This is a genomic window from Mangrovibacter phragmitis, from assembly GCF_040429585.1.
Lineage (GTDB): Bacteria > Pseudomonadota > Gammaproteobacteria > Enterobacterales > Enterobacteriaceae > Mangrovibacter > Mangrovibacter phragmitis.
Map to the genome: position 1 here is coordinate 57,672 of NZ_CP134782.1, position 922,746 is coordinate 980,417.

Genomic DNA, 922,746 nt, shown 5'->3' on the forward strand with positions numbered 1-922,746 from the left:
AATCACCATGCAAAAAGAGAACTGGCACCCGGCAGATATCATTGCAGCACTGCGCAAGAAAGACACCTCAATGGCGGCAGTATCGCGCCGAGCAGGGTTAAGATCCTCAACGTTGTCGAATGCGCTAACCCGCCCCTGGCCGAAAGGCGAATACCTGATAGCTCAGGCAATTGGTGTGCATCCTTCTGAAATCTGGCCGGAGCGTTATTACAAAGATGGCAAGATAATCGACAGAAGCCAGCTAATGCGCCGCCAGGGTGAATAACACCGGAAAAATATTGCCTGCGTGCCTGTGCAGGCAATCAACAAAGCTGGTGCATATTTCACAGGGTATGCACCAGGGCTGCGTACAGGTTCGCAAAAATCCACGAAAGTACGGGTTGTGTAACGAAAAACCATGAACCGGGCAAACAGGCAGTGCTAGCCTGCGCAGGAAACAGACCAGGGATGGAGCAAATGAACAAGGAAACCACCGGGGCGATGCCGCATGATGCCGCATTTCGCCAGTTTCTTACCCAGCCAGAAATCGCACGGGATTTTATGGCGCTTCACCTCCCGCCACCGTTACGGGATGTTTGTGATTTCAGTACGCTGAAACTGGAATCTGGCTCTTTTGTGGAAGATAACCTGAGCCAGTATTTCAGCGATATCCTTTACAGCCTGAAGACGACGACGGGTGATGAAGGCTATCTCTATGTGTTGATTGAGCACCAGTCCACACCAGATAAACAGATGGCGTTCAGGTTATTGCGTTATTCCGTAGCAGCCATGAAACGCCACCTGGATGCCGGGCATACCACATTGCCGCTGGTGATCCCGGTGCTCTTTTATGCCGGGAAACGCAGCCCTTACCCCTACTCCAGCCGCTGGCTGGATGCATTTGCAGACCCGGAGCAGGCGGGCAGGTTGTACAGCCAGCCTTTCCCTTTGGTGGATGTTACGGTAATTCCTGATGATGAAATTGCGCACCACCGCAGTATGGCCGGGCTAACGTTGTTACAGAAACATATTCACCAGCGTGATCTGGCAAAACTGGTGGATAAACTTGCACCAATTTTACTTACTGGCTATCTTTCGTCATCACAGGTAGTTACCCTGGTAAACTATATTTTAAGGGCGGGTGAAGCAGCAGATGCCAGAGCGTTTATTAAGACACTGGCACAACGTGTACCACAACATGGAGAGGCACTAATGACCATTGCACAACAACTGGAACAACTCGGACGTGAGCAGGGTATACGGGAAGGCGAGCAAATCGGGATAAGGAAAGGTGAGGAAATTGGGATAAGGAAGGGCGAGCAAATCGGGATAAGAAAGGGCCAGAAGCTGGCTGTGCACACTTTCGCCAAAACTCTTTTGCAACGTGGCTCGGACCGAAATTTTATTATGGAACTAACCGGCCTCTCGGAAGAGGAACTGGCGCAAATTGACTTCTGATTATTCACCCCTGGAGCAAGACGATGGCAACCATTGCACAACAACTGGAACAACTCGGGCGTGAACAGGGTATACGTGAGGGTGAGCAAATTGGGATAAGAAAGGGCCAGAAGCTGGCTGCGCATAATTTCGCCAAAACCCTTCTGCAACGTGGCTCGGACCGGGATTTTATTATGGAACTAACCGGCCTCTCGGAAGAGGAACTGGCGCAAATTCACTTCTGATTATTCACCCCTGGAGCAAGACATGGCAGCCATTGCATAACAACTGGAACAACCCGGGCGTGAGGATGGGTGGAAGCAGGGTGTACGGGAAGGTGAGCGGCAAGTTGCACTAAAAATTGCCCGGGGTCTGCTTCAGCGTGGCGCTGAGTATCAATTTATTACCGAAGTAACGGGTGTGACACAAGATGATTTAGCGCAAATCGCCCGCACTGGTGATTAACCTGAAGCCTGTTGTGCTGCGCATTCACAAGTAAATGCATAGCTGTGAACCTGCTGATGTTGATGTTGACGCGGCATGTTACCCACCTCAGCGCCTGCGTTTTGGTAAACCGCCTCAGCCCATGAACAGCCCCACCGGCAGGCTGTTCATGGAGAGCAAACGGTTATTACTTAAACACTGCCATATCTTTGCCATCGTCGACCAGTTGCTGGCGCACATGGCTGACAAATTCAGCAAGTGGGCACAAGGTGCCGACATCCGTTTTTTTGCACCATGCGGCCTGGAATTCTGCTTCGGGTAAAGGGTGTTGTGCATTCAGTGGTGAAAGCTGGCGCCACTGGTCCAGAGTACGGGCACTGAATGTAATGCGCACCAGTTGCTCGCCGGTCTGGGTATTTTTGTAGCGGGCCAGGTTAAGGCTGCCGCCGGGGGGAATGTCGTTGCGTGGGTAAACCGGTAACTGCCAGTTAAACCCGAGCATGGTTTGAATTTGGGCAATATTGGTGTCATGGCCAACCAGCATCACCAGTGGGCGTTGCAGTGCCGGGTTAATGGTTTGGCTGGTTGGGTTTTGTGTTCCGGCGGTGAGCGCATTAAGTAGCTGGCGCATCAGAATGGAACCCCCGTGGCGGGCATATTCTGGGGTATCACTCACCAGGTCATATTTCGCGGCATGCAAGGCCATCAAAGCGCTGACTTGCTCTGCGCTGGCGGCGTGGCCAAACGCCACCTGTTCAAGTGGCAAGTTTTCACTGTATTGCAGGCGAATGGTTTCCCCAATTGTTGCCCCTGCAGAAACCGGCCCGCCCAGTTTTACCTTCCCGTTATCACTGATTTTGACTTTCCAGGGTTTATCCAGAAACGTGCAACTGTCTTTATCTGGTGTGCACACCGCCTGGCGCAATAAATCAACGGCAGGCTGATAGCGTTTTGCTGCTTCTTCCGGGCTACCCATGCGTGCCATAACTTCTTGTTTCACCACCGCCATATCCGGGTGTGCCAGCCCCATCTCCAGCGTGTCGAACAGCGGGTCATGTGGGGTGGAAGCGGAATGCACGGCAATACCACAGCCCGGGAACATGCCATCGACCAGTGCCATGCCTGTCGCTTTGGTGCGCTGGTCTGGTGCCGCCCATACCCATACGCTGCCTGGAGTCGGGCAATGCTGTTGTTCTTTCAGGGGTAAACCTTGTGCCAGCCATTGCTTGAGCTGGTAAGCCCCTTGCTGTGCCACGCCCATATAGCCATGCCCGGTTAAAAAACCGTCCGGCACTGTCCATTCAGGCCACGCCTGGCCGGTGGCTTTCTGTAGTGAGGCGCTGTCGGTTTGTGGGCGCACGCCGTGGCGGCTAAGGGTAACCACTTTTTCGAGTACGTACTGGGGGGCTTGAGCGGCACTGGCAACAGGGATTTGGCTGGTTGATACCATCATCAGTAATAGGACATTGACGGTCAGTTTTTTCATAATGCGTTCCTGGTGATAAAAGTATGCAGACTATGCTCATTCCGGATACTGTCAGATAGTGTAGTGAGTCTGTTATCTTTGCATGAAATATAACAACATTTTTTAGTCAGTGAGTGACCCGGGGTTAGTGCATATTCATTCGCCGCAATAGCTAAAATTGTTTGCTGACAAACAAAAAAACCGCCGGGAACCAGCGGGTAAAAACAAGCCAGACCAATAGTTACATTTAAGAAATTGTTATTACTGCACTGCAGCAAATGCCGCGGCAACCGGCACGACATTATTATGGTTAAGCCCGGCCATGCAGACACGCCCACTGGCAATCAAATACACACCCAAATCGGTGCGCAGTTTATCCACTTGCTCCGGGCTGAAACCGGTATAACTGAACATACCGCGTTGTGTCAGCAAGTGGTCAAAACTATGCCCGGGCAATGCCGTTTTCAGTGTATCAACCAGTACCTGGCGCATTTCACTAATACGGGTGCGCATGGCATCCACTTCTGCACGCCACAGTGTGTTCAGTTCCGGGGTGTTCAGCACCATGGAAACCAGTTTCGCGCCATAATTAGGCGGGCTGGAGTAGTTACGGCGCACGGTTGCTTTTAACTGGCCCAGTACGCGGCTGGCGGCAGCGGCATCTTCACACACCACAGATAACCCGCCCACACGTTCACCATACAGTGAGAAGATTTTTGAAAATGAGTTACTGACCAGTGCAGGCAGGCCAGCGCTGGCAATAGTGCGAATGGCGTAAGCGTCTTCTTCAATACCTGCCCCAAACCCCTGGTAGGCAATATCCAGGAACGGAATCAGCTCCCTTGCCTGCAGCACTTCAATCACTTCATCCCACTGTGAATGAGTTAAATCAGCACCGGTTGGGTTATGGCAGCACGGGTGCAGCAGCACAATGCTGTGTGCCGGCAACTGGCGCAGTGTATCCAGCATGGCCGTGAAGTTTACTCCGCGGGTTTCTTTATCGAAATACGGGTAAGTATGCACATTGAAACCTGCACCGGAGAAAATGGCGATATGGTTTTCCCAGGTGGGGTCGCTCACCCACACGTCTGAATCCGGGAAGTAGCATTTCAGGAAGTCAGCCCCAACTTTCAGTGCGCCTGAACCGCCCAGGGTTTGAATTGTGGTGATGCGCCCGGCTTTCAGTGCGGCGTGTTGTTCGCCAAACACCAGGTGTTGCACCGCGCTGCGGTAGGCGTTCAGCCCTTCCATTGGTAAATATACACTGGCCCCGGCAGGGTGCTGTTCTAACAGGCGACGTGCGCGCGCTACCGCTTCCAGTTCAGGAATAATGGCTTTCTCGTTGTAATAAAGACCAATGCTCAGGTTGACTTTGTTTGGTCGTGGGTCCTGGTGAAATTTTTCCATCAGCGACAAAATCGGGTCGCCTGCGTAGGCGTCAACATGCTGGAACAACATTTAATACTCCTGGTTAGTCAGAGGTTACACCGCGTAGCGTCCCGGGCGGTGATTCATGGCAATAATCAGATTCAGCAGTGTGGCGCCAACAATTGAGGCAACCAGCATCGGCAGGCTGACAACGAACAGAGAAGCCGTCACTATGCAGGCATCTACCGCCATCTGGAATTTTCCGGCGCGGATCCCGCTTTTGTCCTGCAAGTAAAGTGCGAGGATATTTACGCCGCCAAGACTCGCTTTATGGCGGAACAGCACCACAAAACCAATCCCCATCATGACGTTGCCAAACAGCGTGGCATAAAACGGGTTGAGCTGGTCGATGTGAATAAAACGGCCATGCAAGTCAGAAAATAGTGAAACCAGTGCGACGGCACAGAACGTCTTCAGGGTGAATTGCATACCCATACGGCGGACAGACAGCCAGTAGAAAGGCAGGTTAATCACGAAAAATGCCGCGCCAAAGGAGATGTGGGTGACATAGTGAATCAGGAAAGCCAGGCCTGCGGTCCCACCAGTGAGTGCGCCAGACTGGCGTAGCAAAACCACACCAAATGAGATCATCAGTGTGCCAAACAGCAAGGCCAGTGCATCTTCCAGCCAGGTGTGGGCGAGTTTATTGGGCGTTATAACGTTATCCATAAGAAATCATGATTTTTCAGTGGAGCAGGATAAGCATAACCAGCAAAAAACACGCCAGAATCACCATGCAAACAGGCTGAATGGTGAATTATTCACCGACATATTCGCTAACATACTGATACATCAGGCATGGTTTTTGCGTACTTTGTGCATATAAAGACTTTTTGTTGGTTGATATGTGCATTTAATTGCTTTTTAGTACACGAATCAGGCTTGCGTGTTGCACCATAATAAAGCGTTATGCCCCGATTCAGGGCAACATGTCACTGCCGGGCATCATCAGGCCGTTTTCCTTCAGGCGGTTAAGTACCACGGACGTTTTCAGGTGGGCAACGCTCTTGTTACGCGAGAGGATCTTACTGATTAAATCGCTCAGGCCTTGCAGGTCCTGAACGGCGACTTTCAGCAGGTAATCGGCATCACCGGTGGTTTTAAAGGCATCAATCACGGCATCGACATCACGCAGCATGGTGTGGAAGCTTTCCACGCAATCAGCGGTGTGGTTCAGCAGGCGGACTTCAATCAGCCCCAGCACTTCGCGGCCCACAGCATCTGGCGCCAGCCGGGCGTGGTAGCCAAGAATGAGTTGTGCCTGCTCCAGTGCGATGCGCCGCCGTGAACACTGGGAGGCCGACAGGCCAATCAGTTCGCTAAGTTCCTGGTTTGTCAGGCGGCCGTTGGACTGCAGCAGGTTGAGGATTTTCACATCAAAGTCGTCGATATTGTACATAAGCCCGGTATCAGCGCAGAAAAAGTGGCTTACAGACTAGCAGTTTTTTCCCTCCGGCGAAGCTTTGCTGTATGTGCATTTTTTGTGCTGCGCCAAAATGGAATTGCTTTGTGCATTTTGGATGATGTTAGTGGGGATGTTTCTGTTCACCTGGACTGATGCGAAGGTTCCGTTCACTTGCAGTGTGGTTGTTTCCGCTCACCTGGACTGATGTGAAGGTCCCGTTCACTTGCAGTGTGGCTGTTTTCCGTTCACTTGAAGTTAAGTGGCTAATGTGGCTGCACAGCCTGTGAACGGGTTAAGGGCCCCGCCCCTTAACAATCCGGTTTTTCGCGGGCGACCGGTGCTGCGCACTGCGTTCACCTCCGGGCAGTCAGCCTGCGGCCGGCTCGACTCGGCGTCCATGCCTCGTTTCGCCTTATTCCGCCGTCCGGGCGGAATAACCTTGTCTTCCTTTCTGCGGTTCACCGGTCTTACGCGAACTGTCCCCGCTGCAAGTAGCGGATAGTTTGTGTTGTGCTGAGTGGCTGTGGGATTTGTGTCTGATATGTCTTTGTGTGTTTTTTGCTGAGATATTACAGGCGGGTGTGGGGTGTGGCCTCTAAATCGTTGAGGCGTGCCTGGCGGGCCGGGGCTGCCTGCAGGACGCAGGCAGAGCGACGGGAGGCAGGAAGCCGACTCGGAGCGGTACCCGAACAGGCCGCCGGGGTAAGCCGAATGTCCGCGAAGCGGCGATTTTGCCGGCCACAAAAGGGGGTGGGGCCAGTGCCCCCTGCGGGCGCCGGGCGCTGGTGGTGAGAAAAAGCAGTGTGATGGACACGGCGCGCAACTGGCTCTGTGCTGGCAGATCATTTTACTGTGGTTGAGTACTGTTTACTGAACCTGTTACCAGTGTGGTGGAAGTTCCGCTCACCTGAAGTGATGCGCTCAATGTGGCTTCACAGCCTGTGAACGGGCAAAGAAAATTCTTTTTGTTAACACTGACGCAACAAGTGGTGCGCAATCGGTTTCGTTGTTTATACCGAAAAAACGTCACATAAGCAGTATAATGCACTGCTATTTAGCGATTTGTGCTCGATCATATTCCATTTATCAGATAACACCTGTTTTTTTGTTATTTTTTCTTTTTTGTAATCAATGAGTAATAAAAACGTGATTTAGATCGCACTTTTTGTCACTTACAAAATAATTAGCAAGCTTATTATACACCCCATCGGAGGCATGCAGCCTTCCACCTGAAAGACCAAATTTAAGGAATATGACCATGAAAAGTATTAAAACTCTTGCTGCTGTTGCCGCTCTTTCTATGATTTCTTTCGCAAGCTTTGCGCAGACAGTTAGCGTAACAGCTAACACCCTTGACGGCGCTGAAGCGAAAATTGCAGCTCAGGCTAAACAGCAGGGCGCTGATTCTTACAAAATCATCGAAGCCTTCAATGGCGACCATGTTCACATGACCGCTGAACTGAACAAGTAACCTATTGAAGTAGCGGAGTTATCCGCTACCTCATGTATTGCCAGATTATTGCCTTTATTGTTTGACCCATATTGTTTGACCCATTACCCGCTGCCCACTGCGAACCGGCAGCAGATAATGTAAGGAAGTGAACTACTCTCTCATTCCTGTCCGTTTTATCCCTGATGTACCTTCAGAGCGACAACGATGTCGCTCTTTTTTTTGCCCGTAATACCACCAACTACCCGCACAATTCCCTTTTGTCATCAGGTCAGGTTACCCACTATCACCAGCTCACACTCATCGGGCACTTCGTTATAAGAAAGTACATGTAAACCAGAAGCAAATAACCGCGCGTAGCGTGCTATCACCGGGCGTAATTGTGGTGCCACCAGTAAAACAGGCGGCAGGCGTTTTGCTTTCATCTGCTCCTGCACCATCGGCAGGGTTTGCTGCAACTGAGACAAAATATTGGGGTCGACCGGGAAACTATCCAGTGCGACTGTACCCCCAAGCTGTGCCTGGTTCAGGGCACTCAGCAACATGGTTTCCAGCGCATTATCCAGCGTCCAGGCGGATAACCCCGGGCGCTCACCGTTAATCTGGCTTATCAGCGCACGGCGCAACGCATAACGCACATCGGATGTAAGCAACAGCGGGTCTTTTGTCAGGGCTGTGCTTTCCAGCAAGGTGGCGGCAATACTGACAATATCTTTCAGGGAAACCTGCTCAAGTAATAACTGGCGGTACACTCGTAACAGCAACGAATAATTAAGTGCCTGAGCCAGGTCCTCGGCCAGTTTAGGCGCGAGATTCGCAAGGCGTGAATTAAGGTGAGTGATGTCATCGTAATTGAACAGAGCAGGTAAATGCTCACGCGCCAGTTTGTTAACATGGGTTGCTACAACACTTGCGCAATCTACCACCTGGTAGCCTAACTGCAGCGCCTGTGCTTTTTGCTCCTGGGTAATCCACACTACTGCCATGCCATAGGCCGGGTCAGTATCCAGCACACCATCAATCTCACCATACAGGTCCGCGCCGGGTATCGCCATCAGCTTATCTGCGTGTACCTCACCCGTCCCGGCATGTACCCCATTGATATACACCGCATATTGCGCTGGTTTCAGGCGAAAGTTTTCCCGAATCCGAATTTCTGGCAACAACACCCCGCTCTGTTCTGAAACTACCTGGCGCACACCACGGATACGCTGGCTCAGCGGGCTGGTTCCACTGGAATCAATCAAAGAAACCAGCTTATACCCCAGGTTCAGGCCAATGGGTTCAACCACCGGAATCGTTTCCCAACTCACGTCTGGCGTGGTGTCGGGTGCCAGTGCTGACTGCACTTCTGCTATATCTGCTTCGCTGTCAGCTGGTGTGATACGCCGCCCCTGACGCCAGGCAGCAAACAACAACAACGCGGTAAAACTCAGAAACGCGATGTGGGGCATACCTGGCACTACTGCCAGGATAAACATGACAAACGCCGCGGTGTAGAGCACCTTCGGGTTGGCCAGCAACTGGTTTTTCACTTCGTGGCTGACATCATTCCCTTCACTGACCCGGGTGACAATAATGGCGGCAGAAGTCGCCAGCAGTAACGAAGGGATTTGTGCGACCAGCCCATCACCAATAGTCAGCAGTACATACTGGCGAAACGCCATGGAAGCACTGAGATCGTGCTGAAAAATCCCGATGCTCACCCCACCAATCACGTTGATGACCAGAACCATGATCCCGGCGATGGCATCCCCGCGCACGAATTTGGACGCGCCGTCCATTGCGCCGTAGAAGTCCGCTTCTTTGCCCACTTCCTGGCGGCGGGTACGGGCCTGTTGCTGGTCAATCAGCCCGGCGTTCAGGTCGGCGTCAATCGCCATCTGTTTACCGGGCAGAGCATCCAGTGTGAAGCGTGCAGAAACTTCAGATATACGCTCAGCCCCTTTGGTCACCACCACAAAGTTGATGATCATCAGGATCATAAAAACGACGAAACCCACAACAAAATCACCGCCGATCACCACCTGGCCAAAGGCTTCAATCACTTTACCGGCAGCCCCTTCACCTTCATGGCCTTTCAACAAAACCACGCGCGTAGAAGCAACGTTCAGCGTCAGACGCATCAGAGTGGTAATCAGCAGCAGTGTCGGAAATATCGCGAAATCCAGCGGCCGCCGCATATTCACCGACACCAGCAGCACCATCACCGCCAGCACAATATTGAAGGTAAACAGGATATCCAGCACCATGGGCGATAAGGGCAGAATGACCATTGCCAGGATACTGAGCAGGAGAACGGGAACCCCGATTTGTGCCTGGCGTAACGCCGCCACAGCAGGTGTTAACTTACTGCTCGCCATAAGATTGTAATACCTCTTTGGGAAGGGAAATTTGACGGTTGAGATAAGGTTGTGTTGCCTGCCCGGCGCGCCAGGCTTTTATCTGCATGACATAGGTCAGTACATGAGCAATAGCCCGGTATAAGGTTGCCGGTATTTGTTGGTTTACTTTGGTGGTGTAATACACCGCACGCGCCAGAGGCGGAAACTCAACGATTTCCACCTGGTTTTCTTGCGCCAGCTCGCGAATCACCCGTGCGATGTCATCTGCGCCTTTGGCGACAATCCACGGTGCCTGTGCCTTTTCCGGATCATATTTCAGAGCAACAGCAAAGTGTGTCGGGTTGGTTATCACCACATCGGCGGTGGGCACAGTGCGCCGCATTTGCCCCATTGCCATTTGCCGTTGCAACTGGCGGATACGGCCTTTGATTTGCGGGTTGCCATCATTGTTTTTGTGCTCTTCTTTTACTTCCTGTTTGGTCATTTTCATCTTTTTGGTAAACAGGAATTTGCTCAGCGGAATATCCAGCACGGCAAACACCACCATCACGGCGATAAACCACACCAGTACGCTATACAAAATGGCGAACCCGCGCTGAATACCCTGCAATAAATAGAGGCGTTGCAGGTGCAGCAGGTTGTCCATTTCGCTTAATACCATGGCGTAAATCACGCCCAGAATAATGGCGCATTTCAGGATCATCTTGCCCACGTCAGACAGATGGCTGGCGGCGAAAATACGTTTTATCCCACTCATTGGGCTGAGCTTTTTAAAATCTGGCTTGAGTTTGCTTAATGCCACATTCCACCCGCCTGGTACCAGGCTTGCCGCCATACACACCAGCGGGATGGGTAACAGAGAAAAAATCACCCGCAGCAATACCCAGATATTGACCTGAGCAAACTGTTTTAATGCTGCCGGGTCGTGGGTTTGCCCGGCCAGGCTTTCAATAGCGGCGAAAGATTCCCCCACCAGGCTCCGGTACCAGGGCAGGCAGGCACTGATAACAACAAATGACGCCACCAGCCCGGCGGCCGTAGTCATATCTTTTGAGCGGGGAAGATCCCCTTTTTCACGCGCCTTGCGCAGCTTGCCCGGGGTGGGTTTTTCGCTTTTATCGCCTGAGGAACTGCTCATCAGTACGTCCTTATCGCTTCCAGCTTTGCCAGAATTTCATTGGTGAGGTTGAGGTAGTGTTCCGGGATATTGCTCATCATCATGGCAACGCACAGCAGCCCGAAAAGCATGCTCACCGGAAAACCCAGCGAAAACAGGTTCAGTGTGGGCGAAACACGGTTCAGCAGGCCAAAACCCCCCTGCACAATCAGCATCACAAACGTGGTGGGCAGAGCAATCAGTGTGGCAGAGGCCATGATCCAGCCCAGGCTCTCTACCAGCATCATCAGTGTGGGTGTGTTAATCGCCTGTCCAGGAGGCCAGTAAATAAAGCCTTTGAATAAAATGGTGACCACCAGCAGGTGCCCGTCCAGGGAAAAAAACAGTAATGCACAGAAGATGAAAATGACCTGGGAGATAACGGTGGTTGAGCTGCCATTCACCGGGTCGCTCATCATTGCCATCCCCAGCCCCATATTCATTGAAAGGATGTGCCCGGCAGTTTGCAGTGCAACAAAAACCAGTTGCAGCGCCATGCCAAATAACACACCCCACAGAATTTGTTCCCCTACCAGTAGCAGTGTGTGCAGGCTGAAAAAAATCCCCGGTAGTGGGTAAGGTGGCAGCATGGGCCCCATCACTGCGGTTAACGCCAGTGCCAGCGCTATTTTGCTGCGCCGGGAAAACGCCTGGTTATCCAGCACCGGGCAGAACTGCAGGAGTGCCAGAATGCGTACAAACGGCAGCACCAGCAGCAACAGGCTGTTCATCAACTGTTGAACTTCAGCACCAGACATCGTCAGCCCACCAGCGCAGCAGCCTGGTGGAATATTTCCACCGTGAAATCGGCCAGTCGGGTCAGCATCCATTTCCCGGCAACAATCAGAATGGTCAGCGTAACCAGCAGGCGCGGCAAAAAGCTCAGCGTCTGTTCGTTAATCTGTGTCGTGGCCTGAAAGATGCTCACACACAACCCGACCAGCAGGCCTGGAACAATCGCCACGGCAGCAATCAGTAATACCAGTTGAATACCCGAGGCCATCACATCCCCGGCGAGATCCATATTCATTGCGCTACAATCCTTGTACGCTGGCGGTAAGCGTCCCCACCATTAATGTCCAGCCGTCACACAAAACAAACAGCATCAGCTTGAACGGCAGTGAGACAATCAGCGGCGAGAGCATCATCATCCCCATCGCCATCAAAATGCTGGCAACAATCAGATCGATCACCAAAAAGGGGATATAAATCATGAAGCCTATCTGGAAGGCGGTTTTGAGTTCGCTCAGCAAAAATGCCGGGGTAACCACTGTCAGATCCTGCTCTGTGGCGTCGCCCTGGGCCTGTGCAATAGTCATTATTTGCCCCATTGCTTTTTTGTCGGTTTGCGCCAGCATAAACTGGCGTAACGGCGTGGCTGCCCGGGTTAACGCCTGTTGCAATGAGATTTCATCGTTCTGGAAAGGTGTAATTGCTTCCTGATGTACAGTGGTCCATACCGGGCGCATAACCAGTAATGTCAGCGCCAGCGCAATACCGGTCAGGATCTTATTCGGCGGGCTTTGCTGTAGCCCCAGCGCCTGGCGCAGAATGGCCAGTACAATAATGAAACGGGTGAAGCTGGTCATCATCAAAACCATGATGGGCAGCAGGCCCAGCAAGGTCATCATTATCAGAATTTCGATATTAACGTGGTAATCCTGGCCCGAACCGTTATCGCTGGTGCTGAATAAAGTTATATCGCCGCCCGCAGCCAGCGCGGGCAGGGCAAACAGAGTGGCGGCCAGCACGGGTAACGCTAAATACCAACGCTTCATGATGCCAGCTCGCCTAAATCGTGGCTGTTAAATTCCACAATACGCAGACCGTACTTGTCATTAATCACCACCACTTCGGCTTTCCCGAAAGGAATACCATTTACCTTGATATCCAGAGGGTCGCCCGCCAGTTTATCCAGCTCAATCACACTGTTGCCATCCACCTCCATCAGGTCAGCCAGGGTGACATCCACTGACGCCACTTCCAGAGTCAGCGTCACCGGAATACGGCTGAATAATGCCATCTTGCGCCGCTGTGCCGCGTTATCCGCCACCGGCTCCTGCCCCTGTAAATCAAGGCGCAGGTTGCCTTCAACCCGGTCTTCCATTGGCAGCTCACCCAGGTCGATATCACTAAAATCCAGTGGCATCTCCAGTCCGTTTTCTAAATCAGTCATGATGTTTCTCAATCAGGTTGTCATTAAAATCGCAAAAAAAGAGTTTCCCGCGTTCCTGGGCAATGCTGGCAGTCAGGATTTGCGCCTTATTCACAAACACTGGTACGGGTTCATTGAGCGCAATGGGAATAATGTCTCCAGGGCGGATTTCAGCCATCTGGGCGACGGTAATAGTCATACCCGTTAGTTTGCCGTTTAGCCGCACTGGCATATGTGAAACCAGGTGTTCAAGCGCCGCAGGAGGCCGGAGAACAGCGCCAGGGGATTGCGCAACAGAACCACTACGCAGGCGCTGTAATAAACGGTCAACCAGTGCGTTATCCAGCAACAGCCTGAAACACCCTTGCTGGTAACCATCCATTTCCAGTTGAATACACCCTGCCCATTGATGAATAATGGCGCCATGATCTTGTTCGGGCTGAATATCCACCCCAATAAGCGTGTTATCCAGCACCAGAGAAATAATGTCCTGGGCGATTTTATTTTTCAGCCGCTCCTCTGTTTTGGTCACCGGAAGCGTAATTTCTGTTTGTTCATGATCAGTTGATGAATGATGTTGGGTGTCATCATTTAGCCCATAGTAATCATTAAGAATTCTCAGCAATAACGGGCGCTCAATATCGAAACCCACATGGCCATAACCGGTGGAATAAACCTGTGCAGGGCGATGGTCTTTTCCTGGCAAGAAGTTGAGCGCAGCCAATGAAACATTTACACGTAATTTTTTCAGAAAATAGATACTGAGCTTTGCATCCAGAATCTCAAAATTATCATTTAACAATGCAGGTAACTTATGCCAGGGCTTGCCCAATTTGCTGGCGTCGAGGTAAACAAGAGGTTCTACCTCACTCACCTGATGAATCTTTATTCTTTTGCGAAACATGTCCTTGTTCATTGATACTGTCCTTACAGGCCGTAACCCTTGCATTCCATGTGAAATATATCCTGGCTTGTTTAACTTCTTGCCGTGAAGTGCCGCTTATATCTTTGTTATACATGCAAACAAAATGCATGCATTAATTAGAACCTTATAAGAACTAAAAAACAATACTAAGAAAATTATTATTTGATAAATAATCCTTTTTAATCACACAGGGATTTAATGTGTTAACTGTATGATTTTTAATGATTAATATTTTAATACTCATTAAAAATGAGACATTATCTCCCTCACTGCTCATACTTAAGAAAATTCAAAGTGAAGATTCTTAATAAGAGGCAGGCATGAAAAAAACAATCTTAAGAAAAACACTCACTCATTGGCTGATATAGCTTAAAGATAAGAGTGAATATACTTTTAATTAAGATTTGCTTGTTGTTATAACTGATTGTCTTGCCAGCAAGGCTGCTAACCTGAAAATGAATGAAGAGCACTTATGCGTACATTATTAAACACTGAAAATATGCATCCTAATCGTTTTATTGCCAGCGACCCAAATAGTATGGATGCATTTTCTCTTGCACACCGTGTGGCGCAATTTCAGGTTCCGGTATTAATTACCGGTGAAACCGGTGCCGGTAAGGAGTGCATTGCCAAATACATTCATGAGCACGCATTTGATGAGGAGGCGCCTTATGTTGGTGTGAACTGTGCCGCTATTCCAGAAAATATGCTGGAAGCGATTCTGTTTGGCTATGAAAAAGGTGCATTTACTGGAGCAATCACCCGTGTTGCGGGTAAATTTGAGCAGGCAAATGGTGGCACATTATTGCTGGATGAAATTGGTGATATGCCAATGGCTCTGCAGGTAAAGTTATTGCGCGTATTGCAGGAAAATATGGTTGAACGGCTGGGTGGGAGTCAGAAAATCCCGCTCGACATTCGTATTATTGCCTCAACCAATAAAGATTTATCAGAAGAAATGGCCTGTGGGCGTTTTCGTGAGGATTTGTATTACCGCATTGCTGTTATGCCTATTCATGTAGCCCCCTTACGGGAACGCCCTCAGGATATTTTACCGCTGGCGCGCCATTTTATTCGTAAATATCACCAGTTCCACGGTGCGGATATCCACCTGAGTGGTGATGCCTGCCAGGCTCTGGTGCAACACAGCTGGCCGGGTAATGTGCGTGAACTGGAAAATGTTATCCAGCGCGGGCTTATCCTTTGCGATGGTAAAGAAATTCATGCCCGTGATTTTGGCCTGGGCCACACCAGCAAAGAGGCGGCCGGTTCTCACCTGACACCTGCCGGGGAAATTGATTCACCACAACCACCAATACACCGTATGAAACAACAAGGCCGCCTGGCGGAATACCACTATCTGCTGGAGTTATTGCGCCGCCACGACGGGAATAAATCCCGTACTGCTGCGTTTTTAGGCATTACCCCACGCGCTCTGCGTTACCGTCTGGCCGCCATGCGGGAAGATGGTCTGGATATTGCCGCCAGCGCGAATTAATTGCACACAATGAAAGGACTCAGAAATGGCACAACCTATTTCAGGCGTAAGCCTGGCTGACGAGCAACGCGCCCTGGTTCAGGCTCTGGCACAAACCGCTGCCACGGCAAGCGCCGGTATTACCCGTGCAGCACAACCTGCAACACAGGCGGGCCAGCCCTCTTTTACCGCACTGATGAATAACGCGGTCAATAGCGTTAATCAGCTCCAGCACAGTGCTGCAACCCAACAACATGCCGTGGCGACGGGCCAGAGTGATGACCTGGCCGGGGCGATGGTGGAAAGCCAGAAAGCCAGTATTGCCTTTTCAGCGATGACACAGGTTCGCAATAAGCTGACCCGGGCGCTGGACGACATCATGAATACACCGTTGTAAGGTGGCGACCGTGCTAAATAAACTCACCACTCGCCTGCGTACATTTGCGCTACCTGGCAACATGAACAAAACACAATGGCTGATGGGCGCTGGCGGTCTGGTGCTCACCGGCGCGATTGTGTTATCCCTCTGGCGTAACGACCAGGGCTATGTGGCGCTCTATGGCCAGGCTGAAAACATTCCCGTCGCACAGGTTGTGGAAGTACTGGGCGCAGAAAACATTGCCTACCGGGTTAACCCGGTCTCGGGTGATATTCTGGTGACGGAAAAAACGCTGGCACGGGCGAGAATGGCACTGGCCGCCAAAGGGATTTCCGCCACGTTGCCCGATGGCTACGAGCTGATGGACAAAGAGGAGATGCTTGGCTCCAGCCAGTTTATTCAGAATGTGCGCTACAAGCGCAGCCTGGAAGGAGAGCTGGCACGTAGTGTGATGGCGCTGAACGCCGTGGAGCGGGCGCGGGTGCACCTTGGCCTGAGCGATGCCAGCTCATTTGTCCTGAATAATCGCCCTGAAAGCAGTGCCTCTGTGCTGGTGCAACTGGCACCGGGCAGGCAACTTGATGACGCGCAAATCGCAGCCATTATTCAGTTAGTCACTGGTAGCGTTCCGGGAATGAAGCCAGCGAGCGTCAGTGTTGTGGACAGCAGCGGCAATCTGCTGTCAGAAGCCTTTGCTGCCAGCCAGGGCAATGCGATGCAAAGCCGTGCCAGCCTGGATGCCGTACAGCGTATTCGCAACGAAACCACACACAATATCGCTGTGTTGCTGACCCCATTGGTGGGAAATGGCAACTTCCGTATCAGTGTCGCGCCGCAGGTAGACTTAAGCCACATCGAAGAAACACAGGAACGGCTGGGAGAACAACCCAAAATCCGTGAAGAAAACCTGAGCGAAGAAAATACCAGCCGGGAACTGGCTCTGGGTATTCCTGGCTCACTGAGTAACCGCCCGGTTACGCCTGCGGCCGAAGGAAGCGCTGCACAAAATACCGCTAACCCGGCAGGCCCTGTTGCCAGCCGCAGCAATGCCCAGCGCAGTTACGCTTTTGACCGGGATATTCGCCATATCCGCCACCCGGGCTGGCGGCTGGAGAAACTGCAGGTTGCTGTTGTCCTGAACCAGGGGGCAGTGGCAACTCAGGCCCTGACACCTGAACAACTGGCAGATATCACCAGGATGGTTGAACAGGCGGCTGGCCTCAATGCCACCCGGGGAGATGTGCTCAGCCTGAGTGTCCTGGCTTTCAGCGATGCACCTTCTCTGCCAGATTTACCTGCAGAAAAGTGGTGGCAGGACAGAGCAATTCAGTTCTGGGGCCAAAACGCCGGGCTGCTCCTGCTGGCGCTGCTGGTATTACTGTTCGGCCTGCGCCCCCTGGTGCGGCGCTTTACCACAGTGAAAACCGTTCCGGCGCAGCCCGTTCCCGCTGAACTCCTGACGGAGGCGCAATCGCCGTCACCGCAGACAGAGGGCAATGAAGATACACCGCCAAAAGCGCTGGCAAACAGCCCTTTCCAACAGGAAGAAAATCTGCCACCGATGAGTTCCGGGTTGGAAACCAAAGTTGAGTTTCTGCAAACCCTCGCCAGCAATGAAACGGACCGTATGGCGGAAGTGATGAAACAATGGATTAGTAGTCATGAACGAAACAGCGAAAAAGAGCAGTAATCCGCAACCAGGCAACCGCACACCTCTGGAACAGGCCGCGATTCTGTTACTGAGTGTTGGCGAAGAAGCCGCTGCGCAACTGATGCAGAAATTCTCCCGGGAGGAAGTCCTGGTGCTGAGTGAAACCATGGCACGCCTGCACGGTGTAAAAGTGAATCATGTGCGCCATGCCATTAACCGTTTTTTCCAGGATTACAGCGAACAAAGCGGGATTAACGGCGCATCACGCAGCTATTTGCAGGGAATTTTGCAAAAAGCACTGGGCAGTGAAATAGCCAGTAGTGTGATCAACGGGATTTATGGCGAAGCGATTCGCTACCGCATGACGCGCCTGCAATGGGTAGATGTCCCGCAGTTAGTTGCGCTGATTGAACATGAGCACCTGCAATTACAGGCGGTATTTCTGGCCTTTTTGCCACCCGATGTCGCCGCCAATGTGCTGGACGCGCTCCCCAAATCCCGACAGGACGAAATTCTGTGGCGTATTGCCCGTCTTGATGATGTTAACCGCGACGTTATCAATGAACTTGACCGGCTGATTGACCGGGGCGTGGCGGTGATTTCTGAACATGGCTCCCGGGTTGCGGGTGTGCGCCATGCCGCCAATATCATGAACCGCATTCCGGACAACCAGCAAACACTGCTGGCCCAGTTGCGCGAACGCGATGAGCAAATCGTCGATGCATTAAAAGATGAAATGTATGAGTTCTTTATTCTCAGCCGCCAGAGCCCGCAAACCCTGCAACGCATTATGGACGAGGTGGCACTCGATGCCTGGGCGATAGCCCTTAAAGGCACTGAGCCGGTACTGCGCCAGGCCATTTACAGTGTGCTGCCCAAACGCCAGGTCACGCAGTTGCAAAGCAGTACTGCCCGCCTTGGCCCGCTACCGGTGAGCCGTATTGAGCAGGAGCGCAAAGCCATTATGGCAACGGTTCGCGAACTGGCAGAGCAGGGTGAAATCGACATCCAGTTGTTTGCTGAACGCACCCTGGAATAACCGGAGACAAAGATGGAAAAACAACCCCGTCAGGCGGTAATCAGGCCGCGCCGTTACCAGTTTCCCCCATTGCGTCCGGCGCAACCAGACCACGCACCAACAGATGCCGGCCAGCAGGGTACAACCCAGCAGCAGCTTTCCCGTGGCTATAACGATGGCATGAACCAGGGTTTTGCCCGCGGGCTGGAAGAGGGGAAGCAGGAAGGTTACCAGGAAGGTGTACGCCTGGGTTTTGAAGAAGGCATGCGCAAAGGGCTGGCTGAAGGAAAACGCCAGGCCCGGCAACAATTTGACGATACCGTCTCGCCACTGGACAGCGCCAGCCTGGCTGTGAACCGCTTTTTAGCGGACTACGAGCAACAACGGCGTACTGAACTGCTGCAACTGGTGGAGAAAGTCACCCGCCAGGTCATTCGCTGCGAGCTGGCACTGCAACCTACGCAATTGCTGGCACTGATAGAAGAAGCCCTGAGTAGTCTGGCCGGGCCTGCGCGGCAAATTCGGGTACAAATGAACCCGGAAGAGTTCGCCCGCATACAGGACACCCTGCCTGAGAAAGTCCAGCAATGGGGGCTGTGTGCAGAAGCCACACTTGCGGCTGGCGAATGCCGGGTTATCACTGAGCAGGCAGAAATTGATATTGGTTGCGCACACCGTCTTGATCACTGCATGGACACACTGAAATCCACATTGTTAGCAGAGCAACCCCATGAAACCGAATGATTTTGAACAGGCACTGCGCGCTATCAACACCACTCCGCTGGCCAAAGTCGCCGGAAAGCTGGTACGGGTGCATGGTCCGTTGCTGGCCTGCACGGGTTGCCAGCTGGCTATTGGCCAGCACTGCCAGGTGGAAGACGCACGCAGTGGGTATATTGCGGCCCAGGTGGTGGGCTTCGACAAGGACATCACCTGGTTAATGCCGCTTTCTCAACCTGAAGGGCTGAGCTCTGGCGCCCGGGTTTTCCCAACCGACAAGAACGACAGACTGATGATTGGTGAACACTGGCTTGGGCGTGTTATCAATGGCATGGGAGAACCGCTGGATGACAAAGGCAAGCTCCACGGCGAAACCCCACTTGATGCACAGATTAGCCAGGTTCACCCACTGAAACGCCGGGCGGTAAATACTGTGCTGGATGTCGGGGTCCGCGCCATCAACAGCCTGTTGACCATTGGTAAAGGTCAGCGCGTTGGGTTGATGGCCGGGAGTGGAGTGGGAAAAAGTGTGCTGATTGGCATGATAACCCGTTTTACGCAGGCTGATGTGGTGGTGGTCGGGCTGATTGGCGAACGGGGGCGTGAAGTCAGAGAGTTTATTGATGAAGCACTACAGGAAGAAGGGCTGGCGAAATCCGTGGTGGTGGCCGCCCCTGCGGGTGAATCGCCACTGATGCGCATTCAGGCCACTGAATTATGCCACCGTATTGCCGCCTGGTTTCGTGACCAGGGAAAAGATGTGCTGCTGATTGTCGATTCCCTGACCCGCTACGCCATGGCACAGCGGGAAATCGCGCTGTCTTTGGGCGAACCACCGGCAACCAAAGGCTACCCGCCTTCGGCTTTCGCCATGATCCCACGCCTGGTTGAAAGCGCGGGGAACAGCACCAGTGCAGGCACTATGACCGCCATCTATACCGTACTTGCCGAAGGCGATGACCAGCAGGATCCGATTGTTGACTGCGCCCGTGCGGTGCTTGACGGACATATTGTGTTATCCCGCCAGCTTGCGGAAAGCGGCCACTACCCGGCCATTGATATCGGGCAATCCATTAGCCGTTGTATGAGCCAGATAACCGTGCGCGCCCATCAGGAAGCTGCCCGGGCATTTAAACAGACCTGGGCTGCCTGGCAACAGGTAAAACCCCTGATTCCCCTGGGCGGCTATGTTGCCGGAGCAGACCCACTGGCAGACAAAGCCGTGAGTCTGGCTCCCGCTATCGGGCGTTTTCTGCAGCAGGATGTTAATGACGCGGTGGCTACTCTTCAGGCTATTCATGAACTCAGCACCCTGGTACAGGCAGGTTGATACTATGAGGTTGATACTATGACCAACACACTGCATACCCTTGAACAATTACACCAGTTGCGCCGCCGTCAGTTAGACGAAATGAGCCGCGATTTTTCCCACCACCAGCAACAGCAACAACGCCTCAAAACCACGCTGGATACGCTAACCCGCCTGGCAACGGAACTGCCCGTCACCACTTCGCCCAGCCCAGGCCAGTTGTGCAACCAGGTCAATTACCAGCGCACATTGCAACGGGTTATAGACGGGCAAACTCAGGCCCATGCTCTGGCGCAGTCAGAAACCCGTCGCCTGCAGGGGAAATTATTACTCGCGCGTAAAAAGCTCCAGGGGCTGGAAAGCCTGCTGGGCCAACACCGTGAACAACAACAGGAAACCCTGCGCCGTAAAGAACAACAGGTGACGGATGCCCTTGCTGCACAACATGTAAGACACCCAATGATGGGAGGGTAATACGCGGACGTGGTTTGTTTCATGAATGGCCCGCGCAACCCGGTTATTTACATGGCATGTTTGATACCGCGTTTCAGCAGCAAATAATTCGCTGGTACGGAAATCACATAACCGACAAACATAGCCACTATCATCTGGCCCCAGAATGTGACTGAGCCGGTATCCGGTGCGCTGTTGACATCGCCTCTGCGAAAAAACCACAGGCAAATAAACATACCGGCCTGGAAAACCACCAGGGAAATCGTGTCGGCTTTGACCGCCTTGATTAAGGCTGCAACACGCGATTTTTCCCCCATTTCACGCATAGGCAGATACTGAAACAAAATACCCAGTAAAAATGCCGCAACAAACGACACCAGAGTATGCCCAAAGAAGGCTGAACCGGCCAGGGTCACTTTGGTGAAAGCCGCAACAGGCGCAGCGATAATATCGCCAGTCACGCATCCTGCGCCACAGTGCGTAGCCGAGACACAAGCATCCCGCCAGCTTATTGTGTGGTGGTGTGCGGAGTGCGCACTGTGGTCATGAGTGTCAGTGCGCTTATGTGCTCCCAGCGCCTGCCAGACAAACCAACCAAAAACCGGCATATAAAGCCCTGTTACTGGCCAGGTGACAGACATCACTTTCATATGCTGAGGATGATGGCGAATATCCCAGGCAATCCCCAGTGCGGTGCAAACACTTGCAATAATCATCAGACTGTATAAAAACACGCAACCTCCTTCACTTAACATTTAAGTTTAGACGGTCTGCGTTTTTATGCAGGCGGGCAGCTTCAGCGGTGCTGGTAGAGCCAGTTCTCCGGCTCGCTGGCATTGAGTATGCTTTGCACGATGTCGTACTGCATATTCAGCAAGGTGCCATTATACTGGTTCGCTGTCTGTGCCTCTCTGGCCTGTGTTTCTACCTGCTGCCATAAAGCTCTGCCCCTCTCCTGCCAGGCCGGGGGCAAATGGCGAATCAGGCGCTGCACACCCTGATGATTAGCGCTTATCCCCAGAGCGCTTAACAACTTTTGCCGGGTGTTTCCGGTGCTGCTCAACTTATGGTACAGGCCAAAAATTTGCTGGTTGATGGTCTCCAGTTCCTCACTATTGCGTGCCAGGATTGCCTGACGCTGGCGGAGTAACAGAGCATTCAGGCCGCGCCAGGCTTTATAGTCCTGGCTGAGGTCGTGCATGAACTGCTGCAAATACTGGCGGGCCTGGTTGTTCATTGGCCCCCCTGGTGAAACTGGCACATTGCCTGGCTGAGTGCTTCCAGGTCGATACTGAACTCACCCTTAGCAATCGCTGCCTTCATTTCTTCAACCCGCGCCAAATCGACATCGGGCATGGCTTTTAGCGCCGCCAGCGCCCCTTCAGGAACCGGCTCATTTGCGGCAGATAACGGCATGATTGCCGCAATACTCTCTTCATTACCTGCCGCTTTTGCAGGCAGGCTTTCTGTCATCTGGCGGATGGCAAGCGGTTGTGAGCCGGTAATTTTCATCATTTTTATCCTGTCATAAAAAGCCATCGCAAATCTGGCCTGGGCGGAAAAACAGTTTCCACTGTGGTAAACGAGGAAAACGGCCGGTCCGTTCAGAAACTTAAATATTCACTGCGGATTATTCTTCTGTTTCTGCCACCACTTTTACCAGACCGGCACTTACCACCTGCGCCAGCACAATACGTTCGCTGGAAAGATTTTTGACCCGAATCATGCTACCTGCACGCCCATTCTGGAGTGCCTCCCCCTGGGTACGGGCTTCAATTCCCTGCTGGCTGGCAACCAGTGTCACCTGCTGACCACGAGAAATAACCTGCGGTTTATCGACATGTTGCAGCGAAATAACCTGGCCTTCCCGCAACCGGCGCTTTACGGAAAATCCGCTAAGTTTCTCGATTTTCGTCTCATATCCCCCGCGAATAGCCACAATATTTTGCTTTTTCATCACCAGATCTTGCGCAGTAAGCAGATGTTCCCGGGGCAAGGCGTGGCGGGCGGTGACAACAGGCAGGAGGATCTCGGGTTTGACTGTGACAGTGGTTTGCCAGCTCAGCGCGCCAGTGCAACGCACATTCACTTTCATCCGGCTGAAATCCTGAGCAGACAGACCACTTAACTGTGCTTCTGGTGGGGTGGCGCAGCGTGGGTAATTCGCTACATCCTGCGCGACAAAGAGCGCAATGCGTAACTGCCAGTCTTGCCATTGCTGGCGTTTTGCTTGCTGGTTTACAGCCTGGTTTACCGCCTGGCGGGCGGCGGATTCAATCTGCAGGCGCGCGGAGGGCAGGCCATTTGCAGCAACCGTGGCGCAGGCGGAAAAAAGCCATAAAACAGCGGCGCTTACGGGGAAAAGAAACTTCCCATTGAGTGAAGAGGCTAAATGCAACTTACTGAAATACATAATATTAAATTCCTGGCACGATGATTGCTATTAAGAGTGTGAGGAAGCAACCAACCAGAAATAAACAAGGACGTACTCAGTGAGTATTCATTTTGACAAAGCGTTAGGCATTCACCCCGAAGCCCTGGCTTTGCGAGTAACCCGGGCAGAAGTGCTTTCTGCCAACCTGGCGAATGTCGATACGCCGGGTTACCAGGCTAAAGATATTGATTTTGCCGCGCAGATGCAACGCGCAAATTCACCAGGATTACGCCACACCACGCCAGAAACATTGTACCGCGTGCCTTACCAGCCTGCGGCAGATGGCAATACCGTGGCTCTGGATGTCGAACAGGCAGAATTTGCCAAAAACGCCCAGGCGTTTCATATGAGCCTGACCTTCCTGAACATGAAATTCGCTGGCCTGAAAAAGGCTATTGAAGAACGTTAACCCGCAAGGTAACCCTGAAAATGGCATTTGAAGCAATTTACCAAATATCCAGTTCAGCTATGACGGCCCAGACCGTACGGCTGAACACGATTGCCAGTAACCTGGCCAATGCAGAAACCCCGGCGGCAGCCGAAGACAGCACCTATAAGGCGCGACGTCCGGTGTTTGCCTCTGTCTACCATACGGCGCAGAACCCGCACCACAGCGCACTGCAAAGTGCCCGTGTACAGGTGCTGGATGTTGTAGAAACCAGCGGTGCGCTCCAGCGTTACCAGCCCGGGCACCCACTGGCAGATAACGGCGGCTATGTCTGGTACCCCGAAATTAATGTGGTGGAAGAAATGGCCGACATGATGTCCGCTTCGCGGAATTTTGAAACCCATGTTGAAGTGCTGAACAACGTCAAAAGTATGCAGCAAAGCCTGTTGCGCCTGGGCGAGGCCAGCTGATGAATATCAACCAGACCAGCGCCACTACGCACACCACCAGCAATAATGTAGTGAGCAACAGCACCGCGTCATCCATGAACACCATGTTTATGCAATTGCTGGTGGCACAAATACAAAACCAGGACCCACTCAACCCCACAGATGGCACCGAATATGTCAGCCAACTGGCACAGCTCACTCAGGTGCAGTCCATGGAAGTGATGTCGCAGTTAATGGCGAACAACACCGTGCTAATGGACAACCTCCAGACCCTGAGCACCGGCAATCTGGTAGGGCAACCCGTAATGGTTAATACCGACCGCTTTAGCTGCGATGGTGAAACCAGCGTAAATGGCCGCCTGACACTGGAACACCCGGCAAGTGTCGTGACAGTCATCGTCAAAGAGAGCAATGGCACTGAGCACAAGATTGAACTCGGCAGCCAGGGTGCAGGCCAGGTGGATTTCACTATCGACCCGGAAGAACTGGGCATTGAAGCCGGTGATGTCACACTGAGTGTGGTCACTGACACCGGAGAAACCACTGCCCCTATTGAAATAGGCGGTGTTGTCACTAACGTGCGAATACCGCTCGATGGCAGCGCGACGCTGCTGAACATTGCCGGACTGGGAGAAGTGGCTTATCACAATATTACCCAGTTTGGCGCATCCACCCCACCACGCGCGGCATGACGCCGCCCGTTAATACAGGACGTATTCTTTATGAGTTTCAATGTTGCAATTTCTGGCCTGAATGCCATCAACGACCAGTTGGGCGCTATTTCCAATAACATCGCCAACTCCGGCACAGTGGGTTTTAAATCCGGCCGTGCGGAATTTGCCTCGCTGTATGCTTCCAGCCAGCCACTGGGCGTGGGAATTAGCGGCATGACGCAAAGTATTACCAAAGGCGGAAGCATTGCTTCCACCGGCAACAGCCTGGACCTGGCGATTGCCGGTAATGGCTTTTTTATGGTGCGTGATGCGGGCGGGAACACGGCGTTTACCCGTGCGGGGTATTTTGGTACTGATGCCAATGGTAATTTGGTGAACAACCTTGGTATGCAGCTACAGGGTAACCCGGTGGATGCTAACGGTAATCTGCAAACGGGTACGGTTTCCGGGCTGCAAATCAATAACAATGCCATTGCGGCCAAAAGCACCAGTAACCTCGATTTTACCGCCAACCTGGATGCCCGCGCCGGGGTACCAGAAGTCACGCCTTTCGACGCCGATAACAGCGAAAGCTGGAATAACGTGTATACCACGCAAGTGTACGATTCCCTGGGCCGGGAACATACGCTGAACCAGTATTATGTGAAAACTGACGATAACACCTGGGAAGTGTGGTACACCCTGAATGGCGAACCGGTCGATTCCCCTTCAGGCCCGCAAACGCTGTCATTTACCGAGCAGGGTACGCTGGCTTCCCCTACCTCTCCAGTCGATATTCAGGTGGATATCCCCGGAACCGCGCCGTTATCGCTGGCGGTGAACTACAACGGTTCCACACAGTTTGGTTCTGATTTTTCGGTCAGCAAAAACCAGGGCAATGGTTACGCTTCTGGCCAGTGTACCGGGCAAATGATTGACGACGAAGGTTTCGTGTACGCCACTTACTCCAATGGCGAGCGCATGCTTCAGGGGCAACTGGTACTGGCAACCTTCACCAATCCGAACGGTTTATCCAGCCAGGATGGCACCACCTGGGTACACACCTCCAGCTCGGGTGATCCCATTATCGGCCAGCCCGGAACAGGGTTACTGGGCGGTATTGTTGCTGGCGCACTGGAGTCTTCCAATGTGGATTTAACCAATGAACTGGTCGGCCTGATGACCGCACAACGCAACTATCAGGCTAACACTAAAGTTATCAGCACCAATGACAATATGCTGAGCTCCCTGTTCCAGGCGGTGTAATGGATAAGCTGATTTTTACCGCTGTCAGCGGGGCTTCGCGCAATTTATCCCGCCAGCAGATCCACGCCAATAACCTGGCGAACGTCAACACCGCCGGGTTTCGCCGTGACCTGGAAACGGCCAACAGCCAGTTGCTCACCGGCGCAGGCTACGCTTCACGCCAGTTGGTCAATACCGCAGCCAGTTCAGTGGAAATGGCGCCTGGCGCGTTGCGTGAAACCGGGCGTGAGCTGGATATTGCCATTAAAGGCGAAGGGCTGATTGCGCTGGCCGCCGGTGACCGGGAAATCTATACCCGTAACGGGCAAATTACCCTGGGGCCGGAAGGCGACCTGAGTATTAATGGCTACCCGGTTATTGGCGATAACGGCCCGATTATTCTGCCACCCTTTTCTGCGCTCCATATCAGCGATGATGGCGTGATCTCGCTGGTGGCAGAAGACGGCAGTATGACCACACCGCTGGATGTGGACCGTATCAAACTGGTGAGTGTTCCCGGTGCCGCGCTCAGCAAAAATGACGCAGGCTTCCTGGTGACCGCCGCACGGGAAAACCCACGCGATGAAGATATCGTCATAGCCAGCCGCCACCTGGAAAGCGCCAATGTCTCTGTGATGGATGAAATGCTGTCCAGCATTGCGCTGAACCGCCAGTTCGAGGCGCAAATCAAGATGATGAAAGCAGCGGAAGAACTGGCGAATGCCGGAAACCGGTTATTACGCGGCGCATGATGCGCTGGCAAGAACAGAAAAGGATAAACAATGAACCCCGCATTATGGATAAGTAAAACCGGCCTCGCCGCGCAGGATGCGCGCATGGCCGCCATCTCCAACAACCTGGCGAACGTCAACACCACGGGCTTTAAACGCGACCGGGTGATGTTTTCTGATTTGTTTTACCAGAACCAGCGCGCCCCAGGTGCGCTACTGGACCAGAACAATACCGCTCCAACCGGGATTCAGTACGGCAGCGGCGTCAAAGTCACTGGCACCCAGAAAGAATTTACGGTGGGCAGCATTCAGAACACGGGCAAGGATCTGGATATTGCTATCTCCGGCCAGGGCTTTTTCCAGGTGGAAACCAGTGATGGCGATATTGCCTACACCCGGGCCGGAAACCTGCAGATTAACCCCGATGGCATGATAACCAACGCGCAGGGGCTGCCTCTGGTTCCGCAAATCGACCTGCCAGATAACGTGCAGTCACTTCAGGTGGCGCGGGATGGCACCGTGAGCGCCATTGTTGCCGGAGAAACCGACCCGGTGGAGTTAGGGCAAATCACCCTGGTCAACTTCGTGAATCCCGCGGGCCTCGAAGCGCTGGGCGGAAACCTGTACCGGGAAACCGCCGCCAGTGGCGATGCGGTAGAAGGTGTGCCTGGCGAAGACGCATTTGGGCATCTGGAGCAAGGTTCACTGGAAGGCTCTAACGTGCAAGTGGTGGAAGAAATGGTGGACATGATAATGGTGCAACGGGCTTATGAAATGAACGCCAAAATGGTCTCTGCTGCTGATGACATGCTGAAGTTTGTTACCCAGGCGCTGTAGCAAGAGGCTTAACGTGATGAAAAGAACAACCATGATGATAGCCGGTGCGGTGTTCTTGCTGGCGGGGTGCGAAAGCCAGACCCTGCTGGTCCATAAAGACGATGCCCAGTACGCACCCCCCGCTATGCCTGTCGAAACGCCCGCCAAACCCGCCAATGGCGGGTTATACAGTGCCGGATACAACTGGTCACTGGTGCAGGACCGCCGGGCTTACCGGGTGGGCGATATCCTGACTATCCGGCTGGATGAATCCACTCAGGCCAGCAAGCAGGCGCGTACCAATTTCGGCAAAAAGAACGACGTTTCGATTGGTATTCCGGAAGCTTTTGGCCAGTCTGCCGAAAAACTGGCGGGCTCGGTGGATGGCAGCCGTAATTTTAATGGCAACGCAACCAGCCAGCAGCAAAACAGCCTGCGCGGGGCGATTACGGTGGCGGTTTACAGTGTGCAACCCAACGGGGTACTCGCCATTCGGGGCGAAAAATGGCTCACCCTGAACCAGGGCGATGAATATATGCGGGTAACGGGCCTTGTCAGGGCGGAAGATATTGAGCCGGATAACTCCATCTCTTCCCAGCGTATCGCCAACGCGCGCATTGCTTATGCGGGCAGAGGCGCACTGAGTGACGCCAATTCCGCCGGGTGGCTGACCCGTTTCTTTAATCACCCACTGTTCCCTTTATAAGGAAAATATCATGAAAGGATTCAGGTCATTGGTATGCCTGCTGTTGATTACCCTAAGCGCCCGCGCCGAGCGGCTGGGCAACCTGGTCGATATCCAGGGAGTGCGCGGCAACCAACTGGTGGGCTACAGCCTGGTGGTTGGCCTGGATGGCACTGGCGATAAAAACCAGGTGAAGTTCACCAGCCAGTCGGTCACCAATATGCTGCGCCAGTTTGGTGTACAAATGCCCGCCAATATTTCCCCAAAAGTAAAAAACGTCGCGGCCGTTGCGCTTAGCGCCACGTTGCCACCCGGGTATTCCCCCGGGCAGACCATTGATGTCACGGTGTCTTCTATTGGTGATGCCAAAAGCCTGCGTGGCGGCACCTTACTGTTAACCCAATTGCGCGGGGCTGATGGTGAGGTGTATGCGCTGGCACAAGGCAATGTGGTGGTGGGTGGCATGAAAGCCGAAGGCAACAGCGGGTCCAGTGTCACCATGAATACCCCCACCGCCGGGCGCATTCCCAATGGCGCAACGGTTGAGCGCCCGGTTGAATCTGATTTCCACACCAGTGGGCAGGTTACCCTCAGCCTGAAGCGCCCGAGTTTCAGTACCGCCAATAATGTGGCGATGGCGCTCAACACGGCGTTTGGCGCGGGCACGGCCACCGCTCAGAGCGCGACCAATATCAGCGTGAATGCTCCGGCAGACAGCGCCAGCCGGGTGGCGTTTATGTCTGTGCTGGAGGATGTCCGGGTGAATGCCGGGAAAGTAGTACCACGGGTAGTCTTTAACTCCCGCACCGGCACCGTGGTAATTGGCGACGGCGTGGTGGTGCGGGCTGCGGCTGTCTCTCACGGCAACCTCACGGTGACCATTAACGAATCCACCCAGGTCAGCCAGCCGGGCGCACTGAGTCACGGCGCGACTGTAGCCGCACCGCAAAGCGAGATTGGAGTACGCCGTGACCGCGGCCAGATGGTCACTATCCCGGCAGGCACCAGCTTGCGCAGCATTGTTAACACCATTAACAGCCTGGGCGCAGCCCCAGACGACACCATGGCTATTTTACAGGCACTGCATGAAGCCGGTGCGCTGGATGCTGAGCTGGTTGTGATTTAAGGAGAAGCGCCATGATAACCCCATTAACCACGACCGCCGGTTCACCATTCAGCCCTGTTGCGGGTGAAGCCCGCCCACAAAATCTGGCGGAAGCCGCCAACCAGTTTGAAGCGATGTTTCTGCGCACGTTACTCAGCCAGATGCGCAGCGCCAGCACTGCACTGACTCAGGATTCGTTGTTTAACAGCAAACAGCAAACCCTGCTGCGCGAACTTTATGATGACCAACTGGCAAACCACCTGGCGGCGCAAGGTAGCGCGGGTATCAGCCGCCTGATCCTTGCGCAACTGGACGGGCAGAATCCGCCAGCAACTTAAGAACCGGGCCTGGCTTGCCGTTTTAACCAGATAACAGCGGGCTTCCCCGCAAGGGAATATGACGATTTTTCCACCCAGGAAAACCACGGATGAACATGATCAATACCGCATACAGCGGGTTACAAACCGCCCAGATGGGCATGAACGTGACAGCGATGAATGTTGCCAATATGCTGACCCCGGGGTACAGCCGGCAAGGGATAGTGCAAAGCGCTGTCGGCCCTTATGGCACAGCTCAGGTTGGCAATGGTGTGCAGGTAGACAGCATTCGCCGCATATCGAGCCAGTATCTGGTAAGCCAGGTCTGGCACACCAGCAGCCAGGCCAGCTATTACCAAATCAACCAACAATATTTCAGTGCGCTGGAGCAGGTGATTGGCAATGACAGCACCAGCATTAGCAATGGTCTGGATGATTTTTTTAGCGCCCTGAGCGAGTTAACCACCCAGCCCGAATCCCCGGCGTTACGCCAGCAGTTTCTTAACCAGTCCCGTGCCCTGGCAACCCGTTTTAACAACACCCAGGACATGATTAATTCCCAGCGTACGTCAATTAACAGCCAGCGGGATGCTACGGTTTCTCAGGTGAATACTCTGACAACGGGTATTGCCGAGTACAACCAGAAAATCGCCGCCATGGAAAGCGCAGGTGGTAACAGCAGTGTGCTGCGCGACCAGCGTGACGAGCTGGTCAGGGAATTAAGCCTGTTAACCGAAGTGAACGTGGTGGAAGACAGCCAGGGCTACTACAACGTCAGTATGAAAAGCGGGCAGCCACTGGTCAGTGGCACCACTGCCGGGCAGATGAGCAGTAGCCGTGACGAAAACGGCCTGCCGGTATTAAGCCTGCAATTTGCCGATCACCACTTTCCTTTGCCGCCTTCTCCAGGAGGGCAACTGGGGGCGTTGTACGATTACGAAACCGGAACGCTGAATGCCATGGAAACGGCACTGCAGGGCATGGCGGAAGCGCTGGCGCAGCAGGTGAACGAGCAACTGGCACAGGGCTACGACCTGAATGGCAACCCCGGCAAACCGTTGTTTTCGTTTGACCCAGGCAACCCGGCAGGCATGTTACAGGTTAATACCCTCAGCCCTGACGAGCTGGCGCTTTCCGGCGCGCCTGGTGAGCCAGGTAACGGTGATAATCTGCAGTTCCTCCTGGCGATTCAGGAGAAAAAAATGGATCTCCCGGGGCTTGGCAATATGAGCCTGGCCGAAGGCAGCGCAGCGATGGTTTCAACGCTGGGCATCGCCAGCCGCAACAACCAGACGGAACTGACCGCCTCTCTCACCATTCTGGAACAGGCACTACAACAGCGCGATAACCTCAGCGCCGTCAACCAGGATGAGGAAGCCATCAACCTGCAAATTTACATGCAGGCTTATCAGTCCAATATGAAGGTCATTTCGGCAGGGAACCAACTGTTCAGTGATCTTCTCGGCCTTTTTTAACCAGGGAAGGAATGTTTCATGCGGGTAAGCAGCCTGAATACCAAACAGATGATGTTGTCGCAAATGCACAGTAACAATATGAAAATGAGCCAGATTATGCAGCAGTTGTCGACACAAAAGCGGGTCAATGTTCCCTCCGACGATCCTATCGCCGCAACGCGTATCAACCAGTTGCAGCGGGAACAATCCACCATTGCGCAGTACCAGGACAATATCACCCGGCTATCTGGTTCATTGTCGACCCAGGAGGCACAAGTACAAAGTGCCAGCGATCTGTTATGGGCGCTGAACGACACACTGTTGCAGGCAGCTAACGGCGCCAATGCAGATAAAAATATGCAGGGGCTTGGCCTGGAAATCAGTATGTTGCTTGATTCCCTGGTTGATACCGTGAATACCAAAAGCGCATCCGGCAGTTATGTGTTTGGCGGCACGAAAAACCAGACTGCCCCGATTCAGTGGGATGATGCCACAGAGCGTTGGGTATTTATGGGCAACCATAATTCCCGGGAAACCACGGTCGCCAACGGTGTTAATGTCACGGAAAATGTCCATCTGACTCAATGCCTGAGCCTGGGGGGAGATGACCTGGGATTACTGAATGAGTTGTATACGCTGAGTGAAAAAATGCAGGACCCGGCAGTGTCACCCGCCAGTTACCAGCAGGATATTCAGAACCTGCTTGATGCACTCAGTGATGCCCAGGACGGAATTGGGGCGATTTTTACCGAGCTGGGTGGCCGCCAGAACCAACTGACTCTGCTGCAAAATGCGCATACTGATGTCAGCATGGCGAACGGTCTGGTGCTGAGCGAACTGGCTGATGCGGATGTGGCGACATCGACCATTGAGCTGCAGCTCTATGTGAACGCGACCCAAATCACCTTCAAGGCCTGGAACATGGTCAACCAGTTGTCTTTATTTAACACGATGGGGTAACACACTATGCAGGTCAGTTTATCCCCAGCTAAAACCCGGTTGACGCAAACCGCGGCGGCGCACACCCACAAAATGCAGCAAGCCGCCCGTGTCAGCTCGCCTGCTCAGGTAACACCTGCGGCAGACTTTCCTGAACCGGCGCTACTGTCGCGCAAACCTGCTCGCTACAACATTCAGCTCAATGCGCAACTGACGGCTATTCAGCAGGCCGAAGATTACCTGCAGGGCCTGGAAGGTGTATTGCTGCATTACCGCCACACTAAAGGCCAGCCCGGTAGTCCATCGCGTGATACCGCAGCACTGCAACAACAACTGGCACAGCGTCTGCAACGATCCGCCGGTACAGTCGACCGGCAGTTGAACATCTCGCTGACCCGTGATTCACAAGTACACTTCAGTCTGGGATTCCCACGCGAAGTGTTCAGCCAGCCACAAGGCGAAACACTGATCTTTGCCGCCGGAAAAGGGTACAAACAGCTGGCGGCGGTAACGTTGCCAGAAGCGGCGTCGCCCCGGCAAATTTTGGCGCACCTTAATGCCAGCCTGGGCAAGTTTGGCATTCATGGCGAGTTCAGCCCGCGCGGCGAGTGCCTGTTTACGGCGGATGAGTCGCGTTGGGACACGCTGAAAGGGTCATTGCGGGTACGGGGGGAAGGGATACATTTTCCGGCAGACAGCTTTACGCTGTTATCGCCAGTTTCTCAGGCAAGCCCGGTTGACAGCCTGCAACAGTTAACCGGCCAGTGGGATAAACATGCGCGCCGGGAGGTTGAACAGGTGTTGCAGCATATCACCCATCAGCAAACCACTCTGCGCCAGCATAAAGCCAGCGTCACTGAGCGGATTCGCGAAATGTCACCGGCACTGACCACGCAACATGTTCAGCAAACAGCTCAGGGTGTCGGGCAGCAACTTGCCAGCAGCCGTAATCATTTTGAACAACTGGCCCGGTCGCTGGCGGCGCAGGCCAATATTCCCCAGGCCACTGTCAGGCATTTACTCGGGTAACGCCAGGTTACCCGAAGTCGTGCGGCTTAGCGCGGTGGCAGGTAAATACCGCCGCTTTGCCAGACAAAGACACTTTGCCCGTCAATCACCAGCCGCCAGGTTTCAATTTCACGGCTGAGAAACAGATCCATCATGTTCTCCAGCATCAGATCATTTTTCTCTGTGGAGAACGCCACCGGGTGAAATTCGTAGAACCTGCGTTCGCCATCATTGCGCCGCATAATGAATTTACCCTGCATACGGAAGTTGTTGCCATCGGTACTGGCAAAGGTGGTAATCAATTCATTGTTAACAACTTTTGTTGTGAAATCATAGTGTTCACTTTTGCCCGAGCTGAGGTCATAGTAACCAAACGGGATAGTACCTTCCACGTTACCGCGCACCCCAACCCAGGTATACACGGCCCAACGATTCTGATACCACAGCAAGGCCACGATTGCGCAAACCAGACCGATAAGCACACTAATTTTTAGCGCAGGTCGCCAGGTCATGCATTTCTCTCCGGGTTTCTTTCAAAATCAAATCATTAAGGCGTTCTGTATTCACCCGCCAGTGGTGAATCACCATTACGTACTGTTGCTGGCTACATGGGCCTTTAACAATAAAACTGTAATTCAGGGATTGCCCCAGCGTCTGGTAATACACCGACATGCTGGCGGACTTCTCGCTCAGTTCAGAATTCAGCGTATAAAACGTTTTCTGTAACCGGGCGAACAGGTTGTCCTGCCTGCTGCCACTCATGTTTGGCTCTTCAATGCCATACAGGCGAATATTGCTGAACGCTTTTTCATTACTGCGATTAACATGTAAGTGCATATCATGGCGTTCTTGCCACCAGGTTTGCCCTGCAAGGAACACCAGCACCACGGCAGCAAACAGTACTGACAGGTTAAGCGGGCTACGCAGCCAGCTTTTTTTAACCCGGACTTGCCGGGAATGGTGGGGAGCCAACGCAACTGACGCGGCCGCTATTTCGGCTGGTGGCACCGCTGGCATAGCAGAGTCTTCCGCATGAGACTCACCCGGTGTCGCCACAGGCGCCTCTTGCTCAGGCACTTCAGATGACGGGGGCTCAGCGGAGTCATCGGCTGTTTGCATGGCGTTTGTAGCAACGTCCGCCCTGATAAGGTCAGTCTGTAACCCAACCAGGTCTGCGGATTGGAAGGACAACCTCTGATTATCCTCAGCGGGGTTATTTCGTGGCTGTACGTGACAATATTCTGCAGACAGCAAATATCCACGCTTAGGTATAGTGCGGATAATGCGTTGTGTTTTGCCGTCATCTTCCAGAGCGGTTCGCAGGGCATGCACCGCGTTTGGCAGGCTGTTACTGCCTATCACCCTGTCCACCCAGACCATATTGGTGATATCTTCGCGGCTCAGTACCTTGCCGGCATGTTCAACCAGCACAGTGAGCAGGCGAAACTGGTACTCGCCAAGCTTGCGTAATTCACCTGTGTGGGCGTTAACAAGCGCGTTCGCTGATTCATCGATTAACCAGTCATTGATAAAATAATCGTGTTTATCCATCTTAAAACCAGTGGTCACAGACTATTCCCTTAAATGCATTTATTATCAGGTAAGCATGGCTCTTATGCGATTGCAACGCACCAGACAACGCAGAGCGCAACCAGGAATAAAACATTACCGACTCACGGCACCAGACACGGCCTGCTATGGCAGGTGGGGTATCCACCGATTTACCGCCTCCATTTGGGGTTGCAAAAGGGTGGCGGAAAATATACTCAAAAATCATGAAAAAGTTAATAATATCGCTGAATATGAGCTACATATTGTTAACTAAACTATATGCCAAAATTATAACACAGTAATATAAACTATTCATAAAACAGAATAGATGAATAAGATAACCAAAGAGGGGGCCATTTTTATTCAACCTGTTACTCATACACAACTTTGCGTTAATAACCCCCGCCTTCCGGGGTTCTCGTTATGCTTAACCAAATTAAACCTCACCAGGCCAGGCAGGCACAACAACAGGCCTTTACATGATGTATTATTCTTATTCCTGGCAGGTAGTAATAAGAATTTTCTTGACAGGCCAACGGCATGGCGCGAGAAGAATTAAACAAATAGCGCAAAATTTACATTTTTTTATCTTTTGTTTTTTTAAAAATAACACATAAAAATCATGATGTTATGTAGTAATGGAAAAATTTCCATTTTTGGAAAAAAAGAATTTAATTTCTGGAGAGAATATTCCGTTTTATCCCAGTGACAGGAATTTACCTGATAACCAGGTCACAAGGAGATAAAACTTATGTCAATGTCCATTTTTACTAACGCTTCTTCCATGGCTGCTGTTAACGCAATGAACAAATCCAATAACATGCTCTCTACCGCCATGGAGCGTTTGGGTACAGGGAAACGTATTAACTCAGCGGCAGATGATGCGGCAGGGCTGCAGATTGCCACCCGTTTACAGGGCCAGGTCAGTGGTATGGCTGTTGCACAACGTAATATCAGTGACGCCACCGCATTACTGCAAACAGGTGAAGGCGCATTTGATGAAATGACCAATATTATGTACCGCATGAAGGACCTGGCAACCCAGGCATCGAACGATACTAACTCTTCAGCGGACCGCACAGCAATTCAGGCAGAACTGAACCAGTTGGGCATGGAGATGGGCAATATTATGTCCAACACGTCTTATGCCGGGGACAAACTGTTTGCTGAAGGAGGCAAGTTCGACAGCGAGCTGAATTTCCAGATTGGCGCCAGCTCTGGCGAAGTGATGAAACTGGATATCTCAGACCAACTCGAAGGGTTGCGCGGTGCGCTGGAAAACCTGATCCCTGAAGATGCCGATACCCCGGCCGTGGATGTCAGCAGTGCCGCCTCCGCCCAGGCGCTGATGGACACTCTGGAATCCGCTATTGATGATGTCAGCGCCATGCGTTCGACTTTTGGCGCCAACATCAACCGCCTGGGCCACTCCGCAGCGAACCTTGCCAACATGAAAGACAACACTGAGCTTGGCCTGGGCAACATTCGCGATGCTGACTTTGCGGCAGAAGCCACCAACATGACCCGCAACCAGATGCTGGCCCAAACCAGTATGTCGATGCTGCGCCAGTCCAACAGTATGTCTGGCATGGTGATGTCTCTGTTGGGCTAATCCTTGCGTAACACACCGTTTCCAAACACCGCTTCGGCGGTGTTTTTTTTACCGCGTTACTTCCGCTTTCACAAAACAGGGGGAAATTCACCTTCCCCGCTAAAAATTCAACTATTTGATTTTAAATAAAAAATAAGTTGGCATGCGCTTTGCAATCTATAAAACCATGAGGCGCAGGGTATTGCGGTAAGGCACCGTAGTCGCACATGCCAGCACCCGGTGGAAAGGAAAGGACGCGCACCTGTTTTTATTGTTTTAAGGGAAAAAATTAACCATGTCAGATTTACTCAGCCTTGATCCACAAACGCTGGCAACTCAACTGGCGTTTTACGATATCCAGCCCATGCAGAATGCGATTAAAACGCAAACCGCCACGCTGAATGCCCAGCAAACCGCATTGCGGGCCTTGCGTACTGCGCTGACAGATTTTCGCACCGCCATTCAGGGTATGAACCAGGCGGGCCAGAGCATGTTGCAAACCCAGGCGACCACCAATATGGCAGGCATTGCCAACGTCACTACCACCGATGCGGCACAAAAAGGGACTTACAACATTGAAGTGGACCAGTTAGCCAGCGCCCATCAAACCGGTTATGCCGGGCTGACGGACGAAGATATCCGCAATGCCAGCGGCACCATGACTATTGCGCTGGCAGGTGAAGAGCTGGATATCGACCTGTCTGAAATCGATTCCCTGGCCGACCTCGCCGCCGCTATCAACAACGCAGAAGATAACCCAGGAGTGACGGCTTCGCTGGTGCGCACAGATGGCAAGGTCATGCTGATGCTCAGCAGCGACGAAACCGGGGCAACCAATACGCTCGATGTACAAATCAGTGGTGATGACGCCACTCAGGCTTTGTTTGCCAACCCGGCTGAAATTTCCCCGGCTCAGGATGCTCAGTTTCGCATGGGCGAGGTGTCATTCACTCACAGCAGCAACACCATCGACAACCTGATTGACGGAGTCACTGTTGAATTAATTGGTGTTACTGATGGGAAGCCACTCACCATTCATGTGGATACCGATATTGATGCCACTAAAGACCAGGTAAATACCTTCGTTGATTCCTGGAACACACTGATGACCTCGCTCAATACACTGACCTCAAACGGCGCAGACGGTGAGCGTGGCGCCCTGGCGGGCGACCCGACAATCAGTGCCCTGCAACGCGACCTGAATACATTGCTGCGCAGCGATATTGATGGTTTCACCATTGCGGATTTCGGTATCAGCGCTGACCGCAATGGCAAACTCAAAATCGACAATGACACCCTGACCAAACAACTGCAGTCCAACCCGCAATCAGTCACCACATTTTTCAATGGCCCGGACGGCATGTTCAGCAAGATGGATAAATCCCTCGACCGCTACCTCAACAGCACAGACGGCCTGCTCAAAAGCCGCCAGGAAACGCTGGATCGCCGCCAGGAAGAAATTGATCGCAAAAGCGAAAAAATGAATACCCGTTATGACAGCGCTTACAACCGCTATCTGCGCCAGTTCACTCAGTTGCAGCAAGTCACGCTGCAAATGAACAGTACCATGAGCATGTTCGGCTTAGTTTAAGGAGGAACACCCGATGTACCACAACACAAAAGACTATTCAGACCACTATCAGGCATCTGACCTCGCGGTTCAGGTTGCCTCTGCCAACCCGCATCAACTGGTATTAATGCTGTTTGACGGCCTGCTGGATGAACTTGAACGTACTAAAAGCCACATTGTGGCGCGCCGTTTTGAACACAAAGCGGCCAGTGTGAACAAGTGTATCGATATCCTGAACGCCCTGACCAGCGCACTGGATTTCGACAAAGGTGGCGATGTAGCGGCCAACTTATCCCGGCTGTATGACTACTGCGTTTATCGCCTCTATCACAGCAGCCATGCGTTATCGGTTGAGCAGGTTGATGAAGTCACCCTGATTCTCCGCCAGCTCCAGCAGGGGTGGCAACAAATGGGCCTGCCGCATGACTAATCCACAGGCTATTTACCACCTGGCGACAGCATTGCGCCAGGCCGCCAGCGCCCACAACTGGGCGCAGGTGATCCAGGTTGACCAGCAGATTGCCACATTACTGAGTGACCTTCAGGGGGCGACACTATCCCCCGCGCAAAGTAAGGCGATTGATGTACTGCAAACCACGCATCGTCGGGTGAATACCTGGTGCCATCAGCAGAGCGAAGTGCTGCGCGGAAAAATGGAGCAAACCCGCAACAACCGAGAAAGAGCGGCAGCGTATGCCACATTTATGGATGAAAAGGACTTAGGTTAATGGCGTGGATATCGGCACCGGAACAAGGGCAGCACTGGCAGGATTCCCCTTCATTGCCAGAAAACAGCCTGCCGGCACACTCCGGCACAATCGCTTCCGGCACTGAGCAGGTACCGGAAACATTCTCCCATCTGCTGTTCAGTATGGAACAGGGTATTTTCCCGGTAGCAGCGGAGTCTGTGCTGAATGCGCCTGTATGCCCGCAGGAACCGCTCATGGGCGTTAGCCTGAGTGATGAGCTAACTGCGCCCCGTGAAGCAGACCGGCTTCCGGGCACTTTGTTACCTGCCAGTACTACAGTGCTCTCAGCGCCACAGGCCTCATTCGTGCCACCCATATCAGGCGTATTTTCTGTGGATGCAGCCCATATTCCTGTCGGTGAGCCAGAACGCTTTGCATCACTGGCTGTTACCGCAACGCTGCCAGCCACACGACAAGAGGTTGCGTGGGAAGCAGCAGGACAACAACCTGTTACCCCCGGTGATACCCGGCAGGCTCCTCACCAGCCCCAGGCGATGGAAACGATGACGACCATAGCCAGCATGGCAACACCGACAACCCAGGCAACATCAATGCCGGGCACCGGGCGTGACAACGCCAGTGTGGCCGGTCAACACCAGGCGTCTGTCGCGCCGGCACAACCGCCCATTGCCGTAGCCAGTCAGCCGGAGCCAGTTGCAACCGATGCCAGCCAGCGGCCTGCTGCGACTACGCCCACCCACCAGGTAAGTTCAGCGTACCAGCCGCAAACAGAACGGCTACAGGCCGCACTGGGTGCCAGGTTACAGATGCATATTGCTAACCGCACCCAAACCGCGCATATCCGGCTGGACCCGCCAGCACTTGGCAAAATCGACATTCACCTGCACCTGGAGCAGGGCCAGCTTCAGGTTGCACTGCACGCGCAACACGAAGACGTTGCACGGGCGCTCAGGCTGGTCAGCCACGGTTTACAGGAGCAACTGGCGGCTGACACCACGCAACGCGTCAGTGTTCAGATATCGACAGGCCATGGTCACTCGCCACGCCAGCCACAGGATGAGAGAACCCATCATCACTCCGATGAGAGCACTCCGGGTGCAGGTGTACTTACCCGGCAGGCCTCAGAAACACAGCAGGATTCAACCATCCTCCTGACGATATAACTCAGCGCAATAACAAGGAGCGTTATGAAACTCAAAGTCATTTTAGGTGCGGTGATATTAGCCCTGTGTGTTGCCGTGGGCAGCGCCGCACTCACTCTGTTCGGGTTACAGCATATGGAAAACCGGCCTGACAGGAACGAACAGACTACTGGCGATGCCCGCCGCGCCCGTACAGCTGATACCGTTGAATTTATTGAGATAACCAACCTGATTATCACCCTGAAAGGGATTCATGGTGAACCGCGTTATTTGTTACTGGAACAGGCACTGGTCACCTCGCACCCGGAGGATGCCCGGCGCACCCAGGCGTTACTGCCCGCGCTACGTGGCGCGGCTGTTGGCCTGCTTAATGGTCTGCCTTATCTGGATGTACGGGCCATGCCAGTAGAAACGCTCACGCAGCAACTCACCGCGCGTTACGACGAGCAACTTCAGCAACTCAACACCAGCAAGCCTTTTGAGGATGTCATCATCAGCAAAATGGTGTTCCAGTAAATAAGGACTACCGCATGAACACAACAAATGGATTTACTGAAGCGGCTCTCACCCCCGCTCAGGAAGCGCAATACCTCAATGACTGGCTACCCCTGGTGCATAAAATTGTGAAACAGATCAGCTGGCAGGCCAGTGGGATTATCGATAAAGACGATATGGAACAAATTGCGTTGATGGGGCTGCTCGCTTCACTGCGTCGTTATGGCGTACCCGATGAGCAATTTCCCGGTTATGCCTCCCAGCGCATTCGTGGCGCGATTCTGGATGAATTGCGCCAACAGGACTGGCGCTCCCGGCGGCTACGCCAAAAAAACCACCAGCTCAGTGATGCTATCAGCCGTTTAGTCAGCAAACTGGGTTATGAACCGCGGGCAGAGGAAATTTGTGAACACCTCAATATTTCTGCTGATGACTACATGGAATACCAGCAACTGGAATGCGCTAAAACGCTGCAAAGCCTGGATGAACTGTTGTCTTCATCAACCCATCACGCAGTGCTGGGAAATACCTTTTCCTCACGGAAACTGGACGATGAAATCGAGATTGCCGACCTGCTGCGCCATGCACTGAGCAGCCTGGAACCACGCGAACAACTTATTCTCACCCTCTATTACCAGCAAGAGATGAGCCTGAAAGAAATCGCGCTGACGCTCAACCTGACAGAAGCACGGGTTTGTCAGATAAACAAAAAACTTGCCTGGAAGATCCAACATTTTTTTGAGAAACAGACATGCAAAAATTTATCGGCTTAATCGTCATTATGGTTTGTGTTGTCGGGGGATTCCTGATGTCTGGCGGCAGGATGGCCGCGTTCTGGCAACCCGGTGAAATCATTATTATTTTAGGGGCTGGTTTTGGCGCGACAATGCTTGCCAACCCGCGCTCAGTTCTGCAGGAAATGTACCGCCAGTTTCGTGGTGTACTGCGTAAAAATGAATACACAGATGAATACCAGCGCCAGTTACTCATGCTGCTCTTCGAGCTGCTGGAACTGGTACAGGAAGGTGGCCTGAAGACGCTGGATGAACATATTGAAGTGCCAGAAAATAGCGCGTTATTTCAGAAATACCCACGCATTATGCGTGACAAAGCGCTGGTCACATTTATTTCCGACAACTTTCGCCTGATGGCAATGGGAAAAATCAACGAACATGAACTGGAGGGCCTGCTCGAACAGGAGCTGGGCGCAATGGAAGAAAACCTGCTGTTGCCATCACGGTCGTTGCACCGCACTGCTGAAGCTATGCCAGGTTTTGGTATTTGTGCCGCTGTTCTGGGGATTATTATCACCATGCAGTCCATTGACGGTTCCATTGCAGTAATTGGCGTGAAAGTGGCCGCCGCTCTGGTGGGGACTTTTCTTGGCGTGTTCTTCTGTTACTGCCTGATGGATCCACTGGCGAATGCGATGGAGCAACGCACGAAAAAACAGCTGTCTATTTTAGAGTGCGTCCGTACTGTGCTGGTCAACCATGTGGCCGGGAAACCCACATTACTGGCGGTGGATGCCGGGCGAAAAATGTTGCCCATGGACGCCAAACCCACCTTCGCAACGCTGGATGGCTGGGTTAATGCAATGCAGGATGACGCCGGATGAAAAAGCACAATGGCCACAGTACCACAATCATAAAACGCAGCGCCCGACGCAGCCATGCGAGTCACCATAGTGGTGCGTGGAAAGTTGCCTTTGCCGATTTTACCCTGGCCATGATGGCGCTTTTTATGGTGTTGTGGATTATGGGGGCATCTACCGAAGAAGAGCGTCATGAGATAGTTGCTATGTTTTATACCGATACGCTGTTCGATATTTTTTCTTCCCGTGAAACACCGGCAGGCAGCGATACACTGCCGCTGTTCGACCCTGGCGGAAACCCGTTGCCAGTGGCGCAGGCTACTACAGCACCTGCTCTGGAGCCAGAAACGCCTCAGGCGCGGGAAGCACGTTCACAGCGGGAAATTGAGGAGCTGGCGCGTTTAATTGCGCAAATCACCTCGGCGTATAATGCCCAGTCTAACCTGCATATTGAAATCGTACCCCAGGGGTTACGTATTCTGATAACCGATGACCAGCAGCGGGAAATGTTCCAGCGCAGCAGCGCAATTCTGGCACCCTTCTTCCAGCGGTTGTTAAGCGAATTTGCCCCTGCACTGAACACCATTGAGCATAAAATCATGATAACCGGCCATACCGATGCCACCCGGTATCGTGACCAGCAGCGCTATAACAACTGGAACCTCTCTGGTGACCGGGCGTTACAGGCGCGACGGGTACTGACCGATGCCGGGCTGGACGAACAGCGCATTGTGCAGGTCAGTGGCATGGCCGACCAAATGTTGTTTCACCCCGAAGACCCGCACCATGCCGCGAACCGGCGCATTGAAATTATGGTACTGACACATTCAGCGAGCGAAGCGCTGTACCAGTTTTTCGGCCACCACGGGAAAAACGTTGTGCGCCCCATTATTGATAAAATCAGCCAGGTCTCTGAATAACCCGGCTTTCAGTAGAAAGGAGAGAATGCTGTTTATGACAAGGAGCGTCACAAAACACCTGCCTGTACCGGCATCATTATTACTGACCTGCCTGCTGTTCCTGCCACTGGATGCAATGGCGACAGGTAATGAAGAGCGGCGTAAACTGCACAATACTCGTAGCACTGCGACGAACAGCGTGGGCCAGGCCGGTGACGCCGTGCGGGCGCGTATGCGTAACCGGGACAAATTACTGGCAAAGCGCCAGTCCCGGCCCAGTGCAGTACCACCAACACCCGGCCAGCGGCAGCAACATGCCGCGAATCAACCCGTTGAGCGGGCGAAAAACCGGGAATTACTGGCGATGTATGCCAACTGGTTGCCCGGACAACATAGTGCGGCCCAATCCCCCGAAGACTCACGCTGGTCCACCGGGGGGCAGACACACACATTGCGCGAGCAGCACACCATTCACCATGTTGTGAACCGCCTGAAAGCACAACTGGGAAAGCCTTATGTCTGGGGCGGCCACTCACCAGAAAGTGGTTTTGATTGCAGTGGCCTGGTATGGTACGCCTTTAATCCGCTCCTGAACCGTAAATTACCCCGCACTGCAAACGCCATGTATCAGGACCGGCAGCTCAACCCGGTTCACCGCCAGCAACTGCGTAAAGGCGATTTGGTATTTTTTAGTATCAAAACGCCCAATGCGGCAGACCATGTGGGGGTTTACCTGGGGGACGGGCAGTTTATTGAAGCGCCCCGCACCGGGAAGAATATTCGTATCAGCGAATTAAATAATGACTTCTGGAAAGCAAAATACCTGGGAGCGCGCCGGGTTATCAAAGAATCAGTCCTGTTATAAACAGAAAAAAAGCGTGAGCAACCTGCTCACGCCCGAGTCTGATGACAAACCTTATGTCCGCACAGAACGAGAGGATGTCACCCAATAAAAAACAAGGAAAATCAATTTATTGATTTTCGGCTGCTAACTAAAAAGAAGGAAAAACCACGTTTTTTCCTTCTTTTTCATCAATCTGAAGCGTGAGCAACCCGCTCACGCCCATGAGTTATCCGTACTGATGGTTTCCTTTCCTGAAAGGCTAACAACCCTTAAAAACAACAATAAGGAGATATGTTAGAAAAGCATTAGATTAATGATTTCAATCATCCCGTACACAGCGCCATCCTCAACAATTGATAAATAAATCACCGTGAAAAATCCTAACCTGCTAATTGCATTGATTAAGCGCACAGTTCTTAAGCTAAATTTCGCTACTAATATAGCTCTTTACTCATCAATTTCAGGCTGCATTACGAGCAGACAGGCTGGCACGAAGGAGCTGGTTGCACCCCGGCCGAGTTTTTGAAGGGTGTATAACAATCGCTCATGAGTCTGATTTTGCCATGATACACAACGCCCTTATGAATACCCCTCTCATACAGGTGCCATGTATGCGGTTCCTAATGGCTCGCGGATGGATAGAGGTTGTTGATGGCGGTTTTACAAACACTTGCCCGTAGAGCGGCAAAAACAGTCTTTTTCATAGCGTCATCAATCGCTGTAGGGCGAACTTTAGGCCCTCCCGAAAATTGGGTTAGCATCGATTTTGTTCATCAGCTTGGGAGGGCCATTTATGGCCCTGGAGATATCGGAGCAGATAATTTCTGGGATCTCATGTTTTACATTGATTTTCTCACTGTCATTTCAATTACGACTGTCATCCACATCGTAACAATGAAGTTAATAACCAAAATAAGGAAAAAGTGAAATGCCAATCCCTCCATATATGTGGCTTAAAGACGACGGCGGCGCAGATATTAAAGGCTCCGTGGGCGTGCAAGACCGTGAAGGCAGTATTGAGATCATCGGTCTGAGCCACGGCATAAACCTCCCGGCAGACAATGCTAACGGCAAAATAACCGGTACCCGCCAGCACTCATCCATGCGGATTGTTGACGGCAATATCATGTACACCGATGCATGGAATGAGCGTCCGACTGCGTAAGATGAATTACACCTCGAAATTATTGGCTGTAATCAGGTATATCTGTCGCGCCATTCTTGTGCTGATTGCTTTCTTCTTCGCCAGCTTCATTTTTTCAGGCGTAGTAGAAGCGATGATTCCAGAAACGTGGATCGATTGGGTGCAAGGCTCGCTTAATTTTAGGCAAAGCATTGAAGGTTATTACGATGCATGGGAGTTAATCGCTTTTCTTATCAGCCTGCCAACGGCCATGCTGGCATCCTGGTTAACCTTCCGTCTATCTGGATATCTGCCTTTCTTACGTCCATAAGCTCGCTGGTGGAGAAATTCCACCAGCATGCTCCACTTGCCAACATATACTTTCAGTAGCCTGATGTGGTACGCCTTCAACCCACTCCTGAACCGTAAATTACCCCGTACTGCAAACGCCATGTACCAGGACCGGCAACTCAACCCGGTTCACCGCCAGTAGTTGCGCAAAGGCGACCTGGTGTTTTTCAGTATCAAAACGCTCAATGCGGCAGACCATGTGAGTGTTTACCTGGGAGGCGGGTAATTCATGAATCGGTGCTGTTATAAACAGAAAAAAAGCGTGAGCAACCCGCTCACGCCCATCACCACATTCCGTGTGATAAAGAGTAACGCCAGGAATCACCAGCCTGACGTTACCCGGGGATATCATCACCGTTGTTACGGTTACTTTTTCCCGTTCGGTTGCAATTGCTCACCGACTTTCAGCCGTAACAACTCATCATCCCGGGTTGAAACACGGGCACTGCCATCAGGCATCCGGTAAGCACCTTCAGTAAACCCGGCACCGTTAATAAATGGCGCAACAGCGTCGGGTTTATTCTGCCGCGCGGCTTCCAGCGCCAGAATGGCGTAAGGGTCGATACTGTCGATACTGGCATACTGCATATCCGGGCTATTCATAAAGAAGCCATGATGCAGGTTATGGGCAATAATGTTGTCTGCGACCTTTTCAGCCACTGCCAGGTATTGTTTATCCTGGGTGGCACGCCACAAATCAATCAGAGCAAAAATTGCGTATGGTTCACGATTACGGGTATTCAGGTCTAATTTCGCTTTCCCCGACACCACGCCAATATCGCCCAGGCCTCTTGCCAGGGCAATGCCCCGTGCGACGGCCCACAATTCCGGGTCTGGCGCAATGGCATAAGCGCGTGCGTAAGAAAGGAGAAACTCACTGCCTGCCGGGTAGGGCGTCAGTACTGTGCCTTTTTTGCCATAATAGCCATCCCGCGGGAGTGTATAACCCGACAAATCTGTACCATTCGCCAGCATCGGGCGGAATGTATTGTCGCGGGCGTCATACGCGTATTTGGCAAAGGCTTTCAGCCCGTCCACTGTCCACGTTTTTAGTGTATCGCCTTCCGCACCCAGGTCTGCCGCCAGTTGCAGTTGCATCAGGGCATTTTCAGAATAAAGGGTACTGGTTCGCCCTTTCAGCAGCATATTGCCTTCCAGTGCATCTGGCCCAAACTCCGGGCCAAACTGGCGCTGAGCGCGGTCGCCATATTTGGAATGAGTGTCACTGTCATCGGTGGTTTCCGCCCGCTTTAACGCCTGGGTAAACTGGTAAACCCCAAGGCCGGTTTGCTTATCGCGCGGTAGTACATATTGCTGTGCCAGGCGCAGCGCCCAGGTCAGCGCTTCGGGCTCGTGGTTATATTTGGCAAGCAATGAAGCAGAATAGATAAGGTCATTGCCGGCATTCAGAAAGCTGAGTCCTTTAGTGGCGAAAAATGGCGGTTGCTGGGTGAAATCATTGCGCCATAATTTCCCCATGGCTTTACCGTACTCCCCGTGACGGCTGGTCTCCAGGGCTTTCCAGTCGTATACATGGGCATTCCAGAAAGCATGAATAAACCGAACTGTTGCGGGTTTATCTACCTGAAACATCAACGAATAAAAGGGATAGGCATTCTTGAGTTCATGCACTAACTCCTTCTCGCTCGGCCCTTCGGGCTGCAAGGTTTTTAAGTCTACAAAACGGTGCCCGCCCCAGAAAAGCAAACCACTTTTATCCTGGTAATGATCAAAATAGTAACGCACCAGTGTTTGCGCCCGCTCAGCATAGCGTTGATCGCCAGTGAGCTGCGTTAACCCCACCAGTACCCGCATAAAGTTTTGCTGGGCTGAAAAATTGGATAGCACAGCATGGCGGCCATCAGGGAAAACCCATTCCAGCTGCTGGCCGGTTCGCGGGTCTACACCATCCGCCAGCAGAGGAGAAGGCGTATCACCATGGTAGTGATCGGCCGCTTTATCCAGCACCGTATCGGCATACTGTTTTACCACATCAATGCGCGAAGCAGCCTGTACCTGAACCGCGACCAGGCTGGCACAACATAATGCAGCCAAAGACCGTTTTTTCATTGCGATATCCTTAGTCAAAAAGGGCTGCATCCCAGCCAGAGAAAATAGCGTGTAGTTGATAATGTGAGGCCAGTTGCGGCGCTAATTGATAATGTTCGCCCCCACGCCCGGCTCCGGGGCCTGTATTGTTCATTTCGTAAAAACGGCTGTCCTCAGGATAAAACCAGACCTGTTCACCCTGTTTATCTTTGCCGGACATTTTGTCCCAGCCATAGATATGGTCATCTATTTGGCACTGTATAAAGACGGCTGTGCCAATGGCATGGGGATCTGCGTAGCGGCCATCTGCAAAAGTCGTTGTGGGGTGCCACGGGCGACCAAGAGCAAAGCTTCCGGCGGGTACTCCTGGCTCTTTCGTCAGATGGCTGTGCATGAAAATAAGCCCGTAAGGTTTGTCATCCGGGGTGCTGGGTGCCGTGATATACCCCAGCGGCGGGGCGATATCACTACGATTGCGGGCAATAATGGTACAGCGGTCAAACACCGCAATACCGCCGCCAAAAATAAAGTCCACATGGCCGCTAATTTCGCAGTCAGTAAAATAGCTGCGGCTGCCATTCTTGCTGTAGAACGTGTCCTGGTAACCTTCCAGGCGCACTTTGCGAAACCGCGCCTTGTCAATATTCTCGCCAACCATTAATGCTACAGCCTGGGTGTCTTTCAGCTTGTTGGGATCGTCTGCCGGTAACGCACTGTTTGCCGGGAAATCAAAGCTGTTGCGCACTGTCAGGTTTTCCAGTGTTACACCCGAAGCCGCCACCTCAACAGTACTGGTGCGGAACGTTCCCAGTTTTTTACCCGCGGCATCCAGAGCACCTGCTGGCGTGTTGGCTTCAATAATCGTGTTCTCCCGGGATTCGCCCACTAACGTGACGGGTTTAGTGATCACCAGACGCTCATGCCAGACACCATTCTGAATTAAAATACGCCAGGGTTTACCCTGCTCTGGCGCAGCCTGAAGCGCCGCCTGGAGAGAATGGTAATGGTTGCTACCTGGTGTGGAAGACACAATGGCGTCCCAGGGGCTGGCATGAACCATCCCACTCGCCATCATTGCCATCGCGAAGCAGGTGGCAGGCAAAAATGAACGTGTCATAAGCTCAGTTCCTCCATTCTCAGGGTTGTAATTGCGTAGCGAGAGATTTCAATTGCGGGTTTTCCCGAATCAACCCGGCGACCAGGGCAGCAATGGTTTCTGCGCCTTTTTGCTGAAAGTGGGTCGTGTCAGGGTTTGCCAGCGTGCCGCTGGTTTGTGTCTGGTACCAGGGGTAACGGGCAGGATCAACCGCCAGCCAGTAAGTCTGCCAGTCCTGTGGGTGCTGGTTAGCCAGGGCGAGTGTCGCCGCTTCCAGATCAAGCAAAGGCACTGCGTTATCTGCCGCGGTTTTACGCACACTGGCAATATAGTCGCCACTGAACAGGTAGCCCGGTTTTGCCGGGGTGTGATGGCTGCTGACTACTGGTTGGGCATCGCCGTTTACAAAAGCCGTTTTCCCCCGGGCGTTTTTGACTCTGGCGGTTGGGGTAAGCAGTACAGGGTGTGCGCCCTGAGCCCGCGCCAGTGTGATATAACGCTCAAGAGAGGTTTGGTAGGACATCTCCGGATGCCCTTCCGGGAACTGGCGTTCCCCTTTGTTGTTATTGGGGTAGGTACACAGGTTTTTGACATCGGCTGCGCCACGCAGTGGTTTGCCGCTGTTACAGTTCTGGTCGTTATGCCCGTGAGCAATCAGCACATAGTCGCCAGCGCGCATAAAACGCGCCATTTGTTGGTACCAACCTTCATTATAAAAATCCCGGCTGGAACGCCCGGCACGGGCGCCATTGAGCACTACCACGCCGCTATCTGGCGCAAATTGTTGCTCAAAAACCTGGCCCCAGCCCATGCGCGGCAGGCGGCTGACTTCATAGGTTGCGGCCGTTGAATCACTGACAATCATTACCCGGGTTTTCGCCGCCAGAATGGCCACTCTCTCTTTTACAGCACGCGCATAATCAAAGGGTTCATATGGCCCGGCATTTTGCAGGCCCACCAGCGGGCGGAAACTGATATCTGTGAGGATAGTGCCTGCGGCTTCACCACTGTTATTGTCATAACCGCGGTTATGGTTGATAACGGCCAGAATCTGGCTCATCCCATCGCCCGGTTGCATTGGCAAAGTGACGGGATTTATATGCTGCGGTACCAACCCCACCTGCACCAGGGCATCATGCATTCCGGCCTGAAAACGCGCTAAAGGGGCTGCCAGTTGTGCTGTGTCGAGGGCAATACCTTTAGCCATGATCCATTGTTGCGGCCCGATATACCCGGTAGCCGTGGCAATTTCCGACACCATGCGGTCAGTAAACGGTGTGATATTGGCGATATTGGTTCGGCTGGCATCCAGCACAGGGAGCAATGACGCCATGCAGCGCGCCCGTGGCTGGTCATTATGCAGGCAATCCTGGCTGGTGACCCCTTCCCAGGGATGAGTGTTAATAGCGGAAAGACGTAAAGGGGCGCTTAACCCCTGAGCATCCAGTTGATAGCGGCCTTCATTATCCGTGACAGCAGTACGTTGCAGCCCGTAGCTGTCAGTGACAGTGACGGTGACCGCGCGAAAAGGCTGTTCAGCTATCACCATCCCTTCCAGTACCGGTGCTGCGGTGGCTGATAATGCCGGCCCGCATAGCCCGGCACAGAGTAAAAATTGACGCGCTTTCATACTCTATTTCCTGTTCAAAGCGGGTGCGAACACCCGCTGGTGAGTTAGAAGGTGTAAGTAACCCCGGTTTTCAGGAGTGCCTCGCGCCCGCCTTCCTGAGCGCTTTTCGCCACATCCTGGGCACCCACATTCAATTGCCATGCAGGGTTTACTTGCCAGTCAATATATATATCTTGTTGATAATCATGTTTTTTGTTATCTGTCAGGACATAATCAGCTTTGTGCCAGTAGGCCTTGTAACGTAGCGCCAGGTTTTCCAACAGTTGATACCGGGCACCTACTTCGTAGCGGTGACGATGGCGGTTGAGTTGCTCCCCTTTCCCGGCCCGGCCACGCGCAAGTTTGCGGTAGTCGTAACGGTATTGGGTGTATAACGACAACGGTTCTGCCGCTTGCCAGGCCAGCATCAGCCCCGGAGTGTAGCGGGCTCCGGCTGTCTGGCTGTCGCCCATCTCACCTGGCGTTCCTTCACCGCTGGTTCCCCCGGAATAAAAGCGGGCCTGCAAACTGGGGCTGAGTGTTAGTTGATTATTTAAATGGAAATGGTAACCAGAGAAGAATGAATAGGAATTAGAAACCACTTCATCAAATGCGGTATCTTTATTTTTCCCATAGAAATCGATTTTTATTTTAAACCAGGCATCTCCTTGCTCATGCAACAGGCCAAAGTTGTCACTGTGAATCCGGTTTTCAGTTGCATAACTGTGCTCATAAAAAAAGTATGTTTCCGCTGCTGAAGTGACAGACGGTAAAAAAAACAGGCCGGACAGCCCCAGAGTAATGATTTTTTTCATTATTAATTCCCTATATATGAATAAACTCAGTCGAATAAATAATTAAACCCGATTTTGTACTGCTGCTGGCGTGACTTAGAGTTACCAGAAACTGTAACGTCATCGACTTCAATATAGGGACGGAACTGTTTGAAATACCTTACTGCGATTTTGAACTGATGCTCGGTATCAGTCTTCTTACCGTTATAAACAGCATACTTATTGGCAGTGAATACACCGTTTTTATAACTCCATGAATCATTAATGTTATCGCCAATAAAGTAGTTATACACATAACTCAGTTGCAGATGAGGAATCCCCGAATAACTGATACCACCATCCAGGCGGTGACGGCCAGTATCTGAGCGGGAACGGTAGACTTCACCAGCATGCCCGTATTTATCGGACTGACTTATGGTGCTGTAGCGGTAATCACGCGTGAGTTTTTTCAATTCATAACGATAACGCCCATAGACTGACCATTCCTTGTTAATAGAATAACTTAGTTTGGCCCCTGGTTGATAAGTCAGCGAGGTATTACCAAAGGCAAACTCCATTGAAGGTGTCAGTGTGGCTTTACGTTCTAACAGCTTAATGTCTTTCTGAAGAACAATGCCGCCAGAGCCACCCTGCATATCATCATAGGCGACATCATAATTGCGGCTACTGCCCGCAGAGGTGCCAAACTTAATTTCGAAATGCCATAGTTCGGGTGTTTTATGGATAAGTTTCAACGTATCATGATGACGCCTGTCTGTTGTTTTGAATTTATGTTCATACTGGAAAGTTGTTCTGCCATCTGCAGCCAGTAATGAACAGGGAATACAACCAACCAGAATACCGATTGTGAGTTTATTTATGATACAACCTTTCATGACATCCTCTTTTATTGTCGGAAAGGGTGCTTACGCACCAGGAATATCATAAATCCCAGAGGTGTTTTTATAGTTATATGACTCATGCTGTGCTCAGTGAATGGCACAGCTAATAATAAACTCGCCCGGCACCTGAGCCGGAAAGCAGCGAGGTTTTTTTATTTTGACTACGGGTGATTAGTCAGGTTTTCAGAAACCTCTTTACGATTTTTGACCTGCACATGATGCATCAAAAGAAACGACGTTTTAATTTAAAAATCACAATATTTCACTTTTGTTTTTGCATTTGTGACGGTGCTCAACATTAAATAACGGCCGGGGTTGTTTTTATTCCGGGTTCTTTTAATGACAATGTGCCATGAAATGAATATTTACCTTCAGTCATCATTTCCGGTAGCAAAGACTGAGGAAGTACCAAAAAATGCCGATATATACTTAACTGTATGCCAACTACCCGGTCCACCAAGGAGGCACCATGCGTACCTGGTTCGATAAACTGACAGGCAAGAACAAACCGCCCCGGTTTATGAAGAGCTGGGCCCCGGAGCGGGAAGCGATTTACCACTGGATGGCGACCTGGCAACGTAGCCAGCACCACGAAGAGATGGCCTTGCCCGATGAGCTGCCTGCTGAAGATGAGAGCTTGCGCTGGGCACCCGGGGCGCTGGATGGCACCCTGGCGTGGCATACCGGGCAACCCGACGATGTACGCCAGAAAGTCGCCCAGAGTATTCATGCACTCCAGGCCGTACTGGCTGTGCCATCCGACGAAACGGCAATGCAGGGACTGTATCGTTTGCTGAACGAAGGTTATCCACTGAGCTATATCGATGCCCTGTTGCAAGAAATCGCTAACACGCGAACCATTGCCGCTGAACGCCTGCGCTGGCTTGCTGAGTGGCTGGCAACAGAAGCACCAGACCGCAATGTGGTGAAAGTCGCCATGGCTTTGTTGATGTTTTTCCCCGGCGAGCGGAGTGTATCAATCCTGACCACGCTGGGCGCGCATGATGAATTTACGCTCTATGCTGTCGTCGCATTACGCGCCATGTTAAGCCAGGAAGAATACGCACAGGTCTGGTTTACACTGGCGCAACAGGCTGAAGGATGGGGGCGCATTCATCTGATTGAGCGCTTACCCACTCCACTTCCCGATGAGATTCGCCACTGGCTGCTGCGCGAAGGTTATAGCAATACCGTCATGAATGAATACACCGCCTGGCATTGTGCCAGTGGTGGAGATTTACCCCGGGCATTGCAGGAAGAACAGGACGAAGCACTGCTATTGGGTGCGGCGGGCATTATTCAGGCTCTGATTGCTGGCGGCCCCGCCCGTGATATGCGTAATTATGACGACAACGACCTGCTGTGTACCCGCTGGTTACAGCGAATACACACTCTGCCGCCTGCCGATTTACACTATTATCTGTGTGCCAGTGCTATTGCCAACTGGGCCGCACGCCAGGCAGAAGAAGATACCGACAACGCGCCACGCTGGCTGGATTTACGCCATCTGGCCGTAGATGTACTGGCTAACTCCGGCTGGGCAGAGTGCATTAGCGAAGAATTTGACCAGCCGGACTGGTCACGCTTTTATCTGGCAGTACAGGCAAGCCAGTGCCGGGGAGAAGACCCCTGGCCCAAAGTTTATGAACGCCAGAGCCGTTTTCCGAATGAAAGCCACTGGTATACGCTGCTGCAAACTCACGCCAGAGAGCGGGCCAGCATGGTTCAGGCGCTGGCAGAACAGCAATTGAACCTGGCGCAGATAGCCAGCGGCCCTTCTCTTGAGGTGGGGATTGGCACGGGCTGGCATGATCACCATGTACTGGATGGCATCTTATATGGGTTGCAACGTTTCCCGGGGGTGGGCTGGTCACTGGTGGATGCAGGGCTATACAGCCCACTGATTCATAACCGCAGTGTCGCTCTGCAAGTGCTTGAAGCCTGGTCATTACCCGACGATACGCGCTGGCGGCTGGAGCATTTATTACGTGTTGAGCCAGACGATGAACTGCGTCTGCGTATTAGTGAGCAACTGGCCACATTATCCACCGCATAACATTTTGTGCGGTTTCTCTGACGGGCAACGGGTACCCGGTTTGTGTGCCAGCCAGCATACGCTCTGATACGGGTGTTGAGGTAAGTATCCGGGTCAGGTAAAGCCCGGATAAAAGTGAGTTTGTATTCTGTCTGTTCCTGCGTTATATCCTTTTAGCAAAGTGTTAATCATCCTCATGACGGAGAGACCATGACTAAAGTTGCAGTGGTTTATTATTCTGGCTATGGACACACCAAACTGGTAGCTGAAAACGTTGCCGAAGGTGCTCAGGCGGAACTTATCGAAATTGACCAGGAAGGCAATATTCCTGAAGCCGCATGGGACACGCTGCAGGCTGCAGACGCCATTATTTTTGGTGCGCCGACCTATATGGGTTCAGCTCCATGGCAGTTTAAGAAATTCGCCGACGCCAGCTCCAAACCCTGGTTCACCCGTGCCTGGCAGGACAAAGTGTTCGGTGGTTTCACTAACAGCGCCAGCCTGAATGGCGACAAACAAGTCACCATGATTGCCATGCAAACCCTCGCTGCGCAACATGGCGGGATTTGGGTAAGCCTGGGCCAGTTGCCAGCAAATACCCTGGCATCCACCCGTGACGATGTGAACAACCTGGGTGGCTCCGCAGGCCCGCTGGTACAGTCTCCTTCTGATGCTGGCGCGGATAAAATTCCGGCAGGTGATTTGGAAACTGTTCGCTTGTACGGCGCCCGTGTTGCCTCTATCGCTGCACGCCTGAAATAAGCCACATCACTTGATGTAATCCTCTGGCGCGGTAATCTGATGCCGGGGGATTACGTATTTGGATACAGCCTCCACAGTTGCACTTACATTGCTAAAGTGAACTGAACAATCGCACCAGCCAGGGTGAACTGCCCCCGTTCTGCCAGTACTGAGCAAATTGCGCGCCGTGTCAGCCACACTGCTTTCTCTCACCACCAGCGCCCGGCGCCCGCAGGGGGCACTGGCCCCCTGCACCCCCTTTCGTGGCCGGCAAAATCGCCGCTACGCGGACATTCGGCTTACCCCGGCGGCCTGTTCGGGTACCGCTCCGGGTCGGCATCCTGCCTCCCGTCGCTCTGCCTGCGTCCTGCAGGCAGCCCCGGCCCGCCAGGCACGCCTCAACGATTTAGAGGCCACACCCCACACCCGCCTGTCATATCTCAGCAAAAAACACACAAAGACATACCATGCACAGAACATACAGCCACTCAGCACAACACAAACTATCCGCTACTTGCAGCGAGGGTTGTGTCGCGTAAGACCGGTGAACCGGAGAAAGGAAGACAAGGTTATTCCGCCCGGACGGCGGAATAAGGCGAAACGAGGCAGGACGCCGAGTCGAGCCGGCCGCAGGCTGACTGCCCGGAGGTGAACGCAGTGCGCAGCACCGGTCGCCCGCGAAAACGGGGATTGCAAAGGGGGCGAGCCCCCTTTAGCCCGTTCACAGGCTGTGAAGCCACATTGAGCGCATCACTTCAGGTGAACGGAACTTCCACCACACTGGTAACAGGTTCAGTAAACAGTACTCAACCACAGTAAAATGATCTGCCAGCACAGAGCCAGTTGCGCGCCGTGTCAGCCACACTGCTTTCTCTCACCCACTTCGCCCGGCGCCCGCAGGGGGCACTGGCCCCACCCCCTTTTGTGGCCGGCAAAATCGCCGCTGCGCGGACATTCGGCTTACCCCGGCGGCCTGTTCGGGTACCGCTCCGGGTCGGCTTCCTGCCTCCCGTCGCTCTGCCTGCGTCCTGCAGGCAGCCCCGGCCCGCCAGGCACGCCTCAACGATTTAGAGGCCACACCCCACACCCGCCTGTCATATCTCAGCAAAAAACACACAAAGACATATCAGGCACAAATCCCACAGCCACTCAGCACAACACAAACTATCCGCTACTTGCAGCGGGGACAGTTCGCGTAAGACCGGTGAACCGGAGAAAGGAAGACAAGGTTATTCCGCCCGGATGGCGGAATAAGGCGAACCGAGGCATGGATGCCGAGTCGAGCCGGCCGCAGGCTGACTGCCCGGAGGTGAACGCAGTGCGCAGCACCGGTCGCCCGCGAAAACGGGGATTGCAAAGGGGGCGAGCCCCCTTTAGCCCGTTCACAGGCTGTGAAGCCGCATTGAGCGCATCACTTCAGGTGAACGGAACCCGCTACACTGACACACTGCAAGTGAACGGAACAGTCACCGTACTGGCACCACTGCAAGCGAACAAAAACCCGCCCACGGGCAAAAAACACTACTCACTCTCCAACACCATCTCCGCATTCGCCACATCATCCCGGCGCGACTTCGTCGACAGAAAATAGAGATAACCCGCCACCATAAAGGCAATAAACAACCCACCAATTTCCGGGTTAAACCACAGCATCGCCACCAGGCAAATCACGGAACAAACCAGCGCAATCGCCGGGATAACCGGGTAACCCGGCGCACGATAACTGCGTTCCAGTTCCGGTGCGCTACGGCGCAGGCGAAACAGGCTCAGCATACTCATGATATACATCACAATGGCACCGAACACGGCCATGGTTATCATGGCGGCGGTCAGGCTCATACCCTGCAGATTTACGCCATCACAGAAAATCGCGATGATACCAATCACACCACCGGCCAGAATTGCACGATGCGGTGTCTGGAAGCGGGACAGTTTTGCCAGACCATGAGGCAGGTAACCGGCACGGGCCAGAGCAAAGAACTGGCGGGAATAACCAAGAATAATCCCGTGGAAACTGGCAATCAGGCCAAACAGGCCAATCCACACCAGCATATGCATCCAGCTGGAGTGTTCGCCAACAATCATTTTCATTGCCTGCGGCAGTGGGTCGTTAATGTCGGACAGTTTACGCCAGTCACCTGCGCCGCCTGCCAGCAACATCACACCAATCGCCAGTACCACCAGAGTAAGAATGCCGGTGATATAGGCGCGGGGAATGGTGCGTTTCGGGTCTTTCGCTTCTTCTGCGGCCATTGCAGCCCCTTCAATCGCCAGGAAGAACCAGATAGCGAAAGGAATGGCGGCAAACATCCCGGAAACAGAACTCAGTGAGAAACCATCGCTGCCTGCCCAGCCATGGGCAACAAAATTACTCATGGTAAACCCAGGGGAAACCACGCCCATAAACACCAGCAGTTCGATAACCGCCAGAATGGTGACCACCAGTTCGAACATGGCCGCCAGTTTTACGCCCAGAATATTCAGCCCCATAAAGACAATATACGCGCCCACCGCCGCATATTTCGGATCCAGCCCGGGGAACTGCACATTCAGGTAAGCCCCTATCGCCATGGCAATAGCGGGTGGTGCAAAGACAAACTCAATCAGAGTTGCCATGCCTGCAATCAGGCCGCCCGTATCGCCAAAGGCTTTACGGCTGTAGGCAAACGGGCCACCGGCCTGTGGAATGGCGGTGGTCAGCTCGGTAAAGCTGAAAATAAAACAGGTATACATTGCAGCAATAAACAATGTGGTAATCAAAAACCCCAGTGTGCCTGCCACTCCCCAACCATAGCTCCAGCCAAAATACTCTCCGGATATGACCAGACCCACGGCAATACCCCACAAGTGCAGGGCGCCCAGTGTGGGCTTAAGTTTTGTCGTCATATTTGTATCCCCGTCAGTTATCGTCGTTGTGTGAACGCGTTATTTTGTGAACGTCTTATTTTGCGAATGTTGGTGCGTTTGCTCTCTGATAATGCCGCCAGTGCGGTGGGGAAAACTTGACATCAGCGCGTCGATTCTTGCGCGCTGATGTCAAGTTGACGGGGAAAAGCGGCGGGAATAGTGGTCTGGGTCAATTTTTGCGGCTGTAGTGTCAAGCACGGCAAGGGGAAATAACTTCATGCTGAATGCACCCTGAACCAGACGGACAATATTCATGAGTGCAAAACAGTATGACACCCTGGACAACACAACTCTGACACGACTGGCGCAGCAGGCACTGCGCCGTTACCCGGCACCATTGCAGGGTGAACTTCGCCTGTTATGCCGTTCTGAAAACGCCACCTTTGTCGTGACTGCCGGGGGAAAACGCTATGCCCTGCGCCTGCACCGTGGCGATTACCATGAAAAAGTGGATATCGAAAGCGAGCTGTTGTGGCTGGATGCCCTGCGCGAAGCCGGTATTCCGGTGCCAGAGGCGCTGGTTGACTGTGAAGGTGTGCGGGTACAAACATTGCCGCTGGCTGGCGGGCAGGTACGCCATGCTGTTTTATTTCACTGGATTGAAGGCGACATGCCAGACACCGGCGTGGATCCCAGAGCTTTCCGCCAGTTGGGGGAAATTACCGCACGGTTGCACCAGCACAGCAGGCAGTGGCGCAAACCGGAAGGTTTTCGGCGTATTTTGTGGGACCACCCTTCAATGGTTAGCCCGGAAGGGCACTGGGGCGACTGGCGCGATGCACAAGGGCTTACCCACCACAACCATGACGTGGTGGATGCAGCCCTGGCGCGTATTCGCCATCAACTCAATGAATATGGCCGGGATCAGGCGCGATTTGGGCTGATCCATGCCGATCTGCGCCTCACCAATTTATTGCTCTGGCAGGGTGAAACCCGGGTGATTGACTTTGATGACTGCGGCATGGGTTGGTACCTCCATGACCTGGCTGCCGCTATCAGTTTTGTTGAGCACCACCCGCGGGCTGAAGCCTGGGTGGAGAACTGGCTCGCCGGTTATGAACGAGTGGCGCATATTTCTGACGCGGATATGGCGGTGGTTCCCGCCTTACTGATGCAGCGGCGTATACAGCTTACTGCCTGGGTGGCCTCTCATGCACAAACAGAAATGGCACAAAGCCTCGGGAGTGAATGGGTTGGGCATACCGTGCGTTTGTGCCACCGTTTTATGGAAGAAGACGCCCTGTTGCCTGTTGGGGCATAACGTTTGCTGCAGTAACCCTTGTGATGCACAGTAATGACCAGGTGCACTACGAGTGGGCAGCCTGGCTCCCGGGCGCGCACCAGCAGGGGCTTCTGGCTGCTAACTGATTGATTCTGTTTAACCCCATAAGTGGTACGAATATTGCTCTCACTTATCCCATTCATTAACAGGTAAAGGTGAAGCAATGATGACAACGCCTTCGCTGCATTCGGCGCTCTCTGGTTCGCTTAACAGCGCAGCAGGGGGAAATATGGGGGTTTTATCTGCCGCCGCCTCTGGTCTGGGTGATTTCATTAGCCAGTACGGTGGCGATGCAGACCGGGTGTTTGGTATCAGTGGTGTCGACCCCGAACTGCTTGCCAGCCCCACACTCAGCCTCGGGTTGGTGAATTACTGCCGGGTAATGGAAGAAGCTGCGCATAACTCAGGTTTTGATAATTTCGGTTTACACTACGGACGGCAGTTTAAACCGCAGTCATTAGGCCTGATTGGTTATATCGGTTTGTGTTCCGGCACACTGGAACAGGCGCTGCATAACGTGGCAAACGCGTTTCCGTATCACCAGCACGACACCTTAGTGCGCATGGTGGATAAAGGCGATTGCTGGCGGCTGGATTACCAGGTACGCCATGGTGCAATTCTTGCCCGTCGCCAGGATGCCGAACTGACGTTAGGCATGTTTATGAACCTGATTCGCCATGCTATGGGCCCGCACTGGGCACCACGGGAAGTACATTTTGAGCACCCACGCCCGGAACAGTGGCACGAACACTGTAAACTGTTCGATGCGCCGGTGTATTTTGAGCAGCCTTTTAACTCACTGATAATCCCTAAACGCGAGCTTTCCCGTACCATGCCAGACAGCGACCCTATGTTGCTGCTGGTAATGCAGGATGCCATTCGCCGCCTGAACAACCGGGTGCCCAACCAGGGCATTGTTGACCAGACGCGCACGCAAGTGCACCTGCAACTGGCTATGGGTGAACCGGTTCTTGACGATGTCGCGGAAAAAATGGGCCTGTCTTGTGGTTCATTGCAACGCCGGTTACGTGAGCAGGGCGTGAGTTTTACCACGCTGGTGGATAAAGTTCGTTGTGAAATGGCGACACACTATTTACAACAGAACCAGTTACCGGTGTCGGAGATGGCACTGTTACTGGGGTATTCAGAAGTGAGCGCGTTTTCCCGCGCGTTCCGTCGCTGGTTTGGGGTAAGCCCACGCCAGTGGCGTAAAGGTGAGCAGGTTCTGGCTTATCGGGAATGATAAAGCGCCGGGAAGCGTGGGTTCTTACCTGTCGGTGTGGCTGTTATTCGGGGAAGTGTACTAAAAGAAAAACTGTGGCATTAATGCAAGCGTGCCGGTTGAGACGCGATAAAAAAATGCGTCCGGGGCTGTTCGTCACAAGGACACCCCCGGACGCATCAATTCACTTATTCACTTTGGTTGAGATGGCGGTGCCGCCCGGAGCCATGTTTTACAATGGTGGCGGTATTATCGTGAATGACCAGTTTGCGGTGGTTCGATAACCAATGATCCTGCCCTAATAACTGACGTGCCTGACGATTCGTCTTCATGCATTCTCCTTACGTTGTTCAAAGATGTTAAGGATACTTCGTGTTATCAGAGCGCCTGGCCGGAACCAGGCGCGGCTTTACTGTTATGCGACGCTTACTCCTGGTGTTCAAGTGCTTTACTGTTGCTGTTTGTAATCGCAATCCGCTGTGGTTTTTCCTCTTCCGGAATTTCCTGCAGCAGACTGATAGTGAGTAACCCCTCGTTCAGAGCCGCTCCGGTGACGGTGACACTGTCTGGCAGGCTGAAGCTTGAACGGAAGCTGGCGCGGCTGATTCCGCGATGAATCCAGCTTTCTTCACTGCCGCCTTTTTCTTCTTCATGTTTACCGGAAATAGTGAGCTGCCCGCCTGTGGTTTCAATTTGCAGTTCGTGTTCTTTCCAGCCTGGGACACTCAGAATTAAGTCGTAACGGTTATCGCCAGTGCGTTTGATATCGTAGGAAGGTGCGCCACTAAGCGGTGTATCGCCAGTCAGCTGGCTGAACAACCGGTCAATACGGTTGAAGCGGTCAGGGAACAGTGAATCTGAAAGCAATGGGAATAAAGACAAAGCATTACGTGCCATGATTAACCTCCTGAACATAGTCAATATTCAAAAAGCAGTTCATGTTTTGTGGTGGGGGTTGTGCCCTCTCCGCAATGAAATATAGGGTGCCTGGCGTTTTTTTCAACCCCAGGAAAGTGAAATTTTTTTGTCGCCAGCCCCGGCCTTGCTGGCCGGGGATGTGAGCACAATTATTGTTTGGCAGATAGCGCGTGAATCACAAACGGCACGGAGTCACGTAAGGACGGGTTAACCGTTCCACTGTGGTCCAGTCCAGGATATTCACGGATTTCAACATCTGTTCCGGCCGCTTTCACCGCACTGGCGAAGTGCTGCTGCATGGCGGTGGGCACATTGATGTCATTGCCGCCAATGCCAATAAAGACCGGGTGGTTGATATGCAGGGTTGGGTAGCGCAGTGTGGGGGTTTGCTCAACCAGAACCGACTGGATCGCGGGTTTCAGGCTGTTGGCCGCATTGAGTTTTTCAGCCATCACTGCCTGGGTCAGCGGTGTGATGCACAGCTTACGGGCCTCATTGAGTAACGGCAGGGCTTTTTGCTGAAAATCGTTTTCCGGTTTCAGTGCCGGGTTGTGGTCGGCAGCGGAAAGGTAAATATAAAACGCATAAGGAATTTTTGGGTCCCCGCCATCCCCGGTTGATTCTCCGGTGAAGAGTTTATCGGCAGAAAGCGTGTCATCAAAAAAAGGTGTGCCGGTTAACACGGTGGCGCGTACGTGCAATTCCGGCGCGTAGTCAGGCTGCCAGCCTGCACTGGAAAAGGCCGCATGCGCCCCCTGAGACTGCCCAACCAGCACCAGTTTGTTAGCCAGCGGAAAGTTTTTCAGTGCCGCCCGCACGCTGTCCAGCACACTCCAGGCTTCTGCCCGTGCGTTCAGGTAATGGTGTAAACCGGAAGATCCCAACCCGGCATAATCGGGTGCAACCACTGCGAACCCCAGCGATAACCAGGTATTCAGGTACTGGCTGTCTCTGGCGGTACGTGGGTTCAGTGATGGCGCGCAATCCCGGCCCACACCCACTGTTCCGTGTGTCCAGACCACCACCGGCCAGCCACCGTCTGGCATTTTGCCATGGGGAATAAACAGTGCGGCGGTGTCTTCGCGCGGGGTTTTCCCATCCACACCACTGACCGAGCGGTAGGTTATCAGGTATTGTTCGGCGGCTTCCTGCAAACCGTGGTCGGCAGGCAGTGCGACTTTGTTCACCAGCTCACCGGCAGTGGTATCGGGTGCGGCGGCATAAGCCAGTGAAAAGGTGAAAGGTAATAATGCAGGCAGCGCCCAGCGCGCCAGTGAGCGAGGTATCAACATAGCGTGTTCCCTGTTTGTGGCTACAAGACCGCCACCTGGCAGTCAGTTTCAGGGGGTAAGTGTAGCGAAATTAACCTGATGATGCCGTCTTTCTGCAAGGAATATTGCTTATTCCTGGTCACGACTGGCCTGGTTGTCGTTCCAGGACAGTCGTGTTGTGCGTGATGGTGTTGGCGATTATTGCCCGTAGTAGGCATTTTTCCCGTGTTTGCGTAAATAGTGTTTATCCAGCAGGGTTTGCTGCATATCCGGTAATTGTGGGGCAAGCTGGCGCGAGAACAACCCCATATATGCGCACTCTTCCAGTACCACCGCGTTATGAACGGCATCTGCGGCATCTTTTCCCCAGGCGAATGGGCCATGGGAATGCACCAGCACGGCCGGAACCTGCAGAGGATCAAGGTTGCGCTGTTCAAACGTTTCGATAATCACATTACCGGTTTGCAGTTCGTAATCCTGCGCGATTTCAGCATCATGCATCAGCCGGGTACAGGGTACTGCGCCGTAGAAATAGTCTGCCTGGGTGGTGCCCCAGGCGGGTAAATCCAGGCCAGCCTGCGACCAGATTGTCGCATGGCGGGAATGGGTATGCACAATGCCGCCAATGCCCGGAAAACGGCGGTACAACGCCAGGTGGGTGGCAGTATCAGAAGAAGGTTTCTTTTTCCCTTCCACCACTGCGCCAGTTTCCAGATCAACCACCACCATGTCATCGGCAGTCATCACGTCATACTCTACGCCTGAGGGTTTGATAATCACCACACCCTGCTCGCGGCAGACAGCGCTGACATTTCCCCAGGTAAATGTGACCAGCTGGTGTTCAGTAAGCGCCAGGTTGGCAGCCAGCACTTCATCTTTTAACTGTTCTAACATGGGAATCCTCCTTCCTGCATACGTTGTTCAATCCACTGGCGAGCCTGAATAATTTCCAGCACCGGCTCCTGGGCTTTCTCTGTCCACATCTCAATTAAAAAGGCACCGCGATAATTCAGTTCTGCAAGGGTTTTGAAGATGCCGACAAAATCGACACAGCCCTGGCCAAAGGGCACATCACGAAATTGCCCCGGGCTTTCAGCGGTGACCGCCAGCGTGTCTTTCAGGTGAATGGCGGCAATGCGGTTAATCCCCAGGCGGAGCTCACTGGCAACGTCATTTCCCCAGGCACTGAGGTTGCCAACATCCGGGTAAACACTGAACCAGGGTGAGGCAAGTAAGTCGTCCCATTTTTTCCATTTGGTAATGGAGTTCATGAACTCGGTATCCATGATTTCCACAGCCAGCATCACCTGTGCGGCGGCGGCCTGCTCAACAGCCCAGGCCATGCCTTCAGTGAAATAACGCAGTGTGGTTTCATCGTGGGTTTCGTAATAGACGTCATACCCGGCTAACTGGATGGTGCGGATCCCCAGGTCGCGTGCCAGCCTGATAGCCTGGGTCATAATGGTTCTGGCACGCTGGCGAATGGCTTCATCTTTGCTGCCAAAAGGGAAACGGCGGTGCGCGGACAGGCACATCGATGGTATGGATACACCGGTTTCCAGCATGGACTCCACCAGAGCGGCTCGCTGGCTGGCAGACCACTCCAGGCGGGATAAACGCTCATCGGTTTCATCGACTGACATCTCGACAAAATCAAAACCACAGCTTTTCGCCAGCACTAACCTTTCCGGCCAGGTGAGGTTTTTAGGTAAGGCCTTTTCATAAATACCGAGTGGATGCTGGCGCATTATTTGCTCCCCCAAATGGTCTGAATTTGTTGGTGAAAGGCACTGGCAACAGCGGGCGGGCTGGGATTTTCAACCAGCGCACGCCCGGCAATAAATGCGCGCACTGCGATATCACGGAACAGGTGCAGGTCGTCAGGTGTGATGCCGCCGGTAATTGACAGTTCCAGGCCAATATCCGAGAGGGTTTTCATGCGGTTAAGATCTGTCTCACTCCAGGTTTGGCCGCTGGCCTGAGCATCCCGGCCGCGGTGATAAATCGCCTGGCGAATACCGGCTTTATACCAGGCGCGGGCATCATCGAAAGTCCAGTTGCCAAATAGCTCAATCTGAATATCGCCCTGATGCTGTTTAGCAACGGATAATGCTTTTTCCACCGTCGCCAGGGGGGCGGCACAAATCACGGTCATCCAGTTGGCACCCGCGGTCATTGCTTGTTGGGCCAGCGTTTCTCCGGCGTCGGCCACTTTCCAGTCGGCTACCACGATTTTTTCCGGGCAACGAGCCCGTAATTCACGCACCGCATGCAACCCTTCAGACAGGCATAAAATGGTGCCAGCCTCAATAATGTCCACATGGTGATGCAGCTTTTCCACATCCTGGAGTGCTGATGCCAGGCTGGTGTGGTCCAGGGCCAGTTGTAACAAGGGTTTCATGCGTTAGATTCCTTAGCACGTTGAGATGCGGCGCAGCGAGCGTGAAACTGCTGTATGGCATCAATCAGATATTGGTAATGCTGGTATTTATGTTGATAGCGCGCGTGAGCGTCCCGGTCCGGGGTCAGGCGCTGAATGGGGTTATCCAGGTGCTGGCAGGCAACCTGAAATGAGGGATACACGCCACTACCCACCAGGGCGGCGAGTGCGGCGCCAAGGCAGCCGGTTTCTTCCACCTGGGGTAACTCCACGGTTAATCCGCTGATGTCGGCAAACATCTGCATCCAGACGGCTGAATGTGCCGGGCCACCGGTTATGCGTAAGGTGCGGGCTTCGGTAAAACGGGTTTGCATACGGTTCAGGTGAGCCATATGGCTGAAAACCACACCTTCATAGACGGCCTGCAGCAGGTGAGCCCGCTGGTGAATCGCCTGTAACCCATAGAAGCCGGCGGTCATTTCCAGACCGGCGTTGCTGCCATACAGAAATGGCAGAAAGTAGACATCTGAACCGGCCTTCGGCAGGCTGGCAACCGCGTTATTAATCTCATCAAAAGAGAGTGAGCCCCACTGGTTCGTGAGCCATTCAAGATTGCCGGATGATGTGGGGCTGGCCTCATGGACAATATAGAGACCCGGGTCGGCGTAACGGCCATAGACATAACGGTGAGCTTCGTTGGGATGAATCCCGGATGTCACACCGCTGGTAACGGCCCAGGTTCCCATAACGGCATTGAGTGTGTGTTCATCCTGTAATCCGGCACAGAGTGCGGTGGAAACCACATCAAACAGCCCCCCCACTACAGGCGTGCCTGCAGCGAGACCGGTCAGAGAGGCGGCATGAGCGGTGATTTCCCCGCATATTTCTGCCGGACCAACAATTGGCGGTAAAGCGGGCATGATTTCTTCAATACCCAGCATTTGCGCCAGTTTGGGGTCATATTCACCCCGCGCCATGTGGTACAGGTTCGATTCGGAGATATTGGTTTCTTCTGCGCTTTTTACACCTGTCAGGCACCAGCGCAGATAATCATGGCCCATCATCACGCAGCCAATGTTCTGGTAGCGGTGTGGCTCATGGTCCTTAATCCAGCGCAATAATGATGCCGGGTGGCCGGTCCATAATGTCTGGCGGGTTTCAGGATAGAGCCGCTCCGGCATACCTTCCTGTTGCCACTGGCGTACTTGCGCCATAGCCCGGCGGTCTGAGGAGAGAATGGCGTTGCCGAGAGGCTGATTCTGCTTATCGAGCAGAAACAGCCCCTTACCCTGAGCAGAAATACCAATCGCCTGAATCCGTGAGCCATTTACCTCTGCCCGGGTCAGTAACTGGCGAATGGTACTGGCACACTGCTCCCATAACGCGTGCATATCGCGCTCAGCGTATCCTGGTTGTGGGTTGAGGGTGGTCAGTACGCCACGCTGGATATAGCGTTCTTTGCCAGCGCGGTCATATAATCCGGCTTTCAGATAGGTGCCGCCGCAATCAATACCCAGCCATAAAGGCTCACTGTGTTCTCTCATCATTGCTACTCGTTTATGCGCGCCGTAGCGCGCAGGCGTCTCAAATAGTGGATTTATTAGCTACACCCTGGTGTGTTGGGTGAGTTTCATCGTTGTCGCATTTGGCAGGCAGGAGAAGCGCCAGAATGGCAGACAGCAGCAGTGAAACGGCCAGGCAATACACACCGGCATCTTTGCTGTAGAGGGTTATCAACACGCCAACTGCATAAGGGCCGCAGAAACCACCGAGATTACCCAGAGCATTAATGACGCCACGCGCGCCACCGGCCATTTCAGCGCTGAATAGCCGCGCCGGGATGGTCCAGAACACGCCCGCGGCGGATTGCAGGAAGAAACCGCAGCCAATCAATGCCAGGTACGACAACCAGACATGCTGTTTCAACGTGACGGACAGAAACATGCACAGGGCAAAACCCAGCAACGGCAGGAAAACGAATAATTTACGTTTGCCTGTGTGGTCAGACAGAGAGGAGAACAGGAACATACCCGCCATGGCGGCAACGAAAGGCAGCACTGCCAGTAAACCGACCTCGCTCATGCTACTGTGAGTCAGGCTTTTGAGAATGCTGGGTAACCACAACGTATAACCGTAAATTCCGGTCTGGTAGAAGAAGTTCAGGGCAATTAACTGCCAGATAGTTTTGTCTGCCAGCACCCGTTTCAGTGAGGCATTGCGCACCTGTTTGCCAGCAATTGCCGCCTGTTCCTCTTTCAGTGTCCGGATTAACCACTGCTTTTCAGCCCCGGATATCCAGCGGGCTTCTTCAGGCCGGTCGCTTACGGTGAGTGACCACAGGATAAGCACGGCAACAGAGAACAATCCTTCAATAATGAACAGCCAGCGCCAGTCCAGGACAGTAATGAGCCAGCCTGAAAGCGGAGCGGTGATAATGCCAGCAATAGGAACGAACATGATGACGATAGCGTTAGCACGCCCACGCTCTGCGTCCGGGAACCAGTTACTGACCATTGTCAGTACTACCGGCAACATCCCGCCTTCAGCCACCCCCAGCAGGAAGCGCAAGGCAAGTAACTGGTACTGATTAGTAATCAACCCGGTAAGAATGGATAAAATAGCCCAGGCAACCAGAGACCAGCCAATAAAGCGCTTGCCGCTACCATGTACCGCTATTTTTCCGCCAGGCACCTGCAGAAATAAATAACCGATAAAGAAAATACCACCGGCAAGCCCTGCCATGCTGGCCGAAATACCTAATTCACTATCCATTCCACCTGGCATGGCAAAGGCAATATTTACCCGGTCCATATAAGAAATAATACAGGCGATTAATATAGGTGGGATAATTCTCAACCAGCGCTGGTGGGGAATATGTTGAGATTGTAGGGTACGGGTCGTGTTCATAATATTATTCTCTTAGTCGTCGTGAGATAACACGCTGTGGCCTGAGTTTATTCAGGCCACTGAGGTATTCTGTTGTTATTATGTTTTTGCCTGGTTTAAAGCACAGTCTCCGCCGTGCCCAGACCACGAATATCTGCACTGCCAGCCAGTTGACGCCAAAAACTGGCTTCGTCATTCTCATTTTTTATAGTGTAATGAAGGTGCGCAAGGGTACGCACCAACAATATAACCCGGGTGTTGGCTATTCATTGTAGTGGTTCCTTATTATTTGCTGTAATTCAGTAAATAAATAACAAGGCTAGTTTATTGTGGAAACATCCACTTTCACGACAACTTTTCTAATATTGCAACTATGCTGATTAATACAGCCCGGGCGATGCACATCCTGAGGGAAAAAAATGGCATAATTACCCGGGGTCATATGTATAAAAGATTCATTTTCTGCTGACTGGTAGAAAATAATATCCCGCTCGGCAAGTAATGATTCACTAATAGGATTGGTACCATTATCTGGTGCGATACCAATGCGTTCATCCCCACTGACTAAAAACTGAATATCAATATACCGGCGATGTACCTCAGGCAGGTTCTCCGTGACAGGTTTTGTCGTGAGATCCAGGATTTGCATGTACAGTTTCTTGCCGTCCACTTCCACCATGCCAGGGTCAAGACGCGAAAAGTCAGTTTCCCGCAGCAGTGCCAGCGCCTGTTCCAGTGGTGGTGGCAGTGAACAAGGATTGGGATTGCTTATATGGCCGAAAATCATGGTATTTCCCCTACAGAGCCTGGATTTTTTCCCATACGCTGTCGTCAACGGTGATACCGTTGCGGCGATTTTCTTCGAGCAGTCGCGCAAATTCGTGGCCTGGCAAACGAATAGCTACATTCGGGTCTGCGCGTTCAGCCGTGGTGATGTAATCCATAATGCGTTGCAGTTTTTCATCACGGGTTTTACCGTCAATAAGCCTGTCTACTTCAATGGCGATAAAGATCTGCGACACGCCATATTCATCACTGTTTTCTTCCGTGACCTGGGCGACAGAACCACCGTTAGAAAGCAGGGTGGCAATCATGTCCAGCACAATAGACAAGCCTGAACCTTTCCAGTAACCCATTGGCAGAATGCGGCGATTTTTTTCCACGGTACCCGGGTCTTTGGTGAGGTTACCGTCGTCATCAAACCCGCCATCTACCGGTAACTGGCGGCCAGCCAGGCGGTTCACTTCCAGCATGCCGTAGGAAAACATCGACATGGACATATCCACCATCGTAATTGGGTTGCCCGGTATCGCCACAATCAATGGGTTGGTGCCAATCCGGCACTCTTTAGCACCCCAGGGCGGCATGACGGCGATGGAGTTCGTCCAGCAAATACCAATGTAGCCTTTTTCTGCTGCCTGCCAGCCATAGCTGCCACCGCGCATCCAGTGGTTGGCATTACGCAATGCAACCAGCCCAATACCGTGGTCTGAAGCCAGTTCAGTGGCGCGGTCCATCATTTTTTGCGCTGTCAGGTTGCCAATGGCGCGGTGGGCATCCCATTGTTCTATGGCACCCAGTGAAAGCATGCGTTCAGGTACAGCATCCGGAATGATATCGCCAGCATCGAGTTGCTGAATAAAACGAGGGAAACGGTTTACGCCGTGGGAGTAGACCCCTGATTCGGTGGTGCGGGCGAACATTTCTGCACAAGCATCCGCTGTTTGTGGATTGACTCCCCGGTTCACCAGTACCCGGTTAAATGCAGCTTTTAACTGCTCAAACGTCACTTTCATTCCTGAACTCCTTCGGTTTGTGGGAATGGCGTGAATGAATTTTTAGCTGTAAATTTCATATTGTGGAATCTGATTTCAAATATAACTATCAAAAAATGAGATGTCAAAGCATGAATGAAAACTAAAAATAAAGTAAATTCAGTGTGTTAATAATTTATTGCACAGATCGTGAACTGAAACACACTTTGCGCTACGATCAGAAAACGATAAAAGCAGGATGAGAGACATGAGTGAAAAAAGAGCGAATGCGGCCCAGGATAAAGAGCGGCCCGCAGGCAGCCAGAGTTTGTTTCGTGGCTTGCAATTAATTGAAATTTTGAGCAATTACCCAAATGGCTGTCCGTTGGCCCACCTCTCGGAACTGGCACAACTGAACAAGAGCACCGTGCACCGTCTGCTGCAGGGGTTGCAGTCTTGCGGCTATGTGACGGCTGCGCCAGCGGCCGGGAGCTACCGGCTGACCACTAAATTTATTTCTGTGGGGCAAAAAGCACTGTCATCCCTGAACATTATTCATGTTGCCGCACCCCACCTGGAAACCCTCAACCTGGAAACGGGTGAGACCGTGAACTTCTCAACACGGGAAGATGACCACTCGATTTTGATTTATAAGCTGGAACCCACGACCGGTATGTTGCGTACCCGGGCGTATATTGGGCAGCAGCAACCGCTGTATTGCTCGGCAATGGGGAAAATTTACCTCGCCTTTGGGCAGGAAGATTACGTACAAAAGTATTGGGAAATACACCAGCCACAAATTCAGTCGCTGACGCGCAACACGATTACCCGGCTGGGAGATATGTACCAGGAACTGGCGTCCATTCGCGATAAAAACATGGCCATGGACCGTGAAGAAAACGAACTGGGAGTATCCTGTATTGCTGTGCCAGTGTTTGATATTCACCAACGGGTGCCTTACGCGATTTCTATCTCGTTATCCACTTCTCGTTTAAAGCAGATTGGTGAAAGGAACCTGTTGAAACCACTCCAAAAAACAGCACAGGCTATTTCCCAGGAGTTGGGGTTTAACGCACAGCTATAGTGCTTTGCCTGACAGTCTCTTTTCCTGCTGTAACATACCGGCGCAGTATGTCGTTTTGCATACTGCCCTTGCCTGGCTATTGCTGATATTTTGCTACTAATAATTAGCTGAATAACCTTCTTATTCGCACGATTTAATAAGTGCGCTCCTCGTCACATTTTAGATAAATAAAAATAACTAATTGATAATATTAATTATTTATTTATTCACCTTCCGTGATATTTCATGTTTACTTTTTATTGTGAATTTGAAATTTGATTTCGCATATTGAAACACTGGTGCGTTTTTTTTCGATCCTGATGTGAAAAAAAACTTTGTTAGCGGGTCACCCATGAAGAGGCATCGCTATGAATCAAATTCGGGCCCAGCAACCCACGCTGGAAATGCAGCATATTGTGAAACGCTTTGGCGGCAACCCCGCAGTCAATGATGTCAGCCTTCATGTTATGCCTGGCGAGGTCCTTGCGCTGCTTGGTGAAAATGGCGCGGGAAAATCAACATTAATCAAAGTGCTGGCGGGCGTTTATTCCCGTGATAGTGGCGACATTCTGTTTAAAGGCCAGTCTATCTCTTCTGCCGCAGCAATTAAGAGTGCCACACAACAACCTATCGCATTTATCCATCAGGATCTTGGCCTGGTGGATTGGATGACGGTTGCTGAAAACATGGCGCTGGTCATGGGGTTTCCGCGCAAACTGGGGCTGATTCGCTGGCGTGAAATTGAACGCCGTGCTCGCCAGGCACTCCTGGATGTGGGAATAGATATTGACCCACAGGCCAGGGTTTTTGAGTTATCGCGCACTGAAAAATCCCTGCTGGCGATTGCGCGTGCCGTCGCCGTTAACGCGGAGTTACTGGTGCTGGATGAACCCACCGCCTCATTGCCTGCCAATGATGTTCGCCACCTGTTCAGTGTTATTGCCCGTTTAAGGGAAAAGAATGTCGGGATGATTTATGTCACGCACCGCCTTGATGAAGTGATTGAGATTGCCGACCGGGTGTGTGTGATGCGTGACGGGTGCTATGTCGCCGGAGGGATGACGGCAGACTATACCGTGCGTGGCCTGGTGGAATTAATTGTGGGCGAGCAAACGGCGCAAGAACAGCGTGAACCTTTACCTGAAGGGCGCTCCCCGGTACTGACGCTGGAAAATGTCCAGGTTGGGGAGACCGGCCCGGTGAGTTTCACATTGCAGCCAGGAGAAATGCTGGCTCTGGCCGGGCTGCGTGGGGCAGGCCAGGAAGAAATTGGTCGTCTGTTGTTTGGGCTGCGCCAGCGTGAAGGCGGCAAAATCCAGTTTTGTGCACAGCCTTATGCTGCCAGAAACCCACGGGAAGCAATGGCGCGGGGCGTTTCTTTAGTTGCCGGAGACCGGACAGGCGAAAGTCTGGTGATGTCGATGTCGGTGCGGGAAAACCTGTTTATGAACCCCTGCGCCAGCGGTCATCGGGTGTTGTCCCGCTACGGCGGGCGTGAGGAAATTGGCGAAAGCTGGTGGAAAGTACAGCTATTCGATGTCCGTCCGAAGGATGTCAACATTGATATCAGTGCGTTATCCGGAGGTAACCAGCAGAAAGTGGTGATGGCTCGCTGGATGCATCTGGCGACACCGTTGTTGATTCTGGAAGACCCAACGGCGGGCGTGGATGTCGGAGCCCGGGCGGAGATTTATCACCTGTTGAATAAATCATTGGGCGAGGGCGTGGCAGTACTGGTTATCTCAAATGATTTCGAGGAGATAGCGCATATCTGCAACCGGGCACTGGTGTTTAACCGGGGGCGTGTTGTGGGTGAACTGCGCAATCAGGATGTGACGTTTGCGAATTTATTGGCACTGGCGTCTGCCAGTTCTGAAGTCACTAAAGGGCAAGAAGATTATGTCGAATAAAACATCGGTAAAATCCACCGCGTTGGAGCAGCGCGTCAGTCTGTCCCGTGACGGCGTCAGCCCCTGGATGATGCAGGTTGTCACGCGCTATGGCTTGTTATTATTGTGCGTGGTGTTGACGCTGGTGTTCTCCCTGACAACACCCTCGTTTGCGTCCATGCTGACATTGCAGGCTATTCTTGCCAGCAAATCCAAAATCGCCCTACTGGCGCTGGCCGCCACCATTCCGATGATTGTGGGCAAAATCGACTTGAATGTTGGGTTTGGCATTGTTTTGTGGCACATCCTCGCTATCACGTTGCAGGTGCAATACGGGTTTTCCTGGGAAATTGCCATTGTGATTGTGCTGATTATCTCAGCATTGTATGGCCTGCTTAACGGTATTCTGGTGGCGCTGGCCGATATCGACAGCTTTGTTGCCACACTGGGCTCTGGCACGGTGCTGTATGCGGTTGCCCTGTGGCACTCCGGTGGGCGGCAAATCGTTGGCGACCTTCCGGATGCTTTTATTGCTATCGACCACGCTGAAATCTTTGGTATTCCGGTTGCCGCGTTTTATGTCGTGGTTGTGGCGGTGTGCCTGTGGTTGTTAACCGAACACACGCCAATGGGTCGTTGCATGTACGCGGTGGGCGGAAATCCGGCAGCGGCGCGGCTTAATGGTATTCCGGTGAATCTGTATGTGATGGGTTCATTTATTGCGTCCAGTGTCCTGACTGGTTTTTGCGGGGTACTGATTGCCTCAGAACAAGGTGTCGGCCAGGCCAGTGTAGGTATGGATTACCTGTTACCGGCACTGGTGGGCGCATTTTTAGGTAGTACCACCATTCGCCCGGGCCGGGTGAATGTGTGGGGCACTGTGGTTGGCATTTGTATTTTGGCGATTGGTATTGCCGGGATCCAGCAATTTGGCGGGGCGTTCTGGGTTGAACCTCTGTTCAATGGTGCCACGTTGTTACTCTCCATTACGCTTGCCGGTTACGCACAGCGCCGCCGTATGGCGAATCAGAAAGCCGTTCAACGGCGACAAACGACAGGTAGTGCGCAGCCTGCGCAACTGTCCACACCTTCCGACGCTAATCATGTCGTTAAATCATAAGGGGTATTTTTCATGAAATATCGTTTGCTTGCATTGGGTTTGAGCCTTGCTTTGTTCAGCCAGGGGCCAGCTTTTGCGGATGATTTTATGTCTCAGGTGAAAGCGGCAGTTGCCAGCGCGACCGCACCAGTGACGAAGTGGGACGGGCCAACAACCGGGCCAGTATTGCAAAAAAATAAGAAAATTATTTTTATTGCCTCCGATATGAAAAATGGCGGAGTGCAGGGAGTACAGCAGGGGCTGAGTGAAGCGGCGAAAGTGGCAGGCTGGCACCTGGAAACACTGGATGGCGCGGGTTCGGTAAAGGATCAGTTATCTGCGCTCAACCAGGCAATCGCCCAGAAACCCGATGGCATAGTGATTGGTGGCTGGAACCCTAACGTCGCGAAAATTCCACTCGACCATGCGGCAAAACTGGGCATTGTGTTAATCGGCTGGCATGCCATTCCACAGCCCGGCCCGGTTGAGAAATACCACCTGTTTTACAATGTAACCTCAGATTCTAATGACGTCGCCCGGATTGCTGCCGATTATGCGATTGCACGTTCTGATGGCAAAGCACAAGTTGTGATTCTGACGGACTCGCTGTACCAAATTGCGCTGGATAAAGCCAATGTGATGAAAGCGGAAATTGGCAAATGTGCTTCCTGCAAAGTGCTGGAGTTTATTGATACGCCACTGTCTGATACCTCCAGCCGTATGCCGTCGATGACATTCAGCTTGTTGCAGAAATACGGTGACAAATACCAGTACACACTGGCGATTAACGACCTCTATTTTGATTTTATGGCACCCGCGTTGAGAACAGCGAACAAAGGAGGGAAAAACGCGCCCTTTAACATTTCAGCTGGTGACGGCTCCATTACGGCGTATCAGCGCATACGTACCAGTAACAGCCAGCTTGCCACGGTGCCTGAGCCCTTGAAGCTGCATGGCTGGCAAGTACTGGATGAGTTTAACCGTGCTTTTGCCGGGCAGAAGCCCTCTGGCTATGTCACGCCGGCACACCTCGTGACGAAAGAGAATATTGATAAAGATGGCGGGCAAAACAATATGTATGACCCACAGAATGACTACCAGGGTCATTACAAAGCAATTTGGGGAGTCAAATAAGCGAGGCGGGTATGCAGGTAACATGGTCAGGGGATCTGGAACGGTTATGCTCGCCCGCTCAGTGGGCGGAAGGCCCTGTCTGGCTTGAACAGGAACAGGCCGTGGTATTCAGTGATGTAAAAGGCAACCGTATGTTTCGTTGGTCTTCCGGTCACGGTGTACAGTTATGGCGGGCATCGGCGAATTATGCCAATGGCAACGCAGTTGATACTGAAGGCCGGGTGGTGACTTGTGAACATGGTCGTCGTGGTATCAGCCGCACGGAGCGGAACGGTGATGTGACACTACTGGTTGATAAACTGGAAGGGAAACGCCTGAATTCTCCCAATGATGTCGCCGTGCGTTCCGATGGTACGATTTGGTTTACTGATCCGCCCTATGGCATTGTCGGCGATGATGAAGGCTATAAGTCGGAAAGCCAGGTGATTGGGTGTTATGTCTACTGTTTCGACCCGCGTGATAACAGCCTGACTATTGCAACCAGTGATACCCAGCGGCCCAATGGTATTGCTTTTTCACCCGATGAGCGCCTGCTGTATATTGCCGATATGTCTGTTGTTGATTTCCCCGGCCAGGGACGCCGGGAACTCCGGGAATATAAAGTCGTTGGTAACCGGCTGGAAAACGGGCGTCGTCTGGCTGAGGTCGCACCAGGTTTTCCGGATGGCTTTTGTGTGGACCGCTACGGGCATATTTTTTGTAGTTGTGCCGATGGCGTTATCATTTTTTCAGCACAAGGGGAACAAATAAACAAAATTCAGGTACCTGAGCGGGTGTCCAACTGTGTGCTGGGTGGGGTTGCGCAGGATATTTTGTTTATTACGGCGACAACATCGCTCTACAGTCTGCGGTTGCAATATTTATAGCGGTTTATAGCAATATTAGATGGAATCAACTCTTCCGGCAGCGCGGGGGCATCTGTCTCCGTACTGCCGCTAAAACGTAACTTCCTCTGTGTTTCTTCATCATCTGACTATGTGTAGTGCCAGGCTGGATCAGCCCACTTTTTTATTAGTAAAACCAATGAAACCACAATGACTGATCGCTCGCATCAATAAGTGATCAATATTCACTCTGATTACGCCTGGTAAGATTTATAACTTATGAATAAACAAGACATTTTTTGATATTTTAAGAAAAACCGTATGGATAAAACAGAATTTATTATCTATGTTGAATAGACAAATATTTAAGAAAATGAAATATCGGCCGATAACCATTTAATCTAGCTGGGTGGCCGATGGCATGGATTAGCAGGAACACCCTGTTCCAGGCACAAAGGATACTGAAAAGTGAAATCTGACCGTTTGTCACAACATTCCCAACAGGGATTACCCGCGGTTCCCGTTCCACCTGTAGTGGACGCTATTGCTGTGCGCCTTGCCTGGGTTACGCGGGGTGATGAACACCAGGTTGCCGGGTTACTGGCGCAGCCTTATTTACATGGGCAGGTGATTCAGAGCGACCAGGAGCAACTTCTGGTGCAATTTCCGTTCTTTTCTGCAGTCCACTCCGGGATGACCACCAATGACTACACTCTGGCACTGGTGAATTTGTGGCTGGCAATTGAAGCGCAGTACAGCATGGGTAACGTGCTTGCGGAAGATGTGCTTAACGGACTAAAGGCAGCAATGACAATCACGCGCCAACGTGATTGTCAGAGAAAATATAGCGGTATTACGGTATCCATGGAGTGATAATCGGTTCACCCGGTTATGCGATGGTCATGCGGTAATACTGTCGGCCTGTAAATACTTCTCCATATGTTTCGCAATAATGTTGCGCAGCATTTCATACTTCTTACGCATCGGGTCGCTACGGTGAAACACCAGCACCATTTTGCGTGTGGGTTCTGGTGCCACGCAGCGTAAGTATTTCACTTCATCGCGGGTTTCTTCCTGAGTGGAAAGCAGTGGGAAGAAAGCGATTCCCTTGTTAAACGCCACACTGCGGCGCAGTGTCTCAAGATGCATGGCGATAAACCGGTTATCCGGTTCCAGCTCAAACTGATAGCAATACCGCAAGATTTGGTTGTGCAGGCAGTTGCCGTCATCCAGCATCAGTATTTTGTTATTTTTGAGATGGTCCATGTTGATTTCATCGAACCGGGCATAAGGGTGTTTGTGGCTGACACCCAGTACCAGTGGTTCTTCAAACAACGGTAATTCAACATACTTACTGGTTTCTTTGCTGGCCATGACAATCGCACATTCAATGGCGTCGGATTCCAGCATTGCCAAAAGGTGCTGGGTTTGCGCTTCATGAATTTCCATTTCAACTTCCGGGAAGTTTTCCCGGCATAACGTATTCATATGGGAAAAAATGTACGGCGCAAGGGTTGGAATGATACCGATATCCAGTGTTTGAGACAGGCTGTTCTGGCTACTGTTCGCCATGTTTTTCAGCGCTTCAATTTCCCGCAGAATCACCTGAGTTTGCTCCACCAGGCGCAACCCGGTTTGTGTGAAACGAATTTTACGGGTAGTGCGCTCCAGTAATTGTAATCCCAGTTCATTTTCCAGCTTACGTAACTGGGCGCTGAGTGTTGGTTGGCTCACGTTACAGGCTTCGGCTGCACGCTGAAAATGGCGGTATTTAGCCAGGGCAACAAGGTACTCTAAATTACGAATGTTCATTTTTTTCCCCGGGTTGCAAATGCTGACGTTGTACGGGTAGATTTATATAATCTGTTTGGTTGTGATGCCTTGTTATTATTCTTAACTCGGTCATTTCTCCCCCATGAATTGCATGAGAACTAATACTTTTTTATTATTCTTCCACTAAATCCTGTCATTCTCTTATGAACAAAAAGTGCGGATTAATCTTTGTTCACAATAATGGCAAGCACTGTTGTTAATTTCATAAAAATTTCACCACGATAATACTTGTGTAATAACGTAAGTGTTCAGGTCTGTTAAACCGCGCGTCAGGCCAATCTCAAGTGAGCGGCTGGATAAGCACGCCAGTCTGGCTCTCATTTTCATTCCCGGAAGAAGTAACAGATTCTGTTGCAATGCCTTTTTATCCCATCGCTACATAGCCCGGGGTTTTTCGGTTTCTGAAAACCGTTTTACTCCCTTGCGCTGAAACGCTGGTACGGGCTGGTAACCAGTCAGCCCTTCCCTGCAGCTGGTCACATATTTGTTATAAAGAGCATCCTGCCAGCATTCGGTAACCCATAATGAGGGTTTACCTGGTCGTACATACTTTACGCCCAGGTGAAAACTATCGTATCCGCAAAATAATGTGACATGGAACAATATTTACCGTAGTGGTTAATAGCAATATTGCGTTTATTTTGACCTTAATCAAACTCACATTTTATGACAGTTAACGGTATACAAAAATTTTAAGCATGATTGTTTATCATCCTTTTAAAGATGCTGCAAATAAAGAGAGCATATGGAGTGCAGATAAATAGTAACCTTCGCCAGGGTGCAGTGATTTATCCATTTGATGATAATCTCCCATGGTTAAGTCTCGTACCGCCAGTATTCCGCCAGACATATCGTAAGTTGCCTGACTGTTGCCAGAAACGTCTACCCAGGCAGGGGTTGAATTCCGGGTATAGCTGGACCAAAAGTGGCGGAAATTTTCTGTCGCGCCAGGTTTAACATCACCCAGGCTGAGGTATAACGGAATACGAATGGCATCATAACTAAAACGGGCAGGCCAGTTTTTGGCGGGTGAGACATCACCGTTGTCTTTGACAAACACCCAGTCGCTGGGGAGTTGGGTTTTGCCAAAGCGCGCTTTGTCCAGTAGTGCCAGGCTGGACTGCTTCAGTTTCAGCCATACTGAATTGTGGCTGGCTTTCCAGAAGCTTTCCCAGGCCGGGAAGATAAAGTAAGACGGGTTAACAATATAGCCGTCGTCACGCACAAAACCCTCCAGCCCCGGTAACAGCAATGTCTGGTTGTCTTCCTCAATTACCAGGCAGTTGATAAGCGCATCCTGAATATGTGATGAGGCGTCGGTCCAGCTCTGCTCATGCCATTTTTCGCCAGCGAGCAGTAGCGCCCAGGCTATCAGTGTATCGCCATCGCTGGCGTTGTTGGTATCGGTCACTTTGTTGACGGCCGGGTCATAGCGCCAGGCGAACAACCACAACGAAGGGCGTAATAAGGTGTGTTCAGTCCAGCCCCAAATGCGCTCAAAAGCCGGGCGGTCGTTATTCATAACGGCCAGTAACATGCCGTATCCCTGGCCTTCAGAATGGCTGATGTTGCCATTTTCACGGTCGATAATGCGCCCGTCCTGATTCAGGTAATTGTGTTTAAACACCGCCCAGTTGTTTTCCTGAGCGGACGCGGCGAAAGAGCTCATGGTCAGCGAGAGCAGTAATAGCCATGGCGAGAACCAGATCGCTTTTAACATGATAGAGAATGTTCCTTTAGAAAACGCATATTGCTTTGTGGAACGCCGCCCGCAAAGGGCAGCGTATTCAGCGTACAGGGACACAACAGACTGTTTCGCCGCCAGAGGTTACATAACGGCTTCAGCCTGTGCCCCGGTAACAGGTTTACGTGCCAGGCTGATATCATTTTGCAGCCACTGACGGAAAGTTTCACCCGTTGCCTGATGGCGCAGCCCATATTCAACAAAGGCTTTCATATAGCCAATTTTGTCGCCGCAATCATGAGATTTACCCACCAGGCTGTAAGCTTCGACAGTAGATTCTGTCAGTAGCATATCAATGGCATCGGTGAGCTGGATTTCGCCGCCCGCGCCAACCGGTGTTTTATGCAGCAACGGCCAGATTGCTTTAGACAGGACATAACGGCCAACAACCGCCATATCGGATGGGGCGTCTTCTGTGGCCGGTTTTTCCACCATGCCCAGAATGCGGCCAAAAGCGCCTGCGCTCAGGTTCTTTCCACCACAATCGACCACACCGTAACGGGACACATCTTCATGTCTGACGCGCTCAATCATTAACTGGCTGGCACCCGTCGCCGTGAAGCGCTGGATCATCGCGGCAAGGTTATCCTGTGCCAGGTCACAGTGGCTGTCATCAATCAGTACATCCGGCAGCACGACAACGAAATCATCATCACCCACCAGTGGCTGTGCACACAGCACGGCATGGCCCAGGCCTTTCGCCTGGCCCTGGCGCACATGCATGATGTTCATGCCAGCCGGGCAAATGGTACGCACTTCTTCCAGTAACTGATTTTTTACGCGTTGTACCAGCAGGGATTCGAGTTCAAAAGAGGTATCAAAGTGGTTTTCAATCGCGTTTTTGGATGAGTGAGTGACCAGGATGATTTCCCGGATGCCACTGGCATAACACTCCTGCACGATGTACTGGATAAGGGGCTTATCCACAATCGGCAGCATTTCTTTAGGGATGGCTTTGGTTGCAGGCAGCATACGCGTACCAAGACCTGCAACAGGAATCACAGCCTTTAACATTCTCGTTTCCTCTGTGTTAGCGCAGCAATACACGTCGTAATTCAGGCTGATGGCAACCTGAGTTACAGAGTGTGCACAATTTAACTATTTATTTTTATTAACTATTTCGTTGTTAACGATTGACATCAGACCGACCCGACAATACTGTGCGAGTCCGCTGTTGAGACAATTTGGTAATTAATAAAGTCGTCTCCACCCAGTGCTTTTACCTTATACAGCGCGGTGTCTGCGGCCTTTAACACGGATGCAAAGTTGGTCCCGTGCCTGGGCCAGGTAGCGACGCCAATGCTGACAGACAGCGCCACCTGGTGACCAATAGTCTGCAGGTACATGGGCAGACGGGTTTGCTCAATAATCCGTTGCAGCAATAACCCGGCATCATGTTCGTCAGTCCCGTCAATAAAGGTCAGTGCGAACTCATCACCGCCCAGGCGGCCAAGCAGAGTGGTGTTGCTGATGCACTGTTTCACCCGGCTGATAAAGTGGCGTAAAACTTCATCGCCTGCGGCATGGCCCAGCTCATCGTTGATGGTTTTAAAATTATCTAAATCAAGAATGGCGACGACGGTTTCGGCACCGCTGGCCTGGGCTGCACGAAATTTTTTCCGGCTACGGATGTAATACCCCTGGCGATTCAACGTTCTGGTTAATGCATCGTTGTGCGCCCGGTAATGCAACCGTTCACGTATGGTGACATGGTGCGTGATATCAAAACACACCAGGATAAAAGCAAAAACATCACCACGTTCATCGCAACGCGGCAGTAACGTGACATCGAGCCAGAGTGGTTCGTTGTTTTTCTTGCGCAGAAAAACTTCGCCCTGCCATTTTTCACCTGTCAGCCGCGAGACTTTCAGCCCAGCCAGTAGAGAAGATGTGTAGTGCTCTTCGCCGGGCTGGAAAAGTGGGGCGTCCAGCACGTCATCTCTGTCGTATCCGGTCAGCGCGTAATAGCCAGGGTTGGCATAGCTCACCTTGCCCTGAGCATCGAGCACCAGGGAGATAAAGGCATCCTCTTCCATATAACTGATACTACCGAGTTCAAGTTTCCTTCCTGAAACAGTGAGTTCATTCAACATTATGGTCACCTGAAAGTTGATATGGCGGAATGCCTTTACCCCACGAAAAGTCACGGGCCGGTCTCAACCTGCCCGTTGATGTTGTGGAGAGAGGGGGATTATTCCGTCATGGCGTAACGAAAAATTAAAACATCTTCAGTGGTGTTTTCTTTCCAGCGCACTGGCACGCTATTGCCTGCGCCCTGGGAAACCAGCCACTGCGAGTACGCGCCTTCCAGTACATAAGCACTGGCCCGGCGCCATTGCGCTTCATCGCGGGATTCTGGGGCATGCGGCCAGGCACAATGGATCAAAATCAGTTCACGTTGTGCTGGCGCCATTTTTACAAAGCCCCAGTTGAACAGTTCCAGCACATGGTTAATGTGTTGTTCCAGTTCATTCACCGTATTTGACGGGTCTATGGGATACCATTGCGCCAGCATGCCGCCGATACGGCGCAGCGTGTCCGGGTCTTTGTCCTGCTGGCTGTTGGTGAATTCGTTAAAGAACAGATACACCAGGTCGTGCCAGCCAGCCTGATAGTTACGCTGTAAATAGGTATCCTGATTGCTAAACATGTTTATATCCCACCGATTAATTGTCTTGATCGACATAATATTTAAAATAAATCAGAGCTTTACCTTCGTTGTAACTGCCAAAGGTGTCATACCCCAGGTTTGCGCCCAGTGCGACGTTGTCATTCAGGCGATAACGGGCGTCCACACCGAGGGTGTAGCCGATACCGTTTTTCGCGGTTGCTTTGTAAACGCTGTCCACATCGTCATCTGAGCTGGCATAGCTTTCGAGTGTTGACTGCAGGCTGCTGTGGCCTGGGTAGTAATCACTCTGATCCTGTTTATAAGACTGGTAGCCGACGGAGCCACTCAGTGTCATGTCCCAGTCACCCCAGTGGCGGCTGAATGTCACAGGTAATGTCAGCGACATATAATCCTGCGGGCTGAAGTAACCGCCCTGGCCGGTGGTGAAGTAACTGAGGTTGCGCTGGAAATCCATGTAGTTAACGTTCACGCCCATACGCAATTCGCTTTCTGGCGTTTGATACAGGCGAATATAGCTGCCTGCCATTGCGTTAACAGAATGGTTCGTGGGGACGTTGGTACCCAGGTAAGTGTCAAAGCCGAGTTTGGTATACAGGCCGACCAGGTCATTATCCCAGGCATACTGTGCGGAGACGCCGTTACGGGTAATGGCACCCCATTTTTCGCCAGTGGTTTTATCTTTGGCGCCCACGTAAGACAGCAGGCTGTCTGTGACTGCGCGGCGTTCAGCTTTCAAATCCAGCGAGCTGTGGTCAGTCAGTTGTGGCTTCCACTCCATGCCACCAACCAGCCGTGTCATCTGGCCGCCAGTAGGCGTGCTGCCAACATCCAGTTTGTAGCTGTCGCCGCTCAGGGATAAATGGGTTTCCACCCCGTTGGCCTGCTGGCTGCCCTGGCTGTCTGCATTGGTGGATGTGGTGCTGGTGGAGGTTGCCGCCGCCAGTTTCGCCGCATGGCTGATAGCGCCATAACCAAAGCGGTTAGCGGATTCCCCCGACATTTCTCCGGCATTCAGCGTGACCGGTGCCACATCCAGGCTCAGGCGGGCATTGCTGTCGCCCAGCGTACCGGAAACGGTCATCGGGGCTTTGACTTCAGTCAGTTGGCCCAGCCCCGCCTCACCGTTACGGGAACGAATTGAGACTGCCCCACCAGTCCAGGTTGCGGCTTTCTCTTGCAGATTACGCATCATACTGTCGATGTCGTTCAGTGCAGTCAGTTGGGTTTGCTGTGTGGGTGACGGTATTGACAGCACACTGTTGATGGCATCGTCGCCATTGCTGACATCATCGGACTGTATACGCCATCGTGCCGTGCGTAACAGTGACATCGCCTGCTGGTTTTGACCTTGTGCGGCAGCAACATGGGCGGCAAGCAGTAGATAGTCGGTGTTCTGGTTTGGTTCCAGTTGAGAGAAATACTGCTTCGCTTTGTCGCTGTCGTTACGCGCCAGTGACAGCCAGACTTCGCCGGTGAGCGCCTGCCTGTCCTGTGGGGATTTACGCAGCACATACTGATAGATTTCATCGGCTTTATCAGTCATATGGTCTGCCTGGTAAATCCGTGCAACGGTCAGCAACAAGTCAGTATTGGTCGGATTATTGCGCAGGGCTGGCATCACCAGATCCCAGGCGGCACGGATTTTATTGTGTGCACGCAGGGTATCCGCCTGGGTTATCAGGTTGGCGAGGCGGATACGGTCTATTTCTTCCTGGCTGGAAGCGTTTTGCAATGCCGGGGCGTTAAGTACGCTTTCCGCTTGCGCAAACAGCCCGGCCTGGTTGAGTACGCGGATCTGGCTGGCGTAATCGGCCAGTGAACCCTGTAACCCCTGCGCCTGGCTGTTACGTACCAGTGCCAGTGCACTGGCGCTGTCGCCAGCCTGCATTAATAATTCGGCAAGGCGGCCAGCATCCACAGGCGCTTGTGGCGGCGTTCTGGAAAGTATACGCAGGCTGTTGAGTGCCGCCGCGCGGTTGCCTTGTTTAATATAGTTCTGGGCAATATCCAGCTGGCGGTTCAGCAAAATGCGGCTGTTAAGCGCCCGCATATCATCGCTGAAATGGGCAGTGGGTACCTGTGACATCAGGCTTTGGGCTTTGGACCAGTTGTCATCTTCGACAAAATAGACCGCTGACGCATACAGTGCATCGTTATGCTGGGTTGCTGTCAGGCCGCTTTGTTGTGGCAGGGCAGACATGATTACTGCGGCGCGTTGCTTTTCACCACTTTGGCGTAATAAGCGGGCGTAATCGAGCTTAAGCCAGGCATTTTGCGGGTATTTCGCCACCGCAGCCTGCAAAATTTGCATCGCCTGGGACATGTTCCCCCCTTTGATGGCTGCTTCGGCAGCTTTGCGCTGCTCATCGCCGTTATCACCCCAACTGGCATAACGGGTGCGCAGGCGGGCGGGCAGGGTACGCAGAATTTGCGCCGCTTCGGTCTCTTTATGCTCTTGTTTGAGGATCCAGAACAGGCTGGTGCGCGCGGTGGTGTTCTGCGGGTGTTCGTCCAGTAACTGGCGGTAGACCTGCTCAGCGTCAGACAGTTTTCCCTGGCGGCGGTAAATGTCCGCACGCAGCATATCGGCGGCCTGGCGCTGGTCAGTTGACGTTCCCTGGGCATTGTCCAGCCGGTTTAATGCTTCAGCATACTGCCCTTTTTGGGTCATTGAGCGGGCCAGATTCAGTGTGCCATAAAAATGGGCGTTGTCTGCGTCTTTGGTCCACTGGGCGTCATTGGTATTGCCGGTGTCTTGTGCTGAAGCCTGGCGCAGCAGCGTTTCTGCCTGGGTAAAATCCCCATGACGTAACGCGACATAGCCCAGCCCTGCCAGCGCGTTGCTATCTTTGGGCTGTGTTTTGAGCACTTCAGTGAATTTTGTTTTTGCTGTGCTCAGGTCGCCACCATTCAGTGCATCAAAGGCTGCTTTGGTTGCCCCGCCATCCACACTTTTACGGTAGTGATCCATGGGGGCGGTGTCATCCGGATGGCGGCTGGCATAAGCGGTGTATACGGGTAAATCTGTTGCTTTCGGGTTCAACCAGAGCAACGCTTGTTGTAAGGCTTTATCGGCAATTTTGTTGTCTGGGGCCAGCCCGGAGAGTATGGCGATGCCTTCACGCCGCCCGCTTTCCTGCCAGGTCAGTGCTGAACCCAGAGCCAGTTGTGTTGCTGCATCCCCGGGCAGCATATGTGCCCGGCGGCGCAGGCCATCAACACCTTGTTGCCATGTGTCACTGTCGCCTGCCAGCGTCTGGTAATACTCCAGCGCCAGTTCATCCGGCGGCGGGTTGCCATGTAGCAGAGTACGGTATGTGGCAATCGCTTCTTTGATATGCCCGCTGCGTGCCAGATCCCGGGCGGTATTCAACTGCCCACGGGAAATGGTTTGCATTGAGTTCGCGCCATCCAGTGACGCCAGATGCGGGTCATCCGGGGAGATGTCACTGATTTTTTTACGCCAGATAGCGGCCTGTTGTGTATTGCCGCTTTGCATCTGGTACAACGCCATCAGGTACATGGCATCAATATTGTGGTTATCCACTACCAGCACTTTTTGTAGTGCTTCCATAGCCATGTCATCGTGAGCTTTGCTGTGCCAGTAACTGGCCTGAGCCAGCAGCTTTTTCACCGCGTCATCGTTAGCGGAACCGGGTTTATCGCCCACAGTATCGCCTGCCGCCGCATTATCTGACGCGGTATTACCAGGCTGTGTGTTGCTTGCCGCGTCTGCAGGGTAACTGGCACCGACCAGACACAACAGGGCAAAGGCATGTGTCAGCTGTTTCTTATTCATGTTTCGATGTTCCGTGCAGGCGTTGGTGGGCGTGTTTCTTCAGCCACTGGTACAGCAAGGTGCTGGACAGTAACGCAATCAGGCAGACAATCAGCGCCAGGTAAAAAATGTGCTGGCTGGCATACCACAGCACGCGCATCCACACAGGCAAATCGCCAGTGATGAACTGCGTGCCAACACGCCAGGTTTTGACATCGCCTGCCCCTGTCACGGCGGTAAAATCGCCAGATGCTACGGACTGAAACCCTTGCCGGGCCATATCCACCGGGAGTTGTTGCAACCCTTGTGAGCTGGTCGCGGTTGCCAGCACGACCACACGTTTAGCGTTCCACGGGGAGCGCAGGCTGATAAACCCACGCCAGGCACTGTTGTCGGCCAGAAAACTGGCGGCATCGGTGTAGTTTCTTCCCCAGTCACCGGTCAGCAGCGAAATCAGGCGGCTGGCAGCATCAGGAGCCTCCACCTCCAGCGTATTTTCGTTCAGTGAGAACAGGCTACCCTGTAGCAACGGTGCGATTAAGTTGCTGTTTTTCAGGCTGCCGATTGCCAGAATATCGCTGTCAGCCAGGCGTTGCTGGCCTGCATCTTGCTGAGGAATTCCGGTATAAATCTGCACAAAACTGGCAGCGACACCGGTGTCACGACCAGACTGCGCCATCATATCCATCAGTAGCGTGACATCTTCTGAGCTGGGGTGAGGCGGCAGCAGAACCGCAGTCTGCGCCAGGTCAGCGTGGCGGGTGAACGGGAACATTGCGCTGGTGAACCAGGCCAGGTTAGGTAATTGCCCAAAGTGCCATGCATGAGTGAAGTCCAGCGTGGAATCACCCTCTACCCGGCTCTGAATACTGTCATCCGCCATGGCGCTGCAGGGCGCGTTTTTCCGCACACTGGTACCAAACCAGAACCCCAGTTGGTTATTTCCAAATACGGTCCCCGGGTCGATATTGACAGTGGCGTTTTGTTGGCGGCTGGACAAACCCAGCATATCCATCACGGGGGTGAAAATACCGCCACGGCTGGCTGGCAGGCGTTTGAGAAATTCGCCATTGATGCTGACATTCAGGAACGAATGTTGGTCATCAATCCAGGTTTTCTGGGCGAAGCTGTAATTCAGGTGCAGCGGTATCGTGGTGCCATCCCACATAAATAAGTCTGGTGCAGCGCGGAATGCCAGTTGGTTAGCACCGTGCCAAATCCCGTGGGCAACCAGTGCGCCGCTGTTGGCTTCCAGAGTGCTGAGTTTTACCGGGTGTTGGGTATTCACCCAACGCGGCGCATCGTAAGCCTGGCGTTGGGCCAGTGTGATAGCCGGCACTTGCAGGGTATCGGTGTCGGGTAACCCCGGCTGGGTTAAGCGCCACGCCGCCTGGCGCAGCTCAGCTTCATTGCGGCCACTGACTACCAACAGTTTGTATGCCGGGTTAAGCGGGTTATCGATAACCTGCAATGTCGGGCCACTATTGTCGGCAATGACAACCGGGCCAATATGGTCGCCAGGTTTGCCAAACAGAATCCCATTTCCTGGGGGGAGTTCATTATATTTGGCCGCAAACTGGGTGCCTTTCTCGCTATTCATTACCCCAAACTGCGAAGCGACAATCGCCGATGCCGTTAACACAGAGGCATCCGGGTTTTCTGGAAATGCGACGTTTAACGAGGCACGCTGCATCTGCTTAACATCAAGGAAGGGGCGCGGGAAGGTGCTCAGATTTTTACGCACATCCAGCCACAATCCCTGGTAGTTCAGTGCGGAAGAAGGCATCAGAGTAACCCGGTAATTCGCCGGAAGTTCGCGCTGGCAGCTCCAGGTGTCGTTAATGATGTCGTCCCCGGTTTTTAACTGAAAACTGAGGTTGTTATGGGAGGCAATCATGGATGACGGAATATCCAGGTTCCAGAAGCCCTTACTTTGCTGGAGCTGATCCAGCGGTATGGCGCCCAGAGGCTGGCCGTTCAGCATTAATTGCAGGTTTTCACCCGGTACACTGACCGCGCTCAGTTGCAGGTTAAGGTTGAGGTGCGCAGCGGTAATCACCAGGTCACCTGGCAGAGTAAACGATAACCCGTTCTGCAACTGTTGGCCGGAAATCATCAGGCCAGTGGCGGCCCCCATATCTTTAAAACTGATGGTGTTGGCGACATTCTGGTTACTGTTGTTTGCCGCGGTGATACTGGCAACATCCACTGCTGGAGTATTTCCCTGCACACTGACGGGCAGGGGCAAATCCGGCAGGGCATCTGCTTTATTCTGCAATGCGGCGAAACTGGCCTGGCTGGCGGCACATAACAGGCAGGTTGCCAGAAGCGGGCGTTTAAATCGCATCATTAACCTCTGCCTGTGTTTTGGGAACTTCCGCCATTTGGGCATTAAACCCGTTAGTGTGTTTTTTACGGCCAAAGAACAATTCCCATACACATTGCAAAATGCTCAGGAAAGAGGCGATCGGGCGGTCTGGCGCATGAGGGGGTTTAAACCAGGCATCCGCGCGGGATAACACAACACGTACCAGTTTGCGGCGTTCATTCAGGGAGAAGTTGTCGAACTCCATACGCAATTCGCCCACCCCCGTACCAGTGGTGCGCAGGGGAATATGCGCCACTTCGCCACCCAGCCCCAACTCCAGCATGACTGCGTTTTTATGGGCAAGGTCATGGCCTTTAACCAGTGCCACACGCGCACCACCCATGGAAACATCGAGCGTGTGTGTATCCATAGTTGAGCCATCGGAGAAGCGCACTCTTGTAGGGAGTTTGGCGGTGATGCGGATGGTTTTACGTACTTGTTTTGTCTCTTTAGCAACAGCAATAGAAGCCAGCAGAGTAATGGTACTGAAGGTGCCCCAAATAATATTGAACAGGATAACCCAGGGGTCGATACCGGTGTAGAAGCCCATGTAGTAGCGCGCACCCACCCAAATCATGCTGCCAACCATCAACAACGCCGTGATGATAAGTGGGCGCACAGTGGTGGCGTCAAAATAGTCTTTATCCAGCAGATCGCCTTTGTCGGTAACGTTAAATTTCCCCAGTTTTGGTGCAATCATGGTCACCAGGGTTGGCAATATCAGGTGGAACGCCATGACGGTTTCATAGATTTCCCCCCAGAATGCATAACGGTAGCGGCCGGTGATTTTAGAGTTCACATAGGTGGATAAAATCAGGTGCGGCAACGCATAGGAGAAAATCAGCGTGGCGGAAGAAGAAATAATATTCAGGTTAAACAGCATGAAGACCAGTGGCGCGGTCAGAAAGATGACGCGTGGCAGGCCATACTGAAAGTGCAGCATTGCGTTCAGGTAACACAGGCGCTGAGTGAATTTCAGCCCCCGGCCCAGCATTGGGTTATCTACCCGGAAGATCTGAGTCATACCACGCGCCCAGCGGATACGCTGGTTAACATGCAGCGCCAGGCGTTCGGTGGCAAGCCCGGCAGCCAGAGGAATATCCAGGAAGGCAGTATTCCAGCCACGGCGCTGGAGTTTCAGTGCGGTGTGGGCATCTTCTGTGACGGTTTCAACTGCGAAGCCACCCACTTCATTTAACGCATCACGGCGAATCACCGCACAGGAACCACAAAAGAAGGTGGCGTTCCAGTTGTCGTTGCCTTGCTGCACCGGGCCATAAAACAGTGCGCCTTCATGGGGCACATGTTTAGCCGGTGTCAGGTTACGTTCAAAAGGATCCGGCGAGTAGAAATAATGCGGCGTTTGAATCAGCGCCAGTTTCTCATCCTGAAAGAAAGCACCAACGGTGGCTTGCAGGAAGACACGGGTTGCCACATGGTCGCAGTCAAATACGCAAATCAGTTCCCCACGGGTGAGTGTCATCGCATGGTTAAGGTTGCCTGCTTTGGCATGGCTGTGCTCGCTACGAATAATGTAGCCAACGCCTGCCTCTGCGGCGAAATCGCGGAATTCGTCACGTTGGCCATCATCCAGAATATAGACGCTGACTTTATCTTTCGGGTATTCAATACATTGTGCTGCTAGAACCGTATCACGTACTACATCCAGGCTTTCATTATAGGTGGGTACATAGATATCAACGGTAGGCCAGGTGCTCTGGTCTGCAGGCATTGGTGCAATTGGGCGCTTTAAAGGCCAGGACATTTGAATATAGCCCAGCACCAAAATTGTCCAGGAGTAAATTTCTGCAGCAAATAATAGTGAACCCAGCACCATTTCAACGCTGGAGTCAAAATGCAGCGTTGTTGTTGCACGCCACCAAATATAGCGAGTTGACATTAATAAAGAAAAAACCAGCATGGTTAAAACGGCTTTTTTGTTTTTAAATCTGCCAATAATAAATACTGCCGCAACCACAGCCATGCCGAAGATGTACTGTTTATTGCTATTCATTGGTGTGAAAACAACCAATAGCGATAATGCCAGTAACAAAATTGTAAGAATGAATCTCAGTATTTTTCGCATATTTCTTATCTTGAACAGGAAAATGAGCAGGATTTTCCAGCCAGTGCCTGTAAACCGGCGACCCCAAAAAATATTACCTGCCAGTTGAATCTGGCGACAAAATCAGACAAACATGCAAATCAATAGCCGGTATGTATGATACTGGCCTGGTTATATTCCGGCTGTTAAGCCGATACGGCTAAATATGAGATGTACTGCTATTTACCAATGACGGCGAATAAGATATCCAGGCGTACCGGATTTTCTTCGCGTGCGCGGGTTGCCGGGCGGGTCATTTGGGCAACACTTTCCATAATACCAGAAGCGAGGGAACTGCCCCGGTTACTGTGCACAGGGTTTACGGGCGCAACCTGGCGTTCGGCCTGTTTATGTTTTGCTGTGCTGACAGGCGCTGCGTTATTCACATTAGTGCTCTCCAGACGGTTGATAGATTTAACATTATCAGGTGCTGTGCCAGGCGTGACCGGAGTGGCTTCATGAGTTACAGTTACATCGTCTTCTGTATCACTGGTCTGGGCATCACCCATTTGCTGGAAGGCAACACCGGACATTTGCAGCTTTGCTGTCAAAGAACTGAGATCGTCATACATAATCGTGTCTGGCCCTAATATAAAGAACGTTGTGTGGTATTCGTCTTCTTTCCAGCCCGCCTGTGTGCTGCGAGTGGTAGCATTACTTTTTCACTATTCATTCACTAAAAAAGTAATGAAATCTGTTCATATCCGACGAATTGAGAATTTCCTTATATACTGTGTGTGAGGTCAGTACAGGTCAAGTGAGTGTATCGATAAATCAAAAATGATTTATTTTGTTTGTCTATGAATAATTAAAACTTTCTCTATGAATGCCAGGGGGAATTGCCCGCCAGGCCTCATGTGACACTGGCAAAGACGAAAAAGTTATTACGGGGAAGACTATAAATAAGCGTAGTTGATAGATAATAAATAACAAAAAAATTCATACTTCATTCACAATCCACAGAGAGTTATCGGCAGACATGAGTCTCTCTTTATCAATAAATAAAAGAGCATGTATAGATACCATCTATAAATGTTTATCTTTACCAGGATAATGCTGTCTGGATATTGAACAACGGAATTCTTTCTATTAGCATGAAGGCGAACTTTTCATCTAAGAAAAATAAATATGCATTCTGATAATGAGGTTTTCGGCTCTCAGAATATGCTTGTTGCATTAGAGCATGTTCATGATGCTGTTGTGCTATTAGACAGTTCGCAAACAGTTATTTTCTTCAACCATGCGGCAGAGAAGCTTTGGGGTTATCCGGGCGTTACCGTATTTGGCCGCCGGGCGGCAGAGATCCCGTTATTTTATACACCAAAACAAACAACGGCATCTCAGCAGACAACGCAGCTGACAGTGATTACCGCAACGGGCGAAGAAAATGCCTTAAGTGCAACCATCAGTTATGAAGGCGAGCAAGGGCAAGAAGTGCCGTGCATGATAGTTGTGCATGTCGACCAGGAAAAAATCACACAGCTTGCTAATTTTGATCATCTGACCGGCCTGCCAAAACGCCGCGCACTGCATCAGTATATTGATACTCTGATTGCCGGAGATGAACACGCGCGTGCCGCGTTGTTTTTCCTCGACCTGGATCATTTCAAAGATGTGAATGACGCGCTTGGCTATGCGGCTGGCGACCAGGTGCTGGCAGAGATTGCCCGCCGCCTGAGTAGTGAGTTTTCGCGCCAGGCTTTTGTCAGCCATGCCGACAGCGACTCGTTTGTAATGGTTATGCCGGATTGCGATGTCACCAGAGCGACGGCAGTGGCCCAGAAAATCCAGGCGTTGTTCCGCATTCCGTTTAATGTGGCTGACATGGCTTTGAACGTGACGGTCAGCACGGGTGTGAGCCTGTACCCTGAGCATGGTGCTGAGCGGGATATGTTACTTAAACAGGCCAACCATGCTTCGCACCAGGCAAAAGCCGCTGCGTCTGGCGGGTACCTGTTCTTCCACAGTGAAATGAACCAGGTGGACCAGGAGCGGCTGAAACTGGCTGCGGCACTGAAGCTGGCGATTGCGGGTAATCATCTGCACCTGCATTACCAGCCACAAGTGTGGCTGAAAAATGGTGAGCTTTATGGCGTGGAAGCGCTGGCCCGCTGGACCGACCCTGTACTGGGCGATATTCCCCCAGGAAAATTTATCGCGCTGGCAGAAGAGACGGGCGAAATTGAAGCCATTGGCCGCTGGACACTCCATGAAGCTTGCCGCCAAATGGCGGAATGGCGCAATAACAAAATCATGGTGCCTGTGGTGTCTGTGAATTTGTCGCCAATCAACTTTTATAACAGCAGCCTGCCACAATATATTGGCTATTTGTTGCGCCAGTTCCGTATTCCTCCAGAATGCCTGACTATTGAAATCACCGAAGGAGTGATGATGGATAAGCGCCCGGAAACCATGGAAGTGATTTGCGCTGTCCGCGAGCTGGGGGTAGGTCTGTCGATGGATGATTTCGGTACCGGGTTTTCCTGCCTGTCGCGTCTGGCGCATTTGCCAATGACTGAACTGAAAATCGACCAAAGTTTTATGCGCGATTTAAACGACGGCAGCAAAATGAAAGCCATTGCCACGACAGTAGTGAAAATCGGCCAGAGCCTGCAACAAACGGTGGTGGCGGAAGGGGTGGAAACGGAGCAGCAACGCAGCCAATTGTGTGAGCTGCAATGCGATATAGCTCAGGGGTATTTATATTCCCGCCCGCTTAATGCATCTGCTCTTGCTGTCTGGTTGATGAGCAGCCGCCCGCGGGTTGAAGTGGTGTTGTAACCGGGATAAGTCTTTTAGCGGTAATATTCAACAGGGAGCATGGTGCTCCCTGTTGTGCAGAATAGGCAGAATACTGGCTTTCAGCTCGTTTATTAATATCTTTCAGCCTGCCGTTCTCTGGATGGAAACCTGCTTCAGTTATAGTCCACTGTCACTAAATACATATTTTCCGCGGTTTTCCGGTAAGAAATTGTTTTCACCAGTGGTGAGAGGGTCGGTCGCCATGTGGTGTCGTTTATGGCAAAGGTTTGCTGAACTTTCCTGCTGTTATCGGCACACTGCAGGTTTACAGATTTTGCAGCAGGGTTATTTTCGATATTGCATACCGGGTTTACAATACTGCCCCGAAACGTAATGGTGCCGCCCTGGGGCGGTGAGGCAAATAAATACGGTGAAAACAGCAGCGCTGAGCTCAGCACCACAGGTATTATGCGTTTCATCATGGATACCTCGGTTGGCGACGCATGGCGTCAGTATGTTCGAGTGTATGCAGAGGATGAAAAGCTGTTGTGAAGAATAAAGACTGTTTTGTAGGCTATTTCTGCATTTTGGGTTGTGCGGTATTCACAAAAAGACCACGCCAGCGGTGGGGCCAGCGTGTGGAGAGAATTAGCTAATTAGCTTTAACCCCAGTGCAATAAGTAAAAAAACAATTATAGCCCAAAGCATTTGCCTGCCTGAGCGGTAGACTGGGTTGCTGTCAGTCGTTTTTTCTTGTGTATTGTTTATGCTCATATTAATTATTAGAAAGTGATTTTAATAATTCGCCTGAAAATTTATACAGGCAATGCTATGTGCACAGAACAAACCGTATTAATCCCAGAATAAGAAGAATGAAAAAAATCAAACGGGGGAATAAGCCCCATTTTAACTGCGTCCTTTGTGTATAAGACACGATGCTCTGGAGCTGCGCAGAGCCTTGTGTTACCTGAATCAGTAACTAAAGCGACCACAGCCCATCTGGGATAACATAACCCACTCTAAACAACTTAAATGACGGCCAGGTGACAAAACTAACCGCTCAAAAAATATCGAGTGAGAATTTATTATGAGTGCATGTGTAATATACATGAAAAAATAAGAAAGAAAATGCTTATAAAAGAGATGGTTGAATAAATAGTATGCATCTATTATTAATATAATGCTTAAGAGATAACATCAATAATTTAACCAGAAATAAATCTTTTTTGATTAAAAATAAAATTTCTTTGCAGTCTGGCTAAAGTCTCTCGCCAACTTCGCTTCCTGGTTCATAGGCGGAGAAGGTAAAGGGCGTTAAGATATGTGTATTGACTACAGCCAGAGGAAACGGAATGTCGGCTATATGGGTGGATGCAGATGCGTGTCCCAATGTGATTAAAGAAGTGCTGTTTCGGGCGGCAGAGCGGGCGCAGGTTCCTCTCACTCTGGTGGCGAACCAGATGTTGCGGGTTCCTCCTTCACGGTTTATTCGCACCATGCGGGTCGCCAGTGGGTTCGATGTGGCGGATAACGAGATTGTGCGTTTGGTCGAGGCTGGTGACCTGGTGGTAACCAGTGATATTCCGCTGGCAGCCGAAGTTCTGGCAAAAAGTGCCTGGGTGGTGACCCCCCGCGGTGAACGTTACACCGAAGAGACGATTCGCGAACGACTGACATTGCGTGATTTTATGGATACGTTGCGCGCCAGTGGCATTCAGACTGGTGGCCCGGCGGCGTTGAGCCAGAAAGACCGTCAGCAGTTTGCCAGCGAGCTTGAGCGCTGGTTACGGGAAGCATCACGTTAAGGTTTTGGAAATTAACCGGGTGGGAATAAAGAAATTGAGGAATTATTCAGGGGGAATAATGGTAACTCGCTGTCAGTAAACAGGGCGGGCAGCAGAGTGGCCCCTGCCGCGCCCGGAGTAACTTATTTGCTCAGTTCTGCAGTCATATGCACCTGGTTACCCGCATATGCTTCGGTAATGTGGTAATCAGCGCCTGCCTGTTTAGCCTGAGCGGCGATTTTTGCTTCTGCACCATCTAAAGTGGATGCTGATGCACTCACGGTTTGTGCGAAAGCGCCGAAAGACATAACAGAAAGAGCAGCAACTGCAACGAAAGTTTTGACAGAATTCATGGTCGTATTCCTTAATGGTTTGTTTGTTAGTAAGGCGTTTTGCCTTGATGTGATAAATCATAGCCCCGTCTCTCATCGATCAAAAGCTGAACAATTTGCTCATATTGTTCGAATATTTTGAATGAAAATATAGCAAGGTCTGCAACGGGCTCACTGCTATGCTGTGTGTGCCGGGCACGGCGTTGTTGTGCCCTTTTCCCTGAGAGGTTTCCATGAAAATAAGAACAGGTATTGCCGCCTGTCTGGTGTTATTCAGTGCAATGCAGGTACAGGCAGATGAGCCCTTACCTCCGGCGGTGGCGCACATTGCCAGCCAGGGCATTACTATTATCAAGAAAATCAAAGGGCCTGGTGGTATGCAGGGCTGGCTGGGTCAGTACCAGGGTATGGGGGTGACGATTTACCTGACGCCCGACGGAAAACACGCCATTTCAGGTTATCTGTATGATGAAAAAGGCAATAACCTGAGTGAAGCGTTGTTTAAACAGGAATTGTATATTCCACAAGGCCGGGCGCTGTGGAAGAAAATGATCCAGGGCCCGGTGATAAAATCTGGCCGGGATGATGCGCCACGCAAACTGGTGGTGTTCGCTGACCCATTCTGCCCTTACTGCATGCACTTTCATGCTGCGGCGCAACCCTGGGTTGATGCCGGTAAAGTGCAACTTTATACCCGCCTGGTGGCGGTGCTGAAACCACAAAGCGGGCGCTATGCGGCGGCTATCCTCAGCGCCTCTGACCCGGCGAAAGCCTGGGATGCCTGGGAGCAGTCCGGTGGGAAAAAATCACCGGCTCCTGGAGAAAAAACGCCGCAAAGTGTTGTGCAGGCATTACAGGTGAATCAACAACTCATGGATGAAGCTGGTGCCAATGCCACGCCTGCCATTTATTACCTCAACCAGAATAACGAATTGCAACAAGTGGTGGGGATGCCAGATGAGCAACAAATGGCGGCAATGTTTGGGCCGAAATAGCACAAGGGAGAACTAACTGAGTGGGGCAGGCTGACCCCGGCGTGGAGTCAGCCTGCTGTTGATATCAGGCCGTGTGGCGTACAAACGCTTTCGGCCCGGCAAACTGAGCTGCTGCGCCCAGCATCTGTTCAATGCGCATCAACTGGTTGTATTTTTCCACACGTTCGCCACGGCAGGGTGCGCCGGTTTTCAGGTGCCCGGCACGCAGTGCCACAGTCATGTCCGCGATAAAGCTGTCGGCGGTTTCCCCACTGCGGTGTGAAATAAATGCCCCCCAACCATGCTGCTGGCACAGCGCGACAGCATCAAAGGTTTCACTGAGCGAACCAATCTGGTTGAGCTTAATCAGCGCGGCATTCGCCACATTTTCTTCAATGCCGCGTTGGATGTATTTAACGTTGGTGACAAACAGGTCATCACCCACCAGCTCAATCTGCTGGCCCAGGCGGGCGTTCAGGTGCTGCCAGCCGCTCCAGTCATCTTCCGCCAGGCCATCTTCCAGTAACACAATCGGGAACTGCCCCAGTAATTCAGCATAGTAATCTGTCATTTCTGCGGCAGTGAGGGCGCTGTGCTCGGTACGCAGGTGGTATTTGCCATCGCTGTAGAATTCGCTGGATGCCGGATCCATACAAATACTGATATCTTCCCCCGGGCGGTAACCGGCTTTTTCTATTGCCTGCACAATCAGCTCCAGTGGCTGGCGGTTAGAAGACACGGCTGGTGCAAACCCACCTTCATCGCCCACTGCGGCAGACAGGTTGTTATCCAGCAATATTTGGCGCAGGGCCTGGTAAACTTCGCTCCCCTGGCGCACGGCTTCAGCAAGGTCTGGTGCGCCAAGGGGCGCAATCATAAACTCCTGGAAGTCTGCTCCCTGGTTGCGGGCATGCACCCCGCCATTAATGATATTCATGCAGGGTACGGGCAACAGATTCGCCCGGGCTCCCCCCAGATAGCGGAACAATGGCTGGCGGGTGGAAAGTGCTCCCAGGCGTGCAACAGCCAGGGAAGCCCCTAAAATCGCATTGGCACCCAGTTTGCTTTTATTGTCGCTGCCATCCAGTGCCAGTAAAGTGTTATCCACCTGGCGCTGGTCGCACACCTGCAGGCCAGCCAGGGCTGCGTTGATTTCATTATTGACGGAGGCCACCGCGCCCAGCACACCTTTGCCGTTGTAACGGGCTTTATCGCCATCGCGGCGTTCTATGGCTTCCCGGGAACCGGTGCTGGCTCCGGAAGGTACGGATGCGCGAGCCATCAGGCCTTCGCTACTGAATGCCTCAACTTCTACCGTTGGGTTACCCCGGGAGTCGAGAATTTCGCGGGCGATAACTTTCTCAATTGTTGTGCTCATAATCTTTCCTCGTAGTCAGTTTGACTTACAGATGCCGGATAAGAACGTCGACATTCAGTTGGTTGATATAGGTCATAGAATGGGATGTCAGCAGCCCTAAAAAACGGTTGTGGTGCCCGGCAATAACCAGGTCTGCCACCTGCCGCGAGATACAAGCCTGCAGGTCTTTTATGCCCAGCGTCACCAGTTCACAAGTGTCCATATCCACTGAATCTGTGTTATCGAGTTCACTGAATATTTCACTGAACATGGCTTTCGCGCGGATAACTTCCTGTGAGACCGGGTCGTCCATCATGCTGTCGGAGACAAAATTGAGTTCGCGGTAGTCATCACTCAGGTGAGCAACCGTCACTTTGATATGCCATTCATGAGCCAGAACCAGTGCATGTTTCAGCAATGGTACGCCGTCTTCTTTGCCATGAATCAGTACCACCGCATGGGTATAGCCAGTCATGGTTTTCCTCCTGAGAGCGTGAGTGGGTTTTCCAGCCAGCGAAGTAGCTGTTTTTCCGGCTGAGCATGCCGGGAATGGTGCAGGATTTGGCGCCGCACAGCGCGGAGCCAGTAAAGTGAAGGCAGCAAGCGGGCTGGCTGATGCCGGTAAGCATCAGTGTCATCCTGCCCGAAGGCTGGTTTGCCATTTCGGCCTTCTTGCTGCGGCAGCAGCCATTTGGCGGTCACCCACGCGCTGCATATGGCATCGCTGTCGGGATTAAGGTGGCCAACAACCTGTATCATAATGAGTTCCTGAAATCAGGAAGCATGCCGGGCGTGGAAAGCAGGGAATCAAGACCAGCCTGACATACCTCTTGTGGAAATAAGAGTTACGCCAGGCGTCATCAGCCCCCTGAATGGGGCGGTTGGGTAAGGTGGAACACCATCACCTTGTGCTTTGCAGTGTGGATCTCATCGCGCTCTTTTGCAACCCCGTAACCTGGCAGAATCTGTTACGGGGTGTGAAGTGGTAAAGTGAGTTAATGCTCTGGCAAGCGCAGGCGTAGCGGTGCAGGGTACGGGGAAAAATACTTCTGGGTGGATAAATAGTCGTCCGGGTATTCAGCCAGGTAATGTTGCAACAACGTCAGTGGCGCAAGAATCGGCAGTTGCCCGCTGCGGTATTCAATAATCACATTTCTCAGTTCCGCACGTTGCCGGGCATTGAGCTGCTCGCGGAAATAACCCTGAATATGCATCAGTACATTAGTGTGGTTGCGTCGGGTGGCTGGGTGGCTCAGCAGAGCCATTAATTTTTCACGGTAGGCGGTGAAAAAGGCACCGAGGTCTTCCCATTCATGCAGGTGAGCGACAAAACGCCCCAGTTCCCGGTAACCCGCCTGGTGGTGAGCCAGTAACAGCAGTTTATAACGGCTGTGGAAAGCAAGCAGGCTCTGGCGAGTCAGGCCACTGGCGTATACCTGGTTGAGTTCGTGCAGCGCATAAATACGCAACACGAAATTCTCCCGGAGCATGGGGTCGTGCAGGCGACCATCTTCTTCAACTGGCAGCCAGGGGTAGCGGGCCATCAGCGTGGCGGTGAATATACCTGTGCCCGCTTTTTTGCCGCGCTGGTTTGCTTCATCGTACAACCTGACCCGCTCCATGCCGCAACTGGGGGATTTGGCGCAGACAATAAAACCACTTAACGAGCCGATATTATTCACGTACTTATCGGAAAATGCCTGCATTTTGTCAGTAATGTCTTCGTGTGGTTCACTACTGAACCGCAACCGGATTTCGTGTTCCGGGGTTTTTACCAGGCGAAGAGCCGGGCGGGGTGAAGGCAGGCCGACGGCCATTTCCGGGCAAACCGGGCGGAATGTTACCCAGTTTGCCAGTTCATCCATGACGAAAGGCATCCGTTTATGGCCGCCATCAAAACGCACGGTGTCGCCGGTGAGGCAGGCGCTGATACCAATTTCTGGTTTGCTGTTCATTGTCTGTTCCTTGTTTTATGGCGCTTTTTTAGTAAAAAACAGCGTGACCGTCGCGGCGGTGAAGCCGAATTTAGTCATAGTGGTTTTGTTAAACAAATGCCGATCATCCTGCAGGTACATCCAGTCATCAAAGCTTAGCAGCCAGGTTTTGCCTTTTGCCGTGACATTCATTTTGTAGTGCCAGTTAAATGCGTTTCCTTCCGCCTGCCCAACGGCAACACCTTCAATGTCGTTTGCCGTGCCGGTGTACTGGTGGTTGGCTGTGCGGCGAATGTGCCAGACACGCTGCTGTTTTTCGCCGTCGTCATATACAAAGTGTTCATTAAGAGTGAGCGTATCGCCAGTCACCTGGCCGGTTATTTCCACATGAAAACGGCGCAATTGTTTACCGCTCCGGTCCTGCACCATTCCCCAGGCCTCGGTTTGCCCATTGAAATAGCTGAAGATATCCAGCGGAGGTTGTGTGCCCTGGTAATCGTTCAGGGTGGCACTGCAACCGGTCAGCAGGGCAAGTAATGCCAGTGCGGCACGTTTAAGGAGTGTCATGGTTTTTCTCCCGTTAATTGCTGTCTTAAGTTTGGGTAAGTGGTGCGTGGATCCAGCCAGATAGCCAGAAAACGCTCGCTGAACAGGGACGACTGCTGTGGCCCGAGTTGTGAAAAAGGTGTGCCAGAACCGGGCCGATACCAAAATTGCCCCCGGTGCTGCGTGGTCACAAACGCCAGCTGGCTACCGGGGGTGACGTCAGGCCACAACTGTGCCAGTGCCTGGAGCCACATTGTGCTTTGGGGCGTATTCTGAAGAATGCCGAGTGCCTGCCACTGGTCGCGGGTGGCATCCACCAGGTCGGTATGGCTGATAGCGCGCTGGTAAGTGATAACCAGCGCCAGATCACTGCCCAGCCCGTGGTAACGGCCATCCGGGGACAGTAAGTGGGCGTGGTACAGCGTAAACGGCCCCCAGGTAAATGTGGCCGCGCCAACATTATGCCAGCGCAACCAGTCTGCGGCTTTTGTCGCCACGGGCGTCAGCAGACATGCCAGTAACGCCATAACACAGGCCAGCGTATTCAGCCGGTTGTTTCTTTTCCGCATGCAGATCATGGCTGGCTCCTGCGTAGTAACCCACACGATAACAGTGCCAGGCAGGCCCAGCCGGTGGACAGCCAGGCTAAGGCCTGCCAGACGGACCCATGAAAATTCATCGCGCCCAGGTAAGCACCCAGCAAATAAGCCAGCGGGCCTCCTGTGGCGGCGAACAAAACCAGCAACCAGGGTGGGATTGCCTGGCTGCGGGCTATCACCGACCAGACACAAGAGAACATCAGCCATAAGGCCACCATCCATAGAGGCACGAGTGTGCTGCCCTGAAAGGCGATGCGCCCGGCGAGCACATGGAACGTATCCAGACCGCAACCCACCAGTGCAATAATCAGCGCATGACGCCGGGTTCCAGGTGGCAACATGAAATACACCACCAGTGCCATGCCCAGCCACAACAAAATGCCGCGTTCACGAAACAGCACAACCAGCGTCCAGTAGATATCGAACGCTATCGCGGCCAGCCCGGTACGCAGCAGGTTGTTCATACCCGCTCCGCTGTGATTTGCACCACACTGATGGTGCGGGCGTTAAAACCGGCTTCGCAGTAGCCGAGGTAATACAGCCACATTCGGCGAAAACGTACATCAAACCCCATGCTTTCTATGCGCGGCCAGGCTTGTAAAAAACGCTGCCGCCAGTGAGCCAGGGTCCGGGCATAATCCGGCCCCATATCAAACACGTTGCGCACAACAAAATCGGTGTGACGGGTCATCAACTGGCTCATGGCGGTGAGGCTTGGCAGGAAGCCGCCGGGGAAGATATAACGCTGAATAAAGTCCACGCTGTTGCTGTAATCCTGGTAGCGCTGATCCTGAATCGTAATGGCCTGAAGCACCATTTTGCCGCCCGGGCGCAGGCGCTGCTGGCAGGTGGTGAAAAAGTGTGGCAACCAGGCTTTGCCCACCGCTTCTATCATTTCCACCGAGACAATTTTGTCGAACTGGCCGACAAGATCACGGTAGTCGCTCAATAATACGGTGACCTGGTCCTGCAACCCGGCAGCATGGATACGTGCCTGCGCGTAATCGTATTGCTCGCGGGATAATGTGGTGGTGGTGACCCGGCAGCCATAATGGCGGGCGGCATATTCTGCCAGTGCTCCCCAACCGGTGCCGATTTCCAGCAGATGATCATCGCCAGTAAGCGCCAGTTGTTCACACAGACGCTGCATTTTGGCGGTCTGCGCACTTTCCAAATCCTGGTCTGGCGCCTGGAACAGGGCGCTGGAGTAGAGTAGTTCGCGGTCAAGAAACGCGCTGTAGAATTGATTGCCCAGGTCGTAGTGGGCGGCAATATTCTTGCGCGCCTGGCGGCGATGGTTGCGGCGAAACCAGTGGCGCAGGCGTTCTGCTGGCAGGCTAAGCCAGCGAAAACCGGTTTCCAGTTTGCCCAGTACTTTGCTGTTGAGTGCCACCACCTGCAACACCTGTGTCAGGTTAGGAGAATCCCACTCACCATCCATCCAGGTTTCGGCGGCTGCCATACTGCCCCCGGTTAATATTCGCCAGTAAAGACGGGGAGAGTGAACGTGTACTTCCGCCTGGAGCGGCGCATGGGCATCACCAAACTGGCGATACTGTGAACCTTCGTGTATTACCAGGCTGCCATGTTTTAACTCAGCCAGCAACCGGAACAACGCTTTGCGGGCCAACCGGCTGTTATGGGGCAGACTGGATTCAAGGGCGTATACAGGGTCGGTCATGAGCGGGGTCTCCGGTTTGCCGGGTGCGAGTGAACCGGCACGCGTTTTAACAACAGCAACAGCGCCTGCCAGTAAATCGCGGCGACAGTTTTCACCGTCATCAGTGGGATTTTGATTAACAGGTAGCGAAGGTTTTTGCGGGTAAGCGGGCAACGGGCCAGCGTTAATGTGGCATCGAAAACTTTCGCCTGCTGGTGGTTTTCAATGTGCATATGCAACGTTTTGCCAGGCGTGTTAAAGCGCCAGTGGTACACCATCTCCATAGGGTTGAAGGGCGAAACATGGAAAACTTTATCAACCGGTTGGGTGTTGATGGCATCAATCGCATAGTAATGGCGTTCGTTCCACGGGGTGTTACGCACTTCAGCAAGGATCCAGCGCAGCTCACCTTGTTCGTTGTGGCAATAGTAAAAATTGACCGGGTTAAAATGGAAACCGAAATAGCGCAACTGGGTTAACAGCATCACTTTGCCATCCAGCCGTTGGCCGGTCAGTGTGGCGAGCCGGTCCAGTACGTTTTGCCGTAAAGGTGCGCCCAGTGGGTAATCGCGAGTATAAAACGAGGCCGCTCCCCAACGGTTAAGCCGAATGCCTGCCTCCGGCAGTTGCGCCAGCTCATCAAGGTCAATCCAGGCCATAAATACCTGGTAACTGAAATGGTGCTGGCGTGGTTGCCAGCGGCGGTGGCGTAATACCCCGTGGTACAGGCAGCTATTCATGGTGCCCCCTTGTGGCGGCAATTCCTGCCACTACATCCAGCGCGCTTCGCACACCATCTTCATGAAAACCGTTGTACCAGTAAGCACCGCAAAACCAGCTGTGTTGCTGGCCGTTGATTTCCCCCCGGCGTGCCTGAGCCTGCCAGCTTTGCGGGTTAAAGACCGGGTGTTCATAGCTAAAACGCCGCCACACCAGGTTTTCATCAATAGGCTCGGGGGGGTTGAGTGTGACGCAGAACAGTGGGCTGCCTTTCGGTAACCCTTGCAGAATATTCATGTTGTAAGTTACGCAGGCCCGGGTGTGCTCCGCGTTGTTGCTGCTCAGGCGGTAATTCCAACTGGCCCAGGCGCGCTCGCGGTCCGGTAACCAGCGCCGGTCACGGTGCAGGATAACGTCGTTTTGCTGCCAGCCAATCGCGCCCAGCACCTGTTGTTCTGCCGTGCTGGGGTTGCTGAGCAGCGCCAGGGCCTGGTTTGCATGGCAGGCGAAAATCACCTGGTCGAAATGTTCCTGAGTGTGGTTAACCGTAATTTCTACACCGCCCTGGTGGCGAGTGACCTGTTCGACAGGGGTGTTACTGCGGATGTCCAGACAACCGGCAAGGCGGGTAGTGATAGCGCGAATATATTCACGGGAGCCACCAGGCACGACATACCACTGGGGGCGCTGGGTAATATCCAGCAGGCCATGGTTGTTAAAGAACTGCAGAAACAGCGCCAGGGGAAAACGGCGCATTTCCTGCAGTGAGGACGACCAGATAGCCGCACCCATGGGCAGAATATAATGCCGGGCAAAAAAAGTATTGAACCGGTGGTGTTCCAGAAAAGTTTGCAGGGTGTCGTCATCGCCAACGGGCTGATGCAGCGCAGATTTCGCCAGGCGGTTAAAGCGCATGATTTCCGCCAGCAAATGCCAGAAACGGGGGTTGACCAGATTGGTGCGCTGGGCAAACAGAGAAGCCAGTGTGTGCCCGTTATACTCCATCCCGGTGATGGGGTTGTGCACCGAAAAACTCATTTCTGTTTTCTGGCCCAGGATCCCCAGTTCACTTAACAGCCCCATAAAACGCGGGTAGGTGCGGTCATTGTAAACAATAAACCCGGTATCAATGGCCCAGGTGCCCTGGTGTGTGTCTACATCCACTGTGGCGGTATGCCCACCGAGTGTGGGGCTGGCTTCAAACAATGTTACCTGGTGGTGCCCGGCAAGACGCCAGGCGCAGGTTAACCCGGCAATGCCGCTACCGATAATGGCGATATTCATGGTCGTACCATCCTGCGTAATAAAATGTGTTGTACGCAGGCGGGGAGTAACCCCAGTGCGCGTAACAGGAAGCTGAACCCGCAAGGAAAGGCGATATGATTTCGTCCTTTTGCCAACCCGCGGCGAATGGCTTTCACGGCCTGGTCAACGCTCACCTGGCCTGGCATAGCGAAGTCGTTGCGGCGGGTGAGTGGTGTATCGACAAAACCGGGGGAAACCAGGGTTACTGCAATGCCTTTGGGTTCCCAGTCCAGCCGCAGGCTGTTGGCAAACCAGGTGAGCGCAGCTTTTGAAGCGCCATAAGCTTCTGCGCGTGGGAAAGGTAGCCAGTGGGCCATTGAACTGACCAAAACCACACGGCTGCCGGGTTGCAGCTGTGTTTGCAGCGCCGCCAGGCAGTTTACCGGGCCAAGAAAGTTGGTGCGCATCACTCTGTCCACCAGACCGGTATCGATAGCGCCATGGTCAAGGTATTCGCAGGTTCCGGCGCACAGAACGGCGACATCCACCTGGCAGTTGAGCAGTGCCTTCTGGCAGGTGTGGGCATCGGTGATATCAAACTGGCGTGTGGTGATATTAGGGCTGTAACTTGCCAGCGCATCCAGCCTGGCCTGATCGCGCCCACAGGCGATAACCTGTACACCATCATCCGCCCAGGCTTTTGCCAGCCCTGCGCCAATACCCGAGCTGGCGCCGGTGACCAGCACCCGTTTCATGATGCCACCCGCTGTTTAACATGGCGTACCGCAATACCCAACAGTGGGATATGTTCATAGACCATACTACCTGCATCGTAGTAGTCCTGTTGCCAGGTAATACGCCCCTCGCGCACTAACAACATGGAGCAACCGGCTAATGCCAGTGGTTCGCCACCCCGCAGTTTGGGGTGTGCCCAGTGCATCACCCAACTGAGTGCCGCGCGGTCGCCCTCGCACAGTGGCTGGTCGACATCGAACCAGCAACGGGTCACGTTGCCCAGCAGATGAGCAAAGTAGTGTTCGATTGCAGAAAGGCCCTCGTGTTGGCCAAACGGGTCGATAAGCCGGGCGTCATCGTGGTATAGCGCACGTAGCTTACTGAGCGACTGGAGATCCAGCGCTCTGTAGAACGCGATGCAGTTTTCCATGACTAAGCGGGTATCGCACATAGTGTTACCTTGGTAAGTTCTTCTTCCGTAGATGACCTGGTATTTATAATACTTGTACAAAATTAATTTTTTGTACAAGTATTTGTGAAACTATTTTTAATTTTGTTTACATTTCAAAGAGATAAAGGTTATTTTTTTTGTGAGAAAAAGCAGGCGTTTTTCCATCGCAATGATGATGAAGCACAAGAGAAGAAGGTGATGCTGGCCGGGTAACAGGGTTGTTGGAGGGACGGGTGAGCGCCGCAGAGCAAAACGACGGCGGAGGATTTTTACAACAGAATGACATCCAGGGAAGCGACCTGGTCACGCCATTTTTCCAGATCTTTTTGCCGGGCCTGAGTGAGCTTACCGGTGGTGACCAGTACCCAGTGGCGCTGAGGGAACAGTGCCGGAGCCAGAATGGCTGGAGACGCAGGCAACACATCTGCCCGGCTACCCTGGCCTGAACGTTTCAGGGCTTCCAGCCACACTTCACAGGTGTCGGCCAGTTGCCAGCCCGCCAGTACATAGTTTTCGCCGGGTGCTTTGCGGTCACCATCCAGGCAAAAAGCGGTGTACCCGATGATAAGCCCGTCCAGCACTTCCCGTAGCGTCATCATAGAGGCGGTGTTTGCCGCAAGGCGGCTGCGCAGGGGGCGCAGTACATTCGCTACCAGTTCCGGCCTTGGGTAATCCCGCCCGGAATTAAAGATTAACTGGCGCAGTGATTCGATTTTGCCATCCTGCAGGCGTTGCAGCATGGTTTCCTGTAACGCCTGCCAGTTATTGGTCTGGCGTTGGGTTGGCCGCTCCAGCAGAGGTTTTATCTGGCTGACTGGCACACCTTTTTTAATCCAGTCGAGAATTTTCAGTGCCTGGGTTACATCATCGTCGTTGTACTGGCGGTGACCGCCTTCAGTGCGCAGCGGTTTCAGCAGCCCGTAGCGGCGCTGCCAGGCACGCAATGTGGTGGCGTTAATGCCACAAAGCTGTGCGAATTCACCGATGGAGTAAGACATGATGCGTTTCCATTCTGAGTAGTACGACGATTTATATTATGGGTAAACGTCGGCGGAATGGAAGTGGGTAGTTGGATGTTGCCCGCAAGGTGTTACTGGCAAGGTGTTGGGCAAAGTGTGTCAGCCGGGGGGTGACCCCGGCTGTGGCAGATTACTTCAGGTTAGTTTTAAAGAAAGATGTCAGTTTGGCGAAAGGGATCAGGTCTGCGCGGTCATACAGGTCTACATGCCCGGCATTTGGCACCACATACAATTCTTTCGGCTGAGCGGCACGTTTGTATGCATCTTCGCTGAACTCACGCGAATGTGCGTGATCCCCGGTGATAAACAACATCGGACGTGGCGAAATAGTCTCAATGTCGTTGAACGGGTAGAAGTTCATAAATTTACCAATACTGCTCAGCATTGGTTTGGTAGTCAGCTCCGCTTTCTCACCTTTTGGCGTGTACGCACCGCGTGGAGTGCGGTAGAAATCATAGAACTCGCGCTGAATGGCCGGGGTGCTGTCATCCAGTTTGTTTACTGTGCCGGGAATATAGGCAATTTCACCACCGGTAAATTCTTTAAAGCGCTGGGCTGCGGCGGCTGCAATAAATGCTTTGCGTTGCTCAACAGTTTGCGAATGGTTCAGCCCGTTACGGAATGCTGCACCCATGTTGTACATACTTACTGTAGCTACCGCTTTCAGACGCGGGTCGATTTTGGCTGCGCTGATGGCAAAGCTACCACTGCCGCAAATCCCCAGCACACCAATTTTCTCCGGGTCTACAAAAGACTGGGTGCTCAGGTAGTCCACTGCCGCACTGAAATCATCAGTATAAATTTCGGGTGAAATCAGATGGCCTGGTTTCCCGGCGCTTTCTCCCCAGAAGGATAAATCAATCGCCAGGGTGGCAAACCCCTGTTCCGCCAGTTTCTGGGCGTACAGGCTGGAGCTTTGCTCTTTAACTGCCCCCATGGGATGCCCGATAACAATAGCCGGGAGTTTGGTACCTGGTGTGGCGTTTTTCGGGGTGAACAGCATGCCGACCACATCCATCTGATACTGGTTTTTGAAGGTCACTTTCTCAGCATTGACCTTGTCGCTTTTGTAAAAATTGTCTGCACCGTGTGACATATCGGCTCCTGTGGCTGCGAAGGTACTGACTAGCAGCCCGAACAGCAGGGTTAACATTTTCATGGGAGATACCTTGTTATTTAATGACCGGGGATGCGGGGTGATACCCGCCAGTTTGTTGCGCTTTACGCGCGGTATAGCCTGTCAGGCTGGCGGCCAGGATTAACAGCACGCCGCTGAGGGCGAAAGTGCTTTGCCAGCCTGCGTGGTCGAAAGCCAGTCCACCCAGTGTCGAACCCGTGGCAATCGACAGTTGTACTATGGCGACCATCAGGCCACCGCCCGCTTCGGCGTTTTCTGGCAGGGTATGGGCGACCCATGTCCACCAGCCAACGGGCGCGGATGTTGCCAGCAAGCCCCAGAGACCTAAAAACAACGCAACCAGCCACAAGTGATGCCCAAAACCAATTAGCAGTACGGCAATCAAAGCCATACATAATGGGATGGACAACAGTGTTGGGTAAAAGCCTTGTTTCAGTGCTGAGCCAATCAACAACGTGCCGATAAAGCCCGTCACTCCGAGAACCAGTAACAGTGTGGAAAGAACCGGCAGGCTGACATGGGTGACATTTTCCAAAAACGGACGCAAATAGGTAAACAGGGCGAACTGCCCCATAAAGAACAGCCCACAAGCTGCCATTCCAGTAAGCACTAACGGGTTTTTGAGTAACCCCAGTGCGGAATGGTGGGCATCATTATTTTGGGTTGATGTGGCTTTCATGGCTGGCAGGCTTGTCCATTGCCAGACAAGTGCCAGCAGTGCGACCGGAACCAGGCAGAAAAAAGCGCCCCGCCAGCCAATCATACCGGCCAGAAAACTCCCCATTGGTGCAGAGATGACCGTTGCCAGCGCGTTGCCACCGTTAAAAATAGCCAGGGCTCGCGGAACCTGGTGGCGTGGTACCAGGCGCATGGCACAGGCAGCGGACATTGACCAGAACCCACCAATCACTATGCCGATTAGCGCGCGGCCAACCATGTAGACTGAATAGTTGGGTGCAAATGTAATCACCATACCGGATATCGCCATCAGTACGGTAAAACCCAGGAGAACGCTTTTGCGATCCAGGCTGGCGGTTAAGCGCGATGCTGACAGACTGGTGAGCACGGCCAGTGCGCCTGAAATAGCAATGCCCTGGCCTGCCAGCCCTTCGCTGACCTGCAGGTCATGAGCCAGCGGTGTTAACAGACTGACTGGCATAAATTCAGAGGCCACCAGAGCAAAGACACATAAAGTCATAGCCAGTACACCGCTCCAGCAGGCGCGGTCCGGGGATGTGTTATGTGATGTCGCTGTCATAGTGAATTACCTTTTTCATCCGTGATATTCAGGCAAGCCGGGGCCGGGCCTTTATTCACGGGAATAAAAACAAAAATAAACAGATGGATTAACGGGATAAGCGCTATTGCGTGGTGGAAATTTTACACGGGTATCGTATGCTGACTAGCTAATGAATACTTAATACACTTATAAGTTATGTTTATAAATTGGTTGTCGTTATAGCCGGGGAGATAAAGTGAAACGTAACCTTAATGATCTGTTGTCTTTCGTGACCGTCGCCCGGGAAGGCAGCTTTACGCGCGCTGCGGCACAATTGGGCGTAACTCAACCAGCATTAAGCCAGGCGATTACCGGTCTGGAAAACCGTATGAAAATTCGCCTGATTACCCGCACCACCCGCAGTCTTTCACTGACGGCTGCTGGTGAGCGGTTATTACAGGCAATTGGCAACCGGTTCGATGAAATTGAGTCTGAACTGGAAATGCTGACAGAATTACGCGACAAGCCTGCGGGGACGGTACGCATAACTTGTGGCCCCAATGTGTTGCAATCCATTCTGTTACCCAAACTGGCGCCGTTGTTACGTGAATATCCGGATATTAATTTGGAGTTCGATGCTAACCATGGCTTCCGTAATATTGTGGCCGACCGTTTCGATGCCGGGGTGCGCCTGGGAGACACTATCGACAAAGATATGATTGCCGTACCTATTGGCCCGCCATTACGCATGGCTGCTGTGGCTTCGGCGGATTATTTTTCCCGGCACCCCGCTCCGCACACCCCGCATGACCTGGTGCGTCACAACTGTATTAATATGCGCCAGGCCAGTTCTGGCGGCTTGTATGTGTGGGAGTTCGACCAGGACACCGGGCCTGTGAATGTGCGGGTAAACGGGCAACTAACCTTCAATACTTCCGCGCATATGGTGGATGCAGCCCTGGCCGGGCTGGGGATTGCATTTTTACCTGCGGAAGAGTTTGCGCCGCATATCGAAGAGGGTCGGCTTATTCAGGTGCTTGAATCCTGGTGTGCGCCTTTCCCGGGGTATTATTTGTATTACCCCAGCCGTAAACAGCCCTCACCCGCTTTCCGTTTAGTGGTGGACGCCCTGCGGGTTACCTGACAAACCGCATGATTTACCACGGCACTGTGTTCCCTTTGAAATCAAGGTATTCCAGGCCTGGTTTGGCTTGTTTCTCCAGTAACACATTCACCAGGCTGGGAATCGTTTCTTCGAGGGTCAAGGGCGCTTGTGGCCCACCCAGCGCTGTGCGGATCCAGCCCGGAGCCATACTCACCAGCGCCCGCTCTGTGCCTGCCTGGCGTGCAGCAAAGCTGCGCATAAACATGTTTAGTGCGGCTTTACTACCCCGATACAGTTCACGCTGGCCGTTAATATTGTTGGTAATACTGCCCTGCCCGGAAGACATCACACCCAGCAGGGCGCGGGAATGCGTATGTTTTTCCAGCTTTTCCAGAACGCGCATGGGGGCCAGCGCATTGGTGGTCATCACCTGAATAAATTCCTCTGTGGTGATTTCGCCAATAGTTTGCGACGGGTCCCGGTTTGTGGTGCCAGCGTTCACAAACAGCATGTCGAACTGGCTGCCGTTAAGCCGTGCATCCAGAGCGGCCAGTTGCAAGTCGTCGCACATATCCAGTATTTCAATCTGCAGTTGCCCGGGCCAGGCATCCGCCAGTGCATGCAAAGGGGTTTGTTCACTGCGCACTGTGCCGGTGACATGCCAGCCTTTTGCCAGAAATTGTTCCGCCATGGCCAGGCCGATACCACGAGATGCGCCAATCAGCAGAACAGAGGGTACAAACGAAGGAAGAGACATAACAGCTCCTTGAATAATATTGGGTGACGTTTCTTACTGTAGTGCGGTGTGATATAAGGCGGAAGACGCAGGTGATGCATTAATAACCTGCACCAAACGCCCTGTATCAGCATTCCGGCAGGAGGACAAATGGCAGAGGCCGACCTGAACTTACTGATTGCGCTTGATGTTTTGCTGGCGGAAAAAAGCGTGGCTGCAGCGGCACGCCGCCTGGGGTTGAGTGAATCCGCTATGAGCCGTACTCTGGGAAGGTTGCGCCAGACAACAGGAGACCCATTACTGGTGCGGGCAGGCCGCCATATGGTGTTAACGCCACATGGCGAACAGTTGCTTGAGGCCGCGCCTCTGGCTGTGGCACAAGCCCGTGCATTGCTGAAACCCGCCGCCTCCGCGCTGAACCTTGCCACCCTGGAGCGGGTGTTTACGCTGCGAACTAACGACGGCTTTGCACAAGTGTTCGGCCCGGTTTTGGTGGCGGCACTGGCGCAGTCAGCCCCACACGCAGGGCTGCGTTTTGTTGCCAAACCTGAAAAGGAAGATGGCCCGCTAAGAGAGGGGCTGGTGGACCTGGAAATAGGCGTACTGAAAAATATGGGCCCGGAAATTTACCTTCAGGCGCTGTTTCAGGACAGGTTTATTGGCGTAGTGCGTGCAGGCCACCCGTTGGCACAGAGCACAATACTGACGCCACAAGCATATGCGGCATACGGGCATATCGTGGTTGCCCGCCACGGCACTGGCCGTGGGCCGGTAGATAACAAGCTGTCTTCCCTTGGGCTGGCACGCCATATAGTTGCTGTGGTGCCGGGGCTTGGTGCGGCGTTGTCCATTGCCCGGCAGTCGGATCTGGTGGCGCTGGTGCCTGCGTCGTTTTTCCTGCACCAGGCGCAGAACAGTGGTACAGGCAGTGTTCCCGGGCTTGTTGGCTTTGAGCTACCTGTGCAAACAGGCGCGATAACTGTTTCGCAAATGTGGCACCCCCGCCAGCATAATGACCCGGCTCATCGCTGGCTGCGCGAGTGCCTGCGTGAGGTGTGTACGAGGCAGTATGCTATGTTAAATGCAATGGCTGGTGTCGTTGTGGTCAACGGACAATAACCACCAGGCCTGTTTTATTCCAAAGTGGGCATGGTTATCAACCAAAGGTGTGCTAATGGGCAGTGTTAACAGCAGACACAACCAGCAGGATTGGGTGGATATTCGCCATGATGGCGAAACGGGGATTGAAACCATTCAGGCTCATTTTACAGGCCATGCCTACGATCCTCACGACCACGATGAACTTTTGTTAGGTGTAACTCAGCAGGGGTTGCAACGTTTCCAGTGTAACCGGTTTGTGCATACCAGTTGTCCTGGCCGGGCTATTCTGATTGAACCGGGCGCGATGCATGACGGCCATGCAACGCAGCCTGAAGGGTTTACTTATGTCATGATCTACCTGCCGCAACCCTGGGTTGCCACCATGATGCAACGGCGCAAAATGGGCGATATTGCTGGTGTGGGCGCTGCGTTTCGCCATACGCTCACCGATGATCCTCATCTGATAACGGCCATCAGCCAGGCCTGGTGTTCGATGCATTATGGCGAAGGCCGGTTGGCCCGTGATGAGCATCTGGATAATTTGATGACGCTGTTATCTGCGCATCTCGCCCTGCGGAAACCTTCAACCATGAATGCTTCGCTGGTACAGATGAACCGGGTCTGTGAGTATTTGCGCGAGAATATGGCTCAGGATATCGGGCTGGATACGCTTTCCCGTGAAACCGGGCTGGATCGCTTTCGTCTGAGCCGGCAATTCAAAAAGGCATTTGGTCAGTCACCTCACGCCTGGCTTGTACGCCTGCGTTTGCGTACTGCCCGGCGTATGCTGGCGCAGGGGATGACGCCGGTTCAGGTTGCTTCACTGGTTGGTTTTGCAGACCAGAGCCATCTGGGCCGGTGGTTCCAGCGTGCTTACCGGGTGTCTCCTGCGGCATATCAACGTAAGTGCACAAACGTTCTAGACTGACAGCCCCGCATTTTTCGAACATAGGCCTTCACGAAAAACAGATGGAGACCGGGGTGTAATGTTTGATACTAAAATAGCTTTTGTTGTGCGTAATGATCTGGCTGTGTGGCAGCGGTTAAATGTGGTGGCTTTTCTGGCGACGGGTATTACAAGTGCAGCGCCGGAAATTATGGGAGAAACCTATATTGATGCAAAGGGCCATCACTATGGCAATATTTCTCGCCAGCCGATGCTTATTTTCGAAGCAGATCTGGCCGCTTTACAGCGTACCCACCGTAAAGGGCTGGAGCGGGAACTCACGCTGATCCCTTATGTGCACGCTATGTTCTCAACTGGCCATGACGCTGACAACCGTGCGGTATTCCTGGCGGAAGACCCGGAGAATATGAACCTGGTTGGCATTGGGTTATTCGGGCCGAAGAAAGCTGTAGATAAAGTGATAAAAGGGCTGTCACTTCATCAAGGATAAACAGCAAAACTGACCCGCCAGTGTGGTTACAACGCCTGAACGACCTGACCCGCGTTATCCTGAAAATACACAGCCGCCAGCGCGCCGTTCACCAGGGAAAGTTGCGGTGGAATATGGCCGATATCGAGGTCATACAGCACGGGTACCGGTAAGTCGCCTAACGCTGAATTTAGCGCATCCCTTTGTGACTGGTGTTCTGGTGTGCTGGCATCAGGTGCGGCGTGCCGGCCAACTAAAACCCCTGAAACCGCATGGAACCAGCCATGCAGGCGCAGGCTGTACAATGCGCGGGTCAGCTCGCATGGGTTCATTTCCACATTTTCGATGTACAGAATGACGCCCTCTTGCTGGTGTTGTTCACAGAAGCGCGGCAGGTTACCAAACCGGGTTCCGGCCAGCCGCGCCAGCGTATCCAGGCAACCGCCTGCCAGCCTCCCGTGTATTTCCAGGTTGCCATGGAGCCCGTCCAGGCGCTTCCAGCGGGTGGGTTGGGTAAGGCGAAAACCGGTTTTCGCGTCCGGGCAGCCCAGGCAGGGGCCATCCTGATGGTATTGTGAAGCGTACTGTTCAACTTGTGAGCCACGAGGCGCTTCAAGAATCGACCATATGCCTTGCGTGGTCTGGTCAATCTGTTGCGAGCCAAGTTCCATTAAATTCGGGCCGTGCAGCGTTGCCCAGCCTGCCAGCATCGTTAAGGGAAAATGCAGTGTGCTGAGATCTGAATAGCCGCTGAACCATTTGGGTTGGGTTTGTGAGAGCAGGGTAAAATCCAGCAATTCCAGAATTTCGATTGCCAGGTCGCCTCCCCAGGGCGGCATTACAGCGTGAATATCCGGACGCGTGAGGAAGGACATTAACTCGCGAGCCCGCAAGGTTTTATCCGCGCTTTTGTTTTTGTAGCTGGTGCGTAAGCACTCCCCTTCCAGCACAGTAAAACCACGCTGCTCCAGTGCCTGTTTTGCACAATCCAGATGTGCGTGAAGGGCTGTGGGAACACCTGTTGAAGGGGCGGTAATGGCAACCGTATCACCGGGTTTTAATGGGGCAGGAAAACGCACGGGCATAATAACAACTCCTGAACAGTGAACAGCAAACCTGGCTGTCATGGGTTTATCAGCGCGAATGGCTATTAACATACCATTCATGCCGGGTTTCAGAAGCCGCAATGGGATTATCTGCCTGAATAACGCAGAAAAACCTGCCAGACAAGCGAAGCGGAAAAGGGCAGACTACCCTGGGTTTATGCTGATGGGCGCGGGCAATATAATCTGCGCCTGTGGCATTACCCAAAATACGCAACAGGATTAACGTGCTGGCTTAATGGATAACAATTGTGCGCCTATGAAATTAACACGCTTTTCTTCCCCGGCTCTCAGGCTGGGAGTGATTGCCATGGTTATCGCCATCGGCTTATTTTTCTGGACTAAAGTAATGGCTCGCTGGGGCCACGATACACCACCGGCTTATCTTCCCGCCGAACAACAGGCAGACCTGGTTGTTGTGAATAAAGCGGCGCGCAAACTCAGTTTATTGCGTGAAGGTGTGGTGATACGTGAGTATTCCGTGTCTCTGGGGCGTGGGGCTGATGACGGTGCCAAACAACGTGAGGGCGACATGAAAACCCCGGAAGGCCATTATAACGTTGACTGGCGTAATGCCCGTTCACGCTTTTCTCTCAGCCTGCATGTTTCCTGGCCGGACGCTGACGATATTCAGCGGGCCAAAAGTGCTGGTTATTCCCCTGGCCATAATATTATGATCCACGGCTTACCCAATGGCTGGGGCTGGCTGGCACCTTTATTTCGCCGTATGGACTGGACCGATGGTTGTATTGCGGTAACCAACAGTGAGATGCGCGAGATCTGGGCCAGGACACCAACAGGTACTCCGGTTATTATCGAAAAATAAATAATCAGGCGGTATTGGTTATGCCGCCTGCAGATTTTACCCAATTTCCCATTGAGTTCTTTTTATAAATAAAATAAGTAATAAATAATCTCGCTTTTGGGAGCTTCTTTTCATTAAGTTTTAGTGCTGAATAATACCTTGATGAAAAAAATGAGTGCAGCGATGTCGTTATCGGTTTGTGCGATTTTTTGTGTGAAAAAGAGTGTGGTAATGTGTTTCTCTTGCTTTACTTTCCGAAATGCGTTAACAAATTTTTTTCGCCTTATTCAGGTAGCAGCTACGCTTAATCTATTATTTTTCACCGCCAGAATAGCTTTGTCTTAGCGGTGTAAAAATGGCACTGAATCAGTAGTGAGTGAGTATGATGTAAAATAAGAAATATAACTGAATAATATAACAGGTATAAGAAAATACTATCTTTACGAGAGAGATAGTTTATTGTCAGGGTGTTTCTAATAAATATTGATAATGAATTGGGAATAAGGTTTTTTTTACTGCAAAGGTCTCATGTGGCGACAAATATAACTTGTTGCCATGGTGATGGTCTGTGCATTTTTATAACGAGTGGCGAGGTTGGGGATAATGCAATTAAAAGCAGTGAGTGGGTTATGTTTGGGGGGTGCTATTTGATCCTACCCACGAAATGTGGACACGGCCCTAAGCGAGGTTTTCGTTTTCAAATTGTTCCGGGCTGAGACCGCCACAGGCACTGTGACGACGCCACCGATTGTAATCGCACTCGATATAATTAAACACCGTCGTCCGCATTATTTCCCGACTGATAAAGCGTTCACCGTGGATGCATTCGATTTTCAGCGAGTGGAAGAAGCTTTCCGCACAAGCGTTATCGTAACAGCAGCCCTTTGCACTCATGCTACCGCGTAAGTTATGCCGCTTCAGTAGTGCCTGATAATCCGCTGAACAGTATTGCCCGCCGCGATCCGTGTGAACGATAACGTTTTTCGGGCGTTTACGCCGCCAGAGTGCCATCTGTAACGCATCACAGGCCAGTTTTGCCGTCATTCGTGAGGACATCGACCAGCCAATAACGGCACGAGACCACAGGTCAATCACCACCGCCAGATACAGCCAGCCTTCATCTGTACGTAGTAGAGTAAGAGACAGGGCGTAGTCGGACTATTTCCCTGCCTCTCCTCTCCGAACCGGACGTGCACCTTTCAGCGCATCCGGCTCTCCATTTAAACACTGGCGAACGCCATTGCCACTTCTGGATAGCGCGATGTGTATGTGTTTCTGGCTTCCGTCCTCAGGTAAGGGTTACTTTCGGGTAGTCGCCAGCGAAACAGCTTCTTGCCTTGCCCAACCATCCGGTACAGGATTTCACCACTGAGTTTGCCATGACTGGTTTTGCCAAATAAAACCCATGTTTTACTCTGACCCGGTTCCGGTGGTTTACACCACCATCTCATCAGGTATGCGATACCCTTACGGTATTTTCGGGCCAGCCAGTGAGCCAGTTTCCAGAACACCATACGGTCGATATAACTGAACATTTTGGCCTTAAAATCAACGAACTGATAGAACGCAGCCCAGCCTTTCAGTTTCCGGTTGAGTATCTCAACCATATCGATTTTGCTTTCACTGTAATTGCCTGATAACAGTGCCGTTAGTGACGCGGCGAAGTTTCTGGCTTTCTCCTTCGGGATCGTCGAGACCACCCGCATATCGCCGTAACGACTGCGTTTGCGGATGATCCTGTGTCCCAGAAAGACAAAGCCGTCATTAACATGGGTGATTTTAGTCTTGTCCATGTTCAGTCTGAGTTTCAGACTGTCTTCAAGCACACTTCGGCACTCCTCCCTGATGGTTTCCGCCTGTTCTTTGGTGCCTTTGACGATAAGCACGAAGTCATCGGCGTACCGGCAGTACGCCACGGCAGGTTTCCATTGCCAGTTTTCTCTGACGGCGGTACTTCGACCTCGCTGGATACTGTGATTCCAGTACCAGCGATCTTTTCGGGCTTTCCCGCTCAGGTAGCATTTATGCAGATACTGATCGAACTCATTCAGCATGATGTTCGACAGCAACGGCGATATTACGCCCCCTTGCGGCACGCCTTCACTGGCCGCCCGAAAGAGACCAACATCGATATGTCCCGCCTTGATGGTTTTCCACAGCAGGTCCATGAAACGTGCGTCACTAACCCTGCGACGTACGGCCTTCATCAACAATCGATGGTGTACGGTGTCAAAGTAGCTGGACAGATCACCTTCAATCACCCAGCGACCCCGTGTTTCCCCACAGTCGGTGAGTTGTAATTTCACCGTGCGTATCGCGTGGTGGACACTGCGTTCAGGCCGGAAGCCATATGAAAGCGGATGAAAATCACTCTCCCATATCGGCTCCATTGCCATCAGCATGGCCCGCTGGACAATGCGATCCCGCAACGCGGGGATACCCAGTGGTCGCAGTTTGCCGTTGCTTTTTGGGATGTAAACCCGTCTGGCTGGCAGGGGCTGGTAGTCACCTGAGAGAAGTTCATCCCTGAGCCTTTGCAGCTCAGCAGTCAGTCGGGCCTGTAGCTTTTCTTTGTTCGCCCCATCAACGCCGGGGGTATGTGCCCCCTTTGATGAAAGCGTGATCCGCGCAGCTTCAGCCAGCCATTCTGGTTGTGTTATCAGACGCAGCAGCCGTTCAATCCGTCGGGACGGATCGGTGGCTGCCCATGTGGCAAGCTTGCGTTGCATTTCGCTGATTATCAAAGGTCTTCACCTCATTAGGTCAGTTAGTTCGCTCAGCAAACACATTTAAACTGCTTCCCTTCGCCATGTAATGAGCTTTCCCCATCGCGGACTACTACGGAAGCTCCGCCAGCCAGCGCGTCATTGGAGCCATGCCTCCTTAACATCCGTCGCTGACCTTCCCCGGTTTACCTGCCTGGACTCAAGCATACTGAGGAGGCTGCCCGTCGCACTCTTTATCCTTGCTTGCCGCAAGTTGGCAGAAGTCAGCAGCGCTGAGCGTGATGGGCACTGCTGTCCTGGTGTTCTGCTTACATGTCAAAACACCGTCGACCGACACTGCGTATCTGTCATTGTCGGTGCCTTCTGCACGACCTGTCAGATCACGTAGGCCGTGGTGACATTTTCAACCCACAGAGGCGGATTAACGGGTTAATGTTCTTCAGCCTTTCAGCACTCAACCTTGAGGATCATCTCGGCTTAGTGATCTCGCCTCAATCCCCGTTGTCAGCGGGTTACATCACCCTGTGAGCATGCCACAGGTCACTGCCGCTCAGGTTCTCCACCGTCACACCCGGTGGGATTGTTAGGCTTCTCGTCATGAGTTACCGGTTCAATATTCCAGACAGACTCGTGGTCCATTTGAGCATTCCTGCTCGCCCTGAACTCCGGGCACACAGTAAGTGATGTCACCGGCCCACTTCTGGTTCGGACCGCTGGCGCTGAAGTCCTGCTTCAGCAGGTTTTCCGATACCGGCAGACCATGTTCACGGTAACTGACCGGCCTGAACTTCCGGCTGGCTTTCGCCCGTAATCCCTGACGACGCAGGCTGGCAGCGATGGTTTTAATATTGTACTCCGGCAACTCATCAGCAAGGCGTGGCGCACCATAGCGCTGTTTTGCTTCATCGAATGCGTTGCGGACAGCCTCATCACAAACGAGCCGGAACTGTTGACGCAGGTTTATCTGACAATGACGCCTGCGCCAGACATACCAGCCGCTTCGGGCAACCCGAAGCACGCGACACATGGCTTTGACGCTGAACTCAGCCTGATGCTTTCCGATGAAGACATACTTCATTTCAGGCGTTTCGCGAAGTATGTCGCGGCCTTTTGGAGAATGGCCAGTTCTTCATCGCGCTCCGCCAGTTGGCGCTTAAGGCGGGCAATTTCGACGGACATTTCCTGTTCACGTTCGGAAGATGAATGTGCATTTTTCAGCTTACTGCGCCAGTTGTAGAGCCAGGATTCATACAGGCTGAGTTCACGGGCGGCAGCAGCGACACCGATGCGCTCAGCCAGTTTCAGGAAAGGGCGTCCATCACATAACTACAAAAGCAATGAATAAATGTCATAGGTGCGGCAGGAAAAGAAATTTCAATTATTTTATTGATTATAAATGATATTTTTTAAGTTGCGATGGGCTATTTGCAGAGAATGATGAGTCTCATGTTTACCGGGTTGTATTGAGTTCATCATTAATGCATGAAATTTTTAAGAAAACTGTTTTTGTGCCGATATAGATAGAGGAAGCTCTCCATTTTTTCGTTGCTTACTGACATAACCTGTCAGTAAGCAAGATTACAATTAGAGGAAAGCTATCAAAGGAGGACGTATGAGCGGGCATGAAGTCATGGTTCAGAGAATAACCGTTATTATCTCAGAACTTTATCAGTGCGGTTTTGTGTCTCGCCAAAAGCTGATGGACGAATTCAAAGTCAGCGAACGCACCTTGTATCGGGATCTTAACCGTCTGGGCGATCGTATTATCCATAATGGCGATGGTATTTACAGACTGGCACCTGCTTATGCCAAATCTCAATCCCTAAAAGAACTGCAAAATCTCGTCCGTATTTTAGGTATGGAGGCATTATTTCCCGTAAAAAAACTCTTCTCCCAGCCTGATTTAACGTCGCTAAGTATCCGTGCTCTACCGAGTGATCCTGAGGCTCAACGAGTACTTGAGAATAACTTTAATCTGTTTGATAAAGCGATTCGCGAAAACAATATTTGCGAATTTCACTATAAAGACAAACTCCGTACCATTGCCCCTTATAAGCTCATTAACATAAAAGGTGTCTGGTATCTCGGCGCTGTGGATAGAGGAAATGTGAAGGGTTATCAGCTCAGTAAAATTCGCTGGCTGAATATTACTTCCGTACATTTTACGCCAGATCTGCACATAACCCAGTATTTTGCTGAAGAAGATGATGTCTGGTTTTCTCTGGATAAGCAGATGGTACACATAAAAGTCGCAGCTGAAGTTAGCTACTACTTTCAACGCCGACACTTATTACCTGCGCAGAAATTAATACGACAAGAATCAAACGGTGATTTGATTGTGCAAACCGAAATGGCGCACGAAAACCAGCTCTTCCCTCTTCTACGATACTGGTTACCAAATCTCATTATTATTTCCCCGACTAGCCTGCAACAACGTTTTCAGCAGCAGCTCAATCAACAGACGGCTGAAATGGAAAGAAAATGCAGCATGGCTATTTTTGACGATATGCAACAGGAGTGAAAAATGTTACGTGGCTCAGAAAGAAAAGAAGCATTAGCCAGTCTTACCAGGGCGACAAACCAATATGAAGCACAGGCAAAGGATACTCAGGATGAGATCACTGAGCTCTTTTTGCTGCGCCAAAAGTGCAGTAAAAATCTGATTACTCGTGGTGAAAGCTTTGTAAACCGACTGGTGAATAAACCCAAAGAATTTGATAAATCCTGGAGCGAACTGAAGGCGGAAATTGCTGAATTCGATAATGTCGTCGAAAAACTGGAAGAAGAATACCGAACCTCACACGTTGGAAAAGGGACCGCTGCTGCGGGAGTGGCCGTTGGAGCCGGTGTCGCAGCATTTGCCCCTACGGCAGCCTTAGCCATTGCAACGACTTTTGGTACGGCCTCAACGGGTACCGCCATTGCAACTTTAAGCGGTGCTGCGGCAACGAATGCTGCACTGGCATGGCTTGGTGGTGGTGCTCTGGCCGTTGGCGGCGGAGGCATGTCCGCTGGAGGTGCATTGCTGGCGTTAGCGGGTCCAGTCGGTTGGGGAATTGGTGCCGTAGGTATTGCGGGTGGAACCTTACTGGCTCGTCGTAAGAATGGAAAAATTATTGAAGAAGCTCAACGTGAAGATCGCCAGGTTCGCGCCAAAACCAGTGAACTGAGGGTAATGGAACTCGGAGCGCAGGAACTGAAAATGTTAACGTCGGAACATTTTCATGGCACTGAGAGCATCGTCGATACGCTTGAAAAGACCGCGCCGCGAGACTACAGCCAATTTAATGCGCATCAGAAAGATCAGCTAGGGGCGTTGATTAACCATATCAACGCGTTGTCAAAACTGATCAACAAGAAAATCCAGTAATGAACAGTGTGAATAGTCATGATACGGTAGGCGATCAAGTTATTGGCAGTGCGGTTGATGCCCTCAATCAGGCCCGCATCAAGGATGAAATGTTTAAGTTGGCGCACCAAGATCGTGCCTTTATTTTTGCGGGCGAACAGATGCAGAAAGTGCGAGATTTTATTGCGTCACCGAATAACATTCTGGGTTCGATGAGTACCAAGCACGGCGAGATTGCTGAACAACTTGAGGTGGGCGTGCGCAATGCACGCCAGGCGATCGATGAAGGATTAATTGATGAGTCGGCTTTAGGTGCAACTTTTAATGGAGTGGGTCGCACCGCCCCAGCGGACTACAAGATTGATGGTATTGAAGTTCAGTCAAAATTTATAAATGGCATTAATAACAATCTAACTCATGTTCTGAAGCACATTGAAACCTATCCCGACTTCGCAAAGAGTGAGCAGTTTTACCATATCCCGAAAGATACCTGGCAGACTATCCAGGACGTCATTGACGGGAAGCCGGTAGAGGGATTGAGCGAAAAAACATTGCAGGCAATCAAGGATAAAGTTGCCGATATTGAAAGCTCGACGGGGCGACCATTCACCGATGTCGTACACCCGGGAGTCTCCGATTACCAAGACGTTCAATGGGGAAAAATTGACGAAACACTTGATAAACATGATCAGGAATTAGGTAAGCAGAACGAGACTAAAAAAGCTGAAATTATTGAGGAGCACCAGCCTTCTCTGAACGAGGCCATGCGGGCGACAGCGCTGGGGGCAGCTTTCGGGGGGGGGGTTGCTCTCGGAACGGGAATATACCGCAAGTATCGTGACGGTAAAAATATTTTTTGTGGTGAGTTCGATGCACAAGACTGGCAGGACGTGGGGCTGGATACACTAAAAGGTGCAGCCATTGGAGGAGTATCCGCTGGAGCGATTTATACCCTAACCAACTATGCCTCAATGGGAGCACCATTCGCCAGCGCACTGGTCACCGCCGCCAAGGGGGTTGGAAGCCTTGCCTTATCTTACCAGCAGGGTGAAATAGATCTTGATGAGTTTACCGAACTCGGGCTCATTGTTTGTGCCGAGTCCGCCATTGTTGGTGCAATGACCATTGCAGGCCAAGCGTTAATACCTGTTCCTGTGCTGGGGGCTGTTATTGGCTCTATCTCTGGGAAGTTCATGGTCACCGTTGCCAAAAATCTGGACAGTAAAGCCCGCCAGGCTCTGCAAGCCAGAATGGACCATTTTACCCTTCGGCTAAATGACATTGAACAGCAGACACTCCATAGAATATTGTCAGAATTCAATGCATTAGGTGAGTTGACAGCAGCCGCTTTCAATGTTGAAAATAACCGTCAATTACTCGAAGCGAGCATAACACTCGCTCAGGCCTATGGCATACCTGATTCTGATATAATAAAGAATCATGCTGAACTTGATTTTTTCATGAACCAATAGACTACTCTTTTTAACAGGGTTTTGTGAATATGGTTAAATTGATTTTATCTTTCATTAAGATTTTCATGAGATTTATTAATTTTATTCTTTGGTGTATTTTTGGCGATACTAAAAAAAGCACAAGAATTAATGAAGATTTTCATTGTGACTATGGAAAAAATGAAAAACAGACTGTACAAACTACAAAAACATATGCTGGTGAATTTATAGCAGATCTTCACAGTAAAAAAACAGGTTATGATAAAGAATTAGATGCTTATATAGATGATATTTCAAGATATGTTGAAGGATTTGAGGCAAGGATCAATAGTTATTCTCACAAAGGTAAGGAATATTGTACTGAAAGATTGATTGCAATTGTTCATTTGTATTGTTTGAAACGTCATATAAATCCTAGAGTTGTTTTTTTCCCATTCAACCATGACGGTTATGAAGATATATTTGATAGTGATTATGTAAATAAATTAACTGCCTGGGAATCCAAGGGGGAGTTCGAGAAAAGTAGTGATTTATCTAAGGCTCAAAAGAAATTTTCATCTTGGGTGAATGAGTCTGATGATGCTCGTCGTGTTTTGGATTATATATCAAGCAGCATTAACTTTTATTTTAATTGTTCTGTGATAGGGCTTAAGAATAACGCGCTTTGTATTGATAATAATGCCATCTATATTACTAACGGGGTTCCTAATTATTCCAAGACCTATTGGTATGATGTTAAGGAGTTGTCTTTAGACCGAAAAAGTGGAGTTCTTACTATTAATGAAAATGAATCCGGAATCATTGTCAGTTCTGCTGGAAAACAACTTTTAGAACGAGCTTGTTTCTATTTTAGAGAAATAAATAATATGCCACAAAATAAAATAATATCACGACTTGATATTTCTATTGATGCTGCGTATAAGTTTAAAGAAAAATATGGTGAAGATCTGTCCAGACTTTTCGATTAAACATTTCTGACGATGAACTAAGTAAGTTGGAGGTTGATGTGTTTTTATCTAAGAAAGAATTTAGATGTATTCAATGTGAGAAAAAATATACCTTTGATCAGGCAGTTAATATCGTAAGTAAGCAAAGGTACGGAGGCGTGGCATTTCATGGAAATACAAAATTTGCAAATGCACAAGAATTACAACCAGAGATAAGTGAATGTGTTTGTCCGGAGTGTGGAAAAAAATATACAATCGAGCGTATTAGATAGATGTTTTCGCGCAAGTCAATTTTGCAAATAATAGTAACACTGAAATTTGAATAATGTTCAGTGTTACTTTTTATATGTAGGAATATATGCATGACGGCATGAAAAATATATTTATTTTTTAACCTGTATTTTACCCTCTGACATAATATTAGGGAAGGTGCGAACAAGTCCCTGATATGAGATCATGTTTGTCATCTGGAGCCATGGAACAGGGTTCATCATGAGTCATCAACTTACCTTCGCCGACAGTGAATTCAGCAGTAAGCGCCGTCAGACCAGAAAAGAGATTTTCTTGTCCCGCATGGAGCAGATTCTGCCATGGCAAAACATGGTGGAAGTCATCGAGCCGTTTTACCCCAAGGCTGGTAATGGCCGGCGACCTTATCCGCTGGAAACCATGCTACGCATTCACTGCATGCAGCATTGGTACAACCTGAGCGATGGCGCGATGGAAGATGCTCTGTACGAAATCGCCTCCATGCGTCTGTTTGCCCGGTTATCCCTGGATAGCGCCCTGCCGGACCGCACCACCATCATGAATTTCCGCCACCTGCTGGAGCAGCATCAACTGGCCCGCCAATTGTTCAAGACCATCAATCGCTGGCTGGCCGAAGCAGGCGTCATGATGACTCAAGGCACCTTGGTCGATGCCACCATCATTGAGGCACCCAGCTCGACCAAGAACAAAGAGCAGCAACGCGATCCGGAGATGCATCAGACCAAGAAAGGCAATCAGTGGCACTTTGGCATGAAGGCCCACATTGGTGTCGATGCCAAGAGTGGCCTGACCCACAGCCTGGTCACCACCGCGGCCAACGAGCATGACCTCAATCAGCTGGGTAATCTGCTGCATGGAGAGGAGCAATTTGTCTCAGCCGATGCCGGCTACCAAGGGGCGCCACAGCGCGAGGAGCTGGCCGAGGTGGATGTGGACTGGCTGATCGCCGAGCGCCCCGGCAAGGTAAGAACCTTGAAACAGCATCCACGCAAGAACAAAACGGCCATCAACATCGAATACATGAAAGCCAGCATCCGGGCCAAGGTGGAGCACCCATTTCGCATCATCAAGCGACAGTTCGGCTTCGTGAAAGCCAGATACAAGGGGTTGCTGAAAAACGATAACCAACTGGCGATGTTATTCACGCTGGCCAACCTGTTTCGGGCGGACCAAATGATACGTCAGTGGGAGAGATCTCACTAAAAACTGGGGATAACGCCTTAAATGGCGAAGAAACGGTCTAAATAGGCTGATTCAAGGCATTTACGGGAGAAAAAATCGGCTCAAACATGAAGAAATGAAATGACTGAGTCAGCCGAGAAGAATTTCCCCACTTATTCGCACCTTCCTTAGCTAATGACGTCATTTTTTTATGTAATATGGTAAATCAAAAATAGATCAATGTTGTACTGAATAATGATGTGTCACAGTAAGTTTATGGTGCTCCAGTAAAGACCTGGGTTTGGTTATCCCTTCCGTGCCTGGTGATAAAAATAAGGTCAGATGTGGTGCGCCTCCTTTTTCGAAAAGTTATGGGGGTTATTACCGTTTTATCAATATTAACATATTCATATGTGGTTTTTTCTGGCGTCGGGCATTGATGGAATCATAATGATTTAACGGTACTTAAAGGCGATAAAAAATTTTACATCTCCCCTTTCTCAGCCCGAAAATGTGGAATACCGACTATGACCCGGACGGCAAACTGGCTACGGATGAAATGATGGATAGTGGCGTGTTCTCCAGTTACTCAAATATAAACGGACGTAGAACAGGCTACTTCCGTTCATTGAATTAAAGGCCAGAAAACGTTGGCCTTTAATCATCAAATATTAGAATACAAGTATGTCAAATATATTCATCAAATACCTCTCCATCCAGACCTCCGCCTGCCGTCGCACCGAGAACAACTTCGCTTCCCATAACTCCAGAGGTTTAATCTCACTAATTGGCCGCTTGTCTATGAAGGGGAAAATTTCTTGCTCAGGCGTTTTTATGATTTATTCACGGTAGGCCACTGTCCAGCGGTCTGCTCTAGTTGTATGCCATTCACGGCTTACAGAATTTCCCGGATTTAGGGAAATCGTCTCGGACTATCCCGGACGTGATATGTGCTAATTCACTTGAAAATAAAGGATTTTTTGGAGTTATGAGGACTTGCCCGGAAGACAGATGGCGGAAGATCACAGGAGTCGAACCTGCCCAGGACCGCTGGCGGCCCCATCTGGATTTGAAGTCCAGCCGCTTCACCGGAAACGACGATCTTCCTGCATCGATTGCTACATGGATGCGCGCGCATTATAACCCTTTTAAACCCCCTGAAAATCCCCCGACGAAAATATTTTCTTCGCTGCGAACAACTTAGCGCAAACCCGCCAGAAGACAGGCCCTGCCTGGCCTGAAATAAATTGAAATCTTGCTTTCAGGTCAACAGGTTGCGCAGATCACAGAAAACAAGAAACGTAATTCCATTACCAGAAAAAACAATACAACCCCTGTCTGGAATCTTCTAAAACGGCAACAGAACACCTTACTTCTGTCTCTGTTAGCCTGAGGAAAACGCACAATGAACAGTCAGGTTTTATCTCTGAAGGAGAAATTTGGTTATGGTCTGGGTGATGCCGCCAGCCATATTGTCTTTGATAACGTCATGCTTTACATGATGTTTTTTTATACCGATATCTTTGGGCTACCAGCTGCCTTCGTTGGTACCATGTTCCTTCTGGCGCGTGCGCTGGATGCGGTATCTGACCCGTGCATGGGGCTGATAGCAGACCGCACCCGCAGCCGTTCCGGTAAGTTCCGCCCATGGATTTTATGGGGCGCATTGCCGTTTGGTATTGTCTGTGTGTTTGCCTATAGCTCACCGGATTTGTCGATGAGTGGCAAAATGATTTATGCCGCCGTGACTTACACCCTGCTCACGCTGATGTATACCGTTGTGAATATTCCTTATTGCGCACTGGGCGGGGTTATCACCAACGACCCGGACCAGCGTATTTCCCTGCAATCCTGGCGGTTTGTGCTGGCAACCGCGGGCGGCATGCTGTCTACGGTGTTAATGATGCCGCTGGTCAAACTGATTGGTGGCGACAATAAAGCGCTGGGCTTCCAGGGCGGTATTGCTGTGCTCGCTGTCGTGGCTATTTTGATGTTCCTGTTTTGTTTCTGGAGCACAAAAGAACGTGTTGAAACCCCACCGAATGCCACGCCAATGCGTGAAGACCTACGTGACATCCTGAAAAATGACCAGTGGCGCATTGTCGGTGTGCTGACCATTCTCAATATTCTTGCCGTGGCAGTACGTGGCGGGGCGATGATGTATTACGTCACCTGGATAATGGGCAAGCCCGGTGTGTTTGCCCTGTTCCTGACCACGTATTGTGTGGGCAACTTACTCGGCAGTGCTCTGGCAAAACCCCTGACCAGTTTGCTGTGCAAAGTGGAGGTGTTCTGGTTAACCAACGCGGCGCTGTGCGTGATAAGTGCGGGGATGTTTTTTGTACCGATGCATGAAACCGCGCTGATGTTCATTCTGATTGCCGTCATTGGGGTACTGCACCAGTTAGTTACCCCAATCCAGTGGGTGATGATGTCTGATACCGTTGATTACGGTGAATGGCAGAATGGTAAACGCCTGACTGGCATTAGCTTTGCCGGCACCTTGTTTGTGCTGAAGCTGGGCCTGGCGATTGGCGGTGCAATAATCGGCTGGCTGCTGGCATTTGGTGGCTACAGTGCTGGAGCCACCGCGCAAAACAGTGCCACACTTTCTATCATTATTGGCCTGTTTACCCTGGTGCCCGCAGTCTGCTACCTGATAAGCGCGGTAGTGGCAAAACGCTATTACACCCTGAAAACCCCTTTCCTGAAAAAAATACTCGCTGAACTGGCACAGAACACGCGCGATAACCAACAGCCGCTTCTGGATGTGCCGGTGTCTGAACCACACCAAGTTAAGAGGATTGAGTCATGAAAATCAGTGACGGTAACTGGCTGATTCAGCCGGGTCTTGCCCTTATTCACCCGCTACAAATGTTTGAGGCACAGCAGCAGGGCAATGAACTGGTGGTGTACGCCGCACCACGGGATGTGCGTGAGCGTGCCTGGCAACTGGATACCCCGTTGTTCACTCTGCGTTTCTTTTCACCACAAACCGGCATTATTGGTGTGCGTATTGAACACTTTCAGGGGAGCGTGGCGTGCGGCCCCGATTACCCGTTACAGGCAGACAGCTCAACGCCCGTCACCATCGAAAACAATGAAACCTGCGCCATGCTGACCAGCGGCAACCTCAGTGTGCGGGTAAGTAAAGGTGAGTTTTGGGCACTGGATTTCCTGCGTGATGGCGAACGGATCACCGGCAGCCAGGTGAAAAATAATGGCTATGTGCAGGACGCTAACAGCGGCAAAAATTACATGTTCGAACGCCTCGACCTGGGCGTCGGCGAAACGGTATACGGCCTGGGTGAACGCTTTACGGCTCTGGTGCGCAATGGGCAATCGGTAGAAACCTGGAACCGCGATGGTGGCACCAGCACAGAGCAGGCCTATAAAAATATCCCGTTCTGGCTCACCAACAAAGGCTACGGCGTTCTGGTCAACCACCCGGAAAATGTCTCGTTTGAAGTGGGTTCTGAAAAAGTCTCCAAAGTGCAGTTCAGTGTGGAAGGAGAATACCTGGAATACTTTGTGATTGACGGCCCCACACCGAAAGCGGTGCTGGACCGTTACACCCGCTTTACAGGTCGCCCGGCGCTGCCTCCGGCCTGGTCTTTTGGCCTGTGGCTCACCACGTCGTTCACCACCAATTACGATGAAGCCACCGTTAACCGTTTTATTGATGGCATGGCAGAACGCCAGTTGCCGCTGCATGTGTTCCACTTCGACTGCTTCTGGATGAAAGCATTCCAGTGGTGTGATTTTGAGTGGGATCCGGCGACATTCCCGGACCCTGAAGGCATGCTGGCCCGCCTGAAAGCGCGCGGGCTGAAAATATGCGTGTGGATCAACCCCTATATCGGCCAGAAATCGCCGCTGTTTGCCGAAGGCAAAGAGAAAGGGTATTTACTCAAACGCCCCGATGGCAGTGTGTGGCAGTGGGATAAATGGCAGCCAGGCCAGGGCATTGTAGATTTCACCAACCCGGATGCCTGCACCTGGTACGCCGGGCACCTGAAACGCCTGGTGGCAATGGGGGTGGACTGTTTCAAAACCGATTTCGGCGAGCGTATTCCGGTGGATGTCGCGTGGCATGATGGTTCCGACCCACAGAAAATGCACAATCACTACGCTTTTTTGTACAACGCCTTAGTGTGGCAGGCGCTCAAAGATACCGTGGGTGAAGAAGAGGCGGTGCTGTTTGCCCGTTCAGCCTCGGTTGGCGCGCAACAGTTCCCTGTGCACTGGGGGGGCGATTGCTACGCCAATTATGAATCTATGGCCGAAAGCCTGCGGGGCGGTTTATCGATTGGCCTGTCGGGCTTTGGGTTCTGGAGCCATGATATTGGCGGCTTTGAAAACACGGCACCGGCCGATGTCTATAAACGCTGGTGCGCGTTCGGCCTGCTTTCCAGCCACAGTCGCCTGCATGGCAGCAAGTCTTACCGCGTGCCCTGGGCTTATGATGACGAAGCCTGCGATGTGGTGCGCCATTTTACCCAGCTTAAATGCCGTTTAATGCCGTATTTATACCGCCAGGCGGTGCTGGCCCATGAATGCGGGACGCCAGTGATGCGCGCCATGATGCTGGAGTTCCCGGATGACCCGGGCTGTGATTATCTCGACCGCCAGTACATGCTGGGTGACAGTCTGTTAGTAGCGCCAGTATTCAGTGAGCAGGGCGATGTAGCATTTTACCTGCCAGCAGGGCGCTGGACCCATTTATGGCATAACGATGAACTGGCTGGTGGCTGGCATAAACAGCGCCATGACGTTATGAGCCTGCCGGTGTATGTGCGTGATAATACGTTACTGGCACTGGGTAATAACGACCAGAAGCCGGATTATGCCTGGCATGAAGGCACGGCATTCCAGTTATTTAACCTGGATGACGGGCGTGAGGCTGTGTGTGAAGTGCCTGCTCAGGATGGTAGCACTCTGTTTACCCTGCGGGTAAAACGTGAAGGCGGCACGCTACAGGTGCATGGCGAAGGGGATGCCCGTAACTGGCACCTTTGCCTGCGCAATATTCACCAGGTAAAAGCAGTGCAACAAGGGGAAAGCCAGAACAGTGAATGGGGGCTTGTGGTTCGCCCGGTTTCTGGGGCGTCATCACTGGTGGTGCATTATTGAGTTGCGGTTTGAGTGATACAAAACGCCCGGGTATATTGCCCGTGCGTTTTTTTAAAACTGTGTGGCTTATTTAGCAACCACAAAGCGGTCTGCATCGTCCATAAACGCTTTATCGCCAGCAGGTGCTTCAATAGAACCGAAGTTCATTTGCGCACGCAGTTTCCAGCTTGCCGGAATGTTCCAGGTGCGCTGTACATCTTCGTCTACCAGTGGGTTGTAGTGTTGCAGGTTCGCTCCAATGCCTTTCTCGGCCAGCGCCATCCACACGGCGTACTGTGCAATACCGGTGCTGTGTTCAGACCATACCGGGAAGTTATCCGCATAAGCGGCAAACTGTTCTTGCAGGTTTTTCACAACATTCTGGTCTTCAAAGAACAGCACGGAACCAGCTGCCGCCGCAAAGCCATCAATTTTTTGTGAGGTCGGGGCGAAATGTTCTGCCGGGACAATTTTACGTAGTTGTTCGCGGGTCAGTTCCCAGAATTTAGTGTGTTCTGCACCCAGCAGGATCAGCGCACGAGAGCTCTGCGAGTTAAACGCAGAAGGTGCCTGGCGAATGGCTTCTTTAATCAGGGCGACAACGGCATCATCAGAAACAGGCAGTGTCTTACCCAGTGCATAAACGGTACGGCGTTGGGTTGCCAGCGAATGGAATTCTTGTTGCATAATCTCTCCCGAACTAGTCTCAGTACCTTTGAATAAGTTAATCAGGTTTTTAATCCACATTTTCTTTAAGGTCAATCTCAAAGCATGCCATTAACATGGCTGAACCAGAAAAGGCAGAGGATCTGTGATACCTGTCTCAATGCCCGTTTGATCAGTAAGTTACTTCTGGCATTTTGCTGGTTAACGTGGCGTTAGCGGCAGCCTGAAGCGCCCTGATGTGTAATGATAGTACGCCTGGCGGAACTTGAGAGAAAACTGAACTATTTGTTGTTATATTTCAAAAAAACTGAACAAAATGGAGGTGCGGTGTAGTGCTGAACTATATGGTGAGAAAAGACGCTGGAGAATAAATACACCAGCTGTGTCGGTTAATAAAATTAATAATTGAGATGCCTGTCACGCAAAGTAATTGCAAAAATGTGATCTGCTCAGAATAAATGAGCCATTTTCAGCGGTGTTTGTTAATTGTCCGGATATATGGACAGTTTTTAGTATTGTAGCTGCACATGTGGCTCTCTATATTTATTATCACAGAGCGTTCACAGAAACGGTGCCAGAAAAATTGAGCGGTTAATTTTATTTATTAATCTGGTCTGTAACTAAAGGTAAAAAATGAAAATGATTACCTCACGACAACACAGATTATTACGTTTCCTGTTACAACAGCAGGAATATGCCACGTTACTCAGTCTGGCAGAGCAGTTTGCTGTGTCGGAAAAAACTATTCAGCGCGATCTGAATATCATTAATGATTACCTGGCTGAGTGGAATATCCGGGCAGATAAAAAAGCCGGTGCCGGTGTTTTGCTGGTGGCTGAAAATATGGCGGATTTATTGCAACTGGAACAAAAACTTAACGGCGAAAATGATGACGCTGGCGGGATTATGGGCCATGCCCGCCGGGTAAAAATCGCCTCTCAGTTACTGAGTGAGACCCCAAAAGAAACCTCAATCAATAAGTTGTCAGAACGTTACTTCATTAGCAATGCCTCTATTGTCAATGATTTAAGAATTATTGAAGAATGGATAACTCCTCTGGGGCTACAGTTAATTCGTAGCCAAAGCGGCACCCGTATTAAAGGTAATGAAAACAGTGTGCGCCAGGCGATGGCCGCACTGATTAACGGGTTGATGAACCACCAGGAGCCAGGGTCCGTGAACCATTCACGGCTGGACCCAGGGAGCTATAAAGCGCTGGTTCAGTATTTTGGTGAGGAAGATGTCGCTTTTGTCCAGGCACTGTTGCAGGAGATGGAACAGGCACTGGCCTACCCACTGGGTGAACCTTATTACATCAACATTTTTACCCATATTTTAATTATGATGCACCGCCGCACCAGGGGAAATTTACTGGATAATCCGGGCTATGTTGCCCGGTCGCATGTGGATGACCCGGTTTTTGTGGTTGCCGGGAAAATGGTGGCAGAAATCGAACAACGTATTGGTCTGCCATTACCTGAAGATGAAGTGTGGTTTATCTACCAATATATTATTTCGTCCGGTGTGCTGGTAATGGAAAATCAAAGTGGCAGCCTGTTGCATGCCGAATTATTTAGCGATGAGGCCCGTGATATTACGCTGCATTTGGTCACGAAGTTTTCGCGGTTAATTAACATTGAACTTAATCTTGACCAACAATTATACGAAGGGCTGGTGGTGCATATTCGGCCATTAATTAACCGGCTTAACTACCAAATCATTATTCGCAACCCATTGCTGGATGATATTAAAAATGAGCTGGCGGATATTTATTACCTGACACGTATCGCAGTAGAACAGGTGTTTGTTCGCTACACGCCGCGGGCTGTGTCTGACGATGAAGTGGGCTACCTGGCGGTGCATTTCCAGGCGGCGGTTGAACGCCAGATTGCCCGTAAGCGCGTGTTGCTGGTGTGTTCAACGGGTATAGGGACATCGCATTTACTGAAAAGCCGGATTCTGCGGGCATTTCCTGACTGGGAAATTGTGGGTGTTGTCTCTTCAGCAACTGCGCAAAGTGTAACCCAGCAAATGGCGCCAGACCTGGTTATTTCCACGGTTCATCTGCCTGAAGGGGAAACTCCGGTGGTGTATGTCACTGCGTTTTTCAATGATGCGGATATCCGGCGGGTTACCGACAAACTGATAACAGAAAAACTGCACCAGGCCAGTGAGGCTTATGCAGTGACACAACTTTGATTCTATTGTGGTGAGAGGTGGTTTATGGATATCACGAAAATATTAAATGTCAGCCATGTGAAGTTAAATATGGTGGCGAAAACAAAAGACGAAGTGATTGAAGAATTAACGGATTTATTATTAGCCGATGGTGCAATTACCAACCGCGATGAGTTTATTCGCGATGTCTGGCAGCGGGAAGCTGAAGGGTCTACAGGGTTTGAAAATCATATTGCCATTCCCCATGGTAAATCCTCGGCTGTCAGCCATACCACACTTGCCATTGGGCGTACCCAACAGGATATTCCCTGGGAAACACTGGATGGCAGCCATGTCCGCTGCATCATTTTATTTGCTGTTCGCCTGGAGGATCAAAATACCACACATATTCGTTTGTTATCTCAAGTTGCCAGTGCGCTGGCGGATGATGACGTAATCGCCCGGCTGCTGGCAGAAAATAATCCAAATAATATTATTCAGTTATTTAGCCAATACGCTGAAACAGATATCTGCTAACCCTACAAACTCATTATCTTTTTACTTAATAGCGGTAGTGAAAATAGTGAGAATAACTATCGAGAGTGATTATGAATATTGTTTGTGTTGCCGCCTGTACAGCAGGCATTGCCCATACTTATATCGCACGTGAGAAACTGATTAAAGGAGCCAAACAACTTGGGCACCAAATTAAAGTGGAAACCCAGGGAACTATTGGTACAGAAAATGAGTTACTGCCAGATGATATCGCTCAGGCTGATGTCGTGATTCTGGCAATAGATGTGAAAATAAAAGGTGAGGAGCGTTTTAAAAATAAACGTGTGGTGCGTGTTAAAACCGAGGTGGTGATTAAATCACCAGTCCAGTTTATTGAAAAAGTCGCGAAGTCATTAAGCCACGCCTGATCCTCACACTGGAGGGTTTTATCATGAAAGAAAATAAAACACCGGTTTCTCAGGAAATAAAGCGCCATTTATTAACAGGTATTTCCTGGATGATTCCCCTGATTGTCGCTGCCGGGATTTGTATTGCCCTGGGGCAAATCCTGGGTGGAACGGATGTCGGCAAAAAAGTGGATACAATCCCATGGATGCTCAACCAAATCGGTGGCTGGGGGATGGGGTTAATCGTACCGTTAATTTGTGCTGCCATTGCTTATTCAATTGCCGATCGGCCCGGTTTTGCTCCGGGGTTAATTGTCGGGTTTGTCTGCGGGCAAATTCACACCGGGTTTATTGGCGGGATGCTGGGTGGTTTTTTGGTGGGCTACACCGTATTGCTGCTTAAACGGTACATAAAGTTACCGCAGTCCATGCAGGGGCTGATGCCCATCATGATATTGCCAGTGTTAAGCACCATTATCAGCGGGCTGTTGATGATGACCTTAATCGGCAAGCCGATAGCCTGGTTGCAGGAAGCGTTGATTCAGATGTTGCAATCCATGCAGGGCGGTTCCCGCTTTGTGATGGGCGCTATTCTTGGCGCGATGGCGACGTTTGATTTTGGCGGTCCGGTGAATAAAACCATGTCGCTGTTCGCCGATGGCATGCTGGTCAGTGGTGTTTATGGCCCGGAAGCCGTGAAGTTTGTTGGGTCGATTATTCCACCGTTTGGCATCACGCTGTCGTTCCTGCTGACCCGCCACAAATATACCCGTGCCGAAAAAGAGGCCCTGAAAGCCGCGTTCCCCATGGGCATTTGCATGATAACCGAAGGGGTAATTCCTATTGCCGCGCGGGACTTATTGCGGGTGGTAGCCTCCTGCGTTGTTGCCTCGGCAGTCGCTGGCGGGCTGATTATGGTCTGGGGAGTGGAAAGCCCGGTTCCCCATGGTGGCATGTTTGTGGTGCCGTTATTCACTCATCCCTGGTTGTTCTGCCTGGCGCTGGGCATTGGCACGGTTATCTGCGGTGTCATGTTGTCGATTATCAAAAAACCAGTCACTGAACAGGATGAAGAGTTTGATGAACTCTCTGACCAAAAAGTGGATGACGACGAAATTACCTTCACCCTGGAATAAACGGAGCGTGCCATGTTTGCTGAAATGAAAACTCTGGTCGCACAGGCACAACAAGGGCATTACGCCTTGCTCGCCATCAACTGCGTCAATATGGAAACAGCAAGGGCCGCCATTCGTGTTGCTGAACAACACCGGGCGCCCATCATTCTGAATCTGTACCAGGCGCATTTAGCGCACTTTCCGGCAGATATCGCTTTCCCTCTGGTGAAATCGCTGGCCGAAAAAGCACAGGTACCGGTTACCCTGAGCCTGGATCATGGTAAAGATCCGGGCCACATTCACCGCTGCTTCCGGGCCGGATTTAGTGGGTTGATGATTGATGCCTCGGCTTTTCCGCTGGATGAAAACGTGCGACAAACCCGGGCGGTGGTGGAACTGGCTGCCAGTGCTGGTGTGTGCGTTGAAGGGGAACTGGGGCACCTGGGAGACGCACCGGTCTATAACCATGCCACGAATCGCGACCTGATGACCAACCCGGCAGATGTCGCCCCGTTTATTGCCAGAACCGGCATTGATTTGTTGGCGGTGTCTGTGGGAACAGCACATGGCATGTACCCGGAAGGGGTCATCCCGGCAATTGACTTTGACCGGCTGGCTGCTGTTTACCGTGAATCATCGGTGCCTCTGGCGCTGCATGGCGGGAGCGGTACGCCATTTAGTGAACTTGCCCGCTGCCCGCAATTTGGGGTGGCAAAAATCAACGTGGGCGCGGCGGTGTTTGATGCCGGGAAAAACGCCTTACTTCATACCCTTTGTCACGATAAAGACCGCGATATGGATGCGGTAATGGCCGCAATGGAAGAGGCCTGTATGGCTGCTATTGAGCCATATCTGGAAGCCAGCGGCGCTATCGGCAAAGCCTGATTATTCACTGTGTTACCTGTTATGCCAGCGTAAATCCTGCCTGGCAGGGCTGGCTGTTACCCAAAAATGGAGAATGACGATGTTAGTGTCCATGCAACAACTCCTGAAATATACCCGCCAACACCACTTCGCGGTGGGGGCATTTAATGTGGCGGATAGCTGTTTTGTGCGCGCTGTAGTGGAAGAAGCAGAGGCCGCAAACGCGCCGGCGATTATCTCTATTCACCCCAGCGAACATGACTTTGTTGGCGATGCGTTTTTTGCCTATGTGCGGGACATTACCCTGCGCAGCCCGGTGCCCTTCGTGATTCACCTTGATCACGGGGCATCTATTGAACATGTGCAACGGGCGATTCAGTGCGGGTTCACATCTGTAATGATTGACGGCTCTCTGCTGCCTTATGAAGAGAATGTGGCGCTAACCCGCGAAGCCGTGCGCCTGGCGCATGCGGTTGGCGTGTCTGTTGAAGGGGAACTGGGCACGATTGGGCAAACCGGCACTTCTGTTGAAGGTGGTGTGTCCAAAGTCACCTATACCGACCCGGCGCAGGCGGAAGACTTTGTGAACCGCACTGGTGTGGATACCCTGGCCGTCGCTATTGGTACGGCGCACGGCATCTACCCGAAGGGCATGCAACCACAGTTACAGATGCACATTCTGAAAGATATTGCCGGGCGTACTTCCATTCCTCTGGTGCTGCATGGTGGCTCAGCTAACCCCGATGCGGAAATTGCTGAATCCGTCACGTTGGGTGTCGGGAAAGTAAATATCTCCAGTGATATGAAGTATGCCTATTTCCAGAAAGTGCGCGAGATTTTAAGCAAAGAAACCTGGTGGGATCCTAACGTTATCTACCCTGAGCCTATCAAGGCCGCGCGTGAAGTGATCCGCTACAAAATGAAGCTGTTCAATTCCGTGGATAAAGCCAGCCTGTATTGAGCAGGATGGCGGGTAACGGAGCTGGTTATCCATTGTGTGATAACCGGCCCGAATCATAACCCGGCGTGCTGATGCACGCCTGAGTCTGATGACAAACCTCATGTCCGCACAGAACGAGAGGATGTCACCCAATAGAAAACGAGGAAAATCAATTTATTGATTTTTGGCTGCTAACTAAAAAGAAGGAAAACCACGCTTTTCCCTTCTTTTTCATCAATCTGTGGCGTGCTGATGCACGCCGTTTTTGCCTGAAGGGGGTGAACTGTGTTGCAGGCAGGGCTGGATATTGGTGGCACGAAAATCGCGGCGGTGGTGCTGGACAGCACTGGCCGGGAGTGCGGGCGCTGGCGGCAGCCCACACAAAAAAGCAGCTATGAGCAGTTTCTGGAAAGCGTGAGCCAGCTGGTGAATACCCTGCGCCAGCAGCTTGCAGAGCCTTTTTCACTGGGTATTGCGTTGCCGGGCAGTGTGTCGCCAGTTTCCGGGCGCATTCGTAACGCCAATATTTTAGTGCTGAACGGGCAACCGCTGGCGCAGGATTTGGCTACGCGCCTCGGGCAACCTGTTACCCTGGCGAATGACGCTAACTGTTTTGCGCTCTCGGAGGCCAGAGATGGTGCCGGTGCGGGGTACAGCAGTGTTTTCGGTATGACATTAGGCACCGGCTGTGGCGGTGGCCTGGTTTTCAATAACCAACTGATTATTGGTGGATACGGCTCGGCGGCGGAGTGTGGCCATATTCCTTTGCCGGGGTATCAACCAGAGAATGATGGCCCGGCTGTGCGTTGCTATTGCGGGCAGGAAAACTGTGCCGAAAGTTTTGTTTCCGGTACAGGCCTGGCGCGCGGGTATCACTTGCTGGCCGGGGAAGAAGTTTGTGGTGAGCAGGTGATAAGCCGTGCACAGGCAGGTGACGCAGCCGCGCTGCAGCAAGTTGCCCGTTTCCGCAGCCAGCTTTCTCGCCTGCTGGCGACAATAATTAACGTGGTGGACCCGGCAGTGATTGTGCTGGGTGGCGGGTTATCACAATCCCCACTGTTGCTGGAAGGTGTGGCGCAACAGGTTGCTCCCCGGGTATTTACCGACCACTTCCAAACCCCGATTGTTACCGCTCAGCACGGTGCGAGCAGTGGAATGCGCGGTGCAGCATGGCTGGGCGCTGAACAGGGGGTGCGGTAACAAGCGGTGTTATGTGCCAACGGGCGAACCGCAATGGCAGGCTGCAACGGTTGTTACAGGCGTCAGAAGGAAACGTGACTGTGGCAACAATTTCCTGTTATTGCCAAAAAAATCGTTGTCTAAACGCGCCAGCTGTGTTTGTATATTTTTTAACGTAAAAATAACACAAGACAGGCCCAAATGACTGCAATCCGCAATGCACAGGCTCTACTACTTACCGCGCTAACCGCCGCGGTAGTGGTCGTCGTGCGTGTGGTGGTGGTCGTCGGCAAAGCGCCGTAGGGTCTGAATCAACGCACGATTCCAAACCCCGCCGGCGCAAACCGGGCGGGGTTTTTACTTCCTACTCGCCCAACAACGCTGGCCCAGAAGAAAAAGGATACTGGAGCATGGCAACAACGGGCAGCAGCATATCGCAACCTCAGCGCATGACAGGCGCGCAGTTAATTGTTCACTTACTGGAACGGCAGGGGATAACCCAGGTCACCGGCATTCCTGGCGGTACCGTGTTACCGCTGTATGATGCATTAAGTGAAAGCAAACAAATTCGCCATATTCTGGCTCGCCACGAACAGGGGGCTGGTTTTATCGCCCAGGGAATGGCGCGAACCCAGGGAAAACCCGCAGTGTGTATGGCCTGCAGTGGGCCGGGCGCGACCAACCTGGTGACAGCCATTGCCGATGCCCGGCTGGATTCAATTCCACTGGTGTGTATCACCGGCCAGGTGCCGTCCGCCATGATTGGCACCGATGCGTTCCAGGAAGTGGACACTTACGGCATCTCCATTCCCATTACCAAACATAACTACCTGGTGCGCCATATCAGCGAATTGCCGCAGGTTATCAGTGACGCGTTCCGTATTGCTCAGTCTGGCCGCCCGGGCCCGGTATGGGTGGATATCCCGAAAGATATTCAGACGGCGGAAATCGACCTTGATTGCCTGCCTGAACCCGGTGTGCGCCAGGGGACTCCGGCCTTTTCGGCTCAGGCAGTAAGTGAAGCGGCAGCGATGATTAACCAGGCAAAACGCCCGGTACTCTACCTGGGCGGGGGGGCTATTGGGGCTGCAGAGCAGGCGCGCCAGCTGGCGGAAACAGCCAACCTGCCAACTACCATGACACTCATGGCGCTGGGTACGCTGCCTTCTCATCACCCGTTATCACTGGGGATGCTGGGGATGCATGGCGCAAGAAGCACGAACTACATTCTGCAGGAAGCAGATTTACTGGTGGTGATGGGGGCGCGTTTTGACGACCGCGCCATTGGTAAAACGGCAGAGTTTTGCCCCAATGCCAAAATCATTCATGTGGATATCGACCGGGCGGAACTGGGGAAAATCAAACAGGCCCATGTTGCCATTCAGGGCGATGTCAGTGAGGTACTGGCGCAGTTACTGCCCCAGGTGATGCCACAACCCCGCACCGAGTGGCGCGCGCTGGTGAATGATTTACAGCGCGAGTTTCCCACCCACTTCAGCAGTGAAGACCCGTTATCGCACTATGGCCTGATCAACGCGGTTGCACAGTGTGTGGATGACAACGCGGTGATCACCACCGATGTGGGGCAGCACCAAATGTGGGTGGCGCAGGCTTACCCACTGAACCGCCCGCGCCAGTGGCTGACTTCCGGCGGCCTTGGCACGATGGGGTTTGGCCTGCCCGCGGCGATTGGCGCAGCACTGGCAGAACCAGAACGCACGGTGATTTGCTTTACTGGCGATGGCAGCCTGATGATGAATATTCAGGAAATGGCAACGCTTGCGGAAAATGGCCTGAATGTGAAAATCGTGCTGATGAACAACCATGCGCTGGGCCTGGTGCATCAGCAGCAAACTCTGTTCTATAACCAGAATGTTTATGCCTGTACCTATCCTGGCATGACGCAATTCATGCCGATTGCCGCCGGGTTTGGTCTGGCAACCTGCGATTTAAATGCCGCGCCTGACCCGCAGGCTGCACTGCGCGAGGCAATTTCCCGCCCGGGGCCGTGCCTGATTCATGCCAGCATCGACCCGAATGAAAAAGTGTATCCGATGGTACCGCCAGGTGCGGCCAATACTGAAATGGTGGGGGAATAAGCCATGCAACAACAACATTGTGAAGCCGTTATCCTGGAACTAACCGTGCGTAACCACCCGGGCGTAATGTCCCATGTGTGTGGCTTGTTTGCCCGCCGGGCCTTTAACGTTGAAGGGATTTTGTGTCTGCCACTGGAAAAGGGTCATCAGAGCCGTATCTGGTTGCAGGTGCTTGATGACCAGCGCCTGGAACAGATGATTAGCCAGATAGACAAACTGGAAGATGTGGTACAGGTTACCCGCCATGAAGCGGATCCTGGTGTGTTTAATAAGCTGGGGCTGTTTTTCCAGTAGCACCTTCCCGCCTGTTCAGGCCCCCGGCCGGGAGATTCACTTCCGGCCGTTAGTTTTATGCGTGCCCGCCGTTCTGCCAGCCCGTCAATTTACTGCGTTACCGGTATTTTGCCTTTCCCCAGTTTATGTCGGGGTTTTCATGCGTTTTTTTATAAATTTTTATATATGAAAAAACGAATATGTTTTTGACTTTTTATATATGAAGCGCGACACTGCCTGCCAGTTACAGGAGAACCCATATGGTACAACTCACCCCGCTGGCATTATTCAAAAATCTGTCTGATGAAACCCGTCTGAACATTATTCTGCTGCTCAGAGAGATGGGCGAAGTGTGTGTGTGCAACCTTTGTAATCTGCTGAACCAGTCGCAGCCGAAAATCTCCCGCCATCTGGGTATGTTACGGGAAAGCGGGTTATTACTGGGCCGCAAGCAAGGGAAATGGGTGCATTACCGTTTGTCGCCACAAATACCCACATGGGCAGCGCAAGTGATTGAGCAGGCCTGGTTAAGTGAGCAGGAGACTATTCAGAGTTTAGCCCATGTTCAACGGGGGAAGAGTAGTACAGGCTGTGGTGTGTCAGTGTGTTAAGTATTTTCTGTTCATATTCGAATAAACATATTTAATAAGTTGAGCGGTACTGAGTGCCGGCTCATTTTTTATGGTGACTCAGAGCAGCTTTGCTGTTCTGCCTGGAGGAGTTATGTTGCTGGCCGGGGCTATTTTTATCCTGACTATTGTATTGGTTATCTGGCAGCCGAAAGGCCTGGGGATTGGCTGGAGCGCTATGCTTGGCGCAATACTCGCGCTGGTGACGGGGGTGGTGCAACTCAGTGATATTCCTGTGGTGTGGCATATTGTCTGGAATGCAACAGCGACCTTTATCGCCATTATTATCATCAGCCTGTTGCTGGATGAATCCGGCTTTTTTGAATGGGCCGCGCTGCATGTGGCGCGCTGGGGAAATGGCCGTGGGCGGCTGTTATTTACCTGTATTATTTTGCTGGGTGCGGCGGTCTCTGCGTTGTTTGCCAACGATGGCGCAGCGTTGATTTTAACGCCTATCGTTATTGCCATGCTGCTGGCGCTTGGGTTCAGCAAAGGTGCCACGCTGGCCTTTGTGATGGCGGCGGGTTTTATTGCTGATACCGCCAGCCTGCCGCTGGTGGTTTCTAACCTGGTGAATATTGTTTCTGCAGACTTCTTCCGCCTGGGGTTCAATGAATACGCCTCGGTGATGGTTCCCGTGGATATTGCCGCTATTATTGCCACCCTGGTGATGCTGCACTGGTTTTTCCGCAAAGAAATTCCGCCTGAATATGACCTTGCCCGCCTGAAAGGCCCGGCGCTGGCCATTAAAGATAAAGCCACGTTCAATACCGGCTGGGTTGTGCTGGTGCTGTTGCTGCTGGGCTTTTTTGTCCTGGAGCCAATGGGTATTCCGGTGAGTGCCATTTCTGCGGTGGGCGCGCTGGTGTTGTTTGTGGTTGCGAAGCGGGGTCATGCCATTAATACCGGTAAAGTGCTGCGTGGTGCGCCCTGGCAGATAGTGATTTTTTCGTTAGGGATGTACCTGGTGGTGTATGGCCTGCGCAACGCCGGGTTGACCAGCCATCTTTCTGATATTTTGAACTGGCTCTCTGGCCACGGGCTTTGGGCTGCAACTCTCGGAACCGGGTTCCTGACCGCAATTCTTTCCTCCATTATGAATAACTTGCCCAGTGTGTTGGTTGGGGCGTTGTCGATTGATGGCAGTACAGCCACGGGCGTTATCAAGGAAGCGATGGTGTACGCCAATGTGATTGGCTGCGATTTGGGGCCGAAAATCACCCCAATTGGTAGCCTGGCGACTTTGTTGTGGCTACACGTTCTTGCGCAAAAGAATATGAGGATCACCTGGGGTGGTTACTTTCGCACTGGGGTAATCATGACATTGCCCGTTTTGTTTGTGACGCTGGCGGCACTGGTGCTGCGCCTTTCTTTCACTTTGTAATGAGATACTGCTATGAGCAACATCACCATATATCACAACCCCAATTGTGGTACTTCACGCAACACGCTGGAGATGATTCGTAACAGCGGCGCAGAGCCTGACGTTATCCTTTACCTGGAAACCCCGCCTGCGCGGGATGAACTGGTTAAACTGATTGCCGATATGGGCATTTCTGTGTGGGCATTGCTGCGTAAAAATGTTGAGCCATTTACCGACCTTGGCCTGGAGGAGGGGAAGTTCTCCGACGACCAGTTGATTGATTTTATGTTGCAGTACCCCATTCTGATTAACCGCCCGATAGTTGTGACCCCACTGGGAACCCGGTTGTGCCGGCCATCTGAAGTGGTGCTGGATATTCTGCCGGGTGAGCAAAAAGGCGCGTTTGCCAAGGAAGATGGTGAGCAGGTGGTAGACAACACCGGCAAGCGGTTGAAGTAAAGCCTGAGTTTAAGTAAAAAATAAAGGGCAATGGCTTCTGGTTACTGCCTGCGCCATTGCCTTATTTTTCAGCTCGCCTGGTCAGCAAAGGGGGCTTTGTTGTAAGGCCGGTGTAATATTCCGCGCCCGAGGCCTGTATCACCGCCTTCAGTGTGCGCCATTTTTTATTGTGGCAATATTTACGCTGTATTCAGGAAGTCATTTGGATAACGCCTGAACCCCGGGCAGTTAATCAATATGAGCGCAATGCTGCTGGATCACTTGTTCACCCAAAGAGCCGAATAATGCCCGGGTGGCTGAATGAAATGCCCGCAGTTGTGCAAATGCGGGCTGAATCAACTGGGGGTGTTTACGCGGTGTGAGCGTTAATTCGCATTCTGCCAAATGGCGGACAGCCTCCACGGCATTGTCGTTAATGAGCCGGGTTATTTCATCTTCAATTTCTTTAAGCCAGCGCCGCCGTTCTGCAATCAGAAAAGGCGCATTCAGGTTCAGCAAAGTGATGGTGTAATCTGCTTTAGCGGCGTCTGCTGCAGATAACCCACTTTTAGGCTGAATACTTCCATCCAGTGGTAAATAGACAAAATAGTCACGGCAGTTTGCTGACTGCGGGGAAATAAATAAATTTGGGTTGTAGAGGCTGCCTTTATGGTGCCCGGCAAATCTGGCTGAACCGGTATAGGTTTTTAAATCCTGATCTGAAAGGGCGCTGCGCAGCAGATTTAACTCATCGAACGTGCGAGTGGGAAAGAGGCTTTTGGGTTGTTCATGCTCGAAATGAGAACCAATGCCGTGGGTGTTTTGTATATCCGCTAAATTAAGCTCTGTATAACAACACAAACCAAATTGTTCGACCAGAAGTTGGTGAAATAACGTATTACGGTTATCTCTGAAGTTTTTCCAGGCGCGCCTCGCTGCATCGTGTGTTGCCGGAATACCATTATTGGCTTGTGCCGCCGCCAGGTTGGCGTTGCCGCGCACTTGTTTTTTTATTCTGCGCATTTCCCTAAGAACTCCTTACGCTGAATCGCTCTGTCTGCGGCTGCCAGGTCAGAATGATGTTCGCCCATCATCTCCTGAAGGCGTGCTCTGAGCGCCAGCGCCTGGGCGCTTTTCCCCATGCCAGATTCAATCATGACAAAGTACTCTTTGAGCATATCGCTGTGATTAAGCGGAGGGCGGGTATCCACACCCAAAACCTGGGTCAGCACATAATGGCTCTGCTCACCAAAAGTATTACCAAGTGGTTTATGAGCGGTGTGTTGACCCAGAATTAAAATTTGCTCTTTTCTTACGGTGGTTAATACCTGGGGACTGTGAGTGGTAACAATAAATTGCAGGCCTGGAAATGCCGCTCCAAGGTTTTGTAATACAAGCTGTTGCCACTGAGGGTGAAGATGCATATCAACTTCATCAATCAGTACCATGCCTTGTGTTTTTACTACGGCATTTTCCTGAAGATGGCTGTTGAGGCGAACACAACGGTAGGCAATATCAGCGACCATACCCACCATATTACGGACACCATCGCTGAGCATGGAAACCGGAACATTACCTTGTTCAGGATGGCTGGCGATAATTTCTTTCGCCGTTGCACTATAACGAATATTGGACCAGCCAGATGGCTGCAGTACGGTATTAACTGCTGTTGTAATTGCCCTGAGCAGGCGGCTGCGTAATGTATTGCCTGAAACTAACGCATCAGATAACCCCGACTCTTCAAGGATTTTCATTTTGCGCTCAAGTTCAGCAATTGTTTCATCACGTAGCCAGACGGCAAATGCAGAATAGCTGGATTCTGGGTCCATACAATCGCGATACCCTTCAAACCGGCTGGATTTACTCAGTGAAGCAACTTTTAAGGAGGAGAGTTTTTTTTGTTTCCACAAACGGCCAGTGCCGTAATAACCAAATAAAGGTAATTCTGCTGGCTTATTATCCTGCACATCTTTCTGTAGTTGTTTAGCAAAATCTTTCAGGCTTTTGACTTGAGTGGTGCGGCCTTTCAGGGTGTTCCTCACCCGGCTCCAGTTTTCGGGAAATCCGCCAGGGTAATCCTGCCAGGTGGTGCAACTAATCGTTACCGGGAATTGGTATTCCATCGCGAAGGTATCATCAGCATCTTCCCGGGTATGTTTCGCCAGGTGAATTTCGTTGTCATGAACGCCACGATCAACCCCTGTTCCCAGTGCCGTGAAGAATTGACCATAGGCAATTGAAATGGCATCAAGAAGAGAGGTTTTTCCCTGGCCGTTCAGACCGACAAGAACATTTATGCCCGGACCAAATTCACATTCAAATTGCCGGAACCCTCTGAAATTTTCCAGAAAGAGTCGTTTCAATTTCATGATAGATAACCCACAGCCCTGAAGGTTGCACAATGTGATTGTTTAAAACGTTTGCAGTCTTCTGCCAGCAAACGTTTCAGGATGGTTATTCCCCTTCCCCCGGGAACAGGAACGGGTTGATGCTGCTGCGGGCAAAGCCTTCCTGCTCCATGCGGGCATCCAGTACCAGGGAAGCCAGGTCATCGGCAACGGCTTCGACGTTCGGGTCTTTTTCCTGGTAGAGCACCTTCAGATAGGTGCTGCAGTCACCACAGCTTTCCGCTTTAATGGCGGCCTGTTCGCTGTCCAGCGACCAGTAGTGTAAATCGCGGGTCTGCTCGCAGTTGCTGCATTTTACCCGCACCATGTGCCACTCAGTTTCGCACAGGTTACAGTGCAGGTAACGCAGGCCATTATTGCTACCGATATGCACCATACTGGAGACCGGCATACTGCCACAGACCGGGCAAAACTGGCGGTGTTCGCCATATTCCGCGCGGGCTTTACCCGGAATTAACGCGGCCATTTGCGCCCAGTAGAGTGACAAGGCGGCCCAGATAAAAGGCGCTTTATCGCTGCTGACTGCCACAAAATCGCTGGCGAACAGGCTGGTTGCCATGCTCTCCAGTTCCTGTTCTGACGCTTTCTCCAGGTTTTCAATCACGGCCAGCGCCGGGCCGCTCATTTCAGGCTTCAGCTCGGCAATCAGTGAGTGCAGGAGTTTATGCCAGTGTTTATCACGCGGCAGAGTGTGAATATCCAGCGGCGGTTTACCACTTTCGGCCGCACTGGCAATCAGGCTGGTGAGGTCCAGTTGCAGTGGGTGGTCGTACAGCACCACTTCCTGGGCATGGGCAATCAGTGCGGCAAAGCGCAGGTAATCACCCAGCGGGTTACTCTCAGCCAGTTCGCGCAGGCGTTCTGCCCGGCGGTTATAAAGATTCTTGAGTCTGGGGAATAATAACGGCGGAATCATATCCGCCGTGCGTTTTTCGCTCTTCTCCAACTGATCTTGCGGAATAATGCGAATACTCATTCAGTTGATTTTTCCTGTTTCTGGCGTAATTCGCGGAACCAGCGTGGGTGGTGCTTTTTCGCCCAGGCGCTGGTAACCCAGCCCTCCACCATGGCGGTAATTGTCCCTTTCACCCACAGCGCCGCGTAGATATGCACCATGATAACCACAATCAGGGCCACTGCCGCAAATGAATGTACCAGTAATGCGGCACGAATGAGCGGAATCGGGAAGGCGCTGGCAAAATAAGGCCGCCAGATAACCACGCCACTTGCCAGTAGCAATAGCAGGCAAATAATCGCCGCCCAGAACACACATTTCTGGCCGAAATTATAGCGCCCGGTATCGCCAACCTCCTCATTTTTCGCAATTTTATGGATATTTTTCGCCCACAAAATGTCGTCGCGATTAATCAGGTTATGGTGCCAGTAACGGAAGAACATGATGATAAAAGACGCGAACATCACCACCCCGGCGAAGGGGTGGAGAATACGGGCCAGTTGCGGCGTACCAAAAATGTTCATCAGCCAGTTAAAGGAAGGGAAGAAGAACCCCAGCCCACTGACAGCCGCCAGCAAAAAACAGAACGCGGTTATCCAGTGGTTAATGCGCTCTGGTGCGGTGTAGCGCACTATTTTGTCGGACTTTTTCATTGGCGGCCCCCGTTATGGTTACTCTGGTGGCGGTGGTTGTCCTCGTCATCATCATCCTGGTCATCGGCCCGGTTCGGGCCAACTCCTACATAGTGGAAAATACTGGCGGCGAAGGTTGCCGCAAAGCCAATAGCGGCCAGCGGTTTCCATACCCCTTTCCAGAATTTCACTGTCGGGCTGATGGACGGGTTTTCCGGCAAGCCGTGATACAGGCCCGGTTTGTCGGCATGGTGTAACACATACATGACGTGAGTACCGCCAACGCCTTGTGGGTCATATAACCCGGCGTTGTCGTACCCACGGGTTTTCAGCTCGCTGATACGCTCACTGGCAATGTTTTTCATGTCTTCTTTGGAGCCAAAATGGATGGCTCCGGTCGGGCAGGTTTTCACACAAGCGGGTTCCTGGCCGACAGTCACCCGGTCCACACACAGAGTGCATTTGTAAACCCGGTTGTCGTCCGGGTTCATGCGCGGGACATCGAACGGGCAACCGGCAATGCAGTAACCACAGCCAATACACTGCTCAGACTGAAAATCCACAATGCCGTTGGCATACTGAATAATAGCGCCTTCCGATGGGCAGGCTTTCAGGCAGCCCGGGTCGGCACAGTGCATGCAGCCATCTTTACGGATTAACCACTCCAGTTTGTCGTTCTGCTCTACTTCGGAAAAACGCATCACCGTCCAGGATTTGGCTGTCAGGTCGGCGGGGTTGTCGTACACTCCCACGTTGTGACCGATTTCATCCCGGATGTCATTCCATTCCGAACACGCCACCTGGCAGGCTTTACAGCCAATACAGGTGGTGACATCAATAAGCTTCGCCACTTCCTGCTGGTGGTCCCGCGCTTGTGGCGCGGGGGTAACACCGTTGGTTGCGGAACGACGAATGATGTCTTGCGATTGATAAGCCATAAATCGTCTCCGTTACACTTTTTCCACGTTGACCAGGAAGGTTTTGAACTCTGGCGTCTGGGTATTGGCATCGCCCACGAACGGCGTCAGTGTATTGGCAAGAAAGCCTTTACGTGCCACACCTTCGTAGCCCCAGTGAATCGGTACACCGATGGTGTCGATGTCTTTACCATCCACTTTGAGGGTGCGAATACGCTTGGTCACCACTGCTTTGGCTTTGATATAGCCACGGTTAGAGGAGACTTTCACCATATCGCCATGTGCAATTCCCAGCTTGTTCGCCAGCTTTTCACCAATTTCCACAAACTGTTCTGGCTGCGCGATAGCGTTAAGCAGGGCGTGCTTGGTCCAGTAGTGGAAGTGTTCCGTCAGGCGGTATGTGGTGCCGACATACGGGAACTTGTCGGCTTTCCCCATGGCGTCACGGTCGTCGTTAAACAGGCGCGCCGCCGGGTTGGAGACCACTTTCGGATGTAACGGGTTGGTGCCAATTGGCGTTTCAAAAGGTTCATAGTGTTCCGGGAACGGCCCTTCCGCCATTTTGTCGATGGCAAACAAGCGGCCCATGCCTTCCGGCTGCATGATGAACGGCCCGACACCACTGCCAGGTGCGGCTGTGCTGTAATCCGCGACATCCACGCCGCTCCATTTGGTACCATCCCATTTTAGTAACTGGCGTTTTGGATCCCACGGGTTGCCTTGCGGGTCTGCAGACGCACGGTTATAGAGAATGCGGCGGTTAAGCGGCCAGGCCCATGCCCAGCCCAGCGTATTCCCCAGCCCGGATGGGTCTGCGTTATCTCGGCGCGCCATCTGGTTACCTTCTGGCGTCCAGCTACCGGTGAATATCCAGCAACCGCTTGAGGTGGTGCCGTCATCACGCAGGTGGGCGAAGGTGGACAATTGCTGGCCTTTTTTCACCAGCACATTGCCTTTATCGTCAAGGATATCCGCCAGGGCTTTACCGTTGCTTTCCCGCGCCACTTCTTCGGTATCTGGCGCTTGTGGCGTAAGGTAATTCCAGGTCATGTTGAGCACTGGCTCAGGCACTGTACCGCCTTCACTGGCGTACATTTCGCGCAGGCGCAGATAAATACCGGCGAGGATTTCGCCATCATTCAGCGCTTCGCCTGGGGCATCTGCACCTTTCCAGTGCCACTGCAGCCAGCGGCCAGAGTTGACGATAGAGCCATTTTCTTCTGCAAAACAGGTGGATGGCAGGCGGAACACTTCGGTCTGAATAGTGGACGGGTCCACATCATTCGACTCGCCGTGGTTTTGCCAGAATGTCGCCGTTTCGGTGTTCAGTGGGTCGATAGTTATCAGGTATTTCAGCTTCGACAGCGATGCCACGACTTTGTTTTTATTCGGGAACGACGCCACCGGGTTAAAGCCCTGGCAAATATAGCCATTCACTTTCCCCTGATGCATCATCTCGAAATACTGCAACACGTCGTACATCTTGTCCCATTTGGGTAACCAGTCGAACCCCCAACTGTTTTCTTTGGTGGCGTGTTCCCCGAAGAAGGCTTTCATCATGGAGACGAAGAATTTCGGGTAGTTGCCCCAGTAGTTTACCTGGCCGGGCAGCGTGGGTTTGGGCGTGCTGGCTTGCAGGTAGGTTTCCAGGCTGGTCTGCTTCTCACTCGGCAACGAGAGGTAGCCCGGCAGGCTCTGCGACAGCAGCCCCAGGTCCGTCAGCCCCTGAATATTCGAGTGCCCGCGCAGGGCGTTAACCCCGCCACCTGCCATGCCCATATTCCCCAGTAGCAACTGGATCATCGCCATGGTGCGGATGTTCTGTGCGCCTACGGAGTGCTGTGTCCAGCCGAGGGCATACAGGAACGAGGTGGTTTTGTCTTTCGCACTGGTTTCGGCAAGGTATTCGCACACCTGCAGGAAATCTGCCCTGGGTGTCCCGCAGATATTTTCCACCATCTCTGGCGTATAGCGTGAGACGTGGGTTTTCAGCAGGTTCCAGACACAACGCGGGTGGCTTAACGTGGTATCGCGCTTCGCAAAGCCCTGGTCATCCAACTCGTAATGCCAGGTGGTTTTATCGTATTTGCGGGTTTGCTCGTCATAGCCTGAGAACAGACCATCTTCGAAGCTGAAATCTTCACGCACTATCAGGCTGGCGTTAGTGTAGGCTTCGACATACTCGCGGTTAATTTTGTTGTTGGTAATCAGGTACAGCAATACGCCTGACAAGAATGCGATGTCAGTACCGGAACGGATTGGCGTGTAAAAATCAGCGACAGACGCTGTACGGGTAAAACGCGGATCGATAACAATCAGCTTCGCGCCGTTGCGTATTTTGGCTTCCATCGCCCAGCGGAACCCAACCGGATGCGCTTCAGCGGCGTTGCCACCCATTACAACGACAAGATCGGCGTTCTTGATATCCACCCAGTGGTTGGTCATGGCACCACGACCAAACGTCGGAGCAAGACTTGCTACCGTTGGTCCGTGTCAGACACGCGCCTGGTTGTCGACCGCCAGCATACCCAGCGACCGGGAAAATTTTTGGGTTAGATAGCCCGATTCATTGCTTGAGGCGGATGCGCACAGCATGCCGGTGGTGAGCCAGCGGTTGACTGTGGTGCCCTCAGCATTCTGCGCGACAAAGTTGGCGTCGCGGTCTTCCTTCATTAGTTTGGCGATGCGCTCAAACGCTTCTGACCAGGAAATACGTTGCCACTTATCAGAACCTGGCGCGCGGTACTCCGGGTATTTCAGGCGGCTTTCACTGTGGATAAAATCCACCAGACCGGCACCTTTCGGGCACAGTGCGCCCCGGTTTACCGGGTGATCCGGATCCCCTTCGATATGGAAAATTGAGGATTTTGCATTTTTTGCGCCGTCGCCGAGGCTGTACATCAATAGCCCACAACCGACTGAACAATATGTGCAGGTATTGCGGGTTTCGCGGCTGCGCAGCAATTTATATTGCCGGGTCTCCGCTAACGCTTCACCTGGGGCAAACCCCAGTGCCGCAGCTGTTGTACCTGCCATACCGCCAGCGCAGATCTTAAAGAACTGCCTTCTGCTGACCTGCATGGTTTACTCCTTGTTCGACATTGTCACGGTTATTTTCTTTTTTGCGGTGTGTGCCGCAAAGGTTCACACTATGCGAATAGTTAAATATCCCTGTATCCATCAAGGATAGTCTGAAAAGAATATCATAATGTTGCTAAGGCTGTTTTATTACGGTTAATACAAAGTGAAAAGAGAACCGGTTGACTACTTAGAAAATGTGGCAGAGTGCTCATCTGCCAGACAAATCCCGCTATGGAAACGCAGTGATTTAACGCATGCGCAACCTGACTGGCTGGCAGAAGAAGTGCCGGTTGCACTGGTTTACAACGGTATTTCTCATGTTGTGATGATGGCTTCGCCAAAAGACCTGGAATTATTTGCCCTTGGTTTCTCTTTATCGGAAGGGATTGTTGAAACTTCACAGGAAATTTATGGCATGGAAGTTGTGCCATCCTGTAACGGCCTTGAAGTGCAAATTGAACTCTCCAGCCGCCGCTTTATGGGACTGAAAGAACGCCGCCGGGCGCTGGCCGGGCGCACTGGCTGTGGTGTGTGCGGTGTAGAGCAACTGAATGACATTGGCAAACCGATTACCCCGTTGCCTTTTACTCAAACCTTTGACCTGCGCTATCTGGATTCCGGGCTTGGCGGCCTGAAAACATTCCAGCCAGTGGGGCAGCTCACCGGTTGTACCCATGTTGCCGCATGGATGATGCCAGACGGCGTGCTTGCCGGTGGCCACGAAGATGTGGGCCGCCATGTGGCGCTGGATAAACTGTTGGGGCGTCGCAGCCGTGAGCACTGGCCGCAGGGTGCGGTGCTGGTGTCCAGCCGGGCCAGTTACGAGATGGTGCAAAAATCAGCTATGTGCGGTGTGGAGATTCTGTTCGCTGTTTCTGCCGCAACCACGCTGGCGGTTGAAGTGGCTGAACGTTGTAATCTGACGCTGGTGGGGTTCAGTAAGCCAGGGCGTGCTACGGTGTATACCCATCCGCAGCGGTTAGTTGCGGCGGAGTAATGAGTCTCGGGCTGGTGTGGTTATTTTGGTTCACTTGCAGTGGAACCAGCTGTTTCCGTTCACTTCCAGTGATGTGGTTAATGCGGCCTCACAGCCTGTGAACGGGCTAAAGGGGGCTCGCCCCCTTTGCAATCCCCGTTTTCGCGGGCAACCGGTGCTGCGCACTGCGTTCACCTCCGGGCAGTCAGCCTGCGGCCGGCTCGACTCGGCATCCTGCCTCGTTTCGCCTTATTCCGCCATCCGGGCGGAATAACCTTGTCTTCCTTTCTGCGGTTCACCGGTCTTACGCGAACTGTCCCCGCTGCAAGTAGCGGATTGTTTGTGTTGTGCTGAGTGGCTGTATGTTCTGTGCCTGGTATGTCTTTGTGTGTTTTTTGCTGGCAGATTACTGTTACTGCGGTGACTGTTCCGTTCACTTGCAGTGTGGTTGTTTCCATTCACTTGCAGTGTGTCAGTGTAGCGGGTTCCGTTCACCTGAAGTTAAGTGGCTAATGTGGCTTCACAGCCTGTGAACGGGCTAAAGGGGGCTCGCCCCCTTTGCAATCCCCGTTTTCGCGGGCGACCGGTGCTGCGCACTGCGTTCACCTCCGGGCAGTCAGCCTGCGGCCGGCTCGACTCGGCATCCATGCCTCGTTTCGCCTTATTCCGCCGTCCGGGCGGAATAACCTTGTCTTCCTTTCTGCGGTTCACCGGTCTTACGCGAACTGTCCCCGCTGCAAGTAGCGGGGCTTTTTGTGTTGTGCTGAGTGGCTGTATGTTCTGTGCCTGGTGGCAACAGCAAGTCTGCCAGCACAGTATTGCTATTCGCCGGTTGCGTTGCGTTCTTCATCCCCTTTACATCTCCCTGCTTCCTGCCCCACAATGGTTAGATTGCTAATTGATTCTTGTTTGCGTTCTGTCTCCAGGGCCTTGCCGGCCATACACCTGATTCTGTTTTGTGAGGCGAGTTATGAAGCTTTTTATTTACCAACATTGCCCGTTTTGTTTGCGTGCGCAGATGATTGTCGGGCTGAAAAGTTTGCCCGTCGATATCGATATCATTATGGAAGGCGATGCTGAAACCCCAACCCGTATGGTAGGGCGCAAGGTGGTGCCCATTTTGCAAAAAGAAGATGGCAGTTATATGCCGGAAAGTATGGATATTGTGCACTATCTTGACAGCAAACAGGCACCTCTGGTGGCAACGGGAACAGTAGATGCGGCGATAGAAGCCTGGTGCAAACAGGTATCAAAAAGCGCGTTTAACCTTGCTGTGCCGCGTTTTACTAAGGGTGATTTTGCCGAGCTGGCAACGCCACAAGCTCGTGAGGCTTACCGCCTGCGTGAAGAAAAAGCATTTGGCGACCTGGAGCAACTGATTGCCGATACGCCCGCGTTACTGGCAGATGTAGAGCCTCAACTGGCGGCACTGGAGCCACTGGTTGCCGAACGCGACACTATTGATATTACTGATTTTATTTTGTTCCCGGTATTGCGCAGCCTGACTATTGTCAAAAATATCCACTTTGGTGACCAGGTGCAGGCTTACCTGGCGCGTATTGCGGGGGCAACCGGTGTAAGCCTGCTGACTGAGCAGGCCATGTAATAGCGCAACGCAACCAGGCTGCAACACTGTGCGGCCTGGTTGTTATCACCTGAACACTCAGGGCAAATAAAATACCGGTTTGAGTGTATCGCTTAACGGGCTGTTATCTGAGTGAGTTGGCATTACATCCCGCATATACTTCCACCACCGCTGGCAAACCTCAGTTTGTGCAACAGCGTCCCAACGTTCTTCTGATTCAATCTCTACTGTGGCAAACAGGAGATGGCGCTCAGCGTCGAGATAAATAGCATAGTGATGAGCACCGTGCTGTTTAAGAACCGCTTCCAGCTCAGGCCAAATCGGCGAATGGCGGTGTTGATACTCTTCATGTGCATCGGGGTTCACCTGCATAACAAATGCTTTACGGATCATAATGCCTCCAGATAAAGCGCCCGCACTTCTTCTCGTGTCGCGGTGCGTGGGTTACACGGCGCACAAGGGTCTGCCAGAGCTTTATCCAGCCAGCCTTCTATATCTTCCTGAGTCACACCCAGTTTGCTGAACCCGGTGGGAATGCCGACACGGGCTGACAGTTCGCGAATCGCTTCTATCGCTTTCTCACTGGCTAACTCCTGGCTCATTCCCTGCGTATTCACACCCATGGCTTCGGCGACGCGCGCAAAACGGGCTACGGCAGCCGGACGGTTAAAGTTTTCAATAACAGGCAGCAGAATTGCATTACATACACCGTGTGGCAGGTCGTGGGTTGCGCCTGGCTGGTGGGCCAGTGCATGTACCAGCCCCAGCCCGGCGCTGTTGAATGCCATGCCCGCCAGATACTGGCCATAAGCCATCATTTCGCGGGCTTCCAGGTCTTTGCCGTTATCAACCGCTTTTGGCAACCAGGTACTGATCAGGCGAATCGCTTCCAGCGCATTGGCGTCTGTCAGTGGGTGTGCGCCAATCGACACATAGGCTTCAATGGCGTGGGTCAGCGCATCCATCCCGGTAGCGGCGGTAACCGATGCCGGAATGTTGAGCATCACGCTGGCGTCATCGACAGCGATATCCGGAATGATATTCGGGTCGATAATCACTTCTTTGACTTTGCGTTCACTGTTGATGATCACTGCGTTGCTGGTCATTTCAGCGGCGGTGCCAGCGGTGGTGTTGATCGCCACCAGGTGAACACCCGGGTTTTTCACTTTGCCTACCCCGGAATAATTGGTCGAAGGTGCCGGGTTAGCGGTTAAGATCTTGATGGCTTTGGCGGTATCAATTGGGCTGCCGCCGCCAAAGGCGATGATAAAATTACATTTTGCGTCCCGGAACGCCTTAAAGCCTTGTTGTACCAGTGCTTCTGTTGGGTTGGGGAACACCGCATCGAATAAATGGTATTCCATGTTGTGGTGTTTCATGGCAGCGAACAGGGAATCGAGCAGACCCAGTGTCACCAGTTGCCCGTCAGTGACTATCAGCGCTTTACCCCACTGTTTTCCTGACACCATATGAACCATATCCCCAATCGCACCTGCGCCATGCAGACTGATTTTGGGTAATGCCAGCATAAAACTCATGATAGTGCTCCTTACGCATTAAGGGCTTCAGCCATTGGCGTGACGCCAAAGCGTTTGCCAAGGGCTATCAGTTGTTCTGTGGTGATGGTTTGTTTCATTCCGCCCATCGACAATACTTTCACCAGAACCTGGGAAGATTTCTCTGCGGTATCTATCAAACCGAACGCTTCGTCTAAGTCAGGCCCGGTACCGAAGACACCGTGGTGCGGCCACAGTACCAGGCTGTGAGATTTCATTTGTTCTGCGGTGGCGCTACCAATGCCATCGGTGCCTGGCACCATCCAGGGCACAATGCCAATGCCGTTCGGGAACACCACCAGGCATTCCGTGCTGCCTTCCCACAATTTGCGGGTGAAGCTGGCAGCATTGAGTGGCAGAACATAAGTCAGGGCAATCAGGTTAGTGGCGTGGCAATGCATGATTACCCGGTCGCGGTCGCCTGAAAGCTGTTTACGCACGGCATGAGATTGCAGGTGCGCGGCCAGTTCAGAAGTGGGCAGGCCGCCTTCACTCAGGCCCCAGTGAATGTGGTAAGCCATGCCGTCATCAGTAATGCGCAGCAGCACCAGGTTTGCGGCTGGGTCAATCTGCACATTACGGAAGAATTTGCCGGAGCCGGTGACCAGGAACCAGCATCCTGCCAGTTCTTTCGCGGGCTGAGTCAGTTCTTCGCAGCGTGGCTCTGCATAGAAGTCATTGCGATAAGGTTCCACATCTGCGGCGTCCACACGCAGGCTGATATTGCCGCCATTACGCTCATCCCAGCCTTTGAGCCACATATCACTGGTGGCTTTAACCATTCCGGTCACAAACCAGGAAGAAAGAATAGATTGCATGTGAACTCCTTAGCGTTGACGTAAAACGTCGTTTTCATAATGGCGAACGGTGGTGAGCCAGGAGGCATCAGCCGGGGTATCGTGTTGCTGGCAATAACGTTCCCAGACGGCCTGCCATGGCAGTGATTTTTGCTCTTCGAGCAGCGCCAGGCGTGCTGTATAGTCGCCTTCCAGCTCTAGCTGGCGCAGTTTTGCGGTAGGTTCCAGTAAGGCGCGCAACAGGGCTTTTTTCATATTGCGGGTGCCAATCACCCAGGCGGCGATACGGTTAATCGAGGCATCAAAGAAATCGAGACCAATGTGTACGCGGTCGAACAAGTTGTTGCGCACAATTTCACTGGCGATGGCCTGGGTTTCATCATCGAGCAGCACAACGTGGTCGCTGTCCCAGCGTACCGGGCGGCTGACGTGCAGCAACAGGCGCGGCACATACAACATGGCGGCGGAGATTTTGTCGGAGATAACTTCGGTTGGGTGGAAGTGGCCGGCATCCAGGCACAGTGCCGTCTGGCGACTGGTGGCGTAACCCATGTAGAACTCGCTGGAACCTACGGTGTAGCTTTCTGCGCCAATACCGAACAGTTTGCTTTCTACCGCGTCGATATGGTGAGCCGGGTTGAGTTTTTCGCTGATGATTTCATCCAGCGCGGCCAGTAAACGCTGGCGCGGGGCGAGGCGGTCTACCGTGATGTCTTTCATACCATCCGGGATCCAGATATTCATCACAGAGGGTGTGCCCAACTGTTCGCCAAAATAGGCGGAAATACGGCGGCTGGCTTTGCAGTGATCAATCCAGAACTGGCGGATTTTGTCGTCCGGGTGGGACAGCGTGAAGCCATCGGCACTCAGCGGGTGCGAAAAGCAGGTGGGATTAAAATCCAGCCCCAGTTTTTGCGCTTTCGCCCAGTTCACCCAGTTGGCGAAATGTTCTGGTTTTATCTCATCGCGTTCAACAGGTGTTGCTGATTCCAGATAAATAGCGTGCAGATTCAGGCGCTTTGGCCCGGGGATCAGGCTCATCGCTTGTTCTAAATCGGCCCGTAATTCTGCGGCGGTGCGTGCTTTCCCCGGGTAATTACCGGTGGCCTGAATGCCGCCAGTCAGCGCGCCTTCCGGGTTTTCAAAACCCACGACATCATCGCCCTGCCAGCAGTGCATGGAAACAGGCAGGCGGTCCAGTTGTTGCAGGGCTTTCTCAGCATCCACACCCGCTGCGGCAAAGCGTTGTTTTGCCAGTTCCCAGGCTTGATCAAGTTGAGTGCTCATGCGCAAAGCTCCTTATTCGGTTGAAGTTGTTGTGGAAACTGCGCGACATAGCGGGCAATTTCACTGTCTGAATCGGGTTGGAAATGGGTAAGTGGTTGGCTGCTGAACACCACATAGCGGAAGTCATCGACATCGTGGATGTCATCCAGCGCCATGAGCTGGCAGCCGATATTGCCCAGAGTCGAGGCTTCAGTTGGGCCTGCGATAACAGGTATGCCGCAGGCGTCAGCACAAAGCTGGTTAAGGAAATGGTTCTGGCTGCCACCGCCAACAATATGCAGTGCATCGAACGGGCGATTGCGCAGATTGGCCAGTTCACGCAGGGTGTCTGCGTAGAGCAACGCCAGGCTGTCAAAAATGCAGCGCGCCAGTTGAGCATCATCTTCAGGAATTGCCTGGTGGGTTTCCCGGCAGGCGGCCTGAATTTCCCGCCCCATATTGTCCGGGTTGATAAAACGGTCATCGTTGGGGTTAATCAGCGAGCGGCAGGCGGGGAGCGCTTTTGCCCGCTCAATCAGGTCTGGTAAATCAGTGACCTGGTATTCACGGCAGACACGTTGCAGTAACCACAGGCCCATAATGTTTTTCAGCACCCGGTAGCGCCCTTCAGCGCCGCCTTCATTGGTGATGTTCGCGGCCAGTGCCGCCGGGTTGGTCCAGGGACGACGGCTTTCAAAGCCCATCAGAGACCAGGTGCCAGACGAAATCCAGGCGGCGTTTTTGCTTTGCAGGGGCACAGCAAGTACGGCGCTGGCAGTATCATGGGTTGCGACAGAAACCAGTGGAATACGTTTCCCTTCGCGGCATACCCAGTGGCCAATCAGGTTGCCGGGGTGGGTGGGGGCGCCAAACCAGTGGGCTGGCACGCCTGCCCAGCCCAGCAGTTCCTGGTCCCAGTTATCGGTGTTGATATTCACCAGCTGTGTGGTTGTGGCGTTGGTGTATTCCCAGTTGAGGTTGCCGGTAAGGCGAAACGCCAGGTAATCGGGGATCAACAAGGCATGGGCTACCTGCCCCTGCAGTTCCGGTTGTTGTTCAGCCAGTGCTCTTAGTTGGTACAGCGTATTGAATGGCAGAAACTGGATGCCGGTTTTGCGGTAGATAACCTCTTTACCCAGCGTGTGAAATGCTCCGGCCATCACGCCATCTGTGCGGCTGTCACGGTAGGAAACCGGCAGGCCAACTCGCTGGCCGTTGGCGTCAATCAGGACAAAATCCACGCCCCAGGTATCAATGCCAATGCTGTCTACGGTAATGCCGTGGTCGCAGACTTGTTGCAGGCCTGTGCGAATTTCCTGTTCCAGCTTATCCACATCCCAGGTATCAAAGCCGTCAACCGTTTTCAGGCAATTAGCGAAGCGGTGAATTTCTGTTAACGCTATCTGGCGCTGAATGTTGTCGTAGGTTGCCAGCATTACCCGGCCACTTGAGGCGCCCAGGTCAACCGCGACGCAATGGCGAATCGTCATGTTGGGTATCCTTTCTGAAGTTGATACCCGCCAGTCTACGGAGTGGCTGCCTTTGCCACCTTTTTACCAATGACAACGGAAAATTGGGGCTGGCAAACAGATAAAGTTGAACGTGAGGCACTTCACAGTTTGCTGTTTAACCGTGAAAAGTATGTGGTGTGATGCTTTCCACAGTTTCAAAGAATACCCGCTGTTTCTTGAAAAAATGGCGCAGAACTGCGTTTTTCACGTCAAAAACTTAAGGTGACAACCGCAGTGCTTATCTACTATCAGTCCACACTTAACTCCGTGTGGGAGGTAATGATGACGGTATTACATAGCGTTGATTTTTTCCCATCGAAGGGGGCTTCAGTTGCCATTGAACCCCGGCTTCCACAGGTGGCGTTTCCGGAACATCACCATGATTTCTGTGAAATTGTGATTGTTGAGCATGGAACTGGCACTCATATTTTTAATGGTCAGCCTTATACCCTGAGTGGTGGTTCTGTGTGTTTTGTGCGCGAGCATGACCGGCATTTATACGAACATACAGAAAATCTGTTTCTGACCAATGTGTTGTACCGTTCTCCTGGCGGGTTCAGTTTTTTATCCGGTCTGGAAAAGCTGTTGCCGCAGGAACAGGATGGCTTTTATCCCTCGCACTGGCGCGTCAGCCAGAACGTGTTACAGCAAATAAAACCCTTATTGAACCAACTGGAACTTGCAGGTGATAACCCCGAAATTAACGCCGTTGCCTGCAGAGAAATGGCATTTATGCAACTGCTGGTTTTGTTACGCCAGGGCAGCCTTGCCCAGAATCACCCCAGCCCGGACGGCCGGGTGGACCAGCTACTAAGCTGGCTGGAGCAGCACTTTGCTGAAGATGTTTGTTGGGATGTGCTCGCAGAGCAGCATGCGCTTTCATTACGTACATTGCACCGCCAGCTTAAACAGCGCACCGGGTTAACTCCCCAGCGCTATCTGAACCGCCTGCGGTTGATCAAAGCGCGCCATTTATTGCGCCACTCGGAAGACAGCATTACCAATATTGCCTACCAGTGCGGGTTTGGTGACAGTAACCATTTTTCGACGCTGTTTAAACGCGAGTTCACCTGGTCGCCACGGGATATTCGCCTGGGGCGCGACACACAACTGCAGTAACGCGAAGATTATCACCGATTTTTTAGTAGGAAGCATCAATAATGCCTGTTGCGTGATAACCGGAGCGGTACTGTGTCCTGCCATTTGATCCTGAAAAAAAATGATTTTTTCACTTCCGCTACTCAGCCTGTCGTAGTGGCGGACCGCTATCCGCAAAATGTCTTTGCCGAACATACCCATGAATTTTGCGAACTGGTGCTGGTGTGGCGTGGTAATGGGCTGCATGTGCTTAACGACCGGCCTTATCGCATTACGTGTGGAGACTTGTTTTATGTCCGGGCGCAGGACCGGCACAGCTATGAAGTGGTGAACGACCTGGTGTTACACAATGTGATTTATTGCCCGGAACGGCTCACGCTGAATGTGAACTGGGATGAATTACTTTCGGGTGAGAACACCACTTGTTCTGATCCGCGCTGGCGGCTGGACAGCCAGGGGATGGCCCTGGCAAAACCACTGATTGACCACCTGGAAAATGAAACCTTGCGCCAGGAAGACAGCCTTTCCGGCTATGCCGTAGAGAGTTTGTTTTTGCAATTACTGGTAACGCTGAAACGCCACCGTTACCAGCCAACACAAACTCCAGGCTCGGGGGAAAACCTCGATTTCCTGATGGCGGCACTGGGCCAGAGCCTGGATTCGCCATTTGATCTGGCCGAGTTTTGTGGCCGCCACCAGTTATCTGAACGGGCGCTGCGCCAGTTATTTCGCCAGCGCACCGGCATGAGTATCAGCCAGTATTTACGCCAGCAGCGCCTGTGCCACGCACAATATTTATTACGGAATACGGAGTTGTTAATCAGTGATATTGCCACACGTTGTGGTTTTGAAGACAGTAACTACTTTTCCGTGGTTTTCACGCGAGAAACAGGCATGACGCCACGGTTGTGGCGCCAGCGTTAAGTTTGCGGCAGGGCCGGATATTCGCTTTATTGCGCCATACCCAGGCCCACAATATTGGCAGCGATAATAATTACCACACAACCCACACTCAGCACACCCACCGGGCGGCGGCCCGCATTGTTCCACTCTTTGAGCACCAGCCCGACCAAACCACCACATAGCACATAGAAGCTCATATGCAGCATCCAGCTCATATAGTCGTACTGTGCCGGGATGCGGGCGTGGCCCCAGGCATAGAAGAAGAACTGCAGGTACCACATTAATCCACCCAGCATGGAAAGTAATACGTTGGTGATAATCAGTGGCTTAGCCAGTGAGAAATCAGCTTTGACAGAGAGGTCTTTCACTTTTGCCAGACGAACAAAACAGAAGCCAAGGTTCACTACTGCACCGCCGCCCATGATGATGACATAGCTTGGCAGAGCCGTGTACAACGGATCAATGCCTAATGCCGCCGCGGCTTCGTGCATCGGTTTGGCGGCATCCATGGCGAATGACATCCCGGCAGAGAATATCCCGCACATTACGGCGAGGATCAGGCCTTTTTTCAGGTTAAAGTCTTCCGCTTTGATACCCATTTTGCGTTCTTTTAACTGGCCTGCACGGGTCACGATAGCAACGCCAATCACAGCGACCAGAACGCCTGCCAGCGTCATTCGGCCGCCTTCAGTCCCAATCAACACCTCAAATTTGCCATTGAGAATGGGCGTCATTAGCGTACCGACAATCAGCGTAATACCGATGGCGATTCCTATCCCCATCGACATCCCGAGGTAACGCATTGTCAGGCCATAGTTAATGTTCCCGATGCCCCACATTGCGCCGAACAGGAATACAGGCAGCAGTGTCGACAGGCTGAATGAACTGTAATAAGCCCAGAAGTGAGGCAACAAAATGGCGCTGACCAGCCAGGGCAGCACAATCCATGAAACTATCCCGCCGACCGACCACATGGTTTCCCATGACCAGTTTTTTACTTTCTTAAAAGGGGCGTAAAAGCAGGCCGCGCTGGCTGCGCCAACCAGATGCCATAAAATCCCCATGGTAATGGCGTCATTCATCCTCAAACCCTCGTTGTTATTGAATGCCGGGCGCGTAAATGCACCTGATACTGGCGAGTGTATGGGGCGGCGTCATTACGAACCTTCAGGCAAATGACGCAGGGTGATGAAAGCTGGCAAAAATCAGTGGGTGGGCGCGATGAAGATCACAATTCAGTATTTTGGTGAATAATTTGCGGTAAATTCGAGTCTTTTTGCTCGTTTAAACGCCGCCTGTCATCAAAAGCCCGCCAGTAGCCTGAACTGGCGGGCAGAATCCATTACATCACACCCAGTAAGCGGGGCAGGAATAATATGATTTCAGGTACAAAGGTAATCAGCAGCAGTACACCAATAATGGCAGCGTAGAAAGGCATTAACGGGCGGATGACGTCTTCTACTTTTACCCGGCCGACACTGGCGCCGACATACAACCCACTACCAACAGGTGGCGTGATCGTCCCGATCGCCAGGTTGTAGATCATAATGATCCCAAAATGCACTGGATCGACGCCCAGTTTCACCATAATTGGCAACAGGATTGGCGTGAAGATCAGAATCGCCGGGCCAATATCCATAAAAGCGCCAATCACCAGTAAAAACGCAGTAATCACCAGAAGAATAACGATTTTGTTCTCAGATATGCCCAGTAATAATTTGCTGAGCGCCGCCGGAATACTGGTTATCGACATGGAGAACGACATGGCAGAAGAGGTGGCAAGCAGGAACATAATAATGCCGGTCATAACCACGGTTTGCACAAAGACGCCGGGTAAATCTTTCAGCGCCAGGGTTTTGTACAACACCAGAGTCAGAAACAGGGTATACACCACCGCAATGGCTGAGGCCTCAATGGCGGTAAAAATCCCCATCACAATGCCACCTACGATAATCACAATCAGCAACAGGCTGGGTACGGCCTCCAGCGTTACTTTCCAGGCAACCCCTTTTTGCAGGGCGAAAAAGACACGGTAGTTGTTACGCTTAGCCACCACAAGTGTTACCAGCATGCAGCCCACACCCCACAGGCAACCTGCCACCATACCGCCAGCAAACAAGGCGGCAATAGATGTTCCGCCGCTTGCCAGCGCATAGAGAATGAATGCGGTAGTCGGCGGGATTAGCATCCCCGTGGGCGCGGAAGCAATGTTAACGGCTGAAGCAAAGCCCCGGTTATAGCCTTCTTTCGCGCTCATTGGCACCATCACGCCGCCAATAGAAGTCGAAGCGGCAATGGCCGAACCGGAAATTGCACCAAACATCATATTGCCGACGATGTTGGTATAAGAGAGTGAGCCTGGCAGCCTGCCAGTGAACAGTTTGGCAAAATTTACCAGCCGGGTGGCGATGCCGCCGCTGTTCATGATGACCCCGGAGAGAATAAAGAAAGGGACAGCCAGCAAAGAGAAACTGTCCAGGCTGGAAAACATTTTCTGTGCGGTGGCAAACATAGCGATGTCAAATGGCAGAACCAGCAGCATGGTGCTGCAGGAGGCCACCACAATACAGATACCAATGGGCGCACCTAACCCCAGAAGCACCACAAACACAGCGATTAACAGCCCGGAGGCCAGCACGGGATCAATCATGGTTTTCCTCCAGAGACGGGGTAGCAGTGTGTGGCACACCACGTAAATTTTTAACGGTCGCAGCAATGTTCAGGATGCTGTAAATGATGATAAGCAGGCCTGAAACCGGCAGAGCGTAGTAGACCTGGCCCATAGGAATTTGTAGCACCGGTGATACCTGAAGCATGGAAATACCGGCGATTTTTAACCCGCCAATAATCAGGATATAGAGTGAGAAGAGCGCAAAAGTCAGTTGCAGCACCAGCATCCACCAGGCACGCAGGTGCTCAGGCGCCTTATTAAGCAGCAGTGTCAGGCTGATATGTTCCTGTTTCCCGCACACGTAGGCCATGCCCAGCATAGAGAGCCATACCAAAGAAAAGCGCAGTAGTTCTTCAGTCCAGATGCTGGGCGCGCCTATGACATAGCGGCTGATTACCTGCCAGCAAACGACTACCACCATCATGGCGAGCAGGGTGCCACCCACAATTTCCAGACCGCGGTCCAGCATGCGTCGGATGTTATTCATAACCCCTTCCTCTTGTGTGATTCCATTGCGCGGATTTGTTGATACAGGTCATTCAACGCAGGCTTGCTCTCCAGGTTTTGGTAAATGGGCTGGACAGCTTGCTGGAATGGCGCGAGGTCAATATCGTTGAACACCACACCAAACTGGCTGACGGCGAGCTGTTTGGTGTCTTCAATGGCTTTATCCCACGCCGCTTTTTCGAACTCGATTGCGTCTTTCACGGCCTGTTGCACAATCGCCAGTTGTTCCGGGGTCAGCTTTTCTTTGGTGAGGTTGCTCATCAGCAGGATATCGGGAATACGGGTGTGCATATCGTAGGTGTAATAACGCGCCACTTCGCCGTGGCGGGCGATAGTCAGCGCGAATTCGTTATTCTCGGCACCATCCAGAATGCCTTGCTGGAGCGAGGTGTAAACTTCAGCCTGGCCCATGGCAATGGGTGATGCACCCAGTAGCCGCAACGTGGTGATGGCGGTTTCACTCTGCATAACCCGGATTTTTTTCCCTTTCAGGTCGTTAATGCTGCGAATGGGGCCTTTGCTCATATAAAAATTGCGTGCGCCGGAATCGAACCAGCCAATACCGGTGAACCCTTGTGGTGCGGTGGATTCATACACCGGCCGCATAATGTTCGGGTTGTCCATCACGGCATAGAAATGCGCTTTGCTGTTAAACAGATATGGCAGAGAAAACACACCATAGTAAGGTGAAAAGCTTTCCAGTAAACCTGAAGAGACCTTGGTGATATCCACAACACCCACCTGTGCCAGCTCTACCAGTTCGCGCTCGCCGCCCAGTTGCCCGTCTGGAAACCAGAGCACTTTAATATCACCATGAGTGCGTTGTTCAATCTGCTCGCCCAGGTAATGCAGCGCGTCTTTAACTGGCTGGCTGTTTTCTGCGTAGGCAATGCGTAAGACAGTTTCTGCGTGGCCGGGCAGGGAGAGAAGCAGGGCGAACAGGTAGGGTAAGATATTTCTGATATTTGGTTTCATATAAATCAGTCCGTTATTTTATTTTCGCCATTAAAGTGAAATGTACGTTGAAACCGGGGGGAATAACCTTTGTAGTTTTGCCAGCAACAGGTAAAAACTGGCGAGAAAAACAGGGTACTGGCGGGGGTTGTCACACTTTTACCTTTCACTACGCCTGGCGTTTTTTTCATCATGGTGGTGAAAAACCACACACTCTATACGGCATTGATAATCATTTTCAATATCATTTAAGTAACTATAATGACCAAACTGATTACGCGGCGCTAACAGCCGCCCGACAATAATGGAGATGAGAACGATGAGTTATACACTGCCATCCCTGCCTTATGCTTATGACGCGCTGGAACCGCACTTCGACAAAATGACGATGGAAATCCATCATACTAAGCACCATCAGACCTATGTGAATAACGCGAATGCTGCGCTGGAAAGCCTGCCAGAGTTCGCTTCATTATCTGCTGAAGAGCTGATCACCAAACTGGCTGAATTACCGGCAGACAAGCAAACTGTTCTGCGTAACAACGCGGGTGGCCATGCTAACCACAGCCTGTTCTGGAAAGGCCTGAAAACCGGTACCACTCTGCAGGGCGACCTGAAAGCGGCCATCGAACGTGATTTTGGTAGCGTTGAAAGCTTCCAGGAAACATTTGAAAAAGCGGCTGCAACCCGTTTTGGTTCTGGCTGGGCCTGGCTGGTGGTAAAAGATGGCAAACTGGCCGTGGTTTCTACCGCTAACCAGGACAACCCGCTGATGGGTGAAGCTATTTCTGGCGCTTCCGGCTTCCCGATTATTGGCCTGGATGTATGGGAACACGCTTATTACCTGAAATTCCAGAACCGCCGCCCGGATTACATTAAAGCATTCTGGAACGTAGTTAACTGGGACGAAGCTGCTGCCCGTTTCGCATCAGTGAAATAATCATGGTTCGATAGATAATCCCGGAGCTTTACAGGTGCTGGAGCCCGGCACAGTGACTGCCCCACAGGGAGCGTGGTGAACAGGCAATGGCATACCAGCCTGCTCCGGAGATTGTTCCAGCGTAAAAGAAGAAGGCCCGCATTTGCAGGCCTTCTTCTTTTTATAGAACGGGATTAAATATCATTAAACTCACGTACCAGGCGGCCTGTTCGGGTACCGCTCCGGGTCGGCATCCTGCCTCCCGTCGCTCTGCCTGCGTCCTGCAGGCAGCCCCGGTCCGCCAGACACGCCTCAACGATTTAGAGGCCACACCCACACACCCGCCTGTCATATCTCAGCAAAAAACACACAAAGACATACCAGGCACAGAACATACAGCCACACCAGACAACACAAGAAAATAGCCACTGGCAGCGGGGACAGTTCGCGTAAGACCGGTGAACCGCAGAAAGGAAGACAAGGTTATTCCGCCCGGACGGCGGAATAAGGCGAACCGAGGCATGGATGCCGAGTCGAGCCGGCCGCAGGCTGACTGCCCGGAGGTGAACGCAGTGCGCAGCACCGGTCGCCCGCGAAAACGGGGATTGCAAAGGGGGCGAGCCCCCTTAGCCCGTTCACAGGCTGTGAAGCCACATTGAGCGCATCACTTCAGGTGAACGGAACCCGCTACACTGACACACTGCAAGTAAATGGAAACAACCACACTGCAAGTGAACGAAACAGTCACCGCAGTAACAGTCATCTGCCAGTACTGAGCAAATTGCGCGCCGTGTCAGATGCACTGCTTTCTCTCACCCACTGCGCCCGGCGCCCGCAGGGGGCACTGGCCCCACCCCCTCTTGTGGCCGGCAAAATCGCCGCTTCGCGGACATTCGGCTTACCCCGGCGGCCTGTTCGGGTACCGCTCCGAGTCGGCATCCTGCCTCCCGTCGCTCTGCCTGCGTCCTGCAGGCAGCCCCGGCCCGCCAGGCACGCCTCAACGATTCAGAGGCCACACCCACACACCCGCCTGTCATATCTCAGCAAAAACATCAAAAAGACATACCAGACACAGAACATACAGCCACACCGAACCACACAAAAAAATAGCCACTTGCAGCGAGGGCCTGCTCGCGTAAGACCGGTGAACCGCAGAAAGGAAGACAAGGTTATTCCGCCCGGACGGCGGAATAAGGCGAACCGAGGCATGGATGCCGAGTCGAGCCGGCCGCAGGCTGACTGCCCGGAGGTGAACGTAGTGCGCAGCACCGGTCGCCCGCGAAAAACCGGATTGTTAAGGGGCGGGCCCCTTAACACGTTCACAGGCTGTGAAGCCACATTAACCACATCACTTCAAGTGAACGGAACTTTCACCGAACCGGCATCAGTGCAAAGTGAACGGAAACCGCCACACAGCCACACTGAAAAGTTCACCACACTGGCATCAGTGCAACCCCCCCCCCAGAACAATCCCCCACTAAATTCCTGTTGCAATCCTGCACCTGACAAGCGAGCCTTTATTAAGACCGCCCGTGCTTGCAAGGAGAGTAGTATGCGTTACCCCGTCCAGGTTTATACCGGCACCATCAAGGATTACCCCGGCAGCCGCCCCAGTGCTATTGCCAAATACCAGCGTGAAGGTGAACTATTGCTGACTCCTTTGGGCCTGGAAGGCGACAGCCAGGCAGAAGTTGGTATTCACGGCGGGCCGGATCGGGCGTTGTGCCACTACCCCCGGGAGCATTATGAAGCCTGGGCTCAGTCTTTCCCGGAACAGGCTGGTTTGTTTGCGCCTCCGGCACTGGGAGAAAACCTTTCCACCACCGGGCTGACCGAGCGCAATGTGCACATTGGCGATATTTTTTGCTGGGGTGATACGCTGATCCAGGTCACTCAGCCCCGTTCGCCATGTTTTAAACTGAACTTTCACTTCGGCATTAGCGACTTTTCCCGGCAAATACAGGAAACCGGGCGCTGTGGCTGGTTGTATCGTGTGGTCAGCCCTGGAAAAGTGTATACGGATAAGCCGCTGGAGCTGGTCTCTCGCGTAAGTGATATCTCGGTTTACCAGGCCGCAGCCATTGCCTGGCATATGCCGTTTGATGATGAACAGTACCACCTGTTGTTAAGTGCTGCCGGGTTGTCTGCCTCCTGGACGAAAACCCTGCAGAAACGCCGCCTCACAGGAAAGATTGAAGACTTCTCGCACCGTTTGTGGGGTAAGAAAAGCTGAATGGTGGTAACTGATAAGCGCCCTGTAAGGGCGCTTTATATTGATGAAAAAGAAGGAAAAAGCGTGATTTTTCCTTCTTTTTAGTTAGCGGGTGAAAATCAATGGATTGATTTTCCAGGTTTTTTTATTGGGTGGCTTCCTCTCGTTCTGTGCGGACATGAGGTTTGTAATCAGACTCAAGCGCCCGGTGCGGGCGCTTTGGAAAAGGCGGGTTATCAGGCAGCATCAGGGTGGTGGGGCACACTACTGAGTGTATGGTGAATTTCCGCACCTGCCTGCACCAGTGAATCGCGGCTGATATCCTTGATGGTGTTGGCGCCAGTCAGTGTCATGGCAACCCGCATCTCTTTTTCAATCAACTGCAACAGGTTTGCCACACCTGCTTCGCCGTGGGTTGCCAGCGCATAGAGATAAGCGCGCCCCAGTAAGGTACTGTCGGCACCCAGCGCAATCATGCGTACCACATCCAGCCCATTGCGAATGCCGCTGTCGGCCAGAATAGTGATATCCCCTTTTACCGCATCGGCAATGGCGGGCAGGGCGCGGGCAGAAGAGAGCACGCCGTCCAGTTGCCGCCCACCATGGTTAGAAACCACAATGCCATCGGCACCAAAACGTACTGCGTCGCGGGCATCGTCCGGGTCGAGGATCCCTTTGATTACCATTGGGCCATCCCAGAATTCACGGATCCACTCCAGGTCTTTCCAGCAAATTGATGGGTCGAAATTTTTTGCCAGCCAGCCGATATAATCTTCCAGTCCCGTGGGTTTGCCCAAATAAGCGGAAATATTCCCTAAATCATGAGGGCGACCAAACAGGCCCACATCCCATGACCAGGACGGGTGTGTTACCGCTTGCCAGTAGCGGCGTAGTGCGGCATAGGGGCCGCTCATACCTGAGTGGGCGTCACGGTAACGCGCGCCAGGTGTTGGCATATCTACGGTGAATACCAGCGTTGTGCAGCCGGCGGCTTTGGCGCGTTCCAGAGCATTACGCATAAAACCGCGGTCTTTTAACACATATAACTGGAACCACATTGGCCGGTTAATCGCCGGGGTGACTTCTTCAATAGGGCACACTGAAACAGTGGACAAGGTAAACGGAATGCCGTGTGCCGCTGCCGCGCGGGCTGCCTGAACTTCGCCTCGCCGGGCATACATGCCACACAAACCCACCGGGCCAAGAGCAACTGGCATACTAAGGGTTTCGTTGAACAGTTTCGTTTCAAGGCTCAGCTCAGCCATATTGTTCAGGACCCGCTGGCGCAGGGCAACGTCCGATAAGTCTGCGACATTGCGTTTGAGCGTATGTTCGGCATAGGCTCCGCCATCAATATAGTGAAACAGAAATGGTGGTAATTTGCGTTGCGCTGCGGCGCGATAGTCGCTGGCGGCAGAAATAATCATGCTTCATTCTCCCTGGGAATAATCAGTGTCAGTATCAGGCAGGCGAGTAACCCGTGCCTGGCGGGCTTCGTCTTCATCCAGCCGTTTAATAGTGGTATGCACAAAACCTAAATGGTGAGTGGCGGCTTTGCGTGCAGCCTCCGCGTCGCCCATCAGAATGGCATCCAGCATCCTCTGATGCTGCTCTGTTAACTGGGCGAAAATCGGCGGGTGGGTGTACATGCGCTGGCGGCTTTGCATCACTGAGGATTGCAGTAAATCGAAAAAACCCCGCATGGTTTGCAGTAACACCACGTTGTGTGACGCTTCTGCCACAGCAAGGTGAAAGCGCAGGTCAGCCTGAGCCGCCAGATTAGGATCATCACTCTCTTTAAATTGTAGCGTGGCGTCAAAACAGTATTGCAGGCGTTCTTTATCAGCAGGCGTTGCCCGCATTGCAGCGTGCCAGGCGGTACTGGCTTCAATGGCGTATCGGGCTTCCAGAATATCGTAACGGTAGTCCGGGTCATCGGCCATCAGGTGGCGAATGGGTTGCACAATGCGTTGCTCTGACCAGGGTTCCAGTTGGTAGCGAATAAAGGTACCGCCTCCGCGCCTGCTTAACAGCAAGCCTTCACTAATCAGCATTTGCAGTGCTTCGCGCAGGGAATTGCGCGAAACACCCAGTTCGACAGCCAGTTGGCGTTCAGCGGGCAAACGCATGCCCGCTTCCAGTTTGTGTTCACGAATATAACCGCGCAGGCGTTCAACCAGTTGCTCTGCGCGGCGGGGTAAAACTAACGTCATGGAATCATCCAGGTTAAAAAATAGGCCTGCAGTGTGGTAATCGCGCCCACCATGCAGGTGAAGATCAGGCTGTGTTTTACCGTGAAGCGGAACAGGTCTGCTTCTTTACCCACCAGGCCCACAGCCGCACAGGCAATGGCGATGGATTGCGGCGAGATCATTTTGCCCGTAACACCGCCAGTGGTATTGGCTGTCACCATTAACAAGTCAGAAACACCAATTTGCTGGGCTGCCGTTGCCTGTAATGCGGCAAACAGGGCATTGGATGAGGTATCTGAACCTGTCAGGAACACGCCAAGCCAGCCCAGGAAGGGTGAGAAGAAGGTAAAGGCTGGCCCGGTGTGGGCGAGTGCCAGTGCCAGGGTGGACGACAAGCCTGAGTAATTGGAGATAAACGCGAAAGCCAGCACCATCCCAATGGAATAAATCGGCAGCAACAGGTCGCGCACTGTTTCGTTGAAGGTTGCCAGTGCTGCGCGTGGCTTCATTTTCAGCCAGACAATAGAAAGCAACGCGGCGAACAGAATGGCGGTACCGGTGGCAGACAGGTAATCAAATTTAAATACTGCCGGGTAAGGGGTGCTGTTGGCCACAACAGGCGGCATACGGGCCACCAGGTTATCCAGGAACGGGACAGAAACTTTAACCACCCAGTGCGCCAGCGGGCCATCAGCCGCAAACAGGGCTTTAAATGGCGGAATGCTCCACAGTGTGACTGTCGCGGTTAAAAACAGAAACGGGGTCCAGGCGCGAATTACCTGGCCACGGGTATAATTCTTGCGAGCCAGTGTCTGGTCGACAACTGCGGCAGACACATCGCCAAAGCGGAAAATACGGGCAGGTTTCCAGCGGCGTAAAAACAACGTCAGGCACACCAGTGATACCAGTGAAGAGATGATATCCGGCAACTCCGGGCCCAGCAGGTTAGAGCTCAGAAACTGGGCAATGGCGAATGAACCACCGGCAACCATCACCGCAGGCCAGGTTTCTTTCATGCCGCGCCAGCCATCCATAATCGCCATGATCCAGAACAGCACAATAATGGTCAGGAAGGGTAACTGGCGGCCAACCATCTGGCCGATATGGAAACTGTCCAGCCCGGTTACTTGCCCGGCAACCAGAATTGGAATGCCCATCGCGCCAAATGCCACCGGCGCTGTGTTAACAATCAGGCACAGGCCCGCCGCATACAGTGGGTTAAACCCCAGCCCAACCAGCAGTGCTGCGGTAATGGCAACAGGTGCACCAAACCCTGCCGCGCCTTCCAGAAATGCGCCAAAGGAGAAGCCCACAATCAGCATTTGCAAGCGCTGGTCTGGCGTGATGGAGAGAATCGAGGCCCGGATAATATCGAACTGGCCGGTTTTTTCAGAAATACGGTACACAAATACGGCGGCGATAATTATCCAGGCAATCGGCCACAAGCCATAGAAGAAACCATATCCCACCGAAGCCAGCGCCCGGTCAACCGGCATCCGGTAGAAAAACAGTGCTACCAGTAAGGCTATCACTACAGTGAATGTTGCCGCCTGGTAGCCTTTCATTTTGAGCTTTATCAGGGCGAAGAAGAAAAACAGAATCGGCAGCGCGGCTATCAGGCTGGACAGCCAGATATTGCCTGCGGGGTCGTAGTTCTGATGCCAAAGATGCATAGCAGGTGTCTCCCGGGAACCTTTTTATTGCCTTCAGGCTCGCGTTTACCAGATGATACTGGTTACGCTTTTGTAAAATTGGTTCCACCAATGTAGGGTTGTAGGTTAAATGCCAATAAATAGTTAACCCTGTGTTAACGAAAAGCAACGCTATTGCGACGGTTTTTTATCTTGTGTGAAGAAGAGGGAATATTCAGGGGGAATTGGTAGGACCAAAAAGCCCACTCGTCGAGGACTGAGTGGGCAGATAATTCAGAATGCAGTGCGGGAGAAACCGGTCATCACTTTCAGGCCCATTTCACGGCCGAGTGCCGTCATCGGGTGCACGACCACCAGGCCACGGACGCTTTTTTTGAGTTTGCCCATATCCGCCTGCTCTTTTTTGGTGATTTCCCGGCGAAACGGCATACCCAGTAGCTTTTGGGCTTCTTTGCTCAGCTTTTGATTAACAACCTGGTGTAACCGGGTTATCTCGGTTTCCAGTGTCTCTTTTTCTGCCGCCAGTTCACTGTATTTCTCCGCATCGTTAACCAGAGAAAGGCTGGCTTGTTGGTGGTTAATCGCGTCGAGGCGGTCGCTCAGGCGTTTGATTTCGTTTTTTTCTACGTCTTTCATGTTACTTACTCAGGGCTGTCTGGTTTGTGGCAAGAATACACTATTTCCGCGTGGGCTGCCTGTCATGGCGTAAGAGAACGGGAGAACGGTGAAGTCGCTCAGGTGTTGCGGCGCAATTGAGCCGCAAAGAGATCACTTTTTTTGAAAGGCCTTTTTCAGGCTGATGGTGGAGATAAGTTCAGTTAACGAAAGCACCATGGTGGATCGCACCATTTGTTGGTAACGCTGGCGTTGCATGGTTAGCAGGCTGGCATCGGCACCTTCCAGTAACACTGGCGTGGGTGGCAGTGCGGCAACACAGTGTAATTCACCAAATGGGCCGAGAATTTCGTCATCAGTAAAACTGTACTCATTACCATCGTGGTTCAGTTCTTCACGCAGGGCGATAAGCAATTCGCAGTCTTCATATTCCAGGCGGTTCAGTACACCCAGACCATAAATCAGCTTTAACCGTACCGCGAGATCGCCCAGCGGACCATTGCCATGCAGCAGGGGTTCCACCGCGTATTTAACGGCATAATCGTCTTTGCGAAAGACCTGGAGCACCAGAATATTGACGGCTTCCGTAAGTAATTCTACGGCTGCTATCAAGAAGCTTCTTACGGTTTTGCCAGCATTCAGACGCTCAAGCACACGGTTTTCAAATGCCTGTGGTTCTTCCATCTTTGCCTGCATACCTGACAATCTTCCAGGGCGCGTGACCGCGCCCGTTATTTCATCTTCAGGCGTTGAATGCTGCAACGACATCATTGGCGACATCGCTGTTCGCATCGAGCCCGGAAACGTCTGCCAGAGCAGCTCGAGGGCCTTTTTCCGCCAGTAATTTTGCTAACTCCTGAGCTTGCGAATCCTGTTCACTGTGGTAGTGCATTGCCGCGGCAATACCTTTCACCAGGTTCGGGTGAGGCAAGCCATATTCCAGTGTCCCCAGCAGCGGTTTGATCAAACGGTCGCCCGCGCTCAGTTTACGCAATGGCTGGCGACCAACTCGTTCCACATCATCTTTCAGATATGGGTTCTCAAAACGACCAAGGATTTTCTGGATATAGGCTGCGTGTTTCTCTGCATCAAAGCCATAACGCTTGATGAGCACCGCGCCGCTCTCTTCCATTGCGCCTTTTACAACAGCGCGAATTGCCGGGTCAAGGATGGCATCACGAATCGTCTGGTGACCCGCCATTTGACCAAGGTACGCGGTTATAGCATGCCCGGTGTTCAGCGTGAAGAGCTTACGTTCAACAAATGCCATCAGGTTATCAGTTAATTCCATTCCTTTGATGGCAGGCAGCTCGCCAACGAACTGGGTTTTGTCGACAATCCACTCGCTGAAGGTTTCAACAGTGACTTCCAGTGGGTCATTGGTGGCTTCGGAAGGGGGAACAATACGGTCAACGGCAGAGTCAACAAAACCGATGTGGCTTTCTACCCAGGTTTTATCCTCGTCACTCAGTGCATTGAATACATGGCCTTTCAGCTGTGTGGTGCCGCGCACCATGTTTTCACAGGCGATAATATTGAGTGGGGTGTCGTTACCCTGGGATTTACGTAACACCAGGCCTTTGGCGATAGCTGGTGCGATACGCTCCAGAATTTGTGGGCCTACCGCGGTAGTCACCAGGTCTACACTGGCAATCAGTTTCACCACCTCATCACCGATGCTGCTGACGGCATCCACACCGGTAACGGTATCAATTTGCTTTTCTTCACCAACAACATGTACCTGGTAGCTGTGGCGTGCGTTTAATGCATCCAGTACCACCTGGTTAACATCTGCGAATGTCAGGCTGATACCGGCATCTGCCAGCAGTTTGCCGATAAAGCCCCGACCGATATTACCTGCGCCGAAATGTAATGCTTTCATGTGTAAACCTTCTCTAAATTATGGCTCCCGAAGAGGGCTAAGGTGAGTTACGTGGCTCAATCATCGCCTCACCGTAACCCTCTCCTGTGAAGGAGAGGGGAGATACGTTTTTATTGCCAGAATCGCTCAACGCCACTTCTGGCTATTATCTTGCTTTGTGCTGGCGAAGGGGTGTGCCATAGCCAGCGGTGCATCTGTTGCGCGTTTACCTGGTGTTGGCTGTTGCGCGATGCGTATCCTGTGCGGCTGCGAACGGCCGCACAGGGTATTACGCAGCCTGTTTGCCAGACAGCAGGTCCAGAACTTCCTGGACACTGGTGGTGGCGGCAAGGCGTTCAATCACACTCTCATCATCCAGTGCGTTGGTGAGGCTGGTGATAACCTGAATGTGTTCGTTATTGCGTGCTGCAATACCGATAACCAGACGGGCGATATCATCTTCTTCTTCACCAAAACGCACACCTTCCGGATACTGGCAGAACACCACACCGGTTTTCAGAACGCGGTCTTTGGCTTCTACTGTACCGTGCGGTACCGCGATAGACTCACCCAGGTAAGTCGGGGTCAGCTTTTCTCGGTCCAGCATGGCTTCAACGTACTCTGGCTGAACATAACCCCCTTTCACCAGTTGTTCACCGGCAAAACGGATGGCTTCTTCTTTAGTGGCAGCTTTGCGGCCAAGGAACACGTTATCTGCACCCAGGCGGAACAAGCCTTCTTCACTGGAGGTGAAGCTGTCTTCCAGGCTGTGCATCACTTTGGTTTCTTTCTCACTCAGGTGCTGGGATTCCAGCAGACGGTCAGTGAGGTTGGCATACAGGCTGCTGTCGAGGAAGTTGGTCAGTGAAATATGCTGAGCCTGAGGAGCCTGGCGCATAGCGCGCTCTGTCAGGTCGCGGTGCGTAATCACAATATCAACATCATCTGGCAGGCTGTTGATTGCACAGTTGGTTACTGAAATATGGTTCAGGCCGGCATTCTGGACTTTCTTACGCAGTACACCCGCACCCATTGCGCTGGAACCCATACCGGCGTCACAGGCAACAATGATTTTGCGTACATGGCTCAGGTCGTTGCTCAGGCCCGCACCAACAGCCAGCGGCGCACCAGCACCTTTAGACTGTGCTTTCATGTCGTGCATACGTGCAGTAGCTGCTTCCAGATCGTCTTCTTCTTTTACTTTGCTGGTTTTCAGCAGAACAGAAGCAATCACGAAGGAAACTGCCATGGCGGCGAAAATTGCAGTAATGTTAGCGAAGTAGGTACCTTTCGGGGTCATGGCCAGTACAGCCAGAATAGAACCCGGAGAAGCTGGAGAAACCAGGCCGCCGTGCAGCACGGTCAGAGTAAACACGCCAGTCATACCACCGAAAATAACGGCCAGCAGCAGACGCGGGTTCATCAGCACATACGGGAAGTAAATTTCGTGGATACCACCCAGGAAGTGGATGATAGCCGCACCGCCAGCGGACTGCTTGGCACTACCACGGCCGAAGAACATGTACGCCATCAGGATACCCATACCCGGGCCCGGGTTAGCTTCAATCAGGAAGAAGATAGATTTCCCGAGTTCATGAGATTGCTGGATACCCAACGGTGAGAAGATACCGTGGTTGATTGCGTTGTTGAGGAACAGAATTTTTGCCGGTTCAACAAAGATGGAAGCCAGCGGCAGCATGTCGTGTACGACCATGAAGTTAACGCCAACCGCCAGCACTTTTGACAGCACTTCAACAGCCGGGCCAATGCCAAGGAACGCCAGCATAGCCAGTAACATACCGATGATACCGGCAGAGAAGTTGTTCACCAGCATTTCGAAGCCGGAACGAATTTTACCGTCTACGAAACCATCGAATTTTTTAATGCAGTAACCGCCCAACGGTCCGGCAATCATTGCACCAAGGAACATTGGAATATCGGCGCCAACAATCACGCCCATGGTGGTAATCGCACCCACCACGCCACCGCGCTCATTGCCCACCAAACGGCCACCGGTGTAACCAATCAACAACGGCAACAGGTAGGAGATCATCGGCCCTACCAGTTTTGCCATCGTTGCGTTAGGCAACCAGCCTGTTGGAATAAATAACGCGGTGATAATACCCCAGGCGATAAATGCGCCAATGTTCGGCATTACCATATTGCTGAGAAAACGACCAAAGCTTTGCACCTTGATCTTGATATCGGATGACATAGAACACCCCTTCTTCTGTTTACGCGCTGGGATTCAACCCGGGTTTTATTGTTAACTGTGTCGGCAGAGGTAAGCGCCGAATTGATTCAGTGACGCGAATCTGGCACTTAACCGTGAATCTGTCCAGTCACCGGATATTTGTGTGATCAATATCACTATTTCATTGGGTCTTTATGGGGGTGTTTAGTGATTTTGATCACAAAAAATCAGTGTAAAAAAAACACAATGCGAAAAAAAGATGCCATATGAGCATGTAAATGTGATGTTAATCACATTTTAACGCGCGTTGTTTGTTTGTATTTTGTGATATTCATCACAATCTATTTTTGCGGTTTTTCCTGATTGTGATCAATAGCAACTTCGTGGTGTGGCCTGTCGGAACGGAATGAAAGTAAATTACATGTTAAATTTTTTCTGCAGGGCATGCCGTGCCGCAGGGGAATAGCGTATGATTTGAGGTAACGCTCACTTTTCATGATGTACTGGCATTTCACAATGCTCATTCACTGATGAGGGTTCTGCGCATGAAACTGGTCGGGAGTTACACAAGCCCTTTTGTTCGTAAAATATCGGTGCTGTTGCTGGAAAAAGGCATGGCCTTCGACTTTGTCAATGACTCGCCGTGGAATGAAAATAGCCATGTTGCGCAGTCTAATCCATTGGGGAAAGTACCGGTTCTGATTGCTGATGACGGTGCCTGCTGGTTTGACTCACCAGTTATTGCCTCTTTTCTGGAACTGACTCAGCCCGTGCCAGCCAGTATTCCGTCAGACCCGTATGCGGCTTTGCAGGTACGCCAGCTTGAAGCACTGGCCGACGGTGTCATGGATGCCGCTATTCTCTCTTTCCGTGAACAGCAACGCCCGGCAGCACACCAACTGGAAAGTGAACTGGTGCGCCAGCGGGAAAAAATACTGCGTGGGTTAGATGCGCTGGATGAAGCCGCCAAAAACGGGGCATTCAATACGCAACAACTTGATGTCGCGACTATTGCTGTGGGTTGTGCGATGGGCTACCTGAATTTTCGCCGTATCGCACCTGGCTGGTGTGTGGACCGCCCGCATCTGGTTAAATTGGTAGAGCAACTCTTTCAGCGTGACAGTTTTGCCCGCACTGAACCGCGTGTCGCTTGATCTCCGCTCAGGAAACCGGGGAAATCCCCCGGTACACTTTACTTTTGTCTTTTCAATGGCACTGCACACACTATGACTCAGGATCTCCGTCAGTTATTCAGCCAGATTCCGGCTATTGACCGTTTACTGCATGACCCGCAGATAACGCCGCTGGTGGCGCGTTTTGGGCACACGCTAGTGGTGAATGCGCTGCGTGAACGGGTACAGCAGGCCCGGCAATCCATTCTCCAGGCGCAGGTGTTACCTGCCTGGGCACAAAACTGGGCCACCGCCGTGGCGCAATACCTTGAGCAGGCAGGAAGGCCCGCCATTCGCCGTGTATTTAACCTGACAGGCACAGTGTTGCATACTAACCTGGGGCGCGCATTACAGGCTGAAGCAGCGGTACATGCTGTGTGTGATGCCATGCGCTACCCGGTAACCCTGGAGTACAGCCTGGATGGCGCGAGCCGTGGGCACCGGGACCAGGCGGTGGCTGGTTTGCTCTGCCAGCTCACTGGCGCGGAAGATGCCTGTGTGGTCAATAACAACGCCGCAGCGGTGCTGCTTATGCTGGCGGCGACCGCCGCAGGGAAAGAAGTGGTGGTGTCTCGTGGTGAACTGGTCGAAATCGGCGGGGCTTTCCGTATCCCCGATGTTATGCGCCAGGCCGGATGCCAGTTAGTGGAAGTCGGGACAACCAACCGAACCCACAGCAAGGATTACCGCCAGGCGGTGACAGAAAACACCGCATTATTAATGAAAGTGCACACCAGTAACTACCAGGTGATGGGCTTTACTGCCAGTGTCAGCGAAGCGCAACTGGTGGCGGAAGCTCAAGCGTACGGCATTCCGGTGGTCACTGATCTTGGCAGTGGTTCGCTGGTGGATATGCGTACCTGTGGTTTACCGCCAGAGCCGATGCCACAGCAACTGATTGCCGATGGGGTTAGCCTGGTGAGTTTCTCTGGCGATAAACTGCTCGGCGGACCACAGGCCGGGATTATTGTCGGCAAGAAAGAACTGATTACAAAAATCCAGCAACACCCGCTTAAACGCGCCCTGCGTGCCGATAAAATGACGCTTGCCGCTCTGGAAGCCACCCTGCGTTTGTATCTGCAACCCGAAACATTATTCGAGAATTTACCTACCCTGCGCCTGCTGCACCGTGACGCGGCGGCGATTCATGAACAAGCGCAGCGCCTGCTGCCTGCACTGGTGGCTCATTACAGCCCGGCGTTTACTGTGGCGGTGCAGCCTTGCCTGTCTCAGCCCGGAAGTGGGGCTTTGCCGGTAGATTCTCTGCCCAGTGCGGCACTGACTTTCACTCCGGTTTCCGGGCAGGGCAGTGAGCTGGAAGCGCTGGCTGCGCGTTTGCGTGGCCTACCGGTGCCGGTGATTGGGCGTATTGCCGGTGGTGGGCTGTGGCTGGATTTACGTTGCCTGGAAGATGAAGCGGGATTACTGGAGATGTTACTGCAATGATTATTGCCACTGCGGGCCATGTTGATCATGGGAAAACCTCGCTGATTCAGGCGTTGACCGGGGTGAATGCAGACCGTTTGCCTGAAGAAAAACAGCGCGGTATGACAATTGACCTGGGTTTTGCCTACTGGCCGCAACCCGATGGCCGCGTGATTGGGTTTATTGATGTACCGGGGCACGAAAAATTCCTCGCGAATATGCTGGCAGGTGTGGGCGGTATCGACCATGGCTTGCTGGTGGTTGCCTGCGATGATGGCGTAATGGCGCAAACCCTGGAGCATCTGGCGATTTTACAACTGACCGGGCAACCGGGTTTAACCGTGGTGCTGACGAAATCAGACCGGGTTAGTGCGGAACGCATTGAAGATGTGCGTGAAAGCGTGCACCACTTGCTGCTGGCTTATGGCTGGCATGAAGCACAGTTTTTCGTTACTTCGGTATCTGATGGTACTGGTATTGATGGGTTACGTGAGCATCTGCTGGCTTGTGAAGAGCAGTCTCATCGCACGGCGTGGCGCTTTCGCCTGGCTATCGACCGTGCGTTTACTGTCAAAGGTGCCGGGCTGGTGGTTACGGGTACCGCGCTGTCGGGCACGGTACAGGTTGGGGATACATTGTGGCTGGCTGGCGCAGATAAACCCATGCGGGTGCGTGGGTTGCATGCACAAAACCAGCCAGTACAACAGGCTACTGCCGGTCAGCGTATTGCGCTGAACCTGAGTGGCGACGCGCAGAAAGCAGATATCAGCCGTGGCGACTGGTTGCTGGAGCACAGCCCACCGGCCCCCGGCGCTGAGCGTGTTATTGTCACACTAAGGAGCCACAGCCCGCTCCAGCAGTGGCAGCCGCTGCATATTTACCACGGTGCCAGTCATATCACCGGGCGGGTTTCGATACTGGAAGATGACCTGGCCGAATTGGTGCTCGACACGCCTTTGTTGCTGGCTGACAACGATTATCTGGTATTGCGGGATATCAGCGCCCGGCAAACCCTGGCTGGGGCGCGCGTCTTGCTGCTTAACTCACCCAAACGCGGTAAGCGTCAGCCTGAGTTTCTTGCCTGGCTGAAACAACTGGCCCGATGCGAGGACGATGAATCCGTACTGAGGTGCCACTTGCAACGCCATGCTGTCTCACTGGCTGATTTCGCCTGGGCGCGGCAACTGCGCGAGCCTGAAATTAGCCAACTGGCACAAAGTACGGCTTTGTGTGTGGAAGGCCAGGTGGTGGGTAGCGGGCTTGCCCGCCGCTGGCAGGAAAAACTGCTGGCAACGCTTGCCGAGTACCACCAAAACCATGATGACCAGCCCGGCCCCGGGCGTGAGCGCTTGCGCCGTATGGCACTGCCCACAGAGCATGAAGGCCTGGTACTGGGGCTGATTGAACAATTACGCCAGCAAGGTGAAGTTGTCAGCCGCCAGGGCTGGCTGCATTTGCCTGGTCATGAACCAGGGTTTTCTCCGGCGGCAGAAGCTATCTGGCGCAAAGTGGAAGGGTTGTTTGCCGATGACCCCTGGTGGGTGCGCGACCTGGCAAAAAAAGCGGGCGAGGATGAACAAACTATGCGCCAGGTATTACGCCAGGCCGCACAACTCGGGCTGATCACGGCGATTGTGAAAGATCGTTACTACCGGCAGGAACGCATTCAGCAGTTTGCTGATCTGATCCGCGCGCTTGACCCCGAAAACGGATCCACCAGTGCGGCGGATTTCCGCGATCAGCTGGGTATTGGCCGCAAACTGGCGGTGCAAATTCTGGAATATTTCGACCGCACCGGCTTCACCCGCCGCCGGGGCAACGACCATTTACTGCGTGACCGGAATTTGTTTCAGGCTCCTCCTGCCAGCTAATTTCCCCTCCCATATCACAAACCCACGGAATTTTTTCCGTGGGCATTTTACATTTTAGGACTGGTTCCACATAATTTCGGTTAAATTCCGCTCGGTTTTCTGTGATGATTATGCCCAATTAACAACATGGAAAATAAGGGAATTATGAAATGGATATTCGTGAGCAGATCATGAGTACTGTTGCTGCCAGTAAAGAAGCGGCAGCGGTACCAACCGGGTGCAAAGCCTGTGAACGCAAAGGTATACCTCTTTTCCCACTGCGTGTGGCCGCTGTACCAAAAGGCCTGGTGTCATCAAGCTGGTCCCCGCCTGTTCTTCCCCAGCCAGTTGAGTTATCTGGGGGCGAATTTAAGTATGCCTTGCGGACATTGCGCATGGGGTTTTTGTATGTCCTGCTCGATAAATGCGCCTGGCAGGGGTATGAGGTAACAGCAGATTGCTGCATGCGCTATTTCAACCCCTATGATTCCCGCCCTTCTAACTGTGTTGAGCCCTTGTCACCACGGTGCCACACCATAAACCATGACATCAAAACCCGCTTTATCCACATCGATAACAGTCTGTTCAGTGAGGTCTGGCTGGCATTCAGTAGTGATCCATGGAGTAAAGAGGTACTGGAGGGCTATAAAAGTGGCCGCCTGCCGGGTGATCGTTTTACAAAACTAACGGTGTCAAAAGACGGCAAAGTACAGGCTGAAGGTGGCCTGGTTGTAGACAGCTCTCTCAGTGCCCTGACAGACAATGTGGCAGAGTTTGCGACGGATTTTTTCCCCAATGTCGCCTGGATGGGAGATGAACTGACCGGGGGGGCCCATGGTTTTCATTCTCTGAAAAACAGAGAAAAACTTTCCTGGATGGGCAAGTATATCAGTGCGTTGGGTTCTCAATACCGTTGTGAGGTCATGGCTGTCCCCATGAAAGACCCGGTAGGTATTGTGGAAGAACTGAACATTGGCCGGTTACATATTTCCGAAGCTCGCGATGCTTATCTGCAACAACCGGGAGTTTCTCATCAGGCGCTGGTATCCGGCGCGATAGCCTGGACGATGAAATCAATACAGAAAAATGCAGAAGCGAGCAGTCAACCCCTGTTTGAGCGGCCATCGTCTGGCTACCCCATGGCATTTACCCAGACCAAAACTCAGAAGCAGGTGGCTGAGGACGCCATTGCCCGGCAATACAGCCGCCTGCAGCAAAGCTATGATGAAGAAAAACGTGTTCAGTTTCAGCAGGAACACGACCGCGTTTTGGGCCGTTTCAGCCAGAAGATTGAAGCCATTGGTAAAGATTTAGCTGCCTGGTACCGCAATACCGGCTGGCTGGCGATGATTAATAATGATTATACCCCCGATGTCAGTACAGACAGTTGGGTATGCCAGTTTGCGACTGTTGCCGCCTGTATTCAGGGGGGCGCAATGGACAGCTCAACAAGGGAGGTATGGTTAGAGTGGCTTGAAGATGAAAGTGGCACGGCACCTGCTTACTTAGGCATGACAGGGTTACACTCTTCTGCGATTGAACAAATTTTGAGTGCCTCACCAGACAACCCATTCGACGCTTATGGGCATTTGAAAACAGTGCTGGGGTCCAGAGAGCTTGCCAGAGCTATGGAGTCTAAATCAGTCCAGGCATTGTGGGTTTCCAGAATGGCAGCACTTACCAGTAGCTCCATAACGCTGTCTGAAAGTATGGGCCCGGAGGCGCATGCTCGTTACAGCAAGATGCTACAGGCTGGCCTGTATAACTCCACAGGGAACACCATCACGCTGTTTGAAACCAAAACCACCGTTGGCAAATTGCAGGAGATGATTCGCAGAGATGTGAATGCGATGAATGCTGCTTCTGCTGCAGTAAACTCACAGGTGTTGAGCGGGGAATTACAGCGTTCTGCCAGCAAGGTAACGACTTCAACTACCGGTTATATCATGGGGTTCACTGATCCACATGATTTGGCGCGCGAAGTCACCGTGCGTATGAGCACTCTGAGAACACCAGAAGAGCTGCGCGCGGCCATGGTAAGCACACCGGCATCGGGCCGGGCTCCTTCCACCATGCCGATGCCGGGTAACCCATTGGCGCGAAGCCATTATTCAAATGTCGTGATATCTGATGTTTCTCTGTATGCCCAGGGCCAGCAACACCGCATGGTTGGCCATCTGAGCAGCGAGATGATTGACACGATTCTGGACGAAAATGCCCGGCGTTTTGCTGGCGGGCAGGCCATTGGGCTGGTGCTCTCGTTTTTTATGTTCGCCTTTCAGATACACAACTTGCGCAACAATCTTGCCAGCCTGAACACGGCCTTTGGCGACCAACAATCTGCGCAATTCAAGACTATTGCCACTGGGTTGATGATGATGGGGGCGGCCAGTGAAGTCGCTGGCTTTGGCCGGGTGCTGATGAATAAAAAAAGCTGGGCGATACTGAGCCCCAACTATGTGCATCCATTGGTTAAGCTGGGTGGGATGATTGCGGGAGGGGCGGCTATGGTGGAAGGGGTAAGGCTTATGCTTAAGGGAAAAATATCTACTAATCAAGGAGATAAAAATTCAGCTACTGGTTACTATCATGCTGGAGTAATTACATTATTTGGAGGAGGAGTTGGTATTTATGCTGGGTATTTAGGAAGTACGGCTTTATTAGGACCACTGGGAATTGCCGCTTTGTTAATTATTACCGGGGCGCTTATTACCCTGGAGGCAGAAAGTCAGCGTAGTAACCCACTGGAAGTCTGGCTACGGCGTTGCTGTTTTGGCCGCCCGCGGGGCAGCGATTATCGCTGGCATGCCAGCAGTGAGCAGGATATGGCAGAGTGTATGGACGCCTTTTACGCCATTGTCAAAGGTATGGTGGCAGAAGTGGGGTTTCGCGGGCTGCATGTTAACCAGTATGGGGAACATCTCACCCGGCTGCAGGTCCGGCTGTTACTGCCCGGAGGGAGTGAAGAGCACTCTGCCTGGCAGGTTAACCTGGTGGCGAAAGAGAAAACCGGGCACGAGGTGGTTATGTTCACAGAAAACCACAATGTTCCGGACCAGGCGAATACGCGCCAGGCCGGGGGGATCCACCAGGATGGGGTCTACCGGCGCAGTCCCGGGGAAAATAGCCTGGCAATAGAAATACATTTGTGGGTGAACCCCGGGCGTTATCAACAGGCAATTCTGCGGGTGGCGTACTGGCCACATAAATACAACCGGCATGACCAGTTAGGGCTGGTTGTGGAAGCATAGTGATTACTCAATATGGCATACAGGAGGGAACCATGAGCCAGAAATCACCGTCACGCCAGCGGCGCCGTAAGGCGCACCAACAACCGCCATGCCCGCCACCTGCCGCGCGGCCACCTTATACCCTCTGTGACCCGGGCTTTTCGCGGTTAAAACCTCAGTCTGATTACTGGGAAGAAGACCTGCCGGAGCCGGGTGAGCAGCAAACGGCATCACCCCGGCTTATCCGGGTCAGCGAGCTGAATGATACCTGGATGGAAATCCCCCGTTATGAGGATAAGATTGCTTGGTGGGGACTTTGGTTAATGCTACCGCTATCAATTTTACCGATCCCTTTCATTTATCGTGATATGACTCATCCTGAGTTTAATCCTAGCTTTAGTTTTATTATGTTGCTTTTCTTGAGTATTTCCTTACACCTATTTCGTGCCGTGATGTTTGCCCCCCGGGGAAAGCCAGTGCGGCTTAACCGTAAGCGCCAGAAAGTGTATGTCTACGAGCATAAACGGGGCTGGCCATGGTTTCCCTGGCGCACCACCATCAAGGTGTTCGACTGGGCGGATGTGCACGGCGAACTGATACGGCGCAGCGATATCTATGTTTCGGGTTATGAACTGTCCTGCGCGGTCTGCAAGCCGGGCACTTATGACGTGGTGGACCGGTTCTCACTAAATTATCAGGGTGGCAGTATTCCGCTGAAAAGTGTGTGGAGCCACTGCTGCATGTACATGCAGGGCAGAAGAGTACCGGCGGCGCCGGTTATCAGGCATGTGCCGGCGAGCTGGACGCCGGTGAACACCATCCGCTGGCCGGAAGCGCTGGACCGCGAATCCACCACGGCACCGGGTGAATAACCGGCAGCCACAAATTGTCACCACAGGGATATTTCAGCATTAACCGGAGGGAACCATGAGCCAGAAATCACCGTCACGCCAGCGTCGCCGTAAGGCGCACCAACAACCGCCATGCCCGCCACCTGCCGCGCGGCCACCTTATACCCTCTGTGACCCGGGCTTTTCGCGGTTAAAACCCCAGCTTAAGTACTGGGAAGAAGACCTGCCGGAGCCGGGTGAGCAGCCAATGGCATCCCCCCGGCTGATCCGGCTCAGCGAGCTGAATGATACCTGGATGGAAATCCCCCGTTATGAGGATAGAATTTCCTGGTGGGGCATCTGGACACTAATCCCGATACCTATAGCCTTAATTTGGTGTCTAATTGAATTGATGATTGATTTTGGAATTGAGCCATGCTTCATTTTTTTTATTTTTTCGTCGTTTAGCTTTGGACTCTATCTTTTCCGAATGGCAGTGTTTGTCCCCCGGGGAAAGCCTGTGCGGCTTAACCGTAAGCGGCAGAAAGTGTATGTCTACGAGCATAAACGGGGCTGGCCCTGGTTCCCCTGGCGCACCACCATCAAGGTGTTTGACTGGGCGGATGTGCGCGGCGAACTGATACGGCGCAGCGATATCTATGCCTCGGGTTATGAACTGTCCTGCGCGGTCTGTAAACCCGGTACTTACGAGGTGGTGGACCGGTTTTCACTAAATTATCAGGGTGGCAGTATTCCGCTGAAAAGTGTGTGGAGCCACTGCTGCATGTACATGCAGGGCAGAAGAGTACCGGCGGCGCCGGTTATCAGGCATGTGCCGGCGAGCTGGACGCCGGTGAACACCATCCGCTGGCCGGAAGCGCTGGACCGCGAATCCACCACGGCACCGGGTGAATAACCGGCAGCCACAAATTGTCACCACAGGGATATTTCAGCATTAACCGGAGGGAACCATGAGCCAGAAATCACCGTCACGCCAGCGTCGCCGTAAGGCGCACCAACAACCGCCATGCCCGCCACCTGCCGCGCGGCCACCTTATACCCTCTGTGACCCGGGCTTTTCGCGGTTAAAACCCCAGTCTGATTACTGGGAAGAAGACCTGCCGGAGCCGGGTGAGCAGCAAACGGCATCACCCCGGCTTATCCGGGTCAGCGAGCTGAATGATACCTGGATGGAAATCCCCCGTTATGAGGATAGAATTTCCTGGTGGGGAGCCTGGGTATTGCTTCCATTTATATTATTAATGATCGCCTTTATTTATAGAGATATGACTCAACCTGAATTCGATCCTAGTTTCAGTTTAGTTATGTTTATCGCGGTAAGCCTTGCTCTTTATCTTTTCCGAATGGCAGTTTTTGCTCCCCGGGGCACGCCTGTCCGGCTTAACCGTAAGCGCCAAAAAGTGTATGTCTATGAGCATAAACGGGGCTGGCCCTGGTTTCCCTGGCGCACCACCATCAAGGTGTTCGACTGGGCGGATGTGCACGGCGAACTGATACGGCGCAGCGATATCTATGTTTCGGGTTATGAACTGTCCTGCGCGGTCTGCAAGCCGGGCACTTATGAAGTGGTGGACCGGTTCTCACTAAATTATCAGGGTGGCAGTATTCCGCTGAAAAGTGTGTGGAGCCACTGCTGCATGTACATGCAGGGCAGAAGAGTACCGGCGGCGCCGGTTATCAGGCATGTGCCGGCGAGCTGGACGCCGGTAAACACCATCCGCTGGCCGGAAGCGCTGGACCGCGAATCCACCACGGCACCGGGTGAATAACCGGCAGCCACAAATTGTCACCACAGGGATATTTCAGCATTAACCGGAGGGAACCATGAGCCAGAAATCACCGTCACGCCAGCGTCGCCGTAAGGCGCACCAACAACCGCCATGCCCGCCACCTGCCGCGCGGCCACCTTATACCCTCTGTGACCCGGGCTTTTCGCGGTTAAAACCTCAGTCTGATTACTGGGAAGAAGACCTGCCGGAGCCGGGTGAGCAGCCAATGGCATCCCCCCGGCTTATCCGGGTCAGCGAGCTGAATGATACCTGGATGGAAATCCCCCGTTATGAGGATAGAATTTCCTGGTGGGGGGCATGGCTGATGCTTCCTATCTCTTTAATTCCTATCCCTTTTATTTACATATATGCGAGATTGCCAGAATTTGATAATCAGACCAGTTTAGGTTTTATGGTTGCTATTTTTGTTTTTTTTAGCATCGCGTTATATCACTTCCGAATGGCAGTTTTTGTCCCCCGGGGAAAGCCTGTGCGGCTTAACCGTAAGCGCCAGAAAGTGTATGTCTACGAGCATAAACGGGGCTGGCCCTGGTTTCCCTGGCGCACCACCATCAAGGTGTTCGACTGGGCGGATGTGCGCGGCGAACTGATACGGCGCAGCGATATCTATGCCTCGGGTTATGAACTGTCCTGCGCGGTCTGTAAACCCGGTACTTACGAGGTGGTGGACCGGTTTTCACTAAATTATCAGGGTGGCAGTATTCCGCTGAAAAGTGTGTGGAGCCACTGCTGCATGTACATGCAGGGCAGAAGAGTACCGGCGGCGCCGGTTATCAGGCATGTGCCGGCGAGCTGGACGCCGGTGAACACCATCCGCTGGCCGGAAGCGCTGGACCGCGAATCCACCACGGCACCGGGTGAATAACCGGCAGCCACAAATTGTCACCACAGGGATATTTCAGCATTAACCGGAGGGAACCATGAGCCATATCACTAAGGTGCAGAAAAAGCGCCTTAAGCCATACAGTGATCCAAACCGGAAACCCAACACATTATTTGACCCAGGGTTTTCGCGATTAAAACCGTCGCTTGATTATTGGGAAGAGGATCTTCCTGATCCTCGTGGGGAGATCCAAAATATCCCATGGATTGTTCAGGTGGATGAACTGAATGAAACATGGATGGAGTTGCCTCGTTACCAAACTAAAACCTGCCCGCGGGGGTTGTGTATTGCATTTTCTCTTATTGCCATTCCACTGTCAGGGATGTTCTGGCAACTCCTTGGCACGAACTATAACCCCTTCGTGATGGTGGTGATGCTCGCTATGTTGGTTATTGTTGTATTTAACACGCGCACCATGGCCTTTCCTCTTCGCAGCACACCTGTCAGGTTCAACCGTAAACGCCAGAAAGTCTATATCTATGAATATGAAAATGATCATGATCTTACACGGATTTCTGGCCCTTCGACTATTCGAGTAGTTGACTGGGCAGATGTGCAAGGGGAACTGGTGTATCGGCAGGGGATTTTTTTCTCGGGTTATGAGCTTTCTTGTGCAATCTGTAAACCAGGAACCTTTCATGTAGTTGAACGTTTCCCATTGAGATATCAGGGAGAAAAACACGAACTCCACCGTTTCTGGAGCTACTGCTGTTACTACATGCAGGGAAACGAATTACTGTATACACAAGAGATACCCGCGATAACACGTAAAGTGAAACCTATGGATAATATTCACTGGCCGGAAGACCTGGAGAGAGAATCCACTACCGCACCAGGCGATGAATGTTGAATAACAAAACCCCGCCAGCCAGCGCCTGGGGGGTTTTTTATTACGGCAATACTGCGGCAGTCATGCACAACAATCACGCCGGGCCTGGGGCTTCGTTTACCCAGACACGCATTTCTCCTTCACCACGGTTAGCCCAGGCGAACCAGGGGATGAAGGTCAGTGTGTGGGGAACGGGTGTGGCCGGGTGAGCATCATAGCGCCACAGGGCCTGTTTTTCGGGTTGATTTGCCTGGTAGCGCAGCCCTTCTGCCTGCAAAAGTACTTTATGCGCCAGGCTCGCAGTGCCATTCAGCAGGCGCGGTACAGCGTTTTGTGGTAACCACAGGTTATGCAGTTGTGCGCCGTTATCCGCTTCCTCCAGGCAATACACCACAGGTCCGCGTTGCAGGGCGACTTTCCCGGCCTGGTGGCGCACTAGTGGGTTACCGTACACACGCCGCACCGGCATGGGCAATGTAAGGCACAGAGTGTCGCCTTCCCGCCAGGTGCGTTGCAGGTGCAGGTAGCCGCGCACGACATCGCCCTGAACCGGCTGGCCGTTCAGGGTTACTGAAGGTGACGGGCACCAGTCTGGCAGGCGTAATGCAAGGGTGTGTGTGACGGGCTCTGGTGAAAGTACAGACAGCGTTACCTGTTCATCCCAGGGGTAGTTGCCGCTCAGACGCAAGCGCAGCCCGGCAGCCCCCGCAACCAGTTCTGCCTCGTTGCCTACGTATAAATTCACATACAGCGCATCGCTGCGTGGCGTATAGATATAGTGGCCCAGCGAGGTTAACAGGCGGGCGATATTCGGCGGGCAACAGGCGCACCCGAACCAGCGTTGGCGCACCGGTTTAATATGGTCGTAAACATGGTTAAACGGCACCGCTTTGGGTTGCACTTCCAGCGGGTTTACATAGAAAAAGTGCTTGCCGTCCAGCGCCATACCGCCCAGCACGGTGTTATACAGCGCCCGCTCCATGACATCGCCGTACTGGCTGTCGGCCTCCATTTCCACCATACGGCGGGCAAACATCATCAGGCCGATAGACGCACAGCTTTCGGCATAGACAGTGTCATTGGGTAAGTCGTAATCGCTGCTGAACGCTTCACCGCTGGACTGGGAACCAATACCGCCCGTGATATACATCTGGCGCTGCGCCATATCCTGCCACAGGCGCAGGCAGGACTGGCGCAGGGTTTCATCTTCGCTCAGGCGTGCCAGGTGAGCGACGCCGGTCATCAGGTAGACAAAGCGCACAGCGTGGCCGGTTGCCTGGTTTTGTTCCACCAGGGGAAGGTGCGCCTGGCTGTAGGCTTTATCTTTTACCATCCACGCCGGGCCATAGGTATTCCAGTACGATGTTTTACCGCGCTTTTCATACTCTTCATCGTAATAGTGCGGTGACTGGCCGCGCTGGGTGACAAAGAAATGAGTCAGCTCGCGGTAGCGGGGCTCCTGGGTGACATCGAACAGGCGCATTAACGCCAGTTCAATTTCCGGGTGCCCCGGGTATCCCTGCAACTGGTGCTCTCCCGGGCCAAACACATGGTCAATATGATCAGCAAGGCGGCAGACCACATCCAACAGGCGGCGCTTACCAGTGGCCTGAAAGAAAGCCACGCCTGCTTCAATCATATGCCCGGCACAATATAACTCATGGCATTCCGCCAGGTTTGACCAGCGCTGTTCCGGCGCTTTGACAGTGAACCAGGTATTCAGGTAGCCGTCTTCGCACTGGGCGGCGGCGACCAGTTCAATAACGCCATCGGCAATGTGTTCCAGTTCAGCATCGGGTTTCTGGCACAAAGACCAGGCAACCGCCTCCAGCCACTTGGCGACATCGCTGTCCTGGAACACCATGCCGTAAAACTCACCGGCTTGCTGGCCTGCCGCAATGCGAAAGTTTTCAATAGCGTGGCTGGGCTCGGTATCCGCAATGCGGTCGTTCAGGGCATCCCACTGGTAAGGGATAACCACGTCGCGGACCAGGCGCTGGTACTGGCCCAAAAATGTGTCCGTAATCTTCAGGCGGTGTAAATCGACATCAAAAACAACATGCTGAGTCATAACAACCTCTTCAGGATGTGTGTACATGGCGCTGGCGTAAATCAGTTGCGATAGTCGCCATCATGGGGTTATTGAGGCGGCACTTGCGCAGCGCGAGAGCCAGTAACAAGTGAAAAGCGGCGGGCAGCAGGCTTTCAAGGGCGGTAATACCCTGCAGTGAGGCGGTGGTCTGGTTTTCCATACCGGGTTTGTAAGCCACAAAGATAAACACCAGGCTGATGATGCCCGCACTGGCAGCCCAGGCCAGCTTGATGAAAAACAGGTTGAAAGCGAAGTTCATGCCTGAAGAACGCACACGGGTTTTCCACTCACCGTAATCATCGGCGAACGCCATGATGGAAAAGTGCAGAGGAAGCGTGAAACCAAGAATAATGCCGTTACTGAGAATAATACCGAGCCATAACGTCTGCCATTGTGAGCCTGTGGGCAGAAACCACATGCCAGCGGCACAGGCGGCAAGCACCAGGTTGGTGTAGTAATAGAGTTTTACTGTATCAATTCGGCGGGCGAGTGGATTCACCAGGACGGCGCCGAGAATAGACGCCAGGGTCACCATAGTGAAAAACAGTGAAGCAAAAGCGGCGCTACCGTGCAGGACATAAGTAATAAAATACATATAGCCGCCGCCGCGCAGGTTAAACACATTGATAAGCAGGAACGACATCACCAGCATCAGTAATAACTGGTCATTTTTGCGCAACCCGGCCAGGTGTTCCCGCAGGCTAAATTTCCCCATCAACGCCAGTGGCACACGTTCACGAACCCAGAAAAAGCAGCACAGGAACATCACTACAGCAATACCACACAGCAGGCCAACCCCGAGCTGGTAACCTTTGGCGGCATTGCCGTGGCCCAGTTCAGCGACCAGCCACGGCAGCCCGACGGACACCAGAAAGCCTGCCACACCGCACAGAATAAAGCGCCAGGACTGGCAGGAAATCACTTCATCATGGCGGGTGGTCATGGTGTTGATAAGTGCGCAGTACGGCACATTAATGGCGGTATAACCGACAGACAGCATGAGATAAGTGCCAAACGCCCAGGCGATTTTCATGGTCATGCTGACATCCGGAACAGTAAACGTCAGTACGCCAATAATGCCGATGGGCAGTGCAACCCACAACTGCCATGGGCGGAACCGGCCCCAGCGGCTTTGCGTGCGGTCTGCCAGCACGCCCATAATGGGATCGGACACTGCATCGAACACTCGCAGACCGATAAATAGCGTTCCGACAATCGCCGGAGTCAGGCCGAAGACATCGGTGTAGAAAAACGTCAGAAAGTTCATGATAAGGCAGGTAATAACTGTCCCGCCGGCGTCGCCCAGGCCATAACCGATTTTTTCCCGCAGGGATAATTTCGTGTCAGTGCGCTGAGTGACAATGTCTGTTTGTGATATAGGGGTAGAGGTCATGGTTAACGCCTCGCATTTTGCGTTGTCTGTACCCGAAACGAAACCGCTAATAAGCCGGGCTTTGGTTGTTGTTTGCGCAAACACTATTTATTTTGCACAAGGTTGCATGACCAACAAGACAAGAGAAAAGTATAAAAAGATGACGATTCCGACCTGGTGAAAATTTTGTGAAGAGGATCGGTTCTTGAGAAAAATAAATACTGCTGACAGCGCCACTCTGCATAATCAAATGTAGTTAAGTGGATGAGTGATTATTTATATGATTGATTTTAATCTATCTTTTCCTTTATCTGTACAAAATGGTGGTGTGTTTATTTCTCGTGGAGTGGGCATTCACCCGGAAAGAACGCTGACTTCCTGGGAAGTGATTTTTGTGGAAAAAGGGACACTTACGATTCAGGAAGACCATAAAGTTTTTGAGGTTGGCGCAGGTGAAAGCCTGGTATTGTATCCACAGCGCAGGCATCGGGGTGTGGGGGTGTTTCCGCCAGATTTAAAATTCTACTGGGTACATTTTGATGTCCATGATGTGCCCGCTTCTGTGGGGTTGCCTCAGGCGAAAATTTCGCTGCCCCAGCACAGCAAGGTTCCCGACCCTGAACAAGTGATAACCTTGTTTCGCCAGTTTCTCACTGAGCAGGAAAATATCACCCGCAGTTGTGCGCTGGAGTTGTTATTACTGCTGATTTTGCAAAAAATATCCCTGACTGCACCGGCCCGGGATGCACAGACCCGCAGTGGTATTGCTCTGGCCTGGCGGGCACAGCAATGCATCCGTACCCAGTACCATCAGGCAATTTCTACTTCATCACTGGCGCAAAACCTGCACTGTAGCGCGGATTACCTGGGGCGGGTTTACCGGCGCGTGTTCCACCTGACAATTACTGATGCCATCCATCGCCAGCGGGTGGTCGCCGCGCAGAAACTTCTGCTCAGTGATTCACTGGCGCTGGTAGAGGTGGCAGCGCGCTGTGGGTTTCAGGATGTGGGCTATTTCCGGCAAATTTTTCGTAAACAAACGGGCCTGACTCCTGCGGCCTGGCAGCGACGTTACTGCAAAGAACATATCAATTCAGACTAATTTCCCGGCATTCAGACAATTGCCTGAATTTCACGGCCATTCTCAGGAAATCATGCCGTTACCTTGTGGGATCAAAGCTGTTGGCCGCCGGTTCGCATAGGCTGTTACTTCCGCGCCTGGCGGGTAACGCATTATTAAGGGAAATCTCATGCACCGTTTTATTCTGGCCGATGCCACCCAATGTATTGGTTGCCGTACCTGCGAAGTGGCCTGTGCCGTTTCTCACCAGGCGCAGGCAGATTGCGCAGCGTTGTCGCCAGCAACGTTTCAGGCGCGGCTACAGGTGGAGAAAACCGCCAGTGTGTCTGTACCAGTGATGTGCCGGCAATGTGAAGATGCGCCCTGTGCCCGTGTTTGCCCGACCGGAACGCTGGTGCATGGTACGGATTATGTTGCAGTTACCCAGGCGGCGTGTATTGGCTGCAAAACCTGTATGGTGGTGTGCCCTTACGGTGCGATACGTATTGCTACGGGCGAAGAGAGCCGGGTGAACCCACAAGTGTTGAAATGTGACTTATGCCAGGGGCGTGACGCCGGTCCTGCCTGCGTGGAAGCTTGCCCAACGGGAGCATTACGGTGTGTGAGTGGTGAAGCGCTGGAAGCGTTAACTCGCCAGCGCCGTTTACAGGCGGCCGCCAGCCCACTGTCCTGGTAAGTGTGGCTCTGGCGGTTACACCGGGTAACGCTTTACTGTACTTCGTGCCAGGCGCGTTCCACTTCTTCCGCCAGGATTTTTACCCCGGCTTCAATTTTTTCTGGTTCCGGTACATAGTTCATCCGCATGCACTGCTGGGTATGCGGCCAGGGTTTATCCAGCCCCGGGAAGAAAAAGTGCCCGGGCACCATCAGAACTCCGCGTTTTTTCAGGCGCTGGTACAGTACTTCGGTGCTGATGGGCAGGTCCTTAAACCACAACCACAGGAAAATAGCCCCTTCTGGTTTATGGATTAGGCAGCGTTCTTCCGGCAAATAGCGGCGAATTGTGGCGATAGTTTCAGTAACGCGTTGCAAATAGAACGGGCGAATAACGGTTTCAGACAGGCGCAGCAAGTCGTTGCGTTTAATCATTTCACTTGCGATAGCCGGGCCGGTACCGCCTGGCGCGAGGCTGATAATGCCGTTCATATTGCTGATAGCAGAGATTATTTTTTCGTTGGCAATGATAATACCGCAACGGCTGCCGGGCAGGCCCAGTTTAGACAGGCTCATGCACAACACAATATTGGGGTTCCATAACGGGCGGGCTTCACTGAAGATAATACCCGGGAAAGGAACACCGTAAGCGTTATCAATAACCAGTGGAATACCGTGCTGGTTTGCCAGCACATCGAGCTTCATCAGCTCGTCATCTGTAATGACATTCCCGGTGGGGTTAGTAGGGCGCGACACACAAATCATGCCGGTATCTTCGCCAATATGCAGGTGTTCGAAGTCTACATGGTATTTAAACTGCCCTTCCGGGAGCAGTTCTATATTTGGGCGGGCAGAGACAAACAGTGATTCTTCCAGCCCTGCGTCAGCGTAGCCCAGGTATTCTGGTGCCAGCGGGAAAAGCACCTTTTTGGTGCGCCCGTCAGCACGACGCCCTGCGAATAAATTGAATAAGTAGAAAAATGCACTCTGGCTACCGTTTGTCAGTGCAATATTCTGTGGCTCAATATCCCAGCCAAATTCATCGTGCAGCATGCCTGCCAGCGCATCAAGTAGCTCGCTTTTGCCCTGCGGGCCATCATAATTACAAAGCGCATCAGTGAGTTTGCCACTTTTCAGCATATCCGCGAGGAGTTGTTGAAAGTAATCCTGCATAGCGGGGATTTGTGCCGGGTTCCCGCCCCCTAACATAATGGCTCCAGGCGTTCTCAGGCCATCGTTAAGGTCCTCCATCAGGCGTGTAATGCCGGAATGGCGGGTAAATTTGTCGCCGAAAAGTGAAAACGTCATAGCAGTAAAAGTGTTGTAGGTCTGTTAAAGATGCTAACCATAGCGCCACAGATATCGATGTGCAAACCAGATAACTCTGTTGTCAGGTGAAATAAATGCCAGGGAAGTGTAAACAGGCAGCATAATATATTGCTGCCCATTTTTTTTAACAAATTTGCTATATCTTTTCTGGTGTCTGTTTGGTGGCTCTGACTCGGGGGAAAAAACCGGGACGGGTACTTGCCAGCCCGGGTATCGCCTTGCACCAGGTTATTGATTACCGGCCCAAACCACCATCACTTTGTCATCACCCAGAACACGGTTAAAACTGTAACCCTGCGCCTGGTGGAGGGTGGTTTGCACTCCTGCGCCAATTGCCGGGTGGCGGGCGCGAAATTGCCCCAGTTTTTGCCAGTGCGCCAGGGTCAGCGCCTCTTTGCCGTTAATATCCTGCCAGTTCATTTGTGAACGCGTGCCCTGCAGTGGGTCTGAACCGGTCGGGCCGAAGGGGCGCTCGGTTTCATCGCCATAGAAAATTTGTACGGCACCCGGCGCCAGCAGTAGCAGTTCTGCATTGCGCTGGCCTGCTTCACGGAACAGGCGAGTGTCATGGGAAGACAGATAACTCAGCACATTAAAGTTCTGCAGTTTTGCGGCCATGTTCTGCCAGGTCATATCCATAAATGCCAGGCAGTCTTTGGCACTGGATGCCTGATCCTGGTAGTCGAAGTTGATCATGGCATCGAAGCCGTGGCGGTAATAATCACTTTGCATGACGCCGTGACCCCAGGCTTCACCAGTCATCCAGAAAGGTGCGTCATCGATTTTTTTCGTCGGGTTAGCCTGTTTCCAGGCCTTGAGCGCGTTGGTCGCCTGGTCTTTAAGTTGCTGCCAGGCGGCCATCTCTACGTGTTTGGCGGTATCGACCCGGAAACCATCAATACCATAATCACGTACCCACTGGCTGAGCCAGTGGGTCAGGTAGTCGCGTGGTGTATAACCGGCAATAGCTTTGGCGTGGGTATCCGGTTTATGTGCATAGAAAACGGGTAACCCGGAAGGCGTGGTGGATTCCGTCTTGATATCGGGTAGAAAAGCCAGTGACATGGTCAGGTCGTCATAACCCGGGCTGTCGTAATCGCCAATATCTGTACGCACCCAGGCTTTTCCCCACCATTTTTGCCAGGCAGTTTTATCGCTGAAATTGATGTAGTCATTAAAGCTGTGCCAGGTCTGCCCGGGGCCGGGCGTCCAGTCGGTCCAGTTTTTACCCAGAATTTTATCCCGCTCCGCTCCTTTCAGATACAGTGCGCCGAACTGGTATTGCTGCATATCCGCAAGAGTTGCATAGCCAGTGTGATTCATCACCACATCAAACAGCACCCGAATACCACGCTGATGGGCACCGTCGACCAGGCGGCGTAAGTCCTCTTCTGTGCCCATATTGGCATCCAGCCTGGTCCAGTCCATGGTGTAGTAGCCATGATAGGCATAATGCGGGAAATCGCCTTTGGTTCCACCACCCACCCAGCCATGGATTTGCTCCAGCGGTGAGCTTATCCACAGTGCATTCACACCCAGTTTTTGTAAATAATCGAGCTTGCTGGTCAACCCTTTCAGGTCGCCGCCGTGGAAGGTGCCAATTTCCTGCATGCCATCGGATTTGCGCCCGTAGCTGTGATCATTGCTGGGGTCACCATTAACATAGCGGTCAGTCAGCACAAAGTAGACAGTTGCGTTATGCCAGGAAAAAGGCGCTGCATGGCGTGTTTCTGCGCTTTCCAGCAGAAGCAGGCCGTTACTGTTTGCTGCAGGCATCAGGGTGATATGCCCCTGGTGTACAATAGCTGTGTCGCCACTATAGAAATCTCGCACGGTTGAGCCTTCCGGGAACGTACTGCTGACATCAACGGTGAGTGGCTTACCATCCCAGCGCGGGCATTGCCGGGTGACATTCTGTGGCGCAGCGGTGGTGCTGTCGACACTGAGCAACAGGGTGGGTGTGCCAGAGCGAGTATCTATCTGCACATGATAAGTACCGTCACGAAACAGACGCCATTGTGGTGGCGTGCCTTTGCAGGGCTCCAGCGACAGGGTTTGGTTGAGCTTGATACTTTCAGCCGGTTGCCAGCACTGGTCCCCCAGGTGCAGGGCAAGAGGCAGCGCGCCTTTTTTCAACGCGCCCTGGCTCTGAAACTGGCCTGGGTGTGTTTCCTTAAATTCAGGCAAGCCGGGGGCATTCCAGCCTGCCAGAGCACTGGTGGCCGGGAAAAGCAGTAGGGCAAGGTATTTTATGTTCATCGGAATGTCCTGGTTTTTTCTGCTCAGTCTGGCATGGCGAAAAAAACAACGGTTCATCCTGAAGTAAACGTGAAGGGGGAGGAGAAGGAGGGGGGAGAACAACAGACACAATTTTTTGCTATTTCTGCGAACTGCCGCCATTTTTTCCCTATTTTTTTCTGCGATAAGATTATTCCTCATAATAACCTTTCGGATTTGTACTATTCCCGGAAGGTGCAAAATTGCGCTATTTTTGCTAAAATTCGCTGCTGATTGTTTATTTATTTTAAAAAATAAGGTGTTGGGAAAATGATATCCGACCTGGAGACCTGATGATGTCGACACGTATACGACGATACGGGGCGACGATTCTGATGTGTTTCACCCTGGGATTTTCCGGCGGGGTTCTGGCAAAGAAACATGAAACAACAACGAATCATAAGCCTCATGTAACAAAGGTTCATGGCAGTAAGCAGGCGGTTAGTAGTAAACAAGAGTATTCTCGCAATAGTGCAAGCAGTTCACTTCCTGATTTGCGAAAATACCCTTCCGGAGCAGCAAGAAAAAAAGCATTTCTCCGGACTGTAATGCCGTATATCAACCGCCAGAATGACGTAATTCTTGCTGACCGTGAATGGTTGCAGCAAAAACGCTATGCCGGGCACTGGACGGCTGCTGAGCGTGCTCGCCTGAAAGGGCTGCTTCGCCAGTACAATGTGTCCTGGCGTGGCGATACGCGCCATGTGCCGTGGAACACATTGCTGGAACGCGTTGATATTATTCCGACCAACATGGTGGCAACGATGGCTGCGGCGGAAAGCGGCTGGGGTACATCAAAGCTGGCGCGTGTGAACAATAACCTGTTTGGTATGAAGTGTGGGCGTAGTTGCTCAGGCAGCAACGGTAAAGTAAAAGGGTATTCACAATTTTCGTCTGTAGGCGAATCTGTGCAGGCTTATGTCCATAACCTGAATACGCACCCGGCTTATGCCTCATTCCGCGAGTCGCGTTCGCAGTTACGCCGGGCCGACCAGGAGTTAACCGCAGCGAACATGATTCACAAGCTGGAAGGTTACTCCACGAAAGGCAGTCATTATAACAACTACCTGTTTGCTATGTTCCAGAGTAACAAGCAGTTGCTGAATACTTACTGATAACCGGTAAAAACAGCACTGATGTGTGACAATGCCAGCCTCACTGTAATGTAGGCTGGCATTTTCTTTATGTTCACCCGTTAAGCCCCGTTCAGCATATTTCGCTGTGCACATCCCGGTACTCTTTAGGCGTGGTGTCGTAGCCCTTTTTAAATACGGAATAAAAATACTGCAGCGATGGGTAACCACATACCTGGGAAATTTCGTTAATCGACAGGCTGGTCGAGATCAGCAATGTCCGGGCCTTTTCCAGCTTTTCACTGTGAATCACCGAGTGGATAGTTTCCCCCACTTCTTCTTTAAAGCGTTTTTCCAGATTCGAACGGGAAATGCCGACTGCATCCAGCACCTGTTCAACTTTAATGCCCTTGCAGGCATGGTTACGAATGTAATGCATGGCCTGAATGACGGCCGGGTCGTGCAGTGAACGGAAATCAGTTGACCGCCGGGCAATAACCCGCACCGGAGGTACCAGGATACGTTGCAGAGGCGGTGTTTCGTGGTCGAGCAGGCGGTGCAGTACCCGGGCTGCCTGGTAACCCATTTGCCGGGTTCCCTGGGCAACGGATGATAATCCCACGCGCGACAAATAACGTGTCAGCTCTTCGTTATCAATGCCAATCACACACAATTTTTCCGGTACCGGAATATGCAGGTGTTCACAGGCCTGGAGCAGGTGGCGGGCGCGGGCGTCGGTAACGGCAATAATCCCGGTTTGTGGCGGCAGAGTTTGTAACCAGTCTGCCAGCCTGTTTTGCGCGTGTTGCCAGTTTTCGGGTGCGGTTTCCAGCCCCTGGTATATGACACCGCGGTATTGCTCTTTTTGCACTAACTGGCGAAAGGCATATTCCCGTTCACTGGCCCAGCGTTTACCGCTGGATGCAGGTAAACCATAAAAAGCAAAACGGTTCACTCCGCGCTCTTTAAGGTGCAGAAAGGCCTGTTCCACCAGAGCGTAGTTATCTGTGGCAATATAGTGTACCGGAGGGTATTGCGCCGGGTCATGGTAAGAGCCGCCTACACCCACAATGGGCACCGTGGTGCCCGCCAGTAATGTTTCAATTTCCGGGTCGTCGAAGTCAGCGATGACACCATCGCCCAGCCAGTCTTTAATGTTATCGATGCGGGTACGGAAATCCTCTTCGATAAAAATATCCCATTCAGATTGAGAGGCCTGCAGATATTCACCCACACCTTCGACAACCTGGCGGTCGTAGGCTTTATTGGCATTGAATAACAGCGTAATGCGATGACGTTTCTCAAACATTTTCGTTGTTCCTGATGATAAGTCTTTCCCTGAATATCATAAGACACACAAAGCCGGGGTGAATGCCCTGGCTTTGTGTGATCCTTTGCAGATTAATAAAGTTATGCGCGGCGTTTCGTTGCTGAATCCATCCATACAGCCAGCAGTAAAATGGCGCCTTTAACGATGTACTGCCAGAATGTCGGTACATCCATCATACTCATGCCGTTATCCAGTGCAGACATAATAAATGCCCCCATCACCGCACCTGCCACACTGCCAATCCCGCCAGCCAGACTGGTACCGCCAATAACGCAGGCCGCAATGGCATCGAGCTCAGCAATATTCCCGGCGGAAGGTGAACCTGCCCCGAGCCTGGCGCTCAGAATCAGGCCTGCCACCGCAACCATCAGGCCATTAATGGCAAACACGGCCATTTTGGTGCGCTCGACATTGATGCCAGACAGGCGCGCGGCTTCCAGGTTGCCACCAATTGCGTAAATCCGGCGACCAAAAGCGGTGCGGGTAGCCATGAACATGCCCGCCAGTAGCAGCAGGGCAAGCAACAGCACGGGTGTTGGCACACCACGGTAATCATTGAGCAGCCAGATAGCCCCCAACACAATAATTGCGGTGAACGCCTGGCGGCCCACCGCAGACGCCGATGCTGGTACACCGAGGCCCATAGACTGGCGACGCATACGCCCACGCCATTGCCAGGCGATAAATACCATCAGTCCCAGGGTGCCGCAGATAAAGCCAATACCGTCGGGTAAATAGCTCTGGCCGATTTGTGACATAGCATGGCTGGTGGGTGCAACCGTTGTCCCGTTAGTGATCCCAATCAGGATGCCGCGAAAAGCCAGCATACCGGCCAGGGTGACAATAAACGACGGCACTTTGCGGTAGGCAACCCACCACCCGTTCCATGCCCCCAGCAGCAGACCCAGCACCAGTGTGGTGATAATCGTCAGTGGCAGAGGCCAGCCCAGCCAGACATCGCAAATTGCCGCCACACCGCCCAGTAAACCCATCATAGAGCCGACGGATAAATCAATTTCCGCCGAGATAATCACAAACACCATGCCAACCGCCAGAATACCGGTGATGGCGGTCTGGCGCAGCAGGTTAGAGATATTACGGGCGCTCATATATGCGCCATCCGTCATGGCAGTAAAGAACAGCATGATGACGATAATGGCGGCAATCATGACAAAGACTTGCAGGTTCAGTGATTTCAGCCCGGAGAAAGGGGATGAGCCCGGCGCCGTGAGTTTCATTTCAGACGAGTTGCTTTTCGACATGGTGGTCGCTCCTCAGTGCGGCTTCCATCACCTGTTCCTGTGTCAGGTTATGGTTAACCAGGTTTGCTTTGAGTTGCCCTTCATGCATGACCAGAACCCGGTCACTGAGACCGAGTACTTCAGGCAGTTCAGATGAGATAACAATGACGGCGATACCCTGTTGCACCAGATGATTAATCAGCTTGTAGATTTCATATTTGGCCCCGATATCAATGCCACGGGTGGGTTCATCCAGTATCAGAATGCGCGGATTGAGCAGCAGGCAGCGGGCAATAATCGCTTTTTGCTGGTTGCCGCCACTTAGCCGGCCAATAGCGAGTTCCACAGAAGAGGTTTTCACCTTCAGGCGTTTGATTGATTGTTCAACACAGTGCTGCTCTGCGGCGTCATTCAGGGTGGTAAGGGCGCCAGAAAACTGGCTGAGTGCTGCCAGGGTAATGTTTTGTCCTACCGCCATGACCGGCACGATGCCATCTTTTTTCCGGTCTTCCGGCACCATTGCAATGCCGTGGGCAATGGCCTGCTCGCAGCGGCGGATCGCCACTTTTTCCCCTCCAATATATATATCGCCCTGCCAGCGGCCAGGCCAGACGCCAAACAAACACTGCACGGCTTCTGTTCGCCCGGCACCAACCAGCCCGGCAATCCCCAATATTTCGCCTTTGTGCAGGCTGAAGGAAATATCATTCACCCGCTTAATATGGCGGTTTACCGGGTGCCAGGCAGTAAGGTGTTCAACCCTTAAAACTTCGTCACCGGTCTGGTGTGGCTCACTGGGATAAAGTGCGGTGAGTTCCCGGCCAACCATCATGGCGATAATGTCGTTTTCTTCTACCTGGTCGGCATCACGGGTGGCAATATGCTGCCCGTCGCGAATCACACAAATAGTATCGGATATCGCTTTGACTTCATTTAGTTTGTGGGAAATATAAATACAGGCAATACCGTGGTTTTGCAGGTCGCGAATTATCTCCAGCAAAATGGCAGTTTCCTGCTCGGTCAGTGACGCTGTAGGTTCGTCCAGGATCAGCAGGCGTACTTGTTTATTCAGGGCCTTGGCAATTTCGACCAGTTGCTGCTGGCCTAACCCCAAATCCCCTACCCGGGTGTCAGGTGAAATAGCCAGGCTCACCTGGTTGAGTAATTTTTCACATTTGACCGTCATCGTGTCGTAATCCATTACGCCATGCTGTGTGATTTCATTACCCAAAAAGATGTTTTCCAGAACGGTCAGGTGTTTTACCAGCGCCAGTTCCTGGTGAATGATGGCAATCCCTTTCTGCTCAGTGTCGCGGATATGCGCTGGTTTGAGTTGCTCGCCAGCAAACCAGATTTCACCCTGCCAGGTGGGGTGAGGATAAATACCGCACAGTACTTTCATTAATGTGGATTTCCCGGAGCCGTTTTCCCCACATAACGACATGATTTCGCCCGCATTGAGTGCCAGGCTGACGTTATCCACGGCTTTTACCGTACCGAACGCCTTGGTAATATTTTTCATTTCCAGCAAATAAGGCATAACGCTGTTCCTCAATATGCTTCCTCAGGCAAGAGCGGTTACCCGCGCATGCGCGGGCCCGGCGTTCAGAGATCGCTTTGTTTGTGGAAACCATCTTTTATAACTGTGTCTTCAATATTGCTTTTATTTACTGGAATTGGTGTTAATAAACGGGAAGGGACATCTTTCATGCCGTTGTTTAATGTGGCGTTTGATTGAGGTTGTTTACCATTACCCAGTTCGACGGCAATTTCTGCAGCGGTATTTGCCAGTTGCTTGATGGGTTTGTAAACCGTCATGGTTTGTGTGCCCGCCATTATACGTTTAACTGCGGCCAGGTCTGCATCCTGCCCGGAAATGGCAACTTTACCTGCCAGCCCTTGTGCAGCCAGTGCCTGAATGGCACCACCTGCAGTAGCGTCATTAGAAGCAACCACCGCGTCAATGTTATTTTTGTTGGCTGTCAGCGCATTTTCCATAATTTTCAGCGCGTTTTCCGGCAGCCAGCCATCTGCCCACTGGTCGCCAACAATGTGAATTTTCCCACTGTCAATAAAGGGTTTTAATACCTTCATCTGCCCGGCACGGAACAGTTTGGCATTATTGTCTACCGGGGAGCCGCCCATCAGGAAATAATTACCTTGGGGCACTTTATCCACCAGACTCTGTGCCTGTAATTCTCCTACTTTTTCATTATCAAAAGAGATGTAGAAATCAATATCGGCATTATTAATCATGCGGTCATAGGCTAAAACTTTAATGCCTTCTTGTTTCGCTTCGGCAACAACGTTGCTTAAGACTTTTCCGTTGTAGGGAATAATAACCAGTACGTCAACGCCACGATTTATCATGTTTTCAATTTGTGACATCTGTGTTTCTTCATTTCCGTTAGCGGATTGAACAAATACAGATGCACCAAGAGATTCTGCTTTTTTAACAAAGATATCGCGATCTTTTTGCCAGCGCTCCAGACGCAAATCGTCAATAGCCATGCCGATTTTTATCTCTTTCGCCAGGCTGTTAAGGCTGGTGGCCAGCAGTGCAGAAGCACAGATTGTTAGTAAAATGTTCTTTATCTTCATGGTCTTAATGCCTGTTTATGTATGTAGGTTTGAGGGATTTAAAGAATAATTAACATCTGCAGACGAAGGGAATTGTTATCGTGGAGGCACAAGCTTGCAATTATCTATTTTTATCTTGCTATTATGTTTTTTGGTTTAATTGTTGGTTTTATGATGGAGATCCTGTTTCATATATTCGCCATAATTATGTTTTCATTTGGAAATAAAAAATGTCTGGCGGGTGTTAATAAAATAGTGTTTTGAGAGCTGGCGCACAGTTGGGTATTCTCTTAATCGCAGTGTGAAATAACGTAATTGAGGAAGCTGTCTGGAGTAACCAGGATGAATGCATGGTTGTTAATACCTCCTTTACTTGATTACGGAGTCCACTATGCAGGCTTATTTCGACCAACTTGAACGAGTACGTTACGAAGGCCCTAAAACCACTAATCCTCTGGCTTTTCGCCACTATAACCCTGATGAGCTTGTATTAGGTAAGCGCATGGAAGACCACTTGCGTTTTGCTGCCTGCTACTGGCACACCTTCTGCTGGAATGGTGCGGATATGTTCGGTGTGGGGGCGTTTGACCGCCCATGGCAGCATCCCGGCGATGCACTGGCTGTGGCGCGCCAGAAAGCCGATGTCGCCTTCGAGTTTTTCCAAAAACTGGGTGTGCCTTACTACTGCTTCCATGATGTGGATGTGGTGTCGGAAGGTGATTCGCTCAAGACTTACCAGAGCAATTTCCAGCAAATGGTTGACGTGCTGGCGGAAAAACAGCAACAGAGCGGTGTGAAACTGCTGTGGGGCACTGCCAACTGCTTTACCAACCCGCGTTATGGTGCCGGTGCTGCCACCAACCCGGACCCGGAAGTCTTCGCCTGGGCAGCCACACAGGTTGTTAATGCCATGAACGCCACACACAAACTGGGCGGCGAAAACTATGTGTTGTGGGGCGGGCGTGAAGGCTACGAAACCCTGCTCAACACAGACTTACGCCAGGAGCGTGAACAAATTGGCCGTTTCATGCAACTGGTGGTGGAACATAAACATAAAATTGGTTTCCAGGGCACATTGCTGATTGAACCTAAACCACAGGAACCCACCAAACACCAGTACGATTACGACGTGGCGACGGTATATGGCTTCCTCAAACAGTTTGGTCTGGAAAAAGAGATCAAAGTTAACATTGAAGCGAACCACGCCACACTGGCAGGCCACAGTTTCCACCATGAAATCGCGTCTGCCATTGCACTGGGTATCTTTGGCTCGGTGGATGCTAACCGTGGCGACGCGCAACTGGGCTGGGATACCGATCAGTTCCCGAACAGCGTGGAAGAGAATGCGCTGGTGATGTATGAAATAATCAAAGCGGGTGGCTTTACCACCGGTGGGCTGAACTTTGATGCCAAGGTGCGCCGCCAGAGTACCGATAAATATGATTTGTTCTATGGACATATCGGCGCAATGGATACCATGGCGCTGGCGCTGAAAGTAGCGGCACGCATGGTTGAAGATGGTGAGCTGGATAAACGAGTTGCGAAACGTTATGCAGGCTGGAACAGTGAATTTGGCCAGCAAGTGCTGAAAGGCCAGCTCAGCCTGGAGCAAATTGCACAATATGCAGCACAGCATAACCTGGCACCACAACACCAGAGCGGCCACCAGGAACTGCTGGAAAACCTGGTGAATACCTGGGTGTTTGACCGTTAAGGGCCAGGGGGGCCAGAAAGCGCCCCGATAAAATCAGGCAGGAGGATACGCGGTTTATGTGCTGGCGTATCCTCTGTGCTATCTGCCTGGCGGGGATATGCACGTTGTTTATTGCCGGGAGGGTGTGGCGGAAATGTATATTGGTATTGATTTAGGTACATCCGGCGTTAAAGCCATTTTATTAAGTGAAGAAGGGACGCTGTTAGCAACCCAAACCGAGTCGCTGACAGTGTCGCGGCCACACCCGTTGTGGTCGGAACAGGATCCTCTGCAATGGTGGGCGGCAACCGACCGGGCGATGAAAATGCTGGCCAGGCAGCACGCTTTGCAGGGTGTAAAAGCAATCGGCCTGACCGGGCAAATGCACGGTGCAACCCTGCTGGATAACCAGCAAAACATTCTGCGCCCGGCAATTTTGTGGAACGATGGGCGCTGTGCCGCAGAGTGCGCGCAACTGGAGCAGGCGGTACCAGCTTCCCGCAAAATTACCGGCAACCTGATGATGCCGGGGTTTACTGCACCCAAGCTGTTGTGGGTGAAAAACCATGAACCAGAAATTTTTCGTCAGATAGACAAGGTACTGTTGCCCAAAGACTATTTACGCCTGTGTATGACAGGTGATTATGCCAGCGATATGTCTGACGCAGCCGGGACTATGTGGCTGGATGTGGCTCGGCGTGACTGGAGTGATGAACTGCTGGCAGCCTGTGGCCTGACGCGCGATAACATGCCCGCATTGTATGAAGGCAATGAGATTACCGGGCAACTCCATGCCGGGCTGGCTGATGCCTGGCAAATGCCGGTAGTCCCCGTTATTGCGGGTGGTGGTGACAATGCCGCAGGGGCTGTCGGTGTCGGTATGGTGGATGCCGGGCAGGCGATGCTGTCATTAGGCACGTCGGGGGTTTACTTTGCTGTCAGTGAAGGTTTCCTGAGTAAACCAGAAAGCGCAGTGCACAGCTTTTGCCATGCCTTGCCGGAACGCTGGCACTTAATGTCAGTTATGCTGAGTGCTGCTTCCTGCCTTGACTGGGCGGCAAAACTAACCGGGCAGCCTTCAGTACCTGCTTTACTGGCTGCGGCAGAACAGGCCGATGATACGGCCGGCGCGCTGTGGTTTTTACCTTACCTTTCCGGCGAACGTACTCCACATAATAATCCTGCTGCCAAAGGTGTCTTTTTTGGCCTGACGCACCAGCATGGCCCGGAGGAACTGGCGCGGGCAGTGCTGGAAGGTGTGGGATATGCCCTGGCTGATGGTATGGATGTGGTGCACAGTTGTGGGCTGAGCCCGGAAAGCATCACCCTGATTGGCGGTGGTGCGCGCAGTCCTTACTGGCGGCAGATGCTGGCAGATATCAGTGGTCAGGTGCTGGATTACCGCACCGGGGGTGATGTTGGCCCGGCTTTGGGTGCAGCAAGGCTGGCACAGGTGGCGTTAAACCCGCATGTGCCGTTATCCGCATTATTGCCGCAGTTACCCCTGGAGCAGCGCCACCACCCGGATGTAACGCGTAACCGGCAGTATGCAGCACGCAGAGAAACTTTCCGCCAGATTTACCGGCAACTTGCACCACTGATGGTGTGACTATGTCAGACTTCTGAGCATAACCGGCGGTGCCGGGCGAATTCAGCCCTGTGCCGCCGTTTTTTCATGCGGGTTTCGCTGTTGTATCCGCCTTGTCCGCCCGTATCCCTGTTCTGTCCGTTTTTGGTATTCGCCAGGCCATTTTTTCTTGCCAGAATGGCTTCAGGTTTCCACATGAGGCGAATCACCATGGCACGTAGCGCATTACTGAATATCGATACCCAATGTTCCTTTTTCCAGCGTGATTTCTGGGAAGACAGTAATTTTGCTGATTTTTCCCGGAACATGAATACCCTGATTTCGGGTTGCTCCGAGCGCCAGATCCCGGTGGTGGATATTTTCCATGTCGATGAAAGCGGGCTGTTCTCAATTGCGTCCGGTTTTGTCACACCGATGCCGTTTTTAACCCATAAACCCACCACAACTTTTCATAAACATGTGCATAATGCTTTTACTGATACCGGGCTGGATAACTGGCTGCGTCGCCAGAATATCGACCATGTGATTATCTGCGGCATGCGTACCGAACAGTGCTGTGAAACTACGGCCCGGGTAGCATCCGACCTTGGCTATCAAGTGACCTTTGTCAGTGAAGCTACGCTGACATTTGCTATGACCTGGCAAGGGGTTACGCTGGACAGCGATGCGTTACACCACCGTACGGAGACGGTGTTAACCGGGCGTTTTGCCACAATAAGCACAGTTGCAGAGTGTCTCGCGGGTTTAACTATGCAGGAGTAATGACAATGGCGGTGGATGTCTGGTTTGTGGTGCTGCCCGGGGTACTGGCGTTAGATTTAACTGGCCCGGCGGAAACCTTTGGGCTGGCAGGGGATGCGTTTCGTCTGCACTATATTGGGCCGCAACCGGAAGTGGTCAGTTCTATAGGGTTGACACTGGGTGGTATCGCGCCATTGCCAGATGCCCTGCCGCCTGGCAGCCTGCTGGTTATTCCCGGCGTGACGGACTCCTCACAGCATTTCGCCACCCCGGAGGCAGAGCAGGTCCGGCGCTGGCTGACTCGCCTGCAACCCGCCATTCATCACCAGCAACTGGCGCTGTTATGTATTTGTTCCGGGGCATTAATGGCCGCCAGGGCCGGGTTATTACACCAGCGCCAGTGCACCACTCATCATGACGTGATAGCGCGCCTGAAACAGGCGGCACCGGACGCACAGGTGAAAACCAACCGGATTTTTGTTGCAGACCGGGGTATCTGGACCAGTGCCGGCATTACTTCGGGTATTGATGTCAGCCTGCATTTAATCAGCCACCTGTGCGGCCCACATCAGGCGCTGGAAGTTGCCCGTGAAATGGTGGTGTGGTTCCGGCGCGCCGGAGATGACCCGCAACTCTCGCCCTGGCTGCGTTACCGCAACCACCTTCACCCGGCATTGCACCAGGCTCAGGATTTGTTGTCTTCTGCGCCACAACAGCCGTGGTCGGTTCCTGCCCTTGCGCAACAGGTTCATATCAGCGCTCGCCATCTGGCTCGCCTGTTTCAACTGCATCTTGGCGTAACGGTACGGGATTATATTGAACAGTTGCGCCTGGCGTTGGCAGAACAATACCTGCGCCAGGGGTTGCATGGTGAGCAGGTGGCGCTCAAAGCGGGTTTTTCATCCCGCCGCCAGTGGCAGCGGGCATTACTTCGTGTACCGGCTAACTCACCCATCGTTTACGATCCGCCCACTGGGTAACTGTTGCCAGAGCCAGGCTGCCGGCAAGTGTCGCGCTGAATATCCACAACATGTCCAGCAGTGGATAGCGGGTAATTTCGATACCCCGGGTGCGCAGAAAATGGATGAAAAAGGCGTGGAAACCATAAATGCCCAGTGAATAGCGTGCAATGGTGGCAAGGCCGGGTACCGGGCCACTGCCCAGCGTATTTTTTACCAGGATAAACAGGCTGATTGCGGCGAGCAGCACCAGCGGGCTGGCATAACGATACCAGGTGTCCGCGAAATTGCCATGGGTATGTAAGGCATGTTGCGTCCCTTTAATAATCCCCACCACACAGGCGATAAAACCTGCCAGTGCCAGCAAAGTAACCCAGCCCCGTTCAGTTTGTAGCTGCCCCAGTGAATAACCCAGCACACCGTACAAAATGTAGTAGAACACATCGCCCTGAATATAGAGGTCGACAGGCAACAGGCGGGTATGCCAGCCATAAACGGACAGCATATTGGGGTTGGCAATGACACCTAACACAGCAATCAGCAGAAGCAGAGCAGGCGCACTGATTTGCCGGGCGTTGATTAATGGTGACAGCAGGTAGAGAACGAACAGCGCGTAAAAAAACCACAGATGATAAAACACGGGTTTTTGCAGAATATGCAGCCATGCCTGCCAGGCGTTAATACGTGTGAGTGTGCTCATGTAAAGCAGCGCAATGGCACTGTAAAACACCAGACACAAGAATAAACGAACGATATGCCGGGGCTGGGCGCTTCGTTCACCAAAGAACAGGTAACCTGAAATCATGAAGAATAGCGGCACACAGACCCTTGATGCAGAGTTCAGGACATTGGCAACATCCCAGGTCATCAGGCTGACTTTATCGACATTGGTGAGATACCAGGTTGTGGTGTGAATAACGATAACCATCAGGCAGGCAATACCGCGCAAGTTGTCAATCCAGGCGACTTTTTGGTTCATCCGGTCCTCAGTTTCCGTGAATGTACAGCCAGTGTGTTGGTTGAAGCCAGTTTTGCCTCCAGGAAAAAACTGAGTTTCCTGTGGGTGGCTTGCATCAGTCAACCCCGCCCTGCACACTGGTGAACTATTACTGACATAGTGATGCGACTGGGCAGAAAACCCGGCCTGTGGTTACCTGCGCTCCATACCCTTTCGCGGCTGGCCGTGTGTAGTTTGTTGGCACGAGGCGCGTCGCATGAACCAACCGTTTTGATAAAGAATTTATGATGACTGCGCTTTTTAGACGGCCCGTGGCCGGGTTGCTATTGCCCGTTTGCCTGCTTCTGGCAGGATGCCAGAGTGCTTCCCGGCCTGACCACACATCGTCTCGCCACTTTACGCCAGTTCCGGTTGAAATGATGGCGGCACAATGCCTGGGTCAGGTCACCAGGCGTTACAACACACGGCCCGACACTGTTATATTCGATGCTCCGGAAGCTTTCCAGCGTAGTTATGAGATTCGTGGCGCTACTCAACGCCATGAGCGTTTTACCTGCACTTTTGACGATACCGGGAAGTTTGTGTCGTTATCTATGCGTTGATCGCCCGGTTAAGCAGGAAAAGTGCGCATAACGCGTTGTTCTTTGTACGGTACAGATGATGTGTAAGGTTTTGTCGGAGGATTTGGGCTGTATATCTTGCGCCCAACGGGTATACTGACCGCTTCTTTATAAACCCACTCGTATCGCGTGCGAAATCAACATGCAAAAGTTTGATACCAGGACCTTTCAGGGCCTTATCCTTACATTACAGGATTACTGGGCTCGCCAGGGCTGTACCATTGTTCAACCGTTGGACATGGAAGTTGGTGCAGGCACTTCTCACCCAATGACTTGCCTGCGGGCACTGGGGCCAGAGCCCATTGCCGCCGCTTACGTACAGCCTTCTCGTCGTCCTACTGATGGGCGTTATGGCGAAAACCCGAACCGCTTACAGCACTATTATCAGTTCCAGGTGATAATCAAACCGTCACCGGACAACATTCAGGAACTCTACCTTGGCTCGCTGAAAGAGCTGGGCATGGATCCCACTATTCACGATATCCGCTTTGTTGAAGATAACTGGGAAAACCCGACACTGGGTGCCTGGGGGCTGGGCTGGGAAGTTTGGCTCAATGGGATGGAAGTGACTCAGTTCACTTACTTCCAGCAAGTGGGTGGCCTTGAGTGTAAACCGGTTACCGGGGAAATTACTTACGGCCTGGAACGCCTGGCGATGTATATCCAGGGCGTTGACAGCGTATATGACCTGGTGTGGAGCGATGGCCCGCTGGGGAAAACCACTTACGGCGATGTATTCCATCAGAACGAAGTAGAACAATCTACCTACAACTTTGAATACGCCGATGTGGATTTCCTGTTTACCTGCTTCGAGCAGTATGAAAAAGAAGCGCAGCAACTGCTGGCACTGGAAAAACCGCTGCCATTACCTGCCTATGAACGTATTCTCAAAGCGGCTCACAGTTTTAACCTGCTGGATGCCCGTAAGGCCATCTCGGTGACGGAGCGCCAGCGCTATATTCTGCGTATCCGTACTCTGACTAAAGCTGTGGCTGAAGCCTACTACGCTTCTCGTGAAGCGCTGGGTTTCCCTATGTGTAACAAGGACAAGTAAGAGGCTGCCATGTCTGAAAAAACCTTTCTGGTGGAACTTGGCACTGAAGAGTTGCCACCAAAAGCCCTGCGCAGCCTGGCCGAGTCTTTTGCTGCGAATTTTACCGCTGAACTGGATGCGGCTAATTTAGCCCATGGTGAAGTTCAGTGGTTTGCTGCACCGCGCCGCCTGGCGCTAAAAGTTGTGGCCCTTGCGGCGACACAACCCGATCGCGAGCTGGAAAAACGCGGCCCGGCAATTGCTCAGGCCTTTGATGCCGAAGGTAAGCCGAGTAAAGCGGCTGAAGGCTGGGCCCGGGGTTGTGGTATTACGGTTGATCAGGCTGAACGCCTGGTGACTGATAAAGGCGAGTGGTTGTTATACCGTGCTCATGTGAAAGGCGAAACCGCAGAGAAATTATTGCCTGCGATGGTCAGCAATGCGCTGTCTAAGCTGCCTATCCCTAAACTGATGCGTTGGGGTGCTTCTGACGTGCAGTTTGTGCGCCCGGTGCATACGCTTACGCTGCTGTTGGGCGATACCGTGGTGCCTGCCACCATTTTGGGTATCGACTCTGGCCGAGTGATTCGTGGTCACCGCTTTATGGGCGAGCCAGAATTCACTATTGATAATGCCGACCAGTATCCGCAAATTCTGTTGGAGCGCGGCAAAGTCATGGCGGATTACGCAATGCGTAAGGCCAAAATTAAGCAAGATGCCCAGGCTGCAGCCAGCCAGATTGGCGGTAACGCCGACCTGAGCGAAAGCCTGTTGGAAGAAGTGGCTTCTCTGGTGGAATGGCCGGTTGTGCTGACCGCGAAATTTGAAGAAAAATTCCTCGCGGTGCCTGCCGAAGCGCTGGTTTACACCATGAAAGGCGACCAGAAGTATTTCCCGGTGTATGACAACGACGGGAAACTGTTGCCCAATTTCATTTTCGTGGCAAACATTGAATCCAAAGACCCGCAGCAAATTATCGCCGGTAACGAGAAGGTAGTTCGTCCTCGCCTGGCGGATGCGGAGTTCTTCTTCAATACTGACCGCAAAAAACGCCTTGAAGATAACCTGCCACGCCTTGAAACCGTGCTGTTCCAGAAACAATTGGGTACGCTGCGTGACAAAACTGACCGTATTGAAGCGTTATCTGGCTGGATTGCTCGCCAGATTGGCGCGGATGTCACCCATGCTACGCGTGCGGGTTTGCTGTCCAAGTGTGACCTGATGACCAACATGGTGTTCGAATTCACCGATACGCAGGGCGTAATGGGGATGCACTATGCGCGTCATGACGGTGAAGCGGAAGATGTGGCTGTTGCCCTGAACGAACAGTATATGCCGCGGTTTGCCGGTGATGACCTGCCGTCAAGCCTGGTTGCCTGTGCTGTGGCTATCGCCGACAAAATGGACACACTGGCTGGTATTTTCGGTATTGGTCAGCACCCGAAAGGTGATAAAGACCCGTTTGCTCTGCGCCGTGCTGCACTGGGCGTACTGCGCATTATCGTTGAGAAAAACCTGCCTCTTGATCTGCAAACACTGGCTGAAGAAGCGGTACGTTTGTATGGCGATAAACTCACCAACGCGCAAGTGGTGGATGATGTTATCGACTTTATGCTGGGCCGTTTCCGCGCCTGGTATCAGGAAGAAGGCCATGCGGTTGATACCATTCAGGCTGTTCTGGCGCGCCGCCCGACACGCCCTGCTGATTTCGATGCCCGCATGAAAGCTGTTTCTCACTTCCGAACGCTGGATGCGGCACAAAGCCTGGCTGCGGCCAACAAGCGTGTGTCCAATATTCTGGCAAAAACCGATGAGCCGCTGAATGAGCGGGTGAATGCATCGGTGCTGAAAGAAGATGAAGAAATTCGTCTGGCTATGCAGGTAACTGTATTGCGTGACAAGCTGGAACCCTATTTCGCAGAAGGCCGTTACCAGGAAGCGCTGGTGGAGCTGGCTGAACTGCGTGACACCGTGGATGCTTTCTTTGACAAAGTCATGGTCATGGATGAAGACCCGGCGCTACGCGTTAACCGTTTGACACTGTTAGAGAAATTGCGTGAGCTTTTCCTTCAGGTTGCGGATATTTCCTTACTGCAGTAAGGTTCTGGTCTGTTAAAAAACAAAAACCCGCCTCAAATATGGCGGGTTTTTTGTCACAGTTCAGGGTTTACAGGGAAAGGTAAAACAACACGTAATGTTTTATTGCAGTAGCGTTTTTTTTGCCTGAATCAGGCGCATTAATTTTAACTCGGTTGCGGTAGGTTGTGTACGCCGCTCTTCCCACTCCAGCACATGGGCAAGGGTAACTCCCATTGCACTGGCAAAATCATCAAGTTGCAGACCTGTGCCCTGACGTAATTGTTCGTATTCAGAAAAAATGCTGTTCCGGGTTGTCAGGCTGGCCTGAGGCATATCTTTAAAAATCATTTGCTCAAGGCTTGTTAGCAGTTCAGCTCCAGGGTCTTTTAATTCCATTGAGAACTCCTCAAATCTCATAGCGGAAATGGCATGCCTGTGGCACAGGGAATGAGCAAAAACAACGTGCATTTTCCGGGGCCGCATTTTTAATAATAGACGGAAAATTGCGTTCAACAGCACAATTCATGAACGAAAAATGCGTATCGGTTTTGTGGCTCTCAATGCGTCTGTCTGGCGAAGAAATTCGTCTGATTCATAAGGAAAGGCTATTCAGTGCGCGCTGTCTGGACTATCCTTGTGAACGTTGAATTTACGGTCGCGCTTGCGCGTTTTTAGGGTGTAAGGAGTAGAAAATGGCGACAGGAAAGTCCTGCTCTCGCTGGTTTGCGCCGTTTCTGGCGTTATTGATGGTGGTCAGTTTGAGTGGGTGTTTTGATAAAGAAGCTGATCAGCGTAAGGCATTCATTGATTTTCTGCAGAATACAGTGATGCGTAGTGGTGAGCACTTACCTACATTAACCACTGATCAGAAAAAACAGTTTGGTAACTTTGTTTCTGACTACGCCATTCTGTATGGCTTTTCCCAGCAGATGAACCAGGCGATGGATTCCGGTATTAAACCGCTGGTGGACAGCATCAATGGAATTCGTGCGCCGCAGGATTACATGACGAATCGCGATACGTTGCGCCAGATTAACGGTTCTCTTGGTGTATTAAGCCAGCAAATTCAGAATGCAAAAATGCAGGCTGACTCAGCACGTTCCGGATTGCAATTGGCTGATGACCTGAGACCGGTGTTTGACCAGGCGTACCAGAAAGTGGTTACGGCACCATCCAGTGCGGTCGCGGCACTCATTCCGGCGGCACAGGTCTTGTCTCAGCAACTGGTTCAGGTGGGGGATTTTGTGCAGCAGCAGGGCGAAAAAGTGAGCTTTGTGGCGAACGGTATTCAGTTCCCAACCACAGAGCAGGCCAACCAGTATAATTCATTGATTGGGCCGCTTACCGCACAACACCAGGCATTCAGCCAGGCATATTCCAGCGCGATGAGCGCAATGCAGTAAATTGCTTTTCCGCTCTGTGCCATAAACACAGAGCGGTTATTCCTGCCTTGTTTTCCTCAGGCCTGTTTTGCAACAGCCGGGTTCACGCAGTTTTTCTCAACCTTACCTTCCAGCGCATTAAGCAGGTTTTCCACTGCGGTGGCCGCCATATTGTAACGTGTTTCATGGGTGGCCGAACCAATATGTGGCAGGGCGACAACATTGGGCAGGCTCAGAAGTGGGGAATCCACCGGCAGAGGCTCCTGTTCGAACACATCCAACCCGGCTGCATGAATTTTGCCACTTTTCAGGGCATCAACCAGTGCAGGTTCGTCAATGACCGGGCCACGACCCGCGTTGATCAAAATGGCGGAAGGCTTCATCAGCGCCAGTTTTTCTGCATTCAGCACATGGTAAGTTTCATCGGTTAGCGGCAGGATACTGCACACAAAATCTGCTTCACTCAGCAGTGTATCAAGGTCGCAATAGCGGGCGCCAAAGCGCGATTCTGCTTCTGTGTGATGGCGGCGTGCGTTATACAACACCGGCATACCAAACCCAAAGTGCGCGCGTTGTGCCAGCGCCATACCAATGCGACCCATGCCAATAATACCGATAGTTTTATGGTGCACATCCACGCCGTACCAGTCTGGCCCAATACTGCTGGTCCATTCACCTTTTTTTACCCGCTCAGCCACTTCCAGTACCCGACGGGCCGTTGCCAGAACCAGTGTCATCAGCGTATCTGCCACAGTTTCGGTCAACTCGGTTGGTGTGTGCATCAGCAGGACATTACGTTGAGTGAGCGCATCGACATCAAAGTTATCGTAACCCACTGAAACAGTTGAAGCTGCGCGTAAAGCAGGCATGGCAGTCAACAGTGCTCCGTCCACTTTTCCCCCTGCACCTAACAAACCTGCAGCGCTGGCAAAAGCATCAGCATTGGCCTGAACAGTTTCCGGGCTCAGGTTCTTCACCTGGATAACGTCCACTTTTTCTTTCAGGCGGGCAACCAGGTTTTCGGGCAGTGTTTTATAGAGAATAATGGACGGCTTCATACAGGTCTCCGTGTTAATTGGGAATACAATCAGGCATGTTTCGCGCCAACGGGCAGTGGCTGAGGTTGCTCAGGCTTTACTATAAGAGTTAGCCATACTGAAACGAAAAGTGCCACTGCCATAAAGATGAATGAGGCTGACGGGCCACCAGTTACTCCATTGAGGTAACCCACAAACCATGAGCCACAGAAAGAGCCCAGTGCGCCCATGCTGTTAATCAGAGCCATTGCTCCGCCTGCGACATTGCGTGGCAACATTTCTGGAATAATGGCGAAGAACGGTCCATAAGGTGCGTACATGGCAGCACCTGCAACAACCAATAATCCCCAGGATACCCAGAAGTGATGGGAGCCAACAGCCCAGGAGCCGAGAAATGCCAGTCCGCCAATCAGCAGCAATGGCCAGACAAATAATTTCCGGTTACGCAGTTTGTCAGAGGCCCATGAGACAGCGATCATTGCCAGTGTCGCAGCCAGGTAAGGTACGGCAGACAACCAGCCAACTTCGACCATGCCCATATTTGTGCCAGCACTACGAATAATGGATGGCAGCCACAATACAAAACCATACACCCCAATACTCCAGGTGAAGTATTGCATGCACAGCAGAATGACATTGCGGGAACGGAAGGCTTCACTATAGTTACGAACTGCTTTGATATTCCGTTGTTCTTTATCTAACTGTGCCTGGAGTGCCTGTTTTTCATTATTTGTTAACCAGGTTACCTGGGCAGGTTTATCTTTTGCCAGCACCCACCAACAGAAGGCCCAGATAACCGCAGGGATCCCTTCAAGAATAAACATTTCACGCCAGCCGAATGACTGAATCAAATAGCCGGAGACCACAGACATCCACAGAACGGTTACCGGGTTCCCGAGGATTAAAAACGTATTAGCCCGTGAGCGCTCAGACTGAGTAAACCAGTTACTGATGTATATCAGCATGGCGGGCATCACAGCCGCTTCCACCACACCAAGAATAAAGCGAATGGCGGCCAGGGCTGGAATATTGGTAATGATGCCAGTGAATGAAGCGCATACGCCCCAGAGAACCAGACAGGTGAAGATTAATTTGCGGACACTACGCCGTTCAGCGTAGATAGCGCCCGGAATTTGAAAGAAAAAATATCCGAGGAAAAACAGTGCGCCCAGTAATGACGAGATCCCTTTGGTGATACCCAGATCTTCAGTGATCCCGGCGGCAGACGCAAAGCTGAAGTTTGCCCGGTCCAGATAGGCCAGGCTGTAGGTAATAAATACTACTGGCATGATACAGAGCCAGCGTTTGGTTGCATTTGTCGGGCTGTTCATACGCGTTCCTCTTCGGTTTTACGCTGAGACATATTCACCCTGTTGTGTAGGGTACAGGGTGGCAGGGTTTGACGACTAAATTACGGCTCCCTGAGCTGATTTCGGGTTGGCAATCCTTCGCTGTCTCCCTGAACCTGTATTGCCATTGCACCAATACGATTACCACGCAATACCGCCTGAGCTACCTCTTTTCCTTCCAGTAGTGCGCTGACGGCACCTGTTGCGAAGCCATCTCCGGCACCTACCGTATCAACGACTTTTTCTACAAATACTGGCGGAACAGCACCCTGCTCATCGTTAGCTGTTTTGTACCAGGCGCCGTCTGCCCCGGTTTTAATCATGACTATTTTGACGCCATGGTTGAGATAAAAATCGGCAATGGCTTCCGGTGAGGTGGCACCCGTGAGGCAAATACCCTCTTTCAGCCCGGGTAAAAACCAGTCGGACTGAAATGCCAGTTGATTAATTTGCTTTACCATTTCAGCTTTGTTGGGCCACAGTACCGGGCGCAGGTTCGGGTCGAAGGAGACTGTTTTTCCAGCCTCTTTCATGACGCGGGAGGCGTGATGTAGCAGTTCCAGTGAACTTACAGATAGCGCCGCAGCAACGCCGGTAAGGTGAAGGTGGCGGGCACTGAGAAAATAGTCTGGCGAGAAGTCAGCCAGGCTCAGGTGGCTTGCGGCGGAATTTTTGCGAAAATATTCCACGATGGGATCGGTTCCATTTTCGGCCAGCGATTTCACCTGAAACCCTGTAGCATGAGATGCGCCCTGAGTGACATGCTGGCTGTCGATACCTTCTTTAGCCAGTTGCTGCAGGATAAAACGCCCAAAACTGTCAGCGCCCACCCGGCTGACCCAGCCAACACGCAAACCGAGGCGAGCCAGGCCCGTTGCGACATTAAGTTCAGCTCCAGCCACGCGTTTGATAAAGTGTTCTGCTGTGGCTAAATCTCCGGCCTCGCGGGCCACAAACATCGCCATCGCTTCACCGATAGTGACCACATCCAGTGCAGTATTCATTTAAACCTCCCGTAATTGCGCGACATAGTGGCGTGTTACAGCAGCCAGATCTTTCCCGGCAAGTGGGAACTCAATACCGCGTGGTACATCTGACGGTAGTTGGCGCAGCAGAGCCATCCAGTCTGGTGAAGCTTCATCCGGCGCGATAGCACGATACCGGTTGTGATGGAGAATGGCTGCTTTGACATGGATATAACTCACGCCATTTGCCAGGAACTGTGCTGCTATTGCAGGCGTTTCACCTGTCCATAACCAGTTGGCCATATCGAAAGTCAGGCGGACAGGAAGATGTTCTGCCTGAGCGGCTTGCCAGAATGATTGCATTGGTGCGAGCTTACCTGCACTTGTCTGGTCATTTTCAACAACAACAGGGACTGGCGAGCCTGCCAGTTGGCTGTTGAGCCCGCTAAGAGATATGCCGGGTTGGTACTCACCCAGTGAAAATTTGATCCAGCGAGCCTGTAATTGCCGGGCTTCGAGTAAAAATGTAGGAAGTTGTGGATTAACTTGCCCACCAGAAGTGAACAGGCCGTGCGGAACGGAATAACAGGCAAACAGGCCTTGTGCGGTAATCGAATGAGCTAACTGGCTTAATGTATCCAGTTCCTGAGGGGAGAGTAATTCCCGGCGTATTTCAATGCCGTCTGCACCCGCTGCGGCGATAGTAGGTAATAACCCGCTTTGCCCTCCGGCTTGCCTGACCTGGTCCTGACCGTAGGCTGAGGCCACTACGATTATCTCTCTTGCCATTATGTTGTCCCATTCCAGCGTGTTCTGTTGTTATAACGCTAAATGGAACCGGTTCCATTGGGAAGTTTGTGACTGCTAATTTATGATCTCAGTCACGAACAAAATTTCAGCAGGAGGTGGACCCCCGGATGATAAGTACGCCATCAAAGGTGCTTTCTTTGACGGATGATTTATCGCCTTCGATGCGGCTAATAACTTGATTTAACGCACAATACCCCATGTCCCAGGTGGGTTGTTTGAGGGTGGAGATCCCGACACCTGCCAGTTCTGCCCACTCCAGTTCATCAAAGCCTAACAGGCCGATATCACTGCCCCAGTTTAACCCTACGCGCCGAAGTGAGCGCGCAACCTGAAGAGTAAGTGAGCCATTCGCGGAAATAATGGCTTTGCGCATTCCCCGGTAGCGGGAATGGAAATTACGCAGTATGTCATCGATTTGGCTGGCATCATGTAGTGGTGCCTGGGCATTTTCAGCGGCCACGCCCTGGTGCTGGCTGGTGGTTTGGCGAAAAGCATCAAGGCGTTCCCGGCGGGTATTGACTGTACCTGTAGGCTCACTGATAAATAAAATAGCTTCAAAGCCTTGCTGGATGAGGTGTTCGGTTGCCTCTTTGGTAGCTTTTGCGTTATTCAGACCCACAACATCACAGGCAAAACCGGGAATTTTTCTGTCGATTAATACCATGGGCAGGGCCGATTGCTGCAGGCGGTTAAGCCCTTCTTCGTTCATACCCACCGCATTAACTACAATTCCTTCAACCTGGTAGCTTTGCAGTAAGTCGAGATAATGCTGCTCCTGGTCCAGTTCATTGTTGGTATTACACATCAGCAGGGTAAACCCTTTTTCCCGGCAGGCTGCTTCAATTCCGCTGAGAATATCTACTGAATAAGGATTAGTAATATCTGCAATGATCAACCCAATTAACCGGGTACGCCCGCGTTTAAGGCCGCGTGCCATTTGGCTGGGGCGGTAATCGAGCTGTTTTATTGCAAATTCGATGCGTGCTTTCAGGTCGTCAGACAAGAGGTGTTGTTCGCCATTGAGGTAACGCGACACACTGGTTTTCCCTGTTTTGGCCGCTTTTGCTACATCGCTAATGGTTGCCCGCGCCACCCTGGTATTCATACAAACGCATCCTCGTTGAGGTGAAAACACTGATGATGGCACAACGACCGGGTTTGGGGGGAGAGAAAATGAAGGTTGTGAACCACTTACCAGAATTTATTGCGGCACACATTTCTTACTTCATGCCTGTAACCCCAGGAGAAACCACAGTGTTCTCCTGGGGGTTAACGCCAACAGAATCACTGCAACGGCGACAACGTAATTTCTACCCGGCGGTTTTGTGCTTTACCTTCCGCGGTTGTGTTGCTGGCGACAGGGTTGGCCGGACCCATACCCGATGTATGCACCCGGTTACCTGCAACACCCTGTGTAATCAGCGCACTGCCAACACTGTCTGCGCGCTGCTGGGAAAGGCGCATATTCAGGTCATGCCCACCTGTACTGTCTGTATAACCGACTACATTAACGGCAGTTTTCGGGTACTCTTTCAGCACCATAGCGACGCCCGTTAGCGTATTAGCCCCGGCAGGTTTCAATACAGCGCTGCTACTGTCAAAGGTGACATTATTGGGCATATTCAGCACAATGTTATCGCCCTGGCGCGTAACGCTCACCCCGGTTCCCTGCATTTTTTGCCGCAGTTTTGCTTCCTGGGCATCCATGTAGTAGCCAATACCGCCGCCCAGCGCAGCACCTGCGGCAGCGCCAATCAACGCGCCTTTACCCCGGTCACTCTTTGATGACGATAATACACCCACACCGGCACCGACCAGCGAGCCAATACCTGCACCAATGCCCGATTTCGCGGCCTGACTTTCACCGGTATAAGGGTTTGTTGTACAACCGGAAATGACGAGTATGGCACTGACTAAAACAGCCACCATAACCTGATGTTTTTTCATGTTATATCCTTATGCCGAAATTGAATTGCCGTAATGTGGATGGCGGTAGATTATGGCGGTTTTACCGAAAGAAAAATTCGTTGAATAGTCTGATTTTTGTAAAATGCGCCCACAGAGCGCGGCAAAACAATAACACTTAACACCTGCAAAGATTCTGGAGCCCATAGTGGATAAAAAAAGATACCAGGTACTGACAGCAGCCCACTGGGGGCCGGTGTTGGTCGAAACTGATGGCGAAACGGTATTTTCGTCTCGCGGTGCCCTCGACACCTTGCACGAAAATACGCTCCAGACCGTTGTGGCAGACCAGGTTCACAGCCCAACCCGGGTGCGTTACCCCATGGTGCGGAAAGGCTTCCTGGCATCACCGGACAATCCTCAGGGGGTGCGTGGGCAGGATGAATTTGTCCGGGTCACCTGGGAGGAAGCGCTGGCACTGATTGACCGCCAGCACCGCCGCATTCGCCAAACCTGGGGAGCGTCGTCAATTTTTGCCGGTTCATATGGCTGGCGTTCTAATGGCGTAATGCACAAAGCCGCCACACTGTTACAGCGCTACATGAGTCTGGCAGGCGGATATACCGGGCATCTTGGCGATTATTCTACCGGAGCGGCCCAGGTGATAATGCCGTATGTTGTGGGTGGCAATGAAGTTTACCAGCAGCAAACCAGCTGGCCTCTGGTTCTGGAATACAGCGATGTGGTGGTCATGTGGAGTGCCAACCCACTCAATACCCTGAAAATTGCCTGGAACGCCAGCGATGAGCAAGGTATGAAGTATTACGAGTCGCTGAAAAAGAGCGGCAAGCGCCTGATTTGTATTGATCCGATGCGTTCAGAAACCCACGATTTCTTTGGCGAACAGATGACCTGGCTGGCCCCGCATATGGGAACGGATGTCGCGATGATGTTGGGCATCGCCACAACGTTGCTGGAAAATCAGTGGCATGACAGTGCTTTCCTGGACAAATACACCAGCGGGTTCGAGACTTTCCAGAATTACCTGTTGGGTGAGCAGGATGGCATCAGAAAAGACGCCGACTGGGCAGCGGCGATTTGCGGCATACCGGCACAAACGCTACGCGAACTGGCCGAGTTGTTCAGCCATAACCGCACCATGCTGATGGCCGGGTGGGGCATGCAACGCCAGCAATATGGTGAGCAGAAGCACTGGATGCTGGTGACGCTGGCAGCAATGTTGGGGCAGATTGGCTTGCCCGGCGGTGGTTTTGGGTTGTCTTATCATTTTGCCAATGGGGGTAACCCGACCCGGCGTGCTGCAGTGCTGGCTTCCATGCAGGGGTGCGTGGCGGGCGGAACTGACGCGGTGGATAAAGTGCCGGTCGCCCGAATTGTCGAAGCGCTGGAAAACCCAGGCGGCGCTTACCAGCACAATGGTGAAGACCGCATATTCCCGAATGTGAAAATGATTTGGTGGGCAGGTGGCGCCAATTTTACTCACCATCAGGATACCAACCGCCTGATTCGGGCGTGGCAAAAACCTGAGCTTATTGTTATTTCAGAATGCTTCTGGACGGGAGCTGCGAAGCATGCCGATATCGTTTTGCCAGTGACAACGAGTTATGAACGTAATGATCTGACCATGACCGGGGATTACAGCCAGCAGCACCTGGTTCCCATGAAGCAGGTTGTACCACCCCAATATGAAGCGCGTGACGATTTCACTATTTTTGCCGAGCTGAGTGAATACTGGGAAAGCGGCGGAAAGCAGCGTTTTACGGAAGGCAAAGATGAAATGGCCTGGCTGGAGACATTTTATCAAATGGCTGCGGCACGGGGAGCTGCAAACCAGGTATCGTTAATGCCTTTTGCGACCTTCTGGGAGCAGAACCAGCTTATCGAAATGCCAGAAAACCCGGCGAACAGCCAGTTTGTGCGGTTTGGTGATTTCCGGGCAGACCCACTGGCGCATCCACTGAAAACCGAAACCGGTAAAATTGTGATTCATTCAGAGCGAATTGCCAGTTATGGCTACCCTGATTGCCCGGGGCACCCCACCTGGCTTGCGCCTGATGAGTGGCACGGTAATGCGCAACCGGAACAATTGCAGTTGTTATCTGCTCACCCTGCTCACCGCCTGCACAGCCAGTTGAATTACAGCCGGTTGCGTGAACGCTATCAGATTGCCGGAAGAGAACCTGTGACACTCAATACGGCTGATGCACAGGCGCGCGGAATTCGCCATGGCGATGTTGTGCGGGTGTGGAATAACCGTGGGCAAGTGCTTGCCGGGGCGCATGTGACCGACGGCATTAAACCCGGCGTGATTTGTATTCACCAGGGTGACTGGCCGGACCTACAGGATGGCGAAGGCAGTCTGTGCAAACACGGCGCGGTCAATATGCTGACGAAAGATATACCTTCATCGCGCCTGGGGAATGGTTGTGCCGCGAATACTTCACTGGTATGGATGGAGAAATTTACCGATGAATTGCCAGTGGTAACGGCGTTTACCCCGCCTGCCAGCTCATGATCCAGGTGGGTTCCTGAGTATCGTCCTGCCAGGCGCTCTCAATAATACGGAAGCCCTGAGCATGGTAAAAGCTCACTGCCCGGCTGTTTTTCTGGTACACCTCCAGGCTTAACAGCGGGTAGCGATGCTTGACGTGACTGAGTAATTCTCGCCCAATTCCATGACCTACTGAATGGGGTGCGATAAACAGCGCCCCAATAAAACGTGATTCCAGTACACTGACAAATCCTTGTAATTCTCCCTGCTCATGGTAAACCCAGGTAGTGGCATGGGGCAGGTAAATATCCCGGACGACAGGCACACTGGCCTGCCAGTAACTGACCGGAATAAATTCGTGGGCTGCCGTTGTGCTGGCAAGCCAGAGTGACAGAAGTTCCGGCATGTCTCGTGCGCGGCTGCGACGAATCATCTGCCAGCCTCCGGATGGCAGGCGCAACTGACGACATGGTCATTCACCAGCCCGCAAGCTTGCATAAACGCATAGCAAATGGTCGAACCGACAAATTTGAACCCCCGTTTTTTCAATGCCTTAGACATGGCTTCTGATACAGGTGTACTGGCCGGAACCCCGGATAATGTCTCCGGGCTGTTAATCACTGGTTGGTGGTTCACAAAACCCCAGATAAAATCTGAAAATGACTCGCCATTTTGTTCCATCGCCACCCACGCCTGGGCGTTCGTTATGATGGCTTCAATCTTACCCCGGTGGCGAATAATACCGGCATTCTGCAGCAGTTTTTCTACGTCTTCCGCCTGCATTTCGGCGACCTTTTGTGGGTTGAACTGGTGGAATGCTGCACGGTAATTTTCCCGTTTTTTCAACACAGTAATCCACGACAAACCGGCCTGTTGGCCTTCAAGGCACAACATTTCGAATAATTTCTCGCCTGATTTTTGCGGTATGCCCCATTCATTGTCATGATAATCAATATAAAGTGAATCCTGGGTAACCCAACCGCAACGTTGCATGGTGCCAGTCCTTATTGTGATGTGGTAAATCGTTATTATCGGCTATACGCTTAAAATATATACCCCGCGTTTTTAACATTGTTCAGGTAACGCGCAGGTAAGCGGGAAAACTGGACGAATATCACACCATCCCGTGAAGTCCGTGGCAATCTCGGCACGTAAATAAATTCTGTCGCGGTTGTGTTGTACATAAAAAAAATACCGATAAAGAAAAAATAAAACCGAATGTTTGCAGGCATCCACCATGAACAGCATCTCCTTTAGCAGTGGCAAAGCAGTGAGTTATGCAGCCTGTTGTGGGTTGTGTTGGCTTTATTCGTCGGTGGCACTGGCGCTGGATACGCATAGTGATAGTATCGCTACGGCTCCGGTAGCCACACCACAGAGCGCCGCCCGGGTGGATTACAACACAATTCTGGCACAGCAAATCAATGCGTCTCATGCACCAATGGGGAACATGGTCATGTGGCGTGACCCGTCGTTACCCGGTGAGCAGTCTGTAAACACGCACTGGCAATTCCCGTTAAACAATAATCTTGCCACAGGCCCTGTTGCCGGATGGGATCAATACCGTGCGCCCTGGTCTGGTTCGTCTGCTGAGACGGCAAATGTGAGCCGTATTGGCTGGCGGCTGGACTATGCCTGGGGAGTGCTCCAGCCCTGGGCGCAGGTTGATCTTATTTCAGGTTCATCCTCATGGTCTGAACCTTATACTGCCCAGAGCGGCCAGCGGGATGAGAAAATTGGCTTCTCAATGGGAGCGAATCTCCCAATAAATCAAAATATTGCTGCTTATGCCCGGTTATCTCAGGGAAACACCCAGCCTGGCAATGACCTGACTACCTGGCAACTGGGGCTGGACGTCGCGTTTTAAGCCAGGCCCGGAAATGGTGCGGCCTTATTTTGCCTCTGAACTCTGCGCACTAAAAGAGTGCATTTCTCGCTTTCCGCGTTTCAGCATCTTGCCTGTTCCTGATTAACTCAGTGACTTTATGGGTATTTAAGAACTGGTACACACTTTGCAACACCTTCGCCAGTTGCGTTTATTTTTGGTTAACTTTATGGCGAGGTCGTTATGTCTGAACAACCGACAACATTAAAACGCTCACTGGGGAGCTTCCGGTTATGGGGCATCGCTGTTGGGCTGGTGATTTCAGGTGAATATTTTGGCTGGAGTTATGGCTGGTCTGCGGCGGGAACCCTGGGGTTTTTGATAGTCGCTGTGCTGATTGCCGCCATGTACTGCGCGTTTATTTTTAGTTTTACTGAACTGACAACCGCGATTCCGCACGCCGGTGGGCCATTTGCTTACGCTTTTCGCGCCTTCGGGCCAACCGGTGGCTTTATTGCCGGGTTTGCAACCCTGGTCGAGTTTGTTTTTGCGCCACCGGCCATTGCGATGGCGATTGGCGCCTACCTGAATGTGCAATTCCCTTCACTGGATCCTAAATGGGTCGCCTGTGGTGCCTATCTGGTGTTTATGGCGCTGAATATTTTGGGGGTTGGCATTGCGGCAACCTTTGAACTGTTCGTCACGCTGCTGGCGATTTTTGAACTGCTGGTCTTCATGGGTGTGGTGGCACCGGGTTTTCAGTGGAGTAATTTTGCCAGCCACGGCTGGGCAGGTAGTGATACGTTCTCTTCCGTAGCGCTTTCTGGCATGTTTGCCGCCATTCCTTTTGCTATTTGGTTCTTCCTGGCTATTGAAGGTGCGTCAATGGCGGCTGAAGAAGCAAAAAACCCGCGTCATACCATTCCTCGCGCCCTTGGCGGTGGAATTATTACTCTGACTGTACTGGCTGTAGGCGTAATGGTTTTTGCCGGTGGTGTGGGTGACTGGCGTGCATTATCCAACATTAATGACCCATTACCTCAGGCAATGAAACTGCAGGTAGGTGGCAGTAGTGGTTGGTTACATATGCTGGTCTGGCTGGGGCTGTTCGGCCTGGTCGCCTCGTTCCATGGCATTATCATGGGGTATTCCCGGCAGATTTTCTCCCTGGCCCGTGCCGGGTACCTGCCCGCTTCTTTGGCGCGGGTTAACCGCCGGACACAAACGCCTGTTCTGGCAATCCTTGCCGGTGGTGTGATTGGTATCGCCGCTATTTTTTCCGACTCCCTGATTACGATTAATGGCATGCCGCTGACTGCCAGCATCGTTACCATGTCTGTATTTGGCGCAATTGTTATGTACATCACATCGATGGCGGCACTGTTCAGGCTGCGTCGCACGGAACCTGAGCTGGAACGCCCCTTCAAAGCACCGGGATTCCCGGTGGTTCCGGCATTTGCACTGGCTGTATCGGTACTCTGCCTGGTGGCGATGGTGTACTACAATTTTGAACTGGCGGTGATTTTCGCCGTCATGATGCTGGCCGGTTATGTATGGTTCCGAATGACCGCAACCGCTCGTGCCCGCGCTGCGCTGGATCCGCAACTTACAGTGATGTAATAAAGGTTATCCCATGTATAAAACCACTCTGGCGCACAACACATGGACATTCGCCAGTCTGACAGAGGTTATGGCTAAGGCTTCCCCGGCCCGTTCCGGGGATCAACTGGCCGGGGTCGCAGCGGCAAGTGCGGAAGAGCGCATGGCTGCGAAATTCGTGCTGGCGGATTTACCGTTAACGACATTTCTGAACCAGGCGCTGGTGCCTTATGAAGAAGATGAAGTTACCCGGCTTATTATGGACACCCATGACCGCGAGGCGTTCGCGCCCATCAGCCATCTGACGGTAGGGGAATTTCGTGACTGGTTACTGGAAGATGGTACGGATCATACGCTGTTAACCCAGGTTGCTCGGGGGATTACGCCAGAAATGGCTGCGGCAGTCAGTAAACTGATGCGTAACCAGGATTTAATCCTGGCGGCCAGCAAATGCCAGGTTATCACCCGGTTTCGCAACACCATTGGCTTGCCAGGCCACTTAAGCGTGCGCCTGCAACCGAATCACCCCACCGATGACCTGCAGGGTATTGCCGCCAGTATGCTGGATGGCCTGCTGTACGGTAGTGGAGACGCAGTGGTGGGAATCAACCCGGCAAGCGACAGCCTGCCAGTACTTGAGCGGCTGAATTACATGCTGGACGATGTCATCAGCCGTTTTGAGATCCCCACGCAGTCTTGTGTGCTGACCCATGTGACCAATACGCTGCAGTTAATGGAGCGTGGTGCGCCAGTCGACCTGGTGTTTCAGTCGGTTGCCGGTACACAGGCCGCGAATACCGGTTTTGGTATTGACCTGGCGATGCTGGGTGAGGCGCGTGACGCTGCATTGTCACTCAAGCGCGGTACGCTGGGCGAGAATGTGATGTACTTTGAGACCGGGCAGGGAAGTTGCCTGTCGGCGGATGCCCATCATGGTGTTGATCAGCAAACCTGTGAAGCCCGTGCTTACGCGGTTGCACGCCACTTTAAACCCCTGCTGGTTAATACGGTCGTTGGGTTTATCGGCCCGGAATATTTGTACGATGGTAAGCAAATTATTCGAGCCGGGCTGGAAGACCATTTTTGCGGTAAATTACTTGGCCTGCCACTGGGGTGCGATGTGTGCTACACCAACCATGCCGAAGCCGACCAGGATGACATGGATACTCTGCTGACATTGCTGGCAACTGCCGGGCTGACCTTTCTGATAGGGGTGCCGGGGGCTGATGACATTATGCTTAATTACCAGAGCACATCATTTCATGATGCGCTCTATATTCGGCGCTTACTGGGGCTTAAACATGCACCAGAGTTTGCCGCCTGGTTAGAGCGAATGCAGATTATTGATACTTCAGGTCAATTACGCCTGACCGGTGCGAGCCACCCGCTGCTGAGTGCGTTACCCAAAGGAGAAGTGGCATGACATTACCGGATGCCTGGCGCTCCCTCACGCAATTTACCGATGCCCGTATTGCGCTCGGGCGCAGCGGGGCAAGTTTACCCACCCGCGAAGTGTTGAAATTTGGGCTGGCGCACGCGCAGGCCCGGGATGCGATTCATCAGCCTTTCGACAGCAACAAAGTAGCTCAAGGCCTTGAGTGTTTAGGGCTGAAAACCCTGACGGTGCACAGTGCTGCGCCTGACAGACACAGTTTTCTCCAGCGACCGGATTTGGGCCGTCAGCTTAGTCTTGAAAGCCGAAACCAGCTCACCCAACTGCGTAATGATTCACCTGACCTGGTACTGGTCGTGGGAGATGGTCTGTCGTCATGGGCAGTGCATCGCCAGGCCTGTGAATTGATTCGCGCATTACTGCCTTATCTCTCTGAACTGAGTATTTCACTGGGGCCAGTGGTTCTGGCTCACCAGGCGCGTGTTGCACTGGCTGACGATGTTGGTGAGTGCTTACATGCAAAAGCGGTCGCCATGTTGATTGGTGAGCGCCCGGGCCTGTCTTCACCAGACAGCCTTGGGGTGTACATGACCTGGTCACCCAGTCGCGGGCGGCGCGACGCCGAGCGGAACTGCATTTCTAATGTGCGCCCGGAAGGGCTTAACTGGGATGCCGCTGCGTTTAAGCTGGCGTGGTTACTGGAGCAGGCATTTATTCGCCGCCTGTCGGGGGTTAAGTTAAAAGATGAAAGTGATAACCCGGCTTTGTATGGCCGTGTTAAACCTCATCTGACCCAGGTTAACGCCTTACGCGAGAAGTGAAAATTGTGATCTGTATCAAGGACAGTTTTCACAATTGATATACAGGAGTGGCGCGTAATACAGGGATAGTGAATACTCACATTTTAGGTTTGTGTTACGTGCCGTTCATGCATTTAAAGGCTGTTTATACCGCCTGAGATGCAATTCATTCCGCACTCAGTGCATTTCATGCCGTTTTTCCCTGCAATTCCCTCCCTGAGAGTAAGGTTACAGGCAGATAACTACCTTCCCTTATTCAGTAATGCAGGACATCTGCCATGAAAACATCAATTTCAAACCAAACGCGCTGGTTGACACTTGTGGGTACCATCGTAACTCAGTTCGCCCTGGGCTCGGTTTATACCTGGAGCCTGTTTAATGGCCCGCTTTCTGAAAAACTTAATGAACCTGTCAGCCAGGTGGCATTCTCTTTCGGCCTGTTAAGTCTGGGCCTGGCGCTGGCTTCTTCTGTGGCCGGTAAGCTCCAGGAACGTTTTGGTGTCCGCCGTGTCACCATCGCTTCCGGGGTGTTATTAGGGCTGGGGCTGTTCCTGACGGCACATTCCCATAACCTGCTGATGCTCTGGCTGAGTGCCGGTGTGCTGGTTGGCCTGGCGGATGGGGCGGGTTATCTGCTGACGTTATCGAACTGTGTGAAATGGTTCCCTGAACGTAAGGGCCTGATTTCCGCCTTCTCTATTGGTGCTTATGGGTTGGGTAGCCTGGGGTTTAAATTTATCGATTCTCAGTTACTGGCTTCCTTTGGCCTGGATAAGACCTTCATTATTTGGGGCGGTATTGCACTGGTTATGATTGTGTTTGGTGCATTACTAATGAAAGACGCACCGGTACAGGCAGTGAACCGGAGCAATGGTGCCAGTAACAGTGATTTCACTCTGGCGGAATCCATGCGCAAACCACAGTACTGGATGCTGGCGCTGATGTTCCTTACTGCCTGCATGAGTGGTTTGTATGTTATTGGTGTGGCGAAAGATATTGCTCAGAGCCTGGCGCATCTGGATGTCATGACTGCGGCCAACGCTGTGACAGTCATTGCCATTGCCAACCTGAGTGGTCGCCTGATAATGGGGACTCTGTCCGACAGAGTGACCCGCATCCGCGTGATTACTTTTGGCCAGATTATTGCGCTGGTGGGGATGGCGGCATTGCTGTTCGCACCGCTGAATGCGATGACCTTCTTTGCGGCCATTGCCTGTATTGCCTTTAATTTTGGCGGCACCATCACCGTTTATCCTTCACTGGTCAGCGATTTCTTTGGTCTGAACAACCTGGCGAAAAACTATGGTGTGATTTACCTTGGCTTCGGGGTTGGCAGTATCTGTGGCTCCATCATTGCATCGCTGTTTGGTGGCTTCCATGTAACTTTCCTGGTCATTTTCGCACTGTTGATTGTTTCTCTGGCGCTCTCTTCAACCATTCGCCAGCCTAAAGCAGATATTTATGACGGTGATGCAGCACATTCTCACGCCTGATGTAATGAACAGAGTTCAGTTACATACAGTTGATTGCATCTGAAACCAACGACAACCTCGGTGCCTCCCTGGTTGTCGTTGGTTTTATCTGGTCACGCAGGTTAACTTCAGCGTATTTCCCCCACAACACCGGCCAGCAAAGCAGCCCTTCTTATTGCCCGGGGTGCCCGGCAACTGGCGGAAAGATTTGATTTTGTGGCGCAGGTAGTATTTCTGCCCTGGTCATTACCAACTTGTGCTGAACTTCGTCACCTGACCAGAGTCAGAATCCTGAATATGGTTGCTCTGGATTGGTGAATGAAGATTTCTCGTCGTATTACCCAGGTACAGCTCAGTTGCTTTCTTGCATTGTACATTGGGCTATTTCTGAACTGTTCGGTGTTCTGGCGGCGTCTACATGAGACGATGGATATCACACCGTTCTTCAAAGCCTTTGCGCTGACAACCGAGGTATTTGCTACTGTTCTGGCAAGTTTCTTTGTGTTGCGCCTTTTTTCCCTTGGCGGGCGGCGTGCCTGGCAGGTATTAAGCTCATTTTTGGTGCTCTGTTCTGTTGCGGCCAGCTACTACATGGCGGTAATGAATATCACCATTGGCTACGGCATTATTGCGTCTGTGATGACGACCGATATTGATCTGACCAAAGAAGTGGTGGGCTGGCGTTTCTATTTATGGGTGTTGTTAGTCGGCTTGCCACCGCTGTGGTTTATCTGGCGTAACCAGGGGCAGGATTCATTGATAAGACAACTGTCAACGAGGCAGTCTGCATTGCCTCACCTGGGCGTGTTGCTTCTGGTGGCACTGGTGGTGTGGGGGCCAGTTCGTTTTTTGGGAAACGTCCAGAAACACCACGAAAGAGGATCGCGGGAAGACTTGCCCAGTTATGGCGGTGTGGTGACCAGTGCTTATTTACCCGCGAACTGGCTCTCTTCTTTGGGGTTGTATGTGTGGGCTAAGGCGGATGAAGCGTTGGATAGCCGCTCTCTCATCAACCCCGCAACCCGTAATCACTGGAACGTGCCCGCAAACCTGAATGATGTGCAGGTGGTGTTTATTATTGGGGAGACCACCCGCTGGGACCATATGGGCTTGTTTGGCTACCCAAGGGATACTACACCCAGGCTGGCTCAGGAGAGGAATCTGGTGGCATTTCGCGGTGAGTCTTGTGATACCGCGACCAAACTCTCTTTGCGTTGCATGTTTGTAGGTGCCGGTGGTGTCATGGATAACCCACAGCGTACCTTACTGGAGCAAAATGTCTTCGCGGTGTTGAAACAACTGGGGTTCTCCAGTGACTTGTATGCGATGCAAAGTGAAATGTGGTTCTACAGTAATACGATGGCCGATACCATTGCCTGGCGGGAGCAAATTGGTGCGGAGAGCCATAATCAGGGCAAAACTGTTGATGACATGTTGCTGTTGAATGAGATGAGGCGCTCGCAGGTGCAGCATGTGCAGGGCAAACATCTGGTTATTCTGCATACCAAAGGGTCGCATTATTCGTATGTTCAGCGTTACCCCCGTGAATTTGCTGTCTGGCAGCCAGAATGTATGGGCATTAACAAACACTGTTCAGCGCAAACGCTGATCAACGCATATGATAATTCAGTGCGCTATGTAGACAGTTTTATCAGCAGGGTTATCGACCAGGTGCGTGATAAAAACGCGATTGTGTTCTATGCGGCTGACCATGGTGAATCAATTAGTGACAGCCTGCATTTACACGGCACACCGCGTAATATTGCACCACCTGAACAATTCCGGGTACCTCTACTGGTCTGGGCTTCTGATAAGTTTCTGGAGACGCCGGAAAATGCGCAGCGTTTTGGGCAATTGCAACAGCAGGCAAAAGAAGGTGTAGTGCATAAACATACCGAATTATTTGACTCAGTGTTAGGGTGCCTGGGGATAACGTCTTCGGATGGTGGAATTGATGCTTCCCGTAACTGGTGCGCACTGCAAAATACCAGGGATAAAAGTGAATCCACACTATGATGCTGGCTTTTCAGGCGATCAGAAGTCTTTTTTTAATAAGGGATTGACGCGATGCGGTGCCGGCAGTAATATGCGCCCCGCATTCGGCGAGTAGCGCAGCCTGGTAGCGCAACACGTTCGGGACGTGTGGGTCGGAGGTTCAAATCCTCTCTCGCCGACCAAATTCAGGCCCGCAGTGATATCACTGCGGGTTTTTTGTATTTGGAACAATTTAAAACCATCCGAAAAGTTCTTAAATAACGTCTTTGCCGTAGTACAACGCACAAGCGCCTTATTTTCCCCTGTTTTCTATCACATTTTGTTATCTTTACCGCAAGGTTATTTTTATTGTCTTATGGATAACAACAGCATTTTTTACTGAAATGTCCATTATCGGCACTATTTTTTGTTCATATATTCACCATTCAGCCAAAAAGTTGTCATAAATCACATTGGTCTATTGAACTGCTTGTGATTCATTTGTTGGTTTTTTGTTTTGGTATTATTGCCATAGCATAAATTTATGTGCTGTAAATAACACAAACTCCTTTTTTTCATCTTTGTTTTCACTTTCTCACATTCCGTGTAAATATCCGTTACGTATATTGACGTTTGGCTCATCAGTTGACAGATTGTAGGGCGTGAGAGGCCATTTACGGACAGTCTGTCCTGCGAGACAGTGGCCCTTGTGGAAGGATTCCCCATCCTCATCAAGCCTTACAGGCTTGCCCGAGCGAACCGGGTAAAAAATAAGAAAGGTTCGCCGGTTTAACACAACACATATCACATTGGAGCAGAAGAATGAGTATTTCCTTGAAGAAGTCAGGGATGCTGAAGCTTGGTCTGAGCCTGGTGGCTTTGACGGTTGCAGCAAGTGTTCAGGCAAAAACCCTGGTTTACTGTTCAGAAGGCTCGCCAGAAGGCTTTAACCCGCAGTTGTTCACTTCCGGTACTACCTATGATGCCAGCTCAGTGCCGATCTACAACAGACTGGTTGAATTTAAGATTGGCACCACCGAAGTGATCCCGGGCCTTGCTGAGAAGTGGGATGTCAGCGCTGACGGGAAAGTGTATACCTTCCATTTGCGTAAAGGCGTTAAATGGCAGAGTAACAAAGAGTTCAAACCGACTCGTGACCTGAATGCCGACGACGTTGTATTCTCCTTCGACCGCCAGAAAAACCCTAAAAACCCTTACCACAATGTCTCTGGCGGCAGCTACGAGTACTTTGAAGGTATGGGCTTGCCTGACCTGATAACTGACATCAAGAAAGTCGATGATTACACCGTTCAGTTTGTTCTGGCTCGCCCTGAAGCACCTTTCCTTGCTGATATGGCAATGGATTTCGCCTCTATCATGTCTAAAGAATATGCTGATGACATGATGAAAGCGGGTACGCCGGAAAAAATTGACCTTGATCCTATCGGTACAGGGCCGTTCCAGCTGGTTCAGTACCAGAAAGATTCCCGTATTCTGTATAAAGCGTTCCCGGGCTACTGGGGTACTAAACCTAAGATTGATCGCCTGGTCTTCTCTATTACTCCCGATGCTTCTGTTCGTTACGCAAAACTGGAAAAAAATGAATGCCAGATTATGCCGTACCCGAACCCGGCTGATCTTGCGCGCATGAAGAAAGACCCCAAAATCAACCTGCTGGAACAGCCTGGCCTGAACGTTGGCTATCTGTCCTTCAACGTTGAGAAGAAACCACTGGATAACGTGAAAGTACGCCAGGCGTTGACCATGGCTGTTAACAAAGAAGCGATTATCAAAGCGGTTTACCAGGGCGCTGGCCAGGCTGCTAAAAACCTGATCCCGCCGACCATGTGGGGTTACAACGATGCGGTGAAAGATTATCCGTATGATCCCGCTAAAGCCAAAGAGCTGCTGAAAGAAGCCGGCCTGCCGGATGGCTTCAGCATTGATCTGTGGGCTATGCCGGTTCAGCGCCCGTATAACCCGAATGCCCGCCGTATGGCGGAAATGATCCAGGCTGACTGGGCGAAAATTGGCGTGAAAGCCAAAATCGTGACCTACGAATGGGGTGAGTACCTCAAACGTGCCAAAGCCGGTGAACACCAGACCGTGATGATGGGCTGGACCGGGGATAACGGGGATCCGGATAACTTCTTCGCCACACTGTTCAGCTGTGATGCGGCGAAAGACGGTTCTAACTACTCTCGTTGGTGCTACAAACCGTTTGAAGACTTGATCCAACCTGCTCGTGCGACAGAAGACCACAACAAACGTGTGGAACTCTACAAGCAGGCTCAGGTTGTGATGCATGATCAGGCTCCTGCTCTGATTATTGCTCACTCCACAGTTTACGAGCCGGTGCGCAAAGAAGTGAAAGGCTATGTGGTGGATCCGTTAGGCAAACATCACTTCGAGAACGTATCCTTAGAGTGATACACCCGCGTGCCTTTCTGCGGTAATGGGTGCCGATGGCTTGTTGACCCGTTACCGGAAAGGCCCGGATGTATTCCTGATATTTCAGCCGGCGAAACACACATGTGTGCCAGCCACCTGAAATATGAAGGGTATAAGACCGGACTTGTTCTGCCAGCACCCCTCTCCCGGAGGGAGGGGGTCAGGGTGAGGGAACATATACCATGTACCTCACCCTTGCTGTCTGTAATGTGGGCTGATTTCCCCGTTGCGGCAGAACCGATGTACGTTGTGAGCAATACATTTCGCTGCCACCTGGTAGCGGAAGATGATAGAGAATCCGGCTAATGTTGCAGTTCATTCTCCGACGTCTGGGATTGGTTATCCCAACGTTTATAGGTATAACCCTTGTTACTTTCGCTTTCGTCCACATGATTCCGGGAGATCCGGTGATGATCATGGCGGGTGAGCGCGGGATTTCCCCCGAACGCCATGCTCAACTGCTGGCCCAATTAGGGTTAAACAAACCACTCTGGCAGCAATACGTCACCTATATCTGGAACGTATTGCACGGGGATTTGGGTATCTCCCTGAAAAGCCGTCTGCCTGTCTGGCAAGAATTTGTTCCTCGTTTCAAAGCGACTCTGGAACTGGGTGTGTGCGCCATGATTTTTGCTGTTGCTGTAGGTATTCCTGTTGGGGTACTGGCGGCGGTAAAACGCGGTTCGATTTTTGACCATACCGCTATTGGCCTGGCACTGACAGGTTATTCCATGCCAATTTTCTGGTGGGGGATGATGCTGATTATGTTGGTGTCTGTGCACTGGAACCTGACGCCTGTTTCCGGGCGTATAGGCGACACGGTCTTCCTTGACGATTCGCTACCTCTGACCGGGTTTATGCTGATAGATACCGCAATCTGGGGGCAACCGGGTGATTTTATTGACGCCGTGGCACATATGATTCTGCCTGCCATTGTGTTGGGGACCATCCCGCTGGCGGTCATTGTGCGTATGACCCGTTCCGCTATGCTGGAAGTGCTGGGTGAGGATTATATTCGCACTGCCCGGGCCAAAGGCCTGAGCCGCCTGCGGGTGATTGTGGTGCATGCTTTGCGGAATGCCATGCTGCCGGTGGTGACGGTTATTGGTCTGCAGGTCGGTACATTGCTGGCGGGTGCGATATTGACCGAAACCATTTTCTCCTGGCCTGGCCTTGGTCGCTGGTTGATTGAAGCACTGCAACGACGGGATTACCCGGTGGTGCAGGGTGGTGTGTTGTTGGTCGCGACACTGATTATTCTGGTGAACCTGATTGTCGACCTGTTGTACGGCGTGGTGAACCCGCGTATCCGGCATAAGAAGTAAGGGGTTATCATGACGCAAGTAACTGAAAACAACGTGGTGACAGCCCCGGTGCCGATGACACCGTTTCAGGAGTTCTGGCACTACTTTAAACGTAATAAAGGTGCAGTGATTGGGTTGGTCTACGTCACCCTGATGCTGCTTATCGCGCTGTTCGCTAATTTTGTCGCCCCTCATGACCCGGCAATGCAGTTCCGCGATGCATTGTTGCATCCACCTGTCTGGGCGGACGGTGGCAGCTGGAAGTTTATTCTGGGCACTGATGATGTGGGCCGCGATATTCTTTCCCGCCTGATGTACGGCGCGCGTTTATCCCTGCTGGTAGGGTGCATGGTCGTTCTGCTGTCTCTGGTTATGGGGATTGTACTGGGCCTGGTGGCTGGCTATTTTGGCGGTACAGTGGACACCATCATCATGCGTGTGGTGGATATTATGCTGGCTCTGCCAAGCTTGCTGCTGGCGCTGGTGCTGGTGGCGATTTTTGGCCCATCAATAGTGAATGCTTCCATGGCACTGGCTTTCGTCGCCTTACCGCACTATGTGCGCTTAACCCGTGCGGCAGTGCTGGTCGAAGTGAACCGCGACTATGTAACTGCTTCCCGTGTGGCCGGTGCGGGTGCAATGCGCCAAATGTTCGTCAATATTTTCCCTAACTGCCTGGCACCGTTAATTGTGCAGGCATCAATGGGCTTCTCTAACGCCATTCTGGATATGGCTGCGTTGGGTTTCCTGGGTATGGGGGCTCAACCACCAACACCAGAATGGGGCACCATGCTTGCTGACGTTTTGCAATTTGCGCAAAGCGCCTGGTGGGTGGTGACCTTCCCGGGGCTGGCGATTTTGCTGGCCGTGCTGGCTTTCAACCTGATGGGTGATGGCCTGCGTGATGCACTTGACCCCAAACTCAAGCAGTAAGAGGCACCCGATGGCGTTATTGAATGTAGACAGTTTATCGGTGCACTTCGGTGAAGAAGATGCGCCATTCCGTGCCGTTGACCGCATTAGCTATAGTGTGAGTCAGGGGCAAGTCGTGGGGATTGTCGGTGAGTCCGGTTCGGGCAAGTCCGTCAGTTCTCTGGCAATTATGGGCCTGATTGATTTTCCTGGCCGGGTAATGGCGGACAGCCTGGAATTTAATGGCCGTGACTTACGGAAAATTTCCGAGCGCGAGCGTCGCCAGTTAGTGGGCTCAGAAGTGGCGATGATTTTCCAGGATCCGATGACCAGCCTGAACCCGTGTTACACCGTTGGCTACCAGATAATGGAAGCCATTAAGGTGCACCAGGGGGGCAATAAAAAAACCCGTCGCCAGCGGGCAATCGACCTGTTGGATCAGGTGGGCATCCCGGACCCGGCATCACGTCTGGATGTGTATCCACACCAGCTTTCCGGGGGGATGAGCCAGCGTGTAATGATAGCCATGGCGATAGCCTGCCGGCCAAAATTGTTGATTGCGGATGAACCAACGACTGCGCTGGATGTGACCATTCAGGCGCAGATTATTGAACTGCTTCTGGAATTGCAGCAACAGGAAAACATGGCGCTGGTGCTTATCACCCATGACCTGGCGCTGGTTGCTGAGGCGGCGCATAAAATCATCGTGATGTATGCCGGCCAGGTGGTTGAAGCGGCCAGTGCGAAGGATATTTTCCGCGCACCCCGTCACCCATACACCCAGGCTTTATTGCGTGCCTTACCCGAGTTTGCTCAGGACAAGGCGCGCCTTGAGTCGCTTCCCGGTGTGGTTCCCGGCAAATATGACCGCCCGCAAGGCTGCCTGCTTAACCCGCGTTGCCCTTATGCCACGGATAAATGCCGGGCTGAGGAGCCGTCTTTGCACGAACTGGAACACGGGCGTCAGTCTAAATGCCACTATCCCCTTGATGATGCCGGGAGGCCGACAGTATGAGTACCCATGAGGCCGACGCGCAACAGCACTTGTTGCAGGCTATCGATTTAAAAAAACACTACCCGGTGAAGAAGGGGATGTTTGCCCAGGAGCAACTGGTCAAGGCGCTTGATGGTGTCTCTTTCACACTGGAAAGAGGCAAAACGCTGGCTATCGTCGGTGAATCCGGTTGTGGTAAATCCACCCTTGGCCGCCTGTTGACGATGATAGAAACCCCTTCCGGTGGGCAACTGTATTACAAAGGTCAGGATTTACTTAAACCAGACCCTCATGCACAAAAGCTACGCCGCCAGAAAATTCAGATTGTGTTCCAGAACCCTTACGCATCATTAAACCCGCGTAAGAAAGTGGGGCAGATTCTGGAAGAGCCTTTGCTTATCAATACTGATTTGTCAAAGCAGGAACGGCGCGAGAAAGCCTTGTCGATGATGGCGAAAGTTGGCCTGAAAACCGAACACTATGATCGTTATCCACATATGTTTTCTGGTGGTCAGCGTCAGCGTATTGCCATTGCCCGTGGTCTGATGCTGGACCCGGATGTAGTGATTGCCGATGAACCTGTGTCTGCATTGGATGTTTCTGTACGCGCGCAGGTACTGAACCTGATGATGGATTTACAGCAGGAAATGGGGCTGTCTTATGTCTTTATTTCACACGACTTGTCTGTGGTTGAACACATTGCTGATGAAGTGATGGTGATGTACCTCGGGCGTTGTGTGGAAAAAGGCAGCAAAGATGCTATTTTTGATAACCCCCGGCACCCTTACACTCAGGCATTACTGTCTGCCACCCCGCGTCTTCACCCGGAATCACGGCGTGAGCGTATTAAGTTGACGGGAGAACTACCCAGCCCGCTCAGCCCACCTCCGGGCTGTGCGTTTAATGCGCGTTGCACCCGCCGCTTTGGTCAGTGCACACAGCTACAGCCACATTTGAAAGATTATCGTGGTCAGTTGGTTGCCTGCTTCGCGGTTGACCAGGATGAAAATGCGCACACAGTTTAAGTGATGTGTTACAGGCAGGCTCGTTGTACAGATGAGCCTGCCTGTCTTCTGTAACCTTTTTCTTACGTTGTTTTCCTTTCCTGACTTCGCTTTCTGGTACGCACCTGGCGTGTTACTTCACATGCACGTACAAAATTGCCATTCCTCTGGCATTTTATGCTGTCGTTATTTGTAGCTATCAGTAGGTTGTTAGTATAACCATGGTTATGATGGCAGGTTGTATGCTTTTAATGGCAAATTTTCTGTGAATATACCGTTATAAGGCTTATCTGAAACTTGGCCTACAAAAACTGGTAGGGGGCAGTATCGGGATGCAATTAAACTGTTCAGGAATCGTCTGTAGGGTGTTTTATTGATAGAGAAATTATATTTCTAAATATTTCTCTGGGTAACATTTAATGTATAAAGCACAAAATGTTAATAGTTATAAATTCTGAATATAAAATATAAATTAGTGTTATTTGCTGCTTAATGTATTAATAATCAATATTAAATGCACTATTATTTGTATTTTGTGGTTATAAAAAATTTGTGGTTTTTGTGCTAAAAAAAAGATAGCGCGATGACAGTGAGAGTCGATATATTAATGCTAAATATCGGCGCAATTTTTGAACAGCGCGTTCTTGCTCAAAATGACGCAGGTTATTACGCATATTTCCTCTCTGCGCTCTACTCATAATCATAATATGTATGTCAGGTTTCGTTGTTATCCTGATATGAATACACTTGCAACTTAGAGTACTCCTATGAACAGCTATGATGATCTGCAGCGATTTAAAGATAAAACCCATACTGGTTCTATCGATTTTAAAGATATGTCAGCTGAGAAACAGGGGCTCGGTGCGGGAAGCAATGTGATTTTTAGCCAGCTGACACAGGGAAGTAGTGAGGGTGCCCAGGACTCGCCATTTCGTGGCGCGGGCCATACTTCTGTTACTGCGCCGGATGCAGTTAAACCGGGTACGTTTGATGTACCAGCTGGTTCCCGTGCTGCAGTAACACCGACAAATTCATTACCACCTGTGACCTGGACTACTGAGGTTGTCAACACTGCGCCTCGCCCGGTGGATGAATCTGCACCTTCTTTACTGAAAGAAATGGCGATGATGCCTAAAGTTGTGTCAGTAAAAGTCCCGGCTAACGCAATATCACCGGTGGTACCCACTAAACCTGTTGCACCGCAACCACAGGGCATTGCCCCTGACCCTGTACCGGAAAATGCACCAGCGGTACAACCACTGGAAACTGATGCTCCCATTATGGCGGCTCTTGCCGGCACACCACCAGGCGATGCGCTGGTGAACTCACCTGACGCTATGGCTGAACCTCGGGTGGTGCGGCCATCTGTTCGCCACCCTGAACCTGTTTCTGCCCCTCCTTCCTCTGACGGGAAGATTAACTTTGCTCAGCTGTTTGCGCCGTCTTCTGCGGGCAACACACCACGCTCAGCGGTTAAAGAAATGCCATTAAAACCTTTGCTGGAAAGGATAGCCTCATGCCGTTAATTTGCGTCTGCTCGCCTAAAGGCGGTGTCGGTAAGACCACCGTAGCAGCGAATTTGTCTTATGCCCTGGCACGTTCAGGCATCAAAGTTCTGGCTATTGATTTTGACGTACAAAATGCGCTGCGCCTGCATTTTGGTGTGCCGTTGTCCGACGGGCGTGGTTATGTTGCCAAATCAATGGAAAACCCTGACTGGAGCCAGTATGTGCTTACAACAGGTGGAAATATTTTTGTGCTGCCTTATGGCGACAGCACAGAAGAGCAACGTGTTGCATTTGAAGACCGTCTGGCGAATGACGAACATTTTCTGGCGCGAGGCCTGAGCACTCTGCTGAATTACCCCGGGCTTGTGGTTGTTGCTGATTTTCCTCCGGGCCCCGGGCCTGCATTGAAAGCGATTGCCTCTATCGCTGATCTCAACTTAGTCACTATGCTGGCGGATACAGCTTCGTTGTCGCTGCTTCCCCAGGTTGAGAATCAGCGCATGATTGGCGGGCCGCTGAATCACCGTGCTGGTCACTATTTTTTAATTAACCAGGCTGATACGCGCCGCCATATTAGCCGTGATGTTACTTCCTTTATGGAGGAGCGGCTGGGTGAACGTTTGTTGGGTGTGGTCCACCGTGATGAAAGCGTTGTGGAAGCGCATGCAGCGCAAAAATCGATTTTCGAGTTCAGCCCGGCATCAGCAGCAGCGTTTGACATCGAAATCATTAGTAAAAAAGTCGCCAGTATTTTGGGTGTCAAAGTCGGGGATGGTGAAGTTCACGCCAGCCCCAAACTATCGGGCTATTAATTACCCTCGGGATTTGCCATGAAAAAGTTCCAGTTTTATCTGCTGCTACTTGTGTTGGCACCAGTAGCGGTACTGATCATTATTACGCCTATGGATAGCCAGAAGCAGTATATCTTTGGCCTGATCAGTATGGCGTGCCTGTTTGTTTTAGGATGGTTGAGTAAGAAGCGCGGTATTTCGATTGTACTGGTGCTGGCATCAATTTTGATGTCTACCCGTTATATCTATTTCCGGGCGACACAAACGTTGCACTTTAATTCTGAAATTGAAGCTATCTTAGGGATTGGCCTGTTTTTGGCCGAACTCTATACCTGGGTGATGTTGCTGCTCAGCTATCTGCAAACCATGTTTCCCCTTGAGCGCAAAATTGTGCCATTGCCGGAAGATGAATCGCTGTGGCCGACGGTTGATGTCTATGTACCTACATACAATGAAAGTCTGGAAGTGGTACGGGATACCGTCCTGGCTGCACAATGTCTTGATTATCCTAAAGATAAAATAAAAATCTATTTACTGGATGATGGGAAGCGTAGCGAATTTGCGGTGTTTGCGGCTGATGTCGGCGTGGGTTATATCACTCGTACCAACAACGCCCATGCCAAAGCGGGTAACCTGAACCATGCAATGAAACTGACCAATGGTGAGCTGATTTGCGTATTTGACTGTGACCATGTCGCCACCCGTGTCTTTTTGCAGGCAACAGTTGGTTCATTCCTGCAGGATCCGAGACTGGCGCTGTTACAGACACCACACTATTTTTACTCCCCGGATCCATTTGAACGTAATCTGTCACGCGGCCTGAATATCCCCAACGAGGGGTCGTTATTTTATGGCCCGATTCAGAAGGGCAATGATAACTGGAATGCGACATTCTTCTGCGGCTCTTGTGCGGTTATCCGCCGTAGCGCACTGGAAGAAATTGGTGGTTTTGCTGTTGAGACGGTAACGGAAGATGCCCATACGGCGCTGAAAATGCAGCGTCTGGGGTGGAAATCGGCTTTTCTGGGGATTCCTCTGGCCGCTGGCCTGGCAACGGAACGTCTGGTTCTGCATGTGATTCAGCGTACTCGCTGGGCGCGCGGTATGACGCAGATTTTTCGTCTTGATAACCCGTTGTGGGGGCGTGGGCTGCACTGGCAACAACGGCTGTGTTATTTGAGTGCGATGCTCTACTTCCAGTTTGCGCTACCGCGTATTGCGTTTCTAACCGCCCCGCTGGCCTACTTGTTGTTTAACCTGAATATTATTCACTCTTCCGCCAGCCTGATTTTTGCCTATGCGTTACCGCATTTGCTGATTTCTATTTTTGTCAGTTCGCGTCTTAATGGCCGCTTCCGTTACAGCTTCTGGGGCGAAATATACGACCTGGTGCTGGCGTTCCATATTGCCTTGCCAACGATGATTACCATGATTTTCCCCAAACGAGGCAAATTTAACGTAACGGACAAAGGCGGGTTGCTGAATGTCGGTTATTTCGATTTCAGCATTGTTCGCCCTCACGTCATTATCGCTATTTTGCTGGCGATTGCCGTCGTAGCAGGCATTGTGCGTGCTGTGGCATTTAACTATTTTACCGTGGACCCGAACGTTATTGCCCTGAACGTGGGGTGGGGGTTATACAGCCTGTTCTTCCTGATGGGCGCGATTGCGGTTGCGCGTGAAACGCGCCAAACCCGTAAAACGATTCGCCTGGATGTGACTATTCCGGCGGTTATTCACTATGCCAGTGGTGTTTCTTCCCGGACAGAAACCCGGGATCTTTCTATGGGGGGATGCCGCCTTGTGGCACCAGATAACCGGCATCTGAATGATGAAATAGAGGAAGTGGAACTGCAGTTGAACTCCGGGGCGATAAGTATTCCAGTACGCGTGATTTCTTCTGAAGACCACCAGGATAACGATATTCGCCTCATGTTTGATGACATTCCTTTAGCACGTCGCCGGGAGTTGGTGCGGGTGGTGCTTTCCCGTGCCGATGCCTGGGTACAGCCACCGAAACCGCAGGATAACCCGTTCCGTTCTCTGGCGACGATTGCCCGTTGTGTCTTTGATTTGTTCTGGTTCACCTGGAAAGACCGCCAAAAAATGCGTCGGGAAAAGAAACTGGCGAGAATGGCGGATCATGAGGAGGAGAGCGCAGTATGAAATGGATGCGATGGTATGCGCTTTCACTGTGTGTGGTGTTGTCGGGTTCGTTGCGTGCGGCTGAACAGGCGTCCACATCTTCTGGGCCCACGGCAACACAAAGCGCTTCAGCACCGTTAGAATCCGGCGCCACAGGTGCGCCAGGTTCTGATGTGAGTGCTCTGCCACTGGATTTACCAGCACCGACACCAGCTACGACAGACGCCCCAGATATGGCGGCGGGCAGTATTACTCAGGCAACGGTCAGCAATATTACGCTGGCACAAATGGGGCAGCCTTTGGGGCTGGCTTTGAGTGGCGGTCAGTTGCAGGCCGGGATTAACTTCACGCTGCCCAGCGACGAAGTGATAACTACGGCGCAATTGGTTCTCAACCTGAAAGTTTCGCCCGCACTGGCAGCGCGTAACACGACGCTGCAACTGATGATGAATGGACAGCCATTGGGTACGGTGCCTTTGGGCTCGGCGCAATCGGATGATACGACTTACCAGATGGATGTTCCGGCAGCACTGGTGGTGTCGAGTAACAACCTCAGTTTTAAAATCAATGATGGTGATGCCTTATTATGCCAGCGTGAGTTGACGGATAAATATCAGGTAACGATATTGCCAACCACACATCTGGAGCTGGAAGGACAGCAACTGAATATCGGCTCGGATTTAAGCCACTTTCCACGTCCTTTCTTCGATACGATGCAGATGACACCGGCTTCTATCTCCATCGCTTTCCCCGAGAAATTTACCCCGGATGAAGTGAGTGCGGCAGCATTGATTGCTTCCTGGATGGGGATTCAGGCAGATTATCGTGGTGTTTCTTTTGATGTGCAGACCAATACATTGCCAGAAAAGAACGGCATTCTGATTGGCGCGCCGGGGGATATTATCGCCGGGGTGCAACTGCCGCAAAGTAATGGCCCTCTGCTGCAAGTTATTGATAACCCGGGCAACCCGGTTTACAAATTGTTGCTGGTGGTAGGTAAGGACGACAGCCAGTTGCGGGCTGCCGCCTGGCGCCTGACGCGCGGGCAATTTAAACCGCAAACGGCGTCTTTGGCAGTGAAACCCCAGGCTATTCCGGTCAGCAAGCCTTATGACGCGCCACGCTGGATAACCACTGCACGCCCTGTACGCCTGAGTGAGCTGATTCGTAAAGATCAGAGCATGACCGTTACCGGCATTTGGCATGATGTGCTGCGGGTGGCTTTCCGTGCGGCACCGGATCTATTCCTGTGGGATGGCGATACCATTCCGATGCGCATTAGCTACCGTTTCCCGTCGGAAAACTGGATTGATGAAGATAAGTCTTACCTGAACCTGACGTTCAACAACACGTTCCTGCATAACCTGCCAGTTAACAAGCAGGGGATCCTGGAAAGTTTGTGGCACAAACTGGGCGGGGACGCGCGTCAGGAGCGGGCTGATATCCCTCTGGAACCTTATATGATCTATGGGGATAACCAGTTATCGCTCTATTTTAATATCACGCCGAAAGCCAGTGCGCCTTGTGGTGTGTTGTTAAACAATAATATTAAGAGCCGCATAGACGAAGATTCATGGATTGATTTGAGCCATACGCGCCACTTTGCGCAGTTACCCAATCTCTCATATTTCGTTGGTGCGTCCTTCCCGTTCACTCGCCTGGCGGATTATTCGCAAACGGCGTTATTACTTCCGTCGCATCCGAATGATGCGCAAATAGCAACACTGCTGGATCTGGCGGCCCGTTCAGGTAACGCGACGGGAACAGCACTGAACCATAACCGGGTGCTGTTTGGTCTGCCTGAAGGCGGCGCGAATAAAGCCTGGCTCGATTCCCGGGATATCCTGGCCGTTTCCACACTGGGTGAAGAAGCTTTTAACCGTGCCGTTTTGGCAGACTCGCCGTTTATGACCAGTGACCATACGTTGGGGGTGCGTGAACCCTCTCACTGGCAAAAAATTAAGCGCTGGGTAGAAGGCAACTGGAATCTGAATGGCCTGGAGGCAGACCGCTACTTTTCATCAAACGAAGCATGGCGTGGGTTTGTCAGTTATCGCTCCCCATGGAATGACCAGCGTGTTGTGGTGATGGCGATTGGCAGTAACGATGATCAGCTTTCCCGTCTGCATACCGATTTGATGTCGGCAAAAATCAATGCTGCCATTCGTGGGGATGCGGCAGTGATTACCGACGAAAATGGCGTGCGTAGTTTCCGTGTCGGGCCTCAATTCCCAAGCGGCCAGTTACCCTGGTATATGAGGATTATCTGGTACGCCAACCAGCACAGCGCCATGTTGGCTATTTTGGGGTTGATTCTGAGTATGGTGGTGGGACTTGCGCTGTACAGCGCACTGAAACGCCGTGCCCGTAACCGTCTTAATCCGGAGTCTGATTCGTGAAAACAGTGGGTAAAAAAATGAATCATAAAACAGCCCAGGTGCTATCGACTTTCTGCCTGTCCGGGGTGTTAAGCCTTGGTGTGGCAGTTGGCCAGGCACAGGCGGATGCTAACAGCCCGGCGTTAAAAGCCTTGTTTGATCAGGCCAATTACTGGCATGAAAAATCCCATGATGATCTGGCAATGCAGTCGCTTAATAAAGTGTTGATGGTGGATGCCAACAACACTCAGGCACTGTACCTGATGGCATTATGGTCCCAACAAAACGGTAACCTGAAAGCATCTGCGCAATGGCGTGCGCGGTTGGCGAAAGCTGACCCGGCCGCGCCACAGCTTCAGGCGCTGGATAATGCCCGCCAATTGCAACAAGTCCCTCAGGGGCAACTGGCATTAGCTCGCCAGCAGGCGCGCAGCGGCAACATTTCTGCTGCGTTATCCACCTGGCGCGGCTTATTTAATGGCAATGAACCACCCGCGAGCCTTGCTCCAGAGTACTATCTGACAATGGCGGGGGATAAATCGCTGTACCCGCAGGCCGTTGCCGGGTTGCGCCAGTTAACGGCTGAACACCCGCAGGATAACGCAGCTCGCGTGGCGTTGGGTAAGGTGCTGACCTACCGTGATGACACGCGCCGTGACGGGATTGATTTGCTCGAAGAGATGGCCAGTGGTAACAAAGAGGCCGACAGCAGCCTGCGTCAGGCGCTGTTGTGGCTTGGGCCGAAAGCGGGTGACGAACACTATTATCAAACCTGGATGCAACGCCACCCGAAAGACAGCGATGTGCTGGCTTATTACCGTAAAAATGTAGGGGGGGCGGCGAAAGGTGCGGGCTTTACTGATTTGAACAGCGGTAATCTGGCTGCTGCCCAAAGCCAGTTTGAAAAAGTGCTGCAGGCCAACCCGACCGATGCAGATGCGCTGGCCGGGATGGGCTATGTTGCTCAGCGTCAGGGAAATTACCAGGCAGCGGCACAATACCTGAAACGGGCAGCTGAACAAGGCGGTGATGCATCTGCGGAGCGCCAGAAGCAAGGGGAGGATGCCGCATTTTATGGGCAACTTGCCGAAGCTCAACAGGCGTTTAAACAGGGTAATACTGCTCAGGCGCTGGCCCTGAGTGCACCCCTGGCGCAACAGAGCGGAGACAAAGGTATGGCAGCGAAGCTGTTCCGTGCCGATGTGTTACGCCGTACCAAAGATTATGCTCAGGCTGAGCAAACGCTGCGGGATATCCTGACCAGCTCTCCGGGCAATGCCGCTGCCAGAGAAAATCTCTATTACGTTCTGCGTGATCAGAATAAAACGGGCGAAGCGCAGGCTATGCTGCAAAGCCTGCCGGCATCACTCCAGGCGAAACTGCAGCCCAAAGGTGGGTACGGTTCGCCAGCGGATCCGATTCGCCGCCAGGCTCAGCAGGCGCTGGCCCGGGGCGATGCGACGCAGGCCATTTCTATTTTGCGCCAGGGGATCAACCGCCTGCCGTCTAACCCCTGTTACGGCTTGATCTGGCGAGGATCCTGGACAAACAAGGGAATAATGCCGCGGCAAACGATGTGATGGCGCCATTATACCGGGCTGGCTCAGGTACCGAGTCTCTGTATGCGGCTGCGTTGTTCGCCAGTGATCAGGGCGCCTGGCAACAGGTACAAACGCTGATAGGCCGCGTGCCAGCTTCCGCACGTAACCGTGAGATGCGGGATTTGTCGCAAAGGGCGAATTTCAACCTGCAAATGGCGACCGCAGAAAGTTACCTGGCTTCCGGCAATCAGGTGGCTGCTGCCAACACCCTGAAAGCGCTGTCTGGCCAGGTGCCGGACAGCCCGGCAGATGCCGGGAAACTGGCGCGTTTGATGGCACAAAGTGGAGACATGACCTCGGCAGTCGCGGTCGTGCGCAGCAGCATTGCTCAGGGTGTCAAAGGCAATGCTGGCGACTATGCAGACCAGGTTGCGGTGTTAAACCAGGCGGGCTTGCGTAGCGAAGCACAAACACTGTTATCCAACCCTGAACTGCAGGCTAACAGCACACCAACGCAACTGGCCGGGATCCGTAATGGCTACGTTATCAATGAAGCGGATAAATTACGTGAACAGGGTAATTATGCGGCAGCATATGACAAGCTGATCCGTGCCTTGCAGCAGGATCCGCAAAATACCGATCTGATGTTCGCTATGGCGCGGTTGTATCAGTCGGGCAAAATGAACAAAGAAGCGGGTGTGGTCTATGACTACCTGATGACCAGAGATACCCCGAAACAGGATGCGCGTGTTGGCGCAATTGATGTGGCGCTGAGCAGTGGCGATGTCAAAAAGGCTCGTTCGCTGGCAAATGGATTACGCGATACGCAAACACCTGACCGGTTATTGTTAATGGCGCGATTGTCCGAAGCTGAAGGTAATCATCAACAAGCCCTGGCCTACCTGCGCAATGCTCGCGGGCAACTGGTAGGCTTGCAGCCAGGAGGTTCGTCAACATCGCCCATGATTGGCGGGTTAGTGCTGGCGGATAATCCATTTAACGGAACTTCACCAACGCCTTATGCCGACACCTCTTCATCATTGTATGGTTCAGCTATGCCATGGCAGGTGGCGCAGATGGGGCGCAATCCACAGACAGCGCCAGTGAATACTGTGCGCCCTGATTTGCCAGTGGAATCCGCACAAAGTAGTACGCTGCGGCAGGTCGATGAAATGATGCAACAGCTTGATGATAAAACGTCAACCTGGGTGCAGGGCGATTTGGCCGTTCGTGGTCGTGATGGCGAAAGTGGCCTGAGCAAACTGACGGAAGTGAAAACACCGCTCCAGTGGTCTACGGTGCCTTTCGGCGATGCCCGTCTTGATTTGAACGTCACACCCGTCTCTCTGGATGCCGGTAGTTCATCTGTTGATGCCAGCCGCCGCTTTGGCACTGGCGCGCTAATTCAGGGACAAGTCGCACAGGCGAACGGGATATCGTCACTTGCCGGGAATACTCTGCCAGATGTAGCTTCCCAGGGCTCACAGAGCGATTCTGGCGTTGAAGTTGGTATGGCGTTGAGTGGTGACAGCTATAAGCTGGATGTGGGAACCACTCCTTTGGGGCCAAACCTGAACACCGTGGTAGGTGGTATTCAGTGGTCGCCACAATTGACGGATTACCTGAAAGTTATCTTTAAAGGTGAACGCAGGGCGATGACAGACAGCCTCCTGTCTTATGTTGGCGCTCTGGATAAATATTCCGGTAAGCACTGGGGGCAGGTCACTAAAAATGGTGGCACTGTACAACTCAGCTATGATGACGGTGATGTGGGCTTTTATTTTGGCGGTGGTGGCTGGAGCTATATAGGTACCAATGTTGCCAGTAATACCAGTGTGGAAGGTTCCGCTGGTTTCTATTTGCGGCCACTGCGGGCAGACGACCGTGAACTGAAAACCGGGGTTAATATCGGTTACATGGATTTTTCCAAAAACCTGAGTTACTACACCTATGGTCAGGGTGGGTATTTCAGTCCACAAAATTATATCAGTGTTTCCTTCCCGGTTGATTATACCCAGCGGTTCAGTAACTGGAAAATGTCTGTAGGAGCGGCATTGGGTTACCAGTCCTACAGTCAGGATAATAGTGCATACTTCCCGAATAACCCGGACTTGCAATCCCAACTGGAAGGTTATGTGGCCGCAGGGCAGGCGAAAGAAGCGTACTACGGTGGCAAGAGCCAAAATGGTATGGGCTACAACCTGCACGCAGATGTCGACTATAACATTAACAAAGATATGACTGTCGGCGGTCGTGTCGGTTATGACACTTTCGGCAGTTACAACGAAAGCACCGCACAGGTGTGGTTCCGCTATATGTTGGGAGAGCGTTAATAATGGCGTTGAATGAACAAAATTCTGCTGTTCTGAGGTATTTCCAGCAACAGCAGACTCCGGCAGGCTGGTTTGACATGCTGACCATTATGGTCGATGGCATGGTACGTAATGTCGGTGAGAAAGACAGCCATCCGTTCCTGACACAAATGGGTATCTCTTTCGGGCAGGCATTCCCTCTGCCCGAAGCGGAGACCGTTGGTGAGCTGGAAGCGCATATCAATAACCGTCTGGCACAATTTAACTGGGGGATTGTGGATATTGATGTGGAGGATAACGCGATGGTTATCCGCCACCAGGCGTTGCCGGTAGCACGTCATGATCGTGAACAGAACAGATGGTGTAACGCATTTTGCGCTATGATGGAAGGCGTATATGCGAGTTGGATGCGTCAACAGGGCGGTAAAGACAGTGTAGCCCTGTGGCGCGACCAGTCCTGGTCATTGACCGATGTTCAGTTCCGTTATCAGGGACGTTTTTAAGGAAAACTATGTTACAGCGGGGTTTAGCACTGGTGGCGCTGATGGCGTCACTGGTGATGTCGTCGTTCGCACATGCCGATGTGGACTGGGGGCATTTTAAAGCGCGTTTTTTAATGGCAGATGGGCGAATCATTGACACCGGAAATCATAATGTCAGCCATACCGAAGGCCAGGGGTTCGGTATGTTGTTTGCAGTGGCAGGAAATGACCGGGGCAGTTTCGATAAAATGTGGACCTGGACCAATACACACCTTAAGAACCCAAAAAACGGGTTGTTTTACTGGCGTTATAATCCGGTGGCACCCGATCCTGTTGAAGATAAAAACGATGCTACCGATGGGGATGCGTTGATTGCCTGGGCCTTACTGAAGGCTGGGGAAAAGTGGGGTGATCCTGCTTATTTTAAGGCTTCAGATGCCATTACCAACGCACTGATAAAGCACACCGTTATTGATTTCGCCGGGCAGAAAGTTATGTTACCCGGAGCCAGTGGTTTCAATCTCAATAGTTATGTCAACCTGAACCCATCTTACTTTATATTCCCGGCCTGGCGTGCGTTTGCCAAACGCAGCCATCTGGCAGTGTGGACGCAACTTATTAATGACGGGCAAAGTTTGCTGAAAAAAATGGATCTGGGTGAAGCTAAGCTACCGACAGACTGGGTTTCTCTGTATGCCGATGGGCATACAGAACCCGCCAAACAGTGGCCTGCGCGCATGAGCTACGATGCTATACGTATCCCGGTTTACATTGGCTGGGACCAGCCTGACAGTGCGTTACTGATGCCCTGGCGTACCTGGTTTGGCCGTTTCGACCGTCTGCATACCCCTGCCTGGGTGAATGTGAATGATAACCAGCAAGCTCCCTACAATATGCAGGGTGGATTGCTGGCAGTACGTGACCTGACAATGGGAACCCTTACCAGTATGGAAACGAAAGTCACCAGTCAGGATGATTATTACTCTGCCAGCCTGAAATTGCTGTCTGCAATGGCCGCGCAAGGGATTTAGCCACCGCAGCCAGTTTACGTGCCCGCACAGCCGGGCACGTTTCAATGATTCAGATACCGCACTCGTCTGTAATCCCGCAGCAACAAACAAATAAAGACATATCAGGCACAAATCCAACAGCCACTCAGCACAACACAAAAATCCCCACTACTTGCAGCGAGGCCTGTTCGCGTAAGACCGGTGAACCGGAGAAAGGAAGACAAGGTTATTCCGCCCGGACGGCGGAATAAGGCGAAACGAGGCAGGTGCAGCGAGGCCTGTTCGCGTAAGACCGGTGAACCGGAGAAAGGAAGACAAGGTTATTCCGCCCGGACGGCGGAATAAGGCGAAACGAGGCAGGTGCAGCGAGGCCTGTTCGCGTAAGACCGGTGAACCGGAGAAAGGAAGACAAGGTTATTCCGCCCGGACGGCGGAATAAGGCGAAACGAGGCAGGACGCCGAGTCGAGCCGGCCGCAGGCTGACTGCCCGGAGGTGAACGCAGTGCGCAGCACCGGTCGCCCGCGAAAACGGGGATTGCAAAGGGGGCGAGCCCCCTTTAGCCCGTTCACAGGCGGTGAAGCCACATTAGCCACCTCACTTCAGGTGAACGGAAACTGCCACACTGCAGGTGAACGGAACAGTCACCGCAGTAACAATAATCTGCCAGTACTGAGCAAATTGCGCGCCGTGTCAGCCACACAGCTTCCTCTCACCAGCCGCGCCCGGCGCCCGCAGGGGGCACTGGTCCCCTGCACCCCCTTTTGTGGCCGGCAAAATCGCCGCTACGCGGACATTCGGCTTACCCCGGCGGCCTGTTCGGGTACCGCTCCGAGTCGGCATCCTGCCTCCCGTCGCTCTGCCTGCGTCCTGCAGGCAGCCCCGGCCCGCCAGGCACGCCTCAACGATTTAGAGGCCACCCAAACCCACCCGCCTGTCATATCTCAGCAAAAACATCAAAAAGACATACCAGACACAGAACATACAGCCACACCAAACCACACAAAAATCCCCACTACTTGCAGCGAGGCCTGTTCGCGTAAGACCGGTGAACCGCAGAAAGGAAGACAAGGTTATTCCGCCCGGATGGCGGAATAAGGCGAAACGAGGCATGGATGCCGAGTCGAGCCGGCCGCAGGCTGACTGCCCGGAGGTGAACGCAGTGCGCAGCACCGGTCGCCCGCGAAAAACCGGATTGTTAAGGGGCGGGCCCCTTAACACGTTCACAGGCTGTGGAGCCGCATTGAGCGCATCACTTCAGGTGAACGGAACCGTCACATCAGTCCAGGCGAGCGGAAACAGCCACACTGCTTCCTCTCACCCACTGCGCCCGGCGCCCGCAGGGGGCACTGGCCCCCTGCACCCCCTTTTGTGGCCGGCAAAATCGCCGCTACGCGGACATTCGGCTTACCCCGGCGGCCTGTTCGGGTACCGCTCCGAGTCGGCATCCTGCCTCCCGTCGCTCTGCCTGCGTCCTGCAGGCAGCCCCGGCCCGCCAGGCACGCCTCAACGATTTAGAGGCCACACCCCACACCCGCCTGTCATATCTCAGCAAAAAACACACAAAGACATACCATGCACAGAACATACAGCCACTCAGCACAACACAAACTATCCGCTACTTGCAGCGGGGACAGTTCGCGTAAGACCGGTGAGCCGGAGAAAGGAAGACAAGGTTATTCCGCCCGGACGGCGGAATAAGGCGAACCGAGGCATGGATGCCGAGTCGAGCCGGCCGCAGGCTGACTGCCCGGAGGTGAACGCAGTGCGCAGCACCGGTCGCCCGCGAAAACGGGGATTGCAAAGGGGGCGAGCCCCCTTTAGCCCGTTCACAGGCTGTGAAGCCACATTAGCCACCTCACTTCAGGTGAACGGAACCTTCACATCAGTCCAGGTGAACGGAAACAACCCCACCCCCCACTTACTGCGGATAAGGCACCCAATCCCCACCATTCAACCTGACCCATGGCTTATTCTGGTACTCAACCACAACCGCATTCGCGTTTTCAGATACCGGTGCAGTCTGTGGCAAACCACTGGTCAGCGCATTCCAGTCCACATGGTCAGCAACAAAGTTTTTGCCATCTAACGAACGCACTACCAGCTCAGATATGGCCAGATAGCTACTGGGGCTGTTGATCTCAATTGGCGCACCCTGATGTGGGTCCTTCATTCCAATAAATTTTACGCCTACTGGTACATGAGTGATAGACGGGCTGGGAATATCGCGCAGGCCGGACACCTGCATTTTATCGCCTCTGAGCGCAGCACCATGTTCGGGTACAACAATAACCATAACCCGACGGTTTGATTTCTCCAGTTGGGTGAGAAACGCATCCAGCTCATCAAAGAGTTTTTGGGCACGTAGCTTGTAGTCTGCTGTTTTGCTGTTACCCTGGAAATGGTTTCCGTCATGCAATGGCAACAAGTTAAAGAAGGTGGCGTTACGTTCATTACCCGGAACAGTATTCATCCAGCGTTCTAACACCGCAGTATCATCGTAAATGGGTGAATTATCAAAAGAGAGCAGATTGACCGGCAATTTGCTTTGATCCATCAGTGGAACAGAAACCCCGCCATTTTCCTGAACTTCTTTCAGGAAACCACCAAACTGACCGTTGTGGTCAAGCATCAGATGCATTGGGAAGCCGAGTTTCGCCAGGTTATCAAACAAGTAGCACTGTTCACCTGCTGGTTGGTACAGATTTTTATGGGCGCTTTGCCCACAACTGGCACGTAACAGGCGAATCGCAGCCGGACCACTGTATGAGGTAGCCGAGTTAAAGTTCTTAAACAGGATATCGAAATGCGACCACAGCGGATGCGCGGTAAGCCCTGTCTCTTCAATATCGGACCACGCCAGCGAACAAATATTGATAATCAACACCTGGAAAGGCTGTGAATCTTCAGGTAACGACGCCGGGAAAGGCGTTTTACGTTTTGCTTCACTGCTGTAAAACGTGTTGAGCCAGTCGCTGATATTGGCAGAGTTGGCAGGCGCGGTTTGTGCAGGGATATCGCCAATTATCACTGGGGAACCCGAAGCTGAAGCGCTGGCCCGAACCGCCGCAGCGGGCGCTGTGGTGCCTGCTGCCGTCGCCGGAAACAATGAGATAGCAGGGCCGGCAATATTCAGCACATTGAGCCACACCATCGCCAGTACCACAAACACGGTGACGCGAATCCACTGTGAAAGGAAAAGCCAGCCAACAAAGAGCACGAAAAACGCGCCGACCATATCCCAGTTAATAAAGCGTGTCACCAGATCCAGAATGTAATCGGTACTGAATCCTGCTACTTGTGAACCCTGGCTAAGGATGCTTTCCGGGCCGGGTAACCAGGTGTCGTGCCAGAACAAACCAAAACCAATAGGAATGGCAACCCACTGGCGGATGCGATGCAGGCGGTCAGATTTTATGGGCAGTAATAAAAAAACAAGAAATGCCAGATTTTTTAGCTCATGGAAATTCAGGTAACCCGCCCACAGCAAGCCAAATTTAACTAAAAAATAGAAGTTCCATGCCCCCGGCCCTCGCCAGGCTTGCCAGTAAGAAGAAAAAGAGGACGATGGTGTTTTATTTGTCATGTTTGTCTGCCCTGACAGGTGTATTACGGCGTAAAACCCCAACAGGTTTTACGTAACGCGGCTTGCCCATAATCTGGCGTACGCGTAAATGAAGAACAGGTAACCAGCGCCTGGCACTGTAGCCCAGAGGCAGAAAAATGATGGCACACAGCACAATTAATTGAAAAATATCAGCAAGGCTCATCATGAGCTCTGGCCCTCCGTACTGGGTTGTAACAGGTCCAGTGGCACTGGGACTCGCCGCCACATGCGGCCAGAGTGCTCAGCATTGACTGGCGAAGGCGTATTGTCATGGGGTGATATCGGTGTTTGCCAGTCGGTTTCAGGGATGGTGCGCATTTGTGTCAGTTCTGCGGCAATGTCGTTATCTTCGAACCAAACCACGCGGTTGGAGATAATATCGCCAACGGGTAGCGGGAAAATATGGCGCAGGGCAACATCCAGATCATTGATGCGGCAATAGGATAAAAACAACATTAGCCGGTTATTACCCAGAGTAACAAAATCGCCCATGCGGTTTGTTTTGCATAAGGTTAATAATTGCTCAACCCGCAACCCAGGCACCGGGCGCAGGGCTACCAGTACACCTTTACTGTCGTTGGGTGACATGGGGTTACTCAGCGCCGATTTAACAGCGTTGCAGAATTTATCCCATGGCTGAAAACCACGCAGGTTGAGTGGACGCAGGCTTGCGGTTAGTAATGAAATATCATCGGGTACATCGCGGGTAAAAAACTGCCCCTGAACACTTTCTATCATGTTCAGGCAGCGCGACAACGGGGCGTTATAAGGCACAATAATATTCGCGCCACAGGCCATTAACAGGCGCTCATCGGTGGCCCGTAACCCCGGATGGGTTTCACGAACAATGAGTTTCATCACACTACCGCGTTGTTTACGCAGCGTATGAATACAGCTTGCCAGGTGGTCAATTTGCTGGTTATTTTCCAGTGCAAAGATAGCGGTGGCTGCATGGTGATGGCGGGCTTCGGTGAATACGGCTTCGTTGTCAGCAAACAGTGACCAGTATTCAGATAATATGGGGGCGCCTTCCAGAACTGCGCTATGGCTCAATATTTGCCGCTCATCACTACGCTGTTGCGGTTCATGCTTCTCTGTAAGTTTTACTGACCAGGCACGTTCACCTTTATTCAACGCAATACGTTGCCTGGCACTAACACCCATCCTGTTTAGCCAGAAAGTGACATCAAAAATATATTCTCCCTGCTCCTGGCGAACTGATGCAATTCCCGAAAGGCTTTGATGCTGATTAGAGAGTAATGATGTGGCTTTATCTGAATTATTGTCCGGGTTGATGATGAGTAGTGCACAGTTATTCGTTTTGACCCAGCGCTTCATATTGGCAAGCCATTGTTTAATGGCGTCACCAGAAATACTCCGCCAGAAACCTTCCTTTGCAAGAAAAATGAATAAGTAGTTATCAGGAATGACTGAGCAAAGGAGATCAGAAGATAAAGAGTATAGACTATTCTTATTTGCTGGCATGCTGAATAATTGGATTTTTTCAGGACCGTGATGTTGATCTAATTCAATAACTGAGGATGCGTTTTCACCCATAGTGATAACTGCGGCCAGAGTCTGGTTACGCTGGGCTGCAAGGGTACTATTGGCAACAAGTTGCGCGTCTTCAGCCCGGTCTGTATTTACCCACCAGATTCCACCCGTGGTCATTTGTCGCAACTCATCCCAAAGTGCATGTATGCCAAATGAAAATAGTGATTCCATGGCGTCTCTCTTGAATCGAAGTGGTTACTTTCACAGTGTGCTAGCGCAGGCCTGAAAATAAACCTAACATTGAAAATAAACGGCATCAGATTTAGCATTGTAATTCAATGTCTCTCTGTGGTCATTATCTTACGCGTTTTCCAGAGAATTCAATCGGGGAATACAACAAATGTGTCCAGACGAACAAAGTCGTGAGGCAAAAGAAAAGTATCAGGTTAATGCGTTTCAAAACGATATTCAGTCTCTATGTAAGACTTTTTCATTACCTGAGTTTGATTATTCCGATATTTCCCAAAAGGAACGTTTAGCGGCAGCAATCAAACGCTGGCCTTTGCTTGCCGAATTAGCGAAACAAACCGGGAGTGTTTAATGGCCATTATTGGCTTACAAGGATTGCGCGGTGGCGTTGGGACCACGTCAGTGACAACAGGGCTCGCCTGGGCGTTACAACAGCTTGAAGAATCTGTTCTGGTGATTGATTGTTCGCCAGACAATATGCTGCGCTTGTTTTTCAATGTTGAATTCACCCATCCGGGTGGTTGGGCGCGCGCGTTACTGGATAAAAGCGTATGGTCAGAAACGGCCTGGCGCTACACTTCCCATCTGGATATATTGCCGTTTGGGCAATTGTCTCGTGAAGAGCAACAACTACTTGCCGCACAACCCGCTTATGCACAAGCGGCCGGGCAAATTATTGACAGCCTGGTACGCCGGAATGCATGGCGCTGGATTCTGTTGGATTTACCCGCTACAGACACACCTTTCACTGAAGTTCTGACTGCACGCGTTAATCACCACCTGGTGGTTGTGAACCCGGAAGTGAATTGCCACGTTCGTCTGCATCAGCAGGCTGTTCCGGATGGTTCACATATTTTGGTGAATAACTTGCTGGTCGCCAGCCAGATACAGGATGACATTTGGCAGATGTGGTTAAAAAGCCAGTTGGCGCTGGTTCCAATAGTACTGCATCGGGATGAGTCGATGGGGGAAACCCTGGGCGTCAGGCAACCTGTGGGCGAATACCGCCAGGAAGCGCTCATCACGGAAGAGCTAAATACCCTGGCAAACTGGTGCCTGCTGAATTTTTCCGGGAGTGCCTGATGAGCCGCCTGTTAAGCTGTGTCTTAACCACGCCTGCAGCGGGTGCATTAAGTGCGCAGTATCGCCATTATCGCGCACACCGCACATCCCCTTTTAGTGCGGTTATTGGGTGTTTTTGGTTAAGTCTGGCGTGGTGTTTTTTCCCGTTGGAAAACGCAAACTGGCAAAGAGTACGCAGTAACTTTCGCCGTTGGTTTCCCCAGGTTAACCCGGATAAGCCGGGCCCACTGGATGTCATTCGTATCCTGATTCAGGGTTGCTGGTTGGTGGTGTTGGTGCCCGGTCATCTGTCAGGGAAGTCTGTGCAGAAATATCTGAGCCGGGCCGCGGCCTGGCGCAAGGACTATCATGACTGGTTAACGGCATTACCCGACAGAGTAAAAGCCCGGACTGAAAGCCAGTCGCAACGCCATGAGCTACGGCACATTTCACCACGGATTCGCCGTATTGCGCTGGGTGTGGTGGTGCTATTTTCTTTGACGCTGTCGATTGTGTGCATTACCCAGCCCTTTACCCCTCTGGCCCAGTTTGTCTTTTTGTTGTTGCTCTGGGGCATTGCCCTGGTCGTAAGGCGTATTCCGGGGCGCTTTCCATCACTGATGCTGATTGTGTTGTCGTTGACGGTTTCCTGCCGTTACATTTGGTGGCGTTATACCTCAACATTGAACTGGAACGACCCGTTAAGCCTGATGTTCGGCCTGATTTTGCTGTTTGCCGAGACTTATGCCTGGTTGGTTCTGGTTATGGGGTATTTCCAGATTGCCTGGCCGCTCAATCGCCACCCGGTTCCTTTACCAAAAGACGAAAGTCAGTGGCCGGTGGTGGATATTTTTGTTCCCACCTATAACGAAGACTTAAGTGTAGTGGAAGGCACCATTTATGCTTCGTTGGGCATAGACTGGCCAAAAGATAAACTGAATATTTGGATCCTGGATGATGGCGGCCGTGAATCATTCCGGGCCTTTGCCCAGAAAGTTGGGGTGAGATACATCGCCCGTACGTCACACGAGCATGCCAAAGCAGGGAACATTAACAATGCCCTGAAGTATGCCAAAGGCGACTTTGTGGCAATTTTTGACTGCGACCACGTACCCACCCGTTCTTTCCTGCAACTGACAGTTGGCTGGTTCTTTAAAGACAAGAAACTGGCCATGATGCAGACTCCGCACCACTTTTTCTCCCCGGACCCCTTTGAACGTAACCTGGGACGTTTCCGTAAAACGCCAAATGAAGGCACGTTATTTTACGGGCTGGTGCAGGATGGCAATGATATGTGGGATGCAACCTTCTTCTGCGGTTCCTGTGCGGTGATTCGCCGTGGACCACTGGATGAAATAGGCGGCATTGCTGTTGAAACAGTCACCGAAGACGCGCACACCTCATTGCGCCTGCATCGCCAGGGTTATACCTCTGCTTATATGCGTATTCCGCAGGCTGCTGGCCTGGCGACAGAAAGTTTATCTGCGCATATCGGGCAACGTATTCGTTGGGCTCGGGGGATGATCCAAATTTTCCGAATGGATAATCCGTTGTTTGGTAAAGGCCTGAAACTGGCGCAACGGTTATGTTATGCCAATGCCATGTTGCATTTCTTATCGGGCATTCCGAGGTTAATCTTCCTGACGGCGCCGCTGGCCTTCCTGTTATTTCATGCCTATATCATTTTCGCGCCTGCACTGATGATTGCGCTCTTTGTTCTGCCTCATATGGTGCATGCCAGCCTGACCAACTCCCGTATTCAGGGGAAATATCGCCACTCTTTCTGGAGCGAAATCTATGAAACCGTACTGGCCTGGTATATTGCGCCGCCAACGGTGGTGGCACTGATTAACCCTCATAAAGGGAAGTTCAACGTCACCGCCAAAGGTGGGCTGGTGGAAGAAGAGTATGTGGACTGGGTAATTACCCGGCCTTATCTCTGGTTAGTCATGGTTAACCTGTTGGGTGTGGCTGTTGGGATATGGCGCATGTTCTATGGCCCTGAACATGAAGTGCTGACAGTGGTAGTCAGTCTTGCGTGGGTATTCTACAACCTGATTATTTTGGGGGGAGCTGTTGCTGTGTCGGTGGAAAGCAAACAAGTTCGCCGGGCACACCGTGTTGAAATTGCCATGCCCGCCGCTATCGCCCGGGATGACGGGCATTTATTTGCCTGTACAGTGCGCGATTATTCTGGCGGTGGGTTAGGTATTCACTTGCAGGGAACGGTGGCATTTTTGAATGACCAAAAAGTGAACCTGCTACTTAACCGCGGTGACCAGGAATTTTTCTTTCCGGCCCGGGTGGTGCGGGTGAATGGCCAGGAACTGGGGATACAGCTCAGTGGCCTGACAACACAACAGCATATCGATTTTATTCAATGCACATTTGCCCGTGCTGATACCTGGGCCCTCTGGCAGGACAGTTTTCCTCAGGACAAACCAATGGAAAGCCTGCTGGATATCCTCAAACTGGGGTTTCGCGGGTACAGGCATCTGGCGGAGTTCACTCCGTCAGGCATGAAGGTGGTATTTCGTTCTGTAACTACGCTGGTTGACTGGATTGTGTCGTTTATTCCACGTCGCCCCGACGCGGTAAATGAGGACGCGCGTCAGGACTCTGCTGGCTCAACAATGATGACAATGCGATGAAAAGAAGATTATCGTGGCTGTATGCAGTGGCCGTCGGAATAGGGATGTTACCCGGGTTCACCGCGCAGGCGGTACCAGGTAAAACTCAAATTCAGGCTGGTATTGAAGATAACGCACAAGCTGTACCTGAAAATGCAGGGCAGCCGGAAACCGTGGGTGTGGTTGAACCGGGCGTTGATCATGCGGGCGCGCCGGTTGTTGCGATTAATGCGCCAACGCGGGACGTCAAACTGGATTTCGCCCGTATCGCGCCGCCGCCGGGCAGCATGGTGTTACGTGGTGTCAATCCTGACGGGTCGGTCGAATTCGGTATGCGTAGCGACGAAGTGGTGAACAAGGCGATGTTACACCTTGAGTACACCCCATCGCCGTCGCTGATTCCGGTTGAGTCGCAAGTGAAGGTGTACCTGAATGATGAACTGATGGATGTTTTAACCATCACGAAAGAGCAGCTTGGTAAGAAAACTCAGGCTGTCGTGCCTGTCGACCCGTTGTTTATCACTGATTTTAACCGGGTTCGTCTTGAATTTATCGGCCATTACCGTGATGTGTGTGAAAACCCGGCAAATACCACACTTTGGCTGGATGTTGCCAGGAGCAGTTATCTTGCTCTGACTTACCAAAAACTGGCTGTGCAGAATGATTTGTCACATTTCCCGGTGCCTTTCTTTGACCCGCGCGACAGCCGCCCTCTGAACTTGCCAATGGTATTTGCGCATGAGCCGGATATTGCCCAACAGCAGGCTGCCGGGATCATCGCCAGTTGGTTTGGTTCTCGCGCTGGCTGGCGGGGAAATAACTTCCCGGTGCTGTATAATGCACTGCCTGAAACAAACGCGATTGTGTTTGCCACCAATAAAGACAGGCCGGATTTTCTGAAAGATCACCCATCGGTGAAAGCGCCGGTGATTGAAATGATTAATCACCCGGATAACCCTTATGTAAAACTGCTGGTGGTGTTTGGCCGTGACGATAAAGACTTATTGCTGGCGGCAAAAGCTATCGCACAAGGAAGCCTGTTGTTCCGGGGGGACCATGTGGTGGTCGATGGGGTAACACCTCTGTTACCGCGCAAACCTTATGACGCGCCGAACTGGGTGCGCACTGACAGCCCGGTGACATTTGGCGAACTGAAAACCTACGACGAGCAATTGCAATCGACTGGCATTGAGCCTGGCCCGGTAACCGTCAATCTTAACCTGCCGCCCGATCTTTACCTGTTGCGCAGTACCGGTATTGATATGGATCTGAAATACCGATATACCGCACCCCCCATGCAGGACAGCTCGCGGATGGATATCAGCCTGAATAACCAGTTCTTGCAGGCGTTTAACCTTGAGCCAAAAGATAAGAGCGGTAAGTTGCTGCTGCGTTTGCCGGTTGTTCAGGGCTTGCTGGACCGCTCGCAGGATGTCTCTATTCCGGCGTTAAAACTCGGTGCCACTAACCAGTTACGTTTCGACTTCCAGTACATGAACCCTATTCCTGGTGGAACCGTCGAAAACTGTATTACCTTCCAGCCAGTGCGTAACAGTGTGGTCATTGATGATGACTCTACCATTGATTTCTCTCACTATTACCACTTTATTGCAATGCCGGATCTACGGGCATTTGCTAATGCCAGTTTCCCGTTCAGCCGCATGGCAGACCTCTCGCAAACCCTGGTGTTTGTTCCTGCTAAACCGACACCGGAACAGGTCACTACGTTGCTGGATGCACTGGGAACAGTCGGGGCGCAAACCGGGCTGCCTGCGGTGAATGTGCGCCTGACTGATGATGCCGGTGCCCTGAGTAAGGCGGATGACGACATCCTGCTGATTGGTCATTTGCCGGATAAGTTCAATGACGATAAACAGGTCGACTTGCTGGTCAAAGCAACCCAAAGTTGGGTGAAAACACCGCGGCGTAATAGCCGGGATGGCTTTATTTACAATGCGGATGACCGCGCGGCTGATGTAAAAACGGATATCTCGTCGCCGGGGCCTGTGGCCGCCATTATTGGATTCCAGTCGCCGTTTAATAGCCAGCGTAGTGTAGTGGCAATGTTGGCAGACAGCCCGCGTGGTTACACGTTACTCAACAACGCTCTCAACGACAGTGGTAAACGCGCCGCAATGTTTGGTTCTGTTGCGGTGATTCGTGAGTCAGGAGTAAACAGCCTGCGCGTGGGTGATGTCTATTATGTTGGCCATTTACCCTGGTTTGAACGCATTTGGTTCGCGTTGTCGAATCACCCGATTCTGCTGGCTATATTTGCCGCTATTAGTGTGCTGTTACTCGGTTGGGTATTGTGGCGGTTGTTGCGCATTATGAGCCGAAAACGCCTTGAACCGGATGACGAATAATGTTCAACCGGCCATTTTGGGGTTTATTGATGGCCAGTGTGTTGTTCATCTGCAGGCCGCTTTATGCGGCCTGTGAGTGGCCCGCCTGGACTCAGTTTAAGCAAGATTATATTCGTACCGACGGTCGTGTCGTGGATCCCAGCGATGCCCGGAAAATTACCACCTCTGAAGGGCAAAGTTATGCGCTGTTCTTCGCTTTGGTTGCTAATGATCGCGCCGCGTTTAACCAGGTGCTGGGCTGGACGCAAAATAATCTCTCTGCTGGTGCCTTAACACGCCATTTACCTGCCTGGTTGTGGGGAAAAAAAGATGATGGCAGTTGGGGCGTTTTGGACCGTAATGCCGCCTCCGATGCTGATCTCTGGATAGCCTGGACGTTACTTGAGGCGGGTCGCCTCTGGCAACAACCCAGGTTTTCGGCAACGGGCAGAGCCTTGTTACGGCGTATTGCAGATGATGAAGTCGCCTGGCTCCCCGGCTTTGGTTTTCTGTTATTGCCGGGTAACAATGGCTTTACCAGTGACAACCGCTGGCGGCTTAACCCCAGCTATCTTCCACCACAAGTGATTCAACGCTTTGCCCGTTATGGTGAGCCGTGGCGCTCGATGAACGCCAGTATGGTGTCTTTTTTACAGGGGAGTTCACCAGCAGGCATTGCGCCGGACTGGGTTGACTGGGTGGTCGATAAGGGGTGGCAACCCGCAGGAGAGCCACAGGAAAACAGTGAATATAACGCGATTCGGGTTTACCTGTGGGTGGGCATGATGAGTGATGCAGACCCACGAAAGCAAACGCTGCTTACCCACTTTTCACCCGTCGCGGACATCATGCAACAGCGGGCGTTACCGCCAGAAAGTATCAACACCCGAACAGGCAAGCCCTCGGGCAATGGGCCTGTCGGTTTTTCCGCAGCTCTGCTGCCATTTTTGTCCGGCCAGGCTCAGGAAGCACAGCGCCAACGGACAGCATCCGCGTTTCCAGGCGCGGATGCATATTATAGTTATGTGCTGACGCTGTTCGGTCAGGGATGGGATCAGCACCGTTTCCGGTTTACTTCGCAAGGTGAGTTATCACCTGTTTGGGGGCGGTTATGCGCAACTTCTCACTAAATTTTATTGCGCTGTCTTTAGGGATGGCTCTGACCTTTCAGGCTCAGGCCGCGGTATCGGCACAACAGCAGTTGCTGGAGCAGGTTCGGATTGGCGAAGCGACGAACCGTGATGATCTGGTTCGCCAGTCACTCTACCGTCTTGAGCTTATCGCTCCCGACGACCCACAAGTCGTTGCCGCAAAAATGCGCTATGAATTGCGTCGTGGCGACAGTTCGGCAGCAAAAAAAGATTTGGAACGGCTGGCACAGTTGTCTCCGGGGTCTGATTTATATTACCAGGCAGTAAACAGTATGGCGCTGGCCAGTAGCGCAGGGCGTCAGCAATTGCAGGAAGCGCGGTTACTCGCTGCGGCAGGTAAAACCAGTGAAGCGATAGCAGCCTACAAAAAACTGTTTAACGGCCACCCTCCACAAGGCGATATGGCTGTGGAATACTGGAGTGTGGTTTCCAGTGAACCGGCGCAGCGTAATCAGGCCATCAAAGCGCTCAGTGCGCTTAATCAGCAGTATCCCAGCACCCAACTACGCAGCAAGCTGGCGCAACTGTTACTGGCGAATGGCCACCGTGAAGAAGGCTTCAAAGTACTGGAGCAAATGGCTCGTTCCCGGGATGGCCGCAGTGAAGCGTCTGGTCTTTGGTACGATCAAATAGCATCACTTCCTCCATCAAGCAGTGCGGTTCAGGCACTGCAACGTTACCTTGCCATTTTTACTGACGGTGATAATGCCGATAAGGCGCGTAGCCAACTGGCGGATATGCAGCACAAACTGGCTGATCCGGCATTTCGCCAACGCGCCAATGCGCTGGCTGAGGTGAACAGTGGCGATGCCGCCAGGGCATTGCCAGCATTGCAGAAAGCAGCTGCCCAGCCACAATCCGATGGCGAAGTGATGGGCGCATTGGGTGAAGCCTGGTCGCAAAAAGGTAACCGGGCAAGAGCAGTGCAGTCTTTTGAGCAGGCGCTGCGCCTGGAGCCCAAAGGGCCAAATAGTGACCGCTGGAAAGGGTTGCTTGCCATGAATCGCTACTGGTTGTTGATTCAGCAAGGGGATGATGCACTCAAAGCGCAAAATACCGACCTGGCACAGCGCAAATATCAGCAGGCCCGCAATACCGATAACACAGACAGTTATGCTGTGTTGGGGCTGGGAGATGTCGCGGTTGCCCGTAAAGATGATGCTTTGGCGGAGCGCTATTATCAGCAGGCACTGCGTATGGACAGAGGTAACAGTAACGCGGTGCGTGGCCTGGCGAATATTTACCGCCGCCAGTCGCCGGAAAAAGCCAGCGCCTTCCTCAATAGCCTGTCTGCGGCACAACGCCGTAGTGTCGATGACATCGAACGTAGCCTGCGCGATGAGCAACTGGCTGACCGGGCTCAGGCTCTGGAAGAGCAGGGGCAGTGGAATCAGGCAGCAGAACTCCACCGCCAGCGCCTGGCAATGGATCCAGAAAGTGTCTGGATAACCTACCGCCTGGCAAAAGACTTGTATGCGGCAGGCCGGCATGAAGAAGCGGATGCCTTATTCCGTAACCTTGCCCGTCGCCGCCCTGATGACCCGGAGCAGGTTTATGCCATGGGGCTCTATTTGTCTGCCAATGACCAGGACAACGCGGCACTGGCTCACCTTGATACACTGCCCCGTAACCAGTGGACAGACAATATCCATGAACTGGCAAACCGACTGAATACCAATAAAGTGATGGCCGATGCCAATCGCCTGAGGGATAGTGGCCAGGAAAAACAGGCGGTTGCTTTGCTGGAGCAGCAAACACCTTCAGCACGTATTTCGCTGACTCTGGCTGAGTGGGCCGCAGCCAGGGGAGACCGAGCGGAAGCACAACACCGTTATGAAAGCCTTATTCAGCAGGAGCCGGATAACCTGGATGCCCGCCTCGGCCTGGCAGAATTATTTATCAGTGAAGGTGAAAAAACAGCTGCACATCAGCAAATTACCGCTGTTGAACAAGCGAAAGAAACCGCACCTCTGTCATTAAATACTCAACGCCGCCTGGCTGGCGCGCTGAATGCAACGGACGAAACGGCGAAGGCCAACGCTTTGTGGAAAAAAATTATTCCGGAGGCAAAAGCGTTGCCGCCTTCGATGGAAAGTGCCCTGGTGCTGCGCGATGCTGCGCGCGCTCAGGCGAAAAACGGCGAACCTGGCCAGGCCCTGGATACCTGGCGTGATGCGATGGTGGCGGCGGATATCACTCCTGTCCGGCCAGTGGATAACGACACCTTCACCCGGCTGACGCGCAACAATGCCAGTGATGACTGGCTCAAGCGTGGTGTGCGCAGTGATGCTGCAGACCTCTACCGCCAGCAGGATGTGAATGTCTCGCTGGATTATGACTATTGGGGTTCCAGCGGAACACCAGGTTATTCAGACCTGACTGCGCACACCACAATGTTACAGGTGGATGCGCCGTTATCTGACGGGCGGATGTTGTTCCGTACCGATATGGTGCATATGGATGCTGGTAGTTTCCAGACCGATGCTAATGGCAACTATGACCCGCGCTGGGGAACCTGTGATGCACGCAATAGTCATTCAGACTCCTATCAGGGGAGCCTGATGCCATGTAGTGGCAGCCGTAACCAGACTGCAACCGGAGTTAGTGTCGCTGTGGGCTGGCGTAACGATACCTGGGCGATGGACCTGGGGACAACACCAATGGGCTTCCCGGTTGTGGATGTTGTTGGGAGCCTGAGTTACAGCAACAAAGTGGGCGTTATTGGTTATACCGTGGATGCGCACCGGCGGCCTGTATCCAGTTCTTTGCTGGCGTTTGCCGGGCAAACGGATGCTAAAAATACCGTTGATTCAAATGATGGAAAACATACTGGCGTCACCTGGGGTGGTGTGCGTGCCAATGGCGGCGGCGTCAGCCTGAGTTACGACCAGGGGAAAGCGAACGGTGTCTGGTCCAGCCTGAGTGCAGACCAGCTCACGGGGAAAAATGTCGCAGATAACTGGCGGGTACGCTGGATGACGGGTTACTACTACAAGCTTATCAATGAAGATAATCGCCGGGTCACCGTGGGTCTGACCAACATGCTGTGGCATTACGATAAAGACCTCAGTGCATATACCCTGGGGCAGGGCGGCTACTACAGTCCTCAAAAATATGTGTCCTTCGCCTTGCCTGTTACCTGGCGCCAGCGTACCGAAAATTGGTCCTGGGAACTGGGTGGTTCAGTATCCTGGTCTCACTCCCAATCCGATTCACAGCGGCGCTACCCCATTAGTGGTTTGATCCCGGATTATTATGCAGATAAATACGACGATATCAGCGGAGGCAGCAGTAACGGTGTCGGATACACAGCCCGGGCAATTATAGAGCGCCGCCTCACCTCCCACTGGTCACTGGGACTGGGTGTCGATATCCAGGAAGCGAAAGATTACACCCCAAGCCACGCCATGCTCTTCGCGCGTTACTCACTGGCCGGGTGGCAGGGCGATATGAACATGCCGCCGCAGCCTTTAGTTCCATATGCTGACTGGTAACCTGCGCGTCACTGCGCGTCATACTTCGCGCTGCAGCGGTGTTGGCCGCCTCAGCGCGCCCCGGTCACTTACTCGTGTAAGCTCCCGGGGACTTGCCTCGTTGCCGCCTTGCTGCAACACGAATTATTTAGCGCAGGTGGTGGGTTAATTTTACGCGATGGCGGTGTTGGCCGCCTGTCAGTTATCTGTTAGTTCGGGGTAACTTGCGCGCCGTGTCAGCCACACAGCTTCCTCTCACCCGCCGCTCTACCTGCGTCCTGCAGGCAGCCCCGGCCCGCCAGGCACGCCTCAACGATTTAGAGGCCACCCAAACCCACCCGTTTGTAAGCCCGCAGCAAAAAATAAATAAAGACATACCGGGTACAAATCCTCCAGCCACACCAGACAACACAAGAAAATAGCCACTTGCAGCGGGGACAGTTCGCGTAAGACCGGTGAACCGGAGAAAGGAAGACAAGGTTATTCCGCCCGGACGGCGGAATAAGGCGAACCGAGGCATGGATGCCGAGTCGAGCCGGCCGCAGGCTGACTGCCCGGAGGTGAACGCAGTGCGTAGCACCGGTCGCCCGCGAAAACGGGGATTGCAAAGGGGGCGAGCCCCCTTTAGCCCGTTCACAGGCTGTGAAGCCACATTAGTCACTTAACTTCAGGTGAACGGAAACAGCCCCACAGCAGGTGAACGGAACCTTCACATCATTCCAGGTGAACGGAAACAACCACACTTCAGGTGAACGGAACCTTCACATCAGTCCAGACGAACGGAAACAATCACACTGGAAGTGAACAAAACTAACTCCCCCCACTTTTCAGACTCAAACTCACCGAATACGCCTAAATGATCCACCTGGAAACAATAAAAAGTCATCACAATGCAGTATAATCGGCAGGCTAAATGAGAATAACGTGGTGGGAAAAGTAAAGCGTGAATTTGCGAGTTAGCCGGTCATTAACAATAAAACAAATGGCGATGGTGGCCTGCGTCGCCATCTTTTTTATTGCTATTTTTACGCTTGTCTTACTGTTCCATCTGGTACAGCAGCACCGGCATGATACTGTTATGCAAATGGAAAATATTGCCAGGTCTGTGCGCCAGCCATTGTCTGGGGCCATTCTCAGAGCGGATATTCCAGAGGCTGAGTCAATTCTTAAGCATATAACGCCATCTGGCATTATCAGCCGTGCCGATGTGGTATTACCTAACCGCTTTCAGGCATTACGGGTGGTGTTTCAGACAGAGAAGCCCGTTCCTCTTTGGATTGCCCGTGTGTTTGAATTACCTGCACAAATATCGTTACCACTTTATTCGCTGGAACGCCCTGCCAATCCACAACCTCTGGCTTATTTAGTAATACAGTCCGACGCCTGGCGAATGTATCGTTACATCATCAGCGTTATTTCAACGCTGATTACGACATTTTTGCTCTTGTCGCTGATGATATCGGTCGCTGTCACATGGTGTATTAACCGTCTGGTAGTGCACCCATTAAGGGATATTGCCAGCTCGCTGGCTTCTGCCGCCGCATCTGAAGAGATAGAACATCAATTGACTGTACCACCGCAGCATGCTGACGATGAAATCGGGTTGTTGGTTAAAACTTATAACCGTAATCAAAACCGGATAATACAGCTCCATGAACATATGCACCGGCTCAGTACACGTTTCCCGATAAGCGAATTACCCAATAAAGACCTCTTTCTTGCGTTGCTGGAAAATGTGATGAGTGAGCCTCGTCCGTGCTTTATTCTGGCTGTTTCCTGCCAGACATTGCAGGATTCTGATGGTGTATTACATGAGTCTCAGCGAGAAGCGTTGTTACTCATGCTGGTGGATAAACTTCGCAACGCGCTGGGGCAGCATGCTTTCCTTGCACAAATAAATACCACTGATTTTGTTGCTCTGGTTCAGGGAGTAGATAAACCCTGGGTTGCGATGACATTAAGTAACCAGGTGCTGAATGCGTTAAGTGACTCGCTCAATCTCGGTTCCCTGCAGTTACGCCCTTCAGCCAGCATTGGTATTGCCATGCAAAAAGAAGGCGAGAATGACGCGCTGTTATTTTTCCAGCGGGCGCTGTCTGCCAGCCAAAGTGCACGCCGCGCGGGGAAAAACCAGGTGGAATTTTATGATCCCGGCCAGCATGCGATTGCGTTACAACGCCTTACTGAAGAAAACGATATCCTCAATGCGATGGAAAACCGGCAATTTGCAATTTGGCTGCAACCTCAGGTTGATATGCGCACTGGGGCTGTGCTGAGTGCGGAAGTCTTGTTGCGAATGCGTCAGCCGGACGGTAGCTGGGATTTACCCGAAGGCCTGATTGAGCGAATTGAAGCCTGTGGCTTAATGGTAAAAGTGGGGCGCTGGGTAATGGAAGAATCACTGGCTCTGCTTGCACAGTGGCAAAACCGCGGAATTAATTTGCCATTGAGCGTGAATCTTTCGGCATTGCAATTGCTTGACAGTAATATGATCCCCAATATGCTGTCTTTACTGCGTCATTACAAAATTCAGCCCGGCACACTGATTCTGGAAATAACGGAAAGCCGCCGTATTGATGACCCACAAGAAGCGGTCAATATTTTGCGTCCCCTGCATGATGCCGGGATCCTGATTGCACTGGATGATTTCGGTATGGGCTATGCCAGCCTGAATCATTTACATCACATTAAAGCTGTGCCTATTGATATCCTGAAAATTGATAAAGGGTTTGTGAGTAGCTTGCCTGAAGACAGTAATATGGTGTCCGTTATCCTCTCCCTTGCCAAGACACTGGGATTAAAAATCGTGGCTGAAGGTGTGGAAACGGAAATACAGCGTCAGTGGCTGGAAAATGCCGGTGTTGCGGTAGGGCAAGGGTTCTTGTTCGGTAAAGCCGTTAGTCTTGAGGTATTTTCCCGCGACTATCTGGCGGCTAACGACGCCCGCTGATTATTCTGTTCGTCTGATAATGCTGCCGGTTATTCCGGCGGCCTGATTTTCTCCGCGTAATAATGATTTTCTTCGTTTTCTGCTTTCAGCAACCTGCTTTGTTTCTGCCGAAAATGTGCAGCACGCCCTTATGTAACTATTGTTATTGCGATTCTGTTCTTGTCTTGTTGAATGTGTGATGCGCGTTAGTTTTTAAAATGTTTCTCAGGTGTTAATTTCCAGCGTCAGTTTTCCATTTGCCATGTGGATTATATTCAAGGACACCTTATGAAAACATCGTTGTTTAAAAGCCTCTATTTTCAGGTCCTGGCCGCAATAGCCGTCGGGGTTATTCTGGGACACTTCTGGCCTGAGCTGGGTGCACAGATGAAACCTTTTGGTGATGCTTTTGTTAAATTAATCAAAATGATCATTGCCCCTGTCATCTTTTGTACCGTTGTTACGGGTATTGCCGGGATGGAAAGTATGAAATCCGTAGGCCGTACCGGAGCAGTGGCATTGCTCTATTTTGAAGTGGTCAGTACCGTGGCATTAATTATCGGTCTGGTGGTGGTGAATATATTGCAACCTGGCGCAGGTATGAATGTTGATCCATCCTCGCTGGATGCCAGCGCTGTTGCGGCCTGGACGCAGCAGGCGGAAAAAACCGGTGTGGTTTCTTTCTTACTGGATGTGATTCCTCACAGTGTAATTGGCGCATTCGCCAGTGGAAATATCTTACAAGTATTATTATTTTCCGTGCTGTTTGGTTTCGCTTTACACCGGCTGGGGCAAAAAGGTCAGGTGATTTTTAATGTGATTGAAAGCTTTTCTGGTGTGATTTTTGGCATCATCAATATGATTATGCGCCTGGCACCAGTGGGTGCATTTGGGGCAATGGCATTTACCATTGGTAAATATGGTGTAGGGTCATTGTTGCAATTAGGGCAGTTAATTATCTGTTTTTATATCACCTGCCTGCTGTTTGTATTTCTGGTTCTGGGAAGTATTGCCCGCTATACCGGGTTCAGCATCTTTAAGTTTATTCGCTATATCAAAGAAGAATTACTGATTGTTCTTGGTACGTCATCCTCTGAATCAGCATTACCGCGCATGCTGGATAAAATGGAAAAACTGGGATGTCGTAAATCTGTCGTCGGTTTAGTTATTCCTACCGGGTACTCTTTTAACCTGGATGGCACGGCTATTTACCTGACAATGGCGGCGGTATTTATCGCCCAGGCAACGAACAGCCATATGGATATTATGCACCAGATTACATTACTGGTGGTGTTGTTGTTGTCATCTAAAGGGGCTGCGGGGGTGACCGGCAGTGGCTTTATTGTTCTGGCCGCCACTATTTCAGCGGTCGGTCACTTACCTGTTGCCGGACTGGCGTTAATTTTGGGTATTGACCGTTTTATGTCGGAAGCCCGAGCCCTGACCAACCTGGTTGGTAATGGTGTGGCAACCATCTTTGTTGCCAAACAAGTGAATGAGCTGGATGAAAAACAACTCGTTGAGGTGCTCTCAGGCGCTGCGAGTGATAAAAAAACCCAAAAAATTACTTCCTGACAGGTTTAATTCCCCGCGGTGACTTGCCCTTGCCGCGGGCTCTTGCGCATAATTGGCTTTTAATTTCACATCATTGCGTGACGTTTGGCCTTTTTTGCTGTCAAAGCAACATGCCTGAACGTTATGTCTGGATGGCTCAGGCCATCAGTGTTTTTTTACCAGGAATGTTGAGCAGGGGTATACATGCAGGGCAACAGAATTCGACTTTTAGCCAGTGGGTTGTTGATGCTGACAGCCTCTGGTTTTGCGCAGGCGGATGCACTACAGCCCGATCCCGCATGGCAGGAAGGGAAGCTGCCTAACGGTCTGAAATGGCAAATTCTTCAGACTCCGCAGCGCCCCAGTGACCGCATTGAGATTCGCCTTTCAATAAATACAGGATCTCTGGCAGAAACTGCTCAGCAGAGTGGTTTCACTGCATTTATTCCGCGTATAGCGCTAACGCAAAGCGGCAGCCTGCCCGCGCTTCAGGCGCGCTCCTTATGGCAACAAAGTATTGATCCAAATCGTCCCGCTCCTCCTGCTCTGGTATCGTACAACTTTACGATGTACGACATGAGCCTGCCGAATAACCGTGACGATTTGTTGAAAGAAGCGTTGTCCTGGCTGGCTGGTGCCAGTGGTAAGCTGGCGATTACCCAGGAAAGTATTGATAAAGCGCTGTCGACAGAAAATATGGTTAAAACCTGGCCTGCTAACCCGCAGGACGCCTGGTGGCGCTACCGCTTACAGGGCTCCGCAATGCTGTCCCATGCGCCCGGTACCTCGCTGGAGCAACCCGTTGATATGGCCGCATTGAAGAGCTTTTACTCAAAATGGTACACCCCTGATGCCATGACCCTGATAATTGTCGGCAATATTGACAGCCGCAGTGTGTCTGAGCAAATTGCCAAAATTTTTGGCTCACTTACTGGAAAGCGCACGACCCCGGCTACACTCCCTACATTACAGCCGCTCAAGTCTGATGCAGTAAGCCTGATAAGTAACCACCTGCAGCAAGACCGGCTTTCTGTGATGTGGGATACCCCCTGGGAACCTATTCGTGATTCGGCGGCACTGCTCCATTACTGGCGCGCTGATCTGGCTCGTGAAGCACTTTTCTGGCATGTTCAGCAGGCCATGGAAAAGCGTAAAGTGAAAGATATTGGCCTTGGTTTCGACTGCCGTGTGCTTTATCAACGTGCCCAGTGTGGGCTGAACCTGGACACATCGGGTGACACGTTAGAAAAAAACATGGCGCTTTTGAGTGAAGAACTGGCGAATGTCCGGGAAAAAGGGTTGCCACAAGAAAGTGTGGATGCGCTGATAGAACAGAAGCGCAAAGAGCTGCAAACGCTGTTTGCCACCTACGCTCGTACTGACACTGGGGTACTAATGAATCAGCGCCTGCGTTCACTACAAAACCAGGTGGTGGATATTGCACCCGAGCAATATCAGAAGTTGCGCGCCGCTTTTTTGGGGTCAGTGACTATTGCTGAAATTAATCAGGAATTGCGCCAGATGCTCTCGCAGGATATGGCACTGGTATTGCTCCAGCCTCAGGGCGAGGCTGAGGTTAACCCGAAAACACTACGCGAAATCTGGGGTAAGCATATGCCGGTTGACGTGCCGGCTTCATCTGTAACACCAGACGCGCCAGAAACACCCGCAGCACCCGACGCAGGCAGTAATACATCAGGGAAGTGAAACTGCCTGAACGGCAAAGTTTAGCGAAAAGAACGCGCTGTAACGGATAGGCAAACACTCTCCCGGAGGCCCGGGAGAGCTGGCAGGAATCAGTCAGGCATCGCTTCGCGAGGGATAATCGCGCCGCGGTACTGAATAACTGTACTGGCTGTCAGGTGGCCGCGTTTTGCTGCATCTTCGGCACTGGCTCCGGTGAGGCGAACCGCCAGGTAGCCCGCGCTAAAGGAGTCGCCTGCTGCAGTGGTATCAACCACTTTGTCTTTGGGCAGTTTCACGGCCGGAACATTAATCGTTGCCTGCCCCTGAATAGCCACCAGGCAACTGTCGGCACCGCGTTTAATTACGACTTCGCGTACACCAGCCTCCTGGGTGCGGCGAATCACTTCCTCTACAGGTTTTTCCCCCCATAAAGCGTCTTCATCATCCAGCGTCAGGAAGGCAATGTCTGTACAGGTCAGCATTTGGTGATAAACCTGCTGAGTCTCTTCTTTGCTGCGCCATAAACGGGGGCGATAGTTATTATCGAAAATAACTTTCCCACCATTTTCACGACACTGGCGTAACAGGTTCAGCAATTTTTCACGGCTTTCCGGGCTGAGGATCGCAAGACTGATACCGCTCAGGTACAGATAATCGAACTGGGCCAGTTGCTGGCAAATGGCGTCTGCCTGTTCGCTCTCCAGCCAGTAACGGGCTGCGGCTTCGTTACGCCAGTAGTAAAACGTACGCTCGCCAGTGTCATCGGTCTCGATGTAATAGAGCCCTGGCAGGCGGTTTTCCATTTGTTGTATCAGACTCGTTTTTACATTTTCCTGCTGCCATGCATTCAGCATTTGCTGACTGAAGCTGTCTGTGCCCAGTGCGGTGATGTAGTGTACTGACAACGCAGCCTCATCAACCTGACGGGCTATATAAACAGACGTGTTCAGGGTGTCGCCGCCAAAACCGCGATGAACATCAGCGCCTTTTTGCGACAACTCAATCATACATTCGCCAATAACGGCAATTTTTTTGGTCGGCATAATTCTGGAACCTGATTGGAGAGACTGTCTTTAGTGTGCGGCTCGTTTGAAAATCAGTCAAACATTTTAAAACAACGTTTCGATAAAAATTTGACATCGCACAGTATTGAGGCTACCACGGATGCGTGCCCTGCATCACTTGCCTGGAAAACGCGCGTAAAGTTATCCCGTGCCCCGCCGATAACCGAGTGACAAGGCTTTGCCTTTATACTCGTTTATACAGGATGTCATTAGCAATGAACTTAAAGCAAATCACCCACCGGCTGTATACGCCTGAAGCGAATATAGAAAGCGGACAGGCTCAACGCTTGTGGTCGGCGTGTGAACGTGCTTACACTTTTCAACCGATTTACCGGACTTCGGGTCGGTTGATGGCGGTTGAAATGTTAACGGCAATCACTGACCTGGAAGATGTATCAAGGCGTGTTCGTCCGGACCACTATTTTGCTGCAATTACCACAGCGCAACGGGTTGAGGTTGTACGGGAACAGTTGAGCCTGCTGGAACACCTGGAGAGTCTTTTCCTGCGATTTAATATTCTGGCTTCAGTTAATATTGATGGACCTACCTTGCTGGCTATTCGCCAGGAGCCTGCAATGCTGGCGCGCATAGCCCGCCTGCCGTGGGTTCGCTTTGAGCTGGTTGAACATATTCGCTTGCCCAGCAATGCCTCTTTGGCGGGGATGCCGGAGTTTGGCCCTCTGTGGCTGGATGATTTTGGTACTGGCATGGCAAACTTCTCTTCACTCAGTGAAGTGCGTTACGACTACATTAAAGTAGCGCGTGAACTGTTCATTATGCTGCGCAAAACAGCAGAAGGCCGCAATCTGTTCACTCTCTTACTGCAACTGATGAATCGCTATTGTAATGGTGTGATTGTTGAAGGCGTGGAAACAGCAGAGGAGTGGCGGGCGATACAGGCTTCTCCGGCGATGGCTGCGCAAGGCTACTTCCTTTCCCGGCCTCAGCCTTTCAATAACCTGGAGCATGTGCTCTTACAACTGGTCTGATTCAGCCGCAGCGCAGGAAATCGTTGCTGCGGCTTGTCTTACTATCAGAGTGACTGGTGGCGTGTTTCCTTCGTGAGGATCAGGGCAAGCAGTGTCAGTACGGCCATCGTCGCCAGGTAGAAACCAACATACAGCAAACCATAATTAGCCTGTAACCAGGTGGCAATATAAGGTGCTACCGATGCGCCAAGAATGGAAGAGACGTTATAAGAGAAAGACGCCCCGGTATAACGCACTTCGGTTGGGAACAGTTCAGGCAGTAATGCCCCCATCGGCCCAAAGGTTAACCCCATCAGGCTCAGCCCGAGGAACAAATACAGCATTACCAGCGATTCATTGCCAGAACCCAGAAGTTTTGGGAACACGAACAGCGCAAACAGAATTATCAGGCTGGTAATGACAATCATACTGTTACGGCGCCCGTATTTATCTGCAATGAGCCCGGCGACAGGAATCATCAGGCCGAAACCAATTACCGCCATCATCAGCATCCACAGTACATCATTACGCGGGAAACCAAGGCCTGCGGGTACTGGTGAAGTGCTGAATGTCATTGAATACACTGTCATGATGTAAAACAGTGTGTAGGTTGCCAGCATGATGAATGTGCCAAGAATGGTCGCCTTGAGGTGTTTGCTCAGCAGGCGCCCTAGTGGCACTTTCACTTGTTTCCCCGCTTTGGCTATTTTGGAGAAGACTGGCGTTTCATGTAATGAAACACGTACATACAGGCCAATCAACACCAGCACAGCCGAGAAGATAAACGGAATACGCCATCCCCAGGCCATAAACTGTTCGTTGGTGAGCAACCAGGACAGCAGCAGGAAAGTACCGTTGGCAAAAAAGAAACCAATTGGCGCACCTAACTGGGGGAAAGAACCATAAAGTGCACGTTTCTTTGCCGGGGCGTTTTCTGTTGCCAGTAGTGCGGCTCCCCCCCATTCACCACCGAGCCCCAGGCCTTGCCCAAAACGCGCTAAAGCGAGCAGTAACGGCGCCATCACCCCAATGCTGGCATAGCCAGGCAACAGGCCAATGAGTACCGTAGAAATACCCATCGTCAGTAGCGATGCAACCAGCGTTGCCTTGCGGCCAACACGGTCGCCAAAGTGGCCAAATAGCGCGGAACCAATCGGGCGGGCAATAAACGCAATGGCAAATGTTGCCAGTGATTGCAGTGTTGCTGCGGTCGGGTCACCCTGCGGAAAGAAAATATGTGGGAAGACGATTACGGCAGCGGTGGCATAAATATAGAAATCAAAGAATTCAATTGCAGTGCCAATAAGTGATGCAATGACCACTTTGCCGCGTGAGTTAACCGGTGTCTCCTGATTTTCAGTATCGATAGTAGTTGTGATGGAAGCTTGCATAATTTTTTCTTATTTACGACGAGTGAACAGCAATATTAGGCACAGCAAAAGTGACATTTCAACGGCGCGAAGGGTGGGGATTTGGTGAAAAAATAAGCGAAAAGTGAATAATGTTTGGACTGGGAATAAATGTTATGTTACATGCTTTTCAATTTGTAAAAATCAGAATAAAAAACTGGATTCAGGTTAAATAAAAGTTACGGACTGGTGTTATCTGCTACTTTTCTTTCTTCCCACCATTTTTAGCTAAAAATGGTGGGGAAGGCAGCATTAATTTCGAGATTTCCCGGGCATTTGAGGATCATCTTTGTATTGTGCTGTAGCAATCCATGCGGCACAGAACAAGGTCAGACGGGCAAAGAAGTAAAAAAACGCCATTAAACCCAGCACGGAACCAAAAGCTGCTCCTGAAGGTGAACTGACCAGTTTCGGTAAGGTATACGTCATAATAATCTTCAGCACTTCAAAACCAACGGCGGCGATGAACGTACCGCGAATTAACGCCTTGCGGCGAGGGCGGTGGCGGGGTAACCGCCAGAATATCCAGAAAAATAACAAGTAGTTGGCGAAAATTGAAATGACCAGCCCAATCGCGCGCCAGGCGGGTTTAAGCCAGGTGAGTGCATCCAGGTGCAGCAGGTGAATAATCAACGTTTGTGCTGAACCCGCAACAGAGGTAATAAACAGCGTGACAACCAGTGCAATAATCAACCCCGTCAGTGCTGTGAAGTCACGTAAATATTTCACCCAAATTTTTTCTTTGTCCTGAGGATTGCGTTCCCAGACATCCCGCGACTGAGCCCTTACCGCTTCTCTCAGGTTACCCATCCAGTTAATCCCGGAATATAACGCAATCAACAAACCGACCAGACCGACGGTAGTGCGCTGTTGTACGGCAGTCTGAATAGTGTTTTTCAATGTACTGGCAAGGGTGGGATCACTGACGTTATTGAGGATCCGGGTGAAGATATCTTCCAGGAGAGTTGGGTGAGAAGCCAGTACATACCCGGCGACAGCAAACGACACCATCATTACCGGAATCAGTGATAGAAACGAAAAATAGGTGATTGCCGCGCCAAACTGATTGCCCATGCGGTCATTAAAACGTTCAGCAGCACGCAGAAAGTGAGCTACCACTGGGTTACGGCTTGCCTGGTTTACTGCAGAAATTGCTTTATCAACAGCGCCGTTAGCCGCATTGGTGGAGGATTTTTTGTGAGATGAATCGCCGTTACCTGGGCGGTTTTCCGGTGCAGACATGTGTTTCCCTTCAATTAATAACTTCACTAAATGTGTGAGCCCGGCCGGTCGGACTCATTGGTTGTAGTATAGCTCAGGGCTGTTCCAGATAACTTTTCATAACTTCGCTTAACCAGTTCATAAACAGGTGTACCCTGCGTGAAAGGTTGCGCCGGTGCGGGTAAATCAAGGATACAGGCATGGGTTCAGCACGATATTGTGGAAGAATCTCAATTAATGTTCCCTGGCGTAAAAATTCTCTCACGCCAACCCGGGGAACCTGAATAATCCCCAGGCCTGCCAGGCAGGCATCTTTATATGCCTGGGTGCTGTTTACCGTCAGAATACCGCCCGTCCTGGCCTGATGTACCTGCTTGTCATCAACATATTCAAAACCGGTGGGGCGAGTGCCCAGATTCACTGTGTAATGAATCAATGCATGGTTGCTGAGGTCTTCCAGTGTTGAAGGGTAACCGAATCGGGCCAGATAATCCGGGCTGGCGCAGTTAACAATCATCATTTTTCCCAGTGATCGCGCAACCAGCCCTGAATCTTTGAGCCCGCCAACCCGTAACACGCAATCAAAACCTTCACGAATGACATCCACCAGGCGGTCACTGCTGCTGAGTTCCAGTTCAATACCGGGATATTGTTGTAAAAAACCAGGCAGGCGAGGGATAACCACCTTACTGGCGATATCTACGGGTAAATCCACGCGCAAGCGCCCACTAATGCTGCGTGGATCATGCTGGAACATACCGTCCATTTCATCAAGGTTTGCCAGAACATCCCGGCAACGTTCGTAGTAAACCATGCCGTCCTGAGTGAGGCTGACGCGGCGTGTTGTACGGTGCAGTAATTGGGTGCCCAGTTGATTTTCCAGCGCCTGAATCTGGCGGGATACACTACCTTTAGGCAAACCAAGTGTGTCTGCGGCGCGGGTAAAACTCTCGAGTTCCGCGACCCGCAGGAACAATTGCATTGCGTGAATTTTATCCATGTTTTTGCTCTATTGTTGTTGTATGTGAAACAGTGATGTGTATCTCCTTACCTTTATTGTTTTTATAGCAGCTAATAAGCTGTACTTCGACACCATGACAGACAAAGATGAGGTTTATGATGACACAACGTATTGCTTTGATTACCGGTGGTAGCCGTGGTTTGGGGAAAAACGCCGCGCTGAAGCTTGCCAGTGCCGGAATTGATATTATTTTTACCTGGCATAGTAACCAACAGGCTGCAGAAGAAACTGTTCAGGAGATAGCCGAAAAAGGCGTCAAGGTTAAGGCTATTCAGTTAGATGTTGGCCAAAGTTCTCAATTTCCTGCCTTTGTCGAAACCCTGGCCGGGGCGCTTCACTCGCAATGGCAGTGCTCACATATTGATTATTTAATCAACAATGCCGGAACTGGCAGTAGCGCGCCTTTTGGCGAGTTTACTGAGGCGGTTTTTGATGGACTGATGGCGCTACACTTGAAAGGCCCATTTTTCCTGAGCCAGGCGCTGTTACCCATCATCCGTGATGGTGGCGCTATTCTGAACGTCTCCAGTGGGCTGGCGCGTTTTTCTGTGCCGGGCTATTCCGCTTATGCCACCATGAAAGGCGGTATAGAAGTGCTGACCCGCTATATGGCAAAAGAGCTGGGGCCACGCCGTATTCGTGTTAACTGTATTGCCCCCGGTGCGATTGAAACCGACTTTGAAGGTGGCGGCGTGCGTGATAACAGCGATATGAACCGGTTTTTAGCCAGCCAGACTGCTCTGGGCCGGGTGGGTTTACCCGATGATATCGGGGATGCCATTGTTGCTTTGCTGAGTGATTCTCTGGCCTGGATGACAGCGCAGCGTGTTGAAGTATCTGGCGGCATGTTCCTGTAATTCAGGGTGTTGCCCTCTGGTAAAAGACTCAGATGGCAGCCTCCCGGGCCAGCAACCCAAACAGCCAGTCATCGCGCCATTCTCCTGCCAGCCAATAGCTTTCCCGCAGTATTCCCTCCAGGCGAAACCCTGCTTTTTCTAACAGCGCCCGGCTTCCCTGATTACCGGCGGTAACCGTTGCGGTTAACTTATGTAACCCGAGGGTGGTAAACCCGTATTTCACCACTGCCTGAAGTGATTCATAGCCATAACCCTGTCTGTGCCAGTCCGGGCTGAGCATAAAACCTACTTCAGCCTGTGCTTTCCCATCAGGTAAAAAGCCAGTAAGCCCGACAGGGACGCCAGAATCGCGCTGCATAATAACAAGGCACAACCAATGCTCGCTGCCAGGCTGCCAGGGCGGAAGACGGCTGTCAAAACCGGCCCGAATCGCCTCTTCATTGCGGATATCACTAATGAACTGCATGACTGCCGGGTTGGATTGCAGGGATAAGTAAAATGGCCAGTCGGCAGCATTGATCTGCCGCATTTCCAGCCGGGAGGTTGGGATAACCAGCGGGTCAGGATAAGAAACCGACATAGAAAATACGCCTTTTCCAGAAGTTTTGTGGAATATATGACTCTACTTCTCCCCTGTTTCTGGGGCGATTTCAATATGGTGCCATTCAATCTGCCATGAATAGTGTTCCAGGCCCCACAGTTTTTCTGTTTGGCTATGAATAAACCTGAACAAATACCGATAACCTTTATTTAGGCCTGACTTGGGCTCTGGTTTTACACTAAGGACGATTATGACAACCCCATCCCCACAAGCGCTGAAAGATACACTGACTCACTGCCTGGCCATCTCTGACGAAGCGGCGGTGCAAATCTTCGCTTTATTGAACTATACCCCTGTAGCGGGTAGTGGCCCTGAATGGTTCTTTGAAGAGCTTGAACAGGCGCGCGCCAGCCTGGGCAGTTGGGCGGAGATCGGTAAGCGCCTGAAACTTAACGATGCCGGGATGTCACAGTTCACACTGCTACTACGCCACTTCCAGCAGTTGGTACCTGGCAGCGAAAGTGCGCAATCGGCAACACCGCACCAGGTGATTGCCGCCCTGCGTTATGTTTCCTGGCTGGAGAAAATGCGTGAGAAACAACCCGCATTGAAATGGACTGCGTCCTTACCAGCCAGTGATGCAGAAAGCCAGTTTCAGGGAAAAGCGCAGATTCGTGCTGTGGAACTGATGCTGCGCCAGCTCATCAGCCGGGCCTGGCCGGACAAAGCTAAACTCTCCACGCATTTGACTACATTACTGGGAGTGAGTGCAGTGAAACGCAGCCAGTCGAAGGGAGAGAAAGGCGACATTATTAGTGGCCTGATGTTCAGTGAGCTGGCATCTGTATTGGTGGATAAACGGGAGTTTAACCGGTTTTATGCCCCGGTTTTTAACTCGTCCTCACAGGGTTTTTTGGTTGACCAGCGCAAGACATTACAGGCTTTTCTTGATGAAATCCGCCTGATGCGCAACCAGGTGGTTTCCCGACAACCTCTGTCGGCTGTCCAGCTTGCATTGCTGGAAAATTACGTGCACGAAATCACTGAGCCGGTACAGAAGGCTTACCGGGAGGGGCGTACGAAAGTTGACCCTTCCGCTTTTCAGCACGCCGACCCGGCAGAGCTTGGGCAGTTCTTCCAAAAAAACGGCACTGATACCGGTGCTGTGCAGGACAGTCTGCAAAAAGAGCAGTACAAAGCCCCGGATGAAGCATCTGAGCCCGTCAATTTGCTGGCGACCGTGTTGTGGTCTGCCGTGGCTGTTGCATTGGTGGCGATATTTGGTGTGGGTATTTATTTGCTTACCCATCTCAATCGCGATACCCCGAACGACGGTAAGCTTATGGGGGAGCACTATGTGGGATTCATGAAAAATGCGCCCACAGGTGATGTTACTGGCCCGCGTCTGGAACTACAACACCAGGGGATCGACTGGACCCCGGAAAATTTTCGTTCGGCTATTATGCGTGGTGACCGCAAAGTGGTGCGGCAGTTCCTTGAAGGCGGTATGACCTGGCAGGCTTCATGGGCTGAGCAGCCACTGGCAAGGGATCAACAAGATGTACTGGAGCTGTTAATTAACTTTCGTTCGCAAATGGATGAGCCGGAACCTTGTCGACGGATGATTAGCACTATCAGTGATGCAATGGCGCGGGGAGAATCACTGACCTCCATGCGTAAAACCTTCCTCGAAACCTTCTGTTGGCAAAGTGATGTTGTTGAACAGGAGCGTCAGGCATGGCAGCAGGCATTGCAGCGTGAAAAATCCGGAGTGGGTGGCGCTGTTAAGTGGTCAGATATTCATGAGCAAATTTATGACACTATTCGTTAAGCTCTAACTCTCTGGCGAGGTGCGCGAATAGCACGCCTCGCTGCTTGCTTTCTTGCTCTTTTTTCCAAATGGCTGCGGCATTCAGCTAACCCATACATTTTAGGCTCATCATACTTCGCTAAAAATGAATTGATTTGCTAAACCGGTTTAATTTAATGTTTAGCCAGCACAGTTTATGAGGATAAAACATGTCTGGAAAAGTATGGGTGCTGGGCGATGCCGTCGTTGACCTGCTACCCGATGGAGCTGGTCGTTTATTACAGTGCCCGGGCGGTGCGCCTGCCAATGTTGCGGTAGGTATTGCCAGGCTCGGAGGGATAAGCGCTTTCATTGGTCGGGTGGGTGATGACCCGTTCGGTCATTTTATGGCGCAGACACTGCAGGCGGAACAGGTTGATACCCGGTACCTCACATTCGACCCACAGCAACGTACCTCAACCGTTGTGGTTGCTCTGGATGAGCAGGGTGAACGCACTTTCACCTTTATGGTCAGGCCCAGTGCGGATCTTTTTCTTGCGCAGAGTGATGTTCCTGTGATGGCCGGTGGTGAGTGGCTCCATGTCTGTTCCATTGCACTTTCCGCTGAACCCAGCCGTAGCACAGCATTTGCGGCAATGTCACAAATTCGCCAGGCGGGAGGTAAGGTCAGCTTTGATCCCAATATTCGCGAAGATTTGTGGTCTGACCCGGTTTTATTGCGTGAATGCCTTGGCAAAGCATTAGCACTGGCCGACGTGGTTAAGCTTTCCGAAGAGGAGCTGGCGTTTATTATGGCTTCACCTGGTGCGCCAGCGAGCCTGGAAGCGTTGGCTGCGCATTACCACATTCCATTACTGTTGGTGACTCAGGGCCGGGCTGGTGTTATGGCCTGCTTTGAGGGAGCGGTACAGCATTATCCGGCAGAGGCTGTGGAAAGCGTTGATACCACTGGCGCAGGTGATGCTTTTGTTGCCGGGTTACTGTGGGGACTGGCACGCGATGGTTTCCCGCAAACTATGCCACAACTGGCACCATTAATGGCGACAGCTCAACGTTGTGGGGCTCTGGCGACAACCGCTAAGGGGGCCATGACCGCATTACCTTTCCGTCACTGTCTGTAAACCGGGTTTCCTGGGGACTTCTGCGGGCTGTCTGTCAGCCCGATTTGCGAAGCTTGTCACAATGACTAAAACGGTTTAGCAGAATATGTTGCATGGCAAATTCTGACATGATTATGATTCAAGCCTAAACCGGTTTAGCAAGTTAGCAAAAAATGATGATACCTCTCTTTCAGGAAAGCCTCACCATGATGAAAAAAAGCATTCTTGCAATAAGCATTGGCTTGCTAATCGGCTCTCAGACCGCTTTCGCCGATACGGACTTAACCAGCATTGAAGCTCGCCTTGCCGCAATGGAGCAGCGGTTACAGGCTGCAGAACACCGTGCGGATATTGCTGAACACCGGGCTGAGGCCGCAGAACAACAGGTGAAAAACCTGGCGGCATCCCAACAAAAAACTCAGGCAACGGTTGTACAGGCTCAGGCGGTTGCTCAACAAACGGAGCAACGCACCGCTCGTCTGGAAGAAAAAAACAACGCCAGTGATGGCTTTGAATTTCATGGCTATGCACGTTCTGGCTTGTTGATGAATGATTCTGCGGCGAAAACCCAGGGAGGCCCAACCTTCACGCCTGCGGGGGAAACGGGTGGCCATGTGGGGCGTCTCGGCAATGAGCCGGATACCTATCTGGAAATGAATCTTGAGCACAAGCAGACCCTCGCCAATGGTGCAACCACGCGTTTTAAAGTGATGCTGGCTGACGGGCAAAGAACCTATAACGACTGGACTGCTTCCTCCAGCGACCTGAATGTACGCCAGGCTTTTACCGAACTCGGCCATTTGCCTACGTTCACCGGCGCGTTCAAAAACAGCACGGTGTGGGCCGGTAAACGCTTTGACCGCGATAACTTTGACATCCACTGGATTGACTCTGATGTCGTGTTCCTTGCCGGGACTGGTGCCGGTATTTATGACATGGCATGGAGCGACAATGCGCGCAGTAACTTCTCCTTGTATGGCCGCACTTTTGGCGATATTGAGAACAGCGAAAACACAGCGCAGAACTATATCCTGACCCTGAACAACTATATCGGGCCGGTGCAGTTAATGGTTAGTGGTATGCGGGCAAAAGACAATAATGAACGGCGCGATATTGATGATAACCTGGTGAAGAAAGACGCTGCCAATACCGGTGTCCATGCTTTACTGGGTTTACATAACGACAGCTTCTACGGTCTGCGGGATGGCACATCAAAAACAGCATTGCTGTACGGCCACGGCCTGGGTGCGGAAGTAAAAACAGTCGGGGCCGATGGCGCGCTATTGCCAGAAGCGAATACCTGGCGGCTGGCAAGCTACGGGATGACCTCTTTAGGTGATGGCTGGCACATCGCGCCTGCGGTGCTGGCGCAAACCAGTAAAGACCGTTATGTCAAAGGTGACAGCTACCAGTGGGCAACACTTAACCTGCGTTTTATTCAGGAATTTACCCAAAACTTTGAAATGCAATACGAAACTACTTACCAGTATATGGACTTACGCCCGCAAGGCTATAACAGCCGTAATGCCGTAAGTGGCAACTTCTACAAACTGACAGTGGCACCAACGCTGAAAGCCAGTGATGTCGGTGAGTTTCTCAAACGCCCTGAATTGCGCCTGTTCGCAACATGGATGGACTGGGATCATCGCCTGGATAACTATTCCAGCAGTGACAGCTTTGGCAGCAATGGCTTTACCGCCGGTGGTGAGTGGAACTTCGGCGTGCAGATGGAAACCTGGTTCTGACAGGCATGGGCCTTCGGGATGACGTTCAGCCTGAAGGCCTTAAACCACAATTAACAACAATAAACACAGAGGTCATCATGGACTTTGAACAGATTGCCCGATCATTACTCCCCTTGATCGGCGGCAAGGAAAACATCGCCAGTGCGGCTCATTGTGCAACACGCCTGCGGCTGGTTCTGGCTGATGACGCCAAAGCAGATACATCCGCTATTGAGAAAGTTGATGGTGTAAAAGGGTGTTTTCGCAATGCCGGGCAGTTGCAGATTATTTTTGGCACTGGCGTAGTCAACAAGGTTTATGCCGCATTTGTTACCGTTGCCGGAGTCAGTGAATCCAGCAAATCAGAAGCAGCGACACTGGCCGCCAAAAAATTAAATCCTTTCCAGCGTATTGCCCGCCTGTTATCCAATATTTTTGTGCCTATCATCCCTGCCATTGTTGCTTCTGGTTTGTTGATGGGGCTTCTGGGGATGGTGAAAACCTACGGCTGGGTTCAGCCCGATAACGCGCTGTATATCATGCTGGATATGTTCAGCTCAGCAGCCTTTATCATTCTGCCAATTTTAATCGGTTTTACCGCAGCCCGTGAGTTTGGCGGCAACCCATATCTGGGCGCCACCCTTGGCGGGATACTGACTCACCCTGCGCTCACTAATGCCTGGGGTGTGGCCGCCGGTTTCCATACCATGAATTTCTTCGGCCTGGAAATAGCAATGATTGGCTACCAGGGTACCGTGTTCCCGGTATTACTGGCGGTGTGGTTTATGAGTATGCTGGAGAAACAGTTACGCCGGGTGATTCCGGATGCACTGGACCTCATTCTCACTCCTTTCCTGACAGTGATTATCTCGGGTTTTGTTGCGCTGTTGCTTATCGGTCCGGCAGGCCGCGCACTGGGTGACGGCATTACTTTCGTCCTCACCACCCTGATAGCCCACGCCGGGTGGCTGGCAGGTTTAGTCTTCGGCGGGCTCTATTCTATTATTGTGATTACCGGTATTCACCACAGTTTCCACGCCATTGAAGCCGGTCTGTTAGGTAACCCGTCTGTTGGGGTCAACTTCCTGTTGCCCATTTGGGCAATGTCCAATGTGGCTCAGGGCGGTGCCTGCCTTGCAGTGTGGTTTAAAACCCGCGATGCAAAAATTAAAGCCATCACTCTCCCTTCCGCTTTTTCCGCAATCCTGGGTATTACTGAAGCGGCTATCTTCGGGATTAACCTGCGCTTTGTGAAGCCGTTTATTGCCGGGCTGATTGGTGGTGCGCTGGGTGGTGCGTGGGTGGTTTCCGTGCATGTTTACATGACTGCGGTAGGCCTGACAGGTCTGCCGGGGATGGCAATTGTGCAGGCCGGTTCTTTGCTCAATTATATTATTGGGATGGCTATCGCATTTGCCAGTGCGTTCCTGGTGTCCTTGTTACTGAAATACAAAACGGACTCACAATAATGACTTCTTCTTCTCTACTGCCTGCATTTTTGCAGGCAGTAATGCAGGGCCAGCCCCGGGCACTGAAAGACCCCCACTACCCGGGCTGGCACCTTGCGCCAGTTACCGGGCTGATGAACGACCCAAACGGGTTTATCCATTTTCAGGGTGAATACCACTTGTTCTACCAGTGGAACCCTTTAGGTTGCAGCCACCAAAATAAAAGCTGGGGGCACTGGCGTTCGCAGGATTTGGTGCACTGGCAGCATGCTCCCATCGCCCTGATACCCGGGGAAGACTATGACCGCAGTGGGTGTTATTCCGGCAGTGCTGTGGATAACCAGGGCCAGTTAACCCTGTGCTACACCGGTAACGTAAAGTTTGACGACGGCAGCCGTACTGCCTGGCAGTGCCTGGCGGTAGAAAATGCCCAGGGCGGGTTTGATAAAACGGGCCCGGTTCTGGCGTTGCCTGAAGGGTATACCGGGCATGTACGCGACCCGAAAGTTTGGCGGCAGGGTGAAACCTGGTACATGGTGCTGGGAGCGCAGGATAAACACAAGCAAGGCAAGGTGCTGTTATTCCACTCAGGTAACCTCACTGACTGGACGCTGGCCGGTGAAATTGCTGGCAGTGGCCTGGGGGGGCTGGGCGAAGCAGGTTATATGTGGGAATGCCCGGACCTGTTTCACCTGGACGGGCAGGATGTGTTAATCGCCTGCCCGCAGGGTGTCACAAAGCAGGAAAAACGCTTTCTGAATACTTACCCTGTAACATGGTTGTGCGGCACCCTGCAGGCAGACGGCGCAACTTTCCACCATGGCCCACTGGCAGAGTTGGACGCCGGTTTTGAGTTCTATGCCCCACAAACTGCACTGGCGGAAGACGGGCGGCGGCTGTTAATTGGCTGGATGGGCGTTCCTGATGGCGAAGAGATGCTGCAGCCAACGGTGAAAAATGGCTGGATCCACCAGATGACCTGCCCGCGCCAGCTTTCTCTGAAGCAAGGGCGGTTATTCCAACAGCCGGTAACTGAATTGCAGATGTTGCGCGAAACGGAATCTGGCTGGCAAGGGCTGGCATCGCAGGCTCCCGAAATTCCAGCTGAGCGGCTGGAGATCTTGTTGACCCGTACCCCGGGGAAGAGTGCCACCCTGCATTTTGGCAATGACGACCTGGTGCTGACCTGGAGTGACTGTGAATTATGCCTCGCCCGGCGTAGCCAGGAAAACGGTGAGTGGCAGTACCGTTACTGGGATGCCCCAGCCACCGGGTTGCAGATTCTGTGCGACCATTCAAGCATTGAGATTTTCATTAATCAGGGTGAAGGTGTGATGACTAGCCGTTATTTCCCGGCGCAGCCTGCCACACTCTCTTTTTCCGGCGAAGCAGAACTGCAGGTACGCTACTGGTCGTTACGCGCCTGCATGGTAGAATAGGGTTTTACATCAACCAATTCGCTGCCGTGAGAAAAACCAAACGTATTACCATCAGTGATATTGCCAGCCTGGCAGGTGTCTCGAAAGCGACTGCCAGCCTGGTGCTTAATGGCCGGGGCAAGGAGTTGCGTGTTGCACAGGAAACACGCGAACGTGTGCTGTCTGTTGCCCAGCAACACCATTACCAGCCCAGCATTCACGCCCGCCTGCTACGCGACAGCCGCAGCCACACTCTGGGTCTGGTGGTGCCGGAAATCACCAACTACGGCTTCGCTGTTTTTTCTTATGAACTGGAAACCCTGTGCCGTGAAGCCGGGTTGCAGTTGCTTATCTCTTGTACCGATGAAAACCCCGGCCAGGAAGCGGTGGTGGTGAGTAACCTGGTGGCACGCCAGGTGGATGGCATCATTGTGGCTTCCAGCATGCTCAACGATGCGGATTACCTAAAACTGAGTGAGCAGTTACCGGTTGTACTTTTTGACCGCCATATGAGTGACACCACCCTGCCACTGGTAATGACTGATTCTGTCTCGCCCACAGCGGAGCTGGTTGCCCGGGTGGCAGGTAAGTATGCCGACGAGTTTTATTTCCTTGGCGGGCAGCCGCGTTTGTCCCCAACCAAAGACCGGCTGGAGGGGTTCTGTAAAGGGCTGGAACAGGCTGGTGTGGAACTGCGCCCGGAATGGATTATTCATGGTAATTACCACCCCAGCAGCGGTTATGAAATGTTTGCCACGCTGTGCGCCCGGCTGGGAAGGCCGCCGAAGGCCTTGTTCGTTGCTGCCTGTGGTTTGCTCGAAGGGGTGCTGCGTTATATGAGCCAGCATAATTTGCTGGACAGTGATATTTACCTGGCCAGTTTCGATGACCACTACCTGTATGATTCTCTTTCAGTGCGCATCGATACCATTCAACAGGATTGCCGCCAACTGGCGGGTGACTGTTTTGAAATGATCACGCAGTTAGTAGACAACCAGGAGCCCACACCACACCAGCGACGCCTGCCTGCATCTATTCAGTGGCGGCACAGTTAGTGGCAGTGCGCCCGGCAACCAGCGGGCGCCACATCACGCAACGTTTATTTCTGGTGTGAACAGAAAACTCGCTGGTCAGTAATTCCGTGTTAGACTACATTCAATATACCCCCATCCCGTATAGGAGAGCCTGTGCCACATTCACCTGAAGATAAAAAACGTGCTCTTAACCGTATTAAGCGTATTCAGGGGCAGTGCGAAGGCATTCAACGTTCACTGGAAGCAGGCGCCGATTGCGCACCAATACTGATGCAAATGGCCGCTGTGCGTGGGGCAATGAACAGCCTGATGGCCGAAATTTTGGATAGTTATATTCGTGAGGAATTTGCCGGGAAACTGCGTGAGGAGAGTGAAAACGGAGCTGATATTGATGAGCTGGCAAAGCTTGTGCGCTCTTATTTTAAATAATTTTCCTTAAATATAAGTATGTTGTATTCTTTTTGTTAATGCTTCTCTTATAATGTATATACCCGGTAGGGGTATATGTTCTATACTCCCCTCATCATGCGATAGCCTGGCTATCCTTTCTTGTGTCGCAGCCATTAATAACGATATCCGGGCTGTTTTGCAGCGCTACGCTGTGCCTTTTTGATAAGTGGAGTTCCTACATGAAATCTCGTGCCGCTGTTGCTTTTGGTCCTGGTAAACCGCTGGAAATTGTTGAGCTGGATGTGGCTCCACCGCGTGCAGGCGAAGTGATGATCAAAATTACCCATACCGGCGTTTGCCATACCGATGCCTTTACGCTTTCTGGTGATGATCCGGAAGGGGTTTTCCCGGTTGTACTGGGCCACGAAGGTGCCGGTGTAGTGGTTGAAGTGGGTGAGGGGGTGACCAGTGTGCAGCCTGGCGACCACGTTATTCCACTGTACACTGCAGAATGTGGTGAGTGTCTGTTCTGTAAATCCGGTAAAACCAACCTGTGTACGGCTGTGCGCGCCACTCAGGGTAAAGGGCTGATGCCAGATGGTACTACCCGTTTTTCCTATAATGGCGAACCGGTTTATCACTACATGGGGTGCTCCACATTCAGTGAGTACACTGTTGTGGCTGAGGTTTCTCTCGCAAAAATTAACCCGCAGGCCAACCATGAGCAGGTGTGCCTGTTAGGTTGTGGTGTGACTACCGGAATTGGTGCTGTACATAACACGGCTAAAGTTCAGCCGGGTGATTCTGTGGCTGTGTTTGGCCTGGGCGGTATCGGTCTTGCGGTTCTGCAGGGGGCACGCCAGGCGCAGGCCGGGCGGATTATCGCTATTGATACCAACCCGGCTAAATTCGAGCTGGCTAAAGAGTTCGGTGCTACAGAGTGCATCAACCCTAACGATTACGATAAGCCCATTCAGGACGTGATCATTGAAATGACCGGCTGGGGTGTTGACCACTCTTTTGAATGCATTGGTAACGTGAAAGTGATGCGTGCTGCGCTGGAATGTGCACACCGTGGTTGGGGCCAGTCTGTGATTATTGGTGTGGCTGGCGCAGGCCAGGAGATCTCTACTCGCCCATTCCAGTTAGTTACCGGCCGCCAGTGGAAAGGCTCTGCCTTTGGTGGTGTGAAAGGGCGTAGCCAGCTGCCTGGCATGGTTGAAGATGCAATGCGCGGTAAAATCGCACTGAAACCGTTTGTCACCCACACGATGCCACTGGACGAAATCAATACTGCTTTCGACCTGATGCATGAAGGGAAATCTATCCGTTCTGTTATTCATTATGATTAATGCACCTGTCTGGCGGGCGGTTAACAGCCTCCCGCCGGCTGCTGACATCACGGAAACAGGAGAAAACGGATGCAAAAAGTTGAAGAACACTGGGTGTGTGGCGGTTTACAGCAAGTGTGGCGCCACGATTCGCACACTCTGAATTGTGCCATGCAGTTCGCGGTATTTGTGCCTCCTCAGGCAAGCCAGGCTCCTTGCCCGGTGCTGTACTGGCTTTCCGGGCTGACATGCAACGAGCAGAATTTTATTACCAAGGCAGGTGCGCAGCGTTATGCCGCTGAGCATGGTGTGGTGCTGGTAGCACCAGATACCAGCCCCCGCGGTGAAGGCGTTGCCGATGATGCTGCCTGGGATTTAGGGCAGGGCGCCGGGTTCTACCTCAATGCGACCGAGTCGCCCTGGAAGCCCCATTACCAGATGTATGACTATGTGCTTAATGAACTGCATGCGCTGGTGCTGGCTTCCTTCCCGGTAGTGGATAAACGCAGTGTGTCTGGTCACTCAATGGGTGGGCATGGTGCGTTAGTGCTGGCATTACGCAACCCGCACGCCTTTTGCAGTGTGTCTGCCTTTGCGCCCATTGTGGCTCCCACACAGGTTCCCTGGGGTGAGAAAGCGTTCTCCGCCTACCTGGGGGAAGACCGGGCAGCCTGGCAGCAGTATGACGCGGTGGCGTTAATCAACAGCGGCCATCGGGTGAAAGACCTGCTGGTGGACCAGGGGCTGGGCGATAACTTCTATGAAGAGCAACTGAAAACCGGGTTGTTAAAAACCGCTTGTGAACAGCAAAACCTGCCGCATACGATTCGCCTGCAGGGCGGGTATGACCATAGTTATTACTTTATCGCCACGTTTGTTGGTGAGCATATCGCCTGGCATGCGAAGCATTTGTGCCAGTAGTGGGTATGCATAGCGTGGGAAGTTTTCGCACGCTGATTGATGCGCAATAAAAACGCCAGGTAGCTGATGACCTGGCGTTTTGTTTATCAGAAAAGTGTGAAACGGGCGTGATTAACGCATCGTCACAAACTCTTCAGACGCTGTTGGGTGAATGGCAACAGTGTTATCGAAGTCCTGCTTGGTGGCACCCATTTTCAGGGCGACAGCGAAGCCTTGCAGGATTTCATCCATACCAAAACCAATGCCGTGAATACCAACGATTTTTTCTTCTTCGCCCACGCAGACTAACTTCATGCGGCACGGTTGGCGGTGCTGTGTTACCGCAGTATACATCGCGGTGAAACCGGATTTATACACTTTCACCTGGTCGTCGCCATATTGCTCACGCGCCTGTGGCTCGGTTAGCCCGACAGTACCAATGGGTGGATGGCTGAAGACGACGGTAGGCACATTGGTGTAATCCAGGTGCTCATCGGGCTTGTTGTTAAACAGGCGTTCAGACAGGCGGCGGCCAGCAGCAACGGCAACGGGTGTCAGTTCGACATGGCCGGTGTTGTCGCCCACAGCATAGATACCTGGCACACTGGTATTTTGCCATTTATCCACTTTAATGTAGCCTTTTGCATCGGTTTCCACGCCGGTAACGGCCAGATTAAAGGCATCTGTCGCCGGTTCACGGCCAATGGCCCAAATCAGGCAGTCAACTTCGCAACTGCGGCCATCTTCAAGGTGCAGTGTCAGGCTGCCATCGCTGTTTTTCTGCACCGATTTGGGAATGGCCTGGGTGTGCAGTTGCGGCCCTTCGGCGGCCATCACTTCAACCAACGTTTCCACGATGGTTGGGTCAAAGTTGCGCAGTGGTGCGTGTTTGCGTACAAACAGGTGGGTTTCAGCACCCAGCCCGTTCAGCACACCGGCAATTTCTACGGCAATATAACCGGCACCCACCACAGCAACCCGTCTGGGCAGTGCTTTGAGCTCAAAGAACCCGTTGGAATCAATACCGTATTCCACGCCAGGAATTTCCGGGTAACTCGGGCGGCCACCTGTGGCAATCAGAATGTGGTCTGCCGTATAAGTTTCGCCATTGACCTCGACGGTTTTGGCATCAACAAAACGGGCAAAACCGTGAATCACATCGACTTTGTTTTTTGATAAACCCGAGTCGTAAGCGGCATGAATACGGTCAATATAAGCACTGCGGCTGGCAAGGAGTTTTTGCCAGTCGAAGTTATTCACTGTGGTATCAAACCCATAATCCGGGCCGTACTGGTGAATGGCCTCTGCGATTTGCGCGGCGTGCCACATCACTTTTTTGGGGACACAACCCACGTTCACACACGTTCCGCCCAACGCTTTTGCTTCAATCAGGGCACATTTTTGGCCGTACATAGCGGCGCGGTTAATGGATGCGATACCGCCGCTGCCGCCGCCGATCGCGATGTAGTCGTAATGTTTGCTCATGGGGTTCCTTAGTTTAGTGCGCGGTTATGCCTGCGCAGTGAAAACAGGCCAACAGTATCCGTTTGGACCTGCAATGATGCCACCAATCACTCCAATCAGTGATTATTCGGGCACAATCCAGTTCAGTGCCGTGTGACCAGTCCCTTCCGGCACCAGTTTGCCATGAAGCCAGGGCAGAATTTCTGCCATTTGCGCTTCCAGCTTCCACGGCGGGTTTATCACTATCATACCTGACGCTGTCATGCCACGATGAGAGTTATCCGGGCGTACAGCCAGCTCGATTTGCAAAATACGGCGGATGCCGGTTTCTTCCAGCGCGTGGATCATGCGTTTAATTTGCTGGCGCAGTACTACCGGGTACCACAACGCATACACCCCGGTGGCGAAGCGTTTGTAGCCTTCGGCAATGCCATCCACCACTGCCTGGTAATCCGTTTTAATTTCGTAAGGCGGGTCTATCAGCACCAGAGCACGGCGCGAAACGGGTGGCAATTTTGCTTTCAGTTGCTGGTAACCGTCGCCGCGCGCCACTCGCGCCCGCTCATCTTTGCTGAATTCTGTACGTAACAGCGGGTAATCGCTGGGATGCAGCTCAGTCAGTTGCAGGCTGTCCTGCGGGCGCAGTAACTCACGGGCAATCAGCGGGGAGCCAGGGTAATAGCGCAGGTTACCGTTGGTATTAAGCTGGCGAACTACGTTGATATAGGGTGCCATGGCTTCAGGCAAATCCGGGCAGTCCCACACGCGGGCAATCCCTTCCAGGTATTCACCCGTGCGCTCCGCCTGTTCACTGTTAAGCAAATAGCGCCCGGCTCCGGCGTGGGTATCCAGATACAGGAACGGTTTTTCTTTTTCTTTAAGCGACTCAATGATGAGGCTTTGCACTGTGTGTTTTAGCACATCGGCGTGGTTGCCAGCGTGAAAGCTGTGGCGGTAACTAAGCATGATTGCGGGAGTCCAGGATGTCTGACAATAATCGCTCAGTATACCGGAAAAGTGATAGCGACGGGAAAGGTGCTGGCCAGCATTGAAATGAGCAGGTTACGCCCCCATGCTATACCTTAATGTATATCCTGATAATACCAGTGATTTGTAGCTCACCAGGCTGCTGGGTTATTTGAGATGTGGACCATTCAGGAACATCAGAGTGCGTGTGGAAATACGCCTCACTTTATTTGGGACTGTGCTATGACCAATCCATTACTTACCGATTTTACTCTTCCTCCGTTTTCTGCAATCAAGCCTGAACATGTTGTGCCAGCCGTGACCGATGCACTGGATGCCTGCCGTGCCGCAGTTGAGCAGGTGGTGGCGCATGGCGCGCCCTGGACATGGGATAACCTGTGCCAGCCTCTGGCGGAAACCGATGACAGGCTGGGGCGGATTTTCTCACCGGTAAGCCACCTCAATTCGGTCAAAAACAGCCCGGAATTGCGTGCAGCATATGAACAAACGCTGCCATTGTTATCCGAATACAGCACCTGGGTTGGGCAGCACGAAGGCCTGTACCAGGCGTATCGCAACCTGCGCGATGGCGAACATTACGCCAGCCTGAGCGTGGCACAGAAAAAAGCAGTGGATAACGCACTGCGAGACTTTGAATTGTCCGGTATTGGGCTGCCAAAAGACAAACAGAAACGCTATGGTGAGATTGCGGCGCGGTTGTCTGAACTGGGTTCGCTCTACAGCAATAATGTGCTGGATGCCACCATGGGCTGGAGCAAACTGATTACCGATGAATCCCAACTGGCGGGGATGCCGGAAAGCGCAATGGCAGCCGCCAAAGCTCAGGCAGAAGCGAAAGAGCAGGAAGGCTGGTTACTGACGCTGGATATCCCGAGCTACCTGCCAGTAATGACTTATTGCGATAACGCAGCGTTACGTGAAGAGATGTACCGCGCTTATAGCACCCGTGCTTCTGACCAGGGACCAAATGCCGGTAAGTGGGATAACACGCCAGTCATGGAGGAGATCCTGGCGTTGCGCCACGAGCTGGCGGAGTTGCTGGGCTTTGGTAGTTATGCCGAGAAATCTCTGGCAACTAAAATGGCAGAAAACACCGGGCAGGTGCTGGATTTTCTGACCGATTTAGCCAAACGTGCGCGCCCACAAGGTGAAGCGGAACTGGCGCAATTGCGCGCTTTCGCCCGTGAGCATTATGGTGTGGATGAACTGAACCCGTGGGATCTCACCTGGTATGGCGAGAAGCAAAAACAGCACCTCTACAGTATCAGCGACGAACAGCTGCGCCCCTATTTTCCGGAGAGCAAGGCAGTAAATGGCCTGTTCGAAGTGGTAAAACGCATTTACGGCATTACCGCGAAAGAACGCCATGATGTGGACGTATGGAACCCGGATGTACGTTTCTTCGAGCTCTATGATGAGCAGGGCGACCTGCGCGGCAGTTTCTATCTCGACCTGTATGCCCGTGAGCACAAACGGGGTGGCGCATGGATGGATGACTGCGTGGGCCAGTTGCGTAAAGCCGACGGTTCGTTGCAAAAACCCGTTGCTTACCTGACCTGTAACTTTAACCGCCCGGTGAATGGCAAACCGGCACTGTTTACCCATGATGAAGTCACTACGTTGTTCCATGAGTTCGGGCACGGCCTGCACCATATGCTGACACGTATTGATACCGCGGGTGTTTCCGGGATCAACGGTGTGCCCTGGGATGCTGTTGAGCTGCCAAGCCAGTTTATGGAAAACTGGTGCTGGGAACCGGAAGCGCTGGCATTTATTTCTGGCCATTACGAAACCGGCGAACCGCTGCCACAGTCTCTGCTGGATAAAATGCTGGCGGCGAAAAATTACCAGGCAGCAATGTTTATTCTGCGCCAGCTTGAGTTTGGCCTGTTTGATTTCCGCCTGCATGCTGAGTTTTCTCCGCAACAGGGGGCAAAAATTCTCGAAACACTGGCAGAAATCAAAAAACAGGTGGCTGTGGTGCCTTCTCCGGCGTGGGGGCGTTTCCCGCATGCCTTCAGCCATATCTTTGCTGGCGGCTATGCTGCGGGCTATTACAGCTACCTGTGGGCCGATGTCCTGGCAGCGGATGCGTTTTCCCGGTTCGAGGAAGAGGGTATTTTCAACCGTGAAACAGGCTTATCCTTCCTGGATAACATCTTAAGCCGTGGCGGTTCCGAAGAGCCGATGACACTGTTCAAACGCTTCCGTGGCCGTGAACCACAACTGGATGCCATGCTGCACCATTACGGCATTCAGGGCTGAAGTTAACCGTGAACATATGTTTGTTAGCTGAAACAGGCGCCGATCCCGGCGCCTTATCTGTTCTGGCGGCGCGCTGGGGGCTAACCCACGATGAAAATAACGCCATGGCACTGGTACTGACCGCTTCTCAACTGGAATTACGCAAGCGGGATGAGCCAAAGCTCGGTGGTATTTATGTCGACTTTGTCGCTGGCGCGATGGCTCACCGGCGCAAGTTTGGCGGTGGGCGAGGGGAAGCGGTTGTAAAGGCGGTTGGCGTGAAAGGCGAGTATTTACCTGATGTGGTGGATGCGACGGCAGGGCTTGGACGCGATGCCTTTGTGCTGGCCTCTGTAGGCTGCCATGTAAGGATGCTGGAACGTCATCCGGTAGTGGCCGCTTTACTGGAAGATGGCCTGAATCGTGGTTACCAGGACCCGGAAATTGGTGGCTGGCTGCGGGAACGGCTGGCACTGATTCACGGTTCGAGCCTGACAGCGCTGGAAGGGCTGGAACCCCGCCCGCAGGTGGTTTACCTCGACCCGATGTATCCCCATAAGCAAAAAAGTGCGCTGGTGAAAAAAGAGATGCGGGTGTTTCAGTCACTGGTTGGGGCTGATGACGATGCTGATGCACTTCTGGCACCGGCACAACGCCTGGCAACTAAGCGGGTGGTCGTGAAACGCCCGGATTATGCACCGGCGCTGGCGGGTGTCGAAACCCGTTCGGCTATCACCACCAAAAACCACCGTTTTGATATTTACCCCGGCACACCACACGCCTGAAATGAAACACCCTTGCCGCGTTGGCAAGGGTGTGCTTTGTGTTTACCGCACAGAGTGCCTGCGCTGTGCTTACTGCTCTTATTCTTCGTCGTCGTCATTGAGCGGCACAATCAGCATATCAACATGAACCGTATTGATAAGCTGGCGCGCTGAAGACATCAGTTTGCTCCAGAAGTCCTGATGATGGCCGCATACCACAAGGTCAACGTCATATTTACGAATGGCATCCACCAGAACCTGGCCCAGATCTCCACTACCACTCAGCGTTTCAGTAATTGGGTAGTTTGCGCCCGTAGATAACTCTGTCAGTGCGTGATGGGTTTCTTCGGAGATACGTTTCTGCATATCACCCAGATTCACATCAATAAGACCGGTATACAGGTCTGAATAGTTTACGTCGACGTGGATCAGCGAAATTTTCGCATTATATGGGCGGGCCATGGAGACCGCTTTTTCAACCAGAACTTTGCTTTCCGGGGAAAGATCTACCGCAATCAGAATATGTTTGTAAGCCATAATGTTATTCCTTCCATAAGCTGTCGATGAACACATGGACAGGAGAACAACCCAGGCAATTTTGGTCTCCTGTGTGCCCGTATCAGCAAAGCTGGTTTACGGGAACGACTTCCAGCGTAATGACCTCAGGTACTGAATTCCTGTCTACATTATAGCGCGACAGGCGCGCAGTCAATTTGCGCCAGGTTGATATATAACAATCAATTACCTGTTTTGTGCAGTTGTTATCGGTTTGTTGTATGGAAAAAAAAACCACCTGCGACCTACACTATTTAATAAGGCAAGCCGATAAACTTATTATGGCTGGGTGCCTTTAGCTCACTGACCCTTTTGCTGACTGTCTGTTTTGGGGAGCGATGTTATCCGGAGTGGCCGGAAAATCGCCGGGGAGGATGTATGATCAGCACCATTGCGTTGTTTTGGGCGTTGTGTGTCGTATGTGTCATCAATATGGCGCGTTACTTCTCATCGTTACGTGCGTTACTGGTGGTGCTACGAGGTTGTGATCCTTTACTGTATCAGTATGTCGATGGTGGTGGCTTTTTCACATCACATGGTCAACCCAGCAAACAAATGCGCCTGGTAAGATACATTTATGCTAAGCGGTATTCAGACCATCATGATGATGAATTTATTCGCCGTTGTGAACGTGTGCGGCGCCAGTTCATTCTGACAAGTTCATTGTGTGGGTTAGTGATTGTGAGCCTGGTGGGCCTGGCTATCTGGCACTGAGCTGAATGGAATGTGCGCTGAAAAGGTAAGATTAAGCGGGCCTTACAGCCCGCTTATGGTCGATGACAATCCTCATTTCCGCACAGAACCAGAGGGTGTCACCCAATCAAAAACAAGGAAAATCAATTCATTGATTTTCGGCTACTCACTAAAAAGGAGGGAAAACCACGTTTTTCCCTTCTTTTTCATCAATATGAAGCGGGCCTGGCAGCCCGCTTATGGTGAAATTTGCAAATCAGATCAGGTGCAATGACAACCAGTACAGGCAGCCGGAAAGCAGAATGGCAGCAGGAAGAGTAAATATCCATGCCATCAGAATGCTTTTAACCGTGCGGCTTTGTAACCCGCCGCCATCAACCAGCATGGTACCGGCCACAGAAGACGACAACACATGGGTGGTGGACACTGGCATGCCGGTGTAGCTGGCAATACCGATGGAAACCGCAGCAGTCATCTGTGCAGACATCCCTTGTGCGTAAGTCATGCCTTTCTTACCAATTTTCTCGCCAATGGTGGTGGCAACGCGGCGCCAGCCAATCATGGTACCAATACCCAGAGCCAGCGCAACCGCCATAATAATCCAGATGGGCGCGTATTCGATGGTGCTCAGCATGTCACTTTTGAGTTTCTTGAGGTACCGTTTATCGTCGGAGTTGGTTTCCGGCAGATTAGCGACTTTGTCTGTCGTATCGGCAATACACAGCATCATACGGCGTAAATGACTGCGTTGCTCCAGGCTCAACTTTTCATAGCTGTCGAGGTTGGCTAACAGGCCTTTGGCAGTATCCAGCGCAAACACAGCACGGCTGGCATCGCAATGGAACTCATGCGCTTCACCCGGAACGGGTGCCAGGTTAGCCGGTGGCGACATATCAATGACATGTTTAACTGCTTCACCATGCTGCTGGAAATAGAGTTCGACGTTCGTCACGGCATCCCGTGTGCGGGTAATGTCGTAACCTGTTGAACTCATGTTTACCACGAAACCGGCGGGTGCCACGCCAATTAATACCAGCATAATCAGCCCGATACCTTTCTGCCCGTCATTCGCGCCGTGGGAGAAGCTGACACCAATGGCAGAAACAATCAGGGCAATACGCGTCCAGAATGGCGGCCTTTTTTTACCATCCTGTTTTTCGCGCTCAGCAGGTGTTAAGTGGACGCGACGGCGTTTTTTGGTGCCGTTCCAGTAGCGGCGCAACAGATACACCAGTCCACCCGCCAGCACCATGCCGACAATCGGAGAAACGATTAGAGAGGCAAAAATATTGATGACTTTTGGAATGTTGAGTGCTTCCACGACGGATGTGCCAGTCATCAGGGCGTTCGTCAGGGCGATACCGATGATAGCGCCAATCAGCGTATGAGAACTGGAGGCCGGCAAACCAAAGTACCAGGTGCCAAGGTTCCAGATAATGGCGGCAAGCAACATGGAAAACACCATGGCAAGACCGTGTGCGGAACCGACATTCAACAATAAGTCTGTTGGCAGCATGTGAACGATGGCATACGCGACACTCAGCCCGCCCAACAGGACACCGAAGAAGTTAAATACAGCAGCCATTACAACAGCCAGTTGTGAGCGCATCGCACGCGTATAAATGACGGTAGCGACAGCGTTTGCTGTATCGTGAAAACCATTGATGGCTTCGTAGAACAACACAAAAGCCAGTGCGAGAACCAATAACAACCCGGTATGCAAATCCAGGTCTGCAAAGAGATGTAGCATAGACGTTAAGCCATTCTGTGGACATGAACGCGGCGCATTATCCAGGACAACTGCGCCGGGGGCAAAGTGAAAATAGACTTTTTTTGATTTAAATTGCGTCGCTTTTCTTACTGATTGTCATTAATTTGTAATAATTCAATGGGATACCTGAAGGATTGGCTTTTGTGCTGGTGTGATTCACGGACTATCTTTACAATTCGCCGCCAGATAAAACAGGGGGAAAGTGTGGAACAATTCGATGTGGTGGTGATTGGCGCGGGTGCGGCCGGGTTATTTTGTGCGGCACAGGCCGGGCAGGCGGGTTTGCGCGTCATGGTACTGGACAACGGGAAAAAACCAGGCAGAAAAATTCTTATGTCTGGTGGTGGTCGTTGCAACTTTACTAACCTTTATATCGAACCTGCGGCCTATTTGAGCTCAAACCCTCATTTTTGCAAATCTGCCCTGGCACGCTATACCCAATGGGATTTTATCGACATGGTTTCCCGCCATGGTATTGCCTGGCATGAAAAAACACTGGGACAGTTGTTTTGTGATGATTCAGCAGAACAAATTGTCACCATGTTGATGGACGAGTGCCAGCAGGGTAACGTGACATTGCGGTTGCGCAGTGAAGTGTTAGCTATTGAACGCAATGAGCAGGGCTATACGCTGCAGCTTAATGGCGCGGAAATTCACGCTAACAAGTTGGTCATTGCCAGTGGCGGCCTGTCTATGCCCGGTCTGGGCGCCTCACCTTTTGGCTATAAAGTGGCTGAGCAGTTCGGCCTCCCTGTATTGCCTACCCGGGCAGGCCTGGTGCCATTCACGCTGCATAAACCCTTGCTGGAACAGTTGCAAACGTTGTCAGGTGTATCGCTTCCCTCGGTGGTAACCGCGCAGGATGGCACGCAATTTCGTGAAAATATTTTGTTCACACACCGGGGCATGTCTGGCCCGGCTGTGCTGCAAATTTCCAGTTACTGGCGTGCTGGTGAGCCAGTTATGGTTAACCTGGCTCCAGATGGTGGCGTGGATGCGTTACTGGACGAACAACGCCAGGCACACCCGAACCAGAGCCTGAAAAACACCCTGGCCATGTTATTACCGAAGCGGTTAATCGAAGTGCTGATGTCGCTGGGGTTGGTGCCAGATGTCACTCTGAAACAGCTTAATTCACGCCAGCAGGCAGACCTGGTCGCACACCTGTCACAGTGGGAAATAGTGCCAAATGGCACCGAAGGCTACCGCACCGCCGAAGTGACGCTTGGCGGTGTCGATACCCATGCGCTTTCTTCCCGGACCATGGAAGCCCGCACGGTGCCAGGGCTCTATTTTATTGGTGAAGTGGTTGATGTCACCGGCTGGCTGGGTGGTTACAACTTCCAGTGGGCCTGGAGCTCCGCCTGGGCGTGTGCTCAGGCGCTGGCTTCTTAATCGCCCGGTGGCGTTGGAGCATGGTGATAAATACTGCCCGTCAGAAAATCAGGCCAGTTTTTTTCAAAGAACAGAGTACTAAGGTCCTCCAGTGGTCGCAGACCCTGCACTCTTACCCTGAAGTCGCCATCTAACCAGCGCACAACCAATTGTTGTTGCCTGTGTTGCGGGTTTTCCGCTAAAAAACGGTAGGCCGTCAGTGCTCCAGTACGAGCTGAAGGGACTTGATCGCCGTCAGGGGAGCAAAGCACCCGTGCTCCACGGCTGCCACCACCCTGTTCAATATAGAAATTCAACGCGGTTAATAATGCTTCGCAAGCCAGAGCCATTTGCTGCCACTGGAAGCGCTGTGCGGTTTGGTTGGGATGTGTAATGGCGATGCCATGCTGAGTTATCTGTTCATTGAGACGCCTGGCCGCTGCCAGTGCTTCAGGAACCTGGTCTGTGTGGCAAATGAATCCGGCAACGTCGCTCATACGTTGTTGTATTTCTGTTTTAACGGCCTCAATAGTGGGGGCCTGCGACGTTGTGCTGTCACGCAGAATGGTATTGATGAGTGCCGACACTTCGTTGGTGAAGCAGGAATCCGTTTTATTCCGGCTTGTCGCCTTAATGTGTTTGGCACAACGTAATCCAAAAACCTGGCCTGCATTCAGTGCAGCTCCGCCCGGGCGCGTCACGCCATGTGTACCTGCCGCCTCGCCAATGGCATAACACCCGGATAAAGACGTTTGCCCCCAGGTATCGACAGCAATACCACCATTCATATGTTGGTGGTTAACGTTAAAAGCCAGTGGGTGCTTTGTCAGGTCATGACCATTGTGTTTGTACAATTCAATCGCCAGAGGGTTCATGTGTCGCAGGCGTTCGATGGGGAGTGCCAGGTTAGCGTCATTGTTTGTCAGGTACGCCCGGACATCGTCATCCAGGTCCTCCAGAGAGAAATCCGGCGAGCCTTCAACAGGTAACGGGTTACGATTAAAGTCCATAAAGATGGTGTTGCCCTGTTGTGCTTCACTGTAAATTGCCAGATCAACCAGGCTGGAACCGAAATCCAGCATCCGGCTGGCGTGAACCGGCCATTGGTAGCCTTTACGGAAAATATTGGAAGCGAGTTCCCTGGTGGTGCGGTAATAGCGTGCAAGAAAGTTATGTTCCTGGCCCTGAGTATCTACGGAATAGATGTAGGGCATGCTTTGCATATAGGTGCCAGATAAGTTCCAGGGGAATTCATCACGGCGTGTCCCGATACCAAATTGATGCTCGGTGAGATTGACGGTTTCCAGCCCGGTAGCCAGTGCTAACCCCAGGGACCCAAAACAGCGCTTCGGATAAACACTGTCACGAAATAGTTCACCAGGCCCTCCAGCCGCAAGAACCACGGCACTGGCGCGTATTACACATAGTCCCCATGGGTTGTCCGGGCAACGCGCCCCTTTTACTATGGCGACAGCGCCCACAATATGGCGGGATGCTCCTTCGCCTTCCGTCAGCAAGCGTATAACGGTTGCATGGTCGATAAAGAGGGTATTGAGTAAGATAGCCTCTTCTGCTAATACCTTGACCATCAACCGTGAAGTACGTGGCCCGCAGCTGGTGGCCCGGCCAGCTTCGTCGTGATCTGTCTGGTAGCGTAAAACGGCACCGTAACGGTCTTCCGGTAATGGTAACCCAATGCTTTTCAAACCAATAAATGCTTCGATGGAACCAACCGCTTCGACATAAGCGGTATCTGCATCCATTGCACCACCCGCTCCTAACGCTCCCGCCAGCTTAACAAAGTCATCACCATGAAAACTGGTGGATGCCGTGTGCAGTGTCTGCTTATCTGAGCCCGAGCAGGCAGACGTTCCCCAAAACAAGGTTTGTGTGGCGACAACAACATCTGTTTTTCTGCGGCGCAGTTCAACGGCGGCACGCAGGCCAGCCGCTCCACTGCCGATAACCAACGCCTCATGGCTATAAAGAGGAATGGAATAACCAGCAATATCCAGTGTGAGTGACGGGTTTGCTGCAGCCACATGCCGTGGCATCGTGACATCCGTTAAAGGTGTCAGGATGGATTGAGATAGGGTCGTTGCCATATTTGCCTCTACTGTTTACTGGGGCTCAGACCAGGCTCTGCCGGGCTGGAATAAGCAGCCGGGGATTTTTGTACACCAAGCAACATGAGGGAGCTGAATACCATGACACAGGCAGCAACCCACCATACAGTACTTAAGGAATAGATATCAGCGAAGTACCCGGCTAACACAGGGGAAATACCACCGGCTGCCATGCCTATATTCATGACAAAGCCAATAGCCGAACCGCGTAATGCCTGCGGAACCAACTCAGCGGTAAAGGAAATCACCAGTGGCGTAACTGGGTAGCCTAAGAAGCCAAGCAAGAGAATGACTACTATCACGGCATATACAGGCATATTTAGCACCATTGCCGCCATGAGCAGGCTACTCAGTAAGGTGATACCAATCAGGATAGCGCGTTTACGGTTGAAGTTGCCTTTATCGCACAGGCGACCTGTCACAAGTCCCCCCAGGGCACCAGCAAGACCCAGCAGGCTGGCAATAGTGCCTGCGACACTTATCGATAAGTGCTTAACATTCATTAAAAATGTTGGTGCCCACAGCAGGACAATCCACCAGCCACTGAGTAACAGGAAGTAGTACAGTGCCATCAGTAAAACGGAAGGGTTGCGGAACAGCTGTTTGAGTGGCAACGACGCTCTATGTGCCTGGTGCGTTTTTTTCTCTGTCGGTTTTGGTTTTACCAATATGGCATAGGCCAGAGCGACCAGCAAACCCATGCCGCCCGCCACATAAAAAACCACTCGCCAGCCGAAGACAGGGCCAAGCATGGCGCCAAGCCAGGTACCCAAAAAACCGCCAATCGGGTAGCCCATCCAGTAGAGAGACATGACTGTGGTGCGTTGTTTCTCTGTGGTTACATTGGCCACTTCCAGAGAGGCGGCAGGCCAAAAGACACCTTCGCCTATCCCGGTCATCACCCGGTAAAAGAGGAGTGATGTCAGGCTACCTGCTATTCCGGTGCTCATCGTGGCAAGAGAGAAAATGACTAACCCCAGAATAAGAACCGGTTTGCCGCTGAGTTTGTCGGCGATAATGCCAGAAATAAACAAGAAGCCGATGAAGCCATAAAAAAAGGAGCTCATCAGAAAACCTGATTGTGCACGATCCAGATGAAAATCACTGGCCATAAGGCTGATGGCTGACGAAACTGTCATGCGATCAACGGAGTACATCATGTATCCCAGCCCACATAACACGGACACCAGGATCATTCTTTTTGTATCTGTGTGCATAATGCCCTCGACATATCGGATGTGACGAGAAATCAGATACCGCAAAAACTCTGATTAACAGTATTGCTGATGACGCTCCTTGCAGGTGGATAAGACGTCGTTAGGTTCCTGTTGCCACCAGTTCAGTTCCGAGAAAATTTCAACTTCATGTGCCCCCTGATAGCCCAGTGACTCAACGGCGAGACGGGCGCTACGAATATCGATAACACCATCTCCCATCATTCCCCGGTCAGAGAGCAAATCACGGGTTGGCACCAGCCAGTCGCAAATGTGGAATGCCAGAATGCGGTTACGCCCAGCACGTTCCAGTTGTGGGAAGAGCTTCGGATCCCACCAGGTGTGGTAGAGGTCAACGGCAATGCCCAGCCCTTTATCGCCCAGTTCATCGCACAAATCGTTAGCCTGCTCCAGCGTGTTCACACATGCGCGGTCGGCAGCATACATTGGGTGTAATGGTTCAATCGCCAATGGCATACCAACGTTACGTGAGTAATCAAGTAACCGGGATAGCCCGTCTTTGACTTGCTGACGGGCACCCGCGATATCTTTTGATGACCCGGGCAGGCCTCCCACGACCAGTACCAGGCAGGCTGCACCCAGCGCCAGCGCTTCATCCACTGCCCTGCGGTTATCATCATTCGCTACCTGTCTGGTAGCGTCATCGACACCCGGAAACATGCCGCCGCGACAGTAGCCGCTGACGGTTAACGCATTGCTACGGATTAACCGGGCTGTTTTCTCCAGCCCCAGCGCCTGTACTTGATCCCGCCATGGCGAGATCCCGCAGATCCCGTGGCGGGCACAACCATCAATTATTTTATCGAGTGTCCACTGTTTACGTACGGTTGCGGTATTAATGGAAAGCCGCCGTGGATCCGGGTGTTGCATATGCGCTCCTTATTTGATCAAAGACGGAACATCCAACCAGCGGCGTTCGCGCCAGCTTTGCAAAGCCAGTTCTACGAGTTGTACGCCTTTGGCACCCTCAAGCAGATTCCAACGAAAATCGCTTTCACCGTGGACATGGCGTAAAAAACCTTCCCACTGCACTTTGAACGCGTTGTCATAGGTTGTGGTATCCGGTACCGGAACCCAGTCTTTGAAAAAGTCATGAGTCTGGCGCTCATCAGGATTCCAGACAGGTTTGGGGGTATTAACTCTGGCCTGGGTAAGGCAATCGGTCAGTCCGGCTACAGCGGAACCATTGACGCCATCGACCTGGAATGTCACCAGGTCGTCACGACGAACCCGCACACACCAGGAGCTGTTGATTTGTACGATGGTGCCATTATGCAGTTCGAAAGTGGCATACGCGGCATCATCTGCGGTTGCGGCGTAAGGATTACCTTGTTCATCGACACGTTGTGGGATATGGGTGGCACCAAGGCAACTAATACTCTTGATTTCGCCGAATAAATTGTCGATGACATAACGCCAGTGGCAGATCATGTCGAGAATGATGCCGCCACCCTCTTCCTGACGGTAGTTCCAGGATGGACGCTGCGCTGGCTGTAAATCACCTTCGAAGACCCAGTAGCCAAATTCACCCCGTACAGAAAGAACTTTGCCAAAAAAGCCAGACTCATTGAGAAGCTGTAATTTACGTAATCCGGGTAGCCATAATTTGTCCTGCACCACACCGTGGCAAACACCCTGTTGTTCTGCGTAGTGATAGAGTTCCATGGCTTCAGACAAACTCACCGCAACAGGTTTCTCACAATAAATATGTTTGCCTGCGGCAATCGCTTTTTTCAGTAAAGTGGGGCGTGCCTGAGTCGTTGCTGCATCAAAAAAGATAGTGTCGTTAGGATTTGCCAGTGCTGCGTCGAGGTCGGTTCCCCAACGTGCAATACCTGTTTCTTTAGCCAGAGCTGCGATTTTTTCTTCATTACGCCCAATCAAAATTGGGTCGGGCATCAGGTAATCGCCATTTGCCAGAGCAACGCCACCCTGATTACGGATAGCAACAATTGAACGAATCAAATGCTGATTTTTCCCCATACGGCCGGTGACGCCGTGCATGATAATGCCAAGAGAAATAGTGGCCATTGAAGTACCTCGTCTTCAAAAGTGGGATTTGTTCAGGCCACCATCAAGTTCGATGATCTGGCCAACAGTGAAAGGCAATTTACCGCTCGCCAGCGCATCAATAGCGACAGCGATGTCATCAGGTCGTCCCCAGCGTTTCATGGGAACTAACCCTTCTTCAATAAGCTGCGTATATTGGGGTTTAACGGTGCTGGTCATGTCTGTTGCGATAATGCCAGGTCGAACCTCATACACGCCAATACCGGATTCAGCGAGGCGCATGGCAAAAAGTTGTGTGACCATACTGGCAGCTGCTTTAGAGACGCAGTATTCACCACGAGAAATATTCAGGCTTTGGGCACTACAGGAAGTGACATTAATAATGGCGCGATGCTGATTACCTAATTGCCCTTGTTCAAGCATGATTTTTGCGCTTTTTTGGCAGAAGAAGAACATGGCGCGTGTATTTATATCCTGGCAATATTGATAATTCTCAGGCGTCACATCCAGTAAATCGCCGCGTTGTCTGGCTGCTGTTCCGGCATTGTTAACAACGCAATCAAGCCGCCCCCAGCGCGCGACCACAGCTTCCAGCATGGCAGACTGACTCTCCAGTACGGCAATATCACCGGGTACGGCCATGGCTTCTACGCCAAGGGTTTGGATCTGTGCAGCTATTACTTCTTGCCGTGTACGGCTTTCTTCGGTGTCGCGCCCATTGATGGCAACATTAAATCCGCTTTGTGCCAGTTGATATGCGCAGGCCTTGCCAATTCCACGCGTAGAACCGGTAACGAAAGCCACCGGACGTTGTGCACAGGTCATAGTGCTGCTCCTTTTTTAATTTCAACCAACCAGTTGATTTAATGTAAACAGTATAGGAAGGCGTAAAAAAGAAAAGGATGATCGACTTCTCAGATTCAACTAATTGGTTAATAATGATTGCAGTAAATTTAATTGAATGATTTTACGGGGGAAAAATGGTTAAGGAGAGTGTGTCTAAACGCCGGCATGATCCCGAACTGACTCAAAGACTGATCCTTAGTGCAGCTAAAACAGTCTTTGCAGATAAAGGATTTGATGGGGCCCGGGTAGACCAAATTGCCGCACTTGCTCAAGTGAATAAGCAACTGATTTATTATTATTTTGACAATAAAGATATGCTGTTCTCAAAGGTACTGGAAGCGGCATATCTGGACATTCGTACCAAAGAGGCCGCGCTTGATCTGGACGCATTACCTGCGCGCGATGCTGTATTAAGGCTGGTGGAGTTTACCTGGCATTATTATCTGGAAAATCCGGAGTTTATTCGCTTACTAAACAGTGAAAACCAATTACAGGCTCGTCACCTTAAAGCGTTGGATACTATTGTGCCCATTAACCGTAGCTGGTTGAGTATTACTGAAACTATCCTGTTGCGTGGTCAGCAAGATGGCAGTATTCGGCCTGGTATTGATGCGATGCAATTAAATATCAGTATCTCTGCACTGGGTTTTTTCTACCTGATAAATCAATCAACGCTGTCGATTCTGTATCAAAAAGATTTAAAACAGGTCGCTGAGCTGGAGCAACGCCTGGTTGTTATGAAAGACACCATCTCATGCTGGCTTGCGCCACAGACGCCACCGGGGTGAACAGCCTGGTGTCATGTGCTGACACCAGGCCGGGTGCGTATTAATCAGAACAGCTGTTTGAACCGTAAGCTGACTGACTGGTTTGAATAGTGTGGTGCTGCACTAATATCGTAGTAAGCAGTAATGCTGGAGGTGCCAGAGTGAACCAGGGTAGCCCCAACGCTGAAATCACCGGTGTCTTTTTCTGGCGATGCGCCGCGGGTGGTAAATCCAGTTTCATCGATGGCCGCCGCATAGCTGGAGGAAATCTTCATCGGCTGGTTGTCATACTGGTGATACCAGAGCATTTGTAAGTAAGGTGTCAGCTCACCCACTGGTGTTGACGTGGTGACCTCAAATTTGGCACCAAGCCCGGACTTAATGGCATCTGAGTGGGCGGCATCTACCCGTAATGCAGCGCCATTACCGTTCGACTCGGTATAGCCATTTTGCTGCATAAAGCTATAGCTGAGATTGGCTAATGGCGTCACAGTGAATGCCTGAGTGACAGCTAAAGGGTAACCAAATTCGGCTTTTACCGCATACTGCTGTCCATCAAACTTGCCGTTGGCAATACCAGAATACCCGGTGAAATCTACGCTACGTTGTGTGTTGAAACGCTGAGTTGCAGCGGTTGCATACAGGTTGGTATACCAGTCCGGCGCGAGGTAACTGGCATAAGCCGTTAACCCCCAGGAATTTACATAGGCATTTGAACCGTTAAAGCTACTGTTGCCTTTAATATTGGTTGAGGTGTAGCTGAGCGCGCCACCTAAACGCCAGTTATCATTTATCGCGCGGTCGGCACCCAAAACCAGTCCACCATAAGTTGCCTTATAGCCGGACATTTCACCGGTGTTGCCCTGGTTGGCGCGCCCACCAAAAGTTTGCCCCCATACCGCGTTATTGAGTGATTCATCCCCGGCAGCAATACCACTTTGCCTGTTACGCCAGGCAAACTGCGTCGTGCTGATTCTTGAACCAATCACATTCAGCATGTCAAAAGTCGCGGTACTCGCCGCATTTGCTGCACTGGCATTCATGCCCGGAGAAAGCTGTTCTCCCACTCTATTGGCTTCACCAACAGAATTAATCGCTAACGAAGCATTGTATAAATTCAACAACCCTGCATTTGAAACACCAGTATAATTTTGCAGGCCATTTAAGGATGAAATGGCATTACCAATAGTGGGTTCCCAGGACGGCGTTGTCGGTGTCGTTGGTGTCGTTGGTGAGGTTGTTTGTGCCGCAGATAAATTCAGCACCAGCAATGCATCCCCTGAGCTGGCGTCTGTTGCTGCGCTGCCTTTTACGGTACCTGTAAAGCCTGATGCGTTATAATTCAGGGCTCCGGCATTGTATTGTGTGTTGGCTGCGTCTGAAGCATCGATAACCACATAACGCTGGCCTGCCGCAAACGCGTAACCCTGGCTGACCAGGTTGACAGATGATCCCGATGCCAGCGTAGCTGCCCCATTGACAATCAACCGGCCATACCCGGAATCGGAAGACAGGCTACCTGTAGTAACGGCATCGCTGGCAACATTGAAATTCAGGGATGAACTGGCAGACTGGGTGTAGTTTCCAGTAATGGTGATGGGGTTGGAAATGTACAGATTAGCGCCGGTGTTCTTAAAAGAGCCCGATGAAAGCGTGACATTATCGTTCAGCAGCATATTCCCGGAGCTGAGGGTCAAATCGCCGCTGGACAAACTAATCGCGCCAATTACGGGTGTGGATTCATCTGCAGTATAGCCAGTCAGCGTGCCGATGGTGCTGCCCGTGCCGCCAATAAAATCCAGACTACCTGATGAAGTGATATCGCCCTTAATCGTCCCGGTATTGGTGATGCTGCCAATCGTACCCGAATTATTCAGTACATTGGATGATGTGGTGCCAGCACTGAGTGTGCCTGAGTTGTTGATACTGTTGATGGTACCATTGTTCAGGATAGTGTAACCCCATCCTGCGCTTATTGTTCCACTGTTATTCAACGCATCAATAGTACCCGTATTATAGAGGGCATAAGCGCGGTCAGAACTTATGGTCCCGAGATTATTGATAGTTCCAATATTTCCGCTTGAGCGGATACCGTAGTACCCGGCTCCCAGAAGGTTATTGTTGGTAATAGTGGTGATGGTACCGTTATTGTAGATTCCGTCGTTGGCTCCAGCAATTACACCGGTATCCGTCACTGTAATTGAGGTGTAGCTTTCACCGGATGAAACCTGAATATCACTGGATGTGTTTGAGATAACCAGTGTGTCGGTTGTCGCACCAGCAGAGCCAGCTACTGTCATGGCCGACAGCCCAGAAGCAATGGCCACTATCAGTGGTTTTACTTTAAATAACTTGTTCATACTTTACCCTGCTGATCTTATTCTGTTTATTTACCTCCCTTGCCACATTCAGGTTTCTGTTTGAGCAAGTGGAGCCACTGCGTTTCCCAGGGACCCTGATGCGTCATTCCGGGAACAAGAACAACGCGCGCACAACTGTTACCCGTGTGCCGGATAAAGCGTAGAGCAACCTCTGGAGTAATCAATGTATCATGTGCACCACTAAAATGAATTTGAGGAATAAGCGCCAATTTATTCGCTTTATTGATGGGATTAAGCGAATCGGGCATCGGCGAAACATGGTGTAATTGGTTCACATATTCAATATCAAGATAACCCGCCACTGTGCGCAGGGATAATATATCTTTACGTTGTGCAGCTAATAATGCGGCAACCGCGCCGCCGCCAGAATAACCCACTAATTGAATTTTAGTTGCTGAGGTACTTTGTTTAATCTTGTCAATTGCTGTGGACATAGCGTTAATCACCTCTGCAGAGAATCGCCGGTTTGTCCAGTAAGGCACCTGGCAGGCGGGGTTGCTGCCCACACCAATGTACTGGCAGGGCCGGGCGATATACACCACATTACTTCCGGGATCCAGTGCCGCCAGCCGCAGTGCGACAGGATTTTTCGGCGTTGGGTCAGCTGAGGGCTGGTAGCGTGAAATCCATGCCAGACCATCGCCTTCAATATAAATAGTAAGTGGTTGTGATGGTGCGTTTATGCGTTGCCAGGTAAGAAAATTAAACTCAGGCGTCTCAATGATTTGTTCTGATAAATGTCCTTGTTTTGCTATATCCTGTGCAGTAGTCATTCGGTTGGCAACACATCCGGTTGTCAATAATATAAAAAATACAATAAACAAACGCGTAATGGATATTGTAGTTTTAATAAAATACAGTTTTATTATCTTTGTAGTAATCATGAGTACTGCTCTGTGAAATGCATTAATGAAATTAGCCGGGAATGAAAAATAATTCTTTATCTTTCAGTTGTGCTAATGATGTTGAAATGATGCTTAACTAAGTGTTATCCGCTAAACCAGGTAATGCTAAAACATTTCCCGGAAAATTGAATCCTGAAAACCTGACCTGCTAAAAACAATGCCAGGTTTGCATGCAGAAAACCACGCTCTCAGGTATCAAGTATTTGTACCAATAGCTAACCGGTAACGCACATAATCATCGGCCTGAGTGAACTTGTCATACAATGCCCGGGCCGGGTTGCCTTCCCGGGTATGCCAGTAGAGCCTGGACCAGTTGTTTTGCTCAGCCAGATGGATAAGATCCTCGATCAGCGCCCGTCCCAGGCCATGCCCGCGTACAGCAGGGTCAACAAATAAGTCTTCGAGGTAACACACCGGGGTGGTGACCCATGAGCCTTCATGGAGCACATACAGGCTAAAACCAGCAACCTGTTCATTAAAAACTGCCAGCCGAATTCCGAATGGGGCAGCCGGGTCCAGAGCGCGTTGCCAGGTGTGGCGGGTAACCTGTTCAGGGATGTCACTGCCATAAAAGGTGGTGTAACCCTGCCATAAAACACGCCAGGCGGCTTCATCTTCCGGGCGGATGTCCCGAATTGTAGTGGTCATTTTTGTTGCTCCTGTGGGTTTTGCTGCCGGGCACGCAATACGCTCAGTGCCTGGCGTTGTTTCCCATGCTCATCAAAGTTACCTGGCGATAACCAGGCGCTCAGGGCATTACGAACTTGCGGCCACTCGCTATCAAGCAGCGAAAACCAGGCGGTATCCCGGTTGCGCCCTTTATAGACAATGGCCTGGCGGAAAATACCTTCAAAAGTGAAACCCAGCCGCTCCGCTGCCCGGCGGGAGGGGGCATTCAGGGAATCACACTTCCATTCATAGCGCCGGTAACCCAGCGTATCGAACACGTAGTGCATCAGTAGCGCATGGGCTTCTGTGGCGGCGGTGGTATGCTGCAGGCGCGGTGAAAAAATAACGGAACCCACTTCGATAACGCCATTTTTCGGGTCGTGGCGCATTAACGCCAGGCTTCCCGTTGCTTCACCACTTGCGTTGTCAATCACCGCATAGTGCAGAGGATCCCGGCTTTCGGCTGCCTGAATAATAAATTGGTTAAATGAGGCGAAGTCTGCGAATGGCCCGGCGGGTAACCAGGTCCAGCCCCGGTCATCTTCTGCCTGAAGCCATGCGGCATAGAGTTGCTTACTGTGGCTCGCCGCATTCAGTGGGACCAGGTGGCAGTAATGGCCCTGCAGATTACAGTGTTGCGGTAACGGGCAGCCTTGCCAGCCAGTGAGTGGTGCGCCAACAGGTTGATTAAATTCATTAAGCAGCACAGTCATATTCAGCTTCAGTCCGGGGAACATTAAGCATAACCTAACGTGGTCATGCCCGGTTGTGAAGCTCTACACCGGGTTAACCGGCAGGACAGCGTTTTTTAGTGCGCTGAGCAGTGCATTCATACCGTGGTTCAGGGGCTTATCCTGGCGTAAGGCCAGCGCCAGCGTGCGCGAAAGCCGGGGCGTTAACGGCTGGCTGGTGATGCCGGGTTCTGGCTGAGTGATGGCCATCGCGGGAACAATGCTGTAACCCATACCAGCGCGCACCAGGCTTTTTATGGCCTCGATACTGCCTAATTCCATCACCGGCTGTAACCCGAAGCCTGCTTCGGAGAACCAGCCATCAATGCATTTGCGGGTACTGCTGCCTGGCTCGAAGATAATCAGTGGGTGTTGGCTCAGTGTTTCGGGTGTTAGCGGGGAAAGTACCCTGTCCCGAGCCTCTTCCGACGGGCCAATAGCGAAGAATTCATCGTCACATAATGGGGTCAGCGCTATGTTGCGGCTGTCGGCAGGGAGCGTCACTAATCCGGCATCCAGCCGGTTTTCTTCTACGGCGCGGATAATCTCCTGCGTATTACCGGTGCGGATACTGACGGTGAGTTGCGGGTGAGACTGGCGAAGTGCCTGCAGCACTGGCGGCATCAGGTGAATACAGGCGGTAGCCCCCATGCCCAGAGAGACAATGCCACGGGCAATACCACTACAATTGGCAACCTGAGCCTGAATATCGGCAACGATATGTTCCAGTTGTGGTGATAGCTCCAGTAAGACCTGGCCCGCGGGCGTAGGCTTCATACCTCTGGCAGTACGTTCAAGCAGGCGCGTGGCAAACCATTGCTCCAGTTGGCGAATTTGCTGGCTTACCGCGGGTTGAGACAACCCCAGAAGGTTGGCGGCTGAGGAAAAACTGCCGTAGCGGGCCACCAGGCAAAATGTATGCAGATGATCCAGATTAAGGGCGGTCATCAAAGGCTTCCTTATAGCGTGCATAAGCAATACAGGCTGTCTGGAATACCCGAAACATGGCACTCTGAAGGCCTGCATAATCCCTGTGAGCAAAACATGAAAATAATTCCCGCACAACAGCAACATGTTGCGCAAATTTGTGCAATTTACGCCTGGCATGTTGAACATGGTATCGCTTCATTTGAAACAACGCCGCCGGATGTTGCTGAAATGGCGGGCAGGCTGGCAAAAGTGCAGTCTCACGGTACACCCTGGCTGGTGGCACTGGAAGGTGAACAGGTGCTGGGTTATTGCTACCTGGCGCCATATCGCCCGCGCCACGCTTACCGTTTTACCCTGGAAGATTCTGTTTATATTCATCACCAACATGGTGGGCAGGGGCTTGGACGAGCGTTGTTATCTCATGCCATTAGCCTGGTAGAGCAGGCAGGTTACCGGCAGTTACTGGCGGTGATTGGTAATAGCGAAAATCAGGCATCTTTGCGCCTGCATCAGAGCCTGGGGTTTAACCTGGTTGGGACGCTGCAATCGGTAGGCTTTAAACATGGGCGCTGGGTAGATACCGTGTTAATGCAGCGCACACTGGGCGACGGTGCAACACTACCGCCCAGTGAAGCCACCAGGATTTAGAGATGGAAACGCATCGCCAGCCATTGCGCCTGCTGCTGCGTTACCAGCAGTGCGTTATCCTGCTCCTGCCACTGTATATCGCCCTGGGTAAGGCACTGCCTGAGTTGGTTCAATGAGGCAACCTGGAAACACAGCGCCACCATTTTAGCGGGGGCATTCTGCCCGGCTGGCGGCAGCGCAAATTCCCGGCCAGCCTGGTCATGGCTGATAACCCGCAGGCGGCAGGTGCCCGAATCAAGAACATAGCCACCCTGCGCATCCATACGAGGCACACAGTTAAACAACTGGCGGTATAACGCCAACGTTTGTACTGGCTGAGGTGCGGCAATCACAAACGCGGTCAGTGACTGCACCGTGTTTGGGTGAACCTGCCATGCGGGTTGCCACACGGCTTCAGGTGTTTGCTGTTCGCAGAAAAAACTGAAGCCATAATCCAGTGCACTGCCACGAATCCGGGTGATACAGAAGCGCGCTTCGGTGGTACTGCCGTCGGGCAGGGTAACTGGCCGGGAAAATGCTGTAGGAGGCTCTCCCTCCAGCCCGCATTGCTGCAAATGTTGCCATACGGCGTGGGCATCTGCCGTTTTCCAGACAAGGCCAGCAAGACCCGGAGCAACTTGCCACAAACCGCGCGACGAAGTTTGCCTGTCAGCTTCATAACCCAGCAGCTCCAGGTAGTTATCTTTGAAGATAGCCAGGTGGTTGCTGGAGCCCATAGAGTGATGGCCACGCTCACTGAGCTGGAAGCCCATCCGTTGAAACAAGTGTTGTGCCTGATTCAGTTCGTCATCGACATTGATTACTGCGTGGTCGATAACCGGGGTAATCGGCATGATGTATTCCTTCTGTTCTTGTTACTTTTCCTGTCAGGCGGCGCGGCCGCCAAAGTACAGTTCCCGCATCCGCGGATCGTTAAGCAGATCCCGGGCTTTACCCTGCATTGCCACTTTTCCCAACGCCAGCACATACGCCCTGTCAGAGATATGCAGCGCTTCCATGGCATTTTGCTCCACCATCAGAATAGTGACTTTCTCCTGACGGCGAATGGTTTGAATGGCGCTGAACACTTCGGTAAGCATTTTCGGTGACAATCCGGCTGAGGGCTCATCAAGCAGCAGCACGGAAGGCGATGGCATCAGTGCCCGGGCCAGTGCGAGAATTTGCCGTTCCCCACCAGAAAGCGCAGATGCCGGGGAGTGCCATTTCTTGTGCAACACCGGGTAATGTTCCGCCAGTTGTGCCATGCGCTGCCGACGCTGCCCTGGCGGTAAAAATTGCCCACCTGTTTGCAGGTTCTCTGCGACAGTGAGGTTATTGAAGACGTTATCCAGTTGCGGAACAAATCCCAGAGAACATTCGCGAATTTTGCGGTGTACCGGAATTTTTGCCGTTTCACGCCCTTCAATATCGACTCGTCCTTCGCGCGGCGAGACGAATCCCGCAATTGATTTCAGTAACGTAGACTTGCCGCAACCATTCGGTCCGAGCAGCGTGACAATTTCTGCCTGTGCAACATGTAATGAAATGCCGTGGAGAATATCGATACCAGGTGTGTAACCCGCCACCACGTTTTCCAGTGTTATCATACGGCCTCCTGCAGTGTCGCTGTGCTGCGCCCAAGATACGCATCCAGCACTTGCTGATTTTCCGCCAGTTCGTCCGGGCGGCAACTGGCGACAATCTGTCCTCTGTCCAGCACAATACAGCGCTGGCACAGGGTGTTGATAAAATGCATATCGTGTTCAATGACCAGTAAGGAAATCCCTTGCTGACTCAGGCGAACCAGGGTTTCTACCAGTTCCTGGCGCAGTTGTGGATGCACACCCGCCATCGGCTCGTCCAGCATCAGCAAAGCAGGGTTTCCCATCAGCGCGCAGGCAATCCCCAGCAGTTTTTTCTGCCCACCTGACAGCGCGGCGGCGGGAAGATCTTTGACTTTGGTCAGCAGTAAGGTATCGAGCAATTCACTGGCGCGGGCTTTGTCCTCCTGTTCAGCTTTGCGCCCGGAAGCCAGCCCCAGTAACCCGTTTATCAGCCCGTGTTGGCGGGTTCCTGCCGCCATCACCACTTCCATGACGCTCATCTTTTCTGGCATGACGGGCAACTGGAATGTCCGGGCAATCCCCGTCTGAATAATGCGGTGGCTTGCCATGCGGGCAATAGGGCGCCCATTAAACGTTATGCTTCCGCCATCTGGCCGGGTGAACCCGGAAATTGTGTTGAGCAGGGTGCTCTTCCCGGAGCCATTTGGCCCCAGCAGGCCGAGGATCTCACCTTTAACCACATTAAATGAGACAGACGACAGTACCTGGTTGCCACCAAAGGCTTTGCTGACGCCAGCCACTTCGAGTAAATGCGTCATGACAGAATCCTTAACTTTTCGGGGAGCAGACCAGCAGGTCTGGTCAGCAGACACAGTAGCAACGCAAGCCCTACCAGACCCAGGCGCAGCGCACCTGTTAAGTCCGGGCTAATGTGGAAATAATCTTTAGCAAAGGGAATGAAGTTATACAGGCCTTCCACTAACAGGACGCCCAGCAGAACACCACGGACATTGCCAATGCCACCAATCATCACCATGCTCCAGATAAGAAAGGTCTCTGAAGAGAGCAGGTAATCCGGGCTGACATAATCGGTGTACCAGGCCAGCAACATACCGGCGAGGCAGCACATAACTGCACTGCTCATCAACGCCCGGCATTTTAGCCAGGGCAGTGAATACCCCATGCACATGGCCAGCTGAGGTTGTTCGCGCATCAGGCGTAGGGCGCGGCCAAAGCGGCTGGAGCCGGTGCGCAGGCAGGCCAGTGTGGCGAGGATAACGGCCACCAGAATAATAACTGCGAAGATGCGGGTATCCACCACACTGTTACCGGTTGACCAGGGGGCAACCAGCCCACCGATGCCTTGCGCTCCGCCAGTCACGCTATCTTCGTTGACGATTGCGATGCGGATAATCTCCGCCAGCGCCAGAGTGGCTATTCCCCAGTAATCTGCGGTTAACTGGCGGCCCAACAGCGTCATCATGATGCTGATAACCATGGCGCACAGTATTCCGGCAGGCATCACTACCCACAATGGCAAACCAAACTGACTACCTAAGCCAATGGCATACGCACCAGTACCGACAAACACGATATGACCAAAGTTGAGCAACCCGGCATACCCCGCCTGTAAATTCAGCGCAAGTGCGACAATGGCATAGATGCCAGCCAGACAAAAAATATGCAGTAAAAACTCAGACACGGCGTACCTCGCGATTAAACAGGCCGTAAGGGCGTACCAACAGCGCCAGTAACAGAATGACAAACGAAGAGGCATTGACCCAGGTAACCGGAATAAACAGTAATTCCCCGCCGAACAGCCAGCTCCAGTCAATGTTAGTCACAAGGGTTTCGGTGCTGGCGATAAGTAATGCGCCGAAAATAGCGCCCATAGGGTTGCCCAGCCCACCCAGAATGGCAGCCGCCAGCACGGGCAGCATCAGGTCATTCCCCTGGTTGACCCAGGCACTGGCATTCATTGCCAGCATGCTTCCCCCCACGGCCGCCAGCATGCCTGCCACCAGGTTAACACTGTGGATAATGGCGCTGGCGTTTAATCCTGACGCTGCCGCCAGGTCGCGGTTGCTTGCCAGAGCGCGTATTGCGCGGCCTTGTGGTGTTTTGAACATCAGCACACTGAATACGGCAACCAGTACACCAGTGACCCCCAGGCTCCAGAGTTCATCTGAAGCGATGCGGGTATCACCAATTTGCCACAGTTCACCAATCGGCAGGGCGTAGTTGATTGGGGCTGATCCTTCGACCCCAAGCACCAGTGCAATCAGCACCATTGATACGGCCAGCGAACCAATCATGGCGTTAGCCGTACCGCCTTTTAACAATGGCTGAAATACCCAGTGATGCAACACCATGGAGAGCATGCCGCAAACGACCGCAGAAAAGACGATAGCCAGTGATAACGGCATACCCAGGTGAAGCCCGGCCGCTGTAATAAATGCGCCAACCATGGCGTATTGCATATGGGCGATGTTGGCAAACCGCACCAGCCCATACACCAGGCTTAATCCCAGCGCGACCAGTGATAAATCCGCTGTGCGAATCAATGTATCAATCAAAAACTGCAGCATGATTTCTCCCCAATGATGTAGCGTAAACAGGCATAAGAAACCGCCCGTTACCGGGGAACCGGTACGCCATTGCTGGCTTTAACTTTCAGGTATGGCTGGCTCTGGCGTTGGTTATCCGCATCCAGATCCAGTTTTCCGGTGATGCCGGTAAAACCGGGAGCTACCGCTTTCATGGCGGTAATCATTGCCGCCGGCTCAGCACTGTGTGCTTTGTTGATTGCAGCGGCGGCCAGCATGACGCTGTCCCAGGCATAACTGCCATATACTGATCGGGGTTTTTCATGGAATTTATTCTGGTAAAGCGTGGCGTAATTTACTCCGTTGCTGCCTGCCGCTTTCTGATCAATGCCCGCCACTTCCATTCCCATCTGGCCGTTAGTGTATTGTGCCGGAGAGCCGTCTATCGCCATGGTTAAATACATGCCGTACCAGGGGGTTTTATTCAGCCCCAGCTCCCAGGCTTCGCGGTTAAGCACAATGGCATCCTGGCCATAGCTGGTGTAAACGTAGGCTTGTGGGTGAGCGCGGGAAATTTGCTCCAGTTCGCGGCGATAAGAAGGCTGCCCACTGGTGTAAAGCACCTTAGCGACAACTTTGCCACCGGCTTTTTCAAATGCCTTAGTGAACTGTTCCGCCATACCCTGGCCATAAGCGCCATCCGGGGCAATAAAGGCCACTTTGTTGTAACCCAGTTGGTGCACGTCTTCAGCGGAGAAACGGGCTGAAAGGGAATCAAGGCCGATAACACTCCAGGAGGTTGCGCCAATGTTACGCACATCAGTGCTGGTGCCTGAAATATTGATATGCAGCAGGTGGTTTTTCACCAGGTATTGCCCAACAGGAATGGTGACACTGGAAGAAAAACTGCCAACCACCAAAGGGACGTGGTTAACCTGAGTCAGTTTACGTACGGCGTTAAGGCCGGTAACCGGGCTACCGGCAGAATCTTCAACGATAACGTGCAGCGGTTGCCCGTCCACGCCACCATGAGCGTTAATGTTTTCCACCGCCAGTTCAATGCCCCGGCGCTGGTCTTCACCAATACTGGCACTGGTACCGGTTAAGGGTAAAACTGCGCCAATATTCACATCAGCCAGTGCTGTGTGTGCCAAACCTAACAACGTCATGCCTGTTAATGCTGACAGAGTCATGCTCTGCCCAAAACGACTTTTCATGTTGGTTCTCCGGTTTATTGTTGCCGGCTCTTAAGGCCGGTGCTTTTCAGCCTTTGCAGCATTGCAAGGCTTCCCTGGTGAAGGCGAAAAGTAGTGCACCAAAAGTGAATGTAAAAGTGCATACACTTGTGTATTAAGCAAAGATAGTGCCAGGGAAGTTCATCACCGGATAACAGGCATGGTATTTTTGTGGGTTCAGGAAGAAATTAATGAATAAATACAATGGAGAGAATGTAAATAATAAATTTTGGCACTTATGGTTTTTTACATTAGTGGTTAACTGGCAGGTAAAATATCTGTGTGCAAAAGTGAATACACTTTGAATCATTTTGGAGCAGTCTTGCTACAAAATGGTGCATGGTAATGATTTAACAAGGAAATAAAAATACAAAATGCTTAATAATCAAAGGTTATTAGGTTATGAATAAGTGTATTCAATTTTGTGTTGAGTTGTTTTTTTTGCTGTGCTATCAATAAAAATATTCGGTGAAATAACCTGTGCCGCTGGTTTATTTATTCACATGGTGTGCGGCTGCGTTAAGGGAAAAGTAAGGGGATAATGTGGTTACTATTAAAAAGAAATCCCGTAGCGCCGACAGCGTAGAAAAAGTCTACGAGAAAGTGAAAGGGCTGGCGATTGATTACCACTTTCGCCCGGGTGAGAGGGTGAATGAAGTTGAGCTTGCCGCACAACTGGGTGTGTCACGTACCCCGGTGAGGGAAGCACTGAACCGGCTGGCTAAAGATGGCTTCATGAACTTCGTCCCTAATAAAGGGTTCTATTCACGCGATCTGACACCTGAAGGCGTCAGAGAGTTGTACGAAGTGCGCATGGTCATCGAACAATCCACTTTTCGCTTTGCCTGCCAGCGGGCGACGGACGACGAGATTGCGGCGACAACGGCTATCTGGGAAGAAGTAAGCCAGCATCGCCCGCCACAAAATGACCAGGACTGGGCCAAAATTGCTGAAATTGATGAGCGCTTCCATATGGAAATCGCCCGTATTTCTCATAACAGCCGGTTATACGAAATGCTCGACAGCCTCAATTCATTGAGCCGCTTCTTTCGGCGCATTGATTTAGAAACTCCCGTGCGGCGCAATAACGCGTATGACGAGCATGTCGATATTATTGCCGCATTACGCCAGCGCGATATTGAAAAAGGCGTGGCACTGATTGAACAGCATATTTCATTGAGTGCTGAGCATGCCATTGAAGTAACCAAAGAAGGTCTGGCCCGGATTTATTTCGGCAAACCCTGATATCTGCAGGGAAATTTACTGACCTGATGATCGAGCGAATGGAGCATCTGTTCGCGACAGCGATTTTATTCCTGTGCAACGCGCTGGCGTTGTGCAGTGACAATGCAGAGGAAATATGCAGCCAATTCCCGAAGATATTATTCAGCAGGCGATTACCTGGCGGCGTGAAATTCATGCCTGCCCGGAAATCGGTCTGCAGGAGTTTCGTACTTCAGCCAAAATCAGTGAGTTGTTGGAAACCTTCGGGCTTGAAGTGCATACCGGTATGGCTGGCACCGGGATTATTGGGGTGTTGCGCAATGGCGAAGGACCGGTAATTGGTATTCGTGCCGATATCGACGCGCTTCCCATCCAGGAAAACAATACAGCGGCGTGGTGTTCGGCTTCCCCCGGAACCATGCATGCCTGTGGTCATGACGGGCACACAGCAATATTGCTGGGGGCTGCTCGTTATTTAAGCCAGACCCGTGCGTTTCAGGGAACTGTCTGTTTTATCTTTCAGCCAGCAGAAGAAAATGCCGGTGGCGGCCGCCTGATGGTGGAGGAAGGGTTGTTTGACCGCTTCCCGATGTCAGCCGTTTACGCATTGCATAACTGGCCCGGTTTGCCTGTGGGAGAAGTGGCGGTGAACCCTGGGCCAATGATGGCCTCACAGGATAACTTTTTTATTACTCTCACCGGTGTTGGGTGCCATGCCGCTATGCCAGAAAAAGGCGCCGACCCGGTGCTCGCCGGTGCGCACCTGATTACAGCGTTGCAAACTATTACCACGCGACGTCTTTCCCCGCTGGACAGCGCTGTAATAAGCGTGACACAACTCCAGGCAGGTGAAGCGATTAATGTCGTTCCACAAACGATGCAACTTTCCGGAACGTTGCGCTGCCTGAGCCAGCGTGCACGCGCGCGGTGCCAGGCACTGATGGCGGATTATGTGGAGCAACTGGCCGGGCCGTTCGGGGTGCGTGGGGAAATTCACTGGGAATATGGCTACCCCGTTACTGTCAATCACGCGCAGCAGGCGGAAACCCTTGCCCGTGCAGCGCGCGGCACGCCAGGTATCACTCAGGTGCATACTCAACTTCCTCCTTCAATGGCTGCGGAAGATTTTGCCTACCTGCTCGAAGCCTGCCCGGGGGCTTACCTCTGGTTGGGGGCCGATGGCCCAACGCCCGGCGCTTCATTACATAACCCTTATTACGATTTTAATGACCAACTTATTGCCCCCGGTATTGGTCTTTGGGTATCGCTGGTTGAGCAGTCATTAAATCCTGTTGCTGTGAATTCAGAGGATTAACGATGAGCCAGATTCACTTTATTGGTGCCGGTCAGATGACCGAAGCTATTATTCGCGCGGCCCTGAAACGCGAAGCCGTCAACCCTGATGCAATTACGCTATCGGATATCGACCCTGAGCGGGTGGCAACGCTTAACGCTCGCTATGGGTTAAGCAATACGCAGGCCTTGCCCGATGCGCTGGCAGCGGCAGATTACATCGTAATCGGCGTACGTCCACAGGATGATATCCCGGGTGTTGCTCAGTTGATTAACCAGCACGCAAGTCCTCGGGCAACCGTGGTATCGATTATCGCGGGTGTGACGCTGGCCCGCCTGGCATTACTACTGGGGGAAAACCGCCCTGTGGCGCGAATTATTCCTAACACGCTGACTGACACGGGGCTGGGATACAGCGGGGTGGCGTTTAACGCTCACGTTGACAGTGCGCCGTTAATGCCGTTTCTGGAAAGCTTTGGCAAGGTCATGTTGCTGGAAGAGCGCCTGATAGACACCTTTACCGGGTTCGCTGTCGCCGGGGTGAATTATGTTTATTACTTTGTTGAAGCACTGGCTGATGCAGGTGTGCTGGCCGGGTTAACCCGCGCCCAGTCAACGCAAGTGGTGTGGGAAAATCTGGTCGGCGCTGTATCCATGCTGAAATTAACGGGTTGCCACCCGCGCCAGTTAATGGATATCAACAATTCGCCAGCCGGAGTGGGTATTAATGGTTTATATGAACTGAATAAGAGCGATTTTGCCGCTGGTTTGCAAAGCAGTGTGCTGGCGGCGGTGCGCCGTACTACTGAACTCTCGGGTCAATAATAATCTCGTTTTTAACAAGGTCGTGAATATGTCAGCAATTTCAACGTCAAAGGCACCTGCCGCAATTGGGCCTTATGTTCAGGGTGTGGATCTTGGTTCACTGGTGATGACTTCCGGGCAAATCCCGCTTAACCCGCTAACAGGTGAGATGCCTGAAGATATACAGCAACAAACCCGCCAGTCTCTGGAAAATGTTCGGGCAATTGTTGAAGCCAGCGGTTTACAGGTGGCAGATATTATAAAAACAACTGTTTTTGTTAAGGATCTCAACCATTTTTCTTTAGTAAATGCAGAGTATGAATCCTTTTTTCGTGAGCATCAGGCACCTTTCCCGGCGCGCTCCTGTGTGGAAGTGGCCCGGTTACCGAAAGATGCGGGTGTGGAAATTGAAGCGATTGCAGTACGCCGCTAATGCACAAGCCATTAACGGTGGCGTTGAACTACACCTGTGCCTTTCCATAAACACACTTAAGGGACTGGGCGGGTAAAAGGCACACGCCTCACGTATTTCCAACTGGCCGTATTGGTACCGGTGAATAGCTGCGTGCTGGTGGATGCTGGTTTTCTGTCGTAGCCAGGGAAGGCTATGCTGGCGGGCTATATAACGAAAAAAGCCGCCCGCAGGCGACTTCTTCCGGCTGTTCCCTCAGCGACCATCTGGTGAGAGACAGGCCAGCCTGGCCTGACGTTAAAATTAAGAAGACTTATGCGTAAAACAGACAGGGTTGTTTTTTTTAACTCATACAAAAAAATTGATTAATTTGTGTGCAGGTTTTTTGTCTGTGATTTGTGAACCATCGCATAAATTCTGGTTGAAGTGATCATAATAAAATTTTATGGAAATGAAAATGACATTTATTTGAGATTAGCCCTCAATAATTTTGAATGGATTGCGGTGATGTGGCTCTGTGAGTTAGCAGGCACCCGAAAATGCCTGTCAGTAGTTGCTGCGGGGGAACAGCGTGCTGTCCACGCTGTGCAATTACAGAATGTCGTCCACTACGCCGCCATCGACGCGCAGTGCGGCACCTGATGTGGCAGACGCCTGTTGCGAACAGATATACACCACCATATTAGCCACTTCTTCAACACTGGCTGCACGCTGAATCACGGAAGAAGGGCGGTGAGCCATGACAAACTCTTTCGCCAGTGTTTCCAGCGACTTGCCTGTCCGTTCAGCTTCATCTTTCATCATGGTGGCAAAGCCATCAGAAATCGTCGGCCCAGGCAGAACACTATTCACCGTAACGCCAGTACCGGCTACGTATTTTGCCAGCCCGCGCGCCAGAGCGAGTTGCGCGGTTTTGGTTACGCCATAATGAATCATGTCTGCCGGGATATTGCGGGATGATTCGGACGAAATAAACACCACTCGCCCCCAGCCTTGTTTTGTCATGGCCGGTAACAGCGCGCGTGACAGACGAACGCCAGACATCACATTGGTTTGCCAGTAATTTTCCCAGGTGGCGTCATCGGTTTCGTAAAAATCCTGCGGCCCGTAAATTCCTGCGTTATTCACCAAAATATCAACCGCGGGCAGTTGTTTCAGTAAGTTATCAACTCCGGTTGCATCCTGCAGATTAGCGGCCGCACCCTGTAATTTTGCACCAGGCACTGCATCCTGCAGCTTACGGGTAGCTTTCGCGACGCTCTCTTCACTGCGGCCATTCAGAATAACGGCTGCGCCGCTGGCAGCCAGTTCCTGGGCAATGGCAAAACCAATTCCACCTGTGGATGCGGTAACCAGTGCTGTTTTCCCCGAAAAATCAATTTTCATGGATTTATCTCCTGTGGTGAAAGTGCAGGGACGTTATGTCTGCAATGATGGTGCTGTTGCGCATGAGCTGGCATTGCGCGGGGCGGCATCGTGATAAAATCAATCTGGGATGTGGACGACGATGTGCGAGCCGGGCGTTTAATTGAGATTCTCCCTGGAGGGAAAATTCCTGCCGCACCGTTAAATGCCGTATATTTACATAGCCGCTTTTTAGCACCTCGCGTTAGGTTATTTGCTACTTTTCTTACTGAAAGAGTATCAAAATTATCAAGATGGTAATTATGGTAGTGGAATGGCGAAGTGATTAAATATCAATGATAAATGTGATGCCTGTCACGGTTTTTTGCCATTCATCACTGGGTTTTCGCTTAATTCTTTATATTTCCTTTAGTGTCATTTTATTACATGTGAAATATTTAAAAATACTCACAAATCATCTTGCAACTTTCTGATTTTTAATCAAACTTGATAGTGCTTACATGCGGAGCTGGTCAGTTTGGTTGGTAGCCCCACCTTAAGTCTTTTCTAAGAAACAGCTGTTAGTTTACTGCTGTTGAGGTGTGGTTGATACACGGATGCGCTTTGTTATAGCGCCATTTATCTAACCTGGAACAAAATAATAACTACGCATGTCTAAATGCGCACTTATTATTGGATGATAGTAAAGGAAACAATGCATGAGTGAGTTTCTGCCGTTCTCACGCCCGGCATTAGGCGAATCTGAACTGAGCGCAATTGCTGATGTACTTTCTTCGGGGTGGATTACCACTGGTCCGAAGAACGAAGCTCTGGAATCTGCTTTTTGCCGGTTGACAGGTAACCAACACGCGATTGCTGTCAGTTCGGCGACGGGTGGGATGCATGTCACCCTGATGGCTCTGGGTATTGGCCCGGGTGATGAAGTCATTACGCCTTCCCTCACCTGGGTGTCCACACTCAATATGATCTGCCTGTTGGGCGCTGAACCAGTAATGATTGATGTCGATAAAGACACATTGATGGTCACGCCTGAAGCGATAGAGGCTGCTCTGACTCCCCGAACCAAAGCGATTATTCCCGTGCATTATGCTGGTGCTCCTGCAGACCTTGACGCGATACGTGCATTGGGGAAAAAACATGGTGTTCCCGTGATTGAAGACGCGGCTCATGCGGCTGGCACATACTATCGGGGTGAACATGTTGGGCGCAGTGGTACGGCAATTTTCTCCTTCCACGCTATCAAAAACATGACCTGCGCGGAAGGTGGCCTGGTGGTCACCGATGACGAGCAACTCGCGCGGCAGATTCGCAGCCTGAAGTTTCACGGCCTGGGGGTCGATGCCTATGATCGCCAGACGCATGGGCGAGCTCCTCAGGCAGAGGTTATCAGCCCTGGTTACAAATACAATCTCACTGATATCAATGCGGCCATCGCTCTGGTTCAGCTTGACAAACTGCCGCAACTCAACCAGCGCCGCAAAGCCATTGCTGAACGTTACCGGCGTGAACTGGCGGATACACCGTATCAACCCCTGGCACTACCCGAATGGCCCCATGAACATGCCTGGCACTTGTTTATTTTGCGGGTGGATGAAGCACAGTGTGGGATTTCCCGTGATGCCTTAATGGCAGAGCTTAAAGCCCGCAATATTGGAACTGGTTTGCATTTCCGCGCCGCTCACACCCAGAAATATTACCGCGAACGCTTTCCAGAACTGGTGCTGCCAAATACCGAATGGAACAGTGCCCGTATTTGTTCTATCCCGTTATTCCCCGATATGACAGATGACGATGTCACCCGGGTGATTACTGCACTGCGCGACATTGCAGGTTGTTGAGGTTTAGTTATGTCCACAATACAAAAAGTCTCGGTGGTTATCCCGGTTTATAATGAACAGGAAAGCCTTCCCGAGCTTATCCAGCGCACAACAGCTGCCTGCCAGCAGTTGCCTTGCGACTGGGAAGTTTTATTAGTTGATGATGGTAGTAGTGATGACTCAGCCCGGTTAATGACCGAGGCCGCAAAGCAGCCCGGAAGCCATCTGGTGGCGGTATTACTCAACCGTAATTACGGTCAGCATTCCGCGATTATGGCCGGGTTCAGCCATGTGAGCGGTGATTTGATAATAACTCTGGATGCTGACTTGCAAAACCCACCGGAAGAGATTCCCCGCCTGGTAGCGAAAGCCAGCGAGGGTTATGACGTAGTGGGTACGGTACGGCAAAACCGCCAGGACAGCCTGTTCCGCAAAACGGCATCACGCATGATTAACCGTCTTATTCAGCGCGCTACCGGCAAAGCAATGGGGGATTACGGCTGCATGTTGCGTGCTTACCGCCGCCATATTATTGACGCCATGTTGCATTGCCACGAGCGCAGTACCTTCATTCCTATTCTTGCCAATACTTTTGCCCGCAAGACTGCGGAAATCCCGGTTCAGCACGCAGAACGCGAACACGGCGATTCTAAATACAGCTTTATGCGTCTTATTAACCTGATGTACGACCTGGTGACCTGCCTGACAACCACACCGTTACGTTTGCTGAGTGTGTTTGGCAGTGTTATTGCGTTGCTCGGTTTCCTGTTCGCTGTGCTGTTAGTAGCGCTGCGGCTGATCTTAGGCCCGGAATGGGGTGCAGAAGGGGTATTCCCGTTATTTGCCGTGTTGTTCATGTTTATTGGTGCCCAGTTTATTGGTATGGGGCTGTTAGGCGAATATATCGGGCGGATCTACAACGATGTCCGTGCCCGTCCCCGTTACTTTATTCAGCAAGTTGTGAGCAGTACTCATCAAGAATCTCAAGAGGATGAACAAGAATGAAAACCGTCGTGTTCGCGTACCATGATATGGGGTGTGTTGGGCTCAGCGCTCTGTTAGAGGCTGGCTATGAAGTCAGTGCTATTTTCACCCATCAGGACAACGCCGGAGAGAACCCGTTTTTTGGCTCTGTTGCGCGTATTGGCGCAGAGCGTGGCATCCCGGTATATGCGCCGGATGATGTGAACCATCCTCTGTGGGTTGACCGCATTCGGGCTTTGGCACCGGATGTGATTTTCTCATTCTATTACCGCAACCTGATTTGCCAGGACATTCTTGAATGTGCCCCGGCTGGCGCATTCAATTTACATGGTTCTTTATTGCCCAGGTACCGTGGGCGCGCGCCACTGAACTGGGTGCTGGTTAATGGCGAAACAGAAACCGGCGTGACACTGCACAAAATGATTAGCCGGGCTGATGCCGGGGACATTATTGCGCAGGCTGTTGTTGCCATTGCGCCAGAAGATAACGCACTGAGCCTGCATCACAAACTCACGGCTAAGGCTCGTGAGTTGTTGAACGATGTTCTGCCAAAAATTAGCGCGGGGAATGCACCTGGTCGCGCGCAGGATGACAGCCAGGCCAGTTATGTCGGCCGCCGCACACCGGAAGATGGCCGTCTGGACTGGAGCCGGGATGCCAAAGATTTACACAACCTGGTGCGTGCTGTTGCTCACCCCTGGCCCGGGGCATTCAGCTATGCCGGGATAACCCGCTTTGTGGTCTGGTCATCCCGTCTGGTTGATGGCTACCCTGCAGCGCGTGCGGGCAAGGTGTTATCTACCTCACCGCTGGTCGTCGCCTGTGGTTCCGGTGCACTGGAAATTGTCACCGGGCAGGCAGACAACGGGGTGTATATGCAAGGTGGGCAACTGGCCCAGACACTGGGTTTAGTTGAAGGCGCTATTTTAAGCCATGCGCCTGTCGTTGCTGCAAAACGTCGTACCCGGGTACTGATTCTTGGGGTTAACGGGTTTATTGGCAACCACCTGACTGAACGCCTGTTGCAGGATGAAAACTACGAAATCTTCGGGCTGGATATAGGTTCTGATGCTATCAGCCGCTTCCTCGATAACCCGCGTTTCCACTTTGTTGAAGGGGATATCAGTATTCATTCTGAGTGGATCGAGTACCACATTAAGAAGTGCGATGTTGTGCTGCCGCTGGTTGCAATTGCCACGCCAATTGAATATACCCGTAACCCACTGCGTGTATTTGAACTGGATTTTGAAGAGAACCTGAAAATTATCCGTGATTGCGTGAAATACAAAAAACGCATTATTTTCCCGTCTACTTCAGAAGTGTATGGCATGTGCACCGATCCGGTGTTCGATGAAGACCACTCGAACCTGATCGTTGGGCCAATTAACAAACAGCGCTGGATTTACTCTGTGTCCAAGCAATTACTCGACCGGGTGATTTGGGCTTACGGTGAGAAAGAAGGTCTGCGCTTTACCCTGTTCCGCCCGTTTAACTGGATGGGGCCACGTCTGGATAACCTGAATGCCGCGCGTATTGGTAGTTCTCGTGCTATCACACAGTTGATTCTGAACCTGGTTGAAGGCTCGCCTATCAAGCTTATTGATGGTGGTCGCCAGAAACGTTGTTTCACCGATATCAGCGATGGTATTGAGGCATTGTTCCGGATTATCCAGAACAAAGATGATAAATGTGACGGGCAGATTATCAACATTGGTAACCCGGAAAACGAAGCCAGTATTAAAGAACTGGCGGAGATGTTGCTGGCAAGCTTCGAGCGGAATCCACTGCGCAAACATTTCCCTCCATTTGCCGGTTTCCGTGAGGTAGAAAGCAGCACCTATTACGGTAAAGGCTACCAGGATGTTGAACACCGTAAACCCAGTATTCGTAACGCACAACGTCTGTTGGGGTGGACACCTGGCGTAGAAATGGAACGCACCATTGATGAAACGCTGGATTTCTTCCTGCGCACGGTGGAACTTCCGGAAGAGAAGGCATGAAACGCGTAGGTTTGCGAATTGATGTCGATACCCTGCGAGGAACCCGTGACGGGGTTCCTCGTCTACTGGAAAGCCTGGCCCGGTACCAAATACAGGCCAGTTTTTTCTTTAGCGTGGGGCCGGATAATATGGGCCGCCATTTGTGGCGGCTGGTAAAACCCAAATTTCTGTGGAAGATGCTGCGTTCACGCGCGGCTTCTTTGTATGGGCTGGATATCCTGCTGGCTGGTACCGCCTGGCCGGGAAAACTGATTGGTAAGGCTAACCAGCAAGTGATTCGTGAAACTGCCCGGCACCATGAAGTGGGTCTGCATGCGTGGGATCATTTTGCCTGGCAAACCTGGGCGGGTGTGTGGTCACAGGAAAAACTCGCAGACCATATTCGCCAGGGCAAAGACGCGCTGGAGCAGATTATTGGTGCGCCGGTTACCTGCTCCGCAGTGGCTGGCTGGCGTGCCGACCAGCGTGTAGTGGCCGCCAAACAACCGTTCGGCTTCCTCTACAACAGTGATTGCCGCGGTCGTATGCCGTTCACGCCAGTGCTGGATGATGGCTCCCGGGGGACAGTGCAAATCCCGGTCACCCTGCCAACCTGGGATGAAGTGGTTGGCCAGTCTGTTGATGCTTCAGGTTTTAACCGGTTTTTACTGGATAAAATTCACGCTGATAAAGGAGTTCCGGTTTACACCATTCATGCTGAGGTTGAAGGGATTATTTTTAACCCGCTCTTCGAACAACTTCTTGACCAGGCCCGGCGTGAGGGCATTGAGTTTTGCCCACTTTCCGCTTTATTGCCTGAAGATAGCTCGCTGTTACCTGCCGGGCAAATCTACCGAAATGAAATTGCTGGCCGTGAAGGCTGGCTGGGATGCCAACAACCTGTTTAACGGTAATCTTGATGAAATCAACAAAGACTCTGTTTGTGCTGCTGGCCTGCTACGCATTGTATTACCTGTTGCCCCTTGAGTTCCGCCTGTTATGGCAACCTGATGAAACGCGCTATGCCGAAATCAGCCGTGAACTGCTGGCGGCAGGAAACTGGGTGGATCCCCATTTTCTGGGAGTGCGTTATTTCGAAAAACCGATTGCCGGGTACTGGATCAATAACCTGAGCCAACTGTTATTTGGTCATAATAATTTTGCGGTGCGGTTTGGTTCGGTTTTTTCCATTACACTCAGTGCGCTGATGGTGGTCTGGCTGGCGAAACGAATCTGGAAAGATACCGCCACAGCCGTGATGTCCGGCGTTATTTTTCTCACCTGCTTTTTGGTGTATGGCATTGGGACCTATGCGGTTCTCGACCCAATGATAACGTTGTGGCTGACTGCGGCAATGTGCAGTTTCTGGATTGCCAGTGAAGCGCAGACCACCAGGGGAAAAATCGGTGGCTACCTGTTACTTGGCCTGACCTGTGGTATGGGCGTGATGACCAAAGGTTTCCTGGCACTGGCTGTGCCGGTGATAGGGGTTTTACCCTGGGTGGCGGTGCATAAACGCTGGAAAGAAGTGTTGATATTCGGACCGCTGGCAGTAATCAGCGCCACGTTAATTACACTGCCCTGGGCACTGGCCATCGCTCGTCTGGAGCCTGATTTTTGGCACTATTTCTTTTGGGTGGAACATATTCAGCGTTTTGCTGAGAGCAACGCCCAGCATAAAGCACCATTTTGGTACTATCTGCCTTTCATACTGGCCGGTACGCTGCCCTGGCTCGCTTATCTGCCAGGCGCACTGAAAGCCGGTTGGGTAAAGCGACACAGCCATTCTGGCGCGGTTTATTTGTTGGGCTGGGTGGTGATGCCGATTCTCTTTTTCAGTATCGCTAAAGGGAAATTGCCCACCTATATTCTCCCTTGCTTTGCCCCATTAGCCATTCTGCTGGCTCATTATGCCCAGGTGGCCTCGCCAGCTATTCGTCGTCTGAATGGCTGGATTAATATCGGCTTTGGGGGCGTGTGTGTGCTGGCGGTACTGGCAGTGCTGGCGCCTTTTGGTCTGGCAAAACACCCGCTCTACCAAACCACCGAGTTGTTTAAAGTGTTTTGTGCTGTGCTCGCCTTTGTATGTTGGGCGCTGGTTGGCTGGATTTCTTCCCGTGGCTGGCAACCACGCTGGCAACTGGCCGCATTATGCCCACTCGGGCTGGCGTTATTGATAGGTGCGGCGATCCCGGATCAGGTTATTGACTCTAAACAACCGCAAGCCTTTGTGGAAAATGTCCAAAGCGAACTGGCGGGAAGCCGCTATATTCTGAGTAATAATGTGGGAACGGCTTCTGCGATTGCCTGGAGCTTAAAGCGCAGTGATATCAATATGTATGGCTCTCCGGGTGAACTGCAGTATGGCATGAGCTACCCGGATGCCCAGGGGCGGTTGGTACAAACGGCGGACTTCCCCGCCTGGCTCAGCCAGCACCGCCAGCAAGGTAGTGTTGCACTGGTGATGCTGCTTTCGCGGCACGAAGTTGTTGGTGAGCAGGCTGTCCCCAAACCAGATGCGATTGTTCATCAGGGGCGCTTTGTCCTTTATCTGTATCACCAAAAATAATGGGTATTAGCGGAATAATTATTGCCAGCCTGCTCAGTTGCCTGGGGCAACTATGTCAAAAACAGGCAGCCTGTTTACCTTCAGGTTCAGCCGGGCGCCATCGTGCCTGGCTGTGGTTATTTATGGCGCTGGTCGCAATGGGGCTGGGGCTACTGGTGTGGCTGGTGGTACTGCAGTCAGTGCCGGTTGGCCTGGCTTACCCTATGATGAGCCTGAACTTTATCTGGGTTTCTTTGGCGGCACACTGGATCTGGGGCGAGCGTTTAACACCGCGGCACTGGCTGGGTATTGTACTGATTATTCTTGGAATTATTTTGCTGAGCGGTGGCGTGTAATGGGGTATTTGCTGGCTTTATGTAGCGTGTTATTAGTCACCGCGGCTCAACTGGCAATGAAGCTGGCTATGAGCCGTTTACCGGCCGTCTGGCCATTGCCTGATTTTCTTCTGGCTATGCTTCATATTGCACCAGGTAGCCTGTGGCTGGTGGCGGGGATTGGTGGCTATCTGGCTTCCATGGTGTGCTGGTATGGCGCACTGAAGAAACTGCCATTGAGTAAAGCCTATTCTCTGTTAAGCCTGAGCTACATATTAGTGTGGGCTGCGGCAATTTGGTTGCCCGGCTGGCACGATACCTTCTCCTGGCTCAATTTGCTGGGTGTGTTATCCATTATGGCAGGTGTTACGCTGGTTATCTGGCCGGGGGAAACTGTGGTGCGCCGCCAGCAGTAATTCACACCGAATAATCGAAGAAACCCATGTATTTTCAGGGTATAGTGAATTACCTGGTAACTTATTATTTCCGGTAACCTGCCATGTCAGCCCCTGTTTCAGAAGCCCCGCTCAGTGGTGCGCGCCTGAATTTGCGCATCGGCTCCATCGTTATGTTCAACTTTGCCAGCTACCTTACAATTGGCCTGCCCCTGGCCGTGTTACCGGGCTATGTCCATGACGTTATGGGGTTCAGTGCTTTCTGGGCTGGCCTGGTTATCAGCCTGCAATATTTTGCGACCTTACTTAGCCGCCCGCACTCTGGCCGTTCGGCTGACCGCTTCGGCCCCAAACGCGTGGTTATTCTTGGGTTATGCGGTTGCCTGCTTAGTGGCGCATGTTACCTGCTGGCCGCTAATTTTGAACACCTGCCTGCCGTGAGCCTTGCCGCATTGTGCCTGGGTCGGGTTATTCTCGGCCTTGGGCAAAGTTTTGCCGGTACAGGGTCAACTTTGTGGGGCGTGGGGGTGGTTGGTTCGGCGCAAATAGGCAAAGTGATTTCGTGGAATGGTATTGCCACTTATGGCGCCATGGCGCTGGGGGCCCCGCTCGGTGTATGGATTTACCACCTGGGTGGGTTGTTTCTGCTGGCACTGGTGATTATGGGCGTGGCATTGCTGGCAATCTTGCTGGCGCTTCCCCGTCCTCATGTGAAGGCTAGTAAGGGAAAACCCCTGCCGTTTCGCGCCGTGCTGGGCAAAGTATGGGTGTATGGTTTGGTTCTGGCACTGGGGTCGGCCGGTTTTGGGGTTATCGCCACTTTCATTACGCTGTTTTTTCAGGCGAAAGGGTGGTCTGATGCCGCCTTTGCTCTAACGTTGTTCAGCAGTGCATTTGTTGGGGCACGGTTGTTATTTCCCAATGCCATTAACCGCCGGGGTGGTGTGTTTGTCGCAATGTGCTGTCTGAGCATAGAGATTGTGGGTTTGGTGCTGGTAGGGTTCTCAATGTCCCCCTGGGTGGCGAACATGGGAGCTTTACTGGCGGGCGCCGGGTTCTCGCTGGTCTTTCCTTCATTGGGTGTGGTGGCGGTCAAAGCCGTGCCGCAACCAAATCAGGGGAGTGCGTTGGCGACCTATACCGTATTTATGGATATGTCTTTGGGGATTACCGGGCCACTTGCCGGATTAGTGATGGCATGGGCGGGTGTTCCGGCTATCTACTTTGGTGCGGCCGGGCTTTCGGGAATCGGGTTGTTGCTAACCTGGCGAATGAAAAACCGGCCCGCATTACAGGCCGGCTAATCGTAATGCGTTATTTCACTTCAACACTGCCGATAATATTATTCGCAACAACCTGCGATTGCTGCTGATTGTTTGCAGGCAGGGTTACTTGCATGGTGACCAGTTTATTGTCCACATTCCCCAGCAGAACAGAAGACCAGGCTGTGTGGCCTTTTGCTGAGATAATGCTGTCGAGTTGCTGGAAAGTATGACCATGTAATTCTACAGACTTGTTGGCGATAACCTGTAGTTGCGGGTCGCGGTCACGTTGTTCATTTTCCAGGCGCTTGCCCAGTACATCCAGTGCATCCACACTCTTATCGCCCACAATCACAATGACTGCGGATTGCCCGGTTGGATCAGAGTACACATGCAAATTATTGGCCTGAGTGCCCAGTTTCCCGCTCTGGTCGCTCATATCCGCCGGTAAGGTGAAATTCAGCTTGCCTTCGAGTAACGAGACCGTGTTGCTCTGTGCTTTTTGACTCTGGGCAGCATTATTTGCTGTTGGCGTATTGCTGTCTTTATTGTCACAAGCTGCCAGCCCACAGACCAGCAGGCCAATACCGACATATTTTACCAGGTTGCGCATTGACATCTTCCTTTGAGTTAAACAGCCATGATGGCTATCCGCCCAGTTTACCACAAGAAAAAAGCGCGTCCCTTAATGGACTTGCAACACTGTTAAATCAGATTTGTCTGCCAGCTTTTTCAACACCACATTGAGCAGTACACCATAGGCGGGCAGGAAGAAGACCATACTGATAAGAACCTTGAAGCTGTAGTCTACCAGTGCAATTTCGACCCAGTGTTGTGCCATAAATGGATCCGGGCTGTGCCAAAACGCAATAAAGAAAAATGCCAGGGTATCGCTGATATTGCCTAAAAAGGTGGATGCCGTGGGTGCCAGCCACCAGTAATGGCTCTGGCGCAGGCGGTTAAAGACATGAACATCCAGAATTTGCCCCAGAGCGTAGGCCATAAAACTCGCGGCAGCAATACGGGCAACGAACAGATTGAAATGCCCCAGCGCACTAAACCCTTGCCAGGCACCATCGGCAAACAGCGAGGAGATAACATAGGAAATCAGTAATGAAGGAACCATTACAGCAAAAATAATCCGCCGGGCCAGTGGCGCGCCAAAAATACGCACGGTCAGGTCAGTTGCCAGAAAAATAAACGGGAACGTGAAGGCACCCCAGGTGGTGTGAAAACCAAACACGGAAACCGGGAGCTGTACCAGGTAGTTGCTGGAGGTAATCACCAGCAAGTGGAACAACGAAAGCCAAAAAAGCGCATGCATGCGCTGGATTGCGGTAAAACGAATCATCAATGTCACCTTTTTGTTTGCTGGGGTGAGGGAACCCAGTCACTGGTTTGCCTGGCACGATATGCGCCATAGCGAGGAAAACCGCCGAATGATACGCAGTTGAGCAAGTTTTGCAATGGTTAATTTTAACGCAATCGTTCACGCTGCTTGCGCTGTTGCGTGCTCTGCGTAAACTAGAGCGCCTGAGACTTACAGGCAGAGACTCGCACGGTTTTGCTGTAAGGTGCATCGTAATAAATGGTAAATCAGAATTCTGATTTACCACTCTGTTCTTTTAAAAAACCATGATAGCTGGCTGGTATACGCTGGCTTATCAACTGCCTGGTTTTATGACTTTTTAGAGAAAACTATGTCAAATCTGTTTTCCAGCCCTGACCATACGCTTGATGCGCAAGGGCTGCGTTGCCCGGAACCGGTAATGATGGTGCGCAAAACGGTACGTGGTATGCAAACCGGTGAAACATTGCTGATCCTGGCCGACGACCCGGCAACCACTCGCGATATCCCCGGTTTTTGTCGGTTTATGGAGCACGAGCTGGTAGCCCAGAGCACAGAAACCCTGCCCTACCGCTACCTGCTGCGTAAACAACACTGATTCTGTTACCGGGCGCGCTGGCGTAACAGCCGCAAGGCATTTAATGTCACCAGCGCCGTAGCGCCGGAATCCGCCAGCACAGCCATCCACAACCCGGTAATACCCAATAAACTGGTGACCAGAAAGATACCCTTCAGGCCAAGGGCGAGGGTGATGTTCTGGCGGATATTGTTGTGCGCAGCGCGTGCCAGACGAATCATGTCGGGTAAAGCACTAAGGTTGCTGTGAGTTATGGCGGCATCAGCGGTTTCCAGCGCGACATCGGTTCCGTTCCCCATGGCAATGCCTGTCGTTGCGGCCTTCATTGCCGGAGCGTCATTGATACCATCTCCTACCATGGCGATGGTACCCTGTTCGCGCAGACGAGCTACCGCTGCCACTTTATCGGCGGGTAATAAACCAGCCTGAAATTCAAGCCCGGTTTCTTGGGCAATAGCGGCTGCGGCTCGTGGGTTATCGCCGGTTAACATTGTGCCACGGATCCCCATACTCTCCAGCCTGGCAATGGCATTACGGGCATCCTGGCGTAGGGTATCCTGCAGGGCAAAGTAGCCCAGTAATTGATGGGAAGTGAGTGCTACAACCAGAATCAATGTTCGCCCGGCTGTTTCCTGTGCAGTGATGGCTGCGCTGTGTTGTGGTGTGAGAACACCACCGGGTGCGGCATCTGGCGCGCACAGAAAATAATCTTCACCGTTAATCTGTGCCTGAATACCCTTGCCAGGAATGACCCGCTGATTGAGGGCTTCGGGAAGAACCAACTGTTGCTGTTGGGCGGCGGCTACAATCGCCTGTGCCAGTGGATGCGTGGCACCTTGTTCAACAGTTGCTGCCAGGCGCAATAACTCATTTTCACTGATTTCAGCGCAGATTTCAGTGTGAACAATTGATGGTTTGCCCAGGGTTAATGTTCCGGTTTTATCAAAGGCGATATGGCGTACGGTGCCCAGTTGCTCCAGTGCTGCGCCGCCTTTAATCAAAGCGCCAAAACGTGCACCTGCTGCCAACGCAGAGGTAATGGCCGCTGGAGTGGAAATGACCAGCGCGCAGGGGCAACCAATTAATAGCAAGGTCAGCCCTTTATAAATCCATTCCTGCCAGGGCGCTGCAAACAGCAAAGGCGGAAGTAATGTTGTCAGGAGTGCCAGCAGGATAACCAGCGGTGTGTAAACCCGACTGAAGCGGTCAATAAAACGCTCGACTGGCGCTTTACGGCTTTCCGCCTGTTCAATCAGGTTGAGAATTCGGTCGATGGCATTCTCTCCCGGACGGGATACGACGGTGAGTGTTACCCGGTTCTCCACACTGGTACTCCCCGCAGGTACAACATCATGTTGCCGGTGAACGACAGGAACAGATTCGCCAGTAAGCGCACTTTCATCGAAGCTGGCGATATCATCATTTAATGTACCGTCTGCCGGAAGCCGCCCGCCTGCGGCGATTTCAATAATATCGCCTGGGCGCAACGATTCTGCCGGAACTGTCTCTCGCTGACCATTTTGCAGGCGCGTGGCGGTATCGGGTTTTAACGCCATGAGCGCACTGACACCACTGCGGGCTCGTTGTGCGGCGTAACCTTCCAGGTGCTCGCCCAGCATAAATAGCAGCAGAACCATTGCAGCCTCAGCCGTGGCGCCAATAAATAACGCCCCAAGGGCAGCAACTGTCATCAGGGTTTCAATACTGAATGGACTGCCGGTTTTTATGGATTTAAACGCCTGGCGGGCAATTGGCCACAGGCCAACCAGCGTGGTCAGGATAAAGGCTACCTGTCCGGCTATGGGTGAAAATGCGCGAACAGCCCAACTACAGAGCATCATGGCGGTTAGCACAAACAATGGCAGATAATCGCGCCATGTGTGGGTTGACACGGCGGGACGGGTATTGCTGTGTAAACGGTAACCCGCGTTATTGACCGCACGCTCAACCTGTTTGCGAATATCGCTATCGGCATCTACAACCAGTTTTTCACTGGAGAATACGACCTGCACCTGCTTTGCTTCACTGAGCTGGCGTACGGCCGTCTCAACTTTTCTGGCGCAGGCTGCGCAGTCCATTCCTTCCACTCGCCATTGAAAACGCTGGCTGGCTGCCTGCATTTTGCCGGCCTCGGATTCAGCATTTGCTGTTGCGGCACAACAGGCCGTTTTACCCTGGCAACAGGAGGATTGTTCTGCCGATGACGCAACAGGCTTAAGCCGGGCAGTACTCAATGACGGAACCTGGCGCTGGGATGAAGTGGGTGGCGGTGAGATACGCATACAGTCTCCGGTAAAAAAGCAGGGCCTGTATTAATGCTAAACTCTGGAGTCAACTCCAGAGTCAAGTAAAAAATGCGTTCACCTTTGCTAACGGAAAAGGGGAAAGGGGAAAACTGTCTTACGCTTTCCCGTTGCCATTTTACAGATAGAGCGAGCGAACAATTAAGAAATGCCCGGCGAAATAGAATGCCGCAGTTATTGCCCGGCCTGCAGTAAAACGCCGCCTGAAGTGGCTGAATAGCCAGATGCTATGGCTGATTAACAACAACGCTGTACCAACAAAGGCCGAAAAGCGGGTATCCACCGGGCGGGCAAAGTAGAGCTCTGCCGCCAGCCATACCATGACCAGTGTCATCCCCACAAACGCACAGACAGGCCAGCGCAGTTCTCCTAATTTGCTCCAGACAACTGCCAGTAACAGGGCACCCAAAACTGCCAGCACTACCGGCACTGGCCACCAAAAACTGAAACTCATCTGGCTGGCGAACCAGACTGTATAGAGCAGGTGCGACAGAAAGAACGCACTAAGGGCATAAATAAAGCGCTGGGTGGGCAGCAGCAGTAAGGCATCTCCTGCCATAGAAGCCACCACTCCGGCCAGCACAAGGTAGCTCATTAAATTAAACATGGGAGCTTGCCAGGCCAGCAGTAGCAACAGTAACAACGTGACGGGTTTAAACAGCCAGCGTTGCCATCCAGGACCGCGGTAGGACGCATCAACATACAGCCAACCAGAAAAACACACTGCAATAAATGACCAAAGCATAGTCACTCTCCCTGTCTGGATTGATGGGCTAAAAAAAAGGGCTGGCGCATATACCTGTGCGACCTTTCCTTGTTAAAGTCTGGGCGGCAAAGTGCCTGGCTGACAACACCACTAAGCACAGAGTAGTCTGAAACTCGTTGTATCACTGGGGAAAGGTATGAGTAAACCGCCATTTTTTTTCGTTGCTGTTATTGCGGTAATCGTGGTTCTTGCTTCGTTACGTTACTTGCAGCAGCGCCGCCAGGATGCCGAAAATGACAGAGCGCCAGTCAGTCTTAAAACGATGGTGGTGTCCAGTAAGCGGGAAGTGCCGGTAACGAAACGGCGTTCACGCGAACAACAAGTTTCCTCGCCTGCGGATACTGTGCGCTATGAGATGGGTTTTCGTGCGCCGCAGGGTGGCGTGGAAATGCGCTTTCGGGTAACGGCGCAGCAATACCACGCCGTGTCCGTTGGCGACCATGGTACGTTGCATTACCAGGGCACCCGGTTTCTGGAATTTACGCCAGCACCCTGAATACAGGCATCATGGTTTTTTTTGTTGTTTCTTTTGCCAGGCCAGCAATTCGAATACGCCGAACAAAAAGATGCGTGTTTGCTGCAATGTGCCGATTTTTGGGGAGTCTTTACCCTGGCTTGCTTTCAACAAAGTGACTTGCAGGCCATGCATAAAAAACGTGAAAACCATCGCCACATTCATAAAGTAGTTCAGCGGCTTAGGAAAGGGGTGGATCAAGTTCAATACCATAAACCCCCACACGCCGAGCATCAGCAGGCGGCCCAGATTAATCAGCATTCTGTTCTCCTTGTGCTTTGCGCAAGTAAAGGCGATAGGCCACTTGCCCGGCCGTTTTTTCGCGGTGTAATTCCCAGTTACCAGGCACTGCGGGTAACCCATGTTCTGATTCGCTCTCAATATAAATCACTGCGTCTGGGGCCAACCAGTTATTGTGTTCCAGTAATTGCAATGCCTCTTCCAGCAGCCCTTTACGAAACGGAGGGTCGACAAACACGATATTGTGCGGTGAACCGGGTTGTGCAAGGTGTGCCAGTGTATTGGCCGCCAGCACTTTACCGTTACTGGCATTGAGCGTTGCCAGGTTTTTTTGCAACTGTGTAGCTACGCTGCGTTCCAGTTCAAGCAATGTCGCACTGGCCGCGTAGCGGGATAACGCTTCCAGACCCAGTGCGCCACTTCCGGCAAAACAATCGAGGCAGTGCGCATCAACAATATAGGGTGCCAGCCAGTTAAACACTGTCTCCCGCACCCGGTCTGTGGTGGGACGCAGGCCGGGGCTGTCTGGCACCGGGAGTTTACGCCCCCGCCATTGCCCGCCAATAATACGTATCTGGCCGGCGCCGTTAGTTTGTTTTTTCTTCATAAATCGCACTGAGCTTAAGGATGTTGCGGCTATTCTAGCGGCGAGCGCGCAATGGGGAAACCTCCATCCATTCCGGCTATGTGATTAACCTGCTGCATTTTGCAGCCAGCCTTGCGGGATAGCATCTGCCGGAGTGCTCACTTGACGGGAAAGTGATAGACTGTCTCATTCAATTATTTCCATTTTGGGTCCCTGCTGAAGGCATGCGGGGCATCGCCATGAATCAGCAGCGAGGAGTGTGGTCGCCGATGGCAAAAGAAAAAAAACGTGGCTTGTTTTCCTGGCTGGGCTTTGGCCAGAAGGCTGCGGAAGAAGAACAAAAACAGGATGTTGCTGAGCAGGACGCAACCCCCCGGGAAGGCGACGCAGCGGCTGCGCTACAGGGCAGTGACAGTGTGGTGGGCGCAGAGCAGGCGGCAGAGCCTGAAGCGGCTGCACCCGCTGAAGATGCACATGCGCGCAATGTGGCAGAACTGGCTACAGAAAGTGAAACCGGCGTATCTGCTGAACTGACGTCATCGCCCGATAATGCCAGTGAAGAACACCTTGTTGAAGAAAAGGTTGTTGAAGACGAGGCTGTTGAAAAGGATGCGGAAGATGCTGGTGTTGAGCATTCAACGCCAGTAACAACCGCTGAGGCAGTGGAAGATACCGACAACATGGTTGCTGCCGGTGTAGTTGAGCAGGTTGCGGAAGCCGCACAGCTTCCTGCAGAAGCAGAAGCAGAAGCAGAAGCAGAAGCAGAAGCAGAAGCAGAAGCAGAAGTACTCTCTGAACCCATTGAGCAGGAAAAACCCACTAAAGAAGGTTTCTTTGCCCGCCTGAAACGTAGCTTGGTTAAAACGCGCCAGAATCTGGGTTCCGGATTTATCTCCTTGTTCCGCGGCAAAAAAATCGATGATGATTTGTTCGAGGAACTGGAAGAACAACTGCTCATCGCGGATGTTGGGGTGGAAACCACTCGTAAAATTATCACCAACCTTACGGAAGGCGCTTCCCGGAAACAACTGCGTGATGCAGAAGCCCTGTACGGGTTACTGAAAGAAGAGATGGCGGAAATCCTGGTAAAAGTAGACCAGCCGCTGGATATCGAAGGGAAAACACCGTTTGTTATTCTGATGGTTGGGGTGAATGGCGTAGGCAAGACCACCACCATTGGTAAACTGGCGCGCCAGTTCCAGCAGCAGGGCAAATCAGTGATGCTGGCGGCAGGGGATACTTTCCGTGCGGCGGCTGTAGAGCAGTTGCAGGTTTGGGGTCAGCGTAATGATATTCCGGTGATTGCACAACACACGGGCGCGGATTCCGCTTCGGTGATTTTTGATGCCATTCAGGCAGCGAAGGCTCGTCATGTTGATGTGCTGATAGCCGACACCGCCGGTCGCTTACAGAATAAAGCGCACCTGATGGAAGAGCTGAAAAAGATTGTCCGGGTGATGAAAAAGCTCGATGAAAGTGCACCCCATGAAGTGATGCTGACAATTGATGCCAGTACCGGGCAAAATGCAGTCAGCCAGACGAAGCTGTTCCATGAAGCAGTAGGTCTGAGTGGCATCACGCTCACGAAGCTTGATGGTACTGCGAAAGGGGGAGTTATCTTCTCGGTTGCTGACCAGTACAGCATTCCAATTCGCTATATTGGGGTGGGTGAACGTATTGAAGACCTGCGTCCGTTTAAAGCGGACGATTTTATTGAGGCATTATTTGCCCGAGAGGATTAAAGATGATTCGCTTTGAACATGTCAGCAAAGCTTATCTCGGAGGAAGACAGGCGTTGCAGGGCGTATCGCTCCATATGCAACCAGGCGAGATGGCATTTCTGACCGGGCACTCTGGCGCCGGGAAGAGTACATTGCTCAAGCTCATTTGTGGCATTGAACGCCCGAGCGCGGGAAAGATCTGGTTTAGCGGGCATGAGATCAGCAGGCTGAAAAATCGGGAAATCCCGTTTCTGCGCCGCCAGATTGGCATGATCTTCCAGGATCACCACCTGCTAATGGACCGCACTGTGTTTGACAACGTCGCTATCCCGCTGATTATCGCTGGAGCCGGGGTGGAAGATATCCGCAGGCGGGTTAGTGCAGCGCTGGATAAAGTCGGTCTGCTGGACAAAGCGAAAAATTTCCCTATCCAGTTATCTGGTGGTGAACAGCAGCGCGTCGGTATTGCCCGGGCGGTGGTGAATAAGCCTGCCGTTTTGCTGGCGGACGAACCCACCGGTAACCTGGATAATGCATTGTCGGAAGGCATTCTGCGTCTGTTCGAAGAATTTAACCGCGTTGGGGTGACGGTATTGATGGCAACCCATGATACGGCGTTGATTGACAGCCGCCCTTACCGGGTGCTGACACTTAGTGACGGGCATTTGCATGGAGGCGTTGCGGGTGAATAAGCATGATGCGCTGAAGCGTATACGTCGCTTCGGCAATAAATTGCAGGACTTTAAGGACCGGGCGGCCAAAAGCGCAACACCGGCTTCCCGTAATGTGAAAGCCCGCCATAAAGGGGGCAATAAACGAGGGAAGCCGGGTAACCGTAATGTATTTAATGAACAGGTGCGTTACGCCTGGCAGGGGGCACTGGCTGACCTGCGCAGTAAACCTTTTGCCACATTTCTGACGGTAATGGTGATTGCCATTTCACTGACGTTACCCAGTGTATGCTATATCATTTACAAAAATGTCAGTGAAGCAGCAAGCCAGTATTACCCTTCGCCACAAATTACTGTGTATTTCGAGAAAACACTCGACGATAACGCGGCACAGCAAGTGGTGGGGCAAATCCAGGCAGAGCCTGGCGTCGATAAAGTCAACTATCTGACGCGCGATGAAGCGCTGGGTGAGTTCCGTAACTGGTCTGGTTTTGGTGGCGCGCTGGATATGCTGGAAGAAAACCCACTGCCAGCAGTGGCTGTTGTGGTGCCCAAAATTGATTTTCAGAATACGCAATCTCTGACTACGCTTAAAGACCGTATTTCCCGTATCCATGGTATAGATGAAGTGCGTATGGATGACGGGTGGTTTACACGCCTGGTCGCTATTACCCAGTTGGTAGGCAATGTTTCGGCCATGATTGGTATTCTGATGGTTGCGGCAGTCTTCCTGGTGATTGGTAACAGTGTGCGCCTCAGTATCTTTGCCCGGAGAGATACTATCAATGTACAAAAATTGATTGGTGCAACTGATGGTTTTATTCTGCGACCATTTTTGTATGGTGGTGCCTTGCTGGGCTTCAGTGGCGCATTTTTATCGCTGATACTGTCTGAGGTATTAGTGTTGCGTCTTGCGTCTGCGGCCGGAGATGTGGCGAAAGTATTTGGCACGACATTCAGTATCAGCGGGTTTTCCTTTGATGAAGCCCTGTTGTTATTGTTGGTGGCGGCAATGATCGGGTGGGCAGCGGCATGGCTGGCAACAGTTCAGCATTTACGCCACTTTACGCCCGATTAAAAAAATTCTGGTATACTCTCCCATTGCCTGCGAGAAATCGCAGCCGGGAGAGAGACGTAATGAATAACCCGGCGTCACTTTTCCGGATGTTCATACCTGTGTCACACTTTGTGTGTAAAATATTCACAAATCATATGTGAACTTGTGGATAACTTTATTGTCATAGCTAAGGTGTGAATGATAGTCTCGTTATTCAACACGCTTTGGTAAAAGCATGACTGCCTGACAGGGGTATGCTCAATACCAGGCGACAGGTGATGTGAGGATTTGAATGACCAAAGAAATGCAAAATTTAGCTTTAGCCCCGGTAGGCAATCTGGAATCGTATATCCGGGCGGCCAATACCTGGCCGATGTTATCGGCAGATGAAGAACGGGAGCTGGCTGAACGGCTGCATTACCAGGGTGATCTGGAAGCAGCTAAAAAGCTGATTCTGTCGCACCTGCGCTTTGTTGTTCATATTGCGCGCAACTATTCCGGTTATGGTCTGCCACAGGCTGACCTCATTCAGGAAGGCAATATCGGGCTGATGAAAGCGGTGCGCCGCTTTAACCCGGATGTCGGTGTGCGCCTGGTATCATTTGCAGTGCACTGGATCAAAGCTGAGATCCATGAATATGTGCTGCGCAACTGGCGTATCGTGAAAGTAGCAACAACCAAAGCGCAACGTAAACTGTTCTTTAACCTGCGTAAAACGAAACAGCGTTTAGGCTGGTTTAACCAGGATGAAGTCGAAATGGTTGCCCGCGAACTGGGCGTTACCAGTAAAGATGTGCGTGAAATGGAATCACGTATGGCAGCCCAGGATATGACCTTCGATATGCCAGGCGATGATGATTCCCATGACAGCCAGCCAATGGCTCCGGTCCTCTATCTGCAGGATAAATCTTCAAACTTTGCCGATGGCATTGAAGATGATAATTGGGAATCACATGCCGCCGATAAACTCACTCTGGCGCTGGAAGGCCTGGATGAGCGTAGCCAGCAAATTATTCGGGCTCGTTGGCTGGATGAAGACAACAAGAGCACATTGCAGGAACTGGCAGATCAGTATGGTGTCTCTGCTGAGCGTGTTCGCCAGCTTGAAAAGAACGCCATGAAAAAACTGCGAGCAGCTATCGAAGCCTGATTGGCACCGAACACAATCACCCCGTTTGCTACCCGGCAGACGGGGTTTTTTTATGCCGGTCATTCAGCCCCTGGTGGGTAATTCCAGTTCCGGACAAGCCCGGTGTATGCAGGGCAGTAACTTCAGAAATGCGCGTTCCATTTCCTCTTCGGGCACACAGGCAAACCCCATCAACAGCCCCTTATGTACCCGTGTTCCGAAGTAATAACGGGATAGCGGCCGCACCAGAATCCCCTGCGCGCTGGCGGCCTGGGCAATCGCCACGTCATCGGCCGTTAAAGGCAGGTTTAAAATCAGGTGCAACCCGGCATTATTGTTGAAATCCCCCAGTGCCGGTTCACCTAAATAGCGAGTAATCAGCCCTGCCAGAAAAGCCCGCCTGCGTGCGTACAGTAAGCGCATCCGGCGAATATGAGCTGTGTAGTGCCCCTGGGTAATAAACTGCGCCAGCGCATTTTGTGCCAGCAAATGCCCCCCGCGGTACAATTCCCCGTGTGCGGTTTTTAATGCACTGGCAATGGCTTTGGGAAGCACCACATAGCCAAGCCGCAAGGCCGGGTAGAGGGTTTTACTGAATGTTCCAATGTAAATAACGGGCGGGTCACGAACCAGACCCTGAAGGGCGGGAATCGGCTGCCCCGAAAAGCGAAACTCACTGTCGTAATCATCTTCCACAATCCAGCTGCCACTGTAGCGCGCCAGAGCCAGTAAGCGCTGGCGGCGTTCCAGGCTCATGACTGACCCCAACGGATATTGGTGGGATGGCGTTACGAAAATCAGGCGTGGTGGCCTGCCTGTGAGTGGTGGGTCTGGTGGGTTCATGCCGTACTGGTCAACACTGACAGGCGTAATCCGGACATCATTCATCCGCAAAATATTGCGAATTCCCCAGTAAGCGGGCTCTTCAATCCAGGCATTGTCGCCGGGATTGCACAGCATGCGGCTGATTAAATCAAACGCCTGATGTATTCCTTCTGTAATCAGGATCTGGTCTGGGGAGCAGTGCACTGAGCGTGCGACACGTAAATAATCCGCCAGGGCGAGTTGCAGGTCGGGGCTGCCTCCCTGGCAACTGTAAGTCAGTTGTTGGGCACCAGGGCGGCGGCTGATCCTGGCCTGGATTTTACTGAATAGTGCATGGGGAAATGCGGTTACATCCGGTACCCCAGGAATAAACGCTCCCCACTGCTGTGGGCTTGCACTACTGTGGTTCAGTAAGGTCTGACCACGCAATGAGAAGGCCTGAGACAGATCAGAGTCTTCTTCTGAGTTAAGTATTTCTGGAGAGGAAAAAAAAGTGTCTGGCAGGGTTTGTGCGATAAAAGTACCACTTCCCTGGCGGGAAACGATATATCCCTCGGCAAGTAATTGTTCATAAACTGTTAAAATAGTGTTGCGAGAAAAGCCAAGTTGCTGTGCCAAATCCCTGGATGGGGGCAAACGGCTCATTGGTACCAGACTACCATCAAGAATAGTCAGGCGTATCGCGTTGTAGAGCTGCTTATGCAGCTTATCTTCTGGCTGTTCTGCCAAACGTATTTGCAGTAAATCACCAATCAACGAGCGCAATTGGATCCCTCAATTTTTCTTAACTGGTACTAGATTATAGGGCCATACCCTGTGTAAATAAACGTCACTGTATAAGTTTTGTTGCACATACGTGAAAGGCTACCAGCCTCAGTGACAGGAGAATTCAGGGTGAAAAATCAGCAATTAGATAAACGTCGTCAGGATGCCACACCGCGTGGCGTAGGTGTTATGTGTGGTTTTTATGCCGAAAAAGCCGAAAACGCCACACTGTGGGATGTTGAAGGTAATGAATATATTGATTTCTCCGCCGGTATCGCGGTGCTGAATACCGGCCACCGTCATCCAAAAGTGATTGCCGCAGTAGAACGCCAGCTCCAGTCATTTACCCATACGGCCTACCAGGTGGTGCCTTATGAAAGCTATGTTTCCCTGGCCGAACGTATTAACGAGCGGGTACCTGTAGAGAAACCAGCAAAAACCACTTTCTTCTCTACCGGGGCAGAAGCGGTAGAAAACGCCGTAAAAATTGCCCGCGCTTACACACGCCGCCCGGGCATTATTACCTTTTGTGGTGGGTTCCATGGGCGTACTTTCATGACGATGGCGCTGACCGGCAAAGTGGCCCCCTACAAAATTGGTTTTGGCCCGTTCCCCGGTTCTGTATTCCATGCGCAATATCCAAATGCACTGCACGGTGTGAGTGTGCAGGATGCGATGGACAGCATTGAGCGCCTGTTTAAATCCGACATCGAGCCAACCCAGGTGGCAGCCATTCTTCTGGAACCGGTCCAGGGCGAAGGCGGTTTTATCCCTGCCCCTGCTGAATTTATGCAGGCGTTACGCACACTGTGTGATGAGCATGGCATTTTGCTGATTGCCGATGAAGTGCAGTCTGGTTTTGCCCGCACTGGCAAGTTGTTCTCCATGGAACATCACAGTGTTAAACCAGATCTGATGACTATGGCAAAAAGCCTGGCTGGTGGATTCCCGCTGTCCGGGGTCGCCGGGCGCGCGGAAGTGATGGATGCGCCAGGACCGGGTGGGCTTGGTGGCACTTATGCCGGTAACCCGCTGTCTGTTGCCGCCGCTCACGCTGTGCTGGATGTGATAGATGAAGAACAATTGTGCCAGCGTGCCAGTCAACTTGGCCAGCACCTGGTAGAAGTACTGACTAAAGCCCGCGAAACCTGCCCGCACATTGCTGAAATCCGTGCACAGGGCTCCATGGTTGCCGTGGAATTCCTGGATCCCCAAACCGGTAAACCGTCTGCTGATTTCACTCGGGGTGTAATGCAGCGTGCAATGAAAGAAGGCTTGCTGTTGTTGAGCTGTGGTGTGTACGGCAACGTGATTCGTTTCCTCTACCCGTTAACAATTCCTCAAACACAATTCAGTAAAGCGCTGGATATTCTGAGCCGCGCTCTGCAACAGGAGGCCGCGGCACAATGAAACTGAATAATCCTGGCTTACTTTGCCAGCAGGCACTGGTCAATGGTCAGTGGTGCAACGCGCAGGATGGGAAAACAGAGGCTGTCACGAACCCGGCAACGGGCGAAGTGATAGCACATGTTCCCCAACTGAGTGCGACTGAAACGGAGCGGGCCATTACTGCTTCTCAACAGGCACAGGCGGAGTGGAAAGCGCTGACTGCCAAACAACGTGCCGGTTATATGCAGGCCTGGGCCACCGCTATTCTTGAGGCTCAGGAAGACCTGGCGCAGTTAATGACAGCAGAGCAAGGCAAGCCGCTGGAGGAATCTCGTGGTGAAGTGGCCTATGCGGCATCGTTCATCACCTGGTTTGCTGAAGAAGCAAAACGGGTAGATGGCAGTGTATTGCAGGCTCCTCAGGCCACCCAGCGCCTGGTGGTTATTAAGCAACCCGTTGGTGTGTGCGCGGCGATTACACCATGGAACTTCCCGGCCGCCATGATCACTCGCAAGGCGGCACCCGCGCTGGCCGCAGGTTGCAGCATGATTGTCAAACCCGCAGAGCAGACACCACTTACTGCACTGGCTCTGGGTAAACTGGCGCAGGATGCTGGTATTCCGGATGGCGTGTTGCAAATCGTCACGGGCGATGCAGCCGAGGTTGGCAAAGTGCTGTGCGACAGCCCAGTAGTACGCAAGCTGAGCTTCACGGGTTCCACGGAAGTGGGCCGTATTCTGATGGCTCAATGCGCGCCGACCATTAAGAAATTGTCGCTGGAGCTGGGAGGTAATGCACCCATCATCGTATTTGACGATGCGGATATTGATAACGCCGTGGCTGGCATTATGGCGTCTAAATTCCGTAACAGCGGGCAAACCTGTGTATGCGCCAACCGTGTTTATGTGCAGGACGGGGTCTATGACCAGGTTATGGACAAGCTGGTGCAGCAAGTTGAAAAGCTGACTGTGGGCGAAGGCACCAAACCGGGCACCACTCAGGGGCCGCTGATTGATAGTCAGGCTATCGACAAGGTGCAACAACACATTGCCGATGCCGTGAGTAAAGGCGCACAGGTGGTGACTGGCGGGAAACCCCATGTACTTGGCGGAACCTTTTTTGAGCCGACGGTGGTGCGCGATGTGAACAAAACCATGCGGTTTGCCACTGAAGAAACATTCGGCCCTGTCGCGCCTGTATTCCGGTTTACCACTGAAGCGGAAGTGGTGCAGATGGCGAACGACACTATTTTTGGCCTTGCAGCCTACTTTTTTACCCGCGATGCCTCGCGCCAGTGGCGTGTTTCTGAAGCGCTGGAATACGGCATGGTCGGCGTGAATACCGGTCTTATCTCAAATGAAGTCGCACCTTTTGGCGGCGTCAAACAATCTGGGCTCGGACGCGAAGGATCGCGCTACGGAATTGAGGAATATCTGGAGCTTAAGTACCTGTGTATCGATATGAGCTGTTAATCACCATTAAAACAACCTGGACCGGTGGGGGATGCCACCGGTTATTTAAGGAAGAACTATGTCTGAGAATACTTCTTTCTCCCGGGCCTGGTCGGCTCGAGAGCGGGTTTCTGCACCCTCCAAACCCTTAAGTTTCCTCGAAGGCGTCGCCATGATTGTTGGGACCAACATCGGCGCAGGCGTCCTGTCCATCGCTTATGCATCCAGCAAAGCTGGATTCCTTTCTCTCTTGTTCTGGCTGGTTATTGTGGGCGTGTTAACCACGATTACTATGCTCTATGTTGCTGAATCTACGTTACGTACTCGTGCCCATCTCCAGCTAAGCGGCCTGGCAAAACGCTATGTCGGTGGCGTGGGTTCCTGGTTGATGTTCCTCTCTGTGTGTGTCAACAGTGTCGGGGCATTAACTGCCTATATGACCGGCAGTGGTAAACTCTTGCATTCCCTGTTAGGGGTATCACCAGCGGTGGGCAGTTTGTGTTTCTTCTTGCCTGCTGCGGGTGTGCTTTGGCTGGGGCTGAAGGCGATAGGTCGTGGTGAAAAGTTTATCAGTGTCGGTATGGTTGTGATGATAACGGTGCTGGTGGCGGCTACGTTCCTGAAAGACACCACTCAAATGCGTTTTCTGTTGGAAGGTGACTGGCGCTATATGGTGCCGGTATTTAACGTGATCGCATTCTGCTTTTCTGCGCAATATATCGTGCCGGAAATGGCCCGTGGGTTCAGCGATAAACCCGCTCAGTTGCCCAAAGCCATTATGGTGGGAATGGGGCTGACATTCGTGTTATTAACGGTGGTGCCACTTTCAGTTATTTCACTAAATGGTCTGGATGCTGTCAGCGATGTTGCCACCATTTCCTGGGGTAAGGCATTGGGGGAATGGGCTTTCTTCTCTGCCAATATCTTTGCGTTATGCGCCATGCTCACTTCGTATTGGGGGTTGGGTGGTAGCTTTCTGACTAATATCTTCGACAAATTTTCACTTGGCAGTGATACCCAGTCACTCCGTCGGTTTGGCGTAATGCTGCTGGTGGTGGTTCCGCCGTTTATTCTGGCGTACAGCGGTATGGTGTCTTTTGTTAATGCACTTTATTTTGCCGGGGTATTCAGTGGCGTTATTTTGTCGATTATGCCGATTCTTATCCTCAAAGGTGCCCGGGAGAAAGGGGATATTACCCCGGCCTGGCAGTGTGCTGATGTGATTACACACCCGGTACTCAAAGGTGTAATTGTTCTGATGTACATACTAAGCGCTCTCTACGCTATCGTTTCGGCATTAGGTTATTTACCCGCAGGTTGGTGATTTTCCACTCTCCCACTTGCTGTGTAGTGCTGGCAAGTGGGCTTTTTGCATCACAAAAGTGTTGCAGTCTGTTGAAAAATGTTATTCCAAATCCACCAAAATAAGGTATGTTCAGGCAGAGTATGCTGCATGGGCACGGGCAGCCTTACCGACAATAAAACAAATGGTGTGACAGGCGCACTTAAGCTGGCCGTTACAAAAAAGTGCCAAATACAACAAACTGCAATCACAACAAGAATGGGGAAACTCAGGATGAATATGAAGGGTAAAGCGTTACTGGCAGGGTGTATTGCTCTGGCGATGAGCGGCGTGGCAGTGGCTAAGGATATTAAAGTCGCTGTTGTGGGTGCCATGTCCGGGCCGGTAGCGCAGTATGGTGACCAGGAGTTTACCGGTGCGCGCCAGGCTATTGCAGATATTAACGCAAAAGGCGGGATTAAAGGCGACAAGCTGGTTGCCGTGGAATACGACGATGCCTGTGACCCGAAACAAGCGGTAGCCGTGGCGAACAAAGTGGTTAACGATGGCATCAAATATGTTATTGGCCACCTGTGTTCTTCTTCAACTCAGCCCGCATCTGATATCTATGAAGATGAAGGTGTGCTGATGATTACGCCTGCTGCAACAGCGCCAGAACTGACTGCTCGTGGTTATAAACTGATTCTGCGTACCACTGGTCTGGATTCTGACCAGGGGCCAACTGCGGTGAAATACATTCTGGACCACGTTAAGCCAAAACGCATTGCGGTGATCCATGACAAACAACAGTACGGTGAAGGTCTGGCCACATCAGTTCGTGATGGCCTGAAAAAAGCCGGGGCCAATGTGGTGTTTTTTGATGGTATCACTGCTGGTGAGAAAGATTTCTCCACATTGGTTGACCGTCTGAAGAAAGAAGACATCGATTTTGTTTACTATGGTGGTTATCACCCGGAAATGGGCCAAATCCTGCGTCAGTCTAAAGCTGCCGGGCTGAAAATTCAGTTTATGGGCCCGGAAGGCGTGGCGAACGTTTCTCTGTCCAATATTGCAGGCCAGGCGGCAGAAGGCATACTGGTTACCAAACCGAAGAACTACGACCAGTTGCCGGCAAACAAACCGATTGTTGCCGCTATCAAAGCCAAAAAACAGGATCCAAGTGGTGCGTTTGTATGGACCACCTACGCTGCTGTTCAGTCTCTGGCTACCGCGCTGGAAAATACCGGTGGTGGCGATACTGAAGCTATGGCTGATTACCTGAAAGCCCACGGTGCAAATACGGTCATGGGGCCGTTGTCATGGGACCAAAAAGGCGACCTGAAAGGCTTTGAATTCGGCGTGTTTACCTGGCATGCCAACGGTACAGCAACAGACGCTAAATAACGGTTGTCAGTAAAAGCGCCCTCTGTGTGAGGGCCTTGTGGGCAGGGGCAGGTTATGCACCTGCCCATTTTTATTCGGGGATGTGCCAGCCGCCTTCACGTTCGGCAAAACCCTGCGCCTGCATGAACGCATTCATTGTTTCGTAGTTTTCCACACCAACATCCGTTACCCACCAGTCGGAAACTTCCGGCAGTGCGTTCAGAACTTCTTCCAGCATATATTTCCCGACACCGCGGCGACGGGTGACATCTCTGACCCGAAACGAATCCATGGTTCCCTGTGTTCCGCTGAGCGTGACCCGTGTTGCACCGAGCAGGCGTTCATTAAAACGCGCGGCGTAGACACGGTTATTGTCATCAACACTCAGTGAGGCTTCGGAATATTCAGGCCAAATTTTTGCAAGATCGATTTTATCCTGTTCACTAAATGTCTCAAGACGAATGATAGTGAGTTTCATAAGCTGCATTTCCTGGAACGAAACAGTGAGTATGTAACGCTATTTTACTGGCAACCTCTCAACATCAAAGCAGAATGCGTTCAGTTGATTCATTTGGTCAATTCTTACTGAGCGGTTTTTAAACCGTGACAATAGAAATAATCCAGTCTATATCTCTGTAATGTGCGTTATTTTGCAACTTTTTATATCAGTATTTTGTGCTGTCGTATATGGTTTTTTTTGTTTATCTCGGCCGTAATACAGAATAAAATCTCCGGTTAATCACCTGAAATATAGAGTATTTGGTGGTGTTTTAAGAAAAAATACCCCTAACTCATTACAGGGACAGGTAAAAATAGCATCGTTTATAAAAATGACAGGTCTGTTTTTAACCATAACAAAACAAAATATTCACACACAACATCACGAATGGGGATTATAAAGGATGAAAATCAACGCGAAGACACTGCTCGCCGGCATGGTTGCGCTGGCGATGTCTCACGCGGCGCTGGCGAAAGAGATAAAAATTGCGGTAATTGGCGCGATGTCCGGGCCAGTGGCGCAATGGGGCGATATGGAATTCAATGGTGCCCGCCAGGCGGTTAAAGATATTAATGCAAAAGGCGGTATTAACGGCGATAAGCTGGTTGCGGTGGAATATGACGATGCCTGTGACCCGAAACAAGCTGTTGCTGTGGCGAATAAAGTGGTTAACGAAGGCATCAAGTATGTCATTGGTCACCTTTGCTCTTCTTCCACCCAGCCTGCATCTGATATTTATGAAGATGAAGGCATTCTGATGATTACTCCCGGGGCAACAAACCCGGAGCTCACGGCGCGTGGCTACCAGACTATCATGCGTACTGCCGGTCTGGATTCCTCTCAGGCGCCAACCGCTGTCAGGTATATTGTCGATAAGGTGAAACCAACACGTATTGCGGTTATCCATGATAAACAACAATACGGTGAAGGCCTGGCAACTTCAGTGCGTGATGGCCTGAAAAAAGCCGGGGCCAATGTGGTTTTCTTTGACGGCATTACCGCTGGTGAGAAAGATTTCTCCACGCTGGTGGCTCGCCTGCAAAAAGAAAATATCGATTTTGTTTACTATGGTGGTTACTACCCGGAAATGGGGCAGATCCTGAGACAGGCAAGGGCATCCGGGCTGACCACGCAGTTTATGGGCCCGGAAGGCGTGGGCAACGCTTCATTGTCTAATATTGCAGGTAAGGCGGCAGAAGGCATGCTGGTGACTATGCCGAAACGCTATGACCAGGCCCCGGCAAACCAGGCGATCGTGGCAGCGCTAAAAGCGGAGAAAAAAGACCCTTCTGGCCCCTATGTCTGGATTACCTATGCCGCCGTACAGTCGCTGGCGAACGCACTGGCTCATGCTGGCAGTGAAGAACCGCTGGAACTGGCAAACTACCTGAAATCACACGGTGCTGACACCGTAATTGGGCCGCTGAATTGGGATGAAAAAGGCGATCTGAAGGGATTCGAATTCGGTGTTTTCCGCTGGCATGCTGATGGTTCGTCCTCCGTGGCGAAGTAAGGCTGACTGTAATCCCACCTTGCAGCTGAATTGCAGCTACAAGGACAGAAAAAGGCTATGTTATGTCTGAGCAGTTTCTCTATTTTTTACAGCAAATGTTTAATGGCGTGACACTGGGCAGCACTTATGCCCTTATCGCTATTGGCTACACAATGGTTTACGGCATTATCGGCATGATCAACTTTGCCCATGGTGAAGTGTATATGATTGGCAGTTATGTCTCGTTCATGATAATCGCCGCTCTGATGATGATGGGTATTGATACCAGCTGGATGTTGATTGGTGCCGGTTTTGTTGGTGCCATTGTCATTGCCAGTGCGTACGGCTGGTCCATTGAAAAAGTGGCGTATAAACCCGTGCGTAACTCCAAGCGACTGATTGCGCTGATTTCCGCTATCGGGATGTCTATCTTCCTGCAAAACTACGTCAGCCTGACTCAGGGGTCTCGTGATGTAGCGTTGCCCAGTCTGATTAACGGGCAATGGATTATAGGTGCTGGCGAGAATTTCTCGGCATCTGTTACCACCATGCAACTGGTGATTTGGGTGGTGACCTTTATTGCGATGCTGGCCTTGTCCTTATTCATTCGTTATTCCCGCATGGGGCGGGCCTGTCGTGCCTGTGCCGAAGATTTGAAAATGGCGAGCCTGCTGGGTATTAACACTGACCGCGTAATTGCACTGACCTTTGTTATTGGTGCTGCGATGGCTGCGGTTGCCGGTGTTCTGCTGGGCCAGTTCTATGGGGTAATTAACCCATTTATTGGCTTTATGGCCGGGATGAAAGCCTTTACCGCTGCGGTTTTAGGTGGAATAGGGAGTATTCCAGGTGCGATGATTGGCGGACTTATCCTTGGAATATCCGAAGCGCTGACGTCCGCTTACCTGAGTACTGAATATAAAGACGTGGTTTCTTTTGCCTTGTTAATCGTGGTGTTGCTGGTTATGCCTACCGGTATCCTTGGCCGCCCGGAGGTAGAAAAAGTATGAAACCAGTTACGTTTTTCTTTGCCATTTTGTCTGCCGCGATTTTCTTTGTGCTGGCGTCGGTCTTTATGGGCGTGCAACTGAATTTGAGTGGAACACGTCTGGTTGTTGGGAGTGCGGCAAATATCCGTTGGGAGTGGATCTATATTGGTACTGGGGTAGTCTTCCTGTTCCAAATCTTACGGCCATTGTTCCAGCAAGCGATGAAAAAGGTTGCCGGTCCACGCCTGACAATGCCTGCCATTGACGGTTCCAGTGCGAAACAGAAGTTGTTGCTTGGTGCCATTCTGGTGATTGCTGTTGTCTGGCCGTTCCTGGTTTCTCGCGGTACGGTGGACATTGCCACCATGACCATGATTTATATCATTCTCGGTCTGGGGTTGAACGTGGTGGTTGGTCTGTCTGGTCTGTTGGTTCTGGGTTATGGCGGCTTTTATGCTATTGGTGCCTACACCTTCGCATTGCTGAGCCACTACTACGGTTTAGGTTTCTGGGTTTGCCTGCCGTTATCTGGCCTGGTCGCCGCACTGTCGGGTTTCCTGTTAGGCTTCCCGGTTCTGCGCCTGCGTGGGGATTATCTGGCTATCGTCACCCTGGGGTTCGGTGAAATTGTGCGTATCCTGTTACTGAACAATACCTCAATCACTGGTGGACCAAATGGGATAAGCCAGATTCCCAAGCCGACACTGTTTGGCCTGGAGTTCAACCGCTCTCCACGCGAAGGCGGCTGGGATACGTTCAGCCACTTCTTTCATGTGAAATATGATCCCAGTGATCGCATTATTTTCCTCTACCTGGTCGCTTTACTGTTAGTGGTACTGACGGTATTCATTATTAACCGCCTGTTACGTATGCCACTTGGGCGTGCATGGGAAGCGCTGCGTGATGATGAAATTGCCTGCCGTTCTTTGGGCCTGAGCCCAACACGTATCAAACTGACAGCATTCACTATTAGTGCTGCTTTTGCCGGGTTTGCTGGCACGCTGTTCGCTGCCCGTCAGGGGTTTATCAGCCCGGAATCTTTCACTTTTGCTGAGTCAGCCTTTGTACTGGCGATTGTGGTGCTGGGTGGAATGGGCTCGCAACTCGCCGTTATTCTGGCAGCCATTTTGCTGGTTGTGTCTCGCGAACTGATGCGTGATTTCAATGAATACAGCATGTTAATGCTTGGTGCGCTAATGGTCCTGATGATGATCTGGCGCCCGCAGGGGTTATTACCTGTGACCCGTGCTCAGGTTAAATTGAAAAAGCGCAGTGAAGGAGAGCAGGCATGAGTCAGCCATTATTATCTGTCAGCGGCCTGATGATGCGTTTTGGCGGCTTGCTGGCGGTTAACGATGTTTCCCTGGAATTACATCCCCAGGAAATTGTTTCTTTGATTGGCCCTAACGGGGCAGGGAAAACCACGGTATTTAACTGCCTGACTGGTTTTTATCGCCCAACGGGTGGGCAGATCTTATTACGGGATAAACACCTGGAAGGCCTGCCAGGCCAGGAAATCGCCCGGCTGGGTGTGGTGCGTACTTTTCAGCATGTTCGCCTGTTCCGTGAAATGACGGTGATTGAAAACTTGTTGGTGGCACAACACCAGCACATGAAAAGTGGCTTGTTTTCCGGATTGTTGAAAACACCAGCATTCCGTAAATCGGAAAGTGCGGCACTGGACCGCGCTGCCGCCTGGCTTGAACGCATTGGCTTGCTGGAGCATGCGAACCGTCTTGCGGGTAACCTGGCCTACGGCCAGCAGCGCCGCCTGGAAATTGCCCGGTGCATGGTTACTCAACCAGAAATTTTGATGCTGGATGAACCCGCTGCAGGTCTTAACCCCAATGAAACCCATGAACTCGATGAGTTGATTATGGAGTTACGTAACCACCACAACACCACGGTATTGCTGATAGAACATGATATGAAACTGGTAATGGGTATTTCTGATCGTATCTATGTAGTAAACCAGGGTACCCCGCTGGCTAATGGTACACCAGAGCAGATTCGTAATAACCCGGATGTGATTCGGGCCTACCTGGGAGAAGCATAATATGGGCAATGTAATGTTATCTTTCGACCAGGTCAGTGCGCACTATGGGAAAATTCAGGCGCTGCATGAAGTCTCTTTGCACATCAACCAGGGGGAGATAGTTACCCTGATTGGGGCAAATGGCGCAGGGAAAACCACGTTGCTGGGAACCTTGTGTGGCGATCCGCGAGCCACTCAGGGAACCATTACCTTTGATGGTAAAGATATTACCCACTGGCATACCGCGAAAATCATGCGTGAAGCGGTGGCGATTGTACCGGAAGGGCGCCGGGTTTTTTCCCGCATGACGGTAGAAGAAAACCTGGCAATGGGTGGCTTCTTTGCGGACCGGCAACAGTACCAGGAACGTATTGAGCGGGTTTATGACCTGTTTCCTCGCCTGAAAGAGCGCCGTATCCAGCGTGCCGGAACCATGTCTGGTGGTGAACAACAGATGCTGGCCATTGGCCGGGCATTGATGAGCCAGCCTCGTTTATTGTTGCTTGATGAACCGTCTCTGGGCCTCGCACCTATCATAATTCTGCAAATCTTCGATACCATTGAGCAGTTGCGTGAAGAAGGCATGACAATCTTCCTGGTAGAACAAAACGCTAATCAGGCGCTGAAACTGGCCGACCGTGGTTATGTTCTGGAAAACGGCCATGTGGTGCTGGAAGACTCCGGGGATGCTCTGTTGGCAAATGAAGCAGTGCGTAGCGCTTATTTGGGCGGCTAACATTTTTTTCTTGTTTGTCAGCACAGAACGAGAGTATGTCATCCAATAAAAAACCTGGAAAATCAAGTCATTGATTTTCGCCCGCTAACTAAAAAGAAGGGAAAACCACGCTTTTCCCTTCTTTTTCATCACGCTGAGGGGGGCCATTCTGGCCCCTTTTCATTTTCTCTCTTGTTTTACATGTCCTTTCACTAAAGTGTCTTGTTACTGAAATCCCGTTATCACTCGTTCGTCATAATTACGTCACGTAAAAGTTATTTTTCTGTCATATGGGCATGTCATGTTACTTCGCGAGCAAAAAACGCGTGATATCGCGCATTTCCCCATGGACACAAGAGAGATAACGGCATGAACGCTTTGCTACGACACACAGCTTTGGGCATTACGCTTGGTCTGGCTTTCAGCACCCAGGCGATGGCCGTCACAACTATTCAGTTTTGGCATTCCATGGAAGGTCAGTTGGGTAAAGAAGTGGATTCGTTAGCCCAGCGCTTTAACCAGACCCATCCGGATTACAAAATTGAGCCGGTGTATAAAGGCAACTACGAACAAAGCCTGGCAGCCGGGATTGCCGCATTCCGCACGGGAAATGCACCCGCCATTTTGCAGGTATATGAAGTGGGCACGGCAACCATGATGGCCTCTAAAGCTATCAAGCCGGTTTACCAGGTATTTAAAGAAGCTGGTATTCCCTATGATGAATCACAATTTGTGCCGACCGTTTCGGGTTACTACTCCGACTCAAAAACCGGGCACCTGTTGTCCCAGCCTTTTAACAGCTCCACACCAGTGCTGTATTACAACAAAGACGCCTTTAAAAAAGCAGGCCTGAACCCGGATCAGCCGCCAAAAACCTGGCAGGAACTGGCAATAGACGCAGAGAAAGTTCGTGCGGCAGGTATGCAGTGTGGGTACGCCAGTGGCTGGCAGGGTTGGATCCAACTGGAAAACTTCAGTGCCTGGCACGGCCTGCCGTTTGCCACTGAAAACAATGGTTTTGATGGCACTGATGCCAAACTGGAATTTAACCAGCCAGTGCAGGTGCGCCATATTGCCATGCTGGAAGAGATGCACAAGAAAGGGACATTTAGCTATTTTGGCCGCAAAGACGAGTCAACAGAGAAGTTCTATAACGGTGACTGCGCTATGACCACGGCATCTTCCGGCTCGCTGGCTGATATTCGCCACTATGCGAAGTTTAATTACGGTGTGGGCATGATGCCATACGACGATACCGTGCCAAATGCACCGCAAAACGCCATTATCGGTGGTGCCAGCTTATGGGTGATGCAGGGTAAAGACAAGGCGACCTATAAAGGTGTGGCTGAGTTTATGAAGTTCCTGATGAAGCCAGAAATTGCCGCTGAATGGCACCAGAAAACGGGCTACCTGCCGATTACTAAAGCCGCTTATGAGCTGACACGCAAAGATGGCTTCTACGACAAAAACCCAGGGGCTGATATTGCCACGCGCCAGATGCTGAACAAGCCGCCATTGCCGTTCACCAAAGGGTTACGTCTGGGCAATATGCCACAGATTCGTACCGTTATTGATGAAGAGCTGGAAAGTGTCTGGACAGGTAAGAAAACGCCTAAACAGGCGCTGGATGCTGCCGTTGAACGTGGTAACCAGTTACTGCGCCGCTTTGAACAGTCTACGAAGTCCTGATTGCCCTGAAAACTGGCGCGCATAGTCGTGCCAGTTTTTCTCCCGGTGCAGTGAAGCTGCCCGGGAGTGGGATATGCGGCCTGTTTACTCTTTCACTGCCCGGATGGCAGTGAAGCATATTATCCTTGCCAGGTAATGCTATGTCATCATCACGCCCGGTTTTTCGCACTTCGTGGTTACCTTATGTACTGGTACTGCCACAAGTGGTTATCACCATTATTTTTTTCATCTGGCCTGCCGGTGAAGCTTTGTGGTATTCGGTCCAGAACGTCGACCCTTTCGGTTTATCCAGCACTTTTGCCGGGATGAGCAACTTCATTCAACTGGCACACGACAGTTATTACCTTGATGCTTTCTGGACCACTATCAAGTTCAGTGCCCTGGTGACTGGCTGTGGGCTGGTTATCTCTTTGTTTTTCGCAGCCCTGGTGAATCATGTTGTGAGGGGAAGCCGCCTCTACCAAACCCTGTTATTACTGCCTTATGCCGTTGCACCTGCAATTGCGGCTGTGTTGTGGATCTTCCTGTTCAACCCGGGGCGCGGGTTGTTGGTATGGGCGCTGGAACAACTGGGGTACCACTGGAATCATGCACAAAATAGTGGGCAGGCTATGTTTTTGGTGGTATTTGCCTCTGTCTGGCAACAAATAAGTTATAACTTCTTGTTTTTCTTCGCCGCACTTCAGTCTATTCCCCGTTCCCTGATGGAAGCTGCCGCCATTGATGGCGCCGGGCCTGTCAGGCGTTTTTTCCGAGTGTCACTGCCACTGATTACTCCGGTCAGTTTTTTCCTGTTGGTGGTTAACATTGTTTATGCCTTTTTTGACACATTCCCGGTGATTGACGCAGCAACAGGCGGTGGGCCGGTTCAGGCCACGACGACGCTGATTTACAAAATCTATCGGGAAGGCTTTGCCGGGCTGGATTTATCGGCTTCTGCCGCGCAGTCCGTGGTACTTATGGTACTGGTCATTATTCTGACGGTGATTCAGTTCCGCTACGTGGAAAACAAGGTGCGTTACCAATGATAGAGAACCGACGCGGGCTGGATATTTTCAGCCATATTATGCTGATGGCGGGAATCGTCGTTATTTTATTCCCACTGTATGTTGCATTTGTGGCCGCCACACTCGACAACAAAGCGGTGTTCAATACCCCAATGACCCTGTTACCTGGCGGACATTTGTGGGAAAACCTGTCGCTTATTTGGCACCAGGGCGTGGGGGGCAACACTGCGCCATTTGGGGTGTTATTACTGAATAGTTTTGTGATGGCACTGGGCATTACTGTGGGCAAAATCTCGGTGTCCATGCTTTCCGCTTTCGCCATTGTCTGGTTTCGTTTCCCACTGCGTAACCTGTGCTTCTGGATGATCTTTATCACGCTGATGTTACCGGTGGAAGTGCGTATTTTCCCTACCGTTGAAGTGATTGCCAACCTGAAAATGCTCGACAGCTACACCGGGCTGACACTGCCATTGATGGCCTCTGCGACGGCAACATTTCTGTTTCGCCAGTTTTTTATGACATTACCGGACGAGTTGCTGGAAGCGGCACGCATTGATGGTGCTTCTCCGCTGCGCTTTTTCCGCGACATCGTATTACCGCTTTCGCGCACTAACCTGGCTGCACTGTTCGTTATCACCTTTATTTATGGCTGGAACCAGTATCTGTGGCCGATTTTGATTACCAGTAAAGCGGATATGGGCACTGCTGTGGCCGGCATTAAAAGCATGATTTCAACCGGCGATGGAACCACCCAGTGGAATCAGGTGATGGCGGCGATGTTACTGACACTGGCACCGCCTTTAGTGGTGGTACTGGTGATGCAAAGAGCGTTTGTTCGTGGTCTGGTGGATAGTGAGAAATAACATGTCAGGATTAAAACTACAGGCCGTCAGCAAAAGCTGGGACGGCAAAACGCAGGTTATCCGGCCCTTGACGCTGGATGTCGCAGACGGCGAATTTATTGTGATGGTTGGCCCTTCTGGTTGTGGTAAATCCACTTTGTTACGCATGGTGGCTGGTCTTGAAAGGGTGACCAGCGGCGATATCTGGATTGACCGCCAGCGTGTGACAGAACTGGAACCCAGTGAGCGTGGTATTGCTATGGTGTTCCAGAATTATGCGCTTTACCCGCACATGACAGTGGAAGAGAACATGGCATGGGGCCTGAAAATACGTGGCATGGGTAAACAACATATTGCCCATAAAGTGCAGGAAGCAGCACGGATTCTGGAGTTGGATACGTTGTTAAAACGGCGCCCGCGTGAGCTGTCTGGCGGGCAACGCCAGCGGGTTGCCATGGGACGGGCAATTGTGCGCGATCCGGCGGTCTTTTTGTTCGATGAACCCCTTTCTAACCTGGATGCCAAGTTACGGGTGCAGATGCGTCTTGAACTTCAGCAATTACACCGACGGTTAAATACCACCAGTTTGTATGTGACCCATGACCAGGTTGAAGCAATGACCCTTGCACAGCGGGTGATGGTGCTCAATAAAGGCATTGCTGAGCAAATCGGCACGCCAGTAGAGGTCTATGAAAAACCGGCCAGCCGCTTTGTCGCCAGTTTTATTGGCTCACCAGCCATGAACCTGCTGGAAGGGCAGGTCAGCAACGATGGATACCGTTTTGAGTTACCGGGAGGCATGGCTGTTCCTGTAGGTCGCAACCTGGCCTCACTTGCAGGTAAACCGCTGACACTGGGTATTCGCCCTGAGCATATTGCGTTAAGCTCTCAGGCTGAAGGTGGTCTGCCATTAGTCATGGATACGCTGGAAATGCTGGGCGCTGATAACCTGGCTCACGGGCGCTGGGGGGAGCAAAAAATGATAATCCGCCTGGATCACCAAAACCGGCCGCAGCGAGGTTCTATGTTGTGGCTACACCTGCCGGAAGACCGGCTGCATTTCTTTGATGGCGAAACAGGACAACGGTTATGAGTCACTGGCCTTATCCCCGCATTGTCGCACACCGTGGTGGGGGAAAACTGGCTCCAGAAAATACACTGGCGGCGATTGATTTGGGCATTGCTCACGGGTTCAAAATGTTTGAGTGTGATGCCAAGTTGTCTCACGACAGTGAAATTTTCCTGCTGCATGACGACACACTTGAGCGCACCAGTAACGCCTGGGGGGTTGCCGGGGAGATGAACTGGGATGTACTGAGTAAGGTTGATGCCGGGAGCTGGTTTGGTAAAGCATTTGCCGGAGAACCGCTGGCTCGTCTGAGTGACGTCGCGGAGCGTTGCCGCCAGCACTCTGTGATGGTTAATATCGAAATAAAACCGACCACTGGAGTGGAAACCCGGACAGGTAAAGAGGTTGCTTTGGCGGTACAACAACTGTGGTCGGGTATGGCGACACCGTTGCTTTCCTCATTCTCTGTTGAAGCGCTGGCTGCGGCTCAGCTTGCCGCACCGGAATTACCACGCGGGTTATTACTGGATGAATGGGAAGATAACTGGCAGGAACTGACTTCTCGCCTCGGATGTGTTTCCATTCACCTCAACCATAAATTGTTAAATAAAGAACGTGTTACCGCCCTGAAAGCCGCCGGGTTGCGTATTCTTGTTTACACTGTAAACCGCCCGGAACGTGCCAAAACCCTGATGCAATGGGGTGTGGATTGCATCTGTACCGATAACCTGGAACAAATTGGCCCAGGCTTTGGAGCCTGAGCCAGGTAATACAAATTAACGCGGTTGTTGCTGGGTGCGTTGCTGCGCTCCGTTTAATTGCTGGCGCAGTTTTTGTTGCTGCTGTTGCTGCTGGGCTGTTGCAGCCTGGTTTAACTGGCTTTTCTGCAGCATCTGCTGGGTACGCATTTCTTGTTGTACCCGTTGCTGGCTGGGGTTCACATACCCCGGCTGGTTAGGGTTATTTGTGGTGTTCAGCGGAACTGCCATTGCAGTAACAGGCAACAACAGCGCCAGAATCAGATAGCGTTTCATGGTGATTTCTCCTGAAAACAGACTATAAGTTTATCCTTTTCCTGGCCCGGACGCTGGTTTTTCCGTGTTATCTCAACTATGCCGGTTTATTGCGTGCCATGAATAATGCGTCAACATAAATGCCGTTACGCAACCCGAAGTTTTTCGCCCGGCCTTCCTGTTCAAACCCCACTCTTTGGTAGGCCCGAATAGCTGGCTGGTTATCGGCAAATACTGTCAATTCGATACGGGTGACACGCAGCCAGTTATCGCATAACCCTACGGCTTCCTGCATCAGTGCTCTGCCAATACCTTGCTGGCGAAAGCCGGGGTCAACGCACAGCCCTAATGTAGCGACATGGCTGCGCCGTGGGTTGGGGTTTACAGTGAGCCCCATATGCCCCACAACCTGGTTATCGACCAGGGCCACCAGGTGCCTTTGCCCCGGCTGAGGGTGGGTAATGCGCTCCAGCCAGTAAGCTGTGGAGGGGTGAGGAAGCTGAAGCAGGTTTTCATACACCTCTGGTTGGCGGTAAATGCCCAGTAATGCTGCTACGTCAGTGGGTTCAGCCTGGCGTATTTCTGGCCCGTTCATCTTGTTCCTCTCCATTGTTAGTTGATTTTCGTTAGCATTATTGTGATTTCCTGTGAGGTCAACTGCCATTTTTTGCAAAAAAAACTGGACAGATGCAAATGATAATGATTATTATTGCGTTGCATTCAGGGGACACCTCGATGAAACCTGAAGCACGACATTGCTCACATTGCTTCCAGTATTACTTTAGCCAGCCGGGTGCTGGCTTTTTTTTATCCTGTTTTCACCTTCCGACCGTTTTTCACTGCTTCAGCAAAATTGATGACACTCAGCGATCCTGACGCCATTTATAACGGCTATCATCATGCCTCAAAGGGATTGTATTATTCATTTTTTTTGAACAGAGGCGTCAATTTTCACCCTCTATCTTCCCCGGCGGTTGCCCCCTAAACTGAATGCAACTGATGAGGAGGGCAACATGATCTATTTACGTAAAGCACAGGACCGTGGGCATGCAAACCATGGTTGGCTGGATTCCTGGCACACATTTTCGTTCGCAAATTACTACGATCCTGATTTTATGGGGTTCTCTGCTTTGCGGGTGATTAACGAAGACGTTATCGATGAAGGCCAGGGCTTTGGTACCCATCCCCACAAAGATATGGAAATTCTGACCTATGTCCTGGAAGGTGCAGTTGAACACCAGGACAGTATGGGCAACAAAGAACAAGTACCGGCAGGTGAGTTCCAGATTATGAGTGCGGGTACCGGTATTCGCCATTCTGAATACAACCCGAGTGCGACTGAAGCGCTGCGTTTGTACCAGATTTGGATTATTCCGGAAGTAACGGGAATTACTCCACGTTACGAGCAGCGCCGCTTTGATGCCGCTCAGGGCCGCCAGTTGGTGTTATCGCCGGATGCCCGTGACGGGTCGTTGAAAGTGTACCAGGATATGGAACTATGGCGCTGGGCGCTGGTGAAAGATGAGCAATCCGTGTTTCAGATTGCCGCTGACCGCCGTATCTGGATTCAGGTTGTAAAAGGTGAAGTCTCTATTAATGGCACTAAAGCGGTAACCAGTGACGGGCTGGCAATTTGGGATGAACAGGCACTTTCTGTTCATGCCAGCGAAGGCAGTGAAATTCTGTTGTTCGATTTGCCGCCAGTCTGAATCTGATTCGTGTTTTTTGGCCCGCCCTGTTTACGCAAGGCGGGCCTTTTTCATGGTAAACTTTACTGTCAATAACAAATTGTGTGCACAGGACATGAAAAAGAAAAGACCGGTACTACAGGATGTGGCAGATAAAGTCGGCGTGACCAAAATGACGGTCAGCCGTTTTTTACGCAACCCGGAACAGGTTTCTGCAGCGTTACGCGTCAAAATTGCCGCAGCGCTGGATGAACTGGGGTATATACCCAACCGGGCACCGGATATCCTTTCGAATTCAACCAGCCGTGCCATTGGTGTGATGCTGCCTTCATTAACCAACCAGGTGTTTGCGGAAGTCTTACGCGGTATCGAAAGTGTGATTGATGCCCATGGCTACCAAACGATGCTGGCACACTATGGGTATAAAGCCGAACTGGAAGAGGAACGCCTGGAATCCATGCTGTCGTGGAATATTGACGGCCTGATTCTGACTGAGCGCACACACACTCCACGTACACTGAAAATGATTGAAGTGGCTGGCATTCCTGTGGTGGAAATGATGGACAGCATCAGTCCTTGTCTCGATATCGCAGTAGGGTTTGATAACTTTGAAGCAGCGCGCCAGATGACGGCGGCGATTATTCAGCGCGGTCATCAACATGTGGCTTACCTCGGGGCAAGGCTTGATGAACGTACTTTAATGAAGCAGCGTGGTTATGAGCAGGCCATGCAGGATGCCGGCCTGGTGCCTTACTGCGTCATGGTTGAGCAATCTTCTTCGTATTCCACCGGGAGTGAGTTATTGCGCCAGGCGCGGCGCGAATACCCGAAGCTGGACAGTATTTTTTGTACTAACGATGACCTGGCAGTAGGGGCGGCATTTGAATGCCAGCGCCTTGGCCTGCGTATTCCTGAAGATATGGCTATTGCTGGTTTTCACGGTCATGATATTGGCCAGGTGATGGAACCACGTCTGGCCAGTGTGCTAACTCCGCGTGAACGCATGGGACGGATTGGTGCCGAGCGCCTGTTAGCTCGAATTCGTGGCGAAATAGTGTCGCCAAGGATGCTGGATCTGGGCTTTACCTTATCTCCTGGTGGATCAATCTGAAAAAATCAATATTTGATGTAGCTCACACTTATTAGCTTTCACTGATTGTGGTTATTGCTTATTGAGCAGCCAGAGCTGAAAATGTTACCGATAACAGTTACCCGTAACATTTTAGTCTGTGCCAGTCGGAGTTACGCTATGAGCACTATTGATCCTGAAAACCGTGTCTATGTCCTGATGGGCGTTTCTGGCAGTGGTAAATCCGCCGTTGCCAGTGAAGTTGCCCATAAATTGCAGGCTGCCTTTCTTGATGGCGACTTTCTGCATCCACGCCGCAATATCCTGAAAATGGCCTCTGGCGAGCCATTGAATGACGATGACCGTACCCCATGGTTGCAAGCGCTTAATGACGCAGCTTTCGCAATGCAGCGAACCAATGCTGTTTCACTGATTGTTTGTTCTGCTCTGAAAAAACGCTACCGCGATATTTTGCGCGAAGGTAACCCAAACCTGGCGTTTATTTACCTCAAAGGGGATTACCAACTGATCGAAAGTCGTTTAAAAGCGCGCAAAGGTCATTTCTTCAAACCCCAAATGCTGGTGACTCAATTCGAAGCTCTGGAAGAGCCTCATGCCGAAGAACGCGATGTGCTGGTGGTTGATATCGATCAGCCACTGGATGGAGTAGTAGCCAGCACAATTGCACAAATCAATAAAGGCAGTGCCAAGTGAGTACATTAACACTCGTTTTAACCGCGGTGGGCGCGGTTCTTTTGCTTTTGTTCCTGGTTATGAAAGCGCGTATGCACGCGTTTTTGGCATTGATGGTTGTGTCTGTGGGCGCTGGCCTGTGTTCGGGTATGCCGCTGGATAAAATTGCGGCTACCATGGAGAAAGGGATGGGCGGTACCCTCGGGTTCCTGGCGGTTGTCGTTGCGCTGGGTGCGATGTTTGGGAAAATTTTGTTTGAAACCGGTGCGGTTGACCAGATTGCCGTCAAGATGTTGAAGTCGTTTGGTCATAACCGTGCGCATTTTGCTATCGGCCTGGCGGGCCTGGTGTGTGCGTTACCCCTCTTTTTTGAAGTCGCTATTGTTTTGTTAATCAGTGTGGCGTTTTCTATGGCACGCCATACTGGCACTAACCTGGTGAAGCTGGTTATTCCACTGTTCGCTGGTGTGGCTGCCGCTGCGGCATTTCTGGTGCCGGGGCCTGCGCCTATGCTGCTGGCGTCCCAGATGCATGCTGATTTTGGCTGGATGATCCTGATTGGCTTGTGTGCAGCTGTTCCGGGGATGCTGATCGCCGGGCCACTTTGGGGTAACTTCATCAGCCGTTATGTTGAGTTGAAAGTGCCCGATGATGTCTCTGAGCCACACCTGGGGGAAGGTAAACTGCCCTCCTTTGGTTTCAGTCTGGCTTTGATTCTGTTACCGCTGGTGCTGGTAGGCCTGAAAACCATTGCCGCACATTTTGTGGCGCAGGGGTCAACTGCCTATGAGTGGTTCGAATTTATTGGTCATCCGTTCACCGCGATTCTGGTTGCGTGCCTGGTTGCCATTTATGGCCTGGCTGTACGCCAGGGGATGCCGAAAGAGAAGGTTATGGATATCTGTGGCCAGGCCCTGCAGCCTGCCGGGATTATCCTGCTGGTTATTGGTGCCGGTGGTGTGTTTAAACAGGTACTGGTGGATTCAGGCGTTGGCCCGGCTCTGGGTGAAGCGCTGACCGGGATGGGGCTGCCCATTGCGGTAACCTGTTTTATTCTGGCAGCAGCAGTGCGTATTATCCAGGGCTCCGCGACAGTTGCCTGCCTGACAACAGTCGGCCTGGTAATGCCGGTTATCGGTCAGTTGAATTTTTCTGGAGCACAACTGGCCGCCCTGTCGATTTGTATTGCGGGTGGATCTATTGTGGTCAGTCATGTAAACGACGCAGGCTTCTGGTTATTTGGCCGGTTTACCGGTGCATCTGAAGCGCAAACCCTGAAAACCTGGACCATGATGGAAACCATTCTGGGAACCACTGGCGCGATTGTTGGTGCCATTGCTTTTACTTTGCTGTCGTAACGTGGTGCGCGGTATGGTTGTCAGCCAGCATTGACTGGTTTATTTGAAAAAAAGGGCCTTCTTTGAAGGCCCTTTTTCATACTCAACATTTATCTGTTTACCCTTCTGCCTGGTATGAATATTCCCCGTCATTGCGGGTAATGACCACGTTGAACATTCGGAACACCCTGTTACAGCTTGCTTACCAGCTACTGCTCCGGATTAACTGCTTGTTACTTCGTTATTTCCGCCTGACGGATTAACGGGTTTATGTTGTAGGCTGCATCCGGCTTAATGATTTTTGCTGATTTCCCTCAGTCCTGCCTCTGCCGCCCGGTAGTCCACAACCCGTTTACCGGGCTGGGGTTTTCAGGGCCCTGCATCCTGCCGGGCCGTTAACGGAAAGGAGTTCCGGCGATGAATATCAAAGAACAGATTGCCCGTAATGCACTTGCAGCACGCCAGGCTGCGGCAGCGCCGTCCGGCTGTAAAGCCTGCAGCCGGCAGGGTGTGGCCATATACCCGTTGCGGGTGGCAGCCGTGCCCGCTTTTCTGGTGCATCCTGCCTGGCGCCCGGCGGTGCCTGAGCAGGCGGTTCCCCTGGCGGGTGGGGAATTCAAATACGCCCTGCGCACCCTGCGTGGCGGGTACGTCTATGTACTGCTGGACGGGGAAATCTGGCAGGGGTACCAGGTGACCCCGGAAGGGTACCTGCGCCAGTTTAATGTGGAAGAGATGCCGGCCAGCCCGGACATCCCGCCCCTGAATACCGCCTGCCGGAGACAGCACCATGACATCCTGGCCAGTTTTATCACCATTGCACCCCATCACACGGATATCCGCATGGCATTCAGCAGTGACCCGTGGAGCATGGATGTTCTGGATGCCTGGCGCAGCAAAAACGGCCCGTCTGCGCGTTTTACCCAACTGACCCTGTCCGGGGGGCAGGTGAGCGCCACGCAGCCGCACCGGCACCGGGTGCTGGAGCCTTCCCTGGACACCCTGAAAGCCCAGGTCGCTGAGTTTGCCGTGGAATCCTTCCCGTCGGTGGCCGGCCGTGGCGGCACTCCGGGCGGGGCTCACGGATTTTACCCGCGTACTAACAGGGAAAAACAGCGGGTACTGGGAATGCACCTTGCCCGTGCGGAACAACAGTACGGTGCGCCGGTCAGTGCCGTGGTGCTGGATGACATTGTCGGGGTGGTACAGGAATTAAACCACAGCCGGCTGGACGTGACGGACGCGCTGGCGGCGTACACCGGGCAAAAGAGGGTGATTCACCAGTTGATGGTGTCGGAAAGCATTCTGGCACTCCGTGAAGGCACCCGGTTGCGGGTGCATAATGACCCGCAACTGAAAGGGTTTTCCACGCCGGGTTACCACGGCTCGTTCAGCGTGAGCCGTGAGGTGGAGGTGGCCCTCAGAACGCATGAAGCGTTAAGACGGATGGAGCGGTTTTATCATGAGCCTGCCCGGGCGGAGTTTGCCCGTGAATATGAAAGCATGGTGGGCAGCCATCACCGGCGTATTGCAGCCATCTGGCAGGACCTGGCGCGGCTGCAGGGCTCTGCCGCCTGGCAGGGCATAATGCAGGACGACTATGCACCGGAGCGCAGTGTGCTCAGCTGGTCGTTTCTGTTGCGCACACTGGCCAGTTGCCTGCATGGCGGGCCACATAAAGACATGCCGGAAGGGCGGGGCGGGCAGGCAGAAGGCAACGCGGATTTTTCCGGCTGGCGGGCCTGGCTGGAAAACCCGGCCAGCCCGCTGTTTGTGGCCATGCTGGGAGGGGCGAAGGTGTCTGCCGGGGTGTTCAGCGGGCTGTTTTCGTATGCCGACCTGAAATCGGCCCTCACCAGCAGTGAAGTCAGCCAGTTTGTGAACAGTGAGGTGTACCAGCGCCAGGTGGCGAGCCTGGTTACGGCGGTGAACGGGGCATTTGCTCACCTGCGCCATACCCTGCCCGGGAGGGTCAGAAACGGGGTGGAGCGGGTGGTGATGGCGGTGGGCAGTGCCACCACCGGCGGCCCGGGTGTGGGGGTCTTTACCGGGGAGATGACGGTGCGGGACTTTCAGTCACTGGTCCGCCGCCAGTTAACCGCCCACGGGCGGCCTTTATGGACCACCCGCACGGCCCCGGACGGGCAGTTTACCCGCACCACCAGTGCCCGGCACCCGCCACAGATAACGGATGCGGAGATACTGAACCGCAGAATCAGGGTACGTCTGGCACTGCCACTGAACAGCCCGGAGCTGCTGGCCGGGATAACGGGGATGACCCCGGAGGCGGTGAACAGTGCGCTGAAAAACGGTGATATCGCCCTCAGTGATGCGGAGATAAAACGTGTGGCCCGGGCGCAGGCCCGGCTTTCTCCGCACCTGCAGAGCGGGATACTGGGTCTGGTGCTGGCCGGGGTGATGGTCAGCGCCACTGCCGATAATCTGGCGGCCCTGAAAAGTGCGATGCCCGGTGACACTCAGGCAGAAATGGCGCTGGCATCCGGTGTGCTGATACTGATGGCGTCAGCTGTGGAAATTGTGGGGCAGAGCGCGGCGGTACTGAACCTGTTTAACAAGGGAGAGGCGTTACTTAAAGTTGCTGGTATAGTCGCCGGGCTGGCAACAGTTATTCAAGGAATTGCCCTGGGGCTAAGAGCTTATTCAGCCTGGCAGTCAGGGGATAAAGCAGCAGGAGCACTTTATGCCGGCGCGGCTCTTATTACAGGTATCTCAGGATTGATGATTGGATGGTTTAGCTACACCGGGAGTTTAGCCCTGTTTGGCCCGGTAGGCTGGTGTATTGCCCTGGGTATTCTGGCCGCCACCCTGGTGGCATTAGGCAACCGCTATATCCGCTCCCCGCTGGAGCGCTGGCTGAGTCACTGCTGCTTTGGTAACCGTAACAGGTGCGATGAACGCGAACCGGTCTGGCACCCGGAAAGCCTGGAAGACCTGCAGGAGTGTCTGGACGCGCTGGCGATTCTAACCAGCGGGGTGTCGGCGCAACTGCGTTATGAGCGGCTGGCCGGGCTGACCAAAGCGGCTCCATTACCGGGCACCCGTCTGCTGGCGGCCCGGGTCATTCTGGCAGACTGCCACCCGGAAAACTCCGCCTGGCGGGTGGAACTGGCGGGTATCACCCACGGGGGCATACGCCAGGTGCTGGCATGCAGTGCCTCCGCAGACCAGCAAGGTAACCTGCCACCACTACAGCCGCAAACCTATGAAGCCCTGCGGCTACAGTATTCCCGCGCGGATGTCATGGCGGCGAATACCCAACCGGTCAGGCAGGTCACTGCCGCCACCACGCTGGCGGAAACCTGGTTTACCCGGGAACAGGCACCGGAGCCGGGCCGGCAGGATGACTCAGGGAGGGCACGGCCAGAACAACCTGTTCAGGGCCCGGCATCAGACGGCACCTGCCCGCAAGACAATGCCACGACAGCGGGCTTACAGCCGGAAAAAAACGGTGAGCAGAAAAAGCCGGAGCCCCACGGGTTACAACTGGACGGCACCTTTCCCCTTAATACCACCCGTTTTAAGCGTGCGGAACTGTCGGTGGTCTGGTGGCCGGATAAAGCACTGCCGGACGAATACCTGCAACTGGCCACCCATATGGACTGATGCGCGAACAAGGATGAATAACCATGTCTTTTATGTCGTTTGAGTACCCAAAACCCCGTTTGCACCCCAAACATAATAACTGGTGTGAAGACCTGCCGGAAAACCATGAGCCCCAGCTGGTGCCGCCACAACTGCGCTGGCTGACGGAGCGGAATGATATTTACCTGGAAGTGCCCCGTTACCGGATTGAGGTGATGTGGGGGGGGGGTTATTTTTTCAGTAATATTGTCTGTTTTTTTTAATGTTCTTTATGATTGTTACAGGAATTTATATGGGGTTTTATATATTGATTCCTTTACCTCTCATTGCATTTTCCATATTAATAAAATACGGCCTTACAACCTACTTTATAGAACCTCGCAGCCAGCCAATACGCCTGAACCGCAAACGGCAAAAACTCTATGTGTATAACTATAAACAGCCCTGGCAGCCCTGGCGGAAGGCCATAACCCGTATCAGTGTGTATAACTGGGCAGATATCCACGGAGAAGTCCATTTTGAAAGCACCCCGGGTATCAGCGGCTACCACCTGTATGGGGTACTGTGTGAACCCGGCACGCTCCAGGTGGTGGAACGCTTTGTGCTGGCGAAAGAGTGGGGGGAGCGGGAGCAACTGAACCAAATCTGGAGTTATCTGTGTATGTATATGCAGCACGACGATGAACTGCCACCGCCGCGCAATGCCGGAACCGCGGACTTCTGGCAACCCCGCAAGGCCGATGCCTGGCCGGAAGCCATGGAGCGGGAATCCACCAGCACACCGTAGACACACCGGCAACTGGCCACCCATATAGACTGATGCGCTAACAAGGATGAATAACCATGTCTTTTATGCAGTTTGATTACCCGAAACCCCGTTTGCACCCCAAACACAATAACTGGTGTGAAGACCTGCCGGAAAACCATGAGCCCCAGCTGGTGCCGCCGCAACTGCGCTGGCTGACAGAGCGGAATGATATTTACCTGGAAGTGCCCCGTTACCGGATTGAGGTGATATGGTGGATGTTTATTCCATACACAATTTTACTTGTTATTTGTGCTGTTATTTTTATATCCCTCTTTTTTTTAATCGAACGTTATATGATGTCAATCGTTCCTGCATTGACATTTTCTTCATTAATACTTACAGCGTTGAAGTTTTTCTTTATCGAACCTCGCAGTCTTCCAATACGCCTGAACCGCAAGCGGCAAAAACTCTATGTGTATAACTATAAACAGCCCTGGCAGCCCTGGCGGAAGGCCATAACCCGTATCAGTGTGTATAACTGGGCAGATATCCACGGAGAAGTTCATTTTGAAAGCACCCCGGGTATCCGTGGTTACCACCTGTATGGGGTGCTGTGTGAACCCGGCACGCTCCAGGTGGTGGAACGCTTTGTACTGGCGAAAGAGTGGGGGGAACGGGAGCAACTGAACCAAATCTGGAGTTACCTGTGCATGTACATGCAGCACGACGATGAACTGCCACCGCCGCGCGAAGCGGGAACCCCGGACTTCTGGCAACCCCGTAAGGCCGATGCCTGGCCGGAAGCCATGGAGCGGGAGTCCACCACGATATCACGGGTGTAGCTCACTTTTATGTGTGATGTGCATCATTTTATATGGTGTTCGCTGTATTTGAATTGTTTCTTTAAATGTACCACTTAGTCGAGTGTTTTTGTTTACTCAATTTAAGATGAAACTATGCCTGTTGATTTGAAAAAAATACCTGATGTGAGTTGTCGACCCAAAATGCCAGAAATTAAAAGATGGCTTATTTTGTTTTCTTTTCTTGTGATTGTGTATGTTTTTATTTTGTATTTCTTTACGAACCTTGTGGGTAGTTTTTATTTTATTTTAGTACCTGCGTTTTTTGTTTTTTCTGGTTTTTATTTCGTGTTTTTTGTCTTCTCATTAAAGCATGTATCTGCTAATGCATGGGACAAGCAGAGAGAGGCGGTTATTCTCCAGGAGGTTCGCCGTGGGCGCAGATCATTACAAATCCTGGCGGCTGAGTATTGTACCGCTCATTCATTTATAGATACACCATTTACACCAGCAATCAACAATCTTCTGAATAATGAGAACGTACTTTTCCCTCAGTGTTCATGGCGAGGGGAAGATAATATTCGTTTAAGCCAGTTAGCCAGGTCTGAAGGAAGAGATGAAGAACATCATATCAGTGTATTATTTGCTGAGTTGGCAAAAAAAATAGCCATTCCCCTCTCTCAGTTGCCTGTGAGTAATCCTGTTATGTTGTTATTTGAAGCATCATCATCAATAGCAGATGATAAACTTGATAACTTATGGTCACAGGCCTGGCAAGCAGTGGGTATACAGCAATCTTATACATCTATTAATGGGTCTGGTCCTAAGGTAATTGATGACTGGCTTGATAATAACATTCGCAGCAAAGCGGTATTACTGATTATTGGATTACAGTACGTGCCTGAACATACGGCAATGTCTGCTGAAGTAATCAGCGGTATATTATTAGGTAATAGACTCACGCAACAAAAAATACATCCACTGGCGATTATCCACAGACCTGAACTTGTATTAAAAAACACAGATTATCAAAATAATATGATCACTCAGGCATTAGATTGGGTGCCTGTTAATGCAGATAAACTTAAACATCTTTGGATCAGTGGTGTTTTAGGGGGAACCGATGAGTGTCAGGTACTGATGCACTCACTTGAGAACGAGCTTTTAACAGAGATTGACCGGAAAAAAGGCATTCACAATTTTAGTGATTTCATAGGCGGACCCGGTAAGGCCAGTATGAGTCTGGCTATTGCTGCAGCAACGCAATCGGTGAATCAAAAGCCTGAATATCATTTTTTAATTATACAGGAAAGTGCTTCTGCGAATATCTGGGGAATGGTTATCTCACCATGTTTTATTACTAAGGACAGTACGTAATGGAAGAAATAACAAAATGGTTCAAAGGAAATGACAGACTTTATTGGTTTGTAGTAACCAGTGTCTTACTCGCTGGAAGTATGCTCTATTATGTTGTTCTTTTTCATCCGGGGTGGCTAGGTATTATTCGTGATACACCTTCGTGGCATAGTTGGGAAAGTAATCTCAGAGTAAGCATCATTATATTTTCTGTTGTCTGTATCTTAATGTTTATAATCTTTTATAAAAGAGGCAAAGATGACTTTTTGTCTGAGAGAAATAGTACTCCAAGAGATGATATAGCAATAGCCACTAACGAGAGGTCAGCAGATACTTCATGTTCTATAAATGTCGAAATTTGTGATTATCTGCGAAATCGCTCCGGGCCATTTTGGCACCGCAAAGTCCGCCTGCTCCTGATTACCGGTGATGACGGTGCTGTCAGTCGCCTGGTTCCAGGGCTCAAGGAAAACCAGTGGCTGGAATGTAATGGTACCGTGCTGATATACGGCGGTAATCTGGATAGCCTGCCTGATACTGAAAAGCTTAATGCCTTGCGTAAACTGCGCCGCTTCCGCCCACTGGACGCCATTATCCGGGTGCTGGACACCACTCAGTCTCTGACCCCCCAGCGTAGTGACACCGACCTGCGTAGCCTGGAAAAGATCAGTGAAATCCTGCGTTATTCTCCCCCTGTCTGGCTGTGGCAACTGTGTGCCAGTGCATGGCCGCAGGAAGGCAGAGAACCACAGGCAGTGGGAATAACCCTGCCGCGCAATGCCAGGCCGGAAGATGTGGAAGCACAGCTAAATACACTGTTGCCGCAGTTACGCCAGCAAGGGTTGTCGCAGGTGGAAAGTAACTGGTCATATGATTTTTTGCTGCGCCTGGCATGGCAACTGGGGCAAGGGGGCAGCGCACAATGGAAGGCTCAACTGATCCCCTGGCTGCAGGGTGCGTCATCGCGCATTTCACTTAGAGGGGTGATGTTCAGCCAGCCTGAGCCTGTGGAAAAAAATGGTGGTAAGGAGACTGTCCCATTGCATCCTCATGCGCTGGTGTTGCCACCAACCTGGCAGGGGGTGTTGAATGGCTGTGCGCGGGTACGTGGTTTTCGGGTGGGCCGCCCATGGGAGCCGGTACTTGCATGGAGCCTTGCTGCTCTGTGTGGTGTCTGGTTCACTGGCCTGTTGATTTCAGCAACGGTCAATTACCACCATATTTCCACCGTTGCTGTTCGTGCTCACGCCCTGGATGTCAACTCGCCAGTATCAGATGCTCAGCTCACTGCTCTGCACGCCCTGCGTAACGATGCCGGGCGCTTGCAATACCACATCCAGCAGCGCGCGCCTTTGTACTGGCGTTTTGGTCTGGATCATAGCCAGCCTTTGCTGGATGCGCTGCTACCTTATTACGGCAGGGCGAATAACCACCTGATACGTGACTCAGCCAGCCAGGCGCTGGCACAGGCATTACGTACCCTGGTGAATACCCCTCCGGACAGTAACCAACGAGCGGAGCTGGCCAAATCCGGCTATGACCAGCTAAAAGCCTGGCTGATGATGTCCCGGCCTGAGCGAGTGGATGCCGCCTTTTTTACCGAAGTCATGGCAAGCGTACAGCCAGCACAGCCCGGTTTGTCTCAAGGGTTGTGGCAGGCACTGGCGCCGGATTTATGGGCGTTCTGGATGGATTTGCTGCCATCTCAGCCTGGCTGGGCAATTACGCCCGACAATGCCCTGGTGACCTGGAGCCGTCAGGTGCTGTTACAACAGGTGGGGCAGCGTAGCGCGGAAAGCAACCTGTATAACGGTATTCTGCTGGCTGTGCGGCGTAATGTGGCAGATGTCACGTTGGAAGACATGACAAACGGTACAGAAGTAGGGCGATTATTCTCAACGCGGGAAGTGGTTCCGGGAATGTTTACCCGCCAGGCCTGGGAAAATAGTGTTGCACAGGCCATTGACAGTGCGGCGAATGCCAGGCGAGAAGAAATTGACTGGGTTCTGAGTGACGGGCGGAACAGTGTATTGGCAGATATCTCACCGGAAGCCCTGAAAACCCGGCTCACACAACGGTATTTTACTGATTTCGCCGGGGCCTGGCTGAATTTTCTCAATAGCCTTCAACTGACACCGGCAAACACAATTGCTGATGTTACCGACCAACTGACCCTGATAAGTGATGTCCGCCAGTCTCCGGTTATTGCCCTGATGAACACGCTTGCCTGGCAGGGCCAGACAGGGCGGCAGGGAGAAGGGTTATCAGGCATTCTGTTGCGCCCGGTTAAAAATCTGACCAGTGGGCCAGGACCTGTTATAGACCAACTTGCCGCCGAACCACAAGGGCCGCTGGATGATACTTTTGGTCCTTTACTGGCGCTGTCTGGCATTTCAGGTGGCACTGGCGTGATGAGCGCAGACAGCAGCTTAAGCCTGCAAACCTGGCTGACCCGTATTACGCGGGTGCGCCTGCGCCTGCAACAAGTGGCTGCAGCGCCAGACCCACAGGAAATGATGCAGTCCCTGGCACAAACCGTGTTTCAGGGAAAAAGTGTGGATCTGACAGATACGCGCCAGTATGGCAGCCTGATGGCCGCGAGCCTGGGGGAAGAGTGGAGCGGTTTTGGTAGAACTGTCTTTGTGGAGCCTCTGACACGGGCATGGGAAGCGGTTCTGCATCCGTCAGCCATCAGCCTGAATGGTCACTGGAAACGCTCTGTGGTGGCCGACTGGCAGACCGCTTTTGGTGGGCGTTACCCACTGGCAGACAGTAAGAGTGAGGTGTCACTGCCAATGCTGGCGGAATTTATTCGCGCTGACAATGGGCGGATTGACCGTTTCTTGTCCACACAACTGGGTGGTGTCTTGCACAAGGAGGGCAGCCGGTGGGTTCCCGATAGCGCGAACAGCCAGGGGCTGGCATTCGACCCGGCTTTTCTGGAAGCAGTAAACCAACTGAACCAGTTAGCAGAGATCCTGTTTACCAATGGTCAGCAAGGTATTCGCTTTGAACTCCAGGCGCGTCCGGCACCGGATGTAGTGGAAACTCGCCTGACCATTGATGGCCAGCAACTGCACTACTTTAACCAAATGGCCGACTGGCATACTTTCCGGTGGCCGGGAGAAACATACCAGCCCGGGCTGATGCTGACATGGGCATCAACCCGGGCTGGCACTCGCTTGTTTGGTGATTATACCGGTACCTGGGGGCTTGTCCGTTGGCTGGAACAGGGAAAAAGCAGGCCGCTTAGCCGCAGCGAGTGGATGATAAGTTTCACAGCACCGGATGGCCGGGAGCTGGAGTGGGTATTACGTTCACAACTGGGGAAAGGACCGCTGGCTTTGTTAGCCCTGCGGGGTTTCCGGTTGCCAGAAAAAATATTTATTGTGGAACCGCATACCCCCAGCCCAAACGCCCCTGGCGCCAGCAACAGCGTAGTGATGCAAGGAACTGAAGAATGAGCAACCTCCAGAATCTTATTTCCGCCTGTGGTACAGACGAAAAGACATTAAGAGCACAAACACAGTCGCATATTGTTGACTGGGAACGCTGGATACAACCAATCAATGAAAACGATCCAACTGGGGGTGATTCGGGCTATGACGATGATTTCCAGTTGATGCGCGATGAAGTTAATAAACTCACCGGTACAGACACCGCCCTGATTTGCCAGCTTGCCGAAAAGCTACTTACCGCTACCAGTAAAGACCTGCGTGTAATCACATTTTATGTTTGGGCGCGTTTACATCAGGATGGAGAAACTGGCTTTGCCGAAGGGCTTGAATTACTGGCGGGCATGCTTGAGCGATATGGCACCCGTCTGCATCCTTTGCGCGAACGCACCCGGAAATCGGCACTTGAATGGTTAACCAGCCGCAAGGTTATGGACAGCCTGTTGCTGTACCCCGAAGTTGATATGGCCGTGATGCCACGTATTACAGGCGCTTTATTGTTGGTGGAGCAGGCGATTGTGCAGTTAGATGTGCCGTCACGGCCAGTGCTGGCACCGCTATACCAGGGGTTAAACCAGCGCCTGGAACAAAGCGGTGGAGCCAGTAGCCTTGTGCCGCAGAACAGCCGTGAAGAGACTAATAGCATCCCTGCCACGAGATCTCCGGCACCTGTTATGTCTTCGGTCTCTTCGGGGCGCGATCTGCTTGATCAGGCCAAAGTGCTGGCAGCATACCTGCGTGATCAGCCCGGGGGCTGGCTTGCAGGGCATCACCTGATAAAGAGTATCCGTTGGGACACGCTGGCAACCTTACCGCCGCTGGATTCAGCAGGCCGCACACGCCTGGTGCCGCCAAAGCCGGATAACCGGGCACATCTGAAGCGCCTTTATCTTCAGCAAAGCTGGAACGAATTACTTGAGCGGGCAGATAGCTTACAGGCGCAGGGGGTTAACCACCTGTGGCTTGATGTGCAGTGGTATATCTGGCAAGCCCTGCTCAAAATGGATAACGACACTGTTCGGGCCGACATTATTTGCCGTGATCTTCAGGGATTGCTAACCCGGCTTCCCGGGCTGGAAACCCTGGCCTTTGACGATGGCACGCCTTTTGCGGATGAAGTCACACTGAGCTGGATTAACGCCACTGTGCTGGGGGAACCTGACAACTGGAAAGAAGAGCCAGTTAATGCGCCAGACTTAGCCAGTGATACAGTACTGGAGCTTGAGGCTGAAGCGATACAACTCGCTGATACCGAAGGCGTTGAAGCAGCATTAAACTGGCTGCAATTACGGCCAGGCATTACTTCGGTCAAAGACCGCTGGATGGTCCGCCTGCTGATGGCAAGGGTAGCCGAGCAGTACAATAAAAATGAACTGGCACTGCATTTGTTAAGTGACCTGGATAACCGAGCCAGTGAGCTCACCCTTGACCAGTGGATACCTGAACTTATGTTTGAAGTTAAAGCCCGTTGGGTCAGGTTACTCCGGGCAAAAGCCGGGCGTAATGAAACAGATAAGTTGCGCCTTCAGGCAGAGATGGACACTCTGTTGTCCGGGTTGATTGCGCTGGATCCTGCCAGGGCTGCGGTATTGTGCCATTGAATACACAGGCAATTAATTGAAAAAAGGATGAGTTATGGCTAAAGGCCATTATCTGGTAATGGGCGACAGGACAACCTGTGGTGGAAGAATTATAGAAGGGGCAGAGGATCACCAGTTACTTGGTATGCCAGTTGCGCGTGAGGGCGATAAGGTTTCTTGTGGTCTGACTCCTTTTATTTATGTGATTCAGGGAGGAATATTAAATGACACGCTGCATGGGCGAAAGCTGGCAGGTACCCTTGAAAGTTTCAGTACCTGCCCGTGTAAAGCTCGGTTCATTTCTTCACTCCCGCTGGATACTTATGAGTGAATCAGAGTATTGCTGTGCGCTGTAGTGTTATTTTATGGTATTCAATTGCTGTGATGTTTACAGCTAAAATAAATGAAATGTATTTTTTGTGAAGCTGATTATTGTTTTTAATTGAAATTAATAATCAATTTTTTATTTTTATAAACTATATGTGGTGAATCTTTTTGCCATCCCTGAGAGTGTTGCAAGTTGGTTTTTTTATATTTCACAAACAAAAGATGGTTAGTGAAGACTTACAATTATTACTCAAGTAGAAAATATTATGGATGATTTAACTCTGCGTTATTACGACGCTGAAATGCGTTACCTGCAAGAAGCGGGTGAAGAATTTGCCCGGGCTTACCCGGACCGGGCAGCCATGCTTAATCTTGATAAATCCGGTGCCCGTGATCCGTATGTTGAACGCTTGTTTGAAGGGTTCGCATTTTTAATGGGACGGTTACGGGAAAAACTGGATGATGACCTGCCTGAACTGACAGAAGGGCTGGTCAGCCTGTTGTGGCCTCACTATTTGCGCACTATTCCTTCGCTATCTATCGTCGAGTTTTCCCCTGACTGGCGCGAAATGAAGGAAAGGCACCAGATCCGTAAAGGTTTTGAAGTGCTTTCCCGTCCAATAGGCGAAAAGGGAACTCAGTGCTGCTACACCACTACCCGCGAACTGAGTCTGTACCCACTCTCGCTGGAAAAGGTCTCTTTGAAAACCAATCAGAATGGATGCTCAGTAATTAATTTCCGTTTTAGTTGTAGTAACCTTGCAGACTGGAGCCATATTAACCTGAGTGAACTACCGCTTTATTTTAATGCGGATGCTCCGCTGGCCTGTGCAATGCACGAGGCATTTACCATGAATGTGGACCGAATATGGTTACAGTTATCGGATGGTAGTGAGGCTCGTGAACTGAGGGGATATTTCACTGCTTACGGTTTTGATGATGATAACCTGTGGCCAAAAAGCCATAGCAGCTTTAGTGGTTATCAGTTATTACTGGAATATTTTACCTTCCGTGAAAAATTCATGTTCACCAGCTTGCGTGGCCTGGAAACCGTCAACTTCCCGCCGAATTTGCAATGGTTTGAGGTTGAGGTTCTCCTGGCCCGGCGGTGGGAGCATGATTTCAGCTTTACTGAAAAACACATACGCCTGAACTGTGTACCCGTTATTAATTTGTTTCGGCTGGAGTCAGACCCGCTCAATATAAATTCTCTGCAAACAGAATACCTGTTAACGCCAATGCGGATTCAGGACGGTTATACAGAAATTTACGCTGTCGATGAGGTAACCTCATCCAGCTCACATACCTATGTGCCATTCTCAAGCTTCCGCCATAAAGGCGGCATGATGTGCCATGAGGCACCTGAGTATTATTATCATACCCGCGTTCGTCGTGGCCCATCCGGTTTGCATAACACCTGGCTGATTCTGGGGGGTGAGGCATTTGATAGCCATACTGTCCCCACAGATGAAAGCCTGTCCCTCACGTTAACCGGAACAAATGGCCAACTGCCACGCCGGGCGTTGCAAAGTACGGTATTGGATACCGTGATGAGAGCGACCGCTGTCAGTATCACGGTAACCAATCTGTGCGCACCCACGCTCCCTTGTTACCCACCCGAGCAGGACCGCTTTCACTGGCGCATTCTCAGCCACCTTGGCAGCAGCTTCTTATCCATGATGGATGACGCAGAAGTATTACGCGGCACGCTGGCGCTTTATGAATGGACTCACAGCGAGATGAACCGACGCAGGCTGGAGGCCATCATTGATGTTAAGCATTCAGAAACCGAACGCTTTGAGCAAGGTTACCTGGTTCGTGGCGTGCAAATTGAGGTAACACTCGACAGTCATGGTTTTGCCGGAAGAGGGGATATTTGCCTGTTTGGCGAAATGTTAAGCCGCTTCTTTGCCTTGTATACCGACATCTATCTGTTTAATCGCCTGGTAATCACCTTGCAACCAACCGGAGAACGCCTGGAATGGGAAGAGAAACACAGCCGCCATATTCCAGGTTGAGCCCTCGCCTGGAAGCAGAACTGAACCGGATAAACTTTTACCGTTTCTGCCAGTTACTGGAGAAAAACCAGCCGGGCAACCCACCATTAGGCACAACCAGCCATCCCGCCGATGACCCGGTGCGTTTTTGCCCTCATCCTGGTATGGGGTTTCCGGTAAGTGAACTAAAGTGTGTTGAATATGATGAGGAGGGCAGCCAAAACCCACCGGTTATTCGTACAACATTTATGGGCCTGTATGGCGTTGATTCCCCCTTGCCAACCGCGTACCTCGACGACATCACGCAACAACGTGAAGGGCATGAAGCACTGCAAGGGTTTCTGGATATCTTCAACCACCGGATTCTCACTCAGTTTTACCGTATCTGGCGTAAATATTCGTATCCGACCACTTTCGAGCCAGGCGGAACTGACAATATTTCACAGTCGTTACTGGGCCTGGTGGGGTTAGGTATACCCGGTATGGCGAAGCATATTGGTACGCCTGTGTCGCGCTTTTTAGCGCTGTTGGGCATCCTGCGCCAGCCTGGAAAAACCCAGGAAGGAATACAGGCACTGGTCACGTTGCTGGCACCTGAAACAGTCGCGCAAGTTAGCCCTTATTGCCTGCGTCCGGTGGCAATCAGCCATCCGTCGGGTTTTTATGGCGAAGAGGATATGTTGCTGGATGGCAATATGCCATTGGGTGATGAAGTGATGGACGCCTCCAGCCAGTTGTTGATAACACTGTGCACCGGAAATCACCAGGAGGCGCAGGGCTGGAGGCCGGATGGGCGGCTGTATCAGGATTTTCTGGTTATGTTGCGCGTATACCTTGGGTGGCGTTTTAAAGCCAAAATCCTCCTGACAGTTTGCACAGAAGCATTGAGTATGCACCCGTTGGGCGAAGCGCCATTATGGTTAGGTATCAATGGTGTTCTGGGAGCCGAAGGTGAGGTATTGCCTGCTGATATTCCACAAACTTTTACCACCACTTTAGGCTATTACAGCGGCCTGCAACCCGCACCACAACGAGAGGGAAGTCGACGTGTCAGGTATCAATTTTCTTAATAAAACTTTTTATCTTGTGCCAGTTGTGGCACTGGGCATTACCGGGTGTGGTTTAACGCAAAGCGTTACAGATGGAAGTAAATCTGCATTTAACGCAGTTTTCTACAAACAAATCAAAGTGCTGCATCTGGATTTTACCGCCCGTGAGGCCCTGAACACGGATTCACGAGAGAGCAATTCACTTTCAGAGCCTGTCGTTGTGCGGGTTTATCAACTCAAAGACAGCCAGGCGTTTGAAAAGATAGTTTATGAACAATTACTGCGCGATGGTGAAAACAGTCTTAAAGAGGATTTACTGGCAACCCGGGATGTTGTGGTTAAGCCGGGCGGTGATGCTATGCTGGATATGCCGCTGGAAGCCGGAGCAAAATTTGTGGGTGTCGCAGGTCTGTTTCGCGAACCTGAACACAAAAATAACCACTGGAAACTCATCATTCAGCGTGAATCCCTGTCAGTAAATAGTGCGCGCATCATTGAGCTGGGCGCGAACAGCCTGCGGTTGTTGCCCGCTAAGGATGACTGAGTGATGAAAAAGCAACATCATTCCCCGTCACTTTATGAAATACTCTGCGGTAATTTTACGGGAGCGTTTGACCTGCACCAGGTGAGTGAAGAAAACCAGGTTATTTTGTCTGTACTGGACAACATGCAACGTATCCTGAATTGCCGGGCAGGCACACTGGCGCATTTACCGGATTATGGATTACCCGATATGGCAACTATTCTGCAGGGTATGCCAGGGACAGCCCACCAGTTAATGAGTACCCTCTCCGCTGTTTTGCTGAAATATGAACCCCGCCTGAAAAAGATAACCGTTGTTATGCTGGATCAGGTGCAACCCGGGGAGCTGTGCTACGCCATTGATGCCGAACTGAAAGATATTGGTCTGGTGCGCTATGGCACCCAGTTTATGCCAGAAGGCAAGGTGTTGCTCAGGCATCTTAAACAACGGCGCTTCATCAACAACTCACCTGGTCTATAAGTTTTTCTCACCACTGACGGAACAGTATCTGTGAACACCCGAAAATACCTTCGTACAGGCAGCGATCCACGCTCACTGCCTGATTATGTAGCTTTGCGTGATGAAATGATGAAACTCACCCATCCTGCCCGGCCTGATGTGAACTGGCAAACGGCAGAAATGCTCTGCCTGCGGTTATTTGAACATAATGGTGTCGAATTACAGAGTGCGACATGGTATACGCTTGCGCGTATGCACATTGCCGGCCTGGTGGGCATGAACGAAGGGCTTGCCTTGATTAATGCACTGGCCGCACATCAATGGTCTGTGATGTGGCCCGCCAGTGTGCATGCCCGTATGGAAATAGTGACTGGCCTTAATCAGCGCCTGCAGGCTGTCTTTCGCACTCAGGTTTACCGGTCTCCCGATGATCTTTCTGAGCTCTACCGGGCACAACAAGAGCTGGATGAGCTGAGTGATACACTGGGCCGCCATGAACTCAGGCAGACCAGTCAGTTGGCAGCGTTTCAGCAACAGATAAAACAGGCAATTACCCGGCTGGAGAATATGCCGCGTGGCTGTCAATCTGCACAAGATATCGTGTTGCCTGCCCAGGCGGTGACACAGTTTGCCGAACCTTTGCGCCCGGCCAGAGAACGTCTGGTCTACATTGTGCCCCACGAGCCGGTCGTGGATGTTGATTCATTGCCCGCTCAAGGAAAAGTAAAGCATCATAACCTGTGGTTGTTTTTGAGCGGCGCATGCACTGCATTATTGCTGAGTAGCGTGGTTAGCTGGGGGTGGCGCTATCTGAATACACAACCCGCAGGCCTGGCACAACTGAACGCCTCACTGGCCCCGTTACCCGGTATCGTGCCTGAAGAACAACGAGTGGCACTTAGCCAGTATGTGGTAGCAAAACCGCATGGCAGCGAAAAGTTGGTAAAACAAACTCGTGAACAACTCGGCTGGCTGGCAACACTGCCACCGGGCTGGCAACATCAGTATGCCCGGCAGCTATTATCACAGGCCGAATTATTGTTGCCCTACAATACGGCGGTAGAGCCAATGATACGTGACTGGCAGCAACAGGCGGAAGCAAGTGCCATGCCGTTGCCTCAGTTAACTAACTGGCAGGACGGAATGGTAAAATTGCAACGCCTGGCTGACCAGCTCAATGCTCTGGATGAAAAGCGCGGCAAGTACATGACGGTCAGTGAACTGAAGTCGCAGGTTTTCGCCATCACAGAGGCATTCCGCCTGCATATTCCTGCTGAAGAGCGGTTGCGCCAGTTGACGCAGGCAGGTAACACCAGTACCCAGCCTGGCGCTTTACAGTTACAAACCGAACTGCACATCAGGCAACTTCTATACCGTTATAGCCTGATAAACATGCAGCTGGAAAGCCGGGTTAGCGGAACAAGTGGAAAACAATAACGGCGTGAGGTGACAGTGACTGGCTGTAACTTTTACAACCGATTATACAAAAAACAAAGCCCCATTTGGGGCTTTGTTTTTGCTACCACAACAACAGGCAAAAAGATTGCCTTAGTGGGATGACAAGTCTGACGTAAAATCACGCTTGGTGTAGCCGGTATACAACTGGCGCGGACGGGCGATTTTTAACCCTTCGGCGTGCATTTCACTCCAGTGTGCAATCCAGCCAACGGTACGTGCCATTGCGAAAATTACCGTAAACATTGAAGACGGAATCCCCATTGCTTTGAGGATGATGCCCGAATAGAAGTCAACGTTCGGGTACAGCTTACGTTCAATGAAGTACGGGTCGTTCAACGCGATGTGTTCCAGCTCCATTGCCACTTCCAGCAGGTCATCTTTCATACCCAGCTCTTTGAGCACTTCATGGCAGGTTTCACGCATTACAGTGGCGCGAGGATCGTAGTTTTTATAAACACGATGCCCAAAACCCATCAGACGGAAAGAGTCATTCTTATCTTTCGCACGGCGTACAAATTCCGGAATGTGTTCTTTCGCGCTAATTTCTTCGAGCATCTTCAGACAGGCTTCGTTCGCGCCACCGTGAGCAGGTCCCCAAAGAGAGGCAATGCCTGCAGCAATACAAGCGAAGGGGTTGGCACCAGAAGAGCCTGCGGTACGTACGGTTGAGGTCGATGCGTTCTGCTCATGGTCGGCATGCAGAATCAGAATGCGGTCCATTGCACGTTCCAGCACCGGATTAACTTCATAAGTTTCACACGGTGTGGCGAACATCATATGCAGGAAGTTACCAGCATAGGAGAGGTCATTTCGTGGGTAAACGACAGGCTGCCCAATGGAGTATTTGTAACACATCGCCGCCACTGTTGGCATTTTCGACAACAGGCGAAACGCCGCGATTTCACGGTGACGAGGAATATTCACATCCAGAGAGTCATGGTAAAACGCAGCCAGCGCACCGGTTACCCCGCACATGACGGCCATAGGGTGGGAGTCACGGCGGAAGCCATGAAACAGGCGAGTAATCTGCTCATGGATCATGGTATGACGCGTTACAATCGTTTTGAACTCATCATATTGTTCCTGTGTGGGTTTTTCACCATACAGCAGGATATAACAGACTTCGAGATAGTTGGAGTGAGTTGCCAACTGATCGATGGGGAAACCGCGGTGGAGTAAAATACCTTCATCACCATCAATAAAGGTTATTTTAGATTCACAGGATGCGGTTGAGGTGAATCCAGGGTCAAAAGTAAAAACCCCTTTTGAACCAAGGCTACGGATATCGATTACATCCTGGCCCAGGGTGCCTTGTAGCACGTCCAGCTCAGCGACAGAGCCCCCTTCGAGGGTTAGGTTTGCTTTTTTATCAGCCATTTACGGTCTCCTTAGCGCCTTATTGCGTAAGACTGCGGCTTTACCAGTTTGCTTTCATGGCCAGGTTGAAGTTTACCAGTTTGTTATATCAGCTCTCGTCTCTGTTTTAGAGGATATGACCAGGGTACAGAGAGATGGGCGCTTGCAGGTAACCATTCAGACCGTGGTGAAACAACAGCAAATCAGGGTGTTAGCAGCCAGTATAATAAAATCTTTATATCACTAATAACTGTCCTGACTACTGTGGTCAATACTGACACACTGTTACATAACTTATTCTCAGGTGAAAGAGTGACCCTATAACTTTTGCGAATTATACGGCGTTTTCGGTGATGGATGTAACAATAATGTTTAATTTTTGTCAAATCAGATAATTAAAAATTAAAAAAATGTTGTTATCGTGATCGTGTTCACTGTTCCAGCCAAAAACACACAAACTATTTGTAGGTTAATTGTAATGATATTGTGAACATCCTATACTGCCGCCAGGTCTCCGGAACATACTGCTCCCGCGAGCCACCCAGCGTAGTACTCGTCATTTTAACACCTGGAAGCAGTTGTTTTGCATGACGCAGAGTTATAGAAAACCACGCTGTCTGACCGCCTGCAGACCGGAGGAAGGAATAATAAAAACAGCATGTGGGCGCTATTCATAATGAAAAATGTGAAAAAACAAAGACCTGTTAATCTGGATCTTGCTACGATCCGATTTCCCGTCACCGCAATTGCTTCCATCCTCCACCGCGTTTCCGGCGTGATCACCTTCGTGGCGGTCGGCATTCTGCTATGGTTGCTGGGGCTGTCCCTTTCCTCACCCGAAGGCTTCCTGGTTGCTTCATCAATTATGGACAGCTTTATCGTTAAATTCATCTTTTGGGGCATTCTTACCGCACTTGCTTACCATGTTGTCGGTGGAATTCGTCATATGCTGATGGACTTTGGTTATCTGGAAGAAACCTTAGAGGCAGGTAAGCGTACTGCCAACATCGGTTTCGGTATTACTGTCGTGCTTTCTATTCTTGCAGGAGTTCTCGTATGGTAAGCAACGCCTCTGCGCTTGGTCGTAATGGTGTGCACGACTATATTCTGGTGCGTGCAACTGCGATTATCATCGCGCTGTATATCGTCTATATGGTTGGCTTCTTTGCAACCAGCGGTGAACTAACCTGGCAAATCTGGACGGGTTTCTTTGCCTCCGCTTTCACAAAAGTATTCACCTTGCTGGCGCTGTTTTCTGTGCTGGTTCATGCCTGGATTGGCATGTGGCAGGTGTTAACCGACTACGTTAAACCACTGGCTATACGTCTTGTCCTGCAACTTGCCATTGTTGCAACGCTGCTGGTTTACGTTATTTATGGGTTTGTTGTGGTGTGGGGTGTGTAATGAAATTGCCAGTCAGAGAGTTTGATGCAGTGGTTATCGGTGCAGGTGGCGCAGGCATGCGTGCTGCACTGCAAATTTCCCAGTCAGGGCAAACTTGTGCTCTGCTGTCCAAAGTATTCCCTACCCGCTCCCATACGGTATCCGCACAAGGGGGCATTACTGTCGCATTAGGCAATTCCCATGAAGATAATTGGGAATGGCATATGTACGATACAGTGAAAGGTTCTGATTACATTGGTGATCAGGATGCGATTGAATACATGTGTAAAACCGGCCCGGAAGCGATTCTTGAACTGGAACATATGGGTTTGCCATTCTCGCGTCTGGATGACGGGCGTATTTATCAGCGTCCGTTCGGTGGTCAGTCGAAGAATTTTGGCGGTGAACAGGCTGCGCGTACTGCGGCGGCTGCAGACCGTACTGGTCATGCATTATTACATACGCTGTATCAACAAAATTTGAAAAATCACACCACCATTTTTTCTGAATGGTATGCACTGGATCTGGTAAAAAACCAGGACGGCTCGGTGGTGGGTTGTACTGCACTGTGCATCGAAACCGGTGAAGTCGTGTACTTTAAAGCCCGCGCTACTGTGCTGGCGACCGGCGGTGCAGGGCGCATTTACCAGTCAACCACCAATGCGCACATTAATACTGGCGACGGCGTTGGTATGGCAATGCGTGCGGGTGTGCCTGTTCAGGATATGGAAATGTGGCAGTTCCACCCAACAGGGATCGCCGGGGCTGGGGTTCTGGTCACGGAAGGTTGCCGTGGTGAAGGCGGTTATTTGCTGAATAAACATGGCGAACGCTTCATGGAACGTTATGCGCCAAATGCCAAAGACCTTGCCGGCCGCGATGTGGTTGCCCGTTCAATCATGATTGAAATCCGTGAAGGTCGCGGTTGCGATGGCCCATGGGGCCCGCATGCCAAACTGAAACTCGATCACCTGGGTAAAGACGTTCTGGAATCCCGTCTGCCGGGTATTCTGGAATTATCGCGCACATTTGCTCATGTTGACCCGGTCAAAGAACCTATTCCTGTTATTCCTACCTGCCACTACATGATGGGTGGGATCCCCACCAAAGTAACGGGCCAGGCATTGACCGTGAACGAAAAAGGCGAAGATGTTGTGATTCCGGGCCTGTTTGCCGTTGGTGAGATTGCCTGCGTGTCTGTTCACGGTGCCAACCGTCTGGGCGGGAACTCGCTGCTGGACCTGGTGGTATTCGGGCGTGCGGCAGGTATGCATCTGCAGGAATCTATCAATGAGCAGGGTGCACTGCGTGATGCAAGTGAATCTGATGTGGAAGCCTCCCTTGAGCGCATGAATCGCTGGAACAACAACCGCACAGGTGAAGACCCGGTGGTGATCCGCAAAGCATTGCAGGAATGCATGCAGCACAATTTCTCCGTATTCCGCGAAGGCGATGCAATGGCGAAAGGCCTGGAAGAGCTCAAAGGTATTCGCGAGCGCCTGCAAAATGCGCGTCTTGATGATACGTCAAGTGAGTTTAATACCCAGCGAGTGGAATGTCTTGAACTGGATAACCTCATGGAAACGGCGTATGCCACAGCGATGTCAGCAAACTTCCGGACCGAAAGCCGTGGTGCACACAGCCGCTTCGATTTCCCGGAACGTGATGATGAGAACTGGTTGTGTCACTCCTTGTACTTGCCAGAAAGTGAATCCATGGTACGCCGTAAGGTGAACATGGAACCTAAATTGCGCCCGGCGTTCCCGCCGAAGGTACGTACTTACTGATTGCGGAGACAAGGTGATGAAACTCGAATTTTCAGTTTATCGTTATAACCCTGATGTAGACGATGCTCCGCGTATGCAGGATTACACGCTGGAAGCTGACGAAGGGCGAGATATGATGCTGCTGGATGCGTTAATCCAGTTGAAAGAAAAAGATCCGACACTGGCTTTCCGTCGTTCCTGCCGTGAAGGGGTGTGTGGCTCCGACGGCATGAACATGAATGGCAAAAATGGCCTCGCCTGTATCACTCCCATTTCGGCGTTGCGTAATGGTAATCAAAAAATTGTGATTCGCCCGTTGCCCGGGTTGCCAGTGGTGCGTGATCTGGTTGTGGACATGGGGCAGTTCTACACTCAATATGAGAAGATTAAACCTTACTTGTTGAATAATGGGCAAAATCCACCAGCCAGAGAACATTTGCAGTCTCCGGAACAGCGGGAAAAACTTGATGGCCTGTACGAATGTATTTTATGTGCCTGCTGTTCAACGTCCTGCCCGTCTTTCTGGTGGAACCCGGATAAATTTATTGGGCCGGCAGGTTTGTTAGCGGCTTATCGCTTCCTGATAGACAGCCGTGATACGGAAACAGACCAACGCCTTGACGGGTTGAGTGATGCTTTCAGTGTGTTCCGCTGCCACAGTATTATGAACTGTGTCAGTGTTTGCCCAAAAGGTTTGAACCCAACTCGCGCAATTGGTCATATTAAGTCGATGTTGTTGAAACGTAGTGCATAATATGAAAGGCCGGGAAGTGGTTTCCCGGCCTTTCAGGAAATCTTTAAAAACTGCCGGTAGCACCTTGCACCGGGTGTCATACTCAAAAGGTGCAATTGCGCGAAGACAGTTTTTAAAGGTTCCTTCGCGAGTGATTTGATTATAAAAGCTCGCTGAAAGTGAACCCTGGTACGTGCCCCATAAGGGTGTACGATGTAGTTTTTACGGCGAAAGTAAGCCTGTAAGGCTTAAGGGATCACGATGCAGAACGGCGCAATGAAAGCCTGGCTGGACTCTTCTTACCTGTCTGGTTCTAACCAGACGTGGATAGAACAGCTCTATGAAGACTTCTTAACCGATCCTGACTCAGTGGACGCACACTGGCGCTCCATGTTCCAGCAGTTGCCCGGAACAGGGGCCAGACCGGATCAATTCCATTCCAAAACACGTGATTATTTTCGTCGTCTGGCGAAGGATGCCTCACGTTACACTTCCTCAATTACCGACCCTGACACCGATGCCAAGCAGGTAAAAGTTCTGCAGCTCATCAACGCATATCGCTTCCGCGGTCACCAGCAGGCTAACCTCGACCCGCTCGGGCTGTGGCAACAAGAGTCGGTACCTGATCTCTCCCCTGCATTTCATAACCTGACTGAAGCAGATTTCCAGGAGAGCTTTAACGTGGGGTCTTTTGCAATTGGCAAAGACACCATGAAGCTGGGCGACTTAATCACTGCACTGAAGCAAACCTATTGTGGTTCTATCGGTGCGGAATATATGCATATCACCAACACAGAAGAAAAACGCTGGATTCAGCATCGAATTGAATCTGTGGTTGGTCAGCCTTCTTTCTCTAAAGAAGAGAAAATGCGCTTCCTCAGTGAGTTGACTGCGGCTGAAGGCATGGAACGTTACCTCGGTGCCAAATTCCCTGGCGCAAAACGCTTCTCACTGGAAGGTGGGGATGCGCTTATCCCCATGCTTAAAGAACTGATCCGCCATGCGGGTAAGAGCGGCACCCGCGAAGTGGTACTGGGTATGGCGCACCGTGGCCGTCTTAATGTACTGGTTAACGTTCTGGGCAAAAAACCGCAGGATTTGTTTGATGAATTTTCCGGGAAGCATAAAGAACACCTGGGGACAGGTGATGTGAAATATCACATGGGCTTCTCGTCAGACATTGAAACTGAAGGTGGTCTGGTCCACCTGGCGCTGGCGTTCAACCCTTCACATCTGGAAATTGTCAGCCCGGTTGTTATCGGCTCTGTGCGTGCGCGCCTTGACCGTCTGGATGAACCGGGCAGCAACAAAGTTCTGCCTATCACTATTCATGGCGATGCTGCTGTTGCCGGGCAAGGTGTGGTTCAGGAAACTCTGAATATGTCCAAAGCCCGTGGTTACGACGTGGGGGGGACGGTTCGTATCGTTATTAATAACCAGATTGGTTTCACTACATCGAATCCACTGGATGCCCGTTCCACACCTTATTGTACGGATATTGGGAAAATGGTGCAGGCGCCGATTTTCCACGTCAATGCGGATGATCCGGAAGCGGTGGCATTTGTTACCCGCCTGGCACTGGATTACCGCAATACCTTCCAACGTGACGTATTTGTTGACCTGGTGTGTTACCGCCGTCATGGCCATAACGAGGCCGATGAACCCAGTGCAACTCAGCCACTGATGTACCAGAAAATTAAAAAACACCCCACGCCTCGCAAACTCTATGCAGACAAACTGGAACAGAACCAGATTGCCACGCTGGAAGATGCCACTGAGCTGGTGAATCTGTACCGCGATGCGCTGGATGCTGGTGATTGCGTGGTGAAAGAGTGGCGTCCAATGAATATGCATTCATTCACCTGGTCGCCTTATCTGAACCATGATTGGGATGAAAGTTACCCGAATAAAGTTGATATGAAGCGTCTGCAGGAGCTGGCAAAACGTATCAGCACGGTTCCGGAAGCGGTAGAAATGCAGTCCCGTGTCGCGAAAATTTACGGCGACCGCCAGGAGATGGCAGCCGGTAATAAACCGTTCGACTGGGGAGCCGCAGAAAACCTGGCTTACGCCACAATGGTTGACGAAGGTATTCCGGTACGTATCTCTGGTGAAGATGCCGGTCGTGGAACATTCTTCCACCGCCATGCGGTCATTCATAACCAGACCAATGGCTCGACTTACACGCCACTGTGCCATGTGCATAATGCGCAAGGTACTTTCCGCGTATGGGATTCAGTTCTGTCTGAAGAAGCCGTTCTGGCCTTCGAATATGGTTATGCGACGGCAGAACCTCGTACCCTTACTATTTGGGAAGCACAATTTGGTGACTTCGCGAACGGTGCCCAGGTGGTAATCGACCAGTTCATCAGTTCTGGTGAGCAAAAATGGGGCCGGATGTGCGGGCTGGTCATGTTACTGCCTCATGGCTATGAAGGGCAGGGGCCAGAGCACTCTTCCGCGCGCCTGGAACGCTACCTGCAACTGTGTGCTGAGCAAAACATGCAAGTGTGCGTGCCGTCAACACCGGCACAGGTTTACCATATGCTGCGCCGCCAGGCATTGCGTGGTATGCGCCGCCCACTGGTGGTGATGTCACCCAAATCACTGTTGCGCCATCCGCTGGCGATTTCCAGCCTGGATGAACTGGCTAACGGCACTTTCCAGCCTGCAATTGGTGAAATCGATGACATCGACCCGCAAGCTGTGAAACGTGTGGTGATGTGTTCTGGCAAGGTGTACTACGATTTGTTGGAGCAACGCCGTAAAAATGATCAACATAATGTGGCGATTATCCGTATTGAGCAGTTGTATCCGTTCCCGGTACAAACCGTGCAGGAAGTGCTTAAACGGTTCTCCCATGTTCATGACTTTGTCTGGTGTCAGGAAGAGCCACTGAACCAGGGCGCATGGTATTGCAGCCAGCACCATTTGCGCGAAGTCGTACCTTTTGGCTCCGCACTGCGTTACGCAGGGCGTCCGGCGTCGGCATCACCTGCCGTCGGGTATATGTCCGTTCACCTTAAACAGCAGCAAGATCTGGTTAATGACGCGCTGAATGTCGAATAGTTAAAGGATAAATAATGAGTAGCGTAGATATTCTTGTTCCCGACCTGCCTGAATCCGTTGCCGACGCCACCGTGGCAACCTGGCATAAAAAACCGGGTGACGCGGTAACCCGCGACGAAGTTCTGGTTGAAATCGAGACTGACAAAGTGGTACTGGAAGTACCGGCTGTCGCTGATGGTGTACTGGATGCAGTGCTTGAAGCTGAAGGCACAACGGTAACTTCTCGCCAGATTCTGGGGCGGCTGCGCGAAGGTAACAGTTCTGGTAAAGAAACCTCTGCAAAAGCGGATGAGAAAGAATCCACACCAGCACAGCGTCACACGGCTGATCTTGAAGAACAGACTAATGACGCGTTAAGCCCGGCAATTCGCCGCCTGTTGAGTGAACATGATCTTGACGCCAGTGCCATTAAAGGCACTGGTGTTGGTGGGCGTATCACTCGTGAAGATGTTGAAAAACATCTGGCTAAAGCCCCTGCCGCACCCGCAGCTCCGGCAGTAGAGCCTGTTGTGGGTAGTCGCAGTGAAAAACGTGTCCCCATGACGCGTTTGCGTAAACGTGTAGCGGAACGGCTGCTGGAAGCGAAAAACTCAACTGCAATGTTGACGACGTTTAACGAAGTTAACATGAAGCCAATTATGGATTTGCGTAAACAGTACGGTGAGGCGTTTGAAAAACGTCATGGTATCCGTCTGGGCTTTATGTCTTTCTATGTTAAAGCTGTGGTTGAAGCACTGAAACGCTACCCGGAAGTGAATGCTTCAATCGATGGTGATGACGTGGTTTACCACAACTACTTCGATGTCAGCATGGCTGTGTCAACACCTCGTGGTCTGGTTACGCCGGTATTGCGTGACGTGGATACACTGGGTATGGCCGATATCGAAAAGCGTATTAAAGAGCTGGCAGTGAAAGGCCGTGACGGTAAACTCACCGTTGAAGATTTGACCGGTGGTAATTTCACTATTACTAACGGTGGTGTGTTTGGTTCTTTGATGTCCACTCCAATTATCAATCCGCCGCAAAGCGCCATTCTGGGTATGCATGCCATCAAGGACCGCCCGATGGCGGTAGGCGGTAAAGTAGAAATTCTGCCAATGATGTATCTGGCACTTTCTTACGATCACCGTCTGATAGACGGGCGTGAGTCCGTTGGTTTCCTGGTGGCAATTAAAGAGATGCTGGAAGACCCGACTCGCCTGCTGCTGGATGTGTAGTTGTGTGGGGCTTGCCCCACACACCGATTACCCGGCCACAGCACATGCTGTGGCGCAGAGTACCCCGAGCCTAGATGCTCTTCATCTGATTTGAATGGATAGAACTCATGAACTTACACGAATATCAGGCGAAACAATTGTTTGCCCGGTATGGCTTGCCGGCACCGGTGGGTTATGCCTGTACCACACCGCGTGAAGCGGAAGAAGCAGCGTCTAAAATTGGTGCTGGTCCTTGGGTAGTAAAATGCCAGGTACACGCAGGCGGCCGTGGTAAAGCTGGCGGTGTGAAAGTAGTCAAAAGTAAAGAAGATATCCGTGCTTTTGCTGAACAGTGGCTGGGCAAACGCCTGGTAACCTACCAAACAGACGCGAATGGTCAGCCGGTAAACCAGATTCTGGTTGAAAATGCGACTGATATTGCTAAAGAACTGTATCTTGGCGCAGTAGTGGACCGCAGCAGCCGTCGCGTAGTGTTTATGGCTTCTACTGAAGGTGGTGTGGAAATTGAAAAAGTTGCTGCAGAAACGCCGCATCTTATCCACAAAACCGCCATTGACCCGCTGACGGGTCCGATGCCGTATCAGGGGCGTGAACTGGCATTTAAACTGGGGCTGCAAGGCAAACAGATTCAGCAGTTCAGCAAGATTTTCATGGGGCTGGCTACTATGTTCCTGGAGCGCGATTTGGCGCTGGTGGAAATCAACCCCTTAGTCATTACGACTCAGGACGACCTGATTTGCCTTGATGGCAAACTGGGTGTTGATGGTAATGCATTGTTCCGCCAACCAGAACTGCGTGAAATGCATGACAAGAGCCAGGAAGACCCGCGCGAAGCCCATGCTGCACAATGGGAACTGAACTATGTGGCGCTGGAAGGCAATATCGGTTGCATGGTAAATGGCGCAGGTCTGGCTATGGGCACCATGGATATTGTGAAACTGCATGGTGGCGCACCGGCTAACTTCCTTGATGTGGGCGGTGGTGCAACGAAAGAACGTGTTACTGAAGCGTTTAAAATTATTCTGTCAGATGATGCTGTTAAAGCGGTACTGGTTAACATCTTCGGTGGGATTGTGCGTTGCGACTTGATTGCCGATGGCATCATTGGCGCCGTTTCCGAAGTTGGTGTAAATGTGCCAGTTGTTGTGCGCCTTGAAGGTAATAACGCAGAACTGGGGGCGAAGAAGCTGGCAGAAAGTGGCCTGAATATTATTGCGGCGACCAGTCTGACCGATGCCGCGCAGCAGGTTGTTGCTGCAGTGGAGGGGAAATAATGTCCATTTTAATCGATAAAAACACCAAAGTTATCTGTCAGGGTTTTACTGGTAGCCAGGGGACATTCCATTCCGAGCAGGCCATTGCTTATGGTACCCAAATGGTCGGTGGTGTTACGCCAGGTAAAGGCGGTACGACTCACCTGGGTTTACCCGTGTTTAATACCGTTCGTGAAGCGGTAGAGGCCACCGGGGCGACTGCATCGGTTATTTATGTACCGGCCCCGTTCTGTAAAGACTCGATTCTTGAAGCAATCGATGCTGGTATCAAATTAATTATCACTATTACTGAAGGTATTCCAACTCTGGATATGCTGACAGTGAAAGTGAAACTGGACGAAGCTGGTGTGCGCATGATTGGGCCTAACTGCCCGGGCGTCATCACTCCGGGTGCATGCAAAATCGGTATCATGCCTGGGCACATTCACCAACCGGGTAAAGTCGGTATTGTTTCACGCTCTGGTACGCTGACCTATGAAGCAGTGAAACAAACCACTGATTACGGTTTTGGTCAGTCGACGTGTGTTGGTATCGGTGGTGACCCAATTCCGGGTTCCAACTTTATCGATATTCTGAAAATGTTCCAGGAAGACCCGCAAACCGAAGCCATCGTGATGATTGGTGAAATCGGTGGTAGCGCGGAAGAAGAAGCTGCTGCCTATATTAAGGAACATGTCACTAAGCCTATGGTGGGGTACATTGCGGGTGTTACCGCGCCGAAGGGCAAACGTATGGGCCATGCAGGTGCCATTATTGCCGGAGGTAAAGGTACTGCAGACGAAAAATTCGCAGCACTTGAAGCTGCCGGTGTGAAAACTGTGCGTAGCCTGGCAGATATCGGTGAAGCGCTTAAATCTATTCTTCCTCAATAAAAAATGGTGATCGCCAGTAAGGCGTGAACCCCTTTTCGACATGGTTGGCCACCCACAGGGTGGCCTTTTTTTCCGAACAGTGACGGCAGTTTCGTGAAAGAATGAAAATTGAAAATAAAAAGTTAAAAACTTGATTAATATTGTGAAGGAACTACGCTTAATACTATTGACCCAGAGTGACTGTTTCATCCTGAAAATGCCAATTACGTTGCGCTTTAATTATTTATAATATTGCACACATACAATTAAAGTTAATTTAGTTAACATTAAATTAACTTAACGTACACACGAATAACCTCGTTAACATAAAATACGTATATTGATTTAAATCAATAAAATAACCCCCTGCCACCTAATGAAAAATGCCAAATTTGTCGAAGATCAAACTGGCGCTTAAGGATATTTTTCGCTATAAATTGATCACCGTCGAGAAACGCAAAAAACGTTCAGTAAAAACCTATTTATTGTAAGCCTATTGAAGCGTAATATATTCGCGGGATTCATTTGGTATTAATTAACGTATTTGTAACCTTTTTGCTTTTCTTGTTTTACATTCAGTGGTGCCGGAAAAGAAAGAGGTCGCAAATGTTTTTTGTATTGGGGCAAGTGTAGGGGAATGCTGTAGCCAGGCATCCTTCTATTCGGCGTCTTCATGCGAGGAGCAAGGAGTCAAGATGTTTGATATAGTCGAACTGTCACGATTGCAGTTTGCCTTGACCGCACTGTACCACTTTCTGTTTGTGCCACTGACGCTTGGTATGGCGTTCTTGCTGGCCATCATGAATACGATATATGTGTTGTCTGGTAAACAAATCTATAAAGATATGACCAAGTTTTGGGGAAAGTTGTTTGGTATCAACTTTGCCCTTGGGGTTGCCACAGGGTTAACCATGGAATTCCAGTTTGGTACTAACTGGTCATATTATTCGCATTATGTGGGCGATATTTTTGGTGCGCCGCTCGCTATTGAAGGGTTAATGGCCTTCTTCCTTGAGTCGACATTCGTTGGGCTCTTCTTTTTCGGTTGGGACCGACTCACCAAAGTACAGCATATGGCTGTGACCTGGTTAGTTGCACTTGGCTCTAACCTTTCTGCGTTATGGATTCTGGTCGCAAACGGCTGGATGCAAAACCCAATCGCTTCAGAGTTCAACTATGAAACCATGCGTATGGAAATGGTCAGCTTCTCAGAGCTGGTCCTGAACCCGGTCGCACAGGTTAAATTCGTTCACACGGTTGCCGCAGGCTATGTAACCGGCGCAATGTTTATTCTCAGCATTAGCGCATGGTACATGCTCAAAGGCCGTGACCATGCATTTGCAAAGCGCTCCTTTGCGATTGCTGCCAGCTTCGGTATGGCTGCTGTGCTTTCAGTTATTGTGCTGGGTGATGAATCCGGTTACGAAATGGGGGACGTACAGAAAACCAAACTGGCAGCCATTGAAGCTGAGTGGGAAACACAACCCGCTCCTGCCGCATTCACCTTGTTTGGTATTCCTGACCAGGCTGAACAGAAGAACCATTACTCGATTAAGATCCCGTATCTGCTTGGGCTTATTGCCACACGTTCTGTCGATACACCAGTTCTTGGTCTTAAAGATCTGATGGCACAGCATGAAGCGCGTATCCGCAATGGGATGAAAGCCTATAAGTTGCTGGAGGAATTGCGCGCGGGTTCCACCGACCAGGCGGTACGTAACGAGTTTAACAACGTTAAGAAAGACCTTGGCTATGGCCTGTTGTTAAAACGTTATACACCGAATGTAACGGATGCAACTGAAGCTCAAATCCAGAAAGCGACCAAAGACTCTATCCCGGAAGTGGCGCCACTCTATTTTGCTTTCCGTATCATGGTGGCGTGTGGAATCTTACTGCTGCTGATTATCGGTCTGTCGTTCTGGTCGGTGATTCGTAACCGTATTGGTCAGAAAAAGTGGTTACTGCGTGCCGCATTTTACGGGCTTCCATTACCTTGGATTGCAGTAGAAGCAGGGTGGTTTGTTGCTGAATATGGTCGCCAACCATGGGCTATCGGTGAAGTACTGCCAACTGCAGTGGCTAACTCAACGTTGTCCGTTTCTGACCTGATTTTCTCCATTGTATTGATTTGCGGTCTGTACACCTTATTCCTGGTGGCGGAACTGTTCCTGATGTTCAAGTTCGCACGTCTGGGGCCAAGCAGTCTGAAAACCGGTCGCTATCACTTTGAGCAATCCGGTGCGACAGCTCAAACGGCACGCTAAGACAGGAGTCGAAACATGATAGATTATGAAGTATTGCGTTTTATCTGGTGGTTGCTGATTGGCGTACTGCTGATTGGTTTTACCGTTGCTGATGGTTTCGACTTCGGCGTAGGTATGCTGACCCGTTTTATGGGACGCAATGATGTTGAGCGCCGTATCATGATCAACAGTATTGCCCCGCACTGGGACGGCAACCAGGTATGGCTGATTACCGCAGGTGGTGCATTATTTGCTGCCTGGCCGATGGTCTATGCTGCCGCCTTTTCGGGCTTTTATGTCGCCATGATTTTGGTGCTGTCATCATTGTTCTTCCGCCCGGTTGGCTTTGATTACCGCTCAAAAATCGAAGATGCCCGCTGGCGTAACCTGTGGGACTGGTGTATTTCAATTGCCAGTTTTGTTCCGCCATTGGTTATTGGAGTGGCATTCGGTAACTTGCTGCAGGGGGTACCGTTCAGCGTGGATGAGTATCTGCGTCTTACCTATACCGGTAATTTCTTCCAGTTGCTCAACCCATTCGGTATTGTTGCCGGAGTGATAAGCGTCACGATGTTCCTGACTCAGGGTGCGACTTACTTGCAGATGCGTACCAATGGTGAAGTTCTGCTGCGCGCCCGCGTTGTGTCTCAGGTAGCCACGCTGGTTATGATGGTGTGCTTTATCCTGGCGGGTGTTTGGGTTATGTATGGTATTGATGGCTATGTTGTGACCTCAGCCATTGATCATCATGCTGCATCTGATCCACTGATGAAAGAAGTGACTCGTCAGGCTGGTGCATGGCTGGTTAACTTCCATAAAGCTCCTGTTCTGTGGGTTATCCCTGCGCTTGGCGTAGTGTTGCCACTACTGACTGTGTTGATGACTCGCGCAAATAAAGCAGCATGGGCATTTATCTTCTCCTCGCTGACTGTTGCCTGCGTCATTCTGACTGCTGGTGTGGCAATGTTCCCATTCATTATGCCGTCCAGCATTATGATGAATGCCAGCCTGACAATGTGGGATGCGACATCCAGCCAGTTGACCTTGTCTGTGATGACTTACGTGGCGATTGTGTTCGTACCAATCATTCTTCTGTATACCGCCTGGTGTTACTGGAAAATGTTTGGTCGCATTACGAAAGAACACATTGAAAGCAACACGCATTCTCTGTACTAAGTAAGGAGCTGATTATGTGGTATTTCGCATGGATTCTGGGCACCCTTCTTGCGTGTGCATTCGGTGTGATTACAGCACTGGCACTGGAGCACGTTGAAGCGACTCAGTCCGGAGAAGAAAAGCAGGGATGAAAACTCTGATTTCATCACTCTATAAGCTGGTAGATAAGAGCCCGTTAAGGGCTCTTTCTCTGGTGATGGCTTTGCTCCTGGCTGGTTGTATGTTCTGGGACCCGTCACGGTTTGCTGCACACACCAGTGCGTTATCTGTGTGGCATGGTTTATTGCTGATGTGGGCAGTATGCGCAGGGGTAATTCACGGTATCGGTTTTAAACTGAAAGCTATTCAGTGGCAGGCTGTTTTTTGCCCGTTACTCGCCATGATCGTACTGGCAGCAGGGTTGGCTTTTTTCTTTTTTTGAATAAGCTACCTCCGTCACAATTTATGGGCTTTACAAAGCCCATAAATATTTACACTCCTCACCCCTTAACCCATTCCCAACCCACTTCAGCTTGCGTATAGTAGCAACGTTTATTTTGCCTTACCGGGATGTAAAGTGAGCACTAAGCAGTTTCAATGGCCTGTTCGTGTCTACTATGAAGATACCGATGCAGGGGGAGTGGTTTACCACGCCAGCTACATTGCCTTTTATGAAAGAGCACGTACTGAAATGCTGCGTGAACATAACTTCAGTCAGCAGGCATTACTCGAAGAGCGTGTTGCCTTTGTTGTGCGCCGGATGTCCATCGAGTACCACGCGCCAGCCCGGCTTGATGACTTACTCGAAATCCAAACAGAGATTACCACGCTACGCCGGACATCTATGGTCTTTACGCAGCGTATAGTCAATGCAGACAACAAGATCCTTAATGAAGCGGAAGTGCTTATTGCTTGCGTTGATCCAATCATCATGAAGCCAAAAGCGCTTCCACTTTCTATTGTCGCGGAGTTCAAGCAGTGACTGACATGAATATCCTTGATTTGTTCCTGAAGGCAAGCCTTCTGGTTAAACTCATCATGTTGATTTTAATAGGTTTCTCTATTGCGTCCTGGGCTATCATCATCCAGCGTACCCGCATTCTCAATGCGGCAACACGCGAGGCTGAAACCTTCGAAGATAAGTTCTGGTCGGGCATTGATTTATCCCGCCTGTATCAGGAAAGCCAGGGGCGTCGTGAAAATTTGAGCGGCTCCGAGCAAATTTTCTATTCGGGTTTCAAAGAATTTGCCCGCCTGCATCGGGCAAACAGTCATGCACCGGAAGCTATTGTTGAAGGGGCATCCCGGGCAATGCGGATTTCCATGAACCGAGAACTGGAGTCGCTGGAAACGCATATTCCCTTTCTGGGTACAGTCGGTTCGATCAGCCCGTACATCGGTTTGTTTGGTACGGTGTGGGGGATTATGCATGCGTTTATCGGACTGGGTGCGGTGAAGCAGGCCACACTGCAAATGGTCGCGCCAGGGATTGCTGAAGCGCTGATTGCAACAGCGATTGGTCTGTTTGCTGCGATTCCTGCTGTCATGGCATACAACCGTTTGAACCAGCGTGTTAACAAGCTTGAATTGAATTACGACAACTTTATGGAAGAGTTTACAGCGATTCTGCACCGTCAGGCGTTTACCACTAGTGAGAGCCAAAAGGGGTAAACCATGGCCAGAGTGCGGGGACGAGGTAGCCGGGAGCTGAAGTCCGAAATCAATATTGTGCCGTTGCTGGATGTTCTGCTGGTGCTGGTGCTTATCTTTATGGCCACGGCACCTATCATCACACAGAGCGTCGAGGTGGATTTACCCGATGCAACGGATTCACAGTCCGTGGCGACTAACGATGATCCACCCGTCATTATTGAAGTCTCTGGTGTGGGGCAGTACAGCGTCGTGGTTGCGAAAGATCGTATGGATCAACTTCCGCCAGAGCAAGTTATTGCAGAGGCTCAACGGCGCCTGGCAGCAAATCCGAAAACGGTATTTCTGATCGGGGGCGCGAAAGAAGTCCCTTATGATGAAATTATTAAAGCGCTTAATTTGTTGCATCAGGCTGGTGTGAAATCGGTAGGTCTGATGACCCAACCAATTTAATCAGCGCTATAACGGCAGAGTTTTTGGGAACCAAGAGTGTCAAAGGCAACCGAAGAGAACAAAAAGCTTAAACGTGCCATCATCATCTCAGCGGTACTGCATGTCATACTGTTTGCGGTGCTGATTTGGAGTTCGTTTGACGAGCATATTGATGCCAGCGCCGGCGGTGGTGGCGGTTCGTCTATTGATGCCGTGATGGTTGATCCTGGCGCTGTAGTCGATCAATACAACCGTCAGTCACAACAGCAGGCCAGTGCGCAAAGAGCGGCGGAGCAGCGTGAAAAACAGGCTCAGCAGCAGGCTGAAGAACTCCGCGAGAAACAAGCGGCGGAACAACAGCGCCTGAAGGACCTGGAAAAAGAACGGTTAGCTCAGGAGCAGGCACAACAGCAAAAACAGGCTGAACAGGCGGCAGCAGAAAAGGCTGCGGCTGAAAAAGCGGCGGCTGAGAAAGCGGCAGCAGATGCTGCAGCAGAAAAAGCAGCTACGCAAAAAGCAGCGGCTGAGAAGGCAGCAGCGGAAAAAGCGGCGGCGCAAAAAGCAGCGGCAGAGAAGGCAGCAGCGGAAAAAGCGGCGGCGCAAAAAGCAGCGGCAGAGAAGGCTGTAGCGGAAAAAGCGGCGGCACAAAAAGCAGCGGCAGAGAAGGCAGCAGCGGAAAAAGCGGCGGCACAAAAAGCAGCGGCAGAGAAGGCAGCAGCGGAAAAAGCGGCGGCACAAAAAGCAGCGGCACAAAAAGCAGCGGCAGAGAAGGCAGCAGCGGAAAAAGCGGCGGCACAAAAAGCAGCGGCACAAAAAGCAGCGGCAGAGAAGGCGGCAGCACAAAAAGCGGCAGCACAAAAAGCAGCGGCAGAGAAGGCAGCAGCGGAAAAAGCGGCAGCACAAAAAGCAGCAGCAGAGAAGGCGGCCGCTAAAAAAGCTGCCGCCGAAAAAGCGGCTGCAGAGAAAGCCGCAGCCCGCAAAGCTGAGGCGAAACAAGCGGCTGGGGTTGATGACCTGCTGGGTGACCTCAGTTCACATAAAAATGCGCCGAAAGCGGGCGGTGGAGCAAAAGGGAGCAACGCCTCACCTGCGGGCAGTGGTAATACCAGGAACAATGGCGCATCAGGTGCTGAAATTAATGGCTATGCTTCACAAATTAAGTCAGCTATTGAAAGTAAGTTTTATGATTCAGGCTCTTATGCAGGTAAAACCTGTACGCTCAGAATCAAGCTGGCACCAGATGGCATGTTGCTGGATGTACAGTCAGAAGGTGGTGACCCGGCATTATGCCAGGCGGCACTTGCGGCTGCTCGCCAGGCACATATGCCGAAACCGCCAAGTCAGGCTGTTTATGAAGTCTTTAAGAATGCGCCGCTGGATTTCAAACCGTAATTCTATTCCCCTGTAATAAGGGAGTAGCATGAACGTTAAGTCGCCGGGTGGCGGTAGTTTTGTGTTATTGGGTTTGTTAACCTTCTGCTAATTATCGTGGATCTTGTGTCCAGATAAGGGAGATATGATGAAGCAGGCATTACGAGTTGCATTAAGTTTCCTGATGCTGTGGGCAGCAGTGCTGCACGCCGAAGTACGCATCGAGATAACTCAGGGGGTGGACTCGGCTCGCCCCATCGGTGTGGTACCGTTTAAATGGGCAGGTCCGGGTACTGCACCAGAAGACATTGGCGGCATTGTTGCTGCTGACTTACGTAACAGTGGTAAATTTAACCCGCTGGATACATCTCGCTTACCTCAACAGCCTTCTACAGCACAGGAAGTTCAGCCTGCTGCATGGTCTGCATTGGGGATTGATGCAGTTGTTGTGGGCCAGGTCTCACCGAATCCGGATGGCAGCTATTCTGTGTCATATCAACTGGTGGATACCGGTGGAGCACCGGGTTCCGTTCTGGCCCAGAACACCTATAAAGTGAATAAGCAGTGGTTGCGCTATGCCGCTCATACCGCCAGTGATGAAGTATTTGAAAAACTGACGGGAATTAAAGGGGCATTTCGTACACGTATTGCGTATATCGTTCAGACATCAAACAGCCAGTATCCTTATGAACTGCGCGTTGCAGACTACGATGGCTACAACCAGTTCCTGGTACATAAATCCCCTGAGCCTTTGATGTCTCCGGCATGGTCTCCTGATGGCAATAAACTGGCCTATGTGACCTTTGAAAGTGGCCGCTCTGCCCTGGTGGTTCAGAATCTGGCTAATGCGACAGTTCGCCAGATAGCCTCTTTCCCACGGCACAACGGTGCACCGGCATTTTCACCAGATGGCACCAAACTGGCTTTCGCTTTGTCTAAAACAGGTAGCCTGAATCTGTATGTGATGGATTTAGCATCCGGGCAGATTCGCCAGATTACCAATAGTCGTAGCAACAACACTGAGCCAAGTTGGTTCCCGGACAGCCAGACACTGGCCTATACTTCTGACCAGGCAGGTCGTCCGCAGATTTATAAAATCAACATTAATGGCGGTGCTCCACAACGTCTTACCTGGGAAGGTGCACAAAACCAGGATCCCGATGTCAGCGCCGATGGTAAATTCATGGTGATGGTGAGCTCCAATGGCGGTGCCCAACATATCGCCAAACAGGATCTGGAAACGGGAGGAGTGCAAACTTTAACTTCTACGTTCCTGGACGAAACGCCAAGTCTGGCACCTAACGGCACTATGGTAATCTACAGCTCTTCTCAGGGGATGGGATCCGTGCTGAATTTGGTCTCTACAGATGGGCGTTTCAAAGCGCGTCTACCGGCTACTGATGGTCAGGTGAATTCACCAGCCTGGTCGCCGTATCTGTAAATAAAAGAGTTCTTACTAAGGATTATAAAAAATGCAATTTAACAAAGTGCTGAAAGGGCTGATGCTGGTTCTGCCTGTTATGGCTGTTGCTGCTTGTAGCTCTCACAAAAATGCAAATAATGGTCAGAGCGAAGGCATGCTGGGTGCCGGGACAGGTATGCAAGGCAATGGCAATATGTCTTCTGAAGAACAGGCTCGCCTGCAGATGCAACAACTGCAACAGAACAATATCGTTTACTTCGATCTGGACAAATACGATATCCGTTCTGAATTCGCAGCGATGCTGGATGCTCACGCCGCTTTCCTGCGCAACAACCCGTCTTACAAAGTGACTGTTGAAGGTTATGCGGATGAACGTGGTACGCCAGAATACAACATCGCACTGGGCGAACGCCGTGCAAATGCTGTGAAAATGTACCTGCAGGGTAAAGGCGTTGCTGCAGATCAGATCTCTATCGTATCTTACGGTAAAGAAAAACCAGCAGTACTGGGTCACACCGAAGCTGCTTATGCGAAAAACCGTCGCGCCGTACTGGTTTACTAAGAGAATGGCATGATCAGTAACTTCAGACATCATTTGCTGAGTCTGTCGTTACTGGTTGGCGTAGCGGCCCCTTGGGCCGCTAATGCTCAGGCGCCAATCAGTAGTGTAGGCTCAGGGTCCGTGGAGGACCGTGTAACGCAACTCGAGCGCATTTCTAATGCGCACAGCCAGCTTTTAACCCAACTTCAGCAGCAACTTTCAGATAACCAGTCCGACATTGACTCTCTGCGTGGCCAAATTCAGGAAAACCAGTATCAACTTAGCCAAATTGAAGAACGGCAGAAGCAGATACTGTTGCAGATAGGCAATATGTCTGGTGGGGCGGCAGCTAATGGCGCAACGCCTGCTGATGGGAGTGCGAGTGGTAATACCGGGAATACCGCCACACCATCTGCACCTGCTTCATCAGCACCGGTTCAAACCGGTGAAGCTAATACAGATTACAATGCAGCGTTTGCTCTGGTACAGGATAAGTCGCGCCAGGATGATGCCATTACCGCATTCCAGAACTTTGTGAAAAAGTATCCGGATTCAACTTATGTTCCGAATGCGAATTTCTGGCTGGGGCAATTGTATTACAGCAAAGGCAAAAAAGACGACGCAGCTTACTATTTTGCTTCTGTTGTTAAAAACTTCCCGCAATCACCGAAAGCACCGGATGCAATGTATAAAGTCGGTTTGATCATGCAGGAAAAAGGTGATACAGCAAAAGCGAAAGCGGTTTACCAACAAGTGGTCGCAAAATATCCAGGCACGGATGGCGCAAAACAGGCTCAAAAACGCCTGAATGGCATGTAATCCTCAGGGCAAGGCCCGATAATGCCGTTTTTCTGGCCTTGCCGCCTGAAACATAAGCAGTTGAGTTATCTTTGTCGAAATTTTTGTTGCGCTGAAATGAGAAAGCAGTAATATATGCCGCCGTTGCCGGGGGATACATCACTTAAGAGTGGTGAGCCAGCAAGACGACGGGTCGTTAGCTCAGTTGGTAGAGCAGTTGACTTTTAATCAATTGGTCGCAGGTTCGAATCCTGCACGACCCACCAAAATTCAGGTGATCGTCGCGGTAGCAAGGTGTTTCATGTGGTTCTTATCCATGGCCCACCGTTAAGGCAGTTTACTGCCTGTCCAGCATTACATGTGGGTGATTAGCTCAGCTGGGAGAGCACCTCCCTTACAAGGAGGGGGTCGGCGGTTCGATCCCGTCATCACCCACCACTTCGGGTCGTTAGCTCAGTTGGTAGAGCAGTTGACTTTTAATCAATTGGTCGCAGGTTCGAATCCTGCACGACCCACCAGTTTTCTCCGGTGGATATGTTTAAGGCAGCAAGGTGTCTTGTTGCGTGGCTTGCTCACTTTGTGAAAACAGCCCTGCAGCTGTGCAGGGGGAAGTAATAGTAATAAAAGCAGTAGCTTAATTGATGGGTCGTTAGCTCAGTTGGTAGAGCAGTTGACTTTTAATCAATTGGTCGCAGGTTCGAATCCTGCACGACCCACCATCATTTAAGCCAGTATTACCCATAAGGGGTCGTTAGCTCAGTTGGTAGAGCAGTTGACTTTTAATCAATTGGTCGCAGGTTCGAATCCTGCACGACCCACCAGTGTAGAAAGGCGCCCTAAAGGCGCCTTTTTGCTATGTGAAAAAAAGTGCAGAATGAGAACCTGCTGCAGGTTCGAGCCGGGCGGCACAACCCGATAACCTGCAACGGTTTTGCCCCTGGGTAATCCTGTATCCCAACGATTTAACCACCTCCACATCAGTATTAACCCACCCTTCATTTATTTATCCCCGGTATTGTCCAAAGCACAAAACGTGGCAACGCACAAAACGGTAATTTTGCGTATTTGGCAGACAAAATCTCACGACAAAAAGCGATAATTCGGCTATCTTGTTTAGCATATAAAACAAATGACCTGCCCGGAATGGAAAAACACCAGTAGCAGGCATTTTTTGGTTAAGCTGTTAAACGAGAGTATCCCATGAGTGTGATGGCCGAACTGCACGATTCCATTTATCCCTTTCCTCCGAAACCTCCGCGTTTGAGTTATGCGGAAAAAGCACAGTATCGGGAAAAGATCAAAGCGTTACTAAAAGCGCGTAACGCTGTCATGGTGGCGCATTACTATACCGACCCGGAAATTCAGGCTCTGGCTGAAGAAACAGGAGGCTGTGTTGCAGACTCACTGGAAATGGCTCGCTTTGGCGCAAACCACCCGGCTTCCACTCTGTTGGTTGCAGGTGTTCGCTTTATGGGAGAGACGGCAAAAATTCTCAGCCCGGAAAAAACGGTTCTGATGCCAACGCTTGCCGCAGAGTGCTCGCTGGATCTGGGCTGCCCGGAAGATGCATTCAGTGCATTCTGTGATGCTCACCCGGACAGGACAGTAGTGGTGTATGCCAATACCTCAGCGGCAGTTAAAGCGCGTGCTGACTGGGTTGTAACATCCAGTATTGCGGTGGAACTTATCGAACACCTCGACAGCCTGGGGGAAAAAATCATTTGGGCGCCGGATCGTCATTTAGGGCGTTATGTCCAAAAACAGACTGGGGCAGATATTCTTTGTTGGCAGGGTGCCTGCATTGTGCATGACGAATTTAAAACCCAGGCGTTGTTACAAATGAAGGCACTCTACCCGGATGCCGCCGTACTGGTTCACCCTGAGTCACCTCAGGCCATCGTTGACCTGGCAGACGCTGTTGGCTCAACCAGCCAGCTCATTGCTGCAGCACGTAAATTGCCTCACCCAAGGCTGATTGTAGCAACTGACCGCGGCATTTTTTATAAAATGCAGCAGGCCTGCCCGGAAAAAATATTACTGGAAGCACCGACTGCCGGAGAAGGTGCAACCTGCCGTAGTTGTGCTCACTGCCCATGGATGGCAATGAATGGTTTGCGGGCGATTGCCAGCGGGCTGGAGCAGGGTGGTGCAGAGCATGAAATTCATGTTGACTCTGTGTTACGGGAAAAGGCTCTCTTGCCACTGAACAGAATGCTGCAATTTGCGGCGTCTTTGAACCAGGTTGTTAAAGGAAATGCCTGAATTAACGCCCGTGAGATGTTACACGGGCGCACAGGTAATCTGGTATTAGTGATGTTTTAGTGATGGTGGTGGTGCGCTCCGGCTGACTGCGCCTGATTCAGGTCACACTGCGTTGTACTGCACGGCTGGTATTCCATTTGTACTGTGGCATGGGCGATGTGGTAGTTTTCACGCAGGAACGTGTGAATACGCCCCAGCAGTTCGTCGTGATCCCGTGGAGGGATGACCTGTACATGCAACGTCAGAAGTGGCTGTTCACCAACCAGCCACACATGAACGTGATGTACCTGGCGAACTTCAGGCAAAGCCCGGGTCAGGGCTTTTTGCATTTTCGCAATGTCCAAATCGCGTGGGGCGCCTTCCATTAATTCATTGACACTTTCTTTTAGTAACTGCCAGGCACTGCGCAATACCAGACAGGAAACCAGCACAGACAAAATAGGATCTACCGGTGTCCATCCTGTCCACATGATCACAATCGCGGCAACAATGGCACCCACAGAACCCAGCAAATCCCCCATAACATGCAGTGCAGCGGCACGCACGTTCAGATTACTTTCGCTGTTACCACGATGAAGCACCCAGAAGGCCGCGAGGTTTGCCAGTAACCCCAAAATGGCGATGGTGAGCATCATGGTGCCGCCAACGGGTCTGGGATGCCAGAAACGTACCACCGCTTCCCAGACAATCAGTACAGTGATAACGACCAGCGCAATGGCATTAACAAACGCGGCAAGAGTGGGCAAGCGGAGCCAGCCAAATGTATGGCCCAGGGCTGGTGAACGACGGGCAATTCGCACAGCCATCAGCGCAATAAACAGGGCTACAGCATCGGTCAGCATATGCCCGGCATCTGCCAGCAGAGCAAGAGAGCCAGACAGTAAACCGCCAATAACTTCAGCCACCATAAACAGCGCTGTTATTAAAAACGCACAGAACAGGCGAGTTTCATTGTCATGGTTGCCGTTGTGCGAATGGTGATGGGAGTGCGTATGAGCCATGTGTCTCCTGAGCGTAAAGGGATAAGCCAGTGAAGTCTTTGTTGCATATATCTATTATGGCTTCAGGTCTGCAATGGGTACAGCAGATAAAACTGTAAACCCAGGCTCCAGTCTGAGATGATTTTAAAATTTATCTATATTTTTCAGTGTATTGTGTGAGATTCGGCGATAAATTATGTTTTCATGCTGGTGGTGTGATTTTATTGGCTTATGATGCTGTGTTATTTGGTTTTTTTAACTTTATTTTCTGCTGGTCAGCTGTGTTGCTGGTATTTTGTTCCTGTAGTGTAAAATTGCGTTTACACAACTCAGGTGAAGAGATAGATTGGATGGGTTGCAATCAGGAAAATTAGCATAGCCAGTTTTTATTGGGATTATCATGAATTATCAGAATGACGATTTACGTATCAACGAAATTAACGAGCTTTTACCTCCGGTAGCATTGCTGGAAAAATTCCCGGCGACAGATAATGCTGCAGCGACAGTCTCTGGTGCCCGTAATGCCATCCATAATATTCTCACCGGCCAGGACGATCGCCTGTTAGTGATTATTGGCCCGTGCTCAATTCATGATCCCAGTGCAGCGCAAGCTTATGCCACGCGTTTGTTGGAAATGCGTGAAGCCCTGAAAGGGGAACTGGAAGTGGTAATGCGGGTGTATTTTGAAAAACCGCGCACCACTGTTGGCTGGAAAGGGCTTATCAACGACCCTTACATGGACAGTAGTTATCAGATTAACGACGGGTTACGCATTGCCCGTAAACTCCTGTTGGAAATTAACGATACTGGTTTGCCAACAGCGGGTGAGTTCCTTGACATGATCACACCGCAATATATGGCAGACTTGATGAGTTGGGGCGCTATTGGTGCCCGTACCACGGAGTCTCAGGTTCACCGTGAGCTTGCTTCTGGCCTTTCATGCCCGGTTGGGTTTAAAAATGGTACCGATGGTACAATTAAAGTCGCAATTGATGCCATCAATGCAGCTGGTGCACCCCACTGCTTCTTGTCGGTCACTAAATGGGGGCATTCTGCTATCGTTAACACCAGCGGGAATGGTGACTGCCATATTATTTTACGCGGCGGCAAAGCACCAAATTACAGTGCAGAACATGTAGCTCAGGTGAAACAAGGCCTGGAAAAAGCCGGGTTGGCACCGCAAGTAATGATTGATTTCAGCCACGCAAATTCCAGCAAGCAATTTAAAAAGCAAATGGATGTATGTGCCGATGTTTGCGGGCAAATTGCTGGTGGTGAAAAAGGTATTATGGGTGTGATGGTAGAGAGCCACCTTGTTGAAGGTAACCAGAGCCTGGACAGTGGTAAACCACTGGAGTACGGCAAAAGTATCACTGATGCCTGCATTGGCTGGGAAGATACTGCAGCCCTGTTAACTCAGCTTGCTGGCGCGGTAAAAGCGCGCAGAACAAAATAAGAAACCGCTCATGTGAGCGGCTTTCTTCAACATACGGTGCCGGGGTAAAACTGGCACCGTTTTTTTATTACCTGGCTTTACCCTGATTGGCAACAGCCGCTGCTTTCGCTGCGATTTCGTCTGCGTTGCCCAGGTAGTAGTGTTTAATCGGATTAAAGTTTTCGTCAAACTCATAAACCAGCGGAACACCTGTCGGGATATTCAGCTCCAGGATTTCGTCTTCGCTCATGTTATCCAGGTATTTAACCAGCGCACGCAGAGAGTTACCGTGAGCAGCAACAATCACACGCTCACCGCTTTTCATCCGTGGCAGGATGCTTTCGGTCCAGAAAGGAATAACACGCTCAATGGTCAGCGCCAGGCTTTCCGTTACCGGCAGCTCTTTTTCCGACAGGCTGGCATAACGTGGGTCATGGCCTGGGAAACGTTCGTCGTCTTTTGTCAGCTCTGGCGGGGTAACCGCAAAACCACGACGCCACTGTTTAACCTGCTCGTCGCCATATTTTTCTGCGGTTTCTGCTTTGTTCAGCCCCTGCAGCGCACCATAGTGGCGTTCATTCAGTTTCCATGATTTTTCTACCGGCAACCAGGCCTGGTCCACTTCGTCCAGGATATTCCACAGCGTGTGGATGGCTCGTTTCAGCACAGAGGTGTAAGCAAAATCGAAACTATAGCCTTCGTCTTTAAGCAGTTTACCTGCCGCTTTGGCTTCGCTTTTACCTTTTTCAGACAGGTCAACATCGTACCAGCCAGTAAAGCGGTTTTCCTGGTTCCACTGACTTTCACCGTGACGAACCAGAACCAGCTTAGTTACAGCCATAATATTACTCCTCGTAATCCTGGGGATTGAATGATAACAATTATCATTATATTGCCGTGGTGGCGCCAGCGGCAACGCCAAACCTTAAACATAGCGAAATTCTTGGCAGAGTGTAAGGCTGATGTGAATCTGTGGTTGCTCTTTTGCTGCTAAATGGTTTTAAAAACAGCGGTTTGTTTAAAAATTGAGCTTGTTGCTTGTGTTGCCAGGTGAAACGGCTTGAGTTGCTGAAAGGATACACCCCCAGTAAAATCAGAGGGGCATCACTGATAACCATACCCGTTAACTATATCTGTTAACTCCGATCGTTAACCACATCCGTTAACTACACCGGTTATCTATGCCAGTGACTTATACCTGGGTAGGGTGTATAGCAGCCTCAGACCACGGCATAGCGGCCTGAGGCTGGTAGTTAACCTGTCACAGTGCGGTAAACTGGTACTCTGTAATACTTTGCCAGGTTTCACCCGGTTTGAGCACACAGTCAGGTTGTGGCCACTCCGGGTGGTTGGGGCTGTCTGGCAGAAACTCACTTTCCAGAGCCAGACCCTCAAAGGATGCATAGTGGGTAAACTGCCGCGCCGGTGTGCCGTCAAGATAGTTCCCGGAATAGAACTGTAATGCCGGTGCTGAGGTAAACACACTCATTTTAAGCTTGTTATCTGAAGACCAGACATGTGCTGCTGGCAGGGTGGCGTCCCCACGGGCAGTGAGCAGGAAAGCATGATCGTAACCTTTCACGCCAGCCTGGTTTTCATCGCGCAGAAAATCTTCCGCAATTGTTTTCGGTCCACGGAAATCAAAACCAGTATGCTGAACATCCGCCAGTTCACCAGATGGAATACCGTTGCTGTTAACCGGTAACCACTGCTCAGCGAACAGTTGCAGGCGGTGCTGGCGAATATCGCTTTTTTTACCATCCAGATTGAAATAGGCATGGTTGGTCAGGTTAACCGGGCAGGGTTTATCAACCTGAGCCTGGTAAATAATGGCAATGCGGTTATCCGGTGTTACCCGGTAAATGACGCTGGCCGTCAGATTGCCAGGGAAGCCCTGATCGCCATCTGGTGAGGTCAGTTGTAAAACCGCCTGCTGACTGTCATGGCTGACGATTTTCCAGCGGCGCTTATCAAAGCCCTCAGGGCCACCATGCAGTTGGTGTTCTCCCTGGCTGGGTTTCAGGTGAACAGTCAGCCTGTCATGGGTGTACTGGCTGCTGTCAATACGGTTCGCATAGCGGCCAATGGATGCACCCAGAAAGGCTGCCTGATGGGTATACTGTTCGGGTGTTTCGCAGCCCAACAACACTTCTCGGGTATGCCCGTCTTTCAACGGAACGCGGCACGACAAGAGTGTTGCGCCCCAGTCCATCAACATCACTTCCATGCCTGTCTGGTTGTGTAATGTTATCAGCTTAAACGGTTGGCCATCCGGTGCCATTCCGTGATCCTGGCTTAACATAATCCGGCTCCTTCGGAGGGTTTGCACACATAAAAGGTTTCTTTAATACCGGTTTTCGCTTCGTACTGGCTGGCGACAGCCTGGCGTACATCATCGACCAGTGTTTCAGGCACCAGTGCTACAACGCAACCGCCAAAACCACCACCCGTCATACGCACGCCACCTTTATCACCAATAGCAGCCTTAACAATATCAACCAGCGTATCAATTTGTGGGACGGTTATCTCAAAATCGTCACGCATAGACGCATGAGAAGCTGCCATCAGCTCACCCATTTTCTGCAAATCGCCATCTGCCAGCGCATTGGCTGCTGCCAGGGTACGCTCATTCTCGGTTAATACATGGCGTACGCGTTTTGCAACGATCGGATCCAGTTCATGGGCTACGGCATTAAACGTTGCCAGGCTCACATCCCGTAATGCCTTCTGAGTGAAGAAGCGGGCACCCGTTTCACACTGCTCGCGCCGGGTGTTGTATTCACTGCCGACCAGTGTGCGCTTAAAGTTACTGTTGATAATGATAACTGCCACACCTTTTGGCATTGGGACTGCTTTAGTGCCAAGGCTTCGGCAGTCGATAAGCAATGCATGGTCATGCTTGCCCAGCGCCGAAATCAACTGGTCCATAATGCCGCAGTTACAGCCCACAAACTGGTTTTCAGCTTCCTGCCCATTCAGCGCCAGTTGCGCGCCGTCGAGTGGCAGGTGGTACAGTTGCTGGAAGACTTTGCCCACAGCCACCTCCAGAGAGGCTGATGAACTCAAACCAGCGCCCTGAGGGACATTACCGCTAATCACAAGGTCGGCGCCGCCGAACCCGTTATTACGTTTTTGCAAATGCTTAACGACCCCACGAACATAATTAGACCACTGCTGGTCCGGGTGGCTCAGAATAGGCTCATCAAGGGAAAACTCATCACGCTGATTATCGTAATCTGCGGCAATAACACGCACGATACGGTCATCGCGGGGAGCGCAACTGATAACAGTCTGGTAATCAATTGCACAAGGCAAAACAAAACCATCGTTGTAGTCAGTGTGTTCACCAATCAGGTTCACACGACCCGGAGCCTGGATAGTTTCTTTTGCCGGGTAGCCAAAAAATTCAGTAAAAAGGGCCAGGGTGTTCTCTTTCAGACTCATTGTTATTCTCCTGATTCGCGAAAATGGATATCACTGACTGCCCGCAGGCGCTCGGCAGCCTGCTCGGCAGTTAAATCGCGCTGAGTTTCCGCCAGCATTTCGTAACCCACCATAAATTTGCGTACTGTTGCTGAGCGTAACAGTGGTGGGTAAAAGTGAGCATGCAACTGCCAGTGGGAGTTGTCTTCGCCATTAAATGGCGCGCCATGCCAGCCCATGGAATACGGGAAAGAGCACTGGAATAAGTTGTCATAGCGGCTGGTCAGCTTTTTCAGTGCAACAGTCAGGTCTTTGTGTTGTTCAGGCGATAAATCTGTCAGGCGCTGTGTCGGCGCTTTCGGCAGTAACAGGGTTTCAAATGGCCAGGCCGCCCAGTACGGCACAACTGCCAGCCAGTGTTGTGTTTCCACAACGGTACGGCTGCCATCATTCATTTCCTGCCGGGCATAGTCGACAAGCATGGAGGAACCATGTTGGGTAAGCCAGGTCCGTTGGTGCTCATCTTCACGCGCTGCTTCATTGGGCAGGAAACTGTTCGCCCACACCTGCCCATGTGGATGCGGATTAGAGCAGCCCATGGCGGCCCCTTTGTTTTCGAAAACCTGAACCCAGGGATAAGTGCGGCCCAGGTCTGCGGTTTGTTCCTGCCAGGTACGGATAACCCCTTCCAGAGCTTCCAGTGTCAGTTCCGGCAGGGTTTTGCTGTGATCAGGCGAAAAACAGATAACCCGGCTGGTACCTCGGGCACTCTGGCAACGAAACAGAGAGCCTGGGTTTTCCGCTGCATCGGGTGTATTGGGCATCAGCGCGGCAAAATCATTTGTAAAAACATGCGTCCCGGTGTAGTTCGGGTTGGTATCGCCTGTTACCCGGGTATTACCCGGGCACAGATAACACTCAGGGTCATGCTCGGGTAATGATTGTTTGGCTGGCGTCTCCTGCGCCCCTTGCCAGGGGCGCTTTGCTCGGTGCGGAGAAACCAGAACCCATTGCCCTGTTAACGGGTTATAGCGGCGGTGTGGGTGTTCGACAGGATTAAAGGGTTCCATAGCACTTCCTTAGTCAGGATAACCTTGCGGGTGGCGGGATTGCCACCGCCAGGTATCGGCGGCCATTTCTTCAAGCGTGCGCGAAACACGCCAGCCAAGTTCTTTATCCGCTTTGGTTGCATCTGCCCAGTAAGCGGGTAAATCACCTGCACGGCGAGGTGCGAAGTGGTAATTGACGGGTTTACCACAGGCTTTACTGAACGCATTAATCACATCCAGCACGCTACTACCCACGCCAGCGCCAAGGTTGTAAATATGCACACCCGGTTTATTCGCCAGTTGCTGCATGGCAACCACATGGCCATCAGCCAGGTCCATTACATGGATATAATCCCGTACTCCGGTACCGTCTTCCGTTGGGTAGTCATTACCGAACACTGCCAGTGACTCTCGACGCCCGACAGCAACCTGCGCAATATAAGGCATCAGGTTGTTTGGAATGCCTTGTGGGTCTTCGCCCATATCTCCCGATGGGTGGGCACCGACTGGGTTAAAATAGCGCAGCAGGGCAATGCTCCAGCTCGGGTCTGCGGTATGCAGGTCCGTTAATATTTGCTCCACCATTAATTTGCTGCGCCCGTAGGGGCTTGCCGGCATCCCGGTGGGGAAGGTTTCGACATAAGGAATTTTCGGCTGGTCACCATACACTGTGGCTGATGAGCTGAAGATAAAGTTTTTGACACCCGCTGCCCGCATCGCGGCAATCAGGCGTAAAGTGCCATTGACGTTGTTGTCGTAGTACTCAAGTGGTTTTTGGACCGATTCACCAACGGCTTTCAGGCCGGCGAAATGAATAACGGCTTCAATCGCATGGTCATGAAGAATTTCGGTGAGTAAGGCTTCGTTGCGAACATCACCATCAATAAATAACGGCTGTTTTCCACCAAGGCGTTCAATGACAGGCAGTACGCTGCGTTTACTGTTGCACAGGTTGTCGAGAATAAACACCTCGTGCCCGCTTTGCAGTAACTGAACGCAGGTATGACTGCCAATGTAACCGCTACCACCTGTTACCAGAACTCTCATTTTTCGCTCCATTACGCTTATGGTATGTAATAAACATAGCATAACAGAGTGGTAAAAAGTGTGATATGGAATAAATTAGTGGAATCGTTTACACAAAGATTTTATCTCTAAATAACAAATGAACAGGCGCATTGTAAATCAACAGGATAGATTGTATAGCTGCGGGGATTCTGAAAAAGCGGGCCGATGATGGCCCACTTGAGTTCACAAAATATCGGTCTGGTAACGATAAATGTTGTTGTCCGGGACAAAAGTTAAACGATGGGTAATACAGTCTGGTGCATCCTGCATATGATGAGAGACGAATAACAACTGAGTATCACCTTCACTAATCAGCACATCAATAAAGCGACGCACCAGTAAACGGTTTAATGGATCAAGGCCCTGCAGCGGCTCGTCCAGAATCAATAATGTAGGGTGTTTAACCAGCGCCCGGGCAATCAATGCAATGCGTTGCTGCCCCCAGGAAAGGGAGTGGAAAGGGGCATCGGCCGTGGCATTATCCATGCCCAGCAATTGCAGCCACTCACGTACCAGGCGTTGCTGGCGTTCAGAAACGGCCTGGTAAATACCAATGGTGTCGAAGAAACCAGAGAGGATGACATTACGTAATGTGGTGCTGACCCGGTAGTCAAGGTGCAGGCTACTGCTGACATAGCCAATATGTTTTTTAATATCCCATATGGTTTCACCACTGCCACGACGACGGCCAAACAATGTCAGGTCATTACTGTAACCCTGGGGATGATCGCCAGTAACCAGACTCAGTAACGTGGATTTGCCGGCACCATTTGGGCCGACAATCTGCCAGTGCTCGCCGGGGTTTACCTGCCAGTCAAGCTCATGCAACACGGGGCGGTCATTCCAGGACACCACCCCTTTATTCAGGGTAATCAGTGGTTGAGTGGGATCGAGCGTGGTGCCTGGTGAAGGTACATCTGCTTGCGGAATACTGATACCCGCCAATTGTTCACTGTGAGCCAGTTGCGCGATAAGTGCCTGGGAAAGTAATTCAGTTTTATCTCCTGTGGCCTGCAACGCACAATCGGCCAGCACACCCGCATAACGGATAAACTCAGGAATCTCATCGAACCGGTTTAGTACCAGCACCAGGGTATAACCTTGCTGATTGAGAGAGGCCAGCTCTCCGGCAAGTTGTACCCGTGACTGACTGTCCAGACCATCAAAGGGTTCATCGAACACCAGTAAATCCGGGGTAGGCATCAGCGCCTGGCATAACAAGGCTTTGCGTGTTTCACCAGTGGACAGGTACTTAAACCGCCTGTCCAGTAAATGGCTGATACCGAACCGTTGCGCCAGTTGCTGACAGCGAGCCGGGTCTTTTACTGTATCCTGAATAATTTCAGCAGTGGTGCGCCCTGTGTCGTCTTCATCGGCACTGAGCATGTCCGTATTATTGCGTTGCCACTCCTCACGTACCAGTTGGTGGAGTAATTCAAACGAGAGCAAAACAGGTTTTTTAAATGAGCTGGTCAGCGCGCCACGCATGGCGGGCAGGTGACCACTCAGTACGCGAGCGAGCGCGGATTTTCCACTGCCATTCGCGCCAACAAAGGCCCAGCTTTCCCCGGTGCGTAAGGTTAAATCATCAATCACCAGTGAACGGGTATCGCTCAGGTGAAACGTACATTGCGAAATTTGCAATAATGACATCATGTATCCCGTTTATTGCAGTAAATAATACAGGGATACGTGTTCCGACCGGGCTTGTCAATCACTATGCTGTTTAAACCCGGTCCGCCTGTAGGTTGTTAACAGAGAGTGGCGATGATTACGTGGTCGGCATTGAAGTAAGCCGTGGCCTGGTTACCCACTTCGAGCGCTTCCTGGGCAACCACCTGGTTGGGAAGTGTTGCACACAGTGTCTGCCCGTCGGCAAGCGTAACCAGCACTTCACTCTGTTCAGGGCCCTGTTCAATGGTGTTAATTGTGCCAGTCAAAATGTTGTCAGCCTGGCTTGCGCGCTGTGTGTCTCGGGTAATACCTACCCAGGGTGCTTTTACCAGTACCAGTACTTCTTTACCTGGCTCCAGACCAAGCCGTTGTGCGCTTTGTTCAGTCAGTGCCACTTTCAGCTGTGTTTTCCCGTCGGCCAGCAGAATATTGACATGCTGCTGAACATGCTGGTTATCCCGCTCAAGAAGAGTGCCAAAAAGTTGGTTTCTGGCACTGGTTTGCAGTGAAAAACGTGAAATGGCGGCTAATAAACTGTCCAGCGGCAGGGCATCATCACGCAGTACATCAAATGCTTTTTGCTGAATTTGCGCCAGCAAATCATACAGCTGGATTAAGCGTTTCCCATAGGGAGTTAATATTGCCCCGCCACCGCCTTTGCCCCCGGTCGCTCTTTCTACCAGCAACTGGTCGGTCAGTTGGTTCATTTCATTTATGGCATCCCAGGCACTTTTGTAGCTAATACCCGCCATTTTAGCACCCTGGCTAATTGAGCCTGTTTGCTCTATCTGTTTAAGAAGAGAAATACGCCTTGGGTCTGCAAAAAGGCTTCCCTGAAGTTTAAGCGTAAGTAAGATTTCAGCCTGCATGTGCGGCTCCTGGTTAAACGAGAATCCAGTGATTGTAAACGTCAGGGCAAATTCGCACAAAAGGCGTGTGCGTTTTTGGTGGATAACAGTACAATGACCCAGAATTTACAAGGGAGACAACCATGTTAGAGTTATTGAAAAGTCTGGTTTTCGCCGTTTGCATGGTGCCTGTCATGATGGCGATTATTCTCGGGCTGATTTATGCGTTTGGTGAGTTATTCAACATCTTTTCAGGTATTGGCCGTAAAAAGACCTCCTGAGTCTCCACGCATAACGCCATTTATAACGCCCGGTTTGCCCGGGCGTTGCTGTTTCTGGCTGGCAGGGAAAAACTTATTTTCCCTGTTTGTAGTAGAAAACAGCAAATCACTAAATTTCAGCAGTCCCCAATAGCAGGTAACTGATAACGGTTTTTCTGTCCCGCGTTTATCATCCGGTTTAACCGGGATTTTTCGCTGTAAAGCCACCCGTTTTTTTGCCGATAAATGTTATGAGAATCACAGGTGTTACGTTATATTGCGAAATATACAACGAAAAACCTGGAGATAATCATGGCTAAGAAGTGGGTAAAACTGGCAGTGGGTGTCACTTTATCATTGGGAATGGCGGCACAGGCGGTGGCAGATAATGCCAAAATCACTGTTTTTGCGGCTGCCTCTTTAACCAATGCGCTGCAAGATATTGCAACCCAATATAAAAAAGAGAAGCAGGTTGATGTGGTCGCATCTTTTGCTTCATCCTCAACACTGGCCCGACAGATTGAGGCTGGTGCACCGGCTGATTTATTTATCTCTGCAGACCAAAAATGGATGAATTACGCAGTCGATAAAAACACTATTGATACCGCCAGCCGTAAAACGTTGTTGGGTAATAGTCTGGTGCTGGTTGCGCCAGCCGCTGCTTCTCAGGGCGCGGTAACAATTAACGATAAAACTGACTGGGTGGCATTATTGAAAGGTGGACGTCTGGCTGTGGGTGACCCGGCTCATGTTCCAGCAGGGATTTATGCAAAACAGGCACTGGAAAAATTGGGTGCCTGGGATACACTTTCCGCAAAACTGGCTCCCGCGCAGGATGTGCGCGGTGCGTTAGCACTGGTTGAACGCAATGAGTCACCTTTGGGGATAGTCTATGGCTCTGACGCAGTAGCCAGCAAAGGGGTAAAAGTGATTGGAACCTTCCCGGAGGATTCTCATCCGAAAGTTGAATACCCCCTTGCGATGGTAAAAGGGCATACTGATGCTCAGGTGAAAGCATTCTATGAATATCTGCAAGGCCCTGAGGCAGCAGCAGTATTCAAACAATATGGGTTTACGACGAAACAATGATATTGACTGATCCCGAATGGCAGGCGCTCTTACTCAGCCTGAAAGTTTCAACATTTGCTGTTTGTGTGAGTTTGCCATTTGGGATTGCGTTAGCATGGGTGCTGGTTCGTTGCTCTTTCCCCGGGAAATCTTTACTGGATGGCATTGTCCACCTTCCTCTTGTTCTGCCGCCTGTTGTTGTCGGTTACCTGTTGCTGGTGGTAATGGGGCGCAATGGCGTGGTTGGCCGTTTTCTTTATGAATGGTTTGGCCTGACATTTGCCTTTAGCTGGCGAGGTGCGGTAATGGCTGCGGCGGTGATGTCGTTTCCTTTAATGGTGCGGGCAATACGCCTGGGGCTTGAAGGGGTGGATCAGCGCCTGGAGCAGGCAGCCAGAACCCTTGGTGCCAGCCGCTGGCGCGTGTTCTGGACGATTACACTGCCACTGACCTTGCCGGGTATTATTGTCGGTACAGTTCTGGCGTTTGCCCGTTCACTGGGCGAGTTTGGTGCCACCATCACCTTTGTTTCCAATATTCCCGGTGAAACCCGCACTCTTCCTTCTGCAATGTACACCCTGATTCAGACACCTGGTGGTGAAGGTGCTGCTGCCCGGTTGTGCGTTATCGCCATTGTTCTGGCTTTATGTTCACTGATGATTTCTGAATGGCTGGCCAGGCTGAGCCGTCGGCGTATGGGGAGAGAGTAATGCTGGAACTGCAGTTTACCCAAACACTTGGCACGCATCGCCTGCATATTGACGAAACCTTGCCTGGCAAAGGGATTACCGCCATTTTTGGGGTGTCTGGCGCCGGGAAAACGTCGTTAATTAATGCAATAAGTGGCCTGACTCGCCCTCAGGAAGGGAAAATTGTGCTCAATGAACGGGTACTGAGTGACACCGAACAGGATGTCTTCCTTGCCCCGGAAAAACGGCGTATAGGCTATGTCTTTCAGGATGCGCGCCTGTTTCCCCATTACCGTGTTCGCGGCAATTTGAAATATGGCATGGCAAAAAAAATGGCACCACAGTTTGATAAACTGGTGCAATTACTGGGGATAGAACCATTACTCGATCGCCTGCCAGGCAGTCTTTCCGGTGGAGAAAAACAGCGGGTGGCGATTGGTCGCGCCTTGCTGACAGCACCGGAACTTCTGCTGCTGGATGAACCGCTCGCTTCACTGGATATTCCCCGCAAACGCGAAGTGCTGCCATATCTCCAGCGGCTGGCTCAAGAAATCAGCATCCCAATGCTGTATGTTACTCACTCGCTGGAAGAAATTCTGCACCTGGCGGAAAAAGTGCTGGTACTGGATCAGGGGCTGGTTAAAGCCTACGGTAATCTGGAAGACGTGTGGACCAGCCAGGTTATGCACCCGTGGCTGCCGGAAGAGCAGCAAAGTACGGTGTTTAAAGTGACTGTGCTAGAGCACCACCTGCACTACGCCATGACAGCTCTTGCGGTAGGCGACCAGCATTTATGGGTACACCGCCTGGAGTTACCTGAAGGGGCCGCTGTGAGGATTCGCATTGCGGCATCGGATGTGTCACTGGTGCTTATCCCGCCGCAAAGTAGCAGTATTCGTAACATTCTGCGTGCCAAAGTGGTTGAGTGCTATGACAACGAGAAGGGGCAGGTTGAAGTTCGCCTGGAAGTGGGCTCCCGCACACTCTGGTCACGTATCAGCCCGTGGGCGCGTGATGAACTGGCGATTAAGCCGGGCCTGTGGTTGTATGCACAGATAAAAAGCGTTTCTATTACCACGTAATTTTCGGTGGTTACGCAGCAGCATCTACAATACCAGCCAGCCAGAGAATACATTGCTTTTATTCGGGCATGTTGAAAGCCGTGCTGCCTGATGGGAACGGTACTGCTGGCGCTGATGCTACTGGTTAATGGTTGTATCGGTTATTTACCGGTAGCATAATCTCCCGTACCCGTTCAAACACAAGGAAAGGTAATGACCTGGCAGGGTGTTGATATTACTACTGGTGGCCCGGCATTAAGTATATGGCCGCCTGTGTTGTATTATATTATCTCGTTCATGGTTGGGGTTCTGCTATAATCGGTAAGCGTTTTGTGCATCGCTATGCCAATTTTACCGTGTTCATTTTTTATGCTTTCTTTGTTGCGTTTTTTTCTGGTATTCAATTATGTATATTCAGATTTGGCGGTGAGTTTACTAATACAGTATTTGGGGTTGATTTAGATACACTCAACTATGATTCCATATTTTATGGTTCTTTTGTATTTTTCTTGTCATACGGCATAGCTATACCGACAGAATTTAAATAATCACACCCAAGCACAAGGGATGTACTATGACCTGGAATGATATTGTAATCACAAATTCAATATGGCCTCCCGTGATTTTTTATATTGTGTCAATCGTTGTAGGTGTATTGTTATACGTAGGGAAGTACTATGTACATCGCCGTGCTAATATTACTGTATTCATTCTTTATGGGTTAGTTGTGGGTGTTGCCGCCTCGGTGCAAATGTGTTTATATAGGTTTGGTGAAGGCTTTGCAAAAGATATATTAAGGGTGAACTTAGATGTGTATGGATACGATTCAATATATAATGGCGCATTTATTTTTTTTCTAATATACATTTTTGCTATGCCAACAAAATTTAAATAATCATACCTAAGAACAAGGAAAGTACGATGACCTGGAATGAAATTGTAATCACAAATTCAATATGGCCCCCCATAATTTATTATATTGTGTCAGTCATTGTTGGCATTTTGCTATTCGTTGGTAAGTACTATGTGCATCGTCGTGCTAATTTTACTGTCTTTATGCTTTATGGCCTTGTTGTGATCTTTTGTGGTGGTTGCCAACTGGACTTTTCAGGTTTGGTGGTGATTTTTCCAGAGATATACTAAGAGTAAACTTTGATGTATATTCATATGATTCAATTTTCTATGGTTCATATCTGTTTGCTTTAGTGTATGCTCTTGCAACTCCAATTAGATTTAAGTAATCACACCCAAGCACAAGGAAAGTACAATGACCTGGAGTGATATTGCAATAAAAAATTCAATATGGCCTCCAGTAATATACTACATTGTTTCAATTGTCGTTGGTGTGCTGTTATTTGTTGGTAAGTACTATGTACATCGCCGTGCTAATTTAGCTGGCTTTCTACTTTATGCATTCTTTGTTATTACCATTACAACAGTACAATTTTGTTTGATGCGGTTTGGTGCGGATTTTGCGAAGGATATACTAAGAATAGATTTAGATGTATATGGATATGAGTCAATATTCAATGGTACATATATTTTTGCCATTATATATGGCCTTGCATTACCAACTAAGCTTAAATGCTCATAGTCTCCGGTATGTTGCAGGGAATTATTGCGGATTATGGCAACAGTCATGCTTAAAATCCGCTGTTGTAAATACCACTACTTTATTTCCACATGCTTTTCGGGTGTAGCCAGAAGCCCGGAATAAACTGGTTCTTAAACCGGGCTGTGGTTTTATCAACAAAAAAAGGTGTACCAACACGCTATTTACAACAAATTACGGGTAATAAAATCGGCAATACCTGTTTGTGTATTATCAGTGATAACCTGGCTTGCGTGCTGTTTAACTTCATCGGCAGCATTCCCCATCGCTACGCCCATACCGGCACTTTCCAGCATGCTGATATCGTTAAAGTTATCGCCGAACGCCACCACGTTTGCCATGCTTAAACCCTGAGACTCAACCCACTGCGCCAGGCGCTTTCCTTTACTGTTACCCGTCTGAGCAACATCAACCTGATCATGCCAGGACCACTCACAGGTCAGACCCAGTTCCTGTTCAACCAGTGCGGTAAATTGTTGCAGGCGTGGAATATTGTCATCTGTCAGAGCGAACTTCCATATGGACTCACACTGATCTACTTCCTGCTCTAAAGAGGCAACATGCAAAAATACCGGGCGCTGCACTTCCGGTAATGTACTGGCCCATTTCCGGGTACGCTCCACATGCCCAACATCATGCTGATACAGCATGGCGTCGTCGACATACATCAGCCCGTGCACCTGGTGTTTTGCCAGCAGCTTCACCACTGCATGAGCCTGCTGGTGTGAGAGCGGGTCGGATGAAAGTACTTTTTTTGCGTGATAATCATACAAGTGTGTTATGCTTATACAAACAAAAATTAGAAGGTCGCCCATGAAAAAAGTCTTTGTGTATCACCGTGTTAGCTCCGATCAGCAGCTCGACGGGTCAGGCATCGCACGCCAAGCAGAACTATTAGAAGGCTACTTAGAGCGAACTGGCATTTGTGCGGAAATGGACGATCCAGCCCCAGTAGTACTATCGGATCAAGGTGTCTCAGCCTTTAAGGGTTTAAACATCTCAGAGGGTGAGTTAGGGGCATGGATGGAACAAGTACGTAATGGTATGTGGGATAGTTCTATTTTGGTAGTGGAATCTATAGACCGCTTTAGTCGTCAGAACCCGTTTGATGTGATGGGTTACATCAATGCTCTGATGGCACATAACGTAGCTATTCATGATGTAATGGCTAACATAGTTATCAGCCGTAGTAATTCTAAAGATCTACCTTTTGTAATGATGAATGCTCAACGGGCATATGATGAATCTAAGTATAAAAGTGATCGTATTCGTAAAGGCTGGGCGAAGAAACGCGAACAAGCATTTAACAAAGGTACTATTGTAACTAATAAACGTCCTCAATGGATCGAAGTAGAAAACGATAAGTATGTAGTTAATGAGAAAGCGGCAGTAGTTAAAGAGATTTTTGCTCTTTATCAAACTGGCATGGGATGTCCAACTATTGCCAAACAACTTCAAAGGAAAGAAGGTGAGCAATATAAATTTAATCGTCCGTGGACTGGTGAACTTGTCCATAAGATTCTTACTAATCGCCGTGTAACAGGTAAGATTTTCATTTCAGAAATCATCCGTAACCATGATGATATTGAAAATCCAGTAACTCAGAAAAAGTACGATATGGATGTGTACCCTGTAGTGATTAATGAAGAAGAATTTGAATTAGTACAGGAATTGCTAAAGTCTCGTCGTCCTAATGCTGGACGTGTTACCGTGAAGAAAGATGGACAGGAAGAAGTACTGATTAAAAGTAATTTGTTTAGTGGTATCGCTCGTTGTACTGAATGCGGCGGGCCAATGTATCATAATGTGGTTCGTGCTAAACGTACACCAAAGAAAGGTGATCCCAAAATTGAGGAATACAGATACATCCGTTGCCTCAATGAACGTGATGGACTTTGTGAAAACAAAGCTATGACCTATGAAACGGTAGAACGATTTGTAGTAGAACATTTGTTAGGGATGGATCTTAGTACTGTAATGAAGGAACAGGAATTTAATCCTGAAATAGAAGTGTTGCGTATCCAGATTGATCAAGTTAAAGATCAAATCACTAACTATGAAAATGGTATTGAACGCCGTAAAAGTGCTGGTAAACCTATATCTTTTGATATGCGTGAAGAACTCGATGATGCTAAATCAGAGTTAGAGAGATTGTTAGCACGACAGGCTTCATTAGCTACAGTACAAGTAGATGTGCCAGTATTACAGGATGTTAATGTTACTGAATTGTATGATGTGAATAACGTAGATATACGCACACGTTATGAGAGTGAACTAAACAAGATTGTTTCTAATATTCGTCTAAAGCGTAATGGTACATCTTACACTATTGATATTAACTACAAGCAGAATGAGCTAAAAAGACATGTGCTTTTTGTTGAGAATAAGAAGAAAGAACAAACGTTAATCAGTGAGGTGATCATTGAATATGTAGATGGTGCTAAGTTCTATTATACTCCTTCATTCATGATCATGCTTAAAGATAGTGATATCCGTTTTCAGCAGACTAATGAAGATCTTTCAATCATTGATTACTCGTTATTGCTGAACTATATAGATGCTGTAGATCGGAATGATGCCGTAGGTGTTTGGATGCGTGATCAATTCAAGTTTCTGACTTCTAACTAATATCCACATTTGATGGTGTTTTTCTCCTGTATCTAGTAAATACTACAAATAGTCAGATACAGGAGGAAACATAAAATGACTAACTTTCTAATTGAATTGTTCGCAACACTAATCTACATGTTTGTACTATTCCCAATGTTCTTAATACTCAATCTCTTCTTTATGATTCTTGTAGTACTTCTACTACCAGTGAAGATCCCAATGGTTAAAATGAAAATTGAGAGATTTTTGGAACGCCGCTGATTTCCAGGGTATAATATAGGGTGTCAAGGCGAAACTTGGGACAAACCAAATTAATGTGATATAATATAGCTATAGACATTCAAGTGGGATTATTCAACATCCCGTGAAATAATTAATAAATAACATGTAGCTGATCAAGTCGAAACGATCACCTATTGCGAAGTATACCTTTGTACGGGTTAAGGTACTAGATAGTTGTATACATATAAATTCCTCATTAAAAACTCCTGTAATTAAAGAATCCCCATTCGTGGGGATCTTTTATGGTTTTAATTTTGATGAATTTGTTAAACATATAAAAGGAAAAAACATGAAAGAAAAGAAATCGGTAAGCGTTGGTGTACGCCTCAATGAAACACAAGCGGCACACATTCAAAAACTAGTGGATGATGGTAAAGCTAAATCTATTAGCAGTGCTATTCAGTACTTGATCAATATGTCAATGATTACGGGGGAATAAGATAACTAGTATAAAGGTTGTCTACTAACCTTACGATAAGTAGACGCGATTACAGGAAGTAACGCGAATAACAATAAGGAAATTCATATGAGCTATACAAAACAACTTACTTTGGAATCTGGGGAATACATCAGTGATTATATAAAAGATTTTGATTTCAATGGCGGTATCATTGGTCTAAATTCTTCAGTAGGTACTGGTAAAACTACTGGTTTTATCAATATGCCAAATGTTGATATCACAGTACCATTCATCGCAATCAAACAAAGTGAGATTGATAAAGGTGCTGGAAATATCGATACATGGCAAGCACGAGTAATCAAGGTAAACAGTACATTTGATAAGTCATACTTTAGTACACGTACCCTAGTGGTTGATGAAGCACACGGTTTATACATGGATTATAACTATAAGGCTCAAGCAATAAGGGATCTAATTAGTATATTCAAATACTATCATTCCGTGATCCTAATGTCCGGAACGTTTGAGCCTGAATACATATCAAGTATCAATTTAGACCGCTTCTATAACGTCTACAAGCCACAGCTAGCAATGAAGGTACTAGATACCTATATCTATGATAGAAACGGTCTAGCGGCGTTTGAAGAGTTTATACACGCACGTAAAGACAACGGACGCAAGAAACTAGTTCTAATCAATGATAAAGCAGTATGTAATCAACTTTCAGAACGCTATGGTGATGATGCTCTAGTAGTCAATGCTGATGAAAAAGCAAATGATGATGTACTTGAACTTTATCGTACTCGTAAGATGGGTAATCAATGGTCTGTAATCTTTGGTACTAACTCAATCCGTGAAGGTCTTAGTATTGAAGATGTTCAAGATGAAGTAGATGTATTCATTTATGGACATACTGATCCAGATGTTATTGAACAGTTTTCAAACCGTTTCCGTAATGTAGGGTATGTGAAGCATGTTCATTACTTCATCCCAAACACAGAAGTACGTGAATTGGCTGATTTTGATATCAATGGATATACTGCTAGTGCTCAAAGATTCGCAGATGTAATCAATACTTTCTATATGTCTGAAGATAACACAGAACAGTATAGAGAATATTTGCGTAGTGCCTACCATGAAGAAGTAAAAGGTAGTCATTTGAAATATGATAAAGAATCAGATTCATTCATTGTAAACTTGATTTCTATTGATGCTGAATACTATTCACATAGAGAGAAGCAAGCTGTACTAGATCCTGTACTATTTGCTGAACGTATGATGAGTTATGATTTCAATGTCAATCCACGTATGTTGGTATCAGGTGATTCTGGAGTTGCTGAAGTACTCAAAGAGGGGAAACGAGCAATGAAGGAACAACAACAAGAGGAACGTAATAAACGTATTGCTTCGATTATAGAAAGTTTCCGTACTGGTAAGTTTGAGTATGCTGGTGATGAAGAATATGATTATGTAGTTGAAAGTATCAATACCCTACTAAAGAAAGGATTGAAGCGTGAACAAATAGAACTTGTAGTAAATGGAATGGTTGAAGATAAAGAATTCATTAGAAAACGTGTTTGGCCTGATTTCAACTATGTAGATCATCATACGAACATTAGAAACCAAATGCTACGTTACATCGCTACAGATTGTCCTGATGATACTTTGAATGTACTCGATATGGCGATACTTTCAGGGATAGCTATCAAAACTACTCTAACTGAATTCTTTCAAGGTGATGAAACCGAAATGAGAAAGAATAAAGAATGGAGAAAAGTTTTAGAATGGCGTGGTGGTCAACTAGTAGCTAAAGATGGCTGTGAAGCACGTATAATCAATCGTTATATTACTCTTGGAAAAAGGAAAGAACAACGAATCAGTAAAGACACAAACGCAGTATTCAAGGCGTACTTAGATTGGAAAGGTACGGATCGCTATCAGGTCTATCCAGTGAAGTATACAAACCTAACTGGATTTGAGATTGAACAGCCAGCACCTAGCGAATCATTCAATGCCAGCACTGACAAGACGGCAAACGCGATCCGCGAACGCCTCCTAAGCCTACGTATGGCGGCCTGATGGGCTTTGTACGCAGAAAAAACAATAATTATTCTATATAATAGTGATCTTTTTCTGCGTACATTTTTCTTCCCTTCATGTACTTCTAAAGCAAAACGACATAGGACAAGCAAACTAACTAACAAACCAAAGGCAATAAAAAAGGCAGTCCGAAGACCGCCCAATGTTTTGACGAACTATTTATTGCCTCTTCAATGAGGATATACCATGAATGAACAATTCATATATATGACACTAGCCCGTAATATTCACACTGGCCTTTATCTAATCAAACTTGGATTCACTACTAATCCAGAAAGAAGACTAAGTGAACTAAGAAACCGTAATTCACATTTTGAGTACTCAGAAATGATGTTATTCAAACACAAGAAAAAACTAATCCACTATGAAATGGATGAAAAGCTAATTCATGCTAAAAATAGGTATTACTGTACTAACATAAGTAAAAGTTCACTACCAGAAGGCAACAGTGAACACTATGAGTCAGTAATAACTAATGAACTATATGAACAACTAGTAGATATGGGTTACAAGTTGATCAACGAACCAGAACCAGTAAAAGAAACAGCTATGTTTGAGTGGGCGTGATAGTAACAAAAGAACCAGGAAAACAGGACATAAGAGGCATTCTGATATGAAGCGTAAATACAGTTATAACCAACTACTAAGGAATAGTTATGGAAAACACAAATATACGCACATGGAAAATCCTTGATGAAAACCAAGATACTAATAGATTAGTTGAAATCACATTCTTTGATGAAGAAGCCAACATTAGAAAGATAGCACTGTTTACTGAAACAGGGATTCTATTTGAATGGACTCCAGACATGTACAGAATCAAAGCTATCGATGATTCATACGATATAACCAATCAAAAGGTATTTGGATTACGCATAATGGGCGATGCTCCAGAAGGGCGTATTAATGATGCTAAAACATGCTACAGATTCAGTGAACAAATCGAACTCACTAACTTAGATGATGATGATCGACTTGATTATCATCTTCTATTTGGACGCTATTAATCACTATATGTCATAAATATCTTAAACACTTGAGGATATTCCTATGACATTTAGAACTGAATTCACACATTACGAAGATGATACTATCTACTTTCTTTATGTTACTAACAACATAAGGATTGAAACTGATGGTACTTCAAACCTTGAGATACAACGCCGCTCAACATTCCGCACTGAACCTTTAGATACTAACAGGTACTTAACTATAGAAGATGATGAAGCGGCTATGTTCCAGGAAAGACTTATAAACCCAGACTTAGAGGACATTATAAAAGCCGTAAAACTCTTTAAGTATTATATGGATGTACTGTACGAATCATAGACAACAACACTAAAAACATAAGGCTGTACTATGCCCTAGATGGGGTAGAGTGCTACTTACAACTAAGATCTGACTACTCAAGCGTAACCCTTGGCACAGGTGAAGTACTTACCTTATCCTTTGTATCTATCAGTACGCAAACACTGAATCTAATCATAAGACATACACACGACATTTAATTTTGTAACTTAAACTAAATTTTATTGACAGTGCTTTTGTTATCCGGGAATCTTTTTAGTACTAACAAAACGAACAGGAAGACTACTTGATGAGCACAGAAACTAACAGCAATGGTATTGTTTATGATTTAACAAACACCTCATTCAAATCTCTTATTGAACGTGTCTCAGCACTTAACTTTAAGTTTGAAGACAGCAAAAAAGATATCTTAGAAAAACTCTTCAAAAAAGAGTCAGAGAAAGAAGCAGAAGAATTCATTAATCAATTGCTTCGTATGGCAACTAATCTTACTAACATCGCAAATGCCTATAAGAAAGAAATAGACACTAAAAAAAGTGCTGATATTGCTGCTTCTATTGATCAACTTGATGCTGATACCCGCCAAGTTTTGATTAATCAACTAGTAGAAAAAGGTTTTATCCCAAAACCTGAAGTAGTAGAAATTGAAAGGACGGGAAGAGCTAAAGATAATAGACAAAAATCAAGTCGTACAATGACCACAACAATAATTGTTATTGGTGGTACTGAGTATGAAGTAAAAACTGACGCAAAAACATTCATTGGAAGATCATTCATAGGAATGGATGAAAACGAAGTGAAGTCAGTTTTTAAAGCAAATGGTATTTCTGAGGATAGTATTAATATTAAGGGTAAAACAGATAAACCTAAATTCATCGCTAAATATGAAAAAAATTGATTGTTGATATAAATTGTTAGCCACCTAAAAGGTGGCCTTTTTTATTGTGGGAAAGTAAATGTTTTTCTGATTTCTATTTTTAAATTTGAGTGATCTAATAAAATTTGACTTTTCAACTCTTCTAATTTTGATATTAATAGGTCAGGGTAAGTATCACCAGTGGTTTTTCTAAAAATCAAAATACCGAAAGCCTGGTTATAATATCCTGAAAGTCTACCAAATGAGTTACCTACCTCTTGAGGAAATGTTATGTTCCATCTACTTAAAGTAGTTAACTTATTGTCTAAATCGAAAGCAGTGTAAATATTTTTTGTGATTTGAGCGATAAGACTATCAAACTTTTCATCAGCAGATTTCATAGTAAGAATATCGAAATGAATACGTTGGATATTGAGCACTTGCTGATCATACTCAGCCATAAGTGTTGTTACAATACCAAATCCAGCATCGTTTTGTTTTTGATTAATCCATTTAGGTGCTTCTCTATATGCTCGATAAGCAATATAAGTAGTTAGTACTGAAGAAACGGTGCTGAACCAATCACTAACAGATCCCCACTCAAAACCTTCTACATCCAAAAAAAGAACCTTGATAAAGACTAAACTAGCAACAAGAAACAAAAAAATATTGATTCCTAATAAGACTGAATTAGTTTTCTTTAAATCCATTATGTGTAAACTCTTCGATTAAATCACTAAATATACTTTACCATTGTATCAACAACAAGTACACTTTCAGACTCACGCCCCCCTCACTATGGGTTGGTTTGTTTAAAGTGTGGGTGGGGGTGTGAATTTAACAAACAAATCTCTAGTACTCATTAGCAGACTTCTTTTTTTGAATGTAAGCAGAGTAATTATTGATTATGCTAATAATACTTATGATGACATATAGAGAGCAAAAAGACAGTAATGGGTAGGTCTGCGTTAAAAATATTCGCGATTAACCACATGTCGAGATGATACTTGGTGAGGTTATCTCAGATTGTCAAATGCCTCAAGTATTGAAAAATTTAATTGACAAATAAAGTTATAAATGGAATATATTGAACTGTAATATCTCGATTCTGAAAATATAGGATATATCATGGATCTTAGAGTTTTAAATGTTGAAGGGCATGGGGAATTAGACAAAGAACATATTGTACTCGTAGCCGATTCTCAAGCCAACCTTTGGGATTATATACTTTCAGATTCTACTTATCATGGGGATGGAAGTACATCAAATAAACATAGGCATGTTTTTGATTTTGATGAGTTACCTGCGATAACACTTGATAAAGATGATTTAGTTCTTCTTTTCACAAAAAATGGTAAATTTGGTACTCATACCTTACCGAGTGGTGCTAAGGCGTATTTCATTTATTGGGGATTAAATGAAACCGTTTGGAATAAGGATGGCGACGAGGCTATTCTGATTGAAGTTTCTCAAAGAAGCAAAAAGAACGTATGAGTGACTAATTTAATCACATGTTTTATTTGGCAGACCTTAAATCTGGTCTGCCATGAATTATCAAGAGTACTTAACGTAATTAATTTTTATTTAACTAATTTCAAATCTACATCAAATAGCCGTATGTTTTTCTAGTGCTGCTACAACTAAATAGGGGGTTGTTGTGGGCATGTGTGGAGTGAGTCTAAAACGGTAATTCTTCTTGCCCACAAAACCAATCATCAGCATGTTGTTCAATCACACGGTGTTCAGCATGTAGATAACTCAAAGCATCCAGAACCCTGTTAAATGGCGTTTCGCTAATCAGTACAAAACAATCCCTTTCAACCGTTCCCAGCCAGAACAACCCTCCTACAGAACCTTCAAATATCACCCGATCGCCAAACTTGAATTGCTCAAGAACACTTCCCCGATAACAGACCGTGAACCAAACCCCAGCGTGTGAGAACTGATGAACACCTCTACGTATGGATGGATCGTAACCGTTCTTATTGCCCATTCCTTAACCCTCCAAACAAAACCAAGAATACTGTAATTATATACAGTACCAAATAAAACACCATAAAATATATAAAAACGATCATTTTCAATGAGTTAAGTAATCTTCTTTAGTATGGTTAGTCTTTTATTGATATCTAAAAACGATCAATAATTGATCATTAACCAATTTTAGAGATAAGCAGGGATGATCAATACTACCTTCATAGCAGAACCAATCATGACAACATCAGGCCAGCTCATAGGCTGTGAACTGTTAACCCGCTTCCATCGTGAAGATATGCCAGTGCTGAACAGTAAGTACTTCATCATGGCTATGACGGTTGAAGGGAAGAAGGAACTACTGAAACAACAATTAGAGGCCGTAGAAGTTTATGCGGCCTGGTTCAGAGATAACCGGCTTTTCTGTACCGTTAACGTTGATACCGTACAAGCACGGCTATGTGTCTTTGACAGGGATATTATTCAGTTATTGGATAAGCTGGAATTTGTGAGGCTGGAGATCTCAGAAGATTTTGAAGGTCTTGAAAAGGGTATTGAACATCCGATACTCAGAACATTGTTAAACGTTGGCTATCGCTTGTTCCTTGATGATCTTGGTTCCGGTCAGGCTAACGTAGCGGCGTTAACTACTGGATGCTATGAGGCGGTAAAACTTGATAGAGCGTTCTACCGTCAGGAAGTACAGAAACCAACATTCAACGTACTGATGAAGAACATCATGAAGTACTGCCCTTATGTGATCGTAGAGGGAGTAGAGCAACGCCAAGAGCTACCAATATTACGCGATGCTGGAGTAACAGCGGTTCAGGGCTATCTATACCGTTCAGTACCATTCAATAAAGTTCACACACTTCTATAACACCATAGTAAATACCCTATAGACAACAACTATGGGGTATACCTATGAACATCACATTACACTTCCCTAAAGGCTCTACAAGCATCATAAACGGTACTTATACAGGTTATGAGTATTCCCGTACCGATAAGCTAATCAACGCTCATATCACGTTTGATGAATCATACAAGCTATTCATCAACCATCACAGTTTAGTACTCAGCTATAAATACATTACGGTGAATCACCAGCACAGCTACACAATCGGTAGATGGGTTTATGACTGGAATACAATAGACAATTACAAAGGCTCAGAGCGTGTACACCTCGACTATCTACAGTGCTTGACTCAGGAACTAATACAAGATGAATCATTGAACGGTAGACCTATAGATAACTATCGAATTGCTCTATTGATAAATGAATTCAGAGAAGAAAAATAACTGAATAAATGAGAATTTATATCAAATAGGTTCTCCCTGAACTTTCTAAACACCGCGTAGTTTCGCCGCACCCTTTTTAAAAAATATATAAGGTTTTGGACCTAATTCATTCAATGAGATTTTATGACATACCTACAAATAGCAAATATATACGGTTATGATCCGGCAACTGTTAGCCGTGATTGGAAAGCCAGAGGCTTAGATATAAGCCAAACAGACGAAGAAATATATCAATGGGTACAGGACAACGTACTAACACCATTGAGAGGACAAACAGATCTAAAAGAAGAAACCCAACGTGAACAATTACGTTTAGCAAAAGCTAAAGCTGACATTGAAGAAATGAATGCGGATCAACTAAGACGTAATTTAATTGAGGTTGATTATGTAACTGAATCACTATCAAGCTACTTACTTCAACTAAAGAACATGTTGCGTAGTATTCCTAACACAACATACGTAGAACTATTCAGTAGTGAAGATGCTAACCAATTGAGGGAAACACTCAAAGATAAAATAGATGAAGTACTACGTGATATTGGAAATTACGAGTACGAGGAAGAAATAGAAGAATATGAAAATGGAATTTCAGAATCAGAAGAAATTATTGAAGATATTGAATCAGGCAGTGAAGAACATCCTACCGCCTCAGAAGATAAAACCGAGTGATTGGGTAGAGAAGAACTTAAAGTTTTGTGATGGTGAGTTACAAGGTTCACCAATGCGTTTATACGAATTCCAGAAAGAACCACTTAACGCAATTATTGAACCTGGAGTACGTAAGGTTGTGCTAATGAGTTCAGCACAGCTTTTAAAAACGACCATAGTCACTGGTGCTTCTTTGTTCTTCCTTCAAACAGATCCATCAAATATGGTTATTGCTGGTACAACAGCAAACACAGTTAAGAAGTACAAGAATGGTAAGTACGATCCAACAATTCAACTAACACCATCACTTGCTAAATTAATCACAAGTAAATCAGATAAAACAAAAACAAATGATGCCACAACCCAGGAAACAACAGTTGGTACATTCAATTACTTTGTTTCTCTTAACTCACCATCTACGCTACGTGGCCTAACTGCTAAACGTGTCTTTTGTGACGAGATCTCAGGCGTTGAGACAGACGGTGATGAAGGGAACCCCATAGCCCTTGTATCACAGCGTTGTGAATCGTTCCGCGATTCCTTAATCATGATGTGCTCTACGCCGTTAGTACCGGATGATCCCATATGCCAGGAATTTGCTATGAGCGATCAGCGTTACTTTCATGTGCCTTGCCCTAAGTGCGGTGATGAACAACGCCTGATATGGGAAAACGTTAAATTCAAATGGAAGGTTATCGACGGTGGCCGCCGTTCTATCCCTGATGCCGATACAGCCTATCTTGAATGCCCGCACTGTAAACACCAGTACAGCGAAGCAGAACGAGTAAGAGCGGTATCACAAGGACGATGGATCGCAACACATCCAGAGATTAAGGATGTAAGGGGCTACCACATATCACGTTTGTACTCTCCGGTTTCGTCGATCCGCAAGCTGGTACAGGACTTTGCCGAAGCATTTAAGAACTTTGACCATATGCGATTCGTCAATAACGCATTGGGTGAACCGTACATTGATAAAGAAAACGTTGAGCATGATTTAGCACTACTGGAACAGCTACGTGATTTTGATATTGATATTAATAACATTCCTAATGATTGTGTTGGTGTGGGATATGCCATAGACCAACAATTAGATCGCCTTGAATGTACGTTAGTTGGTATATCAGAAAAGAATTATTATGTACTCGATCATCGTAGCTTTTTTGCAGTGGATTGTAATAAATATGATTCACCAGCTTATACTGAACTACAAAGTTTCATAAATAATACTAAGTTAAAAACCAAGAATGGCACGCCACTACGAGTACTTCAAGTATGGGTAGATAGTTCTAACGGTGCGGCAACCAACACCATTTACCGTTTCTGTAATAAAAAAGGGAATGAGATATACAAACCTATCAAGGGTGATGGACGTACAACCATTCCACTATATAAAGAAAGTACATCTGGTGGTTATAAGTTCATGCTATTGAACGTTAACGAAGGTAAGAACCGTATCCGTAAGTTACTAAACGCAGCAATGAACGAAGAAGAACATGAAGGTAAGAAAATCCACTTTAGTTATAGTTTACCTGATGATGCGTTTCTTCAATATACCAGTGAAAAACGTGTAATGAAAGGTGGTCAATTAGTATGGGTGAAACGCAGCGGTTCTAAAGATGATAGAAACGAAATGTTGGACACATTGAATTACTGCCTAATTAGTTTTGAATACATGCTAAACAAACTTGGTACAGACGCATACAAGAAACTTAGAAAATATAATACTAACGTGGCAAAAGCTAAATACAGTGAAGAAACACAAATCAGTGAATCACCATCAGAACATGTTCCAGTACGTAAACAGCGTAAAAGGCGTATGGGTAGTGGTAGAAACTGGTTTAATGAATAAGGAATAAACATGGCAACACGCAGCGTTGATTTCACCTCAGATATTATCAAAGGTGAAAGCATTGTGTTTAGTTTTGCCGCAGATTCTACAGTAGATATTGTTGGTGTGGATGGTGTAAAGCAATCATACAGCTATCCATACACAACAATAGATACTTCAACATGGAAACCAGGTGCATATACAGCAATTATTAATGATACAACATTTGCTGTACGTACTTTCCAGATAGTAGATCCAACTGCGACAGCTAATAAATACAATCAATACCTATCAATTATTGATGAAATAAATATTGTCATAGAATCCAAAGTACAAGGCGGTGGTGTTATCTCACAGAGCATCAACAATAAAAGCCTAACAACTGAATCTATGGACTCATTACTAAGACTACGTACCCACTATATGAAACTTGCTAATCAAGAATTAGCACGTATGAAAGGGCTTTCCTCTGGTAATCCAATTAAATCTATAACTACTTTTAACAGGGGTAAATAATGTTCTGGAAAAGGAAAAAAATTGATGAACCTGTACAAGTACCACAACAACCAAAACAATTTGAACGTAAGCAGCTAACCGATAACGCACTAAAACGTGAACTAAAAGAAATCCGTACTAACTCACAATCACCGATTATCAGTTTTGGATTCTCAGCAGGTAATACGGCAGGTAATATTAATAGTATTATCAATATGACGTTGCCAACATTAGTAGCTAAATCACGTGAACTAAGTCTAAACAACGGTATAGCAAGAAAGTACTTTCAAGTGAACTCTGATGGCGTAACAGGGGCATCCGGCTTATATATTCGTCCTGATGTAAATCTTCATGATGATAATGAAGAAAACTTAGCTATCAATGAAGAACTTGAACACTTGTTCTATAAGTACGCAGATAATCCAGAAGCATTTAGTATGAATGGCAAGATGGATTTAGCAGCATTCCAGCGTTTAGTAGAACGTACACGTAGTATTGACGGTGAAGCGTTTATTATTGTTCATGATGTTAACGGTACTGTTAAGTTTGAACTCATTGATTCTATGCGAGTACCTGTAATTGGTAATCGTATTTTTGATGATGGTACTTATGTATCTAACGGCATCCATTTTGATCAATTTGGAAAGGCTATTGAGTACTATGTAACTAAGGTTAATCCAACTTCATATACATATGAGATTGGTAACTATGACATTATCCCAGCATCAAGAATGCTTCACCTGATGATTGAAGATTATCCAAATCAACAGCGTGGTATTCCAGATATTGTAGCTGGTACTACATTACTAAAAGACCTTGAAGCATTCATTAAAGCAGCAATCATATCTAAAAAACTTTCTGCCTCAGCAATGGCATTCATTACTAACTCAGCAAGTAATGATGAAGATGTTGATTTTATGAAAGGATATGAACCTGATTACTATGAAAATGACAGCCTACAAAGTGGTGCTTTAGTCGAACTTCAACCAGGGCAGAACGTAACGAGTGTGAACCCAAATGGGGCAACAGATGGTATTACCGAATTCGTTAATGCTCAGATGCAACAGATCGCTATGTCACTTGGTATTACTGAACAATCGCTAAGTGGTAGTACTGCTAATGCGTCATTCTCAGCAGCGAAGCTAACAGATCGCCTACAACGTCAAACATTCAAAACACGTACAAATGCCTTAACCACATTCGTACTAAAACCAATTTATTCACGTTGGCTAAAAGCTGAAATGTTACGTAATAAGGGCTTGAACCTTAATTTTAGTGATTTCGATAAATTAGTAAACGCTAAATACGTTAGTGAATTCGTTGAATCACTTGATCCTCTTAAAGATGTACAAACACAGGTATTAATGATCGATAACAAGATCAAAAGCCGTTCTATGGTCGTTTCTGAATTTGGCTATGACCCATATCAAGTACTGAAAGAAATTGAACTGGAGGAAGCACAAACAATAAATACTACAAAGGAAGTTATTCAGGATGAAGAAACCACTAACGAGGGAACTAAACCTACAGAAGATAAATAAAGCTATTGATGTAGAGAATCGAACTATTGAAATTGCCTTTGCCAGTGAAACACCTGTTAAACGTGATTTTGGTGATGGGCTTGGTGTACTAAACGAAATTCTTAAATGTACTCCAGATGCCGTAAATCTTTCTCGCCTACTTAATGGTGCTCCATTACTAATAGAACATGATTTCACTCGACAAGTGGGAGTTGTATTAGATGCGAGAGTAGACAGTGATCATGTATGCCGTGCGACGGTAAAACTATCTTCAATTCAAGCAGCAGAAACTATTTTTACAATGATTCAGGAAGGTATCCGTACAAAGATTTCAGTAGGGTACAACATTGAATCATACCATATCGAAGGTGAAAACCTAATTGTAGATCTTTGGTCGCCATATGAAGTAAGTAGCGTATCTGTACCCGCAGATGATTTTGTTGGTGTTTCACGTTCACTAAATACAAATGAAATTCAACTTAGTGAAGGTGAACAAATGGAACTTGAAAACCAACAAGAAGAACTACGAGTTAATGACGTAGAAGAAACAGAAGTTGAAGTACAAGAAAGTACTGAAACAGAAGAAGTAGAAGTATTAGAAACTCCAGAAGAAGTACAAGAACCTGTAGAAGAAACAGAAGTATTAGAAACCGAAGAAGTAGTACAAGAACCTATTGATGAAGCTGAAACGGAAGAAGTACAGGCAAGTACTGATGCTGTTGAAGTAGAAGCACAGGAACGTGCCGCACTAAATAAAGGTGAATCTGACGAATATCGAATTCGTGAGTTAACCGCTATTGCTGAACTCTACAACGTAGATAGTTCGGAAGCAATTAAATCAGGTGTATCAGTTGAACAGTTTAAACAGGAAGTTCAAACCAGATCCCTAAATAAAGAAACAAATCTAATTAACAAGGATGTTAATCTTATGAAAAAAAATGTAATTGGTGAACTAATCCGTAGTATCAACGAAGATAACTTTGATTCTGTAAAAGTTGAACTTGAAAAAGGTCAACGCGGTTTCAAAATGGATTTTTCACGTGCTCTTGGTGCTAATACCGATACTCAAACAGCAGCAGGTACAGTTAAAACTGTTTATGCGGATTCTTATCTAACCGCTCTATTGGCTCAATCCATTCTTGGTAGCCTAAATCCAACTATCTATAGTGGCCTTGCTTATCGTGGTGTACTTTCTATTCCTCGTCTAACTGGTCTAACTCCAGCGGCTCCAGGTAACTTTAAGTTCTACGAAGAAGGTGATGCGGTAACAGAATCTATCTCTAACTTTGATTCAATCAAGCTATCTCCAAAAATGTTCGCGGGTTCAGTACCAGTAACTAAGCAACTAATGCTAAGTTCTGATACCGCAGCTACTTTTGTTCAAGATGCCCTAATCCGCTATGCGGCTAATGGTCTTGAAGCTCAGATCTTCTCTACCCTACAGGCAGCTATTCCAGAAGTGGAAACCGCAGCAGTAGGTACTATGACTGTAGCAGACGTACAAGAAGCTATTAAAGCACTTGGTGTTGCTAACGTTGATGTACGTTCTTGTGTCGCAGTAATGCACCCAAGTACATTGGCTAAACTACGTCAAACCGCAGTAATGGGTAACACCGCAGCCGTATCTATGGTTGAAGGTCATCGTTTTGATATGTGGCTAAACGATGAAGTACGTGTAATTGAATCTACCTTTGTTGAAGCTGATTCTGTAATCATCGGTGATTTCCGTAACCTAATCATTGCTAACTGGTCAGACGGTCAAGAAATTGATGTAGACACTACTACTCACCGTGCCGCACAAATTACTGTATTCCGTTCATTCCAGTACTTAGCAACTGCTATTGCTCATGATGAAGCGTTTGTAAATCTAAAAATTAAATCCGCTTAATGGTGAAATAAATGAGAGCATTTTTTAGTAACTCACAATTAGAGTCACTACTTAATGCTTTTGGTGAAAAGCTCGTCATTGTTCAAGATGGTGTATCAATAACGATTACCGCAATTTTTGAACAAGACGAGCTTTTTTTCGATGATAGTCAAACTACCGTAACATATTTTAGTGCCAAGTCAGGAATCAAACTAAATAGTACCTTCACAATTGATAACACCGAATACCTAGTAAATAGAATAGATGATGATACAAGCGGTATCTCTAACTATCACTATATTCGCAAGATCGATTTAGAAGAGGAAATATAATATGTTCACGGCAGACTATACAATAAGAAAGTATTTGATTAATAAATTAGCAGTGATTGTTAATTTACAATATCCATCAAAAGCATCAGTAGATAATACTACAATGGTTTACATTGGTGATTCTTCTGTACAACGTACACAGATAGCTAAAGCAAATCAAATTGTAAACAATCAAATCGTACCTTCAACTATTAGAAATTTATGTGAATTTCGAGTTGAGTTTGTAGCTGTCGGACAATCATTTAAAAGTGCTTCAGATGAAATAGAAAAGATTCTTGAAGCACTTTATACATCTGGTTTCTTTGATGAACTAAACCAGCAACTTCCAATGCCATTATTCAATATCCGTATTGAAGATAGCCTAATGACTACTCAAGCCGAAGCAACGGAAACCGCTTATGTACACACGCAAACTCTATCTTTTAGCTATGGGGAATAATTATGGCTCAAACATTTTTAGGGAATCTAACTACAGTATGGATTAATACCGATACAACCAACGTTGATCCAAATGCCCGTACTTTTGTTCAAGTAGAAAACCTTTCAGCATTTCCAAGTTTTAGTGAATCAACTTCTGTTTCAACTGTAGAAACATATAATAGTACTTACACCTCTAAAGTAGCGGGTGATAGTTCATATGGTGATATGACTATTTCAGTTAACTATATTCCAGGTGAAAACGCCGTACTTGATTCTGTTGTTGATTCTCAGCAATTAGTACAGGTCAAGGTAGAAATGCTTGATGAAGGTTCAAACGATACTACCGTAAACTATGTGCTTTACAACGGTTACTTATCAAGCGTTTCCGATACGTCGGATATGGATCAGGTTGTTACCCGCTCTTACGTATTCACACCAGAAAGCCAGGTATCAGCAGGTATTCTTGATGAGTCAGTAGTTGAACTCTATCGCGGTGATTGGGGTGTTGGTTCGAACGGTAACGAGTTTCCAAGCTATCAAGGCCGTGACGGTAACTCATTCGTTAAGATCGCAGCAGCCAACGCACCAACAGGTGTTGATATGTTGGGTATCACTAACCTTGATGGTTCTAACGGTACTCAACTGGTAATGAGCAAAACCGGTACGCCAGTACTCAACTTTCGTAACTTCTCAACAGCAAGTAACGGGGCATGGTACAAGGTCTACACCAGTGCTGATAAACCAACGCTAACAGAACTTGGTGCGGCAGCAGCTACCGATCTCAGTAACTACGTACCAATCACACGTACTGTCAATGGTAAAGCACTTACAGCCAACATTACTTTGGTAGCAGCAGATATTAGTGATGTTTACTCTAAGACCTACATTGATTCAAACGTAGTACCGAAAGTGTTTCAATTAAATGGACACGCATTATCAGGAACGGCGTTGAACTTAGTAGCGGCAGATATACTTGATGTGTATTCACAGACACAGGTTAATAATACCTTTGTTGCTAAAACGGTTACTGTTAACGGTTTGCCTTTGAGTAGCAATATCACACTAACGGCAGCACAACTTACTGATATGGCATCATTAGCATATAGTAATAGTACTTATGTGCCTAAGACGTTCTTAATCAATAACAAGCCATTATCTGGTACTAACATTCAATTAGTAGCAGCAGATATTAGTGATGTATATTCCCGTACTGAAAGCAACGGATTGTTCGCGTTACGTATCACTACGATTAACGGTTATGCTTTAAACAGTAATGTAACCTTGAACTATAACGATGTAGGAACGTATTCAAAAGCACAAATTGATGCCAAAGATGCCGCACTACAAGCGAACATTGATACCAAAGTAACTATTACTCAAGACCTTCTAACAATAAATAACGTAGAAGATACATTAGAACTTGATATGTCTGATGGTAAACGTGTTTTCAAAGCAACTCTAACAGCACCAGTAACACAACTCAGTGTTATAAATGCGAGTGGAAGTAATTTAAACAGTCAAACTATCACGATGTTATTAACACAAGGAACAGGGGCAAATAAAATTTCATGGCCTTCTAATGTTAAATGGTCTTATGGGCGTGAACCAGTATTAACCTTTACGAAAGATTCAATTGATGTAATTCAATTCTTGTCAATAGATGGAGGAAGTACCTGGTACGGCTCCTTACTAATGGCGGATCTACAAGAATGATAAGAAAACAAAATATCAGCAATGCCCAACAGATGATTGAAGGGCATTGGAAATTTTTAGAACGTAACACGGGTTTAGTTAATGATAATAAAACAGATCACTATGTACTAAATCCACAAAACGTTATATGTAACAACAGGCACTTTATAGCGGAAACTGGATGGGAGGCGATGCCTGACGGTGACGCAACCACAGAAGGGCAATCCTTAGCAATTCTTGGTGCTATCTATGCGTATCAGGCAACCAAAGAACCGTACTACCTACAACGTGCTAAAGACTTTTTCAATGCCTATCACATGGCGTTCTTCCGTGGTGTAGCGTTTCCCGATCCACCTGATGGTTCATTGCGTTGTAACTGGATCTGTAATGGTAAGGCTCCAGTACTGGCACATTACCCATTAGATCCAGAGTATCCAACTCACGGCGGGTTCAAGGGCGTATTGTTCACATGGACGAACGGACAAACACAGATACCTCATGGTTCACCTAACTATGGTGAATATCTTGATGCTGTATGGTTTGCCTTTCCCGAAAGAGCGGGGCTTGGTTGGAATCAGGTAAACGCAACAGCCTACGCATGGTTAGCTAATGAAGATTCCATAGATTGGGATACTAAAGCACCTACGTATGAAGTTGATTGGATTGTTGACCGTACAGGCCGCAAGGTAGATAGCAATGGTGATGTACTGGCAGAAGGACTAACAAGCCAGATCGGTACAGTCCAGCTCAAGGACACGTCTATAAACGGTAATTACCGATTCAACTACGCCACAAAGAACCCTGTATCAGAGGGTGGTTATCTGATGGGACGTAATGAACGTTGGCACAACAGGCCAGTAAACGTACCCATTGATAACTACGGTTCACTTGATTTCGCTGATAACGCATCAGATGCTGAATTGTGGTTCTGTCAGGCGGCAAAGCTACTATGGGATATCACAGGCGAGCGTATCTATTACTTAGCATGGCAGAACTCACTACTTACATGTATTGGATATTCCGATATTGATAAATTTGATATGTTCTTTCGTAAAAGTACTATTGCTATTACGCCGTTTACTGATGGTATTTCATATGATTATTTCTATCCGAGTAATCAAGTAGCATCATATTCACGTGATTCAGATGGCTATATAGTCATCAATCAAAGTGCCTCAGCACAAACAACACTTGAACAACAATCTATATGGTTCAAATTTAATAATAGTTCAACTTTCCATGTTGAATATAGTGGTGTTGATACCACTGGCAAACCATTAAGCCTTGCTGTAGCAATGACAGTGAATAAAACTAAAACAGAAGATGGTGCTATAAGATACCGTTGCGGTTTACCCATTACCAATACTGACAACAGTATTATATCTATGGATATACCGATGAATCATTTTACACGTATTGCTAAACCAGACGGTGGACAGTACTTAACAGCAGATATGCGTATGTTATCTGACTATGGGGATAATACAGTAACTACCTTACAATATGTTTCCGGTATCGCTGGAACATACTATGACAACGTGATTTCTACTACTATGGATTCTGACGGTAGTTCTACAGTTGGTTTCTGGATCTTTGATGATGAAACACAGGATTTAAACAGCTTCACATACAGAACATATGCTGATGATTTTAATATCCGTATTGTTGATGATCTTGGTTGGCGTTGGTGGGCTATGCTACCAGCAAGCAACGGGGCATGGGTAACACAAACGTTTAATGTACTGGATTTTAAATTGAGTTCTTATCAACCGGATCATGGAGAAGGTGATGAACAACCAGGACAACCAACACTAACAGGACGTACAGAGTTTACACTATTACTTGATACCGATCCGGTTGATGGTGTCTCAGGTCGTATTGACTGGTATTGTGTTAACGATTTACCAGCACTTTATAACGATGGTGGTACAGGTGATTATTCAGTATTAGTAAGTTTAACATTCAATGATAGTACTGGTAATGGATATACAGCACGTTTAGGTGATTGTGTAATCCGTAATTACATGCTTGATAGCCTTTCATATACACCAGGACTAATACCATTTAGTAACATCACAGATCCATATGCTCAATTGTATTCCGGTTGGCGTGGATTACCATATCCTGGTTATCAATTGCCTGCTATATGGTGTTTCAAAGGTACTACAATTGATCAAACCAGACTAAATAATAGTATTAAGTTCTTATGTGATGCTCAGGACTGGTTTACTAATAAATTCCATCCTACTTTACCTGGCCCGTGTGCTCAGGCTTATGTATGGAACCGTCAGGACGCTTTAGCATATGCCCCTGATGGTAAACCGGATCAATTCATTATGCAGCACTGGTACGAAGAAGCATGGTCAGGTTATGAACCTCGTGCGTTCTTTGCAGGTTGTGATGTAGTTCATGAGCTATATCAACGTGGTGATTATGCTATTCCACAGAACATTATTACGTACTGTAAGAACTGGATGAATTACTTAAAGTGGTTCATGAAAAATAATGATGGTCACGCACCAACACGATTTAAAGATACAGGTGAAGTTATCTATGATGGCTTTACAGGTCATATGTCTGGTTTGTGGCTTGCTGGTGCTTCAATGATGGCAATAGCAGGTTATCCAGATCACGAATTACTTGATTTACTATTCGCGGAAATTCAACAGAACTATAACGTAGTTTCAGCTAATCACGTAATGAATGGTGGCTGGTCATCAGCTATCAGAAGTGGAACACCTACTACAGCACAGAACAACTCTATGTTCTTTGGATTCTATACAGGTGAACTACTAAGAGGTTTAGCACTTTACATGAAGTACTACAACCAACATATATAAATAAACAGAAGGGGTATCAAGGACTGATGCCCCAAATATATAAAGGAATATTAAATATGGCTTTTAATTCTATTTTTGTAGGCAATAATGTAAAAGTTGAAATCGCTAATGCTCCAGCGGGTGGCGGTCAGGCAACTACCTTTACTGTTGTTGAAGAAGTTGGTGCTTTTCCATCAGCGGCAGGTGCGGAATCTAACGTTGTTAGTGTGAACACTTTCGGTCAACAGTACGCTAAGAAATTGCTTGGTTCTCGTTCAGTACCGGATCTAACTCTAACTGTTAACTGGAAACCAGGTGCGACAGGTCAAGAAATGCTTGCGGCAGCCGCAGCAGCACAAACCCTAATCCAGGTTAAAGTAACTTATTATCAAAATATTGATGATCAGGATGGTGCGGCTTATTACAGCATCGTAAACGGTTATGTAAGTTCTGATGTAGTTAACGGTGATTTTGATGGTGTGGTAACTCGTGATTTCGTTGTTTCCGTTACTGGTGCTCCAATTGCGGTTGGTGAAGTAACTGGTGCGTAAGTACTAAATACTACAAACCAACTAACAAGGATAAAGCGAAATGGATTTTACTAATCTTATGAATGCTATTGGTGTGAAGTTAACACCAGTAGTACTAACACCAGAATGTACTGTATACATCAAACTACCAACTATTACCCAACACGCAGAAGTTTCAGATCCATATAAAGCGATCTTCTATTGTGTGGTTAATGAAAGTGGTAAACAGATTTTTGATTCACCTGAACAAGTTGAACAGAATGTTGATTTAACAGTACAACTTAAACTAAATGCCGAGATCGGTAATGTGTTTGCCAAATCCTTTAATGTTGAGGATGTAGAGGCAAAGTAAGACGCGATCCGATTCTCAGACTATCACTATCTTTATTGTATAACAGCGGGTGTAGTGTGGATGATCTCTACACTATGCCCGTTTTGCTTTTCTTCTACCTATTAGTTTTCAAAGAATCGGTTGATCCTGATTCATCACAAATTGAACAAATCAGGCATACAGAACTACTACAGGCAATATGGTTAAGTACTGGCAATATCAAGAAAGAAGATATACCGAAATTTAGTATCTATGAACTCGATTCATTGAACATTATTTCAAGTAAAACCTTAGCTGAACAACAAGCAGAGAGGGAGAAGAAGATCGCAGAACAACAAAAAGCAAACATGCTTAATTGGATGGGAGTAAAGCCTAATGGCAAACAATAATAAACAATCAATGATATTTGAAATCACAGGTGATGAATCTGGATTACAAAAATCATTAAAAAACGCAGCAAATGATATAGGTGATTTTGGGGATCGTGCTGGCGGTGTGTTCGGTAGTTTCAATACCGGACTATCAACCACGGCTAAAGCTATGTCTGGTTTCGCTGGTGCGGTAGGGGTGGCAGGTATCGCCATTGCCGCCACATTAGCCAACGTTCAAGCTCAATCAGAAAAGGCGTTTGAAGTCTTTCAGGCAGCATCACTATCACAAACTGGCATAGTACAGATACAACAGGCGGCTAATATGTTTGCGGGTGTTGGTCTGACTATGGATCAAGTAGCCGATCAGATGAAAGATGCTAAGGATAAGTTAGGCGATGCTATCACGAATAACGCTGGCTCTATGCTAACCGATGTGATTCAACCATTGAAGTTGAATATGTTTGAGTTACAGAAAGCAGCAGAAAACGGTGAAGATATTATTGCTAAGATTTACTATCAAGCTAAACAAATGGGTTTTAGTCAGGCTCAGATTGTACAGATGATGGAAACCGTAGCTAACGATGCTACTAAACGCATGACTGTATATAGAGAATTCAGTACTGAACAAGAGTACCAAAATAGCCTTGCTAATGAAACTATACAGTTAACAGCAGAGCAATCACGACAATTTGAAGAATATAGAACGGCAACTAATAATCTATCAAGGGCGTGGGATACGTGGCGAAATTCAACACTTGCCCCTGTTGCTAAAAGCCTTGCTGATATTCTTGATCTAATGACTAAGATACTCAACAGTAAGCCAGTGGCAGCAGCCGCAGCCGCTACGAGTAAGCAGGGTATACAGGCCGTACAGGAATACCAAAAACAGTACCAACAGCAGATACAAAAAAACTCTTCTATCTATGGTGCTCAGATGGTAGAGGAACAGCAGAAGCAACAAGAAGCTAATAACAAAACCTTTGAGAATCTTTTAGCTAATCTTGATGCCGCACATAATCTACTTGATAAACAGAAAGAAGAATATAACAAAGGTTCAGATAGAAGTGTTATTGATACAGCGTTGAAACCTTATCTATCAGCTAAGCAGAAGACACAAGCACAGATTGATACTCTTGATGCTACTCACAAACAATTACGAGCAACTATTAAAGATTCTTTAGTACGTGCATATAAGGGTGATGAAGCGGCAATGAATGCCGATTTAGCTAAACTTGATGAAGGTTATAAAGCTAACCGTGAGAAGTTAGTAAAAAGCCTAACAGCCGATGAAGATAAAGCACGTGAAGATAAAGCTAAGAAAGATGAAGCAGCAGCCAGGAAAGCACAAGCCGCACAAGATAAACTTAATGAACAAACTAAACGAGCAAAAGCACTATTAGAACAAACCCTATCACAGATCGGTACTAACGAAGCTCAGATACGTATTACTCGTTTTAACTATGAACAGGATGAAATTGAAAAGCGTATCAGTACAGCAGGTAAATTAGCAGGTAAGAGTGAAACTGAAATTACAGCAATGTTAGATCAGCAATATAAAAGCCGTGCGACTAAGTACAAAACTATGGTTGATGAAATGCTTGCTGAAACAGACCGTTTAAAACAAGCACAAAACATTGCCGCAATTGCCAGTGATCCGAATGCCACACCAGAGGCTAAAGCCAAAGCAGCAGCAGCGGGTAAGACGTGGACAGGTGACACAGCAGGTCAGGGATTAGGGTATACAAACCCATTAGACTTCTCACCAGATCCAACGAAAGTACAGCAAGTAAACACTGAACAGCAAGAGAACCAGGATGGGGCTAAAGCTCTATACGATGCCAAAGTAATTGGCTTCCAGGAGTACCAGGATCAGCTAACAGCGATTCAGGCCAACGCCGATATGAAACGTGGTCGATTAACCGCAGACGCACTAACCAGTACTTTAGGTATGTGGCAAGCGGGGGCAGGTGATGTAGGAACTATCATGGCTGGGGTTTTCGGTGAATCATCAGCAGCGGCTAAGGCAGCTTTTGCCGTAAGTAAAGGTATTGCAATTGCTCAGGCAGTGATCAACATCCAGCAGGGCATATCCGAAGCTATCAAACTTGGGTGGCCTATGGGGATCGCAGCAGGTCTACAGGTAGCAGCTCAGGGTGCGTCCATTGTCCGTACTATCAAAGGTACAGCTATCCAGGGGCAAGCCCATGATGGTTGGGATTCACTACCAAGTACTGGTACATACAATCTTGAAAAAGGTGAACGTGTAGTAGGTAAATCACTAAACCAGGATTTAACAAAATACTTGAGTAATCAGGATGGTAGTAAATCAGGTGATATTAAGATTGACGCACCGTTAATTATTAATAGTAATGGTCAAATCTCAGATTCAGATTTCCAAAAGATGTGTGATAAACACGCTGATACTATTGTTCAGGCAACACGTAAATCTCAGAAGAATAACGTATAAATATCATATAGCCCACATGGATTGTGGGCTAACTATTAAAGGAATAATAATATGTTAAATAACACTCTTATTAGTGAGTTCATGTTAACGGACAATATACCCCAATACCAAAACCAGACATGGACAGGTGAAACTATTACACGTGTTGTTGGTTCGCAGTACTTTACCCTTAGTTTCAAAGTTACCTTGAACAAGATGAACCGTGCTGAACTCGCTAACTTCTACGCTTTATATGGTCAGGGCAAACCGTTCTCTATGCCTCTTGGATGGTGGAGTACATACAACGGTACTCAAACATCACAAGTACAGGCAACAGCAGCAAGGGCAGCGGGGGCAACATCCATTGCCGTTAATGCTAATACACTTGAAGTTGGTACGTTAATTCAATTCAACGGACACAAGAAACTATACCGAATCATAGCCAACACTGGCAACGTGATTACTATCTTCCCTGGATTAATCAAAAACATCCAACTTGGGGAAGTAATGAAATATGACAATATTCAAGGTTCATTTATTCTTACACCACAGAACGCAGCATATCAGATGCCAAGTACAAACATTATGGAAGTGACAATAAATGCAACTGAAAACATCAGAGGTTAATTTATGTCTATTCCAAGCAATGTACTAACTAATGCGGATCTTGTCGCGTACTGGAACCTTACACGAGGCGATAACAAAACCGTACTAACAGAAAAAGAACTATATCAATGTGGTGTTATGGTAAAGCTAATAGATGTACTTCCACCTACCGGAAGTAACATATATCTAACTGATGCCATTGCCGATCAAAACTATAATGGGATTAACTATAAGTCTGTACCTGATTTCCTTGATTCATCATTTGCAAACTATGTAGAAAAGAACCAAATTAATAATAACGGTACTTCTTTAAAAGTAAGTAATGTAAGCCAGGATTATCTATCTATGGCGTTACGTGGATTGTGGAATGATGCAAAAGTTAATATCTGGATGGGAATTGTTAACCCAGCTACAGGAGGTATTTTATATGCCTATCGTATGTTTAGTGGTTACATTGATTGCTTTAGTTCAGACTTTAACAACACAGCAGGTAATACCACAAATGAAACAACAGTAAATCTAAATTCATTGTGGAAGAAGTTAGACCAAACACAACGCCTGTTATCAAGTACATCAGTACACCAATCATTACACACTGGTGATAAGTTCTTTGACCTAATCGGAATACTAAATAGTTCAGAGCAATTCTGGAAGAGTAGCAAGAAATAATGAAAAACGGATTTATAACAGAGTACCTAAGTGGTTTAGTTGGTGAACCTTTAGTGTACGGTACAAATGATTGTCATATCATGGTGCTAACAGTAATTGATATGATTACAGGTAGTAATTACCGTGATGAAATCTATCAGAAATACACAACACCAACAGCAGGTAGAAAATACGCAAAAGCAAACTGTAGTTATTCTACTCTACATCTATTGTGTAAAGAAAAAGGCGAATTAGTAACTGAACCACTTGATGGGGATATCATCATTTCGTCAGGTCACAGTACAGTTTATTGGCGTGGGAAAGTAGTAATTTTATCAGAAGATAAATCTAACTATATCGTTTCTCAATATATCCCAAATGAAAAAGACAAAATATACAGATTTAAAGGGGAATAACTATGGCAGTAGCAGCAGTTGCCGTAGCTATTATCGCAGGGGCATCAGCAGCGGCAGCAGCATACGCAGCAGGTTTAGCTTTAGCAGCAGTAGTAGCTATAGGTATTGGTACAGCAGCACTATCTTACATTAGTTCATCACAGATGATGAATGTAGGCCAAATGGGGGTAACGTATCCGAGTACGGGTAGTAACAATGCCCGATCAACATCACCAAGTACTGGCATACCGATTTCATACGGTGGTTCTAACCGCAACGCAACAGAGGTAGCCTATAACAAGTTAGGCTCTATCGTCGTATGGCAGAACGTCTATAAAGGTACTTCAAACCAGTTATGTACGGTTCACGCGATCAGTATCGGTGAAATCGGGCAAGTACCAGGGGAACAATCACAAGGCGTAATCAAGCAGATCTATTTTGATAATGCTCCGGTACTCATGGATGGTGCGTACATCACCACAGAAGGGATAGTACCTACCTCAATGATGATTGAGAAGTACCGCAAGTACTTACAGATTGAGGTACGTTTTGGTAAACCGTCCTACGGTGGTTCTATGACGCTTGCCCGTCAATATGGCGGTAGTCAATGGACTGATAACATGCGTGGTGATGGTCTTGTACAGATCTGTACCGTAATCAAGAAAACCAACGATTCATTGATTGATGGGATTCTAACGAACCAGAACTATACATTATCGGTAGAAATGCGTGGACGTATGATCTATGACTTAACTGATAATGTACGTAAACCAAGTTCAAACCCACCAAGCCAACTATATGACTTTATCACTAATACAGAATTTGGTTTTGGGCTTGATCCTAATGATATTGATATTACCAGTTTCCGTAATATGGCAAACTATTGTGCTCAGAATCATTTCTATTCCAATGGTAATATTCAATATGATAAATCCTTCAAGGAAAACATTGAAAATATTCTACAAACATTTGGTGGTGTACTTTATGAATCAAACGGTAAGTACTATCTAACGGTAGATGCTCCAGATATTCCAAGTGTACATTTTGATGAAACGAATATTCTTGGTAGTGTGAATATCACAACGGGTTCTAAGTCTGACTATTTTAATACAATGGACAGTACCTATACAAACCCAGGGAATGACTATTCACAAGATATTATCCGTTATCCAAGTGATGCCATTAGTAACGCATCCATTGCTAAAGATGGTTATATTATCAAGAAGGATTTAAACTATCTTTGGGTACAGGATAAAAATCAGCTTGCTATTCTTAGTAACATTGAATTGCTAAAATCTAAGTACATTACGAATACAATTACTTTCAATACCTATGTAACAGATATGAAAGTATATGATGTGTTTACAATTGATTTTAAAGAAGCTGGATTTAGTAATAAAAAGTACAGATGTATTCAACGTACTGTACCAATGACCGTAGATAAAGCAGGCATTATCCAGATCACCGCGATTTCATATGATGATGGTATATATCAAGGAAAAGATCCGGGACAATTCCCACAAGATGGATTGACCAATCTACCTAACCCAACATACGTAGAACCGCCAAGTAACCTACAGGCTCAACGTTTAGGGGCAACGGCATCAGGTAACACCGTTCTATTAACATGGGATCTTAGTCAGGATACAACTGTACGTGGTTATAAGATTCGTTATAAACGCAGTGATTCCAGTGTTTGGATCAGCATTGGTAACGTAGGGCAGTACTCTACGAGTTTTGAGATACTAAATCTTCTATATGGTGTACAGTACGATTTTGCTATTGAGGCGTATAACACATTAGGTTATTCATCGGAATTAGTAGCTATCTATAATCAAACACCACAAGTTATATTCGCATTACCGAAGATTACTAACCTTGATATGGTGAATGATGATGTAGGTTTAAACCAGACTTATGCTCAAGATTTTATTTTACGTTGGGATGATCAGGCTAACATAGCCGTAAATGGTAAAACCTTTGCTGATTTCTTCAAACACTATGAAATACGTGTGTATGACCGCTACAGGAACTACATCACATCGTACTACACCACTACAAGCAACTGGACGTACTCATATTCAATGAATACCAGTGATGGCCTTAGTCGTTACCGTGTATTTGGGATCATCGCTCATGGTTGGGGTACTGGTATCTATAGTGAAGAAGTTCAGATTGAAGTTAGTAACCCACAACACCCACAGTTGTTAGGTGTAAATTTGAAGAGTGGTTATGATTCCGTGTTCATTGACTGGACTGAATCAAACGTACCGGATTATGCGGGAATCGTTCTACAAATCGCACTTGATGAGGGTTTTAGCTCAGGGTCGAAGTACTTTAGCAGTGCTAACCGCTATTCAGCATCGTTTGGTATTGAAGATGGTTCATGGTTCGCACGTGTAGCAGCCTATGACGTGTTCGGACAGGATGAATTGGTATGGTCGCCTACTATCGGTTTTAACCAGAACACGAAGGTTCCATACAGCAAATTGAACGAAGATGTGATTGATGGCCTACTTAACAGTGATACGGCTACTGGCATTGTTGAGAAACAGATCGTAGATGAACTTGGGTCACGCTGGCAGCTACAGGTATCAAACAACGGTAACGTAACGGGCATTGCTTTAGCCGCAGATGAAAAAACATCAGTGTTTACCGTAATGGCGGATCGCTTTAGTGTTATCAGTACGGACAGTGCCAAACTATCAGACAGGGTTTATCCGTTTGTGGTTCAGGGTGGTAAGACTTACATCAACTCAGCGGTGATAGCATCAGCGAGCATCAATGAGGCTATGATCAATAACCTTTCCGTTTCACGAGCGAAAATTCAGGATGCCGCAATCGACAACACGAAGATTGCCAATGCCGCAATCCGTAGTGCTCATATAATGGACGGCGTGATCGACTCAGCGAAGATTAGCCAACAGATACAATCCAGTAATTGGGATGGTACGAACGGTTGGATGATTAACAAGAACGGTACATCTAACTTTGGTAACGCTACTATTCGCGGTACTATTTTTGCGAACAGCGGAGTACTCAACAACGTTACTATCAATGAAAACTGTAACATTCTTGGTACTCTAAGTGCCTCACGTATCGTAGGTGACATTTGCCGTCCTCAGTCTACAGGTATAGCATCAGTGCCGTTTATTTTCGGTTCACATACTGTATCAGGTGGTCAGGCCGCTAATGATCCAGTAGCTTACCAACACTATGTAGCGTTGCGTATACGTGGTGAAGATTTCGATCGTATCCTTGATAGTAATATGACTATCACACTTACTTCATTTGAGCGTCAGTACTTCTATATTCGTATGGGTGGTGATGGCATTGGTTTAACAAACTTAGCTTTCGTTGATGCTGGTAACAATGGACATAACACACCATATACTTTCCCAATCAATGGTATCTATGTACCCGCTGTTGGTCGTGGCAAGTGGAATTATATCTATGTTATGTGTACTACATCGCGTTCTGGTTTAGCTTCACTTAATGTACCTTCATTATTGAATGCGTTTATATATCGAGCGGGGGATCAACCTTTATATAATGCGTAATAAATACTATTACCAAAATATATAATATAGGGAAATTCTTAATGGATATTGGGACACTTCTTGCTCTGGTTATTAGTGGGTTGGGCGTTTTATATTCTATCTTCCGTGACAATACAAAGGATACTACTGATTTATTAAGTCGTGTATCCTACCTTGAAACTACCATTGCGGTACAAGATAGTAACATTACACGTCTAAGCGACGAACAAGACAAGATGAAAGAAACTTTGCGAAACCTTGAAATTCAAATTCACGAATTGGATATCAAACTTGAAAGGATTATTACTATTCTTGAACAATCAAAGCAGTAATTAAAAAGGGATAGTACCGTAATTGATACTATCCCTTTTTTTACTTATTAGTTAGTTGTGCGATCATCGCATTAACTCTATTTGGTGTCTGACGATACCATAAACTATCTTTTGCTTGTTTGATTGCTTCCGTGTAGTTGGCATCACGTAGTGCTTGAATCATCTTTTTAAACTTCATCGTTCCAGATAGGCCAAGTTGAAAAATCATGATGTTCATGAAGTCTTGCCAATCTTTAGGAATGGTTAGGTTCAGTTTACTTAGCTGGCTTTCTGCTATGGCTATATCTTTATCAAGTAGGCGAAGTGCTTCAATCTCAGTAATACCGTTAGTGAAGTTTTCATTTGGTAGTACTTTATGCCCGAATCCTACGGTTAAGAACCCTTCTGTATCTTTATACGGATAGTACTTGTCATTGCGAAAGTACCCCATACGGGTTTGATATGCTTGTGAACCCTCATATTCTATTAGTCGTGTTTTTATATCCATTAAATAAATACCTTATGATAATTTTTATAAGGTATTTATATGGAAGCATGGCAATACAACGAAGATTGGAGTGAAAAGGAATTAACAAACGGTAGTTATGTAGGATTCGTGTACTTGTTCCAATTTGAAGATAATACAAGCTACATAGGTAGTAAGCAGATGTACAAGAGAGTTAAGGATATTAAGAAACTAAAAGATAATTCTGTAGAAAACGGATGGCGTGAGTACAGTTCAAGTTCAAAGATAGTTAATTCCAAGATTGAAGAAGGATTAAATTTCACTCGTACTATCTTGTGGGCTTTCCCTTCGATGAAAGAAACACTTTTTGTAGAAACAGCATTAATCATAAATGAAGGACTAAAAACGGGTAATCTGAACCTTGCCGTAATGCATAAGGCAAGATTACCGAGTGGGAAAGATGCTGTACGTATCCGTGGAATCCTTCAATCATTATATGCAATATTAAATTAAGGAATAGATATGGCATGGAGAAACACTAATAGCCCTAATGATATGAAGCGATTCATAAACAAGAATAGCCCAAAGATAGGACAAGAATTTAAAAAAGAATTAAGTAGCCGTATGCGTATAGTTACACAGCACATTCAAAGGAAGATTGATAGTGATGTAGCGGGTGGTGGTGTCGCGTTTACTGGAAAGAGTATGTACTTTAACTTTAGAAAGATAAGTGAGTTCAAGACAGTTAACCAGATCATCTTACTACCTAATCAAGCATCATATCTAAAGTACGTTCTTGATCCGACATATAAGAATGCTAATGAAGGGAAGATCATACCGCTTCCTAATGCTAAGTTAACTAAGCAAGGTAACATTACACAACTACGTTCAAGAACCAAGAGTGATAAATACAAAAAGGTGAAGAGTAGGAACGGTAACACGTACTTAATCGACACTACCAAGAAATCCTCTAAACGTAATCCTAAACTGGCTCGTGAACAAAGGGTGATTGGTTATTATGGTTCCGTTGGTAGAAAACCATTGTTTGATTTCTATGATGAAACCGAAAAGCAAGTAATAGAACAATTAAGAACATTACGCGGTACGTTTGATTACCGTTGGAGGAAGTAAGATGGATAACTTAGAAAATTTCCCATGTTATGATCATTCTGTACTAACAGATTTTTCTTTTCAGACAATACAACCTGTAAGTGTTACCTTACCATATGATAAAGCACTATCTGGTAGTAAGCTCATAAAGAAGAAAGTAGATAAAACAAAAGGTGATTTAGTCGTATACAGTTTTCATCATCATACAACACCGAAAGTAGATGAGTATGATGTATTGATGGTTGAACTACTAAAAGAACAAGTAGAAGTGAAGGTACTATTATCTTACAACCACATCTTTAAAGGTCATCGCGTAGTTTCTTGTGTTTGCCAAATACAAGGATAACATATGTTAACTACAATAAATGAATTACTCAAAATGGGTGTGAAACTGTTCATCAAGAAAAAAGGAGTAGAGAAAACAGAACCGGAATTAGAAGCAGAAAAATCTAGTGATACTAACGAAACTAATCGAGAAGAGATTAAACAGGGTAAAAGCTGGCGTAGTTTTCTTGGTTATGTTTGCACTGTCATTTTGGCTTATAATTACATTATAGTCCCTATTCTAGATTACTTTGGAATAGTGCTATTTTCATTCCCCTTGTCAGAAATCATTAGAATTATCATTATTCTGATTACTGGAAATTAACCATGAAGCCCCATAAAAGGGGCTTCATCCTAAGTATTTGTGTGCTTTAATTACATTTTAATTCCAGATATTATCTGGTATCTTTTACATTTATTGTTTGTTATAAGTAAATAATATTTCGTATTTCATCCTCATTATAGAATCCAAAATGTTAGCAACCGTATCGATTCTACCAATAATCCCTTTTGCCATTGTTTTTATTTCTTGCTGATCTAAATTGACTCCTTGCGGCACACTATTAGCAATAAGATACAACCTTCTTCTTATTTCATTACCTTCTGATTGAGATTCAGTGAGATGATATCTTACCTTGTCGAATTGTTTTTTGTAATTGAATATGACCCCCCAATTGGAGAATGTGTGCGTTATTAGTATTTGTTTGCTTATACACATGAAATAGTCATCTTGAATCTCTCTTAACTCTTCTTTCAATGATGTTGCATTTGTCTCTGAAAATTTATTGATCTGGGAAATACGCTGCATTACATATTTTAAGCGAGCGAGCACAATCATCATTTTAGCAAACTCTTCAAGTAATTCTTCAGAGCGTTTAAATGCCTTTTCATTTATTTTTGAGAATACCCATTTCTTAACTTGATACGCTGAATATATTGCTAAGGATAAAGCAACTACCGCAACAATAGCTGATAAGCCAGGGGCGGTTATTTTTTTTATATCTTTGAAAAGTAACCATGTAATGGATTCGGTTACAATAACGCCAAATAAAAAGAAGGCTATATGTATTATTTCAAGTTTGTTAAGTAATTTTTTCACAAGGCTTTTCATCTAAGGAATATCCATGACAAGTATCTAACATGTTCCAAGAAAATTTTTTCTTAAATGTTATGGTTATAGATGTTTTCAGATTCGCATCTACGAAAAATCACATCATTTCCATATTTGATGTTCGCAAAAAATGTTTATTTACCACATCCGCTATACCAGCTTCAGTATTGTTACCTATTACTAAATCAGCACAGGCTTTTACTTCATCAACAGCATTACCCATAGCAACACCCAAGCCAGCATTTTTCAACATGCTTAGATCGTTGAAATTATCGCCAAAGGCTATTACCTGGCTCATAGATAAGCCTTGTGATTCTACCCATTGTGCCAGGCGTTTACCCTTACTGTTTCCTGCCTGTGCTATGTCTACTTGGTCGTGCCAAGACCATTCACAAGCAAGGCCAAGCTCACGCTCTACGATCTGACCAAAGCTATGTAGTTTTTCAGTATCAGAATCAGTAAGGGCGAATTTCCAGATAGCATCTACATTTTGCGATGCTTCACTAAGAGAGGGTACTTGTTTGAAGATTGGACGTTGTGACTCAGGAAGAGATTTAGCCCAATTTTCTGTACGGATAATATGCCCCGTTGGTTCTTGATAGAACATAGCATTATCGGCATACATCAGGCTATGAACATTGTAACTATCAAGTAAGTGAACTAATTGTGTAGCTTGTTCTGGTTGTAATGGGTCTGAGGCAATAACTCTTTTTTCGATGTAATCGTACAATAAAGCACCATTACAACATATAGCTGGTGTATTAAGTTCTAATGCCTGATAAAAAGGATGGATGGCTACAAAGTGCCGTCCGGTAACTATGACAACCTTTGCCCCTGATCTACGGGCATTCTGTAGGGCAGATAGTGAGGCTGGTAAAATAGTTTTTTCTGGCGTCAATAAAGTGCCGTCCAGATCAAGGGCGATTACCTGATAGTTCATGTAGTGATTCACCTGATTTTGGTATGTAGTTTCCTCGATAGTACACCGCTTTGTGGCTACGACGAAACAAGGTGAAGAGTCTTGTTGAGCACTGGAACAGCGTTGGTTAATGTCGTATTGCCTTAGATGGGTGTAAATGTTGTAATAAGCGATACACACTCAAATAAGTGCCATTACAGCAGATGGCAGGTGTATCCAGGCGCAGAGCCTGATAAAAAGGGTGTATAGCGACGTGATGGCGCCCTGTCACAATCAAAACCTGGTAACCTGCCTGCTTCGCTTTTTCCAGCGCAGCAAGGGATTCAGGCAAGATGGTTTTTTGTGGCGTCAGTAAAGTGCCATCTAAATCAAGTGCAATAACACGATAAGTCATTTAAGGTTCCATTACGAAAGGGTCTGGTTCGATGGTACACCGTTGGCGCCAACAGGAAAACTCCCGGCGCCACTTGCACCGGGTACTGTCGGCTGTCCTTCTGCCCGTCGCTACCAGGCTACCGTGATAACAGGAGTATTCATGAAACAAATCGTCTATACCGCCAGTCCTGAAAGCCAGCAAATCCATGTATGGCAGCTTGATGCCAGCGGTGAGCTGACCTTGCGCCAGGTTGTGGATGTCGCAGGCCAGGTTCAGCCCCTGGTTATCAGCCCGGACAGGCGTTTTCTGTATGCTGGTGTACGCCCTGAATTCAGGGTTATCGCCTGGCATATCTCCCCGGAAGACGGCACATTGTCCGATGCCGGCCATGCTGCTTTACCTGGCAGCCCTACGCATATCTCAACCGACCACACCGGGCGTTTCTTATTCTGTGGCTCTTATAATGGTGGTTGTGTCAGTGTGACCCCACTGAACGACGGCCTGCCGGGTGAAGTGGTTGAAGTGATTGAAGGCCTGGAAGGGTGCCACTCTGCCAATATCAGCCCGGATAATAAAACCTTGTGGGTACCGGCATTAAAACAGGATCGCATCTGCCTGTTTACCCTGGAAGACAGCGGTAAATTAACACCGCAAAAACCGGCAGAAGTGACCACGGTGGAAGGAGCAGGCCCTCGCCATATGGTATTCCATCCTGGTGGGCAGTTTGCCTACTGTGTTAACGAACTCAACGGCACTGTTAATGTCTGGGCACTGAGTGACCCACACAATCAAATCGCCTGTGTGCAGACCATTGACATGATGCCGTCTGATTTCACTGGCACCCGCTGGGCGGCAGACCTTCACATTACACCTGACGGCAGGCATTTATATGCCTGCGACAGAACCTCCAGCCTGTTAACCATTTTTACTGTTTCGGAAGATGGCAGTGTACTGGCGTTGGAAGGCTTCCAGCCAACAGAAACGCAGCCGCGTGGGTTCAATATCGATAACAGCGGCAAGTATCTGATTGCGGCAGGCCAGAAATCACACCATATCGCGGTTTATGAAATTAAAGGCGAGCAAGGTTTGCTGGAAGAAAAAGGGCGTTATGCCACCGGCCAGGGGCCAATGTGGGTGGTGGTGAATCCGTTGTAAAACACAGGTAGCTATGTGTGCCACTGCCCGTGCCACATCCTGCCAAAATAAAACGCCGCAGGAATAGCTCTGCGGCGTCAGATTGATGAAAAAGAAGGAAAAAGCGTGGTTTTTCCTTCTTTTAGTTAGCAGCCGAAAATCAATAAATTGATTTTCCTGGTTTTTATTGGGTGACATCCTCTCGTTCTGTGCGGACATGAGGTTTGTCATCAGACTCACGCCGCAGGAATGACTCTGCGGCGTTTTTTCAGTCTAACCGGGGCGTTATTTTTTGGTATTAAGAACCACTTTGCTGCCTAACCCACGGTTATTGAATTCCCACATACGGTTGAAATTCACATCGTTCAGGTTGCGAACCCATTTTTTATCCTGCTCACTGCCAGTATTGCCAGCAAACGGGCGTTGGGAGTCTTTGGCTGTACCCCATGGATGAGCAGTGTTAAACCCGGCGTTAATGACACTGTCGCGAATCACTACCTGGCCGTTGGCGCTTTGCCCTGGAACGTAACCATTTTCGGCACCTAAATCCCATGCGCGCCCAAGTTGAGCCACTCCATCACCGGCTGCGTTGAATTCGCTGTTAAGCGCCAGGAAGCCATAGTAGATGTCAGGCAGGGTTGCAGGTGCGAACACATAGCCTTCTTTCTGAGTGCGGCTGTTCACCACATTGAAACGGGTGTTTTCAAACACCACGGCACCACGGCCAGATACCAGGTCAACATCTCCTTCGATATAGCTGTTGGTTACCAGTGTACGTGGCTGGCCGGTGGTCATCATCCGGTTATTCACATCACTGTTAGTTACAAAGAAGGTGTTCTGGCGGCCAAGAATATTCACATTGTTAATCTGAACCTGGTCGCCATCGCTGCGCAATGCTACGGCTTCGTGGTTACCGGCATCCACACTGTCACCCAGGGTGTTCTGAATGGTCAGGTTCTGCAATTGCAGGCCGCTGTTTTGCGACCAGACAGCAGCTGAACACATAATCCCCATCTCTGCACCACGCCGATTCAGGCAGTTCTGGTACATGTACCATGCAGATTTACCCGGCATAAATTGCCCGGCAGGGTTAAGGGTTTTACGCCAGGTTGCTTTGTCCATACGCGCATCCAGCGCCAGGCCGATTTTGACATCAGCAGGTTTGGCTCCGGTTCCGTACAGCGTCAGGCTGCCTGGAGCCGCAGGAATATACACCGCTTCCTGATAATCGCCGGGCATAATCGCGATATACAAACGGTGGCTGGCATGGCGGGCCATTGCCGCATCAACGGCAGACTGAATGGTGTTTTGTGTCACTCCTGGCGTACCAGCCGGGCCAACGACAAAATCAGCCTGAGCAGGTAAGGTGATACCTGTGGGTTTCCAGGGCTGAGCGCTGGGTGTCATGCTGGAAAAATAGCGGGAAGGCACAAAGTTCTGCGCTTCATCCGCAGACAGCACCGGGCGTGACTGGCTTCCCGGCGCAACCTGTTCTGACGGACGGTCCTGAGGCGGTACAGATTTACATGCCGTTAAAGTCAGGCCGAAGGCAAGAGCCAGTGCCAGGCGAGAAACCGAAAGAGTGTTCAAGGGTTGCTCCTTGCTTAGCAAAAAAAGGGAACGTTTCAGTAAAGTTTGCTTTTTTATACTAAGTTGAGCAAAACAGGAAGCCGATTTATGTATCGGCCCCTAAAAAAGCATATTCAGCGGTACATTGCGGTAAGTGTGGCATTCCCTAAGGTATGAAAATGCACATTAAAGCCAACCATCGCCCCGCTGGAATGGGTATCGACATCTATCTGTGCAACATCCAGTGCATGCACCGTGAAAATATAGCGGTGGCGTTCACCAGCTGGCGGCGCCGCGCCACCATACTGGCTGTTACCAAAGTCAGTGCGTGTCTGTAATGCTTTACCAGGCAGCGGGGCGATACCGGAGCCTGCACCCTGTGGCAGTTCGCGGGTCTCTGCCGGGATATTGGCAACTATCCAGTGCCACCAACCTGAGCCTGTCGGTGCATCCGGGTCATAACAGGTGACAACAAAACTCTTAGTGCCTGCCGGGGCATCATCCCAGGAGAGTTGGGGGGAGACGTTATCTCCCTGGTAGCCCATTCCGTTAAATACATGGCGGTCTGGCAGCGTCTGCCCGTCCTGAAAATCCGTGCTAAACAGTTTCATGATATCTCCCGTGAGTGGTTGTCTGGCAAGTGTAGAGCATCTGCCAGTGGCAGGGGAAACTCAGCCGCCATTAATGTTAAACAGAGACGGTTGCTCCACGGCCAGAGTGGTGGCCCGGGTGAGTTTGGTCAGCTCCTGCTCACAGATAATAAAGGGTGGCATCAGGTAGATTAGCCGCCCGAAGGGTCTTACCCAGACACCTTCATCCACAAAGAAGCGTTGCAATGCGGCCATATTTACCGGATGCACGGTTTCTACAACACCAATTGCCCCCAGTACCCGCACATCTTTTACTAACGCTGACTGTGCCAGTGGCTGTAACTGTGCCTGTAGCTGGCGTTCAATTTTGGCAACCTGTGTTTGCCACTCACCAGTTTGCAGAATATCCAGGCTGGCACAGGCTGCGGCACAGGCCAGCGGGTTTCCCATAAATGTCGGGCCATGCATAAAACAGCCTGCCTCGCCATTACTGATAGTCCCGGCAATCTCCCTGCGGGCAAGCGTGGCGGAAAGGGTCATCGTACCGCCAGTCAGCGCTTTGCCCAGACACAGAATATCGGGGCTGATTTGGGCATGTTCACAGGCGAACAGCTTACCTGTTCGGCCAAAGCCGGTGGCAATTTCATCGGCAATCAGCAAAATGCCTTCGCGGTCACACATTTGCCGCACGCGCTTAAGCCAGTTGGGGTGGTAGAAACGCATGCCACCGGCACCCTGAACCACTGGCTCCAGGATGATGGCGGCAATTTCGTCACGGTGTGCCGCCAGCAACCGGGCGAAGGCAATAACATCCTGTTCATTCCATTCGTCATCGAACCTGGATTGCGGGGCCGGGGCAAAAATATTATCCGGCAGGTAGCCTTTCCACAGGCTGTGCATGGAGTTATCCGGGTCACAGACCGACATAGCAGCAAACGTATCGCCGTGGTAACCGTGGCGAAACGTCATAAACCGGCGGCGTGGCTGGCCTTTTGCCTGCCAGTATTGCAATGCCATTTTCATGGCGACTTCAACAGCTACCGAGCCAGAATCAGCCAGAAAGACACACTCCAGCCCGTCCGGGGTCATCTCAACCAGCTTGCGGCACAACGTTATGGCGGGCGCATGGGTAATGCCACCAAACATCACATGGGGCATCGTATCAATTTGCTGCTTCATTGCCTGTGTCAGGTGTGGGTGGTTATAGCCATGAATTGCCGCCCACCATGAAGACATCCCGTCTACCAGTTGTCTGCCATCCGCAAGTGTCAGAGTACAACCTTGCGTGCTGGTGACCGGGTAAACCGGTAATGGATTGGTCATCGACGTATACGGGTGCCAGATATGGCGCTGGTCGAAATCCAGACCATGTTGATCGATCATATTCTTGTAAACCATTTTAAAAAGATTTAGTTTACGACACTAAAGCATGTAAACCAAAAATAACAGCCTTTAGTTTACAACTATCAGCTCAGATTACAGCTCATATCACTTATTCTGGAGATGCCAGTGGCACATACTCAACGTTGGACAATGTCGCAAGTTACCGCTCTGTTTGAAAAACCGCTTCTTGAACTTCTGTTCGAGGCTCAACAGGTACATCGCCAGCATTTTGATCCTCAGCAGGTTCAGGTCAGCACCTTGCTATCGATTAAAACCGGGGCCTGCCCGGAAGATTGTAAGTACTGCCCACAAAGTGCCCGTTATAAAACAGGCCTGGAATCAGAACGCCTGATGGAGGTGGAGCAGGTGCTGGCTTCTGCCGAAAAAGCGAAAGCAGCAGGTTCAGGCCGCTTCTGTATGGGGGCTGCGTGGAAGAACCCTCAGGACCGCGATATGCCGTACCTGGAACAAATGGTGAAAGGGGTTAAAGCGCTGGGGCTGGAAGCCTGTATGACACTGGGCACACTGACTGGCAGCCAGGCACAACGGCTGGCGGACGCCGGGCTGGATTACTATAACCATAACCTGGACACCTCACCCGAATTTTACGGCAACATTATTACCACCCGTACTTACCAGGAGCGCCTCGATACTCTGGGCAAAGTACGCGATGCCGGAATTAAAGTGTGTTCAGGGGGAATAGTGGGCCTGGGGGAAAGCGTAAACGACCGTGCCAGTTTGTTGCTGCAACTGGCAAACCTGCCCACACCTCCGGAAAGTGTGCCGGTTAATATGCTGGTGAAAGTGAAAGGCACACCACTGGCAGACAACGACGATGTTGATCCTTTTGATTTTATCCGCACCATTGCGGTAGCCCGTATCATGATGCCTTCTTCCTGGGTCCGCTTATCCGCCGGGCGTGAGCAAATGAATGAACAAACCCAGGCCATGTGTTTTATGGCAGGGGCTAACTCGGTGTTCTATGGCTGCAAACTGCTCACCACACCTAATCCTGAAGAAGATAAAGACCTGCAATTGTTCCGCAAACTGGGGATCAACCCGCAAACCACACAAGTCAGCCATGGAGATAACGCCCAGGAAAGTGAATTAACTGAGCAGTTATTACATGCAGACACCGAACAATTTTACAATGCCGCACTCTGATGAGCTGGTCGCAACGTATTGATAACGCGCTGTCAGCACGGCGCGAGCAAGGTCTGTGGCGCGCAAGGCAGGTGCGCCACCCGGGCACTGAGCGCATGTTCTCCGACGGGCAGCAGCAGTGGCTTAACTTTGCCAGTAACGATTACTTAGGGATGAGCCAGCACCCTGCGGTTATCCGCGCCTGGCAAGCCGGAGCCGCGCGCTATGGTGTGGGAAGTGGTGGCTCCGGCCATGTCACTGGCTATACCCGCGCCCATGCTGAGCTGGAAACGTCTCTGGCTGGCTGGCTGGGCTACCCGCGCGCCTTACTGTTTATTTCTGGTTTTGCAGCCAACCATGCCGTAATCAGCGCACTAATGCAGCAAGGCGACAGGCTGCTGGCCGATAAGCTGAGTCATGCCTCGTTACTGGAAGCAGCTATACAGTCACCTGCCGTGTTGCGCCGTTTTGCACATAATGATGCCGGTTCTCTGGGGCGTTTACTTGCTGGTGGGCATACCGCAGAGCAACTGGTGGTCACGGAAGGGGTGTTCAGTATGGATGGCGACCAGGCACCACTACCTGAACTGGCCCGGCTTGCCGGGCAGTCTGGTGCGTGGTTGATGGTGGATGACGCCCATGGCATTGGCGTGCAGGGCGAGGGAGGCAGGGGAAGTTGCTGGCAGGCCGGTATTCAGCCAGATGTTCTGGTGGTGACCTTTGGTAAAGCCTTCGGTGCCAGTGGGGCTGCGGTATTGTGCAGTGAAGCCGTTGCCGATTACCTGGTCCAGTTTGCCCGCCACCTGATTTACAGCACATCGCTCCCACCTGCACAGGCCGAAGCACTCAGCGCCGCACTGGCCGTGATCCGCCACGCTGATGAAGCCCGGGAAGCACTTCAGCGCCATATTGGGCATTTCCGGGCCGGAGCGGCGGGTTTGCCCTGGGCGCTGTGTGAGTCATCTACGGCGATTCAGCCACTGATAATTGGTGATAATGCCCGTGCATTGCACCTTGCTCAGTGCCTGCGCGAGCAGGGCATCTGGGTGACAGCGATACGCCCGCCGACCGTTCCACCCGGTACCGCCCGGTTGCGTTTCACATTGACGGCGGCTCACCAGCCAGAAGATATCGACCGCTTACTGGAGGTGTTGTATGCCCTTGCCCGTGAATAAAGCAGCCGTGGCGGCGGCCTTTGGGCGTGCCGCTTCTGGTTATGACAAACATGCCCATTTTCAGCGTGAAAGCGGCCAGCAGCTTATTACCTTGTTGGGTGACATTTCTCCTTCCCGGGTACTGGACGCCGGGTGTGGCACCGGTTGGTTCAGCCGCTACTGGCATCAGCGTGGTGCAGCTGTTACCGGACTGGATCTCTCCGTTGCCATGCTGGAGCAGGCAAGCCTGCACAGCCCGGCAATAGAGTTCCTGTGTGGCGATATAGAAGCATTGCCACTTCCTGATGCCAGTGTTGATCTCGCCTGGAGCAATCTTGCTATTCAGTGGTGCGCGGATCTACGCCTGGCGCTGAGTGAACTCTGCCGGGTAACCCGCCCCGGAGGGCATGTCGCGTTCACAACACTGGCAGCAGGGTCGCTGCGTGAATTACACCAGGCATGGCGTGCGGTTGACCAGCGTAGCCATGGCAACCACTTCCTGCCCCGGCAAGCCATTGACGACGCCTGTCGCGGCTGGCAGTGCCAAATAAACACAGTCACCGTACGTGAACGCTGGGCTGATGTGCTGAGCGCAATGCGTTCCCTGAAAGGGATTGGCGCCACGCATTTGCACGCCGGGCGCGCCCCTGCCACGTTAACCCGGCAACAGCTTCAGGCGCTGTCACTGGCCTGGCCGCAGGAGGCGGGTGAATACCTGTTAAGTTACCAGTTAATAGTAGGAGTGATTACGCGTGAGTAAACGTTGGTTTGTTACGGGAACGGATACTGAGGTCGGGAAAACTGTTGCCAGTTGTGCGCTGTTACAGGCGGCAGCACAGCACGGGTTTCGTACTGCTGGTTACAAGCCAGTGGCGTCAGGCAGTGAATCCACGCCGGAAGGAATACGTAACAGTGATGCACTGGCTTTGCAGCGCAACAGTACCGTACCGCTGGCCTACCACCAGGTAAACCCACTGGTCTTTCTGGAACCCACTTCGCCGCATCTGGTCAGCCGGGATACCGGGCAGCCCATTACCTTTCCCGTAATCTCTGCCGGGTTAGCTGCGCTGGAGCCTCTTGCCAGTTGGGTACAGGTTGAAGGTGCTGGTGGCTGGTTCACGCCACTGAGCGAAGAGAACACTTTTGCTGACTGGGTGGTGCAGGAACAATTGCCAGTGATTCTGGTGGTGGGGGTTAAACTTGGGTGTATCAATCACGCCATGCTGACTTTACAGGCAATTCGCCAGTCCGGGTTACCTGTTGCAGGCTGGATTTCTAATACTGTATTACCGCCAGGCGCTCGTCATCTGGATTATCTGTCAACATTACGCCAGCGGCTGGACGCGCCTTTTCTGGGAGAAATTCCTTTTCTGGAACACGCGGAAACACATACCAATCTTGGGCAGTATCTTGATATCACTGCCCTGATTTAATCTTGCGGCATTACGGTGCTATCCAGTCTGAAACCATATTGTCATCCAGCATTGTCAGGTCGCCCTGTGCAACGTTGCGCCCGCGATGCAGCAGGCAAAATTTATCCGCCACCCAACGGATAAATGACAACCGTTGTTCAACCAGCAGTATTGTCAGGCCAAATTCCTGGTTCAGGCGGCGTAATGTCTGGCCCAGGTCCTGAATAAAACTGGTGCCGCGGCCATTAGTCGGTTCGTCCAGAATCAACAGTTTGGGGTCGTTCACCAGCGCTCTTGCCAGTGCCAGTTGCTGTTGCGTATCGCCAGCCAGGTCACCACCACGTACCTGGCGCAGGGTATACAATTCCGGGAACAATTCATAAACCAGCGGCGAAATTCGCTTATGTTGTTCACCTGCAGCCATCATGGCGATATGCAGGTTCTCTTCCACACTCAATTGAGAGAAAATCCGTTTATCCTGAGGAACATAGCCTATTCCCAGGGCTGTACGCCCCTCTGGTGGGCGGGTCAGCAAATCTTCTGGCGGGCAGCCTTGTGCCTGCCAGAGCATACTGCCACTTTGTACCGGTATATGGCCGGTAATACAGTTCACCAGCGTTGTTTTACCAACGCCAGGCGCGCCAAGCAGGCAAATGCATTGCCCTGTGGGCAAGTCCAGGTCAACATTCCATAATGTATGTTTTTCACCATAAAATTGGTTAACAGCACGTAAACTCAACATAATGTCCTCCTCCCGGACCGGTTGTACGTCAGGCTATTCCACTCAGGCGTAAATTCACCCGGCGCTGGTAACCACTCATATAACCACAGCGTCCTGCATCACTTTCTGCCAACAGGAAAGGGGGTGAGCTCCAGTCTGGTAATCTGTGCAATTCTCTTGCCAGAAAGCGTAACCACGACAGAAATTTCCACGAACCAGGACGATACTTACAAAAAACACTGGTTTTGCACCCCACAACTAAGACTTTGGTTGCACTGTGCACTTTGGCAGTGCTTTGCTGAGGATAATTTTGGTGCAGCGTGTTGACACAAAACAAATCCCTGTCTGGTCTGGTGCAAATTTTGTTATCAGGTCATCAACAAAAAAGAGGGCTGCCAGCGAAAAAATTTTGCCGGAAAATTTTTTATACGCTGTTTTTGTAAGAAAGCCGCAATTCAGCGGACTATGTCCTTAAAGGGCTTAAAGCAGTTATCCACTATTCCTGTGGATAACCTTGTGCATTAGAGTTAGAAAACTCACGGCAGGCGAGAGAATACGCGGCTTTCACCTGAATTGATGTTAAAGCCACCTTTATTTAAATAGTAATAAATATCAAATAGTTATATAAAATCAATCCTTCACGGTAATGCTGCGGGTTGTGTCTTAAAACTTTCATGACATCTCTTGACAATTGTTAAAAATGGAAAAATTCTGGGGATAACCTGGTCATTGCGGATCTTGCTGGTATAAACAGCGGGTGTTTGTGCCAAACATGTCATTTTGTACTGTCATTTAGCGCGCTCACTACCGATACTGGTTATTTAGCCAGTAATTAGGGTTGGCAAAAAACGGTATGGCAGTTAAAATTGCATCTTCCTCCCGCCATGGTGCAACAGGTCTTCTCTTATGAGTAAATTGTTCAAATTACACTCCAGCTTTACGCCATCCGGGGACCAGCCCGATGCCATTCGTCGCCTGTCTGAAGGGCTGGAAGATGGCCTGGCGCACCAGACACTGCTCGGTGTAACCGGATCAGGGAAGACATTTACCATCGCGAATGTTATTGCAGACCTGCAACGCCCTACGATGGTGCTGGCACCTAACAAAACACTGGCGGCGCAGCTCTATGGCGAAATGAAAGCGTTTTTCCCGGAAAATGCGGTTGAGTATTTTGTTTCTTATTACGATTACTACCAGCCGGAAGCCTATGTTCCCAGCTCTGACACCTTTATAGAAAAAGACGCATCAGTAAATGAGCACATCGAACAGATGCGGCTTTCAGCCACCAAAGCACTGCTGGAACGGCGTGATGTGGTTGTAGTGGCATCTGTTTCTGCCATTTATGGTCTGGGTGACCCGGACCTTTACCTGAAAATGATGCTGCACCTGACGGCCGGAATGCTGATTGACCAGCGCGCTATTTTGCGTCGCCTGGCAGAGTTGCAGTACACCCGTAACGACCAGGTGTTCCAGCGCGGTACTTTCCGGGTACGTGGTGAAGTTATCGATATCTTCCCGGCGGAATCTGATGATATCGCCCTGCGGGTTGAATTGTTTGATGAGGAAGTTGAACGGTTGTCGTTATTTGACCCACTGACCGGGCAGGTGGAGTCTGTTATCCCGCGCTTTACTATTTACCCGAAAACCCATTACGTCACACCCCGCGAACGTATTTTGCAGGCGATGGAAGAAATCAAAACCGAACTGGCGGACCGGCGCAAGGTGTTACTGGCAAATAATAAATTACTCGAAGAGCAACGCATCACCCAGCGGACACAGTTTGACCTCGAAATGATGAATGAACTGGGGTATTGCTCGGGAATTGAAAACTACTCGCGCTTTCTTTCCGGGCGCGGACCGGGAGAGCCGCCACCAACATTGTTTGACTACCTGCCCGCAGATGGCCTGCTGGTTATCGATGAATCTCACGTTACCGTGCCGCAAATAGGCGGGATGTACCGCGGTGACCGGGCACGTAAAGAAACGCTGGTTGAATATGGTTTCCGGTTGCCTTCCGCGCTGGATAACCGCCCACTCAAATTCGAAGAATTTGAAGCCCTGGCACCGCAAACCATTTATGTTTCTGCCACACCGGGTAATTACGAGCTGGATAAATCCGGCGGTGAAGTAATAGACCAGGTTGTACGCCCTACAGGTCTGCTGGATCCACTGATAGAAGTGCGCCCGGTAGCTACTCAGGTGGACGATTTGCTCTCAGAAATTCGCAAGCGCACGGCCATTAATGAACGAGTGCTGGTTACCACTCTGACGAAACGTATGGCGGAAGACCTTACCGAATACCTTGAAGAGCACGGTGCCCGTGTGCGCTACCTGCACTCCGATATCGACACAGTCGAACGCATGGAGATTATCCGCGATTTGCGCCTGGGCGAGTTTGATGTACTGGTGGGGATTAACTTGTTGCGCGAAGGCCTGGATATGCCGGAAGTGTCGCTGGTGGCAATACTGGATGCTGATAAAGAAGGCTTCCTGCGTTCTGAGCGCTCACTGATTCAGACTATTGGGCGTGCGGCGCGTAACCTCAACGGCATGGCGATTCTGTATGGCGATAAAATTACACCATCGATGGCAAAAGCCATTGGTGAAACCGAACGCCGTCGCGAAAAACAGATGCTCTACAACAAAGAGCATGGCCTGGTGCCAAAAGGCCTGAACAAGAAAGTGGTGGATATCCTGGCGCTGGGCGAAGGAGTAATGAAAACCAAAGCGAAACGCGGTAAGACGCGTGGCGGAGACGCTGCTGCACGCACTGTCGCGCAAGATATGTCACCGAAGGCCATGGAGCAGAAAATCCATGAACTGGAAACACAGATGATGACTCACGCGCAAAATCTGGAATTTGAAGAGGCGGCAAAATTACGCGACCAGCTACAGCAATTGCGCGCGTTGTTTATTGCTGCCTCATAATCTTAGCTGCTTTTCTGTAGTGCCAGGTCGATGGCCTGGCGCAACCGCTGGCGGTCATGGCGGTAGGGGACATCACTGGCTGCCAGGGCAGTCTGGATCACGGTTTTGGCATCATGGCTTGCGGGCAGGGTGTTATATTCACCGGTAATAACCGTACTGATAACAGGTTTCCCTATTGCCTGCTCCATTATGTCCAGCCGCTCATCCAGCGTCAGTAAGGCCGCTGCACTGTGCTCTTTCCCCAGATTATCAATAAACACCACTTTTGCCTGAGTACGGCGCAGTGCTTCAGTTAACTCAGGCATGAGTAAAATCGGCATCAGGCTGGTATAAAAACTTCCCGGTCCAATAATCACCAGGTCGGCTTTTTCCAGAGCCAGAACTGCTTCGCGGGTGGCACAAACCTGCGGGGACAATTGCAACCTTTGTGGAGGTACCCTGAGCTGGTCAATATTTACCTCTCCCCAAACTTCATGGCCCTCGTTATCTGTGGCCAGTAAATCCACAGGTTGCTCAGACATCGGGATCAAAAACGCATCCACATGCAGCCAGGTACGAATCAGGTTAATGGCTTCCAGTGGGCGTACACTCAGGTGATCGAGTGCTTTAAGAATTAAATTCCCCAGGTTGTGGCCAGCTAACTCGCCATTGCCACTAAACCGGTATTCAAATAACGCCGATGCCACGCTCGGGTCGGTAATCAACTGGTTCACGCAATTACGCAGGTCGCCCCAGGCAATTCCCCCCTCTGAACGGCGAATGCGCCCGGTTGAACCGCCATTGTCTGTGGTGGTGACAATGCCAGTCAGGCGTTGGCCTAAAAAGCCCAGTGCAGACATTACTCGTCCAAGCCCATGACCACCACCCAGAGTGACCACACAATCCAAATCGGCCAGTGCCCGGCTGCGCATAGGTTTTCCTTATAAAACATATTTACTCCTTAAATTACCTGAATAGCGGTTAAAAGACGAACCTTTGGCAAGGGAAAATGACATCTGTCAAAGCAATGCCTGCAAACAACGGCTATTTTGTCGCGAAAATGCAGAATTGTGTCGATATATACTTGTTTATATAGCGAAAGTCGTCTGGCGCTTCATGCCAGAAAGCGCTACTATCCTGCTAACCCGGTTTCAGAAATCTGAAACTGACACTCAAGCCCTGGCGCCTGTGTCGCAAGATATGGTGCCCTGGCCGTGGCGATGCGTCGTCACCAGGGTGCAGAAAGAAATGCCTGCATCTCCCGTATTTGGAAAGGTGTACATGGTCTCTCAACTTACCGATGCATGGGCGCGTAAGTTCTATTACTTGCGTCTGTCTGTGACTGATGTTTGCAACTTTCGTTGCACATATTGCCTGCCAGATGGCTACAAACCGCACGGCGTGGCGAACAAAAGCTTTCTCAGCCTCGATGAAATTCGCCGGGTCACTCGTGCGTTTGCCGCGGCAGGCACCGAAAAAGTTCGCCTGACCGGTGGTGAGCCCTCTTTACGCCGCGACTTTACCGATATCATTGCTGCCGTTCGTGAAAATGCTTCTTTGCGCCAAATCGCTGTGACTACCAACGGTTATCGCATGGCGCGTGATGTGCAGCAATGGCGTGATGCCGGGCTGACAGCAATTAACGTCAGTGTCGACAGCCTTGATGCCCGGCAGTTCTACGCCATAACCGGGCAGGATAAATTCCGCCAGGTTATGGACGGGATTGATGCCGCGTTTGCTGCCGGGTTTGAGCGTGTGAAAGTCAATACCGTGCTGATGCGTGACGTGAACCACCACCAACTGGGCACCTTTCTTGCCTGGATTAAAACCCGGCCAATTCAATTACGCTTTATTGAACTGATGGAAACCGGCGAGGGCAGTGAACTGTTTCGCCAGCGCCATGTTTCCGGCATGGTGATTCGCGACCAGCTTCTGGAACGCGGGTGGATCCATCAGATTCGCCAGCGCAGTGACGGACCAGCTCAGGTCTTCTGCCACCCGGATTACCAGGGCGAAATTGGCCTCATCATGCCCTATGAGAAAGATTTCTGTGCCAGTTGCAACCGCCTGAGAGTGTCATCCATTGGCAATCTGCATTTATGCCTGTTTGGTGATGGCGGCATTCCGCTGCGTGATTTACTGGCAAACGACCAGCAACAGGGCGAATTGCAGGCACGTATCAGCCAGGCGCTGGCCGGTAAAAAACAGACCCATTTCCTGCATCAGGGAAATACGGGGATCACGCAGAACCTGTCGTATATCGGTGGGTAAGCGTTCGTAAGGAGAGAATCATGAGTCAGGTAAGCAGTACATTTATTCCGGCGCGTGTCGCTGTCATGACGGTGACTTCACACCGCACTGAAGAAGAAGATTCATCGGGCCATTACTTGCGTGATGTTGTCACAGAGGCGGGGCACCAGGTGGTGGCAAAGGCGATTGTCAGTGAGAACCGTTATGCCATTCGCGCCCAGGTATCGCAGTGGATTGCCAGTGATGATGTCCAGGTGGTGCTGATTAACGGCGGAACCGGGTTGACTGAGGGCGATCAGGTTCCTGAAGCCCTGTTGCCTCTGTTTGACCGTGAAATTGAAGGGTTTGGTGAAGTGTTCCGCATGCTGTCTTATGAAGAAATCGGCACGGCGACATTGCAGTCTCGGGCAGTGGCTGGCATGGCAAACCGCACAGTAATTTTCGCCATGCCGGGTTCAACCAAAGCCTGTCGCACTGCCTGGGAAAATATTATCCAGCAGCAACTCGATGCACGCCAGCGCCCGTGTAACTTCCATCCTCATCTCAAGAAATAGTTATGTCGCAATTAACCCATATTAATGCGGCTGGCGAAGCTCATATGGTGGATGTCTCCGCCAAAGCTGAAACAGCCAGGGAAGCCAGAGCGGAAGCGTTTGTCACTATGCATCCGGACACACTGGCGATGATTGTTGAAGGGCGTCATCACAAAGGTGATGTCTTCGCCACAGCGCGTATCGCCGGTATTCAGGCCGCCAAACGCACCTGGGAATTGATCCCTCTGTGCCACCCATTATTGCTCAGCAAAGTGGAAGTTCACCTGGAAGCGCAGCCTGCGGAAAACCGGGTGCGTATTGAATCAGTCTGCCGGCTGAGCGGTAAAACCGGTGTCGAAATGGAAGCGCTCACTGCAGCTTCAGTTGCCGCGCTGACCATTTACGATATGTGTAAAGCGGTTCAGAAAGATATGGTCATTGGCCCGGTACGTCTGCTGGCGAAGTCGGGCGGTAAATCAGGTGATTTCAGGGCGGTGCAGGATGATTGATGTACTTTTTTTCGCACAAGTGCGTGAACTGGTTGGCTGTGATGCTTTGCGCCTTGATGCCTCATTTTCTTCTGTTGAAGCGCTACGCCAGCACCTGGAAAACCGGGGCGGGCGCTGGGCTTTGGCACTGGAAAGCGGCAAATTATTAGCAGCTGTTAACCAGACGCTGGTCCCTCTTGACCACGCTATTCAGGCGGGCGACGAGGTGGCCTTTTTCCCCCCGGTCACCGGAGGCTGATATGGAAGAACAAACACGCATTGGTGTGGGGCGCGACAACATTGATGTCGGCGCCGAATATCAGTGGCTGGCGGCGTGCGATGACGACGGTGCTGTGGTGACATTTACCGGAAAAGTGCGTAACCACAATCTGGGTGATAATGTCAGCGCACTGTGCCTGGAACATTACCCAGGCATGACGGAAAAAGCGCTGGCAGAAATTGTTGCCACCGCGCGTGAACGTTGGCCGCTGCAACGTGTAACCGTTCTTCACCGTATTGGCGAAATGTACCCAGGTGAAGAAATTGTATTTGTCGGTGTGACCGGTGCACACCGCAGCAGCGCTTTTGCCGCGGCAGAATTCATTATGGATTACCTGAAAACCCGGGCTCCGTTCTGGAAACGGGAATCGACTGAGCAGGGGGCTCGCTGGGTTGAAGCTCGTGAAAGCGATAAAGTTGCTGCAGAACGCTGGTAAGACTGCGCATTACAGCTGAATGTGGTAGTCTGAAGGCCTGTTTTTCCATCAAAATCAGAGGATATGTCATGGACCGCTTCCCACACGCCAATGGCACAATCGTCCAGAACACCCGCACCGGGCTGCAAACCTATATGGCGCAGGTGTATGGCTGGATGACTTGTGGCCTGTTACTGACGGCATTTGTCGCCTGGTATGCCGCAGCGACTCCGGCAGTCTTGATGTTTGTTTTTTCCAGTAAGCTAACGTTTTTTGGTTTAATCATTGCTCAACTGGCGCTGGTGTTTGTTCTGTCCGGTATGGTGCATAAACTGAGTGGCGCTATGGCAACCACGCTGTTTATGCTTTATTCCGCGCTAACCGGGCTGACGTTGTCGAGTATTTTTGTGGTTTATACTTACTCGTCTATCGCCAGCACATTTGTGGTGACCGGGGGGATGTTTGGCGCAATGAGCCTGTATGGGTACACTACGAAGCGTGATCTGAGCAAATTCGGCAGCATGCTGTTTATGGCCCTGATCGGTATTGTTCTGGCTTCTGTAGTCAACATCTGGCTGAAAAGCACCGCGTTAATGTGGGCTGTGACCTATATTGGTGTGGTGGTTTTTGTTGGCCTGACAGCCTGGGATACCCAGAAACTGAAAAGTATTGGCAGCCAGATTGATACCCGTGACAGCACCAACCTGCGCCGCTACTCCATTATGGGTGCCCTGACGCTGTACCTTGATTTCATCAACCTGTTCCTGATGATGTTGCGTATTCTCGGCAACCGCCGTTAAGCGCTTATTGCAGCCCGGTGGCGCGCGTTTTAACCGCGCCCACCTGGTTGCGCTTTCCCTCGCCTTCCTTGCGTAATTTTTCCGCCCGGCTTTCCAGTACGGCATAACACACCGCTGCAATGATTAATGGAATAAAGTAATACAATGCCCGCCAGACCAGTAACGCGGCAATAATACTGCCGTGGCTGATTTGCGAGGCAGGTAGCAATGCCAGAAACACCGCTTCCAGTACCCCAATCCCGGCCGGAATATGAATAATCACCCCCGCAATACTGCTGAGTAATGTCACTGCCAGTACCGTCATAAAATCAACCTGTTGCTGCATCAGTAACCAAATTGTTGTGCCCATAATCAGCCAGTTCAGTGCAGACAACAAAAACTGCGTTATGGCAAAACGGGCTCCTGGCAGGCGTATTCGCCGCCCACGGATTCGCCACGTTCTTTTCGGGGAGAAAGAGCACAACAACAGCCAACAGATGCTTAACGCGAGTAATACCCCGCCAATACAGCGCAGCGTCAGCGTATCAATGTACCACCCTGCGGGCAGGTGCAGCGCACCAAAAGTAAACAGTATCCCGCCTACCAAAATATAACCCAGCCAGTTAGTCATAATACTAAAAGAAAAAATCCGGGCGATAGTGCCGCTACCCAGGCCTAACCGCGAGTACAGCCGGTAACGCATACCAATTCCACCGACCCAGGTGCTTAGTGTCAGGTTAAAGGCATAACAAATAAAAGACACCAGCATGACTACCCGGGCAGACAGACCGTGCCCGGACCATGACCGGCTTAATAAATCATACAGACCATAGATGGTGTAGCTAATAACCACTAATCCGGCTGCACCGAATAGTGCGTTGCGGTTATAGGTCATTAAGGACTGCCAGACCTCCTGCCAGTCAACCTGGCGGGCATAAAGCACAAGCAATACCACAACAACCAGTAGAAATACGCCAGATAATCCTTTTTTGATTCGGCGGCGGGAGTGGGAGCTGAGTGAGCGGTGCAGTAACGACATTGTCATTGTCCTCCTGAGTCCGTAGTGGCATGTTGGTCCTGTTGCTCAAGCTCAGGCTGAACTGGCGGCCGGACACGGGTAATACGTGGTGTGTGAGCAGGCAACCAGCCCACCATTGCCGGGAAATGCCGTACAAAGTGGAAAGCGAGAACACTGCAAGTCAATCCCCACCAGCGAGGGCCAGGCAACAATACCCGGTCTGCCTGGGTTTGCTCTGTGCTCTGGCTTATCAATTTCATCAGGTTATCGCGCAATGTCTGGTTGAATTCACGGTCATGAATCACCAGGTTGGCTTCAAGGTTCAGTGACAAACTAAGCGGGTCGAGGTTGCTGGAGCCAACTGTTGCCCAATGGCTGTCCATCACAGCAACTTTGCCGTGTAACGGGCGCTGCTGGTATTCATAAATATGGACACCGGCTTTGAGCAGGTAAGGGTAGAGCAGGCGGGCCGCGGTTTTTACCATCGGAATGTCGGGCTCGCCCTGCAAAATCAGTTTAACGCTGACACCACGGCGTGCTGCGTTTCGCATGGCATGCAGCAGCCGGTACCCCGGGAAGAAATAGGCATTGGCAATAATCACCTCACGGCGTGCCCGGGCCAGCATACGCAAATAATAACGCTCAATATCATCCGGATGGCGGTTGTTATCACGCCAGATAAACAGCGCCTGTGCTTCTCCAGCCTGGTTCTGGTCCTGCGCTCTGTGCCGATGCCAGCGCCAGCGGCGTGTTCGGGTACTTTCCGGCAGGTTAGCAATAACAAACTGTTGAATATCGCTGACCACCGGGCCACGAACCGCAACGGCATAATCCTGTTTGGCTTCCGGTCCGTAACTGGTGAGGTGTTCAGCGGAGTAATTAATGCCACCAACAAACGCCAGTTCACCGTCAATTACCACTATTTTGCGGTGCATCCGGCGGAACAGATTAGTTCGCATACCAAGAAACAGCGGTGACGGGTCGTAATAACGTACAACCACACCCGCCTGAGTCAGCGTATTGATAAATGTCTCGCTCAGATCAGGGGAACCATAGCCATCCATCAACACTTCTACCTGTACACCACGCTGTGCCGCTTCCAGCAATACCTGGTGCAGTGCCTGGCCTGCGTTATCATCAAACCAGATGAATGTTTCCAATAACACCTGCTTTTTCGCCTGGCTTATGGCGTCGAAAACTGCCGGATAATAAGCGTCGCCATTCTCCAGTAACGTAATCTGGTTACCGCTTCTCCATGTCGTTTTCACAGACTAATCTCCACCGCTAATGGCGCATGATCCGACAAACCACGCCACGGGCCCGAAGAGAAGGGCAAAGGTTTGCACTGTTTCACATGGCGCACATAAATCCTGTCAAGACGCAAAAAAGGGTACCATACCGGGAATGTGCGGGCCGGTTTGCCAAACTCGCGGCTGAATACTTCTTCCATACCATTCTGCTCATGCAGACGTGGGTGGAGCCGTTGCCGCCAGTCATTAAAATCGCCTGCCACAACCAGTGGCGCATTCTCAGGCAGTTGGCAAATCACTGCCCACAGTTTTTCCAGTTGTGCCTGGCGATGTGGCTCTTTAAGCCCCAGGTGAACACAAATAACATGGAGTGGCACGGGCTTGCCGGGTATGTTGAGGCGGCAGTAAAGCAGGCCTCGTTGTTCATGTCCTTCGATGGAAACGTCAATATTCTCGCTGTGTTCAATTGGAAAGCGCGATAAAACTGCGTTCCCGTGGTGACCTTCCGGATAAACCGCATTGCGCCCATAGGCATAATCGCGCCAGACTGTATCGGCCAGATACTCATAGTGACTGGCTGTTGGCCAGCCGGGTACAGCCCGTGCCAGAGTTTGGTGCTCACCGCTGACCTCCTGCAGGCAAACAATGTCTGCGAGTGTTGCACGCAAAGCATCGCGCAGTGCTGGCAGTGAAAAGCGGCGGTTAAAAGCAGTAAATCCTTTATGTGTGTTTATTGTTAGAATTTTGATAATTGAATGTGAAGGCATGGTGCCGATTTCCTCCTTGTTTTGTTTCTGTGTGCAAATAAAGTGTAGTGTTTGTCACAAAAAACTGGCGGGATACGGAATTTTCCGTAAAGTGCGGTACTCTGATTAGTAGTCAAAAAATCCGTCAGGAGAGAAGACATGAAATGGCAACAACGACTTCGTGTCGCAACAGGCCTGAGTTGCTGGCAAATTATTCTGCATTTGCTGGTTATAGCCGTGCTGGTTGCCGGCTGGATGAGTCAATCCCTGGTTCAGGTTGGTATTGGTCTGTGTCTGTTATACACACTGACTTTAGTGATGATGCTGGCGTTACAGCGTTTTCATGACGGCTGGCTCCGGGAGTTAGGTGATTTTCTCGAAGAGCTCACCACCACATGGTATTTTGGTACGGCGTTAATATGCCTGTGGCTGTTATCCCGTGTTTTTCAGAGCCATCTGGTGCTGGTGCTTGCCGGCGTGGTTATCCTCGCCGGGCCTGCAGTTGTGTCGTTACTGGCAAAAGACAGCAACCGACGCCGGTCAGGCAATTTTTCTGCGAAACATAGCGTACGCCGCTGATCCGGTTATGGCCGTTATAACTAATAACGGCCATAAGCTTCGCCACACAATACTAAAATCCGCATCTTTCAGGTAAATCTCTTTGGTGATGTCGGTGAAATGCCGAATTGGGTTTACCCATGTCAGATCCTGTAACCACACAGGCATGTTCTCTACCGGAGAAACATACCCGGAAAGCAAAATGGCTGGCATCATAAATACAAAGACACCTATAAATGCCTGTTGCTGGGTTGAACACAGCGACGAAATCAGCAGGCCAAACCCTACCAGCGATAACCCGTAAACCAGCATGGTGAAATAGAACAGCAGCAGAGAACCGGCAAAGGGGATCTGGTAAGCCCATATGCCCACACCCAACACAATCGATGCCTGAAAGCAGGCGACAATTAAGGCTGGTACGGCTTTGCCAACAAAAATCTGCCAGGTGGCGAGCGGCGAAACCAGCAACTGGTCCAGTGTGCCTTGCTCGCGTTCGCGGGCAACAGACAGTGACGTTACAATCATCACACCAATGGTGGTAATCATGGCTATCAGCGACGGGACAACAAACCATTTGTAGTCCAGATTTGGGTTATACCAGTTGCGCACCACCAGTTCACTGTTGTTCTGTTTCTGCCCGTTAAGCAGCGATTGCTGGTAATCATTGACTATCTGCTGCACATAACGGGCCGCAATTTGCGCGCTGTTTGAGTTGCGCCCATCCAGCAGTAACTGTACCTGGGCTGGGGTAAGCTGGTCCAGGTCGCGGGAAAATGTGGGCGGGAACCGCACCACCAACAATGCCCGCTGGTTATCAATAACATCACGAATCTGACCGGGGCTGTTGAGCTGTAAAATATGGGAAAATGCTTTTGCCTGTGCAATGCGCTGAGTCAGTTCGACCGAGTGTTTGCCGTTGTCTTCATTATAAATAGCCACTGTCGCGTTGGTGACCTCCAGTGTGGCGGCAAACGGGAACAGCACCACCTGAAGAATGACCGGCATTATCAGGATTGCGCGGGTTTGCGGCTCCCTTAACAGCGACTGTAATTCTTTACGGATAAGCGTCCACAAACGGTGCAGCATAGCGTGTTACTCCCTGTCGAGCCGGCGGCTGGTTTTCAACATGGTCAGCCCAATAAACAGTACCGCAGAGGCAATTAAAAACAGCACATTGACCACCAGAACTGAAGTGATATTGCCCGCGAGAAACAGTGTTTGCAGGGTACTGACAAAGTAACGGGCCGGGATAATGTAGGTCACGATACGGATAATGGCGGGCATACTGTCTATCTGGAATATAAAACCGGACAACATAATTGAAGGCAAAAAAGCAGCGTTCAGCGCAACTTGCGCGGCATTAAACTGGTTACGTGTCAGTGTGGAAATCAGCAGGCCCATACCCAGCGTGCTGAGCAAAAACAGGCTGGAGATAAGAAATAAAATCAGCAGCGAACCACGCCAGGGAACACCCAGAATAAATACCGACACCAGCATACACAGCAGCATAGCCAGCATGCCGAGAAAGTAATAGGGAACCAGTTTACACAGTAGTAACTCCGTGCGGGTTACTTCGGTGGACAACAGCGCTTCCATGGTGCCGCGCTCCCACTCACGGGCAATCACCAGTGAAGTGAGGATAGCGCCAATAACTGTCATGATAATGGTAATGGCACCGGGAATTATAAAATGGCGGCTGATAGCTGCCGGGTTGAACCAGTAGCGGGTTTGTACATCAATCAGGGGTTGGAATGATTCACCACGGTCTTCAGCACGTTGTTGCTGCCAGATTTGCCAGATACCCTGAGCATAGGCCTGCACAAAGTTGGCGGTATTGGGTTCACTGCCATCCGTTATCACCTGAATTGGGGCAGTATCGCCATTGCGGGCCATTTGCTCCGCAAAGTTGACCGGAATGGTAATGATGCCGCGTATTCTCCCGGCCTGCATCAGGTCAACCAAATGCTGGCGATTATCGCTAATTGTCGGGGCAATGAAAGGCGAAGCACTGACAGTGTGAGCAAAAGAGAGTGCTTCCTCACTTTGCTGATCCAGCAACACACCCACATGTAACCGGCTGGAATCCAGGTTTATGCCATAGCCGAAGATAAACAGCAGCATCAACGGAATGACCACCGCAATCAGCCAGCTACTCGGATCGCGAATAATCTGGCGGGTTTCTTTAATGCACAGCGCTCTTACGCGATGCCAGGAAAGGATGCTATTGGTGGCCACTGGCATGCTCCTTGTCCCACTGGTGAATCAGTTGAATAAAGGCCTGTTCCATAGTCGGATCGGCCATTTCGTCGTTGGCTGCACTGGCTTTCAGCGCATCAGGCGAACCACTGGCGATTAACTTACCACGATAAACCAGCCCGATACGGTCGCAATACTCGGCTTCATCCATAAAGTGAGTCGTCACCATCACGGTGACGCCGCGCTCCACCATACTGTTAATGTGCAACCAGAATTCGCGGCGGGTCAGGGGGTCAACACCCGATGTCGGTTCATCAAGAAACAGAATGTCCGGTTCATGCATTAATGAGCAGGCCAGCGCAAGGCGTTGTTTAAACCCCAATGGCAGGGCGTCAGTTGCCTGATTCGCCACGGACTGGAGGTTGAAGGCATCAGTCATGCGTTGGATCTTTTCTTGCTGGCGCACGCCGCGTAAACCGTAGATCCCGGCGAAGAAACGCAGGTTTTGGGTTACTGTCAGATTGCCATACAGCGAAAATTTTTGCGCCATATAGCCCAGGTGCTGGCGGGCTTTCCCTGAACTGGTTTTTAAGTCCATATTAAGCACCAGTGCCTGGCCATCGGTGGGAACCAGCAAGCCACACATCATCTTAAATGTTGTGGATTTCCCGGCACCATTTGGCCCCAGCAGGCCGAAGATTTCACCGCGTTTTACCGCGAAGTCAACATGGTCCGTCGCTGCAAAATCACCAAATTTTTTGGTCAAGTCACGGGCTTCAATTACGGTTTCCCCTTTATTGCCTTCAACCTGATGCAAAATCGCGCCCAGCGGGGATTCACGGGTTTTGGTCCCGCCTAACAAGTCAATAAAAGCGTCTTCAAAACGTGGCTGTGTTTCCCGAAAACAGCTTTCGGGTAATGACAGGCTGGCTGCAAGCCCGGCAATGGCTGAAGAGGAATTAACAATCAGGCGAACCGAATGACCCTGAATCATTCCGTCGCTCACGCAAGGCTGGCGCAGAGCATGCTGAAGCAGTGGGCGATTTTTCCCTTCCGGGCTGGTAACAAGCCAGGTGCGCCCGGCGATTTGTTGAGTGAGTTCATCAGGCGCGCCCTGGTAAAGGCGTTCACCTTCATTCATCAACAACACTTCCCGGCACTGTTCCGCTTCATCCAGGTAGGATGTGCTCCATAAAATCAGCATGCCGTCATTCGCCAGTTCATGGACCATACGCCACAATTCCCGCCGTGAAATAGGGTCAACCCCCACGCCGGGTTCATCCAGCAACAAGACACTGGGCTGGCCGACCAGGGTGCAGGCTAACCCCAGCTTTTGCTTCATCCCACCTGATAATTTCCCTGCCAGGCGTTTGGTAAATGGCCCCAGGTCGGTAAATTCCAGAAGCTGATTAAATACTTGCTGACGTAGCTTGCCACGAACACTGCGCAAATCGGCGTACAGGTTCAGGTTTTCCATCACCGTTAAATCTTCGTACAGGCCAAATTTCTGTGGCATATAGCCCAGCATGCTGTGTAACTGTGTATCGTCACGAATAGGGTCAAGGCCCAGTACCTCAATCCTGCCTTCACTCGGTGTCAATAAGCCTGCCAGCATACGCATTAATGTTGTTTTACCGGCACCATCGGGGCCGACCAGGCCAGTGACAGCACCTGCTGTAATTACCGTATTCAGGCTGGCAACGGCAGGACGGTTGAGCCCACGAAAATGTTTGACGACATTCTCCAGCCTTATTGTCGCCGCCTGGCTCATTACTGCTCTCCTTCAAACCGAATGGTCACCGGCATTCCCTGGCGTAGCGTGTCATCGGGGTGGGTAACAATAATACGCAGACGGTAAACCAGGTCGGTGCGCAGGTCCGGCGTTTCGACGGTTTTCGGGGTAAATTCTGCTGTGGGTGAGACAAAACCAATTTTGCCTTTCCACGGGTTACCGGGGCGGCCATCGATATAAATCAGTACATTACGCCCGGGCACAGCCTGGCCGAGATTTTTTTCGTCTACATAAGCGCGCACCCAAACCGGGCGGGTTAATGACAACGTCAGCACAGTACTGCCAGCACTTAACATCGTGCCGGGTTCTACTGCGCGTGTCAGCAGAGTGCCACTTGATGGAGCAGTCAGGTCGGTATCGTTTAAATCCAGTTGCGCCTGAGCCAGGGCCGCCTGGGCTTGCTCCAGACTAGCTTTGGCTTCAGCAATTTCCTGCGGACGATTACCCGCTTTGTACTGGCTGAGTTTATCTTCTGCGGATTTCAGGTTGGCCTGAGCCTGAATACTTGCCGAGCGGGCATTGGCTAAATCATCGGCGGAGTTGACCCGCTGTTGCCATAATGCCTGCTGGCGTTGATAGTAACGGGTAGCGTACTGGGCGGCGGCCTGGGCCTGTTTCACTGCGGCAGCGGCCTGGGCGATTTCTTCGCTACGGTAGCCTGCCATCACCAGGTCATATTTCGCCTGTGCGGCGTCTTCATTAGCCTGGGCCTGTGCCAGCGCAATGGTGTAAGGTTTTTTATCCAGCATACCGAGTGTTTCGCCTGCTGTGATTTTATCGCCTTCGTCTACATTCAGTTCTTCAAGACGCCCTCCGACACGAAAGCTCATATTCACTGTTCGAATATCGACATTGCCGTAGAGTGTCAGTGTGTTATCCTGGTGTTGTTGGTACCACCAGACACCGGCACCAGCTACAACAAGAATGAATAAAATCACAATTGCAATCAGTGGCTTGCGGTGTTTCATGCCAGCGTTCCTCAGTGTTGAGACAGTCCGTATAAAATAAAATCAATATGCGATGCGATAACGTTGCTAATCAGACCAACTTTTTGATTATCAAATTGTGTCCAGCCCATGCGTAATAAAATGGTTTCGCGCCCGAGACGAAAGGCGAGGATCTCACCCAGCAATGCGTGGGTATGTAAAATGGTTTCGGTGTCCAGTGGGTCACGCCCACAGTAACAGGCGATTAATGCACACAGGTGATCGTGCATGGGAGCAATAACCTGGTCATGAATCAGTGTGTAAGCGGCTGTGGGGGAAAGTTGTTCGCGGGAAATAAATTTACTCAGGTTGAGTGTTTCATCTGAGGTCAGTAATTTGCACATATGGCCGCAGGCCAGGTGAATTAACTCGCGTACTGCTGTTTTGTCTGGCTGTTTGCGGGAAAGTAGCTGCACAGCGGAAGCGACATGTGGCTGGAAATTATGGCTGATAAAATCAGCTATCCATTGCGCACAGGCCATATACAGTTCTTCTTTTGAACCAAAATAGTAAGTAATGGCGGCAATATTTTGGCTGGCCTGCGTTGCAATGTCGCGTGTGGTTGCATGCAAACCAAACTCACCAAATTGAGCTATTGCGGCAGTAATTAATTGGTTTTTAGCGAGTTCACCCCGAGAGGTGACGGGCGTATTCATCGTATTCATCACCAGAGTCAGTGAAACTTAATCAATCATTTGATTAAGTCTATGCCAGCTTTTGGTATATGGCTACTGGCAGCGTATTATTTTGCAGAAATTTCTGTTCGCGGGAATTTATGCAGTGCAATGGAAAAGCTGTTACACTCCGCCGCTTCATGACACTGTGGTTGTGTCACTGTTGTTTGGCTAAGGGTCCTCCTTGCCATTAAAACGACGATCCCTGGGAACTACGCCGTAAACTGCGGGCAGGGTGAGTGAGGAGTTGTTATGTCTTTTGAATCACTCGGGTTAAATCCGGCAATTTTACAGGCAGTAGCTGAACAGGGGTATAGCGAGCCAACCCCCATTCAACAACAGGCGATTCCGGCAGTGCTTGCCGGGCGCGACTTAATGGCCAGCGCGCAGACCGGGACCGGGAAAACCGCCGGGTTTACCCTGCCATTGTTGCAGAAGTTGTCTCAGTCGCCGCATACGGTCAGTGGCAAACGCCCTGTCCGGGCTCTGATTCTTACGCCAACCCGTGAGCTTGCTGCACAGGTTTGGGAAAATGTGCGTGCTTACAGCAGCCACCTGAAACTGCGTTCACTGGTGGTTTATGGTGGTGTCAGCATTAACCCACAAATGATGAAGCTGCGTGGTGGCGTAGACATTCTGGTTGCCACCCCTGGGCGCTTGCTGGATCTGGTGCACCAGAATGCAGTCAGCCTGGATAAAGTTGAAGTGCTGGTGCTGGATGAAGCAGACCGCATGCTGGATATGGGCTTTATCCATGATATTCGCCGTGTGTTGGCAAAACTACCGGCAAAACGCCAGAACTTGCTGTTTTCTGCAACCTTCTCCGATGAGATTAAACACCTGGCATCCGGGCTCCTCAAAAACCCGGAAGTGATTGAGGTTGCACGCCGTAATGCACCTTCAGAGCAGGTGACACAATATGTGCATCTGGTTGATAAAAAACGTAAGCGTGAATTGTTGTCTCACCTTATTGGCAAAGATAACTGGCAGCAGGTACTGATCTTCACCCGCACCAAATACGGTGCCAACCACCTTGCAGAGCAATTGAATAAAGACGGTATTAGCGCTGCGGCTATTCATGGTAATAAAAGCCAGGGAGCCCGTACCCGTGCTCTGGCCGATTTTAAATCCGGCGCGATTCGTGCACTGGTGGCGACAGACATTGCTGCACGCGGTATTGATATTGAATCACTGCCTTATGTGGTTAACTACGAGCTGCCAAATGTACCGGAAGACTATGTCCACCGTATTGGGCGTACCGGGCGCGCGGCAGCAACCGGGCAGGCTGTGTCACTGGTGTGTGTGGACGAACACAAACTGTTAAAAGATATTGAGCGTTTACTCAAACGCCCAATACCGCGTATGGCGATTGACGGCTATGAGCCAGATCCGTCTATCAAAGCGGAACCGGTGGAAGACCGCCAGTCGCGTGGCCGCCGTGGCGCCGGACAAGGGCGCGGTAGCCGGCCTTCAGCCGGGGCTCCGGCAAAGAAACGCACCTCCCGGCCAGAAAACAGCAATACCCGGCCTGAAAATGCCAGTGGCAAACCGGAAAAACGCCCGGCAAAACCTCGCCGTTCGCGTGCCCCCAGAAAAGAGAATGGCAGTAACAGCCAGTAGTAGCCTGGCGGGCTGGTGTAAACCTGCCCAGCCATCCAGTTAACTTCCTGCCTGTTGGCCAGCTCCGGTAATTCTGGTGCACAGAATTGCCGGCTCTCTTCCAGTAAACTATTTTGCCCCAAAAAGCAGTTCAGCCAGCCACGAAAAAATGCCACAATAGTGGTTGTTTATACAGTACAGGAACTGCAATGGCCTTATCCGCGGCACAAAAGGCGCAAATTGCCGCATGGTACAAAGCGCTGCAACAACAAATCCCCGATTTTATCCCCCGTCCTCCCCAACGGCACATGATTGCCGAAGTGGCAAAAAACCTGGCGGGTGACAGCGGCCGGCATTTGGTTATTGAAGCGCCTACCGGTGTAGGTAAAACGCTCTCCTATCTGATTCCGGGTATTGCCCTTGCCCGGGACGAAAAAAAAACGCTGGTGGTCAGTACTGCGAACGTCGCGTTACAGGATCAGATCTACAGTAAAGATCTCCCTCTTCTCAGCAAGATTATCCCCGAATTGCGTTATACCGCCGCTTTTGGCCGTGGGCGCTATGTTTGCCCGCGAAACCTGGCAGCGCTCGCCAGCGATAACAGTAGCCAGGGGGATCTGCTGGCGTTTCTTGATGATGACCTCACACCGAAAAATAAAGCGGAACAACAGCGCTGTGTGGCATTAAAAAAAGACCTCGACAGCTACAGTTGGGATGGCCTGCGTGACCACACTGATAAAGTTATTGATGACGGGTTATGGGCGCGCCTGAGCACAGACCGCGCCAGTTGTCTTGGCAGCAACTGCCATTGGTACCGGGAGTGCCCTTTCTTTGTGGCCCGCCGTGAAATTCGTGAAGCTGAAGTGGTGGTGGCGAACCATGCGCTGGTGTTGGCGGCAATGGAGAGTGAATCTGTATTACCAGAGCCAGATAACTTGCTACTGGTGCTGGATGAAGGCCACCATATACCAGAAGTTGCCCGTGATGCACTGGAAATGAGTGCTGAAATTACGCCTGGCTGGAGCCGCCTGCAACTGGATTTATTTTGCAAACTGGTCAACACCTGCCTGGAACAGTTTCGCCCTAAGACGGTTCCTCCCCTGGCAACACCTGAGCGTCTGGCAAACCATTGTGAAGAAATCACTGAACATCTTGTGGGCCTGGTCGCACAATTTGATTTGGTGCTGCCAGCCGCAGAAGAAGGTGATTACCGTTTCCCCATGGGGGTTTTGCCTGAAGATATCATGGCTCATTGCGAACGCCTGGCAAAACTGACGGATGCGCTGCGTGGCCTTGCCGAATCCTTCCTGAATGATTTAAGTGAACGCACCGGGCAGCATGATATTGTGCGGTTGCACCGCCTGATTCTGCAAACCAACCGGGCTTTTGGTCACTTTGAGGCGCAGAGTAAATTGTGGCGGCTGGCTGCAATGGAAAAGGCCTCCGGAGCGCCAGTATCAAAATGGTTTACCCGTACTTTTCAGGATGGTCAGGCTCACCTGTTTTTCCACTGTGTTGGTATTCGTGTCAGCGATCAACTTGAGCGTCTGCTGTGGCGGCAAATTCCCCATATTGTGGTGACTTCGGCCACATTGCGTTCTCTGAACAGTTATACCCGTATTCAGGAGCTCACCGGGTTACATGAAAAACGGGGTGATACCTTCGTTACGCTGGATTCCCCTTTTAACCACGTTGAGCAGGGGAGCATTGTGATCCCACAAATGCAAACCGATCCTCAGCCGGCAACAGAGCGTCAGCATATTGCCGAAATGGCGGCTTTTTTCCGTGAGCAGCTCAAAGCAGGCAAGCACAAAGGGATGCTGGTGCTATTTGCCAGTGGGCGTGCAATGAATATTTTTCTTGAAGCTGTACAGGATCTGCGCCTGGTGTTACTGGTGCAGGGGGATCAGCCCCGTTACCGGCTGGTTGAACTTCACCGTAAGCGTGTAAGCCAGGGGGAAACCAGTGTGCTGGTTGGGTTGCAGTCTTTCGCCGAAGGCCTCGATTTGAAAGGTGAACTGTTAAGCCAGGTTCATATCCATAAAATTGCATTTCCCCCTGTGGACAGTCCGGTGGTGATTACCGAAGGGGAGTGGCTGAAAAGCCTGAAACGCTACCCGTTTGATGTGCAAAGCCTGCCAGGTGCCTCTTTCACACTGATTCAGCAAGTGGGTCGCCTGATTCGTAGCCACAGCTGCTGGGGAGAAGTGGTGATTTATGACCGGCGTTTGTTGACAAAAAACTATGGTAAAAGGTTGCTGGATGCGTTACCTGTATTTCCTATTAGCCAGCCTGAGCTACCAGCGGTTCTTCGCTCTGCAAAACCGGACAACCCGGAAAAAAAACGCAGGCGCTCACCTCGCCAGGCTCGGGAAAAACGAGGCAGAGAGTAAAGTATGGATTACCGTAAAATTATCAAAGAAATTGGCCGGGGTAAAAATCATGCCCGGGATCTGGACTGCGCAACCGCTCAGGCATTATATGCCAGCATGTTACGCGGAGAAGTTCCCGACCTGGAACTGGGCGGGGTATTAATTGCGTTGCGTGTGAAAGGGGAAGGCGAAAGCGAAATGCAGGGTTTTTATCAGGTTACGCGCGCGCATACAATGCAGCTTTCAGCCCCGGCTGGCAGGCCAATGCCTGTCGTTATTCCCAGTTATAACGGCGCACGTAAGTTACCGAACCTGACACCGCTACTGGCATTGTTACTTTCCCGGCTGGGTTTCCCGGTTGTGGTCCATGGTGTGAGTGATGATCCGGGCAGGGTAATCACAGAAACGCTGTTTGCTATGATGGGTATCGAGGCGGTGCATTCATGCGGCAAGGCTCAGGCGGCGCTGGAAGGCAATAAACCTGTTTATATACCTGTCAGTGCATTGTGCCCGCCACTGGCTGTTCAACTGGCACTGCGCTGGCGGATGGGCGTGCGTAACAGTGCTCACACGCTGGCAAAGTTGCTGACACCTTTTCCGGAAAATGCAGCATTACGGCTCTCGAGTGTATCGCACCCGGAATATTTATCCCGCGTAAGCCAGTTTTTCCAGTCAGTGGGTGGCCAGGCGCTGGTTATGCATGGAACTGAAGGGGAAGTGTACGCCAACCCATTACGTTGTCCGCAAATAAACTGGGTGAATGCAGCAGGTGAGCAGGTGGTTTATAGCCGTCAGGCAGAAGTCAGCCCGGCGCCGGTTTTCCCTTCTGGCAAAGACCCTCAACTGACTGTTGAGTGGTTAACACGCTGCTTGCGCGGTGAAGAGCCGGTGCCGGAATCTATTCAGATTCAGTTGGCATGTTGTTTACTGGCGGCAGCAGAAGTCTCAACGCTGGAAGAGGGTTTACAACGGGTGAGGCAATTAATTTAGTGCAGTGTAAGCATAAAAAAGCCACCGCGTGTGGCCCGGCCACAACACCCGGTTTCAGGCAAAATAGTGGCAGGTATGGCGGTGGCTGAGCCTGATATTCAGGCAAAAGCAAGGGTAAATAACACAGAGAAGTACAACCCACAGGGTGGGTTTCAGGCATTCCATATAAATTGAGGCCGGCTCGTGAAGAGCCGGCCTCAACAACGTTCTGTACAAAAATAGCGATGGTGGACACCATCCGGTGAAACAGGGTGGTTCCGTGCAGGTACGACTTTTTATGTCTTGTCTTACTCTGTTGGCGCTATTATCTCAGTCTTTCCCGCCTGGCGGCTATGTAAAAACCTTGTTGTAGTTATTCAAAATAATTGAATCTGGTTGTTTGTGATAAAAGATTATCTGCGGTCATCGGGCCGGATAAGATCAAATCTTAGTGACTCATCAATCCCGTAGTAAGCACTGGGGCCACCAGCCCGCATAACCGGGTGGGCTTTTGCCGTCTGGTAAACCCCGTCTTCCAGCAGGTGAGTGGCAATATGTACTGCGACAACTTCGCCTAATACCAGCCAGGTATTTAGCTTTTCTTCTGCGGCATTAGTGAGCTGAATGCACTGTGTCAGTTTGCATTCAAAATTGACCGGGCTTTCACTGACACGGGGGACGGGTATTTTGCGGGAAGCCGCCGGAGTTAACCCGGCAAGCGCGAATTCATCCACTCCTGCAGCAACAGATGCTGATGTTTCATTCATGGCACTGGCAAGCTCGCGAGTGACCAGGTTCCAGGCAAAGTAGCCAGTACGGGTAATATTTTCCACGCTGTTTTTCCACCCGGAACTGGCGAATCCAATAATGGGTGGCTGGTAGTTGAAGCAATTGAAAAAACTGTAAGGGGCAAGGTTGGCAACCCCTTGTTCATTGACTGATGAAATCCAGCCAATTGGGCGGGGGCCAATAATCGCGTTCAGTGGATTATGGGGCAAACCATGTCCCCGTTCAGGCTCATAATAGTAGTACTCAGTGGTCATTTTTTTGCAGCCAGTTAATAACAGGTAACCAACAGGCTAGCACAAGGTATATGGCTTGCACTTTACCTTGTTATGCTGAACGCGTATCTTACGCGCCCGGACACAAGGAGCCAGGATGAAACAGATTGCTGAAAAAACGCAGTTGCACCCGCGTAACCGCCACCAGGGGCGTTATGATTTTGACCGTCTGGTTCAGGCGCTGCCTGAACTGGGGAATAAAGTAATACTTTCACTTCGCGGGGAGAAAACCGTGAATTTCGCGGACCCTGAAGCGGTTAAAATGCTTAACCGTGCATTGCTGGCGGCGGATTACGGCATTCAGCACTGGAATATTCCTGAGGGTTTTCTGTGCCCGCCAGTGCCTGGCCGGGCTGATTATATCCATCATCTGGCTGATTTACTGGCTCAGACAGGTAAACAGGGGATACCGCACTCAGCCAGTCTTCTGGATATTGGTACCGGGGCGAATTGTATTTACCCGCTGATTGGGCAGCATGAGTATGGCTGGCGTTTTACCGGAACGGATGTGAGTAAAGAAGCGCTGAGCCACGCCCAACAGATAATTCAGGCAAACCCCGGGCTGAGTACCAGGATTCGTTTGCGCCGCCAAAAAACACCAGGTGCTATTTTCGCCGGGGTAGTTACGAAAACTGACCGTTTTGATGCCACGTTATGTAACCCGCCTTTTCATGCCTCCGCTCAGGAGGCACTGGAAGGTAATACCCGCAAACGCAAAAACCTGGGGCTTAACGATGCCACACCTGCACTCAACTTTGGTGGGCAGCACAGTGAGTTATGGTGCGAAGGGGGAGAACTGGCCTTTATTCGCCAGATGGTGGTGGAGAGCCGCACTATTGCCCGCCAGGTGTTATGGTTTACTTCGCTGGTATCTAAAGCAGAACATATGCGCAGCATTGAGCATGCTTTGCGTGAAGCTGGTGTGGCTATGGTGGTGAAACAGCCTATGTCACAAGGGCAAAAGCAGAGCCGTTTCATTGCCTGGAGCTATCTGTCACCGGAAGAACGGCTTGCCTGGGCGAAGAAATGGGTTAAATAACTAAAAAGGGCAGAGCCAGTCGTGGCCCGCCCTTTTGCTCTCAGTATACTGAATTCAGGAAACGTGTTGCAGAAACTCCTGCAAACGCTGGCTTGGTGGGTTTTCAATAAGCTCTTGTGGATTGCCGTCTTCTGCAATACGACCTTTATCAATAAAGATCAGGCGTGAGGCGACTTTTTCTGCAAACCCAACTTCGTGTGTAACGATAACCATCGTCATACCTTCTTCTGCCAGGTCCTGCATTACTTTAAGCACTTCATGGCGTAATTCAGGATCCAGTGCAGAGGTGGGTTCATCAAACAGCATCATTTTCGGTTTAACTGCCAGTGCCCGGGCAATGGCAACACGTTGTTGTTGGCCGCCAGACAGCTCAGACGGGTAATGATGCGCCCGTTCTGCCAGCCCTACTTTCGCCAGCAAGTCTTTTGCCAGCGCTTCAGCGTCTGGTTTGGACATACCGCGAACCCGGGTTGGGCCAAACATCACGTTTTCCAGCGCAGTTAATTGTGGGAACAGGTAGAACTGCTGGAACACCATTCCGGCTTCCTGGCGAATCAGGCGTTCGTCTACTTTGGGATCATTAACCTTCAGGCCATCAACAAACAGCTCGCCGCTGGTTATCTCTTCCAGTTTGTTAATGCAACGCAGCAAGGTGGATTTGCCAGAACCAGACGGGCCAATGATAACTACCACTTCACCCTGGTTAATTTTTAAATCGATATTATGCAGCACCTGGGTTTGCCCAAAATGCTTGGATACATTCTTAAATTCAATCACAGGATTTTCATCCTTTTCTCAAAGCGACGCAGGATAAAGCTCAGAACAAGAGTAATGATGAGATAGATAACCGCAACAGCACTCCAAATTTCCAGTGCCCGGAAGTTACCGGCAATAATCTCCTGGCCCTGACGGGTCAGTTCGGCTACCCCAATGACTATAAACAGTGAGGTATCTTTAATGCTGATAATCCACTGGTTACCCAACGGTGGCAACATACGGCGTAAAGCCAGAGGCATAATGACATAGCGAATGGTTTCCCTGCGGGATAAACCTAATGCCAGGCCTGCTTCACGGAAGCCTTTATGAATAGACAGCACCGCACCGCGGGTGATTTCCGCAATATAGGCACCGGAGTTGATCATAATCGTGACAATAGCTGCTGTCAGGGGGTCAATACGCAAATCCTGGAAAGCCATTGGTAGTGCAAAGTAGATAAACATCACTTGCACGACAATTGGCGTACCGCGAATAACTTCAATGAATACCAGTGCGATGAGGTTAGCGATTTTACCGCCGTAAGTACGGGCAAAACCTGCTGCCAGGCCAATGATTAAGCCGCCAATTAACCCGAGGACGGAGATCCACAATGTTAATCTTGCGCCTTCCATTAAGGCGGGGATGGCAGGCCAGATGGCGCTCCAGTCAAACTGCATGATGGGTTCCTGTTACCGTGTTTTTTAAAAATAGCAGGGGCGACCGAAAGAGCGCCCCTGAGACTGCTTTATTTTTTTATTATTTAGGCTCGGTATCGAACCATTTTTTATAGATAGCGTTGTAAGTACCGTTGGCCTTCAGGGTTTTCAGCGCTGCGTTAACTTTATCACGCAGTTCTTCGCTGCCTTTCGGGAAAGCAATACCATATTCCTGTGCTTCCAGCGATTTACCTACCGCTTTGAACTGACCATGACCCGCAGTTTTGATGAAGTATAAAATGTTTGGCGTGTCGTGCAGCACAGCGTCAGCACGGTTGGTGCCCAGTTCCATATACGCGTTGTCAATATTGGGGAACTGGTGCAGTTCTTTGGTTTTGATATGCGCTTTAGCGTAATCAACTGAGCCGGTACCACTTTTCACTGCAACAATTTTGCCATCTAAATCTTTGACACTTTTAATGTCGTTATTGTTGGCTTTGACCATTACCAGCAGACCACTGTGGTAGTAACCATCAGAAAAATCGACCGCTTTTTTGCGTTCGTCAGTGATGGTGATACCCGCAATGGCTGCATCAATATTTTTTGTTTGCAGTGCAGGAATAATCCCGCTGAAGTCCATCGGTTTCAGTGTGTAATTCAGTTTCGCTTCTTTAGCGATAGCGGCCCACAGGTCCACATCAAACCCGACGTATTTATCGCCTTGTTTGAATTCAAATGGCACAAATGCAGTATCGGTTGCCACAATCAGTTTTTTCTCTGCTGCGTGCGAAGAAGAAACAGCAAAGGCCAGAGTAAGTGCAGCCAGTGAGACTTTTAAAATAGACTTCATAGCGTTTCCTTAGTTAAACCTTGGGGCAAGCCCCTGCGAAAGCATGCGCAACATGAAAAAATCGTGCCAGATTTACAACATATTGTTTTTGCTTATGAGGGATATGTAACATCGCACAAACAGTGATGCAAGATAGTATTAATGCACTGTTTTGGGGCTTTGTTATGGTGCAATGCATCACTCACCAACAGGGTGGTGGTTTTTGATGCGTATTCCGCTGAAACAATAGCCGTATTTTACGTATTTGCAACCAATTAGACTTATCTTATTTACCTGGTTCGAAAAAAAAGCGCACTGGAGTGCGCTTTTATGGTGCATGTCACTTTAGTTAACGGTTTAACTATGTGTTATGGCCGCTGTAGTTTTAATCGATATTGGATTCGATAAACCACAGGAATTTATCCAGATCACGGGATGCAGCAGTCAGTATATCCGCTGTATCTTCGTCTTTAGCTTCTGTTATAGCCTTACGTACATCGTTTGCCACAATGGCATAACGCTCGGCCAGTTCTTTAAGGTGATCCTGAACTGAATGAATATCCAGCGGATAGCTTTTCAGTGGTGTCTGGGTATTGATTACCTGTGTGGTACCAAGAGCAACACCGCCGAGCTGTACTGCACGTTCTGCCATGGTGTCGAGGTGGTCAGTTAGTGCAGTCCTGAAACCATCAAGCATTTCGTGTACAGCAATAAAATTGGCGCCGCGCATATTCCAGTGAGCCTGTTTGGTTATCAGTGACAGGTCAATAAACTGAATCACCTGACGGTTAAGTAATTCAATCGTAGCTTTTTTATCACTGTCAGCGACGTTGTTACGCGTATACAGAAGTGAGGTTTTATTCATTTTAACCAGTTTCGCAGTACTCATTGTCGATATCCTCTCTCGTCAGGTTCCAAATTTCTTACGCAACCAATTATAGCAGTTGATCGGTGAAGGTTATTTCTGTCACTACCTATCAGTTAAATAGCTATCGCAGTCATTTTTTGATTTTTTAAAACATATCAATTGGTTATGTTTTTTATGCCGGGTTAGTGAAAGGAAATTATCAGAATGTTCTTTATGAATATATCTTTCTGATGGGGCCTGTATGTTAAAAATAAGTTCAAGCTTGCTATGATTTTTTTCTTTGCAAAAAAATAACCCGAGTGAACGGGTTATTTATGGGAAGAAAAATTTTAAATGTAAATATTAATTAATATCAATTCTCTGAATTTGTGCATCACGACGCAGGGTCATGGTAGAGCCTGCAGATGCAACAATAATAGAAATAAGCGCCAGCCCCTGAGGCCAGGTGAGTGTTTCACCAAGAAAAATTAACCCGGAAATAGCAGCAAGGGCTGGCTCCATACTCATTAGTGTGCCAAATGTACGGGGTGGCAGACGAGTAAGGGCAATCATTTCCAGGGAATAGGGCAGTGCGGTGGATAACAACGCGACACACAATCCCACAGGGAGTACAGCCCACTGCCATAACCCGGCACTGGCCTGAAACATACCCAGTGGCACAAAGATAATAGCGGCTATCAGTGATCCCATAGCCACAGTAGCCGGTCCATGATCAGCCCCTGCGCGGTGACCAAAGAGTATATACAGTGCCCAAAACGCGCCCGCCCCCAGTGCATACAACGCACCAGCTAAATCCACTCCGGCAACATTTTTCCCCAGAGGCAACAGAAACCATAAGCCCAGTACCGCCAGAATCACCCATACAAAGTCAACAACCCGCCGCGACGAAAAGAGGGCAACGGCGAGTGGGCCAGTAAATTCCAGTGCCACAGCAATGCCCAATGGAACGGTGCGAATAGACAGGTAAAACAGGTAGTTCATTGCCCCCAACGCAATACCGTACACCAGTAGAGGAATACGCTGCTCCGCAGTAAAACGCAATCTCCAGGGTTTAAAGAAGAGTGCCAGCATGAGTGTACCCAAAGCCAGACGTAACGCAGTCACACCCGGCGCGCCAACCTCAGGGAAAAGTGATTTAGCCAGCGATGCGCCACTTTGAATAGAAATCATGGCAATTATCAGAACAAAAACAGGGAGCAAAGCAGATTTTAGGGATTTGCGCAGTTGTGCTGGCATGAGCGTCCTTTCATCAACAGATTTAGTCGTTAGGCCACAAGGCAAAAGCGACGCTTATTCTAGTGGATTTTAGTGGGGCTGGTTGATGTTCTATTGAAAAAAAATGGTGGAAGGCAGCATACAATAGCCACCCATTGAGCTTATGAATATAACGCGTATTAGGAATAATCCTTTATTAATACAAATTATAAGTGATTAATAAACAAGCAGTGGTTGGTTTACTTATATGAAAAATAAGGAAAACTAATCTTCAGGAAAGTTTCTGTTACAGGAAATTCTGCTTTAGACAACACAAAACGGCAGGAGTTTCTTTCATAAGTTTGATATATTGGAAACTTACGGAATTATTTGAAGCACATTTGAGGTGGTTATGAAAAAAATTGCATGTCTTTCAGCACTGGCTTGCGTTCTGGCCGTTTCCGCAGGTTCTGCATTTGCAGGTACCAGCACTGTTACTGGTGGTTACGCTCAGAGCGATATGCAGGGCGCTGCTAACAAAGCTGGCGGTTTCAACCTGAAATACCGCTATGAATTTGATAACAGCCCGCTGGGTGTAATCAGTTCCTTCACTTATACCGAAAAAAATCGCAGTGAAGACAGTGTGTACCATAAAAGCCAGTACTACGGCATCACTGCAGGTCCTGCTTACCGCATCAACGACTGGGCAAGCATCTACGGTGTAATTGGTCTGGGCTATGGTAAATTCCAGCAGACTGACTACCCGGAAAAAGGCGATATGAGCGACTACGGCTTCTCTTATGGCGCTGGTCTGCAGTTCAACCCGATTGAAAACGTCGCGCTGGACTTCTCCTATGAACAAAGCCGCATTCGTAGCGTTGACGTTGGCACCTGGATCGCTGGTGTAGGTTACCGCTTCTAATCCCTTTTCAGGGAATAAAAAATCCGCCTGATGGCGGATTTTTTTTGCCTGCGATAATTTGTACTCCGCGAATGTACGTTTAGCGCGAAGCTGCCCCAAAGCTGTCTTCACCCAGTTCCTGCCAGAGTATTTTTCTTAACTTGAAATTGGTGACATAACGCGGGCCTGCAGACTCTGCAGAGTGAAAGGTATATCGCCACGGAATCTGTTGGGTTTTGATGCCAGTCCATTGTGAAAAGAACAGCAAAAAATCATTTGCGGAACGTGGTGTCGTATTCACGTTGTGTGCTGTGTCATCGCTGGACAGTACCAAAAACGGTACCTGGTAATTCTGGTGGAACTTATCATCATGCGCGAGATACTGCCTTTGTGTACCGCGCTCGCGAAAAGTTAACCCATGATCAGAAAAGTAGGCCAAAGAAAAAGATTCACCACTTTGCTGCAATTGCTGGTAGAGATTTTTTAACAGCATATCAGTTTGGGTAATACTGTAGAGATAACAGGATGTCTCTTCAGATACCACAAAGGTGCTGTAATGCCCTTGTGTGCGGTCACAGGCTTGTGGGTGAGATCCCATGAGATGCAGCACGATAAGTTGCGTTGGCTGGCGCTTTACCGCCAGCACCTGAGCCGTGAGAGACAGGAGTGAAGTGTCCTGACTATTTTTGTTATCTTCAAAATCGCCATCTTTGAGAAATTGCACTTCGTCTGCACGACGGGCAATGCTGGCGATGGGTGTATCATATTGCCCGATTTTACCCTGGTTAGAAAACCACCATGTCTGGAAACCAGCGCGATTAGCCAGTGTAACGATATTGTTCTGGTATTGCGGCTTACTGTTTTCAATCAGATTTAGCGTCAGCCCAAGCGATTTTTGTGTTGATGCGCTTGCAGATATGTAGTCGGAGTACAGGACGCCATTGGCGTGGCTTGCGAAAGGCGTGTTATCCCATTGACCGCCAAACGCACCCAATGCATCACGGCGTGCACTTTCACCAATGACCAGAACATAGATATGGTAGCGTGCTGCCACTTGCGTAATCTGCCAGGTATCTTTTTGTGCGGAGAGTCGCTGCATGCGTTTGAGTTCGCGTACTACTGACTGGTTATTCTCCGCGACATCTTTCACAAATCTTGCTACCGGGTAACCGGTATCTTTCAGCGCGAAAACCCCCCCGTATACCCGGTTTTGCACTGGAGCAATAAAAATACACACCAGGCTGAAGGCACAACAAATACCAGTAACATAACGTTTTGGTTGTGCTGCTTTTATCGGCCTGCGCAGAGCATATACCGTGAGTGAAAAAATGAGGAGAGTGACGGCGTAACTGTACCACGGAAAGAGCGTCAAAATTTCGGTCGACTCTTCCATATTTGTGGCATGCAGAGCCAATAATGTATTGAAGTTGGGAGCACCCCAAACCATGGCAAATGGATAGTAGAATGCGGCAAGCAGACCAGATATCAGAATAAGTAATTTCTGGCATCTGGGGGCCAGTGTATGAAGAGCAATGAGCAGAGAAGCAAATGCAAACGTATAGAAAAAACTGATGCCATAGCCCATGGATGTATTAATAAAAAAAGCCAGAACAAAATAAAATAATGGCCAGAAATCAAACGATAAACGTGTAATGGCGGGTGTGTCTTTAGTAATAAAGCTCATAAGTTATGACATCAAGAAACGCCGTTGCGACCCAGGCGGAAAGGTGTAGGTATACCTTGCTGTTTCATGTATCAGATTTTCTTATGCAAGGTGAGACGAAGATAAAGCGTTGCAGGGCTAACTTCAACGGGGCAGAGGTGTCCGTTTTGAGAGGAGGGTTACAAATTTGACAATAATATGACAGCCGCCGTTAACTGGCTGATTCACCACAGCAGATAAACAATTATCAGGCGCGTTTGTCGTCGCAATCTCGATGGGAGCCGCTAAGCCGCTCACACAGCAATTGCAATAACATCAGGCGTACTTTAAAAGGAGAATGACTGAACACGTTTAGGCACCTCTTTACTTCATTCATTGTGGCCTCCCTGGTGGCATCAGTAGCGTTACCAACTTTCCATGCTGGTTGTGTTATATACAGATATAGCATGAGCTATATTATATAGCTATGGCTATTTATGTTTTTTTTGCGTCAGGGACAGGCTGGATTACAATGACAGCCCCGTGATGACACCATCGCGAAAGAAAGAGGAATCACTATGGTCCGTCGCGCCGGAAAAAATAATACGGATAGCGCCACTCAATTAGTTAATGTTGAGGAACATGTTGAGGGTTTTCGTCAGGTTCGGGAGGCGCACCGACGAGAGCTGGTTGATGATTATGTTGAGCTTATTTCTGATTTAATTCGCGAAGTGGGCGAAGCTCGCCAGGTTGATATGGCAGCCCGTTTAGGGGTCTCTCAGCCAACTGTCGCAAAAATGCTTAAGCGCATTGCCGGAATGGGGTTGATAGAGCAGATTCCCTGGCGCGGTATCTTTCTGACACCAGAAGGTGAAGCTCTGGCACAGGAAAACCGGGTGCGCCACCACATTGTGGAACATTTTTTATTAGCGCTCGGGATAAGCCCTGAAACTGCCAGGGTAGATGCGGAAGGCATGGAGCACCATGTTAGTGAAGAAACCCTCGCGGCATTTGCGCGTTTTACCCAACAACAGCAGAGTGAGCAGGAACCTTGCTGAATACGGGTAATAAAAAAGCGGCCCGCAGGCCGCTTTAGCTTTAGCTTTATTTTTATAGAGACGCCGCATAGCCTCAGTTAAGGCGAACAGGCATACCAGAGCGTTGCTCAATGGCCTGGCTCAGGACTTCCTGGTTAACGTCGGGTTCATTAGTCACAGCCTGAACGCTTTTGGTCAGGGCAATTGGAACCACTTCGTTATTGGTCAGTTGAGCTTCCGTTGTGGAAAGCGGATTATGCACTTCAATATACCGTGAACCATCTGGCTCGGTAGTGGCTTTTACCGGCTCATCAATAAACTGAACGCGGGTACCAACTGGTACATGGTCAAATAAATATTTAATGTCTTCAGCTCGCAGACGCACACAACCGTGGCTCACACGCAGGCCGATACCAAAGTTGGCGTTGGTACCGTGAATGGCGTACAGGCGGCCAATATACATCGCATACAGCCCCATCGGGTTATCCGGGCCAGCCGGAACAACGGCCGGTAACGGTTTACCCATCTCGGCATATTCAGCATGCATCTTGGCCGTGGGCGTCCAGGTTGGGCCGGCTTTTTTCCGCTCAACTTTGGTTACCCAGTTGATAGGCGTGTCTTTACCTAACTGGCCAATACCAATTGGCAGCACGACAACCGTATTGGTACCTGCCGGGTAGTAATACAAACGCATTTCAGCACTGTTGATAACAATGCCTTCATGGGGGGTATCCGGCAAAATCAATTGTTGAGGAATGTTCAGGACGGTACCTGGTTTTGGTAAGTATGCATCCACACCCGGGTTTGCCTCAAGCATGTTGGACAACCCCATTTGGTATTTTGATGCAAAATATTCCAGCGGTTGCCTGCTGCCGTCCGGAATAGTAACAACCTGATTTTGACCAATCAAACGGCTGCCGTCAGTGGGCAGGGGATAGGTCACAGCCGAGGCGGTTTTACAGAAACTCACCACAGAAAATGCTGCCAGTAAAAGAGTACGTAATTTCATGTTCATATTGCGCTATGCAAGTCACGATGCCACATGGGCCGTTGGTTGAAAAAACAGGTAGTGGCGCATTATAGGTTTATTCTTACTTGCTGGGAATTCAGATGTGGATGAAATCACATTTTTTTTCTTCAGAGGGGAAAACGGAGCGAACCACTGACGGGCGTCATGGCAGGTTTTGTGGCATAATAGATCGTTTGTCACATTTTTTGGGAAGAGAGCCTGTGTTAGTCACCAGTAATATCACCATGCAGTTTGGCAGTAAGCCGCTGTTTGAAAATATCTCAGTTAAGTTTGGCGGCGGAAACCGCTATGGCCTGATAGGCGCCAATGGTAGCGGCAAATCCACCTTCATGAAGATACTGGGGGGTGACCTGGCCCCGTCCGTTGGGAATGTGTCCGCCGATCCGAACGAACGTATTGGTAAATTGCGCCAGGATCAGTTTGCTTTTGAAGAGTTCACCGTGCTGGATACCGTGATCATGGGGCATGGTGAACTGTGGGAAGTGAAACAGGAGCGCGACCGTATTTATGCCCTCGCTGAAATGAGTGAAGAGGATGGCTATAAAGTTGCCGACCTCGAAGTGAAATATGGCGAAATGGACGGCTATTCCGCAGAGGCGCGCGCGGGGGAATTGTTGCTGGGGGTGGGTATCCCAATGGAGCAGCATTATGGTTTGATGAGTGAAGTGGCCCCTGGCTGGAAACTGCGTGTGCTGTTGGCACAGGCACTGTTTTCTAACCCGGATATTCTGCTGCTTGATGAACCGACCAACAACCTTGATATCGATACCATTCGTTGGCTGGAGCAGGTGCTTAACGAACGTGAAAGCACCATGATAATCATTTCCCATGACCGTCACTTCCTGAATATGGTTTGCACACATATGGCGGATCTCGATTATGGTGAGTTGCGTGTATACCCGGGCAACTATGACGAGTACATGACGGCGGCAACCCAGGCGCGTGAACGCCTGCTGGCTGATAATGCCAAGAAAAAAGCGCAAATTGCCGAGCTGCAGTCTTTTGTCAGTCGCTTTAGTGCTAACGCATCAAAATCCCGTCAGGCAACCTCCCGCGCCCGGCAGATTGATAAAATCAAACTGGATGAAGTGAAAGTGTCCAGCCGTCAGAACCCGTTTATTCGCTTCGAACAGGACAAGAAACTGTTCCGTAATGCACTGGAAGTGCAAAAGATTAAGAAAGGCTTTGATAATGGCCCGTTGTTCAGCGATGTGTCGTTGTTGCTGGAAGTGGGTGAACGTCTTGCTGTTCTGGGTACCAACGGTGTGGGGAAATCCACATTGTTGAAAACTCTGGTGGGTGAACTGACGCCTGAAGCTGGCGAAGTGAAATGGTCTGAGAACGCGCGTATTGGTTACTACGCTCAGGATCACGCGGCCGATTTTGACAACGACCTGACAGTGTTTGACTGGATGAGCCAGTGGAAACAGGAAGGTGATGATGAGCAGGCAGTGCGTAGTGTGCTGGGGCGCTTGCTGTTCAGCCAGGATGATATTAAGAAACCTGCCCGCGTGTTGTCGGGTGGCGAAAAGGGGCGGATGCTGTTCGGCAAACTGATGATGGAAAAACCCAATATCCTGATTATGGATGAGCCAACTAACCACCTGGATATGGAATCTATCGAATCGCTGAATGCCGCGCTGGAGCTGTATCAGGGAACATTGATTTTCGTTTCCCATGACCGGGAGTTTGTCAGCTCACTGGCAACCCGCGTGCTGGAGATAACCCCGCAACGTGTTATCGACTTCACCGGTGGCTATGAGGATTACCTGCGTAGCAAAGGTATTGAGTAACCCTGTTTGGTTTGAGTAAGTAGCGCGGCTTCCGGGAAGCCTGGAAGCCGCGTTACTTGCCAGCATAACTTCCGCGTGTTTTTAGCGCCTCCAGTGCATACTTTCCACACCGTTAATGACTAATCTGCGGGTTTCTCCCGCCGGAAGCTGTACATCAAGGCCTTGCCAGGCTGGCTGGTAATCCCCTTCGGCCGTTATTGTTAACTGAATTTCTTCAGCAGTACATGTCATCGCCCAGTTAACCCACAGGGCGTTACCCGTCTGGTAACCCCAACTTTCACCGTCGTCTTCAAACAGCATGCCATTACAACTACCCGGGTTACGCAATGGGAACAGTTGTAGTGTGCGTTTGTTATCAGCCGCAGGGTTAACATGGCCGATATTCCCACTCAGTGGCAACCCGGCTCCTGCCCGAACCAGTAAAGGCAAGGTTTCCAGCGGTGCCGGGCGGGTTACCCACTGGCCACCAGCAAACCATTCACCCGTATAGAAGTCATACCAGCCAGCCTCATTGTCTGGCAGCCATAATGTTCTTTCCCGGGCACCAGGCTCAACCACACTGGCAACCAGAATATCGCGGCCCAGCATAAAGTCATCACACTCCACGAAGGTTTGTGCGTCATGCTCGTGGTCGAGGAATGTCGGGCGCAGCATCGGCTCATCATCCTGGTGCGCCTGCCACAATAAAGTATACAAATAAGGGAGCAGGCGGTAACGCAGTGCAATGGCTCCACGAATAGCTGGCGTAACCGCCGGGTACATCCAGGGTTCATTCACCGTCTGGTCATCATTCCATGAGTGAATGGTAAACCGTGGGTGCATAACACCATTCTGTACCCAACGAACAAACAACTCCGCATCAGGTTTGTCGCCCGAAAAGCCACCAACATCATGACCGACGTTATACAGGCCAGACAGGCTCATCCCAAGACCCATACGGGTGTTATAGCGCAGGGTTTGCCAGTTGGTCCGGTTATCACCACTCCAGGTCTGTACGTAGCGTTGCATCCCGGCACAACCCGAGCGTGAAATCAAATATGGCCGCTTTTCTGGCGCAAACTTCTGTTGGGCTTCCATAGAAGCGCGCATCATCAGCAAAGGCATCACCGGGCGCATATGTTTAATGGCGACAGGTTGCCCAAAGCCGAAGCAGCGTGCTTCTCCATCCCAGACTTCATACTCGTTATTGTCATTCCAGGTGGAATCGATGCCTTTTTCCAGTAACTGGCGGGTAACGCCTTCCTGCCACCAGGCAATTGTAGCGGGATTGGTGAAGTCAAGATGAGAGCCTTCGTCGTCCCAGAAACAGGAGCGTTCAGGCTGTCCGGTTTCAGAATCCTGAATAAACAGTCCTTGTTCGGCAACCTGTGCATATTGTGGATGATCCTGCAACAGGCAGGGTTTGATATTCGCAGCCAGGTGTAACCCGGCATCATGGAACGCCGCACTGAGAGCATTGGGATCAGGCACTTTGTCGTAGTTCCAGTTAAACACATAACGCTTATTGTTAATGGAAGTGTAACCCGATGAAAGCTGGAAGGAATCACAGGGAATAGCATGTTGCTGGCACAGCGATATAAACTGCATTAACTGATTCTGGGCATCCGGTGCATCGGTGTAATGCATGGTTGAACCGCTGTAACCCAGGCTCCATTTCGGGCCAAAAAAGGTTTTCCCGGTGAGGCGTACAAACGCTTTAGTGACATCCAGCACCTGTTTACCGGTAAAAATATAGTAATCGATATCGCCCGCCTCGGCCTGCCAGCGCCGGTAGGCGGTATGGTAGTTATCCAGTTCGTTACCTAAGTCAAACCAGCAACTGCTCAGGTTGTCGTAGAACAGGCCGAAACTGATATCAGGGCGGCGAGTAATGGTAAATGGAACGTGTTTATATAATGGGTCTGTTGACTGGGCGTTATACCCCATAGCATCCAGATTGCGCATTTCGTAACGTTTGCCGTTGCGGACCAGATCGCCTGCTTTTTCACCCAGGCCGTAATAACGCTCCTGGGCGAACCGGCGCTGGTAGTGGGCAACGCCATCACCATGGGCATTGAGCAGGTAAGCACTGGTTGGCCGGTCGCTTGCCATAAACTGCCACTCGCCTGCTGCATCACGGTAATGCCATTCCAGCCATAAAGGCTGATGAACGGTTACACGTAATTGTTCACTGGTAAGGGTGAGCGTAGCGCCTTGTTGTTCCGCGTCCATTGGCGGCAGGGTGAACCCGGTAAGTGCATCACGCGGGCGGCCAGAAATCGGTGTATCCTCTTCGCCTGGCGCTACAGACCAGGTGCGATCCAGACTCCATTTCCCCTGGCGTTTCAGGCTCACCCGGAACATACCCGGTTCTAAAAGAGTGATACAGAGCTGATGTTTTTCCTCAACATCCAGTACAGCCTGGTGCTCATCAATGTGCGCAACGCGCCAGTGTTTCAGGGTTTTCATCAGTGACTTATCCTTTAGTTACGTGCGGCGCGGCGTTCAGCAATGAACATCACTAAGAAGACTGCGCCTATCAAATCGAAGAAGCCCATTGCAATAAACAGTGGGTTAAAACCAATCTTGTCGGCAGTGACACCAATAAGCAGTGAGAACAGGAAGCTGGCAATCCAGGCCGCAGAACCGCGCATGCCGTTTACTGTTGCCATCTGCCCTTTATCAAAGGACTCCACCACCAGGGCGCTTAACATGCAGGAGATGATTTGGTGACCAAATCCACCAATAGAGATAAGAACAATGGTGATGTACGGGTCACGGATAAAGGCCACGATGGCCAGTGAGATCATTAAAAAAGCACCGGTGACTGAACTGGCGACTACAGAGTTGATACGAGTGCAGCCAAAAAAACGGGTATATACGCGAGTCAGATAGCCGCTGGCAACACTACCAAGGTCGGCTGCGAGAAAGGGCAACCAGGCAAACATCGCTATCTGTTTAAGGTCCATACCATATTCTTTCGCCAGATAGAGTGGCACCCAGAAACTCAGCACAGCCCAGGCGGGTTCAGCCATAAATGCGGGAATGGCAATACCATAGAAGCGTTTGTTTTTTGACACTGTTTTCAGTGCAGTAAAAAAGGGCAGTTTAACTGCAGGAGGCTCGTTATCTTGCCTGATATAGTCAAGCTCGTTCTTGCTCAGATTCGGGTGTTTATCTGGATTGTGGTAAAAAACCCACCACAGAATTACCCATAAAAAGGCCAGTACGCCAGTAAACATAAAGGCGCCCTGCCAGCCGAAAGATGCATGAGCGAAATAGATGATTGGTGGTGCAAGCATGGCACCAATCGAAAAGCCAACGCCTGCCCAGCCCGCCGCAACCGGGCGTTCTGATTTCGGAAACCACTCACCAATGGTTTTGGCGTTCGCTGGCGTAGCTGCGGCTTCAGAAGCGCCCATCATAAAGCGTAAAATAGCAAGGTGTATCCAGGAGCCGGCACCGGCATGCAGGATACACATCAGTGCCCACACCCCGGCACAAATCATAAAGCCTATCTTCAGGCCAATGACATCAATTAACCAACCGCACAGAGGCTGGAACAAGGTATAGGCCAACTGAAATGCACCGACAATCCACGAGTATTGTTCTGTAGTGATACCCAGGCTGGTTTTCAGTTCTGGTGCCAGAATACCGAGAGAGTTACGGGTTATATAGTTTACGGTGACGCCAAGTAAGAACAGCACCAGCATATACCAGCGCAGGTTTTTAATAACGCGGCGGGTTTTGCTGACCGCGACTGGGGTATTAATGTCCTGACTCATTTCTTTTTCTCCACAAGACGGACGGTAGGGGATATGTCTCAGGTGTAATTGTTTATATGTTGTTGATAATTATTGAATTTATCTATCATCATTACCAGTGAAACTAGTATGGAAGCTAGCTGGTGAATTCACCTTAAAGGAGAAAAAAAACAGGCAATAGCGGATTTTGTGCAAATATTCTCATACAGAGCCAAAATATTTTGTCATGATCGTTATCAGCCCGGTTATCGTCTTATTTGTAGAAAATGAAAATTTTTTCATTTCACAAATGGAGCAAGATCACAAAATGGATAAAAAGCTAAAAATCACCGAAATTGCGGCGCGAACGCAGCTTTCCATCAGCACTGTTTCACGCGTACTGGCAGGAAAAGCCAATACCAGCCAGCGCGCTCGCGAACAGGTTATGGCCTGCGCCCGGGAACTGGGGGTATTTCAGGGAATGGCGGCAGGCAGGCTGTTGCTTAACAGCATTGTGGTGTTTGCGCCACAACGGGCATTTGATGAGCGTTCAGATATCTTTTACTACCGGGTCATTCAGGGAATCAGTAAGGCAGTTGCTGCTCATGATGTCCGGTTACGGTTTTGTGCACTGGAAGAAAACGACAGTGATACCAATGCATTTCTGAGCCGCATGAACGAAAAAGAGACCGAGGCTGCACTGTTGTTGGGGATTGATGACCCACATATTCACGACCTGGTGGTCGACATCGGTAAGCCCTGTGTGTTGATTAACTGCCGCGACCAGAAAATGCGCTTGCCCGTCGTGGCACCGGATCATGCGTTAATTGGTGCTTTTGCCGCCAGTTACCTGTTTGATATGGGGCATAAGTCTGTCATGAATCTATTGTGCCTGCGTCGTTACACGATGGAGTTACGCCTGGCGGGGATTCGGGATGCCTGGGATGCCCATAACCTGCCATTTTCTCCGGCGGATAACTTGCTGATTGCCGAAAATTTTAGCGCGGCGGAAAGTGAACGTATTGTTGCTCAGTGGCTTGACGGCCTGCCTGCTTCTTGTTTACCCAGTGCTCTGTTGGTGGGTGGGGATTTTATGGCATCAGGCGCAGTAAGTGCCTTGCAAAAAGCCGGCTTGCGGGTACCGCAGGATATCTCTGTGATGAGTATTGATGGGTTCAATCTTGCCGTTATTCAGGATGTTTCCTTAACCGCAGTGCATGTCCCGCGTGATACGTTGGGCGAAGAGGCCGTGCATGTTTTACAACAGCGGTTGATTCGCCCTGAAGCCCCGGTCGGGACACTGTTACTCAATGGCTCGCTGGCGGTTCGCGATTCCGTCAGGCGTATCCGGCCAGGCAAACGCCCGGCCAGCGTACAGCATGACGGTCTGTATGGCTAACTGGCTGCTGCGCCACAGACTTCACAGCCTGGATTGCGTGGCAGACGCATTTCCCTGAACTGCCCGCTCATGGCATCATACATCAGTATTTTGCCACGCACCGGAGTGCCAAACTGTGCCTGGACTTTAATCGCTTCCATTGCCTGAAGCGCACCAATAATCCCCACCAGTGGGGACATCACCCCGGCTTCCACGCAGGTGAGTGCATTTTCACCAAACAGGCGGCTCAGGCAGCGGTAGCAGGGCTCATCCTGTTGCCAGGTGAACACGCTGATTTGCCCTTCCATACGAATCGCCGCACCAGACACCAGAGGTACTTTGTGGTTGAAGCAGCTCTGGTTAAGCTGGTTACGAGCGGTAACGTTGTCCGTACAGTCAAGCACCAGCGTATGTTCCCTGACCAGATTGTCCAAATCACTGCCTTCCAGCAACGCATTGAGCACGGTTATCTGCACCAATGGGTTGATGGCAGCGAGCGACTGGCGAGCCGATTCCACTTTAGGCTGCCCCAGTTTCGCGTCGGTATGTAACACCTGGCGCTGCAGGTTAGAAACCGAAACCGTGTCGAAATCAAGCAATGTCAGGTGGCCGACGCCCGCCGCTGCCAGATATTGTGCTGCAGCACAACCCAACCCGCCCAGCCCGACAACCAGCATACGCGATTCTTTGAGCGCTTCCTGGCCCTCGAAGTCGAAACCGCGCAGTGAAATTTGCCGGTTATAACGCAGGATTTCGCCATCGGACAATTCAGCCATTTCAGCCCCCAAACAAGTGGTTAAACAACTCGACATCCACCCATTCACCCGGTTCGACATGGCCGCGTTCGCGTTCCAGCACGATGAAACAGTTACCCGTATGGAAAGAGCTGAATATATGGGAACCCTGGTTGCCAGTACTGCTGACCACTAACTCACCGGTGTCTCCGGTGTGCAAAATACCACGCTGGAAGTCCAGTCGGCCTGGTGATTTTTTCAGGCGCTGAGTGGTTTTCACCCGCAGGCGCTTGCCTCCTGCTAAACCGGTTTGCCCGCCAAGGCGGGCCAGCATGGGTAACACTAATTGGTAGAATGTTACCGCGGCTGAGACTGGGTTGCCCGGTAGCCCACAGAACCAGCTATGGCTGAGCCTGCCAAAAGCAAAAGGCTTACCTGGTTTCATTGCCAGTTTCCAGAAATGGATAGCACCCAGTTCATCGAGAATTTGTTTGGTGTAGTCAGCTTCACCAACAGAAACCCCACCGGAACTGATCACGACATCTGCCACCTGGTCGGCTTTCTGAAACGTTTCCCGCAGCAAAGCGGGGTCATCACGCACAGCACCCAGGTTGATCACTTCGTACCCGGATTGCTCCAGCATGACATGCACTGTTAGCCGGTTGGTGTCATAAATTTGCCCCGGGCCTAACGGCTTGCCGGGTTGCTGAAGCTCATCGCCTGTGGAGAATACGGCAACTTTTACTTTGCGCGTTACACAAACTTCACCAATGCCCAGTGAGGCAATCACCGGAATTTCCGCAGCCGTAAGGCGTTGCCCGGCTGAAAACACCACAGCGTTCCGGGCAATGTCTTCACCACGGCGGCGAATGTTTTGATGTAACTTGATGGCGCGGTTAATCATAATGCCATCGTCACTGGCGGTAACGTCTTCCTGCATAATGACGGCATCACAGCCTTCAGGTACCGGAGCGCCAGTCATGATGCGTATACATGTTCCTGCAGGCCATTCTCCCGTGAAGGGTTGCCCGGCAAAAGCTTTACCGGCAACAGGCACTGGGGTACTGGCGGAAAAGTCTTCTTCCCGCAAGGCATAACCATCCATTGCGGCATTATCAAAGCCAGGGACATCGAGAGGGGAAAGAATATTCTCTGCCAGAATACGGCCAAAGGCGGCGGTCAGGGGAACAATGTCGGTAGCCGAAATCGGTACGATTTGAGACAACATTTGTTCCAGCGCCGTATCAAGGGAAATTAACTCACTGGGCTGCGCCATGTTAACGCTCCTGCGCTGGTAAAAAGAATGGCGGTTATTATGGCAGAAAATGCCCGGTCACAGAATGACGAATGATCCAGCCTGGCAAGCAGGCAAGTGGATGTACTGTCTACACTAAATAGTGCAGGTAACGAATCCAGCATTCGTTGTGGTTAACTGTTGCGAAATAAACTACTGACAGTACAGTAACACATAATAATCACAGGATTATCTCATACTGACGATGCTATTCAGGACAGATCTCAATGGAAAAAGCGGTGATAGCGATTCATGGTGGCGCAGGGACACTTTCTCGCAGCAATACCAGCCCGGAAACAGCGCGCAAGTATACAGAGGCATTACACCAGACATTGCTGGCCGGGCAGGCAATCCTTGCGGCTGGCGGCAGTGCGCTGGATGCTGTGACCGAAGCCGTGCGCCTGTTGGAAGATATTCCGCTGTTTAATGCAGGTACGGGGTCAGTATTTACCCACGCCGCCACACATGAAATGGATGCCTGTATTATGGACGGGCGGCGGCTTGATGCTGGTGCGGTGGCGGGTGTCCGTTGTGTGCGTAACCCCATTCTGGCCGCTCGTGCTGTACTGGATAACAGCCCGCATGTCTTGCTCATCAGTGACGGAGCAGAGCAGTTTGCCCGTGAGCAGGGGCTGGAAATTGTGGCACCTGATTTTTTTTCCACAGCGGAACGTGCCGCGCAACTCCGCCAGGCTCGTGGCCAGGAGCAGGTGTTTCTTGACCACGATGTGCCAGTGCCACCGATTTCACCTGATACTAAATTTGGCACGGTAGGCGCTGTTGCCCTGGATTCACAGGGAAATCTGGCTGCAGCAACGTCTACAGGCGGTATGACCAATAAACGTCCCGGCCGGGTGGGCGATTCGCCATTACCGGGTGCCGGGTGTTATGCCAATAATGCTAATGTGGCTGTATCCTGTACCGGAACCGGAGAAGTGTTTATTCGTATGCTGGCAGCCTACGATGTAGCTGCGCTGATGGAATACAGTGGCGTCAGCCTGCCGGAAGCGGCTGACAGGGTTATTAAAGAGAAGCTGGTGGCGCTTAATGGTGAAGGTGGATTAATTGCTATCGACCGTGAAGGCCACGTTGTGATGCCTTTCAACACGGAAGGCATGTATCGCGGTGTGGCCTGGGTCGGGGATATACCCAGTGTCGGTATCTGGCAGGAGTAGCCAGTGAGTATGCTGAGTCTGCCTGAAAACCAGGTTCTTTCCGTTTCTAATCTTAATGTTTCCTTCTCCGATGGCAGTCAGGATATTGCTGTGGTGAACAACCTCAGCTTTACGCTGGCGCGTAGGGAAACGCTGGCTTTGGTTGGTGAATCCGGGGCTGGTAAGTCCGTTGTTGCAATGGCCCTGATGCAACTGACCGACCCGGCGGCGGGCAAAGTGAAGAGCGACGCCATGCTGTTGCGCAGGCGTAATGACCAGGTGGTTTCTCTCAGTGATATCAGTAAATCGCAATTGCGTTCGGTACGCGGGGCTGATATTGCCATGGTGTTTCAGGAGCCGATGCGTTCACTTAACCCGGTGTTTACTGTGGGTGAACAGGTTGCCGAATCGATTCGGCTTCATCAGGGGATGAGTATCCGTAATGCACTGCATGAAGCGGAACGGATGCTTGAACGGGTGCGAATTCCGGATGCCGGGCAGGTGATGTCACGCTATCCGCACCAGCTATCAGGTGGGATGCGCCAGCGGGTGATGATTGCTATGGCGTTGTCATCACGTCCGGCGGTACTGATTGCAGATGAGCCCACCACTGCTCTGGATGTGACAATTCAGGCGCAAATCCTTCAGCTAATTCGTGTTCTTCAGCAAGAAATGGAGATGGGGGTGATTTTTATCACCCATGATATGAGTGTGGTGGCCGGAATGGCTGACCGCATTCTGGTGATGCAGGATGGCTGCAAAGTGGAAGAGGGTGAAACCACTGAACTCCTGAGTGCTCCACAGCATCCTTATACCCGCGAAATGCTGGCATCTGTTTTGCGTTTTGGCTCGATGCGGGGCACTTCACTTCCTCGTATCTTCCCACGGCCAAATAGTTTGGCAGGCACTGCACAGGACATGCAGGATACAGTATGTGTACAGGAAAAACCTGTGCTGTCGGTATCCGGCCTGGTGGCGCGTTTCCCGATTCGCAGCGGGGTTTTTAACCGCGTTACCCGCCAGGTGCATGCGGTTGAACAAGTTAGCTTTGATTTGTGGCCGGGGGAAACGCTGGCATTAATGGGTGAGTCGGGTTGCGGTAAGTCTACAGTTGGTCGTGCGTTATTGCGCCTGGTGGCGAGTGCGGGTGAAGTTGAAATTAATGGCTGCCGTATGGACACCTTACACGGGGCGAAGTTACAGGCCGCTCGCCGGGATATTCAGTATATACCGCAAGACCCGTGGGCCTCTTTAGATCCGCGAATGACTATTGGTGAAACAGTGATGGAACCCTTGCTGATTCACCGGGTCATGAACCGGGCCGATGCAGGCAAATATGTGGTTGAACTTTTAACGCGTGTGGGGTTGAAACCGGAACATGCGTTACGTTTCCCGCACCAGTTTTCTGGCGGGCAACGGCAGCGAATTTGTATCGCCCGGGCGCTGGCATTAAAACCTAAAGTCATTATCGCCGATGAGCCAGTGTCTTCGCTTGATATGCTTATTCGCGGGCAAATCATCAATTTGTTGATGTCGTTGCAGCGTGAAACCGGCATTGCGTGTTTATTAATTTCACATGACATGGCGGTGGTCGAGCGCATCAGCCACCGTGTGGCTGTCATGTATTTGGGGCAGATAGTGGAAGCAGGCACACGCCAGGATGTGTTCGATAACCCATTACACCCTTATACACGGCGCCTGCTGGCAGCGGTTCCGGTTATCGATCCTGCCCGCCGGCACCGGCCAAAAATTTTGTTGTCCGATGATCCGCCATCGCCCATCCGGCGTATTGGGGATGAGCCTTTTGTTGCGCCGTTACTGGAAGTTTCACCCGGCCATTTTGTAGCCCGTCACCCAATTTTTGGGGCGGTTTCTTAACCTCGGAGCCGGGCGTGTTAGCTCGCTTTTCAGGAGAATGTTATGCGACAACGCAGTGGGCTTCTTTGGGGAATGTTGAGTGTTGCGCTGGTGGCCTGGTTTGCTTTCAGCCCTCCGGCGCTGGCAAGCAAAGATATTATTGTGGCAGTAGGGTCCAATTTCACCACGCTGGATCCTTATGATGCCAATGACACGTTATCTCAGGCGGTAGCAAAGTCGTTTTATCAGGGATTATTTGGCCTTGACCGGAATATGAAAGTTATCCCGGTGCTGGCGAAAGCCTGGCAGATTTCTCCGGATGGCCTGCATTACACCATCACTTTGCGTCAAGGTATTAAGTTCCAGGACGGTACAGATTTTAATGCGCAGGCGGTGAAAATAAACCTGGACCGGGCCAGAAACCCGGCAAACCGTCTTAAGCGTTATAACCTGTATAAAGATATAACGCATGTGGATGTGCTGGATACCTTCCGGGTACGCATTACGTTGAAAACACCGTATTCCGCGTTTATCAACGTACTGGCGCACCCGGCAACTGTTATGATTTCCCCTGAGGCTTTGCATAAATGGGGGCCGCGTATTGGTTTTCACCCGGTTGGTACCGGGCCTTATGTGCTCGATACCTGGAATACCACCGACTATTTACGGGTGAAGAAATTCCCCGGTTACTGGCAACCGGGCCTGCCAAAACTTGACAGCATCACCTGGCGTCCGGTAGTGGATAACAACACCCGGGCATCCATGCTGCAAACCGGAGAGGCGACGTTTGCGTTCCCCATTCCGTATGAGCAGGCGCCTGTTCTGGAGAAAAACCCGGATATTGAACTGGTTTCCACGCCGTCTATCATGCAGCGCTATATCAGCATGAATGTTACTCGCAAACCGTTTAATGATATTCGGGTGCGGGAAGCAATTAACTATGCGATTAATCGTGATGCGCTGGTGAAAGTGGCCTTTGCCGGGTATGCCACACCTGCGACGGGAATTGTTCCACCGGCGATTGCCGGGGCAACGCAGTACGCTCCCTGGCCCTGGGATCCGGGCAAAGCACGCGAGTTATTGCGCGAAGCGGGCTATCCGAATGGTTTCACTACAACGTTATGGTCATCTCATAATCACAGTACGGCACAGAAAGTGCTGCAATTTCTCCAGCAACAGCTGGCAACGGTTGGCATTCAAACCAAAATCACTGCACTGGATGCAGGAAGGCGGGCAGCATTAGTTGAGGCGAAAGACCAGGCTGAAAGTGATGTGCGGTTGTTCTATACCGGCTGGTCTGCTTCAACCGGCGAGGCCAACTGGGCGCTGGCACCGCTGTTTGCCACACAAAACTGGCCGCCCGTATTGTTCAATACCGCGTTTTACAGTAACCCACAGGTTGACCGTAATCTGGCACTGGCTTTAAAAACAACCAATGAGCAAGAAAAAGCCCGTTTGTATAAGAGCACACAGGACATCATTTGGCATGATGTGCCGTGGGCTCCGCTGGTTGTTGAAAAGTTGGTTTCAGCGCATCGTAAGCAACTGACCGGTTTTTATGTCATGCCTGATACCGGGTTTAGCTTTGAAAATGCTGACCTTCAATAGGTGTTGCTCACTGTGTGGCAGTCAGCGTAACTAAAGGGTAACTTTTTATTATGAATAACAACTGGATGTAGCCGCGGCATGTTGACTTATGTAGCAAAGCGCCTGCTCGGGCTTATCCCAACACTGTTTTTTGTCAGTGTACTGGTATTTTTGTTTGTGCATTTGCTGCCGGGCGACCCGGCAAGGCTGATGGCCGGCCCGGAAGCGGGGCCTGTTGTTGTAGAGATGGTGCGCAAACAGCTTGGACTGGATGCACCGTTATGGCAGCAATTTCTGCATTTTATTTGGCAATTGTTGCAGGGTGATTTCGGTATGTCGATGGTTTCTCACCGCCCGGTAACCGAGGAAATCGCTGCCCGCTTTATGCCCACATTTTGGCTGGCCTGCCTGAGTATGCTTTGGGCTGTCATCTTTGGCTTAATCAGTGGCGTGGTGGCGGCTGTCTGGCGCAACCGTTGGCCGGATTACCTGAGTATGGCGCTGGCAGTAACGGGTATCTCTTTTCCAGCTTTTGCCCTGGGAATGGTGCTGATTCAGATCTTTGCGGTGGATCTTGGTTGGTTTCCTGTCGTGGGAGCAGATACCTGGCACCACTATATTCTGCCTTCCATTACCTTAGGTGCGGGGGTTGCCGCAGTAATGGCCCGTTTCACGCGTGCGGCATTTGTTGAAGTATTGCAGGAAGAGTACATGCGTACCGCCCGGGCAAAGGGATTGCGGGAACAGGTGGTTATCCTTAAGCACGGCCTGCGTAATGCGATGGTGCCGGTTGTCACGATGATGGGCCTGCAATTCGGTTTCTTGCTGGGCGGTTCTATTGTGGTAGAGAAAGTCTTTAACTGGCCCGGGCTTGGCAGGTTATTGGTGGATTCAGTAGAAATGCGTGATTACCCGGTTATTCAGGCCGAAGTTCTGCTGTTTTCTTTAATCTTTATTCTGATAAACCTGGCTGTGGACGTTATCTATGCCCTGTTAAATCCGGCCATTCGTTATAAATAGAAGGGTGTAACGCGTAACATGACTCTGTTTAACTGGCGACGCCAGGCAATCATTAAAGCTATACCAGTGATGCATCCACTACGGGGTACACCTCCCTGGCGTACTTTCTGGGGCCGTTTTCGCCGCCAGCCCATTGCTGTGGCTGCTGGCGGATTCGTGTGCCTGTTGATAATCCTGGCTATTCTGGCGCCGTGGATTGCCCCTTACAATGCACAGACCTACTACGATTACGACCAACTGAATGCCGGGCCTTCACTGGCTCACTGGTTTGGTGTCGATTCCCTTGGCCGTGATATTTTTTCCCGTGTGCTGGTTGGCGCGCGTATCTCGCTGGCGGCCGGCGTTCTGGCAGTGTTTATCGGTATGGTTATTGGTACCGGGCTTGGGTTGGTGGCTGGTTATTATGAAGGCTGGTATGACCGGCTGATTATGCGCCTGTGTGATGTGATGTTTGCTTTCCCCGGGATTTTACTGGCGATTGCGGTTGTGGCTGTGATGGGCAATGGCATGAGCAATGTGATTATTGCGGTTGCTATCTTTAGTATCCCGGCGTTTGCCCGCCTGGTCAGAGGTAATACGCTGGTATTGAAAAACCAGATGTATATTGAGTCAGTGCGCAGTATTGGTGCTTCTGACTGGGTGATTTTAGTACGTCATATTCTGCCTGGTACGTTATCATCTATTCTGGTTTTTTTAACTATGCGTATTGGATTATCCATTATTTCCGCATCCAGTCTTTCATTTCTGGGGATGGGCGCGCAATCACCAACTCCGGAATGGGGCGTGATGCTCAGCGAAGCCCGAAGCGATATGGTGATTGCTCCCCATGTTGCTATTTTCCCAAGCCTTGCTATTTTCCTGAGTGTCCTGGCGTTTAACTTGCTTGGTGACGGGCTACGGGATGCGCTGGAAGGCGATGACCTGAAATCATAACGAAAATAATACCGGGCAGGCCAGCGAGAAGAGAAATACAGTTGGGTGCAAAACAGGTGTAATGCAACCTCAGGCCACAAAACAAGCCTGAGGTTAGCGGGTTAACGGGTTAGCGAACCAGTGAACCCCACAGATCGTATTCGTCTGCGTTTTCCACCTTCACTTTAACAATATCCCCGGCTTTCAGGTGGGTCTCACCATTAAGGTATACTGCCCCGTCAATTTCCGGTGCGTCAGCCATACTCCGGCCAATCGCACCTTCTTCATCAGTTTCATCAATCATGACCAGAATTTCTCGCCCCACTTTTTCTTGCAGGCGTTCTGCAGAAATTTTCTGCTGCAACTGCATAAAGCGGTGGAAGCGTTCTTCTTTGATGTCTTCTGGCACTGGAGACGGAAGCTCATTGGCTGTTGCTCCCTCCACGGGGCTGTATTTAAAACAGCCAACACGGTCAAGGCGCGCTTCGGTAATGAAATCCAGCAGCATCTGGAAGTCTTCTTCTGTTTCCCCCGGGAAACCGACAATGAAGGTTGAACGCAGGGTTAACTCAGGGCAAATTTCACGCCAGCGCTTAATACGCTCAAGGGTGCGCTCAACGGCCCCGGGGCGTTTCATCAACTTCAGGATCCTGGGGCTGGCATGCTGCAACGGGATATCAAGGTAAGGCAGGATTTTACCTTCCGCCATTAACGGAATGACTTCATCTACGTGGGGATATGGGTAGACATAGTGCAGACGAGTCCAGACACCAAGACGGGAAAGCTGTTCACACAGGCTGACCATGCTGGTTTTCACCGGCTGCCCATTCCAGAACCCGGTACGGTGCTTCACGTCAACGCCGTAGGCAGAGGTATCCTGAGAAATAACCAGCAGTTCTTTTACTCCGGCTTCAACCAGGCGTTTGGCTTCATCCAACACTTCACCAATTGCCCGGCTGTCGAGGTCACCACGCATGGAAGGAATAATACAGAAGGTGCAGCGATGGTTGCAGCCTTCTGAAATTTTCAGGTAAGCGTAGTGGCGCGGCGTTAGTTTTACGCCTTGTTTAGGCACCAGGCTGACAAACGGATCATGTTCAGGTTTGGGGGCATAGTGATGAACATGATTCAGCACCTGTTCATAGCTATGCGGCCCAGTAATTTCCAACACCTTAGGATGGACATCACGAATTTGATCTTCCTTTGCCCCAAGGCAACCGGTGACGATAACTTTACCGTTTTCGTTTAAAGCTTCACCAATCGCTTCCAGTGATTCCTGGACTGCGCTGTCGATAAAACCGCAGGTGTTAACGATGACCAGGTCGGCGTCATCATAACTGGGCACCACATCATAGCCTTCAGTACGTAATTCAGTCAGGATGCGTTCTGAATCCACCAGATTCTTTGGGCAACCTAACGACAGAAATCCAATTTTAGACATTTTTTATACAGTTCATTGCTCATAATCGGGCGATTATACCCAGTCAGCCCCATTACAGCCACCTTCTGGCGGGTAGCTGAAATGTAAATTCTGTAATCTGTTGGTCAAATATTGACCTGTGGCAGTATTCAGCACACTAAACAGATCTAGCCTTATTGTATTAGCCGGAATTATGTCTTCGGCTAATATCAAGGGAGGGATCAATAATGACCGCAAGTAAATGCAAAGCTGAACTGATGGCAAAAATGACCGCAGCCCGGGCAGCGTTGCAGTGCTACTCAGAGTTGCGTCGGGCCAAAGGGTATATGTCCGTTAACGAAGGGCTGCAGTTACGAGAAACATTGCTGGCATTGTGCAATGACTTCCGTGACGAGTGGCCTGCTATTCGGGATGATTTGCCTGGTAGCGAAATTACTGATTTTCATCGGGCTATAGAAGCAGTGGCGTCGGCATCATTATGCTTATTATCGGGTGGGCACGATTGCCCCTCGTACATAACGGTTGATGCCCGTAAATTACAGGCATGTATTGATGATCTCGATAAGTGCCTGAATCACCTCTGTTCACATGCTGAAGACGGGGTGACATAATAATATGCGGCGCGCTTCGGGAAAGAAGCGCGCCAGCTCGGCTTTTCGCGGGTCAACTGAGGGGAATCATCACAATACGCCGGAACGCCGGGCGCTGTGACAGGCGTTGATACCAGTTACGCAAATGTGGCCATTCAGGCCAGGTGATATCCAGGTTCAGTAACCCATAAACGATGGGAGCTGGGGCGATGTCAGCAATACCGAACTCTTCGCCAGATAGCCACTCAGACTGTGCCAGAGCCTGATCCAGCATTGTCAGTAACTTTTCACACTCCTTGCGGCTTTGTTTAATACTTTGTTCGTCGCGTTGCTCGGGAGGGGTTCTTACCAGGCCAAGGTAAACTCCGCGAAAGGCGTAGGGAAGTGTGCTGGCAGCCCAGTCCATCCACTTTTCGCCCTGCGCGCGTTTTGCGGGATTTTCCGTCCACAGGCTTTGTTGGCCGTACTGCGCGGCCAGATAACGCACAATGACGTTGGATTCCCACAAGGTAATACCTGTCGTGTCATCCTGCAGGCAAGGGATAAGTGCATTGGGGTTCATGGCCAGATATTCCGGGTCATGGGTTTTCCCAAACTGACCACCTGCCGGAATATTTTCATACTCCAGACCGAGTTCTTCCAGGCACCATAGAACTTTCTTCACATTGGTTGAGTTGTTTCTGCCCCAGACTTTTATCACCATCTTCTCCCAACTAGTAAATGGATTTGTCAGTATGCGCGCTGGTGCGTAATTTACCAACATGTTGTTTATTAATTAGTAACAATGAAAAGCAGGTTCCCAGGTTATCGCATAAACTTAAAAAACTTTACCAAATCAAGGTTTCTTTAACACAAGCAGCGCGTTAGGTTACTGGTTATCTTCTTTTAGGCAGGTCGCAAGGCGCTGTTGTTTTGGAATGGATACTCAGGTGGCAAAGTTATGAATAAACGTGGTTTATCCTCCTCGTTTCGTGCCTGGTGCGCGGGAACAACACTTCTTTTACTCGTTTCTCCCCAGGTTTTTGCAGAGCCAGCCGCACCTGCGGCACCGGCCATCGATGCAAAAGCCTGGATACTGATGGACTATGCCAGTGGTAAAGTCCTGGCGGAAGGCAATGCTGATGAAAAACTTGACCCCGCCAGCCTGACTAAACTGATGACCAGTTATGTCGTCGGCCAGGCGCTGAAAGCGGGTAAAATTCGTCTCACAGATATGGTGACAGTGGGAAACGATGCCTGGGCGACCGGCAATCCGGCGTTGCGTGGCTCGTCAGTAATGTTTTTAAAGCCCCGGGATCGTGTGTCTGTTGATGATCTCAATAAAGGGATCATTATTCAGTCAGGTAATGATGCCTGTATTGCAATGGCTGACTATATCGCTGGCAGCCAGGATGCTTTCGTTAACCTGATGAACGGTTATGCAAAACGGTTGCACCTGACCAATACCACCTTTAAAACAGTACACGGCCTGGATGCGCCGGGGCAGTTTACTACTGCGCGTGATATGGCGTTATTAGGCCAGGCGCTGGTACGTGATGTGCCCAATGAGTATGCCATTAATAAAGAAAAAGAGTTTACCTTCAATAATATTCGCCAGCCTAACCGTAACCGGCTGTTGTGGAACACAAACCTGAATGTGGATGGCATGAAAACCGGCACTACTGCAGGGGACGGGTATAACCTGGTTGCCTCTGCAACCCAGGGGGATATGCGCCTTATCTCGGTCGTTCTCGGGGCGAAAACAGACCGTATTCGGTTTAATGAATCGGAAAAATTGCTGACCTGGGGTTTTCGTTTCTTTGAGACAGTAACTCCCATCAGCCCTGACCGGCCCTTTGTGACTCAGCGTGTCTGGTATGGCGACAAGTCTGAAGTCAACCTGGGGGCGGGTGACACCGGAGCCATTACCATCCCGCGTGGGCAAATGAAAAATCTGCGTGCCTCTTACACACTTAATTCCCCTGAACTGACTGCACCATTGAAAAAAGGCGAAGTCGTCGGAACCATTAATTTTCAACTGAATGGGCAAACTATTGAACAGCGCCCGTTGGTGGTGATGGAAGCGGTGGAAAAGGGCGGATTCTTCAGCCGGATATGGGATTACATCCAGTTCAAATTCCACCAGTGGTTTGGTGGCTGGTTCTCCTGATAACCAGGTAGCAGTATTACTTCTCAGGCCCGGTTTTGCCGGGCCTGGTCATTCTTCACAGATAACAGTTATTGCTCTGGCGAGTACTGCTTCCTGAACCCCGGCCAAAAGCGGTTTGTCTGTTACCAGTGAATCAAACGCACTGAGTTCACCCATAAATGCACCACGGACTACACCAAATTTACTGTGGTCTGCGACCAGAATATGGCGGCTTGCTGCTTTCATTGCCCAATGTTTTACAGGCAATTCATTGATATTAAAGCAAGTTACTCCTTTCTGAGGGTCAACGCCGGCAGCGGAGAAAAATGCCAGGTCCGGGCGTAAATGATCCAGCGTCTCCTGAAAGGTAATAGGCGTAAAGACTGCATTCTCATGGTGGAACTCCCCGCCGCACAGGATAACCTGGCACATGGGTTTTTCTTGCAGGCTCAGAAAGGTGTTCAGGGAATAGCAAATGCCGGTAAATGGCAGGTCATCAGCAATAGCGTTAATAATCCAGGGTGTCGTGGTGCCACAGTCAAAAAAGACCGTATGATGCGGCTTAACCAGCTTTGCTGCCAGGCGGCCAATGAATTGTTTCTCTTTGACCAGACGGTGCTTTTGTACACTGAGTAAATAATTACTGGCATTGGCGGCATGTGCTTCTATCACCAGGTAGCCACCTAATAATGTTACCGGGGCATCGGTGGTATTAATATCACGGCGGATGGTCATTTCAGATACACCCAACAACCGTGCAGCATCTTTTAAATGGAGTTTGTCGCTGCGCTTAATTGCCAGAAGGAGTTGTTGGACTCGTTCGTCGTGTCGTGTTTCCATAGTGCTCTCATTAAAAAACCCGGCGGTCAGTACCGGGTTAATGATTGCATCTTAGCGTCATGTGTGTGGTTAGTCACGCACCCAGCCTTTATTGATAAGCGCTGAGAAACACACCCGATAAAGGCGCTGAACAATACGGAAAAGTTTAATGCCAGGACCGGGCCAGAGAATTTGGCTGCTAAGACAGGCAAGTAACCCCACCAGAAAACCACCCACCATATCCAGCGGCCAGTGGATGCCAAGGTACACGCGTGACCAGGCGATAGCGCAGCCCAGAATCAGCATGAATATGCCAGACCACACTCTGTGCCAGAACAGGAATGCGATGGCGAAGGTGAAAATAACAGTTCCATGGTCGCTGGGGAACGAATCATCTGCACTGTGGTGTAGCCACTGATAACCAATGCCTTCAGCAAACGGTCGGGGGTGTGGGAAAGCAAGACTCAGGGCCCAGGAAACGACCAGGCTAACAGCCATCGCCATTGCCAGTTTGATAACCAGATGCCGCTGGGTCGAAATCTGCTGACGCGGGCCCCATAACCACAATGCCACCGCCAGTAAAGGCACAATTGAGATCATATCCCGCGCAATAAACACAGCAAGGCGAATCAGCCAGCCCGGAGACGCGGGTGTCGCGTTGATAAGCAAAAATAGTGTGGTATTAATTGTTTCCATTATCTCTCTCTTCTAAACCACGCAATTCCCTGGGAAAACCCAAAGTAGCCGGCAACCTGTACCAGCCAGACCCACCAGCCAGCCCACAGGTTATGGCTGAAAAAGTGTGCGCCGCGCATCACCTGCCCATAACCCATTGCCAACCCCAACAGAACGCCACAGAGCAAAGCAAACCAGGCCAGACGTGGCTTTTCCGGATAAAACCAAAAGAAAAAAGCCATTGCCATAAAACCACTGGATGCATGCCCGCCAGGAAAACAACGCCCCGGACCACTCAGTGCTGGTACACTGCTTAACAAGGGGTACTCCGCAGCATGACCACCAAAGGCCAGCAAATCCCAGGGGCAGGAGTGGTGGCTGGTTGCTTTCAAAATACCAACAGCCGCAGCACCAAGGCCCATCAGAACCGCAACGACAACCATGCGAGGGTTCTTCTGCCACGCCCCTTTCACCAGAAAATAAGCACCTGCTGCTATAACCAGATACTTCAGCAACCGATGGTTTATTCTGTCCAGCCAGACATTATCTTTCCATGGAAAATGGTGAGTGACAGGGTTGAACCAGTAATGTGTCAGTGAGTAATCCAGCACCTCATTGCGTGAAAACCAAAAAAATACAACCCCCAACGCAGTCAGGGCAATAAGCTGATAACCATAGAAATGTAGTGGCAGGAGGTAAAGAGGGTTTGTCCTGGTTTGTACTTGGGTGTGGTGATTTTTGTACTGTGACATGGCTTACCAAATGTACTGATTAATCAGCCTGTAATGCTAGACTGTTGTGCTTAAAAAAACCTTAAATAAAACTGACACAAAACTGTTTTTTTTTATTCACTACAATTTGTCTGGTGCTTTCGTATCAATTCCTTAAAATCGGCGCGAACATTCATCGACAGCAATCAGGAAAATAATGGGTAACAAACGTAAATCATTCAGCTACATGGTTATTTTCCCGCTTAGCCTGGTGCTGTATGAGTTTTCAACTTATATCGGAAACGACATGATCCAGCCGGGGATGCTGGCAGTCGTGGCTCAATTCCGGGCTGATGTTTCCTGGGTGTCTGGCTCCATGACGGCTTACCTGGCGGGCGGGATGGTTTTGCAGTGGTTGCTTGGCCCGTTATCTGACCGGCGTGGGCGGCGTCCGGTGATGTTGCTGGGCGCCTTGTGGTTTATTCTCACATGCCTGGCAACATTGCTGGTACACGATATAGTAACGTTCACTGTGTTGCGTTTTATGCAAGGTGTTGGTCTGTGCTTTATTGGGGCTGTTGGGTATGCTGCGATACAAGAATCTTTTGATGAAGTGCGTTGTATAAAAATTACTGCGCTGATGGCAAATGTTGCGCTGATTGCACCTCTGCTTGGTCCGCTGGCCGGTGCAGCCTGGGTCGCGGTTGCTCCCTGGGAATGGATGTTTGTGTTATTTGCGGTTCTGGCACTGGTGGCTTTTATTGGGTTGTGGCGCACTATGCCAGAAACTGCCACCCGTATTGGTGAACCGCTTTCTCTGCCTGTACTGGTAAAAGATTACGCGCAGGTGTTGCGCAATGGGCGTTTTGTCGCCGGTGCTCTGGGTATTGGATTTGTCTCGCTGCCGCTCCTGGCGTGGATAGCGCAATCTCCGGTGATGATTATTGAAGAACAGGGGTTGTCGTCTCTGGATTATGGGTTGCTGCAGGTGCCTGTTTTTGGCTCGCTGATTGCGGGCAACCTGGTGCTGGCAAAACTCACGGCACGCCATGCGGTACGTAAACTAATTTGGCTGGGTGGCTGGCCAATTACGCTGGGGTTGCTGCTGGCCGCACTGGCAACCTGGTCTGACCCACATGCCTGGATGTGGATGACGGCTGGGCTGAGCCTGTATGCTTTTGGTATAGGTCTGGCTAATGCTGGTCTGGTGCGCTTAACACTCTTCTCCAGCGATATGAGTAAAGGTACGGTATCTGCTGCAATGGGAATGCTGCAGATGTTGATTTTTATTGTAGGGATTGAATTCAGTAAACATGTTGAGTTGGCGGGGGGAATAGGCGCTTTTTCTGCGGTAAACCTGGCCTGTGGTTTCATCTGGGCTGCCCTGACTACCTGGTTTTTGTGGGATAAAACCGCAGGCAGTAAGCAACAGCCCTGAAAATACGTTCCGGGTTTTAGTCAGAACGGGTAGTTGCTGGCCGGGGTTTTGCTACAGCGCGGGCAACCAGCGCGGCAACAATCATCAGCGCCAGCACAACCACCATTGCATGGCGCAAGCCATAGTGCTCCCCAAGGTAACCGAGCATTGGAGGGCCGACCAGAAAGGCAATATAGCCTGTTGCGGCCACTACGCTTACCCGGGCAGGTGCGTTAGGGCCGGTGTCGCTTGCCGCTGAGATGGTGAGCGGAAAACCCAGTGATGCACCAGCGCCCCATAACAGAACAGCACAGCCTGCCAGAAACGGGTTATCGACAAACACAATGATGCCAATTCCCAGCGCACCCAACAATGCGCTGGTGCGTACCACTGCAACCCGGTCATAACGGTCAATAAACCAGCCACCCGTAAACCGGCCCAGCGTCATTCCCAGTGTGAACCCGGTATAGATAAGTGTGCCGGATGTTTGGGAAAATCCATGGCCATCTACCATCAGTAAAGATAACCAGTCGGTAGCGGAGCCTTCCGCCAGTGCCATCGCCAGAATTACAACACCAATAAGAAGCAACTGAACATCACGCCAGAAGGGGATATGTGCAGGTTTGTTGTCTTGTTCTCCTTTGGCGGGGCTGCCACTGTTATGTGGTGGGATGGCTCGCACCGCAAGCACCAGTGGAACCAGTGTGGACAAACCGGCAATAAACAAGTGCAAACTCACCGGTAGTTTTAACGCCGACAAGCCAATACCCGCTCCAGCCCCAACCAGGGTACCGAAGCTGTAACACCCGTGCATCATCGGTAACAGGGTTTTTCCCCGTAACCGTTCAACAATGGCACCTTCAACATTCACTGCCACCTCGGAAGCGCCTAACCCGGCCCCCAAACTGGCAAGCCCCAGAGAAAACAACCAGGGCAGGCCCGGCAACAGCGCCCCGGACATCAGCACAACACCGGTAACCACTAATGACATGGCAAAACGAATCACGTAGCGGGTACCAAATCGATTGACCAGCCAGCCTGAACTCAGAATGCCGCTCATCGAGCCAATTGAAAGCCCAAACAGCACGATTCCCATTTCACCAATAGAAACTTGCAAGTCATCGCGAATAGCCGGTGTACGTGAAGCCCAGGAGGCCATCAACAGGCCGGGGAGAAAAAATAACGCAAACAAAGCCCATGTGCGTTGGCGCAAGGCATGAGAAGAGGGTAACGAGGAAAGCATAAAATCCCTGTAGCTTAATTCCGGTAATGCACAGTAACAATTGCGCAGAGGGTTGTACATAAGTACAGCAAGAGGGTACCGCAACACTGATGGGTGAGCCTGAAAAATCCCCGGGTACAGTCCGGTTGTGCCGGGGATTTTTCTTTATCACTTCAACGGCGTTTTTTTCTTCCCTGAACTGCTTTAAACCGTGGGTTGCTCTTACAAATGACGTAAATACGGCCCTTGCGTTTAACCAACTGGCAATCGGGATGGCGTAGTTTGGCCGAACGTAATGAGTTCAGTACCTGCATTATTGTTTGTCCTTCGGGTTAAAAAATCGTCCAAAGCGCTGGTTGAAACGGGCAGCGCTTCCCTCATTGGTAAAAGTTTTCTGCTTGCCGGTATAGTAGGGATGCGAAGCTGAAGAGACATCGACGGTGACATAGGGATAAGTCATGCCGTCAATCTCTATTTCACGGTCTGTCGCAATGGTTGAACCTACTTTTATATAGTGGTTCGCGCTGGTGTCATGGAAGACTACAGTGCGGTATTGTGGGTGAAGTCCGGGTTTCATATAGCCTCATTATTGGTATATAATGTTATAACATAACATCATCATACGAGCTATGCCGGAAAAGTGCAAGCTGCCTCCTGTGTGTAAACATGCTGAACGAGCAGATGTCATGGGCAGGCATACTTCAGTTGAGCCAGTATATATATAAGTAAAGGTGTGAATTCAGAATGAATAGATGGGATGAACGCTATAGCCAGAATGGTTACGCTTATGGAACTGAACCGAATCAATTCTTAGTGGAGCAGGTCAATGCGCTTAACCTGGCAGCACCACTGAATATTCTCAGCCTTGGTGAAGGTGAGGGGCGAAATGCTGTGTACCTTGCTACTTTAGGCCATCATGTACATGCTGTTGATGGTTCTTCAGTGGGCATGGCTAAAGCTCATAAACTGGCCGAACAGAACCGTGTTTCGTTACAAACTCAGGTGGCTGATCTGACTCATTATACTATTAACAGCCCCTGTGATGCGGTGATAATGATTTTTTGCCACTTACCTTCAGATGTACGCCACGCCATTCATCAGAAAATTATGGATGCCCTGGTACCGGGTGGTGTTTTGATTTACCAGGCATACTCAACCCGCCAGCTTAATTACCAAACTGGAGGCCCACGGGAAGCTGATTTATTGGTAAATCTTGATGAGCTCGAACAGTGTTTTAGTAATATGAATGTTTTACATGGTTGTATGAGCGAGAAAGAAATTTATGAAGGTAAATACCATACAGGTCTGGCGGCGGTAACGGAGTTTGTGGCAAGAAAACCGTTTGAGTAGCTGTTTGTTGATAACTGGATTCGGCCTGTTGCTCTGGACTACAGCGCCTGGCATTAGCTCTGCTCAAAACGGTATTGATTGTATTCCTCTGTATTTACCAACATCTATACAAGATGTGATGTATAACCTGTTGATTTTGTGTTGAATAAATTTCAGGCAATAAAAAACCCATCAATCTTGAACCAAAATGGCGTGATTGATGGGCTCCACAAATTTGGGGACATCAAAGAAAAGCAGTGGCACTAATTCAGACTTCATGCCCCCAGAAAAGTTCTCCTTTGACCTAAAAAAAATTTATTTTTTTCTGTGGTCACCATCACATCCCTGGCCAGATAACAATAATTAGTGTCCCGGCGAGAGTTAACAACACGTTAGCGATGGCATAAGTGCCAGCATAACCCAGCGCGGGGATGTTACTGCGGGAAGCATCACTGATAATTTCCATTGCTGGTGCGCAGGTGCGTGCACCCATAATGGCGCCAAACAACAATGCACGGTTCATACGCAGTACATAGGCGCCAAACAGAAAGGAAATTAATACCGGTACCAGGCTTACAACAACCCCGGAGGCCAGCATTTGCCCGCCAATTGCCCCCAGGTTGTGACCAATGCCACCACCGGCACTCAAACCGACGCCAGCCATAAACACCATCAGGCCAAACTCTTTCACCATATTGAGTGCGCCCTGGGGAATGTAACCAAAGGTGGGGTGGTTGGCGCGCAGGAACCCGAGCATAATGCCGGCGAACAACAGCCCGGCGGCATTACCAATACCAAAACTGAATGAGCTGAACTGAAAGGTAATCATCCCGATCATCAGACCAATAATAAAAAATGCGCAAAAAGCCAGCAGGTCGGTAATTTGGCTGTGAATGGAGATAAAGCCGATACGCTCTGCCACGGTTTTAACACGGCGTGCATCACCACTTACCTGCAACACGTCGCCTTTGTTAAGGACGATATTATCGTCAATTGGCATTTCTATTTGGCTGCGGATAACGCGGTTAAGGAAACACCCATGGTCAGTGAGCTTAAGTTGCGCCAGGCGGCGGCCAACGGCATTGTGGTTTTTTACTACTATCTCTTCGGTGACAATACGCATGTCGAGCAAATCGCGATCGAACACCTCTTTCCCATTACGAAAACTGGGGTCAAGACGCGCATGGGCATCCGGGTACCCCACCAGGGCGATTTCATCACCCATCTGCAATACTGCATCGCCATCGGGGTTTGCCAGAATCCCATTACGGCGGATGCGCTCAATATAGCAGCCTGTCTGGCGGTAAATACCGAGTTCCCGCAGGTTTTTCCCATCGGCCCAGGCGACCAGTTCCGGCCCAACACGGTAAGCACGAATAACGGGTAAGTAGACTTTGCGGTTGGAATCGGTATCCAGACCACGCTCACGCGCAATTTGCTGGGCGCTGGTTTGCAAATCCTGGTGTTGCAGTTTTGGCATATACCGGGCAGCAACAATCAGGCTGACAAGGCCTATCAGGTATGTCAACGCATAACCCAGACTCAGGTGATCAAGTGCGCTGACCAGTTCCGGGTGGTTCATTCCGGAATGCCGGAGTGTATCGCCAGCACCCACCAGAACCGGCGTGGAAGTCATGGAGCCTGCCAGCATACCGGCTGTCAGGCCAATATCCCATCCGAAGAGCCGGCCCATACCCAGTGCCAGTAATAATGCACTGCCCACCATGACCAGTGCCAGCATGAGATAATTTTTACCATCACGGAAGAAAATGGAGAAAAAGTTGGGGCCCGCTTCCACGCCAACGCAAAAAATGAACAACATGAAGCCCAAATTAAGTGCGTCTGTATTTATTGTGAAATGTTGTTGGCCTAATAATAAAGAAACAACCAGAACACCAATAGAATTACCCAGTTGGATTGCACCAAGACGCAATTTACCTAAACACAGGCCAAGGGTGAGTACGACAAATAATAACAGGATGTAATTCCCGTTTTACAAATCTGCGACGTTTATGTTCACGGAAGCTAACTTCTTCTTTACTTGTAACTCGTTGAAAAAAATGATTGTTTTACACGCGTATTTCGCATAAAAATAACACTGTCGCTGGCATAAACTTCAGTGCTATATCGTCTGCAAAAAGTACGATGGGCGCTAGTGTAATCGTTATGAGTATCAACAGCCAGTAAGAAAAACGTGGTAAATAGCTTCTTTGTAATATCTGGAATAATTCGCATTACCTGTAATGTGGTGTGAAAGGACGTTTCGCATGGGGAGTATGTGAAATGGGCTGGTTGGTATACACAAAAATAAACAGTGTGAAAGTGAGTGGGTAATACAGGTTTTGATAAGGACATTGGTAAATGTCTGCACCCATTTGGGGTGCTCAACGTAATGGAAAAGCAAAGGAGGACGACTTTGTTATTCAAACGTTCATGGGAAGGCGGTTTATTCTGTTTTATCCTGTTCATTCTGGCATTTGTGATCCACAACCTCTTTTTAACTGACTCGGCACCAGCCAGTGGGAAGATGGATCCTGGAATGTTGTGTTTCATTATTTCCGGTGTGCTGGGCAGTTTGTGTTCACGCCGTGCGCGCTTCCTTGCACCTGTGGTTGGGGCATTAGTGGCTGTACCTGTTTGCCTGTTGTTAATCAATTTCTGGGAACAAGATGATGCGGGTCTGGTTCAGGAACTGGCCTGGCTGTCAGGCGCGGTATTTTGGAATGCGTTGGGTGCTCTGTGTGTGCTGTTCACCATTTCGCTTGTCTGGAGGCAGGATGTCAAAAAACGCCGGGTATAAAGTCTGTGGGCGCAGGTAAGCCGGAAACTGTTTCCGGTCGCAGATGAAAAGCAATTAATTGCTTTTTTTGATTCCGGTTTAAATAACCGGCAAGCACTCCAGCGCTGTTCACCTGTTTACCATCAATTTGTCACCGGGTCCGCAGACCCGGTGTTTGTTTTGTGTTTTTCTAGCTTGCAGGTGAAAGAACAGGGTGTTGCTCAACCCAGGCGGCAAAGTCAGTAAAGCCACCAATGTGTTGTTTATCGACAAAAATCTGCGGCACTGTGTCAACGGGTTTCCCGGCAGCTTGTTGCAGGTCTGCTTTCGTAATACCTTCCGCGTGAATATCTACATAGCGAAACTCAAAATCGCTATGTGAGTCACTGAGTTCTTCGGCCAGTGCTTTGGCACGCACACAGTACGGGCACCCGGGGCGTCCAAAAATTACAGTAATCACAGTTGCTCCTTAGCTGAAGTTGTCTTGCAGGTTATTTTGCGCACCAGCGCTGGTTGGGGGAAGCAGAGTTTGCCTGTTGCTTTAATAACTGAAAACGATGAAAGCGTTCACCGTATCCCCTTATCCTTTAATTGTAGTCGTGGGTTATTGCATGATGTCAGTTACTGGCCGGAAACGGTTTAAGGCTATAATGATGAGCCAACCACACAAGGAGACTGACAATGCGTTCACTGGGAGCATTACCTAAGTCTGTATTGCTGCTGGAAACCCTTGGTATTGCACTACTGTGTGTCGCCTGGCTGGTTGCCCATGGAGTGATATCAGTAACCGCCTTTCTTGCCACGGACATGGCTGTGATTTTGCTTATATTTAGCGGTATTGTACTGATGTTGCCTGCTGCAATTGTGTTACTTGGCCAGATGGGGAAGAATTTGGCGCCGTTATTATTTAACGGGGCTGACACACCAGCAGCAGGTGACAAAAAAGCGGCCAAAAAGGCTAAGGATAAGAATAATGACGCCAACCATTGATTTACTGTGTACACATCGTTCAATTCGCCATTTCATTGATAAACCTGTCAGTGATGAACAACGGGCTGCTCTGTTTGCTGCAGCGCGCAGCACATCCACGTCCAGTTTTTTACAATGCAGTTCTATTATTCGGGTGACTGACCCGGAATTACGGGAACAACTGGTCACATTAAGTGGTGGTCAGGCGCATGTCGCCAGTGCTGCCGAATTCTGGGTGTTCTGCGCGGATTTTAACCGTCATTTGCAAATTTGCCCTGGCGCTCAGTTAGGGTATGCAGAGCAATTATTGCTCGGTGCTGTGGATACTGCCATGATGGGCCAGAACACCATGGTTGCGGCTGAATCCCTTGGCCTGGGTGGTGTTTACATTGGCGGGATCCGCAATAATATTGAAGCGGTAACCCGTTTGTTGAAGTTACCGAAATATGTATTGCCACTGTTCGGGTTATGCCTGGGCTGGCCGGCTGAGAGCCCGGAAGTAAAACCCCGGCTGCCGGAAAGTTTACTGGTACATGAAAACCAGTACCAGCCAGTGGATGCCGCCGAACTGGCGAAATATGATGCAACACTTGCGGATTATTACCTCAACCGCACGACAAATAAGCGCAAAGACACCTGGAGCGATCATATACGTCGCACAATTGTCAAAGAAAGCCGCCCCTTTATCCTGGATTTTCTGCATAAGCAAGGCTGGGCAACCCGCTAATTTTCTCTCTGCTTTCCCCCTTACAGGGGGAAACGGGTGGTGGTACTATACGCGGGTTTTAAGGCTGGTCAGTCTCTTGCAGAGGTGCAGGGTGAAAATTGCCATTCTTTCCCGTGATGGAACACTTTATTCTTGTAAACGTTTAAAGCAGGCGGCGCTCAATCGTGGGCATTTTGTCGATATTATCGATCCGTTGTCCTGCTATATGAATATCAACCCCGCCAGTTCGTCTGTGCATTATAAAGGGCGGCAATTACCGCATTATGATGCCGTCATTCCACGTATTGGCTCAGCAATTACTTTTTATGGCACGGCAGTATTGCGCCAGTTCGAAATGCTGGGTAGCTATCCTCTTAATGAATCGGTCGCAATAACCCGCGCCCGGGATAAACTACGTTCCATGCAGTTGCTTGCCCGACAAGGCATTGACTTACCAATGACCGGAATCGCGCACTCACCAGACGACACTCACGATCTTATCGAAATGGTGGGGGGCGCACCACTGGTGGTGAAACTTGTTGAGGGTACTCAGGGCATTGGTGTGGTTCTTGCTGAAACACGCCAGGCAGCTGAAAGCGTGATAGACGCGTTCCGCGGACTGAATGCCCATATTTTGGTGCAGGAGTTTATTAAAGAAGCGCAGGGGCGGGATGTTCGTTGTCTGGTGGTTGGCGGGCGTGTTGTTGCCGCCATTGAGCGTCAGGCAAAAGACGGAGATTTCCGTTCTAATTTGCACCGGGGTGGCACAGCGGTTGTCGCCAGCATTACGCCACAGGAACGCGAAGTGGCGATTCGTGCAGCTTCTACCATGGGGTTGGATGTCGCCGGGGTTGATATTTTACGCGCCACTCGTGGGCCGCTGGTAATGGAGGTGAATGCCTCTCCAGGGCTTGAAGGCATCGAAAAAACAACTGGCATCGATATTGCTGCACAAATTATCAGCTGGGTGGAAAACCAGGCACGGCCCGGTTTCTGTCTCAAAATGGGCGGTTAAGTGTGCTGTGGTTATCTGATCGTGGTACAGGCCGCTATTTTTGCGTAAGCTATGGCGTCGATTTTCTATTGAAGAGGTTATACCCGTATGGATTCACTCGTCGTCCCTACCCTGGACACGCTACGCCACTGGCTTGATGACGCTGGCGTAAGCTTTTTCGAGTGTGATTCCTGCCAGGCATTGCATCTCCCCCATATGCAGGAGTTCGCTGGTGTGTTTGATGCCAAGCTGGATCTGGTTGATAGCGTGCTGGTTTTTTCCGCCCTGGCTGAGGTCAAACCTTCCGCTCTTTTGGCACTGGCAGGGGATATTTCGGCAGTCAATGCCAGTTCACTTACCGTGAAAGCGTTCCTGGATGTACAGGATGACAACCTGCCACGTCTGGTGGTCTGTCAGGCTTTTCCCGTTGCGATAGGTATTAGCCGGGAGCAGTTTACGCATTTTTTGCGCCAGAGTGAGGAACAGATCTCGATGGTGATTCTGGAAGCCAGCGCCCAACAGATGCTGTGGAATGGGGATGAAGATGATGCTTCCCGCCGCCCGGTGTCGAGCCATCTGCTACACTGATTTCCCCGCCTGAGGCGCAGTGAGCAACCTGTGTACTGCGCCTGTTGCTTTTTGCTCTTGTTTCTGTGGCTTTATTGCTGAGGGCCAGTATCCTGGTTACTCACTCCAGTCACTTATCCTGCTAATTTCTCCTGGTAAGCATCTGGTGCCTTGAACACACTCTGCTGTGAGTAGCGCAATTGTGTTGTTTATACCCGCCTGGTTTTTTACATCATAAAGAAACGATGAATATTTCTGTGCTTTGGTGCTTATTTCCTGATTGATGCCTAAAAAATTGAAAAAAGGCGCTTTTTAATTTCCTCCCACCATCTAAATCCTGGCTACATTTACACTGCGTCATGACTTGTTACTTGACTGGCGCATGTGAGAGGTTTTTTTACGTCAACATGACAAAGTATGCATGAATATTGCATCAGGTAAATGGCCTGATTTACTCGACGCCATGCAGGGCGCGAGTTTACCCTTTATTCAGAAGGAATAAGATATGTCCCGCCAAAGTAAAAAATGGTTGTCTGGTTTGGTGGCTGGCGTTCTGATGGCTGCTTCTGCCTCAACGCTGGCCGCGGATGGAAAGACGCTGCATGTGTATAACTGGTCGGATTATATTGGGCCGGATACCGTAGCCAACTTCACCAAAGAAACCGGTATTAAAGTCGTTTACGACGTTTTTGATTCAAACGAAGTGCTTGAAGGTAAGCTGATGGCAGGCAGTACCGGGTTTGACCTGGTGGTTCCCTCAGCAAGCTTTCTGGAACGCCAGTTGATGGCTGGTGTGTTTCAGCCCCTGGATAAAAGCAAACTCCCGAACTGGAAAAACCTTGATCCGGCGTTGTTAAAGCTGGTCGCCAAACATGATCCCGGTAACAAATACGCTGTACCTTATATGTGGGCGACCACCGGGATTGGCTACAACGTAGATAAAGTTAAAGCGGTACTGGGCAAAGATGCGCCAGTTAATAGCTGGGATCTGGTACTGAAACCAGAAAACCTCGAAAAATTAAAAAGTTGTGGTGTTTCTTTCCTGGATGCACCAGAAGAAATTTTTGCAACAGTGCTGAATTATCTTGGCAAAGATCCGAACAGCTCTAATGCATCTGACTACAGTGGTGCAGCAACTGACTTGTTACTGAAATTGCGTCCAAGTATCCGCTATTTCCACTCTTCTCAATACATCAATGACTTAGCAAATGGCGATATTTGTGTGGCGATTGGCTGGGCAGGGGATGTCTGGCAGGCTGCTAACCGGGCGAAAGAAGCGAAAAACGGCGTGCATATCTCATACTCAATTCCGAAAGAAGGTGCTCTGGCGTTTTTTGACGTCTTCGCGATGCCCGCTGATGCGAAAAATAAGGATGAAGCTTACCAGTTCCTTAATTACCTGATGCGCCCGGATGTGGTGGCCGATATCAGCAACCATATCTATTACGCTAACGCCAACAAAGCTGCAACGCCGTTGGTGAAGGCTGAAGTGCGTAATAACCCAGGTATTTACCCGCCGCCAGATGTTATGGCAAAACTGTTTACCCTTAAGGTTCAGGACCCCAAATTGGATCGTGTAAGAACACGAGCCTGGACTAAAGTTAAAACTGGTAAATAAGTCAGTAAGTTAATATAACGAGGCATTGCACCTTTTTAGTGCGCAACAGGGTGCAATTGCCTCAAAAAGATGCAAGCTGTGTTATGCATCGCGAACCAGTAAATTGTACGCCTGTTGGCGTATAAGTATGAGATTTGCCGGAGAGCACAATCAGTGAACGATGTCATTCCCCGCCCACAAGCGAAGAGTAGTAAGGCGTTAACGCCATTACTGGAAATTCGGAATCTGACAAAATCCTTCGATGGCCAGCACGCTGTCGATGATGTCAGTTTGACTATCTACAAAGGTGAAATTTTTGCACTGCTTGGGGCTTCAGGCTGTGGGAAATCCACGCTGCTGCGTATGCTGGCTGGGTTTGAGCAACCAACAGCCGGGCAAATTATGCTCGATGGTGTCGACCTGGCCCATGTGCCCCCTTACCAGCGCCCTATTAATATGATGTTCCAGTCTTATGCTCTGTTCCCGCATATGACGGTGGAGCAGAACATTGCGTTTGGCCTCAAACAGGACAAGTTACCCAGAGCGGAAATTACCAGCCGGGTGGAAGAGATGTTGAGCCTGGTGCACATGCAGGAGTTCGCCAAACGTAAACCACACCAGTTATCCGGTGGGCAGCGTCAGCGTGTTGCGCTGGCACGGAGCCTGGCGAAACGCCCTAAATTATTATTGCTCGATGAACCAATGGGGGCCTTGGATAAAAAACTGCGTGACCGTATGCAACTGGAGGTGGTGGATATTCTGGAACGTGTTGGCGTGACCTGTGTGATGGTAACCCACGACCAGGAAGAAGCGATGACTATGGCCGGTCGTATTGCCATTATGAACCGTGGCAAGTTTGTTCAAATTGGCGAACCAGAAGAGATTTATGAACACCCGACCACAAGATATAGCGCGGAATTTATTGGTTCTGTGAATGTATTTGAGGGCATCCTGAAAGAAAGCCAGGAAGACGGCCTGGTTATCGATTCTCCAGGGTTGCGCCATCCGTTGAAAGTGGACCCGGATGCTTCTGTTGTAGAAGGCGTGCCCGTCTGGGTGGCTCTGCGCCCGGAAAAAATTACCTTGTGTGAAGACCCGCCAGCGGAGGGTTTTAACTTTGCGGTAGGGGAAGTCGCGCACATTGCTTACCTGGGGGACCTCTCTATTTACCATGTGCGTTTAAGCAGTGGGCAGATGATTAGTGCCCAGCTACAAAATGAGCACAGGTACCGGAAAGGAATGCCTACCTGGGGCGATGAAGTAAAGCTTTGCTGGGATGCGGATAGCTGTGTCGTCTTGACCGTTTAGGAGTTGTACTATGAGTAGCTATACTGAGCCCACATCAACATCCTCGGGTCGCTCCCAAACACCCCCCGGTCCATTACGCCGCTGGTTAGGAAGGGTGCAAATGTCCCATGGACGCAAACTGGTTATTGCCTTACCTTATCTGTGGCTGTGCCTGTTGTTCATGTTGCCATTTTTAATTGTTTTCAAAATAAGTCTTGCCGATATGGCACGCGCCATACCGCCTTATACTGACCTGGTCAGTTGGGCAGACCAGCAGCTTTCGGTATCGATTAATCTTGGTAACTTCCTGCAGTTAACTGATGACCCACTGTATTACGAAGCCTATCTGCAATCGTTACAGGTTGCGGCGGTTTCAACAATCTGCTGCTTACTGTTGGGTTACCCGCTCGCCTGGGCCGTGGCACACAGCAAAACGTCTACCCGTAATATTTTGCTGTTGTTGGTCATCTTACCTTCCTGGACATCATTTCTTATTCGTGTTTATGCATGGATGGGAATTTTGAAAGAAAACGGGGTATTGAATAACGTGCTGTTGTGGTTGGGGGTGATTGACCACCCGCTGACTATTTTGCACACCAACCTTGCGGTGTATATCGGAATTGTTTATGCCTATTTGCCCTTTATGGTGCTGCCTGTTTATACCGCGCTGACGCGAATGGATTACTCCCTGGTTGAGGCTTCACTGGATCTTGGCGCAAAACCGTTGAAAACCTTTTTCAGCGTGGTGGTTCCGCTGACCAAAGGCGGCATTATTGCTGGTTCCATGCTGGTGTTTATTCCGGCTGTTGGGGAGTTTGTTATCCCTGAACTTCTGGGTGGCCCGGACAGCATTATGATTGGCCGTGTCCTGTGGCAGGAGTTTTTCAATAACCGCGACTGGCCTGTTGCTTCTGCTGTCGCGATTACAATGCTGGTGGTATTGATAGTCCCCATTATGTGGTTTCACAAATATCAGAACAAAGGCATGGGAGGACATTAATGAATACGTTACCTGTCGTACGTTCTCCATGGCGTATTTTTATCCTGGTCGTCGGGTTTACCTTCCTGTATGCCCCGATGCTGATGCTGGTCATTTACTCATTTAACAGTTCGCAACTCGTGACTGTCTGGGCAGGCTGGTCCACGAAATGGTATGGCGAAGTGTTTCGTGACACTGCCATGATGAATGCCGTTGGGTTGAGTTTGTCCATTGCTGCGTTATCCGCCACAATGGCCGTCGTGTTGGGAACGATTGCCGCTGTGGTGATGGTGCGTTTTGGTCGTTTTCGTGGCTCAAATGGCTTTGCGTTTATGCTCACCGCACCACTGGTCATGCCGGATGTGATTACCGGGTTGTCACTACTGTTGCTGTTTGTGGCAATGGGTAGTTCACTGGGCTGGCCGGGCGAACGTGGCATGATGACCATCTGGCTGGCACATGTAACATTCTGTACCGCATATGTCTCAGTGGTGATAAGTTCGCGTTTGCGTGAACTGGATCAGTCCATTGAAGAAGCGGCCATGGACCTGGGAGCCACGCCACTCAAAGTCTTCTTTGTGATAACTGTCCCCATGATTTCACCCGCCATCATTTCTGGCTGGTTGCTGGCCTTCACGCTGTCACTGGATGATCTGGTGATTGCCAGCTTTGTTTCCGGGCCTGGTGCTACCACACTGCCGATGCTGGTGTTCTCCAGTGTTCGTATGGGAGTTAACCCGGAAATCAATGCCCTGGCATCAATTATTCTCGGTGTTGTGGGGGTTATTGGCCTGATTGCATGGTGGTTTATGGCAAGGGCTGAAAAACAACGTATGCGTGATATCCAGCGTGCAAGGCAGCACTGAAAGACCTAAAATCAGTGGGATAGAAGCGTGCTGTTACAACAGCATGTACTGACAAGGGAACGAGGTTGTGGATATTTTGAGCAAATACCCCGCTGGTCAGGCAAAACTGAATGTGCCCACACTGGTTTATATTGCCGCGATTGGCATTATCACCACCCGGTGTCTGGATGTCCTGATGTTGTTTAACACACTGGGTGTCCAGGGAAGTATTGATTTCATACAGCGCAGCGTCCAGACCTGGGCGCTGACGCTGATTTTCTTTGCCAGCCTGGTCTTGCTCTTTATTGAAATACGCTGCGCTTTCGTTATCTTGCGTGGGCGCAATTGGGGGCGCTGGGTTTTTTTGGCAACTCAGATAATCTCTTCTGTGTATTTGTGGTGCGCCTCACTGGGGTGGGGATACCCTGAGTTATTCAGCATTCCAGGTGAAAGTAAAAGTGCCATTCTGCATGGGTTGTTTATGCAAAAACTACCCGATTTGTTGGTTCTGGCACTGCTGTTTGTGCCGCTGCGTAGCCGGCGTTTTTTTCGGGTTCACTAAGCAGCAGGTAGCCTCATGACGTGGTAGAATCCCGTTCCGCTTTTTTCCAGGGTTTTTTTATGCAGTGCGAACTCTATGCTGAAGGGCATTGCCACTCCTGCCAGTGGCTGATGCTTCCGCTTGCTCAACAACTTGAAAAGAAAATGGCGCATTTGCGCGCGCTGCTCACTGCTATGCCGGTTGGTCAGTGGTGTCAGCCGGTCAGTGGTGCTGAGCAGGCGTTTCGCAATAAAGCCAAAATGGTGGTAAGTGGCAGCGTTGAACGCCCCATTCTTGGGGTTCGTAACCGTGATGGCAGTGTGGCTGACCTGGCGGATTGTCCGCTGTACCCGGCTACTTTTGCCGGGGTTTTTGCGGTTATTAAACCGTTTATTGCCCGGGTTGGCCTCACGCCCTATAACGTTGAACGGCAACGAGGCGAGCTGAAATATGTGCTACTGACACAAAGCCAGCATGATGGCAGCCTGATGCTGCGTTTCGTGTTGCGCTCTGCGGCTAAAATTGCCCGCCTGAAACAGGAACTGCCCTGGCTGCAGGAACAGGTCCCCCAGTTACGTGTGATTACAGCTAACATTCAGCCGGTACATATGGCCATTATGGAAGGGGAAGAAGAAATTCTGTTAACCCCGGAAACCGCTTTGCGTGAAGTCTTTAATGGAGTGCCATTGTGGATCCGCCCGCAAAGTTTTTTCCAGACTAACCCACAGGTTGCCAGTGCATTGTATGCCACCGCCCGTGACTGGGTGCGTGGCTTACCTGTACAACATATGTGGGACTTGTTTTGTGGTGTGGGTGGGTTTGGTCTGCACTGCGCTACGCCACAAATGCACCTGACCGGAATAGAAATCGCCCCGGAAGCAATAGCCTGTGCACAGCAGTCAGCACAAGAATTGGGGCTCAAGTACGTCGATTTCCGGGCGCTGGATTCTACCGCCTGGGCCACAGGACAGCAGGCGGTACCGGATCTTGTGCTGGTTAACCCCCCAAGGCGCGGAATTGGCCCTGAACTGTGCCGTTTTTTAACTGATATGGCTCCGGGTTTTATTGTCTATTCCAGTTGTAACGCGGTCACCATGGCCGAAGATATTCGCCGCCTTGCTGGCTACAGTATTGAACAGGTTCAGTTATTTGATATGTTCCCGCATACAGCACATTATGAAGTGCTGGCATTGCTACGCCGCTGAAGGTCTGTGCGGGAAATACAAAACCGCTGCACATAAGTAACAGCGGTTTTTCTTGTGCTGCTACCGGTTTATTGCGGGAACCATTTATTACTGATTTTTTGGTAAGTCCCGTCTGCTTTTATGGCGTCCAGTGCTGTATTCAGTTGTTGCAGCAGAGCCGTGTTTTGCGGGCGAACGGCAATACCTAAGCCGGTGCCAAAATATTGTGGATCAGTGACATGCTGGCCTACTGTTGCCAGTTCCGGGTTTGATTTCAGCCACTCATTTACCACCGCTGTATCACCAAAGACACCATCCAGGCGGCCATTTTTCAGGTCAATGATGGCATTCTGGTAACTGTCATAAGCCACGGTTTTAATCTCAGGGTGTTTTTCCTGCAGATATTTCTGGTGAGTAGTCCCGTTTTCCATGCCAATCCGTTTGCCTTTTAAGTCTGCAAAGCTGGTGAACTGGCCTTTTTTGGCAATCACTACAGCAGAGTTAGCGTAATACGGCTGGGTAAATGTGACTTGTTTACTGCGTTCCGGCGTGATGTCCATGCCGGAGATAACCGCATCAAACTTACGGAACTTAAGCGACGGGATAAGGCTGTCGAATGCCTGGTTGGTAAAGGTGCAGTCTGCCGCCATTTTTTGGCATAAAGCGTTGGCCAGGTCGATATCAAAACCAACAATATGGTTATTGGCATCTAAGGATTCAAAAGGAGGGTAGGTGGCAGAAAGCCCAAAGTTAATTTTTTCTGCTGCGCTAACCTGGAAAGCACTGGCCATCATGGCAACCAATAACCATTTTTTCATTGTGTGTTGCTCCTGTCTGTCACTGTTTTTTTATGTTCGTGATAGCGGGAGTATTATCCATAATGAATTTATATGCAATTAAAATGTATAATTAGTTATTTTTATGGGTAAGAAAAAGGCGACTCTGAGCCGCCTTTTTCTCTGACTGAAAATATCCAAAACTTAATTACGGCGTTCGAAAGCCAGCGCGCGGCGTTCGATTACACGCATCAGTAATGTAAGAATACCATTTACTATCAAATAGATGACTCCGGCTGCACCAAACACCATGACATCATAGGTGCGGCCATACAACAGTTGGCCATAGCCCATTACTTCCATCAGTGTGATGGTATAAGCAAGTGAAGTGCTTTTGAATACCAGAACCACTTCGTTGGAATACGAAGACAAGGCGCGTTTGAAGGCGAATGGCAACAGAATTGCCAACTGGTCTTTACGGCTCATACCCAGTGACTGGCAGGATTGCCACTGCCCGGCAGGGATTGCGCGAATTGCACCATAAAATAGCTGCGTGGTGTAGGCCGCACTGTTAAGTGACAATGCCAGCATGGCGCATAGCCACGGCTCGGACAGTAAATGCCATAACACCGGGTAGTTTTGCAGTGAAGGAAACTGGCCTGGCCCGTAGTAGATAAGAAAGATCTGCACCAGCAAAGGTGTACCGGTAAACAACGTGATATAGCCACGTACCAACAGTGACGCAATCGGCGTTTTCAGCGTTAAAATAACCGTGAAAACCAGCGACAGAGCGAGAGCCAGAATAATTGAAGCAGCAGTCAGAGTCAGACTGGTGTGCAGGCCTTTTAATAACTCAGGTAAATAAGCAAGCATTATTCCGGCCTCCGCTCAAAACGTGTCGCGCGCAGGTCAATACGCTTGAGAACATACTGGCTTATCAGTGTGATGACCAGGTAGATAGCGGCCGCAATAATGTACCAGGTGAAAGGCTCCTGAGTGCGCGTGGCAATACTACGGGTTTGCAACATCAGGTCGTTAACACTTATCAGTGAAACTAAAGCCGTGTCTTTAAGCAGAACCAGCCACTGGTTGCCTAAACCGGGAAGGGCATGGCGCCACATTTGCGGCATTACAATGCGGAAAAAGATGGCCGCTTTGCTCAGCCCCAGCGCCTGGCCCGATTCACGCTGGCCTTCTGGCACGGCTTTCAGTGCGCCACGTAACGTTTGTGAGGCGTAAGCCGCATACAACAACGACAGGGCAATGACCCCACACAGGAACGGGCTGACATCAAAGTTCTCAATCTGCACCTGAATATGGAGTTGGGTTAATCCAAGCGGCAGGGTAAAACCATCTGAGAGCGTCAGTAACAGTTGGGAAGCGCCGAAATAGACAAACAACACCACCAGAATTTCCGGCAGGCCACGCAACAAAGTGACTAATCCGGACGCCAGCCACGAAACAGCACGCAGGCGTGATGACTCAAGCACTGCAAACAGCATCGCCAGAGCAAGGCCAACAACCAGTGCACAAACGGCAAGGCCGACGGTCATCCCGGCGGCGCTTGCTAAAGGAAACATTTCGTTCATTCAGTTGATTACTTCTGGAACCATTTGTTGTAGATGGCGGTGTATGTTCCGTCAGCTTTTACTTTGTCCAGCGCGGCGTTGAATTTCTGTTGCAACTCGGTATTACCCATACGAACAGCAATTCCCAGGCCTGTGCCAAAGTAGTCTTTATCTGTCACTTTATCGCCCACCGCTGCAAGTTTCGGGTCTGCTTTCAGCCATTCGGTGACGACTGCAGTATCACCGAATACTGCGTCAATCCGGCCATTTTGTAGATCCAGTTTAGCGTTCTGGTAGCTGTCGTAAGGTACAACCGTGATTTCCGGATGTTTATCCAAAATAAATTTCTGATGCGTGGTACCGTTCTGCACACCCACTTTTTTGCCTTTCAGTTCAGCAATTGTGGTGTATTTACCTTTCTGGCCAACAAACAGTGCAGAGTTGTCGTAATAAGGTTTGGTGAACAGCACCTGTTTTTCACGTTCAGGAGTAATATCCATCCCGGCCATCACTGCATCAAAACGGCGGAATTTCAGGCTGGGGATCAGGCTGTCAAATGCCTGGTTGGTAAATGTACAGGTTGCATCAATTTGTTTGCACAATGCATTAGCCAGATCAACATCGAAACCAACGATTTTGTTGCTGGCATCCATAGACTCAAACGGAGGGTAGGAGGCTTCTGTTGCAAAACGGATTGTCTGTGCTGCAGTTGCAGAAAGGCTCAGGCTGGCAAGCAGCGTGGCAATAATTACTTTTTTCATTGTCATTTCCCAAACAACATCAGTGAGAGAGATACTGTTTAAACGCATCGGTTTGCGGCTCGCTAAAGCAGGACGCATCGCCTTGTTCAACAATGTGGCCATTTTCCATATACACAACACGGCTGGCCGTTTTACGTGCGACTTCCACTTCGTGGGTCACGATGACCTGAGTGATCCCCGTTTCTGAAAGCTCACGAATAATACTGACTATCTGCGCTGTAATTTCCGGGTCTAGCGCGGCAGTCGGTTCGTCAAACAACAAAACCTGTGGTTCCATCATGAGTGCCCTGGCAATGGCAACGCGCTGTTGCTGACCACCAGATAAATGTAATGGATAGCGGTCACTGTACGGGGTAAGGCGCAAGCGGTTAAGAAGCTTTTCCGCTCTGACGCGGGCTTCATCTTTACTCAGGCCTAACACCCGGCAGGGGGCTTCAATTAAGTTGTGCATCACAGACAGATGCGGCCACAAATTATATTGCTGAAACACCATACCCACATTCTGGCGTAACAGGCGAATTGCCATGTCACTGGGAGTCCTGGTGAAATTAAACTGGTTGCCTGCAATGTTCAGCGTCCCGGAACGTGGCATTTCCAGCAGGTTAAGTACCCGCAGCAGTGAACTTTTGCCTGCACCACTCGGGCCAAGCAGCACCAGCGTTTCGCCCTGAGGGCAATCCAGGGTGATATCGAACAGCGCCTGATGCGCGCCGTAGAAGCAATTAATGCTGTTTAGTTGAATACTCATGCGAAGCAGTCGAATAGCTATTGAGGCCGCAAATAGTAACGTTCACAGAATACTTATGCAATATTTATGGGTTAAAACTTAAATTCAACTGGGTAGTCTGGATAAATGTAGCATAAGATAGCGGGGTCAGGGGGAGGTGAGTATAAATGTCGGTCATTTAACAAAATGCCAGACTATTTATACGGTTTACTTTTCCTGACCCGCAGAGATTGGCCGCCGGCTACAGTTAGTGGCGTTCAAGTGACTGGCGAAGAGTTCCTGCGACCGCCGTGCTGGACGGAGTCAGGTAACGAACGTCATCCACTACCCAGCACTGGCCTTCACGCACCATCAGCACTTCGTCTTTACCTTCGTTTGTTCCTTGCTTAATAGTTACACGCAGTGGGATGTTTCGCGCATCACTATTGGGAATGGTTGAAGCGCTGGCAACACTTGCGCTGTCCGGGGCAGGAGTAAAACTGGAGAATTTAAGCGTACTGTTCTGCTGCTGTACCCGTTGCCACAGATTGTCGCTCAGGTAAGGGCGTAACCCGGCAATATCAGTTGCACTATGGTGATTTGCCCGATAATCGTAAAATTGCTGTGCGACGCTGTCCGGGCCGCCATCTGCACATGGACCCACGCGAGTGCTGGTATCCTTAATGGCTGGGGTCACAGTGGTACAGGCGCTGAGAACCAGCGTACTGGCGAGAGAGATACCGGCCAATGTTTTACGCATTATTATTTCCTTATGTATTTTGAAAACGGATGTGAACAAATATAACTCTTACAGAGAATAGCTTGTTCCGTGTTATTCGGTTGGTGCAGTTGTGCTAAGAGCGTAAGATAGTTGTCCTTAACAGGATGTTTTTCCCCGGTATTCACTCCTTTTGGGGAAACAAAAGTGAACAATGGCAGGAATGATGCAGTCATGATGAAGGCATTTATTTATTTTTCGCTGGCGCTGTTACTGGTGAGTTGCCGTGGCAATAATGACATTGAAGACCGGGGTTCCTACGAGGTTAATACCAGCCAGCATGCTTATGCTGCTTTCCCCCGTGTGCGCATACTGGTGATTCATTACACCGCTGGTGATTTCGATACATCCCTGAGCACACTGGTTGGCAATAATGTCAGTGCTCACTATTTAATTGCGCAAGAACAACCCAAGCCGGGTGATAAACCGTTGGTGTGGCAACTGGTTCCTGAAAGTGATATTGCGTGGCATGCCGGGGTCAGTTACTGGCGCGGTACTACCCGGTTAAATGATGTTTCTGTTGGGATTGAGCTGGAGAATGCCGGGTGGATGCGGGAACATGGCGTGAAACGTTTTGCCCCTTTTCCTGTTATGCAGATTAATGCCTTAATCCCTCTGGCGCGCGATATTATTCAGCGCTATCACATCAAGCCGCAAAATGTAGTGGCCCACGCAGATATCGCACCGCAACGTAAACAAGACCCCGGCCCGTTATTTCCATGGGAAATGCTGGCACACGAAGGCATTGGCGCCTGGCCCGACACGGCACGGGTTACGGTCTATCTTGCCGGGCGCCCCGCCTGGCAGCCTGTCCCCATGCCCGAAATGCTGGCGTTGCTTTCACGCTATGGTTATGAAGTGACGCCCGGGATGAGCGATGCAGAACAACACCGGGTAGTGGCTGCTTTCCAGATGCATTTTCGCCCGGCAAAGTATGATGGCAACCCAGATGCCCAGACCGAAGCAATTGCCCGCGCATTACTGGAAAAATACCCGCATCACTAATGGCTTTTGTATAAGCACGGGCGAGAAATGATACGCCCGGCCGCGCCATAAAACCAAAGCGCGCAATCCATAAAAGCTGCGCGCCAGTTGGTTAATGAGAGAATAGCAAAAAACGTTAACGCAACCGCCCATGGTCTTTTAGCCATTCAGCAGTCAGGTGGATGCCTTCATCAAGAGAAATAACCGGCTGGTAGCCCAGTTCTGTTGCCGCTCGCTGTGTATCTAGTGTGAAATCAAAATTGAGTTTGGATACGCCGTAGTGAGTCAACGCAGGTTCACGCGACGCTTTATTGCCAAAACGTTCCATACCGCGGGCAAACATATCCAGCATGGGGTAAGGCACTGAACGAATTCGGCACTTTATACCCAGTTCATCAATCAGGCGTTGCACGATTAACCGTAATGGGCGAGCTTCCTGATTAGTAATATTGTACGCCCGCCCGGATGGCAGTTTGTCACAGGCTTCACTGCTTGCCAGCCACATGGCATGCACCGCGTTTTCCTGGTAGGTCATATCCACCACAGCATCGCCGCCGCGCGGCAGCAAAATACTGCCATAGTGGCGCATCATTTGTACCAGCCGGGGGAAAAACACTGTGTCATGGGGCCCGAACAGGCTTTGTGGGCGTAAAACCGTAAAGCGGGTTTGCGGGTTGGACTGCGCAAGGTGATGAATGACATCTTCGGCCGCCGCTTTACTACGGGCAAACTCGTTGGCATAACGCACCGGGCGAAAATCTTCATGTACGTTATGGTGGTGGTGGTAATCGAAATAGAGTGAAGGTGAGGAGATATGGACAAAATTCCGCACGCCCCAGGCTACAGCCCATTCACCCAGGCGACGGGTCGCCCGGACATTCGCCAGATCAAAAGCATCCTGGGTGCCCCATGGGGAGGTAAAACTGGAGCAATGCCACAGGGTATCGACCCCTGCAAGCATCGCTTTTGCCTGCGAAGAGACGAGGTCTGTCAGGTTGGCATGGATAAATTCTGCACCCAGTTTTTCCAGCAGTTGCCCCATGGCTGCGTTGGTTCCTGTGGCACGTACACTGACACCTTTGTGGCGCAGGTATTCCACCGCATTTCTGCCCAGGCCACTGGTTGCACCTGTGATCAGTACCTTCATGTAAACTCAGCTTTCTGTTGAAATGACGTGCGCATTTTTCCGTGAAAAGCGCACACATGCAATGGGCTGGTGGTAAGAAAACAGGTTAATCCGAGGTTTTTTTACCAGATTGTTCGGCCAACTGAATGACTCGTCTGACCATGCCACGAAAAATAAACAAATGTGCGGGGATCATCACCAACCAGTAGAGTAACCCTGAGAAGCCATGAGGATGCCACCAGGCGCGAATATCCACTTCCCGGTAATCGCCTTTATCCCGCAGGGTAAAACACAGACGACCCAGTCCTGGTGCTTTCATGCCAAATAATAAACTTAACTGTTTCTCCGGGTCTGCTATCAGCACTTTCCAGCTATCCACCTTATCGCCTTTTTGCAACCAAAGCCTGCCAGGGCGGCCTTTGGGTAAGGGGTGGCCCAGTAACCGGTCAATCAGGGCGCGTGTCGCCCACAGTGGGCCACCAAAGAAAAAGCCTTCTTTCCCTCCTACCTGGTTTATCACCTGCCATAAAGCGGTTGCTGAAGCGGTAGTGCTCTGGGTGTGGCCTGCCTGTTTGGGGAAATAGCCGTATTCAGGTTGCCAGCGGGCATGGGCGTATTCATCAAACCCCCAGTCACTGGGATGTGCAAGGTGTTGTTCTTCTTCCAGCGTCTTACGCACGGCATCATCAAAAGTGGTGAGCTTTCGTGGGAACAGTTGTTGCAACTGGCTGGCATCCGGGAGCAGGTCATGAGCTATTCCCTGAATCAGTGCCTGAGCAGTCGCAGGGGGCACTGACGTTATCAGGTGCAAAAACCACACGGAGATCCAGCGTACCGGAAGAGGGATGGCAACCAGTGGGCGGTGAACACCACTGATAGCCATAAAACGGTGAAATTGCTCCTGGTAAGAGAGCACTTCCGGGCCTGCGGCTTCGAAAACCTGGTGTCCATCGGGGGAATAAAACGCAAGCCGCACCAGGTAATAAAGTAAGTCATTGAGGGCGATGGGGCTGGTGCGTGAACGCACCCAGCGTGGCGGGGTCAGTAGCGGGAGGTTGTAAACCATATCGCGCATGACTTCGAACGCTGCAGAGCCGGCACCGACAATAATCCCTGCCCGCAACTCGGTGAGCGGAACGCCAGCTTCACCCAGAATTTGTGCAGTCTGGTAACGGGCAAGCATATGGCCAGAGCGGGTATCTGGCTCCCGGGGTTGTAATGCGCTGACAAAAATCAGGTGCCTGACCGGGTATTGTTTCAGTTCATCACGCAGGTGGCGGGCGCAACGGGCCTCTCGCTGAATAAAGTCCGCACCATCGCCCATGCAGTGAACCAGGTAGTAGACGATATCACATTGGTGCAGCAGTGGTTTCAGGCTACCGTTTTTGAGGAGATCAACCTGGTGGCATTGTACATTTTCCCAATGCTGGTCTTCCAGCCAGCTAACATTGCGGGCCGCAGCAATAACCTGGTGCCCTTCGGCCACCAGCCGCGGAACCAGACGCTGTCCAATATAACCGCTGGCTCCGAGCACCAGAATACGCAATGTAGTTTGTTCCATCAGTTGTTGAAAAACGCACGCCAGTTTTCAACAACGTTTTGTAACGCCTCACGGTCAACATCAAGGTGTGTGACAATGCGGGTTACCGGTGCTGCATTAAGCAAGATTTGTTTGTGGGAGAAGTATTCACTCAGTGCCTGAACTTTATCCTGGGGTACGCGTACAAACAGCATATTAGTATCCTGGCGAGTGACATCCGCACCACATTCACGCAACTGCTGTGCCAGCCAGGCGGCGTTATCGTGGTCATCCTGCAAACGTGTCACATTGTTTTTGAGTGCGTACAGCCCGGCCGCAGCAAGGATCCCTGCCTGGCGCATACCTCCGCCGCACATTTTTCGCCAGCGTAATGCGCGTGAGATATAAGATTTGCTACCTATCAGGAGCGAGCCTGCGGGTGCGCCAAGGCCTTTTGAAAGGCAAATAGTCAGCGAGTCGCAATATTGGGTGAGTTCATGCAGTTCACACTGGCTGGCGACGGCGGCATTGAAAATACGCGCACCATCAATATGCAGGGCAAGCCCTCGTTCACGGGTAAAGGACCAGGCGCTGGCGAGATAATCTACGGGCAGCACTTTGCCATTGTGGGTATTTTCCAGACTGAGCAGGCGGGTGCGGGCAAAATGCACATCGTCAGGTTTGATTTTCGCCGCTACTTTATCCAGTGGTAATGTACCATCGGGCGCGGCATCAATTGGTTGAGGCTGAATACTGCCCAATACAGCGGCCCCACCGGCTTCGTATAAGTAATTATGGGCACCCTGGCCCACAATATACTCTTCTCCGCGTTCACAGTGACTGAGTAACGCGACCAGGTTTGCCTGCGTACCTGTTGGCAAAAACAGTGCAGCTTCTTTGTTGCACAATTGTGCCGCATAATCCTGCAGCGAATTGACTGTTGGGTCATCACCATAGACATCGTCCCCAACCGGGGCGTTCATCATGGCTTCGCGCATAGCAAAACTGGGGCGGGTTACGGTGTCGCTGCGTAAATCAATCACGAGGCTTCCTTTGTTTTTGCGAAGAGAAGCCTCTGTTTTACCGGAACCGCCCTGTTTGCGCTACTACTAAACAACCATGCAACACTCGCTTTTCCCACGAGTAGCCAGCGAGTCAGGCCAGTTCCAGGTCACTTTGTGGCTGACAGGCACAAGCCAGCACATAACCTTCGGCAATTTCTTGCTCTGTCAGGGTTGCCGTGCTGCTGACCTGGTATTTGCCTTTGGTAATGCGTGTCTTACAACAACCACAGACACCCGCCCGGCAGGCACTGTTCACCGCAACCTGATTTTGTTCCAGTACTTCCAGCAAACTCAGGCCAACAGGAGCCTGGAAGTTTCTGAGTGGAGAGTGGGTTGTAAAGGTTAGCTTGCCTCCGCCAGGCTGTTTAATGGGAGGAATAAAGAAAGCCTCTTTGTGTACTTCTGTGGCTCCGGCTTCCCGGGCCAGGGATTCGACCAGCGTCATGAAGGGGGCAGGGCCGCAGGTCATCACGGTACGGCCAGCAATATTGGGCACGCTGTTAATCAGCGTAGCGGTAATGCGCCCACTCAGTATGCCTTCTTGTGTTCCCTGTTCTGCCACCAGTGTTACCGGGACGGTTTGCCATTCGCCGGCAAAAATAATGTCCTGTTCGCTGCGCACACAGTAAATCACCTGAACATCGTCCTCCGGGCGTTTAGCCTGTAACCAACGGTACATCGACATAATCGGTGTGACGCCACAACCACCTGCAACCAGTAACCAACTGTGCGCAGATTTATCTGCACAGGTGAAATCCCCTTGTGCTTCTGACAGCCACAGTTCGTCACCACTGTGAACCTCGCGGGTCAGCCATTGTGACCCGGTGCCATTTTCAATACGGCGGATAGTCAGTGACAGAAACGGGCTGACTCCCGGTGTGGATGACAGGCTGTAGGCACGCACGGTGTCCGGGGTGTTACCAATACTCACCAGAGCATATTGCCCTGGCTTATAGGGGTAAAAATCATGGCAAATGAGTGCCAGCGTATACACATCTGGCGTCTCCTGAATAATATGATGTACCTGCATGCGGTGCGGGCAACGTGGGTTGGGTATCGTCATCAGCCTTGCTCCTTATACCTTTATGCACCGAGTAACTGCTGCATATCCTGCTCAACGGAAGTGATTTGGCGCAGTCCAAATTTTTCGTTCAGGACAGAAAGCAGGTTAGGGGTGAGGAATGCAGGTGCTGTTGGGCCAGTGACAATATTGGTTACACCCAGCGATAGCAGTGTCAGAAGTATTACAATGGCTTTTTGTTCAAACCAGGATAGCACCAGGCTGAGTGGCAAGTCATTTACGCCACAGCCCAGTTTTTCAGCCAGAGTGACAGCCAGCATAATAGCGGAATAGGCATCGTTGCACTGGCCTGCGTCAATCAGGCGAGGCAGGCCTTCAAGCGTGCCAAAATCAAGTTTGTTGAACCGGTATTTTCCGCAAGCCAAAGTCAGCACCAGGCAATCATTTGGTACCTGGGTTGCGAAATCGGTAAAGTAGCTCCTCTCTCCACGGGCACCATCGCACCCGCCAACCAGGAAAACATGGCGCAACACGCCCCGGCTGACCATGTCAATTAATGTGTCTGCCGCTCCCAGTAATGTCTGGCGGCCAAAGCCGACAGTAATTAAGTGCTCAATTTCACTGTACGGGAAGCCCTGCATCTGTTGTGCCTGAGCAATTACTGGTGCGAAATCATCACCTTCCAGGTGTTTAACACCCGGCCAGCCAACGATACTGCGGGTCCAGATGCGGTCATCATAAGCTTCACGAGATGGATCAATGATGCAGTTGGATGTCATCACGATGGGGCCAGGAAAGCGGGCGAATTCGCTTTGCTGGTTTTGCCAGCCACTGCCGTAGTTCCCCACCAGGTGGCTGTATTTACGCAGTTCCGGATACCCATGGGCTGGCAGCATTTCACCGTGGGTGTAAATATTGATGCCTGTGCCTTCTGTTTGTTGTAACAAATTCTGCAGGTCACGCAGGTCATGCCCGGAAATTAAAATACATTTACCGGCGACGGGTTTGACATTCACCTGAGTCGGAGTTGGGTGGCCGTATGCCGTGGTTTCACCGGCATCCAGCATTTGCATGATTGCAAAGTTCATCTGACCGATTTCCATCGCACACTCCAGCAGTGCAGACATATCACCAGGCCAGGTACCCAACCATGCCATAATTTTATGGTAACGGGCATAGATATCGTCGTTTTGCTGGCCCAGCACATGCGCATGCTCCATGTAAGCCGCTGCACCTTTAAGCCCGTACAGGCACAACAGACGCAGGCCGAGAATATCTTCACCAATCTCTGTTTTGTCGCGGTTGGGCGCAAACTGTGCAGCCTGGCGCTGCAGCTCGCCCAGGTCTTCGCTGACAAGGGTAATATCAGCCATCGGGTGGTTTACCACCAGATCTGGAGAGACAGCCATGCAGCGCTGGCGCAGGCTTTCCCTGCGCACAATAGCTTCACGAGCATAACCCACAATACGCGGTGAATCGAAGTTAACATTGGTGAGTGTGGCGAAAAATGCACGAGGAGCAAAACTGTCTGTGTCGTTATCGGTGATGCCTCTGGCACGGGCTTCTGTCGCCCATACTGAGAGTCCCTGCAGGCAGGCAATCAGCAGATCCTGCAGATCGGATGTTTGAGCTGTTTTCCCACAAACCCCTTGAGCCCATGCGCAACCGTTACCTGCTGGCGTCCGCATTGTTTGTTCACATTGCACACAAAACATAGTTGAACCCTTAAAGTTATATTTAAAATACATGTTTAAGAGTAAAAGCAGAAGAGTGCAGAGAAAAGGTATTTTAAATGTAACTTTATCTTAGTTTGATTTACCGCAATTTTTGGCGGCATTGCTACCGCCAATAACCGGGTTAATGAGAAAAGAAAGCCATCAATACAGGGACTAACAGGCTTAGTACGAATCCGTGCACAATGGCGGGCGGCACAATCTCTATCCCGCCACTGCGTTGCAGTACTGGCAGTGTGAAATCCATGGAGGTAGCGCCACAAATACCCAGCGCGGTAGAACGGCTGTGGCGAATCAGGCCGGGAATAAGCATGATAGCAATCAATTCGCGGGCCAGATCATTGAAGAATGCGGCACTACCAATGACCGGCCCCCAGGACTCCGTCATCAAAATACCTGACAATGAATACCAGCCAAAACCGGAAGACATTGCCAGCCCGGCCTTTAGAGGCAGACCGAGTACAAATGCATTGATAACACCACCACACAATGAACTGGCTATCACTACGCCACTGACCATCATCCCACGGCGGTTCAGGACAATTTGCTTTAGTGTCATGCTGCTGTTACGTAACTGAATACCTATCAGAAACAGAAGAAATATTAAGGTGTACTCACTGGCTTGTGTGGCATGGCGTAGCAGGCTCAGTCCACTCATGCCCAGAACAAAACCGGCAACAACGACGCCGCAAAGCTTGAGTGATTCCAGCGCCATGGCAAGGCGTGATGGCAGTGCTTCTTGCTGATGTTGGTGGCGCCACGGGCGCAGCGATTCCAGCAGCCACAGTGCGCCAATATTCAGGGTGATAATGACAAAAACGCTCACGGCGGCATAATGGAATATCGCCACCAGGTTGCTACTCAGATTATCCAAAAATGCCAGGCTTATCCCCATGAAAAACAGAATGATATAGACAATCCAGCTTAACATCCGGTTAATAAACTTTAGCGCAGAACGGCTCTTGAATGGTAACAGATACCCCAGAATGAGGGGCAGAAGAATAATAAGCAGTCCCGCGAGCATTTAAGACGACATCCATGAGAGAAGTAGTAAGAAACTTCACACTAGCGAAAAAAGGGCATTGAGTAAAGAATGATAAATAGTTGTTACAACAGTAATCTCAGCAGGCGTAAAAAAGCCCGGGTAAACCGGGCATGAAGGCAGAAAAAGCTAATAGTTGTATAATAAATAATCTCATTTATGGATGGCTACTGGCGTTTCTCTAATAAAGTCCGGTAAATAAGACCACCCAGAATACCGCCGATAATTGGCATTACCCAGAAGAGCCAAAGTTGCTGCAATGCCCAGCCACCCTGAAAAATAGCCACAGCAGTGCTACGGGCCGGGTTGACGGATGTATTAGTTACTGGAATGCTAATTAAATGAATAAGCGTTAATGCCAGGCCAATTGCAATAGGGGCAAAGCCCGCAGGTGCAAATTTATCTGTTGCACCATGAATAACTAACAGGAAACCGCAAGTCAGGACAATTTCAATAATAATCGCGGAGGTCATCGAATAATGGTCTGGTGAATGCTCACCATAACCATTTGAAGCAAAACCGCTGGCTGCTGCGTCAAAACCTGCTTTGCCACTGGCAACTAAATAAAGAATAGCAGCGGCAACAATGCCGCCAATAACCTGAGCGACAATATAGCCAATGACCTCTTTGGCAGGAAAGCGCCCTCCTGCCCACAAACCCAGCGTTACCGCAGGGTTGAAGTGGCCGCCAGAAATATGTCCAACAGCAAAAGCCATGGTTAACACTGTTAACCCAAATGCCAATGCCACCCCAACAAAACCAATGCCTAATTCTGGATAAGCTGCCGCAAAGATTGCACTACCACAACCGCCAAAGACCAACCAGAATGTTCCAAAAAATTCTGCTGCTAATTTTCTGGCCATATTCACCTCGTTAAAAAGACAGATAATTTTTGTGTTTAAGATACGAATATAAATTAAGAAAAAGCCATGCGTTACCATGTAAATAAAGGGTTGCGCATTAATAGGAATACCAATGATCACCAGAAGCAGACTGGTGAGTTGATATATGACTTGTTCACTTTTTATAGATATTATCACGAACAAAAAAAGTGTAGATAACTTTTGTTAAGGTGGTGGAAAATTCTTACTTATGGGTTATTTCTGTATAATTGATTTATTACTGCTACAAGGGAAAAATGGGATACCCCATTATTTACCAGTTTTTACCCTGGTTGAGAGTTCAGGCATGTCTTCTGGTTTATTCCCCCGCTATACTGAGAAAACAATGCGTTGCGTTGTGCATCGCCAGAAGCAAACAGGAGTGGCTATGCTGCTTGAACGTGTCGAGATAGTCGGATTTCGGGGTATCAACCGTTTGTCGTTAACGCTTGAGCAAAATAATGTTCTGATTGGCGAGAATGCCTGGGGGAAATCCAGCCTGCTTGACGCACTGACTCTGTTATTGTCTCCGGGCCAGAAACTCTATCATTTTGTAAAAGATGATTTTTACTTTCCTCCTGGCGATGTCGCTGGCCGGGAGCATCACCTGCATATCATTCTTACTTTCCGTGAAACCGCACCCGGGCATTATCTTGGGCGGCGTTACCGGTGTCTGGAGCCACTCTGGACTGAAAGTGGGGATGAACACCGGCGTATTTTTTATCGTCTTGAGGGGGCTCTGGCAGATGATGACAGTGTCATTACATTACGTTCATTTCTGGATCAATATGGTCAACCGCTCAGTTTAGGTAACATCAATAACCTCGCTGAGCATGTTTGCCGCCTGAACCCGGTACTGCGTCTGCGAGATGCACGTTTTTTGCGGCGCCGGCGCGGTGAGAGGTTGGCGCAACCTGTAGAAACGGAAATGACCGCCCAGCAACTGGATCTGCTGGCAAAGGAATTGGTAAGGCGCCCACAGAACCTTACTAATAGTCAGCTCCGCCAGGGGCTTTCCGCCATGGTGCTGCTACTGGAACATTATTTTTCTGAACAGAGTAATGACAATGGACAATACCGCCTGATGCGTAAACGCTCTTATGATGAGCAACGCAGTTGGCGTTACCTGGATGTTATTAACCAACTGATTGACCGTCCCGGTGGACGCAATCATCGAATGATCCTGCTTGGCATGTTTGCCACGCTGTTGCAGGCGAAAGGCGCGGTTCAACTCCATCGGGATGCCCGGCCACTGTTGCTGGTGGAAGACCCGGAAACCCGTCTGCATCCCATTATGTTGTCGGTTGCCTGGCAGTTGCTCAATTTACTTCCCCTGCAACGTATCACTACTACCAATTCGGGGGAACTACTCTCACTGACTCCGGTAAGAGAAGTGTGTCGCCTGGTGCGTGAATCATCCCGTGTTTCGTCATGGCGTCTTGGGTCGGTAGGGTTAAATGCCGAGGACAGCCGCCGTATCGCCTTCCATATCCGGTTCAACCGTGCTTCTTCGTTATTCGCCCGTTGTTGGCTGCTGGTAGAGGGGGAAACCGAGGTATGGATGATGAACGAGCTGGCACGCCAGTGTGGTTACCATTTCGATGCAGAAGGGGTACGGGTTATTGAATTTGCGCAGTGTGGTCTGAAGCCCTTGATTCGTTTTGCCCGCCGTATGGGGATTGAGTGGCATGTGCTGGTAGATGGTGATGAGGCCGGGAAGAAATATGCAGCTACAGTGCGCAGTTTACTGGAGCATAACCGCGAGCTGGAGCGGGATCATCTGACGCCACTACCTGCACCGGATATGGAGCATTTTATGTACCGGGAAGGGTTTGATGATGTTTTTCATCGCGTTGCACAGTTGCCGGAAAATATCCCGATGAATGCCCGGCGCATTATTACGAAAGCGATTCATCGTTCTTCAAAACCCGATCTGGCAATTGAAATCGCGGCTGTTTCGGCACAAAGAGGGCTGGAGGCTATTCCGCCGTTATTCAAAAAGATGTTTTCACGGGTTATCTGGCTGGCCCGTGGGCGTGCCGATTGAAGACATCAGATTTTATTAGCCGGACTTGGGGTACATCACATAATCGGTATCAAGGGATGTTCCTTGCTGCCGATACTTTGTTTAAGGCCGATGAGTAAGTTGTGAACAAAATGGTTTGAATTTGGTGTGTGGGCCCCCATGTAGTCAGAATGGAGAACCGCAACACCGGGTGAGAAACCGCAAGTTTGGTTTAAAAATCAAGAAAAATGCCAGGCGAGGTGACTGGCATTTTGACAGAGGTATGTTCACAATGAGAATGAAACATTAAGTGACTGGTTCAGCTTCAACAGGAACGATAACACTTGCGTGGTTGCCTTTAGGGCCCTGATGTACATCGAACCTGACGACCTGCCCAGCCTTGAGAGTTCGGTAACCGTCCATCTGTATTGTAGAGTAGTGGGCGAAGATGTCCTCGCCGCCGCCTTCCGGGCAAATAAAACCGAACCCTTTGGCATTGTTGAACCATTTAACTGTACCCGTTTCCATGCTTCGACATCCTTTAGCTTTTTATTTAAGTAGAGATGGAACTGCCGGTAAGTGCACTGTTTTCTGGTTAAAACACCACCAATGCACGACAGTACAATTTAGATAAATCACGCACAGCGTCAAGAGATCTGGCTGCCGGAAACGTGAGAAATGCGCTAAAATTTGAAGCAGTTAACGCTATTTGCATAATTGTGAGCAAAGTCGCGAATGGCACTAATAGCTGATACTTATCTTGCATCTGAGTTAGATTCAGTATGTGTTTTATGAAACTCAAGGCTGGTTATTTTTTGCGGTCTGCTAACCTGAAATGATGAAGACTGGCGATGGGAAAGACGAACTCCTGGTTTGATTTTGAACAACTTGCGACAGATAAACTGGAAGATGCTTTAAAACCACCATCCATGTACAAGGTCATTCTGATGAATGATGATTATACGCCGATGGAATTTGTTATTGACGTGCTGCAAAAGTTCTTTTCTTATGATGTAGAACGCGCAACGCAACTGATGCTTACTGTTCACTATCGGGGAAAAGCTATCTGCGGTGTTTTCACTGCCGAAGTAGCGGAGACCAAGGTTTCAATGGTGAACAAATATGCAAGGGAGAACGAGCATCCGTTGCTTTGTACGCTGGAAAAAGCCTGATTAAGGCAATCTATTGAGGGGGGTGCCTATGCTCAACCAAGAACTGGAACTCAGTTTAAACATGGCTTTCGCCAGAGCGCGTGAGCACCGACATGAGTTTATGACTGTCGAGCATCTGTTACTGGCTCTGCTCAGCAATCCTTCAGCCCGCGAGGCGCTGGAAGCTTGCACAGTAGATCTGGCAACGCTGAGACAGGAACTTGAGTCCTTCATCGAACAAACCACACCGGTTCTGCCCGCGACAGAAGAAGAGCGTGATACACAGCCTACGCTGAGTTTTCAACGTGTGTTGCAACGGGCTGTTTTCCATGTTCAGTCTTCTGGCCGCAGTGAAGTTACTGGTGCGAATGTGCTGGTGGCAATTTTCAGCGAACAGGAGTCACAAGCGGCCTATTTGCTGCGTAAGCACGAAGTCAGCCGTCTGGATGTGGTGAATTTTATTTCACACGGCACGCGTAAAGACGAATCAGGAAGTGCACCTTCCGGTGGTGCAGAAAATCCAGTCAATGAAGAGCAGGCAGGCGGGGAGGATCGTATGGAAAACTTCACCACCAACTTAAATCAGCTTGCCCGTGTTGGCGGGATAGATCCGCTCATTGGCCGCGATAAAGAACTGGAACGGGCAATTCAGGTATTGTGCCGCCGCCGTAAGAACAACCCGCTACTGGTGGGGGAGTCTGGCGTGGGTAAAACAGCGATTGCTGAAGGTCTTGCCTGGCGTATTGTGAAAGGCGATGTACCGGAAGTGATGGCTGACTGCACTATTTACTCACTGGACATCGGTTCGCTGTTGGCGGGCACCAAATACCGTGGTGATTTTGAAAAACGGTTTAAATCACTGCTTAAACAGCTCGAACAGGATACCAACAGCATCCTGTTTATTGACGAAATTCATACCATCATTGGTGCCGGGGCGGCATCTGGTGGTCAGGTGGATGCTGCTAATCTGATTAAACCGTTGCTGTCGAGCGGCAAGATTCGGGTTATTGGCTCAACCACATATCAGGAATTCAGTAACATTTTCGAAAAGGATCGTGCATTAGCGCGTCGTTTCCAGAAAATCGATATTACTGAACCGAGTGTGGAAGAAACTGTCCAGATACTCAACGGGCTGAAGAGCAAATACGAAGCCCACCATGATGTCCGTTACACAGCGAAAGCGGTACGTGCGGCGGTGGAACTGTCAGTTAAATATATCAATGATCGCCATTTGCCAGATAAAGCCATTGATGTCATTGATGAAGCTGGTGCGCGTAGCCGCCTGATGCCGGTTAGTCGCCGTAAGAAAACGGTTAATGTGAGTGATATTGAGTCTGTTGTTGCGCGCATTGCTCGTATTCCGGAAAAAACCGTTTCTGCCAGTGACCGTGATACGCTGAAAAACCTTGGCGATCGCCTGAAGATGCTGGTATTCGGCCAGGATAAAGCCATTGAGGCATTAACCGAAGCAATCAAAATGAGCCGTGCCGGGCTTGGTCATGAGCATAAGCCCGTGGGGTCGTTCTTGTTTGCTGGCCCTACCGGAGTCGGTAAAACGGAAGTCACTGTGCAACTGGCAAAAGCCATGGGCATTGAGTTACTGCGTTTCGATATGTCCGAATACATGGAACGCCATACGGTTAGTCGCCTGATTGGTGCACCTCCTGGGTATGTCGGTTTCGACCAGGGGGGATTACTGACTGATGCGGTTATTAAACATCCTCATGCGGTTGTGCTGCTTGATGAAATCGAAAAAGCGCATCCGGACGTGTTTAATCTGTTATTGCAGGTGATGGATAACGGGACGCTAACGGATAACAATGGCCGCAAAGCCGATTTCCGTAATGTAGTGCTGGTTATGACGACTAACGCCGGTGTCCGTGAAACGGAACGTAAATCCATCGGGCTTATTCAGCAGGATAACAGCACCGATGCTCAGGAAGAGATCAAGAAAGTGTTCACGCCGGAATTCCGTAACCGCCTTGATAACATTATCTGGTTCAATCACCTCTCCACTGATGTGATTCACCAGGTTGTTGAGAAATTCATTGTGGAATTGCAGGTTCAACTGGATGCGAAGGGTGTGTCACTGGAAGTGAGCCAGGATGCGCGTAACTGGCTGGCCGATAAAGGCTATGATCGTGCGATGGGGGCTCGTCCCATGTCACGAGTGATTCAGGATAACCTGAAAAAACCACTGGCGAATGAATTGCTGTTTGGTTCACTGGTGGATGGTGGACAGGTGACTGTGGAACTGGATACGGCGAAAGACAAGCTGACGTACGATTTCCAGAGCGCGCAAAAACACAAGCCTGAAGCAGCTCACTGACGGATGAGCCAACAGTGAGTTGTTGCGTTAAGTCGCTGTTAAAAGGCCAGGTATTTACCTGGCCTTTTTAATGAGGTTAAGACCTGGCGCAGTTTAGGTACACCAGATAATGATTTTCAGTACGCGGAAGGGGGAGGTTTTTACAGATAACCTCAATTGAGCGACAAGCTGCAAAATCTGGCGAACCGTAATCGCTGTACCAGAGATCTTTCATCAATATAAAAGCCAGCTCACTGGCCTTTATATTGTGCAAAATACACACCGCAGTTGCGATGATAAAAAATCACTTAACGACTACGGAAGACAATGCGGCCTTTGCTCAGGTCGTACGGGGTCAGTTCAACGGTAACTTTGTCACCTGTCAGAATGCGGATATAGTTTTTGCGCATTTTACCGGAGATGTGAGCAGTTACAACGTGACCGTTTTCCAGCTCAACGCGGAACATGGTATTCGGCAACGTTTCCAGAACGGTGCCCTGCATTTCGATATTGTCTTCTTTGGCCATCTAATCCTCGGGGTATCACTACCATAGTTTTGAACCGGCAAGATAATGCCGAAGTTCTCGTATCATGTAAAGATTTCGTGTTTATTGTTCCATTACGCCACTTTTTCACATGCCCGCCCAGGCCCAGCAAAGCTGTCCCCATCATCTGGCAAAAACACAAATGGAATACGCGCGGGGTACCTGAAAGGCAATTCCTCTACGGTGAAAAGGCGGTGCCGAAATCTGAGCGGCGATGATTATACCACCCTCAATAAAAATATGCGTAACACATTATTCAACCGGGGAAGGTTTCCAGCGAGGCCCGCTAAATATTACCTGAGGAACCCAGCATAAATGAGACAAAGGCTGTTTACGCAAGCGATCCAGTTCATCAAGATAAGTACGACGGGGTATTTCCACTGCACCAAGAGACTGGGTATGAGGGTTGATAACCTGGCAGTCTATTAATTCTCCACCCTGGCGGGCGAAATAGTCGCAAAACACCAGCAGTGCAGTTTTAGAAGCATTTTCCTGGCGGCTGAACATGGATTCACCACAGAATAATCTTCCCTGTGTTACACCATAAATCCCGCCAACCAGTTGTTCTCCCTGCCATACTTCAATCGAATGAGCATGCCCCAGTTCATGCAGGCGTATCCAGGCACTTTTCACGTCAGGGGTAATCCATGTGCCTTCATCGCGGTCATCAGCACACCCAGTAATCACTTGCTCAAAACAATAATTCAGCGTAACGCGAAAAGGGGAACGCTGATGGAACCGCCGCATACTTTTACTGATATGAAATAGGGTAGGGTAGAGCACCGCCCGGGGATCCGGCGACCACCAGAGAATGGGATCCCCTGGCGAATACCAGGGGAAAATCCCGCGCTGGTAGGCCATCATCAACCGTGATGGGCTAAGATCCCCCCCTAATGCCAACAGGCCATTTGGCTCGCGCAACGCAGCCTCTGGCGAGGGGAAAGCAATAGAGTGACGTGAAAGTTGCACAAGGCGCATACAACCGGACTCCACACGACAAAAAGTTGCAAAGAAAAACACGCATATTCAATCTGCCTGGCGCTGGCTGCGGCAGAAGAGTGAATAAGGGCCTGTCATCGTCACTATGCGCGTACAAACAGAAATACGCACCAATGATTATCGGCTGATACAGCCAGAATCTTCACCGATAGTATGCAGATAGTGAACATTTACCGGTGATATTTCACCGCTGGCAAAACTGCGCATAGCGCCCCATTTGTTCCAGCAACTCTGCGTGAGTACCTTGCTCAATAATGCGCCCATTGTCCATCACAATTATTTTGTCAAAATTTGCGAGCCCGCTAAGACGATGAGTGACCATCAATACGGTTTTGCCCTGAGTAACACGATGAATCAAGTCGAGTATATGGTGTTCTGTCTGCGCATCAAGTCCTTCTGTTGGCTCATCGAGCAATAAAATGGAAGCATCATGCAACAGGGCGCGGGCGAGACCAATACGGCGTAATTCACCGCCGGAGAGTTGACGCCCACCTTCACCCAGCCACTGGTTAAGACCTTCACCTTCCAGTAACTTTTGCAAAGAAACCTGCTCCAGAACCGCACTGATTTGCTGGTCACTGGCTCCAGGTGATGCCAGCAGCAAATTATCGCGCAACGTGGCACTGAATAAATGAATACGCTGGGGAACAACACTCATGGATGCACGTAATGCCGATTCATCCAGGTGGCAGAGTTGTGTGTTACCAATATGGATTTCACCACTTTGTGGATCCCAGGCGCGTGTGAGAATTTGCAGCAAAGTAGATTTGCCGCAGCCGGTTTGCCCTAATAAAGCAATACGCTCCCCGGGGCTGATTTGCAGCGAAATATCAGTAAGGGCTTGCTGGTGCTGGCCCGGGTAACTGAAGCTCACCTGGTTAATCGACAGCTCACCCTGAGCGGGTTGTGTAGCACTGGCTGCGCTGAAGTTTACCACTGGCTGTTGTTCAGTAAGTTGCCCGATGCGCACGGCAGATGCAGTCACCTGCCCAAGGTGTTGAAACGCACCTGTCACAGGCGCCAGCGCCTCAAAAGCGGCTAAGGCACAGAAAACAAACAAGGCAATGAGTGCGCCGGGAGATGTATCGCCGCCCACACCACCGGCAGCCAGCCACAACATCACGACGACAGCAGTCGCTCCGGCAAGCAACATCAGCGCCTGAGACAATGCGGTTAGCCCGGCCTGGCGGCGTTGCGCTTCATGCCACGCATATTCTGTCTCATCCAGTTCTTCACGGTAACGGGCATTGGCGCCAAACAGGCTCAGCTCGGCCTGGGACTGAACCCAGGTTGTGAGACGCTGGCGATACAAACCGCGCAGGGCCGTCAGCTGTTCGCCGTTTTGTTTACCGGCACGGTAGAATGCGGGAGGCATCACCAGCAAGGTTAACAACATTATACCGCCCAGTGTCAGTGCCAGATGAAGGTCGAGCCAGCTCAGCCCGTAAGTGACGACTAAAATGACAACCAGCGCACCAATCAGTGGTGAAATAACTCGCAGGTAAAGGTGGTCCAGCGTATCCACATCTGCCACTACGCGGTTCAGAACGTCACCCTGGCGAAATTGTTGTAACCCGGCAGGTGAGAGGGGCAGCAATTTGCTAAACGTGAACACGCGCAGATGTTCAAGTACGCGAAATGTCGCTTCATGGCTGACCAGCCGTTCGAAATAACGCCCTGCGGTACGAAGTATCGCCGCGGCACGGACACCGGCAGCCGGCAACATATAATTAAAACTATACAGACCAGCGGTACCGACAACAGCGGATGCAGAAAGGAACCAGCCAGACAGCGTTAACAGCCCGATACTGGCAAGCAGGGTGATGATAGCGAGAATAACACCCAGCAGCATCAGCCACTTATGGCGCTTCCACAGAGCCAGCCAGGGAAATAATGCTTTCATCAGATAGCCTCCTGACGATGTTGCAGCAAATCAGCAAACGGGCCGGTTTGACTACTTAATTCAGAGAAATTGCCTTGCTGCACGATTTTGCCATCCTGCATAACCCAGATTTGATCCCAGTTTTTTATAGTATCAAGCTGGTGAGTCACCATCAGTGTACTTTGCTGTAAGGCTGCATCGTTAAGTGCCTGCATAACACGTTGTTCGCTTTGTGCATCCAGACTGGCTGCGGGTTCATCCAACAGCAACAAGCGGCAGGGCTGTATCAGCGCTCGTGCAACGGCAACTCGTTGTGCCTGGCCGACTGATAAGCGTGATGCTCCGTCGCCAGTGCGGGTATCAACTCCCTTTGGTAACTGGCCGATAAACTCATGTACCCAGGCACGTTGCATGGCATCGGTGAATTGTTCTTCACTGGCTTGCGGCGCGCCAAGCAGAATATTGTCTCGCAGAGTGTCTGCTGGCAGGAGCGGGTTTTGCCCAACCCAACTCAGGAGATGACGCCAGGTGGTGAGGTCAATTTCGCGGAATTCGGTACCATTGACGGTGAGTGTTCCTTCATAAGCGAGGAAACCGGAAAGCAGGTTAACCAGGGAGCTCTTGCCAGCACCACTCACGCCGACCAGCGCAATACGCTCACCAGGATTAATGGTGAACGAGAGTGGTCCGGCAAGGGTATGTCCTTCGTTTGAAAGGATAACCAGGTCCTGCGCTTCCAGGGTAACAGGCACATCTTCCAGTCTCTGTGTACCTTGTTGCGGGTATTGCAGCGGTGCTTCCATGAAGGTTTTCAAACTGTCTGCTGCACCAATTGCCTGGGCTTTAGCGTGGTAAAAGGTGCCCAAATCACGAAGTGGCTGGAAGAATTCTGGCGCCATAATCAGTGCCAGAAAACCAGCGAACAGGGTAATACCTGTACCATAATGGCCAAAATTGAATTCACCCAAATAGGAAAAGCCAAAATACACAGCAACCAGGGCGATAGACAGCGATGCGAAAAACTCCAGTACTCCTGAGGAGAGGAATGCCAGACGCAGCACTTCCATGGTTCGCTGGCGGAAATCGCGGGATACCTCACCCATAGCGTTAATTTCTGCTTCGCCACGGTTAAAAATACGCAGCGTCTCCATCCCTTTTAGCCTGTCGAGGAAGTGAGCGCTCAGGCGAGCCAGCGCCAGAAAGTTACGCCGGTTGGCATCTGCGGCCCCCATACCTACCATTGCCATAAACAATGGAATGAGGGGGGCGGTACAAAGCAGAATCAGTGCTGCGGCCCAGTTGACCGGAAACAGCGTAATCACAATTAACAATGGCACGATGGCGGCAAGTGACATTTGTGGTAAATACCGCGCATAGAAGTCCTGCATATCTTCAACTTGCTCAAGAATCAGCGTTGCCCATGCACCAGCGGGTTTCCCCTGAATCCATGCAGGCCCTGCTTGTTGCAGACGTTCAAGTGCCTGTTTGCGGATATGCTGGCGAATATGTTGCCCTGCATGGAAACCGGCTTTCTCGCGCAGCCAGACAACCCAGGCACGCAGAATGAATACCAGAATCAGTAATGCGAAAGAGAGCAACAGAGCTTCCCGGGGGATCTTCTCCATTATCATCTGGTTAAGTAGCGAGGCAAGTAGCCAGGCCTGAGCGATAATCAGGATACCACTTAACGTACCGAGGACACGGGAAATGCTGAGCCAGCGACGTGAGAGAATGCTTTGCTTTTTCAGCCAGAGAGTCAGTTCTTGTTGACGGGTTTTATTCATTGCGTTCGGTTTGCCGGGTTGATTAAGTGCGCCGACAGGCGGCTAGGCGAGGCAATGTTACAACGCGCAGAAAAGAAAGGCGACCTATTAAGTCGCCTTATGTGTTTGGATCAATTACTTTGTTTCAGACAAACCGTCCAAATACCGTTCTGCATCAAGTGCGGCCATGCAGCCAGTACCCGCGGAAGTGATAGCCTGGCGGTAGATATGGTCCATGACATCGCCAGCAGCAAAGACACCTGGGACGCTGGTTTGCGTTGCGTTGCCGTTAATCCCTGACTGCACTTTGATATAACCATTTTCCAGTTCAAGCTGGCCTGCAAAAATGGCGGTATTAGGCGAGTGACCAATTGCTACAAACAGACCCGCCACCTCGAGGTTTTCTGCTTCACCATCAGGGAGAGTGCTGGCAAGACGCAACCCGCTGACGCCCATTTGGTCGCCAGTCACTTCTTCAAGGGTACGGTTGGTATGCAGCACAATATTGCCGTTCGCCACTTTATCCATCAGGCGGTTAATCAGGATTTTTTCCGCACGGAATGTTTCGCGGCGGTGGATAAGATGTACTTCAGAAGCGATGTTAGACAGATACAGCGCTTCTTCAACTGCGGTATTACCCCCACCGATGACGGCAACTTTTTGATTGCGGTAAAAGAAACCATCACAAGTTGCGCAGGCGGAAACCCCCCGGCCTTTAAATGCTTCCTCTGAAGGCAGGCCAAGGTAACGGGCTGACGCGCCTGTAGCGATAATCAGCGCATCACAGGTGTATTCGCTGCTGTCACCAACCAGCAGAAAAGGCCGTTGAGATAAATCAACGCGGCTGATATGGTCGAAAATAATCTCAGTATTAAATTTGGCCGCATGCTCATGCATACGCTCCATCAACAGCGGACCTGTCAGGTCGTTCGGATCGCCCGGCCAGTTTTCGACTTCAGTTGTGGTCGTCAATTGACCACCTTTTTCCATTCCGGTAATTAACACCGGGTTCAGATTAGCGCGCGCAGCGTACACAGCGGCTGTGTAACCGGCGGGACCGGAGCCCAGAATAAGAAGTTTGCTATGTTTAGCCGTGCCCATGAGATCCCCATTGTTGTTGGCAGACAGTTGGGGAAAGATTGTAGGAAATTTGTCACGTTAAAAAAAGGGTGCAGCGAAGTTGTTAACGAAATGTCTAATAGATGAAACCTATGAATCGCGCGAAATCAGTTAAAATGAATAAATAACAGACAAAAAAACGGTGTCAGAAAGACACAAAGATGACGAATTATCACCTCTTGCAACTATAATCTGGCACGTTTCACTAAAAAATGATGTTTTACTTTGACAATACGCTGGGCTTTTGCGAAAACATTTGTTGAAGAAAAGCATACTTGTTATGTGGAATGTCTGTTCTGTATGAAAAGTGATGCATTTACCGTGCGATTGACATCCTCCCATGGTGTGGACAGACGCCATGTGGGATATCGATGGTGGCTTTCGGGCAAGCGGTCTTCTCAATCGTATCCTCGAACAGTGACGTAAAGGGGAAATGGCAGGAGTAGGGAAGGAATATAGAGAGACAATAATAATGGTAGATAGCAAGAAGCGCCCTGGTAAAGATCTCGACCGTATTGATCGTAACATTCTTAATGAATTGCAAAAGGATGGGCGTATTTCTAACGTCGAACTCTCTAAACGCGTGGGTCTTTCCCCAACGCCGTGTTTAGAACGTGTTCGCCGTCTGGAAAGACAGGGTTTTATACAGGGCTACACAGCGCTGCTTAATCCACATTATCTGGATGCATCACTTCTCGTTTTCGTTGAGATTACTCTGAATCGTGGTGCGCCGGATGTGTTTGAACAGTTCAATGCTGCTGTACAGAAACTTGAGGAAATTCAAGAGTGTCATCTGGTTTCAGGGGATTTTGACTATTTGTTGAAAACCCGTGTACCGGACATGTCTGCTTACCGTAAACTGCTGGGCGAAACCTTGCTGCGACTGCCGGGTGTGAACGACACCCGTACTTATGTCGTTATGGAAGAAGTCAAGCAGAGTAATCGTCTGGTTATTAAAACCCGTTAACACCAGACAGGTGCAAAATCGGCTGAGTTTGATTACACTCCTGTTAATCCATACAGCAACCGTATCGGGGAACCGGTACGGTTGTCGATTTTAGCATAACCCCCCTGGAGAGTTTTTCTTGAGCCAGGAATACACTGAAGAAAAAGACGTTGTACTCACTTCCCTCAGTAGCGGAAGGCGTGCACTGGAAGCCATCCTGATTGTGGTGGCTCTGTTCGCTGTCTGGCTGATGGTGGCGTTGTTGAGCTTTAACCCCTCAGATCCAAGTTGGTCACAGACCGCATGGCATGAACCTATCCACAATTTATGTGGTAAACCCGGCGCATGGCTAGCGGATACGCTGTTTTTCATCTTTGGCATCATGGCGTACATCATTCCTGTCATTATTATCGGGGCATGCTGGTTTGCGTGGCGGCACCGTGTGCAGGAAGAACTCGTAGACTATTTCGCTGTTTCACTGCGGTTGATTGGTGTACTTGCGCTGGTTCTCACTTCATGTGGGCTGGCGGCAATAAATGCTGATGACATTTGGTATTTTGCCTCAGGCGGTGTGATAGGCAGTTTACTGAGTACCGCAATGATGCCGTTGCTCAACAGTAGTGGCGGAACACTGGCGCTGCTTTGTGTCTGGGCTGCAGGCCTGACGCTGTTTACTGGCTGGTCATGGGTCACAATTGCGGAAAAACTTGGTGCAGTTGTACTGGGTGTTTTAACCTTCGCCAGTAATCGTACGCGTCGGGATGATACCTGGCAGGATGACGACGAAGAGTATGACGATTATGAAGAACACGACGAATATGAAGAGGAACCACGCGAGCCAGTTAAGGCACAGCAAAGGGCATCACGCCGGGCGCGTATTCTTCGTGGTGCTTTAGCACGCAAACAACGGTTGAGTGAAAAATTTGCTAATCCGCTTGGTCGAAAAACAGACGAAGCGCTGTTTTCTGGCAAGAAGATGGACGATTCTGATTTTGACCCAACAATACCTGCTGCAGCTATGGCTGACGATGTGCTGTTTTCCGGTAACCGGGTAACTGATTCGGCAAATGAAGTCGTCGAGAATGACCCACTGCTGAGTGGTTACCGTATCACTCAGGAAAACGAATATCAGCACTATGCTCAGGCACGGCAAGGTGTGGATCAGGGCATGGTAAGTGCGCAACCAGGCGATGCCGGGCAACCGGATGTTCTGTTGCAGGATTATTACTCTGGTATGGCACCTGCAGCCGATGAGCCGCAGGGTACTCAGCCAGAATATGTGCAGCGGGCCAGCGCAGCTTATACTCCTGACCCTTACGCTGAGCCGGTGGGATCTGCACCAGCTCAGTATTCAACACCAGGCGGCTATGGTGAACCCTCCCAGTATCCAGGGGCTTCTGACTTACCTGTTGAGCCTGCGCCGTCCGCGCTGAGCCCTTATGCTGAAGAGCATTATAGTGATGCTGAACAGCCAGCTTACCCGCAAGAGTCTTATCCTGCTCCTGAACCGGATGGGGGCATAACAGGCACAGAATCAGGGTATAATCCGTACCACAGCCAGAATGCCGGTACTGAGCGCGACGAGTTGCCGCCAACGGAACCAGAGAACTCTGGAGAACACCAGGTGAACAACAAGGCTGTACGGCCACCTCTCTATTACTTCGAAGAAGTGGAAGCGAAGCGAGCAAAAGAGCGTGAGCAGTTAGCTGCATGGTATGAGCCCGTGCCTGATCCGGATCAACTGGCGGCACAAGCGCGTGCACAGCAATCCTCTCCGGCATCAACGGGTCTGTCGCATACAGCGAATGGCCTTTCAGTTAGTGCAACTGCGGCAGCCGTTGCTGCTGGTGCAGCGCAGGGTGCTCACCATGGCGATTCCTCCGTGAATATAGCCCCACCGGTATTTGGTGTTGCCGGTGATGCTCCGCGTCCGCAGGTGAAAGAGGGTATTGGCCCACAATTGCCGCGGCCAAACCGTGTGCGTGTGCCTACCCGTCGTGAACTGGCTTCTTATGGCATTAAGCTACCTTCGCAGCGTGAAGCTGAAGCCCGTATGAAAGCGGAAGCGGCCCACCGTGAAGCACAACAACATTATGCTCAACAACACCAGGCAGGATCCTCGCCTGGTAATGAAGACGACGATGCGCAATATCAGTCTGAACTGGCGGCGCAATTTGCTGCTTCCCAACAGGCGCGTTTCGGCCAGCAATATGAGCATGACTATGCTGCTTCTGCACAGGCTTCTGTGCCTGACGGGCAGGAAGAAGATGCAGAAGAACAGGCATTAGCAGCCCAGTTTGCAGCCACACAGCAAGCACGTTATGGGGAAGAGTATCAGCACGATTTCCATGCATCCTCCGCCCGCCATTCCGTGTCTGTGGATGATTTTCTTGCACCGGTCACACATCCGGTGGCTGAAGGGCCGTTTGAGCCGGTCTTTACGCCTGATGCGGCTCAGGCTGCGGTTCCTTCTCGGCCCGTCGCAACTCCGGGGTACCAGCATGCGCATCCGGTTCAGTCGGTTAATTCCGCACCACAAACTGAGCAGCATGCACAGGCTGCACACCCGCATGGGCCTTCAGTAGCTCAATCATCACAACCGGGCCAGGACAGTCTGATTCATCCATTTCTGATGAGAAATGGCGACAGCCGCCCATTACAGCGCCCAACAACGCCACTGCCTTCACTGGATCTGCTAACCCCGCCGCCTTCAGAAGTGGAGCCGGTGGATACATTTGCGCTGGAACAGATGGCGCGTCTGGTGGAAGCGCGGCTGGCAGATTTCCGTATTAAAGCTGAAGTGGTTCATTACTCACCAGGGCCGGTAATTACCCGGTTCGAACTAAATCTTGCACCGGGAGTAAAAGCCGCCCGTATTTCTAACCTGTCACGCGACCTGGCCCGTTCACTGTCAACGGTTGCTGTACGTGTGGTAGAGGTTATTCCAGGTAAACCTTATGTTGGGCTGGAATTGCCGAATAAGAAGCGCCAGACCGTTTACCTGCGTGAAGTGCTGGACTGCCAGAAATTCCGTGAAAACCCATCACCACTGACGGTGGTTCTGGGGAAAGACATTGGTGGCGAACCTGTTATCGCTGATCTGGCTAAAATGCCTCACTTACTGGTTGCCGGTACTACTGGCTCAGGTAAATCAGTGGGTGTGAACGCCATGATCCTCAGCATGTTATATAAAGCGACACCAGAAGATGTGCGCTTTATTATGATTGACCCGAAAATGCTTGAGTTGTCGGTGTATGAAGGGATCCCACATTTGCTGACCGAAGTTGTCACCGATATGAAGGATGCCGCCAATGCGCTGCGCTGGAGTGTCAACGAGATGGAACGTCGTTACAAGTTGATGTCGGCACTGGGGGTGCGTAACCTTGCTGGCTACAACGAGCGTGTTCTGGAAGCTGAGAAAATGGGACGGCCAATTCCGGACCCATTCTGGAAACCTGGCGACAGTATGGATGTTACGCATCCGGTACTGGAGAAATTGCCGAACATCGTTGTACTGGTAGATGAGTTTGCGGACTTGATGATGTCTGTTGGCAAAAAAGTGGAAGAGCTTATCGCTCGCCTGGCGCAAAAGGCGCGTGCTGCAGGTATTCACCTTGTACTGGCAACCCAGCGCCCGTCAGTTGATGTCATTACCGGGCTGATTAAAGCAAACATCCCAACACGTATTGCGTTTACGGTATCCAGCAAGATTGATTCCCGGACCATTCTGGACCAGGGGGGAGCCGAATCTTTGCTGGGTATGGGGGATATGCTTTATTCCGGGCCCAATTCAACCCTGCCTGTACGTGTGCATGGTGCGTTTGTTCGGGATCAGGAAGTGCATGCAGTAGTTCAGGACTGGAAAGCGCGTGGCCGCCCGCAATATGTGGATGGTATTACTGCAGACAGCCAGTCTGAAGGTGGTGCAGGTGGTTTTGATGGTGGTGAAGAGCTCGATGCGTTGTTTGACCAGGCTGTTGCCTTTGTTGTTGAAAAACGTAAAGCTTCCATCTCTGGTGTTCAACGGCAGTTCCGTATTGGCTACAACCGGGCGGCGCGTATCATTGAGCAAATGGAAAACCAGGGCATTGTCAGTGAACAAGGCCATAATGGTAACCGCGAGGTACTGGCACCACCACCGTTTGAATAAGTTAACAAACCCCGGGAGCCGCTTTTGCGGCTCTTTTGCAAAGAAGCGTAAACAATTCAACTATCAGCTTTTTCTTCTGTTATTGCGACAGCTTTGCGGCCAGACTAGCCAGTTGAAAAACTTCACCTGGAATTGTGTTATTCGAGGATATGTAATGAAAAAGATCGCTATTGCCTGTGCGTTATTGTCAGTATTTACTGTCACTCAGGTGTGGGCGGATGCCGCTGGCTCGCTGAAGAGCCGTCTGGATAAAGTGAACAGTTTCCATGCCAGCTTCACACAAAAAGTGACTGATGGCAGCGGCAATGAAATTCAGGATGGGCAGGGGGAGCTGTGGGTTAAACGCCCTAATTTGTTCAACTGGCATATGATTCAGCCTGATGAAAGCGAACTTATCTCCGATGGTAAAACGCTTTGGTTTTATAACCCGTTCGTTGAGCAGGCCAGTGCCACATGGCTTAAAGATGCGACCAGCAACACCCCTTTTATGTTGATTGCCCGCAATCAGTCATCTGACTGGCAGAAATATAATGTTAAACAGCAAGGGGATGACTTTGTTCTGACCCCGAAAACCAGCAGTGGTAACCTTAAACAGTTTACAATTAATGTTAGCCAAAGCGGGACTATCCACCAGTTCAGTGCAGTTGAGCAGGATGATCAGCGTAGTGTTTACCAGCTCACCAACCAGCAAGATGGCGCGATAGATATGAGCAAGTTTACCTTTACGCCCCCGAAAGGAGTAACGGTGGACGATCAACGTCAGTGAGGCGGTTGTGAGTAATTTGCCACTCGATTTTTCCGACAATGTTTTCCAGCCTCTGGCCGCGCGTATGCGGCCAGAAAATCTTGCGCAGTATATTGGCCAGCAGCACTTGTTAGGGCCGGGTAAACCGTTACCTAAAGCGATTGAAGCGGGCCAGTTGCATTCGATGATCCTTTGGGGGCCGCCTGGAACAGGAAAAACGACACTGGCAGAAGTCATTGGTCGGTATGCCAACGCCAATGTCGAACGCATTTCCGCTGTTACCTCTGGTGTAAAAGAAATTCGCGAAGCCATAGAACGTGCAAGGCAAAACCGCCATGCGGGCCACCGTACTATCCTGTTTGTTGATGAAGTTCACCGCTTTAACAAAAGCCAACAGGATGCATTCCTCCCTCATATTGAAGATGGCACGGTAACCTTTATTGGCGCGACAACGGAAAACCCCTCTTTTGAGTTAAATTCCGCACTGCTTTCCCGGGCCAGAGTGTATTTATTAAAATCGCTCACGGCCGACGATATTGAGCAGGTACTGTTACAGGCCATGAATGACAGTGAGCGGGGCTATGGCGGTCAAAATCTCGTATTACCCGATGATACACGTCAGGCAATTGCTGAACTGGTGAATGGTGATGCGCGTCGTGCGTTAAATACCCTGGAGATGTTGGCGGATATGGCACAAACCGATGCCAGCGGTAAACGCATTCTGTCAGCAAGTTTGTTACGCGAAGTGGCCGGTGAACGTAGTGCCCGTTTTGATAACAAAGGTGATCGTTTCTACGACTTGATTTCTGCTCTGCACAAGTCTGTCCGGGGTTCTGCGCCTGATGCCGCGCTGTACTGGTATGCGCGCATTATTTCAGCAGGCGGTGACCCGCTGTATGTTGCACGCCGTTGCCTGGCTATTGCCTCTGAAGATGTTGGTAATGCCGACCCGCGAGCTATGCAGGTAGCGATTTCAGCGTGGGACTGTTTTACCCGGGTAGGCCCTGCTGAAGGTGAACGGGCAATTGCCCAGGCGATTGTTTACCTGGCGTGTGCGCCGAAAAGTAATGCGGTTTATACGGCGTTTAAGGCAGCAATGCATGATGCCCGGGAACAACCTGATTATGACGTACCGGTACATTTGCGTAATGCGCCAACCCGGTTAATGAAAGAAATGGGGTATGGTGAAGAGTACCGCTACGCACACGACGAAACAAACGCTTATGCGGCTGGCGAAAACTATTTCCCACCAGAAATGGCACAAACGCGCTATTATCACCCTACCAACCGTGGGCTTGAAGGCAAAATTGGCGAAAAGCTCGCCTGGCTTGCTGAACAGGACAAAAATAGCCCTATAAAACGCTACCGCTAATGCTGGCGTTGCGGTAAGGTTATCAACACTGCCCGTGATGCGTTTCACGGGTTTTTTTCTCAAATTCAATTCGATAAAAAGCACAGGATAAGCATGCTCGATCCCAATCTGCTGCGTAATGAGCCAGACGCAGTCGCTGAAAAACTGGCACGCCGGGGCTTTAAGCTGGATGTTGATAAGCTGCGTGCGCTTGAAGAGCGCCGTAAAGTCTTGCAGGTAGAAACTGAAAATCTGCAGGCAGAACGTAACGCACGATCGAAATCCATCGGCCAGGCGAAAGCGCGTGGGGAAGATATTGAGCCATTACGCCAGGAAGTGAACAAGCTTGGTGAGGCGCTGGATAAAGCCAAAGTTGAGTTGGAAACACTATTGGCAGAAATTCGTGAATACGCGCTGACTATGCCTAACCTGCCCGACGATTGTGTTCCTCAGGGTAAGGATGAGAACGACAATGTGGAAGTGTTCCGTTGGGGCGAGCCACGTCAGTTTGATTTTGAAATTCGTGATCACGTTAGTTTAGGTGAGGCGCTGGGTGGTCTGGATTTCGCTGCGGCGGTAAAACTGACCGGTTCACGTTTTGTGGTCATGAAAGGGCAGATTGCCCGTATGCACCGTGCTCTGAGCCAGTTCATGCTTGATCTGCATACAGAGCAGCACGGTTATAGCGAAAATTATGTCCCATATCTGGTTAACCATGACACGCTTTATGGGACCGGGCAACTGCCAAAGTTTGCCGGTGACTTATTCCATACACGTCCGCTGGAAGAAGAAGCAGACAGCAGTAATTACGCACTGATCCCGACAGCCGAAGTGCCGTTGACTAATCTGGCGCGTGATGAAATTCTGGATGAAGAGTCCCTGCCTTTGAAAATGACGGCACACACGCCGTGTTTCCGTTCGGAGGCTGGCTCTTATGGTCGTGATACGCGTGGCCTGATCCGTATGCACCAGTTTGATAAAGTCGAAATGGTACAGATTGTTCGCCCGGAAGATTCGATGGATGCACTGGAAGAAATGACAGGCCATGCAGAGAAAGTTCTGCAACTGTTAGGTTTACCTTACCGGAAGATGTTGTTGTGTTCCGGGGATATGGGCTTCAGTGCCTGTAAGACTTATGATCTCGAAGTCTGGATCCCGGCACAGAATACCTACCGTGAAATTTCTTCCTGCTCTAACGTATGGGATTTCCAGGCGCGGCGTATGCAGGCTCGTTGCCGCAGCAAGACAGAGAAAAAACCACGCCTGGTACATACGCTGAATGGTTCTGGTCTGGCTGTTGGCCGGGCGCTGGTGGCTGTGCTGGAAAACTACCAGCAGGCAGATGGGCGTATTCAGGTACCAGAAGTATTACGCCCTTATATGCGTGGCCTGGAATATATCGGCTAATCAAGTCTGCACTCTGTGTTGATGCCAGACACAGTAAAAAAGCGCCTGCGGGCGCTTTTTTTATGGTAAGCGTAGCTGTTAGCAGGGCATTACAACATGCAGTACATCCAGGTTGTTGAATGGGTGTGTTTGCCATCTGTGTCCAGTGCGAACCCCGGTGTCATTCCGGCAACCTCAAAACCGACTGACCGGTAAAGCGCTTCACCGGCATCACCGGTGCGGGTGTCCAGCGTCATCAGCGTTTTTCCCTGCTCCCGCGCATATTCCATGATGTGTTGCATCATTGCACGCCCCATACCGCAACGCCGGGCCTCAGGGTGCACAATCATTTTGGCGACTTCACACCGATGTGGCTGGTTGGGCGGCATGTGGGTAATCAACTGAACGGTTCCCAGCAGGTTGCCATCCAGCAAAGCGGCAAAGAGCACCCGCTCACCTGATTCAATATCAGGCTTTACATTTTCAATCCAGAATCGGCGTGCATCCTGCTGGTTGAATGGGTTGATAAAACTGATGGATGCACCTTGTGCCACGCTCTCAACCAGAAGGGAGATCAGTGATTCAAGGTGCTGTTCAAGCCCCGAACCATCAAGCTGTAATAAGGTGATTGTCACTACATGCTCCTTTTCGTCATGGCGATAATGTAACGTGCTGGTTGATTGTGTGTTTTAAATTGTGAACCGCCATACAGGCGATAGCGGAGACAGTCGCCTTCGCGCAGTTGATGTAGGGTATTTTCAATCGTCAGTTCCAGTGAACCTGATAACATCACCAGGTGATGCTCATGGCCTGCAAAGGCCGGGTGAGCATAATTAATGCAGTGGTTTGCCTGCAGGTTACCTTCAATGATTTCCACGCTGAGTTCACCACCTGGTGGTGAAACAATACGGCGCAGAAAACCATTGGCAGTATCTTCCCAGGTGGTTTGGCAGGCATGGCGAATCAGTGGCGTAAAATTCTGCTCCAGGGGGGCAAGCAGTTGCGATATGGGCAGGGAGTAGGTACTGGCAAGTCGCCCCAGTGTATCCGCTGTTGGGCTGACTTCCCCATTTTCAATACGTGACAAGCTTGCGCGGCTGACACCGCACTGGTCAGATAATTGTTGTAGTGTTAAACCGCGCGCGATACGCAAGTTTCGCAGAGATGTCGCCAGTGTTTGTACTGAGGTGTTATTCATGATTTTTATCTCTGTATCTCTTATTTGAGAAAATATCTCTTAAATGGGATTTTTGCAACGAAAAAGTTAACATCAGTGGCTGTATTCCATCGCTTCGGGTATAAACGGCGGCGGTTGTTTGCTTGCGCAGAACCTGCTCTGGAATGGGTAAAATCGAGGAAGAAGCAAGGTAAATTATTCCATGAAATTTTTGATATTATCCGTTCTGTTAATTTCTTTTTTATTAAAATAAAACAGTGTGTTATGTGTAAATAAAAAAACTTACCATGAGGTTATCATAAGAAATCTGAATTAATGGATTATTCTTGTACACCTGCTGTTAGCAGTGATATTGACTTTGTTTTTTTCAGTGGCATGATGCGCTCACTTTGTGGCCTCCCTCACGGTTTTACTTTAATGCGTACCTATTCTCGCCCAGTGCAATTATTGCTCTGTGGGCTACTTTTGTTGACTCTGGCGATTGCTGTTCTGAACACACTTGTTCCGCTTTGGCTTGCCCATGAGCAATTGCCTGTCTGGCAAGTGGGAATCGTCAGTTCATCCTATTTTTCCGGGAATTTACTGGGTACGGTGCTGGCCGGATGGTTGATTAAACGCCTGGGGTTTAACCGCAGCTACTATCTTGCCGCAATTATTTTCGCGATTGGCAGTGCAGGTCTCGGTCTCACAGTCGGTTTTTGGTCATGGTCTGTATGGCGCTTTATCGCTGGCATTGGTTGTGCACTGCTGTGGGTGGTCGTTGAAAGTGCACTGATGTGCAGTGGGACTTCGGCTAATCGTGGCCGACTGCTGGCGGCATACATGATGGTGTATTACGTGGGAACCGTCATTGGGCAGCTACTGGTCAGTAAAGTGGATACGGCGCTGATCAGTGTTCTGCCGTGGGCAGTGGCACTTGTCATGTCAGGAATATTACCGCTACTTTTTACCCGCATTACGGCGATGGAAAATATTAATCACCAGGCCACGCCAGTATTTAGCATGTTACGGCTGCGCCAGGCTCGCCTTGGTGTAAACGGCTGCGTTATTTCTGGAGTGGTACTTGGTTCGTTGTATGGCTTAATGCCGTTGTGGCTGAATCACCAGAATTATACCGATGCACAAACGGGTTTTTGGATGGCTCTGATGGTGAGTGCCGGTATTGTAGGGCAGTGGCCGGTTGGGCGCCTGGCGGACCGATATGGGCGTTTGCTGGTCCTGCGTGTGCAGGTGTTTATCGTTATTATTGCCTGTGTCGCCATGTTGTCTCAGGCTGCACTGGCTCCTGCTCTGTTTATCCTTGGCGCTGCCGGGTTCACACTATACCCGGTTGCGATGGCCTGGGCGTGTGAGCGTGTTGGTCCACACCAGTTGGTTTCAATGAATCAGGCTCTGTTGCTTAGTTATACCGTTGGCAGTCTGTTGGGGCCCGCGTTAACGGCTACGCTGATGCAACGTTACTCCGACAGCCTGCTGTTTATTACTATTGGCTCTGTGGCGTTCATCTACTTGCTGATGTTGTTGCGTAAGGCCGGAGAACATCCAACCCCTGTTGCACATGCATGAGTAGCCCTCACGACAAAAAGCCTCTGCATTGCAGAGGCTTTTGTGCTACACCCACCGGAGCGATTCCGGTGCTGGCTTAAAAGGGTGTTATCTGTATTTGTGAATAGTGCGCGCGAATACAGACTCAGTACATCACTTTATGCCCGTACTGCTCCAGAATCCCTTTCACACGCTCCATGGTTTCTTTCTTGGGTGGTTTGATGCCATCAAGCTTATATTCTTCACCCATTGCCACCCATTTGTGTTTGCCTAACTCGTGGTAGGGCAGGAGTTCAATTTTTTCTACATTGCCCATATCGCGGGTGAACTCCCCCAGACGGTGAGCAGAGTCATCATCGTCTGACCAGCCAGGAACCACAACATAGCGAATCCAGGTGTTAATCTTGCGTTTGGCAAGATAACGGGCGAATTCCATTGTCCGCTGGTTAGAGACACCGACCAGATTTTGGTGAATATCGTCATTGATTTGCTTCAAATCGAGCATGACGAGATCCGTAACATCTAACAGTTCATCAATCACTGGATCGTAACGCCTTACAAAGCCATTGGTATCCAGACAGGTGTGAATGCCTTCTTTCCGGCAAGCACGGAACCAGTCGCGCACAAACTCTGCCTGAAGGATTGCTTCGCCGCCAGATGCAGTGACACCACCGCCTGAAGCATTCATAAAATGGCGATAAGTGACGGCTTCTTTCATTAAGTCTTCAACGGTGACTTCTTTACCGCCGTGGGTATCCCAGGTATCACGGTTATGGCAGTAAAGGCAGCGCATCAGGCAGCCCTGGAAAAAGGTGATAAAGCGAATGCCCGGGCCGTCGACCGTACCGCAGGATTCAAAGGAGTGAATGCGACCAATTACTGACATTGCGATGTATTCTCCCGTTCGGGCCTGAAATGTTCAGGCGCGTTTAGCGTGGTCAATCTGTAGACGCCACGTCGAGTCTGTTTTGCGAGCTGGCCTTAAGCAGAGTCAGCTTGCAAAACGGGCTCACAGAGGAGGTGCGGTTTATAAGAAAGGCCCCACCAGAGTGGAGCCTTTATTTTATACCCTTCATCTTCCAGGTTGTAGTACCGCCGTTACTTTATCCTTCCCGGCATTACCGGGAAGGGGAGCGTCCAGGCTGGAAGGCGAAGCCTCAGCCATTACATGGACTGGGTGAAGGTACGGGTGATAACGTCCTGCTGCTGTTCTTTAGTCAGAGAGTTAAAGCGTACAGCGTAACCAGAAACACGGATGGTCAGTTGCGGATATTTTTCCGGATTTTCCATCGCATCAAGCAGCATTTCACGGTTCATAACGTTAACGTTGAGGTGCTGGCCACCTTCAACAGACGCTTCATGATGGAAGTAACCGTCCATCAGGCCTGCGAGGTTAGTTTTACGCACTTCATCGTCTTTACCCAGAGCATTCGGAACGATAGAGAAGGTATAAGAGATACCATCTTTCGCGTAAGCGAACGGCAGTTTAGCAACGGAGGTCAGAGAGGCAACTGCACCTTTCTGGTCACGGCCGTGCATTGGGTTAGCGCCAGGACCGAACGGAGCGCCTGCACGACGGCCATCCGGAGTGTTACCCGTTTTCTTACCATAAACAACGTTAGAAGTGATGGTAAGGATAGACTGAGTCGGAATAGCGTTGCGGTAGGTATTCAGTTTCTGAATTTTCTTCATGAAACGTTCAACCAGGTCAACAGCCATGTCATCAACACGCGGGTCGTTGTTACCGAACTGCGGGTATTCACCTTCGATTTCGAAGTCAACAGCCAGACCGTCTTCGTCACGGATAGGTTTAACTTTGGCGTATTTGATTGCAGACAGGGAGTCAGCTGCAACAGACAGACCAGCGATACCACAAGCCATGGTGCGGATAACATCACGGTCATGCAGAGCCATCAGAGAGGCTTCGTAGCTGTATTTGTCATGCATGTAGTGGATTACGTTCAAAGCGGTGACATACTGTTTTGCCAGCCAGTCCATGAAGTGATCCATACGATCCATAACTTCGTCGAAGTTCAGAACGTCGCCTTTCAGCGGTTCAGTTTTCGGACCAACCTGCATTTTCAGTTTTTCATCAACGCCGCCATTGATGGTATACAGCAGCGTTTTAGCCAGGTTAGCACGAGCACCGAAGAACTGCATTTGTTTACCAACGATCATCGGGCTTACGCAGCAAGCGATAGCGTAATCATCGTTGTCAAAGTCAGGACGCATCAGATCATCGTTTTCGTACTGAACAGAAGACGTGTCGATGGAAACTTTTGCAGCGAATTTTTTGAAGTTCAGTGGCAGTTTTTCAGACCACAGAATGGTCATGTTCGGTTCCGGAGACGGCCCCATGGTGTACAGGGTGTTCAGGAAACGGAAGCTGGTTTTGGTAACCAGAGTACGGCCATCAAGACCCATACCGCCCAGAGATTCAGTTGCCCAAATCGGGTCACCAGAGAACAGTTCATCATATTCAGGAGTACGCAGGAAACGAACCATACGCAGTTTCATCACCAGGTGGTCGATGATTTCCTGTGCTTCTTGTTCGTTCAGGCGGCCAGCTTTGATATCACGTTCGATGTAGATATCCAGGAAAGAGGACACACGACCGAAGGACATTGCAGCACCGTTCTGTGATTTAACGGCAGCCAGGTAGCCGAAGTAGGTCCACTGTGCAGCTTCACGAGCGTTTGCAGCCGGAACAGAGATATCGCAACCATATTTAGCTGCCATTTCTTTGATTTGGCCCAGGGCGCGATGCTGTTCAGCGATTTCTTCACGCAGACGAATGGTTGCTTCCAGGTCTTCGCCGTTTTCCAGTTTGGATTGCAGAGAAGTGAACTGAGCAAATTTGTCTTTCATCAGGTAGTCGATACCGTAAACGGCGATACGACGGTAGTCACCAATGATACGACCACGACCATAAGCATCAGGCAGACCAGTCAGGATGCCTGCTTTACGGCAACGCAGGATGTCCGGAGTGTAAACATCGAACACGCCCTGGTTGTGAGTTTTACGGTATTCAGTGAAGATTTGTTTCAGGCGAGGATCCAACTGGCGGTCATACGCTTTGCAGGAGTTCTCGATCATTTTGATGCCGCCGAACGGAATCAGACCACGTTTCAGCGGAGCGTCAGTTTGCAGGCCAACAATTTTTTCCAGGCTTTTGTTGATGTAACCAGCATCGTGAGAAGTGATAGTGGAAGCTACGTTGGTATCAAAATCAACAGGCGCATGAGTGCTGTTCTCGATTTTGATACCTTCCATGACTTTGTCCCACAGCGCGGTAGTCGCGTCAGTCGCACCGGCCAGGAACGCTTCGTCACCTTCATACGGGGTGTAGTTTTTCTGGATGAAGTCACGTAAGTTAACTTCATTCTGCCAGTCACCTTTTGCAAAACCTTCCCAGGCTGTGGCTAATTTTTCATTAAGCTCGGACATGTAACACCTACCTTCTAATGTGGATTTCTTATTTACTGCTTAGCATTGACTTAATGCTTGTCGCCGCCACGCAGGTAAATTACCCAGTACGTCAATCCAACTAACAAGCCACCGCCAATAATGTTACCTATTGTTACCGGGATAAGATTATCAGTGATGAAATGCATCACAGTCAGATGAGGAAATTGTTCCGGAGTCAGGCCAACAGCAGACCAGAATTCCGGGCTGGCAAAGTTACGAACCACGATTCCCATCGGGATCATGAACATATTTGCAATACTGTGCTCGAAGCCGCTTGCGACGAACATCGCTACCGGTAATACCATAATGAACGCTTTATCCATCAGGCTACGACCAGAATAGCTCATCCAGACAGCCAGACAGACCATCAGGTTTGCCAGGATGCCAAGGCAAACAGCCTCAACAAAAGTGTGATGTAATTTATGGTCCGCAGTCTGGAGTACATTTAACCCCCAGGCACCATTCGCGGTCATATATTCACCGGACAGCCACATCAGCAATACAAAGAGTAGTGCACCAACGAGGTTACCGACATAAACATTTAACCAGTTACGGGCCAGTTGACCCCAGGTGATGCGCCCACTTGCCTTGGCTACAACAATCAACACGGTTGAAGTAAACAGATCTGCGCCGCAAATGACACACAGAATAAGCCCCAGTGAGAAGCACACCCCGCCTATCAATTTTGCAACACCGAACGGCATACCAGCAGTACCGGTGGTTGCGGTTATATAAAAGACAAACGCAATTGAGATAAATACACCCGCAGTAATCGCTAAATAGAAAGTCGTTAGCGGATGCTTAGTTGCTTTATAAACACCTGCGTCTTCGGCAACTTTTGCCATGGCAGGTGGTAGTAAAAGATCAAAAGGGTTGTCAGCTTTCACACTAACTCTCTCTTAATTAATTCGGCGAGATGATACTAACAAAGCATTATAGAGTAGAATTTGATATGGATCATAACCCGCCAGTGTAATAGACCCGAAAACCACATGGATTCTTGCGGAAAACGGCATAATATTATGAATTTAATAGGAAAAATATTTTTTAAATTTTACAAATAGTTTTGAATTTTCTTTTTAATCCCCCTGGTTGGCGTTAAAGAATCTGCCATAAATAAGTCAGATTAGTTACATATTATTCTGTGAAAATATATTTTGGTTACTCGGCATTAACCAATGTGCTACATATTAATGGGGATTAGCACAATAAAAAAGCGGGGCAAAAAAGTTGCCCCGTAATATAGCCTTTCATTATCGCTGCGCCTACAGGCAAAAGCATTATTTATCCTGCTCACTCCACCAACGCTGTTTGGCTTTTTGTAGCTTTTGATAGGCTGCCAGTAATGACTGATGCGCAGGCAAGGCTTCCAGGTTTGTATCTATAACAGGCAGGCCGTAGAAGGCTGACTCGCCTGTTAATGCCGCCTGAGCATCAGCCAACGCTTTTGCACCGTACATGCGAGTAAAGGCTGACTGGTATTGCGCCGGGTCACGCTCTTCTTCATGTGCAAGCAACAATAATGTCTGCAGGCAGCGATAGTAGTTAGCACGCTCTGCACTGAATATGGATGCGTTGAATTCCATGGTCCATTCAGTCCAGATTAATGCCTGCTCCAGAGAGCCACCGGCCAGTGCCAGCATTGCTTTCAGCTCACCAATACGCAGGGTATACCAGCCATTTTGATTGCCGGTCGCCAGGCCTAACAACTCACGCACACGGGTGAAATCGTCCAGACCTTCGTCGTCGAGTTGCTCAATCAGGGCCAGATATTCTTCTGGTTGCAGTTTGCTGCCAGGTAACGCCATGATAGTTTCCCGTAAATGGCTGCCCATATTGTTGTTCGCCAGCCACAAATCATCAGCCGGGTAGATATCAGACATCCCCGGAACCAAAATACGGCACCCATAAACCCCAAGGTGTTCATAATCGGCGATATAGACCTCTTTGCCTTCAGTCTGGAAGATAGCCATCAAGGTGGCGAATTCTTCGTCGGTGGTGCCTTTAAATGACCAGTCGACGAAAGGATAATCAGCGTCATCTTTAAACAGATCCCAGGAAATTAAGCCGCTGGAATCAATGAAGTGGGTTTCCAGATTGGCGTGCTCACCGACTTCTTCATCATCAAATGTTGGTGGGGTGAAAACATCGAGGTCTTTCAGGCTGCGGCCCTGGAGTAATTCAGTCACTGTACGTTCCAGTGCGACACCAAAGTCAGGATGTGCGCCGAATGAGGCAAAACAGGTGCCGTTGGCCGGGTTAAACAGTACCACACAGATGACCGGGTATTTTCCACCCAGCGAGCCATCATAGGCAAAGATAGGGAAACCTTCCGCTTCCAGTTTGGCAATGGCTTCCACCACGCCCGGATAGCGAGCCATTACATCATCAGGGATAGCTGGCAGGCTAATAGATTCAGCAATGATACGGTTTTTGATATGCCGTTCAAATACTTCGGATAAAGCCTGAACTCGCGCTTCATACCGGGTGTTCCCCGCAGACATCCCATTGGAAACATACAGGTTACCAACAATGTTCATTGGGATATAAATCGTCTGGTCGTCGGACTGACGGGTAAATGGCAGGGCACAGATACCACGTTTGGAATTGCCCGATTGCAGGTCAACAAGCTGGCTGGCAGTCAGGGCCTGATCCGGGTCGTAAAAGGCACGCAGGTGGGCATCGAGGATCCCTTCAGGTAATTCATCATCATCTGGCAGAGGAAACCATTTCTCGTTGGGGTAATGGACGAAAGGCCCATTAGCGATGGTGTCACCTAACCAGAAATCGGCAAAAAAGTAGTTGGTGGAAAGGCGTTCAAAATATTCCCCCAGCGCAGAAGCGAGAGCCGCCTTGCGAGTTGCACCTTTCCCATTGGTAAAACACAGCGCACAGTCTTTGTCGCGAATATGTACAGACCACACATGGGGAACAGGATTTAACCATGAGGCTTCTTCAATATTGAACCCCAGTTTGGTCAATTGTTGCTGGAAGCGGGAGATGGAGTCTTCCAGAGCGGCATCTTTGCCGGGAATATAAGTTTGAGTCATGGTGTCCACTTTGTTCGTACGAAAAGGGCGCAATGATACGTTTTTTCCTTTTCGCGTGCTACGAATATGCCACAGCGCAAGGAAATCATCTTGAGTATGAATACAAAAAATTTACTCATCTATAACATGCTGATTGCGTCACAGGTGTGACAAATAAAAAGATAAAATTATCAGTCTGAGCGTATTTCCCCGAGTAATCTGCCGACCAGTGCTGGTCTGATGTTATCTGGCCTGCAGGAATAACCATTGCAGCAATGTCATGTGAGTGATAAAACCGAAGTCACAGGAAAAAACGATTGCTTTTATGTGGTGAGGGGAAATGACTCAGGTCTATAACTTTAGTTCTGGCCCGGCAATGTTGCCGGTAGATGTACTTCGTCATGCACAACAAGAGTTGTGCGACTGGCAAGGGCTCGGCACGTCAGTAATGGAAGTCAGCCATCGCGGTAAACCATTTATTCAGGTGGCTGAAGAAGCAGAGAAGGATTTTCGCGACTTGTTGCAAATTCCCTCCAACTATAAGGTACTCTTCTGTCATGGCGGTGGTCGTGGTCAATTTGCAGGTGTGCCGCTCAACATTCTTGGTGATAAATCCACTGCGGATTATGTTGATGGTGGCTACTGGGCCAGTAGCGCAGTAAAAGAAGCCAAAAAATACCTCACTCCCAATGTGATTGATGCAAAAGTCACGGTTGACGGCAAACGTGCGATTATCCCAATGCGTGACTGGCAACCGTCCGACAACGCAGCCTACCTGCATTATTGCCCAAATGAAACCATCGATGGTATTGCCATTGATGAAACGCCAGATTTTGGCCCGGATGTTGTGGTTGCGGCCGATTTCTCTTCAACCATTTTATCCCGACCCATTGATGTCAGCCGTTATGGCGTTATCTATGCCGGTGCGCAGAAAAATATCGGCCCGGCAGGCCTGACTCTGGTAGTGGTACGTGAAGACTTGCTGGGTAAAGCCAGTAAAGCCTGCCCGTCTATTCTGGATTATTCCGTTCTGAACGAAAATGACTCCATGTTTAACACGCCGCCTACTTTCGCCTGGTACCTTGCCGGGCTGGTATTCAAATGGCTGAAAGAGCAGGGTGGCGTTGCCGCAATGGATAAAGTGAATCAGCAGAAAGCTGACTTACTCTACGGCGTGATTGATAACAGCGATTTTTACCGCAATGATGTCGCTGCTTCAAACCGTTCTCGTATGAATATTCCGTTCCAACTGGCGGATAGTAAACTGGATGCTTTGTTCCTTGAAGAGTCTTTCGCTGCAGGGTTGCATGCCTTGAAAGGCCACCGTGTAGTAGGGGGCATGCGCGCTTCTATTTACAATGCTATGCCACTGGCGGGCGTGCAGGCACTGACTGATTTTATGGTGGATTTTGAACGTCGCCACGGTTAATCATGGTGTTTAATTCCTTGCCCCGTACCGTCTGGTACGGGGTTTCTGTTTATTTTTGTTTTTTGTTGAGAGCTTTACCTCCATGCTGGAATCCCTGACGTTACAACCCATCGCCCGGGTAGACGGAACCATTAACCTGCCAGGTTCTAAAAGTGTCTCTAACCGGGCACTGTTGCTGGCTGCTCTGGCGCAAGGTACCACGGCGCTGGCAAATCTGCTGGACAGCGATGATGTACGCCATATGCTCAATGCGCTTAGCGCGCTGGGTGTGCAATATAAGTTGTCTGCTGATCGTACCCATTGTGAAGTGACTGGTTTGGGCGGGCCGCTGACATCGGCCGGAGCCCTCGAGCTTTTTCTGGGAAATGCAGGTACAGCGATGCGCCCATTAGCAGCGGCATTGTGCCTTGGCTGCAATAACATTGTGCTGACAGGCGAACCACGCATGAAAGAGCGCCCGATTGGGCACCTGGTCGATGCCCTGCGCCAGGGCGGAGCCAAAATTTCGTACCTGGAGCAGGAAAATTACCCACCGTTGCACATTCAGGGGGGCTTTTCTGGTGGCCAGGTGGAAGTGGATGGCAGTGTTTCAAGCCAGTTCCTTACTGCGTTATTGATGGCCGCGCCACTGGCTGCTCAGGATACCGTCATCACTATCAAGGGTGAGCTGGTTTCTAAGCCTTATATTGATATTACGCTGAACCTGATGCAGACCTTTGGTGTGAGGGTCGAAAATCAGCAATATCAAACGTTTGTTATTCATGGTGGGCAAACTTACCAGTCTCCGGGTAAATATCTGGTCGAAGGGGATGCATCTTCGGCATCTTATTTCCTTGCTGCTGCTGCCATTAAAGGTGGAACCGTCAAAGTTACCGGTATTGGCCGCAACAGTGTTCAGGGAGATATCCGGTTTGCGGATGTGCTGGAAAAAATGGGTGCTGAAATAACCTGGGGCGATGATTTTATTGCCTGTACCCGCCGTGAACTGCATGCCATCGATATGGACATGAACCATATTCCCGATGCCGCGATGACGATTGCGACTGCCGCTTTATTCGCGCAGGGCACCACCACGCTGCGCAATATTTACAACTGGCGTGTCAAAGAAACAGATCGCCTCACGGCCATGGCGGCAGAGTTACGTAAAGTGGGCGCTGAAGTGGAAGAAGGGCATGATTTTATTTCAATCACCCCACCAGCCCAACTGATCTTCGCGGAAATTGGGACATACAATGATCACCGTATGGCAATGTGTTTCTCTCTGGTTGCGATGTCTGATACGCCTGTGACTATCCTTGACCCCAAATGTACGGCAAAAACCTTCCCTGATTACTTCGAACGCCTCGCCAGTATCAGCGAATTAGCCTGATAATAAATATGTGCTGCCAAAGTGGCGGCACATACTTCTTCTGGCAGGCCTATTCTCAAAAAACGCGTTATTTTCTCCTGAGGGTAACAGTCTGCGGCGATGCGGCGTATAATGCGCGGCGTTTATGCTAACGGCCTGTCACTCGTTACGAAGGAGAATACTATGACGCCACACGTTCCCGTAATTACCATTGATGGCCCAAGTGGCGCTGGTAAAGGAACTCTGTGTAAAGCGATGGCTGAAGCATTGCAATGGCATTTACTGGATTCCGGTGCGATTTACCGTGTCCTCGCACTGGCCGCGTTACATCATCATGTCGATACTTCCAGTGAAGAAGCGCTGGTTCCGCTGGCTGCGCATCTGGATGTGCGCTTTCTTTCTGTCAACGGCAACCTCGAAGTGGTGCTGGAAGGCGAAGATGTCAGTGGTGAGATTCGTACCCAGGAAGTTGCCAGTGCCGCCTCCCAGGTTGCCGCTTTCCCTCGTGTGCGCGAAGCATTATTGCGCCGCCAGCGTGCGTTTCGTGAAGCACCAGGCCTGATTGCGGATGGTAGGGATATGGGAACAGTGGTATTTCCTGACGCACCTGTTAAAATTTTCCTTGATGCTTCATCGGAAGAACGTGCTTTGCGCCGTATGCGGCAGTTGCAGGATAAGGGCTTTAGTGTTAACTTTGAACGCCTTTTGGCCGAGATAAAAGAACGCGATGACCGTGATCGCAACCGGCCTGTAGCTCCTTTGGTACCGGCTCAGGATGCATTATTACTGGATTCAACCCAGATGAGCATCGAGCAAGTGATTGAAAAGGCGCTGGAATATGCACGTGAAAAACTGGGGAGTGTGTAAACTTCCTGTTTTTGCGCAAGCATCAGAATTGTAGTACCTGCGGCAATGGAGTGTTCGCGGGCATGTTAAACAACCCCATCCGGCACGGAGCCAGGTGGACGTTAAATAGAAGATCCTGAAGATTATCAACATGACTGAATCTTTTGCTCAACTCTTTGAAGAGTCCCTGAAAGAAATCGAAACCCGCCCGGGTTCCATCGTTCGCGGCGTTGTTGTTGCCATCGACAAAGACGTAGTACTGGTTGACGCCGGTCTGAAATCTGAGTCTGCCATTCCGGCTGAGCAGTTCAAAAATGCCCAGGGCGAACTTGAAATCCAGGTTGGTGACGAAGTCGACGTTGCTCTGGATGCAGTAGAAGACGGCTTCGGCGAAACCCAACTGTCTCGTGAAAAAGCAAAACGTCACGAAGCATGGCTGATGCTGGAAAAAGCATACGAAGAAGCTGCCACTGTTACTGGCGTTATCAATGGCAAAGTCAAGGGCGGCTTCACTGTTGAGCTGAACGGTATTCGTGCGTTCCTGCCAGGTTCACTGGTTGACGTACGTCCGGTTCGCGACACGCTGCACCTCGAAGGCAAAGAGCTTGAATTCAAAGTGATCAAGCTGGATCAGAAACGCAACAACGTTGTTGTTTCTCGTCGTGCCGTTATCGAATCTGAAAACAGCGCTGAACGTGATCAACTGCTGGAAAACCTGCAGGAAGGCATGGAAGTTAAAGGTATCGTTAAGAACCTCACTGACTACGGTGCATTCGTTGATCTGGGCGGTGTAGATGGTCTGCTGCACATCACTGATATGGCATGGAAACGCGTTAAGCATCCGAGCGAAATCGTGAATGTTGGCGATGAAATCACTGTTAAAGTTCTGAAATTCGACCGTGAACGTACCCGTGTTTCTCTGGGTCTGAAACAACTGGGCGAAGATCCGTGGGTTGCTATCGCTAAACGTTATCCGGAAGGTACTAAACTGACCGGTCGTGTAACCAACCTGACTGACTACGGCTGCTTCGTAGAAATCGAAGAAGGCGTTGAAGGTCTGGTACACGTTTCTGAAATGGACTGGACTAACAAAAACATCCATCCGTCTAAAGTTGTTAACGTTGGTGATGTTGTTGAAGTTATGGTTCTGGATATCGATGAAGAACGTCGTCGTATCTCCCTGGGCCTGAAACAGTGCAAAGCTAACCCGTGGCAGCAGTTCGCAGAAACCCACAACAAAGGCGATCGCGTTGAAGGTAAAATCAAGTCTATCACTGACTTTGGTATCTTCATCGGCCTGGACGGTGGCATCGACGGTCTGGTTCACCTGTCTGACATCTCCTGGAACGTTGCAGGCGAAGAAGCTGTACGTGAGTACAAAAAAGGTGACGAAATCGCCGCTGTTGTTCTGCAGGTTGACGCAGAACGTGAACGTATCTCCCTGGGTGTGAAACAACTGGCTGAAGATCCGTTCAACAACTACGTTGCTGTGAACAAGAAAGGCGCTATCGTGACTGGTAAAGTCACTGCAGTTGACGCAAAAGGTGCTACAGTTGAATTAGCTGATGGCGTTGAAGGCTATCTGCGTGCTTCTGAAGCTTCCCGTGACCGCGTTGAAGATGCTACTCTGGTTCTGAACGTTGGTGATGACGTTGAAGCGAAGTTCACTGGCGTTGACCGCAAAAACCGCGTAGTAAGCCTGTCTGTTCGTGCGAAAGACGAAGCTGACGAGAAAGATGCAATTGCTTCTGTTAACAAACAAGAAGACGGCAATTTCTCTAACGCAATGGCTGAAGCGTTCAAAGCAGCTAAAGGCGAGTAATCGTCCATACTGCTTAATCAGGGCGGCTTCGGCCGCCCTTGTTCAATGTAGCTGTAAACATTTTTCCTGATGGAAACCGGAGGAAACATGACCAAGTCAGAATTGATAGAAAGACTTGCCGGCCAGCAATCTCATATTCCAGCCAAGGCTGTAGAAGATGCGGTTAAAGAAATGCTGGAACATATGGCTTCTACCCTCGCGCAGGGGGAGCGTATTGAAATCCGGGGGTTTGGCAGCTTCTCATTGCATTACCGCGCACCACGCACCGGGCGTAATCCTAAAACTGGCGATAAAGTGGATCTGGAAGGGAAATATGTTCCCCACTTCAAACCAGGCAAAGAGCTACGTGACCGCGCCAATATTTATGGCTGATTTGCCTCACTGGCTTAATTAGTTTGCATAAGCGGCACCTCAGGGTGCCGTTTGTTTTATCTGTCTGTTACCGTCATTGCTTCTGTCTGGCGTTGCGCCAGAGTTCTGCATGCTCATTTTTCAGCGAACCTCGCACAAAATATTCTCTGCTACTGCAACTGCGAGTTATTCAGGAAAGCATCCCCAGAAAATTGCGACTGGCACTGGGTTTTTCGGCCAGCAGCGGCAAACTGGCAGCACAAGGAGAACATTGTGCTGCAACTACCCAAACTCAGTTTCTGGATCCTGGCAGGAATAAGCCCACTACTTTGGTTACCTGTCATCCCGCCATTTTGGTTTGCTCTCGTACTGACTTGCGCCGGTGGGTGGGGGCTTTGCCGCGCTCGTCATGTGGTTTGGCGTTATTGCGCCTGCGGTGCCCTGGCATTGAGTTGGGCGCTATTTCATGCGCAATCTGCGTTAACTACCATGGTCGAAATGAGTGGGAAGCGGGAGAGCATGGTGGTTCGAATTGTCAGCACTCAGGGAGAACGTCATTACGGTAAAATAGTGCAGTGGGGAGGCAAAAAAAGGCTGTTTTCTCCAGGTGTCATTCTGTATGGCATTTTACCTGAGTCACACCCTTGCTCCGGGCAACTTTGGCAAGTCAGTAGCACGTTAAGGGCAGTGCATGGGCAATATAATGCTGGCGGCTATTCCCGGCAGCGGTCGGCAATGGCAAGTGGATTTGTGTTGTCAGGCCGAATGGCAGATGTTCAGGTTATCAAAGCCTCTTGTTCACTTCGCGCAGCGTTTATCCACCGGGTAGAACAACAAACTGCACATTTAGCATGGGATGCCGTCATTCACGCACTGGCTTTTGGCGAGCGAGAAAACATGCAGACAGGCGTCAGGCAAATATTGCGGGAGACGGGAACCGCACATCTGATGGCGATATCGGGGTTACATATTGCCCAGGCGGGTGGTGCTGGCTGGCTATTGGCGCGGCTAATTCAATTCTTCCTGCCGGCCCACTGGATTCGCCCGTCTTTTCCCATTATTGCCAGTATTGCTTGCGCCGCAGGGTATACCTGGTTGAGTGGCGGCAACCCACCCGCCATACGCAGCCTTATTGCTCTGAGCTCATGGGGCATTCTTCGTTTATACCAGCGCCAGTGGGGGGCGTGGGATGTTCTGGCGGTATGTCTTGCCTGTGTACTGTTATTCGATCCGCTCACATTGCTTTCCGACAGTTTCTGGTTATCAGCCTTTGCCGTCAGTGCACTCATTTTTTGGTGCCAGTGGTTACCGTTCACTGGGGTAAAAAAATACCGAACAGCGCACTTTTGTGCTGCTTTGCTTCACCTGCAATGTGGTGCATGCCTGCTGTTGTTACCACTGCAGGTTCCTCTATTCCACGGGATATCACTCACTTCGCTGCCTGCTAACCTTATTGCCGTGCCTGTGGTGACATTTCTGATTGTCCCGCTGATTTTTCTCGGGGTTCTGGCAAATAGTGTGATGGTGCCTGGTTTGATATGGCAATGGGTGGATTCACTGCTGGCCGCACTGTTTTGGTTACTGGCCGGGCTACCAAAGGGCTGGTTACCCGTGGACTGGCGGATGGGCGCTATGGCCTTTCTGCCCTGGTGTCTGCTGGTCATTATGAGATTTCACTGGCTACGAACCTCCCCGTTTACCTGTGCGGCATTGGTGGTAGTGCTATGCTCGCCCTGGTGGGGGCGTAAGAATCACAGTGGCTGGCAAGTGCATATGCTGGATATTGGCCACGGGCTGGCAATGGTTATTGAGCGTAACGGCTCCGCTTTTTTGTATGATACAGGTAACCGGTGGGAAGGGGGGAATGTCGGGCAGCAGGTTATTTTGCCCTGGCTTGCCTGGCATAACCTGGTGCCGGAGGGTGTCATTATCAGCCATGAGCATACGGACCATAACGGTGGGCTGGCGGCAATTGAGGCGCAATGGCCGGGGATAACTCAGTGGCGTAATGGCCCACAGCCTGGAGCTTATCACTGTTATCAGGGCAAAAAATGGTACTGGCAGGGGTTGTCATTTGACGTTGTTTGGCCCCCATTACAATTTGAGGGAAGCGAGAATAACCGCTCGTGTGTTGTCAGTGTGAGTGATGGTATTCACCGGGTGTTGTTAACTGGAGACCTTGAGCTGCCAGCTGAATTATTGTTGACCATGCACCCTGCATCTATGAAAGCCGATATCGTGCAGGTGCCACATCATGGCAGTAAAAGCTCTTCCGGGATACGTTTTGTCGGGCGTGCTGAAGGTTCAGTGGCACTGACATCAGTAGCACGTTATAACCCATGGAATATGCCATCGCCCGCAGTTGTTGAACGTTACCAACAGAATGGCTACCAGTGGTATGACACGGCTTTGCATGGGCAGGTTAGCGTCAGTTTCTCACCGACAGGCTGGCGAGTTTCTGCACATCGGGCCCGTTTTTTCACCCCCTGGTATCAACGCTGGTTTGGCGTGAGGCCAGATAACAGGTAGAATATGCGGCTATTTCAACAAGTGCTGGTTAATATTGAATGCATATCGATAAAGATCTCTCCACCTTACAGACCTTCCGGCGGCTTTGGCCGATTATTGCTCCGTTCAAATTAGGTCTGATTGTGGCGGGTGTTGCGTTGGTGACCAACGCGGCCAGCGATACTTTCATGTTATCGCTACTGAAACCACTGCTGGATGATGGTTTTGGTAAGACCGACCGTTCCGTGTTGATGTGGATGCCGTTGGTGGTCATAGGTCTGATGCTGCTGCGTGGCATCAGCAGCTACGTGTCAAGTTATTGTATTTCATGGGTTTCTGGTAAAGTGGTGATGAACATGCGCCGTCGCCTGTTCAACCATATGATGGGGATGCCCGTTTCCTTTTTTGATAAACAGTCTACAGGCACATTGTTGTCGCGCATTACTTATGATTCGGAGCAGGTAGCCTCTTCTTCATCCGGCGCGCTTATTACAGTAGTTCGTGAAGGGGCCTCCATTATTGGCCTGTTTATCATGATGTTTTACTACAGCTGGCAGTTATCCCTGATCCTCATTGTGTTGGCCCCTATTGTCTCTGTGGCTATTCGTGTCGTTTCCAAGCGCTTTCGCAATATCAGTAAAAGTATGCAGAACACCATGGGGCAGGTGACAACCAGCGCAGAGCAGATGCTCAAAGGGCATAAAGAAGTGTTGATCTTTGGTGGGCAGCAGATTGAACGCGAACGGTTTGATAAAGTCAGTAACCGTATGCGTCAGCAAGGCATGAAAATGGTTTCGGCCTCGTCCATTTCAGACCCACTGATTCAGCTTATCGCTTCGCTTGCCCTGGCATTCGTTCTGTACGCGGCAAGTTTCCCCAGTGTTATGGAAAACCTGACTGCCGGGACAATCACTGTCGTGTTCTCTTCAATGATTGCGCTTATGCGCCCGTTGAAATCTCTGACAAACGTGAACTCACAGTTTCAGCGTGGGATGGCTGCCTGCCAGACACTGTTCTCCATTCTGGACAGCGAGCAGGAAAAAGATGACGGCACTAAAGTGATTGAACGCTCAACAGGTGATATTGAATTCCGCAATGTGACCTTCACTTATCCTGGCCGGGATGTGCCCGCCTTGCGTGATATCAGCCTGACTATTCCATCTGGAAAAACGGTTGCACTGGTGGGCCGTTCTGGCTCTGGTAAGTCCACCATCGCCAGTTTGATAACACGTTTTTATGATATTGATGAAGGGCAAATCATTATCGACGGGCACGACATCCGCGAATATACACTGGCATCATTGCGAGACCAGGTTGCACTGGTTTCGCAGAATGTACACTTATTCAACGATACCATCGCCAATAATATTGCTTATGCCCGTGCCGGGCAGTATACCCGTGAAGATATTGAACAGGCTGCGAAAATGGCTTATGCGATGGATTTCATCAGCAAGATGGACAACGGGCTGGATACGGTGATTGGTGAAAATGGCGTCCTGCTTTCTGGTGGCCAGCGCCAGCGTATTGCTATTGCCCGTGCGCTGCTGCGTAACAGCCCAATACTGATTCTGGATGAAGCCACCTCTGCACTGGACACTGAGTCTGAGCGGGCTATCCAGTCCGCGCTGGATGAACTCCAGAAGAACCGTACCTCGCTGGTGATAGCACATCGCCTGTCTACTATTGAACAGGCAGATGAAATTATTGTGGTAGAAGACGGGCGTATTGTAGAACGTGGTGCACACCGGGCTCTGATTGAAAAAGCAGGGGTTTATGCACAACTTCACCGGATGCAGTTTGGCGCATGATCTCCCGTATCTGGTCTGGTGAATCGCCACTCTGGCTATTGCTGTTGCCATTATCCTGGCTGTATGGGCTGGTGAGCTTTTGTATCCGGCTCAGTTACCGTATTGGCCTTCGCAAAGTCTGGAAAGCCCCGGTTCCCGTTGTGGTTGTGGGCAACCTGACTGCCGGGGGAAATGGTAAAACCCCCGTAGTGATATGGCTGGTGGAGCAATTGCAGCAAAACGGCATTTGTGTTGGTGTGGTGTCACGGGGGTATGGTGGTAAATCTGCCCATTATCCGTTGCTTGTCGGCCCGGATACTGCAACATCACAGGCGGGCGATGAACCGGTTCTGATTTACCAGCGTACCGGAGCACCGGTTGCAGTCGCGCCACAGCGCAGTGAGGCAGTTAAATCTTTATTGGCCCGAAATCCGGCAGTTCAGGTTGTTGTGACCGATGACGGGCTGCAACATTATTCGCTGGGGCGCGATAAAGAGATTGTGGTTATCGACGGTGTGCGCCGTTTTGGCAATGGCTGGTGGTTGCCAGCAGGCCCGATGCGCGAACGCGCTTCCCGCCTCAAAACTGTGGATGCAGTTATTGTTAATGGTGGCCAGCCAAAGCCCGGGGAAATAGCCATGCAACTTGTTCCGGGTTTAGCCGTTAACCTGGTTACAGGAGAAGAAACGCCAGTAGTCACGCTGAAAGATTTAGTGGCAATGGCCGGTATTGGTCACCCACCTCGCTTTTTTACCACACTTGAACAGCAGGGGGCGGAACTGGTAAAACGTGTTTCACTCCCGGATCACCAGGCGCTTAACAGCGCACAGGTCGAAAGTCTGCAGGGTAGCCACCAGCATCTGGTAATGACTGAAAAAGATGCCGTGAAATGCCGTCAGTTTGCCCGGGACACTTGGTGGTACTTGCCGGTTGATGCACAAATGCATGGCGCTGGTGCTGACAAACTTCTGCAGGAGATAATTCGGCTGGCATCCTGAAAATGTCGCCATCTTCTGATTACTAAGGAGCGACATGTCTCAGGTCTATCTTTCCCGTAAGGCAGCCCGCCATTTGCACCTTGCCGCTCAGGGGCTGCTGAAAAAACCGCGTAAGCGCGCAGTTCCTGCTGATATTCTCAAAACCATTCGCCAAATGGCCTTGCTCCAGATAGACACGATTAATATCGTTGCCCGCAGTCCATGGATTGTGTTGTTCAGCCGGTTGGGGAGTTTTCCATTCCCCTGGCTGGAAGAATCACTGTCACGCGGCGAGTTGATTGAATACTGGGCACATGAAGCCTGTTTCCTGCCGAAAGAAGACTTTGCACTGGTCCGCCACCGAATGCTTAACCCACATAAAATGGGCTGGAAATATTCTGCTGAGTGGATGGCTACCCATGAGCAGGAAATAGCTGAGTTGCTGGGGTGGATGGCTGAAAATGGGCCTGTACGGGCAGCTGATTTTGCTCACCCCAGACCGGGGCAAAGCGGGTGGTGGGAGTGGAAACCTCATAAGCGGCACCTGGAAGGGTTATTCACTGCCGGTAAGGTGATGGTGTCGTCCCGGCATAACTTCCAGCGGGTATACGACCTGACACACAGAATCATGCCCGGGTGGGATGACGCGCAACAGAGCTTAACCCAAAGTGAAGCCGAAAGTGTGATGCTGTCACGCAGCGCCCGGTGTCTCGGTATTTTTAAACCGGCCTGGCTTGCCGATTACTACCGGCTTAAAAATATTCAGGCAAATACAGTAATAGCCCGCTGGCTGGATGAGCAGGCAGTTACGCAAGTTGAAGTGGAAGACCTCGGAACGATGTGGCTTGATAACAGCTTGCTGCCCCTGTTGCCCCTGGCTGAGCAGGGTACTCTTAATGCCACCCACTCTACGGTATTATCCCCATTTGACCCGGTTGTATGGGACCGGCGTCGGGCCTCACAGTTATTCCAGTTTGAGTACCGGCTTGAGTGCTATACGCCCGAACCAAAAAGGCAGTACGGTTATTTTGTACTGCCTGTTTTACACCGGGGGCAGATTGTTGGGCGCATGGATGCCAAAATGCACCGCAAAATAAGTGTGCTGGAAGTGATGACGCTGTGGCTGGAAGAAGGGGTTCGCAGCAGCCAGCATCTGGAGCAGGGAATCTGGCAGGCATTGGTTGATTTTGCCCGCTGGCAGGGAGCGACACAGATAACTCTCGGCCAGGTTCCATCCGCGCTTGCCTGCCTGAAAACGCGGAACATGCAAACCAACTAACCTTCAAAGCCAATTATGGTATGCTGAACGTAATTTTTCGGATCCATGACGGAGGAAATATGGATCACCGTTTACTTGAAATCATTGCCTGCCCGGTTTGCCAGGGTAAACTCTATTTTAATCAGGAAAAGCATACGCTTATTTGTAAAGTGGATGGACTGGTTTTCCCAATTGATGAAGGTATTCCTGTCTTGCTCGAAACAGCCGCGCATCCGTTAGAAAATGATGAGGCTGGCGTATGAGTTTTATCGTCATTATCCCTGCGCGTTATGCTTCCAGCCGTTTGCCAGGCAAACCGCTGGTTGATATCGCGGGCAAACCCATGGTTGTTAGGGTGCTGGAGCAGGCGCGGTTATCGGGAGCTGAACGGGTTATCGTTGCCACTGACCATGCAGATGTTGCCGCAGCAGTGCAGGCGGCAGGTGGTGAAGTTTGTATGACCCGGGTTGATCACCATTCCGGAACCGAACGTCTGGCTGAAGTCATCGAAAAATGCGCATTTGCTGATGATACCGTTATTGTCAACGTGCAGGGTGATGAACCGCTGATCCCACCGGTGATTATCCGCCAGGTTGCGGATAACCTGGTTGCCAGTGGTGTCGGTATGGCGACACTGGCTGTGCCCGTCGATTCAGCAGAAGAAGCCTTTAATCCCAATGCGGTTAAAGTGGTGATGGATGCCAAAGGGCATGCACTCTATTTCTCTCGTGCTACGATTCCCTGGGATCGTGACCGCTTTGCTCAGTCTAAAGAAAGCATCGGCGACAGCTTTTTACGCCATATCGGTATTTATGCCTACCGTGCAGGGTTTGTTCGCCGCTATGTAACCTGGGAACCATCACAACTGGAAAATATCGAAATGCTCGAGCAACTACGGGTGCTGTGGTATGGCGAGAAAATTCATGTTGCGGTTGCTAAAGAAGTACCGGGAACGGGGGTTGATACACCGAAAGATTTAGAACATGTGCGGGCTGTATTCCGCCAGTGATTATTTCGTGGCGGTATTTGCCGCCACGCCACAATATAAATTCCTTATGCAATACAATCCTTTCAAATTTTCCCTTCTTTTCTGCGCGTAAATTGATCTGGAAAAGTGACATCCCTGTTTGCGGCGCTCATTATTACTACAGTGGTTTTTCAATGGGCAGGTCAATATGCAGCAATTACGTGCAGAATTAAGCCATCTGTTAGGTGAACGGTTAAGTCGCATTGAATGTATCAGTGAAAAGCCAGATACCGCTCTGTGGTCACTTTACGACAGCTCTGGTAATGCCTTGCCGTTGCTGGCGAAAAGTTACAGCTCGCCGGGGATGGCTGCGCAGATGGCAAGTAAAATCTCTTTGTTAGCTCGTACAGGAACGGTTCGTATGCCTGTGGTTTACGGCATCATTTCTCACGAAGAACAACCCGGCCCGGATGTTCTCCTGATGGAGCGATTAAGGGGGATGCCGGTTGAAGCACCTACCCGCACACCAGAACGCTGGGCGCAGTTAAAAGACCAGATTGTTGAAGGGCTGCTGGCATGGCACCGGCAGGACAGCCGCGGCTGTGTGGGCACGGTCGATAATACCCAGGAAAATCACTGGCCTTCCTGGTACCGCCAGCGTATTGAAGTACTATGGAGCACACTGAATCAGTTCACCAATACTGGCCTGAGCATGCAGGACAAAGCCATTCTGCTGCGCACAAAAGAAAATTTACCAGAGTTGTTTGCGGGCTTCACTGATAACTGTGTGTTGGTACATGGCAATTTCACGTTGCGCAGTATGTTGAAAGATTCAAGAACGGATCAGTTACTGGCTGTGCTTAATCCCGGCATCATGCTGTGGGCGCCGCGTGAATTTGAGTTATTCCGCCTCAACGAGTCTGGTCTTTCGGAAAGTTTATTCTGGCACTACCAGCAAAGGGCTCCGGTGGACGAGGCCTTCCTGTGGCGTCGCTGGTTGTATGTGCTGTGGGATGAAGTCAGCCAGTTACTCAGCACTGGCCGTATGAACCGGGTGGCTTTTGATAAAGCCCGTAAAGAACTATTGCCCTGGGTGACCTGAAAACGTAAGCCATTGCCAGATACGGCCCAAACTTTCATAGGCGGCACGGTCGCTGTGCATCAGCCATAATGGCGATGGAATGATTTTCTCCCACGGGTTCAGGTCGGCGCTGATAGCCATTTGATTGGCTGGGGCGGGTTCTGGCGCCAGCCCTTGCTGGTGAAAGAAAATCATAGCTCGTGGCAGGTGAGATGCTGAGCTTATCAAAATAAAAGGCTGTTGGCCGATAGCCTTCTTCACTGCCGCCGCTTCCTCTTGAGTATCTTTCGGTTGGTCCAGCGTCATAATATGGCTGCGTGGCACACCAAGACTTTCAGCGACACGGGCACCAGCTTCTGCCGTGCTTACTGGATTTCCCTGAGCTGGTGCTCCGGTAAATATCAGTGTTGCCTGCGGGTTTTTTAACCACAACCTGACACCTTCAGTCACCCTCGGCAGGCTGTTATTAATCAGATTGGAACTGGGTGCCCACTTCGGGTCCCAGGTATAACCCCCACCGAGCACCACAATGTAGTTGACGTTCACCGGGCCTTGCCATGTCGGCCAGGTGGTTTCCAGAGGGCGCAATAACCGGTCTGCCACCGGCTGCAGGCTCAGTAACAATAATCCAGCCCAGCCTATAGTCATAATAACCTTTCCTGCTTTTTGCCAGCGGGTGAACCACAGCAAGATAAGTGCCGCAGCCATTATGCAAAGAAAAAGTGGCAAGGGTAACAACATGCCGCCAATGAATTTTTTAAGGGTAAAAAGCATTATTCTGCATCCTTTTTGACCATATAGCCGTTGATCAGGAATGATCTTACACCAGAGAGCTTCAATATCCTTGCGGCTGTGACAAAATAAGGGTTTTGCCATTTGCCCGTTTAGCGGGAGGAAATGAGTTCGTGTCAGATCGTAATTTCGATGACATCGCGGAGAAATTCTCACGCAATATCTACGGTACCAGTAAGGGTCGATTGCGGCAGGCGATTCTTTGGCAGGATCTGGACTGCATTCTGCAAGGATTTGGCACGCGTAAATTGCGCATACTGGACGCGGGCGGTGGATTAGGGCAAACAGCCTGTAAACTGGCAGCAATGGGCCATGAGGTACTGTTGTGTGACCTTTCCGGTGAAATGATTAGCCGGGCTCAGGCACTTGCTCACGAGCAAGGTGTGAGCGGTAACATGCATTTTGTACAATCCGCAGTGCAACAGGTGCGCGAACATTTGGATTCCCCGGTTGATCTGATATTGTTTCATGCTGTTCTTGAATGGATAGATGAACCCCAGCAGGTCCTGGCGAAACTGTGGGAATGCCTTGCTCCTGGCGGGGTGCTTTCGCTGATGTTTTATAACGCTAATGGTTTACTGATGCATAACATGGTCGCCGGTAATTTTGCTTATGTGGCGGCGGGTATGCCAAAACGTAAAAAGCGCACGCTTTCGCCAGATCACCCATTAAAGCCAGAGGACGTTTACCTTTGGCTGGAGCAAATTGGCTGGAACATTACCCGTAAAACCGGTGTGCGGGTATTTCATGATTACTTGCGGGAAAAACATCAGCAGCAAGACTGCTTTGAAGAACTGCTGGAGCTGGAAACTCGCTTTTGTCGTCAGGAGCCCTGGGTGAGCCTTGGGCGGTATATTCATGTGACGGCACAAAAGCCAGAAAGCCAAGGATAAACTATGAGTGAATTTTCCCAGACAGTACCTGAACTGGTTGCCTGGGCCAGAAAGAATGATTTTTCAATTTCACTGCCTGTCGACCGGCTGGCTTTTTTGCTGGCCATCGCCACACTCAATGGCGAGCGGCTGGAAGGGGAAATGAGTGAAGGTGAGCTGGTTGATGCATTTCGTTACGTGAGCGAAGCCTTTGAACAGGCCAGTGAAACCCTCGTCATGCGTGCAAACAATGCCATCAATGATATGGTGCGCCAGCGCTTAATCAACCGTTTTACCAGCGAGCAGGCAGAAGGCAATGCCATCTACCGTTTAACGCCCCTGGGGATAGGCATTACCGATTATTATATCCGCCAGCGTGAGTTTTCTACGTTGCGGTTGTCTATGCAATTGTCCATCGTTGCCGGGGAACTCAAACGTGCGGCCGATGCAGCAGATGAAGGTGGCGATGAATTTCACTGGCACCGTAATGTATTTGCACCACTAAAGTATTCGGTGGCGGAAATTTTCGACAGCATTGATTTAACCCAACGCATCATGGATGAGCAACAGCAACAAGTTAAAGATGATATAGCTCAGTTGCTGAATAAGGACTGGCGTGCAGCAATTTCCAGTTGTGAGCTGCTGCTCTCTGAAACGTCCGGTACGTTACGGGAATTGCAGGATACGCTGGAAGCCGCAGGCGACAAGCTACAGGCTAATCTGCTGCAAATTCAGGACGCCATTCTCGGGCAGGATGACCTGGGTTTTATCGAGCGCTTAATTTTCGATTTACAGAGCAAGCTCGACCGTATTGTCAGTTGGGGCCAACAGGCGATTGATTTATGGATAGGCTATGACCGCCATATCCATAAATTTATTCGTACAGCTATTGATATGGATAAAAACCGGGTTTTCGCCCAGCGTTTGCGCCAGTCGGTACAAAATTACTTCGATGCCCCCTGGGCGCTGACTTATGCCAACGCTGATCGTTTATTCGATATGCGTGATGAGGAGATGTCCTTAAGGGATGACGAAGTCATGGGTGAGTTACCCGTTGACCTTGAGTTCGAAGAGTTTAATGAAATACGTGAGCAACTGGCCGCGATGATTGAGCAGTCTCTGCAAGTCTACAAAACCAGAAACCTCCCACTGGATCTCGGCGTGGTGATGCGTGAATATCTGGCGCAATATCCGCGGGCGCGGCATTTCGATGTCGCCCGTATCGTGGTCGACCAGGCTGTGCGGCTGGGTATAGCAGAAGCGGATTTCACTGGGCTTCCCGCTCAGTGGCAACTTATTAATGATTACGGAGCCAGGGTACAGGCGCATGTCATCAACAAATATTGAACAAACAATGCCGGTAAAACTGGCGCAGGCGATTGCCAACCCACTGTTCCCGGCCCTTGACAGCCAATTACGCTCTGGCCGTCATATTGGTCTTGATGAACTGGATAATCACGCTTTTTTAATGGATTTTCAGGAAGAGCTTGAGTTGTTCTACATCCGTTATAACGTAGAGCTTATTCGCGCACCTGAAGGTTTCTTTTATCTCCGTCCCCGGTCAACAACCCTTATCCCACGCTCCGTACTTTCCGAGCTGGATATGATGGTAGGGAAAATCCTCTGTTACCTTTATCTGAGCCCGGAGCGTCTGGCGAATGAAGGGATTTTTACCCAACAGGAACTGTACGACGAACTACTGGCACTGGCGGATGAAAGTAAATTACTGAAGTTGGTGAACAACCGTTCTACCGGTTCCGACCTGGACCGTCAGAAGCTACAGGAAAAAGTACGCTCCTCACTCAACCGCCTGAGAAGGCTGGGAATGATTTGGTTCCTCGGCCATGACAGCAGCAAATTCCGTATATCTGAGTCTGTGTTCCGCTTTGGTGCCGATGTCCGCGCTGGCGATGATGCGCGCGAGGCACAATTGCGCATGATTCGCGACGGGGAAGCCATGCCAGTAGAGCAGAGCCTGCAGCTTAATGATGAACAGGAAGACAATAATAATCAGGATACAGCGGAGGATGAACAGGAATGATTGAACGCGGAAAATTTCGTTCGCTAACACTGATTAACTGGAATGGTTTCTTTGCCAGAACCTTTGACCTGGATGAGCTGGTTACTACGCTTTCAGGGGGCAACGGTGCCGGGAAATCAACCACGATGGCGGCTTTTGTCACGGCACTTATCCCTGACCTGACTCTGTTGCATTTTCGTAATACAACAGAAGCAGGCGCGACTTCGGGTTCGCGTGATAAAGGCCTGCACGGTAAGCTCAAAGCTGGCGTCTGCTACTCCTTTCTGGATGTTGTGAACTCACGTCATCAGCGTGTGCTGGTGGGGGTGCGTTTGCAGCAGGTTGCCGGGCGCGATCGCAAAGTTGATATCAAACCTTTTGCCATTCAGGGCCTGCCAATGGCCGTCCAGCCAACTCAACTGGTGACCGAGGCGCTCAATGCCCGCCAGGCCAGGGTGCTGACCTTACAGGAACTGAAAGAAAAAACAGAAGCCATGGAAGGGGTTCAGTTCAGGCAGTTCAGCTCCATTACCGATTACCATGCACTCATGTTTGACCTGGGGGTTGTGGCGCGCCGTTTGCGCTCCGCCTCTGACCGTAGCAAATATTACCGCCTGATTGAAGCCTCACTCTACGGCGGGATCTCCAGCGCCATTACTCGTTCGTTGCGTGATTACCTGTTGCCGGAAAACAGCGGGGTACGTAAAGCATTCCAGGATATGGAAGCCGCTTTGCGTGAAAACCGTATGACGCTGGAAGCTATTCGGGTAACGCAGTCTGACCGTGACCTGTTTAAGCACTTAATTTCCGAAGCGACAGATTACGTGGCAGCGGATTATATGCGTCACGCCAATGAGCGCCGCATTCACCTTGACCAGGCTTTAGCAACGCGCCAGGAGTTATTCACCAGTCGTAAACAACTGGCAACAGAGCAGTATCGCCATGTGGAAATGGCGCGTGAACTGGCTGAGCAGGCAGGGGCTGAAGGTGATCTGGAAGCTGATTATCAGGCGGCAAGTGATCATCTGAATCTGGTGCAGACCGCTTTACGTCAGCAAGAGAAAATTGAACGCTATGAGGCGGATCTTGAAGAGCTGCAAATTCGCCTGGAAGAACAAAACGAGGTGGTGGCCGAAGCTCAGGATCAGCATGAAGAGTATGAAGCGCGTGCCGAAGCAGCAGAACTGGAAGTGGATGAACTCAAAAGCCAGTTGGCCGATTACCAGCAAGCACTTGATGTTCAGCAAACTCGCGCGCTGCAGTATCAACAGGCGCTGCAGGCTCTTAACCGTGCCCGTGAATTGTGCAACCTGCCTGATTTAACTGCCGACAGCGCGGACGAATGGCTTGATACCTTCCAGGCTAAAGAGCAGGAAGGTACTGAGACATTGCTCTCGCTGGAGCAGAAAATGCGCGTTTCGCAAACGGCGCATGCACAGTTTGAAGAGGCCTGGAAACTGGTTTGTGCCATCAGTGGGCCAGTTAGCCGCAGTGACGCCTGGCAGGTTGCCCGTGATTTATTGCGTGATGCCTCCGACCAGCGCTATCAGGCCGAGCAAGTTCCGGCACTGCGTATGCGGTTGTCTGAACTTGAACAGCGCCTGCGTGAACAGCAAGATGCTGAACGCCTGCTGGCAGAATTCAGCCGCCAGCAAGGGCGCGAAGTATTACCCGAAGAACTGGAAACCTGGCAGGAAGAGTTCGAAGCCAAAATTGCCAGTTTGTCTGAGCGTGTATCCCAGGCCAGTGAAGAGCGTTCTTCTCTGCGCCAGGAACATGAACAACTCCAGCAGAAAATTCAGTTATTGACGCAGCGGGCGCCTGTGTGGCTCGCCGCACAAAGCAGCCTGAGCCAGTTATCCGAACAAAGTGGCGAAGAATTTACTTCCGGCCAGGAAATAACCGAGTACCTTCAGCAATTGCTGGAGCGTGAGCGGGAAAATATCGTTGAGCGCGATACTGTTTCGGCCCGTAAAAAAGCAGTAGACGACGAAATCGAACGCCTGAGCCAGCCAGGTGGTGCTGAAGACGCACGGCTTAACGCCCTGGCTGAGCGGTTTGGCGGCGTATTGCTGTCTGAAATTTATGATGATGTAGGGCTGGATGATGCGCCTTACTTCTCTGCGCTTTATGGGCCTTCGCGCCATGCTATTGTGGTGCCAGAATTATCACGGGTACGCGAGTATCTGGATGGCCTTGAGGACTGCCCGGAAGATTTGTACCTGATTGAAGGCGACCCGCAGTCATTTGATGACAGCGTCTTCAGTGTTGAAGAGCTGGAAAAAGCAGTGGTGGTGAAAATCGCCGACCGCCAGTGGCGCTATTCCCGATTCCCTTCAGTGCCGTTATTTGGCCGCGCTGCGCGTGAAAGCCGCATTGAAAGCCTGCACGCAGAACGCGAAGCACTGGCAGAAAAATTTGCCACACTCTCTTTCGATGTGCAAAAAACGCAGCGCCTGCACCAGGCATTCAGCCGGTTTATTGGCCAGCATTTATCGGTTGCGTTTGACGACGACCCGGAAGCCGCTATTCGCCAGTTGAATACGCGACGTACTGAAATTGAACGTACTCTTTCACAGCATGAGAGTGATAACCAGCAACAGAAAACGCAGTACGAACAGGCGCGCGAAGGAATCGCACTGCTTAACCGGCTGTTACCCCGTGCTAACCTGTTAGGTGATGACACCCTTGCTGACCGTGTTGAAGAGATTCAGGCGCAAGTTGATGAAGCGCAGGAAGCTGCCCGTTATATACAGCAACATGGCAACCAGCTGGCTCGCCTGGAGCCGGTTGTCAGCGTACTGCAAAGTGACCCTGAGCAATTTGAGCAACTGAAGAGTGACTATGAAAACGCCAGACGCACTCAAACAGAAGCACGCCAGCAAGCCTTTGCGCTGGCAGAGGTGGTACAACGCCGGGCGCACTTTAGTTACTCTGATGCTGTTGAAATCCTCAGTGGTAATTCCGACTTAAATGAAAAATTGCGCCAGCGTCTTGAGCAGGCGGAAACTGAACGCAGCCGTAGCCGTGAAGCATTACGCAGCCATGGCGCGCAGCTTAATCAGTATCATCAGGTTCTGGCTTCGCTGAAAAGTTCGTGGGAAACCAAAAACGAACTGCTGAGTGATTTGCATAAGGAGTTGCAGGATATCGGTGTCCGGGCTGATGCTGGCGCAGAGGAGCGTGCCCGTACTCGCCGTGATGAATTGCATAACCAGTTGTCTGGCAACCGTTCACGCCGTAACCAGTTGGAAAAACAACTGACGTTCTGTGAAGCTGAAATGGATAACCTGACCAGGGCGTTACGCCGCCTGGAGCGTAGTTACCATGAAATTCGTGAACAGGTCGTGACCGCGAAAGCGGGTTGGTGCGCGGTAATGCGCCTGGTGAAAGAAAACGGTGTTGAACGCCGGTTACATCGCCGTGAACTGGCTTATTTGAGTGGCGATGATTTGCGTTCCATGTCGGATAAAGCGCTGGGGGCATTGCGCCAGGCGGTTGCCGATAATGAACATCTGCGTGATGTGTTGCGTTTGTCAGAAGATCCGAAGCGCCCGGAGCGCAAAATCCAGTTCTTTGTGGCGGTTTATCAGCATCTGCGTGAGCGTATCCGCCAGGATATTATTCGTACAGATGACCCGGTTGAAGCCATTGAACAAATGGAGATTGAGCTAAGCAGGCTGACAGAGGAACTGACCTCCCGTGAGCAGAAACTGGCAATCAGTTCCCGTAGTGTGGCGAACATTATTCGCAAGACGATTCAGCGTGAACAGAACCGTATTCGTATGCTTAACCAGGGCCTCCAGAGTGTTTCCTTCGGGCAGGTTAACAGTGTGCGGCTGAATGTGAATATCCGTGAAGCACATGCCACACTGCTGGATGTTCTTTCCGAGCAGCATGAGCAACACCAGGATCTGTTTAACAGCCAGCGCCTGACTTTCTCTGAAGCACTGGCAAAACTCTATCAGCGCCTTAACCCACAGATAGACATGGGGCAACGTACACCGCAAACCATTGGTGAAGAGTTGCTGGATTACCGCAACTATCTGGATATGGAAGTGGAAGTTAACCGTGGCTCTGACGGTTGGCTGCGGGCGGAAAGCGGTGCGTTGTCAACGGGTGAAGCAATTGGTACCGGGATGTCCATCCTCGTGATGGTGGTTCAGAGCTGGGAAGATGAATCACGTCGCCTGCGTGGGAAAGATATTTCACCTTGCCGGTTGTTGTTCCTTGATGAAGCAGCACGTCTGGATGCGAAGTCGATTGCGACACTGTTTGAGTTGTGCGAACGCCTTGAAATGCAGTTGATTATTGCTGCGCCGGAAAATATCAGCCCGGAAAAAGGCACCACTTATAAACTGATGCGTAAAGTGACTGCTCAGGGCGAACATGTACATGTTGTTGGGTTGCGTGGTTTTGCTCCACCATTACCGGAAACAAGCCAGGATGCAGCCCCGGCAGCATCCGATGCCTCCTGATTAAACAACCAAACAAAAAAACGGGCAGTGGCCCGTTTTTTGTTTTACATACAGGATGTTACTCAGGATTTTTGCCGTCTGATATATTTTTGATTTATCTTCATGCATTAATAAAACGCCGCCATTTGGGGTGTATTTAACTATCTTTACAAATCAGCGCGACAAGCCGCCAGTCTCTTTATATACTTGGGGCAAGTATCACCAGGAGTTGTTAATTGATTTACCTGATGAAATAGCATTAAAGGGGGCAGGGACGTGCAAAGTAAGACGAAGCAAATCTTTCGTTTGTCAGTATTAAGTGCAAGTTTTTTTGTGGGGCTGACAACGAGCGCGCAGTTATGGGCCGATGAACCGGCCATCATCCCCGATGATGCCAATGCGGTGGAAGTACCTCAGGTTGTAGGTGATGATGCTTCCGCTACTGATACGCAGGCGGTGTCTGTGTCTCCAGAATCAGTTACTCAGGCTAAATCAGCATTGAAACAACTGGCTGACGGGTTCTCACCCGCATATCCTGAACAACTGGCTCGTTTATATGCCTTGCACCAAATGCAGCCCGTGTGGAATAACCGTGACGCAGTGAAAGCCTTTCAGCAGCAACTGGCTGAAGTGGCAATGGCGGGGATCCAGCCACAGTTTACCCAGTGGGTGGAGCGGCTGACCGACCCTGCTGTTACTGGAATGGCGAGAGATATCGTATTATCTGATGCCATGTTTGGTTACCTGCAATACGTTACTGGTGTGCCCAAAAACGGTAACGTGTGGTTATACAGTTCAAAACCGTACAAACTGGCGCCACCACCTGCAGCCGCTATAGCAAAATGGCAGAACGCGCTGCGTAATGGTGCTTTTGCTGAATTCATTGATTCCCTTGCTCCGCAGCACCCACAATATGCTGTTATGCATAAATCACTCCTGAAACTGTTGTCTTATTCAGCAACTGACTGGCCTCAGTTGACCGCCAGGAAAACATTGCGTCCGGGTGACCGTAGCCCGGATGTTGTGGTTTTGCGCCAGATTATCAGTGATGTAGACCGGGTTTATAGCGGGGCGGGTATTGTTGCGCCATTAGCATCGACGCCCGCAGCTGCTGTCGTTACAGCCAGTGATGTAGTTAGCCCGTCGGCGGCTCCTGTTGGTTCGGCTACTGGTTCCCCCAGTTCCCCTGAAGCAACAAGTGGTGAAGCAAGTGAAGCCGTTGACGCATCCTCAAGTGATATTTACGACAAAACTCTGGTTGCCCAGGTTGAGCGTTTCCAAAAGTGGCAGGGGCTGGCAGATGACGGTGTGGTTGGTCCTGCGACGCGTAACTGGTTGAACGTCTCGCCAGCTCAGCGAGCAGCATTACTGGCTCTGAATATCCAACGTTTGCGTTTGTTGCCAGATAAAATGGAAACCGCCATTATGGTGAACATTCCTAACTTCTCGCTGATTTACTATTCTGGTGGCAGCGAAGTACTGGCATCACGGGTTATCGTGGGGCGGCCAGACAGGAAAACACCGTTAATGAGCAGTGCGCTGAATAACGTGGTACTGAACCCACCGTGGAATGTGCCCGGTACGCTGGCACGTAAAGATATTCTGCCGAAAGTCTGGAATGATCCTGGTTACCTTGATCGTCATGGTTACACTGTGCTCAGTGGCTGGAGCCGCGATGCAGAGGTGATTAATCCGTTCATGGTTGACTGGGCGACAATTACCCCATCTAATCTGCCATTTCGTTTTCAGCAGAAACCCGGTGCGCACAACTCCCTGGGGCTGTATAAATTTAATATGCCGAGCACCGACGCCATTTATTTGCATGACACGCCAAATCACAATCTCTTCAACAGAGATGTGCGTGCGTTGAGCTCTGGGTGCGTGCGTGTGAATAAAGCCTCTGAACTGGCAAATATGTTACTGCAGGATGCAGGCTGGAACGACGCGCGTATATCCCAAACGTTAAAAGTAGGGGACACGAGGTATGTGCCTGTTCGGCATAAAATTCCGGTGCGGTTATATTATCTGACCGCTTTTGTTGGTGCTGATGGCCATACACAATATCGAACAGATATTTACAATTATGACAACACTGCTGTTTTGGGGGCGAAAATTTTGCCAAAAGCGGAGCAGTTGATCCGCTAATTACCAGGTAAATAAGCAGTTTCTGGTTGTATGAAATGTAATGAAGCGTAAAAACGGCCTGTTTTTGCGCTTATTCCTTCGTTTACCCCGTATTGACTGTGCGTTATAGGCCAGTTAAGGTGCCTCAGTGCGCCTGAAATGGCTTTTTCTTATATTTTTTACTCAGAATACGACCAGATGAATAAATTAGATTATAACCGCCGCCGCTTACTGACGTTGGGCGGGATAGCGCTGGGTGCGGCCGTATTACCAGGCCAGGCATTTGCAACTTTATCCACTCCCCGCCCCCGTATCCTGATGTTAAATAATTTAAATACTGGTGAATCCATTAAGGCTGAATTTTTTGATGGTTCCCATTATATAAAAGATGAACTTTCCCGCCTGAACCATTTTTTCCGTGATTACCGGGCAAACCGCGTTCGCAATATTGACCCTAAACTTTTCGACCAGCTGTATCGTTTGCAAGGTTTACTGGGCACACGTAAGCCTGTGCAGCTTATTTCTGGCTACCGTAGCCTTGATACCAATAATGAATTACGGGCTCACAGCAAAGGCGTGGCTAAACAAAGCTATCACACCAAAGGCCAGGCAATGGATTTCCATATTGAAGGTCTCTCTCTGAGCAATGTGCGCAAAGCAGCCTTGTCGATGCGGGCAGGTGGTGTAGGATATTATCCTCGTAGCAACTTTGTTCATATTGATACAGGGCCGGTCAGGCACTGGTAAAAATCCGGCTCAGCCGGATGTGGAGAATTATGAATTATCACATTATTCCGGTGACCGCATTTGCGCAGAACTGTTCGTTAATTTGGTGTGAAGAAACCCACGAAGCCGCACTGGTTGATCCGGGGGGAGATGCGCAAGTCATTATTGATAATGTCACTCGTCAGGGTGTGAGTGTAACGAAAATATTGCTGACTCACGGCCACCTTGACCACGTTGGCGCAGCTGCTGAACTGGCGGCACATTACAATGTGCCAGTGATTGGGCCGCAGCAGGAAGATACATTCTGGCTTGAAGGGTTGCCAGCACAAAGCCGTATGTTTGGTCTTGAAGATTGCCAGCCATTAACGCCGGATCAGTGGCTTGAGGAAGGCGAAACTGTCACTGTCGGGCAAATGCATCTGTCGGTCCTGCATTGTCCCGGACACACGCCAGGGCATGTGGTGTTTTATGACAAGCTCAGTGCTTTGCTGATTTCCGGCGATGTGTTGTTTAAAGGCGGGGTAGGGCGTAGTGATTTTCCCCGTGGTGACCACAGCCAGCTCATTGCCTCAATAAAGAATAAATTATTGCCCCTGGGCGATGATGTCACTTTTATTCCCGGCCATGGTCCTCTTTCAACACTGGGTTATGAACGCCTGCACAACCCATTCCTGCAGGATGAACAGCCTGTCTGGTAAGTCATCTGCAGAGATAAAAATACCCGCTCTGACTGGCGGGTATTTTTGTTCTGAACGCTGTAATAACGGCAGATGCCGTTTGTTCAGGTGTTAAAGCACGGCAACGATAGCTTCACACAAGGGAGCCATATTATCGGGTGTCATGCCTGCAACATTGATACGCCCTGAAGCCACAGCGTATACCCCAAACTCATCACGCAGCCTCAGCACCTGCTCTTTGCTCAGGCCACTGAATGAGAACATACCGTTTTGCTGAATGATAAAGCTGAAATCCACCGTCGCACCTTTTTCCTGTAGCGTATTCACAAATAACTGCCGCATACGCTGAATGCGCTGGCGCATATCGGTCAGCTCTTGTTCCCACAGGGTACGCAGTGCTTCATTGCTCAGGATAGTGGCAACAACCGATGCACCATGAGCTGGCGGGTTGGAATAGTTGGCACGGATGCAAATTTTCATCTGGCTGAAAGCCCGGTCCGCATTCTCGCTATCTGCCGCAACCAGTGTACAGGCACCGACGCGTTCATTGTACAGGCCAAAGTTTTTGGAGTAAGAACTGGCGACAATCAGTTCTTTGTGTTGAGCGGCGAAGAGGCGCAGGCCCTGTGCATCTTCTTCCAGGCCACGGGCAAAACCCTGGTATGCGAAGTCAAACAGAGGCAGCCAGCCTTTTTGAACCGACAGTTTTGCCAGTTCAGCCCACTGCTCTTCTGTCGGGTCAATCCCCGTCGGGTTGTGGCAGCAACCATGGAACAGTACTACATCGCCAGCCTGAGCTTGCTGCAGGCTGGCAACCATGCCATCAAAATCCAGGCTATGGCTTGCTGCGTCGTAATACTGGTACTCACGCACTTCCAGACCGGCGGCGCTAAAGACACTCTTATGGTTAGGCCAGCTCGGGTTGCTTACCCAAATGCGTGGCACAGCCGTGTTTTTGGCGATAAAGTCAGCAGCAACGCGCAGTGCCCCTGTTCCACCAGGTGTTTGGGCTGTACGGGCTCGTTTATCGGTAACGATGGCGCTTCCCTGGCCAAATAATAATTCCTGGGTACAGCGGCCAAATTCCGGAATACCGTCAATGCCGAGGTAGTTCTTGGTGCTCTCATTTTCCAGCAAATAATGTTCTGCTTTTTTAACACTGGTCAGAACAGGGGTTTTACCGGTTTCATCTTTATAAACACCAATACCAAGGTTAATTTTCCCCGGGCGTTCATCAGCACGAAACAAATCGGCCAAACCCAGGATAGGATCAGCAGGCGCGGCAGTTATGTTCTCAAACATGACATTTTTCCATTGTGGTAACAGAAGGGAGCTTCGCTATCAGGGTAACGGGAGTTAAGGTAATTGCCAACCGTTTGGCTTAAAAAGAGTGACCAGAGGCGAAAGTCAGGCTGTTATACCGGGTGGAATAAAAAAAACAGGGCCAAAGCCCTGTTTTTATATCCATAACAACCATGTTGTCTGGAATTAGAACTGGTAAGCAACACCGATGTTCAGACCGTTGTCAGTACCAACCCAGCTGCCGTATTTGCGAGTAAAGTCGTTAGCATTCAACAGGTTGAAACGGTAATCACCGTATACGTTGAAGTTTTTATTGAAGTAGTAAGTAGCACCTGCTTCAATGTATTTAGCTACATCGTAGTCACCGGTTACACCATTAACAACCAGGTCTTTACCCTTGCTCTGTACATAAGAAATGGACGGACGCAGGCCAAAGTCAAACTGGTACTGAGCAATGGCTTCAAAGTTCTGCGTTTTGTTCAGGAAGGTCGGTGCCTCAGCGCTGTTGGTCACGTAAGAGGTATTACGGGTTTCTGAATAAACAGTTGCCAGATAGATATTGTTGGCATCATATTTCAGGCCAGTTGCCCAGGATTCAGCTTTTTTGCCGTCGCCATTACCTTCAGCACTTACGGTACGTTGGTCAGCCAGACGGTGTGAATTGCTGTATGCTGCAATTACGCCAAAGCCATTGAAGTCATAGCCCAGAGAAGTACCGAAACCGTCGCCATTGGAGTCTTTGGCTGCGTCAGTATCATTTTTGCCCTGGTATTGCAGAGCGAAGTGCAGGCCATCAACCAGACCGAAGAAATCGCTGTTACGGTAGGTGAGCATGCCAGTACCACGGCTGGTCATGTAGCTTTCAGTGTTACCACCACCCCAGGTTTCGCCAGACATGGACGGAGCCATATCGGTGTAGGATTCAACGTCGTAAACCACACCGTAGTTGCGACCATAGTCCAGAGAACCGTAGTCAGCGAATTTCAGGCCAGCGAAAGCCAGACGGGTTTTGTTGGTCTGGCTACCTTCTGGTGCGTTAGCCATAGCACGGTATTCCCACTGGCCGTAACCGGTCAGCATGCTGTTGATCTGAGTTTCACCTTTAAAACCGATCTGAGCATAGCTGCCATCCTTGCTGTTGGAGCTGTCACCAGAGGTAACCATGTCACGTTCACCAACAACTTTACCGTACAGATCCAGTTTATTGCCGTCTTTGTTGTAGATTTCAGCTGCGTTTGCAGCACCTGCTACGAGCAGAGCCGGGATTACCACTGCCAGAATATTGCGCTTCATCATTATTTATTACCCTCATTGGTTTTTTTGTAACACCTGTCACCTTCGCCAATAAACTCTGTAAAAAATTTACGGAACTTATGCCATCAGTGTGGTGTCTTTCTGTGTCTGAGAGGCATCTTTCCATCCATGTAACCGTTTCGCCAGCCTGAAAGTGCTACAAATGTCGCAATACCGTTTCAGGAAGAAAAAATGTGTAACAATTTATGTATTTTGGGGAACTTTGTGAAGTGCTTCAAATTTCGCAACTATCTGGCTTAAGAGAAGGCAATAACCAACTTATATATATGAATTTCTTATGCATTATATCCGGCAGATATTTTTGTGGGTGAAAAACAAACAATCGTGATGTGGGCTGGTGGTTGAGATGCTGAGGGGTTTACATTGCACAAATTTTGTGCGCAATGAAACAATTTAGTTACCGGTTACACGGTTGCTCTGGTACTTACAGTCGGTTTCATTGCGGGTTTTTTAACAGTCAGTGCGAAAAAAAGACCGCAACTTGTGCGGTCTTTGTAGAAATATAACGAAGATTTTCGCCAACCGGGTATCAGAAACTTGCGTTACGCGGTGTCCGTGGGAATGGAATTACATCGCGCACGTTCTGCACGCCGGTTACATAGGCTATCAGGCGCTCAAAGCCCAGCCCGAAACCAGAGTGTGGTACGGTGCCGTAACGGCGCAGGTCGCGGTACCACCAGTAGTCTTCTTTATTCAGGCCCATTTCAGCCATGCGGGCATCCAGTACATCCAGGCGCTCTTCACGCTGGGAACCACCAATAATTTCACCAATGCCCGGTGCCAGTACATCCATGGCGGCCACTGTTTTACCGTCTGCATTCAGGCGCATATAGAACGCCTTAATGTCTTTCGGGTAGTTTTTCACCACCACTGGTGCTTTGAAATGTTGCTCGGCAAGGTAACGTTCATGTTCAGACGCCAGGTCAACGCCCCAGTAAACCGGGTTTTCAAAGGGGTGGCCGCATGTTTCGAGGATAGCGACGGCATCGGTGTAATCAACCTGAGCAAAATCAGCTGCAACAAAGCGTTTCAGGCGTTCCACTGCATCACTGTCTACACGTTGTGCGAAGAACTCCATATCATCCATACGCTCTTCAAGCACTGCATTGAAGACATATTTCAGCATGGCTTCAGCCAGCCCGGCGACATCATCAAGACTGGCGAACGCCACTTCAGGTTCCAGCATCCAGAACTCTGCCAGGTGGCGACTGGTGTTGGAGTTTTCGGCACGGAAAGTCGGGCCAAAGGTATACACTTTTGATAACGCGCAGGCGTAAGTTTCCGCATTAAGCTGCCCTGAAACAGTCAGGAAGGCTTCTTTGCCGAAAAAGTCCTGGTCGAAATCAACATGGCCTTTATCGTCGCGCGGCAGGTTTTCCATATCCAGGGTGGATACCCGGAACATTTCACCCGCACCTTCAGTATCTGATGCCGTAATCAGCGGCGTGGATACCCAGAAAAAGCCCTGCTCATGGAAGAAACGGTGCAATGCCTGAGCCAGAGTATGGCGAACACGGGCAACGGCACCAATCAGGTTGGTACGCGGGCGCAGGTGGGCAACTTCACGCAGGTACTCAATAGAGTGGCGTTTGGCAGCCATTGGGTAGGTATCCGGGTCGTCAACCCAGCCGGTGACTTCCACACGGGAAGCCTGCAGTTCTACCGACTGGCCCTGCCCGGCGGAAGCAACCACTTTCCCGGTAACAACAACAGAACAACCAGTCGTCAGGCGCAGTACTTCGTCATTGTAATTGGACAGAGAATTATTAATGACGGCCTGTACCGGATCAAAGCAGGAGCCGTCATAAACGGCGAGGAAGGAAAAGCCAGCTTTTGAATCTCTTCGGGTACGTACCCAACCACGTACGGTGACTTCGCTGTCAACGTTTACGCGGCCCTGGAGTACGTCAGCTACAGGCACAACGCTCATAGTGTTCTCTCTGGTTAGTTATCAATAACGGTTAAATTGCATCCCGCAAAGGGGATATCTATGTTACCTGGCGGACGCCAGCAAACAAGCAGAATTAGAAGGTGTGAAGCAATAAAATTGCCCTGTTGAGTAAAAAGGCACCAAAAGGTGCCTTTCAGACTGTGGAAATCGACTGCTTAGCTGGCTTTTTTCACCTGTGGCAGGTCAAACGCTTTACGCAGGGCACTGACAAATGCTTTGTCATGGCAAATCGTTTTTCCCGGGCTGTCCGATAACTTCGCCACTGGCTTGCCATTACATTCCACCAACTTAATGACGATATTCAGTGGTTTTACACCTGGAATATCGCAGGTCAGGCGTGTGCCAATACCAAAACCGAGTTTCACGCGCGCCATAAAGTGGCGGTACAGCTCAACGGCCCTGGTTAAATCAAGGTTATCAGAGAAAATCAGTGTTTTGGTCAGTGGGTCAATCCCCATACTCTCATAATGAGCGATGGCTTTTTCCCCCCATTCAACCGGGTCCCCTGAATCATGGCGCAGGCCCTGGTAACGCTCTGCAAACTCCGGCCCAAAATCACGCAGAAAAGCGTCCATGGTAATGCAATCCGTCAGGGCGATACCTAACTGATCCGGGTACTCTTCCAGCCAGGCTTCCAGTGCGGCTTTTTGGCTACTGGCGAGTTCCGGGCTGATTTGTTGATGCGCCTGGAACCATTCGTGTGCCTGAGTGCCCATAGGTGTCAGCGTGAGCCTGCGGGCAAGATCGTAATTACTGGTACCAATAAACCAGGGTTCATGGCTTAACCGTTCAACAATACTTTGCTGGGTCAGGCGAGAAAAACGGCGCCGGGTGCCGAAATCCATCAGCTTAAAGCCAGACATATCAAGCGAGGCGGTAAGCGCGTTGAATTCCGCCAGTTTCTGTTCAAGATGCTCAAGTGCCAGCGACTGAGGGACGTCTGGTGTGCGGAAGCGGTGGACTACCTCACTGATTACTGCCAGTAGCGGGACTTCCCACATGATGACTTCACGCCAGGGCCCACGTAAGCGGATATCCAGCTTACCGTTGTTGTTGCTGATGAGAACTTGCCGCGCGTCGTAACGGAAAGTACGTAGCCAGGACAGGTAATCATCTTTAAAAAAAGGCAAACTTGCCAGCCAGTGGTATTCATCATTGGTTAGCGCGAGGTCCTGCATTGACTCGACTTGTTCGCGAATCGCATCGGCATAAATCCCAAGCAGGTCATCACCGCGGCAACGAAACTCCGCAGCAACATCAACATCATAGTAATGATGAAATACTGCCTGCTGCATATGAAGCTTGTAGGCGTCAGTATCCAGCAGAGAGTGCAAAATTGGGGAAGCGAAATGTGTCATGGTGCGTTTCAGCATCCTCTCACAGGAGCGTTTCCATTAATGGCTAACAGCAGCTAAAGATGCAGGAGTATACCTGGATTATCCGTTTATTAAAGCTGGATCACACCACAACTCGTAATTCTGGTCGAGCGCATTTTGTGCCTCATGTTATGAGGTTGTATATTTTCAAGTCTTAAATGCTGAAAAGCTGACGATTCTGCATGGAAACAACTCTGCAACAGGAATAGACTGAACAATCATAACTGCAGACTGTCTTAAAGGTGTTTTATGACACAACAGCCACAAGCCAAATACCGCCATGATTATCGTGCGCCGGACTATACCATTACTGACATTGAGTTAACGTTTGAATTAGATGCCGGGCAAACCCGGGTTACGGCGGTCAGCCAGGTACAACGGCAGGGGGAAGAAGGGGCGGTGTTACGCCTTGATGGTGAGGATTTGACTCTGGTTTCGCTGGATATTGATGGGCAGCCGTGGCCGGATTACCAACTGGAAAGCGGGGCTCTGGTTGTGAGTAATCTGCCTGCCCGGTTTACCCTGACCATTGTCAATGATATTCACCCGGCACAAAATACCGCGCTGGAAGGGTTGTACCAATCTGGTGAGGCGTTATGCACACAGTGTGAAGCTGAAGGTTTTCGCCACATTACCTGGTATCTCGACAGGCCGGATGTTCTGGCACGTTTCAGTACCAAAATTATTGCTGACAAACAAACCTATCCTTTCCTACTGTCCAATGGTAATCGAATGGGGCAGGGGGAGTTGGAAGGCGGGCGTCACTGGGTACAATGGCAGGATCCATTCCCGAAACCTTGCTACCTGTTTGCACTGGTCGCCGGCGATTTTGATGTCCTGCGCGACACCTTTAAAACCCGCTCCGGGCGTGATGTAGCGCTTGAATTATATGTAGACCGCGGCAATCTTGATCGTGCCGACTGGGCCATGGAATCGCTTAAAAATAGCATGAAGTGGGACGAGCAGCGTTTTGGTCTGGAATACGATCTCGATATCTATATGATTGTGGCCGTTGACTTCTTCAATATGGGTGCGATGGAGAATAAAGGCCTGAACATCTTTAACTCCAAATATGTTCTGGCTCGCGCAGAAACGGCGACCGATAAAGACTATTTGAACATTGAGCGCGTTATCGGCCATGAGTATTTCCACAACTGGACAGGTAACCGCGTGACTTGCCGCGACTGGTTCCAGTTAAGCCTCAAAGAAGGGCTCACTGTATTCCGTGATCAGGAGTTCAGTTCTGACCTTGGTTCCCGCGCAGTTAATCGTATCAGTAATGTGCGCACTATGCGGGCAATGCAATTTGCGGAAGACGCCAGTCCCATGTCGCACCCCATTCGCCCGGATAAAGTTATTGAAATGAATAACTTCTATACACTGACTGTGTATGAAAAAGGGGCGGAAGTTATCCGTATGATGCATACCCTTCTGGGCGAAGCCGCTTTCCAGAAAGGAATGCAACTTTACTTTGAGCGCCATGATGGCAGTGCGGCAACCTGTGACGATTTTGTTCAGGCGATGGAAGATGCCTCCAATGTCGATTTATCACATTTCCGCCGCTGGTACAGCCAGTCTGGCACACCGGTTCTGAGTGTGCAGGATGATTACGACCCGGCAACGGAGCGTTATACCCTCACCATCAGCCAGCAAACTCCGCCAACAGCCGAGCAGGCAGAAAAACTACCGTTACATATCCCGTTTGATATCGAACTGTATGACAACGAAGGCAAAGTGATCCCGCTGCAATACCAGGGTCATCCGATTCATCATGTACTGAATGTGACCCAGGAAAAGCAGACATTCGTATTTGATAATGTCTGGTTCCAGCCTGTTCCTTCTTTGTTGCGCGAATTCTCTGCACCGGTAAAACTGGAATATAAATGGAGCGACCAGCAACTGACCTTCCTGATGCGCCATGCCCGCAATGATTTCTCGCGCTGGGATGCTGCTCAAAGCTTGCTGTCTACTTATATTAAACTCAACGTGGCGCGCCAGCAGGCCGCGCAGCCGCTGTCACTGCCATTGCATGTGGTGGATGCTTTCCGGGCAGTTTTACTTGATGAATCCATTGACCCGGCTCTGGCGGCTGAAATTCTGACACTGCCTTCGCAAAATGAAATTGCCGAACTGTTCCCGGTCATTGACCCCGGCGCCATCGCGGCGGTGCATGAGGCATTAACCCGTGCACTGGCGGTGGAACTGGCTGATGAGTGCCTGGCTGTGTATCACGCGATGAAAGTTGATACTTACCGTATCAATCATAGTGATATTGGCAAACGTGCCTTGCGTAATACGTGCCTGCATTTCCTGGCGTTCGGCGATCCTGACTTTGCCGATAAGCTGGTGAGCGCACAGTATCACCAGGCCGATAATATGACCGATGCGTTGGCGGCATTGTCTGCCGCAGTCAGTGCGCAACTGCCTTGCCATGCATCACTCATGGCTGAGTATGATGAAAAATGGCACCAGGATGGCCTGGTCATGGATAAATGGTTCATTCTGCAGGCGACCAGCCCGGCAGATAACGTGCTGGAAAAAGTCCGTGGGTTATTGCGCCACCGCTCGTTCAGCATGAGTAACCCGAACCGTATCCGTTCGTTGATTGGTGCATTCACCAGCGCAAACCCAGCGGCTTTCCATGCAGCTGATGGCAGTGGCTATGCGTTCCTGACAGAAATGCTTACGGAACTGAACAGCCGCAACCCACAAGTTGCTTCACGCCTGATTGAGCCGTTGATTCGCCTGAAACGCTATGATGCGTCTCGCCAGGCATTGATGCGTCAGGCACTCGAAACACTGAAAGGGCTGGATAACCTTTCAGGCGATCTATTCGAGAAAATCACTAAAGCACTCGGGTGATTAACCGAACAGGCCTGTCGTAAGGCGGGCCTGTTTGGTCACAAGAGGCCCCGGGCGAGTGAAACGTTTGCTTGTCCGGCTATTTTTTGTTGCAAGTCAATTCCCTTTCCTGTGCAGATGAATAATAATACTGCCCCGGTTTGCACACCGGGAATCCAGGAGAGTTCATGTACTACCCCTTCGTTCGAAAAGCCCTGTTTCAGCTCGACCCTGAGCGCGCGCACGAATTTACCTTCCAGCAATTACGCCGGGTAACAGGTACACCGCTGGAGTGGCTGGTTCGTCAGTCTGTCCCGGTAAAACCCGTGACCTGCATGGGGCTGACATTTAAAAACCCACTTGGTCTGGCTGCCGGGCTGGATAAGAATGGCGAATGCATTGACGCACTGGGCGCAATGGGGTTCGGCGCAATTGAAATTGGTACAGTTACACCGCGAGCACAACCGGGAAACGACAAACCACGCCTTTTCCGCCTGGTCACTGCAGAAGGTTTAATCAACCGCATGGGTTTCAATAACCTGGGGGTTGATAACCTTGTCGAAAATGTCAAAAAGGCGCATTTCGATGGCGTACTTGGGATCAATATTGGCAAAAATAAAGACACCCCGGTTGAGAATGGCAAAGATGACTACCTGATCTGTATGGATAAGATTTATCCTTATGCCGGGTATATCGCGGTCAATATCTCATCACCTAACACGCCAGGTTTGCGATCATTGCAATACGGTGAAGCTCTTGATGATCTGTTGTCTGCGATAAAAAATAAACAGCAACAATTAGCCGATATTCATCATAAATATGTGCCTGTGGCTGTGAAGATCGCCCCGGATCTTTCCGAAGAAGAATTGATCCAGGTTGCAGACAGTTTACTACGCCATAATATCGATGGCGTCATTGCCACCAATACCACACTGAGCCGTGAATTAGTGCAGGGCATGCCGAATTGTGATGAAACCGGTGGGTTGAGTGGCCGTCCGTTACAACTAAAAAGCACTGAAATAATCCGTAGCCTGTCTGCCGAGCTAAAAGGTCAGATACCTATTATCGGTGTCGGCGGGATTGATTCTGTCATTGCTGCCCGCGAGAAAATGGCCGCAGGCGCGTCTTTGATTCAAATATATTCCGGGTTTATTTTTAAAGGCCCGCATCTGATTAAAGATATCGTTACTCATATTTGATATCAGCCAATTAAGACAACCAGGGCTTTATTTTTAGCTCTGGTTGTTTTATATTCCTTTTTTGTTGCTTATTTGTGCTTTATGGTCTTTCCTCTAAGTGGTGATATTTAATCGAAGGACCAGTAAGCGATTCCCTTAAATAATCCGGGCGGCAGGTAGTAGTTGTGTCATCTAATCTGCAAAGATTGGTAAAGTTAAACGCCAGCTGCCTGAAGTATGAAGAGGGATTTTTGATTTCGATGTATAAGAAATTGTCTAAGAAATCGTATAAAAGATTGTGTTAATAATTGTGTGAATAACGGGGTCGATAAATGAATATAAAACCCAATGATGCCTGGCAATGGTATTACGATGAAGACCATGACCGCATGATGCTCGACCTGGCGAATGGTATGGTTTTCCGCTCCCGTTTTCCACGCAAAATGTTGACGCCTGATGCCTTTGAAACCAATGGTTTTTGTGTCGATGATGCAGCACTCTGGTTTTCATTTGAAGAAAGTTGCCGTTGCTTTGATTTAAGCGCAGAACAACAGGCTGAACTGGTGCTCAATGCATTAGTTGCAATCCGTTACCTTAAACCTCAAATGCCAAAAAGCTGGCACTTTGTCGCTCATGCCGAAGAGTGGCAGCCTGCATTAGCCTCTCCCGCCAGTGTCTGGCTTAGTGATGACCAGCAATGTGTGCGCCTGCTGGTCGTCGAACCCGGTGAAAACGCAGCATTATGCCTGTTGGCACAACCCGTATTGACCCTGGCAGGGCGGACTATGCAATTAGGGGATGCCATTAAAATAATGAATGACCGCTTACGGCCATTCACTGATGAGAACCCACAACGCCTTGATCAGGCGGTTTGATTTTCAGCCACTTTTATATCCCCGCAGGGCACACAGCTACAGGCAAGAATCGTGTCACCGCTGATGGCGCTTTTTTTCAACGGGGTGACTTGCCCTTCCACCAATCGTACCCGGCAGCATCCGCAAACCCCTGCACGGCATGAATAAGGTATCTTTATTCCCTGTTGCTCCAGTTGCTCCAGCAATATTTGCTGGTTATCGCCACGGAATACGGTGCCTTGCCAGTCAATACTCACCCCCGCCTCCTGTGCCGTCACTTCAACGTTTTCATCTCCGGTGTCCCCGGCGATATAAACTTTTGCCGGTTTGGTTGCCAGAATGTGTACTTCATCGCCCTGGCGAATGATACCGCTGGTACGGGCAACCAGGTTCTGGCCGAAATCAACATCGCCATTGTCCTGAGCTGTACGAAAACTTTGCAAGGTTTTAAGCGGTTCACCGGAAGGGTGTTTACGCCCTCTCTCGGGGCTGACTGTGGTCAGAATACAGCGGCTGCAAGGTTTAACGACATCAAATACGACACTGCCAATACGAACAACCTGCCAGGTATCTTCATCCCAGGCCTCAGCCCCGGAAACCACCAGGTTAGGGCGAAACTGGTTCATACTGACACTTGCCGGGCAACGTTTCTGCAAGTCGCGCAATGAACTTTCGCTGGTCAGCAGGAAAGGATAGCCATCAGCAAATCCCAGTGGAACATCATCCCGCTTCTTAACCCGACGAGTCAGTATTGGCCCGACCCAGCGCAACTCCACCGGGTGAGGGAAAAAGGAGCTTAACCAGCGGTTGACGTCATCAGGTGCAATCAGTGCGGTAAAATGATTTCCCCAGACTTCTGTAGGGGCTGGCGTGGGCTGAAAATCGCCAAACAGGATAGTGGCACTGGTGCCATCAGGTGCCTGAAGAAACAGGCCATTATTCAGAAGCCCCGGTGTAAACAGCACCATTTCCGGGTACTGGCGTGCCGTGACAAAGGTACCGTCAGTTCTCGTAATCATGAAGATGCGGTCAAATGCTGGTCCCTGAATATCGACCTGGCTGTGTGATACTTGTATCCCCCGCATCGACTTGACTGGGTGGATAAACAAACGAGATAAGGTAACCACATTGTCTCCCTGCACAAATAAATAAAAGGGCAACTTTATGACATGTGTGCCGGATTAGCTATAATGCGCAACAATTTTAATGAAAGACAAAGTGAAACTATGAACTCTCTGTTTGCCAGCACGGCGCGTGGGCTTGAAGAACTCTTAAAGACCGAACTGGAAAACCTTGGCGCACAGCATTGCCGTGTTGTTCAGGGAGGTGTCCATTTTGATGCGGACACACAGTTGGTGTATCAAAGCCTGATGTGGAGCCGGCTGGCTTCGCGCATTCTGCTGCCTCTTGGCGAATGCAAAGTCTACAGCGATTTGGATCTCTACCTTGGGGTTATGGCGATTAACTGGCCGTCTCTGTTTGTGGAGAATGCCACTTTCGCGGTGCATTTCAATGGACTGAATGATGTTATTCGCAACAGCCAGTATGGTGCGTTGAAAGTAAAAGACGCCATTGTTGACAGCTTTACCCGCAAAAATTTGGTGCGCCCAAATGTTGACCGGGAACAACCCGACGTCCGCATTCAGGTGAGGCTGGAAAAAGAAGTCGCCAGTATTTCGCTCGACTTGAGTGGCGATGGCCTGCATCAGCGTGGTTACCGTGACAGCACTGGCCTTGCGCCAATAAAAGAAAACCTGGCTGCGGCAATTATCTTGCGTTCGGGCTGGAAGCCGGGCACGCCTTTGCTGGACCCAATGTGTGGTTCTGGCACCTTACTCATTGAAGCCGCCATGATAGCGACGGACCGGGCTCCCGGGCTTTACCGCCAGCATTGGGGCTTTACCGGGTGGGCCGCGCACGATGAAGCGGCCTGGAAAGCGGTTCGTACTGAAGCGCAGGTACGGGCGCGCCGGGGCCTTAGTGAATATACTTCGCGCTTTTATGGCAGCGATATTGACGGCCGGGTTATCGAGCGGGCGAAAACGAATGCCCGGCGAGCAGGGCTTGGCGAAGTTATTCGCTTTACCGTGGGTGATGTGGCACAGCTTACCTGCCCGCAAGATGTGCAGGAAACCGGTACTCTTATCAGTAACCCGCCTTATGGAGAACGGCTGGACAGCGAGCCGGAATTAATCGCACTGCATCATGTACTGGGCCGCGTTGTTAAACAGCAGTTTCCGGGGTGGTCACTCTCTTTGTTCAGTGCCTCTGCGGAATTACTCAGTTGTTTACAACTGCGTTCCGAGCGCCAGTTTAAAGCAAAAAATGGTCCGCTGGATTGCGTACAAAAAAACTACCAACTGTCAGCCACTGTACCCGAGCAGGCAGGCCAGTTTGCGCAGGATTTTGCTAACCGCCTGCGTAAAAATGCCAAAAAGCTGGATAAATGGGCGAAGCAGGAAGGGATTGAATGTTATCGCCTGTATGATGCCGACTTGCCGGAATACAACGTTGCCGTAGATCGTTATGCAGATAACATCGTTATTCAGGAATATGCGCCGCCTAAAACGGTCGATCCCGTGAAAGCGCGCCAGCGTCTGTTCGATATTATCGCAGCCACGATTGATGTGCTCTCACTGGCTCCAGGGCAGCTTATTCTGAAAACCCGTGAACGTCAGAAAGGGAAAAACCAGTACCAGAAGCTCAGTGAGAAAGGGCAATACAAAGAAGTGCGCGAATATAATGCCCGCTTTCTGGTTAACCTGACTGACTACCTTGATACCGGGTTATTCCTTGATCACCGCCTCGCGCGGCGTATGCTTGGGCAAATGAGCAAGGGGAAAGATTTCCTCAATCTGTTCTCTTACACCGGGAGTGCCAGTGTCCATGCCGGGCTGGGTGGAGCCAGGAGTACCACAACCGTCGATATGTCGCGTACCTATCTCGAATGGGCTGAACGCAACCTGCGGCTTAATGGCCTGAGTGGGCGAGCGCATCGCCTGATTCAGGCAGATTGCCTGGCCTGGCTGGCAGAGTCGAATGAACACTATGATCTGATTTTTATCGATCCGCCTACATTTTCTAACTCTAAACGCATGGACAACACATTTGATGTCCAGCGAGATCATATTGCTGTAATGCGTGATCTCAACCGGTTGCTGCGTGATGGCGGCACCATCGTTTTTTCCAATAATAAACGCGGTTTCAGAATGGACCACGAAGGGCTTGCTGCTCTGGGCCTGGAAGCACAGGATATCACTGCAAAAACCCAGTCGCAGGACTTTGCCCGCAATCGTCAGATTCATAACTGCTGGCTTATTCGCCGCGTAACCAGGAAATCATAATGTCGTTAATTAGTATGCATGGTGCGTGGCTGTCTTTCAGCGATGCGCCACTTCTTGATAATGCTGAATTACATATTGAGAATAACGAGCGTGTTTGTCTTGTCGGGCGCAATGGTGCCGGCAAATCAACGCTGATGAAAATTCTGAATAAAGAGATCCCTCTTGATGACGGCCGTCTGATTTATGAGCAGTACCTGGTGGTTGCCCGTCTGCAACAGGATCCACCACGAGATGTGGGTGGCACCGTATATGACTTCGTTGCCCAGGGAGTGGAAGAGCAGGCGGTATATCTCAAGGAATACCATGAGATCTCTCGCCTGGTTATGCAGGAGCCGAGTGAGAAGAATCTAAATGCGATGGCCCGGGTTCAGGAACAGCTCGACCACCACGGTTTGTGGCAACTGGAAAACCGCATTAATGATGTTCTGAGCCAACTGGAACTGGACCCAAATACGGAACTGGCTGCGTTATCTGGCGGTTGGCTACGTAAAGCAGCATTAGGGCGAGCACTGGTGAGTGCTCCGCATGTATTGCTGCTCGACGAGCCCACTAACCACCTGGACATCGAAACTATCGACTGGCTGGAAACTTTCCTGAAAAGTTACCAGGGCAGCATTGTCTTTATTTCCCATGACCGTTCTTTCATTCGCAATATGTCCACGCGGATTGTCGACCTCGATCGTGGGAAACTGGTCTCCTACCCGGGGGATTACGACAAATATCTGGTCGCCCGCGAAGAAGCGCTACGCGTAGAAGAGTTACAAAATGCGGAATTTGACCGCAAACTGGCTCAGGAAGAGGTATGGATCCGTCAGGGCATTAAAGCACGCCGTACCCGTAATGAAGGGCGAGTGAGAGCACTGAAAGCTATGCGCCGGGAACGCGGTGAACGCCGGGAAGTGATGGGCCGCGCCCAAATGCAAGTCGAAGAAGCCAGCCGTTCCGGCAAAATTGTGTTCGAAATTGAAAACCTGCATTACGCCATTGAAGACAAAGTGCTGGTGGATAATTTCTCCTCACAAGTACAGCGCGGCGATAAAATTGCCCTCGTTGGTCCGAATGGTTGCGGTAAAACCACACTGCTTAAGCTGATGCTGGGGCAGTTGCAGGTTCAGTCCGGGCGTGTACATGTGGGGACGAAGCTGGAAGTGGCCTATTTTGACCAGCACCGTGCCGAGCTGGATCCGGACCGTACCGTTATGGATAACCTGGCTGAAGGTAAACAGGAAGTGATGGTCAATGGCCGTTCGCGCCATGTCCTTGGTTATCTCCAGGACTTTTTATTCCACCCCAAACGCGCCATGACACCAGTGAGCGCGTTATCTGGTGGTGAGCGTAACCGTCTGTTGCTGGCCAGGTTATTCCTGAAACCCAGTAACTTATTAATTCTCGATGAGCCCACGAACGACCTGGATGTTGAAACGCTGGAATTGCTCGAAGAACTGATCGACAGCTACCAGGGAACCGTCTTACTGGTGAGCCATGACCGGCAATTTGTCGATAACACTGTAACAGAGTGTTGGATCTTTGAAGGTGAAGGGCGTATTGGCCAGTATGTTGGCGGTTATTTTGATGCCAAAGGGCAGCAGGCGTCGGCACAACCATTGAAAGCAACGGTGAATAATGCGCCTGTTGAACAACAAAAAGTGCCGAAAGCAGAAACAGTCAAACGGCAGGCCAATAAACTAAGTTATAAACTTCAACGTGAACTGGAACAATTACCTGCTCAACTTGAACAGCTTGAAGCCGATATCGATGTGCTGCAAAGCCAGGTTAGCGATGGTGGTTTTTTCAACCAGCCTCATGATGTTACCCAACGGGTTCTGGAGCAACTCTCTGCTGCTGAGCAGGCGCTTGAAACGGCTTTTGAGCGCTGGGAATACCTGGAAGGTTTGAAAAACGGCGATTAACACAAAGAGGCAGGATATGTGCACTAACCACCTGACACAGCAGGCCATTTTGTGCGGCCATTGCGATATGCTGGTTGCTCTTCCTGCCCTTGGCACAGGCGAAAAGGCCTGTTGCCCACGTTGTGGAAATACGCTGACTACGCGCTGGGATGAACCCCGCAAGCGGCCAACTGCTTATGCACTGGCCGCACTATTTATGTTGTTACTGGCAAACTTATTTCCGTTCGTGAATATGAGTGTTGCTGGTGTGAACAGTGAAATTTCGCTGTTATCCATCCCTGATGTAATGTTTTCTGAAGATTACGCCAGCCTGGGATCATTATTTATGATTTTGGTCCAGGCTGTGCCTGCTCTTTCGTTGGTAGCCATTCTGCTACTGGTTAACCGGGTCCGGCTCAGTCCGGTATCAAAAAGGCGTCTTGCCTGGCTGTTATTTCACCTGAAAAGCTGGGGGATGGCGGAAATATTCCTGGCTGGTGTTCTGGTAAGCTTCGTGAAATTAATGGCGTATGGCGATATTGGCATTGGCCTGAGTTTTATTCCATGGTGCCTGTTCTGTGTACTGCAACTGCGCGCCGTACAGTGTGTGGATCGCCGCTGGCTGTGGAATGACATTTCCCCCGCACCAGCTATTCCCCTGGCATGTCAACCCGGTAAAACGGGCATGAAACAAGGGCTACGCTCATGTTCATGCTGTACCGCAATATTGCCCCAGGATGTCGCACAGTGCCCACGTTGCCACAGCTATGGGCATGTACGCCGCCGCCACAGCCTGCAGTGGACAACAGCACTGCTGTTAACCTCGGTGATGCTGTATTTCCCAGCCAATATACTGCCTGTCATGATTACCGACCTGCTGGGAAGTAAGCTTCCATCCACCATAATTGCTGGTGTGGTGTTGCTGTGGAGCGAAGGCTCTTATCCGGTGGCTCTGGTCATCTTTATTGCCAGCATTATGGTGCCCACCCTTAAAATGATTGCTATTGGCTGGCTTTGCCTTGATGCCAGGGGTTTTGTACAGCGCGACAGCGAAAGAATGCATTTGGTTTACGAGGTTGTCGAGTTTGTTGGTCGTTGGTCAATGATTGATGTTTTTGTAATCGCTGTATTGTCGGCTCTGGTCCGCATGGGGTCGTTAATGAACATTTACCCGGCGATGGGGGCGCTTATGTTCGCGCTGGTGGTCATACTCACAATGTTTGCTGCAATGACATTTGACCCTCGTCTCATCTGGGACAGGAAGCCAGAATCAAGCCAAGAGGAGTTGTCGTAACATGGATTCAAACCGTGGGGAAGCAAAGGTGCATAAAGTGAAAAACTGGTCTCCGGTTTGGATCTTCCCGATAGTCACCGCCCTGATTGGTGCGTGGATCTTATTTTATCACTACAGCCATCAGGGGCCGGAAGTGACACTTATCACCACCAATGCAGAAGGTATCGTTGGCGGGAAAACGGCAATTAAAAGCCGCAGTGTGGATGTTGGGATCGTGGAAAGTGCGGTACTGACAGATGACCTGCACCATGTGGAAATCAAAGCCCGGCTGAATACTGGCATGGAAAAACTACTGCGCAAAGATTCCGTTTTCTGGGTGGTGAAACCGCAGATTGGCCGCGAGGGGGTCAGCGGGCTGAGTACACTGTTATCGGGGGCGTATATTGAATTGCAGCCCGGAAAACAAGGGGAAGCACCAGAGCACTATGATTTGCTGGATTCTCCTCCCCTGGCACCACCTGATGCCAAAGGGATTCGTGTCATTCTTGACAGCAGCCGGGCAGGGCAACTTAACCCTGGTGACCCGGTACTATTCAGAGGGTATCGGGTCGGCTCTGTTGAAACCAGCTCATTCGATGCTCAGAAACGAACGATGCAATATCAGTTATTCATCAGTGCACCCAATGATCGTCTGGTCACTACAAATGTCCGTTTCTGGAAAGACAGCGGTATTGCCGTCGATCTGACCTCTGCCGGTATGCGTGTTGAAATGGGGTCGTTGTCGACGTTGTTCAGTGGCGGGGTTAGCTTTGATGTACCGGATGGGCAATTAACCGGTGAGCCTGTCGCTGATCACAGTGAGTTTCAGTTGTATGATGACCAAAAAAGCATTCAGGATTCGTTCTACACCGAGCATGTTGATTACCTGATGTTTTTTAAAGATTCAATTCGTGGCCTGCAACCGGGCGCGCCAGTTGAGTTTCGCGGTATTCGCCTGGGCACGGTGCAGAAAGTGCCTTATCTGGTGCCACAGTTGCAGCAAAAGATTAACGAAGACTACCGGATACCGGTACTGGTTCGTATTGAGCCGCAGCGCATTGAAAATGAGCTGGGTGAAGGGCCTGAAGTTCAGGGACACCTGAAAATGCTACTCTCCCGCGGGCTGAGGGCCTCCCTGAAAACGGGTAACCTGTTGACCGGGGCATTGTATATCGACCTCGACTTTTATCCTAAAGAAGGTGCCTATAAAGGCCCTCTGGAGGTCGGTGCATACCAGGTGATTCCCACAGTGAGCGGTGGGTTGTCTCAGATCCAACAGAAACTGACGGATGCACTGGATAAAATCAACGCATTGCCACTTAACCCGATGTTAAACCAGGCAACCAGTACACTCAAAGAAACGCAAAATACCATGAAGTCGTTGCAATCCACGCTGAACAACCTGAATAAGATAGCAGGCAGCGAATCCATGCAAGGCCTTCCGGCAGACATGCAAAAAACGTTGCGTGAACTTAACCGGAGTATGCAGGGCTTCCAGCCAGGTTCTGCCGCATATAATAAAATGGTTGCCGATATGCAGCGCCTGGATCAGGTATTACGTGAGTTACAACCGGTTCTGCAAACGCTGAACAATAAGAGTAATGCATTGATCTTCGAGGCGCACAGCAAGAAAGATCCGCAGCCGAAGGGGGCGAAATAATGAAACAATGGATGATGTTCGTTATGGTACTGGTGCTCTCGGCTTGCAGTAGTACCACTACTACTAAGCTTTACCAGTTACCGGTGGATCACAATGCGGTTTCCTCTGTGTCGGGAAAAACTGGGGGAGCTCAAAAACTGTTGTGGGTTTCGCAGATTAGTGTGCCGGATTTTCTGGCTGGCAGTGGAGTGGTTTACCAGACTTCAGACGTGAACTACGTGGTTGCCAAACAAAACTTATGGGCCAGCCCGCTGGACCAGCAACTGCGCGATACTCTGGTGGCAAACCTCTCCACAGCTTTACCCGGCTGGGTGGTATCGTCACAACCACTGGGTAACGACCAGGATAGCCTTAGTGTAGTAATAAGCGGTTTCCAGGGGCGCTATGACGGGCAGGTTGTGGTGAGTGGTGAATGGTTGCTTAACCAAAAGGGTGAGTACACGCGGCGCCCATTCTCTGTCACTTTGCCTCAGCAGGGGGATGGTTATGATGCCATGGTGAAAGGGTTAGCGACGGCCTGGCAACAGGAAGCCCGCAGTATCGCGGCACAGTTACAGGCACAACACTAATTTACATTTCTTTATTCAGCACCTGTCTGGCATTTTTACCAGCGGGTGCTTTTTTTTGCATCAGAGACTTACCTGCCCAACTCCCGTTTTTAGGTGAAAAATTATGTCAATTGTGCCTCATTAATATGACATTGGCGTGAATTTTGCGCATTGACGATGCCATAAAATGAGCGTATTCGTTATTACTGATTGCATAAATTGTAATCACTGTTTTCTTTTCCACCAGACAACAAATGAATGAGGGAAACGAGGCATGAAGAGACAAAAACGAGATCGCCTGGAACGGGCTCACCAGAGAGGCTATCAGGCTGGCATTACAGGCCACTCAAAAGAGATGTGCCCTTATCAGACGCTAAATCAGAGGTCTCATTGGCTGGGAGGCTGGCGAAAAGCCATGGAGGACAAGGTGTCATTTGCATGACCCTGTCTCTTTAGAGCAAAAAAGAAACCTCCGCAATGCGGAGGTTTCGCGTTTTAGCCAGGCTGTGGCTCAAATCAGAAAGCAGAAGTATCTTTAAACAAGCCTACTTTGAGGTCGGTGGCAGTATAAATAACGCGGCCATCAACCAGCACCTCACCATCTGCAAGGCCCATAATCAGGCGGCGGTTTACCACACGTTTAAAGTGAATACGGTACGTAACTTTTTTCGCGGTAGGCAGAACCTGTCCGGTGAATTTCACTTCGCCAACACCCAGTGCGCGGCCTTTACCTTCTCCGCCGAGCCAGCCCAGATAAAAGCCGACTAACTGCCACATTGCATCCAGCCCAAGGCAGCCAGGCATCACCGGATCACCAATAAAGTGGCAGCCAAAGAACCATAAATCAGGATTAATATCGAGTTCGGCTTCAACATATCCTTTGTCGAAATTGCCACCGGTTTCAGTCATTTTGACAACCCGGTCCATCATCAGCATATCTGGTGCTGGCAGTTGTGGACCTTCGGCGCCAAATAGTTCGCCACGACCAGAAGCAAGTAGATCTTCTTTTGAATAAGATTCGCGTTTATCAACCATGTCTACAATAAGCCTTATTTTAGTGAAGCACGCAGGTTAGCGAACAGGTGTACGCTCAACAAGTCCGATCAGTTGTGGTTAAACCAGTTTAACCACCGTAACGGCCAGGGCAGCCGATGCCTGGCATCCTGCTGACTTGCCTGAGCGATGCGTTCCTGTACCAACTGCATAAGATTGTTACGCCCCTGGATTTCATCACTCCAGGGTAAACCTGTTAATAAAGGTAGAGCATCGAACACATCCTCGACAGCCCAGATATAAAACTGCTCTTGTTCCACAGCGCTGCGTAACGGTTCACACAGGCTGAGATGGCGCACATTCGCCAGAGGAATAATAACCCCCTGATTACCGGTAAGGCCCCGTGCTGCACAGAGAGCAAAGAAGCTTTCAATTTTCTCGTTAAGCCCACCAACTGGCTGTGCACAGCCAAATTGATCAACAGAACCAGTAATGGCAATGTTCTGGTAAACAGGCACATCTGCCAGTGCACTAATAAAGGCGCAGAGTTCAGCCATTGATGCACTGTCGCCATCAACCTCACTATAAGATTGCTCAAAGGTTAACGATGCAGAGAAAGGCAACTGTTGGTCCAGATCCAGCTCAGCCATCAGGAAGGCCTGCATAATCATCATGCCTTTGGCATGAATATTCCCACCAAGTTCCGCTTTACGTTCAATATCTGTCAGTTCTCCATCACCAACATGCACAACACAACTAATGCGAGACGGTTCGCCAACAGGTCGGGGATGACCGGGAAATTCAATCACAGACAGTGCGTTGATTTGCCCAACGCGTTCACCCTGGGTTTCCACGCGCACCTGGTCGTCGAGAATATCATCCAGAATACGTTCTGCAAGATACCCTTCACGCCAGGCTTGTTTCTCAAGAAACAGTTGGAAGGCTTCGCCACTAAAAGTCTCTGTGCCCGTGGCGGTAGCGATGGACGTGAAAAGGCGTTCAAACCACAAAGGGTTAACGGGCAGAGAGCACTGGTCTTCAGTATAGCGAGTTGCGAGTTCCAGCAACCGGGGCCAGGCATCACTGGCAGGTCTGGGAAGCGCTTTATTCAGTGCCCGGTTGTGAATCCAGTTTCGCCAGCGAATAATATCCTGCTCGTCATTAATCAGAATTTCATCTTCGTATTCGCTGTATACCGCTATTTCTGTCATTTCTGGCGTAAGGGCGTCCAACTCTGCCAGTTCGTCGCGGTCCCCAACCAGAATCAGGCGAATATCCAGAGGAATAGCTGGCATCGTTACTGGGAGCGGCTTTGTTTCATCCGGCGAAAACCAGGTGAACACCTGACGTGTAACCCACTGCTTCACCCGTAACCACATCAGGGGTTGTTCAAGCAGCAAACGCAGGCTGAGAATAAGCACGCCACCATTGGCGCGGTGGAGAAGCCCTGGTTGGGCTGAAAGCTCACCGTTGAACTGGCGAATACAACCACATAACTGCTCATTTTCCGCCCAGGCTGTGCTGAGCACATTTGGACGAGTGCAGAACAGTGCATCTTCTGTTGTTGGTGCGTCAAATGTGACATCTGTAGTGGAGAAACGGTAATGGCCTCCATACAGTGAATTGGTGCCAGTAAACTGTTGGGAAACCAGCTCATGGATCGTATCAAGATAAGGCTGTGTGCCGGGAGCTTTGATCACCATAAAACGTGACGGCACAGAAGGGTGCAGGAAGTGTGTCAGTGTATCAGTAAGGCGTGGCTGTATGCTCTGTAACGCCTGGGAAACAGCATCGTTATCGCCTGGCTGTGCAAACAGAGAGTCATAGGGTGTTGCATCCAGGGTAAGTGCTTGTGATGTCAGTCGATTAATGGTCAATGTGATATTTATAAGTTAGTTGCCAAAACAGCGATTATACAATAAGCCACTTCGTGACACACCTGAAACAAGACTTGCTTTCCTTGCAGACAAACAACTTATCATTTCTGGTGCGCGAACGGGCAGAAAAGCTGATATTCTGTAACGGGTTAAACGGTTACGCCGAGATCATAATGAAATATCAACAACTCGAAAATCTCGAAAGCGGCTGGAAATGGAAATATCTGGTAAAAAAACACCGCGAAGGTGAGGCTATTACTCGCCATATTGAAGCCAGTATGGCGCAGGAGGCGGTTTCCGCTCTGCTGGAACTGGAAAGTAATCCTGTGCGTGTTCTTAGCTGGATTGACCAGCATATGAACCCGGCTCTTGCCAACAGAATGAAACAAACTATTCGTGCGCGCCGCAAGCGGCACTTCAATGCTGAACATCAGCATACCCGCAAAAAGTCTATCGACCTCGAGTTTGCGGTATGGCAACGGCTGGCATCTCTGGCCCGGCGCCGTAACAGCACGTTATCAGAGACTATTGTTCAGTTAATCGAAGATGCAGAGCGTAAAGAAAAATACGCGTCAAAAATGACTACACTTAAAGACGACCTCAGGGCATTGCTTGGCGATAAAAAATAACCTGTTCCTGAGCGCGTTATTCACAAGACTGAAAAAACAAAAAACCCACCGAAGTGGGTTTTTTGTTGCGTGGTAACTTAAGCCTGAGGCTGAGTCACAACGTCTTTAACGCCTTTAACTTCGATCTCAACACGACGATCCGGTGCCAGGCAATTGATCAGCGCTGCACGTGCTTTCACGTTGTTGCAGGTGCTGCCAGTAACCGGGTTGGATTCACCCATGCCGCGTGCAGAAATCTTGTTAGACGGGATACCTTTAGAAACCAGGTAATCAACAACGCTCTGAGCGCGCTGTTCAGACAGTTTCTGGTTGTAGGAATCAGAACCGATACGGTCAGTGAAGCCCAGAACAACAACAGAGCCATCTTTAGGATCCAGGTTGCTCAGCTGAGTGTACAGCTGATCAAGCGCCTGGCGGCCTTCAGGTTTCAGGGTAGATTTGCCGAAAGCAAACAGCACGTCAGATTTCAGAGTGAAATGTTTGGTGCTTACTTCAGGAGCCGGAGCAGGAGCCGGAGCCGGAGCCGGAGCCACTACCGGAGCTGGTTCGCTCTGACCAAAACGGTAGGAAACACCAACACTCAGCATACCGTTATCAGGACGAGCACCTACAGTGCCTGCATCACCGATATTGTTAACCCACTGGTATTCCAGGCGGGTTGCGATTTCCGGAGTGATTGCATATTCAACACCGCCAGCGAATACTGGAGAAACGCCAGTATCGTGATTTTTCAGGCCAGTGTTTTCTTTAGAATCAGCACGCCATACCATGCCACCCAGACGAGTATATACATCCAGATCGTCCATTACCGGGTAGCTCAGTTTAGCAGTCAGCTGAACGCCTTGAGCTTTGAACGCACCGTTAGTTACGCTGCCTTTATAAGGCATACGACCTAACCAGTCATAACCCATTTCAAAACCAACATACGGGTTAACCTGGTAACCGCCGTAAGCACCAGCACCCAGTTGGCTTTGATGAGTCGGGCCATTGTTTTGAGTATAGCCGTTGCCATAAAAGCCGGTATCGTGGTACTGGGACCAACCCAGTTTACCACCTGCATACCAGGTGTTATCTTTCGGTGCTGCCTGTGCTACGGTAGCGAAACCAGCCAGTGCCACTGCAATTGCGATAGCTGTCTTTTTCATTTTTTGCGCCTCATTATCATCCAAAAGGCCATAGGTCTTTAAATCAATCAAAACCCACGGTTAAATCCTTCACCCGGGTTATCGCTCAATTGCCACTCTACCGATAAACTCGGTTTATTATGAGCAACCCTGGCGAGTTAAAGTCTACAACTTAGTTAGAAAGTTACAAGTGTGAACTCAGTCAGACATATGAAAAAAATCTGACTACGGATTAAATTTTTACGGCAGAATGGATGCAAGGCGCTGCGCACAAAACGTGAATCTTTTAGCGGAAATCCCGCCAGACATGGCTTTTCTGATGCTGATTATTTCCAGTTATTCAGATGATTCGCCATGTTCAGGAATTATCCTAAATTTACTTAGTGATACAAATTTGATTGAATTTTTAGCCCAAAATTTTGTCTGTCGCTCAAATTAACCTGAGAAACAGGTCGCATGATAAACCCAATTGCCTGCCCTTGCTCGGCTGATTGCTGCAATAGTAACCGCTCCTGATCACTCAATTCTTCTGGCAACCAGCCAATTACGACACTGTAGTTACCTGAGTTTAAGGCTTTAGCCATAGCCGAAACAGTTGTGGGTTGTTGTTCATGCCGTGCCTGCACATGCATAACTTTTGACAGGGGCAAACCTGCAGAAACCAGCCATTGGCGGTTTAATTTCTGCCCGGGAGTAATCCATAACTGCCAGCGTGCCTGCTGGCTTAACTGGCGCAGCAAGGGCAAGAGGATCAATTGAGACATCCAGGGTTGGTCTTCACGAAACATCATTTCACTGACAATACCTTGTGCAATAGCCGGCTGTTCTTCTAAACCGGCCTGGTAATGCTCATTAATATGATGAGTGATACTTCGGTTTTGGTAAGCCAATGCGTTCATAATGAGTTCCGCCTTTGTCACTGTATGAATATACAGTAATGCGCAATGGATGAAAGATCAACAAAAAATTTTGGAAATTCCCTCGCAAAACCGATAACAAATAACTTAAACCCTTAACCTCTTCTTGCCCTGAAGAGGTAACTTTCTTATGGTTAAACGAGGGTGTCCCGGATTAGGGATTATTCGTTATTACATAATGAAATGTAAGGATTTTTATGGGAAAGGTCTCCACTCCACGTATTAAGGCTTCATTAGAAAAACTCTCTTCTCTGGGCCGCATTTCTTCACGAGCTTTGTTCGGCGGGTACAGCATTATGGCTGACAATGTTGCTTTTGCCATGGTGAGTAAAGGGCAGCTTTACTTGCGTGCCTGTGAGGAAAATACAGGCTACTTTACCTCGCGTAACTTGCCGCTATTAGTTACGCATAAACGTGGGCGCCCGCTGTCACTGAACTATTTCCGTGTTGATGAAACGCTCTGGAATGACGATGAGCAGCTCATCACCCTTGCGGGGCAGGCTCTTGCCGCCGCCAGGAAGGAAAAGCGGGAAAAGCAGGTAGTCCGGCGAATTAAAGACTTGCCAAATGTCACTTTCGGCCTGGAAATGATGCTATGGGAAGCGGGTATCCGCGATATTGAAACCCTGAAAAATAAAGGGGCAAAGGCATGCTGGATAATCCTGCGCCAGCGTTGCAATACCCTGGGAGCCAAGATATTGCTGTCTTTGGAGGGCGCTATCACAGGTTCCCATAGTGAGGCGCTCCCACGCCAAAGGCAGTGGGAGCTTAATGAATGGGCACAGCAACAACTCGAGCAGGAAGCCAGAGATAAAGTGCGGCGCAAATCTAACTAATCTGAGTACGTAGTTTTGAAAGCTCGGGCAGTATTGAAATCAGTAAACCAATTTGTTGAAGAACAAGTGGTTCCTTGCCGTCAGCCTTTTGGTCCTGTTTGCTGATGCGTTGTACCAGTTCTGCCAGAGCTTGCTGGACTTTTTCATCATCGGCTGGTTCGTGATGTAGCGCATCGTCTACATAACAGACTGCATCATCAAGAATTGTCAGTATCTGGTTGTTACTGAGTTTTTCCCGGTGTGCGCCCAGGGCGGAGATATAACTGTTAAATGTGTGGTTCAGGCACAACAGGCGAAAAGCTGCCTCACGAACCTGCTGCGTCATATGTGGTTCGGAAGACATATTTGAGACTACGGATGCCAGTTCCGCATCACGGTTATAGGCATCGCGACGGGCAATACGGTAAGCCAGTCGGTTATCTCTGCCCTGGTGGTATTGCTCAAGTATAGCGTCCAGATAGCGGCAGTTAGCATTAATGGCGCGCTCAGCTACTTGCGGTAACCGCCGGAAACGCCAGTCAGGCCAGATAAAGGAGACTGCAGCCCATGCAATGGCACAACCCAGTAATGTGTCAATGATGCGTGGCAGCGCAACTTCAAAACCTTCACCCAACAGATTAAAACACAGTAGCACCAACAAGGTGATAAACATCGTTGCATGAGCATACTGAACATTACGGAATGCGAAAAACAGCACGCCGGTAATAACGATTAACACCAGTTGGCCTTCCAGCGAGGGCACAAACCACAGCACAGGAATACCAATGGCAACCCCGACCAGCGTGCCGACGACCCGCAGTGTCAGACGGTGTCGGGTGGCATTATAGTTGGGCTGGCATACAAACAGGCTGGTAAGCAAAATCCAGTAGCCATGATTCATCCCGGTAAATTGTATAAAAGCATAGCCAACACATAATACCACTGACATTCGAATGGCATGGCGAAACAGTGCCGATTCTGGTGTGAGGTTACGGCTTAAGCGTAACCAGATATCACTGAACCCTGTTATCCCATCGTCGGCGAGGCGGTTGTCTGTATCCAGCTTGATTCCGGCTTCTGTCTGCTCAGATTCAATGGTAGCCAGCTGTGCATCAATAGCGCGTAAATTGTTTATCAAGTATTCCAGCGCAGTTAACTCAGGCATTACTGCCTGGCTGGCTTTGATGCGCGCCATTGCGGTGTCCAGGTGTGCGAACGCATTATCAAAGCGGGTATCATGAGAATAAGGCGTACGTGACAAAATGCATTGTGCGAGTTGGTTGCAAGCCTGGGATTGCATAAATAATATACGCTGAAAACGGAACATAATATCGCTGTGGCGAAATTTATCTCTCAGACTTTGGTACTGGATGTGGGACGAGTTCGCCCTCTCATGAATATCCTGGGCAACAAAATAATAGTGCAGCGTGCGGCGAGTATTTTTTTGCCCCCGGTCGCCACGCAGCCGGGTCAGTAGCGATGCCTTGGTCTGATTCAGGGTATTGACCAAATCACTGTTAGCCATCGCCAGCGCATAGAGTGGTGCCTGTGCATCAGTCTCAATATCAGGGTCAAATAAACGCGACTTTATCTCCAGAAAATGCGCCAGTTGTTTGTAGCAACGAGACAGGTTGTCCTGCAGGGGCCGTACCGGGAAGATTAAATGACCAGACAGGGTGAGGATGTTGTACCATATTGCGCCAGCGAGCAAGAACAGAGGTTGCTGATACCAGTGTTCATACAACGAAACACCCAGCATGGTATAGATGGCAATCAGCAGCGCTCCAAAGGCAATGGTGGCATAACGCTGTCCAAGCCCGCCAAGCAGAATAAAACCGCAGGTGGAACTCATCAGGCCGAGGGTGAACAACCAGGGCCAGGGAAACAACAGTTCAACAGATGCCGATGCGATAAAAAAACACAGTAACGTGATAAGCAAATTTTTGAGCCGGCCAGTCAGCCTGTCGTCCAGGTCGGTAAGTGCCGCAGCGACCACACCCAGAGTTAATGGAATGGTGAGGCGAACCTCACCGAGCCACCAGGGATATGCTGCTGCGCCCAGCAAAGCAACAAAAATGCGCAAGTTATAAAGCCAGCTACTTTTCCATGTATAACGGCGCAGCCATTGAGAGATTAACATCGCAGGTATTGCCCCGTTTACTGGAAACGACCGCGGGCGTTGGCTTCCCGGGCGGCCTGGGCTACTTCAACGGAAACCACTCGGCGGCCAACAGGCCACAAGGCAATTGCTGCCAGTTTAAAATTGGCGATACCTACCGGAATGCCAATGATACTCAGGCACTGTATTATTCCGGTGCTGATATGCAGCAGGCACAACCACCAGCCGAACACCACAAACCAGAAGACATTAAGCAGCGTTCCGCCCGCATTCATTAGCTCATTTTTGCGTTCGGGGTATAACACATCAACATGCACCGCTTCATTACCAAATGGGAACAGCGAAAGACGTGTTATTTCCCAGCATGAGCGGGTTAATGGCAATGTGAAGATCAATACAATGCTCACCAGTGTTGCCAGAAACCAACTGAAGGTGGTCAGAAAGCCACCCAGAACAAAGTTAAGAATGTTTAATACTGTTCTCATAAGATCTCATAGATATGTGACATGGCGGAAAATAACCCTAATGATTGTATCGTGTTTTTACTCTGGAGCACGATTTCTCTCGCAGGTACACTGACATAACAACCAGATAATCAGGCCTGATAATGGAACTAAAAGCAACTGCACTGGGAAAACACCTGGCCCAGCACCCTTATAACCGGGTCACATTACTCAATGCTGGCGTAAATGTGGCTGGCGAGAAGCATGAATATCTTATCCCGTTTAACCAACTGATTGCTATTAACTGCAAGCGGGGCCTGGTGTGGGGCGAGCTGGAGTTTGTCCTGCCCGATAATAAAGTTGTTCGCCTGCATGGTACTGAATGGAACGAAACCCAACGTTTTTGGTATCACCTCAATGAGCGCTGGCAACAGTGGGGGGAGGAAATGAGCCAGGTTGCTGCCAGCGCGCTGGATAACCTGGTGGCCTGGTATCAGGAGGTCGCACCTGAAGATAAATGGCTCAGCCTGGATAAAGTGGAGGAAATTTGCCAGCGAACACGGCAAGTGTTGCAGGCATTACCCCTGCCAGAACAGCGTATCCCTGCCTTTGATGTGTGTCGCGATACCTGGTTAGCCTGTAAAAGCTGGCTGGACAATGCACAGGCTAAACGCCTGGCACATAACCAGCATTACACTGAAGTGATGCTGGAACGCCATGCGGATTTCTTTGCTCAGGTGGAAAGTGCGCCGTTAAATGCCTCTCAGGCACGGGCGGTGGTGAATGGCGAAAAAAATGTGCTGGTGCTGGCGGGGGCGGGCAGTGGAAAAACCTCTGTTCTGGTTGCCCGTGCCGGTTGGCTCCTTAAGTGCAATCAGGCAAGTGCAGATCAAATTTTGCTGCTGGCATTCGGTCGTAAAGCGGCAGAAGAAATGGACCAGCGTATTCAGTCCCGGCTACATACAGGCGATATTACTGCGCGGACCTTTCATTCCCTTGCTCGCTATATCATCGAGCAGGGTGGTCGCAAAGCACCGCAAATCAGTGAACTGGAGAGTAATACTGCCATGAGGCACCAGTTACTGCTTGATACATGGATAGCGCAGTGTCAGGAAAAGAAAGCACAGGCGAAAGGCTGGCGGCAGTGGCTTGAAGAGGAACTGGAGTGGAACCTGCCTGAAGGGGATTTTTGGCAGGATGAGAGTGTCACAAAACGCCTTGCGCCTCGCCTGGAGAGCTGGCTGGGGCTTATTCGTATGCATGGTGGCTCTCAGGCAGAAATGATTTCCAGTGCACCTGAAGTTATTCGGGACACTTTCCAGAAGCGTATTCGCCTGATGGCTCCATTAGTCAAAGCATGGAAAAAATCGCTGAAAGATGACAATGCGCTCGATTTCTCAGGGCTGATTCATCAGGCGGTGAATGTACTGGAAAAAGGGCGTTTTATCAGCCCGTGGAAGTATATTCTGGTTGATGAATTTCAGGATATTTCACCACAGCGCGCAGCTTTACTTGGTGCACTGCAGCAGCAAAACTCACAAACTTCCCTGTATGCCGTGGGTGATGACTGGCAGGCTATTTACCGTTTTAGTGGCGCGGCAATTGATTTAACTACTTCATTCAATGACCATTTCGGCCCGGGGGATGAGTGCGCTCTTGATACCACATACCGTTTTCATTCCCGCATTGGCGAAATTGCCAATGCCTTTATCCAGCAAAACCCACACCAGCGAGAAAAGCCGCTGAACAGTGTGCGCAAAGGGGACAAAAAAGCAGTTAACCTGCTGGAAGATACGCAACTTCATGCACTGCTCGACAAAATGAGCGGTTATGTTAAACCCGATGAAACCATTTTGCTGCTGGCCCGTTATCATTACCTGCGCCCTGATCTGCTCCAGCAGGCTGCTATACGCTGGCCCAAATTGCAGATAACTTTTATGACGGTTCATGCCAGCAAAGGGCAGGAAGCTGATTATGTGATTATTTGCGGGTTGCAGGAAGGGAAAGATGGTTTCCCGGCACCAGCGCGTGAAACCATACTTGAGCAAGGTCTGCTGCCAGCCACTGAGGAGTTTACTGATGCCGAAGAGCGGCGCTTACTCTATGTTGCAATGACCAGGGCAAGGCAAAAGGTATGGCTGCTGTATAACAAAGCGCAGCCTTCCCGTTTTGTGGATACCCTCAAAGCGCTCGGTGTGCCTGTTTTGAAAAAGCCCTGAAAATTATTTCAGGCGGTCAGCCAGGTAGCGTTGATAGTCCGGGATCTGGATATCAACCGGCTGGCTGAACTCTGGCGATTCAATAATAAAGTTTGCGGTAGAAGCATTAGTTGCGACCGGTATATTCCATACGGTGGCAAGGCGCAGTAACGCTTTAACATCCGGGTCATGTGGAACGGCATTGAGTGGATCCCAGAAAAAGATCAGCACATCAATTTTGCCTTCAGAGATCATCGCCCCGACTTGCTGGTCACCGCCCATCGGGCCACTGAGCATGGCCTGCACATTCAACCCGGTTTCTCTCTGAATCAGATTACCGGTAGTTCCTGTTGCATACAGTGTGTGTTTTTCAAGAATGGACTGATGTTTCCGGGTCCAGTTAAGAAGAAGTGTTTTACAGTGATCGTGAGCAACCAGCGCAATATGCTTGTTTGCGCTCAGTGTGCGCGTTGTGAGTTCCATAAAGAGTTTACCAACCTGATTAAAGTCCCTACAGATTACTGGATGCTGCTCCAGCTTCAATACACCAGCGCAAAAAAAGTGATGTTGTTCAACCGGCTGACAGGTTTTCCCCGATGAGTACCAGGCCAGACAGGTAATGATATAGTAAACTCATAACAGGTTATGATAAGGAAAACATGATGACAGATAATGAAATAGCACACATTCTGCAACAGGTTCACACTATTGCACTGGTGGGTGCCAGTGATAAGGCAGACAGGCCAAGTTATCGGGTCATGGCCTTTTTACTGGAACAGGGCTATCACGTTATTCCTGTTTCCCCAAAAGTGGCAGGCAAAACTCTGATGGGGCAACAGGGTTATGCATGCTTACAGGATATCCATGAGCCAGTAGATATGGTGGATGTGTTTCGTAACTCAGAAGCGGCTTATGAAGTGACACAGGACGCGATTGCAATTGGGGCGAAAACGGTGTGGATGCAACTGGGTGTAATTAATGAACAAGCTGCGGTACTGGCTAAAGATGCCGGGCTGAATGTTGTCATGGACCGTTGCCCGGCGATTGAAATTCCCCGTCTTGGGCTGAATAAGCAGTAATTACTCATGCAGCACGATTTTTAGCCAGTGTCTGGCACCAGGATAATTGCAGCTAGGGAAAAATGTGCCAGCCAGATTGAGGCCAGATAAAGGCTTATACCTGGCTAACGCAAGTTAGTTACGAAGTACGGGAGATGCCAGTCTACGCTGTATGGTGGCAGCCAGTTCATCCATTGATGGCTGCTCAGGGTGTTCATTGGCGATTTCTCCACTCAATTGCGCCTCAGCCAGGTAAGTATGAACTGGCTGACCTGCGTCATCTTCCATCACAACATGGTACCAGGGCGCTTTGCGTAGCGAATAATCTGCACCCAGCTCATCTTCTGCGGGTTCATCCAGCGAATATTCTGCATCAATATCCACTACCACACCGAGGTAACCCAGCAAGGAGTGGCGAACTTGCTGACCAATACCGAATTTGCTGGCAATCATATATACCTCCCCGGAGTCTTGCCTTTGCTATTACTACTACAGATGAGGGCAAGACCTTTCCGTTTCAAGTTACATGATGCGGCAGGCAAACCCTTTAAGGTACAGCCCTTCCGGATATGTTGCGATAACCGGGTGGTCTGCTGCCTGACGGAACTGCTCTATAAATTGTATATCACGCCCGGCATCAATGGCGGCGTCGGCAACAATTTTCTGGAATAAATCGCTGGTCATCAGCCCGGAGCATGAGAAAGTAAGCAAAACGCCGCCTGGGTTGAGCAACTGAATTGCCAGCATATTGATATCTTTGTAACCCCGGCATGCACCTGCCAGCTGGTTCTTATTTTCTACAAACTTTGGCGGATCCATGACGATAACATCGAATTTTTCCCCCTGATCACGGTATTTTCGCAGTAGCTTGAAAACATCGTCACGAACAAACTGCGCTTTACTCACATCCAGTTTATTCAGCCCGACGTTCTGACGTGCGACATCCAGCGCTTCCTGGGATGTATCCACGCTGACGACTTCTTTACAGCCACCGATTAATGCGGAAACAGCGAATCCACCGGTGTAAGAAAAACAGTTCAGCACCCGTTTATTTTCAACATAGCGCCGGGTAGCCAGCCGGCTATCGCGTTGATCCAGATAGTAGCCGGTTTTGTGGCCCTGGCGGATATCCACCAGCAATTGCATTTCATGCTCTTTAATTGGCAGCAGAGCCGGGGGCATTTCACCACGGATAAGACCCTGGGTGAGCGGCAGCCCTTCCTTTTTGCGTACGGCCACATCAGAACGTTCATATAACGAACTTTCCGGGTAACAGGTTTGTAATGCCGTAATCAGTGCTTCCCTTTGGTGTTCAGCACCTGCAGAGAGCAGCTGTAACACTAAAAAGGAACCAAATCTGTCAATGGTAATGCCCGGGAGACCGTCTGATTCACCGGCAACCAGGCGATAACTATCCAGACCATCTTTTTCTGCCAGCCAGTCCCGCCAGCATTGTGCCTGGCGTAATTTGCGAATAAAGAAATCAACGTCAATGTGTTCTTCGGCATCGAATGTCCACACGCGGGCACGGATTTGTGATGCCGGTGACAGCGCACCTCTGGCAATCCAGTTCCCCTGATGGTCTACAATATCAACAGTTTCTCCGCTACCGGCTTTCCCTTCAATACGGGAAACTGCACCAGAGAATACCCACGGGTGGCGGCGCAGAAGTGACTTTTCACGGCCTTTAGCCAGCACCAGTCGTGGCAGAGAACCAGGCAATGAAGTGGAAATTGAGTGTTTACTCATCAAGGGTTACCTTAAACGCGAGACAGCATAGAATTAATATCGGAAAGGTGCGTAGCGTAGCACATTGCGTGCCAGGCAGCATTATCGAACCGCTTACTGTCAGGTTTTGCTTCAGGGTGATACGGGAAAAGCAACTCTTGTATACTTAACACATACAGGTTTTTGCCAGGAGACGGAAAAATGGCTGCATATTGCGTAATGGCCTGGGTTCATGGTCGGGTTCAGGGGGTTGGATTTCGTTACAGCACTCAGTTTGAAGCGAAAAGATTGGGGGTGACAGGGTATGCCCGTAATCTGGATGATGGCAGCGTTGAAGTACTGGCCTGTGGGGAGCCTGAAGCAGTAGAAGCGTTAATTACCTGGTTGAAAGCGGGTGGCCCACGCACTGCCAGAGTAGAGAGCGTTCTCACCGAGCCTCATCACCCTCAGCGCGAGTGGACCAATTTTGGTATCCGCTATTAGATACATTTAACAGGCTTAGGCAAACCGGCAATTTTAGTCGCCTGTTTTGCCGGGCCTTTAGGAAACAGGCGGTAGAGGTAGCGGCTATTTCCTTTTTCTTCCCCAAAAGTTTTTGCCATTGCCTTGACCAGCATGCGAATGGCGGGTGAAGTATTAAACTCCAGGTAAAAATCGCGGACAAACATAACCACTTCCCAGTGTTCTTCACTCAGGGAAATACCTTCATTTCTCGCAATAGCATCTGCCAGCGGTTTACTCCACTGCCCGGTGTCTTTCAGGTAGCCTTCGGTGTCGGTTTCAATTTCTGTGCCGTTAAACATCAACATACTATTTTGTTCACTAAACTCGGTTATCAACTAATAACAATGGCGCTCAGTGTAGCACTTTCTTTACTGTCACCAAAAAATTGCCCCGCACAGTGGCGGGGCAATTCAGTAACAGGCATGCCGGGCAACAAAATCAGTCGCGGCTGGCAAAACCCAGAATACTCAGCAGGCTGACGAAGATGTTGTACAACGACACATACAAACTGACGGTTGCACGAATGTAGTTTGTTTCACCACCATGGATGATGTTACTGGTTTCATACAGAATAGCCCCTGAAGAAATCAGAATAAACACGGCACTGATAGCCAGGTGCAGGGCAGGCAGTTGCAGGAAAATGTTGGCGACCATACCAATCAGTACCACAACGATTCCTGCCATTAACATACCGCCCAGAAAAGACATATCTTTGCGGGTTGTCAGCACATAAGCGGAACAGCAGAAAAATACCAGCGCGGTGCCACCCAACGCCATACCAATGACATCGCCCATTCCGGCGGACAGATAAGCGTTTAAAATGGGGCCGAGGATATAACCTAAAAAGCCAGTAAACGCGAACGCAGCAATAATGCCGGTGGGTTTATTGGCCAGGCGGTAAGTCAGGAACATTAAGCCATACATACCAACCAGGGTGAGGATCAGGCCTGGAGAAGGTAAGGCAAGCACTGTACTGGCGGTTGCAGTAATAGCTGAAAACGCCAGTGTCAGGCTCAACAGGAAGTAGGTATTGCGCAGCACCTTGTGGGTACTGAGTAGCGATGAGCGTTCGCGGGTAGAGGTAACTATACGATCCATTTTTACTCTCTCTATGTATACAGGTGTCATAGCGTTCAGAATAGGTAAGGCTTTTTCACGAGAAAAGCGCGTTTACCCATCTTTACCTGTCAGAATGGGGTTTGCGGCCAGTTTGTCACTCTTATGCTTCTGGGGGCAGATGCTCACCTTGTCTGTATTAATCAACCTGACACTAACCATAAAGCAATTATTCAACCCAGACCGCGTTATACTCATCCCGCTATTTACCCTGCACGGATAATGCTTTGTTGCTGATTTTATTGCTGAATAACTAACCGAAATGCCGTATTTTCATGCAAATAACCGCGTTTTGTTGATTTTTAAAGCAAACGAACGAATTGGTGCTTTACATGACGCAAGGGGACGTTTATAGTGCGCCTCATTCCGGAAGTGTGGCCGAGCGGTTGAAGGCACCGGTCTTGAAAACCGGCGACTCGAAAGGGTCCCAGAGTTCGAATCTCTGCGCTTCCGCCATATTAAAAAAGGGGTTACCAAGAGGTAACCCCTTTTTGCTTTTGCTGCTGGAGTATGTCACTTAACCTCTTTTATGTATCTCTTGCTATGCCTCTCTAAATTTTCTTCGAATGGCAGGGCGGAAGCACCGATCATAACTGATGTGTAGCCAGTACGTATGGTACGCATCACCTGTTCCAGTATCTGCCCGAAGCCCAGATGAATAACAACAGGTACTGTTGTTTTAATAGCAAATTCACGAAGATAGTAAATAATATCATCACCGGTAAATTCATACTCATACGGATGGGCTTCAAGAATAACAGGAGAGTGAAGTTTCTCTGTCATCTTAATAACGAGCCTTGCGAATTCTGCAGAAATTATATTAAATACCCGAACGCCGAATTTATTTTACCGAGCTACAGTTGAAATATTTTTCATATTCTGTTGAAGGTTAACTCTTCGCTCTGTAGCATGCCGGGTACCTTTTATCATTACTGATGTTAGCTTACGTTATTAATATCGGTAAACTATGTATTCTTTTACACGGATAATCACTCAGAAATACTGGTTGTGAAGGGTTTTATTTCCTCCATAAATAATATCCCGTTATTTATGATGGGGATGTAGTCAGTGCATATTATAACTCGATATTAAAATAAGCACTAAGTATGTTGCCCTGTCATCCAGGTGTATCATTACCATGAGGGAGTATTTCGTCCGCGATTCTTGAGATTACCCGCTGTACTGACACTGGCAGAAAGCCCCACCGACAGAGTGCTGAAGTCAGTGAACATATAGAGATATATATTCGCTGTGTTTAAAATAATATTTATTATGCATTGTATCATCATTTTGTCTGGTCAGTGTTTTATCTATTTTCAACATGTTAACTATTACTCTCCGTGCACATTTTTTGTTGTTATTCTTTTTTTAATACAATGTTTTTATTATAATATATTGATTTTGTTTAATTTTTTGTGATTTTGAGATATTCGTCACAATTTCACCTCTAACTATCCATAAATGTTTTTAGTTGAATGCCAGATCACATATTCCGTTTCTCTCTCTTCCTTTTTGTTTCTACTTGTATGGTAGTATTCATAATATAAAGAGATCACCTGCTTTACGGTCGGTACATGAACATTCAGTGACGGCAAACTGTTTTTCCCTTTTTCCGTCATAAGCGGAAAAGTTAAACACAACTTTCGGAGTCTGATTTTGATGAAAATTAAAAACTTACGATGGTGGATGATTGGCCTCGTTTCACTGGCCACAGTTATTAATGCACTGGCTCGCAGCTCCCTTAGTGTGGCAGCACCAACACTTTTCACTGACCTGAATATCAGCGAGGAACAATATTCATGGATTCTCGGGGCATTTCAATTCGCTTACACAGTTGCCGGGCCGATATGCGGTTTCTTTATTGATGTGGTGGGGCTGAAACTGGGGTTTTTTATCTTAATTATTGCCTGGTCGCTCATTAACATGGCTCACGCCTCTTGCCATTCCTGGGGCGGACTGGCTTTCTTACGTGGCCTGATGGGGTTGAGTGAAGCCTCGGCTATCCCAGCCGGTGTGAAATGCAACTCTGAATGGTTTCCGGCTAAAGAACGTGGTATTGCCGGTGGTATTGCCAACATAGGAACTTCCATTGGCGCAATGCTGGCTCCACCTCTGGTGGTTTGGGCAATTATGACCTGGAACTGGGAAATGTCTTTTGTAATAACTGGAGGATTAGGTCTGGTGCTGGCTGTGTTATGGTGGTTTGGTTACGAATCTCCGAAAAAACACAAAGCATTAACCACAACAGAAGCACAATATATTCGCGAGGGGCAGGAGCAATATCTTGATGCCGATGATAAAAAACCTTCTGTTCTGCAAATCCTTCGCCAACGAAATTTTTGGGGTATTGCCTTACCCCGCTTCCTGGCAGATCCCGCCTGGGGGACAATTAACTTCTGGTTACCGGTATACCTGATGACTGTCCGCCATATGCCGTTAAAAGAGATAGCGATGTTTGCCTGGCTACCGTTTTTGGCAGCGGATTTTGGTGGGTTAGCCGGTGGCGTACTGAATGCATTCTTAATGAAGCACTGGAATATTTCCACAGTCAATGCGCGTCGGATTGGTTTTTCGATTGGAGCACTGATGATGCTGCCGCTGGCATTTGTTGGGTTTGTTGACAGCCCCTACGCGGCGATTGCGCTGGTTTCTGTATGCGGATTTGCCCACCAAATGTTATCCACCCAGGTCATTATCATGGCCACCGATCTTTTTAAACGAAATACCACCTCAACAGTCAGTGGCTTTGCCAGTATGGCCGGATGGAGCGGAATTTTTATCTGCACTCTGATTATGGGCGAACTGGTAAAAGTCATTGGTTATAACCCGTTTTTTATTGTTCTTAGTGTGATGGATATTATTGGCGCCATCATTCTGTGGACTTGTGTCAGAGAACACCAGGTGGCAACACCGGCATCACAGCAGGCAGCTATGGCCTGATCTTTAACTGCCCGGGACAGACTGATGCCCCGGCTGATATAAACGGGAGTGTTGATGAAACCTTTTCTGGATGAAAATTTTTTATTAGAAAATAATGCAGCTACTCGTTTGTACCATGAGTATGCATGCGACCAGCCAATTTATGACTATCATTGTCACCTGTCTCCGCAGGATATAGCTGATAATCGCCAGTTCCGGGATCTGGCTGAAATATGGCTGGAAGGTGATCACTATAAATGGCGTGTAATGCGTGCGGCTGGTGTGGATGAAAAACTCATTACCGGTAATGCCAGTGGCAAAGAAAAATACCTCGCCTGGGCAAAGGTAATACCAAAAACGTTGGGTAACCCGGTATTTCACTGGACACATCTGGAACTGAAGCGGCCATTTGGTTTATCAAATATTATCCTGTCTCAGGATACTGCTGAAGAGGTGTGGGAATACTGCCAGGCCAGGTTGATGTTACCCTCATTTAGGGAAGGTGCGAACAAGTCCCTGATATGAGATCATGTTTGTCATCTGGAGCCATGGAACAGGGTTCATCATGAGTCATCAACTTACCTTCGCCGACAGTGAATTCAGCAGTAAGCGCCGTCAGACCAGAAAAGAGATTTTCTTGTCCCGCATGGAGCAGATTCTGCCATGGCAAAACATGGTGGAAGTCATCGAGCCGTTTTACCCCAAGGCTGGTAATGGCCGGCGACCTTATCCGCTGGAAACCATGCTACGCATTCACTGCATGCAGCATTGGTACAACCTGAGCGATGGCGCGATGGAAGATGCTCTGTACGAAATCGCCTCCATGCGTCTGTTTGCCCGGTTATCCCTGGATAGCGCCCTGCCGGACCGCACCACCATCATGAATTTCCGCCACCTGCTGGAGCAGCATCAACTGGCCCGCCAATTGTTCAAGACCATCAATCGCTGGCTGGCCGAAGCAGGCGTCATGATGACTCAAGGCACCTTGGTCGATGCCACCATCATTGAGGCACCCAGCTCGACCAAGAACAAAGAGCAGCAACGCGATCCGGAGATGCATCAGACCAAGAAAGGCAATCAGTGGCACTTTGGCATGAAGGCCCACATTGGTGTCGATGCCAAGAGTGGCCTGACCCACAGCCTGGTCACCACCGCGGCCAACGAGCATGACCTCAATCAGCTGGGTAATCTGCTGCATGGAGAGGAGCAATTTGTCTCAGCCGATGCCGGCTACCAAGGGGCGCCACAGCGCGAGGAGCTGGCCGAGGTGGATGTGGACTGGCTGATCGCCGAGCGCCCCGGCAAGGTAAGAACCTTGAAACAGCATCCACGCAAGAACAAAACGGCCATCAACATCGAATACATGAAAGCCAGCATCCGGGCCAAGGTGGAGCACCCATTTCGCATCATCAAGCGACAGTTCGGCTTCGTGAAAGCCAGATACAAGGGGTTGCTGAAAAACGATAACCAACTGGCGATGTTATTCACGCTGGCCAACCTGTTTCGGGCGGACCAAATGATACGTCAGTGGGAGAGATCTCACTAAAAACTGGGGATAACGCCTTAAATGGCGAAGAAACGGTCTAAATAGGCTGATTCAAGGCATTTACGGGAGAAAAAATCGGCTCAAACATGAAGAAATGAAATGACTGAGTCAGCCGAGAAGAATTTCCCCACTTATTCGCACCTTCCTTAGTGCACAAGGTCTGATGAAACAAATGAATGTTCGTATGGTAGGTACTACAGATGATCCCCTGGATGATCTGACTCACCACCGACGTATTGCAGAAAATCCTGATTTTGATATTGAAGTACGGCCAACCTGGCGCCCTGACCCGGTTTTCAAACCTGAATTGCCGGGGTTTGCCAATTATATTGATGCACTTGGTTCATGTACCAGGATAAATATTTACAGTTTTGACGATTTAACTCAGGCATTACTGATACGACTTGAGTATTTTGCGCAGCATGGGTGTTGCAGTGCTGACCATGGTATTGAAACGGTTCGTTTTGCATCATGCCCTTCTCAAAAGGTGCTGGATGATATTTTGCAACGCCGCCTTGCGGGGGACGTTCTCAATGATACTGATGTGGCCTGCTTCAGTACTGCAGTACAAATCTGGCTGGGCCAACAGTATGCCCGGCGGGGATGGGTTATGCAGTTACATATTGGTGCACGGCGTAATAATAACCAGAGAGCTTTTCAGATGTTGGGGGCGAATAGCGGGTTTGATTCAATTGATGACAGGCCTTTCGCTGAACCACTGGCTCAGTTACTCAGTGCGCTGAATGAGCTGGATTCATTGCCCAAAACTATTCTCTACACACTAAACCCTGCATGGAATGAAGTTGTGGCAACAATGTGTGGTAATTTCCAGGGGGGAGGAATTGCCGGGAAAATGCAGTTTGGTTCCGGGTGGTGGTTTAATGACCAGCTTGATGGGATGAAGAGACAAATGGAGCAACTGGCACAGTTGGGGCTTATCAGCCAGTTTATAGGGATGTTGACAGACTCCAGAAGCTTTTTGTCCTATACGCGCCATGAGTATTTTCGTCGGTTGCTGTGTAACACTGTTGGGGGGTGGATGAACCGGGGAGAAATTCCTGCTGATTTTGCTTTAGTGGGAAGTATGATTAAGGACATATGTTATAACAATGCCCGCAGTTATTTTTCAGGCACAAAAAATCATTAAATTTCAGTGCGCGTAGTTAATTTTAAAACACCAGAACGGCGAGCTTCTCTGCTCTTCGGGTCATAGAAATCTCCTTGCATTCAGGTTAGGAGAATATTGCGCTGGTGAATGAAACGGACACCCCGGTTCGGCCATTCAGCCGGTTGAGCCGTTTATGTTGTATAGGGATTTTCGCCCGTCCGCCGAACTTTTCAGTCAGGCCGCAGCCTGGTCACGCCAGTAAAGACTCAATCAGTTGGCAGCCACGTCCTTGTGGCTGCCGGGGATTGCTGGTCAAAAATAAGATTATTTCACCGGGGCAAGCGCTGTGCTGTCTACATAGGGTTTCATGATAGTGTCAGCCTGTTCCTGAGCGGCCCGGGCGGCACTTTCCGGTGTCACTTTAGGGTCGTTAACCACAGCCGCCAACTGGTTCTCCATCGCTTTACGTACCGCCACAGTTTCGTAAGTGGCATACCATGGGTGAGCGTACTGTAACTGTTTAAGCGCAATTGCGGCTCGTGGGTCATTTGCGAGGTATGTTTTCATTTCTGGTGTGTCATAGGTTGCTTTACGTGGCGAGAAATAACCTGTAAAGCGGCTCCATTCGCCACTAATTTTCGGGCTGACCAGGTAATTCAGAAATTCCCAGGCTGCTTTTTTCTGAGCCTCGGAAATACCTTTAAAGCTGACCAGGCTGGCACCGCCAATTGGCACAGCACGTTGTTCTTTGGCTGGCAGCATGGCGACACCTAACTCAAAGTCTTTACTGTTTTCACGCATAAAACCCAGCGCACCGGTACTGAGCATCGCCATACCCAGCTTTCCGGAAAAGAATGCCGCGCTGATTTGTTTGGCATTCAGTACACCAGAGGGCATCACATGATCCTGGTAAATCAAGTTTTGCCAGAAGCGCAGGGCGCCAATGGTGGTGGGGGAGTTGTAATATACTTCACCAGGCCAGGTATCGTTAAAGTAGTTACCGCCATTGGCGCGAACTAATGCTGAGAGGATCCAGCCGCCGTAATCATCATTAGTAGAAGGGAGCATGATTCCCCATTGTCCCTGATCTTTACTGGTCAGTTTAAGCGCGTCGGCGCGTAATTCTGCCCATGTTTGAGGGGGCTGGGTAATACCGGCTTTAGCAAATAGTGTTTTGTTGTAATAAAGAATTGGTGTGGAGTTTTGGAACGGAATGGCATAAGTTTCGCCCATCACCTGGGCATTTTTCCACATGGCAGGCCAGAAATTCTGCTCCAGAAAATCATTCGCTTTCAGATTGCCATATTTCAGGATCTCGTCCATAGGCAGAATTTCTTTCTTCAGCGCCAGGTCGGTGGTGAAGTTGGCGGACATAATCACCAGCGCTGGTGGTTGCCCGGCTTTCTGAGCTGATTCTGCTTTAATTTTTGTGGTGTCGTAGTTGCCGGTAAAAATACCGCGCACTTCAACATCCTGTTGTGAATCGTTAAAGGTTTTAATGATACGGTTCATTTCCATGGTCAACTTACCGTCGACCGGAGCCGGAAACATAAAATCGATTTTTTCTTTTGCCAGTGCGCTGGCTGTGAACGCTAGGGTTAAACTGCATACCAGAGCCGGTAACCGGAAAGGCGTGGCCTTAAACATGAATAGTCTCCTGATGTAATAAATTGAGCTGTGTGTCAGCATCAAAAAAGTGCAAATCTTCAAGGGAAAAGCCGGGCTGAATAATGTCGCCGCATTCGGGAATGGTTCCCCGGTGGCGGCGGCAATAGCGCATATCCCCGAACGGGGTGGTCAGGTGAAGCAAATAGTCGGCACCCATCAGTTCTCGCTGGCGAAGGGTGGCGGCGAAGGTAAACTGGCCGGGTTGTGGGGTATCGGTAATATGTTCGGGGCGAATCCCCACCCATACCTGGCGTGCCTGCCGGGCATTTGCAGGCAGAGATATAGCCTGTTCCCCAAAGAAAACCTGGCCGCTTTCGCAGGGTAACAGCAGCAGGTTCATGGCGGGTGAGCCAATAAACCCGGCAACAAAGACATTGGCAGGATGGTGGTAAATGTCGGCGGGGCGGCCGGTTTGCTGAATCACGCCATCTTTCATAACCACTATCCTGTCCGCCATTGACATAGCCTCGGTCTGGTCGTGGGTCACATAAATGGTGCTGATACACAGCTTCTGGTGCAACGCCATAATGCTGTCGCGCACCTCGGTACGCAATTGCGCATCCAGGTTGGAAAGCGGTTCATCCATTAAGAACAACTTCGGATCGCGGACAATCGCCCGCGCCATCGCAACACGCTGGCGTTGCCCACCAGAAAGTTTGCCCGGTTTACTGTCTAACAAGGGTTCCAGGTGTAACATTTGTGCGGCTTTTTCCAGGCGTGTTTGCCACCCGGATTTTGCCTCTTTGCGTACCTTCATTCCGAAGGTGATGTTGTCCCGTACCGATAAATGCGGAAACAGCGCATAGTTCTGGAAAATCATGGCAAAGTTGCGCTCCCCGGCTGGTAACGCATTGATTTGCTCGTCATCCAGCCAGATTTCGCCGGTGGTGGTGTCTTCCAGACCAGCAATCAGGCGCAGCAGGGTACTTTTCCCGCATCCCGATGGCCCAACCAGTACCACAAACTCACCGTCATGAATATCCAGCGCCAGTGGGTGCAGTGCGGTTTTCCCGTCAAAAGTTTTACTCAGATTGCGCAACTTCAGCATGGCGATGACGGCTCCTCAGTGGGGCAACTGGCCTGCGGGTCATACAGCCACGGGCCGGCAAAGTGCGCCAGAGAGTGCTGGTAACTCACCCATTGCTCTCCCACCTGGCGGTGCATGGTGCATGCCGCGGGCGACATGTCGTAATACGGGCGGTTATCTTCATGGTGGTAGGGTACCTGGTGTACGGTGCCTGGCACGGTGGCAATAATGGCCTGGCGGTATTGCGTCATACACAAGTTATGGTTGTGCCCACAGAACACCCGAACCAGGTTGGGGTGGCGGGTAATCAGTTCCAGCAATAAATGGCCATTTTCACAGGCGATAGGGTCCATTTGCGCATTGCCCAGCGGCAAAGGCGGGTGGTGCATAAAGACTGCGGCGGGTTTATCCGGGGTGTCGCCCAGTTGCTTATCGAGCCAGTCAACTGTTTCTGGGGTTAGCCAGCCACTTGACGTACCTGTTCTGCTGGTATCAATAAACAAAAGCCGGGTGGCAAAGTGGTCAACCACATAGCGAATATTGTCCGGGTCATTTCCCAGTTGGGGGCATAACGGGCGTAAAAACTCCAGAAAATGGGCTTTATCATCGTGATTTCCCGGAATCACCAGTAACGGGTAACGCAAAGCTCCGAGCACCTGTCGGGCGACCTGGTACTCTTCCGGGCGGCCGCAATTCACTATATCACCACTGACAATTACGGCATCAGGCGCTTCGCGCAGTGCATTCAGTTGAGCCACTACATCGGCGTTGCCGGCATTCACATCAATAAAACCGTACAGTTTCTGGTTGTGGCTGCGAAAATGGGTATCAGAAATTTGTGCTAACAGCATAGAAACACCTCGTTATTTAATACCCGAAAAACCAAAGCTTCTCAGGAACTGCTTTTGGAACAGAATGAAGGCCAGCATTAACGGCAGGCATACCATGAGCGTACCGGCACTGATCATGCCCCATTGCCCGCCAGACTCTGCCCCCATAGCAAATGACACCAGGCCAACAGTGAGTACTTGTTTATCCGGGTCGTTGAGAATCATCAGTGGCCACAAATACTCATTCCAGTGGTAGGTGATACTGACAGTGGCAAAGGCCAGAACGGAAGGCCACGAACCCGGCAACATGACGTGATACAACACCTGCCACCAACTACAGCCTTCCATCAGTGCCGCCTCTTCAATCTCTTTCGGGATAGCCATAAAGGCCTGACGCATCACAAATACGCCGAAGGCGGAGGTGAAGTAGGGCATCATGACCCCGGTGAGTGTGTTGAGCAGGCCCAGGCTTTTCAGTGTGAGCATATTGGGCACCATCATGACGACAGGCATCACCATCAGTTGCACCAGAAACAGGGCGAACAGCGTTTGTTTGCCACGGAACTGGTGGCAGGCGAATACATAGCCTGCTGTGGTGGCGGTCACCAGTTGCACCACAAAGGTTCCACCAGCAAAAAACAGCGTGTTGGTATACAGACTGAGCCAGTTGGCGCTCTGCCAGGCATCACGGAAGTTATCCAGCGTGAGTGGCCCGCGGGGGAGCAGCGATGCCATATCGTTGCCAAATGTGGTGGCACTGAATGCTGAAGAGAGCATCCAGAGAAACGGGCTTATCCATAGCAAAGCCAGGCACAGTAACAGGATCGTTAATGTGATTGCAGGTACAGGCGTGGTGCGGGCACGCGGCAGCGCGCGAGGCCGTGTTGCCAGCGTTACCGGGGATATATCAGCGCTCATAGTGGGCTCCTTTCTCCAGCCACTTCAGGTTGAACAGCGAGAAAGCGAATAACCCCGCCAGCGTCAGGAAAGTTGCTGCTGATGCTTTACCAAGGTCATGAGTTTCCCAGGTGAGGTTCTGGATGTAATAGAGCAGTACTGTGGTGGCGTTATCCGGGCCGCCCTGAGTCATTACGGCAACGTGGTCGATTTGAGTAATGCCGTAAATCAATGCGGTGGTCAGGACAAAACTCAGGGTCGGGCGCAGCAGGGGCAGGGTCACCAGAAAGAAGCGCTGTGTGGCTGAGGCACCTTCCATGCGCGCCGCTTCATGTGTTGAGGCGGGTATTCCTTGCAGCCCGGCAAGGAAAAATAGCATGTAATACCCGGCAAACTTCCAGACACCAATCAGTGCTAATGCAAACAGTGCTGTATTGCTGCGCCCCAGCCAGTTGTTATTTTGTGGGCCAAACCATATGGACAGATAATGGTCCAGCAACCCCAGCCCCGGCATAAAAATAAACAACCATAGCGCTGCAGCGCTCACCATAGGCACAATCATCGGGAAGAAAAACGCAGTGCGCAGCCAGCGGTTAAGCCGGTGGTTCTCCCAAAGCGCAACAGCCAGTAATAACGCCAGGGCAATGCCTGGTACCACGGTCAGTACGATATACACCAGGTTATTGGTCAGTGCGCGCCAGAAAACGGGGTCTGCCAGCAGGCGGGCAAAATTATTCAGGCCAACAAAGACAGGGTTTTCGCTGGATAGCCGGGTATCAAACAGGCTGTCATAAACCGACCGCACCAGGGGAAACCAGGTAAACAGCACTAAAAAAAACAGCGATGGGGCAAGGATTAACCAAGTTTGCCAGGTTCTGCGCATAACAGCATTTGCCTTATTACCACTCTCAGAAGGCAAACAGTCTGGTAGGGAAACACTGCAACAGCATGGCGCGCAGATGACGGTTTAATGAAAGGAAATGGTAGTGCAGGCAAGGAGCAGTATCCCACTCCTTGCCGTAACAGCAATTAAACGTTTTGCCGTTCTATGGTTTGCTCTCCCCAGAACAGGGTTTGTTTATCTGTCCTGGCGAAGGCGTTAATCAGGGCTGTATCGTTGCCTTCTTCCCACATTTTCTCGGCCAGTTGTTCGTCGTAATTCACCAGTTCGAAAATCGCTTCAGCAATTTCCGGTGAGGTATTGCGCAAGGCAGCCCATTCACCAACGTGATGTAATTTACTTGCCTGGTTTGTCATAACGCCTCCTGTAACAGGGTATTTAGCCAAACATGTTTACTGTGAACCCGGTGGGTGGTTGTGGTTTTCTGTACCGCGTTCCTTTCTATTAAAGATATGTGCCATGGCGCAGAGTGCAAATATGCTGGCAGTTTTTTTGCCATAGCCATTCATTCAGGCGCTATACCAGAGATATTTTGTTCTCCCTCTTGAAGCACAGGCATACCGGGCGCACACTGGTCATCTCCTTTCCAGTTAACAGGCTTTTTTCGTTGTGCAATCCCTGATGAAATTCTCCATTAAACCCCAGGAAGCCATTCTGATGCTTATCACCATGTTCTGGGGGGGAACATTCCTTGCTGTGCAGTATGCAACGGCAGACAGCGGCCCATTTTTCTTTGTTGGGTTACGTTTTGCTGCGGCGGCTGTAGCAGTAGGCCTGCTTTCGCTTCGCTCATTGCGTGGTTTGACCATGCTGGAGTTGAAAGCCGGGGTTGCGATTGGTATTGCGATTGCTTTCGGCTACAGCCTGCAAACCTGGGGGCTGCATTTTATTCCCAGTAGTAAGTCCGCTTTTATTACCGCGATGTATGTGCCACTGGTGCCATTGTTGCAATGGGTTTGTCTGGGCAAAATGCCCGGGGTAATGGCCTGGGCAGGCATAGCACTGGCCTTTGTCGGGCTGGTATTGCTGGCCGGGCCGCAAGGCTCACTACTGGCGCCAGGCCATGGTGAAGTGATAACCCTGGTCAGTGCGCTGGCGATTGCGGCGGAAATTATCCTGATCAGTGCCTGGGCCGGAAAAGTGGATGTGAAGCGTGTAACGGTGGTGCAACTGGCTACGGCATCATTAGTGGCATTTGCCACCATGTTGCCAGCAGGGGAATCCGTACCGGTAATGACGCCCCGGCTGTGGGTAGTGGGTATTGGCCTGGGGATTTTTAGCGCCATTATTCAGGTGACCATGAACTGGGCTCAGCGCAGTGTCTCTCCCACACGGGCGACGGTTATATACACGGGTGAACCTGTCTGGGCCGGTGTCTTTGGGCGGTTTGCCGGTGAACGCCTGCCGTTGCTGGCTCTGGTCGGTGGCGTTTTCATTGTGCTGGGTGTCCTGGTGAGTGAAATGCGCCTGAAACACAGAAAAAAAGCGAAAGATGAGCCTGATGACAAACCTCATGCCCGCACTGAACGAGAGGGTGCCACTCAATAAAAAACCAGGAAAATCAATTTATTGATTTTCGGCTGCTAACTAAAAAGAAGGAAAAACCACGTTTTTTCCTTCTTTTTCATCAATCTGAAGATGCAGTTGTCCCTGCTTCTCAGGCACCAGATAACTAAAGGCTCAGACGGCGCTAATCAATGGGTGGTAGCGCCGGTCAAACCAGACCAGGCCATGTGGCGCGCCTGCGCTCACTACATCCTGCAGTTGGCAAAACAGAATATCGTGTGTACCAACACTCACCACCTGGCTTATTTGGCAGTCGAAGCTGACCAGCGCACCTTCGAGTAGTGGGCAGCCCGTTACCCCTGTGCGCCATTGTGCGGCAGCAAAACGGGCTTCCATTGGGGTTTTACCGCCAAACAATGTAGACAATTCGGACTGGTTTGCTGTTAGTGTATTCACACACAAATGGCGGTTTTCATTAAATACCGGCCACACAGAAGCCTGACGGTTGAGGCACACTAACAGCGTTGGCGGGTCGTCTGTTACACTGCATACCGCAGAGGCGGTGAACCCGGCACGCCCGGCCGGGCCATCGGTGGTGATGATATTCACTGCCGCACCAAGGCGCGACATTGCATCACGAAATAAGGTTTTCTCCAGCATATTGCCTCCTACTCCAGCCCGCAGGCTACGCTGAAATCCAGTCGTGGCAGGCGCGCATGCACTTTGCTGTTGTCGCCATAACCAATATTAATCAGCAGATTACTTTTCCAGCCAGAATCCGCGAAGAAAGTGTCGTTAACTTTCTGCTGGTCAAACCCGGACATCGGCCCGGTATCCAGCCCCAGCGCCCGGCAGGCTATTATCAGGTAAGCGGCCTGCAGGCTGCTGTTACGAAAGGCGGTTTCTTCTGCCAGTGCCGGGCTTGATGTGAACCAGGACCGGGCGTCAGCATGAGGAAACAGGGTGGGTAATTGCTCATAGAATGCCGGGTCCCAGGCCACAATGGCAGTAACCGGTGCCTGCATGGTTTTCTCCAGGTTTCCGCTGGACAGCGCCGGTTTCAGGCGTTCTTTCCCTTCCGCGCTGCGCACAAACAAAAAGCGGGCAGGTGAGCAGTTGGCAGAAGTTGGCCCCATTTTCACCAGATCATACAGTTGAACCAGTAACGTGTCCGGAACCGGTTTTTCCAGCCAGTGGCTGTGGGTGTGCGCCCCGGTATACAGTGTCGCCAGTGCGTCCGGCGTCAGAGCTTCTTGCATAACATCTCCTTTTATCTTGCTTCACTCATGGTCGGAAATAATTCAGCCAGGCCATCGAGTAACAGGCTGTTAAATGTGTCACTGGCTGTGACGTTACAGGCATGTGCTCCCCAGGGCATCACACACAGGCGGCTTGCCGGAAGGCACTCATGCAACATTTGTGAGCAATGCCAGGGAACCAGTAAATCGTCTCTGGCGCAGATTAACAGTACCGGTTGGGTTATCTGGCCTGCCGTGTGGGTAAAACTGGCTTGTTTCAGGGCACCCAGGCGTGCACGCAAATTGGCTTCTCCCTGAAAATGGGCATTATGCAGCGCTTCTTCGGCTTCCAGCCGGGGCTGTTGCTCACCCAGCCATTCAGCCGGGTAGAGAAACAGCGGTTGTGCGTGGTTCCAGGCGGCTGCCCCACCACTGCCAAGCAGTTGCTCGCGGGTGGCGAAGCAGCGAGCAGTTTGCGGGTTCAGACTCAACCAGCCGTTAATAATCACCAGTGCGGTAATGGATTGCGGGTAGTTCAGCGCCAGTTGCATGCCAATCAACCCGCCGAGTGCGTGCCCGGTAACGGCGTAACGGGTCACTCCGTGGTTCGCCAGGGCGTGGTGTAACTCATCGGCCATCATTGCCATGGTGTAGTCAGCCGGGAGTTCAGACTGGTTTACCCCGGTACCGCGATGATCATAAGTGATGACCTGATATCGGGGTTTCAGCGCGCTGAGTTGCGCCACCCAGTAGCTACCGCTTCCTCCCAACCCGGCACTAAGCACCATTACAGGAGCACCGGGGTATGGCGCATCATGGACGTGCAGTTTCATGCAGAAGCTCCGTTGCCAATATGGGCGGTGGTGGCGATTTCCACCAGTGCTTCAGGTTTAACCAGGCCACACTGGATGCAAAAACGTGCTGGTTTATCGCCCGGGAAAAACTCCGCGTAAACTTCATTAATCGCGGCGTAGTGAGTCCAGTCGGTGATAAAAATAGCGTTGAAGGTCACATCCTCCATCGTCCCGCCCGCTGTCTCGATAACGGTTTTGATTGTTTCCAGAACGTGGCGGGTTTGTGCCTTTGGGTCGCCGGGGTACACCACATTATTTTGCTTATCAAATGGTAGTGTGCCGGAAACATAAACCACGCCGTCTGCCAGTGTGCCAGGAACAAAAGGCGCAATAGGCGTTGTGGTGCCAGCAGGAATAATCACTTGTTTTGGCATGGTATGTTCCTTATGCAATATGGGCCAATGGTGTAGCGTCAAGGGTGTCGCAGAATGTTTGTACATCGCTAACCCAGCCAAAGAAGGTTTCAATATTGAATAGCGCGGCCTGTTGAGCGAATGCTGGTCCTGCCTGATGCGTGGCGTCTTCCAGCACAATGCCGAAATATTCCAAAAAGAACCCATCACGCAACGTGGATTCCACGCAGACATTGGTGGCGATGCCAGTAAAGAACAGCTGGCGAATTCCCCGGCTGCGCAAAATGCTGTCGAGCGGGGTATTGAAAAAGCCACTGTAGCGGGGTTTGGGGAGCAAAATGTCACCAGGCTCTGGTTTAAGCGCATCCACCAGTTGGTAATCCCAGCCGCCTTTGGCCAGTAACTTGCCCTCCAGTTCCGGGCGCTGGCGCATGGTTTTCAGCGCATTGGATTTATGCCAGTTAGGTGAGCCTGGTCCGCCTGCCTCAACATACTGTTCATCCCAACCGTTCTGGAACCAGATAACCGGGATCCCGGCGGCCCGTGCGGCACTGACGGCAATGTTGATTTTTTCAATCACCGGGCCGGTAGCTGAAACATCAAACCCGGCAAGGTCGAGATAACCGCCTTTGCTGGCATAGGCGTTTTGCATATCCACAACAATTAATGCGCTTTGTTCGGGGGAAAACGAAATTGCTTCCGGGCGGGCTTCAAGGGTCAGATCTTTCATCAGGCAACCTCCTGTTGAGCGGGAAGAATAGCTTTACGGCAGGACATCAATGGTTGGATGTGTTTGCCAAAGTTTTCAATACCTGTCAGGAAATCGTCAAAGGTCAGCAGTACACCTGCACAACCAGAGACTGTCGCCACTTCATCGAGCAGACGGGCGACGGTAGACCATGAGCCCACCAGGGTACCCATATTGATATTGACGGCGGAGGTCGGGTCGGCCATCTGGCGTACATTGGTATCGCTCCCCGAGCGGGTATCTTTCTGGCTCTGTTCTGTTAGCCAGGACAACGCATCTTCGTCAGCACCGGCTTTATAGTGTTCCCATTTGGCGCGGGCGGCTTCGTCTGTTTCGTCGGCTATTACCATGAACAACACATAGGAACCAACATCACGCCCGGCTTGTTCCGCTGCTGCTTTCATGCGTGCAGCGGTGGGAGCGAAGGCGGTGGGAGTGTTGACACCTTTCCCAAAACAGAAGTTGTAATCGGCGTACTGTGCTGAAAAAGCCATTCCGGCATCACTTTGCCCGGCGCAAATAACTTTCACCGGTTGTTCCGGGCGCGGGCTGAGGCGGCAGTCGTTCATCGTGAAAAATTCACCTTTGAAGTCGCTCTGGCCTTTGCCCCACAGATCCCGCAGAACTTTTACGTATTCGGTCAGGTAATCATAACGGCGGGAAAAGTATTCATCCCCCGGCCACATGCCCATTTGTTGGTATTCGGGTTTTTGCCAGCCGGTAACCAGGTTTACCCCAAAACGCCCACCGGAAATGGAATCTACGGTGGATGCCATACGGGCGACAATAGCCGGGGGCAGGGTCAGTGTTGCGGCTGTTGCGTAAATCTGAATTTTCGATGTGACGGCAGCCAGACCGGCCATCAGGGTGAACGACTCCAGGTTGTGATCCCAAAATTCGGTTTTACCGCCGAAACCACGCAACTTGATCATCGAAAGGGCAAAGTCAAAATGGTAATGCTCTGCTTTTTGCACAATCGCTTTATTCAGCTCAAACGTTGGCATGTACTGTGGCGCATTGGTTGAAATCAGCCAGCCGTTGTTACCGATAGGAATGAATACACCGATTTTCATCACGAACCTCGCACGTCTTGGTTGAGTAAATGCATGGGCCTGGCATCCTGCCGGCATTTCCTGTCACCACGCTGTAGCGAAAATGTTGCAATTGTGATGCCAAAAATAAAAAGTATTTATTATTAAACAGTTAATAAATAACGCAAAAAAAAGTAAGGTTAAAAAAGTGGACTATTTGGTCAAAAATGGTGCACAAAAAAGCACCATCAGAGCGCAGGCCCTTCAAGCTTGTCGAGTGGTGAAGCGGATTTTGTTATGCTGTCTGCATCCATGCAGGGAGAGTAAATATGGCCGGTGAAACGGTAAAAACGACAGGGCGGCGCTCCCGGGCGGTCGCCGCGAAAAAGCAGGCCATTCTGGCCGCCGGGTTAGCCCTTTTTTCTCAATATGGTATTCACGGCACCAGCCTTGACCAGGTGGCAGAACAGGCCGGTGTTTCCAAAACGAATATGCTCTATTACTACCCGTCTAAAGAAGCATTGTATGTGGCTGTGCTTAAAGACATTCTGGAAATCTGGCTGGCACCTTTCAAGTCCTTCAGCGCCGACCAGGAACCGCTGGTGGCAATTGGTGATTATATTCGCAGAAAGCTGGAGGTCTCACGCGATTACCCTCAGGCATCCCGCTTGTTTTGCCTGGAAATGCTACAGGGTGCTCCTTTATTAATGGCCGAGTTGTCTGGTGATTTAAAACAGCTGGTGGATGAAAAATCCGCGATTATTGCCGACTGGGTTGCCAGTGGAAAACTGGCTCCTGTTGACCCGCATCACCTGGTCTTTATGATTTGGGCCACCACCCAACACTATGCCGATTTCGCCACACAAATAGAGGCGGTAACCGGAAAAAATCTCAGAGACCCACAATTTTTTGCCGAGACTGTGGCAAGTGTCCAGCGCATGATTACCGAAGGCATTCGGGTGCGTTGATGGTCAGGGGGCAGGCAAGCCCGTAGCAACAGGGCTTACCTGCCTGTGTTTCACTGTATACAGAGAGCGACGTTTTACCCTGCGCCTGTTCCAAACCAGACACCGCGCAGTTGCATCAGTTTTTTCAGCGGTGCCCCATTCAGTTATTACTCCACCGTGTGTGTTTCAGTGTATTTTCCCCCTGTTATTAACCATGTGAGCTATCTTTAGTTTTATTCCTGTGGGATATCTGAGGACTGTGACGCATTGCCTAAAGTAACAGCAGTTCGTGCCGATACCTTCAATACCTTTCGGTGCATCCCTCTTGAGCCGTAAATCCAGGTTGCAGCAATGGGTGAATAAAAACCGATGATAACAGTCCGGATGAAGGACGGTTTTGCTTCAAGACGAAAGGGCTGATGCCATGTACGAAAAAACACACAATGCCGGGTCGAATGGGCAGGGTGTTACGCCAGCATTGAGCCAGTTGCAAGCGCTTGATGACGTACTTGCCATTGCTGAGTTCGATGGCAATGGATGCGTGCGCCAGGTGAATGATAATTTATTAAATCTGTTTGGCTACCAGGCCGCGGAGGTAATTGGACGCCACCACAGCGAATTCTGCCTGCCTGATTTTGCCCGCCACCCACGCTACCTTGTGCTGTGGCAGGACTTGATGCGCGGTATTTCTGGCTCAGGCGTGATAATTGCGTTTCACAAAACAGGCCGTCTTATCTGGGTTGATGTGACATGGGTGCCTGTCGCCGATATGAGCGGCAAGATAACGAGTGTGTTGGCGCTGGTTCGCCCGGCAACCGACCAGACCCGCCACGATTTTGAACAACCCGCTCTGATGTACCAACAATTCCAGGTAGCTGAAGTCATTCACACTGCAGTGATGGTGAGTGATGGTGACGGCTATATCCGTTATGTCAGTAAAGGCTTCACACAGTTGCTGGGTTGGGAAATTAACGGGCTTAATGGTATTAACCCGGTTGAGTTGTTGTTGAGTGGGATTGATGAGTCTGCCCGCCAGGCGGTTATTCGTGAACTGAGCGCCGGAGAGCCTCTGGAAGGTGAATACCTGATTCAGGACAAAAACCAGCACAGGCACTGGGTGAGGCTGGTTTGTTACCCGATAGTCAATACCCATACCCGACAAGTGTCGCACCAGGTGTGGATGGTGCACAGTGTCACACACAGTAAGATTTATGAAACGCTGCAGCAGCAGGTGCTCGAAGCGTTGGTACAGGAGCGCCCGCTGGTGGATGTGCTTGAGTTGATTTGTAACGAAGTCGAGCGTATCGCCCCGGATATTACTGCTACCATTCTTGAACTGGATAACCATGGGCGCCTGTTCCCTCTGGCAGGCCCCGGGATGGCAAAATCTTTCTCACGCCAGTTAGAAGGGTTACAGATTGGTCCTGACGTGGGTTCCTGTGGCTCTGCTGCCTGGTTTAATCATCCCGTGCTTGTTACTGATATCGCAACAGATCCTCGCTGGGAGCCCTTTCGCGACCAAATTTTGCCGTTGGGTTATATCGGTTGCTGGTCGACGCCTGTTTGTAACAACCAGGGCAAAGTGATTGGTACCTTTGCCTTCTATTTCCGCCAGCCGCTAACAGAACGCATCTCGCTGCTGCACCAGTATCTGATTGATGTCTCGACCCACTTATGTTCACTGGCGTTGACTCGTGAGCATGCGCGCCAGCGTATCAGTCAGTTGGCGTTTTACGATAGCCTGACCGGGTTGCCAAACCGCAGTTTGTTACAGGCCAAACTGGACCAGGAAGTCGAAGCGGCAGCACATCGTAACGAAGCGGTTGCCGTGCTCTTTATTGACCTTGACCGCTTTAAGCAGATTAATGACTCATACAGCCATCAGTTAGGTGATGATGTCCTGGTACAGGTCGCGCAGCGCCTGCAATGTGCATTACGTGTAACGGACATTGCAGGCCGCCTTTCCGGTGATGAATTTTTGGTGGTGATGCCACAGTGCGACAAAAACCAGGTTCAGGAAGCGGTCTCCCGTTTACAGGCGGTGCTACATGAGCCGCTGGAATTGTCAGGTACATCGCTGTCAGTCACGGCGACTGTGGGTATCGCCATGTTTCCGAACGATGGTAAAACAGTGGATGAGCTGATTCAGCATGCCGACCTGGCAATGTCTCAGGCCAAAAGTTGTGGCCGCGGACAGTGGGCATTTTTCAGCAACGACATGGGGCAAACAGCGCAGGAACGTATGAGGCTGGAAAGTGCTTTGCGCCAGGCAGTAAAGCAAGGCGGGTTGCAGCTCTATTACCAGCCACAAATTACGCTACATGATAACAGTATATATGGCGTTGAAGCCCTGGCCCGCTGGTATCACCCTGAGTTTGGTATGGTGCCGCCTTCGCGTTTTATTCCTCTGGCGCAGGAGTGTGGGTTGATTGCTGAGTTAGGCATATGGGCGATGGATACAGCCTGCGCACAACTCGCCGAGTGGCAGACTCAGGGCATTCCCATACCAGCGGTGTCGGTTAATCTCTCTTCCACCAGCTTTCATGACCTGTCATTGCCAGCTACCGTGGCGAAGATCCTCGAAAAACATGGTCTGGAGCCTCATCACCTTACGCTGGAACTGACAGAAAGTGTCTTACTGGACAGCAACGTCAATACCGTGACATGCCTGAATGAGGTCAATGCGCTGGGGGTTCGCTTATCAATGGATGATTTTGGTACTGGCTATTCCAGCCTGAGTTATTTGCGCCGGTTACCGTTCAGTGAGTTGAAACTGGACCGCAGCTTTGTGGCTGACCTGGAAAATGATGAAATCGCCTGCTCACTCAGTAAAGCAATTATGGGCATAGGGGAAAGCCTGCACCTGACTGTGGTTGCTGAAGGGGTGGAAACCTGTGAGCAGTTTAACCGTCTGCGTGACCAGGGTTACCCGGTAGTACAAGGGTATTTGCTGGCCCGGCCAATGGCACCGCAGTCATTGCTCGCCTGGCTGGATGAACGCCAGGTGATAGCCAGTTTACAGGGTAATTAATCTGTACATTCCGGGAGTTTTCGTGCCCGGAAAAAAATAAAGGAGCCTGGTAACTGGCCCTCTTGATATTTAGTGTGTGGCTATGCCGTACAGTTTATGGCACTTCCTTGTGCCATTCATGTGGATTAGACCGGCACAGGCAGAGCAGACACCTGTACAGACCTTACCTGAGGAACGGGGGATTCAGGTCCCCGTTCACTCACACGAAATACAGCAATTTCGCTGGCGAGTTCCTGTGCTTCCTGGCGTAACAGTGCGGTGTTATGGGCTGTCTGGTTAATCGTGGCCAGGTTTTCTGCTACGGTCTGTTCCATTTGAGTGACAGCCCGGGTAACTTCATCAATCCCTTTGCTTTGTTCATCACCAGCAACACGTATTTCCGCCATAATGTTTTTCACCTGGTCAACATCATTGACCAGTTGCGCCAGTTGTTTTCCGGCGTTATCGATAAACTGGCTTCCAGCTAACACATGGTTGTTAGAATCATCAATCAGGGCTTTTATTTCATGAGACGCAGTGGCGCTGCGTTGAGCCAGTAACCGTACTTCTCCCGCCACAACGGCAAAGCCGCGCCCTTGTTCCCCCGCACGGGCGGCTTCCACCGAGGCGTTCAGTGCCAGAATGTTAGTCTGGAAGGTAATGTCATCAATAACACGCAGGATCTCACCCACCCGGCCGGAAGCCTGACGAATGTTATTCATGGAGCTGATAACCTGCTTCATTACCTGGTCATTTTGCTGTGCGGTACCCGCTGTTTTTTCGGCCAGTTGGTCGGCAATACGCACATTGTCGGCATTCTGGCGCACGGTGGCATTCAGTTGCTCCATTGCGGCCGCACTTTCTTCCAGAGCAGCGGCCTGGCCGGCGATTTTATCCGCCAGCCCACTGTTGTTGTCTGCCAGTGAGGTCGCCCCCCGGGCGACAATTTCGCTGGTGCTTTGGGCGCTACGTACCACACTGGCGATTTTATCGGCAAACTGGTTAAAGGAGTGTGCAATCCCCGCTAATTCATCTTCACCGTTATCGTCGAGCCGACGGGTCAGGTCGCCATCGCCGTGAGCAATTTCGTATAATGCCTGCTGTGTGGCATTCAGCCTGCGTGTAATAGTTTTACTGATTACCCAGAACCCCAGCATCAGCACAGCCAGAACGGGAACCAGGATAAACAAAATGCCGTGAGTGATGGTGGCGGCCAGCCCCGATACTCTGGCATCGGGGGTGACCAGGCCGATTACCCAGCCAGTCCCCTTCATGCGAAACAGGCTGACCTGCGCATGTTCCCCCAGTAACGGGTCTTTCAGGTCGGTCACGGCGGTAACACTGGTGTCATTGTGAAACTGGTTAACGGCGTTATTTACCGGTGCGAGCCAGGGTTGTTTTTCCGCCAGTTGCGCCAGCGACATCAACTGTTTTTCGTGTGCGGCAGGCGAAAAAATAAGTTGTTTGGTGGCGTCCAGTACAAAGGTATAACCGCCTGTCACCGTACCGCTTTTTTGCAGGTAGGCACCGAGATTATCAAGCTGGACGTCAATGGTGGCGACCCCGGCAAACTGGCCTGCTGCATTATGGTAAGGCACACTGCAGGTAACCATATTCACGCCAGAGACCGGGTCCTGGTATACTTCAGACCAGGTACACTGGTTACCCGGTGCGCTTTTCACCGCGGTGTACCAGCTTTCGTTATGGTAATCCGCAGTGGAAGGGTCGTTATAGCCATTGGAAAAGGTCAACTTACCGTCACTTCCCCGAGCCCAGAAAAAGCTGTGCCGGGCCTCACCTTCGCTGAAGGCATTTGGCTCAGGCCAGATACCGCCCCCCGCAATGGTGTCGTTTTGCTGGGCATCTATCATTCCCGGCAATACGTCTTTGTAGAGCGCATCCTGGTGGGGAAGTTGTTCCGCCATGCGGGCCATACTGATAGCCTGGCCTTCAATTTTTTTCAGTTGCTGGTCAATATTGGCGGTCAGGTTATTTCCCGCCTGGAGAATCAGTTCGTTGCTGGCATCAATGATTCGTGGCTGGGCGAACCACTGCATGGTGAAATACACAATCAGGACTGTGACGGCCAGAATGATGACACCACCGGAAAGCAACTTCCCGGATAAACGCGCCGGAATTAATCGCATACAGACTCCTTAACACTCAAATAGAACACTTGCGCACAGCGGCCAGGGGCCAGAAACGGCTAATGCGCTTCTGTGCCGGTGGGAGCCAGAAAGTTATGCAGGGTAGTGATGCTGGTTTTTTTATTGAATCCTGAAACTGCTATCGGCAATGGCGCAGTAAATCTGAGGGTTATATTTGAGGTATAAGTATTTACTATGGAAGTGGTTCGGGGCTTATAGATAACGGGTGGCTTGTGGCCCGGGAGTCACCGGGCTTTTGGGCTTAGCTTAGTAATAGTAGAATTTAAGCTGTCTGAATAAATTTCTTTGGCACCAGAGCTCGTTGAATAAAACTATCGCCACCATGATGCTATAGAAGGCTAACACACTAAAAATCCAGGAGGCAGGCATATTGCCATTTTCAGTTCCCGCAAAAAAGATAAAGTGGAATACGTTACAGGCGAGGTAAAACGGACTGTATAACGAAACGACTCGCTTAGTGCCTCCTGCCCGGTAAATGACTCAATATCTGTTTCAATGGTGATACGTTTAAACAGCAGTAAATACCGGTTGAGCGTACCTGACTGAATTTGTTGGTGCTTCTGGGATGTGTGCGCCACCTGATCTTTCCCTGATAATTGCGCTCATGAATGTTGGGAAGAGTAAGGCAGGAAGAAAATGGGGTAAACACGCTATTTCTATAGTTGTTTATCAGTAAAAATAATAAGTTTGCCCGCAAACCTGCAAGGAGGTGTGCTGCCAGGGGGGCGTATTTTTAATACCAAATGCTGGCACTGAATAATTATAGCGGCGCATTTTAGTGATTATTATGTTGTTAACAGTATGATTAACACCAACACCTGGGTTCAGTACGTTTTTTGCTGCGCGGTATATTAAGCCAAATAAAACGCCGCAGTTGCGGCGTTTTATGGGAGCATGGAAAACAGCAGGAATTATTTATGCCGTGATTTCAGGTTATCAATCACCGTGCCTAAATCCAGTTCCTGATCCTGCAACAGAACCAGTAAATGGTACATCAGGTCAGATGCCTCATTCGTCAGTTCATGTTTATCATGCACGGTGGCGGCCAGTGCGGTTTCCACACCTTCTTCACCCACTTTCTGGGCAATGCGTTTGGTGCCGCTGGCATAAAGTTTTGCCGTGTAAGAACTGGCCGGGTCCGCGTGTTTGCGCTCTGCCAGCAGGCTTTCCAGTTCGTACAGGAAATGCCACTGATGGTGGGTATCACCAAAACAACTGGAAGTCCCTTTGTGGCAGGTGGGGCCAATGGGGTTAGCCATTACCAGCAGGGTGTCGTTGTCGCAGTCAGCGGTAATACTGACCACATTGAGAAAATGGCCGGAGGTTTCGCCTTTGGTCCACAACCGTTGTTTGGTGCGTGACCAGAAAGTCACTTTGCCATTTTGCTCTGTTTGCGCCAGAGCTTCCTGATTCATATAACCCAGCATCAGGACTTCACCGGATACGGCGTGTTGCACGATAACCGGTAACAGGCCATCGGTTTTTTCCCAGTCCAGTTGCGCACGTTGTTGTTCTGTTAACACACTCGAATCTCCACACCTTGCTGCGCCAGATACGCTTTCAGTTCACCAATATTGATTAACTGCTTATGAAACACGGAGGCGGCGAGCGCACCATCCACGTTAGCGTCACGAAATGCCTCGAGGAAATGTTCCATTGTGCCAGCACCGCCAGAAGCAATCAGCGGAACATGGCAGACCTCACGCACTTTTTTCAACTGAACCAGGTCATAGCCATTACGCACACCATCCTGATTCATCATATTCAGGACTATTTCGCCGGCACCGCGTTGTTGCACTTCCTGCACCCAGTCAAGCGTTTCCCATTGGGTGACGCGGGTACGGCTTTCATCGCCAGTATACTGGTTAACATGGTATTTCCCGGTTTCACTGTCAAACCAGGTGTCCACACCCACCACAATACACTGAACGCCAAAGCGGTCTGCCAGGCGAGTAATCAGCGTCGGGTCTGCCAGTGCCGGGGAGTTAATCGAAATTTTATCCGCCCCGAACGACAGAATCCGTGCCGCGTCTTCCAACGACTTAATGCCGCCAGCCACACAAAATGGGATGTCGATGACTTCTGCAACTTTGGCTACCCAGCTTTTATCGACCACACGGCCATCACTGGAGGCGGTGATATCATAAAAAACCAGCTCATCTGCGCCTTCGGCTGCATAGCGCTGGGCCAGGGGAACGATATCGCCAATAATTTCATGGTTGCGGAACTGCACACCTTTTACGACCTGGCCGTCTCGTACGTCCAGGCAGGGTATTATCCGTTTTGCCAGCATTCGATTGCCTCCGTTACGGTAAATTTACCTTCCAGCAGGGCGCGGCCAACAATCACACCTTCCACACCACTGCCGCGCAAAGCGGCGATATCTGCCAGGCTGCCAATGCCGCCAGAGGCCTGAAAGGCCACTTGCGGGTAATGTGCGCACACATCACGGTACAGGCCGACATTAGAACCTGCCAGGGTACCGTCACGGGAAATATCGGTGCACAGTACATGTTTCAGGCCAAAAGGCAGAAAGCGCTCGACAACATTCTCCAGAGACTGGCCAGAGGTTTCCTGCCAGCCACTGACCGCAACCTGCTTGTTACCCTGGCCGTCAATGCGCACATCCAGAGCCAGCACCAGCGCATCAGCGCCGAATTTAGTGAACCATTGCTCAACCGTTTCTGGGGATTTTACGGCGGTTGAGCCTACCACTACCCGGGTTGCGCCAGCGTCCAGCAGGGCGGCTACATCATCTTCGCTGCGCACACCACCACCAACCTGAACCGGAACATCAACACCTGCCAGCAGGTTTTGCAGTAAAGGAATCTGGCGTTTTGCCGGGTCTTTCGCGCCGGTTAAATCAACCAGGTGCAACACTTGCGCACCCATACCCGCGTAAGCCTGCAGGCGGGGCAGTGGATCGCTGCCGTAGTCGCGCTGCTGCCCGTAATCGCCCTGATGCAGGCGAACCACTTTGCCATCAATTAAATCCAGTGCGGGAATAATCATCTCGCTTACATCTCCAGAAAGTTTTTCAGCAACTGCGCACCGGCGGAACCAGAACGTTCGGGGTGAAACTGCACGCCGAAGAAGTTGTCTTTTTGCACGGCGGCGGTGAAGGCTTCGCCGTAACTGCATTGTGCAATGGTGTTGGCGCATACGGGCATCGCATAACTGTGAACAAAGTAAAACCAGGCACCCGGTTCGATGCCACGAAACAGACGGCCACCGGCTTTAGGGTAAACCTTGTTCCAGCCCATGTGAGGCAAGGGCAAGCCAGCATCCTTCATTTTAAGTACCGGCTGGTCAACCAGCCCCAGAGTTTCCACGCCGTTATTTTCATCACTGGCGGTACCGAGTAGCTGCATACCCAGGCAAACCCCCAGCAAGGGTTGAGTGGCGGTTTTCACCAGTTCCACCAGGTCGCGTTCACGTAACTGATCCATGGCAGCCTGAGCCGTGCCCACGCCGGGCAGGATCAGTTTATCCGCCTGGCGGATAACATCTGCATCTTTACTGATGGCAGGCTCATAACCCAGGCGTTGTACCGCAGAGCGTACAGACGACAGGTTGGCACACCCGGTATCAATAATGACGACATTCATTACAACACTCCTTTTGACGAAGGCAGTGCATCCCCTTCCACGCGAATGGCCTGGCGCAGTGTGCGGCCAAAGGCTTTGAACAGGCTTTCAACGCGGTGGTGATCATTTTTACCTTTGGTTTTCAGGTGCAGTGTCACGCCCATGGTATAAGAGAGCGAACGGAAGAAGTGCTCGACCATCTCGGTGCTCAGGTCGCCCACGCGCTGATAATTGAACTCAGCTTTATATTCCAGGTGCGGGCGGCCAGAAATATCCATTGCGCAGCGCGCCAGGCATTCATCCATGGGCAGCACGAAACCAAAGCGCGCAATACCACGTTTGTCGCCCAGTGCCACACGCAGTGCTTCACCTAAGGCCAGGCCGGTATCTTCAACGGTGTGGTGGTCGTCAATGTGCAGGTCGCCATGGACTTTAACGGATAAACGGAACCCGCCGTGGGTGGCAATCTGGTCCAGCATATGGTCGAAGAAACCCACGCCAGTGTTAATGGTGCTTTCACCTTCGCGGTCCAGCCACACTTGTACGTCAATTTGGGTTTCCCGGGTATTACGCTCAACCCGCGCGTAGCGGTCGCGCTGGGTAAGTTTGGTGCAGATATCGGCCCAGTTGAGGTTATCTGGCGCATATTGCAGCCCCTGAATACCCATATTGTTCGCCAGTGCGATATCGGTTGCGCGGTCACCAATCACATAGCTGTTGGCGGCATCCATTACCCCGCGAGACAGGTATTTTTCGACCAGGCCGGTTTTGGGTTTACGGCAGGCGCAGTTGTCCTGCTGGAAATGAGGGCAGATAAGAACTTCTTCGAAATTCACACCCTGTGAGCTGAGAACCTGCATCATCAGGTTGTGCGGGCCATCGAAGTCTGCCTGTGGGTAGCTGCTGGTACCAAGGCCATCCTGGTTGGTGACCATCACTAACTGCCAGCCCGCTTTTTGCAGTTGCAGCAGCGCGGGAATAACGCCGGGTTCAAAGGCGAGTTTGGCATAGCTGTCCACCTGGAAATCTTCCGGCGGTTCGGTAATCAGGGTGCCGTCCCGGTCAATAAAAAGATACTTCTGGCTCATACTTACTCCGCTGTGATGCTGGCTGACAATGCGTACAGTGCGGCCACAACACGCTGGCATTCTGCTTCAGTGCCAATGGTGATGCGCAGGCAACCGCCAAGACCAGGTTGTTTACTCTGGTCACGTAAAATAATGCCTTGATCCCACAGGGATTTAAAGACAACACTGCACTCACTTAACTTGAATAACACATAGTTTGTGTCAGAAGGGTAGACCTGTTCCACGCCAGGCAGCGCCTGCAATGCACTGACCAGTTCGCGCCGGTTGCGTAAAATTTCTGCCACCCGGCCACGCATGGCGGTTAAACCCGCTTCACTTAATGCCTGGGCTGCAATATCAGCAACCGGCGTGCTCAGAGGATAAGGCGCAATAACTTTTAACAGCAGGTCGATAACCGGTTTGTTGGCGAGCGTAAAGCCGCAGCGTAACCCGGCCAGAGCAAATGCTTTTGACAGAGTGCGCAGCACAACCAGGTGTGGGTAATCCTTTAACCAGGAGGTCAGAGTGGCTTGTGGGCAAAACTCAATATAGGCTTCATCGGCAACCACAATGGCGCGGTCACGGGTCATTTCCAGCAGCGATTTCAGGTCTTCCGGGTTAATCACCTGGCCGGTCGGGTTGTTCGGGCTGCACACAAACACCACTTTCACGCCATCCAGTTGTGCCTGCATGGCGGGCAGGTCAAGCTGCCAGTTGGCGAGGGCCGGAACTTTGCGGCATTCCACACCAATGGTTTCCGCACTCACACTGTACATGCCATAGGTGGGTGGGCAAATCATAATGGCGTCCTGGCCGGGTTCACAAAATGCCCGCACCACCAGTTCAATACCTTCATCGGCTCCGCGGTTAACCAGAACCTGGTCTTTATTCAGCCCGGCGTAAGCGGCATAGCGGGTGATAACCGCTTCAGGTTGGCATTCCGGGTAACGGTTCAGGGTTTGCTGAGTCAGTTCGAAAGGTACCGCTGTAGGGTATTCGTTGGCATTCAGCCAGACATCACCTTTGCCACCTAAGCGGCGGGCTGACTGGTAAGGTGTTAACTGGCGAACATTTTCGCGTGCCAGTGCTTCAATAGACTTGCTGCTCATTGTGTTTCCCTCAACCCTGTTTGTTGTTTTGCGCCAGTGCGGCAACACGCAATGTCACGGCATTTTTGTGTGCGGTTAATTGTTCCGCTGCGGCAAGCGTTTCAATGGTTTGCGCCAGGCTGGCAAACCCTTGCGGCGACAGTTCCTGCACTGTCATACGTTTTTGAAAATCTGCCAGGCCAAGGCTTGAGCAGGTGGCGGTATAACCGTATGTGGGCAACACATGGTTGGTTCCGGATGCATAATCGCCGGCAGATTCTGGTGACCAGTCGCCCAGGAATACTGAACCGGCGCTGGTGATGTCATTAACCAGGCTGCGTGCTTCGCGGGTTTGAATAATTAAATGTTCCGGGCCATATAAATTGGATATTTCCACGCACTGGGCAAGGTCGCGCGCTACAATCAGGCGGCTTGCAGACAACGCCTGGCGTGCAGTTTCTGCCCGCGGCAATTCAGCCAACTGGCGCTCAACCGCTTGCGCCACACGGCTTGCGATATCACGGTCGGGTGTCAGCAAAATGACTTGTGAATCCGGGCCGTGTTCTGCCTGAGAAAGCAGGTCAGAGGCAACAAAATCCGGGTTGGCGCCGCTGTCGGCAATCACCAGCACTTCTGAAGGCCCGGCAGGCATATCAATGGCTGCACCATCAAGCCGTTGGCTGACCTGGCGTTTGGCTTCGGTAACAAACGCGTTGCCCGGGCCAAAAATTTTATCCACCGCAGGCACAGTTTCGGTACCGAATGCCAGCGCGGCAATGGCCTGCGCCCCACCGGCCTGGAAGACTTCTTTCACCCCACACAGGCGCGCAGCATAGAGTATTTCATCAGCAATTGGCGGCGGGGAACACAACACCACACGGCGGCAACCGGCAATACGTGCCGGGGTTGCCAGCATTAATACTGTTGAAAACAGGGGCGCTGAACCACCAGGAATGTAGAGGCCAACCGCCGCAACCGGGCGGGTGACTTGCTGGCAACGCACGCCTGGCAATGTTTCGATATCTACCGTTGCCAGTTGCTGGGCACGGTGGAAGGTTTCAATGTTTTTGACCGCTACAGCCATTGCCTGTTTAACGTCATCGCCCAGGCGTGCCACTGCAGCATCAATCTCAGCTTCGCTGACGCGTAATTCACTGACGGCGGTTTTGTCAAAGCGGGCGCTGTATTCGCGCAAGGCTTCATCACCACGATTTTTGACGTTATCGAGGATTTCGCTCACGGTGCGGGTGATGCTGTCAGAGGCAGAAATTGCCGGGCGCATCAACAGTGCGCGCTGTTGTTCAGCATCGCACGTATTCCAGTCAATCAGGGTATCGAAGCGGCTCATGGTCATTACTCCATCATTTTTTCAATGGGCAGGACGAGAATGGAGCTGGCACCCAGCACTTTCAGTTTTTCCATGGTTTCCCAGAACAGGGTTTCGCTGCTGACCATGTGCATAGCAACACGTTGTTTGTCACCAGCCAGCGGCAGAATGGTGGGGCGCTCAGCACCTGGCAGCAGGGCAATCACTTCTTCCAGACGGTCGCTTGGCGCATGCATCATGATGTACTTGGATTCACGAGCCTGAATCACACCCTGAATACGGGTCATCAGGCGGTCAATTAACTGTTGTTTGGCGCTGTCCATTTCGCCATCACGCTGAATCAGGCAGGCTTTGGAGCGGTAAATCACTTCCACTTCACGCAGGCCGTTTGCTTCAAGCGTCGCCCCGGTAGACACGAGGTCACAAATCGCATCAGCAAGGCCGGCTCGCGGAGCAACTTCAACGGAACCATTCAGTAAACAGGATTTGAACTGAATGTTTTTTTGGTCGAGATAACGTTTGAGCAGGTGCGGATAAGAAGTGGCGATACGTTTGTTATTCAGGGCAGCCGGGCCATCCCAGGCTTCATCAACCGGCAGGGCCAGTGAGAGGCGGCAACCACCGAAATCGAGGCGGCGCAGTGTGAAGTAACGTGGGTCTTCACCTTGTGCCCGGCGAGTCAGCAGTTCTTCTTCCAGCACATTCTCACCAATAATCCCCAGGTCAACAACGCCATCCATAATCAGGCCCGGGATATCGTCATCGCGTACACGCAGAATATCGACAGGCATATTCTCAGCCAGCGCTATCAGGCGTTGTGTGTGCAGATTCACTTTAATGCCGCAACGGGCGAGCAGTTCGCGTGAATCATCACTTAAACGGCCTGATTTTTGAATAGCTATGCGTAAACGTGAATTATCTAACATTATGTTGTTACCTCTTAACCTGTTTAACTCTGCCCGAAAAACGTAATAAAAAAGCCCCCGGAAGTGCGACCTTCCGGGGGCTTTTCATTGCGTTCATGCACCACTGGAAGATCTGAATGTCTTCCAGCACACATCGCCTGAAAGACTAGTCAGGATGATGGTGATGATGGTGGTGTTTAAATTGAACGCTTTTCATAAAATTCTCTGTATGAATGACTATTCATTAAGTGGTTCTTACCGTAAACCAGGTTAAGGGCTGAACGCAAGCCCTTTTTTTACAAGATTAAGAACTTTCATTTTCATCCTGACATTGTTGGTAACCGGAGACAGGCGTAGCGTAGTACTATGATTAATCCAACGGCAGGATTAAGCCAACGGGCAGGATTAAGCTGGCAGGGGAGTTAAGCAATATGAGCCGGGTAACTGGCTCAGTGGTAACATTGCACAACAAGCTGGTGGGCTTATCAGGAAAACCCTGATTAATACCTAAGATGTGAACACCGTTAAGGAGAGCAGGCATGAAAAAGGTCGCCATTGTTGGTCTGGGCTGGCTGGGAATGCCTTTGGCATTGTCACTTATGGCGCAAGGGTGGGAAGTGAAGGGCAGTAAAACATCACAGGATGGCGTGGAAGCAGCGCGCATGTGTGGTGTCAGTTGCTGCAAACTCCAACTTGAGCCTGAATTAACCTGCGATAACGATGCGCTGGATGAATTACTGGATGTCGATGCGCTGGTCATTACGTTACCAGCCCGGCGAACAGGAACGGGGGATAATTTCTACCTCAGGGCAGTCCAGGAACTGGTAGACAGTGCTCTGGCGCGCCATGTACCCCGTATTTTGTTAACCAGCTCAACTTCGGTATACGGCGAAGTTGATGGCAGTGTTAAAGAAAGCACGCCGTTAAACCCGTCTACGGCAAGTGGCAAGGCGTTACAGGAGCTTGAACGCTGGTTGCATAATTTGCCCGGGACTTCGGTGGACATCTTACGCCTCGCAGGCCTGGTGGGGCCACAACGTCACCCAGGTCGTTTTCTGGCCGGGAAAACGGTATCAGGTGGCAACAATGTGGTAAATCTGGTGCATCTGGAAGATGTGGTGGCGGCAATCAGCCTGTTATTGCAGGCCCCTAAAGGTGGGCATATCTATAACCTCTGCGCACCCTCGCACCCAACCAAACGCGAGTATTACCCCATGATGGCTGAAAAGCTGGGTGTGGCCGGGCCGGTATTTACTGATGAACCGGGGCAACCTGGTGGCAAGAAAGTAGACGGAAACCGGATTTGCAATGAACTGGGGTTTGAATACCTCTGGCCGGACCCGTTTGTTATGCCGGTAGAGTAATCTTAAGAGCTTTTAAAGCCATTTATTATCATTGTGTTACAGTTGTATTGGCAGCGGGGCTGTAACCCGAGAAACACATCCCTGAACTGAATGTGCGCTTTCATTCATATCAGTACCTGGTCAGCTTGATTTTACACTCCGCAATGTGCAGAATACGCGCCCTGTAAAAAGATGATTAACCGACGTTTCTTTCACGTCGGTTATTTTTTGCATAAAAAAACACTCCGTTTAAATAAGAGGCCGGGCTTCGTTCCGGATAGATAGTCACTTTCAGATTTCGACCGTCGTGTCGCTCAAGGATACCAATATGGGGCAATTTATTGCTTTTGCGATGGTTCACGCCGTAAGAGGTAACGCTCATGTCGCATAACGTCACTCCAGGTGCAACCCCTCGTGTGGGCTTGCGTAAAACGCTTACCCTGATCCCTGTAATTATGATGGGTCTGGCGTATATGCAGCCTATGACCCTGTTTGATACGTTTGGTATCGTATCGGCGAAAACCGATGGTCACGTCGCCACGGCTTATGCCTTTGCATTAATTGCTATTCTGTTTACTGCGCTGAGCTATGGCAAACTGGTGCGCCGCTTCCCATCTGCGGGCAGTGCCTATACCTATGCGCAAAAGTCTATCAGCCCGGTGGTTGGGTTCATGGTGGGCTGGTCTTCACTGCTGGATTATCTGTTTATGCCGATGATCAACATCCTGCTGGCGAAGATCTATTTTGAAGCGCTGGTGCCCAGTATTCCTTCCTGGATTTTTGTTGTGCTGTTGGTCGGTTTTATGACGATATCCAACCTGCGCAGTATTAAGGCTGTCGCTAACTTTAATACTGTGATTGTCACGCTCCAACTGTCGCTGATGGCGGTAATCACCGGGGTATTAATTTATGGTGTATTCCACGGCCAGGGGGCAGGTACACTGGCAAGTAGCCAGCCTTTCTGGAATAGCAATGCGCACGTAGTGCCCATGATTACCGGCGCCACGATTCTGTGCTTCTCTTTCCTGGGCTTCGACGGTATCAGTTCACTGTCTGAAGAAACCAAAGATGCTGACCGCGTCATTCCGAAAGCGATTTTTCTGACTGCGCTGATTGGCGGTGTGGTGTTTATCGTGGTGTCTTACTTCCTGCAGCTGTGGTTCCCGCGTATCGCTGAAGAGGCGACACAGCCAGATATTATGCTGGCAGTTGCTGGTAAAGGCTTCCAGTTTGGTGTGGTTGTGTTCTCTACGGTGACCGTACTGGCATCGGGAATGGCCGCGCATGCCGGGGTTTCTCGCCTGATGTATGTGATGGGGCGTGATGGCGCATTCCCTTCGCGCTTCTTCGGTTACCTTCACCCGGTATGGCGTACACCGGCAATGAACGTCCTGTTAGTGGGCGCCATTGCACTTTTAGCGATTAAATTCGATCTGGAAACCGCAACCGCGTTAATTAACTTTGGTGCGCTGGTGGCGTTTACCTTTGTTAACCTGTCGGTTATTTCACAGTTCTGGATCCGTGAAAAACGCAACAAGACACTGAAAGACCACTTCCAGTACCTGGTTCTGCCTGTACTGGGTGCGCTTACTGTTGGGGCGCTGTGGGTAAATCTGGAAGAAAGCTCTATGATCCTCGGCCTGATTTGGGCGGCAGCCGGTCTGGTTTATCTGGCCTGCGTGACCCGTGTCTTCCGTAATCCAGTGCCGCAATACGAAGATATTGCCTGAGATTAACCTGACTCAACTGTAATAATAAACGGCCCCAGAATTGTTGCTCTGGGGCCGTTATTGTTTACGAGTTGCCCTGCCTGAACTATCAGTTCACCAGTTCCTGCACATATTGGTAGAGTGCTTTCAGCAGTTGCTGTTTGTCTGTCTGGCCTTCGTACTGTTGCCAGAGTTGTGCCAGCTCACTGGCATAATTCTCCAGGTTTTCTGGGGAGAATACCTCGCGGCGATGTGCCAGCCAGCGCTGTTGTTCGGCTTCATCCAGTGTGCCGGGGAAGTTGCGCGCGCGGTAGTTAAACAACAGTTTTTCAATTCTTGGGTCGCCAAAAGTAATATCCAGCGCCGGTAAATTTTTCGGCTCGGTTTCCTGAATAATCTTCATGCCATTACGGTCTGCATCACTGAAAAAGCCGTTGTAGAGTTGGGCATCAACATTTTCTGGCGGAGTAAAGGGCTCCGCTCCGGCAAACAATAACACCACTTTCTCCCGCACGTCCGGGTTGGCCTGAAGCAGGCGCAGGTTTGCCAGGCACAACTCCCGGTCAACATTCAGCCGTTGTGCATCTTCCGGGCGTAATGTACGCGCCTGCGCCAGTACCGGGCATTTATTCAGGTGTACCAGTTTAACCGGCACAGGCAGGTTATCGCCCAGTTCTGCTTTCGGCGTATATAACCTCTCACGCAGGGTATCGGCATCCAGTTCCAGCAGTGGCGAAACATCCGCGGCCAGGTCCACCACAATTACGGCGTTGCGGTTATCCGGGTGCCATGCCAGTGGCGCCACCCAACTGGTATTACCCCGGCTGGCACCAAACATACCGGAAACATGTACCAGAGGGGCCATTTTCGGAATATCAATCAGCGTCATCAGCTTTTGCTTGCTGCGGTACTGCCACAGGTAATCAAACAGCCGTGGCTGATGTTTTTTCACCAGTTGTGCCATGGCGATAGTTGCCCAGACATCAGCCATGGCATCGTGCGCATTACTGTGTTCAATACCATTGGCGACAGTCAGGTGCTCCAGGCGGAAACTGGGCAGCCCATCTTCATTCTCTGGCCAGTTGATGCCTTCCGGGCGCAGGGCATAACAGGCGCGCATCACATCCAGCAAATCCCAGCGTGAATTGCCGTTTTGCCAGCTCCAGGCATACGGGTCATAAAAATTACGGTAGAAAATATTACGGGTGACTTCATCATCAAAACGTACATTGTTGTAGCCCACAATACAGGTCTTTGGCACGGTGAAAATATCGTGAATACGCCGGGCGAATTGCGCTTCATTTTCACCTTGTTCCCGCGCCTGCTGTGGTGTAATCCCGGTAACCATTACTGCTCCGGGTTGAGGCAGGTAGTCATCCGCTGGCTGGCAGAAGAACACTTCCGGTTCACCAATGGGGTTGAAATCGCTGTCTGTGCGTATTGCTGCGAACTGCGCTGGCTTGTCCAGCGCCGGGTGCGTGCCGAAGGTTTCGTAATCATGAAAGAGGAATGTGCTATGTATGCTATCGTTTTTAACTGTCACCTGATGTACACGCCTGATGTTGTATGTAACTGATTTTAAGTGTTTTGATCGCTATATTTGTCTTTAAGTGATTGCTGTTGTACTCATCTGAATATTGTTGTTTACGTTTGTACATGCCATATTGAGTACAAATTGAGTACATAAACCATAAAATAAGTGAGTACAAAAAACTAAAATGGCGATCAGTGACACTAAGCTTCGTTCCATATATGGTAAACCATATTCCGGTCCATCTGAAATTACTGATTCTGATGGGCTCGGTATACGCATCACGCCAAAGGGCATTATCAACTTTCAGTTCCGCTTTCGATGGGACGGGAAACAGCATCGCCTCGGGCTTGGTCGTTACCCAGCTATAACCCTTCGCGATGCCCGCAACATGGTTGCAGATTTAAGAGAGTCCGTCGATAAAGGAATTGATCCGCGCTCATTGTCCGTGGGCAGGAAAGCACAAAAAAAGCCAACTGTTAAAGACTGCCTGGACTACTGGGAGAAGAACTATGTTGACGTAGCGCTTCGTGAAAAAACACGAGCTCTTTACCGTTCGACAGTCATCAAGCACATGAGCAATGCCTTTTCTGGCGTTCCGATTGAAGATATCCCCGTCCGGTTGTGGGTAGAACGCTTCACAGCAGAAGAACGTATTAATCCGCGTCGTGCCCGCCAACTATTAGTGCAACTTCGTTCTGCCATTGGATGGTGTACCAGAAGGCAATTCATAAACTCAGCGGAGCTTATGTTACTGCAGCCGAAAGATGTCGGGATAAAAGCTGCAGTCGGTGAGGTTACTCTCAGCTACAACCAACTGGCGAAGATCTGGCTGGCCATTGAGCGGAGCAGAGGCTCAACCTCTAACAAGTTGCTTCACCAGTTGCTCATGCTTTATGCCGCAAGAAATAGCGAACTACGCCAGGCCATCTCTAATGAATTTGATAGAGAGGAAGGGATTTGGACGGTGCCAGCAGAGAAAAGTAAAACAAATCGTATCATACGGCGCCCAATATTCGGGGCGGCTGATGATTTGATTAAGAAGGCTGAAATGACATACGGGAATATTCTTTTTCCAGGACCAAATCTGAAAAAATCCATGACTATTGCTGGTGCAAACAGATATCTCGGCAGGATTGAAGCTTCACTTGGTATCGGTAAGTTTTCTGCGCATGATTTCAGGCGTACTATGGCTACGAGGTTGTCGGAGGAAGGTGTCGCCCCGCACGTAATTGAAAAGATGCTGGGGCATGAACTGGGCGGCGTACTTTCTGTTTATAACAAGCATGACTGGATTGCTGAACAGAAAGCCGCCTATGAGTTGTACGCTGAAAAAATATTTTGGCACATCAGGAAGATTTCTGGTTAATGCCGCCGTTTAAAATCCACGCCTCCACTTCAGACTGTAGATACTGTTTGGGGTGGGTGCGGATCGGCTTCGGGAAGTTATGATGCTTGGTGTACTTCCAGATAGTCATACGAGAAGAAACCCTAATCATCTGCATTACTTCTTTTTCATTAATCATTTCAATATCAACCATACTCACCTCACACTCAGACCACGCTGGTGGCCCGGTGGCTTTCAAAATTCATGCTGACTTGCCGTGTTTTCCATCTTTTCTGTTGCCAGACGAGCGCAACGCTCAAAAGAGGATGGCGTAACGATTTTTCGAAGCTCTGCAATCAAGTACCGATCATGGTTATGCATATTGCGCACTTTCTCCTGCTGGCGCAGAACCGCCAGGCGGGCAGTAATGATCCGGCGCTTAGCTTTCACTGCTCGCAAAGCTGTTTCGGCTTTTCCCCGCCTGGTTGATTGGTCGAGTTGCTGCTCGATGCTCAACTGCGCCTGTTCCGCGTTAACCAGTTGCTCAAGGCAGGTGCTGATATCACCGAGATTTTCGGTATCAATAAATATTTTCTTCATCATTTCACCTTCACTTCGATACGAGCAATACAGCAATCCCGCTCGATGGCTTCCTTTACCCAGCGCTTATATGCCTCCGGATGGAAAACCTCGCTTTTGCCGCAGCCGCTCCAGAATGCTTTTGAGCTTGTGTCTGGTAGCGTGATGGTCAACAGCTTACCATAGGTGACATCGTTAACCGTCGCCTGAACAGGTATTGCCGTCGGCATCGGAGGCGGCGGCAGAAAATCTGTTGCACCTGTTGAGCCTGGCACTGGCAGTGGTGGAACACCCAGCATCTCACGCATTTCGTTCATCCCGGCATCATGCTCAGCGCGCTGTTCTGGCGTCATGGCCTCAAGTTCTGCATAACGCTCTGCACGCCGCTGGAGGAAATTAAGCATCAGCCTGGTTTTTACGCCTTTACCAAACCGCATGCCTGGTTCAAACAGAACAGGGCAGGGAAGTGTTTCTGGGTAATCCACCAGCTCGCTCTCAAGCGGAGATAATTCCGGCACCGTCGTACCAAACAACGCAGCCAGTGCACGGTAATTCTGCTCACTGTGATAACGGCCCTTGCAGCGCACCAGCTTTTCAGCGGCAGTGGCTACTTTTTCCAACCAATCTCGTTGACGGGTTTGTTTAGTGTTCATCGTGCCGCCTCCCGTAAAACATTTTTATAGGCGCGGATGACGCGCGCTGTTGGGCCAGAGATAACCGTCTTCATCAGGAAAAATCCACTCCGGTTTGCGATGGTTCCCGGTGCCAGTAAGAGGGCGGTATCAACTGCCCGTTTATGGCGTCTAAATTCGAACACGGTACTCGTGACAGTCACGGTGGCCACCGCGCCTTTATCGTTGAATTCGATTTTCATGGCATGAGGTCCTTGTCTGCTGGTGGTACCACTTTGCGAAGCACAAAACCACCAAACTCAGGATGCTGCCAGCGCTTGTGCTTACCGTTGGGGCTTGTTGACTCTTCCAGCATCGTCTGAAAGGCATTGATAAAGGCTTCACGCTGGACGCAAAGGCCACGTACACCAGGCAGTTGCCTGGTGGGAAGGTTGGCAAACTGGATCAGGCGTCGGCAGGAGGGGTCGGAAAGGCCGGTCTCCCACGACACTTTGTGCACTGGTAAAAACTCAGTAGCTGTGTTAGTTGGTTCGGTAGTGAAGTGTTTCTGTGGTGCAACAGATTCAACCGAAACAGCAGTATTGATGTGGACGACAGCCTGGATACCCGATGTTTCCAGAATCGTTTTCATCATTGCTGACGCTGTAGATTCTGTAACTGCACGGGCCAGGGCTACAAAGTCAGGGTTAATTACCGACTGCTGTGTATATGAATACGGCAGGGCTTCGCCTGATTCGAGCTCACGCCAGCGATCTACAATCTGAGCAGTGAGTTCCGGGCGAAGTTGTGCCACAACCACGATACTGTCACGCTTGCCGTTTTCACCCCCAAAGCTATAAACTTCATCCTTAACGGTAATACCTAAGTTATTGATTCTTTCGATAAACGCCAATGGCGGTCGTTGGATAATGTTACGCTCAGACAGTCTTTCGATGCTGCGTTTAACATCACCATGGCGACTACCTACCAGGTCTGCAATATCCTGGCTGGTCATTGATGCCTTATCGTTATTTTCGTGCAAAGCAAGAAGGTCGAATTGTTTCATTCCGGGTTTTTCAGTTGCAGGTAATTTATTCATCATTTTCCCCTTAGTGCATAACCGGCATGTCTGGCATACCGTCGGTCTGAATTTGCTCAATAAAGCTGTCATGGAGTATGTTTAAGCTCTCCCGACCAAAAGCTGACAATGCGAACCCTTTATCCGGATGAACTTTCACCATGTCCTGATACATGCGCAGCGCCAGCGGCAACCCTTCTTCACGTCCGTATTTTTCGATAGCGATGGACTCAACATGATTCGCGAGAGCAAAACGAACTGGCCCGGGATAGATGCTGATAGCCCCGCTTTCGCCGGAATAGATAACGGCCGTATCAATGCCGCCTTCATCGTTCGGAACCTTAACGGTACCGTTCTTCTCCTGCTCTTCTGAGAGGAATATGGACACGACCAGCCAGCGCCACACAATGATTTGCTTTTCAATGCTGAGCACAATCCAGTTGCTTTCCACCGCTTCCATTATGCAGGCCAACATATCCAGGCCTTTCGACAGGTTCCTGTCATAACGGCCGTTATCAAGCTCGCGGATAGCGGCGGAGTAGCCAATAACTCTGTTTCCAGACAACCGAATACCGGTTGATGTTGGTTCCGGTGCCAAATCGTTGTCATTCATCAGCGAACCCCCGTTGGTTTACTGGCCTGAAGCTCAGCCTGCTCTTTCACATAGCGGTCATGCATGGCATCCCATTTCGCCAGCCACTTCTGCGCTTCACGTTTGCTGGAAATGATACGGCGCAACCGGCGAACGGTACGCTGGTGGGCGAGGTAGTAATTAACCGTCACTCCGCCACGCACCCATACTTCACCTTCCGGACGAACTTCGCGCGCATCCGGGTGACGCTGCTCAAAACCAGAACGCCTGAAAGCTTCTGTTGTCATGAAAAAAGCCAGATAGCGGATCGCTGTATCGCGGCTGAAGCATTTCTTTATGCGCCCGTGACGTGCCGCAACAAACAAATCGCCGACAGGCGTGTGGTATTTCTGAAATGCCAGGCCAATGGCGCTGGCTTTGATGCGTTTATCAGTCATTTTCTGTCCTTCACTTTTGAGTAGCGTTCGTGCGACATCACTTCCCAGTGCTGGCCACCGTCCCGGGACAGCAGTCGCCAGCGGCGGTTAACCTTCAGACTCAGGTTTCCGGAGCCATGCATACGGCGCGAATGGACGCGGCCTTTTCGGTACTGGCGGAGAACATGCGCCGCCTGTTCGTGAACCCTCTCAGGGATTCGGATTGCTGTCAGTGCCACAGGAAGCCTCCTCTAATCCGTAACGGGGGTAACAGTCCACCCGGGCTGCCGGGCCAGACCCATAAAGCCATCCAGCGTGGCTATATGGTCATCCAGGTTGATGAGACAATCAGAAATGGCGCGCCCTGTGTAGTTGGTAGGTACGCATACTGTCACCAGACAAATGCAGTGGCGTGCACCGGCGGCCTTGAAAGCGGAGTTGGTAGTCATGCTTTTTCTCCTTGCATCGCTTGGCGCTTTACGAACACGACAAGCTCAGCCACTAGTTCATCAACAATCATCTTTCCGTTCTCAGTGAGAAATTCGCCGCCACCATTTACGTCAACGGCATCCTGGTAAATTTCACGGATAGCCTTATTTTTTTCGGCGATTCCATACTCTCTGGTTATTTCTTTTTCGAAACGGACCAGAAGACCTTCCAGAACAATTTCTGTAAGCTCCAGTGTTGTTATTCCTCCCTTCGGGAGGCTGATAACAATGCAGGTGCTTCCTGTTTTTCGCTGGTGGCGGAGTAATGCCGCTTTTAATATCCGGTGGCGGTAAATAAGAATTAAATTATGCATGTTTATTTTCCGTATGCTTTACGCAGGTACAAAATGGCAATATCCCAGTAGCCATTTAATGCCATTAATTTTGCGGTTTTAAATGCTGATTTATTTTTCATATAAAACGCCTTATTGCCAAAGATGCGACAACCATTCCATGAATGCGCGTATTTTTCCGCTCACTGGAATCAATCGTGAAGGTTTCGTATCGGTGGTTGTCTGAAATAATTTTCAATGTACCATCAGTTAGTGGCTCTACACGTTTGACGAACAGACAACGATGACCGAAAACATCGCGTGATAAAATATAGACACCGGGTGTGAGAACATGTCCGCCACAATCGACAAAAGCCACAATTTCACAAGGCTCGATAGTTGGCTGCATTGAGTCCCCATCCATCCTGCAAGTTTTGACTCTATTTCCAAAGTCATAAATGTTATCGGAATCAGTTAGTATTTGAGGCATTTTAATTGGTTTGTTGACTGCTGGTGCGTTATACATTTTTATTTCCTTAGGTTGAGTTGACCCGCACCGATTAAGGTGTTAATTATTTTGGTAACCAATGGTTATTAATTGGTTGTGAGCATCATTTTTATTTCAGGGTTAGTGTTAATGATTTCTTTAGCATCTTTACAGGCTTCGTCGTATGACTTGAAAAAATCAACGAGAATAAAATAATTATCGATTCGTTTGTAAACCGCAAATTCTATCCCATCGACAAAATTTGTTATAAATTGGTAATTACAACCTTCATCATGAGGTTGTGTAGCATAAAGATAAGACCAATGAGAATTGGCTGATCTAAGCTTGGCGTGAATATCAAATTCCAGACTAGCTTGTTTTGATTGTGAAGTTGTATTCATTTCATTGGCTCCGTTGTTTGCCGTTGAAATAAATATAACCGCTAGTTCTTTTTATGTAAACACCGCAAGTTATATAAAATTAGAATTAGCGGTTATGTTTATGATATGTCTGATATTATTTTTCTTGTTCTGCTCATTAATGAACGAATTTTGGACAAAAAAAAGCCCGGAATAACCGGGCCTGTTAAAATTTTTTACCGTCAAACGAGCATCATTTTTGTTTGTACAGCTACGCCAATAATTCGACAGTTTCCATTCACAGGAACAAGAGGCCATTGCGGGTTAAGCCCCTTCAGATAACGTTGACCACTGTCGATAACTAGTTTCTTGAAGGTGGCTTCATTTGAATCTTCAAGCTTGGCGATTACCAGACTACCGTTAACAGCTTCGCGCCCAGTATCGAAAAGAACATAAGTTCCCTCGGGTATACTAAGCCCCAACGGAGCCGTCATTGAGTCCCCCTCGACATAAAGCCAGAAGCCATTACCCTGGATGTGGGCGTCTGACTCCAACCAAAGATCGACATCCTTCAGTGAGTACGCTTCAACTGCCTCGCGCCATGCCCCCGCCTGAACGCTGCTTAAAACTGGATATCTGTTCCCGGGTTGATAGGTACCAGCAAATGTCACATTTGATTTTGTCAATTGCTGAGCTTCATTGGATAACGATGGGCTAAATTCCTCAACTTTCACATCAAGGATTCCTGCAAGTTCAATAGCACGCTTTAAGTTAAGAGCATTTTTCCCAGACAGGATCTGTGCAACAGCGCTCTGGCTGATCCCCAACTTGTCAGCCAGTGACTCCTGAGAAAGCCCTAGCTCTTTTTTCTTGCGGTCATAAATCGCTTTAAGCCTTTCTGCATCAAGTAACTGTTCTTCAGTTAGCGGTTTTTTTTTCATCAAAAATCTCCTTTATGAGTGGAAATTATCACCGCTAGGAATATTAATCAATAACCGGCGGTGTTGCAATGAAAAGAACTAGCGGTTATATTCTTGACAGGAGGAGCTTATGAAAAAAATCACACTAAAAGAATTTGCGGAACAAGTCGGGCAAGTTAATGCTGCTATAAGGCTTGGCGTCAGGCAAAGTGCAGTTAGTAAAGCATTGAGATATAGAAGAAATATATTCGTTACTGTGCATGATGACGGCTCTGTTGAGGCAGAAGAAATCAAGCCATTCCCCACGCAGAGAGGCGACGTTTCAAATGTGGCTGGAGCGTGACTTTTTACCTTCTGCATTTTGCCAGGCAGATAGTGAATGGATACGTGAGCAACTGAACCAGCTAAGACCATCAGCAAGACAAAAAGCAATGCAGAAGTACGCAGAGGTTTACCAAGAGACATATGACACCGAACCGGTTTCTTTTCGCAAGGAGAACAGGGCAAGGCATGAAGCCAATGTGAGGCTTCGCAGGTTCATTGAAACACACGGGCGGGCAATTCAGGGCTACACGGTCCAGCCACCTCTGGCAGGAACACAAAAGCGTACCTGACGAGACCGGGCTTAAAGGTGCCTGGTTTCAGTCTGGCTTAACGCTGTCAACTGCTGATGAAGCTGGAACCACCTACTTACTTTTTTATGTCTTATTGTACTAGATAGCTAGTACATGAATAAGGGAGAGGTAAGAGGGGGGTAAGGGGGGAGATCGGAGAGGGATGGGAATAGGCCTTTTCCAGAAGGCAGCTCCATTGGTTAGGTAGGTGCTGATCTCAGAGATATAACCCAAAAACACCGTTGTACTAGCAAGGTAGTGCACGGATAGGCGGGTATGAAACTGGGAAATGTTTTTCCTGGAAGAGTGAAACGTGAAGGGGTTGATAATGCTGAACATCACACCAAATTTTGCACAGGAACGCGCGCTCAACATGCTGCGCCGTGACTGGAAGGCGTATGAATCTTTCATGATGTATATGCCGACTGGTAGCGGCAAAACCGGGCTGGCTGCTTTTGTTGCTGCTGGTCTGGTAAGCCGTGGTATGCGCGTTCTGTTTGTCGCCCCTTATACCATCCTGATCAATCAGACTGCACAGCGCTTTGCTCAATATGGCCTTCCGGAAGACCAGATCAGTTTTATCTGGCGTGACCATCCTAACTATGACCCCAGCCTGCAGATCCAGATTGCCAGCGCCGACACGCTGATCCGCCGGGAATTCCCGCAGGATATCGATCTGCTGATTATCGATGAGGCCCACCTGCGCAAACGCCGCATTCTGAAAGAAATTGAGCGGATCACCTCGGAAACCAAAGCGAAGGTTATCGGCCTGTCGGGAACCCCGTTTTCACCTTTTCTGGGAAATTACTACCAGCGCCTGATAAAGCCGACCACTATCGGCGAGCTTATCCAGCGCGGCGATCTGAGTAATTACGAGTTTTACGCGCCAACAAAGCCGGATCTGAAAGGCGTTAAAACTAAAGCATCGATGGAGTATGGCAACGACTACGACGAAGCGCAGCTGGCGGAGATTATGTGCGGCTCTGATCTGGTGGGCGATATTGTCGATAACTGGTTGCGTAATGGCCGGGACCTTCCGACGGTTGCGTTCTGCGTCAATAAGGCCCATGCCAATTACGTCACGATACAGTTCAACAAAGCAGGCGTGAATGCTGAGGTTATGGTTGCTGAAACACCACACGCAGAACGCCAGTTGATAATCCATCGTTTTGAAACTGGCGCGACAAAAATCATTGTCAGCGTCGGCGTGCTGGTAGCTGGCTTCGACAGTGATGTTCGCTGCGTCATCTACGCCCGTCCGACGAAAAGTGAAATTCGCTGGCTGCAGGCGCTGGGGCGCGGCCTTCGTACAGCCCCGGGAAAAGATGCCTGTCTGATTTTCGATCATAGCGGCACCGTCCACCGCCTGGGGTTTCCTGATGCTATTGAGTACAACGACCTTCCATCCAAAAACGATGGCATGAAAGAGGCCGCTTCCCGCACGGCTGAGGATCGGGAGGAAAAGCTTCCGAAGGAATGCCCTGAATGCCATTTCATGAAGCCTGCAGCCGTGTACGTTTGCCCGAAATGCGGCTTTAAGCCGCTGGTTGGTGAGGATGTGGAAACCGACACCCAGCGGAATATCAAACAGCTCAAAAAGGGTGAAAAGGTTTACACAAAATCGGACAAACAGTCCTGGTGGAGCCAGATCAAATTCTATCAACGCCAGCGCACTTCTATGGGCAAACCCATCAGTGACGGATGGTGTGCACATACATTTCGCGAAAAATTCGACGAATGGCCCAATGGATTGAACGATTTTCCGATGGAAATTACCCCTGAGGTAAACAACTACATCAAACACAAACTTATCAAATTTGCCAGGGGGCGTGAAAAGTCTGGCGGCCAGCCGGATGAACACACCGACAACACCACAAACCGGATCATCAACGCCAGAAATCAGGTTGCTAACATACGTAGTATTCTGGGGAGAAGAACAGAGTGAAGACAGCTGAAGCGGCGAAAGGCCGCTGGTCCGAAATATTTGAGCATTACGGCCTGCCACCAGTCACCGGGAAAAATCACTACAAAGGAGAGTGCCCTGTATGCAGCGCGCGCGGTAAGTTCCGTATAGACGATCGCGATGGTGCCGGTACATGGATCTGCGTATGCGGCAGCGGTGACGGCATGAAGTTGCTTTCAGCCACGCAGACTAATAAAACCTTTTCGGCACTCTGCGCCGAGGTGGATCAGCTCATTGGTAATGACTACCAGCGCGAAAAAATCCCTGCCCACAGTTCCGCCGCGAAGCTGCGCCAGCGCACAATCAGCAAATTCGCGAAGCTGCTGCCATTGTATGGCACACCGGGTGCCGGATATCTGCGGCAGCGCGGTATCAACAAATTACCCGCTGATGCGATTAAATTCTGTGAAAGACAGCGCCACGCGGGCCGGGTTTACCACGCTCTTTACGCCCTCGCCACAGACGATAAAGGGGAGCTGTGCTATCTCCACCGCACCTTACTGGAGGGTGAGCAAAAAGCACCGCTGGGAGAAAGCGCCAAACGGCAAAAATCCCTTCAAGAAGACAACTATCTCGAATATGCCCGTTCTGTTGCCATTCGCATGTTTCCTGTTTCTTCAACACTGGGGATAGCTGAGGGCATCGAAACGGCGCTGTCCTGTTATCAGATCTACGGCGTTAATACTTGGGCTGTGATGAACAGCAATTTCATGAAGAAATTCCGCGCGCCGGCAGGAGTAAAACACTTGGTTATTTTTGCTGATATGGACAAATACTCTGCCACCGGTCAGGCGGCTGCGTTCGAGAGTGCCCACGCCAATCTCATGGCGAAAAATGACCTCATTAAAGTCAGCATCCGCTGGCCTGATAACGGAGATTTCAACGACATGCTGATGAACGGTGATCAGGTTCGTGAGCAGGTTTTTTATAAAAAGCAGAGAGAGGCGGCATAATGCGAGACATCCAACAGGTATTAGAACGCTGGGGAGCGTGGGCAGCCAATAATCATGAAGATGTTGCCTGGTCACCGATTGCCGCTGGATTTAAAGGACTTCTTCCGTCCAGGGTAAAATCACGGACACAATGTTGTGATGATGATGCCATGGTTGTCTGCGGGTGCATCGCCAGGCTAAACAAAAACAACCGCGATTTGCATGATCTGCTGGTGGATTATTACGTGATGGGAATGACGTTTATGGCACTGGCCCGCAAGCATGGCTGCTCTGATGGTCATATCGGTAAAAAGCTACAGAAAGCGGAGGGCGTTGTTGAAGGCATGCTAATGATGCTCGATGTCCGGCTTGAGATGGACAGATATGTTTCCCGTGAGCCTGAATCCAGGCTGGCGGCGAGCACATAAAAAAGTTTACGTACGTAAAAAACCGGATATCCTGTTAAGAGTGGTTACTTCGCCACACCGCTTAACACTGAAACCCTGCCAGCAATGGTGGGGTTTTCTCGTTTCTGGAGGGCACCAATCATGCGACAGTAAAACGGACAGACCGCACATACAAGCTACAGTCATGATGTGGCCCCGAGTCTCCGCGTAGAGAGCCAGCTTTGCATCTGGTGAGGGTTAATAAGAAAAGAAGCACCGGCGTAGCAGCGTGATAGCCAATCATGCACTGGTTATGGCTAACGGGGAACAAAGTTGAACCGGGGTTACTGACCCAAGGGCATGGGCGTGGCCACTACGGTTAGTGGCAAAGAATTTATAGCCATTAGTTAATCCAGTGGCTTTTTATTTGCAGTGAAAGAGCAGATAGGATTAAAAATCCTGCCATGATCGGTTCTGGTAATACCTGGGTCGTGAAGTGTGAGATCGGCGCACACTACTGCAATCAATCTATTCGCCTCACACAATGAGTCGAATAATCCAGATAAAGGCCTCACCGGTAGACGGCTCATAACCCAATCTCCCGGGCGCTTGCGCAGAGGCCGCCAAATCCCACTACCTTAGGGACCTTTCCCCCTGGTTGGGTAGGCCACACAACAATCATTTCCCTCATTCCATGTAGCGCATTGTGTTGTGCTGGCCTTTTTTATTCCTTTTCTAACTTACACACAGCCTCCAGCGTGAGGTAGAGATTATGAAAATGCAGAATAACGATCCAAACAGCTCGGAGGTAGTTACCTGGCTGGTTGTCGGCTTTCTGGCCTGCTGGGGTGGTTTAGTCCGATATCTGATTGATATCAAGCAAAGTCGGGCCGTGTGGAGTTGGGCTAATGCCGCTGCACAAATTGTGGTTTCAGGTTTTGCCGGGGTAATGATGGGACTTGTCACTATGCAAAGTGGTGCAAGTCTTTACTGGACATGGGCTGGTGCAGGCGTGAGCGGTGCCATGGGTTCGATTGCCATTACATATTTGTGGGGTCGAGTTTCTGGAGGCGGAAATGCAAATTGATGAAATCGGACTTAATCTGATTAAAAGCTTTGAGGGATGTCGCCTTACATCGTATCAGGACTCTGTTGGTGTATGGACAATTGGATATGGTTCAACTTACCCGGTTGATGGAAAAAAAATCGGGCCAGGCATGAAAATTGACCAGGAAACTGCAGAGCGTCTTTTGCGTGGTGATGTTGTTCAGTTTGAGCAGGCAGTAAACAAACTGGTCAAGGTGAAGTTAACCCAGGGACAGTTTGACGCGCTGGTGAGTTTTTCATACAACCTGGGAACCCGATCATTAAGTACATCAACCCTTCTGAGAAAACTTAACTCTGGCGACTATAAAGGCGCTGCAGATGAATTTCCAAAATGGTGCCGGGCCGGTGGACAAATACTGGGTGGGCTGGTTCGTCGGCGCAATGCAGAACGTGAGCTTTTTCTGACGGGGATTGCGTAAATGACTCTTCTATTATGGTTCGTCGCGTTTTTGTTGGCTGTAATCGCATTGCTGCTGATTCGTAAATACACATCACTGGATTTTGTCGGCCATGCGCATTTACTGCATAAAACATGGTCTGTGCGACTTAACGCACTGGCGTTTACGATTGGTGGCTGGCTGGTGGCTTTTCCAGATGCTGCTATGCATGCCTGGGCGATATTGCCACCGGATATTAAATCCATTCTGCCACCCAACATCATGCAGATTATCAGTTATGTCCTGATTGGCGCTTCGGTACTGTCTCAGTACGTCAGGCAAAACAAACTGAATCCCCCGGAGGAACCGCAATGACCGCACTTATCGCGTTATTCACGGGGGCTAAAAGTTTTCTGCTGGTTACTCTTGGCGGCATCATTGCAGTTGGTCTTGCTTATTTTTCTGGCCGCAAAAGCGGATCGGTACAGACAAAGGCGGCTGATGATGTTGAGGCGGCGAAAGAAGAAACCCAACAGGCTCAACAGGTCGTAAAAACCCAGGCTGAAATCAGCAAGGTGGCAAACGATGTTAAAACAGAAAATGCTTCTGTCAGCGATGCTGCTGCTCGCGACCGGATGCGCAAATCAAAATACAACTCCGACGATTAAGTACGTCACCGTCGATTCCTCCTGCACTGCTTTCCAGCCCATCATCACCCACGGCAAAGACGCCGACGTAATGGACGTTCGTACCGTTCGCGCCATCAATGCGCATAACGATACGTGGGACAAGTTGTGCGGGGACAAGACCAAATGAACATCCTGAAACGGGCCTTTATCTGGCTCTTAACTAAACATGAGAAAAAGACCATGACCGATCAAGTATTAGATGTATCAGCGCAACCCCAGCCCGTTGCTGAAAATACTGAACCTGCTGCTCAAGTGCAGACAGAAACAAAAGAACCCGGACAGGATGAGCAGGCGGCACAGGAGCAACCTTCCCCATTCGCTGCTCTGAAAGCCTCTTTTGAAGCAAAAATCCAGTTTATCGAATCAGGTATTGCCACTTTGGGCTCTGACGCCGAAAAAGAACTGGTAGCGCTGGCTGAAAAGTATCTGTAACACCACATCAAAAAAAACGGCCTCGTATAGCGGGGCTTTTTTATGCGCTTCGCATGCGCAATGAAGAGAGACTTTCAGTAGTGAGCTTGGGTAATTCGTTCGCTCTTGACGACTTTGCCATGCGACAGGCTCACGCCTAAAAGGTAACAAAAATGAAATTAATCAAGTATTGGAAAGTTCAGCTTCTACAATTTTCTCGGCCTTCCAGCATCATCGAAGACCGTAAGCCCGTAGAAACCATATTGTTTGAAGGGTACGCAAAAGATAAACCCAACATCAATCTTGGTAGTGGTTTGGGTATTGAGCTGTTTACAGCATCTGACATGCTGGAAACCCGTATTTTCCGGGACCACCTCATTGACAGTGTACGTTACATTCCAGTGTTTGAGGATGAAACTGAAGTAACTCAGGAAGATAAAACTAAACCGCTTTCACGCAAGGAAATGATTGAGCATATCAAGGCGGCGATCGTGGAAGGGTATCAACCCAGTATTTCTGAGCTTATTGTAAACACGGAGTTACTAACGTTTTTTAATGAAGAAGCAATTGATTACGAATATCGTCGCTGCCGAAAATGGTACGAAATGAGGGATTTTATGTATGGAGAAATTGATAAAAAGCAGTCAGATTTTCAAACATCCGCACCGTTCATGAAATACCTGGCAGGAAAATGGATCCTATGAACGGTAGTTATTAGTTCAACTACTGCTGAAGTATTAAGTGGGTAAATCTGTAATAAAACAGAGAAATTCTCGGTTGACTAATTTTATTTGCATTGCCAGTGGTCCATCGCTTAGCCGGAAAGACTGCCTGCTGTCAGCTAAATCCGGCCTTCCCATCATTGCTGTTAACTCATCATGGCAAATAATTCCTGAGTGCCAGTACATCTTTGCGGGTGATTATGCCTGGTGGGATAAGCATCACGACAACATAACTTCACATGCTGAGAAATGGACAACCAGCCCGAGGGCAAAAATCCTTTATGGGGTGAATCTCTTTGGGGGACATACTGAAGGTGCCTTCAATTCAGGACAAATGGCTATTCGCCTCGCGTCACATTTTGGGGCGAAACGCATAATACTGCTTGGATATGACTGCTCGCTTAAAAACGGCATTCACTGGCATGGTAAACATCACGGACTGGATAATCCATCCCGGGAAGAAGTATCACGCTGGCATACGGATTTTTCATCGCTGGTGTGCGAACTTCCTGATGTTGAGATTATCAATGCCTCCAGATACACCGAGTTGACCTGCTTCCCTGTAACCAAACCGGAGAGCATCTTTAATGCCTGTTAATCTCTACTTCGACGGGATGCACGGTATTGGTGACAACATAATTCAACGTGCTTTCATTAAGGCGCTGGTGATGAAAGGTCATCAGGTATGGCTTAAAACGCCGCTTCCCGAGTTGTATGTCGGAATACCTCATCTTTATTTTGTCCGGGCTGATACCCGTCTGCGTACGCAAAGAAAAAGTGAAATGCGCTCCACGATGAATTTCGCCCTGAGTGAACCGGCATTAGCGCCACGCAGACTATTTTACGGAAACTATCACCTTCAGCGTGGTGGTATTTTCAAAGCGATGGAAGAGCAGTTCGGGGTAAAGCCGGCAATGATGGATTTACCCACCATGCCGAAACCAAAACTGCTCCTTCCTGAAGATAAGCTGCTGGCGCTCATTCGCCCCACGACAGAGCGCACCGAATGGCATAACGCAAGCCGTGGGCCATTGAACAAATACATAGACCAGATAGCGAGAATTCTTTCCCTTAATGGATTCTATGTGGTCAGTATTGCAGATACAGAACCAGGTGCCGAGTGGATACCTGACATGGAACCATTTGCTGACCTGAAACTGAATCGCGGCGAACTGACGTTACTGGAAATGCTTGGCCTGATTGAACGCTCATCCATCTGCGTTACCGGGCCTGGTGTCGCCATGCTGGCCGCCATTGCTTACCGTCGCCCAATGCTTTGCATTCAGGGTGGCTGCGGCGGAAGCAATCACCATTCAAAAATCACGGATCCGGAGTGCATGGATTTAAGTGATTCCCTGTTTATCTATCCTGACCATTACTGCATGTGCCAGGAAATGAAACACAACTGCGACAAGACGATAAGTGACCTTGAAAGTAAGGTAACTCCGTTTATTGAGCGAGTGAAACGGAAAGGCACATGAAGCAATTCACGCATGAACTGAATAACGGGCTTGTCTGGTTGCCTGAACTTGGTATGGGCCGCTTTCCCGTGCCCAATTACCGACCATACGATGCGGCATATTTTGAGCGCTACCGACAGATGGCTGATACCGAAATGGGTAAAACGCTGACTGCGGCCAGAATTGCACTGGTAGGCAGGCACTATAACGGCCCTGTGGTGGATGTTGGCATCGGGGCGGGACAGTTTGTAGAGGCCAGGCCGAATACCAAAGGATATGACGTGAATCCGGCTGGTATCGACTGGCTTAAAAGTCGCAGCATGTGGGCAGATATTTATGCCGATCGTTATCCTGCTCTTACGTTCTGGGACAGTCTGGAACATATCGACCGCCCGGACGTGGCAGTGGAAAAGGCAGAACAATGGATTTTTGTCTCTGTACCCATCTTTGATGGTGCAGAACACATCCTGCGGTCGCGTCATTATCGCCGCGACGAGCATATCTGGTACTGGACGCATGAGGGCATCTGCGGCTGGTTCCTTGAACAGGGATTCACGCTGGTGGAACACAACACAGCAGAAAGCGAACTCGGGCGGGATGGAATAGCAAGTTATGCATTTCGCAGAAAGTGAATTGAGGATTTTCCATGGCAAAACCGGACTGGGGCGAGCTTCAGCAACGGTTCCTGTCTGACCATGCCAGGAATGGAATTTCACCAAAATTATGGTGTGAAGCGCAGGGGCTGAATTACACATCTGCTCGCCGATACATCAAGCTGCCTGCGCAGAAAAGTGCGCAAAAAAAAGTGCGCAGTGCGCAGTCAAAAAAAAGTGACAAATCAAAGGGAAAAAGTAAACCACCCAAAATCTGCGCAGACAAAAAAAGCGCAAATCCTCAGGGGGCGAAACGCGCACCTTACAACGCCAGGCCCGGTAATCAGAATGCCGTTAAGCATGGCGGCTATGGTCGTCGTTTGCTGCTGTCAGATGCCACAACGGAGGATTCATTAGCCATTAACCTGGACGATGAATTGTTCTGGTTACGCGCTGCTAACCTGACAGCCGCCGAAAATATTGGACGCTGGCGCACTGAGTTAGAAGATTATCCGTCTGATGCCAGTGACGAAGCGAACCGCCAGGCGCGTAAGTTCCTCCTGGATAATATCAGTTCAGCTGAAAAGGCCATGCACCGTAACACGGCCCGAATTGAATCACTTGAATGTACGAAAGCCGCCATTGCCAAATTGCAGGCAGAAACAACCTATCGTGAAGCCGTAGAGAATAAGACACGGTTTGACCATGGACAGGAACAATCCATTTCTGAGCTTGAACTTGAGCGCAGGAAGCTTGCCAATGAACGGTTAAAAGCCGAAATACTCGCCATCCAGAACGGTGGCAATGACAGCACCGTTATCGTTCATGGCGGCCTGAACGTTCCTGGTGGAGAATAACCGGATCCATCCCTATGGCGAAAGAAATCTTTATCCCGGAGTTACACGCCGGGCAGCTTCGCATCTGGACGGAAGGGAGTGAATTTCAATACAACGTAGTCAGGTGTGGCCGCCGCTACGGCAAAACTGTAATGCTGGTGGCGCTGGCCTGTTCTTATGTTACCAGGTTATTTCCCAAACCGGGCACCGACCGGAAAGAGGGAGGCAAGGTTGGGATATTTACCGCTGAATACCGACAGTATCAGGAAATATTTGACGCCCTGGTTGAAATACTCGGCCCGTTAATCAGAAGCCAGTCCCGAAGTGAAAAACGCATCCTGCTTAAGAACAAAGGGAAGATAGACTTCTGGGTAACCAACGATAATAAACTTGCTGGCCGTGGGCGTGAATATGACTGCGTGCTTATTGATGAAGCAGCATTTACCAAATCACCGGAAATGCTGGAAGAGATATGGCCCAAATCAATCAAGCCAACGCTGCTGACAAGACGTGGACGCGCCTGGGTATTTTCAACGCCAGACGGCATTGATGATGCCAACTTCTTCTACGCTATTTGCCATGAGCCTAAATATGGCTTCCATGAGCACTATGCGCCGACTTCTGATAACCCTTTCGTTCCTCCTGATGAACTGGAGAAAGAACGACAGAATAACGATCCACGCGTATTCCAGCAGGAATTTCTGGCCGAGTTTGTAGACTGGTCGAAAGATGCGTTGCTTGACGTCGAAAAACTGTTTGTTGACGGGAAGCCAGTTGATACGCCGACAACCTGTGATGCAATTTTTGCCGTGATGGACACCGCACTGAAGGGTGGCACTGAAAATGATGGCACAGGCATCGTGTACTTTGCACTGGAGCAGACTTATACCGCTCCACGCCTGACGATAATCGACTGGGACGTTACTCAAATGAAAGCTTCACTGCTTCCAGAGTATATCCCGGGCGTTTACGCCAACCTTGAACGTCTGGCTACCCTGTGCCGTCCACGCATGGGAAGTTACGGTGTCTTCATGGAAGATGCCGCAATGGGCGCAATTCTGAACCAGAAAGCCCAAACGGAAGGATGGGACATGAAGCCCATTGATTCCGTACTGACCAGCAAAGGAAAAGACGAGAGGGCTATTCTGGCCTCCAGTCATCACTATCTTGAAAAAGCCAAGATATCGCATGAGGCCTTTAACAAGACAGTCGTATTCAAGCAGAAAACCGCAAACCACCTCTGGCGACAAATTGCAGGGTTTCACCTGGCAGACAAGGACGCGCATAAACGCGCCGATGACCTTTTTGACTGTTACACCTATGGCCTGATTATCGCATTCGGGAACAGCGCCGCACTTTAAGAGATACGTAAATGGCAGATATCAGCCTCAGTAATAACATCAGCTCAGAACTGATGGACATTCTTGCAGCTGATGAAATTCAGCCAGGAAGCGATGTGGGTTATAAAATCTGCAAGCTTTTGTGGATGTATCACCCACTGGGCGGAAAGCTGGTGGAAAAGCCCATTTCGATGGCGCTTTGTAAACCACGCACTTATAACGTGGAAACAGACCCAGATGAGCGCGTAGTAAGCCAGTTTGAAGAGGTATGGAACCGTCTTGGCATCAACAATAAGATTCGCGATTTATTTTTCCTCTCCCGATGCTATGGTGCGGCTTCAATAGGGATAGGTACGCATTCTGTCGCAAGTGACGATGTGCTGCCGACATTTGGTCTCACGGAAGATGACATTTTTATCAATGTGTGGGACCCGCTAAATACGGCTGGTTCCATGGTTACAAGTCAGGATCCTAACAGTCCGGACTTTCAACGGGCAAATCAGCAATTAAAAATTGCGAATCGTAACTGGCATCCTTCACGCACATTAAAGCAATTTAATGGAACGCCAATTTATCTTGAGTTCCAGCCATCTTCATTCGGATTTACCGGGCGAAGCGTTTTCCAGCGAGCTCTTTACCCGCTCAAGTCTTATATCCAGACAATGACCGCCAGTAACCTGGTTAGCCAGAAAGCGGGCGTGATTGTTGCGAAAATAACGCAGAACGGTTCAGTTATGAATGGACTGATGGCCGTTGCGACCGGCAGAAAGCGAGACATTATTAAAGAAGCCAGCAATGGCGGAGTGATAAGCATTGGTCCTCAGGATGACATTGAATCGCTGAATCTGCAAAACCTGGATAAAGCACTCGCCACCGCTCGCGATAACATCATTGCCGATATTGCGGCGGGAAGTGATGTGCCGGCCCTTTTAATCAAAGAGGAAGCATTTACTCAGGGTTTTGGTGAGGGTACGGAAGATTCCAAAGCGATAAGCCAGTACATCGACAGCAAAAGACAAGAAATTGAGCCAGTGATGGCCTTTTTTGAGAATGTCATTCAGTACATCGCATGGAGTGAGGATTTTTACAAATCACTGAAAAATGATTATCCGGACATCATTACAGAAGACTATAAAACCACCTTTTACCGGTGGCGAAGGGAATTTCGCGCAACATGGCAGGAACTGGTTGAAGAATCCCCTGACAAGCGCCGGGAGAGTGACAGCAAAGTAATCCAACAGGCCGCCTCTCTTTATACCGCCCTGGCTGCAAAACTCGATCCGGAAAATATGGCAACTGCCGCTGAATGGCTGGCATCTATCGTTAATGGCACTGAAACATATGGCGACACACCTTTGCTCATTGATGCTGAGGCGCTGGCTAATTATGTTCCACCTCCACCGGAACCGCTAAATGGCAACGAAAACAACCAGGGCGACCAGGCGTAAGAAAACGCTGTTTGAGGTGCTGACCGAAGCGGTTAATTACTACGTAGAAAACGGTTGGGATTCGCAAAAATCCCTGCTTGAGTGGTCCCGTAAATTACGCGTGGCCGCAAGGAGGGAAGCGCCTGACGAAAACGTAACCCGTAACCACCTGACAGCTATTTACAGCCGGCTGGTCGTTGACGGTGGCGCTCTTCGCGACCAGCCCGTTGACGGACCCAAAAAAATCACGCTGGATAAAATAAAGCCGCAACTCCGCAAGGAACTTGATAAGCGAATTTTAGCCAGCGCTGAGCTGATTAAGCTCAACCGAGAACAGGCGATTGAAAGAACCATTCAGCGCTTTTCCGGCTGGGTGTCATCCATCCCGCCATCGGGTGTCAGTGAAATTGATAAAACAGCTCAGAAGCAGGCTTTCAGAGAGTCTGTTACCGAACTGAATTACATCAGTCGCCGTGTGGCAATAGACCAGGGGAAAAAGCTTACAAGCAATGTGAAATATCTGCTCGCAGTTCAGGGCGGTGTCATTGCGTTTAAGTGGCATTCGAACTGGAGAAGGCCCGGATATGACTTCCGTAAAGACCATAAAGAACGCGATGAAATCATTTATTTGTTGCGTGATTCATGGGCTGAGAAAGCGGGACTGATAAAGCCAGTGAACGGCTATTACGACGAAATTACAGCCGCAGGTGAAGAAGTCTATTGCAGTTGTGAGGCAATACCGATTTATGCCCCACAAAAGCTCCCTGAGGAATTTTTAACGGAGAAGGGTAAGCGTGAACTTAACAGAACTTGAAGTAGCGCAACGGATCCGCGATGGCACACTGCCTTCACCCGTTCAGTTTTCCAACATGTGGCTGGTCAACCTAAGAATAACGGGGACCGGTCTGGCTTACCGGGCAGGAATTAATGAGCATGTCTGGCGTGACCCGAATCTCTATCTTAATGATGAATTCCTTGCCAGATGTAATGGATTGCCAGTTATTGCCAACCACCCTGATAAAGCCGTACTGACAGAAGAAGACTTTAAAACCCGCATTGTTGGTAGCGTCATGCTGCCTTATATCCGTGGTGATGAAGTCTGGGCCGTATGCCGAATTTATCTGCGAGAAATCGTCGAAGAAATCGCCAAAAAGACGGTATCTACCAGCCCGTCTGTGGTTTTCAATAACCAGTCCGGGAGCGTTGAAGTCCAGGATGGAGAAACAAACTTTTTGATTGAGGGCAAGCCTTACTTGTTAGACCACATTGCCCTGGTCACAGAGAGCCACGGCACCCTCGGTGTCTGGGACAAAGAGAAAATCCCGCAAGGGGTCGAGGTTACTAACGAAGGTGACATTGATATGGATAAAGAAGAACTGCAGGCCCTCATTGCGGGGGCTGTGAGCGATGCCGTTAAGGGTGTTTCTCAAAAGATTGATGGCGTTATGGCTCGCATGGATTCCATGGAGGCTGGCGCTAAAGAACGTGCTGACGCTGAAGAAGAAAAGCGTAAAGCAGATGAAGCCGCAGAAAAGGAAAAAGCGGATAAAGCCAAAGCTGACGAGGAAGAAAAACGCAAAGCCGATGAGGCTGAAAAAGAGGAAGAGAAACGTAAAGCCGACGAAGCCGCTGAAGAAGAGAAGCGCAAGGCGGATGAAGCAAAAGCAGATGAAGATGCCAAAAAGGCAGAAGAGGAAAAAACAAAGGCTGATGAAGATATGACAGATGCCCGCGTTAAAGCCGACTCTGCATATACAGCCTGTGGTAAATCTGCGCCTGCACCTCTTTCCGGCGAAAAGGCTCTTGATTACCGCAAACGTGCGCTGATGGCGATGCAGAAATATTCTCCAGAGCATAAGGATTTAAATATCCGCGCTATTGCAGATTCTGCCGTCCTTTCCGTTGTTGAAGAAGCAATTTATTCCAATGCGCGTAAAGCCATCGACGCTGAAATGAACAGCACGCCAGGTATGCTGAACAAGCGTACGCGCAGCGATGCTGCCGGGCGAGTCATTACTGAGTATGCCGGTGATATGAACGCCTGGCTTTCAGCTTTCAAAATTCCGCCCCGCAAGGTGGTTAACTTCCGCACTCAAGGAGCTGTGAACAATGTCTAATATCAGCTTTGACCCCTACAAAACACAGGGTAATTTTTCCGGGAGCTTTAATATCTCCTCTAATGGCTTTATCCAGGGTGATGCCCAGGATGATCCAGCCATTCGCTTACAGCTTTGCCAGGGCGTTCTTGACTCGGGAGTTACTTCTTCGGTTTATGGCGGCATTGGTGTTATTGAATGTGTGCCAAAAGAAGCAGATTCCGTGCAGGGCAGTGACATTAAAATTGCCACTACAACAATCTGTAATGCCTTTTTGGTGAGCAATCAGGCTTATCATGGTATTTCAACGCCCAGCAGCCCGGTACCTCTTTTCCCTGCCGGTAGCAGCGTTCATTACTATCGCCTTGGTTCCCATGCGCGTATCCCTCTGAAAATTTCCTCTGCTGTTGCGGCTTTAGCTGCAAGCAACACGGATGTTTCTAATGAGGGCGTCGGTTTTGTATGGGATGTCACCAATAATCAGGTTGATGTTTATTCCAGCGCAACCTCAGGCAATCCTAAAGTTGCTATCCGGCTGTTAAAAGTTTCCTCCAGCGGAAACCTGGTTGTTTCAGTTGATGGCAGTGGTAATGCTAAATGGGTAGATCAGCCTTGCGGCCTGTTTGAAATTTAAGGAGTTAAGATGAGCGCTTTTGCACCCGCGATTACAACAGTGTCGCCGTCAATGATGATGCCGGAAATTATCATGCAATACAGCATGGCATCCGGTGCTTTTGAAATTTTGCCTGATGGGAAACCATTAGTAAAAATCGGGTCAAGTGACCTGGTTGTATACCAGAAATATTTACGCGCCCGCACGCAGGCGCAGGTTGGTCAGTCTCTGCCTGGTCAGTTGCCATCTTCCAGCGTGGTACCGACTTACGATCAGATGAAAACCTATCGTATTTCTACCCGCTCTCAGTACAGCTATCTTGATACTGACGCAGCAAGCCGCTGGGGATATTCACTCCCGGATGCGCTGCAACTTGCAAACCGTCAGGGGCATGCACAGCAGTTACGTAACATGCTGCTCTATGGTGTACAGGCATCAAATAACGAGGGCGTTGTTAACTCTCCCAATGCCACCCGTGCCGTTCTGGGTTCCGACAGTAACAGTAAAACAACGTATGACACCTGGGACGCTGGTGAGCTGGCAATTTACATTCTCAATCTGATCAGTACGCAGAAAACAAAAATGTTACTGCTGGGGCAGACGCTGACCACTGTTGTACTTGCTCCACAGCGATTCCTTCAGGTTCTGGAATGGACGGGTATCGTTCAGTTAACCAGTTATCAGCGTGCCGGCGCGGGTACTGCGACCATTGGCACCATGGTTAAAAATATCGCCGGGGATGCAACTGGTGACGACATCATTTTTGCTGCTGATGATACGCTGATTGGTAAAGGTGATGGCGGAACAGATTTAATCATCATCACCAACCCGGAAATTGTTGTGCCTGAAGCGCGTAGCTCAATTAACACTAACATTTTCGCCACACTCGTTCCTAACCAGCAGGCAATCAACGTAATGTTTTCTGACGTTGCTGCGCCGACAGAAATTCCTTCACCAATGCCAGATGGCGGCTTGACCACGCTGTATACAATGCGGGCGACCCCTGGGTGGAATTTCCGTCCTGAAGGTATCACTTTGTTTTCAGCTGCTCATAGCTGACAGTCATTATTTTTTTACCGGTTAGGGGAGCATAAGCTCCCCATTTTTTTGGAGTGAATATGAAACTTTTCGTTGCTAACTGCTCGGTACAAAAAAGAAAATTCAGCTATAAAATTCCTGAAGATAATCAGCATTATTTCCAGGATATTTTGCCGGGCCATCAAATCTGTATTGAAGATTCGCCAGAAGTTGTCAACCACATTGTCTGGCAACATGAAATTTACGGACTCCAAGAGTCCACTAAGGTGGACAGTAACTTCAGCGGAATCTGTTATTCCATTGACAAGCCTGTTTCTCACTCTCAGATCAAACACGGTCATGAGCAGAAAAAAGAAAACATGGACGATATGTCGCAAAAAATCCTTGAGGCCAGCGCGGTTACCATTAACAACACCATAAGCAATGAGGTGCTGAAAACGGGAGAAAAACCCCGCGACGGACTTGACCTGGAAATTGTTGGTGAAGCGGTAAACCAGGAGCAGGAAAACGCCCCATCAACCACCAAAAAAGTCGTTAAAGTGAGTAATTAATTATGGCAATCATCCCCACACTTAACGGTTTCCTCGCTTTTGTTCGTAATAATGCCGGTATTCCAGTTTCGGCGATTGCCGATGATGATCCTATGATTCAGGCATCTTATGACCAGGCAAATGAACTGTTAAATGTGGGGATGGGTTTTGAGCTTGTTCCGATTATTTTCGTTAATACGGTTTACAGCGCGGGTGTATCAATGTTGCTGAATTATGCCAACGATACCGCGCCAAGTACCTGGTTTGCTGATATGCGCAAATCGCTGGGGATTGGAAAGCAGTTATTAGGCGTGCTCACTGGCGCAGCAGATAACGGAACATCGGGGAATATGGTTGTCAGTAATGCGATAACAAACCTTTCATTAATGGACCTCACCATGATGCAGGACCCGTTTGGACGACAGGTAATTGCGGCGCTCATGGAACTCGGGCCCATCTGGGGTTATACACCATGAAAGTCTGTCTTGGCGTTATTGATATTCCATATGACTATGGGAATACCTCGGCAACCACATTTGAAGTGGCAGAAATTCTGGAAGACAAATATAAGTTGTTTACCAATTTCTACCGGGTACATGGTGACGAGGTAAGAAAAGAAGTCTGTGATGCTCTTATAGCTTCAATTCAGAACCATATTCAGTTTGGTGCGCCTCTCTCTTCGGATGAGCAACTGGGCGACACTATCCGTGCATTTAACCTGTTCCTGGAACGGGAGGAAATGGCCGGACTTTCAGTTGACGGCGTTCCTACCCAGGCGGCCCTTGAAGGTAAAAACTCACGCCTGAAAAGGCAGTATGGCGAACGACGACCATCGTTTATTGATGGTGGCCTGTTCAAATCTTCTTTCACTGCGTGGATAGACAACAATGCCGACTCTTGATGAGGCGGCGGCAAAGGTCAACACACAACTTTCATCCGTTCTTGATACAACCATCGAGACAATTTCCTCACGTCAGGAAATCGTTTTTCAATTGTATGTTAAACAGGTATTACCACTTGACGGGTGGATATACTGGGTTAATGCCTCAATTCTTGACCCTTCTGTGTTGGTATCTCTCGGGATTACCAAACCACTGACACTTACCGCCAGAGGAAGTCTGCACCGTCAGTCAGTCAATGCACAGACTGATGAATCAGTACAGGCAATAAATACCATTATTTTTACTTCTGAGGACAAGATAGATGAGCTGAACAGTGATGGACAGCCAACGCTGTACCTCGGAAGTTATGACGGTACACAGTTTGCATTTTCACGAATGAACAGTCGTTATACCCAAGCTGATATTTTCCATTATGTTGGCGATGCCGTCCTGTCCGTCATGCGTGACCAGATTATTAATAACCCATCAGATATCGACCTGAGCGACGTTGTTGTGTCCAGTTCCCTTCCAATATGGATGGGGCTGAACAAATATATGCCGATTTACCCGGCCATGCTGGCAGACCAGAACACTACGCCGCCGTTTGCCACAGCAAAATGCAGTAATGTGAAACCTGTCGCTGGTGGTTATTACCTGGATAACGAATCGAATCAGAGCCAGTTGGTGTCAGAAGATGTGGTTATTTCCATTACCGGACTTAAAAATGCTGCGGCGATGGATTTCATTCGCTACGTCAATGAGTACACGCTCAGTCCTTCTGCTGAGTTCGGCATTACCAACATTCCATTTATCCAGGACGACCGCGTGCCGCAAAACGAGCTGAATGCTATTGCGATGCGTAAAACCATTAAATTCGAGATTAACTATTACCAGTCAAGGGTGCGGAATATTGCCCGACAGCTGATTATGTCTGCAATCCCGGCCATCAATGCGGAGAAACAATAAATGGCGATTGTAAGTATCAATATTTCGGTGACTAATCCACCGAAACCCTCTGCTCTGCTAAAGAGTGGTGCTCTTGTTTCACAGGGTGGCACTAATTTGACGGCCGGGACTTACCAGTTACTGACGACCGCAACGGATATTAATGCAATTCTGGCGTCTGAACTCATTCAGTCCATTACCTGGGAGGCAAGCACTTCAGGAAATAATGTATCGCTGATTGAATTACAGGCCGCTCATGGCTGGGGTATTGGTGATAATGTCAAGGTAACCATTTCTGGGGTAACCCCGGGCGCATATAACGGTACATTTACTGCGACAGTAATCAGCACCACGGCATTTACCATCCCAATGGCGACTAATCCGGGTTCAGCTACGGTGTTGGGTACTGTTTCCCCTTATGCTGCTGCTGAACTTACCCAGATGAATACCTCTTTCTGGGCCCAGGGTAAAACAAGGTCTGTGTATGTTCTCGAATTGGGTGAGCATGCTTCTGATTCAGCATCAGTGGCTACACTGGCTGCCTTTATTGCTGAAGATGTTTCCATGGGTAACACTTATCAGAAATTTTTCAGCTATCTTACCCCGCGCTCGTGGGACACTGAGGCAACATTCAAAACGCTTTGCGGCCTGTACACAAACCCGAATAACCTGGTTAAGTTTTTTGTAACAACTACATTATTAACATATTCTGCATGGGTGACCAAAGCCTTCCCCAACGTTATGGCTCTGGTTGAATCGCCTGATATTCCTGCAACAGAATTTTCCATGGCGGCCCCGTTTCAGTCATCGCTTTCTAATGACCCTGGTTCATCCAATAAAGTCCCCCCCATGTCTTACCGGTTCATGTATGGCACCACGTCTTACCCGGTAGATGGGAACAGCGAAATTCTTACAGCTCTGGAGTCTGCCAACATCAGTTATATCGGTACTGCCGCAGAGGGCGGTCTGAGCAATATGATGCTGGTAAAAGGGAACATGCTGGATGGCAACCCGTTCAATTACTGGTATTCCGTCGCCTGGGCAGCAATCAATCTCGAACTGGATTTGGCAAACGAAATCATCAATGGTTCCAATACCACGATTAACCCACTTTATTACGACCAGGTCGGAATTGATCGGTTGCAGAAACGCGCCCTTAAAACCATGCGTAACGGCATCACATACGGTCTTATCCTGGGTCAGGTTGTCGGAACTAAACTGACAACGGATGATTTTAACACCAATTTCAATAACGGTGATTACGCCGGAAATGCGGTAATTAACGCGGTTCCTTTCGCGGATTACACCGCTGCCAATGAGTCAGATTATCAGGCGGGTAAATACGGTGGCCTGAGTGCAGTAATGACACCAAAACGTGGGTTTGACTCCATTACATTCAACGTCAACGTAACCAATTTCGTGGGGTAATAAACAATGGCAAACCCATTAGTAGCATTGGGACACCTCAATAGGGTAAAGGCAGGGTTAAGCGTTACGGGCAATTCTGCGCTAAATATTTCAGCGTCATATCTTGCAAAAGAAGGTATCAGCATGCGCCCAGAGGGACAGGCGACGGATATGATTGATGCCATGGTGGGACGTATTGGTAGCCAGTCACCATATATACCCGTCACTTTCACGGTTGCCATGCTGAAAACGCTGGGGCTTGCTGCTTCTTATCAGAACCAATTCAAAACCGATACAGCATTGGGTGAAGTAGTTTTAACTCCGGATGCAACGACAATGGATGACTATACACTCCTGAATTGCTTCCTGATGGGATTTAACGAAATGCGCTTCAATGGTACGGAAGCTGGGTATCTGATCACCATCAGCGGTTACCTGGTAGTTAACGACAACATGTGGAGCTGACAGGGATGAAAATCGACAAAAAGCTTAACCTGGTGAGTACTATCGAACGTGATGACGGCTCCCTGGTTTATCTGCATGTAACCCCCCTTCCGTACGAAGTAGTCGAAATTAACTGTGTGCTGCTGGGCTCTATGTTTAACCACTTTTTTTCCCTGGTTGGTGGCCTGGGCGCTCCCCGTGTTGCCGCCATGATGCTGCGTACTGAGATTAATGACCGTTTAGCGCTTAATCCTGAATTAGCCGGAAAGCCGACGATTATTGATGACATTCACCGCATGATTTCTGTTATCTGGTCAGACAATGGCGAGTGGAAGAAAATCATGCTGGAAGATGCATTAAAACGCAGCATTATTACCGAAGAGGAATTGCGTGAGGTTGAGGGAGAGCTTGTTTTTTTTACTGTGGGTTTTGCCATTCAGAAAGCCAACCTGGTCATTCCGACAGTGGGGAAAGCGCTCGAAGCCTACAGTGGGCAACTTACCTCATTGAATATTACGGAATACATCGATTCTTTACCGAAGTCGAAAACGGATACCAATATCCAGAACCCGCAAGCCCAGCCGGAACAATCATTCATACCATCCTGACATGGGCTGCATGTGAAGGATTTCGCGATGTGTGTAATGAATTAGGGCTTGGTGAAAATTCAAGCCCGCTGAAGTTCCGCCAGCGCCATATCATCAGGGCAATACAGGGGATGCTTGATGGACGCTAAAACAGTCCTTGAAATTGACGTCAATGATGAACAATTTCAGTCTTTCCTTTCAAAGTACAAGGAATACCAGGATTCGGTAAGTAAATTACCTGAGGCATGGCGGGCAGTTGCAGGCGGTATTGCTGCCGGTGGCGCAGCGGCAAAATCGTTTAATGACAAGCTTCAGGAAACAGAAAAAACCACAAGCAATGCAAAGTCAGATGCTGAATTAATTGCTAAATCTTTTACCGATGGCATCGTTGCTATCAATGGAATGAATAAGGGGCTGGATAACCTAAACAACACTCTGGAAAAGGCAAATAAACACCAGGAATCACTGAGAAAATCAGCCCGCGCAACAAAAAGCTTTTTCAGTGGCATATCCAGAGAAGCCAAAGCTTTTACTGGCCACATCAAAGAAGCCACTTCTAGTCTGCTTTCATGGGGTGCAGTTCTTGGCGTATTTTCAGGAATTGTGGGCGCGGGTGGTTTGTTTGGAATAAACCGGTTAGCGGCTACTGCCGCACAACAGAGATTTACCGCGCTTGGTCTGGGAACTACCACGGGCGGTCTTGAATCAGGTGCTATTAATTTCCAGCGTGCTGTGAGTAACCCGGTCGCCACAATGGGTGCTATTCGTGATGCCCAGCTTGATGTGAGCAAGCGCTGGATTTTTTCGGCTATGGGCATTAATAATCCCGATCAGGACCCGGCATCATTAATGCCGCGAGTGATTAAGGGCGCACGAGATACATTTATCCGTAATGGAAGCACATTACAGGGCGCTCAGGCCGCAGGGTTAACTGATATCTTCAGCCTGGATGACCTTAACCGGTTTAAGCATATGAGTGATGCTGAAATCGATGCCATGTCACGGCGTGCACAGCAGGACTCCAGACAATTACAAATAAGCGACCAGGTTCAGAGGGAATGGCAGAATTTTAATGTTCAGTTACAGCGCAGTGGCATAACTATTGAAAACTCATTTATTCGTGGTCTTGCTCCGCTGGCTCCCCAGCTTACCCGATTATCTGACGCATTTTCTTCAGCCATTGATACGGTGCTTAAATCCCCTGAACTGGGTAAATGGATTGATGCGCTGTCATCCGGAGTTAAACGGTTTGCCACTTATTTAACATCTCCAGAGTTTTCTGAAGATGTCCGGTCATTCATGGATGCGCTTAAAAATATGGGGCATGCCATAGGCAGGTTTATTGATTTGCTTTCTGGTAAAACCACCCTTTCTGAATTCATGAAAGGTAGCTCGCAGATAACCAGCAGCAATACCGTAACTGATCCGAAAACGGGGCAAAGCTATGTTCCGGGTAGTGAAAATGACCCCCGTGTATGGGGTCCTTTGAAGTGGTTAAAAAGGAAGTCAGGTGTAACGCCATCGCAGTATGATTCTTATTTTGAAGAAGCTGCTAAAAAATACGGCGAAGACCCGAGAGTACTTAAAGCTATTACCGGGGCCGAATCAAACTGGAACCCTGCAGCAATAAGTAAAGCCGGGGCAATTGGTCTCATGCAGGTTATGCCTGGCAATGCCAGACCAGGAGAAAATCTTCTTAATCCTCGCGATAACATTATGGCTGGTGCAAGGGTTTTTGACTGGGCTATGAAACAGGCCGGTGGCGATATTGATGAGGCCCTGCGTTATTACAACGGAGGATCACGACGCGGTAGTATCGAAAATCAGCAGTATGCTGGTCGCGTGCGTGAACAGTATCGGGCAATGTACGGTCAGGATATTGCGGGACCAGATACGCAAATTGCGAGTAATGGTACAGGAAGTTCAAAATCTGAACAGTTACTGCAGCAAATATTGAATGCATTAACAACACGTCCTGCACCATCAATCGCTGTCAGTTCAGAGCCAGGCACAAGCGCATTAATTTCATCTTCTCAACTCGGGGGCTTTTACGGATGAGTTTCACGCGTGAAATCTACCGGCTGGGATTCGAAATATCCCCGGTTATTCTCACAGATGGTATTGCATCAGGAATAACCGGGGGAATGCTCCCTGTTGTTGCTTTAACACAGAGCGCCAGCTTCGTTACCGGGCTGATTACTGGCTCGGCAAGCCTCACTGATTTGGATCAGTATTTTTGCCACTGGCAACCTGGCCCTGGTGGAACGCTGATTGATTACGATATAGCAACTTATCCTTTTGCTAATCAGAATGTGGCCGCGAACGCCATTCTTAAAAAGCCTCTTCGCATCCCGATGATTATGAAAGCGCCGGTTAATTCCAGCAACGGTGCCATGACAAAACTGGTCACGCTTTCAGCATTGCAGGCCGTGCTTGAGTCACATGCCAGCCTGGGAGGAACATATATTGTTGCTACGCCAGCTGCAATTTTTGAAAACTGTATTCTCAAAACCGTTATGGATATCACGGGGCAAAATGAAAAAATTGCTCAGTCGACATGGCAGTTTATGTTTGAGAAGCCTCTCATTACTGAAAACCAGGCTGCATCTGCACTGAATAACATGCTTAACGGTATTGACCTGGGGAGTAAGTTAACCAGCAGCGCATGGACTACGGCTCAGAATGCTCTCGGTAATACAGACCTTGGGAATACGATTAAACAGATAACCGGGCTGGTGGGTAGTCTTGGGGGTAACTGATGACCACGACGACATACACATTTACAGGCGATGAGCAGAGCGCTGTTTCATTTACACCCACCCTGGACGGAACTGTTTATAACTGTTCAATCGGCTGGAATATTGCCGCTCAAAGATGGTATCTGACTGTAAAAGACGGATCGGGTAACAGGGTACTTACACGGGCAGTTACCGGGTCACCCGTGGGCGCTGATATCAATCTGTTATTTGGTGTATTCACCTCAACAACGATGGTGTGGCGTACACCTGACGGGAAAATAGAGGTTACCAGCTGATGAGATATTACGATATACAGGTAACCGATCCTGATACCGGGAAAAAATTGGATGATTTTTGCTTCAGCAGTGTGCTCAATGGTGTTTTTAATCCCAATTGCCTGATGGTTGAATTTGACATTCAGAAGTATGGGATGTCTACACCAGCCGGGGAATGTCTGGTCAGGGTTTATGGGCTTGATCAGAAGAGCATGATGCAGGCAAATCAAAACCTGCCCGGTAAAACGATAAGTGTTTCCGTTGGAATGATGCCAGGTCTACCCCTCGCCACCGCTGCATACAATGAGAAACAGTATGGTCTGGTGCTGGAAGGGACTATCTGGCAGGCCTATGGTAACTGGCAGGGAATTAACCTGTCACTGGATATGATTATCCGGTATGGGCCGGTGGCATCATCATCTAATCCTACAGGGCCAATGAATGTCACGTTACCATGGAAGAAAGGGCAAAAGCTTTCAGTGGCACTTACCCAGTGCTTTCAGGTGGGCTTCCCGTCCTATACGCCCGTTATCAATATTAGCGATAACCTGATACTCAGCTATGACAGCCCTATGTTTTGTGGAACGCTGGAGTCATTATCCAGTTACCTTAACAGTATGAGTAAAAGCATTATCCGCCAGCCTGATTACTCTGGAGTGGAAATTGCTGTTGTTGGGAAGGAAATAAAAGCCTGGGATAATCTGGGGAATCCAGTAAAACAGAATAAAATTAAAAAAATAAATTTTAACGATCTTAATGGCCAGCCAAACTGGATCAGACCACAGACTGTTATGTTGACTATGGTAATGCGTGCGGATATCAATGTCGGGGATGATATAAAAATGCCGAAAGAAGCCGTACAGACAGTTATCAATCTCCCTGGCTCTCTTCCAAACTACCGAAATAAGTCAGCGTTTGCGGGTGTTTTTCGTGTCACGTCTGTACGCATTATCGGAAACAGCCGAATTCCTGACGCCAGCGGATGGACAACCGTGATTGAGGCAATTACAACATGAGTATCGCGCAGAAAATAAATTTTGCACGTAACATGCACCAGTTTGCCGAAAAAAAAGTTATTGATGTAATGGAGCTGGCAGGAAAGATACTCCCGGCTACGGTGGTTGCACAGTCAGGGAAGATGGTTACCGTTTCATTCAGCCTGCAAAACATCCCATTTATTTTGCCCCAGGTAACCATTCCATTATTCGGGCCGGAATACATTCGTTACCCCATGCAGAAAGGCGATAAGGGAATTGTCATTCCCGCAGATGCTTATCTGGGTGGTATGAGTGGTCAGGGTGGTGGGGTGGCAGACCTTACGCCTCCGGCAAATTTAAGTGCACTGGTTTATCTGCCAATCAGCAATACCGAATGGCAAAGCGTTGATCCATCAGTCGTGACAATTTATGGTCCTGAAGGTGTCACGCTGAGGGATGCAAACAGCAATACGACATTTCTCCTTACCCCTCAGAGTATCACTATAGCTGCACCTGATAAATTTCAGGTCACAGTTGGTAGTACAGTCCTTACCCTAACATCAGGGAAATGGAGCCTGACAGGAGTCGCAGGAAACCTTCAGGATAGCACGGCCTCTACCAGCCCGGCGATTATGTCAGCTGGATGGGATGCGTTGCTTACATGGCTTAACAGTCATGTCCACGGTAATGGTAATGGCGGTTCGAATACCACAGGGCCGACAAGCTCATTTAACGGGAAAATCACGCAATGAGAACTTATGGTCGCGATAAAAATGGAAAATGGGTGGAGATAACCACGGATGATAATGGTTATAACGATATGGTGCTTATTTCCAATCTCATACAAAATCTCCGCCTGGCCCCCGGTGAATCTCCATTTTATGCCAATAATGGCATTCCGGCGCAATCGTCAGTTATTCAGCAGATACTGCCAACTTATTACGTCAACAGACTGCAACAGCAGTTTTCTCAGTATTTTTCCTCATTACAAATCGCTATGGTAAGTGATGATCCACCCGTATATAACGTTTCGGTTATCACAAATTCAGGCGCAAAAATTATTACGGAAGTGTACTCATGAGTGATTTGCCTGTCAGTTACGATTCAAGCGGGCCGGCACCGCAAACATCATCTGATTTACGCGCACTGGTCGTAGCAAATGCAGAAGCTTTATCACCCGGAATCACTACCGAGTTACCAGGTTCGCTTATTGAGGATATGGTAAGCACAGCAGTCGGTGCACTCCTGGTTTGTGATCAGGCCAGAGTTGATCTTATTCAGGGGGCTGGAGCGCTCAGTGCCAATGAGTTTTTGCTTAATCTGCTTGCTCAGCAGGCTGGCGTTCCTGCAATCGGAACCCAGGGCTACACTTCAGTTCAGGAAACATTTTCTGGCCCACCAGGATTTAATATCCCCCAGGGATTTATTGTCAGTGACGGAACTTATCAGTATGTGCTGCAGGATTCAGTGATTATTCCCGCTTCCGGTACAACAGATGCTGTAACCTGTATAGCTAATACATCTGGTTCATGGGCTGTCCCCGCAGGAAGTGTTACTAATATCGCAACAAGCCTGCCAAATAACATAACACTAACCTGTAATAATCCCACAGCGGGTACACCTGGTTCACTGACTGAAACGGTAGAGCAATTTCGGTCAAGGGTCTGGGATGCAGGCATGGTTACTACCGAAGGAAGCCCGGCATTTATCCGTACAACCCTCAGTAAAGTTGCAAATGTTGTTTCTCGCCTTGTTTCTGTTGTCCAGAGCGGAAGTAACTGGATAATTATGTGTGGTGGTGGCGATGTTTACAGCATGGCGGGTGCAATCCAGAAATCTGCAGGTGACATAAGCCGTCTTTCCGGATGCACGCTGAACGTAACAGGAATTACCCAGGCTAACCCTGGTGTAGCTACAACTGAAATCACCCATGGATTCAGCTCTGGGCAGGTGATACAGATATCCGGCATTGTCGGCATGACAGCACTTAATGGTGTGGATCTGACTATCACGGTAATTGATGCACATACTTTTAGCATTGGTGTTGATACCAGTGCTATGCCAGCATGGATATCAGGAGGTGTTGTAACCCCAAACCTCAGGAACAATTCTATTACCGTAAATGACTGGCCTGATAATTATGTCATTCCGTTCGTTATTCCATTGCAACAGCTTGTGACTGTTAACTTTGCCTGGGCAACGAGTGGGAATAACTACCTGGCAAATTCAACTGTCCAGCAACTGATATCTGCCAATGTTATCAGCTATATCAACAGTATCTATGCTGGTAAACCGCTTAGCCTGATTAAGTTGAGAAATATTTTCGAAGAATCAATAAGTTCAACACTTGATATTTCTTTGCTCAGCAAACTGACAATAACGGTAACGGTGAATGACGTCATCACCAGCCCTGATACCGGAACTGATATTATCAGCGGCGATCCATACAGCTACTGGTATGTTGAAAGTACGGGTATTACAACCAGTGAGGGTTAAAAATGCTGTCGGAAATCATTAAAGCCTATCTTTATCAGCAATATAACGATGACGACAATATCAGGGCATTTTTTACTGTCTATAACACGCTGGCAAATGAAATTTACCAGTGGATGGTGAATGCTAACCTGCCAATATTTATCGGTACGTATAATTCTGGTGATCAGCTTAAGTGGATAGCTAAGGGGATTTACGGGCAGAATCCCCCCATTCTGGTTTCATCAAAAACCACCACAACCGGTCCTTATGGAACTATGGTGTTTTCCAGTCCTGTTCCATATGGAGAAGTAAAGAAAACTACAACAACCCAGCAGATAGTAACTTCTGATGATCTGTTTAAAAGGATCATGACGTGGAACTACTACAAGAGAGACGGATTTCACTTTACCATTCCATGGATAAAACGGCGTGTGATGCGATTTCTCCTGGGAGAAAATGGCGTTGATGTGACTAATGATGAACACTGGAATGTCAGCGTACTTTTCTCATCATCAGGCGCGTCAATCACCATATTCAAAGGATACAGATCCATCACCGGAAGCGCAAAGTTCGGCGCGATGCCCTATGGCTCTATGGCGTTTGGGGCTGTAAATACTGCTCTGGTGCAAAGTTCCAAGTTTGACTACGCGCAAATTTTCAAGGAAACATTCGACAGCGGGCTGCTCAATATGCCGTTTTACTCTCCGGTTTCCGTGAATATTGTTGGTTAATTTAATATTCCATAGTCTAACGAATAACCATAGTTAACCATTTTTATAAGCATAGGTTTAATCCAGGAATATTCAGCCTCAGAGATTCCTGATTTTGTATATATTTCATAGGTGATATATTCAGAGAAATCTTTTTTATCAAGACCTTTCTTTGATGCCGCAAATCCATTTTGGCACGCAAGAGATAGTACGTTTATATTATATAATTTCTTTTCTGGATCAAAATTACTCATACCTTTACTTTCTTTTACTAGAGAATTGTATTCTTTTTCATATGAATTCTCTTCTTTTGTTGCGTATATCGTACATTTTTTTGTTACTGAGTCACTAATTTCTATAGCCAGAGACTTTAGAGGTATTGATAAGAAAAGAATAAATAAAATGTATTTGTTAACTTTTTTCATGTTCCACCCAGTTAAATTCAAATAAATTCATCAGGAGGTCTGATGGCCTTAACATTGCTGGCGTCTAACAACGCCTCTACCGTTCTCGCTGCTGGAATTAGCGCAAGCGCCACGTCACTTACTGTTGCTTCCGGTACTGGTGCTTTATTCCCAACTCCCGTTTCAGGTACTTCATATTTTAAATTATCCCTGATTGATGCTGCAACAGGAACTTTACTTGAGGTTGTCCACGTAACAGCGGTATCAGGTGATACATTCACGATTACACGGGCTCAGGAAGGTACCGCCGCGAGAATCTGGTCAGCTAACGATCTGGTTATAAATACGTTTACCGCTGGTAGTTTTAATGCGTTGGCTCAATTAGCATTGTCGCTTCAAATTAATAATAATCTGTCCGACCTTGCATCAATACCGACCGCTCTCGCAAACCTTGGGTTGGGAGGAAGCCATGGAATACAAACGATAACAACCAGTACCAGTTTCACAGTTCCAGACAATATCTACGACTTATACATATCAGCATCCGGTGCAGGTGGCGGCGGTGGGGGCGGTTATTCAAGTTCATATAGTGGTTCTGGTGGCGGAGGTGGTGCCAGTATTTACAGGCAACATTTTTCAGTAACTCCCGGGACGGTGCTGAGTGTTGTCATCGGTTCTGGTGGTGCTGGCGGCGCGGTTGGGATTGCAGGTTATTCAGGCGGAGCTACTTCAGTAGGCAGTCTTTTTTCTCTGGCTGGAGGTGGTGGGGGCAACCCTGGGATATCAGGCGCAGGAGGTAATTCGGCTGGCTTGCCTGGTGGAGTTGGATCGGTTGCAGGTGAAGATGCCTTTAATAATGTTCCTGGGGGTGGTGGAGGAAACTTGTTAGGCGTGGGAGGTGTTAAGCGTGCCGCAGCTGGCGGTGCCGGAATTTATGGTGGGGGTGGTGCTGGCGGTTATTCTGGTAATGCTGGAGGTGCTGGTGGTGATGGCGTTGTGATTATTGAGTGGGAGCGATAAGTCATGGCTAAGTATGCAATTGTTGTTAATGGACGGGTAACTAATATTGTCCAGTGGGATGGAACCGGAAATGTATTCGAAAGTAACACTGTAATAGAGCTAAATGATTCTGTTACTGCAAATATTGGTGATGCTGTTGCTTCTGGAATTGTTTACGCAAAACCAACAGACGGTTTTGAATATACGTTTAATGATACTTCTCTTTCCTGGGAATTGACTGCTGCGGGACAGAGTGCAAAAACGAGCGCTGAGATTGCTGCAGCTACAACAACGAAAACAGCATTACTCGAATCAGCTCAGTCAACAATCAGTCTCTGGCAATCAGAGTTACTCCTCGGCACTATCAGTGATTCCGATAAATCGTTACTGACAAACTGGATAGCCTACATCAAACAACTGCAGGCTATAGATACGACATCATTGCCGGTTACATGGCCTGCAGTGCCGGGGGTATCAGATTAACTTAAAGATTCAGGGGCATCAGGCCAGGCGAATGCGTCATAGCTGGCTTCATCTGTTATTGAGCTGAAGTCCAGCGCCTGGAGTTCTTTGATATAGGGAATCCAGGCTGTTAGTGTTGCCTTGTCCGCATCACTGATGATGCCAAGCAGTAGCTCAGACTGCCATACGGATATGGTGTTTTTCGCTGAGGTCAGTAACGATTCCTGCTTTATCTTAGCCTGGGCAATAAGCTCACTGGCAGTGGGAGCTGGAAGGTCGACCCACACAGGCATTCCATCGCTGTCAACATCCAGCTTTTTACCCAGTGGTGCCTGAGCGTTGTATGTGTCCCTCACATTGTCATCAACCTCAATCACATCATCAGGAAGTGTACCCGCATTAATGTAAGCCTGTTTATCAGCTACGGGATAAAAGCCCAGTGTTGTTTTGGAAAAGAGATACATATTAATATCCTATCGTTATTACAGCGACACTCATTGGGTTATTGCAGTAAAGCTGCCGGCTGACCTGAGACACATTTCCACCATTCACTAAAGCCATACCAGAACCACCAGGTAATACTGCATCGGCAAGAAAAGTATTTGGAAACGGGATTGGGAAATTTACAGTGATGGACCCAGCCTGTGTTGCTATCGCTGTGTACCACTGCAAAATCAGCTCCTTTCTCTCACCATCAATTATCCCGGGAAATTTCCAGTATCCATTGCTGCTCTGACCTCCCAATAATCCCGTCCCCACCCCTGCCAGGGCGATATCTCCCAAACCAAGGTTTTAGAGAATGACCATTTCCCCATGTTTTGGCATGCTTTCGGCTTTTGCCGGGAGAAAGACTTGTGCTGATAGGGTATGTGAGGGTGTCAACAAATGACCAGAACACGGCATTACAACGAAATGCGCTTGAGTGCGCAGGATGTGAGCTGATTTTTGAAGATAAAATGAGCGGAAAGACATCAGACAGGCCTGGGTTGAAAAAGCTGCTCCGGATGCTATCGGAGGGCGATACGCTGGTGGTTTGGAAGCTGGATCGGCTCGGTCGCAGTATGCGGCATCTTGTTGTGCTGATCGAAGACTTGCGCCAGCGCGGCGTTAACTTCCGCAGCCTTACCGACAGTATCGACACCTCAACACCTATGGGGCGGTTTTTCTTTCATGTCATGGGCGCCCTGGCTGAAATGGAGCGCGAATTGATTGTCGAACGTACCCGCGCCGGGCTCGCAGCTGCGAGAGAAGAAGGGCGGATAGGTGGTCGGCGGCCAAAACTATCACCGGCACAATGGGAACAGGCCGGGCGACTTATCGCGGCCGGGGAGTCGCGTAAGACAGTCGCGTTGATTTTTGACGTTGGCGTGTCGACCCTTTATAAGAAATTTCCAGCCTCAAACTGTTAAAAAGGCCCGTGGCGACACGGGCAAAATACTGCATAGATTACTGATCGGCTGTAAGCCACATATCAGCCTCTTCAAACATTTCTTCCAGCATGCGGTTTAGCCGCTCCTTCTCAGTTTTCGAACAGTCGCTGTTAAGCGCGTTCGCCTGCATTGGTTTAACTCTCACATCGGCGTCAGGGAAAATCCGATGCACTCGCTTTGTTAACTCACACAGAATTATATCTTTTGCGCCCGGCAGTCCTGCAACATTCCGCTTGTCATAAATGAGTTCTACGAACATAACATCTCCGAAATATTACTGATTATGCATACAGTATTGTACATTCATACACTATTAGTCAAATGGGAAATATTAAATATTGAGTACAAGAATAAGTACATGAAATGAATTATTTAAAAAAATAACTTAATTTTATTAATCAGTTATCTATTTATTCTCATAATCATGAAACAGGAAGGTTGGTTGAGCGGCGTCAGTCATTGCAGGTAGTGTCCATCTTCGGTCAATACAATTAACCAGTAATTATGGCGAGTTCGGCATGTAATCACCACCCTTATCTGGTGGGGAAGTTGCTTCAGGAGGTGTTGTTCAGAATAATGGCACGCAATTGCCATTTTCTTTACTCCATTAATAAATAAAAAGACAAACATTTAATTAACTTGTTAATTATTTTCGTTTGGTGTAACTAATGAGAATTTTCACGCGAAAAATAAATGGATTGAATGTTTTTGGTGGCTATAATTTCCGGTGAAAATAATTTTTATTTATGTTTTTTATTATCTCTTGTTTATGTTTTTTGGTAATGAGTGTTTGGGGTTTGGTTGTGCATGGTCGTTATTAAATTATAAGGATAATGATTCAGAGAGGTTGGTAGTGAAAAAGGTTGAATATAGTCTGTTGATTGTGCTGGGGTGTTTATTTAGTATGGCCTCAAGCGCAAGTATCCAGGTTGAGCCAATGCGTGCTGAACTCGATGCTAAAGGGAATGCCATTATTAAAGTCAGATCAACAGGGAGTGATACAGCTTATATTCGTGCATCACTTAAACAAGTCATGTCCCCTGCAACTGCGAGTGAATATGAGCAGGATGCAGTTATTTGGGATAATAGCGGGCTAATGTTGACGCCTCAGAAACTAATTATCCCTGCAAATAGTCAACGTACGCTCCGGTTGATCAGCATGAAACCACCGGAAAAAGAAACTGTGTATCGCGTGATGGTTGAATCCGTTTCAGCGGAGGGCTTTCCTCTGGCAAGCAGTCATGCTCTGTCAGCTGGCTTTGGTATGAACATTATTTGGGGCGTTGTGGTTAATGTGCCACCTCGTCAACCCAGCATTGCTTTTGATTTTAACCGGCCCTTAAAGAGAATTAGCAATAAAGGTACTCAGCGAATTATTTTTCGTAAAATTGAAAGCTGTAACAGTGAATTAACGAAATGCCAGTCTCATGAAGTAAAACGCACTCTCTACCCTGACCAGCAATGGGTTATAGAAAATGATGTGGTCACAGGAAATAAAACAAAATTCACAGTCTATGACTGGATAAATAAAAAAGAAGTTGTCTTTGTTAAATAATTAACCCATAAGGAAATCAAGAAATGAAAAAGCTTTTAGTCACCTCTTTAGCATGCACGCTGGCGGTTGCATTTAGTGCCAGCGCTTTACAAAAAGACATTACGGTAACGGCTGCGGTAGATGCCAACCTTGAAATGACGCTGGCTGATGGAAGCGCATTACCAACCACCGTAGCAATGCAACATATGCCTGGGCTGGGTTTATCGCCTCATACATTACAAACCAGGTTATTCAGTAATGCCCCGGAAAGTAATGTCATTGTGCGTCTGGTTGCCAGCCCGGAACTAACGGCAGCGGAAAGTAATGCATCTGTTCCTCTGTCTGTCACCCTTGGGAACAAAACACTGTCTACATCCGACACCGTATTTAATACGACCGATTTATATCCTGGCGGAGACAGCAGTACTGGGTCGATGCCTCTGCCATTAGTTATTTCACAGGCATCCTCAGGCTCATTGACGAGCGGCCACTATAACGGTCTGGTCAGCATGTACCTGACGCTGTCCGCAGACTGATACCCTCCTGTTTTGAGACACAACGCGGCATGGTTCTCATGCCGCAAGAATATTTATAGCTGCATGAAAGGGTATTCATCGGTGAAAAATACGCATTATTATGGCCTTCTGGGGCTATGCTGCTCTTATGCGGCAATGGCATCTGTTCCGGCTGGTTTTGAAGAATTGCTCCAGGAACAACCTAATGCAATTGAAGTGAAGGGCAGTGGTGGGGCCAGTTTGGGCATCCATAATGTAATGATTAGCCATGACAGGCTGCGCTTCACGGATCCCGAAAAACTGCTGGCGCAGTTCTCATTATCTGATGTTGAGAAAGAGCATCTGAAACAACAGCTTGTTGATGGCGTTGCCTGGCGCCACCAGGCTGCGACTGAAACGGAAACGGCCACACCATTATTTCGCTTGCGCTATGATGAACAAACCAGCCAGGCCTGGGTAACTGTGCGCTCAGAAAAGCGAGCACAAGGAAATTACCACCAGATTGCAGAAGATGCGCAGTCAGCATTAATTCACCAGCAACGGATAAACTTTTTAAAAACGAACAATTATCAAAACATGTCGTTAGCCGGAAATGGTGCACTGGGGGTTTTTGCCAATAGTTATTTATCATTAGACTGGGATGCCAGCCTTTCAGACTACCGTGGTGGGCATGATACTCACCGCAATATCAATGATTTTTACTACCGACATGACCTCAATCCACGTCACTATGTCCAGTTTGGGCGCATGGATCGTAAAGATTTGGGAAGCCCAAAAGGGGGAAGCTTCCAGTTTTACGGATTACCATTGGATGTTATTGAAGGTATCCGGATCGGGTCTTCGCAGGGTTACCGGGATGACAGTGAAAACGCATTAGCCACTCCGGTGATGATTTTATTGACTCAGGACGCTCGTGTTGATGTGTACCGGGAAGAGCAATTGTTGGGCTCGTTTTATTTACAGGCAGGGTCACATGAGCTGAATACGCGGTTGTTTCCTGTCGGTAGCTATCCATTGCGTCTGGCTGTCTATATTAATAATCAACATGCTTATGATGAACGTGTTGCTTTCACTAAAATTGGTGGTGGGCAGGTATCACAGGAGTATTTTATTCAGGCCGGGCGGTCTGTCAGTAAAAATTCTGTCAGTGTTGCCCAGGCAGGTGTAGCCACCCCTTTACCGGCCAATACAACAGCAACGTTAGGTGCCGCAAGCATAGATAACAACGCGATGCTGGAGGCAGGGCTTGCCTGGCAGGCGCCTGTAGTTATTGGTCCTCTTGCCGGGAATGCTACCGCGAACTATGCATGGTTTCGCAGCCAGTCCGGGGAAAGTAAGTCTGTCAGCCAGGCAAGTTACCAGGATCGGGTTTCATTGACCTGGTACCATACACGCACACGCTCTCCAGAATGTACTTACCGTTCATCATCGCAGGATTACTATGCTTTTGGTTGCGGTGACTCTTCACTGTTTTCTGCTTCAACATCGCTCGCTGGTTGGGGCGTGAGTGCCAGTTATACCCAAAACCGTAATCAAACGGCATTCACTGTCTTTGAGCATGGTGTACTTAACCGTAATCATAGCCAGTCACGCCAGGTAAATTTGTCGAAGGGGTTCCGTTGGGGGCAGGTCAATACATCACTCTCGGCTAACCTGTACCGCAGTAATACGTTTCAGGAAAAAAAAGATACGGGTGGTTTGGTGACACTCAGTTTCTATTTTAACGGCCAGAACCATACTCGCTGGTTATCAAACCAGGTACAAAACAGCCGCTATGGTCAGAGCGATGCCGCTGTACGTGCCGGGGTGGATTTCCTTCCGAAAGGGCAGAGTACACAGAATGTTAGCTTTCAGGCCGGTCAAGACCGCCATAATACCCAGGCTTCTGTTCTGGCATCGGGCACCACACAAAAAGGCGCCTGGTCTCTGGGGGCGTCGGATAGCTTTAACCGCAAAGAGCAACAGCATTACTACGGCATAACGGGAAGCCACGATTCTACGCTGGCATGGGCTAAAAACGCGTTTAGTCTTGGTAAAAACCACGATGGTACGCCTGCATCCGGTGTGTTCCTCAAAGCACATGGGGAGTCAGAAGGGCTGGCGGGTGTGCAATTGACAACAAAGCATAGCGGTAAGCTTAACGCTGAGATGAATTCAACACGCTTTATGCCATTACAGGGGTTCCGGGCTGAGCAATTTGGTTTGCAAAACGATGTGAATTACACAGACAGCGACAGCATTTTCGAAAGTGACCACGGGCATGAGCCTGTGTTTCTTACACCAGGGCATGTTGTCACCCGCACTGTAAGGGTGGAGAAGCACTACACGCATATTGGCCAGTTGATTAATTCACAGGGTGATGCTATTTCCAGTTTCACCATCCCTAATATGCTGGATTACAGCGTACTGGGTGGTGGGGGATTCTCATTTACTAATAACAAAGCCTTATCCAGGTTCTTTGTGCATGACGGCATGAAGTACTACCAGTGCACAGCGCCAAAAACTGAACAGCAACAGAGTATTCGCTATCTGGGGCAGGTTGTATGCCACCCGGCAGCTCAGGCAGAGCTGGAGACAAATAATGGATTTCAGGAAGGCAATGTATGAAATGGACAACCGGTTTTTTCTTCATAATGGCTTTTGTTACCTTACCTGCTCAGGCTATTCAAACACTCCCTATGGCTGACCATACACAACCACGGTCATTACGCTTTGATATTTCAGCCCGTCCTTCTGCTCCCTTTTTTATGTCTACAACCAGTGACGGTATTATTTCAGTCACTGATCCGGCAGCGAATACCGGTTCAATCCAGCAACCGCGTATGTACTGCTTCGATAACAGTAATGAAAGCCGGGGGGCTTGTGATAACGGCACAGCAGCGGGGGTGTTTACCGATATTCGCCTGCGTTTTACAGAAAAGCATTCCGGGCAGCAAGTCACCCTGACTATGCAGGGAAAGCGCATGACCTATGCCAGTTCACCATATACATCGTGGGGCCAAATATCGTTTACACCACCTTTTTACTCTGTGGGGTATGCCCCTTTTTATTATGCTATCTCGCCAGAAGAAATGGCGAAGATTCCATCGGGTGGCATATGGCAGGCGACCCTGCAGTTAAGGGTACGTTCAATGATTACTAACCAATATTATGTGTGGCAATGGCCGATTACCTTCGATGTCACGGATGAACAACGAATGGATATTCTGTTCCCGGACAGTAATAGCCATAACCCTAAGGTTGACTTGAATATTCGCCCTCTGCCCGGTGTTCCTGCTCCTGGTGGTTTAAGCTCCGGGCGTGCTCACCTGAATATGTGTTTGTACGACGGCTATAACGGGCACAGCAGTAACATTGAGATGCGCATTACCGGGCAACAACGGCCGGCAGGTATCAGTAATGATCTTTTTTCTATTTATCATACAAGTGCTGGTCTGAATCCGGAAGAAGACCGGGGGCGTCTTGATTTTCGCATCAACGTTCAGAATCCGGTCACCAAAACCTGGGAAGCCGTTCAAAATGGGGAAACTTTCATTTGGCAAAACACTGCACAACGCAGCTCGCTGGTGCCGGTAGTACTGTCATCGGGTTTGCAAGTGTTGTGCTGGCCAACGGTTATGGAATTTACCACGCCGGGGTTTCGGGCTTCAGAGAAAATGGCCGGGTTGTACCAGGGAATAGTGACAGTCGTATTTACACCTTCACTGCAGTAAATTTGCGGCTGTCACATTTTCTTGCAATTTCAACAGGAAACGACACGCCAGTTTCCGTAAAAAGAGCGGCGAGAGAAATAATTGACGTTGAATGAGGAAATTGCGTTGAAGCTCCGTTTATTAACTATTGCCACATTACTGGCTACGTCCGTCGGCACGGCATCCGCGGCAACGGCCCAGATACCGGATTTGTTCTCTGGTCCGATAGCGCCGCCTGCTATTCAGGCGGCTTCATGGGTGTTAATGGACTACACCACAGGCCAGGTGCTGACTGCGCACAACGAGCATCAACAACGTGATCCGGCCAGCCTGACCAAACTGATGACGGGTTATGTCGTCGACAGGGCCATCGACAGTAAGCGGATTACCGCTGATGACATGGTCACCGTGGGCAAAGATGCCTGGGCGAAAGGCAACCCGGTGTTTGATGGTTCTTCGCTGATGTTCCTCAAACCAGGCGACCGTCTGTCTGTCCACCAGTTAAGCCTCGGGCTGATTGTTGATTCGGGCAATGACGCATGTGTGGCACTGGCCGACTATGTTGCAGGCGGCCAGCCTCAGTTTGTTTCGCTGATGAATCAGTATGTTCAGAAATTACACCTGAATGACACGCACTTTGAAACTGTTCATGGCCTGGACGCACCCGGTCAGCACAGTTCAGCCTATGACCTGGCGGTGCTTTCGCGCGCCATTATTCACGGTGAACCTTCGTTCTACCAGATGTACAGTGTGAAAACACTGAGCTGGAACGGCATTACTCAAAACAACCGTAACGGCCTGCTGTGGGATAAATCCCTGAATGTCGATGGGTTGAAAACCGGGCATACTTCGGGGGCTGGTTTTAACCTGATTGCCTCCAGCGTTAATGGTAACCAGCGCCTGATTGCTGTAGTGATGGGGGCTGACAGCGCCAAAGGGCGTGAAGATCAGGCCCGGAAACTGCTTACATGGGGTCAGCAGAACTTCCAGACTGTGGAAGTGATGCACAAAGGCCAGAAAGTGGGTGATGAGCGTGTCTGGTACGGAGATAAATCATCAGTACAGGTAGGTACGGACCAGGATCACTGGATGGTATTACCCAAAGATGAACTGAAAAACATCAAGGCAAAATATAGCGTCACTCAACCAACCCTTGAAGCGCCATTACAGGCCGGTTCAACTATTGGCCAGATAACGTTATACGACAAAGATAAAGTACTGGCTCAGTGGCCACTGGTGGCGCTTAACTCAGTAGAAAAAGGCGGCATGTTTTCTCGCCTGAGTGACTGGGTTCACCTGAAACTGTAACCTGTCAACATTCAACCAGCAGGTCTGTATAAACTTGCTGGTTGTTCCAGTCTGAAATTGTCTCAGCCAAAAAGTTTGTTAACCCGAATATCCCTCTCTGTTTTAAAAAGCGATGGTCCTCATGGTTTTCATCGCATCAGGTGGTGATTTGCTGAACATTTGCTTAACTCAGTGGCAGGTGTATTGGGTTTAACAGGAGAGTAGCATGTACCAGATTCGTGATGTGCCTGTGCGCCATGTTGCTGGTTTTCATCTGGTTGGCCCCTGGGATGTCATGGTAAAGCAAGGTTTTGATCAACTCATGCTGTGGGTGCGTACCCAGCAGCTCGACCCGGAAGAATGGGTTGCCGCTTACTACGATAACCCTGATGTGGTCCCGCCAGAGAAATTGCGTTGTTCCACTTTTATTCGCGTGAACGCTGATTTTGTTGTTCCACCAGCAAGTGAAGGCGTAATTTGTACTGCGCTGGCCGGAGGGACTTATGCTGTGGCTTCCGTTCAGGTCGAAAATAATGACTTCGAAACACCGTGGCGGGGGTTTTTTACGCAACTCTTACAGGACAACCATTATCAAATGGATGCCAAACCCTGTTATGAAGTTTACCAGAGCGATGGTTCTCAAACGGGCACCTGGATGATTGATATGTATATCCCGGTAAAGAGTAAATCTGCGCCAGCAGAACGTTGAATGGCCAATACCTGGTAACGGTGATTACACTGTTGCCGGGTGAAAATTTTATCAGAAAGGCCCAACTGACTGTTTGTTCGTAAATCTGCCTTTTTTTAACTACAAAACCCCGCCGCGCGGTTAATTTCGGTTGCAAAAAATATGCTGCTGTTTGTAACAATGGGGATGAGCATTGAGAAAAAGAGAGTACAATTGCGCTTTTTGTATTCTGGAGAGCGGGTGTGCGTCCCGACAAGTCATTAACACCATTTGAGATTCGTATCTACCGCCACTACCGCCTGGTGCACGGCATTCGTATTGCTGTCGCTTTTGTGCTGGCTTTTATTCTGGTTCGAATGCTGAATATCCCGGAAGGCACCTGGCCTTTGATTACGCTGGTTGTGGTAATGGGGCCAATCTCTTTCTGGGGAAATGTGGTGCCGCGCGCATTTCAGCGTATTGGTGGCACAATATTTGGCGCAACACTCGGTCTGGTAGCCCTGAAACTGGAGCTGTACTCACTGCCATTGATGTTTTTGTGGTGTGGTATGGCGATGTTTATTTGTGGTTATCTTGCCCTGGGGAAAAGGCCGTACCAGGCACTGCTTATCGGCATTACGCTTTCTGTTGTTGTGGGGGCGCCTCCGGGAGATATGGCGACTGCACTGTGGCGCAGTGGCGACGTCATCTTTGGCTCGCTGTTGGCGATGCTGTTCACCAGTTTGTACCCGCAGCGGGCATTTATTCACTGGCGTATTCAGATGGCTGAATATATTCATACTTTCAGTAAACTGTACCAGACCAGTGTCTCGCCGAACTTAGTTGAGCGGCCCCGGCTCGAACGTCACCTCAACCAGATGCTGAATAATGTAGTGAAGTTCCGCGCACTGATAACGCCCGCCAGTAAAGAGACCCATATACAGAAAAGTATTTTTGAAGCCATTCAGACTATCAGCCGCAATATGATTTGCACGCTGGAGTTACAAACTAATGCTCACTGGGCTTCCCGCGAAAGCCATTTTTTGATGATTAATTCACGCAAGTTGCGTGACACTCAGGCACTGACCCTTACCACGCTCACTTCGATTTCGCAGGCGTTATATGAGGGCAACCCTTTGCCGGTCAAAGCCAACAGTGAACGTCTTACGGAAATCATTGCCGAACTGCGCGAGCTGATGCAGCAACAATCACCAGGTGCACTGCAGGAGACATCGATTCATGGTTATGTCTGGCTAAACCTGGAACTGGCGCGCCAACTGGAGTTGCTGTCGCAATTAATCTGTAAAGCATTGCGCAAATAACCCGCAACCAGTCGTAAAATAGTGGCAGCTTGTTTCGATTCAGCACTATTTGCGGTTATGATGGCTTAAAGAGGGTGAACCCGTAAAAGCATTGTCATCGACGGCCTCAGTCAGTATTTTAAAGGCAAGGCGGTCGTTCTTAACGAATCCGAGACTTAATTATTAGGGGTGTGAAAATGGAAAATACCAAACCTTCATTCCAGGATGTGCTGGAGTTTGTGCGTCTGAATCGTCGTAAAAACAAGCTGCAACGTGAAATCCAGGACGTTGAGAAGAAAATCCGCGACAACCAAAAACGTGTCTTGTTGCTTGATAACCTCAGTGATTACATCAAACCGGGTATGAGTGTTGAAGCTATTCAGGGCATTATTGCCAGCATGAAAAGCGACTATGAAGACCGTGTTGATGACTACATCATTAAAAATGCGGAAATCTCTAAAGAACGCCGTGATATTTCCAAAAAGCTCAAAGCGATGGGTGAGCTGAAAGAAGCTGAACCTAAAGCCTGAACCTGAAAGGCGCAAGTGCGGCCTGAGTGAAAACAGATAAATAAAAACGCCCTCAAATTCTGAGGGCGTTTTCGTTTTAAACGCTGGCTGGTTACTTTGCACCCTGGCTACAACACGTTGCAGCTCAGGGTTCACGGACAACCCGCAGTTAGCCAATAGTCATCAGGCTGGCATTTCCCCCGGCCGCCGCAGTATTGACGCTTAGTGAGCGTTCCACATACAGGCGTTCCAGCAGAATGTTGGTTTCCCCACGGGCAAAACCCTGTACCGAAACAATCGCCCCGGTACGGTTGGCAACAGTGACACAGAGGTCACGTAGTTGGTCCGAGTCACCGTGGAAAATTACTGCATCATACTGAGCATCTGTCAGAGTATCTGCACGGGTGAGAGTGATATGCGCTGCAACTTCTTTAGGCAACTGTTTTACCAGTTGCTGGTGCAATGCATCATCCGGCCACAACACCTGGCAACCCACACTGGTGACCGCTGCCAGTTGCACCAGTGCATCCTGTTCATTATCTGCCACACATAACACGGTATCCCGCGGCAGCAACAAATACGCATTGCGCTCACCCGTAGGCCCGGGTAACAGGCGACGGGTACCACTCTGGGCCTGTTCACCAAATTGCGCACAGAGGGCCGCCAGTTCAGGCCTGCTCGCCGCCCATTCAGCCAGTACAGTATGTACCGTCTGCACAGCCGGTTTGCTGCCTGCTTCGATAGTCAGCTGCGTGTCCTTGCGCGAAAGTGTTGCCAGTACGGCAGTTTCCGGTCGGTGAGACAACAGCCGGTACAGGTACAACGGGCCACCCGCTTTGGGCCCGGTACCAGACAACCCTTCGCCACCAAATGGCTGAACTCCCACCACTGCACCCACCATGTTGCGGTTGACGTACATATTCCCGACATGGGCAGATCCTGTTACCTGCGCAATCGTTTCGTCAATACGGGTGTGCACTCCTAATGTCAGGCCATAACCGGCGGCATTAATTTGCTCAATCAGGCTGTTGAGGTTATTTCGGTTATAGCGCACCACATGCAGAACTGGCCCGAAGATCTCGCGTTGCAGCTCATCAAAACTGTTGAGTTCAATCAGTGTCGGTGGAACAAATGTGCCACTTTGCCATTCACGGGCGTCATCGCTGTTGTGACGTACCGCCTGGTAAACAGTGTGGCCTTTACTGCGCATTGCCTGAATATGTTGTTCAATATTGGCTTTGGCTTCAGCATCAATCACCGGCCCAATATCGGTAGTCAGGCGGCCCGGATTACCCATACGGCATTCTGCCATCGCACCTTTGAGCATGGTCAGCGTGTGTTCGGCAACATCTTCCTGCACACACAGCACACGCAGAGCTGAACAACGCTGGCCTGCGCTGTCAAACGCAGAAGCAACCACATCCATCACTACCTGTTCAGTCAGGGCGGATGAGTCAACAATCATGGCATTCAGTCCACCGGTTTCGGCGATCAGCGGCGTCGGGCGGCCCTGAGGGTCTAGCCGGGTGGCAATGCTGCGTTGCAACAGGCTGGCGACTTCGGTTGAACCCGTAAACATGACTGCACGAACACGGTTATCTGCGGTGAGCTGAGCGCCAACGCGCTCACCACTGCCTGGCAACAACTGCACCACACCGGCAGGTACACCCGCCTGCAACAGAATTTGAATGGCCTGGGCTGCAATCAGCGGTGTCTGCTCAGCGGGTTTTGCCAGAACACTGTTGCCAGCCGCCAGGGCAGCAGCGATTTGCCCGGTAAAAATTGCCAGCGGGAAGTTCCACGGGCTGATACACACTACCGGTCCTAACGGACGGTGGGTTTCATTATCGAAATCATGCTTCACCTGGTCTGCGTAATAACGCAGGAAATCCACGGCTTCACGCACTTCAGCAATTGCGTTGGCGAATGTTTTACCGGCTTCGCGTACCAGAACCCCCAGCAGGGTTTGTAGCTGATCTTCCATCAGCACTGCGGCACGCTCGAGAATAGCCGCACGCTCAGCAGGTGGAGTGGCAAACCAGATAGGCGCATTATTGACGGCGTTATTCAGTGCCTGCTCTACTTCTTCTGTGCTGGCTTCGCGCACATAACCTACAATGTCAGCAGGCTCTGCCGGGTTAATTACTGGCTGAAGCGCCCCTTCTGCTACATCGCCTTCCAGAACTGGCAGTGCGCGCCATTTTTCATTTGCGGAGCTCAGCAGGGCAGACGAGAGGGATGCCAGACGGTGTTCATTTGCCAGGTCCAGCCCGTTCGAGTTATGGCGGTTTTTACCATAGAGATCACGCGGCAAGGGAATTTTAGGGTGAGGTAAGCCTGGTACACCTTCCTGGTGTGCCAGTTTCTCAACAGCTTCTACCGGGTCGGCTACCAGGTCATCAATCGGCAGTGTGGTATCGGCAATGCGGTTAACAAAGGAGGTATTGGCTCCGTTTTCCAGCAGGCGGCGTACCAGGTAGGCCAGCAGTGTTTCATGGGTGCCGACGGGCGCATAAATACGGCATGGGCGGTTAAGTTTGCCGTCAGCAATTTTGCCCACAACCTGGTCATAAAGTGGTTCACCCATGCCGTGCAGGCACTGGAACTCATATTGCCCCGGGTAGTAGTTCTGCCCGGCCAGGTGATAAATGGCTGAAAGTGTATGAGCGTTGTGAGTTGCGAACTGCGGATAAATCAGATTCGGTACAGAGAGTAACTTCCGGGCACAGGCCAGGTAAGAAACATCGGTGTACACTTTGCGGGTATAAACCGGGTAACCTTCCAGCCCGTCGAGCTGTGCACGTTTAATTTCACTGTCCCAGTAAGCGCCTTTTACCAGACGAATCATCAGGCGGCGACGGCTGCGGGTTGCCAGATCTATCAGGTAGTCAATAACAAACGGGCAGCGTTTCTGGTAGGCCTGAATAACGAAACCAATACCATTCCAGCCAGCCAGTTCCGGTTCAAAACAGAGCTTTTCCAGCAAATCGAGTGAGATTTCCAGCCGGTCTGCTTCTTCGGCGTCAATATTAATGCCGATGTCATACTGGCGCGCCAGCAGGGTGAGGGACTTCAGACGCGGGTACAGCTCTTCCATCATCCGGTCATACTGTGCACGGCTGTAACGCGGATGCAGGGCAGACAGTTTGATTGAAATCCCCGGGCCTTCATAAATACCACGGCCATTGGAAGCTTTACCAATGGCATGAATCGCCTGTTGGTAGGAAACCATATAGGCCTGCGCATCGGCTTCGGTCAGTGCGGCTTCACCCAGCATGTCATAGGAATAACGGAACCCTTTCTCTTCCAGTTTACGGGCATTGGCCAGTGCTTCAGCAATAGTTTCACCGGTAACAAACTGTTCGCCCATCAGGCGCATCGCCATGTCCACACCTTTACGCACCAGCGGCTCACCACTTTTACTGATAATACGGTTAAGGGAGTGGGAAAGATTCGCTTCGTTATGCGTGGCAACCAGACGGCCGGTGAACAGTAACCCCCAGGTGGCGGCATTAACAAACAGTGACGGGCTGCGGCCCAAATGAGAATGCCAGTTACCATTGCTGATTTTATCGCGGATCAGCGCATCACGAGTGGCTTTGTCCGGAATACGTAACAACGCTTCAGCAAGGCACATTAATGCCACGCCTTCCTGGGATGAAAGAGAGAACTCCTGAAGCAGGTTTTGCACCATTCCGGCGCGCCCACTTGCACTCTTTTGGTTGCGCAGTTTATCTGCAAGCTGCCAGGCAAGCTTGTGTACCTGGCCGGAAAGTTCACCAGATAACCGTGCCTGTTCCAAAATCATTGGCACGGCGTCGGTTTCCGGACGCCGCCATGCTGCGGTAATTGCGGCTCGCGTCACAGATTGTGGTAATATTTGCTCGGCAAATTCGAGGAAGGGTTGATGCTGGTCATCACCACTTGCGGACGGCTCTTCGCTTTCGTTCGCAGCGCCCGCCAGTAAAGCCGGCAGTTCAGGCAACTCATCGTTGTTCTCCAGCCGTTCAAGGTAATTAAAAATTGCCTGCTTAATGAGCCAGTGAGGTGTGCGATCAATACGTGACGCAGCGGTTTTGATGCGTTCGCGGGTTGCTTCGTCCAGCTTCACCCCCATAGTGGTGGTTCCCATACCCTCAACTCCTGTGTTTGCATTGTTCGGTTATTGTTAGTTATCAGGCAATATCCTCCATGTTGCAACTTTGTGCAACCATGTTAAATGTGACTTTGGTTGCAAGCTTAAAAAAAGTGAATTTGTTAAAACTAAAAAACAGGTATGTTTATTGCTTAAAATTACTTCGAAGTCTGTTTTATGTGCTTTGTACAGCAGTTTTGTAAGGTGCAACTCGTAAAAGTGTGAGCGAGTGCAACCAGGTAGCAAAAAAGTACCTGGCCAGGGGTGAAATAATTGTAATCACCGTGTTAAATCATTTGTGAACACAACAATGCCTGCTGCGTTAACAATGTTGCAGAGTGATAACAAGGGTTGCGACCACGTTCCGGCGCAACCACCCGGGGTATAACCCGGCATAATAATCAGGAGAACTTTAATGTCTATGAGTACACCAATGCTGGTGACTTTCCTTATCTACATTGGCGCAATGCTGTTGATAGGGTTTATTGCCTGGCGTTCGACGAAAAACTTCGACGATTACATTCTGGGTGGCCGGAGTCTGGGGAGCCTGGTTACCGCGTTATCCGCCGGCGCTTCAGATATGAGTGGCTGGCTGCTGATGGGGTTACCGGGGGCCATTTTCCTGTCCGGAATTTCAGAAAGCTGGATTGCCATCGGCCTGATTCTTGGTGCCTGGGTTAACTGGAAACTGGTGGCAGGGCGTTTACGTGTCCATACCGAGCATAATAATAACGCTTTGACTTTACCGGACTATTTCACCGCACGTTTTGAAGATAACAGCCGTACACTGCGTATTATCTCTGCACTGGTCATTCTGCTGTTTTTCACCATCTATTGTGCCTCCGGCATTGTCGCTGGTGCGCGCTTGTTCGAAAGTACCTTTGGGATGAGCTATGAAACCGCACTGTGGGCGGGAGCTGCCGCTACTATTCTCTATACCCTGATTGGGGGCTTCCTGGCAGTAAGCTGGACTGACACTGTTCAGGCATCACTGATGATCTTTGCATTGATCATTACGCCGGTGATTGTGGTGGCGTCTGTTGGTGGCCTGAGTGATTCACTGGAAGTGATTCGCCAGAAGAGCATCGAAAACGTCAATATGCTTAAAGGACTGAATGTTGTTGCCATCATTTCGTTGATGGGCTGGGGGCTTGGGTATTTCGGACAGCCGCATATTCTGGCGCGTTTTATGGCTGCCGATTCACACCACACTATTGTTAAAGCACGCCGTATTGGTATGGCATGGATGATCCTGTGCCTGGCTGGTGCGGTTGCGGTTGGCTTCTTCGGTATTGCTTACTTCCAGAACAACCCGGCTCAGGCAGGGGACGTTAACCAGAATGGTGAGCGCATCTTCATTGCGTTGACGCAAATATTGTTCAACCCCTGGGTTGCCGGGGTGCTGCTCTCAGCCATTCTGGCTGCGGTGATGTCGACATTAAGTTGCCAGTTACTGGTATGTTCCAGTGCGATTACCGAAGACTTGTATAAAGCATTCCTGCGTAAAGGCGCCTCGCAGCGTGAACTGGTCTGGGTAGGGCGGTTGATGGTGCTGGTGGTGGCGTTGGTAGCTATTGCACTGGCGGCAAACCCGCAAAACCGCGTGTTGGGGCTGGTGAGCTATGCCTGGGCTGGTTTTGGCGCGGCATTTGGCCCGGTGGTTCTGTTCTCTGTCATGTGGAACCGTATGACGCGTAACGGCGCGCTGGCCGGGATGATTATTGGCGCTATTACTGTTGTGGTCTGGAAACAGAACGCCTGGCTTGATCTGTACGAAATTATTCCGGGCTTCATTTTTGCAAGTGTCGGGATAGTGGTGTTCAGCCTGCTGGATAAAGCGCCTTCCAGTGCAATGGCAAAACGCTTTGCCGAAGCAGACGCACAGTACAAAGGCGATACACCTGTTTCCCTGCAAACGGACAGCTAATCTACACCACCGCTTTCTCCACTGAGTTCTGGCCCGGCAGCATTTCGCCGGGCCTGTTTTTAGCTGGCTCAGTTCCTCTGTTTTCCTGCTCTCTGATTCCTGCCAGCACGTTAGTTGCAGATAACCACATCGTCAGGGCGAATTTTGTTAAATGACAAAATTTTTCTGCCTCCGGCCAGGTTTTATTAACATTCACACTTGTTTTTTGGTTAAGACTAATGATAATCACTATCAATGCTATTTACTTTTCTTTACTGCAAAGATTCGTTTCTTCACACCGGGAGTGATTCATGTTTGTCCCTTTTTTGATCATGCTGCGCGAAGGGCTGGAAGCCGCCTTGATTGTGAGTCTGATCGCCAGTTATCTGAAACGTACCCAACGTGGAAATTTGCTGGGCGCCATGTGGGCAGGTGTTATCCTGGCGGCCGGGTTGTGCCTGGGGCTGGGTATTGTTATTAACGAAACCACTGGTGAATTTCCACAAAAGCAACAAGAGCTGTTTGAAGCGATTGTTGCGGTGATTGCAGTGGTCATCCTCACCTGGATGGTGTTCTGGATGCGCAAAGTTGCCCGTAACGTCAAAGTCCAGCTTGAGCAGGCGGTTGAAGTGGCGCTGAAAAAACAAAATGGGCAGGGCTGGGCACTCATACTGATGGTGTTTTTCGCTGTGGCGCGCGAAGGACTGGAATCGGTGTTTTTCCTGTTAGCCGCGTTTCAGCAGGACCTGGGTATATGGCCGCCGTTAGGTGCCATGCTCGGCCTGGCTACCGCGGTGATCCTTGGTTTTATGATTTACTGGGGCGGTGTTCGCCTGAACCTCGCCGCGTTCTTTAAGTGGACCAGCCTGTTTATTTTACTGGTCGCTGCAGGGCTGGCTGCTGGGGCCATTCGTGCCTTCCATGAAGCGGGCATCTGGAACTACTTCCAGAATGTCGCATTTGATATGAGCGGCGTGCTCTCCACGCACTCACTGTTTGGCACCTTGCTGGAAGGTATGCTCGGTTACCAGGAAACACCCAGTGTGAGTGAGGTGGTGGTGTACTTCCTCTATTTATTACCAGCACTGTTTTTCTATTTTCTCCCTGCACGCCCGGCAGCTCAACCTGCCCGGAGCACGCGTTAATCTTACTTTTTTGCACACTGACTTTGATAGGGACGGGTTTGATGAAACGTTTTCGACACAGCACTCTGACACTTTCTTTGGCCACGCTGTTTTATTCCGCAACTTCCCTGGCGGCGGATATTCCTCAGGTGAAAGTTACCGTGAACGATAAACAATGTGAGCCAATGAGCATTACGGTAGATGCGGGTAAAACGCAATTCCTTATTCAGAACCACAGCCAGAAAGCACTGGAATGGGAAATCCTGAAGGGAGTGATGGTGGTAGAAGAGCGGGAAAACATTGCCCCGGGCTTTAGCCAGAAAATGACGGCCAACCTGCAACCCGGTGAATATGAAATGACCTGTGGCTTGCTGACCAACCCGAAAGGGAAGCTGACGGTACGGGGAAACGGCGCGGCACAGCCAGTCGCGAAAGATAATATCCTGGCGTTGGGCAACGCTATCACTCAATACAAAGCCTGGGTGACGTCTGAAACTGCGGCGCTGGTTACTGGCACTAAGGCCTTTACCGATGCGGTGAAGGCCGGTGATATAGAGAAAGCACGGGCACTGTATGCGCCAACCCGCCAGCACTATGAGCGCATTGAGCCGATTGCTGAATTGTTCTCTGACCTGGATGGTCGCATTGACGCCCGTGAAGATGACTATGAGAAAAAGGCTGAAGACCCGAAATTCAGTGGGTTCCACCGCCTGGAAAAAGCGCTGTTTGGCGACCATTCCACCAAAGGTATGACCCCGTACGCAGACCAGTTGTATAAAGACGTACTGGATCTGCAAACCCGCATTTCTGAACTGGCATTCCCGCCAGGCAAGGTTGTCGGTGGTGCGGCAGACCTGATTGAAGAAGTGGCCTCCAGCAAAATCAGTGGTGAAGAAGACCGTTACAGCCGCACCGACTTGTGGGATTTCCAGGCCAACGTCGATGGTTCCCAGAAAATTGTCGACCTGTTGCGTCCACAATTGAGCAAAGCAAACCCGGAACTGCTGGCAAAAGTGGATGATAACTTTAAACGAGTGGATACCATTCTGGCGAAATACCGTACCAAAGATGGCTTTGAAAGTTATGAAAAACTGACCGATGCCGACCGCAGGGCACTGAAAGGCCCGATTACCGCACTGGCGGAAGACCTTGCACTGCTGCGTGGCGTACTTGGGCTGGATTAATCATGGCTGATAAACATTTAGCCGCTGGCGCCGAACCCGGGCGTCGGCGCTTACTGAAAGGGCTGGGGATGCTGGGCGGCGCGCTGGCGATGGGCGGTTGCCCTGTGGCTCATGCGGCACCGGCAGCACAACGAGCGGAAAAAACGGCTGATGACGAAGATGCCCGCAAACAGTCGGTGGATTTTTATGGTGAACACCAGGCCGGAATTCTGACTCCACAACAGTCTTCCATCATGCTGGTGGCTTTCGACGTGCTGGCAGTCAACAAAGATGACCTGGTGCGCCTGTTTAAGCTGCTGACCAAACGGATTGCTTTTCTGACCCATGGTGGTTTAGCACCCGCCACGCCAAACCCGCAAATGCCGCCACTGGATTCCGGTATTTTAGGGGCGCATATCTGGCCGGATAACCTGACCATTACTGTTTCAGTTGGCAGTGCATTGTTTGATGAACGCTTTGGCCTGGCGGCACAGAAGCCTAAAAAGCTGCAGGTCATGACCCGTTTCCCCAATGATTCCCTGGATGCGTCTTTATGCCATGGCGATCTGCTGCTGCAGATTTGCGCCAACTCAGTAGATACCGTGGTGCATGCCGTGCGTGACATTATCAAGCACACGCCTGATTTGTTAAGTGTCCGCTGGCGGCGCGACGGTTTTATTGGCGAGCATGCCGCACTGAGCAAAGGGAAGGTGACGCCAGTTAACTTACTGGGCTTTAAAGATGGCACTGGCAACCCGGACAGCAAGAACCAGCCGCTGATGAATGAAGTGATTTGGGTGACACCCGGCCAGCAGGAACCGGCCTGGACTCATGGCGGCAGCTACCAGGCCGTGCGCATCATTCAGTTCCATGTCGAGTTCTGGGACAGAACGCCGCTGCGTGAACAGGAGAACATCTTTGGCCGCGATAAAATCACCGGTGCGCCGTTGGGGATGAAGCATGAGCATGATGTGCCAGATTACGCCAGCGACCCGGAGGGTAAAATTATCCCGCTGGATGCGCATATGCGCCTTGCCAACCCGCGCACAGCGCAAACGCAGGACAGCCTGATGATGCGTCGTGGGTACAGCTATTCCCAGGGGATCACCGGTTCCGGGCAACTGGATATGGGCCTGCTGTTTGTCTGCTACCAGCATGACCTGGAAAAAGGTTTTATCGGGGTACAAAAACGCCTGAATGGTGAGCCGCTGGAAGAGTATATTCGCCCGATTGGCGGTGGTTACTTTTTTGCCCTGCCGGGTGTGGTTGATGCACAGCACTACCTGGCACAGCCACTTCTGGAAGCCTGATTTAAGCCCGCCAGGTTATGCTCTTGTGCCTGAACGCAAGAGTGTAGCCTGGTTTTTATCCCGGTAATGAATACCTTGCTACTTCTCCAGCTAGTTTTGCCATTCGGTCATCAGAATTTACTATGAGTTTTTTACTGTTATAAAACGGTAATATTTCTGTGCAATAACATTCACAGTGAATGGATGTGCTGCAGTAAGTAAAACGTAAAATAAATGTTGCATTTGTAATAGTTTTTGGTGTACTTAAAACATAGCGTAACTCAACGAAGTGCGTTTTTACGCCGGAGATCGCGAATGGTTGTAGCGTCCTGTTATGGACTAAGTTGTAGAAAACACAGCCTTCTTCACAGGCCCGGGGCATCCGACCCGGTAAAAGCCGTCACCCCTGAATACTCCCTGATTTTCAACTCTGAACCTGTTTCCACTGGTCTGCCTTGTACAACATATCGCACGGCAGTACCTGCTCCTCAGGCAATCTATGGCTTACAAGGAAGCCAACAACAAACCTCAACGTTAGTTAAAATCGTGTCTGTGCGCCAGATACGGGAATTGAAACCAACAGAAGGTGCCATCCATGGGAAGACAAAAAGCAGTGATCAAAGCTCGTCGCGAAGCCAAACGTGTGCTCAGACGGGATTCACGCAGCCATAAGCAACGTGAAGAAGAATCGGTCACCTCGCTTGTGCAAATGAGTGGTGTTGAAGCAATTGGCATGGCGCGGGACAGCCGGGACAGTTCGCCAATTGCTGCGCGTAACGACGCTCAGGCGCAGTACCTGCATGCTATTGACAACAAACAGCTGATTTTTGCCACCGGTGAAGCTGGTTGCGGAAAAACCTGGATTAGTGCCGCTAAAGCTGCAGAGGCCCTGGTTCACAAAGAAGTGGACAGGATAATTGTCACCCGCCCGGTATTGCAGGCCGATGAAGACCTCGGCTTCTTGCCAGGGGATATATCAGAGAAGTTCGCACCCTATTTCAGGCCGGTTTACGATGTTCTCGTCCGGCGTCTGGGGGCCTCATTCATGCAGTATTGTTTGCGGCCAGAGATTGGTAAGGTGGAGATTGCGCCCTTCGCCTATATGCGCGGGCGGACGTTTGAAAATGCGTTCGTCATTCTTGATGAAGCGCAGAATGTTACAGCAGCGCAGATGAAAATGTTCCTGACCCGCCTGGGGGAAAATGTCACGGTTATCGTTAACGGGGATGTCACCCAGTGCGATTTACCCCGTGGTGTGGCTTCCGGGTTAAGTGATGCGCTGGCGCGCTTTGCTAACGACGACATGATTGGCGTTGTGCGGTTTGGTAAAGATGACTGTGTGCGTTCTGAGTTGTGCCAACGCACACTGCAGGCTTATGACTAACCCGGAATAACACCCGGTCATCAGCCTGGTAAAACCTCTCCCTGCCGGGAGAGGTTTTTTATACTTTGTGTTTCTTCGGTTGCGAATATGGTCTGCGTTTTAGCGCGCTTCGCCATTAAGCGCCGGTAAGTTCAGGTGTTGTAAATCTGTCAGTAGCCCCGGGCCTGCAGGTAACCAGCCTAATTGTTGTTGTGTCCAGGTGGCGCTTGCAGTCAGGTTCATACCAACAAACATTGCGAACCAGCCAAAATGGGCTTCTGCCTGTTCCGGTGCCAGTGAGGTAAGGGGGAGTGCCAGACGGGCGGCAATGGCTGCTGCCAGCGCATGCATCGCCACACCTTCTTCGGCCACCGCATGGTAGCGTTTACCCGCTTCCCCTTGTTCCAGCACCAGGCGGTATAACCGCGCAACATCTGTCACATGGCAGGCAGAAAAGCGGTTTGAACCATCGCCGGTATATGCCACTGTGCCTTTTTCCAGCGCTAACTGTATCCACGGCGTTAGCAGTCCTTGCTTGTGGGTGTCATGCACCTGAGGAAGGCGCATGACCCGCACATCAATACCCTGTTCCAGTAACTGGTTGCCGGTTTGTTCTGAAATAATGCGTGGGTTTGGGTGGCTGAAATTCTGCACTGTTTCGGTAGCGGGCTGCCCGTTTCCTGCATCACCCAGACCCACGCCAGAAGTAATTATCAGCGGGCGACGGGTGCCCCTGAGTGCACTTCCCAGCGCTTCAATTACCCGCCGGTCTTTCTCACAATTGGCGGCAAAATGGGTGAAATCATGGTCGAACGCGGTGTGAATCACCGCATCAGCCTGGGCAACACCGGGTAGCAGGCTGGCCGGGTCTTCTAAATTTCCCCGCACCACGTCCGCCCCCCTGGCACGCAAAGCCTGCTCGCCATTGTCTGAACGGGCAAGGCCCGTCACCTGATGGCCTGCAGCCAGCAGTTCAGTAACAATCCGGGAACCAATAAACCCTGTGGCACCGGTAAGGAATACACGCATAGTCAGTCTCCTTTATGTTCGAACACTGAGTGTGGCGTGAAATGATATGCGCGAACAGCCGTGAGGTTATCAGGGTATAAGGACTAACAGGTTAAGCCGTAAACGGGAGTAAGGCCTGCCATAACGGCAGGCACAAAGTTGTCAGCCAGGGGTTAATACAGCAAGCCAGTCAGTCAGGTTTTTATCCAGCATATTTCCCCTGAACAAGGCACTGCCTGACACCACACGATCGATACCACTGGCACGCAGACCAGCGACATCCTGCAAAAGCAGTGCGCCATCTACCGCAATGAGCTTATGCTCCCGCGCATTACCCAACAACCGTAGCAAGTCAGCCAGACGCTGTTTCAGCACCGGAACGGCGAGTTTGCTGCCATAACCTGGGTTAACCGCGAGGAGCTGAATCACTTCAACCTGGTCCAGCAGTGGAACCAGTGTTTCCAGTGGTGTGCCCGGGCTCAGGCTGATACCGCGAATCACCGGCATTTCCCCGCCATCCACTGGTACCGTTTGCTCGCCCAGCCAGTGCAATACCGCATGCACATTACCGGGGGATTCGGCTTGTAGCGTAATGCAGTGTGCGCCTGCTGCCACGCAAGCCTGTGCAACGGGGAAAGGGTTATTCACCATCAGGTGCGCATCTTTCAGCCACTCTTGTGGCAACTGCTCCACCGCCCAGGGGCCGACAGTGAATTGCGGGCAAAACTGCCCATCCATGATGTCAACATGGAGTAATGGTTGTTCCCGTTGCCGGAGTACCTGCAAATGGTCATTGAGGTGTAGCCACTGCCCGGCCAGAATACCGGTACTCAGCGGGTAACGCCGCAGCAACTGGACGCAGGCGGCTCTGCTCAGCCCGGCAAAGTGTGCGTTCATTGCGGGCTCCTCAGGGCAGAATGCCAATAAAAGTCGTCTTTTTGCGTGGGCCGGTCATTAGTGGTTCAAGGGCTGCCACGCAGGCCAGGTAATGTGGGGTGGTTTTATGAAAGGCCACAGCCTGTTCACTGGCGTAGGCTTCATAGATATAAAATCGTGTGGGTACTTGCGGGTCCTGCAGAACATCAAAGCGCAGGTTGCCTGGCTCCTGTACCGAACCCAGGTGATTCAGCCGGAACACCTCCAGAAACTGTTCGACTTTGTCTTCATGCACATTAATTTCAACCAGTGTGACATGCATATTCTTCCTCCTTCAGGACGGGGCCAGCCAGGAGACTGTGCTGACCCTTATCACCGGTTTTTCAGCCTTTTTCACTCAGGAAAAGTTCATAGGCCTGCTGGACTGTGAAACCGTTATGCACAATGGCATGCACGGCTTTGATCATGGCGACCGGGGCATCAGACTGGAAAATATTACGCCCCATATCCACACCACTGGCACCCTGATCAATAGCGCGGTAACACATATCCAGTGCATCACGCTCTGGTAGCTTTTTCCCGCCTGCAATCACAATGGGAACCGGACAGCCTGCGGCAATGCGTTCAAATCCCTGTTCCACATAGTAGGTTTTGATAACCTGCGCACCCATTTCCGCCGCAATACGGGTGGCGAGCGAGAAATAGCGCTGATCACGCGCCATATCTTTGCCCACACCCGTGACTGCCATGGTGGGCATGCCCACCCGCAAACCGGCATCCACTAACTGGATAATGTTTTTGATGGACTGGTGCTCGTGCTCACTGCCAATGTAGACCTGAGCGGCAACCGCGCAGCTGTTCAGGCGCACGGCATCGTCCATAGCGACGGCGACTGCTTCATTGCTGAGTTCGGTCAAAATCGAGTTGCCCCCGGAAGCCCTCAGTACAACAGGCTTGTTGGTTGCCGGCGGGACAACGCTGCGTAACACACCACGGGTGCACATCAGCACATCCGCATGTTCAAACAGCGGGGCAATCGAAATATCAATACGCTCAAGCCCGGTTGTCGGCCCCTGAAAGTAGCCATGATCAAAAGCCAGCATCACAGTTTTGCCCGTTTTCGGGTTAAAAATCCGCGACAGGCGCGATTGCATGCCCCAGTCCAGCGCGCCACAGCCTTTCAGGGAAAATACTGTGTTACGCTGCGCCTGGTCGGTGTGAAAATTCTTGCCATCTTTGATGTCGTCTAAGTCAGCCATTTGTTCACTCCATCGGATAATAAATCGGTAAAACCACGCCACAGGCGTGCCGGGAAGTTAAAAATCGTATTTATCGATATTGTCTTTGGTAAACACCACTCGTTCGGGCAGCAGGACAATGCCGTTGCCTTTTGCTTCGTAGCTGTAGCCCTGCACACTATTTGGCGAGACCTCCACCTGGCCGACACCGGGAATATTCAGCTTGTCGCCGGTGTTCAGTGCGCCTTTTTTCAGCAGAGTATCAGCAACGTAAACGGCAATTTTCCCCTGGTTGACGACATCCCACAGACCAAAGGCCTTAACGGTGCCGCGCTTAACATAGGGGCGCATAACATTAGGGGTGCTGAAGCCGACAATAGCGATATTGTTGCGTTTGAGGTTTTCTGCTGCCTGAGCCGCTGCGGGAAGCGCATTGGCATCCGGGGCGATAATTGCATCCAGGTCTGGCCACGCCTTGATAATCCCTTCGGCAGTTTGCAGTGATTTAGTGGCATCGTTATAGCCAAACTGGGTGGTGACGATTTGCCAGCCGGGGTGCTCACTGGCAATTTTTTTCTTCGCTTCATTCACCCACTGGTTCTGGTCAGTTACCGTTGGGCTGGAGTAAAAGAAGGCCACTTTGGCTTTTTCTTTCTTCACTTGCTGTGCTGCCATATCCACCAACATGCCGCCCAACTGAGTAGGCGTCCCCTGGTCGATATAATAAGAACGGCACTCAGGGCGGGTATCAGAATCCCAGGTGAGCACTTTAACGCCTCGCTGCATGGCGCGTTTCAGGGCAGGGCACAGGCCATCAGGTGAGACGGCCGAAATGATAATGGCGTTGTACCCCTGGTTAACGAAGTTATTAATTAACTGCACCTGGCCAGACACGCTGGGTTCTGTTGGCCCATCGTAAGTGACATCCACACCGAGTTCTTTCCCGGCTTCTTTGGCACCATTCCCGCCACTGGTGAAAAACCCTACACCAACCAGCTTGGGAATAAATGCGATGCGCTCAGCAGCCTGCACAGACAGGCTCAATGTTGCCAGGCCGACAGCCCCCAGCCAGGCGATTTTTTTGATGCTTTGCATAGTCATTGTTTCTTCTCTCCGAATAGTGCGTTGCATTGGCCGTAAAAAGTGGTAATCGTCAGTGCTGCCAGGCTGCCTGTGTACGCCGCAGCCAGTCGCGAATCTGCCCGCGATGGAGGCTCACGGAACGCCCGACGACGACAATAATGAGCAGCGCGCCAGACAGGGCGCTGGAAATTTGGTTGGGTACCCCCGCCATTTGTAAACCCTGCTGCAGGAAGCCCACCAGCAAAGTCGCCAGCGCCGTGCCCAGGATAGAGCCGGATCCACCGTAAATATTGGCGCCACCCAGTACCGCCGCAGTAATCGCGGGCATTAGGAAGGCGCTGCCCAGATCAGAGCGGGCGGAACCGAAATAGGAAACCTGTAAAATGGCTGCGATGGACGCGGCAAACCCGGTCATGGCGTAAAGCAAGAACAGAGTGCGGTTAACCGGTGTGGCACTGTACTGGGCGGCGCGGGCGTTCTGGCCGGTCAAAAACACGTTACGCCCCTGGTGGGTGTTATGCAGCCAGGCCCAACAGAGCAGTACACTGAATAAAAAGAACAGCAGAGGAACCGGCAGCCCCAGTACGGACAGGTTAGCGAAGTTGGTGAAACTGTCCGGGAAACCGCCAATGCCTTCATAGCCAGTGGCACCAGCCAGCCCGGAAAGCAACAGTGCGCTGCCGCCAAACAAATACATTGTGCCGAGTGTTATCACCAGTGGGTTAATTCCGGTGTAGATAATCAGCGCTGCGTTAATAAGCCCACATACAGTGCCCGCCAGCACGGTGAGCGCAATCGCCAGCGGTAGTGGAACGCCTGCATGAAACAGCATCCCGAACGTAATGGCGCATAACCCAATGGTGGAGCCAAATGAAATATCAATACCGCCACTGATAATCACCATAGTAAGCGGCAGGGCAACAAGGCCAATGCAGATAAAATCGCTGGTGCTGAACAACAGGACATTGATATTAAGCATTTGCGAATTGGCTGCGCCAAACCCGAGAATTTCAATTACCAGCAGCGCTGCCAGTGCCAGCTCCCAGCCATAATGTTTGAGGTTATTCATCAGGCTACCCTCCGTTTTTTGTCATGAGCGGTTATTTCAGGCGGGCTTATCGCGTTTTTGCTGACCGGAGGCTTTGGGGAGAAACGTGCATATTTCTGTTTGCGAATATTACGGGCAAGCGCCATACGTAACCGGCCATCAAAGACCAGTACGCCCAGCAACACCAGCCCGGCAATAAAATCATTCCACCAAGCGGGGATACGCAGCAGCACCAGTACGCTGTCTATTTGGGTGAGAAAATAAGCGCCGAGAACCGCGCCAATAATGCTCCCGGAACCACCCAGCAGGCTGACACCACCCAGCACACAGGCAGCAATAGCTTTCATTTCCAGCCCGGTACCAGCCTGGTTGGGGATAAAGCCAATTTGCGAGGCGAAGACAATCCCGGCAAGTGCAGCCATCATGCCATTAAACGCGAAGGCGGCCAGACGCACAGATTCTGTACGCACGCCCAACTGGCGGGCCCCCTGAAGGTTATCTCCCGTGGCGTAAAAGTTGCGGCCAGTTTGTGTTTTTGCCAGGATCCACGCGAAGCCCAGCGCGAGGAAAATAATCACAATACCAATCGGGGAAAGGCCCGGAATCACCGGTTCGGAGAGGTTTTTTAATTCCGGTGGCAGGCCTTCAATCCATTTACCGCCCGTCCAGAGCAGCATAATGCCGCGATACAGCCCGAGGGTTCCCAGTGTGGCGACTATCGCCGGAATTTTCAGCCAGGCAACCAGAATGCCATTGACCAGGCCCGCGCACAGCCCCAGCAACAAAGTGGCGGCAATGGCGGCAGGCAGACTGTAACCGGCGTTAAGCATCAGCCCCAGTAATACTGCGCACATTCCGGTGATGGAACCCACGGAAACATCAATATTGCGCGTCAGCATCACCAGCGCTGCCCCCATCGCCAGCAGCATCAGAATTTGTGCGCTGCTGAATACCATGGTGACGGTGCCAATACCAAAGTAATGGCTGTCGAGCGCACCGGGCAGAGCAAACAAACACAGAATGGCGATAAACGCGGTCACTTCCCGGTTCTGCTGGATAAATTTCAACATACATGTTTCCCCTGTGTGCTGGCTAAAGAGTCAGATCGAGGCTGGACTGCGGCGCTCCCTTCGCCAAAGGCGAGGCGCATAATAGTGTCGACACTGATGTCTGCACCGCTCAACGGCGAGGGGTTGATTTCCCCCTGGTGCATGACATAAACCCGGTCGGCCATCATGCTGATTTCCTCCAGGTCGGAAGAGATAAACAGGATGGCGACATTCTGGTCGGCAATGCTGCGGATCAACTGATAAATATCGTTGCGGGCGCCCACATCGACACCGCGGGTGGGTTCATCCACAATCAGAATTTGCGGCGAGGCTTCCAGGCACTTCGCAATCAGGATTTTTTGTTGGTTACCGCCGGACAAGGTCCGTACTGGTTGTTCGGTATCGCTGAATTTAATGTCCAGTGCCCGCCGGTAGCGTTCCAGCGTGGCGTTATCACGTTGCGAATGAGACCAGAACCCCTGCTGGTTGTGGGTGAGGGAACAGACATTCCACACCAGCGAAGCATCCAGATACAGACCGGAGGATTGCCGGTCTTCAGGCAAATACACCAGGCCGTGCGCCAGCCGCTGTCGGGTATTCAGGTGAGTGATATCCAGCCCGTTAAGGCGAATCAGCCCGGCGGATACCGGACGCAACCCGTACAGTGTTTCCGCAAGCTCAGTACGCCCGGCACCAACAAGGCCGGCAAGCCCCAGAATTTCGCCTGCGCGAACCTCCAGCGCAATATCCCTGAAACCCTCACCGCTCAGTTGCTCAATTGCCAGCACGGTGGTGCCTTTTTCAACATCCGGGCGGGAGCCAGGAACGCTGAGCCACAGTTTCTGCGTGGGCGACAGCGCTTCATTACGGGCCGCAGGTGTGATGGCCTGAATAATGGCGTCAGTGGAGAGTTCCTGTGTTTTGCCATTCAGGGCAATTTTGCCATCGCGCATCACGCTCACGACATCGGCAATCTGGCGGATTTCGGGGAGCTTGTGGGAGATAAATACTGTACCCACACCTTTGCGTTGCAGCTCCCGCACCCGGGAGAACAGGCGTTCAGTTTCAGCAGGGGTTAATGAAGCCGTGGGTTCATCAAGAATAAGAATGCGGGAATCACGCATTAGCCCGCGCATGATTTCCACCATTTGCCGGTCGGCGACATCCAGCATGCCAGCCGGGCTGGCAGTATCGAATTTACAACCGAGTTCATTCAGTAACAGAGTCATTTTTGCAGTGGTGGCCTGAGAACCTTTCAGCCCAAACAGAATGTTTTCTTTTACTGTCAGGCTGGGGAACAGCAACGGCTCCTGAGGAACAAGGTAAATCCCCAACTGGTGTGCTTTAACCGGGGTTAACCGGCTGCATACTGTGCCATCAATAGCAATGGTGCCTGAATCCTGCGGTGTGACCCCGGCAATGATTTTCATCAGGGTGGATTTTCCCGCACCATTGCCACCGAGTAACGCGTGTACTTCACCCTGTTGCAGGGTGAAATCTATCTTTTTAAGCACATCGACACCGGAAAATTGCTTGCATAACTGGCTTACCTGCAAGAGTGGTGGGGCTGTCAGGTGACTGGTTTGCATTACGCCTCCGTCCGGATCTCAACTCAGTAGAATTGAACAAATGTGTTTTAGAAAAATAATTGTTCATAAACATAGTTGCGGGGCGGGGATAAAACCTCAGTACGGATCACGTTTCTGCAATATTTGTATTTTTATTTTTTATTTGTTCATCAAGAAAGTGAGGTATGTGGTATATGTCACAGATATTAGTTGTCGCAATGAGAACAATTGTGTTTAAAATTTAAAAATGTTCACAGTGAAGCGAAGAAACCACAATGAGTGAAACAACCTTTATTCCTGGTAATGAAATGAGTGAAGAGGAGCTGGTGGCACGGATCGCCTGGTTCTATTATCACGACAGCTTAACCCAAAGTGAAATCAGCGAACGCCTGGGGCTGACCCGCCTTAAAGTTTCCCGTTTACTGGAGAAAGGGCACCAGTCGGGCATCATTCGGGTGCAGATTAATTCGCGCTTTGAAGGGTGCCTGCAATATGAAGACACACTGAAACAGCACTTTGGCCTGCGCCAGGTGCGGGTGCTCCCGGCGCTACCCGATGCCGATATTTGCGCCCGGCTGGGGATTGGTGCCGCGCATATGTTAATGGAGTCGCTCAGTGCGCAGCAGTTGCTGGCGGTGGGGTTCGGCAAAACCACCATGAGCACACTGAAACGCCTGAGTGGTTTTATCTCTTCACAACAAATCCGCCTGGTGACGCTGTCTGGCGGTGTTGGCCCTTATATGACCGGAATAGGCCAGCTGGATGCCGCCTGTAGCGTGAATATTATTCCTGCACCCTTGCGGGCATCGTCAGCGGATATCGCCAGAACACTGAGAAATGAAAACAGCGTGCGTGATGTGTTGCTGGCAGCGCAGGCTGCCGATGTGGCCGTTGTCGGTATTGGCTCCATCAGCCAGCGGACGGATGCCACCATTCTCCATTCGGGCTATATCACCGAAGGCGAACAACTGATGATTGGCCGCAAAGGCGCGGTGGGCGACATTCTTGGGTATTTCTTTGATGCGCATGGGCAAATTGTGCCAGACATGCGTATTCACAAGGAATTAATTGGGCTCAGCCTGGATGCATTAACCACGATCCCCCTGGTGATTGGTGTGGCGGGGGGAATAGAGAAAGCCGAAGCCGTTCTTGCCGCCATGAAAGGCGGTTATATCAACGCACTGGTCACGGACCAGAATACTGCAGCAGAAATACTGAAACTGATTGAAAAATAAATATTTTAATAATGAACACTTACCCTGATACATGGAGCAGTCAACGGCAGGAAGCGACATAACGCCGAGGATCTTTTTATGGCCCGACTCTGTACTCCTAACCTTTCACCACACTACCTGATGGCGCTGGATGCCGGTACAGGAAGTGTCCGCGCCGTTATTTTTGATTTTGACGGCAATCAAATCAGTGTCGGCCAGGCTGAGTGGCAACACCTGGCCGTGCCCGACGTGCCGGGGTCAATGGAATTTGACCTCAATAAAAACTGGCAACTCACCTGTAACTGCATTCGCCAGGCATTGCATAACGGTAATGTTGCTGCGGAATCTGTCGTTGCAGTTTCAGCCTGCTCTATGCGCGAAGGTATTGTGATTTATGACAGCAATGCCACGCCAGTGTGGGCCTGCGCGAACGTTGATGCCCGGGCCGCCCATGAAGTTAGTGAACTGAAAGAACTGTACGACTACACATTTGAAAACGAGGTTTACCGCTGTTCCGGGCAAACACTGGCGCTGAGCGCCATGCCGCGTTTGTTGTGGCTGGCGCACCACCGGCCGGATATCTACCGCAAGGCTTCCACCGTAACAATGATCAGCGACTGGCTGGCCTTTATGCTCAGTGGCGAACTGGCGGTGGACCCTTCCAACGCGGGTACCACGGGTTTGCTGGACCTGGTAACCCGTGACTGGAAACCCGGCCTGCTGGAAATGGCCGGGTTGCGCTCTGACATTCTTTCGCCAGTCAAGGAAACTGGCAGTTTACTGGGGGTTGTCACGGCTGACAGCGCAGCAGCCTGTGGCCTGAAAGCCGGTACGCCAGTGGTGGTGGGCGGTGGGGATGTGCAACTGGGTTGCCTTGGACTCGGAGTGGTGCGCCCGGCACAAACTGCTGTGCTGGGTGGCACTTTCTGGCAGCAGGTAGTTAACTTGCCTGAGCCGGTCACTGACCCGAATATGAATGTGCGTATTAATCCCCATGTTATTCCCGGCATGGTGCAGACGGAATCCATCAGTTTCTTTACCGGGCTGACTATGCGCTGGTTCCGTGATGCATTCTGCGCGGAAGAAAAGCTTATTGCGGACCGGCTGGGGATTGATGCGTATACCCTGCTTGAAGAGATGGCGGGCCGTGTGCCTGCAGGTGCCTGGGGCGTAATGCCCATCTTTTCAGACGTGATGCGGTTTAAAACCTGGTACCACGCTGCACCTTCGTTTATTAACCTGTCGATTGACCCTGAAAAATGCAATAAAGCCACGTTGTTCCGTGCTCTGGAAGAAAACGCAGCCATTGTCTCGGCCTGTAACCTTAAACAGATTGCTGAATTCTCCGGTGTGGAAGCAGATTCGCTGGTATTTGCTGGCGGAGGCGCGAAGGGCAAACTCTGGAGCCAAATTCTGGCGGATGTCACCGGCCTTACGGTACGGGTTCCGGTAGTAAAAGAGGCGACGGCGCTGGGCTGTGCCATTGCCGCAGGCGTAGGCGCTGGCATTTACCCATCCCTTGCTGAAACCGGTGAGAAACTGGTGCGCTGGGACCGGGAACACCAACCAGACCCGGCCAATTATGCGGTGTACCACGAAGCACGGGAGAAGTGGCTGGCGGTTTATCAGGACCAGCGCGGGCTGGTGGATCATGGCTTAACCACATCAATGTGGAAAGCTCCTGGTTTGTAATATAAGAGGGCGCATCATGCTGAAAACTAACGAGCAACAGCACCAGTACCGTTTTGGGGATAACGGGCCCAAGTACCTGGTTCGTGGCCCACAGTGCGATATGGGTGTTGTGGTACTGAACCCCGGGCAGTCATTTCGCAACCACCGGCACAAAGAAGCCTGTGAGGTTTTTTATACGCTAAGCGGTGAAGTGTGCCTCTACCTGGAAGGGGTGTTGCATGTGTTGCAGGAAGGGGATGTTTTGCAGTGTGAACCAGGCGAAGCGCATTACCTGGTTAACCGTGGTGATGTGCCCTGGAAAGGAGTGTTTGTTAAATCCCCGCATTTAATGAATGACAGCCACCCGGCAGAACCGGAAGCCTGGTAGCAAGCCGGGTGAGTGTTATATGGGTTGTTGCTGTATTTTGCGAGCAGGGCAGAGGATTTGTTGTGTAATGGTGTGGTACAGGGGAAAGGGCTTGCGGCAAAGAGCTATTCCCAGTATCTTGCCCCGGCACCTGCAAAATCAGGTGCCGGGATTGGAACCCTGAAATCGTTACAGGCGACATACGACGCGCCAGTGGGTTCTTTATCTCGAGTGCACTGCTTCATTTCAATGGTGGAGCGGGGCACTGTAAAGTGAGCCGGTACTGTGACCAATCCGGTACGCCAACCCCGTTCAGTTCACCACTCGTGAGACTGGAACCTTTGCTGGTGGTATACATTTACTCATCAGAGGTTTCCATTATGGCTACAACCCTTACCCAGACACACCCGTTACTTACCCAGCCTTTCAGTGCCGCTACGGATTTCACAATACTGGCCGACTACTGTGAACAGTTCGTTGAAACGGCGCTGGAAAGTGATGATCCTGCGTTAAAAATGGCACTGTGCGCCAGGCTAAACACTTGTTTGCGTGTGTTAGAACCCGGGCTTCTTGAACCTATCCCGGATCACCTGAAAGACAGCTTTACGGCGGATACCTTGCCTGTTGACACACCCCGTTTTGAACCGGGCTGCATTGAATTGTGTGGCTACTGCCAGGCCCTCACCCGGACCCTGGCAAGGCACGGTGTAATGGGAGAAACAGAGCAGCAACTTACCCGGCTGTTGTTTGACCTGGTGAACTACTTCACGGCAGAAATGAAGGCACCACGCTGGGTGCGCACGGCCCAGGGGGTACAGAGTATTGATGACGTCCCGGTCTGAATAACGGCATACTGAAAGAGCCAAAGCCTGCAAATGGATGCAGGCTTTTTTGTCTGTGCAATGCGCTACTTATTAAGCCTGGTATGGCGAGTCAGTTAGCATGGATTCCCCATCCATCCCACAAGGCGGGTTGAACGTACCGTGCCAGCCAACCAGAATGCGGCCAAAAGAATCAGTAAAGCAGGCAGCACCTGCCGGAATACGCACCAGCCCACCGCCATAAGCAACCAACAGCCCGGTGCTGGCCTGTATCTGCGTTGCTTCTTTATATAACGGGCTGGCTGGTAACACATCCGGGTCACCTGGTGCCTTCCAGAGTGAATCCGTGCCTTTAGCGGCGTGCTGCAATAAACCTGCCAGTGCCTGGTGGCCCTGTTGGTGGGCAATATCTGCCGGGGTAGATGAATCATGAGTGAGCGCGGTTAATGGTGCACCCAGGCGTATTAACAGGCGGCAGGCCGGTTCATGCCCAAACCAGGCTGCCTGGTGAAGAAAACCCCAACCCGACCCGGGTTTACTGTACCGGCTACAACGCCGTGCCAGTACCGGGTAACATTCCCAGCCAGATAAAACCTCCACCCAGTTGCCTGCTTTCACCTGTTCATAGTTCTGTTCGATAATGGCGGTTAACTCGCTCATGCTGTTTATCCCTGCATAGTTAAATCATTGTGTGACGCTACCCGGTGCGCCGGGGAAAATCAATCAGTGGGGAGTAGGTAGGGTATTAGTCGAACAGGTGAGTGGGATTATTGTTCAGGCCTTAACACTTTCAATAAAACGCCTGGTTATAAGCCGCATTGAGTGATGGATTCCCCAAAATAATTCGCCATGCAGGAAGGCGGCAGCGCAGGGAGTTGCCGGGAGCTTACTGGAGTAAGTGACCGGTGCGAACGAGCACAGCCAACGCACCTGCAGGGTGAAGTATGCAGGGGAATGGTGAGGGATTGATTCGCTGCGCTCACCCCTGCGGGGCAACCTGTTGCACAGGTTGTCCTGATACCTGCGGTATCAGTCGAACCCTGACGAGGGTTCTCACCCTCCCTCTGGGAGTTTCGGGTAATAAAAAAGCCTGTACGTGAGTACAGGCTCTTCTATGAAATATGGCGGTGAGGGAGGGATTCGAACCCTCGATACGTTGCCGTATACACACTTTCCAGGCGTGCTCCTTCAGCCTCTCGGACACCTCACCAAATTTTTGCGCCACTGCGTGAGCAGCAACGGGGCGCTACTATAGGGAGTCATCCCCATACGGTCAAGAAGAATTTAGGGTTTATATACCGTTCGGTTAAAGCGCGAGCAAGTCGCCGTTTATTTGAATTTATTAAGCAACCTGCCAGGAGAGCGAAACAGAACAATGCCAGCAAAAAGACAAAAAGGTAATGGGGGTGGAGAATAAAAAATGGGCGATGTTAGCGCAGGCGAACGCCTCGCAAAACCTCGCCCGGTGTTATTAACGGGAAGTGATTACCGGTATGCAGTAATCTGTTCTGGCTGGCTAATCATCATAAAAACCATGCAGGTCTTCGACGGGCTGAGTGGATTCTTCACTCCAGAGCGTCAGCCTTAATTCCCGTATTTTCATTGCCAGTGCTTCCGCTTCGTCATCCATCACGGTATCCGGAAACTTGTCGGTACAGTACTTGCCTGGGATTGCAGGAAAAAACATCTCATAGTCCTCCGCAGATCACTGGAAGGGTTAGCATGGCAGGGTTATGTGTGAAAACGATGACAGCAAGATGACGGTTTAACTGAGCCTGCCAGTACGGCAGAGATCTGCTTTAAGAGGAATACAAGTCTGGCTGGGATGATATTCACCATAAATTTGCATAATATTTTTATTATATTCTGATATTTTAATTTAAATATTATTAATCAACTTATTGTGGAGAGTTATTAGTATCAGTATGTACATATGGCTTACGAAGTCGATAAAGCTGATTTGCATCGTGTTAAGTACACAAGGTTTCATGTGTTACCGGTGCAATACATACCTGCTTGTAATTGAGTTTCTGGTTTTCATAAAGGAATAGCGAATAATGAAATGCATTCAATGCAATGGGCTTGAGTCAAATAAAGAATCCGGGCTATGTGATAGCTGTGAACAAAGAGAGTTACGCAAAATTAATGGGCTGCTGTATCTACCCGCGCTGGGGCTCATTTCCGGTTGTACGCTGGGTTTGTTTGATCTCTATACCTATATAGATGCTGTTGTCAGTTATTTCAGAAAAACAGGGTTTATTTCGTACTATGCAATGGGGGCAGTTGCATTTCTGCTGGCAGGGTATGTTATCTCGCTCGGTGCCTCATGGTTCTTTTTCAGGCGTAAGTCCGGTATCCGAAAAATCATGGTCATTAATTATGTCATACGGTTGCTTAGCGCACTCTATTTAACAGTGCTCCCAATCCTTTGGTTTCAGGCACCATTCGATTCATATGGTATGAGAGCCTTAACAGGCGCAGCAGTTGGGGTTCTGGTCTGGATCCCTTATTTCTTGTTTTCGAAAAGGATCGATACGGTTTTTTGTAAATAGTCGCACACTCATGCTCACCGGGAAGGCCGGGTACAAAAATAAAATGGTGGCTTATTTATGGTATTTTTCTACTAAGGAGTTTTCATGAAATATCGCATAGCACTGGCATTTGCTATCGGAGTGGTGGGTACAGCATGTGCAGACACGCTTCCCGGAAGCCTGTTGCACTGTGACAGTCGTTTTTTCAGCGAGTTATATAACCAGCGTATTTCGCTTAACCATACCGCGCCGTTGAAGACAGATAATGCGCATCATGCCTGGTTTATTAGCGAACCGGGAAATCCGGTAGTGTGGTTCTCTCAGCCAATTAAATCCGGCGTGTTATCCGTTTCTGGTTACTGGCAGGATAAGAGTAACCTGGATGAAATGGGAAAATACTACTTTTGGGGAGTTCTTCTTGACGATTCACCTGAAGCAGTCATGGCAGCCTTTCCAAAAGTACACTGGCAAAAGAGTGGTGAGAACGGTGAGTATTTCGCTAATCCTATGATAAAACAGGCCGGGTCAAACAGTCAGTGGCAAGTGAATACGGGTTCTGCAAGTGGCATTGCTCCGGCAAAAGGTAGTGTTGAAAAATTAGTGTTACTCGACACCTGGCAGGGTAAAACACGGCTTCTTTGTTCGGTTCAGGGGAGTGTTACAGCAGAAGATATATTACCTGTGCGCCCAGACCTTGAGGAAAATAAATAATGAAGTCCTGTATGTTATGCATTGCACTTATCTTGTTATCCGGATGTAAAAGTATTGGCAATGAAACACTATCGAAAAAGCCTGAACCTGGCCCTCGCCCGGCCGGGTTGGTAACCATGCTGGAAGATAAGAGCGGTGGTACTTATATGGATATGCGTAGTGTCTCTGCTTATCAGGGAAATAACCATTTAAGGCGATTCCATCTAATCAATCATTATATCCCTGCGCAGCACATGAGCGCTGAGAAGCCTGTCTATGTTGCCAGTTCAACGGTAATTAATGTTGTAAACTGCGATACTCATCAGAGAGCGCAGTTTGAACGTATCTATTTCTCGCAGTATTGGGGGGAAGGGGATGTTATCGCTAAAAGAAGTCCAATAGGGCAGTGGCAAGACATTCCAGAAAACTCATTAGCCGGTATTATAGACCATGCAGTTTGCCAGATAGATCCCGCACGATTGAAGCCTGAACCCCCGAAAGATACACGCCCGGCTTTACTGGGCGAGTTTGACTAATAACAATCACTCTTGAGTGACAGATTGCATTCATTCGGGGCACTACTGGTAATTCAGTGTCCTGAATGGAATTTTGTATTTTGTTAGCGATTTGTTACTGTCGCTAACTGCTTTATTTTCAATGCATTACTAAGTAAAAGGAATATTCATCTGTGCTTTGGTGGGAATTTGCAGTAAGGGGTAATAATATACGTTTTTTTGTTTTAAGTTATGCTTAATGCGTGAAATTAAATAAGCAATAAACTTTTTCCTAAATATATTCTTCCTGCTGCCGATGTGGCGTCCATTAGCATTCTTATTATTACTTCCCATTTATTTAGTCTGATATTGACAGGTCAGGGATGATGCCAGCTTTACGCAAGGTTTTTTTGCTCACATTGTTTTTCATTATAGCCTTTCCATCCGGTGCTGCACCGCTGTCTCCGGCAGACAGAAATAATATTCAGCAACGCCAGCAACAGTTACTGCAACAAAGCCAGCAGCAGCGCGATGAGCTGGATAAAAGCATCTCCATTACCGGGCAACAACCTTCCTTCGCCGGGCCAGCAGGTGCAGGCCCGTGTTTTGTTATTCAACATATTGTGTTGCAGGGCAGCACGCTGATTTCCCCCACAGCGCAGCAAAAGCTGGTGGCTGGCTGGCAAGGTAAGTGCCTGGACATCAGGGGGATTACCGCTGCTGTCAACCAGGTATCAGACTGGTATATCAGCCGGGGATACATCACCAGCCGCGCGTTCCTGACACCACAAAATCTGGCAACAGGCACACTGCGGATTGTGGTGCTGGAAGGGAAACTGCGCGCCATACATCTCGATGGTAAAACCCCCCTGATGCTGAAAATGGCCTTTCCCGGCCTGGTGGGGCGGGTGCTTAACCTGCGTGATATTGAGCAGGGTATGGAGCAAATCAACCGCCTGCGCACATCCCCTGTTCAGATTGAAATCTTACCGGATACAACCCGGGCTATTCCGTCGTCAACCTGACGGCCAGGCCTGAGTTTCCGCTCACTGCCAGTGTTTCACTGGATAACAGCGGGCAAAAATCAACCGGTGAAAAACAGCTCACTGGTGTACTCACAGGTAATAACCTGCTGGGTATTGCCGACAGGTGGTTTGTCAGTGGCGGGCGCAGCAGTGATTTTGCCACCGGGTATGATGCGCAAAGCTTACAGACGGGTGTCAGTGTTCCCTGGGGTTATGGCCTGCTCGATTACACATGGAGCTGGAGCGATTACCGCACCACTTTTACCAACAACGGGTTTGACTGGGTATCCACAGGCAGCACGCAAAACCACCGGCTGAATGGCTCCTGGGTGGTGTTCCGCAATGGCGATATCAAAACCGGAGTTACCGCAGGCTTAACCCATTACACCGGCCGCAACTGGCTTAACCATGCCCTGCTCAGTACCAGTTCGCGCAAACTCACCAGTATCTCTCTGGGCATTAACCATACCCAAAAAATTGCCGGCGGGGTGGCAACTTTCAACCCGGTTTTCAGCCGGGGTATGCCCTGGTTTGATGCTGAAAGTGACGCCGGAAAAAGGGGTGACCTGCCGAAAGCACAGTTTCGCAAGTGGAGTGTCAGTGCCAGTTATCAGCGCCCACTGAACGACCGTTTATGGTGGCTCACCAGCCTCTACGGGCAATGGTCGCCAGACCGCCTGTACGCCAGTGAGCGGCTGACACTGGGGGGCGAGAGCTCGGTACGCGGCTTCAAAGAACAGTATATCTCCGGCGATAACGGGGGCTACTGGCGTAATGAACTGAATTACGCACTGGGGTCGCTCCCGGTTATTGGCCAAATCAGTGCCACCGTGGCACTGGATGGCGGCTGGCTGGAGAAAGACCACCTCGACCAGCAGGCTGCCGGCACACTGTGGGGCGCTTCTGCGGGTTTAACTACCGGCGGGCGCTGGTATGCAAGCCAGATATCTGTTGGCACTCCGTTGCACTACCCGGACTGGCTTGGTCCGGATCACCTTGTTGTCAACTGGCGACTGACTTTCATGTATTGAAGGAGTATTCCGTGGATAACCATCAACCGCCTGTACCCGTTTTTAAACGTGTTCTGTGTTGGCTTATCAGTGGCCTGCTTATCTGGCAGCCCGTTGCGCCCGCTTTTGCGGCCGCACTGACTCCACAGGGCCCAACCAGTAAAGACACGGCAGGAAATGGTGTCCCGGTTATCAACATTGCCACGCCCAACAGTGCCGGGGTGTCTCATAACCAGTTTCATGATTATAACGTTGGCCCGGAAGGACTGATCCTGAATAACGCCACCGGACAGCTGAACCCGAGCCAGCTTGGCGGGCTGATTCAAAATAACCCTAATCTGAAAGCCGGGCATGAAGCGCAGGCCATTATCAATGAGGTTAATGGCGGCAACCGTTCGCAGCTCCAGGGCTATACCGAAGTGGCAGGGAAAGCAGCCAGTGTGATGGTTGCCAACCCGTATGGCATCACCTGCAACGGGTGTGGGTTTATCAATACACCAAATGTCACGCTGACCACAGGGAAACCGCAGTTCGATGCCAGTGGCAAACTGATTGCTGTTGAAGCCACAAAAGGGAGCATTACTGTAGAAGGTAAGGGGCTGGATGCATCCGACAGCGATGCGCTGACGCTTATCTCCCGGGCGACAGAAATCAATGCGGCTATTCATGCCAGAAATTTAACGGTGGTGGCCGGGGCTAACCGGGTGGGCAGCGACGGAAAAGTCACGCCTGTTACCGGTGAAGGCAGTACGCCTGCTGTTGCGGTTGATACCGGTGCGCTGGGTGGCATGTATGCTAACCGGATCCACCTGGTCTCCAGTGATAAAGGCGTGGGCGTGAACCTGGGTAATCTGGTGGCCCGCCAGGGGGATATCACCCTTGATGCCAGTGGGCAGTTGCGGGTGAATAACAGCCTGGCCTCGGGCAGCCTGACCGCAAGGGGGGGCAGTGTGATCCTGTCGGGAGAGCACAAAGTGGGCGGTACGGTGAACGTGACCAGTGAAAGAGACCTGACCCTGGACAACACGATCCTCGCCGGGGATGGCAACCTGCAACTGACCAGCGCCGGGAAACTGGAGTCTGCCGGCAGTACTCTGATCAGTGGCGGAAGCCTGAGCCTGAGCGGCCGTCAGGTGACCACAGACAGCGCCAGCCAGGGCAGTAGCGCTGGGGACCTGCATCTTGCAGCCGATACCCTTACCAGCCGGGGCCAGCTCACCGCGGGCGGCAGCGCCACCCTGAATACCGGGCGCTTTACCAACAGTGGACAGATACAGACGGTCGGACGCGCCATCATTCAGGTGGACAGCCTGACCAACACCGGCACCCTGCAGAGCGGTGACATGGATCTGCGCGGCACACAGTTTACCAATCTGGGGCAGTTGCGCAGTACCGGCAACCTGGCTGTCACCGGCGTCACGCTGGACCAGCAGGGTGTGCTGGGCAGCCAGGGCAATACCCGACTGACCCTGAGCGACCGCCTCAGCGACGGTCAAAACACAAAAGTGCTCAGTACCGGCAGTCTGGCCGTTAATGCGGGCACGATCGTACAGCAGGGAACATTCTCCGCCGGCCAGGGCCTCACCCTGCAGGGGGACAACCTGATCACCGGACAGAGCAGTTACCTGGTCAGCGGCGGGGACATGACGCTGGGCGCGGGCAGTATGAACCTGAGCGGGCAGGTTTCTGCCGGGGGCAACCTGGGGATCACCGGCACAGCGTTAACCAGCAACGCGGATGCACGGATACAAAGCACTGGTGACCTGCAACTGACGGGCGATACCCTCACACTGGGCGGAGCGCTTCACGCGAACGGTAACTTCAGCGCGTCGGGGACCAACCTGACCACAGGTACGGATGCGCAATTGCGCAGCGGTGGCAATATGTCGCTGACAGCCGGGCAGCAGATGGTACTGGGCGGTACGCAGGTGGCGGGCGGCAGCCTGAGCGCTGGTGCACGGCAACTGACTCACAGCGGCCAGTCCGGAGCACAGCATATTCTGATGACCACACCGGGCACCCTGACCAACATCGGCACCCTGACGGCAACGCAACTGGCGATTCACAGTAGTCAGGTCAGTAACAGCGGACTGCTCCAGGGTATGGACGGGGTGGATATGCAGACCGGACAGCTGGATAACCTGGCGGGCGGCACCCTGCACAGCGGTGGGGATGTCACTCTCGCCATCCCGGTGATAAATAACGCCGGACTGATTACCGGCGATGGTGCACTGATACTGAATAACAGCACCCTGCAGAACAGCGGGGAGGTGAATGCCGCCACGCTGGGCGGTCATTCTGGCGCGTTCACTAATACGGCAACCGGGCTGCTGTATGCCCGCGGGTCACTGACCCTGAGTGGCGATACCCTCAGCAATACGGGGCAGCTTGCCGGAGACCAGGTGCAACTGACTGCCACCGGGCGACTGGAAAACCAGGGAACGCTGCAGGGCACCCACGGTGTGAGCGCCACCGGCGACACGCTGGTCAATGGTAACGGAGCAAAATGGCTCAGTGGCGGCATGCTGTCGCTGAACGCCGGGCAACTGCTGACCGACGGCACCCTGCAGGGCGGGCAGACCTATATTACTGCCGGGCACTGGACCCATTCCGGTTCCCTGCTTGGACAGGGTGGCCTGACGGCCCGTGTGGATGACACCCTGATTAACCATGGCACCCTGATGAGCCAGGGCGATATGGTGTTGCAGGCCCCCGGGCTGGAAAACCACGGCCAGTTGCTCAGTACCGGCAACCTGACCCTGCAGGGCGTCACGCCAGCCAGTCCGCTGAGCGCCAGCCTGCTGGCTCTACCCTCAGTACCCGCCGCCATGGCGCTGACCAACCAGCAGGGTGCAGCCCTTCAGACGGGCGGAACGCTGGCCCTGACGGGAAACACCCTGAGCAATGCAGGCACACTGTCCGGCCATACAGTGCAACTGACGGCAGATTCCCTGAATAACACCGGCACGCTTTCCGGCCAGACCGTACAACTGACCACCGACAGCCTGAACAATCAGGGTAATCTGCAGGCCGGAAGCCTGGCCGTCAGCGGCACGGACCTGACCAACAGCGGCCTGATTCAGGGCGACAGCAGCCTGACACTCTCCCCTTCCGGCACCCTGACCAACACCGCTGGCGGCACCCTCAGCGCCGGGCAGCGCCTGACGCTGACTACCGGCAGCCTGCAGAACGATGGCCTGATTCAGGGCGCGGGCGACGGGCAGATTACGGCCGCCAGCCTGGCCCGTAACGACGGACGAATACTGGATGGCACGGCACTGACCCTGAGTACGCCGCAGTTCAGCGGGGGCGGCTGGCTCCAGGCCGGTACGCTGACCCTGAATGCAGACCGCGCCACGGGCAGCGGCACCTGGCTGGCGGACCAGGCCACCCTGAGGGGCTCTTCCCTGACCAGCCTGGGTACCATCCAGGCCGGTACGCTGGGCGTAAATTACGGGCAGATAACCAACAGTGGCACCCTGACCGGCACATCACAACTGACCGTCAGCGCGGGGCAGGTGAACCAGCAGGACAGTGGACGGCTGCTGAGCGGTGGCGACCTGCTGTTGACCAGTACCGGTTTTGACCAGGCTGGTCAGGTTATCGCACTGGGCAATCTTACCCTGCAACTGGCAAACGCCTTTACCGGGCACCACACCCTGGCAGCCGGTAAAACCCTGTCCATTACCAGCCAGGGCAGCCTGCAGAACCAGGGGCTGATGCAGGGGCAGTCCGTCAGTCTGAATGCCGGGGGAGTGCTGACCAACAGTGGGCAAATCACCACCGGTAACGGTGGCAGCACCCTGAGCGGAGCCGGCATTGTCACCGATGGCGGCAGCAGCCTGCAGGGCGGGGGTGATGTGACCCTGACCAGTCGGGGCGATATCGCCATTAACGGGTTTACCGGCACCCTGGGCAGTCTGGTTCTGAGTGCGCCGGGCAGCATTGTTAACACGGCTTTACTTTACGCAGGTAATAACCTCTCGTTACTGGCGGCCAGTATCCGTAACCAGCGCGGCGATATGCTGGCGGAAAATAACCTGTGGTTGCAGCGCGATGGCGCGGGAAACGCCAGCAATGAAGTGATTAACACCTCCGGCAATATCGAAACCCGTAACGGGGATATCAGCATTAATACTGGTCACTTGCTGAATCAACGGGATGGACTGAGTGTTAGCCAGAGTACGCAGACTGTTAACACGGATCCGGCAATGGGCCAGGCCGTATGGCGCAGGCTTATAAAAGATATGCCGAAAGACAGTCTTGGCGTGACTTCGAAAACATCTTTTTACCATACAGGCTGCGGTCGTAATGGTTCGTGTGTTAGTGAAACTAACATCAGGTATTCTTATGCGCCCAAGCAAGCGTATATGGCTGTAAAAGTAGCTAATACAGAAACCCAAACTGTCGTTACAGCGAACGGCGGGAGCGCAACTTTTTCAGCCGGGCGGAATATGCGGCTTGCGGCAGGAACGCTTGACAACAATGCCAGCAATATTCTCGCAAACGGCAATATCTCCCTTTCGGGCGATAATCTGAATAACCAGTCATGGTTGTCCGGTATAACCACGGATTCGTATGTGTATACCTACCAGGGGAATGTAGCAACGACTGAATTAAAAAACATGGAGAAAAGTCATGGTGAAACGTATGTTACTCCGCCCTATGAAAGGTACCTCGACTACGCCCTGACCGGCCATGACACCACCACCGAGAATGCCCAAATCTACCGTGCCGTTATCCAGGCCGGAGGTGATCTTAATGCCAGTTTCCGTAACAATATCAGCAATACCAGCCTGACCCCCAATGCCGGAGGCATCGGTGGCACCCTAAGCGCCCCGGCCCTGAATACCCTGAGCAGCCAGGATATTAGCGGTAGCGTGAAAAAACAGACCCAGGCTGGTACGGTCCCGTTAGATTCACCAGCCTGGCAAAGTCAGTTACAGAATGCCCTCCAGCAAATTAGCAGCGGCGCAGCAGGTGGCAAGCCTGACACGATAAAAAGCCGGGGCCTGGATACCAGCGCTTACCCCCTGCCATCGGGCAGCAGTGGCTACTTTGTTATCGCCACCAACCCGCAAAGCCCGTACCTGATAACGGTTAACCCGAAACTCAGTGGCCTGGGGCCACTGGACCCATCGGTGTTTGGTGACCTGAATGCTCTGCTGGGGATAAAAGCTGCCAGTGCGCCAGTGGAAACCCGCACCACCTATACCGACCAGAATGCATTTCTCGGGTCATCTTACCTGTTGGGGCGGCTGAACCTGAACCCGGGCAAGGATTACCGCTTCCTTGGCGATGCCGCGTTCGATACACGCTATGTCAGTAATGCCATTTTGAACCAGACAGGCAGCCGCTACCTTAACGGCGTCGGCTCAGATTTGGACCAAATGCGTTACCTGATGGATAACGCAGCTTCAGCACAGAAATCCCTCGGGCTGCAATTTGGGGAATCCCTTTCTGCGGCGCAAATTGCCTCGCTTGACCACAGTATTTTGTGGTGGGAATCCACCACTATCAACGGCCAGACGGTGATGGTGCCGAAGCTGTATCTGGCGGCACAGGATGCCACCGTGAATAACGGCAGTGTGATTGCCGGGAATAACGTCAACCTCAAAGCCGGTAATATCACCAGCGACGGCAGTACCGTGCTGGCAGCAAACTCACTGGCACTGGACAGCGATACCAGCATCAGCAACCTTAATGATGGCCTGATTAAAGCCGGGGGCGGTCTCAGCCTGAGCGCGGTGAGCGACATTAACAATATCAGCGCCACCATCGCCGGGAAAACCGTGTCGCTGGAAAGCCTCGGTGGCAGCATTAATAACCTGACCAGGGCCGACACCACCACCATTAATGCCTGGAGTAAATACGGCAATGTCACACTGAAAAACACGGCACTGGGCAATACCGCCGGCATTACTGCGGAAGATAGCCTGGCGCTGTCTGCCGGGAAAGATATATCAGTCACCGGCGCAACGCTCATGTCCGGGGGCGACATGTTAATGCAGGCCCGGGGCGATATTGCAGTGAATGCCCGGCAGGTTGATGACCAGTACACCACGACGGGTTTTCGTGGCCACAACGATACCAACAACGCATCGGTTACCTGGCAGGGCAGTAACGTAACCGCCGGGGGCAACCTGAGCGTGCAGGCAGGGCATGACCTCACCCTTGCCGCCAGCGATGTGAATGCCGGAGGCAGTGCGCAACTGGCAGCCGCAAATGACCTCAACCTGAACAGTGGGCAAACCAGCAGGAACACCCGTGATGGCGCGTCTGAAACCCACAGCACCGGGCTGGACCGCACCACGGTTTCTGCGGGTAATAACCTGGTCCTGCAGGCCGGGCAGGATATTAACGCACACTCTGCGGCACTGGCGGCTGAGCAGGGTGTCGGCCTGCAGGCCGGGCGGGATGTCAACCTGCTGGCAGATAAAACCACTCAGGGCGACAGCTACCGCACCAAAAAGAAAACCGTGATTAACGACCAGGTGCGCCAGCAGGGCACTGAAATCGCCAGCGGTGGTAACACCGTGGTCATTGCCGGGCGTGATGTGAACAGCCAGGCGGCGCAGGTGACTGCCCAGGGAGATATTGGCGTACAGGCTGTCAACGATATCAACCTGGGGACTGCAACCGAAAGTGATTATCACTACCAGGAAGAAACCAAAAAGAAAAAAGGTTTTCTCAGTAAAACAACCACCCATACGATTTCAGAGCAAAGTGCCACCCGTGAAACAGGCTCACTGTTAAGTGGCGATAATGTCAGTGTCAGCAGTGGGCATGATCTGCAGGTGCAGGGTTCTTCGGTGGTGGGCGATGGCGCAGTGTCACTGGCTGCCAGTAATAATGTTGATATCGCGGCAGCGACGAACACCGACACAAACTGGCAGTTTAAAGAGAAGAAGAAAAGCGGCCTGATGAGCTCTGGCGGAATCGGCTTTACGATTGGCAGCACGAAAACCAGACAGGACCTGAAAGAGAAGGGCACCACTCAGAGCCAGAGTACCAGCACCATCGGCAGCAACGGCGGCGATGTAACGATCACTGCCGGTAATCAACTCCATATTGCCGGTTCGGATGTGGTGGCCGGGCAGGACCTGGCCCTGAAGGGCGACAGTGTGGTTATTGACCCGGGACACGACAAACGTACCACTGACCAGACGTTTGAGCAGAAAAGCAGTGGGCTGACAGTGGCGCTTACGGGAGCTGTAATTGACGCTGTAAATAATGCCGTCAGCACAGCTAAGGCTGCCAGCAAACAAAGCGACTCCCGGCTTGCCGCACTTCAGGCGACGAAATCGGTACTTTCAGGTGTTCAGGCGGTTCAGGCTAATTCTGTAGCGAATGCCACCGGACAGCCGGATGCGGGAATACATGTCAGTGTGTCTCTCAGTACGCAGAAATCAAAATCCACACAGCATCAGGAATCGGACACAGTCACCGGCTCAACCCTGAATGCCGGGAAAAATCTGTCGGTTGAAGCGACAGGCCGACAACAGCAGGGTAACAGTGGTGATATCGTCATAGCCGGCAGCCATGTGAAAGCAGCCGGAGACACCAGCCTGAAAGCTGAGCGGGATATCATTCTCACTGCAGCGGCAAATACCCAGAAGACAACGGGCAGCAACAGCAGCAGTGGTGGTGGTGTGGGTGTGAGCATTGGTGCCGGGCAGGGTGGTTTTGGTATCAGTGTGTTCGCAAGTGTCAATGCGGCGAAAGGGCATGAGAAAGGTGATGGCACTGACTGGTCAGAGACCACGCTGGACAGTGGTGGAAAAGTCTCTGTGTCCGGCGGCAGGGATACCACACTTACCGGGGCTCAGGTTAATGGTAATCAGGTCACAGTTGATACAGGCCGTAATCTGACCATTACCAGTCTGCAGGACAGCAACAACTATGACTCCAAACAAAGCAGTGTCAGTGCCGGAGGGAGTTTTACCTTTGGTTCAATGAGCGGTTCTGGCTATATCAACTTCAGCCAGGACAAAATGCACAGCATTTACGACAGTGTGGCCGAGCAGAGCGGTATTTTCGCGGGAGACGGGGGCTTTAGTGTTACCACCGGGAACCATACACAGCTGAATGGTGGTGCAATAGCCAGCACGGCTTCGGCGGCAGATAATCACCTGGATACCGGCACTCTGGGATTCAGCGATATAGTCAATAAGGCCGATTATAAAGTTTCACATACCGGTGGCGGGTTCAGCTCGTCCGGTAGTATCGGTGGTCAGTTTGCCGGTAACATGGCAACCACACTGTTATCCGGCATGAGCAGTTCAGGGCACGCAGAAGGCACCACGCAGGCTGTTGTCAGTCAGGGAACAATTACCGTACGGGACAGCTCAGGTCAGCAGCAGGACCTGAGTGGTCTGCAACGTGATGTGACAAAAGCTAACGATGCCATCAGTCCGATATTTGACAAGGAGAAGGAGCAGAACCGCCTGCAGGCAGTGCAAATGATTGGCGAAATCGGCTCTCAGGTTGGTGATATAGCCAGAACAGAAGGGCAGCTTCGTGCCATAGAGGCGGGTAAGGCCGAACTGGCCAAAAACGGGACTAAAGAGCCGGAGGCAGGAGCAAGTCAGGATGAATGGAATAGATACAATAAGTCAGTTGAAAATACAGAAAGTTATAAATCAACAGCGCAACAGTATGGTACGGGAAGTGACCTGCAACGGGCGATTACTGCTGCCACTGCGGCAATAAGTGGCCTGGCGAGTGGCAATATAAGCAGTTCGGTGTCTGGCGCAGCAGCGCCGTATATTGCGAATGAAATAGGGAAATACATCACCCCGAACAGTGCGATGGCGGGTGTCATGGCGCATGCGGTGGTGAATGCTGCCCTTGCCCGGGCACAGGGGCAGAACGCACTGGTGAGTGCAACCGGCGCAGCAGCCGGTGAAGCGACAGGGATATTACTGGCGCAGGAGATATATGGAAAACGCCCAGAAGCGCTGACGGAGTCAGAACGGCAGACAATCAGTGCATTATCGACCCTGACAGCAGGGCTGGCTGGCGGGCTTGCAGGGAACAGCACCGGTTCAGTAGTATCAGGCGCACAGGCCGGGAAGACGACGGTTGAGAATAATGCGCTGGGAGAGCTAGAGGGATATGAAGAAGAGCATGACAGGGAAACCGGCAACCGTCCGGTAAAAGTTATCCCGATCAATCCGTTATCGGTTGGAGTCATAGATGATGATGGAACAGTGCAAGGAGCTGGCGGAAAGGTTATCATTATTAACAAATCTAAGTATCCTGAGTCAGCTAAGCACATTGAGGATGCTCAGGCAGCAGGTCAACCAACGGTTTTAACAATTGATCGTGCTGGCGCAACTCAACGGCGGCAGCAATCGTTGAGAGATACTCCAATGGTGAAGGGGATGGATAGGGATGAATATCCCCCTGCGATGTTTAAAGAAGGTGGTGCAGGGGCTTCCGTTAGACCAGTATCCCCTTCTGATAACAGAGGGGCAGGAGCATGTATAGGGGCGCAATGTCGAGGATTGCCAGATGGTTCATCCGTGACCATAAAAACAGGTGGAGATGGTAAAAATGAGTGACTCTGTAAAAAGACTACTGGCAATTTGTAGTGATGAGTTATCGAAGGAAAAGTCCGTTGTGGACTGTCAGTCTTTATTTAATTCATCAATATCAAAAGAATTAGATTCATTACTGAAGCAGAGAAATGGGTTTTATGGTTTTGAATCTTCATTGCATGTTTTTCCCTACGACACCACTGATAGTGAAATAGGCTTAAAGGACTGGAATAAAAAAGAGCTATGGATAAATTCTTACGAAGATCTGGCAACAGATGCATTATTCTTTGCCGAAGATGTTTTTGGCGGGCAATTTTGTCTACGACATGATGGCGTTTATTCATTTGAACCAGAAACAGCAGAGTTTAACAAGATGGCATTGACAATAAATGATTGGTGTGAACGTTTATTGTCCGATTACAATGTAATTACGGGTTATGCTTTGGCTCACTCGTGGCAAATATCGAATGGAAAACTACCTTCAGGATATCGACTGATTCCCCGAATTCCATTCGTAGCTGGTGGTGAATATGAATTAGATAATCTATATATGTGCAAGTCCAATGAAGCACTGATAGCAAGAGCTAATATTGCATTGCAAATACGCGATATCCCTGACGGTGGGAGTATGCAAATAATTATAACTGATTAATAATTCTTGTATTTTTTAAAATACCCCTCCCTTTTTTGGCGGGGGATAAATGATATTATCTGTATATGTAGTCTATATGATAAAAATTCGTATCTGAGGAAAAATTGCCGGCCGGGAAGTACATTACTTCTCTGTTTCTACAGGATATAGTAAAGAGTTCGGTATTAAGGTTGGGCTTCAGTAGGCATTGAGTTTGGTCCATACGGAACTGGAATATTTGGTGACTTAAGCCATGATTATTCAGCTAAAATTCTTTCCTGCGATAACGCGCCCGTGGAAGAATCCTGCATAAAAGCCAAGGCCGGCGCGGGCACGATCATCTTCTTTCAGGGAATCCGTTGCCTTGAGTCTTCCCCAACCTTTTTCATCATTTTCAGTGTAAATTTCGAAGTAATGCCTTGCTTCGAAAGTATCTGCAAAGCGCGTGACAGTATCAATCAGACGTTCACCCAAGGTGAAGTTCATTTGTGCAAACTCTTGCTTACCGTACCCCATTTTGGCACTGGCATAAGCAAAATCGATCATAAATTCAACTCGTTGAATAAACCGTTTCTCGATTGCCACGTTGTTGATTTTCTCTCTTAATCCTTTCCTCAGCCTCGTCGAACATTGACAATAACTGTTCTGCCCGCTGACGCCGCGTTCCTGTTAAACGCATGGAGGGTGCATTAAGGCTGAGGATTTGAGCGTTATTTTCTGGAGAGTGTTTCATAGAGAACCTCCGTTAATCTACGTACACAGTATAAACTGTGTATCTGTACAAATACAGCTCAACGGTACTGAACATGTCAGATGATGCTACTGGAGGGGGTAATTTTTCCGCCCAGACTGTATGTTTTAACCGGAACAGAACGATACAAAGGATGTAATGGTGATGCGGATTGTGAGCAGGATATCCGCAAGGATATGGCAAAAGAGTCAGCAGAGAATGTTCAGACTCTGAAGTCATGTTGGGATTCGGGCGATGCGGCCTGTGTCGCTGATATGCGTGCAAAGATAGAACTTGATGACAAAGCCTATACTGCACTGCGTCAGCAGGACAACATGGCTGGGCGTGCTTATGAAGACTCTGCAAAATGGTATGCTGATATTATTGATCAGTGTGCTGGTAAGTGTGACTGGCTAGAAGCTTCATTGCTGAAGACCGGAGCCGATGGGCTAGGTAACCTGGTTTATGGTGCGTTGGGTGCAGGTAGTTTGCCGAAGCCGGTACGAAATTTAAGCGCGAGCGATCTTAAAGTTGCAAACGAAATTAGTAAGGATATAGCATCTGTTGGGAAGCAGACAGACATTGGGTTTGCGGCAAAGCAAACCAAAAGAAGCGCAGGGCAAATAGTAATTAAAAATATAAATCAATCTGAGGCAATTGAAAATTTATCTGCTAGTGGCTATATAAAATCAGTTTCGAAAGACGGTTCGGTTACTGTTATGACAAAGGGTGAGAAGGTGTATCGATTCTATCCATCTTCAACTGGTGGTGGGATCGCCGGTGCTGAATCTGGGGTACCGTCTGCCTCTGTGTCAGTAAATGGTAAAATCATTTCTAAACTACGTTTCCCTGGAGAGTGATGCCGTGACTATCGAACATGATGATGCAATAACTCTACTTAAAAGTGTTGTAAGACTCGATGCTAATCTTCCTGCTCGTGTTTTTCACAAAAAATTTGCAAGATATTTCTTTTTTGATAATGATATCTGCACATCAGAGGATTTGATTAGTGTGACTAAACTGGTCATTGGTGAGTCTTTAGGGTATGACTTAATGGCGAGCGTTTTCGCTAGTTCAGATTTTAAATACTTAGGCGATTTACATATGAATGAGGATTGGGTCGCTAAAATAGTTTCCTTAAGCGCTGAAATGAATGACTCTGGTGATTATGGAGGTCTAATTATTTTAGAACAAAAAAAACAATGGGCGATATTCCAGAAAAGCCCTGTTGAAGAGGGCGTGTTGGGGATAAATAGCAATAAAAAACCAGAGGCCATAAATGATTTAATTTATGAGAATTTTGTTGATTGCGAGAAATTTAAAGAATGGCTTGAGGAAAGGACATCACATGATATTGAATTAGTCAAATCTGTGGGGAGAGATTATTTAATGAGCATAGTTGAAAACTATAGAGAAGCATAGTTTACGTATTTCTTACTGCTATGGAAGGTGCGAACAAGTCCCTGATATGAGATCATGTTTGTCATCTGGAGCCATGAAAAAGGGTTCATCATGAGTCATCAGCTCACCTTCGCCGACAGTGAATTCAGCAGTAAGCGCCGTCAGACCAGAAAAGAGATTTTCTTGTCCCGCATGGAGCAGATTCTGCCATGGCAAAACATGGTGGAAGTCATCGAGCCGTTTTATCCCAAGGCTGGTAATGGCCGGCGACCTTATCCGCTGGAAACCATGCTACGCATTCACTGCATGCAGCATTGGTACAACCTGAGCGATGGCGCGATGGAAGATGCTCTGTACGAAATCGCCTCCATGCGTCTGTTTGCCCGGTTATCCCTGGATAGCGCCTTGCCGGACCGCACCACCATCATGAATTTCCGCCACCTGCTGGAGCAGCATCAACTGGCCCGCCAATTGTTCAAGACCATCAATCGCTGGCTGGCCGAAGCAGGCGTCATGATGACTCAAGGCACCTTGGTCGATGCTACCATCATTGAGGCACCCAGCTCGACCAAGAACAAAGAGCAGCAACGCGATCCGCAGATGCATCAGACCAAGAAAGGCAATCAGTGGCACTTTGGCATGAAGGCCCACATTGGTGTCGATGCCAAGAGTGGCCTGACCCACAGCCTAGTCACCACCGCGGCCAACGAGCATGACCTCAATCAGCTGGGTAATCTGCTGCATGGAGAGGAGCAATTTGTCTCAGCCGATGCCGGCTACCAAGGGGCGCCACAGCGCGAGGAGCTGGCCGAGGTGGATGTGGACTGGCTGATCGCCGAGCGCCCCGGCAAGGTAAGAACCTTGAAACAGCATCCACGCAAGAACAAAACGGCCATCAACATCGAATACATGAAAGCCAGCATCCGGGCCAAGGTGGAGCACCCATTTCGCATCATCAAGCGACAGTTCGGCTTCGTGAAAGCCAGATACAAGGGGTTGCTGAAAAACGATAACCAACTGGCGATGTTATTCACGCTGGCCAACCTGTTTCGGGCGGACCAAATGATACGTCAGTGGGAGAGATCTCACTAAAAACTGGGAATAACGCCTTAAATGGCGAAGAAACGGTCTAAATAGGCTGATTCAAGGCATTTACGGGAGAAAAAACGGCTCAAACATGAAGAAATGAAATGACTGAGTCAGCCGAGAAGAATTTCCCCGCTTATTCGCACCTTCCCTATCTTTTTGATGGTTCGTATCTTATGTTTGACCCACATACAATTTTAAGTCGCCAACAGATTGAGCTGATTGATGATCGTGTTGAAAAATACAATCAAGAGACTAAATTATTAATTGCTGAAGAATTTGGACTAAAAGATCCAAAGTCTTATTTTTTGATAGTAGTGAATGATAAATCCTTCCCTGAGTTGAATACCTCTGAAATAGCAGATGTGTTCAGGCAAGAGTTAGGGGAAGGGAATATCGTTGTGCTTTTAAATGGCGAAGATCTAATCTAGGCTTTGTGATGAATCCCGGCTAACTGGCCGGGATCTTTGCTTCTACGCCTGAAATCCCTCAACTTTCCGCCGTTGCAACCAGATCACACCGGGTGCGGCGGTGCTCTCCAGTTGTGCCACATCGGTGATCCCAGACTCTATGAGCCAGCCACCACTTTTCACGGGTGGCTAGGCTTTAGTGTTACCACTGGGAACCATACACAGCTGAATGGTGGTGCAATAGCCAGCACGGCTTCGGCGGCAGATAATCACCTGGATACCGGCACTCTGGGATTCAGCGATATAGTCAATAAGGCAGATTATAACGTTTCACATACCGGTGGCGGGTTCAGCTCGTCCGGCAGTATCGGTGGTCAGTTTGCCGGTAACATGGCAACCACACTGTTATCCGGCATGAGCAGTTCAGGGCATGCAGAAGGCACCACGCAGGCTGTTGTCAGTCAGGGAACAATTACCGTACGGGACAGGTCAGGTCAGCAGCAGGACCTGAGTGGTCTGCAACGTGATGTGACAAAAGCTAACGATGCCATCAGTCCGATATTTGACAAGGAGAAAGAGCAGAACCGCCTGCAGGCTGTGCAAATGATTGGCGAAATCGGCTCTCAGGTTGGTGATATAGCCAGAACAGAAGGGCAGCTTCGTGCCATAGAGGCGGGTAAGGCCGAACTGGCCAAAAATGGAACTAAAGAGCCGGAGGCAGGAGCAAGTCAGGATGAATGGAATAGATACAATAAGTCAGTTGAAAATACAGAAAGTTATAAATCAACAGCGCAACAGTATGGTACGGGCAGTGACCTGCAACGGGCGATTACTGCTGCCACTGCGGCAATAAGTGGCCTGGCGAGTGGCAATATAAACAGTTCGGTGGCTGGCGCAGCAGCGCCGTATATTGCGAATGAAATAGGGAAATACATCACCCCGAACAGTGCGATGGCGGGTGTCATGGCGCATGCGGTGGTGAATGCTGCCCTTGCCCGGGCACAGGGGCAGAACGCACTGGTGAGTGCAACCGGCGCAGCAGCCGGTGAAGCGACAGGGATATTACTGGCGCAGGAGATATATGGAAAACGCCCAGAAGCGCTGACGGAGTCAGAACGGCAGACAATCAGTGCATTATCGACCCTGACAGCAGGGCTGGCTGGCGGGCTTGCAGGGAACAGCACAGGTTCGGTAGTATCAGGCGCGCAGGCCGGGAAGACGACGGTTGAGAATAACTATCTGAGCAGCACGGAGAAGAGCCGCCAGACATATCTCAACAACAAACAGAACCTGACACCAGAAGAACAGAAAGATAAGGAGGCGTTAAATCGCAAGGATCTGGAAAGTGATCTGGCTGCTTACGCGGCCTGCAGTGGCAAAGGTGGTGACTGTCAGGTAGAAAGAGCAAAAGCGAAGGCCGCGCAAGATACCTACTTCAATCAGACTTACCAGAACCAGAAAGAGGCTCAGGCAGGGTATCAACAGATACAGAGTCTGTTGAACTCGACAGATCCGAATGCGAAGGAAGTGTTTAACGTTCTGGAAGGGTATACGAAGGCGTTTATGACCTTCGGTTACACAGAGGAAGAAGCCAGAGCGAGAGCAGGAGCCTATGTGGGTTCAATGTACATCGCGGGTGGTGTGAGTGCTGTAGTCGCATCTGGAGCACTGACGAAACAGTTTGGGAAGGATGTTGCACCGGGAGTGAAACCATCGGCACCGTCAGAAAAACCGGGAGCAGGCAGCACGCAGACAGAAGGTAAACCGTCGAGCGGCGCGGAGAACGTGGCAACCTATCCGAAGCTCAAAGAGGATTTGGTGCAGCAAAATCTGGACAATATTGCGAAGCAGGATCCGAGACTTGCAGCGGTGGTTCAGGGTGATAACGGGAAGTTGAATTATGGTGTTGGTTCAGGCACTAAAGAAGAAGCTGAGCGATTGGGTCAAATCTGGGTTGGTGATGGGGCTAAATTGGTAACTAATCAAAAAGATTGTCCAGGATGTTTAATTAGTGCCGATGGATTACGTATTTATAGACCGCCATCTGAAAAGCCCAATGCACCAGCACATTTAAATCCGACAGGAATACAGGCTAATTTTGTCCAACAAAAAGACGGAAAGATCACTGGCAACGCGCACATGAGTATTGAGAAATGAAAGCGATCTTAAAAGGTATATGGGTTGATTCTCCAGATTTCAGTTTGGAAAGTTATCAGCCCGAAGAAAAAAACTGTTTTATCCTATTGGTCAATTTGAGAATAGGTCCAGAAAGTGAAGAGGGGATAAATTATTTCCATCTAAATATCTGTACCCCTGAATGGCTCTGCAAGCACCGATGGTTGCCGGAACTGATGCGGCACACGTTGCTGGTTCGTAAATACGATCTGGATGAGATTAAAAAGACCATCACAGACTATATCGATCAGTGCGAAGGTGAAGACTGGATGGAGATTGCGCAGAAGCTCTCCCGTGTTTTTGCCTGGGAATATGAAGATTACCAGCCTTGAGGGTCACTTCTAAAAATGGTGTTTACACAGAATTGTAAACAGGCTCATCCCGGACCCTGTACACTATTCTGTGTAAATGCCTCTTCTCAGAAGTGACCGTCCAGGCGGTCACCGAACTCGATAATAAAGCGGCTCATCGCTATACGCCAGTCCCTCAGCGGCATCGTCCATTTCTGTGATGCCGTCTGGATTGCCAGCCACACCACCTTTTTCACTGCCTCGTCCGTCGGGAACACCTTACGCTTTTTGATGGCATGCCGGATCACGCTGTTCAGCGACTCGATAGCATTCGTCGTGTAGATAACCTTGCGGATATCTGCCGGGTAAGCGAAGAATGTCGCCAGGTTGGTCCAGTGGTAATACCCCCCGAAAAACCAGTGAACGTATAAGTAGAATTTTCTCCTGACCTGAATACAGGGGAGTTTGCTATGACGCTCTTACGGTTTGCTGGCAGTAGGGTAATCGCCATTCTCACACAGGCTGTTGTGGGGACACCGGTTCCCTGACTGTGCCCGGAACATAGCATCAGCAGCGCCAGTTTCTATAAATAACGGGAAGAGTGTTGCTGGATGGATGCTGCACTCATGGGGAATCTCAAAGAACTCGAAAAGAATAGCGGTGGCTGAAAAATGTATGCCGAAGAGCAGGTTAAAGCCAAAATCGTTCAGGAAGCAATGACAAAAAAGGGGGGCAGCCATCAGTACGCAGGCAGATGGTGCAGCTATTTAGTGAAACGCCAGCTAACATTAAATTGTTAACAGAATAATGATTCTCAATTATCGCTTAAGATTAAATAATGTTATGCGTTGAATGAAGTAAAACGATTCTGGTATGTTTCTGAAACAGAGATTACTCTCTGAAGAGATTTCATTGTTTTATTGATCGTGACGAGAGCAATATGAATAAAACGCACTGGGATGAAAGTGGCTTATTTCAGGCAATTCTCGATAAATGCCCCGTCGGAATAGCTGTAATTGATTATGAAGGGCTTTATCTCACTGTTAATCCCGCTTATTGCGATATTTATGGCTATACAAAAAGTGAAATGCTGAATCACTCTTTCACAATGATTTTTCCTGCAGAAGCCAAACAATCGGTCCTTGAACGGCATCAGAAATTCCTGGCTGAAGGGATTCGCCTTGGTGGGGAATGGCCTGTGCTCCATCATGATGGACAACAGATGACTGTTTTTTCGGAGTCTGTCACATTTTATCCTGACAAAGGGTTACCAGCACGGCTGGTCTATGTACAGAATATTACCGAGCGCAAGAAGGCGCAGGAGCAAATGAGAATTGCGGCGGCTGTTTTCGAAGCCAGCCAGGAAGCCATTGTTGTGACCGATGGCGAAAATAATATTATTTCCGTTAATCCGGCTTTTAGTATTTTGACAGGGTGGTCATTAGAGGAAGTTAAAGGACATAATCCCCGGGAGTTCAAATCGGGCCGTCACCAACGCTCTTTTTATATCGAGATGTGGCAGTCATTAATGAACACCGGGCAATGGATGGGTGAGGTCTGGGACAGGCATAAAAATGGTACTGAATTTCTCAAGGAACTGAGTATTTCAGTAATTAAAGATCCTGACGGCAATGTTATTAATTATGTTGGTATGTTCTCCGACATTACCTTACGTAAGAAACAAGAAGAGTTAATCTGGCAGCAAGCTAATTACGATGCAGTCACCGGTTTACCTAAGGAAGGTGCGAATAAGTGGGGAAATTCTTCTCGGCTGACTCAGTCATTTCATTTCTTCATGTTTGAGCCGATTTTTTCTCCCGTAAATGCCTTGAATCAGCCTATTTAGACCGTTTCTTCGCCATTTAAGGCGTTATCCCCAGTTTTTAGTGAGATCTCTCCCACTGACGTATCATTTGGTCCGCCCGAAACAGGTTGGCCAGCGTGAATAACATCGCCAGTTGGTTATCGTTTTTCAGCAACCCCTTGTATCTGGCTTTCACGAAGCCGAACTGTCGCTTGATGATGCGAAATGGGTGCTCCACCTTGGCCCGGATGCTGGCTTTCATGTATTCGATGTTGATGGCCGTTTTGTTCTTGCGTGGATGCTGTTTCAAGGTTCTTACCTTGCCGGGGCGCTCGGCGATCAGCCAGTCCACATCCACCTCGGCCAGCTCCTCGCGCTGTGGCGCCCCTTGGTAGCCGGCATCGGCTGAGACAAATTGCTCCTCTCCATGCAGCAGATTACCCAGCTGATTGAGGTCATGCTCGTTGGCCGCGGTGGTGACCAGGCTGTGGGTCAGGCCACTCTTGGCATCGACACCAATGTGGGCCTTCATGCCAAAGTGCCACTGATTGCCTTTCTTGGTCTGATGCATCTCCGGATCGCGTTGCTGCTCTTTGTTCTTGGTCGAGCTGGGTGCCTCAATGATGGTGGCATCGACCAAGGTGCCTTGAGTCATCATGACGCCTGCTTCGGCCAGCCAGCGATTGATGGTCTTGAACAATTGGCGGGCCAGTTGATGCTGCTCCAGCAGGTGGCGGAAATTCATGATGGTGGTGCGGTCCGGCAGGGCGCTATCCAGGGATAACCGGGCAAACAGACGCATGGAGGCGATTTCGTACAGAGCATCTTCCATCGCGCCATCGCTCAGGTTGTACCAATGCTGCATGCAGTGAATGCGTAGCATGGTTTCCAGCGGATAAGGTCGCCGGCCATTACCAGCCTTGGGGTAAAACGGCTCGATGACTTCCACCATGTTTTGCCATGGCAGAATCTGCTCCATGCGGGACAAGAAAATCTCTTTTCTGGTCTGACGGCGCTTACTGCTGAATTCACTGTCGGCGAAGGTAAGTTGATGACTCATGATGAACCCTGTTCCATGGCTCCAGATGACAAACATGATCTCATATCAGGGACTTGTTCGCACCTTCCCTAACCGGCATCTTTTCCAAAGTAAACTTGAGCAGGCTGCTCTCCATGCTTCACGCTCCTCTCATCTTATGGCGCTGATGCTTATCGACCTCGATCAATTTAAATCAGTTAACGACAGCATGGGGCACAGAGCAGGGGATGAATTATTAGGTTGCGTGGCGATGCGTTTACTCAAATGTGCACCTGGTGCTGACTGCATTGCACGGCTCGGTGGCGATGAGTTTGCGATTATTATCTCAGATATTAATGAACCATCGGCTTGCACCGGTATTGCCCATAATATTCTCAAGGAGCTGGAAGCCCCTTTTGCAATAAATGGTGAGACCATGTTTGTCTCCGCCAGTATTGGTATTTCTATTTATCCTACCGATACGGAAAATCTGGAGGATTTATTTAAGAATGCTGATCAGGCAATGTATGCTGTTAAAAATTCAGGCCGTAAGAGTTTTCGCTATTACTCACGGGCCCTGCATGATGCGATCCATGCACGTCTGCGCATGATAAGAAATCTCAGAAAAGCACTTGAAGAGAACCAGTTTGAGGTTTATTACCAACCTATTGTCTCACTGAAAACAGGGCATATTACCCGGATGGAGGCGCTGGTTCGCTGGATCCACCCGACTCAGGGAATTATCAGCCCCGATATTTTTATTCCGCTGACTGAAGATACCGGCCTTATTGTTCCAATAGGTAACTGGATAGCAAACCAGGCCATTAAACAATTGTCATACTGGCGGAAAAAATATAATCCTGAACTCAAAATGGCTATTAATCTGTCTCCCGTACAGTTACGTAGTCAGGAATTTGATGATATATCCTGGATTCAGACTTTACAGCGTGAAGGGCTTCATAGCGGCGCTATCACTATTGAAATTACTGAAGGTCTGCTGCTTAATTCAGAAACACGCGTCAATCATAATTTAAAAATGATGCATCAGGCAGGTATTCAGATAGCCATAGATGATTTTGGCACAGGTTATTCATCTTTGGCTTATTTGAGAAAATTTAATATTGATTTTCTCAAAATTGACCGCTCATTTGTTGAAGATTTACAAGGCGTGGGTTATGAGCTTTGTACGGCCATTATTGCCATGGCGCACAGCTTAGGACTTGGCGTGATTGCTGAAGGTGTTGAAACTGAAGAGCAGAAAAAATTACTGATTGAACTGGGATGCGATTATATCCAGGGGTATTTGTATTCAAAGCCATTGCCAGCCGCTGAAATAGAAAAGCTGCTGATTTTACCCAAGCATGACAATCATTCTGTTTAACAGTAAGGAAAAGCGCACTCTTGTCATGGTGACGATGGCATATCTTGTGTGCTGCTGGCGGGGCTTCGTCGGTAATGTAGCAACTCTGAGCGTGATGAAAATTCAAACCAGATTCGCAGACGTGCCATAGCCTGCGCTGTTGCGGGTCTGGTTCAAACCCGCATGTTGATGAATAAGCAGCTATTACCCACCCGGAAACGATTAGGTAAGAATGTCCCGGGTGGGGTAGCCGCTGGTAATTACTGACCAGCCAGCAGTAAGGGAGTTTCCTGCCTTTGGTCACCAAGCAGGAATACAGAGACTGCTTCATTCAGAACATGTGCCTGGTCTTTGAGTGACTGGGCGGCAGCAGAAGCCTGCTCAACCAATGCCGCATTCTGCTGGGTAACGGTGTCCATTTGCGCGACGGCCTGGTTTATCTGTTCAATGCCACGGCTTTGCTCGCCAGAGGAGAGCGCAATCTCTGACATCAGGGTGGTAACCTGGCTTACTGACCTGATAACACGTTGCATGCTTTCGCCGGTTTTTTTCACCAGTAAGCTACCATGAGTGATTTGCTCAGCAGATTGTTCAATCAACTCCTTAATCTCTTTGGCCGCAGTTGAAGAGCGCTGAGCAAGGTTACGCACTTCCGTTGCCACCACAGCAAAGCCGCGGCCTTGCTCGCCCGCTCTGGCTGCTTCAACAGCCGCATTCAGTGCCAGTATATTGGTCTGAAACGCAATACTTTCAATAATACTGATGATGCTGACTATTTTCCCTGAGCTTGCTTCAATGACGTTCATTGAGCTGACCACTTCACCCATTACTGTGTTGCCTTCCATTGCGGATGCCTGCATTTCACTGGCAAGGTGGCTGGTTTGAGCCGTGTTATCAGAGGTCTGCTTAATTGTGGACGTGAGTTGTTCCATACTGGCTGCGGTTTCGCCTAACGAGGCAGCCTGTTCTTCTGTACGGGCAGATAGATCTTCATTGCCAGCAGCAATTTCTTCAGCTGCATAACCTACCATTTGGCTGGATTCCCGTACCCGGGAAATAATACTGACCAGAGACAGGCGCATTTCTTCAAGGGAACGCATCATGGCGCCAATTTCATCACGGGCGCGGGACGTAATCGTCATGCCCAATTGTCCCCTGGCAATGCTGTCACACAATGATTTCGCCTGATCCAAAGGAGCCAGAACCCGGCGGTTCAGTAAAACTATACTGGCGGCAATCAGTGCGATGAACACCAGTGCGAATACTGCGATAGTGACCAGGCTACCAGTAAAGTGGCTCTGTGCTTGTTGGTTGAGTTCGCGCGCATAGGTTTCATGAAATGCCAGCAGTTTATCCAGCGTTATTTCAAACTGGCGATCAAGTGCTGGTACCTTTGTGGTAACAAGCTCTCTTACTGTCTGGGCATCATTTCGTTTTGCCGCATCCATAAGAGGAAGTAAAGCCTGGGTACGGTAAGTTTCCCATGCTGTGCGATAAGCTTCGGTGAGTGCAGCTTCGCCAGCATATTTGGGGGCATCCATATACTGCTTAAAGGCGTTGTCGGCTTTTCCCAATACAATAGTTGCCTGATTAAGGGCGGTTTCGGCACCAGACATGTCACCTTTAGCCGCGTAGTTCATGGCTTCCATAGCTTTAACGCGCATGGTGCGGCTGTGATTAATGGGGTCAATGATGGAAAGCACCACGCGAATTTCTTTATTGACTTTGTCCAGCGATTCATTACTGCCTGTCAGGGACCAGGCGGTTGTACCGCTACTGCAAAGGTAAATAATCAGTAAAACAGTGAAGGTGATAAGAGAAAAGCGTCGAACAGTCATGAGCTATTCCTTTAGTAGTTTAGAGGGTTATGGGTAAGACATGTCACTTCATAAAGTGTTATCGGCCAGAATGGCTGATTTTTTAGTAGACCGGGTTGTCCTGGAGTGAATAAACCGGTGAATATTGGGCACAGGCTTCCTCCGGAAGGATCTAACCCTGTAAATGGCATGGGGGGCTGGTTGTGCGGGTGAAAGGTTTTTTAACATTAATCACTGGAAAAGCCAGGCAGGCAGTGTGAAGCTCGCTACACTGGTTTACAGGTATTCGGCTAGTATTAACAATATGAAATTACAGTTAAATAGATTGCATTTTGTTCTGGCGTGGCTGAAGCCACACTGCTGGTTAGGTTTGTTAACTTTATTTATCGGGGGAATTTTTCTTCACCCGGTGCTGATGCAGGTGTGGCACACATTACCTGTCGCTATGGAACATTTCACTGACTGGAAAGATGCCATTTCCACTTTTGGGTTACTGAGGTTGCCCCAGGTGGTGCTGGGCAGTGCGATTGGGCTGATGAGCATCGGGCTGTTTTTGCGAGCCAGAGTGGCATGGACGTTTGCGCTGCTGCTGCTGGTAGTGGTGGCATTATTTAATTTCTGGTTTACTGCAGGCAATTTGCGTATTGGCTATCTTGCCCTTTTCGATACCTTGTGTTTGCTTTACTTCTGGCGGGATTTCAGCCATTCAAGCCTGGCTGCAGGGTCATTATTCGCACTTATCAGTTTCGCATCATTACTGACTTATGCACTGTTTGGTTCACTTTACCTGGGCGCGCAGTTTCACCCGGCTATCACTGAGTTTGCTCAGGCACTCTACTTTTCGACAGTCAGTATGTCGACAGTGGGCTATGGCGACATTGTGCCGGTAACCAATACAGCACGCTTTTTTACCGTATCCATTATCATTATGGGAATTACCGTCTTCGCGACATCAGTTAGTGCGATTATTGGCCCGGTGATTGGTGGTAATCTTAATCGAATGATAAAAGGACGAATTTCACACGCTATGCGTAAAGATCATATCATTATTGTCGGAGCCAGCCCGCTGGCAATGAGTGTGTATGCGGGCTTAAAGCAGCGTAATAAAACGGTGACGGTCATCGTACCACCGGGAATTTCTCATGAGTACCCGGCAGATGCAGACGTGATTGTCGATGATCCTTCAGCGAACCAGACATTACTCAATGCTGGTGCTAATAAAGCCAGCACTATTCTGGTACTGCGGGATGACGACTCAGATAACGCCTTCATTGTGCTGGCGGCTAAAGAAGTGGTTTCACCAGAAACGAAAATAATCGCACTGGTAAACTCAGATAAAAACCTGAACAAAATTAAGCGGGTTCAGCCGGATATCGTGTTTTCTCTGCAAACACTGGCAAGCGAGATGCTGCTGGCAAGGCTCAGCGGTGAAAAGATGACAAACCAGGATCTGATGCAACTGTTGTTCCACGAAAACCATTAGAGATGCGGCTCAATGCCGGCTGTTGCGCGTTGCCACTCGCGGGCGAGTATTTCAACCAGCCGGGCAGCACTCTCCTGGCGGGCATAGGGTGCACCAGTTCCGGCCCACTGGGCGCTAAAGCCCTTGATGCCAGCTGACAGCGCGGCTGCGGCCAGTGCTTTACCCAGAGAATAGGCCACAGGGTAATCCGGAATATCTTCCGGCAAAACCGTGCGGGTAGCCTGGCAGAATGCGTTATTCAGGCTGCGTGCCGGGCGGCCCGAAATAGCCGATGTCATGCAGGTATCACCGGGGTTGGCCTTGCTGAGGGCCTCACGCCAGTCTGCGTTGGCAGCAGATTCAGGGCAGAGAATAAATGCTGTACCCATCTGCACACCTGTCGCGCCTTGCTTCATTACGCGCGCAATATCCGCGCCATTCATAATGCCACCGGCGCAAATTATGGGTAGCGAAGTGGCTTCCTGCAACAGGGGCAGTAACTCGGCGGTACTTAACTGGGTGTCTGTCGCGACATCCAGAAATGTGCCACGGTGCCCGCCAGCCTCAAATCCCTGAGCAATAATAAAATCCACACCAGCTGCGGCAATATACTGTGCTTCATTGGGTGATGTGGCGCTGGCGAGGGTTAGACAGCCTGCGGCTTTGAGCGCCTGAATGGCTTCAGGTTCCGGCAGGCCAAAATGGAAACTTACCACGGCCGGGCGTGTATCCAGCAATACCTGCAACATTGCTGTGTTGTGGCAAAAGGTGGCATAAATTTCGGCCAGTCCGGTGGGAGCAGAGTTGCCAAAACTGTGAAACATCTCGCTGAACTGGTTTATCCAGGCCTGCTCTTTGGTGGGGTTACGCCTGGCTGGCGGGTGGCAAAACACGTTCACGTTAAAAGGCGCAGTGGTCAAGGCCTGCGTATGGGCTATCATTTCCCGGGCTTGTTGTGTTGTTGCTGAACCAACACTAATTGAACCCAGCGCACCGCTGTTACTGACGGCGGCAGCCAACTCTGGTGTGGATACGCCAGCCATCGGTGCCTGAATAATCGGGTATTTCAGATTTAAAACATCACATAATGGATTCGTCATGGTAATCATGTCGTTAGAAAGCACAGACCATCAAGTGTAGAAGACGTTACAAATAAAGGTAAGTTTATGGGGGTGGTCAACGGTGCTGTTGCTTTACTGGAAGGGGATACCGCCAGTAACAAGTGATGCATATTTTTATGGTTTATTGTGCTGCTGACGGCGTACAGCATACCAGGCACTGCCTATAATCCCTGCTAACAGGCATAGAAGCGGTAAAAGAATCAGTACTGCCATACCCGCGGCTGAGTTATTTTTAAAGAGTTGTAGTTCTGCCAGATGGCGACCAGCCAGCAAGAGGGTTCCTACCCACAAGATAGCTCCGGGCCAGTTAAAAAGATGAAACTGGCGTTGTTTAAGTGCAGTGATACCGGCCAGTAAAGGAAGTAATGTTCTTACAAAACCGATAAACCGCCCAACCAGTAGTGCGGGGGGGCCGAATCGATGGGATAAGTTTTGGGCACGTTGGTGATAGTGAGCAGGAACTTTACCGAGCCATTTTTTTACCGGATGGGTGTGGCTGAGCCAGCGTCCTGATAAGTAATTTATCCAGTATCCGGTTCCTGTAGCGACAACCAGCAATACCAGAGTGGGGTAAAACGGCAGTATTTGTTTGGCAGTCATTGCTCCGGCAAGTAAAAGTAAGCTGTCACCAGGCAGAAATGCCGCAGGCAGCAGGGCACTTTCAAGGAATATAGCAAGAATCAGGATGCAGTAGATCCAGCTAATTGTTCCGGGTTGGCTAAGTACAGCCAAATCCTGATGTAATAATGCCGTAATGAGCGCTGTCATTGTTGTCCTGTATTGTTATCTGCTGTAATTATCTTTCATGGAATCGTCATTGCTACATGGTATGGAGCTTACGCCTGTGAGACGAGGGCTGCTGACGGGCTTATGTATGCCAGATGAAAAACAACCAACATCAGGCTATACCTGTTTTCTTAAGCTTGCCTTAATCAATTTGCTTTGAAAGGGCTCGTCGGCTAATTTCACCAACACAATGTGGCAGGGAGAACTGAAAAGATGGCTTGTCAGTAAGTAATAAGAATGGATGAAGAGCATCCATTCTTATAGTCAAACAAGTTAAGTTATTTATACAGCGTTGCTTCAATGGTCTTGTGATCTGGCTGGCCTTGTGAACCAGTGATAACATAATATTTCCCGCCTTGTTCTGCTGCTTCATGTTTCAGCGGTGTATTATCCATAGAAAAGCCTTGTTGAGTGACAGCAATGGTACCAATTTTTTGATGGTTAACAGCTTGTGCCTGGCTGATTTCTTGCGGTTGTGGCGATACTCTTGCCAGTGCATCACCATGGTCTGCAAAGAATGAGTTAAGCCCACTGGCATAAACGGAACCAGATAAAGATGCAAGAGCAAGGGTAATAATGGCGAAAGTTTTTACATTTTTCATGATATATCTCCGGTAATGGTTGTTCGCACCTTCTTGCGTGGTTCTGAGATTACTGGGGGAGACTTAGCCGACACTGAGTATTCTTTATATTTTTGTCGGGAAATGTCATTTTTCCTGAGCTTAAAAAAATAACTGCCAGTGCAGGGAAATGGCCGGAAATAGCTTTTACCGGCAATAAATAATAACCGGCGCTGCAGAGTGGCAGCGCCGGCAGGGGAAGCTTAATAACTGTGCGGTTTATAAATTAAATGGAGCTTCACAGCTGTGATAATTGGGGTTGCAGTAATGACTGGTGCTGCCGGTTTTTTTGGCAATCTGCCCCGGGTTGAGATTGAACGGGGCTTCACAACTGTGGTAATTGGGGTTGCAGGTCCGCGCTGTCGGGTGGACGGCCGGGGCGATTTTATCCTTATTCAGGGTAAACGGTGCCTCGCAGCTGTGGTAATTGGGGTTGCAATACTGGGTTGTGGCTGCCTGAGCATAAGAGGCAGCAGTAAATGAAGCCAGGGCCAGTACTGTGGAAGTCAGCAGCATTTTAATATTCATAATCTTTCTCTCCGGTCATTATTATCCGCATCTTCTTGCGTGACTCTGAGATTACCGGGGAAAACTTAGCTGACACTGAGTTGATGTATCTGTGAAAAATATTTTTTTATCTCTCCAAAATACAGTATCTGTTTTATTTTGTAGTGGGTAATGAGAGGGAGAAACTAGGGCTTAATGTAAACACCCTGGAAGAGTTTAAGCGGAACTTCTGAGGGCAGGTAATTACACACCTAGTTTGCTATGGTATTGCTCCATTATACTCCGCAATTTTCGTGCTTCTGTTTTTACTTCGCTAATACTCTGTGTCTGCGCTTTTTGCTCAATGAGTGTCACTTCATTAAGCAATTTTTTCATACCTTCATCAAACGTGACCTTGCCTGAATCATTCAGCGATGTTTTCTGTGCTGCCTGTGCTGATAGTTTGAATGCTGACAGATCTTTTTTAAACGCGTTAATGTCGTTGTCTTTCATCATGGAACGGTAGCTTATGCTCATTTTTTCCATTGACTTTTGAACACTGACTGTACTGGCAGTTGCATTGCCGGCAACGCACATAAAAAAACCTGACAGCAACAAAGGAAGTACACTCTTTTTCATGATCACTCCAGAATAATCGATTTATCGTTTTTGATAAAAACTACCCTTTTAAGGGGAATAGAAAGAACAATTTACTGCTTATTGCTTCACACATTGTTGTGACTGTTTCACCGTATTTTTTCCATACCGGGGCGATGAGCATATTGGCAATAATCGCCATCAGTAGTGCTCCAAGCATGTCGAATGGAAAGTGAACACCAAGGAAAACCCGCGACCAGGCAACAAAAAGGCTGACAGCAAGCAGAAAACCACCTGCGGCTCTGGCTTTGTGCAACATAAATGCAATTGCTGCGCTAAAGAACAGGGTGCCATGGTCACTTGGAAATGAAGAGTCCGGGGCATGAACAATCCACGTATGCCCCAGGGGGATCATAAATGGACGGGGATGAAAGTAAAACGTACTACAAAGAGCCCCTAAAGAGAGCGCGAATAGTGCCGTAATCACGCATACCAATGCCTGGCTTCGGGTGTGTCTGTTGCCCATAAACCACATGGCTGCCAGGATAATGGGAATTAAGTACAAGGTGTATTGCGCACAAAACTTAGCAAATTCGATTAATCCATCGGGTGTACCTGGCGCTGCATTGATAGATAAAAACCATTTTTTGTTCAGTAATTCCAGCATAGCAAAGAGAACCATTTTATGTATCCAGTAAAGGTATTTTGGATGCGGCAGATTAATAAAACCTTAGGTGGTGAAAATGATGCCGGGCTTTTTATTAAGAAAAATTAATATTCTGATTTCTTACTTCCTTTTCATGATGGTGAATGTGTGTGTAAATGTTATCAATAATAACAAAGCATGAAGTATTAAGAAAATATTGTGAATGCCTACAGTGGGTTAGCAATAAAGTAACTATATAGGCAAGAAAATAATTTAATTACCATTTGGTTTTTTTATTACGCTGCCGATAATCTCGTTGTGCAGTCAGCACAGTGAAATTAAGGAGTCCTTATGTCTGTCAATGCGATTACTAACAACACAGTACATACACAATACCAAGCGACCAGTGCAGGTGATGAAAGTAAAGAGATGCGAGCCAAACCTGATCACGATGGCGACAGTGATGATTCAGCCCAGGCCACAAAATCACCCTCAGTGAATGCAAATGGTAGTGTAGTAGGCAGTGTTGTGGATGTGAAAGTCTGACGTTATAAAGCCTGCGAGTTTCGCAGGCTTTATATTATACAACATCGATTTTGAGCAATGTAAAAGATAATGACTGCCGTTAGCATATAAACCGTGCTGCCATTATTCGGCGTTGATGCTGATTAAGATAGCTTTGTGAATGTTTTTTATCCATGAAGGATAAACTTGCTATAACATGCCGGCTTACTTTTATGTAAGTTGACATGAATAGAGATAATATAACTGATAAATTTAAGCGCATAGCCGTCTCCTGTGTTGGGTTGGATATATTATGAGACAGAAGACTTAGTTGAATATGAGGACTCATCTTTATGGGCGCAGGGAAGTGTTATCCTGGCCAGCAGCCCTGACTGGAAATGTTCGGTGTCATTGAGTGAAACGGTACCTCCTATCTTTTGAATGCAGGCACGCACAATAGATAAGCCCAGCCCTGAGCCACTCTGCTCCTGGCCTTCCATGCGATAAAAAGCATCGAAAACACGCTCTCGCAGTGCTTGATCGATACCCGGTCCATTATCCTCAACCTCTATAACCACCTGATTATGATGCTGATAAACACTCAGATCTATTTGCCCGTTTTCAGCAATATACTTTATTGCGTTCTCGACCAGGTTTTTCAGGGCGACATACAATGTATTTTTTTCAGTAAACAGTGAAATGTCAGGCTGTGAATTGGCACTGACACCAATATCGATATTCTTTTCCAAAGCAAGTGGCAGCACTGTTTCGAGGATTTCCCGGAAAATCTCCTCAACTGAGAAACTTTCATTTTTCTGGCGTTGCTCAGTTTGTTGCTGGCGAGCCATCGTCAGCAATTGCTCCAACAAATATTTGGTACGCTTTAACCCCAGACGCAAGGTGCTTAGCCTGTCGCTGGCCTCAATTGACATTGGTGATTGCGACAAACGTTCTGCCTGGAGTGTCAGGGCTGTGATGGGGGTTCGCAATTCATGAGCCGCATCAGCAATGAAACGTTTTTGTATGCTCATCGCTGTGTCAATGTTGTACAACAAGCGGTTAATACCTTTGACGAAAGGTAAAATTTCATAAGGGACCTGCTGTAGTGGGAGTGGTGCCAGGTCCTGCTCATTACGTGAACGAACTTCCTGAGCCAGTGTGGTTACTGGTTTAAGCGCAAACCGAACCAGCAATACAGCGACCACGACAAAGACTGGCAGTGAGGCAGAAAATGGGATTAATGTCCTGAGCGCGCTTTGCATCGCTATCTCATCCCGTACATCCGTTTGCTGACCAATAACAATTGCCTGTGAAGGGGATTTCCTGGTCACTAATACACGATAGGTTTCTCCGTCCGACTCTATATTATGAAATCCGGGTGCAGTGGTAACAGGAAGATTAAAATGTGTTTGGGAAGCATCATTAGCTAAGGCAGGGGACGATAAATAATCAACAAAAATACGTGCGTCGTTATCGCCTTCACTGCGAAGCGCTAATTTTTGTTGAGAGGCACTGATAGCTGGCGCATTCAGTACCACTGCACTCATTTGCCGTAGCATCCTGTCTTGCAGTTCATGCGCTTCATCAAGAGCTGAGGCGAAAGTCAGTCCACCGGAAATCAGGGCAATAATGATTATTGCCATGGTTAAGGCCAGAGATAATTGCCCCTGAACAGAATGAGTTATTCGCTTTTTGAAACCAGCCATCCAACACCTCTGACATTTTTGATTGCATCGCGCCCCAGCTTTTTGCGCAAAGCGTGGATAAGGAACTCGATTGCATTGCTTTCCACTTCTTCTCCCCAGCCATAAATTCGGTCTTCTAAATTGCTGCGAGAAAGAATACTGCCCGGGCGTAACATTAGCGCTTCAAGTAAAGAAAATTCCCGGTTAGAAAGCTGGAAACGGCTCTGGCTGGCCTGAACGATAACTTCATGTGTGGAGGGGTCCAGTGCTAACTCTCCATTGGTTAGCACTGGGTTGGCTGTACCGTTATTACGCCGCAGAACAGCCCGAATTCTGGCAAGCAGTTCGCTCATTTCAAAAGGTTTGACAATATAATCATCTGCACCGCCATCTAAACCTCGCAGGCGATCTTCCAGCGCATCCCTCGCGGTGAGAATCAGAACCGGTACCGGCGAGGTATTTTTACGGATTTCATTGAGTATAAAAAAACCATCTTTGCCTGGAAGCCCAAGGTCAAGTAATACCACATCATAGTGTTGTGCTTTGAAACTGGCTAAAGCATCATTGCCATTCTTCACCCAATCGACAGCATAGGCGTTGTCTTTCAATGAACAGGCGACGATATCGCCAATCATTGGGTCATCTTCAACAAGAAGTGCACGCATATTCTTAACCTTTGTAAGTTACTCTGCAGATAAAGTAGTGATCTATTCTTTATCTGTAAGCCGCCATAATCACATTTACTGGATTAAGGTGCAGCTAAAAAACTTAAATTTCATCATTGGGTGCTGGCTTTTTAGCCAGGTGTAGATATGTTACCAGCACTAAAATGACAGTTAAAAAACACAAGTTAATTGTTGTACTGCCAATGTTCATCCCACCACTGGTGACGGGTTGTGATAAAAAGTCACCCAAAGAAGCACCCAACGGACGTGTTAATATATAAGCTATCCAAAAACAAATCACACTGTTGCACTTGAAGAAGCTGTATGCAATTAAGCAGAAAGTAATCAAAAAGCCAAATAATATTGTGGCATTAAAGTAACCAAGTTGTAGTGTTTCGGAAACCCAGTCCCCACCAGCTGTACCCAGTGAAAACGTGAGTAAAATTGCTGTCCAGTAGAAGAGTTCTCTGCGCTGCGTGTTGATGCTGTGAATTGATAATGTCCGTTCTTTTCGATACCAAATAGCGAAAAAACCAACCAGTAAGAAAGTAAATACACTTGTTGATAATATGAGCGGAACACCAAAGTGATCAGTTAAATTATCTGTAACCAAAGTGCCAAATACACTGATTAATAATACGGTTGTCCAGTATTTCACTGGGACGTATTTAGGGGATTTTACTTGTATGAAAAGCGCAATGAAAAATAAGGCACCTATAAAAAGTGATGTATTAGTTAATCCCCAGTGTAGATTAACATTCAAAAAGTCTGCTGCTGTTTCACCGACAGTGGTGGACATCATTTTTATAATCCAAAAAACAAGTGTTACCTCAGGAACTTTATTCCTGTATGTAACTGGCAGGTTAGCGTTGGCTTGTTCCATGATGAACCTCTTTTAATGTTTGCTTTACTTTAAGGAAAATAAGTGTAACTAACTCATTAATGAGTTAATTTAAGTTAATTGGTGTGTTGCGGGTGTTTATTATGGTTTCATACTACTTGTGCATATTTTATAATTTGCTGCTTTCTTCGCTAATTCTTTTTCATGGTGGCGAAAAAAATAATAACTGCAGATGAAGAACAATATTGTGCTACAAAGGATGGCGAGCCGTAATTCACTATCCAGGCTGAAAAGTTTATCGCCAAAAAAATAAGCAGCTGAGCCGAATAGAGATGCCCATGTGACACCTCCTAAGGCATTCATTAGCAGGAACGTTCTCCAGGGCATATGATTGGCACCTGCAAGAAAGGCAGCCAGTGCTCGCAGTAATGCAATAAACCGCCCGAAGAAGACAATTTTCCCACCATGGCGTAAAAAAAGGTACTCACCAATCTGGAGGCGGGTACTGTCAATGAAAATATATTTCCCGTAGTTTTGGAGTAACCGGGTACCGATAACCCTGCCAAGCAGAAAACCTATATTATCACCAATGATGGCGGCAACCGACGCGACAAGGATGACACTCAGCAATGTCAGGTTGTGGGATGTTCCGGCGTAAACCGCCATGCCAATTAACATCGCTTCGCCAGGAAGTGGCAGTCCCATACTTTCAAGCATAATTATGGTGAGCAAACCCCATAATCCGTAATGCTGTATGAATTGCATCATGTGAGCTGATGATAAAAGTGTGAGCATGCCATCCTCCTGTTATTTTCAGCCATTTTTAGCCAGGTAAGCACGTTTCTTGTTGCATCGCTTTACAGCTATACACCCATGCGGGAGGAAAATTACGCACTTCGAATACCTTCTCCCAGGAGAAAAAACGTGACAGCGATTTTTCAGACCCATGAGTGTACTGAAACTGTATAAATGAACCATTTGGCGTGAGTTGTATTGATGCTTTTTTTAATATCTTCAGGCGTATTCTTGGTGGCAGTGATAAAAGAGGCAGACATGAAAAAATAATGTCATAGCGCTGCTCCAGTAACTCAGCTGAGTGGGGAATGATTTGCAGCCTGCTGTCATTAATCCGTGAGAGTGTTTTCAGAAAGGACGGATCGATTTCATAAGCATCAAGCTTTGCATCGTTCGGCATCATTGTCAGAATTTTTCGGGTCAGCACGCCTTCCCCGGCTCCCAGTTCTGCTACCCGGGTAATATTCCCCCAGGACACACTGGATACCATGGCGCGGCACAGCCACGGAGAAGAAGGAACCAGTGTGCCGATAGTCCGTGGGGAACGGATAAACTGGCGAATATAATTCCGCTGCGATTTCAGTAAAACATCAATTCGGTACATTATGGCTCTCCATAGATGGGCAACATGTGCAATATAGCGCACCACCCAAAAAACCGAGGATATCTTTGATGTCTGTTATTCTGGCAAATGAAACTTAGGACTTCCTTAGGGGTAAATGGTACGTTCTGTGGATGTCGCTTCAGGGCTGGCGCTTTTTGCCTCGATTGGGAAGGGTGGACGGGGAAGTGTAATAACCAGACAGGAAAACATATCTGGGTTATGAACCACATTCAGTGAGGGTTTCCCCAAGATAATTCGCCGTGCAGGAAGGCGGCAGCGCAGGGAGTTGCCGGTACGAGCGAGCACAGCCAATGCACCTGCGGGTGAACACTGTATGGAATGGCGAGTGGGGTGATTATTCAGGTTTTATAACTTCCAGCACAAGGTGTGTTTATAAGCCACATTCAGTGATGGATTCCCCAAAATAATTCGCCGTGCAGGAAGGCGGCAGCGCAGAGAGTTGCCGGGAGCTTACTGGAGTAAGTGACCGGTACGAGCGAGCACAGCCAACACACCTGCGTGGTGAATTATGCAGGGGAATGGCGAGGGTTCTCACCCTCCCTCCAGGAGTATCGGGCAATAAAAAAGCCTGTACGTGAGTACAGGCTCTTCTATGAAATATGGCGGTGAGGGAGGGATTGATTCGCTGCGCTCACCCCTGCGGGGCAACCTGTTGCACAGGTTGTCCTGATACCTGCGGTATCAGTCGAACCCTGACGAGGGTTCTCACCCTCCCTCCAGGAGTTTCGGGCAATAAAAAAGCCTGTACGTGAGTACAGGCTCTTCTATGAAAGATGGCGGTGAGGGAGGGATTGATTCGCTGCGCTCACCCCTTTGGGGCAACCTGTTGCACAGGTTGTCCTGATACCTGCGGTATCAGTCGAACCCTGACGAGGGTTCTCACCCTCCCTCCAGGAGTTTCGGGCAATAAAAAAGCCTGTACATGAGTACAGGCTCTTCTATGAAATATGGCGGTGAGGGAGGGATTCGAACCCTCGATACGTTGCCGTATACACACTTTCCAGGCGTGCTCCTTCAGCCTCTCGGACACCTCACCAAATTATTGAACCACCGGAATGGAACGGCGCTTAATTTAGGGAAAAGCGCTGCCAGCGTCAATCAACTTTTTTGCAAAAAGAATCGTTTAGCTAAACTTCACGCAAAATGCTGGCAAAACCAACAAATAATGCCGTTTTTTCTCCCACAGACCTTGCGTTAATGTCACTTTGCAGTAAGCCTGTGCAAAACAGGAGGCGAAATGCAGATACTTTTCTACCACCCCGATTTTGATTCAGCTCGCTGGGTACACAGCCTGGAGCAAGCTATGCCCGGTACTACCGTGCGCATATGGCAACCGGGTGATAACGCACCCGCAGATTTTGCACTGGTATGGCACCCACCGCGGGAAATGCTTGCCGGGCGGCACAACCTGAAGGCCGTTATTGCACTTGGTGCCGGAGTGGATTCCGTGCTTAATCAGCTCAAACAGGACCCGGATTTTATCCCGGCCCATGTCCCGCTGTATCGCCTTGAAGATGCCGGTATGGGAAAACAAATGCAGGAATTCGCGGTAAGCCAGGTATTGCGCTGGTTTCGCCGGTTTGATGACTACCAGGCGTTACAGCGTGAAGGGCGCTGGGAACCTCTGGAAGAGTATCAGTCCAGTGACTTTACTATCGGCATCCTCGGGGCTGGTGTACTGAGCAAGCGTGTGGCAGAAAGCCTGTTACCCTGGGGTTTTCCATTACGTACCTGGAGCCGCCAACCGAAAGACTGGCCGGGTGTGAGCAGTTTTGCCGGCAACGAGTCGCTGGATGCATTTTTAGCAGAAACACGGGTGCTTATTAATTTATTACCACACACCCCGCAAACAGAGGGCATGATTAACCAGGCTTTACTGGCGCGTTTACCACAAGGCGCATTTCTGCTGAACCTCGGGCGTGGTGCGCATGTTGTCGAAGATGACCTCCTCGCTGCAGTGGAATCAGGGCAGATTCTGCGTGCTACGCTTGATGTTGTGCGTCAGGAACCTTTACCTGCAAATAACCCTTTGTGGAGACATCCGCGTGTAACAATTACCCCGCATATTGCTGCCTCCACCCGGCTTGATGACGCTGTCATCTATTTAGCAAAATTGATAAATGCTCTTAAGCAAGGCGCTATCCCACCAGGGCAGGTCGATAAAGAACGTGGTTACTGACACACAGCTGTATCAACATCCGGAAAGATAACTGTTATCATTGTTGTTGTTTTTAACAGGAGATTGCTATGTACCCCGTAGATTTGCATATGCATACGGTTGCCAGTACCCATGCATACAGCACCCTTCACGATTACATCGCTCAGGCGAAAGCTGCTGGTATCAAACTGTTTGCAATTACTGACCACGGTCCGGAAATGGCGGATGCACCGCACTACTGGCACTTCGTCAATATGCGCATTTGGCCGCGGATGGTTAATGGTGTGGGGATTTTACGTGGTATTGAAGCGAACATTAAAAATACCGATGGTGAAACAGATTGCGTGGGGCATATGCGTGATTCACTGGATTTGGTCGTTGCCGGTTTTCATGAGCCTGTGTTCCCTCCGGCAGATAAAGACACCCATACCACAGCAATGATTGCGGCTATGGCATCCGGTCAAGTTCATATCATCAGCCACCCCGGTAACCCCAAATTTCCTGTTGATATCCCGGCCATTGCTGAAGCAGCAGCGCGTTACAATGTAGCGCTGGAGCTGAATAACTCCTCGTTTACCCATTCACGTAAAGGGTCTGAAGCTAATTGCACTGAAATTGCTGCGGCAGTGAAGGAATCCGGAGGATGGTTGTCATTAGGGTCCGATTCGCATACCGCCTTCACTCTTGGGCATTTTCATGAATGTGAAAAGATCCTCAATAAAGTCGCTTTTCCTCGCGAACGCATTTTAAATGTATCGCCACGCCGGTTACTGGATTTTCTGGAATCCCATGGCATGACACCTGTTGAAGAGTTCGCAGCACTCTGAATTTGCTGCAATTGAATTAACCCTGCAGGCTGGTGCCTGGAAAAGGTCATGATAATGAATGAGTTTTCTATTCTTTGCCGTATTTTAGGTTCGCTATTTTACCGTCAACCTCAGGATCCATTGTTGGTACCGCTCTACACGGCGATTCAGGAAGGTAAGCTGGCACAAAGCTGGCCGCTGGAGCAGGAGGAACTGCTGTCTCGCTTGCAAGAGCATACAGACATGGCAGCAGTAAACGCAGACTACCACATGCTGTTTGTGGGAGATGAGTGTCGCGTGAGCCCATTGCGCAGCCGCTGGGTTGAAGGGAGTAGCGAAGCTGAAATCCGTGAGTTTCTCAGCAGCCGTGGTATGCCATTGTCAGATGCCCCGGCAGACAACTTTGGTGGCATTTTACTGGCGGCATCCTGGCTTGAAGACCAGACTCAGGAAGGTGAGTCACTCGCGTTGCAAACCCTGTTTGACAGTTTTCTGCTTCCCTGGTGCGGTACTTTCCTTGGCAAAGTTGAAGCACATGCTACAACAGTGTTCTGGCGCACACTGGCCCAGGTGACTCGCGAAGCTATTCAGGCTATGTGGGATGAACTTCAGGAAGAAGGCGAGCAGTCACAACCGTAAATATTGCAGCCTGCCCTGCAGAACGATAAAAAAACAGAGAAACCGGCATCAGTGCCGGTTTTTTACATCATATGATTATTGGCCCAGGAAACAGCCTGGGTACGGTTCTTAACTGAAATTTTACGGAACAGATTGTACAGGTGAGTTTTAACCGTATTTTCACTGATAAAAAGCGAACGGGCAATTTCATTGTTGGATGCGCCAATGCGCAATTTATTCAGGATCTCTTTTTCACGCTGAGTCAGTGAAGAAGATTCGTAGATATAAGGTTCAGAGCGTTGTGATGATTTCATCCAGTGGCTGGCAACCTGGCTTGAAAAGTCGTGTTCTCCACGCAAGATACCACCAATACCTTCCAGTACGCTCTTTTCACTCTCACTGACAAAAAATACGCCGGCAATATGCTGCCAGTTACTGACATTATGCTCAGGTTGTGTGTTTGGCATATTGATAAGTAAAACCTGGCTACTTGATGTGGTATGGCTAAGTACTTCTTGCCAGTAATGAATATGGTTACGTTCAGCAAATGCCATATCAAACAGGATAAGCGTATTGCCAGGGATGGCTTCCAGAGGTTGCTGGATATTATGGATGTGACCATCCAGGTCCAGCTCTGTACGCAGATACTGAAACAATGCCGTGGAAAGAAGCGATGGCCTGGTTATCAACAATAATGTCTGGGCATGTAAGCGATGGAATTCATGATACATGATGTAACTCCACGGGTTTATGGCACCTGCAATAGAACGTTTTCACAATTACGGCAAACCTTTTTCAACTGGCAGGTGACGTGCTGCTGTGTGACGTTATCACCCCATTCATCCATTGAGGGTGCGAAATCAAAAGGCAATGAAAATCTATTGTTTCAATTTATTCAGTTAGCTTGTTCAGGCAAACCTTTTGGATGTAACATTTAGTAAATTTAGATTTAAAATTATTTCAATATCACTTATGGAATGAATGCTGTTGAATTTGTCTGGAAATAAAAAAATACTTCTTTTTATGATCCCTCTTGTTTAACTTATTGATTTTATTAAATTTATATTGTTATATTTCAGGGCGTTATCGTATGTTAATCACTTTTTTGAGTGGCTTTTATTTTTTATGGAATTCTTAAGATAAAACTGTATTGATGACATAATTTTATTTAAGTAATGATAATGCCACTGCATCGGTTAAATCGGTTGAAGAGTCAGGTACCTCGCAGAGTGGTTTTCCCTGGTAAAAAAATGGCAACAGAAAAGAGATGTCGCCAGAGGCTTGATGGGGAATTGAGATAAAACTGGGAGCAGGTAAGCAGTTTATCGCCGGAGGCCGGACTACCCTTATAACAGGAAGTCCTGTCGGGCATCCCCGGGAGACAGGTGTTTTTTCTGCGGTAAAAGGGGGGAATATGTCTCGTATCTCTGTTATTTCTGGCGATATCACGTCTCTTGATGTTGATGTTATTGTCAATGCAGCAAATGCGCAATTACAGGGTGGCGGCGGTGTTGATGGGGCGATTCACCATGCTGCCGGGCCTGAGTTACTGGAGCAATGTTCAGCAATTTACCGGCAGAATGGTGCCTGCCCGACCGGGCAGGCTGTAATTACGGGGCCTGGTGATATACCGGTAAAGGCGATTATCCATGCTGTCGGGCCGGTATGGCAGGGGGGAGATCACGATGAAGCAGGGTTATTGGCTGATGCATATCATAATAGCCTGCAACTGGCGGCATCTCATGGCTACCAGCGCATTGCTTTTCCTGCAATCAGTACGGGAATTTACGGTTACCCAAAACCGGCCGCAGCACAGATTGCGATGAGTACCGTATGTGATTTCTTGCGCAACCACTCTTTACCACATCAGGTGGTGTTTTGTTGTTATGACCAGGAAACGCATGATTTATACCAGCACTTGCTGATGAATTATGATTCAGTCTGACAGATATGTTCTGCCAGACTGGAGAGTTAAACTGTCACGGTGTTGCACTTGCGCTGGGGTTTCCCGGAAAAAAGGAAACGCAGCACAGGGATGCGCAGATGAATTTCATACAGCATGATGGCAATACTCATCACGAATACCATGCCAGCGAGAAAGCCCAGCGTGTTGGATGCAATATGCGGCATGATGAAACCACCAAAAATGAGTGTGAGTGGGTGGTGAACCAGATAAATGAACAGAGAGGCATTGACAAAATAAGTCACACGAGGTGAATGGCTGTTAAGTAAAGTATGCCCGAAGGAAAAGACTACATTGACCATCCATACGCCGAGCAGCATGGTTATCACGCTGTCAGTTTCATATAACCACTTATCTCCACTACCATAGTGCTGGTTAAGCATGTAGGCGGCAACGCCCACCAGAGAACCGGCCCAGCACCCAACATGTGGATGGATGAAGCGGGCTTTTAGTAATGGGTATTTAAATGCAAGTGCGCCAAGCAAGAAAAAGGGCAGATAAAACAAGGGTTGCATAATAGTGAAATTAAACAGCCCATCAGAAAGAATTTGTGGCGCGAAAATAAAAATCAGGCGGCGCAGGGCGGCATAACTTAAACCTAACAACAAAAATATAACCGAAAGTTTTCCTAAAGTTAACGTTTCTGGGTCGGGAAATATCCATGAGAACCCTTTGCCCCGTTTTATTCTTTGAAACAAAACTAAACCTAGCGTCGTCAGAATAACCAGCACAAGCAAGAACCAGAGATGGGAAGTCAACTCCCAGACCAGCGTGTTATATTTCTGGTATAACGTAAAACTTCCCCAGCGACGGTTTTCACCACTTAAATGCTGCAGAAGGAAAAATTGTGGCAGTGTCAGGAGTGGAATGGATGCCAGCATGGGAACAGCCACACGCTCTGTGCGTAGTACCCACCACCGTTTCCGGTTGTAGCGCAGGTAGAGCATCCAGGAAAAGTAGCCAGAAATAACGAAAAAGACCTGCATTCTGAATGCATGGATGAAGTCATTGAAAATGGTCAGCCACAAGGATGGCGTGACACTGTTAATGTGCCACTGGTGGGTGGAGTAGATTAATGATATGTGGAACGGAATCCCTAAAATCATTAACCATGCCCGGATAGAATCGAGAAAAAATTCTCGTTGCACTGGTGTATTACTCATAAAACTCCAACAATCTCAGACTTTTCACCTTATCCCTGAGCGATGAATTGTTTACAGTCCGGGCTAACTTACACGAAGAGACAGAGGCTGTCTCCAGGATTAAAGGACATATTGGAAGCAAACTTGTTGCCGGTTGTTTAATCCATGAGCCAGTGTGTTAAACCAGGAGGGGATTTGGTTGTCGGAAGCCTGGAGTATACTTTAGAATGGATCGGATTGATTTAAGCACACAAAGGGGGATGTGCTGGTTAATATGAAACATAAACTAGAAATGATGAAAATGCGTTGGGTCGGCGCGGCAGTATTAATGTCGCTTTATACCTCATCTGTGTGGGCGTTCTCCATTGATGATGTCGCAAAACAGGCAAAATCCCTTGCGGGCAGCAGCTACCAGGCGCCAAAGAGCAATCTGCCATCTGTTTTCAAGGACATGAAATTTGCCGATTACCAGCAGATTCAGTTCAATCACGATAAAGCCTACTGGCATAACCTCAAAACCCCGTTCAGACTCGAATTTTACCATCAGGGCATGTATTTCGATACGCCAGTCAAAATTAATGAAGTGACGGCGACCAGTGTGCATGAAATCAAATACAGTCCGGATTATTTTAACTTTGGCAACGTGAAGCACGATAAAGACAGCGTCAAAGACCTCGGTTTCGCCGGGTTTAAGGTACTGTATCCTATCAACAGTAAAGATAAAGAAGACGAAATCCTTAGTGTGCTGGGAGCCAGCTACTTCCGGGTAATTGGTGCAGGCCAGGTATACGGGCTTTCTGCCCGGGGTCTGGCAATAGATACAGCGTTACCTTCTGGTGAAGAGTTCCCGCGCTTTCGTGAGTTCTGGATTGAGCGCCCCAAACCAGAAGATAAACGCCTGACTATTTACGCGTTGCTGGATTCTCCTCGTGCCACCGGGGCTTACCGGTTTGTCCTGTTCCCGGGGCGTGATAGCGTGGTTGATGTGCAGTCTAAAATCTACTTGCGCGATAAAGTGGGTAAATTGGGTATTGCGCCGTTGACCAGTATGTTCCTGTATGGGCCGCAACAGCCGTCACCAACGATTAATTACCGCCCAGAAATTCATGATTCAGATGGCCTGTCTATTCATGCCGGTAATGGCGAGTGGATTTGGCGTCCGCTGAATAACCCGAAACATTTAGCGGTCAGCACCTATACCATGGAAAACCCGAAAGGCTTTGGTCTGTTGCAGCGAGGCCGCCAGTTCTCGCGTTACGAAGATCTGGATGATCGCTATGACGAGCGTCCAAGTGCCTGGGTTGAGCCGCAAGGCAACTGGGGTAAAGGGCATGTGGAACTGGTGGAAATTCCTACCAATGATGAAACCAACGACAATATCGTTGCGTTCTGGACGCCAGACCAATTGCCAGATCCGGGCAAGGAAATGGATTTCAATTACAAACTGACGTTTACCAAAGACGAAAGCAAACTGCATGACCCGGATAATGCGTGGGTAACGCAGACCCGTCGTTCTACAGGAGACGTGAAACAAACCAACCTTATCCGCCAGCCCGATGACACTATCGCATTTATTGTCGATTTTGACGGGCCGCAGATGAAGACATTGCCGGATAATACACCAGTGGCTTCTCAGGCCAGCATTGGGGACAATGGAGAAATTGTTGAAAACAGCGTGCGTTATAACCCGGTTACAAAAGGCTGGCGTTTAACTCTGCGCGTTAAAATAAAAGATCCGAAAAAGACCACAGAAATGCGGGCTGCCCTGGTCAATGGTGATCAGACATTAAGTGAAACCTGGAGCTACCAGCTCCCTGCTAATGAATAAGCTGACTGTAAACTATGCCTGATTATATTGATAATCTGCCGCTGCCTGACACGCAGAAATCAGCTCTTAAAGGGCTGGAAATTAAAGCAATACACCAGGCCCTGCAACCACAGGCCGGTGCTTTTTCAAGAGATGATGATTCGCCACTGGTTTCTGTTAAGCCCCGTCTCGCTCTGAACTGGCCTTGGGTGGCTAACAGCAGCGTCATGGTGAAAGATAAAGAAGGCCGTGATCAATTGCAGGCTATGCCTGCAACCCACCGCTCTTCAATGGCTCCTGAACCCTGGCGCACTAACCCTATTGGGCGTGTCTGGGAACGTTTGCTGGGGCGTGAGCGTTCGCCTCGTCATCACTCCTTGTCTAAAGAAGAGCAAAAAGCAGAGCAGAAGTGGCGCATGGTGGGAACTTTGCGCCGGTATATCCTGCTGTTACTCACTCTCTCTCAGACTGTCGTGGCAACCTGGTATATGAAAACCATTTTGCCATACCAGGGCTGGGCACTGATTAATCCTGCGGATATGGTCGGGCAGGATTTATGGGTGTCGTTCATGCAGATACTGCCTTATGTACTGCAAAGTGGCATTCTGATTCTGTTCGCTGTGTTGTTCTGCTGGGTTTCAGCTGGTTTCTGGACCGCGCTGATGGGCTTTTTACAACTGCTTATTGGGCGGGATAAATACAGTATTTCTGCTTCGACGGTGGGTGATGAGCCGATTAACCCCGAGCACCGTACTGCGCTCATCATGCCTATCTGTAATGAAGATGTTAACCGGGTATTTGCCGGGCTACGGGCAACCTGGGAGTCGGTAAAAGCAACGGGGCAACATGCACATTTTGATGTTTATATCCTGAGCGACAGTTACAACCCGGATATTTGCGTCGCTGAGCAGAAAGCCTGGATGGATTTACTCGCCGAAGTCGGTGGGGAAGGGCAGATTTTTTACCGCCGCCGCCGCCGCCGGGTGAAACGCAAAAGTGGCAACATTGATGACTTTTGCCGTCGCTGGGGTAGCCAGTACAGTTATATGGTTGTACTGGATGCTGATTCCGTGATGACTGGCGACTGTCTGACTGGTCTGGTTCGGTTAATGGAAGCAAACCCGAACGCAGGGATCATTCAGTCTGCGCCGCGTGCTTCTGGTATGGATACACTTTATGCCCGTTGCCAGCAGTTTGCGACTCGCGTCTATGGGCCTTTGTTTACCGCAGGTTTGCACTTCTGGCAGTTGGGAGAATCTCACTACTGGGGGCACAATGCCATTATCCGTGTCAAACCCTTTATTGAGCACTGTGCGCTGGCGCCGCTACCGGGTGAAGGCTCGTTTGCCGGCTCTATTCTTTCGCACGATTTTGTTGAAGCAGCATTAATGCGTCGTGCCGGGTGGGGCGTATGGATAGCCTACGATTTACCCGGTTCCTATGAAGAGTTACCGCCTAACCTGCTGGATGAACTGAAGCGTGACCGCCGCTGGTGCCACGGTAACCTGATGAACTTCCGTCTGTTCCTGGTTAAAGGGATGCACCCAGTGCACCGCGCTGTGTTCCTGACAGGCGTGATGTCTTACCTGTCTGCGCCGTTGTGGTTTATGTTCCTGGCGTTGTCTACCGCCTTACAGGTTGTACATGCTCTTACCGAGCCGCAGTACTTCCTGCAGCCGCGGCAGTTGTTTCCAGTGTGGCCCCAGTGGCGTCCTGAACTGGCAATAGCGCTGTTTGCCTCAACGATGGTGCTGTTGTTCCTGCCTAAGCTTTTGAGCGTATTGCTGATTTGGTGTAAAGGCTCTAAAGAGTTTGGCGGTGCGTTTCGTCTGTTGATCTCGCTGATTCTGGAAGTGCTGTTCTCAGTGCTTTTGGCACCGGTACGCATGCTGTTCCATACCGTGTTTGTGGTTAGTGCTTTTTTAGGCTGGGAAGTGGTATGGAATTCGCCTCAGCGCGATGATGACTCTACGCCATGGGGTGAGGCATTTATGCGCCATGGTTCGCAGTTATTACTGGGACTGGTCTGGGCAATCGGTATGGCCTGGCTGGATCTGCGGTTCCTGTTTTGGCTGGCACCTATCGTGTTCTCGCTGATCCTCTCGCCATTTGTCTCGGTGATTTCGAGCCGTGCGACTAACGGATTGCGCACTAAGCGCTGGAAGCTCTTCCTGATCCCGGAAGAGTATTCACCACCGCAAGTGCTGGTGGATACGGAAGCGTATTTGAAACGTAACCGTGAACGTGAGTTGCTCAATGGGTTTATGCTGGCAGTCTTTCATCCGACTTACAATGCGCTGGCTACGGCAATGGCAACAGCCCGTCACGGTAAGAGTGATGTGCTGGAAATCGCGCGTGACCGCCACGTTGAGCAGGCACTGAATGAAACGCCGGATAAACTCAACCGTGATCGCCGCCTGGTGCTTCTCAGTGACCCGATGACAATGGCAAGAATGCATTATCGTGTCTGGACTGCGCCGGAGAAATATTCTTCCTGGGTAAATGCCTGGAAAGATATTTCCGGGGATTCACAAATGAGCAAAGCTCAGTAATGTATATTCAGCCGGCCTTCAGGCCGGCTGTTTGTTACTGGGAGATGAGAAAAATAGCAGTCCTGGTTTTTCACTATGATTAAACAAACGGCTTCATTTTAAAGGCGGTAAATTTGCGAACGACGGGTATTCTGGTGATGGCACTATTATTAAGTGGTTGTGGCAGCATAATCAGCCGGACTGTTCCCGGACAAGGGCACGGTAACCAGTATTATCCCGGTGTACAGTGGGATGTGAGAGATTCCGCCTGGCGCTACCTGACGGTAATTGATTTACCCTTTTCACTGATTGCCGACACACTGTTGTTGCCGGTTGATGCTCATCACGGGCCTTATGAGTGATGACTCCCATCAGGCCCGGGCATCAGCTGTGCGCACCATTATTCCTGCTCGTCCCATTCATCCGCGGCTGCACTACCTTCTTCATCGTCCAGTGGCGGTTCATACTGAAATTCACCCTCATCCCATTCATGTAGCGTGTTTTCTTCTGCCCATTCCATTCTCAGCTCTGCTTCATCAAAATCACCACTGAAAACAGCCTGCGCTGCAGGGCCATACAACACAGGAATATAATCACCCTGTTCATCGGCTTCATTTTCGTCATCAAAAAAACAGGCAACCCACATCTCTTCACCATCCTGCAGGATGTATTTTTGAATATTGAGTTGCTGAATATCGACATCATCCTCATCAAGGTCAGGATGACTGGCAAAATACTCTTCGCGGGCTGCATCAAGCGCTTCTTCAAGTGTGGAGAAGTAATTCAGTTCGCTGCCGGTCATACATAAACTCCTGTTACAATGTTGTCGGGGTATCAGGAATTTATAGACATCACTCTGGTGAGCGTCAACCAGATGGCGGTGAGAAGTAAAAGAAAACCTCCCTGCTCAGGCAGAGAGGTGGGCACTTAGTAACGGGAAGGTACCCCTTCCGGGCGGGTTTTAAAGCGGCGATGTAACCACATGTACTGATCCGGCGCGAGTAAAATACACTTCTCGACCACTTTATTCATCCAGGTGGCTGTTTCTTCGGCTGAACCGAGCGGAATATCCAGTTCGGGCTCCAGCACCAGTAACTCATAGCCTGCGCCGTTGGGTTTGCGGCGAGGCACAAAGGGAACAATACAGGCTTTAGACATCCGTGCCAGCATCCAGGTACCCGAAGTGGTTGCGGCCTGGTCAACCGCGAAAAATGGGACAAACACGCTGCTACGCGGGCCGTAGTCATGATCCGGCGCATACCAGACAATCTCGCCACTTTTGAGTGCCTTGACCATACCTTTAAAGTCTTTACGATCCAGCATGGCTTTATTGGAACGAACTCGTCCCCAGGTTTGCAACCAGTCAATCAGCGGGTTGTCATTGGGGCGGTAGACACCAATACCTGGTGTCTGCATCCCAAAGATGCGCGCACCCAGCTCCAGTGTCAGAAAATGCACTCCAATCAGTAAAATCCCCCGTTTTTCAGCCAGTAATTGTTTAACAGCTTCAACGCCAGAAACATCGAACCAGCGGGCGACACGCCAGTCAGGCCAGAACCAGGCCATTCCTGTTTCCATTAACCCCATACCGACAGATTCAAAGTTTTTTACCACCAGTTCCTGACGCTCTGCATCACTTTTATGTGGAAAACACAGCTGCAGGTTACGTTGCGCAATACTTACCCGGTCTTTCATTACGTACATTGCAATGCGGCCGATGAAACATCCAAAGCGATAAATAACTGGATAGGGAAGCAGCACCAGTAACCAGAGGAGACCAATTCCAAGCCAGGTCAGCCAGTATCTGGGGTGAAGAAGTGAACGGGTGAATTGAGGTAAATGTGTCATGCAGCTCCCATCAGAAATTACTGATTTCCATTAGTCGTATTGTGGCATCATTTGGATAATGCCCAAAATATCTCAGTACAGAGTGATGGTTTTATCACCAGTCACATTAATTACGCATAATTATAGCCGTGAAATGTAGCGCATTTTGTATGGATGTTATTTAGCGTTGATTGCTATATCATGCCGGGCTATTTTCTTCAGGAGCAGAATGAACACCATGCCAGTGTTACATAACCGTGTTTCCAATGAGGAACTGAAAGCCCGCATGCTGGCGGAAACAGAACCTCGTAAAACCATATCCTTCTATAAGTACTTCACGATAGAAGACCCGAATACTACCCGTGATGCCCTGTACCTGGCATTTAGCCAGCTTGCGGTTTTTGGGCGCGTCTACCTGGCTCCTGAAGGGATCAACGCACAAATTAGTGTGCCGGAGAGCAATGTCGAAGCTTTTCGTGAACAGTTGTACCGTTTTCATCCAGCGCTTGATGGTCTGCGCCTGAATATTGCGCTGGATGATGACGGTCGTTCTTTCTGGGTACTGCGCATGAAGGTGCGTGACCGTATTGTGGCTGATGGCATCGACGACCCGGCATTTGACCCAAGTAATGTGGGTGATTACTTGAAAGCGGAGCAGGTCAACCAGATGCTTGATGACCCGGATACGGTATTTATTGATATGCGTAACCACTATGAATACGAGGTGGGGCATTTCGAGGGGGCGCTGGAGATCCCTGCGGATACATTCCGGGAGCAGTTGCCCAAAGCGGCAGAAATGATGGCACCTTACAAAGATAAAAATATTGTCATGTACTGCACTGGCGGGATCCGTTGTGAAAAAGCCAGTGCATGGATGAAGTACCAGGGGTTTACCCGGGTTGCTCATGTTGAAGGCGGTATTATTGAATATGTTCGTAAGGCGAGAGAGCAGGGACTACCAGTAAGGTTTATCGGCAAGAACTTTGTGTTTGACGCCCGAATGGGGGAGAGAATCTCACCTGATGTTATTGCTCACTGCCATCAGTGTGGGGCACTTTGCGACAGCCATACCAACTGCAAAAATGAAGGGTGCCATTTATTGTTTATTCAGTGCCCGGCCTGTGCGGAGAAATATGACGGGTGTTGCAGTGAACAATGCCAGCAGGAGCACCAGTTGCCTGAGGCTGAGCAGCGCCAGCGCCGTGCCGGGCGCGAAAATGCAGCCCGAATTTTTAATAAATCCCGCCAGCGCCTGAAACTCACGCTGAATAACCCGGAAGATGAGTAACCCCACCGGCACAGCCTGAAACAGGTTGTGCCGGGCAAATCTGAAGCGCTATCTTTCTTCTTCTGCCTTAAACCTGTTGAGGCGAAAAGGGCTTAAATCAAATGTGCTGCTTTTCCCCTGAGCAAACAGGCTGGCAATTTCCCCTAATACTGGCGCAAATTTAAAGCCATGGCCGCTCAGCCCTGTCACGACCATGACATCCGGGTTTTCTGGCAGAGTATCAATGATAAAGTCTTCATCCGGAGAATTGTCGTAAGTACATGACGCACCATACAGGCAGCCACCAATCCCTGGCAGAAACTGGCGTAAAAATGCAAAGCACTCAGAGCCATCGCCTGCTTCACTGCCAAAGGGAGTGCGCTCTTCCGGGGCTGTAATGGGTTGTCCGCCGTTATGCTTACCAATTTTTAGTGCGTTGTCAGTGGCTGGAAAACCATAAAACTGGTTACCATCGGGCAGTTCGCCGGTAAAAGCGGGAAAGCCGTTATCAGCACTGTAGCGGCCGTCGGCCTGGAACCAGCCAAATACTTTGCGCACCGGGCTGACTGGCAGAGATGGAATCAACCGGGTTACTCAGGTTCCGGCACTGACCAGCAGGCGGCCTGCTGTAAAGCTGCCATCAGCGGTATCCACCTGAATGTTGCCATCCTGGTAATGTATTGCGCTAACCGCACAGTTAAATAGTTGTGCACATCCTGCGTCTCTTGCGAGTTTCACCCATGTCGCTACCGCGTTTTCGCTTTTGAGTACACCAGCATTGGGTTCAAATAATGCTTCATAGTCATCGGGAATTCGCAAAGCAGGCCAGCGCTGAGCTATATCTGATGCCGTCATACTTTCTAACGGAATTGACCAGCGTTGTGCACTGTGGCGCATGTTAGCCAGGAATTCGGAGCGTTCAGGACCGACATTGATAACGCCGGTACGTTGAAACAACGGTAGTTCAGTGTGTTGTTGCAGCGCATCCCACAAGGTTTGTGCCCGCAAGATCAGCGGAACATATTTCTCTCCTTCACCATAAGCGTGGCGAATAAGCCGGGTGTCACCATGATGGCTACCCTGTTCATGAGGCGGAATAGCACTATCAATCATTAAGACGGATAACCCCGCCAGCCGGGCATAACAACCTGCAGCCGAGCCAACGGAACCGCTGCCAACAACGATGAAATCGTAGTGGGTCACAAAATTCTCCAAAATTAATACCCCTGCAAAAAACAGGTGATAAAGGCAGAGTGGATATATAGCAGGGTAATTAACAATCGCGTGACAAACAACCCGGGAAATATGAAAAAGGCATCACACTGGATGCCTTTTGTTTACAGTTAACAATTGATTAATGCTTACGGTAATCGTTTTCCTGGTAATCATTTGATTCAATTTTTGCAATACCGGCTTCGAGAATGGAAATAAATTGCCGGGCGACATCTGTCGTTAGCCATAAGGTCTGACCAACTTCAGTCTCTTCAGGATCTTGATGATTTGCTGTCAGATAGTGTAAGCGCAGCATTAGTGCGTCGTAACTGTCTACAGTACTGATATCCCACCCAACGAGGGGATGAGTCTGGATCACATCGTTATTTTTTTCCATCATAACCCCCTTATACGTAACTACGGCGACGACGTTCGAGGTTTAATGCGTGTTTATATGTGAAGCAAGGGTAAGTATACCAATAAATAAATTTTGATGGGAGGGATTAACTGAGAACTAAACTTTTTTTACAATAATTTAGTGTTGTAGCACAATTAATCGCCATTTACGCTGGAGAAAACGGATTCCTGCCGATAATAGCTCAGATAAAGACGAAAAAAGCCGGACGGCGTGCCCGGCAAAAATAGCAAAATGGAAAATTGACAGTGTTATTCCCCGCTGAACCAGTCGTCTGCACTCTCCCAGGTTTCCTGTAAAATCTCGCTAATACGGTCTTTATCTTCTTTGGTACCACCAAAGACAGAGAGCTGATTGGCTCCGGCATAACGTACAGATACATTCCCAGGTTGTTCTGGAAACTGTGCGGTAATTCGACGGGATAATTCATTGGTCAGTGCTTCAATAGCACCGGGTGGCAGTGGCGAGCTTTTCGCCAGAGTAATTTCAATACGCATAACAAACCCCCCTGTAAATATACTGTGTATATATACAGTAATATTATCAAAGGGGCAAGTCAATTAATCAGGGCTTAATACTCCAGTTAAGAACCTCCCCGGCGAGAAAAGGTACCAACGTATCGCTTTCCAGTGAAATTTCTTCCGGCATTACTTCTTCACGGCGCACCAGTGTTAGCTGGTCTTCGTTTATTGGCAGGCCGTAAAAACGTGGGCCGTTGAGTGAACAAAATGCCTCGAAGTGCTGCATAGCATTCATTTCTTCGAATACCGTCGCGTAGATGGCCAGCGCAGAAGGTGCATTAAAACAACCGGCACAACCACAGCTGGCTTCTTTACGGTGCCTGCCATGTGGCGCAGAGTCTGTGCCTAAAAATACCCGGTCACAGCCGCTGGCAACCAACTCACGCAGCGCGGCCTGGTGCACGTTACGCTTGAGAATCGGCAGACAATAGAAATGTGGGCGGACACCACCAACCAACATGTGGTTACGGTTGAACATCAGGTGTTGTGGGGTGATGGTGGCCGCCAGTAGTGAATTACCCTCGCGCACATACTGGGCGGCTTCTTTAGTGGTGATATGTTCAAAGACTACGCGTAATGCCGGAAAACGTTGGCGCAACGGTTCCATCACCGTTTCAATAAAGCGGGCTTCTCTGTCGAAAATATCAATCTCTGCGTGAGTTACCTCACCATGCACCAGCAAAGGCATACCGATTTTTTCCATGCGGGCAAGCACCGGATTAATCGCATCAATACTGCTGACACCATGACTTGAATTGGTGGTTGCATTGGCAGGGTACAGTTTTGCCGCCGTGAATACGCCCTGAACAAAGCCTTTCTCCAGTTCGTCAGGATCCAGGCTGTCAGTCAGGTAGCAGGTCATCAGCGGTTCAAACTGATGGTCGTCGGGGACGGCATCGAGAATACGCTGGCGGTATGCCAGTGCGGCTTCTACTGTGGTCACCGGTGGCACCAGGTTTGGCATAACAATCGCACGGCGGTAGACGGCGCTGGTATAAGGCACAACAGTGCGTAACATGTCGCCATCACGTAAGTGGAGGTGCCAGTCATCTGGGCGGCGGATAGTTAATACCTGGGGTGTAGTCATGAAGTGCTCCGGCGTTGGGAAAGTCAGACACATATTCGTGGGCTTCAGCCGGGCACAAAGGATAAGCGGAAACGTTTACGTTTGCACCTTTTTCTGTACATATTTACTGGCCCGCCAGTATGTGCGGGCAGAAGAACGGTATTACAGCAGAGGAATGACAATTTCACCCGGCTTCACTTCAATACCTTTGGCGTATTTTTTCGCCAGTTTTTCACCGTTACTGCGATCGTCTTTCAGAATATACGCCGGGTGTGTTGCGAACCAGGCGCGAAGTGAATCATTCAGGTAAGGGTTCAGGGTTTGCAATACTGTTTGCATTTTTTGCGGCTGTACATCGGTATCTGTGACTTCAAGGTCTTTCAGGTAAATGGCGCCCTGTTCTGCATTAAACGAAGGTGTTGCTTTCAGAGTGAGTTTCATTAACGCCTGTTGATTGCCAAAAATGGATGTCAGTTTGATATCGGCATCGCCGGTGAGCTTCACTTTACCGGGTTCTTCACGGCCAATTTGTGTTTGCAGGTTAGACAACACAATATGTGCGTCAGCAACACCAGGTAACCCAATGGTTTTATTATACTGGTCATGTTTCGCCAGTGCCTGGTTAACTTCCTGTTCAGTGATGGTGTATTGTGTCAGTTGGTTGCAGGCAACCAGTAAATATGTACAAAACACCACCATACCTAAGAACACTTTCTTCATCCTGTACCCTCAACTTTCTTCATAAGCCAGTTGGCTGACATAACCAGCATCAAATAATTTGCTCTGGCAGGCCAGAAGAATAACCCGAAATAAGCTGACAGGTCATGTTTTACACTTTACAGATACTCTGCAGAGCAATGTTATGGGTTGGGGGCTATTCCTCGTTGACGTGATGCAACCGGGCTGAATTGCCACCATAGCCCGGCAAACGTGGCTATACCGATAAAAGCCAGAACCAGCCAGGGCAATGTCGGGAGATGCAGTGCTTTGCCTGTATCGAGCAGCCAGCCGCCACCGGCATAACCAAGCGCGCCACCAAAAGCCAGCCCCAGCCGGCTGAAACCCATATAACTGCCACGGGCTCGCGGGTCTGCCAGAGATGCACTTAAGGTTTCCCTTGCAGGCTCTGCAATAATTGAACCGAGATAAAACAGGCAGATAAGGAGTAGCAGTTGGTGCAAATTCTCCACCAGACCGATGGGCAGCAAGCTGAAGCTCATAATCAGCAAGCCAGCCATCAGACGTTGTTCAAGGCGAAAGCGCTTCTCAGTCCAGCGGGCGATGGGGTACAGAAGCGTCAGTGACAGGCAGGCTTCAATGGCATACATCCATTTCACCGCCGCAGGCGTACCCGCAATATCGTTGACCATCACCGGTAGCATCAGCATCACCTGAACACCCAACATGTAGTAGCCAGCAAGTGTCAGAACATATGTCACAAAACGGCGGTCATTCATGACACGTTGCATGCCAGCGCGCAATGGAGTCCGGGTAGTGGATAGCTTATAACGAGGTAGCAAAAATGCATTACATCCGGCACACAAAATAAAGAGTACGGCACCGCTCCAGCATACCAGACGAAAATCGTATTGCAGTAACCAACTGCCCAGCATGGCGCCAATGACCGCACCAGCGCTGTCCTGCATCATCAGAATAGAAAAAAAACGCCCCCGTTGCGTCGGGCGAATCAGTTTAACCACCAGAGCCGAGCGTGGCGGGTCAAACAGTGTTCCCCCCAAACCTGACAACAGGCAGGATACCCACAATACCCAGGGTTCGTGAGCGACAGCCATGGCGGCAAAACCAGCCGCACGCATCAGCATGCCAGTGACAATCATCGGCCGGGCGCCAAAGCGGTCAGCAAAAGCGCCACCAAAGATCCCCAGACCTTGCTGAATAAGCTGACGCAGACCCAGAGCTATGCCAACCAACAAAGCAGCCCAGCCAAGCTGGTCAACAAAATGAATAGAGATAAGTGGGAAAACGACAAAGAAGCCAAGAACTACCAGCATATTGTCGAGAAGAAGGAATGCTTTCCCCAGATTCCTTGCCTGCCTGACGCGCGCCATTTCCCCTCCAGGGGAATGAAAGATAAGAAACTTATCATCGCTGATTTCTCTGTTTTTGCCCAGAGAGCCGCAAAGATATTTTTATTGGCTGCGATAACTCTCATTTGTGAATAAAATCAAAAAAGTGCCTTGTTCTTTACGGGCAGTACAACACACTTTTTATTATGATGCTCTGCACTATACTCGTCATCAGTATACGAGTGAGGTTTACGACAGGGAATTTTGGCACAGGAAGCCCTGAAACAGGAGCGGGGAGATGTTTGGCTATCGTAGCAATGTACCTAAGGTCAGGCTGACCACAGACCGGCTGGTTGTACGGCTGGTGTATGACAGAGATGCGTTCCGGTTGGCAGAATATTATGCGCAAAATCGAGTGTTCCTTAAGCCCTGGGAGCCCATACGCGATGAAAGCCATTGTTATCCTTCAGGCTGGCAAGCCCGGTTAAGTATGATTAATGAGCTGCATAAACAAGGGGGCGCGTATTATTTTGCGTTACTGGATCCGGATGAAAAAGAAATCTGTGGAGTCGCGAATTTTTCCAATGTGGTGCGTGGTGCTTTTCATGCCTGTTACCTGGGGTATTCGTTAGGGGAAAAATGGCAGGGCAAGGGATTGATGTTTGAGGCGCTGACCAGCGCGGTGCGCTATATGCAACGGACTCAGAATATTCACCGGATTATGGCGAATTACATGCCGCATAATAGTCGCAGTGGTAATTTACTGGCGCGTCTGGGGTTTGAAAAAGAAGGTTACGCCAAAAATTATTTATTAATCGATGGCCAATGGCAGGATCACGTTCTTACCGCCCTGACCACTAAAGACTGGACTCCCGGGCGCTAAAAGGAGAGAGCATGAAACATCAATTTTCCCCAGAAGAAGCTCGCGTGATTGGCGTCTTACTGGAAAAGCAAGTGACTACGCCAGAACAATATCCATTGTCGCTCAACGCTATTGTCACCGGGTGCAATCAGAAAACTAACCGTGAACCGGTGATGTCGCTAAGTGATGCAGATGTTCAGTCTGTAGTTGATGAACTGGTCCGCCGCCATCATGTCAGCCCACAAAGTGGTTTTGGACACCGGGTGACCAAATATGAGCAGCGTTTTTGTAATTCGGAGTTTGGGCAATTAAAACTTTCCGGAGCTCAGGTAGCTTTGCTGGCAACCTTGTTACTCCGTGGCCCACAAACACCAGGTGAATTGCGAATGCGCGCCGCACGTATGCATGATTTTGCGGATATGCAGGAAGTTGAACAAGCACTGGAAGTGCTGGTCAGCCGTGAGGATGGCCCGATGGTGGTGAAACTGCCTCGTGAACCTGGCAAGCGTGAGCATCGCTACCAACATTTGTTTGGTGATGGGAGTGAGCCGGTTGTGGTGCCCATGAGTAGTGAAAACGAAATGGACTCGGGTAGCCTGGTGCAACGTGTTGCTGCGCTGGAAGACGAACTGGCGGCGTTAAAAGCACGTCTTGAAGCGGCGGGGTTATAATGGGCAAATTACGGGTAGGGATCGCCGGTCTTGGCAATATAGCCCAGAAAGCCTGGTTGCCAGTGTTGGCACATGAACAAGGTTGGCAAATAACCGGAGCCTGGTCTCCTGGTCAGGAGAAAGCTCAGCGTGTTTGCCAGGCCTGGCGAATACCTTGTGCTGCGAGCCTGGCTGACGTGCTGGCCGGTTGTGATGCCCTGTTTGTCCATACCGCAACCCACAGCCATTATGATGTCGTCAGTGCAGCACTCCGGGCTGGGGTGCATGTCTGTGTGGATAAACCCCTTGCTGTGACGCTCAGTGATGCTGAGAAACTGGTCTCCCTGGCCCGCCAGAAACAGTGTGCACTGATGGTCGGTTTTAACCGGCGTTTTGCACCCCATTACCAGACACTGAAGTCACGCATTACAGATAATCTGGCTTCACTGCGTATGGAAAAGCACCGTGCAGATAGCGTTGGGCCTCATGACCTGCATTTTACTTTGCTGGATGACTACCTGCATGTAGTGGACACAGCACTCTGGCTTGCGGGCGGTGAAGGAAAGGTAATCAGTGGGCGAATTCAAACCAGTGAGCAAGGTGAAATGCTGTATGCCGAGCACCATTTTTCTGTGCAACAGGCCCTGATTACAACCAGTATGCATCGCCGGGCAGGAAGCCAGGCTGAAACTATTCAGGCTGTGACGGATGGTGGTTTGTTCTGGGTCAAAGAAATGCGTGAATGGATTCAGGAATGTGGGCAGGGTGTGGTATCTGTGCCTGTACCTGGTTGGCAATCAACCCTTGAACAACGCGGGTTTTTTGGCTGTGTGCAGCACTTTATTTCCAGTGTGGAAAACCAGACTCCGCCGCTAACATCGGGTGAACAGGCCTTGCTGGCACAGCGTATTGTTGAAAGATTGTGGCGGGAAGCGATAAGTGAATAGCCTGGTGGTTATGTCCTGTAACGCTCTGTGGCTGGTTTTTTGTATTTCCTCTCAGGTAGACTAAGCCGCTTTGTTGCTATGTGCTATCTGAGGGGCTTACTGGCAAGTAACGCAATGCACAGCTGCTGGCATTAAATAAAAATTGTGCGTATTGACTCTGTGGTGGCATGTTCTGTTGGTTAGTGGGTAACCCTGACGTTGCTCAGTAACATCAAAAATTTTGTCATCAGTCTGGCGCCTGCATTGCAGGCGTTGTTGTTTTTGTGGAAACCGTACTGTAATGAACTTGTTAAAATCGCTGGCCGCGGTCAGTTCGATGACGATGTTTTCCCGTGTTCTCGGGTTTGCCCGTGATGCCATCGTAGCCCGGGTTTTTGGCGCAGGGATGGCGACAGATGCTTTCTTTGTCGCATTTAAACTTCCCAATTTGTTGCGGCGCATTTTTGCTGAAGGAGCTTTTTCTCAGGCTTTTGTTCCCATTCTTGCTGAATACAAAAGTAAAGAGGGAGAAGAGGCCACACGCGTATTTGTTGCCTATGTATCTGGCTTACTGACGCTGGCACTGGCACTGGTTACTGTTGTTGGGATGCTGGCGGCACCCTGGGTGATTATGGTTACCGCACCGGGTTTTGCTGATACAGCGGACAAATTCGCACTGACTTCACAACTGCTGCGGATAACCTTTCCCTATATTCTGCTTATCTCACTGGCATCGCTGGTGGGGGCCATTCTCAATACCTGGAATCGGTTTTCGGTTCCGGCGTTTGCACCGACATTGCTCAATGTCAGTATGATAAGTTTCGCGCTGTTTGCCGCACCTCATTTCCACCCTCCTGTGCTGGCTCTGGCCTGGGCGGTTACTGTGGGCGGGGTGTTGCAGTTGTTTTATCAATTACCGCATTTGCGCAAAATCGGCATGCTGGTATTGCCGCGTATCAGTTTTAAAAATGAAGGGGCGATTCGTGTTTTGCGCCAGATGGGGCCCGCTATTCTCGGGGTTTCCGTCAGCCAGATATCGCTCATCATTAATACTATTTTCGCGTCATTTCTGGTGTCCGGTTCAGTTTCCTGGATGTACTACGCCGACCGTCTGATGGAGTTCCCTTCTGGCGTACTGGGTGTGGCTCTGGGGACTATTCTGTTGCCATCGCTGTCGAAAAGTTTTTCCAGTGGGAATCATGAGGAATATAACCGCCTGATGGACTGGGGGTTGCGACTGTGTTTTCTGCTGGCCTTGCCCAGTGCTGTAGCCCTGGGGTTGCTGTCTAAACCGTTGACCGTGTCGCTGTTCCAGTACGGGAAGTTCACGGCGTTTGATGCGCAGATGACTCAGCGGGCGCTGATTGCGTATTCCGTTGGCCTTATGGGGTTAATCGTCGTGAAGGTGCTGGCTCCAGGGTTTTATTCCCGCCAGGATATCAAAACACCCGTCAAAATAGCCATTGTCACACTCATTATGACTCAGGTCATGAACCTGGCGTTTATTGGCCCGCTTAAACATGCTGGCTTGTCGTTGTCTATCGGGCTGGCTGCCTGTCTGAACGCCGGGCTGTTGTACTGGCAGTTACGCAAGAAAGCGATTTTTACACCCGAACCAGGATGGCGGTTGTTTCTGTTCCGCCTGGTGTGTGCGGTATTGGTTATGGCGGTGGTGTTGGTGGGCGTGATGTCAGTCATGCCCGCGTGGCATTTGGGGGGCATGCCTGATCGCCTGCTGCGCCTGGTGGCAGTGGTTGTGGCTGGGGTTGTGGCTTACTTTGCCACTTTGCTGGTTCTGGGATTCAGGATAAAAGAATTCATTCGCAGGACATTATAGCAAGGGGAAAGGTTTGAAAGGACGAGCCCCCTGTAGCCAGGGGGTTTAATCAGACGCTAAATTTTTTACCGCTGCGGTTAGGTGCTGCCGTTTGCCCGTCTGAGCCATATAACCCGGGTTCCTGGTGTGGGCGCAACACTTCCAGCGCCTCTTTATTTCGCTCCAACTGGCCCTCAAGTAACCAACCGTTGTGAGTATTCAGGTCGTTCAGATAACGGGTTTTCTTCTTGATTGTCTGCCAGCGCAATTCCACCGGGTCATCATTGGCTGCAGCATGGTGAGGGTGTTGCTCCATTCGCCGTAACTGTTCAAGGTAGTCGAGGGTTGCGAGTAACGAGCTTTTCTCTTCAGTGATGCGCTGTAACGCCACACCATTGACAAAACCCGCAGAGAGCTGTGCCTGCTCTGCGTCCAGAACACGTTTAAGGTCATTCAGCACTGAAGTCATTTTATCCATCAGTTCTAACAGGCGGCTCATGGCAGTATTACTCTTTTAAATAGCTTTTCGCATCCTGAATCAGCGCATCGGCGATTTTACCTGTGTCCATTTTCAGTTCGCCATTTTTGATGGCCGTTTTGATTGCTTCAACACGTTCCATGTTGATGTCACTGGAACCTGGTTGCATCAGTTTGGCCTGAGCGTCACTCAGGGTCACGGTGCTACTGGTCTCAGAGCCAGTTTTGTTCAGGCGAACTTTCGCCGAAGTTGTATCACTGCTTTCGCGTGTTTGCACAGTGCTCACGGGCTTAAGTGGTGATGTGCGCTCAATGCTCATATCTGTGTCCTCAGTGGTGGTCGCGCCGGGCGATACCTGTCATCTCGTTTCGTTGCTAAATTTATCGGCAGTCTGAACAGAATCTTTAAGGGATTATAGATTAATAAGAATATTCCCATCACTGTCGACAGTCCCACTGACCACCTGGCCAGACGACATCCTGACCCGGGCATTTTGCGTGACTGCAGCATTGTTTAATGCCTTGCCTTCACTGTTCACGCTAAACCCTTGTCCCGCGGCGATAACTTGCACTTTTTGACCTGCTTTTACCCGCCACTGAACGCGCAGCATGCTGCGTATAATAGGCTGTCCGGCCGCAACATTTCGCAGGGTAATGGCATTGAGCGCATCGTCTACAGAAAACAGGGTATTCGGAGGCAGCAGGTCAAGGCGACCGTATTTTAGCTCAACATTACCCGTTGTGACCGGTGTACCGCGTTCTAAAACCTGGCTTGCCACCACATAGTTTCCACTTGCCTGGACAGTAACCAGCACATAACGCTGCTGGTTACCGCAACGCATCATTACGCTCAGGTTACCCCAAAAGCGGCCGTTAGTTGGCAAACGGAATTCAGGGTTAGCGCACTGAGGTAATTGCGACTGGGGCGAATTGATTTTCACCTTCACATTATCACTGACTCCTGTCAGGCGTTGTTGAAAAAACGCCTCCATTTGGGAATCAAGTTCACCCGCAAGGCAGGTCAGCGGTAGCACAGTGATAAGCACCGCAACAGTGCTGAGTATTCGGGAAAACATAAGCACCTCCAGTTAGGGATGTTAAGGATTCTACCTGTAAGCAAAGTATTTCAAGGCGACAAATAGCGAAGCATTTTGCGTTTATTCCGTCGATAAAGCGCGCGCAAGGAGAATTAAGCTGTCGGCTATAACTCATCGTCTGCGCGGAGGAAACATGCTCGATAAACTGGATGCTGCACTGCGCTTTGGGCAGGAAGCACTCAACCTGCGGGCTCAGCGCCAGGAAATTCTCGCCGGAAATATCGCCAATGCCGATACTCCGGGTTATCAGGCCCGTGACATCGATTTTTCCAGTGAACTGAAAAAGGTCATGGATCGCGGCAGGGCGGCGGAAGGAGGACTTCCTCTGACGCTGACATCTTCACGACATATTGCTGCTGAGACATCGTCATCGCCTTCAGTGGATTTGATGTACCGGATTCCAGACCAGCCAGCAGCAGATGGCAATACTGTGGATATGAACCGCGAGCGAACTGCTTTTGCTGACAATAGCCTGAAATACCAAATGGACATCACCGCTCTTACCGGGCAAATCAAAAGCATGATGTCTGTATTGCAACAACAGGGGTAACCGATGGCGCTTCTTAATATTTTCGATATTGCAGGTTCAGCGATGTCAGCAGAGTCTGCTCGTTTGAACGTTGCAGCCAGTAACCTTGCGAATGCCGACAGTGTCGCAGGGCCGGACGGGCAACCTTATCGAGCTAAACAGGTAGTCTTCCAGGTTGATGCACCGGTTGGTGCGGCTACCGGTGGAGTAAAGGTCGCCGGGGTCGTGGAAAGCAAGGACCCGTTCAAGATGGTTTACCAGCCAGGCAATCCGCTGGCGGATACCAACGGTTATGTGCGGATGCCGAATGTGGATGTTGTGGGAGAAATGGTTAACACCATGTCTGCATCGCGTAGTTATCAGGCTAACGTTGAAGTGCTCAACACAGTGAAAAGCATGATGTTGAAAACACTGACACTTGGTCAATAAAGGAGGAAACAATGTCTGTTTCAGTCAGTGTTAATGATACCAGCAGTGCGCTGGCGTCCAGTTCGGCAACCAGTTCGTCATCCGCATCAAACAGTTTGACGGCGAGCAGTGCCGATGATTTACAAAACCAGTTTTTGACACTGCTCGTTGCGCAGATGAAAAACCAGGATCCGACCAACCCGATGGACAATAGCCAACTGACTTCTCAGTTGGCACAGATAAGCACGCTCAGCGGTATTGAAAAACTCAATACCACACTGGGATCTATCTCCGGACAGATTAATGACAGCCAGCAATTGCAGGCGTCATCACTTATCGGCCATGGCGTCATGGTGACTGGTTCTACAGTACTGGCGGGCAGTGGTACAACCACGCCTTTTGGTGTGGAACTGGAACAGGCATCAACGGCAACCACTGCCACGATTACCGACAGTACCGGCAAAGTGGTGCAAACCATTAATCTCGGTGCCTTGAGTGCTGGTGTGCATACCTTTAACTGGGATGGCACTACCACAGATGGTTCAACCGTGGCGAATGGGGCTTACAAAGTGACAATCGCCGCAGCAAATGGTTCCACTCAGTTAACGGCACAACCACTTCAGTATGCGCTGGTGAACGGTATCACCAGTAGCAGCACGGGTAATTTGCTCGATTTAGGTACTTATGGCACCACTACGCTTAGCGAAGTGCGTCAAATTCTCTAACTTAACCATCAGGGGTAGGACACATGTCTTTTTCTCAAGCGGTCAGTGGCCTTAACGCCGCCTCAAGCAACCTGGACGTTATCGGCAACAACATTGCCAACTCCGCCACTTACGGGTTTAAATCCTCCGGGATCGCCTTCGCCGATATGTTTGCCGGTGCCAGTTCCAAAGTGGGTCTGGGGGTAAAAGTAGCGGCTGTGATTCAGAACTTCTCGGATGGTACTGTCACCAATACCAGCCGCGGGCTGGATGTGGCTATTAACCAGAATGGTTTTTTCCGTATGACAGACAGTGCGGGTTCGGTCTATTACAGCCGTAATGGTCAGCTGCAACTCGATGAAAACCGCAATCTGGTTAACTCACAAGGCTATTTTGTGACAGGTTATCCGGCAACCGGAACCCCGCCCACCATTAACCAGGGGGCAAACCCGGTAACGTTGTCTATTCCCAGTTCTCCAATGCCTGCGAAAACTACCACGACGGGTGCGATGCAGGTTCAGTTAAATTCAACTGACAGCGCCATAACCACTACTTTTTCTGCTTCCGATTCCACAACCTATAACAAGAAAGGGACGCTCACCGTTTATGACAGCCAGGGTAATACCCATGACATGAACGTGTACTTTGTTAAAAGTGCGGATAACACATGGAAAGTGTATACCCAGGACAGCAGCGTTTCAGGCAGTTCATCTTCCTTGCTGGGCACTATGAACTTTGACTCTAACGGTAACCTGACCAGTACTACTGACAGCACTGGTACTGCAACAGCCACTGCCGGTATCTTCCCGGGCGTGACTACTGACACCTCCAGTGGTGCGACACCTGCTACTTTCTCGCTGGACTTTACCGGCTCCATGCAGCAGAACTATGGCAGCAGTAACATTGTTTCTACCTCGCAGGACGGTTATGCACCGGGTCAAATGGTGAGTTACGCCATTAATAACGACGGTACTATCTCCGGAACCTACTCTAACGGCCAGTCTCAACTACTGGGGCAGATTTCACTGGCTAACTTCGCTAACCCGGAAGGGCTGCAATCTGACGGTGATAACCTGTGGAGTGCGACTTCTTCATCGGGTGCTGCGCTTCTGGGTATTCCCGGAACCGGTACTTTTGGCACATTGACCAGTGGAGCGCTGGAGTCTTCCAACGTTGATTTGAGTAAAGAGCTGGTGAATATGATTGTTGCGCAGCGTAACTATCAGTCAAACGCTCAGACAATCAAAACGCAGGATCAGATCCTTAACACGCTGGTTAACCTGCGTTAATCGACTGACGGGGTGGCTTAATGGATCACGCAATATACACTGCCATGGGCGCAGCCAGCCAGACGCTGGATTTACAGTCTGTAACAGCAAACAACATGGCGAATGCCTCGACGCCAGGTTTTCGTAAACAACTTCAGGCACTGCGTGCAGTACCTGTTGAAGGGTTATCGTTACCCACGCGTACCCTGGTTGCCGCGTCAACACCGGGTTCAGATCTGAGCACGGGGTCAATGGATTATACGGGGCGTAACCTGGATGTCGCTATGCAGCAGGACGGCTGGTTGGCGGTACAAATGCCAAACGGGCAGGAAGCGTATACGCGTGATGGCAACATGCAGGTGAATGTCAACGGGCAGTTGGAAGTGAATGGCAACCTGGTGATGGGTGATGGTGGCCCGATAGCCGTTCCACAGAATGCACAACTGACTATCGCGGCCGATGGCACTATTACCGCGCTAAATCCCGGTGACCCGCCTAATACGGCGGCGCCTATTGGTCAGCTCAAGCTGGTTAAAGCGACGGCCCAGGAGATAGTGCGTGGTGATGACGGACTATTCCATCTTACACCACAAGCTCAGGCTACTCGCGGGGCGACACCTGCTGCCGATCCTACCTTGAAAGTCATGGCTGGAGTATTGGAAGGCAGTAATGTTAAACCGGTAGAAGCGATGGCCGACATGATTGCTAATTCACGCCGGTTTGAGATGCAAATGAAAGTTATCAGCAGTGTTGATACGAACGAACAGCACGCTAACCAACTGCTGTCACTGACTTAATAAAACAGGATTTCACCATGATAAGCTCCTTATGGATCGCAAAAACGGGTCTGGATGCACAACAAACCAATATGGATGTTATTGCCAACAACCTGGCAAACGTCAGTACCAATGGTTTCAAACGGCAGCGCGCGGTATTTGAAGATCTACTTTACCAGACAGTCCGTCAACCGGGGGCGCAATCTTCACAGCAAACCACGTTACCGACGGGGCTGCAAATTGGTACCGGGGTTCGCCCGGTAGCAACTGAGCGTATTCATACTCAGGGTAACCTGAACCAGACCGATAACAGCAAAGATATTGCGATTAAAGGCGAAGGTTTTTTTGAAATACAGCTTCCGGATGGCACCACTGCCTATACCCGTGATGGCTCTTTCCAGTTGGATTCAAACGGGCAGTTAGTCACTAACGGCGGCTTCCCGGTGCAGCCAGCCATCACTATTCCCAGCAACGCGCTGAGCATCACTGTGGCTCGTGACGGTGTGGTGAGCGTCACTCTGCCTGGGCAGTCCGCGACACAACAAGTGGGGCAACTGAACCTGGCTACATTTGTCAATACTTCGGGGCTCGAGAGTATTGGCGAAAACCTGTACACAGAAACCCAGGCCTCCGGTGCGCCGACAGAATCAACCCCGGGTCAGAATGGCGCGGGGCTGCTGTACCAGGGATATGTGGAAACCTCAAACGTGAATGTGGCTGAAGAGCTGGTCAATATGATTCAGGTTCAGCGTGCATATGAGATTAACAGTAAAGCCGTATCAACTACTGACCAGATGCTGCAGAAACTGTCACAACTTTAAAATCAGGCCGGCTTTGTCGCCGGCTAATATTTTCTGAAGATAAACGTAATGCAAAACCGTAACCAGTGGTATCGACCGCTTGTCATCAGCCTGAGTGTCGCCCTTGGTGGCTGCGCACTGGTCCCGAGTAAGCCGCTTGTTCAGGGGCCGACTTCGGCACAACCCATCCCAGGTCCGGTTCCGGCGGTCAATGGTTCTATTTTCCAGACTGTTCAACCGATTAATTACGGGTATCAGCCGTTATTTGAAGACCGCCGCCCACGCAACATTGGCGACACACTCACGATTAATCTCCAGGAAAACGTCAGTGCCAGCAAGTCGTCTTCGGCAAATGCGTCGCGTGATGGAAGTAGTAGCTTTACGGCGACAACTACCCCCCGGTATTTACAAGGGCTGTTTGGCAATGCCCGGGCCGATGCCAGCCTGGCAGGGAAAGATGCATTCACAGGAAAAGGCGGAGCCAGTGCGCAAAATACCTTCACAGGTACACTCACGGTAACGGTTGACCAGGTACTGGCCAACGGCAACTTGCATGTTGTAGGGGAAAAACAAATTGCTATTAATCAGGGGGTCGAATTTATTCGTTTCTCCGGTGTAGTGAACCCGCGGTTTATCTCAAGCAGCAATACAGTCGCCTCTACACAAGTGGCCGATGCCCGAATTGAATATGTCGGTAACGGCTATATCAATGAGGCACAACAAATGGGTTGGCTGCAACGTTTCTTCCTCAATATTGCGCCGTTTTAAGCGAGGTGAATTATGTTTAAGTCAATTTTCGCAATCGGATTGCTGCTGGTGGCGACACTGGCTCAGGCAGACCGTATTCGCGATCTCACCACTGTACAGGGCGTGCGTGATAACTCACTTATTGGCTATGGCCTGGTGGTTGGGCTGGATGGAACCGGTGACCAGACGACCCAAACCCCGTTTACAACGCAAAGTTTGAATAACATGTTGTCACAACTGGGTATTACTGTTCCCACTGGCACCAATATGCAGTTGAAAAACGTTGCGGCAGTCATGGTGACGGCCGATTTACCCGCTTTTTCTCGCCAGGGGCAGCGTATTGATGTAGTGGTTTCTTCTTTGGGTAATGCAAAAAGTCTGCGGGGCGGCACGCTATTAATGACGCCTCTCAAAGGCGTGGACAATCAGGTCTATGCACTGGCACAAGGTAATATTCTGATTGGTGGAGCAGGGGCATCTGCGGGAGGGAGCAGTGTCCAGGTGAACCAGCTTAATGGCGGGCGAATAACCGGCGGGGCAGTTGTCGAACGTGAACTGCCAAGTAATTTTGGGAGTGGGAATACACTAACCCTGCAACTTAATCAGGAAGATTTCAGCCTTGCCCAACGGATTTCTGACACGATTAATCGCTCACAAGGTTATGGCGTTGCGCAGGCCATCGACCCCCGCACAGTACAAATTCATGTACCGCAAGGCAGTAGTTCACAGGTACGCTTTCTGGCTGATATCCAGAACCTGCAAGTGGATGTGCCAATTCAGGATGCCAAAGTGATTATAAATTCACGTACGGGTGCCGTGGTGATGAATCGCGAAGTGACGCTGGATAACTGTGCTGTGGCACAAGGGAATTTGTCGGTGACTGTCAATCAGCAGAATACAGTAAGCCAACCTAATACGCCCTTTGGCGGTGGACAAACTGTCGTGACACCACAAACGCAGATTGACATGCGTCAGAGTGGTGGCGCACTGCGCCGCATTAACTCAAGCGCCAACCTGAACAATGTGGTGCGTGCCCTCAATGCACTGGGTGCAACACCGATGGACTTAATGTCTATCCTGCAGGCCATGCAAAGTGCAGGGTGTCTGCGAGCGAAGCTGGAGATTATCTAATGATTAATGATACCCAGTTCATGGCCGGCGCTGCCTGGGATGCGCAATCGCTGAATGAATTAAAACGGGAAGTAGCGAACGACCCACAGGCTCACCTGAAAGCGGTAGCTAAAAAAGTTGAGGGGATGTTTGTGCAAATGGTACTGAAGAGTATGCGCCAGGCTTTGCCAAAAGATGGCCTGCTCGACAACGACCAAACCCGTTTGTACACCAGTATGTACGACCAGCAGATTGCGGATGACCTCAGTGCCAAAGGCCTTGGTCTGGCAGACATGATGGTAAAACAGATGACCAATGGCACGCAGTCACCGTCTGAAAAGGCGGGGACTGTGCCAATGAAACTCGATATGGACACCGTCATGCAGTATCAAAGTCAGGAGTTTACCCAACTGGTGCGTAAAGCTATTCCCAAAGCGCCTTCCAGTTCCGGGGCGATTGTTTCGTTTGCAGATAAAGACCTTGATGGTGACAGCAAAAACTTTCTGGCGCAGTTGTCTTTACCCGCCAAACTCGCCAGTGAACAAAGTGGTATTCCTCACCATCTGATTCTGGCGCAGGCGGCGCTGGAATCAGGGTGGGGGCAACGGCAAATTCGCACAGCCAGTGGCGCACCCAGCTTTAATATTTTTGGGGTAAAAGCAACAAGTGACTGGAAGGGCCCCACTACCGAAATCACCACCACTGAATTTGAAAATGGTCAGGCGAAAAAGGTGAAAGCCTCATTTCGCGTATACAGTTCTTACCTTGAAGCACTGTCAGATTATGTGAGTCTGCTGAGTAAAAACCCGCGTTATGCAGCGGTGACTACAGCGGCAACGGCAGAGCAGGGCGCTCAGGCATTGCAACGCGCGGGGTACGCAACAGACCCGGGCTACGCCAGCAAACTTACCTCATTGATTCAACAACTAAAATCCATGAGTGATAAGGTTTCTAAAGCGTATAACAATGATTTAAGCAATTTGTTCTGATTAGCCTCAAGTCCTGGCCTGAGCTGCCGATAATTTCAGTCGGGACCCGTGATTAAACGCTCAAAAGGAAACACCATGTCCAGTAGCCTGATCAACAGCGCGATGAGCGGACTGACTGCCGCGCAGACCGCTCTGAATACGGTAAGTAACAACATTTCGAACTATAACGTAACCGGTTATAGCCGCCAGACCACTATACTGGCTCAGTCTAACAGCACCCTTTCTGGTAAAAGCTGGATTGGTAATGGCGTGTATGTCAGTGGTGTTCAGCGTGAATACGATCAGTTTATTACCGGCCAGTTGCGCCAGGCGTCAAATCAGAGCAGTGCACTGTCGAGCCGTTATGATCAGGTTTCGCAAATAGATGACCTGTTATCCAGCACAACTACCAGCATTTCAACGTCATTACAGAGTTTCTTCTCTGCGCTGACTACATTGACCAGTAATGCCAGTGACTCTTCTGCCCGTGAAGCATTAATTGGCCAGGCTCAGGGGTTGGTAAACCAGTTTAAAACGACGGATAACTACCTGCGTAGCATGGACAATCAGGTCAATAGTGCGATTGATTCCAGTGTGCAGGAGATAAACACCTACACCAGCCAGATTGCTGATCTGAATAAAAAAATTGCGCAAATGACGGCAACAGGCGGTGGTGCCAGCCCGAACGACTTGCTGGACCAGCGCGACCAGCTGGTTAATCAGCTCAATAATATTGTTGGGGTAAATGTTACTGTTCAGGACGGAAATACTTACAACATCAGCCTTGGTAATGGTACATCCCTGGTCCAGGGATCTCGCTCATTTCAACTGGCGTCTGTGGCATCCTCTGCTGACCCTGGCCGGAAAACAGTAGCCTATGTTGATGAATCTGCCGGTAATGTTGAAATTCCGGAAAGCCAGTTGACCACAGGTTCACTGGGCGGCTTACTGACTTTCCGCACAACAGATTTAGATGCAGCGCGTAACCGTTTAGGGCAACTGGCATTATCTTTTGCGGGTTCGTTTAATACCCAGCATGAAGCCGGTTTTGATGCTAACGGTGATGCCGGACAGGCTTTCTTTGCGATTGGTTCTCCTGCCGTACTGAGCAATGCGAAAAATACCAGTGCGACGACGCTGACAGCCGCAGTGACAAACAGTTCATCAGTTCTTGCGACCGATTATAACGTTACCTGGAATGGATCTGCATGGTCTGTAACCCGCTCTTCAGATAACACAACTGTCACACCCACGATTGGTACTGATGGTAGCGGTAATACCACACTCGCTTTTGATGGACTGTCGGTTACTGTTTCGGGCACACCAGCGGCCAAAGACAGTTTTGTTGTTAAACCTGTCACCAACGCCATTGTCAACATGAACGTTTCGGTTACAGATGAAGCGAAAGTTGCCCTGGCCAGTTCTGCGACATCGGGTGAAAGTGATAACACCAATGCACAGGCGCTGCTTAATTTACAGGACAACAACCTGGTGGGTGGCAACAAAACCTTTAACGATGCTTACGCAAGCCTGGTGTCTCTGGTTGGTAACACCACCAGTACACTGAAGACAACCAGTACGACACAGGCGAATGTGGTCACACAGTTAACCAACCAGCAACAGTCTGTTTCAGGTGTAAACCTGGATGAAGAGTATGCCAACCTTCAGCGCTATCAGCAGTACTACCTGGCAAACTCCCAAGTGTTGAAAACCGCTTCAACCATTTTTGACGCGCTGCTATCCATTAATTCATAGGAGTCATGACCAATGAGAATCAGCACGCAAATGATTTTCGACCAGAATGTTCGCGGCATCACTCAGTCACAGGAAAAATGGTTGGGGTATGGCGAACAACTATCCACAGGTAAACGGGTAAATCGCCCTTCTGATGATCCTGTGGCAGCCTCTCAGGCAATTGTGGTCTCTCAGGCGCAGGCGCAGAACAGCCAGTATGCAACTGCACGAACTTTCGCAACGCAGAAAGTGTCCCTGGAAGAAAGTGTGCTAAGCCAGGTAACCAGTAGCATTCAAAGTGCGCAGGAAAAAATTGTGAATGCCAGTAATGGAACCCTGAGTGATGATGACAGAGCCTCGCTTGCGACGCAGTTGCAGGGGATTCGTGATGGATTGCTCAACCTCGCAAACAGCACTGATGGTAATGGCCGTTTCATTTTTGCCGGGTACAAAACCGGTAGTGCGCCTTTTGTTGATTCGTCAGGAACCGTGAACTATGTCGGGGGGACGCAGAATATTACCCAACAGGTTGATTCGGCACGGACAATGGTAATTGGTCACACAGGTTCAGAGGTGTTTGATTCAATTACCAGCAATGCCGTTCCTGAGCCTGATGGCAGTGCCAGCGAAACCAACTTATTTACCATGCTGGATACGGCGATTACGGCACTGAATACCCCACAGGAAGGTCTCGACCAGACAGGGAAAGATGCCCTGCAGGCAGTGGTTGATAAAACCAACCGTGGTCTGAGAAACTCACTCAACAACGTTCTTAAAGTTCGTTCCGAGCTGGGTACTCAGTTGAATGAGCTTGATAACCTCGATTCACTGGGCAGTGACCGCAGCCTGCAACAATCCCAGCAAATGAGCAACCTGGTCGATGCAGACTGGAACTCGGCGATTTCTTCATATGTGATGCAACAAACTGCGCTTCAGGCCTCTTATAAGGCCTTCAGCGACATGCAGGGGATGTCCCTGTTCAAACTCAATAGTTAGTGGCTTTACTCTTTTTGGTATGTCGTGAAACTGGGCATACCTTATCTGCCCGTACTGGCACCCCGGTACGGGATTTTTTTATTCTTCGGCAACACTGGGGGTAAGGCTGGCACAATGGCGGCGAATTGCCCACCAACGAATTGCCAGACTCAGTAAGCCTGCTGCGCTGGCGAGCACCAGTACACCGGGCCACCCACCGATTAACCATGCTTTACTACTCAGCACAGAGCCTGCAGCCATGCCAATAAATACCACAGTGAACAATAAGGCATTCAATCGCCCCCGCGCCTGAGGTTCAAGGCTGTACACCAGTGTCTGGTGGGCAATTAATGTTGACTGGAGGCCAAGGTCGAAACCAATTGCAGCCAGTGCTATCAGGCACAGTTGTGCATGCACAGACAGTAATGGTAGAAAAAACATGCTGGCGAAAGAGACCGTGACCAGTGCGGCTCCCATCACTGTTACGCGCTCCGGACCTATTTTGTCTGACAGACTACCTGATAACGGTGCTGCCAGTGCGCCAGCGGCACCCGCCAGGCCAAACCCCCCGGCTACAGCGCTACCGAGGTGGTAGTTCTCCAGCAGCATTAATGCCAGTATCGACCAGAATGCACTAAAGCCGATGGAAAGCAGGCCCTGAGCGACTGCCGCCATCCGCAAACCCGGGTAACGGCGCCATAGTGTCACCATTGAGCGCAGCAGACCAGGGTAGCTCAGCTCAGAATGTGTGGCAAACCTGGGTAGAACCCGCCACAGCACGATGCCAATAAGCAGAATGCTGAGTGCCGCGAGTTGATACATCGCTCGCCAGCCCAGCCAGGTGGCAACCAGGCCACTAACGGTCCGGGACAGTAATATACCCAATAGCAGGCCGGTCATTACCGTCCCGACAATTTTCCCCTGCCTGCCCGCCGGAGCCAGAATGGCGGCGGCAGGAACAATATCCTGAGCGATAGTCGCTGTCATTCCAATTAGCAGGCTGGTCGCCAGCAGCCCGTGTAACGAACCGGTAAAACTGCATCCGGCAAGTGTCAGAGCCAGAATAATACATTTGAACAAAATAATGGCCCGGCGATCATAACGGTCGCCGAGGGGAATCAAAAATAAGATACCTAACGCATAACCCATTTGCGTCAGAGTAGGGATTAATCCCATTCCATCAACAGAAAGTGATAATGACTGCCCCAGCAGTGGCAGGATAGGTTGCGCATAATAAATCGATGCGACACTCAACCCTGCTCCAGCAGCCAGTGAAAATATCAGACCCGCGCTTAGCGGGCGTTCAGAATGCAACGTCGTACCGGACATGGTTGTTTCCTCATCAGGACAAAGTGTGTATGGCCGGTATTGTGAGGGTGAAACCACTGGCGGTGTAGCCCATGCCGGTGTACAACAGTTATACGTATAACGTATAGCAGGCTACAGAGTGAAAACAACTGAGCGTATAGACAGAATTGAATTGCTTGAAACCTTTGTGCGCATTGTCGAAGCGGGTTCGTTATCAGCAGCGGCACGCCAGCTTGCTTTAACCCAGGCAACAGTTAGCCGGCGTTTAAAAACGCTGGAAACGATGCTGGGTGTTAAACTTTTACTGCGCACCACCCATGCGATGAGCCTGACGGAGGACGGTGAACACTGCTATCAGCATGCGCGTCATGTCGCGGGTTCATGGTCGGCGCTGGAAGACGAGTTGAGCAATGCGGACAACCAGCCATCAGGCTTGCTGCGTGTTCGTGCGCCTCATGCTTTTGGTCAGGACCAACTGATGGCGCCGCTCATCAATATGCTTGCCCGCTACCCTGGGTTGAATGTGGAATGGTTGCTTAATGACAAATCGCCGGACTTTATTGCAGATAACCTCGATTGCGCCATTCATGTCGGGGATGTAACGAATCCGGATACAGTCGCTATCCAGCTTGCTGAAGTGCCACGCATTGCAGTTGCTACGCCAGAGGTTGCTGCACGGGTAAACCCACTTACCCGGCCTTCAGAGTTAAGTCAGTTACCCTGGGTTTCAGTAAGTTCTTTTTACCGGAAAGCACTTATTCTGGCGAACCAGAAAGGTGAAACAGTTGAAGTAACACTTTCTCCCCGCTTATATACGGATAGTCTGTATGCGGCGCGCAGGGCTGCACTGGGCGGGGTAGGCGCTGTGGTGCTGTCAGCATGGATAGTTGAGCAGGATTTACGTAGTGGCGCGCTGGTTCATATATTGCCTGAGTGGCAGGCCTGGCCGTTACCTGTCTGGCTGCTCTACCCCTGGGCGAGTTACTACCCTGTAAGGTTACGGATGTTCATTGACTTAATGCGTGAGGTGATGCCCGGAGTCAGTGGTATGCAGGCAGGGAAACGTCAGCGGTGACAGGTGACCAGTTGTGTGATTGACAATAAAAAGGCCTGCTTAATAGCAGGCCTTTCCGTTGTTGCTGTTACACGCTGTTATGCCTGCGACTGTGGCCGTGTAGCGGGCGCAGCCGCCTGGTGGCTGGCACTGTGAGCACCAGCAGAGCCTTTACCCTCGAAATTCCATGCCGGGCGAACCCAATCACTGTGGCGTGCTGGCTCTGGCACATATACCGGAGCGGGTGCACGAGTGGCTGGCGCAGTCGCGGCGCCATGGAACTGGCGAGTTTCGCTATGATGAGGAGAAACATTTTCCACTACGGGACTATGTTCCACTTCTGGCTCTTCAGCAGGAAAGACCGTTGCTGCTTCAGGCTCGCTGGCGGAAACATCAGCCTGCTGCCCGGTAACCGGTGTTTCGACAGCGTTCACTGTTTCTGCTTCAGCCACCACAGGCGCGGCATCTTCTTTAACAGGTTCAACTTCTTCAACAGGTTCTGCTGCTTCAATTGGAAGGGCTGGTTCAACAGCAGCCGCTGCTCCGGTTTCTTCACTATTCACCATTGAGTTATCAATAGCCTGAGTTGTTGCTTCCTGTTCGCCAGCCACCGGTGCTTCAGGCTTGATGTCGGCAGGTGCAACCGGCACTGTGTCCACTTGTGCACTGTCTGCAGCAACAGGCAGAGAAGCGTTATCGGTTACGTCTGGTGACGCTTCAACCAGTACTGGCGCTTCCTGGACAACGTCATCTGCCGGGCGGGTTACCGGGTAGCGGATCCACACTTTGCCGGATGCCATTTCAGGCGAGGCACAGGCAACGGCTAAAGGCATAGGCGACTGCGACGGGTAACGCTCATCGCGGTAACGGCGGCGGCGCTGCCCACTAACACGCAGGTGGCGTGGAGAACGGCGTGAACGACGCGGCATATTGTTCTCGCGTACATCACTATTCTCTTCACCAGATTCAGGTTGCTCAACCTGAACCTCAGGTAACTGGCCGGTAGTTTCCTGAGGTGCCGGTACGCGCTCAGCGGCCGGTGCGTTTTCAACCGCAGCAACAGGCAGGCTGTTGTGGTTTTCAGCATCGGCTACACTTTCGATACGCACTTTCTCAGTAAGCTGGCGCTGTTTACGGCGTGGCATTACCTGAACACGAGTCTCTTTCTCTGCAGTTGCTGTTGAATCAACGGTATTTTCCGTTTCTTCATGTTGCAGGTTTTTCACTTCCTGCTGGGCCTGACGTTTCTCTTCAGTGCGGCGACGGTTACGGTCACGGCGAGACTGAATTTGCTCTTCACGGGTAGCCGGTTTGTTACTGCCTTCAGGTGCGGTGCCGCGAGGCTCACGGACTTCAGCATTTTGATTCTGACGGCGGCCGCGGCGGTTTTCATCGCGAGGTTGAACTGTGTTGTCAGATTCGTTACGCGGATTACGTTCGTTGCGCTCAGCGCGTTCATTACGCTCGTTGCGGTCCCGGCGCGGGTTACGACGGTTATTGCGACGGTCCTGCTGACGTTGGCCGCGGTCAGTTTTCTTCTCAACTTCTGGCTCAGCAACAGGCGCTTCTTTTGCGGTGTTTTCACTGGTACCGAAAAGGGACTTCAGTGCGCCAGCAATTCTGCCAAACAAGCCTGGGCCTGCAGGTGCGGCAGCCGGTGCCGTTTTTTCTGCAGAAGTTGCACGATGAGGTACTTCTGGCGGTGCAGGCGGTACATCCGGCATGGCAAAGGTGGCCAGTGCGGGTTGCTCAGGGCGTTTACGTTCCGCTTGCTCTTCCTCTGACGGCATCGCCATCGCCTCTTCGTGCAATTTTGGCAGCAGATAGCTCAGTGTCGGTGTTTCTTCACCTTTGCGTACCCGCACAACAGAGTAGTGCGGTGTTTCCATATTATCGTTCGGTACGATAACGCAACGGATATCCGGCTGGCGTTGTTCAATAGCACTAACTGCTGAGCGTTTCTCGTTCAGCAGGTAAGACGCGATGGGCACAGGAACAATGGCGTGAACTTCTTTGGTATTCTCTTTCAGCGCTTCTTCTTCAATCAGGCGCAGGATAGAGAGCGATAACGATTCGTTATCGCGAATAGTACCGGTACCGCTACAGCGTGGGCACACATGGTGGCTGGACTCACCCAGTGAAGGGCTGAGGCGCTGGCGAGACATTTCCAGTAGACCAAAGCGAGAAATATGGCTTATCTGGATGCGTGCGCGGTCCTGGCGTACGGCTTCCCGCAGGCGGTTTTCCACAGCCCGCTGGTGGCGTACTGGCGTCATGTCAATGAAGTCGATAACAATCAAACCACCCAGGTCACGCAGGCGCAATTGACGGGCAATTTCATCCGCAGCTTCCAGGTTGGTATTCAGTGCCGTTTCTTCGATATCGCCACCACGCGTTGCGCGCGCGGAGTTGATATCGATTGCAGTAAGCGCTTCCGTGGAATCAATAACAATTGACCCACCAGAAGGCAGACGCACTTCACGCTGGAAGGCAGATTCAATTTGCGACTCGATCTGGTAATGGCTGAATAACGGAATTTCCCCCGTATACAATTTTATTTTACTGGAGAAATCCGGGCGACCCAGTGCAGCGATGTGCTGGCGAGCCAACTCAACAATTTTCGGGTTATCAATCAGAATTTCACCGATGTCCTGGCGCAGATAGTCACGGAATGCGCGGACAATGACATTACTTTCCTGGTGAATAAGAAAAGGTGCCGGGCGGCTTTCAGCGGCTTTTTTGATAGCTTCCCAGTGACGCAGGCGGAAACTCAAATCCCACTGCAGAGATTCAGCAGATTTACCAACCCCCGCAGTGCGCACAATCAGCCCCATGCCGTCGGGCAATTCCAGGGAAGACAGTGCTTCTTTCAGCTCAGTTCTGTCCTCGCCTTCAATACGCCGTGAGATACCACCAGCACGGGGGTTGTTAGGCATCAGAACCAGGTAACTGCCAGCCAGGCTGATAAAGGTGGTTAGTGCGGCACCTTTGTTACCACGCTCTTCCTTATCGATTTGAACGATGACTTCCTGCCCCTCACGCAAAACATCTTTAATGTTTGGGCGACCATGAGAGGAATAGTTGGACGGGAAATATTCGCGGGCAATCTCTTTTAAAGGAAGGAAACCGTGTCTTTCAGCGCCATAATCAACAAATGCAGCTTCCAGACTGGGTTCAATGCGGGTGATTTTACCTTTGTAAATATTGGCTTTTTTTTGTTCATGCCCGGGGCTTTCAATATCCAAGTCATACAGACGCTGGCCATCTACCAGGGCAACGCGCAACTCTTCCTGCTGAGTTGCGTTAATTAACATTCTTTTCATCGTAACTTACTCGTTATTCTTACATTGACGACAGAACTGCGGGCAAGGTAATCGCTGACCGGATGTGAACCGATGGCCTCGTGACTATTCGCTAAGTCGTCAACCTCACGGTTGTCGCTTGCTGAGAGGCGCAGCGTGTCGGTAGCCTGTATTTCAAACGGAAAAACAGCGCTGTTTATAGGGGAACTGCCTGGGAATGTTTTCGCCAGAGAAGCTTCCATTTACCGGCCAGACTGCAACCCGCAGCCCGCTAACTGCCTGAAAGTACAAAACGTCTTACGCCATTGCTGCGTTGATGAACATTCAGGCAAAATTGGTAATTCCGCAAAATTCCTTGTTCTTACAGGTCTCAACGCGGAAAACCGCAACATTATTCCACTGCTGGGCCAGTTATAGCAAGATGACATTTGCCATTTATCACCTGGTTACTCACAGTTTTTTAACGTCACATTTCTGATTGTTGCAAATAGCAGCAAAAAAACACCCAAAGGCATTTTTAAACCGCCTGCGCAATAATATAAGCACAGAAAAATAAGTGGCGCTATGAGTCCGGGGTAATTAGAATCGCGCACCATGAAAACCGAGACACCAACCGTAAAAATAGTTGCTATTTCCGACGAGGAATCCGGGCAACGAATTGATAACTTTTTGCGCACACAACTGAAAGGTGTGCCCAAAAGTATGATTTATCGCATCCTGCGTAAAGGCGAGGTACGGGTAAACAAAAAACGTATCAAACCAGAGTATAAGCTGGTTGAAGGCGATGAAGTGCGCATTCCTCCGGTGCGCGTGGCTGAGCGGGAAGAAGATGCTGTATCGCCTCATCTGCAAAAAGTGGCTGCACTGACTGACGCCATTTTGTATGAAGACGACCATATCCTTATTCTCAATAAACCCTCGGGTACAGCGGTACATGGCGGCAGTGGGCTCAGTTTTGGTGTGATTGAAGGGTTGCGGGCATTGCGTCCCGAAGCGCGTTTTCTTGAGCTGGTACATCGTCTTGACAGGGATACGTCTGGCGTATTACTGGTAGCGAAAAAGCGCTCTGCACTGCGTTCGCTCCATGAGCAACTGCGGGATAAAGGAATGCAAAAAGACTACCTCGCCCTGGTGCGTGGTCAGTGGCAATCTCACGTTAAAGTCGTCCAGGCGCCACTTTTAAAGAATATTCTGAAAAGTGGTGAGCGCATGGTAAAGGTCAGTAGTGAAGGTAAACCGTCGGAGACTCGCTTCAAAGTGGAAGAGCGGTTTGGTTTCGCCACACTGGTTCGTTGCAGCCCGGTAACCGGGCGAACTCACCAGATTCGTGTGCATACGCTTCATGCCGGCCACCCTATTGCGTTTGATGACCGCTATGGAGACCGGGAGTTCGACAACCAGCTAAACGGCAGTGGGTTGGGGCGCCTGTTTCTTCATGCCGCTGCTCTGCGATTCACTCACCCGGCAACGGGCGAGACCATTCGCATTGAAGCCCCACTGGATGGTGAACTCAGGCAGTGCCTTAGCTATTTGCGCAAAACCAGCCGTGGCTGATTCTTATTTTACGCCGGGGGATGCTTTACCCGGCTGTAATCCTCTATATAGCCAGTCAAACGCAACTGCCTGTTGTTGTTCACAGGTCATTGGGCAGCGGTATTGCATTTTGAACTGTGATCAAGCAAAAACACGATGGCCGTATTGGGGCAGTTGCGGCCAGCGGAGCACGGATACGGCATTATTCGGCTAAAGGGTCTGCGCCTGCCGCGCGCAGCATTTCACATAAACGAATCAATGGCAGGCCAATGAGTGTATTGGGATCTCTGCTGTCAATACGCTCAAACAACGTTATTCCAAGCCCCTCACACTTAAAACTGCCAGCACAATGTAACGGTTGTTCTATAGTGACGTAACGGCGGATTTCAGGCTCTGAAAGGGAGCGAAACCAGACATCAACATGTTCAACATCAACCTGAATATGATTGGTTAGCGTATTAAGCAGGGCAATTCCGGTAGAAAAACGCACTTTTTTGCCTTGTGCAGCTAATAATTGTTTTACAGCGTTTTCAACTGTATGGGGTTTCCCGGTGATAATATTATTCAGTAAGCAAACCTGGTCACAACCAATAATTAAATGACCTGGATAAGCCCGTGCCAAAGAACGCGCTTTTTGCTCTGCGAGGCGCTTAACCAGTTGATCGGATGTTTCCCCCGCGAATGGTGTTTCATCTGTGTCCGGGCTTGCACAGGTAAATGGCAGAGTAAGCCGGTTAAGCAAGTCGCGGCGATACACGGAAGTGGAAGCCAGTATAATTGGAAGCATATTTTTTCTGTCATCTATAGCGAATTTGTTCGCCACATTTTAAACTGTGCAGCCGCAATGTGTGCGAATAAATGGCAAAAGGTGAGTCATAATGCCTTTTTCTTTGACTCTAAGACGTTACAAAGTTAATATGCGCGCCCTATGCAAAAGGTAAAATTACCCCTGACACTGGATCCGGTACGTACCGCTCAAAAACGCCTCGACTACAAGGGTATTTATACCCCTGAACAGGCGGCGCGCGTTGCTGAATCCGTCGTCAGTGTGGACAGTGATGTAGAATGCGAAATGTCGTTCGCAATTGATAACCAGCGTCTTGCCGTTATTACGGGTGAGGCGAAGGTGTCGGTTACTCTGACTTGTCAGCGCTGCGGCAACACATTTCCGCATCAGGTTCACACAACGTATTGTTTTAGCCCGGTCGTTTCTGACGAGCAGGCTGAAGCACTCCCGGAAGCGTATGAACCGATTGAGGTTAACGAGTTCGGTGAAATTGACCTGCTGGCTATGGTTGAAGATGAAATCATCATCGCTTTACCAGTAGTTCCGGTGCATGATTCTGAACACTGTGAAGTGTCCGAGGCGGACATGGTCTTTGGTGAACTGCCTGCAGAGGCGGAGAAGCCAAACCCATTTGCCGTATTAGCAAGTTTAAAGCGTAAGTAATTGAGGAGTAAGGTCCATGGCCGTACAACAGAATAAACCAACCCGTTCCAAACGTGGCATGCGTCGTTCTCATGACGCGCTGACCACTGCCAGCCTGTCTGTAGATAAAGTTTCTGGTGAAACGCACCTGCGTCACCACGTTACTGCTGACGGTTTCTACCGTGGCCGCAAGGTAATCGCTAAGTAATCTGGCGATACTTTGACACGTCTAACCCTTGCGTTAGATGCCATGGGGGGCGATTTTGGCCCTGCTGTGACAGTGCCTGCAGCTTTGCAGGCACTGGAATCTAATTCGCAACTGAACCTTCTTTTAGTCGGCAATCCCGACGCCATTACTCCATTACTTGCCAAAGCTGATTTTGACCAACGGTCACGTTTGCAGATTATCCCTGCTCAGTCAGTTATTGCCAGTGATGCCCGGCCATCGCATGCTGTGCGCAACAGCCGTGGCTCTTCCATGCGCGTTACGCTGGAACTGGTAAAAGAAGGGCGGGCTCAGGCCTGTGTCAGTGCCGGTAATACTGGCGCATTAATGGGTCTGTCGAAATTATTATTAAAGCCGCTGGATGGCATTGAGCGCCCGGCACTGGTAACGATGTTGCCACACCAGCAACGCGGGAAAACAGTGGTGCTGGACCTGGGGGCTAATGTGGACTGTGACAGTGCTATGCTGGTGCAGTTCGCTATTATGGGTTCTGTCCTGGCAGAAGAACTGTTAGGGCTGTCCCAGCCTCGTGTTGCGCTGCTGAATATTGGTGAGGAAGAAACCAAAGGTCCAGAGTCTATTCGCAATGCAGCGGCCGTTTTGGCTACACTGCCTGCTATTCATTACATCGGGTATCTGGAAGCAAATGAATTACTGACCGGAAAAACGGATGTGCTGGTCTGTGACGGTTTTGTTGGTAATGTGACACTAAAAACCATGGAAGGTGTGGTAAGAATGTTTCTTTCGCTGCTGAAATCGCAGTCGGAAGGGAAAAAAAGGGCGTGGTGGCTGATTTTATTAAAGCATTGGTTACAAAAAAGCCTGCAAAGGCGATTCAGTCACCTCAACCCCGACCAGTATAATGGCGCCTGTCTGTTAGGATTGCGCGGCACTGTAATTAAAAGCCATGGTGCGGCCAATCAGCGAGCGTTTGAAGTCGCGATTGAACAGGCAGTGCAGGCGGTGCGGCGGCAAATTCCTGAGCGAATTGCTTCTCGCCTGAAATCTGTATTACCCAAGAGTGACTGAGCGTACATGTATACAAAGATTATTGGTACGGGCAGCTATTTGCCTGAACTCGTGCGTACTAACGCCGACCTGGAAAAAATGGTAGAAACCACTGATGAGTGGATTGTTACTCGTACTGGGATCCGCGAGCGCCGCATTGCTGCGCCGGAAGAAACCGTTGCGACCATGGGTTATCAGGCTGCGTGTAATGCGCTGGATATGGCCGGTGTTGATAAAACACAAATTGGCTTAATTATTGTTGCCACAACATCTTCGACGCACGCGTTTCCAAGTGCTGCATGCCAAATTCAGGCGCAACTTGGTATCAAAGGTTGCCCCGCATTTGATGTGGGTGCAGCATGCGCGGGTTTTACTTATGCGCTAAGTATCGCTGATCAATATGTGAAAAATGGCACGGTTGATTACGCGCTGGTAATTGGTTCTGATGTGCTGGCCCGCACGCTGGATCCTGAAGATCGTGGCACAATTATTTTATTTGGTGACGGCGCCGGTGCGGTGGTGCTGTCCAAATCTGAAGAGCCCGGTATCATTTCCACGCATCTGCACGCTGATGGCTCTTATGGAGATTTGTTAACGCTGCCAAACCAGGATCGCGTGAACCCGGAAAACCCTTCCTGGCTGACAATGGCAGGGAATGAAGTCTTTAAGGTGGCGGTTACCGAGCTTGCGCATATTGTTGATGAGACACTGGAAGCCAATAACCTCAATCGCGAAGATCTCGACTGGCTGGTGCCCCATCAGGCGAACCTGCGTATTATTAGTGCGACTGCCAAAAAATTGCGTATGCCAATGGAAAGTGTGGTGGTGACGCTGGACCGGCATGGTAATACCTCTGCGGCATCGGTTCCGTCAGCACTGGATGAAGCGGTACGAGATGGGCGTATTAAGCCGGGTCAATTAGTTCTGCTGGAAGCCTTTGGTGGTGGGTTCACCTGGGGTTCTGCACTGGTTCGCTTTTGATTAGCAGGGACAAAAAAATGACACAATTTGCTTTTGTTTTCCCCGGACAGGGTTCTCAGTCAGTGGGTATGCTGGCTGAACTTGCTGCACAGTATCCGGTGATTGAAGAAACATTTCGTGAAGCCTCTGATGTGCTGGGTTATGACTTGTGGGCGTTAGCGCAACAAGGTCCGGCAGAAGAACTGAATAAAACCTGGCAGACACAGCCAGCATTGCTGACTGCTTCTGTTGCTTTGTGGCGTGTCTGGCAGCAGGCAGGCGGCAAAGCACCTGCACTAATGGCCGGGCACAGCCTGGGCGAATATTCTGCTCTGGTTTGTGCCGGTGTTATCGCATTTGCTGATGCGGTTCGTCTGGTTGAATTGCGCGGTAAATTCATGCAGGAAGCCGTGCCGGAAGGTACGGGTGCGATGGCAGCCATTATTGGTCTGGACGATGCGGCTATTGCGAAAGCATGTGAAGAATCAGCCCAGGGTCAGGTGGTTTCCCCGGTTAACTTCAACTCACCAGGTCAGGTGGTCATCGCTGGCAATAAAGAAGCAGTGGAAAGAGCAGGAGCAGCCTGTAAAGCAGCGGGTGCCAAGCGTGCACTGCCATTGCCGGTCAGCGTTCCCTCTCATTGTGCTTTAATGAAACCAGCGGCTGAAAAACTGGCAGTTGAACTGCAAAATATCGTATTTAATGCACCAGCCATTCCCGTTGTTAACAACGTTGATGTAAAATGCGAAACCTCTCCGGACGCTATCCGGGACGCATTAGTTCGTCAGTTGTACAGCCCGGTACTGTGGACTCAGACTGTAGAGTTCATGTCTGCTCAGGGTGTAAGTCACTTATTTGAAGCAGGTCCAGGTAAAGTTCTGACCGGGTTGACGAAACGTATTGTTGACACCCTGACTGCATCGGTCATCAATGAACCGGCTGCGCTGTCAGCGGCGCTTGAGCAATAATGAGGAACATTATGAGTTTTGAAGGTAAAGTCGCTCTGGTTACTGGTGCAAGCCGTGGTATTGGGCGTGCAATTGCAGAAACACTGGTTGCACAGGGTGCGAAAGTGATTGGTACGGCAACCAGCGAAAGTGGTGCCCAGGCAATCAGCGATTATTTAGGTGAACACGGGAAAGGTCTGGTATTGAATGTGACCGACCCGGCATCTATTGAGTCTGTTTTGGAAAACATCCGTTCTGCGTTTGGTGAAGTCGATATTTTGGTTAATAATGCCGGAATTACCCGAGATAATTTGCTTATGCGCATGAAAGATGATGAGTGGAACGATATTATCGAAACCAACTTATCATCAGTTTTCCGTCTGTCTAAAGCAGTAATGCGCGCTATGATGAAAAAGCGTCATGGTCGTATTATTACTATCGGTTCTGTGGTTGGTACCATGGGAAATGCTGGTCAGGCTAACTATGCTGCGGCAAAAGCCGGTCTGATTGGCTTTAGTAAATCACTGGCACGCGAAGTGGCGTCACGCGGCATTACAGTAAACGTAGTTGCTCCGGGCTTTATTGAAACGGACATGACGCGTGCGCTGTCTGATGATCAGCGTGCAGGTATTCTGGCGCAGGTTCCTGCGGGTCGCCTCGGTGACGCGAAGGAAATCGCCAATGCGGTTGTATTTTTGGCCTCTGACGACGCAGGTTACATCACTGGTGAAACTTTGCACGTCAATGGTGGAATGTACATGGTGTAACCACGCTATACTTTTTTGCCAGGAACGTCGTTGAATACAGATTGTCCACTTGTCTGAGTTATAATCAGGGAATGTGCGAAAATTCTGCGTTTATTGAGTCTGAGTGCTGAGAAGTAGAAAATTATTTGCGTTATTAGCGGTAATGCCCGCAAAATAGCGTAAAATCGTGGTAAGACCTGCCGGGATTTAGTTGCATCTTTTTCAACATTTTATACACTACGAAAACCATCGCGAAAGCGAGTTTTGATAGGAAATTTAAGAGTATGAGCACTATCGAAGAACGCGTTAAGAAAATTATCGGCGAACAGCTGGGCGTTAAGCAGGAAGAAGTTGTTAACAGCGCTTCCTTCGTTGAAGACCTGGGCGCCGATTCTCTTGACACCGTTGAGCTGGTAATGGCTCTGGAAGAAGAGTTTGATACTGAGATTCCGGACGAAGAAGCTGAGAAAATCACCACCGTTCAGGCTGCCATTGATTATATCAACGGACACCAGGCGTAAGTGACATCTCCAGGCGGTCATTCGACCGCCTGAGTTTTATCTTTTAGTCCCACGCGTATCAATAATTTCCCTCCCTGGAGGACAAACGTGTCTAAGCGTCGTGTAGTTGTGACCGGACTGGGCATGTTGTCTCCTGTCGGCAACACTGTAGAGACTTCGTGGAAAGCTCTGCTTGCCGGTCAGAGTGGCATCAGCCTGATCGACCATTTCGATACTAGCGCCTTTGCAACTAAATTTGCTGGCTTAGTAAAGGATTTTAACTGTGATGACTTCATCTCGCGTAAAGAACAACGCAAGATGGATGCTTTCATTCAATATGGAATTGTTGCTGGTATTCAGGCCTTTCAGGACGCCGGCATTGAAGTTACCGAAGCAAACGCCCATCGTATTGGTGCTGCTATTGGCTCTGGTATTGGTGGCTTAGGCCTGATTGAAGAAAACCATGGTTCACTGGTGAAAGGTGGTCCACGGAAAATTAGCCCGTTTTTTGTACCGTCCACCATTGTAAATATGGTCGCCGGGCACTTGTCTATTTTGTTTGGTTTACGTGGTCCAAGCATTTCAATCGCTACAGCCTGTACTTCTGGTGTTCATAATATTGGTCATGCTGCGCGTATTATCGCGTATGGCGATGCTGATGTTATGCTTGCTGGCGGGGCGGAAAAAGCCAGTACTCCTCTCGGTGTCGGTGGCTTTGGTGCTGCACGCGCTTTATCTACGCGTAATGATAACCCTCAGGGAGCAAGCCGTCCGTGGGATAAAGACCGTGATGGTTTTGTCCTGGGTGACGGTGCCGGTATTCTGGTACTCGAAGAGTATGAGCATGCTAAAAAACGTGGCGCTAAAATTTATGCTGAACTGACAGGTTTCGGCATGAGCAGCGATGCATACCATATGACCTCGCCACCAGAAGACGGCGCAGGCGCTGCGCTGGCTATGGTTAATGCACTGCGCGATGCGGGCATTACAGCTGAGCAGGTGGGGTATGTAAATGCCCACGGTACATCCACTTCTGCTGGCGATAAAGCAGAAGCCCAGGCTGTGAAAACAGTCTTCGGTGAAGCAGCACAACGTGTTCTGGTCAGTTCCACGAAGTCTATGACCGGGCATTTGCTGGGTGCTGCTGGTGCGGTTGAGTCAATTTTCTCGATTCTCGCACTGCGGGACCAGTCTGTTCCGCCAACCATCAACCTTGATAACCCTGATGAAGGCTGTGACCTCGATTTTGTGCCTCACGAAGCACGTCAGGTATCGGGGATGGAATATACGCTGTGCAACTCTTTTGGCTTTGGCGGTACTAATGGTTCGCTGATTTTCAAACGGGTATAACACCGTGAGTTAAGGCCCGTATATTACGGGCCTTAACTGTCTAAGATTCCTTCTATTGCCCTCAACTCCTCTGCCTGTCACACTAACGCATCCATGATGTGAGGATGAGTGATGTTCTTGATTAATGGTGCATACCAGACACACCTGCCTGCAAACGACCGGTCCATTCAGTTTGGCGATGGTTGCTTTACTACCGCGCGGATTGTTGCCGGTGAAATCCGTTTTTTATCTCTGCACATTGCTCGTTTGCAGCAAGCCTGCCAGCGTCTGTTTATCCCCTTTACCCAATGGCAAACTCTGGAAACAGAAATGACTGAGGTGGCCCGCTCTCAGGATTATGCTGTCCTGAAAGTGATTATCAGCCGTGGGAGTGGCGGTCGGGGTTACAACCCGACGCAATGTGACAATCCGGTAAGAATAATGTCTGTCTCACGTTTTCCTGACTTTTATGCAGAATGGAAAAATACGGGAGTCACACTGGGCCTCAGTTCTGTTCGCATGGGGATTAACCCCTCTCTGGCTGGTATAAAACACCTTAACCGGCTTGAACAGGTTCTTATTCGGGCGGAACTTGAACAGGCAAACCAGCATGAGACCATTGTCCTTGACAGTGATGGCATGATGGTGGAATGTTGTGCCGCTAATTTATTCTGGCGAGAAGGCGAGGCTGTATACACGCCATACGTTGACCGCTCTGGTGTGAACGGAACAATGCGCCAGCATATAATGGCTGAGTTAACGCGGCAGGGCAGAGTTGTTCGTCAAATACGGGCTACCCCTGATGCGTTGCTGCACGCCGATGAAGCCTTCATCTGCAATGCTTTGATGCCAATAATTCCGGTCCGGCAGGCCATCGCCACAAGGTACACATCACGAGAGTTGTATTCCTTCCTTGCCCCATTATGTGAGTAGAAATATTGTCATGAAAAAAATGCTGCGCCTCGTTCTTGTACTCGTACTTCTGCTGGCTGTTGCCGCTGGTGCGGGTTACTGGAAAGTCCGTAAGCTTGCAGTGAGTTCACTGCTGATTAAGCAAGAAACCTATTTTACCCTGAAACCCGGCACGGGCCGTTTGGCGCTTGGTAATCAACTTTATGCTGAAAAAATTATCAATCGTCCGCGCGTTTTCCAGTGGCTGTTGCGCCTTGAACCTCAACTGGCTAACTTCAAAGCGGGGACTTATCGCCTGACACCTGATATGACAGTTCGTCAATTAATGTTGTTACTGGCAAGTGGTAAAGAAGCGCAGTTTCCCCTGCGTCTGGTGGAAGGGCAAACCGTACATCAGTGGCTGGCTCAGTTACGGGAAGCTCCTTATATCCGGCATACCCTGAAGGGCGACAGTTATAGTGCAGTGGCCAAAGCACTGGATATACCGGAAAACGAAGTGGAAGGGGGGTTCTACCCGGATACATGGTTATATACCGCTGGCACAACAGATGTGGCGATACTGGAACGCGCACATCAAAAAATGATGAATACAGTAGCAAGCATTTGGGCGTCAAAGGCTGATAATCTGCCGTACAAAAATAGCGAACAGATGGTTACCATGGCTTCCATCATTGAAAAAGAAACGGCCATTGCCAGTGAGCGGGAACTGGTTGCCTCGGTATTCATTAACCGATTGCGTATTGGCATGCGTTTGCAAACCGATCCAACAGTAATTTACGGTATGGGCGCAGACTGGAATGGCAAACTGACACGTAAAGATCTTGAAACAGCAACACCTTATAACACCTATGTAATTAGTGGGTTGCCACCAGGCCCGATTGCTATTCCGAGTATAGCTTCATTGAAGGCTGCGGCTCATCCGGCAAAAACCCCCTATCTTTATTTTGTCGCTGATGGCAAAGGTGGGCATACGTTCAGTACTAATCTGGCCAACCACAACAAAGCTGTACGGGCATGGATCAACACATTAAAGGAAAAAAATGCGCAGTAAATTTATAGTGATCGAAGGCCTTGAGGGCGCGGGTAAAACCAGCGCGCGTGATGTCATTGTTGAGACATTGCAGTCTCGGGGTATTTGCGATCTCGTGTTCACCCGTGAACCCGGTGGTACGATCCTGGCAGAAAAACTACGCAGCCTGGTGCTGGATATCAAAGCCGTCGGCGACGAAGTCATTACAGATAAAGCCGAAGTGCTGATGTTTTATGCCGCCCGGGTTCAGTTGGTAGAAACGGTCATTAAACCGGCACTGGCGCGCGGTGCCTGGGTCATTGGTGACCGCCACGATTTATCTACCCAGGCTTACCAGGGAGGAGGGCGCGCGATTGATACCCGGTTATTAGAAACCCTGCGTAATACTGTGCTGGGTGATTTCGCACCAGACCTGACACTGTATCTTGATGTCGACCCTAAAATTGGGCTGGCCCGGGCCAGAGCCCGGGGCGAACTCGATCGCATTGAAACGGAGTCCCTGGCGTTTTTTGACCGGACACGGGCACGCTACCTGGCGCTTGCCGCACAGGATGAGCGTATTGCGACGGTTAATGCTAATGCATCTCAGGCAGAGGTTGCTGAGGCTATTCGTCGTACGTTACATGAAACGCTGGCTCACTGGGAAAAAGGTGACAGTGAATGAAATGGTACCCATGGCTGCGCCCGGCCTTTGAAAAATTGTCAGGGCAGTATCAGGCCGGGCATGGGCATCCAGCGTTACTCATTCATGCCATTCCTGGAATGGGGGAAGATGCCCTGTGTTATGCACTGGCACGTCTGAAAATGTGCCAGTCGCCGCAAGGTAACAAAAGTTGTGGGCAGTGCCGTGGGTGCAAGTTAATGCAGGCAGGAACGCACCCGGATTACACCGTAGTCGTGCCAGAGAAAGGGAAGCAGAATCTCGGTATCGATGTTATCCGCGATGTCACCGATAAACTGTATAACCGTGCAAGCCTCGGTGGTGCAAAAGTGGTGTGGATTAAGGATGTCACACTACTGACTGAAGCGGCGGCTAACGCATTATTAAAAACGCTGGAAGAGCCGCCGGAGCATACCTGGTTCCTTATGGCCTGCCACGAACCGGATAAGCTACTGCCAACGCTGCGTAGCCGCTGTTTTCATTTCTCGTTAGGTGTGCCCGATGAGCCCTGGGCTCAGGCATGGTTACAACGCGAGTCAGGCTCTGATACAGTACAATGCCTTGCTGCTCTAAGGCTATCCTGTGGTGCACCGGCGGCGGCGTTATCGCTGTTACAACCTGACAACGCAGCACTGCGCAATAAATTTTTTGAGCAGTTAACCCAGGCGCTCAATAACCGCGAATTCTACAGTTTACTGGCGGTGATGAACCAGGAGCGAGCCACAGACATATTGTGGTGGTTTTCGACATTATTAGTTGATGCACTTAAGCTGCAGCAGCACGCCGGGCAGTCTGTCATGAATGTCGACAGGTTGCTACTGGTGGAACAACTGGTTGAGTTTCCTGGAATGGTACTTCAGGCGATTTGCAATACAGTGTTTCAATTACGAGCACAATTGCTGGCTGTTCCGGCGATTAACCGCGAACTGTTACTGGCGGAGCAGCTACTGGCCTGGGAACATTACCTGCAACCGGGAGCACCCCTCCCGTCAATACATCTGTAAGAGACGATTATGTTTTTAGTTGATTCCCATTGTCACCTTGATGGCCTTGATTACCAAACACTGCATAAAAATGTGGATGATGTGCTCAGCAAAGCGGCAGCACGCGATGTCGGTTTTTGTCTGGCGGTGGCAACAACGCTGGATGGTTATGTCGCGATGCGCGAGCAAATTGGTGAACGGGATAATGTGGCGTTTTCATGTGGTGTACACCCGTTAAATCAGGATGAAGAGCTGGATGTTGAGCGCCTGCACAGTCTGGCTGCACAACCGGGGGTGGTTGCAATGGGTGAAACCGGGCTGGACTATTACTACACGCCGGAAACCAAATTGCGCCAGCAATCCTCGTTTAGCCACCATATAGCCATTGGCCGGGCATTAAACAAACCTGTTATCGTTCATACCCGTGACGCACGCGCGGATACTCTGGCAATTCTTCGCCAGGAACAAGTGATGGACTGTGGTGGGGTACTGCACTGCTTCACAGAAGATACAGACACAGCGGGCAAATTGCTGGATATGGGGTTCTACATCTCTTTTTCGGGCATTGTAACTTTCCGTAATGCTGAGTCACTGCGTGAGGCTGCTCGCTATGTACCGCTCGACAGAATTCTGGTCGAAACGGATTCGCCGTATCTGGCACCGGTACCTCACCGGGGCAAGGAAAACCAGCCCGCACTGGTACGTGATGTCGCCGAGTATATGGCTGTGCTTAAAGGCGTGGATGTTGAAACCCTTGCGGAAATCACGACGAATAATTTCTCATCACTTTTTAATGTCGACCTTTCTGCTTTACGTCAGGACAACTAAATCCTTGTTATTTTAAGGCTCGTAATTAATCCCTAAAACGAGTAAAGTTCACCGCCACAAAACGGGCGGTGAACGTCTTTTTTGTAACATATGTATACGATTTGAGTGGTTAAATGCGATTTTTCTGCATGTCTGTCATGGAAACGTGACTGCCATCAAACAATAAAACCGCTATTTATTTTACTCTGCGTAATAAATAAAGGGCACTTAGATGTCCTGAAGAGAGTCTGTATCTCCCCCAGACTCAAAGCGCATATCGCGTACAAAAAGCACAAATACTCAGGAGCACTCTCAATTATGTTCAAGAACGCATTTGCTAACCTGCAGAAGGTGGGTAAATCGCTGATGCTGCCGGTATCCGTACTGCCGATTGCAGGTATCCTGCTTGGTGTGGGTTCCGCTAACTTCAGTTGGCTGCCAGCCATCGTTTCTCATGTTATGGCCGAAGCGGGTGGTTCCGTTTTCGCCAATATGCCACTCATCTTCGCAATCGGTGTAGCGCTGGGCTTCACCAATAACGATGGTGTTTCAGGCCTTGCCTCTGTGGTTGCCTACGGCATTATGGTTAAAACCATGGCAGTTGTTGCGCCAATGGTTCTTCATCTTCCGGCTGAAGAAATCGCAGCAAAACACCTGGCTGATACCGGGGTGTTAGGGGGTATCATTTCTGGTGCCATCGCTGCTTATATGTTCAACCGGTTCTACCGTATTAAACTGCCTGAGTATCTTGGCTTCTTCGCAGGTAAACGCTTTGTACCAATTATTTCTGGTCTGGCAGCGATTATCACTGGGGTTGTCTTGTCCTTCGTATGGCCGCCGATTGGTTCTGCTATTCAGGATTTCTCCCAATGGGCCGCTTACCAAAACCCGGTACTGGCTTTCGGCATCTACGGTTTTGTAGAGCGTTGCCTGGTACCGTTTGGTCTGCACCATATCTGGAACGTACCTTTCCAGATGCAAATTGGTGAATTCACCAATGCGGCAGGTCAGGTCTTCCATGGTGATATCCCACGTTACATGGCTGGTGACCCGACTGCGGGTAAACTGTCTGGTGGCTTCCTGTTCAAAATGTATGGTCTGCCAGCTGCTGCCATTGCTATCTGGCATTCTGCTAAGCCGGAAAATCGTGCCAAAGTTGGCGGTATCATGATCTCCGCTGCGCTGACATCATTCCTGACCGGGATTACTGAGCCAATCGAATTCTCTTTCATGTTCGTTGCGCCAATCCTGTATGTGATTCACGCAATCCTTGCTGGTCTGGCCTTCCCGATTTGTATCCTCCTGGGGATGCGTGATGGCACCAGCTTCTCACACGGTTTGATTGACTTTATCGTTCTGAGTGGTAACGGTAGCAAACTGTGGTTGTTCCCGGTTGTTGGTCTTTGCTATGCCGCGGTTTACTACACAATCTTCCGTGTGCTTATCAAAGTTCTGGATCTGAAAACGCCTGGCCGTGAAGATGCCACTACTGAGACGCAGTCTGCTGCGACCAGCGAAATGGCACCAGCATTAGTCAATGCGTTTGGCGGCAAAGAAAACATCACTAACCTGGATGCGTGTATCACTCGTCTGCGTGTCAGTGTGGCCGATGTGGCGAAAGTTGATCAGGCTGGCCTGAAAAAACTGGGTGCAGCAGGTGTTGTTGTCGCAGGTTCAGGTGTTCAGGCAATTTTCGGTACTAAATCCGATAACCTGAAAACTGAGATGGATGATTACATCCGCAACAACTAATTGTTGCCGGGGAGAGCGGAAAAGGGGCCATTGGCCCCTTTTTTGTTTTTGTCGTATGTATCTTTGTAATAAAGGAACAGCGAGCCAGAAGAATCTGGTTCATCAGCGCGGCTGTGCCGTCAGGATGAAAAGCGTTACAATAAAGTGTTTTTACAGCAAGGTGTTGCGGAGCTTGTTATACTCCCATCACTGCGATTGACTAAAGGACACTCACATGGCTGAAGAGACTATTTTCAGTAAGATTATTCGTCGTGAAATCCCTGCTGATATTGTGTGGCAGGATGATCTCGTTACCGCGTTTCGCGATATTTCCCCTCAGGCTCCTACACATATTCTGATTGTGCCAAATATACTGATCCCGACAGTCAATGATACGCTTCCCGAGCATGAGCAGGCGCTGGGCCACTTAATTACTGTGGCGGCAAAAATCGCTGAACAGGAAGGCATTGCCGGGGACGGCTTCCGTCTGGTTATTAACTGTAATCGTCATGGTGGGCAGGAAGTGTATCACCTGCATATGCATTTACTCGGTGGGCGTCCACTGGGCCCGTTACTATCTCATAAAGGTGCATAATGATTCGGCGCACGTTGTGCCTGGCCTGTGTTATTACTGCGTTAAGTGCATGCAGTTCCGGGCCAGTGATTCCGGTGAACAGCAGCCAGACGTTGGTGATTGAGTCATCGTTGCTGGTTGCCGGAGTGACGGCAGAACGCCCGGTGATTAGCCATGCAGGTGTGAATACCCAGGCGGTATCATCACTGTATAATGAAGGTCATCAACCAGTGACGGTCCATTACCGTTTTTTCTGGTATGACAAGAAAGGCCTGGAGATACACCCACTGGATGAGCCGCGTAGTGTTGTTGTTCCGTCGGCTACCACTGTGGATATTCATGCCATTACCCAAATGCCTGGCGCAGATCAGGTGCGGGTGTATCTCTATCTTTGAAGGGGGAGATTTTGAAACAACGTATTTTCCGTTATTTGTCTGTTCTCAGCGTCGCTCTGGTGCTGTCTGGTTGTGTACTGCGTAATGAGCAACAACAGCCCGCACCGGTAGAGCCTGCCAGGCCAGCACCCACACAGCCGGAGCCCACGGTACCTTCCGTTCCTGAAATACCTGTTCAACCTGAGCCTGTTACGCCAACATTACCCGTTACGCCGCAACCTAAAGAGCGTCATTACGACTGGAATAGTGCGTTTCAACCGATGGTCGCTCAGATGCTCAAAGCCGACGGTGTAAAGGCGGGCAGTGTATTATTAGTGGATTCCGTGAATAATCGTACCAATGGCAGTTTACCTGCCAGCGAAGGTACGCAGGCTTTGCGCAATGCTCTGGCAAATAACCACACTTTTGTTTTAGTTAACGACCAACAGCTTGCCCTGGCTAAGCAGCAACTGGGGTTGTCTGCGCAAGACAGCCTCGGCTCACGCAGCAAAGCCATTGGTATTGCGCGTAATGTCGGCGCACAGTATGTGCTTTATACCAGCGCGAAAGGTAATGTGAGTAACCCTGCTGTGCAAATGCAACTGATGCTGGTGCAAACAGGTGAAATTATCTGGTCAGGTAAAGGTGCCGTACAGCAAACGCAGTGATGCAGGTGTGCATCACCATAACCATACGTCACTCCCGGCGGCATTTGCCGCCGGCTCTGTTTCTGCCATACGGGGGCTGAGCGGCAACAGCGTTTTGGTCGAGAATACCTGCGGAAAGTGGGTGCGGCGTGAGGCTGCCACGTATGCTGAATTGCGTCGGCAATACCGGGTATTGCAGCGGTTACCGCGTTCACTGGCACCTGCACCTGTCTTTCTGAATCGCCACTGGTTGTATGTTGAATGGGTAGAAGGTCAGGTGGCTGAATCCTGGCCGCCTGCAGATGTGCTGGCTCGTACGCTGAGCCAGCTACATCACCAGCCTTTGTTTGGCTGGCGTATTGTCTTGCTGCCTTTATTGCAACACTACTGGCAGAATGCTTCGCCTTCACGGCGAACAGCGCGGTGGCTTGCGCAGTTGAAAAAATGTCAACACCACAGAGAGCCTGCGCCCATTCGTCTGGCACCTCTGCATATGGATATTCACCCTGGTAATATTGTCCATTGTGGTGACAGGATACGTCTGATTGACTGGGAGTATGCCGGGGATGGTGATGTAGGGCTTGAACTCACCACACTGGCCATTGACGAATCTCCACAGTTTTCGGCATGTGTTGCGTTTTACGCCAGGCATATGCACCTTAACGAAGTTACATTGAGACAGCAGATTCGCCGTTGGCTGCCGTGGGTGAATTTATTAATGGCTTCCTGGTATGAGTACCGGTGGCAAGAAACACAATCCAGTGAATTTATCCAGCTTGCAGACCAGGCCTGGTGCAGGTTGAAAAACACATAACAAGAAACAAGAGAGGTTGCAGTGGGTCCGGTAATGTTAGATGTCGTGGGTTATGAACTGGACGCGGAAGAACGGGAAATTCTGGCCCATCCTTTAACGGGGGGGCTGATACTGTTCACGCGCAATTACCATGATCCTGCCCAGTTACGTGAATTGGTGCGCCAGATCCGTGCTGCTTCCCGGCATCGTCTGGTTGTTGCGGTGGATCAGGAAGGTGGACGGGTACAGCGCTTTCGCGAAGGGTTTACCCGCATTCCGGCAGCACAGTCTTATGCGCAATTACTGGGCGTGGAAACAGGCGGGCAGATGGCGGAAGATGCTGGCTGGTTGATGGCGAGCGAAATGATCGCCATGGATATTGATATCAGTTTCGCGCCGGTTCTGGATATCGGGCATGGCAGTGCGGCGATTGGCGAACGTTCTTTCCATGCAGACGGGCAGATAGCACTGGCAATGGCACGGCGTTTTATGCAGGGTATGCACCGGGCTGGTATGAAAACCACTGGAAAACATTTTCCCGGTCATGGAGCCGTGAGTGCTGATTCTCATAAAGAAACACCCGTGGATAATCGCCCGGCAGATGTCATTCGTGAACATGATATGGCGATTTTCCGTTCGCTGATAAATGAGCAGGCACTGGACGCCATTATGCCCGCTCACGTGATTTACCCCGAACTCGACAATCGCCCGGCAAGCGGCTCCCCCTGGTGGTTACAGAAAGTATTGCGCCAGGAGTTAGGGTTTAATGGCGTGATATTCTCTGACGACCTGTCAATGGAAGGTGCTGCAATTATGGGCACTTATGCTGAACGAGCCCGGGCCTCTCTTGATGCAGGTTGCGATATGATTCTGGTTTGTAATAACCGCGATGGAGCTGTTAGTGTTTTGGATAACCTGTCACCGATCAATGCAGAGCGTGTTACGGGTTTGTATCATAAAGGTTCGTTTTCCCGTCAGGAACTCCTGTCATCGGCAACCTGGAAGTCAGTCAGTCATAAACTGACTGAGCTGGATGCTCAATGGCAGGCAAGGAAGGCGGGGCAGTGATAGTGCCTGAGCGGCAAAAACTGGTACGGTGAGGATGCGATGATTATCTATTTACACGGTTTCGACTCAAACAGTCCAGGTAACCATGAGAAGGTATTGCAACTTCAGTTTATTGATTCAGATGTTCGTTTGATCAGTTACAGCACGCTGCACCCGAAACACGACATGCAGCACTTGCTTAAAGAAGTAGATAAAATGCTGCAACTTAATATTGATGAGCGGCCATTGATTTGTGGTGTTGGTCTGGGGGGATTCTGGGCGGAGCGCATTGGTTTTCTCTGCGATGTTCGCCAGGTTATTTTTAACCCTAACTTGTATCCTTATGAAAATATGGAAGGGAAAATAGACCGGCCAGAAGAATATCTTGATATTGCCACAAAATGCGTGGAGAACTTCCGCGAGAAGAACCGGGATCGTTGCCTGGCAATCCTGTCGCGCCACGACGAAGCGCTGGACAACCAGAGATCAGCTGCGTTACTGCATCCCTATTACGAAATTGTATGGGATGATAACGAAACTCATAAGTTCAAGAATATTTCTCCGCATCTGCAACGTATTAAAGCATTTAAAACTCTCGGCTAACGTCCCCATTACTTTCCTGTAACTACCCCGGCTGGCCTTTGGTCAGCCTTGTTGCGTTAAATCTAGCCAGAAAAATTTGATTCATATCAATTTTGGTATGACCAATGCACCGTTCGTGATATTCTCAGGCTGTTTTGAATGATTCGATTCAGCAACTCATTGTTAATTAAAAGTTATTTTTATAACCGTTACTTAACAATTGGTTAATAATTTGAGGGGGTCACGTTGACTACACCATTGAAAAAAATTGTGATTGTTGGCGGTGGAGCTGGCGGACTGGAGCTGGCAACTCAGTTAGGGAAAAAACTGGGCCGTAGTAAAAAAGCGAAAGTGACACTGGTTGACAGGAACCACAGTCATTTATGGAAACCATTACTGCATGAAGTGGCAACTGGTTCGCTGGATGAAGGCGTGGATGCCCTGAGTTACCTTGCTCACGCACGTAATCACCATTTCCAGTTCCAACTGGGTTCGGTCGTGGATATTAACCGCGAAGCGAAGGTGATCACTCTGGCTGAGTTGCGTGATGACAAAGGTGAACTGCTGGTTCCTGAACGTAATCTGCCGTATGACACCCTGGTCATGGCCCTGGGCAGCACATCTAATGATTTCAATACGCAAGGTGTGAAAGAACATTGTATCTTCCTGGATAACCCACACCAGGCACGTCGTTTCCACCACGAAATGTTGAACCTGTTCCTGAAACACTCCGCCAATCTCGGTGCAAATGGCAAAGTGAACATTGCCATTGTAGGTGGTGGGGCTACCGGCGTTGAACTGTCCGCTGAACTGCATAACGCAGTAAAACAGTTACACAGCTATGGTTATAAAGGCCTGACAAATGAAGCGCTGAATGTGACGCTGGTGGAGGCGGGTGAACGCATTCTTCCGGCATTGCCACCACGGATCTCGGGCGCGGCACACAGTGAACTAACCAAAATGGGCGTGCGTGTTCTGACCAACACTATGGTAACCAGCGCACAAGACAATGGCCTGAATACGAAAGATGGCGAATTTATTGAAGCGGATCTTATGGTCTGGGCTGCGGGCATTAAAGCACCTGATTTCATGAAAGAAATTGGTGGACTGGAAACAAACCGAATTAACCAGTTGGTTGTTGAACCTACGCTGCAGACGACCCGCGACCCGGATATTTTTGCGATTGGTGACTGTGCCTCCTGTGCCCGCGCTGAAGGGGGCTTTGTCCCGCCACGCGCACAGGCCGCACACCAAATGGCTACTTGTGCGATGCATAACATTCTGGCGCAAATGAACGGGAAAACCCTGAAGCATTACACCTATAAAGATCACGGTTCGCTGGTTTCGCTGTCGAACTACTCCACCGTAGGTAGCCTGATGGGCAACCTGATGCGTGGGTCAATGATGGTCGAAGGGCGTATCGCCAGGTTTGTGTATATTTCCCTTTACCGTATGCACCAGATAGCACTGCACGGGTATTTTAAAACCGGTCTGATGATGCTGGTTGGGCGTATCAACCGTATTATTCGCCCGCGTCTTAAGTTGCACTAATCTAAAAGGCAATTTTATCCGGTAAAAGGTCCCTCGAAAGGGGCCTTTTTTGTCGCCGGGAATAACATTTACTGGCGCAGTTGCCTGTGGCGGCAATCTATAATTCCGGGCAAAACCTTACTATCAAAAGGGGAAATGATGGCCCTCCGCAAGGCATAATATTTTGCCAGGATAAATCTCAATTATAATCTGGCTACCTCATTTTCTCTTTTCGTCTGATCCCTGTTTCCTGGATTTTTGCTCACAATAACAACCTGTCTTATCAGGAGGTGTCCTGTGAATAAATCAATGTTAGCGGGAATTGGTATTGGCGTAGCTGCGGCTATGGGGGTTGCGGCAGTTGCCGGTCTGGATGTCTTTCATAGTGGGCCGGAATACGCCAAGGTGATTTCAGCGAAAGCCATTACTTCTACTGTAAAATCTCCCCGTAAAGAATGCCGTAATGTCACTGTTACCCACCGCCGCCCGGTACAGGATGAGAACCGTATTGCAGGCTCGGTGCTGGGAGCAGTCGCTGGTGGAGTAATTGGTCATCAGTTTGGTGGCGGTCACGGGCGTGATGTTGCCACAGTACTTGGCGCACTGGGTGGTGGATATGCGGGAAATCAGGTGCAGGGTACCATGCAGGATAAAGATACCTACAGCACCATTGAACAGCGTTGTAAGACGGTTTATGACACCAGTGAAAAAAACCTTGGCTATGATGTCACTTACCAGATAGGCAACCAGCAAGGTAAAATCCGCATGGATCACAATCCTGGCAGCCAGATACCACTGGATAAAAATGGCCAGCTGGTGCTAAGCGATTCAGCAAATAAATCCTGAATGGCAGCATCGCCCGGATAACGCTAAAAGACCTGTGCGATAACAGGTCTTTTTTACCATATGGTCAAAGCAAATCTTGCCTTTTAAACCAAAGGCCGCCAGTGATAATAATGGCAAGAATAGCAAACAGCGAAGAGCTACCACATATCAACCAAAGCCCGAACAGCAACGAAATAACGACCAGTACTTTGAGCATGGGTAATAGCAAAATCATTCTGTCTTCCTTCTGCTGTGTGTCCAATAAATTGCTTTGTTATAAAGCAAAGGAATGAAATGCCTGTTCAGTGTAGGGTGCGGAGTTAGATATTTAAGATAATAATTAGTGTGTAAATAGTCCGCAGTGTACTTATTAAATTTAGGTTAACAAGGTGGATATATTTAATCGTTTTTACCTATTTATTGAGGTAAAGGATAGTAATTCTCTTTTACAATAGAAGGTCCGGCGGATAAGAGTGACTGAGACAAAACAAGCGGTCTCAGCCACGTTATCATCTTATTGCGCAATACCCGGTAGCGAACTCAGCGCTGTATTGATGATAGCCTCGAGAGTTTCAAACGATGCGCCTTCTCGGGCACTGACTGACATTCCCTGAACAATACAGGAAAGATAATTGCCCAAAACGGCGCACTGGCAACTGGCCGAAAGCTCACCACGCGCCTGGCGCTGTACCAGAAAAGTTATCAGGGCTTGCGCCTGTTTTACATGACGCTGCCTGATCATCTCTGCTACTTTCTCGCTTGATGCCGCCAGTGCGGAAGAAGTGGTGATAATAAAGCAACCCTGAGGTGTCTCTTTGCTGGTGTAACACAGAGCAACTGCTACCATGTAATCCTTCAATGCCTCGGCCAGTGGCTTGCTACTGGCAAACAGTTGCGCCTCATATTGAGAAACAAAACGTGCAATATACCGGTCAAGTACTGCACGGAATAACCCTTCTTTATTGGTAAACTCTGCATAGAGAGTGGGGGCTTTCGCGCCTGTCGCCTCAACCAGATGCGACAGTGATGTGGCCTCATAGCCATGCCGCCAGAATAGTGCCATGGCTTTATCCAGTGCGTCTTCCCTGTCGAACACTTTTGGACGGCCACGGCTTTTTTTTACACAACCTGAAACATCAGTTGTCATGATGCCGTTTTACCTTTGTGTCGTTAAGTGAAGCATCATTATAGAGATCACTATGCTCGCGAACCAGAAGAAAAACGAAAAATATAAAATACCTATTGCATTGAATATAAGGCGGTTATTAATTTATTATCGATAATTAATAAATTTATTAACACAAGCCGGTATGACGTAAAATACGTTAATTAATGGCTGGCAATGAACGTCCTGAAGTGGCCTGTGGAGGATGAAAAATCAGGAAAAATACACCAGCCGTACTGGTAACGGTGAACGACTTTGTGGCTGCTAACCCAGAGAGATTACAGTGCCTGATCGTCTGTTTTATGTATCTGGTTTGTGATGTTGACTGGCATACCCGCCCGCAAGTCCATAGCCTGCTCTGTTACGTCCGCATTTACATCCGGAGAACCCAACAGTAACTGGTCCTGGCGGGACACCGTTAATGGCAGTGTCTGTGGGTTGTCATCCAGTGACTGGGAAAGGGGCTGATGTACTTCCACCCAATACTGCCCGTCAGGCTCCCGGCTGGCTTTTACGGGTTCATTGATAATGCGCACTGGTGTGCCCTGGTTTACCTGGCTGAACAGTGTTTCGATATCGCCATCACGCAGGCGAATGCAGCCTGAACTCACCCGCATACCAATCCCAAAATCAGCATTTGTGCCGTGAATCAGGTAAACGCCGCCATACGCCGCGAGGCGAATAGCATGGTGGCCCATTGGGTTATCTGGCCCGGCGGGCACCACTGCCGGTAATTCAATACCTTGCGTAAGATAACGCGCGCGAATATTTTTGGTCGGCGTCCAGGTCGGATTGGCACGTTTTTCCGAGACATGGGTAACCATTGTCGGGGTGAATGTATCGCCACCTAACTGACCAATGCCAATAGGGTAGACAGCCACCTGATTACTGCCGGGGAGGTAGTAGTACAGGCGTAATTCCGCCAGGTTTATCACTATGCCTTCATGAGGGGTTTCGGGGAGTATAACCTGATGCGGAATGGTCAGTACGCTGCCAGCTAAAGGCAACCAGGGGTCTACGCCCGGGTTTGCCTGGCGCAAAGCCAGAAACCCCACGCCATACTGGCTGGCAATATTTTCCAGTGAACCACCGTCATCCTGTACTACATGGAATTGATTTACCCCAATCAGGCGGCTGCCTGGAGCGGGTAATGGCCAGGTTTGGGCATCACTGAAACCACTCCACAGGCTGGCTAACAGCAGCATGGCGCAACCTACGGACCACTTGCGGGTGGAGGAGAAAAGAGGAGATGTTTTAGATGATTGCTGCTTATTTGCTGACATAGCCCAGGGATGTCCTTCACCAGTTAAAGCAAAAGAACAAATTATGGTGCAGGCGGATGTGAGGATTTCCTGGTGTATTGCAATATTTTGTAAAACTTGCTCCATCTCCCTTAACTGAGAGCGTTACGGGAGATGGGTGTTACGTCAGGCTACGGCGTTTTCTGTAAGTTGTTGCATAAACTGCCGAATCCAGTCGATACGGGTTTTGCGTTCAGCTAAATCAACGAAAAATTTCAGGCGGGTTGGCCCGTCCAGCCGCCAGGTTTGAGGCTGTTTTTGCAGCAACCCAATTAACCAGCCCGGGTCAACACTGTTTTGCGGTGCGAATTCCAGCATGCCACCTTTTTCATTGGCTTCAATTTTACGTACACCCATTTTTTGTGCCTGCTGGCGCAGAGCTGCAATCTCCAGCAGGTTCCGTGCCGGGTCTGGTAATAGCCCAAAACGGTCAATCAGCTCCACTTTGATATCATCCAGTTCTCCAGGCTGTTTCGCACTGGCAATCCGTTTATAGAATGAAAGCCGGGTATTGACGTCGGGAATAAACTCTTCAGGCAGCAAGGCTGGCATGCGCAATTCAACTTCCGTCTGCTGGCTGGTCAGATCTTCAAGGGAGGGCTCCCGGCCTGCCTTCAACGCATCTACTGCATTTTCCAACAGTTCCATATACAAAGAGAAGCCAACCGTTTCCATTTGCCCGCTTTGGTCTTCACCCAATAATTCCCCGGCACCGCGGATCTCCAGATCGTGGGTCGCCAGCGCAAAACCCGCACCTAAATCTTCCAGAGAGGCAATGGCTTCAAGCCGCTTTTGTGCATCGGGTGTCATGGCTTTCGGATGGGGCGTAAGCAGCCAGGCATAAGCCTGGTGGTGGGAGCGCCCAACCCGGCCACGTAACTGGTGTAACTGCGCCAGGCCGAAGTGATCCGCACGTTCAATAATAATGGTATTTGCCGTTGGAATATCAATACCGGTTTCGATAATCGTTGTGCACACCAGCACATTGAAACGCTGATGGTGAAAATCGTTCATTACCCGTTCCAGTTCCCGTTCACGCATCTGACCGTGACCAATGGCGATACGCGCCTCTGGTACCAGTGTGGCCAGGCGTTCGGCGGCCTTCTGGATATTCTCGACATCGTTGTATAAGTAATACACCTGACCGCCACGCAAAATTTCACGCAGGATGGCTTCGCGCACCACCAGACTGTCGTATTCGCGCACGAAGGTTTTCACCGCCAGGCGGCGGGCCGGAGGCGTGGCGATGATGGAAAGATCGCGCATGCCACTCATTGCCATATTGAGTGTTCGGGGGATCGGTGTTGCGGTCAGTGTCAAAATGTCAACATCGGCACGCATGGCCTTGATGCGTTCTTTATGGCGGACACCAAAACGGTGTTCTTCATCGACAATTAACAACCCCAGGTCGTTCCATTTCACGTCACTTTGCAATAATTTGTGTGTGCCAATCAGAATATCAATTTTGCCAACGCTTGCCTGCTCGAGGATCTGGGCTTGCTCTTTGGCACTGCGGAAACGGGAGAGCATTTCAATACGTACCGGCCAGTTGGCAAAACGGTCGCGGAAGTTGTCAAAGTGCTGTTGCGCCAGCAATGTAGTGGGCACCAGTACGGCGACTTGCTTGTTATTTTCGACGGCCAGGAAAGCAGCTCGCATGGCGACTTCAGTTTTACCAAAACCCACATCACCGCACACCAAACGGTCCATAGCCAGTGGCTGGCACATATCACTCAGCACGGCGTTTATTGCCTGAGACTGGTCTGGTGTGGTTTCAAAAGGAAAACTCTCACAAAACAGCTGGTACTGCTGGCGGTCGTGCTTAAAAGCAAAACCGGCTTTGGCCGCGCGTTGAGCGTAAATATCCAGCAACTCCGCCGCCACATCGCGCACTTTTTCTGCTGCTTTTTGCCGTGCCCGAACCCAGGCGTCACCGCCCAGCTTGTGGAGTGGGGCAGTTTCTTCTGCGCCGCCAGCATAGCGGCTAATCAAATGTAATGATGACACCGGTACATATAATTTGGCGTCATTTGCATAGGTGAGCATCAGGTATTCGCCAGTGATGCCGCCTGCCTCAAGGGTTGTCATGCCGGCATAACGGCCCACGCCATGTTCCAGGTGAACCACTGGCTGGCCAGGGTGCAACTCGGCAAGGTTGCGAATCAGCGTGTCCAGGTTCAGTGTCCGACGGTTATCCTGGCGACGGCGGGCTACACGCTCGCCCAGCAGGTCACTTTCACAAATAAACGCCCGCTGACGTAAAGTATCAATGTACCCTTTTTCACTGGCACCCAGCATCAGGTAGCGGCCATTACCCGTTGCTTCACTGAGGGTGTTAATGGTGGTCAACCTGAGCTTGATACGCCCCAGTAATTCAGCCAGTGTTTCGCGGCGGCCTTCACTCTCTACTGAGAACACGACCGGCCCGGTGAATTGTTCTAAAAATTTGCGCAAATTATCAAGAGGCGCTTTTTGCTGAGCCTGAACAGCGAGGTCTGGCAGAGCCTGGTAGCCCAGGTTTGTGTTAGCTGATTTCTCCGCTAACGGGGCAGTTTTTAGTTGGACGCGGGGCCACTCTTTCAGCGCAGCAAACAGACCGTCAGTTTTCAGCCACAGTGAATCCGGCGGTAATAACGGGCGCATGGGGTCAACCCCCCGGCTGTCAAAACGTGCAGTTACATCCTGCCAGAAACGTTCCGCACTGCTTTCGGTATCGCCCGTTGTCACAATCAGGCTGTTTGCCGGGAAATAATGGAACAGGTCGCTGAGTGGCTCACTAAAAAACAGCGGTTGCCAGTATTCAATCCCGGTCGGCAGAGTACCTTTACTGATTTGCTGGTAAATATGCTCCGGGTCGCGTTTTACTTCGAACTTATCGCGCCACTGGCTGCGGAATATTTCAATAGCAGCCTGGCTGGTAGGAAATTCATGGGCAGGTAGTAAGTGGATATTCTCCACTTCTTCCTGGGTTCGCTGGCTGTCGACATCAAAGATGCGCAGGCTGTCTATCTCGTCATCAAAAAAATCAATGCGATATGGGTGTTCGCTGCCCATAGGGTAGAGGTCCAGCAGTGCACCGCGGGTAGCGTATTCACCGTGTTCCATAACCTGATCAACATGGCGGTAACCAGCCTGTTCCAGTTGGTCGCGCAGAATATCCCGGGACAGGCGCTGGCCTTTTTTCATCAGTAACGCATGTCCGTGCAGAAAACTGTGTGGGCAAACGCGCTGCATCAGCGTGCTGACGGGCAGAATGAGTACACCTTTTTCCATCGACGGAAGCTGGTACAGCGTGGCAAGCCGTGCAGAAATAATATCCTGATGAGGCGAAAAACTGTCGTAAGGCAGGGTTTCCCAGTCTGCGAGACTGGTTACCGGGCCACTATAAAACTGGCGAATTTCATCCTGAAGGCGAAGTGCATTTTGCATATCCTGCGCGACCAGAATGACCGGGCCCTTGTGGCGTTCGGCCATTTCAGCAACTTCGGTGGCGCAGGCTGCGCCAGTTAATTCACCAAGCTGGCGGACATCGCCTGCACGAACGGGCAGAGTATAACGGTAGTTTTCCGACATAGCAGATATAAGGCGTCTCATTGCTGGCCCGGGAACAGCAACGGCTGCATCCTCGCTGGGCATGTTCCATAAATCGTGTCGTTATTATCCTTGTTCGTTGGCGAGAAGCAACCCGGTACAGAGGGATTCATTACAGACGGGTAAATGTGTTAATGCAAGAGTCACCACCCAACGCAAGGGGAAGCTTACGCTGGGTGGTATTTTTGTGATTAACGAGTACCTTGCTTATCCTTTAATAAAAGCAAGAATATCGTTATTGATTGTTTCTGCATGGGTTGTCAGCATGCCATGAGGGAACCTGGGGTAGACTTTCAGCGTACTGTTTTTCAGTAGTTTATCCTGCAGCAGGGCCGCATCTTTATAAGGCACTACCTGGTCATCATCACCCTGCATTACCAGTGTTGGTACGGTAATCGTTTTCAGGTCTTCCGTCTGGTCAGTTTCTGAAAAGGCTTTAATACCCAGGTATTGTGCCAATGCAGACCCCATCATGCCCTGCCGCCACCAGTTATAAATCATGCCTTCCACAACTTTGGCATCTGGCCGGTTAAAGCCATAGAACGGGCCTGAGGCGACATCGAGGTAAAACTGTGAGCGGTTTTCAGCAAGAGCTTTACGGAAACCATCAAATACGCTCAGCGGGGTGCCTTCCGGGTTGCTGTCCGTTTTGACCATTAAAGGTGGTACTGCACTCATCAGCACTGCTTTAGCAACACGCCCGTCAGGCTGACCATACTGCGCAACATAGCGCGCCACTTCACCACCACCTGTGGAGTGGCCCACATGGACGACATTGTGTAAATCCAGATGAGCAACGACTGCAGCAGCATCAGCGGCATAGTGGTCCATATCGTGGCCGCTACTGATTTGTGAAGAACGGCCATGTCCCCGGCGGTCATGGGCGATAACGCGAAACCCATGGGACAGGAAAAACAGCATCTGTGCATCCCAGTCATCGGCACTTAACGGCCAGCCATGGTGGAACATAATCGGCTGGGCGTCACGCGGGCCCCAGTCTTTATAGAAAATTTCTGCGCCATCTTGGGTTGTCAGTGTAGCCATGTTCTTTACTCCTGTTGTGGACTGAAACGGTTGGGCTGCAGATGTAAAGGGTAGTACAGCCAGTACTGCTGTGGCTGCTCCCTGCTTGATAACATCCCGCCTGCTCATTCGCAAAGGGTGTACCGGTGGTTTCATTCACTCCGGCCCCCTGCTCAGGGACCAGTAACGTTTTGACAAGGGATAAGATAGACTGCGGCGCAGGGTTTGAACCGAGGCAAAAATGACATCATAAGAGGTAAAACAGACAAATGGTAAAAACCGCGAACGTTGTGGCTGAAATTGGCCTGTTAATTTACCCGGAATGCCAGTTAGCCGCGATTTATGGGCTGACAGACCTGTTTCGCATTTCTGGCGAATGGGTGCAGGAAGCCTCTGACCATGGAGCTATTCCGGTTATTCGTGTATCTCACTGGAAAGTAGAAGATGAGGAGGAATGCGTAACCTGCATCTGGGACAGTCACCCGGGCGAGCCCCATGTGCTGACGCATATCATTGCGCCGCCCAGCATAGTCATGCCTGAAAACATGCATATTCCGCCAGCCGCGGCCACCTGGATGAAAACCATGCATACCCAGGGGAGCACACTGTGTTCTGTGTGTGCAGGCGCATTTATTCTGGCTGAGACCGGGCTGATGGATGGCCGGCGCGTGACAACCCACTGGGCGTTTGCCCGGCAACTGGCGGCCCGCTACCCGCAAATTAATGTAGCGGAAGACAACATGGTCATTGATGATGGTGATATCATCACCGCTGGCGGCATCCTTGCCTGGGCTGACCTGGGCTTGTCACTTGTGCAGCGTTTTCTTGGTGCAGAGGTGATGCTTTCAACGGCGCGCTTCTTGCTGCTTGACCCACCCCGCCAGTATCAGCGGCCTTTTGCTGTGTTCATTCCCCAGTTTAACCATGGCGACGACGTTATCCTGCGTGTTCAACATTACCTGCATGCCAGTGCCAGTGAAGCTCAGGTGATTTCTGAACTGGCTGAAAAAGAAGGAATGTCGGAGCGCACATTCTTGCGCCGTTTTACTAAAGCAACTGGCCTGCGCCCGGTGGAGTATTTGCAACAAATACGCATTATGAAGGCCCGCGAGGCTCTTGAACTGACAGTGCAACCAGTGGAACAGATTGCCTGGCAAGTGGGGTATAAAGACCCTGCGGCTTTTCGCAAAATATTCCACAAGCTGACCGGGCTGACACCAGGAATATACCGCCAGCGCTTCAGTGTGCTTGCTGCGAATTTAACCAGTAACACGCAGTGAGTGCGCAGAGCGGATATATGAAGGTATCCGCTCTGACACCGGGTTAACTCGCCCAAAAGACTTTGAGAAAATCCTCACAAGCCGGGAGGAAATGCCGAACATCCTTATTCGGCTCAGAGGGCAGTTATCGGTCGGAAAGTTGTTGGTACTGGGCAAAGCGCTGTCTGGCATCCTGGTGCGTTTTTTCAAACAGTTCGCTTGCCATTTCCGGGTACTGGCGGGCGAGTGCGGCATAGCGAACTTCACCCATAAGAAATTCCTGGAAATCTTCTTCCGGCTCTTCGGAATCCAGAGTGAACGGGTTTTTTCCCATCGCTTCCCGTGCAGGGTCATAGCGCCACAGGTGCCAGTATCCTGCATCGACTGCTTTTTTCGCTTCACGCATACTGCACCCCATACCGGCTTTAAGGCCGTGGTTGATACAGGCTGCATAAGCGATAACCAGTGAAGGTCCCGGCCAGGCTTCTGCTTCCATAATCGCCTTAAGCGTTTGCGCTTTATCTGCACCCATGGCGACTTGCGCGACATAAACATTGCCGTAACTCATTGCCATCATCCCCAGGTCTTTTTTGCGCGTGCGTTTCCCGTCGCTGGCGAATTTGGCAATGGCTGCCACAGGTGTTGATTTGGAGGACTGCCCACCGGTATTGGAGTAAACCTCGGTATCGAACACCAGAATATTGATGTCTTCACCACTTGCCAGCACATGGTCGAGGCCACCAAAACCAATATCGTAAGCCCAGCCATCTCCTCCCAGGATCCATTGAGAGCGACGAGTCAGATAATCTTTATTCTGATAAATCCGTGCCAGTGTTGGGTGACTTTCCTGTTCACCCGCCAGTTGAGACAGCAGTTCATCACTCCACTGGCGGCTGCCTTCGCCTTGTTTCTGGTTTTCAAGCCAGGCAGTCATCGCATTACGCAACGGTTCACTGAGCGGTAACGAAAGAGCGGCTTCCACATCGCTGACCAGTTGAGCCCGAATTGCCTGCCCGCCTAATGCCATACCCAGACCAAATTCGGCGTTGTCTTCGAACAGTGAGTTAGACCAGGCCGGGCCATGTCCTGCCTGGTTCGTGGTATAAGGGGTGGACGGTGCGCTGGCGCCCCAAATAGATGAGCAACCGGTCGCATTGGCAATCATCATCCGGTCGCCAAACAATTGGGTTATCAGGCGGGCATAAGGTGTTTCGCCACACCCCGCGCAGGCGCCAGAAAACTCCAGCAACGGGGTTTCAAACTGGCTGCCTTTAACTGTGCTTTTACGGAAGGGATGCGGTTTGAGAGGCAGTTCCATTAAGCGCGCCCAGACCTCGGTTTGAGCATTAGGCACACTGAGTGGTTCCATCGCCAGTGCTTTCCCTCGCGACGGGCAAACATCCACGCAGTTACCACAACCGGAACAATCCAGCGGTGATACAGCCAGGTGATAGTGCCACTCTTTAGCACCTGTCGCCGGGCGGGCAAGCAGCGTTTCGGGCAACGTTGCGCGTTCATCGTCTGTCATCAATACCGGGCGAATCGCAGCATGGGGGCAGATAAAGGCACACTGGTTACACTGGGTGCAGCCCTCAGCCTGCCAGACAGGTACCGATAGCGCAATACCGCGCTTTTCCCACGCACTGGTACCGGAAGGGAAACTGCCATCTTCACGCCCCTGGAAGGCACTAACCGGCAGTCTGTCACCCTGCTGGCGATTCATGGGCTGAACAATATTGCGAATGAAATCAGGCACCAGCATCGCATCAGCCGGTGTATGATCGTGGGCGGTAGCCCAGCTTTCCGGGATGGCAATGGCGGTAATTGCGCCCATGCCTTTATCAATCGCTGCATTGTTCATCGCAACTATCTGCGGGCCTTTTTTCCCATAACTTTTTTCTACAGCGGCTTTGAGGTAACCGGCTGCTTCCTCTTGCGGCATAATCCCGCTGAGTTTGAAGAACGCTGCCTGCATAATCATATTAAACCGCCCACCAAGGCCAAGCTCTCGGGCAATATCCACTGCATTGATGGTGTAAAGGTGAATATCCCGTTCAACCAGAGCACGTTTCAGTGATGCAGGCAGGTGTGCATCCAGTTCGTCCGGTTGCCAGGTGCAGTTAAGCAGCAGTGTCCCGCCGGGTTTAATCCCTTCCAGTAAATCGTACTGGCTGACATAAGACTGCTGCGAACAGGAAACAAAATCCGCTTCCTGAATCAGGTAAGGCGAAGTGATTGGGTGTTTACCAAAGCGCAGGTGAGACACAGTGATCCCACCCGATTTTTTCGAATCGTAGGAGAAATATGCCTGGGCATACAGTGGTGTATGGTCACCGATAATTTTGATGGCGCTTTTATTAGCGCCAACAGTACCGTCAGAACCCATTCCCCAGAATTTACAGGCAGTAAGGTCGGCAGACGCCAGGCGGGGTATGACAGAAGGTACTGGCAGCGACATGCCTGTCACATCGTCGTCGATACCCACCGAGAAGTTGTCCTGTGGGATACGGCGCTGCAGATTTAGAAAAACGGAGACCAGGTGGGCAGGAATAATATCTTTGCCACCCAGGCCGTAACGCCCACCGATTATCAGTGGGCGTTTTTCCTGGGCGTAAAATGCATTGCGCACATCCAGGCACAGCGGTTCGCAGGGCGCGCCCGGCTCTTTGGTGCGGTCGAGCACGGCAATTCGTTTAACGCTTGTCGGTAATTCTGCCAGAAAATGGCCGACTGAGAATGGCCGGTAAAGGTGTACATTCAGGAAGCCGGTTTTGTGACCTTGCTGATTAAGATAATCTACCGTTTCTTTGAGCGTCTCACACACCGACCCCATCGCAATCACGACATCTTCCGCGTCTGGCGCACCGTAATAATTAAATAACCGGTAGTCCCGGCCGGTAATGACGCTGATTTGCCGCATGTAGTCCTCAACCAACTGCGGCAAAGCGAAATAGAAAGGGTTAGCCGCTTCCCGGCCCTGAAAATAGATATCCGGGTTTTGTGCGGTTCCGCGTACCACCGGGTGGTCAGGGTGCAGTGCATTGCGCCGGAATTGGTTCACCGCATCGCGGTCCAGTAACGGTTCCAGTTGGCTGTGCTCCAGCACTTCAATTTTTTGGATTTCGTGGGAAGTCCGAAAACCATCAAAGAAGTTAATAAAGGGTACCCGGCCTTTAATTGCGGCCAGATGTGCGACAGCAGACAAGTCCATAACTTCCTGGACGCTGCTTTCAGCCAGCATGGCGCATCCGGTCTGGCGCACAGCCATTACATCCTGATGGTCGCCGAAAATGTTCAGTGCGTGGGTAGCCAGGGCGCGGGCGCTGACATGAAATACACCGGGCAACAGTTCACCGGCAATTTTGTACAAATTGGGGATCATTAATAACAACCCCTGGGAAGCGGTGTAGGTGCTGGTTAAGGCACCGGCCTGCAATGCGCCATGTACGGCGCCTGCGGCACCACTTTCCGATTGCATTTCCACCAGGCGAACAGGCTGGCCAAACAGGTTTTTTTGCCCTTTGGCTGCCCATTCATCCACGTTTTCCGCCATCGGGGTGGACGGCGTGATGGGGTAAATTGCTGCGACATCGCTAAATGCATAAGAAATCCAGGCGGCGGCGGCGTTACCATCCATCGTCTTCATTTTCTGCGCCATATCATCATCCTCTTGCGAGACAGGAACCAGACCGCTGAGGTCTGATGTCAAAGGCGGGTAAATTCCGCTATCAGGCAAGAAAGCATGGTCTGTGCCATTCTGCAGTTCTGTTTTTAATCTTTTATTTTTCAGATAGATAAATTCAACTCCCACGAAGTTGGTAACCAAACTTTCATGGTGCTTTTGGGCGAAACAAGACACAACAGGCGACAACCTGTCGTGCTGTGAACAATCTGTGGGGTTTATCTTTGGGGGGACGGGTAGTGCTGCCTGGATTAATCCGCTTTCGTCACTGTGGGAGCAGGGTAAACCTTGCTGGCTCAAAAGCTCGCTTTCTCTTCTTTATTGCCGGGTATTTTTCCAACCGGGATCACATTGTGCCAGTGCGTGTTTACTGGTCGTCCACTTTGTCTTATTTATCACAACAGACCTGACAATTGGTCTGGAGTTTGTCTTGTCTGCTGCGCAGATGTGACAAGCCTGTACATTAAAAAATTTTAAAAATCATGAATATATAAGTTTTTTTCACGCTGGTACATTCTCTGCACTTACTGGAGTGGTAACACATCACTCACAGGAGAAATGATTATGGCAATGCGGCAATGTGCAATTTACGGCAAAGGTGGGATTGGTAAATCCACCACAACTCAGAACCTGGTAGCAGCCCTGGCTGAGCTGGGCAAAAAGGTAATGATCGTGGGCTGTGATCCGAAAGCAGACTCCACTCGCCTTATCCTGCATGCAAAAGCACAGAACACCATTATGGAAATGGCGGCTGAAGTGGGCTCTGTAGAAGACCTTGAGCTGGAAGATGTTCTGCAAATTGGTTACGGCAACGTCCGTTGTGCTGAATCAGGTGGCCCGGAGCCGGGTGTGGGTTGTGCTGGTCGTGGCGTTATTACAGCTATCAACTTCCTGGAAGAGGAAGGCGCTTATGAAGACGACCTGGACTTTGTGTTTTATGACGTACTGGGCGACGTGGTATGCGGCGGTTTCGCCATGCCAATTCGCGAAAACAAAGCACAGGAAATCTACATTGTTTGTTCTGGCGAAATGATGGCGATGTATGCCGCCAACAACATTTCCCGCGGCATTGTGAAATACGCAAAATCCGGGAAAGTGCGCCTGGGTGGGCTGATCTGTAATTCCCGCCAGACAGACCGTGAAGACGAACTGATCATGGCGCTGGCGGAAAAACTGGGTACTCAGATGATTCACTTCGTACCACGCGACAATATCGTTCAGCGTGCAGAAATCCGCCGTATGACTGTCATTGAATACGACCCAACCTGCAAGCAAGCCAATGAGTACCGCGCACTGGCAAGCAAAATCATTAATAACACCATGAAAGTGGTTCCAACCCCGGTAACGATGGATGAACTGGAAGAGCTGCTGATGGAATTTGGCGTGCTGGAAGAAGAAGACACCAGCATTATCGGGAAAACGGCAGCTGAGGAAAACGCAGCCTGAGTCCATTTCACCCGCGGCGCAGGCTGTGTAGGGTCTGTAGCCGCGGAGATAAGGAGTAGAACATGTCAAGCACACTGACAGAACAGCATCAGGCGATTGTCGAGGAAGTCCTGGAAGTCTTCCCCGAGAAAGCGCGTAAAGAACGCAGAAAACACATTATGTCCAGCGACCAGGAAATGGAGTCGGTTGGCAAATGTATTATTTCTAACCGTAAATCCCAGCCTGGGGTAATGACGGTGCGTGGCTGCGCTTACGCAGGCTCCAAGGGCGTGGTCTTTGGGCCAATCAAAGATATGGCGCACATTTCCCATGGGCCTGTAGGGTGTGGGCAGTACTCCCGTGCCGGGCGCCGGAATTACTACACCGGAATGAGCGGTATCGACAGCTTTGGGACAGTGAACTTCACCACCGATTTTCAGGAGCGCGACATCGTGTTCGGTGGGGATAAAAAACTCGATAAAGTCATCGACGAAATCGAAATGCTGTTCCCGCTGACCAAAGGTATCAGTATCCAGTCTGAATGCCCGGTCGGGTTAATTGGCGACAACATTGAAGCTGTCGCCAATGCCAGCCGTAAAAAAATTGGCAAACCGGTCATTCCGGTGCGTTGCGAAGGATTCCGTGGGGTGTCTCAGTCTTTAGGGCACCATATTGCGAACGACGTCATTCGTGACTGGATCCTGGATAATCGCAAAGATCAGCCGTTTGAAACCACACCTTACGACATCGCGATTATTGGTGATTACAACATCGGCGGGGATGCCTGGTCGTCACGTATTTTGCTTGAAGAAATTGGCCTGCGGGTTGTTGCCCAGTGGTCAGGTGATGGCACGCTGACTGAAATGGAAAACACGCCACGGGTGAAACTGAACCTGGTGCACTGCTACCGTTCCATGAACTATATCGCACGCCATATGGAAGAGCAGAACAATATTCCGTGGATGGAATACAACTTCTTTGGCCCGACCAAAATTGCTGAATCATTGCGCAAAATTGCTGCGCAGTTCGATGAAACTATCCAGCAAAAAGCCGAAGAGGTGATAGCCCGTCACCAGGCAGAAGCGGACGCCATTATTGCCAAATACCGACCTCGAATGGAGGGGCGCAAGGTGTTGTTGTACATCGGAGGGTTACGTTCTCGCCATGTGATTGGGGCTTATGAAGACCTGGGAATGGAAATTATTGGCGCTGGATTTGAATTTGCCCACAACGATGATTATGACCGCACATTGCCGGATCTGAAAACAGGCACATTGCTGTTTGATGATGCGAGCAGCTACGAACTGGAAGAGTTCGTTAAAGCGCTCAAACCGGACTTAGTCGGTTCTGGTATCAAAGAAAAATACATTTTCCAGAAAATGGGAGTGCCTTTCCGCCAAATGCACTCATGGGATTACTCCGGCCCGTATCACGGCTATGACGGCTTTGCCATTTTTGCCCGCGATATGGACATGACCCTGAATAATCCGAGCTGGAGCGCCCTGACGGCACCCTGGTTGAAAACCGCCTGAAATTATCCTGATGACCCGAAAGTTCACAGATTTGTGGCGCGGGAGGAGCGAAAAAAATGAGTCAATCTGCTGATAACATTCAGCCCTGCTACCCCTTATTTGAGCAGGATGAATACCAAGATTTGTTCCGGAGCAAACGGGCCCTCGAAGAAGGCCATGACCAAAAACGTGTCCAGGAAGTCTTCGAGTGGACCACCACTCAGGAGTACCAGGATCTTAATTTCAAACGCGAAGCCCTGACCATTGACCCGGCCAAAGCCTGCCAGCCTTTAGGGGCAGTGCTGTGTTCCCTGGGTTTTAGCAATACTTTGCCGTATGTCCATGGTTCCCAGGGCTGCGTGGCATATTTCCGGACCTACTTTAGCCGTCATTTTAAAGAGCCCATTGCCTGCGTATCGGATTCGATGACCGAAGATGCAGCGGTGTTTGGCGGCAATAACAACATGAACAGCGGATTGGAAAATGCGGCTGCATTGTACAAACCGGATATGATAGCCGTGTCAACGACCTGTATGGCGGAAGTTATTGGTGATGACCTCCAGGCATTTATCGGTAATGCGAAAAAAGACGGTCATGTGCCTGAAGAGATGCCTGTGCCATTTGCCCATACACCGAGCTTTATCGGCAGCCATGTGACGGGCTGGGACAACATGTTTGAAGGTGTTGCAAAAACGCTGAGTGACCCGAATAAACCTGCAGCGCCAGGCACTCGCCAAAAACTGAATGTGGTAACCGGTTTTGAAACTTATCTGGGTAACTACCGGGTTATCAAACGCATGATGGCGCAAATGGGCGTCGCCTGCAGCATTTTGTCAGACCCGTCTGAAGTGCTTGATACCCCGGCAGATGGTCACTACCGCATGTACGCGGGCGGCACCAGTCAACAGGAAATGCGTGAAGCAGGCGATGCTATCGACACTCTGCTGTTGCAACCCTGGCACCTGACTAAAACCAAAAAAGTGGTTCAGGAGTTGTGGAACCAGCCTGCTACGGATGTCGCAGTTCCGATTGGCCTTGATGCGACAGACAAACTGCTGATGACCATCAGTTCGCTGACCGGGAAGCCCATTGCCGACAGCCTGACACAAGAACGTGGCCGGTTAGTCGATATGATGATTGACTCTCACACCTGGCTGCATGGTAAACGTTTCGCACTGTATGGCGACCCGGATTTCCTGATGGGTATGACCCAGTTCTTACTGGAGCTGGGTTGTGAACCAACCACCGTGTTGTGTCACAACGGTAATAAACGCTGGATGAAAGCCATGAAAAAAATGCTGGCAGATTCCCCGTACGGCCAGGAAGCAGAAGTGTATATCAACTGTGACCTGTGGCATTTCCGTTCGCTGATGTTCACCAACAAGCCTGACTTTATGATTGGTAACTCCTACGGTAAGTTCATTCAGCGCGACACGCTGGCAAAAGGTGAGCAATTTGAAGTGCCACTGATTCGCCTGGGCTTCCCGTTGTTTGACCGTCATCATTTACACCGCCAGGCCACCTGGGGCTATGAAGGCGCCATGACCATTCTGACAACTCTGGTCAACGCCGTCCTCGAAAAACTGGACAGGGAAACCATGAAACTCGGCAAAACTGACTACAACTTTGACCTGGTTCGTTAACGGTTTATGTCGCTGATCAAAGACCCGACACTTTGTCGGGTCTAATAATGAGGAGGATGCCCTGTGCCAATGGTGATTTTTCGTCAGCGCGATCAGGCGCTGTATTGCTACATTGCAAAACTTGATCTGGAAGCCAAAGTGACTGCGGTCGAGTTTGATCAGCACGACAACTGGGGTGGCCGGATTGAGCTGGAAGGCGGCCGGGCATATCACGTCCATCCGCAGGTACCCAGACCCGTTTTCCCTGTTTCACTTCGGGCCACACGAGCTGCGTTATAACAGGAGCAAGACAATGTCCAGTGATGATGAACTGTTCTGGCGTCTGTTTGCACTGATTCAGGTGCTGCCAGAGCTTCCCCCTAAGCAGGTGATTAGCTGGTTGGGCGGCGATAAAGCCCCATCGGCCTCGTTAGGCTGGCTGGAAGGGCTGTCCATTTCGCAACTGGAAGCCACCTATCCTGGTGATGCTGACTGCATGACATTTGCCCGCTGGCAACAGGTTTCGGCCTGCCTGCACGGTGAATTGCCTGAGCATTTAAGTGTTGTGCCACCCACTCACCGGCCAGCGCAAATTCAGGCGGCATTTGCCTCTCAGGATGGTCTCAACATTGATGGTCACTTTGGTCAGTGCCGGTTGTTCTTTATTTATGGTTTCGATGAAAACGGTTACTGGTTGACCGGGTTGCGTCGTTTCGCGGCAGTTGCCGGCCAGGAAGATAACGAGACCCGGGCGCGGCTGGTGAACGATTGCCAGTTGTTGTTTTGTGAAGCAATAGGCGGCCCGGCTGCAGCAAGGCTGATTCGCTATAATATTCACCCCATGAAGGTGACGGCCGGAACCACTATAGAGAGTCAATGCCAGAGTGTGCTGCAAATGCTGACCAGCAGCCTTCCTCCCTGGCTGGCACGTCGCCTCGGCCGGGATAACCCGCTGGAGCAACGTGTTTTTTGATATCGGCAACAATTCAGTAAGTTCGGCAGAAAACATTGCGAGCAGCAATGGATAAGCGGCTAAAAACCGCAGGGTGTCACCGCCAGGTGCACCAAAAGTAGTACGTGATTCACACACTTTGGCGACAGACACTGTCGCCTTTTTTTTGTGATATCCCTTGCTTTTGTTATAAATCCTACAAAATAAAAGTAATTAAAATCAATGAGTTGATTATGGAATAACTCTTGCACCTCACTTGTTACTGGGCCAACAACAAGGTGAGACTGCGATGAAAGGTAATGAAATACTGGCATTACTGGATGAACCTGCTTGTGAGCACAATCACAAGCAGAAGATGGGATGCAGCGCACCCAAGCCCGGTGCGACTGTTGGCGGTTGCGCTTTTGATGGCGCCCAAATCACACTCTTACCTCTTGCGGATGTTGCGCATCTTGTTCATGGGCCAATCGGTTGTGCTGGCAGTTCATGGGATAACCGTGGTAGCCAGAGCTCCGGGCCGGATATTAACCGCCTGGGGTTCACCACCGACCTGAGCGAGCAGGATGTCATCATGGGGCGTGGCGAACGCCGCCTGTTCCATGCCGTTCGGCACATTGTGCAGCATTACCACCCTGCGGCAGTGTTTATTTACAACACCTGCGTACCGGCAATGGAAGGTGATGACATAGAAGCGGTATGCCGGGCGGCAGAGCAGGATACCGGAACCCCCGTGGTGTGCGTTGATGCGGCCGGTTTCTACGGTAACAAAAACCTGGGTAACCGTATCGCTGGCGAAGTGCTGGTGAAAAAAGTGATAGGCCAGCGTGAACCCGCTCCCTGGCCGGAGGACAGCCCGGTTGCACCGGAACACCGCCATGATATTGGCCTGATTGGCGAGTTCAATATCGCCGGGGAGTTTTGGCAGGTACAACCCTTGCTGGATGAACTGGGTATTCGTGTGCTTGCCAGCCTTTCCGGCGATGGTCGTTTCCAGGAAATCCAGACTATGCATCGCGCGCAGGCAAACATGCTGGTCTGTTCCCGGGCACTGATTAACGTAGCCCGTCAGTTGCAGGAGCGCTACCAGACACCCTGGTTTGAAGGCAGTTTTTATGGTATTCGCGCGATGCGCGATTCCTTACTCAAACTCGCGGCCCTGCTTAATGATGATGACTTGCTGACGAGAACCGAAGCAGTTATTGCCCGTGAAGAAGCCTGGGTTGACCAGGCATTACAACCTTATCGTGCCCGCCTGGCTGGCCGCAAGGTGCTGCTTTACACCGGCGGTGTGAAGTCCTGGTCAATTGTTTCGGCACTCCAGGATTTGGGAATGCAGGTAGTGGCAACCGGCACCCGGAAATCAACCGAAGAAGATAAGCAACGGATCCGCGAGTTGATGGGGGAAGACGCCATCATGCTCGAAGAAGGGAATGCGCGCACCTTGCTGGATGTGGTGTACCGCTACAACGCCGACATGATGATTGCGGGTGGGCGCAACATGTATACCGCATGGAAAGCCCGCCTGCCGTTTCTGGATATCAACCAGGAGCGTGAACATGCCTATGCCGGTTATACCGGCCTGGTGGCAATGGCACAGTCGTTGTGCCTGACGCTGGAAAGCCCTGTCTGGGCGCAATCCCATCAACGTGCGCCCTGGCTGGGCTAAGGCTGTGTTATGGCAACTGTAATTCGTAATCAAAAACCACTGGCAACCAGCCCAATAAAAAGTGGGCAACCTCTTGGTGCTATCCTGGCAAGCCTTGGGCTGGAACATGCGATGCCGCTGGTTCACGGCGCGCAGGGGTGCAGCTCTTTTGCCAAAGTCTTTTTTATACAGCACTTTCGCGAGCCGGTTCCTATTCAGTCAACCGCCATGGATCCAACGACTACTGTGATGGGCTCTGACGACAATATCGTAACGGCACTGACGACATTATGCGGCAAACACTCTCCAGGCATGATTGTGCTGATAAGTACCGGGTTGTCTGAAGCGCAAGGGGCTGATTTATCGCGGGCAATTGGGCAATTTCGGGCAACGGAAACGCGCTTTAAGTCTGTCGCATTGTTAACAGTCAATACCCCGGATTTCTATGGCTCGCTGGAAAATGGGTTTAGTGCGCTGGTTGAGCAGGTTATCACTCAGTGGGTGCCTGCTGAGCCGCAACCCCGCCAACGTAATAAGCGAGTGAATATTTTACTGAGCCACAGCACAACCCCCGGTGATATCGAACTGATTCGCGCCTGTGTGGAGGCTTTTGGCCTGCAGCCCGTGATCCTGCCGGATTTGTCGATGTCGATGGACGGCCATCTGGCGCCTGGAGATTTCACACCGGTCAGCCAGGGAGGAACGCCACTGCGGTCGATAGAACAAATGGGTCAGAGCATGGGCACTATTGTCATTGGGGGCTCATTAAGCCGGGCTGCCAGCCTGATACAACAACGCAGCCGCGGTGATGTGCTGGCTCTGCCCCACTTAATGACGCTGGCACAAGTCGATAAGTTTATCAGCTATCTACACCAGCTTGCCGGGCGTGATGTCCCTGACTGGATAACCCGCCAGCGCGGGCAGTTGCAGGATGCCATGATTGACTGCCACTTATGGCTTCAGGGCAGGCATATTGCGCTGGCAGGTGAAAGCGATGTGCTGTCTGCGTGGTGTGATTTTGCTGTCAGCCAGGGCATGGTCCCCGGCCCGGTGATTGCGGCCACTAACCAGCCGGGTTTGGCAACGCTGCCAGTAGACCAGGTCAAAATTGGTGACCTGGAAGATATGGCACTCATGCTGGAGGCATCACCCGTTGATTTACTGGTGTGTAACTCTCACGGGGCCGGTCTGGCAAATCACATGAAGATCCCGCTGATTCGTGCCGGCTTTCCCATCTATGACCAGACAGGCACTTTCCGGCGTATGCGCCAGGGCTATGCTGGTATCCGTGACACGCTGTTTGAACTGGCGAATCTGATGCAGGAACGCCATCACCACACGCCAGTATGGCGCTCTCCTCTGAAACAACAATTTGCCGGCCCAGCCGATAAGGAGCAGGTCCATGCATCATGTTAACCGTAATTTCCGCACTGTGTGCACCAGCGACTGGTCGATGCGTGTGGCATTTGCCAGTTCAGATTATCACCATGTTGACCAACATTTTGGTGCCACGCCCAGGCTGGTGGTGTACGGCGTGCGCGAAGACCAGGTGACGTTGCTGAAAGTGGTCGATTTTACGGTGGTATGCGGCCATCAGGAACAAAAGCTCACCAGTCGCATTGAAGCTCTCGAAGACTGCGTATCGCTCTACTGCGTGGCAATTGGTGATGTGGTGTTTCGCCAGTTATTACAGGTGGGAGTGAGAGCGGTGCGTGTCAGTCAGGGAACTCCGATTGCACAATTGCTGGAACAGATCCAGGCGTGCTGGGCGGAAAATGAACAACGTAGCCAACGCCGCCAGCGTGAGCCTGACCGTTTTGACAGACTGCTCCAGGAAACGCACTGGGAAGAAGACGCCAGCCAGTAAGCAGTAAATTGATGTCATTTCTGTGACAAACCCGACATAAATGCCCACATTGCGAATTTGCAAACCTGATGGTTTTGGTATTTCGCATTGTTTTGAAAAGAGTTTTTAGGTGGCACCGCATTTGCTGATACCTAAAGCGCAGGCTGACAAAGCACAGCAGGCGACACGACAACAACGGGGGTTACGCCCCCTAATTGGGAGCCAGGCTATGTGGAATTACTCAGAAAAAGTAAAAGACCATTTTTTTAACCCGCGCAACGCCAAAGTGGTGGCGGATGCCAATGCAGTGGGAGATGTAGGCTCATTGAGTTGCGGTGACGCATTGCGGCTGATGTTGAAGGTTGATCCCGAAACCCGGGTGATTCTTGATGCCGGGTTTCAGACCTTTGGTTGCGGGAGTGCCATTGCGTCATCTTCCGCACTGACGGAACTGATTATCGGCCATACGTTGGAAGAGGCCGGGCAACTGACCAACCAACAAATTGCCGATTATCTCGATGGCCTGCCACCGGAAAAAATGCACTGCTCGGTTATGGGCCAGGAAGCATTGCGAGCCGCTATTGCCCAGTATGATGGTGAAACCCTTGAAGATGACCACGAAGAAGGTGCGCTTATCTGCAAATGTTTCGCGGTTGATGAAGGCCAGATCCGCCGGGCGGTGCTTGCCAACGGGCTGACCACTTTACAGGAAGTTATCAACTACACCAAAGCGGGTGGGGGATGCACAGCGTGCCATGAAAAAATTGAACTGGCGCTCGAACAAATACTTAAAGAAGCCCCGGCGGTTGCAACCCGGATTGCTGCGCCTGTTGCCGCAGACAATGACCCGGCCTGGCAGACAGTCGCCGATACCGTTGCGGAATTACGGCCTTATATCCAGGCGGACGGTGGCGATATGTCACTGGTCAGTGTGGAAGGCAGCCAGGTGCGTGTCTGCCTGAGTGGCAGTTGCAGCGGCTGCATGATGACCGATATGACACTGAGCTGGCTTCAGCAGAAGTTGGTTGAACGGATGGGTTGTTACATGGAAGTGATTGCTGCCTGAATGTTTATTGACTAAAGAGGAAGCCGGCATGAAACCTGTTTATCTTGATAATAATGCAACTACGCGCCTTGACCCAATGGTGCTCGAAGCAATGATGCCTTATCTCACTGAGCATTATGGTAACCCGTCCTCTATTCATGATTTTGGCGGGCCAGGACGAGTGGCGCTGGCCCGGGCAAGGGCGCAACTGGCCGCGTTATTAGGCGCAAGCTATGAAAGTGAAATTGTGTTTACTTCTTGTGCCACGGAAGCGACATCTACCGCTATCCATTCGGCGGTGGCCCTGGCACCTGAGAAAAAAGAGATAATCACGACGGCGGTGGAACACCCTGCGACGCTTGCGGTTTGCGAAAACCTTGAGCGCATGGGGTATACCATTCATCGCCTGGCTGTAAATGAGCAAGGCGCATTGGATCTGGATCAGTACCGTGCCCAGCTGAACCCCAATGTCGCGCTGGTCACTGTGATGTGGGCCAACAATGAAACTGGCGTGATTTTCCCTGTCCCTGAAATGGCTGAGATGGCTCATGAGCAGGGCATCCTCTTTCACTGTGATGCGGTGCAGTATGTGGGCAAGTGTCCGGTTTCACTGGCGAATACCGCCATTGATATGCTTTCCTGCTCCGGCCACAAATTCCACGGGCCAAAAGGCATTGGTGCGCTGTATATCCGCCGCAATACACGTTTTCGCCCCTTCCTGCGTGGTGGGCACCAGGAGCGTGGTCGCCGGGCTGGCACCGAGAATATCGCGGGTATTGTGGGAATGGGGGCGGCCAGTGAACTGGCGGATATCCATATGCCCATGATGCAAAGTGGCATTGAAACACTGCGCTCGCGCCTGGAGCAAGGCCTGGTGGCACAAATTCCTCATGCACTGGTAATGGGCAAGGGCCAGCCAAGAACCCCCAATACACTGAATATTGCGTTTGAGTTTATCGAGGGGGAAGCCATTTTACTGTTGATGAACCAGGTGGGGATTGCGGCATCAAGTGGCAGCGCCTGTACCTCCGGGTCACTGGAACCTTCCCATGTGATGCGGGCAATGTCGATTCCCTACACTGCGGCTCACGGCAGTATTCGTTTTTCTCTGTCACGCTACACCCGCGAGAAAGAGATTGATTACGTCATTGAGCAACTCCCGGCGATTGTTTCCCGGTTGCGTACACTGTCGCCTTACTGGCAGGAAGGTAAGCCAGAGGCGGTGATTACACAGGACTTTTTGCCGACTTACGGTTAAGGCAGGTCTGCGATGGATGTGGTGATTAACGATACAACATTGCGGGATGGCGAGCAGAGCCCCGGCGTTGCATTTTTGGCTAACGAAAAGTTAGCCATCGCCCGGGCACTGGTGATGGCCGGAGTCAGGGAACTGGAAGTCGGCACACCAGCGATGGGCGAAGAAGAGTGCCGGCGCATTCGCGAACTGCGCGAGCACTTACCCGACACGGTGATGATGACCTGGTGCCGAATGAATGCCCCGGAAATTCTGGCGAGCGCTGAACTGGGGATGAACTGGGTGGACATCTCCATTCCCTCTTCCGGTTTTTTGATGTCATACAAGCTGCACCAGCCCTGGCCCGATGTTGCCGAGCGCCTGAAGAAGTTGATTATGCTGGCCCGTGAGCAGGGTATGCAGGTGTGTGTCGGGTGTGAAGACGCATCAAGGGCCACAGATGATGAACTGCAACGTATTGCTGAACTGGCCGGTGAGGCCGGGGCGCAGCGCCTGAGGTTTGCTGACACGCTGGGAATTATGGACCCCTTCAGTACCTGGAACCGCATTTCCACTCTGCGGTCGCACTGGCCTGGTCAACTGGAAATGCATGCCCATAATGACCTGGGCCTGGCGACTGCCAATACGCTTGCCGCGGTGCGCGCCGGAGCAACCCATGTCAATACCACCGTGCTTGGGTTAGGTGAGCGGGCAGGAAACGCCGCCTTAGAAAGTGTGGTGGTGTCACTGATGACTTGCCTTGGTGCCAGCAGTGGTGTTGACCTGACACACCTGTACGACTTGTGCCAACTGGTGGCGATTGCTGCGGGCAGGTCGATTGATGCCCAGCAACCACTGGTGGGGGGCCAGGTCTTTACCCATGAATCGGGCCTGCATGTGGCGGCGTTACTGCGCCATAAACAAAGCTACCAGGGAATAGACCCGGCAATACTGGGGCGGGAATATAACCTGGTGCTGGGCAAACATTCCGGGCATCAGGCGGTGAGCGGTGTCTTCGCCCGCATGGGATACATATTGAGTGAACAACAATGTGACTCATTACTGCGTGCAGTACAGGGGTTTGCTGAGCGCCTGAAACGCAACCCGGGTGATTTTGAGTTGTTGCAGATGTACCAACAAACCTGCCCGGGTGACCTGGCCTGCTCTGGTTAAGGGGACAATGATGGAGTGGTTTTATCAATTACCTGGCGTTAATACGCTGGACTCGCTGGAAAGCTTTTTCTCCTTCTTCGGGGTGCCCTGCGAACCTGAACGGTTACAGCGTGCATCAGTACTGATTCTGCGTGAGTTTCGCCAGCGCCTGCAGGACGCGGTTCCATTGCGTAACAGCCTGGAAAGTGACTCTGACACTGGCTGGCAACTGGCCCGCCGTTTACTCAATGAAAGCTATCTTGCGGTCTGTGAGCATCAAGAGGCATCTTATGAATAAACCACGTTTTTCCTTTGGTGATGAAGTTCGTGTGGTGCGCACAGTACGCAATGACGGCACTTATCCTGGCCTGCAAAAAGGTGATCAGCTGGTGCGCCGGGGCAGTATTGGTTATGTGAGGGAATGGGGGCTGTACCTGCAAGAACACGTTGTCTACCAGGTTCATTTCCCCGCTGAAGGCCGGGTGGTAGGGTGCCGCGAAAGTGAACTTATTGCCGCAGAAGTTTTCTGGGACGCCGGGTTATTCCAGTATGGCGACCAGGTTGAAGTCAACGCGACACTAACCCTGAAAGGGCAGGTTGTTGCCGCTCCTGGCGCGGTTGGCAAGATAACTGCCACCGGGCAGGGTTTGCAGGGCGAAAGCTTTACTGTCCAGTTTGGCGACCGTTTTTTGCAAGTGCCCGCTCGTTTACTGCGCCAGGTGGAGGCCGGATGAGTACAGATCAACTCCCCTGGCAACGCTTTGCTGCACTGCAACTGGCGCAACGCCACTGGCAATGCCTGCCAGAAGACATTCCTGTTGCTGAACAGAGCACTTTCCAGGCGCAGCTTACCCGGCAAATGGCTCTGGAACTGGCAATTTGCCGCCACTACCCGGCTGACAATACAGTGAGTCAACTGGCGGCGCTGGTGCGCAAAGAGCAGGCCGGTTTTATGGATACACACGGGTTTACCCGTGGCGAACAGCAGGATATTGCTGTCCATCAGGCACATGTAACTTCGGTGATGAACCGGGTTGCCCGCAAGGCTCCGCCGCCCGATGACCAGGAAGTGACTGCCTGGTACCAGGCAAATGCAGCGCGTTTTTGCCGCCCGGCCCAGAGAAAAGCCCGGCATATTCTCCTGACGTGTGACAACGATGAGGACAGGGCCCCGGAACGCGCGCAAATTGCTGCGATTGTTCTGGCTGTTACTGAATCCCCTGGCTGCTTTGCCGACCAGGCGTTGCGCTTTTCCCATTGCCCCAGTGCAATGGAAGGTGGCTTACTGGGCTGGATAAGCCCGGGATTGTTATATCCGGAGCTCGACAGTTGCCTGTTTTCCCTTGAAAAAGGCCAGTTGAGTGCGGTGGTGGAAACAGTGCTGGGGTTGCATCTTTTGCTGTGTGAGGACATTCGCCCTGCTGAAGCTCTGGATGAAGCGGTGGCGCTGGAAAAATCACGCGCCTGGTTAACTGAGCAGGCAAGAAAACGTTACCAACAGCAGTGGCTGTCCAGCCTGTTAACGTTACCGGCAACACACTGAGTACTCTCTGCCAGCAGGCAGAGAGTCGCGCATTTCAGGCAAATAATGGGGTAATTTGTTCCAGCCAGCTGTCCAGTCGCTCTTCACTCAGGTCATACTGGTTATCCTGGTCGAGAACCAGGCCTACGAATTTCTCACCAATTAATGCCGCAGAATGGTTAAAACTGTAGCCTTCGTTAGGCCAGTCACCAATCAGTTTCGCGCCACATGCGCAGAGCACGTCATACAAAGGTTTCAGTGCACTGACAAAGTTATCCGGGTAAGCCACCTGGTCGCCCAGGCCAAATAAGGCAATGTGTTTACCACTTAAGTCCACACCCTGCAATGAGTCCAGAAACTCCAGCCAGGACTCGGACTCACAACCAGACTCAATACCCGGTAACTGCCCGTCGCCTAATGTGGGGGTTCCCAGCATCAACACCGGGTAAGACAAAAACGCCTCCAGCGATGTCCGGTTGATGTTGACGGGGGCATCTGCCGCGTCTCCCAGCTTTTTATGAATCAACTTCGCAATCTTGCGGGTTTTCCCCGTATCAGAACCAAAAAAAATGCCGACATTTGCCATAACAGACTCCTCAGGTGGGCCTGGCGCCAGGAATCTGACGCCATGATTTTTACCTGATAGTGCGAACAACGTGCCAGAGTTTCAGGTGCACAAAACTGGCGCAAAAATGCACTAAAAGTGATCGGAATGGCAGGAGTTGCAGGCAAAACAGTGAACAAACAATTCAGTGGATCACAGCCTGGTGATGAAAAAACGGCCAAAATTTGCGCTACGTCAATACCCATGCAGAAATCAGGCTTATCGCCTGCCAGATTGCACGTTTTTCGCATGTGTTATCCGTAACCAATTTTGTTGGATTTACGCACCAAATATTGTCGCAAACGTGACACCAGGCAGTGAATAAAGGGGGAAAGGATGAGTGATACGTTATCGTTCGTATCGGATGTTTATCCACAGGGTGAAATTGCCGATACGCTGCTACACCAGCACAACGCACTGTTCACCGCACTGGTGGCACAATCTGCTGTGGCAATCTCTCTTACTGATGCCGACGCGCGTATTGTCTATTGCAACAATGCCTTTTGCCAGTTAACAGGTTACACCGCCTCGCAACTCATCGGGCAAAACCACCGTATCCTGGCGAGCAGGCAGACACCACGCACCGTGTATGACGAGATGTGGCGCCACCTTACTCAGGGCATTCCCTGGCGCGGGCAACTGATTAACCAGCGGTGTGATGGCAGCCTTTACTTGGGTGAAGTCGATATCACGCCTATCTTCGGTAGCGGCGGGAAAGTTGACTATTTTCTGGCGATGCAGAAAGACATCAGCGACAACTACGCGCTGCAGCAACGCCTGCGCAACCATATGACCTTAATTACCGCCGTACTGAATAATATTCCGGCAGCTGTCGTCGTGACCGATGGTGAAGGCAAGGTGGTAATGGACAACCTGGCCTATAAAACACTGTGTGCAGATTGCGGTGGTATGGAAGCCCTGTCTTTGCTTGGCTACCAGCATAATGAAGCTCGCCAGCAGGAAGGCAAAATTTTGCCGTTGATCGTGCGCGGGAAACGGCGCTGGTTCAACCTGAGTTACTGGCCTTTACCCGGGGTAAGTGAAGAAGCAAGCCGCTATTTTACCGATAACGCACAGCCCCGCACACTGGTGCTGGTGAGCGACTGTACTGAACTGCATCAACAGCAGCAACAGGGGCGGCTCGACCGCCTGAAACAGCAGTTAACTTATGGGAAATTACTGGCGGCGATTCGCGAATCAGTCGATGCAGCCCTGGTGCAACTTAACTGCCCAATCAATATGCTGGCCGCCGCCCGCCGGTTAAATGGCGATGAGCATGGCAATATGGCGCTGGAGTCAGCCTGGCGTGAGGGTGAAGCTGCTGTCAGCCGCCTGCAGGCATGCCGCCCGGAATTAGATAATGAACCCCCAGAATGGTGGCTTCTTAAGCCGCTACTGGCTGATCTTGTCGCGCTTTACCATACCCGATTTCAACCTTGCCATACGCTGAATGTCTCACTCGAAGACAGCGCGATACAGGCCTTCGGGCACCGAATTCAGGTGCTGGCTGTCCTTAGCCTGTGGCTGGACCGTGCTCTGGTTCTGGTACAGGAATTACAACCGTTTCAACTGGAAATGCAAATAATTGGCAGCCGTGATGAGCGCTGGCTGACTCTCTACCTTACTGACAATATTCCCGTTCATCGGGCGCGATATAGCCACAACCAGACGACAGCAACCGGCCCCGGGCAGGGCATGGAACTGCGTCTGATGCAAACCCTGGTTGCCAATCACCAGGGAGCTATTGACCTGACATCCGACCCCGAAGGCGGAAGTTGCTTAACTATCAGGCTGCCATTGCCGGCAGCTACGACAGGAGGTACAAAATGACCCAGTCCCCGGATACGGGCAATGTCGTTTGGCGTTTTGATCTGTCGCAACAGTTCACCGCAGTTCAGCGTATCAGTCTTGAACTCGGCCGCTGCAACAGTGTCAGCGATACGCTGCAGGCAGTTTTACGTATCCTGCACGACGATGCGTTTATGCAACACGGTATGATATGCCTGTTCAATCATGAGCGGGGCGCACTGACCGTAGAGGCTCTGCATTGCGACAGGCAACATGTTGTCGGCAGCAGTAGCCAGGTTCGTTACCGTCCTGGCGAGGGGCTGGTCGGTACCATTCTGAGCTCCTCTCAGCCGGTTGTGCTGCCGCGCGTGGCAGATGATCAGCGCTTTCTTGACCGGTTAAGCCTGTATGATTACGACTTACCTTTTATTGGGGTGCCTGTCCCCGGAGAAGACAAACCTATTGGTGTACTGGCGGCACAACCCATGGCGCTGTTTGAATCACGCCTGCCAGCCAGCACGCGCTTTTTAGAAACTATTGCCAGCCTGATTGCACAAACAGTCCGGCTCACGCACTACAGCCAGCCGAAAACTACAACCGCCGCGCCACAACCCGCTCAGCCCGCGAATTGCCAGACACCACGCGGCTTCAGTTTCGAGAACATGGTGGGCAGTAGCCCCACCATGCGCCAGATTCGTGAGGTTATTCAGCAGGTTGCGCGCTGGGATACAATGGTGCTGGTGCGCGGGGAGAGTGGCACGGGTAAAGAACTGGTCGCCAATGCAATTCATTATTCATCGCCACGAGCGGCGGCCCCCTTTGTAAAATTCAACTGTGCGGCGCTACCGGATAACTTGCTGGAAAGCGAATTGTTTGGCCACGAGAAAGGGGCGTTTACCGGAGCTGTACGTCAGCGGAAAGGGCGTTTTGAACTGGCAGACGGCGGAACACTGTTTCTTGATGAAATCGGTGAAAGCAGCCCGTCTTTCCAGGCCAAATTGTTGCGTATCCTCCAGGAAGGAGAAATGGAACGAGTGGGGGGTGACGAAACCCTCAAAGTGAATGTGCGCATTGTCGCTGCGACTAATCGGAACCTGGAAGAAGAAGTGCGGGCCGGGAACTTCCGCGAGGATCTCTATTATCGCCTGAATGTTATGCCGGTTTCCCTTCCACCCTTGCGGGAACGCCAGGACGATATCGACCTGCTGGCACGGCATTTGGTGAATAAAATTGCCGCGCATCAGGGGCGTTCATTACGCATCACTGATGGCGCCATTCGCCTGCTACTGAACTATGCATGGCCGGGCAATGTGCGGGAACTGGAAAACTGCCTTGAACGTGCGGCGGTGATGAGTGACAACGGTGTAATAGACCGTGATGTGATTTTGTTCAACCATAATGAGGCACTGCCACTGGTCAGCAAAATGTCTGCCAACCCGGTGCCAGATGAAGACTGGCTGGATCAAAGCCTCGATGAGCGGCAGCGTATTATTGCGGCGCTGGAAAAAACGGGCTGGGTTCAGGCGAAAGCCGCCCGTTTGCTGGGCATGACGCCACGTCAGGTGGCCTATCGTATCCAGATTATGGATATCAATATGCACCGTTTCTGAGACATATTGTTTTCTTTAACACATTGTCAGGTCTGTGCGGCAATACTGACAAATTCTTATAGCAGGGATGCTATTTAATTATTTGTTTTTAATGGTTTTAATTTCTTTCTAAAACTGGTTCAGCCTTTGCAAGAGTAGGATATCATTCACGAACCGGAAGAGATTATGGCGCCTTGTCCTTCATCACAAACCGCGCGTAGCTGCCGCACTGACAACAGTGCTCAGTTCACCGCGCTACAGGCCAGCAAAGTTGCGCATCACCCGTGTTATTCATCCAGTGCACATCACCAGTATGCCCGCATGCATCTGGCCGTGGCGCCAGCCTGTAATCTGCAATGCAATTACTGTAACCGTAAATATGATTGCAGCAACGAATCCCGTCCGGGTGTGGTGTCACAAGTACTGACACCGGAACAGGCTGTGGCAAGAGCGGTGGCAGTGGCCAGCGTAATGCCACAACTGTCAGTGGTGGGAATCGCCGGTCCTGGCGACCCACTGGCAAATATTGGCCGGACGTTTTCCACACTTGCGCTACTGCGCGAACAGTTACCTGATGTGAAACAGTGCCTTTCTACCAATGGTCTGATGCTACCGTCCGTGACCGACCGCATTATTGCCAGTGGCGTGGATCATGTCACTGTCACTGTTAACGCCATTGACCCGGATATTTCTGCACAGATCTACGCCTGGCTGTGGGTGGACGGTGAGCGCTATAGCGGCCGCGAGGCCGGGGAAATCCTGCTGGCACGCCAGGAAGAAGGCGTCAGGAAGCTGACAGAAAAAGGCATACTGGTGAAAATCAATTCTGTGTTGATTCCAGGTATTAATGACCGGCATTTAGCCCGGGTAAGTGAGGCAGTTCGTGGCTGGGGGGCGCTGTTACACAATGTGATGCCACTGATTGCAAGGCCTGAACATGGCACGGTGTTTGGCCTTAACGGGCAACCGGAACCGGACAGTGCGATGGTGGATGCAGTACGTGCCGAATGTAGCCCAATGATGCCGCAAATGGCGCACTGCAAGCAGTGCCGCGCAGATGCCATTGGCATGTTGGGCGAAGACCGCAGCCAGAGCCTGCCGTTGGCAGAAATGGAAAAACAGGCGCGCCCCGGCCCGGACCAGGTACATAAACGTGCGGCCATCCAGGCGCGTATTGCAACCCGGGGTGCTTCCGATGACCCGTCAGCCTGCCTGGTTGCGGTGACCAGTTCCCGTGGCGATGTGATTGACTGCCATTTCGGGCATGCGCAACGGGTACAGATCTACAGCCTGTCTGAAGCCGGTGTGGTACTGGTCAATGAGCGCTTTATGCCGCAATACTGCAAAGGGCCGGATTCCTGTGAAGCTGAAGGTGAAAGTACTCAGGCACCGGAAGCACGTATGGCCGCGATACTGGCGCTGCTTGGCGACGTAAAAGCCGTATTCAGTGCCCGTATTGGTTATGGCCCCTGGGTGAAACTGGAACAGCAGGGGATTCAGCCTTGTATTGAAGGTGCCTGGCAGAATGTAACAGACGTGCTGAGCCGGTGGTGGGAGGCACGCTGCCAGGCAGGGAATTTGCTGGATGAACAAGGGGCAGCCTGATGCCGGAAACCATTTACTGGTTACAACGCCTGTATAGTAACTATGCCAGCGGGCGCGGGAATTTTCCTGAATTAATGGGCCTCAATAGCGGGGCCTGGTCTCTTTTGTCGCGCACCCTGCAATGTGATGAAACACTGCCTGCGGCTGCGGAGATAGCGGCCAGGCGCGCTCTGGCTACCACCTTGTTACAGCCACGCCTGGCGGAACGCGACCAGCTGGCATTGTGGCTGAAAGGTTATGCACAAAGTCCGTTGCCTGTGCACTGGTTACTTGCCAGCGCAGCAATGGGTTTCAACCATTTGTGGGAAGACCTGGGGCTGGACTCCAGGGCGGAACTGGGAGAATTGATGCAGGAATGTTTTCCTCAACTGGTTGTAATGAATAATAAAAAAATGCGCTGGAAAAAATTCTTCTACCGCCAGCGCTGCCTGCAACAGGAAGGTGACCTGGTTTGCCGTTCACCAAGTTGTGACGACTGTTGTGAGTGGGTGCATTGCTTTGCGCCTGAAGGTGAGCACTGACAGGGTGTAATGCGCGGTTACGGTTTCTTTAACTGGCTGATTCTAAAATAATAAAATGGCGAAGAACAGGAGCGCTTCGGCTATATCTCATTTACTTGACTGGCGTTCACTTATATACTCCTCAAAATTTTGGAAAACCGCAACCAGACGGACTTCATGTACCAACCTGTCGCGTTATTTATCGGGCTACGTTATATGCGTGGCCGTGCAGCAGACCGCTTCGGTCGTTTTGTTTCCTGGCTTTCTACCATCGGTATTACGTTGGGTGTGATGGCGCTTGTCACTGTGCTTTCTGTGATGAATGGATTCGAAAAAGAACTGCAAAACAACATACTTGGCCTGATGCCTCAGGTTGTCATTTCTTCATCTTCCGGGTCAGTTAACCCTGCAAAACAGCCTGCCAGCGCATTGCACCTTACCGGGGTGAAACGGGTTGCGCCGTTAACCACCGGTGATGTCGTCCTGCAAAGTGCGCGCAATGTTGCGGTTGGCGTGATGCTGGGCATTGACCCCGCTCAGTCTGACCCGCTGACACCTTACCTGGTGGGGGTAAAACAGAACCAGTTAGCGCCAGGGAAATACAATATTATCCTGGGCGAGCAGCTCGCCGGGCAGTTAGGCGTGCGCGCAGGCGATGAAGTTCGCCTGATGGTACCTTCTGCCAGCCAGTTCACCCCAATGGGGCGGATCCCCAGCCAGCGTCTGTTCACCGTCATTGGGACGTTTGCGGCGAACAGCGAAGTCGATGGCTACCAGATGCTGGTGAATATTCAGGATGCTTCCCGTGTTATGCGCTACCCCCCAGGTAACATTACCGGGTGGCGGTTATGGCTGGATCATCCGCTGGCGGTGGATACCTTGAGCCAACAGGCCTTGCCAGCAGGAATGGTCTGGCATGACTGGCGTGAGCGCAAAGGCGAGCTTTTCCAGGCGGTGCGCATGGAGAAAAACATGATGGGGCTGCTGTTGAGCCTGATTGTGGCGGTCGCTGCGTTCAACATTATTACTTCTCTTGGCTTACTGGTCATGGAGAAGCAAAGCGAAGTGGCGATTTTGCAAACCCAGGGGCTGACCCGCGGCCAGATTATGGCGGTATTTATGGTCCAGGGGGCAGGTGCTGGTGTGATTGGCGCACTGGCTGGCGCTGGGCTGGGTGTGTTACTCGCCAGCCAGCTTAATACTTTGATGCCAGTTATTGGCGCGATGCTGGATGGCGCCGCGCTTCCTGTGGATATTAACCCGGTTCAGGTAACAGTGATTGCGCTGGCTGCCATGGCTGTCGCCCTGTTATCAACGTTGTACCCTTCCTGGCGCGCTGCCGCCACCCAACCTGCTGAGGCTTTACGTTATGAGTAATCCTAACCTGTTGCAATGCGACAATTTGTGCAAACGCTACCAGGAAGGTGCGGTGCAAACTGATGTGCTGCATAACGTGAGCTTTGCTATTGAACCTGGCGAGATGATGGCGATTGTCGGGAGTTCTGGCTCAGGGAAAAGTACCTTGCTGCACTTGTTGGGTGGGCTGGATACACCGACGTCCGGTGATGTGGTGTTTGGTGGTAAATCCCTGAGTAAGATGTCCTCTTCAGCGCGTGCGGAGTTGCGTAACCGCGAACTGGGCTTTATTTATCAGTTTCACCATCTGCTGCCCGACTTTACTGCGCTGGAGAATGTTTCTATGCCTTTGCTGATTGGTAAAGGCAAACCGGCTGAAATTGAACTGAAAGCCCGTGAAATGCTCGCGGCGGTTGGGCTGGAACATCGTGGACACCATCGGCCGTCTGAATTATCTGGTGGTGAGCGCCAGCGGGTTGCCATCGCCCGTGCACTGGTAAATAACCCACGCCTGGTGCTGGCTGATGAACCCACCGGTAACCTTGATGCCCGCAATGCAGACAGCATTTTCGCGCTGCTTGGAGAACTGAACCGGCAACAGGGTACCGCATTTTTGGTCGTGACTCACGATTTGCACCTGGCAAAACGGATGTCACGCCAGTTGGAAATGCGTGACGGGCACCTGAACCCGGAACTGACTATTATGGAGAGCCGCTAATGGCGTTGCCTCTTTCTTTGCGAGTGGCGCTGCGCTTTAGCCGCGGGCGTCGTAAAGGTGGCATGGTATCGCTGATTTCGGTGATATCCACCATTGGCATCGCTCTGGGTGTGGCGGTTTTGATTATCGGCCTGAGTGCAATGAATGGCTTTGAGCGGGAACTGGATAACCGCATTCTGGCCGTTGTTCCTCATGGTGAAATTGAGCCGGTAAACCAGCCTTTTGTGCAATGGAAGTCTGTTCTTGGGCGTATTGAGAAAGTTAAAGGTATTGTTGGCGCGGCCCCTTATGTGAACTTCACCGGGCTGGTAGAAAGCGGAACCAGCCTGCGCGCTATTCAGGTCAAAGGTGTGGATCCCTCGCAGGAAACCCATATCAGCGCTTTGCCGCAATTTGTGCAAAATCATGCATGGGATAATTTCCGTGCGGGTGAGCAGCAAATTATTCTGGGTAAAGGCGTGGCCGATGCACTTAAAGTTCATCAGGGCGACTGGATTTCTATCATGATCCCCAACTCAGACAGTGCCGGAAAACTGCTGCAGCCGAAGCGTATCCGCCTGCATGTCAGTGGTATTTTACAACTGAGCGGCCAGCTTGATCACAGCTTTGCCATGGTACCAATGGCTGATGCGCAGCAATATCTGGATATGGGAGACAGTGTCACCGGTATCGCCATTAAAGTGAAAGATGTGTTCCACGCCAATAAACTGGTGCGGGATGCCGGTGAAGTCACCAATGCATATGTTTATATCAAAAGCTGGATTGGTACTTACGGCTATATGTACCGTGATATCCAGATGATCCGCGCGATTATGTACCTGGCGATGGTGCTGGTTATTGGCGTGGCCTGCTTTAATATTGTTTCCACCCTGGTGATGGCGGTAAAAGACAAAAGCAGCGATATCGCAGTACTGCGTACACTGGGCGCAAAAGATGGCCTGATTCGCGCCGTGTTTGTCTGGTATGGTTTGATGGCCGGGTTAGTTGGTAGCCTGAGCGGGGTGGTAATCGGTGTGCTCGGTGCCTGGAATCTGACAGCCATCATTGGTGGGATTGAAAAATTAATCGGTCACCACTTCTTGTCCGGTGATATCTATTTCATTGATTTCCTGCCCTCGGAACTGCACTGGGAAGATGTGGTGATTGTCCTGCTGACCGCAATTGTACTGAGCCTGTTAGCCAGTTGGTATCCGGCTCGGCGAGCCAGCCGGATAGATCCGGCCAGGGTGCTAAGCGGGCAATAAAAAGACGGAGTTGCAGGGAGAGGCGAAGACTTCTACCCTGAAGACCAGAAGCGGAATTGCCGCTTGCCACCCACAACAATGAGTGGCCGCAATGGCCCTGTTTTTGAAGTCGCGCACTGTTTTGCTATGGATTTTATGTGGCAAAACTGTGCGTCAGGGTGAAGATGGAGAGGGCGCAGCCCGGCATTCAGTAATACAACCAGGGGTTGATATGCAATCGCGGCGTTTACACCAACAGTGTCGTTTCAAAAAAAATAAGCGTCGCCTCCGGGAGCGGTTGCGACAGCGTATTTTTTTCAGAGACAGAATGGTACCGGAAACGATGGAAAAACCAAAAGTTGTCGTCCTGACGGGCGCAGGTATTTCAGCAGAATCAGGTATCCGTACTTTTCGTGCAGCCGACGGGCTGTGGGAAGAGCACCGGGTGGAAGATGTGGCAACTCCTGAGGGGTTCGCACGAGATCCTAAGTTAGTTCAGGCGTTCTACAACGCGCGCCGAAGTCAGCTTCAGGCAGCCGACATAAAACCGAATGCGGCACATCTGGCTTTAGCACGCCTTGAAGCTGAATTAGGTGATAATTTCTTACTGGTTACGCAGAATATCGACAATTTACACGAGCGTGCCGGCAGCAAGCATATTATTCATATGCACGGCGAACTCCTGAAAGTACGCTGTTCCCACAGTGGTCATATTTACAAATGGAACCAGGATGTAACGCCCCAGGACCGTTGCCATTGCTGTCAAATTCCGGCTGTACTGCGGCCACATGTTGTATGGTTTGGTGAAATGCCGCTGGGTATGGATGAGATTTACCACGCACTGGCCGGTGCCGACTACTTTATCGCGATTGGTACATCCGGCCATGTGTACCCTGCTGCGGGGTTTGTGCACGAAGCACGCCTGCAAGGGGCGCACACCGTAGAACTGAACCTTGAGCCAAGCCAGGTAGGTAACGAGTTCGAAGAGTGCCACTACGGGCTGGCAAGTGAAGTGGTGCCGGAGTACGTAGACAAATTGCTGCAAAGCCTGAGGCAGGCCTGAGACGCAGTGTTCTGTGCACAATAAAAAAACCGCGTTGAACGCGGTTTTTTATTGCCTGAATGAGCCACATCAGTGTATGTGGCTCGGGTGGATAACTGAGCGTTAACGCCCGGCTTTCAGTTTTTGGTACAGCGATTCGTATAAACGGCTGGCATCGCCCACATCATTTTGCCATTCACCTTTTTCCAGAGTACTGGCGTCAGGGTAGAGCGACTTGTCTTCAGCGATATTTTTCGGCAGGAGTTTTCGTGCCGCCAGGTTTGGTGTCGGGTAACCAATGGTTTCCGCCACCTGTTTGGCAATATCCGGGCGCAGCAGGAAGTTAATCAGCTTCAGTGCCCCGTCAACATTTTTTGCATTCGCCGGAATAGCCAGGTTATCCATCCAGAAAATCCCGCCTTCTTTAGGCCAGATGACATCCAGTGGAGTACCCGCCTGGCGCGCCACAAAGGCTGAACCGTTCCAAATCATACCCAGGTTAACTTCGCCTTCCATGTAAGGGTTAGCGGGGTTGTCGGAGTTAAATGCCGCAACATTGGGCATCAGCTTTTGCAGTTCGTGATATGCCGCTTCGATTTCTTTAGGGTTTGTGGTATTGCCAGAATAACCCAGTTTACGCAGAGCAATCTGGAAGACTTCGCGCGCATCGTCTGTCAGTAGCAAGCTGTTTTTGTATTTCGGATCCCACAGGTCTGCCCAACTGGTGACCGTTTTCGGGTCAATGGCATCTGTATTAACCCCAATGGCGGTTGCCCCCCAAATATAAGGAATGGAGTAGTCATTGTTCGGGTCAAAAGGCTTATTGAGCATAGCCGGGTCGAGATTATGGAAGTTGCTCAGTTTGCTTTTATCAATCTTTTGCAACATACCTTCTTTGCGCATTTTCGCCACATAGTATGTGGATGGCACGACCAGGTCATAGGCACCGGTTTTATACGTTTTCAGCTTGGCGTACATGGTTTCATTCGACTCATAAGTCGAATAGATAACCTTGATACCGGTTTCTTTAGTGAACTGCTCCAGCAGGCCCGGCGGCACATACTCAGTCCAGTTGTAGAAATAGACTGTATCTTTGTCGTTTGCATGGGCGGCGCTGGCACCCAGCATGAGTGCGCCAGCGGCAAGCAGGTGGCGTGACCATTTTTTCATTTTAACGTCCCCTGAATTTTCGTTTTATCGCGAAGGATGAGTTGACTGACAACAACCAATGCCAGTGAGAGCACCAACAAAATGGTAGCCAGCGCGTTCACTTCAGGTGAAACGCCGACTTTTACCATTGAGTAAATCTTCAGTGGCAGGATTTCATAACCTGGCCCGGTCACGAACGATGAAACAACCACATCGTCCATTGACAGCGTAAAGCTGAGTAACCAGCCAGCAGCAACAGCAGGCATCGCCAGCGGCAGAATAATCTTACGCAGGATAGTAAGTTCACTGGCTCCGAGGTCTTTGGCTGCCTCCAGCATACGCACATCAAAGCCTTTGAGCCGGGAGTACACGGTGACCACAACAAAAGGCAGGCAGAAGGTTATGTGAGAAAATAACAGCGACCAGAATCCCAGGGAAATGCCCAGCAGCATAAACAGCACCAGCAATGAAATCGCCATGACGATATCCGGCGACATCATCACCACAAATAACATACCGCTGACAAAGGGTTTACCACGGAAATGGTAACGGTAAAGCGCGACTGCCGTTAATGAACCAATCAGTGTGGCAAATGTGGCGGAGAAAACCGCCATCGTCAGAGAATGTTGTGCAGCCTGGATGAGGCTGTCGTTGTTGACCAGCAGGTTGTACCATTTAGTGGTAAAACCCTGCCAGTTGATCCCGAAGCGTGATGTATTAAACGAGTTAATAATCAGGATGATAATGGGGATATACAGATACGCATAAATGGCGGACATAAAACCGCCGCGTAACAGGCGACCGATCATTCCAGCTCCACCTTTTTATTCAACAGGCGTGCTGCACGCCAGTAAACCAGTAGCATCAGGCCCATGACCAGTGTCAGTGTAATACTGGTGGCTGCGCCAAACGGCCAGTCGCGGATGTTCAGGAACTGGCTCTTAATGACATTACCAATGAGCAGGTTTTTCGCGCCGCCCATCAGGTCGGAGACATAAAACAGCCCCATCGCAGGCAGCATCACCAACAGGCAACCGGCAATAATACCCGGCATGGTGAGCGGAATAATAATGCGCAGAAAGATCTGAAATTTGCTGGCACCCAGGTCTTTTGCCGCTTCCAGCAAAGGTTTATCCAGTTTTTCAATGCTGGAGTACAGCGGCATTACCATAAACGGCAGCAGGATATACACCAGGCCAATAATTACTGCTGAAGGGGTATACATAATGCGTATTGGGGTATCAATAATCCCGGTCCACAGCAGAAACTCGTTCAGGTAACCGCGGGTGCTGAGAAAAATTTTCAGCCCATAGATGCGGATCAGTGAGTTGGTCCAGAACGGCACAATTAGCAGAAACAGCAATAGCGGGCGGACTTTTTCCGGCAGGCGCGCCAGAAACCATGCGAAGGGATACCCCAGCAACAGGCAGGCGAGTGTCGCCATAAATGCCATATTCAGCGAGTGCAACAGCACTTCTGCATAGAGCGGATCGAACAGACGGGCATAGTTATCCAGCGTGAAAACCAGCTTGACGAAGTTGGCGTCATCACGGGTCAGAAAACTGGTGGCGATAATCATCAGGTTGGGCAGGAAAACAAACACCAGCAGCCAGCCCACGATGGTCGCAATAACAATATTCTGGAATTTACGCAAGCTCTTCATCTGCCAGCACAACCTCCCAGCTTTCTACCCAGTTGATAGCCATTTTTTGATCCAGCGAGTGGTCAAAGTCAGGATCATCTTCGTTAAAAAACTCACTGACCATGACCATTTTGCCGCTTTCGAGTTCAACTGTGGATTCCAGTGTCATCCCTTTATAGTTACGCTCACGAACATAGCCAATCAGCCCCTCAGCCGGCGCCTGACCATGTACTTCTTCAACCCGCAGGTCTTCCGGGCGCACCAGAACGTTCAGCTTTTGCCCAGGCTTAACCGGGAAATTGACATAAATATGGCATTCGTGGCCTTCTACGCTGGCACGCACGCGTTGCTCATCAACGCGCTCAATCGCTGTTGCGGAGAAGATATTAATTTCGCCAATAAAACTCGCGACGAATAAGTTCTTCGGCTCTTCGTAGATTTCCCGCGGGCTGCCATCCTGCTCAATTTTCCCGTCACGCATAACCACGATACGGTCACTCATGGTGAGTGCTTCTTCCTGATCATGGGTAACAAACACGAAAGTAATACCGAGTTTACGCTGCAATGCTTTTAGCTCATTTTGCATCTGCTTGCGTAACTTGTAGTCCAGTGCTGACAACGACTCATCCAACAATAACAGGCGCGGTTTATTCACCACGGCGCGAGCGATTGCCACACGTTGTTGCTGGCCGCCGGATAACTGGTGCGGTTTGCGCTGAGCAAAGCTTTCCAGTTGCACCATTTTCAACGCGTCCATCACGCGCGGGGAAATCTCTGCAGCCGGGGTTTTTTGCATCCGCAACCCAAAAGCAACGTTATCAAACACCGTCATATGCGGAAAAAGGGCGTAGCTCTGGAATACGGTATTGATGTGGCGCTGCTCGGCAGGCATTTGAGTGATATCGTGGTCCTCAAGGTGAATAGCCCCGGTATCAACCGTTTCAAGACCGGCAATCATCCGCAGAACGGTGGTTTTCCCGCACCCGGAAGGGCCAAGAAGAGTCAGAAATTCGCCGTTATTGATGGTGAGTGATAAATCTGAAATAACTGTTTTTCCATCAAATGATTTTTGAATCCCCGCCAGTTGCACCAGCGGTGAGAGCGAACGTGATTGTGTGTTCAATTTTGCTTCAGTCCCTAAATGGCGTATCAGTGCTGATACGGGGTTTGTGGTTAACCACCTTGAGGTCGGGTTCATGATTAAGGGCTGGCATTCTACGGCAAACGGCCCCTACATCCAATGATTGTTCGGCCTGGCTTAGGTGAAAAACACCATATTTAAACTACGTTTAATCAATGCACCTTGTTATGACAGGGGTTGCACAGTAATTGATCCACAACCAGAAGATTATTTATTGACGATTGCCCGGAAAAAGTGACCTGAAACAATATTTTGCTTTTATGGCTTCGTGATAATGAAACCACAGAGAGTGAGGGTGACTACATGGATAAATTACTTGAGCGTTTTTTGCAGTATGTTGTGCTGGATACGCAATCAAAGCCGGGCGTAAGGCATGTGCCCAGCACAGAGGGCCAGTGGAAATTATTGCAGCTGTTAAAAGCGCAAATGGAAGAAATGGGCCTGCAAAATGTCACGCTCAGTGAGCATGGAACGGTGATGGGAACATTACCTGCAAATGTGGCACAACCGGTACCTGCGATTGGGTTTATAGCCCATGTGGATACCGCGCCCGATGCCAGTGGCAAAAATGTGAATCCACAAATTGTTGAGGACTACCGGGGGGGAGATATCGCGCTGGGTATGGGCGATGAAATTCTTTCTCCGGTAATGTTCCCCGTGCTGCACCAGTTGCTGGGCCAGACACTGATCACCACCGATGGCAAAACGCTGTTAGGTGCAGACGATAAAGCAGGTGTGGCGGAAATTATGACGGCACTGGCTGTGCTGAAGGGCAAGAACATTCCTCATGGCGATATTCGTGTCGCTTTTACGCCCGATGAAGAAGTGGGCAAGGGCGCAAAACATTTCGATGTCGGGGCCTTTGATGCCCGCTGGGCTTATACTGTTGATGGCGGAGGCCTGGGCGAGTTAGAAGCGGAGAACTTCAATGCGGCGTCTGTGCACATCAAAATTGTCGGCAATAATGTGCACCCGGGGACCGCTAAAGGGGTGATGGTGAATGCGTTGTCGCTGGCTGCGCGGATCCACTCAGAAGTACCGGCGGAAGAAGCGCCGGAAACAACTGAAGGCTATGAAGGATTTTACCACCTGCATTCAATGAAAGGCACGGTTGAACGGGCAGATATGCAATACATTATTCGTGATTTCGACCGCAAACAGTTTGAAGCCCGCAAACGCCGCATGATGGATATTGCGAAAAAAGTAGGGAAGGGCCTGCACCCGGACTGCTATATCGAACTGACCATTGAAGACAGCTATTACAATATGCATGAGCAGGTAGCCGCGCACCCGCATATCGTTGAGTTGGCGCGCCAGGCCATGCTGGATTGTGATGTTGAGCCGGTGCTTAAACCGATTCGCGGCGGCACTGATGGTGCTCAGCTGTCTTTCAAAGGGCTGCCTTGCCCTAATTTGTTTACCGGTGGGTATAATTACCATGGTAAACACGAATTTATCAGCCTGGACAGTATGGAAAAAGCAGTCAGCGTTATTGTGAGAATTGCTGAACTGACCGCACAACGTGGGGAATAAAAACCCCGGCAGAACCGCGCGCACTATTTTGTGCGCGCGGTTGTTGTGTTATTCGGCTTCGAAATACCAGTAACCGCTGTTCACCAGCGCTGTCAGCATTGCCAGAAATGACGGGTCTTCCAGGGCATCACCCAGTTTATCTTTCCCAATTGTCAGGTTATCTGCCAATGCGAAAAGTGCCTGCTGGTTTGAGCTGTGCAGTTGCTCCCCATTGACGAACACCGCATCATTAATACGCAGCACACGTAACCCTCCCGGCCGGTTTAACTCTTCTCCCTGCTGGAGCGCATCGTACACTTCATCGCTTTGGTATGGCGGTTCCGGCGGTACAATCTCCAGTTCATGGCGAGACTGGCTAATAAATTCACCAAACCAGCTATTGAACTGGGTTTCATCATTAATCAGTGCCAGTATCATGGCACGAATGCCATCAAGTTCTGAGGGTAAAATCTCTGACGGATGAGCCCGGGCAGGAACATCGGGATCTTCAAATCGTTTACCGCCCAGTTCATGCTGCAATACATGGTCAGCAAACCCACTCACCAATTCCCGACCACTCGGAGCACGGAAACCGACTGAGTAGTTAAGTGCATTTTCCAGCGAATAGCCTTCATGAGGAAAACCAGGCGGAATGTAGAGAATATCGCCGGGCTCCATCTCTTCATCAATAATGGCTGTGAAAGGATCCACTTGCAGAAGGTCCGGGTGTGGGCAATGCTGCGCCATCGGCGTTTTTTCACCCACCCGCCAGCGGCGGCGGCCTGTTCCCTGAATAATAAACACATCGTACTGATCCAGGTGCGGCCCCACACCACCACCAGGTACCGAGAAAGAAATCATCAGGTCGTCAATTCGCCAGTCAGGTAGTGCGCGAAACGGACGCATTAATGCCGCACTGGGTTCATGCCAGTGATCAACCGCCTGAACCAGCAATGACCAGTTGGTTTCCCCCAAATGATCAAAGCTTTCAAACGGCCCGTGGCTGACTTGCCATTGCCCGTCATCGTGGCTGACCAGGCGGCTGTCAACTTCATTCTCCATTGCCAGCCCGGCTAATTCATCCGGTGAAATGGGGTCAATAAAGTTTTTCAGTGCACGTTTAAGCACTACCGGGCGTTTTTGCCAGTAGCGTTGAATAAAATCGGGCCAGTTTATATCTGCGTGGTATTCCATATATGTTCCTGAGGCGATGACCTTGGGCGGATTATAACGGATGATGGCGAGGATGCACGGTGAACTGTAACGTATTTTTAATGGGGTTACTCGGGTGCGGCACCATCCTGGCGGCGAAATAATATCCTCATTGACAGACCGCCAAGGTGGCTTTCTGCAAGGTGAATATCCCCATCATATTGTTCAACGACATCCTGAACAACAGCCAGCCCGACTCCCTGGCCTGGGCGCAGTGTGTCAATACGTTGTCCGCGCTCGAACACCCCAGCCCGCCGTGCTTCCGGAATACCTGGACCATCATCATCGACAACCACCACCAGGCCTTCATCGCAATGGCTGGCCCGAACTTCGACAAACTCCAGACAGTACTTACAGGCATTATCCAGCACGTTGCCCAGTACTTCCATAAAGTCGTTTTTTTCACCAATGAAAGCGACTTCCGGTGATATATCCAGCCGAATATCCACCCCTTTGATTTGATAGACTTTGTTGAGTGCCGAGGCCAGACTGTCCAGTAGTGGTGCTACCGGATGGAGTTCACGGTTTAGCAATACACCGCTGCCCTGAACACTGGCACGGTGCAGGTAATAACCAATCTGGCCGGAAATACGGCTGATTTGTTCGAGCATGATGCTTTCCGCCTGGCTGACATCCATTTTTTCTGTGCGCAGGGCACGAAGTGTGGATTGTAAAACAGCCAGTGGCGTTTTCAGGCTGTGGGTGAGGTCGGTAAGTGTTGTGCGGTATTTGTTATAGCGCTCGCGCTCTGATGTCACCAGGCGGTTCAGATTACGTACCAGGCTGGTCAGTTCGCGTGTCGTCTCAGGATTAAGGTGTTCACGGTGGCGGGATTCGAGTTCACGGACTTCGGTTGCCAGGGATTCAATGGGGCGCAAACTCCAGCGCGCGGCGAGCCAGAGCAGGGGAATAACCAGCAGTATGTTGGCAACCAGCACATACATAAACCAGTTCCAGACCTTATTTGCGCGCTTTAGCTCCACTGGAATGGCATCGACAACGGCAATAGTCAACGGTGGTAACGTAGCGGTTGCCGGATAGAGGTTAATGGCGACCGAGTGAGTTACGGAGGTTCTACTTTCATCGTTATGCAGCGTTTGTAAGACTTCCTGCATTTTGCTGTTATTACTCAGTAATGCCCGACTGGCACTCAGCGAGGATTCAATTTCATGGAAACCGTCAGATTTGAGCCACTCCGGGCGAATATTATCCTTTACCCAGGATACCGGGCGTTGTTGCCAGAGCAATTTGCCGTGTGTATCGTAAATCATTGCCAGTGTTGGGCTTTGTTCATTCAACGCAGGGGGAAAATCAACTGACAGTTTACCGTCCCTGAAGTGGGCAAACGTGTAATACATATTGCTTTCGCCACGAAGCAGGCGGAAAGTATTTTTATCAAAACTGACTGTATAACCGGCGATAGCGACAAAACCATAGGCCAGCGACAGTATAGTGACGACCGCCGCTGTTGCCAGCAAAAAACGCAGGCGCAGGGAAAGGGGAAATAACCATGTGTAAACGCGTTTCATGGTGCCAGTTCAAAACGGTAGCCCTGGCCTCGTACCGTGATAATGACTTCACCAGCATGCTGTGACTGAATTTTTTTACGTAACCGCCCCATTAGTACATCAATGGTGTGGCTTTCTCTCAATTCTGCATCCGGGTACAGTTGCAGCATTAATGCTTCTTTACTGACAACCTTTCCATTATTGCGAATTAACATTTCCATAATGGTATATTCAAAGGCGGTGAGCTTGATAAGGATGTCGTTAATGGATAATTCGCGACGAGACAAATCAAGGTGAAAAGGTGCCAGTGTAATCACCTGTGACGCCAGCCCGCTGTTTCTGCGCATTAATACCTGCATCCTGGCGACCACCTCTTCCAGGTGGAAAGGTTTGGTCACATAGTCATCCGCTCCAGCGCCAAGCACTTCGACTTTTTCTTGCCAGCTCTCGCGCGCCGTAAGTACCAAAATAGGAAGCGTGATATGTTCGTTACGCCAGCGGCTAATCATTGATACACCGTCTTCATCCGGCAGACCAAGGTCAACAATAGCAATATCCGGCACATGCTCTTTCAGAAAGTAATCTGCTTCTTTAGCATCTTCTGCTGCGTCGACCTGGTGGCCCAATTCACGCAACTGAACTTTCAGGTGATGGCGTAATAACGCGTTATCTTCCACAACCAGTACGCGCATTGATAATCCTCATAACTTCACATAATCAGCCTTGCTCTTTTCACCATTTTCGCACATATGGTGAATTTATTGAAACAGCTTGATTGCAAAGCAGCCCGGTAAAAATAATGGGGAGATTGTACGTGGCCTGGTCAGTAGTGCAGGGTGATTAGTGTAACTATTTGCTGAAATTGGTTCAGTGAAGCGAAGAGGTAGATAAATATGAGTTATAAACGCCAGTGATGAAGGGTGAACGCCACCCGTTGGCAGCGTTCACCCGGAGGGGTTATTTCAGGTCATCCACCATTTGAATGGCGCGGCCAATATAGTTAGCCGGAGTCATCGCTTTGAGACGAACTTTTTCTTCTTCCGGTAATTCCAGACCATCAATAAACTGTTTCATCCCTTCGGCGTCCACTCGTTTGCCACGGGTTAACGCTTTGAGTTTTTCGTAAGGCTGTTCAATGCCATAACGGCGCATTACCGTCTGGATGGGCTCCGCCAGCACTTCCCAGTTGTGATCCAGTTCTTCCAGCAGGTGGTCGCGGTTTACTTCCAGTTTGTTGATGCCTTTGAGCGTGGACTGCCAGGCAATAAGCGCATAACCCACACCTACACCTAGGTTACGTAACACGGTGGAGTCTGTCAGGTCGCGTTGCCAACGAGAAACCGGGAGTTTGCTGGCCAGATGTTGCATAACTGCATTTGCCAGGCCCAGGTTACCTTCTGAGTTTTCAAAATCAATAGGGTTAACCTTGTGTGGCATGGTGGATGAACCAATTTCACCGGCGATAGTTTTCTGTTTAAAGTGGTTCAGCGCGATGTAACCCCACACATCCCGGTCGAAATCAATCACAATGGTGTTGAAACGGGCAACACAGTCAAACAGTTCGGCAATGTAGTCGTGCGGTTCAATCTGCGTGGTGTACGGGTTCCACTGGACTCCCAACGAGGTGACAAATTCTTCGCTGAATTTATGCCAGTCGACATCCGGGTAAGCAGCCAGGTGAGCATTATAGTTACCTACCGCACCATTAATTTTACCGAGGATTTCTACCTGCTCTAACTGGCGGTACTGGCGCTCCATACGGTAAGCGACGTTAGCCATTTCTTTACCAATGGTGGAGGGTGTGGCAGGTTGACCATGGGTACGCGATAACAGTGGAATATCGCGGTATTGCTGTGACAGGTCTTTAACCGCATCGATAATTTTACGCCACCACGGCAGGATGACTTCAGCGCGCGCGGTTTGCAGCATCAGTGCGTGGGACAGGTTATTGATATCTTCAGATGTGCAGGCAAAGTGAATAAATTCAGAGACAGCATGCAGTGCAGGGACTTCACTGACTTTTTCTTTCAGAAAGTACTCCACCGCTTTAACATCGTGGTTCGTCGTGCGCTCAATCGTTTTGATTCGTGCCGCGTCTTCTTCATTAAAGCTGGTAACGATATTGTTGAGGAAATCGTTTGCGTCTGCATCAAAAGCAGGAACTTCCTTGATCGCTGTGTGTGCGGCCAGCTTCTGCAGCCAGCGAACTTCGACCTGGACGCGGAATTTCAGCAAACCGAATTCACTGAAAATAGCGCGCAGGGCGCTGACTTTATCGCCGTAGCGTCCATCAACGGGGGAAACGGCGGTCAGTGAGGATAATTCCATCAGTAGTAACTCCTGAGAGGTTAACATTGAGCAAGAATTTGCCGTGCCTGTGTGGACAGGCGATTTCGGGAAAACATGAGTTGCAGGCGGCTACCGCCTGACTGGCGCCACAACACAGCAGCGCGGATACCGGCGAGCAGTGTGGCGCGCACTTTCGCCTGCACTTGTGCGCTTTGCAGCACGGCAGGTGAGCCGGTAACCTGAATGCGCGGCCCCAGTGGGCTGATAACATCCACATAAATACCGGCCATCGCGCTTATTAAGGTATCGGACATGACATCAAAATGATCCAGTTGGCGTTGCAGCCCCTGAATACGTTCACCGAGGGTGTTCAGCGCATTCGCGTTTGCAGAGAGCTTTTTCTCCAGTACCACAAGGCTCAGGGTATAACGCGTGATATCTGCGACGATACCATGGCGCTGGCCTGCGTTAAGTACACCCAGCAGCGCTTCAAGGCCTGGCTTTAGGTTGGCTTCCTGACCACCATATACTGCAAGCATAGACGGTGGGTTCAGGTCGAGCACGCTGTTTAGCGAGACATGTAACGCATCCGTGTCACAATGCCCCTGGTGGGCAAGCTGTTGCACTAACATTGCCGCCTGGCTGACGCCCGCAAGCGCCAGTGTGATGTCATGATATTGCTTAGCCACGCAAACTCCTTTCTTTTGTGCAGCAGGAATGATTTACAGAGGAATACGTTGTTCAATTATCCCACCACCCAGGCAGATTTCTCCGGTGTAAAATACCGCAGACTGACCGGGGGTTACCGCAGCAACCGGTGTGGCAAAGCGCACTTCAATCCGGTTTTCATCCAGAGGGATAACGGTGCAAGGGATATCTTCCTGGCGATAGCGTGTTTTCACTGTGCACTCTACAGGTGCAGAGAGTGGTTCACGAGATACCCAGTGTAACTGCTGAGCAACCAGCCCGGTGGACATCAGCCGTGGGTGTTCATGGCCCTGGGCCACAATCAGAATATTGTTGGCGACATCTTTATCCACCACATACCACGGGTCTTCGCTACCTTCTTTTGTACCACCAATCCCCAACCCTTTACGCTGACCGAGCGTGTGGTACATCAACCCCTGGTGTTGACCTATTTCATCACCATCAACGGTGATAATTTTCCCTGGTTGTGCGGGCAAATAGCGGCCAAGGAATTCACGGAATTTACGCTCGCCAATAAAACAAATACCGGTGGAGTCTTTTTTCTTCGCAGTGACCAGATCCAGCTCTTCAGCGATTTTACGGACTTGTGGCTTTTCCAGTTCACCTACCGGGAACAGGCTTTGCGCGATTTGTTCATGGCTCAGAGTATAGAGAAAGTAACTCTGGTCTTTATTGCTATCAAGGCCACGCAGAAGCTGGCTTTTCCCGTTGACATCAGCACGGCGTACATAGTGACCCGTTGCGATATAATCGGCACCGAGATCTTCTGCAGCAAATTCCAGGAATGCTTTGAATTTGATTTCTTTATTACACAAAATATCCGGATTTGGCGTACGACCTGCTTTGTATTCAGCAAGGAATAACTCGAAGACATTATCCCAGTATTCGGCTGCAAAATTGACCGTATGCAGTTCAATACCGAGCTTATCACAGACGGCCTGTGCATCTGCGAGGTCTGCAGCAGCCGTGCAATACTCCTCGCCATCATCTTCTTCCCAGTTCTTCATGAACAGGCCTTCCACCTTGTACCCTTGTTGCAGTAACAGGTAAGCGGAGACGGAAGAGTCAACACCGCCGGACATCCCGACGATTACTTTTTTCTGGCTTTCTGGCATGGAGATACTCACGACTATCAACTTCGAAGCGGCGTATTCTAGCACGCGCCGAACCGTTAGGCATCCTTTGTGAACGGCCAGTTAAAAGCACCCAGTAATGCCAGCGGATAACGTTCGCCTTTGCGGTAGCAGTGCAGGCTTTCTGCAACCAGTGGTGAGCGCAGATTTGTGGCTCGCAATAAGGTTCGTTCATCCACCCACAGGCAGCGGTCAATATCACTGTCGTGGGGTTCTGTTGGGCATATTGCAGGCAAATCAATAGCGAACAGAAAACGTAAAAACGGTGTGTTATCCGGTGCTATCCACTGGTGCAGTTGTAAGAAATGCTGCGGTTGCGCAATGATACCGGTTTCTTCATACAGTTCGCGTTCTGCGGCTTCAACCAGGGTTTCCCTGGCTTCAAGGTGCCCGGCAGGCTGGTTCCAGGTGGCTTTACCGCGCACTTTTTCCTCAACAACCAGGAATTTATTCTCTGCCTGAACAACACAGGCAACCGTAACATGGGGCTTCAGCATTATTTTTTCCTTATATTCAGACTGGTAATTCCCGCCATTCCCCACAGGGAATATTTTCCAGCGTGTAAGGCCCGATCGCATAGCGGATCAGGCGCAGCGTAGGAAAGCCAATATGTGCTGTCATACGGCGCACTTGCCGGTTACGGCCTTCACAGAGCGTGATTTTAAGCCAACTGACTGGAATAGATTTTCGCTCGCGGATAGGGGGCGTACGCGGCCAAATCCATACGGGTTCAGTAACAATTTCCGCCCCGGCGGGCAAGGTTGGGCCGTCTTTTAGTGTAACGCCATTACGCAGGGCTTCCAGTGCAGCTTCATCAGGTTCACCTTCCACTTGTACAAAATAAATTTTACTGGTTCGCTTGCCTGGTTGCGTTAATGTCGCCTGTAATTTCCCATCGTTGGTTAACAACAATAAACCTTCGCTGTCACGATCCAGACGCCCGGCTGCATAGACGCCCGGTACGGAAATATAGTCTTTCAGGGTCTGGCGACCGGCGTCATCGGTAAACTGGGGGAGTACATCATAAGGTTTATTGAAGAGAATAAGCCGTTTTGGACCACCAGTTTTACTATTTTTGGCGCCTTGTTTGGAGCTGAATCGTTTAACCTGGGGATTTCTAAAAGAAGTTTTATTCATGGTATTTTCAGGTAAGGTTGATTCACGCATTATAACGTAAACATAAGTGCCTGGCATGGCGTAAAACATTCAGGTAGTATTGACGCGCCATTACAAATTATTAACAAAAGAGTAACCAGAAGCGCTCGAAGGAGAGGTGAATGGAAAGCAAAGTAGTTGTTCCGGCGGAAGGTAAAAAGATCACCCTGCAAAATGGCAAGATTGACGTGCCAAATAACCCGATTATTCCATTTATTGAAGGTGACGGTATCGGGGTGGACGTTACGCCAGCAATGCTGAAAGTGGTCGATGCCGCTGTCGCAAAAGCTTATAACGGTGAGCGTAAAATTTCCTGGATGGAAATTTATACCGGTGAGAAATCTACCAAAGTTTATGGCCAGGATGTCTGGCTGCCACCTGAAACACTTGATCTGATTCGCGAATACCGTGTTGCCATCAAAGGACCTCTGACTACTCCGGTTGGCGGCGGTATCCGTTCCCTGAACGTTGCTTTGCGCCAGGAACTGGACCTGTATGTGTGCCTGCGCCCGGTGCGTTATTACCAGGGCACGCCAAGCCCGGTAAAACACCCTGAACTGACCAACATGGTTATTTTCCGCGAAAACTCCGAAGACATCTATGCCGGTATTGAGTGGAAAGCCGACAGCGCAGACGCTGAAAAAGTTATCAAATTCCTGCGTGAAGAAATGGGCGTGAAGAAAATTCGCTTCCCGGAACACTGCGGTATCGGTATCAAACCTTGCTCTGAAGACGGAACCAAACGCCTGGTGCGTGCTGCTATTGAATACGCAATCACAAACGATCGCGATTCCCTTACGCTGGTGCACAAAGGCAACATCATGAAGTTCACTGAAGGTGCCTTTAAAGACTGGGGTTACCAACTGGCTCGCGAAGAGTTTGGTGGTGAACTGATTGATGGCGGACCGTGGATGAAAATTAAAAATCCGAACACTGGCAAAGACATTATCGTTAAAGATGTCATTGCTGATGCCTTCCTGCAACAAATCCTGCTGCGTCCGGCAGAATATGATGTCATCGCTTGCATGAACCTGAATGGTGACTACATTTCTGACGCTCTGGCAGCTCAGGTTGGCGGTATCGGTATTGCTCCGGGTGCCAACATTGGTGATGAATGTGCACTGTTTGAAGCAACACACGGCACCGCACCAAAATATGCAGGCCAGGATAAGGTGAATCCGGGTTCTGTGATTTTGTCTGCTGAGATGATGCTGCGCCACATGCAGTGGTTTGAAGCCGCTGACTTAATCGTTAAAGGTATGGAAGGCGCAATCGCTGCCAAAACCGTAACCTACGATTTCGAACGTCTGATGGATGGCGCTAAACTGCTGAAATGTAGTGAGTTTGGCGACGCGATTATCGCGAACATGTAATCTGCATTGCAGGTTAGTGAAGAACGGGAGCCGGTGGGTTCCCGTTTTTTTATGGCTTCGAAAATTCTTCCCCAAAACGTTTCCCCAAAACCCCTCCGTCAAGACCCCGTTTGGGTGTCGATCACCAGCCAGTCTTTTCCCCGGTCATCGTTATATTTATCGGTCATTTTACGGGACTTGTGACCCAGCAGTTTTTGGGTATTAATTCCCTGTTCGCGATAAAGGCGTTCAGCCAGGGAGCGTTGTTCGTGGAATGTCGGTGGCGTTCCATTTTTCCATTGAAGACCGCTTTTATCCCGGGCATTACTGAAACCGGAGGTGATGGTTTTTTCGGATACGGCACCACCCCGTTTAGCCTGAGAGGTTGTGTGATGGCGGTGGATAATATGCGGACTCAATATTTTATCCCTGCACCGTACTATTACCTGCTCAAGGGTAGTATCTATTGCATCACATTTAAGACTCAGGGGAATAGCTAATTTAGTCCCGGTTTTACTTTGCTCAATGTGCAAATAACCATCCCATATATCACGGAATTTCATTCGGGCAATATCACCAGGCCGTTGGCCGGTAACGAGTGCAATAAGCATCGTATTTTGAATATAGCGGGGCATGCCATTCGCTGTTTCGAAAATAACTTTCCACTCTTCTATATTGAGCCGCTCTCGTTGAACTTTATTCCCTGGCTTTTCGTTGCCTTAACCGGAAAGCAGCATCTGGCCACCTCGATGGGTAAATCCCTTGAAGCCCGGGGTAAAACGGAACTATCGCTACCGTTTTGGCGCTAACCCAACTTCTGCCAACCAGAACAACGGGGGAGTTGAACCTGCATTGTTGTCAACAATACCGCCTAATGACCGCTTTGGAAGTGTGGCGGTTTACTTGTTAAGGATGAAGTTAACTTCGGTGACCGGGTATACATACATTCTGTACTAAATGGCAAATGAAAAAAGCACTGTGTCTTTCGTATCCGACCACCCATCAAGAGTATAACGAGGTATTATCCAGTGTGTCGTCAATGTTTATTGAATAGAATATTACAATATATATGGTTATAATTATATCATGGTCTGAGTTATTTAATGGGGTAAATATGCATTAATGAATGATTCGGTGAGAGGGTTATGAAAGAATAAACTTCTTATATATGAAAATATTTATTTTACTTGATTTAATTGATTGGTCGTCATGATTGGAGGTATTAAATGTTGTTGTTAATGTGTATGGGATGAATCCTATTTTTACAAAAAATTAATCGGTTGAATGTAATGCGGACAATTATTTTTGCAGACTGTGCTATGCTTATTTTTCCTTGTGAATGACCAGCGAATGAATGGAGAAAACTATGGGAATTATTTCATGGATTGTGTTCGGGCTCATAGCAGGTATCCTGGCGAAGTGGATTATGCTTGGTAAAGATGGTGGTGGCTTTATCATCACTGTTATTTTGGGGATTATTGGTGCCGTAGTCGGTGGCTGGATAAGCACATTCTTTGGCTATGGTAAGGTTGATGGCTTTAACGTCGGGAGTTTTGTAGTTGCAGTAATCGGTGCACTGGTAGTGCTTTTTATCTACCGAAAAATAAAAGCATGACAATCTCTTTGCATTCAGAATCTCTTGAGGCCGCATCTGCGGCCTCTGTCATATTTACCCATGCTCCTGGCAACAGCTGACAACATGTTGATTTCTGCTGCTGATTTTAGTGCTCTGAGAGCCAATGGCATCGATATGTATCAGCGGTGACTTCCCTGACTTCATTATATAACGGGTATGTTGATAATGTTGTGCGCCAGTTGATTGAATCTCCGATTTCTTACTGACCAGGTAATAAAGCACATTATGTGCAAACGGGTGATTAATGAGCGATTTAGTTTATTTTGAGTATTAATTGAACATTTTTACATGGATTTGCTCATAAAATGGTCTTGCTTGATAAATGGTTTAACATTAACAGCGGGCATAAACATAAGTATATAATCCCATGCAATTAAAAAGGTTTTTTTATTACATATTGATGTTGCGACGTTGTCATCAGAAGAGTAAATTTTTGCCTCGAATTAGTTTCCCTTATGGGCTGTTAGCTCAGTTGGTAGAGCAGTGGACTCTTAATCCATCGGTCGCGGGTTCGAATCCCTCACAGCCCACCATTGATTTTCAATGGGTTACAAACATCCTCCTTTTGTCATTTTTTCCGAGTGGGACAAATTTGGGACATCCTCTCCCAGAATCGCATCAATTTTTTTTGCGTGTTCGGCAAGATGGTTAGGTGCAAGATGTGCATAGCGTCTTACCATTTCGACTGACTCCCATCCCCCCATTTCCTGTAGCACTGATAACGGAACACCTGATTGTATTAACCAACTTGCCCAGGTATGCCGTAAATCATGGAAACGGAAATCTTCAATACCTGCACGCCGACAGGCAGAGCGAAACGCTGTTTGATTATCCACCCGCATTCGCCTGACTTGCTCTGTTTTTGTTCCATCAGGGCGGGTTCCGCTCTGTGTGTGTACAAATACCCAGCGGTGATGCTTACCTATTTGCTCACGAAGTATCTGACATGCTGTATCATTCAGGGCCACCCCTATAGCCCTGTTTGATTTGCTGTCTTCGGGATTTATCCAGGCCCGTTTGTCCTGCATGTTTATCTGTCCCCACTCAAGTGACAGGATATTTGAACGACGCAGACCTGTTACCAGTGCAAATCTGACTACTGACCTGAGCGGTTCAGGGCATTCATTGATTAGCCGCTGTGCTTCATGCGGCTCAAGCCACCTGATCCTTTTATTTCTGGCTTGCGGGATTTTTATCGTGGGCGCTTTTTCCAACCACTTCCATTCCCGCTCTGCTGCCCTAAGAATCGACTTTATCAGTGCCAGGTGCCTTGCCTTGGTTGATATCGATACAGGCTTGCTTTTATAAGGAGGAATTTCTTTCCCTAACTTTTTTGCTGTTAATGCACGTTGATTCCATCGTCTTTCATCAGATTTATTCGTCATATTACTTATGGCTGAATAGATTCTTGCCTCCGTGACATCTTTTATTCGTACACCTTCAAAGTGCTCTAACCAGAAAAGCATTCTGCTTTTATCAGTATCAAGCGACTTCTTGTCCACTTTCTCTTCCAGCCAGCGAAGACAGGCTTCTTCAAACGTTACGTCAGGAAAGTCACCCAGACGGTTTACCCGCCATAGTTCTGCTTTCCGTTTGTCGTGCAGCTCTAATGCCTGCCTTTTGTCCGTTGTGCCAAGAGACTCCTTAATTCTTTTCCCGCCCGGGAGCGAGTACGACCCGTACCATGTTTGACCTCTGCGGAAGACTGACATTTTTTCACTCCTTGTATGTCATCACCCGCGCTCACAGGAACAGTATGCAGCGGTGCACGTATTGCCGCAATGCAGGCTTCCCGGGTAGTGAGGTACGGTGATTTTATTTTTGTTGGATCTTTACGCGTTGCCTGTAGCCGCCCGGACTTTATCCAGGCGGTTGCTGTTGGTCTTGATATTCCAATAAATGCACAGGCTTCATCGAGTGTCAGACTGTATTGCTCCATACTCACTCCATCGGCTTTACACTGGACAGAATCAAGCGGCGTTTTGTCAGTGGAGCACCACATCGGCGGCCAGTGAATTTGTCATAAGTTTCATTTCTGCCGGCGCACCAGGTAGTCGCTGTTTCACGTAACTGGACCTTCTTTTCTCCATCTTTTGTGATGATGGTGCCGGTATGCGTTTTAGGTTGACTCATGCTGCACCCACCTTACTTTTACGTTCGGCAATTTCCTTGCAATCAGCACACATCGTGCAGCCCGGAACGGCGATGCGCCGGGCTTCGGGAATCAACTCACCACATTCCACGCAGTGCGTAGCTGATACGGCGTTACGGTTAATACGGGCGTTGGCTATTGCCATGGTGATAGTGAACTCAGCGCGTGCGTTTGCTTCGTCGATAATTTCTGCCATGTTCATTCCCGGGAGGTTTCCCTCCCGGCTCCGTATCAGTCAGCGATGTATTCCGGGCGCATATCGGCCAGGATGATAGTGAACTGATCAAACAGTTCGTCGGTGAGGTGGCGCTTAGAACTGGCAAGCAAGTTTTCAGCTTTGCCGAAAGCATCACTGGCACCGGGTTCGCCCGGGTTAGGCAGTGAGTTAATGGAGGCTTCCAGCTTGTTGCGGGCATCGACCAGGTAATAACGCTTCACTGCCTTGTTTTTCAGCTCGGTAAACAGGGCGAAGCCCAGTACTGATTTTTGAGATTCAATATCTGCCCGGACAGCCTTCGCCTGGTCCACACTGCCGGCATTTTCAATCCGGTCACGAAATTCATCAGCGATTGAATCAATGTTGCCGGTGGACTCTTTTGCGCTGTGAGTGATTTCTGCGCCGCCAGTGATCTCAGCAACAGACATGCGCTGTACTGGTGCGGGGTTAATTTCCTTCTCTTCGCGATAAGAGAGGTCATCTGCATCCTGAAACCCCATTACGGCTGCCGGGCAGTATGCTTTTGACCAGTCTTTTGTTGCCAGATAAAGAATCTGTTGCTTCGGTTTTGTAACCCACAACGGGGAGTTTCTTATGGCGACACTCGCGAGATATAACGGCTCACCCCAGGTGATTTCTGTTTCGCCGCGAATGATTGCGCCCGCGCGGATATATAAACCGTCCTCATCTTCATCAGACCAGTCACGAACTCTTTCCGTTTTTTCATACGACCCTTTGCTACCTGTCTTTGTAACGGTCACATCCTTGCTGCGGATGCACTTTGACCAATCGCCACCGTACTCATAATGAAAACGCCCACGAATAGCCCCGGAACTGGAGAGAATCGCACTAATAAGTTGAGCCTCGTAGCCAAGCTTTCCGCCAACGAAGAAGGTTTTTTGTGCAACAGCATATGGATTCATTCCCCATTGCATTGCCTGCATTACGATAGCCATGCAATCAGCCGGCTTTCCTACCAAATGGTCAGGGACCGCAATGGTTGCATCTGCCATTAGGTTGGCAAACGCTGTTAGTTGCCCAAGCGCCTGAACATTGAAAACAGAGTTCGTGGCAGAAACTGTGTTGGGAGCTTGCTGTTCAGCCATTACGATATTTGTGTTTTCCATGAGTTTTCCCCTTATGCAAGGCGCAGCGCTTCAAGGCGGCGCAGGTCAAAATCGTTCAGTTCGTCGGTGTAGTCTTCAGTGACAGGTGCCGGCCATTCGCCAGTATCGAAGCCGTGGGCAATGTCGCGCATGGTTTTGCGGTACTCCAGCATGCCCAGCTCCAACAATTCTGCAGACGCTTCGATGATGGCAATCCAGTGGTAACCCTCGTCCTTATTGATGAAAATCCAGAAAAACTGGTCGAGGCCGGCTGTTTCGCAATACATCGCTGCACTCAGGTGGTAATCGCGTTCAATGATTTCCCGGTGGAGTTTGGCGCGAATGGCTTCACGCTTGATATTCCACATGCTGATAGTCTTCAGGTCGGCACCAATACGGACGCTGTTCATATCAATTTCGAGGTCCGGTCTTACGCGAATTTCCAGCCCGGTTTCTTCATCGATACCGAAGTAGCTGACTTCAACTGCGCGGTCTGGGTGTTGCAGCAACTTGCCAGCAGTAGGGTGGCTGAACAGTGCCTGCTGCATCTGCAGGGCGGTTGCGTACTGCTGGCGGGTGACCAGAATTTTCCCTTCGGGATTATCGCGCCAGGCATCCAGCAGTTCGTCGGCAAACACCGCATCGGGGTTAACCGATTTTACGGCAGCAATCATGTCGGCTTTGGTACCGGATACTTTCAGTGGTGCGGGTTTCTGCGCTTCCTGAGCGACCAAATCCGGATTGATAATTGCCAGTTGCTCAAGCAGCGCATCACGGCTGCCGTTGGTTTTTACCTGAGCGGGCAGAGTGCTGTTGTATTCTTTGATGCAGGCTTTCATTGCTGCGGCAGTCTGTTTCTGGCCTTCTTCAATGCGCTGGAACTCGACTGGCAGAGACATATAGCTTTGCCCGGTTTCTTCAACAGAGCCGCCAAGAGATACCTGAGCGGGCAGGGTGGCGTTGTACTCTTCCAGTAGCGCCTTGATGTCGTCTGCACTCAGTTGCGCCGGCAGGCTGGCATTGTGTTCATCGATAAAGGCACGGATAGTCGCCGTGGTGGTAAATGCACCTTCCGGGATTTCCGGCTCAATGCTGAACTCAGCCTGCAGGTTTTCAGGCTGCAACGCCAACCCATGCACCAGGTTGCCCATATCCAGAACTTTGGATCGCTCTTTCTGAATGGTTTTTGATACGTGGCGGGCATCGAAGTACATCAGTGATACCCGGGCATCTTTTACCTGAGTGCTGCTGATACCATTCGCTGCGTGGTAAACCTCATTAGGCAAACCTTCGTAACGGCCAGGCTCGAAGTAAGCCGGATATTCAGGTTGAGCCTCTTCCCGGGTAGTCTCCTGCGTTTCATGTTGAGCAACCTGCTTTTCGACAGCCATTACAGCAGCCAGGCCTTTCGTTGCTTCGTTGAATGCGGCAGCCGCCTCTGGAAAACTTCCGGTGCTCAGGGTATTTGCTTGCGCATCAACTTCATCAGCGCTTTCATTTTCTGATACCTGAGCACTACTCGTGACTTGGTCGTGGTGAGTCGTTTCCATCGGCACATTGCTGGTGGTCTCCTGAGTGGTGGATGTGGCCGCCAGGCCGTCTATGGAAAATACGCCATTACCCAGGCTGGAAACCTGAGGCTGGTGCGCTGATTCTGCGCGTGATTTGGCTTCACTCATGATTTGACGTGTGGCAACTTCCATTTCCCCGGTCACTGTCTCCAGTTCCTCTGCGGGGCGTTTACCTTCAATTACATCGAGTGCGACAGATGCCTGAGGTATATGGCGGGCGGCAGCCAGCACTTCGGCTGTTGGTGTCTCGTGTTTGAACTCTGTCAGGTTTGCGACGATGTAGCTCTGCAGGTTACCCGGGAAATTATGAAGACCTTCATCTGCGCTGCGGATAAGGGCAAAAATCGCTGCCCGGGAATAGTCCAGGATGCCTGGCGTTCTACGCAGGGCTGCGGACCATTCTTTGAATGGGCTTTCTTTTTTGGATACGACTTCTTTGGAGCGGCGGAAAACGCTGCCCGGGATGTCATAGATATCAAAATCCATTGGCAGGGTGGCCAGAGCAATTTCGATGTCCAGTGTGTCCAGTGTGTGAATCAGGTCAGGGTTGCGGTCGGTTTTGTTCCCGCCACCCGCATTAAGACCAGCATCAGTACGCTGAATCGCTGCAATATGATTACCTTTGGCCCACTCATTGGTGAGAATGCCCCGGTCGATGTTCTCGGTCTTACTCCAGGTCTCAATAAACTGCCGAACGTTGCCTAACTCCGGGACTTTGCCATCGGTTGGCCATATACGCTTGATTGCAGAGGTGAGTTGCCAGATGTCATATTCTCTGGCTTTCTGAATGTCTGCGACGCAGTTGACCGCTAATACCAGGTTCTGGACATAGGTATTGTCCGTGTCCATTTCCAGTTTCAGCACTTCGCGTTTTTGTTCAGCCGTGATGTGGTAGAAATACTCGTCACCGGCCAGAAACTCCGCGATAACTTTGTGACGGAATGGCAGGGTGCAAACAGAGATAAGTTCAGGCAAATCTTCATTGGTTGCCGGTACATCCGCCTGTTCATTGATTACGGTGTCGGTTTGCCCGGTGTTAACCGTGTTATCTGCAGTAGGGATTTTGTGCCATGTCAGGCCATCATCACCCAGTTGGTAACGGGTGCTCCAGGTATAATCCACTGTGTTTTCTTCCGGCAGGTCGTCATAAACCGGCAAGTCGGTGCGGATCGGCTTCTGGTAATCTTTACCACGGCCCGTTTCAATCCCGGCTTCTTCCAGCTCAACATCGAGCTGCAGGTTGGCACGCGCTTCGGATTTTGCAGTGAACCAAATCACTGCATCATCTTTGCCGGATTTCTGCGTAGCTTTAACTACATAGAAAAATTCCATGTGAGATCCTCTTTTTTGGATGTAAGATCCCCGGGCCAGAGATAGCGCCCATTGGGTGAACTTTGGTTTTTTGTTGTTTTCCGGTGGAACTTTGGTCGGTGTCACCGGACGTACAGGCCGCCTTGCGCGGCTTTTACGTTAGCCTTCGTGAGCCATCTGGTCGTATGAAGAGCAACGTTCAGAGCAATACTCTTTTTCTTTGCGCGCCAGCTGCGAGCCGTTGCGATAGAGAAGGGTACTTTTGACTACTTCCTCCGGTTTAACCGGCTTGCTGCAGTAACCACATTTCGTTGAGTTACACATCTGGATCCCCCTTTTGCGCCAGCAGGTAGCAGACCCGGCGAAGAATCACTTCGAAGAAGTTCAGCTTTACGGCCTGCTGTCGTCCTGGTTTGCGTGCGTAATCAATCATCGTGATCTCCTTGTTATGCCTGTCTTTTCACCACTTCAGGCTCGGTGGTATGCTTACGGCTCTCACACCAAGCAAGGGTATTACTATGAAAAATGATGTTAAGCCTTGTCCCATCTGCAATACCCCATCAAAATTTTCAGAAAAAATATTTCATGAATTCAATGAAGTAAGTGGAATGACGATTAAACCTATTCCATCATCCGTTTTTGCCTGCAAAACTCATGGACTCTTTGCTATCTCGGAAAAACTTGAAGACATCCTTTCCAATAACCCTCATTCAGGATTTTTGTTTCAGCTTGAAGCCAAAGTTAGTCAGCAATTTATTCCGTTCGATGGCGACATCAGTAGCGTCAAAGTAATCGAGTCGTTATAAACGGGATGGTTTCCATTTAAGCTTTATCATCCTGGGGTAAATTCTCCCCCTGCAAACGCCACCTGCTCGTGCACTTTGCTTAACTCTGAGGCGCTGGCGTTTGTCCCTCTCATACAGTTCATAGTGGTATGTCTCGTATGGGGTAAGGGGCAGTGTTCGCACCAGATATGCGAAAAAACCAGACTCACCTGTTTTCTTCGTATTGCCTTTCATCTCACCCTCGTTTGCCTTATCGCCGGCCAGCGGAACGTTTACACCTGATGCGCGTTAATCTCTCCACCTCATCCCGGTCTTCGTATGCGCCGGGCCGCTACTTCGTGGGCTCCATGCCTTGGTGGTTCGTAGTGCGTCTTGGTGAGTTCGATTAAACACAATGTTTAAACAAATGTCAACTTTATGGGTATTTATGAATAAACAAAATGTTTAAAATGTCTTTGGTAACGGAATTTTTTGGGATGTGGGACAAAAAAAATCCAATAGTGGAGTGTGGGGGATAGGTTGATTGTGCTCAGAATGAGGTTTCTGTGAAAGAATCAAGACTAGTGCGGAAAAGAGTATAAAAACCCGGCGTGTGGGCCGGGGGGGATGTTTAATGTGATTTTGGTAACTGTGGTTTTCTTACTGCCTCAATGATTTTTACTGCATCGATTCGTGGAATTGCGCCGTCAGCTGATTTTTTGACCAAATAATTACCAAATCTGTTAGGTATGTAATCTTTTTGCATCCATCTACGAAACTCACCCAAAGAGTCATCAGGATAAATCCACGCATCAACTGGTCCTGCTTTATGTTGCGGGAACCAATCAGGATAAACATGAGGATGTTTTGTTCTGGCACCATATTTATCATCTAGATTATTACTCACCCAATGTTTAGACCACATGGTTCCAACACTGATGTCAGGAATGGCGGCTGGTCCGAAGTCGAAGTTTCCCTTAATCATTTTTAGAGAGAGGTCGGCCATTTCTCTGAATACGGAGAAGTATCCAAAGGGAACTTGATCGTTCATAAGTAAGCGTTCATGGAAGCATTCCAGAGCCCCTCTTTGGGGGTTGTCGGGATCAATCCCTACACTTAAGTAAATAAATCTTCTTAACTGAGACCCGGCTAATTTTCTAAAATTGTCCTGAGCAATATCTTGCCCTGAATGGTTGGCCTCAAAGGCATAATATTCCAGTATTGCCATACAGACAGAATCTGGAAATATATTCGCTTCGGTGCCTTGAATGATTCCTTTTGTATAGAGTTCCTGAAGATTTAGCCCATTTTTTTTTAGTAACTCATCAACAATCAAACCCCTGGGCTTTGTTCTTTCCTCAGCCCAATTAGATGTAAATCGAAGTAATGTGGCATGGTCAACTGCACATAACCTAGCTAGGCCACGTAATGTCAAAAATGGGGAGCCATCATTCATAACACCCATTTGGATGCCATCAATATCAGCTTCCTTAACTGGATACAACTCAAGGTTTATCTGTTGCCCAGAAAGCACTAGATCTAAATTATCCATATGATTTATTTACCTTTGGATGTGGTGTCCAAGTTAACTGAAAGCCGTAATGAAGAGACTTTGTTCCACCATTTACAGAATGAAACTTATTCTCCTTGCGGCCTGATACGACCTTTAATGTATTTTTCGTAAAGTGCATCCAGCTCTTTTAGGCGAAGCGCGAAAATGCGTAGCATATTCTGTTGTTCTTCTTCGGGAAGCTGACGGTATAGCTCCAATAGACGTTGTTCGTCTGGCTTTAATCCATCCTTCTCATCAACCTCTTGGCCAAGAACCCACTCAAGGCTTACCCCTAGCGCATCCGCCAGTTTTATCGCCGAACTTTTCCCTATAGTGCCACGCACGAACCAGTTATTGACCGATTGTGCGCTGACTCCGCAAATGCGTGCCATATCTGACTTGGTCAAATTCTTGAGTCCGAGGATTTCGTTGAGCCTCTGCACTTGTGGATGATTAATCTGATGAGTTTTTTCTTTCATAACAAGATTCTAAACCAAAAGTTTAATCTCTCAATAATCAAAATGTTGACATTAAAATAAACAAAATGTTTAAATTAATCGTATCTACAGGAGCAGACTATGAAAGCAATTGATAAAGCTATTACCACAGCAGGTACCGCGAGCCGTTTAGCAGAACTACTGGCAGTTAGCGCAATGACCATCAGTCATTGGCGGAATCGTTACCATGGGATCGTCCCTGCTGATCGTGTACTACAAATTTACGGTGCTACAGGTGTAACGCCACATGAACTTCGCCCAGACCTTTATCCAAACCCCTCCGACGGTTTACCTAAACAGGAGCCCTAACCATGCAAACTGTTTCATTCCAACAGAGTAGCAGAGCTTCATCGCAGTCTCTGATATTTCGATGTCAGCAACATAATTCTACGGAGCAGGAAGTAGATCACCGCGCAATTTGTGTTGCAGTTCGTGCCTGGGCTGCGGCAGAAGGGCGTGTATTTGTTTCGCTTCAAATCCAGGAAGCGGCAGAAGAACTTCAGCTTAATGGTGTGGACTTCTCAGGCAAGGCCGACGTCTGGAACGTGAAGCTATTTCGATGGCTGGATAACAAAGAAGACTCCGCATCGTACCGGGCAAACGTTGAGCGCCTGGTTCCCGCAATTTTGTCGGTATTACCACTTAGATACCGCGACCACGTCGTTAAGAACGATTCGTTTGCATACCGCATGGCCAGGCTAGAAAAAGAGGTAAGTGAGGCGAAGCAGGCATTGATGTTGGATGCACCGAAGAAGGAAAGGTTGAAGGAACTGGGGGAAGGCATTTTTGAGATGTTCCGTGTTGACCCGGACTTAACTGCGCCATTGTTGGCGATGGTAACAACCATGTTGGGGGCAATGTGAAGACATCAGAAATGGCGAAAGCCGTGGTGCGCGAACACCAACGGCTTTCAGGTGCAAAAACTGTGCGTAATTGCGGAGTTAAGTATGTCAAATACCGCTGAAATTATCAATTTTCCCAACAGAACCGAACAACCGGGAGGTCGTATGGCCGACCTGTCGAACGGGTATACCAAGGTCGCCAATGAGATCCAACAGCTTAAGCCTCGCCTGAGATTGTCAGGCCGGGAATGGCAGTGTTTTGAGGCGGTAATCTGGCTTACCTACGGCTGGAACAAGAAACAGGACCGCGTTACTAACACAGTGGTCGCCGAGCTAACGGGGCTCAGTGATTCACACGTTTCTGATGCGCTTAAATCGCTCACAGAACGAAAAATTATCTTCTGCCACAAGCAGGGTGTGATGAAAACTGTCGGTATAAATACTGACCTTTCCGCCTGGATTTTGGACAAACCGAAAACGGGAAAAGTCTTCCCGAAATCGGGAAAACTGTTACCGAAAACGGGAAAAACCTTCCCGGAAACGGTAGACACCCAAGACTATAACAAGAACAATATTAAAAGATCCTCGTCTCGGAATTCTGAAGAATCCCGAAACCAGAAAACTCAAAAGTTTCTCTCCCTGCATCCAGAAGCTGCCGACGGAATATACACACCGGCAGGAAAATCCTGGGGAACGGCTGATGACCTCAAGGCCGCCCGCTGGATTTACGACAGGCTTCTCACCGTCAACGCTTCGCTATCTGAACCAACCTGGGTTGAATGGGCAAACATCATCAGGCTGATGCGTGTTCAGGACAAACGCACTCACTACGAAATTTGTGATTTGTTCCAATGGGCCAACAGAGACGAGTTCTGGAAAAACAACATCCTGAGCCCCTCGAGTTTACGCAAGCAGTGGGACCAACTCACTACCAAACGTCTGCGCACTACCGGTATGGCACAACCATCCTGGGGCACCATTGACCTGCAAAACACTGACTGGATTGACGGGGTACTGGAATGAAAAACATTGCAGAAAATATTCGCAAGTTTGACCGTGAACAGGCTCGCCACATAGCGAATAATCAACCGGAGCAATACTGCGACCGTGAGCATACGCACCAGGTAGCGCAGATTATCAACGGGTTGTTTGTTCAGCTCGCTGCTGCATTCCCAGCGAGCCTGGTTAACCGTAGCCAGGAAGACGTGAACGAGATTCGTCGCCAGTGGGTGCTGGCTTTCAAGGAAAACGGAATCACTTCCATGGCACAGGTTGACGCCGGCATGCGCATAGTTCGCCGCCAGGATCGCCCGTTCTTGCCGTCGCCTGGTCAGTTCATCAAGTGGTGCAGGGAAGGGGGCTGTGCGCTGGGGATTACTACAGCCGATGTCATGGAAGAATACTGGAAATGGCGCAAGCTGGTTTTTCGTTACCCGAGTAGTGAGCAGTATCCGTGGCCTAAGCCTGTTCTGTACCACATTTGTCTTGAACTGCGGCGTTGCAGCACTGAGGGGCAACTTAGCCATAAAGAGCTAGAACAAGAAGCCGCCCGTATTCTGGCTATGTGGGAGAGGCGTGTGATGGATGGGAAGCCTGTTCCACCGGTTCGACGAGCAATTGCCGCTCCAGTTGCACCGAAAGGGCCAACGCCAGCGGAGCTTTTACTCGAACGGTACAAAGCTCGTAAAGCTGCGGGGGCGGTTTAGTCATGAGCAAAAAACTGTCTTGTTATGTGCAGACCTTGTTTAGGAAAATACAGCTTCCGTGATGTGAGTTCTTTCATAAAATTGACTACATGCGAGAAATGGTCGTTTTTTGTGTGTCGCTTCTTGTTTTATCCCCTCATTTGAGGTGTAATTATCGGAAGTGAATGGGGAGGTGATATGTTAGCGCAGAAAATTTATCAAGATCATAACTCGGTAGCAAAACTGAAATCGATGGGATTATCGGTTGATAATTTCACTTTCGCTATTTCTCGTGCTATCTACGAAAGTCGTCGCAGTTCTCCTTTACATCCACGAACAAGTGCGATGACGCGGGCCTGGGAAGAGGTGGTAGCTGCGTTTCGAGAAAGCGTTATCTCTGAGCTAAAAGGATGGAACTACACTTTTGACAGTGGTCTGGAATACACAATTAACTCTGAACGAGGCCTTAGTATCATTGCTACCAGTGGAAACAAGGATACGGGTATCCTTGAGGGTTTTCCTAAAACTAAGAATGCCAAAGGAAGCGCAACTGAAGACGTCATTTCTCGCAATCTTGGATTGTTTGGTGAAGATGACGATGACGATGACGAGTATGAAAGTGAAGAGCCAGAAGATTCAATCCCTATTTCAATAGATTCAACACAGACATTTGTCTTCCTTTATTATTTCGATCTTGGTGCTCAAGAAGTACGTTGTGAACTTTCTAAACCAAGTGCTATGAGTGGTTTTAACGGGCAAAATAAAATTTCTTCATGGAGTGAAAGGATTATTTTACCCTCAGTACCATTCAGTGCCGCTATTGAAACACCAGAGAAAGAATTTAATGAAGAGATCGACATTGTCGTTTCTCGGAAATGAAAGTTATGCAAAACATGCAACTGAACCCGGACAGACTCAAAGTTGCCAGGTTGAGAAGAAAGATGACTTATAGCTCCTTAGCTGCGGCTGCAGGGTTGTCATCTAAGTCAGTTGCCGAGTATGAAAAGGCAGATGGTTTGTTTACAGCAACGCCACAAACCATCGAATTACTGGCAAATACTTTGGGTTATCCAATAAGTTTTTTATGCGGAAATGACGTCGAGTTTGTCGATCCATCAACGGTCTCTTTTCGGTCATTAAAAAGTATGAAAGCTGCTGATCAGCATGCGGCGGAAGCAGCTGGTAGTCTAGGCGTAATGGTTAATGCGTACTTTGAAGAATCATTTAATTTACCTGAATGCAATCTCCCTAATTTAAGAGGTTACGAGCCAGAAGCTGCTGCGGAAGCTGTTCGTGAAAGGTGGGGGTTAGGTGTTAAAAGCATAGACAATTTAATCCATCTGCTTGAGGCAAACGGTGTTCGAGTGTTTTCATTGTCGGAAAATACACTGGATGTTGATGCATTTTCTTTCTGGAAAAATGATACGCCTTATATTTTTTTGAATACTCAGAAAAGTGGTGAGCGTAGCAGATTTGATGCTGCCCATGAGTTGGGACATTTAGTCCTCCACAGGCATGGCTCCCCACAAGGTAAGGATCTTGAAGATGAAGCAGATAATTTTGCCTCTGCCTTCTTGATGCCGAGAAGAACTGTTCTTGGAATAAAAATGCCATTCCCAACTCTGGATGGGGTTATATTAATCAAGGAAAACTGGCGAGTTTCTTCTGTTGCACTGATTGTGAGAATGAAAAATGTCGGGATGTTAACGGAGTGGCAATATCGTACTCTGATGGTTGAAGCAACAAAGAAAGGCTTACGAAAATCTGAGATTAACGGTATTCCACGAGAACGCTCACTTGTTATTGATAAACTACTTAGCGTATTGAAACTAGACCAAATTGACTTGCCGAAACTTGGAAATATCTTGTCCATACCGATCGATGAATTGGCAAATTTACTGTTTAAAGTAGCAGTGCTTGAGGGCGGAGGGAGTACTCCTAGTTCTATGAGTAAAAGACCCGATCTTAAAATTGTCTGAGCATAGATAGTTAGGTCATTTAGTTTATCAGCGTTCACGGATAACCCGCTTCGGCGGGTTTTTATTGTCTATAGAAAACTCTAGCTAGGCTGGAGGTTCAGTAAAGCTTTCAGCTTTGAGCCAGTTATAAAAATCGTAACTCTATAACACTAGCGAGCCATCAGTATGGGGGTAAACGAGCATACAACCAACTTTTTCGAACCACGAGTTAAGGCAACGTAGAGGTGTCGAGCATCCATATCTTCTGGCGCTATTATAACGGCCACTTCTGCCTCCAGCCCTTTAAGTAATAGGGTACTGCCAATCGCACGTCGTGCTAGCGGTTTACTTTCGTGACGATTCCGTTCTCGTTCTTTCACTGTAGCATCGGCAAAACTACATCTCCCCTCCTCGGCTATTTGCATTGCGCGCAGACAGCAATACAAAACCTCTGGGCGATAAATCCGAGCATTGCGCTGGCGGCTCAAAGCGCGAAGCGCACCCGCAGCTAGGCTGAAACTCGGGGTATTCATGAAGGCGAGCAATGCTGCTTCTGCTTCTGTAGCAGAATTATGTGCTGTACCTCTGCGTAAACTCTGGAGTCTGGGATACAAAGATGCAGGATGCACCTGTGTCATCACATCAGCTGCAAACTCCACCAAATGTGTCAGAGCATTAGTTGACTGTAGGTCAAACGTCATTCCAAACAGAGTAAGGTCTGCTAGATCGACGGGCTCCACTGAAGTTGCTCCTGGAGTCAGACTCGCCATCTTCCGGCGGCTACGGGGATTGCGGCTGTCACCAATCACCAGTACGTCACCATTTCTGGTGACCGCCTGTGTTAAGGCGGCGCGCAGTCGTTGCTGAATTGCGGTAGCTGGAGTCAACGCGACCCAGTCGACTTCAGTAGGTGCGAAGCGGAGATCAATACTACCTCCAGCGAGAAGTAGGCGTCTGCACTCCAAAAGCCACTGACCAAGCTCAGGTGTGCCAGCATTCGTCCAGCGCCAAGGAGTATTCAGCTCTCCGATAGCAGGAAAACTCTGAAGAACGTCATTATTCCAGTCGACCAGTTGGTTACCACGAAAGCCGAAAATAGCTTGCATCGGATCACCAAGTACACATGTGGGAAGCACTACGGAAAGTGCTTTAACTAGGGCGTGTTGCACTAGATTACAGTCTTGGTACTCATCAACAATCAGGTGGGCATAACTTGCCATGATAATATGATTAAGGTGCCCATCTTGAAGTAAACGCTTGGCTGCAAGGCGTATTATCGGATAGTCAGTTCTGGGGTTTTGTAGGATCAGTACCGAAGCGTTAACACCACTCCGTTGAGGGAACATAGCCACTAGCCGCATAGCAAAACCATCTATTGTTGCAATCTGGTAAGTCGACGCGTGGACTCCGACTTTTTGCATACGTAAACGTAGCGTCGTGACGCCAGCATTGGTGTGAGTGAGTATGAGAACAGGTTTTTCTCTAGTGTACTGGGACATCGAGTCAGCGATAATTTGCGTTTTACCACAACCCGCAGGAGCAGTGAGCGTACCTCGACGAAAAGTAAATAAATTATATTCAGGCTGCATGTGCCCACCTATAGATACGCTCGAGCAGGGCGACAAATGTGGGGTCTGATAATTGGATATAGGGCCCAAGAATATCACGCGCTATATTTTCAAACTTAGTGACTGATTTAAACCAACTGTTTCGACGATTACGGGCTGCGTGACCCAGTAGCTGCCGTGTTGCGGGAGTGTATGGTACTCCTTGTTGTTGACGTTGGTGCCGGATTTGAGCGAGAGTTATATTTCCGAGTGACTGAGCTTGGATGTGTGAGGCGACTAGGTCTTCATCTACAAGGTCTATAGCACGCTGAAGCAGGGCATCTACACCAGCATCTGGAAGGCTTAGAAATAACTCATCCTCAAGAGCTCGACCTTCTCGCCAAGTGATGAACTCTCCACCAGCATTCTCGTATGCCTGTACAGCCTCCATACCCGGAGTTTTGTCCGCGTCAACTATAACTAGGACTCGATAGCCCAGCCTGCGTAATGCAAGACCTCGAATAAAACAGCGGTCAGGTTCTCCACCACCGACATTCACATATGCAGTCCCTGCGGCTAGCATGGATGCTCCATTTATATTCGTCCAGAAATGGTCCAAACCACGAATAAGACCGACTTCACTTGCTCCTTCGCAGACAATGACACTACGTGCAAGGAAAGCTTCTGGATCAGCTCTGACTGTGCTTTGAATATCATCACCGGTACCAACAAGGTGAACGACATGCTGTCCCTCCAGAGACTTGCGTACAACGAAGAGTTGATTACCGTTAAGTTCACGAACAGCAACCGGAGAATGGGTGGTCAGAAATACCTGTAGTGGTGGGGGGGTTTCTTTTGCACCAAGGGAATTCAATAATCGGGTAAGACGATGTGGTTCCAGACCATATTCTACTTCGTCCACCAGGGCTATCGAAGCTTGTTGAGCAGCTGCACGTTGTAGACCTGCAACCAACAAACGAGACGAACCTGTGCCCAGTGAACGCAAGGGTACTCCCGACGAATCGTGAAGTGCAATTGCCCCATCGCCAATGGACACCGCATGTGCGTCCAGCAGTGCCTGGGTGCTGTTTCCGACGGACACTCCAAGTTCATTCGCTTTCTGAGTCACGATTTGTAATGTTGCAGCCAGCTGTACACCAGCCTGTCCGCCGAAACTGGTTCTGGCTTGTCGCGCTGCATTGGCCAATTCCGCACCTAGGTTAGGACGTTCTTCTGTTAGACGATTGAGTACCGAACCGCGTGTCCACGACAGATTGGAGTTTGCATAAGTTCCGAGTCGCGCGGGGGCTAACAGCAAGCGATCTTTCCAGGCAATGTTGCGCTCTTGCCCTTGTGCCTGAGCTCGATGTGATATCAGCGACCAGACAGGCTCCAGCTCGCTATCCACTGTTAAACGTAAGCAAATAACCGTTTCCAGACCTTGTTCAGGCTCTTCGGTGACTAGCCCATTTAGATGATTGAATGACTGTAAATAATTTCCGTATGAATCAAGGCGCATCAGGGCATCGGGTAGCGAGCCTAGCGTCAGTGTGATTTTTATGGGCAGTGTGATATCCAGCCCATAAAAATCAGTATCAGAGAAACTGATATTGCGGCGGGCACCTAGACAAAGGTCAATCGCATCGATAATTGAGGTCTTTCCACTGTCTCCGGGGCCGAGCAGGCAGTTGAGTCCTGGTGATGGTTGCCAGTTCATTAAGCGGATGGCACGGAAATTCTGGATCTCAATTTTGCAAATTCTGGTCACGACTTTGCTCCTTAATTATTTCTCACCAGCTACGTAATCGCAAAAGACAACCAAGAACAGGATTTTTCGGATAAAAATAGATTACGCTCTCAAGATTATGGTTCTAAATGTGAATTTCTATCATATTGTTTTATATATTAATAATTTAACCACGGACTGGTGGAGTGTTCAGAGAACGTGCTGTCAGTCCTTCGCTCTTAAGCGAACCGATATTGCCTGCTATTAATTATAAGCTTTACGCAAGCTAATATGTTCCCTATGGATAAGCTTAGTCAATATCTGCTTAGGCTCGTTGGTTATATTTAGGCCGGTATGGATGATGACTGAGTTGGCCTTTGATGGACGGAACACTAACTCCGTCCACCTGAGTGAGTTGATAAGATTTTCGGTTTATTCAAGTCAGCATTAGCTACGTTGCTGCATTGGATACAGATGTAAAAACAGGCTTAATCAGGAAACCTCGGATATTGCGTACCGTACTTGTAGCTATTTTCTTGTGGCTCAATACGCCAGTATGGTTGACCGCCAATAGTTTTAGGTCCTCTAGTTTCAACGATATGCTGTACTTCAATGAGGTCGTCGGCTAGCCTTTCAAGAAAATATTCATCTGGATTTTTAAGTTGTTTTTTTAACTCTTTTCCGGTGTTATGTAGTAGGTTTGTAGCTACACTTCTGATGGCATGCAAATCCAATTCGGCAGCTTCCATTCGGTCGGCATATTGCCGTAATTCGTTTCGTGTTTTTATTAATTTACTGTGTTGATTTAAAACGATATATATGACTAATGCAATGATAAAGATATTAAAGGCTAGCATTAATGTACTCCCCGTATGCTTTTACTTGTGCTGACTTCTGATTGTTTCATATGATAGCAATTGTCAGTAATGTCGGTAAATACAACTCGGTTAGTTTCAGTAAAATCAGTATAAGTTATACTATATAGATGTTTCATTTTTTTGATTTATTTAATGAGTTGGATAGATTTGAAATGTTCAGTTTGTCAAGCTATACTGTTAGATGCCTTTTAACCCACCATAAAGTAAAGAGAAATGAGCAAAATTACTTTTACATGCAGCGTGTGCAAGACCCCTGGTGAAGTCGATTTAGATGATTATGAAACTCAAGAGGAATCATATGAAGATAATATGGGAAAAAGAACTGAATATTGGACTGAAATCGAAACTCAATGTGAGAATGATAAGTGTGGTAATTCAA

Annotated in this window: 842 protein-coding genes, 11 tRNA genes, 2 other RNA genes, 19 pseudogenes, 2 riboswitches and 1 other annotated feature (1 of these 877 cut by a window edge); of the genes and pseudogenes, 511 read left to right on the forward strand and 363 right to left on the reverse strand. The window is 50.4% G+C overall.

All coding sequences use genetic code 11. From position 1 onward, the window contains the following. Position 1 precedes the first annotated feature (1 nt). The 3 genes from MPHASIOC01_RS00265 (at position 2) to MPHASIOC01_RS00275 (ending at position 1,661) form a co-directional block, all read left to right on the forward strand. Positions 2-265, forward strand: a complete 264-nt coding sequence (locus MPHASIOC01_RS00265) for a helix-turn-helix transcriptional regulator (RefSeq protein ID WP_064597342.1) — start codon at positions 2-4, stop codon at positions 263-265. A gap of 191 nt (positions 266-456) precedes the next feature. Beyond that, positions 457-1,437 (forward strand): Rpn family recombination-promoting nuclease/putative transposase, encoded by a 981-nt coding sequence (locus MPHASIOC01_RS00270; RefSeq protein WP_405027747.1) that lies wholly within the window; start codon positions 457-459, stop codon positions 1,435-1,437. Positions 1,438-1,460: 23 nt separating this feature from the next. Continuing rightward, on the forward strand, positions 1,461-1,661 hold the full coding sequence (locus tag MPHASIOC01_RS00275) for a hypothetical protein (protein ID WP_353613694.1): 201 nt from the start codon (positions 1,461-1,463) through the stop codon (positions 1,659-1,661). A 386-nt stretch (positions 1,662-2,047) separates the two neighbouring features. Here the strand turns inward: MPHASIOC01_RS00275 and MPHASIOC01_RS00280 are convergent, their stop codons facing one another. From MPHASIOC01_RS00280 to MPHASIOC01_RS00295, 4 genes are all read right to left on the reverse strand, one after another. After that, positions 2,048-3,346, reverse strand: coding sequence for a histidine-type phosphatase (locus tag MPHASIOC01_RS00280; RefSeq protein WP_353613695.1), 1,299 nt, complete (start codon positions 3,344-3,346; stop codon positions 2,048-2,050). A gap of 240 nt (positions 3,347-3,586) precedes the next feature. Further along, the gene (locus tag MPHASIOC01_RS00285; protein WP_353614989.1) at positions 3,587-4,780 is read right to left on the reverse strand and encodes an amino acid aminotransferase; all 1,194 of its coding nucleotides are present in this window, start codon (positions 4,778-4,780) and stop codon (positions 3,587-3,589) included. 27 nt (positions 4,781-4,807) lie between these two features. Next, positions 4,808-5,422 carry a YitT family protein gene (locus MPHASIOC01_RS00290; protein WP_036113768.1) on the reverse strand — a complete coding sequence of 205 codons (615 nt, stop codon included), beginning with the start codon at positions 5,420-5,422 and terminating at the stop codon, positions 4,808-4,810. Positions 5,423-5,672: 250 nt separating this feature from the next. Continuing rightward, a complete protein-coding gene (locus MPHASIOC01_RS00295) occupies positions 5,673-6,152 on the reverse strand; it encodes an Lrp/AsnC family transcriptional regulator (protein ID WP_036113765.1) in 480 nt (159 codons plus the stop codon). Positions 6,153-7,416: 1,264 nt separating this feature from the next. Between MPHASIOC01_RS00295 and MPHASIOC01_RS00300 the strand changes: the two genes are divergently transcribed. After that, positions 7,417-7,629: a DUF1471 domain-containing protein gene (locus MPHASIOC01_RS00300; RefSeq protein WP_064597349.1), complete on the forward strand. Its 213-nt coding sequence runs from the start codon at positions 7,417-7,419 to the stop codon at positions 7,627-7,629. 245 nt (positions 7,630-7,874) lie between these two features. Here MPHASIOC01_RS00300 and MPHASIOC01_RS00305 read toward each other — a convergent pair whose 3' ends face one another. Genes MPHASIOC01_RS00305 through MPHASIOC01_RS00335 form a run of 7 tightly spaced genes read right to left on the reverse strand, consistent with a single transcriptional unit; the run spans position 7,875 to position 14,180 of the window. Further along, positions 7,875-9,971, reverse strand: a complete 2,097-nt coding sequence (locus MPHASIOC01_RS00305) for a flagellar biosynthesis protein FlhA (RefSeq protein WP_353613696.1) — start codon at positions 9,969-9,971, stop codon at positions 7,875-7,877. After that, entirely contained in the window at positions 9,958-11,091 is a 1,134-nt protein-coding gene (flhB, locus tag MPHASIOC01_RS00310; protein ID WP_064597352.1) for a flagellar biosynthesis protein FlhB, read from the reverse strand. The genes MPHASIOC01_RS00305 and flhB overlap by 14 nt, the downstream gene beginning before the upstream one ends. Beyond that, positions 11,091-11,867: a flagellar biosynthetic protein FliR gene (locus tag MPHASIOC01_RS00315; RefSeq protein ID WP_064597354.1), complete on the reverse strand. Its 777-nt coding sequence runs from the start codon at positions 11,865-11,867 to the stop codon at positions 11,091-11,093. Before MPHASIOC01_RS00315 ends, flhB begins: the two co-directional genes overlap by 1 nt. A 2-nt stretch (positions 11,868-11,869) precedes the next feature. After that, the gene (gene fliQ / locus MPHASIOC01_RS00320; RefSeq protein WP_353613697.1) at positions 11,870-12,139 is read right to left on the reverse strand and encodes a flagellar biosynthesis protein FliQ; all 270 of its coding nucleotides are present in this window, start codon (positions 12,137-12,139) and stop codon (positions 11,870-11,872) included. Positions 12,140-12,143: 4 nt separating this feature from the next. Continuing rightward, positions 12,144-12,887, reverse strand: a complete 744-nt coding sequence (fliP, locus tag MPHASIOC01_RS00325) for a flagellar type III secretion system pore protein FliP (protein WP_064597359.1) — start codon at positions 12,885-12,887, stop codon at positions 12,144-12,146. Next, the gene (fliN, locus tag MPHASIOC01_RS00330) at positions 12,884-13,285 is read right to left on the reverse strand and encodes a flagellar motor switch protein FliN (RefSeq protein ID WP_064597361.1); all 402 of its coding nucleotides are present in this window, start codon (positions 13,283-13,285) and stop codon (positions 12,884-12,886) included. The genes fliP and fliN overlap by 4 nt, the downstream gene beginning before the upstream one ends. After that, positions 13,278-14,180 (reverse strand): FliM/FliN family flagellar motor switch protein, encoded by a 903-nt coding sequence (locus MPHASIOC01_RS00335; RefSeq protein ID WP_197499267.1) that lies wholly within the window; start codon positions 14,178-14,180, stop codon positions 13,278-13,280. Before MPHASIOC01_RS00335 ends, fliN begins: the two co-directional genes overlap by 8 nt. Positions 14,181-14,661: 481 nt before the next feature. On the opposite strand from MPHASIOC01_RS00335, the gene MPHASIOC01_RS00340 reads away from it, so the two are divergent. From MPHASIOC01_RS00340 to fliJ, 7 genes are all read left to right on the forward strand, one after another. Further along, the gene (locus tag MPHASIOC01_RS00340; RefSeq protein WP_353613698.1) at positions 14,662-15,687 is read left to right on the forward strand and encodes a sigma-54 dependent transcriptional regulator; all 1,026 of its coding nucleotides are present in this window, start codon (positions 14,662-14,664) and stop codon (positions 15,685-15,687) included. Positions 15,688-15,712: 25 nt separating this feature from the next. Next, positions 15,713-16,063, forward strand: coding sequence for a flagellar hook-basal body complex protein FliE (gene fliE, locus MPHASIOC01_RS00345; protein ID WP_064597365.1), 351 nt, complete (start codon positions 15,713-15,715; stop codon positions 16,061-16,063). Between the two features lie 61 nt (positions 16,064-16,124). Further along, positions 16,125-17,735, forward strand: coding sequence for a flagellar basal-body MS-ring/collar protein FliF (fliF, locus tag MPHASIOC01_RS00350; RefSeq protein WP_369938377.1), 1,611 nt, complete (start codon positions 16,125-16,127; stop codon positions 17,733-17,735). Next, the gene (locus MPHASIOC01_RS00355) at positions 17,707-18,735 is read left to right on the forward strand and encodes a FliG C-terminal domain-containing protein (protein ID WP_064597368.1); all 1,029 of its coding nucleotides are present in this window, start codon (positions 17,707-17,709) and stop codon (positions 18,733-18,735) included. The genes fliF and MPHASIOC01_RS00355 overlap by 29 nt, the downstream gene beginning before the upstream one ends. A 12-nt stretch (positions 18,736-18,747) precedes the next feature. Next, positions 18,748-19,458 carry a flagellar assembly protein FliH gene (fliH, locus tag MPHASIOC01_RS00360; RefSeq protein WP_353613700.1) on the forward strand — a complete coding sequence of 237 codons (711 nt, stop codon included), beginning with the start codon at positions 18,748-18,750 and terminating at the stop codon, positions 19,456-19,458. Further along, positions 19,445-20,764: a flagellar protein export ATPase FliI gene (gene fliI / locus MPHASIOC01_RS00365; protein ID WP_064597372.1), complete on the forward strand. Its 1,320-nt coding sequence runs from the start codon at positions 19,445-19,447 to the stop codon at positions 20,762-20,764. Before fliH ends, fliI begins: the two co-directional genes overlap by 14 nt. 18 nt (positions 20,765-20,782) lie before the next feature. Further along, positions 20,783-21,217, forward strand: a complete 435-nt coding sequence (gene fliJ / locus MPHASIOC01_RS00370) for a flagellar export protein FliJ (protein WP_064597373.1) — start codon at positions 20,783-20,785, stop codon at positions 21,215-21,217. A 47-nt stretch (positions 21,218-21,264) separates the two neighbouring features. Here fliJ and MPHASIOC01_RS00375 read toward each other — a convergent pair whose 3' ends face one another. The 4 genes from MPHASIOC01_RS00375 to flgA (MPHASIOC01_RS00390) form a co-directional block, all read right to left on the reverse strand. Continuing rightward, positions 21,265-21,930, reverse strand: coding sequence for a DUF4396 domain-containing protein (locus MPHASIOC01_RS00375; protein WP_197499268.1), 666 nt, complete (start codon positions 21,928-21,930; stop codon positions 21,265-21,267). A 62-nt stretch (positions 21,931-21,992) separates the two neighbouring features. Further along, entirely contained in the window at positions 21,993-22,433 is a 441-nt protein-coding gene (locus tag MPHASIOC01_RS00380; protein ID WP_353613701.1) for a flagellar protein FlgN, read from the reverse strand. Continuing rightward, positions 22,430-22,711 carry a flagellar biosynthesis anti-sigma factor FlgM gene (gene flgM, locus MPHASIOC01_RS00385; protein ID WP_353613702.1) on the reverse strand — a complete coding sequence of 94 codons (282 nt, stop codon included), beginning with the start codon at positions 22,709-22,711 and terminating at the stop codon, positions 22,430-22,432. The genes MPHASIOC01_RS00380 and flgM (MPHASIOC01_RS00385) overlap by 4 nt, the downstream gene beginning before the upstream one ends. Positions 22,712-22,826: 115 nt before the next feature. Then, complete coding sequence (gene flgA, locus MPHASIOC01_RS00390; protein ID WP_353613703.1) at positions 22,827-23,609, reverse strand: flagellar basal body P-ring formation chaperone FlgA; 783 nt, start codon at positions 23,607-23,609, stop codon at positions 22,827-22,829. 79 nt (positions 23,610-23,688) lie between these two features. On the opposite strand from flgA (MPHASIOC01_RS00390), the gene flgB (MPHASIOC01_RS00395) reads away from it, so the two are divergent. The 12 genes from flgB (MPHASIOC01_RS00395) (at position 23,689) to MPHASIOC01_RS00450 (ending at position 33,441) form a co-directional block, all read left to right on the forward strand. Then, positions 23,689-24,039: a flagellar basal body rod protein FlgB gene (gene flgB / locus MPHASIOC01_RS00395; protein WP_064597380.1), complete on the forward strand. Its 351-nt coding sequence runs from the start codon at positions 23,689-23,691 to the stop codon at positions 24,037-24,039. Positions 24,040-24,059: 20 nt separating this feature from the next. Further along, positions 24,060-24,488: a flagellar basal body rod protein FlgC gene (flgC, locus tag MPHASIOC01_RS00400; protein ID WP_064597382.1), complete on the forward strand. Its 429-nt coding sequence runs from the start codon at positions 24,060-24,062 to the stop codon at positions 24,486-24,488. Further along, a complete protein-coding gene (gene flgD / locus MPHASIOC01_RS00405; RefSeq protein ID WP_064597384.1) occupies positions 24,488-25,159 on the forward strand; it encodes a flagellar hook assembly protein FlgD in 672 nt (223 codons plus the stop codon). The genes flgC (MPHASIOC01_RS00400) and flgD (MPHASIOC01_RS00405) overlap by 1 nt, the downstream gene beginning before the upstream one ends. 30 nt (positions 25,160-25,189) lie before the next feature. After that, the gene (flgE, locus tag MPHASIOC01_RS00410) at positions 25,190-26,386 is read left to right on the forward strand and encodes a flagellar hook protein FlgE (protein ID WP_353613704.1); all 1,197 of its coding nucleotides are present in this window, start codon (positions 25,190-25,192) and stop codon (positions 26,384-26,386) included. Continuing rightward, positions 26,386-27,117, forward strand: coding sequence for a flagellar basal body rod protein FlgF (locus MPHASIOC01_RS00415; RefSeq protein WP_353613705.1), 732 nt, complete (start codon positions 26,386-26,388; stop codon positions 27,115-27,117). Before flgE (MPHASIOC01_RS00410) ends, MPHASIOC01_RS00415 begins: the two co-directional genes overlap by 1 nt. A 30-nt stretch (positions 27,118-27,147) precedes the next feature. Then, the gene (flgG, locus tag MPHASIOC01_RS00420) at positions 27,148-27,933 is read left to right on the forward strand and encodes a flagellar basal-body rod protein FlgG (RefSeq protein ID WP_064597390.1); all 786 of its coding nucleotides are present in this window, start codon (positions 27,148-27,150) and stop codon (positions 27,931-27,933) included. 16 nt (positions 27,934-27,949) lie between these two features. After that, positions 27,950-28,618 (forward strand): flagellar basal body L-ring protein FlgH, encoded by a 669-nt coding sequence (flgH, locus tag MPHASIOC01_RS00425; protein WP_353613706.1) that lies wholly within the window; start codon positions 27,950-27,952, stop codon positions 28,616-28,618. Positions 28,619-28,628: 10 nt separating this feature from the next. After that, positions 28,629-29,723, forward strand: coding sequence for a flagellar basal body P-ring protein FlgI (locus MPHASIOC01_RS00430; protein WP_082917863.1), 1,095 nt, complete (start codon positions 28,629-28,631; stop codon positions 29,721-29,723). An 11-nt stretch (positions 29,724-29,734) separates the two neighbouring features. Further along, complete coding sequence (locus MPHASIOC01_RS00435; protein WP_064597397.1) at positions 29,735-30,040, forward strand: rod-binding protein; 306 nt, start codon at positions 29,735-29,737, stop codon at positions 30,038-30,040. Positions 30,041-30,129: 89 nt separating this feature from the next. Beyond that, complete coding sequence (gene flgK, locus MPHASIOC01_RS00440; protein ID WP_353613707.1) at positions 30,130-31,494, forward strand: flagellar hook-associated protein FlgK; 1,365 nt, start codon at positions 30,130-30,132, stop codon at positions 31,492-31,494. Between the two features lie 18 nt (positions 31,495-31,512). Next, positions 31,513-32,433, forward strand: a complete 921-nt coding sequence (gene flgL / locus MPHASIOC01_RS00445; RefSeq protein ID WP_074388791.1) for a flagellar hook-associated protein FlgL — start codon at positions 31,513-31,515, stop codon at positions 32,431-32,433. A 6-nt stretch (positions 32,434-32,439) separates the two neighbouring features. Continuing rightward, the gene (locus tag MPHASIOC01_RS00450) at positions 32,440-33,441 is read left to right on the forward strand and encodes a hypothetical protein (protein WP_353613708.1); all 1,002 of its coding nucleotides are present in this window, start codon (positions 32,440-32,442) and stop codon (positions 33,439-33,441) included. A 26-nt stretch (positions 33,442-33,467) separates the two neighbouring features. Here the strand turns inward: MPHASIOC01_RS00450 and MPHASIOC01_RS00455 are convergent, their stop codons facing one another. Both MPHASIOC01_RS00455 and MPHASIOC01_RS00460 read right to left on the reverse strand, forming a co-directional pair. After that, positions 33,468-33,932 (reverse strand): hypothetical protein, encoded by a 465-nt coding sequence (locus tag MPHASIOC01_RS00455; protein WP_064597403.1) that lies wholly within the window; start codon positions 33,930-33,932, stop codon positions 33,468-33,470. Then, entirely contained in the window at positions 33,904-34,971 is a 1,068-nt protein-coding gene (locus tag MPHASIOC01_RS00460; RefSeq protein WP_353613709.1) for a transcriptional regulator, read from the reverse strand. The genes MPHASIOC01_RS00455 and MPHASIOC01_RS00460 overlap by 29 nt, the downstream gene beginning before the upstream one ends. A gap of 751 nt (positions 34,972-35,722) precedes the next feature. Between MPHASIOC01_RS00460 and MPHASIOC01_RS00465 the strand changes: the two genes are divergently transcribed. The 14 genes and pseudogenes from MPHASIOC01_RS00465 (at position 35,723) to MPHASIOC01_RS00530 (ending at position 45,270) form a co-directional block, all read left to right on the forward strand. Beyond that, complete coding sequence (locus MPHASIOC01_RS00465) at positions 35,723-36,583, forward strand: flagellin (RefSeq protein ID WP_064597409.1); 861 nt, start codon at positions 35,723-35,725, stop codon at positions 36,581-36,583. A 274-nt stretch (positions 36,584-36,857) separates the two neighbouring features. After that, entirely contained in the window at positions 36,858-38,153 is a 1,296-nt protein-coding gene (fliD, locus tag MPHASIOC01_RS00470) for a flagellar filament capping protein FliD (RefSeq protein WP_353613710.1), read from the forward strand. 13 nt (positions 38,154-38,166) lie between these two features. After that, positions 38,167-38,562 (forward strand): flagellar export chaperone FliS, encoded by a 396-nt coding sequence (gene fliS / locus MPHASIOC01_RS00475; protein ID WP_064597414.1) that lies wholly within the window; start codon positions 38,167-38,169, stop codon positions 38,560-38,562. Further along, positions 38,555-38,860, forward strand: a complete 306-nt coding sequence (locus MPHASIOC01_RS00480; protein ID WP_064597416.1) for a hypothetical protein — start codon at positions 38,555-38,557, stop codon at positions 38,858-38,860. The genes fliS and MPHASIOC01_RS00480 overlap by 8 nt, the downstream gene beginning before the upstream one ends. Beyond that, positions 38,860-40,005 (forward strand): flagellar hook-length control protein FliK, encoded by a 1,146-nt coding sequence (locus tag MPHASIOC01_RS00485; protein WP_353613711.1) that lies wholly within the window; start codon positions 38,860-38,862, stop codon positions 40,003-40,005. Before MPHASIOC01_RS00480 ends, MPHASIOC01_RS00485 begins: the two co-directional genes overlap by 1 nt. A 24-nt stretch (positions 40,006-40,029) precedes the next feature. Then, positions 40,030-40,500: a flagellar basal body-associated FliL family protein gene (locus MPHASIOC01_RS00490; protein WP_353613712.1), complete on the forward strand. Its 471-nt coding sequence runs from the start codon at positions 40,030-40,032 to the stop codon at positions 40,498-40,500. Positions 40,501-40,514: 14 nt separating this feature from the next. After that, on the forward strand, positions 40,515-41,252 hold the full coding sequence (locus MPHASIOC01_RS00495; RefSeq protein WP_353613713.1) for a FliA/WhiG family RNA polymerase sigma factor: 738 nt from the start codon (positions 40,515-40,517) through the stop codon (positions 41,250-41,252). Continuing rightward, entirely contained in the window at positions 41,231-42,097 is an 867-nt protein-coding gene (gene motA, locus MPHASIOC01_RS00500; RefSeq protein WP_353613714.1) for a flagellar motor stator protein MotA, read from the forward strand. Before MPHASIOC01_RS00495 ends, motA begins: the two co-directional genes overlap by 22 nt. Continuing rightward, positions 42,094-42,993, forward strand: a complete 900-nt coding sequence (lafU, locus tag MPHASIOC01_RS00505; RefSeq protein WP_353613715.1) for a putative lateral flagellar export/assembly protein LafU — start codon at positions 42,094-42,096, stop codon at positions 42,991-42,993. Before motA ends, lafU begins: the two co-directional genes overlap by 4 nt. 34 nt (positions 42,994-43,027) lie before the next feature. Continuing rightward, positions 43,028-43,837, forward strand: a complete 810-nt coding sequence (locus tag MPHASIOC01_RS00510) for a C40 family peptidase (protein ID WP_064598026.1) — start codon at positions 43,028-43,030, stop codon at positions 43,835-43,837. A 482-nt stretch (positions 43,838-44,319) separates the two neighbouring features. Then, positions 44,320-44,496: pseudogene (locus tag MPHASIOC01_RS00515) on the forward strand (DUF2778 domain-containing protein); the annotation flags it as partial. Further along, positions 44,468-44,743 (forward strand): hypothetical protein, encoded by a 276-nt coding sequence (locus MPHASIOC01_RS00520; protein WP_353613716.1) that lies wholly within the window; start codon positions 44,468-44,470, stop codon positions 44,741-44,743. The pseudogene MPHASIOC01_RS00515 and the gene MPHASIOC01_RS00520, both read left to right, overlap by 29 nt. Position 44,744: 1 nt before the next feature. Beyond that, positions 44,745-44,948 (forward strand): annotated as a pseudogene (locus tag MPHASIOC01_RS00525) (type VI secretion system tube protein Hcp); the annotation flags it as partial. Between the two features lie 13 nt (positions 44,949-44,961). Continuing rightward, a complete protein-coding gene (locus MPHASIOC01_RS00530; protein WP_353613717.1) occupies positions 44,962-45,270 on the forward strand; it encodes a hypothetical protein in 309 nt (102 codons plus the stop codon). A 99-nt stretch (positions 45,271-45,369) separates the two neighbouring features. Here the strand turns inward: MPHASIOC01_RS00530 and MPHASIOC01_RS00535 are convergent, their stop codons facing one another. From MPHASIOC01_RS00535 to MPHASIOC01_RS00560, 6 genes are read right to left on the reverse strand one after another with little or no spacing between them, the layout of a single operon-like run. After that, a complete protein-coding gene (locus MPHASIOC01_RS00535) occupies positions 45,370-45,645 on the reverse strand; it encodes a hypothetical protein (protein WP_353613718.1) in 276 nt (91 codons plus the stop codon). A gap of 11 nt (positions 45,646-45,656) precedes the next feature. Beyond that, the gene (locus MPHASIOC01_RS00540) at positions 45,657-47,360 is read right to left on the reverse strand and encodes a pectate lyase (protein ID WP_353613719.1); all 1,704 of its coding nucleotides are present in this window, start codon (positions 47,358-47,360) and stop codon (positions 45,657-45,659) included. Positions 47,361-47,370: 10 nt separating this feature from the next. After that, a complete protein-coding gene (locus tag MPHASIOC01_RS00545; RefSeq protein WP_353613720.1) occupies positions 47,371-48,456 on the reverse strand; it encodes a pectinesterase family protein in 1,086 nt (361 codons plus the stop codon). A 19-nt stretch (positions 48,457-48,475) separates the two neighbouring features. Continuing rightward, the gene (locus tag MPHASIOC01_RS00550; RefSeq protein WP_064597434.1) at positions 48,476-50,065 is read right to left on the reverse strand and encodes an SGNH/GDSL hydrolase family protein; all 1,590 of its coding nucleotides are present in this window, start codon (positions 50,063-50,065) and stop codon (positions 48,476-48,478) included. Positions 50,066-50,109: 44 nt separating this feature from the next. Continuing rightward, positions 50,110-50,859, reverse strand: a complete 750-nt coding sequence (locus MPHASIOC01_RS00555) for an oligogalacturonate-specific porin KdgM family protein (protein ID WP_064597436.1) — start codon at positions 50,857-50,859, stop codon at positions 50,110-50,112. Positions 50,860-50,885: 26 nt separating this feature from the next. Next, on the reverse strand, positions 50,886-51,713 hold the full coding sequence (locus tag MPHASIOC01_RS00560; protein ID WP_064597438.1) for an oligogalacturonate-specific porin KdgM family protein: 828 nt from the start codon (positions 51,711-51,713) through the stop codon (positions 50,886-50,888). A gap of 475 nt (positions 51,714-52,188) precedes the next feature. On the opposite strand from MPHASIOC01_RS00560, the gene MPHASIOC01_RS00565 reads away from it, so the two are divergent. Further along, on the forward strand, positions 52,189-53,775 hold the full coding sequence (locus MPHASIOC01_RS00565) for a hypothetical protein (RefSeq protein WP_353613721.1): 1,587 nt from the start codon (positions 52,189-52,191) through the stop codon (positions 53,773-53,775). Between the two features lie 189 nt (positions 53,776-53,964). Further along, on the forward strand, positions 53,965-54,516 hold the full coding sequence (locus tag MPHASIOC01_RS00570; RefSeq protein WP_064597440.1) for a flavodoxin family protein: 552 nt from the start codon (positions 53,965-53,967) through the stop codon (positions 54,514-54,516). A gap of 1,500 nt (positions 54,517-56,016) precedes the next feature. Here MPHASIOC01_RS00570 and eat (MPHASIOC01_RS00575) read toward each other — a convergent pair. Further along, positions 56,017-57,381, reverse strand: a complete 1,365-nt coding sequence (gene eat / locus MPHASIOC01_RS00575) for an ethanolamine permease (protein WP_036116622.1) — start codon at positions 57,379-57,381, stop codon at positions 56,017-56,019. 274 nt (positions 57,382-57,655) lie between these two features. Here eat (MPHASIOC01_RS00575) and MPHASIOC01_RS00580 point away from each other — a divergent pair, with 274 nt between their 5' ends. Further along, positions 57,656-58,663, forward strand: coding sequence for a phosphotransferase enzyme family protein (locus MPHASIOC01_RS00580; RefSeq protein WP_064597441.1), 1,008 nt, complete (start codon positions 57,656-57,658; stop codon positions 58,661-58,663). A 187-nt stretch (positions 58,664-58,850) separates the two neighbouring features. After that, on the forward strand, positions 58,851-59,927 hold the full coding sequence (locus tag MPHASIOC01_RS00585) for an AraC family transcriptional regulator (protein WP_197499272.1): 1,077 nt from the start codon (positions 58,851-58,853) through the stop codon (positions 59,925-59,927). 167 nt (positions 59,928-60,094) lie between these two features. Here MPHASIOC01_RS00585 and sra read toward each other — a convergent pair whose 3' ends face one another. The 11 genes and pseudogenes from sra to yiaK form a co-directional block, all read right to left on the reverse strand. Next, complete coding sequence (sra, locus tag MPHASIOC01_RS00590; RefSeq protein WP_074388793.1) at positions 60,095-60,238, reverse strand: stationary-phase-induced ribosome-associated protein; 144 nt, start codon at positions 60,236-60,238, stop codon at positions 60,095-60,097. A 94-nt stretch (positions 60,239-60,332) separates the two neighbouring features. Next, a complete protein-coding gene (locus MPHASIOC01_RS00595; RefSeq protein WP_064597444.1) occupies positions 60,333-60,803 on the reverse strand; it encodes an Hsp20 family protein in 471 nt (156 codons plus the stop codon). 170 nt (positions 60,804-60,973) lie between these two features. After that, entirely contained in the window at positions 60,974-62,116 is a 1,143-nt protein-coding gene (locus MPHASIOC01_RS00600) for an alpha/beta fold hydrolase (RefSeq protein ID WP_082917864.1), read from the reverse strand. 177 nt (positions 62,117-62,293) lie between these two features. Next, the gene (araD, locus tag MPHASIOC01_RS00605; RefSeq protein WP_353613722.1) at positions 62,294-62,989 is read right to left on the reverse strand and encodes an L-ribulose-5-phosphate 4-epimerase; all 696 of its coding nucleotides are present in this window, start codon (positions 62,987-62,989) and stop codon (positions 62,294-62,296) included. Then, positions 62,983-63,843 (reverse strand): L-ribulose-5-phosphate 3-epimerase, encoded by an 861-nt coding sequence (locus MPHASIOC01_RS00610; protein ID WP_064597447.1) that lies wholly within the window; start codon positions 63,841-63,843, stop codon positions 62,983-62,985. The genes araD and MPHASIOC01_RS00610 overlap by 7 nt, the downstream gene beginning before the upstream one ends. Next, the gene (ulaD, locus tag MPHASIOC01_RS00615; protein ID WP_353613723.1) at positions 63,843-64,496 is read right to left on the reverse strand and encodes a 3-keto-L-gulonate-6-phosphate decarboxylase UlaD; all 654 of its coding nucleotides are present in this window, start codon (positions 64,494-64,496) and stop codon (positions 63,843-63,845) included. Before ulaD ends, MPHASIOC01_RS00610 begins: the two co-directional genes overlap by 1 nt. After that, entirely contained in the window at positions 64,493-66,019 is a 1,527-nt protein-coding gene (locus MPHASIOC01_RS00620) for an FGGY-family carbohydrate kinase (RefSeq protein ID WP_064598030.1), read from the reverse strand. The genes ulaD and MPHASIOC01_RS00620 overlap by 4 nt, the downstream gene beginning before the upstream one ends. Before the next feature lie 40 nt (positions 66,020-66,059). Next, positions 66,060-67,382, reverse strand: coding sequence for an MFS transporter (locus MPHASIOC01_RS00625; RefSeq protein ID WP_353613724.1), 1,323 nt, complete (start codon positions 67,380-67,382; stop codon positions 66,060-66,062). 119 nt (positions 67,383-67,501) lie between these two features. Further along, positions 67,502-67,631: pseudogene (locus MPHASIOC01_RS00630) on the reverse strand (DUF4862 domain-containing protein); the annotation flags it as partial. Between the two features lie 49 nt (positions 67,632-67,680). Then, complete coding sequence (locus MPHASIOC01_RS00635) at positions 67,681-68,148, reverse strand: YhcH/YjgK/YiaL family protein (RefSeq protein WP_353613725.1); 468 nt, start codon at positions 68,146-68,148, stop codon at positions 67,681-67,683. A 10-nt stretch (positions 68,149-68,158) separates the two neighbouring features. Continuing rightward, positions 68,159-69,157 (reverse strand): 3-dehydro-L-gulonate 2-dehydrogenase, encoded by a 999-nt coding sequence (gene yiaK, locus MPHASIOC01_RS00640; protein ID WP_064597455.1) that lies wholly within the window; start codon positions 69,155-69,157, stop codon positions 68,159-68,161. A 226-nt stretch (positions 69,158-69,383) separates the two neighbouring features. Here yiaK and MPHASIOC01_RS00645 point away from each other — a divergent pair, with 226 nt between their 5' ends. From MPHASIOC01_RS00645 to MPHASIOC01_RS00670, 6 genes are all read left to right on the forward strand, one after another. Next, complete coding sequence (locus tag MPHASIOC01_RS00645; protein WP_353613726.1) at positions 69,384-70,199, forward strand: IclR family transcriptional regulator; 816 nt, start codon at positions 69,384-69,386, stop codon at positions 70,197-70,199. Positions 70,200-70,546: 347 nt separating this feature from the next. Then, positions 70,547-72,088: a sugar ABC transporter ATP-binding protein gene (locus tag MPHASIOC01_RS00650; protein ID WP_353613727.1), complete on the forward strand. Its 1,542-nt coding sequence runs from the start codon at positions 70,547-70,549 to the stop codon at positions 72,086-72,088. Beyond that, complete coding sequence (locus MPHASIOC01_RS00655) at positions 72,078-73,187, forward strand: ABC transporter permease (protein ID WP_353613728.1); 1,110 nt, start codon at positions 72,078-72,080, stop codon at positions 73,185-73,187. The genes MPHASIOC01_RS00650 and MPHASIOC01_RS00655 overlap by 11 nt, the downstream gene beginning before the upstream one ends. Positions 73,188-73,199: 12 nt before the next feature. Further along, a complete protein-coding gene (locus MPHASIOC01_RS00660) occupies positions 73,200-74,300 on the forward strand; it encodes a substrate-binding domain-containing protein (protein WP_353613729.1) in 1,101 nt (366 codons plus the stop codon). Positions 74,301-74,311: 11 nt separating this feature from the next. Further along, the gene (locus tag MPHASIOC01_RS00665) at positions 74,312-75,166 is read left to right on the forward strand and encodes an SMP-30/gluconolactonase/LRE family protein (RefSeq protein ID WP_064597465.1); all 855 of its coding nucleotides are present in this window, start codon (positions 74,312-74,314) and stop codon (positions 75,164-75,166) included. Between the two features lie 426 nt (positions 75,167-75,592). After that, positions 75,593-75,997: a hypothetical protein gene (locus tag MPHASIOC01_RS00670; RefSeq protein WP_353613730.1), complete on the forward strand. Its 405-nt coding sequence runs from the start codon at positions 75,593-75,595 to the stop codon at positions 75,995-75,997. A 27-nt stretch (positions 75,998-76,024) separates the two neighbouring features. Here MPHASIOC01_RS00670 and oxyR read toward each other — a convergent pair whose 3' ends face one another. The 9 genes from oxyR to MPHASIOC01_RS00715 all read right to left on the reverse strand — a co-directional run bounded on the left by oxyR (position 76,025) and on the right by MPHASIOC01_RS00715 (position 90,155). After that, positions 76,025-76,936 carry a DNA-binding transcriptional regulator OxyR gene (gene oxyR / locus MPHASIOC01_RS00675; protein WP_064597468.1) on the reverse strand — a complete coding sequence of 304 codons (912 nt, stop codon included), beginning with the start codon at positions 76,934-76,936 and terminating at the stop codon, positions 76,025-76,027. 730 nt (positions 76,937-77,666) lie between these two features. After that, positions 77,667-78,677 carry a glycosyl hydrolase family 8 gene (locus MPHASIOC01_RS00680; RefSeq protein ID WP_064597471.1) on the reverse strand — a complete coding sequence of 337 codons (1,011 nt, stop codon included), beginning with the start codon at positions 78,675-78,677 and terminating at the stop codon, positions 77,667-77,669. A 108-nt stretch (positions 78,678-78,785) separates the two neighbouring features. Continuing rightward, positions 78,786-79,715 carry a UTP--glucose-1-phosphate uridylyltransferase GalU gene (gene galU / locus MPHASIOC01_RS00685; RefSeq protein ID WP_353613731.1) on the reverse strand — a complete coding sequence of 310 codons (930 nt, stop codon included), beginning with the start codon at positions 79,713-79,715 and terminating at the stop codon, positions 78,786-78,788. A gap of 125 nt (positions 79,716-79,840) precedes the next feature. Beyond that, a complete protein-coding gene (locus tag MPHASIOC01_RS00690) occupies positions 79,841-80,794 on the reverse strand; it encodes a sensor domain-containing diguanylate cyclase (RefSeq protein ID WP_064597475.1) in 954 nt (317 codons plus the stop codon). A gap of 98 nt (positions 80,795-80,892) precedes the next feature. Beyond that, positions 80,893-81,351, reverse strand: a complete 459-nt coding sequence (gene bcsD / locus MPHASIOC01_RS00695; protein WP_036116673.1) for a cellulose biosynthesis protein BcsD — start codon at positions 81,349-81,351, stop codon at positions 80,893-80,895. Positions 81,352-81,367: 16 nt separating this feature from the next. Continuing rightward, positions 81,368-85,132, reverse strand: coding sequence for a cellulose synthase subunit BcsC-related outer membrane protein (locus MPHASIOC01_RS00700; protein ID WP_353613732.1), 3,765 nt, complete (start codon positions 85,130-85,132; stop codon positions 81,368-81,370). Further along, positions 85,125-87,461 (reverse strand): cellulose biosynthesis cyclic di-GMP-binding regulatory protein BcsB, encoded by a 2,337-nt coding sequence (bcsB, locus tag MPHASIOC01_RS00705; protein ID WP_353613733.1) that lies wholly within the window; start codon positions 87,459-87,461, stop codon positions 85,125-85,127. The genes MPHASIOC01_RS00700 and bcsB (MPHASIOC01_RS00705) overlap by 8 nt, the downstream gene beginning before the upstream one ends. After that, the gene (gene bcsA / locus MPHASIOC01_RS00710) at positions 87,448-89,565 is read right to left on the reverse strand and encodes a UDP-forming cellulose synthase catalytic subunit (RefSeq protein ID WP_353613734.1); all 2,118 of its coding nucleotides are present in this window, start codon (positions 89,563-89,565) and stop codon (positions 87,448-87,450) included. The genes bcsB (MPHASIOC01_RS00705) and bcsA (MPHASIOC01_RS00710) overlap by 14 nt, the downstream gene beginning before the upstream one ends. Before the next feature lie 197 nt (positions 89,566-89,762). Continuing rightward, entirely contained in the window at positions 89,763-90,155 is a 393-nt protein-coding gene (locus MPHASIOC01_RS00715) for a hypothetical protein (protein ID WP_064597481.1), read from the reverse strand. A 556-nt stretch (positions 90,156-90,711) separates the two neighbouring features. Between MPHASIOC01_RS00715 and MPHASIOC01_RS00720 the strand changes: the two genes are divergently transcribed. Next, complete coding sequence (locus tag MPHASIOC01_RS00720) at positions 90,712-92,364, forward strand: EAL domain-containing protein (RefSeq protein ID WP_064597482.1); 1,653 nt, start codon at positions 90,712-90,714, stop codon at positions 92,362-92,364. A 134-nt stretch (positions 92,365-92,498) separates the two neighbouring features. On the opposite strand, the gene MPHASIOC01_RS00725 is transcribed toward MPHASIOC01_RS00720, so the two are convergent. Continuing rightward, positions 92,499-92,807 (reverse strand): hypothetical protein, encoded by a 309-nt coding sequence (locus MPHASIOC01_RS00725; RefSeq protein WP_156519044.1) that lies wholly within the window; start codon positions 92,805-92,807, stop codon positions 92,499-92,501. Positions 92,808-93,677: 870 nt separating this feature from the next. Between MPHASIOC01_RS00725 and MPHASIOC01_RS00730 the strand changes: the two genes are divergently transcribed. Continuing rightward, positions 93,678-94,130, forward strand: coding sequence for a YaiI/YqxD family protein (locus tag MPHASIOC01_RS00730; RefSeq protein WP_064597486.1), 453 nt, complete (start codon positions 93,678-93,680; stop codon positions 94,128-94,130). A gap of 122 nt (positions 94,131-94,252) precedes the next feature. Here the strand turns inward: MPHASIOC01_RS00730 and MPHASIOC01_RS00735 are convergent, their stop codons facing one another. Then, positions 94,253-94,462 (reverse strand): YdgH/BhsA/McbA-like domain containing protein, encoded by a 210-nt coding sequence (locus tag MPHASIOC01_RS00735; protein WP_064597488.1) that lies wholly within the window; start codon positions 94,460-94,462, stop codon positions 94,253-94,255. 212 nt (positions 94,463-94,674) lie between these two features. On the opposite strand from MPHASIOC01_RS00735, the gene dsbG reads away from it, so the two are divergent. Further along, positions 94,675-95,436 carry a thiol:disulfide interchange protein DsbG gene (gene dsbG / locus MPHASIOC01_RS00740; protein WP_353613735.1) on the forward strand — a complete coding sequence of 254 codons (762 nt, stop codon included), beginning with the start codon at positions 94,675-94,677 and terminating at the stop codon, positions 95,434-95,436. A 64-nt stretch (positions 95,437-95,500) separates the two neighbouring features. Here the strand turns inward: dsbG and eno are convergent, their stop codons facing one another. The 15 genes from eno to MPHASIOC01_RS00815 form a co-directional block, all read right to left on the reverse strand. Continuing rightward, positions 95,501-96,793: a phosphopyruvate hydratase gene (gene eno / locus MPHASIOC01_RS00745; protein ID WP_353613736.1), complete on the reverse strand. Its 1,293-nt coding sequence runs from the start codon at positions 96,791-96,793 to the stop codon at positions 95,501-95,503. Between the two features lie 25 nt (positions 96,794-96,818). After that, positions 96,819-97,247: a universal stress protein gene (locus tag MPHASIOC01_RS00750; RefSeq protein WP_064597495.1), complete on the reverse strand. Its 429-nt coding sequence runs from the start codon at positions 97,245-97,247 to the stop codon at positions 96,819-96,821. Continuing rightward, positions 97,244-97,531, reverse strand: coding sequence for a hypothetical protein (locus tag MPHASIOC01_RS00755; protein WP_353613737.1), 288 nt, complete (start codon positions 97,529-97,531; stop codon positions 97,244-97,246). The genes MPHASIOC01_RS00750 and MPHASIOC01_RS00755 overlap by 4 nt, the downstream gene beginning before the upstream one ends. 85 nt (positions 97,532-97,616) lie before the next feature. Continuing rightward, positions 97,617-97,687: riboswitch (Fluoride riboswitch) on the reverse strand. An 80-nt stretch (positions 97,688-97,767) separates the two neighbouring features. Then, on the reverse strand, positions 97,768-98,727 hold the full coding sequence (locus tag MPHASIOC01_RS00760) for a DUF523 and DUF1722 domain-containing protein (RefSeq protein ID WP_353613738.1): 960 nt from the start codon (positions 98,725-98,727) through the stop codon (positions 97,768-97,770). A 15-nt stretch (positions 98,728-98,742) separates the two neighbouring features. Further along, positions 98,743-99,273 (reverse strand): DUF3833 domain-containing protein, encoded by a 531-nt coding sequence (locus MPHASIOC01_RS00765; protein ID WP_064597501.1) that lies wholly within the window; start codon positions 99,271-99,273, stop codon positions 98,743-98,745. Then, the gene (locus MPHASIOC01_RS00770; RefSeq protein WP_405027784.1) at positions 99,270-99,821 is read right to left on the reverse strand and encodes a hypothetical protein; all 552 of its coding nucleotides are present in this window, start codon (positions 99,819-99,821) and stop codon (positions 99,270-99,272) included. The genes MPHASIOC01_RS00765 and MPHASIOC01_RS00770 overlap by 4 nt, the downstream gene beginning before the upstream one ends. Positions 99,822-99,826: 5 nt before the next feature. After that, a complete protein-coding gene (locus tag MPHASIOC01_RS00775; RefSeq protein WP_064597503.1) occupies positions 99,827-100,315 on the reverse strand; it encodes a DUF2878 domain-containing protein in 489 nt (162 codons plus the stop codon). Beyond that, on the reverse strand, positions 100,312-101,532 hold the full coding sequence (locus MPHASIOC01_RS00780; protein ID WP_064597505.1) for a cyclopropane-fatty-acyl-phospholipid synthase family protein: 1,221 nt from the start codon (positions 101,530-101,532) through the stop codon (positions 100,312-100,314). The genes MPHASIOC01_RS00775 and MPHASIOC01_RS00780 overlap by 4 nt, the downstream gene beginning before the upstream one ends. After that, positions 101,529-102,251, reverse strand: a complete 723-nt coding sequence (locus tag MPHASIOC01_RS00785) for a DUF1365 domain-containing protein (RefSeq protein WP_353613739.1) — start codon at positions 102,249-102,251, stop codon at positions 101,529-101,531. The genes MPHASIOC01_RS00780 and MPHASIOC01_RS00785 overlap by 4 nt, the downstream gene beginning before the upstream one ends. Continuing rightward, complete coding sequence (locus MPHASIOC01_RS00790) at positions 102,244-103,515, reverse strand: FAD-dependent oxidoreductase (RefSeq protein ID WP_353613740.1); 1,272 nt, start codon at positions 103,513-103,515, stop codon at positions 102,244-102,246. Before MPHASIOC01_RS00790 ends, MPHASIOC01_RS00785 begins: the two co-directional genes overlap by 8 nt. Beyond that, positions 103,512-104,231 (reverse strand): SDR family NAD(P)-dependent oxidoreductase, encoded by a 720-nt coding sequence (locus MPHASIOC01_RS00795; protein WP_064597511.1) that lies wholly within the window; start codon positions 104,229-104,231, stop codon positions 103,512-103,514. Before MPHASIOC01_RS00795 ends, MPHASIOC01_RS00790 begins: the two co-directional genes overlap by 4 nt. Continuing rightward, complete coding sequence (locus MPHASIOC01_RS00800; protein WP_064597513.1) at positions 104,228-104,662, reverse strand: nuclear transport factor 2 family protein; 435 nt, start codon at positions 104,660-104,662, stop codon at positions 104,228-104,230. The genes MPHASIOC01_RS00795 and MPHASIOC01_RS00800 overlap by 4 nt, the downstream gene beginning before the upstream one ends. Positions 104,663-104,931: 269 nt before the next feature. Next, on the reverse strand, positions 104,932-105,660 hold the full coding sequence (locus MPHASIOC01_RS00805) for a MerR family transcriptional regulator (protein WP_353613741.1): 729 nt from the start codon (positions 105,658-105,660) through the stop codon (positions 104,932-104,934). A 151-nt stretch (positions 105,661-105,811) separates the two neighbouring features. Then, a complete protein-coding gene (locus MPHASIOC01_RS00810) occupies positions 105,812-106,840 on the reverse strand; it encodes an alpha/beta hydrolase (RefSeq protein WP_353613742.1) in 1,029 nt (342 codons plus the stop codon). A gap of 13 nt (positions 106,841-106,853) precedes the next feature. Beyond that, a complete protein-coding gene (locus tag MPHASIOC01_RS00815) occupies positions 106,854-108,077 on the reverse strand; it encodes an MFS transporter (protein ID WP_353613743.1) in 1,224 nt (407 codons plus the stop codon). A gap of 217 nt (positions 108,078-108,294) precedes the next feature. Here MPHASIOC01_RS00815 and MPHASIOC01_RS00820 point away from each other — a divergent pair, with 217 nt between their 5' ends. Beyond that, positions 108,295-109,182 (forward strand): LysR family transcriptional regulator, encoded by an 888-nt coding sequence (locus tag MPHASIOC01_RS00820; protein ID WP_353613744.1) that lies wholly within the window; start codon positions 108,295-108,297, stop codon positions 109,180-109,182. A 13-nt stretch (positions 109,183-109,195) separates the two neighbouring features. On the opposite strand, the gene MPHASIOC01_RS00825 is transcribed toward MPHASIOC01_RS00820, so the two are convergent. After that, the gene (locus MPHASIOC01_RS00825; protein WP_353613745.1) at positions 109,196-109,900 is read right to left on the reverse strand and encodes an SDR family NAD(P)-dependent oxidoreductase; all 705 of its coding nucleotides are present in this window, start codon (positions 109,898-109,900) and stop codon (positions 109,196-109,198) included. Positions 109,901-110,029: 129 nt separating this feature from the next. On the opposite strand from MPHASIOC01_RS00825, the gene MPHASIOC01_RS00830 reads away from it, so the two are divergent. The 3 genes from MPHASIOC01_RS00830 to MPHASIOC01_RS00840 are packed head-to-tail and all read left to right on the forward strand — an operon-like array spanning position 110,030 to position 112,377. Next, positions 110,030-110,998 (forward strand): LysR family transcriptional regulator, encoded by a 969-nt coding sequence (locus tag MPHASIOC01_RS00830; protein WP_353613746.1) that lies wholly within the window; start codon positions 110,030-110,032, stop codon positions 110,996-110,998. A 55-nt stretch (positions 110,999-111,053) separates the two neighbouring features. Then, positions 111,054-111,908, forward strand: a complete 855-nt coding sequence (locus MPHASIOC01_RS00835; RefSeq protein ID WP_353613747.1) for an AraC family transcriptional regulator — start codon at positions 111,054-111,056, stop codon at positions 111,906-111,908. A 58-nt stretch (positions 111,909-111,966) separates the two neighbouring features. Continuing rightward, positions 111,967-112,377, forward strand: a complete 411-nt coding sequence (locus MPHASIOC01_RS00840) for a DUF2000 domain-containing protein (RefSeq protein WP_064597524.1) — start codon at positions 111,967-111,969, stop codon at positions 112,375-112,377. A gap of 26 nt (positions 112,378-112,403) precedes the next feature. Here the strand turns inward: MPHASIOC01_RS00840 and MPHASIOC01_RS00845 are convergent, their stop codons facing one another. Then, positions 112,404-113,441: a S66 peptidase family protein gene (locus tag MPHASIOC01_RS00845; protein WP_353613748.1), complete on the reverse strand. Its 1,038-nt coding sequence runs from the start codon at positions 113,439-113,441 to the stop codon at positions 112,404-112,406. Positions 113,442-113,718: 277 nt separating this feature from the next. Between MPHASIOC01_RS00845 and MPHASIOC01_RS00850 the strand changes: the two genes are divergently transcribed. Next, positions 113,719-114,285 (forward strand): L,D-transpeptidase family protein, encoded by a 567-nt coding sequence (locus tag MPHASIOC01_RS00850; RefSeq protein WP_353613749.1) that lies wholly within the window; start codon positions 113,719-113,721, stop codon positions 114,283-114,285. A gap of 657 nt (positions 114,286-114,942) precedes the next feature. Here the strand turns inward: MPHASIOC01_RS00850 and MPHASIOC01_RS00855 are convergent. The 3 genes and pseudogenes from MPHASIOC01_RS00855 to MPHASIOC01_RS00865 all read right to left on the reverse strand — a co-directional run. Then, positions 114,943-115,404, reverse strand: a pseudogene (locus MPHASIOC01_RS00855) (IS3 family transposase); the annotation flags it as partial. 80 nt (positions 115,405-115,484) lie between these two features. Beyond that, complete coding sequence (ltrA, locus tag MPHASIOC01_RS00860) at positions 115,485-116,993, reverse strand: group II intron reverse transcriptase/maturase (protein WP_353614991.1); 1,509 nt, start codon at positions 116,991-116,993, stop codon at positions 115,485-115,487. 673 nt (positions 116,994-117,666) lie between these two features. Next, a pseudogene (locus MPHASIOC01_RS00865) lies at positions 117,667-118,295 on the reverse strand (IS3 family transposase); the annotation flags it as partial. Positions 118,296-118,602: 307 nt separating this feature from the next. Here MPHASIOC01_RS00865 and MPHASIOC01_RS00870 point away from each other — a divergent pair. From MPHASIOC01_RS00870 to MPHASIOC01_RS00890, 5 genes are all read left to right on the forward strand, one after another. Next, complete coding sequence (locus MPHASIOC01_RS00870) at positions 118,603-119,511, forward strand: WYL domain-containing protein (protein WP_353613750.1); 909 nt, start codon at positions 118,603-118,605, stop codon at positions 119,509-119,511. A gap of 3 nt (positions 119,512-119,514) precedes the next feature. Further along, positions 119,515-120,360, forward strand: coding sequence for a hypothetical protein (locus MPHASIOC01_RS00875; protein WP_353613751.1), 846 nt, complete (start codon positions 119,515-119,517; stop codon positions 120,358-120,360). Further along, positions 120,360-121,811 carry a hypothetical protein gene (locus MPHASIOC01_RS00880; RefSeq protein WP_353613752.1) on the forward strand — a complete coding sequence of 484 codons (1,452 nt, stop codon included), beginning with the start codon at positions 120,360-120,362 and terminating at the stop codon, positions 121,809-121,811. The genes MPHASIOC01_RS00875 and MPHASIOC01_RS00880 overlap by 1 nt, the downstream gene beginning before the upstream one ends. A gap of 29 nt (positions 121,812-121,840) precedes the next feature. Then, positions 121,841-122,758, forward strand: coding sequence for a hypothetical protein (locus MPHASIOC01_RS00885; RefSeq protein WP_353613753.1), 918 nt, complete (start codon positions 121,841-121,843; stop codon positions 122,756-122,758). A gap of 471 nt (positions 122,759-123,229) precedes the next feature. Further along, entirely contained in the window at positions 123,230-124,210 is a 981-nt protein-coding gene (locus tag MPHASIOC01_RS00890) for an IS5-like element IS5 family transposase (RefSeq protein ID WP_000019402.1), read from the forward strand. A gap of 713 nt (positions 124,211-124,923) precedes the next feature. Here MPHASIOC01_RS00890 and MPHASIOC01_RS00895 read toward each other — a convergent pair. Both MPHASIOC01_RS00895 and MPHASIOC01_RS00900 read right to left on the reverse strand, forming a co-directional pair. Then, a pseudogene (locus MPHASIOC01_RS00895) lies at positions 124,924-125,064 on the reverse strand (phage integrase central domain-containing protein); the annotation flags it as partial. A gap of 116 nt (positions 125,065-125,180) precedes the next feature. Beyond that, positions 125,181-125,275 (reverse strand) — tRNA-Sec (locus MPHASIOC01_RS00900). A gap of 298 nt (positions 125,276-125,573) precedes the next feature. Between MPHASIOC01_RS00900 and MPHASIOC01_RS00905 the strand changes: the two genes are divergently transcribed. Together MPHASIOC01_RS00905 and yicI are read left to right on the forward strand one after the other, a co-directional pair. Further along, positions 125,574-126,983, forward strand: coding sequence for a glycoside-pentoside-hexuronide family transporter (locus MPHASIOC01_RS00905; protein ID WP_064597556.1), 1,410 nt, complete (start codon positions 125,574-125,576; stop codon positions 126,981-126,983). Further along, complete coding sequence (gene yicI, locus MPHASIOC01_RS00910) at positions 126,980-129,301, forward strand: alpha-xylosidase (RefSeq protein WP_353613754.1); 2,322 nt, start codon at positions 126,980-126,982, stop codon at positions 129,299-129,301. The genes MPHASIOC01_RS00905 and yicI overlap by 4 nt, the downstream gene beginning before the upstream one ends. A 66-nt stretch (positions 129,302-129,367) precedes the next feature. Here yicI and MPHASIOC01_RS00915 read toward each other — a convergent pair whose 3' ends face one another. Then, positions 129,368-129,967 carry a nitroreductase family protein gene (locus MPHASIOC01_RS00915; protein ID WP_064598035.1) on the reverse strand — a complete coding sequence of 200 codons (600 nt, stop codon included), beginning with the start codon at positions 129,965-129,967 and terminating at the stop codon, positions 129,368-129,370. A 612-nt stretch (positions 129,968-130,579) separates the two neighbouring features. On the opposite strand from MPHASIOC01_RS00915, the gene MPHASIOC01_RS00920 reads away from it, so the two are divergent. The 13 genes from MPHASIOC01_RS00920 (at position 130,580) to arsC (ending at position 141,926) form a co-directional block, all read left to right on the forward strand. Further along, positions 130,580-132,145 carry a PRD domain-containing protein gene (locus MPHASIOC01_RS00920; protein ID WP_353613755.1) on the forward strand — a complete coding sequence of 522 codons (1,566 nt, stop codon included), beginning with the start codon at positions 130,580-130,582 and terminating at the stop codon, positions 132,143-132,145. Between the two features lie 24 nt (positions 132,146-132,169). Next, complete coding sequence (locus tag MPHASIOC01_RS00925; RefSeq protein WP_064597561.1) at positions 132,170-132,640, forward strand: PTS sugar transporter subunit IIA; 471 nt, start codon at positions 132,170-132,172, stop codon at positions 132,638-132,640. Between the two features lie 71 nt (positions 132,641-132,711). Beyond that, entirely contained in the window at positions 132,712-133,026 is a 315-nt protein-coding gene (locus tag MPHASIOC01_RS00930) for a PTS fructose transporter subunit IIB (RefSeq protein ID WP_064597563.1), read from the forward strand. 23 nt (positions 133,027-133,049) lie between these two features. Then, entirely contained in the window at positions 133,050-134,141 is a 1,092-nt protein-coding gene (locus tag MPHASIOC01_RS00935) for a PTS fructose transporter subunit IIC (RefSeq protein WP_064597565.1), read from the forward strand. Between the two features lie 12 nt (positions 134,142-134,153). Continuing rightward, a complete protein-coding gene (locus MPHASIOC01_RS00940) occupies positions 134,154-135,005 on the forward strand; it encodes a class II fructose-bisphosphate aldolase (RefSeq protein ID WP_064597567.1) in 852 nt (283 codons plus the stop codon). 79 nt (positions 135,006-135,084) lie between these two features. Continuing rightward, entirely contained in the window at positions 135,085-135,945 is an 861-nt protein-coding gene (locus MPHASIOC01_RS00945; protein WP_064597569.1) for a ketose-bisphosphate aldolase, read from the forward strand. A 264-nt stretch (positions 135,946-136,209) separates the two neighbouring features. After that, complete coding sequence (locus MPHASIOC01_RS00950) at positions 136,210-137,124, forward strand: ROK family protein (protein WP_353613756.1); 915 nt, start codon at positions 136,210-136,212, stop codon at positions 137,122-137,124. Positions 137,125-137,304: 180 nt separating this feature from the next. Then, positions 137,305-137,406 (forward strand): ilvB operon leader peptide IvbL, encoded by a 102-nt coding sequence (ivbL, locus tag MPHASIOC01_RS00955; protein ID WP_110027050.1) that lies wholly within the window; start codon positions 137,305-137,307, stop codon positions 137,404-137,406. Positions 137,407-137,513: 107 nt separating this feature from the next. Then, positions 137,514-139,202: an acetolactate synthase large subunit gene (ilvB, locus tag MPHASIOC01_RS00960; protein ID WP_353613757.1), complete on the forward strand. Its 1,689-nt coding sequence runs from the start codon at positions 137,514-137,516 to the stop codon at positions 139,200-139,202. A 3-nt stretch (positions 139,203-139,205) separates the two neighbouring features. Then, complete coding sequence (gene ilvN / locus MPHASIOC01_RS00965; protein WP_353613758.1) at positions 139,206-139,496, forward strand: acetolactate synthase small subunit; 291 nt, start codon at positions 139,206-139,208, stop codon at positions 139,494-139,496. 239 nt (positions 139,497-139,735) lie between these two features. Continuing rightward, the gene (locus MPHASIOC01_RS00970) at positions 139,736-140,086 is read left to right on the forward strand and encodes a metalloregulator ArsR/SmtB family transcription factor (protein ID WP_353613759.1); all 351 of its coding nucleotides are present in this window, start codon (positions 139,736-139,738) and stop codon (positions 140,084-140,086) included. Positions 140,087-140,198: 112 nt separating this feature from the next. Continuing rightward, the gene (locus tag MPHASIOC01_RS00975; RefSeq protein ID WP_353613760.1) at positions 140,199-141,488 is read left to right on the forward strand and encodes an arsenic transporter; all 1,290 of its coding nucleotides are present in this window, start codon (positions 140,199-140,201) and stop codon (positions 141,486-141,488) included. Positions 141,489-141,500: 12 nt separating this feature from the next. After that, complete coding sequence (gene arsC / locus MPHASIOC01_RS00980) at positions 141,501-141,926, forward strand: glutaredoxin-dependent arsenate reductase (protein ID WP_064597581.1); 426 nt, start codon at positions 141,501-141,503, stop codon at positions 141,924-141,926. 228 nt (positions 141,927-142,154) lie between these two features. On the opposite strand, the gene MPHASIOC01_RS00985 is transcribed toward arsC, so the two are convergent. From MPHASIOC01_RS00985 to fdnG, 6 genes are all read right to left on the reverse strand, one after another. Next, entirely contained in the window at positions 142,155-142,928 is a 774-nt protein-coding gene (locus MPHASIOC01_RS00985) for a retron system putative HNH endonuclease (protein WP_353613761.1), read from the reverse strand. Then, on the reverse strand, positions 142,916-144,274 hold the full coding sequence (locus MPHASIOC01_RS00990; RefSeq protein ID WP_064597584.1) for an AAA family ATPase: 1,359 nt from the start codon (positions 144,272-144,274) through the stop codon (positions 142,916-142,918). The genes MPHASIOC01_RS00985 and MPHASIOC01_RS00990 overlap by 13 nt, the downstream gene beginning before the upstream one ends. Before the next feature lie 85 nt (positions 144,275-144,359). After that, positions 144,360-145,289, reverse strand: coding sequence for a formate dehydrogenase accessory protein FdhE (fdhE, locus tag MPHASIOC01_RS00995; RefSeq protein ID WP_064597586.1), 930 nt, complete (start codon positions 145,287-145,289; stop codon positions 144,360-144,362). Further along, positions 145,286-145,921 (reverse strand): formate dehydrogenase cytochrome b556 subunit, encoded by a 636-nt coding sequence (gene fdoI, locus MPHASIOC01_RS01000; protein WP_064597588.1) that lies wholly within the window; start codon positions 145,919-145,921, stop codon positions 145,286-145,288. Before fdoI ends, fdhE begins: the two co-directional genes overlap by 4 nt. Further along, positions 145,918-146,838 carry a formate dehydrogenase subunit beta gene (gene fdxH, locus MPHASIOC01_RS01005; RefSeq protein ID WP_353613762.1) on the reverse strand — a complete coding sequence of 307 codons (921 nt, stop codon included), beginning with the start codon at positions 146,836-146,838 and terminating at the stop codon, positions 145,918-145,920. Before fdxH ends, fdoI begins: the two co-directional genes overlap by 4 nt. Before the next feature lie 12 nt (positions 146,839-146,850). Then, a complete protein-coding gene (gene fdnG, locus MPHASIOC01_RS01010) occupies positions 146,851-149,898 on the reverse strand; it encodes a formate dehydrogenase-N subunit alpha (protein WP_353613763.1) in 3,048 nt (1,015 codons plus the stop codon). 163 nt (positions 149,899-150,061) lie between these two features. On the opposite strand from fdnG, the gene fdhD reads away from it, so the two are divergent. Then, positions 150,062-150,895: a formate dehydrogenase accessory sulfurtransferase FdhD gene (gene fdhD / locus MPHASIOC01_RS01015; RefSeq protein ID WP_064597596.1), complete on the forward strand. Its 834-nt coding sequence runs from the start codon at positions 150,062-150,064 to the stop codon at positions 150,893-150,895. A 949-nt stretch (positions 150,896-151,844) separates the two neighbouring features. Beyond that, complete coding sequence (gene grxB, locus MPHASIOC01_RS01020; protein WP_064597599.1) at positions 151,845-152,480, forward strand: glutaredoxin 2; 636 nt, start codon at positions 151,845-151,847, stop codon at positions 152,478-152,480. Positions 152,481-152,537: 57 nt separating this feature from the next. On the opposite strand, the gene rhaM is transcribed toward grxB, so the two are convergent. Genes rhaM through rhaB form a run of 5 tightly spaced genes read right to left on the reverse strand, consistent with a single transcriptional unit; the run spans position 152,538 to position 157,568 of the window. Continuing rightward, on the reverse strand, positions 152,538-152,852 hold the full coding sequence (rhaM, locus tag MPHASIOC01_RS01025; protein ID WP_064597601.1) for an L-rhamnose mutarotase: 315 nt from the start codon (positions 152,850-152,852) through the stop codon (positions 152,538-152,540). After that, positions 152,849-153,997: a lactaldehyde reductase gene (fucO, locus tag MPHASIOC01_RS01030; RefSeq protein ID WP_353613764.1), complete on the reverse strand. Its 1,149-nt coding sequence runs from the start codon at positions 153,995-153,997 to the stop codon at positions 152,849-152,851. Before fucO ends, rhaM begins: the two co-directional genes overlap by 4 nt. Positions 153,998-154,008: 11 nt before the next feature. Continuing rightward, complete coding sequence (gene rhaD, locus MPHASIOC01_RS01035) at positions 154,009-154,833, reverse strand: rhamnulose-1-phosphate aldolase (RefSeq protein WP_064597605.1); 825 nt, start codon at positions 154,831-154,833, stop codon at positions 154,009-154,011. A gap of 9 nt (positions 154,834-154,842) precedes the next feature. Then, the gene (rhaA, locus tag MPHASIOC01_RS01040) at positions 154,843-156,099 is read right to left on the reverse strand and encodes an L-rhamnose isomerase (RefSeq protein WP_064597606.1); all 1,257 of its coding nucleotides are present in this window, start codon (positions 156,097-156,099) and stop codon (positions 154,843-154,845) included. After that, positions 156,096-157,568: a rhamnulokinase gene (gene rhaB, locus MPHASIOC01_RS01045; protein ID WP_064597609.1), complete on the reverse strand. Its 1,473-nt coding sequence runs from the start codon at positions 157,566-157,568 to the stop codon at positions 156,096-156,098. Before rhaB ends, rhaA begins: the two co-directional genes overlap by 4 nt. A 303-nt stretch (positions 157,569-157,871) precedes the next feature. Between rhaB and rhaS the strand changes: the two genes are divergently transcribed. After that, positions 157,872-158,708 (forward strand): HTH-type transcriptional activator RhaS, encoded by an 837-nt coding sequence (gene rhaS / locus MPHASIOC01_RS01050; protein WP_064597611.1) that lies wholly within the window; start codon positions 157,872-157,874, stop codon positions 158,706-158,708. Between the two features lie 72 nt (positions 158,709-158,780). Beyond that, positions 158,781-159,611: an HTH-type transcriptional activator RhaR gene (gene rhaR, locus MPHASIOC01_RS01055; RefSeq protein WP_064597613.1), complete on the forward strand. Its 831-nt coding sequence runs from the start codon at positions 158,781-158,783 to the stop codon at positions 159,609-159,611. 26 nt (positions 159,612-159,637) lie between these two features. Here the strand turns inward: rhaR and rhaT are convergent, their stop codons facing one another. The 4 genes from rhaT to MPHASIOC01_RS01075 form a co-directional block, all read right to left on the reverse strand. After that, positions 159,638-160,672 carry an L-rhamnose/proton symporter RhaT gene (gene rhaT, locus MPHASIOC01_RS01060; protein ID WP_353613765.1) on the reverse strand — a complete coding sequence of 345 codons (1,035 nt, stop codon included), beginning with the start codon at positions 160,670-160,672 and terminating at the stop codon, positions 159,638-159,640. A 260-nt stretch (positions 160,673-160,932) separates the two neighbouring features. Continuing rightward, positions 160,933-162,240: a TRAP transporter large permease gene (locus tag MPHASIOC01_RS01065; protein ID WP_353613766.1), complete on the reverse strand. Its 1,308-nt coding sequence runs from the start codon at positions 162,238-162,240 to the stop codon at positions 160,933-160,935. Then, complete coding sequence (locus MPHASIOC01_RS01070; RefSeq protein WP_064597621.1) at positions 162,233-162,748, reverse strand: TRAP transporter small permease; 516 nt, start codon at positions 162,746-162,748, stop codon at positions 162,233-162,235. The genes MPHASIOC01_RS01065 and MPHASIOC01_RS01070 overlap by 8 nt, the downstream gene beginning before the upstream one ends. Next, on the reverse strand, positions 162,745-163,743 hold the full coding sequence (locus MPHASIOC01_RS01075; RefSeq protein WP_353613767.1) for a TRAP transporter substrate-binding protein: 999 nt from the start codon (positions 163,741-163,743) through the stop codon (positions 162,745-162,747). Before MPHASIOC01_RS01075 ends, MPHASIOC01_RS01070 begins: the two co-directional genes overlap by 4 nt. Positions 163,744-164,041: 298 nt before the next feature. Between MPHASIOC01_RS01075 and sodA the strand changes: the two genes are divergently transcribed. Both sodA and yiiM read left to right on the forward strand, forming a co-directional pair. Continuing rightward, on the forward strand, positions 164,042-164,662 hold the full coding sequence (gene sodA, locus MPHASIOC01_RS01080) for a superoxide dismutase [Mn] (RefSeq protein WP_064597625.1): 621 nt from the start codon (positions 164,042-164,044) through the stop codon (positions 164,660-164,662). Positions 164,663-166,193: 1,531 nt separating this feature from the next. After that, positions 166,194-166,874: a 6-hydroxyaminopurine reductase gene (gene yiiM, locus MPHASIOC01_RS01085; protein WP_064597629.1), complete on the forward strand. Its 681-nt coding sequence runs from the start codon at positions 166,194-166,196 to the stop codon at positions 166,872-166,874. Positions 166,875-167,089: 215 nt separating this feature from the next. Here the strand turns inward: yiiM and lldD are convergent, their stop codons facing one another. The 7 genes from lldD to MPHASIOC01_RS01120 all read right to left on the reverse strand — a co-directional run bounded on the left by lldD (position 167,090) and on the right by MPHASIOC01_RS01120 (position 175,388). Beyond that, positions 167,090-168,280 (reverse strand): FMN-dependent L-lactate dehydrogenase LldD, encoded by a 1,191-nt coding sequence (gene lldD / locus MPHASIOC01_RS01090; protein ID WP_064597630.1) that lies wholly within the window; start codon positions 168,278-168,280, stop codon positions 167,090-167,092. Positions 168,281-168,283: 3 nt separating this feature from the next. Then, the gene (gene lldR / locus MPHASIOC01_RS01095; RefSeq protein WP_064597631.1) at positions 168,284-169,066 is read right to left on the reverse strand and encodes a transcriptional regulator LldR; all 783 of its coding nucleotides are present in this window, start codon (positions 169,064-169,066) and stop codon (positions 168,284-168,286) included. Then, complete coding sequence (gene lldP, locus MPHASIOC01_RS01100; RefSeq protein ID WP_064597632.1) at positions 169,063-170,718, reverse strand: L-lactate permease; 1,656 nt, start codon at positions 170,716-170,718, stop codon at positions 169,063-169,065. Before lldP ends, lldR begins: the two co-directional genes overlap by 4 nt. Positions 170,719-170,970: 252 nt before the next feature. Continuing rightward, positions 170,971-171,333, reverse strand: a complete 363-nt coding sequence (locus tag MPHASIOC01_RS01105; protein ID WP_064597634.1) for a YibL family ribosome-associated protein — start codon at positions 171,331-171,333, stop codon at positions 170,971-170,973. Between the two features lie 132 nt (positions 171,334-171,465). Continuing rightward, positions 171,466-172,080, reverse strand: a complete 615-nt coding sequence (gene mtlR, locus MPHASIOC01_RS01110) for a mannitol operon repressor MtlR (protein WP_197499273.1) — start codon at positions 172,078-172,080, stop codon at positions 171,466-171,468. Further along, a complete protein-coding gene (gene mtlD / locus MPHASIOC01_RS01115) occupies positions 172,055-173,194 on the reverse strand; it encodes a mannitol-1-phosphate 5-dehydrogenase (RefSeq protein ID WP_353613768.1) in 1,140 nt (379 codons plus the stop codon). The genes mtlR and mtlD overlap by 26 nt, the downstream gene beginning before the upstream one ends. 268 nt (positions 173,195-173,462) lie before the next feature. Then, entirely contained in the window at positions 173,463-175,388 is a 1,926-nt protein-coding gene (locus tag MPHASIOC01_RS01120) for a PTS mannitol transporter subunit IICBA (protein WP_064597640.1), read from the reverse strand. A gap of 524 nt (positions 175,389-175,912) precedes the next feature. Between MPHASIOC01_RS01120 and MPHASIOC01_RS01125 the strand changes: the two genes are divergently transcribed. The 9 genes from MPHASIOC01_RS01125 (at position 175,913) to MPHASIOC01_RS01165 (ending at position 187,418) form a co-directional block, all read left to right on the forward strand. Further along, on the forward strand, positions 175,913-176,521 hold the full coding sequence (locus MPHASIOC01_RS01125) for a glutathione S-transferase (RefSeq protein ID WP_064597642.1): 609 nt from the start codon (positions 175,913-175,915) through the stop codon (positions 176,519-176,521). Positions 176,522-176,593: 72 nt separating this feature from the next. Further along, positions 176,594-177,985: an L-seryl-tRNA(Sec) selenium transferase gene (gene selA, locus MPHASIOC01_RS01130; RefSeq protein WP_353613769.1), complete on the forward strand. Its 1,392-nt coding sequence runs from the start codon at positions 176,594-176,596 to the stop codon at positions 177,983-177,985. After that, positions 177,982-179,835, forward strand: coding sequence for a selenocysteine-specific translation elongation factor (gene selB / locus MPHASIOC01_RS01135; RefSeq protein WP_353613770.1), 1,854 nt, complete (start codon positions 177,982-177,984; stop codon positions 179,833-179,835). The genes selA and selB overlap by 4 nt, the downstream gene beginning before the upstream one ends. 149 nt (positions 179,836-179,984) lie before the next feature. Further along, positions 179,985-183,065, forward strand: coding sequence for a T6SS effector BTH_I2691 family protein (locus tag MPHASIOC01_RS01140; protein WP_353613771.1), 3,081 nt, complete (start codon positions 179,985-179,987; stop codon positions 183,063-183,065). A 32-nt stretch (positions 183,066-183,097) separates the two neighbouring features. Further along, the gene (locus MPHASIOC01_RS01145) at positions 183,098-183,916 is read left to right on the forward strand and encodes a DUF6708 domain-containing protein (RefSeq protein WP_353613772.1); all 819 of its coding nucleotides are present in this window, start codon (positions 183,098-183,100) and stop codon (positions 183,914-183,916) included. 55 nt (positions 183,917-183,971) lie between these two features. Beyond that, the gene (locus tag MPHASIOC01_RS01150) at positions 183,972-184,790 is read left to right on the forward strand and encodes a DUF6708 domain-containing protein (RefSeq protein WP_353613773.1); all 819 of its coding nucleotides are present in this window, start codon (positions 183,972-183,974) and stop codon (positions 184,788-184,790) included. 55 nt (positions 184,791-184,845) lie between these two features. Continuing rightward, complete coding sequence (locus tag MPHASIOC01_RS01155) at positions 184,846-185,664, forward strand: DUF6708 domain-containing protein (protein WP_353613774.1); 819 nt, start codon at positions 184,846-184,848, stop codon at positions 185,662-185,664. Positions 185,665-185,719: 55 nt separating this feature from the next. Beyond that, positions 185,720-186,550 (forward strand): DUF6708 domain-containing protein, encoded by an 831-nt coding sequence (locus tag MPHASIOC01_RS01160; protein ID WP_353613775.1) that lies wholly within the window; start codon positions 185,720-185,722, stop codon positions 186,548-186,550. A gap of 55 nt (positions 186,551-186,605) precedes the next feature. Continuing rightward, positions 186,606-187,418 (forward strand): DUF6708 domain-containing protein, encoded by an 813-nt coding sequence (locus tag MPHASIOC01_RS01165; RefSeq protein WP_353613776.1) that lies wholly within the window; start codon positions 186,606-186,608, stop codon positions 187,416-187,418. A 73-nt stretch (positions 187,419-187,491) separates the two neighbouring features. Here MPHASIOC01_RS01165 and MPHASIOC01_RS01170 read toward each other — a convergent pair whose 3' ends face one another. Beyond that, on the reverse strand, positions 187,492-189,468 hold the full coding sequence (locus MPHASIOC01_RS01170) for a glycoside hydrolase family 127 protein (protein WP_353613777.1): 1,977 nt from the start codon (positions 189,466-189,468) through the stop codon (positions 187,492-187,494). A gap of 10 nt (positions 189,469-189,478) precedes the next feature. Beyond that, complete coding sequence (locus MPHASIOC01_RS01175; RefSeq protein WP_064597650.1) at positions 189,479-190,882, reverse strand: MFS transporter; 1,404 nt, start codon at positions 190,880-190,882, stop codon at positions 189,479-189,481. A gap of 259 nt (positions 190,883-191,141) precedes the next feature. Between MPHASIOC01_RS01175 and MPHASIOC01_RS01180 the strand changes: the two genes are divergently transcribed. Both MPHASIOC01_RS01180 and MPHASIOC01_RS01185 read left to right on the forward strand, forming a co-directional pair. After that, a complete protein-coding gene (locus tag MPHASIOC01_RS01180; RefSeq protein ID WP_064598037.1) occupies positions 191,142-191,963 on the forward strand; it encodes an AraC family transcriptional regulator in 822 nt (273 codons plus the stop codon). Between the two features lie 148 nt (positions 191,964-192,111). Further along, positions 192,112-192,618, forward strand: coding sequence for a 4Fe-4S dicluster domain-containing protein (locus MPHASIOC01_RS01185; RefSeq protein ID WP_064597652.1), 507 nt, complete (start codon positions 192,112-192,114; stop codon positions 192,616-192,618). A 32-nt stretch (positions 192,619-192,650) separates the two neighbouring features. On the opposite strand, the gene avtA is transcribed toward MPHASIOC01_RS01185, so the two are convergent. Next, complete coding sequence (avtA, locus tag MPHASIOC01_RS01190) at positions 192,651-193,904, reverse strand: valine--pyruvate transaminase (RefSeq protein WP_064597654.1); 1,254 nt, start codon at positions 193,902-193,904, stop codon at positions 192,651-192,653. A gap of 249 nt (positions 193,905-194,153) precedes the next feature. After that, positions 194,154-196,184, reverse strand: a complete 2,031-nt coding sequence (locus MPHASIOC01_RS01195) for an alpha-amylase (RefSeq protein WP_353613778.1) — start codon at positions 196,182-196,184, stop codon at positions 194,154-194,156. Between the two features lie 311 nt (positions 196,185-196,495). Between MPHASIOC01_RS01195 and MPHASIOC01_RS01200 the strand changes: the two genes are divergently transcribed. Continuing rightward, positions 196,496-197,317 carry a protein bax gene (locus tag MPHASIOC01_RS01200; protein WP_074388795.1) on the forward strand — a complete coding sequence of 274 codons (822 nt, stop codon included), beginning with the start codon at positions 196,496-196,498 and terminating at the stop codon, positions 197,315-197,317. 91 nt (positions 197,318-197,408) lie between these two features. Here MPHASIOC01_RS01200 and xylR read toward each other — a convergent pair whose 3' ends face one another. From xylR to xylF, 4 genes are all read right to left on the reverse strand, one after another. Continuing rightward, positions 197,409-198,584, reverse strand: coding sequence for a D-xylose utilization transcriptional activator XylR (gene xylR, locus MPHASIOC01_RS01205; RefSeq protein WP_064597661.1), 1,176 nt, complete (start codon positions 198,582-198,584; stop codon positions 197,409-197,411). A 101-nt stretch (positions 198,585-198,685) separates the two neighbouring features. Next, positions 198,686-199,867 carry a xylose ABC transporter permease XylH gene (gene xylH / locus MPHASIOC01_RS01210; RefSeq protein WP_064597662.1) on the reverse strand — a complete coding sequence of 394 codons (1,182 nt, stop codon included), beginning with the start codon at positions 199,865-199,867 and terminating at the stop codon, positions 198,686-198,688. Continuing rightward, positions 199,845-201,386, reverse strand: coding sequence for a xylose ABC transporter ATP-binding protein (locus tag MPHASIOC01_RS01215; protein ID WP_353613779.1), 1,542 nt, complete (start codon positions 201,384-201,386; stop codon positions 199,845-199,847). Before MPHASIOC01_RS01215 ends, xylH begins: the two co-directional genes overlap by 23 nt. Positions 201,387-201,451: 65 nt before the next feature. Beyond that, a complete protein-coding gene (gene xylF, locus MPHASIOC01_RS01220) occupies positions 201,452-202,447 on the reverse strand; it encodes a D-xylose ABC transporter substrate-binding protein (RefSeq protein WP_353613780.1) in 996 nt (331 codons plus the stop codon). A 370-nt stretch (positions 202,448-202,817) separates the two neighbouring features. On the opposite strand from xylF, the gene xylA reads away from it, so the two are divergent. Next, entirely contained in the window at positions 202,818-204,140 is a 1,323-nt protein-coding gene (gene xylA / locus MPHASIOC01_RS01225) for a xylose isomerase (RefSeq protein ID WP_353613781.1), read from the forward strand. A 133-nt stretch (positions 204,141-204,273) separates the two neighbouring features. Continuing rightward, positions 204,274-205,728 carry a xylulokinase gene (xylB, locus tag MPHASIOC01_RS01230; RefSeq protein WP_064598039.1) on the forward strand — a complete coding sequence of 485 codons (1,455 nt, stop codon included), beginning with the start codon at positions 204,274-204,276 and terminating at the stop codon, positions 205,726-205,728. 5 nt (positions 205,729-205,733) lie between these two features. On the opposite strand, the gene MPHASIOC01_RS01235 is transcribed toward xylB, so the two are convergent. After that, entirely contained in the window at positions 205,734-205,904 is a 171-nt protein-coding gene (locus MPHASIOC01_RS01235) for a hypothetical protein (protein WP_353613782.1), read from the reverse strand. A gap of 13 nt (positions 205,905-205,917) precedes the next feature. Here MPHASIOC01_RS01235 and MPHASIOC01_RS01240 point away from each other — a divergent pair, with 13 nt between their 5' ends. Together MPHASIOC01_RS01240 and MPHASIOC01_RS01245 are read left to right on the forward strand one after the other, a co-directional pair. Continuing rightward, positions 205,918-206,469, forward strand: a complete 552-nt coding sequence (locus tag MPHASIOC01_RS01240) for an isochorismatase family protein (RefSeq protein ID WP_353613783.1) — start codon at positions 205,918-205,920, stop codon at positions 206,467-206,469. Between the two features lie 5 nt (positions 206,470-206,474). Beyond that, entirely contained in the window at positions 206,475-207,428 is a 954-nt protein-coding gene (locus tag MPHASIOC01_RS01245; protein WP_353613784.1) for a helix-turn-helix domain-containing protein, read from the forward strand. Here MPHASIOC01_RS01245 and MPHASIOC01_RS01250 read toward each other — a convergent pair. Beyond that, on the reverse strand, positions 207,391-208,386 hold the full coding sequence (locus tag MPHASIOC01_RS01250) for an acyltransferase (RefSeq protein ID WP_353613785.1): 996 nt from the start codon (positions 208,384-208,386) through the stop codon (positions 207,391-207,393). The genes MPHASIOC01_RS01245 and MPHASIOC01_RS01250 overlap by 38 nt on opposite strands. Before the next feature lie 263 nt (positions 208,387-208,649). Between MPHASIOC01_RS01250 and MPHASIOC01_RS01255 the strand changes: the two genes are divergently transcribed. The 3 genes from MPHASIOC01_RS01255 (at position 208,650) to glyS (ending at position 212,118) form a co-directional block, all read left to right on the forward strand. Further along, a complete protein-coding gene (locus MPHASIOC01_RS01255; protein ID WP_197499270.1) occupies positions 208,650-208,967 on the forward strand; it encodes a YsaB family lipoprotein in 318 nt (105 codons plus the stop codon). A gap of 160 nt (positions 208,968-209,127) precedes the next feature. Continuing rightward, positions 209,128-210,039 carry a glycine--tRNA ligase subunit alpha gene (gene glyQ / locus MPHASIOC01_RS01260; RefSeq protein WP_036107088.1) on the forward strand — a complete coding sequence of 304 codons (912 nt, stop codon included), beginning with the start codon at positions 209,128-209,130 and terminating at the stop codon, positions 210,037-210,039. Between the two features lie 9 nt (positions 210,040-210,048). Continuing rightward, complete coding sequence (gene glyS, locus MPHASIOC01_RS01265; protein ID WP_064597674.1) at positions 210,049-212,118, forward strand: glycine--tRNA ligase subunit beta; 2,070 nt, start codon at positions 210,049-210,051, stop codon at positions 212,116-212,118. Between the two features lie 99 nt (positions 212,119-212,217). Here glyS and MPHASIOC01_RS01270 read toward each other — a convergent pair whose 3' ends face one another. After that, complete coding sequence (locus MPHASIOC01_RS01270; protein ID WP_064597676.1) at positions 212,218-212,493, reverse strand: HTH-type transcriptional regulator; 276 nt, start codon at positions 212,491-212,493, stop codon at positions 212,218-212,220. A 296-nt stretch (positions 212,494-212,789) separates the two neighbouring features. Between MPHASIOC01_RS01270 and MPHASIOC01_RS01275 the strand changes: the two genes are divergently transcribed. Beyond that, positions 212,790-213,500 (forward strand): DUF3053 domain-containing protein, encoded by a 711-nt coding sequence (locus MPHASIOC01_RS01275; RefSeq protein ID WP_064597678.1) that lies wholly within the window; start codon positions 212,790-212,792, stop codon positions 213,498-213,500. A gap of 56 nt (positions 213,501-213,556) precedes the next feature. Here MPHASIOC01_RS01275 and ghrB read toward each other — a convergent pair whose 3' ends face one another. The 6 genes from ghrB to MPHASIOC01_RS01305 form a co-directional block, all read right to left on the reverse strand. Then, the gene (ghrB, locus tag MPHASIOC01_RS01280) at positions 213,557-214,537 is read right to left on the reverse strand and encodes a glyoxylate/hydroxypyruvate reductase GhrB (RefSeq protein ID WP_064597681.1); all 981 of its coding nucleotides are present in this window, start codon (positions 214,535-214,537) and stop codon (positions 213,557-213,559) included. Positions 214,538-214,566: 29 nt separating this feature from the next. Further along, positions 214,567-215,847: an MFS transporter gene (locus MPHASIOC01_RS01285; RefSeq protein ID WP_353613786.1), complete on the reverse strand. Its 1,281-nt coding sequence runs from the start codon at positions 215,845-215,847 to the stop codon at positions 214,567-214,569. A gap of 80 nt (positions 215,848-215,927) precedes the next feature. Beyond that, positions 215,928-216,869 (reverse strand): sugar kinase, encoded by a 942-nt coding sequence (locus MPHASIOC01_RS01290; RefSeq protein WP_353613787.1) that lies wholly within the window; start codon positions 216,867-216,869, stop codon positions 215,928-215,930. Further along, positions 216,870-217,619, reverse strand: coding sequence for a sugar phosphate isomerase/epimerase (locus MPHASIOC01_RS01295; RefSeq protein ID WP_064597685.1), 750 nt, complete (start codon positions 217,617-217,619; stop codon positions 216,870-216,872). It abuts the gene before it with no gap. A gap of 106 nt (positions 217,620-217,725) precedes the next feature. Beyond that, a complete protein-coding gene (locus MPHASIOC01_RS01300) occupies positions 217,726-218,745 on the reverse strand; it encodes a LacI family DNA-binding transcriptional regulator (RefSeq protein WP_353613788.1) in 1,020 nt (339 codons plus the stop codon). Between the two features lie 179 nt (positions 218,746-218,924). Then, positions 218,925-219,587, reverse strand: a complete 663-nt coding sequence (locus MPHASIOC01_RS01305) for an OmpA family lipoprotein (RefSeq protein ID WP_353613789.1) — start codon at positions 219,585-219,587, stop codon at positions 218,925-218,927. 166 nt (positions 219,588-219,753) lie between these two features. Here MPHASIOC01_RS01305 and MPHASIOC01_RS01310 point away from each other — a divergent pair, with 166 nt between their 5' ends. Beyond that, positions 219,754-222,081 carry a molybdopterin guanine dinucleotide-containing S/N-oxide reductase gene (locus tag MPHASIOC01_RS01310; protein WP_353613790.1) on the forward strand — a complete coding sequence of 776 codons (2,328 nt, stop codon included), beginning with the start codon at positions 219,754-219,756 and terminating at the stop codon, positions 222,079-222,081. On the opposite strand, the gene MPHASIOC01_RS01315 is transcribed toward MPHASIOC01_RS01310, so the two are convergent. Together MPHASIOC01_RS01315 and tag are read right to left on the reverse strand one after the other, a co-directional pair. Continuing rightward, complete coding sequence (locus MPHASIOC01_RS01315; RefSeq protein ID WP_064597690.1) at positions 222,059-222,490, reverse strand: N-acetyltransferase; 432 nt, start codon at positions 222,488-222,490, stop codon at positions 222,059-222,061. The two genes, MPHASIOC01_RS01310 and MPHASIOC01_RS01315, sit on opposite strands and share 23 nt — an antisense overlap. Further along, on the reverse strand, positions 222,487-223,050 hold the full coding sequence (gene tag, locus MPHASIOC01_RS01320; protein ID WP_353613791.1) for a DNA-3-methyladenine glycosylase I: 564 nt from the start codon (positions 223,048-223,050) through the stop codon (positions 222,487-222,489). Before tag ends, MPHASIOC01_RS01315 begins: the two co-directional genes overlap by 4 nt. A gap of 244 nt (positions 223,051-223,294) precedes the next feature. Between tag and MPHASIOC01_RS01325 the strand changes: the two genes are divergently transcribed. The 19 genes and pseudogenes from MPHASIOC01_RS01325 (at position 223,295) to MPHASIOC01_RS01415 (ending at position 249,973) form a co-directional block, all read left to right on the forward strand. Continuing rightward, positions 223,295-223,924, forward strand: coding sequence for a hypothetical protein (locus tag MPHASIOC01_RS01325; RefSeq protein ID WP_353613792.1), 630 nt, complete (start codon positions 223,295-223,297; stop codon positions 223,922-223,924). Positions 223,925-224,125: 201 nt separating this feature from the next. Beyond that, on the forward strand, positions 224,126-225,502 hold the full coding sequence (eat, locus tag MPHASIOC01_RS01330; protein WP_064597698.1) for an ethanolamine permease: 1,377 nt from the start codon (positions 224,126-224,128) through the stop codon (positions 225,500-225,502). A gap of 13 nt (positions 225,503-225,515) precedes the next feature. Beyond that, positions 225,516-226,904 (forward strand): ethanolamine ammonia-lyase subunit EutB, encoded by a 1,389-nt coding sequence (locus tag MPHASIOC01_RS01335; protein WP_064597700.1) that lies wholly within the window; start codon positions 225,516-225,518, stop codon positions 226,902-226,904. Continuing rightward, entirely contained in the window at positions 226,901-227,695 is a 795-nt protein-coding gene (gene eutC / locus MPHASIOC01_RS01340; protein ID WP_353613793.1) for an ethanolamine ammonia-lyase subunit EutC, read from the forward strand. The genes MPHASIOC01_RS01335 and eutC overlap by 4 nt, the downstream gene beginning before the upstream one ends. A gap of 257 nt (positions 227,696-227,952) precedes the next feature. After that, entirely contained in the window at positions 227,953-229,167 is a 1,215-nt protein-coding gene (locus MPHASIOC01_RS01345; RefSeq protein ID WP_064597704.1) for an MFS transporter, read from the forward strand. A gap of 297 nt (positions 229,168-229,464) precedes the next feature. Beyond that, positions 229,465-231,162 (forward strand): kdo(2)-lipid A phosphoethanolamine 7''-transferase, encoded by a 1,698-nt coding sequence (eptB, locus tag MPHASIOC01_RS01350; protein ID WP_353613794.1) that lies wholly within the window; start codon positions 229,465-229,467, stop codon positions 231,160-231,162. An 84-nt stretch (positions 231,163-231,246) separates the two neighbouring features. Continuing rightward, positions 231,247-231,323 (forward strand) — tRNA-Pro (locus MPHASIOC01_RS01355). 619 nt (positions 231,324-231,942) lie between these two features. Then, a complete protein-coding gene (dppA, locus tag MPHASIOC01_RS01360) occupies positions 231,943-233,550 on the forward strand; it encodes a dipeptide ABC transporter periplasmic-binding protein DppA (protein ID WP_064597708.1) in 1,608 nt (535 codons plus the stop codon). A gap of 326 nt (positions 233,551-233,876) precedes the next feature. After that, complete coding sequence (gene dppB / locus MPHASIOC01_RS01365) at positions 233,877-234,896, forward strand: dipeptide ABC transporter permease DppB (RefSeq protein WP_064597710.1); 1,020 nt, start codon at positions 233,877-233,879, stop codon at positions 234,894-234,896. Positions 234,897-234,905: 9 nt separating this feature from the next. Then, on the forward strand, positions 234,906-235,808 hold the full coding sequence (gene dppC, locus MPHASIOC01_RS01370; protein ID WP_064597711.1) for a dipeptide ABC transporter permease DppC: 903 nt from the start codon (positions 234,906-234,908) through the stop codon (positions 235,806-235,808). A gap of 10 nt (positions 235,809-235,818) precedes the next feature. Then, positions 235,819-236,802: a dipeptide ABC transporter ATP-binding protein gene (gene dppD / locus MPHASIOC01_RS01375; RefSeq protein WP_064597713.1), complete on the forward strand. Its 984-nt coding sequence runs from the start codon at positions 235,819-235,821 to the stop codon at positions 236,800-236,802. Beyond that, a complete protein-coding gene (dppF, locus tag MPHASIOC01_RS01380) occupies positions 236,799-237,806 on the forward strand; it encodes a dipeptide ABC transporter ATP-binding subunit DppF (protein WP_064597715.1) in 1,008 nt (335 codons plus the stop codon). Before dppD ends, dppF begins: the two co-directional genes overlap by 4 nt. A gap of 746 nt (positions 237,807-238,552) precedes the next feature. After that, complete coding sequence (gene bcsO, locus MPHASIOC01_RS01385) at positions 238,553-239,311, forward strand: cellulose biosynthesis protein BcsO (RefSeq protein WP_353613795.1); 759 nt, start codon at positions 238,553-238,555, stop codon at positions 239,309-239,311. Beyond that, a complete protein-coding gene (gene bcsQ, locus MPHASIOC01_RS01390) occupies positions 239,302-240,105 on the forward strand; it encodes a cellulose biosynthesis protein BcsQ (RefSeq protein WP_064597720.1) in 804 nt (267 codons plus the stop codon). Before bcsO ends, bcsQ (MPHASIOC01_RS01390) begins: the two co-directional genes overlap by 10 nt. An 18-nt stretch (positions 240,106-240,123) precedes the next feature. After that, entirely contained in the window at positions 240,124-242,250 is a 2,127-nt protein-coding gene (bcsA, locus tag MPHASIOC01_RS01395) for a UDP-forming cellulose synthase catalytic subunit (protein ID WP_064597722.1), read from the forward strand. Then, the gene (bcsB, locus tag MPHASIOC01_RS01400; RefSeq protein WP_353613796.1) at positions 242,247-244,628 is read left to right on the forward strand and encodes a cellulose biosynthesis cyclic di-GMP-binding regulatory protein BcsB; all 2,382 of its coding nucleotides are present in this window, start codon (positions 242,247-242,249) and stop codon (positions 244,626-244,628) included. Before bcsA (MPHASIOC01_RS01395) ends, bcsB (MPHASIOC01_RS01400) begins: the two co-directional genes overlap by 4 nt. Before the next feature lie 17 nt (positions 244,629-244,645). Next, positions 244,646-248,481, forward strand: a pseudogene (locus MPHASIOC01_RS01405) (cellulose synthase subunit BcsC-related outer membrane protein). A gap of 2 nt (positions 248,482-248,483) precedes the next feature. Beyond that, entirely contained in the window at positions 248,484-248,963 is a 480-nt protein-coding gene (gene bcsD / locus MPHASIOC01_RS01410) for a cellulose biosynthesis protein BcsD (RefSeq protein WP_064597724.1), read from the forward strand. Positions 248,964-248,971: 8 nt separating this feature from the next. Continuing rightward, positions 248,972-249,973 carry a glycosyl hydrolase family 8 gene (locus MPHASIOC01_RS01415; protein WP_353613797.1) on the forward strand — a complete coding sequence of 334 codons (1,002 nt, stop codon included), beginning with the start codon at positions 248,972-248,974 and terminating at the stop codon, positions 249,971-249,973. Positions 249,974-251,871: 1,898 nt separating this feature from the next. Here the strand turns inward: MPHASIOC01_RS01415 and bcsG are convergent. The 3 genes from bcsG to bcsE are packed head-to-tail and all read right to left on the reverse strand — an operon-like array spanning position 251,872 to position 255,282. Then, positions 251,872-253,536 (reverse strand): cellulose biosynthesis protein BcsG, encoded by a 1,665-nt coding sequence (gene bcsG, locus MPHASIOC01_RS01420; protein WP_064597730.1) that lies wholly within the window; start codon positions 253,534-253,536, stop codon positions 251,872-251,874. After that, the gene (gene bcsF / locus MPHASIOC01_RS01425) at positions 253,526-253,723 is read right to left on the reverse strand and encodes a cellulose biosynthesis protein BcsF (protein ID WP_064597732.1); all 198 of its coding nucleotides are present in this window, start codon (positions 253,721-253,723) and stop codon (positions 253,526-253,528) included. Before bcsF ends, bcsG begins: the two co-directional genes overlap by 11 nt. Next, positions 253,720-255,282 carry a cellulose biosynthesis protein BcsE gene (gene bcsE, locus MPHASIOC01_RS01430; RefSeq protein WP_353613798.1) on the reverse strand — a complete coding sequence of 521 codons (1,563 nt, stop codon included), beginning with the start codon at positions 255,280-255,282 and terminating at the stop codon, positions 253,720-253,722. The genes bcsF and bcsE overlap by 4 nt, the downstream gene beginning before the upstream one ends. Before the next feature lie 169 nt (positions 255,283-255,451). Here bcsE and bcsR point away from each other — a divergent pair, with 169 nt between their 5' ends. The 9 genes from bcsR to MPHASIOC01_RS01475 all read left to right on the forward strand — a co-directional run bounded on the left by bcsR (position 255,452) and on the right by MPHASIOC01_RS01475 (position 272,151). Beyond that, positions 255,452-255,652, forward strand: coding sequence for a cellulose biosynthesis protein BcsR (gene bcsR / locus MPHASIOC01_RS01435; protein WP_064597735.1), 201 nt, complete (start codon positions 255,452-255,454; stop codon positions 255,650-255,652). Beyond that, the gene (gene bcsQ, locus MPHASIOC01_RS01440) at positions 255,652-256,383 is read left to right on the forward strand and encodes a cellulose biosynthesis protein BcsQ (protein WP_353613799.1); all 732 of its coding nucleotides are present in this window, start codon (positions 255,652-255,654) and stop codon (positions 256,381-256,383) included. The genes bcsR and bcsQ (MPHASIOC01_RS01440) overlap by 1 nt, the downstream gene beginning before the upstream one ends. Beyond that, complete coding sequence (gene bcsA, locus MPHASIOC01_RS01445) at positions 256,353-259,013, forward strand: UDP-forming cellulose synthase catalytic subunit (RefSeq protein ID WP_405027748.1); 2,661 nt, start codon at positions 256,353-256,355, stop codon at positions 259,011-259,013. The genes bcsQ (MPHASIOC01_RS01440) and bcsA (MPHASIOC01_RS01445) overlap by 31 nt, the downstream gene beginning before the upstream one ends. Beyond that, positions 259,010-261,358: a cellulose biosynthesis cyclic di-GMP-binding regulatory protein BcsB gene (gene bcsB, locus MPHASIOC01_RS01450; protein WP_353613800.1), complete on the forward strand. Its 2,349-nt coding sequence runs from the start codon at positions 259,010-259,012 to the stop codon at positions 261,356-261,358. Before bcsA (MPHASIOC01_RS01445) ends, bcsB (MPHASIOC01_RS01450) begins: the two co-directional genes overlap by 4 nt. Beyond that, complete coding sequence (bcsZ, locus tag MPHASIOC01_RS01455; protein WP_082917865.1) at positions 261,358-262,467, forward strand: cellulose synthase complex periplasmic endoglucanase BcsZ; 1,110 nt, start codon at positions 261,358-261,360, stop codon at positions 262,465-262,467. Before bcsB (MPHASIOC01_RS01450) ends, bcsZ begins: the two co-directional genes overlap by 1 nt. Beyond that, positions 262,449-265,982 (forward strand): cellulose synthase complex outer membrane protein BcsC, encoded by a 3,534-nt coding sequence (gene bcsC, locus MPHASIOC01_RS01460; RefSeq protein WP_353613801.1) that lies wholly within the window; start codon positions 262,449-262,451, stop codon positions 265,980-265,982. Before bcsZ ends, bcsC begins: the two co-directional genes overlap by 19 nt. Positions 265,983-266,910: 928 nt before the next feature. Continuing rightward, the gene (gene hmsP, locus MPHASIOC01_RS01465; protein ID WP_064598049.1) at positions 266,911-268,911 is read left to right on the forward strand and encodes a biofilm formation regulator HmsP; all 2,001 of its coding nucleotides are present in this window, start codon (positions 266,911-266,913) and stop codon (positions 268,909-268,911) included. 267 nt (positions 268,912-269,178) lie between these two features. Next, positions 269,179-270,465, forward strand: coding sequence for a dicarboxylate/amino acid:cation symporter (locus MPHASIOC01_RS01470; RefSeq protein WP_064597745.1), 1,287 nt, complete (start codon positions 269,179-269,181; stop codon positions 270,463-270,465). A 183-nt stretch (positions 270,466-270,648) separates the two neighbouring features. Then, on the forward strand, positions 270,649-272,151 hold the full coding sequence (locus MPHASIOC01_RS01475) for a pitrilysin family protein (RefSeq protein WP_064597747.1): 1,503 nt from the start codon (positions 270,649-270,651) through the stop codon (positions 272,149-272,151). A gap of 89 nt (positions 272,152-272,240) precedes the next feature. Here MPHASIOC01_RS01475 and MPHASIOC01_RS01480 read toward each other — a convergent pair whose 3' ends face one another. Continuing rightward, entirely contained in the window at positions 272,241-273,173 is a 933-nt protein-coding gene (locus MPHASIOC01_RS01480; protein ID WP_353613802.1) for a sugar kinase, read from the reverse strand. 236 nt (positions 273,174-273,409) lie between these two features. On the opposite strand from MPHASIOC01_RS01480, the gene pdeH reads away from it, so the two are divergent. Next, a complete protein-coding gene (gene pdeH / locus MPHASIOC01_RS01485) occupies positions 273,410-274,183 on the forward strand; it encodes a cyclic-guanylate-specific phosphodiesterase (protein ID WP_064597751.1) in 774 nt (257 codons plus the stop codon). Positions 274,184-274,227: 44 nt separating this feature from the next. On the opposite strand, the gene MPHASIOC01_RS01490 is transcribed toward pdeH, so the two are convergent. The 3 genes and pseudogenes from MPHASIOC01_RS01490 to MPHASIOC01_RS01500 form a co-directional block, all read right to left on the reverse strand. Next, positions 274,228-275,553, reverse strand: a complete 1,326-nt coding sequence (locus tag MPHASIOC01_RS01490; protein ID WP_064597752.1) for an MFS transporter — start codon at positions 275,551-275,553, stop codon at positions 274,228-274,230. A 270-nt stretch (positions 275,554-275,823) separates the two neighbouring features. Next, positions 275,824-276,699, reverse strand: a pseudogene (gene yhjD, locus MPHASIOC01_RS01495) (inner membrane protein YhjD); the annotation flags it as partial. Positions 276,700-276,886: 187 nt separating this feature from the next. Continuing rightward, positions 276,887-277,792 carry a LysR family transcriptional regulator gene (locus MPHASIOC01_RS01500; protein ID WP_353613803.1) on the reverse strand — a complete coding sequence of 302 codons (906 nt, stop codon included), beginning with the start codon at positions 277,790-277,792 and terminating at the stop codon, positions 276,887-276,889. Between the two features lie 119 nt (positions 277,793-277,911). Between MPHASIOC01_RS01500 and MPHASIOC01_RS01505 the strand changes: the two genes are divergently transcribed. Further along, positions 277,912-278,670 carry an SDR family oxidoreductase gene (locus tag MPHASIOC01_RS01505; RefSeq protein ID WP_353614992.1) on the forward strand — a complete coding sequence of 253 codons (759 nt, stop codon included), beginning with the start codon at positions 277,912-277,914 and terminating at the stop codon, positions 278,668-278,670. 28 nt (positions 278,671-278,698) lie between these two features. On the opposite strand, the gene MPHASIOC01_RS01510 is transcribed toward MPHASIOC01_RS01505, so the two are convergent. Then, complete coding sequence (locus tag MPHASIOC01_RS01510) at positions 278,699-279,250, reverse strand: GNAT family N-acetyltransferase (RefSeq protein ID WP_405027749.1); 552 nt, start codon at positions 279,248-279,250, stop codon at positions 278,699-278,701. A gap of 211 nt (positions 279,251-279,461) precedes the next feature. Here MPHASIOC01_RS01510 and MPHASIOC01_RS01515 point away from each other — a divergent pair, with 211 nt between their 5' ends. The 9 genes from MPHASIOC01_RS01515 to fghA all read left to right on the forward strand — a co-directional run bounded on the left by MPHASIOC01_RS01515 (position 279,462) and on the right by fghA (position 290,387). Beyond that, positions 279,462-281,042, forward strand: a complete 1,581-nt coding sequence (locus MPHASIOC01_RS01515; RefSeq protein WP_353613804.1) for an STY4199 family HEPN domain-containing protein — start codon at positions 279,462-279,464, stop codon at positions 281,040-281,042. A gap of 188 nt (positions 281,043-281,230) precedes the next feature. Beyond that, positions 281,231-282,142, forward strand: coding sequence for an aminoimidazole riboside kinase (locus MPHASIOC01_RS01520; protein WP_353613805.1), 912 nt, complete (start codon positions 281,231-281,233; stop codon positions 282,140-282,142). A 188-nt stretch (positions 282,143-282,330) separates the two neighbouring features. Beyond that, positions 282,331-283,866 carry a carbohydrate porin gene (locus tag MPHASIOC01_RS01525; RefSeq protein WP_353614994.1) on the forward strand — a complete coding sequence of 512 codons (1,536 nt, stop codon included), beginning with the start codon at positions 282,331-282,333 and terminating at the stop codon, positions 283,864-283,866. Positions 283,867-283,943: 77 nt separating this feature from the next. Beyond that, positions 283,944-285,314, forward strand: a complete 1,371-nt coding sequence (locus tag MPHASIOC01_RS01530; RefSeq protein WP_064598054.1) for a sucrose-specific PTS transporter subunit IIBC — start codon at positions 283,944-283,946, stop codon at positions 285,312-285,314. Continuing rightward, the gene (locus MPHASIOC01_RS01535; protein ID WP_353613806.1) at positions 285,314-286,732 is read left to right on the forward strand and encodes a sucrose-6-phosphate hydrolase; all 1,419 of its coding nucleotides are present in this window, start codon (positions 285,314-285,316) and stop codon (positions 286,730-286,732) included. Before MPHASIOC01_RS01530 ends, MPHASIOC01_RS01535 begins: the two co-directional genes overlap by 1 nt. Positions 286,733-286,758: 26 nt before the next feature. Further along, the gene (locus MPHASIOC01_RS01540) at positions 286,759-287,766 is read left to right on the forward strand and encodes a substrate-binding domain-containing protein (RefSeq protein ID WP_064597763.1); all 1,008 of its coding nucleotides are present in this window, start codon (positions 286,759-286,761) and stop codon (positions 287,764-287,766) included. Positions 287,767-287,898: 132 nt separating this feature from the next. Beyond that, positions 287,899-288,174: a metal/formaldehyde-sensitive transcriptional repressor gene (locus MPHASIOC01_RS01545; RefSeq protein ID WP_064597765.1), complete on the forward strand. Its 276-nt coding sequence runs from the start codon at positions 287,899-287,901 to the stop codon at positions 288,172-288,174. Positions 288,175-288,374: 200 nt separating this feature from the next. Then, positions 288,375-289,487 (forward strand): S-(hydroxymethyl)glutathione dehydrogenase/class III alcohol dehydrogenase, encoded by a 1,113-nt coding sequence (locus MPHASIOC01_RS01550; protein WP_064597767.1) that lies wholly within the window; start codon positions 288,375-288,377, stop codon positions 289,485-289,487. 69 nt (positions 289,488-289,556) lie between these two features. Next, positions 289,557-290,387, forward strand: coding sequence for an S-formylglutathione hydrolase (gene fghA, locus MPHASIOC01_RS01555; protein WP_064597769.1), 831 nt, complete (start codon positions 289,557-289,559; stop codon positions 290,385-290,387). A gap of 111 nt (positions 290,388-290,498) precedes the next feature. Here fghA and gorA read toward each other — a convergent pair whose 3' ends face one another. Both gorA and MPHASIOC01_RS01565 read right to left on the reverse strand, forming a co-directional pair. Beyond that, positions 290,499-291,851, reverse strand: coding sequence for a glutathione-disulfide reductase (gorA, locus tag MPHASIOC01_RS01560; RefSeq protein WP_353613807.1), 1,353 nt, complete (start codon positions 291,849-291,851; stop codon positions 290,499-290,501). A gap of 102 nt (positions 291,852-291,953) precedes the next feature. Beyond that, positions 291,954-292,796, reverse strand: a complete 843-nt coding sequence (locus MPHASIOC01_RS01565; protein WP_353613808.1) for a 23S rRNA (adenine(2030)-N(6))-methyltransferase RlmJ — start codon at positions 292,794-292,796, stop codon at positions 291,954-291,956. A 243-nt stretch (positions 292,797-293,039) separates the two neighbouring features. Between MPHASIOC01_RS01565 and prlC the strand changes: the two genes are divergently transcribed. Both prlC and rsmJ read left to right on the forward strand, forming a co-directional pair. After that, a complete protein-coding gene (gene prlC, locus MPHASIOC01_RS01570) occupies positions 293,040-295,082 on the forward strand; it encodes an oligopeptidase A (RefSeq protein WP_064598059.1) in 2,043 nt (680 codons plus the stop codon). Positions 295,083-295,090: 8 nt separating this feature from the next. Beyond that, positions 295,091-295,846 carry a 16S rRNA (guanine(1516)-N(2))-methyltransferase RsmJ gene (rsmJ, locus tag MPHASIOC01_RS01575; protein ID WP_064597781.1) on the forward strand — a complete coding sequence of 252 codons (756 nt, stop codon included), beginning with the start codon at positions 295,091-295,093 and terminating at the stop codon, positions 295,844-295,846. A 78-nt stretch (positions 295,847-295,924) separates the two neighbouring features. Here rsmJ and uspA read toward each other — a convergent pair whose 3' ends face one another. After that, positions 295,925-296,362 (reverse strand): universal stress protein UspA, encoded by a 438-nt coding sequence (gene uspA / locus MPHASIOC01_RS01580; protein ID WP_064597783.1) that lies wholly within the window; start codon positions 296,360-296,362, stop codon positions 295,925-295,927. 396 nt (positions 296,363-296,758) lie between these two features. Here uspA and uspB point away from each other — a divergent pair, with 396 nt between their 5' ends. After that, positions 296,759-297,094 (forward strand): universal stress protein UspB, encoded by a 336-nt coding sequence (gene uspB / locus MPHASIOC01_RS01585; protein WP_064597785.1) that lies wholly within the window; start codon positions 296,759-296,761, stop codon positions 297,092-297,094. A 235-nt stretch (positions 297,095-297,329) separates the two neighbouring features. On the opposite strand, the gene pitA is transcribed toward uspB, so the two are convergent. Continuing rightward, positions 297,330-298,823 carry an inorganic phosphate transporter PitA gene (pitA, locus tag MPHASIOC01_RS01590; protein ID WP_353613809.1) on the reverse strand — a complete coding sequence of 498 codons (1,494 nt, stop codon included), beginning with the start codon at positions 298,821-298,823 and terminating at the stop codon, positions 297,330-297,332. Positions 298,824-299,048: 225 nt separating this feature from the next. Here pitA and MPHASIOC01_RS01595 point away from each other — a divergent pair, with 225 nt between their 5' ends. Then, the gene (locus MPHASIOC01_RS01595) at positions 299,049-300,239 is read left to right on the forward strand and encodes an NAD(P)/FAD-dependent oxidoreductase (protein WP_353613810.1); all 1,191 of its coding nucleotides are present in this window, start codon (positions 299,049-299,051) and stop codon (positions 300,237-300,239) included. On the opposite strand, the gene MPHASIOC01_RS01600 is transcribed toward MPHASIOC01_RS01595, so the two are convergent. The 5 genes from MPHASIOC01_RS01600 to MPHASIOC01_RS01620 are packed head-to-tail and all read right to left on the reverse strand — an operon-like array spanning position 300,236 to position 306,414. Further along, a complete protein-coding gene (locus MPHASIOC01_RS01600) occupies positions 300,236-302,323 on the reverse strand; it encodes an FAD-binding protein (RefSeq protein ID WP_064597788.1) in 2,088 nt (695 codons plus the stop codon). The genes MPHASIOC01_RS01595 and MPHASIOC01_RS01600 overlap by 4 nt on opposite strands. An 8-nt stretch (positions 302,324-302,331) precedes the next feature. Beyond that, positions 302,332-303,561 carry an MFS transporter gene (locus tag MPHASIOC01_RS01605; protein ID WP_082917866.1) on the reverse strand — a complete coding sequence of 410 codons (1,230 nt, stop codon included), beginning with the start codon at positions 303,559-303,561 and terminating at the stop codon, positions 302,332-302,334. Between the two features lie 54 nt (positions 303,562-303,615). Further along, positions 303,616-304,449 carry a sugar phosphate isomerase/epimerase family protein gene (locus MPHASIOC01_RS01610; protein ID WP_353613811.1) on the reverse strand — a complete coding sequence of 278 codons (834 nt, stop codon included), beginning with the start codon at positions 304,447-304,449 and terminating at the stop codon, positions 303,616-303,618. Positions 304,450-304,458: 9 nt separating this feature from the next. Beyond that, on the reverse strand, positions 304,459-305,610 hold the full coding sequence (locus tag MPHASIOC01_RS01615) for a Gfo/Idh/MocA family protein (RefSeq protein ID WP_064597795.1): 1,152 nt from the start codon (positions 305,608-305,610) through the stop codon (positions 304,459-304,461). A 15-nt stretch (positions 305,611-305,625) separates the two neighbouring features. Next, entirely contained in the window at positions 305,626-306,414 is a 789-nt protein-coding gene (locus tag MPHASIOC01_RS01620; protein ID WP_353613812.1) for a 3-ketoacyl-ACP reductase, read from the reverse strand. Positions 306,415-306,584: 170 nt separating this feature from the next. Here MPHASIOC01_RS01620 and MPHASIOC01_RS01625 point away from each other — a divergent pair, with 170 nt between their 5' ends. Continuing rightward, entirely contained in the window at positions 306,585-307,223 is a 639-nt protein-coding gene (locus MPHASIOC01_RS01625) for a TetR/AcrR family transcriptional regulator (RefSeq protein WP_231889175.1), read from the forward strand. Positions 307,224-307,267: 44 nt separating this feature from the next. On the opposite strand, the gene MPHASIOC01_RS01630 is transcribed toward MPHASIOC01_RS01625, so the two are convergent. The 5 genes from MPHASIOC01_RS01630 to MPHASIOC01_RS01650 form a co-directional block, all read right to left on the reverse strand. After that, positions 307,268-309,562 carry an autotransporter domain-containing protein gene (locus tag MPHASIOC01_RS01630; protein WP_353613813.1) on the reverse strand — a complete coding sequence of 765 codons (2,295 nt, stop codon included), beginning with the start codon at positions 309,560-309,562 and terminating at the stop codon, positions 307,268-307,270. Positions 309,563-309,588: 26 nt separating this feature from the next. Continuing rightward, positions 309,589-310,356: an alpha/beta hydrolase gene (locus MPHASIOC01_RS01635; RefSeq protein WP_353613814.1), complete on the reverse strand. Its 768-nt coding sequence runs from the start codon at positions 310,354-310,356 to the stop codon at positions 309,589-309,591. Between the two features lie 327 nt (positions 310,357-310,683). Then, a complete protein-coding gene (locus MPHASIOC01_RS01640) occupies positions 310,684-311,136 on the reverse strand; it encodes a GNAT family N-acetyltransferase (protein WP_353613815.1) in 453 nt (150 codons plus the stop codon). Next, positions 311,133-311,870 (reverse strand): GNAT family protein, encoded by a 738-nt coding sequence (locus MPHASIOC01_RS01645; protein WP_353613816.1) that lies wholly within the window; start codon positions 311,868-311,870, stop codon positions 311,133-311,135. Before MPHASIOC01_RS01645 ends, MPHASIOC01_RS01640 begins: the two co-directional genes overlap by 4 nt. Before the next feature lie 63 nt (positions 311,871-311,933). Next, the gene (locus MPHASIOC01_RS01650) at positions 311,934-312,836 is read right to left on the reverse strand and encodes a LysR family transcriptional regulator (protein WP_064597806.1); all 903 of its coding nucleotides are present in this window, start codon (positions 312,834-312,836) and stop codon (positions 311,934-311,936) included. Positions 312,837-312,932: 96 nt separating this feature from the next. Here MPHASIOC01_RS01650 and MPHASIOC01_RS01655 point away from each other — a divergent pair, with 96 nt between their 5' ends. Next, complete coding sequence (locus MPHASIOC01_RS01655; RefSeq protein WP_064598065.1) at positions 312,933-313,466, forward strand: GNAT family N-acetyltransferase; 534 nt, start codon at positions 312,933-312,935, stop codon at positions 313,464-313,466. Here the strand turns inward: MPHASIOC01_RS01655 and MPHASIOC01_RS01660 are convergent. Genes MPHASIOC01_RS01660 through MPHASIOC01_RS01685 form a run of 6 tightly spaced genes read right to left on the reverse strand, consistent with a single transcriptional unit; the run spans position 313,463 to position 318,773 of the window. Then, positions 313,463-314,299, reverse strand: coding sequence for a VOC family protein (locus tag MPHASIOC01_RS01660; RefSeq protein WP_064597808.1), 837 nt, complete (start codon positions 314,297-314,299; stop codon positions 313,463-313,465). The two genes, MPHASIOC01_RS01655 and MPHASIOC01_RS01660, sit on opposite strands and share 4 nt — an antisense overlap. A 33-nt stretch (positions 314,300-314,332) precedes the next feature. Then, positions 314,333-315,052, reverse strand: a complete 720-nt coding sequence (locus tag MPHASIOC01_RS01665) for an ABC transporter ATP-binding protein (protein WP_064597810.1) — start codon at positions 315,050-315,052, stop codon at positions 314,333-314,335. After that, a complete protein-coding gene (locus MPHASIOC01_RS01670; protein ID WP_064597811.1) occupies positions 315,049-315,828 on the reverse strand; it encodes an ABC transporter ATP-binding protein in 780 nt (259 codons plus the stop codon). Before MPHASIOC01_RS01670 ends, MPHASIOC01_RS01665 begins: the two co-directional genes overlap by 4 nt. Further along, the gene (locus tag MPHASIOC01_RS01675; protein WP_064597813.1) at positions 315,825-316,712 is read right to left on the reverse strand and encodes a branched-chain amino acid ABC transporter permease; all 888 of its coding nucleotides are present in this window, start codon (positions 316,710-316,712) and stop codon (positions 315,825-315,827) included. The genes MPHASIOC01_RS01670 and MPHASIOC01_RS01675 overlap by 4 nt, the downstream gene beginning before the upstream one ends. Beyond that, positions 316,705-317,598, reverse strand: a complete 894-nt coding sequence (locus MPHASIOC01_RS01680; protein WP_064597815.1) for a branched-chain amino acid ABC transporter permease — start codon at positions 317,596-317,598, stop codon at positions 316,705-316,707. Before MPHASIOC01_RS01680 ends, MPHASIOC01_RS01675 begins: the two co-directional genes overlap by 8 nt. Before the next feature lie 47 nt (positions 317,599-317,645). Beyond that, the gene (locus MPHASIOC01_RS01685; RefSeq protein WP_064597817.1) at positions 317,646-318,773 is read right to left on the reverse strand and encodes an ABC transporter substrate-binding protein; all 1,128 of its coding nucleotides are present in this window, start codon (positions 318,771-318,773) and stop codon (positions 317,646-317,648) included. Positions 318,774-319,334: 561 nt separating this feature from the next. Between MPHASIOC01_RS01685 and MPHASIOC01_RS01690 the strand changes: the two genes are divergently transcribed. From MPHASIOC01_RS01690 to MPHASIOC01_RS01705, 4 genes are all read left to right on the forward strand, one after another. Next, a complete protein-coding gene (locus MPHASIOC01_RS01690) occupies positions 319,335-320,036 on the forward strand; it encodes a GntR family transcriptional regulator (protein ID WP_064597819.1) in 702 nt (233 codons plus the stop codon). Positions 320,037-320,151: 115 nt separating this feature from the next. Further along, positions 320,152-321,330 carry a M20 aminoacylase family protein gene (locus MPHASIOC01_RS01695; protein WP_064597821.1) on the forward strand — a complete coding sequence of 393 codons (1,179 nt, stop codon included), beginning with the start codon at positions 320,152-320,154 and terminating at the stop codon, positions 321,328-321,330. Positions 321,331-321,332: 2 nt separating this feature from the next. After that, positions 321,333-322,133 carry a pyrroline-5-carboxylate reductase gene (locus MPHASIOC01_RS01700; RefSeq protein WP_064597823.1) on the forward strand — a complete coding sequence of 267 codons (801 nt, stop codon included), beginning with the start codon at positions 321,333-321,335 and terminating at the stop codon, positions 322,131-322,133. A gap of 28 nt (positions 322,134-322,161) precedes the next feature. Further along, positions 322,162-322,545, forward strand: a complete 384-nt coding sequence (locus tag MPHASIOC01_RS01705; RefSeq protein WP_064597825.1) for a RidA family protein — start codon at positions 322,162-322,164, stop codon at positions 322,543-322,545. A gap of 570 nt (positions 322,546-323,115) precedes the next feature. On the opposite strand, the gene MPHASIOC01_RS01710 is transcribed toward MPHASIOC01_RS01705, so the two are convergent. Next, a complete protein-coding gene (locus tag MPHASIOC01_RS01710; protein ID WP_353613817.1) occupies positions 323,116-323,910 on the reverse strand; it encodes an SDR family oxidoreductase in 795 nt (264 codons plus the stop codon). Positions 323,911-324,587: 677 nt separating this feature from the next. Between MPHASIOC01_RS01710 and arnB the strand changes: the two genes are divergently transcribed. The 8 genes from arnB (at position 324,588) to MPHASIOC01_RS01750 (ending at position 333,251) form a co-directional block, all read left to right on the forward strand. Next, positions 324,588-325,727 carry a UDP-4-amino-4-deoxy-L-arabinose aminotransferase gene (gene arnB, locus MPHASIOC01_RS01715; RefSeq protein WP_064597829.1) on the forward strand — a complete coding sequence of 380 codons (1,140 nt, stop codon included), beginning with the start codon at positions 324,588-324,590 and terminating at the stop codon, positions 325,725-325,727. Between the two features lie 9 nt (positions 325,728-325,736). Then, positions 325,737-326,711, forward strand: coding sequence for an undecaprenyl-phosphate 4-deoxy-4-formamido-L-arabinose transferase (gene arnC / locus MPHASIOC01_RS01720; protein ID WP_064597831.1), 975 nt, complete (start codon positions 325,737-325,739; stop codon positions 326,709-326,711). Continuing rightward, positions 326,708-328,690: a bifunctional UDP-4-amino-4-deoxy-L-arabinose formyltransferase/UDP-glucuronic acid oxidase ArnA gene (arnA, locus tag MPHASIOC01_RS01725; protein WP_064597833.1), complete on the forward strand. Its 1,983-nt coding sequence runs from the start codon at positions 326,708-326,710 to the stop codon at positions 328,688-328,690. The genes arnC and arnA overlap by 4 nt, the downstream gene beginning before the upstream one ends. Next, entirely contained in the window at positions 328,687-329,577 is an 891-nt protein-coding gene (gene arnD / locus MPHASIOC01_RS01730) for a 4-deoxy-4-formamido-L-arabinose-phosphoundecaprenol deformylase (RefSeq protein ID WP_064597835.1), read from the forward strand. Before arnA ends, arnD begins: the two co-directional genes overlap by 4 nt. An 11-nt stretch (positions 329,578-329,588) precedes the next feature. After that, positions 329,589-331,238, forward strand: a complete 1,650-nt coding sequence (arnT, locus tag MPHASIOC01_RS01735; protein ID WP_353613818.1) for a lipid IV(A) 4-amino-4-deoxy-L-arabinosyltransferase — start codon at positions 329,589-329,591, stop codon at positions 331,236-331,238. After that, entirely contained in the window at positions 331,238-331,573 is a 336-nt protein-coding gene (arnE, locus tag MPHASIOC01_RS01740; RefSeq protein WP_064597837.1) for a 4-amino-4-deoxy-L-arabinose-phosphoundecaprenol flippase subunit ArnE, read from the forward strand. The genes arnT and arnE overlap by 1 nt, the downstream gene beginning before the upstream one ends. Then, a complete protein-coding gene (arnF, locus tag MPHASIOC01_RS01745; RefSeq protein ID WP_353613819.1) occupies positions 331,573-331,968 on the forward strand; it encodes a 4-amino-4-deoxy-L-arabinose-phosphoundecaprenol flippase subunit ArnF in 396 nt (131 codons plus the stop codon). The genes arnE and arnF overlap by 1 nt, the downstream gene beginning before the upstream one ends. Before the next feature lie 83 nt (positions 331,969-332,051). After that, positions 332,052-333,251: an MFS transporter gene (locus MPHASIOC01_RS01750; protein ID WP_353613820.1), complete on the forward strand. Its 1,200-nt coding sequence runs from the start codon at positions 332,052-332,054 to the stop codon at positions 333,249-333,251. 10 nt (positions 333,252-333,261) lie between these two features. On the opposite strand, the gene MPHASIOC01_RS01755 is transcribed toward MPHASIOC01_RS01750, so the two are convergent. After that, a complete protein-coding gene (locus MPHASIOC01_RS01755; RefSeq protein ID WP_064597840.1) occupies positions 333,262-333,822 on the reverse strand; it encodes a DcrB family lipoprotein in 561 nt (186 codons plus the stop codon). Positions 333,823-333,894: 72 nt separating this feature from the next. Beyond that, the gene (locus tag MPHASIOC01_RS01760) at positions 333,895-334,560 is read right to left on the reverse strand and encodes a 7-cyano-7-deazaguanine/7-aminomethyl-7-deazaguanine transporter (protein WP_064597842.1); all 666 of its coding nucleotides are present in this window, start codon (positions 334,558-334,560) and stop codon (positions 333,895-333,897) included. A 349-nt stretch (positions 334,561-334,909) separates the two neighbouring features. Here MPHASIOC01_RS01760 and tusA point away from each other — a divergent pair, with 349 nt between their 5' ends. Continuing rightward, positions 334,910-335,155 carry a sulfurtransferase TusA gene (tusA, locus tag MPHASIOC01_RS01765; RefSeq protein WP_064597844.1) on the forward strand — a complete coding sequence of 82 codons (246 nt, stop codon included), beginning with the start codon at positions 334,910-334,912 and terminating at the stop codon, positions 335,153-335,155. Between the two features lie 5 nt (positions 335,156-335,160). Here the strand turns inward: tusA and MPHASIOC01_RS01770 are convergent, their stop codons facing one another. Together MPHASIOC01_RS01770 and MPHASIOC01_RS01775 are read right to left on the reverse strand one after the other, a co-directional pair. Beyond that, on the reverse strand, positions 335,161-337,416 hold the full coding sequence (locus MPHASIOC01_RS01770; protein WP_353613821.1) for a zinc/cadmium/mercury/lead-transporting ATPase: 2,256 nt from the start codon (positions 337,414-337,416) through the stop codon (positions 335,161-335,163). A gap of 139 nt (positions 337,417-337,555) precedes the next feature. Next, complete coding sequence (locus MPHASIOC01_RS01775; RefSeq protein ID WP_064597848.1) at positions 337,556-338,182, reverse strand: lysoplasmalogenase; 627 nt, start codon at positions 338,180-338,182, stop codon at positions 337,556-337,558. Between the two features lie 157 nt (positions 338,183-338,339). On the opposite strand from MPHASIOC01_RS01775, the gene MPHASIOC01_RS01780 reads away from it, so the two are divergent. Further along, positions 338,340-338,699 (forward strand): DUF2500 domain-containing protein, encoded by a 360-nt coding sequence (locus MPHASIOC01_RS01780; protein ID WP_064597849.1) that lies wholly within the window; start codon positions 338,340-338,342, stop codon positions 338,697-338,699. Positions 338,700-338,708: 9 nt separating this feature from the next. On the opposite strand, the gene MPHASIOC01_RS01785 is transcribed toward MPHASIOC01_RS01780, so the two are convergent. Both MPHASIOC01_RS01785 and rsmD read right to left on the reverse strand, forming a co-directional pair. Next, a complete protein-coding gene (locus tag MPHASIOC01_RS01785; RefSeq protein ID WP_036114227.1) occupies positions 338,709-338,978 on the reverse strand; it encodes a DUF1145 family protein in 270 nt (89 codons plus the stop codon). Next, entirely contained in the window at positions 338,968-339,564 is a 597-nt protein-coding gene (rsmD, locus tag MPHASIOC01_RS01790; protein WP_353613822.1) for a 16S rRNA (guanine(966)-N(2))-methyltransferase, read from the reverse strand. The genes MPHASIOC01_RS01785 and rsmD overlap by 11 nt, the downstream gene beginning before the upstream one ends. A 248-nt stretch (positions 339,565-339,812) precedes the next feature. On the opposite strand from rsmD, the gene ftsY reads away from it, so the two are divergent. The 4 genes from ftsY to rpoH all read left to right on the forward strand — a co-directional run bounded on the left by ftsY (position 339,813) and on the right by rpoH (position 344,142). After that, positions 339,813-341,285 carry a signal recognition particle-docking protein FtsY gene (ftsY, locus tag MPHASIOC01_RS01795; RefSeq protein ID WP_353614995.1) on the forward strand — a complete coding sequence of 491 codons (1,473 nt, stop codon included), beginning with the start codon at positions 339,813-339,815 and terminating at the stop codon, positions 341,283-341,285. Positions 341,286-341,287: 2 nt separating this feature from the next. Continuing rightward, positions 341,288-341,956 (forward strand): cell division ATP-binding protein FtsE, encoded by a 669-nt coding sequence (gene ftsE, locus MPHASIOC01_RS01800; RefSeq protein WP_064597852.1) that lies wholly within the window; start codon positions 341,288-341,290, stop codon positions 341,954-341,956. Next, positions 341,934-343,013, forward strand: coding sequence for a permease-like cell division protein FtsX (gene ftsX, locus MPHASIOC01_RS01805; RefSeq protein WP_369936959.1), 1,080 nt, complete (start codon positions 341,934-341,936; stop codon positions 343,011-343,013). The genes ftsE and ftsX overlap by 23 nt, the downstream gene beginning before the upstream one ends. Before the next feature lie 271 nt (positions 343,014-343,284). Further along, positions 343,285-344,142, forward strand: a complete 858-nt coding sequence (rpoH, locus tag MPHASIOC01_RS01810; RefSeq protein WP_064597856.1) for an RNA polymerase sigma factor RpoH — start codon at positions 343,285-343,287, stop codon at positions 344,140-344,142. Positions 344,143-344,205: 63 nt separating this feature from the next. On the opposite strand, the gene MPHASIOC01_RS01815 is transcribed toward rpoH, so the two are convergent. Then, complete coding sequence (locus MPHASIOC01_RS01815; RefSeq protein ID WP_064597858.1) at positions 344,206-345,711, reverse strand: PLP-dependent aminotransferase family protein; 1,506 nt, start codon at positions 345,709-345,711, stop codon at positions 344,206-344,208. 129 nt (positions 345,712-345,840) lie between these two features. Here MPHASIOC01_RS01815 and MPHASIOC01_RS01820 point away from each other — a divergent pair, with 129 nt between their 5' ends. The 4 genes from MPHASIOC01_RS01820 (at position 345,841) to MPHASIOC01_RS01835 (ending at position 351,237) form a co-directional block, all read left to right on the forward strand. Then, positions 345,841-347,121 carry a 4-aminobutyrate--2-oxoglutarate transaminase gene (locus MPHASIOC01_RS01820; protein WP_064597860.1) on the forward strand — a complete coding sequence of 427 codons (1,281 nt, stop codon included), beginning with the start codon at positions 345,841-345,843 and terminating at the stop codon, positions 347,119-347,121. After that, the gene (locus tag MPHASIOC01_RS01825) at positions 347,118-348,572 is read left to right on the forward strand and encodes an NAD-dependent succinate-semialdehyde dehydrogenase (protein WP_353613823.1); all 1,455 of its coding nucleotides are present in this window, start codon (positions 347,118-347,120) and stop codon (positions 348,570-348,572) included. Before MPHASIOC01_RS01820 ends, MPHASIOC01_RS01825 begins: the two co-directional genes overlap by 4 nt. A 58-nt stretch (positions 348,573-348,630) precedes the next feature. Then, entirely contained in the window at positions 348,631-349,875 is a 1,245-nt protein-coding gene (locus tag MPHASIOC01_RS01830; protein ID WP_064597863.1) for an aromatic amino acid transport family protein, read from the forward strand. A gap of 252 nt (positions 349,876-350,127) precedes the next feature. Further along, complete coding sequence (locus MPHASIOC01_RS01835) at positions 350,128-351,237, forward strand: branched-chain amino acid ABC transporter substrate-binding protein (protein WP_156519049.1); 1,110 nt, start codon at positions 350,128-350,130, stop codon at positions 351,235-351,237. 70 nt (positions 351,238-351,307) lie between these two features. Here the strand turns inward: MPHASIOC01_RS01835 and panM are convergent, their stop codons facing one another. Further along, positions 351,308-351,694, reverse strand: coding sequence for an aspartate 1-decarboxylase autocleavage activator PanM (gene panM, locus MPHASIOC01_RS01840; protein ID WP_353613824.1), 387 nt, complete (start codon positions 351,692-351,694; stop codon positions 351,308-351,310). Between the two features lie 424 nt (positions 351,695-352,118). On the opposite strand from panM, the gene livK reads away from it, so the two are divergent. From livK to ugpQ, 10 genes are all read left to right on the forward strand, one after another. Beyond that, entirely contained in the window at positions 352,119-353,228 is a 1,110-nt protein-coding gene (gene livK, locus MPHASIOC01_RS01845) for a high-affinity branched-chain amino acid ABC transporter substrate-binding protein LivK (RefSeq protein ID WP_353613825.1), read from the forward strand. Positions 353,229-353,290: 62 nt separating this feature from the next. Further along, positions 353,291-354,217, forward strand: coding sequence for a high-affinity branched-chain amino acid ABC transporter permease LivH (gene livH / locus MPHASIOC01_RS01850; RefSeq protein ID WP_064597870.1), 927 nt, complete (start codon positions 353,291-353,293; stop codon positions 354,215-354,217). Then, complete coding sequence (locus MPHASIOC01_RS01855; protein WP_064597871.1) at positions 354,214-355,488, forward strand: high-affinity branched-chain amino acid ABC transporter permease LivM; 1,275 nt, start codon at positions 354,214-354,216, stop codon at positions 355,486-355,488. The genes livH and MPHASIOC01_RS01855 overlap by 4 nt, the downstream gene beginning before the upstream one ends. After that, positions 355,485-356,252 carry a high-affinity branched-chain amino acid ABC transporter ATP-binding protein LivG gene (gene livG, locus MPHASIOC01_RS01860; RefSeq protein ID WP_064597873.1) on the forward strand — a complete coding sequence of 256 codons (768 nt, stop codon included), beginning with the start codon at positions 355,485-355,487 and terminating at the stop codon, positions 356,250-356,252. The genes MPHASIOC01_RS01855 and livG overlap by 4 nt, the downstream gene beginning before the upstream one ends. Before the next feature lies 1 nt (position 356,253). Next, on the forward strand, positions 356,254-356,967 hold the full coding sequence (livF, locus tag MPHASIOC01_RS01865) for a high-affinity branched-chain amino acid ABC transporter ATP-binding protein LivF (protein ID WP_064597875.1): 714 nt from the start codon (positions 356,254-356,256) through the stop codon (positions 356,965-356,967). 348 nt (positions 356,968-357,315) lie between these two features. Next, positions 357,316-358,635 carry a sn-glycerol-3-phosphate ABC transporter substrate-binding protein UgpB gene (ugpB, locus tag MPHASIOC01_RS01870; protein WP_064597877.1) on the forward strand — a complete coding sequence of 440 codons (1,320 nt, stop codon included), beginning with the start codon at positions 357,316-357,318 and terminating at the stop codon, positions 358,633-358,635. Between the two features lie 140 nt (positions 358,636-358,775). Continuing rightward, positions 358,776-359,663: a sn-glycerol-3-phosphate ABC transporter permease UgpA gene (ugpA, locus tag MPHASIOC01_RS01875; protein ID WP_064597880.1), complete on the forward strand. Its 888-nt coding sequence runs from the start codon at positions 358,776-358,778 to the stop codon at positions 359,661-359,663. After that, complete coding sequence (gene ugpE, locus MPHASIOC01_RS01880) at positions 359,660-360,505, forward strand: sn-glycerol-3-phosphate ABC transporter permease UgpE (RefSeq protein WP_064597882.1); 846 nt, start codon at positions 359,660-359,662, stop codon at positions 360,503-360,505. Before ugpA ends, ugpE begins: the two co-directional genes overlap by 4 nt. A gap of 1 nt (position 360,506) precedes the next feature. Beyond that, a complete protein-coding gene (locus MPHASIOC01_RS01885; protein WP_064597884.1) occupies positions 360,507-361,577 on the forward strand; it encodes a sn-glycerol-3-phosphate import ATP-binding protein UgpC in 1,071 nt (356 codons plus the stop codon). Beyond that, a complete protein-coding gene (gene ugpQ / locus MPHASIOC01_RS01890) occupies positions 361,574-362,314 on the forward strand; it encodes a glycerophosphodiester phosphodiesterase (RefSeq protein WP_064597886.1) in 741 nt (246 codons plus the stop codon). The genes MPHASIOC01_RS01885 and ugpQ overlap by 4 nt, the downstream gene beginning before the upstream one ends. 15 nt (positions 362,315-362,329) lie before the next feature. Here ugpQ and MPHASIOC01_RS01895 read toward each other — a convergent pair whose 3' ends face one another. Together MPHASIOC01_RS01895 and MPHASIOC01_RS01900 are read right to left on the reverse strand one after the other, a co-directional pair. Continuing rightward, a complete protein-coding gene (locus MPHASIOC01_RS01895; protein WP_064597888.1) occupies positions 362,330-362,587 on the reverse strand; it encodes a DUF2756 domain-containing protein in 258 nt (85 codons plus the stop codon). Positions 362,588-362,663: 76 nt separating this feature from the next. Further along, the gene (locus tag MPHASIOC01_RS01900; RefSeq protein WP_064597890.1) at positions 362,664-363,161 is read right to left on the reverse strand and encodes a GNAT family N-acetyltransferase; all 498 of its coding nucleotides are present in this window, start codon (positions 363,159-363,161) and stop codon (positions 362,664-362,666) included. Between the two features lie 418 nt (positions 363,162-363,579). Between MPHASIOC01_RS01900 and MPHASIOC01_RS01905 the strand changes: the two genes are divergently transcribed. The 17 genes from MPHASIOC01_RS01905 to MPHASIOC01_RS01985 all read left to right on the forward strand — a co-directional run bounded on the left by MPHASIOC01_RS01905 (position 363,580) and on the right by MPHASIOC01_RS01985 (position 384,687). After that, positions 363,580-364,275 (forward strand): pirin family protein, encoded by a 696-nt coding sequence (locus tag MPHASIOC01_RS01905; protein ID WP_064597892.1) that lies wholly within the window; start codon positions 363,580-363,582, stop codon positions 364,273-364,275. A 94-nt stretch (positions 364,276-364,369) separates the two neighbouring features. Next, a complete protein-coding gene (gntR, locus tag MPHASIOC01_RS01910) occupies positions 364,370-365,365 on the forward strand; it encodes a gluconate operon transcriptional repressor GntR (RefSeq protein WP_064598072.1) in 996 nt (331 codons plus the stop codon). 81 nt (positions 365,366-365,446) lie between these two features. Beyond that, positions 365,447-366,037 carry a gluconokinase gene (gene gntK / locus MPHASIOC01_RS01915; protein WP_369936970.1) on the forward strand — a complete coding sequence of 197 codons (591 nt, stop codon included), beginning with the start codon at positions 365,447-365,449 and terminating at the stop codon, positions 366,035-366,037. After that, positions 366,034-367,374 (forward strand): gluconate transporter, encoded by a 1,341-nt coding sequence (gene gntU, locus MPHASIOC01_RS01920; protein ID WP_064597897.1) that lies wholly within the window; start codon positions 366,034-366,036, stop codon positions 367,372-367,374. The genes gntK and gntU overlap by 4 nt, the downstream gene beginning before the upstream one ends. Before the next feature lie 396 nt (positions 367,375-367,770). Beyond that, on the forward strand, positions 367,771-370,977 hold the full coding sequence (locus MPHASIOC01_RS01925) for a T6SS effector BTH_I2691 family protein (protein ID WP_353613826.1): 3,207 nt from the start codon (positions 367,771-367,773) through the stop codon (positions 370,975-370,977). Positions 370,978-371,000: 23 nt separating this feature from the next. After that, positions 371,001-371,219 (forward strand): hypothetical protein, encoded by a 219-nt coding sequence (locus MPHASIOC01_RS01930; RefSeq protein WP_353613827.1) that lies wholly within the window; start codon positions 371,001-371,003, stop codon positions 371,217-371,219. A gap of 29 nt (positions 371,220-371,248) precedes the next feature. Next, positions 371,249-371,743: a DUF6708 domain-containing protein gene (locus MPHASIOC01_RS01935; protein WP_353613828.1), complete on the forward strand. Its 495-nt coding sequence runs from the start codon at positions 371,249-371,251 to the stop codon at positions 371,741-371,743. Positions 371,744-371,799: 56 nt separating this feature from the next. After that, positions 371,800-372,546, forward strand: coding sequence for a DUF6708 domain-containing protein (locus MPHASIOC01_RS01940; protein WP_353613829.1), 747 nt, complete (start codon positions 371,800-371,802; stop codon positions 372,544-372,546). A 114-nt stretch (positions 372,547-372,660) separates the two neighbouring features. Further along, the gene (locus tag MPHASIOC01_RS01945; protein ID WP_353613830.1) at positions 372,661-373,881 is read left to right on the forward strand and encodes a hypothetical protein; all 1,221 of its coding nucleotides are present in this window, start codon (positions 372,661-372,663) and stop codon (positions 373,879-373,881) included. Next, a complete protein-coding gene (locus tag MPHASIOC01_RS01950; protein WP_405027750.1) occupies positions 373,881-377,324 on the forward strand; it encodes an ImcF-related family protein in 3,444 nt (1,147 codons plus the stop codon). Before MPHASIOC01_RS01945 ends, MPHASIOC01_RS01950 begins: the two co-directional genes overlap by 1 nt. Beyond that, complete coding sequence (gene tssA, locus MPHASIOC01_RS01955) at positions 377,321-378,916, forward strand: type VI secretion system protein TssA (RefSeq protein WP_064596970.1); 1,596 nt, start codon at positions 377,321-377,323, stop codon at positions 378,914-378,916. Before MPHASIOC01_RS01950 ends, tssA begins: the two co-directional genes overlap by 4 nt. 34 nt (positions 378,917-378,950) lie before the next feature. Then, positions 378,951-379,226: a PAAR domain-containing protein gene (locus MPHASIOC01_RS01960; RefSeq protein ID WP_064596972.1), complete on the forward strand. Its 276-nt coding sequence runs from the start codon at positions 378,951-378,953 to the stop codon at positions 379,224-379,226. Between the two features lie 262 nt (positions 379,227-379,488). Next, positions 379,489-381,240 carry a type VI secretion system baseplate subunit TssF gene (gene tssF / locus MPHASIOC01_RS01965; protein ID WP_353613832.1) on the forward strand — a complete coding sequence of 584 codons (1,752 nt, stop codon included), beginning with the start codon at positions 379,489-379,491 and terminating at the stop codon, positions 381,238-381,240. Then, entirely contained in the window at positions 381,204-382,289 is a 1,086-nt protein-coding gene (gene tssG, locus MPHASIOC01_RS01970) for a type VI secretion system baseplate subunit TssG (RefSeq protein ID WP_353613833.1), read from the forward strand. The genes tssF and tssG overlap by 37 nt, the downstream gene beginning before the upstream one ends. After that, entirely contained in the window at positions 382,267-382,812 is a 546-nt protein-coding gene (gene tssJ / locus MPHASIOC01_RS01975) for a type VI secretion system lipoprotein TssJ (RefSeq protein ID WP_353613834.1), read from the forward strand. The genes tssG and tssJ overlap by 23 nt, the downstream gene beginning before the upstream one ends. Before the next feature lie 3 nt (positions 382,813-382,815). Further along, the gene (gene tssE, locus MPHASIOC01_RS01980) at positions 382,816-383,271 is read left to right on the forward strand and encodes a type VI secretion system baseplate subunit TssE (RefSeq protein WP_353613835.1); all 456 of its coding nucleotides are present in this window, start codon (positions 382,816-382,818) and stop codon (positions 383,269-383,271) included. 30 nt (positions 383,272-383,301) lie between these two features. Continuing rightward, positions 383,302-384,687 carry a VasL domain-containing protein gene (locus tag MPHASIOC01_RS01985; protein WP_353613836.1) on the forward strand — a complete coding sequence of 462 codons (1,386 nt, stop codon included), beginning with the start codon at positions 383,302-383,304 and terminating at the stop codon, positions 384,685-384,687. A gap of 111 nt (positions 384,688-384,798) precedes the next feature. Here MPHASIOC01_RS01985 and MPHASIOC01_RS01990 read toward each other — a convergent pair whose 3' ends face one another. Next, positions 384,799-386,085: a citrate synthase gene (locus MPHASIOC01_RS01990; protein WP_353613837.1), complete on the reverse strand. Its 1,287-nt coding sequence runs from the start codon at positions 386,083-386,085 to the stop codon at positions 384,799-384,801. A gap of 637 nt (positions 386,086-386,722) precedes the next feature. On the opposite strand from MPHASIOC01_RS01990, the gene sdhC reads away from it, so the two are divergent. The 25 genes from sdhC (at position 386,723) to nadA (ending at position 408,232) form a co-directional block, all read left to right on the forward strand. Further along, positions 386,723-387,127 (forward strand): succinate dehydrogenase cytochrome b556 subunit, encoded by a 405-nt coding sequence (sdhC, locus tag MPHASIOC01_RS01995; protein ID WP_064596985.1) that lies wholly within the window; start codon positions 386,723-386,725, stop codon positions 387,125-387,127. Then, entirely contained in the window at positions 387,121-387,468 is a 348-nt protein-coding gene (gene sdhD, locus MPHASIOC01_RS02000) for a succinate dehydrogenase membrane anchor subunit (RefSeq protein ID WP_064596986.1), read from the forward strand. The genes sdhC and sdhD overlap by 7 nt, the downstream gene beginning before the upstream one ends. After that, the gene (sdhA, locus tag MPHASIOC01_RS02005; protein ID WP_064596988.1) at positions 387,468-389,234 is read left to right on the forward strand and encodes a succinate dehydrogenase flavoprotein subunit; all 1,767 of its coding nucleotides are present in this window, start codon (positions 387,468-387,470) and stop codon (positions 389,232-389,234) included. The genes sdhD and sdhA overlap by 1 nt, the downstream gene beginning before the upstream one ends. 16 nt (positions 389,235-389,250) lie before the next feature. Beyond that, the gene (locus MPHASIOC01_RS02010; protein WP_353613838.1) at positions 389,251-389,967 is read left to right on the forward strand and encodes a succinate dehydrogenase iron-sulfur subunit; all 717 of its coding nucleotides are present in this window, start codon (positions 389,251-389,253) and stop codon (positions 389,965-389,967) included. A gap of 240 nt (positions 389,968-390,207) precedes the next feature. After that, on the forward strand, positions 390,208-393,015 hold the full coding sequence (sucA, locus tag MPHASIOC01_RS02015) for a 2-oxoglutarate dehydrogenase E1 component (protein WP_064596993.1): 2,808 nt from the start codon (positions 390,208-390,210) through the stop codon (positions 393,013-393,015). 14 nt (positions 393,016-393,029) lie between these two features. After that, positions 393,030-394,232 carry a 2-oxoglutarate dehydrogenase complex dihydrolipoyllysine-residue succinyltransferase gene (gene odhB, locus MPHASIOC01_RS02020; protein ID WP_064596995.1) on the forward strand — a complete coding sequence of 401 codons (1,203 nt, stop codon included), beginning with the start codon at positions 393,030-393,032 and terminating at the stop codon, positions 394,230-394,232. 107 nt (positions 394,233-394,339) lie between these two features. Further along, entirely contained in the window at positions 394,340-395,506 is a 1,167-nt protein-coding gene (gene sucC, locus MPHASIOC01_RS02025; protein ID WP_064596996.1) for an ADP-forming succinate--CoA ligase subunit beta, read from the forward strand. Then, positions 395,506-396,378 carry a succinate--CoA ligase subunit alpha gene (gene sucD / locus MPHASIOC01_RS02030; protein WP_064596999.1) on the forward strand — a complete coding sequence of 291 codons (873 nt, stop codon included), beginning with the start codon at positions 395,506-395,508 and terminating at the stop codon, positions 396,376-396,378. Before sucC ends, sucD begins: the two co-directional genes overlap by 1 nt. Before the next feature lie 674 nt (positions 396,379-397,052). Next, positions 397,053-398,621: a cytochrome ubiquinol oxidase subunit I gene (gene cydA / locus MPHASIOC01_RS02035; RefSeq protein WP_064597000.1), complete on the forward strand. Its 1,569-nt coding sequence runs from the start codon at positions 397,053-397,055 to the stop codon at positions 398,619-398,621. A 15-nt stretch (positions 398,622-398,636) separates the two neighbouring features. Next, positions 398,637-399,776, forward strand: a complete 1,140-nt coding sequence (gene cydB / locus MPHASIOC01_RS02040) for a cytochrome d ubiquinol oxidase subunit II (RefSeq protein ID WP_064597001.1) — start codon at positions 398,637-398,639, stop codon at positions 399,774-399,776. A gap of 14 nt (positions 399,777-399,790) precedes the next feature. Next, positions 399,791-399,907, forward strand: coding sequence for a cytochrome bd-I oxidase subunit CydX (gene cydX / locus MPHASIOC01_RS02045; protein WP_064597002.1), 117 nt, complete (start codon positions 399,791-399,793; stop codon positions 399,905-399,907). Next, on the forward strand, positions 399,904-400,197 hold the full coding sequence (gene ybgE, locus MPHASIOC01_RS02050; RefSeq protein ID WP_064597003.1) for a cyd operon protein YbgE: 294 nt from the start codon (positions 399,904-399,906) through the stop codon (positions 400,195-400,197). Before cydX ends, ybgE begins: the two co-directional genes overlap by 4 nt. A 135-nt stretch (positions 400,198-400,332) precedes the next feature. Next, on the forward strand, positions 400,333-400,737 hold the full coding sequence (gene ybgC, locus MPHASIOC01_RS02055) for a tol-pal system-associated acyl-CoA thioesterase (RefSeq protein ID WP_064597004.1): 405 nt from the start codon (positions 400,333-400,335) through the stop codon (positions 400,735-400,737). Next, entirely contained in the window at positions 400,734-401,426 is a 693-nt protein-coding gene (gene tolQ / locus MPHASIOC01_RS02060; protein WP_156519031.1) for a Tol-Pal system protein TolQ, read from the forward strand. Before ybgC ends, tolQ begins: the two co-directional genes overlap by 4 nt. A 3-nt stretch (positions 401,427-401,429) precedes the next feature. Continuing rightward, positions 401,430-401,858, forward strand: coding sequence for a colicin uptake protein TolR (tolR, locus tag MPHASIOC01_RS02065; RefSeq protein ID WP_064597005.1), 429 nt, complete (start codon positions 401,430-401,432; stop codon positions 401,856-401,858). A 36-nt stretch (positions 401,859-401,894) separates the two neighbouring features. Beyond that, complete coding sequence (tolA, locus tag MPHASIOC01_RS02070) at positions 401,895-403,229, forward strand: cell envelope integrity protein TolA (RefSeq protein WP_353613839.1); 1,335 nt, start codon at positions 401,895-401,897, stop codon at positions 403,227-403,229. Between the two features lie 127 nt (positions 403,230-403,356). Beyond that, positions 403,357-404,649, forward strand: a complete 1,293-nt coding sequence (gene tolB / locus MPHASIOC01_RS02075) for a Tol-Pal system beta propeller repeat protein TolB (RefSeq protein ID WP_064597009.1) — start codon at positions 403,357-403,359, stop codon at positions 404,647-404,649. A gap of 31 nt (positions 404,650-404,680) precedes the next feature. After that, the gene (gene pal / locus MPHASIOC01_RS02080) at positions 404,681-405,193 is read left to right on the forward strand and encodes a peptidoglycan-associated lipoprotein Pal (protein ID WP_064597011.1); all 513 of its coding nucleotides are present in this window, start codon (positions 404,681-404,683) and stop codon (positions 405,191-405,193) included. 9 nt (positions 405,194-405,202) lie between these two features. After that, complete coding sequence (gene cpoB, locus MPHASIOC01_RS02085) at positions 405,203-405,991, forward strand: cell division protein CpoB (RefSeq protein ID WP_353613840.1); 789 nt, start codon at positions 405,203-405,205, stop codon at positions 405,989-405,991. Positions 405,992-406,160: 169 nt separating this feature from the next. Continuing rightward, a tRNA-Lys gene (locus MPHASIOC01_RS02090) sits at positions 406,161-406,236 on the forward strand. 96 nt (positions 406,237-406,332) lie between these two features. Beyond that, positions 406,333-406,408, forward strand: a tRNA-Val gene (locus tag MPHASIOC01_RS02095). 4 nt (positions 406,409-406,412) lie between these two features. Then, positions 406,413-406,488: transfer RNA gene (locus MPHASIOC01_RS02100), tRNA-Lys, on the forward strand. A gap of 125 nt (positions 406,489-406,613) precedes the next feature. Next, positions 406,614-406,689, forward strand: a tRNA-Lys gene (locus MPHASIOC01_RS02105). Between the two features lie 26 nt (positions 406,690-406,715). Continuing rightward, a tRNA-Lys gene (locus tag MPHASIOC01_RS02110) sits at positions 406,716-406,791 on the forward strand. Positions 406,792-407,170: 379 nt separating this feature from the next. After that, positions 407,171-408,232: a quinolinate synthase NadA gene (gene nadA / locus MPHASIOC01_RS02115; protein WP_353613841.1), complete on the forward strand. Its 1,062-nt coding sequence runs from the start codon at positions 407,171-407,173 to the stop codon at positions 408,230-408,232. Positions 408,233-408,288: 56 nt separating this feature from the next. Here nadA and zitB read toward each other — a convergent pair whose 3' ends face one another. Continuing rightward, the gene (gene zitB / locus MPHASIOC01_RS02120; protein WP_064597016.1) at positions 408,289-409,233 is read right to left on the reverse strand and encodes a CDF family zinc transporter ZitB; all 945 of its coding nucleotides are present in this window, start codon (positions 409,231-409,233) and stop codon (positions 408,289-408,291) included. 379 nt (positions 409,234-409,612) lie between these two features. Between zitB and aroG the strand changes: the two genes are divergently transcribed. After that, positions 409,613-410,668: a 3-deoxy-7-phosphoheptulonate synthase AroG gene (gene aroG, locus MPHASIOC01_RS02125; RefSeq protein ID WP_353613842.1), complete on the forward strand. Its 1,056-nt coding sequence runs from the start codon at positions 409,613-409,615 to the stop codon at positions 410,666-410,668. Positions 410,669-410,735: 67 nt separating this feature from the next. Here aroG and gpmA read toward each other — a convergent pair whose 3' ends face one another. The 7 genes from gpmA to modE form a co-directional block, all read right to left on the reverse strand. Further along, positions 410,736-411,488, reverse strand: coding sequence for a 2,3-diphosphoglycerate-dependent phosphoglycerate mutase (gene gpmA / locus MPHASIOC01_RS02130; protein ID WP_064597020.1), 753 nt, complete (start codon positions 411,486-411,488; stop codon positions 410,736-410,738). Positions 411,489-411,908: 420 nt separating this feature from the next. Then, positions 411,909-412,949, reverse strand: coding sequence for a galactose-1-epimerase (galM, locus tag MPHASIOC01_RS02135; protein ID WP_064597023.1), 1,041 nt, complete (start codon positions 412,947-412,949; stop codon positions 411,909-411,911). Next, a complete protein-coding gene (gene galK, locus MPHASIOC01_RS02140; protein WP_064597025.1) occupies positions 412,943-414,091 on the reverse strand; it encodes a galactokinase in 1,149 nt (382 codons plus the stop codon). The genes galM and galK overlap by 7 nt, the downstream gene beginning before the upstream one ends. Positions 414,092-414,093: 2 nt before the next feature. Further along, positions 414,094-415,140, reverse strand: coding sequence for a galactose-1-phosphate uridylyltransferase (gene galT, locus MPHASIOC01_RS02145; protein ID WP_353613843.1), 1,047 nt, complete (start codon positions 415,138-415,140; stop codon positions 414,094-414,096). 9 nt (positions 415,141-415,149) lie between these two features. Continuing rightward, positions 415,150-416,166 (reverse strand): UDP-glucose 4-epimerase GalE, encoded by a 1,017-nt coding sequence (galE, locus tag MPHASIOC01_RS02150; RefSeq protein ID WP_064597029.1) that lies wholly within the window; start codon positions 416,164-416,166, stop codon positions 415,150-415,152. 204 nt (positions 416,167-416,370) lie between these two features. Further along, positions 416,371-417,840 carry a molybdate ABC transporter ATP-binding protein ModF gene (gene modF, locus MPHASIOC01_RS02155; RefSeq protein ID WP_064597031.1) on the reverse strand — a complete coding sequence of 490 codons (1,470 nt, stop codon included), beginning with the start codon at positions 417,838-417,840 and terminating at the stop codon, positions 416,371-416,373. A 98-nt stretch (positions 417,841-417,938) separates the two neighbouring features. Continuing rightward, positions 417,939-418,730, reverse strand: a complete 792-nt coding sequence (modE, locus tag MPHASIOC01_RS02160; protein WP_064597033.1) for a molybdenum-dependent transcriptional regulator — start codon at positions 418,728-418,730, stop codon at positions 417,939-417,941. A gap of 122 nt (positions 418,731-418,852) precedes the next feature. Here modE and MPHASIOC01_RS02165 point away from each other — a divergent pair, with 122 nt between their 5' ends. The 8 genes from MPHASIOC01_RS02165 (at position 418,853) to MPHASIOC01_RS02200 (ending at position 423,381) form a co-directional block, all read left to right on the forward strand. Beyond that, positions 418,853-418,990: an AcrZ family multidrug efflux pump-associated protein gene (locus tag MPHASIOC01_RS02165; RefSeq protein WP_064597035.1), complete on the forward strand. Its 138-nt coding sequence runs from the start codon at positions 418,853-418,855 to the stop codon at positions 418,988-418,990. 291 nt (positions 418,991-419,281) lie between these two features. After that, positions 419,282-420,058: a molybdate ABC transporter substrate-binding protein gene (gene modA / locus MPHASIOC01_RS02170; protein WP_353613844.1), complete on the forward strand. Its 777-nt coding sequence runs from the start codon at positions 419,282-419,284 to the stop codon at positions 420,056-420,058. Then, positions 420,055-420,747, forward strand: a complete 693-nt coding sequence (gene modB / locus MPHASIOC01_RS02175) for a molybdate ABC transporter permease subunit (protein WP_353613845.1) — start codon at positions 420,055-420,057, stop codon at positions 420,745-420,747. The genes modA and modB overlap by 4 nt, the downstream gene beginning before the upstream one ends. Further along, entirely contained in the window at positions 420,747-421,808 is a 1,062-nt protein-coding gene (modC, locus tag MPHASIOC01_RS02180) for a molybdenum ABC transporter ATP-binding protein ModC (RefSeq protein WP_353613846.1), read from the forward strand. The genes modB and modC overlap by 1 nt, the downstream gene beginning before the upstream one ends. Before the next feature lie 242 nt (positions 421,809-422,050). Continuing rightward, positions 422,051-422,335 carry a hypothetical protein gene (locus tag MPHASIOC01_RS02185; RefSeq protein WP_353613847.1) on the forward strand — a complete coding sequence of 95 codons (285 nt, stop codon included), beginning with the start codon at positions 422,051-422,053 and terminating at the stop codon, positions 422,333-422,335. Between the two features lie 26 nt (positions 422,336-422,361). After that, positions 422,362-422,682: a hypothetical protein gene (locus MPHASIOC01_RS02190; RefSeq protein ID WP_353613848.1), complete on the forward strand. Its 321-nt coding sequence runs from the start codon at positions 422,362-422,364 to the stop codon at positions 422,680-422,682. Between the two features lie 26 nt (positions 422,683-422,708). Next, positions 422,709-422,930 carry a hypothetical protein gene (locus MPHASIOC01_RS02195; RefSeq protein WP_353613849.1) on the forward strand — a complete coding sequence of 74 codons (222 nt, stop codon included), beginning with the start codon at positions 422,709-422,711 and terminating at the stop codon, positions 422,928-422,930. A gap of 124 nt (positions 422,931-423,054) precedes the next feature. Continuing rightward, on the forward strand, positions 423,055-423,381 hold the full coding sequence (locus MPHASIOC01_RS02200; protein WP_064597051.1) for a hypothetical protein: 327 nt from the start codon (positions 423,055-423,057) through the stop codon (positions 423,379-423,381). 182 nt (positions 423,382-423,563) lie between these two features. Here MPHASIOC01_RS02200 and MPHASIOC01_RS02205 read toward each other — a convergent pair. Next, positions 423,564-424,193: pseudogene (locus tag MPHASIOC01_RS02205) on the reverse strand (pyridoxal phosphatase); the annotation flags it as partial. Positions 424,194-424,212: 19 nt separating this feature from the next. On the opposite strand from MPHASIOC01_RS02205, the gene MPHASIOC01_RS02210 reads away from it, so the two are divergent. From MPHASIOC01_RS02210 to MPHASIOC01_RS02240, 7 genes are all read left to right on the forward strand, one after another. Next, positions 424,213-426,027, forward strand: a complete 1,815-nt coding sequence (locus tag MPHASIOC01_RS02210; protein ID WP_353613850.1) for a recombinase family protein — start codon at positions 424,213-424,215, stop codon at positions 426,025-426,027. Positions 426,028-426,580: 553 nt separating this feature from the next. Then, complete coding sequence (locus tag MPHASIOC01_RS02215; protein ID WP_171877446.1) at positions 426,581-426,730, forward strand: hypothetical protein; 150 nt, start codon at positions 426,581-426,583, stop codon at positions 426,728-426,730. A gap of 87 nt (positions 426,731-426,817) precedes the next feature. Continuing rightward, a complete protein-coding gene (locus MPHASIOC01_RS02220; RefSeq protein ID WP_186932365.1) occupies positions 426,818-428,770 on the forward strand; it encodes a hypothetical protein in 1,953 nt (650 codons plus the stop codon). A 207-nt stretch (positions 428,771-428,977) separates the two neighbouring features. Beyond that, complete coding sequence (locus MPHASIOC01_RS02225; protein WP_097494981.1) at positions 428,978-429,358, forward strand: GIY-YIG nuclease family protein; 381 nt, start codon at positions 428,978-428,980, stop codon at positions 429,356-429,358. Positions 429,359-429,447: 89 nt separating this feature from the next. After that, the gene (locus tag MPHASIOC01_RS02230) at positions 429,448-429,798 is read left to right on the forward strand and encodes a hypothetical protein (protein ID WP_353613851.1); all 351 of its coding nucleotides are present in this window, start codon (positions 429,448-429,450) and stop codon (positions 429,796-429,798) included. A 43-nt stretch (positions 429,799-429,841) separates the two neighbouring features. Next, positions 429,842-430,120: a hypothetical protein gene (locus MPHASIOC01_RS02235; RefSeq protein WP_222135321.1), complete on the forward strand. Its 279-nt coding sequence runs from the start codon at positions 429,842-429,844 to the stop codon at positions 430,118-430,120. Between the two features lie 268 nt (positions 430,121-430,388). Further along, a complete protein-coding gene (locus MPHASIOC01_RS02240; RefSeq protein ID WP_353613852.1) occupies positions 430,389-430,997 on the forward strand; it encodes a hypothetical protein in 609 nt (202 codons plus the stop codon). A 41-nt stretch (positions 430,998-431,038) separates the two neighbouring features. Here MPHASIOC01_RS02240 and MPHASIOC01_RS02245 read toward each other — a convergent pair whose 3' ends face one another. Further along, on the reverse strand, positions 431,039-431,665 hold the full coding sequence (locus MPHASIOC01_RS02245; RefSeq protein ID WP_252069687.1) for a hypothetical protein: 627 nt from the start codon (positions 431,663-431,665) through the stop codon (positions 431,039-431,041). A 418-nt stretch (positions 431,666-432,083) separates the two neighbouring features. On the opposite strand from MPHASIOC01_RS02245, the gene MPHASIOC01_RS02250 reads away from it, so the two are divergent. Beyond that, positions 432,084-432,449 carry a hypothetical protein gene (locus MPHASIOC01_RS02250; RefSeq protein ID WP_252069688.1) on the forward strand — a complete coding sequence of 122 codons (366 nt, stop codon included), beginning with the start codon at positions 432,084-432,086 and terminating at the stop codon, positions 432,447-432,449. A gap of 184 nt (positions 432,450-432,633) precedes the next feature. Here the strand turns inward: MPHASIOC01_RS02250 and MPHASIOC01_RS02255 are convergent, their stop codons facing one another. Then, complete coding sequence (locus MPHASIOC01_RS02255; RefSeq protein ID WP_071884830.1) at positions 432,634-432,948, reverse strand: hypothetical protein; 315 nt, start codon at positions 432,946-432,948, stop codon at positions 432,634-432,636. 219 nt (positions 432,949-433,167) lie between these two features. On the opposite strand from MPHASIOC01_RS02255, the gene MPHASIOC01_RS02260 reads away from it, so the two are divergent. From MPHASIOC01_RS02260 to MPHASIOC01_RS02355, 20 genes are all read left to right on the forward strand, one after another. After that, positions 433,168-433,809: an EAL domain-containing protein gene (locus tag MPHASIOC01_RS02260; RefSeq protein WP_353613853.1), complete on the forward strand. Its 642-nt coding sequence runs from the start codon at positions 433,168-433,170 to the stop codon at positions 433,807-433,809. A 44-nt stretch (positions 433,810-433,853) separates the two neighbouring features. Beyond that, on the forward strand, positions 433,854-434,231 hold the full coding sequence (locus MPHASIOC01_RS02265) for a hypothetical protein (RefSeq protein ID WP_353613854.1): 378 nt from the start codon (positions 433,854-433,856) through the stop codon (positions 434,229-434,231). 123 nt (positions 434,232-434,354) lie between these two features. Continuing rightward, positions 434,355-434,900, forward strand: a complete 546-nt coding sequence (locus tag MPHASIOC01_RS02270; protein WP_063161249.1) for a hypothetical protein — start codon at positions 434,355-434,357, stop codon at positions 434,898-434,900. Then, positions 434,806-436,731 carry a terminase gpA endonuclease subunit gene (locus MPHASIOC01_RS02275; RefSeq protein WP_097494974.1) on the forward strand — a complete coding sequence of 642 codons (1,926 nt, stop codon included), beginning with the start codon at positions 434,806-434,808 and terminating at the stop codon, positions 436,729-436,731. Before MPHASIOC01_RS02270 ends, MPHASIOC01_RS02275 begins: the two co-directional genes overlap by 95 nt. 9 nt (positions 436,732-436,740) lie before the next feature. After that, positions 436,741-437,226, forward strand: a complete 486-nt coding sequence (locus MPHASIOC01_RS02280; RefSeq protein WP_058681385.1) for a hypothetical protein — start codon at positions 436,741-436,743, stop codon at positions 437,224-437,226. Beyond that, positions 437,226-438,746 (forward strand): phage portal protein, encoded by a 1,521-nt coding sequence (locus MPHASIOC01_RS02285; RefSeq protein ID WP_085178511.1) that lies wholly within the window; start codon positions 437,226-437,228, stop codon positions 438,744-438,746. Before MPHASIOC01_RS02280 ends, MPHASIOC01_RS02285 begins: the two co-directional genes overlap by 1 nt. Further along, positions 438,700-440,613, forward strand: a complete 1,914-nt coding sequence (locus MPHASIOC01_RS02290) for a phage major capsid protein (RefSeq protein WP_353613855.1) — start codon at positions 438,700-438,702, stop codon at positions 440,611-440,613. The genes MPHASIOC01_RS02285 and MPHASIOC01_RS02290 overlap by 47 nt, the downstream gene beginning before the upstream one ends. Before the next feature lie 11 nt (positions 440,614-440,624). Beyond that, positions 440,625-440,924: a hypothetical protein gene (locus MPHASIOC01_RS02295; RefSeq protein ID WP_097494971.1), complete on the forward strand. Its 300-nt coding sequence runs from the start codon at positions 440,625-440,627 to the stop codon at positions 440,922-440,924. Position 440,925: 1 nt separating this feature from the next. Continuing rightward, entirely contained in the window at positions 440,926-441,363 is a 438-nt protein-coding gene (locus MPHASIOC01_RS02300; protein WP_032659446.1) for a hypothetical protein, read from the forward strand. A gap of 2 nt (positions 441,364-441,365) precedes the next feature. Further along, complete coding sequence (locus tag MPHASIOC01_RS02305; protein ID WP_097494970.1) at positions 441,366-443,057, forward strand: hypothetical protein; 1,692 nt, start codon at positions 441,366-441,368, stop codon at positions 443,055-443,057. Next, positions 443,054-445,876 carry a hypothetical protein gene (locus MPHASIOC01_RS02310; RefSeq protein ID WP_097494969.1) on the forward strand — a complete coding sequence of 941 codons (2,823 nt, stop codon included), beginning with the start codon at positions 443,054-443,056 and terminating at the stop codon, positions 445,874-445,876. The genes MPHASIOC01_RS02305 and MPHASIOC01_RS02310 overlap by 4 nt, the downstream gene beginning before the upstream one ends. Before the next feature lie 56 nt (positions 445,877-445,932). Continuing rightward, positions 445,933-446,406: a hypothetical protein gene (locus MPHASIOC01_RS02315; RefSeq protein ID WP_032659437.1), complete on the forward strand. Its 474-nt coding sequence runs from the start codon at positions 445,933-445,935 to the stop codon at positions 446,404-446,406. A gap of 40 nt (positions 446,407-446,446) precedes the next feature. After that, positions 446,447-446,737, forward strand: coding sequence for a hypothetical protein (locus tag MPHASIOC01_RS02320; RefSeq protein WP_353613856.1), 291 nt, complete (start codon positions 446,447-446,449; stop codon positions 446,735-446,737). Between the two features lie 56 nt (positions 446,738-446,793). Then, positions 446,794-447,105, forward strand: coding sequence for a hypothetical protein (locus MPHASIOC01_RS02325; RefSeq protein WP_157922210.1), 312 nt, complete (start codon positions 446,794-446,796; stop codon positions 447,103-447,105). Then, a complete protein-coding gene (locus MPHASIOC01_RS02330) occupies positions 447,092-449,554 on the forward strand; it encodes a hypothetical protein (protein ID WP_353613857.1) in 2,463 nt (820 codons plus the stop codon). Before MPHASIOC01_RS02325 ends, MPHASIOC01_RS02330 begins: the two co-directional genes overlap by 14 nt. Positions 449,555-449,605: 51 nt before the next feature. Then, the gene (locus MPHASIOC01_RS02335) at positions 449,606-450,160 is read left to right on the forward strand and encodes a hypothetical protein (protein WP_232933298.1); all 555 of its coding nucleotides are present in this window, start codon (positions 449,606-449,608) and stop codon (positions 450,158-450,160) included. Between the two features lie 3 nt (positions 450,161-450,163). Then, positions 450,164-450,808: a DUF2163 domain-containing protein gene (locus tag MPHASIOC01_RS02340; protein WP_353613858.1), complete on the forward strand. Its 645-nt coding sequence runs from the start codon at positions 450,164-450,166 to the stop codon at positions 450,806-450,808. Beyond that, positions 450,808-451,203, forward strand: coding sequence for a DUF6950 family protein (locus tag MPHASIOC01_RS02345; protein WP_063161161.1), 396 nt, complete (start codon positions 450,808-450,810; stop codon positions 451,201-451,203). The genes MPHASIOC01_RS02340 and MPHASIOC01_RS02345 overlap by 1 nt, the downstream gene beginning before the upstream one ends. Positions 451,204-451,205: 2 nt before the next feature. Further along, on the forward strand, positions 451,206-454,742 hold the full coding sequence (locus tag MPHASIOC01_RS02350; protein WP_097494964.1) for a phage tail tip protein: 3,537 nt from the start codon (positions 451,206-451,208) through the stop codon (positions 454,740-454,742). A 41-nt stretch (positions 454,743-454,783) separates the two neighbouring features. Beyond that, on the forward strand, positions 454,784-455,053 hold the full coding sequence (locus tag MPHASIOC01_RS02355) for a hypothetical protein (protein ID WP_039261844.1): 270 nt from the start codon (positions 454,784-454,786) through the stop codon (positions 455,051-455,053). Positions 455,054-455,093: 40 nt separating this feature from the next. Here the strand turns inward: MPHASIOC01_RS02355 and MPHASIOC01_RS02360 are convergent, their stop codons facing one another. Beyond that, positions 455,094-455,540, reverse strand: coding sequence for a glycoside hydrolase family protein (locus MPHASIOC01_RS02360; RefSeq protein WP_353613859.1), 447 nt, complete (start codon positions 455,538-455,540; stop codon positions 455,094-455,096). Positions 455,541-455,579: 39 nt separating this feature from the next. On the opposite strand from MPHASIOC01_RS02360, the gene MPHASIOC01_RS02365 reads away from it, so the two are divergent. The 4 genes from MPHASIOC01_RS02365 to MPHASIOC01_RS02380 are packed head-to-tail and all read left to right on the forward strand — an operon-like array spanning position 455,580 to position 457,257. Continuing rightward, a complete protein-coding gene (locus tag MPHASIOC01_RS02365; protein ID WP_097494963.1) occupies positions 455,580-456,011 on the forward strand; it encodes a hypothetical protein in 432 nt (143 codons plus the stop codon). 9 nt (positions 456,012-456,020) lie between these two features. Then, positions 456,021-456,629 (forward strand): hypothetical protein, encoded by a 609-nt coding sequence (locus tag MPHASIOC01_RS02370; RefSeq protein ID WP_097494962.1) that lies wholly within the window; start codon positions 456,021-456,023, stop codon positions 456,627-456,629. Between the two features lies 1 nt (position 456,630). Beyond that, positions 456,631-456,954, forward strand: coding sequence for a hypothetical protein (locus tag MPHASIOC01_RS02375; protein WP_353613860.1), 324 nt, complete (start codon positions 456,631-456,633; stop codon positions 456,952-456,954). Between the two features lie 3 nt (positions 456,955-456,957). Continuing rightward, complete coding sequence (locus MPHASIOC01_RS02380; RefSeq protein ID WP_097494960.1) at positions 456,958-457,257, forward strand: hypothetical protein; 300 nt, start codon at positions 456,958-456,960, stop codon at positions 457,255-457,257. 90 nt (positions 457,258-457,347) lie between these two features. Here MPHASIOC01_RS02380 and MPHASIOC01_RS02385 read toward each other — a convergent pair whose 3' ends face one another. The 3 genes and pseudogenes from MPHASIOC01_RS02385 to MPHASIOC01_RS02395 form a co-directional block, all read right to left on the reverse strand. Continuing rightward, positions 457,348-458,043, reverse strand: coding sequence for a hypothetical protein (locus MPHASIOC01_RS02385; protein WP_097494959.1), 696 nt, complete (start codon positions 458,041-458,043; stop codon positions 457,348-457,350). A gap of 97 nt (positions 458,044-458,140) precedes the next feature. Further along, entirely contained in the window at positions 458,141-458,983 is an 843-nt protein-coding gene (locus tag MPHASIOC01_RS02390; protein ID WP_353613861.1) for a pyridoxal phosphatase, read from the reverse strand. 151 nt (positions 458,984-459,134) lie between these two features. Further along, positions 459,135-459,356, reverse strand: a pseudogene (locus MPHASIOC01_RS02395) (HAD-IIB family hydrolase); the annotation flags it as partial. Positions 459,357-459,497: 141 nt separating this feature from the next. On the opposite strand from MPHASIOC01_RS02395, the gene pgl reads away from it, so the two are divergent. After that, complete coding sequence (gene pgl / locus MPHASIOC01_RS02400) at positions 459,498-460,493, forward strand: 6-phosphogluconolactonase (RefSeq protein WP_353613862.1); 996 nt, start codon at positions 459,498-459,500, stop codon at positions 460,491-460,493. Positions 460,494-460,757: 264 nt separating this feature from the next. Here the strand turns inward: pgl and MPHASIOC01_RS02405 are convergent, their stop codons facing one another. From MPHASIOC01_RS02405 to bioA, 3 genes are all read right to left on the reverse strand, one after another. After that, entirely contained in the window at positions 460,758-462,062 is a 1,305-nt protein-coding gene (locus MPHASIOC01_RS02405; RefSeq protein WP_064599797.1) for a putative acyl-CoA thioester hydrolase, read from the reverse strand. Between the two features lie 113 nt (positions 462,063-462,175). Beyond that, positions 462,176-462,652: a kinase inhibitor gene (locus tag MPHASIOC01_RS02410; protein WP_064599799.1), complete on the reverse strand. Its 477-nt coding sequence runs from the start codon at positions 462,650-462,652 to the stop codon at positions 462,176-462,178. Between the two features lie 60 nt (positions 462,653-462,712). Continuing rightward, complete coding sequence (gene bioA, locus MPHASIOC01_RS02415) at positions 462,713-464,029, reverse strand: adenosylmethionine--8-amino-7-oxononanoate transaminase (protein ID WP_074388830.1); 1,317 nt, start codon at positions 464,027-464,029, stop codon at positions 462,713-462,715. Between the two features lie 111 nt (positions 464,030-464,140). Between bioA and bioB the strand changes: the two genes are divergently transcribed. Genes bioB through bioD form a run of 4 tightly spaced genes read left to right on the forward strand, consistent with a single transcriptional unit; the run spans position 464,141 to position 467,744 of the window. Further along, on the forward strand, positions 464,141-465,178 hold the full coding sequence (gene bioB, locus MPHASIOC01_RS02420; protein WP_353613863.1) for a biotin synthase BioB: 1,038 nt from the start codon (positions 464,141-464,143) through the stop codon (positions 465,176-465,178). Then, positions 465,178-466,332, forward strand: coding sequence for an 8-amino-7-oxononanoate synthase (bioF, locus tag MPHASIOC01_RS02425; protein ID WP_064599805.1), 1,155 nt, complete (start codon positions 465,178-465,180; stop codon positions 466,330-466,332). Before bioB ends, bioF begins: the two co-directional genes overlap by 1 nt. After that, positions 466,313-467,071 carry a malonyl-ACP O-methyltransferase BioC gene (gene bioC / locus MPHASIOC01_RS02430; RefSeq protein WP_353613864.1) on the forward strand — a complete coding sequence of 253 codons (759 nt, stop codon included), beginning with the start codon at positions 466,313-466,315 and terminating at the stop codon, positions 467,069-467,071. Before bioF ends, bioC begins: the two co-directional genes overlap by 20 nt. Then, complete coding sequence (gene bioD / locus MPHASIOC01_RS02435) at positions 467,064-467,744, forward strand: dethiobiotin synthase (protein WP_353613865.1); 681 nt, start codon at positions 467,064-467,066, stop codon at positions 467,742-467,744. The genes bioC and bioD overlap by 8 nt, the downstream gene beginning before the upstream one ends. A 10-nt stretch (positions 467,745-467,754) precedes the next feature. Here the strand turns inward: bioD and MPHASIOC01_RS02440 are convergent, their stop codons facing one another. After that, positions 467,755-468,465 (reverse strand): ATP-binding cassette domain-containing protein, encoded by a 711-nt coding sequence (locus MPHASIOC01_RS02440; protein ID WP_064599809.1) that lies wholly within the window; start codon positions 468,463-468,465, stop codon positions 467,755-467,757. Between the two features lie 885 nt (positions 468,466-469,350). On the opposite strand from MPHASIOC01_RS02440, the gene uvrB reads away from it, so the two are divergent. Further along, the gene (uvrB, locus tag MPHASIOC01_RS02445) at positions 469,351-471,372 is read left to right on the forward strand and encodes an excinuclease ABC subunit UvrB (protein WP_064599812.1); all 2,022 of its coding nucleotides are present in this window, start codon (positions 469,351-469,353) and stop codon (positions 471,370-471,372) included. A 2-nt stretch (positions 471,373-471,374) separates the two neighbouring features. Here uvrB and yvcK read toward each other — a convergent pair whose 3' ends face one another. Further along, positions 471,375-472,283, reverse strand: coding sequence for a uridine diphosphate-N-acetylglucosamine-binding protein YvcK (gene yvcK / locus MPHASIOC01_RS02450; protein WP_064599814.1), 909 nt, complete (start codon positions 472,281-472,283; stop codon positions 471,375-471,377). Positions 472,284-472,508: 225 nt separating this feature from the next. After that, a riboswitch (molybdenum cofactor riboswitch) is annotated at positions 472,509-472,645 on the forward strand. Here yvcK and moaA point away from each other — a divergent pair. From moaA to MPHASIOC01_RS02480, 6 genes are all read left to right on the forward strand, one after another. After that, the gene (gene moaA, locus MPHASIOC01_RS02455) at positions 472,633-473,622 is read left to right on the forward strand and encodes a GTP 3',8-cyclase MoaA (RefSeq protein ID WP_064599816.1); all 990 of its coding nucleotides are present in this window, start codon (positions 472,633-472,635) and stop codon (positions 473,620-473,622) included. It overlaps the preceding riboswitch by 13 nt. A 20-nt stretch (positions 473,623-473,642) precedes the next feature. Beyond that, complete coding sequence (gene moaB / locus MPHASIOC01_RS02460; protein WP_353613866.1) at positions 473,643-474,155, forward strand: molybdenum cofactor biosynthesis protein B; 513 nt, start codon at positions 473,643-473,645, stop codon at positions 474,153-474,155. A 2-nt stretch (positions 474,156-474,157) separates the two neighbouring features. Beyond that, positions 474,158-474,643: a cyclic pyranopterin monophosphate synthase MoaC gene (gene moaC / locus MPHASIOC01_RS02465; RefSeq protein WP_064599819.1), complete on the forward strand. Its 486-nt coding sequence runs from the start codon at positions 474,158-474,160 to the stop codon at positions 474,641-474,643. Beyond that, on the forward strand, positions 474,636-474,881 hold the full coding sequence (gene moaD, locus MPHASIOC01_RS02470) for a molybdopterin synthase sulfur carrier subunit (RefSeq protein ID WP_064599822.1): 246 nt from the start codon (positions 474,636-474,638) through the stop codon (positions 474,879-474,881). The genes moaC and moaD overlap by 8 nt, the downstream gene beginning before the upstream one ends. 1 nt (position 474,882) lies before the next feature. Continuing rightward, on the forward strand, positions 474,883-475,338 hold the full coding sequence (gene moaE / locus MPHASIOC01_RS02475) for a molybdopterin synthase catalytic subunit MoaE (RefSeq protein ID WP_353613867.1): 456 nt from the start codon (positions 474,883-474,885) through the stop codon (positions 475,336-475,338). Positions 475,339-475,406: 68 nt separating this feature from the next. Beyond that, complete coding sequence (locus tag MPHASIOC01_RS02480; RefSeq protein WP_064599826.1) at positions 475,407-476,117, forward strand: Bax inhibitor-1/YccA family protein; 711 nt, start codon at positions 475,407-475,409, stop codon at positions 476,115-476,117. A 4-nt stretch (positions 476,118-476,121) separates the two neighbouring features. Here the strand turns inward: MPHASIOC01_RS02480 and MPHASIOC01_RS02485 are convergent, their stop codons facing one another. From MPHASIOC01_RS02485 to MPHASIOC01_RS02495, 3 genes are read right to left on the reverse strand one after another with little or no spacing between them, the layout of a single operon-like run. Then, positions 476,122-477,135 carry a lysylphosphatidylglycerol synthase domain-containing protein gene (locus MPHASIOC01_RS02485; protein ID WP_064599828.1) on the reverse strand — a complete coding sequence of 338 codons (1,014 nt, stop codon included), beginning with the start codon at positions 477,133-477,135 and terminating at the stop codon, positions 476,122-476,124. Between the two features lie 2 nt (positions 477,136-477,137). Continuing rightward, positions 477,138-478,382 carry a cardiolipin synthase ClsB gene (clsB, locus tag MPHASIOC01_RS02490; RefSeq protein WP_353613868.1) on the reverse strand — a complete coding sequence of 415 codons (1,245 nt, stop codon included), beginning with the start codon at positions 478,380-478,382 and terminating at the stop codon, positions 477,138-477,140. Continuing rightward, positions 478,379-479,131, reverse strand: a complete 753-nt coding sequence (locus MPHASIOC01_RS02495) for an endonuclease/exonuclease/phosphatase family protein (protein ID WP_353613869.1) — start codon at positions 479,129-479,131, stop codon at positions 478,379-478,381. Before MPHASIOC01_RS02495 ends, clsB begins: the two co-directional genes overlap by 4 nt. Positions 479,132-479,269: 138 nt before the next feature. Between MPHASIOC01_RS02495 and MPHASIOC01_RS02500 the strand changes: the two genes are divergently transcribed. Next, positions 479,270-479,689 (forward strand): YbhQ family protein, encoded by a 420-nt coding sequence (locus MPHASIOC01_RS02500; RefSeq protein WP_064599834.1) that lies wholly within the window; start codon positions 479,270-479,272, stop codon positions 479,687-479,689. Here MPHASIOC01_RS02500 and MPHASIOC01_RS02505 read toward each other — a convergent pair. Genes MPHASIOC01_RS02505 through cecR form a run of 5 tightly spaced genes read right to left on the reverse strand, consistent with a single transcriptional unit; the run spans position 479,651 to position 485,307 of the window. Further along, entirely contained in the window at positions 479,651-480,754 is a 1,104-nt protein-coding gene (locus MPHASIOC01_RS02505) for an ABC transporter permease (RefSeq protein WP_064599836.1), read from the reverse strand. The two genes, MPHASIOC01_RS02500 and MPHASIOC01_RS02505, sit on opposite strands and share 39 nt — an antisense overlap. Before the next feature lie 6 nt (positions 480,755-480,760). Beyond that, positions 480,761-481,903 (reverse strand): ABC transporter permease, encoded by a 1,143-nt coding sequence (locus tag MPHASIOC01_RS02510; RefSeq protein WP_231889213.1) that lies wholly within the window; start codon positions 481,901-481,903, stop codon positions 480,761-480,763. Next, the gene (locus tag MPHASIOC01_RS02515) at positions 481,890-483,635 is read right to left on the reverse strand and encodes an ATP-binding cassette domain-containing protein (RefSeq protein WP_064599840.1); all 1,746 of its coding nucleotides are present in this window, start codon (positions 483,633-483,635) and stop codon (positions 481,890-481,892) included. The genes MPHASIOC01_RS02510 and MPHASIOC01_RS02515 overlap by 14 nt, the downstream gene beginning before the upstream one ends. Then, positions 483,635-484,624 (reverse strand): secretion protein HlyD, encoded by a 990-nt coding sequence (hlyD, locus tag MPHASIOC01_RS02520; protein ID WP_064599842.1) that lies wholly within the window; start codon positions 484,622-484,624, stop codon positions 483,635-483,637. Before hlyD ends, MPHASIOC01_RS02515 begins: the two co-directional genes overlap by 1 nt. An 11-nt stretch (positions 484,625-484,635) precedes the next feature. Beyond that, on the reverse strand, positions 484,636-485,307 hold the full coding sequence (gene cecR, locus MPHASIOC01_RS02525) for a transcriptional regulator CecR (RefSeq protein WP_064599844.1): 672 nt from the start codon (positions 485,305-485,307) through the stop codon (positions 484,636-484,638). Between the two features lie 261 nt (positions 485,308-485,568). Between cecR and rhlE the strand changes: the two genes are divergently transcribed. From rhlE to ybiB, 3 genes are all read left to right on the forward strand, one after another. Further along, entirely contained in the window at positions 485,569-486,936 is a 1,368-nt protein-coding gene (gene rhlE / locus MPHASIOC01_RS02530) for an ATP-dependent RNA helicase RhlE (protein ID WP_064599846.1), read from the forward strand. A gap of 188 nt (positions 486,937-487,124) precedes the next feature. After that, positions 487,125-489,308 (forward strand): ATP-dependent DNA helicase DinG, encoded by a 2,184-nt coding sequence (dinG, locus tag MPHASIOC01_RS02535; RefSeq protein ID WP_353613870.1) that lies wholly within the window; start codon positions 487,125-487,127, stop codon positions 489,306-489,308. 3 nt (positions 489,309-489,311) lie between these two features. Further along, the gene (ybiB, locus tag MPHASIOC01_RS02540) at positions 489,312-490,277 is read left to right on the forward strand and encodes a DNA-binding protein YbiB (RefSeq protein ID WP_353613871.1); all 966 of its coding nucleotides are present in this window, start codon (positions 489,312-489,314) and stop codon (positions 490,275-490,277) included. A 392-nt stretch (positions 490,278-490,669) separates the two neighbouring features. Here ybiB and MPHASIOC01_RS02545 read toward each other — a convergent pair whose 3' ends face one another. After that, positions 490,670-491,299, reverse strand: coding sequence for a flavin reductase family protein (locus tag MPHASIOC01_RS02545; protein ID WP_064599852.1), 630 nt, complete (start codon positions 491,297-491,299; stop codon positions 490,670-490,672). 115 nt (positions 491,300-491,414) lie between these two features. Here MPHASIOC01_RS02545 and rlmF point away from each other — a divergent pair, with 115 nt between their 5' ends. Beyond that, entirely contained in the window at positions 491,415-492,356 is a 942-nt protein-coding gene (gene rlmF / locus MPHASIOC01_RS02550; RefSeq protein WP_064599854.1) for a 23S rRNA (adenine(1618)-N(6))-methyltransferase RlmF, read from the forward strand. Between the two features lie 54 nt (positions 492,357-492,410). Here rlmF and glnQ read toward each other — a convergent pair whose 3' ends face one another. The 5 genes from glnQ to rhtA all read right to left on the reverse strand — a co-directional run bounded on the left by glnQ (position 492,411) and on the right by rhtA (position 496,701). Beyond that, entirely contained in the window at positions 492,411-493,133 is a 723-nt protein-coding gene (gene glnQ / locus MPHASIOC01_RS02555; protein WP_064599856.1) for a glutamine ABC transporter ATP-binding protein GlnQ, read from the reverse strand. After that, a complete protein-coding gene (gene glnP / locus MPHASIOC01_RS02560) occupies positions 493,130-493,789 on the reverse strand; it encodes a glutamine ABC transporter permease GlnP (RefSeq protein ID WP_353613872.1) in 660 nt (219 codons plus the stop codon). The genes glnQ and glnP overlap by 4 nt, the downstream gene beginning before the upstream one ends. 79 nt (positions 493,790-493,868) lie before the next feature. Next, positions 493,869-494,618 (reverse strand): glutamine ABC transporter substrate-binding protein GlnH, encoded by a 750-nt coding sequence (gene glnH / locus MPHASIOC01_RS02565; RefSeq protein WP_064599859.1) that lies wholly within the window; start codon positions 494,616-494,618, stop codon positions 493,869-493,871. A gap of 364 nt (positions 494,619-494,982) precedes the next feature. Continuing rightward, positions 494,983-495,486: a DNA starvation/stationary phase protection protein Dps gene (gene dps, locus MPHASIOC01_RS02570; protein WP_064599861.1), complete on the reverse strand. Its 504-nt coding sequence runs from the start codon at positions 495,484-495,486 to the stop codon at positions 494,983-494,985. Between the two features lie 321 nt (positions 495,487-495,807). Beyond that, the gene (gene rhtA, locus MPHASIOC01_RS02575) at positions 495,808-496,701 is read right to left on the reverse strand and encodes a threonine/homoserine exporter RhtA (RefSeq protein ID WP_353613873.1); all 894 of its coding nucleotides are present in this window, start codon (positions 496,699-496,701) and stop codon (positions 495,808-495,810) included. 370 nt (positions 496,702-497,071) lie between these two features. On the opposite strand from rhtA, the gene ompX reads away from it, so the two are divergent. After that, on the forward strand, positions 497,072-497,581 hold the full coding sequence (gene ompX / locus MPHASIOC01_RS02580; protein WP_064599866.1) for an outer membrane protein OmpX: 510 nt from the start codon (positions 497,072-497,074) through the stop codon (positions 497,579-497,581). A 79-nt stretch (positions 497,582-497,660) separates the two neighbouring features. Here ompX and MPHASIOC01_RS02585 read toward each other — a convergent pair whose 3' ends face one another. Both MPHASIOC01_RS02585 and mntS read right to left on the reverse strand, forming a co-directional pair. Beyond that, the gene (locus tag MPHASIOC01_RS02585) at positions 497,661-499,244 is read right to left on the reverse strand and encodes a phosphoethanolamine transferase (protein WP_064599868.1); all 1,584 of its coding nucleotides are present in this window, start codon (positions 499,242-499,244) and stop codon (positions 497,661-497,663) included. Between the two features lie 226 nt (positions 499,245-499,470). Further along, positions 499,471-499,599 (reverse strand): manganase accumulation protein MntS, encoded by a 129-nt coding sequence (gene mntS / locus MPHASIOC01_RS02590; RefSeq protein ID WP_074388832.1) that lies wholly within the window; start codon positions 499,597-499,599, stop codon positions 499,471-499,473. Positions 499,600-499,780: 181 nt separating this feature from the next. Here mntS and mntR point away from each other — a divergent pair, with 181 nt between their 5' ends. Beyond that, positions 499,781-500,260, forward strand: a complete 480-nt coding sequence (gene mntR / locus MPHASIOC01_RS02595) for a manganese-binding transcriptional regulator MntR (RefSeq protein ID WP_353613874.1) — start codon at positions 499,781-499,783, stop codon at positions 500,258-500,260. Positions 500,261-500,333: 73 nt separating this feature from the next. On the opposite strand, the gene ldtB is transcribed toward mntR, so the two are convergent. After that, positions 500,334-501,254: a L,D-transpeptidase gene (gene ldtB / locus MPHASIOC01_RS02600; RefSeq protein WP_064599872.1), complete on the reverse strand. Its 921-nt coding sequence runs from the start codon at positions 501,252-501,254 to the stop codon at positions 500,334-500,336. Positions 501,255-501,469: 215 nt separating this feature from the next. Here ldtB and MPHASIOC01_RS02605 point away from each other — a divergent pair, with 215 nt between their 5' ends. Further along, positions 501,470-503,062 (forward strand): ABC-F family ATPase, encoded by a 1,593-nt coding sequence (locus MPHASIOC01_RS02605; protein WP_064599874.1) that lies wholly within the window; start codon positions 501,470-501,472, stop codon positions 503,060-503,062. Between the two features lie 81 nt (positions 503,063-503,143). Here MPHASIOC01_RS02605 and MPHASIOC01_RS02610 read toward each other — a convergent pair whose 3' ends face one another. Both MPHASIOC01_RS02610 and MPHASIOC01_RS02615 read right to left on the reverse strand, forming a co-directional pair. Beyond that, positions 503,144-505,510, reverse strand: coding sequence for a TIM-barrel domain-containing protein (locus MPHASIOC01_RS02610; RefSeq protein WP_064599876.1), 2,367 nt, complete (start codon positions 505,508-505,510; stop codon positions 503,144-503,146). Positions 505,511-505,524: 14 nt separating this feature from the next. Beyond that, complete coding sequence (locus tag MPHASIOC01_RS02615; protein WP_064599879.1) at positions 505,525-506,826, reverse strand: MFS transporter; 1,302 nt, start codon at positions 506,824-506,826, stop codon at positions 505,525-505,527. A gap of 286 nt (positions 506,827-507,112) precedes the next feature. On the opposite strand from MPHASIOC01_RS02615, the gene MPHASIOC01_RS02620 reads away from it, so the two are divergent. After that, positions 507,113-508,183, forward strand: coding sequence for a LacI family DNA-binding transcriptional regulator (locus MPHASIOC01_RS02620; protein ID WP_064600259.1), 1,071 nt, complete (start codon positions 507,113-507,115; stop codon positions 508,181-508,183). Here the strand turns inward: MPHASIOC01_RS02620 and moeB are convergent. Both moeB and moeA read right to left on the reverse strand, forming a co-directional pair. Beyond that, positions 508,180-508,938 (reverse strand): molybdopterin-synthase adenylyltransferase MoeB, encoded by a 759-nt coding sequence (gene moeB, locus MPHASIOC01_RS02625; RefSeq protein ID WP_064599881.1) that lies wholly within the window; start codon positions 508,936-508,938, stop codon positions 508,180-508,182. The two genes, MPHASIOC01_RS02620 and moeB, sit on opposite strands and share 4 nt — an antisense overlap. Before the next feature lies 1 nt (position 508,939). Then, the gene (gene moeA / locus MPHASIOC01_RS02630) at positions 508,940-510,172 is read right to left on the reverse strand and encodes a molybdopterin molybdotransferase MoeA (RefSeq protein WP_064599883.1); all 1,233 of its coding nucleotides are present in this window, start codon (positions 510,170-510,172) and stop codon (positions 508,940-508,942) included. Positions 510,173-510,417: 245 nt separating this feature from the next. On the opposite strand from moeA, the gene MPHASIOC01_RS02635 reads away from it, so the two are divergent. From MPHASIOC01_RS02635 to gsiD, 5 genes are all read left to right on the forward strand, one after another. Continuing rightward, positions 510,418-511,365 (forward strand): isoaspartyl peptidase/L-asparaginase family protein, encoded by a 948-nt coding sequence (locus MPHASIOC01_RS02635; RefSeq protein WP_064599885.1) that lies wholly within the window; start codon positions 510,418-510,420, stop codon positions 511,363-511,365. 9 nt (positions 511,366-511,374) lie between these two features. Next, positions 511,375-513,222, forward strand: coding sequence for a dipeptide ABC transporter ATP-binding protein (locus MPHASIOC01_RS02640; protein ID WP_353614886.1), 1,848 nt, complete (start codon positions 511,375-511,377; stop codon positions 513,220-513,222). A 42-nt stretch (positions 513,223-513,264) separates the two neighbouring features. Beyond that, entirely contained in the window at positions 513,265-514,809 is a 1,545-nt protein-coding gene (gene gsiB, locus MPHASIOC01_RS02645) for a glutathione ABC transporter substrate-binding protein GsiB (RefSeq protein WP_353613875.1), read from the forward strand. Positions 514,810-514,887: 78 nt separating this feature from the next. After that, the gene (gsiC, locus tag MPHASIOC01_RS02650) at positions 514,888-515,808 is read left to right on the forward strand and encodes a glutathione ABC transporter permease GsiC (protein ID WP_064599890.1); all 921 of its coding nucleotides are present in this window, start codon (positions 514,888-514,890) and stop codon (positions 515,806-515,808) included. Positions 515,809-515,826: 18 nt separating this feature from the next. Beyond that, entirely contained in the window at positions 515,827-516,741 is a 915-nt protein-coding gene (gene gsiD / locus MPHASIOC01_RS02655) for a glutathione ABC transporter permease GsiD (protein ID WP_064599892.1), read from the forward strand. Positions 516,742-516,850: 109 nt separating this feature from the next. Here gsiD and rimO read toward each other — a convergent pair whose 3' ends face one another. Next, entirely contained in the window at positions 516,851-518,161 is a 1,311-nt protein-coding gene (gene rimO, locus MPHASIOC01_RS02660; RefSeq protein WP_036107578.1) for a 30S ribosomal protein S12 methylthiotransferase RimO, read from the reverse strand. A gap of 206 nt (positions 518,162-518,367) precedes the next feature. Between rimO and MPHASIOC01_RS02665 the strand changes: the two genes are divergently transcribed. Then, positions 518,368-518,751 carry a biofilm formation regulator BssR gene (locus tag MPHASIOC01_RS02665; RefSeq protein WP_064599896.1) on the forward strand — a complete coding sequence of 128 codons (384 nt, stop codon included), beginning with the start codon at positions 518,368-518,370 and terminating at the stop codon, positions 518,749-518,751. A gap of 52 nt (positions 518,752-518,803) precedes the next feature. On the opposite strand, the gene MPHASIOC01_RS02670 is transcribed toward MPHASIOC01_RS02665, so the two are convergent. Beyond that, a complete protein-coding gene (locus MPHASIOC01_RS02670; RefSeq protein WP_353614887.1) occupies positions 518,804-519,430 on the reverse strand; it encodes a glutathione S-transferase family protein in 627 nt (208 codons plus the stop codon). Between the two features lie 240 nt (positions 519,431-519,670). Here MPHASIOC01_RS02670 and dacC point away from each other — a divergent pair, with 240 nt between their 5' ends. Then, positions 519,671-520,879: a serine-type D-Ala-D-Ala carboxypeptidase gene (gene dacC / locus MPHASIOC01_RS02675; RefSeq protein ID WP_064599898.1), complete on the forward strand. Its 1,209-nt coding sequence runs from the start codon at positions 519,671-519,673 to the stop codon at positions 520,877-520,879. A gap of 48 nt (positions 520,880-520,927) precedes the next feature. On the opposite strand, the gene deoR is transcribed toward dacC, so the two are convergent. The 3 genes from deoR to MPHASIOC01_RS02690 all read right to left on the reverse strand — a co-directional run bounded on the left by deoR (position 520,928) and on the right by MPHASIOC01_RS02690 (position 523,104). After that, positions 520,928-521,698 carry a DNA-binding transcriptional repressor DeoR gene (gene deoR, locus MPHASIOC01_RS02680; protein ID WP_064599900.1) on the reverse strand — a complete coding sequence of 257 codons (771 nt, stop codon included), beginning with the start codon at positions 521,696-521,698 and terminating at the stop codon, positions 520,928-520,930. 69 nt (positions 521,699-521,767) lie between these two features. After that, on the reverse strand, positions 521,768-522,376 hold the full coding sequence (ybjG, locus tag MPHASIOC01_RS02685) for an undecaprenyl-diphosphate phosphatase (RefSeq protein ID WP_064599902.1): 609 nt from the start codon (positions 522,374-522,376) through the stop codon (positions 521,768-521,770). Further along, positions 522,373-523,104 (reverse strand): phosphatase PAP2 family protein, encoded by a 732-nt coding sequence (locus MPHASIOC01_RS02690; RefSeq protein WP_064599904.1) that lies wholly within the window; start codon positions 523,102-523,104, stop codon positions 522,373-522,375. The genes ybjG and MPHASIOC01_RS02690 overlap by 4 nt, the downstream gene beginning before the upstream one ends. A gap of 175 nt (positions 523,105-523,279) precedes the next feature. Here MPHASIOC01_RS02690 and MPHASIOC01_RS02695 point away from each other — a divergent pair, with 175 nt between their 5' ends. After that, positions 523,280-524,500 carry an MFS transporter gene (locus MPHASIOC01_RS02695; protein WP_064599906.1) on the forward strand — a complete coding sequence of 407 codons (1,221 nt, stop codon included), beginning with the start codon at positions 523,280-523,282 and terminating at the stop codon, positions 524,498-524,500. Positions 524,501-524,516: 16 nt separating this feature from the next. Here MPHASIOC01_RS02695 and MPHASIOC01_RS02700 read toward each other — a convergent pair whose 3' ends face one another. From MPHASIOC01_RS02700 to MPHASIOC01_RS02710, 3 genes are all read right to left on the reverse strand, one after another. After that, positions 524,517-525,722 carry an MFS transporter gene (locus MPHASIOC01_RS02700; RefSeq protein ID WP_353613876.1) on the reverse strand — a complete coding sequence of 402 codons (1,206 nt, stop codon included), beginning with the start codon at positions 525,720-525,722 and terminating at the stop codon, positions 524,517-524,519. 152 nt (positions 525,723-525,874) lie between these two features. Then, positions 525,875-526,015, reverse strand: coding sequence for a type B 50S ribosomal protein L36 (ykgO, locus tag MPHASIOC01_RS02705; RefSeq protein ID WP_064599910.1), 141 nt, complete (start codon positions 526,013-526,015; stop codon positions 525,875-525,877). Further along, positions 526,015-526,278, reverse strand: a complete 264-nt coding sequence (locus MPHASIOC01_RS02710) for a type B 50S ribosomal protein L31 (RefSeq protein ID WP_064599911.1) — start codon at positions 526,276-526,278, stop codon at positions 526,015-526,017. Before MPHASIOC01_RS02710 ends, ykgO begins: the two co-directional genes overlap by 1 nt. A gap of 167 nt (positions 526,279-526,445) precedes the next feature. Here MPHASIOC01_RS02710 and MPHASIOC01_RS02715 point away from each other — a divergent pair, with 167 nt between their 5' ends. Beyond that, positions 526,446-527,051: a class I SAM-dependent methyltransferase gene (locus MPHASIOC01_RS02715; RefSeq protein ID WP_064599913.1), complete on the forward strand. Its 606-nt coding sequence runs from the start codon at positions 526,446-526,448 to the stop codon at positions 527,049-527,051. Positions 527,052-527,367: 316 nt separating this feature from the next. Here MPHASIOC01_RS02715 and MPHASIOC01_RS02720 read toward each other — a convergent pair whose 3' ends face one another. Further along, positions 527,368-529,011: an aspartate:alanine antiporter gene (locus MPHASIOC01_RS02720; RefSeq protein ID WP_353614888.1), complete on the reverse strand. Its 1,644-nt coding sequence runs from the start codon at positions 529,009-529,011 to the stop codon at positions 527,368-527,370. 435 nt (positions 529,012-529,446) lie between these two features. Here MPHASIOC01_RS02720 and ybjM point away from each other — a divergent pair, with 435 nt between their 5' ends. Beyond that, positions 529,447-529,830, forward strand: a complete 384-nt coding sequence (gene ybjM, locus MPHASIOC01_RS02725) for an inner membrane protein YbjM (RefSeq protein ID WP_197499295.1) — start codon at positions 529,447-529,449, stop codon at positions 529,828-529,830. A 169-nt stretch (positions 529,831-529,999) separates the two neighbouring features. On the opposite strand, the gene MPHASIOC01_RS02730 is transcribed toward ybjM, so the two are convergent. Beyond that, the gene (locus MPHASIOC01_RS02730; RefSeq protein WP_064599918.1) at positions 530,000-530,269 is read right to left on the reverse strand and encodes a GrxA family glutaredoxin; all 270 of its coding nucleotides are present in this window, start codon (positions 530,267-530,269) and stop codon (positions 530,000-530,002) included. A 221-nt stretch (positions 530,270-530,490) separates the two neighbouring features. Here MPHASIOC01_RS02730 and MPHASIOC01_RS02735 point away from each other — a divergent pair, with 221 nt between their 5' ends. The 10 genes from MPHASIOC01_RS02735 to rlmC all read left to right on the forward strand — a co-directional run bounded on the left by MPHASIOC01_RS02735 (position 530,491) and on the right by rlmC (position 539,499). Further along, positions 530,491-530,799, forward strand: coding sequence for a DUF1418 family protein (locus MPHASIOC01_RS02735; RefSeq protein ID WP_064599920.1), 309 nt, complete (start codon positions 530,491-530,493; stop codon positions 530,797-530,799). Then, positions 530,783-531,505, forward strand: a complete 723-nt coding sequence (gene nfsA / locus MPHASIOC01_RS02740; RefSeq protein WP_064599922.1) for an oxygen-insensitive NADPH nitroreductase — start codon at positions 530,783-530,785, stop codon at positions 531,503-531,505. The genes MPHASIOC01_RS02735 and nfsA overlap by 17 nt, the downstream gene beginning before the upstream one ends. Positions 531,506-531,596: 91 nt before the next feature. Further along, complete coding sequence (rimK, locus tag MPHASIOC01_RS02745; protein ID WP_064599923.1) at positions 531,597-532,499, forward strand: 30S ribosomal protein S6--L-glutamate ligase; 903 nt, start codon at positions 531,597-531,599, stop codon at positions 532,497-532,499. A gap of 87 nt (positions 532,500-532,586) precedes the next feature. Then, positions 532,587-533,066, forward strand: a complete 480-nt coding sequence (locus tag MPHASIOC01_RS02750; protein ID WP_064599924.1) for a YbjN domain-containing protein — start codon at positions 532,587-532,589, stop codon at positions 533,064-533,066. A gap of 484 nt (positions 533,067-533,550) precedes the next feature. Then, positions 533,551-534,663 carry a spermidine/putrescine ABC transporter substrate-binding protein PotF gene (potF, locus tag MPHASIOC01_RS02755; RefSeq protein WP_064599925.1) on the forward strand — a complete coding sequence of 371 codons (1,113 nt, stop codon included), beginning with the start codon at positions 533,551-533,553 and terminating at the stop codon, positions 534,661-534,663. 153 nt (positions 534,664-534,816) lie between these two features. Continuing rightward, entirely contained in the window at positions 534,817-535,950 is a 1,134-nt protein-coding gene (gene potG, locus MPHASIOC01_RS02760; RefSeq protein WP_156519095.1) for a putrescine ABC transporter ATP-binding subunit PotG, read from the forward strand. 10 nt (positions 535,951-535,960) lie between these two features. After that, positions 535,961-536,929: a putrescine ABC transporter permease PotH gene (gene potH / locus MPHASIOC01_RS02765; protein ID WP_074388834.1), complete on the forward strand. Its 969-nt coding sequence runs from the start codon at positions 535,961-535,963 to the stop codon at positions 536,927-536,929. After that, entirely contained in the window at positions 536,929-537,774 is an 846-nt protein-coding gene (gene potI, locus MPHASIOC01_RS02770) for a putrescine ABC transporter permease PotI (RefSeq protein ID WP_036107653.1), read from the forward strand. Before potH ends, potI begins: the two co-directional genes overlap by 1 nt. 67 nt (positions 537,775-537,841) lie before the next feature. Beyond that, positions 537,842-538,315, forward strand: a complete 474-nt coding sequence (locus MPHASIOC01_RS02775) for a YbjO family protein (RefSeq protein WP_064599928.1) — start codon at positions 537,842-537,844, stop codon at positions 538,313-538,315. 59 nt (positions 538,316-538,374) lie between these two features. Beyond that, on the forward strand, positions 538,375-539,499 hold the full coding sequence (rlmC, locus tag MPHASIOC01_RS02780; protein WP_064599930.1) for a 23S rRNA (uracil(747)-C(5))-methyltransferase RlmC: 1,125 nt from the start codon (positions 538,375-538,377) through the stop codon (positions 539,497-539,499). Positions 539,500-539,567: 68 nt separating this feature from the next. On the opposite strand, the gene MPHASIOC01_RS02785 is transcribed toward rlmC, so the two are convergent. From MPHASIOC01_RS02785 to MPHASIOC01_RS02810, 6 genes are all read right to left on the reverse strand, one after another. Continuing rightward, entirely contained in the window at positions 539,568-540,296 is a 729-nt protein-coding gene (locus MPHASIOC01_RS02785; protein ID WP_064599932.1) for an arginine ABC transporter substrate-binding protein, read from the reverse strand. A gap of 162 nt (positions 540,297-540,458) precedes the next feature. After that, positions 540,459-541,127, reverse strand: a complete 669-nt coding sequence (gene artM, locus MPHASIOC01_RS02790; protein WP_064599934.1) for an arginine ABC transporter permease ArtM — start codon at positions 541,125-541,127, stop codon at positions 540,459-540,461. Continuing rightward, positions 541,127-541,843 (reverse strand): arginine ABC transporter permease ArtQ, encoded by a 717-nt coding sequence (gene artQ / locus MPHASIOC01_RS02795; protein ID WP_064599936.1) that lies wholly within the window; start codon positions 541,841-541,843, stop codon positions 541,127-541,129. The genes artM and artQ overlap by 1 nt, the downstream gene beginning before the upstream one ends. An 8-nt stretch (positions 541,844-541,851) precedes the next feature. Next, complete coding sequence (artI, locus tag MPHASIOC01_RS02800; protein ID WP_064600267.1) at positions 541,852-542,583, reverse strand: arginine ABC transporter substrate-binding protein ArtI; 732 nt, start codon at positions 542,581-542,583, stop codon at positions 541,852-541,854. 19 nt (positions 542,584-542,602) lie between these two features. Then, positions 542,603-543,331 carry an arginine ABC transporter ATP-binding protein ArtP gene (gene artP / locus MPHASIOC01_RS02805; RefSeq protein WP_064599938.1) on the reverse strand — a complete coding sequence of 243 codons (729 nt, stop codon included), beginning with the start codon at positions 543,329-543,331 and terminating at the stop codon, positions 542,603-542,605. Between the two features lie 226 nt (positions 543,332-543,557). Then, on the reverse strand, positions 543,558-544,049 hold the full coding sequence (locus tag MPHASIOC01_RS02810; RefSeq protein WP_353613877.1) for a lipoprotein: 492 nt from the start codon (positions 544,047-544,049) through the stop codon (positions 543,558-543,560). 195 nt (positions 544,050-544,244) lie between these two features. Between MPHASIOC01_RS02810 and MPHASIOC01_RS02815 the strand changes: the two genes are divergently transcribed. Beyond that, on the forward strand, positions 544,245-545,072 hold the full coding sequence (locus tag MPHASIOC01_RS02815; RefSeq protein WP_405027762.1) for an N-acetylmuramoyl-L-alanine amidase: 828 nt from the start codon (positions 544,245-544,247) through the stop codon (positions 545,070-545,072). 115 nt (positions 545,073-545,187) lie between these two features. Here the strand turns inward: MPHASIOC01_RS02815 and MPHASIOC01_RS02820 are convergent, their stop codons facing one another. The 7 genes from MPHASIOC01_RS02820 to aqpZ form a co-directional block, all read right to left on the reverse strand. Beyond that, positions 545,188-546,198: an NAD(P)-dependent oxidoreductase gene (locus tag MPHASIOC01_RS02820; protein ID WP_064599945.1), complete on the reverse strand. Its 1,011-nt coding sequence runs from the start codon at positions 546,196-546,198 to the stop codon at positions 545,188-545,190. Positions 546,199-546,283: 85 nt separating this feature from the next. Then, complete coding sequence (locus MPHASIOC01_RS02825) at positions 546,284-547,738, reverse strand: DUF2867 domain-containing protein (protein WP_353613879.1); 1,455 nt, start codon at positions 547,736-547,738, stop codon at positions 546,284-546,286. Then, positions 547,738-548,739: a low-specificity L-threonine aldolase gene (gene ltaE / locus MPHASIOC01_RS02830; protein ID WP_353613880.1), complete on the reverse strand. Its 1,002-nt coding sequence runs from the start codon at positions 548,737-548,739 to the stop codon at positions 547,738-547,740. The genes MPHASIOC01_RS02825 and ltaE overlap by 1 nt, the downstream gene beginning before the upstream one ends. Positions 548,740-548,851: 112 nt before the next feature. Next, positions 548,852-549,823: an NADH oxidoreductase gene (hcr, locus tag MPHASIOC01_RS02835; protein ID WP_353613881.1), complete on the reverse strand. Its 972-nt coding sequence runs from the start codon at positions 549,821-549,823 to the stop codon at positions 548,852-548,854. Positions 549,824-549,843: 20 nt separating this feature from the next. Beyond that, on the reverse strand, positions 549,844-551,496 hold the full coding sequence (hcp, locus tag MPHASIOC01_RS02840; protein ID WP_353613882.1) for a hydroxylamine reductase: 1,653 nt from the start codon (positions 551,494-551,496) through the stop codon (positions 549,844-549,846). Positions 551,497-551,638: 142 nt separating this feature from the next. Then, positions 551,639-552,538, reverse strand: a complete 900-nt coding sequence (locus tag MPHASIOC01_RS02845; protein WP_353613883.1) for a lysine exporter LysO family protein — start codon at positions 552,536-552,538, stop codon at positions 551,639-551,641. A gap of 185 nt (positions 552,539-552,723) precedes the next feature. After that, positions 552,724-553,419 carry an aquaporin Z gene (gene aqpZ, locus MPHASIOC01_RS02850; RefSeq protein ID WP_064600269.1) on the reverse strand — a complete coding sequence of 232 codons (696 nt, stop codon included), beginning with the start codon at positions 553,417-553,419 and terminating at the stop codon, positions 552,724-552,726. A gap of 406 nt (positions 553,420-553,825) precedes the next feature. Between aqpZ and MPHASIOC01_RS02855 the strand changes: the two genes are divergently transcribed. Continuing rightward, positions 553,826-555,484, forward strand: a complete 1,659-nt coding sequence (locus MPHASIOC01_RS02855; RefSeq protein ID WP_064600271.1) for an ATP-dependent endonuclease — start codon at positions 553,826-553,828, stop codon at positions 555,482-555,484. 264 nt (positions 555,485-555,748) lie between these two features. On the opposite strand, the gene cspD is transcribed toward MPHASIOC01_RS02855, so the two are convergent. Continuing rightward, the gene (gene cspD / locus MPHASIOC01_RS02860) at positions 555,749-555,970 is read right to left on the reverse strand and encodes a cold shock-like protein CspD (RefSeq protein ID WP_036107699.1); all 222 of its coding nucleotides are present in this window, start codon (positions 555,968-555,970) and stop codon (positions 555,749-555,751) included. 323 nt (positions 555,971-556,293) lie between these two features. On the opposite strand from cspD, the gene clpS reads away from it, so the two are divergent. Both clpS and clpA read left to right on the forward strand, forming a co-directional pair. Further along, positions 556,294-556,614, forward strand: a complete 321-nt coding sequence (gene clpS / locus MPHASIOC01_RS02865) for an ATP-dependent Clp protease adapter ClpS (protein WP_064599957.1) — start codon at positions 556,294-556,296, stop codon at positions 556,612-556,614. 28 nt (positions 556,615-556,642) lie between these two features. Next, a complete protein-coding gene (clpA, locus tag MPHASIOC01_RS02870; protein ID WP_064599959.1) occupies positions 556,643-558,922 on the forward strand; it encodes an ATP-dependent Clp protease ATP-binding subunit ClpA in 2,280 nt (759 codons plus the stop codon). A gap of 287 nt (positions 558,923-559,209) precedes the next feature. On the opposite strand, the gene infA is transcribed toward clpA, so the two are convergent. From infA to trxB, 5 genes are all read right to left on the reverse strand, one after another. Then, a complete protein-coding gene (gene infA, locus MPHASIOC01_RS02875; protein WP_001040187.1) occupies positions 559,210-559,428 on the reverse strand; it encodes a translation initiation factor IF-1 in 219 nt (72 codons plus the stop codon). 270 nt (positions 559,429-559,698) lie between these two features. Then, complete coding sequence (gene aat, locus MPHASIOC01_RS02880) at positions 559,699-560,424, reverse strand: leucyl/phenylalanyl-tRNA--protein transferase (protein WP_064599961.1); 726 nt, start codon at positions 560,422-560,424, stop codon at positions 559,699-559,701. Positions 560,425-560,629: 205 nt separating this feature from the next. After that, on the reverse strand, positions 560,630-562,348 hold the full coding sequence (locus MPHASIOC01_RS02885; RefSeq protein WP_064599963.1) for a heme ABC transporter ATP-binding protein/permease CydC: 1,719 nt from the start codon (positions 562,346-562,348) through the stop codon (positions 560,630-560,632). After that, positions 562,348-564,111 carry a heme ABC transporter permease/ATP-binding protein CydD gene (locus MPHASIOC01_RS02890; RefSeq protein WP_064599965.1) on the reverse strand — a complete coding sequence of 588 codons (1,764 nt, stop codon included), beginning with the start codon at positions 564,109-564,111 and terminating at the stop codon, positions 562,348-562,350. The genes MPHASIOC01_RS02885 and MPHASIOC01_RS02890 overlap by 1 nt, the downstream gene beginning before the upstream one ends. Positions 564,112-564,225: 114 nt before the next feature. After that, positions 564,226-565,191: a thioredoxin-disulfide reductase gene (gene trxB / locus MPHASIOC01_RS02895; protein WP_353613884.1), complete on the reverse strand. Its 966-nt coding sequence runs from the start codon at positions 565,189-565,191 to the stop codon at positions 564,226-564,228. A gap of 490 nt (positions 565,192-565,681) precedes the next feature. Here trxB and lrp point away from each other — a divergent pair, with 490 nt between their 5' ends. From lrp to serS, 5 genes are all read left to right on the forward strand, one after another. Further along, positions 565,682-566,176 (forward strand): leucine-responsive transcriptional regulator Lrp, encoded by a 495-nt coding sequence (lrp, locus tag MPHASIOC01_RS02900; protein WP_000228469.1) that lies wholly within the window; start codon positions 565,682-565,684, stop codon positions 566,174-566,176. Between the two features lie 118 nt (positions 566,177-566,294). Then, the gene (locus tag MPHASIOC01_RS02905) at positions 566,295-570,305 is read left to right on the forward strand and encodes a DNA translocase FtsK 4TM domain-containing protein (protein WP_353613885.1); all 4,011 of its coding nucleotides are present in this window, start codon (positions 566,295-566,297) and stop codon (positions 570,303-570,305) included. A gap of 154 nt (positions 570,306-570,459) precedes the next feature. Then, the gene (gene lolA / locus MPHASIOC01_RS02910; RefSeq protein ID WP_064599970.1) at positions 570,460-571,071 is read left to right on the forward strand and encodes an outer membrane lipoprotein chaperone LolA; all 612 of its coding nucleotides are present in this window, start codon (positions 570,460-570,462) and stop codon (positions 571,069-571,071) included. Between the two features lie 7 nt (positions 571,072-571,078). Beyond that, on the forward strand, positions 571,079-572,422 hold the full coding sequence (locus MPHASIOC01_RS02915; RefSeq protein ID WP_353613886.1) for a replication-associated recombination protein A: 1,344 nt from the start codon (positions 571,079-571,081) through the stop codon (positions 572,420-572,422). A 93-nt stretch (positions 572,423-572,515) separates the two neighbouring features. Continuing rightward, entirely contained in the window at positions 572,516-573,808 is a 1,293-nt protein-coding gene (serS, locus tag MPHASIOC01_RS02920) for a serine--tRNA ligase (RefSeq protein WP_064599972.1), read from the forward strand. 89 nt (positions 573,809-573,897) lie between these two features. Here the strand turns inward: serS and MPHASIOC01_RS02925 are convergent, their stop codons facing one another. Then, positions 573,898-574,422, reverse strand: a complete 525-nt coding sequence (locus MPHASIOC01_RS02925; protein ID WP_353613887.1) for a GNAT family N-acetyltransferase — start codon at positions 574,420-574,422, stop codon at positions 573,898-573,900. After that, a complete protein-coding gene (locus MPHASIOC01_RS02930) occupies positions 574,422-574,985 on the reverse strand; it encodes an XRE family transcriptional regulator (RefSeq protein WP_064599975.1) in 564 nt (187 codons plus the stop codon). Before MPHASIOC01_RS02930 ends, MPHASIOC01_RS02925 begins: the two co-directional genes overlap by 1 nt. A gap of 396 nt (positions 574,986-575,381) precedes the next feature. Here MPHASIOC01_RS02930 and MPHASIOC01_RS02935 point away from each other — a divergent pair, with 396 nt between their 5' ends. Beyond that, positions 575,382-576,530, forward strand: coding sequence for an MFS transporter (locus tag MPHASIOC01_RS02935; RefSeq protein WP_064600273.1), 1,149 nt, complete (start codon positions 575,382-575,384; stop codon positions 576,528-576,530). A 124-nt stretch (positions 576,531-576,654) separates the two neighbouring features. On the opposite strand, the gene pflA is transcribed toward MPHASIOC01_RS02935, so the two are convergent. From pflA to ycaO, 4 genes are all read right to left on the reverse strand, one after another. Further along, the gene (gene pflA / locus MPHASIOC01_RS02940; protein WP_353613888.1) at positions 576,655-577,395 is read right to left on the reverse strand and encodes a pyruvate formate lyase 1-activating protein; all 741 of its coding nucleotides are present in this window, start codon (positions 577,393-577,395) and stop codon (positions 576,655-576,657) included. A 278-nt stretch (positions 577,396-577,673) separates the two neighbouring features. Then, on the reverse strand, positions 577,674-579,956 hold the full coding sequence (gene pflB, locus MPHASIOC01_RS02945; protein ID WP_064599978.1) for a formate C-acetyltransferase: 2,283 nt from the start codon (positions 579,954-579,956) through the stop codon (positions 577,674-577,676). A gap of 50 nt (positions 579,957-580,006) precedes the next feature. Next, positions 580,007-580,864: a formate transporter FocA gene (gene focA, locus MPHASIOC01_RS02950; protein WP_036107749.1), complete on the reverse strand. Its 858-nt coding sequence runs from the start codon at positions 580,862-580,864 to the stop codon at positions 580,007-580,009. Positions 580,865-581,257: 393 nt separating this feature from the next. Continuing rightward, positions 581,258-583,027 carry a 30S ribosomal protein S12 methylthiotransferase accessory factor YcaO gene (gene ycaO, locus MPHASIOC01_RS02955; RefSeq protein WP_353613889.1) on the reverse strand — a complete coding sequence of 590 codons (1,770 nt, stop codon included), beginning with the start codon at positions 583,025-583,027 and terminating at the stop codon, positions 581,258-581,260. A gap of 319 nt (positions 583,028-583,346) precedes the next feature. Here ycaO and serC point away from each other — a divergent pair, with 319 nt between their 5' ends. The 12 genes from serC (at position 583,347) to MPHASIOC01_RS03015 (ending at position 597,401) form a co-directional block, all read left to right on the forward strand. Then, positions 583,347-584,435, forward strand: a complete 1,089-nt coding sequence (gene serC / locus MPHASIOC01_RS02960) for a 3-phosphoserine/phosphohydroxythreonine transaminase (RefSeq protein WP_353613890.1) — start codon at positions 583,347-583,349, stop codon at positions 584,433-584,435. Between the two features lie 85 nt (positions 584,436-584,520). Then, the gene (gene aroA, locus MPHASIOC01_RS02965) at positions 584,521-585,804 is read left to right on the forward strand and encodes a 3-phosphoshikimate 1-carboxyvinyltransferase (protein ID WP_353614889.1); all 1,284 of its coding nucleotides are present in this window, start codon (positions 584,521-584,523) and stop codon (positions 585,802-585,804) included. Between the two features lie 162 nt (positions 585,805-585,966). Beyond that, positions 585,967-586,650: a (d)CMP kinase gene (cmk, locus tag MPHASIOC01_RS02970; RefSeq protein ID WP_064599982.1), complete on the forward strand. Its 684-nt coding sequence runs from the start codon at positions 585,967-585,969 to the stop codon at positions 586,648-586,650. 130 nt (positions 586,651-586,780) lie between these two features. Then, entirely contained in the window at positions 586,781-588,451 is a 1,671-nt protein-coding gene (rpsA, locus tag MPHASIOC01_RS02975) for a 30S ribosomal protein S1 (RefSeq protein WP_036107757.1), read from the forward strand. A gap of 87 nt (positions 588,452-588,538) precedes the next feature. Further along, positions 588,539-588,823 carry an integration host factor subunit beta gene (gene ihfB, locus MPHASIOC01_RS02980; RefSeq protein ID WP_036107772.1) on the forward strand — a complete coding sequence of 95 codons (285 nt, stop codon included), beginning with the start codon at positions 588,539-588,541 and terminating at the stop codon, positions 588,821-588,823. Positions 588,824-589,075: 252 nt separating this feature from the next. Next, positions 589,076-591,331: a DNA internalization-related competence protein ComEC/Rec2 gene (locus MPHASIOC01_RS02985; protein ID WP_353613891.1), complete on the forward strand. Its 2,256-nt coding sequence runs from the start codon at positions 589,076-589,078 to the stop codon at positions 591,329-591,331. Between the two features lie 38 nt (positions 591,332-591,369). Beyond that, on the forward strand, positions 591,370-593,118 hold the full coding sequence (gene msbA, locus MPHASIOC01_RS02990; RefSeq protein WP_064599984.1) for a lipid A ABC transporter ATP-binding protein/permease MsbA: 1,749 nt from the start codon (positions 591,370-591,372) through the stop codon (positions 593,116-593,118). Next, the gene (gene lpxK, locus MPHASIOC01_RS02995; RefSeq protein ID WP_353613892.1) at positions 593,115-594,095 is read left to right on the forward strand and encodes a tetraacyldisaccharide 4'-kinase; all 981 of its coding nucleotides are present in this window, start codon (positions 593,115-593,117) and stop codon (positions 594,093-594,095) included. The genes msbA and lpxK overlap by 4 nt, the downstream gene beginning before the upstream one ends. Positions 594,096-594,129: 34 nt before the next feature. Next, positions 594,130-595,353, forward strand: a complete 1,224-nt coding sequence (locus MPHASIOC01_RS03000; RefSeq protein WP_064599989.1) for a winged helix-turn-helix domain-containing protein — start codon at positions 594,130-594,132, stop codon at positions 595,351-595,353. A gap of 59 nt (positions 595,354-595,412) precedes the next feature. Next, positions 595,413-595,595, forward strand: a complete 183-nt coding sequence (locus MPHASIOC01_RS03005; protein WP_036107787.1) for a Trm112 family protein — start codon at positions 595,413-595,415, stop codon at positions 595,593-595,595. After that, positions 595,592-596,341 (forward strand): 3-deoxy-manno-octulosonate cytidylyltransferase, encoded by a 750-nt coding sequence (gene kdsB / locus MPHASIOC01_RS03010; protein WP_353613893.1) that lies wholly within the window; start codon positions 595,592-595,594, stop codon positions 596,339-596,341. Before MPHASIOC01_RS03005 ends, kdsB begins: the two co-directional genes overlap by 4 nt. Before the next feature lie 166 nt (positions 596,342-596,507). Further along, positions 596,508-597,401 carry a YcbJ family phosphotransferase gene (locus MPHASIOC01_RS03015; protein WP_064600280.1) on the forward strand — a complete coding sequence of 298 codons (894 nt, stop codon included), beginning with the start codon at positions 596,508-596,510 and terminating at the stop codon, positions 597,399-597,401. On the opposite strand, the gene elyC is transcribed toward MPHASIOC01_RS03015, so the two are convergent. Then, positions 597,381-598,154 (reverse strand): envelope biogenesis factor ElyC, encoded by a 774-nt coding sequence (gene elyC / locus MPHASIOC01_RS03020; protein ID WP_353613894.1) that lies wholly within the window; start codon positions 598,152-598,154, stop codon positions 597,381-597,383. The two genes, MPHASIOC01_RS03015 and elyC, sit on opposite strands and share 21 nt — an antisense overlap. A gap of 131 nt (positions 598,155-598,285) precedes the next feature. On the opposite strand from elyC, the gene cmoM reads away from it, so the two are divergent. The 7 genes from cmoM (at position 598,286) to MPHASIOC01_RS03055 (ending at position 609,069) form a co-directional block, all read left to right on the forward strand. Next, positions 598,286-599,065, forward strand: coding sequence for a tRNA uridine 5-oxyacetic acid(34) methyltransferase CmoM (cmoM, locus tag MPHASIOC01_RS03025; protein WP_353613895.1), 780 nt, complete (start codon positions 598,286-598,288; stop codon positions 599,063-599,065). A gap of 3 nt (positions 599,066-599,068) precedes the next feature. Next, on the forward strand, positions 599,069-600,391 hold the full coding sequence (mukF, locus tag MPHASIOC01_RS03030; RefSeq protein WP_064599996.1) for a chromosome partition protein MukF: 1,323 nt from the start codon (positions 599,069-599,071) through the stop codon (positions 600,389-600,391). Beyond that, positions 600,372-601,085 carry a chromosome partition protein MukE gene (mukE, locus tag MPHASIOC01_RS03035; protein WP_074388837.1) on the forward strand — a complete coding sequence of 238 codons (714 nt, stop codon included), beginning with the start codon at positions 600,372-600,374 and terminating at the stop codon, positions 601,083-601,085. The genes mukF and mukE overlap by 20 nt, the downstream gene beginning before the upstream one ends. After that, on the forward strand, positions 601,082-605,542 hold the full coding sequence (gene mukB, locus MPHASIOC01_RS03040) for a chromosome partition protein MukB (protein ID WP_353613896.1): 4,461 nt from the start codon (positions 601,082-601,084) through the stop codon (positions 605,540-605,542). Before mukE ends, mukB begins: the two co-directional genes overlap by 4 nt. A gap of 255 nt (positions 605,543-605,797) precedes the next feature. Continuing rightward, the gene (gene ldtD, locus MPHASIOC01_RS03045) at positions 605,798-607,666 is read left to right on the forward strand and encodes a L,D-transpeptidase (protein ID WP_353613897.1); all 1,869 of its coding nucleotides are present in this window, start codon (positions 605,798-605,800) and stop codon (positions 607,664-607,666) included. Positions 607,667-607,843: 177 nt separating this feature from the next. Beyond that, positions 607,844-608,392, forward strand: coding sequence for a YcbK family protein (locus MPHASIOC01_RS03050; protein ID WP_064600284.1), 549 nt, complete (start codon positions 607,844-607,846; stop codon positions 608,390-608,392). A gap of 29 nt (positions 608,393-608,421) precedes the next feature. Then, the gene (locus MPHASIOC01_RS03055; RefSeq protein ID WP_064600002.1) at positions 608,422-609,069 is read left to right on the forward strand and encodes an MBL fold metallo-hydrolase; all 648 of its coding nucleotides are present in this window, start codon (positions 608,422-608,424) and stop codon (positions 609,067-609,069) included. A gap of 90 nt (positions 609,070-609,159) precedes the next feature. On the opposite strand, the gene MPHASIOC01_RS03060 is transcribed toward MPHASIOC01_RS03055, so the two are convergent. The 4 genes from MPHASIOC01_RS03060 to pncB all read right to left on the reverse strand — a co-directional run bounded on the left by MPHASIOC01_RS03060 (position 609,160) and on the right by pncB (position 614,973). Next, positions 609,160-610,350, reverse strand: coding sequence for an amino acid aminotransferase (locus tag MPHASIOC01_RS03060; protein ID WP_353613898.1), 1,191 nt, complete (start codon positions 610,348-610,350; stop codon positions 609,160-609,162). Positions 610,351-610,536: 186 nt separating this feature from the next. Next, positions 610,537-611,646, reverse strand: coding sequence for a porin (locus MPHASIOC01_RS03065; protein WP_353613899.1), 1,110 nt, complete (start codon positions 611,644-611,646; stop codon positions 610,537-610,539). A gap of 547 nt (positions 611,647-612,193) precedes the next feature. Then, complete coding sequence (asnS, locus tag MPHASIOC01_RS03070; RefSeq protein WP_064600011.1) at positions 612,194-613,594, reverse strand: asparagine--tRNA ligase; 1,401 nt, start codon at positions 613,592-613,594, stop codon at positions 612,194-612,196. A gap of 176 nt (positions 613,595-613,770) precedes the next feature. Then, positions 613,771-614,973, reverse strand: coding sequence for a nicotinate phosphoribosyltransferase (gene pncB, locus MPHASIOC01_RS03075; protein ID WP_353613900.1), 1,203 nt, complete (start codon positions 614,971-614,973; stop codon positions 613,771-613,773). A 267-nt stretch (positions 614,974-615,240) separates the two neighbouring features. Here pncB and pepN point away from each other — a divergent pair, with 267 nt between their 5' ends. From pepN to MPHASIOC01_RS03090, 3 genes are all read left to right on the forward strand, one after another. After that, positions 615,241-617,853, forward strand: coding sequence for an aminopeptidase N (gene pepN, locus MPHASIOC01_RS03080; protein WP_353613901.1), 2,613 nt, complete (start codon positions 615,241-615,243; stop codon positions 617,851-617,853). A 167-nt stretch (positions 617,854-618,020) separates the two neighbouring features. Then, positions 618,021-619,031 carry a quinone-dependent dihydroorotate dehydrogenase gene (gene pyrD / locus MPHASIOC01_RS03085; protein WP_353613902.1) on the forward strand — a complete coding sequence of 337 codons (1,011 nt, stop codon included), beginning with the start codon at positions 618,021-618,023 and terminating at the stop codon, positions 619,029-619,031. A 311-nt stretch (positions 619,032-619,342) separates the two neighbouring features. Then, on the forward strand, positions 619,343-619,885 hold the full coding sequence (locus MPHASIOC01_RS03090) for a cell division protein ZapC (RefSeq protein WP_064600017.1): 543 nt from the start codon (positions 619,343-619,345) through the stop codon (positions 619,883-619,885). Here MPHASIOC01_RS03090 and MPHASIOC01_RS03095 read toward each other — a convergent pair. After that, on the reverse strand, positions 619,873-620,991 hold the full coding sequence (locus tag MPHASIOC01_RS03095) for a YcbX family protein (RefSeq protein ID WP_353613903.1): 1,119 nt from the start codon (positions 620,989-620,991) through the stop codon (positions 619,873-619,875). The two genes, MPHASIOC01_RS03090 and MPHASIOC01_RS03095, sit on opposite strands and share 13 nt — an antisense overlap. A gap of 99 nt (positions 620,992-621,090) precedes the next feature. On the opposite strand from MPHASIOC01_RS03095, the gene rlmKL reads away from it, so the two are divergent. From rlmKL to rmf, 6 genes are all read left to right on the forward strand, one after another. Beyond that, on the forward strand, positions 621,091-623,208 hold the full coding sequence (gene rlmKL, locus MPHASIOC01_RS03100) for a bifunctional 23S rRNA (guanine(2069)-N(7))-methyltransferase RlmK/23S rRNA (guanine(2445)-N(2))-methyltransferase RlmL (protein WP_064600288.1): 2,118 nt from the start codon (positions 621,091-621,093) through the stop codon (positions 623,206-623,208). Further along, positions 623,208-625,118: an ABC transporter ATP-binding protein gene (locus tag MPHASIOC01_RS03105; protein WP_353613904.1), complete on the forward strand. Its 1,911-nt coding sequence runs from the start codon at positions 623,208-623,210 to the stop codon at positions 625,116-625,118. The genes rlmKL and MPHASIOC01_RS03105 overlap by 1 nt, the downstream gene beginning before the upstream one ends. A gap of 16 nt (positions 625,119-625,134) precedes the next feature. After that, the gene (gene pqiA, locus MPHASIOC01_RS03110; RefSeq protein WP_064600024.1) at positions 625,135-626,391 is read left to right on the forward strand and encodes a membrane integrity-associated transporter subunit PqiA; all 1,257 of its coding nucleotides are present in this window, start codon (positions 625,135-625,137) and stop codon (positions 626,389-626,391) included. 1 nt (position 626,392) lies between these two features. Further along, entirely contained in the window at positions 626,393-628,030 is a 1,638-nt protein-coding gene (gene pqiB, locus MPHASIOC01_RS03115; RefSeq protein WP_064600026.1) for an intermembrane transport protein PqiB, read from the forward strand. After that, positions 628,030-628,599 carry a membrane integrity-associated transporter subunit PqiC gene (gene pqiC / locus MPHASIOC01_RS03120; RefSeq protein WP_353613905.1) on the forward strand — a complete coding sequence of 190 codons (570 nt, stop codon included), beginning with the start codon at positions 628,030-628,032 and terminating at the stop codon, positions 628,597-628,599. Before pqiB ends, pqiC begins: the two co-directional genes overlap by 1 nt. Positions 628,600-628,852: 253 nt before the next feature. Further along, on the forward strand, positions 628,853-629,020 hold the full coding sequence (gene rmf / locus MPHASIOC01_RS03125) for a ribosome modulation factor (RefSeq protein ID WP_064600028.1): 168 nt from the start codon (positions 628,853-628,855) through the stop codon (positions 629,018-629,020). A 74-nt stretch (positions 629,021-629,094) separates the two neighbouring features. Here rmf and fabA read toward each other — a convergent pair whose 3' ends face one another. After that, positions 629,095-629,613, reverse strand: a complete 519-nt coding sequence (fabA, locus tag MPHASIOC01_RS03130) for a bifunctional 3-hydroxydecanoyl-ACP dehydratase/trans-2-decenoyl-ACP isomerase (RefSeq protein ID WP_064600030.1) — start codon at positions 629,611-629,613, stop codon at positions 629,095-629,097. A 68-nt stretch (positions 629,614-629,681) separates the two neighbouring features. Continuing rightward, positions 629,682-631,448: a Lon protease family protein gene (locus tag MPHASIOC01_RS03135; protein ID WP_353613906.1), complete on the reverse strand. Its 1,767-nt coding sequence runs from the start codon at positions 631,446-631,448 to the stop codon at positions 629,682-629,684. A gap of 173 nt (positions 631,449-631,621) precedes the next feature. On the opposite strand from MPHASIOC01_RS03135, the gene matP reads away from it, so the two are divergent. Continuing rightward, a complete protein-coding gene (gene matP / locus MPHASIOC01_RS03140) occupies positions 631,622-632,077 on the forward strand; it encodes a macrodomain Ter protein MatP (RefSeq protein ID WP_064600290.1) in 456 nt (151 codons plus the stop codon). 77 nt (positions 632,078-632,154) lie between these two features. On the opposite strand, the gene ompA is transcribed toward matP, so the two are convergent. Further along, the gene (ompA, locus tag MPHASIOC01_RS03145; RefSeq protein WP_353613907.1) at positions 632,155-633,222 is read right to left on the reverse strand and encodes a porin OmpA; all 1,068 of its coding nucleotides are present in this window, start codon (positions 633,220-633,222) and stop codon (positions 632,155-632,157) included. 359 nt (positions 633,223-633,581) lie between these two features. Continuing rightward, the gene (sulA, locus tag MPHASIOC01_RS03150; RefSeq protein ID WP_064600034.1) at positions 633,582-634,100 is read right to left on the reverse strand and encodes an SOS-induced cell division inhibitor SulA; all 519 of its coding nucleotides are present in this window, start codon (positions 634,098-634,100) and stop codon (positions 633,582-633,584) included. A gap of 215 nt (positions 634,101-634,315) precedes the next feature. Between sulA and MPHASIOC01_RS03155 the strand changes: the two genes are divergently transcribed. Next, the gene (locus tag MPHASIOC01_RS03155) at positions 634,316-634,954 is read left to right on the forward strand and encodes a TfoX/Sxy family DNA transformation protein (RefSeq protein WP_064600036.1); all 639 of its coding nucleotides are present in this window, start codon (positions 634,316-634,318) and stop codon (positions 634,952-634,954) included. On the opposite strand, the gene yccS is transcribed toward MPHASIOC01_RS03155, so the two are convergent. Further along, entirely contained in the window at positions 634,947-637,073 is a 2,127-nt protein-coding gene (gene yccS, locus MPHASIOC01_RS03160) for a YccS family putative transporter (protein WP_353613908.1), read from the reverse strand. The genes MPHASIOC01_RS03155 and yccS overlap by 8 nt on opposite strands. Positions 637,074-637,090: 17 nt before the next feature. After that, positions 637,091-637,537: a YccF domain-containing protein gene (locus MPHASIOC01_RS03165; protein ID WP_064600040.1), complete on the reverse strand. Its 447-nt coding sequence runs from the start codon at positions 637,535-637,537 to the stop codon at positions 637,091-637,093. A 122-nt stretch (positions 637,538-637,659) separates the two neighbouring features. Here MPHASIOC01_RS03165 and helD point away from each other — a divergent pair, with 122 nt between their 5' ends. Next, positions 637,660-639,714: a DNA helicase IV gene (gene helD, locus MPHASIOC01_RS03170; RefSeq protein ID WP_353613909.1), complete on the forward strand. Its 2,055-nt coding sequence runs from the start codon at positions 637,660-637,662 to the stop codon at positions 639,712-639,714. 3 nt (positions 639,715-639,717) lie between these two features. Here the strand turns inward: helD and mgsA are convergent, their stop codons facing one another. Beyond that, positions 639,718-640,176, reverse strand: a complete 459-nt coding sequence (gene mgsA / locus MPHASIOC01_RS03175; protein ID WP_064600043.1) for a methylglyoxal synthase — start codon at positions 640,174-640,176, stop codon at positions 639,718-639,720. A 179-nt stretch (positions 640,177-640,355) separates the two neighbouring features. Here mgsA and MPHASIOC01_RS03180 point away from each other — a divergent pair, with 179 nt between their 5' ends. Then, positions 640,356-640,772, forward strand: a complete 417-nt coding sequence (locus MPHASIOC01_RS03180; RefSeq protein ID WP_064600044.1) for a CoA-binding protein — start codon at positions 640,356-640,358, stop codon at positions 640,770-640,772. A 114-nt stretch (positions 640,773-640,886) separates the two neighbouring features. Here the strand turns inward: MPHASIOC01_RS03180 and hspQ are convergent, their stop codons facing one another. Next, on the reverse strand, positions 640,887-641,204 hold the full coding sequence (hspQ, locus tag MPHASIOC01_RS03185; RefSeq protein ID WP_064600045.1) for a heat shock protein HspQ: 318 nt from the start codon (positions 641,202-641,204) through the stop codon (positions 640,887-640,889). A 69-nt stretch (positions 641,205-641,273) separates the two neighbouring features. Further along, on the reverse strand, positions 641,274-642,500 hold the full coding sequence (rlmI, locus tag MPHASIOC01_RS03190) for a 23S rRNA (cytosine(1962)-C(5))-methyltransferase RlmI (protein WP_064600046.1): 1,227 nt from the start codon (positions 642,498-642,500) through the stop codon (positions 641,274-641,276). A gap of 180 nt (positions 642,501-642,680) precedes the next feature. On the opposite strand from rlmI, the gene yccX reads away from it, so the two are divergent. Beyond that, the gene (yccX, locus tag MPHASIOC01_RS03195) at positions 642,681-642,962 is read left to right on the forward strand and encodes an acylphosphatase (RefSeq protein WP_064600047.1); all 282 of its coding nucleotides are present in this window, start codon (positions 642,681-642,683) and stop codon (positions 642,960-642,962) included. Here the strand turns inward: yccX and tusE are convergent. After that, positions 642,959-643,288 (reverse strand): sulfurtransferase TusE, encoded by a 330-nt coding sequence (tusE, locus tag MPHASIOC01_RS03200; protein ID WP_353613910.1) that lies wholly within the window; start codon positions 643,286-643,288, stop codon positions 642,959-642,961. The genes yccX and tusE overlap by 4 nt on opposite strands. 133 nt (positions 643,289-643,421) lie before the next feature. Continuing rightward, entirely contained in the window at positions 643,422-644,081 is a 660-nt protein-coding gene (gene yccA, locus MPHASIOC01_RS03205) for an FtsH protease modulator YccA (RefSeq protein ID WP_064600051.1), read from the reverse strand. A gap of 386 nt (positions 644,082-644,467) precedes the next feature. On the opposite strand from yccA, the gene MPHASIOC01_RS03210 reads away from it, so the two are divergent. Then, positions 644,468-644,555 (forward strand) — tRNA-Ser (locus tag MPHASIOC01_RS03210). A gap of 57 nt (positions 644,556-644,612) precedes the next feature. On the opposite strand, the gene MPHASIOC01_RS03215 is transcribed toward MPHASIOC01_RS03210, so the two are convergent. Further along, on the reverse strand, positions 644,613-644,918 hold the full coding sequence (locus MPHASIOC01_RS03215) for a class II fructose-bisphosphate aldolase (protein ID WP_353614890.1): 306 nt from the start codon (positions 644,916-644,918) through the stop codon (positions 644,613-644,615). A gap of 840 nt (positions 644,919-645,758) precedes the next feature. On the opposite strand from MPHASIOC01_RS03215, the gene MPHASIOC01_RS03220 reads away from it, so the two are divergent. From MPHASIOC01_RS03220 to uxaC, 4 genes and pseudogenes are all read left to right on the forward strand, one after another. Continuing rightward, entirely contained in the window at positions 645,759-647,039 is a 1,281-nt protein-coding gene (locus MPHASIOC01_RS03220; protein WP_064600096.1) for an MFS transporter, read from the forward strand. Between the two features lie 54 nt (positions 647,040-647,093). Beyond that, positions 647,094-647,513, forward strand: a pseudogene (locus tag MPHASIOC01_RS03225) (glucuronate isomerase); the annotation flags it as partial. 70 nt (positions 647,514-647,583) lie between these two features. After that, a complete protein-coding gene (locus MPHASIOC01_RS03230) occupies positions 647,584-648,564 on the forward strand; it encodes an IS5-like element IS5 family transposase (RefSeq protein ID WP_000019402.1) in 981 nt (326 codons plus the stop codon). 148 nt (positions 648,565-648,712) lie between these two features. Further along, positions 648,713-649,711, forward strand: a pseudogene (gene uxaC / locus MPHASIOC01_RS03235) (glucuronate isomerase); the annotation flags it as partial. Positions 649,712-649,996: 285 nt separating this feature from the next. Here uxaC and MPHASIOC01_RS03240 read toward each other — a convergent pair. From MPHASIOC01_RS03240 to MPHASIOC01_RS03265, 6 genes are all read right to left on the reverse strand, one after another. After that, complete coding sequence (locus MPHASIOC01_RS03240; protein ID WP_064600099.1) at positions 649,997-651,319, reverse strand: ABC transporter substrate-binding protein; 1,323 nt, start codon at positions 651,317-651,319, stop codon at positions 649,997-649,999. Then, positions 651,312-652,388: an ABC transporter ATP-binding protein gene (locus MPHASIOC01_RS03245; protein ID WP_064600102.1), complete on the reverse strand. Its 1,077-nt coding sequence runs from the start codon at positions 652,386-652,388 to the stop codon at positions 651,312-651,314. The genes MPHASIOC01_RS03240 and MPHASIOC01_RS03245 overlap by 8 nt, the downstream gene beginning before the upstream one ends. Continuing rightward, a complete protein-coding gene (locus MPHASIOC01_RS03250) occupies positions 652,382-653,218 on the reverse strand; it encodes a phosphodiesterase (protein ID WP_353613911.1) in 837 nt (278 codons plus the stop codon). Before MPHASIOC01_RS03250 ends, MPHASIOC01_RS03245 begins: the two co-directional genes overlap by 7 nt. A gap of 12 nt (positions 653,219-653,230) precedes the next feature. Beyond that, the gene (locus MPHASIOC01_RS03255; protein ID WP_353613912.1) at positions 653,231-654,115 is read right to left on the reverse strand and encodes a carbohydrate ABC transporter permease; all 885 of its coding nucleotides are present in this window, start codon (positions 654,113-654,115) and stop codon (positions 653,231-653,233) included. Next, complete coding sequence (locus MPHASIOC01_RS03260; RefSeq protein ID WP_064600109.1) at positions 654,105-654,977, reverse strand: carbohydrate ABC transporter permease; 873 nt, start codon at positions 654,975-654,977, stop codon at positions 654,105-654,107. The genes MPHASIOC01_RS03255 and MPHASIOC01_RS03260 overlap by 11 nt, the downstream gene beginning before the upstream one ends. Before the next feature lie 146 nt (positions 654,978-655,123). After that, on the reverse strand, positions 655,124-655,351 hold the full coding sequence (locus tag MPHASIOC01_RS03265; RefSeq protein ID WP_064600111.1) for a YccJ family protein: 228 nt from the start codon (positions 655,349-655,351) through the stop codon (positions 655,124-655,126). Between the two features lie 265 nt (positions 655,352-655,616). On the opposite strand from MPHASIOC01_RS03265, the gene MPHASIOC01_RS03270 reads away from it, so the two are divergent. Then, on the forward strand, positions 655,617-656,543 hold the full coding sequence (locus MPHASIOC01_RS03270; protein ID WP_064600114.1) for a DMT family transporter: 927 nt from the start codon (positions 655,617-655,619) through the stop codon (positions 656,541-656,543). 132 nt (positions 656,544-656,675) lie between these two features. Here MPHASIOC01_RS03270 and rutF read toward each other — a convergent pair whose 3' ends face one another. The 6 genes from rutF to rutA are packed head-to-tail and all read right to left on the reverse strand — an operon-like array spanning position 656,676 to position 660,767. Beyond that, positions 656,676-657,161, reverse strand: coding sequence for an NADH-dependent FMN reductase RutF (gene rutF / locus MPHASIOC01_RS03275; protein ID WP_064600116.1), 486 nt, complete (start codon positions 657,159-657,161; stop codon positions 656,676-656,678). Positions 657,162-657,169: 8 nt separating this feature from the next. Next, on the reverse strand, positions 657,170-657,760 hold the full coding sequence (locus MPHASIOC01_RS03280) for a malonic semialdehyde reductase (protein ID WP_064600118.1): 591 nt from the start codon (positions 657,758-657,760) through the stop codon (positions 657,170-657,172). An 11-nt stretch (positions 657,761-657,771) separates the two neighbouring features. Next, on the reverse strand, positions 657,772-658,572 hold the full coding sequence (rutD, locus tag MPHASIOC01_RS03285) for a pyrimidine utilization protein D (RefSeq protein WP_353613913.1): 801 nt from the start codon (positions 658,570-658,572) through the stop codon (positions 657,772-657,774). After that, complete coding sequence (gene rutC / locus MPHASIOC01_RS03290) at positions 658,569-658,967, reverse strand: pyrimidine utilization protein C (protein WP_064600124.1); 399 nt, start codon at positions 658,965-658,967, stop codon at positions 658,569-658,571. The genes rutD and rutC overlap by 4 nt, the downstream gene beginning before the upstream one ends. Before the next feature lie 10 nt (positions 658,968-658,977). Further along, positions 658,978-659,676, reverse strand: coding sequence for a pyrimidine utilization protein B (gene rutB, locus MPHASIOC01_RS03295; protein WP_353613914.1), 699 nt, complete (start codon positions 659,674-659,676; stop codon positions 658,978-658,980). After that, a complete protein-coding gene (gene rutA, locus MPHASIOC01_RS03300) occupies positions 659,676-660,767 on the reverse strand; it encodes a pyrimidine utilization protein A (RefSeq protein WP_353613915.1) in 1,092 nt (363 codons plus the stop codon). The genes rutB and rutA overlap by 1 nt, the downstream gene beginning before the upstream one ends. A gap of 287 nt (positions 660,768-661,054) precedes the next feature. Here rutA and rutR point away from each other — a divergent pair, with 287 nt between their 5' ends. Beyond that, positions 661,055-661,693 (forward strand): HTH-type transcriptional regulator RutR, encoded by a 639-nt coding sequence (gene rutR / locus MPHASIOC01_RS03305; RefSeq protein ID WP_064600133.1) that lies wholly within the window; start codon positions 661,055-661,057, stop codon positions 661,691-661,693. Between the two features lie 403 nt (positions 661,694-662,096). After that, complete coding sequence (locus tag MPHASIOC01_RS03310; protein WP_353613916.1) at positions 662,097-664,703, forward strand: EAL domain-containing protein; 2,607 nt, start codon at positions 662,097-662,099, stop codon at positions 664,701-664,703. A gap of 125 nt (positions 664,704-664,828) precedes the next feature. Here the strand turns inward: MPHASIOC01_RS03310 and MPHASIOC01_RS03315 are convergent, their stop codons facing one another. The 10 genes from MPHASIOC01_RS03315 to hisL all read right to left on the reverse strand — a co-directional run bounded on the left by MPHASIOC01_RS03315 (position 664,829) and on the right by hisL (position 675,041). After that, positions 664,829-666,829 carry a methyl-accepting chemotaxis protein gene (locus tag MPHASIOC01_RS03315; RefSeq protein WP_064600138.1) on the reverse strand — a complete coding sequence of 667 codons (2,001 nt, stop codon included), beginning with the start codon at positions 666,827-666,829 and terminating at the stop codon, positions 664,829-664,831. A gap of 932 nt (positions 666,830-667,761) precedes the next feature. Further along, the gene (hisIE, locus tag MPHASIOC01_RS03320; RefSeq protein ID WP_036107974.1) at positions 667,762-668,373 is read right to left on the reverse strand and encodes a bifunctional phosphoribosyl-AMP cyclohydrolase/phosphoribosyl-ATP diphosphatase HisIE; all 612 of its coding nucleotides are present in this window, start codon (positions 668,371-668,373) and stop codon (positions 667,762-667,764) included. Further along, positions 668,367-669,143: an imidazole glycerol phosphate synthase subunit HisF gene (gene hisF / locus MPHASIOC01_RS03325; protein WP_064600142.1), complete on the reverse strand. Its 777-nt coding sequence runs from the start codon at positions 669,141-669,143 to the stop codon at positions 668,367-668,369. The genes hisIE and hisF overlap by 7 nt, the downstream gene beginning before the upstream one ends. Further along, entirely contained in the window at positions 669,125-669,862 is a 738-nt protein-coding gene (hisA, locus tag MPHASIOC01_RS03330) for a 1-(5-phosphoribosyl)-5-[(5-phosphoribosylamino)methylideneamino]imidazole-4-carboxamide isomerase (RefSeq protein ID WP_353613917.1), read from the reverse strand. The genes hisF and hisA overlap by 19 nt, the downstream gene beginning before the upstream one ends. A 5-nt stretch (positions 669,863-669,867) precedes the next feature. Next, a complete protein-coding gene (gene hisH, locus MPHASIOC01_RS03335) occupies positions 669,868-670,458 on the reverse strand; it encodes an imidazole glycerol phosphate synthase subunit HisH (RefSeq protein WP_353613918.1) in 591 nt (196 codons plus the stop codon). After that, positions 670,458-671,525 carry a bifunctional histidinol-phosphatase/imidazoleglycerol-phosphate dehydratase HisB gene (gene hisB / locus MPHASIOC01_RS03340; RefSeq protein WP_353613919.1) on the reverse strand — a complete coding sequence of 356 codons (1,068 nt, stop codon included), beginning with the start codon at positions 671,523-671,525 and terminating at the stop codon, positions 670,458-670,460. The genes hisH and hisB overlap by 1 nt, the downstream gene beginning before the upstream one ends. Positions 671,526-671,527: 2 nt before the next feature. After that, on the reverse strand, positions 671,528-672,613 hold the full coding sequence (gene hisC, locus MPHASIOC01_RS03345; protein WP_064600150.1) for a histidinol-phosphate transaminase: 1,086 nt from the start codon (positions 672,611-672,613) through the stop codon (positions 671,528-671,530). A 10-nt stretch (positions 672,614-672,623) separates the two neighbouring features. Then, positions 672,624-673,940, reverse strand: a complete 1,317-nt coding sequence (hisD, locus tag MPHASIOC01_RS03350) for a histidinol dehydrogenase (RefSeq protein ID WP_353613920.1) — start codon at positions 673,938-673,940, stop codon at positions 672,624-672,626. A gap of 5 nt (positions 673,941-673,945) precedes the next feature. Then, entirely contained in the window at positions 673,946-674,845 is a 900-nt protein-coding gene (hisG, locus tag MPHASIOC01_RS03355; protein ID WP_064600154.1) for an ATP phosphoribosyltransferase, read from the reverse strand. Between the two features lie 45 nt (positions 674,846-674,890). Continuing rightward, positions 674,891-675,015, reverse strand: a sequence feature (His leader region). Then, the gene (gene hisL, locus MPHASIOC01_RS03360; protein ID WP_110025554.1) at positions 674,991-675,041 is read right to left on the reverse strand and encodes a his operon leader peptide; all 51 of its coding nucleotides are present in this window, start codon (positions 675,039-675,041) and stop codon (positions 674,991-674,993) included. It overlaps the preceding feature by 25 nt. Before the next feature lie 322 nt (positions 675,042-675,363). Between hisL and MPHASIOC01_RS03365 the strand changes: the two genes are divergently transcribed. Further along, positions 675,364-676,188 (forward strand): SDR family oxidoreductase, encoded by an 825-nt coding sequence (locus MPHASIOC01_RS03365; RefSeq protein WP_353613921.1) that lies wholly within the window; start codon positions 675,364-675,366, stop codon positions 676,186-676,188. Between the two features lie 359 nt (positions 676,189-676,547). Then, complete coding sequence (locus tag MPHASIOC01_RS03370; RefSeq protein ID WP_064600160.1) at positions 676,548-677,897, forward strand: APC family permease; 1,350 nt, start codon at positions 676,548-676,550, stop codon at positions 677,895-677,897. Between the two features lie 88 nt (positions 677,898-677,985). Here MPHASIOC01_RS03370 and sbcB read toward each other — a convergent pair whose 3' ends face one another. Further along, a complete protein-coding gene (gene sbcB, locus MPHASIOC01_RS03375; protein WP_353613922.1) occupies positions 677,986-679,419 on the reverse strand; it encodes an exodeoxyribonuclease I in 1,434 nt (477 codons plus the stop codon). Between the two features lie 175 nt (positions 679,420-679,594). Between sbcB and MPHASIOC01_RS03380 the strand changes: the two genes are divergently transcribed. Continuing rightward, entirely contained in the window at positions 679,595-680,776 is a 1,182-nt protein-coding gene (locus MPHASIOC01_RS03380; protein ID WP_353613923.1) for an integrase arm-type DNA-binding domain-containing protein, read from the forward strand. On the opposite strand, the gene MPHASIOC01_RS03385 is transcribed toward MPHASIOC01_RS03380, so the two are convergent. The 14 genes and pseudogenes from MPHASIOC01_RS03385 to MPHASIOC01_RS03450 all read right to left on the reverse strand — a co-directional run bounded on the left by MPHASIOC01_RS03385 (position 680,757) and on the right by MPHASIOC01_RS03450 (position 686,560). Then, on the reverse strand, positions 680,757-680,948 hold the full coding sequence (locus tag MPHASIOC01_RS03385; RefSeq protein WP_353613924.1) for an AlpA family phage regulatory protein: 192 nt from the start codon (positions 680,946-680,948) through the stop codon (positions 680,757-680,759). The two genes, MPHASIOC01_RS03380 and MPHASIOC01_RS03385, sit on opposite strands and share 20 nt — an antisense overlap. Before the next feature lie 41 nt (positions 680,949-680,989). Beyond that, the gene (locus MPHASIOC01_RS03390) at positions 680,990-681,337 is read right to left on the reverse strand and encodes a hypothetical protein (protein WP_353613925.1); all 348 of its coding nucleotides are present in this window, start codon (positions 681,335-681,337) and stop codon (positions 680,990-680,992) included. Then, a pseudogene (locus MPHASIOC01_RS03395) lies at positions 681,334-681,510 on the reverse strand (ATPase); the annotation flags it as partial. The gene MPHASIOC01_RS03390 and the pseudogene MPHASIOC01_RS03395, both read right to left, overlap by 4 nt. A gap of 93 nt (positions 681,511-681,603) precedes the next feature. Next, positions 681,604-681,795: pseudogene (locus MPHASIOC01_RS03400) on the reverse strand (hypothetical protein); the annotation flags it as partial. Then, positions 681,784-681,939: pseudogene (locus MPHASIOC01_RS03405) on the reverse strand (ead/Ea22-like family protein); the annotation flags it as partial. The pseudogenes MPHASIOC01_RS03405 and MPHASIOC01_RS03400, both read right to left, overlap by 12 nt. Before the next feature lie 23 nt (positions 681,940-681,962). After that, on the reverse strand, positions 681,963-682,187 hold the full coding sequence (locus MPHASIOC01_RS03410) for a hypothetical protein (protein ID WP_353613926.1): 225 nt from the start codon (positions 682,185-682,187) through the stop codon (positions 681,963-681,965). Further along, the gene (locus tag MPHASIOC01_RS03415) at positions 682,184-682,990 is read right to left on the reverse strand and encodes a transcriptional regulator (protein WP_405027763.1); all 807 of its coding nucleotides are present in this window, start codon (positions 682,988-682,990) and stop codon (positions 682,184-682,186) included. The genes MPHASIOC01_RS03410 and MPHASIOC01_RS03415 overlap by 4 nt, the downstream gene beginning before the upstream one ends. Before the next feature lie 43 nt (positions 682,991-683,033). Continuing rightward, the gene (locus MPHASIOC01_RS03420; protein WP_353613928.1) at positions 683,034-683,615 is read right to left on the reverse strand and encodes a hypothetical protein; all 582 of its coding nucleotides are present in this window, start codon (positions 683,613-683,615) and stop codon (positions 683,034-683,036) included. Then, a complete protein-coding gene (locus MPHASIOC01_RS03425) occupies positions 683,615-684,031 on the reverse strand; it encodes a hypothetical protein (protein ID WP_353613929.1) in 417 nt (138 codons plus the stop codon). The genes MPHASIOC01_RS03420 and MPHASIOC01_RS03425 overlap by 1 nt, the downstream gene beginning before the upstream one ends. A gap of 230 nt (positions 684,032-684,261) precedes the next feature. Then, complete coding sequence (locus tag MPHASIOC01_RS03430; RefSeq protein ID WP_353613930.1) at positions 684,262-684,459, reverse strand: hypothetical protein; 198 nt, start codon at positions 684,457-684,459, stop codon at positions 684,262-684,264. Continuing rightward, on the reverse strand, positions 684,456-684,812 hold the full coding sequence (locus tag MPHASIOC01_RS03435; RefSeq protein ID WP_353613931.1) for a hypothetical protein: 357 nt from the start codon (positions 684,810-684,812) through the stop codon (positions 684,456-684,458). The genes MPHASIOC01_RS03430 and MPHASIOC01_RS03435 overlap by 4 nt, the downstream gene beginning before the upstream one ends. A gap of 97 nt (positions 684,813-684,909) precedes the next feature. After that, positions 684,910-685,296, reverse strand: coding sequence for a S24 family peptidase (locus MPHASIOC01_RS03440; protein ID WP_353613932.1), 387 nt, complete (start codon positions 685,294-685,296; stop codon positions 684,910-684,912). Positions 685,297-685,364: 68 nt separating this feature from the next. Then, a complete protein-coding gene (locus tag MPHASIOC01_RS03445; protein ID WP_353613933.1) occupies positions 685,365-685,658 on the reverse strand; it encodes a hypothetical protein in 294 nt (97 codons plus the stop codon). 200 nt (positions 685,659-685,858) lie between these two features. Beyond that, on the reverse strand, positions 685,859-686,560 hold the full coding sequence (locus tag MPHASIOC01_RS03450) for a LexA family transcriptional regulator (RefSeq protein WP_353613934.1): 702 nt from the start codon (positions 686,558-686,560) through the stop codon (positions 685,859-685,861). 106 nt (positions 686,561-686,666) lie between these two features. Between MPHASIOC01_RS03450 and MPHASIOC01_RS03455 the strand changes: the two genes are divergently transcribed. The 36 genes from MPHASIOC01_RS03455 (at position 686,667) to MPHASIOC01_RS03625 (ending at position 715,130) form a co-directional block, all read left to right on the forward strand. Then, entirely contained in the window at positions 686,667-686,879 is a 213-nt protein-coding gene (locus MPHASIOC01_RS03455) for a Cro/CI family transcriptional regulator (protein WP_353613935.1), read from the forward strand. Beyond that, positions 686,863-687,150: a hypothetical protein gene (locus MPHASIOC01_RS03460; RefSeq protein ID WP_353613936.1), complete on the forward strand. Its 288-nt coding sequence runs from the start codon at positions 686,863-686,865 to the stop codon at positions 687,148-687,150. Before MPHASIOC01_RS03455 ends, MPHASIOC01_RS03460 begins: the two co-directional genes overlap by 17 nt. 373 nt (positions 687,151-687,523) lie before the next feature. Next, entirely contained in the window at positions 687,524-689,095 is a 1,572-nt protein-coding gene (locus MPHASIOC01_RS03465) for a DEAD/DEAH box helicase (protein WP_405027764.1), read from the forward strand. Beyond that, entirely contained in the window at positions 689,092-690,066 is a 975-nt protein-coding gene (locus tag MPHASIOC01_RS03470) for a toprim domain-containing protein (RefSeq protein ID WP_353613938.1), read from the forward strand. The genes MPHASIOC01_RS03465 and MPHASIOC01_RS03470 overlap by 4 nt, the downstream gene beginning before the upstream one ends. After that, complete coding sequence (locus MPHASIOC01_RS03475; RefSeq protein WP_353613939.1) at positions 690,066-690,473, forward strand: antiterminator Q family protein; 408 nt, start codon at positions 690,066-690,068, stop codon at positions 690,471-690,473. Before MPHASIOC01_RS03470 ends, MPHASIOC01_RS03475 begins: the two co-directional genes overlap by 1 nt. A 730-nt stretch (positions 690,474-691,203) precedes the next feature. Continuing rightward, positions 691,204-691,518, forward strand: coding sequence for a phage holin family protein (locus MPHASIOC01_RS03480; protein ID WP_353613940.1), 315 nt, complete (start codon positions 691,204-691,206; stop codon positions 691,516-691,518). After that, entirely contained in the window at positions 691,508-691,957 is a 450-nt protein-coding gene (locus tag MPHASIOC01_RS03485; protein WP_353613941.1) for a lysozyme, read from the forward strand. Before MPHASIOC01_RS03480 ends, MPHASIOC01_RS03485 begins: the two co-directional genes overlap by 11 nt. Further along, a complete protein-coding gene (locus tag MPHASIOC01_RS03490; RefSeq protein ID WP_353613942.1) occupies positions 691,958-692,290 on the forward strand; it encodes a hypothetical protein in 333 nt (110 codons plus the stop codon). Then, the gene (locus MPHASIOC01_RS03495) at positions 692,287-692,583 is read left to right on the forward strand and encodes a hypothetical protein (protein WP_353613943.1); all 297 of its coding nucleotides are present in this window, start codon (positions 692,287-692,289) and stop codon (positions 692,581-692,583) included. The genes MPHASIOC01_RS03490 and MPHASIOC01_RS03495 overlap by 4 nt, the downstream gene beginning before the upstream one ends. Positions 692,584-692,727: 144 nt before the next feature. After that, positions 692,728-693,036 carry a hypothetical protein gene (locus MPHASIOC01_RS03500; protein WP_353613944.1) on the forward strand — a complete coding sequence of 103 codons (309 nt, stop codon included), beginning with the start codon at positions 692,728-692,730 and terminating at the stop codon, positions 693,034-693,036. Between the two features lie 152 nt (positions 693,037-693,188). Then, complete coding sequence (locus MPHASIOC01_RS03505) at positions 693,189-693,719, forward strand: hypothetical protein (RefSeq protein WP_353613945.1); 531 nt, start codon at positions 693,189-693,191, stop codon at positions 693,717-693,719. Between the two features lie 73 nt (positions 693,720-693,792). Next, on the forward strand, positions 693,793-694,335 hold the full coding sequence (locus tag MPHASIOC01_RS03510; protein WP_353613946.1) for a hypothetical protein: 543 nt from the start codon (positions 693,793-693,795) through the stop codon (positions 694,333-694,335). After that, a complete protein-coding gene (locus MPHASIOC01_RS03515; protein ID WP_353613947.1) occupies positions 694,325-695,218 on the forward strand; it encodes a hypothetical protein in 894 nt (297 codons plus the stop codon). The genes MPHASIOC01_RS03510 and MPHASIOC01_RS03515 overlap by 11 nt, the downstream gene beginning before the upstream one ends. Next, the gene (locus MPHASIOC01_RS03520; RefSeq protein WP_353613948.1) at positions 695,215-695,829 is read left to right on the forward strand and encodes a methyltransferase domain-containing protein; all 615 of its coding nucleotides are present in this window, start codon (positions 695,215-695,217) and stop codon (positions 695,827-695,829) included. The genes MPHASIOC01_RS03515 and MPHASIOC01_RS03520 overlap by 4 nt, the downstream gene beginning before the upstream one ends. Positions 695,830-695,843: 14 nt before the next feature. Then, positions 695,844-696,647, forward strand: coding sequence for a hypothetical protein (locus MPHASIOC01_RS03525; protein WP_353613949.1), 804 nt, complete (start codon positions 695,844-695,846; stop codon positions 696,645-696,647). Positions 696,648-696,661: 14 nt separating this feature from the next. Continuing rightward, positions 696,662-697,987: a terminase large subunit domain-containing protein gene (locus MPHASIOC01_RS03530; protein WP_353613950.1), complete on the forward strand. Its 1,326-nt coding sequence runs from the start codon at positions 696,662-696,664 to the stop codon at positions 697,985-697,987. Positions 697,988-697,998: 11 nt separating this feature from the next. Continuing rightward, the gene (locus MPHASIOC01_RS03535) at positions 697,999-699,414 is read left to right on the forward strand and encodes an anti-CBASS protein Acb1 family protein (RefSeq protein ID WP_353613951.1); all 1,416 of its coding nucleotides are present in this window, start codon (positions 697,999-698,001) and stop codon (positions 699,412-699,414) included. Further along, positions 699,380-700,207 carry a hypothetical protein gene (locus tag MPHASIOC01_RS03540; RefSeq protein ID WP_353613952.1) on the forward strand — a complete coding sequence of 276 codons (828 nt, stop codon included), beginning with the start codon at positions 699,380-699,382 and terminating at the stop codon, positions 700,205-700,207. The genes MPHASIOC01_RS03535 and MPHASIOC01_RS03540 overlap by 35 nt, the downstream gene beginning before the upstream one ends. Then, positions 700,188-701,510 (forward strand): DUF2213 domain-containing protein, encoded by a 1,323-nt coding sequence (locus tag MPHASIOC01_RS03545; RefSeq protein ID WP_353613953.1) that lies wholly within the window; start codon positions 700,188-700,190, stop codon positions 701,508-701,510. The genes MPHASIOC01_RS03540 and MPHASIOC01_RS03545 overlap by 20 nt, the downstream gene beginning before the upstream one ends. Beyond that, on the forward strand, positions 701,503-702,123 hold the full coding sequence (locus tag MPHASIOC01_RS03550; protein WP_353613954.1) for a hypothetical protein: 621 nt from the start codon (positions 701,503-701,505) through the stop codon (positions 702,121-702,123). Before MPHASIOC01_RS03545 ends, MPHASIOC01_RS03550 begins: the two co-directional genes overlap by 8 nt. Positions 702,124-702,132: 9 nt before the next feature. Beyond that, a complete protein-coding gene (locus MPHASIOC01_RS03555; RefSeq protein WP_353613955.1) occupies positions 702,133-703,161 on the forward strand; it encodes a major capsid family protein in 1,029 nt (342 codons plus the stop codon). A gap of 59 nt (positions 703,162-703,220) precedes the next feature. After that, entirely contained in the window at positions 703,221-703,691 is a 471-nt protein-coding gene (locus MPHASIOC01_RS03560; RefSeq protein WP_353613956.1) for a hypothetical protein, read from the forward strand. A 2-nt stretch (positions 703,692-703,693) separates the two neighbouring features. Further along, positions 703,694-704,146, forward strand: coding sequence for a hypothetical protein (locus MPHASIOC01_RS03565; protein ID WP_353613957.1), 453 nt, complete (start codon positions 703,694-703,696; stop codon positions 704,144-704,146). Continuing rightward, the gene (locus tag MPHASIOC01_RS03570; protein WP_353613958.1) at positions 704,143-704,571 is read left to right on the forward strand and encodes a hypothetical protein; all 429 of its coding nucleotides are present in this window, start codon (positions 704,143-704,145) and stop codon (positions 704,569-704,571) included. Before MPHASIOC01_RS03565 ends, MPHASIOC01_RS03570 begins: the two co-directional genes overlap by 4 nt. Then, entirely contained in the window at positions 704,558-705,517 is a 960-nt protein-coding gene (locus MPHASIOC01_RS03575) for a hypothetical protein (protein ID WP_353613959.1), read from the forward strand. Before MPHASIOC01_RS03570 ends, MPHASIOC01_RS03575 begins: the two co-directional genes overlap by 14 nt. Further along, positions 705,518-706,924 (forward strand): hypothetical protein, encoded by a 1,407-nt coding sequence (locus MPHASIOC01_RS03580; protein WP_353613960.1) that lies wholly within the window; start codon positions 705,518-705,520, stop codon positions 706,922-706,924. A gap of 123 nt (positions 706,925-707,047) precedes the next feature. After that, on the forward strand, positions 707,048-707,368 hold the full coding sequence (locus tag MPHASIOC01_RS03585; RefSeq protein ID WP_353613961.1) for a hypothetical protein: 321 nt from the start codon (positions 707,048-707,050) through the stop codon (positions 707,366-707,368). 5 nt (positions 707,369-707,373) lie between these two features. Further along, positions 707,374-707,955 (forward strand): hypothetical protein, encoded by a 582-nt coding sequence (locus tag MPHASIOC01_RS03590; RefSeq protein ID WP_353613962.1) that lies wholly within the window; start codon positions 707,374-707,376, stop codon positions 707,953-707,955. Positions 707,956-708,072: 117 nt separating this feature from the next. Continuing rightward, entirely contained in the window at positions 708,073-709,992 is a 1,920-nt protein-coding gene (locus MPHASIOC01_RS03595) for a lytic transglycosylase domain-containing protein (protein ID WP_353613963.1), read from the forward strand. Beyond that, the gene (locus MPHASIOC01_RS03600) at positions 709,989-710,693 is read left to right on the forward strand and encodes a hypothetical protein (protein ID WP_353613964.1); all 705 of its coding nucleotides are present in this window, start codon (positions 709,989-709,991) and stop codon (positions 710,691-710,693) included. The genes MPHASIOC01_RS03595 and MPHASIOC01_RS03600 overlap by 4 nt, the downstream gene beginning before the upstream one ends. Next, positions 710,693-710,968 (forward strand): phage baseplate plug protein, encoded by a 276-nt coding sequence (locus tag MPHASIOC01_RS27635; protein WP_405027751.1) that lies wholly within the window; start codon positions 710,693-710,695, stop codon positions 710,966-710,968. The genes MPHASIOC01_RS03600 and MPHASIOC01_RS27635 overlap by 1 nt, the downstream gene beginning before the upstream one ends. After that, positions 710,968-711,963, forward strand: coding sequence for a hypothetical protein (locus MPHASIOC01_RS03605; RefSeq protein ID WP_353613965.1), 996 nt, complete (start codon positions 710,968-710,970; stop codon positions 711,961-711,963). The genes MPHASIOC01_RS27635 and MPHASIOC01_RS03605 overlap by 1 nt, the downstream gene beginning before the upstream one ends. After that, positions 711,960-712,676 (forward strand): hypothetical protein, encoded by a 717-nt coding sequence (locus tag MPHASIOC01_RS03610; RefSeq protein ID WP_353613966.1) that lies wholly within the window; start codon positions 711,960-711,962, stop codon positions 712,674-712,676. The genes MPHASIOC01_RS03605 and MPHASIOC01_RS03610 overlap by 4 nt, the downstream gene beginning before the upstream one ends. Continuing rightward, positions 712,673-713,005, forward strand: coding sequence for a hypothetical protein (locus MPHASIOC01_RS03615; RefSeq protein ID WP_353613967.1), 333 nt, complete (start codon positions 712,673-712,675; stop codon positions 713,003-713,005). Before MPHASIOC01_RS03610 ends, MPHASIOC01_RS03615 begins: the two co-directional genes overlap by 4 nt. Continuing rightward, entirely contained in the window at positions 713,002-714,420 is a 1,419-nt protein-coding gene (locus MPHASIOC01_RS03620; protein ID WP_353613968.1) for a ubiquitin-activating E1 FCCH domain-containing protein, read from the forward strand. Before MPHASIOC01_RS03615 ends, MPHASIOC01_RS03620 begins: the two co-directional genes overlap by 4 nt. A gap of 2 nt (positions 714,421-714,422) precedes the next feature. Continuing rightward, positions 714,423-715,130, forward strand: a complete 708-nt coding sequence (locus MPHASIOC01_RS03625) for a hypothetical protein (protein WP_353613969.1) — start codon at positions 714,423-714,425, stop codon at positions 715,128-715,130. Here MPHASIOC01_RS03625 and MPHASIOC01_RS03630 read toward each other — a convergent pair. Then, on the reverse strand, positions 715,127-715,534 hold the full coding sequence (locus MPHASIOC01_RS03630; RefSeq protein ID WP_353613970.1) for a hypothetical protein: 408 nt from the start codon (positions 715,532-715,534) through the stop codon (positions 715,127-715,129). The genes MPHASIOC01_RS03625 and MPHASIOC01_RS03630 overlap by 4 nt on opposite strands. A gap of 54 nt (positions 715,535-715,588) precedes the next feature. Here MPHASIOC01_RS03630 and MPHASIOC01_RS03635 point away from each other — a divergent pair, with 54 nt between their 5' ends. Both MPHASIOC01_RS03635 and MPHASIOC01_RS03640 read left to right on the forward strand, forming a co-directional pair. Continuing rightward, complete coding sequence (locus MPHASIOC01_RS03635) at positions 715,589-716,533, forward strand: hypothetical protein (protein WP_353613971.1); 945 nt, start codon at positions 715,589-715,591, stop codon at positions 716,531-716,533. A gap of 3 nt (positions 716,534-716,536) precedes the next feature. Continuing rightward, on the forward strand, positions 716,537-716,995 hold the full coding sequence (locus MPHASIOC01_RS03640; RefSeq protein ID WP_353613972.1) for a tail fiber assembly protein: 459 nt from the start codon (positions 716,537-716,539) through the stop codon (positions 716,993-716,995). On the opposite strand, the gene MPHASIOC01_RS03645 is transcribed toward MPHASIOC01_RS03640, so the two are convergent. Then, complete coding sequence (locus tag MPHASIOC01_RS03645) at positions 716,992-717,438, reverse strand: tail fiber assembly protein (RefSeq protein WP_353613973.1); 447 nt, start codon at positions 717,436-717,438, stop codon at positions 716,992-716,994. The genes MPHASIOC01_RS03640 and MPHASIOC01_RS03645 overlap by 4 nt on opposite strands. Before the next feature lie 390 nt (positions 717,439-717,828). Here MPHASIOC01_RS03645 and MPHASIOC01_RS03650 point away from each other — a divergent pair, with 390 nt between their 5' ends. After that, complete coding sequence (locus MPHASIOC01_RS03650; RefSeq protein ID WP_353613974.1) at positions 717,829-718,383, forward strand: recombinase family protein; 555 nt, start codon at positions 717,829-717,831, stop codon at positions 718,381-718,383. 37 nt (positions 718,384-718,420) lie between these two features. Here the strand turns inward: MPHASIOC01_RS03650 and MPHASIOC01_RS03655 are convergent, their stop codons facing one another. Further along, positions 718,421-718,663: a DinI family protein gene (locus tag MPHASIOC01_RS03655; protein ID WP_353613975.1), complete on the reverse strand. Its 243-nt coding sequence runs from the start codon at positions 718,661-718,663 to the stop codon at positions 718,421-718,423. Between the two features lie 468 nt (positions 718,664-719,131). Between MPHASIOC01_RS03655 and MPHASIOC01_RS03660 the strand changes: the two genes are divergently transcribed. The 8 genes from MPHASIOC01_RS03660 (at position 719,132) to MPHASIOC01_RS03695 (ending at position 727,930) form a co-directional block, all read left to right on the forward strand. After that, positions 719,132-719,959 carry a hypothetical protein gene (locus MPHASIOC01_RS03660; protein WP_353613976.1) on the forward strand — a complete coding sequence of 276 codons (828 nt, stop codon included), beginning with the start codon at positions 719,132-719,134 and terminating at the stop codon, positions 719,957-719,959. Positions 719,960-719,982: 23 nt separating this feature from the next. Further along, complete coding sequence (locus MPHASIOC01_RS03665; protein ID WP_353613977.1) at positions 719,983-720,474, forward strand: CS1 type fimbrial major subunit; 492 nt, start codon at positions 719,983-719,985, stop codon at positions 720,472-720,474. An 81-nt stretch (positions 720,475-720,555) separates the two neighbouring features. Beyond that, positions 720,556-723,060 carry a TcfC E-set like domain-containing protein gene (locus MPHASIOC01_RS03670; protein WP_353613978.1) on the forward strand — a complete coding sequence of 835 codons (2,505 nt, stop codon included), beginning with the start codon at positions 720,556-720,558 and terminating at the stop codon, positions 723,058-723,060. Then, positions 723,057-724,166 carry a CfaE/CblD family pilus tip adhesin gene (locus MPHASIOC01_RS03675; RefSeq protein ID WP_064600173.1) on the forward strand — a complete coding sequence of 370 codons (1,110 nt, stop codon included), beginning with the start codon at positions 723,057-723,059 and terminating at the stop codon, positions 724,164-724,166. Before MPHASIOC01_RS03670 ends, MPHASIOC01_RS03675 begins: the two co-directional genes overlap by 4 nt. A gap of 105 nt (positions 724,167-724,271) precedes the next feature. Next, the gene (dacD, locus tag MPHASIOC01_RS03680; RefSeq protein ID WP_353613979.1) at positions 724,272-725,453 is read left to right on the forward strand and encodes a serine-type D-Ala-D-Ala carboxypeptidase DacD; all 1,182 of its coding nucleotides are present in this window, start codon (positions 724,272-724,274) and stop codon (positions 725,451-725,453) included. 205 nt (positions 725,454-725,658) lie between these two features. Next, positions 725,659-726,141 (forward strand): DNA gyrase inhibitor SbmC, encoded by a 483-nt coding sequence (gene sbmC, locus MPHASIOC01_RS03685; RefSeq protein WP_064600178.1) that lies wholly within the window; start codon positions 725,659-725,661, stop codon positions 726,139-726,141. A gap of 221 nt (positions 726,142-726,362) precedes the next feature. After that, positions 726,363-727,421, forward strand: coding sequence for an FUSC family protein (locus MPHASIOC01_RS03690; protein ID WP_064600184.1), 1,059 nt, complete (start codon positions 726,363-726,365; stop codon positions 727,419-727,421). Between the two features lie 176 nt (positions 727,422-727,597). Then, positions 727,598-727,930, forward strand: coding sequence for a DUF496 family protein (locus MPHASIOC01_RS03695; RefSeq protein ID WP_064600188.1), 333 nt, complete (start codon positions 727,598-727,600; stop codon positions 727,928-727,930). Positions 727,931-728,078: 148 nt separating this feature from the next. Here MPHASIOC01_RS03695 and putA read toward each other — a convergent pair whose 3' ends face one another. Then, entirely contained in the window at positions 728,079-732,041 is a 3,963-nt protein-coding gene (gene putA / locus MPHASIOC01_RS03700; protein WP_353613980.1) for a trifunctional transcriptional regulator/proline dehydrogenase/L-glutamate gamma-semialdehyde dehydrogenase, read from the reverse strand. A 418-nt stretch (positions 732,042-732,459) separates the two neighbouring features. Between putA and putP the strand changes: the two genes are divergently transcribed. From putP to phoH, 5 genes are all read left to right on the forward strand, one after another. After that, the gene (gene putP / locus MPHASIOC01_RS03705) at positions 732,460-733,971 is read left to right on the forward strand and encodes a sodium/proline symporter PutP (protein WP_064600196.1); all 1,512 of its coding nucleotides are present in this window, start codon (positions 732,460-732,462) and stop codon (positions 733,969-733,971) included. Positions 733,972-734,261: 290 nt separating this feature from the next. Continuing rightward, on the forward strand, positions 734,262-735,095 hold the full coding sequence (gene efeU, locus MPHASIOC01_RS03710; protein ID WP_353613981.1) for an iron uptake transporter permease EfeU: 834 nt from the start codon (positions 734,262-734,264) through the stop codon (positions 735,093-735,095). Between the two features lie 41 nt (positions 735,096-735,136). Then, positions 735,137-736,258 (forward strand): iron uptake system protein EfeO, encoded by a 1,122-nt coding sequence (efeO, locus tag MPHASIOC01_RS03715; protein ID WP_064600207.1) that lies wholly within the window; start codon positions 735,137-735,139, stop codon positions 736,256-736,258. A 2-nt stretch (positions 736,259-736,260) separates the two neighbouring features. Next, positions 736,261-737,547, forward strand: a complete 1,287-nt coding sequence (gene efeB, locus MPHASIOC01_RS03720; protein WP_064600209.1) for an iron uptake transporter deferrochelatase/peroxidase subunit — start codon at positions 736,261-736,263, stop codon at positions 737,545-737,547. 574 nt (positions 737,548-738,121) lie between these two features. Further along, the gene (gene phoH / locus MPHASIOC01_RS03725) at positions 738,122-738,910 is read left to right on the forward strand and encodes a phosphate starvation-inducible protein PhoH (RefSeq protein WP_064600213.1); all 789 of its coding nucleotides are present in this window, start codon (positions 738,122-738,124) and stop codon (positions 738,908-738,910) included. 99 nt (positions 738,911-739,009) lie between these two features. On the opposite strand, the gene MPHASIOC01_RS03730 is transcribed toward phoH, so the two are convergent. From MPHASIOC01_RS03730 to lsrA, 8 genes are all read right to left on the reverse strand, one after another. After that, positions 739,010-739,918, reverse strand: a complete 909-nt coding sequence (locus MPHASIOC01_RS03730) for an SDR family oxidoreductase (protein ID WP_353613982.1) — start codon at positions 739,916-739,918, stop codon at positions 739,010-739,012. Positions 739,919-740,059: 141 nt separating this feature from the next. Further along, a complete protein-coding gene (locus tag MPHASIOC01_RS03735; protein ID WP_064600219.1) occupies positions 740,060-740,794 on the reverse strand; it encodes an epimerase in 735 nt (244 codons plus the stop codon). A gap of 10 nt (positions 740,795-740,804) precedes the next feature. Further along, positions 740,805-741,095, reverse strand: coding sequence for a (4S)-4-hydroxy-5-phosphonooxypentane-2,3-dione isomerase (gene lsrG, locus MPHASIOC01_RS03740; protein ID WP_064600222.1), 291 nt, complete (start codon positions 741,093-741,095; stop codon positions 740,805-740,807). Between the two features lie 61 nt (positions 741,096-741,156). Further along, entirely contained in the window at positions 741,157-742,032 is an 876-nt protein-coding gene (gene lsrF, locus MPHASIOC01_RS03745) for a 3-hydroxy-5-phosphonooxypentane-2,4-dione thiolase (RefSeq protein WP_064600225.1), read from the reverse strand. A 57-nt stretch (positions 742,033-742,089) separates the two neighbouring features. After that, entirely contained in the window at positions 742,090-743,112 is a 1,023-nt protein-coding gene (lsrB, locus tag MPHASIOC01_RS03750; protein ID WP_353613983.1) for an autoinducer 2 ABC transporter substrate-binding protein LsrB, read from the reverse strand. Between the two features lie 52 nt (positions 743,113-743,164). Beyond that, a complete protein-coding gene (lsrD, locus tag MPHASIOC01_RS03755; RefSeq protein WP_353613984.1) occupies positions 743,165-744,163 on the reverse strand; it encodes an autoinducer 2 ABC transporter permease LsrD in 999 nt (332 codons plus the stop codon). Then, complete coding sequence (gene lsrC / locus MPHASIOC01_RS03760; protein ID WP_353613985.1) at positions 744,163-745,212, reverse strand: autoinducer 2 ABC transporter permease LsrC; 1,050 nt, start codon at positions 745,210-745,212, stop codon at positions 744,163-744,165. Before lsrC ends, lsrD begins: the two co-directional genes overlap by 1 nt. Further along, positions 745,206-746,780, reverse strand: coding sequence for an autoinducer 2 ABC transporter ATP-binding protein LsrA (gene lsrA / locus MPHASIOC01_RS03765; protein ID WP_353613986.1), 1,575 nt, complete (start codon positions 746,778-746,780; stop codon positions 745,206-745,208). The genes lsrC and lsrA overlap by 7 nt, the downstream gene beginning before the upstream one ends. Positions 746,781-747,034: 254 nt before the next feature. On the opposite strand from lsrA, the gene lsrR reads away from it, so the two are divergent. The 4 genes from lsrR to MPHASIOC01_RS03785 all read left to right on the forward strand — a co-directional run bounded on the left by lsrR (position 747,035) and on the right by MPHASIOC01_RS03785 (position 750,853). After that, complete coding sequence (lsrR, locus tag MPHASIOC01_RS03770; protein WP_353613987.1) at positions 747,035-747,994, forward strand: transcriptional regulator LsrR; 960 nt, start codon at positions 747,035-747,037, stop codon at positions 747,992-747,994. Positions 747,995-748,072: 78 nt separating this feature from the next. Continuing rightward, the gene (lsrK, locus tag MPHASIOC01_RS03775; RefSeq protein ID WP_064600241.1) at positions 748,073-749,665 is read left to right on the forward strand and encodes an autoinducer-2 kinase; all 1,593 of its coding nucleotides are present in this window, start codon (positions 748,073-748,075) and stop codon (positions 749,663-749,665) included. A gap of 16 nt (positions 749,666-749,681) precedes the next feature. Continuing rightward, entirely contained in the window at positions 749,682-750,032 is a 351-nt protein-coding gene (locus MPHASIOC01_RS03780; RefSeq protein ID WP_064600244.1) for a cupin domain-containing protein, read from the forward strand. Between the two features lie 359 nt (positions 750,033-750,391). Then, a complete protein-coding gene (locus tag MPHASIOC01_RS03785; RefSeq protein WP_353613988.1) occupies positions 750,392-750,853 on the forward strand; it encodes a hypothetical protein in 462 nt (153 codons plus the stop codon). Positions 750,854-750,925: 72 nt separating this feature from the next. On the opposite strand, the gene MPHASIOC01_RS03790 is transcribed toward MPHASIOC01_RS03785, so the two are convergent. The 3 genes from MPHASIOC01_RS03790 to MPHASIOC01_RS03800 all read right to left on the reverse strand — a co-directional run bounded on the left by MPHASIOC01_RS03790 (position 750,926) and on the right by MPHASIOC01_RS03800 (position 752,519). Continuing rightward, on the reverse strand, positions 750,926-751,492 hold the full coding sequence (locus tag MPHASIOC01_RS03790; RefSeq protein WP_353613989.1) for an ankyrin repeat domain-containing protein: 567 nt from the start codon (positions 751,490-751,492) through the stop codon (positions 750,926-750,928). Between the two features lie 462 nt (positions 751,493-751,954). Further along, positions 751,955-752,042: transfer RNA gene (locus MPHASIOC01_RS03795), tRNA-Ser, on the reverse strand. Positions 752,043-752,348: 306 nt separating this feature from the next. After that, a complete protein-coding gene (locus MPHASIOC01_RS03800) occupies positions 752,349-752,519 on the reverse strand; it encodes a hypothetical protein (RefSeq protein ID WP_156519100.1) in 171 nt (56 codons plus the stop codon). A 370-nt stretch (positions 752,520-752,889) separates the two neighbouring features. On the opposite strand from MPHASIOC01_RS03800, the gene MPHASIOC01_RS03805 reads away from it, so the two are divergent. The 6 genes and pseudogenes from MPHASIOC01_RS03805 (at position 752,890) to MPHASIOC01_RS03830 (ending at position 766,776) form a co-directional block, all read left to right on the forward strand. Continuing rightward, positions 752,890-753,384 (forward strand): DUF2569 domain-containing protein, encoded by a 495-nt coding sequence (locus MPHASIOC01_RS03805; protein ID WP_353613990.1) that lies wholly within the window; start codon positions 752,890-752,892, stop codon positions 753,382-753,384. 84 nt (positions 753,385-753,468) lie between these two features. Beyond that, positions 753,469-754,074, forward strand: a complete 606-nt coding sequence (locus MPHASIOC01_RS03810; RefSeq protein ID WP_353613991.1) for a hypothetical protein — start codon at positions 753,469-753,471, stop codon at positions 754,072-754,074. Further along, positions 754,074-754,589, forward strand: coding sequence for a surface-adhesin E family protein (locus MPHASIOC01_RS03815; RefSeq protein WP_353613992.1), 516 nt, complete (start codon positions 754,074-754,076; stop codon positions 754,587-754,589). The genes MPHASIOC01_RS03810 and MPHASIOC01_RS03815 overlap by 1 nt, the downstream gene beginning before the upstream one ends. 341 nt (positions 754,590-754,930) lie before the next feature. Then, a pseudogene (locus tag MPHASIOC01_RS03820) lies at positions 754,931-756,603 on the forward strand (ShlB/FhaC/HecB family hemolysin secretion/activation protein). An 11-nt stretch (positions 756,604-756,614) separates the two neighbouring features. Further along, positions 756,615-766,148 (forward strand): hemagglutinin repeat-containing protein, encoded by a 9,534-nt coding sequence (locus tag MPHASIOC01_RS03825; protein WP_353613993.1) that lies wholly within the window; start codon positions 756,615-756,617, stop codon positions 766,146-766,148. Next, entirely contained in the window at positions 766,141-766,776 is a 636-nt protein-coding gene (locus tag MPHASIOC01_RS03830) for an SMI1/KNR4 family protein (protein ID WP_064598152.1), read from the forward strand. Before MPHASIOC01_RS03825 ends, MPHASIOC01_RS03830 begins: the two co-directional genes overlap by 8 nt. 240 nt (positions 766,777-767,016) lie before the next feature. Here the strand turns inward: MPHASIOC01_RS03830 and MPHASIOC01_RS03835 are convergent, their stop codons facing one another. Together MPHASIOC01_RS03835 and MPHASIOC01_RS03840 are read right to left on the reverse strand one after the other, a co-directional pair. Further along, a complete protein-coding gene (locus tag MPHASIOC01_RS03835) occupies positions 767,017-767,301 on the reverse strand; it encodes a hypothetical protein (RefSeq protein WP_156519058.1) in 285 nt (94 codons plus the stop codon). 4 nt (positions 767,302-767,305) lie between these two features. Further along, entirely contained in the window at positions 767,306-767,488 is a 183-nt protein-coding gene (locus tag MPHASIOC01_RS03840; protein WP_156519057.1) for a hypothetical protein, read from the reverse strand. Positions 767,489-767,568: 80 nt separating this feature from the next. Here MPHASIOC01_RS03840 and MPHASIOC01_RS03845 point away from each other — a divergent pair, with 80 nt between their 5' ends. The 6 genes from MPHASIOC01_RS03845 to MPHASIOC01_RS03870 all read left to right on the forward strand — a co-directional run bounded on the left by MPHASIOC01_RS03845 (position 767,569) and on the right by MPHASIOC01_RS03870 (position 772,889). Beyond that, the gene (locus tag MPHASIOC01_RS03845) at positions 767,569-768,345 is read left to right on the forward strand and encodes a hypothetical protein (RefSeq protein WP_353613994.1); all 777 of its coding nucleotides are present in this window, start codon (positions 767,569-767,571) and stop codon (positions 768,343-768,345) included. Positions 768,346-768,349: 4 nt separating this feature from the next. Continuing rightward, complete coding sequence (locus tag MPHASIOC01_RS03850; RefSeq protein ID WP_082917889.1) at positions 768,350-768,907, forward strand: hypothetical protein; 558 nt, start codon at positions 768,350-768,352, stop codon at positions 768,905-768,907. 90 nt (positions 768,908-768,997) lie between these two features. Further along, positions 768,998-769,978 (forward strand): IS5-like element IS5 family transposase, encoded by a 981-nt coding sequence (locus MPHASIOC01_RS03855; protein ID WP_026141915.1) that lies wholly within the window; start codon positions 768,998-769,000, stop codon positions 769,976-769,978. Positions 769,979-770,076: 98 nt separating this feature from the next. Further along, positions 770,077-770,403 (forward strand): hypothetical protein, encoded by a 327-nt coding sequence (locus MPHASIOC01_RS03860; RefSeq protein WP_353613995.1) that lies wholly within the window; start codon positions 770,077-770,079, stop codon positions 770,401-770,403. 111 nt (positions 770,404-770,514) lie between these two features. Further along, positions 770,515-772,539: a VENN motif pre-toxin domain-containing protein gene (locus tag MPHASIOC01_RS03865; protein ID WP_353613996.1), complete on the forward strand. Its 2,025-nt coding sequence runs from the start codon at positions 770,515-770,517 to the stop codon at positions 772,537-772,539. Then, on the forward strand, positions 772,536-772,889 hold the full coding sequence (locus tag MPHASIOC01_RS03870) for an immunity 8 family protein (protein ID WP_353613997.1): 354 nt from the start codon (positions 772,536-772,538) through the stop codon (positions 772,887-772,889). Before MPHASIOC01_RS03865 ends, MPHASIOC01_RS03870 begins: the two co-directional genes overlap by 4 nt. A gap of 86 nt (positions 772,890-772,975) precedes the next feature. Here MPHASIOC01_RS03870 and MPHASIOC01_RS03875 read toward each other — a convergent pair. Further along, positions 772,976-773,245 (reverse strand): annotated as a pseudogene (locus tag MPHASIOC01_RS03875) (transposase); the annotation flags it as partial. Positions 773,246-773,787: 542 nt separating this feature from the next. On the opposite strand from MPHASIOC01_RS03875, the gene MPHASIOC01_RS03880 reads away from it, so the two are divergent. Then, complete coding sequence (locus tag MPHASIOC01_RS03880; RefSeq protein ID WP_353613998.1) at positions 773,788-774,693, forward strand: PAS domain-containing protein; 906 nt, start codon at positions 773,788-773,790, stop codon at positions 774,691-774,693. Positions 774,694-774,730: 37 nt separating this feature from the next. Here MPHASIOC01_RS03880 and MPHASIOC01_RS03885 read toward each other — a convergent pair whose 3' ends face one another. Beyond that, entirely contained in the window at positions 774,731-775,711 is a 981-nt protein-coding gene (locus MPHASIOC01_RS03885) for an IS5-like element IS5 family transposase (RefSeq protein WP_000019402.1), read from the reverse strand. Here MPHASIOC01_RS03885 and MPHASIOC01_RS03890 point away from each other — a divergent pair. Beyond that, a complete protein-coding gene (locus MPHASIOC01_RS03890; protein WP_353613999.1) occupies positions 775,710-777,050 on the forward strand; it encodes an EAL domain-containing protein in 1,341 nt (446 codons plus the stop codon). The two genes, MPHASIOC01_RS03885 and MPHASIOC01_RS03890, sit on opposite strands and share 2 nt — an antisense overlap. 239 nt (positions 777,051-777,289) lie before the next feature. On the opposite strand, the gene MPHASIOC01_RS03895 is transcribed toward MPHASIOC01_RS03890, so the two are convergent. Further along, the gene (locus tag MPHASIOC01_RS03895) at positions 777,290-778,867 is read right to left on the reverse strand and encodes a methyl-accepting chemotaxis protein (protein WP_064601410.1); all 1,578 of its coding nucleotides are present in this window, start codon (positions 778,865-778,867) and stop codon (positions 777,290-777,292) included. Positions 778,868-779,150: 283 nt separating this feature from the next. On the opposite strand from MPHASIOC01_RS03895, the gene kch reads away from it, so the two are divergent. Next, the gene (kch, locus tag MPHASIOC01_RS03900; protein WP_064601430.1) at positions 779,151-780,329 is read left to right on the forward strand and encodes a voltage-gated potassium channel protein; all 1,179 of its coding nucleotides are present in this window, start codon (positions 779,151-779,153) and stop codon (positions 780,327-780,329) included. Here the strand turns inward: kch and MPHASIOC01_RS03905 are convergent. The 6 genes from MPHASIOC01_RS03905 to MPHASIOC01_RS03930 form a co-directional block, all read right to left on the reverse strand. Next, positions 780,326-781,408 carry a nitronate monooxygenase gene (locus tag MPHASIOC01_RS03905; RefSeq protein WP_353614000.1) on the reverse strand — a complete coding sequence of 361 codons (1,083 nt, stop codon included), beginning with the start codon at positions 781,406-781,408 and terminating at the stop codon, positions 780,326-780,328. The two genes, kch and MPHASIOC01_RS03905, sit on opposite strands and share 4 nt — an antisense overlap. Before the next feature lie 135 nt (positions 781,409-781,543). After that, positions 781,544-782,197 (reverse strand): DedA family protein, encoded by a 654-nt coding sequence (locus tag MPHASIOC01_RS03910; protein ID WP_064601409.1) that lies wholly within the window; start codon positions 782,195-782,197, stop codon positions 781,544-781,546. Between the two features lie 296 nt (positions 782,198-782,493). Then, positions 782,494-782,817, reverse strand: a complete 324-nt coding sequence (locus MPHASIOC01_RS03915; protein ID WP_353614001.1) for a YdgH/BhsA/McbA-like domain containing protein — start codon at positions 782,815-782,817, stop codon at positions 782,494-782,496. 237 nt (positions 782,818-783,054) lie between these two features. Continuing rightward, positions 783,055-783,363: a hypothetical protein gene (locus tag MPHASIOC01_RS03920; RefSeq protein ID WP_064601407.1), complete on the reverse strand. Its 309-nt coding sequence runs from the start codon at positions 783,361-783,363 to the stop codon at positions 783,055-783,057. Between the two features lie 222 nt (positions 783,364-783,585). Then, positions 783,586-783,960 carry a cytochrome b562 gene (locus tag MPHASIOC01_RS03925; protein ID WP_064601406.1) on the reverse strand — a complete coding sequence of 125 codons (375 nt, stop codon included), beginning with the start codon at positions 783,958-783,960 and terminating at the stop codon, positions 783,586-783,588. A gap of 40 nt (positions 783,961-784,000) precedes the next feature. Next, positions 784,001-784,585, reverse strand: a complete 585-nt coding sequence (locus tag MPHASIOC01_RS03930) for an undecaprenyl-diphosphatase (protein WP_064601428.1) — start codon at positions 784,583-784,585, stop codon at positions 784,001-784,003. Positions 784,586-784,915: 330 nt separating this feature from the next. Here MPHASIOC01_RS03930 and MPHASIOC01_RS03935 point away from each other — a divergent pair, with 330 nt between their 5' ends. After that, positions 784,916-785,110, forward strand: coding sequence for a hypothetical protein (locus MPHASIOC01_RS03935; protein WP_353614002.1), 195 nt, complete (start codon positions 784,916-784,918; stop codon positions 785,108-785,110). Between the two features lie 269 nt (positions 785,111-785,379). Here the strand turns inward: MPHASIOC01_RS03935 and MPHASIOC01_RS03940 are convergent, their stop codons facing one another. From MPHASIOC01_RS03940 to MPHASIOC01_RS03975, 8 genes are all read right to left on the reverse strand, one after another. Next, positions 785,380-786,774 (reverse strand): ATP-binding protein, encoded by a 1,395-nt coding sequence (locus MPHASIOC01_RS03940; protein WP_353614003.1) that lies wholly within the window; start codon positions 786,772-786,774, stop codon positions 785,380-785,382. Beyond that, a complete protein-coding gene (locus tag MPHASIOC01_RS03945) occupies positions 786,750-787,418 on the reverse strand; it encodes a response regulator (protein WP_353614004.1) in 669 nt (222 codons plus the stop codon). The genes MPHASIOC01_RS03940 and MPHASIOC01_RS03945 overlap by 25 nt, the downstream gene beginning before the upstream one ends. 103 nt (positions 787,419-787,521) lie before the next feature. Continuing rightward, on the reverse strand, positions 787,522-788,301 hold the full coding sequence (locus tag MPHASIOC01_RS03950) for a hypothetical protein (protein ID WP_353614005.1): 780 nt from the start codon (positions 788,299-788,301) through the stop codon (positions 787,522-787,524). Between the two features lie 99 nt (positions 788,302-788,400). Next, positions 788,401-789,054, reverse strand: a complete 654-nt coding sequence (locus tag MPHASIOC01_RS03955) for a DedA family protein (RefSeq protein WP_353614006.1) — start codon at positions 789,052-789,054, stop codon at positions 788,401-788,403. 28 nt (positions 789,055-789,082) lie between these two features. Continuing rightward, on the reverse strand, positions 789,083-789,658 hold the full coding sequence (locus MPHASIOC01_RS03960) for a methyltransferase (RefSeq protein ID WP_353614007.1): 576 nt from the start codon (positions 789,656-789,658) through the stop codon (positions 789,083-789,085). A gap of 621 nt (positions 789,659-790,279) precedes the next feature. Next, positions 790,280-790,408, reverse strand: a non-coding RNA gene (locus MPHASIOC01_RS03965) — RtT sRNA. Positions 790,409-790,453: 45 nt separating this feature from the next. Beyond that, positions 790,454-790,582: non-coding RNA, RtT sRNA (locus tag MPHASIOC01_RS03970), on the reverse strand. Between the two features lie 45 nt (positions 790,583-790,627). Further along, a tRNA-Ser gene (locus tag MPHASIOC01_RS03975) sits at positions 790,628-790,715 on the reverse strand. Between the two features lie 201 nt (positions 790,716-790,916). Between MPHASIOC01_RS03975 and ghrA the strand changes: the two genes are divergently transcribed. The 3 genes from ghrA to MPHASIOC01_RS03990 all read left to right on the forward strand — a co-directional run bounded on the left by ghrA (position 790,917) and on the right by MPHASIOC01_RS03990 (position 793,282). After that, positions 790,917-791,858, forward strand: coding sequence for a glyoxylate/hydroxypyruvate reductase GhrA (gene ghrA / locus MPHASIOC01_RS03980; RefSeq protein ID WP_064601400.1), 942 nt, complete (start codon positions 790,917-790,919; stop codon positions 791,856-791,858). Between the two features lie 68 nt (positions 791,859-791,926). Then, the gene (locus MPHASIOC01_RS03985; protein ID WP_353614008.1) at positions 791,927-792,664 is read left to right on the forward strand and encodes a phosphatase; all 738 of its coding nucleotides are present in this window, start codon (positions 791,927-791,929) and stop codon (positions 792,662-792,664) included. A gap of 54 nt (positions 792,665-792,718) precedes the next feature. Beyond that, entirely contained in the window at positions 792,719-793,282 is a 564-nt protein-coding gene (locus tag MPHASIOC01_RS03990; protein WP_353614891.1) for a molecular chaperone, read from the forward strand. Positions 793,283-793,344: 62 nt separating this feature from the next. On the opposite strand, the gene csgD is transcribed toward MPHASIOC01_RS03990, so the two are convergent. Further along, complete coding sequence (gene csgD, locus MPHASIOC01_RS03995) at positions 793,345-793,992, reverse strand: biofilm master transcriptional regulator CsgD (RefSeq protein WP_064601398.1); 648 nt, start codon at positions 793,990-793,992, stop codon at positions 793,345-793,347. A gap of 683 nt (positions 793,993-794,675) precedes the next feature. On the opposite strand from csgD, the gene MPHASIOC01_RS04000 reads away from it, so the two are divergent. Then, on the forward strand, positions 794,676-795,206 hold the full coding sequence (locus MPHASIOC01_RS04000) for an O-acetyl-ADP-ribose deacetylase (RefSeq protein ID WP_064601397.1): 531 nt from the start codon (positions 794,676-794,678) through the stop codon (positions 795,204-795,206). Between the two features lie 26 nt (positions 795,207-795,232). On the opposite strand, the gene mdoC is transcribed toward MPHASIOC01_RS04000, so the two are convergent. After that, the gene (gene mdoC / locus MPHASIOC01_RS04005) at positions 795,233-796,387 is read right to left on the reverse strand and encodes a glucans biosynthesis protein MdoC (RefSeq protein WP_353614009.1); all 1,155 of its coding nucleotides are present in this window, start codon (positions 796,385-796,387) and stop codon (positions 795,233-795,235) included. A 271-nt stretch (positions 796,388-796,658) separates the two neighbouring features. On the opposite strand from mdoC, the gene mdoG reads away from it, so the two are divergent. The 3 genes from mdoG to MPHASIOC01_RS04020 all read left to right on the forward strand — a co-directional run bounded on the left by mdoG (position 796,659) and on the right by MPHASIOC01_RS04020 (position 801,066). Then, positions 796,659-798,194, forward strand: a complete 1,536-nt coding sequence (gene mdoG / locus MPHASIOC01_RS04010) for a glucans biosynthesis protein MdoG (RefSeq protein WP_353614892.1) — start codon at positions 796,659-796,661, stop codon at positions 798,192-798,194. A gap of 14 nt (positions 798,195-798,208) precedes the next feature. Next, positions 798,209-800,725: a glucans biosynthesis glucosyltransferase MdoH gene (mdoH, locus tag MPHASIOC01_RS04015; protein ID WP_353614010.1), complete on the forward strand. Its 2,517-nt coding sequence runs from the start codon at positions 798,209-798,211 to the stop codon at positions 800,723-800,725. Between the two features lie 137 nt (positions 800,726-800,862). Further along, a complete protein-coding gene (locus tag MPHASIOC01_RS04020; RefSeq protein WP_353614893.1) occupies positions 800,863-801,066 on the forward strand; it encodes a YceK/YidQ family lipoprotein in 204 nt (67 codons plus the stop codon). A gap of 38 nt (positions 801,067-801,104) precedes the next feature. Here MPHASIOC01_RS04020 and MPHASIOC01_RS04025 read toward each other — a convergent pair whose 3' ends face one another. Both MPHASIOC01_RS04025 and MPHASIOC01_RS04030 read right to left on the reverse strand, forming a co-directional pair. Next, positions 801,105-801,506, reverse strand: a complete 402-nt coding sequence (locus tag MPHASIOC01_RS04025; RefSeq protein ID WP_064601393.1) for a MysB family protein — start codon at positions 801,504-801,506, stop codon at positions 801,105-801,107. Positions 801,507-801,631: 125 nt separating this feature from the next. Further along, positions 801,632-802,552, reverse strand: a complete 921-nt coding sequence (locus tag MPHASIOC01_RS04030) for a Kdo(2)-lipid IV(A) acyltransferase (protein ID WP_064601392.1) — start codon at positions 802,550-802,552, stop codon at positions 801,632-801,634. Positions 802,553-802,769: 217 nt separating this feature from the next. Here MPHASIOC01_RS04030 and MPHASIOC01_RS04035 point away from each other — a divergent pair, with 217 nt between their 5' ends. Continuing rightward, complete coding sequence (locus MPHASIOC01_RS04035) at positions 802,770-803,819, forward strand: rhodanese-related sulfurtransferase (protein ID WP_353614894.1); 1,050 nt, start codon at positions 802,770-802,772, stop codon at positions 803,817-803,819. 48 nt (positions 803,820-803,867) lie between these two features. Here MPHASIOC01_RS04035 and solA read toward each other — a convergent pair. The 6 genes and pseudogenes from solA to mdtH form a co-directional block, all read right to left on the reverse strand. Continuing rightward, a pseudogene (solA, locus tag MPHASIOC01_RS04040) lies at positions 803,868-805,001 on the reverse strand (N-methyl-L-tryptophan oxidase). A gap of 151 nt (positions 805,002-805,152) precedes the next feature. Continuing rightward, the gene (gene bssS, locus MPHASIOC01_RS04045) at positions 805,153-805,407 is read right to left on the reverse strand and encodes a biofilm formation regulator BssS (RefSeq protein ID WP_036108130.1); all 255 of its coding nucleotides are present in this window, start codon (positions 805,405-805,407) and stop codon (positions 805,153-805,155) included. A 269-nt stretch (positions 805,408-805,676) separates the two neighbouring features. Continuing rightward, complete coding sequence (gene dinI, locus MPHASIOC01_RS04050; protein WP_064601391.1) at positions 805,677-805,922, reverse strand: DNA damage-inducible protein I; 246 nt, start codon at positions 805,920-805,922, stop codon at positions 805,677-805,679. 67 nt (positions 805,923-805,989) lie between these two features. Continuing rightward, positions 805,990-807,033, reverse strand: a complete 1,044-nt coding sequence (gene pyrC, locus MPHASIOC01_RS04055) for a dihydroorotase (protein WP_064601390.1) — start codon at positions 807,031-807,033, stop codon at positions 805,990-805,992. Between the two features lie 141 nt (positions 807,034-807,174). Beyond that, positions 807,175-807,732 (reverse strand): lipoprotein, encoded by a 558-nt coding sequence (locus MPHASIOC01_RS04060; RefSeq protein ID WP_064601389.1) that lies wholly within the window; start codon positions 807,730-807,732, stop codon positions 807,175-807,177. Between the two features lie 140 nt (positions 807,733-807,872). Next, positions 807,873-809,081, reverse strand: a complete 1,209-nt coding sequence (gene mdtH, locus MPHASIOC01_RS04065; protein WP_064601388.1) for a multidrug efflux MFS transporter MdtH — start codon at positions 809,079-809,081, stop codon at positions 807,873-807,875. Positions 809,082-809,337: 256 nt separating this feature from the next. Between mdtH and rimJ the strand changes: the two genes are divergently transcribed. From rimJ to murJ, 4 genes are all read left to right on the forward strand, one after another. Then, positions 809,338-809,922 (forward strand): ribosomal protein S5-alanine N-acetyltransferase, encoded by a 585-nt coding sequence (gene rimJ / locus MPHASIOC01_RS04070; protein ID WP_353614011.1) that lies wholly within the window; start codon positions 809,338-809,340, stop codon positions 809,920-809,922. Between the two features lie 11 nt (positions 809,923-809,933). Then, positions 809,934-810,572: a DUF480 domain-containing protein gene (locus MPHASIOC01_RS04075; protein ID WP_353614012.1), complete on the forward strand. Its 639-nt coding sequence runs from the start codon at positions 809,934-809,936 to the stop codon at positions 810,570-810,572. Continuing rightward, complete coding sequence (locus MPHASIOC01_RS04080; RefSeq protein WP_064601385.1) at positions 810,572-811,498, forward strand: Gfo/Idh/MocA family protein; 927 nt, start codon at positions 810,572-810,574, stop codon at positions 811,496-811,498. Before MPHASIOC01_RS04075 ends, MPHASIOC01_RS04080 begins: the two co-directional genes overlap by 1 nt. 280 nt (positions 811,499-811,778) lie before the next feature. Then, positions 811,779-813,314 carry a murein biosynthesis integral membrane protein MurJ gene (gene murJ / locus MPHASIOC01_RS04085; RefSeq protein WP_064601384.1) on the forward strand — a complete coding sequence of 512 codons (1,536 nt, stop codon included), beginning with the start codon at positions 811,779-811,781 and terminating at the stop codon, positions 813,312-813,314. Positions 813,315-813,363: 49 nt separating this feature from the next. On the opposite strand, the gene flgN is transcribed toward murJ, so the two are convergent. The 3 genes from flgN to flgA (MPHASIOC01_RS04100) all read right to left on the reverse strand — a co-directional run bounded on the left by flgN (position 813,364) and on the right by flgA (MPHASIOC01_RS04100) (position 814,846). Beyond that, complete coding sequence (gene flgN / locus MPHASIOC01_RS04090) at positions 813,364-813,792, reverse strand: flagella biosynthesis chaperone FlgN (protein WP_064601383.1); 429 nt, start codon at positions 813,790-813,792, stop codon at positions 813,364-813,366. 7 nt (positions 813,793-813,799) lie between these two features. After that, entirely contained in the window at positions 813,800-814,090 is a 291-nt protein-coding gene (gene flgM / locus MPHASIOC01_RS04095; protein WP_064601382.1) for a flagellar biosynthesis anti-sigma factor FlgM, read from the reverse strand. Positions 814,091-814,183: 93 nt separating this feature from the next. Beyond that, positions 814,184-814,846: a flagellar basal body P-ring formation chaperone FlgA gene (gene flgA, locus MPHASIOC01_RS04100; RefSeq protein ID WP_353614013.1), complete on the reverse strand. Its 663-nt coding sequence runs from the start codon at positions 814,844-814,846 to the stop codon at positions 814,184-814,186. 154 nt (positions 814,847-815,000) lie between these two features. Between flgA (MPHASIOC01_RS04100) and flgB (MPHASIOC01_RS04105) the strand changes: the two genes are divergently transcribed. The 11 genes from flgB (MPHASIOC01_RS04105) to flgL (MPHASIOC01_RS04155) all read left to right on the forward strand — a co-directional run bounded on the left by flgB (MPHASIOC01_RS04105) (position 815,001) and on the right by flgL (MPHASIOC01_RS04155) (position 824,907). Beyond that, positions 815,001-815,417, forward strand: coding sequence for a flagellar basal body rod protein FlgB (gene flgB, locus MPHASIOC01_RS04105; protein WP_064601380.1), 417 nt, complete (start codon positions 815,001-815,003; stop codon positions 815,415-815,417). Positions 815,418-815,420: 3 nt separating this feature from the next. After that, positions 815,421-815,825 carry a flagellar basal body rod protein FlgC gene (gene flgC / locus MPHASIOC01_RS04110; protein ID WP_064601379.1) on the forward strand — a complete coding sequence of 135 codons (405 nt, stop codon included), beginning with the start codon at positions 815,421-815,423 and terminating at the stop codon, positions 815,823-815,825. A gap of 11 nt (positions 815,826-815,836) precedes the next feature. Beyond that, positions 815,837-816,529 (forward strand): flagellar hook assembly protein FlgD, encoded by a 693-nt coding sequence (gene flgD, locus MPHASIOC01_RS04115; protein ID WP_353614014.1) that lies wholly within the window; start codon positions 815,837-815,839, stop codon positions 816,527-816,529. A 23-nt stretch (positions 816,530-816,552) separates the two neighbouring features. Beyond that, entirely contained in the window at positions 816,553-817,797 is a 1,245-nt protein-coding gene (gene flgE / locus MPHASIOC01_RS04120) for a flagellar hook protein FlgE (RefSeq protein ID WP_353614015.1), read from the forward strand. A gap of 20 nt (positions 817,798-817,817) precedes the next feature. After that, positions 817,818-818,573 carry a flagellar basal body rod protein FlgF gene (locus MPHASIOC01_RS04125; RefSeq protein ID WP_353614016.1) on the forward strand — a complete coding sequence of 252 codons (756 nt, stop codon included), beginning with the start codon at positions 817,818-817,820 and terminating at the stop codon, positions 818,571-818,573. A gap of 17 nt (positions 818,574-818,590) precedes the next feature. Further along, positions 818,591-819,373: a flagellar basal-body rod protein FlgG gene (gene flgG, locus MPHASIOC01_RS04130; protein WP_353614017.1), complete on the forward strand. Its 783-nt coding sequence runs from the start codon at positions 818,591-818,593 to the stop codon at positions 819,371-819,373. Positions 819,374-819,421: 48 nt separating this feature from the next. After that, a complete protein-coding gene (locus tag MPHASIOC01_RS04135) occupies positions 819,422-820,120 on the forward strand; it encodes a flagellar basal body L-ring protein FlgH (protein ID WP_353614018.1) in 699 nt (232 codons plus the stop codon). A gap of 12 nt (positions 820,121-820,132) precedes the next feature. Continuing rightward, entirely contained in the window at positions 820,133-821,230 is a 1,098-nt protein-coding gene (locus tag MPHASIOC01_RS04140; protein ID WP_353614019.1) for a flagellar basal body P-ring protein FlgI, read from the forward strand. Beyond that, positions 821,230-822,198 carry a flagellar assembly peptidoglycan hydrolase FlgJ gene (gene flgJ, locus MPHASIOC01_RS04145; protein WP_353614020.1) on the forward strand — a complete coding sequence of 323 codons (969 nt, stop codon included), beginning with the start codon at positions 821,230-821,232 and terminating at the stop codon, positions 822,196-822,198. The genes MPHASIOC01_RS04140 and flgJ overlap by 1 nt, the downstream gene beginning before the upstream one ends. Before the next feature lie 75 nt (positions 822,199-822,273). Then, positions 822,274-823,932, forward strand: a complete 1,659-nt coding sequence (flgK, locus tag MPHASIOC01_RS04150; RefSeq protein WP_353614021.1) for a flagellar hook-associated protein FlgK — start codon at positions 822,274-822,276, stop codon at positions 823,930-823,932. A 12-nt stretch (positions 823,933-823,944) separates the two neighbouring features. Next, positions 823,945-824,907 (forward strand): flagellar hook-associated protein FlgL, encoded by a 963-nt coding sequence (gene flgL, locus MPHASIOC01_RS04155; RefSeq protein ID WP_353614022.1) that lies wholly within the window; start codon positions 823,945-823,947, stop codon positions 824,905-824,907. Between the two features lie 78 nt (positions 824,908-824,985). Here the strand turns inward: flgL (MPHASIOC01_RS04155) and MPHASIOC01_RS04160 are convergent, their stop codons facing one another. After that, complete coding sequence (locus MPHASIOC01_RS04160; protein WP_353614023.1) at positions 824,986-826,215, reverse strand: MFS transporter; 1,230 nt, start codon at positions 826,213-826,215, stop codon at positions 824,986-824,988. A gap of 118 nt (positions 826,216-826,333) precedes the next feature. Between MPHASIOC01_RS04160 and MPHASIOC01_RS04165 the strand changes: the two genes are divergently transcribed. Next, positions 826,334-827,269 carry a LysR family transcriptional regulator gene (locus MPHASIOC01_RS04165; protein WP_353614024.1) on the forward strand — a complete coding sequence of 312 codons (936 nt, stop codon included), beginning with the start codon at positions 826,334-826,336 and terminating at the stop codon, positions 827,267-827,269. Positions 827,270-827,346: 77 nt separating this feature from the next. On the opposite strand, the gene rne is transcribed toward MPHASIOC01_RS04165, so the two are convergent. Beyond that, positions 827,347-830,571 (reverse strand): ribonuclease E, encoded by a 3,225-nt coding sequence (gene rne / locus MPHASIOC01_RS04170; RefSeq protein WP_353614025.1) that lies wholly within the window; start codon positions 830,569-830,571, stop codon positions 827,347-827,349. Between the two features lie 573 nt (positions 830,572-831,144). Here rne and rluC point away from each other — a divergent pair. Continuing rightward, positions 831,145-832,104: a 23S rRNA pseudouridine(955/2504/2580) synthase RluC gene (rluC, locus tag MPHASIOC01_RS04175; RefSeq protein ID WP_064601366.1), complete on the forward strand. Its 960-nt coding sequence runs from the start codon at positions 831,145-831,147 to the stop codon at positions 832,102-832,104. A gap of 181 nt (positions 832,105-832,285) precedes the next feature. Here the strand turns inward: rluC and MPHASIOC01_RS04180 are convergent, their stop codons facing one another. Continuing rightward, positions 832,286-832,870, reverse strand: a complete 585-nt coding sequence (locus tag MPHASIOC01_RS04180) for a nucleoside triphosphate pyrophosphatase (protein WP_064601365.1) — start codon at positions 832,868-832,870, stop codon at positions 832,286-832,288. Between the two features lie 141 nt (positions 832,871-833,011). Between MPHASIOC01_RS04180 and yceD the strand changes: the two genes are divergently transcribed. The 22 genes from yceD (at position 833,012) to MPHASIOC01_RS04290 (ending at position 851,745) form a co-directional block, all read left to right on the forward strand. Then, positions 833,012-833,533, forward strand: coding sequence for a 23S rRNA accumulation protein YceD (gene yceD, locus MPHASIOC01_RS04185; protein WP_064601364.1), 522 nt, complete (start codon positions 833,012-833,014; stop codon positions 833,531-833,533). Positions 833,534-833,549: 16 nt separating this feature from the next. Next, complete coding sequence (rpmF, locus tag MPHASIOC01_RS04190) at positions 833,550-833,720, forward strand: 50S ribosomal protein L32 (RefSeq protein ID WP_036108199.1); 171 nt, start codon at positions 833,550-833,552, stop codon at positions 833,718-833,720. 12 nt (positions 833,721-833,732) lie between these two features. Then, positions 833,733-834,767, forward strand: coding sequence for a phosphate acyltransferase PlsX (gene plsX / locus MPHASIOC01_RS04195; RefSeq protein WP_064601363.1), 1,035 nt, complete (start codon positions 833,733-833,735; stop codon positions 834,765-834,767). A 6-nt stretch (positions 834,768-834,773) separates the two neighbouring features. Further along, positions 834,774-835,727, forward strand: a complete 954-nt coding sequence (locus tag MPHASIOC01_RS04200) for a beta-ketoacyl-ACP synthase III (protein WP_064601362.1) — start codon at positions 834,774-834,776, stop codon at positions 835,725-835,727. 17 nt (positions 835,728-835,744) lie between these two features. Further along, positions 835,745-836,674, forward strand: a complete 930-nt coding sequence (gene fabD / locus MPHASIOC01_RS04205; protein ID WP_064601361.1) for an ACP S-malonyltransferase — start codon at positions 835,745-835,747, stop codon at positions 836,672-836,674. An 11-nt stretch (positions 836,675-836,685) separates the two neighbouring features. After that, a complete protein-coding gene (gene fabG / locus MPHASIOC01_RS04210; RefSeq protein ID WP_064601360.1) occupies positions 836,686-837,420 on the forward strand; it encodes a 3-oxoacyl-ACP reductase FabG in 735 nt (244 codons plus the stop codon). 263 nt (positions 837,421-837,683) lie between these two features. Continuing rightward, a complete protein-coding gene (gene acpP, locus MPHASIOC01_RS04215; protein ID WP_003857954.1) occupies positions 837,684-837,920 on the forward strand; it encodes an acyl carrier protein in 237 nt (78 codons plus the stop codon). Positions 837,921-838,007: 87 nt separating this feature from the next. Further along, positions 838,008-839,249: a beta-ketoacyl-ACP synthase II gene (gene fabF / locus MPHASIOC01_RS04220; protein WP_074388861.1), complete on the forward strand. Its 1,242-nt coding sequence runs from the start codon at positions 838,008-838,010 to the stop codon at positions 839,247-839,249. Between the two features lie 111 nt (positions 839,250-839,360). After that, the gene (pabC, locus tag MPHASIOC01_RS04225; RefSeq protein ID WP_064601358.1) at positions 839,361-840,161 is read left to right on the forward strand and encodes an aminodeoxychorismate lyase; all 801 of its coding nucleotides are present in this window, start codon (positions 839,361-839,363) and stop codon (positions 840,159-840,161) included. Positions 840,162-840,171: 10 nt separating this feature from the next. Beyond that, entirely contained in the window at positions 840,172-841,191 is a 1,020-nt protein-coding gene (yceG, locus tag MPHASIOC01_RS04230) for a cell division protein YceG (RefSeq protein ID WP_064601357.1), read from the forward strand. After that, positions 841,181-841,834: a dTMP kinase gene (gene tmk / locus MPHASIOC01_RS04235; RefSeq protein ID WP_353614026.1), complete on the forward strand. Its 654-nt coding sequence runs from the start codon at positions 841,181-841,183 to the stop codon at positions 841,832-841,834. The genes yceG and tmk overlap by 11 nt, the downstream gene beginning before the upstream one ends. Next, the gene (gene holB, locus MPHASIOC01_RS04240) at positions 841,831-842,835 is read left to right on the forward strand and encodes a DNA polymerase III subunit delta' (protein WP_353614027.1); all 1,005 of its coding nucleotides are present in this window, start codon (positions 841,831-841,833) and stop codon (positions 842,833-842,835) included. The genes tmk and holB overlap by 4 nt, the downstream gene beginning before the upstream one ends. Before the next feature lie 9 nt (positions 842,836-842,844). Further along, positions 842,845-843,642, forward strand: a complete 798-nt coding sequence (locus MPHASIOC01_RS04245; protein WP_064601354.1) for a metal-dependent hydrolase — start codon at positions 842,845-842,847, stop codon at positions 843,640-843,642. A gap of 297 nt (positions 843,643-843,939) precedes the next feature. Then, positions 843,940-845,373, forward strand: a complete 1,434-nt coding sequence (gene ptsG / locus MPHASIOC01_RS04250) for a PTS glucose transporter subunit IIBC (RefSeq protein ID WP_064601353.1) — start codon at positions 843,940-843,942, stop codon at positions 845,371-845,373. 214 nt (positions 845,374-845,587) lie between these two features. Continuing rightward, on the forward strand, positions 845,588-845,947 hold the full coding sequence (hinT, locus tag MPHASIOC01_RS04255) for a purine nucleoside phosphoramidase (RefSeq protein ID WP_064601352.1): 360 nt from the start codon (positions 845,588-845,590) through the stop codon (positions 845,945-845,947). Positions 845,948-845,949: 2 nt separating this feature from the next. Next, the gene (locus MPHASIOC01_RS04260) at positions 845,950-846,321 is read left to right on the forward strand and encodes a DUF1425 domain-containing protein (protein ID WP_082917941.1); all 372 of its coding nucleotides are present in this window, start codon (positions 845,950-845,952) and stop codon (positions 846,319-846,321) included. A gap of 11 nt (positions 846,322-846,332) precedes the next feature. Then, positions 846,333-846,968: a penicillin-binding protein activator LpoB gene (lpoB, locus tag MPHASIOC01_RS04265; protein ID WP_064601350.1), complete on the forward strand. Its 636-nt coding sequence runs from the start codon at positions 846,333-846,335 to the stop codon at positions 846,966-846,968. Further along, positions 846,922-847,761 carry a thiamine kinase gene (gene thiK, locus MPHASIOC01_RS04270; RefSeq protein WP_353614028.1) on the forward strand — a complete coding sequence of 280 codons (840 nt, stop codon included), beginning with the start codon at positions 846,922-846,924 and terminating at the stop codon, positions 847,759-847,761. Before lpoB ends, thiK begins: the two co-directional genes overlap by 47 nt. A 21-nt stretch (positions 847,762-847,782) precedes the next feature. Further along, positions 847,783-848,808 carry a beta-N-acetylhexosaminidase gene (gene nagZ / locus MPHASIOC01_RS04275; protein WP_353614029.1) on the forward strand — a complete coding sequence of 342 codons (1,026 nt, stop codon included), beginning with the start codon at positions 847,783-847,785 and terminating at the stop codon, positions 848,806-848,808. Between the two features lie 39 nt (positions 848,809-848,847). Then, positions 848,848-849,390 (forward strand): alpha/beta hydrolase YcfP, encoded by a 543-nt coding sequence (ycfP, locus tag MPHASIOC01_RS04280; protein ID WP_064601347.1) that lies wholly within the window; start codon positions 848,848-848,850, stop codon positions 849,388-849,390. 225 nt (positions 849,391-849,615) lie between these two features. Next, complete coding sequence (locus MPHASIOC01_RS04285; RefSeq protein WP_064601346.1) at positions 849,616-850,920, forward strand: NAD(P)/FAD-dependent oxidoreductase; 1,305 nt, start codon at positions 849,616-849,618, stop codon at positions 850,918-850,920. A gap of 276 nt (positions 850,921-851,196) precedes the next feature. Continuing rightward, positions 851,197-851,745, forward strand: a complete 549-nt coding sequence (locus MPHASIOC01_RS04290) for a glycine zipper 2TM domain-containing protein (protein WP_353614030.1) — start codon at positions 851,197-851,199, stop codon at positions 851,743-851,745. Between the two features lie 64 nt (positions 851,746-851,809). Here MPHASIOC01_RS04290 and MPHASIOC01_RS04295 read toward each other — a convergent pair whose 3' ends face one another. The 5 genes from MPHASIOC01_RS04295 to MPHASIOC01_RS04315 all read right to left on the reverse strand — a co-directional run bounded on the left by MPHASIOC01_RS04295 (position 851,810) and on the right by MPHASIOC01_RS04315 (position 858,825). Beyond that, complete coding sequence (locus MPHASIOC01_RS04295; protein ID WP_170123740.1) at positions 851,810-851,959, reverse strand: hypothetical protein; 150 nt, start codon at positions 851,957-851,959, stop codon at positions 851,810-851,812. A gap of 279 nt (positions 851,960-852,238) precedes the next feature. After that, positions 852,239-852,871, reverse strand: a complete 633-nt coding sequence (locus tag MPHASIOC01_RS04300) for a TetR/AcrR family transcriptional regulator (protein ID WP_064601344.1) — start codon at positions 852,869-852,871, stop codon at positions 852,239-852,241. A 296-nt stretch (positions 852,872-853,167) separates the two neighbouring features. After that, a complete protein-coding gene (locus tag MPHASIOC01_RS04305; RefSeq protein WP_353614895.1) occupies positions 853,168-854,094 on the reverse strand; it encodes a L,D-transpeptidase family protein in 927 nt (308 codons plus the stop codon). A gap of 222 nt (positions 854,095-854,316) precedes the next feature. Continuing rightward, positions 854,317-857,763, reverse strand: a complete 3,447-nt coding sequence (gene mfd, locus MPHASIOC01_RS04310; RefSeq protein WP_353614896.1) for a transcription-repair coupling factor — start codon at positions 857,761-857,763, stop codon at positions 854,317-854,319. A 225-nt stretch (positions 857,764-857,988) separates the two neighbouring features. Continuing rightward, positions 857,989-858,825 (reverse strand): alpha/beta hydrolase, encoded by an 837-nt coding sequence (locus MPHASIOC01_RS04315; RefSeq protein ID WP_353614031.1) that lies wholly within the window; start codon positions 858,823-858,825, stop codon positions 857,989-857,991. Positions 858,826-859,073: 248 nt separating this feature from the next. Here MPHASIOC01_RS04315 and MPHASIOC01_RS04320 point away from each other — a divergent pair, with 248 nt between their 5' ends. Next, a complete protein-coding gene (locus MPHASIOC01_RS04320; protein ID WP_353614032.1) occupies positions 859,074-860,084 on the forward strand; it encodes a GlxA family transcriptional regulator in 1,011 nt (336 codons plus the stop codon). A gap of 124 nt (positions 860,085-860,208) precedes the next feature. On the opposite strand, the gene nifJ is transcribed toward MPHASIOC01_RS04320, so the two are convergent. After that, on the reverse strand, positions 860,209-863,721 hold the full coding sequence (gene nifJ, locus MPHASIOC01_RS04325; RefSeq protein ID WP_353614033.1) for a pyruvate:ferredoxin (flavodoxin) oxidoreductase: 3,513 nt from the start codon (positions 863,719-863,721) through the stop codon (positions 860,209-860,211). A gap of 588 nt (positions 863,722-864,309) precedes the next feature. Between nifJ and nifH the strand changes: the two genes are divergently transcribed. The 14 genes from nifH (at position 864,310) to nifM (ending at position 877,720) form a co-directional block, all read left to right on the forward strand. Then, complete coding sequence (nifH, locus tag MPHASIOC01_RS04330) at positions 864,310-865,191, forward strand: nitrogenase iron protein (protein WP_064601340.1); 882 nt, start codon at positions 864,310-864,312, stop codon at positions 865,189-865,191. Between the two features lie 62 nt (positions 865,192-865,253). Continuing rightward, entirely contained in the window at positions 865,254-866,702 is a 1,449-nt protein-coding gene (nifD, locus tag MPHASIOC01_RS04335; RefSeq protein ID WP_064601339.1) for a nitrogenase molybdenum-iron protein alpha chain, read from the forward strand. Between the two features lie 56 nt (positions 866,703-866,758). Continuing rightward, positions 866,759-868,324: a nitrogenase molybdenum-iron protein subunit beta gene (gene nifK / locus MPHASIOC01_RS04340; RefSeq protein WP_064601338.1), complete on the forward strand. Its 1,566-nt coding sequence runs from the start codon at positions 866,759-866,761 to the stop codon at positions 868,322-868,324. 63 nt (positions 868,325-868,387) lie between these two features. Then, positions 868,388-868,603, forward strand: coding sequence for a NifT/FixU family protein (locus tag MPHASIOC01_RS04345; protein WP_036108271.1), 216 nt, complete (start codon positions 868,388-868,390; stop codon positions 868,601-868,603). 13 nt (positions 868,604-868,616) lie between these two features. Then, positions 868,617-869,276 (forward strand): NifB/NifX family molybdenum-iron cluster-binding protein, encoded by a 660-nt coding sequence (locus tag MPHASIOC01_RS04350; protein ID WP_353614034.1) that lies wholly within the window; start codon positions 868,617-868,619, stop codon positions 869,274-869,276. A gap of 268 nt (positions 869,277-869,544) precedes the next feature. Next, complete coding sequence (nifE, locus tag MPHASIOC01_RS04355) at positions 869,545-870,921, forward strand: nitrogenase iron-molybdenum cofactor biosynthesis protein NifE (RefSeq protein WP_064601335.1); 1,377 nt, start codon at positions 869,545-869,547, stop codon at positions 870,919-870,921. 9 nt (positions 870,922-870,930) lie between these two features. Then, positions 870,931-872,316 (forward strand): nitrogenase iron-molybdenum cofactor biosynthesis protein NifN, encoded by a 1,386-nt coding sequence (gene nifN, locus MPHASIOC01_RS04360; RefSeq protein ID WP_064601334.1) that lies wholly within the window; start codon positions 870,931-870,933, stop codon positions 872,314-872,316. Continuing rightward, positions 872,303-872,767 (forward strand): NifB/NifX family molybdenum-iron cluster-binding protein, encoded by a 465-nt coding sequence (locus tag MPHASIOC01_RS04365; RefSeq protein ID WP_353614035.1) that lies wholly within the window; start codon positions 872,303-872,305, stop codon positions 872,765-872,767. The genes nifN and MPHASIOC01_RS04365 overlap by 14 nt, the downstream gene beginning before the upstream one ends. A 208-nt stretch (positions 872,768-872,975) precedes the next feature. Further along, entirely contained in the window at positions 872,976-873,812 is an 837-nt protein-coding gene (nifU, locus tag MPHASIOC01_RS04370; protein WP_064601419.1) for a Fe-S cluster assembly protein NifU, read from the forward strand. A 28-nt stretch (positions 873,813-873,840) separates the two neighbouring features. Beyond that, a complete protein-coding gene (nifS, locus tag MPHASIOC01_RS04375; RefSeq protein WP_064601332.1) occupies positions 873,841-875,049 on the forward strand; it encodes a cysteine desulfurase NifS in 1,209 nt (402 codons plus the stop codon). Between the two features lie 12 nt (positions 875,050-875,061). Then, positions 875,062-876,198: a homocitrate synthase gene (nifV, locus tag MPHASIOC01_RS04380; RefSeq protein WP_064601331.1), complete on the forward strand. Its 1,137-nt coding sequence runs from the start codon at positions 875,062-875,064 to the stop codon at positions 876,196-876,198. A 7-nt stretch (positions 876,199-876,205) separates the two neighbouring features. After that, positions 876,206-876,475 carry a nitrogenase-stabilizing/protective protein NifW gene (locus tag MPHASIOC01_RS04385; RefSeq protein WP_353614036.1) on the forward strand — a complete coding sequence of 90 codons (270 nt, stop codon included), beginning with the start codon at positions 876,206-876,208 and terminating at the stop codon, positions 876,473-876,475. Beyond that, positions 876,468-876,911: a nitrogen fixation protein NifZ gene (locus MPHASIOC01_RS04390; RefSeq protein ID WP_064601329.1), complete on the forward strand. Its 444-nt coding sequence runs from the start codon at positions 876,468-876,470 to the stop codon at positions 876,909-876,911. The genes MPHASIOC01_RS04385 and MPHASIOC01_RS04390 overlap by 8 nt, the downstream gene beginning before the upstream one ends. Next, positions 876,908-877,720, forward strand: a complete 813-nt coding sequence (nifM, locus tag MPHASIOC01_RS04395) for a nitrogen fixation protein NifM (protein WP_064601328.1) — start codon at positions 876,908-876,910, stop codon at positions 877,718-877,720. The genes MPHASIOC01_RS04390 and nifM overlap by 4 nt, the downstream gene beginning before the upstream one ends. Before the next feature lie 34 nt (positions 877,721-877,754). On the opposite strand, the gene MPHASIOC01_RS04400 is transcribed toward nifM, so the two are convergent. After that, positions 877,755-878,285 (reverse strand): flavodoxin, encoded by a 531-nt coding sequence (locus tag MPHASIOC01_RS04400; RefSeq protein WP_064601327.1) that lies wholly within the window; start codon positions 878,283-878,285, stop codon positions 877,755-877,757. A 354-nt stretch (positions 878,286-878,639) separates the two neighbouring features. Here MPHASIOC01_RS04400 and nifL point away from each other — a divergent pair, with 354 nt between their 5' ends. The 8 genes from nifL to cobB all read left to right on the forward strand — a co-directional run bounded on the left by nifL (position 878,640) and on the right by cobB (position 888,145). Further along, positions 878,640-880,133 carry a nitrogen fixation negative regulator NifL gene (gene nifL, locus MPHASIOC01_RS04405; protein ID WP_064601326.1) on the forward strand — a complete coding sequence of 498 codons (1,494 nt, stop codon included), beginning with the start codon at positions 878,640-878,642 and terminating at the stop codon, positions 880,131-880,133. Beyond that, positions 880,130-881,701: a nif-specific transcriptional activator NifA gene (nifA, locus tag MPHASIOC01_RS04410; RefSeq protein ID WP_353614037.1), complete on the forward strand. Its 1,572-nt coding sequence runs from the start codon at positions 880,130-880,132 to the stop codon at positions 881,699-881,701. The genes nifL and nifA overlap by 4 nt, the downstream gene beginning before the upstream one ends. 165 nt (positions 881,702-881,866) lie before the next feature. Further along, entirely contained in the window at positions 881,867-883,285 is a 1,419-nt protein-coding gene (nifB, locus tag MPHASIOC01_RS04415; RefSeq protein WP_064601324.1) for a nitrogenase cofactor biosynthesis protein NifB, read from the forward strand. Then, a complete protein-coding gene (locus MPHASIOC01_RS04420; RefSeq protein WP_064601323.1) occupies positions 883,285-883,806 on the forward strand; it encodes a nitrogen fixation protein NifQ in 522 nt (173 codons plus the stop codon). The genes nifB and MPHASIOC01_RS04420 overlap by 1 nt, the downstream gene beginning before the upstream one ends. 156 nt (positions 883,807-883,962) lie before the next feature. Then, positions 883,963-885,162, forward strand: a complete 1,200-nt coding sequence (lolC, locus tag MPHASIOC01_RS04425) for a lipoprotein-releasing ABC transporter permease subunit LolC (protein WP_353614038.1) — start codon at positions 883,963-883,965, stop codon at positions 885,160-885,162. Further along, on the forward strand, positions 885,155-885,859 hold the full coding sequence (gene lolD, locus MPHASIOC01_RS04430; RefSeq protein ID WP_064601321.1) for a lipoprotein-releasing ABC transporter ATP-binding protein LolD: 705 nt from the start codon (positions 885,155-885,157) through the stop codon (positions 885,857-885,859). The genes lolC and lolD overlap by 8 nt, the downstream gene beginning before the upstream one ends. Continuing rightward, on the forward strand, positions 885,859-887,103 hold the full coding sequence (lolE, locus tag MPHASIOC01_RS04435) for a lipoprotein-releasing ABC transporter permease subunit LolE (RefSeq protein WP_353614039.1): 1,245 nt from the start codon (positions 885,859-885,861) through the stop codon (positions 887,101-887,103). Before lolD ends, lolE begins: the two co-directional genes overlap by 1 nt. Positions 887,104-887,314: 211 nt before the next feature. Next, entirely contained in the window at positions 887,315-888,145 is an 831-nt protein-coding gene (gene cobB, locus MPHASIOC01_RS04440) for a Sir2 family NAD+-dependent deacetylase (RefSeq protein WP_064601319.1), read from the forward strand. Between the two features lie 102 nt (positions 888,146-888,247). Here cobB and potD read toward each other — a convergent pair whose 3' ends face one another. From potD to potA, 4 genes are read right to left on the reverse strand one after another with little or no spacing between them, the layout of a single operon-like run. Continuing rightward, on the reverse strand, positions 888,248-889,294 hold the full coding sequence (gene potD / locus MPHASIOC01_RS04445) for a spermidine/putrescine ABC transporter substrate-binding protein PotD (RefSeq protein WP_064601318.1): 1,047 nt from the start codon (positions 889,292-889,294) through the stop codon (positions 888,248-888,250). Next, positions 889,291-890,082, reverse strand: a complete 792-nt coding sequence (gene potC, locus MPHASIOC01_RS04450) for a spermidine/putrescine ABC transporter permease PotC (protein ID WP_064601317.1) — start codon at positions 890,080-890,082, stop codon at positions 889,291-889,293. The genes potD and potC overlap by 4 nt, the downstream gene beginning before the upstream one ends. Continuing rightward, positions 890,079-890,936: a spermidine/putrescine ABC transporter permease PotB gene (gene potB, locus MPHASIOC01_RS04455; protein WP_064601316.1), complete on the reverse strand. Its 858-nt coding sequence runs from the start codon at positions 890,934-890,936 to the stop codon at positions 890,079-890,081. Before potB ends, potC begins: the two co-directional genes overlap by 4 nt. Next, positions 890,920-892,113: a spermidine/putrescine ABC transporter ATP-binding protein PotA gene (potA, locus tag MPHASIOC01_RS04460; RefSeq protein WP_074388857.1), complete on the reverse strand. Its 1,194-nt coding sequence runs from the start codon at positions 892,111-892,113 to the stop codon at positions 890,920-890,922. Before potA ends, potB begins: the two co-directional genes overlap by 17 nt. Positions 892,114-892,359: 246 nt before the next feature. Here potA and pepT point away from each other — a divergent pair, with 246 nt between their 5' ends. Then, positions 892,360-893,589: a peptidase T gene (gene pepT / locus MPHASIOC01_RS04465; RefSeq protein WP_353614040.1), complete on the forward strand. Its 1,230-nt coding sequence runs from the start codon at positions 892,360-892,362 to the stop codon at positions 893,587-893,589. A 48-nt stretch (positions 893,590-893,637) separates the two neighbouring features. On the opposite strand, the gene MPHASIOC01_RS04470 is transcribed toward pepT, so the two are convergent. From MPHASIOC01_RS04470 to rluE, 8 genes are all read right to left on the reverse strand, one after another. Beyond that, the gene (locus MPHASIOC01_RS04470) at positions 893,638-894,762 is read right to left on the reverse strand and encodes a cupin domain-containing protein (RefSeq protein WP_353614041.1); all 1,125 of its coding nucleotides are present in this window, start codon (positions 894,760-894,762) and stop codon (positions 893,638-893,640) included. A gap of 86 nt (positions 894,763-894,848) precedes the next feature. Next, positions 894,849-896,309 carry a two-component system sensor histidine kinase PhoQ gene (gene phoQ, locus MPHASIOC01_RS04475; protein WP_064601313.1) on the reverse strand — a complete coding sequence of 487 codons (1,461 nt, stop codon included), beginning with the start codon at positions 896,307-896,309 and terminating at the stop codon, positions 894,849-894,851. Further along, positions 896,306-896,980, reverse strand: coding sequence for a two-component system response regulator PhoP (gene phoP, locus MPHASIOC01_RS04480; protein ID WP_064601312.1), 675 nt, complete (start codon positions 896,978-896,980; stop codon positions 896,306-896,308). Before phoP ends, phoQ begins: the two co-directional genes overlap by 4 nt. 265 nt (positions 896,981-897,245) lie before the next feature. Continuing rightward, the gene (gene purB / locus MPHASIOC01_RS04485) at positions 897,246-898,616 is read right to left on the reverse strand and encodes an adenylosuccinate lyase (RefSeq protein WP_064601311.1); all 1,371 of its coding nucleotides are present in this window, start codon (positions 898,614-898,616) and stop codon (positions 897,246-897,248) included. 20 nt (positions 898,617-898,636) lie between these two features. Further along, entirely contained in the window at positions 898,637-899,266 is a 630-nt protein-coding gene (gene hflD, locus MPHASIOC01_RS04490) for a high frequency lysogenization protein HflD (protein ID WP_036108351.1), read from the reverse strand. Between the two features lie 33 nt (positions 899,267-899,299). Then, complete coding sequence (gene mnmA, locus MPHASIOC01_RS04495; protein ID WP_064601310.1) at positions 899,300-900,400, reverse strand: tRNA 2-thiouridine(34) synthase MnmA; 1,101 nt, start codon at positions 900,398-900,400, stop codon at positions 899,300-899,302. Between the two features lie 56 nt (positions 900,401-900,456). Next, the gene (locus tag MPHASIOC01_RS04500; protein WP_353614042.1) at positions 900,457-900,915 is read right to left on the reverse strand and encodes an NUDIX hydrolase; all 459 of its coding nucleotides are present in this window, start codon (positions 900,913-900,915) and stop codon (positions 900,457-900,459) included. A 16-nt stretch (positions 900,916-900,931) separates the two neighbouring features. Continuing rightward, positions 900,932-901,585 (reverse strand): 23S rRNA pseudouridine(2457) synthase RluE, encoded by a 654-nt coding sequence (rluE, locus tag MPHASIOC01_RS04505; protein WP_353614043.1) that lies wholly within the window; start codon positions 901,583-901,585, stop codon positions 900,932-900,934. A 110-nt stretch (positions 901,586-901,695) separates the two neighbouring features. On the opposite strand from rluE, the gene icd reads away from it, so the two are divergent. Beyond that, a complete protein-coding gene (icd, locus tag MPHASIOC01_RS04510) occupies positions 901,696-902,946 on the forward strand; it encodes an NADP-dependent isocitrate dehydrogenase (protein WP_064601308.1) in 1,251 nt (416 codons plus the stop codon). Positions 902,947-903,044: 98 nt separating this feature from the next. Here icd and MPHASIOC01_RS04515 read toward each other — a convergent pair. Further along, positions 903,045-903,638 (reverse strand): annotated as a pseudogene (locus tag MPHASIOC01_RS04515) (tyrosine-type recombinase/integrase); the annotation flags it as partial. Between the two features lie 653 nt (positions 903,639-904,291). Between MPHASIOC01_RS04515 and MPHASIOC01_RS04520 the strand changes: the two are divergent. Together MPHASIOC01_RS04520 and MPHASIOC01_RS04525 are read left to right on the forward strand one after the other, a co-directional pair. Beyond that, positions 904,292-904,540: a GlsB/YeaQ/YmgE family stress response membrane protein gene (locus MPHASIOC01_RS04520; protein WP_353614044.1), complete on the forward strand. Its 249-nt coding sequence runs from the start codon at positions 904,292-904,294 to the stop codon at positions 904,538-904,540. A 478-nt stretch (positions 904,541-905,018) separates the two neighbouring features. Continuing rightward, positions 905,019-905,094 (forward strand) — tRNA-Lys (locus tag MPHASIOC01_RS04525). Between the two features lie 15 nt (positions 905,095-905,109). Here the strand turns inward: MPHASIOC01_RS04525 and MPHASIOC01_RS04530 are convergent. From MPHASIOC01_RS04530 to MPHASIOC01_RS04560, 7 genes are all read right to left on the reverse strand, one after another. After that, a complete protein-coding gene (locus MPHASIOC01_RS04530; protein ID WP_353614045.1) occupies positions 905,110-906,273 on the reverse strand; it encodes a site-specific integrase in 1,164 nt (387 codons plus the stop codon). After that, positions 906,168-906,500 (reverse strand): helix-turn-helix domain-containing protein, encoded by a 333-nt coding sequence (locus MPHASIOC01_RS04535; protein ID WP_353614046.1) that lies wholly within the window; start codon positions 906,498-906,500, stop codon positions 906,168-906,170. The genes MPHASIOC01_RS04530 and MPHASIOC01_RS04535 overlap by 106 nt, the downstream gene beginning before the upstream one ends. A gap of 2 nt (positions 906,501-906,502) precedes the next feature. After that, positions 906,503-906,694, reverse strand: a complete 192-nt coding sequence (locus tag MPHASIOC01_RS04540; RefSeq protein WP_353614047.1) for a hypothetical protein — start codon at positions 906,692-906,694, stop codon at positions 906,503-906,505. Further along, positions 906,691-906,909 carry a TraR/DksA family transcriptional regulator gene (locus MPHASIOC01_RS04545; protein WP_036108375.1) on the reverse strand — a complete coding sequence of 73 codons (219 nt, stop codon included), beginning with the start codon at positions 906,907-906,909 and terminating at the stop codon, positions 906,691-906,693. Before MPHASIOC01_RS04545 ends, MPHASIOC01_RS04540 begins: the two co-directional genes overlap by 4 nt. 35 nt (positions 906,910-906,944) lie before the next feature. Continuing rightward, positions 906,945-908,057, reverse strand: coding sequence for a RecT family recombinase (locus MPHASIOC01_RS04550; RefSeq protein WP_353614048.1), 1,113 nt, complete (start codon positions 908,055-908,057; stop codon positions 906,945-906,947). Between the two features lie 11 nt (positions 908,058-908,068). Continuing rightward, positions 908,069-910,939, reverse strand: a complete 2,871-nt coding sequence (locus MPHASIOC01_RS04555; protein ID WP_353614049.1) for a RecE family exodeoxyribonuclease — start codon at positions 910,937-910,939, stop codon at positions 908,069-908,071. A 138-nt stretch (positions 910,940-911,077) separates the two neighbouring features. Continuing rightward, complete coding sequence (locus MPHASIOC01_RS04560) at positions 911,078-911,242, reverse strand: YdaE family protein (protein WP_353614050.1); 165 nt, start codon at positions 911,240-911,242, stop codon at positions 911,078-911,080. A gap of 194 nt (positions 911,243-911,436) precedes the next feature. Here MPHASIOC01_RS04560 and MPHASIOC01_RS04565 point away from each other — a divergent pair, with 194 nt between their 5' ends. Next, positions 911,437-911,724 carry a hypothetical protein gene (locus MPHASIOC01_RS04565; protein ID WP_353614051.1) on the forward strand — a complete coding sequence of 96 codons (288 nt, stop codon included), beginning with the start codon at positions 911,437-911,439 and terminating at the stop codon, positions 911,722-911,724. Positions 911,725-912,313: 589 nt separating this feature from the next. On the opposite strand, the gene MPHASIOC01_RS04570 is transcribed toward MPHASIOC01_RS04565, so the two are convergent. Both MPHASIOC01_RS04570 and MPHASIOC01_RS04575 read right to left on the reverse strand, forming a co-directional pair. Further along, positions 912,314-913,234, reverse strand: coding sequence for a hypothetical protein (locus MPHASIOC01_RS04570; RefSeq protein ID WP_353614052.1), 921 nt, complete (start codon positions 913,232-913,234; stop codon positions 912,314-912,316). Between the two features lie 86 nt (positions 913,235-913,320). Then, entirely contained in the window at positions 913,321-913,713 is a 393-nt protein-coding gene (locus MPHASIOC01_RS04575; protein WP_353614053.1) for a helix-turn-helix domain-containing protein, read from the reverse strand. Between the two features lie 99 nt (positions 913,714-913,812). On the opposite strand from MPHASIOC01_RS04575, the gene MPHASIOC01_RS04580 reads away from it, so the two are divergent. The 6 genes from MPHASIOC01_RS04580 (at position 913,813) to MPHASIOC01_RS04605 (ending at position 918,237) form a co-directional block, all read left to right on the forward strand. Next, the gene (locus tag MPHASIOC01_RS04580) at positions 913,813-914,040 is read left to right on the forward strand and encodes a YdaS family helix-turn-helix protein (protein ID WP_353614054.1); all 228 of its coding nucleotides are present in this window, start codon (positions 913,813-913,815) and stop codon (positions 914,038-914,040) included. Between the two features lie 2 nt (positions 914,041-914,042). After that, entirely contained in the window at positions 914,043-914,594 is a 552-nt protein-coding gene (locus MPHASIOC01_RS04585) for a toxin YdaT family protein (protein WP_353614055.1), read from the forward strand. Between the two features lie 84 nt (positions 914,595-914,678). Then, positions 914,679-915,596 carry a replication protein gene (locus MPHASIOC01_RS04590; protein WP_353614056.1) on the forward strand — a complete coding sequence of 306 codons (918 nt, stop codon included), beginning with the start codon at positions 914,679-914,681 and terminating at the stop codon, positions 915,594-915,596. Then, positions 915,593-916,279: a replication protein P gene (locus MPHASIOC01_RS04595; RefSeq protein ID WP_353614057.1), complete on the forward strand. Its 687-nt coding sequence runs from the start codon at positions 915,593-915,595 to the stop codon at positions 916,277-916,279. Before MPHASIOC01_RS04590 ends, MPHASIOC01_RS04595 begins: the two co-directional genes overlap by 4 nt. A gap of 177 nt (positions 916,280-916,456) precedes the next feature. Then, positions 916,457-917,137, forward strand: coding sequence for a hypothetical protein (locus tag MPHASIOC01_RS04600; protein ID WP_353614058.1), 681 nt, complete (start codon positions 916,457-916,459; stop codon positions 917,135-917,137). A 5-nt stretch (positions 917,138-917,142) separates the two neighbouring features. Beyond that, positions 917,143-918,237, forward strand: coding sequence for an ImmA/IrrE family metallo-endopeptidase (locus tag MPHASIOC01_RS04605; RefSeq protein WP_353614059.1), 1,095 nt, complete (start codon positions 917,143-917,145; stop codon positions 918,235-918,237). 149 nt (positions 918,238-918,386) lie between these two features. Here MPHASIOC01_RS04605 and MPHASIOC01_RS04610 read toward each other — a convergent pair whose 3' ends face one another. From MPHASIOC01_RS04610 to MPHASIOC01_RS04620, 3 genes are all read right to left on the reverse strand, one after another. Continuing rightward, positions 918,387-919,805 (reverse strand): UvrD-helicase domain-containing protein, encoded by a 1,419-nt coding sequence (locus MPHASIOC01_RS04610; RefSeq protein WP_353614060.1) that lies wholly within the window; start codon positions 919,803-919,805, stop codon positions 918,387-918,389. Then, on the reverse strand, positions 919,795-921,531 hold the full coding sequence (locus MPHASIOC01_RS04615) for an AAA family ATPase (protein ID WP_353614061.1): 1,737 nt from the start codon (positions 921,529-921,531) through the stop codon (positions 919,795-919,797). Before MPHASIOC01_RS04615 ends, MPHASIOC01_RS04610 begins: the two co-directional genes overlap by 11 nt. A 446-nt stretch (positions 921,532-921,977) precedes the next feature. After that, entirely contained in the window at positions 921,978-922,346 is a 369-nt protein-coding gene (locus MPHASIOC01_RS04620) for a hypothetical protein (RefSeq protein ID WP_353614062.1), read from the reverse strand. A 234-nt stretch (positions 922,347-922,580) separates the two neighbouring features. On the opposite strand from MPHASIOC01_RS04620, the gene MPHASIOC01_RS04625 reads away from it, so the two are divergent. Beyond that, positions 922,581-922,746 carry the 5' portion of a hypothetical protein gene (locus MPHASIOC01_RS04625; protein ID WP_353614063.1) on the forward strand. Its footprint extends 98 nt past the window's final position, so only the first 166 of its 264 coding nucleotides appear in the window; its start codon is at positions 922,581-922,583; its stop codon lies off the right edge, out of view.

Bases quoted from the DNA above. Each gene is read 5' to 3' on its own strand.
- MPHASIOC01_RS00270 (WP_405027747.1), top strand. From the start codon at position 457: ATGAACAAGGAAACCACCGGGGCGATGCCGCATGATGCCGCATTTCGC.
- MPHASIOC01_RS00275 (WP_353613694.1), top strand. From the start codon at position 1,461: ATGGCAACCATTGCACAACAACTGGAACAACTCGGGCGTGAACAGGGT.
- MPHASIOC01_RS00280 (WP_353613695.1), bottom strand. From the start codon at position 3,346: ATGAAAAAACTGACCGTCAATGTCCTATTACTGATGATGGTATCAACC.
- MPHASIOC01_RS00290 (WP_036113768.1), bottom strand. From the start codon at position 5,422: ATGGATAACGTTATAACGCCCAATAAACTCGCCCACACCTGGCTGGAA.
- MPHASIOC01_RS00295 (WP_036113765.1), bottom strand. From the start codon at position 6,152: ATGTACAATATCGACGACTTTGATGTGAAAATCCTCAACCTGCTGCAG.
- MPHASIOC01_RS00300 (WP_064597349.1), top strand. From the start codon at position 7,417: ATGAAAAGTATTAAAACTCTTGCTGCTGTTGCCGCTCTTTCTATGATT.
- MPHASIOC01_RS00305 (WP_353613696.1), bottom strand. From the start codon at position 9,971: ATGGCGAGCAGTAAGTTAACACCTGCTGTGGCGGCGTTACGCCAGGCA.
- flhB (WP_064597352.1), bottom strand. From the start codon at position 11,091: ATGAGCAGTTCCTCAGGCGATAAAAGCGAAAAACCCACCCCGGGCAAG.
- MPHASIOC01_RS00315 (WP_064597354.1), bottom strand. From the start codon at position 11,867: ATGTCTGGTGCTGAAGTTCAACAGTTGATGAACAGCCTGTTGCTGCTG.
- fliQ (WP_353613697.1), bottom strand. From the start codon at position 12,139: ATGAATATGGATCTCGCCGGGGATGTGATGGCCTCGGGTATTCAACTG.
- fliP (WP_064597359.1), bottom strand. From the start codon at position 12,887: ATGAAGCGTTGGTATTTAGCGTTACCCGTGCTGGCCGCCACTCTGTTT.
- fliN (WP_064597361.1), bottom strand. From the start codon at position 13,285: ATGACTGATTTAGAAAACGGACTGGAGATGCCACTGGATTTTAGTGAT.
- MPHASIOC01_RS00335 (WP_197499267.1), bottom strand. From the start codon at position 14,180: ATGAACAAGGACATGTTTCGCAAAAGAATAAAGATTCATCAGGTGAGT.
- MPHASIOC01_RS00340 (WP_353613698.1), top strand. From the start codon at position 14,662: ATGCGTACATTATTAAACACTGAAAATATGCATCCTAATCGTTTTATT.
- fliE (WP_064597365.1), top strand. From the start codon at position 15,713: ATGGCACAACCTATTTCAGGCGTAAGCCTGGCTGACGAGCAACGCGCC.
- fliF (WP_369938377.1), top strand. From the start codon at position 16,125: ATGAACAAAACACAATGGCTGATGGGCGCTGGCGGTCTGGTGCTCACC.
- MPHASIOC01_RS00355 (WP_064597368.1), top strand. From the start codon at position 17,707: ATGAACGAAACAGCGAAAAAGAGCAGTAATCCGCAACCAGGCAACCGC.
- fliH (WP_353613700.1), top strand. From the start codon at position 18,748: ATGGAAAAACAACCCCGTCAGGCGGTAATCAGGCCGCGCCGTTACCAG.
- fliI (WP_064597372.1), top strand. From the start codon at position 19,445: ATGAAACCGAATGATTTTGAACAGGCACTGCGCGCTATCAACACCACT.
- fliJ (WP_064597373.1), top strand. From the start codon at position 20,783: ATGACCAACACACTGCATACCCTTGAACAATTACACCAGTTGCGCCGC.
- MPHASIOC01_RS00380 (WP_353613701.1), bottom strand. From the start codon at position 22,433: ATGAACAACCAGGCCCGCCAGTATTTGCAGCAGTTCATGCACGACCTC.
- flgM (WP_353613702.1), bottom strand. From the start codon at position 22,711: ATGATGAAAATTACCGGCTCACAACCGCTTGCCATCCGCCAGATGACA.
- flgA (WP_353613703.1), bottom strand. From the start codon at position 23,609: ATGTATTTCAGTAAGTTGCATTTAGCCTCTTCACTCAATGGGAAGTTT.
- flgC (WP_064597382.1), top strand. From the start codon at position 24,060: ATGGCATTTGAAGCAATTTACCAAATATCCAGTTCAGCTATGACGGCC.
- flgD (WP_064597384.1), top strand. From the start codon at position 24,488: ATGAATATCAACCAGACCAGCGCCACTACGCACACCACCAGCAATAAT.
- flgE (WP_353613704.1), top strand. From the start codon at position 25,190: ATGAGTTTCAATGTTGCAATTTCTGGCCTGAATGCCATCAACGACCAG.
- MPHASIOC01_RS00415 (WP_353613705.1), top strand. From the start codon at position 26,386: ATGGATAAGCTGATTTTTACCGCTGTCAGCGGGGCTTCGCGCAATTTA.
- flgG (WP_064597390.1), top strand. From the start codon at position 27,148: ATGAACCCCGCATTATGGATAAGTAAAACCGGCCTCGCCGCGCAGGAT.
- flgH (WP_353613706.1), top strand. From the start codon at position 27,950: ATGAAAAGAACAACCATGATGATAGCCGGTGCGGTGTTCTTGCTGGCG.
- MPHASIOC01_RS00430 (WP_082917863.1), top strand. From the start codon at position 28,629: ATGAAAGGATTCAGGTCATTGGTATGCCTGCTGTTGATTACCCTAAGC.
- MPHASIOC01_RS00435 (WP_064597397.1), top strand. From the start codon at position 29,735: ATGATAACCCCATTAACCACGACCGCCGGTTCACCATTCAGCCCTGTT.
- flgK (WP_353613707.1), top strand. From the start codon at position 30,130: ATGAACATGATCAATACCGCATACAGCGGGTTACAAACCGCCCAGATG.
- flgL (WP_074388791.1), top strand. From the start codon at position 31,513: ATGCGGGTAAGCAGCCTGAATACCAAACAGATGATGTTGTCGCAAATG.
- MPHASIOC01_RS00450 (WP_353613708.1), top strand. From the start codon at position 32,440: ATGCAGGTCAGTTTATCCCCAGCTAAAACCCGGTTGACGCAAACCGCG.
- MPHASIOC01_RS00455 (WP_064597403.1), bottom strand. From the start codon at position 33,932: ATGACCTGGCGACCTGCGCTAAAAATTAGTGTGCTTATCGGTCTGGTT.
- MPHASIOC01_RS00460 (WP_353613709.1), bottom strand. From the start codon at position 34,971: ATGGATAAACACGATTATTTTATCAATGACTGGTTAATCGATGAATCA.
- MPHASIOC01_RS00465 (WP_064597409.1), top strand. From the start codon at position 35,723: ATGTCAATGTCCATTTTTACTAACGCTTCTTCCATGGCTGCTGTTAAC.
- fliD (WP_353613710.1), top strand. From the start codon at position 36,858: ATGTCAGATTTACTCAGCCTTGATCCACAAACGCTGGCAACTCAACTG.
- fliS (WP_064597414.1), top strand. From the start codon at position 38,167: ATGTACCACAACACAAAAGACTATTCAGACCACTATCAGGCATCTGAC.
- MPHASIOC01_RS00480 (WP_064597416.1), top strand. From the start codon at position 38,555: ATGACTAATCCACAGGCTATTTACCACCTGGCGACAGCATTGCGCCAG.
- MPHASIOC01_RS00485 (WP_353613711.1), top strand. From the start codon at position 38,860: ATGGCGTGGATATCGGCACCGGAACAAGGGCAGCACTGGCAGGATTCC.
- MPHASIOC01_RS00490 (WP_353613712.1), top strand. From the start codon at position 40,030: ATGAAACTCAAAGTCATTTTAGGTGCGGTGATATTAGCCCTGTGTGTT.
- MPHASIOC01_RS00495 (WP_353613713.1), top strand. From the start codon at position 40,515: ATGAACACAACAAATGGATTTACTGAAGCGGCTCTCACCCCCGCTCAG.
- motA (WP_353613714.1), top strand. From the start codon at position 41,231: ATGCAAAAATTTATCGGCTTAATCGTCATTATGGTTTGTGTTGTCGGG.
- lafU (WP_353613715.1), top strand. From the start codon at position 42,094: ATGAAAAAGCACAATGGCCACAGTACCACAATCATAAAACGCAGCGCC.
- MPHASIOC01_RS00510 (WP_064598026.1), top strand. From the start codon at position 43,028: ATGACAAGGAGCGTCACAAAACACCTGCCTGTACCGGCATCATTATTA.
- MPHASIOC01_RS00520 (WP_353613716.1), top strand. From the start codon at position 44,468: ATGGCGGTTTTACAAACACTTGCCCGTAGAGCGGCAAAAACAGTCTTT.
- MPHASIOC01_RS00530 (WP_353613717.1), top strand. From the start codon at position 44,962: ATGAGCGTCCGACTGCGTAAGATGAATTACACCTCGAAATTATTGGCT.
- MPHASIOC01_RS00540 (WP_353613719.1), bottom strand. From the start codon at position 47,360: ATGAAAAAACGGTCTTTGGCTGCATTATGTTGTGCCAGCCTGGTCGCG.
- MPHASIOC01_RS00545 (WP_353613720.1), bottom strand. From the start codon at position 48,456: ATGACACGTTCATTTTTGCCTGCCACCTGCTTCGCGATGGCAATGATG.
- MPHASIOC01_RS00550 (WP_064597434.1), bottom strand. From the start codon at position 50,065: ATGAAAGCGCGTCAATTTTTACTCTGTGCCGGGCTATGCGGGCCGGCA.
- MPHASIOC01_RS00555 (WP_064597436.1), bottom strand. From the start codon at position 50,859: ATGAAAAAAATCATTACTCTGGGGCTGTCCGGCCTGTTTTTTTTACCG.
- MPHASIOC01_RS00560 (WP_064597438.1), bottom strand. From the start codon at position 51,713: ATGAAAGGTTGTATCATAAATAAACTCACAATCGGTATTCTGGTTGGT.
- MPHASIOC01_RS00565 (WP_353613721.1), top strand. From the start codon at position 52,189: ATGCGTACCTGGTTCGATAAACTGACAGGCAAGAACAAACCGCCCCGG.
- MPHASIOC01_RS00570 (WP_064597440.1), top strand. From the start codon at position 53,965: ATGACTAAAGTTGCAGTGGTTTATTATTCTGGCTATGGACACACCAAA.
- eat (WP_036116622.1), bottom strand. From the start codon at position 57,381: ATGACGACAAAACTTAAGCCCACACTGGGCGCCCTGCACTTGTGGGGT.
- MPHASIOC01_RS00580 (WP_064597441.1), top strand. From the start codon at position 57,656: ATGAGTGCAAAACAGTATGACACCCTGGACAACACAACTCTGACACGA.
- MPHASIOC01_RS00585 (WP_197499272.1), top strand. From the start codon at position 58,851: ATGACAACGCCTTCGCTGCATTCGGCGCTCTCTGGTTCGCTTAACAGC.
- sra (WP_074388793.1), bottom strand. From the start codon at position 60,238: ATGAAGACGAATCGTCAGGCACGTCAGTTATTAGGGCAGGATCATTGG.
- MPHASIOC01_RS00595 (WP_064597444.1), bottom strand. From the start codon at position 60,803: ATGGCACGTAATGCTTTGTCTTTATTCCCATTGCTTTCAGATTCACTG.
- MPHASIOC01_RS00600 (WP_082917864.1), bottom strand. From the start codon at position 62,116: ATGTTGATACCTCGCTCACTGGCGCGCTGGGCGCTGCCTGCATTATTA.
- araD (WP_353613722.1), bottom strand. From the start codon at position 62,989: ATGTTAGAACAGTTAAAAGATGAAGTGCTGGCTGCCAACCTGGCGCTT.
- MPHASIOC01_RS00610 (WP_064597447.1), bottom strand. From the start codon at position 63,843: ATGCGCCAGCATCCACTCGGTATTTATGAAAAGGCCTTACCTAAAAAC.
- ulaD (WP_353613723.1), bottom strand. From the start codon at position 64,496: ATGAAACCCTTGTTACAACTGGCCCTGGACCACACCAGCCTGGCATCA.
- MPHASIOC01_RS00620 (WP_064598030.1), bottom strand. From the start codon at position 66,019: ATGAGAGAACACAGTGAGCCTTTATGGCTGGGTATTGATTGCGGCGGC.
- MPHASIOC01_RS00625 (WP_353613724.1), bottom strand. From the start codon at position 67,382: ATGAACACGACCCGTACCCTACAATCTCAACATATTCCCCACCAGCGC.
- MPHASIOC01_RS00635 (WP_353613725.1), bottom strand. From the start codon at position 68,148: ATGATTTTCGGCCATATAAGCAATCCCAATCCTTGTTCACTGCCACCA.
- yiaK (WP_064597455.1), bottom strand. From the start codon at position 69,157: ATGAAAGTGACGTTTGAGCAGTTAAAAGCTGCATTTAACCGGGTACTG.
- MPHASIOC01_RS00645 (WP_353613726.1), top strand. From the start codon at position 69,384: ATGAGTGAAAAAAGAGCGAATGCGGCCCAGGATAAAGAGCGGCCCGCA.
- MPHASIOC01_RS00650 (WP_353613727.1), top strand. From the start codon at position 70,547: ATGAATCAAATTCGGGCCCAGCAACCCACGCTGGAAATGCAGCATATT.
- MPHASIOC01_RS00655 (WP_353613728.1), top strand. From the start codon at position 72,078: ATGTCGAATAAAACATCGGTAAAATCCACCGCGTTGGAGCAGCGCGTC.
- MPHASIOC01_RS00660 (WP_353613729.1), top strand. From the start codon at position 73,200: ATGAAATATCGTTTGCTTGCATTGGGTTTGAGCCTTGCTTTGTTCAGC.
- MPHASIOC01_RS00665 (WP_064597465.1), top strand. From the start codon at position 74,312: ATGCAGGTAACATGGTCAGGGGATCTGGAACGGTTATGCTCGCCCGCT.
- oxyR (WP_064597468.1), bottom strand. From the start codon at position 76,936: ATGAACATTCGTAATTTAGAGTACCTTGTTGCCCTGGCTAAATACCGC.
- MPHASIOC01_RS00680 (WP_064597471.1), bottom strand. From the start codon at position 78,677: ATGTTAAAAGCGATCTGGTTCTCGCCATGGCTATTACTGCTCTCGCTG.
- galU (WP_353613731.1), bottom strand. From the start codon at position 79,715: ATGTTAAAGGCTGTGATTCCTGTTGCAGGTCTTGGTACGCGTATGCTG.
- MPHASIOC01_RS00690 (WP_064597475.1), bottom strand. From the start codon at position 80,794: ATGTTGAATGAACTCACTGTTTCAGGAAGGAAACTTGAACTCGGTAGT.
- bcsD (WP_036116673.1), bottom strand. From the start codon at position 81,351: ATGTTTAGCAATCAGGATACCTATTTACAGCGTAACTATCAGGCTGGC.
- MPHASIOC01_RS00700 (WP_353613732.1), bottom strand. From the start codon at position 85,132: ATGAATAAGAAACAGCTGACACATGCCTTTGCCCTGTTGTGTCTGGTC.
- bcsB (WP_353613733.1), bottom strand. From the start codon at position 87,461: ATGATGCGATTTAAACGCCCGCTTCTGGCAACCTGCCTGTTATGTGCC.
- bcsA (WP_353613734.1), bottom strand. From the start codon at position 89,565: ATGCGAAAAATACTGAGATTCATTCTTACAATTTTGTTACTGGCATTA.
- MPHASIOC01_RS00715 (WP_064597481.1), bottom strand. From the start codon at position 90,155: ATGTATGACGATCTCAGTTCTTTGACAGCAAAGCTGCAAATGTCCGGT.
- MPHASIOC01_RS00720 (WP_064597482.1), top strand. From the start codon at position 90,712: ATGCATTCTGATAATGAGGTTTTCGGCTCTCAGAATATGCTTGTTGCA.
- MPHASIOC01_RS00725 (WP_156519044.1), bottom strand. From the start codon at position 92,807: ATGATGAAACGCATAATACCTGTGGTGCTGAGCTCAGCGCTGCTGTTT.
- MPHASIOC01_RS00730 (WP_064597486.1), top strand. From the start codon at position 93,678: ATGTCGGCTATATGGGTGGATGCAGATGCGTGTCCCAATGTGATTAAA.
- MPHASIOC01_RS00735 (WP_064597488.1), bottom strand. From the start codon at position 94,462: ATGAATTCTGTCAAAACTTTCGTTGCAGTTGCTGCTCTTTCTGTTATG.
- dsbG (WP_353613735.1), top strand. From the start codon at position 94,675: ATGAAAATAAGAACAGGTATTGCCGCCTGTCTGGTGTTATTCAGTGCA.
- eno (WP_353613736.1), bottom strand. From the start codon at position 96,793: ATGAGCACAACAATTGAGAAAGTTATCGCCCGCGAAATTCTCGACTCC.
- MPHASIOC01_RS00750 (WP_064597495.1), bottom strand. From the start codon at position 97,247: ATGACTGGCTATACCCATGCGGTGGTACTGATTCATGGCAAAGAAGAC.
- MPHASIOC01_RS00755 (WP_353613737.1), bottom strand. From the start codon at position 97,531: ATGATACAGGTTGTTGGCCACCTTAATCCCGACAGCGATGCCATATGC.
- MPHASIOC01_RS00760 (WP_353613738.1), bottom strand. From the start codon at position 98,727: ATGAACAGCAAACCAGAAATTGGTATCAGCGCCTGCCTCACCGGCGAC.
- MPHASIOC01_RS00765 (WP_064597501.1), bottom strand. From the start codon at position 99,273: ATGACACTCCTTAAACGTGCCGCACTGGCATTACTTGCCCTGCTGACC.
- MPHASIOC01_RS00770 (WP_405027784.1), bottom strand. From the start codon at position 99,821: ATGCGGAAAAGAAACAACCGGCTGAATACGCTGGCCTGTGTTATGGCG.
- MPHASIOC01_RS00775 (WP_064597503.1), bottom strand. From the start codon at position 100,315: ATGAACAACCTGCTGCGTACCGGGCTGGCCGCGATAGCGTTCGATATC.
- MPHASIOC01_RS00780 (WP_064597505.1), bottom strand. From the start codon at position 101,532: ATGACCGACCCTGTATACGCCCTTGAATCCAGTCTGCCCCATAACAGC.
- MPHASIOC01_RS00785 (WP_353613739.1), bottom strand. From the start codon at position 102,251: ATGAATAGCTGCCTGTACCACGGGGTATTACGCCACCGCCGCTGGCAA.
- MPHASIOC01_RS00790 (WP_353613740.1), bottom strand. From the start codon at position 103,515: ATGAATATCGCCATTATCGGTAGCGGCATTGCCGGGTTAACCTGCGCC.
- MPHASIOC01_RS00795 (WP_064597511.1), bottom strand. From the start codon at position 104,231: ATGAAACGGGTGCTGGTCACCGGCGCCAGCTCGGGTATTGGCGCAGGG.
- MPHASIOC01_RS00800 (WP_064597513.1), bottom strand. From the start codon at position 104,662: ATGTGCGATACCCGCTTAGTCATGGAAAACTGCATCGCGTTCTACAGA.
- MPHASIOC01_RS00805 (WP_353613741.1), bottom strand. From the start codon at position 105,660: ATGTCTTACTCCATCGGTGAATTCGCACAGCTTTGTGGCATTAACGCC.
- MPHASIOC01_RS00810 (WP_353613742.1), bottom strand. From the start codon at position 106,840: ATGAAAATGTTAACCCTGCTGTTCGGGCTGCTAGTCAGTACCTTCGCA.
- MPHASIOC01_RS00815 (WP_353613743.1), bottom strand. From the start codon at position 108,077: ATGACAGCGACATCACATAACACATCCCCGGACCGCGCCTGCTGGAGC.
- MPHASIOC01_RS00825 (WP_353613745.1), bottom strand. From the start codon at position 109,900: ATGTCTCTTCCTTCGTTTGTACCCTCTGTTCTGCTGATTGGCGCATCT.
- MPHASIOC01_RS00830 (WP_353613746.1), top strand. From the start codon at position 110,030: ATGGCAGAGGCCGACCTGAACTTACTGATTGCGCTTGATGTTTTGCTG.
- MPHASIOC01_RS00835 (WP_353613747.1), top strand. From the start codon at position 111,054: ATGGGCAGTGTTAACAGCAGACACAACCAGCAGGATTGGGTGGATATT.
- MPHASIOC01_RS00840 (WP_064597524.1), top strand. From the start codon at position 111,967: ATGTTTGATACTAAAATAGCTTTTGTTGTGCGTAATGATCTGGCTGTG.
- MPHASIOC01_RS00845 (WP_353613748.1), bottom strand. From the start codon at position 113,441: ATGCCCGTGCGTTTTCCTGCCCCATTAAAACCCGGTGATACGGTTGCC.
- MPHASIOC01_RS00850 (WP_353613749.1), top strand. From the start codon at position 113,719: ATGAAATTAACACGCTTTTCTTCCCCGGCTCTCAGGCTGGGAGTGATT.
- ltrA (WP_353614991.1), bottom strand. From the start codon at position 116,993: ATGCAACGCAAGCTTGCCACATGGGCAGCCACCGATCCGTCCCGACGG.
- MPHASIOC01_RS00870 (WP_353613750.1), top strand. From the start codon at position 118,603: ATGAGCGGGCATGAAGTCATGGTTCAGAGAATAACCGTTATTATCTCA.
- MPHASIOC01_RS00875 (WP_353613751.1), top strand. From the start codon at position 119,515: ATGTTACGTGGCTCAGAAAGAAAAGAAGCATTAGCCAGTCTTACCAGG.
- MPHASIOC01_RS00880 (WP_353613752.1), top strand. From the start codon at position 120,360: ATGAACAGTGTGAATAGTCATGATACGGTAGGCGATCAAGTTATTGGC.
- MPHASIOC01_RS00885 (WP_353613753.1), top strand. From the start codon at position 121,841: ATGGTTAAATTGATTTTATCTTTCATTAAGATTTTCATGAGATTTATT.
- MPHASIOC01_RS00890 (WP_000019402.1), top strand. From the start codon at position 123,230: ATGAGTCATCAACTTACCTTCGCCGACAGTGAATTCAGCAGTAAGCGC.
- MPHASIOC01_RS00905 (WP_064597556.1), top strand. From the start codon at position 125,574: ATGAACAGTCAGGTTTTATCTCTGAAGGAGAAATTTGGTTATGGTCTG.
- yicI (WP_353613754.1), top strand. From the start codon at position 126,980: ATGAAAATCAGTGACGGTAACTGGCTGATTCAGCCGGGTCTTGCCCTT.
- MPHASIOC01_RS00915 (WP_064598035.1), bottom strand. From the start codon at position 129,967: ATGCAACAAGAATTCCATTCGCTGGCAACCCAACGCCGTACCGTTTAT.
- MPHASIOC01_RS00920 (WP_353613755.1), top strand. From the start codon at position 130,580: ATGAAAATGATTACCTCACGACAACACAGATTATTACGTTTCCTGTTA.
- MPHASIOC01_RS00925 (WP_064597561.1), top strand. From the start codon at position 132,170: ATGGATATCACGAAAATATTAAATGTCAGCCATGTGAAGTTAAATATG.
- MPHASIOC01_RS00930 (WP_064597563.1), top strand. From the start codon at position 132,712: ATGAATATTGTTTGTGTTGCCGCCTGTACAGCAGGCATTGCCCATACT.
- MPHASIOC01_RS00935 (WP_064597565.1), top strand. From the start codon at position 133,050: ATGAAAGAAAATAAAACACCGGTTTCTCAGGAAATAAAGCGCCATTTA.
- MPHASIOC01_RS00940 (WP_064597567.1), top strand. From the start codon at position 134,154: ATGTTTGCTGAAATGAAAACTCTGGTCGCACAGGCACAACAAGGGCAT.
- MPHASIOC01_RS00945 (WP_064597569.1), top strand. From the start codon at position 135,085: ATGTTAGTGTCCATGCAACAACTCCTGAAATATACCCGCCAACACCAC.
- ivbL (WP_110027050.1), top strand. From the start codon at position 137,305: ATGACTGCAATCCGCAATGCACAGGCTCTACTACTTACCGCGCTAACC.
- ilvB (WP_353613757.1), top strand. From the start codon at position 137,514: ATGGCAACAACGGGCAGCAGCATATCGCAACCTCAGCGCATGACAGGC.
- ilvN (WP_353613758.1), top strand. From the start codon at position 139,206: ATGCAACAACAACATTGTGAAGCCGTTATCCTGGAACTAACCGTGCGT.
- MPHASIOC01_RS00970 (WP_353613759.1), top strand. From the start codon at position 139,736: ATGGTACAACTCACCCCGCTGGCATTATTCAAAAATCTGTCTGATGAA.
- MPHASIOC01_RS00975 (WP_353613760.1), top strand. From the start codon at position 140,199: ATGTTGCTGGCCGGGGCTATTTTTATCCTGACTATTGTATTGGTTATC.
- arsC (WP_064597581.1), top strand. From the start codon at position 141,501: ATGAGCAACATCACCATATATCACAACCCCAATTGTGGTACTTCACGC.
- MPHASIOC01_RS00985 (WP_353613761.1), bottom strand. From the start codon at position 142,928: ATGCGCAGAATAAAAAAACAAGTGCGCGGCAACGCCAACCTGGCGGCG.
- MPHASIOC01_RS00990 (WP_064597584.1), bottom strand. From the start codon at position 144,274: ATGAAATTGAAACGACTCTTTCTGGAAAATTTCAGAGGGTTCCGGCAA.
- fdhE (WP_064597586.1), bottom strand. From the start codon at position 145,289: ATGAGTATTCGCATTATTCCGCAAGATCAGTTGGAGAAGAGCGAAAAA.
- fdoI (WP_064597588.1), bottom strand. From the start codon at position 145,921: ATGAAAAAGTCCGACAAAATAGTGCGCTACACCGCACCAGAGCGCATT.
- fdxH (WP_353613762.1), bottom strand. From the start codon at position 146,838: ATGGCTTATCAATCGCAAGACATCATTCGTCGTTCCGCAACCAACGGT.
- grxB (WP_064597599.1), top strand. From the start codon at position 151,845: ATGAAGCTTTTTATTTACCAACATTGCCCGTTTTGTTTGCGTGCGCAG.
- rhaM (WP_064597601.1), bottom strand. From the start codon at position 152,852: ATGATCCGTAAAGCATTTGTTATGCAGGTGAACCCCGATGCACATGAA.
- fucO (WP_353613764.1), bottom strand. From the start codon at position 153,997: ATGAGTTTTATGCTGGCATTACCCAAAATCAGTCTGCATGGCGCAGGT.
- rhaD (WP_064597605.1), bottom strand. From the start codon at position 154,833: ATGCAATCTATTCTTTCTTCCTGGTTTGTGACCGGAATGGTTAAAGCC.
- rhaA (WP_064597606.1), bottom strand. From the start codon at position 156,099: ATGAGCACTCAACTTGATCAAGCCTGGGAACTGGCAAAACAACGCTTT.
- rhaB (WP_064597609.1), bottom strand. From the start codon at position 157,568: ATGACGATTCGCCATTGCGTCGCGGTTGACCTGGGCGCCTCAAGTGGC.
- rhaS (WP_064597611.1), top strand. From the start codon at position 157,872: ATGACGGTATTACATAGCGTTGATTTTTTCCCATCGAAGGGGGCTTCA.
- rhaT (WP_353613765.1), bottom strand. From the start codon at position 160,672: ATGAATGACGCCATTACCATGGGGATTTTATGGCATCTGGTTGGCGCA.
- MPHASIOC01_RS01065 (WP_353613766.1), bottom strand. From the start codon at position 162,240: ATGATTGATCCCGTGCTGGCCTCCGGGCTGTTAATCGCTGTGTTTGTG.
- MPHASIOC01_RS01070 (WP_064597621.1), bottom strand. From the start codon at position 162,748: ATGAATAACATCCGACGCATGCTGGACCGCGGTCTGGAAATTGTGGGT.
- MPHASIOC01_RS01075 (WP_353613767.1), bottom strand. From the start codon at position 163,743: ATGAAACCAAATATCAGAAATATCTTACCCTACCTGTTCGCCCTGCTT.
- sodA (WP_064597625.1), top strand. From the start codon at position 164,042: ATGAGTTATACACTGCCATCCCTGCCTTATGCTTATGACGCGCTGGAA.
- yiiM (WP_064597629.1), top strand. From the start codon at position 166,194: ATGCGTTACCCCGTCCAGGTTTATACCGGCACCATCAAGGATTACCCC.
- lldD (WP_064597630.1), bottom strand. From the start codon at position 168,280: ATGATTATTTCTGCCGCCAGCGACTATCGCGCCGCAGCGCAACGCAAA.
- lldR (WP_064597631.1), bottom strand. From the start codon at position 169,066: ATGACGTTAGTTTTACCCCGCCGCGCAGAGCAACTGGTTGAACGCCTG.
- lldP (WP_064597632.1), bottom strand. From the start codon at position 170,718: ATGCATCTTTGGCATCAGAACTACGACCCCGCAGGCAATATCTGGCTG.
- MPHASIOC01_RS01105 (WP_064597634.1), bottom strand. From the start codon at position 171,333: ATGAAAGACGTAGAAAAAAACGAAATCAAACGCCTGAGCGACCGCCTC.
- mtlR (WP_197499273.1), bottom strand. From the start codon at position 172,080: ATGTCGTTGCAGCATTCAACGCCTGAAGATGAAATAACGGGCGCGGTC.
- mtlD (WP_353613768.1), bottom strand. From the start codon at position 173,194: ATGAAAGCATTACATTTCGGCGCAGGTAATATCGGTCGGGGCTTTATC.
- MPHASIOC01_RS01120 (WP_064597640.1), bottom strand. From the start codon at position 175,388: ATGTCATCCGATATCAAGATCAAGGTGCAAAGCTTTGGTCGTTTTCTC.
- MPHASIOC01_RS01125 (WP_064597642.1), top strand. From the start codon at position 175,913: ATGAAACTGGTCGGGAGTTACACAAGCCCTTTTGTTCGTAAAATATCG.
- selA (WP_353613769.1), top strand. From the start codon at position 176,594: ATGACTCAGGATCTCCGTCAGTTATTCAGCCAGATTCCGGCTATTGAC.
- selB (WP_353613770.1), top strand. From the start codon at position 177,982: ATGATTATTGCCACTGCGGGCCATGTTGATCATGGGAAAACCTCGCTG.
- MPHASIOC01_RS01140 (WP_353613771.1), top strand. From the start codon at position 179,985: ATGGATATTCGTGAGCAGATCATGAGTACTGTTGCTGCCAGTAAAGAA.
- MPHASIOC01_RS01145 (WP_353613772.1), top strand. From the start codon at position 183,098: ATGAGCCAGAAATCACCGTCACGCCAGCGGCGCCGTAAGGCGCACCAA.
- MPHASIOC01_RS01150 (WP_353613773.1), top strand. From the start codon at position 183,972: ATGAGCCAGAAATCACCGTCACGCCAGCGTCGCCGTAAGGCGCACCAA.
- MPHASIOC01_RS01155 (WP_353613774.1), top strand. From the start codon at position 184,846: ATGAGCCAGAAATCACCGTCACGCCAGCGTCGCCGTAAGGCGCACCAA.
- MPHASIOC01_RS01160 (WP_353613775.1), top strand. From the start codon at position 185,720: ATGAGCCAGAAATCACCGTCACGCCAGCGTCGCCGTAAGGCGCACCAA.
- MPHASIOC01_RS01165 (WP_353613776.1), top strand. From the start codon at position 186,606: ATGAGCCATATCACTAAGGTGCAGAAAAAGCGCCTTAAGCCATACAGT.
- MPHASIOC01_RS01170 (WP_353613777.1), bottom strand. From the start codon at position 189,468: ATGACTCAGCATGTTGTTTTTGATGTCGATTTACACCGCCTGAAGATT.
- MPHASIOC01_RS01175 (WP_064597650.1), bottom strand. From the start codon at position 190,882: ATGACCTCTACCCCTATATCACAAACAGACATTGTCACTCAGCGCACT.
- MPHASIOC01_RS01180 (WP_064598037.1), top strand. From the start codon at position 191,142: ATGATTGATTTTAATCTATCTTTTCCTTTATCTGTACAAAATGGTGGT.
- MPHASIOC01_RS01185 (WP_064597652.1), top strand. From the start codon at position 192,112: ATGCACCGTTTTATTCTGGCCGATGCCACCCAATGTATTGGTTGCCGT.
- avtA (WP_064597654.1), bottom strand. From the start codon at position 193,904: ATGACGTTTTCACTTTTCGGCGACAAATTTACCCGCCATTCCGGCATT.
- MPHASIOC01_RS01195 (WP_353613778.1), bottom strand. From the start codon at position 196,184: ATGAACATAAAATACCTTGCCCTACTGCTTTTCCCGGCCACCAGTGCT.
- MPHASIOC01_RS01200 (WP_074388795.1), top strand. From the start codon at position 196,496: ATGATGTCGACACGTATACGACGATACGGGGCGACGATTCTGATGTGT.
- xylR (WP_064597661.1), bottom strand. From the start codon at position 198,584: ATGTTTGAGAAACGTCATCGCATTACGCTGTTATTCAATGCCAATAAA.
- xylH (WP_064597662.1), bottom strand. From the start codon at position 199,867: ATGTCGAAAAGCAACTCGTCTGAAATGAAACTCACGGCGCCGGGCTCA.
- MPHASIOC01_RS01215 (WP_353613779.1), bottom strand. From the start codon at position 201,386: ATGCCTTATTTGCTGGAAATGAAAAATATTACCAAGGCGTTCGGTACG.
- xylF (WP_353613780.1), bottom strand. From the start codon at position 202,447: ATGAAGATAAAGAACATTTTACTAACAATCTGTGCTTCTGCACTGCTG.
- xylA (WP_353613781.1), top strand. From the start codon at position 202,818: ATGCAGGCTTATTTCGACCAACTTGAACGAGTACGTTACGAAGGCCCT.
- xylB (WP_064598039.1), top strand. From the start codon at position 204,274: ATGTATATTGGTATTGATTTAGGTACATCCGGCGTTAAAGCCATTTTA.
- MPHASIOC01_RS01235 (WP_353613782.1), bottom strand. From the start codon at position 205,904: ATGTGGAAACCTGAAGCCATTCTGGCAAGAAAAAATGGCCTGGCGAAT.
- MPHASIOC01_RS01240 (WP_353613783.1), top strand. From the start codon at position 205,918: ATGGCACGTAGCGCATTACTGAATATCGATACCCAATGTTCCTTTTTC.
- MPHASIOC01_RS01245 (WP_353613784.1), top strand. From the start codon at position 206,475: ATGGCGGTGGATGTCTGGTTTGTGGTGCTGCCCGGGGTACTGGCGTTA.
- MPHASIOC01_RS01250 (WP_353613785.1), bottom strand. From the start codon at position 208,386: ATGAACCAAAAAGTCGCCTGGATTGACAACTTGCGCGGTATTGCCTGC.
- MPHASIOC01_RS01255 (WP_197499270.1), top strand. From the start codon at position 208,650: ATGATGACTGCGCTTTTTAGACGGCCCGTGGCCGGGTTGCTATTGCCC.
- glyQ (WP_036107088.1), top strand. From the start codon at position 209,128: ATGCAAAAGTTTGATACCAGGACCTTTCAGGGCCTTATCCTTACATTA.
- glyS (WP_064597674.1), top strand. From the start codon at position 210,049: ATGTCTGAAAAAACCTTTCTGGTGGAACTTGGCACTGAAGAGTTGCCA.
- MPHASIOC01_RS01270 (WP_064597676.1), bottom strand. From the start codon at position 212,493: ATGGAATTAAAAGACCCTGGAGCTGAACTGCTAACAAGCCTTGAGCAA.
- MPHASIOC01_RS01275 (WP_064597678.1), top strand. From the start codon at position 212,790: ATGGCGACAGGAAAGTCCTGCTCTCGCTGGTTTGCGCCGTTTCTGGCG.
- ghrB (WP_064597681.1), bottom strand. From the start codon at position 214,537: ATGAAGCCGTCCATTATTCTCTATAAAACACTGCCCGAAAACCTGGTT.
- MPHASIOC01_RS01285 (WP_353613786.1), bottom strand. From the start codon at position 215,847: ATGAACAGCCCGACAAATGCAACCAAACGCTGGCTCTGTATCATGCCA.
- MPHASIOC01_RS01290 (WP_353613787.1), bottom strand. From the start codon at position 216,869: ATGAATACTGCACTGGATGTGGTCACTATCGGTGAAGCGATGGCGATG.
- MPHASIOC01_RS01295 (WP_064597685.1), bottom strand. From the start codon at position 217,619: ATGGCAAGAGAGATAATCGTAGTGGCCTCAGCCTACGGTCAGGACCAG.
- MPHASIOC01_RS01300 (WP_353613788.1), bottom strand. From the start codon at position 218,745: ATGAATACCAGGGTGGCGCGGGCAACCATTAGCGATGTAGCAAAAGCG.
- MPHASIOC01_RS01305 (WP_353613789.1), bottom strand. From the start codon at position 219,587: ATGAAAAAACATCAGGTTATGGTGGCTGTTTTAGTCAGTGCCATACTC.
- MPHASIOC01_RS01315 (WP_064597690.1), bottom strand. From the start codon at position 222,490: ATGATTCGTCGCAGCCGCGCACGAGACATGCCGGAACTTCTGTCACTC.
- tag (WP_353613791.1), bottom strand. From the start codon at position 223,050: ATGCAACGTTGCGGTTGGGTTACCCAGGATTCACTTTATATTGATTAT.
- MPHASIOC01_RS01325 (WP_353613792.1), top strand. From the start codon at position 223,295: ATGAACAGCATCTCCTTTAGCAGTGGCAAAGCAGTGAGTTATGCAGCC.
- eat (WP_064597698.1), top strand. From the start codon at position 224,126: ATGTCTGAACAACCGACAACATTAAAACGCTCACTGGGGAGCTTCCGG.
- MPHASIOC01_RS01335 (WP_064597700.1), top strand. From the start codon at position 225,516: ATGTATAAAACCACTCTGGCGCACAACACATGGACATTCGCCAGTCTG.
- eutC (WP_353613793.1), top strand. From the start codon at position 226,901: ATGACATTACCGGATGCCTGGCGCTCCCTCACGCAATTTACCGATGCC.
- MPHASIOC01_RS01345 (WP_064597704.1), top strand. From the start codon at position 227,953: ATGAAAACATCAATTTCAAACCAAACGCGCTGGTTGACACTTGTGGGT.
- eptB (WP_353613794.1), top strand. From the start codon at position 229,465: ATGAAGATTTCTCGTCGTATTACCCAGGTACAGCTCAGTTGCTTTCTT.
- dppA (WP_064597708.1), top strand. From the start codon at position 231,943: ATGAGTATTTCCTTGAAGAAGTCAGGGATGCTGAAGCTTGGTCTGAGC.
- dppB (WP_064597710.1), top strand. From the start codon at position 233,877: ATGTTGCAGTTCATTCTCCGACGTCTGGGATTGGTTATCCCAACGTTT.
- dppC (WP_064597711.1), top strand. From the start codon at position 234,906: ATGACGCAAGTAACTGAAAACAACGTGGTGACAGCCCCGGTGCCGATG.
- dppD (WP_064597713.1), top strand. From the start codon at position 235,819: ATGGCGTTATTGAATGTAGACAGTTTATCGGTGCACTTCGGTGAAGAA.
- dppF (WP_064597715.1), top strand. From the start codon at position 236,799: ATGAGTACCCATGAGGCCGACGCGCAACAGCACTTGTTGCAGGCTATC.
- bcsO (WP_353613795.1), top strand. From the start codon at position 238,553: ATGAACAGCTATGATGATCTGCAGCGATTTAAAGATAAAACCCATACT.
- bcsQ (WP_064597720.1), top strand. From the start codon at position 239,302: ATGCCGTTAATTTGCGTCTGCTCGCCTAAAGGCGGTGTCGGTAAGACC.
- bcsA (WP_064597722.1), top strand. From the start codon at position 240,124: ATGAAAAAGTTCCAGTTTTATCTGCTGCTACTTGTGTTGGCACCAGTA.
- bcsB (WP_353613796.1), top strand. From the start codon at position 242,247: ATGAAATGGATGCGATGGTATGCGCTTTCACTGTGTGTGGTGTTGTCG.
- bcsD (WP_064597724.1), top strand. From the start codon at position 248,484: ATGGCGTTGAATGAACAAAATTCTGCTGTTCTGAGGTATTTCCAGCAA.
- MPHASIOC01_RS01415 (WP_353613797.1), top strand. From the start codon at position 248,972: ATGTTACAGCGGGGTTTAGCACTGGTGGCGCTGATGGCGTCACTGGTG.
- bcsG (WP_064597730.1), bottom strand. From the start codon at position 253,536: ATGACAAATAAAACACCATCGTCCTCTTTTTCTTCTTACTGGCAAGCC.
- bcsF (WP_064597732.1), bottom strand. From the start codon at position 253,723: ATGATGAGCCTTGCTGATATTTTTCAATTAATTGTGCTGTGTGCCATC.
- bcsE (WP_353613798.1), bottom strand. From the start codon at position 255,282: ATGGAATCACTATTTTCATTTGGCATACATGCACTTTGGGATGAGTTG.
- bcsR (WP_064597735.1), top strand. From the start codon at position 255,452: ATGTGTCCAGACGAACAAAGTCGTGAGGCAAAAGAAAAGTATCAGGTT.
- bcsQ (WP_353613799.1), top strand. From the start codon at position 255,652: ATGGCCATTATTGGCTTACAAGGATTGCGCGGTGGCGTTGGGACCACG.
- bcsB (WP_353613800.1), top strand. From the start codon at position 259,010: ATGAAAAGAAGATTATCGTGGCTGTATGCAGTGGCCGTCGGAATAGGG.
- bcsZ (WP_082917865.1), top strand. From the start codon at position 261,358: ATGTTCAACCGGCCATTTTGGGGTTTATTGATGGCCAGTGTGTTGTTC.
- bcsC (WP_353613801.1), top strand. From the start codon at position 262,449: ATGCGCAACTTCTCACTAAATTTTATTGCGCTGTCTTTAGGGATGGCT.
- MPHASIOC01_RS01470 (WP_064597745.1), top strand. From the start codon at position 269,179: ATGAAAACATCGTTGTTTAAAAGCCTCTATTTTCAGGTCCTGGCCGCA.
- MPHASIOC01_RS01475 (WP_064597747.1), top strand. From the start codon at position 270,649: ATGCAGGGCAACAGAATTCGACTTTTAGCCAGTGGGTTGTTGATGCTG.
- MPHASIOC01_RS01480 (WP_353613802.1), bottom strand. From the start codon at position 273,173: ATGCCGACCAAAAAAATTGCCGTTATTGGCGAATGTATGATTGAGTTG.
- pdeH (WP_064597751.1), top strand. From the start codon at position 273,410: ATGAACTTAAAGCAAATCACCCACCGGCTGTATACGCCTGAAGCGAAT.
- MPHASIOC01_RS01490 (WP_064597752.1), bottom strand. From the start codon at position 275,553: ATGCAAGCTTCCATCACAACTACTATCGATACTGAAAATCAGGAGACA.
- MPHASIOC01_RS01500 (WP_353613803.1), bottom strand. From the start codon at position 277,792: ATGGATAAAATTCACGCAATGCAATTGTTCCTGCGGGTCGCGGAACTC.
- MPHASIOC01_RS01505 (WP_353614992.1), top strand. From the start codon at position 277,912: ATGACACAACGTATTGCTTTGATTACCGGTGGTAGCCGTGGTTTGGGG.
- MPHASIOC01_RS01510 (WP_405027749.1), bottom strand. From the start codon at position 279,250: ATGTCGGTTTCTTATCCTGACCCGCTGGTTATCCCAACCTCCCGGCTG.
- MPHASIOC01_RS01515 (WP_353613804.1), top strand. From the start codon at position 279,462: ATGACAACCCCATCCCCACAAGCGCTGAAAGATACACTGACTCACTGC.
- MPHASIOC01_RS01520 (WP_353613805.1), top strand. From the start codon at position 281,231: ATGTCTGGAAAAGTATGGGTGCTGGGCGATGCCGTCGTTGACCTGCTA.
- MPHASIOC01_RS01525 (WP_353614994.1), top strand. From the start codon at position 282,331: ATGAAAAAAAGCATTCTTGCAATAAGCATTGGCTTGCTAATCGGCTCT.
- MPHASIOC01_RS01530 (WP_064598054.1), top strand. From the start codon at position 283,944: ATGGACTTTGAACAGATTGCCCGATCATTACTCCCCTTGATCGGCGGC.
- MPHASIOC01_RS01535 (WP_353613806.1), top strand. From the start codon at position 285,314: ATGACTTCTTCTTCTCTACTGCCTGCATTTTTGCAGGCAGTAATGCAG.
- MPHASIOC01_RS01550 (WP_064597767.1), top strand. From the start codon at position 288,375: ATGAAATCTCGTGCCGCTGTTGCTTTTGGTCCTGGTAAACCGCTGGAA.
- fghA (WP_064597769.1), top strand. From the start codon at position 289,557: ATGCAAAAAGTTGAAGAACACTGGGTGTGTGGCGGTTTACAGCAAGTG.
- gorA (WP_353613807.1), bottom strand. From the start codon at position 291,851: ATGAGCAAACATTACGACTACATCGCGATCGGCGGCGGCAGCGGCGGT.
- MPHASIOC01_RS01565 (WP_353613808.1), bottom strand. From the start codon at position 292,796: ATGCTTAGTTACCGCCACAGCTTTCACGCTGGCAACCACGCCGATGTG.
- prlC (WP_064598059.1), top strand. From the start codon at position 293,040: ATGACCAATCCATTACTTACCGATTTTACTCTTCCTCCGTTTTCTGCA.
- uspA (WP_064597783.1), bottom strand. From the start codon at position 296,362: ATGGCTTACAAACATATTCTGATTGCGGTAGATCTTTCCCCGGAAAGC.
- uspB (WP_064597785.1), top strand. From the start codon at position 296,759: ATGATCAGCACCATTGCGTTGTTTTGGGCGTTGTGTGTCGTATGTGTC.
- pitA (WP_353613809.1), bottom strand. From the start codon at position 298,823: ATGCTACATCTCTTTGCAGACCTGGATTTGCATACCGGGTTGTTATTG.
- MPHASIOC01_RS01600 (WP_064597788.1), bottom strand. From the start codon at position 302,323: ATGGCAACGACCCTATCTCAATCCATCCTGACACCTTTAACGGATGTC.
- MPHASIOC01_RS01605 (WP_082917866.1), bottom strand. From the start codon at position 303,561: ATGCACACAGATACAAAAAGAATGATCCTGGTGTCCGTGTTATGTGGG.
- MPHASIOC01_RS01610 (WP_353613811.1), bottom strand. From the start codon at position 304,449: ATGCAACACCCGGATCCACGGCGGCTTTCCATTAATACCGCAACCGTA.
- MPHASIOC01_RS01615 (WP_064597795.1), bottom strand. From the start codon at position 305,610: ATGGCCACTATTTCTCTTGGCATTATCATGCACGGCGTCACCGGCCGT.
- MPHASIOC01_RS01620 (WP_353613812.1), bottom strand. From the start codon at position 306,414: ATGACCTGTGCACAACGTCCGGTGGCTTTCGTTACCGGTTCTACGCGT.
- MPHASIOC01_RS01630 (WP_353613813.1), bottom strand. From the start codon at position 309,562: ATGAACAAGTTATTTAAAGTAAAACCACTGATAGTGGCCATTGCTTCT.
- MPHASIOC01_RS01635 (WP_353613814.1), bottom strand. From the start codon at position 310,356: ATGACTACTGCACAGGATATAGCAAAACAAGGACATTTATCAGAACAA.
- MPHASIOC01_RS01640 (WP_353613815.1), bottom strand. From the start codon at position 311,136: ATGACCACTACAATTCGGGACATCCGCCCGGAAGATGAAGCCGCCTGG.
- MPHASIOC01_RS01645 (WP_353613816.1), bottom strand. From the start codon at position 311,870: ATGACTGTGCTGCTTAATGAATTTAATCAACCTGTTGGCGCACCACTC.
- MPHASIOC01_RS01650 (WP_064597806.1), bottom strand. From the start codon at position 312,836: ATGACCGCCCTTAATCTGGATCATCTGCATACATTTTGCCTGGTGGCC.
- MPHASIOC01_RS01655 (WP_064598065.1), top strand. From the start codon at position 312,933: ATGAAAATAATTCCCGCACAACAGCAACATGTTGCGCAAATTTGTGCA.
- MPHASIOC01_RS01660 (WP_064597808.1), bottom strand. From the start codon at position 314,299: ATGCCGATTACCCCGGTTATCGACCACGCAGTAATCAATGTCGATGAC.
- MPHASIOC01_RS01665 (WP_064597810.1), bottom strand. From the start codon at position 315,052: ATGATAACACTGGAAAACGTGGTGGCGGGTTACACACCTGGTATCGAT.
- MPHASIOC01_RS01670 (WP_064597811.1), bottom strand. From the start codon at position 315,828: ATGACGCATTTACTCGAAGTGGCTGGCGTCAGCAAAGCCTTTGGTGGC.
- MPHASIOC01_RS01680 (WP_064597815.1), bottom strand. From the start codon at position 317,598: ATGCTGCAGTTTTTGATTGATACATTGATTCGCACAGCGGATTTATCA.
- MPHASIOC01_RS01685 (WP_064597817.1), bottom strand. From the start codon at position 318,773: ATGAAAAGTCGTTTTGGGCAGAGCATGACTCTGTCAGCATTAACAGGC.
- MPHASIOC01_RS01695 (WP_064597821.1), top strand. From the start codon at position 320,152: ATGCAGCCAATTCCCGAAGATATTATTCAGCAGGCGATTACCTGGCGG.
- MPHASIOC01_RS01700 (WP_064597823.1), top strand. From the start codon at position 321,333: ATGAGCCAGATTCACTTTATTGGTGCCGGTCAGATGACCGAAGCTATT.
- MPHASIOC01_RS01705 (WP_064597825.1), top strand. From the start codon at position 322,162: ATGTCAGCAATTTCAACGTCAAAGGCACCTGCCGCAATTGGGCCTTAT.
- MPHASIOC01_RS01710 (WP_353613817.1), bottom strand. From the start codon at position 323,910: ATGAAAATTGATTTTTCGGGGAAAACAGCACTGGTTACCGCATCCACA.
- arnB (WP_064597829.1), top strand. From the start codon at position 324,588: ATGAGTGAGTTTCTGCCGTTCTCACGCCCGGCATTAGGCGAATCTGAA.
- arnC (WP_064597831.1), top strand. From the start codon at position 325,737: ATGTCCACAATACAAAAAGTCTCGGTGGTTATCCCGGTTTATAATGAA.
- arnA (WP_064597833.1), top strand. From the start codon at position 326,708: ATGAAAACCGTCGTGTTCGCGTACCATGATATGGGGTGTGTTGGGCTC.
- arnD (WP_064597835.1), top strand. From the start codon at position 328,687: ATGAAACGCGTAGGTTTGCGAATTGATGTCGATACCCTGCGAGGAACC.
- arnT (WP_353613818.1), top strand. From the start codon at position 329,589: ATGAAATCAACAAAGACTCTGTTTGTGCTGCTGGCCTGCTACGCATTG.
- arnE (WP_064597837.1), top strand. From the start codon at position 331,238: ATGGGTATTAGCGGAATAATTATTGCCAGCCTGCTCAGTTGCCTGGGG.
- arnF (WP_353613819.1), top strand. From the start codon at position 331,573: ATGGGGTATTTGCTGGCTTTATGTAGCGTGTTATTAGTCACCGCGGCT.
- MPHASIOC01_RS01750 (WP_353613820.1), top strand. From the start codon at position 332,052: ATGTCAGCCCCTGTTTCAGAAGCCCCGCTCAGTGGTGCGCGCCTGAAT.
- MPHASIOC01_RS01755 (WP_064597840.1), bottom strand. From the start codon at position 333,822: ATGCGCAACCTGGTAAAATATGTCGGTATTGGCCTGCTGGTCTGTGGG.
- MPHASIOC01_RS01760 (WP_064597842.1), bottom strand. From the start codon at position 334,560: ATGATTCGTTTTACCGCAATCCAGCGCATGCATGCGCTTTTTTGGCTT.
- tusA (WP_064597844.1), top strand. From the start codon at position 334,910: ATGTCAAATCTGTTTTCCAGCCCTGACCATACGCTTGATGCGCAAGGG.
- MPHASIOC01_RS01770 (WP_353613821.1), bottom strand. From the start codon at position 337,416: ATGCGTATCTCACCGCCACCCACTTCATCCCAGCGCCAGGTTCCGTCA.
- MPHASIOC01_RS01775 (WP_064597848.1), bottom strand. From the start codon at position 338,182: ATGCTTTGGTCATTTATTGCAGTGTGTTTTTCTGGTTGGCTGTATGTT.
- MPHASIOC01_RS01780 (WP_064597849.1), top strand. From the start codon at position 338,340: ATGAGTAAACCGCCATTTTTTTTCGTTGCTGTTATTGCGGTAATCGTG.
- MPHASIOC01_RS01785 (WP_036114227.1), bottom strand. From the start codon at position 338,978: ATGCTGATTAATCTGGGCCGCCTGCTGATGCTCGGCGTGTGGGGGTTT.
- rsmD (WP_353613822.1), bottom strand. From the start codon at position 339,564: ATGAAGAAAAAACAAACTAACGGCGCCGGCCAGATACGTATTATTGGC.
- ftsY (WP_353614995.1), top strand. From the start codon at position 339,813: ATGGCAAAAGAAAAAAAACGTGGCTTGTTTTCCTGGCTGGGCTTTGGC.
- ftsE (WP_064597852.1), top strand. From the start codon at position 341,288: ATGATTCGCTTTGAACATGTCAGCAAAGCTTATCTCGGAGGAAGACAG.
- ftsX (WP_369936959.1), top strand. From the start codon at position 341,934: ATGGAGGCGTTGCGGGTGAATAAGCATGATGCGCTGAAGCGTATACGT.
- rpoH (WP_064597856.1), top strand. From the start codon at position 343,285: ATGACCAAAGAAATGCAAAATTTAGCTTTAGCCCCGGTAGGCAATCTG.
- MPHASIOC01_RS01825 (WP_353613823.1), top strand. From the start codon at position 347,118: ATGAAACTGAATAATCCTGGCTTACTTTGCCAGCAGGCACTGGTCAAT.
- MPHASIOC01_RS01830 (WP_064597863.1), top strand. From the start codon at position 348,631: ATGTCTGAGAATACTTCTTTCTCCCGGGCCTGGTCGGCTCGAGAGCGG.
- MPHASIOC01_RS01835 (WP_156519049.1), top strand. From the start codon at position 350,128: ATGAATATGAAGGGTAAAGCGTTACTGGCAGGGTGTATTGCTCTGGCG.
- panM (WP_353613824.1), bottom strand. From the start codon at position 351,694: ATGAAACTCACTATCATTCGTCTTGAGACATTTAGTGAACAGGATAAA.
- livK (WP_353613825.1), top strand. From the start codon at position 352,119: ATGAAAATCAACGCGAAGACACTGCTCGCCGGCATGGTTGCGCTGGCG.
- livH (WP_064597870.1), top strand. From the start codon at position 353,291: ATGTCTGAGCAGTTTCTCTATTTTTTACAGCAAATGTTTAATGGCGTG.
- MPHASIOC01_RS01855 (WP_064597871.1), top strand. From the start codon at position 354,214: ATGAAACCAGTTACGTTTTTCTTTGCCATTTTGTCTGCCGCGATTTTC.
- livG (WP_064597873.1), top strand. From the start codon at position 355,485: ATGAGTCAGCCATTATTATCTGTCAGCGGCCTGATGATGCGTTTTGGC.
- livF (WP_064597875.1), top strand. From the start codon at position 356,254: ATGGGCAATGTAATGTTATCTTTCGACCAGGTCAGTGCGCACTATGGG.
- ugpB (WP_064597877.1), top strand. From the start codon at position 357,316: ATGAACGCTTTGCTACGACACACAGCTTTGGGCATTACGCTTGGTCTG.
- ugpA (WP_064597880.1), top strand. From the start codon at position 358,776: ATGTCATCATCACGCCCGGTTTTTCGCACTTCGTGGTTACCTTATGTA.
- ugpE (WP_064597882.1), top strand. From the start codon at position 359,660: ATGATAGAGAACCGACGCGGGCTGGATATTTTCAGCCATATTATGCTG.
- MPHASIOC01_RS01885 (WP_064597884.1), top strand. From the start codon at position 360,507: ATGTCAGGATTAAAACTACAGGCCGTCAGCAAAAGCTGGGACGGCAAA.
- ugpQ (WP_064597886.1), top strand. From the start codon at position 361,574: ATGAGTCACTGGCCTTATCCCCGCATTGTCGCACACCGTGGTGGGGGA.
- MPHASIOC01_RS01895 (WP_064597888.1), bottom strand. From the start codon at position 362,587: ATGAAACGCTATCTGATTCTGGCGCTGTTGTTGCCTGTTACTGCAATG.
- MPHASIOC01_RS01900 (WP_064597890.1), bottom strand. From the start codon at position 363,161: ATGAACGGGCCAGAAATACGCCAGGCTGAACCCACTGACGTAGCAGCA.
- MPHASIOC01_RS01905 (WP_064597892.1), top strand. From the start codon at position 363,580: ATGATCTATTTACGTAAAGCACAGGACCGTGGGCATGCAAACCATGGT.
- gntR (WP_064598072.1), top strand. From the start codon at position 364,370: ATGAAAAAGAAAAGACCGGTACTACAGGATGTGGCAGATAAAGTCGGC.
- gntK (WP_369936970.1), top strand. From the start codon at position 365,447: ATGTTACCGATAACAGTTACCCGTAACATTTTAGTCTGTGCCAGTCGG.
- MPHASIOC01_RS01925 (WP_353613826.1), top strand. From the start codon at position 367,771: ATGAATATCAAAGAACAGATTGCCCGTAATGCACTTGCAGCACGCCAG.
- MPHASIOC01_RS01930 (WP_353613827.1), top strand. From the start codon at position 371,001: ATGTCTTTTATGTCGTTTGAGTACCCAAAACCCCGTTTGCACCCCAAA.
- MPHASIOC01_RS01935 (WP_353613828.1), top strand. From the start codon at position 371,249: ATGGGGTTTTATATATTGATTCCTTTACCTCTCATTGCATTTTCCATA.
- MPHASIOC01_RS01940 (WP_353613829.1), top strand. From the start codon at position 371,800: ATGTCTTTTATGCAGTTTGATTACCCGAAACCCCGTTTGCACCCCAAA.
- MPHASIOC01_RS01945 (WP_353613830.1), top strand. From the start codon at position 372,661: ATGCCTGTTGATTTGAAAAAAATACCTGATGTGAGTTGTCGACCCAAA.
- MPHASIOC01_RS01950 (WP_405027750.1), top strand. From the start codon at position 373,881: ATGGAAGAAATAACAAAATGGTTCAAAGGAAATGACAGACTTTATTGG.
- tssA (WP_064596970.1), top strand. From the start codon at position 377,321: ATGAGCAACCTCCAGAATCTTATTTCCGCCTGTGGTACAGACGAAAAG.
- MPHASIOC01_RS01960 (WP_064596972.1), top strand. From the start codon at position 378,951: ATGGCTAAAGGCCATTATCTGGTAATGGGCGACAGGACAACCTGTGGT.
- tssF (WP_353613832.1), top strand. From the start codon at position 379,489: ATGGATGATTTAACTCTGCGTTATTACGACGCTGAAATGCGTTACCTG.
- tssG (WP_353613833.1), top strand. From the start codon at position 381,204: ATGGGAAGAGAAACACAGCCGCCATATTCCAGGTTGAGCCCTCGCCTG.
- tssE (WP_353613835.1), top strand. From the start codon at position 382,816: ATGAAAAAGCAACATCATTCCCCGTCACTTTATGAAATACTCTGCGGT.
- MPHASIOC01_RS01990 (WP_353613837.1), bottom strand. From the start codon at position 386,085: ATGGCTGATAAAAAAGCAAACCTAACCCTCGAAGGGGGCTCTGTCGCT.
- sdhC (WP_064596985.1), top strand. From the start codon at position 386,723: ATGTGGGCGCTATTCATAATGAAAAATGTGAAAAAACAAAGACCTGTT.
- sdhD (WP_064596986.1), top strand. From the start codon at position 387,121: ATGGTAAGCAACGCCTCTGCGCTTGGTCGTAATGGTGTGCACGACTAT.
- sdhA (WP_064596988.1), top strand. From the start codon at position 387,468: ATGAAATTGCCAGTCAGAGAGTTTGATGCAGTGGTTATCGGTGCAGGT.
- MPHASIOC01_RS02010 (WP_353613838.1), top strand. From the start codon at position 389,251: ATGAAACTCGAATTTTCAGTTTATCGTTATAACCCTGATGTAGACGAT.
- sucA (WP_064596993.1), top strand. From the start codon at position 390,208: ATGCAGAACGGCGCAATGAAAGCCTGGCTGGACTCTTCTTACCTGTCT.
- odhB (WP_064596995.1), top strand. From the start codon at position 393,030: ATGAGTAGCGTAGATATTCTTGTTCCCGACCTGCCTGAATCCGTTGCC.
- sucC (WP_064596996.1), top strand. From the start codon at position 394,340: ATGAACTTACACGAATATCAGGCGAAACAATTGTTTGCCCGGTATGGC.
- sucD (WP_064596999.1), top strand. From the start codon at position 395,506: ATGTCCATTTTAATCGATAAAAACACCAAAGTTATCTGTCAGGGTTTT.
- cydA (WP_064597000.1), top strand. From the start codon at position 397,053: ATGTTTGATATAGTCGAACTGTCACGATTGCAGTTTGCCTTGACCGCA.
- cydB (WP_064597001.1), top strand. From the start codon at position 398,637: ATGATAGATTATGAAGTATTGCGTTTTATCTGGTGGTTGCTGATTGGC.
- cydX (WP_064597002.1), top strand. From the start codon at position 399,791: ATGTGGTATTTCGCATGGATTCTGGGCACCCTTCTTGCGTGTGCATTC.
- ybgE (WP_064597003.1), top strand. From the start codon at position 399,904: ATGAAAACTCTGATTTCATCACTCTATAAGCTGGTAGATAAGAGCCCG.
- tolR (WP_064597005.1), top strand. From the start codon at position 401,430: ATGGCCAGAGTGCGGGGACGAGGTAGCCGGGAGCTGAAGTCCGAAATC.
- tolB (WP_064597009.1), top strand. From the start codon at position 403,357: ATGAAGCAGGCATTACGAGTTGCATTAAGTTTCCTGATGCTGTGGGCA.
- pal (WP_064597011.1), top strand. From the start codon at position 404,681: ATGCAATTTAACAAAGTGCTGAAAGGGCTGATGCTGGTTCTGCCTGTT.
- cpoB (WP_353613840.1), top strand. From the start codon at position 405,203: ATGATCAGTAACTTCAGACATCATTTGCTGAGTCTGTCGTTACTGGTT.
- nadA (WP_353613841.1), top strand. From the start codon at position 407,171: ATGAGTGTGATGGCCGAACTGCACGATTCCATTTATCCCTTTCCTCCG.
- zitB (WP_064597016.1), bottom strand. From the start codon at position 409,233: ATGGCTCATACGCACTCCCATCACCATTCGCACAACGGCAACCATGAC.
- aroG (WP_353613842.1), top strand. From the start codon at position 409,613: ATGAATTATCAGAATGACGATTTACGTATCAACGAAATTAACGAGCTT.
- gpmA (WP_064597020.1), bottom strand. From the start codon at position 411,488: ATGGCTGTAACTAAGCTGGTTCTGGTTCGTCACGGTGAAAGTCAGTGG.
- galM (WP_064597023.1), bottom strand. From the start codon at position 412,949: ATGTTAAGCCAGGATCACGGAATGGCACCGGATGGCCAACCGTTTAAG.
- galK (WP_064597025.1), bottom strand. From the start codon at position 414,091: ATGAGTCTGAAAGAGAACACCCTGGCCCTTTTTACTGAATTTTTTGGC.
- galT (WP_353613843.1), bottom strand. From the start codon at position 415,140: ATGGAACCCTTTAATCCTGTCGAACACCCACACCGCCGCTATAACCCG.
- galE (WP_064597029.1), bottom strand. From the start codon at position 416,166: ATGAGAGTTCTGGTAACAGGTGGTAGCGGTTACATTGGCAGTCATACC.
- modF (WP_064597031.1), bottom strand. From the start codon at position 417,840: ATGTCATTATTGCAAATTTCGCAATGTACGTTTCACCTGAGCGATACC.
- modE (WP_064597033.1), bottom strand. From the start codon at position 418,730: ATGCAGGCTGAAATCTTACTTACGCTTAAACTTCAGGGAAGCCTTTTT.
- MPHASIOC01_RS02165 (WP_064597035.1), top strand. From the start codon at position 418,853: ATGTTAGAGTTATTGAAAAGTCTGGTTTTCGCCGTTTGCATGGTGCCT.
- modA (WP_353613844.1), top strand. From the start codon at position 419,282: ATGGCTAAGAAGTGGGTAAAACTGGCAGTGGGTGTCACTTTATCATTG.
- modB (WP_353613845.1), top strand. From the start codon at position 420,055: ATGATATTGACTGATCCCGAATGGCAGGCGCTCTTACTCAGCCTGAAA.
- modC (WP_353613846.1), top strand. From the start codon at position 420,747: ATGCTGGAACTGCAGTTTACCCAAACACTTGGCACGCATCGCCTGCAT.
- MPHASIOC01_RS02185 (WP_353613847.1), top strand. From the start codon at position 422,051: ATGGCCGCCTGTGTTGTATTATATTATCTCGTTCATGGTTGGGGTTCT.
- MPHASIOC01_RS02190 (WP_353613848.1), top strand. From the start codon at position 422,362: ATGACCTGGAATGATATTGTAATCACAAATTCAATATGGCCTCCCGTG.
- MPHASIOC01_RS02195 (WP_353613849.1), top strand. From the start codon at position 422,709: ATGACCTGGAATGAAATTGTAATCACAAATTCAATATGGCCCCCCATA.
- MPHASIOC01_RS02200 (WP_064597051.1), top strand. From the start codon at position 423,055: ATGACCTGGAGTGATATTGCAATAAAAAATTCAATATGGCCTCCAGTA.
- MPHASIOC01_RS02210 (WP_353613850.1), top strand. From the start codon at position 424,213: ATGAAAAAAGTCTTTGTGTATCACCGTGTTAGCTCCGATCAGCAGCTC.
- MPHASIOC01_RS02215 (WP_171877446.1), top strand. From the start codon at position 426,581: ATGAAAGAAAAGAAATCGGTAAGCGTTGGTGTACGCCTCAATGAAACA.
- MPHASIOC01_RS02220 (WP_186932365.1), top strand. From the start codon at position 426,818: ATGAGCTATACAAAACAACTTACTTTGGAATCTGGGGAATACATCAGT.
- MPHASIOC01_RS02225 (WP_097494981.1), top strand. From the start codon at position 428,978: ATGAATGAACAATTCATATATATGACACTAGCCCGTAATATTCACACT.
- MPHASIOC01_RS02230 (WP_353613851.1), top strand. From the start codon at position 429,448: ATGGAAAACACAAATATACGCACATGGAAAATCCTTGATGAAAACCAA.
- MPHASIOC01_RS02235 (WP_222135321.1), top strand. From the start codon at position 429,842: ATGACATTTAGAACTGAATTCACACATTACGAAGATGATACTATCTAC.
- MPHASIOC01_RS02240 (WP_353613852.1), top strand. From the start codon at position 430,389: ATGAGCACAGAAACTAACAGCAATGGTATTGTTTATGATTTAACAAAC.
- MPHASIOC01_RS02245 (WP_252069687.1), bottom strand. From the start codon at position 431,665: ATGGATTTAAAGAAAACTAATTCAGTCTTATTAGGAATCAATATTTTT.
- MPHASIOC01_RS02250 (WP_252069688.1), top strand. From the start codon at position 432,084: ATGGATCTTAGAGTTTTAAATGTTGAAGGGCATGGGGAATTAGACAAA.
- MPHASIOC01_RS02255 (WP_071884830.1), bottom strand. From the start codon at position 432,948: ATGGGCAATAAGAACGGTTACGATCCATCCATACGTAGAGGTGTTCAT.
- MPHASIOC01_RS02260 (WP_353613853.1), top strand. From the start codon at position 433,168: ATGACAACATCAGGCCAGCTCATAGGCTGTGAACTGTTAACCCGCTTC.
- MPHASIOC01_RS02265 (WP_353613854.1), top strand. From the start codon at position 433,854: ATGAACATCACATTACACTTCCCTAAAGGCTCTACAAGCATCATAAAC.
- MPHASIOC01_RS02270 (WP_063161249.1), top strand. From the start codon at position 434,355: ATGACATACCTACAAATAGCAAATATATACGGTTATGATCCGGCAACT.
- MPHASIOC01_RS02275 (WP_097494974.1), top strand. From the start codon at position 434,806: ATGAAAATGGAATTTCAGAATCAGAAGAAATTATTGAAGATATTGAAT.
- MPHASIOC01_RS02280 (WP_058681385.1), top strand. From the start codon at position 436,741: ATGGCAACACGCAGCGTTGATTTCACCTCAGATATTATCAAAGGTGAA.
- MPHASIOC01_RS02285 (WP_085178511.1), top strand. From the start codon at position 437,226: ATGTTCTGGAAAAGGAAAAAAATTGATGAACCTGTACAAGTACCACAA.
- MPHASIOC01_RS02290 (WP_353613855.1), top strand. From the start codon at position 438,700: ATGAAGAAACCACTAACGAGGGAACTAAACCTACAGAAGATAAATAAA.
- MPHASIOC01_RS02295 (WP_097494971.1), top strand. From the start codon at position 440,625: ATGAGAGCATTTTTTAGTAACTCACAATTAGAGTCACTACTTAATGCT.
- MPHASIOC01_RS02300 (WP_032659446.1), top strand. From the start codon at position 440,926: ATGTTCACGGCAGACTATACAATAAGAAAGTATTTGATTAATAAATTA.
- MPHASIOC01_RS02305 (WP_097494970.1), top strand. From the start codon at position 441,366: ATGGCTCAAACATTTTTAGGGAATCTAACTACAGTATGGATTAATACC.
- MPHASIOC01_RS02310 (WP_097494969.1), top strand. From the start codon at position 443,054: ATGATAAGAAAACAAAATATCAGCAATGCCCAACAGATGATTGAAGGG.
- MPHASIOC01_RS02315 (WP_032659437.1), top strand. From the start codon at position 445,933: ATGGCTTTTAATTCTATTTTTGTAGGCAATAATGTAAAAGTTGAAATC.
- MPHASIOC01_RS02320 (WP_353613856.1), top strand. From the start codon at position 446,447: ATGGATTTTACTAATCTTATGAATGCTATTGGTGTGAAGTTAACACCA.
- MPHASIOC01_RS02330 (WP_353613857.1), top strand. From the start codon at position 447,092: ATGGCAAACAATAATAAACAATCAATGATATTTGAAATCACAGGTGAT.
- MPHASIOC01_RS02335 (WP_232933298.1), top strand. From the start codon at position 449,606: ATGTTAAATAACACTCTTATTAGTGAGTTCATGTTAACGGACAATATA.
- MPHASIOC01_RS02340 (WP_353613858.1), top strand. From the start codon at position 450,164: ATGTCTATTCCAAGCAATGTACTAACTAATGCGGATCTTGTCGCGTAC.
- MPHASIOC01_RS02345 (WP_063161161.1), top strand. From the start codon at position 450,808: ATGAAAAACGGATTTATAACAGAGTACCTAAGTGGTTTAGTTGGTGAA.
- MPHASIOC01_RS02350 (WP_097494964.1), top strand. From the start codon at position 451,206: ATGGCAGTAGCAGCAGTTGCCGTAGCTATTATCGCAGGGGCATCAGCA.
- MPHASIOC01_RS02355 (WP_039261844.1), top strand. From the start codon at position 454,784: ATGGATATTGGGACACTTCTTGCTCTGGTTATTAGTGGGTTGGGCGTT.
- MPHASIOC01_RS02360 (WP_353613859.1), bottom strand. From the start codon at position 455,540: ATGGATATAAAAACACGACTAATAGAATATGAGGGTTCACAAGCATAT.
- MPHASIOC01_RS02365 (WP_097494963.1), top strand. From the start codon at position 455,580: ATGGAAGCATGGCAATACAACGAAGATTGGAGTGAAAAGGAATTAACA.
- MPHASIOC01_RS02370 (WP_097494962.1), top strand. From the start codon at position 456,021: ATGGCATGGAGAAACACTAATAGCCCTAATGATATGAAGCGATTCATA.
- MPHASIOC01_RS02375 (WP_353613860.1), top strand. From the start codon at position 456,631: ATGGATAACTTAGAAAATTTCCCATGTTATGATCATTCTGTACTAACA.
- MPHASIOC01_RS02380 (WP_097494960.1), top strand. From the start codon at position 456,958: ATGTTAACTACAATAAATGAATTACTCAAAATGGGTGTGAAACTGTTC.
- MPHASIOC01_RS02385 (WP_097494959.1), bottom strand. From the start codon at position 458,043: ATGAAAAGCCTTGTGAAAAAATTACTTAACAAACTTGAAATAATACAT.
- MPHASIOC01_RS02390 (WP_353613861.1), bottom strand. From the start codon at position 458,983: ATGAACTATCAGGTAATCGCCCTTGATCTGGACGGCACTTTATTGACG.
- pgl (WP_353613862.1), top strand. From the start codon at position 459,498: ATGAAACAAATCGTCTATACCGCCAGTCCTGAAAGCCAGCAAATCCAT.
- MPHASIOC01_RS02410 (WP_064599799.1), bottom strand. From the start codon at position 462,652: ATGAAACTGTTTAGCACGGATTTTCAGGACGGGCAGACGCTGCCAGAC.
- bioA (WP_074388830.1), bottom strand. From the start codon at position 464,029: ATGGTTTACAAGAATATGATCGATCAACATGGTCTGGATTTCGACCAG.
- bioF (WP_064599805.1), top strand. From the start codon at position 465,178: ATGAGCTGGTCGCAACGTATTGATAACGCGCTGTCAGCACGGCGCGAG.
- bioC (WP_353613864.1), top strand. From the start codon at position 466,313: ATGCCCTTGCCCGTGAATAAAGCAGCCGTGGCGGCGGCCTTTGGGCGT.
- MPHASIOC01_RS02440 (WP_064599809.1), bottom strand. From the start codon at position 468,465: ATGTTGAGTTTACGTGCTGTTAACCAATTTTATGGTGAAAAACATACA.
- uvrB (WP_064599812.1), top strand. From the start codon at position 469,351: ATGAGTAAATTGTTCAAATTACACTCCAGCTTTACGCCATCCGGGGAC.
- yvcK (WP_064599814.1), bottom strand. From the start codon at position 472,283: ATGCGCAGCCGGGCACTGGCCGATTTGGATTGTGTGGTCACTCTGGGT.
- moaA (WP_064599816.1), top strand. From the start codon at position 472,633: ATGGTCTCTCAACTTACCGATGCATGGGCGCGTAAGTTCTATTACTTG.
- moaB (WP_353613866.1), top strand. From the start codon at position 473,643: ATGAGTCAGGTAAGCAGTACATTTATTCCGGCGCGTGTCGCTGTCATG.
- moaC (WP_064599819.1), top strand. From the start codon at position 474,158: ATGTCGCAATTAACCCATATTAATGCGGCTGGCGAAGCTCATATGGTG.
- moaD (WP_064599822.1), top strand. From the start codon at position 474,636: ATGATTGATGTACTTTTTTTCGCACAAGTGCGTGAACTGGTTGGCTGT.
- moaE (WP_353613867.1), top strand. From the start codon at position 474,883: ATGGAAGAACAAACACGCATTGGTGTGGGGCGCGACAACATTGATGTC.
- MPHASIOC01_RS02480 (WP_064599826.1), top strand. From the start codon at position 475,407: ATGGACCGCTTCCCACACGCCAATGGCACAATCGTCCAGAACACCCGC.
- MPHASIOC01_RS02485 (WP_064599828.1), bottom strand. From the start codon at position 477,135: ATGTCGTTACTGCACCGCTCACTCAGCTCCCACTCCCGCCGCCGAATC.
- MPHASIOC01_RS02495 (WP_353613869.1), bottom strand. From the start codon at position 479,131: ATGCCTTCACATTCAATTATCAAAATTCTAACAATAAACACACATAAA.
- MPHASIOC01_RS02500 (WP_064599834.1), top strand. From the start codon at position 479,270: ATGAAATGGCAACAACGACTTCGTGTCGCAACAGGCCTGAGTTGCTGG.
- MPHASIOC01_RS02505 (WP_064599836.1), bottom strand. From the start codon at position 480,754: ATGCTGCACCGTTTGTGGACGCTTATCCGTAAAGAATTACAGTCGCTG.
- MPHASIOC01_RS02515 (WP_064599840.1), bottom strand. From the start codon at position 483,635: ATGAGCCAGGCGGCGACAATAAGGCTGGAGAATGTCGTCAAACATTTT.
- hlyD (WP_064599842.1), bottom strand. From the start codon at position 484,624: ATGAAACACCGCAAGCCACTGATTGCAATTGTGATTTTATTCATTCTT.
- cecR (WP_064599844.1), bottom strand. From the start codon at position 485,307: ATGAATACGATGAATACGCCCGTCACCTCTCGGGGTGAACTCGCTAAA.
- rhlE (WP_064599846.1), top strand. From the start codon at position 485,569: ATGTCTTTTGAATCACTCGGGTTAAATCCGGCAATTTTACAGGCAGTA.
- dinG (WP_353613870.1), top strand. From the start codon at position 487,125: ATGGCCTTATCCGCGGCACAAAAGGCGCAAATTGCCGCATGGTACAAA.
- ybiB (WP_353613871.1), top strand. From the start codon at position 489,312: ATGGATTACCGTAAAATTATCAAAGAAATTGGCCGGGGTAAAAATCAT.
- MPHASIOC01_RS02545 (WP_064599852.1), bottom strand. From the start codon at position 491,299: ATGACCACTGAGTACTACTATTATGAGCCTGAACGGGGACATGGTTTG.
- rlmF (WP_064599854.1), top strand. From the start codon at position 491,415: ATGAAACAGATTGCTGAAAAAACGCAGTTGCACCCGCGTAACCGCCAC.
- glnP (WP_353613872.1), bottom strand. From the start codon at position 493,789: ATGCAGTTTGACTGGAGCGCCATCTGGCCTGCCATCCCCGCCTTAATG.
- glnH (WP_064599859.1), bottom strand. From the start codon at position 494,618: ATGAAGTCTATTTTAAAAGTCTCACTGGCTGCACTTACTCTGGCCTTT.
- dps (WP_064599861.1), bottom strand. From the start codon at position 495,486: ATGAGTACTGCGAAACTGGTTAAAATGAATAAAACCTCACTTCTGTAT.
- rhtA (WP_353613873.1), bottom strand. From the start codon at position 496,701: ATGCCAGCACAACTGCGCAAATCCCTAAAATCTGCTTTGCTCCCTGTT.
- ompX (WP_064599866.1), top strand. From the start codon at position 497,072: ATGAAAAAAATTGCATGTCTTTCAGCACTGGCTTGCGTTCTGGCCGTT.
- MPHASIOC01_RS02585 (WP_064599868.1), bottom strand. From the start codon at position 499,244: ATGAGCTTTATTACTAAAGACACACCCGCCATTACACGTTTATCGTTT.
- mntS (WP_074388832.1), bottom strand. From the start codon at position 499,599: ATGAATGAAGTAAAGAGGTGCCTAAACGTGTTCAGTCATTCTCCTTTT.
- mntR (WP_353613874.1), top strand. From the start codon at position 499,781: ATGGTCCGTCGCGCCGGAAAAAATAATACGGATAGCGCCACTCAATTA.
- ldtB (WP_064599872.1), bottom strand. From the start codon at position 501,254: ATGAACATGAAATTACGTACTCTTTTACTGGCAGCATTTTCTGTGGTG.
- MPHASIOC01_RS02610 (WP_064599876.1), bottom strand. From the start codon at position 505,510: ATGAAAACCCTGAAACACTGGCGCGTTGCGCACATTGATGAGCACCAG.
- MPHASIOC01_RS02615 (WP_064599879.1), bottom strand. From the start codon at position 506,826: ATGAGTCAGGACATTAATACCCCAGTCGCGGTCAGCAAAACCCGCCGC.
- MPHASIOC01_RS02620 (WP_064600259.1), top strand. From the start codon at position 507,113: ATGGATAAAAAGCTAAAAATCACCGAAATTGCGGCGCGAACGCAGCTT.
- moeB (WP_064599881.1), bottom strand. From the start codon at position 508,938: ATGGCTGAATTGTCCGATGGCGAAATCCTGCGTTATAACCGGCAAATT.
- moeA (WP_064599883.1), bottom strand. From the start codon at position 510,172: ATGGCGCAGCCCAGTGAGTTAATTTCCCTTGATACGGCGCTGGAACAA.
- MPHASIOC01_RS02635 (WP_064599885.1), top strand. From the start codon at position 510,418: ATGGAAAAAGCGGTGATAGCGATTCATGGTGGCGCAGGGACACTTTCT.
- MPHASIOC01_RS02640 (WP_353614886.1), top strand. From the start codon at position 511,375: ATGCTGAGTCTGCCTGAAAACCAGGTTCTTTCCGTTTCTAATCTTAAT.
- gsiB (WP_353613875.1), top strand. From the start codon at position 513,265: ATGCGACAACGCAGTGGGCTTCTTTGGGGAATGTTGAGTGTTGCGCTG.
- gsiC (WP_064599890.1), top strand. From the start codon at position 514,888: ATGTTGACTTATGTAGCAAAGCGCCTGCTCGGGCTTATCCCAACACTG.
- gsiD (WP_064599892.1), top strand. From the start codon at position 515,827: ATGACTCTGTTTAACTGGCGACGCCAGGCAATCATTAAAGCTATACCA.
- rimO (WP_036107578.1), bottom strand. From the start codon at position 518,161: ATGTCTAAAATTGGATTTCTGTCGTTAGGTTGCCCAAAGAATCTGGTG.
- MPHASIOC01_RS02665 (WP_064599896.1), top strand. From the start codon at position 518,368: ATGACCGCAAGTAAATGCAAAGCTGAACTGATGGCAAAAATGACCGCA.
- dacC (WP_064599898.1), top strand. From the start codon at position 519,671: ATGAATAAACGTGGTTTATCCTCCTCGTTTCGTGCCTGGTGCGCGGGA.
- deoR (WP_064599900.1), bottom strand. From the start codon at position 521,698: ATGGAAACACGACACGACGAACGAGTCCAACAACTCCTTCTGGCAATT.
- MPHASIOC01_RS02690 (WP_064599904.1), bottom strand. From the start codon at position 523,104: ATGTCACAGTACAAAAATCACCACACCCAAGTACAAACCAGGACAAAC.
- MPHASIOC01_RS02695 (WP_064599906.1), top strand. From the start codon at position 523,280: ATGGGTAACAAACGTAAATCATTCAGCTACATGGTTATTTTCCCGCTT.
- MPHASIOC01_RS02700 (WP_353613876.1), bottom strand. From the start codon at position 525,722: ATGCTTTCCTCGTTACCCTCTTCTCATGCCTTGCGCCAACGCACATGG.
- ykgO (WP_064599910.1), bottom strand. From the start codon at position 526,015: ATGCAGGTACTGAACTCATTACGTTCGGCCAAACTACGCCATCCCGAT.
- MPHASIOC01_RS02710 (WP_064599911.1), bottom strand. From the start codon at position 526,278: ATGAAACCCGGACTTCACCCACAATACCGCACTGTAGTCTTCCATGAC.
- MPHASIOC01_RS02715 (WP_064599913.1), top strand. From the start codon at position 526,446: ATGAATAGATGGGATGAACGCTATAGCCAGAATGGTTACGCTTATGGA.
- MPHASIOC01_RS02735 (WP_064599920.1), top strand. From the start codon at position 530,491: ATGCGTTCACTGGGAGCATTACCTAAGTCTGTATTGCTGCTGGAAACC.
- nfsA (WP_064599922.1), top strand. From the start codon at position 530,783: ATGACGCCAACCATTGATTTACTGTGTACACATCGTTCAATTCGCCAT.
- MPHASIOC01_RS02750 (WP_064599924.1), top strand. From the start codon at position 532,587: ATGGATTCACTCGTCGTCCCTACCCTGGACACGCTACGCCACTGGCTT.
- potF (WP_064599925.1), top strand. From the start codon at position 533,551: ATGTCCCGCCAAAGTAAAAAATGGTTGTCTGGTTTGGTGGCTGGCGTT.
- potH (WP_074388834.1), top strand. From the start codon at position 535,961: ATGAGTAGCTATACTGAGCCCACATCAACATCCTCGGGTCGCTCCCAA.
- potI (WP_036107653.1), top strand. From the start codon at position 536,929: ATGAATACGTTACCTGTCGTACGTTCTCCATGGCGTATTTTTATCCTG.
- rlmC (WP_064599930.1), top strand. From the start codon at position 538,375: ATGCAGTGCGAACTCTATGCTGAAGGGCATTGCCACTCCTGCCAGTGG.
- MPHASIOC01_RS02785 (WP_064599932.1), bottom strand. From the start codon at position 540,296: ATGAAAAAATGGTTATTGGTTGCCATGATGGCCAGTGCTTTCCAGGTT.
- artM (WP_064599934.1), bottom strand. From the start codon at position 541,127: ATGCTTGCTTATTTACCTGAGTTATTAAAAGGCCTGCACACCAGTCTG.
- artQ (WP_064599936.1), bottom strand. From the start codon at position 541,843: ATGAACGAAATGTTTCCTTTAGCAAGCGCCGCCGGGATGACCGTCGGC.
- artI (WP_064600267.1), bottom strand. From the start codon at position 542,583: ATGAAAAAAGTAATTATTGCCACGCTGCTTGCCAGCCTGAGCCTTTCT.
- artP (WP_064599938.1), bottom strand. From the start codon at position 543,331: ATGAGTATTCAACTAAACAGCATTAATTGCTTCTACGGCGCGCATCAG.
- MPHASIOC01_RS02810 (WP_353613877.1), bottom strand. From the start codon at position 544,049: ATGCGTAAAACATTGGCCGGTATCTCTCTCGCCAGTACGCTGGTTCTC.
- MPHASIOC01_RS02815 (WP_405027762.1), top strand. From the start codon at position 544,245: ATGAAGGCATTTATTTATTTTTCGCTGGCGCTGTTACTGGTGAGTTGC.
- MPHASIOC01_RS02820 (WP_064599945.1), bottom strand. From the start codon at position 546,198: ATGAAGGTACTGATCACAGGTGCAACCAGTGGCCTGGGCAGAAATGCG.
- MPHASIOC01_RS02825 (WP_353613879.1), bottom strand. From the start codon at position 547,738: ATGGAACAAACTACATTGCGTATTCTGGTGCTCGGAGCCAGCGGTTAT.
- hcr (WP_353613881.1), bottom strand. From the start codon at position 549,823: ATGACGATACCCAACCCACGTTGCCCGCACCGCATGCAGGTACATCAT.
- hcp (WP_353613882.1), bottom strand. From the start codon at position 551,496: ATGTTTTGTGTGCAATGTGAACAAACAATGCGGACGCCAGCAGGTAAC.
- MPHASIOC01_RS02845 (WP_353613883.1), bottom strand. From the start codon at position 552,538: ATGCTCGCGGGACTGCTTATTATTCTTCTGCCCCTCATTCTGGGGTAT.
- aqpZ (WP_064600269.1), bottom strand. From the start codon at position 553,419: ATGGCCAGAAAATTAGCAGCAGAATTTTTTGGAACATTCTGGTTGGTC.
- MPHASIOC01_RS02855 (WP_064600271.1), top strand. From the start codon at position 553,826: ATGCTGCTTGAACGTGTCGAGATAGTCGGATTTCGGGGTATCAACCGT.
- cspD (WP_036107699.1), bottom strand. From the start codon at position 555,970: ATGGAAACGGGTACAGTTAAATGGTTCAACAATGCCAAAGGGTTCGGT.
- clpS (WP_064599957.1), top strand. From the start codon at position 556,294: ATGGGAAAGACGAACTCCTGGTTTGATTTTGAACAACTTGCGACAGAT.
- clpA (WP_064599959.1), top strand. From the start codon at position 556,643: ATGCTCAACCAAGAACTGGAACTCAGTTTAAACATGGCTTTCGCCAGA.
- infA (WP_001040187.1), bottom strand. From the start codon at position 559,428: ATGGCCAAAGAAGACAATATCGAAATGCAGGGCACCGTTCTGGAAACG.
- aat (WP_064599961.1), bottom strand. From the start codon at position 560,424: ATGCGCCTTGTGCAACTTTCACGTCACTCTATTGCTTTCCCCTCGCCA.
- MPHASIOC01_RS02885 (WP_064599963.1), bottom strand. From the start codon at position 562,348: ATGAAAGCATTATTTCCCTGGCTGGCTCTGTGGAAGCGCCATAAGTGG.
- MPHASIOC01_RS02890 (WP_064599965.1), bottom strand. From the start codon at position 564,111: ATGAATAAAACCCGTCAACAAGAACTGACTCTCTGGCTGAAAAAGCAA.
- trxB (WP_353613884.1), bottom strand. From the start codon at position 565,191: ATGGGCACGGCTAAACATAGCAAACTTCTTATTCTGGGCTCCGGTCCC.
- lrp (WP_000228469.1), top strand. From the start codon at position 565,682: ATGGTAGATAGCAAGAAGCGCCCTGGTAAAGATCTCGACCGTATTGAT.
- lolA (WP_064599970.1), top strand. From the start codon at position 570,460: ATGAAAAAGATCGCTATTGCCTGTGCGTTATTGTCAGTATTTACTGTC.
- serS (WP_064599972.1), top strand. From the start codon at position 572,516: ATGCTCGATCCCAATCTGCTGCGTAATGAGCCAGACGCAGTCGCTGAA.
- MPHASIOC01_RS02930 (WP_064599975.1), bottom strand. From the start codon at position 574,985: ATGAATAACACCTCAGTACAAACACTGGCGACATCTCTGCGAAACTTG.
- MPHASIOC01_RS02935 (WP_064600273.1), top strand. From the start codon at position 575,382: ATGCGTACCTATTCTCGCCCAGTGCAATTATTGCTCTGTGGGCTACTT.
- pflA (WP_353613888.1), bottom strand. From the start codon at position 577,395: ATGTCAGTAATTGGTCGCATTCACTCCTTTGAATCCTGCGGTACGGTC.
- pflB (WP_064599978.1), bottom strand. From the start codon at position 579,956: ATGTCCGAGCTTAATGAAAAATTAGCCACAGCCTGGGAAGGTTTTGCA.
- ycaO (WP_353613889.1), bottom strand. From the start codon at position 583,027: ATGACTCAAACTTATATTCCCGGCAAAGATGCCGCTCTGGAAGACTCC.
- serC (WP_353613890.1), top strand. From the start codon at position 583,347: ATGACTCAGGTCTATAACTTTAGTTCTGGCCCGGCAATGTTGCCGGTA.
- cmk (WP_064599982.1), top strand. From the start codon at position 585,967: ATGACGCCACACGTTCCCGTAATTACCATTGATGGCCCAAGTGGCGCT.
- rpsA (WP_036107757.1), top strand. From the start codon at position 586,781: ATGACTGAATCTTTTGCTCAACTCTTTGAAGAGTCCCTGAAAGAAATC.
- ihfB (WP_036107772.1), top strand. From the start codon at position 588,539: ATGACCAAGTCAGAATTGATAGAAAGACTTGCCGGCCAGCAATCTCAT.
- msbA (WP_064599984.1), top strand. From the start codon at position 591,370: ATGCATATCGATAAAGATCTCTCCACCTTACAGACCTTCCGGCGGCTT.
- lpxK (WP_353613892.1), top strand. From the start codon at position 593,115: ATGATCTCCCGTATCTGGTCTGGTGAATCGCCACTCTGGCTATTGCTG.
- MPHASIOC01_RS03000 (WP_064599989.1), top strand. From the start codon at position 594,130: ATGTCTCAGGTCTATCTTTCCCGTAAGGCAGCCCGCCATTTGCACCTT.
- MPHASIOC01_RS03005 (WP_036107787.1), top strand. From the start codon at position 595,413: ATGGATCACCGTTTACTTGAAATCATTGCCTGCCCGGTTTGCCAGGGT.
- kdsB (WP_353613893.1), top strand. From the start codon at position 595,592: ATGAGTTTTATCGTCATTATCCCTGCGCGTTATGCTTCCAGCCGTTTG.
- MPHASIOC01_RS03015 (WP_064600280.1), top strand. From the start codon at position 596,508: ATGCAGCAATTACGTGCAGAATTAAGCCATCTGTTAGGTGAACGGTTA.
- elyC (WP_353613894.1), bottom strand. From the start codon at position 598,154: ATGCTTTTTACCCTTAAAAAATTCATTGGCGGCATGTTGTTACCCTTG.
- mukF (WP_064599996.1), top strand. From the start codon at position 599,069: ATGAGTGAATTTTCCCAGACAGTACCTGAACTGGTTGCCTGGGCCAGA.
- mukE (WP_074388837.1), top strand. From the start codon at position 600,372: ATGTCATCAACAAATATTGAACAAACAATGCCGGTAAAACTGGCGCAG.
- mukB (WP_353613896.1), top strand. From the start codon at position 601,082: ATGATTGAACGCGGAAAATTTCGTTCGCTAACACTGATTAACTGGAAT.
- MPHASIOC01_RS03050 (WP_064600284.1), top strand. From the start codon at position 607,844: ATGAATAAATTAGATTATAACCGCCGCCGCTTACTGACGTTGGGCGGG.
- MPHASIOC01_RS03055 (WP_064600002.1), top strand. From the start codon at position 608,422: ATGAATTATCACATTATTCCGGTGACCGCATTTGCGCAGAACTGTTCG.
- MPHASIOC01_RS03060 (WP_353613898.1), bottom strand. From the start codon at position 610,350: ATGTTTGAGAACATAACTGCCGCGCCTGCTGATCCTATCCTGGGTTTG.
- MPHASIOC01_RS03065 (WP_353613899.1), bottom strand. From the start codon at position 611,646: ATGATGAAGCGCAATATTCTGGCAGTGGTAATCCCGGCTCTGCTCGTA.
- asnS (WP_064600011.1), bottom strand. From the start codon at position 613,594: ATGAGCGTTGTGCCTGTAGCTGACGTACTCCAGGGCCGCGTAAACGTT.
- pncB (WP_353613900.1), bottom strand. From the start codon at position 614,973: ATGACACATTTCGCTTCCCCAATTTTGCACTCTCTGCTGGATACTGAC.
- pepN (WP_353613901.1), top strand. From the start codon at position 615,241: ATGACACAACAGCCACAAGCCAAATACCGCCATGATTATCGTGCGCCG.
- pyrD (WP_353613902.1), top strand. From the start codon at position 618,021: ATGTACTACCCCTTCGTTCGAAAAGCCCTGTTTCAGCTCGACCCTGAG.
- MPHASIOC01_RS03090 (WP_064600017.1), top strand. From the start codon at position 619,343: ATGAATATAAAACCCAATGATGCCTGGCAATGGTATTACGATGAAGAC.
- rlmKL (WP_064600288.1), top strand. From the start codon at position 621,091: ATGAACTCTCTGTTTGCCAGCACGGCGCGTGGGCTTGAAGAACTCTTA.
- MPHASIOC01_RS03105 (WP_353613904.1), top strand. From the start codon at position 623,208: ATGTCGTTAATTAGTATGCATGGTGCGTGGCTGTCTTTCAGCGATGCG.
- pqiA (WP_064600024.1), top strand. From the start codon at position 625,135: ATGTGCACTAACCACCTGACACAGCAGGCCATTTTGTGCGGCCATTGC.
- pqiB (WP_064600026.1), top strand. From the start codon at position 626,393: ATGGATTCAAACCGTGGGGAAGCAAAGGTGCATAAAGTGAAAAACTGG.
- pqiC (WP_353613905.1), top strand. From the start codon at position 628,030: ATGAAACAATGGATGATGTTCGTTATGGTACTGGTGCTCTCGGCTTGC.
- rmf (WP_064600028.1), top strand. From the start codon at position 628,853: ATGAAGAGACAAAAACGAGATCGCCTGGAACGGGCTCACCAGAGAGGC.
- fabA (WP_064600030.1), bottom strand. From the start codon at position 629,613: ATGGTTGATAAACGCGAATCTTATTCAAAAGAAGATCTACTTGCTTCT.
- matP (WP_064600290.1), top strand. From the start codon at position 631,622: ATGAAATATCAACAACTCGAAAATCTCGAAAGCGGCTGGAAATGGAAA.
- ompA (WP_353613907.1), bottom strand. From the start codon at position 633,222: ATGAAAAAGACAGCTATCGCAATTGCAGTGGCACTGGCTGGTTTCGCT.
- sulA (WP_064600034.1), bottom strand. From the start codon at position 634,100: ATGAACGCATTGGCTTACCAAAACCGAAGTATCACTCATCATATTAAT.
- MPHASIOC01_RS03155 (WP_064600036.1), top strand. From the start codon at position 634,316: ATGGGAAAGGTCTCCACTCCACGTATTAAGGCTTCATTAGAAAAACTC.
- yccS (WP_353613908.1), bottom strand. From the start codon at position 637,073: ATGTTAATCTCTCAATGGCTGCGCCGTTATACATGGAAAAGTAGCTGG.
- MPHASIOC01_RS03165 (WP_064600040.1), bottom strand. From the start codon at position 637,537: ATGAGAACAGTATTAAACATTCTTAACTTTGTTCTGGGTGGCTTTCTG.
- helD (WP_353613909.1), top strand. From the start codon at position 637,660: ATGGAACTAAAAGCAACTGCACTGGGAAAACACCTGGCCCAGCACCCT.
- mgsA (WP_064600043.1), bottom strand. From the start codon at position 640,176: ATGGAACTCACAACGCGCACACTGAGCGCAAACAAGCATATTGCGCTG.
- MPHASIOC01_RS03180 (WP_064600044.1), top strand. From the start codon at position 640,356: ATGACAGATAATGAAATAGCACACATTCTGCAACAGGTTCACACTATT.
- hspQ (WP_064600045.1), bottom strand. From the start codon at position 641,204: ATGATTGCCAGCAAATTCGGTATTGGTCAGCAAGTTCGCCACTCCTTG.
- rlmI (WP_064600046.1), bottom strand. From the start codon at position 642,500: ATGAGTAAACACTCAATTTCCACTTCATTGCCTGGTTCTCTGCCACGA.
- yccX (WP_064600047.1), top strand. From the start codon at position 642,681: ATGGCTGCATATTGCGTAATGGCCTGGGTTCATGGTCGGGTTCAGGGG.
- tusE (WP_353613910.1), bottom strand. From the start codon at position 643,288: ATGTTGATGTTTAACGGCACAGAAATTGAAACCGACACCGAAGGCTAC.
- yccA (WP_064600051.1), bottom strand. From the start codon at position 644,081: ATGGATCGTATAGTTACCTCTACCCGCGAACGCTCATCGCTACTCAGT.
- MPHASIOC01_RS03220 (WP_064600096.1), top strand. From the start codon at position 645,759: ATGAAAATTAAAAACTTACGATGGTGGATGATTGGCCTCGTTTCACTG.
- MPHASIOC01_RS03230 (WP_000019402.1), top strand. From the start codon at position 647,584: ATGAGTCATCAACTTACCTTCGCCGACAGTGAATTCAGCAGTAAGCGC.
- MPHASIOC01_RS03240 (WP_064600099.1), bottom strand. From the start codon at position 651,319: ATGTTTAAGGCCACGCCTTTCCGGTTACCGGCTCTGGTATGCAGTTTA.
- MPHASIOC01_RS03245 (WP_064600102.1), bottom strand. From the start codon at position 652,388: ATGCTGAAGTTGCGCAATCTGAGTAAAACTTTTGACGGGAAAACCGCA.
- MPHASIOC01_RS03250 (WP_353613911.1), bottom strand. From the start codon at position 653,218: ATGCTGTTAGCACAAATTTCTGATACCCATTTTCGCAGCCACAACCAG.
- MPHASIOC01_RS03255 (WP_353613912.1), bottom strand. From the start codon at position 654,115: ATGAGCGCTGATATATCCCCGGTAACGCTGGCAACACGGCCTCGCGCG.
- MPHASIOC01_RS03260 (WP_064600109.1), bottom strand. From the start codon at position 654,977: ATGCGCAGAACCTGGCAAACTTGGTTAATCCTTGCCCCATCGCTGTTT.
- MPHASIOC01_RS03265 (WP_064600111.1), bottom strand. From the start codon at position 655,351: ATGACAAACCAGGCAAGTAAATTACATCACGTTGGTGAATGGGCTGCC.
- MPHASIOC01_RS03270 (WP_064600114.1), top strand. From the start codon at position 655,617: ATGAAATTCTCCATTAAACCCCAGGAAGCCATTCTGATGCTTATCACC.
- rutF (WP_064600116.1), bottom strand. From the start codon at position 657,161: ATGCTGGAGAAAACCTTATTTCGTGATGCAATGTCGCGCCTTGGTGCG.
- MPHASIOC01_RS03280 (WP_064600118.1), bottom strand. From the start codon at position 657,760: ATGCAAGAAGCTCTGACGCCGGACGCACTGGCGACACTGTATACCGGG.
- rutD (WP_353613913.1), bottom strand. From the start codon at position 658,572: ATGAAACTGCACGTCCATGATGCGCCATACCCCGGTGCTCCTGTAATG.
- rutC (WP_064600124.1), bottom strand. From the start codon at position 658,967: ATGCCAAAACAAGTGATTATTCCTGCTGGCACCACAACGCCTATTGCG.
- rutB (WP_353613914.1), bottom strand. From the start codon at position 659,676: ATGAAAGATCTGACCCTTGAAGCCCGCCCGGAAGCAATTTCGTTTTCC.
- rutA (WP_353613915.1), bottom strand. From the start codon at position 660,767: ATGAAAATCGGTGTATTCATTCCTATCGGTAACAACGGCTGGCTGATT.
- rutR (WP_064600133.1), top strand. From the start codon at position 661,055: ATGGCCGGTGAAACGGTAAAAACGACAGGGCGGCGCTCCCGGGCGGTC.
- MPHASIOC01_RS03310 (WP_353613916.1), top strand. From the start codon at position 662,097: ATGTACGAAAAAACACACAATGCCGGGTCGAATGGGCAGGGTGTTACG.
- MPHASIOC01_RS03315 (WP_064600138.1), bottom strand. From the start codon at position 666,829: ATGCGATTAATTCCGGCGCGTTTATCCGGGAAGTTGCTTTCCGGTGGT.
- hisF (WP_064600142.1), bottom strand. From the start codon at position 669,143: ATGCTGGCAAAACGGATAATACCCTGCCTGGACGTACGAGACGGCCAG.
- hisA (WP_353613917.1), bottom strand. From the start codon at position 669,862: ATGATTATTCCCGCACTGGATTTAATTGATGGCAAAGTGGTTCGCCTG.
- hisH (WP_353613918.1), bottom strand. From the start codon at position 670,458: ATGAATGTCGTCATTATTGATACCGGGTGTGCCAACCTGTCGTCTGTA.
- hisB (WP_353613919.1), bottom strand. From the start codon at position 671,525: ATGAGCCAGAAGTATCTTTTTATTGACCGGGACGGCACCCTGATTACC.
- hisC (WP_064600150.1), bottom strand. From the start codon at position 672,613: ATGAGCAGCAAGTCTATTGAAGCACTGGCACGCGAAAATGTTCGCCAG.
- hisD (WP_353613920.1), bottom strand. From the start codon at position 673,940: ATGAGCCGCTTCGATACCCTGATTGACTGGAATACGTGCGATGCTGAA.
- hisG (WP_064600154.1), bottom strand. From the start codon at position 674,845: ATGTTAGATAATTCACGTTTACGCATAGCTATTCAAAAATCAGGCCGT.
- MPHASIOC01_RS03365 (WP_353613921.1), top strand. From the start codon at position 675,364: ATGAAAAAGGTCGCCATTGTTGGTCTGGGCTGGCTGGGAATGCCTTTG.
- MPHASIOC01_RS03370 (WP_064600160.1), top strand. From the start codon at position 676,548: ATGTCGCATAACGTCACTCCAGGTGCAACCCCTCGTGTGGGCTTGCGT.
- MPHASIOC01_RS03380 (WP_353613923.1), top strand. From the start codon at position 679,595: ATGGCGATCAGTGACACTAAGCTTCGTTCCATATATGGTAAACCATAT.
- MPHASIOC01_RS03385 (WP_353613924.1), bottom strand. From the start codon at position 680,948: ATGGTTGATATTGAAATGATTAATGAAAAAGAAGTAATGCAGATGATT.
- MPHASIOC01_RS03390 (WP_353613925.1), bottom strand. From the start codon at position 681,337: ATGATGAAGAAAATATTTATTGATACCGAAAATCTCGGTGATATCAGC.
- MPHASIOC01_RS03410 (WP_353613926.1), bottom strand. From the start codon at position 682,187: ATGAAAATCGAATTCAACGATAAAGGCGCGGTGGCCACCGTGACTGTC.
- MPHASIOC01_RS03415 (WP_405027763.1), bottom strand. From the start codon at position 682,990: ATGAAACAATTCGACCTTCTTGCTTTGCACGAAAATAACGATAAGGCA.
- MPHASIOC01_RS03420 (WP_353613928.1), bottom strand. From the start codon at position 683,615: ATGAATGACAACGATTTGGCACCGGAACCAACATCAACCGGTATTCGG.
- MPHASIOC01_RS03425 (WP_353613929.1), bottom strand. From the start codon at position 684,031: ATGACTGATAAACGCATCAAAGCCAGCGCCATTGGCCTGGCATTTCAG.
- MPHASIOC01_RS03430 (WP_353613930.1), bottom strand. From the start codon at position 684,459: ATGACTACCAACTCCGCTTTCAAGGCCGCCGGTGCACGCCACTGCATT.
- MPHASIOC01_RS03435 (WP_353613931.1), bottom strand. From the start codon at position 684,812: ATGCATAATTTAATTCTTATTTACCGCCACCGGATATTAAAAGCGGCA.
- MPHASIOC01_RS03440 (WP_353613932.1), bottom strand. From the start codon at position 685,296: ATGTATAACGCACCAGCAGTCAACAAACCAATTAAAATGCCTCAAATA.
- MPHASIOC01_RS03445 (WP_353613933.1), bottom strand. From the start codon at position 685,658: ATGAATACAACTTCACAATCAAAACAAGCTAGTCTGGAATTTGATATT.
- MPHASIOC01_RS03455 (WP_353613935.1), top strand. From the start codon at position 686,667: ATGAAAAAAATCACACTAAAAGAATTTGCGGAACAAGTCGGGCAAGTT.
- MPHASIOC01_RS03460 (WP_353613936.1), top strand. From the start codon at position 686,863: ATGTGGCTGGAGCGTGACTTTTTACCTTCTGCATTTTGCCAGGCAGAT.
- MPHASIOC01_RS03465 (WP_405027764.1), top strand. From the start codon at position 687,524: ATGCTGCGCCGTGACTGGAAGGCGTATGAATCTTTCATGATGTATATG.
- MPHASIOC01_RS03475 (WP_353613939.1), top strand. From the start codon at position 690,066: ATGCGAGACATCCAACAGGTATTAGAACGCTGGGGAGCGTGGGCAGCC.
- MPHASIOC01_RS03480 (WP_353613940.1), top strand. From the start codon at position 691,204: ATGAAAATGCAGAATAACGATCCAAACAGCTCGGAGGTAGTTACCTGG.
- MPHASIOC01_RS03485 (WP_353613941.1), top strand. From the start codon at position 691,508: ATGCAAATTGATGAAATCGGACTTAATCTGATTAAAAGCTTTGAGGGA.
- MPHASIOC01_RS03490 (WP_353613942.1), top strand. From the start codon at position 691,958: ATGACTCTTCTATTATGGTTCGTCGCGTTTTTGTTGGCTGTAATCGCA.
- MPHASIOC01_RS03495 (WP_353613943.1), top strand. From the start codon at position 692,287: ATGACCGCACTTATCGCGTTATTCACGGGGGCTAAAAGTTTTCTGCTG.
- MPHASIOC01_RS03500 (WP_353613944.1), top strand. From the start codon at position 692,728: ATGAACATCCTGAAACGGGCCTTTATCTGGCTCTTAACTAAACATGAG.
- MPHASIOC01_RS03505 (WP_353613945.1), top strand. From the start codon at position 693,189: ATGAAATTAATCAAGTATTGGAAAGTTCAGCTTCTACAATTTTCTCGG.
- MPHASIOC01_RS03515 (WP_353613947.1), top strand. From the start codon at position 694,325: ATGCCTGTTAATCTCTACTTCGACGGGATGCACGGTATTGGTGACAAC.
- MPHASIOC01_RS03520 (WP_353613948.1), top strand. From the start codon at position 695,215: ATGAAGCAATTCACGCATGAACTGAATAACGGGCTTGTCTGGTTGCCT.
- MPHASIOC01_RS03525 (WP_353613949.1), top strand. From the start codon at position 695,844: ATGGCAAAACCGGACTGGGGCGAGCTTCAGCAACGGTTCCTGTCTGAC.
- MPHASIOC01_RS03530 (WP_353613950.1), top strand. From the start codon at position 696,662: ATGGCGAAAGAAATCTTTATCCCGGAGTTACACGCCGGGCAGCTTCGC.
- MPHASIOC01_RS03535 (WP_353613951.1), top strand. From the start codon at position 697,999: ATGGCAGATATCAGCCTCAGTAATAACATCAGCTCAGAACTGATGGAC.
- MPHASIOC01_RS03540 (WP_353613952.1), top strand. From the start codon at position 699,380: ATGGCAACGAAAACAACCAGGGCGACCAGGCGTAAGAAAACGCTGTTT.
- MPHASIOC01_RS03550 (WP_353613954.1), top strand. From the start codon at position 701,503: ATGTCTAATATCAGCTTTGACCCCTACAAAACACAGGGTAATTTTTCC.
- MPHASIOC01_RS03555 (WP_353613955.1), top strand. From the start codon at position 702,133: ATGAGCGCTTTTGCACCCGCGATTACAACAGTGTCGCCGTCAATGATG.
- MPHASIOC01_RS03560 (WP_353613956.1), top strand. From the start codon at position 703,221: ATGAAACTTTTCGTTGCTAACTGCTCGGTACAAAAAAGAAAATTCAGC.
- MPHASIOC01_RS03565 (WP_353613957.1), top strand. From the start codon at position 703,694: ATGGCAATCATCCCCACACTTAACGGTTTCCTCGCTTTTGTTCGTAAT.
- MPHASIOC01_RS03570 (WP_353613958.1), top strand. From the start codon at position 704,143: ATGAAAGTCTGTCTTGGCGTTATTGATATTCCATATGACTATGGGAAT.
- MPHASIOC01_RS03575 (WP_353613959.1), top strand. From the start codon at position 704,558: ATGCCGACTCTTGATGAGGCGGCGGCAAAGGTCAACACACAACTTTCA.
- MPHASIOC01_RS03580 (WP_353613960.1), top strand. From the start codon at position 705,518: ATGGCGATTGTAAGTATCAATATTTCGGTGACTAATCCACCGAAACCC.
- MPHASIOC01_RS03585 (WP_353613961.1), top strand. From the start codon at position 707,048: ATGCGCCCAGAGGGACAGGCGACGGATATGATTGATGCCATGGTGGGA.
- MPHASIOC01_RS03590 (WP_353613962.1), top strand. From the start codon at position 707,374: ATGAAAATCGACAAAAAGCTTAACCTGGTGAGTACTATCGAACGTGAT.
- MPHASIOC01_RS03595 (WP_353613963.1), top strand. From the start codon at position 708,073: ATGGACGCTAAAACAGTCCTTGAAATTGACGTCAATGATGAACAATTT.
- MPHASIOC01_RS03600 (WP_353613964.1), top strand. From the start codon at position 709,989: ATGAGTTTCACGCGTGAAATCTACCGGCTGGGATTCGAAATATCCCCG.
- MPHASIOC01_RS27635 (WP_405027751.1), top strand. From the start codon at position 710,693: ATGACCACGACGACATACACATTTACAGGCGATGAGCAGAGCGCTGTT.
- MPHASIOC01_RS03605 (WP_353613965.1), top strand. From the start codon at position 710,968: ATGAGATATTACGATATACAGGTAACCGATCCTGATACCGGGAAAAAA.
- MPHASIOC01_RS03610 (WP_353613966.1), top strand. From the start codon at position 711,960: ATGAGTATCGCGCAGAAAATAAATTTTGCACGTAACATGCACCAGTTT.
- MPHASIOC01_RS03615 (WP_353613967.1), top strand. From the start codon at position 712,673: ATGAGAACTTATGGTCGCGATAAAAATGGAAAATGGGTGGAGATAACC.
- MPHASIOC01_RS03620 (WP_353613968.1), top strand. From the start codon at position 713,002: ATGAGTGATTTGCCTGTCAGTTACGATTCAAGCGGGCCGGCACCGCAA.
- MPHASIOC01_RS03625 (WP_353613969.1), top strand. From the start codon at position 714,423: ATGCTGTCGGAAATCATTAAAGCCTATCTTTATCAGCAATATAACGAT.
- MPHASIOC01_RS03630 (WP_353613970.1), bottom strand. From the start codon at position 715,534: ATGAAAAAAGTTAACAAATACATTTTATTTATTCTTTTCTTATCAATA.
- MPHASIOC01_RS03640 (WP_353613972.1), top strand. From the start codon at position 716,537: ATGGCTAAGTATGCAATTGTTGTTAATGGACGGGTAACTAATATTGTC.
- MPHASIOC01_RS03645 (WP_353613973.1), bottom strand. From the start codon at position 717,438: ATGTATCTCTTTTCCAAAACAACACTGGGCTTTTATCCCGTAGCTGAT.
- MPHASIOC01_RS03655 (WP_353613975.1), bottom strand. From the start codon at position 718,663: ATGTTCGTAGAACTCATTTATGACAAGCGGAATGTTGCAGGACTGCCG.
- MPHASIOC01_RS03665 (WP_353613977.1), top strand. From the start codon at position 719,983: ATGAAAAAGCTTTTAGTCACCTCTTTAGCATGCACGCTGGCGGTTGCA.
- MPHASIOC01_RS03675 (WP_064600173.1), top strand. From the start codon at position 723,057: ATGAAATGGACAACCGGTTTTTTCTTCATAATGGCTTTTGTTACCTTA.
- sbmC (WP_064600178.1), top strand. From the start codon at position 725,659: ATGTACCAGATTCGTGATGTGCCTGTGCGCCATGTTGCTGGTTTTCAT.
- MPHASIOC01_RS03695 (WP_064600188.1), top strand. From the start codon at position 727,598: ATGGAAAATACCAAACCTTCATTCCAGGATGTGCTGGAGTTTGTGCGT.
- putA (WP_353613980.1), bottom strand. From the start codon at position 732,041: ATGGGAACCACCACTATGGGGGTGAAGCTGGACGAAGCAACCCGCGAA.
- putP (WP_064600196.1), top strand. From the start codon at position 732,460: ATGTCTATGAGTACACCAATGCTGGTGACTTTCCTTATCTACATTGGC.
- efeU (WP_353613981.1), top strand. From the start codon at position 734,262: ATGTTTGTCCCTTTTTTGATCATGCTGCGCGAAGGGCTGGAAGCCGCC.
- efeO (WP_064600207.1), top strand. From the start codon at position 735,137: ATGAAACGTTTTCGACACAGCACTCTGACACTTTCTTTGGCCACGCTG.
- efeB (WP_064600209.1), top strand. From the start codon at position 736,261: ATGGCTGATAAACATTTAGCCGCTGGCGCCGAACCCGGGCGTCGGCGC.
- phoH (WP_064600213.1), top strand. From the start codon at position 738,122: ATGGGAAGACAAAAAGCAGTGATCAAAGCTCGTCGCGAAGCCAAACGT.
- MPHASIOC01_RS03730 (WP_353613982.1), bottom strand. From the start codon at position 739,918: ATGCGTGTATTCCTTACCGGTGCCACAGGGTTTATTGGTTCCCGGATT.
- MPHASIOC01_RS03735 (WP_064600219.1), bottom strand. From the start codon at position 740,794: ATGAACGCACACTTTGCCGGGCTGAGCAGAGCCGCCTGCGTCCAGTTG.
- lsrG (WP_064600222.1), bottom strand. From the start codon at position 741,095: ATGCATGTCACACTGGTTGAAATTAATGTGCATGAAGACAAAGTCGAA.
- lsrF (WP_064600225.1), bottom strand. From the start codon at position 742,032: ATGGCTGACTTAGACGACATCAAAGATGGCAAGAATTTTCACACCGAC.
- lsrB (WP_353613983.1), bottom strand. From the start codon at position 743,112: ATGACTATGCAAAGCATCAAAAAAATCGCCTGGCTGGGGGCTGTCGGC.
- lsrD (WP_353613984.1), bottom strand. From the start codon at position 744,163: ATGAATAACCTCAAACATTATGGCTGGGAGCTGGCACTGGCAGCGCTG.
- lsrC (WP_353613985.1), bottom strand. From the start codon at position 745,212: ATGTTGAAATTTATCCAGCAGAACCGGGAAGTGACCGCGTTTATCGCC.
- lsrA (WP_353613986.1), bottom strand. From the start codon at position 746,780: ATGCAAACCAGTCACCTGACAGCCCCACCACTCTTGCAGGTAAGCCAG.
- lsrR (WP_353613987.1), top strand. From the start codon at position 747,035: ATGAGTGAAACAACCTTTATTCCTGGTAATGAAATGAGTGAAGAGGAG.
- lsrK (WP_064600241.1), top strand. From the start codon at position 748,073: ATGGCCCGACTCTGTACTCCTAACCTTTCACCACACTACCTGATGGCG.
- MPHASIOC01_RS03780 (WP_064600244.1), top strand. From the start codon at position 749,682: ATGCTGAAAACTAACGAGCAACAGCACCAGTACCGTTTTGGGGATAAC.
- MPHASIOC01_RS03785 (WP_353613988.1), top strand. From the start codon at position 750,392: ATGGCTACAACCCTTACCCAGACACACCCGTTACTTACCCAGCCTTTC.
- MPHASIOC01_RS03790 (WP_353613989.1), bottom strand. From the start codon at position 751,492: ATGAGCGAGTTAACCGCCATTATCGAACAGAACTATGAACAGGTGAAA.
- MPHASIOC01_RS03800 (WP_156519100.1), bottom strand. From the start codon at position 752,519: ATGTTTTTTCCTGCAATCCCAGGCAAGTACTGTACCGACAAGTTTCCG.
- MPHASIOC01_RS03805 (WP_353613990.1), top strand. From the start codon at position 752,890: ATGAAATGCATTCAATGCAATGGGCTTGAGTCAAATAAAGAATCCGGG.
- MPHASIOC01_RS03810 (WP_353613991.1), top strand. From the start codon at position 753,469: ATGAAATATCGCATAGCACTGGCATTTGCTATCGGAGTGGTGGGTACA.
- MPHASIOC01_RS03815 (WP_353613992.1), top strand. From the start codon at position 754,074: ATGAAGTCCTGTATGTTATGCATTGCACTTATCTTGTTATCCGGATGT.
- MPHASIOC01_RS03830 (WP_064598152.1), top strand. From the start codon at position 766,141: ATGAGTGACTCTGTAAAAAGACTACTGGCAATTTGTAGTGATGAGTTA.
- MPHASIOC01_RS03835 (WP_156519058.1), bottom strand. From the start codon at position 767,301: ATGATCGATTTTGCTTATGCCAGTGCCAAAATGGGGTACGGTAAGCAA.
- MPHASIOC01_RS03840 (WP_156519057.1), bottom strand. From the start codon at position 767,488: ATGAAACACTCTCCAGAAAATAACGCTCAAATCCTCAGCCTTAATGCA.
- MPHASIOC01_RS03845 (WP_353613994.1), top strand. From the start codon at position 767,569: ATGATGCTACTGGAGGGGGTAATTTTTCCGCCCAGACTGTATGTTTTA.
- MPHASIOC01_RS03855 (WP_026141915.1), top strand. From the start codon at position 768,998: ATGAGTCATCAGCTCACCTTCGCCGACAGTGAATTCAGCAGTAAGCGC.
- MPHASIOC01_RS03860 (WP_353613995.1), top strand. From the start codon at position 770,077: ATGACTGAGTCAGCCGAGAAGAATTTCCCCGCTTATTCGCACCTTCCC.
- MPHASIOC01_RS03870 (WP_353613997.1), top strand. From the start codon at position 772,536: ATGAAAGCGATCTTAAAAGGTATATGGGTTGATTCTCCAGATTTCAGT.
- MPHASIOC01_RS03880 (WP_353613998.1), top strand. From the start codon at position 773,788: ATGAATAAAACGCACTGGGATGAAAGTGGCTTATTTCAGGCAATTCTC.
- MPHASIOC01_RS03890 (WP_353613999.1), top strand. From the start codon at position 775,710: ATGATGAACCCTGTTCCATGGCTCCAGATGACAAACATGATCTCATAT.
- MPHASIOC01_RS03885 (WP_000019402.1), bottom strand. From the start codon at position 775,711: ATGAGTCATCAACTTACCTTCGCCGACAGTGAATTCAGCAGTAAGCGC.
- MPHASIOC01_RS03895 (WP_064601410.1), bottom strand. From the start codon at position 778,867: ATGACTGTTCGACGCTTTTCTCTTATCACCTTCACTGTTTTACTGATT.
- kch (WP_064601430.1), top strand. From the start codon at position 779,151: ATGAAATTACAGTTAAATAGATTGCATTTTGTTCTGGCGTGGCTGAAG.
- MPHASIOC01_RS03905 (WP_353614000.1), bottom strand. From the start codon at position 781,408: ATGACGAATCCATTATGTGATGTTTTAAATCTGAAATACCCGATTATT.
- MPHASIOC01_RS03910 (WP_064601409.1), bottom strand. From the start codon at position 782,197: ATGACAGCGCTCATTACGGCATTATTACATCAGGATTTGGCTGTACTT.
- MPHASIOC01_RS03915 (WP_353614001.1), bottom strand. From the start codon at position 782,817: ATGAAAAATGTAAAAACTTTCGCCATTATTACCCTTGCTCTTGCATCT.
- MPHASIOC01_RS03920 (WP_064601407.1), bottom strand. From the start codon at position 783,363: ATGAATATTAAAATGCTGCTGACTTCCACAGTACTGGCCCTGGCTTCA.
- MPHASIOC01_RS03925 (WP_064601406.1), bottom strand. From the start codon at position 783,960: ATGAAAAAGAGTGTACTTCCTTTGTTGCTGTCAGGTTTTTTTATGTGC.
- MPHASIOC01_RS03930 (WP_064601428.1), bottom strand. From the start codon at position 784,585: ATGCTGGAATTACTGAACAAAAAATGGTTTTTATCTATCAATGCAGCG.
- MPHASIOC01_RS03935 (WP_353614002.1), top strand. From the start codon at position 784,916: ATGTCTGTCAATGCGATTACTAACAACACAGTACATACACAATACCAA.
- MPHASIOC01_RS03940 (WP_353614003.1), bottom strand. From the start codon at position 786,774: ATGGCTGGTTTCAAAAAGCGAATAACTCATTCTGTTCAGGGGCAATTA.
- MPHASIOC01_RS03945 (WP_353614004.1), bottom strand. From the start codon at position 787,418: ATGCGTGCACTTCTTGTTGAAGATGACCCAATGATTGGCGATATCGTC.
- MPHASIOC01_RS03950 (WP_353614005.1), bottom strand. From the start codon at position 788,301: ATGGAACAAGCCAACGCTAACCTGCCAGTTACATACAGGAATAAAGTT.
- MPHASIOC01_RS03955 (WP_353614006.1), bottom strand. From the start codon at position 789,054: ATGCTCACACTTTTATCATCAGCTCACATGATGCAATTCATACAGCAT.
- MPHASIOC01_RS03960 (WP_353614007.1), bottom strand. From the start codon at position 789,658: ATGTACCGAATTGATGTTTTACTGAAATCGCAGCGGAATTATATTCGC.
- ghrA (WP_064601400.1), top strand. From the start codon at position 790,917: ATGCAGATACTTTTCTACCACCCCGATTTTGATTCAGCTCGCTGGGTA.
- MPHASIOC01_RS03985 (WP_353614008.1), top strand. From the start codon at position 791,927: ATGTACCCCGTAGATTTGCATATGCATACGGTTGCCAGTACCCATGCA.
- MPHASIOC01_RS03990 (WP_353614891.1), top strand. From the start codon at position 792,719: ATGAATGAGTTTTCTATTCTTTGCCGTATTTTAGGTTCGCTATTTTAC.
- csgD (WP_064601398.1), bottom strand. From the start codon at position 793,992: ATGTATCATGAATTCCATCGCTTACATGCCCAGACATTATTGTTGATA.
- MPHASIOC01_RS04000 (WP_064601397.1), top strand. From the start codon at position 794,676: ATGTCTCGTATCTCTGTTATTTCTGGCGATATCACGTCTCTTGATGTT.
- mdoC (WP_353614009.1), bottom strand. From the start codon at position 796,387: ATGAGTAATACACCAGTGCAACGAGAATTTTTTCTCGATTCTATCCGG.
- mdoG (WP_353614892.1), top strand. From the start codon at position 796,659: ATGATGAAAATGCGTTGGGTCGGCGCGGCAGTATTAATGTCGCTTTAT.
- mdoH (WP_353614010.1), top strand. From the start codon at position 798,209: ATGCCTGATTATATTGATAATCTGCCGCTGCCTGACACGCAGAAATCA.
- MPHASIOC01_RS04020 (WP_353614893.1), top strand. From the start codon at position 800,863: ATGGCACTATTATTAAGTGGTTGTGGCAGCATAATCAGCCGGACTGTT.
- MPHASIOC01_RS04025 (WP_064601393.1), bottom strand. From the start codon at position 801,506: ATGACCGGCAGCGAACTGAATTACTTCTCCACACTTGAAGAAGCGCTT.
- MPHASIOC01_RS04030 (WP_064601392.1), bottom strand. From the start codon at position 802,552: ATGACACATTTACCTCAATTCACCCGTTCACTTCTTCACCCCAGATAC.
- MPHASIOC01_RS04035 (WP_353614894.1), top strand. From the start codon at position 802,770: ATGCCAGTGTTACATAACCGTGTTTCCAATGAGGAACTGAAAGCCCGC.
- bssS (WP_036108130.1), bottom strand. From the start codon at position 805,407: ATGGAAAAAAATAACGATGTGATCCAGACTCATCCCCTCGTTGGGTGG.
- dinI (WP_064601391.1), bottom strand. From the start codon at position 805,922: ATGCGTATTGAAATTACTCTGGCGAAAAGCTCGCCACTGCCACCCGGT.
- pyrC (WP_064601390.1), bottom strand. From the start codon at position 807,033: ATGACTACACCCCAGGTATTAACTATCCGCCGCCCAGATGACTGGCAC.
- MPHASIOC01_RS04060 (WP_064601389.1), bottom strand. From the start codon at position 807,732: ATGAAGAAAGTGTTCTTAGGTATGGTGGTGTTTTGTACATATTTACTG.
- mdtH (WP_064601388.1), bottom strand. From the start codon at position 809,081: ATGGCGCGCGTCAGGCAGGCAAGGAATCTGGGGAAAGCATTCCTTCTT.
- rimJ (WP_353614011.1), top strand. From the start codon at position 809,338: ATGTTTGGCTATCGTAGCAATGTACCTAAGGTCAGGCTGACCACAGAC.
- MPHASIOC01_RS04075 (WP_353614012.1), top strand. From the start codon at position 809,934: ATGAAACATCAATTTTCCCCAGAAGAAGCTCGCGTGATTGGCGTCTTA.
- MPHASIOC01_RS04080 (WP_064601385.1), top strand. From the start codon at position 810,572: ATGGGCAAATTACGGGTAGGGATCGCCGGTCTTGGCAATATAGCCCAG.
- murJ (WP_064601384.1), top strand. From the start codon at position 811,779: ATGAACTTGTTAAAATCGCTGGCCGCGGTCAGTTCGATGACGATGTTT.
- flgN (WP_064601383.1), bottom strand. From the start codon at position 813,792: ATGAGCCGCCTGTTAGAACTGATGGATAAAATGACTTCAGTGCTGAAT.
- flgM (WP_064601382.1), bottom strand. From the start codon at position 814,090: ATGAGCATTGAGCGCACATCACCACTTAAGCCCGTGAGCACTGTGCAA.
- flgA (WP_353614013.1), bottom strand. From the start codon at position 814,846: ATGTTTTCCCGAATACTCAGCACTGTTGCGGTGCTTATCACTGTGCTA.
- flgB (WP_064601380.1), top strand. From the start codon at position 815,001: ATGCTCGATAAACTGGATGCTGCACTGCGCTTTGGGCAGGAAGCACTC.
- flgC (WP_064601379.1), top strand. From the start codon at position 815,421: ATGGCGCTTCTTAATATTTTCGATATTGCAGGTTCAGCGATGTCAGCA.
- flgD (WP_353614014.1), top strand. From the start codon at position 815,837: ATGTCTGTTTCAGTCAGTGTTAATGATACCAGCAGTGCGCTGGCGTCC.
- flgE (WP_353614015.1), top strand. From the start codon at position 816,553: ATGTCTTTTTCTCAAGCGGTCAGTGGCCTTAACGCCGCCTCAAGCAAC.
- MPHASIOC01_RS04125 (WP_353614016.1), top strand. From the start codon at position 817,818: ATGGATCACGCAATATACACTGCCATGGGCGCAGCCAGCCAGACGCTG.
- flgG (WP_353614017.1), top strand. From the start codon at position 818,591: ATGATAAGCTCCTTATGGATCGCAAAAACGGGTCTGGATGCACAACAA.
- MPHASIOC01_RS04135 (WP_353614018.1), top strand. From the start codon at position 819,422: ATGCAAAACCGTAACCAGTGGTATCGACCGCTTGTCATCAGCCTGAGT.
- MPHASIOC01_RS04140 (WP_353614019.1), top strand. From the start codon at position 820,133: ATGTTTAAGTCAATTTTCGCAATCGGATTGCTGCTGGTGGCGACACTG.
- flgJ (WP_353614020.1), top strand. From the start codon at position 821,230: ATGATTAATGATACCCAGTTCATGGCCGGCGCTGCCTGGGATGCGCAA.
- flgK (WP_353614021.1), top strand. From the start codon at position 822,274: ATGTCCAGTAGCCTGATCAACAGCGCGATGAGCGGACTGACTGCCGCG.
- flgL (WP_353614022.1), top strand. From the start codon at position 823,945: ATGAGAATCAGCACGCAAATGATTTTCGACCAGAATGTTCGCGGCATC.
- MPHASIOC01_RS04160 (WP_353614023.1), bottom strand. From the start codon at position 826,215: ATGTCCGGTACGACGTTGCATTCTGAACGCCCGCTAAGCGCGGGTCTG.
- rne (WP_353614025.1), bottom strand. From the start codon at position 830,571: ATGAAAAGAATGTTAATTAACGCAACTCAGCAGGAAGAGTTGCGCGTT.
- rluC (WP_064601366.1), top strand. From the start codon at position 831,145: ATGAAAACCGAGACACCAACCGTAAAAATAGTTGCTATTTCCGACGAG.
- MPHASIOC01_RS04180 (WP_064601365.1), bottom strand. From the start codon at position 832,870: ATGCTTCCAATTATACTGGCTTCCACTTCCGTGTATCGCCGCGACTTG.
- yceD (WP_064601364.1), top strand. From the start codon at position 833,012: ATGCAAAAGGTAAAATTACCCCTGACACTGGATCCGGTACGTACCGCT.
- rpmF (WP_036108199.1), top strand. From the start codon at position 833,550: ATGGCCGTACAACAGAATAAACCAACCCGTTCCAAACGTGGCATGCGT.
- MPHASIOC01_RS04200 (WP_064601362.1), top strand. From the start codon at position 834,774: ATGTATACAAAGATTATTGGTACGGGCAGCTATTTGCCTGAACTCGTG.
- fabD (WP_064601361.1), top strand. From the start codon at position 835,745: ATGACACAATTTGCTTTTGTTTTCCCCGGACAGGGTTCTCAGTCAGTG.
- fabG (WP_064601360.1), top strand. From the start codon at position 836,686: ATGAGTTTTGAAGGTAAAGTCGCTCTGGTTACTGGTGCAAGCCGTGGT.
- acpP (WP_003857954.1), top strand. From the start codon at position 837,684: ATGAGCACTATCGAAGAACGCGTTAAGAAAATTATCGGCGAACAGCTG.
- pabC (WP_064601358.1), top strand. From the start codon at position 839,361: ATGTTCTTGATTAATGGTGCATACCAGACACACCTGCCTGCAAACGAC.
- yceG (WP_064601357.1), top strand. From the start codon at position 840,172: ATGAAAAAAATGCTGCGCCTCGTTCTTGTACTCGTACTTCTGCTGGCT.
- tmk (WP_353614026.1), top strand. From the start codon at position 841,181: ATGCGCAGTAAATTTATAGTGATCGAAGGCCTTGAGGGCGCGGGTAAA.
- holB (WP_353614027.1), top strand. From the start codon at position 841,831: ATGAAATGGTACCCATGGCTGCGCCCGGCCTTTGAAAAATTGTCAGGG.
- MPHASIOC01_RS04245 (WP_064601354.1), top strand. From the start codon at position 842,845: ATGTTTTTAGTTGATTCCCATTGTCACCTTGATGGCCTTGATTACCAA.
- ptsG (WP_064601353.1), top strand. From the start codon at position 843,940: ATGTTCAAGAACGCATTTGCTAACCTGCAGAAGGTGGGTAAATCGCTG.
- hinT (WP_064601352.1), top strand. From the start codon at position 845,588: ATGGCTGAAGAGACTATTTTCAGTAAGATTATTCGTCGTGAAATCCCT.
- ycfP (WP_064601347.1), top strand. From the start codon at position 848,848: ATGATTATCTATTTACACGGTTTCGACTCAAACAGTCCAGGTAACCAT.
- MPHASIOC01_RS04295 (WP_170123740.1), bottom strand. From the start codon at position 851,959: ATGATTTTGCTATTACCCATGCTCAAAGTACTGGTCGTTATTTCGTTG.
- MPHASIOC01_RS04300 (WP_064601344.1), bottom strand. From the start codon at position 852,871: ATGACAACTGATGTTTCAGGTTGTGTAAAAAAAAGCCGTGGCCGTCCA.
- MPHASIOC01_RS04305 (WP_353614895.1), bottom strand. From the start codon at position 854,094: ATGCTGCTGTTAGCCAGCCTGTGGAGTGGTTTCAGTGATGCCCAAACC.
- mfd (WP_353614896.1), bottom strand. From the start codon at position 857,763: ATGTCGGAAAACTACCGTTATACTCTGCCCGTTCGTGCAGGCGATGTC.
- MPHASIOC01_RS04315 (WP_353614031.1), bottom strand. From the start codon at position 858,825: ATGGCTACACTGACAACCCAAGATGGCGCAGAAATTTTCTATAAAGAC.
- MPHASIOC01_RS04320 (WP_353614032.1), top strand. From the start codon at position 859,074: ATGGTAAAAACCGCGAACGTTGTGGCTGAAATTGGCCTGTTAATTTAC.
- nifJ (WP_353614033.1), bottom strand. From the start codon at position 863,721: ATGGCGCAGAAAATGAAGACGATGGATGGTAACGCCGCCGCCGCCTGG.
- nifH (WP_064601340.1), top strand. From the start codon at position 864,310: ATGGCAATGCGGCAATGTGCAATTTACGGCAAAGGTGGGATTGGTAAA.
- nifD (WP_064601339.1), top strand. From the start codon at position 865,254: ATGTCAAGCACACTGACAGAACAGCATCAGGCGATTGTCGAGGAAGTC.
- nifK (WP_064601338.1), top strand. From the start codon at position 866,759: ATGAGTCAATCTGCTGATAACATTCAGCCCTGCTACCCCTTATTTGAG.
- MPHASIOC01_RS04350 (WP_353614034.1), top strand. From the start codon at position 868,617: ATGTCCAGTGATGATGAACTGTTCTGGCGTCTGTTTGCACTGATTCAG.
- nifE (WP_064601335.1), top strand. From the start codon at position 869,545: ATGAAAGGTAATGAAATACTGGCATTACTGGATGAACCTGCTTGTGAG.
- nifN (WP_064601334.1), top strand. From the start codon at position 870,931: ATGGCAACTGTAATTCGTAATCAAAAACCACTGGCAACCAGCCCAATA.
- MPHASIOC01_RS04365 (WP_353614035.1), top strand. From the start codon at position 872,303: ATGCATCATGTTAACCGTAATTTCCGCACTGTGTGCACCAGCGACTGG.
- nifU (WP_064601419.1), top strand. From the start codon at position 872,976: ATGTGGAATTACTCAGAAAAAGTAAAAGACCATTTTTTTAACCCGCGC.
- nifS (WP_064601332.1), top strand. From the start codon at position 873,841: ATGAAACCTGTTTATCTTGATAATAATGCAACTACGCGCCTTGACCCA.
- nifV (WP_064601331.1), top strand. From the start codon at position 875,062: ATGGATGTGGTGATTAACGATACAACATTGCGGGATGGCGAGCAGAGC.
- MPHASIOC01_RS04385 (WP_353614036.1), top strand. From the start codon at position 876,206: ATGATGGAGTGGTTTTATCAATTACCTGGCGTTAATACGCTGGACTCG.
- MPHASIOC01_RS04390 (WP_064601329.1), top strand. From the start codon at position 876,468: ATGAATAAACCACGTTTTTCCTTTGGTGATGAAGTTCGTGTGGTGCGC.
- nifM (WP_064601328.1), top strand. From the start codon at position 876,908: ATGAGTACAGATCAACTCCCCTGGCAACGCTTTGCTGCACTGCAACTG.
- MPHASIOC01_RS04400 (WP_064601327.1), bottom strand. From the start codon at position 878,285: ATGGCAAATGTCGGCATTTTTTTTGGTTCTGATACGGGGAAAACCCGC.
- nifL (WP_064601326.1), top strand. From the start codon at position 878,640: ATGAGTGATACGTTATCGTTCGTATCGGATGTTTATCCACAGGGTGAA.
- nifA (WP_353614037.1), top strand. From the start codon at position 880,130: ATGACCCAGTCCCCGGATACGGGCAATGTCGTTTGGCGTTTTGATCTG.
- nifB (WP_064601324.1), top strand. From the start codon at position 881,867: ATGGCGCCTTGTCCTTCATCACAAACCGCGCGTAGCTGCCGCACTGAC.
- MPHASIOC01_RS04420 (WP_064601323.1), top strand. From the start codon at position 883,285: ATGCCGGAAACCATTTACTGGTTACAACGCCTGTATAGTAACTATGCC.
- lolC (WP_353614038.1), top strand. From the start codon at position 883,963: ATGTACCAACCTGTCGCGTTATTTATCGGGCTACGTTATATGCGTGGC.
- lolD (WP_064601321.1), top strand. From the start codon at position 885,155: ATGAGTAATCCTAACCTGTTGCAATGCGACAATTTGTGCAAACGCTAC.
- lolE (WP_353614039.1), top strand. From the start codon at position 885,859: ATGGCGTTGCCTCTTTCTTTGCGAGTGGCGCTGCGCTTTAGCCGCGGG.
- cobB (WP_064601319.1), top strand. From the start codon at position 887,315: ATGCAATCGCGGCGTTTACACCAACAGTGTCGTTTCAAAAAAAATAAG.
- potD (WP_064601318.1), bottom strand. From the start codon at position 889,294: ATGAAAAAATGGTCACGCCACCTGCTTGCCGCTGGCGCACTCATGCTG.
- potC (WP_064601317.1), bottom strand. From the start codon at position 890,082: ATGATCGGTCGCCTGTTACGCGGCGGTTTTATGTCCGCCATTTATGCG.
- potB (WP_064601316.1), bottom strand. From the start codon at position 890,936: ATGAAGAGCTTGCGTAAATTCCAGAATATTGTTATTGCGACCATCGTG.
- potA (WP_074388857.1), bottom strand. From the start codon at position 892,113: ATGAACCCGACCTCAAGGTGGTTAACCACAAACCCCGTATCAGCACTG.
- pepT (WP_353614040.1), top strand. From the start codon at position 892,360: ATGGATAAATTACTTGAGCGTTTTTTGCAGTATGTTGTGCTGGATACG.
- MPHASIOC01_RS04470 (WP_353614041.1), bottom strand. From the start codon at position 894,762: ATGGAATACCACGCAGATATAAACTGGCCCGATTTTATTCAACGCTAC.
- phoQ (WP_064601313.1), bottom strand. From the start codon at position 896,309: ATGAAACGCGTTTACACATGGTTATTTCCCCTTTCCCTGCGCCTGCGT.
- phoP (WP_064601312.1), bottom strand. From the start codon at position 896,980: ATGCGCGTACTGGTTGTGGAAGATAACGCGTTATTACGCCATCACCTG.
- purB (WP_064601311.1), bottom strand. From the start codon at position 898,616: ATGGAATTATCCTCACTGACCGCCGTTTCCCCCGTTGATGGACGCTAC.
- mnmA (WP_064601310.1), bottom strand. From the start codon at position 900,400: ATGCCAGAAAGCCAGAAAAAAGTAATCGTCGGGATGTCCGGCGGTGTT.
- MPHASIOC01_RS04500 (WP_353614042.1), bottom strand. From the start codon at position 900,915: ATGCTGAAGCCCCATGTTACGGTTGCCTGTGTTGTTCAGGCAGAGAAT.
- rluE (WP_353614043.1), bottom strand. From the start codon at position 901,585: ATGCGTGAATCAACCTTACCTGAAAATACCATGAATAAAACTTCTTTT.
- icd (WP_064601308.1), top strand. From the start codon at position 901,696: ATGGAAAGCAAAGTAGTTGTTCCGGCGGAAGGTAAAAAGATCACCCTG.
- MPHASIOC01_RS04520 (WP_353614044.1), top strand. From the start codon at position 904,292: ATGGGAATTATTTCATGGATTGTGTTCGGGCTCATAGCAGGTATCCTG.
- MPHASIOC01_RS04530 (WP_353614045.1), bottom strand. From the start codon at position 906,273: ATGTCAGTCTTCCGCAGAGGTCAAACATGGTACGGGTCGTACTCGCTC.
- MPHASIOC01_RS04535 (WP_353614046.1), bottom strand. From the start codon at position 906,500: ATGGAGCAATACAGTCTGACACTCGATGAAGCCTGTGCATTTATTGGA.
- MPHASIOC01_RS04540 (WP_353614047.1), bottom strand. From the start codon at position 906,694: ATGAGTCAACCTAAAACGCATACCGGCACCATCATCACAAAAGATGGA.
- MPHASIOC01_RS04545 (WP_036108375.1), bottom strand. From the start codon at position 906,909: ATGGCAGAAATTATCGACGAAGCAAACGCACGCGCTGAGTTCACTATC.
- MPHASIOC01_RS04550 (WP_353614048.1), bottom strand. From the start codon at position 908,057: ATGGAAAACACAAATATCGTAATGGCTGAACAGCAAGCTCCCAACACA.
- MPHASIOC01_RS04555 (WP_353614049.1), bottom strand. From the start codon at position 910,939: ATGGAATTTTTCTATGTAGTTAAAGCTACGCAGAAATCCGGCAAAGAT.
- MPHASIOC01_RS04560 (WP_353614050.1), bottom strand. From the start codon at position 911,242: ATGTGTAACTCAACGAAATGTGGTTACTGCAGCAAGCCGGTTAAACCG.
- MPHASIOC01_RS04565 (WP_353614051.1), top strand. From the start codon at position 911,437: ATGAAAAATGATGTTAAGCCTTGTCCCATCTGCAATACCCCATCAAAA.
- MPHASIOC01_RS04570 (WP_353614052.1), bottom strand. From the start codon at position 913,234: ATGGATAATTTAGATCTAGTGCTTTCTGGGCAACAGATAAACCTTGAG.
- MPHASIOC01_RS04575 (WP_353614053.1), bottom strand. From the start codon at position 913,713: ATGAAAGAAAAAACTCATCAGATTAATCATCCACAAGTGCAGAGGCTC.
- MPHASIOC01_RS04580 (WP_353614054.1), top strand. From the start codon at position 913,813: ATGAAAGCAATTGATAAAGCTATTACCACAGCAGGTACCGCGAGCCGT.
- MPHASIOC01_RS04585 (WP_353614055.1), top strand. From the start codon at position 914,043: ATGCAAACTGTTTCATTCCAACAGAGTAGCAGAGCTTCATCGCAGTCT.
- MPHASIOC01_RS04590 (WP_353614056.1), top strand. From the start codon at position 914,679: ATGTCAAATACCGCTGAAATTATCAATTTTCCCAACAGAACCGAACAA.
- MPHASIOC01_RS04595 (WP_353614057.1), top strand. From the start codon at position 915,593: ATGAAAAACATTGCAGAAAATATTCGCAAGTTTGACCGTGAACAGGCT.
- MPHASIOC01_RS04600 (WP_353614058.1), top strand. From the start codon at position 916,457: ATGTTAGCGCAGAAAATTTATCAAGATCATAACTCGGTAGCAAAACTG.
- MPHASIOC01_RS04605 (WP_353614059.1), top strand. From the start codon at position 917,143: ATGCAAAACATGCAACTGAACCCGGACAGACTCAAAGTTGCCAGGTTG.
- MPHASIOC01_RS04610 (WP_353614060.1), bottom strand. From the start codon at position 919,805: ATGCAGCCTGAATATAATTTATTTACTTTTCGTCGAGGTACGCTCACT.
- MPHASIOC01_RS04620 (WP_353614062.1), bottom strand. From the start codon at position 922,346: ATGCTAGCCTTTAATATCTTTATCATTGCATTAGTCATATATATCGTT.